Here is a 919,518-nt window from a genome sequence, read left to right as displayed (position 1 = left end):
GAAGGAGCCCCGTCATGAAAAAGACCGCAACCCTCATCGCCCTGTCGCTGGCCTTTGTGCTGGCGGGCTGCAACACCGTCAAGGGTGTGGGCCAAGACATCGAACGCGCAGGCAACGCCATCGAGCGCGCCGCCAAGTAATTAAGTAAGGTCCCCATGCAGAAATTCACCTTACTCAAGGGCCTCGTGGCCCCAATGGACCGCGAGAACGTCGACACCGACGCCATCATCCCCAAGCAGTTCCTCAAGTCGATCAAGAAGACCGGCTTTGGTGTGAACCTGTTTGACGAATGGCGCTACCTGGACCACGGCGAGCCGGGCCAAGACCCCGCCAGCCGCAAGCCCAACCCCGACTTCGTGCTGAACCAGCCGCGCTACGCGGGCGCCTCCGTCCTGCTGGCACGCAAGAACTTTGGCTGCGGCTCCAGCCGCGAGCACGCGCCGTGGGCGCTGGACCAGTACGGCTTTCGTGCCGTGATCGCGCCCAGCTTCGCCGACATCTTCTTCAACAACTGCTTCAAGAACGGCCTGCTGCCGATCGTGCTGCCCGAGGCCACGGTGGCCCAGTTGTTTGACGAAGTGCTGGCCTTCCCCGGCTACCAGCTCACCATCGACCTGGAGCGCCAAGTCATCGTGCGCCCCCAGGGCGAAGAGATCCCATTCGAGGTGCAGGCCTTTCGCAAATACTGCCTGCTCAACGGCTTTGACGATATCGGACTGACCCTGCGCCAGTCCGACAAGATCAAGGCCTTTGAAGCCCAGCGCCTGGCCACCAAGCCGTGGCTGGCGCATTCGATGGTTTCTTGATTCTTTTTTAAGCAAAATGGTTTCTAGCGCTTATCTAACAAGCGCAAGCAGCTATAAAAATCATAGTAAATTCAATGAAAATCGCAGTTCTGCCGGGTGACGGCATCGGTACAGAAATCGTGGCCGAGGCCGTCAAGGTTCTCAAGGCACTCGACCTGAAGTTTGAAATGGAATCGGCCCTGGTCGGCGGCGCGGCATTTGACGCACACGGCCACCCGCTGCCTGAATCGACCCTGAAGCTCGCCAAAGAAGCCGACGCCATCCTGTTCGGCGCCGTGGGCGACTGGAAGTACGACACGCTCGACCGCCCCCTGCGCCCCGAGCAAGCCATCCTGGGCCTGCGCAAGAACCTGGGCCTGTTCGCCAACTTCCGCCCCGCCATCTGCTACGAGCAACTGGTGGGCGCATCGAGCCTCAAGCCCGAGCTGATTGCGGGCCTCGATATCCTCATCATCCGCGAGCTGACGGGCGACATCTACTTCGGCCAGCCGCGCGGCCGCCGCGTGGCCACCGACGGCCACTTCCCCGGTGCCGAAGAAGCGTTTGACACCATGCGCTACAGCCGCCCCGAGATCGAGCGCATCGCCCACGTCGCCTTCCAGGCAGCCCGCAAGCGCAGCAAAAAGGTCACCAGCGTGGACAAGGCCAACGTGCTGGAGACCTTCCAGTTCTGGAAGGACGTGGTCACCGACGTGCACAAGGAATACCCCGACGTCGAGCTGCAGCACATGTATGTGGACAACGCCGCCATGCAATTGGTGAAGGCGCCCAAAGCGTTTGACGTGGTGGTCACGGGCAACATGTTTGGCGACATCTTGAGCGACGAAGCGTCCATGCTGACCGGATCCATCGGCATGCTGCCCTCAGCCAGCCTGAACAGCACGAACCAGGGCCTGTACGAGCCCAGCCACGGCAGCGCGCCTGACATCGCTGGCAAGGGCGTGGCCAACCCGCTGGCTACTATCTTGAGCGCCGCGATGATGCTGCGCTTCAGCCTGAACCAAGAAGCCGCCGCCCAACGCATCGAAGCCGCCGTGCAGAAGGTGCTGGCGCAAGGTCTGCGCACGCCCGACATCTACAGCGACGGCACCACCAAGGTGGGCACGGCGCAGATGGGTGATGCGGTGGTGAAGGCGCTGGGGTGAAACGACCGGTCCAATGAAATGGGCGGCCTTTCTAGGCCGCTTTTTTGTCCCTAAGTGCAACACCTTCTCCACACCTACGGTCGACCGTAGCCTTCCCGTATAGTGGTGCCCTATGCAGGTCATCACTCTTACGCTAGAGCGGGTATTCGACATCCAGCGGCGCGAAGCCACGCGATTCATTCCAAAGCACACGCATTTTTCATTCGAGTCAGAGGGACGGCTTCGTTATACGGTTCAGGTACCCGGATGGCCTTCCATTGAGGCCGGCCATACACTGACCGCCTTGCTCGAAAAGCCTGACAACTGGCAAACACTTGTTGGATGGAAGAACAGCAACACGAATGAGCTGGCATTTCCCGATGAGCAACATCTTGCGTTTTTCTCAGGGGCGGCTGGCATCTGCGCGGCAACGGGCTGGCTACTGACCTGGGATGAGCCCCTCCCATCTGTACTTTGGATCTTCACCGCCATATTCACCCTTTGCAGCGTGGCAGGAATAGCACGCTGGCTCCAGCTGAAGAAAAAAAAGGCATGCTTGCTGAGCGCCTGTGAAGCATCTGACAAGACGACTTAACACACCGCCTAGTCTTGCGAGGACGCGCCTCCCGAGCAACACTATTTCTGCTGTTTCACGGGTATCCGCTACAATGTGCACCATGTTTGCCGCCCGCCCGTTCGCCCTGAACACCGCTACTGCCGCCCTGGCAGGCGTGGCTGTGCGCGCAATCACCACCAAAACCACGACCATTATTAAGGGCTGATCCAGCTCCGGTACCGTCGTGCGCCCTCCCTGGCCAGACGAGCCGGGGCAAACAGTCTGGTCTGGCACTGTTTCTTAATCTGAAAGGGCGTTGAAATGAGCAAGTTGGTAGGTTTGGTCGGCTGGCGCGGCATGGTCGGCTCGGTGTTGATGGACCGCATGATCGAAGAAAAAGACTTCGATCTGATCGAGCCATTGTTCTTTTCCACGTCCAACGCTGGCGGAAAAGCCCCAGCGCAGGCCAAGAACGAGACCACCCTGCAAGACGCGTACAACATCGACGCCTTGAAGCGCTGCGACATCATCATCACCGCGCAAGGCGGCGACTACACCACCGAAGTCTTCCCCAAGCTGCGCGCTGCGGGCTGGAACGGCCACTGGATTGACGCCGCCTCCACCCTGCGCATGGAAAAAGACGCGGTCATCATCCTGGACCCCGTCAACATGCCCGTCATCAAGGACGCGCTGGCCAACGGCGGCAAGAACTGGGTGGGCGGCAACTGCACCGTGAGCTGCATGCTGATGGGCGTGGGCGCGCTGTACAAGGCCGGTCTGGTCGAGTGGATGAGCACCCAGACCTACCAGGCTGCATCGGGCGGCGGCGCGCAGCACATGCGCGAATTGCTCACCCAATACGGCACGCTGAATGCCGAAGTGAAGGCTCTGCTGGACGACCCCAAGAGCGCCATCCTGGAAATCGACCGCAAGGTCATCGCCAAGCAGCGCGCATTGACCGGCGCTGAAACCGCCAACTTTGGTGTGCCCCTGGGCGGCTCGCTGATCCCCTGGATCGACAAGGACCTGGGCAATGGCCAATCCAAGGAAGAGTGGAAGGGCATGGCCGAGACCAACAAGATCCTGGGGCTGGGCGAGGGCTTCAGCTCTGCGGCCATTCCCGTGGATGGCTTCTGCGTGCGCGTGGGCGCCATGCGCTGCCACAGCCAGGCCCTGACATTCAAGCTGAAGAAGGACGTGCCTGTGGCCGACCTCGAAGCCATGATCGCCGCCGACAACGAGTGGGTGAAAGTGGTGCCTAACACCCGCGAAGCCACCATCAAGGACCTGACCCCCGTGGCCGTGACTGGCACCATGACCATCCCGGTGGGCCGCATCCGCAAGCTGGCGATGGGCCCTGAATATGTGGGCGCCTTCACCATCGGCGACCAACTGCTGTGGGGCGCCGCCGAGCCACTGCGCCGCATGCTGCGCATTTTGCTGGCTGCCTGATCCGGCTGCCGCACCGCAGGCGCGCAAAACTTCGGTTTTGCGCGCTTTTTTCATAAATGGGCGGGAAACAACCAGTTACGCCACGTTGCCGTTTGGCAACATGTTTTTGCACCAATTTGGGGTGCAATGCGGCGGACCAAAGCTTCGGCACCACCTCAGCTTGTCAGTGCAAAACATTGCTGCTATGGTGCTTTTTACATATTTTCACGCGCCGGGGCGGGAACCAGATCATGAGAAAAACAGCACCGCTCGACCGAGCCGCAAAACCTAATCAGTTGATGGCAAACATGCATCGTTGGAAATTTTCAGCTTTAGCGGCCGCGGCCGTGGTCTCTGCCGGTTTTTACACCAGCGAAGCATCTGCTCTGGCTTTGGGCCGCATCACAGTCCAATCTGCGCTGGGCGAGCCCCTGCGTGCAGAAATTGACGTGCCGCAAATCACCCCGGCCGAAGCCGAAACCCTGCGCACTTCCACGGCATCGCCCGAAGTGTTTCGCTCACAGGGCATGGAGTTCACCCCCCTGATGAACGCCCTTCAGGTGCAGCTGCAACGCCGCGCCGATGGCAGCGCCGTGCTGCGCGTCACTAGCGATCGTCCCGTCAACGAGCCCTTTGTCGATTTGGTGCTGGACACCACCTGGGGCACAGGCAAGATCGTTCGCAGCTACACCATGCTGTTTGACCCGCCAGCGCTGCGCCGCGCTGCGCCCACCGTGACGGCATCGCCCCAAGTGGCTGCACAGGCCGCAAGCCCTGCACCAGCCTCTCGCGCTACATCTTCTGCTGCGGCTGCGCCTGCCACGCCCCGTGCAGCACCAGCACCCGCCCCCCGCCCTGCAGCAGCGCCCGCCTCTGGCGATGGCGTCACCGTCAAGGCCGGTGACACCGCTGGCCGCATCGCCAACGCCCACCGCCCCGCAGATGTGTCGCTCGACCAGATGCTGGTGGCCATGATGCGCACCAACCCCGATGCCTTCATCCAAGGCAACGTGAACCGCGTGCGTGCCGGTGCCGTGCTGCAAATGCCTGATGAGGCCACCGTGAAATCGGTGCCCACGAGCGAAGCACGCCAGATTCTGTCGGCCCAAAGCCGCGACTTCAACACCTTCCGTCGCAAGCTGGCAGACTCCGCACCGAGCACCACCGTGGCCTCGGCAGAACGCTCTGCCAGCGGCAAGGTGCAAGCACAGGTCGAAGACCGCAAGCCCGCCACCGCAGCCCCAGACAAGCTGACCATCTCCAAGGGCTCGCTCAAAGGCCAGAAGGTTGCAGAAGACCAATTGGCCAAGGACAAGCAAGCCAGCGAGGCCAACGCCCGCATGGCCGAGTTGTCGAAGAACATCAGCGACCTGAACAAGGTCAGCGCAGCGTCGGCGGCTGGTGCAGCCCCCGCAGTGGCTGCGCCCGCCAGTGCCCCCGCCGCCATCAAGGTTGAGGCTCCCAGCATTCCAGCCACCCCCACCGCGCCTGCAGCCCCTGCATCGGCGCCAGCAGTGCCCGCGGAAGCCGCCAGCGTGCCTGCTGAAGCAGCCTCTGCAGTGTCGGATGCTGCATCTGCACCAGTCGCGGAAGCGTCTGCCCCCGTGGCACCCAAGCCCGTACCGGTTCCACCACCACCCGTTGAAGAACCCAGCTTCTTCTCGGGCCTGTTCGATGACCCCATGATCCCATTGGCCGGTGGCGGCCTGCTGGCCTTGCTGGCTGGCTTTGGGGTGTACCGGGTCGTGCAGCGCCGCCGCAATGCCGATGGGGTGGACAGCTCTTTCCTCGAAAGCCGCATCCAGCCCGATTCGTTCTTCGGCGCCAGTGGTGGCCAGCGCATTGACACGGCCAACAGCGAGATGACCACGGGCGGCTCGTCCATGGCCTACTCGCCCAGCCAGCTGGATGCGGGTGGCGATGTCGACCCCGTGGCCGAAGCCGACGTGTACCTGGCCTATGGCCGCGACCTGCAGGCTGAAGAAATCCTGAAAGAAGCTGTTCGCCACAACCCCGCCCGCGTCTCGGTGCATGTGAAGCTGGGCGAAATTTACGCCAAGCGCCAAGACCGCAAGGCCCTGGAAGCTGTGGCGGGTGATGTGTTCAAACTCACCCAAGGCGAAGGCCCTGACTGGGCACGCATTGCCGACCTGGGTCGCACGCTGGACCCCGAAAACCCGTTGTACCAACCCGGCGGTCGCCCAGGCGGCAGCGCAGACCAAGCTCCTGCGGGCGTCTTTGCTTCGACCATGCCTGGCGCCGTGGGCGCAGCAGGTGCGGCATTGCCTTCCGACCTGGACTTGGATCTGGACCTGGACCTGCCCGATGACGCCCTGACCGATGCGCCCGCAGCCGGAGGCTTTGCGGCTGCCGCAGCAGCATCGGGCTTGGCGCCTGATTTGGCCCTGCCCAACTTGGACGACGAACCCGAGACCGCCCGTGCCCCCATGGCCGAAGCGGCCCACACATTGAACTCGGTGGACGACTTGACCATGCTGCCGTCGGCGCTGACCCCGCTGTCGGCCAGTGCAGCTGACGCCAACGCTCTGGAGTTCGATCTGGGTGACCTGTCTCTGGACCTCACGGCCCCAGCACAGCCCGCCGCTCCTGCGGTCAGCGAAGAAATCATCACTGCGTCGGCTCCTATCGACGACGACGATGATGGCGAAGCCGCTGCCCATGACGACCCGCTGGCGACCAAACTGGCCTTGGCAGAAGAGTTCAACGCCATCGGCGACACCGACGGTGCCCGCACACTGATTGAGGAAGTCGTGGCAGAAGCCACGGGCGCGCTCAAAACCCGTGCCCAGCGTTTGCTCGCTGAATTGGGCTGATGCAGGCAGACGCCCCGCCAGAGCACCTGAGCCATCCAGCACAGTCCCCCAACCCCACTGTGAGGGTGGCGTTGGGGGTCAGTTACAACGGCCAAGCCTACAACGGCTGGCAAAGCCAGCTGTCTGGCAACACCATCCAAGACAAGCTAGAAGCGGCCCTGGGCCGCTTTGCTACGCATGCGATAGGCACTTTGTGTGCTGGCCGCACAGACAGCGGCGTGCACGGGCTGATGCAGGTGGTGCACTTTGACACCCCACTGCGTCGCCCAGATGCCTCGTGGGTGCGCGGCACCAACACCTTTTTGCCACCCGACATCGCAGTGCAGTGGGCCCGGCATGTGCCGCCGGGTTTTCATGCGCGCGGCAGCGCTACGGCGCGGCGCTACGCTTACGTGCTCCTCCAATCCCCGGTGCGCCCCAGCGTGGATGCGGGCCGCGTGGGTTGGGTGTACCACCCGCTCGATGGCGATGCCATGCGCCAGGCCGCCAGTGCACTGCTGGGCGAGCACGATTTCACATCGTTCAGGGCTTCGGCCTGCCAGGCCAAGTCGCCGGTCAAAACACTGCGGCGCATCGACATCTCTTGCAACCGGCAGGCCGCACCACACCCGGAGCTGGGCTGGGGCAGTTGCTACTGGCGGTTTGAATTCGAAGCCAATGCGTTCCTGCACCACATGATCCGTAACATCATGGGGTGCCTGGTGGCCATTGGCATGGGCAAGCAGCCCGCAGACTGGATGCAGCAGGTGCTGCAGGCCCGCTCACGCGATGCTGCGGCCCCAACCTTTTCGCCAGACGGGCTGTACTTTCTCGGGCCGGTCTACGATGCCAGCTGGAACCTGCCCGACCGCACCCCTCCTTTTGATTGGCTGCCATGACGAACCACGCCCTGGTGCAAGACACGCCCACCCCTTCAACGCCCGCAGCCCGCACGCGCATCAAGATTTGCGGCTTGACCCGCGAGCAGGACGTGGACGCCGCCGTGGCGGCCGGGGCCGACGCAGTGGGGTTTGTGCTGTACGCTCCCAGCCCACGGGCCGTGTCGGCCGAGCGGGCGGCGCAACTGGCCCGACGCTTGCCCCCCTTTGTCACGCCTGTACTGCTTTTCGTCAATGAGACCGCTACAAAAATAGAAGCTGCTAGCGCAATGGTGACAGGCGCTATCGTGCAATTTCATGGCGATGAAACCCGGACCGATTGCCTGCAGGCCACAGGCCACGGCCTGCGTCCGTTTCTGCGCGCTGCACGCATACCCCTAGGCGATGGAGCTGAACGCTTTGACCTCGTAAAATACGCTCAGGATTTTTCACACGCCCAAGCCATCCTGCTCGACGCCCATGTCGACGGCTATGGTGGCGGCGGCAAGGCATTCAATTGGTCACTCCTTCCACCAAGCGTCAGCTCTCACCTCGTTTTGTCTGGTGGACTCACGCCTGCAAACGTGACCGATGGCATTTTGCAAGTCCGCCCGCGAGGCCTCTCGCTGGCGGTTGATGTCAGCTCCGGCGTTGAAGCCGATGGCCCCGATGGCAAGCCCATCAAAGGCATCAAGGACGCCGAAAAAATCCAACGCTTCGTTGCCGCCGTGCGTGCGGCCGATGCCCAACTTGCAAAGACCCCCCATGAGCTCCTATCAGCAACCTGATGCTTCCGGCCACTTTGGCCCCTATGGTGGCAGCTTCGTCAGCGAAACCCTGACCCACGCCATCCTGGAATTGCGCGAGGCCTACGCCCGCTACCAGAACGACCCTGAATTTCTGGCGGAATTCCACTACGAACTCAAGCATTTTGTGGGCCGCCCCTCGCCCATTTACCATGCCGCGCGCACCAGCCGCGAGATGGGTGGCGCGCAGATTTACCTCAAGCGCGAAGACCTGAACCACACAGGCGCGCACAAGATCAACAACGTGATCGGCCAAGCCATGCTGGCCAAGCGCATGGGCAAGCCCCGCGTGATTGCGGAGACAGGGGCTGGCCAACACGGCGTGGCCACCGCCACCATTTGCGCCCGCTACGGCCTGGAGTGCGTGGTGTACATGGGCGCCGAGGACGTGAAGCGCCAGAGCCCCAACGTGTACCGCATGAAGCTGCTGGGCGCCACGGTGGTGCCCGTCGAGTCCGGCAGCAAGACCCTGAAGGACGCACTGAACGACGCCATGCGCGACTGGGTGGCGAATGTGGACAACACCTTCTACATCATTGGCACCGTGGCAGGCCCGCACCCCTATCCCATGATGGTGCGCGACTTCCAAAGCGTCATCGGCAAGGAATGCATCGAGCAGATGCCCGCCATGCTGGCCGAGCAAAAAGTGCTGGGCGAACAACCCGACGCAGTCATTGCCTGCGTGGGCGGCGGCAGCAACGCCATGGGCATCTTCCACCCCTACATTCCGTTTGCAAAGACGCGCCTCATTGGCGTGGAGGCAGCGGGTGAAGGCTTGGACTCAGGCAAGCACTCGGCATCGCTGCAAAAGGGCAGCGCAGGTGTGTTGCACGGCAACCGCACGTTCATCCTGCAAGATGACAACGGCCAGATCACTGAAACCCACAGTATCAGCGCGGGCCTAGACTACCCTGGCGTGGGCCCGGAGCACGCCTGGTTGCAAGAAATCGGTCGTGCCGAATATGTCGGCATCACTGACAAAGAAGCGCTGGACGCCTTCCACTACCTGTGCCGCACCGAAGGCATCATCCCTGCACTCGAATCGAGCCACGCAGTGGCCTACGCCATGAAGCTGGCCAAGACGATGCGCGCAGACCAGTCGATTTTGGTCAACCTGTCCGGTCGTGGCGACAAGGACATTGGCACGGTGGCCGATCTCAGCGGTGCCGACTTCTACTGCCGCCCCAGCTGCCAGGGGCAGTCCGTCAAGGGTGGCGAGCAACCCGTCAAGGTGGTCAAATGAGCCGCATCGAAGCAACTTTCTCAGCCCTCAAGGCCCAGGGCCGCAAGGCGCTGATTCCTTATGTGACGGCGGGCTTTCCGTTCGCAGACATTACCCCTGCTCTGATGCACGGCATGGTCGAGGCCGGGGCCGATGTGATTGAGCTGGGCGTGCCTTTCTCTGACCCCATGGCCGATGGCCCGGTCATTCAGAAGGCGGGCGAAAAGGCCCTGAGCATGGGCATCGGCATGGTGCAAGTGCTGGACCACGTGCGTGAATTCCGCAAACGCAACAGCACGACTCCCGTGGTGCTGATGGGCTACGCCAACCCGGTAGAGCGCTACGACCAGAAGCACGGCAAGGCAGGCACAGGCAGTGCGTTCGTGCGCGATGCTGCCGAGGCCGGGGTGGACGGCGTGCTCATCGTGGACTACCCGCCTGAGGAATGCGAAGCCTTTGCGGCCGACCTGCGTGCCCACGGCATGGACCTGATTTTCCTTTTGGCCCCCACCTCTACCACTGAGCGCATGGCCCAGGTGGCCCGCGTGGCCAGTGGTTACGTGTACTACGTGTCGCTCAAGGGCGTCACCGGCTCTGGCGCGCTGGACACCGCGGCGGTCGAGCAAATGCTGCCCCGCATCCGCCAGCACGTGCAGATCCCGGTCGGCGTGGGCTTTGGCATCCGCGATGCGGCCACGGCCCAGGCGATTGGCAAGGTGGCCGACGCCGTGGTCATTGGCAGCCGCATCATCCAGCTCATCGAAGACCAGGAGCACGCCAAGGTGGTTCCCCTCACGGTGGACTTCCTGCGTGGTGTCCGTAAGGCACTCGACGCATAAAATAGAGGGCATCCCCCTGAGCGGCTTTGCCGCTTCCCCCTTTCTCTTGTGCCACGCACAGGAAGGAGGACACTCCCAGCGCGGCGGGGCGGCCCTTGCGCGGGAACACTGATCTTTGGACCCGTGCTAGCGTCAAGGCCGTGCCGCTGCCCCATTCTTACAGAGGAAAACACCATGTCTTGGCTCGAAAAACTTCTGCCTTCCAAGATCCAGCAAACCGACCCCACCGAGCGCCGCCAGGTGCCCGAAGGGCTGTGGATCAAGTGCCCGAGCTGCGAAACGGTGCTCTACAAGGCCGATCTGGAACAGAACCAGAACGTCTGCCCCCATTGCAGCCACCACCACCGCATCGGCGCCCGCGCGCGGCTGGATGCGTTTCTGGACGCCGAAGGCCGCTATGAAATCGGCCAGGAAGTGCTGCCCGTGGACGCCCTCAAGTTCAAGGACAGCCGCAAGTACCCCGAGCGCCTGAAGGAAGCCCTGGAAAACACGGGCGAGACCGATGCGCTCATCGTGATTGGTGGTGCCGTCAAGAGCATCAACGTGGTGGCCGCTTGCTTCGAGTTCGACTTCATGGGCGGCTCCATGGGCTCAGTGGTGGGCGAGCGCTTTGTGCGTGGCGTGGAAACCGCCATTGAGCAAAAAGTACCCTTCATCTGCTTCACCGCCACGGGCGGTGCTCGCATGCAAGAAGGCCTGCTGTCGCTCATGCAAATGGCCAAGACCAACGCGGCGCTGACCCGCCTGGCCAAGAAGGGCCTGCCCTACATCAGCGTGCTGACCGACCCCACCATGGGCGGCGTGAGTGCTGGGTTTGCCTTTGTGGGCGACATCGTGATTGCCGAGCCCAAGGCGCTGATCGGCTTTGCAGGCCCCCGCGTGATCGAATCCACCGTGCGCGTGACGCTGCCCGAGGGCTTCCAGCGTGCCGAGTTCCTGCAGACCAAGGGCGCCGTGGACTTCATCTGTGACCGCCGCGAACTGCGCAACACCGTGGCCAGCAGCCTGGCCATGCTGCAGCGCCTGCCAGCCGACGCCGTGATGTGAATCTGCGGCCCCTTGCCAAAGGGGCATGCAATGAAATTGCTATTAATTCAATAGCTTCTAGCGCTTAATCCATAAGCGCTAGAAGCTATTTTTGTTTAAACCCCAGGCTTGCAGAGGTTGGTTACGCCGGCCGAAGCCGCGCTGCATCCTCAAAACCGCAAGACCCCCGTCAACGCCGCTGCCTGCAAATGCCCCAGCACGATCATGGCGATCTGCAGCAGCACCAGCAGCACCAGGGGTGACAGATCGAGCCCCCCGATCAGCGGAATCACCCGCTGCACAGGCCGCAGCAAGGGGGCGCAAAGGCGCCCGATCACATCAGCAATGGGTGAACGGGTCTGCACCCACGACAAGATGGCATGCACGATCAAGAGGCCGATCAGGCCAGAAATGGCCACACGCATCAGGCCAAACGCGGCCATGAGTGGCACCACCGTACCGGAGATCGCACCGCCCGCAATCAGCCACAACAGGCCGTATTGCACCTGCTGCACCAGCACCGCGCCCACCAGGCTCGATACATCCCAGCGCCCCGTGGGCGGAATCAGCCGCCGCAGCGGCAGGATGAACCAGTCCGTCAGCGCAAACACCAGGGCTCCCACGGGGTTGGAGAACGGCACGCGCTGCCACTGCATGTAAAGGCGCAGCAGGCAGGCCCCGGTCAGCAGGCCACCAATGACATCAAGCAACAACGTAGCGATCTGGTAGAGCATGGGCGTGAGGGAATGAAAAGGCGCACCCAGCGAAAGTGGGCAGCGCCGTGGGATGATAGCGACCTGAGAAACTGTTCCTCGCTGTCTGGGGGATTGCGGCAGCCGCCCGGGCATCAGGCCACTCCACAGGGGGTGAGATGCACGCCCTGCCCCGGCCTGCGGGCGCACCCGCTGGCCAGGATGCAACCCCTCCCCGCCTGGTGCGCGCACCCGCTGCCGCCACCCAACGCAGACCACTTTGAGCAGCTTCCAAGGCCCTGCCCATGACCCAAACGCTGACCCTCTCCTCCCTGCCCCTTTTCCCGCTGGCTTCGGTGCTGTTCCCCGACGGCCTGCTGGCCTTGCGCGTGTTTGAAGTGCGCTACCTCGACATGGTGCGCAAATGCCACCAGACGGGCGCCCCCTTCGGCGTGGTGTCACTCACCCAAGGCAACGAGGTACGGCAGGCCGGTGCCCCCGATGAGCAGTTTCATGACGTGGGCACCCTCGCCATCATTGACCAGCTGGACATGCCGCAGCCCGGGCTGATCACCCTGCTGTGCCGGGGCACGGAGCGCTTTCGCATCACCCAGCGCAACCACCTGGTACACGGCCTGTGGATTGCCAACGTGGGCCAGCTGGACCGGGACCTGAGCATCCCCATCCCCGACGACTTGAAGAAAACCGCCACCGCCCTGATGCAGGTGCTGCACAGTTTGCACGCGCGCGATGCCCTCAACCCCACCGCCATATTGCCCACCCCGCAGCAGCTGGACGACTGCGGCTGGGTGGCCAACCGGTGGTGCGAGCTGCTGCCCGTGCCCATGGAGCTGAAGCAACGTCTGATGGAGCTGGACAATCCGCTGGTGCGGCTGGAGCTGGTGGGCGACGTGCTGGAACGCACGGGTATTGCGCAGTGAGCATGCAGGGCCTGGACGACCGCGCGGTGCTGCAGCACATCCTCTCTTGGCCCCGCAGCGCCAAGCGCCTGTTTGTGGCCGCGCTGGACGCGGGCATGGGCCTGTTTGCCATGTGGGTGGCCTTTACCCTGCGGCTGGACACCCTGCACTGGCCCGAGGGCAGGCAGTGGATTGCCTACGCCCTGGCCCCGGCGCTGGCATTTCCTATCCTGATGAACCTGGGGCTGTACCGCGCCATCTTCCGCTACACCGGCATCCAGGCCTTGCTCACCACCGGCAAGGCCGTGGCCATTTACGGCGCGGTGCTGCTGCTCACGCTGCTCATTGGCAAGTGGGAAGGGATTCCGCGCAGCGTGGGCATTCTGCAGCCAGTGATTTTTCTGCTGCTGGTGGGCGCCAGCCGCTCGCTGGGCTGGCTGTGGCTGGCGGGGCGCACCGCTGCAGCCCCCCACCGGCTGCTGATTTACGGCGCAGGCACAGCCGGGGCGCAAACCGCGGCGGGGCTGGTCAGCGCGCGCAGCTACCACCTGCTGGCCTTTGCCGACGACGACACCAGCAAAGTGGGCCGCAGCATCAACGGTGTGCGCGTGTATGCGCCCGAGGCCCTGCCCGCCACGGTGCAGCGCCTGGGCATTACCGACGTGCTGCTGGCGCTGCCCAGCGTGCCCCGCCAGCGGCGCCAGCAAATCATCGAAAGCCTGCGCCCCCTGCCCGTGCGCATCCGCACCCTGCCTGGCCTGACCGACCTGGCCAGCGGCAAGGTGACGGTGACCGACTTCCAGGACCTGGACATTGAAGACCTGCTGGGGCGCGCGCCCGTGGCCCCCGATCTGCCCCTGATGCAGCAGCACATCGCAGGCCAGGTGGTGCTGGTCACCGGCGCAGGCGGCAGCATTGGCAGCGAGCTGTGCCGTCAACTGGCGCAGCTGGGTGCCGCGCAGTTGCTGCTGGTCGATCACAGTGAATTCGCGCTCTACAGCATCCACCAGGAACTGCAGGCCCTCGCTCAGCAGGGTGTGATCCAAACCCAGCTCACGCCCCTGCTGGCCAGTGTGAACAACCTGCAGCGCATGACCGAACTATGCCAGCAACATCGCCCCGTCTGCATTTACCACGCAGCCGCGTACAAGCATGTGCCCATGGTCGAAGCCAACGCGGCCGAAGGCATCCAGAACAACGTGTTTGGTACCCTGAACATGGTGCGTGTGGCGCTGGAGCAAGGTGTGGGCCACTTTGTGCTCGTCTCCACCGACAAGGCCGTGCGCCCTACCAATGTGATGGGGGCCAGCAAGCGCGTGGCCGAGCTGGTGCTGCAAGCCATGGCCCACGCTACGCAGCCCCCCTTTGCAATCCCGCAAGAAAACACCGCGCACGACCCCTGGCACAGCCCCACCCGTTTTTCGATGGTGCGCTTTGGCAACGTGCTGGGCTCCAGCGGCAGCGTGATCCCGCTGTTTCGCCAGCAAATCGCGCACGGCGGCCCCATCACCGTGACGCACCCCGAGGTCACCCGCTATTTCATGACCATCCCCGAAGCCGCCCAGTTGGTGCTGCAGGCAGGCGCCATGGCCGAAGGGGGCGATGTGTTTGTGCTCGACATGGGCGAGCCCATCCGCATCCGCGAACTGGCCGAGCGCATGGTGACCCTGGCGGGCCTGACAGTGCGTGACGCGCAGCACCCCAGCGGCGACATCGCTATCACCTTCACTGGCCTGCGCCCGGGCGAGAAGCTCTACGAAGAGCTGCTGATTGGCGACAACCCCCTGCCCACGGCGCACCCGCGCATCTTGCGGGCGCAAGAGGAGCGCTTTGACTGGGCTACGCTGAGCGCCCTGCTGACCCGCCTGAAGGCAGCAGCCCTGGCCAACGACCCCGACGGCATGCGGGCGCTGCTGCACACCCTGGTGCCGGGCTACCAGCCCGACCCACCCGAAGTGGCTGCGCAGGCGGCATGACCGAACAAGTGGCATGACCCAGGGGCTTTTCAGAGCCACCGCCACGCTGCTCACCGGCAGCGTGGCCGCCCACGCCCTGCCCTTGCTGCTGGGGCCCGCGCTCACCCGCACCTATTCGCCCGAGGCCTTCGGCCAGTTTGCCCTGCTGTGGGCCCTGGCCACCAATGTGGCCGTGGTGGCCTGTGCTCGCTATGAATACGCGCTGCCGCTGGAGCGCGCCGAGCCCGAGGCCGCGCAGCTGATGGCGCTGTGCGGCCATGTGCTAGCCGCCGTGGGCCTGGCCACGCTGTGTGCTGCTGGCGTGCTGGCGTGGCGCAGCGGCATGACCGCCTACTGGCTGCTGCCACTGGCGGTGCTGGCCTTGGGGGCCACCCAGTGGCTCACGATGTGGGCCACGCGCGCCGAGCGCTTTGGCCTGCTGTCCAGCGCCCGGCTGGTGCAGTACGGTGGGGGCGCAGTGCTGCAACTGGCGCTGGGCTGGTGGCTTTTGGAGGCAACGGAGCATACCGAATCCAACGCGCTGGCAGGGCTGTGGGGGCTGTGCGCAGGCGCTATCGCAACAGCGCTGCTGGCCGCCTGGCTGCTCGCGCGGCCTGCACCGCTGGGCGGCTGGGCTGCCTGCCTGCGCGCACCCTGGCCCGCACTGCACGCCATGGCGCTGCGCCACCGCGACTTCCCACTGCTCAACACACCCCACGCGTTTATGGGCGCGCTGCAAGACACGTTCACCCTGCTGGCCGTCACCGCCTGGTCGGGCGACGCGGCTGCAGGCCTGTGGGCCATGTCGCTGCGCTACCTGAAGGCGCCCGCCAGCCTGCTGGGCGGGGCTTTGTCGCAAGCGCTGTACCCCCAGCTGGTGCAGGCCCCCAACGCCCAAGCGGCGCGCCAGGCGGTGCACCACAGCATGCGGCTGCTGGCCGCCATCGCACTGCCCATGGCCGCCGTGCTGCTGCTGTGGGGGCCTGCCTTGTTCACCGCCTTTTTTGGCGCGCACTGGGCGGGGGCGGGCGAGCTGGCCCGGGCCCTGGGCCCCTACATTGCCCTGCACTTCATTGCATCGCCCCTGGCAGTGACCACGCTGGCCTGGAAGGCCCAGGCCTGGGCACTGCGCCTGGCGCTGGTGGGCCAAGTGGCGTTTTTTGCAGGACTGCTGGCAGGCCTGGCGCTGGGTGGACTCACCGGCGCAGCCTGGGGCATTTCAGCATCGATGCTGCTGTACTTTGGCTACTATTTTTGGGCCTTGGCCACCTGGCAGGACATCCCTCAGGGAGGACGCGATGAAAGTCTTGCTTAACCGCTGGCGCCGCCGCCTGTGGCAGGCGCTGTTCTACCGCATGGTGTTTGGCGAGCGCACTGCGCAGGGCACGCCCCTGCCCCACACGCGCATCGCGCCAAGCACCTGCATCGAAGGCGAAGAGGGCCTACAACTGGCGGACCATGTATTCATCGGCCACTTCAACTTTCTGGACGCCGCAGGCGGCCTGCGCATCGACGAGGGCGCGCAGATTACCAACTTTGTGAGCATCGTCACCCACAGCTCCCACCGGGCCGTGCGCCTCATGGGGCGCAGCTACGCCGCGTACACCGGGCCGACATCTGCCCGACCTGGCTACATCCAGGGGCCCGTGCACATCGGTCCCTATGCGTTTGTCGGCCCGCACAGCCTGATTGAGGCGGGCAGCCGCATCGGCAAAGGGGCCGTGGTGTGCGCCTATGCCCAGGTGCGCGGCGAAGTGCCAGACTTTGCCATCGTCGCCGGGCAGCCCGCCCGCGTGGTGGGCGATGTGCGCACACGCGATGCCGCCCTGCTGGCGCAATACCCCGACATGCAGGCGCACTACGCAGCCTGGGCTGGCACGCTGCCTACCTCGCCCGCTCCCGCATCCACACCCACGCCACCTTCTGATCACGCCTGACATGTCCCCCATCCACCTGTGCCTGCTGGGCGATGCCACCAGCCCCCACATCCAGCGCTGGGCGCGCGAGATGCAGGGGCGCGGCTACCGCGTCTCGCTGGTCACCGCGCGGCCTGCACCCATCGATGGCGTGGAGCAGCATGTGCTGCGCCCAGTGCACCGCTCTGCCCAATGGCTGCTGCGCGCCGCCGAGGCCAAGCGCACGGTGAAGACCCTGGCCCCCGACATCGTGCACGCGCACTACACCACGTCCTACGGCTACCTGGGCGCGCGCTGCGGCCACCACCCGCTGGTGATGACGGCCTGGGGCAGCGACTTGCTGGTGACGCCGCTCGCCAGCCCCTGGATGCGCTGGCTCACCGGCTGGACGCTGCGCCGCGCAGACCTCATCACCGGTGATTCGCAAAGCCTGGTCGACGCCGCGCACAGCTACGGCCCCAGCGCCGCCGTGCACTGCATCCACTGGGGCGTGGACCTGGCGCGCTTTGCGCCTGCGCCTTGGCTAGACAAACCCGGCTTTGAGATCGTGAGCCTGCGCTCGTGGGAGCCCAACTACAACATCGCCACCATCATCGACGCCGTGGCGCAACTGCGAGCCCAACAACCCGCCGTGCCAGCGCACCTGCACCTGCTGGGCGGCGGCAGCCTGGAAGCCGCGCTGCGCGAGCAAGTCACCCGCCTGGGCTTGGGCGAAACAGTGACCTTTCACGGACGGCTGGACGACGCTGGCATGGCCCAGGTTCTGGCCCGGTGCAAGGTCTCGGTCTCAGTGCCCACGCAAGACGCCACCTCGGTCTCGGTGCTCGAAAGCATGGCCTGCGGCCTGCCCGTGGTGGCAACCCAACTGCAGGCCAACACCCAGTGGCTGCAAGCCGAATGGCTGGTGCCCGCACAGGACAGCAGCGCTCTGGCGCGCAAGCTGGCCGCCCTGGCGCAAGACGATGCGTCAGCCCATGCTGCGGGCCAGCACAACGCCCAACGCATTCAGCAAGAGGGCGACCGCGCCGTGCAAATGGACCGCATGGATGCGCTGTACCGAGGACTGCTACAGCGTCCAGCAACCAGCAACGTCAGCACCAACGCCAAATAACAAGAAAATAGGCCGCTAGGGCAATCAAATAAAGCGCTAGCAGCTACATAAAATATAGCAACCATGTTCACCCAACCCGCCCAGCCCCAGCGGCTCAGCGTCATCGTGCCCTGCCGCAACGAGGCCGCGCACATCGACGCCTTTTGCGACAGCGCCTTGCAGCAGCAGTTGCCCCCCGGCTGGCAGATGGAAGTGCTGGTGGCCGATGGCTGCAGCAATGACGGCACCCGCGAACGGCTGCAGCAGCGCTGCGCCGCCGACCCGCGCCTGCGCTGGGTGGACAACCCGGGCCGCATCGTCTCCACCGGGCTCAATGCCTGCCTGCGCCTGGCGCGTGGCAGTGTGGTGGCACGGCTGGATGTGCACACCCAGTTTGCGCCCGACTACCTGGCCCAGTGCCTGGCTGCGCTGGAGCGCACCGGGGCCGACAACGTGGGCGGCCCTTGGGTGGCCGAAGGGCGCGGGGCCATGGGCAGCGCCATTGCCGCAGCCTTCCAAAGCAGATGGGTGGTGGGCGGTGCCCTGTCGCGCGACAAAGCCTACGAAGGCCCCGTCGACACCGTGTACCTGGGCTGCTGGCCCCGCGCCACGCTGGAGCGCTTTGGCGGCTTTGACGAAACCCTGGTGCGCAACCAGGACGATGAGCACAACCTGCGGCTGCGCCTGGGTGGCGCGCGCATCTGGCAAAGCGGGCGCATCCAGTCGAGCTACCGCCCCCGCGATTCGCTGCGCCACCTGTTTGCCCAGCAACGGCAGTACGGCTACTGGCGGCCCTTTGTCATGCGCAAGCATGGCCAGCCGGGCTCTGTGCGGCAACTGGTGCCAGCGGCCTTTGTGGCGGCGGTGCTGGGCTTTGTCGCCATCAGCCCCTGGAGTGCCTGGCCGCTGGCAGCCCTACTGGCAGCGTACGGCGGCTATGTGGGCGCTGCCTCGGTGCTGGCCGCTTGCGCTGCAGGCCAATGGCACACCCTGCCACGCCTGCCCGTGGCGATTGCGGCCTACCATGTGGCCTATGGCCTGGGCACCTGGCGCGGTCTGTGGGATGTGCTGCGCGGTCGCCAACCCTCGGCCCAGTTTGCGCGCATCACGCGCTAAATCCAAGCCGTTTCGCCATGAGCTTCGACCCCTCCCACGAACCCACAGCTGTGCAGGCCCGCTACGCCCGGCGCAATGCGGTGGCCGACGCGCAGCACTACAGCCTGTACGCCAGCGCCTCGGCCCTACAAGCCCAGCAAGAACGGCTGCGCGTCATGGTGCAACTGTGGCGCACGCACGGCTGGCACAGTCTGGCGGGCCTGCACATCACCGAAGTGGGCTGCGGCAGCGGTGGCAACCTGCATGACCTGGTGCGCCTGGGCGCAGAGCCCCAGCGCCTGCAAGGGCTGGAATTGCTGCCCGAGCGCGCCGCACAGGCCCGCGCTACCTTGCCTGCTGCGCTGGCGATCCATACGGGTGACGCATCCAGCGCCAACATCGCCCCCGGCAGCCAGCAGGCCGTGCTCGCATTCACGCTGTTCAGCTCGCTGCTCGACGCCGACTTTCGCACTGCGCTCGCGCAGCAGATGTGGCAGTGGGTAGCCCCTGGCGGCGGCGTGCTGGTGTATGACTTTGTGGTCAACAACCCGCGCAACCCCGATGTGCAGGGCGTGCCGCTGGCCGAAGTGCGGCGGCTGTTTCCGCAGGCTCGGCTGCATTCACGGCGCATCACGCTGGCCCCGCCCGTGGCGCGCCGCATTCCGGGCAGCCTGATTGCACCTTGCGCCACACTGCTCCCCTTCTTGCGCACCCACCGCCTGACCTGGGCAGTGAAATCGGCCCACATCGCGGGGCCAGAAACGATCCCGTCATGAAAATCACCGTCATCGGCACCGGCTATGTAGGCCTGGTCACCGGCGCTTGCCTTGCAGAAATGGGCAACCAAGTGCTGTGCCTCGATCTGGACGTGCAGCGCATCGAGGCCCTGAACCGGGGCGAGATGCCCATCCACGAGCCCGGCCTGGGCGATGTGGTGGCGCGCAATGCGCAAGGTGGACGCCTGCGGTTTACCACCGACATCGACACCGCCGTGGCGCACGGCCTGCTGCAGTTCATTGCCGTGGGCACACCACCCAGCGAGGATGGATCGGCCGACCTGCAGCATGTGCTGGCGGCGGCCCGCGCCGTGGCCGAGCGCATGCAGGGCTACCGACTCATCATCAACAAGAGCACCGTGCCCGTGGGCACGGCCGACGCCGTGGCGAAGGAAGTAGCGCAGGTGCTGGCCGCACGCGGGCTACCGCCCGACTTTGCCGTCGTATCGAACCCCGAGTTCCTCAAGGAAGGCTCTGCGGTGCAGGACTTCATGCGTCCCGACCGGGTGATCGTGGGCAGCGACAACGAGCACGCCACCGCCCTGATGCGCACCCTGTACGCCCCCTTCATGCGCAACCGCGAGCGGCTGATTGAGATGGATGTGCGCAGCGCCGAGTTCACCAAATACGCCGCCAACGCCATGCTGGCCACGCGCATCAGCTTCATGAACGAGCTGGCCCTGCTGGCCGAAAAGCTGGGGGCGGACATTGAGCAGGTCCGCACCGGCATCGGCACCGACCCGCGCATTGGGACGCACTTTCTGTACGCGGGCACCGGGTACGGCGGCTCGTGCTTTCCCAAAGATGTGCGCGCCCTGATCCAGACCGCCGAAGGCGCAGGCCAGCCGCTGCAGATTTTGCAGGCCGTGCAGGCAGTGAACCTGCGGCAAAAGCAGGTCTTGATCGACAAGATCGTCGCCCGCTTTGGCCCTGATCTGCAAGGCCGCCGTTTTGCGCTGTGGGGCTTGGCCTTCAAGCCCGGCACCGACGACATGCGCGAAGCGCCCAGCCTGACGGTGATTGAACAACTGCTGGCGCGGGGCGCTGAAGTGGTGGCCTATGACCCGCAGGCCATGCTGCAAGCGCAAGCCGTGCTGGGCCCACGCCCCCACCTGTACTACGCCCCCCAAGCCGATGCGGCCCTGGTGGGCGCAGATGCGCTGGTCATCGTCACCGAGTGGAAAGAGTTCCGCAGCCCTGACTTTGCCCACCTGGCAGCCACGCTCAAGCACCCGGTGGTGTTTGACGGGCGCAATCTGTTTGAGCCCGACACGATGCGCAGCACGGGGCTGGAGTACTACCCTATTGGACGGGCTGCGGTGTCGTCCGTTACCCCTCAACACTCCTGATCGCCATGTCTGCCGTTTCCACCACACCTGTACTCCCATTCCTTCCTTTCGCCCGCCCCGACATTGGCGACGCCGAAATCGCCGCTGTGACCGAGGCCATGCGCTCTGGCTGGGTCACCACCGGCCCGGTCACGCGCCAGTTTGAACAGAACTTTGTGGACTACCTGGGCGGTGGGCTGCAGGGCGTGGCCGTGAATTCGGCCACGGCTGGGCTGCACCTAGCGCTGGAGGCCCTGGGCATTGGGCCGGGGGATGAGGTGATTGCCCCCACGCTCACCTTCACTGCCACGGTGGAGGTGGTGCGCTATCTGGGGGCCGATGCGGTGCTGGTGGACGTGGACCCGGTCACGCTGAACATCGACCCCGCCAAAATCCGCGCCGCCATCACGCCCCGCACCAAAGCCATCATGCCAGTGCACTACGGTGGCCTGGCATGCGACATGGACGCGATCCTCGCCATCGCCACAGAACACGGTTTGAAGGTAGTGGAAGACGCCGCACACGCACTGCCCACCACCTGGCGCGGCGCGCTGGTGGGGCAGTTGCAGTCTGATGTGACGGTGTTCAGCTTCTACGCCAACAAGACCATCACCACCGGCGAAGGCGGCATGGCCGTGACGCGCAATGCCGCACTGGCCCAGCGCATGCGGGTAATGCGCCTGCATGGCATGAACCGCGATGCGTTTGACCGCTTCACCTCCAAGACCCCGGCCTGGTACTACGAGGTAGTGGCCCCCGGCTTCAAATACAACATGACCGATGTAGCCGCAGCCATGGGCGTGCAGCAACTGGCACGCCTGCCGCAGTTTGTGCAGCGGCGCGAGCAGCTGGCCCAGCGCTACCACGCAGCCCTTGCCAGCCTGCCCCTGGTGCTACCCGCCACGGCGACTGCGGGCGATGTGCACGCGTGGCACCTTTACGTGGTGCGCCTGGCCCCGCAGGCCCGCATGGACCGCGACGCCCTGATCCAGGGCCTGTCAGACCGGGGCATTGGCACCAGCGTGCACTATGTGCCGCTGCACCGCCACCCCTACTGGCGCGACCGCTACCAGCTCACGCCCGAGCAATATCCGCACGCCGATGCCGCCTACCAGGACATGGTGAGCCTGCCCCTGTTCACAGCCATGAGCGACGCCGACCAGGAGCGCGTGATTACCGCGCTGCATGAGCTGCTGGGCTGAAGAACTCTGCCCACCAGCCTCTACCCATCATGTGGATCAAGCGCGCTTTTGACATGGCCTTCTCGGCCACCGTGCTTCTGCTGCTGGCACCGCTGCTGGCCGTGATTGCGCTGTGGGTGCGCCGCGACTCGCCCGGCCCGGTCATCTACCAGCAAGAGCGCGTGGGGCGGCATGGGCAGCTGTTTCGCATCTACAAGTTCCGCACCATGCGCGCTGGCGCAGAGGTTGCGGGGCCGCAGATCACCGTCGGGGCCGATGCACGCATCACCCGTGCGGGCCGATTTTTGCGCCGCACCAAGCTCGACGAGCTGCCCCAGTTTGCCAATGTGCTGCGCGGCGACATGAGCGTGGTGGGCCCCCGGCCTGAGGTGCCCAGGTACGTGGCGCTGTACCCCGCCGAGGTGGCGGCGCAGGTGCTGAGCGTGCGCCCTGGCATCACCGACCTGGCCTCGCTGGCGTACCGGGACGAGAGCGAAGTACTGGCGCGCAGCAGCGACCCCGAGCGGGCCTATGTGCAAGAAATTTTGCCCGCCAAGCTGCAATACGCCTGCCAATATGTGCAGCAGCGCAGCCTGTGGCTGGACCTGCGCATCATTGCCCGCACCGCTGCCGCCGTGTTCCGTGCGCCAGCGGGCCCACAGAAACCTTAAAATCACCGGTTCGGCTGTGCAAGGACATCCTTCTCAGCCCGCTGATTTCGCCCCCTACAGCGCCGATAGCCACCCCACTGCCGCCCCTTGCGCGCCGTGGCCCCTTCCAAAAGCCCTGCAGCCACTGCACCCAGCCCCTATGTCTGAACAGAACCACGCCCCCGCCCCCCAAGACGAAAACCAGCTCATCGCCGAGCGCCGCGAAAAGCTCCGCGCCCTGCGTGAAGCCCAGGCCCAGGGCGGCGCCGTGGCGTTCCCCAACAACTTCAAGCCCGCCCACAAGGCCGCGGCCCTGCAAGCCGCGCACAGTGGTGCAGACGCCGAAGCGCTGGAGGCCAACCCCGTCACCGTGAGCGTGGGCGGCCGCATGATGCTCAAGCGCGTGATGGGCAAGGCCAGCTTTGCCACGGTGCAAGACGGCTCGCTGGGCGACACCGGTGGCCGCATCCAGCTCTACATCACCCGCGATGCCGTGGGCGAAGAGCTGTACGCCGCCTTCAAGCACTGGGACCTGGGTGACATCGTGGGCGCCGAAGGCACGCTGATGAAGACCAAGACCGGCGAGCTGTCGATCAAGGTGACCAGCCTGCGCCTGCTCACCAAGAGCCTGCGCCCGCTGCCCGACAAGTTCCACGGCATGAGCGACCAGGAACAAAAGTACCGCCAGCGCTACGTGGACCTGATCACCGACGAGCAGGCCCGCAAGCGCTTTGTGGCCCGCAGCAAGGCCGTGGCGGGGCTGCGCGACTTCATGGTGCAAAACGACTTCCTGGAAGTCGAGACACCCATGCTGCACCCCATTCCGGGCGGCGCCAATGCCAAGCCGTTTGTGACGCACCACAACGCGCTGGAGCAGGAAATGTTCCTGCGCATTGCGCCCGAGCTGTACCTCAAGCGCCTGATCGTGGGCGGCTTTGAGCGCGTGTTTGAAATCAACCGCAGCTACCGCAACGAAGGCATATCGGTGCGCCACAACCCCGAGTTCACGATGATGGAGTTCTACGCCGCGTACTGGAACTACCAGGACCTGATGGAATTCACCGAAAAGCTGATCCGCGAAGTGGCGCTCAAAGCCACCGGCTCGCTGCAACTGAGCTATGGCGGCCGCGATGTGGACCTGAGCCAGCCGTTTGCCCGCCTGACCATCCGCGAAGCCATCTTCCAGTACACCGAGGCGGGCGCCCATGTGGACGACGCCGCGTGGCTCATCAGCGCCTTGAAAAAGCTGGGCATGTCGGAAGAGAAGGACAAGCTCTCCACCCGCTCGTTGGCCAGCCTGCAGGTGTTCTACTTTGAAGAAACCGTGGAAGACAAGCTGTGGCAGCCCACCTTCATCATGGAGCACCCCACCGAAATCAGCCCGCTGGCCCGCGCCAACGACACGCGCCCCGAGGTGACCGAGCGCTTTGAGCTGTACATCACCGGCCGCGAATTCGGCAACGGCTTCAGCGAACTGAACGACGCCGAAGACCAGGCCGCGCGCTTTCATGCCCAGGTGGCCGCCAAGGACAGTGGCGACGACGAAGCCATGTTCTACGACCACGACTTTGTGCGTGCGCTCGAATACGGCATGCCCCCCACCGGCGGCTGCGGCATTGGCATTGACCGCCTGATGATGCTGCTGACCGACAGCCCCAGCATCCGCGACGTGATCCTGTTCCCGGCCCTGCGCCGCGAGAGCTGATCCACAGACCCCATTACCTCGGACATCCATGGCGATTCCCAAACACCGCCTGCCGGAGTGGGTGCAAGACTGGCTGGAGGTGATCGTGCCCGGCGGCCAGATCCTGGGCATCATGCTGGTCGCCTTTTTGCTGCAAGGGTTGCTGCGGCGGCTGGTGCGCAAAACAGCCATGCACTACCAACTGCCCGGCGAGCTGGTGGTGCCCATCAACGGGCTCATCCGCTGGACCATCATGGCCAGCGCGGTGCTGCTGGTGCTGGAGCGCCTGGGCGTCTCGGCCACCGTGCTGTGGACGGCCTTCACCGGCTTTGCCACCGTGGGCGCTGTGGCGTTTTTTGCGGCTTGGAGCGTGCTGTCCAACCTGTTCTGCGCGCTGCTGATCTTCACGGTGCGGCCGTTTCGCATTGGCGACCATGTCGAGGTGCTGGACACCGCCGAAAAGCCCGGCGCCAAGGGCCGCGTGGTGGACGTGAATCTGCTCTACACCACGCTGGAAGAGTTCAACACCCCGCCAGGCAGCGCCTGGGTGCAGATACCGAATGCGCTGATCTTTCAGCGCGTGGTGCGGCGCTGGCATGGGGAGCCGCCCTCACCGGCGGCCTTGGCGGCCACCCTGCCTGCCACGGCCTCAGAGCCCCAAGCCGCCAGTCCAGTCACCAGTTCTGCGGCACAGGCCACCTCCCCCGCGCCTTGACCTGACCCCGGCAACACCCCCCCGCCCCTCAGGTGGCGCTGCCGCTGTCGTGCCCTCACATCAACAGATCCAGCGCCTGCATGTAAGCAGGCTGCAGCATCAACTCATCCCAGGGCTGTGGCAGTGTCTCGGGCAGCAGTGCCAGGCGGCGCGATTCGCTGTCCACGTTAGGCTGCCAGCAGCCTTGCGCCTGTGCGGCGGCCAGCCCGTCAATCAACTCGTCCACCGCCTCGCCCTTGCCCAGGCTCTGGTTGCACAGCAGCACTAGGTCGCAGCCTGCCTCCAGCGCAGCCAGTGCAGCGTCGGTGTAGCTCACCACCTGGCCGTCAATGCGACGCGCGCCTTCCATGCTGAGGTCGTCGCTGAAGATGGCGCCGTCAAAGCGCATCTGGCGGCGCAAAATCTCTTGCAGCCAGCGCTGCGAAAAGCCTGCGGGGCGGCTGTCCACCTTGGGATAAATGACGTGGGCAGGCATCACGCTGGTGAGCGTAGTGCTGAGCCAGGGGTAGGGCGCAGCGTCGTCGGCCAGGATGGCTTTCAAGCTGCGCTTGTCCACCGGCACTTCGGTGTGCGAATCGGCTTTGACGAAGCCGTGGCCGGGAAAGTGTTTGCCGCAGTTGGCCATGCCCGCCTGCAGCAGGCCGTGCATCAGGCTCTTGGCCAGCAGGGCCACCACGCGCGGGTCGCGGTGGAAGGCGCGGTCGCCAATCACGCCGCTCTCGCCCCAATCCAAATCCAACACGGGTGTGAAGCTGAAATCCACACCACAGGCGCGCAGTTCTGTGCCCAACACATAGCCCGCCGCCGTGGCTGCATTGGTGGCGCGCAGCGCGCCGCTGCCGGGCACGGCCTTGGCGCCCTTGCCGTCGTCCATCCACATCTCGCCCAGGGCGCGCATGGGCGGCAGGTGGGTGAAGCCATCGGTGCGAAAGCGCTGCACGCGCCCGCCTTCGTGGTCCACGCAGATCAACAGGTCGTCGCGCACCGCCTTGATGCTGCTGGTGAGCTGCAGCAGCTGGGCACGGTCCACCCAATTGCGGGCGAACAGAATGACGCCGCCCACCAGCGGGTGCGCTAGGCGGCGGCGGTCGGTGGCAGTGAGTTCGGTGCCGGCTACGTCAATGATGAGGGGGGCGTGTTCGGTCATGGAAGATCGGATGGGTGATTAATTGCTATCAAATCAAGAGCTGCTTGCGCTTATAGGGAAAGCGCTGGAGGGCTATTTCCCTCCAAACGCTCCACCACGCAGAAGCTGGCGGCGTAATCGGTCTCGTCCGTTACGCTCAGGTGGGCGTGCAGGCCGCGTTCTTCAAACCAGGTTTTCAGGGCCCCGTGCAGCACGATGACGGGCTGGCCGCTGGGCAGCTTGGCCACCTCGCAGTGGCGCCAGGTCATGGGCATGCGCATGCCCAGCCCCACGGCCTTGCTGAAGGCCTCTTTGGCAGAGAAGCGCGTGGCCAGGTAGCGAAGGCCCCGGTCGGGCCAGCGCTCGGTGCGATCGCGCCACACGGCCAGCTCACCTGCGGCCAGCACCTTTTCGGCAAAGCGGTCGCCGTGGCGTTCCAGGCTCTCGCGGATGCGGCGCACATCGCAGATGTCGGTGCCAATGCCGTAGATCATGGTTTTGAGCTAAATATGTCCCTAGCGCTTGATAGATAAGCGCAAGAAGCTATCAAATCAGGAGTGATTGCAACCTTCAAAGCCCGCATCGATGCACGCCTGGTAAGCCTGCACCGTGGCGGCGTAGCCCAGCTCCAGCGCGTCGGCAATCAGGGCGTGGCCGATGGAGACTTCGAGCACACCGGGCACTTCGTGCACAAAGGCGGCCAGGTTGTCGCGGCTCAGGTCATGCCCGGCGTTCACGCCCAGACCAGCATCCAGCGCAGCCTGGGCGGCTGCAGCGTAGCGGGCCAGTTGCTCGGTCTGCTGGGGGGTGCCCCAGGCGGCGGCATACGGCTCGGTGTACAGCTCCACGCGGTCTGCGCCCACAGCCTTGGCAGCGGCCATCTGCTCGGGCACGGGGTCCATGAATAGGCTCACGCGCACGCCCAGCGCCTTGCACTCGGCGATCAGCGGGGCCAGGCGCTCGGCGTCTTGCGGAAAACTCCAGCCATGGTCGCTGGTGAACTGGTCTTCGCTGTCGGGGACAAAGGTGGCTTGGTGCGGACGCACGGTGCGGATGAAGTCCATCAGGTTCTGCGATGGGTTGCCTTCGATGTTGAATTCCCGGTCGGGCCAGGCCTTCATCAATTCGGCCAGCGCGTACACATCGTCGCCGCGAATGTGGCGCTCGTCGGGCCGGGGATGCACCGTGATGCCCTGCGCACCCGCCTGCAGGCACAGTGTGGCCGCACGGGTCACGCTGGGAATGCCCAGGTGGCGCGTGTTGCGCACCAGGGCCACTTTGTTGACGTTAACGGACAGGGCGGTGCGGTGAGGATGGGAGGAAGTGGTCATAAGCTTTGCAGGTCCATCATGAGCTGGCGGGTGCGCAGCACCGGGCTGCCGCAATGGTATTGCAGCACCGCCCGCAGCTGGGGTTTGAGTTCTGCCGCCACAGGAGCACAGGCGCGCAGCGTGGCGGTGTAGCTGGCGGCTTGGTCCAGCGCCGTTTGCAGCGCACGCCATTGATTGCCAGACAGACTGGCGCGGTCGGTGCTGGAGGCCGCCCGCAAGCCACCTTCGGCCACCAGGGTGTAACGTCCCTCAGGCCGCAGGGTGGCGAAGGTAGCGGTCTCGGTATCGAGCGTGGGTAGCAGGCCCAACTCACGCAGCAGCAGCAGTTCAAAGCTGCGCAGCACGGGCTCCAGAGCATCGCCATGCTCACTGGCCAGCACGCGCACCACGCCCGCATACACGTCGAACAGGCTGGCATGCGCATCGGCACGGGCCAGCAGGCGCAGCAGCAGTTCGTTGAGGTACAGGCCCGACAACAGGGCGTCGCCCGTAGGCATCACATGCCCACCCACCCATTCGGCCCCCTTAAGCGTATGGATGTCGCCCACGCCGTCACCGGCCAGCGTGTAAGTCAGCAGCAGCGGCTGCAGCGGCAGCAGCACAGGCCGGAAGTTGGAGGTGGGCTTTTTCGCCCCTTTGGCCACCAGGGCCACGCGCCCCTGGCGGCGACAAAACACCTCCAGGATCAGGCTGGACTCGCTCCAGTCGTAGCTGTGCAGCACGTAGGCAGGCTCGTCGGTGATGCGCTTGGCGGCTGCCACAGGAGGGCTGTCGGTTGAGGCTTACAGAAAGAAGGACGGCTGAGCGCCCAGAGCGGACCCAAAGGCAGTAGCCGGGTTGTCACGGGCCACCGCCCACAGCGGGCTACGGCGTGCTGCAGAGGGCGTGGCCAAAGACGCTCACTCGTACCCAAACGAGCGCACGCGGGCTTCGTCGTCGGCCCAGCCCGAGCGCACCTTGACCCACAACTCCAAGAACACCTTGGCGTCCATGAGCTTTTCCAGCTCCTGGCGCGCTTCGGTGCCAATGCGCTTGAGGCGCTCACCCTTGTCGCCAATGACCATCATCTTGTGGTTGTCCCGCTCGACCACGATGGTGGCGGCGATCTTCACCAAGCGCTTGTGCTGCTTGCTCTTTTCTTCATCGAACTTGTCGATGACCACGGTCGAGGTATAGGGCAGCTCGTCGCCCGTGAAGCGGAAGAGCTTTTCGCGCACCGTCTCGCTGGCCAAGAATTTTTCGCTGCGGTCGGTCAACTCGTCCTCGGCATACCACCAGCCCTGCTCGGGCAGGTATTTGGCGCAGATGCCGAACAGGCGCTCCACATCGCCCTTGTTCTTGGCCGACATGGGCACGAATTCGGTGAACGGGTGGCGCTCTTGCATGCTCTTGAGCCAGGGCGCCAACTCGGCGCGGCGGTTGACCATGTCGAGCTTGTTGGCCAGCAGCAGCGTGGGAATGCCGGGCTTGAAGAGCGACAGCACCTTGGCGTCAGCCAGAGTGAAATTGCCGGCTTCGACCACGAACAAAATCAGGTCCACGTCGCCTATGGCGCCCATGACGGTCTTGTTGAGCGACTTGTTCAGCGCGGTGGCGTGCCGCGTCTGAAAACCGGGCGTGTCCACAAAGATGAACTGCGTGGCTTCGCGCGTGCGAATGCCGGTAATGCGGTGGCGCGTGGTCTGCGCCTTGCGCGAGGTGATGCTGATTTTTTGGCCCACCAGGGCATTGAGCAGCGTGGACTTGCCCACGTTGGGCTTGCCGACGATGGCGATCACACCGCAGCGCTGCCCTGCCACCGCTGGTGGCGGGCTGGCAGCGGCCAGCATCGCCTCAAGATCGTTTTGCACTTCAGGGATTGATGGCTCCGCGCCGTCAGCTACACTTTTAGTAGCATCATTCATAATTTTTTCGCTTTCAGTGTGGCCAACATGGCGCCTGCGGCGGCCTGCTCGCCTGCCCTGCGGGAGCCGCCGATGCCACGTTCGGTCAACCCCAGTTCTGCAATATCGCACTCCACATCGAAGGTCTGGCGGTGGGCCTCGCCCACGGTGCCCACCACGCGGTACTGCGGCAGCTTCATTTTGCGGCCCTGCAGCCACTCCTGCAATGCCGTCTTGGGGTCTTTGGCCACCGCCTGCATCTGGGGATTGATCTCCACCCCCTCGAACAGGCGGTGCACCAGCGCCTCGGCACCGGCATAGCCAGCATCCAGATAGACCGCACCAATCAAGGCCTCCAGGGCATCGGCCAAGATAGAAGGACGTTGTTGCCCGCCGGACTTGGACTCCCCCTCGCCCAAACGAAGCACCTCAGAGACCTTCAAGCGCAAAGCCAACTGGTGCAGAGTGTCTTGCTTGACCAGATTGGCCCGCACCCGGGAAAGATCGCCCTCGGGCAACTGCGCCAACCGCTGGTACAGCAAGCTGGCCACAGCCAGGTTCAAGACAGAGTCTCCCAAGAACTCCAGCCGTTCGTTGTGGTCGGCCGAGAAACTGCGGTGGGTGACGGCCCGCTGCAAAAGCGAGGGATCGGAAAAAATATGCTGCAGGCGGACCTGCAGCGAAGAGAGACTGGGATGCACTAATTAATCGGTCTGGTATTGCAAACGGTAGACAAGGAAGGCTGGGCCAGCCAACGCAATCTCGCGGGAGTACTTGAAGCCCACAACGGTCTTGTCACCGCGCTTGGTGATCTCCAAATCCTTGCCAGAAATGGAGCTGATGTTGTCAATGGCCCCGGCGCGATCAAACGAGGCGCGGATGTCCGCCACTGTTGAACCCTCTTTAGAGGCCTTGAGAGTGGCCTTACGGATCGCCTGGTACTCCAGAAAAATCGGCACCGACTGCCCACCAATCGCAAAGGCAGCCACGGCCAGCACACCAATGAAAATCACGCCAACGAAAGACAGGCCACGTTGACGCGCACGCGCTGTTGTGTAATGCAAATTCATACCCAATACCCTCCTGTTGTATACGGCCAGTGGCCTGCTCAGTGAAACGGCCCAATGCGCTTGAAGTCGCCAAAGTTCATCCAGACGAAAAACGCCTTGCCCACGATATTGCCTTCAGGCACGAACCCCCAATAGCGGGAATCCAGGGAGTTGTCGCGGTTGTCGCCCATCATGAAATAGTGGCCTTCAGGCACCTTGCAAACCACACCCTCCACACTGTAGCGGCAGTTTTCGCGGTAGGCAAAGTTGCTGGCACCTTGCACAAACGCAGGAGCTTCAGGGTTGTTGATGAGGCGATGCGGTTGCGCGCCCAGTTGCTCTTCAAACTGCTTGAAGTAGCGCATGCTTTCTTCTTCCAGAAAGTCAGGCTGGGCAACCGTCTGCACGGGCTTGCCATTGATGGTCAAGCGCTTGTTCAGGTAGGCCACCTCGTCCCCCGGCACGCCCACCACACGCTTAATGTAGTCAAGCGTAGGCTGCGGAGGGTAACGGAACACCAGTACGTCACCCCGTGCGGGCTTGTTGCCCTCGGTGATCTTGGTGTGGATGACCGGCAAACGCACGCCATAGGTGAACTTGTTCACGAGGATCAGATCGCCCACCCGCAGGGTCGGAATCATGGAGCCCGAAGGAATCTTGAACGGCTCAAACAGAAAGGAGCGCAACACAAACACCGCCACGATGACGGGGAACAGGCCTGCGGTCCAATCCAGCCACCAGGGCTGCATGAGGATGCGGCCTTTGGCTTCTTCGGCGTCCACATCCACCTTCTGGATGCCCATGCGGTCCAACTCGGCCCGGCGCTGCACAGCGGCATCTTCGATGGCTTGCGCAGCCTTGCGGCGCTGGGGCAAAAAGTAAAAGCGTTCGCCCAGCCAATAGACACCCGTCACGACGGTGGCCAAAAACAACAGCAAGGCAAAGTTGCCTTCCAGCGCACCAAAATACCAAGCACCGATGTACCCGGCAAAAGCCGCCAGAATCAGCGACGTGAGAGTTTGCATGAACCGCATCAATCTTCCACCTGCAAAATGGCCAGAAACGCCTCTTGGGGCACCTCCACCGAGCCAATCTGTTTCATCCGCTTCTTACCGGCCTTCTGCTTTTCGAGCAGCTTGCGCTTGCGGCTGATGTCGCCACCGTAGCATTTGGCCAGCACGTTCTTGCGCAGGGCCTTGATGGTCTCGCGCGCAATGATGTTGGCACCGATGGCCGCCTGAATGGCCACGTCGTACATCTGGCGGCTGATGATTTCGCGCATCTTGGCCACCACCGCCCGGCCGCGGTATTGCGACTGTGAGCGGTGCACGATGATGGACAAAGCGTCCACCTTCTCGCCATTGAGCAGGATGTCCACCTTGACCACATCCGAGGCACGGTACTCCTTGAACTCGTAGTCCATGGACGCATAACCGCGTGACACCGATTTGAGCTTGTCAAAGAAGTCGAGCACGATTTCGCCCAAAGGCATTTCGTAGGTCAACATCACCTGGCGCCCGTGATAGGCCATGTTCATTTGCACACCGCGCTTTTGGTTGGCCAGCGTCATCACGGGCCCCACGTAGTCCTGCGGCATGTACAGGTGCACGGTGACGATGGGCTCGCGGATTTCCTCCAAACGTCCCTGGTCAGGCATCTTGGAGGGGTTCTCGACCATGATGACTTCACCATCGGCCTTGACCACTTGGTAGACCACGCTGGGGGCTGTGGTGATCAGGTCTTGGTCAAACTCGCGCTCCAGACGCTCCTGCACGATTTCCATATGCAACAGGCCCAGGAAGCCGCATCGGAAGCCAAAACCCAAAGCCTGGCTGACTTCGGGCTCATAGTGCAGCGAGGCATCGTTGAGCTTGAGCTTTTCCAGCGCATCGCGCAAGGAGTCGTACTCACTCGCTTCGGTGGGGTACAGGCCAGCAAACACCTGGGGCTGGATTTCCTTGAAACCCGGCAGGGCTTCTGTCGCTGGCCCGGCGTTGTTGGGCAGCTTTTTTTCCAGGGTGATGGTGTCCCCCACCTTGGCGGCCTGCAGTTCTTTGATGCCCGCAATGATGTAACCCACCTGCCCGGCCTCCAGCGCTTCCAAGGCCAGGTTGGCCGGTGTGAATACACCCAGGTTGTCCGCGTTGTACACAGCCCCCGTGGCCATCATCTTGAAGCGCTCACCCTTGGCCAAGCGGCCGTCCACGACACGCACCAGCATCACTACCCCGACGTAGGGGTCGAACCAGCTGTCGATGATCATGGCGCGCAAAGGGCCCGTGGGGTTGCCCTTGGGGGCTGGCACCTTAGCGACGATCAGCTCCAGGATTTCCTCAATGCCCAAACCCGTTTTCGCGGAACAAGGGATAGCGTCCGCAGCATCGATGCCAATGACATCCTCGATTTCTGCCTTGGCGTTGTCAGGATCGGCGTTGGGCAGATCCATCTTGTTCAGAACAGGAAGCACCTCTACGCCCAATTCCAGTGCGGTGTAACAGTTGGCCACCGTCTGGGCCTCAACACCCTGCGATGCATCGACCACCAGCAACGCGCCTTCGCACGCAGACAAGGAGCGACTCACTTCGTACGAGAAGTCCACATGCCCGGGCGTATCGATCAAGTTGAGGTTGTAGACCTGTCCATCCTTGGCCTTGTATTGCAGCGCCGCAGTCTGTGCCTTGATCGTGATCCCGCGTTCCTTTTCAATGTCCATGGAGTCCAGGACCTGGGCCTCCATATCGCGCTCAGCAAGCCCGCCGCAACGCTGGATCAAGCGGTCTGCCAACGTCGACTTGCCATGGTCGATGTGCGCGATGATGGAGAAATTTCTGATGTGATTCATCAACGGAAAGCGTCAAATAATGGGGTGAGAAAGGCGCGCACAAGAAAAAAGGGCGCGTCGAATGGCGACGCGCCCTGAACCAACAATCATTGGCAACTGCGATGGTTGGAGCTTCATTGTAGGCAAAAAGGCCATGCCAAACAGCCCGCTCCACCGCATGCGGGGGTCGTTGCCACGTTGCAACAAAAAACTTACACACAATTTATCCACAGCATCGCCACTTAATTGGTGCACAACATGTGGGCGAGCTGTGGAACAGCTGTGAATGGCTTTTATACATACCGTATCGTGGAGGAAGACCTCGCCGATATGCATTCAAGCGCTGAGAGCCGGCTCTATTCTATCGAAATCGGTAATTGCAAAAATTTTAAGTTGGCGACAACTAACTTTCAAACCATTTTGAGAACGTGCAAGGGCTTGACTTGCCGCTGCACATCCCCGCAGGCGCACGGCCAGTCATCCAAGTCAACGGGCTGGCACAGGACGAATCAGCGCGTATTGCGCCCACTCCCCACGGCGATACAACACACTCAAGGTCTTGCTCTTGTCTACCTTGCCAAGGATGGCATCAAAGTCCTTCACGCCAGACACCTCGGTATTGGCGATCGCCAGGATGATGTCCCCCTCACGCAAGCCAGCCCTGGCAGCGCCATCGACTGCGGCCGAGACCAAAACACCGCCTTTGAGTTTGAGCTCCTTCTTTTGAGCATCCGGCAACTCCGTCACCGTCAACCCCACTTGCTGCCCTGCCGCAGAAGCCTTGGCACGCTCCTCACGGTCCGTCGTTTTCACAGCCACTTTGTCCGGCTCAATCTCGGCAATGGTGACAGCAAGGTCACGGCTTTGCCCACGCCGAAACACAGTCAAGCTGCTCTTACTGCCAGGTTTGGTGTTCCCCACCAAGCGGGGCAGATCAGCCACTTTTTCAATCGCCTTACCCTCAAAGCGAATGATGATGTCCCCCGCCTCGACACCGGCTTTTTCCGCTGGCGAGCCCGACTCCACCCCCGTCACCAACGCACCTTGCGCCTTGCCCAGGCCCAGAGACTCCGCCACGTCCTTGGTCACGGGGCCAATCTGCACGCCAATACGCCCACGTGTCACGCGACCGGAGGCACGCAGCTGCTCGCTCACACGCATCGCCTCGTCCATGGGAATCGCAAATGAAATCCCCATAAATCCCCCAGAGCGGGAGTAAATCTGGCTGTTGATGCCCACCACCTCTCCGCGCATGTTGATCAGTGGCCCACCGGAATTGCCAGGATTGATCGCCACATCGGTCTGAATGAATGGCAGGTAGTCACCCGTGTCACGCTGCTTGGCACTCACGATGCCTGCCGTGACCGTGTTCTCCAGGCCAAACGGAGAACCAATCGCCATCACCCACTCGCCAACCTTCAGGCGGCTGACATCACCCACCTTCACCGCAGGCAAACCACTGGCCTCAATTTTGACCACAGCCACATCCGTGCGCTTGTCTGCGCCCACGATCCGCGCCTTGAATTCCCGTTTGTCTGCGAGGGTCACGATCACTTCATCGGCCCCTTCGACCACATGCGCATTGGTCATCACAACGCCGTCGGCAGTGAGAATGAACCCCGACCCCACACCGCGTGGCTGCTCATCCTGCTGGGGGCGCTGCTGGCGCGGCGCGTTGGGAATAGGCACACCGAAGCGCTTGAAAAATTCCGCCATCTCTTCATCCATCGCACCAGCTCCAGAGCGGGCTGATGCTTTCTCGGTGGTGCGGATATTGACCACAGAGGGACCTGCCAGCTCTACAAGCTCCGTAAAGTCTGGCAGACCACGCACCACCGCTGATTGCGCAGCAGCGGAGACAGGCACCAACGCGGTGAGCCCAGACAGGCCAGTGAACACACCAGCCAAGGCAACAGAACGCAGCAACTTCCAATCCAGAGTAGACATCATGGGCCTTTCAAATCGAGGTAACAATTACCAATCACGAATGCATCTCTGAAGAGCACCCAAGCAAATAGGTTCCCAAACACGGGCTGATGTGGGAACCGATTTTTAAAACAGAAGGCCAATACAGGCAGCACACTCGGCAGACGAGTGAACGCACCGGCAGACACGTTCACCGAAACGGATCAGCGCAACCGCTCCCAATGCTTGGAAAAAAGGTGCAGCGTCTTGCGCGGGACTTCTCCCACGATGGTCAGCCAGGCGTCTTCACCTGCTCTGCGCGCCAGCATCTGGGTTGCCCCCATGCTGACCTCCTGCACCGCCACACCACCATGGCGCGTAGCGTCCATGGGCTCCATGAACAGCGATACAGACGCCAAGCCGTCAGAGTACAGGCACTGCAAGACACTGCGTGCACCTGCCTCTACAGACAGTGTGCGCCGATAGCATTGGACAGGAACAAAGCCCTCAACCGGCTGGCGCAATACCCACCCCTCTTCCTGGGCAGAGGTCTTCCGCACCTCAGGTGACACACGCTGAAATCCATCCACAGCGTCCATCGCGCGTGACAGGTCTTCCGCTTTCACACTGGCATTCCAGTCAATTTCCGAGAACGCAGCCTGCTCCATCACCTTGGCGTCAGGCGACAAGGTTTGCAGCTTCACGACCAACCCCGTTTCCTGGTCCGCCCAAATTCGATAGCCCAGCCGCAGATCGTCTTGAGGCTTGAGCCACAGCACATCGGCACTCCGTCCAGCCACACGCTCCAGCCCTAAACGCTGCACAGCATAGAACTGCGAGAGCTTGGTGCCCGCCACCACGGAGGGCTGTGGAAACAAGGCTGGGGTGTCACTGCGATCCGTGCGCACGGTGCGCGACGATGCAAAGAAGGTCCTGACCTCACCGTTGCGCCGAAATACGGTGCGCGGCACACCCGACAAGGTTTCCACACGCTCCACTTGCAAGCTCCCATCACAAGCGTGGGCAATGCGGGAGCTGGACATAGCCCCTGTGGCCGAGATCACAACAAAAGTACCCACATACGAGCGCCGACACGCAGCCCCACGCATGTGAGCCATCCATTGCGTGACATCAAAGTCCGCCGATACGGCTTGCACCGAAGACAAGGGCGAAACAGATGCAGGAGGCTCCGCAGCCACTGCCATGGGCGCACCCCACCCTAAGGTAAGTGCAAGAACTGCGGCACACCCCCAAAGGCCAGCCATTCGATTCATGGATGCTTGCTGAACACAGAAGAGAGGCCTGCCCCGCACCAGCCAAGGCGAGTTACCGAGAAGGCTCTTCAAAAGTGGCATTGCGCAAAAAACCCGCAGGCATCTGAAGAGCCGAAGTGCTACCGAATTGTTTATGGGCCTGCAACAGTTCGTCCAAGCGTGGGTCGCGCAACATGACGGGCTGCCCAGCCCCGTCCGAAACGGCCACCACCGAAGCAGGTGGTGCAACCGGAGCAGAAGCCAACTGCGCGCCGCCGCCCCTCAAGGCTTCGACAGAATTCCAACCGATGGCGGCGACTGCAGCCATCGACGCAATACCGGCCACCATCTTCCAGCGAAACACCGACGCATTGGCCGCTGGCTGCGGCACATGGACAGACACCACCGGTGATTCAGATTGCAATACCAAAGGCACACGTGCTGCTGCAGGCTCTTGGGCCAGCTGCTCCCGCAAGCGCCCCAGCAAGGGGCTTGATGCGTGCGCAGCCAATTCAGGCGAGCGCAACACATCGCCCACCAGATGGTAGAGCTCCCACGTGGCTTGGCTCTCTTCACCGTGGGCCAAGCGCAAGGCCTCAGCCAAGGCCTCGCCTTCGAGCTCACCATCCATTAACGCCGACAACTGCTCGCACTGATTCAAATCTTTGTCCATGATGTCACCTGTCTAACCAGCCCCCACACATACAGATCTGCACACTTCGGTATCGCCTTCTTCCGCACCCGACCAAAGCCAACTCACTGCGTCATCTCACGGAAAGAAGGAAAGAGGCGCAGCCATGTCCCAGTCACCACCGCTTGCCAGACTGTTTGTCCAACAGCGGGCGCACTTTCGCAGAAATCGCCTCACGGGCCCGAAAAATCCGGGACCGAACCGTACCAATAGGGCAATTCATTGCCAGCGAAATTTCTTCGTAGCTCAGCCCCTCAATCTCGCGCAGCGTCACAGCCTGCCGTAAATCCTCAGGCAAAGCCTCCATAGCGGCATTCACCACCCGAGCAATTTCCTGTGCAGCCAAAACGGTTTCTGGCGTTTCTTCGGTGGTTAGTTCATTGTCAACGCGGGAAGTTTCATCCTCATCGTCTCCACCTCTGAGGGCGTTCTCGGAAATGACCGGATTGCGTTTCATGTCCATCAACGCCTTTTTGGCGGTGTTCACAGCAATGCGGTAGAGCCAGGTATAAAACTGGGCATCCCCCCGAAACTGGTGCAGCGCCCGATAAGCCCGGATGAAGGTCTCCTGTGCAATGTCCTGCACCAGATCTGTGTCGCGCACCATCCGGCCGATCAGGCGCTCGATGCGCCTTTGGTATTTGATGACCAGCAGCTCGTAGGCTCGCTGGTCACCTGCAACCGTGCGCTCCACCAGTTGGAGATCGCTGTCTGCAGGAAGGGAAGGCGGGGTTACATTCATGGGCACTCAGAAATCACGCCTTAGGGCTCTCGGCTTGGCGCCTCGGTAGATTGGACAGCAGTGGGGGCTGCCTGCATGGCGGGCGAATATACCGCACGGCGCAAATCACCCCAGCGGTCAGGGCGCTGCGAGCGCTCAAGCCACAACCAAAGCGGAGCATGGCCATCCCTGCGCACCAAGATCCACAGCGTGTGCTGCAAATCCAGAATAACGGCAGGCGCCTGCCGCAAGGCCGCGCCCTCCTCAGACATCCCTGCCTGCGCCGAATCGGCAGCTTGTAAGGCCCAAACTTGCCCGTTCCAGGCCAACAAGCCATGCGGAGACCGCCGCCAGTACCCCAAAGCACCCAAAGCCGCGATCACCCAGCCCAAAATCGCCACCAGGGCAAAGGCACCTCGACCTGCGGCAGTCCACACACTCGCTGCATACCAAGCAACTCCAGCACCGGAAACCACAGCGAGCCACACACAAAGCCAGCCCAATACGGCACTCCTTGCAAAAGGGTAGCGCACAGCTGGCGCCGTATATTTGACAGAGGCCATCATGGCATCCCCGGATGCTGGGTGTTGGGGCGTAAAAAAGGCAGTCGCAGCAGGCCAATGCAGCAGCGACCCCGGGGCAAGCCTAACGAACCCAGACTCGACCACCCCTGCACAGGCCGCTGAAGCCTTCGCAACGGCACCCCCAAAAGACAAAAGGGCAGACACCCCACATCAAAAACATGGAATATCCACCCTAAAGCCACCAAGCGCTCAGCGCAACGTAGCTTGTATCCGCGCATCAAACCCGCTTGAAAACCAGCGAGCCGTTGGTGCCCCCAAACCCAAAATTGTTCTTGAGAGCAATGTCGATCTTCATGTCACGCGCCGTATTGGCACAGTAGTCCAAATCACACTCAGGATCCTGGTTAAAGATGTTGATCGTCGGTGGCGCCTTTTGATGGTACAGCGCAAGCACCGTGAAAACACTTTCGATACCACCAGCGCCGCCGAGCAGGTGCCCGGTCATCGACTTGGTCGAGCTGACCACCGTGTGACGCGCATGGCCACCCAAAGCAGCCTTGATGGCATTCGTTTCGTTCAGATCACCCAGCGGGGTTGAGGTCCCGTGGGCGTTGAGGTAATCCACCTGGTCGGCATTGATGCCCGCGTTACGCAGTGCATTGAGCATGGCGCGGCGTGGCCCATCCATGCTGGGTGCAGTCATGTGCCCCGCATCAGCACTCATGCCAAAGCCTGTCAATTCCGCGTAGATTTTTGCTCCACGTGCCTTGGCGTGTTCGTACTCTTCCAGCACCATCACACCAGCGCCTTCGCCCAACACAAAACCATCGCGGTCTTTGTCCCAGGGGCGCGAGGCCGTCTTGGGATCATCGTTGCGTGTGGACAAGGCGCGCATGGCAGCAAAGCCGCCAATACCCAGCGGAGACACCGTGGACTCTGTGCCACCGGCCACCACCACATCCGCATCGCCGTATTCGATCATGCGACCGGCTTCTCCAATGCAGTGCAAGCCCGTCGTGCATGCGGTCACCACAGCCAGGTTGGGGCCCTTGAAACCAAAACGCATCGACACATGCCCAGCCACCATATTGATGATGGAGGCAGGCACAAAGAATGGTGTGATACGGCGAGGCCCCCGGCTGGCGTACTCGGCGTGGGTGTTTTCTATCAGCGGCAAACCGCCGATGCCAGAACCAATCACGCAGGCAATGCGGGTGGCAAACTCTTCGTCGAGTGCCTCGCCCGTAGGCAAACCCGCATCCTGCACAGCCTGCGCTGCTGCTGCGATACCAAAATGAATGAAGGAGTCCATCGCACGCGCATCTTTGGCGCTGATGTAGGACTCCAGGTCCAATCCCTTGACCTCACCTGCAATCTGGCAGGAAAAATTCGACGCATCGAACTTGGTAATGAGGTCAATGCCGGACTTGCCGGCAAGGATGTTGGCCCAGGCATCGGCCACCGTGTTACCCACGGGGCTGACGCAACCCAGGCCGGTCACGACAACGCGACGACGGCTCATGCGTGAAAACCTTCTACTGATCGCTTGAGTCAGGCGCAGGGCGCCGCTCAGGCCTTCTGGTGATTGTTGGCGTAGTCGATGGCGTTTTGCACCGTGGTGATCTTTTCCGCGTCTTCGTCGGGGATCTCGATGCCGAACTCGTCTTCCAGTGCCATCACGAGTTCCACGGTGTCGAGGGAGTCTGCGCCGAGGTCAGCCACGAAAGACTTTTCGTTGGTGACTTGGGACTCTTCCACTCCGAGTTGTTCGGCAATGATTTTTTTGACGCGTGCTTCGATATCGCTCATGGTTTCCCTCTGGGGGTTGTGAATGAATCCGCGATTCTAGCTGGTAAGGAGATTCCCTCCTCATCAGCCCGCCGTCGGGATAAAGCGGCGTTAACTTGTCTCAATTACATGTACATGCCGCCATTGACGTGCAACTCCTGCCCCGTCACATAGCCAGCTTCACTCGATGCCAAGTAGGCCACTGCGTGCGCGATGTCTTGCGGCTTGCCCATGTGACCCAACGGGATCTGGGCATTGAGGGCTTTTTGCTGCTCTTCGGACAACACGGAGGTCATGTCGGTCTCGATGAAACCGGGTGCCACGCAGTTGACGGTGATGTTGCGGCTGCCCAGTTCACGGGCCAATGCACGCGTCATGCCAGCCACACCGGCCTTGGCGGCAGCATAGTTGGCCTGCCCTGGATTGCCCGAAGCGCCAACCACACTGGTGATGCTGATGATGCGGCCAAAACGCTGCTTCATCATCGGACGAATGGCCGCCCGGCTCACGCGAAAGACCGCCTTCAAATTGGTGTCGAGCACGGCATCCCAGTCCTCGTCCTTCATGCGCATGGCCAGCGTGTCGCGAGTAATACCCGCGTTGTTCACCAGTACATGCAAGCCACCTTGTTGCTTGACGATGCCATCCATGAGCGCCTCAACAGCAGCTACGTCATTGACGTTCAAATTGGCACCGCGGCAACCAGGGTAAGCCGCCAGCGCCTGGCCAATGCGGGCAGCGCCTTCATCGGTCGTTGCGGTACCCACCACTTGATAGCCACGCACGGCCAACTCCAGAGCAATGGCAGCGCCAATGCCGCGAGAGGCACCCGTTACCAAAGCCACCTGCACTGCTTTCACCAAATCAGTCATTTCACAATCTCCATCGCTTCAGCCAGGGTGGCTGGGTCATACAGGGGCACGCCCGTCAACTCGGCATCGATCCGCTTGGTTAAACCAGCCAGCACCTTGCCGGGACCGGCTTCCACCACATGCGTGACGCCACGCGCTTTCAACGCCTGCACACATTCCACCCAGCGAACAGGACCAAAGGCCTGGCGATAGAGGGCATCACGGATCTGTCCCGCATCAGTGCAAACGGCCACATCAATGTTGTTGACCACTGGGATCTGCGGCTCAGCCAATGCCAAACCATCCAAAGCCAGGCGCAGCTTCTGCGCAGCAGGCTTCATCAGGCTGGAGTGGAAAGGGGCAGACACCGGCAATGGCAAGGCACGCTTGGCACCAGCTGCCTTGAGAAGCTCACAGGCCTTGTCCACGCCCGCCTTGGTGCCAGCAATCACGGTCTGTGCAGGGTCATTGAAATTGACCGCCTCCACCACCTCGCCACTACCCAGCGCCACGACAGCTTCAGCGCAGCCTGCAATGACCTTGGAGGCTTCCAACCCCAAAATGGCCGCCATGGCCCCCACCCCAACAGGCACAGCCTCTTGCATGGCAGCCGCACGCAACCGCACCAGCGGCGCTGCTTGCGCCAAAGTCAACACACCAGCCGCCACCAAAGCCGAATACTCACCCAAGGAATGACCCGCCAGCGCCAATGGTTTGGCCCCACCCTCAGCGCACCACACTCGCCAAGCGGCCACACCTGCCACGAGCATCACGGGCTGCGTGTTGGTGGTCAATGCCAAGGCTTCCTTAGGGCCTTCATGAATAAGACGCCCCACATCTTCACCCAGGGCATCGGAGGCCTCGCGCAGCGTTTGCTGCACCGCCGGGTGGTCACCCCAGGCATCCAGCATGCCCACAGACTGCGAGCCCTGCCCAGGAAAAACAAATGCGAATGATTTCATAGCTCTGCAATATTCAGATAAAAATAGCCTCTAGCGCACATCAATAAAGCGCCAATAGCTACATTTTTAATAGCACCGCACCCCAGGTAAATCCACCACCCACCCCTTCAAGCAACACCGTCTGCCCTGCGGTCACTTGGCCATTGCGCACCGCATGGTCGAGCGCCAAGGGAATAGAAGCGGCCGAGGTATTGCCATGCTGATCCACCGTCACCACCACTTTGTCCATGGATAGCTTCAGCTTGCGGGCCGTGCCCTGCATGATGCGGATGTTGGCCTGATGGGGAATCAACCAGTCGATGTCGGCTTCCGCCAGACCGGCTTTATTCAGCACCGCATGAGCGGCTTTCTCCAGCACGCCCACCGCCAACTTGAACACGGCTTGACCATCCATCTTCAAGACAGGGTCACCCAATATGTGTCCGCCAGACACATTGCCAGGAACGCAAAGAATGCCCACATGCTTGCCATCGGCGTGCAAGTCGCTGGCCAGAATGCCAGCCGTGTCAGAAGCCTCTAGCACCACCGCCCCAGCACCATCACCAAACAAGACACAAGTGGTGCGGTCATTGAAGTCGAGAATGCGGCTGAAAACCTCGGCACCTACCACCAGCGCACGGCTGGCTGCGCCCGACTGGATCATTGCATCAGCCACCGACAGCGCGTACACGAAGCCACTGCAAACCGCTTGTACATCAAACGCTGGGCAGCCATTGGCGCCCAGCTTGTTCTGCAAGATGCAAGCCGTGGACGGGAACACCATGTCTGGCGTGGAGGTCGCCACGATGATCAGATCAATGTCTTGGGGCTGCACACCCGCAGCCTCCAAAGCTTGGCGTGCAGCCTCATACCCCAGGTCGCTGCTGGTGACGTCCGGCGCAGCAAAGTGCCGCGCCCGGATGCCCGTGCGCTCCACAATCCATTCATCAGAGGTTTCAATACCACGCTGGCCCAATTCGGCCACCAGATCAGCGTTGGTCAATCGGCGTGGAGGCAGGTAGCTACCTGTGCCGGTGATGCGGGAATAACGTCTCATCAATGTGTCGTCGCCGAAACACCGGCCTTGGCTTGTACATCAGCGGGGGCCAGGAGGGGCGCCGCATGCGCAATCCGGGTCCGGACACGGTCGAGCAGGTTGTTGCGGGCTGCATCATACGCCCGGTTCAAAGCCTGCTCGAAAGCCAGCACGTCCGCAGATCCATGGCTCTTGAACACCAGTCCGCGCAACCCCAAAAGGGCCGCACCGTTGTAGCGACGGTAGTCGATGCGCTTCATCAAAGCTTTTAAAACAGGATAAGCAACGATGGCTGCAGCTTTGGTAAAAATATTGCGAGAAAACTCATTTTTGAGCCCACCCACCACCATGGAAGCTACACCTTCACTGGCCTTCAACGCAACGTTGCCCACAAAGCCGTCACACACAACGATGTCAACGGTGCCCTTGAAGATGTCATTGCCTTCCACGTTACCGTAGAAATTCAGATCACCCAAACTGGCCGCAGATCGCAGCAATTCACCTGCTTTTTTGATGACTTCGCTGCCTTTGATGATTTCCTCACCAATATTGAGCAAGCCAACAGTGGGCTCCCCGCCGTCTTGGAGGGCTGACACCAGCGCAGACCCCATGACAGCGAATTGCAAAAGATGTTCGGCCGAGCAATCCACATTGGCCCCCAAATCCAGCACCGTGGTGGCACCACCTTGTGCATTGGGCAGCTGGGTCGCAATGGCAGGGCGGTCAATGCCATCCAGAGTTTTCAAGATGTAGCGAGCGATCGCCATCAAGGCACCCGTGTTGCCTGCGGACACAGCCGCAGCCGCAGCTCCATCTTTGACCTGTTGAATGGCCACGCGCATGGAAGAATCTTTCTTCTTGCGCAAAGCCACCTCCACAGGATCATCCATGGCAACCACTTCAGAGGCCAGCACAACACTGGCCCGCTCGTGCGAGAACGATTGGAGACTATCCTGCAAGCCGACCAGCAGCAAACGGGCTTGGGGGTGGGAATCTAGAAACTGGCGACACGCCGCGAGCGTGACGCGGGGGCCATGGTCGCCCCCCATGCAGTCAACAGCCAGTGTGATCATGGGCGACTTGTCCAGCCAACGGCTTTGGCTGAAAGAAAAATACGACGATCAAAACAAAGGCCCGCACTACACAAAGTAGTTGCGGGCCTTGATGGGTGCTGAAATTAGGCTTCAGACTTGTTCTTCAGCACTTGGCGGCCACGGTAGAAACCGTTAGGGCTGATGTGGTGACGCAGGTGAGTTTCACCAGTGGTAGGTTCCACAGCAATGCCTGGCACATTCAGTGCATTGTGCGAGCGGTGCATACCGCGCTTGGAAGGGGACTTTTTGTTTTGCTGAACTGCCATGATGGCTCCTGGTCTTGAATAGGGTTGGTAAAAACGCGATCAGCCCAATAAGACACGAGGGGGATTCGCGAGAAGCCCTCGATTATAACCCAAACAATAAATCATGTCCCTTTTTCGTCTTTTCGCAGCGAGGCGAGCGCTGCAAAGGGGTTGGGCTTTTCAGAGTTCGCGGCCTCAAAGTCCTCGTCCGACGATGCCAGAGGGACCGAGCTTGGACACTCATCATGCTTTGGCACCACAGGCAAGGCCATCAGCAACTCATCTTCAATCAGCTCACGCAAGTCAAACTCCCGGCTCAGTGCCAGCAAATCCTCATCGCAATCGTCATCCAGGGCTTCGGCGGTGGCCTCATCAGCCACAAATCGGAACGAACGCTCCACATCCAGAGGCACATCCACAGGTGTCATGCACCGCTGGCATTCCATCGGAAAGCTGGCGTGAACCGACAGATGCAACCAGACTTGGCCCGTGCCCCCCAGTTCGGTACGCACTTCACCAGCCACTTTCCAATCGACGAGCAAATCCGGGTGCAAGCCTTTGGCCTCTTGCGCCAAGCGCTCATATTTCAGGAGAGAGTCGTGACCTGACAGCTGACCTCCCGCCTGCGCGAAAGCCTTGATGTCAAGCCGGTCGGGAGAGAATTCCTTGGTCATGGCGGCAGTGTAAGAGAATCAGCGCATGCATCAATCCCCCACCCTGCCACGCCCTCTGGTATTGGGCTCCACCTCGCCCTACCGGCGCGAGCTGCTCTCGCGCCTGAACATAGCCTTTGACGTGGCCGCCCCTCATGTCGACGAAACCCCGCAAGCCAACGAAGCCCCCCGCACACTGGCTATGCGGCTGGCACTGGCCAAAGCGCAGGCCGTGGCACTGCTGCACCCGCAAGCCATCGTCATTGGATCGGACCAAGTGGCCGATCTGGCGGGAGAACCCCTCGGCAAACCCGGCACCCATGAAAGAGCCACCGTGCAACTGCAAGCCATGAGCGGCCAGACGGTGGTATTCCAAACCGCAGTGGCCGTGGTGTGCGCCAGCAGCGGGTTTCAACAGGTAGACCTGGCTGCAGTAGAGGTCAAATTCAGAACCCTCGATGCAGACGAAATCGAGCGTTATCTACAGGCAGAAAAGCCTTACGACTGCGCTGGCAGCGCCAAAAGCGAAGGCCTGGGCATCAGCCTGCTGGATGCCATCGTGAGCGACGATCCCACCGCCTTGATCGGGCTGCCGCTGATTCGAACCTGCCGCATGCTGCGTGCTGCAGGGTTGGTGCTGCCATGAGCCAGTCGCCAGCACCCGTCGCCAGCGCACCATCAACCAACGCCGCGCCAGGTCGGCTTTATCTGGTCCCGGCGCCACTCGACTTTGGCTGCGACGCACAAGCCCCCCTGCAAGAGGTGCTACCGCAATCCACCATCCTGCAAGCCGCCCGGCTAAACCACTGGATTTGCGAGAACGCCAAAAGTACCCGGGCATACCTCAAGCGCATTGATGCGCTGGAAACCCTCTCAGCCCCAGTGCAAGCCCAGCAAATTACTGAATTACCGCGCGAAGTGCACAAAAAGGGAGACCATGGCGACAAAGGTGCCCCCGTGTTTGACGCCCGCCCCCTCCTATCTGCCGCACTGCAAGGACACGACATCGGCCTGGTCAGCGAAGCGGGGATGCCTGCCGTGGCGGACCCAGGCTCGTCCATTGTGCGTGCCGCACACGATCTGGGCATTGCCGTGATGCCACTGGTGGGCCCTGTCTCCTTGCTGTTGGCACTGGCGGCCAGCGGCATGAACGGACAGAACTTTGCTTTTGTGGGCTACTTACCCCAAAGCGGGCCAGAGCGAGCGCAGCGCATGAAGGAACTCGAATCCATCGCGTTGAAAACAGGGCAAACGCAGGTGTTTATTGAAACCCCCTACCGCAATGCCGCCCTGTGGCAAGCCCTGACCCAGACCCTGCAAACCAACACCCGATTGGCCATGGCCGCAGGACTGACGCTGGAAACATCCCAAATACACAGCCAGCCGGTCAAGCAATGGCGCCAAAAAGCAGCGCCAGTGGACAACCGCACGCCCACCGTGTTCTTGATCGGCAGATGAGCGCAGGCCAGTTGCCACGCCGACCAAACCGATACTCAAAAGCAAAACCCCCGGCTACCGCACAGGCAACCGGGGGTTCAGATACGAAAGAATCGGAAGAGTCACTGCTGGCAGCGTCACCAGCGAGGTGGCACCTAAAGCACCTAACTATCGCAGTTGCGGCGCCGCAATGGCCGTAGCCGCCTTGGCAGCGCCGTACCCCATCGCCGCGCCAAAGCGCTTCACCAAACGCTCAGCCACATTGTCACGGCGGGTGTAGTCAATGATGTCTTCCGCCTTGACGACTTCACGGGCCACATAGTCGAGGTTGCCCAGCTTGTCCGCCAAGCCCATCTCCACAGCCTGCTGCCCTGTCCAGAACAAGCCACTGAAGGTCTCGGGCGTGGGCTTGAGCCGGTCACCGCGCCCCGACTTCACCACCGCAATGAACTGCTGGTGGATCTGGTTGAGCATGGCCTGTGCATAAGCACGCTGTTGCTCGGTCTGGGGGCTGAAAGGGTCCAAAAAGCCCTTGTTTTCACCCGCCGTGAGCAATCGGCGCTCCACCCCCAATTTTTCCATCGTGCCGGTGAAACCAAAACCGTCCATCAGCACGCCAATGCTGCCCACGATGCTGGCCTTGTCCACAAAAATTTCGTCCGCTGCCGCAGCGATGTAGTACGCCGCCGAAGCACAGGTCTCCTCAACCACCGCATACACAGGCTTGTTGTATTTGGCCTTGAGGCGAAGGATTTCGTCATTGATGATGCCCGCCTGCACCGGGCTGCCACCCGGGGAGTTGATCAGCAACACCACAGCCTTGGAACCCTCGTCCTCGAAGGCGCTGCGCATGGCGGCCACCACGAACTCGGCGCTGGCCTCGGCACCTGAAGCGATTTCGCCCTTGATGTCCACCACCGCCGTATGGGGGGCGCTCTTGTTGGCACTCGGGGCGGCCTGCATCATCGCGCCACCAAAAATGGCAAGCACCAGAAGCAACCAGGCAAAGCGAAAGAAAATCTTCCAGCGCCGGGCGGCACGTTGCTCTGTCAATGCGGCCAACGCGAGCTTTTCCAGCACCGCACGTTCCCAGCCAGGCTCGGCAGCCGGCGTGGCACGGGGGGCGCCACCGGGGCTTGAGGATGACGCAGCTGCGGCAGCCTGGGTCGCCCACAGATCAGAAGCGGGCAAAGAATCCTGCGCACTGCCAGGATGATTGGAGGAGGGATTTTGTGGATCAGTCATTCAAAGCCTCCCGCAGACACCCCGGACCCAGAAACAGGCCCGACACAGCGCTGCGGACAGAGAAAACAAGCGACAAAACAGGGGGATACAACAGAACAAGGCACGTAGGAGCAACCCCTAAAACGCCACCGGTTGCAGGTTGTGAGCAGTATGCCAGTGCACCTGGCCACCAGCCTCGGACAAGGCAATTTTCACCAGTCCGCCACGACAAGGCCCGCCAGCACACTGGCCAGTGCTGGGCAAATATGCAGCACCGTGCGTAGCACACAACAACCATTGACCTGTGTCATCAAACAAACGGTTGGGCTGGTAGTCCATTTCCATGGGCACATGGGTGCAGCGGTTCAGATAGGCATGGACAACGCCCTGGTAACGAATGGCAAATGCGCGGCAAACCTGGCCCGCATACTGCACATCAAACGGCACGGCCATGCCCCCATCGCACAGCTCTGCGCTGCCACACAACAAAACAGCCTGCTCAGACAAAGGCGGCACTCCTGGGCAGTGGCGGAAGATGAAAGCAAAACCGCAGCACGCCTCAAGCCTCCTGCTGCAGCCACTCGTGCAACTGCGCCACCGAATGCGCCACATACAACGGTTGCAGCACATGGAACGCATCGGGCTCGTGGGCACCATAGCTGACACCGACGCTGGCGCAGCCTGCGTTCTGGGCCATCTGCAGGTCATGGGTGGTATCACCAATCATGAGCAAGCGCTCAGGGGCCACGTCAAACTCTGCCATCAGCTCCTGCAACATCAAAGGATGGGGCTTGCCCGCTGTCTGGTCTGCAGTGCGCGAGCCATCAAACACCCCGCGCAAATCTACCGCCTGCAAAACATCATCAAGGCCACGGCGGCTTTTTCCGGTGGCGACAGCCAGCAGGTGCCCGCGCTCGCGCAGGGCCGACAACATCGGCAACACGCCATCGAACAAGCTCAAATCGTCCTGGTGCTGCAGGTAGTGAAACCGGTAGCGATTGCCCAGCTCGGTGTATTTTTCAGGAGGCACATCCGGAGCGGCATGCGCCAAGGCGGGCATCAGGGCCATGCCGATCACATAGGCCGCTTCCTTGTCCGATGGCACTGTGCCGCCCACATCGCGCACAGCCTCCTGGATGGAGCGCACGATGATGGCGGTGGAGTCGTACAGGGTGCCATCCCAATCAAAAGCGATCAGGTCAAAGCGGCGCGAACGGACTTGGGACGGCATGGCGAGGCAATCAAACAGAGGGAATGAAGTCTGCCAGTTCAGGGGGCAGCGGGGCGTTCAATGTCACACGCTCCGCGCTGGCAGGGTGGCTGAACTGTAACCGCCACGCATGCAAAAACATGCGCTTGAGCCCCAGTCTGTGCAACCGCTTATTCAGGTCAAAGTCGCCGTATTTGTCGTCGCCCACAATGGGATGGCCCTGGCTGGCCAAGTGGACCCGGATCTGGTGCGTGCGACCGGTCTTGATGGTGACCTCCAGCAACGTCATCGCAGGCAAGCCTTGCAAGGGCCGCGCAGGCACCGCTTGGCGCACCTTGACCAGAGTGATAGAGCGCATCCCTTCCGGGTCATCTACCGTGGTGACACGCACCCGGCGCTCACCATCGGCCTGCAGGTATTTGTGCAACGGCAAGTCGATCACCTTGTTGCTGGCCGTCCATGAACCCGTGACCAACGCCAGGTAGGTTTTGCCAGTCTCCCGTTCCCTGAACTGGTCTTGCAAGTGAGTGAGCGCAGACCTTTTCTTCGCCACCAGCAAGATGCCGGAGGTTTCGCGGTCCAGCCGGTGCACCAGCTCCAGCAACTTGGCCTGGGGGCGTGCCTGGCGCAGTTGCTCAATGACGCCAAAGCTCACGCCGCTGCCGCCATGCACCGCCACACCGGCGGGCTTGTCGATAGCGAGCACATGCTCATCTTCCAAAAGAATGGGGAATTCACGCGCGGGCGCAGGCCTCTCGGCCTTCTCGGCCACTTTGTCCGACACCCGCACCGGCGGCAGGCGCACCACATCGCCGGACTCCACCCGAGTGTCTGCACTGACGCGGCCTTTGTTAATGCGCACCTCGCCGCTGCGGATGATGCGATAGACGTGGGTTTTCGGTACCCCTTTGAGGTGGCGTATCAAAAAGTTATCAAGCCGCTGCCCCGCCGAATCCTCATCGACTTCGACCAGACGGACTGCAGGAGGGTTGGAAGCCGGGGCCCGGTCCAGCGGTGGTTTGCCCCCTATAATGTGTTTCACCTGCGCGTTGTTTTGTAAGTGGTTGATTTGTCTGGAGTTTAGTCCACTCAGCCATGCTACTTGCGCAGGCAGGTCGATGCCAGCGGGTGTCGCACACGCAGATTGCGGGCCAGATGCCCGCAATGGCCTGTGCAGCAGTCGGCGGGCTGACAAATTGAAACACTGATACGGAATCCCCCAAGCCGGCAGATGCACCCTACCAGGGACAGGTCTGCCGGTGGATCGAAGCGAGCATGTGGTTGTTGATGGCATGGATGATGACTTTGTGGCGGCGGCACTTGCCCCTGGCCCTGCACGTCCAATTGCCCGCAGCGCCCCGCCAGCAAGCGCAAGAAGCTATTAAATTTGTAGCAAATCTGCGCCATTCTCACTCGCCCCCATCCAAGCGCCCTTGCCTCCCGTGCTGAGTTCACCCTCGGCAGCCTGAGTCATCCCCGGCAATTCCCTTCGTTTCGATCCGTCAGTCCAGGCATTTACGGCTCCTATAGAGCTTGTCATTGGTTTGGAACTGTGGGTGGCAGCCCGCTACAGCAACTGAGCTGTGCCGCTGCTGTCCGCGAAACAACGAGAAGGAATCGCATCATGAAGCGGATGCTCATCAACGCCACGCAGCCCGAAGAACGCCGCCTGGCCATCGTCGACGGACAAAAGCTCCTCGACTACGAAATCGAAATCGAAGGGCGCGAACAGCGCAAGGGCAACATCTATAAAGCCGTCGTCACGCGCGTAGAGCCCTCGCTCGAAGCCTGTTTTGTGGACTACGGCGAAGACCGCCACGGCTTCCTGCCATTCAAGGAAATCTCGCGCAGCTACTTCACCCCCGGTGTCTCGCCCAGCCAGGCCCGCATCAATGAAGTGATCAAGGAAGGCCAGGAACTGCTGGTCCAGGTCGAAAAGGAAGAGCGCGGCAACAAGGGCGCCGCCCTGACCACGTTCGTGTCACTGGCCGGCCGCTATGTGGTGCTGATGCCCAACAACCCCCGTGGCGGTGGCGTATCGCGCCGCATCGAGGGCGAGGACCGCGCCGAGCTCAAGGAGGCGATGGACCAGCTGGAATACCCCAACGGCATGTCCATCATCGCGCGCACCGCTGGCATTGGCCGCACCGCGCCCGAGCTGCAGTGGGACCTGAACTACCTGCTCAAGCTGTGGAACGCCATCGACGGCGCCGCCAAGGGTGGAAAGGGCGCCTTCCTGATCTATCAGGAATCGAGCCTGGTGATCCGCGCGATCCGCGACTACTTCAACAACGACATCGGTGACATCCTCATCGATACCGACGACATCTACGAACAGGCACAGCAGTTCATGGCGCACGTCATGCCCGAGCATGCCGCCCGCGTGAAGCGCTACCGCGACGACGCCGCCCTGTTCAGCCGCTTCCAGATCGAGCACCAGATCGAGTCGGCCTACGCCCGCACCGTGCAACTGCCCTCGGGCGGCGCCATCGTGATCGACCACACCGAAGCACTGGTGTCGGTGGACGTGAACTCGGCCCGCGCCATCAAGGGCGGCGACATCGAGGAAACCGCCACCCGCACCAACCTGGAAGCCGCCGACGAAGTGGCCCGCCAGATGCGCCTGCGCGACCTGGGCGGCCTGATCGTGATCGACTTCATCGACATGGAAGAGTCGAAGAACCGCCGCGAAGTCGAAAACCGCCTGCGCGACGCCCTGCGCCAAGACCGCGCCCGCGTGCAGTTCGGCACGATCAGCAAGTTCGGCCTGATGGAAATGAGCCGCCAGCGCCTGAAGCCCGCTTTGAGCGAAGGCTCCTCCATCCCCTGCCCCCGCTGCGGCGGTGCAGGCCACATCCGTGACACGGAATCGTCGGCCCTGCAGATCCTGCGGATCATTCAGGAAGAGTCGATGAAGGACAACACCGCTGCCGTGCACTGCCAAGTGCCCGTGGAAGTGGCTTCGTTCCTGCTCAACGAAAAACGCACCGAGATCGCCAAGATCGAACTCAAGCAACGCGTGAGCGTGCTGATGGTGCCCAACAAGACGCTGGAAACCCCCAACTACCGCTTGGAACGCCTCAAGCACGACGACCCACGCCTGGACCACATCGACGCAAGCTACAAGCTGGCCGAAGACGTGGAAGACCCCACCGCCGTGACGCGCCGCTCGCAAGAGCCGACCAACAAGCAGACGCCAGTGATCAAGGGCGTGCTGCCTGATGCGCCCGCTCCGGTGGCCGAGCCCCGCCCCGAAGGCGTTGCGCGCCCTGCCCGCAATGGCAATGGCCACGCCCCCCGCAACGGCACTGCTGCACAAGCCGCGCCAGCACCTGCCCCCGCCGCAGCTGTGCCACAAAAAAAGGGCTTCTTTGCCTGGCTCAAGAGCCTGTTTGGCTTTGGTGCAGCCCCTGCACCAGCCCCAGTGGCAACACCTGCGCCTACTGCACCCGCGGAAGGCAATGGACGTGGTGAATCGCGCCGCGATGGCCGCAGCGAAGGCCGGGGCCGCCGTGGTGGCCGAGACGGCGCCCGTGACGGCAGCCGCGAAGGTGGCCGCGACACCAATCGCGATGCTGCTGGCAATGTGACCGAAGGCCGTGGACGTCGCAACGACCGCGGCACCGAAGGCCGTGCCCCGCGCGACGGCGACCGCCGCCCAGAAGGCGAAAGCCGCAATGCCGAAGGCCGCAACACCGAGGCACGTGAGGGCCGCAATGGTCGCGATGGCCGTGGCCGCCGCGACGCCGAAGGCCGCAGCACCAACGCCGCCCTGAGCGGTGAGCAAAATGCGGCCCCCGCAGAAGCCCTGGCCAACGTCAACGCCAACGGCGCTGATGCCGGCACAGCACCAGCACGCGGCGAACGCGGCCCACGCCGTGAACGCGGTGACCGTGGTGAGGGCGGCCGCCGCGAGCGCGGGGAACGCAGCCCGCGCAATGCCGAAGGCCAGGAGCGCAGCGCGCCAGCCATGGACTTTGTGGACACGTCGCCCATGGCGTCGCTGCCCGACCTGGACCTGACGGGCAACGAGGTTGCCACCCCAGCGGCAGCACCCGCGACGGAGGAACGGCGCGAGCGCCGCTCCCGCGACCGCTACGGCCGTGACCGCCGCGAGCGTGGCGAACGTGCGCCCCGTGAAGGCAGTGACAACGCCGCAGAGGCCCAGCCACTGAACGCAGTCCCAGCAGCAGACGCTGCCCCGACCGTGGCAGAAGATGCGCCACGCCGCAGCTACTTCAGCAGCCCCACAGCAGATGCCCCAGCCTCGACAGGTGTGGCAGTTGCAGAAGTTGCCCCTCGCGAGCAGGCTGTACCTGCACCGGTGGCAGCACCATCGGCTCCCGTCGCAACAGCCCCTGCGGCCCAACCTGTGGCAGCAGCCCAGGCTAAGCCCTCGGGCATGCCCCGCGTGCAGTCCTACACGCTGCCGATGGATTCGCTGCACCAAGTGGCCACCGCCTCAGGGCTGCAGTGGGTGAACTCGGACAGCGACAAGGTCGCTGCCGTGCAGGCCGCCATTGCGGCAGAACCCAAGCCCGTGCACGTTCCCCGTGCACGCCCACCGGTTGTGGTGCTGGACGAAGGCCCGCTGGTGCTGGTGGAAACCCGCCGCGACCTGGCCGCCATGACGCTGCCATTTGAGCAGCCTCCAGCGGCGTAACACATGGCGCACACAGCCTGCGCCGTATAGCGCAGCTGCACCCCCTCAAAGGCGGCCTTGGCCGCCTTTGTTTTTTGGGGCTGTGCGCCAACACGGGACATGAAGCGCTGCAATCCAAAGGGGGACTCACGCCGTGCCCGCATCCCTCAAAATAAGACATTGAGCGCATGGCGCAGGATCACCAAGCCCTGCACAGCTTCGCCCCGACTCACCCATCAGCCACCCTGCCCCTCCATCGCACCATGCTGTTTTTGCTGTCCCCCGCCAAGTCACTGGATTACGACACCCCCGTCCCAGAGAGTCTGCCGCACACACGCCCACAGTTCGTGCCCCAGTCCACCGCGTTGATTGAAGTGCTGCGCGAAAAGTCTGTGCAAGACATTGCCTCGCTCATGGACCTGAGCGACCCCTTGGCGGCGCTGAACGTGGCCCGCTACCAGGCCTGGAAGCCGCAGTTCACCGCCCACAACTCACGCCAAGCCGTGCTGGCCTTCAACGGCGATGTGTACGAGGGTTTGCAAGCCCGCAGCCTGGGGGCGGACGACCTGGACTGGGCGCAGCGCCACGTGGCGATCCTAAGCGGCCTGTACGGCGTATTGCGCCCGCTGGACCGCATGCAACCCTACCGCCTGGAGATGGGCACGCGCCTGGCCACAGAGGCGGGCAACACCCTGTACCAATACTGGGGCCGCCAGATTGCCGAGCACCTGAACACCCAGTTGCGCTCAGACACCACGCCCGTGGTCGTCAACCTTGCCTCGCAGGAGTACTTCAAGGCGGTAGACCGCAAGGCCCTCAAGGCCCGCGTGATCGAATGCGTGTTTGAGGACTGGCAAGGCGGCGCCTACAAAATCATCAGCTTTTACGCCAAGCGCGCACGCGGGTTGATGGCGCGCTATGCCATCACCCAGCGGCTGAGCACACCGCACCAGCTCGAAGGCTTTGACCTGGAGGGCTACGCCTTTGACGCGCTAGCATCCGAGCCTGAGCGACTGGTGTTCCGGCGCAAGCCCGCTTGACTCGCTCACCCGCCCTCCCGCTTTTTCCAATGTTGTCCACGTTTGAGGTCCCGACCATGGCCCCATCCCCTGCCCAGCACAGCACCACCACCCGCAAGCCCTCGGCCCAGTCCATCACCCCCGAGCTGCGCCGCTGGATCATCGAGCAGGCCCAGGCGGGCTTCTCAGCCCCCGTGGTGCTGCAATCCATGCGCGATGCAGGCTGGGACGAGGACGTGGCCGCCGACGCCATGGAAACCACGCTGCAAGAGCACCTGAACACGCTCGCCGTGCAACAAGGCCAACCCAGCGCCGTGCCGGTGCCCGAGCCCTTGCTGGGCGACTCCCCTGCCCTGCTGGACGCCGGCGACCGCCAGGTGCAAGTGCTGCTGCAACTGGCCAAGCCCCGCGTGGTGGTGTTTGGCAACCTCCTCTCTCCAGAGGAATGCGATGCCCTGATTGCCGCCGCCAGCCCGCGCATGGCCCGCTCGCTCACGGTGGCTACCAAGACAGGCGGCGAAGAGGTGAACGACGACCGCACCAGTGACGGCATGTTCTTCCAACGCGGCGAAAGCACTTTGGTGCAGACCATTGAGGAGCGGATTGCCAAGCTGCTGCAATGGCCCATCGAAAACGGTGAAGGCGTGCAAGTGCTGCACTACCGCCCCGGGGCCGAATACAAGCCCCACTACGATTACTTTGACCCTGCCGAGCCCGGCACGCCCACCATCGTCAAGCGCGGTGGGCAGCGCGTGGGCACGCTGGTGATGTACCTCAACACCCCAGAAAAAGGCGGCGGCACCACCTTCCCCGATGTGTTCCTGGAAGTCGCCCCCCAGCGCGGCAATGCCGTGTTCTTCAGTTACGAGCGGCCCCACCCCTCCACCCAAACGCTGCACGGCGGTGCACCGGTGATTGCGGGTGAGAAGTGGATCGCCACCAAGTGGCTGCGCGAGCGCGAGTTCAAATAAGCATCAAATCATGCTCTAGCGCTTGATTAACAAGCGCTAGAAGCTACTATTTTTATAGCAAATGACCAACACCCCTGAACAATCTCAGCTGGGCAAAGCCTCGGCCTACACCGACCAGTACGACCCGACGCTGCTCTTCCCCATCCCACGCGCGGGCAAGCGGGCCGAGATCGGCATTGCCGACGCGCCACCGTTTTTCGGGGCCGATCTGTGGACGGCGTTTGAGGTGTCCTGGCTGAACCTGCGCGGCAAGCCCCAGCTGGCGCTGGTGCACTTCACCATCCCGTGCGAGTCGCCCAACATCGTCGAGAGCAAGTCCTTCAAGCTCTACCTCAACAGCTTCAACAACACCCGCTTTGCCGATGCCAGCGAGGTGCAAGCCCGCCTGCGCGCCGACATCAGCGAGGCCGTGTGGCGCGGCGCGCCCCACCCCGCCACCGTGGGTGTGAAGCTGATTGCGCCCGAACTGTTTGACCAGGAACCCGTGCACGAGCTGGACGGCCTGAGCCTGGACCGCCTGGACGTGGAATGCACCCACTACCAGCCCGCGCCCGAACTGCTCAAAGCCCAGTTTGACGAAGCCCCGGTGACCGAGGTGTTGACCAGCAACCTGCTCAAAAGCAATTGCCTGGTCACCGGCCAGCCCGACTGGGGCAGCGTGCAGATCCGCTACACCGGAGCGCAGATCGACCAGGAGGGGCTGCTGCAGTACCTCGTGAGCTTTCGCAACCACAACGAGTTCCACGAGCAGTGTGTGGAGCGCATCTTCATGGACGTGTGGACGCGCTGCCAACCCATCAAGCTGATGGTGTACGCCCGCTACACGCGCCGGGGCGGGCTGGACATCAACCCCCTGCGCACCAGCCACCCCCAGGCGCTACCCGCCAACGTGCGCACAGCGCGGCAGTAATGGCGACTGTCTGCGGTACCCAGCCCCATTCGGGGCCGTTGCGGGGTTGGCGCACCCACCCAAAACCGTTCACACGGAGCCCGTCAAAGCGCTGCGCAAAGCAGGGAACCTGTTGACGGTCTTTTCGGGGTCGCGCAAATGCCTTGCCAGGATGGGCTGCTAGGCACTGCGCGCAGCCCAGCCCCCATGCAGGGCGGCCCATGCCATTGGCAAGCGGTGCAGCGACGCCGACCACCCGGCAAGAATGGCCCCATGGGGTGCAAGCGGGCCTCAAAACGAGCCCAGCTCAATTCATCTTAAAAACATCCACCGACAACCCCAGCGCCTGCGCGCTGGACTTGAGGTTTTGGGCAGAAGCGGTGGACTCTTCGACCAAAGCGGCGTTTTGCTGCGTGACGGTGTCGAGCTGCGTGACGGCCTCATTCACCTGCGCGATGCCAATGGCCTGCTCCTTGGTGGCCGCAGTGATTTGCTGCACCAAGGCACTGACGCGCTGCACTGCATCCACCACCCCGCCAATGGTGGTGCCCGCATGGTCCATCTGCTGTGCACCGCTGGCAATCTGGCTGACAGTGACATTGATCAGGCCGCTGATCTCTTTGGCCGCGCCGGCGCTGCGCTGCGCCAGCGCCCGCACCTCACCCGCCACCACCGCGAAGCCACGGCCCTGCTCACCTGCACGGGCCGCCTCCACCGCGGCATTGAGCGCCAGCAAATTGGTCTGGAACGCGATGCCCTCGATCAAACCCACGATCTCATTGATCTTGGCCGAAGACTGCTGCATCTGCCGCATGGACGCCCCCAGCTCATGCACGGCCTGCCCGCCGCTGGTAGCGATCTGGCTGCTTTGCTCACTCTCATGCGACACCTTGGCCGCAGTGTCGGCCGTCTGGCGCACGGTGCTGGCCAGCTCCTCCATCGATGCCGCAGTCTCTTGCAGGCTGCTCGCTTGTGATTCGGTGCGTGCCGACAGATCGTGGCTGCCTTGTGCAATCTCTGCAGCAGCCTCGGTGAAGTGGCGCACCTCCGTGCGCACATCACCCACCACGGCGCGCAAGTTCACCTGGGTTTGCTGCAGGCGGTGCACCAGGCTGCGCAGCGGCTCGGGGCAGTCGGCCCGCATTGTCGAGGTCAGGTTGCACCCCGACAAATCGGCAGCAAAACGACTGGCTTCGCCAATGCCTTGCACCACCGCCACCTGAAAGCGCCACAGCACCGCGCCCGCAGCCAGCAACAAAAGCCCCACCCTTGCAGCCGTGGCTGCAGTGCCCTGCATGCCCAGCAGGTCAGGCACCATGGCCAGCAGAACCAACCACAGCAGCATCCAGGCCATGCGCTGGGTGAGTGGAAGTTGCCCCAGCCGCTGGACCACGCCGCGCCACCCCACACTGCGCAGCGCGCCCGCCTCCAGCCGAAGGCTGGCACGGCCCGATGCGGCCTCTGCCCGCATTTGCGCATACAAGGCCTCGGCCGCTGCCGCCTCTTGCGCGCTGGGCTTGGTGCGCACTGACATGTAGCCGCGTGGGTGGCCAGCCTCCATGATCGGGGTGACATTGGCGCGCACCCAATAGTGGTCGCCGTTTTTACGGCGGTTCTTGACCAGCCCGGTCCAAGGCTCTCCACGGCCAATGGTGCGCCACATGTCCTTGTAGGCCGGCGCAGGCATATCGGGGTGGCGGATGATGTTGTGGGGCTGCCCGATCAGCTCCTCATAGCTATAGCCGCTGACCCGCACAAAGGCCGCATTGCAGTGCGTGATCTCGCCCTTGGTGTTGGTGCTGGAGACGAGCAACTCATCGCCCGGGAAATCGTAATTCTGTTGCGTGACTGGCAAATTGATACGCATGCAACTGTCCCCTTCATAGTTATGGCCGCATACGCCCTCCACCACGCCAAACGCTGGTTCAGCGCACCGCAGCTACTCCACTGCCGACGTTACGGTTTGATACCAATCAAGTTTAACCACCACACAGCCTTCTTTTCACATTGTTTTCACAGTTCAAAAAAGTGATCCAGTGTGCATGTCGGCTTGCCGTGCCTTGCGGCTCTGTGCCACTGCATCTGGCTGGGCACCTGTGCCGTCCATATCCGCAGCAGCACCCGCAGCATGCAAGGTGGCGACCCTCACCCCCAGCAGGCGCAGCTTCTTGTCCAGCGGCACCCTTTTCAGGCACAGCCCCGCCGTGCGCCGGATCACCGCAGCATCGGCCGTTGCAAGGGCCAACGTATGGTCCCGTGTCGCCGTCTTGAAGTCCTCATAGCGCAGCTTGATGCCAATCGTCTTGCCCACATAGCCTTTGCGCTGCAGGTCCTGCGCTACGCGCTGGCACAGGTCGGTGAAGATGCGCGACAACTCAGCCCGGTCGCGCACGGCATGCAGGTCACGGTCGAAGGTGGTTTCGCGGCTCATGCTCACGGGCTCGCTTTCTGTCACCACCGGGCTGTCATCGCGGCCCCAGGCCACGCGGTGCATCCAGGCGCCGGTGGACTTGCCAAAGTGGCCTATCAACCGCTGCTCATCCTGCTCAGCCAGTTGCCCAATGGTCTCGATGCCCAGGCGCGCCAGCTTCTCGCCCGCCTTGGGGCCGATGCCATTGATCTTGCGCACGTTCAGCGGCCAGATTTTGGGCTGCAGGTCTTCCTCGTACACGATGGAGATGCCGTTGGGCTTGTTGAACTCGCTGGCCATCTTGGCCAGCAGCCGGTTGGGCGCCACGCCAATAGAGCAGGTCAGCCCCGTCTTTTCAAAAATGCTCTTCTGGATGAGCCGTGCCAGCACCCGCCCGCCTTCGCGCTGGCCACCTGGTACATCGGTGAAGTCGATGTACACCTCGTCCACGCCCCGGTCTTGCATCACGGGTGCAATCTCGGTGATGGCGCTTTTGAAGGTGCGCGAATACTTGCGCACCTCGTCAAAGTCCACCGGCAGCACGATGGCCTGCGGGCACAGCTTGGCGGCCTTCATCATGCCCATGGCCGAGCCCACGCCAAACTGCCGCGCCGCGTAAGTGGCCGTGGTGATGACGCCCCGGCCCACGTAGTCCTTGAGCAGAGGAAAGTCTTCCACCGGAATAAAGCAAGGCTCGCGGGGCCCCGAGCCATCGGGGCTTTGCAGCAGCAAGTCGTCCACCTTGCGCCGCCCGCCCCCAATCACCACGGGCAGGCCCTTGAGCTGCGGGTAACGCAACAGCTCTACCGAGGCGTAGAACGCATCCATGTCCAGGTGGGCAATGCGGCGCAGGCGCTCGCCCTGGCGCCCAGGTGGCGCGACAGGGGGCAACTCGGCATCAGAGGGTTCGGGCGCAGCGTCTATCACGCCCGTATTTTGCGCGGCGCATTGGCAATGCTGCTGACATTCCCTGGGACAAGAAAAAAGGAACGGGCGCCACCTGGTGCGTCTGGCTCACACAAATTCTTGCCGTTGCCCTCGCAGTGCCTCTCGGTCAATGCCGGCGTGCAGCAGTTCCATATCGGCCCGGCACACACCCTGCTGCGCAAAGTGGGCTTGCCACCCATCCACCACACGCGCCACCTGCTGGATGAGCACTACCGCCCGCGCCCGCTTGATGCCGAACTCGCTCAACTCGGTCAGCGCGTTCTCCAGGCTGGACTCCGCGCCCGCCTGCCCCACCGACATCGCCTGGTAACCCAGGTTCTGCAGCGTGGGCACCACGTCATAAGCTGGGGTCAGTTCGTAGTAGCCATCCAGCCCCAGGCGCAGGCTGTGGTTGCGCTCGTGGTCGTCGGTGTTGTCCATGAGGATGTTGAACACCATGCGCTTGAACAGCTCTTCGCGCTGCGCAACCTGCGTGTCGGGGTGGGCCAGGCGCAGCAGCACCGTGGCCAGCGCGCTGTAGCTCTCGGGCAACCGCGCCGCGCGCAGCGCCGTGCGGGCCGACAGGCAATGCAGGCGGTACCCGCCCACACGGTCGAAACGCTCGATAGTCAACGCATGGCGCGCCTTGCCATGCCGCGCGGGGATGGGCAGCACGCCCGTGGCAGCCATGCGGATGCCTGCCTGCGCGGCCAGGGTCATGGTGGCGTGTTCGACCAGCGGCGTGTCCACCGCATCGTCCAGCTCGCTGAACTTGATGACGCAAGACCCCGCATCGGTCTGCAGCAGGGCCTTGGGCCGAGCGCCGCCCAGCGTCACGCCGGGTTGGATCAGGCGCTGCATCTCAGCCGTGACCGGGGCCTGGGTCTGCAGGTCTTCCACGGCGGCACTGAGCTGCGCCAAGTCCCTCAGTTGGGGGTACGGGCCTAGTGGACGGGGCACGTACCTATCGGCAGAGATAGAAACACCGAGCGCACCAAACCGGTCATCGCCCGCAAACAGCAGCATCTCCAAAATGGACAGGCGCGCAGGCCGGTCCACATGGCGAATGATGCGCTCGCCCCAGCGGTCGGGCCGCGCGTCGTCGATGGCGCCCGGCGCGCTGCCCCGCTCGCCTGCGGTGAACTCTTGGCCAGTGATGAGCGGCAAATCTTCGCTGAGCGGGAAGTGCCACCAGCCTTGACCGTACCGAAAGGTGGCGCAGTCGGCCACCAACTGCGACAGGCGCAACTCGCCCACCAGCACCGGCTGCGCAGGGTTCACCAGTGCCCAGATATAGAGCAGGTCTTGCGGCACATAGCTGCGCGCGGTCACGCCCATGGCCGACTTCATTGCGGTGCCTTGGCTGCGCCGGGTTGCATCAGCGCCGCCAGACCCACTGCCGCGCTGTTGGCGGTGCGGGCTACGTCAGAGGTAGACGCAGATGCAGCGCCAGGCACCAGCTTGCCCGGGGCGCGCTGTGGCAAGGCTCCCTGTGCAAGCTTGCGGGGGCGTCGCACCCGCGCCACCTCCCGCTCCAGCGCGGCCTGGTCGTTCTGCGGTGCAATCAGGTCGGCCACGGCCACGGCCGGGTTCACGAGCCACAGGCACATGGCGTAGCTGGCCATGGCCACAGAGGGGTCGCCCCGCTCGATGCGCGCCATGGTGGGCTGGGACACGCCCAGCCGCAGCGCCCACTGGGCCTGTGTCTCGCCCCGCCGCTTGCGGGCGATGGCGATGTGCTGGCCCAGCCGTTCAATCTGCTGAAGAACGGCGTGCGGGTATTCGGCAGGGCTGGTGTTTTGCTTTGGCATTCATAGATAGTAGCCAAATGACGTTTTTTGGCAAATCTATGAATAATTTATCAACCGCAGCGTACCCAATAGAAGACACCTGCGAACAGATCCTTATGTATAAATAATATTCATAGAAGAATTTAAAAGCGCTTTTAACAACGTTCTATGAATTAAAAATACTACTGAAATTCAATGCTTGGCCAGCGCCGCCGTGCGAATGCCCTGCAGCGTGCCCGTGGGCGTAATCGCCTCGGGGTCGATCAGGCAGTGGAGCACACTGGGCAGGCCGCTGGCACGGGCGCGGGCAAGCGCGGGGGCAAACTCTTCTGTCCGCTCCACACGCTCGCCATGGCCGCCGAAGGCCTGGGCATAGGCCTTGAAGTCGGGGTTCTTGAGCTGCGTGGCGCTCACGCGGCCGGGGTACTCGCGCTCCTGGTGCATGCGGATGGTGCCGTACATGGCGTTGTCCAGCAGCACCACGATGATGGGCAGGCCGTACTGCACCGCGGTCGCAAACTCTTGCCCGTGCATCAAAAAGTCGCCATCCCCCGCAAAGATCACCACCTCGCGCTGCGGCCACAGGCGCTTGCCGCCCACGCCCGAAGGCAGGCCGTAGCCCATCGACCCGCTGGTGGGCGCAAGCTGGCTGGCGTAAGTGGTGAAGGGCCAGAAACGGTGGATCCAGGTGGCGAAGTTGCCCGCGCCGTTGCAGAAGATGGTGTCGGCAGGCAATACCTCTTTGAGGTGCTGCATCACCTGGCCCATCTGCAGATTGCCAGGGATGCGGATGGGGGCCGGATCGCTCCATGCCAGGTACTCTGCATGTGCGGCTTCAGTGTGGGCCTTCCACGACACGGCGGCTGTGGGGCGCACCGCGTTCAGTGCGGCGGTGAAGGCATGCGGCGTGGCGTGGATGGCCTGCGTGGGGCGGTACAGCTTGCCCAGTTCATCCGCATCGGCATGCACATGCACCAAGGGCTGCGCAGGCGTGGGAATGTCGAACAGCTCATAGCCCTGCGAGGGCACTTCGGACAGGCGCCCGCCCACCACCAGCACCAAGTCAGACGCCTTGATGCGCGCCAGCAGCTTGGGGTTCACGCCCAAGCCCAGGTCGCCGCCATAGCAGGCATGCGTGGCCGGGAACAGCATCTGACGGCGGAAAGAGCAGTAAACCGGGATGGACCAGGCTTCGGCAAACGCAGTGAATTCGCGCACCGCTTGCTCAGACCAGCGGCTGCCGCCCAAGATCGCCACAGGGTTCTTGGCTGCTTGCAGGCGCTGGGCCAGCTCGGCCATTTGCGCGGCACCGGGGTGGGTCTCGGTCACCTGATAGGGCAACGCGTCGGCCACGGTAGCGGCTTCGGTCAGCATGTCTTCGGGCAGTGCCACCACCACGGGGCCGGGGCGGCCTGAAGTGGCGACGTGGAAGGCACGCGAGATCAACTCGGGTACACGCGCCGGGTCGTCAATCTGCACCACCCACTTGGCCATGGTGCCAAACACCGCGCTGTAGTCCAGCTCTTGAAACGCCTCGCGTCCCATGGCCCCGCGTGCCACCTGGCCCACGAAGAGGATCATGGGCGTGGAGTCTTGGTGCGCAATGTGCACGCCAGCAGAGGCATTGGTGGCACCTGGCCCGCGCGTCACAAAGCAGATGCCCGGCTGGCCGGTCAGCTTGCCCTGGGCCTCGGCCATCATGGCTGCGCCGCCTTCCTGGCGGCACACGGTCACGGCAATGCTGGCATCGTGCAGGGCATCCAGCACGGCCAGATAGCTTTCGCCGGGCACGCAAAACAATTGCTTCACGCCATGCGTGATGAGCTGCTGGACCAGGATCTGGCCGCCGGTGCGGGGGGTGGAGGGCGTGGTGTTCATGTCAGCGGTGACGGGTCAAAAATAGTGATCAGAAAACGTCAAAACAGTGCCTGGCATGCACGCTGAATGCGCGCGCAGGCCTCTTGCAAGTCAGCCGTGGATGCAGCGTACGAGATACGGAAGTACGGCGCCAGCCCCAGCACGCCGCCGGGCACCACAGCCACATGGTGTTCGCGCAAAAGGTAGGCGCAAAAGTCCGCATCGGTGCGCAGCAGCATGCCACCCGGCGTGGTGCGGCCCAGCACGCCTTCGCAGCTGGCAAAGGTGTAGAACGCGCCCTCAGGCACGCGGCAGCGCAGGCCGGGCGATGCGTTGAGCGCGGCCACCACCAGATCGCGCCGGTCCTGGAACTGTTGGCAGCGCTCGCGCACAACGTCTTGCGGCCCCGTCAGCGCCGCCACCGCAGCCGCTTGGCTGATGGACGAGGGGCAGGACGTCGCCTGGCTTTGCACCACGGCCATGGCCGCAATGAGTGCCTTGGGGCCTGCGCCGTAGCCCAAACGCCAGCCTGTCATGGCGTAGGACTTAGAGACACCATTCACCGTCAGCGTGCGATCGCGCAAAGAGGGCAGCACGGCGGCGGGCGTGGCAAAGGCGCGCCCGTCATACAGGATGTGTTCGTAAATATCGTCCGCCAGCAGCCACACCTGCGGGTGGCGCTCCACCACCTCCAGCACGGGGCGCAGCTGCTCGGCGCTGTAGGCCGCGCCGCTGGGGTTAGACGGCGAGTTGATGAACACCCAGCGCGTGCGCGGCGTGATGGCCGCTTCCAGCTGCTCGGGCGTGATGCGAAAGCCATTCGCCTCGGTGCAGGGCACCACCACGGGCACACCGCCGGCGATCAGCACCATGTCGGCGTACGACGTCCAGTACGGCGCAGGCAAGATCACCTCGTCGCCGGGGTTCACAGACGCCATCAGCGCGTTGTAGAGGATCTGCTTGGCACCCGCGCCTGCGGTGATCTCGTTGAGCTGAAAGTCCAGCCCGTTGTCGTGCTTGAACTTGTGCTGAATGGCAGCCTTGAGTTCGGGCGTGCCATCCAGCACCGTGTAGTGCGTCTCGCCCCGCGCCATGGCCTGCTGCGCGGCCTCCAGGATGTGCGCAGGCGTGTCAAAGTCGGGCTCGCCCAGGCCCAGCACGATCACGGGCAGGCCCTGGCGCTTGAGCTGGTTGGCCTCTTGCGTCAGGCGCACGATTTCCGAGACACCAATGGCCGCTAGGCGGTCGGCCGCGCGGAAGGCCGTGGCGGGGATGGCAGCGTTCATTGCTGATAGGTCTCCAGGGGCTTGTCGTTGGGGGTGGCAAACAGCTGGCGCAGCGTGGTGCCCAGCGGCAGGTTCAGGCTCATGTTCTTGGGCGGGATGGGGTTCACAAACCACTTGGTGTAGATCTTTTCCATCTCGCCGCTTTGCATCAGCTTGGTCAGCACACCGTCCACCGCTGCCTTGAAGGTGGGGTCGTCCTTGCGGAACAGCAGCGCAATGGGCTCAGCGCCCAGCGGCTCGCCCACGATGCGATAGGCCGAGGGGTCCTTTGAGTTGGCAATCATCCCGGCCAGCAGGTTGTCGTCCAGCACAAAGGCGTCGGCACGGCCGGTTTCCAGCAGCAAGAAGCTCTCGTGGTGGTCCTTGCCCAGCACGGTTTTGATGGGGGCACCGCCCAGCGCGCGCTCTTGTTTGCGCAGCAACTGCACAGCGGTGGTACCGGTCGATGCGGCAATGGTGCGGCCTGCCAGCTGGCTGACGGACTTCAGATCCGAGTCCTTGCGCACGGCCATGCGCACTTCGCTCACATAGGTGGTCACCGCAAACGCCACTTGCTGCTGGCGCGCCGTGTTGTTGGTGGTGGGGCCGCAGCCAATGTCGAGCGTGCCGTTTTGCACCAGCGGCAGGGTGTTCTGCGCCGTCACGGCCATGTATTCGAGCTTGGCGTCGGGCGCGATTTCTTTCAGCACGCGCTCGCACAACTCCACGTGGTAGCCCACGTATTTCTCATTGGCGCCCAGCGCGTAGGCCATGGGCGGCGAAGTCTCGCGCACGCCCAGCACGGCCTTGCCGCTGGCCTTGATCTTCTCCAGCGTGGGCTGGGTGACCGTCTGCGCCAGCGCGGGGGCCGTGGCCATGCAGGCCAGGGTCAGGCCTGCAGCGAGCGCTGTGAAGGTCTTGCGGGAAATTGCCATGTCGTTGTCTCCGTGTGTTTTGTGGTTGGCAGGTGGATGAATCGGTGAGAGAAATCGGGCGGCTGGGGTAACGCTCAGATCACGTTCTTTTCGAGCAGCGGCGCGTTGCGCGCGATGCGCTCGATGGACAGCGGCGACAGATCCAGGCTCTGGTAGCCGCCCGTCAACATCCACTCCGCCAGGCCACGCCCCACCGCAGGGCACTGCTGCAGGCCGTGGCCCGAAAATCCGTTGGCAAACACCAGGTTGTCGCACGCCGAGTGCAGGCCCACGATGGCGTTGTGGTCGAAGGTGTTCATCTCGTAATAGCCCGCCCAGGCGCCCTGCATGCGCAGCGCTTCAAAGCCAGGGATGCGTTCGGCCAAGGTGGGCCAGATGTGGTCCTCGAACGCGGCGTACTCGGGCTCCAGCGGAGCAAAGTCGGCGTCGTTGTCGACATCCGGCGCAAAGCCGCAGATAAAGCCTGGGCCTTCGGGCCGCAGCCAGATGCCGCTGGTGTCGATGAGCAGCGGGCAGCCCGGCAGCGCTGCGGGGCTGGCCAGGTTGAAGACCGTGCGGCGCTTGCCCACCACGGGCAGATCAATGCCCGCCCAGCCCGCGATGGCTGCCGCCCAGGGGCCACCGGCGTTCACGGCATAGCGGCAGGGCAGCACGGTGCCACTTTGCAGGCGCACCGCATTCACATGCAACACGCCGTCGCTGCTCACCGTATCCAGCCCCACCGCCTCGTCGGCCACGTAGCGCACGCCCTGGCTCTGTGCCTTTTTGCGCAGCGCCGTCAGCAGCAGGTAGCCATCAAACCAGCCCTCGCCCGACAGGCCCAATGAGCCCAGCACCACGTCCTGCAGCGCCAGCCAGGGAAAACGCTCGGCCAGTTGCTGCGGGCTCAGCAGCGCCACATCGGCACCGTGCTGCTTTTGCAGTGCATGGTTCTCGCGCAGCGTGGCCTCGCCCGCCTGGGTGGCCAGGTACAGGTAGCCGCCTTGGTGCAGACCGATGTCCGGCACATCGCCGTCGCAGGCCAGGAGCGTGCCCACGTTGCGCAAAAAGCCGATGCCGTAGGCCGATATCTGGATGTTGATGTTGGTCGAAAACTGCTGGCGGATGGAACTGGCAGACAGCGCCGACGAAGCACGTGCATAGGTCGGGTCGCGCTCGACCACCACCACCTCGCAGCCCGGTTGCTGCCGCATGAGGAAGTACGCAATGGCACTGCCGATAACGCCGCCGCCAATGATGACGATGGGTGAAGAGTCAGTGGTCATTCTCAAATATCTCGCGGTGTAACGGCCCTTCGACAGGCTCAGGGCGAACGGGGAATTCGGCACAACCCGCCCCAGCCACACCCCACCCGTTCGGGCTGAGCCTGTCGAAGCCGGGGCGTGTACCTGAGCCGCCCTTCGCCAAGCTCAGGGTGAAGGGCGTGGGCATTCAAACCAAGCCCTCACACATCAAACGTCACGCCCTGCGCCAGCGGCAGCGCGGTCGAATAGTTAATGGTGTTGGTGGCGCGGCGCATGTACGCCTTCCAGCTGTCCGACCCCGCCTCACGCCCGCCGCCCGTTTCCTTCTCGCCACCAAACGCGCCGCCAATCTCGGCACCGCTGGGACCAATATTCACGTTGGCAATGCCGCAGTCCGAGCCTGCTGCCGACATGAACTGTTCAGCCTCGCGCACGTTGAGCGTGAAGATGGACGACGACAGGCCAGCGCCCACGGCGTTGTTCATGGCGATGGCTTCGTCAATGCTGCTGTAGCGCACCACGTACAGGATGGGCGCAAAGGTTTCGTGCAGCGCGGGGCCTTCGTGCTTTTGCAACTCGACCAGCGCAGGGCGCACGTAGTACGCATCTGCACCGCCCAGTCCTTCCACGCGGCCACCGCCGTGCACCGTGGCACCCAGCGCGCGGCTTTGCTCCAGTGCTTTTTGCATGCCGTCAAACGCGGGGCGGTCGATCAGTGGGCCTACCAGCGTGCCAGCGGTGCGCGGGTCGCCCACTTGCACGTTGGCGTACACCTTGGTCAGCTGGGGCACCAGCTGGTCGTAAATGCTCTCGTGCACAAACAGGCGGCGCAGCGTGGTGCAGCGCTGGCCCGCCGTGCCCATGGCGGCGAACGCAATGCCGCGCAGGGCCAAATCCAGGTCGGCCGTGGGTGCCACGATGGCCGCGTTGTTGCCACCCAGCTCCAAGATGCCGCGCGCAAACCGCGCTGCCAAGCGCGGGCCCACGGCGCGGCCCATGGCGGTGGAGCCTGTGGCCGACAGCACGGGCACGCGGGCGTCATCCACCAGCACCTCGCCAAGGTCACGCTGGCCCACGATCAGCTCCAGCAAGCCCTCGGGCGCGTCGCTTCCAAAGCGTGCGATGGCGCGCTGCGCAATCGCGTGCGTGGCCAGGGCCGTGAGCGGGGTCTTTTCGGACGGCTTCCACACCACCGAATCACCGCACACCAGCGCCAGCGCAGCGTTCCACGACCACACGGCCACGGGGAAGTTGAAGGCCGAGATCACGCCGCACACGCCCAGCGGGTGCCAAGTTTCCATCATGCGGTGGCCAGGGCGCTCGGTGGCAATCGTCAGGCCATACAGCTGGCGCGACAGGCCCACGGCAAAGTCGCAGATGTCGATCATTTCCTGCACCTCGCCCAGGCCTTCGGACGGTACCTTGCCAGCCTCGATAGTCACGAGCAGACCCAGGTCGGCCTTGGCGGCGCGCAGCTCTTCGCCCAGCAGGCGCACCAGCTCGCCCCGGCGCGGTGCGGGCACATTGCGCCACGCCAAAAAGGCGGCATGCGCGCGGCCAATGGCGGCGGTGGCATCCAACGGGCTTTGCTGCGGCACCTGGGCCAGCACCTCGCCCGTGATGGGCGAGCGCGCCGCCAGCGTGCCGCTGGTGTACGCAGCGCGAGGCACGCCCAGGCGTTGCAGCAGTTGATCGACTTCAGACACAAGAGGGGTGGCGGCAGAGGTGGCAGACATGGCGGCTCGCAAAGGTGAAAGGGGGGCAGAGAAACACAAAGCGCAAGAGAACCTACGCAAACATTGCGCCAATATCCGCCAACTGCGGGGTGGTGGATAGCGAAAATTTGGAACTACTTCATCACAATTCCGCATGAAGTACATGAAAATTGCAGAGCAGCCTGTGCACAATCCGTAAGCGCGGCGACCCAAAACAGTGCACAGACCAACAACGCCGCTCATTCCCCCACCGCATAACCCCTGCGGCCTACCACCATGACCCTGCTGCGCCGCGCCTTCCTGCCGTCCACCGCCGACCTGCTGGCCTTTGAGGCCGCCGCCCGCCACCAAAGTGTGTCACGCGCGGCAGAGGAATTGCACCTCACGCAAAGCGCGGTGTCGCGCCAGATCCGCCAGCTGGAAGAACAAATCGGCACCGCCCTCTTCCACCGCGTGCGCCAGCGCGTGGTGCTGACCGACGCGGGCCGCGTCTACGCTGCTGACGTGCAAAACGTGCTGCAGCAACTGTCGGCCAGCACGCAAAAAGCCATGGCGTTTTCCAGTACCGACGGGCTGCTCAACCTGGCCGTGCTACCCACGCTGGGCACACGCTGGCTCATCCCGCGCCTGGGCGGCTTTATGGCGCTGCACCCCGAGGCCATGGTCAACTTCTCGTCCCGCACCGAGCCCTTTGACTTTGCGGGCACGCCGTTTGACGCGGCGATCCACTTCGGCACGCCGCACTGGGCGGGCGCCGTGTGCGAATACCTGATGCACGAAGAAACCGTGCCCGTATGCAGCCCCACCTACCGCGACCGCCACAGCATCCGCACCCCGCAAGACCTGACCCGCGTGGTGCTGCTGCAGCAAAGCACCCGTCCCACGCAATGGGCCGAGTGGTTTGAGCTGGTGGGCGCGCCCACGGCCCTGGCCCTGCGCGGCCCGCAGTCCGAGCACTTCGCCATGATTGCGCAGGCTGCGGTGTCGCACCTGGGCGCGGCGCTGCTACCGCGCTTTTTGATCGAGCAGGAATTGGCGGCCGGGAGTTTGGTGGAGCTGTCAGACCAGGTGCTGACCAGCACCGATGCGTATTACCTCGTTTACCCAGAGGCACGGGCGCAGACGCCGTTGGTGAAGGCGTTCAGGGATTGGGTGGTGGGGGAGTGCGCGGGGCAGCGGCAGGGGTGACGAGACAAGCCCGCATGCGAGCCATCGCCCTGCACACGGCCATCCAGAGCATCATCAAAAAGTGCCTCTAGCGCTTATTTTTCTAGCGCAAGGCGCTATAAAAAAAGAAGCAAATTGTGTTTGAACGCCGCAAGCCGCGCGCACTGAATGTCTGGGCGAAACCGCAGTGAAAGCGGTCATTCAGCCCGTCCCCTCCAGTCTCTGTCCCAAGCACCACGCCATGCAGCCCACCCAGCTCAGGCTGCTTGCCAATAAATGAAGACGTTCTCACTCTTGCCACGCCCAACGCCCACCACGCCCCATGCGACGGTGGCGTAAGCACTGCCCGGCAAGCCCATCGCCCTCAGCCACGCCAGGTGATAGCTATAGCGCGCATCAACGCTTTCGTAAAACGCATCGCCCGGCAAATCACGGAACTGCTGAGGCTCAATGCATAGCGTGGCATGCACCAGCTGGGCATTTTCATAGCGCAGAGTGCACTCGAACAGGGTCTCATGCTCGCAATGGACGGCCGTGGCAAAGACGCACGGCCACTGTGCGCCGTCCCGGTAGATGACGCCCTCGCGCTGTGCGAACACCTTCGGCAAGTCGTCCCGATGCGAGCGCAGCGATAAAGAGTAATCACCGAAAGTCAATCGGCCAGTCGTTGCGTCAATGGCTACCGAACGGGACGCCTTGCAAAGACCGTCAGGCCACATCGTGAACCGAATGAATGACCTGATAGCCCAGCGTGCGGGCCTCGGGCGTGTCGAAGTAGGCAGAGATTTGCACATGCCCACACGGCGCAATCACATACCCGGAAATGGAGTGGTACGACGGCTGAGACCTAGACGGGTCTTCGTCTGGCAACTCATAGGTCAGGCGCACCCGCTGGTCTGCGCGCTCAACCTGTTGCTCTTTGCGAAGGTCGCTCGCGGTTTCCAAAATGGAGGCCAGGCGCTTTTCTTCAGAGGCGCCCTTGTCATTGCCCCAGACAGTGATCCAGAACGTGAGCGCTGGCCGCCAGAGGACCAGACTTCCGTCTTCGATGCGCCGGTTGAATGCCTCAGGCAGCACGACGGACCATTCATCGGTCATTCGATAGTGGCCGGTCACGACGGGGTAATCGGGATGCAGAGACGCTGTGGATTTCGATGTGGCGGGCATGGATTCCTCCTGAAAGTGGCTTGCAGCCTCGGTTCAAGGCACCGGAGATTTCAGAAACCCGTGCAGAAAAATCGATCCCCGAGCCAGCTGCAACGCGACGAACTATAGCCACGAACAGACCTTGCCCAGCAACCCGACACCATCGCCCGAGACGGAGAACTGCGTGAATAGGTGCTGACGCACTACCTGCGGCTGTATGCGCGCATGCAGTGCGCGATTTACCTGGTGTCGATCTGGCGCCAGAGTCAGCTGTCGTTTGATTGTGAGAGCCGTTGGATGGCGTGGCGTTGACCCGACTTGAGCACAACACCACGAGCGATGGCCGGCGTGTAGAGATTGCCGCAATACTGTCGCGACAATTTACGGCGGCCTGTTGCCTGCACATGCGGCTTTGAGTGATACGGCCGACCGAGCTCACGGAGGCATCGCCAAAAACTACGACTACCGTTTTCGGCCAAGAGCGGCCGGTCGCCAATGTCGATTCCCGACACGTCGCTGGGAGTGCGACAGGCTATGCTTGGAATGTAGAGCTTTGCGCTCGTTTGAACTCAAAACCTTGCTTGCACTTTCAATCGTCACGCCCAATGGCAGAAACATCGCTGACGGTCGTAAGACGCTCGAAGTGAGGTCCTGGCGTCCCGAGGACCTGCCGCTGACGGACTTGCTGATCGTTGAAAACGGGCGCTTTCTTTCTGAACAGGGCGATTCGGATGATGACGGACGACTGGTAGCCGTCGTCGATATCGCCGAAATTCATCCCTGGCTGCCGACCGAGGTTGAAGCTGCATGCGCCAGCGCTTGGGCCCCTGGCTACTGGGCTTGGCGCATCAGCAATGTTCGACCCATTTCACGCCCGGTGAAGGTCATTGCGGCGCGCAAGCTGTACGACGTGCCCCTTGACCGCAGCGACCTGGCCCAGCTGATCGCGCAGTAGCTGCAATCGGTCAGGAGCAGTCGGTGGTGGCAGGTGAAAGCGGACGCTCAACGTTGGAGTTGACCGCTGCGTGTCCGCGTCGAACGACCTGTTAGACCGCATTCCCACGAGCGATTCTCCTTTCAGCCGCCGCCTTCAGCATTGGCCAAGTTGACTCGAGCCAATCCTTCGCCTCTTCGTTCCCCTCACGCACAGCATGAGTGAGAAGTTCCTCCGCGCGGCGCAGATCAGCCGACGAGCAGTTACTCAGAGCGGAGCGGTGCATCTCATGAGAGAGACAAAACGTGGCATCAATGTCGCCGGCCTTCACCTTCTCTTCCAGATCGGCCACGTACTCCGAATGAGCGGCGTCAGCTTCGGACTTGTAGTCCCGAATTCCAATCTTGGTGTTTGAGTTCAGATCTACCAGAGAGAAGACGAGACGACCAAGGGCTTGTTCCGCTTCGTCGGGCGAAAGCTCTTTGAAGTATGAAACCTCCGGCCGCACTCCATCGAAGCTCTTGGACCGAAGCTCTTTCGTGTCACTTGATGGGACCGAGTGGAAGATGATCTCCCCACGCTCCTCGTCGTAGTGGATTACCAGGTCTCGCTTATCCATGGCGTTCCCGATGCGGTCTAACGTTGGCGCTCAGCGGGCGGCGTAGCCGTCCGATGGAGCAACAGGTTAAAGCTACTTCCAGTCATGTGAAAGTAACTCACTTGGTATGGGGTCGCCCCAAATCTTCCAGCCTTCTTTCTCCAGTCTTTCGAACCACTCGTCACGCCGCGATTCTGGAAGGCGAGAACCACAAAATGGGCAGTGGCGGATTTGAAGGATTTCAGCAGAAGGTTGGCAAATGAGTCCATATTCGTTAAAGACTGGTGACCAATAAATGCGCTTGTCAGTTGACCCTAGCAAAGGACTCTCTGCACCAGAAAACGCCATGTTTACCTGCTCAGACATTTCCGCGCAGCAATGCTCTTTCACATAGCTTGGTTCGTCGGTCAGAACGAGTGAGAAGGCCATGAGCTTCAACGTAATTTAGACCGCAAAACCTGCGGGATAAACTGGGCCGTGCGGGATATTTTGGACGCTTATTTCTCCTGGAGGTGGCTTGCAGCATAGGTTTGCAAGGGATGACTTGTTCAAATGTCCAGGTATAAAAATTCCGTGAAACCCGGTACGCGTTAAGTCGGCAAACTATAGCTCGCCGTAGGCAGACACCGGGATTTCCAACAGCAGCGTGCAGCGAGTCGATGGCAGCTTCCGGGCGGCGCTTCTGAACGGCGGCTTCGGGCTCTCCGCAACACCTCAGTCACCCCCCGCGACACCAATCACCGCCCCCTGCGCCCCACTCCCCAAACTCTGCGCCGGCCGCCTCAACGTCGCATCAAACGGATTGATCTTCGGCCCAATCGCCGCCGCCTCACGCTTGAGCAGCTCCACCACCGTCGGCAGGCGGTCGTCATTCAGGCGCGCGGAGATGGTGCCCACGCTCAGCGCCGCCACCGCGCGGCCTTCGCGATCACAAATAGGCACGGCCACACCGGCCATGCCTTCAAGCAAACCTGTGTTGCGGCCTGCGTAACCCAGCTGGCGCACGCGCTCGATTTCGGTGCGCAGGTACACCTCGTCAAACACGCCGTACTCGCGCACGCGCGAGAGGTTGAAGCGGATCACCTCTTCGCGCTCGGCCTCGGGCAAGAAGGCCAGGATGGCCAGGGCGCCCTGCCCCACGCCCAGGGCCACGCGGCCACCGATGTCGCCGGTGAACGAGCGGATGGGGAACGGGCCTTCGCTGCGGTCCAGGCACACGGCGTCGAACCCGCTGCGCACCAATAAAAAGATGCTGTCGCCCAGGCTGGCGCAAAGGCGCAAAAGCACAGGGCGGCACAGGCTGCGCAGGTCGCCGGGGTTGCCGGCCTTCGCTGCCAGTGCAAAGAAGTCCATGCTCAGGCGGTAGAGCTTGCTGCGCTCGTCCTGCTCGACCATGCCCTCTGCCACCAGCGATTGCAGCAAACGGTGCGTGGTGCCCTGCGTGAGGCCCACGGCACGCGCCAATTGGGTGACCCGGCCGCCCTCGGCCTGCACGGCCGACAGGGCGCGGAGGACGGCAAACACCCGGGGTACGCCACCCGATGCGGTGGATGCGGTTGATGCGTCTGCCATACCTCGCTCCTGTGGAATTGCGCGTTCAAACGGAAGGCATCATATTCCATTGAACGGAATAAATTGAAGAAAACTTCCGTTTAATGGAATACCAGAAGCGTTCTGGTTTGTTTATTGCAATAGATTCAATTGAAACAAGCGGCTGCTTCAATCTTTGCGCAGTGCCTGCACCACCCCGGTGCAAACACCCCAAAGGCCCGCAGCCCCTCCATGCAACTCCACAGCAGGTGGCACGCACCGCCCCCAAGCAACCCGTGCGATGCCACCACCGGAAAGGCTTTCGCCATGTCGTTTCTCAAGCTCACGGATGTGACCAAGTTCTATGGCGGCACCTGCGCGGTGCAGGCCATGAACCTCACGGTGCAAAAGGGTGAATTTGTGTCGCTGCTGGGGCCTTCGGGCTGCGGCAAGACCACCACGCTGCAGATGGTGGCGGGGTTTGAGGCGGTGACCAGCGGGCGCATCGAGCTCGATGGCAAGGACATCACCCACGCCAAGGCCAACACGCGCGGGCTGGGCATCGTGTTCCAAAGCTATGCCCTCTTCCCCCACATGACGGTGGCGGCCAACGTGGCCTTTGGGCTGGAGATGCGCAAGGTGCCCAAGGCCGAGCGCGCCGAGCGCGTGGCCCAGGCGCTGGCGCTGGTGCACCTGGAGGCGCACGCCACACGCTACCCGCGCGAGCTGTCGGGCGGGCAACGCCAGCGGGTGGCCCTGGCTCGCGCGCTGGTGATTGAGCCGCCGGTGCTGCTGCTGGACGAGCCCCTGTCCAACCTCGACGCCAAGCTGCGCGAAGAGATGCAGTTCGAGCTGCGGCAGATTCAGCGCAAGGTGGGCACCACCACCATCATGGTCACGCACGACCAGAGCGAGGCCATGTCCATCAGCGACCGCGTGGTGGTGATGGAAGCTGGGCGCGCCACGCAGATCGATCACCCACATCGCGTGTACGAACACCCGCGCACGCGCTTTATCTCCACCTTTGTGGGCAAGGCCAACCTGCTGCCGGGCAAGGTGACGCATGCCAGTGGCACCCACACGCATGTGGCCGTGGGTGGGCTGACGGTGGAAATCAACGGCGCCCGCTACCGCCCCGGTGCCGCCGTGCTGCTGAGCGTGCGGCCAGAAAAAGTGCAGTTGGTTCCCGCAGTACAGGGCCGGCTCGATGGAGAGGTGTGCGAGCGCTTCTTCTTAGGCAGCCAATGGCTGTACCGCGTGGGCACGCCCGTGGGTGACCTGATGGTGCTGGCGCCCAACGATGGCCGCGCCGCCTTGGCCGAAGGCGAACGCACGGGCGTGGACTGGCCCGATCACTGCATGCGCCTGCTGCCCGCCGATGAAACCGCACTGGCCGAACTGGAGGCCGAAGACGCCGCCGAGGTGGCGCCATGAGCCTGGCCACCACCTTGCTGCACAAAAAGGCCGCGCCGTGGTGGCTGTCAGGCCCGGCGCTGGTGCTGTTCACGGTGCTGCTGCTGGTGCCGCTGGCGCTCACTGCGGTGCTGTCGTTCAACGCGTTTGACCCGGCCACGGGGGTGAAGGCGGGCGAATTCACGCTGGAGCACTACGCGCATGTGTTCACCGACTCGTACTACCACGCGATCTTCTGGCGCACGTTCTGGATTGCAGGCCTGGTCACACTGATCTGCGTGCTGATTGGCGCGCCTGAGGCCTACATCCTGAGCCGCATGGGCAACCCGTGGCGCTCCATCTTGCTGCTGGTGGTGCTGGCGCCGCTGCTGGTGTCGGTGGTGGTGCGCGCCTTTGGCTGGAGCATGCTGCTGGGACCCGAGGGGCTGGTGAATGGGCTGTTTGGGTTGTTGGGGTTTGGCCCGGTGAAGATGCTCTACACCGAGATCGCAGTGGTCATCGCACTGGTGCATGTGATGCTGCCGTTCATGGTGATCCCCGTGTGGACCTCGCTGCAAAAGCTCGACCCGGGCGTGGAAAACGCCGCCCTGTCGCTGCAGGCAACACCTTTCACCACCCTGCGGCGCATTGTGTTGCCGCAGGTGCTGCCGGGCATTTTGTCGGGCAGCCTGATCGTGTTCGGTCTCGCGGCCAGCTCGTTCGCCATCCCCGGCCTGCTGGGTGGGCGGCGCCTGAAGATGGTGGCCACGGTGGTGTACGACGAGTACCTGCACGAGTTGAACTGGCCCCTGGGCGCAGCGATTGCGCTGACGCTGCTGGTGGCCAACCTGGTGGTCATGCTGAGCTACAACCGCTTGGTTGAAGGCCGCTACAAGAAAGCGCTGGGGTAAACATGAACACCCCCACGCTCCATCACTTCGTGTATTCGCTGCCCCCCAAGGGGGCGCAGGCCTCCCTTGGGGCGGCCCGGCGGGAGTCCTGATCCATGCAAAAAAACGGCCCTCTCGCCCTCGCGTTCAACGCGCTGGTCATCACCTTCATGCTCGCCCCCTTGCTGGTGGTGTGCATCGTGGCATTCACGCCGCACAACACGCTGACGCTGCCCACCACCGAGTTCTCGCTGCGCTGGTTCAAGGCGGTGTTCGAGCACCCGGACTTTGTGCAGTCGTTCTGGAACAGCCTGTGGCTGGCGCTGGCCTCAGCCACGCTGGCCACGGTGCTGGCCGTGCCTGCGGGCATTGCCATCACACGTTACGAGTTTGCAGGGCGCGGCTTTCTCAATGGCCTGTTCCTGTCACCACTGATCATTCCGCACCTGGTACTGGGCGTGGCCCTGCTGCGCCTGTTTGCGCTGCTGGGCGGCACGGGCAGCTTTGGCTGGCTGGTGTTTGCGCATGCGCTCATCGTCACGCCGTACACGCTGCGGCTGGTGGTGGCGGCGCTGGTAGGGTTTGACCGCAGTGCCGAGCATGCCGCCCTGTCGCTGGGCGCCAGCCAGGCCACGGTATTCACGCGCATCACGCTGCCGATGATCTTGCCCGGCGTGACGGGCGGGTGGATGCTGGCCTTCATCAACAGCTTTGACGAAGTGACCATGTCGATCTTTGTCACCTCGCCCAGCACGGTGACGCTGCCGGTGCGCATGTACATGTACGCCACCGAGTCGATTGACCCGCTGATGGCTGCGGTGTCGGCACTGATGGTGGCCCTGACGGCCTGCGCGATGGTGATTCTCGACCGGGTGTATGGCCTGGACCGCGTGCTCGTAGGGCGCAAATAAATGGGCACGACTTCCATGACTGTGAATACAGCCCTGCTCCACCGCGTGGCCGAAAAAGACCGCGCGCCCGTGCCCTTCGTGCTCGATGGCGAACCCGCCACCGCGCTTGAAGGCGACACGGTGCTCACGGCCATCCTCACCCACCGCGCCCAATTGCGCCGCAACGAATTCAGTCATGAGCCCCGTGCCGGCTTTTGCCTGATGGGCGCGTGCCAGGACTGCTGGGTGATGACGGCTACCGGCGAACGCCTACGGTCTTGCGCCACCTTCATCCAGACAGGCATGCAACTGACTACCGGAGGGGCCGCATGACCGCCCCCACCTTGCAACCCGTGATCGTGGGCGCAGGCCCCGCGGGCATCCGCGCGGCGCAAACCCTGGTGGCGCATGGTGCGCGGCCCACCGTGATCGACGAGGCCGCACGCGGTGGTGGACAAATCTACCGCCGCCCGCCTGCCCACTTTGCCCGCAGCCCGCAAACACTGTACGGCACCGAAGCATCACGCGCCACGGCATTGCACAGCACGCTGGATGGCCTGGCCGCACACATCGACTACCAGCCCAACAGCCTGGTGTGGAACGCCCAGGCCGGCCTGCTTGATGTGCTGCATGGCCCCACGCAAACCACGCGCACGGTGCGATACGGCCAGCTCATCGTGGCCAGCGGCGCCACCGACCGCGTGCTGCCCGTGCCGGGCTGGACACTTCCAGGGGTCTACACACTGGGTGGAGCACAAGTGGCGCTGAAGTTTCAGGGCTGCACCATTGGACGCAACGTGGTGCTGATGGGCACTGGGCCGCTGCTGTACCTGGTGGCCTACCAATATGCCAAGGCAGGCGCCAAGGCGGGGGTAAAAGTGGCAGCCGTGCTGGACACCGCCCGCTTTGCCGACCAGCTGGCCGCCCTGCCCGGCATGCTGACGCAGCCCGCCGTGCTGGCCAAGGGCCTGTATTACGTGGGCTGGCTGCGCGCGCATGGCGTGGCCGTGCACACCGGCGTGCGGCCTGTGCGCGTTGAAGGCGACACACGGGTCAACGCCGTGGTGTGGAGCGACGGCCAGGCCGAGCACACCGTGCCCTGCGATGCCGTGGGCTTTGGCTATGCCCTGCGGTCTGAAACCCAACTGGCCGACCTGCTGGGCTGCCGCTTTGCCTGGGCACCCATGCACCGCGCCCACTTGCCTGAGCGCGACAGCGCAGGCCGCACCAGCCTGGCGGGCGTGTACCTGGCGGGCGATGGCGCGGGCATCATGGGCGCCGATGCGGCCGAATGGGCAGGCGAACGCGCGGCGCTGGCGCTGCTGGCAGACCACGGCGTGAAGGTGGATGCGGCACGCGCTGCAGAGCTGGAACGCAAGCTGACGAAGCTGACGCCATTCCGGCAAGGGCTGGAGCGCGCCTTTCCCTTCCCCACCGATTGGGCGGCCCACGCACCCGATGCGCTGGTGGTGTGCCGCTGCGAAAACATCACGGCGGGCGAGCTGCGCGCCTGCACCCGCGATGCCGGCGCCGACGAGATGAACCGCATCAAGGCCCTGACCCGCGTAGGCATGGGCCGCTGCCAGGGCCGCATGTGCGGCGTGGCGGCAGCAGAAATTTTGGCCCAAGCCACCGGCAAGCCTATCGATCAGGTGGGTCGCCTGCGCGGGCAAGCGCCTATCAAGCCGATTCCGATCCATCTGCAAGCACAGGCAACGGCAGCGCACGACACCCCTGCGGAGGCCACAGCATGACCACCACCACGCGAGTGATAGACACCGACGTGGCCATTGTGGGCGGCGGAATCATGGGCGCATCGGCCGCGCTGGCGCTGCGCCGCAAAGGCGTGGACGTGGTGCTGCTGGAGCGCGACCTGTGCGGCTCGCGCTCCAGCGGCGTGAACTACGGCGGCGTGCGCCGTCAGGGCCGGCCCGTGAGCCAGCTGCCCCTGGCGCAGCGTGCGCACCAGGTGTGGGCCAACCTGCCCGCGCTGATTGGCACCGATGGCGAGTACCAGCGCAGCGGGCACTTCAAGATTGGCCGCAGCGAGGCGGACATGGCCACGCTGGAGGCCTATGCCAACCTGAGCAGAGACTTCGACCTGGGCATTCAACTCATCTCGGGCACCACGCTGCGCGAGCGCTGCCCCTGGCTGGGCGGGCGCGCGGTGGGTGGGTCGCTGTGCCCCGATGACGGCCAGGCCAACCCGCGCTTGGTGTCACCCGCGTTTGCGTTGGCCGCACGGCGCGCGGGTGCTCAGATTCTGGAGCGCACCCCGATGACGTCGGTGGAGCACGACGGCAAGTTATTCACCGTGCGCTCAGGCAATGCGGTGGCCGTGCGCGCTCCGGTGCTCATCAACTGCGCAGGCGCCTGGGCGGGTGCGCTGGCCGCGCAGTTTGGCGAGGCGGTGCCCCTTCACTCGGGCCACCCGGCCATGGCCGTCACGGAGCCCCTGCCCTTCTTCATGCACTGGAGCCTGGGCGTGGAAGGCGGCGGCATCTATTGCCGCCAGGTGGCACGCGGCAACCTGATTCTGGGTGGCGGTGCCGGTGTCGCGCTGGATGCAGACAGCGCCCGCTCGGAGCGCAGCGCCATCGCCACGCTGGCCGTGCAGGCGGTGGAGCTGCTGCCCGCGCTGAAAAACGCACACTTCATTCGCACCTGGAGCGGCACCGAGGGCTACCTGCCCGACCGCCAGCCGGTGCTGGGCAAGAGCCGCACCACGCACGGCCTGGTCCACGGCTTTGGCTTTGCGGGTGCGGGCTTTCAGATTGGCCCCGGCGTAGGCGAGGTGCTTGCCGAACTGGCGCGCGATGGCCGCAGCACCACGCCGATTGAGGCATTTGCGATAGAGCGATTTCTCCCTGATCCCCAAGCTGCAGTGGCTGAAGTGACCAGCACTGCCGCGGCCCACTGACCACCAGATTGATCCAGCATGAATCAACTCCAACCGTTCACGCTGAGCTTGTCGAAGCGCCGCGCAAGGCTTCGACAAGCTCAGCCCGAACGGGTATTTCATGTGCACCGATCCAATGCGCCGATGCCGAATCCATTGCCGTCGGCCAGTGAGACCCAAGTCACCCTCCCCTCCCCCACCAGAAAGGAAACCACCATGACCTTCTCCCCTCGCTTTGCCAGCCGCACCCGCCGCGCTCTCGTGGCCGCCGCCGCGCTGGCCACCGTGGCCGCCGCAGGCACTGCCACCGCGCAGACCAAGACGCTGTACATCGGCATGAACGGCGGCACCATGGAGAAGGCGTACACGCAGTACGTGTTCCCGGCGTTTGAAAAGCTGCACGGCGTGAAGGTGGTGGTGGTGCCCGGCACCTCGTCCGACATCCTGGCCAAGGCCCAGGCCAACAAGGACAAGCCGCAGATGCATGTGATGTTTCTGGATGACGGCATCATGGTGCGCGCCATGGGCATGGGCCTGTGCGAGAAGCAGCACCCCAACCCCCAGCTCAATGACATCTTCCCCGCCGCCCGCTTCAAGGACGACCTGGCCAGCGGCGTGAGCCTGGGTATGACCGGCATTGCCTACAACACCAAGATGTTTGCCGAAAAGGGCTGGGCCGCACCCACGTCGTGGATGGACTTTGCCGACCCCAAGTACAAGGGCAAGGTGGTGTTCCAGTCCATGCCGTCGTCGTCGTTCGGGCTGCACGGCTTCTTGATGTTCAACCGCATCCAGGGCGGCAACGACAAAAACGTGGAGCCGGGCTTTACCAATTGGGCCAAGACCATTGGACCGAATGTGCTGGAGTACATCCCCAGCTCGGCCAAGATTTCAGAGATGGTGCAGACGGGTGAGGCGGCCCTCTTCCCGCTCACACCCACAGCCGTGGCGGCGCTCAAGTCCAAGGGCATACCGGTGGAATACGCGCAGCCTAAGGAAGGCTCGGTGGTGCTGCTCACTGCGCAATGCGTGATCGCAAAGAACAGCGAACCTGAGCTGGCGCAGAAGCTGGCAGAGTTTTTGTTGAGCCCGGTGGCCCAAGCCAACGTGCTGCAGTTTGGCGCGCAAATCCCCACCAACCCCAAGGCCCCTGTGGCGGGCGATGGTGCCGAGCAGGTCGCTAAGATCAACCAGTGGATGAAGAACGCCGTGACGCTGGACTGGGACAGCATCAACGCCAACCGGCCTGCGTGGAATGCGCGCTGGAACAAGACCATCGAGCGCTGATCGCCCAGCCGCCATCGCCCTGCCCAGCCGCCCTGCGCAACCTGCGGGGGCGGCGGAATGTTGGGGGCTCAGTAGTGCACGTGCGGCGCAGTGCCGCCACCCGCCGGTGCTGCGGCAGGGGCCGATGGGGCGGGTGCAGGGCGGCGGGGGCGCGGCACCACGCTCAGCTGCACCTTGTCCAGCAACGGGGCGGCCTGCACCTGCAGGCCCTTGCGGGGCAAGTCCACCAGCTGCTCGGGGTGCCACACGCGCAACTGCGCTGCGCCGTCGGGCACGCTGGCAAAGCGGGCAATGCCATCGGTGTCGGTCTTCAACGTCCAGGCCGAGTCGGCCACAAACACGTGCCCACGCATGGAGCCGTGCAGGTGGCAGCCCAGCAAGACCACGCCGGGGTTGCGCAGCGTGACATCGGCCGTCTGGGCGGGTTGGCCGTCTTGCCTGCCTGCCAGGCGCAGTTCAAACCCTTCATTGGCGGCGGCCCCCGTGGGCACGGGCCCAGCGGCGTTGCCGCGCACATGGTGGTCCCAGCGGTCCTGGTTGGTGAAGCGGATGGTCGTGCCCGGCGCCACCACCGTGAGGGCAGGCACAAAGCGCATGCGCTCTTGCTCGATGGTGGGGCTGGCCTGCAGCAGGCTGGGCGCCGCAGTGCTGCCCGACGCGCTGGGGTAGAGCGCCACCACGGCATCGGGCACGGGCTTTCCATCCCGGTCCAGCACCTGGATTTGGACATTTCCGGCGCCAGCGCTAGATATACAAGCGCTGGAAGCTATAAAAAACATAGCAATAGACAATAATTTCATGGCGTCAACGCTGGGTGATGATGTCGCGGTGCATGGGCGCCAGCAGCGCCAAGAGGCGGTTTTGCTGAGCGAACGGTATGCCCTGGGCGTGCATGGCGGCTTGCAGCACCTCCACCAAGGCGTTGAAGTGGCCCTTGGTGATGTCCATGTCGGCATGGGCCGATTTCATGTCAGCGCCCTCATATTGGCAAGGCCCACCGCTCAACTGGCAAATCTGATCCGTGAGGCTCTCTTTGAGCGCCTGGGGATTGGTGTCTTTGAAGTGGTTACCGATGCGCGGGTCTTTGAAGGCACGGCCCACAAAGTCGTCCATCAGCCGGGCAATGCCGGGCTTTTCGCCCAGCGCTTGGTACAGGCCAGACGGGGCGGGCACAGCAGCGCGGGGCACCGGTGTAGCGGCGGGGGCTTGCTGAGCGGCAGTGGGCAAGGCCAGCAGCAGCGCTGCGGCCAAAACCCAGGGGGAATGGGGGATGTTCATGGTGTGCTCCGAAGGTGGGGTCGCGTGGAGGGCAAGGCGAGCGCAAGCGGAAAAAAGGGATCGAGAGGGGAGCTAGAGAGGGGGCTAGAACGCCACCTGGGCCGAGAGGTAATACCCCGTCTGGCGGCGATCGCGGGTCACGCCGGGCACGATGCGGCCCAGATCGACGTAGGCCAGCGTGAGTGACACGTTCTTGCTGGGCGCCCAGGCGATGAAGACGTCCTTCCAGTCATCTTCACGCAGCGCAGCACCCAGGCCCGCAGCAGCGCCCAGCGCCTGCAGGTTGTTGGGCTTGAAGCGGTATTCGGCCCCCACGGCCAGGTTGGGCCGCAGCAGGTAGGCGATGGAGAACTCGGGCTGCAGGCTGCGGCTGTTTTTGCCGGGCGCTGCCGAGCCAAAGCCCAGCAGGCCGTTCTGGTTGGCGTTGGTGTAGCGCAGCGTGCCGTTGAGCAGCAGGCCCTGGCCCAGCAGCAGCTTGGTGGCGCTCACATACACATCGGTGCCGCTGGTTTGGGTGCCCAAAAAGTCGAGCACCGATTGCAACGATCCGGGGCGCACCTGTTTGTGCTCCAGGCCCACGGCAATCTGGGGCATCCAGGTGTCGGCGTCCAAGATGGCGTCGCCCGCCAGCTTCACCTTCAGGCCCAACACGTCCATCTGGATGTGCTGGCCTGGTACCACGCCAAAGGGCGCAATGCCATTCAGCGCAAAGGCAGGCGCGGCGTCAAAGTCTTGCCGCGCCAGCGACAGCTCTACCCGGTCTTTGTAGCCCAGCGCCACACCGTAGCTGGTAAGAGCGTAGTCCTGCGTGCCCGCACGCGTGGCGTAGCTGCTCACGCCCAGCTCGCCCTCCGTGGCGTTGGTGCCAATCACGGCCCAAGGCGTGATGCCGCCGCCCGCGCTACCGGTGATGGAGCTGACGCCCCCGGTGAGCAGCAGTTTGCCCGTGTCGGCCTGGACTGCGCCTGCAGCCAAGGTACCAGCCAAGGCTAGGGCACAGGCCACAGCCGCCGCGCGGGGCCCTGGAATCTGTCGGGGGTGAAAGTTCGTCATCGGGGGTCCTCCCAAGGGTTAGGGTGCTGGGTCAGGGTGCTTTGCTTCAAGGGCGGCAGCGCCGCCCATCTTGCCTATGCATACTTATACGCAGGCCGTAGTCCGCTGGATTCAAACCTGGGCAGCGGTTTGCCAAGGCCCCGCATGCAGGGCGAGCCTCAGCATCCGCATCGCCATCCGCTTAGCCACCCACCGCACCAGCGCCGCGCTACAGCATGCGCTGAATGAGCGCCCCCTTGAACAGCACTGGGCCCGTGGGGCCTGTTGCGCTGGGCACGCCCCCCTTGGGCTCCAGGCTGATGGCCAGTGCAGGAACCTGTTGAACGTCCCGTTCGCCCGCCGTCAGGGTCAGCAGCTTTTCATGCCCGAGCACGCCCAAAGAGCGTGGGCCGCCCGCCGGAGGCAGCGCCCACAGCTGCAGAGATTGATCGTCGCCCTCCTGGAAGCCCCCCACGCGCTGCAACACTAACTGGTGGTTCTTCGGGTCAAAGGTCACCAACATCGAGGCATCGGCCTTGTCGTCCGCCAACACGGCCACGTACTGAATCTGCGGAGTCGCTTGCAGTTGCTGCTGCAGGGCGGCAATCTGCGCGCTGGTGGCCGCTTGCAGGCTGCCATGGGCTTGCAAGCCCACCACCACCGCCGCCAAGGTGGCCACGGCCCCCGCCGCAGCGGCGCCGCGCCACACCCACAGGGTGCGCCACCAGCCCACCGGCCTTGGCGCTGCGGCGCGTGCAGCCGCCATGGCATGCTGGGCTTTGTCGGCCTGCACCAGATTGTGGATGCGCACCCACACGGCCGGGTCAGGCGCGTTGCCAGGCTGCAACTCGGCCAGACCGGACCAGTGGGTTTGCCACACCAGCGCCGCAGCGCGCACGGTAGCGTGCTCGCGGGCCAGCGATTCAAAGCGGCGGCGTGCGCCACCGCGCAGCGTGCCCAGGGCGTAGCTGGCAGCCAGGCGCTGCAGCAGTTCGGGGTGTTGGGTGATATTCACAGCAGCGGGCCTCTCACACGTAACGCGCCATGCAGTTGCGCAACTGGTCCAGCCCACGCCGTATCCAGGTCTTGACGGTGCCCAGCGGCAGCTTGAGCTGCTCGGCCAGTTCGCTGTGGCTTTGGTCGCGCAGATACGCCAGGCTGACGACTTCGCGCTGCTTGCCATCGAGCTTGGCAAGGCACTGGTGCAGGGCAAAGGCTTGCTCGCTGGCCTCCGTCACGTCCATGGGGTTGGCGCCGTCGCCCTCCAGCGTGTCCGACAGCAGGTCGTCCAGTTCATCGGTCACATCGCTGCGGTCGGTTGTGCGCTTGCGCAGGGCATCCAGAGCGCGGCTGCGCACGATGAGCCCCATCCAGGCCATGGGGGGACTGAGCGAGGCGCGGTAGCTTCCCGCCCCGCGCCAGATGGCCACGAAGGCGTCCTGCAGCACATCCTCGGCGGCATCGCGCTGGCGCACGATGCGCAGCGCCAGGCCAAACAGTTTGGATGAGGTGCGCTCATACAGGGCCTTGAGGGCCGAGTCGTCTTGCGCGGCCACGCGGTCGATGAGTTCCATGAGTTCGCGATCGGGGTGGAGGGTGCTCATGCGCCCATTGTCTTGGATATGGACCGTTGCAGGCACAACTGCCGCGCGCACTGTGGGGTTGGGGCGCACAGGTGCATCACCCACCCCGCCAATGCCTGCAACAAGGATACGGTTGCAGCACCCCTTTGGATTCAAGGCTGCGAGCTCACGCGCCATCGCTTTTGAAAGAGCGTTTCAGAAAGAAAAACTTTTTGAATCCACCCTGCATCAGCCTGCGTATAGCCCTTGGTCACCGGAAACAAAGCTGCACAGCCCGCCTCGGGCGTATGGACCGCCATGCCTGCAGCACGACTTCGGTGCGCACTATCCCAACCCGTCCCAAGGAAGCACCATGCAAGCACGCACCCCTTTGATCGCCATGACCCTGCTGGCCACAGCCGCCGCCCTGACGGCCTGCGGCTCGATGGCCCCCATGACCTCCATACCCGCATTCAACCAAAGCACACTGCCTGCAGCGGTGCAAGTGCCCGCGGGCCAACGCGTTGCCATGGAAACCGTGGGTGCGGGCGACATCACCTACGAGTGCCGCGCCAAGAAAGACATGCCCAGCGACTTTGAGTGGGTGTTTGTGGGGCCAGATGCCAAGCTGATGGACCGCGCAGGCAAAACCATTGGCCGCTACTTTGGCCCGCCTGCCACTTGGGAGAGCAACGACGGCTCCAAGGTCACAGCCACACAGGTCGCCGTGGCGCCAGCAGGTGCAGGCAACATCCCTTTGCAACTGGTCAAGGCCAACCCCGCCATGGGCATGGGCGCCATGCAGGGCGTGACCTACATCCAGCGCGTGGCAACGCAGGGCGGTGTAGCCCCAGCCATGGCATGCGCTGCGGGCAACGCCGGGCAAAAGCAAGTGGTGAAGTACCAGGCCGACTACATCCTGTGGAAGGCTGCGTCTTAACAAGCCCTGTGGACTGCGGCAGCCCGGCTGCGGCTTGAAAGCACTGACCCCACGCCAAACGGGGCGCGCAGGCTGAAATATGGGAGGGCGACTTGTCAACAGCGCCCCCGCCCTGCCCTCCGCGTCAAAGGCGAGGAATAGTGCCGGGCAACAGCACACTGCGGTCCACGTTGTTGATGTGGGTGTGACCGCAAAACGCCATGGTGATGTCCAGTTCTTTCTGAATGATCTGCAGCGCACGGGTCACGCCGGCCTCGCCATACGCCCCCAGGCCGTACAGAAAGCTGCGGCCAATCAGTGTGCCCTGCGCCCCCAGTGCACGGGCTTTGAGCACGTCTTGCCCGCTGCGGATACCGCCGTCCATCCACACCTCAATGTCCTTGCCTGCGGCGTCTGCAATGTGGGGCAACGCGGCAATCGAAGAGGGGGCGCCATCGAGCTGGCGGCCACCATGGTTGCTGACGATGAGCGCATCAGCGCCGCTGTTGACGGCCAGGCGCGCGTCTTCTGCGTCCATGATGCCCTTCAAGATCAGCTTGCCGCCCCAGCGCTTTTTGATCCACTCCACATCGCCCCAGTTGAGCTGCGGATCGAACTGCTCGGCCGTCCACGACGACAGCGACGACATATCGCCCACGCCCTTGGCGTGGCCCACGATGTTGCCAAAGCTGCGCCGTGGTGTGCCCAGCATGCCCAGGCACCAACGCGGCTTGGTGGCCAGGTTGATAAGGTTGGCCAGCGAAGGGCGCGGCGGCGCCGACAACCCGTTCTTGATGTCCTTGTGGCGCTGACCCAGGATCTGCAAATCCAGTGTGAGCTGCAGGGCCGAGCAGTTGGCCGCCTTGGCGCGGTCGATGAGGCGCTCGATGAAATCACGGTCGCGCATCACATACACCTGGAACCAAAACGGATGACGGCCCGTGTGCTCAGCAATGTCCTCGATGGAGCAGATGCTCATGGTGGACAGCGTGAACGGAATACCAAACGCCTTGGCAGCCTTGGCCCCCAGGATTTCCCCGTCGGCATGCTGCATGCCCGTGAGGCCCGTGGGTGCGATGGCCACGGGCATGGCCACGTCCTGCCCCACCATGGTGGTGCAGGTGCTGCGGCCTTCCATGTTGACTGCCACGCGCTGGCGCAGCTTGATGCCCTGAAAGTCGGCTTCGTTGGAGCGGTAAGTGCCTTCGGTGTACGAGCCCGAGTCCGCATAGTCGTAGAACATGCGCGGCACACGGCGCTGGGCAACGACCCGCAGGTCTTCGATACAGGTGATTTTGGACAGGTCAGGCACGCTCTCACTCCGTGTAAGGGGACAGCGCAGCATGGTAGACGCAGCCACCGCACCAAGCCATCAAAATTATTTGCGGGGCCTTGCAACAAATTTCCAAAGCCGAGGATGCAACCCAGACCCGCGCGGCACAGGTACCGAGGCAGTCGCATCAACAGGATCTCAGGCCATCGCCGCCTGCTACACCACCAGCCTGGGCGGCTGGCCTGCACCTTCATACAAGCGCACCTGGTTGCGACCAGCCTGTTTTGCCGCGTACATGGCAGCATCGGCGTGGCGGGTCAGCTCGTCCAGGTCGCGCCCATGCTCGGGGTACAGGCTGATCCCGCCGCTCAGGCCCATGGGCACCGCCACCCCTTGCAGCATGAACGGTGCCTCGCATTGCGCCATGATTTTGCGGGCCACCACCGTGGCCTGTTGGGCGTTGCCAATGCCGGGCAGCAGCAGCACAAACTCATCGCCCCCCTGGCGACAGACGGTGTCTGTCTGGCGCACGGCAGCCTGCAGGCGCTGCGCCCACTGCACCAGCAGTTGGTCACCCACATCGTGGCCCAGGGCGTCGTTGACTTGCTTGAAGCCGTCCAGGTCCAGATACAGCACCCCCACATGCTTGCCATCGCGCTGTGCCTGGGCAATGGCTTGCTGGGCACGGTCTTGCAGCAGCACCCGGTTGGGCAAGTCCGTCAGCGCGTCATAGTGCGCCAGCCGCGCCATGCGTGCGGCCATGGCCACGGCCTGCGTCACGTCGCGCAGCACGGCCACCGCCCCCGTCACGTGACCATGGCGGTCGGCAATCGGGCTGGCCGAAAGCTCCACGTCAAAGCGCTGGCAGGTGGCGCGGTGCTCGACCACGCCACGGGTGGCTGCCATGGGCCGGTCGTTCTGCATGGCGGTGCGCAAGGGGCTGCCCAACTCCACCCCCGCATCGGTGGGCACCAGGTGAATGACTTCGTCCACATCACGGCCTGCCGCGTCGAAGCCTTGCCAGCCTGTCAGCCTCTGTGCCACGGGATTCAGGTACGTCACGTGGCCTGCGGCATTGCAGCACACCACGGCATCGCCAATCGACTGCAAGGTCAGGCGCATCAGCTCCTTTTCCTCGAAAAGCAGGTCTTCCATGTGCTTGCGGTCGGTGATGTCGGTGAGCTGGATGAACAGGCCAAGCACCTGCTCACCATCGCGCTCGGGGGTGTAGGAAACGATGACGTGGCGCGCCATGCCCTGCTTGTCGGTTAACGTGGTTTCAAACACCTGGGGTTCACCCTCCAGCGCCTTGCGCAGCAGGGGTTCGGTGTAACCAAAGCGCTTGAAGCCCAGCATCTCGCTCATGTGCATGCCGCGCAGCTTCTCAGGGGGCACGCCAAACCAGATCTCATGCGCCTGATTGCCAAAGCGATTGTACAGGTTGGCATCCCACGATCCCACCACCGACGGAATGCTGTGCAAGATGGTGCTCATGTCCCGCTCGGCACGGTGCAGGCGGGCGGCGATGGCCTGGCGGCGCTGCAACTCGCGGCTGAACAGAGCGGCCAGCGCCATGCACGACAGCATCAGCAGCAGCGTGAACATGCCCAAGCCCCAAGCCGAGCGGGTCCACTTGCTCTCGATGGTGGAGCGGGCCTGTGCCACATTCAAAATCAGAGGAAACCGCCCCACCTGGGTAAAGGAATAGGAGCGCTCAACCCCATCCAACTCGGCCAGGCCGACGAATGACCCCTGACTTTCGCGCTGAAAACGCAGCATATTGGGAGAGCCTGCCAGGCTCTTGCCCACGTCCAGATCACCATAGGGAAAGCGCGAAACGATGATGCCGTCGGCCCGGAACAGGTTGACGCCGCTGTTGTCGCCCAGGTTCACCGAAGCGAAAAGCTCGTTGAAGTAACTCAAGCGCACCGCGCTCAGCACAATGCCAGCGAAGGCACCGTCCGGCGTGCGATAGGCCCGCGCCATGGGCAGTGAGTTCAGTTGCGACACCCTTGAAGGCACCGGCTTGCCAATGAACAGGCCTTCATGCCGCCCGTCCTTGAAGGCGCGGAAGTAGTCGCGGTCTGCAAAATTGGCCTTGCGCGGCTCGCTGAAGCCCGAGTCCAGAATGATGTCACCCTGGGCGTTGAGCACCAGCACATCACCCAGCCCCTGCAGGCGCATCAGGCCTTCAAAACGCATTTGTCGGCGCAACTGCGCGGTCGCAGACAGGTCCTTCACGCGCTCCAGCTCCGAAGCCACACTCAGCAAGGATTGGTCCACAGCGTCCAGCGTCCACTCCAGCGAGCGCGACAGCGTGCCCACCAGGTTGGCATTGGCCTGCAGGGCGTAGTTCCACTCGTCGTTGCGCAGCGTCCAGAGGGTACGCACCGTCAGGGCGCCAATCCCAAGCGACAGCAACAAGGCCAGCCAGAGCAGGCGGTGAGAGAGGGACTTGCGAGACTGCGGCATGCCTGACTAGCTTGCGGTCGTGCCCCGCAGCACCTGCAGGGTGCTGCACAAAACGCCGGTACAGCCTTGGCAAGAATGACACTGATTGAAAGGCATGGAGAGGCGGTGCCGCGCACAGAAGAGATGCCCCATTGTAGTGAGCAGGCCACGCCACATCAGTGCAAATTGGCAGGCAAACACCGCCTTAGCGCAACGATTCAGGCGCTTGCGCACAAGAGGGGACGCTAGAGCCTGCGGACGATCCACCAGGGGTCGCGCACCGGTCTTTGCGGGATGGCGTGCGAGGCGTGAAGTGCTGCCTTCAGCTCAGCCACTGGCAAGCACCGCAGCGCAGCAGACCGCCCGCAAACACCCGTGCCCGAAGGGTTGGAGCGAATCCCCGCGAGACCATCAACAGGCTCTCTCGGGCTTTTTCGGTGTTTTGCCCGCCGCGCAAACTGTTAGCGAGCACGCTGTGCCGCTGCCTGGGTTGCGCCCGGCGCCACGCCAGCGCCCCGCACTTCAAAGCGCACGGTGTCTAGCACCCGCCCTTGCGCATCGGTCAGCTCCAGCGTGTGGCGGCCCGGCCAGGGCAGCCATTCCAGCAACGGCCCCCGGCCCAGCGCTTTGCCGTCCATGCGCCAGGCCACGCGGGCGCCCGCATCGTCGCTCGCCTTCAAGCGCAGGCGCTGGGCTTGCGGAGGGATGTCGGGGTCCAAGGCGATGATGGTGCCCTTGACTGGCGTCAAGATGCGGGCCGCCTCGGCCTGCGCCTCCTGCGTGGCCTGCGGAGACGCCCGCACGATGGTGGATTTGGAGTCAATTTTGCCTCCAGCGCTTACAGATAAAGCGCTATCAGCTACATAATTTATAGCAAAAAGCGCTTGCTGCGTGCCTTGCACAAACCACTCCTGGCGCGCAGCCTCCAGCGGCATGGGGGGCGTGCGGCGGCCCGGCTCTGCAGGGCCCGAGGCGCCAAAGCGCACCGCCTGCTGTACCAGCCCTGGCGGTGGCCGGGGCGCGCGGCTGGGTTGGCGGGCGTGCAAAAAGCCCATTACCGCCGCCCACACTGGCGCTGCGCCGCTGGTGCCGCTCACGTCGTGCATGGCCGCGCCGCTGGCATTGCCCACCCACACGCCCACGGTGTAGCGCTCGGACCAGCCCACGGCCCAGTTGTCGCGCATGTCTTTGCTGGTGCCGGTTTTCACGGCCGTCCAAAAGCGGGTGGCCAGCACGCTGTCGGTGCCAAAGGTGCGGGCGCGGGCGTTGCCGTCCGAGAGGATGTCGCCCACGATGAAGGCGGCACGCGGGTCCAGCGCGGGCGTGAACACCGGGCTAGCGCTGGGCGGCAAGGCCGTGGTGGGGCTGAAGCGCTCCCCGTTGGCCAGCGAATCTGCAACAGGACTGACGCGTCCCCCGTTGGCAAGCGTGCCTGCAATAGAACTGGCCCGCCCGCCATTGGAGAGCGTGCCTGCAATAGGACTGGCCCGCCCGCCATTGGCGAGCGTGCGATAGGCATTGGTCAACTGCAGCAGCGGCACCTCGGGGCTGCCCAGCGCCAGGCTGTAGCCAAAGTAGTCGCCGCTTTCGCGCAGCGGCAACCCCAGCGCCCCCAACTGGCGGTGGAACGCATCGGGCGTGACCATGACCAGCGTGCGCACTGCGGGCACATTGAGCGAGGCCGCCAACGCCGTGCGCGCCGACACCCAGCCCTTGAACTGGCGGTCGTAGTTCTGCGGGATATACAACCCGCCGGAGGTCGCGATCTGCGCCGATGAATCGTCCACCAGCGACGCTGCCGTGAGCCGCCGCTCGGCGATCGCCTGCGCATACAAAAAGGGCTTGAGCGTGGAGCCCGGCTGGCGCAGGGCCAGTACGCCATCGACCTCGCTGGCCTGGCTCAAGGCGCCCGATGAGCCCACCCACGCCAGCACCGCGCCAGTGGCGTTGTCCAGCACCAGCACAGCACCGTCTTCCACATTGCGTCCGTGCAATTCGCGCAGTTGCTGCTGCAGGCTTTGCACCGCAAACCGTTGCAAGGGCGCGCGCACCGTGGTGCGCAGCGCCTGCTGCGCGGGGACAGCCGTGCTGGTAGCAAGGGCACCCGGTGCCTGGGTTGCATTCGCAGCCTGCTGGCGCAACGCGTAGCGCGCCCAGTGAGGGGCGATGCCCTCGGTCGCATCAAAGGCACGCCGCTGCACGGCAGCGGTGGTGAACAACTCCAGCGCATCGCAGTCGGTCTGCGCGGCACGCGGCTGGGCTATGGCAGTCTTTGTGGCAGGCTGCATGGCACGCAACACACCGCAGGCCCGCTGCGCCACCAGGGCGGGCTTGGCATTGGGGGCACGCACCAGGGCCGCAGCCACCGCAGCCTCGCGGTCGTCCAGGCCATGGGCTGCTTTGCCAAACAGCGTGCGGCTCAGCGCATCAATGCCAACCACCTCGCCGCGAAACGGCACCAGGTTCAGGTAGGCCTCCAGAATCTGGTCTTTGCGCCAGCGCCGGTCCAGCACCTGCGCCGCCACCGTCTGCCCGATCTTTTGCACCACCGAGCGCCCGCCCGGCCCCTGGCGCCAGTCCCCATCGAGCAGCCCGGCCAGCTGCATGGTGAGGGTGCTGGCACCCCGCGTGCGCTGGTTCCACAGATTGCCCCAGGCGGCTGCCGATGCTGCGCGCCAGTCCACCCCGCTGTGCTCAAAAAACCGCTTATCCTCGCTCAGCACCAGCGCCGTGCGCAGCGCGGGCGACACATCGGCCAGCGGCACCCACTGGCCCCGGCGCACCGTGGCATCGGTGCGCAGGCGCTGCAGCACCTCGCCTTCAGCCGAGAGGATCACCGTGTCGGAGGGACGGAAGTCGGCGCGGACTTCGTCATAAGACGGTAACGCACTGGCCGCGCCAGCGACCAGCAGAAGAGCCCCCGCAACAGTCAAACGCCACAGCGCGCACTGGCCGCACACAACGCGCTGGCCCCACAACTCAGCCATCCGGGTGCTCTCGTTCAAACCGCTTTTCTGCCTCTGTCAAATGGCGAAGCAGCACGTGCGAAATCAGGTTGACCCCGATGCCACCAAACACCACGGGCAACACATACAAGGCGATGGTCAGCTCTGACCCAAACAGGGCATCGTCGGCCAGCGAGGGGGATGCCTTGGCCAACGTGCCCAGAGACTGCAGTAAGTACACATCCACCCCCGCCATCAACACCAGTGCCACACCAAAGCCAAGCACAGCCCGGCTGGAGATGGCACGGGACACCAGCAGCAATCCATAGATGCCTGCTGGCAGTACCAAAGAGAACACCACCAGCAGCCAAAACCGCAACTCCACAAACACGCTGGGGCTCATGGTGTGGACAGTCTCAAAAGGCTTTGGCTTGGCCTCACTTCGCAGCCCCCACCTTCACCCGTGCATTCGGATACTCGCCAAACATCTCGGGCGCGTACATGGCCTCCACCCGGCTGGGCGGCAGGGCAAACTCGCCCACATTGTTCAGGCGCACGGTGTATTCCATCGTCACGGTGCCCTTGGGCAGGTACTGGTAGTAGCTGCGGAAGGACTCAAAGCTGCGCTCTTCAAACGCGGCCCAGCCGCTGCCGCCCTGCTTCTCGCCCTGTGTGGCGATTTCTGAGTCGCGGCCCAGGCCGCTGCCCAGGATGGTGGCGCCGCCCGGGATCGGGTCGGTGATGGCCACCCAGGTCATGTCGGCGCTGGCGTTCACTTCCAGCTTCACGCGCAGCACGTCGCCACGGGTGTACTGGCCTGCGGGCAGCGACTTGTTGGCCTGCTCGACCGGTGTGACAGTTTTCTTGATGGAGTAGCCCGCCGCGAACGGCGCCTTCAGCTCCACCGCCGCTACCGACTGCAGAGTAAGCCAGGGCTTGCCCGTGCCTTGGTGGGTCACCTCCAGCGCCTCCTTGCCACCCGCCTTGCCCCAGGGCAGGAACACGCTGTTGTTCTTCAGGTTGCCCGGTGCTGAGGGCGCGCCAAACCAGGTGGTCTGGTGGGCAGCGCCGCTGGCGTCGGTGGCCTTGATGCGCTCGACCTTGCTCCAGTCCACACTGGCGCTGTTGCCGCCCATGGTCGCCTTGGTGGCGCCCGCCACTGGCGTGGCTTCAAACTTGGCGCTGAACTTCTCCAGCGCCAAGCCGCCCCACAGGTTGGCGGTGGTGGTGTGCCAGGCACCGGCTTGCTGGCGGCTGATGAAGCCGTTGGCCAGGCGGCCCATGTCGTCCTTCCAGGTGGGGTCGTCCATCACGGCCAGCATCAGGCGGGCGGTGTTCACGTCGCCGTTTTGCATCAGCCACCACCAGTAGTCGTCCTGCTCGGTGCTGAAGATGAGCTTGGTGCCCTGGAACGACAGGCGCGCACGCAGGATCTGCATCGCCTCGGCCAGGCGTTTGTCGCGCTCGGGCACATCGGCCACGCGCTTGAGCACGTTCACCCAGTCGATCACCGAGTGCGTGGGCCACTGGTTGGGCGCAATGGTGATGCTGCTCACCATGCGACCCTGGGCCTTGCCGTAGCGCGACAGGGCCTCGATGGCTGCGAGCTTGCGCATGTCCAGGTCTTTGCGTGGGCTCCAGAAGTTGCGCTGGATGCGGCCCTCGATGAAGGCGATCAGGCCACGCTCCATCGGCGCGCGGGCTTCGTCGGGCAGCGCAAAGGCGGGGTCTATGGCTGCTGCCTCGTGCGTGGCGGCCAGCACGTAGGCGGTGAGCGTGTCACTGCCCGTGTTGGCGTCGCCGCTGCGCGGCGGGAAGTAGTTGGCCAGGCCGTCACTGTCCAAGTACGTAGGCAACTGCGCCACCACGGTTTGCCAGAGCTTGCCATCGCGCAGGCCCACGGCCTTGCTGGTCTTTTGCTCCAGGCACGCAAACGGATAGACGGCCCACCAGTCGCGCACGCCGGGCAGCCCTTCGGCCAGCTTGGGTTGCAGCGACAGCTTCAGCCCGCCCCGGCCGGGGATGGAGTCTGCGGGCGGGGCTGCGTCCAGCGCAAACTTGCCATCCACCTGCACCAGCGTGGCCTGCTGCACCGTCAGCGGCACAGCGGGCACGATGCGCTGGCGGGCCTTCAAGGCATCGGTGGCACCGCCCGTGGTGTCGCGCGCTTGGATTTCCCACAGGATGGCTTCGGCGCGGGTCTGCGCCAGCTGCGCGGGCGCGGTCACATCCCAAGCCACCTCACGGGCTTCACCGGCAGGGATGTCGATGGTCTGGGGCTTGAGCTCCAGCATCGTGGCGCGCGGCGCCACTTCGACCTTCATGGCCGCCTTGGTGGTGTTGCGCAGCGTGATCTGCGCACGGTAGTTGTCGCCCTCGCGCACCAGCGGCGGCAGGCCGCTGATGATCTGCAAATCTTGCGTGGCCCGAATGCTGGTGCTACCAGTACCAAACAGCCCTGCAGACGCATCGGCCACCGCCACGATCTTGAAGGTGGTCAGGGCATCGTTGAGCGGCACCGTCACCTTGGCCTGGCCGTTGGCATCAAGCTGCACGTTGGGGTTCCACAGCAGCAGCGTGTCGAGCAACTCGCGCGTGGGCGAGCGGCCACCGCCACCGCCTGCGGGCACGGCCTTTTTGCCGTAGTGGCGTCGGCCAATGATTTCGGACTGCGCGGTCGCTGTCTGCACGCCCCAGCTGCGGCGCTGCAGCATGGCTTCCAGCAGGTTCCAGCTGGTGTTGGGCATGAGCTCCAGCAGGGCCTGGTCTACGGCGGCCAGCGCTACCTCGGCGTTGGCCGCAGGCTTGCCGCCGGGCAGCGTGGCGGTGATGGTGATCTGCGCCTTGCCGCGCACGGGGTAGCTTTCCTTGTCAGCCGTCACCTTCACATCGATCTGGTGGGCCTGGGTGCCCACACGGATTTCGGCCAGACCCAGGCGGAAAGCGGGCTTGGACAAATCGACCAGCGCCGTGGGGGCCTGGTATTCCTTGCCTTCGTACCAGAAGGCGCTCCACCACTCGGTGGGCGCCTTGAAGCCCCAGGTAAAGAAGCTGTACCAAGGCACCTCACGCAGCCGCCCGCGCAGTGCCAGCACGCTCACGTACACGTTGGGGCCCCAGTCCGACTGCACCTTGAGGCTCACGGTGGGGTCTTGCCCATTGAGCTGCACCACATGGGTTTCGATGATGCCCTCGCGCTCCACCGCCACCAAGGCGGTGGCAAAACGAAACGGCATGCGCACCTGGAACTTGGCGGTCTCGCCCACCTGGTAGCTCTTCTTTTCGGGCAGCAGGTCGATGCGGTCATGGTCTTCGCCACCAAACCACAGCTCGCCCTGGCGGGTGACCCACACGGACGAAGCGGCCTCGCTGGTATTGCCATCACGGTCGGTGGCCGTCACCACCAGCTCCACTTCGCCCGCCTCGTCCAGCTTGGCTTCGCACAGCAGCAAGCCCCGGCTGTCGCTCTTGCCCGTGCACACCGTGCCCAGGTCTTTGGTCGATGTCTGGTTGTCGTAGCTGTAGAAGCCGCCCACCATGCGCTTGCGCGTGGTGGTGGTGATGCGCGCTACGGCCTGCACCTGCAGCGCCGTGTTGGGTGCCGCCTGGCCGTTGTGCTGCAGCGCCAGGGCCTGGAAGCGGATCTTCTGGCTGGCCGATGCCCATCCCTCCGTCTTGACCCCAGCCACCACGCCCGCTGGCCACAGGGTGTGGGTGCTGCGCAGGGTTTGCACTTCGCCATTGGGGTCGGCGTAGGTGGCTTCGAGCAGCAGGTCTTGCGGACGGCGGGCCTGGGGCAGGTTGTCGATGCTCACCTTGCCCGTACCGTTCTTGTCCAGCGTCAGCGGCAGCTTGTCGGCCACCACGCGGGCGTCCTGGCTGGCAGCGGCCTCTTCGTCATCACCGGCACCGGCCGATGCCCCTGCAGCGCCCTTTTGGCGAGGGGGGTTGAAGCTGAACATATCGTAGTCGGGGTACTGCAGCGCCTTGTCACGCACCAGGGCCGACACGCGCACCGGCAGGTTGGCTGCGCCACCACCGGCCACGTAGTTGATCTGCACATCGGTGGGCACCGCACGGGCCCGCACCAGCGGCTTGCTGTCAGACGGGGCAATGCGCCCTTCCAGCACGGGCAGGCGGAACTCCTCCACCCGGAACTGGCCAGTGGCGATGGTGCCTCGATCGCTGTCTCTGTCGTTGTCTCTGTCGTTGTCACGCAACTCAATGGTGTACTGGCCCAGCTTGGCAGCGGGCGGAATGGCGAAACTGTTCAGGGCGCTCAAGCCACCCGTGGGCGTGCGACGCCACTGCACGGGTTGCTCAAACTGCTGGCCGCTGCCCACATGGGTGATCAGCAAAGTGCGAGGGCCGGACTTGGGCGTCTCCAGGCCCTTGCGCGACTCGTGGCGGTAGAAGTGTTTCATCGACACCGTCTCGCCTGCGCGGAACAGGGCGCGGTCGAGCATGGTGTGGGCGCGCTGGTCGGGCTGGGGCTGGCTGCTGGTGGGCACATTGAAGCGCCAGGGCTCAATGCCCTTTTGCCAGTCGCTCCAGGTGAAGGCCATGTCTTCCAGGCCGCCCTCGGTGTGGCGGGCACTCACAAAGTAGGCCGATGAGCCCTGGGCGTAGTCGTCATGGGAATTGCAAGACGGCGGCACCGGCGACAAGCCCTCGATATTCGCCACGCCCTGCTCGTTGGTGATGGCCTGGGCCAGCTCGCGCCCGGCGCAGTCCGACACCCGCACCTTGGCGCCCTGCATGGGCTTGCCTTTGTCCAGCGACGTGACCCAGACCACGGCGTTTTCACGCCCCAGCTTGAAGTGAACGCCCAGATTGGTGACCAAGGCAGAGGTGCGCACGTACATGGTGCGGCCATCGCCATGGCGCTCGTCCAGCAGCGAGGCGCCCAGCTTTTGCGATGCGATCTCCACCACGTGAAAGCCCGGTGGCAGCGGAATGCCCACCACCTCGAACGGGCGCAGCTCTTTGCCGGTGACCTGTGGCAAATCCAGCGTCTTGACGCCGCCCTGCCCTGCCAGCAGCGAGAGCATGCGGGTTTGCACATAGTCGCGGTCGTCGTCCACCACCTTGGGCAGCGGGCCCTTCACATCCCGGGCGGCCACGCGGCGCTGGATGTTGTAGTTGTCGTAGCGGGCCACCTTGCGAAACCAGGCAATGATGTCCGCATCGGTGGACGGCTTGAGCGTGCTCACCTTACCAGTGGGCGCCACCATGCCGCCCGGCTGCAGGCCTTGCACTTTCAGGCCCGCCTCTACGTTGCGCAGGGTCACGGGCAGCAAGGCCGGGCCGTCAGCCCCTTCGGCAAAGCGCTCGACCACACCAAAGGACGCGGCCGCAAACTTGGCCAGCGGCGGCATGCCCGCCGTAGCCACCTTCAGCGGAAAGCTGGCGGCATTGCGCAGCGGCCGGCCTGCGGCGTCCTTGAAGTCCTTGGGCAACTCCACGGTGAACGAGGTCTGCTCGGGCAAAGGTGCATCGAACTGGATGCTGTTGACCAGGGCATCGGCGTCCTTGTCACCACCATCTTCGTTCGCACCTGCAACGGGCTTGAGGGTTTCCTTGGCGGACTTGAGGCGAATCGCCATCGCCAGCTTGCGCGGCACCGGGGCGTTGAACGACAACACCATGGGCCGCAGCGGCAGGCAGGCAGCCTGGGCGTTTTCACGTTCGCAATTGAACTCGGCCGAGAACGGCTCGCGCACTTTGTAGGTGAAGCGCTTTTCCACCGCATTGGCCACGCCGCTGGGCGTGGCCACGCCCTTGCCAAACACCAGTTGCAGTTGCGAGCCCGAGGTGAGCCGCCGGTTGCACGCCAGTGCGGGAAACTGCAGCGGGTCTTTGGCCGCCCGCTTGTCCAGCCCCAGCGACTTGAGAATATCGCTGCGCTGCGTGCCTTCGATCATGCGCACGGGCACGCGCTCGCCCACCCCGTCCAGCGCGCACCACACATTGGCCTGCACGCTCTCGGTGGTGGCGGGGCCATTGAGCTGCAGCACAAAGAACTGCTCTTCGTCGATCTGCTCGTAGGTGTTGGGACGCACGCTTTGCACGAACGGCCCACCGCTATTGAATTGATAGCTTTTAGCGCCCGCCAATGCTGCGCCAGAGGCTGGTTTGAAGTCAGGCTTGACGGTGGCCGTGCAGCGCATGCCCGGGGGCAGGTCGGCTTCAAAGTCAAACACCCACTCGCGCTCGCTGGTCCAGCGGCCGGTGCCCTTGGAGGCTGCGGCGTCGTTGCAACTGATGGCGATGGGCGCAGGCGCCTTGGGGTCGCCAAAGTTCACCGCCGCCGCATCGAACTTGGCCACGGCCTGGCGCACCCGCGCCACCTCGCCCTGGGGGCTGAAGCTGACGATCTGCAACGCCTGCGCCTGGGCTGCCCACAGCAACCCGCCCAGCAGCAGTGCGCTGACTGGGGCTTTCCTCCAGAGTGTTTTCATTGGTGCTTTTTGCTCTTGCCTGCAAGGGCCCTGAGGGTAGCCGATACACCCGCTCAGGCGCCACCCTGCGCCGCCTGTCCAGAGTGTGAATGTGTGAGAAAGTGCTGCAGATGCCAGCACATGTGTGCGCCCTATACTCCCGCGCAACAATTGGCGCTGCCAAGGCACCACACAGGGCCACACAGGCAGCGCACCCCGCGCAGGGAGGCGGGAGCACCACCATGGCCACACGTCCAACGGGCATCGACCCATCTGCCCAGCCCGCCAAACGGCCCGCACCGTTCTGGCAGCGGCTCAACACCTTCTTCACCTTTCCGCTGCAATCCAAGCCGCTGATGTACAGCCTGCTGCTGGCGCTCTCCAGCATGCTGTTCAAGGTGATTTTCTTTTTGCCCGACGCCCTGGGCATCCTGATCGTGGAGATCGGCATCCTGCTGGCCGCCTCGCGCTACGGCTTCAAAGTCACGGCGCTGGGCTCGCGCGGCATCTACAAGGCCGAGGACTACCCCTCTGAGCTGGACCCGGACTGGAAGAACCTGCCCTGGAAGCTGTTCGCCATTCTGATCGTGCAAGCCATCGCCGTCGGCTGGCTGCAGAACCTGAGCCCCACCCTGGGCACCCTGGCCTGGCTGGCCATGTGCTTCTTGCTGCCTGCCACGCAAATCGTGCTGGTGCAAACCTGCAGCTTTACTGAAACCCTGAACCCCGCCAACGCCTGGAACGCCGTGCGCACCATTGGCTGGCCGTACCTGCTGCTGTGCCTGTTCCTCTTCTTGCTGAGCCAGGGCACCTTCATTGCGCTGGGCATGCTGCTGCCGCTCTTCAAGGGCTGGATCCTGCTGCCCATCGTCAACTGGGTGCTCATCTACTTCAGCTGGGTCATGGCCAGCCTGCTGGGCTACGCCATGTACCAAAACCACGAGGCATTTGGCATTGACCTGTTGCCCGGCGCAGGCCTGGACGACGACGAGACCCCCGTGGACCGCCGCACGCCCCGCCAGATCGAGCAAGACGCCATTGACGCCCAGGTGGCCGAGTTGGTCACCGCAGGCAATGTGACCGCCGCCGTGGCCATGGCCTACGAAGAGCAGCGCACCCGGGGCGAAGAAGTGCCCGCGCAGCGCCGCTACCACCGCGTGCTGGCGCTGGCCGAGGGCAAGACCGCCACGCTGCTGGACCATGCGCAGCGCTACATCCCACTGATGCTGCGATCGGGCCAGAGCAGCGACGCGATCAAGGCCTTCCAAACCTGCCGCAGCAAGGACGCCGAATTCGTTCTGCAAGACGCCACCGCCACCCTGAACCTGGCCAAAGCGGCCTGGAATGCGGGCGACGCATCACTGGCCTTGGCGGTGCTGCAGGGTTTTGACCGGCGCTTCAAAGACCACGACAGCGTGCCCGCGGCCTACGAGCTGGTCGCCCGCGTGCTGCTGCAGGGCCTGCACCGCACCGACATGGCCCTGCGCGTGCTGGCCACGCTGGAATCCCGCCACCCGGATGCGGAAGCGACGCGGGAGACGCGCTGGCTGCTGCGCAACCATTTGCCGCAGGGGGTGCGGGGGGTTGAGGGTTAAATGGGGCGCTAGCACCCATGGAATAAGCGCTAGCAGCTATTGAATTGATAGTGATTACCTGGACGCCTCCCGCCCGTTCGGGCTGAGCCCGTCGAAGCTGGGGCTTGTTCGCTGATCTGGCGGTGTGCCTGTTCTGGGGGCGGGAGCCGGGGAGTGCGCCCGGCGGCGCAGTAACTTTCTTTCGCTTCGCCGCCGGGTGGTCGGCCCAAAGAAAGTCACCAAAGAAAGGGCGACCCCACTGTCTGCGTCCCTGCGCTGCGCTTCGGGCAACCTGCGGTGCTCGCGTCCAGCGGGGTCTCGCTCAAACTCGCTGCGCTCAAACAGTCGCGATCCCTGATCCGCTGGCCGCTGTGCTCCTCGGCGCATACAGAGGGGCTAGGAAGCCAACATCCACACGGGCCATCGCGTTGCTCGGCCCTACTTCGGGGGCGCTAGCGCCATGCGCTACGCAGACTGGGTCGAGCGTAGCGATGACCCGTGTGGCTGTTTTGGTGCTCGGCTGTCCACCCCCTGTGGCTGCGCCTGCGGCGGGGCGGTTGCGGGGTGGCATGGGCGCAAGTGCGCCCATGCTTCGTGAACTGACTCGCTGCGGCTGTCTGAACGGAGCTGCTACGCAGCGCAGTGAGTTCCGCAGCGCACCCCGCAACCGCCCCGACGCAGGTTTGCCCCGTAGCGCAGCGAAGGGGTCGCAGACTTGGGGTCGCCTTTTCTTTGGTGACTTTCTTTTTGGCGAAGCAAAAGAAAGTTACTGCGCCGCCGGGCGCACTCCCAGGCTCCCGCCCTCAGCACAGGCATGCCACCAGATCAACGAACAAGCCCAGGCTTCGACAGGCTCAGCCCGAACGGGCGGGGGGAGTCCAGAAAATCACTATCAATTCCATAGCTGCTAGCGCTTACTCTGCAAGCGCCAGAGCCAAATTCAATTCAAACCCACCCACTACACCCCGCCCAACACCTGCAACGCCGGACTCCCCGGTGCCAGTTGCTGCAACTGCGGCCCCCACAAAGCAGCCTGCTCCCGCCGCCCTGCATGGCACAGGGCCGACACCAACATGCCCAGCGTCTCGCCCAACTCAGGGTGCGTGGGCGCCGTCTTGTGCAAAGCGTTGAACAGCTTTTCCGCATCGCCCCACTGGTGCGCACGGGCAAAGCGGCGGGACAAGCGGGCCATGTCTTCCGGCTGCAAACGGGCGCCGGGCTTGGCTTTCTCAAAATACGTGCGGTAGCTCGCGTGCTGAAACTGCAGCGTCTGCTCATCATGCGCATGCAGGCGGAAGATGCGGCGCGCAGCGCGGTGAAAGTCTTCACCCTCAGGCCACAGCAAGGCGGTTTTGAACCAGGCGCTCAGCACCTTCTGGTCTTGCGGGCGCAGCTGGGCGGCGGCACGCCACTGGCCCAGGGCCTGCTCAAACTTCATACCCTGGGCCAGGCGCTGAGCGCTGGCCACATGGGCGTCAAAGCCGTCGTCGGCGGCAGCCTCTGCCTCATCCTGCGTCACCGGCACCTCCAATGGCTTACGGCGCACCAGCATGACCAGGGCCATGAGCGAAGCGCCGGCCAGCAGGCCGCCTAAGTGGGCCATGTAGGCCACCCCCTTGCCGCTGAGCCAGTGCTGCAGCAACTCGTTCGCAATCCACGCGGGCAGCAGCAGCAACGCAGGCGCGGTGACGTAGTTGAAGTAGAAAAACAGCTGGTAGAAAAACCGCACCCGACGCAAGCGGTACAACACGGCATACATGCCCATCAGGGCCGACACCGCCCCCGAGGCGCCCAAGCCATAACTGCCCATGCCCGCATAGGCCCAGCCGGCCAGCAGCGAGCCCCCCAGACCGCCCAGCAGGTAAAACGCCAGGTACAGGCCGCGCCCCAGCGCCAGCTCGACCGAGAAGCCGAACAGAAACAAAAACACCATGTTGCCGATGAGGTGCCCGTTGCTGCCATGCAAGAACGTGGCCGTGAGCCAGGTGACGGGGCGCAGCTCAGCGTCTTTGGCATAGCTTTGCGCCCACTTGCGGGTGAAGGGTGCGGGCAGCCGGCCTTCGTACTGCGTGCGGGCGGACTTCCAGTCCATGTAGCGCGCGTCCTGCAAGGGCACAAAGCTCGGGCTTTTCAGGCGCTGCTGAAAGTCGTCTTCCTGTTCCATCCAGCGCAGCAGCATGCGGTGGTTGCCCGCCTTTTGCAGGGCACGGGCCTCCTTGAGGTGCTTGTCGCCGGTTTCCTCCAGCCAGGCCAAAAAGCGGGGCACCTCGATGGCGGGCAAGGGGCTGGACACGTAGTAGGTGGCAGCGCGGTCGCGGGCATTTTCTTCGCTGCGCTGGGGGCCCCAGAACACGATCATGTTGACCACGATCAGCAGCACGGTCATCCACGGCGGGTTGCGCCAGGTGGGGCGGTGTTCCAGGGGTATGGCGTAAAACATCGGGCGATTTTGCGGGCATTTTGGCGATGTGCGCCCGCACCGCTACCGCCAGAGGCCCTTGGCGGGTTGCAAAAAAGCCCACAGGGACCAGGATCCCGGTGGGCTGTTGGGCCAAGTCCGCGCTGTCAGCGCGTTGGCGGTGAGCTGGCGGTGCAATGGCGAGGAGCTAAGCAGCGGTGATGCAAAGGTGGTTATTGCGCCACAAACCCGCTGTTCTTGATGATGCGCGACCAGGCCTGGGTGTAGGCGTTCTGGCGCGTGGTCAGCTGCTGGGGCGTCATGTAGCCCACCGTCAGGCCCATGGTGGTGAGCTGGCTGTGCACCTCGGGCATGGCCACCACCTTGGCCAGCGCGTTGGAGAAATCGACCACAAACTTCTGCGGCGTGCCTGCGGGGGCGTAGATGCCGTAGTAAGGCAGGTCTTCAAAGCCCTTGAGGCCCAGCTCGTCAAACGTGGGCACATGGGGCATGGCGGCCTGGCGCTTGGTGCCCAGCACGGCCACCACATGCACTTTGCCCGCCTTGTGGTTCTCAATGAAGTCTTGCACCGAGGCCACGCCTGCGCTGATCTGGTTGCCCAGCATGTCGGCCATCATGGGGGCGCTGCCCCGGTAGGGGGCGGAGACCAGGTCGATTTGGTACTTTTCGCCCACCAGCTTGACCAGGAACTCGGGCGTGGAGGCCGGGGCCGGGATGCCCACCGCGCCTTTGCCCTTGCCCTGCGCCTTGACCCACGCCACATAGTCGTTGAACGACTTGGCCGGGGTGCCGCCCGAGACGGCGAATGCGTTCACGAACGTGGCAAAGCCGCCCACCGAGACGAAGTCATGCACCGGGTCGTAGCCGGGGTTTTTGATGACCTGGGGCAGGATGGAGATGGTGTGGTCGTGCGACAGAAACAGCGTATGGCCATCGGCTGGCGATGCCTTGAGCGCCTGGGCCGCGATCTGGCCGCCCGCGCCAGGGCGGTTGTCCACCACCACGGGCATGCCCAGTTCGTCCTTGAGCTTTTCGGCCAGCAGGCGGGCAATGGCGTCGGTGCCGCCGCCGGGCGGAAAGCCCACCAGAATGCGCACCGGCTTGGCCGACTGGGCCATCGCCAGCCCCATGGTGAGGGCAGCACCCAGCACCAGTGTGGCGCGGGCAGCACGCAGCAAGCCGCTGCGGCGCGAGAAGAAGGTTGTCATGCGAAGGCTCCCGAAGTGGTGGTGTGGCTCTGCAAAAATCAAGCCAAACGGGCGCGGTGGCGGGCCAACTGGGCACGCACCTGGGCCGGGGCCGTGCCGCCCAGCGTGTTGCGGGCGTTGAGCGAGCCGCGCAGGCTCAGGCACTCGTACACGTCCTTTTCGATCTGCGGGTGAAAGCCCTGCAGCACGTTCAGGGGCAGCTCAGACAAATCGCAGTTGTGCGCCGTGGCGGCCTTGACGGCGTGGGCCACGGTTTCGTGCGCGTCGCGGAAGGGCAAGCCCTTCTTCACCAGGTAGTCGGCCAGGTCGGTGGCGGTGGCGTAGCCCTTGAGCGCAGCCTGCTCCATGGCGGGCGCGTTGACGGTGATGCCGCCTTCCTTCTTGCCGGTGACGGGGTTCAGCTGGCCGCCCACCATTTCGGCAAAGATGCGCAGCGTGTCTTTGAGCGTGTCCACGGTGTCGAACAATGGCTCTTTGTCTTCCTGGTTGTCCTTGTTATAGGCCAGGGGCTGGCCCTTCATCAGCGTGATCAGGCCCATCAGGTGGCCCACCACACGGCCGGTCTTGCCACGCGCCAGTTCGGGCACGTCGGGGTTCTTCTTCTGGGGCATGATGGACGAGCCGGTGGTGAAGCGGTCGGCAATTTTGATGAAGCCGAAGTTCTGGCTCATCCAGATGATGAGTTCTTCAGAGAGGCGGCTCACGTGCACCATGCACAGGCTGGCGGCGGCGGTGAATTCGATGGCGAAGTCGCGATCGCTCACTGCGTCCAGGCTGTTCTGGCATACGCCCTCCATTCCGAGCGTCTTGGCCACGCGCTCGCGGTCCAGCGGGTAGGTGGTGCCAGCCAGCGCCGCGCTGCCCAGGGGCAGCACGTTGGTGCGGCGGCGCACGTCGGCCATGCGCTCGGCGTCGCGCTTGAACATCTCTACATAGGCCAGCATGTGGTGGCCAAAGCTCACGGGCTGGGCCACTTGCAGGTGGGTGAAGCCGGGCAGGATCACCTCAACGTTCTGCTCGGCCACATCGACCAACGACACCTGCAGTTCCTTGAGCAGGTCACCAATCAAATCAATCTCGCCGCGCAGCCACAGGCGCACGTCCGTGGCCACCTGGTCGTTGCGGCTGCGGCCGGTGTGCAGGCGCTTGCCCGCATCGCCCACCAGCTGGGTCAGGCGGGCTTCGATGTTCAGATGTACGTCTTCCAGGTCGAGCTTCCACTCGAACGCGCCGGATTCGATCTCTGACGTGATCTGCGCCATGCCGCGCTGGATGGAGGCGTGGTCTTCGGCGCCGATGATGCCCTGGGCCGCCAGCATTTCCGCGTGCGCCAGGCTGCCTGCAATGTCGGCCTGCCACAGGCGCTTGTCGAAGAACACGCTGGAGGTGTAGCGCTTGACCAGGTCGCTCATGGGCTCAGAAAACAACGCAGACCAGGCCTGGGCCTTGGTGTCAAGCTGGTTGTGGGATGGCGCAGACGCGGCGTTGTTGGCTTGGCTGGAGGGCATGGGAGGGCAATAATTGGATGGTTCAGACACCCGGACTGCCCGGATGCCGCAATGCAAAACACGCAAATTTTATCGACCCCGCCCCCCGCTCCGGCGCAAGCGCCCTCTTTTGGGCCTGCGCAGCCGTCTGCACAAGGGGGCAAAGCACCTGCGGGCCGGGCTTTGGTGTTTGACGCCTGCCAGCTGGGCGTGGTGCTGCGCGCCGTGCTGTTTGTGGAAGCCGTGGTGGGTGTGGGCACCATGTTCGGGGCCGAGAGCTTTTACCAGTGGCTGGCCAATGTGGCCCTGATCACTGGCGGGGCCCTGCCCGCCACGCTGGCCTGGCTGGGTACCGCCTGCAGCATGAAAACGATGCTGCAGCGCCTGGGCACCGCCCAGCAATATGCGGCCGGCGTGCTGCTGGGGGCCGTAGCGGGCGCCTATGCCTGCGCCATGCTCAAGCTGGCCGGGGTGGCGCCTGGGGCATCGCCCTGGCTGGCCAGCGCGGCCTCGGGCGCGCTGCTGTCGGCCATGCTGGTGGCAGCGCTGGTACTGCGCGCACGGGGGCGCACGCCCGCAGCCACCACAGCGCGCCTTACCGAGCTGCAGTCGCGCATTCGCCCGCATTTTTTGTTCAACACCCTCAACAGCGCCATCGCCCTGGTGCGCGAGGAGCCCGCCAAGGCCGAATCGCTGCTAGAAGACCTGAGCGACCTGTTCCGCCACGCCCTTGTCGAACAAGGCGAATCGGTCACGCTGGCTGAAGAAATCACCCTGGCCAAGCGCTACCTGGCCATTGAAGAAGTGCGCTTTGGCCACCGCCTGCAGGTGCAATGGAACCTGGACCCACGCACCGATGCCGCCCGACTGCCGCCACTGCTGCTGCAGCCGCTGGTGGAAAATGCCGTCAAGCACGGGGTGGAGCTGAGCCCGCGCGGCGGCAAACTGCGCGTGCTGACCGAGCTGCGCGGCAGCCGCGTGGTGGTGCGCATCACCAACACCCTGCCGCCCTCGCACATCAAAACCGATGGCGCATCGCGCGGCCACGGCATTGCGCTGGCCAATGTGCGCGCCCGCCTGGCGCTGCTGCACGATGTGCAGGGCGAATTCACCGCCGGTGTGCAAGATGGCCTCTACCAAGTGCGCATCACCCTGCCCGTTGAGGGCGCCATGCGCCGTGCCCTGAAAACCGAGCAAGCCCTGGCAGCACGCAAGGCACAGCGCAAACCGCGCCACCCTGCCCCCAGGTCCACCCCCAAAAGCCCTGCGCCATGAACATACTGATCGTTGACGACGAAGCCCTGGCCCGAAGCCGCTTGCGCACGCTGCTGAGCGACTGTGCAGACACCCTGCGCACCACCGTGGCCGAGGCCAGCAACACGGGCGAAGCCCTTGGCCTGCTCAGCCCGACAGGGGGGCGCGGGTTTGACGTGGTGCTGCTGGACATCCACATGCCGGGGCAAGACGGCCTGTGCCTGGCCCACGCCATACAGGCCCTGCCGCAGCCGCCTGCCGTGGTGTTTGTGACCGCCCATGCCGACCATGCCGTGAGCGCCTTTGAGCTGGACGCGGTGGACTACCTCACCAAGCCCGTGCGCCGCGAACGCCTGCAGCAAGCACTGGCCAAGGTGCAACGCCTGCAACGGCCTGCCACCCCAGCCACCATCTCCACCGTGCCCGAGGGCGAGACCCTGGTCATCCAGGACCGGGGCCGCACCGAGCGCCTGGCACTGGCCGAAGTGCTGTACTTCAAGGCCGAACAAAAGTACGTCACCGTGCGCACGGCCACGCGCAGTTTCATCATGGATGGCTCTCTGAGCGAGCTGGAGACGCGCTACGGTGCGCGCTTCATGCGCATCCACCGCAACGCGCTGGTGGCCCGCCGGGCACTGCGCGCGCTGGAGAAGCACTACGACCCCGAAGAAGGCGAAGGCTGGGCTGTGCGCCTGCAAGGCTCGACCGAAGTGCTTTCGGTATCGCGCAGGCAAGTGGCGGCCGTGCGCGAAGAACTCGCGCGATAAGCGCTTTGAAGCACTGAGCCCCTGCGCCAGCGCAAAGCAGCGCGCCAAGCGCCCGGCATAATCGCCCGCCATGTCCATGCCACGCACCTTATCTCTCTTGCGCCTTGTGCGCCTGTGGGTGCTAGCGTGGTTTGTCGCCTCCATCGGCGTGGCCGCAGCATCGCCGCTGGTGCATCCGCAGTCGCTCGAGGTCATTTGCTCGGGCTCGGGCGCCATCAAATGGCTGGTGCAAACCGACGACGGTGCGGTCGAGATGGGCGCCACGGGCATGGACTGCCCCTTGTGCGCACAGGCCAACGGGGCACCGCCCCCGGCCCCTGCCCTGCCCCCACTGCCCACCAGCCCGCTGGCCCATGCGGTGCAGCCGGTGCCCGCAGCGCGCATCGCAGCAGCCACCGCGGCGCCGCTGCCTGCGCGCGGCCCGCCCTCCCTCCTCTGATCCGTTCGCTTTCTGCGCGCGCCTGACGGCATTGCTGCCAGGGCCAGCAGGTCTTCGTTCGTTTGCACGGCAGGCCCCCACGGCAACCCCAGTCACCTTTCTGGGCACCGCTGGTGGCGGCACTGCCGTTTTCAGAGTGCCTTGTTCATGTCTTCGATTGCTTCGCGCCGCGCTGCGGCCATGGGTGCCGCTGCGCGCCTGCCCCTTTTGAATGCCCCTCTTTGCTCCCACAGTGCGCCTCCTTGCGCGCTGCGCCCCATCAGCGCCTGCATGGCAGCAGCGTTGACCCTGCTGCCCCTACTGCCCCTGCTGGCCCCCTCTGCTGCGCAGGCCCAAGGTACCACGGCAGCAGACGCCACCCCCGCCCTGCCCGTGGTCGAGGTCATGGACGGTGCCACCGCCAACGGCAAGCTCAACCTGGACAGTCCAGTGGAGACGGGCAGCCGCCTGGGCCTGACAGCGCGCGAGAACCCCGCCTCCGTCACGGTGGTCGACCGCTCCACCATCGACGCACGCGGTGCACAGAACACGCAGGAAATCCTGCGTGCTGTTCCAGGCGTGGTCGCGCACAACGCGCCTGGCTCCATGGCCGCGCAATATCGGGGCTTCACCAGCAACTCGGTGGCGCAGCTTTACAACGGCATCAACCCGCAGTACGGCAGCGCCACACGCGCAGTCGATAGCTGGATTTACGACCGCGTCGAAGCCATCGGTGGCGCGTCGAGCTTTCTGTATGGCTCAGGCGGCGTGGGCGGGTCCATCAACTACCTCACCAAGACGGCCGAGCGCAGCAACTTTGCTGAGGGCCAGGTGCGCCTGGGCTCCTACGACCTCAAGGAAGTGTCCGTGGGGCTGAACCGCCGCATGGCAGGGGGCGACGGCAGCGCGGCCCCGGCGCACTATGCACGCATCGACCTCAACCACCGCGACGCAGGCAGCTGGACCGAGGGCACCAAAACACAGTCCACCCAGTTGGCGACCTCGCTGCTGTCGGACCTGGGCGGCGGCTTCAGCCACACGCTGGCCTTCGAGTACCAGAAAGAGCATGTCGACCGCCCCTACTGGGGCACCCCCGTGCTCAACCCCGCCGTGGGCGCATTGACCATCGATCCGGCCACACGCTTCAAGAACTACAACAGCGCCGACGGCATGTACGAGCACCGCGTGCAGTGGCTGCGATCAGTGGCGCAATGGCGAGTGTCTGATGTGCTTCAACTCAAGAACACGTTCTACGCTTACGACGCCCTGCGCGACTACCAAAACGTAGAAATCTATACCTTCAATGCCAACAACACGGCAGTGACGCGCTCCTCACCCTACCTCCAGCGGCATGACCAAACACTGGTGGGAGATCGCATCGAAGGCACCTACCAAGGCCAGCTCGCTGGCAAGAAGAGCGACTGGGCCTTTGGCCTGGACGTGAGCGTGAACAAGCAGACGCGCTTTCCACTGGGTCCGACGGTCAACGTGAGCACGGTCAACCCGTATGACTTCACGACGGAGAACTTCTTCAGCATCCCCGGCATTTCGCCCGTGTGGAGTGCCGACAAAGACAACAAGATCACCAACACCGCGCTGTACCTGGAAAACCGCACGACCTTCATTCCGGGTGTGAACCTGGTCACCGCGCTGCGGCATGAGCGCATCGAGTTGGACTTGGTGAACCGCCGCGCTGTCACGGCCACCAGCCCCGCCACCTTCAGCCGCAGCTACCACCCGACCACCGGCCGCCTGGGTGTGGTGTGGGACATTGCGCCCGGCGCCAACCTGTATGCGCAGGCCTCCAACGCAGCCGATCCACCCTCGGGCTCACTGGCCTCGGCGTCGTTTGCCGATGTGCGCGTCAACAGCGAATTGACGACGGGCCGCCAGGTCGAGGTGGGCAGCAAGTTCGACTTCTGGGATGGCAAGGGCATCGCCACGGTGGCGATGTTTGACATCCGCCGCAAGAACATTGCCTCGCAAGACCCGTCCAACCCGAACCTCACGGTGCTGGTGGGCGAGCAGTCATCCAAAGGGGTGGAGCTGTCGGCGGGCATCCGACCCACGCCGCAGTGGCAACTGCAAGGCAACCTGTCACTGATCCGCGCGCGGTATGAGAACTTTGTGCAGGGCGGCGTCTCACGCACGGGCCACGTGCCGCAATTGGTACCGCAACAGGTGGCCAACCTGTGGGCGTCGTATGCCATCACACCCACCGTCACGGCGAGCGCAGGGGTGCGCCATGTGGGCAAGGTGTACGGCAACGCGGCCAATACCAAGTTCTGGCCGTCGTACACGCTACTGGACCTGGGCCTGGCCTGGAGGATCAACAAGTCCACCACGCTCACAGGCCGCGTGCGCAATGCCACCGACCGCATCTACGCAGAAGAGACGCGCGACCAGGTCTACCTGGGCGCACCGCGCACGCTGGACGTGACGCTGCACACCGCGTTTTAAAAGCCAAGGCGCACCATGCGACATGCCAAACGCTGGCTCTATCTGGTCCACCGCTGGCTGGGGGTGCTGCTGTGCAGCTTCTTTGCCATGTGGTTCATCTCGGGCGTGGTGATGATGTACGTGGGCTACCCCAAGCTCACGCAGGCCGAGCGCCTGGCCCATCTGCCCCCCTTGCGCAACGCCATGTTGGGCCAGGGGCGCCTGCTGGAGCCCGCCGAGGCCCTGCAACGCGCGGGCCTGGCGGGCCCACTGCAAGACTTGCGCCTGGCCATGGCCAGCGGTGGCCGCGCCGTGTATCTGGCCATGCCAGAAGCCCCTGCGGGCAGCACTGCACCACGCCCGCGCAGGGCGGCTGCGCCCGCAGTCATCGACGCCAGCACCGGCGAGCGCGTGCAGCGTGTGGACGCAGCACACGCCATCGCATCGGCGCAAGCCTTTGCACCACAAGATGCCCTGGCGATCGACCACCAGGGCCTCATTGACGAGGACGCATTCACGCACTCGCGCGCGCTCGACGTGCACCGCCCGCTGCACCGCCTGCACCTGGGCGACAACGCGGGCACCGTGGTCTATGTGTCGAGCACCACGGGCGAAGTGGTGCGCGACGCGCCATGGCACGAGCGCGCCTGGAACTACGCCGGTGCCTGGATCCACTGGCTGTATCCCTTTCGGGGCAACGTCTTCAACGATTACTGGACGGACATCGTCAACTGGCTGTCCATAGCAGGCACCGTGCTGGCGGTAACAGGCACGGTGGTGGGCGTGCTGCGCTGGCGCTTCACGGGTGGCCCCTACAAGACCGGGGCGCGCACGCCCTACCGTGGCTTCATGATGCGCTGGCACCATGTGTTCGGACTGGTGTTTGCCACCATTACGTTCACCTGGATCTTCAGCGGCCTCATGTCCATGAACCCGTGGAAGATTTTTGACAGTGGTGCCGCGCCGCTGCGGGTTCAAGCCATGAACGGCGGCCCGCTGTTGCTGCCCACGCAGGCCGCATCCGTGCAGGCCTTGCTGTCAGTGGCCTCACCCCACACGCGAGAACTGCGTTGGGTGCGCAGCGCAGGCCATACCCTGGTGCTGGCCCACGGCCCCCTTGGCGCCCCGGCGCTGCTGGACGCCGCCACGGGTGCGCCCTACACCTGGGCGCCGGGCGCAGTGGCAAATGCCGCCGCACGCCTGCTGCCGCATGCGGTGGTTCACACCGAAACCCTGAGCACCTACGACCTGCACTACTACGACCGCGCCGCTCACACCATGACCGGCGGCGACAAGCCCCTGCCTGTACTGCGCCTGGTGTTTGACGACCCACACGCTACCTGGGTCCACGTTGACCCGCACACCGGCGCGGTGCTGGGCCGCACCGACAGCTACCGCCGCACCAGCCGCTGGCTGTTTGCCATGCTGCACAGCTGGGACTGGCTGCCACTGCTAGAGCGCCGCCCACTGTGGGACCTCGTGCTCATTGTGTTGAGCCTGGGCGGGCTGGTGATGAGCCTGACAGGCGTTGTGATGGGGTGGCGGCGACTAGGACACAAGCTGCATGCATTCGGCACTGGAGCCGCCAGGTAAGCGAGCGCAGCCAGCGCTTTTCGCTAACGCGAGGTCATTCAACGCTTATCAAAGATGTTTCTGATGGTTACACTCCGCTCCGCGTCCCAGTTGCCCCCGGGCGAAGACGTCTACGCAAAACCAAACGCCGTAGAGCTTGCTGACGACCTCCCAGGCGTGCGCGAGATCGTCAACAGGTTCCATGGCGCAACCCCATCGAGAAAAGCACCATGAAAAAAACCTCCACGTTGATCACCACACTGCTACTGACGCTGGCCGCCAGCGCGGCCCTCGCCCAAGGCGGCTACAACCGCCCCCCCGCAGGAGACAAGCAATATGCCCAGTGCCTGACATACGCAGACCGCTTGTATGAAGGCGGCAACGAAGCCAGCCCCGTGAAGGGCCAGACCAAGGCACAGGCCTGGTGCACCTGCATGTGGAACGAAACCCCTGATGACTTCAAAGGCAACCTGGTCAAGTTTGCGGAAACCCGCAAAGGCAAGGAAACCAACAAGCTGTGCGAAAAGCACTCTGACTGGAGCGAGTAAGCGCCACGGTGCCCTGGCACCTGTGCCCAATAAAAAAGCTGCCCCATGGCAGCTTTTTTATTGGGCGTGGCAGCCAAGCCCTTGTAGGGGTGTGCGCCCCAAACAGCAGCTTAAAAATCAGCCGCTCACCCCTTGCTGCGCAGCGTGCGGCTCAGCAAGATCACCGGCACCAAGCCAACGGCCACCAGCGCCAATGAAGGCAGCGCGGCCTCACCCAGGCGCTCGTCGCGTGCCAGCTGGTAGGCCACCACGGCCAGGGTGTCGCTGTTGAAGGGGCGCAGCACCATGGTCGCAGGCAGCTCTTTCATCACGTCTACAAAGACCAGCAGCGCGGCGGCGGCGGTGGAGCGGCGCAGCAAAGGCCAGTGCACCCGCGCCATGAGCCCCACGCTGCCCATGCCCAGCATGCGGGCGGAGTCGTCCAGGCTGGCCGGTATGCGTGTGTAACCGCTTTGGACCGACTGCAGCGCCACCGCACAAAAACGCACCAGGTACGCCCACACAATGCCCACCGCCGTGGCAGTAACCAGGGCACCAATGCCCCACTGCGGCACCGCAGCCTGCAGCCAGCCCACGGGCAGCAGCAAGCCCACCACAATCACCGCCCCCGGCACGGCATAGCCCAGGCTGGCCAGTTGCACCACGGCGCGCGTCACACCATCATCGGGCCGGCGGCGCACGGCAAAGGCCAGCACCAAGGCCAGCGCCACGGCAATGGCGGCCGTGATGCTGCCAAGACGCACGCTGTGCCAGGCCCACTCCACAAACCGATCCCACGGCAGCACCGACCAATCGGCCGCCAGCGGGCGCAGCATGAACACGATGGGCGCCACAAAACCCATGAGCACAGGCACCACGCACACCACCCAGGCCAGCACGCGCGGCCCACCGTGCAGCACCAGCGGCTGCGCTTCTGACGAGCCCGCGCGTCCCACGCCGCCGGCGGCAAAGCGCATGCGTTTTTGGGCCCGGTGCTCCAGGTGCAGCAGGGCCAGCACCACCACCAGCAGCATGGTGGCCAGCTGCGCTGCCGCCAGGCGGTTGTCCATCGACAGCCAGGCTTTGTAGATGCCGGTCGTGAAGGTCTGGATGCCGAAGTAGCTGGCCACGCCAAAGTCGGCCAGGGTTTCCATCAGCACCAGCGCCACCCCCGCCGCCACCGCCGGGCGGGCCAGGGGCAGGGCCACAGCGCGGATGCGGCGCGGCAGCGGCGCGCCCAGCAGGCGGGCGGCCTCCATGAGCTGTGCAGCCCGCTCGCCCAACGCCGTGCGCGCCAGCAGGTACACATAGGGGTACAGGCTAAAGATAAAGACCCACACGGCCCCGCCCAGGCTGCGGATCTCGGGCAGCAGGCGGCCCTCCAACCCGAAGGTGTTGCGCAGGCCCACCTGCAGCGGGCCGCTGAACTGCAGAAAGTCGGTGTACGCGTAGGCCGTGACATAGGCCGGCATGGCCAAGGGCAGCAGCAGCAGCCACTCAAACGTGCGGCGCCCCGGAAAATCAAACAGCGTCACCGCCGCCGCTGCGCCCGTACCCACCACCGCAGCGCCCAGGGCCACCATCACACTCAGCCACAGTGTGGTGACCACGTAGCCCGGCAACACTGTGGCGGCCATTTCGCGCAGGATGCTGCCCGCCTGTGCATCGCCCTGCCCAAAAGGCAACCAGGACGCCAAAACGGCCAGCACCGGCAAGGCAAGCACGCCAGCGAGCAGGATCAAAGCCAGGGAACGTAAAGCAAAGGGGCTGCGGCGCAAAGCAAACAATCTGTGGAAGCGAGGTAAGAAGGCAGCGGCAATAGCCGCCCGCGTGCGCGGCAAGGCCTGTGTGCGCACCGCAACGGCAAGGATGCAAATGCGAATTTTAAGCATTCGCCCCCAGCCACCTAGAATGGCGACATGTTTTTAGAGGTCTCCCAACTCGATGTGCGCTACGCGGGCCGCGCACAGGCGGCTGTCCAAGGCGTCTCGCTGGGCCTGCATGCGGGCGATATTGGCGTGCTGATTGGCCCATCGGGCTGCGGCAAAACCACACTGCTGCGCGCTGTGGCGGGGCTGGAGCCCGTCTCGGACGGCGAGATTCGCCTGACCAAGGAAGTGGTGGGCAGCGCCACGCGCAGCGTGCCGCCCGAGCAGCGCCGCATTGGCATGGTGTTCCAGGACTACGCACTGTTCCCTCACCTCTCAGTGGGCCGCAATGTGGCCTTTGGCATTCACCAATTGCCGCGCGCCCAGCAAGCTGCGCGCGTGGCCGAGGTGCTGGAGCTGGTAGGCCTGGCGGGCAGCGAAAACCGCTACCCCCACGAGCTATCGGGCGGCCAGCAGCAGCGCGTGGCCCTGGCCCGGGCGCTGGCACCGCGCCCCCAGCTCATGCTGCTGGACGAGCCCTTCTCCAACCTGGACGTGGACCTGCGCGAGCGTCTGGCGCACGAGGTGCGCGGCATCCTCAAGGCGGCCGGGGCCACGGCCCTGTTCGTCACCCACGACCAATTTGAGGCGTTTGCCATTGGCGACGTGATTGGCGTGATGCACGAAGGCCACCTGCACCAATGGGACGATGCCTACACCCTGTACCACCGCCCGGCTACCCGTTTTGTGGCTGACTTCATCGGGCACGGTGTGTTTGCCCCGGCCACGCTGGTGCAGCGCGGCAGCAACGTGGTGGCCCAAACCCCACTGGGTGATTTGACCGACCTGGCCGAATGCCCCCTGCCCAGCAGCTACCCCGGCGGAGAGTGCGACGTGCTGCTGCGCGCCGACGACATCGTGCACGACGACCAGGCGCCGGTGCAGGCGCAAATCGTGCGCAAGGCGTTCAGAGGCTCGGAGTTTTTGTACACCCTGCAACTGGGCAGCGGCCTGCAGGTGATGGCCCATGTGCCCAGCCACCACGACCATGCCGTGGGCGAGTGGATCGGCATCAAGGCGCAGGTGGACCATGTGGTGACGTTTGCGCGCGGGTAAATCAGCGCGCTGCGGATGCCAGGCCCCGCATTTACCCCATTCTGACCAGCGTGCGACTACCCAGTAGCGGCGTATAGACTTCGGCCAAGCCCCTTGCAACGACCCCGGTCTTGACCACCAGAATGGCAGAACTTCTTTTGTGGATTGCCGTGCATATGCTGCGCGCTGCGGGTGGCCCACTGTATGCGTGGCTGTTTTGCGGACCGGCAAAAAGAAAGCTACGCAAAGAAGGCTCAAGGCACCTCAGAGCCTTGTCAGTGCCTTCCAATGTGCCTAGCTACGCACTCATGGGGAGAGAAGTGCAAGTGCTGCGCACGCAGGAGTCGTTCACGTTTGACGCACACTTTGTCCTGCAATACCAGTGCATACGCGTTCTGAAAAACTCCCAAGGCATCTATTTCTACTACCGCTTCCAAAGCGATGGATCGGCGCTGATCAAACCTATTCCTGAGAGCACTGCCAAAGTCCTTCTGAAGGGCAAGAAACCCCGGCGCCCAGCGACACTCGCCGCTCCAGGCTTCACCCTATCTTGATCCGACGGTTGCGCATTGGGGCGCTAACGGGTCTGATTCGATCAAAAGCAAACAAATTGTCACAAATGGCAGGCCCAATCCCTCTGGGCGATGTTGCCCGTTGAGCCCCCAGCCCGCACACCACAGTGCTGGCGTCCAGCCTGCCGCCACCAGCGGCTGAGCGATGCGCCACAGCGGGGGCGAAAGCACCTGCCATGACCTCTTCTGTAGATTCCAGCCCACGCACCACCAACATCCTGGGCCGCCGCCTGCTGGCCACTTTCATTGCTGTTCTGCTGCTCATGCTGGCGGGCTCGGCCATAGGCATCTGGTCGTTGCGCGCGGTGGACACTGCCACCCGCAACGCCATCGAAGACAACGTGGTGACCGAGCGCCTGGTGGCCGATGCGTACCGCCTGCAGTCCATCAATGCCGAGCGCTACAAAGCCATGGCCTTGAGTTCCGAGCCCGAGGTGGGCGAGATTCTGGCGGCGGACATTGGCCGCACCCAGGCCCAGTACAGCGACCTGATCGCCCAACTGGCCAGCCGCCTGCATACGCCAGCCGAACAGGCCTTGCTGGCCGACACTGACACCAAGGCGAAGGACTTTCAGACCGCCGTGAAAGAGCTGGTGACCGCCCGCGACTTTGGTCTGACCGAGCGCATCCGCAAGGTGTTTGCCGAGCGCTTTGAGCCCAGCGCCGCTGCCCTGCTGGGCGCCCTCCAGCAGTTGGGCCAGTCGCAGCGCAATGCCATTGACGCGGCAGGCGCCCACATCGCCCAGAGCAGCCACAACGCCCAGTGGGCGCTGGCCCTGTTTTGCACGGCGGCGCTGTTGCTGGGCAGCGTGCTGACCTGGTGGCTGGTGCGCAGCATCTCGCGCCCCATCGGCGTGGCCAGCGCCACGGCGCAGCGTGTCTCCAGCCTGGACCTGCGCCAGGACATTGCCGGGCATGAACGCGACGAAGCAGGCCAACTTCTGCTGGCCTTGAACACCATGCAAGAAGCCCTGCGCACGCTGGTGACGCAGGTGCGCCACTCGGCCCACAACGTGCGCCTGGCAGCCCACGAAATGGCACAGGGCAATGCCGACCTGTCGGAGCGCACCGAGGGCACGGCATCGAGCCTGCAAGAGACAGCGGCCGCGCTGGAGCAGGTAACACAGCGCCTGCAGCAATCCACCGAAACCGCCCAGCGCGCTGAGCAGATGGCCAGCCAGGCATCGGCCGTGGCCCAGGAAGGCGGCGCTGCGATGGCCCAAATCATCGAGACCATGCAGGGCATCCAGCGGTCATCGCGCAAGGTGGAAGAGGTCACGGGGGTGATCGACAGTATTGCCTTTCAGACCAACATCCTGGCGCTGAACGCCGCCGTGGAAGCCGCCCGCGCAGGCGAGGCAGGCCGTGGCTTTGCCGTGGTGGCGGCCGAGGTACGCCAGCTGGCCATGCGCGCGGGCGCTGCCGCCCGCGAGATCAAAGGGCTGATCGCCTCGTCAGCCCACAGCGTGGAAGCTGGCACCACCCTGGTCAACGGCGCTGGCCACACCATGGGACATATGGTGGAGTCGATCCGCAACGTGGCGGGCATGATCAGCGACATCAGCGCCGCCACCCATTCACAAACCCGCGACATCCACGACATCAACGCCGCCGTGGCGCGGCTGGACGAGATGACGCAGCAAAACTCGGCCCTGGTGGAGGAGTCTGCTGCCGCATCGGAAGGGCTGCGCCACCAGGCCAATGACCTGACGCACCTGATCAGCCAGTTTGTATTGCCTGCGGAGCGAGCCGAGCCGCTTCAGGTGCGCGATCAGTTGCGCAATCAGGTAGGCAATGGGCTGCCCGCACTGCCAAGGCCTTGAACGCGGACGGCCCAGCGGGCATATCCAGCACACGCCCATGTACAGGGCCCAAAGCAAGCCTACAGTCCACCCACGGATGCGTGGGCCAATCCGCATGTGAGTCCGTAGGACCCAGCACGCTGTTCAGGACTTTGCCTTGCGCTCCAGGGCTTCAATGCCAGACCAGCTCACCTGCGCCAGCAAGGCCTGCAGCGCCTGCACATCCATGTAGTCGGCACTCGCACTGAGCACGACACCGTTCTTCAGAACCACATCGAACTCTGCGTGGCTGTTGTCCTTGTGGTAGCGCTGACGCAAGGTGCGACCGCCCTCTTGCCATGTCTTTTCCACACGCACTTCGTCTTCTTTTTCTGACTGGCCCATGCCTGCGGCCATTGCAGCCATCTGGCCCAGCGCCCCTGCATCGGTGATCTCTACCTTCACTTGCCGGTCACCCTGGGTGTAGGTGGCGCTGGCGTGGCTTGTGGGCAGGCCCAATGCTGCGCCGTCTTGCACTTCCAGTGCGGTGCGCGGCATGCCACCCAATTGCTGTGGCAAGGCCGCTTTCAGGCTCTGCGCGGGCAGCGCTTCACTGTTTTGCGCTTTCTCCATCTGGCGTGCAGCCTCTTGCATCCTCTGGCTGGCGGCCTCCAGGCCTGCGACATCCACAGAGACTTTGCCGGAAGGGGTGCTCACCGTCATGCCCCCAGCCCCGCCAAGCGCCACCGAGGGCCCGTGCGAGCGCGTGAAAAGGGAGCTGACCCCCATCATCAACAGCCCCATCACGATGGCGGCCACCACCACCACGGCCGTGTAGGCCAGTGATTTGTCCGGGGCACTTTTCATCAGCACCGGCAAGCCGGTGTAGAGCAGGTAAAACGAATACAAGGCCGCCAGCAGGCCGAGCATGGACAGCGCAGGCAGCAGGGTGAAAACACCGCCCACAAAGGCGGCGGTCATGGAGTAGGCCGCCAGCTTGAGGGCCTGGATCTGGCTCTTTTGCCCGCCGAAAGTGGGTGCCAGCGCATCAATGATCAGCCCAAGGACAAAGACACCCACCAGGCTCAGCGCATAAGACAGCACCATGTTGACCAGGCCTGAGAACAAGGGCACGCGCACGGACACCCCGAACACGCTGAAGCCAATCAACGACATGCCCACAAAGCCACACAGTGCGGGGATGAGCGCCAGCGGCATGACATAGCCCTTGAACAGGCTGAGCGTGTCGGTGGGCTCCACGTCAATGGTGCTCCAGGCTTGCTGGGGCTGGAGCAAAAGGTGCTTGGCGCGGTCAATGATGGATGGCATGTGGCAGGCCCTGGGTGAGGTTAGATCGCCGCGAAACGCTGCTGCGCCTCACGCGGAAAAAGGGAGGTCGCTGCAGGCGGCGCCACAGAGACCGCAGCCACCGACGCCATGACCTCTGCGCGGGGGCGCAAGGACAGGATGAAACGGGTGCAATGGAACTGTGCCGCGAACTGGCGACGGGGAGCGCGGACGATAGCGGACTCTGGCCGCAAAAGCGCACAGGTTGCCGCACTGCGTTGGCAAAACCGTGTAAAAGTGCGCAGGAAGGTGTGCGTCAACCCTGCTGGCGCAGCCCGTCCACCACAGCCTGCAGGTGGAGCGCCCATGCCCGGCGGTCACGGCCCTGCGGGGTTTCGGGCTCGCCGTAAGTCACCACGGCCTCGATGGCGGGGGCGCTGAGCGTGCGCCAGATAGACCCCAGCAAGGTTTCGTCGCCAATATAGCTGGGCGCAAAACTCGTGGCGCCGCTGGCAAGGTCCACAAACCTGAGCCCCACAGGCTGCACAGGCGCATTGGCCACCACGGCAGCCTGCAGCAAATTGGCATGGAACGGCAGCATGGTGCGGCCGTCGCCCGTGGTGCCTTCCGGGAACACCGCCAGCACCTCGTGGCGCTCCAGGGCCTCTTGCATGGTGCGCACCATGCGCATGGCATCGCGGCGCGAGCTGCGCTCGATGTACAGCGTGCCCGCCGCTGTGGCCAGCGTGCCAATCAGCGGCCAGCCTTGCACATCCGACTTGGAGATAAAGCAGCAATGGCGCGCAGCATGCATCACCGGAATATCAAGCCACGAAATGTGGTTGGCCACCAGCATGACGGGGCCACCCACAGGCGGCTGGCCCTGCACCCGCAGCGAGATGCCCACGCAGGCCAGCATTTGCTGCGACCAAGCCTGCACACGGATGTATTGCTCCTCGGGCGCCAGCCGGGGGAACTGCAGGGTGACCACCCACAGCCCCTTGAGCAAATGGCCCAGCAGACGCAGCATGCGCCAGATGGCACGCAAGGCCTTCATGGCGCGGGCCTGCCTGCGGGTTGCCTACACCGCCGCATGCCCAGCTCAGCCTGGCTCACGCTCAAAGGCCACTTGCCCGCCGACCACCGTGGCGCGCACGCTGCCGGGCAGCTCGTAGCCCGAGAAGGGCGTGTGCTTGCCCTGGCTGCGCAGGGCGTCGGCCTGCACCGTCCATGCGGCCTGGGGGTCGAACACGCACAGGTCGGCCACACCGCCTTCCACGAGCTGGCCCACGCTGGCTTGCAGGGTGCCCAGGGCCGCGCCCAGCACACGGGCAGGCTCGGCGGTGATGGCGGACAGCGCGCGCTGCAGCGGCACGCCCTGGTCTTGCGACCACTTGAACGCCAGCGACAGCAGCAGCTCCAGCCCCGTGGCGCCGGGCTCGGCCTCGGCAAAGGGCAAAGTCTTGGCGTCTTCGTCCACGGGGTTGTGGTCAGACACCAGGGCGTCGATGGTGCCATCGGCCAGCGCAGCGCTGAGCGCATCGCGGTCGCGCTGCTGGCGCAGCGGGGGCGACAGGCGGGCGCGGCTGTCAAAGAAGCCGATGTCCACGTCGGTGAGGTGCAGCGAGTTGATGCTCACGTCGGCCGTGACCTTGAGGCCATCGGCCTTGGCGCGGCGCACCAGCTCCACACCGGCAGCGCTGCTGATACGGCACAGGTGCACGCGCGCGCCTGTGGTTTTGAGCAGTTCAAAAATGGTGTGCAACGCAATGGTCTCGGCCGCCACGGGCACGCCCGACAGGCCCAGGCGTGTGGCCAGCGGGCCACTGGCGGCCACGCCTTTGCCCAGGTGCATCTCTTGCGGGCGCAGCCACACGGTGTAGCCAAAGGTGGCGGCGTACTGCAAGGCGCGTTGCAGCACCTGGGTGCTGGCCAGCGGCACTTCGGCCTGGCCAAAGCCCACGCAGCCGGACTCGGTCAGCTCGGCCATCTCGGTCAGCACCTCGCCCGCCAAGCTGCGCGTGAGGGCCCCCAGCGGGAACAGGCGCGACTGGTGCAGCTTCTCGGCGCGGAACTTGAGCATCTCTACCAGGCCCGGCTCGTCGAGCACGGGGTCGGTGTCGGGCGGGCAGACCAGGCTGGTCACGCCCCCGGCCACGGCGGCGGCCATTTCGGATTCGAGCATGCCCTCGTGCTCATGGCCGGGCTCGCGCAGGCGCGCGGCCAGGTCCACCAAACCTGGTAGGACGATGCAGCCCGACGCATCGATGGTGCGGGTGGGGGCGAAATCGGCCGGGGTGCGGCCCAGGCCCACGATGCGGCCCGCCGCCACGGCGACGTCGCCAATCTGGTCAAGGCCCGAAGCGGGGTCGATCACACGGCCGTTCTGGATCAGGATTTTCATGATTTCAAGCCAAATTGGCCGCCAGCGCTTGATATATAAGCGCTAGCAGCTATCAAATAAATAGCAATCTGCATTACAACAACGCAAGCCTGCGCCACAGCTGACCCACGCCAGTGCCACCGTGGAACCGGCTTTGCCGGGCCAGGGGTGGCGTCCCCCCTTTGGGGGATGACGCGAAGCGGCTCAGGGGGTTAGGCTTCATTTCCGGCAACGATGGACATGACCGCCATGCGCACAGCGATGCCAAACGTCACCTGCGGCAGGATCACGCTCTGCTTGCCATCGACCACGGCGGAGTCGATCTCCACCCCCCGATTGATGGGGCCAGGGTGCATGACGATGGCGTCGGGCTTGGCCAGCTGCAGTTTCTCCTGCGTCAGGCCAAAGCTCTTGAAGTACTCCTGGCTGGAGGGCAGCAGCGCGCCACTCATTCGCTCGTTTTGCAGGCGCAGGGTGATGATCACATCCGCGTCCTTGATGCCTTCTTCGAGCGTGTGGCACACGCGCACGCCCATCTGCGCCATGTCGCTGGGCACCAGCGTGCGCGGGCCCACCACGCGCACTTCAGCGCAGCCCAGCGTCGTCAGGCCGTGGATGTCCGAGCGTGCCACGCGCGAGTGCAGCACGTCGCCCACGATGGCTACGGTGAGATTGCTGAAATCCCTCTTGTAGTGGCGGATGGTGTACATGTCCAGCAGCCCCTGCGTGGGGTGGGCATGGCGGCCATCGCCCGCGTTGATCACGTGCACATGGGGTGCCACATGCTGCGCGATCAGGTACGGTGCCCCCGACTCGCTGTGCCGCACCACGAACAGGTCAGCCGCCATGGCCGACAGGTTGGCGATGGTGTCGAGCAGCGACTCGCCCTTGCTGGCCGAGCTGCGCGCGATATCGAGATTGAGCACGTCGGCCGACAGGCGCTTGGCCGCGATCTCAAACGTGGTGCGCGTACGGGTGCTGTTCTCGAAGAACAGGTTGAACACGCTTTTGCCGCGCAGCAGCGGCACCTTCTTCACCTCGCGGTCGTTCACGCTCACGAAGTTGGCGGCAGTGTCGAGAATGTGCGTGACGATGGACTTGGGCAGGCCTTCGATGGAGAGCAGGTGGATCAGCTCGCCGTTCTTGTTGAGTTGGGGGTTGCGCTTGTGCAGCACGGTCACGCCTCCTGGACTTGGAACTGGAAACTGCCTTGGTCATTGCGGGCCAGGGCCAGCGACTGGCTGCCCGGCAACGCCACGCGGGCAGCGGCAAAGTCGGCCTGGACGGGCAGCTCGCGCCCGCCCCGGTCCACCAGCACGGCCAAGCGCACGCTGGCGGGGCGGCCGTAGTCGAACAGCTCGTTGAGCACGGCGCGGATGGTGCGGCCGGTGTAGAGCACGTCGTCCAGCACCAACACATCGGCGCCGTTCACGTCGAAGGGCAGCGACGTTTGCGCACCGGCGGCCAGCCCGCGCTGGGCAAAGTCGTCGCGGTGCATAACCGAAGACAACACCCCGGCGGGCCCTTCCAGGCCCAGGTCTTTTTGCAGGCGTTCGGCCAGCCAGGCGCCGCCCGAGGCGATGCCCGCTAGGCGCGTGGTGGGGGTCAGCATGCTGCGCACACCGCGCAGCAGCTCGCGGTACAAGGCCTCGGCGTCGAGCACGAGGCTGCCGGCCTGGCCGGCAGGAGAAGTCGTCATGGGAGGTTCCTCAAAAACTGTTCCAGGATGATGCAGGCCGAGGCGGCGTCGGCGTCCTTGGCGCCACTGGCAATGGCTTCGGTGGTGCTGTAGCGCTCATCCACCTCAAACACCTGCAAGCCAAAGCGCCCGCGCAGTTGGCGGCCGAACTTGAGGGCGCGCTGCGTGTTCTCGTGGCTGGCGCCGTCGGGGTGGTAGGGCACGCCAATCACCAGCGCGTCAGGCTGCCACTCTTTGATGCGCAGGGCCACCTGGGCAAAGCGGGCATCGCCCTCGACCTTGATGGTCTCTTGCGGGCTGGCGGTGCGCAGCAGGCGGTTGCCCGAGGCCACCCCGGTGCGCTTGAGCCCAAAATCAAAAGCAAGAAAAGTCTGAAACTGCGCGGGAACGGCGGGCTGAACGGGAAGCCCGGTCATGCGTGCCCCGCCTCAGGAGAGAGCATCCAAGCCTGCAAGCCCAGCAAACCCAGTGCACGGTCATAGCGCTCGGGCACGGGGGTGTCAAAAATCACGGACAAATCCGCGCCGACGGTGAGCCAGGCGTTTTCGGCCAATTCAGACTCCAGCTGCCCCTCGCCCCAGGACGAATAGCCCAGCGTGACCAGCACGCGGCGCGGCCCCGCACCGGTGGACAGGGCCTCCAGCACATCTTTGGACGTGGTCATCGCCAAGCCGCCTGGGATGGCCATGCTGGACGCGTAGGCCGACTCATCGTTTGCCTCGCTGCCTGCGAGCATGGGCTCGTGCAGCACAAAGCCGCGCTCGGTCTGCACCGGGCCGCCCTGGAACACGGGCGTCTGGGTCAGGTCATCGCGGCGCAAGGACAGATCGACCTTGTCAAACAGGCCTTTGAGGGTGATATCGGAGGGTTTGTTGATGATGAGCCCGAGCGCACCGCGTTCGCTGTGCTCGCACAGGTACACCACACTGCGCGCGAAAGACTCATCTTCAAGACCGGGCATGGCGATCAAAAAATGATGCGTCAGGTTGATGGGCGCAGAATCGGAAGACATTGCCCAATTTTAACGGTGAACATGGAGCCCTCTTACGCCACCGGCCTTGTCTGGTTCCGACGCGACCTGCGCGCACTGGACCATGCCGCCCTGTACCACGCACTGACCCAATGCCAGCAAGTGCATTGCGTGTTTGTCTTCGATACCGACATTCTTGCCCCCCTGCCCCGTGCCGACCGGCGCGTGGAGTTCATCCGTGAATCGCTGGTGGAGCTGGACGCACACCTGCGCGAGCTGAGCGGCCATGGCCAGGGAAGCCTCATCGTGCTGCACGCGGCAGCAGTCGATGCGGTGCCGCAGCTGGCCCAAGCCCTGGGCGCCCATGCCGTCTTCATCAACCACGACGACGAGCCCCAGGCCCTACAGCGTGACAGCGCAGTACGCACCCAGCTGGCGCGCAACGGCATAGCACTGCACACCTACAAAGACCACACGGTGATGGAGCGCGGCGAGGTGCTCACCCAGTCGGGCACGCCCTACAGCGTGTTCACCCCCTACAAAAATGCCTGGTTGCGCAAGGTGAATGCCTTTTACCTGAAAAGCTACCCGGTGGAGCGCCACGCACACCGCCTGGCGCCCCGGTCTGCGGCCCATGCGCAGCCCGTGCCCACGCTGGGCGATATCGGCTTTGAGCCCACGGCGCTGGCGCAGCTGAAGCTGCCCACCGGCAGCCGGGGGGCGCAGCAATTGTTTGACGATTTTCTGCAGCGCATCGAGCGCTACGAGGACACGCGCAACTTTCCGGCCGTGAAGGGACCAAGCTACCTGAGTGTGCACCTGCGCTTTGGCACCATCTCGCCCCGCTTGCTGGCCCGCACCGCACACGCTTTGGCACTGCAGGGGAACCCTGGCGCTACCACGTGGCTGAGCGAGCTGATCTGGCGTGATTTTTACTTCCAAATCCTGTTTCACCACCCGCATGTGGTGAAGCACAGCTTCAAGCCCGCCTACGACGCCATTGCATGGGAACAAGGCAAGGCAGCCCAGGCGCTGTTCCAAGCCTGGTGCGATGGGCAAACGGGCTACCCACTGGTTGATGCGGCCATGGCGCAGCTCAACCAGACCGGCTACATGCACAACCGCCTGCGCATGGTGGTGGCCAGCTTTTTGGTGAAGGACCTGGGCATTGACTGGCGCTGGGGCGAACGGTACTTCGCACAGCAGCTCAATGACTTTGACCTGGCCGCCAACAACGGCGGCTGGCAGTGGGCCAGCTCGAGCGGGTGTGATGCGCAGCCTTACTTCCGCATCTTTAACCCCGTCAGCCAGAGTGAGAAATTTGACCCGGACGGCAAGTTCATACGCCGCTACCTACCGCAGCTGGCCAACCTGCGCAACGCGGCGCTGCACGCCCCCTGGGATGCCAAGCCGCTGGAGTTGCAAGAAGCCGGGGTGAGCCTGGGCCACACCTACCCCCACCCCATCGTGCAGCACGACGAGGCGCGCCAGCGAACGCTGGAGCGCTATGCAGTAGTGAAAGCAGCGACCTCCTAGAGTCCGCGAAGGCGGCAAGGTGGGGCAAAGCCCCACACCAGCCGCATCCCGCCCATGAAAAGGCGCCCCGCAGGGCGCCCTTTGTGCGTTGTGCATCAAGACCGCCGCTAGCGGCCGTGATTTCACACCTCGGCAGTCGCAGCCGCAAGGCGCGCGTAGTGCTGAATCAAGCTCAGCAGTTCCTCGTCCGAGTAAGGCTTGCCCAGGTAGTGGTTCACACCCAGTTCCATCGCATGCTCGCGGTGCTTTTCAGCGATCCGCGAGGTGATCATGATGATCGGCAGGTCACGCAGCGCGCTGTCGGCGCGGATGTTGCGGGCCAGGTCGAAGCCATCCATGCGGGGCATTTCGATGTCGGAGAGAACCACAGTGGGACGTTCTTCTTGCAAGCGTTCCAGCGCCTGCAGGCCATCGGCTGCCAACGACACACGGTAGCCTTCGCGCTGCAGCAAACGCTGCGTCACACGGCGCACCGTGATGGAATCGTCCACCACCAGAATCAACGGCACCTGGCTCGGCCCGGCCATCATCGACGAGGTGGGTGCCTTCGGTGCACCGGGGCTGTCGGTCTCCACCAGCATGGACACCCCTGCACTGGCCGCACGCACCTGATCGCCATACACCGTGGACAACGCCACTGGGTTGTAGATCAAGACCACCGCACCCGACGCCAGCACCGACATACCCGCCAAGCCTGGCAGACGCGACAGCTGTGGCCCCAGGTTCTTCACCACCACTTCCTGGTTGCCCAGCACTTCGTCCACGTGCATGGCGATGCGTTGCGAAGCGCTTCGGAACACCACCACCGGGCGGGTCTTGCCTGCGGGCTCATTGCTGCGAGCAGAAGACTGAAGCAGTGCACCCGACCAGAAGAAAGGCACACGCTCCAGGCCATCGTCAAAGTAGCCGCTGCGGTAGGCTTCTTCGAGATCCTGGGCTGACGTGCGGCGCACAATCTCGACCAAGTTGGCAGGCACGCCTACGGCCAGATCTCCCGCGCGCAGCATCACCACCTGCGTCACCGCAGTGGTCAGGGGCAGCACCATACGGAACGCAGCCCCTTGGCCTGCCTGGGTGGACGTTTCGATACGGCCGCCCAAGGCGTTGATTTCCGCACGCACCACGTCCATGCCAATCCCGCGACCGGACAAGCCCGTCACTTCGGTGGCCGTACTGAAGCCCGGCATGAAAATCAGGTTGGCGGCGACTTCGTCACTCAGTTCGTCCCCGGACTCCATCAGCCCTTGGGCCAAAGCCTTCTCGCGGATACGAGGCAAGTTCAGACCGGCACCGTCATCGCGAAACTCCACCGACACGTCATTGCCTTCGTGGCGCAGATCCACCGTGATCGTCCCGGTGGCCGGCTTGCCCGCAGCCAAGCGGGCTTCGGGCTCTTCAATCCCGTGGGCTACGCAGTTGCGCAACAAGTGCTCGAAGGCGGGTGTCATGCGGTCCAACACGCCACGGTCCATTTCAATGGAGCCGCCGGTGATGTCCAACTTGATCTGCTTGCTGGTTTCCTTGGAGGCTTGGCGAACCACAGCGTACAGACGCTCGGCGATGCCTTCAAACTCCACCATGCGGGTGCGCAGCAGGTCACGCTGCAACTCACGCGCTTGGCGGCCCTGAGCGATCAGGTCGTCTTCGGCACCTTCCATGGCGCGTTGCAAATTGCGCTGCACCGTAGCCACGTCGTTCACCGACTCGGCCATCATGCGCGTCAATTCCTGCACCCGCGTGAAGCGGTCGAACTCCAGCGGATCAAACCCTGCTGCAGAGTCTTTGGCCAGCGCCATGCGCGACTGCATCTGCGACTCGGCCTGCACCTCGATGTCGCGCAGCTGTTGGCGCAAGCGGTCCAGGTTGCCTGACAGATCGGTGAGCGAACTGCGGAACTGGCCCAAGCGCACATCCAGGCGCGAGCGGCTGATCATCACCTCACCCGCCTGGTTAACCAAGCGGTCCAGCAACTGCGCACGCACGCGCACCGACTGGTTGGCCGCCACACGCAAGGGCGCCAACTGCGACGGACCAGGCAGGCGCACCGCAGGCGTGGAAGGCATCGCTTCGCTCGCGGCAGTAGGCACCGCAGCCAACTGTGCAGCGTGGGTCGCGGCTGTGTCCGATACCGGTTGCTCTGCCTCAGTTTCTGGCACTTGACCGCCATTGGCACTCAAGGCGTTGAAGTTGGCTTCCAGCCCGTCAAAACTGGCTTGCAACGGCTCGACTTGGTCGGCAGTGACCGTTTCCACGTCGATCTGCTCAATCGCCGACTCCAGGCGGTGGGCCATTTCACCCAGACGCATTGCCCCGGCCAAGCGGGAGCTGCCCTTGAGCGTGTGCAAGGCACGCAACACTTCACTGCGCGCGCTGAGATTGTCAGGCCGAGCAGCCCACTGACGCAGGGCACCACCCAATTGGGGCAGCAGTTCGGCGGCTTCTTCCTCGAAGATCGGGAACAGGTCAGGATCAATGACGTCGACCACATCAATGTCGTCGTCCACGTCGGTACTGATCAACACAGGCGTGGCATCGCGCTTGACCACCGACAGTGCGGGTGCCACCGGGCGAGGCGCCAACACGGGCGCCACTGGCTCTTGGACGATCGGCACTTCGGAGACCGGCTCTTCTACCATTTCTGGCGCTGGCACGACATCGTCCAACGCAGCCTCAGCCTCAGCCTCTGCAGACTCTGGCTCTGCATGCAGCTGTGTGTGCATGTCTTCCAGATCATCATCAGGGGGTGACAAGGTGTTGTTGATCTCCGTCTGCAGGATCTGGCGCAAGGCCTCGACCACCTCGGCACTGGGCTCTTTGAGGAAGCCTGCAGCAAACTGGTGCAGCAAGCGGCGAATGTCTTCAGCAGCCGCCATGAACACAGCGGCTTGCTCCTCGGTACCACGGGACTGCAACTGCACATGCTGCAGCGCATGTTCCAGCACCCGCGCCATATCGGACAACGCCGTAAAGCCCACCGTGGCCGAACTGCCAGCCAGCGAATGCGCCAAGGCTACAGCGGTGTCAGGCACTGGCTCGTGGAGTTCGAGCGCCCATTCCTGCAGGCTGGTAACCAAACGGCGCGACCACTCATCGGCCTCGTTGAGGTACACGTTGTACAGCGGCAAGCCGATGCGCAAGGTCTCAATGACTTTGACCGCTTCTTCACGGGCCACATCTTCCATGGCCAGATCTGCGTCGCTGGCCTCGTCTGGCACCACCGCGGCAGGCTCTGCTACTTCGGCAACAGGCAGGTCCTGCACCACCAAAGGTTCTTCCGCGATGTCCGGAACCGAAAGATCCAACGGTGTCTCTTCGACAGACAACACGTCCACTGCGGGTTCAGAAGCAGCTTCGACCAACTCAATGTCCAGCGCTGGGAGCGCGTCCTCGGCCACCGGCAAGGTTTCAGCAACCACTGCCTCCAACTCTGGAAGCGCAGGATCCTCTGCCACCGCAGGGGCAGCCGAGGCGTCCATCAAGCCAAGGTCTGGCAACGACAAATCCAGAAGGCCATCGTTGGCAGCTTCTGCAGCCACCGCAGGGGCAGAGACAACCTCGGCTGGAGGTGTTGGGGCTGGCTGTTCAGATTCAGAGAGTGCGGAAGTGAACGCAGAAAAGTCGATTTCTTCTGCCTCAGTGGCCGTCACAGGCTCTGGCAACAAGACTTCGTTGCTTTCGCTCAGCAGCAAGCCATCCGCAGCAATCTCGGTCGACTGGAAGTCTTGGATTGGCAGCGCCGCCTCCACCACTTCAGGCACTGAAGGCACGATATCCTGAATGGACTCCGCCGCGACAGCCTCGGGCAAGGCTTGCTCAACAGCGCCAGCCTCGCCAGGCAGTGCGAGAGGCACCACCGCGCCTTCAAGACGCATGGCATCGGCAGAGCGGCGGAACGCATCCGACTGCCACGGCGTTGTCGCACCTGTCGCAATGTCGCTGGCCCAGCGGTCAAAGGCCTGCAGCGCGTCGGATGACAACTGCAGCAAGACAGGTTGCATCGGCTTTTGCTCGGCCAACCAGGCGTTGAGCAATTGCTCCATCGACCAGGCCGCTTCACCGAAATCATTCAACCCCACCATGCGCGAGCTGCCCTTGAGGGTGTGAAACGCGCGACGCAACGTGGTTTGTTCGCTCAGGTTGCCGGGTTCGTCGTTCAGTGCAGCAATCGCCGTCGTTCCGTTGACAACGACTTCACGGGCTTCCTCCAGGAAGACTTCCAGCAGTTCATCCTCAACAGCCAAAGGCTCTTTGACTGCCAGAACCACAGGCGCAGGCTGTGCAACCGGAGCGGCCACAGGCACGGGGGCTGTGTCGAAAGAAATCTCGGGGGCCAGCGGTGCCTCCACCGGGGCTTCCAGCACCGGGGCCTCGTCCATCGCGCCAGGGAAAGGCGAGAAATCGGTCGGTACGCCATCGGGCTCTTCCACTTGGAAGCGCGGAATGACGTCTGGCAACGGCAGCGGTGCGCGTTCTTCCAGCTTGGCTGGTGTTTCTTCGCGCGCATCCGAGGCGCGACCACGCACCTTGCCCGTGAGAATGCGTAGCTCGCCCAACTCCTCGTCGTAAACGAACAGCTTGCGTGCCATGGCGCGCTGGTAGCTGAGCATGTCGATCAGGAAGCCCAGGGCCCCCAGGCTACTGCCCAGCTTTTCAAAGGCGCCGGGCTTTTCGTCTTCGGGTATCTCGTTGATCAGCAAACGCTCAACGGTGTCGCGCATGCGCACCACCGCCAACGAAGCTTGGTCCAAGCCCAGCACCGAGAGCACGCCGCGCATCTGAGCCATAAAGCCCGGCACGGCGGCCAGCAAAGAAGTATCTTGTGGGCTGCGGAAAAAGAGGTCCATGGCCTTCTCGGCCTCGGCCAAGGTGGCACGCAACTCGTCCACCACACTGCCCATGGTCTGGTTGTCGCTGACACGGCGGTACAGCTCTTCCATCCAGAGTTCCAGAGGTTCTGGCTCGGCACCGGCGCCCACTGCGGCCAAGCGTTCAGCCAGGCGCTCGGCGCGCTGCACCATCTGTTCGTCGGCAGCGTCCAGTTCTTCAAAAGCGGCCTGCAGGTACAACACCGAGGTGGCCACCTCCATTGCCAGGGCCGCAGAAGGAGGCTCACCCGTGCGGGTGATGGACTCCATCGTTTGCGTCAAGGCAACTGCCAAGCTTTCGCTGCCGGGGTTGAGTTTGCGCAACGAGTCACAGACCAAACTGAACTGGTCTGCGGCGGGCTTGACCTTGTTGCGGTCCCCCCCAGCCAAGGCAGACCAAGTCTCCGTAGCGGCAGCAATGCGCTTGCGCGCCTGGGCCAACAAGGCGGGGTCAAAGCGACCAAACCGCACGGTTTCATAGTCAACGGGCTTGAAGCGGTCGAGCGCGAACGCGTGCCGAACAGCTTGCAGTGCAGGCGTTTGTGCGCTTTCAGATTGCTTGGCTTGCGAGCAAAAGAACAGCAAGTCCTGGACCAACCGGTCTGCAATGGTGGTATCACCCTTGGCCAGCGTGGCGTACTGCATGAGCACGCGCGATGCAACGCGCTTGACGTACACGTCCGGCGGCAACAGCCCTTCCGTGAAGGCTTCGAAGAAGCCTGCGCAGATCTTCCAGAACGCGCGGGCTTGGCGATCCTGTTGTGCTGCCACGAACCCCAGGCAGGTATCACGCATGCTGCGGGCGGCCTTGAGATCGCCCGTTTTCACAATTTTCAGAACCGCCGCATCCAGACGCGCACGCGCGTCTGCGCCGTACAGCAACGGAGTGGCTGTCACCGTCAGATCAGGCTCCCTGAAGCGCCGCTCCACCGGCCACAGATCGGCCGGATGCACACGGTCCGCGCCAGCCAGAGCCTGGACATCGCGGTATTGAGGGAACAGAGCAACGGGTGAAGCAGGCTTGCCAGCGAGGACGCTTTCCAGATACTCAATCAACGCGAAGCTGGCCCGCTCAATGGCAGCAGCAGCCTCGTCGGTGCACAGTTCAGGGCGCTGTACAAACTTCTGAACAGCGGATTCCATGGCTCGCAAAACCAAGGCCGTAGGGCCCATGCCCACCATTTCCAAGGCTCCACTGGCTTGGTGCAGTTGTTGCCTTGCAATGCGCAAAGAACCAGCGTCCAGAGAAGCCAGATCTGATTCCTGGGCTTGTTCAGCATCGCGCACAAAGCGGCGCATCGATTTGACGGCCCCGCCGAGGGATTTGCGCAGTTCGTCAAGCACCCAAGCCAGTGGCCCGAGATCTTGATCTCCGTGGGTCCACTCTGCGGCCGGTGCATTATTGACATCAATAGATGACATGGATTCGTCCCCGGCTGCAAAGAGCCAGCTGGTTGATGACTAGCGTCAGGCGATCTTGAAACGTGCCACCGATTGGCGCAGTTCTTCGGCCATGTGCGAGAGCTCACGAACCTGTTGTGCCGTGGTACGGGTACCTTCACCAGTTTGCTCGGTCACCGCAAAAATGTGCTGGATGTTGTCAGCCACTTCGTTAGCCAAAACGGCTTCACGTGATGTCGAAGACGAGATCAGCTCAATCAGTTCAGCCAGACGGCGCGACACGCGGTCAATTTCGGACAGCGCGGTACCGGCAGAGTCAGACAGACGCGCACCTTCCACCACCCCCTGCGTGGAACGCTCCATAGCGGCCACAGCGTCTTGGGTGTCGGTCTGAATGGCCTTCACCAGCGCAGAAATCTGGCGCGTCGCATCTGCGGAACGTTCCGCCAGACGCTGCACTTCTTCCGCCACCACAGAGAAGCCGCGACCGGCTTCACCAGCAGATGCGGCCTGAATAGCTGCGTTCAGCGCCAGCACGTTGGTCTGTTCGGTAATATCAGAAATCAGTTCAGTGATTTCACCAATCTCTTGCGAGGACTCACCCAGGCGCTTGATACGCTTGGAGGTGTCCTGAATCTGGTCACGGATGGAGTTCATACCACCGATGGCGTTTTGCACGGCCTGCAGACCGGAGTCAGCGGCTTGCAGCGATTGACGGGCCACCGTAGCAGACTCTTGGGCTTGGGTGGACACTTCGTTAATGCGGGTCGCCATGTCCAGAACAGAGCGGCCGGTTTCACGAATTTCGCGCAGCTGCTCGGTAGAGGCAGCCAGCAGCTCGGTCGACGTGCTGTCCACCTGGGCAGTCGTCTGGGCCACTCGGGTCGCCGTGTTCTGCACGCTGCCCACCAGTTGGCGCAATTCTTCCACCGTGTAATTCACCGAGTCAGCAATAGCGCCGGTGATGTCTTCCGTCACCGTGGCTTCCTGGGTCAAGTCGCCTTCAGCAACCGATTGCAGTTCGTTCATCAAACGCAAAATGGCGGCCTGGTTGGCGTCATTGACGCGCTTGGCTTCCTGTTCTTGGCGCTTGGCGTCCTTTTGTTGAACTTCCGCAGTGCGTTGGCGGTTACGGCTGTCCAGCAGCTGAACACGCGAGAGCAAGAAACCGCAAACCAGCAAGAACGCGCTGGCCAACACCAGAGCAGCCAATTGGCCGGCGCCCACACCGGTTTGGGCAGACAGCTTGCTTTGCAGCGTTTCCAGTTGGCGACGCAATGGTTCGCTGTCTGCAATGATGGCGGACTGGGCTTCACGCGCAGACACCAGACCTTGCAGGTTGCCCAGAATCGCGCTGGCTTGTGTGCGCGTCTGTTCGTACAGCTTCACCAGCCCGTCCAATTGCTCGCGGGTCTGAGCGTCCTTGGTGGCAGCCAAACGCAGTTCAGGGCTACCGTCCAACATGCCTTGTGCGATTTCTTTGAACGAGTTCAAGTCCTTGCCCAGCAAGAACACGGCCTCAGGACTCACACCTTCCATGGTCTGGAATTCGTTGGCGGACTTACCAATACGCTGGGTCAACATCACCAGCTGGCCGGCTGCAGAGATTTCAGAGGCGGGAGCGTTTTGCTGCAGTTTCAAGGAAGACACTGTTTCAGCGATTTCCAGCAGGTCAGACGACTGGCGGTTGATGGTGCGCAGAGCGTCACCCACCTGGGTCAGGATCTTTTGCTGGCCCATCACCACGCCAGCATTGCGCTCAGCGCGCTCCATCATGGGGTTCACAGCGTCCAGTTCCGGCTTGTAGGGCTCGCCCAGAGCAGGCACGCCCAACTCGCCATCACCACCGGTCAAAGCGCGGATGTTACGGGCCAACACGCCCGAGCTTTCCACCACGTCCGGAAACGCCTGGGGACTACCCACCAGCGCCTGCGAAACCGATTTAGCCAAACGCTGCGACTGCATCAAGGACTGGCCGGTCGCAGCCAGTTGCTGCGCAGACTGGTCGGCTTGGCGCAGCACCCATGCGGCAATCAAGCCAAGGGCCACCACGCCCACGGCCAGCAATGCCAGCAGGCGGCGCTGGTGCGCAGCCGCCGTCGCACTGCCCAGCACGGGCAAGGTAATCTGCTCCGCGTCAACGCCCAAGGCGTCTCCCGCATCAGGATCGGGAGAGTAGGAATCGTTTTCGCCCTGGACACTGTTCATGGCATCCACCTGGTAGGGATCACGCGACGTGCTCCCATCGGGGCCACCAGCAGACAGCAAATCGTTGTTGCCGTCAGCGCCAGGCTCTGCATCTTGCGGTGCAGGCTTCCGATTGAACAGTTTTCCAAATTGATTGACGACGGACATGGTGCAGCCTTACAGAAAAACTCAAGCACTGATGCTTAGGAATGCGGGATGTTGGGACAGGATTTGGAGATTCAGCTCTTGCCAGCGAACGCCACCCGCGTCGACATAGACAGTGCCGAAAAAGGCAGGAGCGTCTTCAGGAGGTGCCTCGGATGAAACAAAGGCATCCGTGCCGCGCAAGCCAGCCAAGCGGTCCACCAGCAGCGCCGCATTGACATCCAATGCGGCGTTGAACGCCAGCAAACTGGACTCCGACAGCATTTGATCGGTCCGCTGCACGGACGAGCCCAGCAGGCCGGCCAGATCGACCACCCCCACCAAGCCACCGCGCAAATTGGCAACCCCCAGGAACCACGCCTGGGTGTAGGGCACAGGCTGCACAGCAACCCAGGGGAAAATTTCGCCCGACTGCGCCAAAGGCAACAAATAAGACTGGCCAGCAGATTCGACTGCCAGCCAGGATGACACGGACAAGCCCTCAACCCTCGCGGCCTGCAAACGGCCGGCAAGACGTACCTGGAGCTCCCGGAGGGCTTCGCGATTGGCCATGAACGCGCCGCTGCCTCAGTTCAGCGCGTCAATTTTGGACTGCAGCTCAGCCGGGTCCACCGGCTTGGTGATGTAGCCACGGGCACCTTGGCGCATCCCCCAGACGCGGTCTGTTTCCTGGTTTTTGCTGGTGCACATGATGATGGGCACATCGGCATACAGCGGGTCGCGGCTGATGGCACGGGTCAGCTGAAAGCCGTTTTGACCGGGCATGACAACGTCCATCAAGATCAGGTCTGGCTTCTCTTCAGCCAGACGACGAAAAGCTTCTTCGGCGTTTTCTGCCGTGCGCACTTGCATGCCTTTTTTCTGCAGCAGGTCTGTCAAAAACATCAACTCGGTCTTCGAGTCGTCGACGACCAGCACTTTCTGGATGGGCATTACATCGCTCCTAGTTGGGAATTACCAAATTGCTGCACAGCCTGCAGCAACTGGTCTTTGGTAAAGGGTTTGGTGAGGTATTCCTGGCAGCCGACCATGCGGCCACGGGCCTTGTCGAACACGCCATCTTTGGAGGAAAGCATCACCACCGGGGTGTCTGCAAAACGGGCATTGCGCTTGATGATCGCGCAAGTTTGATACCCGTCTAACTTCGGCATGAGGATGTCACAGAAAATCAGCTGAGGCTGATAGTCATTCACCTTGGCCAAAGCATCGAAGCCGTCGTCAGCCAACAAGACTTCGTGCCCCCCCTGCTTGAGAAAAATCTCGGCGCTTCGACGGATGGTGTTGCTGTCATCCACCACGAGCACCTTGAAAGATGCGCCTGTTGTAGTCAATTGTTACTGCTCCCGATGGAAAAAATAAACACCGCAGCAGGAGCCGCGCTTCAAATCTGCACCATCTCAAAATCTTCTTTGCGGGCTCCGCATTCTGGACAAGTCCAGTTCATGGGGACCTGGTCCCAAGGCGTGTTGGGTGCGATGCCATGTTCGGGCGAACCAGCCGCCTCGTCATAGATCCAACCACAGATCAAACACATCCACGTCTTAGAGTCGATCACAGCTTAATGGGCCTTCACATAGAATGCAACGATTGTATCTAGTCATCTCTGCGGGCTGCTGCTTCTATGCCACCATTGATGCAGGAACTGGATCATGACAACTCACACCCCCCTCCCCCCCGCGCCCGATGACCTGGACAGTGACGACGCATCGGACGAATCCAGCCCGGCTTGCATTTTGGTCTTCAATGCCAGCGACCCCAGCGGCGCAGGCGGCCTGACGGGCGACATTGCCACCATTTCTTCCGTGGGCGGTCACGCCATCGCCGTGGTCACGGGCGCTTACGCACGTGACACCGCGCAGATCTTCGAGCACTTCTGCTTGGAAGACGAGGCCGTGGCCGAGCAGGCCCGAGCCGTGCTGGAAGACCTGCCCGTGCAGGCCATCAAGGTCGGTTTTGTGGGCAGCCCCGAGAACATCAGCGCCATTGCCGAGATCACCACCGACTACGACGAGGTGCCCGTCATCGCCTACATGCCCAACCTATCGTGGTGGCGTGAAGAGCTGATCGACGAGTACCTGGACGCCTTTCGCGAACTGCTGTTACCGCAAACTTCAGTGTTGGTTGGAAACCACAGCACGCTGTGGCGCTGGCTGTTGCCTGACTGGAGCAGCGACCGCAGCCCCACCGCCCGCGACATTGCCCGGGCCGCTTCCGAGATGGGCGTGCCCTACACCCTGGTCACCGGCATTCCGCTGCCCGAGCAGTTTGTCGAGAACGTTCTCGCGTCCCCCCAGACGGTGTTGGGCAGCGGCAAGTTCGAGCTGTTCGACGCCACCTTCTCGGGCGCGGGCGACACATTGTCGGCAGCGCTCACGGCGCTAGTGGGCAGCGGCAACGACCTGGGCGAGGCCACCAGCGAAGCCCTGAACTACCTGGACCGCTGCCTGGACGCCGGCTTTCGACCCGGCATGGGCCACATCATTCCCGACCGCATGTTCTGGGCCCAGCCCGATGACGACGAGTCAGAAGACAGCGAAGCAGATTCCCTTGACGAAACACAAGCCATCGAAGGCTTTGTAATGCCCCCCCATGACACCAAGCACTGATCTCAATATTCCTCTGTTTGAACGCGCCAAGGCGCTGATCCCCGGCGGCGTGAACTCTCCCGTGCGGGCCTTCAAGGCCGTGGGCGGCACGCCACGTTTCGTCAAACGTGCGCAAGGCGCTTACTTCTGGGACGCCAACGACCAGCGCTTTATCGACTACATCGGCTCCTGGGGCCCCATGATCCTGGGCCACGGCCACCCCGCCGTGCTCGAAGCCGTGCAAAAGGCGGCGCTCGAAGGCTTCAGCTTCGGCGCCCCCACCGAGCGCGAAGTGGAGCTGGCCGAAGAAATCCTGGGCCTGGTGCCATCGATGGAGATGATCCGCCTCGTCAGCTCGGGCACCGAAGCGGGCATGAGTGCCATTCGCCTCGCACGCGGCGCCACGGGTCGCAGCAAGTTCATCAAGTTCGAGGGCTGCTACCACGGCCATGCCGACTCGCTGCTGGTCAAGGCCGGCTCGGGCCTGGCCACCTTTGGCAACGCCACCAGCGCGGGCGTGCCGCCTGAAGTGGTGCAGCACACCCTGGTGCTCGAATACAACAACGTCGCCCAGCTCGAAGAAGCCTTTGCCCTGCACGGCAAAGAATTGGCCTGCGTGATGATCGAGCCTATCGCGGGCAACATGAACTTTGTGCGCGCCAGCGTGCCCTTCATGCAGCGCTGCCGCGAGCTGTGCACCGAACACGGCGCGCTGCTGGTGCTCGATGAAGTGATGACCGGCTTGCGCGTGGCCCTGGGCAGCGCGCAAAGCGTGTATGCCAAGAGCATCCCCGGCTTCAAGCCGGACATCACCGTGCTGGGCAAGGTCATTGGCGGCGGCATGCCGCTGGCGGCCTTCGGCGGCCCACGCGCCATCATGGAACACCTGGCCCCGCTGGGCGGCGTGTACCAGGCAGGCACCTTGTCGGGCAACCCGGTGGCCACGGCCTGCGGGCTGACCACGCTGCGCGAGATCAAGAAGCCCGGCTTCTTCGATGCACTGTCGGCCTCCACCCGCTCGCTGGTCGATGGGCTGGCCCAGGCCGCCAAGGAAGAAGGCGTGCCCTTCAGCGCCGACTGCGAAGGCGGCATGTTCGGCTTCTTCCTGCTGCCCGAGCTGCCCCAGAACTACCCTGCCGTGCTCAAGACCGACAGCGCCCGCTTCAACCAGCTGTTCCACGGGCTGCTGGATCGCGGCGTGTACATCGCCCCCGCACTGTACGAGGCGGGCTTTGTCAGCGGCGCCCACACGGCCGACGACATCGCCGCCACCGTGGCAGCCGCGCGCGAAGTGTTCAAAACACTATAAAAAGAATAGCTGCTAGCGCTTATTTGGTAAGCGCTAGAGCCCCATTTTCTTTCAACCTGTAGCAGAGACGACAGCACCTCTGCCCGGTTCACACCATCGTCATGCGGCGCAGGCAGTCTCGGGGGCTTTACCCCACCGGCCTGCGCCATGACCGACAAACTCCTCTCATCCCCCCACCCCATCCGCGACGCCGCTGAAGCCCACCCCAGCCGCCGCCACTTTGTGCGCCAGATGGGCCTGGCCGCCGCCGCCCTGGGCACCCTGCCCCTGGCCGCCTGCGGTGGCAGCGACGATGTACCCGCTGTGCAGTTTGCCCACGGCATTGCCAGTGGCGACCCGCTGGCAGACCGCGTGATGCTGTGGACGCGCGTGACGCCGCCCACAGGCCACACCAGCGACATCCCCGTCGATTGGGAAGTCGCCACCGACAGCACCTTCACCACCCTCGTAGCGCAGGGCCAGACCACGGCACTCGCCAGCAAGGACTTCACCGTCAAGGTCGATGCCACCGGCTTGAAGGCCGCCACTGCGTACCACTTCCGCTTCAAGGCCTATGCAGCCACATCCACCACCGGCCGCACCCGCACCCTGCCCACGGGCAGCGTGGCGCAGGTCAAGCTGGCGGTGTTCTCGTGCGCCAACTACCCCGCGGGCTACTTCAACGTGTACGCCGACGCGGCCAAGCGCAACGACCTGGACGCCACGGTGCACCTGGGCGACTACATCTACGAATACGGCCAGGGGGGCTACGCCTCGGCCAACGCCAGCGCCATGGGCCGCCTGTCCGCACCCGCCAATGAAATCGTGAGCCTGGCCGACTATCGCCAGCGCCACGCCCAGTACAAGACCGATGCCGACCTGCAGGCCCTGCACGCCGCTGCCCCCATGATTGCCGTGTGGGACGACCACGAAGTCACCAACGACACCTGGCGCGACGGGGCCGAGAACCACCAAAGCGCCACCGAAGGCAGCTTCAGCGTTCGCAAAGCCGCCGCCATGCAGGCCTACCACGAGTGGATGCCCACCCGCAACGCGCAGCCTGAGCTGATCTACCGCAGCTTTGCCTTTGGCAACCTGGTGGCCCTGCACATGCTCGACACGCGCGTGATCGCCCGCGACGAGCAACTGAGCTACAGCAAGTTCTTCACCGCCAGCGGCTTCGATGCGGCAGGCTTTACGGCAGCGGTGGGCAACCCCAGCCGCCAGCTGATGGGCACCACCCAAACGCAATGGCTGCAGCAGCAAATGGCCGCATCCACCGCCACCTGGCAGGTGCTGGGCCAGCAGGTGCTGATGGGGCGCATGAACATCCCTGCGCCCATCCTCATGGAAACCCTGCAGCCCGGCGCAGGCGTGAGCGTCAGCCAGTACGCCGCCCTGGTGGCGCGTGCGCAGAGCAACCCCAGCAGCCTCACGCCCGCAGAGCAGGCCATCCTGGCGCAGCCCTCCATTCCCTACAACCTGGACGCCTGGGACGGCTACCAGGCCGCACGCGAAACCGTGCTGGCCACCTCGCGCAGCCTGGGCAAAAACCTGGTGGTGCTGGCGGGCGACACGCACAACGCCTGGGCCAACGAGCTGCTGGACATGAACGGCAAGGCCGTGGGCGTGGAGTTCGCCACCTCGTCCGTCACCTCGCCCGGGTTTGAGGAATACCTGCCCAATGAAAAGCCCGCCACGCTGGCAGGCGCGCTCGAGCAGCTGATTGGCCCACTGCAATACTGCGACACCTCGCGCCGTGGCTACATGGTGGTCACCGCCACAGCCACCGAATGCCGGGCCGACTGGGTGTATGTGAGCACCATCACCAGCCGCAGCTACACAGCCAGCACGGACAAATCGCTCAAGGTGGTGGCGGGTGCAGCGGGTGTGGGCCGCATCGTCGCAGCCTGACGCCGCGCAGCCGCAGGCCGCACCACCACACCACCCAGCGTGGCCTGCGCGCAGCCTCTACAGCAACCCCCGCAGCTCGCGCGCGGCCTCCTGCAGCAGCGGCAGCATGTCGCGCTGCAGGGTTTGCCCCTGCATTTGCTGGGGTGACGCCACCACATTGAGCGCCGCCACTGTCAGCCCTTGCAGATTGCGCAGTGGCACTGCCAGGGCGTGCACACCCAGCTCATGCTCTTCCACGGCCAGGCAAAAATCGTCGCGCCGCGCCTGGGCCACCACCTTGCGCAGGGCGCCCACTTGCGTGAGGGTGTGGGGCGTGAGCCGCTGCAGCGTGCAGCCCTTGAGCCACTGCGTGAACTCCGCCGCAGGCAGCGCGGCCAGCAGCACCCGCCCAGTCGATGTGGGGTGCGCAGGCAACCGCGCCCCCAAATGCAGGCCATAGGCCATAGTGCGCGATGGCGCGCCATACACCCCGCTGCGCGCCACGATCACCACCTCATCGCTATCGAGCACCACGGCAGAGAACGACTGCTGCGTTTGCGCCGCCAGCCGGTTGAGCGTGGGCTGCAGCACGCGGGGCAACCGGGCTGACGCGAGGTAGCTGCCTGAGAAGCGCAACACCTTGGGTGCCAGCCAGAAGTAGCTACCGTCCGTCTCCAGGTAGCCCAGGTGCGCCAGCGTCAGCAGGTGCCTGCGCGCCGCCGCCCGCGTCAGCCCCGTGCGCTGCGCGGCCAGCGTGGCATTGAGCCGCTGGCGCTCGGTGTCAAAGCTCTCCAGCACCGCCATGCCTTTGGCCATGCCCTCGATGAGATCGGACTTGGCGATGGGAAAAGTGGCCATAAAACAAACTCCTGCGACGGCTCATACCACCGCGCCAGCACCCGGCAGCGCACCGCAAGGCACCGGAGTGGCGCGCAACGGGCGTCATGACGCGCGTCAATTACTGCGCGATGATCGCACACGGCGCGCAATCATCGCACGCTATCCAGCCCAGCCACTGGTCGCAGCGCCCCTTGGCGCCTACGCTCAACCCCGTTGTTTTCAACGATCTTTCACCACCTACAACGAGGTACAGAGACATGCGAACCCAAGTTGCCATCATCGGTGCAGGCCCTGCGGGCTTGCTGCTCGGCCAATTGCTGCACAAGTCCGGCATCGACGCCGTCATCATCGAGCAGCGCAGCCCCGCCTACGTGCTCAGCCGCATCCGCGCCGGGGTGCTGGAGCAAGTGGCCATGGACCTGCTGGACCAAGCAGGCGTGAGCGCCCGCGCCCATGCCGAAGGCCTGCCGCACGATGGCTTTGAGCTGCTGTTCAAGGGCAAGCGCCACCGCATCAACATGCACCAGTTGACGGGCGGCAGCCGCGTCACGGTCTACGGCCAGACCGAAGTGACGCAAGACCTGATGGACGCCCGCGCCGCCGCAGGGCTGACCACCGTGTACGAAGCCGCCAACGTAAAAGTGCACGACTTTGACGGAGCCACGCCGCGTGTCACTTACGAAAAAGACGGCCAGACCCACACCCTCACTTGCGACTTCATCGCAGGCTGCGACGGCTACCACGGCGTGTGCCGCGCCAGCGTGCCCGAGGACGCCATCCGCACCTACGAGCGCGTGTACCCCTTTGGTTGGCTGGGCCTGCTGGCCGATGTGAAGCCCGTGGCGCACGAGCTGATCTACGCCCACACCGACCGGGGCTTTGCGCTGTGCAGCATGCGCAGCAACACCCGCAGCCGCTACTACCTGCAAGTGCCGCTGACCGACAAGGTCGAGAACTGGAGCGACGACGCCTTCTGGGCCGAGATGCGCAACCGCCTGGACCCCGAAGCCCGCGAGAACCTGACCACCGGCCCCTCGCTCGAAAAGAGCATCGCCCCCCTGCGCAGCTTTGTGGCCGAGCCCATGCGCTTTGGCAGCCTGTTCCTTGCGGGCGACGCCGCCCACATCGTGCCCCCCACCGGCGCCAAGGGTCTGAACCTGGCCGCCAGCGACGTGGGCTATTTGTGGAATGCGCTGGCCGACTTCTACAACGACAAATCCCGCGCAGGCATCGACACCTACTCTGACCGCTGCTTGCGCCGGGTGTGGCGCGCCGAGCGCTTCTCGTGGTGGTTCACTTCGCTGATGCACCACTTCCCAGAGACCGGCGCGTTTGGCCAGAAGATGCAGGAGGCGGAGCTGGATTACCTGGTGAATTCGGAGGCTGCTTCGCGGTCGCTGGCAGAGAACTATGTGGGGTTGCCGATGAATTTTGGTGCTTGATTCAGCGCCATTCCGCTACTAAAACCATAGCTTCTAGCGCTTTATTGATAAGCGCTGGAGGCTATTTTTATTGAAATTTCACATCAAAAACACATATAGCAAACCCAACGGCGATCAGCTATCAAAGTGCCGTACCCATTTGATGCCGGCTACTGCTTGCGAAATGGAAGATGAGTGCCCATCTATCGCACTCCCCCAAGGGGCCAAGGATTCAAAAAGAGTGTTACATCAGCCACCGACGCAAGGTTGGAGGACTTTGCCCGTGGGGTACCATTTTTCACAAGATCAATAGACCTTACTTGCGAGGAGAACCAAGTGAACGAGACTGGCTTGTCGATAAAAATCAAGATTCGCACCTTGGCCGTAGCGGCTTGTTTAGGACTTGGCTTGACGGCATTGCCCGCACACTCATGCAGTCGAACGCCAACCGCAGTCGACAGTTTTGTAGTCAAGTTAAAGCGTTACCCAACATTCGTGCAACCTGTTGGATTTGGTCAGCCAGTCATCTTTCGTGGTGTGGTTGAGTCAGTGGCCAAACTGCCGCCAAAGAGTCACGCAAAAACGGCAAAGGACGCGCGGCAATACTGGGGGATACAGTTCAAAGCCGTGCATTGGTACGGCTCCAACCAACAGGCAGAGCAAGCGACGGTGCTGACGCCAGTAGAACCGACAGAGATGGAAATATTCTGCGGAATCAGGCCTTTTGTAGCAAAGGCTGGTGAAGAGTGGTTGGTTTTTGCTTACCGCGAAAAAGACGGCAAATTTTCACCTGATACAGACGTGAGTTTGCGAATCCAAAATGGGCAAATCCCACCCGAAATCTTGCGTCAACTGCCGTGAGTGGTGGGTGGAACAGAGTCTCTCGCTCAGCCGATCCACAGCGTTGATCCTGCGAAAGGTGCGTGATTGATGACAAAAGTTTGGGTGCTTCTGTCATGCGCACCTAATAGCGGCGTCTCCAGCCTTCGCGTCCATCCCCCACCCCGTTAGATGTGCAACGGCCCGGGAAGTCCAGCGCGGATCACTGCTGCTGAGAGACCGACTTCCCACCCACCGCAATCGGCAACCCCAGCACCCAAAGCGCCATCGCCTGCGCCTGCACCTCACTGACCTGGGGGTGCCGAGGCATCACAGTACGCCCCCACTCACCCACACTGCCCTCGCGGATCTTCCGGGCCAGATAGGCGGCGGCGTCGGAGCGGTCTTGGTAGCGGGCCGCAATCTGGCGGAAGGATGGGCCGACGTAGCGGCGGTCCATGCCGTGGCAGCGCAAACAATCGCTGGCTTCCACCAAGGCTTGCCCGGCCAGTGAGGTGGTTTTGGGGGCTACTGCGGCCCCTGAAGCCCCGGCTGCAGGAGCGGTAGGGGCTGCAGGGTTTGCAGAGGCCGGTGGCTGCGGTGCTACGTGCCCCGGTGCTTCGGTCTGCGGGGGCTTGGCCGTGAGCACCATGCGCACGCCCAGGTTGAGCATGCCCAAGGTGATCAGCAGCCCGAAGGCGATCAGCGCCCACCCCAGCCAGCGGGGCCGGGGCGGTGGGGTGTCATCGTCTGGCTGCATGGTCTGCGCCTTGAGCGATGTGGGGCAGATGGCCGATCAATGACGGAATCAATGGCGGAAGTGGCGCACGCCGCTGAACACCATGGCCACGCCGCGTTCGTTGGCGGCGTCGATCACTTCCTGGTCGCGCATGGAGCCACCGGGCTGGATGACGCAGGTGGCGCCTGCATCCACCACCACGTCGAGGCCGTCGCGGAAGGGGAAGAAGGCATCGCTGGCCACCACAGTGCCTTGCAGCGACAGCTTGGCGTGTTCAGCCTTGATGCTGGCGATGCGGGCCGAGTCGAGGCGGCTCATCTGGCCGGCGCCCACGCCCATGGTCATGCCGTTCTTGCAGAAGACGATGGCGTTGCTCTTGACGTACTTGGCCACCTTCCAGGCGAACAGCAGGTCCGACATTTCTTCCAGCGACGGCTGCTTGTGCGTCACCACCTTCAGGTCGATGAGCGACAGCTCGTGGTTGTCGGCCGATTGCAGCAGCAGGCCCGAGCCGATGCGCTTGGTGTCCATGGCGTTGCGGCCACGGCTCCAGTGGGTGGTGCCGCCGTGCGCGGGCAGCGCGATCTTGAGCAGGCGCACATTGGCCTTGGCCTTGAAGATTTCCAGCGCTTCGGGGGTGAAGTCTGGGGCCATCAGCACTTCTACAAACTGCTTGCTGACTTGGGCGGCTGCGGCACCGTCCACGGCACGGTTGAAGGCAATGATGCCGCCGAAGGCGCTGGTGGGGTCGGTCTGGAAGGCTTTGCTGTAGCTGTCCAGCGCGTCCAGGCCCACGGCCACGCCGCAGGGGTTGGCGTGCTTGACGATGACGCAGGCAGCGGCGTCAAAGCTCTTGACGCATTCCCACGCGGCATCGGCGTCGGCGATGTTGTTGTAGCTGAGTTCTTTGCCCTGCAGCTGCACGCCGGTGACCAGCGAGCCGGGTGCGGGGTGCAGGTCACGGTACAGCGCGGCTTGCTGGTGGCTGTTTTCGCCATAGCGCAGGTCTTGCACCTTGATGAAAGCACCGTTGCTTTGGCCAGGGAACTGGCTGCGCTCGGGCACATAGGTTTCCGACAGCTTGGCTTCGTCGAAGGTGACGGAGGAGAGGTAGTCGCTGATGGCGCCGTCGTACTGGGCGATGCGGTTGAACGCGGCCACCGACAGGGCAAAGCGCAGTTTGTCGCTCAGCTTGCCGTTGGCTTTGAGTTCGGCCAGCACGGCGTCGTACTGGTCGGCGGCGGTGATCACGCCCACGTCGGCCCAGTTTTTGGCGGCGCTGCGCACCATGGCGGGGCCGCCAATGTCGATGTTCTCGATGGCGTCTGCCAGTGTGCAACCTGCCTTGGCCACGGTGGCTTCAAAGGGGTAGAGGTTGACCACCAGCAGGTCGATGGTGTCGATGCCGTGTTCCTTCAGAGCCGCCATGTGGGCAGGCAGCTCGCGGCGGGCCAGCAGGCCGCCGTGGACCTTGGGGTGCAGCGTCTTCACGCGGCCATCCAGCATTTCGGGGAACTGGGTGACTTCGGCCACCTCGGTCACGGGCAGGCCTTCTTTGGCCAGCAGTTGCGCAGTGCCGCCGGTGGACAGCAGCTTGATGCCCAGCGCGTGCAGGGCTTTGGCAAAGTCAACGATGCCGGTCTTGTCGGATACGGAAAGGAGTGCGTTCATGGCCATGGTGGAGGTAAAGTTTGAAATGAAATCGGGCTCTAGCGCTTATCTAATAAGCGCTGGCAGCTATATTTTCTATAGCAACCAGCCCTGAGGGCACCTGCGGTGCGGCTCAGAGCAGTTTGTGCTCCACCAGCTTCTTGCGCAAGGTGTTGCGGTTCAGGCCCAGCCATTCGGCCGCGCGGGACTGGTTGTTTTCGGCGTGGCTCATCACCACCTCCAGCAGCGGCTTTTCGACCACGCGCACCAGCATGTCGTACATGCCGTCGGGCGTTTCACCGCCCAGGTCGCGGAAGTAGCCCTGGAGGCTTTCACGGACGCACTCTTCTATGTGTTGTTTGCTCATGCAGGCAATCCCTCTTGTTCTTCTGCGTCGATCAGCGCCGCCGTGGCGGCGGGCATGCGGTCCATCTGGGTGCCCAGGGCTTCCAGAAAATCGGCCACCGCCTGCCACTGCGTGGCGCTGTCTTCTAGTGTGTTGATGTGCTGCCTGAAGGCTTCGCCGCCCGGCAGGGCGCGCAGGTACCACGCAATGTGCTTGCGGGCGCTGCGCACGCCGGTCAGCTCGCCATACAGGCTGTAATGGTCGTGCAAATGGTCTAGCAGCAGGCGGCGCACCTCGGCCACCAGGGGTGGCGCCAGGTGCTCACCTGTGTCCAGAAAGTGGGCGATCTCGCGGAAGATCCAGGGCCGCCCCTGGGCGGCGCGGCCGATCATGATGGCGTCGGCACCGGTGTAGGCCAGCACATCGCGCGCCTTTTCGGGCGAGGTGATGTCGCCGTTGGCCACCACGGGCACCTTCACCGCCGCTTTGACGGCGGCGATGGTGTCGTACTCGGCCTGGCCTTTGTAGCCCTGCTCGCGCGTGCGGCCGTGCACCGTCAGCATCTGGATGCCAATGGATTCGAACTGACGCGCCAGAGAGACAGCGTTTTTGTGCTGCTGGCACCAGCCGGTGCGCATCTTCAGCGTGACAGGCACGTTGAACGGCGCACACGCTTCGACCACCGCCTGCGCGATGGACACGGCCAGCGCCTCGTCCTGCATCAGGGCGGAGCCCGCCCACTTGTTGCATACCTTCTTGGCCGGGCAGCCCATGTTGATGTCGATGATTTGCGCGCCGCGCTCTACGTTGTAGACCGCCGCCTCGGCCATCATCTGCGCCTCGGTACCGGCAATTTGCACGGCAATGGGGCCCGGCTCTCCTTCGTGGTTGGCCCGGCGCGAGGTCTTGAGGCTGTTCCACAAGTCCTTGCGCGAGGTCACCATTTCACTCACTGCATACCCAGCCCCCAGCGCCTTGCACAGTTGGCGAAAAGGCCGGTCCGTCACGCCCGCCATGGGGGCGACGAACAGGCGATTCGCCAAAGGAAACTGGCCGATGTGCATAGGGTGTGCGGGAGGGGTTGGCAGCGAATGCTGAAAAAGGAGGCAGGATTGTACCTGCTCAAAATTTCAGCAAATGAAAAACGCAACAGAATATTTCACGGGGCCTCGGATGGCCACCCACCTCCCATCGGACGCCACCGCAGCAGCCCCCTACACTCCCAGCCTATGGAAATATGGATGCACCAGTTGCTGCAATGGCTGGCCCTGCCGCAGTTTGGGCTGAGCACGGTGTTTGTGGTCTCGTTCATCTCGGCCACGTTGCTGCCGCTGGGGTCAGAGCCTGCGGTCTTCGGGCTCATCAAGCTCAACCCCGATCTGTTTTGGCCCGCCATTGCCGTGGCCACCGTAGGCAACACGCTGGGCGGCGCCGTGAGCTGGTGGATGGGCCTGGGCGCCCACAAGGCGGTGGACCGGGCCCGTGGCAGCGCCACCGAGGTGCACGCCCTGAACTGGCTGCGCCGCTTTGGCCCCCGCGCCTGCCTGCTGAGCTGGCTGCCCGGCGTGGGCGACCCGTTGTGCGCCGTGGCAGGCTGGCTTCAACTGCCCTTTTGGCCCTGCCTGGCGTACATGGCGGTGGGCAAGTTCCTGCGCTACCTGGTGATGACCAGCGTGCTGCTGTACTTCATGCCGGGGCAGGTGGGGTTGTAGGGGCTATCGAGGCGTGAGGGCTGGCCTGGGCGCACCGCACCGCATCGCACCGCATCGCATCGCATCGCATCGCATCGCATCGCCAATTCGCTATCGATTCAATAGCTGCCAGCGCTTATTCTGCAGGCGCTAGAGGCCATTTTTACCTCAAACCTACGCTCTGCCATCGCCAGAAAAGACGACATACCCCTGCGGGCACCATCAGGCCATGATGGTGTGAAACGCGCCTGCACACACCCAAGCCAGCCACCACAAGCACAAAGCCCCGCATCAGCGGGGCTTTGTGCTTGGCGGGGTTCAAACGCCGGTCAGCAGAGGCGCTTAACGCACCTTGCAGCGCTTACACGTTGAACAAGAAATTCAACACGTCGCCATCCTTGACCACGTATTCCTTGCCTTCGGCGCGCATCTTGCCCGCATCCTTGGCGCCTTGCTCGCCCTTGAACTGGATGAAGTCTTCAAACGCGATGGTCTGGGCGCGGATGAAGCCGCGCTCGAAGTCGCCGTGGATCACACCCGCCGCTTGCGGAGCGGTGTCACCCACGCGGATGGTCCAGGCGCGCACTTCCTTCACGCCAGCGGTGAAGTAGGTTTGCAGGCCCAGCAGCTTGAAGCCAGCGCGGATCAGGCGGTTCAGGCCGGGTTCGTCCTGGCCCATTTCGGCCAGGAACATGTCGCGGTCTTCATCGCTCATTTCCGACATTTCGGATTCCATCTTGGCGCAGATGGCGACCACGGGGGCGTTCTGGGCGGCGGCGTATTCCTTGAGTCGGTCGAGCAGCGGGTTGTTCTCAAAGCCGTCTTCGCTCACGTTGCCCACAAACATGGCGGGCTTGGCGGTGATCAGGCAAAACGGCTTGAGCAGCGGTGCGTCTTCCTTGCTTACGGGCACGGTGCGGGCGGGCTTGCCTTGGTCCAGCGCTGCCTGAATGGGCGTGAGCAGCGCAACGATCTTGGCGGCTTCCTTGTCGTTGCCCGACTTGGCGGCCTTGCTGTAGCGGTTCAGCGCCTTTTCCACGGTGGACAGGTCGGCCAGGCACAACTCGGTCTGGATGACTTCGATGTCGGCAATCGGGTCCACGCGGCCTGCGACGTGGATCACGTTGTCGTCTTCAAAGCAGCGCACCACGTTGACGATGGCGTCGGTTTCGCGGATGTGGGCCAGGAACTGGTTGCCCAGGCCTTCGCCCTTGCTGGCGCCCGCCACCAGGCCGGCAATGTCCACAAACTCCACGATGGCGGGGACGATGCGCTCGGGGGTGATGATCTGGGCCAGTTGCTGCAGGCGCGGGTCGGGCACTTCCACCACGCCGGTGTTGGGCTCGATGGTGCAGAACGGGTAGTTCTCGGCGGCGATGCCGGCCTTGGTCAGCGCGTTGAAGAGGGTGGACTTGCCCACATTGGGCAGGCCCACGATGCCGCATTTGAGGCTCATGGAAATTCCTTGTGTATCACCCCTCTTTGCGCGCCACAGGCCTTATGGAGGCTGGGCCGCAAATCCAGGCCAACGCCAGACGGGCGGCGGCCTTGAAGGGGCTGGGGAGAAGACACCGCCACGCAAAGCTGGACGATTCCAGTCATTTGCAGCGACAGCGCCTTGGGGTGGCGCGGATTTTAACCTTGGGCCACCGTGGCCCCCGCCCGGGGCAGGCTTAGAACAGCACCCGGCTGCGCAAGGTGCCCGCCACGCCCGCCAGCTTGTCCAGCGCCAGCGGGGACGAGGCCGCGTCGATGTCGATCACCACATAGCCAATCTTTTCGTTGGTCTGCAGGTACTGGGCGGCGATGTTGATGTGGTTGTCCGAGAAGATGCGATTGATCTCGGAGAGCACGCCCGGCACGTTGCGGTGGATGTGCAGCAGGCGGTGCTTGCCAGGGTGGGCGGGCAGCGCCACCTCGGGGAAGTTGACCGATGAGGTGCTGGTGCCGTTGTCGCTGTACTTCACCAGCTTTTCTGCCACCTCGGTGCCGATGTTGGCCTGCGCCTCCATGGTGGAGCCGCCGATGTGGGGGGTGAGGATCACGTTGTCCAGCCCGCGCAGGGGCGACTGGAACTCGTCCTTGTTGGTGCGCGGCTCGACCGGAAACACGTCGATGGCCGCGCCCAGCAGCTGCTTGGCTTTCAGCGCTTCGGCCAGGGCGTCAATATCGACCACCGTGCCGCGCGCGGCGTTGATGAGGATGCCGCCGGGCTTCATGGCGGCGATTTCAGCCGCGCCGATCATGCCTTCGGTCGAGGGCAGCTCGGGCACATGCAGGCTGACGATGTCGCTTTGCGCCAGCAGGTCGTGCAGCTTGTGCACCTGGCGCGCATTGCCCAGGGGCAGCTTGCTCACCACGTCAAAGAAGGCCACCTGCATGCCCAAGGCCTCGGCCAGCACCGACAGCTGCGTGCCGATGGAGCCATAGCCCACGATGCCCAGCGTCTTGCCGCGAATCTCGTAAGCGTTGTCGGCCGACTTGAGCCAGCCGCCCCGGTGGGCCACGGCGCTTTTCTCAGGCACGCCGCGCAGCAGCAAGATGGCTTCGGCCAGCACCAGCTCGGCCACGGAGCGGGTGTTGGAGTACGGCGCGTTGAACACCGCGATGCCACGCTCGCGCGCGGCATTCAGGTCGACCTGGTTGGTGCCAATGCAAAAGCAGCCCACGGCCACCAGCTTGTGCGCCTGCGCAAACACGGCTTCGGTGAGCTGCGTGCGCGAACGGATGCCGAGGAAGTGCACGTCAGCGATCTTGCGCTGGAGTTCATCGTCCGGCAGTGCGCCAGACACGGTTTCGATCTGGGTGTAGCCAGCGGCGCGAAGGATTTCTACGGCAGAGCTGTGGATGCCCTCGAGCAACAAAAATTTGATCTTGCTTTTGTCCAGCGAATTGGTGGTCATGAAAATCCCTGTGGAGTGAAATGGGTGGCTGGGGCAGCGCGCACTGGCTGGTCGACAAGCATGGTGCAATGCACAAAACCTTGCAAGTCCGGGCAAATCCATCTCAAGACAGTCACACAAGCGTCACAATTGGACACACCGCCAGGGCCGCAACGGGTTTTCACCGTTGTGAGTGCCCAGGCAACCATGGGACAACGACACATTTTTGACACACTGCGCGCCTAGCATCGGCCGCTCTGCGCCCAAAGCCATCCTTGGAGATCAAATTTATGCAACTGAAGAAACTGGCCCTGACGGCCGCCATCGCCGTGGGTGCGTGCATTCCTGCACATGCCCAGACGGAAATCCAGTGGTGGCATTCGATGAATGCGGCCTTGGGTGACTGGGTGAACGACTTGGCCAAGCAATACAACGCCAGCCAGACCCAATACAAGATCGTGCCCACTTACAAAGGCACGTATGACGAATCGATGACAGCCGGTATTGCTGCCTTCCGCGCAGGCAATGCACCGCACATCATCCAGGTGTTTGAAGTGGGCACCGCCACCATGATGGCCAGCAAGGGCGCCATCGTGCCTGCAGGCAAGGTGCTGACCGACGGTGGCTTCAAGTTCGAACCTACCGAGTACGTGTCTGCCGTGGCCGGCTACTACACCGCCCCCAACGGCCAGATGCTGAGCTACCCGCTCAACAGCTCCACCACCATCTTCTATTACAACAAGGACGCCTTCAAAAAGGCAGGCCTGGACGCCAACAAGCCGCCCAAGACCTGGCCCGAAGTGTTTGAAGCCGCCTCCAAGCTCAAGGCCAGCGGCCACAGCTGCCCGTTCACCACCAGCTGGATCAGCTGGACGCAGCTCGAGAGCTTCTCGCTGTGGCACAACACGCTGTTCGCCAGCAAGAACAACGGCTTTGACGGCACAGACGCCCAACTGCAGATCAACACCCCGCTGCACGTGCGCCACTTTGAGAACCTGGCCAAGGCCTCCAAGGAAGGCAGCTTTGTGTACAAGGGCCGTGGCAACACCGCCGATGCGTCGTTCCCGTCGGGCGAGTGCGCCATGATCACCGGCTCGTCGGGCCTGTACGCCCGCGTGGCCAAGGAAGCCAAGTTTGCCTACGGCATCTCGGCCCTGCCCTACTACCCCGATGTGAAGGGTGCCCCGCAGAACACCGCCATTGGCGGCGCCAGCCTGTGGATCATGGCTGGCAAGAAGTCTGAAGAGTACAAAGGCGTGGCCAGCTTCTTGAACTTCTTGAACGACACCAAGGTGCAAGCCGCCAGCCACCAGCGCACCGGCTACCTGCCTGTGACCACGGCGGCCTACAAGCTGACCGAGGCCTCGGGCTTCTATGAAAAGAACCCCGGCACCGACGTGGCCGTGACGCAGATGATCAAGAAGGCCACCGACAAGTCGCGCGGCATTCGCTTGGGCAACTTTGTCCAGATCCGCGCCATCATCGACGAGGAAACCGAGCAAATCTGGTCGGGCAAGAAGTCGCCCAAGGAAGCTTTGGACAACGCCGTGACCCGTGGCAACGAGCAACTGGCGCGCTTTGCCCGCGCCAACCGCTAAGCGTTAGCGCTACCCCCTTGATGGGGCGAAGGAGCTAGGCCCGCGCCTGAATCCCTTGCCTTCATCGTTGGCCCGCACCCCCGCAAACCCCGGTTTGCAAGGGCTGCGGGCTGTTTTGTTCAGACGGATACCCTATGGAAAAACGCGTTTTATTTCGCTCCGCATGGCTGCCGTGGGTGCTTTTGCTCCCCCAGTTGGCCGTGATCAGCATCTTTTTCTTCTGGCCGGCGGGCCAGGCCCTGGTGCAGTCGTTCCAGATGCAGGATGCCTTTGGCATGTCCAACGAATGGGTGGGCCTGGACAACTTCCGCACCCTGTTTGAAGACCCTGGCTACCTCGCCTCGTTCAAGACAACGGCCTTCTTCTCCATCGCGGTGGCGGTGTCGGGCATCAGCATCTCGCTGTTGCTGGCCATCTTTGCCGACCGCATCGTGCGCGGCGCGCTGGTGTACAAAACCGCGCTGCTGCTGCCTTACGCTGTGGCCCCTGCGGTGGCTGGCGTGCTGTGGATGTTCATGTTCTCGCCCTCGCTGGGGGTGGTGGCGTATTTGCTGCGCAAGTCCGGACTGGACTGGAACCACTTGCTCAACTCCGACCATGCGATGACGCTGATCGTGATTGCGGCCGTGTGGAAACAGATCTCCTACAACTTCCTGTTCTTCCTGGCAGGGCTGCAGTCCATCCCCAAATCGCTGATCGAAGCGGCGGCCATTGACGGTGCAGGCCCTTGGCGCCGGTTCTGGAGCATCCAGTTTCCGCTGCTGTCGCCCACCACGTTCTTCCTGTTGGTGATCAACGTGGTGTACGCCTTCTTCGACACCTTCGCCATCGTGGACTCCACCACGCAGGGCGGCCCTGGACAGGACACCTCGATCCTGGTCTACAAGGTCTATCACGATGGCTTCAAGGCCATGGACATGGGCGGATCGGCGGCGCAATCGGTGGTGCTGATGGCCATCGTGGTCGTACTGACAGTCATCCAGTTCCGCTACGTTGAAAAGAAAGTGCAGTATTGAAATGGTTGAACGCAGTCCTTTCTTAAAGGCGTTCTCGCACCTGATCATGGTGCTGGGCGTCATCATCGTGGGCTTCCCGCTGTACCTGGCGTTTGTGGCGTCTACCCACACCGCGCAGGACATCGTGCAGGTGCCCATGCCCCTGCTGCCCGGCGGCAATTTCTGGGAGACCTACAAAACCGCCCTGTTCGGCGGCGGCACGGGCCCTGGCTCCAGCGCCCCGGTGGCGCACATGATGTGGGTGAGCTTCGTCACCGCCATGGTCATCACCGTGGGCAAGATCGCCATCTCGCTGCTGTCGGCCTTCGCCATCGTGTACTTCCGCTTCCCCTTCAAGGGCATCTGCTTTTGGCTCATCTTCATCACGCTGATGCTGCCCGTGGAAGTGCGCATTGGCCCCACCTACCAGGTGGTGTCCAACCTGGGCATGCTCAACACCTATGCGGGCCTGACGGTGCCGCTCATTGCATCGGCCACAGCCACCTTCCTGTTCCGCCAGTTTTTCCTGACGGTGCCGGACGAGCTGGTGGAGGCCGCGCGCATCGACGGTGCAGGCCCGCTGCGTTTCTTCAAAGACATCCTGGTGCCGCTGTCGCGCACGTCCATCGCGGCGCTGTTCGTGATCCAGTTTATCTATGGCTGGAACCAGTACCTGTGGCCGCTGCTCGTGACCACCTCAGAAGACATGTACCCCGTGGTGATCGGCATCAAACGCATGATTGCGGGCGGCGACACCGGCAACGAATGGAACGTGGTGATGGCCACGGCCCTGTTGGCCATGCTGCCCCCCGCCCTGGTGGTGGTGTTCATGCAGCGCTGGTTCGTCAAGGGCCTGGTCGATACAGAAAAATAAACAAAATCTGCCTCCAGCGCTTACCAATCAAGCGCTAGCAGCTATCAATTTAAGAGCAAAATGGCATCCATCTCTCTTCGCAATATCGTCAAACGCTACGGCCACGGCCCCAAGGCCAACCAGGTCATCCATGGCGTGAACGCTGAAATCAAGCACGGCGAATTCGTCGTCATCGTCGGCCCCTCAGGCTGCGGCAAGTCCACCCTGCTGCGCATGGTGGCCGGGCTGGAAGAAATCTCGGGCGGCGAGCTGCACATTGGCGATCGCATCGTGAACGACCTGGAACCCGCCCAGCGCGACATCGCCATGGTGTTCCAGAACTATGCGCTGTACCCGCACATGACGAACTACGAGAACATGGCCTACGGCCTGAAGATCGCCAAAGTGCCCAAGGATGAAATCAAGGCGCGTGTGGACAAGGCCGCCAAGATTTTGGAGCTATCGCACCTGCTCGAGCGCAAGCCGCGCGAGCTCTCGGGCGGCCAGCGCCAGCGCGTGGCCATGGGCCGTGCCATCGTGCGCCAGCCACAGGTGTTCTTGTTTGACGAGCCCCTGTCCAACCTGGACGCCAAGCTGCGCGCGCAAACCCGCCTGGAGATCCAGAAGCTGCACCGCGAGCTGGGCATCACCAGCCTGTTCGTCACCCACGACCAGGTCGAGGCCATGACCTTGGCGCAGCGCATGATCGTGATGAACGCAGGCAACATGGAACAGTTCGGCACGCCCGAAGAGGTCTATCACACGCCTGCGTCCACCTTTGTGGCCAGCTTCATCGGCTCGCCGCCGATGAACCTGCTCAAGCACGCGCCGAACAGCAAGCCCGGCACCATCCTGGGCATCCGCCCCGAGCACATGGACATTGGCAAGGACGGCTGGGAAGTGCGCGTGGACACCATCGAGCTGCTGGGCGCCGAGCGCCTGGTGTACGCCTCCATGGGCGAAGACAACATGATCGTGCGCATTGACGAGGGCCGCCCCTCGCCCAAGCCCGGCGACACCATCCGCGTGGCCCCGCGCGAAGACCGCCTGCACTGGTTCAACGCCGAAACCGGCAAACGCATCTAAGCCCGCGCACGGCCCACCATGGCAGGCATCCTCGCCACCGTGCCGGTGCTGGCATCGCTGAACTTGGCAGAGTCCCGGCAGTTCTACATCGAGCTGCTGGGCTTTGACTGCCTGCATGCGTCAGCCGACTACCTGATGCTGGCGCGGGGCGGCTGTGAGTTGCACCTGTGGCGCTGCACCGAACGCCACATCGCCGAAAACACCTCGTGCTACGTGCGGTGCGACACCGCCGCACTGCACGCCGACTTTGCGCAGCGCGGCCTGCAGGTAGCGCCCCCGCAGCTGCGCGACTGGGGCATGCGCGAGTTCTACGTCATCGACCCCCACGGTAACCTGCTCAAGTTTGGCGAATCTGCCTGAACGGATCGCACTGGCCTGAGCCCCTGCCCACAGCCCCTTCCTTTGCCAGATGCAGGCGATCACCGCCCCTCCTGGCCCTCCCCCCGCTGGACTGCCCACCGTGGCATTGGCAAACTGGCTCGGCGAAGAGACCTTGATCTTGCGGACCTAAGAAAGCGTCCCCACCCCACACCCCGGCGACATGCAGCAGGTTCATCCCCGCCTAGATCGTGTGCACGCTTTTGATACGGCCGCCGGCCTGCGGCGATAACCGCCATCAAGACACGGGGGGCTGCACCTGCGCCGCATCACGCAACTGCATACGCAGCAGCACGGCAGCCAAGGCGGCGCTGGCCACAGCGGCTACGCCCAGGCTGGCATAGACCCCTGCCAAGCCCCACACGGCAGGCAGCACCAGCAAGCAGGGCACCAGCATGTACCCCTGCGGTGCCAGGGCCAGCCATGCTGCCTGGCGAGCCCGCCCGGCAGCCTGCAGCGACACGACCGCCACCATGTACAAACCAAAGGTGGCAAAGCAGGCATGGACGATTCGACACGCCACTACGGCCTGCGCCTGCACGGCCGGGTCGTCCGTGAACCAAGTCACCACCGACGGGGCCAGCACGATCATGCCCAGCGCATACAGCACGGCAAAGCCTCCGGCGATCCACAACATGAGCCACACGGCGCGCGCATAGCGCTGCGATTGCCCAGCCCCCCAGGCAAAGCCCAGCAAGGCCTGCGCGCCCAAGCAAAAACCCACCAAAGGCAGCACCCCGCCAGCCTGCAAGCGCAAGGCAATGGCCACTGCGGCCACCGCAGTCTCGCCAAAGGCGCTGGCACTGCGATACACCAGCGCATACGCCAGGGCTGCCAAACCCGTGGCAGCCGCCGCACCCGCCCCCACAGAGGCCACGCTGCGCAGGGCCTCTGCGTCCCAGCGCATCTGGCTGGGTGCCACCCGCAGACGCCCCCACCGCCGATAAAAATACACCCCATACGCCGCCAGGGCCGCCAGGCAAGACACCGACGTAGCGTACGCTGCCCCGACCACACCGCCGTCCAGATAGAAGATAAAGATCGGGTCCAGGATCACATTCAAAGCAAACGAGCCAATCAGCGTCCACATGCTAAAGCGCGCATTCCCCTCTGCAATCGCCACAAAGTCACACAACATTTGCAACAGCATGAATGGCACCGTCCAGACAAACACCGTGGCATAAGCCACTGCCGCATCCATGTCCTGCGGTTGCGCCCCCATCCATTGCAGCAACGGCGCGAGGAATGGGGCCACCAGCAACGCCAGCACCCCACCCAGGGCAGCCACCAGCAATACCATGGTCGAGGCGATGCCACTGGCACGATCGGCCTGTTCGGCCCCCAGGTAACGGGCGATGGCGCTGGCAGCCCCCACACCAAACCCCTCGCCCACGGCGGAAAACACCATCACCAGCGGAAAGCACAAGGCCACAGCCGCCAGCGCATGGGTGCCCAGCTGTCCCACAAAAAATGCGTTGACAAGCTGATGCCCGGCATTGGCCGACAGCCCGATCACCGAAGGAATGGCCAACGACCAGATCAGACGCTGAAGTTGGGGTGACTGCATGTCCGGCAGCCGCCCCCTCAACCACTGCGCCAAAGCGCCAGACGGCGGGGCATCGGATGACGGCGCCAAGCTCTGCGCACTCACAGTGCCACCTCTTCATCGGCCTGCGCGCGGCGCGTTGCCGTCGTGGACAGGAGCGAAGCCAGCGACCGGGCAATTTCCCCAGCACGCACCGCCATCACCGACAGCAGGGTGTCCGACAGCCCGTGGGTGGATTCCGAGAAGCCCTGCGCAAAAATGGGCGCTCGCACATGGGCAGGCAGTTGCAGGCGATAGTCACGCCCCACTTGCCAGCTACCGCGCACAGCCTCAGGCAGTGAGGCGAGCAGGGACTGACTGGCATCGCGCTGGTACCCTGTAGCGAGAACCACGGCCTGATAAGGGCGAGAGGATGCGCCGTTCACCGAAGGCTGCCCATGCCCACCCGCCACGGTTTGCAAGTCCAAATACACCCCGTCACTGGCCCCATGCACTGCCTGCACTGCGTAGCCTGGCAAAACACGGTACTGGTCAATGCCACTGACGCGCTGCGCGTATTGCATGGCACTGATGCGCTCAATCAAGTCGCGGTCCACCACTGCATAGTTCGTGTTGCGAAACTCGGCCAGCAAATTCGCCCGCACCGCAGCCGGCTGGGCGTGGAAGAAGTTCACGTAGTCCGGCGCAAAGATGTGATTGATGGACGGCGCATCTTCTGCGGGCTTGAGCGCATTGCCCCGGAAGATCAGGTCGATCTGAGCATGTGGATAGCGCTGCGAAAGGTCCAGGAACACCTCCGCTGCGCTTTGCCCGCCCCCCACCACGGCCACCCGATCTGGTGGGCATTGCGACCATCCCTGCATCTGAAGCTGCTCCAGATAACGCCCGGTGTGAAACACCCGCGGATCGCTCAGCGCATGGAAGGGTGCTGGAATGTAAGGAGCGCCCCCGGGCGCAATCACCAGCGACCGGCAGCGTCGCATGTGTTCACGCCCGTGCGCGTCGTGCGAATGCACCTGCAAGGCCACCACTTCACCGCGCTCGTATTCCGGGGTCACCTGCGAGACGGTTTCCCCATACCGACAGTCCGCACTGAAATGCCCAGCCACCCAGCGCAGATAGTCATTGAACTCAATGCGGCTGGGAAACAGCGTCTTTTGATCAATGAAGGCTTCCAGGCGATCGCTCTGGCGCAAGTAGTTCACAAAAGAATAGACGCTGGTGGGATTGCGCAGCGACACCAGATCCTTGAGAAAGGCGATCTGCATATCAGTGCCGGGCAACAGCATGTGCCCATGCCAGGCAAACTGCTTTTGCTTTTCCACAAAACAGCGCGACCACTGCGGCCCGCCCGAGGCCGCCAGCTCGTCCATTGCAATCGCCAAAGAAATATTGGAAGGGCCAAAGCCCACGCCCATCACGTCATACGTTGGTACAGGTGCCAGCATGTTGCAGTCTTTCTTCAGAGTTCAAGGGATTCAGGACGTTTGCGCTGTGGATGCTGGCGACTGAGCGCCGGATGCCGGGCGCCATAGTCGGTTAGCGAAATACTTCTCTCGCAGCAGCATCACCAACGTGGCCCGCTTGTGTGCAAAGTCAAAGTCTTTGATCGACGCAAACCCAGAGCGCTCAAGGTTGCGCACCTGGCGCACATGGCTGGCCGCAGGCTCGCCCACGATGCGCTGCGTGCGGGGCTCGTCCAGAAACAGGTAGTGCATCAACGACGGCAGCCAGGCACTGATCCATGCTCCGCCGGAATACGCCAGCTCCCCCACCAGCACATGCCAGCCCCGGTCATAGTCGTTCGCGTCGTAGTAGGGCCCCAGCCGGTTCTCTTTGGCCCAATAGATTTCCATATACCCAAAGGGCTGGCGGTCAAATTCGGCAATCAGCGGCACCATGTGGGGATCGTCCAGGCGTGCTTGCAGGTAGTTGCGGTGGTACGCCAGGTCTCCCTCTTCCTGAAAGAACGGGGCCACATGCGGCGCATTCATCCAGCGGTGCAAGCGCTCCAGGTCTTGCTCCACATTGGCCACCCGAAAGGCCACCGACTGCCCCAGCCAGGGAATGAATCGCTCGTACACATAGCCACCCACTTTGGCGAGCCGCAAGGGATGCCAGTTCGCGCCTGTGCGGACGTGATGCTGCGGGTAAGGGAATGCGGCTCGCTGCGTGGGCAGCCACAAATCGGGCAACTGCCAGAGCATGCTGACTTGCGCAAACCACTGCGCACCTTGCGCCCTCACAATGCCCCGCTGTTGCAACCAGGGCAGCTGCGCATGCCAATCGTCGGCCAGAAGCTCCAGCTGCACCAGATCAGGATGGGCCAAGCAAAGGGCCTCCAATGCAGCCAGTAGCGGCGCCACCGCAGCGCTCTGCTCTGTGTCCACCCCGCCGCCGTCCCACTTCGCCAACACCTGCAGCCGGGCCTGTTGCGCTTCGTGCGCAGACATGTGCACTTGCATGCGCAGCACCTCGACGCCATCGCGCAAAACACGCAAAACGCTTAACTCGCGCTCGTGGTCCGGTTCGCAGGGATACTGCACTTGCAGGGGCTGCATGCCCAGGGTAGCGGTGGAATAGCGCAAGAATGGAGTCGAATGGGTTGTCGGGTTTTTCATGTGCATCACCATTGATAACGGGTTGTCAGCAACACTTGACGGCGGGCGCCGTAGTTGCACGAACCATCGCTGGAGCAGTTGCCCAGATAGGCCTTGTCCGTGAGGTTGTTGAGGTTCAGGGCCACATCCCACCCCCCTTGCCGATACCCCACCAGCGCGTCCAGCAAAGTCACGCCCGGCGTCACCACCGTGTTGGCGTCATCGCCAAAGCTGCTTCCCACGCGACGCACCCCCATGCCTGCGCGCCAACCGGCACCCAAAGTGCGCTCAAGCCATGCCGATGCGGTGTCACGCGCCACCAGGGCCGGGCGATTGCCGACGTTGCCATCGTTATTGCGGGTAATGCGCGCATTCAGATGCGTGTAAGCCCCGCGCACATGCCAGACGCGCGCCAGCACGGTGTCGGCCTCCAGCTCCAGCCCCCGCACCTGCACTTCGCCGCGCTGAATCTGCCCCCCGGTCGCCAGGTGGTCTGGGTCGGCCGTCAGCACATTGCGTTTGGTCAGATCAAACAATGCCGCTGTCACCCAGGTCTGCTGGCCAGCGGGGGCCCATTTCACGCCCACCTCTGACTGGCGGCCGCGCTCTGGCACAAAGTTTTGCCCCAACGCGGTCTGCCCGACCACGGGCTTGAACGAAGTAGCCACGCTGGCGTAGGGCGTCCACCCCTGCAGGCCCAGCCAGCTCAATCCCACACGCCCCGAGGTGGCGCCATCCTCCTGGCGGGTACTGATCGAGGCCAGTCGGTCGTTTACCAGGTTGGTGCCGCGGTCGTGGCGCGCGCCCAGCGTCAGCAGGTAGCGAGAGTCCCACTTGATCTGGTCCTGCACATACAAGCCCGTCTGCGTGAGGGTGCTGCGCGCATCTTCATACACCGGCGCCGCGCTCAACGACTGGCCATACACGGGCGCGATCACATCCAGCGAAGGGGCCGTGCCGTACGACTTCTGCCCATCAAGCCGCACCCGGGTGTAATCCAGGCCCACCAGCAAGGTGTTTTCCGCCTGGCCCCAGCGCGCGGCCCATTCCAGGTTCTGGTCTGCCGTGAGTACCGTGGCCTTTTGCTGCACGGCAAAGTCTGCGCGGTCAATGGTGCGCAGGTCATCGCGCAAGCCTGTCATGTACAGGCTGCGGTAGTCCACCTTGGAGGTCGCGTACCGAACCGCCTGCCGGGCACGCAGCGCATCACTAAAGCGCTTGTCCAAGAGGTAGCCCACGCTGCGCTGCTCGGAGTCAAAATGGTCTACGCCCGGCTCGCCCGTGTAACGGTTGCTCGGTATGCGCCCATAGGGCCCGGGCTGCGAGGTCCCCACAGCGGGCAGGTACATGTTCGGGGGTACGCTGTCGTTTTGCAGGTAGGCCAGCAAAGTCAAAGACATGCTCGCATCGGGCTTCCAGGTCAGCGCAGGTGCCACATACAGACGGTTGTCCTTGGTGTAGTCCACCTGGCCCCGGGCCTCGCGCCCCACCACGGTCAAGCGGTAGCTCCAGTCCCCTTGCTCGTCGATGGCCCCTCCTACATCGGCAGTGATTTGCTTGCGCCCCTTGGTGCCCACGGTCACCCCCACCTCGCGGATGGGCTGCGTGCTGGGCCGCTTGCTTTGGGCATTGACCAGCCCACCCACTTCGGTCTGCCCGTAAAGCACCGAGCTGGGCCCGCGCAATATTTCGAGTCGCTCCAGTCCATAGGGCTCCTGGTTGAACCCCGTGAATCCCTGGGTGGGCAAGGACAGCCCATCACGAAATATCCCCGAAGAGCCCACATCAAAGCCACGAATGGTGAACTGGTCAAAGCGGGGGTCTACCCCCCACTGCTCGGCCCGCACACCGGCGGAATAGCGCAATGCCTGAGGCACACTCTGGGCCTGCTGGGCCTCCAGCGATTCCCGCGTGAGCACCGTGATGGACTGAGGCACCTCCTGCAACGGGGTGTCAGATTTGGTTCCCACACTGCTGCGGGGAGCCGCCGTGGTCGGCGGGCTGTCACCTTGAACAGTCATCTCCGGCAAGGTGGTCTGGCCGTGCGCCTGCAGAGCCCCCAGACCCAGCCCCAATGCGGCCAAGGCCCCCGCCAAACGCGATAGGGGAAAGCGGAATGGGCCATCGACCCAGTACATGGGATGCATGAAAAATACTCCTCGGTTTTAAAAATGGAAGACGCACCTGCCTCGGTGCACGCGCCGCTGCAACGCGCGCTCAGAATCGGCCTCAGGCAGGGGTGACAACGCTGCTCACCTGCAGCAGACTGGCGGCAAAGCTCTGGTGAAAGCGGGGGTCATTGACGATGCTCAGGTGGGTGGCGCCTTCAATCACCTGCACACGCTCCACGCGGCTGGAGTAGTCATTCCAGTCAATCACGTTCATCGCGCGCAGCAAAGAGTCCTGGGCGATCCAGGCGTGAATCGGGCAATCCAAAGGCCGCATGGTGTAGTTGCGAAACACCAGTGCGTTGTCCATGAGCGTCCAGAAAATATGCTCACGCGAACCCACTGCGGGCCCATCCAGCGGCAAGGTGTCGGGGCTGTTGTTCACGTAATGCAGGAACTGGGTGTACACCGTGGCATCCATGCGCTGCAGCAGTTGCTGCCACTGCGCCTGCATGCGGCTTTGGGGCAACCAGGCATCGATGTCTGCCTGCACCCGGGCCCGCACAGCCGGCTCCATGGGGCGCTCACCGCCCACGGCAAACTCCGCATCCAGCGCGCAGACGTCCAACATCCCCACGAACTGCACTGGCACCTGCCCCTCCAGCAACCGGGCGGTTTCCAGGGCCAACACCCCTCCCCAAGACCAGCCCAGCAACACCGCCGCACGGCCCTGGCTGTGCATGCGGATGTAGTCAGCGTATCGGCGTGCCAAAAACTCCACCGCAGTCCCATCAGCGACCTGCGCGTGCGGCACCGCAGACTGGGCAGCGGCGTCGGCCGCAGACAGGGAATGGCAAACAAATCCGACCGCGATCTGATCCGGCCCCAACGCACGCACCAGCCCCAGGTACTCGCGGGTGCTGACCAACAAACCTGGAAAGCAATACAACACGGGTGCCATCAAAGACGGCGTAGCGGGCTGCTGCAAATGGACAACGTCCTGCCAAACCTGCGCCGCCGTGTCGCGATCGTCTCGCGCCTCGATAGCTCGCGCCAGGCTGCGGATGTCCGTGTGGTGAAACAGATCCGCCATGCCCAAGCTGTGCCCGGGCACTGCCCCATCCAGCAAACTCAGCAGGCCCAGCGCACTCAACGAGTCGCCCCCCAGGTCGAAAAAGTTGTCGGTCACCCCCACCAAAGGCGTCTTCAGCACCTCTTGCCACAACCCCAACAGCGTCTGCTCCAGAGCAGTGCTGGCAGGCTCTACCTTGCGCGGCACCTGGGTCGGCTCGGGCAAGGCGTTACGGTCCATTTTTCCAGCCGGCGTCAAAGGCAGCGAGGGCACTGCCACCACGACGCTGGGGACCATGAACTCGGGCAGCGACTGCAAGAGCTGGGCACGCAGCGTGTTCGGGTTGACCTCGGCCCCTGGGGCTGGCACCACATACCCCACCAACCGCTGGCCTTTGAGCGCTGCAGCCCCATCCGCCACGCCTTGCAGTGAACGCAGCGCGGATTCCACCTCACCCAACTCCACCCGATAGCCACGGACCTTGACCTGCTGGTCGACCCGGCCCAGGTACTCCACCACCCCGTCGGTGCGCCAACGCGCCCGGTCTCCGGTGCGGTACATGCGTGCACCGTCTACGCCCGCAAACGGATCGGGCACAAAGCGCTCGGCCGTGGCCGCAGGCTGCCCGTGATAGCCCCGTGCCAAACAGGCACCGCCGATGTACAGCTCGCCCGCCACGCCCGGAGGCACGGGCTGCATGAGTGCATCCAGCACATACGCACGGCGGGGGCCCACAGCACGCCCCACGGGCGCATAAGCACTGTCGAAAGTGGTGCCAGCCGGCACCTTCCAGGCCAGTGGCGAGATAACGGCCTCCGTGGGGCCATAACCATTGATCAGCCAGTCGGGCGCCAGGGCGCGCTGGACCTGCTCAAAGGTGGCCCTCGGCATGCCCTCGCCACCAAACGACAACAGGCGCAAGCGACGATCCGCCGGATGGTCTTGCGCCCACTGGGCCAAGGTCTGCAGGTAGCTGGTTGGGAACCCAGCATTGTTCACCTGCATGTCTTGCATGGCCTGCAAGGTTTGCGCCGCCGTCCACAGGGCAGGTGGCCGCAGCACCACACAGCCTCCCACCAGCAGCGGAACCACCCAGCGCTCCAGCGCCCCATCAAAGCTGATCGAGAGAAAGTGCAGCTCTCGGGACTCGCAGCTCATGCCATAGAGATGTGCCGTGGCCTGGCAGTGCAGCGACAGGGGCCCATGCTCTACGGCCACCCCTTTGGGAAGCCCGGTGGAGCCCGAGGTATAGATCACATACGCTAGGTGGTGCGGCATGCAAGGGCCCATCCGGCGCGCTGCGCTCGGGCCTGCAAGCGCCAGGCTGCCCCCTGGCGCGGGCCACGCGGGCGCATCCCATGCCCACAGCCGATCCGCCACGGGCAGCCCGGTACACACCTGCGACAAAGGCTCGACCAAAGCGGCATCCGTCAGCAGGCAATGGGCCCTCGAATCCGTCAGCATGTGCTGAATGCGTGGCGCGGGGTAGTGGGGATCGAGTGGCAAGAAGGCGGCACCCGCCTTCCACACCGCCAGCAACACCACCAGCAAAGACGCACTGCGCTCCATGGCTACGGCCACTACCACTTCACTGCCCGCGCCCAGCTGTATCAAGCGATCGGCCAGACACTGCGCGCGTGCATGCAGCTGGGCATGGGTCAACACCTCGTTGCCGCACTGCACTGCGGGCCGCTCGCCATGCTCCGCCAGCAGGGCCAGCATCTGCTGGTGTACGGGCTGCGGTCGATAGTCCGGCGCAGGCCACGGCGCACTCAGGCGCTCCAGCTCTTGCGCCGAGACCCACGGCAAGGTGTTGACAGCGCGTTGCGGCTGGGCCAAACCTTGCTCCAGCAGGGCCAGCCAGCGATGCAAAGCATCCAGCGCCCGCTCACGGCTCAAGAGCGACGGCGGGTATCGCAAACCGATGCACAGCCCACCGCCATGGGCGGGCTGAGCGGTCAGCACCAGATCGGCTCGCAGCGTCTGCTCGCGCCGCATTTGCACCTGCACACCCGTCGTCTCTGTGGCATAGCGCTCTGGCTGGTCGCGCCATTCAAATGCCACCTGGTATGGCAACACTTGGGCATGCATGCCATCGCTGTTGAGCTGTTGCAGCACCCATTCAAACGGAATGGCAGCATGCTCCGCATCCCGTGTGTCTTGCGCCCGAATGGCGTCTACCAGATGCGCCAAGGTGTGCTGTGCCTGCACGTCCACGCAGGTCACACGCACATCCTCCCAAGGCCCTACCGTGCCTTGCCTGTGCGGGCCACGCGCGTCCACCACGGTGGCCAATCGCACACTCGACTGCGCCGCCCATCGCGACAGCCACTGCACGACCCCAGCCCGCAGCAATTGGGGCAGGTGCCATCCTGCCGCCGCACAGCACGCCTGCCACGCCTGCAGCGCCCGGCCACTGATCCATATCTGCGCGGTCTCTGTGGGCACTAAAGGCCCTACCGCAGGTCCATGCTCCCAGGGCAGCTCCAACGGGGCCGTGGGCATCTGCAGCTTGTCTAACCAATAGTGAAGGTGCTCTTCCAGCCCCCCTGCCTCCCAGGCCTTTCGCTGCGCGACCAAGCACTCCATAACGTCATGTGCATCGACCTCTGGGTCGCTCTTATGGGCAGGCTGCGCCAGGTGCGTTAGGTGCGCCATCAGTTCTCGCACGATCTGGTCAACCGAGACGCCATCAGCCACGATGCGATGCAGGGCCAGCACCATGCGAGAGCCCCCGCACCACGCCCGTATGCCGGACTCAGTCTCCAGCGAGAAATCGGGCTGCTCGCGCCAGCGCTGCCATTGCGGCAAAGGGTCCAACCGAATGGCGTGGGCCGTGTCGGGCCGCAACGCAATCGCCCCCCAAGGCAAGCGCTGCAGCGTGGCCCGTAGCATCGCATGCGCCTGCTGGCACAGGTTCAGGGCATGGCGCAAGGCAACGGCATCCACCGCTTTCGGCCACTCCACCACCACCTCGGTGTACACGCGCGCATCGGTATGCACCATGGTGTTGGCAAACCACAAAGCATGCTGGCCGGGCGACGCCAGCACCTCCTGCCCCTGTACCCCAAAATGCCGATCTCCCATGAAGCCTCCCTCTTGTCAGGCGTTATTAGCAACAGCAGAACGCAAATGATAATGACTTTTATTCTCAATAAATTAACAAATTGTAGAAATCAAGGTTTGCTTCGAACGGCTTTTCGCATTCCACCGACGGCAGGGATAGCCATTCATGCGCCTCTATAGAGGCGCCAAAAAAAACGGGCAGAGACACTGCAAAATCAAGACCTGCACAAGGAGCACCCATGCACACACCCTGGCCCTACCCCCACTGGATTGCCCACCGCGGCGCTGGCAAGCTGGCCCCTGAAAACACCCTGGCCGCCTTCCGCCTGGGCGCACAGCACGGCTATCGCATGTTCGAGTGCGACGCCAAGCTCAGCGCCGACGGCGTGCCCTTCTTGCTGCACGACGCCACGCTGGAGCGCACCACCAATGGCAAGGGCACAGGCAGCGACCTGCCTCTGGGCGCTCTGGCGCAGTTGGACGCCGGCAGCTGGCATTCGCGCACCTATGCAGGCGAGGCGGTGCCCACACTCGAAGCCCTGGCGCGCTTTTGCCTGGCCAACGGTTACTTTTTGAACATCGAGATCAAGCCCACGCCCGGCCAGGAAGAGCAGACGGGCCGCGTGGTGGGCGAGACCGCCACACGCCTGTGGCAAGGCCAGACCGTGCCGCCCCTGTTCTCGTCCTTCAAGCCCGAAGCGCTGGCCGGTGCACAAGCCACAGCCGCGCACATTCCACGCGCCCTGCTGATCGATGCGCTGTGGGACGGCTGCCTGGACGAAGCCCGCCACCTGGGCTGCGTGGCCATCGTGTGCAACCACGCGCTGTGGGACGCAGCGCTGGTCGCACAGGTCAAGGCCCTGGGCATGCGCACCCTGAGCTACACCGTCAACGACGAATGGGCCGCGCAGCGCCTGATCAATCTGGGCACCGACGGCATCATCACCGACCGCGTGGACCTGTTTTCGCCCGCCGCGCCCTAGGGCGTGTCGTCACCCCAACCCCAGCCCCAATACCAGCGCCACCGTGGAACCGGCTTTGCAGGGCCACCGATGGCGTCCCCCTTCCAGGGGGAAGGCGCGCAGCGCCTCAGGGGGTCAATCGAGCTTCGCGCCTGACTTCTTCACCACCTCGGCCCAGCGCGGCATCTCAGCGGCCAGGAAGGCCGCAAAATCATCAGCGCCCATGAAAGCTGGGGCGGCGCCCTGGCTGACCATGCGGTTCCTCACGTCCGGCATTTGCAGCACCTGCTTGAACGCATCGCTGAGCTTGTTCACCGCCTCCTTGGGCGTGCCTGCCGGGGCCAAAAAGCCGTAGAACCCCACCACCTCAAAGCCCTTGATGCCGCTCTCGATCACGGTGGGCACATCGGGCAACGCGGGGTTGCGTTCGCGGCTCGTCACGGCCAGGGCGCGCACCTTGCCCTGCTTGTGGTACGAGGCGGCCTGCGGAATGCTCTCGGCCATGAACTGCACCTGCCCGGCCATCAGGTCGGTAAAAGCGGGGGCGCTGCCACGGTAAGGGATGTGCACCATGAACAGGCCCGTGGCGGACTTGAACATCTCGGGCACCAAATGGCTGATGCCGCCGTTGCCTGCGGAGCCAAAGTTGACCTGGCCTGGACGCGCCTTGGCATAGACCATGAACTCCTGCAGGTTCTTGGCGGGCACGTTGGGGTTGACCAGCAAGGCCAGCGGCTGCATGGCCGTGCGGGCCACGGGCACAAAGTCTTTGAGCGTGGCGTAGGGCAGCTTGCTGTACAGCGCAGGGTTGATGACCATCACCCCCGTGTTGGCCAGCATGATGGTGTGCCCGTCGGCCGGTGACTTCATCACCTCTTGTGCGCCCACCGTGCCCCCGGCGCCCGATTTGTAGTCCATCACCACAGGCTGGCCCAGCACGGTTTGCAGCTTGTCAGACAGCAAGCGCGCATGCTGGTCCAGCGGCCCTCCGGCAGGAAAGCCCACGACGATGCGCACAGGTTTGGTGGGGAAGGCGTGCACCGTGGCCGCACAAGCAAATGCAGCGGCAGTGAGCAAAGCGCGAAGGGGCTTCATGGGGGTGTCTCCGGTTGTTATGGGTGAAGAGCCAAAAGACTAACACCCCTGCCCGGCCGAGCAACAGAGCCGAAGGCTTATGCGCTCAAGCGCTCAAGCACGCCAGATGCGTTGGCCCAGCCCATGCGATGTCGCGCAGGCCAGCACCAGAACAGCGTAGGTGGCCATCTTGCCGTCGCGCCCCGTCAACCACAGGCCCGCCAGCAACACCAGCGCGCACACACCAAAATCCAACAGCCATTGCATGCCGCGCCCCAGGCCCGCAGCGCGCCCGCGCAGCACCAGCCGCCCCAGCACGGCCATGGCCACTGCCATCCAAAATGCGGGGGCCAGAAAATTGAGAAGATGGTTGAGGCTGTCGAGCGGACCCATGTGTGCAGTTGACCCAGATCAAGGCTTACCCAGGCTGGGAGCCGCAGTTTGTGTAACGATTTTATAATCCGCCACCATGGCAGTCTGGGCCCTCGGCATCAACCACACCACCGCGCCGCTCGATCTGCGCGGCAGGTTTGCGTTCGCGCTCGATCAGATCGCTCCCACGCTGCACGGTTTGCGCCAGTCCTTGGGCACCTCCGGCAGCCACCCGGGGGTGGAAACCGCCATTATCTCCACCTGCAATCGCACCGAAATTTACTGCGCTGGCCAGCAGGCTGCGCTGGACCACACGCTGGGCTGGCTGGCCCACAGCGGCGGTGTAAGCCCCGCGTTGCTGCGCTCGCACTCCTACACCCTGGAAGACAGCCTCGTCGCGCGCCACGCCTTCCGCGTGGCCAGTGGACTGGATTCGATGGTGCTGGGCGAGGCCCAGATTCTGGGCCAGATGAAGGACGCCGTGCGCGCCGCCGAAACGGCTGGCGCCCTGGGCACCACGCTCAACCAGCTCTTTCAGCGCAGCTTTGCTGTGGCCAAAGAGGTGCGCAGCAGCACCGAAATCGGCGCACACAGCATCAGTATGGCGGCGGCGGCTGTGCGCCTGGCAGGCCAGCTGTTTGAAGACATCTCCGAGACCAAGATTTTGTTCGTCGGCGCGGGCGAGATGATTGAGCTGTGCGCCACGCACTTCGCCGCCAAGAACCCCAAAGCCATTGCCATTGCCAACCGCACGCTGGAGCGCGGCGAAAAGCTCGCCAGCCGCTTTGGCGGCGAGGTGATGCGCCTGGCCGACTTGCCTGAGCGCCTGCACGAGTTCGACGCCGTCATCAGCTGCACCGCCAGCAGCCTGCCCATCATCGGCCTGGGCGCGGTGGAACGCGCTTTGAAGAAGCGCCGCCACCGCCCCATGTTCATGGTGGACTTGGCTGTGCCGCGCGACATCGAGCCTGAGGTCAAGGCCCTGGGCGATGTGTACCTCTACACCGTGGACGATCTGGCCACCGTGGTGCAAACCGCACAGGCCAACCGCCAAGCCGCCGTAGCACAGGCCGAGGCGATCATCGACGCGGGCGTGCAGAGCTTCATGCACTGGATGGAGCTGCGCAGCCCCGCAGGCGCAGCAGGTGGCGTGGTGCCGTTGATCCAGCAGCTCAATGCGCAAACGGACGAGTGGCGCGCCGCTGAGATCGCACGCGCCAAGAAGCTGCTGGCCAAGGGCGAGGACGTGGATGCCGTGCTCGAAGCGCTCTCGCGCGGGCTGACACAAAAGATGCTGCACGGCACCTTGGCCGAACTGCGCGCTGGCGACGCCGAAATGCGCGCCCAGACGGCCCAGACCGTCTCGCGCCTGTTCCTGCGCTCGCAAAGCAAAAACGGCCAGTAGCGGCGCCCGCCTGCTCACTCGCCGCCCCGATTTCAAGCCAAATCGGCCTCCAGCGCTTTATCAATAAGCGCTAGCAGCTACCAAATTCGTAGCAGATTCTTTTTTAGACACCCATGAAACCCTTTCTCCGAAGCCAACTGGAGCGCTATGCACAGCGCCTGGGCGAGCTGGACTTTTTGCTCTCGCGCGAAGACATCATGAGCGACATGGCGCAGTACCGCCGCATTTCTGTCGAACACGCCGAAGTCACGCAGATCGCAGGCCGCTATGCCCGCTACCAGCAGCGCGAGGCCGACCTGGCCGGTGCCCGCGAGATGCTTGCCGACCCGGACATGGCCGAAATGGCGCAAGAAGAAATCACCAGCGCAGAAGCCGAGCTGCTGCAACTGGAAGACGAACTGCAGCGCCTGCTGCTGCCCAAGGACCCGGACGACGCGCGCAACGCGTTTGTGGAAATCCGCGCCGGTACGGGTGGCGACGAATCGGCCCTGTTCGCTGGCGACTTGACCCGCATGTACTCCCGCTACGCCGCCACCGTGGGCTGGAAGGTGGAGGTGGTGAGCGAGAACGCGGCCGAGCTGGGCGGCTACAAGGAAATCGTGCTGCGCATTGAAGGCGCCCCCGGAAGCGGCCCTTCGGGCAGCGGCGTGTACGGCGCGCTCAAGTTCGAGTCTGGCGGCCACCGCGTGCAGCGCGTGCCCGCCACCGAGACGCAAGGCCGCATCCACACCAGCGCCTGCACCGTGGCCGTGATGCCCGAGCCCGACGAGCACGAGGCCGTCAAGCTCAACCCGGCCGACCTGCGCATCGACACCTTCCGCGCATCCGGCGCGGGAGGCCAGCACATCAACAAGACGGATTCGGCCGTGCGCGTGGTGCACTTGCCCACCGGCATCGTGGCCGAATGCCAGGACGGCCGCAGCCAGCACGCCAACAAGGCCAAGGCGCTGCAAGTGCTGCAGGCCCGCATCCAAGAAAAAGAACGCAGCGAACGTGCCGCCAAAGAGGCCGCGCTGCGCAAGGGCCTGATCGGCAGCGGCGACCGCAGCGACCGCATCCGCACCTACAACTTCCCGCAGGGGCGCCTCACGGACCACCGCATCAACCTCACGCTGTACAAACTGCTGTACGTGATGGAAGGCGACCTGGGCGATGTACTGCAGGCCCTGGCCCATGCGCGCGAGGCCGAGCAACTGGAAGAGCTGGAGATGGGCGCCACGGGCTGATCCCTGAGGGATTTGAATCAAATTCGCCCCTAGCGCTTGATAAATAAGCGCAAGCAGCTATCAAAATCATAGTGAACAACACCACCCCCACCCTGGCCCACGCCCTGAACCAGGCCCACACCCTGGGCTTGGCGCGCATCGACGCGCAATTGCTGCTGCTGCACGCCGTGGGCCGCCCCGACGCGGGCCGCGCCTGGCTGCTGGCGCACGACACCGACGCGATGGACGAGACCGTGCACGCCCAATTCATCGCCCTGTGCCAGCGCCGCTTGGCGGGCGAACCGGTGGCCTACCTGACTGGACGCAAGGAGTTCTACGGCCTGCCACTGCAGGTGGACGCGCGCGTGCTGGACCCGCGCCCCGACACCGAAACACTGGTGGACTGGGCACTGGAGGTGATCGCCCCGCAGACATCACCGCGCGTGGTGGACCTGGGCACCGGCAGCGGCGCCATCGCCCTGGCGCTGCAAAGCCAACGCGCCGACGCCCAGGTGCTGGCGGTGGACGCCAGTGCCGATGCCTTGGCCGTAGCGCAGGCCAATGGAGAGCGGCTGGGTTTGCCCGTGCGGTTTCAGCGCGGTGATTGGCTGCAAGGCGTGGATGGGCTTTTTGACGCCATCGTCTCCAACCCGCCCTACATCGCCAGCGCCGACCCGCACCTGGCCGCGCTGCAGCATGAGCCCCTGCAGGCGCTGGCCAGCGGCAGCGACGGGCTGGACGACATCCGCACCATCGTCGCCCAGGCTCCCGCACACCTGCAGCCTGGGGGCTGGCTGCTGCTGGAGCATGGCTACGACCAGTCCCAGCCCGTGCAGGCGCTGCTCACCGCGCAAGGTTTTGACAACGTACAAAGCCGCACAGACCTGGCAGGCATCGCCCGCTGTTCTGGTGGCCAGTGGCCGACAGTGAAATAATCTCCCCCATTGCGGGCCCTCAGCCTTCCACCGCCCGCCCCTTTCAAGGAGTTTTCCCATGAGCGACACCCAACAACGCATCGACACCCTCGTCAAATCCAGCGACATCCTGCTGTTCATGAAGGGCAGCGCCAGCTTCCCCATGTGCGGCTTCTCGGGCCGTGCGATCCAGATCCTGAAGGCTTGCGGCGTGGACCCCAAGGCCGTGGTTACTGTGAATGTGCTTGAGGACGACGCCATCCGCCAAGGCATCAAGGAATACAGCAACTGGCCCACCATCCCCCAGCTGTACGTCAAGGGCGAGTTCATTGGCGGCTCGGACATCATGATGGAGATGTACGAATCGGGCGAACTCAAGCAAGTGCTGGGCACCGAGGGCTGATGACTCCGAGGCCGCAGCGCCTCTCTGCAGCCAGACAGGCCGCCCTTTGGGGCGGCCTTTGTTTTTGGCGCGCCCCCTGACAGCGGCTGCTTGCGCAGGGCCCGTGCAGCATGCCTGCAACAGCGGCACCAACACAGGGCTTATCCCACGTTGAGGGGCGGCATGTTGTGTGCTTGAATGGGTGCGTGACCCACATCACAGGAGCATGCAATGACCAGCCATAGCCTTGTTCCCCAAAGCCCCGCACTGCACCTGCCGGTGGCCCAGATGCGCAATGTGTTCCACCCTGGAGATGTCGAGCGCAAGCTCGCACGGCTGCAGGATGCGGGCAGCCAGCGCGAATACGAAAACCTGCGCACCGTCTACGAACGCATGCTGGAGCGCGGCCCCGAGCGCTTTCACGTCAAGCCGTCGGGCGTGCCCGACATGAGCGGCCTGTACGAGCTGCTGCCCAACTTCACCGAGGTGCTGGACGACATCAAACGCCACGTGGCGCTGGCACAGGACAGCAGCGATGGCCTGGAGGTGACGCCCATGCTGCTGCTCGGCCCCCCCGGCATTGGAAAAACCCACTTTGCAAAGCACCTGGCCGACCTGCTGGGCACCGGCATGAACCTGCTGCCCATGAGTTCGATGACGGCAGGCTGGCTGCTGTCGGGCTCGTCCGCACAATGGAAGGGCGCACGCCCCGGCAAGGTGTTTGAAGCCCTCATCGAGGGCGAATACGCCAACCCCGTGATCGTGGTGGACGAGATCGACAAGGCCAGCAGCGATGCGCAGTACGACCCGCTGGGCGCGCTCTACAGCCTGCTGGAGCACGACACGGCCCAGAGCTTCACCGACGAATTTGCCGAAGTGGCGATTGATGCCAGCCAGGTCATCTGGATCACCACGGCCAATGACACGCGCGGCATCCCTGACCCCATCCTCAACCGCATGAACGTGTTTGAGGTGGAGGCCCCCTCGCTGGAGCAGGCGCGCACCATTGCCCTGAACCTGTACCAGAACATTCGCCACAGCCACGACTGGGGCCGCCTGCTCGACCCCGAACCACTGGACGATGTGCTGGACTGCCTGGCCCGCATGCCTCCGCGCGAAATGCGCCGGGCATGGATGACAGGCTTTGGCAACGCCCGACTGGACCGGCGATCGGCCGTGGAAGTGGGCGACCTGCCCAAGGCCGCCACCGCACGGGGGCGCATGGGCTTTGTGCAGTAAGCACCCCACCGAAACGCCTTCAGCGGCAGTCTGTGCATCTGACGGCTTTGCACTGACTGCCGCCACCCACTGGCCCGCAGCCCAAGCCGTAAAGGCATGGGCAGCGGGCCATGCATGGGCAGATACACTCCAAGGGCCGGTGTGCCATAGCGCCACGCTCTGTCACCTTTCATGACCCAAAGCCTTCTTGTCATCGTGCTGCTGATCGCAGCCAGTGCTTTTTTCTCCATGGCCGAGATCTCGTTGGCCGCAGCGCGACGCCTGCGCTTGCGCCAAATGGCCGACGAGGGCGACCCCCGTGCCGAACGGGTGCTGCGCATGCAAGAGCAGCCCGGTGACTACTTCACCGTGGTGCAGGTGGGGCAAAACGCCGTGGCGATCCTGGGCGGTATCGTGGGAGAAGGCGCGCTGAGCCCCCACTTCAGCTCATTGTTTGAGGTCTGGATGGCCGAGTCCACCGCGCAGACGGCGGGCTTCATGGTCTCGTTCCTGGTCATCACCTCGCTGTTCATTCTGTTTGCCGACCTGTTCCCCAAGCGCTTGGGCATGGCTGAGCCTGAACGCATCGCTGTGCGGCTGGCCCCACCCATGGCATGGTGCATGGCGCTGCTGCGCCCGCTGGTGTGGTTTTACAGCCGGGGGGCCGATGCGTTGTTCAGGCTGCTGGGCCTGTCGTCGCTGCGCGATGAACGCATCACCTCCGACGACATCTTGGCCATGATGGAAGCAGGTGCCCGCGCAGGTGTGCTGGCCGCACGCGAGCAGCAGGTCATCACCAATGTGTTCGAGCTGGACACGCGCACGGTGTCCAGCGCCATGTCGCCGCGCGATCGGGTTGCGTTCTTCCTGCGCGACGAGCCCGACTCCGTTATCCGCCTGCGCATTGCTGCGGAGCCGTTTTCGACGTACCCCGTGTGCGAAGGCGATATCGACCATGTGGTCGGCTATGTGGATGCCAAGGATTTGTTCCAGCGGGTGCTGAACAACCAGCCGATTTCGCTGGCCGATGACAGCCTGGTGCGCAAGGTGCTCATCGTGCCGGACCGGCTCACGCTGTCTGAAGTGCTGGAGCAGTTCCGGCAAGTGCACGAAGACTTTGCGGTGATCGTGAACGAATATAGCCTGGTCGTTGGCGTGGTGACGCTGAACGATGTGATGAGCACCGTGATGGGCGACCTGGTGGTGGGCCCTGCCGACGAAGAGCAGATTGTTCAACGTGACGACAACTCGTGGCTGATCGATGGCGTGACCCCCATCAGCGATGTGTTGCGCGTATTGGCGCTGGACGAGCCCCCCCATGCGGGCGAGTACGAAACCCTGGCGGGCTTCTTGATGGTGATGCTGCGGCGCGTGCCCCGGCGCACGGACAGCGTGACCTGGGGTGGCTTCAAATTTGAGGTGCTGGACGTGGACAGTTACCGCATCGACCAGGTCATGGTGTCGCGCCAGCCTGCCACGGAAGCGGCCAGCGCCACGCACAGCAATGGCTGAATACAGACCCGCACGCGGGTCTGACAGTGCCTATCAGCCCATGGCTGTTTTGGAGTCCATCACCCAATTGCGCTGGGCCGAGAAAACGGCGTTGGGGTATGGCGGCTTGCCACGGCTGCCGTTGTAGCGCCCCAGGGCCATGAACAGATCACCCTGCTCCCGGTCAATGTAGTGGCGCAAGATGACGCAGCCAAAGCGCAGGTTGGTCTGCATGTGAAACAACTTGCCAGCGTCGCCATCGCCAATCACGCGCGTCCAGAACGGCATGACCTGCATGTAGCCCCGGGCCCCGACGCTGGAGACTGCGAACTTGCGGAACGCGCTCTCGACCTGGATCAGGCCCATCACCAAAGACACATCCAGTCCGGCCCGCTTGGACTCGTACCACACGGTTTGCAGGAAGTCGCGACGCACCTCCCACTCGGGCTTGCGCTTGCGCAGGCGGTCACTCATCGTGCCCAGCCAGCGCAGGTAGCCCAGGCGTGACTCGGTGGAGAAAAACTCTGGCTCCGGGGGAGCCTGGTTGGCAATGGCAGAACTCAAGGCGGTGCGCACAGAGTCCATCAAAGGCTCTTCGAGCTGCCCTCCCGCATGGGCCAGTCCTGGCGCAGCCAGCCACCCCGCAGGGGCGGCAGCCGCCATCAAACAAGCCCGCCGAGACACGCCCAGCGGCCATTCCTTCTGCAAACTCACATCCCCACGCACACCGTCACCCTCCATCGTCATACCGCCATGCGGCCCTTCACATGGGCCCACACGTCTGCCACAGCCACTTTGGTGGCGGCCGCATCGCGGCGGTGCTGGTATTCGACCACACCGTCCTTGAGGCTCTTGTCGCCAATGGTCACGCGGTGCGGCACGCCAATCAGTTCCCAATCGGCAAACATGGCGCCAGGGCGCTCACCCCGGTCGTCCAGCAAGACATCCACGCCTTGCGCCAGCATCTCGGCATACAGCTTTTCAGCGGCGGCCTTCACCTCTTCGCTGCGGTCCATGCCAATGGGGCAGATGACCACGGTGAAAGGCGCAATCGCGTCGGGCCAAATGATGCCCCGCTCATCGTGATTTTGCTCAATGGCCGCCGCTGGCAAACGGGTAATACCGATGCCATAGCAGCCCATTTCCAGTGGCTGCGGCTTGCCGTTTTCATCCAGGAAGGTCGCGTTCATAGCACGGCTGTACTTGGTGCCGAGGTAGAACACGTGGCCGACTTCGATACCGCGCTCAATGGCCAGCTCGCCCTTGCCATCTGGCGACAGGTCACCAGCCACCACGTTGCGCAAGTCAGCCACGACATCGGGCTCAGGCAAATCACGCCCCCAGTTCACGCCGGTGATGTGGAAATCCACCTCGTTGGCGCCGCACACCCAGTCGGCCATGGCGGCGACTTCGCGGTCAACCACCAGCTTCAGGGGCTTTTTGAGGCCAATGGGGCCCAGGTAGCCGGGCTTGCAGCCAAAGTGGTCTTCGATCTCGGCCACGGTAGCAAAGCGGAAGTTTTCCAGCCCCGGCACTTTGTTGACCTTGATTTCGTTCATGTCGTGATCGCCGCGCAGCAGGAGCAGCCACACCTGGGTTTTGACGATCTCACCTTGCTCGTTGGTGGTGTCGGTGGCCAGGACCAGCGACTTCACGGTGCGCTGCAGAGGCAGCCCCAGCAGGTCGGCCACGTCGGCGCAAGTGCTCTTGCCGGGCGTTGGTGTCTTGGCGAGCCCCTGGGCGGCCGCTGCGCGCGGGCCTTGTGGGGCCAGGGCTTCGGCCTTTTCCATGTTGGCGGCGTAGTCGCTGCCAGGGCAGTACACGATCGCGTCCTCGCCTGTGGCGGCAATCACCTGGAACTCTTCGCTCAGGTCCCCACCAATGGCGCCGCTGTCAGCCGCCACGGCGCGGTAGGTCAAACCAAACCGGTCAAAAATACGGCGGTATGCGGCAGCCATCACCTGGTAGCTGGCCTTGGCTGAAGTCTGGTCGCGGTCGAACGAGTACGCGTCCTTCATGATGAACTCGCGGCCACGCATCAAGCCAAAGCGGGGGCGGCGTTCATCGCGGAATTTAGTTTGAATCTGGTAAAAATTCTTGGGCAGTTGCTTGTAGCTGCGCAATTCCTGCCGCGCAATGTCCGTCACCACCTCTTCACTGGTGGGCTGCACCACAAAGTCACGACCATGGCGGTCGCGGATGCGCAACAGCTCGGGACCCATCTTTTCAAAACGCCCCGTTTCCTGCCAAAGCTCAGCCGGCTGGATCACCGGCATGGCGCATTCCACCGCCCCGGCCCGGTTCATCTCCTCACGCACAATCGCTTCAACCTTGCGAATCACCCGCAGGCCCATGGGCATGTAGTTGTAGATGCCTGCGCCCAGCTTCTTGATCAGCCCCGCCCGCATCATGAGTTTGTGACTGACCACTTCGGCGTCGGCCGGAGCTTCCTTGAGGGTGGAGATAAAGAATTGAGAGGCTTTCATCGGAGCGATTTCAGTCTATTCAGACCGGTCCTCTTGTCGGCCGCATAGCGCCGTGCATAATGGACACAGTTTAAAAAATTGGGGTTCGATTATGCTTGACCGGGACGGCTTTCGGCCGAACGTCGGCATCATCCTGCTCAACCAAAAGAACCAAGTGTTCTGGGGCAAGCGGATCCGCACCCACAGCTGGCAGTTTCCACAAGGCGGTATTGACCGGGGAGAAACCCCTGAGCAAGCCATGTTTCGGGAACTGCACGAAGAGGTGGGATTATTGCCCAACCATGTGCGCTTGGTTGCCCGCACAAGGGATTGGTTGCGCTATGAGGTGCCTGACCGGTACATCCGCCGCGACGCGCGCGGACACTACAAGGGCCAGAAACAAATCTGGTATCTGCTACAACTCGTGGGACACGACTGGGACTTGAACCTGCGCGCCACCAACCACCCTGAGTTTGACGCATGGCGTTGGAACGACTACTGGGTGCCACTGGATGTCGTGGTGGAGTTCAAGCGGGGCGTCTATGAAATGGCGCTGACCGAGTTAGCCCGATTCCTGCCCCGACACGACCAACGCAATCGCTACTTGCGCAGCGGAATGCGGGCACGAGACCCTGAACAGGCTGCGCCAACAATGTTCAGAACGGGCTCACTGCTGCTGCACCCTGGCATGGAGTTACCGCCCGGCGCGAGCTTCGATCCCGATCCGCAAAACAGCATGCCAGCAGAGTTGGAGGCCATTCCGCCATTGGCAATGGCCATGGCACCATCAAAGTCTCAGCCCAGTTGAGAGCGGGAAGTACACCTTCACCGACCAAGAGCCAGACAGACAAAAGGCCGCCCCCGGAGATTCTTCGGGGGCGGCCTTTTGCATGTGAGCCACACTTCGCTTGAATCCTTGCGAAATTCAGACTGCGGACAAAACCAAGTTATCGCGATGCACCATCTCCGCCTCTGCGGTGTAGCCTAACAATCGCTCAAATTCGGCGGACGGCTTGCGACACAGCAATCGGGCCTCCGCCGCCGCATAGTTGGCCAGACCCCTGGCAATCTCCACGCCCGCAGGGTCTCGCACAGCGATTACATCACCCCGAGAAAAATCACCCTCCACACTGGTCATGCCAATGGGCAGCAGACTTTTCCCCTCCTCCCGCACCTTGGAGGCAGCACCAGCATCCACCGTCACCGCTCCACGCAATTGCAGGTGGTCGGCCATCCATTGCTTGCGCGCCTGCTGTTTTTGGGTTTGGGCCACCAACAATGTGCCCAGAGCATCGCCACCTGCCAGCTTCAGCAAGACGTCCGGCTCCCTTCCCCAGGCAATCACGGTCGAGGCCCCCGACCCCGCAGCGCGCTTGGCTGCCAGAATCTTGGTAATCATGCCCCCCTTGCCAATGCTCGACCCAGCCCCGCCCGCCATCGCTTCGAGCGCAAGATCACCGGCTTTGGCTTCATGCACAAACTGTGCGGAGGGGTCTCGGCGCGGGTCTGCGGTGTACAAGCCCTTTTGATCGGTCAAGATGACGAGGGCATCGGCCTCCACCAAATTGGCCACCAGCGCGCCCAGCGTGTCGTTGTCACCAAACTTGATTTCGTCGGTGACCACTGTGTCGTTTTCATTGATCACAGGAACCACCCCCAGTCGCAGTAGCGTCAGCAGGGTGGAACGGGCATTCAAATACCGCTCACGGTCAGCCAGATCAGCATGCGTGAGCAGCACCTGGGCGCTGCCCATGCCTTGCTCACGCAATTTGGTCTCGTACATCTGAGCCAATCCCATTTGCCCAACGGCCGCTGCAGCCTGCAACTCGTGGATCTCCTGCGGACGCGACGCCCAGCCCAGGCGCTTCATCCCCTCGGCAATAGCCCCGCTCGACACCATCACCACTTCGCGCGGTGCACCCCCTTCGCCACGCACCAAAGCCGCAAGCTGGCGACTCCATTCGCCAATGGCCGCTTCATCCAGGCCCCGCCCCTCGTTCGTCACCAAGCTGGAACCTACCTTGACCACGATGCGGCGGGCATCACGCAATACGCTAGAAACCATGTTGAAGGTCTTTTTATCCGAAAGCGCTTGATCTAAAAGCGCAGAAAGCTACAAAATTTATAGCAAATCAGGACGAAGCATCATCCGCAAAACGGGGATCGACTTCCACCGGGGTGTTTTCGACCATCTGCTCCGCCTTGACGTGGCGGTAGATGGCATGGATCAAAGGCTCGCAGCCCTCTCGCGTCAGCGCAGAAATCTCGAACACCGGGCCCTTCCATTTGAAGCGCTTCACAAAGTCCTTGACTCGCGCCTCGCGCTCCTCCGTCGGCACCATGTCGAGCTTGTTCAACACCAGCCAACGGGGCTTGTCGTAGAGCTGCGCATCGTATTTCTTGAGTTCACCCACAATGGCCTTGGCCTGGGCCACGGGGTCCACCGCATCATCGAACGGCGCCAGATCCACAACGTGCAGCAACAACCGGGTGCGCTGCAAGTGGCGCAAAAACTGGTGCCCCAGCCCCGCCCCCTCCGAGGCCCCCTCGATCAAGCCAGGGATATCAGCAACCACAAAACTCTGCTCAGGCCCCACGCGGACGACACCCAGGTTCGGGTGCAATGTGGTGAAAGGGTAGTCCGCAATCTTGGGGCGTGCGTTGGAGACTGCGGTGATGAAGGTCGACTTGCCGGCGTTAGGCATCCCCAACAGCCCCACGTCTGCCAGAACCTTCAACTCCAGCTTGAGATTTTTCTTCTCGCCGGGCCAGCCTGGCGTTTTCTGGCGCGGCGCACGGTTGATGGCACTTTTGAAACGCATATTGCCAAAACCGCCATCCCCACCCTTGGCGATGGTGATCACTTCACCCGGGTTGAGCAATTCATAAAGCACTTCGCCCGTTTCCGCATCCGTGATGATCGTCCCGACAGGCATCTTCAGGGTGATGTCATCCCCCGCGGCGCCAAACATGTCCGAGCCCATACCATGCTCACCCCGCTTGGCATCATGCCGGCGGGAGTAACGGAAATCCACCAACGTGTTCAAGTTGGGATCCGCCACAGCAAACACATGCCCACCGCGCCCACCATCGCCTCCATTGGGCCCGCCGAATTCCTTGTATTTTTCGTGGCGAAATGACACACAGCCATTGCCACCATCGCCTGCGGCAATGTCAATATAGGCTTCATCGACGAACTTCATGGGATATCCAGTTTACAAAAGAGGCTAGGTGCGATTGACCTTCCCACACAAAGAAGATCCAGACCCCACTCCATCACCACAGGAGAGACAAGGCCAGAGGCATACCAACAGCCAAAAGATGCGCAACGTCTAACCCCCAAGGGGCTGACCACATCAGAGAATCGCGCATCTTGCCAGAACAGCCAAATGCGAAAACAAAAAACGACAAAGCCCCGGCAGTGCGGGGCTTTGGTTTCAACCAGAGGCTAAGCTCAGGCTGGGGTCACATTGACTGTGTGCTTGGACAATGCACCCTTGGTGCCGAACGAGACATGCCCGTCAACCAATGCAAACAGAGTGTGGTCCTTGCCCACACCGACGTTGCTGCCGGGATGGAAACGGGTACCGCGCTGACGCACTATGATGGAACCAGCGCTGATCAATTCACCGCCGAAGGCCTTGACACCAAGCATCTTTGGCTTGGAATCACGACCATTTCGCGTAGAGCCGCCGCCTTTTTTCTGTGCCATGACATTGACTCCTGATTAAGCAGCAATCGCACCGATTTGCAGTTCAGTGAACTGCTGGCGATGGCCTTGGCGTTTTTGATAGTGCTTGCGACGGCGCATCTTGAAGATGTGCACCTTGTCGTGCTTGCCGTGCGCCACGACAGTGGCTTTCACGGTTGCGCCGGACACCAGGGGTGTGCCAATCTTCAATTCTGCGCCGTTGCCGACTGCCAGAACTTGATCGATCACAATTTCCTGGCCTACGTCCGCAGCAATCTGTTCTACTTTAATTTTTTCGCCGGAAGCAACGCGATACTGCTTGCCGCCGGTTTTTATGACCGCGTACATGTGAGCCTCTTTGAATTGAGTTCTGCAGACCTATTTCTGCAGAGCCCTAGATTATGCCATAGACCACAAAAAGTACCACCTCCGCCACAAAGCCGCCGCGCGCGAGCCCAGCCATTCCTATAATTGAAGGCACTTTCGGTAGCCGCCATCTTGACTGACAACACCCCCCCCACCACCACAAGCGCCCCCCTCTCACTGGTTGCAGAGGACATGCGAGAAGTTGATCGAGTCATTGGACAACGGTTGACGTCAACGGTGCCTTTGGTGGGGCAAATCTCACAGTACATCATTGCTGCAGGCGGCAAGCGCCTGCGGCCAGCTTTGTTGCTGATGGTGTGTGGTGCACTGAACTACCAGGGTCGGCACAGCCACACTTTAGCCGCCGTGGTGGAGCTCATCCATACCGCCACTCTCCTGCATGACGACGTAGTGGATGCATCCACCCTGCGCAGAGGACGCGCCACCGCCAACGAGACCTTCGGCAACCCTGCCAGTGTGCTGGTCGGCGACTTCCTGCACACCCGGTCCTTCCAGATGATGGTTGAAACAGGCAGCATGCGGGTGATGGAGATTCTCTCCGAGGCGACCAACATCATTGCGGAGGGCGAGGTCCTGCAATTGATGAACATGCACGACGCATCACTGACTGAAACCGACTACCTCAAAGTCATCCGCTCCAAAACAGCCAAGCTGTTCGAGGCCAGCGCACGCCTGGGTGCGGTTCTGGCCGAAAGTACGACACAGATTGAGGAGGCCTGCGCCACTTATGGACAGGCGCTCGGCACCGCATTCCAAATTATTGATGACGTCCTCGATTACGACGGCAATGCCTCAGAGATGGGTAAAAATTTAGGCGATGATCTGCGCGAAGGCAAAGCCACACTTCCGTTGATTGCAGCCATGGCACGCGGCACGCCAGAACAAGCCAAAACCATCCGCCACGCCATTGAGGAAGGCTCAACGGAGCAACTGGCCGCCATCATCGATATCGTCAAACAAACAGGTGCTCTACAGGTCGCACGCCAAGCAGCCTCCGATGAGGCCCACAGAGCCATTGCGGCCATTGCCATATTGCCGCCAACACCCCACTCTGATGGCATGCGCGCACTCGCAAACCAACTGACTGAGCGCCGGGCTTAACAAAGGGCAATCTACGGCCTCCGCATCCCCCCAAAGCCACACAACCGCCAACAAATTCAAAGTAGCCCCCCCTGGTAGCGGCCAGCGCACGGATCCGCATGCCCCATCACGAAAAAAGGGGTGCACAAATTGCCGACACGGCCCACGCCCATTCAGGCAACACCAAGTTCTCGCATTTCAGCGGCACAACTTGCACCAGTTAGGCGACACACCACCGTTGCGGTAGAGCCACCAACACAGCCCCGCATACAGCCCAAAACCGATGGGCGATGATAGGATGAGCCGCTGTTCACATTAATGCTCTATTGGTTACATGGCTGCTGTTGACACTGCTCCTAAAGACGCTTCTGCAATTGCCCTTCCCGGGTTGGGGCGGGCGCTCATGTCTGCGGGCAAGCTGGCACAAAAAGCCGCAGAGGAAATTTACCAAAAGTCACAAAATAATCGCACCAGCTTTATTGCTGAGCTGACAGGGTCCGGTGTCGTTTCTGCCTCAGATCTGGCACACACGGTTTCTGCAGTTTTTGGTGCTCCTTTGCTGGACTTGGAGGCCATTGACCCCCAACGGCTTCCCAAAGATCTGCTTGACGCAAAAATCTGCCAGTCTTACAAAGTTGTGGTTCTCAGCAAGAGAAACAACCGACTGATTGTTGCGACCGCAGACCCCACTGATCAGGAAGCTGCAGAAAAAATCAAGTTCACCACCCAAATGGGAGTGGACTGGATCATTGCCGAATACGACAAGCTCAATCGCTTGGTCGAAGCGAGCACAAAGTCCACGACGGAGTCGATGGAGAGCCTGACTAGCGGTGAATTCGATTTTGACGAATCGGTTACGGAAGAGGTTCCGGAATCCATTGATACAGGCGCCAATGAGGTCGAAGACGCCCCCGTCGTTAAGTTCTTGCACAAAATGCTGCTCGATGCATTCAATATGCGGGCATCCGATTTGCATTTTGAACCCTACGAGCACCAATATCGCGTACGCTTTCGTGTTGACGGGGAGTTGAAGGAAATCTCGTCTCCACCCATTGCCATCAAAGATAAACTCGCTTCCCGTATCAAGGTGATATCTCGCATGGATATCTCCGAGAAACGAGTACCTCAAGATGGAAAAATGAAGCTCAAGGTGGGGCCGGACCGTGTGATTGACTTCCGGGTCAGCACCTTGCCAACTTTATTTGGCGAAAAAATCGTGATCCGTATCCTGGACCCCAGCAGTGCCAAACTGGGCATTGATGCACTGGGCTATGAGCCAGAGGAAAAAGAGCGTCTCCTTTCTGCAATTGGTCGCCCCTACGGAATGATTTTGGTAACAGGCCCAACAGGCTCCGGAAAAACGGTGTCTCTGTATACCTGCCTGAACCTGCTCAACAAACCGGGCGTCAACATTGCGACGGCGGAAGACCCCTCTGAAATTAATCTTCCAGGGGTCAATCAGGTCAACGTGAACGACAAGGCAGGCCTCACTTTTGCGGTGGCCTTGAAGTCTTTCCTGCGTCAAGATCCGGACATCATCATGGTGGGTGAAATCCGAGACTTGGAAACCGCTGATATTTCCATCAAAGCGGCCCAAACAGGCCACTTGGTTTTATCCACACTGCACACGAACGATGCCCCCACGACATTGACGCGGATGCGCAACATGGGTATCGCACCATTCAATATTGCATCGAGCGTGATTTTGATCACTGCCCAGCGTTTGGCCAGACGCCTGTGCGCAGCCTGTAAAGCCCCTGCGGATGTACCCCACGAGGCCTTGGTGGAGGCCGGATACACCGAGGAAGAAATCGATGGATCCTGGATCACCTACAAACCCGTAGGCTGCTCTGCGTGCAATAACGGGTACAAAGGGCGCGTGGGTATTTACCAAGTCATGCCCATCTCTGAGGAGATACAACGCATTATCTTGCGCGATGGAAGCGCCCTCGAAATTGCAGAACAGGCACGTAACGAGGGCGTGCGATCCTTGCGCGCATCAGGCCTCTACAAAGCCAAACTCGGCCTCACTTCGCTGGAAGAAGTGCTCGCCGTGACCAACGAATAACAGACAGATAGACAGGGAACAGCATGGCAACCGCAGCATCGAGGGACATCAAAGAGTTTGTCTTTGAATGGGAGGGCAAGGACCGCGCAGGCAAGGTGGTGCGCGGGGAAATTCGGGCTGTCGGCGAGAACCAGGTTCAGGCCACGCTGCGCCGACAAGGCGTTTTTCCGACCAAGATCAAAAAGAGACGCACCCGCTCCGGCAAGAAGATCAAACCCAAAGACATTGCACTCTTCACCCGGCAATTGGCGACCATGATGAAGGCAGGTGTTCCACTGCTGCAGTCTTTTGACATTGTCGGGCGTGGCAACACCAACGCCAGCGTGACCAAACTGTTGAATGACATTCGTACAGATGTTGAGACCGGCACCTCATTGAACGCCGCGTTTCGCAAGCACCCCATGTACTTCGACAGCCTGTATTGCAACTTGGTGGAAGCCGGGGAAGCAGCAGGTATTCTCGAAGCGCTGCTGGACCGGCTTGCAACTTACATGGAGAAGACAGAGGCGATCAAATCCAAGATCAAATCGGCTTTGATGTACCCGATCTCGGTGGTCATTGTTGCCTTTGTGGTAGTGACTGTGATCATGATTTTCGTGATCCCTGCATTCAAAGAGGTTTTCACCTCTTTTGGCGCTGATTTACCCGCACCCACACTGTTTGTGATGGCTATCAGCGAGGTTTTTGTCAAATGGTGGTGGTTGATTTTCACCATCATCGGCGGAGGATTCTATTTTTTCATGCAGGCCTGGAAGCGCAGTGAAAAAATGCAGAAATTCATGGACCGCTTTCTGCTCAAAATGCCAATTTTTGGTGCATTGATTGATAAGTCCTGCGTTGCCCGCTGGACGCGAACCTTGGCCACCATGTTTGCAGCTGGCGTACCCCTGGTGGAGGCGCTTGACTCAGTCGGCGGAGCTTCGGGTAACTCCGTGTACTCCATTGCAACTGAGAAAATTCAGCAAGAAGTCTCCACCGGCACCAGCCTCACCGTCGCTATGGACAACGCCAAGGTATTTCCCTCCATGGTGATCCAGATGTGCGCCATTGGCGAGGAATCCGGCTCCATTGACCACATGCTCGGCAAAGCGGCGGACTTCTACGAGGCCGAAGTGGACGAAATGGTGGCCGGTCTCTCCAGCCTGATGGAGCCGATCATCATCGTGTTCCTGGGTACCTTGATTGGCGGCATCGTGGTGTCGATGTACCTCCCCATTTTCAAATTGGGTCAGGTCGTTTAATGGCGCTGGAATCTTTGCCAGCCTCAGGGCTGGCTGCGCTGTTTGGGCTTCTCATTGGCAGTTTCTTGAACGTTGTCATTTATCGCCTGCCCAAAATGATGGAGCGGCAATGGGCGGTAGAAGCTACAGCCTTTCAGGCCGAGCAGGCTGGCAATGGTGCAGAACCAGCACCACAGGAGCCGTTCAACTTGATGGTCCCCCGGTCACGGTGTCCCTCTTGTGGTCATCTCGTGGCGTGGTACGAGAACATTCCCGTTGTCAGCTACCTCTTTTTGCGCGGCAAGTGCTCTGAATGCGGCACCCGCATCAGCCCCCGGTATCCGCTGGTGGAACTGCTCACAGGCGGGCTGTTTTTTTGGTGCGTGCAGCACTGGGGACTGACGCCTACAGGTTTGGCTTGGTGTGGTTTCTCCGCCGTTTTGGTCGCACTGGCTTTTATCGATTGGGATACGACACTATTGCCGGATGACTTGACCTTGCCATTGCTTTGGGCGGGGCTGCTGGCTTCGATGTTGCAGTGGACCCAAGTGCCACTGGCGTCCTCGGTGGCGGGCGCGGCGGCTGGCTATCTCTCGCTGTGGCTGGTGTACTGGGCATTCAAGCTGGCAACGGGCAAAGAAGGCATGGGGTACGGGGATTTCAAACTGTTCGCCGCCCTCGGCGCATGGTTTGGGTGGGAGGCCCTGGTGCCCATCATCTTGATGTCGTCGGTCATCGGCGCCATGGTGGGCATTGGCATGAAGGTCTTCAGCAGCCTGCGCGAAGGTGGGTATGTGCCCTTCGGTCCCTTTCTGGTGGGGGCCGGCCTCACCGCGATGATCGCAGGGCCCAAGGCCATACTGGACACCGTACTGCGTGGATTTGGGCTCTGAAGATGGGGCGATCCACTCGCCATATCGGACTGACGGGTGGCATTGGCAGCGGCAAGACCACGTTCGGTCTGCTGCTCCAAATCCGTGGCGCGGCCATCATTGACTCTGATCAGATCGCCAAACAAGTCACAGGCCCCCGTGGCGATGCGATGGATGCCATAGCCCAGACCTTTGGGCGGGAGTATGTGGACGATACGGGCGCTCTGGACCGAGCACGCATGCGCCAACTGGCCTACAGCACCCCCCAGGCCAAGTCTGCACTGGAAGCCATCGTTCACCCTCTTGTCAGCCTGCACAGCAGCCAGCAAGCGCAAGCCGCAGAGGCCTCAGGAGCCCGAATCATCGTGTTCGATGTCCCGCTTCTGGTGGAGTCTGGCCGATGGGCGCAAAGACTGGATTCAATTATCGTAGTGGATTGCCCAGAACACCTGCAGATACAGCGTGTAATGGCGCGAAATGGGCTGGAGCGCGCCACGGTAGAGTCGATCTTGGCAGCCCAGGCCCCTCGGCGCATTCGGCGGGCTTCGGCCGATATCGTGATCGACAATGGCGATAATTGCTCGCTTGCCGACTTGCAACAGTTGGCCACAGAAACAGCTGCACTGTTCGGGCTATGATGCGCCTCAATCCCTAGAAGCACTGGCCAGCCCGTTCTTCCCCGACATCAGCGCCAGGCCCATTTCACTGCGCCCAGGAACCTGCCAGCGTGATCCTCTACGAATACCCTTTCAACGAACGACTCAGAACCTACCTCCGACTGGAGCAGTTGTTCCGTCGGCTGGGGGAGCTGATCCCCAGAGCACACCCGCTGGATCACCATTTTGCGCTGGTCACCGTCTTTGAAATCATGGACGTGGCGGCCAGAGCCGACCTCAAATCGGATGTTCTCAAGGACATTGAAAAGCACAAGCACCAGCTCGACGGTTACCGGGGCAACCCCTCCATCTCGGAAGCAGCCCTGGATGCAGTGATCGCACAGCTGGACCGCTGCTTCACCGCACTCAACACGCAGTCGGGCAAGGCAGGGCATGCGCTGACAGAAAACGACTGGCTGATGAGCATTCGCAGCCGCGTAGGCATCCCTGGTGGCACCTGCGGATTTGACCTACCGGCGTACTACGCCTGGCAGCACAAAGATGCAGCTGTGCGCCAAGAGGCGCTGCAAAACTGGTCCTCCACCCTGGCGCCGCTGGCCGAATCCATCTACGTGTTGCTCAAGCTGCTGCGCGACTCTGGCGTACCGCAAAAAGTGGCCGCAGAACGTGGGCAATTTCAGCAAAACCTGCCAGCGGGCCGCACCTTCCAGCTGCTTCGGCTTCGCATCGATCCGGCTTTGGAGCTGATCCCTGAAATCAGCGGGAACCGCTTGATCGTGTCAGTGAGGCTGATGAAGCAAGGTGCCGACGAGCGCCTGCATGCGTGCACTGACGATGCGGCGTTCGAATTGACGCTGTGCGCGTGAGCGCCAAGCCACCCCTATTGGATACGCACGACATGGCTGCCGACACCCCGCCAAAAACCGCTCCTCAGCCCTCTGCCACACGCACCGTGGTGTGCCCGACCTGCGGCGGCGACAGCCTCTACAGCCCCGCCAATCGGTACCGCCCTTTCTGTGGCGAGCGCTGCAAACAGATTGACCTGGGCGCTTGGGCCAGTGAAGACTTCCGCATGCCCACCGAAGCCCCACCGCTGGATGCGCAATACGGCGATCCTCGGGTAGAGCACTGAATTTCATACAAAATAGCCTCTAGCGCCTATCAATAAAGCGCAAGAAGCTATCAATTCAGGAGCGAATTAACCGAGTTGCTCCTGCTCCAGCCAGTCCAGCACCGGGTACGCACCCGGCAGTACGGGGTCCACGGTCAGTGGAAATTGCTGCCAAGCCATGGCCTGGCCCTCGCGCATCTCAAAGGCTCCCGTCCATTCGTGCACCTTGCACCAGTGCAGGCGCACCAAAGCGTGAGGATAGTCGTGCTCGGTCACCTTCCAGACCTGGGCCGGGCCGATGGTGATGCCCAACTCCTCTTCCAGCTCACGGCGCAGGGCCTGTTCCACGGTCTCGCCGGCCTCCAGCTTGCCTCCCGGAAACTCCCAGTACCCCGCATAAGGCTTGCCCGGTGGGCGGGTCGATAGCAGCATGGCGCCATCGCTGCGCAGCAAAATGCCGACCGCTACTTCAGTGTGTTTGCGCGTTTCACTCATCGTGGATCACTTTGACATTCCTTGGAAACAGGGCACCGCACTAGCCAGCAGGCGCAGCAAAGCGGCCCAGAAGAATGCGCCTCATGCCCGCCCCGCGTAGTCGCGCGCAAACTGGTACGCCACACGCCCGCTGCGCGAGCCACGCTCCAGCGCCCACACCAGCGCCTCGGGGCGCGCTGCAGCAATGGCCGCGGCAGACACGCCCAGCGATGCCAACCACTGGGCCACGATGGTCAGGTACTCTTCCTGGCTGAACGGGTAGAAGCTGACCCACAGGCCAAAGCGCTCCGACAGCGAAATCTTCTCTTCCACCACCTCACCGGGGTGCACCTCACCGTCTTCAGTGTGGGTGTAGGTCAAGTTTTCTGCCATGTACTCGGGCAACAGGTGGCGGCGGTTGCTGGTGGCATAGATCAGCACATTGGGCGTGGCCGCAGCCACCGAGCCATCCAGAATCGATTTGAGCGCCTTGTAGCCCGGCTCGCCCTCTTCAAAGCTCAGGTCGTCGCAGAACACGATGAATTTCTCGGGCCGCTCCGAGACCACATCCACGATGTCCGGCAAATCCACGAGATCGGCTTTATCCACCTCGATCAGACGCAGCCCCTGGCTGGCAAAGGCATTCAGGCAGGCCTTGATGAGCGAGGACTTGCCTGTGCCACGGGCCCCGGTCAGCAAGACGTTGTTCGCCGTTTTGCCCTGTACAAACTGCAGCGTATTGCGCTCGATCTTTTCTTTTTGCCCATCGATTTCCTTCAGGTCCGCCAGCTGCATGGCACCCACATGCCGCACAGGCTCCAGCGTGCCATGCCCACTGCTGCGCTTGCGGTAACGCCAGGCAATGGCCTGCGACCAGTCTGGCGCAGACAGCGGCTGCGGCAGCACCGATTCGATGCGGCCGATGAGCTGCTCGGCCCGCTCCATCAACCGTTCAAACTTTTCATTCATATGGGCACCTAGCGCTTGATAAATAAGCGCAGACAGCTATCAAATTAATAGCAAATCAGTATCAAATCAAGAACGGTAGTCGGCGTTGATTGTCACGTAGTCATGGCTGAAGTCGCAGGTCCACACGGTGTCTGATGCCTCGCCCCGGCCCAGAACCACCCGCACCGTGATCTCGCTTTGCTTCATCACGCGCTGGCCATCTTCTTCGCGGTAAGCGGGGTTGCGCCCACCGCTCACGGCCACGTGCACATCGTCCAGGTACAGGTCGATGCGGGTCTGGTCCAGATCCGCAATGCCCGCGTAGCCCACAGCCGCCAAAATGCGGCCCAGGTTGGGGTCGCTCGCGTAAAAAGCGGTTTTGACCAGCGGCGAATGGGCAATGGCATAGGCCACCTGGCGGCATTCCTCGCCGGTATTGCCGCCTTCTACGCGCACGGTGATGAACTTGGTAGCCCCCTCGCCGTCGCGCACGATGGCCTGGGCCAGCTTTTGGGCCACGCCCAGCATGGCGGCCAACAGGGTTTGCCCGTCCGCACTGTCCAGTGAGGTGATCGGTGCGTGGGCGGCCTTGTTGGTGGCCACCACCACAAAGGAATCGTTGGTCGAGGTATCTCCGTCGATAGTCACCCGGTTGAACGAGCGGTCTGCCAGATGGCGGGCCAGTTGCTGCACCACCGACGCATCCACGCACGCATCGGTGGCCAAAAAGCCCAGCATGGTCGCCATGTTGGGGCGGATCATTCCCGCACCTTTGCTGATGCCGGTGATCGACACAGTGGCACCACCCACCGAAGCCTGCGCACTGAAGGCCTTGGGCAAGGTGTCGGTCGTCATGATGCCTTCTGCGGCGCGGGCCCAGTGGCCTGTCTGCGCATCGGCCAGCGCGGCAGGCAGCCCTGCCTCAATGCGATCGGTGGGCAGCGACTCCATGATCACGCCGGTGGAGAAAGGCAGCACTTGCTCGGGGGCCACGTTCAACAAGCCAGCCAACGCCTTGCAGGTAGAGCGAGCGCGGGCCAAGCCATCTGCCCCCGTACCGGCATTGGCGTTGCCCGTGTTGATGACCATGGCGCGGACGCCTTTGCCAGTAGCCAAATGCTCACGACTGACCTGCACGGGCGCCGCACAAAAACGGTTTTGCGTGAAGACCCCTGCCACGCTGGCCCCCTCGTCCAGCAAAAACACCGTCAGGTCCTTGCGGTTGGCCTTGCGGACGCCCGCTTCAGTCACGCCAATACGAACGCCTGCAATCGGATGCAGGTCAGCGGCCACTGGGGCCAGAAGGTTCACGGGCATAGAGTGCTCTTTCAGAAAAACTGCGCAAGATTATGCGCAAAGACATGGCATCCAAATGAAAACACGGGCCGCAGCCCGTGTTTCCGTACTCTCAGCGATCAGGCCAGCTTACCGTGGCACTGCTTGTATTTCTTGCCGCTACCGCAGGGGCATGGGTCGTTACGGCCCACACGCAGGCCTTCAAAAGCCCCTTCATCACCACCCAGCGCTTGCCCTTCAGGGACGGTCTGGGCTTCCCCAGTTTCTGTGGGGGCGGTATAGGTCACATTGGAGATGTGCTCGGCACGGGCTTCCAGCTGCTGAGCGGCTTCGTCGAGCTGCGCGGGCGACTGCACCTGCACCGTCATCAAAATCTTGGTGACTTCGTTCTTGACGCTGTCGATCAACTGGCGGAACAGCTCGAAGGCTTCGCGCTTGTACTCTTGCTTGGGTTGCTTTTGGGCATAGCCACGCAAATGGATGCCCTGGCGCAGGTAGTCCAAAGAGCTCAAGTGGTCACGCCAGTTGGAGTCAAAGCTCTGCAGCAATACCGCACGCTCAAACTGGGTGAAGTTCTCACGCCCCACCAGCTCCACCTTGGCATCGAAGGCGGCATGGGCCAGCTTGACCACGCGCTCCAGGATTTCTTCGTCGGTGATGGACTCTGATTGGGCAACCATGTCTTGCAACGAGACGGCGATTTGCCACTCTTCATTGAGCGCTTTCTCCAGTGCTGGCAGGTCCCACTGCTCTTCGACCGACTCAACAGGCACATACAAGCGCACCAAGTCGGTCATGGAGTCTTCGCGCATGGCGGCGAGCACATCCGCCAGGTCCGATGCGTCCAGAATGTCGTTGCGCTGCTGGTAGATCACCTTGCGCTGGTCGTTGGCCACATCGTCGTATTCCAGCAGTTGCTTGCGGATATCGAAGTTGCGGGCTTCCACTTTGCGCTGGGCCGACTCAATGCTGCGGGTCACGATGCCTGCCTCGATGGCCTCACCGTCGGGCATCTTCAGGCGATCCATGATGGACTTGACGCGGTCACCCGCGAAGATGCGCATCAGCGAATCGTCCAGGCTCAGGTAAAAGCGCGACGAGCCAGGGTCACCTTGGCGGCCAGAGCGGCCACGCAGTTGGTTGTCGATGCGGCGCGATTCATGGCGCTCGGTGGCGATGATGCGCAAGCCGCCCAATGCCTTGATTTTTTCGTGGTCTACCTTCCAGTCGGCGCGCACTTTCTCAATCTGCGCATGGCGGGCGGCTTCGTCCAAAGACTCGTCCGCCTCAATCGCAGAGATGAGCTTTTCAATGTTGCCGCCCAGCACGATGTCGGTACCACGGCCCGCCATGTTGGTAGCGATGGTGATCATGCCCTCACGCCCGGCCTGGGCCACGATGTCGGCCTCACGGGCATGCTGCTTGGCGTTGAGCACCTGGTGGGGCAAGCCCTCTTTGTTCAAGAGCTGGTCAATGATTTCCGAATTCTCGATCGATGTGGTGCCCACCAGCACAGGCTGGCCTCGCTCGTGGCACTCGCGAATGTCCTTGATGGCCGCTTCGTACTTTTCGCGGGTGGTCTTGTACACACGGTCGAGCTGGTCATCGCGCAGGCTCTGGCGGTTGGGTGGGATCACCACGGTTTCCAGGCCGTAGATTTCCTGAAACTCATAGGCTTCGGTATCGGCAGTGCCGGTCATGCCCGAGAGCTTGTTGTACAAGCGGAAGTAGTTCTGGAAGGTGATCGACGCCAGGGTCTGGTTTTCAGCCTGGATGTTGACGCCTTCCTTGGCCTCCACGGCCTGGTGCAGGCCATCGCTCCAGCGGCGGCCCGACATCAAACGGCCAGTGAACTCGTCCACGATGACGATTTCACCGTTTTGCACCACATAGTGCTGGTCACGGTGATAGAGATGATTGGCACGCAGCGCTGCATACAGGTGGTGCATCAGCGTGATGTTGGCAGGGTCGTACACCGAGGCGCCTTCGGCAATCAGCCCCTGGCTGGCCAAAATGCGTTCGGCCGACTCGTGGCCCTGCTCCGTCAAGAACACCTGGTGGGTTTTCTCATCCAGCGTGAAGTCACCGGGCTTGGTCACACCCTCGCCCGTGCGAGGATCGGCTTCACCCTCTTGGCGCACCAGCAGCGGTACCACCTTGTTCATCGCGATATACATCGCCGTGTGGTCTTCGGCTTGCCCACTGATGATGAGCGGCGTGCGCGCTTCGTCGATCAAGATGGAGTCCACCTCGTCCACGATGGCGTAGTTCAAGCCCTGCTGCACACGGTCATGGGCTTCATACACCATGTTGTCGCGCAGGTAGTCAAAACCGTACTCGTTGTTGGTGCCGTAGGTGATGTCTGCACGGTACGCGGCCTGCTTTTCCTCGCGCGGCATGTTGGGCAGGTTGATGCCCACGGTCAGGCCCAGGAAGTTGTAGAGGCGACCCATCCACTGGGCATCGCGATTGGCCAGGTAGTCGTTCACGGTGACCACATGAACCCCCTTGCCTGACAAGGCATTGAGGTACACCGGCAGCGTAGCGGTCAGGGTCTTGCCCTCGCCCGTGCGCATTTCGGAGATCTTGCCGTGGTGCAGGGCCATCCCACCCAGCATCTGCACGTCAAAGTGGCGCATCTTCATCACGCGCTTGGAGCCTTCGCGCACGACGGCAAAGGCCTCAGGCAAGAGGGCATCCAGCGATTCGCCTTGGGCTACCCGGTCCTTGAACTCCTGGGTCTTGGCGCGCAATGCGTCGTCAGACAGCTTCTCATACTCAGGCTCCATCTCGTTGATGCGAGCGACCACTTTGCGGTATTGCTTGAGAAGCCGGTCATTGCGGCTGCCGAATATTTTGGTGAGGAAGTTGGTGGCCATGCGAACAGGACCGTTCAACACACCAACGCGGTGCCGTTGAACGACCGAAATCCCTAATAAGAATTGAGTTCAGTTGGGTCCGTCGCTCAAGAATGCAAGCACTCCGAGGCCGAACACAGGACTGGCGATTTTACCTGCCCGCAGGTGTAGGGTTTTGCTGCGCTACTACAGCCCCCTTGGATGCAGCAGCCAGCGCGAGATCCGCCTTGCCCGTTCCTGCATTCAGGAATTTTTGCGGATCCTGAAAGACGCCCTGCACCAGCACTTCAAAATGCAGATGCGGCCCCGTTGATCGGCCAGTGGTTCCGACCTCCGCAATTTTCTGCCCCCGCTTGACCAGATCACCCTGCTTGACCAGCGTGCGAGAGGCGTGCGCATAGCGCGTCACCAACTGGTTCCCATGGTCCACCTCGATCATGTTGCCGTAGGCAGGATGAAATTCTTGGGCAATGACCACCCCTCCCGCTGCAGCCAAAATGGGGGTACCGGTATCGGCCTGAAAGTCCAGCCCTGTATGCAACGCCGATTGGCCCGTAAAGGGGTCCAGCCGCCAGCCAAACGCAGAGCCCGCCGCACGCCCACTGACCGGGGCGTGGGTGGGTACCATTTTTTTGCGGATGTGCTGGTCAAAGAGCCTTGACTCCATCACCGTCATCCAATCGACCCGCTGGTTGGTCAGTTTTTCCAGATCATCCAGCGTGGCCTGCAACTCTTCCATCGACAGGTTGCGGGCACCCACCAGGGCACCGCCACGGCCATCATTTTTGGGGATGTCAGAGGGAGACATACCCGAAAGCCCCATGACACGGTCCCCAAGAGATTCCAGCTGCACCATGCGCGCCTGCATATCCCCCACGCGACGGGCCATCGCATCCAGATTGGCCCGCATGAACTTGTCACGCTCTTCAAACTCGTCTTTGACCACCAGCTTGACCAATGAGCCAAACACAGGCCACCCCTCGCGCGCGCCTTTCAAAAAGACCCAGTGGTACAACAGCGCAGCCACCAGCATCAGCCCCAGCGAAAGCAGCAACCCAGCCAACACAAGGCGCACACCCGACAGATGAATAGACCGGGTACGGGCCGAACGAGCGTCCGTGATAATCAAATGCACAAAGTTATCTCCATGCCATAGAGGCCCACCCATGAACCGCCGCCATCACGCCGTTACGTTGCAGCAAGCCAGCGCCGAGTCCCCCACGCTAGCCATGCTGACCGCGCTCACCAGAGACTCCAGCGACCGGCTGAAGGCCATAGAACCATTGATTCCCCCAGGACTGCGAGGCACGCTACAGGCTGGCCCGATTGACGGAACAAGCTGGTGCCTTCTTGTCAGCAGCAACTCGGCTGCGGCCAAGCTGCGCCAAATCCTGCCTGCATTGCAGGCTCATTTGCGGGTCCGGGGGTGGGAGGTTAACTCCATTCGCCTGAAAGTTCAAACTGGCGTGCGTTGAACTGGCGAATGAAAGGATGCTGAGGCATCCACAAGAAAAATGGTGCCGGTTGTCGGAATCGAACTGACGACCTACCGCTTACAAGGCGGGTGCTCTACCAACTGAGCTAAACCGGCGAAGCCCGCATTCTATATCGAAAAACAGGCCTAAAAACAAAAACCGCTATTTCACGCGTTTTAGCGAAGGGCGACCGCCTGCAGGACCGGGCGTTGGGCGAGGGGCATCCCCCGCACCGGATTCGGCATCGGCCGCGGGCACCAGTTGAACAACACGCTCATCTGCCGCCGCCGCGGGCGCCTCCTCCAACACCAGTGTGCTCGACGCTGGCGCGAGTGACACAGGCGAAGAAGGCGCAACCAAACCATCTACCGGCGCTGGAAATGCCATGCCTTGCCCATTTTCACGCGCGTAAATGGCAATGACGCGCCCAACCGGCACAAGGATGTCACGCGGCTTGCCACCAAAGCGGGCCTTGAACTCAATGAAATCATTGCCCAGCTGCAAGGCGCTGGTCGCGTCGTAGCTGATGTTCAGCACGATCTCACCCTCGTGCACAAACTCCCGCGGCACCTGCACCGACTCGTCCACGCGCACCGCCACGTAAGGGGTCAACCCATTGTCGGTACACCACTCGTACAAGGCACGAATCAGGTAAGGGCGCGTAGAAGTCGATTCCTGAGCATTCATGGGCAATGAAACGGTTCGGTCGGTGAAAAGAAGGGACTGCCGCGCTTACTTGCGCATGACCTTTTCAGAAGGTGTCAGCGCTTCAATGTAGGCAGGGCGAGAGAAGATACGCTCCGCATACTTGAGCAACGGGGCAGCATTTTTGCTCAGCTCAATGCCGTAGTAATCCAGGCGCCAGAGCAAAGGCGCAATAGCGACATCCAGCATCGAGAAGTTATCGCCCAGCATGTACTTGTTCTTGAGGAACACAGGCGCCAGTTGGGTCAGTCGGTCACGGATATGAGCACGCGCCTTTTCCAACGCCTTTTCGTTGCCCTTGGTGGCACGCGATTCCAGCGTGTTCACATGCACGAACAGCTCTTTTTCAAAGTTCAGCAAGAACAGGCGGACACGGGCGCGATCGACCGGGTCACCAGGCATCAGTTGCGGATGCGGAAAGCGCTCATCGATGTACTCATTGATGATGTTCGACTCATACAGAATCAGGTCGCGCTCCACCAAAATAGGCACTTGCCCATAGGGGTTCATCACGCTGATGTCTTCTGGCTTGTTGTACAGGTCTACATCGCGGATTTCGAAATCCATGCCTTTTTCAAACAAGACAAAGCGGCAACGGTGGGAAAAAGGGCAAGTGGTTCCCGAGTAAAGCACCATCATGGTGGGAGGCTCCTAAAAATCAAAAGAGTGGGACGCACCAAAGCGCCCACTCTGTAAAAAATTCCGGCGAACCCGCACGCGGGTGTCGCCGGAAGATCAGCGAATTATTTGACGTCTTTCCAGAAAGACGCGTTCAGCCGCCATGCAATGATGGTGAAGAGGCCCAGGAAAATCAGAACCCAGACCCCGACACGGATGCGCGTATTTTGCGCAGGCTCGGCCATCCACTGCATGTAGTTCACCAGATCACCCACCGCCTCGTCGTACTGAACCGGAGTCAGCTTGCCCGGAGTCACTTGCTCCCAACCCTTGAAAACATGGGTCTTTTTGCCGTGACTCTCTTGCTCTTCAAACACGGGACGACGCTCGCCCTGCAACTCCCACAAGGCATGGGGCATGCCAACATTGGGAAACACCAGGTTGTTCCAGCCGGTCAGCTTGGCGTCGTCTCGGTAATAGGTACGCAAGTAGGTGTAGAGGTAATCTGCACCAGACCCCGCCGAGCTGGCACGCGAACGCGCAATCACGGTGAGGTCAGGAGGATTGGCGCCAAACCAAGCCTTGGCTTGTTTTGGATCAATCGCGGACTTCATTGTCTCACCCACCTTGTCGGTGGTGAACAACAGATTGTCCTTCACCTGCTGATCTGAAAGGCCAATGTCCTTCAGACGATTGAAGCGCATGTACGCCGCAGAGTGGCAATTCAGGCAGTAATTGACGAACAGCTTGGCACCATTTTGCAGAGATGCCAGGTCGTTGGTCTTGGCTGGCGCCTTGTCCAGCGCAACCCCGCCACCGGAAGCCATGGCAGAGCCTGCCACCAGACCCAGCGCTGCCACCATCGTGAGAATGAGTTTCTTCATTGTTATTTGCTCCTGCTCTCAGTGCGCAACGTAGGTAACGCGATCGGGCACGGGCTTGGTCTTGCCAATGCGACTCCACCAGGGCATCAACATGAAGAAGCCGAAGTAGAACAGCGTGCCCACTTGAGAAACCCGCTCACCCACAGGAGACGGAGGCTGTACGCCCAAGTAACCCAGGATCAGGAAGTTGATCACAAAGACACCGTAGAAATACTTGTGCCAATCGGGACGGTAGCGAATGGACTTCACTGGGCTGTAATCCAGCCATGGCAAGAAGAACAGAATGATCACAGCACCGCCCATGACCACCACACCCCAGAACTTGGCATCAATGGCCAACATGAGCAGGATGACCACCGCACCAGCACCTGCAATCGCGGCCTTGAAGATGCCAGGCAATTGAGCCTTCACTGCACCAAAAAGCGCACCCAGGGCCACGCAGGCGATCAGGGCGTACATCATCTCGCTGGTGATGGCACGCAGCATCGAGTAGAACGGCGTGAAGTACCAGACTGGTGCAATGTGCAGCGGCGTTACCAAAGGGTCGGCCGGGATGAAGTTGTTGTACTCCAGGAAGTAGCCACCGAACTCAGGGGCGAAGAAGATCACCGCCGAGAACACCAGCAAGAAGACCGCAACACCAAAGATATCGTGAACGGTGTAGTAAGGGTGGAACGGCACGCCGTCCAGGGGCTTGCCCTTGGCATCGCGGGGCGCATTGGGGCCCTTGATTTCGACGCCGTCGGGGTTGTTGGAGCCCACATCGTGCAGCGCCAACAAGTGCGCCACCACCAAGCCCAGCAGCACCAAAGGCACCGCAATCACGTGGAAGCTGAAGAAGCGGTTCAGGGTCGCATCGCCCACCACAAAATCACCACGGATGAGCAAGGCCAGATCGGGGCCAATGAACGGAATGGCAGCAAACAGGTTCACGATCACCTGAGCGCCCCAGTACGACATCTGGCCCCAAGGCAGCAGGTAGCCCATGAAGGCCTCGGCCATCAGGCACAGGAAGATGGCGCAGCCAAAGATCCAGACCAATTCACGTGGCTTGCGGTACGAGCCGTAGAGCAGGCCACGGAACATGTGCAGATACACCACGACAAAGAAGGCCGAAGCGCCAGTGGAGTGCATGTAGCGAATCAGCCAGCCCCAAGGCACGTCGCGCATGATGTATTCCACCGATGCGAAAGCCAGATTGGCATCAGGCTTGTAGTGCATCACCAGGAAGATACCAGTGACGATCTGGATGACCAGCACCAGCAATGCCAGCGAACCAAAGATGTACCAGAAGTTGAAGTTCTTCGGAGCGTAGTACTCCGACATGTGCACGCGGTACGCATCAAACGCCGTGGGAAACCGGTTCTCAAACCAGTTCGTCACCTTGGCCGTGGCCGATGCGTTAGGGGAAATTTCCTTGAATTCAGCCATGTTGTGCTACCTCAAGCCTTCTTGTCTTCACCGATCAGCAGGCGCGAATCGGACAGGAACATGTGTGGCGGAATTTCCAGGTTGTCAGGCGCTGGCTTGTTCTTGAACACGCGGCCGGCCACGTCAAACGTCGAGCCGTGGCAAGCACACAGAAAGCCGCCATTCCAGTCGTCTGGCAGCGAAGGCTGTGGGCCGGTTTGAAACTTGTCACCCGGCGAGCAACCCAGGTGGGTGCAGATGCCGACCCCGACGAAGATCTCGGGCTTGATGGAGCGGTGTTGGTTTTTGGCGTACTCGGGGGTGGGGTACGTCTTGCGGTCTGACTTGGGATCGGCCACCTGAGGCTCGGTCTTGGCCAACGAGGCGACCTGTTCAGGGGTGCGCTTGAGAATCCACACGGGCTTGCCGCGCCACTCTACGGTCAACTTTTCACCCGGCTGCAGGGCTGAAATGTCCACCTCTACAGCTGCGCCAGCTGCTTTGGCTCTTTCCGAAGGCTGAAAACTGCTGACGAAGGGCACGGCTACAGCCACTCCGCCCGCAGCACCAGCGCATCCGGACGCAATCAGCCACGTCCGCTTACTGGTGTCGACTGGTGTGTCACTCATGGGGATCCTCGGTATACATCGCTATGTTGGGGTCAGCGGCGGATTGTAGCGGAGTGAAAACTCGTAACAACAGGCTAACCTCTTGAAATCAGCCTTGACAACCCCATGCGCTGGGTAATACTGCGCCCCTGCCACCTAGATAATGCGGGGTTCAATCCGCCTCTGGGTACGTTCGTCAACCAATTTATAAAAATGGAAGAAACATGACCATCATCAAAGAGTTCAAAGAATTCGCAATCAAGGGTAATGTGGTCGATCTCGCCGTGGGCGTGATCATTGGGGGAGCCTTCGGGAAAATCGTGGATTCGGTGGTGGCCGATCTCATCATGCCGTTGGTGGGGCTGGTATTTGGCAAACTGGATTTTTCCAATTTGTTCCTCGTACTGGGTAATGTGCCCGCCGGCACGGCACTGACACTGGACGCGCTTCGCAAAGCGGGCGTTCCTGTGTTTGCTTATGGAAATTTTCTGACCGTGGCGGTGAATTTCATTATTCTGGCCTTCATCATTTTCATGATGATCAAACAAATCAACCGACTCAAGCGCGAAGCCCCCGCAGCAGCACCTGCAGCCCCAGCCCCCGAGCCAGAGGACATCGTGCTGCTGCGCGAAATTCGCGACAGCCTCAAGCAGCGCTGAGCCAGCCAAGGCTCGCGTTTTTTGCGCCTCAGACTCTGCCGCCAACGCCCTGCCCAGCAGGGCGTTTTACGTTGCGCCAAGCACCCGGGCCGGGGCTGTCCTTGCAGTCAAGCCAACTGCCGCGCCATGCGAACCGCCTCGATGAGGCTGGACGCATCGGCCACGCCCTGGCCCGCAATGTCGAAGGCTGTGCCGTGGTCCGGGCTAGTGCGCACCAGCGGCAAGCCCAAGGTCACGTTCACGCCCTTGTCCACGCCCAGGTACTTGACGGGAATCAAGCCCTGGTCGTGGTACATCGCCACCACCACATCAAACGCACCCGGATGCCCTGGCGCGTTACGGGCGCGCATGAACACCGTGTCTGGCGGCAGGGGGCCCTGCACATCCAAACCCTGAGCCTGCAGCCAGGCCACCGCCGGGGCAATGGTGTCGCACTCCTCTCGGCCAAACAAACCGCCCTCCCCCGCATGCGGATTGAGACCCGCCACCGCGATCCGAGGGCTGCGCCCCAAGGTGCGCTGCAGCGCGTGGTGCGCGATCTGCACGGTCTGCACCACGTTGTCATAAGTCACCGCAGCAATCGCGTCACGCAATGAGACATGGATGCTGACCAGCACCGTGCGCAGTTCGTCACTGGCCAACATCATGCGCACCGGCATGTCCGCCAGGGCCACGCCCCGGTGGGCTGCGGCTTCGGCCTGCAGCAGTTCGGTGTGGCCGGGGTACGCCAGGCCTGCAGCCGACAAGGCCTCTTTGTGCAGCGGCGCGGTGACCAACCCAGCCACATCCCCACGCAGTGCCGCGCGGGCCGCCCATTCCACACAATCGGCCGCAGCGCGCCCCGCCTCGGCACTGATGCGCCCCCAAGGTACCGCGCTGGCCAACCCTGACAGTGGCAAGACAGGCACGCAACGCGTCGGTGCATCCCAGGCATCGTGAATGCCGTCCAACACCGCTACAGGCACGCTGGGGATGCCGGGGCGTGCAATGCACGCAGCAGCCCGGCGCAAGGTGGCGACGTCGCCCACCACAAAACAGCCCCGCAGCAGGTCAGGCGCGTCACGAAAGGCCTTGGCCACGATCTCAGGGCCGATGCCTGCCGGGTCTCCTTGGGTGATGGCGATGGGCTTCATGCAGATCCTTATCAAAATCAAGCTCCAGCGCCTATCCAATAAGCGCTAGCAGCTATTATTTATATAGCAAACATTTGGAGCGGCTCACACAACCCAGCGAAGCGGCCCTGGCTAGGCGTTCCGTCGCAGGCAGTATGACAAGACGGGACAACGACGCGACGCCAGGGGGGTAGTGTTAGCCGCTCTCAAGCGGGGTTGTCAATCTCGATGAACTGGTGCGCGAGGCCCAGGCTTCGCGCCACTTCAGCGGCCAGGGCTGGGGCGCCATAGCGCTCGGTGGCATGGTGGCCTGCGGCCACAAACGCCACCCCGGTCTCGCGGGCCAAGTGCGCCTGCGGCTCTGAAATTTCACCCGTCACAAAAACGTCTGCCCCCGCAGCAATGGCCGCCTCGAAGTAGCTCTGCGCACCGCCCGTGCACCACGCCACCTTGGCGACGGGACGCTGCGCCCCCATGGCACCACCGGGCGCCACCAGCGTGACGGAGCGCCCCAACGCCTGCGCCACATGGTCGGCCACAGCCTGGGCACTGGGGTAACTGGCGCTGGCCAGACAGCCCAGCGCTTGCTCACCAAATTGCGATTCGCTCGTCCACCCCAGCAACCGCCCCAGCTGGGCGTTGTTGCCCCACAGGGGGTGTGCGTCGAGCGGCAGGTGGTAGGCAAACAGATTGATATCGTGCGCCAGCAGCCGCTGCAGGCGCTGCTTCATCCAACCGGTCACCCGCCCATCCTGCCCCCGCCAGAACAGGCCATGGTGCACAAAAATGGCGTCAGCACGGGCTTCAATGGCGGCGTCGATCAGCGCCAGGCTGGCCGTCACGCCGCTGACCACATGCGAGATCTCGGCCCGCCCTTCGACCTGCAGGCCGTTGGGGCCGTAGTCCTTGAAGCGCTCGGGTTGCAGCAGGCCGTCAAACGCCTGCAAGAGTTGTTGCCTGGATATGCTCATGCCCCGTATTGTCGCGCGGCGCTGGCCCCAGCTGCAGGGGCACCCAGGCTTGGCGGACTGGGTTGACAGACAATGGCGACTGCGCAGGGACGGCATCGTCCCCCTGGCACTTTTTCTGCCCGCGCATTTTTGCCACTCACCTCCAAGACCATGAAACGCATCTGGCTGCTGTTTTCTCAGGCCGTGACAGTTTTTGCTGCGGCCTACTTTGTTGTTGCCACCCTCCAACCCGACTGGATACGCCAAGGCGCCAAGCGATCTGGCGCGGGCATTGCGCTGCTGGAGGCCCCCTCAGCCTCCGCTGGCCAGCCCGCCCCAGGCAGCTTCAGCGGTGCTGCACGCAAGGCCTCACCGGCCGTGGTGAGCATCAACACCAGCAAGGCCGTGCGCCACCCCCGCAGCAACGACCCCTGGTTCCAGTTTTTCTTTGGCGATCAGGGCCAGCAACAGGCGCAAACAGGCCTGGGCAGCGGCGTCATCATCAGCCCCGAGGGCTACATCCTGACCAACAACCATGTGGTCGAGGGCGCCGATGAAATTGAAGTGACCCTCACAGACAGCCGCCGCTCGCGCGCCAGCGTGATCGGCACCGACCCCGACACCGACCTCGCGATCCTGAAGATCGAACTCGACAAGCTGCCCGTGATCACCCTGGGCAACTCAGATGGGCTGGCCGTGGGCGACCAGGTGCTGGCCATTGGCAACCCCTTTGGCGTGGGGCAAACCGTGACCAGCGGCATCGTCAGCGCCTTGGGCCGCAGCCAGTTGGGCATCAACACCTTTGAGAATTTCATCCAGACCGATGCCGCCATCAATCCCGGCAACTCGGGCGGCGCGCTGGTGGACGTGAACGGCAACCTGCTGGGCATCAACACCGCCATCTATTCCCGCTCCGGTGGCAGCATGGGCATCGGGTTTGCCATTCCCGTGTCCACTGCGCGGCTGGTGCTGGACGGCATCGTGAAAGACGGACAAGTGACCCGAGGCTGGATTGGCGTGGAGCCCAACGAACTCTCGCCCGAGCTGGCCGAGACCTTTGGCGTGAAAGCCACCGAGGGCGTGATCATCACCGGCGTGCTGCAAGACGGCCCGGCCGCGCAAGCTGGCATGCGCCCTGGCGATGTGATCGTGAAAGTGGACGACAAGCCCGTGGGCAATGTCTCTGAACTGCTGACGGCGGTGGCTGCACTCAAGCCAGGCACCGCCTCCACCTTCCAGGTGCAGCGCACCGACCGAAAGCTGGAGCTGAGCATCAACCCCGGGGTGCGCCCCCGTCCACAGCGCAACGTGCGGCGCTAAGCCCGGCACAGTAGCGATGGCTATCGCTATCGCTATCGCTATCGCTATCGCTATCAAATAAATAGCTGCTAGCGCTTACAGATAAAGCGCCAGCAGCTATTTTTATATCTGAATCACTTCAAGAAAAATGCCAAGGGGGCAAGTGCCGCCCCCCTGGTCACCCCACGCTGCAAAGTGGGGCGTGGGTTTCGTACGCTGCTCAGGAGGACGAAGAAGAGGATGCCGCCTGATCGTCCGCGCTCTCAGGCGCCTTGGTGTGCTTGAGAAACACCTGGGCGGCCCAGATGCCGACCTCGTAAAGAATGCACATGGGCACCGCCAGTGCCAGCTGCGACACCACATCGGGTGGTGTAACCACCGCCGCAACGACGAACGCCCCCACGACGAAGTAACCGCGAAAGCTCTTGAGCTTTTCCACACTCACCACACCCATGCGGGCCAGTACCACCACGGCAATGGGCACCTCAAACGCCAGGCCAAAAGCCAGAAACATCGACAGCACAAAGCTCAGATAAGCCTCAATGTCTGGTGCGGCCGTGATGCTTTTGGGCGCAAAGCTCTGGATGAATGCAAACACCTGCCCAAACACGAAGAAGTAGCAAAACGCGACGCCGATGAAGAACAGGAGCGTGCTGGAGACCACCAGTGGCAGCACCAGCTTCTTCTCGTGCGAATACAGGCCCGGCGCCACAAACGCCCACACCTGCCACAGCACAAAAGGCAAGGCGAGCAGGAAAGCCGCCATCAGCAAAATCTTGAGCGGCACCATGAAGGGGGAGATCACCGAAGTGGCAATCAGCGTAGCCCCCTTGGGCAAATGCGCCACCAAAGGCGCCGCCAGGAAGTCATACAGCGGCCCGGGGCCCGGGAAGAAGAACAGGAAAGCCGCGGCCACGGCAATCGCAATCATGGCTTTGACCAAGCGATCGCGCAGCTCCATGAGGTGCTGCACAAAGGGCTGTTCTGTGCCAGCAAGCTCGTCATCTTGGGATGGGGTGTTTGACATATTGGGTTTTCTGGGGCGTCAAAGCAGCCCGAAACGCGCGCAGCTGCGCAGCGTCAATGGATCTTTTTGGGACGGTAGCGCGCCACGCGTGCGGCACCCGACAAGGCTTTGGTGCGCACACCACTGCGGGCTTTGTACCACTGCGGTGTGGCTCCTTTTTTGACGCGCCAGTTCTTTCCCGGGTGCTTGTAGGCCGGCACCACAGCAGAAGCCGTGTCATACCCCTCGCCCGCCAGGCTGGTGGCTTGCGCCCAGTCCTTCTCGAACTCGCTGGCGCTGGTCTGGATGGATTGCTGCACGTCGCGCGCAGCGCCCTCCACCGTGTCCTTCATCTTGCGCAGCTCATCAAGCTCCATAGAGCGATTGACCTCCGACTTCACATCGGCCACATAGCGCTGCGCCTTGCCCAGCAAAGTGCCCACAGTGCGGGCGACACGGGGCAGCTTTTCGGGGCCGATGACGATCAACGCCACCGCGCCGATCAGCGCCATTTTGGACAGGCCAATATCGATCATGGAGTCAGCGTTCGCTCAGGCGATCAGCTCTTTTGCTTGGCTTCTACGTCGATGGTGGTCTTGTCGGCGGCCTGGCTGTTGGCCACCTGGCCTGGAGCAGGCGCTGCAGACGCAGCGGAACTATCGCTCGAACCGTCCTTCATGCCGTCCTTGAAGCCCTTGACGGCACCGCCCAGATCGGAGCCCATGTTCTTGAGTTTCTTGGTGCCGAAGACCATGACGACGATCAGCAGCACGATCAACCAGTGCCAGATGGAAAAGGAACCCATGGAATTTCTCCTAACGAATTGCAATCATTTTAGACGCGCGATGTTGCCCTAGCGTGAAGGGGTCGCGCCAAAACACTTCAGCCTTTGAGCCAAGGGCGCGGACCACCCATCACATGGATGTGCAGATGGTGGATTTCCTGCCCCCCTTCAAGCCCCGTGTTGGTGACGATGCGAAAACCGCCTTCTGGATAAGGGTTGCAGCCCTGCTCCAAGGCCAACTGGGGGGCCAGCGCCATCATGCGCCCCAGCAGGCCTGCGTGCTCGGCGGTAACCTGCGCCATCGAAGGGATATGCGCCTTGGGCACCATCAGAAAGTGCACCGGCGCCCAGGGGTGGATGTCATGAAAGGCGAAGATTTCTTCGTCTTCATAGACCTTGCGAGAGGGAATCTGGCCTGCAATGATTTTGCAAAAAAGGCAATTGGGATCGTGCATGGTGGGCGGTGAAAAAAGGGGGGCAGTGCCTGCGCAAGGCGCTGCTTCGCGGCGGGATGTGCAGCGCCGTCAGGCATTGTCTGCGATCTGAATGGTCGGGCGCAGGCCCACGGACTGGCGATGTTCAGCCAGCCACTGCTGCCCCTGCTCGCGCCCCAGAGCAAACAGCTTGCGCACAAAGGGCAGGTCCGCGCGGGTTTTGCTATCAGCCCCGAAGGGTGCCAGCACAGCGCCACCGTCAATCCGGTGCATGCGCACGCTCTTGTAGCGGCGGGCGTCCAACTTGCCCTCGGCCAGCAGGCGGCGCACAAACTCGATGGCGCGCAGCTCGGCCAGCAGGCTGGCATTGAAAGTGACTTCGTTCATGCGCTCCATGATTTCAGGCGCCGTATCGGGAAGCCCACGGTGCTCAATGGGGTTGATCTGCACCAGCAGGATGTCCGAAGTCTCGGTCTGGTAGATCAACGGATGCAATGCCGGGTTGCCCGAGTAGCCACCGTCCCAATAGTGCTCGCCATCGATCTCCACCGCCTTGAAAAGCAAGGGCAGACAGGCCGAAGCCATGACCGCATCGGCACTGAGCCGGGGGCCAGAGAAGATCTCGCCGCGCCCGGTACGCACATTGGTGGCGCACACAAACACCTTGGGGCTGTGCTGGGCTGCAGCACCCCGTGCTTTGCACAACAGGTCAAAGTCCACCTCGCGCTCCAGCAGCCGCCGCAGGGGATTGATGTCCAATGGATTGGTTTGGTATGGCGACAGCCATTGCGTCATCATGCCCAGCAAGGGGTTGGCCGCTGCCAGGGGCGCGCCCCACATCAGGCTGCCCAGGGTGCCTACGCCCTCCCAAAGGCGCATCAAAGTCTCGCGCGCCAGGGTGCAACCGGCGGCATGCGCCTCTACAGGGTCCTTGTGCTGGTGGGCTGCCTGCGCAAACCCATGGGCCACGGCCACGGCATTCATGGCACCGGCGCTGGTGCCGCTGATCCCATCGAGTACCCAATGGCCATCTTCGAGCAGTGCGTCCAGCACACCCCAAGTCAATGCGCCGTGCGAGCCGCCACCTTGCAAGGCAAGGTTCAGCCGCACCAAGGGTTTGGCGCCCTCAGGCATCCAGGGCCTGGCTCTTGTTCATGGCCACCATGCCGCGCACAATGCGGTACAGAAACCACAGCGAAATCAACCCCCAGGCAATCCAGCCAGGGAAAATGAACAATGCCCACAAGGGGGCCGTCAGCAGATACAACACCCCCGCCCAGATCACCGTGCGAATGCGCCACGAAAAATGACTGGCTTGCCATGTGCCCTCGGCATCGCTCTTCTTGACCAGATCGATCACCAACGCCACCAACAGCAGCACAGCGCCAGGCTGCGCCCCTGGCATCACCGCCCCCACCGCCACAATCAGGTGCAACAGGTAGCTGACCCAGCCAATGGCTTTGAGATCTTCGGCCTTCTGGTCATGGGGCTGTACGTCGGTGTAGTCATCGGCCATGGGGTCAACCTTTCTCGTCAGCAGCCCTTGCCGCCACTTTGCGCAGGGCTTTTTCCTCGATGCCGCTGGTGCCTTCACGGCGGACCAGCTCGGTGATTACATCGGCCGGGGCCAGGCCGTAGTGGGCCAGTGCGATCATGGAGTGAAACCAGAGGTCGGCCACTTCGTAAACGATCTTGGACTTGTCAGCGCCATGGTCCACGTCCTTAGCGGCCATCACCACTTCGGTGGCTTCTTCGCCAATTTTCTTGAGGAACGCATCCGGCCCCTTGTGCAGCAGACGCGAGACGTAGCTCTTTTCCGGGTCGCCACCGTGGGCGGGCTTGCGGCTTTCGATCACGGCGGCCAGGCGCGCCAGGGCGTCTTGCGAAGACAAGGCTGGGGATTCGTTGGAACTCATGGGCTTATTTGTAGATGGATTCGGGATCTTTCAAGACCGGATCGACCGGTTTCCAGGCCCCATCCTTGAGCACGCTGAAGAAGCAGCTGTGGCGGCCTGTGTGGCAGGCAATGCCAGGTTCGTGCCCCTGCTGGGTGACTTTGAGCAGCACCACGTCGTTGTCGCAGTCGAGACGAATCTCATGCACCGTTTGCACGTGGCCAGACTCTTCACCCTTGAACCACAGCTTTTTGCGCGAGCGGCTGAAGTACACGGCCCGGCCCAGCTCAGCGGTTTTGTCCAAAGCCTCGCGGTTCATCCAGGCAAACATCAGCACGTCGCCCGTGCCCTGCTCTTGCGCAATCACGGGCACCAGGCCCTGCGCGTCCCATTTCACTTCATTGAGCCAGTTCATGGGCGGATTGTCGGTGATTTGAATCGTGCCACTTGGCTGCAGACCAAAAATTTAAGCCATTTGAGCCGCTAGAGCTCATAAAACAAGCGCAAGAAGCTATAAATTTTATAGCAAAAATGTGTATTACAACCGAACAGGAATACCCCGCTCGGCCATGCGCTGCTTGGCCTGTCCTACGGTGTACTCGCCGTAATGAAAGATGCTAGCGGCCAGCACGGCATCGGCACCACCTTGCTGCACCCCTTCGGCCAGGTGGTCCAGATTGCCCACGCCGCCCGAAGCGATCACCGGCACGCTCACGGCGTCGCTGACGGCGCGGGTCAGGGCCAGGTCAAAACCCGACTTGGTGCCGTCGCGGTCCATGCTGGTCAGCAAGATTTCGCCGGCGCCCCGCTGGGCCATCTCTTTGGCCCAAGCCAAGGCATCGAGCCCAGTGTTCTTGCGGCCACCGTGGCTGTACACATCCCAACCTGGGCCCACGGGCTCCCCGTTGGCGCCCAAGCGCAAAGCATCTTCCTCAGACCGGCGCTTGGCATCGATGGCCACCACAATGCATTGCGCACCGTATTTGGCCGACACGGCGTTGATGACCTCAGGGTTGGCAATGGCCGCAGAGTTGAAGCTGGTCTTGTCCGCGCCCGCGTTGAGCAGGCGGCGAACGTCTTCCACCGTGCGCACCCCGCCACCCACCGTGAGCGGGATGAACACCTGGCTGGCCACTGCTTCGATGATGTGCAGGATCAAATCACGGCCATCGCTGGTGGCGGTGATGTCCAAAAAGGTCAGCTCATCCGCGCCCTGAGCGTTGTAGCGCGCCGCAATCTCCACCGGGTCGCCCGCATCGCGCAGTTCAACAAAATTGACGCCTTTGACCACACGGCCTCCGGTCACGTCAAGGCAGGGAATGATGCGTTTTGCAAGCATGGCGCGGGAAGATTAGAAAGGGAATCAAAAAAGAAATGGGCTGCCAGGGGGGCCATTGGGCGAAGGCACCGCCCCCCTGCGCAGCCGCGCAAGATACCACGGCGCACAGCCTGTGCAGACGCTTCAGCGCTGCAAACTCGCGGCCACGCCACTTTGCCAGCGCCACGCGTCTTCGCACATCTGATCCAACCCCAGTTGTGCAGACCAGCCCAACAGCTGCTGGGCCAAGGCCGGATCGGCCCAGCACTGGGCCACATCGCCAGGGCGGCGGTCCACGATGCGATAGGGTACGGGGCGGCCACTGGCACGCTCAAATGCACGCACCATGTCCAACACCGACACGGGCCGCCCCGTGCCCAGGTTCACCGTCAGCAAGCCTGGATGTTCGCGCAAGTAGCGCAGCGCTGCCACATGCCCATCAGCCAAGTCACACACGTGGATGTAGTCACGCACCCCGGTGCCATCGGGCGTGGGGTAGTCGCCGCCATACACACTCAGCGCCTCGCGCAGGCCCACGGCCACCTGGGCCACATAGGGCAGCAGGTTGTTGGGAATGTCTTGCGGATCTTCTCCGATCAACCCGCTGGCATGGGCGCCCACCGGGTTGAAATACCGCAGGCGCGCAATGCGCCATTGCCCGGGCTCGGCGGCGTCCACATCGGCCAGCACCTGCTCCATCATCAGCTTGCTCCAGCCATAGGGGTTGGTGGCAGACAGAGGAAAGCCCTCGCGGATGGGCACAGAAGCCGGGTCGCCATACACCGTGGCCGACGAGGAGAACACCAGCGTGCGCACATTCGCAGCCCGCATGGCGCCGAGCAAGGCCACGGTGCCCGCCACATTGTTGTCGTAGTAGCGCAGCGGCTCGCGCACGGACTCGCCCACAGACTTGAGCGCCGCAAAATGGATGACCGCCTCCACGGCATGCTCGGCAAACACGCGCCGCAGCAGAGCCGCATCGCGGATGTCACCCTCGATGAAAGGCACAGGCGCCCCCGTGATGCGCTCCACGCGCTCCAGCACCGAGGGTCGGCTGTTGCAAAGGTTGTCCAACACCAAAAATGGAATGCCTGCATTCGCCAAAGCGACACAGGTGTGTGAGCCAATAAAGCCTGCTCCGCCGGTTACAAGAATCACGCTGTTGCGCTCCTAAGGATGTGGATAGAACGGACGACCCCGCTCCGGGCCCGCCACTATACTGGCCGCGCCATAGACGCAGCAGAGGCCAAAGCGCCACTACATCGGGTGCGATCGATCAGCATTGTTAACAATTGCCCATGTCCAGCACTACACAATGGTGCCCAACCCATGAACATGAACCCATCCACGGGCATCTCTTCCTTGCAACACCCACCCCCTTCTGCACTTGAAAGCACCGTGGTGCTGCGCCCTTCCGGCACCCTGCTTCCTCGCGAGCGCGATGCGACGGCCTTTGCGTCGTGGCCCGCGTTTGTAGCTTCGGGCTTTGTCCCGTTGGGCTTTTACCTTGACGGCTGGACCGGGCCGGACGTGGCCACCCTGTGCGAATCCATACGGCACAGCCCATGGTGGGATCGCCCAATCTGGGTTTCGGAAAGCACTGAGCCCCAGCCGACGTGGGCAGATGCTACAGGCTCACTGAGCGAGGCCATTGCGGCAGGAGAGCGGGCCCTTGCGGCGCGCAGAAGCCTCAAGCTGGACCCCTCTGGACTGCATTTTGACGAGCGGGTGCTGTACTTCATGTACCTGCGCGACGGCGCAGAGCTGACGCCCTTGTGCGACCGCAACAGCGCACAGTTGTACCGCTACCCCCTGGTAGAGGCCTTGGCACACGAAGGGGACGACGTAGCGGCCTGCTTGGCCACACTGTCGCGGCGGCGCCTGCTGGAGCCTGCCGAACTAATCGACCGCACACGCCACTGCAGAGCCTGTGGCAGCGCCCACATCCACTACCTGGATGTGTGCCCCCATTGCTCCAGCATCCAGATCAACAAGGCCCCATCGCTGCACTGCTTCACCTGCGGCCACGTGGCGCCCGAGGATGATTTTCACGACGACGGCGGCTTGACCTGCCCAAAATGCAGCACAGCACTGCGTCACATTGGCGTGGACTACGACCGCCCCCTCACCCAATACGCTTGCGGCAGCTGCCACCATGTGTTTGTCGAGACCAGCGTGGTGGCACGGTGCCTGGACTGCCGCAACACCACCGAACCCAATGCGCTGGACGTGCGCGAGATCGCCTCGCTCAGGCTCAGCGCCCATGGGCGCGCCGCCCTCAGGGCGGGGCAAATCCGTGAGTCGTTCGCAGCCCTGGACACCGCCAACTATGTGGAGCCAGCGTACTTCCGCCGTCTGCTGGACTGGGCTTTGGCCACCCACGCCCGCCACAAGGAAATGCACTTCGCGCTCATGCTCGTGGAATTCCAGAACGCGGCCGAAGTGATAGAAAAGCAAGGGGCTGCGCGCGTCTTCCTCATGCTGGACGAGTTTGCACGCCGTCTGCACGAGTTGCTGCGCACCTCGGACCTGACCACGCGCACCCAGGAAGAACGTTTGTGGTTGATGTTGCCGTTCTCTCACCCCGAAGGCCTGACAGCGCGGCTGCAGAAAGTGCTGCAAGAGCAATCCAGCCAGCATGGGGAAGCGGCTCTGCGCGTGCGCATTCGCCACTTGCAGATCCCTCACGATCTGCAAAATCACGATACCGCTGTGCAACTCATGGGCCGCCTTCAGAACGCGGATTGACCCATGTGGGATCAGGTAGTTTTTGCCTTCGTCACGCTGTTTGCCAGTTCCACCCAGCAAAACTGGCTGGAATTGGCCTGGAAGTTCTTTCCCTTCGTCGTCCTCCTGGAGGCCCCCTTCTTTCTGCTGGTGACTGCCGGCATGGTGCGCTACGGCCTGCGCAGGCACAGGCCCGAACGGCAACGTGAACGCTACCCGCGTGTGTCTTGTGTAGTGACCTGCTATTCGGAAGGCGAAGACGTGCGCAAGACCATTCAGTCGCTGGCGCAGCAGTTGTACCCGGGACACATCGAGATCATTGCGGTCATTGACGGTGCCATTCAAAACCGCCCCACCTTGCTGGCCGCGCGCAATGCCCGCGGGCTTTTGGCAGGGCAGGCCAAGCGGGCACTGGTGGTGCTGCCCAAGTGGCAACGCGGGGGACGGGTGTCGTCCCTCAATGCAGGGCTTTCCATCGCCACGGGCGAGATCGTCATGGCGCTGGATGGCGACACGTCATTCGACAACGACATGGTGCGCAACGCAACGCGCCACTTTGACGACCCTGGCGTCGTGGGCGTGGCAGGCAACCTGCGTGTACGCAACGCCAAGAAAACGCTGGTGACCCGGCTGCAGGCGCTGGAATACATCCTGTCGATCGGTGCTGGCAAAACAGGCCTTTCCGAGTTCAACATCGTCAACAACATCTCGGGCGCTTTTGGCGTATTCCGCACCGGGTTCATCCGCAACCTGGGCGGGTGGGATGCGGGGTCGGCCGAAGACCTGGACATGACCACGCGGATCAAACAGTACTTTGGCAGACACCCCGGGCTGCGCATCGTGTTTGACCCACATGCCGTGGGGCACACCGATGCACCCGACACCTGGCGCATCTTTTTTCGCCAGCGCCTGCGGTGGGACGGGGACATGTTCTACCTGTTCATCCGCAAGTTCCGCTTCAACCTCAGGCCCAGGCTGCTGGGTTGGCGCAATTTTTTATTTGTGGCCATCAACGGGCTGGTCATGCAAGTGCTGATGCCTTTTCTGATCGTTGCCTACACCGGGGTGATGCTCTTCACACTGCCCATCGGGGCGGTGCTGGGCGTTCTGGCATTTATCTACTTGGTCTATCTGTGCGCCATTCTTTTTTATTTCATGCTCTACGTGATTGCCGTCTCTGAACGACCTGTAGAGGATCTGGACTACCTGCGCTTTCTGCCTTTGGTGCCGTTGTTCGCTTTTGTCAACCGCATCCACTGCGCCTTCTCCATCCTGCAGGAGCTTTTTCTGAACTCGCACCTCGACTCCTCAATGGCACCGTGGTGGGTGCTGCGCAAAACCAAGTTCTGACATGTTGAAACGCAAGGATTTTTGGGCCCGCACACCCTTTGTCGTGGCCTTTTGGCTGGGACTGCATGCCTCCACGGCATGGGCCAACGCAGTACCGTTGTCAGATCTTGAAACTTGGGCCCAATCCGCAGCCCCCGCCGTGCGCGTTGCGTTGGCAGAAAAAGACCTGGCAGCACATCGCACAGAAGCTGCCAAAGCCAGCCAAGGTGGTCGCCTGTTTGGTGGGGCCAACCTGGGCAATGCACGCGAGGCCGTGACCGACACCACCAGCCGCAGCTACCAGCGGGCACAGATGCAGGTCGGCGTGCGGTGGCCCCTGCTGGGCAGCCGTGAAGCCCAGCGGCGCAGCGTAAGCGAAGCGGAACAAGCGACCACGGCAAGGCACGTGCGCCTGCAGCAAACCCAAAACGAGGCCGTGCAAGCGGTACGCCGCGCCTACGTGCGCCACCTGCGCAGCGGGCAGCGCGTTGCGCTTGTCGAGGCCTTTATGGCGGGACAGTCAACCACACAGGGCCTGCTGCAGCGCCGCACTCAAGCCGGCTGGATGCTGGAGGCGGAACGCTTGGGGCTGATGGCCACCTTTGACGCAGCGGAGGCCACGCTCCGGGCTCAACGCGCAGCGCAAGAGGCAACGCTGCGTGAACTGTCGCGGCTGACCGGGCGCATGGTTCAAGCCGTTCAAGCGGCCCCCCTGACCTGGCCCGCTGCGTGCCACCACCCCGAGACTCTGCGGGCACAAGCCGATGAACACCCCACCGTGCTGCTGGCACGCCTCGAGCTTGAAGCCGCAGACCAGATTGCAAGCCACTTGCGCAAAGAAGGCATTGCGGCGGGTGTGTCTGTGGCCCAGGGCATTAGCAAGGACCTGGGTGGCTCCCCAGGGCACAACACCTCCGTGGGTATCGACATCTCCATGCCACTGGACTGGCGCGGGCAGCGTGACGCCACACTAGGACAAATACAAAGCGAGCGCCACCGCGCAGAAAGCCTATTGGAACTGCGTCGGGGAGAATTCCTGGAGGGCGTGGAACAAGCCCTGGACCGGTGGCACCTGAGTCAAGCCGAAGCGGCCGCACCGATGAAACAGCTGGGCGCCGCCACCGAAACCTTGCGTGTGGCCATGCTGCGGCATGAGCGCTTGGACGATGGTGACGGCTACGCGCGCCTGCTCACAGCCCGCTACGCTCTCATGCAGGTCGCCCTGCAAGTTGTCGACACACAGGAGCGCAGCGAGGTGGCAGAGCTAGCGCTGGCCGCGTGGTCTAGCAACGGGTGCAGCCATCCTGGCGTCAACCCCCAAGACAAGTTGGCGGCAGCGCTAGCGCCTACCTTGCTTGTGCTATCACCCCAGGTCGCCAATGCCCCAACAGACACGGCAACAACAGCACCACAACGCACGCTGCGAAGCACCGAAGGCACCGCCGATGCAAGGCTAGGCTGGTACGTGTGGGATGGGCATGCCATGCTCCAGCGTCCAGAGCAACTGCGGACACTCCCGCCCGAAAGCCGCCGCGTTCTACTGTCCTTCACCGCGAAACAGCTCGCAGGGCTGGAGCAGCCTGCGGGCCGTAGGCAACTCAGCCAATTCATCATCCAAGCCCAGCACAGGGGGCTGACCGTTGAGCTGCTGCTAGGCGAGCCCCTCTGGGTGCTTCCTTCACACAGGCAAAACCTTCTGGACCAGCTGGCGCGCATTCGCGACCTGCCTTTCCATGCCCTGCAACTGGACCTGGAGCGCAGCCAACTGCCCGATGCCGATCAGCCGCAATGGGGTGACCTGGTGGTAGAAACCCTGCGCGCTGCACACGCCGTGGTGCCCTGGCCCCTGGGTCTGACAACCCACTACCGTGAGCTGGAGTCTCCAGACTTTGCACAAAAGGTGCACGCGGCAGGTGCGACCGAACTGACCGCCATGGTCTACGTCAGCAACCCAGCCCGAGTGGTTGAAATTGTGAAGGGCCTGCCGCCGCTTCAAAGCCTGCAAAACCCTGGCGGGCTGCGCTGGTCCATCGCCCAAAGCATGGAGCGCACGTTGTCACCACAAGAGAGCAGCCATCCAGTCGGCAAAGCCACCGCCTTGCAACGCTGGAAGGAACTGGCACAGGCCTTGTCCTCAGAGCCAGGCTTTGGCGGCATCGTCGTGCAGTCGTGGGAAGAATTTAAAGAGGCACGCCCTTGAAAATACAGTTTGATGTTCCTCCCAGCTCTCCACAGGAGAGCAATGGTCTGTCCGTGCGCTACGCTGCCTCCAAACGCCAGGTGCCGCGTTGGCGCTGGTACCTTCTGCTGGCCATGGTGCTCACACCTCCCGCCTACCTTGTGGGGCGGTTTGCTGTGTCGTACTGGTGGGAAACCACGCCCGGATTGGTCATGACCGAACAAGTGGTCGTTCGGGCGCCTGTGGCCGGTCAAGTTGCACGCATTGCTGACGTTGGCGAACGGCTGCGGGCTGGCCAAGCTTTGATGGAGTTGGCACAGGAGTCATCGGCGTTACCAGACGTGACAACCCCCGCCAACCCCCAATCCCCTGTGCGGCCCATCGCTGATCCATTCGCGCCCAACCAACCGCTGGCCATCCGTTTGGCGATGCAGGAGGAAACCCAACGTCTCACGCTGCAGCAACTGGTGCTCCAACAGGAAAAACTGAAAGCCTTACAAGCCCTTCGTGCACAGGGTGCTGCGACGCGCAACGAAGTCGACAATGCCCAGGCCGTAGTGCTGCAAACACAAGCAGAAGCCAGCAGGGCCCGCGCTGCGGCCAGTGAGTCTCGAAGCCTGCTCGCGCAGGCACGTGTGGCAACACTCCCCACTACGCCAACCACCGCCACGTCCTCCAAATCCGACAAGACCCAACCCACCAAAACACCGACATTGAAAGCCCCCTTTGACGCAATCGTTGTGCGACAGCTGGTTCGTTCCGGGGAACATGTAGAAGCAGGTGCCGATGTGGCCGTGGTGCAGGGCACAGCCAAATCTCCCCTGGTACACGCCTACCTGCCCCCCGGACAAGCACGCTATGCCCAACCGGGCAGGCTGGCCACCCTGCACTTCATGGATGGCCGCAGCTTGCGCGCCGAGGTACTGGACGTGGTTGCAGAGGCAGAACGTACGCCTGCTGAGCGCGTCTCGCCCCTCACACCCCGCATGCCATCGATCGTGGTGCGCCTCAAACCGCAGGCCGATCTGCCACCCGGCTACCGCATCCACTACCTGCCATTGGATGTGCGGTTCGACTGGGTTTGGGGCGGGTGGTGGTAACGGCCCAAAGAAGTCTCCGCGTTTAGTTTCGGTTCAGCAAATATCGCTATCGCCCACACCGTTCATTCGCGCAGGTGGGTGACGAAGAAGCAAAAACCGAAAGCCCCAGGGACCGGTGTGTGGCTGTACACCCACATGGGCAACGTACTGATTGCAAACAATGGTCAGCGCCTCATGAACAAGGGCCGCGTTAACAAGGCAACTCGCCCGATAGCTCTAGCGCTTCTCTGCAACTATCTTGGGCACACCGAGAAAATTTCATCAGTGTGCACATACATTCATCATAGCCCTTGATCTACTGAGGGCTCTCTCAGTGCACACCTCACGCACTAAGATCAATACCTTTCGTTACACCCATTGAGCAGCCTGGGCGTGCGAATGCTCTCAGGCATTGCCAAGTGATGGTCGGTCCTGCACCATGCACAGCACTCAGCTACCACCACACACCATGATCTGGTCACTGCGCGGCTTCCTTCTTTTGACGTTGAGTCTGTCCTTTGTGTGGGCGACTGATGAGGCTTCGGCCAAGACCGGGCCCGCCATTGCACTGCACTATGGCCACAATGCGCCCCTGGAAGACTTGAAGGTGTTTGACATCGTCGTGGTGGAGCCAGACCACGGCTACGACCCCGTCGCCCAGCGCGCCAAGGGGAGCGAGCTTTACGCCTACACCTCGGTGGCCGAGGTTCAACCCAGCCGCAGCTATTTCAAAGACATCCCGGCAGATTGGCACTTGGCACGCAATGGCCACTGGAACTCTGTCGTCCTGGACCAGACGCCCACGCCATGGCCCTCATTCTTTGCCGACCGCGTGATCGCACCGCTGTGGCAGCGCGGATACCGCGGTTTCTTTCTGGACACGATGGACTCTTACCGTCTTGCCAGCCATTTTGACGAAGCCGCACAGCAAGCGGGCCTGGTCCGCGTCATCCAGACGCTGCACGAACGCTTTCCTGGCATCCGACTCATCATGAACCGGGGCTTTGACATCGTTCCCCGGGTCAAAAACAAGATCGAAATGGTGGCTGCCGAGTCCCTCTACCGCAGCTGGAACGCTGGAGCCAACCGATATGAAGAGGTGCCTGACGCGGACAGGCAGTGGCTGCTGACGCAACTGCGCACGATTCAGACCCGTGACGGCATTCCCGTGCTGGCGATCGACTACGTTCCACCGAACGATAGAGCGTTGGCACGCGAAACCGCCAAACGCATTCAAGCGGATGGGTTCACACCTTGGGTCAGTGACAGTCGCTTGGACACGGTGGGTATCGGTGCCCTCGAGTTGGTACCTCGGCGCATCCTGATCCTCTACAACGGGGCCGAAGCCCCTGCCGTCAACTACACCAGCGCCCACCGGTTCCTGCAGATGCCACTGAATCATATGGGGTATGTGGTGGACTATGCGGATGTGCGAAAGCCACTTCCGAAAGACATTTACCGAGACCGCTACGCGGGTGTCGTCACCGCATTCAACGGATACATGCCCAGCGCACTGCGGCGCGAATTCAGCACATGGCTTCAAACGCTCAAAAACCAGGGTATGCCATTGGCCATCGTCGGTGACTTTGGTCTCGCCCCTGACAAGTCTTGGACAGACACGTTTGGCATACAGGGCACCAGCCTCAGCATCTCCCCCCCTTTGCAAGCACAAAAGCAGCACCCCATGATGGGGTTGGAGGTGCCCCCGCCCCCTGTAGAAAAGGACTCCGCTCCAGCCCGTCTGTTGGGCCCCCAAGCCGCCCGGGCCATCCCACTGGTTGAAATGAAGGACCAAAAGGGCCAGCTTTTCGTTGCCGCCGCGCTCATGCCTTGGGGTGGTTTTGTGCTGGACCCTTACGTGTACAACGAATTGCCTGGCACCGAGCAAACCCGCTGGGTCGTAGACCCTTTTGAATTTCTGCAGAAAGCACTGAGGCTGCCATTTATGCCTGTACCCGACATCACCACCGAAAACGGACGCAGGCTGCTCTTGGCCCATATTGACGGCGATGGATTTCCTTCACGCGCTGAGATGCCCGGAGCGCCAGTGGCCGCGCAAGTGCTGCTCAAGGAAATACTGGAGAAATATCGCATTCCGCAAACCGTGTCTGTGATCGAAGGCGAGGTCGCACATCATGGATTGCACCCTGAGTTAAGCGGGCAACTAGAGGACATTGCTCGCAAGATGTTCAAGCTGCCGCATGTGGAGATTGCCAGCCACAGTTTTTCGCACCCGTACCTTTGGGACACTGATGTCAAGCACGGCATCTTTTCAGACAGCAATGAAGTCGAATACCACCTGAACATTCCCAACTACCAAGTGGACTTGACTCGTGAGACAGCAGGCTCGGCAGATTACATCCGTCAAAATCTTGCCCCCGCAGGTAAGCCAGTTAGCGTCTTTCAATGGACGGGGGACACCGCCCCCAACGAAGCTGCGTTAAAGGCCACCTACGACGCAGGGCTGCTCAACATCAACGGGGGGGACACCTTCATCTCCCGCGGCAACCCCTCGCTGACCGCCGTGCGGCCCCACGGAATCACCAAGGGCAACTACCTTCAGGTGTATGCCCCAATCGCCAACGAGAACATTTTCACCAATCTGTGGAGAGGGCCCTTTTATGGATATGAGAGGGTTTTGGAGACGTTTGAAATGACGGACACCCCCAGGCGTATAAAGCCTGTGGGCATTTACTACCACACGTATTCAGCCTCCAAAGTGGCTGGACTGCAGGCCTTGCGCAAGGTCTACAACTGGGCACTGAACCAGCCCCTGCACCCGGTATTCACGTCCGAGTTCATCCGCAAGGTTCAAGACTTTCACACCTACGCCATCGCAATAGAGGGCGAAGGCTGGCGCGTGCGCGGTGCAGGCCATCTGCGCACCTTGCGGTTTCCCATCGCAGCGGCAGCCATGGTGGCGCCCCTGTCAACCAGCGAAGGCGTTGCAGGTGTGAGTGAAGGCGTGGAAGGCAGCTATGTACATTTGACCGGAGCACAGGCTTGGGTCGCCAACCCCGCCTCAGCCTTGGTGCCGAGCGGACCCACCGCAGAAGCCCGCATTTGGCTGCACGATGCCAACGCACGCATTACCCAATGGGAACGCAAACAGCAGGGCCTGCGCACCGACTTCAGCCTACAAGGCCACGTGCCGCTTCAATTCACACTTTCGGGCATGGCGCCTACTTGCAAGGTAAGTGCCAACGGCCAAACCTTGGCTGCGGCCAAATCCTCTGAAAAAGAGCGCCCCGACCTGCGCACTTACCGCCTTCCTGATGCTGCCGCGCAAATCCAAATCCTCTGCGCCGGTCGCTGAGCGCCCCGTCCTGGCCAGCTACTGGCTCACCGCCTTGCTGGCGGTACTGGTCAGTGGCGCGCTGTGGCTGATGTACCCCCGCCAAGACTTGGAAAGGCGCCTGGTGTCGTCCAGCCGCGACTCCAGCCTGTCGCTGGCGTATCTGAAGAACCTGCTGCGCAGCGACCCCACCAACGTGCAGTTGCAGCAACTGATGGCCCAGCGCGTTGCCGTGGAAGAAGAGCGCAAGAAACGAGAGGAAGCTCTCGCCAATCGCAAGCCCACAGCCTGGACCCGTTGGAGCGATGCCATGGACGGCTTCCACGCCATACCCGAGGCAGACGCAGAAGCGCGCAACGAACGGCGCACCGAACTGGTAGCGCAATTGCACGAGCTGACGGCCGACGAGGTCCCCCCAGATGTACTCCCCGCGTTGGCGGAAAACGCCTTCCAACTGGGCGATCGGCTGCTGGGCATCCAGCTCTATCGCAGGCTGGGAGACGCGGCAGACTCGGCAGAAAAGGCCGTGCCACTTTACGTGCGAGCAGCCCGCGAAGCCCTGGCGGTATCCGCATACCCACAGGCCGCCAGCCTTTACATGAAGGCCAGGCACGCAACGACCAACCCAGAGCAGGCCAAGGCGCTGTACCTGAGTGCGGTGGCGGCCATGCAGGCCTCTGGCAAGCCTGCGGAGGCTCTGGCCTTGGCACAGCAAGAAGTGGCAGGTCTGGACTCCGACCCTGTAGTCCTGCGGACCTTGGTCGAATTGGCACGCGCAGCAGGCAAGCCCGCAGTGGCAGAGCAATACGTCAAGCGACTGCTCCACCTGGCTTTGCTGTTGCAGTGGCAAGCAGGTAGCACGGTGCTGGCCGATACCCCCTCGACGATGCATCCCGCGAGCCCAACGCTTGTGCCCGCGTCCCATGCCGAGGGTTTCGCCATGGACCGACAAAGCGACCTGCAGCCCCGCTACGAAGATCGTGCCTATTTGCTGGACGCACGCCTGCTCCGCCGCCCCACCGACACGGGCATGCAACGATGGGCCACCGCCGAAGGCCAAGGACAGACAGCAGCCAAGGCAGGACCTGGCCTGCCCTTTGACAACCAGATCTACAGCCTGGGCTACCAGGTTTTTCTGGAAAACCGCAACCTCGAAGATGCGTGGTTGGTCGCACGGTCTGCGGTGCAGCAGTCGCCTTCAGACTTGCAGTGGCGTGAAAGGCTTGCGCAGGTAGCAGAGTGGACACAGCGCAGTGACGTGGCACTGGAGAACTGGCTGGTCATTGCCCGAGCGACACAAAAAGACGCAGCGTGGCAAGCAGTCTTGCGACTCGCACCGGGCCTGTTTGACGATGCCGCTTTGATCGAAGGGCTGCGCTATGAATTGCGCCGTGCGCCACACAACACCAAACTGACGCAAGAACTGGTCATGGCCTATGAGCGGGTGGGCACCCCCCAGCCAGCCATTGACTTTTTGGCGCACCAGCCGCCCACACCTGCCAACCTGGAATTGCTGGCAGACCTCGCCACGCGATCGGGGCAAATGGATTTAGCGCTGAACACCTGGGCGCAGCTGCTGCGCGACCCCGCCCAACTGACCCCTGAGCGCGCCTTGCGCGCCGCAACCCTGGCTGTGGTGCGCGGAAAGCCCAGCCTGGCCATGGAATGGCTGGAAAACGCGCGCGCCACCCTGAAGCCAGACACCCCTGAAGCCACAGACTTTTGGCGCATGACAGGGCTGCTCGCAGAACGGCAACAGCGCGACGCCGTGGCCTTGGATGCCTACCGCCAACTGCTGACCAGGCCAGATGCGGCCATTGCGGACTACGACGCAGCCATCCGGCTGCTGCAAACTGACCACCCCCTGCAAGCCGCCGAAGTGGCCGTACAGGCCTGGGACCGCTTTGACAAAGCACGCCACCTGATCCTGGCCATGACCACTTATGTGGGGCGCAGTCAGTGGCGCGATGTGAAACGCCTTCTGGACAAACTGGCCCCCGCCAAAGAGGCCAGTCACCACGCCAGCGCACCCCTGTGGCGCGAGCCCCAATTCCTTCGCCTGGCGGGGATGTACTACCAAAATACGGGCAACATCCCTCGCGCAGGACAGATGCTGGAGGCCGGCCTTCGACTCGCCCCAGATTCGGCCGAAATGCGCCAGGCCCTTGTGTGGCTGCTCATCGACAGCAACGACAACGTGTCCTTGCGTAAGCTGCTGGCCACCCATGAACCCGATTGGAGCCAGGACAAAGAGATGCATGATGCCCTGGGTTCGGCCTACCAAGCACTGTCATTGCCCGCCGTGGCCCTGGCACGCTATTTCAAGCCCCAGATGCCAGAGCGCAAAGGCGACTTCCTGTGGCTGATGAATTACGCCGATGCGCTGGACCAGAACCAGGAGACAGACAAGGCATGGCGCATGCGCAAGCACTTGCTGTCTGCCGAGTGGACGCAGGCCCACCAAGGCCAGGCCATGACCCGGGCGCAAGCGCGTGAGCGCTGGCTGACCGAAGAGGGATTGGAGGCCACTCGCCGCCTCGCCCGTGCAAGGCTGCTGCTACAGCAAAAGCCCGGCGACCCGGCATTTGATACGCTGCGCGAATTGCTGCGGCTGGACCGTGATGCCCAGGGCAACCTGTCCAACGCGGCGGCAGAGACTGCCATAGGCTGGCTGCAAGATGCAGGCCAGTATGCAGCAGAGCGCGGACTTTTGTGGCAGCAGTACGCACGCAGCCAGAGCCTGCGCGCCAACCGACCGCTGTGGGCCGACATCACGGTCGCCCTGGCAGAACAAGACAAGGCCGCGACAGGGGCTTTGCTGGAGACCTTTGGCGAACGCCTGCCTCGCTACGACCGCATCAACGCAGCAGTGGCCATCCAGGACTTGCGCCAAGCCCAAACCGTGGCCTTTGAAACACAGCAAGACCAACCCGATGACAACCCCCTGCACCTGCAGCTGACAGAGAACCTGCTGGCTTTCAGCGACCATGCAGGACCACAGCTGGAGTTGCGAAAGCTGGGTGATCTGGACGAAACAGAAGCCACCGCGCAGTGGCACATGGCCCTGAGCCCCCGCCTGTCCATGGACCTGAGCCTCACCCGCATCGAGCGCACCGTGGGACTTTCGACCCAGCTCAGCCATCCATCGCAAGAGCACGGAGTGAAGGTGGACCTGCGCTGGCAGGACCACGACTCGACCACCACCTTGCAGCTGGCGCGGCGCGAAAGCCTGGCCAGCTACACGCCCGTGCAGATTGAGCAGGAATGGCGCATAGACAACCGCCTGACCCTGCGCATGGACCTGGGCTTGCAATTGCCTACGCAAGAAAGCACCGTCATGCGCATGGCCGGGATGAAAGACCGTGCCGGCATCAGCCTGCGCTACCAGGCATCACGCATCGACCAGTTCACCATGGAGCACTGGCGCGAGCGCTACAAGCTACAGACCGGGGGAGCGCTGGGCTCTGGCAGCCACTCGGCCTTAACGTACATGCACTCATACCGGGTCGAAGCCCCCAGCCTGGAGGTGGGCGCGTTCTGGTCCCAGCATTCGTATGACCGGCGTGACCCCGGCGAGCTGGCTGGCCAGGACCTGGCCTTTTTGCAGTACCTTCCGCCCGAAGTGCGCCGCGTGAGCGACACCTACTTCCTGCCGGAGAACTTCAGCTACTACGGCCTGCAAATCTCGACCAACACCCGCTTTGAGCGCGACTACACCCGTGCACTGCAGCCCTATGGCAGCGTGGCCAGGACTTGGCACAGCCGCCAAGGCCCTGGCTATAGCTTGCGCCTGGGGCTGTCTGGCAGCGTCTGGGGGGCCGATCACCTCAACCTGGGCTGGAGCCTGGGCAAAGGGGGCAATCTTACCCAAGGCCTGACCCGAGAGATCCAGCTGCGCTACCGCAAACATTTCTGAGCATTGAAGACTTCACCGAAAGGCAAACCCCATGACACACCCATCCCGCCCTGGCCACCTTCTTCGCCCACTGAAAGCGATGGCCGTTGCGCTGCTGTTGACCGCCCTGGTCGCCTGCTCCACGGTAGACCGCGGCAAGGCACCTGCCCTGCAGGCCAATGCCGACTGGACCGTGCTGCCTTTTGCCAACCACACAGAAACCCCCATGGCCGGCAGCCGCGCTGAAAGCGTTGCCGAAGCCTTGCTGCACGCCCGTGGCGTGGGGCGCATCAAGCGCTACACCAGCAGCGCCCAGGCCGAGGCATTGTTTGACGCGGCAGACACCAAACGCCAGGAACAAGCGCTGGCCTGGGCCAAAGAGCAAGGGGTGCGCTACGCATTGGGCGGCTCGGTGGACGAGTGGCGCTACAAGGTGGGCGTAGACGGTGAGCCTGCGGCAGGTCTTACCTTGCAGATCATCGACGTACAAAGCGGAGAGATCCTGTGGAGTGGAGCAGGCGGCAAGTCTGGCTGGAGCCGAGAAGCGCTGTCGGCCGTCGCCCAAAAACTGATCCGTGAACTATTGAACGCCGGTTTGTCCGGCGCACGTTAAACCGCCATAGCAACACCTCAGAGCCCGCATGCCACCCAACGCCCGCGCACCCGAAGCGCCCGCCACCGAAGACACCGCACCATCGCCCGCGCGCAAGCCCGGCTTTGCAGGCGCCCCCTTGGGCAAATTGACGGCCGTGGGAGACCGCCCGCTGCTGGTGGCCCTGGAGTCCCTGGCCGTGCCCTGCATTGCCGTGGCACTGGGCTGGGTGGTGAGCCCACAAGACCCCTTGGGGGTGCAAGCAGATTTCCACTGGTCGTGGCTAGCGCCGATCATTGTGGCGTTGCGCTACGGGCCGCTGGCGGGCCTGGGGGCGGCAGCCGTATTGCTGCTGGCGTGGATGGCTCTCAACCTGGGGCAGATGGAGCAGTTTCCCCAAATCTTTTTCCTGGGTGGGCTCATCACCGTGATGCTGGTGGGCGAGTTCTCCAGCCTGTGGAGGGCCCGCACCCGCCGTGCGGAGGTCGTTCAGCACTACCTGGACCAGCGACTGGAGCATTTGATTCGCCAGTACTACCTTCTGCGCCTGTCACACGACCGGCTGGAGCAGGAGCTGATTGGCCGCCCCATGTCCATGCGCGATGCCCTCAAGACGCTGCGCGGGCTGAGCGACGCCCACGAGGACGCGCAGGCGCTGTTGCGCCTGCTGGCACAGTACTGCCAGATCAGCTCTGCCGCGCTGCACCAAGTGCACGCCGATACGCTGGAGACCACCGCCGTTGCCAGCATCGGTTCGCCCGTCGCGCTGGATGCCAAAGACCCACTCTTGCTCCAAGCACTGGAAACCCGAACCCTGTGCCATGTGGTGCAAGCCACCGTTCGCCAAGAGTCCACACGCTATCTGGTGGCAGCCCCCCTGCTGGACATTGGTGGCGATGTGCACGCCATGCTGCTGATTGATGACTTGCCCTTTTTCTCGTTGCAAGACGAAAGCCTGCAAACCATCAACCTGCTGCTGGGTTACTACACCGATGGCCTTTCCACCCAGGCCCTGGCAGCCCCGCTGATCCAGGAAGTGCCCCAGTGCCCGCCAGAGTTTGCGTTTGAGCTGCAACGCCTTTGGCGCATGCACCAAAGCACGCAAGTCCCCAGCATGGTCGTCGCCCTGGAGTTCAACCAGGCGGCCATGGCAAAAGACTTACCCCAGCAGTTCTCGCGTCTCAAGCGCCTCATGGACGAAAGCTGGGCGATTGCCGGGGAGACACGGCACATCCTCGCGGTTCTGATGCCGCTGGGCGAGGCATCCACCGCCGAAGGGTTCATTGCACGGCTGGAGGAGTGGATCGACCGCAAGGACGGCACCACACTGGCACAAGCGGGCATCTACCCCCACCAATTGCCTCTGGCCGACTCCGGCGGGCCCTCAGCCCTGCTGAACAAACTCCAGCAGTTGGCCCATGCTTAATACCAAATGGGGGCTGTGGGCCGTCTTGATGGAGCTAACTGCCTGGGCAGGCCCTACGCTGCTCGACGGCCACTCCGACGCGGCGTTGCTCAGCTACCTGCTGGCCCATGCCGGTGCCTGCGCACTGCTGGCGCTGTTCACTCTGCCACTACTGACGGCCGAGCAGTCGCGCCCCCGCTTGCCCATGCTGGCGCTGATGGCCGTCTGCAGCTACGCCGTACCCATTGCAGGCTTTGTGGGTGTTTTGATTGGCACGCTGGTCTTGCGGTTTTACCGGGCCGCCCGCCCACAGGAGGATTTTGAATCCATCCATCTGCCAGAGTTTGACCTGCACCAGCGTATGAAGAGCGGGTTTCGCCAAACAGGTCTGCGGGCCGTTCTGGGCAACAGCGAGGTGCCTGTGCGCTCGCGCATGCGTGCCATGGTCGCGCTGCAGCACATGTCCGGGCGCATTTCATCGCCGCTGCTACGCAATGTGCTCAACGACTCCAGCGAAGACCTGCGACTGCTGGCCTACGGCATGCTCGACGCGCTGGAGCGCAACATCAGCCGCTCCATTGACCAGGAACTGAGCACCTTGCGCACAGCCCAAGCCGAAGAAGGCGCCAACCCGCTGGGGCCTACAGGGTTGCAAGCGGCGGAAAAGCTCTCTGCGCTGTACTGGGAGCTGGTCTACCAAAACCTGGCGCAAGGCGACATGCGCGAATACGCAATCCGCGAATCATTGCGCTATGGCGAACAGGTGCTGGCGCAGCAACCCCACCAGGCACAACACCACTTGCGGCGCGGATTGCTGCTGCATGCGCTGGGCCAATTGGAGGATGCCGAAGAGGCCTATGTCCAAGCCCAGCAATTGGGCCTGCCTGCCACCCGTGTGCTGCCGTACCTGGCAGAGCTGAGCTTTGCGCAGCGCGATTTTGAAAAGACACGGCAACTGATGCAGCAACTGGACGAATGGAGCGCCCTGCCCCGCCTGCGCCCGGTCATCGACTACTGGAGTGCGCGATGACCCACCCCAAGGCCACGGAAGCGGACATTGCACTACTGCTGGAGGGCACCTTTCCCTATGTGAGCGGAGGCGTCTCCAGCTGGATCAACCAGATCATCCGAGCGTTTCCGGAGTACCGGTTTGCCATCGTGTTTTTAGGTAGCCAGCGCTCGGACTACAGCAAGTTCAAGTACGAGCTTCCAGCCAACGTAGTGCACTTTGAAGAGCACTTTCTGTATGACAACCTCTCGGCCCAGCACCTGCCGCGCGCGCGCGAGGGAGACCCCGCCACCTTTGACGTGCTGCGGGGCATTGTGACCACCCTGCGCGAGGGCCAGGCAGGCACCGAGCAGACGCTGCACATGCTGCGTGCCGTGACCCGCGAGATGGCGCCAGGGGGCAAATTTCCGCTGGACGATTTTCTGTACAGCGAACGCTCTTGGGAGTTGATCCGGGACACCTACCGCGAGTACTGCACCGACCCATCGTTCGTGGACTACTTCTGGACCGTGCGCATCATGTTCCAGCCGCTGTGGACGTTGGCCCGCGTGGCAGAGCAGCTCATCCCAGTGCGGATGCTGCACAGCGCATCCACCGGCTACGCAGGCTTTTTGGGCGCGCTGCTGCACGACTCCCGCAGCATTCCACTGGCGCTGTCCGAGCATGGCATCTACACCAAAGAACGGCAGATTGACTTGCTCAAGAGCGAGTGGATTCGTGACAACCGCAACGTCTTTCAGCGCGATCCCACCGAACTCTCGTACTTTCGCCAGATGTGGATCCGGCTGTTTGAGTGGATGGGCCGCTATTGCTACGCTGCGGCCGACCCCATCATCGCCCTGTACGAAACCAACCGACTGCGCCAAGTGCAAGACGGGGCCGATGCTGCACGCACCTTCAACATCCCCAATGGCATCCAACTTGCGCGCTTTGCCCCCATGCGCGACAAGCGCCCGCCAGACGTACCACCTGTGCTGTGTCTCATTGGCCGGGTGGTGCCCATCAAGGACGTCAAAACCTTCATCCGTGCCATGCGCCGTGTGGTGAACCAGCTCCCCAACGCCGAGGGCTGGATTGCAGGCCCCACCGACGAGGACCAAGCCTATGCCCAGGAGTGCCAAAACCTGGTGCGCAGTCTGGGACTGGAAGAGCACGTGAAGTTCCTGGGCTTTCAAAAGGTCGAAGACCTCATGCCCAAAATCGGGCTGGTGGTGCTCTCCTCCATCAGCGAAGCGCTTCCATTGGTCATTCTGGAAGGCTATGCCGCCGGCGTGCCTACCGTGTCCACCGATGTGGGATCGTGCCGCCAACTCATCGAGGGGCTGGACGAACCCGATCGCGCCTTGGGCGCCAGCGGCAGCGTTGTCGGCATTGCCGACCCCCAAGCTTTGGCAGACGCCGCTATCGCGCTGCTGCGGGACCCGGCGGAATGGAACAGAGCCAGCCAAGCCGCCATTGCCCGCGTAGAGCGCTATTACACCGACAGCATGATGTTTGGCAGCTACCGCAACGTCTACCAAAAGGCACTGGGCGAGACAGCACTGAAGACGCCCCACAACCAGGAGGCTTGCTGACATGGCTGGCATTGGATTTGAACTGCGCAGGATGCTGCGCAAAAACACCCTGACGGGGCTGCTGCAAGCCTATGCCTATGCGGGGGTGATTGGCTCGGGGCCGTGGGTGTTTTCCATCATTGGCATCTTGCTGGTGGGGATCTTCAGCGCCAGCGTGGTGGTACCCAATTTTCTGGTGACCCAGTTCCAGACCTCGGTCACCTACTTGGTGGCGTGCAGTTTGATTTTGACGGGCTTCGTACAACTGGCCTTCACCCGCTTTGTGTCTGACCGGCTGTTTGAGAAGCACCGCGAATCGATACTTCCCAACCTGCACGGGCTGCTGCTGGGGGTGATTAGTGTGGCGGCCGCGCTGGGCAGCCTGTCATTGTTCGTCGTATTTCCAGGCGAGCGGCTGCTGTATCGCATGCTGATGCTGGCGGGCTTTTGCATCATGTGCGGCGTGTGGGTGCTGGCGATTTTGCTGTCTGGCATGAAGCGCTACCGGGCTATCACCATCTTGTTTGGCGGGGCCTATGCCCTCATCGTCATCTCGGCGCTGTTGATGCGGCCCTGGGGGCTGGAGGGCTTGCTTGGCGGCTTCGTGCTGGGCAACTTTGTGCTGCTGGCGGGCATGTGGGTGCTGGTGGTGCGCGAGTTCAGTCCCAAAGGAAGGCTCATTGCGTTTGACTTTGCAGAACGCAAGCTGCTGTATCCGTCTCTTGTGCTGGTGGGCTTGCTCTACAACGTGGCGATCTGGGCAGACAAGTTCATGTTCTGGTACTTCACGCCCACATCGGAGCCCATCATCGGCGGGCTGCGCGCCTCGCTCATCTATGACCTGCCGGTGTTCCTGTCGTACCTCTCCATCATCCCTGGCATGGCGGTGTTTTTGGTGCGCATAGAGACCGACTTCGTCGAGTTCTACGACAAGTTCTATGACGCGGTGCGCAGCGGCGGATCGCTGGAATACATCGAGTCCATGCGCGATGAAATGGTCTACGCCATACAGCAGGGGCTGGGGGAGATTGCCAAAATCCAGACCCTGGCCGTGCTGGTGACCTTTGTGGCCGGCCCCGCCGTGCTGGATGCGCTGGGCATCTCCAGCCTGTACCTGCCCCTGCTGCATGTGCAGGTCATAGGCGCAGGGCTGCAGGTGGGCTTGATGGCCATTTTGAATGTCTTCTTCTACCTGGACCAGCGCCGCATTGTGCTGCTGCTGTGTGCCGAGATGGTGGTGCTGAACATCGGTCTCACCGCTGTCACGCTGAACCTGGGCGCAGCGTTCTATGGCTACGGTTTTGCGGGGTCCATGCTCATCACGCTGTGCACGGGCATTGTGCTGCTCACGCGCCAGCTCAACCGCCTGGAATACGAGACCTTCATGCTGCAGTGACAGCCCGCGCAGAAGCTGTGTAGCCCGCGGCCCAGCTTCTCGCCCACAAGTGCTTTACAAAAATACGCACTGGGCTGTGACCCAATTGCAGTACCATTTTTTTACACCCCAAACCGCCCACAGCCGCCATGCACACCCCACTGAACGCCCTCTTTCGTACTGCATCCCTGTTATCTGCGGCAGCCCTGGCAACCGCCTGCGGCGGTGGTGGCGGAGGCAGTGACACCCCGGTGGCCAGCAATGTGCAGGTCACTGTGTCCACCCCTACCAGCAGCGGTGGCGTGTTTTCGGTACAGGCGCCCATCGCGGTGCAGGCACAAGTCACGGTCAACGGCACAGCGGCCATCGATGGCACGGCGGTTGCCTTGTCCCTGCCGGGTGGCAGCTTTGCACAGGTAGCACCACAAACGCGCGCTGGCTCAGCATCCAGCACCCTGACAGGCACCACCCCAGGGCCCCAGGCCCTGACAGCCAGCGCCACAGTGAACGGCACCACCGGCACAGGCACGCAGACCATTTACCTGCGCCCCGTACCTGCCGCGCTGGAGATTCTGGTGCCCGCCTACTTCCATCCGTCCACCAATACCGGCTGGTCGCAAATGGCGACCTCGGCCAGCGCGGTGCCATCGGTGTCCATCACCGCCATCCTGAACCCATCCAACGGCGTGTTCACCGCTGCAGACAGCCAAACCCTGCAAGCCGCCCGCAACCTGGTCAACGCCGGGGGCAAGGTGGTGGGCTACGTGTACACCCGCTATGGCACAGGCACACGCAGCCTGGCCGACATCAAGACCAACATCGACCGGTACTTCGACCTGTACGGCAGCACCGTGGTCAGTGGCATTTTTCTGGATGAAATGGCCTCGACGGCGGGCCAGGTTGAGTTCTACCGAGAGATCTACCAGTACATCAAAGCCCGCAACGCCAACCTGCGGGTGATTGGCAACCCAGGTGCCATTCCGGCTGCCTCTGCCTACACCGGGGTGGCAGATGCGCTGGTGAGCTTTGAAGGCACGGCCACCACGTTCCAGGGCTTTGACCCACGCACCAGCGCACCGTGGATGTACACCTTGGCCAACACGCGCAACGCAGCGTTGGTGCACAACGCCGACACCTGCGCTGCTATGAAGACCGCGGTGCAAACCGCAGCCACGGCCCGCTACAACCATGGGCTGGTATACGCCACCGACCTACAGTACAACCCCACCACCCAGGTGGGCAACCCCTGGGCCAGCCTACCCAGCTATTGGGGGGCACTGGTGGGCACCGTGCAAGCGGTCAATGCCGGGACTGCACTGCCCAGCTGCTGAGCCCCACGGCAACGGAAAGCCGCAGTAGCCCCCAAACGCACCAAGGGCCTGAACCGATATCGCATCCGGTTCAGGCCCTTGAGCATTCAGAAGTGGCCAAGCCCTGATGGCCTGGCGTCACGGGCCCTGCAGACCCGCAGCTTGCCGCAGATCAGCCTTCGCCCAGCTCGTCCGCACGCGCCTGCGCGGCGGCAAAGTCCAGGTCACCGCTGTAGATGGCGCGGCCACAAATGACGCCTTCCACCCCTTCGGACTCGACAGCGCACAGCTGCTCGATATCGGCCATGTTCGACAGGCCGCCCGAGGCGATCACGGGGATGCTCAGCGACTGGGCCAGCTTGACGGTGGCGTCGATGTTGATGCCCGAGAGCATGCCGTCGCGGCCGATGTCGGTGTAGATGATGGACTCAACGCCCCAGTCTTCGAACTTCTTGGCCAGGTCCACCACCTCATGGCCGGTGAGCTTGCTCCACCCATCGGTGGCCACCTTGCCGTCCTTGGCATCCAGGCCCACGATGATGTGGCCGCCAAAGGCGCTGCAAGCGTCCTTCAAAAAGCCGGGGTTCTTGACGGCTGCGGTGCCAATGATGACGTAGCGCAGGCCGCCATCGATGTATTTTTCGATGGTGTCCAGGTCACGAATACCGCCGCCCAGCTGCACGGGAATGTCGCTGCCCACCTCTTTGAGGATGGACTTGATGGCGCTGTAATTTTTCGGAACACCTGCAAAGGCGCCGTTCAAATCCACCAGGTGCAGGCGGCGCGCGCCCGCATCCACCCACTTGCGGGCCATGGCCGCAGGGTCTTCACCAAAGGTGGTGGATTGGTCCATATCGCCTTGCTTGAGGCGAACGCAGTGGCCGTCTTTGAGATCGATGGCGGGGATGAGCAGCATGATGGGTTCGGGAGGAAAAGGGCGAGGTGAAACTCGGCCCGAACGGGTTAAGGGATTCAGGGATTCCAGTGCAGAAAGTTGCGGTACAGGGCCAAGCCGTGTTCCGCGCTTTTCTCAGGGTGAAATTGCGCGGCAAAAATATTATCGCGCGCAATGGCTGCGGCGAATACTCCGCCGTAGTCTGCTTCTCCGGCACAGTGCGCCGCGCTGTGCGGGCGCGCATAAAAGCTGTGCACGAAGTAAAAGTAGCTGTTGTCCGGAATACCGGCCCACACCGGGTGCACAGCACCGCCGTGGGGCACTTGGCGTACTTGGTTCCAACCCATTTGCGGCACCTTGAAGCGGCTGCCATCGGGCTGGGTGCGGCCAGCCAGGTCGAACTTGATGACCTCGCCAGGGATCAAGCCCAGGCCCGGTGTATCGCCCTCGGCGCTGTGGTTGAGCAGCATTTGCATGCCCACGCACACGCCAAACAAGGGCTTGGACGCTGCGGCTTCCAGCACGGATTCCTGCAGGCCCGACTCACGCAGCTCGCGCATGCAGTCGGGCATGGCGCCCTGGCCTGGCAGCACCACGCGCTGTGCCGCGCGCACGGCGTCGGGGCTGGAGGTGACGACCACCGTCCAGCCACTGCCTTGCGCCGCCGCCTGCACGGCCTGCGAGACCGACCGCAGATTGCCCATGCCGTAGTCCACCACGGCGACTGTTTTTGCTTCTGTATTCATAGCTGTTAGCGCTTATTGGATGGGCGCTAGAGGCCTTTTTTTGGCTTAAAAATCAGAGACTGCCCTTGGTGGACGGAATGGTGCCTGCTGCACGCGGGTCGCGCGTGAGCGCGGAGCGCAGCGCACGGGCAAAGGCCTTGAACACCGTCTCGCACTGGTGGTGGGCGTTGATGCCCTTGAGGTTGTCGATGTGCAGCGTCACGCCCGCGTGGTTCACAAACCCTTGGAAGAATTCGTAGGTGAGCTGGGTGTCAAAGCCGCCAATGCTGCCCGCCGTGAAGGGGATGTGCAGGTGAAGGCCAGGGCGGCCTGAAAAGTCGACCACGACGCGGCTGAGCGCCTCGTCCAGCGGCACGTAGGCATGGCCATAGCGCGAAATGCCCTTCTTGTCGCCCACGGCCCGCGCAAAGGCTTGGCCCAGCGTGATACCTACGTCTTCCACCGTATGGTGGCCGTCGATGTGCAGGTCGCCTGCGCAGTCGATGTCCAGGTCGATCAGGCCGTGGCGGGCGATCTGTTCGAGCATGTGGTCAAAGAAACCAATGCCCGTGTGCAGCTTGCCCTGGCCCGTGCCGTCGAGGTTGATGCGCACAGTGATGCGCGTCTCGGCAGTGTTGCGGCTGACTTCGGCAATGCGGTCGGCTGCGGGATCGGTGGCGGTGGAAGTGACGAGTGCGGAGGAGGTCATAAGGAGGCTTGGAGTGCTGCCAGCATGGTGGCGTTGTCCTGGGCGTTGCCCACGGTCAAACGCAAACAGTTGTGCAGCAATGGGTGCATTGTAGAAACGTTCTTGATGAGGACCTTACGGGTTTTCATGCCCTCATACGTCTTGCCCGCTTCGGCCACGCGCACCAGCACCATATTGGCCTCGCTGTCCCACACCTTTTCGATGCCGGGCATGGCCCGCAGGGCATCGATAAGTACGGTGCGCTGCGCGCGCAGCTCGGCCGCCTGGGCGGCAAACACATCGGCATGCTCCAGCGCAAACAGGGCGGCTTCGCAGTTGAGCACGCTCACGTTGTAGGGCGGACGCACTTTGTCGATCTCGGCCACCAGTGCGGGCTGTCCCAGCATGTAGCCCAGGCGTACACCGGCCAGGCCGAACTTGCTGAGCGTGCGCATGAGCAGCACATGCGCGTTGCGCGCAGGCTCGGCCTGCATGCGGGTGAGCCAGGTGCGGCTGGCAAACGGCTGGTAGGCCTCGTCCATGGCCACGATGCCGCCTTGTGCGCCCACGGCGTCGATGATGCGCTGCACCGCGCCCTCGTCCCACAGCGTGGCGGTGGGGTTGTTGGGGTAGGCGATGTAGGTGATGGCGGGCTTGTGCTGCGCAATGGCGGCTAGCATGGCGGGCTCGTCCAGTTCAAAGTCTGGTGTGAGAGGCACGCCCACGAAGTCGAGCCCCTGCAACTGTGCGCTCATGGGGTACATCACAAACCCCGGCATGGGGGCCAGCATGGTGGCGCGGTGGCCGGTGCCGGGCTGTGCGCAGGCCAGCGCCAACAGGGTGATGAGTTCGTCCGAGCCATTGCCCAGCACCACGTCGTATCCCGCTGGCGCCCCTGCGTAGGCAGCCAGCGCGGCTTTCAGGTCGTTCTGCCGTGCACCGGGGTAGCGGTTGAGCGGCAGCGAGCCCAGGCGTTGACCTAACGCCGTCTGCAGCGCCTCGGGCAGGGCAAAGGGGTTCTCCATCGCGTCCATCTTGAGCATGCCGGTGGACGGCTGCACCACGTACGAGTGCATGGCGCGCACATCGGGACGGATGCGGCTCAGGGCATTAGCTAGTACGTTAGCGAGCGTGTCGAAGGGCGTGGCAGCGGAGGTCATTCGGCAGTATCCAGTTCGTTGGGCGACAAAACAAAGGGGTTGATGGCGCGCACGGCGTCCAGCATCTGGTCGTGCGGCAAGGCTTCGGTCAGCAGGTAGCGGCAGCCTTGCTGGTGGGCAGATGAGACGATGAGCGCATCCCAGTAGCCCAGGCCGTAGCGGTCTTGCAGGTCCCAAGCGCCATCCACGGTGTAGGCGTCCAGATGCGGCGGCAGCCACACGCGCAGGCGGCGCACCTGGGCACGCACCTGCTGCAGCACATGGGGGCCGGAAAAACGCTGGATGGCTTGGTTGTACAGCTCATTGAGCACCTGCGAGCTGATGCGCCCGCTGCGGGTTTGCCAGCAAAAAGTGAGCCATCCACGGGCACGCGCTTGGCGCTCGGGGTCGCGCTCGTCCACGCTGGCGAGCAGCACTTCGGTATCTACAAAGATGGGGGTGGTGCTCATCGCTGAAACAAGGTTTCGCGTGGCACATAGGGGCCTGCGGAAGCGCCCCACGACTCAAATGCCAGGGCCTCGCGCATGGCCTGCGCGTAAGCGTCTTCCTGGCGCATCTTCTCGGCCAGCCATTCACCCATCAGGCGCGAGACGCTGCTGCCGCGCTTGGCCGCCTCGACACGAACCCACTCGGCCACGGTGTCGTCCATCGTGATGGTGACGTTTTTCATGGATGCTAGTTTACACGAACTTCGTGGACCACGAAGTTCGTGTGGCCGCCTATCTCAGCGCGCCCGCCGCAAGGGAGGGGTGACGTCAGCCCCTGAAATTTGAGGAGAAATTGGCCTCTAGCGCACTATCAATAAGCGCAAGTAGCTACCAAAAATATAGCAAAACCAACGGAGTGGGTAACGGGACACCACCAGAGTCACCCCTTCAGCCTGCGCCACAGCCGCCAGCCCAACAGCGCCGCAATGATGGCGGCGTACACCGCCACTTCGGCAAAGTTATTTTTGCCAGCGCGCATCCAGAAGAAATGCAGCACCGCCAGCAATGCGGCGGCGTACACCGAGCGGTGCAGCGCCTGCCAGCGCTTGCCCCCCAGCGACCGAATGGCCCGCTGGAACGAGGTGGCCGCCAGCACCAGTAGCACCGCAAAGGCCAGCGTGCCCACCAAGATGAAAGGCCGCTTGGCGATGTCGGCCAGGATGTCGGGCACGTCCAGCCCCATGTCCAGCCAGCTGTAGCTGAGCACATGCAAAAAAGCGTAGAAGAACGCAAACAGGCCCAGCATGCGCCGCCACCGCGCCAGCGCGGGCACGGCAAACGACACGCGCAGGGGGGTCAGCGCCAGCACCAGGCACAGCGCCCGCAGGGCCCAGTCGCCGGTAGAGCGGATCAGCGCTTCGGCCGGGTTGGCGCCCAGCTGGTTGGTGGCTGCGGCCACGATAAGCCACACCGCAGGCAGCAGCGCTGCGCAAAACAACAGAGGCTTGGCCGCAGGGTGCAGCAGCGCCTTGCGCCAGTCGCCCGGCGTGCCGGAGGGGCGCTGCGGACTCGTCTCAGCCCGCACGTCAGTAGAACTTCTTGAGGTCCATGCCGGCATACAGCTGGCCCACCTGGGCCTCGTAGCCGTTGAACATCAGCGTCTTGCGTTTCTTGGCAAACAGGCCGTCTTCGCCAATGCGGCGCTCGGTGGCCTGGCTCCAGCGGGGGTGGTCCACATTCGGGTTCACGTTGGAATAAAAGCCGTACTCCTGCTGCGCGGCCTTGTTCCAGGCGGTGCCGGGTTCTTTCTCGACAAAGCGGATCTTGACGATGCTCTTGGCGCTCTTGAAGCCGTACTTCCACGGCACCACCAGGCGCACAGGGGCACCGTTCTGGTTGGGCAGCACCTCGCCATACATGCCAAACGCCAGCAGGGTCAGCGGGTGCATGGCTTCGTCCATGCGCAGGCCTTCCACATAGGGCCAGTCGAGCACGCGCGAACCCACGAACGGCATGGTGGCCTTGTCGGCCAGGGTCACAAACTCGACGTATTTGGCATTGCCCATGGGCTCCACACGCTTGATCAGCTCGGCCAGCGAGTAACCCACCCAGGGGATCACCATGGACCAGCCCTCCACGCAGCGCAGGCGGTAGATGCGCTCTTCCTGCGCGCTGAGCTTGATCAGGTCTTCAATGCCGTACTTGCCGGGCTTCTTGACCAAGCCCTCCACCTCGACCGTCCACGGCGTGGTTTTGAGTGTGTGTGCATTGCGCGCCGGGTCGGCCTTGTCGGTGCCAAACTCGTAGAAGTTGTTGTAGGTGCTCGCGTCCTTGTAGTCGGTGAGCTTCTCCATCGACACAGCCCCAGCGACGGCCGACTTGGCGCCAGGCAACGCCGCCAGCTTGCCGGGGCGCGGCACCTGCTGGGCCATGGCCTCGCGACTGGCCCAGGCAGCCATGGCGGCACCGGCAGCACCCCCTGCCATCAGCTTGAGCATCTGGCGCCGGTCTTCATAGATGGCTTTGGGGGTGATTTCGCTGGAAAACGGGTGCTGAAAACCCGTGTTGCGAGGCGGTGTCCGCATGGAAAGTCTCCGGTAAATGACCACTGAGGGCTGGTGTGCATGTGAGCACACCAGCGACTGTTAGTTCGCACAACAGACCAATCAGGTTACACCGGGGACGCAATAGTTGCAGATGAAGGGGAAAGCCCTGCAGTTCGCGCTCTGCATCGCGCCAAAGGGTCGTCAAATGCATTCGGGCTGAGTCCATCGAAGCGCCATGCGAGGCTTCGACGGGCTCAGCCCGAAAAGTTGGGGGAGGGACAGATCGAAAGCGACCGATCCCGAAGCATCACAACGTGCCGTAGCTGTGCAACCCACTCAGGAACATGTTCACGCCCAGAAAGGCGAAGGTGGTGACCACCAGCCCCACCAGCGCCCACCAGGCAGAGATGGCGCCGCGCAGGCCCTTCATCAGGCGCATGTGCAGCCAGGCCGCATAGTTCAGCCACACGATCAGCGCCCAGGTTTCCTTGGGGTCCCAGCTCCAGTAGCCCCCCCAGGCCTCGGCCGCCCACAGGGCGCCCAGCACGGTGGCAATGGTGAAGAAGGCAAAGCCCACCGCGATGGACTTGTACATGACATCGTCCAGCACCTCAAAGGTGGGCAGGCGCTCAGCAATGCGTTTGCGGCCGAACAAGATGCTCGCCACGATCAGCGCAGACACGCCGAAATACACCATCCAGTAGCTGCTACCGCCTTCGGTGGCGTTCTGGCGGAACACGATGGGTTCAAAGCACAGCACCACGCCCAGCAGCCACAGCGGCGCCAGCTTGTACCAGCGGGTCTCAGTAGCTTGCAGCTTGATCAGGTAAGCAAAGGCCACCATGGCGGCCAATGCAAACGTGCCGTAGCCAATGAAGTTGGCGGGCACGTGCAGCTTCATCCACCAGCTTTTGAGGGCGGGCACGAGGGGTTGGATTTCATGCGCCTCACGCACCACGGTGTACCAGAGCAAAAAACCCACCGCCGCGCTCACCACCAGCATGACGAAGGCGCCCAGTGAACGGGTTTCGTACTGCTCTTCGTAGTACAGGTAAAACGCCGCCGTCATCCAGCAGAACATCACGAACACTTCGTAGAGGTTGCTGACCGGGATGTGGCCGATGTCGGGGCCGATGAGGTAGCTCTCGTACCAGCGCACCAGCGTGCCGATGAGGGCCATGGCCACCGCCACCCAAGCGATGCGCGAGCCGATCATGCCCATCGTGCGGCCCTCGCCGCGCGAGAACATGCCCACCCAGTAAAACGCGGTGCTCATGAAGAACAGCATGCTCATCCACAAGATGGCGGACTGGCTGGAGAGGAAGTATTTGAGCCCAAACACCGTGTCCGCCCGCGCCAGGTTGCCCACGCCATCCTGCTGGTACAACCCAATCGCCATGAGCGCCACGGCCGCCACAGCCAGCATCAGCACCCGCAGGGGCCGCCAGAACCAGCCCAGCCACACGGCACAAGGCACGGCGCCGATGAGGATGCCCTTCTCATACCCATCCATGAAAGCGCCATAGCGCTGAAACGCATAGAGCCCGCCGATGGCCACCACCGCGGCAAACAACCAGTCAAACCAGTTGCGGCGGGAGAAGAAGCCTTCGTTCAGGGTGATGGTGGTGGTCGTAGCGGTGTTCATGCGTGGCCTGCTGGGGTCTGCGGTTGGGGCTGAGCCCCGATCAGTTTTTGAGCGAGCTGGACAAATTCCTTGTCCCCGTCCATCGTTTTGCGGTTGGTGGAGAGCGCCATCAAAGCATGGGAGCCGTCGCCTTGGGGGGATAACCACACCCAGACACGGCGTTCACGGATGTAGAGCATGGCAAAAACGCCCAAGATCAGCAAGGCGCAGCCCAGATAGACGATGTTCTTGCCGGGGGCACGCGCCACCTGGAACACGCTGGCCTGCACCTGGGTGAAGTCTTTGAGTTCAAACGCAATCGGCGCGGGGTACATCACCGCGTCGCTGAGCGACAGCACCGCCTGCGTCATGAAGCCCCGTGTGCGGTCGTCTTGTTGCAACGGTTTCAGCCCGGCGTTCTCGCGGGTCAGTTGCGCTAGCTCAAACAAGGTGCCGTTAAGGATGCGGATCAACACCTCGCCCGCACGCGATCGCTCCGCCTCAGGGACGTTGGCTTCCATGAAGTCGGAAATGGCCTGCAACCCACCCGCAGGCTTACCCTCAGCCGCTGGCAGTGCACCGGCAAACACGGCCAGGGCGCGCGATGCGGATTGCGAGAGCTGCTCAGCCAGCTCGGGCCGCGAGGGCTCGATGGCCTGGGCCACGTAGCGGCGCACGGCTTTTTCACGCGCAGCCGGGTCGGCCAGCGCCGCCCGCATGCGCACAAAGCCGTCCATGCTGCCTTGGTCGTCTGCGGGCACGCGCAGGTAGCGGAAGGGCTCGGAGGGGGTCTCACGCACGCCCAGCAAGAAGACCGGCGTGCCATCGCCCGTGTCCACGGGCAGCATGTAGTTGTGGAACTCCCGGGCCTGTCCGGCCGCATCGCGCAGCTTGTAGCTCACGCTGGGGCCTACATTGCGCAGCTCTTTCTTGGTCACGGTCTTGTTGGCCGCGCCCAGGCGCGATTCGACCGATTCGCGCAAATCCACCTTGCGCACATCGGCGCCCGAGAGGTTCTCGGCCCCACCGGCAAAGTTCTCGACGTTGATGGTGCGCAGCGCCGTGAACTCCAGCGTCAGGGTGTCGCTGCCCGCGGCACCGCCGTTGTTGGTGAGCTGGGTGGAGCTGCCCACAACGCCCTCCACATCAAACGCCTTGGCGCCCGCCACCATGGGCACGGCGCGCAGCTTCAGGCGCGAGCCGCCGTCGTCAAAGCTCGACTGGTAGATCTCGATGCCTTTGTAGCTGGCGGGGTGGTTCACCTCCACCCGGGCCGGAATCTTCTCGCCCGTGGCCTTGTCGTGGATGATGATTTCGCTGGCAAACAGCTTGGGCATGCCGGTGGAGTAATGCTCGACGATGAACTTCTTGAGCTCCACCGCAAAAGGCAGCTCTTGCAGCAGCACGCCGTCCGACTGGTTCAGGATGGCGGTGCTCGATTGCGTGCCCTCGGCCACCAGCAAGTTGCCCCGGAAGGTGGGGTTGCGCTCAGACAAGCGGTGTTCTGGCTTCACCTCGGCAATCAAGCCACCGCCTGCGTATGGCGTCTTGCCGCCCAGCAGCATCTGGGCGCGCACGATCAGGTCGCCGTCGAGCAAGCCGCCCACACACACCAGCACGATGGCGCTGTGCGCCGCGATGTAGCCAATCTTGTTGGCTGCCCCCGCCTTGGCCGCCACCATCCAGCCCGTGCCTGGGCCGGCAGCGGTGTCGCGCTGCTGCAGGCGCACCTTCCAGCCGCCGCTGGCCAACATGCCGCCAATGCGCCGCGCTTCGGCTTCGGCGGTCTGCGCGAGGGGGCTTTCGGCCTTGTGGTGGAAGGCGCGCAGGCTCTGCTCGCGGATATTTTCTTTATAGGCTTTGATGTCGCTCAAAAACTTGGGGGTGTTTCGGGCGATGCACAGCGAGGTGCTGACCACCAAAAAGGCCAGGATCAGCAAAAACCACCACGCGCTGTACACCGCATTGAGCTGCACGGCGCCAAACAACTCGGCCCAGAACGGCCCGAACTGGTTGACGTAGTTCACCGCAGGCTCGTGCTGCTTGAGCACGGTGCCAATGACCGAGGCAATGCAGATCACCGTCAACAGCGCAATGGCAAACCGCATGGAAGACAGCAGCTCAACCCCTGCGCGCAGGGCCCGTGAGCCAGACTGGACGCGAACGCCTTGGGTGGTTTCAGACATGGAGATAAAGGAGCGAGAAGCGGGGGGTGAGGCGAAAGAAAAAGGGCGGGGCCATCAGTGTGATGGACCCGCCCTTTTTGGGGTTGTTATTGGCGGTAGGTTCCGTGCTGCTTGGTCAAACAGGCCACGGTTTGTTGACCAAGATCAATCAGCGCAGGCCAGCGATGTAATCTGCCACAGCCTTGATTTCCTTGTCGTTGAGCTTGGCTGCCACCTGGGTCATCTGGGTGCTGTTGGCGCGGGTGCCGTCACGGAAGGTGTTCAGCTGGGCCACGGTGTAGTCAGCGTGCTGGCCCGACAGGCGGGGGTACTGGGCAGGAATGCCAGCACCGTTGGGGCTGTGGCAGCCTGCGCAGGCTGCGATGTTGCGGTCTGCAATGCCACCGCGGTAGATGCGCTCACCCAGTGCCACCAAGTCTTTGTCCTTGGCGAAACCGGCCTTGGCGGGCTTGGAGGCCACCCAGTAGGCAACGTTCTTCATGTCCTCGTCCGACAGCATGGCGGCAAAGCCCTTCATGACCGCGTTGTTGCGCTTGCCGGACTTGAATTCCTGCAGTTGCTTGACCAGGTACTCAGGGTGCTGCTGCGACAACTTGGGGTTGGCAGCAATGGCCGAGTTACCGTCAGCACCGTGGCATGCCGCGCACACCGCAGTGAAGCTGGCCTCGCCCTTGACGAGATCCGGCTTGGCCGCTTTGGGTGCATCACCCGCTGCAAAGGCCGTGAAAACAGGTGCTGCGAGTACGGCAGCCGTCAGCAAAGAGGCGAGCAACTTCATATCGAGGGTGTGTTGTTTGTGTGCGCAAAAGCGTCACGATTCTACAATGAGGCTCCTGAGCATCCCAACTTTCCATGACTACCCCACCTTCCACGCCAGTTGACGGCGCCCCTGTGCTTGTGCCAGACGCTAAAACGGCCATGGGCTGGATGCACACCGCACGTTTTCTGACCACCGCGGCCCAGTTGCACCACCTGCCGCCCATCGACGTGCCCGAAATCGCCTTCGTGGGCCGCTCCAACGCAGGCAAGTCCACGTGCATCAACACCCTCACCCAGCAAAAGCAGCTGGCCTTTGCCTCCAAAAAGCCTGGGCGCACCCAGCACATCAACCTGTTCTCGCTGGGCAAGCAGGGCGTGATGGACGCCGTGCTGGCCGACCTGCCCGGCTACGGCTATGCCGCTGTGTCGCGCTCGGACAAGGTGCGCTGGCAGCAGGTGATGGTCAATTACCTCGTCAGCCGCCCTGGCCTGACCGGCATCGTGCTGCTGTGCGACCCCCGCCTGGGCCTGACCGAGCTGGACGAAGCCCTGCTCGAAGCGGTGCGCCCTCGCGTGGAAGAGGGCCTGAAGTTCCTCATCGTGCTGACCAAGGCCGACAAGCTCACCCGCTCTGAGCAGGCCAAGGTGCTGTCCATTACGCGACTGCAAGCGGGCGGCGGCGAGGTGAAGATGTTCTCGGCCCTCAAGAAGCAAGGCGTGGACGATGTGGCGCGGCTGCTGTGGCAATGGGCGCACCCGGTGCGCGCAGAAGGCACGCCAGCCGCCGCCGCCGATGGCGCCCCGGATGCTGCATCCACCGCCCCCGACAGCGACGACGAGGAATCACAGCAAAAATAGCCTCCAGCGCTTTATAAGAAAGCGCGAGAAGCTATTAAAACCATAGCAACTCGCCATGATCCAAACCCGCACCGCCCTCCTGCCCCACGGCGTTTCATTGCAGTGCCGCGAAAGCGGCATGCCCGGCAGGCCGGTGCTGGTGTTTTTGCATGGTTTCCCCGAGGGGGCGTTCATCTGGGACGAGTTGCTGCTGCACTTTGCCCGGCCCGAGAACGGCGGCTACCACTGCATCGCCCCCTATTTGCGGGGCTTTGGCGAATCCAGCAGCCCGCAGGCCACGGAGGCCTATCGTGCCAAGCACCTGGTGCAAGACCTGATCGCGCTGATCTCCACCACCTGTCCCACCGGCACGGTGGAGTGCTTGGTGGCCCACGACTGGGGCGGCGCCGTGGCCTGGAACCTGGCGAACCAGCAGCCCCAATGGCTCAAGCGCCTGGCCATCATCAACTCACCCCACCCCGGGGCCTTTTTGCGCGAACTGCAAAGCAACCCAGCCCAACAGGCCGCCAGCCAGTACATGCACTTTTTGTGCAGGCCCGACGCACAAGCACTGCTGGCAGAAAACGACTTTGAGCGCCTCTTCGCCTTTTTCGACACGCCCGAGGGCAAGGCGCCCGCCTGGCTGACCGCCCCCGTGCGCGAGCAGTACCGCGCCCTGTGGCGCCAGGGCCTGACAGGCGCCTGCAACTACTACCGCGCCAGCCCCCTGCGCCCGCCGCGCGAGGGCGACCGCGCCGCGCTGGACGTGGAACTGCCCGAGTCGATGCTGCGCGTGGACGTGCCCACGCTGGTGCTGTGGGCCATGGACGACCCCGCCTTGCTGCCTGGCCTGCTGCACGGCCTGCCCGACTGGGTGCACCGGCTGCACCTGCGCCAGATCGAGCAGGCATCGCACTGGGTGGTGCATGAGCACCCCGAGCGCATCGCCCAAGAGCTGGGGCACTTCTTGCAGCTGAACTGGTAGCTATTTTTGCATCTACCGCCACGCTCAGTAACCAACGACTGCGACGGCAGCTACAGCGTGGCGCCTCCTCACTCGTACACCGACGCCTGCGCTTCAGGCCGCGTCTTGAAGCGCTTGTGCACCCAGTAGTACTGGCCGGGCATGGTGTTGATGTAGCGCTCCAGCTCGCGGTTCATGCGGGCAGTGTCGGCTTCTACATCGTCGGTGGGGTAGTGCTCCCAGGCGGGGGTCAGCTCGGCCACATAGCCCTCGGGGGTCAGGCGCGTGTACATGCCGATCACCTTGGCACGGCCCAGGCGCGCAAAGCGCGAGAGCGACGGCACGGTGGCCGTCTGCACACCGTAAAAGGGCACAAAGATCGACTCGCCCGCGCCAAAGTCCATGTCGGGCAACAGGTACAGCAGGCCGCCCTTGCGCAGGTTGGCAATGATGGGTTTGACCCCATCGGCCCGGTTGAGCATGCGCACATCGCCAAAGCGCTGGCGCCCCTGCATGAACCAGGCGTCAATGGCAGGGTCTGGGTGGGTCGAGAAGATCGAGGTGAATGCGCGCCGCGTGCGCAGCGGCAGCACCAAACCGCCCGCGTCCATGCCGTAAAAATGGGGGGCGAAGATGATGGTGGGCACGTCCCCTTCCAGCTCGTGCACAGCACCTTTGAGCTTGACGCGCCGCTCCACCACCGACTGCGGGGCCGACCACAGCCAGCTGCGGTCCAGCCAGGTCTGGCAAAACACGATGAAGCTCTCACGCGCCCACTGCTTGCGCTGGGCTTCAGACGCGTCAGGAAAGCACAGCTCTAGGTTGCGCAGGGTGATCTTGCGCCGGGGCGCCGCCAGCACAAACAGCACCCGCCCCAGCAGCGCGCCCATGCCGCGCAGCAGCGGCAGCGGCAGGTGCGCCAGCACCCCCATGAACCACACCCCCAGCCGACTCATCATGCGGACACCTCGGGCTGCGGCGCATCGGCACGGGGTTGCTTGTAGCGGCCATAGCCCCACAGGTACTGGCCGGGGCACTGCCGAATCACATGTTCCATGGCGCTGTTGATCTGCCCTACGGCGGTGTTGAGGTCACTGTCGAGCGCCTGCGGCAAAGGCTCGGCATACATCACAAAGCCACGCCCGGCGCTCTCGCGCTCGCAGCGCACCAGCAGCACGGTGGCCCCGGTCTGCAGTGCCAGGCGGGCGGCCAAGGTCATGGTGTAGGCCTCTTTGCCAAACACGGGCGACCACACGCCCAGCCCCTCGGGCGGCACCTGGTCGGGCAGCAGGCCCACAGCCTCGCCACGGCGCAAGGCCTTGATCATCTGCCGCACCCCCGACAGCGTGGTGGGCACGGCCTGCATGCCAGGGCGGTTGCGGGCGGTCTCCTGCACCTTGGCCAGCCAGGCCTGGCGCGCAGGGCGGTACAGCACGGTGATGGGGCCCTGCTGCGCGCTCCAGCGGTTGGCAATGGCTTGGGCCGACATTTCAAAACACCCCAGGTGGGGGGTGAGAAAAATCACGCCACGCCCGGCGGCCCACGCCTGCTCCACACAGGGCTCGCCCTCAATGCGCACGGGCACGGGCGCGCCCAGCCACAGCCGGGGCAGCTCGGCCACCATGCGCCCGGCGTGGCCCACGGCGGCGCGCACCTGCGCAAACGAATACCCCGCCCGCGCGGCATTGGCCAAAAAGCGCTTGCGATACACCCCAGAGGCAGCAAAAGCCACCCAGCCCAAAACGCACCCAATGCCGTGGAGCAACCACAGCGGGAACGCGGAAAAGAAACGGAAGACGACTGGCATTAAAATATGTGGGTCGCTGAGTTAAATGAGCAACTTGCAGGGCGACGTTAAAAAAATCTGCTAAAGCGTTCGCCAAAGCTCCCTAGGCTGCGGGCGACGCCCAAAATGCCGGAACACAGGAGTTTATTCAAATGGCGAACGACTTTCTTTTTACCTCGGAATCCGTCTCTGAAGGCCACCCCGACAAGGTGGCAGACCAGATCTCTGACGCGATCCTGGACGCAATCTTCGAACAAGACCCCAAGAGCCGTGTGGCCGCAGAAACGCTGACCAACACCGGCCTCGTCGTGCTGGCTGGCGAGATCACCACCAACGCCCACGTCGACTACATCCAGGTCGCACGCGACACCATCAAGCGCATTGGCTACGACAACACCGAGTACGGCATCGACTACAAGGGCTGCGCCGTACTGGTGGCCTACGACAAGCAATCCAACGACATCGCCCAGGGCGTGGACCATGCGTCTGACGACCACCTGAACATTGGCGCGGGCGACCAGGGCCTGATGTTTGGCTACGCCTGCGACGAAACGCCGGAGCTGATGCCCGCCCCCATCTACTACGCCCACCGCGTGGTCGAACGCCAGGCCCAGCTGCGCAAGGACGGCCGCCTGCCCTTCCTGCGCCCCGACGCCAAGAGCCAGATCACGATGCGCTACGTGGACGGCAAGCCCCACAGCATCGACACCGTGGTGCTCTCCACCCAGCACAGCCCCGACCAGTCGGAGACCGCCACCAAGATGAAGGCCAGCTTCTACGAGGCCTGCATCGAAGAAATCATCAAGCCCGTGCTGCCCAAGGAATGGCTGCAGGACACCAAGTACCTGATCAACCCCACCGGCCGCTTCGTCATCGGCGGCCCGCAAGGCGACTGTGGCCTCACGGGCCGCAAGATCATCGTGGACACCTACGGCGGTGCCTGCCCCCACGGCGGCGGCGCGTTCAGCGGCAAGGACCCTAGCAAGGTGGACCGCTCTGCCGCCTACGCGGCCCGCTACGTGGCCAAGAACATCGTGGCAGCAGGCCTGGCGCGCCAGTGCCAGATCCAGGTGGCCTACGCGATTGGCGTGGCCCGCCCGATGAACATCACCGTGTACACCGAAGGCACCGGCGTGATCCCTGACTCGGAAATCGCCAAGCTGGTGGAAGCGCACTTTGACCTGCGCCCCAAGGGCATCATCCAGATGCTGGACCTGCTGCGCCCCATCTACAGCAAGACCGCCGCCTACGGCCACTTCGGCCGCGAAGAACCCGAGTTCACTTGGGAAAAGACAGACAAGGCAGCGGCGCTGCGCGCTGCTGCGGGCCTGTAAAGGGCCCGAGCGAAGCGAGCTTGGCTGGCTTTCGGCGCAGGCTCATATCGGCAACGCCGATGTGAAGGGCCGCAAGGCCCGTGCCGTAGCCAACGTACGGACAAGGCAGCGGCACTGCGTGCTGCTGCGGGGCTGTAAGCCCTCTGCGCATCGCGCGGCTTTCCGTACATGGACGAAGCTCATATCGCGCAGCGATGTGAGCGCAGGCCAAAAGACCGATAAAGCTGCTGCCCTGCGGGCGGCAGCCGGGCTGTAAAAATTGCACCTCCCTCCAGGGCCCTTCGGGGCCCTTTTTCATGCCTGGCCCCGAAGGCGGGGCATTCGCCCCACTGGCACCTTGCACATGCGCCCTTGAGCACACCTCCTACACACCACAGCTCAGCATGCTGACAGCGCCACCGCCGACCTGCATCTATCGTTGAGGCACCGGGCAGCCCACGGCCAGCCCTATTCCCACACCCCCCACGGAGGACGTTCCCATGCTCAAGTACGCGATCATCTTTGCCCTGATTTCCCTGGTGGCGGCAGCACTGGGCTTCACGGGCGTAGCGGCCGGAGCCGCAGGCATTGCCAAAATCCTGTTTGTGCTGTTCCTGGTGCTCGCGGTGGTGTTTGTGGTGCTCGCCATCAAGGGCGCCAGCGCTGTGCGCAGTGCGCTGAAGTGAGGGCGCGCAATGACCATTTTTGAAGCCTTGCGCCAAAGCCATGAACTGCAGCGCACGTTGGCAGCCAAGATGCTGCAAACCAGCGGAGACACCCCCGACCGCCACAGCCTCTTTGCCACGCTGAAAGACGAATTGGCCGTGCATGCGCTGGCCGAAGAACGGCACTTCTACATTCCGCTCATGCAACTCGACCCAGGCGTGGACCTCTCGCGCCACGCGATTGCCGAGCACCACGCGATCGATGAACTGGTCGAGGCGCTGCAAGCCACCGATGCCTCCAGCCCCGGCTGGCTGCCCCTGGCGCGCAAGCTGGCAGACAAGGTGACGCACCACCTGCACGAAGAAGAGCAGCGCTTCTTTCAGATGGCTGGCAAGCTGCTGACCGATGCGCAAAAAACCACGCTGGCTGGGGACTATGTCAGCGAGTACGCGGCGGCCAAGGCGAACCTGGCCTCTTCGGCTGCGGCGTGACCGCCCCAGCCGCTGCGCCCATCACGCGGCCGCGCCAGGCTCCTTCGCCTGCACCACGCAGTTACGGCCCTGCGACTTGGCCACATACAGCGCCTCGTCCGCACGCTTGATGAGGGCGTGGCTGTCTTCCTTGTGGTCCCAGGTGGCCACGCCAAAGCTGGCGCTGACATGGCCCACGGCGTCAAACGGCGTGCCTGCGATGCGTGCGCGCACCGCTTCGGCGATGGCCATGGCGGCGTCCAGCGGGGTTTCCTTGAGCAAGATGATGAATTCTTCGCCGCCAAAGCGGGCCGCGCAATCGGACGAGCGCAGCAGCTCGCGCACGCGCAGCGCCGTGCTCTTGAGCACCACGTCGCCCGAGTCGTGCCCGAAGGTGTCGTTGATGCGCTTAAAGAAGTCGATGTCGAACATCACCACCGACAGGCTGCTGTTCTTGACGCGAATGGCCGCCATCTCGGTCTCCAGCCGCTCAAAGAAACGGCGGCGGTTGACCAAGTCGGTCAGGAAGTCCTTGGTGGCCAAGTCTTCGAGCTTGAGGTTAAGCCGCGCCATGGGCTCGATCACCAGCGACGACAGCGACAGGTTGAGCCCCACGAACAACAGCACAAAGCTGCCGAACAAGGCCCCCATCACGGTGTAGAACGTTTGCCGCGCCTTCTCCAGCGGATAGAACATGGGCACCTTCACCACCTGCACGCCCACCGTCTCGTTCATGGCCCAACCAAAGCCGTTCTTCTCGCCATAGATCTTGAGCATGGTGGGCGGAGCCACAGCCGGGGTGCTGTGGCAGGCCATGCACTGCGGCTGCTTGATGGTGATGGGGCGGGCCACATACAGCGCGCGGTGCATGCCCTCGCCCACCTCGCCGCTGACTTCCTGCTTCAGATCCACCTTGCCATCGCGAAAGTCCTGGATCACGCGCTCTTCCCACTCGTTGGCGCGGTCACGCGCGTTGGTGGGGTTGAGCACGGCCTCTTTGTACTCGTAGCCAGGGAAGCGGTTTTGCAGGCGCTTGAGGGTCTCGGTGGCCGCATAGGCAGGCACCGTCTGGGGCAGGAATTTCTCTTCCAGCTTCTCGTCCAGGTGCGGCTTGACCAGCTCGGTCGTGTAGTCGCGGATCGCCATGGCCGAGTGCATCATCAGCTGCGAGTTGTGGCGCACCTCATCAATCGCGGCCTTTTGCAAAAAACCATGCACATAAAAGCCTGCGCCCGCCGCCGCCAGCAGCAGCACCACCGCCAGCACCAGATTGAATTTGAGTCGTATCGACATCCACACTCCCGCGTCTCGGCAGGGGTGCCGACACATGCATCATGAGAAAAATAGTGCGCGCCGCTCAGCAGCAGCCCCGCGCGTTGGGTGCAGTGACCTTACCCGCCCTGTGTGTCAGGCCACCGAGGTTGCGGTTGTGCCAGATTCAACCTCACCCGTCCAACAAAATTCCGCCAAGCTGCAACAACTGCTTACAAACCACGGCTACTGGTCGACAAACTGCCCCGAAACCCTGGCTTGATACGGTACAACTGCGCGGGCCGGTGCGCAGCCCCGGTTTGCAGCGCACCCGGCACGGGCTCCAGCATGGCCAATTCTTCCATCTTGCGGCGAAAACTCACCTTGTTGGCGGGCTCGCCCAGCACCGCCTCATACACCGCCTGCAACTGCGGCAGCGTGAACGGCTCGGCACACAGGTGCACGGGCATGGACGAATACTGGCTTTTGCTGCGCACGCGGGCCACAGCGGCATCGACCATGGCGCGGTGGTCAAACGGCAGCGCAGGCAGCTCGGCCACCGGGACCAAGGTGAACGGCGTGCTTGCCAACACCTCAGGCGGCACCAAGGAGCAATACGCCACGGCCAACGACCAGCCCCGAGGGTCGCGCACCGGGCCAGAGAAGGTGGCCAGTTGCTCCAAGTACGGGCTCTGCAGCCCCGCCTTGTCGCGCAGCACCCGGGCCGCGCTAGCCTGGGCATCGGCATCCTCTTGCGCATGGATGTAGCCCCCCGGCAGAGCCAACGCCCCCGCAAACGGCGCGCGCTCGCGGCGCAGCAGGGCCACTTGCAACGCCCCTTGCTGCAGGGTCAGCAGCACCACATCGACGGTACAGATCACAGCGGGCATGGTGGATTCGGTCATGCGCTGAGTTTGTCACAAGCATGAACAAACCAACACGGGATGACGCAAAGCGTTTCTGAGATAGAAGTCCCCCTCAAACCCAGAGAAACAAGTGCTTTCAACTTACTTAGTTTATTTTTTGTACTAACAAGACTACACTGTACCTACCAACCCAGGAGAAGACCATGCCCCGCAACATCCAGCTGCTGGTGATTGACCCACAAAACGACTTTTGCGACCTGCCTGCCGCATGGCAGCCCGTGGATGCGCTCACCGGCCAGCGCACCGCCCCCGCCCTGCCCGTGCCGGGCGCCCATGCCGACATGCAGCGGCTGGCCCGGTTCATTCGCCAGCAAGGCAGCCAGCTCGACGCCATTACCGTCACGCTCGATTCGCACCAGCACTTTGACATCGCCCACCCCGGCTTCTGGCAGACCGGCGCAGGGGCTGATGTGGAGCCCTTCACCCCCATCACCGCCGCCCAGGTGCGGGCGGGCGACTTCACACCGCGCAGCCCCGCCGCGCTGCCCCGCACCCTGCAGTACCTGGACGCGCTGGAGGCGCAAGGCCGCTACACCCTGATGGTGTGGCCCGTGCACTGCGAGGTAGGCAGCTGGGGCCACGGCGTGCATACCGATGTGCTGGCCGCCTGCGGCGACTGGCAACTAGAGCGCCAGCGCGCCGTGCACAACGTGTTCAAAGGCACCAACCCCTGGACCGAGCACTACAGCGCCATTGAGGCCGAGGTGCCCGATGCTGCGGACGAGAGCACCGCGCTGAACACCGCCCTGCTGCGGCAGCTGGGCCAGGCCGATGTGCTGCTGATTGCGGGCGAGGCCAGCAGCCACTGCGTGCGCTCGACCACTGAGCACATCGCGCAGCACCTGCCCGGTCTGATGCCGGGCTGGCAGGCGAGCCGCATCGTGCTGTTGACCGACGGCATGAGCCCCGTGGCCGGCTTTGAGGCGCAGCACCAGGCGTTTCTGGAGGGCATGCGCGCTGCGGGCGCACAGCTTGCCACCATGAATCAAATCAGCTGCTTGCGCTCATAAACAAAGCGCAAGCAGCTATCAATCAATGAGCATCACCATGCAACCCATCATCAACAGCCTGCTCGACACCGACCTCTACAAGTTCACCATGTGGCAGGCGCTGCTACACCGCCACCCGCAAACGCAGAGCGAATACCGCTTTGTGTGCCGCAACACCCCGGCCTACCCGTTGGCCGAACTGCTGCCCGAGGTGAACGCCGCGCTGGACCACCTGTGCACACTGCGCTTTACGCAGGGCGAACTGGCCTACGTGGGCGGCCTGCGCTACATCAAGAGCGACTTCGTGGACTTCCTGCGGCTGTTTCAGTTTCAGCGCAACTTCATCAGCGCCTGGGCTGAGGGCGATCAGCTGCACATCGTGGCGCGCGGCCCGCAGGTGCATGTGATGGGGTTTGAGATCTTTGTGCTGGCCATCGTCAACGAGCTGTACTTCCGCCGCTTTGACGCAGCCCAAGCACTGGCCCAAGGCCGCACGCGCCTGGCCGCCAAAGTGCAGCAACTGCAGGCCCTGGCGCAGCAGGCCACGCTGCGCCACCCGTTCGAGCTGTTCGACTTTGGCCTGCGCCGCCGCTACAGCGGCGCGTGGCAGCAGGAGGTAGTGCAGACCTTTGCGCAGCAAACGCCGCAGTGGTTCAAGGGCACCAGCAACGTGCTGCTGGCACGCGACCTGGGCCTGGTGCCCATCGGCACCATGGCGCATGAATACCTGCAGACCTACCAGGCGCTGGGCGTGCGGCTGCGCGACTTTCAAAAGGCCGCGCTCGAAGACTGGGTGCAGGAATACCGTGGCGACCTGGGCATTGCACTGACCGACACCGTGGGCATGGACGCCTTTCTGGCTGACTTTGACCTGTACTTCGCCAAGCTGTTCGACGGCCTGCGGCACGACTCGGGCGACCCGGTGGCCTGGGGCGAAAAAGCCCTGGCGCACTACGCCAAGCTGCGCATCGACGCGCACACCAAGCGGCTGGTGTTCTCTGACGGACTGGACCTGGAGCGCGCCCTGATGCTGTACCGCCACTTTGGCGACCGCACGCAGCTGGGCTTTGGCATTGGCACCAACCTCACCAACGACATGGGTGCAGACCACAAGCCGCTGAACATCGTGATGAAGCTCACGCACGCCAACGGGCAGCCCGTGGCCAAGCTGTCAGACACGCCCGGCAAAACGCTGTGTGACGATGAAACCTACTTGGCTTATTTGCGCCAAGTGTTCCAAGTGAAGGACTGACCATGCTGCGCATCACCCTCGCCCAACTCAACCTCACCGTCGGCGACATCGAAGGTAACGTGGCCCGCATGGTGCAGGCGGCACAGCAAGCGGCCCGCGAGCAAGCCGACCTCATTGTGTTCAGCGAACTCTCGCTGTGCGGCTACTACCCCGGCGACCAACTGGAGGAAACCAGTTTTCAGCAGCGGATTGAAGCAGGCCTGGCCACGCTGCAGCAGGCCTCTGCCGCCCTACCGCAATTGCACTGGGTGGTGGGCGCGCCCACACCCGCGCAAGGCCCGGGCAAAAAGCTGCACAACAGCCTGCTTGTGCTGCAGGGCGGCGCCGTGCGCCTGCAGTACGCCAAGCAACTGCTGCCCACCTACAACATCTTTGACGAGCGCCGCCACTTCGAGCCCGGCCCCGACGTGGCCAAGGTGCTGCGCATCGGCAGCGCGCAAGTCGGCTTGCTGATCTGTGAAGACGGCTGGAACGACCACGGTGCCGACTACGCCACCAACCCGTTCGAGCGCATGGCCGACGCCGCGCCCGACCTGGTGGTGAGCATCAACGCCAGCCCCAGCCACATTGGCAAGCGTGAGCAGCGCCACCAGATCTTTGCCGACGCCGCGCGCCGACACGGCCTGCCCATCCTGTACGTGAACCAGATCGGTGGGCACGACCAGCTGGTGTACGACGGCGCTTCGTTTGCTGCCGAGCCCGATGCGGGCGTGGTGTTTGAAGCCGCGCGCTTTGTGGAGGATGTACGCACCCTGCAGTTTGACAACGGTCACTTCCGCACCGCCGATGGCGCAGCCCCCGCAAACGTGCCCGCCGAGGGCCTGCCCACCATGGACTTCTACCGCCAGCAAATCGTGCTGGGCTTGCGCGACTACGCGCGGCGCTGCGGCTTCAAGCAAGCGGTGGTGGGCAGCTCGGGCGGCATCGACAGCGCGCTGACGCTGGCGCTCGCCGTGGAGGCGCTGGGTGCCGACAACGTCGTGGGCGTGACCATGCCCTCGCGCTACTCCAGCAGCGGCTCGGTCGATGATTCGGTAGCGCTGTGCCAGAACCTGGGCGTGCGGCTCTTCACGCACCCGATTGCCGAGTTGGTGGCAGGCTACGCGCAGCAGTTTGAGGACAGCTTTGGCCAGCCGCTGGCGGGCTTGCCACTCGAAAATTTGCAGGCGCGCATTCGCGGCACGGTGTTGATGGAGTACTCCAACGCCTTCGGCCACCTGCTGCTCACCACGGGCAATAAGAGCGAAATCTCGGTCGGCTACTGCACGCTGTACGGCGACACCAACGGCGGCCTGGGCCTGATTGGCGATCTCTATAAGACCGAAGTGTTTGCCCTGTCGCGCCACGTCAACGCACACGCCGGGCGCGAGCTGATTCCTCAGGCCATCATCGACAAGGAGCCGTCTGCAGAACTGGCCCCCGGCCAGCGCGATGTAGACAGCCTGCCGCCCTACCCGGTGCTGGACGAAGTGCTCAAGCTGCTCATCGAAGGCGACCGGCTTTCTACGGCGGAGCACGCAGCGGCAGAAGCCTTCGTGGCCCAGTTGCAGCTGGGCGATGCAGGCCGCGCACTGGTGCAGCGCGTGCGCCAGATGGTGGCGCGCAACGAGTACAAGCGCCGCCAGGCCCCGCCCATCGTGCGCGTGCGGGCCCGGGCCTTTGGCAGCGGGCGGCAGATGCCAATAGCGGCGCGGTATGTGTGATGGTGTGATGGAGCCCCTCACCATGCATGCCCTCCCCCACCCGTTCGGGCTGAGCTTGTCGAAGCCAGGGCACATGGCCATGACGGCCTTCGAAAAGCTCAGGCTGAACGGTTCGTTGGAGGGGTTCCCCCACCGCTCTGACCGCGCCTGCCATGGCGCTGCGCCGCGCTTCGACAGGCTCAGCGTGAACGGGTGGGGGTGTACACACACCGAGGCGTTGCAAAGTTGCCAGCCCCCGCCGCTTAAAATCACTACAAAAACAATAGCTGCTTGCGCTTATCTATCAAGCGCAAGAGCCCTATTTTGATCAAAAGCACTGGAGACCCATGCACGACACCGCCCTCCTCATCGGCCGCTTTGAACCCGTGCACAGCGGCCACCTGGCTCTGTTGCAAGAGGCCCTGCGGCAGGCGCCCCAGGTCATCGTGGTGGTGGGATCGGCCTGGCAGGCCCGCTCGCCCAAGAACCCCTTCACCTGGCAAGAACGCCAGGCCATGCTGCTGGGCACATTGCCTGAGGCGGACCGCGCACGCGTGCAAGTGCTGCCGGTGCGCGACTACTACAACGAAGCCGTGTGGGTCCAGGCCGTGCGCGCCGGTGTAGCCGAGCGCACGCAGCCCGGTGCGCACATCGCGCTGGTGGGCCATTTCAAAGACGCCACCAGCAGCTACCTGCGCGCCTTCCCGGGCTGGTCCCTCATCGACCTGCCCCGCCAGGGCAGCATGGACGCCACCACCATCCGCGACGCCTACTTTGGCGCCACCGCAGACACCGTGGGCGAAGCACTGTCGCCACTGGATGCAGACATCCCGGCCAGCACGCTGGCGCAGTTGCAGGCCCTGGCCCAGACCCCACACTACACGGCGCTGCAGCAAGAGTGGCGCATGTTGCGCGGCTACCGCGAAGCCTGGTCCAAAGCGCCTTACCCGCCCGTGTTCGTCACCGTGGACGCCGTGCTGCGTTGCCAAAACCACGTGCTGCTGATCCGCCGCGCCCACGCCCCCGGCAAAGGGCAGCTGGCAGTACCCGGCGGCTTCATCGAACAGCGCGAAACCGTGTGGCAGTCGTGCCTGCGCGAGCTGGTGGAAGAGACCCACTGCCACCTGCCCGAGGCCACCATGCAGGCCGCCTTGCAATCGGTGGCCGTATTCGACCACCCCGACCGCAGCCAGCGCGGGCGCACGCTGACGCATGCGCACTACTTTGACCTGGGGGATGCGCCGTTTCCGGTGGTGCAGGCCGATGACGATGCCGCGCTGGTGCAGTGGACACGTATCGACCAGCTGGCGGGCATGGAGGAGGAGTTCTTTGAAGACCACTTCCACATGCTGGACCACTTTTTGGGACTGACAGGCGCATTGATGTCCAGCGAAAAGCTCAGCAGTACGAAACGGGCTTAGCGGCTAAAACGGACGCGGCCCCAGACCGGTGCCCCCGTGCAAGGGCCGCCCCGCCGCACCAGGGGCGTCCCCCTCCGCATTGCGCAGCAATGTCAGAGAGGGGGAAGGCGCGAAGCGACTTAGAGCCTGTTTACGATCTCGCAGGGGATCGCGTTGGCGCGCAATCGGGATGAGTGGATGCGTCGGATGCGCCGCATGGGCTCATGCCCATGCGAGCAGCTGGGGCGTCCAATCACCCGATTTCGCTCCAACCCTTCGGGCAGTGGCCTTTGCGGGCGGTCTGCGGCGTGGCGGCGCTTGTGGATAGCCGGGCTATCCACTGCGCACCGCGCCTTGCATCCCATCCCGCAAAGACCGCTGCGCGACCCCTGGGAGATCGTAAACAGGCTCTCAGGGGTGCTCACTCACCCCACGCGGAACTTGCCCACCGTTTGCGACAAGGCCACGGCCTGGTGGCTGAGAGACTGGGCGGCAGCCAGCGCTTCCTCTACCAAAGCCGCGTTCTGCTGGGTGTTCTGGTCCATCTGGGCGACGGCCTGATTCACCTGAGCGATGCCAGCGCTTTGCTCGCTGCTGGCGGCACTGATCTGGCCCACCATCGCCGTCACACTCTGAACGCCAGTCACCACCTCGCCCATGGTGGTGCCGGCGCGCTCCACCAGCTCCGTGCCCAATCCCACCTTGGCCACCGAGTCGTCGATGAGGGCCTTGATCTCTTTGGCCGCGGCTGCGCTGCGCTGGGCCAGGCCCCGCACCTCGCTGGCCACCACAGCAAAGCCACGGCCTTGCTCGCCTGCACGGGCGGCTTCCACGGCAGCGTTCAGCGCCAGGATGTTGGTCTGGAAGGCGATGCCATCGATCACGCTGATGATGTCCACGATCTTGCGCGAGGACTGGTTGATGGAACTCATGGTGCCCACCACTTCATGCACCACCTCGCCCCCGCGCACCGCCATGTCTGAGGCGGCACGCGCCAGCTCGTCGGCACGGCGCGCATTGGCGGCGTTTTGCTGCACGGTCGAAGTCAGCTGCTCCATGGACGCGGCGGTCTCCTGCAGCGCGCTGGCCTGCGATTCGGTGCGGGCTGACAGGTCGCCATTGCCTGAGGCGATTTCGGACGATGCCGTGGTGATGGAGTCGGTGCTGTCGCGCACCTGGCGCACCAGGTGGGCCAGGTTGTCGCGCATAGCGCGAATGGCATGCAGGATGCTGGTGGTGTCGCCCGGCAGCGTCTGCACATCCACTGCCAGGTTGCCCTCGGCGATCTGCGTGACCACGTCGGCGGCGTACTGCGGCTCGCCACCCAATTGGTGCACCAGGGTGCGCAGCATTTGCCAGGCCATCAGGGCGATCACCAGCATCAGCACCGCGCCAATCGACAGCAAGATGGCCGTGTTGCGCCAGAAGGCATTTTCGATGTCGTCCACATAGTCGCCAAAGCCGATGATCCAGTCCCAGGGCTCGAACTTGATGATGGCGTAGAGCTTGTCGACCGGCTCCTTGGCGCCAGGGCGGGTGCCAGGCGCCGTGACGGTTCCGATGGTGACACCCTGCAGTGCCGCGCGGTAACGCACACCGGCTTCCTTCCCCCCCTTTTCATCGACGATGCCGATGCGCTTGGGGTTGGGGTGGACGTAGTTCACATCGTTGCTGTAGCCACGCACAAAAAAGTACTTGTCCTTGTCCACAAAGCTACCAATGATGCGGGCCGCTTCCTTGATAGCGTCTTCGCGCGACAAGGCCCCACTTTTTTCCTTGTCATGGGCCTTTTGCGCGGCCGCATGGGCCAGCACCACCAGGTTGGACAGCTGCGCGGTGCGCTCTTTCATCATCGACTGGTACAGCGTGGTGAGCGCCACGGCCGACAACACCACCAGGCCCAGCAGGGTGGCGGCGCACAGCCACAGGATTCGGGTTTTCAGCTTCATGCTTGCGTGATCTCAAAGGAGGTGAAAAGGTAACCAGACGATACACCGAGATGTCACGCTGTTGTGATATGCAAGCACTTACCTCCACACCCTGTGGCATAAACGCAGCGCCCACACGCAAAAGTGGGTGAATGGCTACTCGGCCGTCGGTGCGCAGCCGTGAAGGCGGGCCGTGAACTGCTCCACCGGCAAAGGCCGGGCATACAGGTAGCCCTGGTACTGCGCAATGCCCTGCGCCACCACCCAGTCCAGTTGCTCCTGTGTCTCCACCCCTTCGGCCACGGCCGTGAGCTTCATCAGCTGGCACAGCGACACGATCAACTCGGCCAGCGAGCGGTTGGCGTCCGAGCCCTGGATGAAGGTCTTGTCGATCTTGAGGGTGTGGATGGGAAAGCGCTGCAGGTAGGCCAGGTTGGAGTAACCCGTGCCAAAGTCATCGAGCGCAATCGACAGCCCCAACGCGGCCATGGACTGCAGCACCGCCAGCTGCCGTGGGTCGTGCCCCAGGAGCATGGATTCGGTGATCTCCACCTCCAGCCGCGTGGGGTCTGCGCCCGCTTGCTGCAGCGCCCGGGTCAGGTCGGCCAGCAGCTCGGGGTGCATGAACTGGCGGGCCGACAGGTTGACCGACACCACCATGTCAAACCCCTGCGCCGCCCACGCCACCTGCTGCTGCGCAGCGCGGGCAAACACCCACAGCCCCAGTTGCCGGATGAGCCCGGTGGTTTCGCACAGGGGGATGAACTGATCGGGCGACACCAGCCCCAGGCGCGGGTGGTTCCAACGCACCAGTGCTTCGACCCCCATGATGGCGTTGCTGCCCGCTGCCACGCGCGGCTGGTAGTACACCTCGAACTCCTGGCGCGCCAGGGCCTGGCGCAGCTCCGCCTCCAGCTCGGTGCGGCTGCGCACGGTTTGCGCCATGTGCTCGTCATAAAACGCCATGGTGTCGCGTCCCCGCTCCTTGGCGGCGTACATGGCCAGGTCGGCATTGCGCAGCAGGATCTCGATGGTGTCGCCATCGCGCGGGTAAAGTGCCACGCCCACGCTGGGGGTCACGCGGGCGTCCACGTCACCAATGCGCACCGGCGTGGCCACAGCAGCTGCAATGCGGTCGTGCAGCGCCGCCAGGTCTTTGCGGATGTCGGGCGACATCACCAGCACCAAAAACTCATCGCCACCCCAGCGCGCCACCATGTCGGTGCTGCGCTTGGCGTGGCGCAGGCGCTGAGCCATGGTCACCAGCAACTGGTCACCCGCCGCGTGCCCCAGGGTGTCGTTCACGTCCTTGAAATGGTCCAGGTCAATGAACAGCAGCGCTACCTCTTGCCCCTGTGCCTGGGCCTCGGACACCGCCCAGGCAAAGCGCTGCATGAAGTGCGTGCGGTTGGGCAGCCCGGTGAGGGCGTCGTGCAGCGCCTGGAAGTTGGCCCGTTCTTCGGTGCGCTTGATGGCGCTGATGTCCGCTTCGCTCACCAGCACGGCGTGTTGCCCTGTCACTGCGTCGCGGCACTGGCGGGCCGATAGCTCGTGCCAGCGCTGCCCAGTGGGCGTGGGCACCGACAAGGTCAAGGTGCCTACCCCTCGGCTGGCCAGGCTGGCCGCCAGCGCGGCATAGGCCGCCGGGTCGCCCACGCGGTCCTCCAGGCGTTCGTCGGGCTGGAACACGGCGGCGCGCGCCGCCGGGTTGCGGTACAACGCGTGGCCGTCTTGCCCGTACAACGTGATCATCACCGCAGTGTGCAGCAGCGCCTCGACCGAGCGCAGGGATTCGGGCGCCACGCTGCCCACGGGCTCGGCCTCGCACAGCATGCACATGCGCCCATCGGGCAGCCAGTGGCCGCTGAAGCGCACATTGAGCGACACCGGCACCCCGTCTGGGTACACCGTCCACTGCTCGTTGAAGCTTGCATCCGAGGCGGCAAAGTCGCTCTGGTACTGGGCCAGCCGCTGGGCCACAGAGCCCGACATGTCGCGCCCCATGTCCCGCACACACAGCGCTTGCAACGATGCAGCCTGCCACACCGACAGCGCGGCGGTGTTGGCCCAATGCACCCGCTTGTGGTCGATGTCGAACACCCACACGGGGCGCGACAGCCACTCCAGCGCGGCGTAGCGCAGGGCCCGCTCAGCCAGCGCCAGAGCGTCCGGCACATTCAGCGCGTCGGCGGACGACGATGGGGGATTGCCGGAAGGCCTAGAGGAAGCCACGGGGCATAGCCTCACACCCGCCAGCGCAGCGGCTGGACAAAGACAAGGGCGCCCGACGAATTGGGCATTTGAGCGGGAACAAGCATGAGAAGCAGCGCGTTCGGTACGCAAAAAGGGCTGAGAGAAAGCCTGAGGCCAAGGGCCTGCTCAAAAAGCCGTCAAAGGCTTTTACATATTCTCACAACCCGCGCTTTTTTCCATGCACTTTTTGACCGAAGGCAAAGGAAGACTCCCTGCAGCCTTTGGACAGCGTGACCAGCGCAGCGGTGCACACGCGCCCTTCACGGCCAACACCGGTCCGGCCGACCTCCGCAGAATTTCTATTAAAAACAGGCGCTAGCGCTTTAAGGCAAAGCGCTAGCAGCTATATTTTCAATAGCAAAATCAAACCAAAGCCCGCTCCAGCATGGCATGCAGCAGCACATTGCACCCCGCCTCAATGTGCTCCGGCTTGGCGTCCTCTATCTCGTTGTGGCTGATCCCGTCCTTGCAGGGGATGAAGATCATCCCGGACGGTGCCAGCTTGGCCATGTACACCGCGTCGTGCCCCGCACCCGAGACCGCTGGCATGTGGCTGTACCCCAGCTTGGCCGCCGCACGGCCCACGGCATCCACGCATTCGGCATGAAACTGCTGCGCCGGGTAGCTAGAGACGAGGTCAATATGCACCTGTACGCCATGCTCTTGGGCCACCTGGTCGGCCAAGGCTTTGACCTCGGCCACCATGGCATCCACCAGCGCGTCGGTGCTGTTGCGCAGGTCGATGCTGAACTTGACCCGGCCCGGTATCACGTTGCGGCTGTTGGGGAAGACCTGCACCATGCCCACGGTGCCGCGCCCATGGGGCGGGTGGCGGTGGGCAGCGGCCACCACGTCTTGCATGATGCGGGTGGCGGCCAGCATCGCGTCCTTGCGCAGCGCCATGGGCGTGGGGCCTGCGTGGGCTTCCATGCCGGTCACCGTGCAGTCAAACCAGCGGATGCCGAGCACGCCCTCCACGACGCCAATGGTCTTGTCGTTGTCTTCCAGCACCGGGCCTTGCTCGATGTGGGTTTCAAAGTAGGCCCCAATGGGGTGGTCGCCGGGTTCTTGCTCGCCGATGTAGCCGATGCGCTCGAGTTCGCCTTTGACTGTTTTGCCTTCGGTGTCGGTGGCAGCGTAGGCATGTTCCAGCGTGAAGGCTTTGGCAAATACGCCCGAGCCCATCATCACGGGCACAAAGCGGCTGCCTTCTTCGTTGGTCCAGAACGCGACCTCGATGGGGGCTTCGGTCTCAATGCCGTGGTCGTTGAGCGTGCGCACCACCTCAATGCCCGCCAGCACGCCGTAGTTGCCGTCGAACTTGCCGCCGGTGGGCTGGGTGTCGATGTGGCTGCCGGTCATGATGGGCGGCAAATTGTTGTTGCGGCCAGGGCGGCGCATGAAGCCGTTGCCGATCTTGTCGATGGTGACGGTCATGCCCGCCTCGCGCGCCCAGCGGGTGACGAGGTCGCGGCCTTGTTTATCGAGGTCGGTGAGGGTCAGGCGGCACACGCCGCCTTTGGGCGTGGCGCCGATCTGCGCCAGCTCCATGAGCGAATCCCACAGGCGCTGGCCGTTGATGCGTAGGTTTTCGATGTTGGGTTTGACTTTCGTGTCCATGGTGTTCTCCAGGGGATGTCTGAAATGCTGATTCACTCACCACCCGTTCGGGCTGAGCCTGTCGAAGCCTGGGCAGTGACGGCCTTCGACAGGCTCAGGCTGAACGGATTGGGGAAGCTCCAAATCGGATGGATGCCTGCGGCAGCGCCCGGATCAACCGCGCGCCACTGCCGCGGGCGCCAGGTCCTGCGCGCGCCTTTGCACGGCCTGGAAGTTGGCGCCAAACGCCGGGCGCTTGATGTAGCGGCCTTTGCCCTGCTCCGCCCGCAGGTCGCCATTGGCAAACACCACCCGGCCCTGGCTGATGGTGTGGCTGGGGATGCCGCGCACGGTGCGGCCTTCAAAGATGTTGAAGTCACCCTTGCTGAACTGGGTTTGGGCCGAGAAGGTCTTGGTGCCTTGGGGGTCCCACAGCACCAGGTCGGCATCGGCGCCTTCGCCAATGAAGCCCTTGCGCGGGTAGATGTTGAACAGCTTGGCCGCATTGGCCGAGGTGATGGCCACGAACTCGCTGGGCGTGAGGCGCCCCGTGTTCACGCCACCGTCCCACAGCGCAGCCATGCGCTCTTCCACGCCGCCCGTGCCGTTGGGTATCTTGGCGAAGTTCTCCTTGCCCATGGCCTTTTGCGCGGCACAAAAGGTGCAGTGGTCCGTGGCTGTGGTGTGCAGCTGGCCCGACTGCAGGCCGCGCCACAGCGCCTCCTGGTGGCCCTTGGGGCGGAAGGGTGGGCTCATCACATAGGCAGCGGCCTTGGCAAAGTCGGGGTCGCGGTACACGCTGTCGTCCACCAGCAGATGGCCCGCCAGCACCTCGCCATACACCCGCTGGCCGCGCGCACGGGCGCGGGCAATGGCGTCGGCCGATTCCATGCAGCTCACATGCACCACGTAGATGGGCACGCCCAGCACGTCGGCAATCGCGATAGCGCGGTTGGCGGCCTCGGCCTCGACCATGGGCGGGCGCGAGAGCGGGTGGCCCTCGGGGCCGGTGATGCCCATCTTGGCGACCTCTTGCTGCAGCAGGTACACCAGCTCGCCGTTTTCGGCATGCACCGTGGGCATGGCCCCGAGTTCGAGTGCGCGCTTGAAGCTGTTCACCAGGGTTTCGTCGTCGCACATGATGGCGTTCTTGTAGGCCATGAAGTGCTTGAAGCTGTTCACGCCTTCTTCCTGCACCAGCGTGCCCATGTCGGTGCGCACCTGCTCACTCCACCAGGTGATGGCGACGTGGAAGGAATAGTCGGCCGCCGACTTTTCGGCCCAGCCGCGCCACTTGCGGTAGGCGTCCATCAACGGCTCTTGCGGGTCGGGGATCACGAAGTCGATGATGCTGGTGGTGCCGCCCGCCAGCGCGGCGGCCGTGCCAGTGAAGAAGTCGTCCATGGTGACGGTACCCATGAACGGCAGCTGCATGTGCGTGTGCGGGTCGATGCCACCGGGCAGCACGTACTGCCCACCGGCGTCCAGCGTCTGCGTGCCAGCAGGGGCCTGCGCCGCAGCTCCCTCCCCAACCGCCACCACACGGCCCTCTATGCACAGCACATCGGCCTTTTGTTCGCGGTCTGCATTGACCACGGTGCCACCGCGGATCAGTAGGGCTTCGGTCATGGAGGTCTCCTTCTAAGTGGGCAGTAAAGCAGTCAATGCAAGCAGTTCAATGAAACGGCTCATTGCTTCTTGGCTGTGACGTAGTAATAGGTGCCTGCCACGGCCAGGCTGAAGAACCAGCCAAAGTCAAACAGCGACAGGAGCAACGGGGCCACCGAAGCCTTGTCGATCACGCCCGACACGGCGAGGTAGCCTGGCAAGCAGGGCAACACCGCCAAGGCAAATGCCACCAGCGCGTGGAGGTTCCAGCCGTTGGAGTATTCGTAGTCACCGCCACGGCGGTACAGGTCGTCCACCTTCAACTCGGTCTTTCGCACCAAGTAGTAGTCCACCAACAAGATGCCCGCAATGGCGCCCAGCAGCGTGCCGTAGCCGCCCAGCCAAGTGAACAGGTAGCCGCCCGATGTGGCCAGCAGCTTCCAGGGCATGAACAGCAAGCCGATGAGAGCGGCGATCATGCCGCCCATGCGAAAGCTGATCTTCGACGGCGCGCACTGGCTGAAGTCATACGAAGGCGACACCAGGTTGGCCGCCACATTGGTCGTAAGGTTGGCCAACAAAATCACCAGCAAGCCAATACCGGCGGCCACGCTGCCCATCTGCGTGAGCAGGCCATCGGGGAACAGCTGCGCCTTGCCGTACAGGATGGCCGAGGCGGAGAAGCCAATCACGCCCACCATGGAGAACAGCGCCATGGGAATGGGCAGGCCAATCGCCTGGCCCAGAGTCTGCTCACGCTGCGACTTGGCAAAGCGTGTGAAGTCCGGAATGTTGAGCGCCAGCGTGGCCCAAAAGCCCACCAGCCCGGTGAGCGCGGCCCAGGTCTTGGGCCCACCCTCGACCACCTTGGCAGGCAGGTTAAAGAGCTGACCTGATGGCACCTTCATCATCAGCACCACCACCAACAGCACCGAGGCGCCAATCATCAACGGCGCGGCAATCACTTCGAGCATGCGGATGGATTCAGGCCCCTTCCAGATGAACCAGATGTGCACCGCCCAAAAAGCCAAGAAGCACATGAACTGCGAGGTGCTGATGGTCTGCCCATCGGCAGGGCCTGCGAGGTTCATGCCCAGAATGTTGAGAAACCCGTGCAGCGCCAGCGCCCCAAAGTAGCAGTTGATGGAAAACCAACCACACGCCACCAGGCCGCGCAACACAGCAGGCAAGTTGGCGCCCTTCACACCAAACGAAGCCCGCGCCAGCACCGGAAACGGCACGCCATATTTGGGGCCCACGCGGCCAATCAACACCATGGGCACCAACACGATGCAGTTGGCCACGAACACCAGCCATACGGCCATTTGCCAGGTAAAGCCCTGGTCCAGCATGGAGCTGGCCATGGTGTAAGTGGGCACACAAACCACCATACCCACCCACAGGGCGGCAAAGTCCTTCCAGCCCCAGTGGCGCTGCGCGGGGGTGGTGGGTAGCAAATCTTCGTTGGCCAGCGGATTGCCCGCTGCACTGGGCACATGCCCTGCCATGGGGGCCGCGATGCCTGAACTGTTTGTCATGCCGGAACTCCTGTCAAAGACCTCAGAGGGTTTGCACAAAACCCGCGCTGCACACCGGCAGCCCACGGGGGAAAACGAAACCGATACCGCAGTGCCCCACGCAAGAACTACACCAGAGACAAAGGCACTGGCAAGGCACTGGCAAGGCGGCTGGCGTGGCGCGCAGCCAGCGCAGCCGGGCTGCGCCCCCTGCGCTGGCGAAGCATGCGCCGCTGGATAGACGCAAGCTCAGGTTACGCTGCCACGCGCATCGGGTTGTTCGCGTGCGTGGTCCAGTTGGCGTATTCGCCGGTCACCTTTTTGCCGGTGCGCACGTCCACCTCACCGGGCTCCAACGCCCGCATGGTGATGCATTCGGGCACCGGGCAAATCGACACGCACAGGTTGCAGCCCACGCACTCTGCCTCGTTGATCTCGAACTTGCGCACGCCGCCTTCTTTGGTAAAGGTGATGGCTTGGTGCGAGGTGTCTTCACACACCACATGGCAGCGGCCACACTGGATGCATGCGTCCTGGTTGATGACGGCTTTTTCAATGTGGTTGAGGTTGAGGTTCTTCCAGTCCTTCACGGTAGGCACGGCCTGGCCCTTGAAGTCGTCCAGCGTGGCGTATCCATGGTCGTCCATGAAGTTCGACAGCCCGTCGCACATGTCCTGCACGATCTTGAAGCCATACACCATGGCGGCGGTGCACACCTGCACCGTGCCGCAGCCCAGGGCAATGTATTCAGCCGCATCGCGCCAGGTGGTAATGCCGCCAATGCCGCTGATGGGCAGGCCGGCCGTCTGCGCATCGCGCGCAATCTCCGCCACCATGTTGAGCGCAATGGGCTTGACGGCGGGGCCGCAATAGCCGCCGTGCGAGCCCCAGCCGTCAGTGCTCGGGCTCATCACCATGCGGTCCAGGTCCACACCCATGATGGAGTTGATGGTGTTGATGAGCGACACCGCATCCGCCCCGCCCGCCTTAGCCGCACGCGCTGGCTGGCGCACGTCGGTGATGTTGGGGGTGAGCTTCACGATGACCGGCAGCTTGCTGTAGTGCTTGCACCAGGCGGTGACCATCTGAATGTATTCAGGCACCTGGCCCACCGCCGCACCCATGCCGCGCTCGCTCATTCCGTGAGGGCAGCCGAAGTTGAGTTCGATGCCGTCGGCGCCGGTGTCTTCGACGAGGGGAAGAATGCTCTTCCAGCTCTCTTCCACGCAGGGCACCATCAGCGAGACGATCATCGCGCGGTCGGGCCAGTTGCGCTTGACGCGCTTGATCTCTTCGAGGTTGGTGTGCAGCGGCCGGTCGGTGATCAGCTCGATGTTGTTCAGGCCAATCACACGCCGGTCTTGCGACATGAGTGTGGAGTAGCGCGGGCCGTTGACGTTGACCACCGAGGGGTCTTCGCCCAGCGTCTTCCACACCACGCCGCCCCAGCCAGCCTCGAAGGCGCGGGTGACGTTGATCTCTTTGTCGGTGGGTGGTGCGGAGGCCAGCCAGAAGGGATTGGGGCTTTGGATGCCCAGAAAATTGCTGCGAATGTCTGCCATGGGGTGCTCCCGTGTGTTGTGCGGTGTTGCGGGGTGGTGCTGCCGCTGCGGGTCAGGCCGCCATGGCGACGGGAGCCGTCAGCGCGGCGTGGATGGAGACAGCGGCGACCTTGCCGTGCTCGACCGCTTCGACCGTGAGGTCGCGGCCGCCCACGCGGCAGTCTCCACCGGCCCAAACACGCTGCAGGCTGGTCTGGCCTTCGGCATCGGTGACGATGCGCCCGCCTTCCAGCGCAATGCTCTTGCCCACAGGCTCAGCCACAAAGGTCTGGCCGATGGCCTTGAGCACCATGTCGGCATCCAGCGTGAACGTCTCGCCGGTTTCCACCAGCTTGCCGCCGCTCAGCGCCGTGGCGGCAAAACGCACGCCCTTCACTGCTCCGCCCTCGCTCAGCACCTCCTTGGGTGCAGCCCAGTGGCGGATGGTCACGCCGTTCGTCTGCGCCCATTGCTGCTCCACCGCCGATGCCGACATGGCGTCAGCGCCGCGGCGGTAGACAATGGTCACTTCTTGCGCACCCAGCTTGCGCGACTGCACGGCGGCGTCCACCGCTGTCATGCCGCCGCCAATCACCACCACGCGGCGGCCCACGGGCAGGGTGGAAAGATCGGTGCTCTGGCGCAGCTCGGCGATGAAGTCCACCGCGTTTCTCAAGCCAGTGGCCGCGGGCTCGGCCACGCCCAACGCATTCACACCTTGCAGGCCCAGGCCCAAAAACACGGCGTCGTACGCGCCCAGCAGGCTGTCGAGCGTGATGTCACGGCCCAGTTGCTGGCCGGTGCGCACCTCGATGCCGCCGATGGACAGCAGCCACTCCACTTCCTTCTGTGCAAAGTTGTGGGTGGTCTTGTAGCTGGCGAGGCCATATTCATTGAGACCGCCGAGCTTGGGGCGCGCCTCGAACAGCACCACGTCATGGCCGCGCACGGCCAGGCCATGCGCACAGGCCAGGCCTGCAGGGCCTGCACCCACCACGGCCACGCGCTTGCCGGTGGCGGCTGCGCGCTGGAACAGGGGTGCACCCGGCTGGGCAAAGAAAGCATCCGTAGCGTAGCGCTGCAGCGAGCCGATCTCCACCGGCTTGTCTTCGTTGGCGTTGCGCACGCAAGCCTGCTCGCACAGCACCTCGGTGGGACATACGCGGGCACACATCCCCCCCAGAGGGTTGGCCTCAAGGATGGCGCGGGCGGCGCCCCGGTTGTTGTCCTGCGCAATGCGGTGGATGAAAGAGGGGATGTCGATACCCGTGGGGCAGGCCGTGGCGCAAGGTGCGTCGTGGCAGTAGTAGCAGCGCTCGGCCTCGATCAGCGCCTGGGGGCGGGTGAGCGGCGGGTGCGCGTCGCTGAAGTTTGCGGCGTAGTCGGCCAGGTTCAGGCGAGCGGCATGAATGCCGCAGGCACGGCTTGCGGGTGTGTCCATCAGAGAGCCTCCGGAAGGTGGAGTGTGGGAGAGGGGTGGGGTGAGGGCAAAGCTGGCGCAGGGCGCCGCCGCTGCGTAACAGCCTGGCGCCAAAGCATGCCAGTGCTTGCAATTTCCGGAGGTTTCATCGTGGTCCTCGGTAGAGTGGCCGATGCCCGGCGTTTGAATCGCTCGGTGCTCGGCCAGTGGTTCAATTTACTCATCGGTAAAAATTTACCAATTGGTAAAATCCTTAGAGCAAAGCCTGTGCCAGCTTCTAGCGACCGCGCTTGTTCCACAATGGTGCAATGACAGCCGCACGCCCTCTTAAACCATCCCCAGCACACCAACGCACCGCCGCAGCCCAGCCCCCTGCCAACCCGTCAACCACAGAGCCCACCGCGCGAGCCCCTAAGCCATCACGCTTACTGAAAGAGCGCGGCATCCTCCAGCAAGCCCAGAGCCATTTCGCCCAGTTTGGGTTTGAGGGCGCATCCCTTGAGAACATTGCTGCTGCAGCGGGCTTGAGCCGACACAACCTGCTGTATTACTTTCCCAGCAAGGAGGCTCTGTACCAGCGCGTGCTGGACGACGTGCTGAACCAATGGCTGGCGGGTATGGACGACCTGTCGCACAGCAACGAGCCAGAGGCCGCCCTGCGCCAATACATCCAGGCCAAACTGCGCTACTCACGCGAACACCCCGATGGCGCCAAGGTATTCACCAAAGAGGTGATTGCCGGTGCACCACGTTACGGCAAAGCCATTGCCGAGCGCGTTGGCCCCCGCCTCAAAGCCGAAGTGCGCACCTTCGAGCGCTGGGCCAAAGAAGGTCGCATCGCCAAGGTCAACTTCACCCACCTGATGTTCATCATCTGGTCAGTCACCCAGGCCTACGCCGACCAGGAGGCACAGTTTGCACTGCTGCTGGGAAAACCTGCACTGACGGAGAAGGACTATGAGAAGGCGGAGGCGTTGATCTGCCAATTGGTCTTGTCAGGACTACGCATCCAGACCCGACCCTGCACGTAGGAGCGGCCTCCTGCTCAGGCGCACACGCCTGCTCAGCGGTGACTTGGGAACTGTTAACCAAAGCCCCGCATGGCTTAGACTCGCTCCGACCCGTTTGCCTGCCTGTGACTGCCTGTGTAGCGCTGTCGGCAAACCCTGGCATTCTTCCTCAAAAATTCTTATGGCTACATCGCGCAAAGCAACCTACCTATTTGCCATTGCCCTTGTTTTGGCAGTGCTGGGCATTTACCTGCCCGGCATTCGCAATGATTTGCTGTTTGATGACTTGCGATTGAGCGATGGCACCATCTTTGGCGAATACGGCAGCCTGCTCCAATTCAAACAGCGGATGCTGTCGTACGGAAGCTTCGTTTGGCTGCAAAGTTTGTTCGGCGAAGGGTGGTGGAAACAGCGGTTTCTGAATATCGCTTTGCACCTGGGTACGGTCGCTTGCATATATGCGCTACTGAAAGCACTGCTGACCCAAGCCAAATTTCCGCAAGAGTTTGAGGATCAACCGCACTTTGAGGCATCCCGCACAGCCGCATTGCAGGTGGGTGTGGCACTGTTCGCACTGAACCCGGTCGCAGTCTACGCAGTAGGGTACTTGGTTCAGCGCTCTATCGTTATGGCGACATTGTTTGCGGTGCTGGCCTGCTGGCTCTTCGTTCGCGGCCTGCAAACGGGGCGCGCTGGCTGGTACGCAGGGGCTTTGGGTAGCTATGTGCTGGCCGTGCTGTCCAAAGAGTATGCCGTCATGACAGCTGCCATGGCCATGCCGCTGTACATCTACATCCGCCGCCCCGGCTGGAGGGCTATTGCTATTGTCGCCGGAGGCACTTTGCTGGTGTTGGCACTCGCTGCCGCTGCGTTTTTTGGCATTTATGGGGCAGTGCTGGGCAAGGTGTTTGACCCACGCTCTGCAGCATTGGTGCAGCAGCTGGAGGCCATGCGCCCCGGGATCACAGCCCAGATCTACCCCTTGAGTCTGTTGAACGAAGCGGCATTGTTTTTTGCATATGGCCTGCTGTGGTTTGTCCCCAACGTGCAGTGGATGTCAGTCGATCTGCGTCCGGCGTTTCCGCTGGGGTTTGCTTCGTGGGGACATTTGGCTGGTACCTTGGGCTACGTCTGCTTGCTTGGGGTAGCGATTTGGATGGTGGTACGCCGCAAAGATGCCCTGGGTTTGGCGGGTCTGATCCTGCTGTTCCCGCTGCTTTGGTTTGCAACCGAATTTGCCACGGTTTGGGTGCAAGACCCGTTTGTGCTGTACCGCAGTTATTTGTGGGCTGTGGCCGTCCCTGGCCTTGTTGCCATTGTGCTGACCGGCTTTAAGCCCAAGACGATTTACGCCGTGGGAGTCTTGATTGCGTTGATCTTTGGCGGATTGGCATTGGAGCGCAACCTCTCCCTCAGGGATGAAGGCACTGCCTGGGCTGATGCAGCCGAGAAGATCGACACCAAAGCCCCAGCCAATGCCGTTGGACGCAGCCGCCCATTCTTGAACCTGGGCGCCTATCACCTTGAAAAAGGATCCCTCGCATTGGCTGAGCGTGCCTTTCTGACGGCCGATGCCCTGGGGGACTTGGGCGGGAATGCTCGCTTCAATATTGGGGTCACGCTGCAACAGCAAAAGAAGCATGCAGAAGCGCTACAGGCGTTTGCCGCTGCACAGGCCAAGGGCTTCAGTGGGCAATCGCTGCACTACCACCGGGGCGAGTCGGCCTTCGCTCTAGGCCAATTCCCATTGGCGTTCGAGAGCTTTGGAGCAGCCCTGAAAGACGCGACCCAAGGAAACAACACCGATAAGAAAATGCAAGTATTGCTGTTGCAACGGCATGCTGATGCAGGCATTGCCGCCCAGCAATATGACGCAGCCATCAGCGACTTTGAAACCCTGCTGCAAATGAGCCCCAAACATCCCCGGCTCTTGCTGGGTATGGGCATGGCAATGGTTGGCAAGGGCGACACGCAAAAAGCAGTGCCACTGTTTGACGACCTAATCGCCTCTGCACCCAGTGCCCCTGCTTACTACGGAAGAGGCGTTGCGTTTTACCGTGCGGGCAAACTGAATGATGGCCTGAAAGATCTCGATGAGGCGATCAAGCTGGAGCCACGCAACGCGCAGTATCGGCAAGTGCGTGAGCAACTGACTTCTGCAATCAAGCCTGCCGGCAAGTCGAAGCCCTAAGCGACGCAAGCCGTTCCAGTATGGCCCTGCGTGTTCTTCATATCGGCAAATTCTTCCCTCCCTACATGGGGGGTATGGAAGTCTTTTTGTCCGACCTGATTGAAGCCCAGCGAGCACAGGGCATTGAGGCGTTTGCCCTGGTGCATGGCACGCCACGGCAAGACGACCCGCACTGGCTGGTGCGTGTGCCCGTACAGTTCAATTTGGTGTATGCCCCCATCGCCCTCGGTTTCAGATCTGCGCTTGGCAACGCCATCAGAGCGTTTCAGCCCGATGTGCTGCACCTGCACCTGCCTAACAACTCCGCACTGTGGGCATTGACACTGCCCGCTGCGCGCAAAACACCTTGCGTGGTGCATTGGCATTCGGACGTGGTGATGTCAGACATCAAATGGTCCGTTGCACTCGCCTATTTTTTATACCGCCCTTTCGAATACGCCGTACTCGACAGAGCACACATGGTGTTTGCGACGTCCCCCCCCTATCTTGAAGCGAGCCCACCTCTTCGGGATTGGAAGGAGAAGTGTCGGGTGGTTCCGCTCGGCGTCAAACTCCAAGAGCCCCTGCCATCCCCTAGATTGCGTGCAGAGCTGCAGTGGCGTAGCACCGCGCGATTGAAACTTCTATCTATAGGCCGACTGACCTACTACAAGGGCTTTGAGACACTGGTGCGCGCAGTGCAAGGCATGGTCGGCGTCGAACTGCTTATTGCCGGGGGTGGGGAGTTGCACGAGTCGCTTGAAGCACTCATCACAAGCACGACCCCAATGGGGTCAGTCCCTGCCGTCAGGTTATTGGGCAGCGTACGCGACGACGAAAAGCACGCTTTATTGGCGGGGTGCGATGTTTTCTGCCTTGCATCACGCGAGCGCACTGAGGCATTTGGGATCGTCTTGCTGGAGGCCATGATGCACATGCGCCCTTGCATCGTCACGGATCTTCCCGGCTCAGGCATGCCATGGGTCATTGCGAAAGCCCATGCGGGACTTCATGTTCCCATTGAAGATGTGGACAGCTGGCGCAGCACCATTGCACGACTACAACACGACTCCAAGATGCGCATGCAGTTCGGCGAAAACGGACACCAAGCGCTTTTGAAGTACTTCGACATCACTCAGTGCGAACGCGTGATTTCGCAACATTACAAGCATGTCACCCAAAGCAGCCGACTGACTCCTCGCGCCAATTCACGCTTGCTTGTTGTCATTTCTACGCGCAACCATGCCGCCAGTATTGAACACCTGATGCGCAGAGTGCGAGCGCTGGTGGAGGCGGATTTGCTGATCGTTGACAACCGAAGCACTGATGCCACTTGCCACATTGCAGAAACGGAAGGGGCCAAAGTTCTAAGCCCGCTGCTGACTATGACGAGCTGGGGCAGCCTGCAAACCGGCCTACGCTATGGCTTGGCCCAAGGATACTCAACGGTCATCACTATTGATGCGGAAAGCCGTTATGAGGTGGAAGAAATTAAAACACTTCTGAATCACCGGTATGAGGGAGACCTCGTCGTAGGCTCTTTCCCGGCGCGCATCAGTTGGATTCGACGACTCGCTTGGCAGTGGTTTCGCTGGATTACAGGATTTGCGCTACGGGATTTTGTATCCGGCTTCAGGCTCTATAACCTTCGCTCACTGGAGGCCGCCACCTCGACAGAGGCCACTTTGCTCGACTATCAGGACATCGGAACGCTATTGCTCCTCCGGCGCCGTGGTCTTCGCATTGCAGAAGTAGCGCTGTCCATGCAGACCTTGAAGGTGGACAAATCGAAGATTTTTCAATCTTGGGCGAACGCCGTTCGATACATAGCCGTATCGTCTCTGCTATCCATTGCGCACTGGCGCTCCAAGTCTTAATTGTTGACTCGGCGGTAGGACATTGCGAGAACTGCATGCGCAGTTCGATGGCATCCCGTCAATTAGACGGGCACCGTCCGCGCGGCGCCTTGCCACCGTTGTGCGAGAACGCGGCCTCGTTCGCGCAACGGCTTTTCAATGAGTTGATAAGACATTTCGGCAGCGACAAAGATCAACACTATCGTTCCGAATATCTGGTAGTCCATTATTTTCTGAGGTGCCCAATGGGTTCCCAGAAGCGAATCCGCACTGAGAAGCAAAAAAGCGACCGGAATATGGCACAAGTAAATCGCATACGAGCGCTTACCCAGATAGCCAAAGACATTTCCTGCCCAGGTGCGGAATTCAAAAGCCTTGAGTTGCAGCACTGAAATTGCAACGATCAAGCAACAAAAAATATCCAATACCCCCACCATGCACCATACGCCGCGCATGTGAACAGGTATGACCATGATCGCAAGAAGCAGCAAAATTTGAACGGTAAATAGCACTTGCGACCTATTTCCCAATCTTCCCCTTACATTCAAATAGTGGCTTGTGAACGTCCAAAGATAGATAAAGTAACCCAGTATCAAAGCGTCATATCTCACCATGAATATTATTTTTGACTGATCGACGGGACGAGGAAGCAGAAGTTGGACAACTGCTGCCACCAGAAAAACGGCAAACACCTTTTTTCTTGGCAAGAAGACCAGCAGGAGTGGAAAGATAATATAAAACTGCTCCTCTATCGAAAGCGACCAATAAATTGACAGCTGCGGAATCACATCAAAAATCAGATATATATTCTCCACAGAGAGAATGGATGCCCAAAAATGCCATATGACTTTTGAAACATCTCCAAATTTACCAACCCCCTGAAAATACCAACTAAAGAAGAGAACGACAGCCGCCCAGAAAAAAGCCTGCGGAAATATTCTGAAAAATCGTTTTACAAAGAAAACCTTAAGCCCATCGGCGTTGGCGCTCCATCCATCGCCAACGAGCAACAAGGCATGCAGTTGCTTGGAGATGACAAAACCGGATATGACGAAAAACAGATCCACGCCACCCCAAAACTGGGCCACATTTTGAATGACATACGCATACCAATCATTATTTTCATGGGTAAAAAAACCCAGATGCGCCACCAATGTCATGACAATGGCCACGGCCCTAAGGTTGTCAACCTCTTTAATATGGTGATTCGAACTCATTAATTACCTGCTATCTCAAATGCTTTTTCATTGATTGAATGAACTGCTTTTCGCTGAACAATACCGCTCGCCGTCGGCACAGTTCCGAGAGCGTAGGCCCCACAGAAATTTCCATTTCTTCCACCGCGTCGATCAGCGCTTCGATGCTGGGCGGCGGATTCAATAGCAGTCCAGTCTCTGCCGGAACGACTGTTTCCAACAACCCCCCTTCGGCCACACCGATCACGGGTTTGCCTGCAGCCATGGCCTCCACGGGAGACATGCCAAAGTCCTCGTCCACCGGCAGGTAAATCACGCAGCGAGCGTTGCCCACCCAGCGCCGCAGCGCGTCATCGGCCTGCCAGCCGGTGAACCGGATGTTGGGCGCCACTCCGGCGATCGCTTTCAATCGCTCCAGCTCCGGCCCGCCAGAGAGCACAACCAGGGAGCGCTCGGGCATCTGAAGGAAAGCCCGCACAATCACATCCACCCGCTTGTTGGGCACCAGTCGTGCGGTAGAGAGGTAATAGCCCTCATCGGCCAAAAACCGAAAGTGCTGTGTGGCCACGGGGGGGTAGACCACCTCGGCATCCAACCCTATATACCGCTGGAGCCGTGCGCGAACGTTCTCCGAGTTCACAAAAATGCGATCCATTCGGCCGATGGCCGCTTCGTACTGCTTGCGAAACCACCGCACGAAGATTGCGTAGAACGGCCGAAGCCACCACGGAAAACCCGCCAGCGTGCTGTCGTACAGGTCGTAGGCGAATCGGGGGATGGTGTGGCAATAGTAAAAGCGCCGGCCAGACCGCTGCTGGTAGACCGCCAGCGGGGCATAGAAACCGCTGTAGAGCACGGTGTGGGCATCGTGCAACCGTCCGGCCCGAAACCGGAAGCACCACATGCTTTCCCAAATACGGGGAAGGCACACAGACCAGCCACCCCGCAACTCCTGCACTTGGGCAGAGGAGGCATCCAGCAAGGGTTGGGCGTCCGGGTAGGACCGGCTGACCAGGGTCTGAAAGTCCGGAAAGGCCTCAGCCAGCGTGAGCGTGACCCGCTCCGCGCCTCCGGCCACCTGGATGAAGTCGTAGAGAAGGTAGTTTTTCATGCCAGCAACATCTCCAGACGGGCCAGCATGGTCTGTGCGCGCGCACTCCAGTCGTGGGCTTGCACGAAGTCTTTCACGAAGCTCGCAGGGCGAACCTGCGCCTGCTCCCGGGCCTGAACGATGGCATCAGCGAATGTCCGTGCATCGTTGCCATAGCAGGCCAGGTCACCCATCCCATGGCGCATCGCGCCCAAATCCGTGCTGGCCACACCCAATCCCGCTGCGATGTACTCATAAAACTTCAAGGGACGCTCGACATAGCGCATGCGTCCATCGGCCTCGCAAAAAGGAATCAGGCCCACTTCATGGCTTTGGAGAACCGCTGGCAGTTCCGCACGGCCAACGCTACCGCGCCATTGGAGGTTGGGCGGCCATCCGTGCTGCGGGGGCGTACCAGGGGCGTACACCGCAAAGGTCCAATCGGGAAGCAAGCGCGCGGTCTGGGCGAGCAAGCCGGTGTCCAGCCAAGCCGTGAGCCCGCCGACATAGACCGCGCTGCGCGGCTGTCGCGCCACCGGGCTTTGCGTGGCTGGCATCAAAAGACGGGCCTCTACCCCATTGGGAATGTGCACCACCTCACCCTGGGGGTTCAGCGCACGGGCATATTCCATTAGGGGTTCAGAGACGGCCCACACTTCATTGAAATCGGGGCCACCCACCATGGACCCGAGCGCGTTGATGAGCACCGGGTGCAGATCGCGAGCGAACCCCTGCGGCCAATCGTTGAGGCGGCAGATCTTGGCGCGGGCCGTGATCTGGTGCAGCAGCAACATGTTGGGTGCGACATCGGCGATGCATGCATCGAACGGCCCGTCGCGCAATGGCGACGGGCAGCGTCGGCCATACGCCGCCAATTGCCAAGGCCAACGCAGAAAAAGCCGATGCGCGGGAAACATCGATTGAAGGCTCCACTCGGTGAGACCTTGCGAAATGCCCACTGCTCGCTGCAGCATCCCATGTCCCCATGCTCTCGACAGCCGGGCATGGCGCTGGCGGCCCACCACGTCCAGCGGAGAGGAGAGCGTGGGCACATAGTCGACCGACCAGCCCGCCGCCGCCAACGCGTGCGCCAGATGCTGAGAACCCACCTTGGTGCCGCCGTCGATGAATGACTGGGTTCCGAGAACAATCGCACGCATGGCGTCAATGCACCGGGCAGGCACGGTCGGCCAGCAAGCCGCGCACCTCGTCACGAAGCCATTGGCGAGTGGCCGCCGCATTGAACCGCTGGCTGGCCAAGTCCGAAGCGCGCTTCATGGCATCGATGTCCTGGGGTGTGAGGCGCGAGAGATGCGCGGCCAGGTCTGCTGCCTCGAAACTGCCGCTGACCACGCCGCAACCAAGCTCGGTCACCAGCGCTTGCATCTCAGGCGACGGACCGATGGCGATGGCCAGGCGCGCCTGCATGAATTCGAAGAACTTGTTGGGCAGTGCATGCAGGTAATTGAAATTGGTAGGGGGCAACAGGAAGAGGCCGATGTCATAGCCATTGGTGTGCGCGGCGATGTCGCGCATGGCCACAGGTGGAATGAACCGGATGCGCGAATGCGGGGCCGCCCGATGCTTCAACGCGGCGAGGTAATCTGGATCTTGCGCCATCAGCATCAGGTCGAGGCTGAAGCGATCGTCCAGATGGTCCATAAGGTCGATCATCACCTCGATCTTGCGCGAGGCGATGGCTGCACCGTGGTGAATCAGCCGAATGCGGTCGGCATGCGTTGGCTGTACCGACAAGCTCTGTCGCTCAGGGCAATTTGGCATGACGGATACCGGGACGCCGTAGCACCGCTGGTACTCGCGTGCGATGCCTGTGCACACGGTGCTCATGCGAGCTACACGCGGCAGCGCATCACGGCAGGTGGCGTCGAAGAAAGGCCCCAGCAACGTGCGCCACGTCCAAATGTCTTCGAACTCTCGCGGGGCATACTCATGCGCGTCTAGCCACACGGGGGCACTGCCCGCCAGCCTCAGTGCCATCGGCAAGGCCATCACATCGTTGGCCAATACCAAGTCGAAACCCGCTGGCACCTGCGCTGCGGCCTTCTCCAGCGCACGAATCTGAGGGTGCTGCCAGTAATAGGTGCTGTAGCGGCGAAAAGCCAACCGCAATGCATTGCGTAAAACGACAATGCGACTCGCTTGCGGCTGCTCTACGGAGGTGAAATGAAACACACCAGACGGGTGCTCCCCGAAGCCCATCACATGAACCTCATGCTCCGCGCTCAACGCCTCGTACTGGCGCATCACACGGGGGTCAGATGCGATAGGCGAAAGCGATAACAACAGCAGACGGGCCACAACAGTTCACCTCGCGAAGTGCTGAGCATGCCAGCGCGTGAAATTGATCCAGCGCCACACCTGCCAACTGAACGGACGCTGGCCCGCAACGACTTGATCGAAAGCCTTCAGCACTTCATTCTGACGGAAGAACGGCAAATTCAGCGGATACCGCAGCCACTCTCGCACCTGCGGCGCCACCTGCAAAAGCCATGCTTGCTCGGGCGTGGCAAAGCCGATCTTGTCCCGACGATCCAGCACATCCTGCGGCACTAAGCCACGCATCGCTCGGCGCAGCAGATGCTTGGTTTCGCCTTGGGGTGACACCAAATATTCCTCCGGCAGCGTCAGTAAAAAGTCGGCCAGTTCCGTCGTCAAAAACGGTACACGACTCTCTACTGAAAACCGCATGGAATTGCGGTCACCGTGGCGAAGCAGGCCTGGCAATCCAACGCCGTGCAACGAGCGGGCCAACTCTGCCACCAGCCGGCGACCAGGGGCCGTCTGAGGTGGCAATTCGCGTGGAAAACGCAGCGCCACGCCTGCATCGGCCAATACATGTCCATCCAACCAAGGCGGACAGGCCTTCGCACCGTTCAAGCTGCGCAGCGTTTGGTAGGCGGAATCGCTGGTGTATTCCGCTACTGCAGCCTTGAATCCGTCCAGCGACGCCCTACCAGGCCAACGCCCCCAATCCCGCAAGAATGCAGCCGCACCCAGCCACTGCCCTTCGTCCAGGAGACTGCGTACGCGCGGCCCAGGATAGCCGACATAACCGCCGCACAGTTCATCCGCGCCTTGTCCATCGAGCGTCACGGTCACACCGTGCTCCCGTGCCAGCTGAAACACCCGGTATTGGGCATAAATGCTGGTGCTACCGAAGGGCTCACCCTGCGTCGCGATCATGTCGTCCAGGTCGGCTGCAAGCTCCTGCGGCGTGATGCTCAGCTTGTGCGACACCGCACCAACGTGCGCAGTCATACGGTCGACCCATTGCTCTTCCGAAACCGAGTCCCCGGCCGCAATGAAACTAAACGTGTGTATGGGCGCTTCGGGCTCGAGATGCCGCATGCAACCCACTATGGCGGAGGAATCGAGCCCCCCCGATAACGCGGCCCCTAGGGGTACATCGCTGCGAAGATGAAGCCGCACGCTGTCCAACAGATGGCCGCGAAGCGCCTGTGCCGCGTCGTCGATCGTCAGCCGCTGAGTTGGTGCAATCTTTGGTGCCCACCAGCGTTCAAGCACTAAGCTCTTGGAGCCCGGGTCGTAGGTGAAACGGTGTCCAGGTGGCAGCGCACGCACTTCGGCAAAGAAGGTGCGCTCGCCTGTGTCATAGGAACCATGCGCCAGATAGTCATAGGCGACCTGCCAGTCAAGTGCTGGCGTGAACGACCGCAATGCCTGGACCGCAGGAATCTCAGAGGCGAAACAAAAATTCCGATCATCCTTGTGGTAGTAGAGCGGCTTGATGCCAAAGGCATCGCGGGCCCCATGCAGCAAGTTCGTTTCGCGGTCGAAAATGACGAAGGCGAACATGCCGACAAACCGGGCAAGTGCAGCGCCCCCCCATTGGGCCCAAGCCTGCAGCAGCACTTCCGTGTCGGAGGCTGAGTGGAAATGACGGCCAAGAGATTGAAGTTCTGAACGAAGCTCGCGATAGTTGTAAATCTCTCCGTTGAAGACCAGCAAGAATCGCCCGTCCCGGCTCGCCATGGGCTGGTGTGCTGCATCTGTCAGGTCGATGACACTGAGACGGGTGTGCCCAAGGTGCATTTGGCCATCGGGTAACCACACGCTCGACAACCCATGATCGTCGGGGCCCCGGCGCCCCAACTTCGAAAGGCCCAGCTCGAGCCTCTCCTCAGCATTGTCGAGACGGCCAGCGCCATACAAACCAAGAATGCCGCACATGCTTATTTCGCCTTCAACGCTTCTTCGTACTTGGCCACGGTCAATGAAGCGACATGAACGGGGTCATGCCACCTGCGGGCATATTCAAAGCAGGCTTCTGCGTATCCGGCTAACTTTGCGGGCGAATCCAATAACCCTTCAAGAACCTCTTCAATGGTGTTCGGATCTGCCTGAATGACGGCTTGCAAAAGCTCTTCGCGCATCGGTCCAGGCACCGCATGTGCATCCCGTGCATCTATCCGCACAACGACAGGCTTTCCCAGCATCATCGTTTCGACTGCGAATGCTCCATACCAGCCTATCAATAACTGGTCCACGACGACATCCGCGGCCCCATAGATTTCAAGCGCCTCGGCATGTGATTTACCCTCGACCAAAACAAGTTCGATGGCGTCGTGATGTCGCCTGTTAATTTGTTCCACCGCGTTCAGAAGAAACGCAGTGCCCTTGATTTCGCGATTGGTCGGGGCATGCGCGACACGCAGGCGGCGTCTGGCCTTATTCCTCAGTGGCCTCGCCTTCTCCACAATGGGCACGGCATATGGAAGGAATCCAGAACGCTGGTTTGGCAAAAAGGGGAGCAAGTCGGGATTCAACGCCCAGAGGTGCTGAGCATGGCGTTCCATCTTGATGATTCCAGCCTCGCGGCTCCTGTCGAGGGCTGGTCCGCAATCCCGGACGACGCAATGCTCACAGGCGCTAAAGCCACCTTTGGCCAGCGTGGGCAATTTCTGACGGGCATCGCACCCGTTATAGGTCGCAAACAAGGCCGCTGTGTCAGGGTAGAAAGGCAGTTCAAGGTGCTGCAGATTGATCCCGCGCATCGTGAACAATGACGAGCCCCAGTTGAAGTGAAATACGTCATAGCGCGCCCTCAGAGACAGGAACGCCTTGAGCAGGAGATACCACCTTCCCAATGCCGTACGGGAACCGCTGAGGTCGACGATCGAGTCGGCAGGGTAGTCCAGATAGGACGTCTGAGTCACCAAAGTATCGCTGTGCACGCCCAATGCCCGCTCGCCCCTGGAAAGGGCCCAGGCATTGTTGCCAATAGAGGTGGGAAGATGAAGAACCCTCATTGCGAGGCTTCTAGCACCTTTTGAATGCCCTCTTTAAATGGGGTCAGCGGAAGGGTGTAGTGAGAGCGGAAAAGGGACGTGTCCCCGATCAGATCCCCTGGCCGCTCACGATCGTTCACGGCCACCTGCGGCGAGGTACCAGCCACTTCGCCAATGATTTCCACCATCTGCCGGATCGAAAGCACTTCATCGCCTGCAAAGTTCATGACCGGCACACCGCGAATCCCAGCAACCATTTCGATGGCCCGCACAGTGTCATCGATATAGATGGGATTGGTTCTCAACCCTTCAGGCTGGGCCTCCGCTGCGGAGGGCTGGCGATCAACGGTCACGGTTTCACCCCGTTTCACGCGCGCTATGAGATTGGGGATGAGCTTGTCTGCTTGGCCGGGCCCGTACACGCCGAAAATCCTAAGGCACGTTAGGTCCATTCCACCGGCGGCCAGGCGCAAACCTTCCTCGCCCATTATTTTCGATAGCGAATACCAGTTCCCACGTTCCAGCGTGGAATGCTCTTTGAATGCATCAAAAGATGCTTGGTAGACGTTTCCCGTCGATGCGTAAATAAACTTGGAAACGTTCGATACCTGAGCAGCGATAGCAACATGGACCGCACTGACGCAATTGACCGCCAGAAGATGGGGGGCCCGCTGAGGCAACTGCCGATAGAACGGCGACTGAGCCAGATACACCACAACGTCAACCTGTGCCAAATCCAACTCGGGCAACAGTCCTGTGGTTGGGTCGATGCCTCCTGCCAGCGAGGAGCTAACCTTGTCGACAGAGTGCCCCTGTTTGACCAAATGCTCGCAAAGAAACCGACCTATATAACCACCAGACCCGACGACACAATATCTCATTTAGACACTCCAAGCTCTGTATATGCCTTGCCCAAGCGTTTGGCAAAAGCATCCATAGAATAATGCTTTTCAATAAAATTGCGACCCTGCAGGCCCCGATTGAGACGTTCCGACCGACTTGCATTCACCCATGATCGGAGCACCTCTTTGATGTTCTCCGGATTGGCATTAATAATGGGAGAGTTTTTTGCATCAATAAGATAGCGCTCCGGTTCGCGAATGAAACACACGACCGGCTTGCTCATGGCCATTGCCTCAAGAGCAAAAAACCCATGAAAACCCACCATAACTTGATCCACAATAATATCAGCCGTTTGGTAGATCTTGAGGGCCTGCTGATTTGGAACCCTCTCAACCAGCACGAGCTCCACAGCCAATCCTTCGGCAGATAATTCAGAAACAGCCGCCTCTATGAATCTCGTGCCCTTGAACATCCGATGGTTGGGAGCGTGGACAATCCGCACCAATGGTGGATTCAATTCAGAAACAGTCTGGATATTTTTATATTTTTCATCGACAATATCCAGCGGCCAGAAATATAGTGTGTTTACGCTTCCGGGAGTGTACTCAATCATGTCCCCCATCGAGAAAATTGCCACGCATTTATCTCGCGCATAGTCATATCGAGGTCGAAACAAGCCCTCATCACAGATACATGCTGAATTTTGAGCGGTGCAATCCGTGCAGCAGTTCGGGTCTCCCAGCGAACGGGTGATGCGCTGGGTGCGGCAATCTCCACCATAGGTCCACGCAAACACATCTACTGCCAACAATTTATAGGTGAAGAGCTCCAATTTGTTGAAGGATCGCATCTTTGCGTTCGGCAAGATACCCCCATCCAAATAAATATGAACACGATCAGCGATCAAACAAATGATCCAAAAAGCAATGTATCTATATTGCGTGTTAAAAACTCGCCCAAGAGGAAGCCTTTGAAGATCGAAATCGAATTTATTGGTGATGAAATAGGTATGAGCAACTACCGAATAAGACTTGGCACCTGTCAACCTCTCCGCGCTGGAGTTGATTGCCATATTTAGGATGGGTGCACCAGTCCAAATACTGACAGGCGCTTGCCCTCGCACCCACTTCAATGACATCCTCAGTGCCGCAATCAAGGGCAGCAAAAGAATAGAAACCGAATTGAGGAGAGAAATCATTCCTCCACGAAAAATATACATCGGCCAACCTAAAGATCCTGAATCGACACGAGCATCATGGCGATATAGCCACCTCTGCGGTCAATGAATAACTATTGCCCGGATTTATGCGGCGATTTCTTTAATCAATCCAACGAGGCGCTCGGCGATCAATCTATTGGAATGATGCTGCAAATACCATTCTCGAGATTCATTCTCAACGCTATTGCGATAGGGAATATCACTCGCGAGTTGTTGTAGACGAGCGGCAACATCAACATGCGACTCCACGCTGATGAGCGGAGGAATGACATCGAAGCAAGCCCTGTGCGGCTCCGGGTCAATATGACACAGGGTCGCCTTTCCACACATCAACGATTTAGCGGCCAAGCTCCCGAAAGCACCTACACCGATTTGATCCACCACGACGTGAGACAGACTGATCATTTCAATCATGTGCTGATTGGGTAGGACTGGTATCCACACCACGGCATCTTCAATACCCAATTTTTTGATAAGCCGTCGGCTATGCTCTATCGTCAAACCCCATTCAGTAAGGACCAAAACAGTTTTGACACTGGTTGTTTTTCTAAATCTTGCAAAGCCTGCGATGATTTTGTCATTTCCCTTTTCCCAACTGGGATCGCGATGCCTATCCCAATGGTGTCGGGCGGGATGAAAGACGATAAATTCCTGTTCATTAAGGCGCTCGGTACAACTAGGCGGAAGCTGCACCTTCTGAACCTCCTCATTGATCGGATGAGGTATAAATCGATAGTCTTTTAGCTGCAACTTCTTTGCAGCCTTGACGTTGTCGCAGTTGGTGATAATTACTTTATCTGCGGCTTTATAAACGGCTTTGCAGATTCGCCCCAGAGCATCATCGACAAACGGAATTTTCCTGATCGTTCCATGCTCAAAGGCAATGTATTTTTTATCGCATATCAGTGGATAAATTCCATCTATGGAATATCCGATAACCGCATCATATTTCTTAAAAACCCGTTCCCACAAAGCCTGATAAAAAAAATAAGGGACTGCCTCTGAACGCCTCAGGTCACATTTGGTACGTCTTTTGATCTGATCCAAAGTAACGCGTATTTTTGCGAACCGATCCCCTCCATTTTTTTTCAAGGCAGATTCAGCATAAAAATGCAAGCGACACATGACATGCAGAATCGGAACCGAAACCCTAGTCAGCAGGTTGACCAAGGATTTTTGTTTGTATCCGAAAAGCTTCGTCCAAGCATCATTCAAAAGAAGCTCAAGCGTTCCCCCAAATGCGTGGCTGTGCGCTGTCCCGATGATTCGCGATAGACGCCCCATCTTCTGCTCTGGAGCCGCAGCATCTCCAGCCAGTTCAGCCAGGATTTGACCTAAGGCACCCGAATGAAACCAATTTGGCCTTTGAAATCCTTGCAAATCCAGATTGGCCCAATCCGGATTGAAGTGATCGATTCCCTCAAAATCAAATACCGCATCCTCCCATTCTGGGGCGCCCATGATATGGTAATAATCCGCGCAAATTACATCTGATTCAACGCCGTGCCTAAGAAGCAATTTCGCGTTCAGATAAGCATTATTAGCAATATTACCAATATGCAATACTTTATAAGGCCTCTCTGAGGAAGAAATTCTTTTATTCATTTTTTATAAATTGTCTGATCATGGACTCCAGACTGATCAGCGACCAGATCTGCAAGCGGTGATTCATTTCTCCACTGCCGTGCTGCCGAACGATCTCACTCACATAGTCACGATCCAAGTATTGATGAGTCAACGCATTTGGGCTGAGCAAAGTACGCTTGACATAATCAATACTTTCACCTTTAAACCAGCTTGCATCTGGAGCAGAGAACCCCTGCTTTTCACGATCCGTGATAACAGGTGGCAGCAATCGCTGCATAACCTGGCGCAAAAGCAATTTCCCATCTTTGGTTTTCTGAAAATATTTGGCGGTCTTCGCCCCGGGTTCATTCTCATTCAGCTTGACCACTTCACCCAAATTTCCAAGCTTCATGCGTGCTGGCAATTGCATGGAAAAATCCACGAGATCATTGTCTAGGAATGGAACTCGCGTTTCGATGCCGTGGGCCATGCTCAATTTGTCTTCGACTACCAGCAAGCCATGGAGAAACGTCCTAGCTTCAAAGTAAAGGGAGTGATTGATATAGTCTTCCGGACGGCCAATGTTCTGAGGTTGCTGATGAAAGACAGACTTGAACAAGTCTCGCGAATCAATGTGCTGAACCTCCGCCCACACTGGAGCCAGTGCGGAGGACATTCGCCCTTGAGGAACTAAACGCTGCCAGAAAGCGTGGTACTTATCTATGTAGTGATCAAAATCATTGTTGACCACCGCTCTATAATATCGCCACGGATATCCACCGAAGAGCTCATCACCACCGGCACCGGACAGCACAACTTTGACAAATTTGCTGGCCAGTTGAGCTGCATAATAATTCGGATAACTTTGCCCTACGCGCGGCTCTTCGATATGCCACGCCAACTTGGGCATGACTCGCTCCATATCTCCCGCCTTGAGCACCATTTCATAATGCTCAGTTTTGAAGAGATAAGACATGTATTCAGCCGTCGGGCGTTCATCAAACCCCAGTTCAATCCCTGAAGCCGAGTTCAAATCGAAGCCGCAGGTGAATGTTTTCATGTATGGAATTTGCTGAGCGGCGACTGCTGTGATGGACCCGCTATCCATCCCACCACTCAAATAAGATCCAATGTCTACGTCACTGACCAGTTGCCGAGAGACAGCCTGCACGAACAGGCGATCCAGTTCTTCCGCATACTCCTCCAATTTTCGCGGGGATTCAGGCTCAACGAATTGATAGTCCCAATAACGGGTGAAACTGGCATCAACAGATCCAGTACCGCTGCTTTTGACCATTGCATACGTGCCAGCAGGGAAAAGACTGATTCCGCTAAATATAGTTCGATCTGCAAGGAAATTTTGAAAACTCAGATATTCAAACAGCCCGATTGAATCGACTTTAGGATCAACAACTCCGTGTGCAAAAATTGCCTTGATTTCAGAGCCAAAAACAAATGATTTTCCAGAGCTGTGATAATAAAGCGGCTTGACCCCATAGCGATCGCGTGCGAGTGTCAAAGTCTTTTCAAAATTGTCCCAAATTGCCAATGCGAACATGCCGTTGAGGCGATTGAAACATTTCACGCCCCATTCAACAAATGCGTAAAGCAGGACTTCCGTATCACTATGGGTATGGAAATGGCGGCCCAAGCTCTCCAGTTCCATACGGATTTCTTTGAAATTGTAAATTTCCCCGTTATAAGCAATAACGTATCGGCCATCTTCAGTGGCTTTGGGTTGGTGCCCCCCGGGCGAGAGGTCGATAATGGCAAGACGTCGATGGCCTAAGGCCAATGCCTCATGAACGTAGCTTCCTTCGCCATCCGGTCCCCGGTGCGCAATCGCATCGGTCATGCGTTTGATCACCACCGCCGAGGCTGGGTTTTGGTCCGTGTTGTAATAACCCGCGATGCCGCACACGTGGGATACCTCAGAGGCCGACGCAAGCGCGACGAGCAGCCACCTCTGCTTTATGTGACGCACGCCAATCAATCAGCTTACGCAAGCCTTCATCGAGATCGATCTCTGCATTGAATTGAATTTCTTCGCGCGCCTTGTCAGGACTTCCAATGCGGTTGCGCACCAGAGTGGCCTGACTGCGAGGTGCATAGGTGATTTCTTTGGTAGAGCCGGTTATACGCAGAAGCTTTTCTGCCAGTTCCTTCAACGACGTCCGCTTGCCGGTACCGACGTTGTAGAACGCGTCAGTCGCGCTGGCCTTCATCGCACAGACGTTAGCCAACGCACAGTCTTCTACGGCAACAAAGTCGAACGCCTCAGAACCATCGCCCATGATGGTAGGGCTATTGCCGCTGTCGATTGCATCGAGCATTTTCATGATCACGGCAATATAGGCACCATGATAATCTTGACGGGGGCCGTACACATTCATATATCGCAGCCCGACATAATCAAGACCGTAGCGATGATGGTAGGCTCGCAAAAAAGCTTCGCCTGCAATTTTGGTGGCTCCATAGAAATTTTTATTATTGAATGGATGCTCTTCTGTCATGGGCTCCTCCACCGCATCGCCATAAACAGAAGCTGAAGAGGAATACACCAAGCGCTTCACCCCATTCCTCACGCACGCATCCATTACATTGAAAGTTCCCCGAACATTGGTGTCGAATGCGGTCCTGGGATATTCATGGCATTGAAGGAGCCAAAGCGCCGCCAGATGAAAAACTCCGTCGACGCCTTTAAGAGCGGCATCCAATATGTCTGTCTGCAGAATATCGCCGCCAGCTTCAAAAATTTTTACCCGTGGATCTTTGAGCGACTCCGTTAAATTCTCCATTCGACCGCGTACGAAGTTATCGTAGATCACCACTTCGGCTACTTCTTCTTTCAGTAGCCGGTCAACGGTATGGGATCCGATCAAGCCGCCACCACCGATGATGACGAAGCGTTTATTTTTAATGTCCATGATCATTCTTTCTAGCAATTGATTGGGCCTGCTAACAGGCTTTGATAAGAGGTGACTCCTGACGACGAAATCAGGGAGAAGGATTTTCGATATAAAACTGCTGGATGGCTTGGGCTACAAAGGACTGATCCGAGTCGCTGAGATAAGGGCCCATGGGAAGACTCAGAACCTTATTGGCTAGCTGATCGCCAATAGGAAGCTGCTTTCTGCCATCTTCCACTGCGGGCTGCTTATTCAGGGGCAACGGATAGTGCACCGTGGTGGGTATCTCCAATTTTTTCAGCGCTTGCTGAAGATCATCGCGATGATTTGACCGGATCGTGTATTGGGCCCAGGCGCTCAGGTTGCCTTTTTCGATGGATGGGCAAGCTATCTGAGGTATCGGTAGCAATTTGCGTGCATATTGATCCGCGATCATTTGGCGTTTAGCAATCTCTTCATCGAAAATCACCAGTTTTCCCAGAAGAACTGCAGCTTGCAATGTATCGAGGCGGCTATTCACACCGACCCGAACGTGGTGATAGCGGCGATCCTGTCCGTGACGCGAAATCTGACGGATGACCCGAGCCAATTCCTCGTCACTTGTGAAAATGGCTCCGCCGTCCCCGTAGCAGCCTAACGGTTTGCTAGGGAAAAAGCTGGCGCAAGCCAAAGTAGTGAGGTTGCAACTCTTGCGCCCTTTATAGGTAGCACCAAAACTCTGGGCAGCATCCTCAATGACAGGAATTCGATATTTGGCGGCTATTTCATTGATGCGATCAAAGTCAGCGCATTGCCCATACAGGCTGACCGGAATGATGGCCTTCGTGCGGGGTGTGATTGCGGCCTCGAGCAATGAGGGGTCCAGATTGTATGTACCCGGCGACACATCTACATACACAGGCTTCGCACCAAGCAGCGCGACTGTCTCGGCAGTGGCGATATACGTGAATCCGGGGGTAATTACCTCGCCTCCAGGCCCAATGCCCAGAGCCATCTGGGCAATTTGAAGCGCATCGGTGCCATTGGCCACCGTAATGCAATACTTGGCTCCGGTGTAGGTTGCCAAGTGCTCTTCCAGTTCATGTACTTCCGGGCCCAGGATGTACTGGCCATGATCCAGTACTTTCTGGATGCGCGCGTCGATGTCAGACTTGAGCCGCCTGTATTGCGCTCTTAGATCGGTGAATTCCATTACAACTCCATGCGATGGTGGGGATCAAGCTCGCTGCAGCTCACCATCAGTCAAACGATATAGATGACCGGTGTGCGGACAATGTGCTTGCGCATCTCCGGTCAAAGGAAGATCGAGACGCTCCCCGTGTTCGCTCATCCAGCCGATTTGCCGCGCAGGCACGCCTGCAACCAGTGCATAGGCTTTGACGTTACGGGTGATTACCGCACCAGCAGCGACGAATGCATGCGCACCAATGGTGGTTCCGCACACCACAGTTGCATTGGCACCGAGCGTGGCCCCCTTACAAACCTGGGTTCGCCTGTACTCGTTTTTACGCACGACGCTGCTGCGAGGGTTGTACACATTGGTGAAAACAACGCTGGGCCCGCAGAAAACATCGTCTTCCAGCGTGACCGTATCGTAGACGCTGACATTGTTCTGAACCTTGACGTTGTTGCCGATCACCACGTCATTGCCGACATAGACGTTCTGCCCGAAAGAGCAAGAAAGGCCGATCCGCGCGCCCGCAGAGATATGCACCCAGTGCCAGATGCGGGTTCCCGCGCCAATTTGCGCCCCTGCATCGACGATTGACGTTGGGTGCGCGGTATAGGATGTTTCGCTCATGCTGCCAAAAAATGAAGCTAGTTGCCGTGATAGGCAGCCAGACAGTCTTCGATGCTTCCCTGCATGCGGATCTGGCCCTCGTTGAGCCATATCCCTGTATTGCAGAACGTTTTCAAGATCGAGTCGTTGTGTGAAGCAAGTACCAGTATCTTGACCTTGCTCATCATGTTTTCCAGCCGAATACGTGCCTTATCAATGAATTGCGCGTCGCCCACACCAATCATCTCGTCCATCAGCAAAATATCCGGCGCCACGGCCGTCGACACGGCGAAGGCGAGACGGAGCATCATTCCGGACGAGTACGTGCGCACAGGCAGATGCAGGTAGTCACCCAGCTCCGTGAACTCCTCTATATCGGGGACCAAGTCCTTGGCTTCTTTGCTTCCTATTCCCATCACGACGCAACGTGTGGCAATGAACTCGTAGCCACTGGCATCGGGATCCATGCCCAACATCAGGTCAATCAGGGAGGAGATGTGGCCATCCGCCCTCATCACTCCCGAGGTGGGTTCATACACGCTGGACAGCACCCGGAGCATGGTGGACTTGCCAGCTCCATTGCGGCCGATCAGGCCCATCCGATCCCCATCCTTGAGAGACAGCGTGATGTCTCGCAGTGCACGCACTGCGATAGCGCCATGCCCGATGTCTTCGATCCGTCCCCGGTGCCCTTGGGCCTTCCCGAGCAGGGTGTTCAGCAATCCGCGTGAGCGTGATGAAAACAGCGGGAAGTCGACATTGACTCGCTCCAGTTCGATGCTTGCCATGATCAGAGCCAGTACACAAGCCTGCGACGGCTCTGCATAAACACGGTGAAAAATGCCAAGAGCAATGCGAGAAAAGTGGCACCGGCCATCAGGTAACTGTAGGGGTTGACGGATTCGCCCAAAACGGGGGCCCTCACCAAGTCAAGAAATGCAGCCAAAGGATTGACGTGCACGATCAATTGGGCCCGCTCGCTGAGTTGCGATGCCTGCCACATGACCGGTGTGAGAAACATCGCAATCTGCATCAGGCTGGTGACAATCATAGGTATGTCGCGAAAACGCGCGCACAGGGCACCCAGGATGCAGGAAACGAGTACCGCGCATAACACCGTGAATGCGAGCCCGAACAAAAATGGGATTGGCTTCACATCATCAAGGCGGCCAAACGCCAGAAGAACGATCAAGGCAATCGGGATGTTGTGCCCCATCATCAACAGGTTGCGCCAGATGACTCGCAAGCCGAATGCAGTCTTGGGATAAGGTGTTTGCTTCAAGAATGCGCTGGAGCCGATAAACGTTTGGCAACTGTCGGAAATGCACTGGGAGATAAACAGAAACAGAACATGGCTCACACAGAAGAACGGCAGATAAGTCTGCACATCAATCTTAAAAACCTGCGCCCCGATCAAGCCGAACGCGCCGATAAAAATCGCCGTGTTGATCGATATCCACACGGGTCCCAGAAACGAGCGGCGGTACTGCTTAAGGATATCCTCCAACCCCAAGTGCAGCCAGAAGCGCCAAAGCTTGAGCGCGCCCTGAACATCCCCCAATAGCAATTGGTACTGAGAAAGCGGCTTCAGACCAGAAGCTTGCATGCTATCAATGCCCCTTCTTGAGCACGAAAGGATGCACTCGCTCATCGGTATCGGATGCAATCGAAGCCCCGCGAATCACGTCCACCGTTTCGATGCAGTGCCTTGCATCTGCCAAGCCATAACCCCGGCCCGCTAATATCTCGCGGTAGCTGGTGGTGTGCAGATCGGTGAAGCCTTCCGAAAACTCGAGTTGCTCACCGCTCACATCGATGTTGCGGTATGTGGGCTTCTTCCCCTTAACCCCCTCCGGAAGATCGTTGGCATCGATGGACAGAAACCAACGTACCCGGGCACGCTCATATTCAAGGTACCCGGCCGCCTTGGTTTCCTCGCTCAGGTGAATGCGATTGTCCTGAAGCTTGCCGAAGATGAAGTGCAACATGTCGAAGAAATGCACACCGATATTCGTGGCCACGCCGAACGATTTGCGCGGATCGCCCTTCCAGCTCTCGAGGTACCACTTGCCGCGCGATGTGATGTAGGTCAGTTCGACATCGAACTTAGTGTCCTTCGGTGCTGCAGCCACTTTGTCGCGCAGCTTCAGAATCGCGTCATGGTGGCGCAACTGAAGAATGTTGAACACACGCCGACCGGTCTCCTGCTCGATGCGCGCCAGTTCGTCCATTAATTGCGGCGTGGGTACGAGCGGCTTTTCGCAGATGACATCACACCCCAGACGCAGGCCTGCGGCAATGTGCGCGTGGTGTAAGTAGTTGGGTGAGCAGATAGACACGTAATCGAGTGCCGAGGCCGGGCTGCGTTTGAGCTGGTATGCGTGCTCCGCAAACCGTTCGAATTCCGTAAAGAAGTCGCTTTGGGGGGAAATACTGTCGATGATGCCGACCGAGTCGTTGATGTCGTACGCCACAGCGAGGTGGTTGCCCGTGTCTTTGATGGCGCGCATGTGGCGCGGTGCAATGTAGCCAGCAGCACCGATGAGAGCGAAATTTTTCATAGCAATTCAAAAACTGAATATCAGAGACGAAATACGGTAAACCCTGCCTCAGCGGCTTGGTGTCGATCAAACAGGCTTTTCACATCGGCAAGCACGGGACGGTCTCCCCTGCACAATTTCCGCAACTCAGTGGGGCTAGCCTGGCGGTATTGGTGGTGCCCTACAGCAACCACCAGCGCATCGACAGGGTGACTCTCGTCCACTGGACCCAATGCAAGTCCGTACTCATGGCACACCTCATCCTTGCTAGCCCAAGGGTCACTGATCACCACATTGGCACCCCAGGCTTCAAATTCGCGGACCATGTCTACGACTTTGCTGTTGCGAATATCGGGACAGTTCTCTTTGAATGTAATACCCAATACTCCCACAGTACAGCGAGACACATCCATGCCATTTTTTAGCATGAACTTGATGGTATTGCGCGCCACATACCGGGCCATATTGTCATTAATCCGTCGACCCGCCAATATAACTTGAGGATGATAACCAACCTCCTCAGCCTTATGAGTCAGATAATAGGGATCCACACCAATACAGTGCCCACCCACCAGACCAGGACGAAATGGCAGAAAATTCCATTTACTGCCCGCAGCCTCCAGGACATCGATAGTATCAATCCCCAATCGTTCGAAGATGACCGACAGCTCATTTACCAACGCGATATTGAGGTCGCGCTGGGTATTTTCAATAACCTTTGCCGCCTCTGCAACCTTCAAACTAGCTGCCTTGTGCGTACCTGCAACGATGATACGGGAATATAGTTCATCTACGGCATCGGCTACTGCAGGCGTACTGCCACTGGTGATTTTTTTAATTTTCGTCAGCGTATTAATCTTGTCCCCCGGATTAATCCGTTCAGGACTATAGCCACAGAAAAAATCAACATTAAAGGCTTTACCGCTAAAACGTTCAAGGACAGGGACGCACACCTCTTCCGTTGCACCGGGATACACGGTGGACTCGTAAATCACGACAGCATTGCTGGGCATGACCTTGCCAACCGTTTCACTGGCTTTGACTAACGGCGTCATGTCAGGGCGGTTGGCGCGATCCACGGGGGTTGGAACAGTGACGATAAAAACATGGCAATCACGCAAATCGTCGATCTGATCACTAAAGCGCAGGTGACGGGCCGCCTTGAGGCTATGGGCATCCACCTCCAGAGTACTGTCGTGACCCGCTTGAAGCTCTGCAATGCGCCCGGCATTGATATCAAAGCCAACCACCGAACGCAGTTTTCCAAACTCCACAGCCAATGGCAAACCCACATAGCCAAGTCCAATGACGGCAATTTTTGCGTTCTCTAAATTCATGTCGGTCGTAATGAAGTTTTTGGTACTCGCAGGCGAAGATCACAAAGTTTGATCACTTGGCTGTGAAAGCGACAAGGTAGGTGGTAGGGGCCGTTGTATGGCAACTGCGGGCTACACCTCACCTGAAGGTCGCCCATAGATGTCGTCAAACCGGACGATGTCATCCTCTCCCAAATAGTCGCCAGACTGAACCTCTATGATTTCAAGTGGCGCTATACCGGGATTGGCCAAACAGTGGCGACGCCCTACGGGGATGAAGGTGGATTCGTTTTGCGCGAGCAAATAGGTCTCGTCTCCATTCGTGATCTCGGCAACGCCTTTGACCACAACCCAATGCTCCGCGCGATGGTAGTGCATCTGGACACTGAGTCGGGCGCCTGGATTGACCACAATGCGCTTCACCTGAAAACGATCGCCCCGATCCAATGCGTCATACCACCCCCAGGGGCGATGCACTTTACGGTGCTGACTGGCCTGTGGGTGCGACTGCTTCTTTAATGAGGCAACGATGTGCTTGACGTTCTGCGCACATCGCTTGTCTGCAACCAGAATGGCGTCAGGAGTTTCCACCACAACCACACCATTCAAACCAACGCCAGCCACCAGGCGGCTAGTAGACATGAGCAGGGTGTTTTGACAACCCTCTAACAGGGCATCACCAACAGTCGCGTTGCCGTCTGAGTCACGTGGAAGCAAACTCCATAGAGCCTCCCATGCCCCCACATCAGTCCAACCAGCATCTAGCGGCACCGCTCGCACAGGGATTCGCACCGCATCCAATGTCGAGGAGCGCTCCATTACCGCGTAATCAATAGAGTCAGCAGGGCAAGACTCAAATGCAGCAGCGTCCGGCCTAATAAAGTCCAGGTCGCGCCTAGCGTATTGCATAGCCAAGACACAGGCATCCAATATATCTGGCCGACAGGCACTCATTGCGGCCAGCCACTGACTTGCCTTCACAGCAAACAGTCCGCTATTCCACAGGAAGTTTCCGGCGGAGAGATATGCCTGTGCCGCAGCCAGATCTGGCTTTTCCACAAATTGCTCAATGTGCAGGACTTCAGCGCGCTCGCCATGCCCCACATGACATTTCATGTAGCCGTAACCGGTCTCCGCGCGGTCGGGCACGATACCAAAGGTGACTATCGCTCCAGCACAGGCCTCGGTATATGCATGCTGTGCGGCCTGGTGAAACGCTGGCAAGTCTGAGATGACGTGATCTGCAGGCATTGCCAGTAACACGGGGTCTCCAGAGCCGGCCAACGCTTGCAGCGCTGCAATTGTCAATGCAGGGGCTGTATTCTTGCCAACGGGTTCGAGCAATATTTGAGCATTGCGGACGCCAGCCAAATCGAGCTGGCTGGCAACAATAAACCGATGCTCTGTGTTGCAGACGACGATCGGAGGCAATGGAGGCGGCGCCGCGCCACCCAAGCCCTGCATGCGCAACACCGTATCTTGCAACATGGTGCGGGAGCCCCGCAAGGACAGGAACTGCTTAGGGTAGGACTCACGAGACAGTGGCCACAGCCTTGTTCCCGCCCCCCCACAAAGGATCACGGGCTGCAATGCAGGCGTCATGGTGCTGACTCTGAACTCTGCAGCAGACGATCTCGCAGCCCGTCTTGATCTGCCTGCAGCAATGCCAGTCGCTGGTTCAATCTGCGCACATCTCGCTCAATTCGGGTGTTCACCATGTCACTGTGAAGTGACTTGATGAAAAGAACAATGCTGGCCAATAAAAGCAACAAAGCTGGTGGATAACTGATACCCACAACCCCAGCCAGCTTGTCAATGAGACCGGGCAACGCGCCCATCACAGCCGCGACACCTGCCACTAGCACCCAGAACAGGCCGTGCATCACGTACAGGTGGTCTCTGCGGATGAGGTACAAAATCAGCGCTGCCAGGCCAATACCCAATAGCGTTGTGGTGATTTGCAGGGATGCCATCAAACTCCTCGATGTTGAAGAGGCACAGGGCCTTTATTGCGGCTAAGGTGGCTGGAATACCGAGAGCGCGGGTGGCGCAACCACCCCAATAGAAGAACAGCGCAAAGCACACATGCGCGCACTGCCCTGAAATGTCCGCGAATTGTAATTGCAGGGTAGTCGCACCTCATTCGCTCGCCCAACCAGCCATCGCATCAACGGCGCATTGCATTGAGCACAAGCCCATCCTCTTGAAATGTCATCAAATGCCCCTATCATTAGCACTCACCACAGACGAGTGCTAACACCGTCTGCTGGCAGTTATGGGCATCCGCGCAGCGGGTCCCGGGTAGATCAGCTTTTTTACTGAAACAGGAGCAATGCAATGAACCTTCGTCCTCTGCACGACCGCGTGATTGTCAAGCGCATCGAAAGCGAAACAACGACCGCCTCCGGCATCGTGATCCCTGACAACGCTGCAGAAAAGCCTGACCAAGGTGAAGTGCTGGCCGTGGGCCCTGGCAAGAAGAACGACAAGGGTGATGTGATCGCCCTGAACGTGAAGGTCGGCGACCGCGTTCTGTTCGGCAAGTACTCGGGCCAGACCGTCAAGGTCGACGGCAACGAATTGCTGGTGATGAAGGAAGACGACCTGTTCGCGGTTGTCGAGAAGTAATCCCTTCGCCTTCGAATTACTCACTTTTTCATAGCTGCTACCGCTTTCTTTATAAGCGCTAGAAGCATTTTTGATTCACATCTTGTAGGAGCCTAACATGGCAGCAAAAGACGTAGTTTTCGGCGGCGAAGCCCGCGCTCGCATGGTTGAAGGCGTGAACATCCTGGCCAACGCGGTCAAGGTCACGCTGGGCCCCAAGGGTCGCAATGTGGTGCTGGAGCGCTCGTTCGGCGCCCCCACCGTGACCAAGGACGGTGTGTCCGTGGCCAAGGAAATCGAACTCAAGGACAAGCTGCAAAACATGGGCGCCCAGCTCGTGAAGGAAGTGGCTTCCAAGACTTCGGACAACGCTGGTGACGGCACCACCACCGCCACCGTGCTGGCACAAGCCATCGTTCGCGAAGGCTTCAAGTACGTGGCCGCTGGCATCAACCCAATGGACCTGAAGCGCGGTATCGACAAGGCTGTGACGGCCCTGGTTGCCGAGCTGAAGAAGGCTTCCAAGGCCACCACCACTTCCAAGGAAATCGCCCAGGTCGGTTCGATCTCCGCTAACTCCGACGAAACCATCGGCAAGCTGATCGCTGACGCCATGGACAAGGTTGGCAAGGAAGGCGTGATCACCGTGGAAGACGGCAAGTCCCTCGACTCCGAACTGGACGTCGTGGAAGGCATGCAGTTCGACCGCGGCTACCTGTCGCCCTACTTCATCAACAACCCAGAAAAGCAATCCGCGATTCTGGACAACCCCTTCGTGCTGCTGTTCGACAAGAAGATCAGCAACATCCGCGACCTGCTGCCTACGCTGGAACAAGTCGCCAAGGCTGGCCGCCCTCTGCTGATCATTGCCGAAGAAGTTGACGGCGAAGCCCTGGCTACGCTGGTGGTCAACACGATCCGCGGCATCCTGAAGGTCGTGGCTGTCAAGGCTCCTGGCTTCGGCGACCGTCGCAAGGCCATGCTGGAAGACATCGCCATCCTGACAGGCGGCAAGGTCATCGCTGAAGAAGTGGGCCTGACCCTGGAAAAGGTGACTTTGGCTGATCTGGGCCAAGCCAAGCGCATCGAAGTAGGCAAGGAAAACACCATCATCATCGACGGCGCTGGCGCTGCTGCTGACATCGAAGCCCGCGTCAAGCAAGTGCGCGTGCAGATCGAAGAAGCCACGTCCGACTACGACCGCGAAAAGCTGCAAGAGCGCGTGGCCAAGCTGGCTGGCGGCGTGGCCGTGATCAAGGTGGGCGCTGCCACCGAAGTCGAAATGAAGGAAAAGAAGGCCCGCGTGGAAGACGCACTGCACGCGACCCGCGCTGCTGTGGAAGAAGGCGTTGTGGCTGGTGGCGGCGTGGCTCTGCTGCGTGCCAAGCAAGCTGTGGGCACCATCAAGGGTGACAACGCTGACCAAGACCACGGCATTGCCTTGGTGTTGAAGGCGATTGAAGCGCCTCTGCGCGAAATCGTGAACAACGCTGGTGGCGAAGCTTCGGTGGTGGTGAACGCTGTGTTGGCCGGCAAGGGCAACTTCGGCTTCAACGCTGCCAACGACAGCTACGGCGACATGCTCGAGCTGGGCATTCTGGACCCCACAAAGGTCACCCGCACTGCTCTGCAAAACGCAGCGTCTGTGGCTTCGCTGCTGCTGACGACTGAGTGCATGGTTGCTGACGCACCCAAGGACGAGGCCGGCGCTGGCGGCGGCATGCCTGACATGGGCGGCATGGGCGGCATGGGCGGCATGGGCATGTAATGGCCAGCCGCTGCGGGTAGAACCCAGGTTCTGCCCGGCAGCCCACAAAAAGCCCCGCAGGTTGCAAAGCCTGCGGGGCTTTTTTTATGCACAGAGCATGTTCCGCATGCCTGACATGCCCGGGTGAATGGTCACACAACCCCGGGCCTCGGTTGCAGTCGCCCCTGTGCCTGTCGCCTTGTCAGAAGCGGTAGGTGGCGTTGAACGTCACATTTCTGCGCGCAGCCCACCAGCAGTCACCCCGCGAGAGGCAAATACTGGTGTATTGCTTGTCCGCAAGGTTGCTGATGTTGAGTGCGTAGCGCCATTGCTGGGTTTCGTAGGACAGCATCGCATCCACCACGCCCGCCGCAGGGGTTCGCGGTGCAACCCCGTCAACAAACGAAGACAACCAGCGGTAACCCGCACCCGCAGAAAACCCGCTCACGCCCCCAATGGAGAAGCGGTGAACGCCCCAGACAGCAGCTTGGTGCTGTGGCAAACCTTCCAGCGCCGGGTCTACATCGGTGTAGTTGTAGTGGGCGATCAAGTCGGTAGCTTTGCCCAGGCGGGTCTTGACCTCCAGCTCCAGACCCTTGTTGCGCGTCTGGCCTGCCTGCAGCGTGTTAGAGGGGTTGGTGGGGTCCATGATCTTCTGGTTTTTCTCCTTCAGGTCATACACGGCGGCAGTCGCTTGGGTGGTGCTGCCCTCGGGGGCATATTTCACCCCCACTTCCCACTGCTCGCCTTGCAGGGGCTTAAAGCGCTGGCCGTACCAGTTGGTGCCGCTGACGGGACTGAACGATTCGGCATAGCTGATGTACGGAGTCCAGCCGCCTGCCAAGGCATACATCACACCCAGCCGCTTGGTGGTGTCGCTGGACTTCTCATCGCTGGAGCCGACCAAAGCATTGACAACGCGGTCGTGCCGCAAGCCCGCCACGAAGATCCAATTGCCCCATTTCATCTGGTCTTGCAGGTACACGCCGCTTTGGCGCTGCGTGCTGTCAGGGCTGGCCACGCGCGGCGCAGTGACCAGGTTGCCGTACATCGGTGCATAGGCATCAATGGTGCTGAACGTGTCAGACGACTCTTTTTGCTCAGTCTGGCGATTCCAGTCCACACCCAGCAACACTTGGTGGCGCAACGCACCTGTGGCTAGGTTGCCCTGAACATGGGTGTCGATGGTGGCCATGCGCGTGCGCGTGAAGGAGTCGCCGTAATAGCGGCCCATCACACGCTGGTTGGCCGGATCCGCCCCAAAGCCGCCCGGCACATAAAAGGCGTCGGCATAGTGGTAGGCACTGGTGTTCTCGTTGCGGGCCAGCCGCATGTTTTGGCGCACCGTCCATTGGTCGTTGAACTGGTGCTCAAACGCCCAGCCGATCGACTCGCGGTCGCTGTCATAGCGGTCGCCGGGCTCGCCGATGAAGCGACTCAGCGGCAGCTGGCCGTTCGGGTTGGCGGTCACTGCGCCAGACCAGGGCAAGAACTGCGCTGTGCTGCCACTGCGGTCTTGTTGCCAGTGGCCCTGAAGCACCAGCGATGTCACACCATTGGGCCGCCACGCCAACGATGGAGCGATGAAGCGACGGTCATCCTTCACATAGTCCACCTGGGTATCGGCCTCACGCGCCAAAGCCACCAGCCGATACGACCACTCGCCATCGGCAGTGAGTGGGCCGGTCAGGTCCGCCTGCAACTGCCGGCGGTTCCAGCTGCCCAGTTGCACCCCCACTTCACGCTGGGCCTCTTGCAAAGGGCGTTTGCTCACCATGTTCACCACACCGGCCACGGTGCCTGCACCAAACAAAACGCCTGCAGGGCCGCGAAGCACTTCAATGCGCTCTAGCGCATAGGTATCAGAGCGTGTGGTGCTGGTGTAGTAGTTGTAGTTCTGGCGCAGGCCGTCCAGGTACGTATCTGGGTAGCTTCCGCGCACGCGCACGCCGTCAGAGCGGCTGTCCAAGCCATAAGCGTCGCTGCGCACACCGGCAGCGTACAAGAGGGCGTCTTGCAAATTCGAAGTTCCCTGCTCCACCAGCTGATCGCGCGTGACCACCGTGACGGATTGCGGGGTCTCTGCCAAAGGCGTGTCAGTCTTGGTAGCAGTCACAGCTTTTTTAGCTCGGTACCCCACCACAGGCCCAGTCGCCGACTCTTTTTCTGCACTGGCATCCACCCTCACCTCAGACAGCGTGGCACCAGCGCTTTGCGCCATGGCCCCTAGCGACGTGAAGCCAAGTACCGCGGTCACGGCAAGGCTGACTGCGGTGGGTCGAAAGAGATAGGTCATAAATTCAGTTAATGAGATTAATAATGATTCCTATTTTAAAAAATTAAATACCCGTAAAAAAAGGATGTCGCATGACTGCCACATCCTTTACCCTTCTTGAAAAACTTCCAGGCGCTTCTCTTTTGATAGCTGCCTGCGCTTTAAGAATAAGCGCTGGAGGCCATTTTCATACCAAATTTAGCTGCACAGCGCCAGCGTGGCCCGCGCCAGTTCGGTGATGCGGGCCCAGTCGCCAGAGCGCACCGCATCGGCAGGCGTCAGCCATGAGCCACCCACGCAACGCACATTGGGCAGCGCCAGGTAGTTAGGGGCCGTGGCCGGGCTGATGCCGCCCGTGGGGCAGAAGCTGACCTGCCCGAACGGGCTGGCCCAAGCCTTGAGCAGCGGAATGCCACCCGCCGCCTCGGCCGGAAAGAGTTTGAGGAACGAGAACCCATCCGCCAGCGCGGCCATGATTTCGCCCGATGTGGCCACACCCGGCAGCAGCGGCAGGTTCAAGCCCTTGCAGGCGCTGCCCACTTCGGACGTGTAGCCGGGGCTCACGGCGAACCGGGCACCGGCTTCGCTGGCGCGGCGGGCGTCGTCGGCGTTCAGCACTGTGCCTACGCCCACCACCGCTTCAGGCAGGTTGCGCGCAATGGCTTCGATGGCGGGCAAGCCCGCTGCAGTGCGCAGCGTGACTTCCAGCACCTTCACGCCACCGGCCAGCAGGGCCTCCGCCAGGGGCAGCGCGTCTTCCACGCGGTCGATCACGATGACGGGGATGACGGGGCCGTGGCTGGCAATGTCGAGAGGATTCATGGGTTGGTGCTCCTTGGTGTTTTAGGTGTCGGATGCCGCAAGCGGCCTACAAAACTGGCGCGACGCGATGCCAGTGCACCCGTGGAGCTGGCTTTGCCAGGCCACCGGGTGCGTCCTGCTACAACCACGTGCAGGCGCCTTGCTCAGCGCCACCTGCGTGGCGGCGGAAGTTGGTAAACAGTTCGCGGCCAAAGCCCGTAGCAGGCGGCGCGGTGTAGGGCGCCAAAGGCCGGGCAGCCCAGGTAGCTTCATCGACCAGCACATCCAGCGTGCCCGCCACCGCATCCACCCGCACGATGTCGCCGTCCAGCACCTTGGCCAGCGGGCCACCCGCCAGCGCCTCGGGCGTGACGTGGATGGCGGCGGGCACCTTGCCCGATGCGCCACTCATGCGGCCGTCAGTGACGAGCGCCACCTTGAAACCCTGGTTTTGCAGCACGGCCAGCGGGGGCGTGAGCTTGTGCAGCTCGGGCATGCCGTTGGCCTGCGGGCCCTGAAAGCGCACCACGGCGACCATGTCTTGCTGCACCTCGCCCGCGCTGAAAGCGGCGAGCAAGGCCTCTTGCGAATCGAACACACGGGCCGGGGCCTCGATGATGTGGTGGTCTTGCGGCACGGCAGACACCTTGATCACCGCACGGCCCAGGCGGCCTTGCAGCAGGCGCAGGCCGCCCGTGGGCGAGAACGGCTTGGACACGGGGCGCAACACGGTCTCGTCGCCCGACACCGCTGGTGCGCCCTGCCCGCCTGCGGCAATCCCACCGGCGTTCACGCTCATCACATCAGGGTGCATGAAGCCACCGGCGAGCAGCTCGCGCAAGATCCACGCGGGGCCGCCTGCGGCCTGGAACTGGTTCACATCGGCATCGCCGTTGGGGTACACGCGGGCCAGCAGCGGCACGGCGGACGAGAGTTCGTCAAAGTCCGACCAGTCGATCAAGATGCCCGCGCTGCGCGCAATGGCCACCCAGTGGATCAAATGGTTGGTGGAGCCCCCCGTGGCCAGCAAGGCCACCATGGCGTTGACGATGCAGCGCTCGTCCACCAGCTTGCCAATGGGCGTAAAGCGCGGACTGCGCTTGCCAATGTCGAGCACCGTGCGCACCGCTTGGCGGGTGAAGGCCTCGCGCGCTTCGGTGCCGGGCGCCTCAAACGCCGCGCCAGGCACATGCAGGCCCATGGCTTCAAGCAGCATCTGGTTGCTGTTGGCCGTGCCGTAAAACGTGCAGGTGCCGGGGCTGTGGTACGCGGCGGACTCGGCCTTGAGCAGCTCATCGCGCCCCACCAGGCCTTGTGCGTACTGCTCGCGCACCTTGGATTTGTCCTTGTTCGACAAGCCCGTGCCCATGGGGCCTGCGGGCACAAACACGCAGGGCAGGTGGCCGTAGTGCAGCGCGCCAATCAGCAGGCCGGGCACGATCTTGTCGCACACGCCCAGCAGCAGCGCGCCGTCAAACACATCGTGGGACAGCGCTACCGCAGTGGCCATGGCAATGGCATCGCGGGAGAACAACGACAGCTCCATGCCGGGCGTGCCCTGCGTGACGCCATCGCACATCGCGGGCACGCCGCCAGCCACCTGCACCGTGGCGCCGTGCTGGGCGGCCTCATCCCGCAGAACGGCGGGGTAGCTTTGGTACGGCTGGTGGGCCGACAACATGTCGTTGTAGGCCGTGACCACGCCAATGTTGGGTGCCTTTTCGACCGTGACCTTGAACTTGTCCGAGCCCGGCAGCGCCGCGTAGGCGTGGGCCAGGTTGGCGCAGCCCATGCGGTCTTGCGCAGGTTTGCGGGCAATCATGGCGTCAACGCCAGCGAGGTAGGCGCCGCGCGTGTCTGCGCTGCGCTGGACAATGCGCTCGGTCACGCGCGCTACAACTGGGTGCATGGAAGTCTCCATCGGTGGGTGGCAAGGCCCCGTGCAGGGTGCCGGGGCTCAGTATCTAAGAACCTGTTCAAGCTCTTTTCGGGGTCGCACAAGTACCTTGCCGGGATGGGATGCAAGGCGCGGTGCGCAGTGGATAGCTCAGCTATCCACAAGCGCCGCAACGCCGCAGACCGCCCGGCAAGGCACTTGCCCTACGGGTTGGAGTGAAATCGGGCGATTGGACGCCTCGGCTGCTTGCATGGGCACGAGCCCATGCGGCGCACCCGAGGCATCCACTCATCCCGATTGCACTCCAATGCGATCCCCGAAAAGAGTTTGAGCAGGTTCTGAGCCCTAAAATGTAACTTGATAACCACCCCGCTTCAAGCCATGTCCTTGCAAACTCTGCCCCTGCCGCCGTCCGAACTGGGCGAATCCCCCTTTTGGCACCCCCAGGAGCAACAGCTCTACTGGTGCGATATCCAGGGCTTTGCGGTGCATGCGTGGAGCCCCAGCACTGGGCAACACCGGCAATGGCGCATGCCCAGCGAGCCCGGCTGCTGCGCCCCTGCGGTGGGCGGCGGACTGGTAATCGGGTTACGAAACGGTTTCTATCTTCTGGACACAGCGAAGGACAGTGCAGACCCCACCGCCCTCACCTGCCTGGCCCTGCTGCCACCCGAGCGGCACGATACCGCTGTGCTGCGCCTGAATGATGGCCGGTGCGACACCGCAGGCCGCTTCTGGGCGGGCTCGGTCATCACGCCGCGCACGGCACCCAATGCCGCGCTGTGGTGCCTGCAGGCCGACCCAGCCAGCGCCACCGGCTACAGCGTGCGCCACATGGCGGGCGACAACTTCACCGCCAACGGCCTGGCTTTCAGCCCCGACAACCGCACGATGTATTGGTCCAACACGCCAGAGCACCGCATCGACCGGTTCGACTTTGATCTGTTTACCGGCGAGATCACCAACCGCCGCCCCTGGGTGCAGTTTGACCGCAAGGTGGAAGGCCAACCCTACGGCGGCAGGCCCGATGGTGCGGCGGTGGATGTGGAGGGGAATTACTGGGTCGCTATGTATGAGGGGGCTTGTGTGCTGCAGCTCTCGCCAGCGGGTGAAGTGCTGCAACGCATTGCAGTGCCGGTGCAGTGCCCAACCATGGTGTGTTTTGGGGACCCGGATTTGCGGACGCTGTTCATTGCGTCGGCACGGGCGGGGAGGCCGGTGGAGGAGCAGGAGGCGGCGATTCCGGCGGGGTCGCTGTTCAGTGTTCGGGCGGAATTGACGGGGCTACCTGTAAATTTTTTCTGCGCTTGAATCTACAGCACGCTACGCACTACGATTTCGCCAACCGAGCATCCAAGATTGTTAAAGTCTCATTTTTATATTTACATGCAATTCCAATCCATCACCTTAATGGTCCTTGGGATGCTGTGTAGCGCCAGCATCGCAGCATCTCCTGACATTACCGGCAAGCGAATAGACGCAAAAACAAACTACCTTTATTGGTTCCAGTGCGTACTTGAGAATCATCAACTTTCGCCTGACGCATTGAGAAACGCGGAGATAAGCAAGGTGCAGGGAGCACTAGAACAACTCGTGGAAGACAGAACGCAGGCTTGCCACGGCATTCCGATGGCAATTCCACCGACATATCACAACAGGACGAGCAGAATCAACAGCAGTCCCCATGGCGCAAGGCTGGAACTTCATTTTCCTCGCGAAACATTAATAGATACAAAACCGCCGGATGACATGAAAAAAATAAATTTCTTTCGTGTCATCCTGCACCCCATGCATCAATGGGAGCCCTTTTTTATCAGCGAACCAAAAGTCAATTCAACCCCGCCGCCCTCTCGCACAGAGACATTTCTATTTCTCCTTCGTGGATCCGACAAGATTCAACCAACTGGCATTGAAGAAAATGGGTTTCGAATTTACGAGACTCCGATCAACTTTCGGCAAGCCACCCACGGCGGGACACGGGTATTCGCTCCCACAAATGGCAGCCCTAATATCCTCATGGTCTGTGCAATTGAGAGACGAGACAGCATGGGAGTCAAAAGAAAATTTCCGGGATGCACGGTCAGAACTACACTCGATGGCCTCTTTGAACTCGAATACGGAATTCTTGGCCAAGACGTGGAATCTATCCGCACCTTAGACAAGCGGCTCAAAGGGATGATTCGAGACTTTTTCGCACTGCCCGCCCCGCATTCACCGCGCGCTACTCCCGTCCGATAGCTTTCGCCGCGTCACCCCCCTCAACACGTCATAGCACGCCCCCATGTTGTGATAGTCCACCTTCCCCGCATTGCTCTTCTCGCGGGTGGTGTTGCGGTTGTCGCGGTGCAGGATGCGAAACCACGCTCCGTGTTCGTGGTCCACAAAGTGGGCCCAGCAGTAGGCCCAGATGCGGTCGTACCACTGCCAGTAGCGTGCATCGCCCGTGCGCACAGCCAGCAACGCAGCGGCGGCAAGGCTTTCGGCCTGCACCCAGTGGTATTTGCCGTCGTCACAAATGCTGCCGTCGGGCGCCATGCCGTAGTACAGGCCGCCGTATTCGGCATCCCAGCCGCGCTGCACGGCGGCATCGAACAGGCGCTGTGCGCAGGGCAAGTGCCACTCAGCAGGTAACAGCAAATCCAGTTGCAGCAGCAGCTTGGCCCATTCGGTCTGGTGGCCGATCTGGTAGCCCCAGGGGCGGAAGATGTTGCTGCGGTCATGGCGGTTGTAGTCCCAGTCCACCGACCAGTCGGCTTGAAAATGCTCCCACACCCAGCCTTCAGCGGCGGGGGCGTGTGCAGCGGTGGACAACGCGGCCTGCCGCTGGCAGATGCCTTGCGCTAATTGTTCAGCACGCTCGATGTAGCGGCGCTCGCCCGTGGCACGGAAGGCAGAGATCATGGCCTCGCAGGCGTGCATGTTGGCGTTCTGGCCCCGGTAGCCTGTGAGCTGCCAGGCCGTATCCGCCTCGTCGGCATACAGGCCTGCGGCGGGTTGCCAGAAGTGCTGTTCAGTGGTGTCAAACGCTTCAGCCAGCCACGCACGGGCCTCGGGCACTCCGGCTTCAAAAGCGCGGGCGTAGGCCAGCATCACAAAGGCCATGCCGTAGCAGTGGCGTGTGGCGTCTTGCACGGTGGCGCGGCCTTCATGCCAATCGATCAGCCAGGCGTAGCCGCCCATCGCACGATCAACGGGGTCGAGGAACGCAGTGCGCAAAAACGTGAGCGCGTGCCGCATGCCTTCCTGGTAACGCGCCTCGCCCGTGGTGCGGTAGAGCATGGCGTGTGTGACCACAAAGCGGGTGGCGCTGACGAGGTGGCGGGTGCGGGGGTTGTACACCGTGCCGTCGTCCGTGAAGAAGTGGAACTGCCCGCCGCTCGGGTCCGTGGCCACGGGGTCATAGAACGCCATGGTGTCGCGAAGGTGGGTGCGCAGAAATGCGCTGGACCGGAAGTCCGGCCGGGGTGGCGTGGTCATGGTGTGTGTCTCCTGCTTCATCTGCCGTCGGCCAGTGGCCCGATGGCCTCTGGCGGTGGGGCGCGCGGTCTATGGCCTGCGCTGCCCCGGTGCTGTCATGCTGGCGGTGCCTGGCTCAGTCGCCGCTGCGCAGCAGGTTCAACCAGCCTGCGGTGGAGCTGTCGAGCCCCGTCGCATCGCCGCTGTCCAGCCGCGCCTCCAGGTCTTTGGCCAGCACTTTGCCCAGCTCTACGCCCCACTGGTCAAAGCTGTTGATGCCCCACAGGCTGCCGCTCACAAACACGCGGTGCTCTTGCAAGGCGATCAGTGCGCCCAGCGCGGTGGGGTTGAGCGCTTCGAGCAGCATCAGCGTGCTGGGCCGGTTACCCGGAAAGTGGCGCTGGCCATCGTCGCTGGCCTTGCCGACCATCAGTGCCTGCGTCTGGGCCAGGGCATTGGCCAGCACCTTTTTTTGGTGGCCAGGCAACGGGTGCGATGCCTTGCGCACAGCCACGATCTCCAGGGGCAGCACATCGGTGCCTTGGTGCAACATCTGGAAGAACGCGTGTTGCCCGTTGGTGCCAGGCTCGCCCCAAATCGCGGGCGATGTCGCGCAAGCCAGTGTGCTGCCGTCTTGCGCCACGCGCTTGCCGTTGCTCTCCATCTCCAGCTGCTGCAGGTAGGCCGCATAACGGCCCATGGATGCGTGGTATGGCGCCACGCAGCGGCTGGTGAAGCCGTGGAAGTTGCGGTACCAAACGTCCAGCAGCCCCAGGCGCACAGGCAGATTGCGCGCCAGCGGTGCGGTGCGAAAGTGCTCGTCCATGGCGTGCCCGCCCGCCAGAAACGCACGAAAGCCTTGTGCGCCCACCGCCATGGCCAGCGGCAAGCCAATGGCCGACCACAGCGAGTAGCGCCCGCCCACCCAGTCCCAAAAGCCAAAGGTGGTGGTGATGCCCAACGCGCGGGTGGCTTCCAGGTTGGTCGACAGCGCCACAAAGTGCCGCGCCACATCGCGCCCGCCCTGGGCGGCAAACCACGCCAGCGCCGAGTGCGCATTCATCATGGTCTCTGCCGTGGTGAAGGTTTTGGAAGCCACTAGGAACAGCGTGCTCTCAGGCCGCAGGCCCTGCAGCACATGGTGCAGCTCGTGTCCATCGACGTTCGAGACAAAGTGAAAGCGCTTGCCGGGCGTGCGGAATTCCTCCAGCGCACGCACCGCCATGTGCGGGCCCAGGTCAGATCCACCAATGCCGATGTTCACCACATCGGTGATCGATGCGTCGCTGCGTACCTGCTCGGCAAAGGCGAGCATGGCGTCGAGCGTGCGGTGCACGTCTGCCAAGCGCTCGGGGGTTTCTGGCACATCGCCGGGCAGCACTACACCCGCAGGGCGGCGCAGCAGCGTGTGCAGCACGGCGCGGTTTTCAGTGGTGTTGATGGGCTGGCCTGCAAACATGGCGTCGCGGTGCGCTTCCAGCCCCGTGGCGCGGGCGAGCTGAAGCAGCAGAGCCTCGGTGTCCTGGTCCCACAGGTTTTTGGACAGATCGGCAAACACATGCGGCGCGGACTGGCTGAAGTGGGCAAAGCGGCCCGCATCGGCCGCAAACGCCTGGCGCATGTCCAGGGCGCGGCCCTGGGCCGTGAAGTGGGCCTCCAGCAGGGGCCAAAGTGCTGTCTGATCGCAACGGGTGGGCATGAACGTCATGTCGACTGAAGATTGAAAGGCGCCGCGATAGTAACTTGATTACACAAAAAAGCGCTGATTTCTGAGATTCTTTCTGGTTACAAAAGACTGCAATCTAGAGATAGAGGATGCAAAGCGATGTAACGTGATTACAATTCCGAGCAACAAAACGATCCACCCATCACGGAGACACCATGAGTTTTGACCTCGTCCTGTTTGGCGGCACCGGCGACCTCGCCTGGCGCAAGCTCATGCCCGCATTGTTTCAGGCATTTCGGCATGGCACGCTGCCCGAGGGCGGACGCATTATTGCTGTGGCACGGGACGATCTGAGCGACGAACAATACCGCAGCCTGATCCAGTCGCGTTTTGACGGTGTGGATCTGGCCAAGCGCCCCACGCCGGACGAGTTTGCCCGCTTTGCGGCGCTGCTGCACTACCTGCGCATGGACCTGTCCCAAACCCAGGACTACGAGCGCCTGGCGGAGATGCTGAAGGCACGCGGCGCGGAATCTGTGGTGATGTATGTGGCCACCGCCCCCAGCCTGTTCACCAACGTGTGCGAGCAAATCGCAGCCGTGGGCCTGAACGGCCCCGCCACCCGCGTGGTGCTGGAAAAACCGCTGGGCCACGACCTGCAGTCGAACCAGGCCATCAACGACACGCTGCGCCGTGTGCTGAAAGAAGAGCAGGTCTTTCGCATCGACCACTACCTGGGCAAGCCCTCGGTGCAAAACCTGTTTGCGCTGCGCTTTGGCAATGCGCTGTTCGAGCCCCTGTGGAAGCGCGAGACGATTGCCAACATCCAGATCACCATTGCCGAAGAGCTGGGCGTGGAATCGCGTGGGGCCTTTTACGACCAGACTGGCGCGCTGCGCGACATGGTGCAAAACCACGCGCTGCAACTGTTGTGCGCCATCGGCATGGAGCCGCCCATCAACTCGGGTGCGACTGCCATCCGCGATGAAAAACTCAAGGTGCTGCAAGCCCTCAAGCCCTGGACGCTGGAGACCATTGGGCAACACGTGATCCGGGGGCAGTACGCCGCAGGCACGCACCAGGGCCAAAGCGTGCCTGGCTACGCGCAAGAAAAAGGCGTGCCCGCCAGCAGCACCACCGAAACCTTTGTGGCGCTGCGCACCGAAATTTTGAACTGGCGCTGGGCTGGCGTGCCGTTTTACATCCGCACCGGCAAGCGGCTGGCGGGGCGCGACGCGCACATCGTCATCAACTTCCGCCCGGTGCCGCACCCCATCTTCAAAACGCCCGTGGGCGCAGCCAACCGTTTGGTCATCAACCTGCAGCCCAAAGACGGGCTGGAGCTGCACCTGATGGCCCAAGGCGCGGCCCAGCACCAGACCGAGCCCGCCTTGTCGCAAGTGCACCTGAACCTGGACTTTGACCAGCGCTTTGGCGCAGAGCGCGTGGGCGCCTACGAGCGACTGCTGCTGGACGTGATCGCCGGGCGCTTGAACCTGTTTGTGCGCAGCGATGAGCAAGAAGCGGCGTGGCGCTGGGTGGAGCCCATCTTGCAGTACTGGAAGAACGACCCCGCAGGCCCCCGCCCCTACGCCGCAGGCAGCTGGGGCCCCCGCGCCGCCAGCGCCATGATTGCGCGCGATGGCAATTGCTGGAGCGAGGAGATGTGATCGACAGGTGGTAGCGCTAAAAGGCGTTGACTGCTCCCCAATCACACAAAATCACGGCATGCTCAAAAAGCGCAAACTTTTACCCTTCCTGCTGAGCATTCCAGTGATCGGAGCGATCGCTTTTTTCGGGCCGTCAGGCCCTGAAGGTTGGAAGTCTGCCTGTGGATGCATCCCGACAGACTGGGGTTTTGTGGGGTTCCTGTCGCTTGAAACCGAACGGTCGTTGCCCTTACCGGCATCTGTAGATCTCGACAAGGTGGACACAGAGATGGTTATCTCTGGTTTCCTGCGGCAGATTCCTGTTGGATCCAGCCTGCAAAAAATCAAGGAAACCAGCAGATTCATGGAGTCCACCTGTGAAGAGGTCAATATCCGCCTCTATCGATGCGACTACTGGCTTCAATTCAAACGCACCTCAGCACGAGGTTACTCGGTGTTGTTTCACCTCTCTGAAAGCCAGCAGTTGGCGTCGGTCGAAGCCAAGGCCGCGATGAGAGAAACAAAATAGGCGTTGTGCACTGTGAGGGCAAGGTTAGCCGGTTACAACGGTCTACTTCTATCCCTCGACCAGCTCAATCGGCAACCCATCCGGGTCTGCCAAAAACGTGAACAGCGCGCCAGTGAATGGGTCCACCCGCACGGGCTCCACCGCCACGCCGTGTTGGGCCAGCAGCGCCACACTGGCCTGCATGTCGACCACGCGCAAGGCCAGGTGGCGCAGGCCGCAGGCTTCGGGGTACGAGGGGCGCGGTGGCGGCGCGGGGAAGGAGAAAAGCTCCAGCTGCGTGCCGTCGGGCAGCTGCAAATCGAGCTTGTGCGACTGGCGCTCAGTGCGGTAGGTTTCGTGCACCACAGGCAGGCCCAGCACCTGCGTGTAGAAGTGTTTGGAGCGGGTGTAGTCCGACGCAATGATCGCCACGTGGTGGATGCCCGCGATCTGCAACGACCGGGGTGATAAACCCGCCACGGGGCTCACTCTGTGCCCGCGATGTCCAGCGCGCGCGCGGCGCCGTGCAATGCGGGGGTGGCCGTGGGGTCGATGATCCAGCACGGAATACCGGCCAGGTACGACTGAAAGCGCCCCTTGGATTCGAACCGCGCGCGGAACGAGGATTGGTCGAACCAGGTGCCCAGGCGCGGCACCATGCCACCACCCAAGTACACGCCGCCCCGCGCCCCCAGTGTGAGGGCGAGGTTACCCGCCACGCTGCCCAAAAAGCCGCAGAATAAGTCCAGCGCCTCCAGCGCCAGGGCGTCTTTGGATTGCAGGGCGAGATCTGTCACCTGGGCAGCAGAGCTGATCTCTTTGCCGCCGCGCTGCGCCAGCCTGCGCAGCGCGTGGTACAGGTCCACCAGCCCGGCGCCACACACGGCGCGCTCGGCAGACACATGGCCGTAGCGCTCTTGCAGGATGGCCAGTACATCGAACTCGCGCTGCGTTTGCGCAGCCAGCGTGACGTGCCCGCCCTCGCCCGACAGCGGAACGCCGTGGCTGGCACCCGGCGGGAACACCAAGCCTGACACCCCGAGCCCCGTGCCCGGGCCCACCAGCGCAATGGCGCTGCCCGCCACGGCCGCGCCGCCGCCCACCTGGCGCAGTTGCGCGGGGGCCAGCGTGGGCAGGGCCAGTGCCAGCGCGGTGAAGTCGTTGATGACCACCAGGCGCTGCAGGCCCAGCGACGCTTTGAGTGCGCTTTGCGAGAAACACCAGCTGTGGTTGGTCATGCGCACCTCGTCGCCCGTGACCGGGTTGGCGATGCCAAAGGCGGCCTCACGCGGCGTGGCGATGTTCACCTCGGCCAGATAGGCCGCGATGGCGGCATCCACCGTGGGGAACTGGGCGCAAGGCAGCACGCGGGTGTCGTGCAGGGGGCCATCGGGCTGGTCTTGCCAGGCCAAGCGGATGTTGGTGCCGCCGATGTCGGCCAGCAGGCGCAGGGGGGTCATGCTGTACTTTAAGTAAAAACGGCCTCTAGCGCTTGATTAATAAGCGCTAGCAGCTATTATTTTCATAGCATATGAATGCCACGATCGCCACGACAGAGGGCATGCCTGCGGGCAGGCCCTGCCTGTCACGCCAGGCGATTTTCGCTGCTGGCGTCAAACCAGTGGGCGTTGGCGGGCTCGACCGCCAGGCCCACGGCGTCACCGGGCTGCACGCGGGTTTGGGCATCGGTGCGCAGGGTGACGCTGCCTGCGGCGGTGTCCACCATCACGTAGGTGTCAGGGCCCGTGGGCTCGACCACGCTGACCTTGCCGCGCCACGGGGCGCTGTCTTGCATCACCAAGTGCTCAGGGCGCACGCCCAGCAGCACTTCGTTGGCGCTCGATGCGGGCGGCGCCAGGTTCAACGCTGCACCCTGGATGCCAAACTGCCCGCCCGTGGCCGCACCGCGCAGCAGGTTCATGGTGGGCGAGCCGATGAACGTGGCCACGTAGGTGTTGGCCGGGCGGTTGTAGATGTCGTCGGGCGTGCCCAGCTGCTGCACCACGCCGCCCTTCATCACCGCAATGCGCGAGCCCAAGGTCATGGCCTCGACTTGGTCGTGCGTGACATACACGCTGGTGATGCCGCTGGCCTGGTGCAGGCGCTTGATTTCGGCGCGCATTTCCACGCGCAGCTTGGCGTCGAGGTTGGACAGCGGCTCGTCAAACAAAAAGAGCTGCGGCTGACGCGCCAGCGCCCGCCCCATGGCCACACGCTGGCGCTGGCCGCCCGAGAGCTGGCTGGGCCTGCGGTCCAGCAGGTGACTGATCTGCAGCATGGCCGCGACTTCGTCGATGCGCTTTTGGCGCTCGGCCTTGGGCATCTTGCGCATCTCCAGCGCAAAACCGATGTTGTCGGCCACGCTCAAGGTGGGGTAGAGCGCGTAGCTTTGGAACACCATGGCGATGTCGCGGTCGCGCGGGGGCATGCCCACCACGTTTTGGCCAGCGATGCGGATCTCGCCCTCGGTGGGCTCATCGAGCCCGGCAATGATGTTGAGCAGCGTGGACTTGCCGCAGCCCGAGGGGCCGACCAGGATGAGGAACTCGCCGGGTGCGACGTGGATGTCCACCTTGCGCAGCACTTCCACGCTCTTGTCGCCCTTGCCAAAGCGCTTGTTGATGCCTGCGATGTCGAGTGATGACGCCATGATTTCTTACTCTCTTAACCTTTGACGGCGCCAGCCGTCAGGCCGCGCACAAAAAACTTACCGGCCAGCACATAGATCACCATCGTGGGCAGGCCCGCGATGATGGCGGCGGCCATGTCCACGTTGTAGGCCTTCACGCTGCTGCTGGTGTTGGCCAGGTTGTTCAGGCCCACGGTGATGGGCTTGGAGTCGGTGCCTGAGAACACCACACCGAACAGGAAGTCGTTCCAGATGTTGGTGAACTGCCAGATCAGCGTGACCATGACGATGGGCGTGGACAACGGCAGCACGATGCGCCAGAAAATCTGGAAGAAGCTGGCCCCATCCATGCGCGCCGCGTTCACCAGTTCCTTGGGGATGGCCGCGTAGTAGTTGCGAAAGAACAGCGTGGTGCCCGCCAGGCCCGCCAGGCAGTGCACCAGCACCAGCCCGGTGATGGAGCTGGACAGCCCCAGCCAGCCCAGCACCTGGCTCATGGGCAACAGCACCACCTGGAAGGGCATGAACACGCCAAACAGCAGCAGGCCAAACAGCGTGTCGCTGCCGCGAAACTTCCACAGGCTCAGCACATAGCCATTGAGCGCACCCCACACGGTGGAGATAAGCACCGCAGGCACCGCCATGGACACCGAGTTCCAGAAGAACGGACGCAGGCCGTTGCAGTCCACGCCCGTGCAGGCGCTAGACCAGGCGGTGAACCACGCAGACCAGTTCAAGCCACCGGGCAAGGCCAGCAACGAGGTCGAACGGATTTCCTCCGCATCCTTGAACGATGTCACCAGCATGGCATACAGCGGCAACAGGAAGAACGCCACGGCCAGGGCCAGCACGGCGTACACCAGCATGCGCCCCGCGGACGGAAAAAGGCTTGAAGACGCCAAGGGCTTAGCGGTCATGGGGCTTGCTCCGCAATTCGCTGTAAAGGTAAGGAATGACAAGGGCGGCCACGGTGGCCAGCATCATGGTGGCGCTGGCTGCGCCCAGACCAATTTGCCCGCGAGAGAACGACATGGTGTACATGAAGGTGGCAGGCACATCGGTGGCAAAGCCGGGGCCGCCCGCTGTCAGCGCCATCACCAGGTCAAAGCTCTTGATCGCCAGGTGCGACAGCACCATGAGGGTAGAGAAAAACACGGGCCGCAACGCGGGCAGCACGATGCGCCAGTAAATGCGCGGCAGCGAGGCTCCATCGACCTGGGCGGCTTTGATGATGCTGTCGTCAATGCCGCGCAGTCCCGCCAGGAACAGCGCCATGGCAAACCCGGCGCTTTGCCAGATGCCCGCAATCACCACGCAATAGATGGCCATGTCGGTATCGACCAGCCAGCCAAATTCAAAGTTCGTGAAGCCCCAGTCACGCACCAGCTTTTCCAAGCCCATGCCGGGGTTGAGCAACCACTTCCAGGCCGTGCCCGTCACCACGAAAGACAGCGCCATGGGGTACAGGTAGATGGTGCGCAGTGCGCCTTCGGCGCGGATCTTCTGGTCAAGCAGCACGGCCAGCAGCACGCCAATCAGCAGCGAGCCCCCCACATAGCCCACGCCAAAAATGCCCAGGTTCTTGAGCGCGACCCACCAACGGTCCATGGCCCACAGCTTGTCGTACTGCGCCAAGCCCACCCATTCGTAATTGGGCAGCATGCGCGAGGCCGAGAAGCTGAGCACCCCGTTCCACACCATGAGCCCATAAATAAACGCGAAGCCCAGCACAAAGGCTGGCGCTACCACCAGCTTGGGCAGCCAGGTTTCAAAGGAATTCTTCATTGCCTACCGAATCTCTAAAGACTTACGCAAATCGGGATGCCACATCAGCCCCACCTTGCAGCGAACGGCTTGCTTAAGCCCTGTTTTGCGAGAGCCATGTCTCTGTTGCATACACCAACGTCCAACGCGATCAGGCCAAAGACCCGATCCATTCATCCCACACGAGGCTCTTTGCTCCGCATAAAAAAGGGGGGTGCGCACAGAGCACCCCCCAATGAACAAAGTGTTTACCTCAGACTAACTCGCTCTCACTCTCGCTCTCTCTCTTACCACCAGACCTCGTACTGCACCCCCACCAGAGTGCGCGAAGTCTTGCCACCGGCTCCAAACGTTGAGGCGTTTGCTACCGCAGCAGCTTGGTTCCAATTGGCCTTGGTGACGTACAGGCGCAGCTCAGGGCGCGACCAGAAGTCTTCATTCAGTGCCAGGGCACCGGCCAGCGTGACCTTGCTCAGGCGCTGGTCAGGGCCTGTGCCCTTGCGTGTGGTGGTGGACAGCTCAGCCAAGCCCTTGAAGTTCTTGGTGAACGCGTACGAACCACGGCCGCCCAGCGAGAAGTCCTTGGTCTCCACGCCAGTGACGTCGGCCTTGTTGGTCTGGTAGCCAATCAGTGCCTGGCCCCCAAAGCGGCCAAACTGCCAGCCAATGGAGTCGGCGATGCGGGTCACGCGCTTCCCAGCCGATTTGCCGTCGATCGATTCAAACTCGCCGTCGATGCGGGCATGGCCGCGCGAGGCTTGCAGGAACAGGGCGTTGCTCATGCCCTTCACCAGGAAGTCCTTCTGGTTGTGCGACACCGAAATACCGGAGCCCGAACCACCGTTGACCTGGCCCGTGCCGCTCACCGAAGTCAGCAACACGCGCAGCTGGCCGCCGGGGTTGGTGTTGATCTCAGAGATGTCGGCATTGAGGCGGCGGGCCTTCACGCCGGTGGGCAGGTTGTTGTCAAACTTATCGCCGGTGAACACGCCCAGGCCCAGCTTGGCGCCGCCCAGCGAAATGTCGGTCACGCCAGCGCCCTGGTTGTCGCCGTAGTTCATCAAGAAGTTGTCCACGATGTGCACATCCTGGATACGCAGGCGGCGCTGACCGGCCCAGAACTTGGCCTCTGGCGCAAAGTCAAAACCGCTCATTTCCACATAGGCCTGGTCGGTGCCGACATCGCCGCTGCCCCACTTGACAGGCATGTAGTGGACCTTCCACTTGATGCCTGCAGCCTCGAACCGTTTGATCAGGTCGATTTCAATACCGTTGTCTCCCTCGTTACCCAGACGGTACTTTTGCAGCTCACCACCGAGCGCCAGGTTGCCCTTGACACCATCGGTGTGGTTGAACACGGGGCCACCCCGTGAATAACCGGTGAACTCAAAGCCTGCTACGTCCATAGCAAAGGCACCATTCGCGCATGCGGCGGCCAAAGCCACCGCCGTGAGGCGGTTTCTTGTCTTCATTTGGGGTTCTCCTGTTTACTTGTTTTTCGCGGCGGTCGCGATCTTCTTCATGGCATCGGCGACGCTGATCTTGTCGTCGTTCCAGAACTGGCTGACAGCGTCCTTGATGGCGCCTTCGGTGGCGGGCGCAATGGCCATGCCGTGGGCTACGCTGGGGACGAGACCACCGGACTTGGCGGTGTCGGTGAAGTCCTTGGCCGAGGCCTTGGCGCAGTCGTCAAACTTGTCCATCTTCTGGCCTGCACGCACCGGGATGGAGCCCTTGTTCAGGTTGAACACTTCCTGGAACTCTGGGCTCATGATGGCGCTGGCCAGATCGCTCTGCGCCTTCTGCGCAGCAGGGTCCTTGAGCTTGAACAGGATGAACGAGTCCACATTGAAGGTGTAGGCATTGGCCGAGCCAGGGGCTGCAGCGCACATGAAGTCCTTGCCGGGCTGCTTGTTGGCGGCCAGGAACTCACCCTTGGCCCAGTCGCCCATCAGCTGAAAGCCCGCCTTGCCCTGGATGAGCATGGCCGTGGCCAGGTTCCAATCGCGGCCAGGGGCGGCAGGGTCGGTGTAGCTCTTGATGCGGCGGAAGGTCTCCAGCGACTTCTTCATGGTGTCGCTGTTCAGGGCCTTGTCGTCGAGCTTGATGAGCGCGTCTTGGTAGAACTTGGCCCCACCCACACCCAGCACCACGGATTCAAACGTGGTGAAGTCCTGCCAGTTTTGGCCGCCGTGTGCCACAGGGATCAGGCCAGCGGCCTTGAGCTTGTCTGCCGCAGCAAAGAACTCGTCCCAGGTCTTGGGCATGGCGGCCACACCTGCCTTTTTCAGGGCTTCGGAGCTGCCCCACATCCAGTTGACGCGGTGCACATTGACCGGGGCTGCCACATAGGCGCCCTTGTACTTCATGATGTCGGCGACCACCTTGGGCAGCAGGTCATCCCACTTCTCAGCCTTGGCCAGGGAGTCCATGTTGGCCAGCACGCCTTCAGAGGCCCATTCTTGGATGGCTGGGCCCTTGGTCTGCGCCGCAGAAGGAGGGTTGCCCGAGATGACACGGCTTTTGAGCACCGTCATGGCGCTGTCACCACCGCCGCCAGCCACGGCAAAGTCACGCCAGGTGTGGCCCTTGGCTTGCATGATCTTCTTGAGCTCCGCCGCCGACTTGGCTTCGCCGCCCGAAGTCCAGTAATGCAACACCTCCACCTCTCCCGCATGGGCAGCCACGGCTGCAGCCAGGGTGACCGCGACTGCGGCGACTTTTGTCAACTTCCACATAACCCTTGTCTCCTCGTTGTTTGCATCTGGGCTGATCGACCGGGCTGGTGCGTTCAGCGCAGCTCGTACTTTAATTACAATAATTAAAGAAATTCTCAGGGCTTTCCCTGAGGTGTGACACACAGCTGACACACGAGCACTCGCGAGGGCTTTGCTATGCTCAAACCCATGGCCACGATACTGATCGTCGAAGACGACGCCCTGCTGCTGGACGCGCTGAGCGGACAACTCAAGCAACTTAATTACAGCGTCTGTACAGCGACCAGCGTGGCGCAAGGCACAGCGGTTTTGCAGGAGCAGGCGGTGGATGGAATCATCCTAGACCTGGGCCTGCCCGACGCCGACGGGCTGGACTTGCTCACCTGGGCACGCACCCACATCGAGGGGCTGCCCGTGCTCATCCTCACCGCGCGCGACGGGGTGGACGACCGCGTGCGCGGCCTCAACGCCGGGGCCGACGACTACCTCACCAAGCCCTTCAACATGCAGGAGCTGCAAGCCCGCCTGCAAGCCATGTTGCGCCGCGCACGCCAGCCCGCCTTCACCCAGGCGAGCAATGCCCAGGGCGGCCCCAGCACCACCATCGGCAGCCTGCACCTGGACCACAACAGCCGCATGGCCGCGCTCGACGGTGTGGCGCTGGAGCTGACCCAGCGCGAATGGGAGCTGCTGGAGCTGCTGGTGCACCGCTGCGGCGAAGTGGTGACCCGCGAAGACGTGCTCGCCGTGTGGCGCGCCAGCCCGCCCGAACCCGGGCAAACAACCGCTCCGCTCAACTCCAATGCGCTGGAGGTGTACGTGCACCGCCTGCGCAAAAAGCTCGACCCATCCAGCCTCAACATCCGCAATATTCGGGGGTTGGGGTACATGCTGAATAAACCGTGAAGCTGAGTGGCCCCCCTGAGGCGCTGCGCGCCTTCCCCCCGCTCTCGCGTCGCTTAGCGACGCGGGCAGGGGGACGATGCCCTCGCTGCGGGGCGGCCCTTGCTCGGCATCCCCCACAGGAGCCGCGCCAGTTTCACAGGCTGCACCGCAAACTCACTTGACTGGCTGCATCCCCCCAGATTGCCCCCACCCGTTCGGGCTGAGCCTGTCGAAGCCGGGGCGCGTTTTTGCAAACAGCCCTGCGACACGCGCAGGGCGAATGCTCCATCTGCGGCAAGTCTTCCATCAGACAAACTTGTATTGGTAATTCATGCGCCAAGTCCCCGGTGTTTCACTTCAACGCAAGCTGCTGCTGTGGCTGCTGCTGCCGCAGTTGGTGCTGTGGTTGTCGGGCGGTTTTTTGGCGTGGCGCATTGCGCTGCAGAACGGGGAGAAGGGCATTGACCAGACGCTGACGCAGTCGGTGCGTGCCCTGGCGCGGCAGATCAAACCCATTGGAGATGGGCTGCTGGTGGATTTTCCGAAAGCCGCGCAGGACATCCTGGAGCAAGACCCGGCCGACCGCATCACCTACATGGTGTCGTCCCCGCCCGGGCGATTTTTGCTGGGCAACGCGCAGCTGCCTCCGCCACCGCCGGTGAACGTGGTGGTGGACGAACCGTTTCTCTACCACGCCCGGGTGGACGATCGCCCGGTGCGCGTGGCCCTGCTGGACGTGAACTACGGCACAGGCCCCACGCGCCAAAGCCTGCGCGTGCAGGTGGCGCAGAGCCTGACGGTGCGCGAGCGCATCGCGCAAGAGCTGCTGGAGCAATTGCTGCTGCCCATGGGCATGATGGGCCTGGTGCTGAGCGCGCTGGTGTATGCCGGGGTGCTGCGCGGGCTGCAGCCCCTCAAGCGGCTGGAGGCGCAGATCGAACGCGCGGGCAAGCGCAACCACAACCCGGCTAATCCCTTGCCGCCGATCGAGCTGACATCGGCCCCGCAAGAGGTCTATTCGCTGGCCAGCACCATCAACGGCCTGCTCGAAGCCGTGGCGCGCGGCCAGCAAAAGGAAAAGCGTTTTTTGAACGATGCCGCGCACCAGCTGCGCACGCCGCTCGCAGGCCTCATCGGCCAGACCGAGCTGGCCCTGCATGAAAGCCACGAGAGCGAAGTGCGCGAGCGCCTGCAGAAGGTGCTGTCGGCGGCGGAGCGCAGCGCCCACCTGGTACACCAGCTGCTGCAGCTGGCCCGCTCTGAAAGCAGCGTGGCCATGGAGCCCCTGAACCTGCCCCAACTGGCCTGCGAAGTGGCCCGCGACTGGACCGCCAAGGCCCTGGCGGCGGGCATTGACCTGGGCTACGAAGGCGAGGAGCACCTGAGCGTGCAGGGCCACCCCTTGCTGCTGCGCGAAGCGCTGAACAACCTGATCGACAACGCCCTGCACTACGCCGGGCGCGGCGCCACCGTCACGGTGCGGGTGTACATCACCGCGCCGGGCATGGCCGCGCTGGTGGTGGAGGACGATGGGCCGGGTGTTCCCGAGGCGCACATGGGCGACCTATTCGCCCGCTTCTGGCGCGGCTCAGACAAGCCTGGGGGCTGCGGCCTGGGCTTGTCCATCGTGGAAGAGATTGCGTTACGGCACGGCGGCGAAACCCTGGCAGAAACCGCACGTGAGCGCGGGCTGCGCGTGGGGATGCTACTGCCGCTGGCAGAGAGCCTGCCACCCGCCCAAAGACCGTAGATGAACTTTGGCGCTACAAGCCTGTGGGCCGCGCCGCGTGCAAAGCAGCGCGGTACTGTGCAGGCAGCTGCCCAGACCATCGCTTGAATGCACGCCGAAATGCGCGTGCATCTGAATAGCCCACAGCGTCCGCCACCTGGGCCATGGTCAAGGTCGTATGGACCAACAGGTCCCGTGCACGCTCAAAACGCGTCTCGTCGCGCAGCGCGCGGTAGCTGACGGACTGTGACTCCAAGCGCCGCCGCAGCGTCCGCTCGCTGACATTGACCATCTGCGCCAGATCGGTCTGGCGTGCACGCTCGTCCACCCCCAAGCGCAACCTGTTGGCCAGTGACTCAACCAAGTCGTGGCGGCCTACCGGCTTTTGCAGCAGGGTGTTGAGCTGGGCGCGAACCAGCCCGCAAGTGATGCGGTCATAGCCCGGCAAACGCGCGCCCAGCCAGTGGGAGTCGATCGTCAACCGATTGACCCCCGCGTCAAAACGGATCGGACAGCGAAAATAGCGCCGATACATCTCCTCATAAGCAGGCCGGGCGAAGGCGAGATCCACGCGCAGCGGCGCAAACTCGCTGCCCACCAGACAGCGGCCAATCGCCACGGCGCTGGCGAAGTTCTCCTCGACCAAAAAGCCCTCGATCTCCAGATCGAACAAACGTGGCAACACCTCCAGATGGGCTTCACGGCCACGCACTTCGAAGGCGTTGTGCAACATGGCACCTCCAGCGCCCTGCTGGCTCAGGCCATATTCGATGGCCTCACCAAAGGTTTCGCAGGTCAGCATGGCCAGCCCCATCAGCCCCCACGACACGGGGGTTTGCCGTGCGCCACTGGCAATGCCCAGCGCAGGGTCACGCGTCAGCAACTGCGCTCGCAAAACAAGGCTGCGCACCTGCTGGTGCGACAGCAGCAGGTGGCGGTCAAGCAGGTCTGTGTGCGTGAAGCCCAGCCCCCGACAAAGACGCTCTAGCGACAGCCCACGGTCCTCCATCAGACCGAGCAGAGATCGGGCCATGTAGGGAACGATATCGGCCACCGCATGTGCATCGACCAAAGAAATCGGTGGTACGGGGATGGAAGAGGTCGGTGACATGGCGCGCAGCTGGGTCGAGAGAGGGATCTGCCAATCATGACCTGAAAGGTCCCCACAGTCACCTCACTCGAACCCATTCTCCCAGACACCAAAGACACCCAACTCATTGATCTCATTAGGAAAAAGTAAAAACCAAGGTATCCAGCACCAAACATCCGCCCTCAAGACTGGCCGATTCAGCCCCTCAACTGACCCAAATAGTCTCGCACCCCCAAGCATGTGCCGCAGCAAAAGGCAACGCGCTGCCCTAAACCTGGCCATGTCCTGACACCCGGCATTTTTGACCGAATTTGTCCCTATCTTGTCCTGACCTGCCTCCGTGGTCTGCGGGCGGCGAACCTACATTGCCTCCATCGTCTTTCAGCCACTGCACCCGCAGTAGCTGCCTCAATCCCACCAAAGGCTTTCATGAGGTACACCGTGTTCTCCCTCGCCCACCCTTACGCTCCCAGGCAGGCCCTATGGCTTGCCCTTGCCGCCTCCTGCGCACTCGTCGGCTGCACCCAGCCCCCCACCCCCGTCGTGGCCGAAGTGGTCCGCCCCGCACTGGTCGCCCCTGTGCGCGAAGGTGCAACGCCTGCCATGGCTTTTGTAGGCGAAGTGCGTGCTGCGCAGCGCGCCGAACTTGCCTTCGCCGTGAATGGCCGCGTCCTAAGCGTGCTGGTGGAACCCGGAGATGCCGTCAAGCGTGGGCAACTGCTGGCGCGCCTGGACACCCAGCCGCTACAAGCCCAAATGACAGCCGCACAGGGCGATGTGGCCCGCGCCCAGGCGCAGGCCACGGAAGTTCGCCAGCGCATCGAGCGCATCCGGCAGGCCCAACAGGCAGGCGCCATCGGCGCTGGCGAGTGGAGCACTGCGCAAGCCGAGCTGACCACGGCCGAGGCCACACTGCGTTCCGCACAAGCCCAGCAAGCCACCGCACAGTGGTCCCTGGAGCACGCCGAACTGCGTGCCCCCATGGACGGCGTGATCGGCACACGCCTTATTGAGCCCGGCCAAACAGCAGGCCCGGGCGCGCCAGTGTTGACGGTGGACGGTGCAGGCCGGGAGCTGATGGTTTCCGTGCCCGCTTCGCTGCCCTTGCAGCCTGGCCAAGCCATCACCCTGCACAAGGACGGCGCGAGCCCCCAGACTACGCCCAGCCGCGTACTGCGCGTTGGCAGCCGACAGGAAGCCGGGGGATTGGTACGGGCCACGCTGGCCGTGCCGTCCAGCGCTCCCGTGGGGTCCACCTGGACGGTCTCCATCGAGCGCATGCCTGGCACCCACGGACTGCGCACGACAGAACTGCAGGTGCCTTTGCGCGCCGTGGTTCCCGGTGCGCAGGCGAACCAAGGCCACGTGCTGCGGTTGCGGCCCGACGGCAAGACCACTGAAAAAGTAGAGGTGCAGATCGGCGCCCCCCAGGGCGACTGGATTCACATCACCCGTGGCCTGGTGCGGGGTGACCAGGTGGTGATTGCAGGCGCCTCCAGCATCACCCCTGGGGCGACGATCCAGCCAGTGGCCTATCCTGGGGGACAGCCATGAGCGGCCTTTCTGCACGCGCGCTCGCGCGCCCCCGCTTCACGTTGTTGACCATGCTGGCACTGGTGCTGGTAGGTTTGTGGCTGGCGTTGGACTTCCCCTCCACCGAAGAGCCTCCGGTCACTATCCGCACCGCCACGGTGCTCAGCATGGTGCCCGGCGCCAGCGTAGACCGCGTAGAGCAGTTGGTTGCCCGTCCCACGGAAGAGGCGGTCCTTGGTTTGCCAGAGGTCAAGCGCGTCAAGACCACCGTGCGTCCGGGTTTCGCTTTCACCTATGTGGAGCTGGATGCGGCTGTCTCCCCCGACCGACTGCCCGATATATGGCAGCGCCTGCGCACGCGCATGAACCAACTGCAGCCCCAACTGCCCGCAGGCACACTGGGCCCGCTGGTGGACGATGAGTTTGGCCGCGTGGCAGTGCTCACCCTGGGCCTAACGGGCCCCGACTACCAGGCAGGCGAGTTGCGCGCGTATGCCCGCAAGATGCGCGACGACCTGCTCAAGGTGCCTGGCGTGGAGCGCGTGTCTCTGCACGGGGTGCGCGATGAGCAGATCCAGATCGTTCTCGATATTCCGGCCCTCGCCGCCAAGGGCCTGAGTCCCAATGCAGTGGAGCGCGCCGTTGCGGCACGCAATGTGATTGCAGCCGCTGGCTTTGTGGACATCGGCGGCGCCGAGATCGCGCTGAACGTGAGTGGGGATGCGGAAACCCCCGCGCAACTGGGCACTACGCCCATCGCCCTGCCAGGCGGCGGAACCGTGTTGCTCGGGCAGATCGCCCGCATCGAACGCACCCCGCAAGACCCGCCGCTGACGGGTGCCTTTGTGGACGGCACGCCAGCTGCTGTGATCGCCGTGTCCATGGACCCCGGCCTGAACGTGGTGAGCTTCGCGCAACGCCTGCGCACGCAGGTCGAGCAACTGGAGGCCCGCTTGCCAGCTGGCATGGCCCTGGTTCCCATTACCGACCAGGCCCAGATCGTGACCAAGCAGCTCAAGCAGGTAGGGCAGGTGTTCCTGGAAACCACACTCATCGTGATGGGTGTGGTGGTGCTGTTTCTTGGCGTGCGCACGGGCCTCATCGTGGGCGCCATCGTGCCCACCACCGTGCTGGGCACCATGGCCATCATGAAGCTGCTGGGCATTGACCTGCACATCATCTCGGTGGGCGCCATCATCATCGCCCTGGGCCTGTTTGTGGACAACGCCATCGTGGTGGCCGAAGACATGGAGCGCCGACTGGCGCTGGGCGAGCCGCGCGAACAAGCCGCCGCAGAAGCCGGCCGAACCATGCTGGTGCCCCTGCTGGTGTCTTCGCTGGCGATCATCCTGACTTTCATGCCGCTGGTGCTGTCGCGCACAGAAACAGGCGAATACCTGCGCAGCATGGGCATCGTGATGGCGATTGCGCTGCTGCTGTCGCTGGTGCTGGCCGTCACCGTCACACCCCTGCTGTGCCAGCGCTTTGCACACCACCACGCTGAACTCAGCCGCACGGCCCGCGCGGTAGAGTCGCTGACTACCTGGTACCGTGGCAAGGTGCGCTGGGTGCTGGCCCACAAGGCACTGTACGTCGGCACCATGGTGGCCTTGCTGGTCGGCGCGGGCTGGTTGTTAGCCCACGTGCCGTCCGAGCTGATGCCGGCGTCCGAACGCCGCCAGTTGCAAATGGCGATCGAGCTGTCGCCCGACGCCAGCACCCGCCAGACACTGGACACCACCAGTGCCATCAGTCGCGCACTGGCGGACAAAGAGGCCTTTCCAGAGCTGGCCAGCGCTGCTGTGTACATGGGCGATGGCGGCCCACGCTTCATCTTGGCGCTGAACCCGCCCACACCCGCCGCCCATCGCGCCTACGCAGTGCTCACGCTGGCCCCAGGCGCCACCCACGCCGCAGCCATGGACCGACTGCGCACCGGACTGGGCCAGCGCTTCCCCAACGTGCGCTTTGAGCCCAAGCGTTTCTCGATGGGATCTTCCGATGCGGGCACCGCCGTCTTTCGCATCACGGCCAGCGATACCGCAATCCACCAGCAGGCAGCGCAAGCCCTGGAGGCCGCACTGCGTGCCGTGCCGGGCATGGGCGAAGTGCACAACGACGCCGAACGCCTGATCCAGCAGCTGGACGTGCACGTGGATCAGGTCAAGGCCCACGCCGCAGGCGTGAGCAGCAGCGACATTGCCCGCAGCCTGGAGCAGCTGCTCACGGGCGTCACCATCTCCCAGTTCCGCGAAGGCGACACCGTGCTGCCCGTGGTGCTGCGAGGCGATGCCATGCTGCGCACCCGCATTGAGCAGCTGCCCGCACTGCCCATCCAAAAGGCCAATGGCAGCGGCAGCGTACCGCTGGGGCAGGTGGCCACCGTGCAGCTGTCGCCCCAGCCCTCGGTCATCCAGCGCTACAACCAAGAGCGCGCCATTACCGTGACGGCCAAGCACCCTCAGTACACGGCACAAGGCGTGGCTGACAGCGTGCAAGCCACCCTGCAGTCGCTGCAGGCGCAAGGCACGGTACGCGTGGAACTGGGCGGCGAGATCGAGGAAAGCGCCAGCGCCAACGGCGCCATCGCACAGCTGCTTCCCGTGTGCGTGGTGGCCATGTTCCTGCTGTTCGTATGGCAGTTCGAGAGCGTGCGCAAAAGCCTCATCGTGCTGGCCAGCATTCCGTTCGTGTCGATTGGCGCTGCGCTGGCACTCACCGTCAGCGGCACCACACTGACCTTTGTGGGCACGCTGGGCCTGCTGGCCCTGGCCGGGATCATCGTCAACAACGCGGTGCTGCTGCTGGACGCCATTGAAGAAGCCCGCCGCAGTGGCATGCCCGCTGCCGAGGCCATCGAAGACGCCGCCGCCAAGCGCCTGCGCCCCATCGTCATGACCAAGATGGTCTGCATCCTGGGCCTGGTGCCGCTGTGGCTGTTTGGCGGCGCAGTGTGGACCAGCCTGGCCGTTGTGATGATGGGCGGCCTGGCGCTGGGCACGCTGATCACCCTGGGGCTGATACCCGCCCTGTACGCCGCAGCCTACCGCGTGGCGCCGCCCCAAGCCTGAAGGAGAACCCTATGCCATCCATCCTCCAACCCATGCGCCACGCCGCCCTGATCGCATTGCTGGCGGCCACCTTGACGGGCTGCGCCAGCGTAGCGCCGACCAGTGCCATTGCACCCGCCAGCCAAAGGCACGGCAGCACCCTGCCCGCAGCCACCGAACTGGGCCTGAGCACCGGCACCCCCAGCCGCCACTGGTGGCATGCGCTGCAAGATGAGCGGCTGAACACCCTGGTGAGCACCGCAATGCAGCACAACCAAGACCGGCTGGCCGCCGTGGCGGCGGTGCGCCAAGCCCGCGCCCTGGCAGGCCTGGCCGAGCGCGATGCCCTGCCCCAAGGCAGCCTCAGCGCGCAGGCCCAGGCCCAGCGCCCCTCGCTGGCCGAGGTAGACCCCTACCGCCAGGGGCTGGACCGCCCCCCATCGCAGCGCCTCGCCACCATTGCACAGATGGTGTCGTGGGAGATTGACCTGTTTGGCCGCGTGGGCACGGCCAGCGCGGTAGCCCAGCGGCAGGCCGACGCTGCAGAGGCCACAGCCCACAGCGCCGAGGCCCTGCTGCAGGCCGAGGTAGTGCGCCACTACGTGCTGCTGCGCCTGTACCAGCACGACCTGGCCCGCTGGCAGGAAGAGCGCGACACGCTGCGGCAGCGGTACACCGTGGTGCAAGCGCGCGAACGTGCTGGCCTGGCCGATGCCCGCGAGACCTGGGCAGCGCAAGGGCAGTGGGCGCAATCGCAGGCGGCCCTGGCGCAGACGCAAGCAGCCCTGCACGGCACCCGCGCCGCTTTGGCTGTGCTGGTGGGCCGCGCGCCCACCACGCAGGGCAGCGTGCAAGATGCCGCATGGGAGGCCTTGCTGGCCCCAGACACCACAGCAACTGGGCCAGCCCTGCCTGCCGTTCCGGCAGCGACGGGCATCGTGCAGCCCAGCGACCTGCTGGCACGCAGACCCGATGTGGCCCGCGCCGACGCCCAACTGCGCGCGGCCCTGGGCGAGACGGTGCTGGCCGACCGCGCCCACCTGCCCCGCCTGAGCCTGAACCTCACCGCCGGACTGAACGCGCCCTTTGGCGCCCTGGGAAAGTCCAGCGCGGCGCGCTATGCCGCAGGCCCTTCACTGCAATGGGATTGGCTGGACGCCGGGCGCATTCGCGCCCGCGCCGCAGCGGCCAAAGCCGGTGACGAGGTCGCCTGGCACCAGTTCGAGCACACCGTGCTGCAAGCGCTGGCCGACAGCGAATCGGCATTGCGTAACTGGGGTGCCGCGCACAGCGCTTGGCAACAGGCCCAGCAGGCCGAGGCTGCTGCGGCAAGCGCAGCGCAATACGCCCAAAGCCGCGCCCACGCCGGGCTGGAGCCACCGACCGAAGCCCTGCAACAGCAGGCGCAGTGGCTGCAGGCCCGTCGCAGCGCCATCGCGCAGCAAGCCGATGCACTGCAGGCCTATGCCCAGGTGCAGCTGGCACTGGCCGCCTGGCAACCTGACACACAGAACACCGCCAGTGAACCAGGCGCCCCCGTTGCCAGGGCCACCCCATGAGACCCCGCACGCACAGCCCCCGCATCGTCATCGTGGGCGGCGGCACCGCCGGGCTGCTGCTGGCCACGCGGCTGGGGCGGCAGCTGGGCAAGGCAGGGCACGCCCGCATCACGTTGGTGGACCGCAGCCTCACCCACCTGTGGAAGCCCATGCTCCACACCATTGCCGCCGGCACCCGCGATGTGCACCAGCACAAGGTCAGCCTGCTGGCACAAGCGCGCACCCATGGCTTTGGGTACGAACCGGGAGAGTTGTGCGGCATTGACCGCGCAACCCGCCAGGTGCGTCTGGCCGCACTGCCCGATGCCACTAGCGCGCTGGTCGGTCCCCGCAGCCTGCCCTATGACGTGCTGGTGCTGGCTCTGGGCAGCGGTGCCAATGACTTTGGCGTGCCTGGCGTGCAGGCGCACTGCCACTTCATTGACAGTCCGGCCCAGGCCGAATCGTTCAATGAGCGCTTGCGCTGGCAACTGTTTCGAGGCGCTTTGCAGGACGAATCCGTCTCCATTGGCATTGTGGGTGCCGGGGCCACGGGCGTGGAGCTGGCCGCCGAGTTGAGCCACCTGCTGGAGTTGGCCGCGCACTTTGGCGACCCCTCGCTGCGCGAGCGCTTGCAGCTGACACTGTACGAAAGCGCGCCGCGCATTCTGGCGGCATTTCCCGAGCGCGTTTCAGAATCGAGCCACCGGGTGCTGGACCGTTTGGGATTTCAGATACGCACCGGCACGCGGGTGCTGCAAGCCAGCGCGGATGGCCTGACCACAGCGCAGACACCGCTGCACAGTGCCGACATGCTGGTGTGGGCGGCGGGCATCAAGGCGCCTGAGGTGCTCTCTCGCCTGGACGGGTTGCCGACCAATGCCAGCCACCAAGTCGTGGTGAATGCGGCCTTGCAAAGCACGGACGACGACCATGTCTTTGCGCTGGGTGACTGCAGCACGCTGACGTTGCCCGACCAGAGCCGCCCGCTGCCCGCCAGCGCGCAGGTGGCCGTGCAGCAGGCTACGCACCTGGCCAAGCACCTGCCCGGCTGGCTGCAGGGCCGGCCCATTCCCGCCTTTCGCTACCGCGATCTGGGCAGCCTGGTGTCGCTGGGCCGATATGGTGCCTATGGTTCTGTGGGCAAGGCCAGTCCATTTGCGGGGCAGTTTTTGGGCGGGCATGTGGCACGCCTGGGGCACGAACTGGTGTACCGCAATTACCAGCGTGCACTGCATGGCCTGGGCAAGACCAGCCTACTGTGGGCCACAGAAGGGCTCAACAGCTGGCCCCATCCAGGCATCCGGTTGAGCTAAAGGGAGAGTCCGCCGGGCCCAGCCGATGGAGCCCACGGGCCCCGAGCGACGCAAGAAGCGCTATGCATTTAATAGCTGCCAGCGCTTATATTGATTGCGCTAGGGGCATAAAACATACTCAGCCCCCCTGCACGCCCTGCCACCGCGCAGGCGGCAGGGGCGGTCGCCATCACAGCGCGAGGATGAGCTTTTCCAGCTTGACCGCATCCACCGCAAACGCGCGAATGCCCTCGGCCAGCTTCTCGGTGGCCATGGCGTCTTCGTTCAGGGCGTAACGGAAACCGGCTTCGTCGTAGTTCACGGCAGGCAGTTCCATCGACTTGGCTTCGTCAGCGTTGAGGGCGCGCTGCAGCGGGGCTTCGCTGGCGGCCAGTTGGGCCAGCAGCTCGGGCGCAATGGTCAACAGGTCGCAGCCAGCCAGCGCAGTGATCTGGCCCACGTTGCGAAAGCTCGCGCCCATGACCTCGGTGGCAATATCAAAGCGCTTGTAGTGGTTGTAGATCTGCGTGACCGACTGCACGCCGGGGTCGTTGGCACCGGCGCGCGCGGCCTCGTCCCAGCTGGCGCCCGCCTGCTTCTTGTACCAGTCGTAAATGCGGCCCACAAAAGGCGAAATCAGCTGCACCTTGGCTTGCCCGCAGGCCACGGCCTGGGCGAACGAGAACAGCAGCGTGAGGTTGGTATGGATGCCCTTGCGCTCGAGCTGCTCGGCAGCCTGAATGCCTTCCCAGGTCGCGGCGATCTTGATGAGCACACGGTCGATGTGGATGCCTTCGGCCTGGTACAGCTCGATGATGCGCTCGGCGCGGGTGACGGTGGCGCTGGTGTCAAAGCTCAGGCGCGCATCCACTTCGGTCGATACACGGCCGGGCACCGTGGCGAGAATTTCGCAGCCAAAGCGCACCAGCAGGCGGTCGATGATTTCGTCCATCGCGCGGCCCTTGAACTTCGCCACGGTGTCTTGCAGCAGCGGTGCGTACTCGGGCTTTTGAACCGCTTTGAGGATCAGCGAGGGGTTGGTCGTGGCGTCTTGCGGGCGAAACTGCGCCAGCTGCTTGAAGTCGCCGGTATCGGCAACCACGGTGGTGAACTGTTTGAGGGCGTCGAGCTGATTCATGGCGTAAGTCTCAGGGGGAGAACAGTGGACAAGCAGGCCACGCCACCCGATTGAGAGGCAAGCGCGGCCACCGCAGCCCGCAAGTGTAGACGGCTTGTTCCTGCGATGGCCTCAATGATGAAACCGAGTTACATTGCAGTTACCTCGTTTTCGTTTTTCTGTGGAACTGACATGCTCGAACGCATCACCGCATCCCTGAGTTCCCTGGCCCCCGCCGAGCAGCGGGTGGCCAAGCTGGTGCTGACCGACCCCCGTGCCTTTGCCCGCCTGCCCGTGCGCGAGCTGGCCGAACGCGCCCATGTGAGCAAGCCCACCGTGGTGCGCTTTTGCCGCAGCATGGGGTATGACGGGCTGGCCGACTTCAAGCTCAAGCTGGCAGGCAGCGTGAGCGAGGGCGTGCCCTTCATCCACCGCAGCGTGGACGTGGACGACAAGACGGGCGACGTGCTGGTCAAAGTGGTGGACAACGCCGTTGCGGCCTTCTTGCAATACCGCAACGCCGCCAGCACCGTGGCGCTGGAGCGCGCCGCCGAGGCGATTTCCAACACCTGGAAGAAGGGCAAGCGCATCGAGTTCTACGGCGTGGGCAACTCGGGCATCGTGGCGCAAGACGCGCAGCACAAGTTCTTTCGCCTGGGCGTCACATCCATTGCCACCAGCGACGGCCACATGCAGGTGATGAGCGCCACGCTGCTGGGGCCGGGCGACTGCGCCGTGATCATCTCTAACTCAGGCCGCACCCGCGACCTGATGGACGCCGCCGACATCGCGCGCAAGAACGGCGCCACAACCATAGCCATCACCGCCAGCGGCTCGCCCCTGGCCAGCACCTGCCACATCCACCTGGCTGCCGACCACCCCGAGGGCTACGACCGCTACAGCCCCATGGTGTCGCGCTTGATGCACCTGCTCATCATCGACGTGCTGGCCACCTGCGTGGCGCTGCGCATTGGCGGGTCGCTGCAGCCCATCTTGCAGCAGATGAAAGAGAACCTGCGGGCCAAGCGCTACGCGTGAAGACGGGATCCTACGCGGCTGAAGCACTCCAACGCTTGAGCACCAGCGTCGCATTCACGCCGCCAAACCCAAAGCCATTGAGCATGGCGTGCTGCAGCGCCATTTTGCGGGGGTGCAGGGCCACCATGTCCAGCCCTTCGGCCAGCTCGTCGGGTTGCTCCAGGTTCAGCGTGCCGGGCACCACCTGGTCGCGCAGGGCCAGCGTGGTGAAGATGGCGGCCACAGCGCCTGCGGCGCCCAGCAAGTGGCCCGTGGCCGATTTGGTGGAGGCGATGGCCACCGACTTATCCGTGCCAAACACGCGGCGAATAGCGGCCAGCTCGCCCCGGTCGCCTACATAGGTGGAGGTGGCGTGCGCGTTCAAATGCTGCACGTCGCGGGCCTCCAGGCCCGCCTGAGCCAGGGCCATTTCCATGCTGCGGCGGGCACCGTCGCCGTCTTCAGGCCCTGAGGTGATGTGGTGCGCGTCGGCCGAGGTGCCGTAACCCACCACCTCTGCCAGGGGCGTGGCACCGCGCGCCAGGGCGTGGTCCAGTGATTCGAGCACCAGCATGCCGGCGCCCTCGCCCATCACAAAGCCGTCGCGCGCGGCATCAAAGGGGCGCGAGGCCTGCGCGGGGTGGTCTGCAAAGCCGGTAGACAGCGCCTTGGCTGCGGCAAAGCCGCCCAGGCTCACGCGGTCGATGGCGGCCTCGGTGCCGCCGCACACCGCCACATCGGCCTCGCCGCAGCGGATCATCCGCGCGGCGTCGCCGATTGCCTGCACGCTGGCGGCACAGGCCGTCACCGGCGCACCGACGGGGCCTTTCAAACCATGGCGAATGGACACATGGCCTGCCGCCAGATTGACCAGAAACGATGGCACGGTGAACGGCGACAGGCGCTGCGGCCCGCGCGCATCGGTGGTGCGTACGGCCTCGGCAATGGCGCCAAAGCCGCCGATGCCCGAGGCAATCACGGTGGCGGTGCGCGCTTGCGACCGCGCATCCGCAGGTGCCCAGCCCGCCTGGGCCAGGGCCTGCTGCGCCGCGCCTAGGGCAAAGGGAATGAAGCGGTCCATCTTGCGCTGGTCCTTGGGCGTGGCCGCAGTATCCGGGTCCCACCCACCCTCGGAATCTTCGGCCAGCGTGGGCACGGTGCCCGCCACTTTGGCGGCCATGCCTTCCACCACCGCATCCGGCAAGCGGCGCAGGCCCGACACCCCCTGCAGCAGCCGCCGCCAGGCCAATTCCACGCCGCAGCCCAGGGGCGATACCAACCCCGTGCCGGTTATCACCACGCGTTGCACTTTGCCATCCACATTCGCCATTGCCAGTCCTTGGTTTTCAACACAGCGCGAAGCCATGCTTTTATGATTGCGTCCGTCATCATAAGTGGATCAGCGTCTTTTGCGCAAAACCATAATCAAAAGAAGACCCCATGAAAGTCACGAAATCGCAGTCTGCAGAAAACCGCCAAGGCATCGTGGACGCCGCTGCCCGCCTGTACCGCGAGCGTGGCCTGCAGGGCGTGGGGGTGGCCGACATCACCCGCGATGCCGGGCTGACCCACGGCGGCCTGTACCGCCACTTTGAGAACAAGGATGCCCTGGTGCGAGAGGCCTGCGCCCGCGCGCTGGAATGGTCCATCGCGTCACTGGACGGAATGTGTGACCCCGGCGATCCAGCGCCCACCGGGCTGGCCGCCAAGGTGGCCAACTACCTGTCACCCCAACACCGCGACCACCCCGGCGAAGGCTGCGCCGTGGCCGCCCTGGCGGTGGACGCCGCGCGCGCTGGCGGTGGGCTGTCAGAGGTGCTGACCCAAGGCATCGAGCGCAACATCGAACGCTTTGCCCGGCTGGTGGAAGGACTGGAACAGGGCGATCCCAGCCCCGAAAGCCGCACCCAGGCGATGCACATGCTGGCCACCATGGTCGGCGGCCTCGTGCTGGCCCGCGCCACCGTGGCCGCCAACCCCGCGCTTTCCGACGAAATCCTGGCCACCTTGCGCGAGCACCTGGCCCCACCCGCAGAAGCCCCCGCACCCAAAACCCGAAAAAGCCGCAGTGGTGTGGCCACCCACGGCAGCGCCCGAAGCAATGCCCAAGGGAAATGATGCCTTTTAGGTCGAAGGCCCCTATTTATAAAGCGCTGGTTGCTATGTAATTGATAGCTCCCGCATGCAGTTTCCCAACCCGTTCGGGCTGAGTCTGTCGAAGCTGGGGCCTATGGGTTGATTTGGCTGCATGCCTGTGCGCAGGGCGGGAGCCGGGGAGTGCGCCCGGCGGCGCAGTAACTTTCTTTCGCTTCGCCGAAAGAAAGTCACCAAAGAAAGGGCGACCCCAAGTCTGCGACCCCTTCGCTTTGCGAAGGGGCACACCTGCGTCGGGGCGGTTGCGGGGTGCGCCGCGAAACTCACTGCGCGCTGAAGCGCTCCGTTCGGACAGCCGCGGCGAGTCAGTTCACGAAGCACGCGCGCTCCGACGCACGTGCCACCCCGCAACCGCCCCGCCGCAGCGCAGCCACAGGGGGTAGACAACCGAGCAGCCAAACAGCCACACAGGTCGTCGCTACGCTCGACCCCACCTCGCGGGCGCAAGCGCCACGCGCTGCGCAGGCAGGGCCGAGCGCAGCGATGGCCCGAATGGATGTCGGCTGTTCGGCTGTTCGGCTGTTCGGCTGTTTGGCTGTTTGGCTCCCCCCTCCCCTCTGTATGCGCCGAGGAGCGCAGCGGCCAGCGGATCAGGGCTCGCGACTGTTTGAGCGCAGTGAAACGAAGCGAGTTTGAGCGAGACCCCGCTGGACGCGAGCACCGCAGGTTGCCCCAGTGCGCAGCGCTGGGGACGCAGACAGTGGGGTCGCCTTCTCTTTGGTGACTTTCTCTTGGCGATACAAGAGAAAGTTACTGCGCTGCCGGGCGCACTCCCCGGCTCCCGCCCCAGGCACAGGCATGCCGCAAGATCAACACACAAGCCCAGGCTTCGACAAGCTCAGGCCGAACGGACGGAAGGGCCCCAGAAAACCACTACAAACTCCATAGCGGCCAGCGCTTATCCAGCAGGCGCCAGCCAACATTTGCATCAAAGCACCGCCCCTCACCTTCCAAAACCTGTGCGCAAACGCACATCCCCCCAAGACCACATCCAGCGAAACTACAAGTCTTCCAACACATTCAGCGCAAGGGACGCACCATGAACACCAAACACATCGCCATGCCACCCGCCACCCCGAACACCGACGACGCCGGCAAGCTCGTGCTGCGTGTTGCCATCGGCCTGCTCGTGCTGCTGCACGGCATCTTCAAAATCACGCACGGCGTGGGCTTCATCGGCGGCATGCTCGACAAAGCGGGCCTGCCCGGCTTCCTGGCCTATGGCGTGTACATCGGTGAGGTGGTGGCGCCCCTGATGATGCTGCTGGGCGTGGGCGCCCGCGCCGGGGCGGCCATTGTGGTGGCCAACATGCTGGTAGCCCTGGGCCTGGTGCACATGGGCGACCTGTTCGTCATCACCAAACAAGGCGGCTGGGCGCTGGAGCTGCAGGGGCTGTACCTGTTTGGCGCACTGGCCGTGGCACTGCTGGGCGCAGGCCGCTACAGCGTGATGCCCCCCAGCCGCGTGAACTGAAAACGCTACGTTTTTCATAGCTGCCAGCGCTTATTAATCAAGCGCTGGCAGGCTATTTCACTTCAAAATGCAAACCCCACACCAAGCCGCTCAATTCGCAAAGCTCTTGGTGCTGTACAGCTCCACGGGCAGGCGCTTTAGGGTGGGCAGGCCGGTGGCGGCATCCTTGGTCTGCTTGTCGATGTAGCTGAAGAACACATCGGCATCGAGCACGCCAATGTCCAGGCGGCGCGCGGCGGGCACGGCGGCCAGGGTCTTGTAGCCGTCACCGCCGGTGGCGTTGAAGCTCAGCACAAACAGCTTGTAGGTCTTGGCCAGGTCGATCGCCGCCCACACGCCGGTGGTTGGGTTGCGCACTTCGATGTTGCTGGCGCGCGCGCCCTTGGCGGCCTTGGCGTTCACGTCAAAGCGCAGGCCGCCGGTGTAGGGGTATGGGCCGGTGGAGCCGCCGGTGCCAAAGGTGGCTTCCAGGCCATCTTCGAGCATGCCCTTCACTTCCTGCCCGGTCACGTCCAGGCGGAACAGCATGTTGCCAAACGGCAGCACCTGAATGATCTGCGCCGCCGTCACCGTGCCTTGCAGCGGCACGCGCACGCCACCACCGCTTTGCAGGGTAATGTCAGCCCCGCCGTACTGGGCGTTGGCGACTTCCAGATAGGCCTGCGCCACCAGTTGCTGGATGTCGCCACCGCGCAGGCTCACGCTGCCTTCCGCATTGCACGCTGCGCTGGAGCGGCTGTAGTCCACCGAGCCCACCCCGCCCGGTACACGGCGCGAGCACAGCTCTTGTGGCACCACGGCCACCTGGGTCTGGTTGAACACGGCCACCTTGTCCTTGAACGGTTGCAGCACCGCCGTGGCGCTGGCCGATGGCTGGGTGATGCGCAGGAAGCCTGTGGCGGCCGCGCTGGCCTTGAGGGCAGTTTTCTCTGCATCGGTCGCGGCCTTGCCGCCGATGGTGAAGTTGTCGCCAATCAGCACATGCGGCGTGCCCTTGCACTGGGTGACGTTGCCCTGCGCGTCAAAGCTCACCTTCAGCTCGCCCACCACCTGGGCGTATTCCCACGCCTGCACCACGCACACGGGCTTGCCGTCCTTGTCGGTGAGCTGGGTGGGGTAGGCGCCGCCAGGCGTGCCCACGCCCGTGGTGGTCAGGCCCACGGGGCCGAGCAGGGTGTGCGAATCTGCGCCCACCACTACATCCACGCCGCTGAGCTTGGGGGCGATCTGCAGGTCGTACTCGTAGCCCACGTGGCTCATCACGATGATCTTGTTGATGCCCTGGCCGCGCAGGCGGTCGATCTCGCGCTGGGCGGCGGTGGCTTCGTCTTCAAAGGTGGTGCCTGCGTCCGGGCTGGACGAGGCCTGGGTCTTTTGCGCAATGGTCAGGCCGACGATGCCGATCTTCTGCCCGCCGCGCTCCACCACGGTGGAGGGGCTGACATAGCCCGGCGCGCGGCTGGCGTTGAGGGCCGAGTTGGCACCAAACTGCACGTTGGCACTGAGCACCGGCGTCTTGCAGGTGCCCTTGCGCAGCAGGTCGATGAAGCCCTTGAGGCCACTGTCGCCTTTGTCAAACTCGTGGTTGCCCAGCGTGAAGGCGTCAAAGCACACGGTGTTCATCAGCGCGGCGTCGGCCTCCCCGTTAGCCCCTGCGCGGTTGAAATACAGCGTGCCCGTCAGCGCATCGCCCGCATGCAGCTTGAGAACGTTGGTGCTCTGCGCCGCCAGTTCGCTGATGGCGGCGGTGACGCGCGGAAAGCCTGCAGCGTCTACCGCCACGTCCACCGCGCTGGCGCCACCGGCCGAGAGCTTGAGGGTTTTGGACTTGCTCTCCAGCGTGGAGTGGTGGTCGTTGATGTGCAGGATGGTCAGCTCCAGCGGCTGGCTGGCATCGTCACTGCCCGAGCCGCCGCACGCGGCCAACGCCGCTGCCACGGCCAGTGCCAATGCGCCCATACGCACGCCGCGTCCTGTATGCCACTGCTTTGTCCACATCGTTGCCATCGTCAATCCCTCGGTGTCGGTTCAACAAAAACCGCGATGGTGTGAGGTGTGCATGACAGGGCGATGAAACCCGGGGCCGGTGCAGGCCCTAAGAACCTGTTCTAAAGCAAACAGGCTCCCGAGGGAGCCTGTTGTGAGAAAACCGGCTGCTAGCGCTTTATATACAAGCGCTAGAAGCTACACATTTGATAGCAAACATTTCAAATACGACCCTCTTCCACCGCATGGCACGCAATGCGGATGCCGCCAATGCTCAACAGTTTTGGACGCTCGGTGCGGCAGCGGTCATTCACATGAGGGCAACGGGGGTTGAAGGCGCAGCCGGGGGGCGGGTTGAGCGGGTTGGGCACCTCGCCCTGCACAGGCGTGCGCGCCTTGCCGGTGTCGTGCATCTTGGGGATGGCATCGAGCAGCATGCGCGTGTACGGGTGGCGGGGGGTATCGAACAGCGTGTGCTTGTCAGCCAGTTCCACCAAACGGCCCAGGTACATCACGCCGACCTGATCGCTCACGTGGCGCACCACGGCCAGGTTGTGGCTGATAAACAGGTAGGTGAGCTGCCGCTGGCGCTGCAGGTCCTTCATGATGTTGAGCACCTGCGCCTGCACCGACACATCCAGCGCGCTGGTGGGCTCGTCGCACACCAAAAACTCGGGCTCGGTGGCCAGGGCGCGGGCGATGGAGATGCGCTGGCGCTGGCCGCCCGAGAACTGGTGCGGGTACTTGACCATGTCCAGCGGCGACAGGCCCACGGACTGCAGCAACTCGCCCACGCGCTGCTTGAGAGCGGCCTTGTCGGTGATGAGGCCGTGCTCCTTCAGCGGCTCGCCAATGATGTCTTCGACCAGCCAGCGGGGGTTCAGGCTAGCGTAGGGGTCTTGAAAGATCATCTGGATGCGGCGGCGCATGGCCTTGGCATCGCTGCCCTTGAAGGCGGCGTGGGCGTCTTGCCCGTCAAACGTGAGGCCGCCGCGCGTGGGGTCGTACAGGCCCACCAGAAGGCGCGCCACGGTGCTCTTGCCACAGCCAGATTCGCCCACGAGGGCCAACGTCTTGCCCTTTTCAATCTCGAAGCTCACGCCGTCCACAGCGTGCAGCAGCGTGCGGGGCTTGCCCTCCAGCACGCGGTTGAGCCAGGGGGCCGAGACGTCGAAGGTCTTGGCCAGGTCGTGCGCCTGCACCAGGGCCTTGGAGGTGTTCGGGGTGGGGTTTGCGGCGCTGCTCATGCGGCCACCTTGGTGTTGTCAGCAGCGTGCAGCCAGCAGGCAGCGCGGGTGTTTCCGGCACTCATCAGGTCGGGGCGTTCGGTCATGCAGCGGTCAAATTTTTGCGGGCAGCGTGGGTTGTAGGCGCAGCCCTTGGGAATGGCGTTCAGGCGCGGCATGGCGCCGTCGATCTGGTTCAGGCGCTCACGGTCTTGCTCCATGTCGGGGATGGAGGCCATAAGGCCGCTGGTGTAGGGGTGCGATGGCTTGTTGATCACGTCGTGCACCGGACCAATCTCGGCCACGCGCCCGGCGTACAGCACGGCCACGCGGTCGCAGGTCTCGGCGATCACGCCCATGTCGTGCGTGATGAGCATGACGGCCGCGCCACGCGATTTGCAGATGTTTTTGAGCAGCGTGATGATCTGCGCCTGAATGGACACATCCAGCGCCGTGGTCGGCTCGTCGGCCACGATCAGCTTGGGCTCTGCCGCCAGGGCCAGGGCAATCACCACACGCTGGCGCATGCCGCCCGAGAACTGGTGCGGGTAGTGGTCGATGCGCTCTTCAGCGGCGGGAATGCCGGTGTCTTTGAGCAGCTGGATGGCGCGCTGGCGGGCTTCTGCCGCATTCACGGGCAAGTGGGCCAGGATGGTTTCCGTCAACTGGCGACCCACGGTGTACAGCGGATTCAGCGAGGTGAGCGGGTCTTGAAAAATAGCCCCGATGCGCCGACCACGGATGTGGCGCATTTCATCGTTGCTGAGGTTGTCGATGCGCTGGCCTTCGAGCAGGATCTGGCCCGAGGCCACACGGCCTGGCGGCTCCAGCAGGCCGATGATGGCCGCACCGGTGAGCGACTTGCCCGCGCCCGATTCACCCACCACGCCCAGGATCTCGCCGGGTGCGATGGAGAAGGAAATGTCGTCCAGAGCGCGCAGGGTGCCGCGACGGCTCGGGAATTCGACAACGAGGTTTTTGACTTCTAGGAGACTCATGGGGGGCACTTCTTCTTGTTCAACGCAGGCGGGGATTCAGGGCATCACGCAGCCAGTCGCCCAGCAGGTTCACCGACAGGGCGATCAGCACCAGCATGGCACCGGGGAACACGGTGATCCACCATTCGCCAGAGAACAGATAGTCGTTACCGATGCGAATCAAGGTGCCCAGCGAGGGCGAGGTGGGCGGTGCGCCCACGCCCAGGAAGGAGAGCGTGGCCTCGGTGATGATGGCCGTGGCCACCTGGATGGTGGCCAGCACCATCACAGGGCCCAGCACGTTGGGCAGCACATGCTTGCGCATGATGCGCAGCGAGGGCACCCCCGTGACGCGGGCGGCCTGCACGTATTCCTTGTTGCGCTCGACCAGCGTGGAGCCACGCACGGTGCGCGCGTATTGCACCCAGCCGGTGAGTGAGATGGACAAGATCAACACGCCAAAGGCCAAGGACTCGTGCGCATTCGGGAACAGCGCCCGACCTACACCGGCAATCAGCAAGGCCACCAAGATGGCAGGGAAGGACAGCATCACATCGCACAGGCGCATGAGCACGGCATCGATCCAGCCGCCCCGGAAGCCCGCCAGCAGGCCCAAAGCCACGCCCACAGCCACCGACAGCAGAACCGAGGCCAGGCCCACCACCAGCGAGATGCGGGCGCCGTAGATCAGCGCGGAGAGGATGTCACGGCCCTGGTCGTCCGTGCCCAGCAGGTACTTGGTGGTGCCGTGTTCGCTCCAGGCCGGAGGCAGGCGCGCATCGCCCAGCTCCAGCGTGGCCAGGTCAAACGGGTTGTGCGGCGCCACCCAGCCCGCAAAGACGGAGCAGACCAAGCACACCAGGGCAATGAAGGCGGCCACCATCGCCATGGGCGATGTGCGAAAGCTGTAGCCAACGTCGCTGTCGAGCCAGCGGGCAAGTGTTTTTTTCATCGTAGAAACCAGAGACATCCGCGCATGCACCGGGCTTGTGGCCTGGGTGCATGGCGGTCAATAAAACAAGCTAAATCCAGCGCCAATGAGCGCAAGCCAGCAAAAGAGACCTCAAAGAAAATGCGAAACCATCAAGGGATGCTGATCCACTTGAAGTGCATGAAGTTGTCGGCCAGCTGCACGATCTTGACCTTCTTGCTCACGCCCCAGGCCAGGGCCTGCTGGTGCAACGGGATGTGACCGATGTCGGCGGCGTGCAGATCAAACGCTTCCTTGATGTAGGCGTTGCGCTTGGTCTTGTCGGTCTCGGCCTGGACTTTCTTGGTCAGATCGTCCACCGCTGGGTTGCAGTAGGCGCCCAGGTTGAACTGGCCAGCACCCTTGTCGTCCACGCAGGCCATGATGGCGTTCAGGGCGTTGTGCGCGTCGTAGGTGGCGGGGGTCCAGCCCAGCATGTAGAAGCTGGTGTCACGGCGCAGCACCTTGGGGAAATACGTGCCCTTGGTTTCGGCCTGCAGGTTGACCTTGACGTTGATGCGCGAGAGGTTGGCGGCCACGGTCTGGCAGATGCGACCATCGTTCACATAGCGGTCGTTGGGGCAGTTCATGCCCACTTCAAAGCCGTTGGGGTATCCCGCCTCGGCCATCAGTTTCTTGGCGGCCTCGACGTCGTAAGGCAGGCGCTTCATGTCGGGCTGAAAGCCGTTGACGCCCGGGCCAATCATCTGCGCCGAGGGGTTGGAGGCACCGCGCATCACAGTCTTCTTGATGCCCTCGATGTCGATGGCCTGGTAGAAGGCCTGACGCACGCGCTTGTCCTTGAAGGGGTTCTTGCCCTTGACGTTCGAGTACAGCAGCTCATCGCGCTTTTGGTCCATGCCCAGGAAGATGGTGCGCAGCTCAGGGCCCGTGATGGCACGGGTGTTGGCGCTGCTGTTGACGCGGTCGATGTCCTGCACGGGCACGGGTTCCATCACGTCCACTTCGCCCGAGAGCAAGGCGGCCACGCGCGTGGCATCGTTGCCGATGGGGGTGAACACCACCTCGGTCACGTTGCCTTCGATCTTTCCCCAGTAGGAGCCATTGCGCGTGAACACGGTGCGCACGTTGGGTTGGCGCTCGCGCACGCGGAAGGGACCGGTGCCGTTGGCGCGGAAGGACGCGGCGTTTTCAATGCCCTTGCGGCGGTCTACCGGCACGGTGGCCTGGTTGGTCTCGCACCACTTCTTGCTCATGATGTACACGAGCGAGAGCACGTCGGGCAGGATGGGGAACGGCGTCTTGGTCTCGATCTCGACTGTGTGGCTGTCGATCTTGCGCACTTCCTTGAAGTCGTTGGTGTAGCTCTTCATGTCAGAGCCTTCAACCTGGGTGCGGGCCAGGCTGAACAACACGTCGTCGGCCGTGAAGGGACTGCCGTCGTGAAACTGCACGCCCTTGCGCAGTTCAAACCGCCACACGGTGGGGGCGGTCTGCTTCCAGCTGGTGGCCAATGCGGGGGCCAGGCTCAGGTCTTTGTTGCGGCCCACCAGGGGCTCGTACACGTTGCCCGTCACGCTCAATTGCAGGGTTTCGTTGAGCGAGTGCGGGTCCATCGACAGGGAGTCCCCTTGGTTGGCGATGCGCACGGTCTGCGCGCTGGCCACAAGGCCTGCAGCAGACAAAGCGACAAACAATGCGGTCGCGGTGATTTTCCGTTGGATGCTCATGCGGTTCTCCTGGGAGGGTGGGGAAATGGCGGAAGCCGGTGGTCTGTGCCCAGCCGGCATCAGGGCGTGGGCAAGGGCATGGCCTGCTCGATCAGGCTCGCATGCAGCGCAGAGCCCAGCGGCAAGATGTCGTCGTTGAAGTCGTAGCGGCTGTTGTGCAGCGCGCTGCCACTGGCACCTGTGCCCTGGCCGATGCGCAAGTAAGCACCGGGCTTGGTTTGCAGCATGAAGGAGAAGTCTTCAGCGCCCATGCTGGGCTCCAGGTCGCGCACCATATGGTCAGCCCCCACCAGCGACTCGGCCACGTCGCCCGCAAAAATGGCTTCGCTCTCGGAGTTGATCGTGGCGGGGTAAATGCGCTCGTAATGGACGGTGGCGGTGGCGCCAAAGCCCAGGGCAATGGCGCTGCACAACTCCTGCAGGCGCTTTTCCACCTGCTCTTGCACCACGGGATTGAAGGTGCGTACGGTGCCCACCAGCGTGGCAGAGCCCGGCAACACGCTGAAGGCCCCCAGCTCGCCTGCCTTCATGGCGCACAGGCTGACCACGGCGCTTTCCAGAGGACGCACGTTGCGCGAGACGATGCTTTGCGCCGCCGTGATGATGTGGGCGGCCACCAGCATCACATCCACGGTTTGGTAGGCGTGTGCCCCATGGCCGCCACGGCCCGTGATTTCGATGGTGATACGGTCGGCCGCAGCCATCATTGGGCCGGGGTTGATGCCCACGGTGCCCGGCTTCATGGCGGGCCAGTTGTGCATGGCGTAAATGGACTGCACGGGGAAGCGGTCGAACAACCCGTCTTCCATCATCACGCGGGCGCCCGCAAAGCCTTCTTCACCGGGCTGAAAGACCAGCACGGCCGTGCCGTCAAACTCGCGCGTAGCGGCCAGGTAGCGGGCTGCGCCCACCAGCATGGCGGTGTGCCCGTCGTGCCCGCAGCCATGCATCAGCCCAGGCTTGCAGGACTTCCAGGCGAAGTCGTTGTGCTCTACCAGGGGCAGCGCGTCCATGTCGGCGCGCAGCCCCACCATGGCACCGCTGGCCACGCTGCGCCCACGCACCACGGCGACGATGCCAGTGCGGCCAATGCCTTCGTGGATCTCGTCCACACCGCACACCTTGAGGGCTTCAACCACGCGCTTGCCGGTGTAGACCTCTTCAAAGCCCAGCTCTGGGTGCGCATGCAGATCGCGCCGCAGGGCCGTCAACTCAGGGTGAAACTGGGAGATGTGGGCAAAGGCCCTGCCTCCAGCCTTGTATCGAAGCGATTGCATCTCAGGCGTCCAGAAAATGCGTACAGCATCGACAGCCAGCGAAGGCTGCGTATCTAGCCCTTGCGCTGGGGGCGCCCCCACTCTGGGGGGAAGGCGCGAAGCGACTCAAGGGGTGCTTCATCTCTAGTGCCCTCCAGCCTTGCCCACGCGAAGGCGTGGATCGACCACGAAGTACAGCAGATCCACCACCAGATTGATCACCACAAAAATCAACGCAATCAGGCACAGGTAAGCCGCCATCACAGGGATGTCGGCAAACGTGACGGCCTGAATGAACAGCAGGCCCATTCCAGGCCACTGGAACACGGTCTCGGTGATGATGGCGAACGCGATCAAGCCGCCCAGCTGCAAACCGGTGATGGTGAGCACTGGCACCAGCGTGTTCTTGAGGGCATGGCCAAAGTGGATCGCTCGGTTGGACAGGCCGCGCGCGCGCGCAAACTTGATGTAGTCGGTGCGCAGCACCTCCAGCATCTCGGCGCGCACTAGGCGCATGATCAAGGTGAGCTGGAAGATCGCCAGCGTGATGGCTGGCAGCGTGATGTGGTGCCAGCCCTTGGCCTTGAGCAGCCCGGTACTCCACCAGCCCATCTGCACCACTTCACCGCGCCCAAAGCTGGGGAACCAGCCCAGCGTGACCGAGAACACCAAGATCAGCAGGATACCGATCAGGAAAGTGGGCAATGACACGCCCAGCAAAGAGATGGTCATGATCAGCTGGCTGCTGAAGCTGCCCCGTTTAAGGGCGGCATAAACCCCCATGGGCACGCCCACCAGCAGCGCCAGAAAAGCTGCGACCAGCGCCAGCTCCAGCGTGGCCGGGAAACGCTCTGCAATCAGGCGCGACACCTTGGCGCCCTGGCGCAAGCTCAGGCCAAACTCGCCCTGGGCTGCATTCACCAAAAAGTGCCAGAACTGCACGATAAAGGGCTGGTCCAGCCCCAACGCAGCGCGCAGCTCACGAATCTGCTCAGGGGTGGCATCTTGCCCCAGCAGGAACACCACAGGGTCGCCCACATACTGGAACAGCATGAAGGCAATGAAGGCCACCGTGACCATCACAATCACTGCCTGAATCAGGCGGCGCAAAATAAATGCAAGCATCGGAGAGTCGAGTTTGTTTTCGAAAGCGTGCCAGCGCTGCTTTTGGCAACGAGGACACTGGTTGGCACCACCCAGTGCAGCAAACCGCCTGGGATCAAGCGCGCCCGCTTGGCGGGATTGTCGCGCGGACAATGACGTGCCACCGCTAAAACCCTATGGCCGCTGACTCAGCGGCGCCACTTGGCACCTTAGCAAGAAAACCGAGGGCCGTGGCCCTCGGTTTTCGCATACACACTGTCAGTCTGCGAGCACTCGCAGCATCAATTGACCTTGACCATGCGCATGTCCACACGGTTGTCTGCGCGGTGCACCATTTCCACATTCTTCTTCATCGCCCAAGGAATCACTTGGTCATGCAGCGGAATGTGCGACACGGTGTCGTTGGACAACTGAAGCGCTTCCGTCAACATGCGAGCACGCACGGGGGCATCGGTTTCCACCTTGATGCGGTCTACCAGGTAGTCCATGCGCTGGTTACTGTAGCGGCCCACGTTGTAGTTGCCGTCGCCGCCCGCGCCCACGGTGCGCACCAGCGACTGCAGGCTATACAGCGCGTCGAAGGTGGGAACGCCCCAGCCCAGCATGTAGATGCTGGCTTCGTTGCGCTGGATCATCGGGAAGTAGTTGACCAGTGGCAGCGTGCGCAGCTTGGCCTTGACCCCCACACGCGACCACATGGCCGTCACGGCTTGGCAAATGGCCTCGTCGTTGATGTAGCGGTTGTTGGGGCAGGCGAAGTCCACCTCGAAACCATCGGGATAGCCTGCTTCAGCCAGCAGTTTCTTGGCGGCGTCCACGCTGTAAGGCATGCGCTTGCCCACGGCTTCCGTCCAGCCCGCCACCTGCGGTGCCACCAATGTGCCCGTGGGTTTGCCCAGGCCCCGCATGATGCTGCGCGAGATCGTGTCGGCATCAATGGCCTGGTACAGAGCCTTGCGCACACGCATGTCCTTCAAGGGGTTCTTGCCCTTGATGTTGGAGCCAGGCAGCTCGTCACGGTACTGGTCCATGCCCAGAAAAATGGTGCGGTTCTCAAGACCATCGACCACCTTGAGATCGGGGTTGGCACGCAGGCGGGCCAAATCTTGAGGCGTTGGATCAATCACGAAGTCCACTTCACCGGACAACAGCGCAGCGATGCGCGTGGCGGCAGACTTGATCGGGGTGTAGACGATCTCGGTGGCATTGCCTTCCATCTTGCCCCACCAGTTCGGGTTGCGCTTGAAGACCATACGCACATCGGGCTGCCAGGACTCCAGGGTGTAGGGGCCCGTGCCCATCGCATTGCGGTGGGCGTATGTTTCTTCGGTGCCCTTGATGTCCTTGGGCTCCACCGACTTGTTCTTTTCTGCCCAGGCCTTGCTCATGATGCGCAGCTCTGTCAGTTGGCGCAGCAGCACGGGATTGGGCGACGTCAGCAAGATGTCGATGTTCTTGGCATCCACCTTCACCACCTTGGAGATGCCCTGGGTGAATGGAGTGAAGTTGGAAGTTTTGGCCATGGCGCGGTTGAGGGAGTACACCACGTCATCCGCCGTCATGACCGAGCCGTCATGGAACTTGACGCCCTCGCGCAGGGTAAAGCGCATTTGCGTGGGGCTGACCTCGCGCCATGCGGTTGCGAGCACGGGCTCTACTTGGAAAGTACGGCTGTTGTAGTACACCAGGCTTTCATACACATTGGCGTGCAAGCCGCTTTGCAGCGCGTTGTTTTGCGAGTGGATATCCCACGTGGAAATTTCACCCTGGCTCGTCCACTTGAAAGGCTTGGCCTGCACTGCGGGCACAAACGACAAGGCCACAGCGGCGGACAAAAGAACGTACTTAAACTTCATGGAACATTCTCTTCAAAATTTTTACTATGCAGTAAAGATAAGGTAAATCCAATGGGGTATCCCTGAATTCCCGCATGCCTTGTGGCCATTTCTTGACCTATTCGGACACACTGGCATCTACGCAAAATTGGTGCCAAATTGCATAAATCGCCCCAAAAAAAGACACCGGGCACTTTGCAGATCACTCTTTCGGAGCAACCCACAAAATCACCCAGTGTTTTCAACCGACAACCCAGTCCGCAAACCCCACCACGCGGACTGGTCTCGGCCATCTCCTCCGTGCCCGCCCACTGACAAGCAGCAATCAGGCACCAACCATCACCAACATCAGAAACGGTGGCGCAGCCCTACCGTGAAACCTGTGCGGCTCTTGGCACCATTCACACCCACGCCTGCAGCGCTGCTGCTCAAAGACACATTGCCCTTCAGGCGCGTGTTGTCGACTTCAACGTAGGCATCTGTGCGCTTGGAGAACGCGTAGTCCAAAGCCATGGTGAAGAAGTTGGCCGTGGCATCCGCAGTCGCCACCGTACCAGACTGCTTGGCATGGAAGTAATGTGCGCCCAGGTTGATTTGTGGCGTCAGCTGGTAGCCCACACCCACCTTGTAAATTGTGCGCTTGTTGGCCTGCAGGAAGGCAGAGCCACCAAAGCCGCCATTGATGGTGCCTTGCCACATAGCGCCCAGCACAGCGAGGTCGGTCGCGCTGGTCAGCGGATCAACCTTGTTCTCACCATAGCCAGCGTTGAAGTACCAGTCGCCAGTGCGGTAAGAGCCGCCCAGAGTCCAGGCTTCAACTTCTTTACCAGAGGCGAACTTGTAGCTCTCGTAGCCCAGACCAGCAGCCACACCGCCTGTGGCATAGCGCAGGTAGCCACCCACAGTCTTACCACCTGTGGGGCTCTTTTCGTCGAACGAGTACTGCAAGGCACCACGCACAGGGCCAATCTCAGCCATGTACTTGACCATGTTGTCAGCACGCGCACCCAGCGAGAAGCCAATTTCTGGCTTGTAGACATCCATATAAGGCGAATAGGGGTACGAAGCGTAGGTGCTGGTGACCAGATCAAACAGCACGTTGTACTGACGACCCAGCGTTACACGGCCATAGCCGCCTTGCAGGCCCACCCAGGATTGCTGGAAGTAAGGACCCGTGGCGCCGGAGTTTGGCGATCCTGTATCGGCACCAAAACGGTTCTCCATATTGACGAGTGCTTTGGCGCCGCCACCCAAGTCTTCAGAGACGTTGATACCCCAACGGCTTTGCGACATGCCACCACCAACAAGTTGGTTCAGTGACTGACCCACATTGGTGGCGGGGCCTTCGTTGTTCGTGTGACGGTAAGCCACATCCACAATCCCGTAAAGCTGCACGGAACTGGTGCCCGCACCAGCCGCAGCTTGGGCAAAGGCAGAACCGGAAACGAGAGCAACAGCTCCCAAGGCGAACAGTCTCTTGGCGTCTACTTTTTTCATGGATCCCGTCTCTTTCTGTGGTTGGTGTGGTACCCAGCCAGTTTAGTAATTGCACTCCAGCGTGGAACTTTTTGTTGCACGTTCCACACACAGGCTTTCCCTAATAGAACGGCCGTTCTATTTTTCAAAGAAGAGGCATCTTGCACACCCGCCGCACCCAATAAGCGCGTCCAGCCATAAGCGAAATCACCAAGACGCAACCCCAACAAGCGAGGAAACAGAGAAACCGCCGCCCCAACTCATATCGCATAAGCATAAAAAAAGCCACCCCGCTTTCGCGGGGTGGCTTCCTCTCATTTCAATGCCAGCGGGCTCACGCCCGCATGCCATTAGAAGGAGTGACGAATGCCGAACTCGTAACCGTTGGCGTTCTTGCCTTGGGCTTGAGTGAAGGACAGGCCACCAGGAGTAGCGCCGAACGTTGCAGCGCCCTTGTTCTTCACGTGAGCCAGAGTACCGTACAGAGCTGTGCGCTTGGACAGGTCATACACGTAACCGATGGCGAACTTTTGGCCGTCGTCAGCACTGTTTTTCTTGTCCACGTCGTTGTACGAAACGCGGACAGTGCCTGGACCCACAGGAGCCGTCAGACCCAGCAGATAGCTTTGGAACTTGGTTTGCACCGCTGCCTTGTTCTTTTCTTGGTTGAAGCCGATGAATGGCTTCACAACACCCAGGTCATAGCTGGCGAAAATATTGAACTGGTCAGCGTCAGCAGCTGCGGAAGCACCGCGGCCCTTTGCGAAGGCGATAGCTGTGTCCAGAGGACCGTTGCGGTAGCCGATACGGGCGCCGAGGTAGTCACCAGCCTTGTCGTAAGCAGCGTTCGACAGGGATTCGCCGAACACGTACTGCACTTGACCGTAGATGCCGCCCAAGTTGGAAGGCAGAATGTAGCTGATGCCGTTGCCCTTACGGGTTTCGATCACGCCAGCGAAGTGGTTCTTGCCGATAGAAGCGCCAACGCCGTTATCGCCGAACACGTCAGCTGCTGTGGAGTTGACATAGCCAACAGTCAGTTCGCGACCCAGACGCACTTCACCGAAGCCGCCAGCCAGGCTCAGAGTCGAGCGACGCTTGAATTCAAAACCAGGACCTGCAGCGCCGCCGCCTTGGCCAGTGCCTGTGTCGTTCTGAACGGCACCTTCCAGCCAGAAACCAGCCTTCAGACCGCCACCCAGGTCTTCTTCACCGCGGAAGCCCAGACGGCTGGTGGCCAGACCGCTGTTGGTCACGCCGGTCACCGAAGTGCCACCGGAGGAAACGCGGCCAACGCCAGCGTCAACGATACCGAACAGTGTCACGGAAGACTGAGCCATTGCAGCGCCGGAAGCAGCCAGCACAGCCAGGGCAATCAGGGATTTTTTCATTGCGAGTTACTCCAAGGTTAAACATAGGGCGCCGGTACGAGGGGTCTTGGGTGCCAGGCACCAGCATAGTCCCGCCGGTTCCCCGGGCCAACCTCCTGGTGGGGAAGTTGCGCCTATTGCACCAGAGCGCGCCAGGTTTCGCAAAGGAATTCACCCACAATTGCCCGGAACGCGGAAAATCGTTGCAGTGGTGCAACAACCCTTAAAGCAAAAAGTTAACAAACTTCTCCCTTGCAACGACCGTTATTGCAAGCGATTTATTTGTATCTGATTGAAATTTCCAAGTCAAAACACATTCTTTCCATGGACCGCCTACTTTCCAGTCTCGATAACGCGCTGCGGACGCTGTTTGCCCAGCCGCGTGCCAGTGAATCAACCCCGGCAGCGCATATGCAAGAAGCAGACCTGAGCGCAAACGAAAAGAAGCTCGCAGGCGCCTTGATGCGAGTGAACCATGTCGGGGAAGTGTGCGCCCAGGCGCTTTACAGCGCGCAAGCACTGGCCACGAAAGACGAAGCCCTGCGCGCCCACCTACTGGAGGCGGCCAGAGAAGAAACCAACCACCTGGCCTGGACGCACCAGCGGTTGCAAGCGCTGGGCGACCGCCCTAGCTTGCTCAACCCTCTGTGGTTCACCGGGGCGTTTGCGTTGGGATGGGTGGCTGCCAAAGTGAGTGACCGGGTCAGCCTGGGTTTTGTGGTCGAGACCGAAAACCAGGTCGCCGCGCACTTACAAAGCCACCTGTCGCGGCTGCCAGAGGCCGATCTGGCCTCGCGGGCGGTAGTAGCCCGCATGAAAGATGATGAGGAACGGCATGCAGAGCAGGCCCATCTGCTTGGCGCCTTCCCACTGCCGCCCATTGCGAAAGGCATGATGAGAGCGGCGGCCAAGGTCATGACGACCACCGCGCACCGCATCTAAACCCCACCGCCGGCCTGCCCAAGCCCAGCCCGTCAACAGGCCGCGCCTTCTCAGGCTTCAACGATGTCGAAACCCGTCGTGATGTCGGCCGTCTTGCCCAGCATGATGCTGGCCGAGCAGTATTTATCGTGGCTCATGGCGATGGCGCGCTCTACGGCGGCAGCCGGAATGCCGCGCCCGGTCACCGTGAACTGCATGTGGATTTTGGTAAAGACCTTGGGATCCACCTCAGCGCGCTCGGAGGTGAGCTTGACGCTGCAGCCCCTCACGTCGTGCCGACCGCGCTTGAGAATCAGCACCACGTCATAGGCAGTGCAGCCCCCGGTGCCAGCCAACACGGTTTCCATGGGCCGTGGGGCCAGGTTCTGGCCGCCATTGGCGGGGTTGGCGGCATCTGGGGCGCCATCCATGGTCAAAACATGGCCGCTGCCGGTTTCTGCAACGAACCCCATGCCTGAGCGCGTGCCCGAGGCCCCTGTCCAACTGACGGTGCATTCCATAGATTTCTCTCCTGTGGTGCGCATTAGAACCCGTCCAATGCGTGGTTTTTTTCGCACGAATTCGTTGTGCGGCTGAAAATTCGCTGTGAATTTTGCTGCATCGCAACAAGCATCCGGCTAGAATTCGATCAAGCGCGGTCACTTTGAACACAAATGGCCGATGGCAACCAGTACAAACACTGACTTGCTACGCACCGATTGTCTCCTCCATCTCCTCAAAGGATGGATTCAGCCCCAAGCCTCACGGCCTGGGGCTTTTTTTTGGCCTGATGGCGCCCTACCCCACGGCGCCCCAAGAAGGGGACAGATCCAGGAACCTGCCCGCAGCAGCGCCCCGACGATCCCAATGCTCCTGCACCACTATGATGTGTGCCCCTGCCTGCCCCGCAGCGCGGGTGACCCAATCGCCCCATGACACAGCCACTCACCCCCGCCGATTACCTGAAAAAGATCCTCACCGCCCGCGTCTACGACGTGGCTGTGGAATCCCCCCTGGAGCCCGCCAAGAACCTGAGCCATCGCCTGAAGAACCGGGTGCTGCTCAAGCGTGAGGACCAGCAGCCCGTCTTCAGCTTCAAGCTGCGGGGGGCGTACAACAAGATGGCCCACCTCACACCGGCGCAGCTCGAGCGTGGCGTGATCTGCGCCTCGGCTGGCAACCACGCCCAGGGCGTGGCCATGAGCGCCCAGCGCCTGGGCGTGCGCGCGGTCGTCGTCATGCCCACCACCACACCGCAGCTCAAGGTGGATGCCGTCAAGACACTCGGCGGCGAAGTCGTGCTGTTTGGCGACAGCTACTCCGACGCCTACGGCCACTCTCTGAAGCTTGAAAAAGCACAGGGCCTGACCTTTGTGCACCCGTTCGACGACCCCGATGTGATTGCCGGGCAAGGGACGATCGCCATGGAAATCCTGCGGCAACTGCAAAGCCTGGGCAGCAACCAGCTCAACGCGGTGTTCGTGGCGATTGGTGGCGGCGGGCTGGTCAGCGGCGTGGCCAACTACATCAAGGCCGTGCGGCCCGAGATCAAGATCATTGGCGTGCAGATGAACGACTCGGACGCGATGATCCAGTCCGTCAAGGCACACGAGCGCGTCACTCTGGCCGATGTGGGCCTGTTCTCAGACGGCACCGCCGTCAAGCTGGTGGGCGAAGAAACCTTCCGCGTGGCTGCTGGGCTGGTGGACGAATTCATCACGGTGGACACGGACGCCGTGTGCGCCGCCATCAAGGACGTGTTCGTGGACACGCGCAGCATCGTCGAGCCCGCAGGGGCCCTGGCTGTGGCCGCCATCAAGCAGTATGTGGACACGCACCACACCGAGGGCGAGACCTATGCCGCCATCTTGTGCGGCGCCAACATGAACTTCGACCGCCTGCGCTTTGTGGCCGAGCGCGCCGAGGTGGGCGAAGAGCGCGAAGCCCTGTTCGCCATCACCATTCCCGAAGAGCGCGGCAGCTTTCGCCGCTTTTGCGAAGCCGTGGGCGCCCTGCCCGGCGGCCCGCGCAACGTCACCGAGTTCAACTACCGCATCAGCGATGCCGCCCGCGCCCATGTGTTTGTGGGCCTGACCACGCGCGGCAAGGGCGAGTCGGCAACGATTGCGCAGCATTTCAGCCAGCAAGGCTTTGAGGCACTGGACCTGACCCACGACGAGCTGGCCAAGGAGCATTTGCGCCACCTGGTGGGCGGCCACTCGGCCCTGGCTCAAGACGAGCGACTGTTGCGCTTTGTCTTCCCCGAGCGGCCCGGCGCGCTGCTCAAGTTCCTGAGCCTGATGCAGCCGACCTGGAACATCAGCCTCTTTCACTACCGCAACCAGGGCGCCGACTATGGCCGCATCCTGGTCGGCATGCAGGTGCCAGCCGAAGACACCGCTACGTTCGATGCCTTCCTGGCCACCCTGGGCTACCCGTATGTGGACGAGACGAACAACCCGGCGTACCGGCTGTTCTTGCGCTCCGGCTCTTGATAAAAATGGCTGCCAGCGCTTACGAATCAAGCGCTGGAAGCTATCAAATCAATAGTAAAACTCTCACACCCCGCCATGCAAGCCCTGCGCCACTACCTGCTGGCCGTGCAGTTCTTCACCCGCATTCCTGTCACGGGGCGGCTGGCCGACTGGGTGGGGTACAGCCCGGCCATGCTGCGCGCCAGCGCGGCGCACTTTCCGGGCATTGGCTGGCTGGCGGCGGGCTTGTCGTGCGCCGTGGTGGCGCTGCTGCACTGGGGGCTGGGCGCGCAGCCCATGACCCCACTGGTGGCCGCAGTGCTCAGCACCGTGGCCACGGTGGTGATGACCGGCGGCTTTCATGAAGATGGCTTGGCCGATGTGGCCGACGGTCTGGGCGGCAGCTACGACCGAGAGCGCGCGCTGGACATCATGAAAGACTCGCGCGTCGGGGCGTTTGGGGCCATGGCGCTGGTGCTGGCCCTGCTGGCCAAGGTGAGCCTGCTGGCGCTGCTGGGCGCACACAGCCTGGGGGCCGTACTGGCCGCTTTGGCGGGCGGGCATGTGCTCTCGCGCCTGTGGCCGCTGTTCATCGTGCGTTGGCTGCCGCATGTGGGCGACACAGCCCGCTCCAAAAGCAAGCCACTGGCCGACCAGATATCGCGCAGCGCGCTGGCAGCCGCCGCCTTGTGGTGTTTTGTGCCGCTAGCGCTGGTCTATCAAGCGCAAGCAGCTACGTTTTTAATAGCATCCATCACTCTCAGCATGGCAGCTGCAGCCTGGATGGGACGCTGGTTTGCCCGGCGCCTGCAGGGCTTTACCGGGGACTGCCTGGGCGCCACCCAGCAAGTGGGCGAAATCGGCTTTTACCTAGGGGCGGCACTGGCCCTGGGCGCGGCACGGTGAACACGGCCGCCCTGTGGGTGGTGCGGCATGCGGCGCCCTGCATCGCGCCCGGCACCTGCTACGGCCTGCTGGATGTGCCCGCAGACCCCGAGGCCACCCAGATTGCCGCACAGCGGCTGGCAACCTCGCTGCCCAATCACCTGCTGTTGCGCCACTCACCGCTACAAAGATGTGAGCAGCTAGCGCTTTCTCTGTGCGCCCTACAAGTTAATTTGATTAGCAATGCGGACGTGCGCCTGCGAGAGATGGACTTCGGCCAGTGGGAGGGCCGCTTGTGGGTCGACATCGCTCGCCATGAACTGGACGCCTGGACGCAGGACTTCACCCGCTACCGCCCCGGCCAAGGCGAAGACCTGGCCAGCATGCTGACCCGGGTGAGCACGGCCTTGGACGAGTCGCGACAACACCTGCAGCGCGGCACCCATGTGGTCTGGATCACGCATGCCGGGGTCGCCCGGTGCGTGGATTGGCTGGTCAGGCAAGGCAGCCTGGCTGCGGCGTTGCAAGTCACGGCAGAGCAATGGCCGCTGCACGCACCCGGGTTTGGAGCATGGCAAACCTATGCGATGGCCCCGCACGGTGTGCTGGCTGCGCTGCAACAGGCGCAGCAGGTGTAACAACCGTAACTGCAGCGGTCTTTCCGCAACACTGAAACCGGTCGCGCAGGGCCCTCAAAAAGATCAGCCCTTGGGCGGCATCTCCAGGCGCACCGTGGTGGGTCCATCCACCGTGGCCCCCAGCGCCGCCTGGCGCGGGCCCAGCGACTGCAATACCAGCCCAGCATCCACCTGCGCCCCAATGCGGTAAGGCCGCGCAGGTTTGCCGTCCATAGCGATCAATGCGGCGCCGCCGCCGCTGCTACGGCCCGACAGCACGCCCTGCAGCGCAAACCGGCTAGAAGGCGCGGCCACCGGGGCCTTGACCACCGCCGTAGCGGGCGATGCGCCCAGCAAGCGCGCCAGCGCACCCGCATCGGGCGCGGCAGGGGCTGCAGCCGCCACAGGCACTGCCACCCCAGAGGGCCTGGAAGACAAGCGCAGACCCCAATAGACCACGCTGGCGCCCGCCGCAGCCCACAAGACCAGAGTCCCCAACCGCATGCCCCATTGAGAGTGTGTGTTTGTCACCATGCGCAGATTATGATTCACGCGATCCGAGATCACCCGAGAACGCCTGCAGTGAACACCTCTCCCTCATTTTTCGTGCGCTCCGCCCGCCAACGTCTGGCCCGGGGCTTCACCCTCATTGAATTGATGGTGGTGATGGTCATCATTGGCGTGCTGGCCGCGCTGATCGTGCCCAACGTGCTCGAACGTGCCGACGACGCCCGCGTGACGGCCGCCAAGACCGACATCGCCAACATCGTGCAGCAGCTCAAGATGTACCGCCTGGACAACCAGCGCTACCCCTCGGCCGAACAAGGCCTGCAGGCCCTGATTGCCAAGCCGACTTCCGGCCCCATCCCCAACAACTGGAAGCCCTACCTGGACAAGCTGCCCAACGACCCCTGGGGCCGCCCTTACCAGTACCTGAGCCCCGGCATCAAGGGCGAGATCGACGTGATGTCGTTTGGCGCCGACGGACAGTCGGGCGGCGAAGGCAAGGATGCGGACATTGGCAGTTGGCAGTGATGCCCCATTCTTTGCCACGCCCTACCACCTCATGAAACTGGCACGCCCCAGGCGAGGGATGCCTTGGAGCTGGCTTCGCCAGGCCACTGGCGTCAGCCCCTCGGGGGCTGAGATGCCGCGGCTCCAAGCCTGCCTGCGCAGGCTCGGACGGCATCGAAGAGCTGCAGCCTCTGGCGGCGGCACCGAGCGGGTGGCGGCTCAGCGGGGGTTCACTCTTCTAGAGATGCTGGTCGTCATCAGCATCATGGCGCTGGCCACGGCCGGGGTGTCCATGGCCATCCGCGACAACGGCCAGACCGTGCTGGAGCGCGAGGCCGCGCGGCTGGCCGCACTGCTGGAATCAGGCCGGGCTCAGTCGCGCTCCACCGGGGCCCCCGTGCGCTGGCGAGCGACGGAGCAAGGCTTCAAGTTTGAGGGCCTGCCCGCCAGCGCCCTGCCCAGCCAATGGCTGGACCCAGGTGTCACGGTGCGCGGCACCGCTGTATTGCTGCTGGGGCCCGAGCCACTCATTGGCCCCCAGCAAGTGGTCATCACCCACCAGAACTACCCCGACCGCGCCCTGCGCGTGGTCACCGACGGGCTGCGCCCCTTCACGGTGGAGTCTCTGCCATGACGCCGCAGTACAGGGCCTGCCGCCCCATCTGCCGCCCAGCTCGCGGCTTCACTCTGGTGGAAGTGCTGGTCGCCCTGGCCATTGTGGCCATTGCGCTGCTGGCAGGCACCCAGGCCGCCAGCACGCTCACACGCAATGCCCAGCGCCAGTCCGACATCGTGCTGGCCCAGCTGTGCGCTGAAAACGAACTCATCAAAGCCCGCCTGTCGCGCCAGATGCCCAGCGTGGGCGACAGTACCGAGCCCTGCGAACAAGCGGGTCGGCAGTTCACGGTGAACGTGATCGTGCGGCCCACGCCCAATCCACAGTTCCGGCGCATGGATGCGCAGGTGTTTGATGCAGATATTTCCATCCTGCGCATCTCCACCATCATCGGGAGGAACTAGATGCGCCCCTTGATCCGACCGAGCGGCATGGCAAAACCAGCCCTGCGCGGCTTCACGCTCATCGAGCTGCTGGTCGCCATCACCGTGATGGCGCTCATCGCCATCTTGAGCTGGCGCGGCATCGACGGCATGGTGCGCACGCAAGAAGCCACCCGCCAGCGCGCCGACGACATGCTGGTGCTGCAAGCCTCCCTGGCCCAATGGGGAGCCGACCTGGACGCGCTGGTGTCCCCGCTGGCCCACACCACGCCGCTGGACTGGGATGGCCAAGTGCTGCGCCTGACGCGCCGCAGCACCGCCGTACCCGACGAAGGCCCCGTGGTGGTGGCCTGGACGCGCCGCGAGACCAATGCCGGGGCACAGTGGCTGCGCTGGCAGTCCCCCACCGTGCGCACCCGCACCCAATGGCAAGAGGCCTGGGCACGGGCCGCGCAATGGGCCCGCACCCCGGGCGATGCCGAGCGCCGCAGCGAGGTAGCGCTCATCCCCATCGACGGCTGGCAATTGTTCTACTACCGGGGCGGTGCCTGGTCCAACGCGTTGTCCAGCGTAGGCACAGTGCCCGGCACCGACGGCAGCAGCACCCTGCCTGAAGGCATACGCCTGCAAATCACCCTCAGCCCCGGTGGCGCGCTCAGCGGCCTGCTGGTGCGCGACTGGATCAACCCCGCGCTGGGGGGCAGCCGCACATGACGCAGCACACGCACTCCAAGCCCCAGCCACGGAGCGCTCTGCGCCAGACGGGGGCCGCCCTGCTGGCCGCCATGCTCACCGTGACGCTGGTGGCCACCTTGGCCGCCGCCGCGATGTGGCAACAGTGGCGCGCCGTCGAAGTGGAAACCGCCGAGCGCGGCCGGGTACAAGCCGCGTGGATCTTGGTGGGCGCACTGGACTGGTCGCGGCTGATCCTCAAATCAGATGCCAACTCCGGCGGCGCTGACCACTTGGCAGAGCCCTGGGCCATCCCGCTGCAAGAAGCGCGTTTGTCCACCTTTTTGGCGGCCGAGGGCAACGTCTCCCAGGTGGACGATGCCAGCACAGACACCACCGACGCCTTTCTGTCGGGTCAGATCACCGACATGCAAAGCCGCTTGAACCTCACCAGCCTGGTCGATGCCGGGCAAGTGCAAGCCGGGGGGCTCAAACAGTTCACCCGTCTGTTTGAGCGGCTGGGCTTGCCCCAGCAGCAGCTCACGTCGCTGGTCGAAGCCTTGCGCAAAGCCCAGTCGGCAGCAGGCACTGACGATGCCAACGCCCCCCTCATGCCCCAGACCGTTTCGCAACTGGGCTGGCTGGGGGTGCCCGCCAGCACCATCGCCATCCTGAGCCCCCATATCACCATCTTGCCCGTGCGCACCCCGGTGAACCTGAACACCGCGCAGCTGGATGTGCTGTGGGCCGCCATCGATGGAATCGACCTGGCCAGCGCGCAAAAGCTCATTGCCAGCCGAGAATCGCGCCACTTCAAGGTGCTCAACGATGCCATAACGTTGCTTGGAACAAACACTGTGCCAGACACAGATCTGATCACGGTCGCCTCACGCTTCTTTGAAGTGCGTGGGCGCCTGCGGCTGGGCGAATCCGTTGTGGACGAGCGCTCCCTGGTGCGCAAAGACAGCGCCATCAGCGTCGTGACACTCTGGCGCGAGCGCGGCGTTTTCGACCGCGACCCAGGCGCTGTGGCCGCACAGGCATCCCGCTGACAGGGCAGAACATGCCCCCAACCGACATGCCAGCCCCCTAAAATGGCCTGCAAAACCTGCCCATGAGCTCCCTGATCCTTACCCTGCCCCTGACGCCACCGGGCATCGCCACCAAATACAGCTACACGCTGACATCGGACGGCCACACCGCCACCGACCACGCGCGTGCAGCTGCCGCCTTGCTGCCCGAGCCCTCACGCCCCGGCGGCGAAGTGGTGGCCATGGTGCCGATCTCGGCCCTGTCATGGCAGAGGGTGCAACTGCCCCCCGGCATTCCGCTGGGCCCCAACCACCAGACCCCGCGCCTGCGCTCAATTCTGGAAGGCCTGCTGGAAGACCGCCTGCTGGACGACCCCGCCCAACTGCACTTTGCGCTGCAGCCCGGCGCCGAGGCCGGCAGCCCCGTGTGGGTCGCGGTGTGCGACCGCAGCTGGCTGCGCGACAACCTGCAGGCGCTGGAAGCCGCAGGCCGCGCCGTGTCGCGTGTGGTGCCTGAGTTTGCACCCGGCCCCACAGCCAGCGGCGCCACCGAAATCTGCGCCCTGGGCAGCCCGAGCGAGCCGCAAATGATCCTATGCGGCCAGGGCCCCGACCAGAGTGTGACCATGCTGCCCCTGTCAGCCGCCGTGCTGGCACTGGCAGGGCTCACATCCACCACCGACGACAACGCCCCCGCCCCCGTGGTGCGCGCCGACCCGGCCGTGGCCGAGGTGGCCGAGCGCACCCTGGGCCGCCAGGTCACACTGCACACTGCCACCCAGCGCGCTCTGGATGCCGCCCGGGGCGACTGGGACCTGGCCCAATTTGAACTGGCCAGCACCAGCCGCATCCGTGCCATGCGCAAGGCAGGCACGGCCGCCAGCGCGCTGTTGTATGCCCCCCAGTGGCGCGCCGCACGCTGGGCCGCCGCCTTGCTGGTGGGCGTGCATCTGGTGGGCTTGAACCTGTGGGCCTGGCAAGAAAAGCAGGCCTTGGCCGCCAAGCAGGTGGCCGTGCGCAATGCACTGACCACCACCTTCCCTCAGGTCAAAGTGGTGGTGGACGCGCCCGTGCAGATGGAGCGCGAACTGGGCCTGCTGCGCCAAAAGGCTGGCAGCGTATCGCCGCGTGACCTGGAACCCCTGATGGCAGCCGTGGGCGCCAGCCTGCCGGACGACCGCGTGCCCACCACCCTGGAATTTGCCCCCGGCGAGCTGCGCCTGCGCGGCGTCACCCTGGCCCCCGACGAGGAATCTGTGTTCAACACCCGACTGCAGGCCGCTGGCTACAGCGCGCGCACTGAAGATGGCACCCTGCTGGTGCGTGCCGAGGGGACGCCATGAGCCGCGCCGCCGCCCTGCAAGCGCGCTGGAAGGCCCTGGCCCCGCGCGAACAAAGCCTGGTGATGGCAGCCGCTGGCGTGGTGCTGCTGGCCCTGTTGTGGTGGGTGGCCCTGGCCCCAGCCCTGGGCACCTTAAGCCAAGCGCCCGAGCTGCATGGCAAGCTCGACTTGCAACTGCAGCACATGCAGCGCCTGCAGGCCGAAGCCCAGCAACTGCAAGCCCAGCCCCAGACCTCGCCCACCGACGCCGTGGGCGCGCTGCGCGCAGCACTTACCCAGCGCCTGGGCACTGCCGCCCAGATGAATGTGCTGGGCGACCGCGTCACCGTTACCCTCAAAGGCGCACCGGCCGATGCCGTGGCCCAGTGGCTGGCCCTGGCCCGCACCAATGCGCGCGCCGTGCCGGTCGAATCGCGCCTGACACGCAGCACTGCCGCCACCCCGGCCAATGCCGGTCCGGCCACGCTGGGCAATACCGGAGCCGCACCGGTGCCCCGCTGGGACGGCACCGTGGTGCTGGCCCTGCCCGCCCGTTGACACAGACTGTGCCCCGCACCGCACCCCACACCGTGTCTACCCGAACCCGATCCAGCGCCAGTCGCTCCAACAGTGCAGGCCACTCCAGCAGCAAGGGCCGCTCACGTTCGCGCAGCGCCTCCAAGCCGCCCCGCGCCCCTTGGGGCTGGGCCATTGCCGGAGCCCTGGCAGGGCTGCTGCCCGCCATAGTGGTCTTTGCCCCCGCACAGTGGCTGACCCAGCGGCTGAGTGCCGCCACCGGGGGCCAGGTGCAATTGACGCAAGCGCGTGGCACTGTGTGGACCGGCTCCGCCCAGCTGGTGTTGACCGGTGGCGGCGCCAGCCAAGACCGTGCAGCCCTGCCCGGCCGACTGGAGTGGCAGCTGCGCCCCTCCTGGAGCGGGCTGCGTCTGCAGGTGCATGCCAGTTGCTGCACCCAGCAACCCATTCAGGCCCGCATCCAGCTGCAGCTGGGGCGCGTGCGCCTGGCGCTGCAAGACAGCAGCAGCCAATGGCCGGCCGCCGTGCTGGCCGGGCTGGGAACGCCCTGGAACACGCTGCAGCCGCAAGGGCAATTGATGTTGCAAACCCGGGGGCTGGAGGCCGTCTGGTCTGCCGGGCGCATGGTGCTGGCAGGCACGGCGCAACTCGATGCCATGTCCATGTCCTCGCGCCTGTCCACCCTGCGCCCCATGGGCAGCTACCGGCTGAACCTGGCGGGCGGCGAAGTGCCTACCCTCACCCTCAGCACCCTGCAAGGGCACCTGCAGCTCAGCGGCAGTGGCCAGTGGGTGGGGCAACGCCTGCGCTTTACCGGAGAGGCCACTGCGGCCCCTGACCGCGAAGCGGCACTGGCCAATCTTCTGAATATCATCGGGCGGCGCAGCGGCGCACGCTCCCTCATTACCGTGGGTTGACCCTATGACGACTTCCATCTTTTCGCCACGTCTGCGCTTTGCTATGAATAGCATAGCTTTCAGCGCTTTTCTGGCGTGCCTTAGCGGCCAAATTCATGCACAAACTGCGGTGGGCACGGGCACCAGCAGCGTGCGCTCGGGCGAGCCGGTCACCCTCAACTTTGCCAACGCCGAGATCGAAGCCGTGGCTCGCACCATGGCCACCATCACCGGGCGCAACGTGGTGGTGGACCCCCGCGTGAAGGGACAGCTCACCCTGATCACCGAGCGGGCGGTGCCCCCGGCCGCTGCGTTCCAGCAGTTTCTGGCAGCGCTGCGCCTGCAGGGCTTCACGGTGGTGGAGTCTGCGGGCCTGTACAAGGTGGTGCCCGAGGCCGATGCCAAGCTGCAAAGCGGTGGCGTGAGTGTGTCGCAAGGCGGCTCAAGCGGCCCCAGCGGCGGGCAGATCGTCACGCAGATCTTCAAGCTCAACTTTGAGAACGCGGCCAACCTGGTGCCGGTGCTGCGCCCGCTGATCAGCCCCAACAACACCATCAACGTGAACCCCGGCAACAACTCGCTGGTGATCACCGACTACGCCGACAACCTGCAGCGCCTGGCCCGCATCATCGCGGCCATGGATGTTTCCAACGCCACCGATGTGGAGGTGATTCCGCTGCGCAACGCGGTGGCGGCCGATATGGCGCCGCTGGTGTCGCGGCTGATCGACGGCAGCAGCAGCGGTGCGGCGGCCGGTGCAGCGCAGGGGCAGTCAGACAACTCCTTCAAAACCACGCTGCTGGCCGAGCCCCGCAGCAATTCGCTGATTCTGCGTGCCGCCAACCCGGCACGCGTCGCGCTGGTGCGCATGCTGGTCGAAAAGCTGGACCAACCACCGGTGCCCGGTAGCGCCGCGTCCACCGGCAACATCCATGTGGTGTACCTGAAGAACGCCGACGCCACCAAGCTGGCGACCACACTGCGTGCGGCCATGGCCAGCGCCAACGGCAACGGCAGCTCCAGTGGCGGCGGCGTGTCTGCCAGTAGCTCCAGCACGGGCAACACCAGCGCAATGTCGCTGGGCAACAGCACGAGCAGCAGCAATGGCGGTGGCCTGGGCTCCAGCGGCGGCCTGGGGGCCAGCACAGGCAGCAGCGGCGGTGGCGCCACCAGCAACCAACCTTCGACCGGCGGACAAATCCAGGCCGACCCCACCACCAACTCGCTCATCATCAGCGCCCCCGAACCCCAGTACCGCCAGCTGCGCGCCGTGATCGACAAGCTCGACGGCCGCCGCGCGCAGGTGCTGGTCGAAAGCCTGATCGTGGAAGTCTCGGCGAGCAAGCTTGCACAGTTCGGCATCCAGTGGCAGGGCACCGTAGGCAGCAGCGGCAGCGGCACCGTGGGGGTGATCGGCACCAACTCTGGCACGGCGGGCACCAACATTCTGAGCGCCACAGCGGCGCTGGCCACGGGCTCCACATCCAGCATTGCCACTGCCGTCGGCTCGCTGGGTGGCGGCTTGAACATGGCACTGGCACCGCGCATCAATGGCCAGTATTACCTGGGCGCGTTGGCCAACTTCCTGCAAAACAGCGGCGATGCCAACGTGCTGTCCACACCCAACCTGATGACGCTGGACAACGAGGAAGCCAAGATCGTCATCGGCAACAACGTGCCGTTTGTGACAGGCTCCTACGCCAACACCACTGGCAGCAGCACCGTGAACCCGTTCAACACGGTAGAGCGCAAAGACGTGGGCCTGATGCTGCGCGTGCGCCCACAGATCAGCGAGAACGGCACGGTGAAGATGGCGATTTACCAGGAGGTCTCGAAGATCGACGCCTCCACGCTCAAGGACACCAACGGGCCCACCACCAGCAAGCGCTCCATCGAGTCGAACGTGGTGGTGGACGACGGCAACATCATCGTGATTGGCGGCCTGCTGGAAGACAGCTACTCGCAGGCCGAAGACAAGGTGCCAGTGATGGGCGATATCCCCGTGGTGGGCGCCCTGTTCCGCAGCGAAAACCGATCGCGCAAGAAGACCAACCTGATGGTGTTCCTGCGCCCCGTCGTGGTGCGCGACGCTGTCACCAGCGACGCCCTCATGGCCGATCGGTACGAGTCCATCCGCGCGCTGCAGCAAGTGGTGCAGCCCGCCTCCAACCCGGTGATGCGCTCCGTGTCTGGCGCGCCCATCCTGCCGCCACTGGAGCCCCGCCCCCGCGCAGAGGCCCCGGCGCCCAGCCCCGCAGCCCCTGCGGATGTGCCCGTACCGCTGATGCCACAGCAGGTGGTGCCGCCCGTAGTTACGCCCGCACCCGCTGCAGCCCCTGTGTCGGCCGCGCCCGTGCCGCCAGCCACCGAGGCCGCAGCCCACACCGACCCAGCATTGCCGCCCGCGTATTTTGTGAACGTGGGCATTTTTGCCAACGACAAAACCGCCACCGATGCAATGAACAAGCTGCGCAAAGCGGCACTGCCGATGAATGTGCAGACCGTCAACACCAACCGGGGCAACCGCACCCGCGTGCAGGTGGGCCCGTTCAACACGCAGCAGGCGGCAGACAAGGCGGCTGTGTCGGTGCGCGCCCTGGCGCTCGAAGCCGACGTGATTCGGCAGTGAGCGGTGCGCTAGCGTGCTGCGCCCTGGACGCAAGATGGCTCCGCCCGGCTGCACACGCGCCACGGCGGGGTCGGTGTTTGGCAGACAGCCTCTTTGTCTGCACACACCGCGTGCACTGCGCCTGAATTTCTGAGCAGCCCCTGGCCTTCTGGCCCCCATGAGCCACCCTTGGCCCCCTAAGCCCCAAGCCCTGTTACCCACCGAACCGCCATGCGCCACCCCCTGCCCTACGCCTTTGCCCGCACATCGCAGCTGCTGCTGGAGGACGATGGCCAGCAGCTCGTGCTGTGGCACGGCCCTGCGCCCGACGTCACGGCGCTGTCTGAAGTGCTGCGCAAGCACAAGGTGCGGCACCTGCTGTCGCTGGATGCGCCCAGCCTGGCCCAACGCATCAGCGCGGCCTATGCGCAAGGCGAATCCAGCGCCGCCACGGTGGTAAGCGAGGTCGAGTCCGACGCCGACCTGTCGCGCATGATGCAAGACCTGCCCGCCGTGGAGGACTTGCTGGAAACCGCAGACGACGCACCCATCATCCGCATGCTCAACGCCCTGCTCACGCAGGCCGCACGCGACGGTGCCAGCGACATCCACATCGAGCCGTACGAGCGCCACTCCAGCGTGCGCTTTCGGGTAGACGGCACGCTGCGCGAGGTGGTGCAACCCAACCGCGCGCTGCACGCGGCCCTGATCTCGCGCCTGAAGATCATGGCCGACCTGGACATCTCGGAAAAACGCCTGCCGCAGGACGGCCGTATCAGCCTGCGCCTGGGCACCCGCGCCATTGATGTGCGCGTGTCCACCCTGCCCAGCGCCCATGGCGAGCGCGCCGTGCTGCGCCTGTTGGACAAGAGCGAGAACAAGATCAGCCTGGAAGCCGTGGGCATGCAGGGCGAGACCCTGCGCCGCTTTGAGGGGCTGATCAGCCAGCCGCACGGCATCATCCTGGTGACCGGGCCCACGGGCTCGGGCAAAACCACCACGCTGTACGCGGGCCTGGGCCGCCTGGACGCCACGCGCAACAACATCATGACGGTGGAAGACCCGATTGAATACGAGTTGCCCGGCGTGGGCCAAACGCAGGTGAACAGCAAGATCGACCTGACGTTTGCCAAGGCCCTGCGCGCCATCCTGCGCCAGGACCCGGACATCATCATGATCGGTGAAATCCGCGACTTCGAGACCGCACAGATCGCCATCCAGGCCTCACTGACCGGCCACTTGGTGCTGGCTACGCTGCACACCAACGATGCGGCCAGCGCTGTGACGCGGTTGATCGATATGGGCGTGGAGCCCTTCCTGCTGTCTTCCTCGCTGCTGGGCGTGTTGGCCCAGCGGCTGGTGCGCAAATACTGCGGCACCTGCCATGGCAAGGGCTGTGAGGCCTGCGGGCACACGGGCTATGCCGGGCGGACCGGGGTGTTCGAGCTGCTGGGGACGGACGACGCCATCCGCGCGCAAATCCACGCCCAGGCCTCAGAGGCCGAGATCCGCACCGCCGCCCTGGCCGCGGGCATGACGCTGATGCGCGAAGATGGAGAACGCCTGATTGCAGCGGGCGTGACCAGCCGCGAAGAAGTGCTGCGGGTGACGCGCGACTGAACTGGCGACCAAGCTGGTAAATCAACGGGTGGCGACAGCCAGAGCGCCTTTCATGGTGCCGACTGCCCGTACACCAGCGACCACAGTCTGCCACCTCGAAACTGCAGCCTGGCAGGCAAGTAGCCTACCCCGCGGTCATAGATCCATTCGTCCACCGGCTGGCAAGGGGCCAGCCAACGGCCATAGGGCGCATGGTACGGTCGGTCCATCCATTGGATTTCTACAGGTGCACAGTAGGCGCCCGTGGCGGTGGGCTGGCCACATTTCAAGGCTACGGTGGCCATGGTGTCGCCCATCCCAACGCTGCCCGACTGGCATCGCAAGGACTCCGCCTTTGCGGCCCAGGGCAATCCGCCCATCAACCCCATCCACAAGGCCCATCGGGGCAAGACTCTCCAACCCAGTGCCGTATTTTTCATAGAGCAAAAGCATAGCCAAGGCACCATTTTGGCCCAATGGCGCTGTCGTGCTGTCGTGTTGCCAACCGGGCAAACGGGGCGATGGGGCCACGCACAGACTCACTTACCCCCGCCGCTAGGCCTTCAGGCCAACTGAGGTACTGCCGTCGGCCCTGGCAAGGCGGCCCCTGCATAGAGCGAAGCACCCTGTGCAAAGCGGGCCGTGCGCGCATCCCCGGCAGGCAGTTTGAACTGCGCCACCGCGCGGGTCAGCTGCACGGCCTGCTCGCGCAACGATTCAGAGGCGGCCGTGGACTCCTCGACCAGCGCTGCATTCTGCTGGGTCATGTTGTCGAGTTGGCTCACCGACTGGCTGATCTGGGCGACGTTGTCGCTCTGCTCAGACGACGATGCCGTGATCTCTTCGATGATGCTGGACACGCGATGCACGCTGCCCACGATCTCGGTCATGGTCTGCCCCGCCTGTGTCACCAGGCGCGAACCGTCTTCGACCCGCTCCACCGACGAGCCAATCAGGCCCTTGATCTCCTTGGCGGCCTCGGCGCTGCGTTGGGCCAGGCTGCGCACCTCGCTGGCCACCACGGCAAAGCCCCGGCCCTGCTCGCCTGCGCGGGCGGCTTCCACGGCAGCATTCAGCGCCAGGATGTTGGTCTGGAAGGCAATGGAGTCGATCACGCCGGTGATATCGGCGATCTTGCGCGAACTGGTGGTGATCTGGTCCATGGTGGTCACCACCTGCGACACCACTGAGCCCCCACGGGCTGCCACCTCGGCTGCCGAAGCCGCAAAGTCGCTGGCCTGGCGCGAAGACTGCGCACTTTGCTGGATGGTGCCGGTGAGCAGTTCCATCGAGGAAGCCGCTTCTTCCAGATTGGCCGCCGTCTGCTCGGTGCGATGGCTCAGGTCATGGTTGCCGGTGGCAATCTCGGAGCTGGCAGTCGAGATGTTGCCCGCGGCCTCTTGCACCTGGTGCACCAGACCACGCAGCGCGTCCTGCATGCGCGCCATCGCGCCCACCAGCTGCCCCACTTCGTCGGTGGAGGTGACTTGCACATCGCGTGACAAATCACCCCCTGCAATGCGCTCGGCCAGCTCGCTGGCCTGCGATATGGACTGCGTGATGGAACGGACACTGAAAAACGTCAGAGGAATCAACACCGCCAGGGCGAGCAGCAAGGCGCCGCCAATCAAGCCTGACATGGTGGAGGTCAGCGAGTCCACACCTTGGCGGGCCTCGTCCATTTTGGTACGCGCGTCCATGGCCAAGTCAAAGAGGGCCTTGTCGACGGCTTCCATGTGCTTCTTGTACTTGTCGGCATAAGCCCCGCCGACAGCACCGTCAATTTGCGCCCGCTCGATCTGCTCAAACACGGGAGAGATCCCGGTGTCGTACTCTTTGACCTCGGCCAGCGCCTTGTCGATCGCCTCGGCAAAACTCGCATCTGACGCCTGCACCTTGCGCACATCGGCCAAGCCCTTGTTCAAGGCCTGCAAAGACTTCTTCCACAAATCGCGCTGGGCAGACACCTCAATCGTGTTGTTGAAGTTGATGATGATGTCCTTCTCGGCACGCCGCAAATCGCCCAGCGTGGTGCGCAGCTCGCTCATGTCGGTCAGCGTCTGCACGCGCTGTGTAAACAGAACCTCCAAGGTCGTGCGCGTGCGCTCCAGCGCGAGGTAGCCCATGGCCCCAATCACCACCAGCAAAATCAGGGAAAAAACGGTGCCAAAGTAAAGACGGGTGCGAATGGAGAGTCGATTCAGGGCGTTCATGGCGCTTCCTTACATTTTTTAACAACCTACCCAAACGATAGCAACTTTGATGCCATTGCGCTTGACGCGCCCCAAGGAGATGACCCCAGGGTGGGTGAATACGTGGGCGCGACTGTAGGCGCCATTGCATCCACCCACCCACAGGGTATTCACCCGTTTCCCCACCATGAACAGGGAAACACTGGAGCCAGTAGAGGGGCTTATTCAGCCTTCAAAGGCACGTACAACTGCCCGCCATTGCGCTGAAACTCCACCGCCTTCACTTGCATGCCCTGGGCCAGCGCGTTTTGCTCGTCCACACCCTTTTGCTTCGCAAAATCACGCACTTCCTGCGTGATCTTCATCGAGCAGAACTTGGGGCCGCACATCGAGCAAAAATGCGCCACCTTGGCCGAGTCCTTGGGCAGGGTTTCATCGTGGTATTCCTTGGCCGTCTCAGGGTCCAGGCCCAGGTTGAACTGGTCTTGCCAGCGGAAGTCGAAGCGCGCCTGGCTGAGCGCATCGTCACGCGAGCGGGCGCCGGGGTGGCCCTTGGCCACATCGGCCGCGTGCGCTGCGATCTTGTAGGCAATGATCCCCTGCTTCACGTCGTCGCGGTCGGGCAGGCCCAGGTGTTCCTTGGGCGTCACGTAGCACAGCATGGCCGTGCCCATCCAGCCGATCATGGCCGCGCCGATGGCTGAAGCGATGTGGTCGTAGCCGGGGGCGATGTCGATGGTCAGCGGGCCCAGGGTGTAGAACGGCGCTTCGTGGCAGGTCTTGAGCTGCTCGGTCATATTGGCCTGGATCATGTGCATGGGCACATGGCCGGGGCCTTCGATCATGGTCTGCACATCGTGCTTCCAGGCGACCTGCGTCAGCTCGCCCAGCGTGTGCAGCTCGGCAAATTGCGCTTCATCGTTGGCATCCGATGCGCAGCCAGGGCGCAGGCCATCGCCCAAGCTGAACGACACGTCGTATGCCTTCATGATGTCGCAGATGTCCTCGAAGTGCTCGTACAGGAAGCTCTCGCGGTGGTGCGCCATGCACCACTTGGCCATGATGGAGCCCCCGCGCGAGACAATGCCCGTGCGGCGCTGCGCCGTGAGGTGGATATAGGCCAGGCGCACACCGGCGTGGATGGTGAAGTAGTCCACGCCCTGCTCGGCCTGCTCGATCAGCGTGTCGCGGAAGATTTCCCAGGTCAGGTCTTCGGCCACGCCGCCCACCTTCTCCAGCGCCTGGTAGATCGGCACGGTGCCGATCGGCACGGGCGAGTTGCGCACGATCCAGTCGCGTGTGGTGTGGATGTTCTTGCCGGTGCTCAGGTCCATCACGTTGTCCGCGCCCCAGCGGATCGCCCACACCAGCTTTTCCACTTCTTCTTCGATGCTGGACGTGACGGCCGAGTTGCCGATGTTGGCGTTGATCTTGACTAAAAAGTTACGGCCAATCGCCATCGGCTCCACCTCGGGGTGGTTGATGTTGGCGGGGATGATGGCGCGGCCCCGGGCCACTTCGTCGCGCACGAATTCGGGCGTGATGATGCGTGGGATGCTCGCGCCCATCGGGTTGCCCATCAGGCGCTTTTCACGGCCGGCGTCGGCCATGTACTGCTCCATCCATTCGCGCTTGCCGTTTTCGCGGATGGCCACGTATTCCATCTCGGGGGTGATGATGCCCTTCTTGGCGTAGTGCATCTGCGTGACGTTGGCACCGGCCTTGGCGCGCAGCGGCTTGCGCTGCAGGGCGGCGGCTTCGGCACGCAGCTGGGCGAGGCGCGTGGCGTCTTCGCTCTTTTGGCCATCGTCCAGCGCCACCGGCGCACGGCCTTCGTAGTGCTCCACATCGCCACGGCCGGTGATCCAGCCACCGCGCACACTGGCCAGGCCCTGGCGCACGTCGATCACGGCATTGGGGTCGGTGTAGGGGCCCGAGGTGTCATACACGCTGACCTGCTCGCCATTGGTCAGCGCAATGTCGCGCACAGGCACGCGCAGGTCGGCGTGCAGGTGGCCGGGGATATAGGCCTTGCGCGATGCAGGAAAGGGTTCGCGTGTGCGTGCGAGCAGCTCGGCAAACTTCTCGGGGGTGGCCAGCTTGGCGAGGGGGTCGGGGGCGTTCATGGGGCAGGTCTCCTGGTTCCGGGGCGGTGGGTTCTGCTCCGGAATGGACCTGTGCGCCCCTCAGGTGCGGCAGCGCCTGAGGCAAGGCGTGCCCACAGGGACTGCGGGCACGGGGACAAGAAGGTCGGCTCTTCTTCCGCCGGTATGAACCGGATCAAGTTCGTCGGGTTCGCAAGCTGGCCTGAATTCCTTCAGACCTCTCGCATCTCAGCGCATCAGCACACCCCGGAGCAGGCGCGAGTATAGGCCACAGAGGCCAAAGGAGGGCGCACAGCCGAGATTGGGTAGCGCAGGCTCACCAAACCCGTGCAGGCTGAGCGAAACCGGCTGGGGCTGCGCGCTCGTCGTCAAAAGTGACAACATCCCAGGCATCGCGCTGGGCCAGCAGCTCGCGCAGCAGCTGGTTGTTCATGGCGTGGCCTGAGCGAAAGGCGCTGTAGGCCGCCAGCAAGGGTTTGCCAATCAGGTACAGGTCGCCCATGGCGTCCAGGATCTTGTGCTTCACAAACTCGTCGTCGTAGCGCAGGCCATCGCTGTTGAGCACTTTGTAGTCGTCCATGACGATGGCGTTGTCCAGCCCGCCGCCCAGCGCCAGGCCGCTGGAGCGCATCATCTCCACATCGCGGGTGAAGCCGAAGGTGCGTGCGCGGGCGATGTCGCGGCTGTAGTTGCCTTGCCCCAGGTCAAACTCCACGCGCTGGCCGGTGGAGTCCACCGCAGGGTGGTCAAAGTCAATTTCAAAGCTCAGCTTGTAGCCATGGTAGGGCGTGAGCCGCGCCCACTTGGCGCTGGGGCCGGTGCCTTCGCGCACTTCGATCGGGCGGTTCACGCGGATGAAGCGCTTGGGCGCACGCTGCAGCTCCACCCCCGCGCTTTGCAGCAAGAACACAAACGAGGCAGAAGACCCGTCCAAGATCGGCACCTCTTCGGCCGTAATGTCCACATACAGGTTGTCGATGCCCAGGCCTGCACAGGCCGACATCAGGTGCTCCACGGTGTGCACCTTGGCCCCACCGGCTGAGATGGTGGAGGCCAGGCGCGTGTCGGTCACCGATTCCGCATGGATGGGAATGTCCACCGGCTGGGGCAGGTCTACCCGCCGAAAGACGATGCCCGTATCGGGCTGCGCCGGGCGCAAGGTCAACTCCACGCGCTGGCCACTGTGCAATCCCACGCCAACGGCGCGGGTCAAGGTCTTGAGGGTGCGTTGCTGGAGCATCGGCATATTTTAGTTGCGCGCTTCGCAACACGCTGGCATGCGCCAACGCAGGATCGTTTTCCCTGACGAAGGGCACCCCATGCCAGCCCCACAATTCATGAGGTTACTTGTTGTTGCAAGACAAGGCTTGTTCAGATAGGCGTGCACACACTCACTGCGCGAGTCCTGGCACTGCTAGAGTTTGAGAGAAAACTGGAGACACACGATGAACAAGCTCGGATTCAAAATGAAAGTGCTGCTGATACTGGGCACGGCGTTGGCAGCGTTGCTGTTCATGGCCGTCACAGCGTTGCTGCAAGAGCGCTCGCTGATCATTGAATCGCGGCGCGAGCAATTGACCACGGCAGTGCAGTCAGCACACAGCATCGTGGCCGCCTACCAAGCCAAGGCTGCCAGCGGCACCATGGGCCAGGAAGAAGCCCAAAAAGCCGCCAAAGAGGCCCTGCGGGTGTCCCGCTACGGCGGCCCCGAGGGGAAGACCGAATACTTCTACATCTGGTCGCTCGACTCCAAGGGCGTGATGCACCCCATCAAGCCCGAGTGGGAAGGCCAGGACATGGCGGGCAAGGTCAAAGACGGTGCGGGCACCGACATCCTCAAGACCATCTCGGACGCCTTGCGTGCCAGCAAGGACGGCAGGGTGTTTGTGCCGACCATGTTTGCGCGGCCTGGCCAGCAAGTGCTGGTGCCCAAGCTGCAGTATGTGATTCGGGTTGACGGCTGGAACTGGATGGTGGGCTCGGGCCTGTACACCGACGACATTGACCAGCAAGTGCGCAAAACCCTGCTGTCTGAGCTGGTGATCGTGCTGGTAGTGATGACTCTGGTGGGCGGTGTGGGCTTCACGGTAGCGCGCTCCGTGTTGCGGCAAATTGGGGGCGAGCCCAGCGAGGCCATCGGCATCATGTCGCAAGTGGCGCAAGGCAACCTGGACACGGACATCCCCAGGGCCCACCCAGGCTCCATCCTCGACGAGCTGGCACACATGGTGAATGCGCTGCGCCGCTTGGTGACCGAGGTGCGTTCGGCCACCGACAGCATCGCGACGGCGTCCACCGAAATCGCCCAGGGCAACAACGACCTGGCCCGGCGCACCGAAGACACCGCCAGCAACCTGCAGACCACGGCCAGCAGCATGGAAGAGCTGACCAGCACGGTGAAGCAGACCTCGGACTCGGCCCAGACCGCCAACCAGATGGCCACATCGGCCGCCGAAGTGGCCGCGCGGGGCGGCCAGGTGGTGGCGCAGGTCGTGGCCACCATGCAAGACATCAACGCCAGCAGCAGCAAGATTGCCGACATCATTGGCGTGATTGACGGCATCGCCTTCCAGACCAACATCCTGGCGCTGAACGCCGCCGTGGAAGCCGCCCGCGCCGGTGAACAAGGCCGTGGCTTTGCCGTGGTGGCGGGTGAGGTGCGCAGCCTGGCCCAGCGCAGCGCCGAGGCCGCCAAGGAGATCAAGTCACTGATCAGCGCGTCGGTCGAGAAGGTCGAATCGGGCACCAGCCTGGTGGGCAACGCCGGAGCGACCATGACGGAGATTGTGGCCAGCGTGCAGCGCGTGACCGACATCATTGGCGAGATCCGCGCGGCCACCTCAGAGCAAAGCCAGGGCATTGAGCAGGTGAACTCGGCCGTGAACCAGCTCGACCAGATGACGCAGCAAAACTCGGCACTGGTGGAGGAATCGTCTGCCGCCGCCGACAGCCTGCGCGAGCAGGCCGTGAAGCTGACCGAGGTGGTGGCCCTCTTCCGCGTGAACGGCAGCACAGCCAGCACGCCGCACGCACCCGTATCTGCACCGGCCAGGGCCCCAGCACCACGCCCGACACCACGCCCCGCCACGGCCTTGCCCAAGGCCAAGGCCCCGACAGCCAGCCCACGGGCACCCGCCCCCAAGCCTGCAGCCGCCCTGCCCGCCAAGTCCAGCCCCAAGCCACCCGCAGGGGACTCGGGCGATTGGGAGAGCTTCTGACGCGCCACGCGCTTTGTTCAACCTCGGCACCGCTGCTTACGGCGGCGGATGCCCAGGCCCCAGCAAAAAAGCCCCGGTCTTGCGAACGGGGCTTTTTTATTGCGGGCGTGAAGCCCTTGGGGCGCTATGTTTTTAATGGCTGCCAGCGCTTATTCAATGGGCGGCTTCAATACAAACACCTTGGAAATCCTTTAAAAATAAGCGCTAGAAGCTCATATTTTCATAGCACCTACATCTTACCGAGGAGCCCGAGCGTGCGTCACCGCGCGCTCGGGCTACCTATCAGTCAGCCTGCTTGCGCAGGAAGGCTGGGATCTCCAGGTCGTCCATGCCGCCGGACGACAGCGCATCCACGCGGGCTGCGGCTTGCGTGCGGTTGGTGCGCCATACGCTGGGCACCGACATGCTGCCGTAGTCAGCTTGCGAACCACCGGCATGGCCACCCGCCAGGCCCACGGCGCTGCCCATGCCACCGGCCACACCGGCCACAGGCATTTGGTAGGCGATGTTGTCGGTGCCGGTGCGCAGGCCGCCTTGCACCACCGAGATGGGCTGGCGGCGTGCGTTGGGGCGCGACAAACCGGTGGCCACCACCGTGACGCGGATCTCATCGCCCAGGCTGTCGTCGTAGGCAGCGCCGTAGATGACGTGCGCGTCGGGCGAAGCGTAGGCGTTGATCGTGCTCATGGCCAGGCGCGACTCGGACAGCTTGAGGCTGCCCTTGGCGGCCGTGACCAACACCAGCACGCCACGCGCGCCCGACAGGTCAATGCCTTCGAGCAGTGGGCAGGCCACGGCTTGTTCGGCAGCAATGCGGGCACGGTCTGGGCCGCTGGCCGTGGCCGTACCCATCATGGCCTTGCCGGGCTCGCCCATCACGGTGCGCACGTCTTCAAAGTCGACGTTCACATGGCCGTACTCATTGATGATTTCGGCAATGCCGCCCACGGCGTTCTTGAGCACGTCGTTGGCGTGGGCAAAGGCTTCGTCTTGGGTGATGTCATCACCCAGCACTTCCAGCAGCTTTTCGTTGAGCACCACGATCAGCGAGTCGACATTGGCTTCCAGCTCGGCCAGGCCGTTGTCGGCGTTTTGCATGCGACGGCCGCCTTCCCAGTCGAAAGGCTTGGTCACCACGCCCACGGTCAGGATGCCCATTTCCTTGGCCACCCGGGCAATCACCGGCGCAGCGCCTGTGCCCGTGCCGCCGCCCATGCCTGCGGTGATGAACAGCATGTGTGCGCCGTCAATGGCCGAGCGGATGTCTTCCACGGCGGCTTCAGCCGCATCGCGGCCCTTGTCGGGCTTGCTGCCTGCGCCCAGGCCGCTGCCACCGAGCTGGATCACGCGGTGGGCCGAGCTGCGGGTCAGGGCCTGCGCGTCGGTGTTAGCGCAAACAAACTCCACGCCCTGCACGCTGCGGGCAATCATGTGCTCAACGGCGTTGCTGCCGCCACCACCCACGCCGATCACCTTGATCTGGGTGCCCTGGTTGAATTCTTCGGCTTCGATCATTTCGATGGTCATCTGGGAGCTCCTGTTTCTATACGGGTATTGGTTTGCCAATGGATGAATACGGTGGGGTCAAGGTCGTCGCGCAAGCGCGGTGGGCCGGTGCTTCGCCATCGCTCGCGATCGCGCAGGTGGGGGCTTTCGCGGGCTTGGCAGGTGGGGTGGTTCATCATCAGAAGTTCCCCACAATGAAGTCCTTGAAGCGGCCAAACGCGGTCTTCACAGAGCCGCTCTTTTGCGCCACCTTGAAGCCGCGCAGCCGGGCCAGTCGGGCCTCTTCCAGCAAGCCCATTACGGTGGCAGCACGGGGCTGGGCCACCATGTCGGCCAGCGCGCTCGAATACTTGGGCACGCCACGGCGCACGGGCTTCAAAAAGATATCTTCGCCCAGCTCGATCATGCCGGGCATCACAGAACTGCCGCCGGTGAGAACAATGCCCGAAGAAAGCACTTCTTCGTAGCCCGACTCGCGCACCACTTGCTGCACCAGCGAAAAAATCTCTTCCACGCGGGGCTCAATCACGCCCGCCAGCGCCTGCTTGCTGAGCATGCGCGGTGCGCGGTCACCCAGGCCCGGCACTTCCACCTGGGCTTCGGGGTCGGCCAGCAGTTGCTTGGCGTAGCCGCTTTCGACCTTGATGTCTTCAGCGTCCTTGGTGGGCGTGCGCAGCGCCATGGCGATATCGCTGGTGATGAGGTCGCCCGCAATCGGTATCACGGCCGTGTGGCGAATGGCGCCGCCGGTGAAGATGGCCACGTCGGTCGTGCCTGCGCCAATGTCCACCACCACCACGCCCAGCTCGCGCTCGTCATCGGTCAGCACGGCCTGGCTGCTGGCCAGCGGGTTCAGCATGAGCTGCTCCACTTCAAGCCCGCAACGGCGCACGCACTTGATGATGTTTTCGGCCGCGCTCTGCGCGCCGGTCACGATGTGGATCTTGGCTTCCAGCCGGATGCCGCTCATGCCGATGGGCTCTTTCACATCCTGCCCGTCGATCACGAATTCTTGCGGTTCCACCAGCAGCAAGCGCTGGTCGCTGCTGATGTTGATGGCCTTGGCCGTCTCGACCACGCGCGCCACATCGGCCGAGGTGACTTCCTTGTCCTTGACGGCCACCATGCCGCTGGAGTTGAGACCGCGAATGTGGCTGCCAGTGATGCCGGTGTACACGCGCTGGATCTTGCAGTCGGCCATCAGCTCGGCCTCTTTCAGCGCCTGCTGGATGCTTTGCACCGTGGCATCGATGTTGACCACCACACCGCGCTTGAGGCCATTGCTGGGCGCCACGCCCAGGCCGGCCAACTTGAGCTCTCCGTTGGGCAGAACTTCGGCGACCACGGCCATGACCTTGGCTGTGCCAATGTCGAGGCCCACCACCACATCTTTGTATTCTCTTGCCATATCAGTTTCTGCCCTTCATGGTTCTTATGTGCTGCGCATGCCCCACGCGGTCACCGGCGCACCGCCGGTGCACCCTCGACTCCCGCCGTGGTGGTCACCCCCCGCAACTTCAACGCATAGCCGCCCGCATGGCGCAAATCGGCTGATTCCAGCGACTCCACACGCCGCTGGTACTGCGCCGCCACCTGTGCCAGCGTGCGGGCAAAGCGGCGCGTGCGCTGCTCCAACTCTTGCTCACTGCCGCCACCGAGTTGCACCACGGCGTTGTTGGCCAGCTTGGCGCGCCAGCCGCCGCGCCCATTCAACTCCAGCTCTTCCAGCTCCAGCCCCAGGGTCTTGAACACGGGGGCCACGGCGCCATACATGGCCAAAACCTCTTGCGAGCTGCCCTCTGGCCCCTGCAGGCGCGGCAGGTCTTCCTGCTCGACATCGCCCACATTCGCCTCAAACACTTCGCCCTGCTGGTTCACCAGGCCCGAGCCCGTCTCGGGGCCCCAATACGCCACGGCGTCATGCTCTTCCAGCTCCACATGCAGCAAGCCGGGGTATTCACGGCGCACCGACGCCTTGCGCACCCAGGGCACTTCCTCAAACGCCTGGCGCGCTGCGCGCAAATCCACGGTGAAGAAATTGCCAACCAGCTGCGGCCCCACATTGGCCCGCAAGGTCACGGCATTGTTGTGCGACAGATCACCATGCACCACGATGCGCGCAATCGCAAAGCCGGGGTAACGCATCACCCACCAGGCCCCTGCGGCCAGCACGAGCAGGGCGCAGCCCACAAACAGAACCGAAGCGGTCATGTTCATGAGCTTGACGTCCAGCGGGGCTGGCATGGAGGGGTTCATGGCTGGGCGGCTCCTTCATGCCCGGCGGCAGAGTCCAGCGATGCGGTGGCCAAAATGCCCACGCACAGGTCTTCGTAGCTCAGCCCCGCAGCGCGGGCCGACATGGGCACCAGCGAGTGGCCGGTCATGCCGGGCGAGGTATTGATTTCGAGCAGAAAGGGCTGACGGTCGCTGGCTCGAATCATGATGTCGGCACGCGCCCAGCCCCGGCAGCCCAGGGCACGGAAGGCTTTCTCCACCAAACGCTGGATGGCGACTTCTTCGTGCACGGGCAGTCCGCTCGGGCAGTGGTATTGGGTGGTGTCGGTGAAGTACTTGTTCTGATAGTCGTAGTTGCCTTCGGGCGCCACGATGCGAATCACCGGCAGCGCATGGGCGGCAGCCCCCTCGCCCAGCACGGGGCAGGTGGTTTCATCGCCTTCGATGAACTGCTCGCACAGTACTTCGGGGTCGTATTGCGAAGCCAGCGCATACGCCTTGGCGCATTGTTCGGCCGAGATGACCTTGGTCAGCCCGATGGTCGAGCCCTCGCGCGAGGGCTTGACGATCATGGGAGCGCCCAGGGCCTGCAGCGCCTGCTCGGTTTCCGCTGCGCTGGACACCAGACGCCAGTCGGGGGTGGAAAGGCCTTCAAAGCGCCAGATGCGCTTGGTCATGATCTTGTCGATGGCAATGCTGGAAGCCATCACACCCGGCCCGGTGTACGGAATGCCCAGCAATTCGAGCGCGCCCTGCACCGTGCCATCTTCGCCATGGCGGCCATGCAGCGCGATGAAGCAACGGGCATAGCCGCCGCGCTTGAGTTCACTCAGGTCGGTTTCCGAGGGGTCGAACGCGTGGGCATCCACCCCGCGCGAGCGCAGGGCCTGCAGCACGCCGGTGCCCGACATGAGCGAGACCTCGCGCTCTGCTGAGGAGCCGCCCATCAACACGGCCACCTTGCCCAGGGCCTTCACATCAACATTGGTATTCAACTGCGTCATTGCGCTTTCCCTGCAAGCGGTGCTAGCTCACTATTTTGTAGCAAATCGACCACCTTTGAGGGCACAGACCCTATGGAACCAGCGCCCATGCACATGACTACGTCGCCAGCGCGTGCGTTGTCGGCAATGGCCTGTGGCAGATCTGCCACGTTGTCCACAAAAATGGGCTCCACCCTGCCGGCCACGCGCAGCGCGCGGGCCAGCGAGCGGCCATCTGCAGCCACCACGGGGGCCTCACCAGCGGCATACACCTCCGTGAGCAGCACGGAGTCGGCCTGGCCGATCACTTTCACAAAATCCTCGAAGCAATCGCGGGTGCGGCTGTAGCGGTGCGGCTGGAAGGCCAGCACCAAACGCCGCCCGGGGAAAGCACCGCGCGCGGCCGCCAGCGTGGCAGCCATCTCCACCGGGTGGTGGCCGTAGTCGTCGATGACGGTGAACTCGCCGCCGTCCTTGGCGGGCAGGTTGCCGTAGCTTTGAAAGCGCCGCCCCACGCCCTTGAAGCCCGCCAGCGCACGCTGCACGGCTTCGTCCGCAATGTTCAGCTCCACCGCAATGGCGATGGCCGACAGGGCATTGAGCACGTTGTGCTCGCCCGCCAGGTTGAGCACGATGTCCAGGTCGGGCAGCGTGACGCCATTGCGCCTCTGCACCGTGAAGTGCATTTGCCCGGCCGCGGCCCGCACGTTGACGGCGCGCACCTGGGCGTCTTCCGAGAAGCCGTAGCTGGTGATCGGGCAGGTCACGCTTTGCAGGATCTCGCGCACGGCCGGGCTGTCCACACAGAGGATGGCCGTGCCATAGAACGGCATGCGGTGCAAAAAGTCGACAAACGCACCCTTGAGTCGGCCAAAGTCGTGGCCGTAGGTTTCCATGTGGTCGGCGTCGATGTTGGTCACCACGGCCATCACGGGCAGCAGGTTCAAAAACGATGCATCGGACTCATCGGCCTCGACCACGATGTAGTCGCCGCTGCCCAGCTTGGCATTGGCGCCCGCGCTGTTGAGCTTGCCGCCAATGACGAAGGTGGGGTCCAGGCCCGCCTCGGCCAGCACACTGGTCACCAAGCTGGTGGTGGTGGTCTTGCCGTGGGTGCCTGCAATCGCTATGCCTTGCTTGAGGCGCATCAGCTCCGCCAGCATCAGGGCGCGGGGCACCACGGGAATCTTCTTCTCGCGCGCAGCCAGCACTTCGGGGTTGTCGGCCGTGACGGCGGTGGAGGTGACCACCGCATCCGCACCCTCGATGTGCGCCGCAGCGTGGCCCAGGCAGGTCTGGATGCCCAGGCCCTGCAGGCGGCGCAGCGTGGCGCTGTCGGCCAGGTCAGAGCCGGAGATGCGGTAGCCCAGGTTGAACAGCACCTCGGCGATGCCGCTCATGCCGGCGCCGCCCAGGCCCACAAAATGGATATGGCGAATGGCGTGCTTCATTGCGTTAATTCCTCGCACGCGGCCACCACTTCACGGGTGGCATTGATTTTTTGCATGTTTTTGGCCTTCTCGGCAATCTCTACCAGCGCTAGGCGCTCTGAATTTAATAGCATCTTGGCCAAACCCTCGGGGGTCAAATCGCTTTGTGGCACCAGCCAGCCACCGCCCGCGCTCACCAGAAACTGGGCGTTGGTGGTCTGGTGGTCGTCCACCGCCGAAGGAAACGGCACGAACACTGCAGCAGCCCCCACGGCGGCGATCTCGGTCACGGTGCTGGCACCGGCTCGGCAGACGATGATGTCTGCCTCAGCGAAGGCACTGGCCGTGTCTTCGATGAAGGGCGTGCATTCGGCCTGCACGCCTGCGGCCTCGTAGTGGGCGCGCAAGGCGTCGATCTGCGTGGCGCCGCTTTGGTGGGTGACCACGGGGCGCTGCTCTGAGGGGATCAAAGCCAGGGCCTGGGGCACGATCTCGTTGAGCGCCCGCGCGCCCAGGCTGCCGCCCACCACCAGCAGGCGCAGGGGGCCGGTGCGGCCCGCAAAACGCTCGGCAGGCGCAGCCTGGCGGGTGAAAGCCGCCCGCAGCGGGTTGCCCACCCACTGGGCCTTTTTGAAGACATTCGGGAACGCGGTGAACACCCGGTCGGCCACGCCGGCTAACACCTTGTTGGCCATGCCTGCCACCGAGTTCTGCTCGTGCAGCACCAGCGGCTTGCCACACAGCACGCCCATCATTCCGCCCGGGAAGGTGATGTAGCCGCCCAGGCCCACGACCACATCGGGCTGAACGCGGCGCACCACCTGCAGCGCCTGCCAAAAGGCGCGCAGCAGGCGCAGCGGCAGCAAAGCCAGCGTGACCAAACCCTTGCCACGCACGCCTGAAAAGTCAATCAGCTCCAGCGCAAACCCGTGCGGCGGCACGATGCGCGACTCCATGCTGCCCGGGGCGCCCAGCCAGTGCACGCGCCAGCCGCGCGCGCGCAGCTCTTCGGCCACGGCCAAGCCAGGGAAGATATGGCCGCCAGTGCCGCCCGCCATGATGAGTGCGGTTTTCGGTTTCATATCCGGCCCCCGCGCATGAGGTGCTTGTTTTCATAGTCCACGCGCAGCACGATCGCCAAAGCCACAAGGTTCATCAAGATGGCCGATCCGCCAAAGCTCATCAGCGGCAGCGTCAGGCCTTTGGTGGGCAAGGCGCCCAGATTCACGCCCATGTTGATGAAGGCCTGAAAACCGATCCAGATTGCGACACCTTGAGCGACCAGCCCGGCAAATACACGGTCCAGCGCGATGGCCTGGCGGCCGATGTGCATGATGCGGCGCGTCATCCATAGAAACAGAATGATGAGCGTGACCACGCCCAAGAGGCCAAACTCCTCGCCAATCACGGCCAGCAAAAAGTCGGTATGCGCCTCGGGCAGCCAGTGCAGCTTTTCGACGCTGCCGCCCAGCCCCACGCCAAAAATCTCGCCGCGCCCGATGGCGATCAGCGAGTGCGACAACTGGTAGCCCTTGCCCAGGGCATGCTGCTCGCTGAACGGGTCCAGGTAGGCAAACACGCGCTCACGGCGCCAGGGCGAGCTGGCGATCATCAGGGCGAACGCCCCCACCAGCACGCCCGCAATCAGGAAGAACATGCGGGCATTGACGCCGCCCAAAAACAAAATGCCCATGGCGATCACGGCCACCACCATGAAGGCGCCCATGTCGGGCTCGGCCAGCAGCAGCACCCCCACGATGGCCACGGCTGCACCCATGGGCAGCACGGCGCGGAAGAAGCGCTCTTTGACCTCCATCTTGCGCACCATGTAGTCGGCGGCATAGATCAGCACGGCAAGCTTCGCGACCTCAGACGGTTGAAAGCCAATGGGACCAATGGACAGCCAGCGGCGCGCCCCGTTGACGACCTTGCCCACCCCGGGGATGAGCACCGCAATCAACAACAAGAGCGAGCCCACAAACAGCCAGGGCGCCACACGCTCCCACAGCTTCATGGGCACCTGGAAGGCCAGCAGCGCCGCCACAAAGCCAAACACCAGGTACATCATGTGCCGGGTGAGAAAGTGGGTGGGCGCATAGTTGGCAAAGCGCGGGTTGTCGGGCAACGCAATCGATGCCGAATACACCATCACCAGCCCCCAGGCCAGCAACGCCACCACAACGCCCAACAAGGCCTGGTCAAAGCCCAGCACGCTGGCTGGGGTGGTGGTGGACTGCCGGTACTCGGTGCCGCCCACGCGCACGGGCAACACGTCTGCCGCCTTGTCAGACAGGCTGCCAAACCAGCCCTTCATGCGCGGCAACCAGCCGGTGCTGCGCTCTGGGGTGCTGCCTGCTGGGGACATCACACGCCCTCCACAGATTGGCCGGCGTCTTGCGCCAGGGCGCGCACGGCGTCGCAAAACACATGGGCACGGTGTTCGTAGTCTTTGAACATGTCAAAGCTGGCGCAAGCGGGCGACATCAGCACCGCATCGCCCGCATGGGCGCGCTGTGTGGCCATATCCACCGCCTGCGGCAGGTCTGCCGCGTCGATCAGTGCCACACCGGCATCGGCCAGCGCTGCGCGAATCAGCGGCGCATCGCGCCCGATCAGCACCACGGCGCGCGCATACCGGGCCACGGGGGTGGTCAGCGGAGAAAAGTCCTGCCCCTTGCCCACCCCGCCCAGGATGAGCACGATGCGGCGGTCGGCACCCAGGCCCGTCAGGGCGGCCACGGTGGCACCCACGTTCGTGCCCTTGCTGTCGTCAAAATACTCCACGCCATTCACCAGCGCCACGGGTTCGACGCGGTGGGGTTCGCCCCGGTACTCGCGCAGACCGTACAGCATAGGCGCCAGGGGGCAACCCGCCGCAGATGCCAGTGCCAGAGCGGCCAGCGCGTTGGTGGCGTTGTGGCGGCCGCGAATGCGCAAGGCATCGGCAGGCATCAAGCGCTGGATGTGCAGCTCTTCCTCAGCTTCGCTGCGGCTGCGTTTGCGGGTTTCATCGGCCTCTAGCGCGCGCACCAGCCAGGGCATGCCGCTGACGATTTCCATGCCGAAATCGCCGGGGCGGCGCGGCATGTCGGCACCGAAGGTGAGGTGCTCGCGATGCTGCGGCTTTTGCAGCTTGACGCGCACAGGCGGCGGCAGCATCTGCATCACCTCGGCGTCTTCGCGGTTGAGCACCATCAGGCCGGTCTGGCCAAAAATTCGCGCCTTGGCAGAGGCGTAGGCATGGATGTCGCCATGCCAGTCCAAGTGGTCTTGGGTGATGTTCAGCACCGTAGCGGCCGTGGGTTCAAACCCGGCCACGTCGTCCAGCTGGAAGCTGGACAGCTCCAGCACCCACACCTCGGGCAGGGTGCCCGCATCGATGTGCCCGGCCAGCGTGTCCAGCAGCGTGGGGCCGATGTTGCCCGCCACAGCCACGGTCTTGCCCGCCCGCACCACCAGTTGCCCGGTGAGCGACGTCACCGTGGTCTTGCCGTTGGTGCCGGTGATGGCCAACACACACGGTGCGTAGGCATGCTGGCTACGCAGGTAGGCCAGTGCTGCGGCGTACAAAGACAGCTCGCTGCCTGTGACCAGGCCAATGGCCTTGGCGGCCTGGAACACCGACGCAAAGGTGGCAGGACTCAGGCCCGGAGAGCGGTACACCGCGTGCAGACCCTGGCCATCGACCAGCGAGGCATCGAAAGCCCCGGCCACAAAGCGCACGCCGGGCAGCTCTTGCTGCAGCTGGGCCAACTGGGGCGGTGCCTCGCGCGTGTCGGCCACCGTGACCTGGGCGCCGCAACGCACGCACCAGCGTGCCATGGCCAGGCCAGAGGCACCCAGTCCCAGCACCAACACGTTCTTGTCTTGCAGGGGCACCATACCCTCGCCCGGACGGCCTTGGGGTTCCTGCGCGGCATCGGAGGCCTCGAAGGCGTCGGTCGCAGGCGCCACCTCTGCGATGGACAGGGGGGCAGCTTCGGGCTCGTCACTGGCACGCACTTCAGCAAAAATCTGGGCCACAAAGTCGGCTGCCGCCTTGGCCGCCGAGATGGTGGGCGCCACGTAGTTGTCGAGCACAGCGGGGCTGGCAGGCTCGGCCGGTACGGCCCCTTCGAGCAGCAGTGCGGGCTCCGCAGGGAATTCGGATGCGCCATCCTCCAGCGCGACCTCAGCGATAGCACCATCGACCGGGGTCTGCGAGTCCCCAGCCTGGGTATCCCCAAGACCGTCGGTAACCACATCTTGCGCAGGCTGTGCGGGATCAACGGATTGGATGAACTCTGCAGGCTCAACCACGGAATGCTCCGGCACCTGTGCTTGCAACTCCTGCCATGCCCCGGCATAGACGCCGTCCTGCGCCATGGACTGCAAACTCTCGGCAGCCAAGCCAGCCGACTCTGCAGCATCGGGCGCCACGGCGCCCGACGCATCAAAGCCCGGCGCGTCAGCGCCGTGGGGCAGAGGGGTTTCGTCGTGCGGGTTCATCGCAGTTTCAGCGTAGACAGGCCGATCAGGCACAGCAGCATGGTGACGATCCAGAAACGGATAACCACCTGCGTTTCCTTCCAACCGCTCTTTTCAAAGTGGTGGTGCAGCGGTGCCATCTTGAGCAGGCGACGGCCTTCGCCGTAGCGCTTTTTGGTGTACTTGAACCAGGCCACTTGCAGCATCACCGACAGGGCTTCCACCACGAAGATGCCGCCCATGATGGCCAGCACGATCTCCTGGCGCACGATCACAGCAATGGTGCCCAGCGCACCGCCCAGGGCCAGCGCGCCCACATCGCCCATGAACACCTGCGCAGGGTGCGCGTTGAACCACAGAAAGGCCAGGCCAGCACCTGCCATGGCAGCGCAAAAAATCATCAACTCGCCTGAGCCAGGAATGTGCGGAAAGAACAGGTACTTGGAGTACACCGAGCTGCCCGTCACATAGGCGAACACGCCCAGGGCCGAGCCCACCATCACCACCGGCATGATGGCCAGGCCATCGAGCCCGTCCGTCAGGTTGACGGCGTTGCTGGAGCCCACGATGACGAGGTAGGTGAGGATGACAAAGCCGAGCACGCCCAGCGGGTAGCTCACCTCTTTGAAGAACGGCAACTGCAGGCCAGCCTTGGGCGGCAAATCCAGCGAGAAGCCGGACTGCACCCAACTCACGAACAACTCGAATACCTTGGCGTTGGAGCTCTCCGAAATGCTGAACGCCAGGTACAGCGCCGCCACCAGCCCGATGACGGATTGCCACAAGTACTTCTCGCGCGAACGCATGCCTTCAGGGTCTTTGTTGACCACCTTGCGCCAGTCATCGGCCCAGCCAATGGCACCAAAGCCCAAGGTCACGATGAGCACGATCCACACAAAGCGGTTGGACAGGTCAAACCACAGCAAGGTGGAGATGGCGATCGACAGCAGAATCAGCACCCCGCCCATGGTGGGCGTGCCGCTTTTGGACAGATGCGACTGCATGCCGTAGCCCCGGATGGGCTGGCCGATCTTGAGGGCCGTGAGCACACGGATCACCTTAGGCCCAGCCACCAGCCCGATCAACAGCGCCGTCATGGCCGCCATCACCGCGCGGAAGGTGAGGTACTGGAAGACGCGGAAAAAGCCGAACTCGGGCGACAGGCCTTGCAGCCATTGCGACAGCATCAGCAGCATGCGGCACCTCCCAGAGCGGCAGACAGGTTCATGGCCAGCGGGTTCACTGCGCACCTCCTGCAGGGGCGGCTTGCGCGGGCTTGTGGGGTTGTGTTTGCGCGGCGGCGGCCAAAGCCTCCACCACCTGCTCCATCTTCATGAACCGAGATCCCTTTACCAGCACGCTGCCCACCTGGGGCAGCACGCCGTGCACCGCTGCCAGCAGCGATGCCATGTTGTCAAAATGCCGGGCCGCAGGGCCGCAAGCGGCCGCAGCGTGGGCCGACAAGGCCCCCAGCGTGTAAATGTGGTCAATGCCCGCACGGCGCGCGTGCTCACCCGCTTCCTCGTGGAAGGCCGGGCCCTGGTTGCCCACCTCGCCCATGTCGCCCATCACCAGCAACCGGGGCGCTGGCAAATCAGCCAGGACATCGATGGCGGCGCGCATGGAGTCAGGGTTGGCGTTGTAGCTGTCGTCCACCACCGTGATGTCCCGCCCCGCCAGCGTGATAGCGAAGGCCCGCGAACGGCCCTTGACAGGCACGAAGGCTTGCAACCCTTGCACCACGGCCTGCAACGGCACACCCGCAGCCAACGCACAGGCGGTGGCGGCCAGGGCATTGGTCACGTTGTGGCGACCGGCAATGTGCAGGCGGCACTGGGCAGAGCCTGCGGGGGTGCCGAGCGCCACCGTCCAGCCGCCTTGCTCCCAATGGGCCGAGGTGCAGCACACATCGCCGCCCTCGCCAAAGGTGACGCAGCGGCGCCCCTCTGCCAGACGCTGCCACAGCGGCGTGTAGGTGTCCGCAGCGGGGAACACGGCCACGCCGTTAGGTGGCAAGGCACTGATGACCGAGCCGTTTTCCTCTGCCACAGCCTGCACGGTGTGCATGAATTCCAGGTGCTCGCGCTGGGCGTTATTGACCAGGGCCACCGTGGGGTGGGCCATGGCGGCCAGCGTAGCGATTTCGCCGGGGTGATTCATGCCCAGCTCGATCACGGCGGCCTCGTGCGCGGCCGTGAGGCGCAGCAGCATCAGCGGCACACCGATGTCGTTGTTGAAGTTGCCCTGCGTGGCAAACGCGGCGTCACCCTTCCAGGCCCGCAAGATGGAGGCAATCATCTGCGTGACGGTGGTCTTGCCATTGCTACCGGTCACGCCGATCAGGGGCATCTCAAACTGGGCACGCCAGCCTGCCGCCAGGGCACCCAGCGCGGCCAGGCTGTCAGGCACTTCCAGGCCAGGCAAGCCTGCAGCCGCCAGACCGCCCTGCGCCACGGCCGCTGCAGCGCCCCTGGCCTGGGCCTGCGGCAAAAAAGCATGGGCGTCAAAACGCTCGCCCTTGAGGGCTACAAACAGATCGCCGGGTTGCAGGGTGCGGGTGTCGGTGTGCACACGCGCCAGGGGCGTGGCACCGTCGCCCACCAGTTGAGCGCTGGGGATGCGCTGGCGCACCAGGCCCAGCGCGTGTTGCAGGGTCATCATGCCCATGTGCGGCCTCCTCGGGCTTGCAGCGCTGCGCGCGCCTGGGCCATGTCTGAAAACGGGCGGCGCACACCTGCCACCTCTTGGTAATCCTCGTGCCCCTTGCCCGCAATCAGCACCACATCGGCAGGGTCGGCCTCGGCCAGCGCCAGGGCAATGGCGGCAGCGCGGTCGGGCTGCACACGCACGGTGTCACCGGCAATGGTGCCCTGCAAGATTTGGTGCAGGATGTGGGCGGGGTCTTCGCTGCGGGGGTTGTCGCTGGTGGCCACCACCCAGTCGGCCTGCTGCTGGGCCACGGCACCCATCAGGGGGCGCTTGGTGGCGTCACGGTCACCTCCACAGCCAAACACGCACCACAGTTGCCCGCCGCGCTGCTGCGCCAGGGGGCGCAAGGCTTGCAGGGCTTTTTCGAGGGCGTCGGGCGTGTGGGCGTAGTCCACAGCCACCAAGGGTTGCGCGGGCCACGCCAGTTGCTCCATGCGGCCGGGCACGGGCTGCAGTTGCGAGCAGGCCTGCACAGCGCTTTGCAACGGCACACCCAGGCTGCGCAGGGTGGCCACCACGCCCAGCAAGTTGAGCACGTTGTAGTGCCCCACCACTCGGGATTGCAGCAGGTGCTGCTCAGCGCCCTCGACCACCAGCCATTGCAAGCCCGCTTCGGCCGCTGCAATGTTGCGAGCAGCAATGCGAGCAGGGCCGGTGGCAGACACCGTCCACAGGTCCAATGCGGCGCCATCGGCTGCCCCGTCACCGCGCTGCACCAGCTCGGCATGCAGGGCGGCGCCCGCAGGGTCGTCGATATTGATCACCGCCGTGCGCAGGCCGGGCCACGCAAACAGCGCACGCTTGGCCAGCCAGTAGTCGGCCATGCTGCCGTGGTAGTCGAGGTGGTCTTGCGTGAAGTTGGTGAACACGCCTACGCGGATCTGTGTGCCCGCCAAGCGGTGCTCGGCCAGGCCGATGGAAGAGGCCTCGATGGCGCACGCCCCCAGGCCCTGGTCGGCAAACTGGCGGAAGGCTCGGTGCAGGCGCACCGGGTCAGGCGTGGTCATGCCCGTGGACTGCAGCGCGGGGGGCACACCCACACCCAAAGTGCCAACTACAGCACAACCAGCGTGCGCAAGAAGCTCATTTTTTGATAGCAAATTCAAGGCTTCAGCCAACCACCAGGTGGTGCTGGTCTTGCCGTTGGTGCCCGTCACTGCCAACACATCCAAGGCTTGCGATGGGTGCTGGAACCACTGGGATGCGATCTCTCCCGTTGCGGCCTTGAGCCCCTGCAAGGCCACCAGCGGCGCGCCTGCGGCAAATGCAAATTTCTGCACACCCTCGGCCTCCACCAGGCAGGCCGTAGCGCCACGCGCCAGCGCATCGGCCACATGGGCACGGCCATCGGTGGCGGCGCCAGGCCAGGCGATGAAGCCATCGCCCGGGGCCACGCAGCGGCTGTCGGTCTGCAGCGTACCGGTGACGCGCGCGCGCAGCCAATCCACGGCATCGGCCAATTGGTTCACAACCTGTGCCGGGGCCATCACAGCGACTCCTCCACAGGGTTGGCCACGATTTGCGGCTTGACGGCCATGTCCGGGGGCACGCCCATCATGCGCAGGGTTTGCTGCACCACTTCGCTGAACACAGGGGCGGCCACCAGGCCGCCATACACCTGGCCGGCACTGGGCTCGTCCAGCATCACGGCCACGATGATGCGCGGCTTGTCGATGGGCGCCATGCCGGTGAACCATGCGCGGTATTTGCCCGCAGCGTAGCTCTTGCCCACTTGCTTGCGGGCCGTGCCCGATTTGCCACCCACCGAATAGCCGACGGTCTGGGCCTTTTGCCCCGTACCGCCAGGCCCTGCGGCCATTTGCAGCATCTTGCGCACCTGATCGGCCGTGCGCTCGGAGAACACCGGCACGCCCACAGCGGGCTCGTCGGTCTTGAACAGGGTGGCCGGAATCACACGGCCGCCGTTGGCGAACACGGTGTACGAGCGCGCCATCTGGAACAGGCTGGCCGACAGCCCGTAGCCGTAGGACATGGTGGCCTGCTCCACCGGACGCCAGGTCTTGTAGGGGCGAAGGCGCCCGCTGATCGCGCCGGGAAAGCCGATTTGCGGCTTTTGCCCAAATCCTGCCGCCGAGAAGGTTTCCCACATCTCTTTGGCAGGCATCTGCATGGCGATCTTGGTGGTGCCCACGTTGCTCGATTTTTGGATCACGCCTTCCACCGTCAGCAGGCCGTAGTTGTGCGTATCGGAAATGGTGGAGCCCGTGATGGTGATGCGCCCCGGGTTGGTGTCTATCGGCGTTTCGGGCTTAACGCGGCCCGACTCCAGTGCCAAGCCAATCGTGAAAGGCTTCATGGTCGAGCCGGGCTCGAACACATCGGTGAGGGCACGGTTGCGCAGCTGCTCGCCGGTCAGGTTCTGGCGCTTGTCTGGCACATAGCTGGGGTAGTTGGCCAAGGCCAGCAATTCGCCCGTGTGGGCGTCCATCACAACCACGCTGCCCGCCTTGGCTTTGTGCAGGGCCACTTGGTCGCGCAACTTTTGGTAGGCGAAGAACTGCACCTTGCTGTCGATGGACAGCTGCATGTCCTTGCCATCCATGGGCGGAATGGTCTCGCCCACGCCCTCAACCACGCGGCCCAGGCGGTCTTTGATCACGCGGCGCGAGCCGGGCTTGCCAGACAGTTGGCTATTGAAGGCCAGCTCCATGCCCTCTTGCCCCTTGTCTTCCACGTTGGTGAAGCCAACGATGTGGGCAGCAGCCTCCCCTTCGGGATACTGGCGCTTGTATTCCTTGCGCTGGTAGATGCCCTTGATGTCGAGCGCAGCAATCTGCTGGCCCACGTCCCAGTCGAGCTGGCGCTTGATCCAGACGAAGGTCTTGTCCTCATCGGCCAGCTTGGCCTGCAGGTCAGCGAGCGGCATGTCCATCAGCTTGGCCAGCTGCTTGAGCTTGGCCTTCACCTCGGGCTTGTCGTGCTCCACGTCTTCGGGAATGGCCCAGATGCTGGCTGCAGGCACGCTGGAGGCCAGGATCAAGCCATTGCGGTCCAGGATCTTGCCGCGGTTGGCAGGCAGCTCCAGCGTGCGCGCAAACCGCACCTCGCCCTGGCGCTGAAAGAAGTCGTTACCAAACACCTGCACATAGGCAGCACGGGCACCCAGCCCCACAAACCCCAGGCCGATCATGGCCACGATGAATTTGCTGCGCCACACGGGCGTCTTGCTGGCCAGCAAGGGGCTGGAGGTGTACAGCACGCTGCGGCTCATCGCGCGCCCTCCGCGCCTGCCTGGCGATTGGGGTTGGCTGCCGCTGCAGCCCCTGCGGGATCGCTCACGTACTGGGTGATGGCCGGGGTGGCGGTGCGCATGTTCAACTGCGCGCGGGCCAGTTTTTCCACGCGCAAGGGGGTGGCCTGAGCGCGTTTTTCGACTTGCAGGCGCTGGTGTTCGGTGTCCAGGCGGCGTGCCTCTGCCACAGCGCGGTCCAGCTCGGTGAACAGGCGACGCGACTGGTACTGCGTGTGCACCAGATACATCGCGCTCACCAGCACGGCCAGCAGCAGCATGAGGTTCAAGCGGGCCATGCAGCCCCCCGGTGCACGCACGCGCCCTCACCCCAGGCCAGCGAAGGGCCTGCGGGAATCAGCAGCGTGCAACGCAATGTCATGCGTCCGTCCTTTGCGCAACGCGCATGATGGCGCTGCGGGAACGGGGGTTGGCGGCCACCTCTTGCTCGCTGGGCTTGATGCGGTCCAGCGCCTGCAGCTTCATGGCCTGCGGCACGGCAAAAGGCGCACGGCGGTCAAACACCTCTTTGGAGTGCTTGGCAATGAACTGCTTGACGATGCGGTCCTCCAGCGAATGGAAGCTGATGACCACCAGCCGCCCACCGGGGCGCAGCACCGACAGGCTGGCCTCTAGGGCCTGTTGCAGCTCTTCAAGCTCAGCGTTGATGAAAATCCGTAGAGCCTGAAATGTGCGCGTTGCAGGGTTCTGGCCCGCCTCGCGGGTCTTGACCGCGCCAGCCACGAGATCGGCAAGCTCGGAGGTGGTGGCAAGGGGGCCCCGTTCCTCGCGCCGAGCAACAATCGCCTTTGCAATGGGGCCAGCAAACCGTTCTTCACCGTATTCACGTATCACCTCCGCAATCTGCCCAACTTCGGCCGTGGCCAGCCACTCGGCCACGCTTTCGCCGCGCGTGGTGTCCATGCGCATGTCCAGCGGGCCCTCGAAACGGAAACTAAAACCCCGAGAGGGGCTGTCGATCTGGGGTGAACTCACCCCAATGTCCATCAGCAGCCCCGAGGCGCTGCCCGCAGGCAGATCGGCCAGGTGGCGGAAACCCTCGTGCCGAATGGAAAAACGCGCATCGGTGATGCGCGCTGCCTCTTGGATGGCTTCGGGGTCCTTGTCGAAAGCGACAAGATGCCCCTGTGGCCCCAGCCTCTGCAGAATCAGCCGCGAATGCCCTCCGCGTCCGAAGGTGGCATCCACCCAGGTGCCCGAAGGCTCTGGGCCGGCGTTGCCGAGCAGTGCATCCACTGCCTCGTTCAGCAAAACCGTGGTGTGTTGAAAAGTTGTTGTCACCGCGGCCTCAGAAAGAAAAATCCTTGAAGGCATCGGGCATCTCACCTTGCATGGCTTGCGCCTCTTGCTCGTCGTAAGTTGCCTTGTCCCACAGCTCAAAGTGGTTGCCCATGCCCAGCAGCACGGCCTCTTTGGAGAGCCCCGCTGCAGAGCGCAGCTCGGGCGACACCAACACACGGCCGGTGCCATCCATCTCCACGTCCATGGCGTTGCCCAGAAAAATCCGCTTCCACCACTGGGCGGACATGGGCAACTGGGCAATGCGCTCGCGAAACTTCTCCCACTCGGGGCGGGGGAAGACCATCAGACACCCATGGGGGTGCTTGGTGATGGTGAGCTGCCCCGATGCCGTCGCCGCCAAGACGTCACGATGCCGGGTCGGCACGGAAAGCCGACCCTTCGCGTCGAGACTGAGCGATGAGGCACCTTGGAACACGGATGGATTTCCCAGCTTGATGGATGACCAGACGCCCTGGACTGTGGGCTGAATGGCACTTTTCACCACTTATTTGCACTTTTTTCCACTGTAGCAGGAAAAGCACACCAAGCAATAGGGGCGCTACAAAGTTTTGCAATGAAATCAATGACTTAGCAGCGAGTCCAAAGGTATCAGAGTGGCAAAATCTGTTGAAAAATAAGCACTTAGAACAGGCTATGCAAGTGATACCTGAAGCGCCATGGCGCCGATAAGACTTGTTAACTATGTTGTCCCGAGAAATAGGGTGAGTGCATCCAGCAGACCCCAAGAAAATGCCCCGCTAGCGGGGCTGAGCGGGGCAATGCTGAATTCAGGGGACAGGCTGGGCTACAGGATGTAGCGCGACAGGTCTTCGTCCTGGCTGAGCGACTGCAGCCGCGCGTCCACGTAGGCCGCATCAATCTGCACGGTTTGGCCTGACAAACGTGCCGCGTCAAAGCTCACGTCATCGAGCAGGCGTTCCATCACCGTAGACAGGCGGCGTGCGCCGATGTTTTCGGTGCGCTCATTCACCTCGAAGGCGATGTGTGCCAGGCGGGTGATGCCCTCGGGTGTGAATTCCAGCGCCACGCCTTCGGTGGCCAGCAGCGCCTGGTATTGCTTGACCAGAGACGCATGCGTTTGCGTGAGGATGGACTCAAAGTCCTTGACCGACAGGGACTCCAGCTCCACCCGGATGGGGAAGCGCCCTTGCAGCTCAGGGATCAGGTCGCTGGGCTTGGAGAGGTGAAATGCCCCCGAGGCGATGAACAGGATGTGGTCCGTCTTCACCATCCCGTACTTGGTCGATACCGTTGTGCCCTCCACCAGGGGCAGCAAATCACGCTGCACGCCCTGGCGCGACACATCAGAGCCGCTGGTCTCCTGGCGCGTGGCCACCTTGTCGATTTCGTCGATGAACACGATGCCGTTTTGCTCGGCATTGGCAATGGCGCGGACCTTGATTTCTTCTTCATTAACCAGCTTGCCCGCTTCTTCCTCGGTGATGAGTTTGAGCGCCTCGGCGATCTTGAGCTTGCGGGTGCGGCGGCGGTCTTGCCCCAGCTGGCTGAACATGCCGCGCAGTTGGTCGGTCATTTCCTCCATGCCCTGCGGGCCCATGATTTCGAGCTGGGGGCGGCTTTCGGCCACGTCGATCTCGATCTCTTTGTCATCAAGCTGCCCTTCGCGCAGCTTTTTGCGGAACACCTGGCGGGCAGTGCTGTCGGCAGCGGGCTCGGCACCCGCGGCACCCGGCGCAGCGCCCCGGGCAGGCGGGATCAGCACGTCCAGAATGCGCTCCTCGGCCGCGTCTTGCGCGCGTGCGCGCACTTTGCGAGTCTCTGCTTCACGGGTTTGCTTCACGGCTATTTCGGCCAGGTCGCGGATGATGGCGTCCACGTCTTTGCCCACATAGCCCACCTCGGTGAACTTGGTGGCCTCGACCTTGATGAAGGGCGCATCGGCCAGTCTTGCCAGGCGGCGCGCGATCTCAGTCTTGCCCACGCCCGTGGGGCCGATCATGAGGATGTTCTTGGGCGTGATCTCGTGGCGCAGGCTGCCTTCGACCTGCTGGCGGCGCCAGCGGTTGCGCAGCGCAATGGCCACGGCACGTTTGGCGTTGGCCTGGCCCACGATGTGGTTGTCCAGCTCGGAGACGATTTCCTGGGGGGTCATGGAAGACATGGTGTCAGCCTGAATTCAATCAAAAATGGCTCCAGCGCCCTTTAATCAAGCGCCGCAAGCTATCAAAACAATAGTAAACCTACACAGACACCGCTCAAAGCGTCTCGATGGTGTGGTTCATGTTGGTGTAGATACAGAGTTCACCCGCAATTTCGAGCGACTTCTTCACGATCTCCTGCGCAGACAGCTCAGTGTTGACCAGCAGCGCCTTGGCCGCCGAGTGCGCGTAGGCACCGCCCGACCCGATCGCCACGATGCCCTGCTCAGGCTCCAGCACGTCGCCGTTGCCAGTGATGATGAGCGACGCGCTGGCGTCGGCCACGGCCAGCATGGCTTCGAGGCGGCGCAGCACACGGTCGGTGCGCCAGTCTTTGGTCAGCTCAATGGCCGCGCGGGTCAGGTGACCCTGGTGCTTTTCCAGCTTGGCTTCAAAACGCTCAAACAGCGTGAAGGCATCGGCCGTGGCGCCCGCAAAGCCTGCCAGCACTTTGCCGTGGTAAAGCTTACGCACCTTGCGCGCGGTGCCCTTGACCACGATGTTGCCCAAGGTCACTTGGCCATCGCCGCCGATGGCTACCTGTACGCCCGCCGGGGTTTGCCTGCGGACACTGATGATGGTGGTCCCGTGGAACACGGGGGATTCGCTGGATGACGTCATAGCCCCGAACGTGGGGCCTGCCGCTGCAATTGCAAGCGGCCTACCAAGTTCAGTTCTTGCTCAGTTCTTGCGCGGGATGACCCAGGCGTGTTCGTTGATGCCGATCACGTTGAAAAACACGGCGATGAGCCGGTGCAGGTTCTGAAAATGCACCACATAGCCCTTGGCTTGCTGGTCGGCCGCCCAGTTGAGCACAGAGCCCGCCGCCGCGAAGTCGATGCGCATGAGCTTGTCGCAGGCAATGGGCAGCGGCACCCCCGGGCGCAGCATGGACTCCAGAGGCTCCAGCAACGGCGTAGCGTCGCCATCGATGATGCCGCTGAGCGTGGCTACCGGCCCCGTCTCCAACGGCGCCGGAATCGACAGATCGCCAAAATCGGAGGCCAGCATGTCCCGTTCGTTCGCGCGCGATGCCTCGGGAGCTGCTGTGGTGTCGTCGTCCGAGTAGCCGCACTTGGGCGACACCCAGGACGGCGGCGAAACCTCATAGGTCACGCAGTAGTCCAGTGCCACCAGTTCAAACTCATCGGGGCGCCCCATGAGCCGCAGTGCCGACATGCGCAGTCGCCACCACTCAGGCCCCGAAACCCGGTCGCCCGACTGGGTCATGATTTCCATGAGGGTGTTGAATTTGTCCACCCCCGAGAACACAAACTGTCCTTGCTTGTCAGCCCAGCGCGTGAACAAGTCGGCCAACAGTGGCACCGCCGCATCGTCCATGCCCGAAATGCGCGACCAAGACAGCGTCCACGGTGAAGTCGAGCGCTCAACCGAAGCCTGCAACGCAGCCACCGAAGACACGGCCAGGCGCTGTGGCGCGTTCCAGCTGAAGTCACGCCGACTCGGCGCATCGGCCTGCAGCGCAGGGGTGGCACCCGTCATGCCCAACTGTTCAGGCAGCGAGAACCACAGCGGCGCAGACCGGCTGTACTGCGCTGCAAAATCAATGGCCAAGTTTTCAAACTGGTCGTGCTGCCCTGTTGCCCGATACAGGTCAAACAGGGTCATCCACAGATCCAGTTGCTGGTCTGGGTTGTCATTGCGATGTTGTTGCAGAACCTCCAGCAAGCCGGACTCTGCCCCTTCGTTATCGCCATTGGCGTAGCGGATGGCCGCTTCTTCAAGGTCGGGTTCGTGCACGAATTTCTCCAGTGCGGCAACGGTCTGCGCGATCACGCCGGGCACCGTGGGGCTGACAGAAGGCTCAGCCGCCACAGGCGTGGCTTGCAACTTGGCATCGGTGCCGCCGAATTTGCCCATCGCCATGCTGTCGTCAGCAAACAGAGGTGCCACAGGGCTGGGACCGGGCTGTGCCAGCGGCGCTGCCAGGCTCACCGGAGCGGTGGGAGCAAAGGCACGGGCATCGGCCGCCTCGGTGTCAGATTCCTGTGCGGCTGTCGCAGGTGCAGCAGCCAAGGCGCCTGGTACGGTAGCGCCGCCGTCAGTGGATTGTTTACTTTTCCACCACTGCTGAGACATTTGCGCCTCGATCTCATCGATCTTTTTGAGCGTGACGGCCCGCTCATCGGGCGACGCCATGCTACTCTGGAAGAACGAAGGGCGGTTGGTGGGGTCTTCGGTGCGATGGCCTTGCAGCACCTCGCGCTGGCGCAACTTGCGCAGCTGATCGAATTCGCGGCGGCGCACAAAGTCGTTGCGCCGCTTGCGCTCAATCATTTCCTTGAGCATCTGCTTGCTGTACTGGCTCTCGCGGTCGTCCTGCAAAGAGTCCAGCTCCGTCCACTGGACGGTGGGGTTGCGCACAAACCGCACCATCTTGGACAACAGTCCGCCGGCTGGTGGGGTTTCTTCCTTGCTCATGGTGATTTGGCTGCGGTTGTCCTGAAGGCGCTCAGCATAACGCCTGACTTGGAGGGTGTGAATGAACCCCGCGTGTCCGAGCGGGCATGGCGGGGGTTTTCACGCAAGCTCAGTCCCCAAACATCTTCTGCTTGAGTTCACGGCGCTGCTGGGCTTCCAGCGACAGCGTGGCCGTAGGACGGGCGATCAGGCGGCCCACACCAATGGGCTCACCCGTTTCGTCGCAGTAGCCGTAGTCACCAGCGTCGATGCGGGCGATGGACTGCTCGATCTTCTTGAGCAGCTTGCGTTCGCGGTCACGGGTGCGCAGCTCCAGCGCGTGTTCTTCTTCAATGGTGGCACGGTCGGCAGGATCAGGCACCACCACGGTGTCTTCACGCAGATGCTCGGTGGTTTCACCGGCGCTGTTGTGGATGTCTTGCTTGAGTTGCACCAGCTTCAGGCGAAAAAACGCCATCTGCTTGTCGTTCATGTACTCGCTGTCAGGCATGGCCAGCACTTCAGCATCTGTCAGCTCTTGGGCCGTCTTGGCCTTCCAGTTATTGGCAAGCTTGGGGTCTTTTTTGGCAGCGGTGAAGGTAGGGTGCACTGGCGCGGTCGTGGGCATGGTGTGTTGATAACTGGCTTTGGCAGCGGTCGATGCCACTGCCTGGGCCATGGATGGTACGGTCAATTGGGCCAAACGCGATGAAGGCCGGGTGGTGCGCAGAGGCACCTGCGGGTCTGCCGGCGGGGGCGTCGCGGCAGACACCACGGGAGTGGCTGCTGCGACCTTGGAGGAAGCAGCAGCCTTGATGGCCTTGGCTGGTGCCGGGGCAGCAGCGGCTTTGGCCGCGGGTGCGGACGCTTTGGTTGCCGCCTTGGGTTTGCTGGTTTCGGCTTTCACTTCCTGGTCTCCTCGCAATACGGGCAGGCCCCGGCTGCAGATGCAGCCTGGGACGGATGGCAAGCCTTCCGGGGTTTTACCGGGGCGCGATTGTATCGACCTGCGCCGCTGCAAACGAAAACGTTGCAGATACGACACACCTCGGCATTTCCCCAAGGGGGCGGGCTCTCACCATAGGCCACTGGGCAGCCCCAGCGTTCCTCACGCCAGGCTCTGGTCCAGTCCCTGGCGGAAGATGTCCTGCGGCAGGTCAATGCCGATGAACACCATCTTGCTCAACCGGGCTTCGCCCTCGGCCCACTGCGGGCCCAGGTCACTGCCCATGAGCTGGTGCACGCCCTGGAAGATCACCTTACGCTCAGTGCCCTTCATATTCAAGACCCCTTTGTAGCGCAGCATGCGCGGGCCATAAATATTGACGATGGCACCCAGGAAGTCTTCGAGCTTGGCGGGGTCAAACGGGCGATCCGAGCGGTAGACGAAACTCTTGACGTCGTCATCGTGGTGATGGTGGTGACCATGGCCGTGCTGGTGCGAGGGGTGGTTGCACGCCTCGCCAGGGGCATGGTCGTGGTGCTCATGCCCCTCATGCACATGGTCATGGTCGCTGTGGCTGTGGTCGTCTTCTTCTTTGAGAAAGTCGGGGTCGATGTCCAGCTTGGCGTTGAGGTTGAAGCCCCGCAGGTCCAGCACCTCCTTGATTGGCACTTCGCCAAAATGCACCGCCTTGATGGGCGCACGCGGGTTCATGTGCTTGAGGCGGTGCGTCAGCGCATCCACGTCCTGGGCGCTCACCAGATCAGTCTTGGACAGGAAAATCTGGTCGGCAAAGCCCACTTGGCGGCGTGCTTCCTGGCGGTCATTGAGCTGCTGCGCCGCGTGCTTGGCGTCCACCAGGGTGATGATGGAGTCGATCAGGTAGGTTTCGGCAATCTCTTCGTCCATGAAGAACGTTTGCGCCACGGGGCCGGGGTCGGCCAGGCCGGTGGTCTCGATCACGATGCGCTCAAAGTCCAGCAGGCCCTTGCGCTTCTTGGCGGCCAGCAGTTGCAGGGTTTCGCGCAGGTCTTCGCGAATGGTGCAGCAGATGCAGCCGTTGCTCATCTGCACGATCTGCTCCTTGGAGTCGGTCACGAGGATGTCGTTATCGATGTTTTCTTCGCCGAATTCGTTTTCGATGACGGCGATCTTCTGGCCATGGGCCTCGCTCAAGACACGCTTGAGCAAGGTGGTTTTGCCAGAGCCCAAAAAGCCCGTGAGGATGGTGACTGGAATGAGTGCCATGGGAATCTCTTTCAAATGAAATAGGGCGGGTGTGAAAGCCCCGCCCGTTGCGCGACCGAGCCCGCAGATCGGGTTGAAACCGGTTTTTTCCAGTGTATCGATCGTGTCAAGCCCCCCTGCGGCCACGCCCGATGGGGAAAGGGCGTCAAAACACCCAATAACGCATATACGTTGCGTTATTGGGTCTAAAATCCACTGTCGCAACTCAGTTGCAATAACAAGCAAACTCACCTTCGGGTGTTTTATCCCCTTTTTCATCCCTTTTTCATCCCTTTTTCATCCCTTTTTCATCCCTTTTTCATCCCTTTTTCATCCCTTTTTCATCCCTTTTTACCCCCTCGCGCCGGCCCCCTCCGTAGCAGCTTTGCTGCGGCCTGCCATTTACACACCTTCCAATCCGGCTCGCTTTTGGCGGCCACTCCTTGCTCCTTTCCATCCCACCATGCGACCGCTCCGCCCCACAGCTTCTCTCTGGCTATCCCCTTTGCTGGCGCTTTCTGCGCCCTGCGCCATGGCCCAGGAGGGCAACAGCACCGCCGCCTTGCCCACGGTGGTCGTGAAAGAGCAAGCCCTGCCGGGCGCGCTGGACCAACCCGCCGAGGGCGCGTCCCGCCTGGGTCTGTCAGTGCGCGAAACGCCGGCGTCCATCGACGTAGTCTCCCGCCAGGTGCTGGCCGAACGCGGACTGCGCACCGTCACCGAAGCGGCGCAGTCCGCCGTGGGCGTGACGGCCGGGGACTTTCCGGCCGAACCCAGTGCGTTTTCGATGCGCGGCTTTGCCAACAGCCAAATCAACACGCTCTACAACGGTATCAAGATCGGCCCGCCCAACATGACGTCGCGTGTCATGGACACGGCCAACCTGGAACGGATCGAATTTCTCAAAGGCGCGGCCTCGCTCATGTCGGGCGAGGGCGCATCGGGCGGGGCGGTGAATTTCGTCACCCGCGCGCCGCAACGCGGCCCGGTGGAAACAGAGGTCGAGACGGCCGCAGGTTCGTTCGGCGAACGGCGCCTTCGCCTGGGCTCGGGCGGCACCACCGCCTGGAAGGATCTGGATTACCGCATCGACCTGACCGGCTCGCAAAGCGATGGCCCCGTCCAGGACACGAACCAGCACAACCGCCACCTGTCGGGCGGGCTGGACTGGCATGTGCAGCAGGGCCTGAAGTTCTTCGTGGCCGGGGAGATCAAGCGCGACCGGGGCAGCAGTTACTGGGGCACGCCGCTGGTGTCCGCCGCCGCGCCGAGCGTTGAGCACCAGGGCGGCGTGGTGTCCGGCAGCTACACGTCGGGCTTCAACGGCAGTGCGCTCGGCCCGGTCACGATCGACCGGCGCACGCTGCGCACCAATTACAACGTGCTGGACAACCGCAACGACGCGCGCGAGACCTGGCTGCGCACGGGCATGGACTGGAGCATCGACAGCGCCTTCACGCTGCGCACGCAGATCTACCGCTACACGGCCACGCGCAACTGGTTCAACAACGAGATCGCGGCGTTCAACGCGGGCACAGGCCTGGTGGACCGCGAGCGCTTTTATGTGGCGCAGGACCAGACCTCGGTGGGCCAGAAAACCGAGTTGCAGTGGGACGGACAGATCGCCGGGCGCGACAACCGCTGGGTGGCGGCGCTGGAAACCAGCAACCTCGACCTGACCCGCCCAGGCGCCGCCAACTTTCCGGGCGACAGCGTGAGCCTGGTAGACCCGCAGCGCGGCACCTACGGCCCACTCACCCGGCAGTGGCAGACGAGCGGGGTGCGCAACACCGTTGTAGCGCTGGAAGACCGGTTTTCGGTGGCGCCGGGTTGGGCGCTGATCGGCGGGCTGCGTCATGAATCGATCGAGCTGTCGCGCACGTCGACCGATGCTGCGGGCGTTTCCCGCACGGGCTTTCCTTTCGACAAGACCTGGCACCCGACCACGGGGCGCCTGGGCGTGACCTGGGCGGCGGCGGGCACCACCCTTTACGGCCAATACGCCACGGGCGCCGATGTGGCGGCCAACAACCTGTTCCTGCTGCGCGGCACGCAGCCGCTGGACCTGACCCGCACGCGCAACCTGGAGGCGGGCGTGAAGCAATCGTTCTGGCAAGACCGCGGCGCCTGGACGTTCGCCGTGTACGACACCGAGCGCCGCAACGTTTATGCCGCGCAGGGTGGGCAGTCGCTGGCCGTGGCGGGGGCGTTGCAGTCGCGCGGGGCCGAGGCATCGCTGGCGCTGCGGCCCGATGCACACTGGAACCTGTGGTCCAACCTCGCGCTGAACCGGGCGCGCTACCAAGACTACACACTGGCCGGTGGCGGCTCGCTCTCGGGCAACACACCGCCCAACGCTCCGCGCGTGGTCGCCAATGCCGGCGTCGTCTACCGCTTCGTGGCCAACGTGCCGGTGCAGGTGTCTGCCTCGCTGCGGCATGTGGGCGAGCGGTTCCACAGCGATGCGAACACCGTGCGGCTGTCTGCCTACACCACACTCGACGCCGCCCTGGCAGTGGACGTCGCACGCGGCGTGCAGCTCACCCTGCGCGGTCGCAACCTGACCAACCGCGTGTATGCGGCATGGGCCGATCCGTTCTACCCAGACCAGATCCTGCTCGGCGCGCCGCGCAGCTTAGAGCTGGCACTGCGCTGGACGCTGTGACATGCAGACGTTGCTACAAGCCGAAGGCGTGAGCTTTTGCACGCCGCAGGGGCGCCCGCTGCTGCACGGTGTGAACGCCAGTGCGGCCCACGGCGAATGCGTGGCCCTGGTCGGCCCCAACGGCGCCGGCAAGAGCACGCTGCTGAAGCTGCTGGGAGCGAGGGCCATGCCCACCAAGGGCCGGGTGAGCGTGCTGGGGCACGACCTAGCAGCCTGGCCGGCGCCCGAGCGTGCGCGGCACATCGCCGTGCTGGGGCAGACCGAAACCGCCGACCTCGCCTTTCGCGTGCACGACTACGTCGCCCTGGGGCGGCTGCCCCACCAGCACCGCGCTGGCCGCACGGAACACGCGCAGGCGGTAGACCAAGCCCTGCACACCTGCGGGCTCAGCGCCCTGGCGCACCGGGCGCTGTCCAGCCTGTCGGGTGGCGAGCGCCAGCGTGCGCACCTGGCACGCGCACTGGCGCAGCAGCCCGTACTGCTGCTGCTGGACGAGCCCACCAACCACCTTGACCTCGCGGCCCGCGCCGACCTTCTGGCCCTGGTGCGCGGGCTCGGCATTACCGTGGTGGCCGCGCTGCACGAGCTGGGCCTGGTGCCTTCGTTCGCTGACAGGGTCTGGGTTCTGAACCGTGGCGCCCTGGTGGCCACCGGCAGTCCCGATGAGGCGCTGGGCGCCGACCGCGTGGCCGACGTGTTCGGCATGGAGCTGGTTCACACGCGGCACCCGCGCCACAGCGGCATGCTGTGGTCGTTCGAGCGAAAGGCGGCGGCATGAGGCGCGTACTGCGGCGTTGCGCGATCGCCTGCTATGGGGCGCTTGCCGTGGCCTGTCTGCTGGGCGGCGCGGGCACCGCGCTGGCGCAGGGCACAGGTGTGGTGCCAGGGTTTCCCGTCACCGTGCCCAACTGCGGCGGCACGCTGCGCATCGCCGCGCCGCCCAAACGCATGGTCGTGCACGACTTGAACATGGTCGAGATGGCCATGGCGCTCGGGCTGCAGTCCTCCATGGTGGGCGTCACGGGCATCACCGGCTGGTACAAGGCCGATGCGGCGTTCCTGCGCAGCCTGGGAAACATTGCGGAACTGGCCCCCAAATACCCGACGCTGGAAACGCTGCTGGCCGCCAAGCCCGATCTGTTCTTCGCCGGGTGGTATTACGGCATGCAACCCGGGGGCGAGGTGACCCCGACCACCCTGGCGCCACACGGGATCCAGACGCTGATCCTGACCGAAAGCTGCGCGCACGTGCTCGGCGAGAAACCGCACGCCACGATGGACCTGCTGTACGGCGACATGCTGCGCCTGGGCACCGTATTTGGCCGCCGTGCGCAGGCCGAGCGGCTGATCGCGCAATGGCATGAGCGGGTCCGGGCCGCGACCCGCTCAGCACTGCCGCAGCCGCCGCGGGTGTTCGTCTACGACTCGGGCGAGGACAAGCCCTTCACTGCGGGCCGCGCCGCCATGCCCACGGCCCTGATCGAGGCCGCAGGTGGGCGCAACGTGCTGGGCGAGGTGGCCATGGGCTGGGGCACCAGCGCCTGGGAGACGGTTGCAGCGAGCAACCCGCAGGTCATCGTGCTGCTGGATTACCAAAACGGCCAGGGCCCGGAGCACCTTCAGACCCTTCTGCAGGCCCACCCGGCCATGCGGCTCACTGAGGCCGTGCGCCAGCGCCGCTTCGTCACGCTGCGCTATGCCGAGTTAACGCCCGGGCCCGCCAACATCGACGCCATCGAAAAGCTGGCCCGCGCCCTGCGGCAGGCACCATGAGGCAGACGCCATGACGCCGCCGGGGGAGCAGGCCCACACCGCGCCACGCCGCGCGGTGACTAAGGGAGTCGCGCCACGCCGCACGGTGACTCTAGGGGTCGCGCTACGCCGCATGGTCCTGCCGGCGGACGCGCTAAGCCGCGCGGTGCCGCTGGGAATCGTACTGGCCCTGGTGCTGCTGGCCATGCTGTCGCTTACGGTAGGCAGTGCGCCCGTGTCGTGGCGCGAGGCGGCTGCGGCGCTGGCGGGGCCCTGGGCCGGTGTGTTCGGCGCGCCAGCGGGTGATATGGCGCAGGCCATCGTGCGCGACCTGCGCCTGCCGCGAGTGGTGCTGGCGCTGCTGGTGGGCGCCACGCTGGCCGTGGTGGGCGGCCTGTTGCAAAGTACCACGCGCAACGACCTGGCCGATCCGTTCCTGTTCGGCCTGTCCTCGGGCGCCTCCACAGGTGCCGTGGCCGTCCTCACGTTGACCGGCGAATGGCTGGGCGCCTGGACGCTGCCGGCCGCCACGTTCGCCGGGGCTGCGGTGGCGTCGGGCGCCGTGCTGCTGCTGGTGCGCCGAGCGGGCGGACAGGGGCCCGCGCAGACGGTGCTGGCCGGGCTGGCGGTGTCGTTTTTGTTCGGCGCACTGACGCACGGGCTGGTCTTTGCTGGCGACCAGCGGGCGGCTCATGCCGTGGTGTTCTGGTCGCTGGGCGGCCTGGGGCTGGCGCGGTGGGACAACCTGTGGCTGGCGTGCCTGGGCTTGGGCCTTTGCATGGGATTCGTCTGGCGCCGCCACCGCTCGCTGGATGCGCTGCTGGCCGGCGACGACACGGCCCACAGCCTGGGTATCGCGCCCGAGCGGCTGCGCACCCAGGCCTTCTTGGTGGCCGCAGTGGCAACCGCCTGCTGCGTGGCGCTGGCCGGGGTGATCGGTTTCGTAGGCCTGATGGTGCCGCATCTAGCGCGGCGGCTGTCGGGGCCCCTGCATGCCGCTTTCCTGCCGCTGGCAGCAGGGCTCGGGGCCGGACTGCTGCTGGCCAGCGATCTGGTGGCACGCACGCTGCTGGGCTCGCAGGAGTTGCCGGTGGGCATCGTCACGGCGGGCATCGGGGCCTTGTTCGTGATGGCGCTGCTGCGGCGACGCGCGACAGACTGAGATTGACCCTAGGCAATGCCCTGTGCAGGGCCTGAAGATGCTCTACGGGCACGCCTCCAACCGCTCCAAACGTCCCCGCCAGGCCCATTGCGGCGGGGCACGGCGGCCCACCCACCTGCACAGGGGCTCTCTGGCGGTTACAACGCCGGCAGGCACAGTTGCATGGCGCGATGCCATTTGTAGCTAGTGTCCCGAGTTGGAGATTCGTTTCACAAAGATGCCGAGAATCGCCGCCATGCTGCGTGCACATCCTCGCAATAGCGACGGCTATCGCTGCGGTTTGCGCCTTGCCTGACGACGATTTCGACCTCTTCATTTCATCAACGAACTTCCTACTCGGGACACTGGCAGCGCGACTGCGGCAATACCTGGGCGCGAAAGAGACCAGGTTTCAGCCTGGCTTGCGCATCACCACCAGGCCCTTGAGGTATTCCCCTTCAGGAAACTCCAATGTCATCGGGTGGTCAGGTGCGCCCCCCAGGCGTTCGGTGATGTAGCCGTCGACCCCCGCATCGGCCCCGGCAGAGGCCACGATCTTGTGGAACAGATCGGCGCTGATCCCGCCCGAGCACGAGAAGGTGAACAACACGCCGCCCGGCTCCAGCAGCTGCAGCGCCAGGCGGTTGATGTCTTTGTAGGCCCGCGCCGCGCGGTCAGCGTGCGCCGCAGTGGGCGCAAACTTGGGCGGATCAAGCACGATGGCGTCAAAGCGCACGCCGTCTTTCAGAAACTGGCGCAGCGATGCGTTCACGTCCGCATCCATGAACTTGGCTTGTTCCGCATCAAAGCCATTGAGCAGCACATGGGCGCGGGCCCGCTCCAGCGCGGGGCCGGACGAATCGATGGATGTCACCTCGCCACCGCCCTGCCCGCCCGCACGTTGCGCGGCCTGCATGCCCGCCAATGCCGCCACGCTGAAGCCACCGGTGTAGCAAAAGCAGTTGAGCACCTTGCGCAGGTTCAGCCGCTGCACACAGTCGGCAAAACGCTTGCGACTGTCGCGCTGGTCCAGGTAAAAGCCGGTTTTGTGGCCCTCGGCGATGTTCAGCGTCAGGCGCCAGTCGTGCTCATGGATGGTCAGCTCCAGCGGCGGCTCGGCCTGCCCAGCAACGGGCCCACCCCGCAGCCAGCCCGTGGCGGGCTCCAGCCCTTCGAGTTGGCGCACGTTGGCGTCTGATCGCTCATACAGCTTGCTTAAGCCCGTGGCCTGCAGCAAGGCATCGGCCAGCACCGCCTTCCAGCGCTCGGTGCCCGCACTGGTGAACTGGGCCACCAGCGTGTCGCCATAGCGGTCCACGATCAGGCCAGGCAGCCCGTCGGACTCACCGTGCACCAGCCGCACACCATCGCTTTTCACATCAAATCGGGCTCTAGCGCTTATGGAACGAGCGCAAGCAGCTATGAAAAAAGAAGCATCAATGCGCTGCGTTTCGTCAAAGCTCCACACCCGCGCCCGGATGCGCGAGTTGGGGCTGAACGCGGCCCAGCCCAAAAATTGCCCTTCGTGCGACTCCACGCGCACCGTCTCGCCACTGTCGCCACCGCCTTTGGCGATGGCGGAGTCAAATATCCACGGGTGGCGGCGCTGCAGCGAGCGCTCCTTGCCTTGCTTGAGTCGGATCGTTTTCATCCCCGGATTGTGCAGGCAGCCGTCACCCGAACACAAAAACCACCAAGGACCAACGCCGCAGAAGAAATTTAATTTGAAAAATTTGACACACAATCTACAAGATCGATAGAATTTGAATCACATTTTTATCATTTAAGACGGGGTGTCCGATGATCAACGCCGCAACAGCCACACCTTCATCCTCTGCCACATCTTCTGCAAGGATTGGAGTTCTGACCGACATTCGAGAATTTCTGGCGTTCAAGATTGCCAACGAGGAATACGGGGTGGACATCCTGCGCGTGCAGGAAATACGCTCTTACGAAAAGCCCACCACCATCGCCAACGCCCCCGAGCACCTCAAGGGCGTGGTGAACCTGCGCGGCGTGATCGTTCCCATCATCGACCTGCGCATCAAGCTGGGTGTGAGCGAAGTGCAATACAACCACCTCACCGTGGTGATCGTGCTGAACATTGGCCAGCGCGTGATCGGCGTAGTGGTGGACGGCGTCTCGGACGTGCTCACGCTGGAGCCCTCGCAACTGCGCCCCGTGCCTGCACTGGACTCGAACTTCGACCCCGAGCACCTGCTGGCCATCGGCTCGGTGGACGACCGCATGCTCATCCTGCTGGACATCGAAAAGTTCTTGCAGGACACGGTGATGGCTGCGCAAGAAGAATCCGTGCAATAGGACCCCGGCAGGCCAAGGGCGCAAGAAATTTCCAAGCCGCACACCTGCACCGCGGGTCTGACTGTTTTGACCGTTGGAAAAAGGTACTGCCATGCATCTCGACAACATCCGCATCTCAACCCGCCTGGCATTGCTGCTCGCGGCGCTGTGCCTTTTGACTGCGGTGATCGGCACCGCAGGGCTGCTGGGCATGCAACGGGCCAATCAGGGGCTGAACACCGTCTACCAAGACCGCGTGGTGCCCCTCAAGCAGATCAAGCTGGTCTCTGACGCGTACGCCATCAACATCGTCGACACCGCCCACAAAGTGAGAGATGCAGCCATGACCCCTGCGCAAGGCTTGCAGTCTGTGGCGCAAGCACGCAAGGACATTCAGGAGCAATGGAACGCCTACCTGGCGACCGAACTGGTGGCGCAAGAAGTGCAGCTGGTGGGGCAGTTCAGGAGACTGCAATCCACAGCGGACACCTCGGTGAACCGCCTGGAGCAAATTTTGAAAGCTGGGGACACGGCAGCGCTGACCGCCTATGCCGCCAAAGAGATGTACCCAGCCCTGGACCCCTTGCAGGACGTGCTGGGCAAGCTGGTGCAGGTGCAACTGGACATCGCCAAAGCAGAATATGAGCAATCAGAGTCTCTTTATCAGGGCATGGCCTTTGGCCTGATCGCCTCGCTGTTCATCAGCATTGCACTCGCCCTGGTGTTCGGGTACCTGGTCATTCGCTCCATCTCCCAGCCCCTGCGCCGCGCCATTGCGTTTTCGGACGCAATCGCCCAGGGTGACCTGACACAGCACATCGAGGCACGGGGTACCAATGAAACCGCGCAGTTGTTGCACGGCTTCAAGAGCATGCAAATCGCGCTGGTGACGCTGGTCAGCGCAGTGCACAATGGCGCAGCCAGCGTCTCTGCAGCGTCTGGCGAAATTGCGCAGGGCAACGATGACCTGTCGGCGCGCACCGAGCGACAGGCCAGCGCTCTGGAGGAGACCGCGGCATCGATGGAGGAGCTCAACTCCACCGTGCGCATGAACGCAGACAACTCGCGCCAAGCCAACCAGATGGCGCAAAGTGCGTCGGCAGTGGCTGCCCAAGGGGGCGAGGTGGTGGCAGAGGTGGTGGCCACCATGCGTGGCATCAACGAAAGCAGCAAGAAGATCAGCGACATCATTGGGGTCATTGACTCCATTGCCTTCCAAACCAACATCCTCGCCTTGAACGCTGCGGTAGAAGCTGCACGCGCAGGGGAACAAGGGCGCGGCTTTGCCGTGGTGGCGAGCGAGGTCCGCAATTTGGCGGGTCGGTCTGCCGAAGCGGCCCGCGAAATCAAAAGCCTGATCAGCACCAGCGTGGAGCGCGTGGAAGCAGGCACCGCGCTGGTGGACCGCGCCGGTCAAACCATGGAAGAGGTGGTGGGCGCCATCAAAAGGGTCACCGACATCGTGGGCGAGATCAGCGCAGCCAGCTCCGAGCAGAGCCAGGGCGTGGACCAGGTCAATGAGGCCGTCACCCAGATGGACCAGGCCACCCAGCAAAACGCGGCCCTGGTCGAACAAATGGCCGCTGCAGCAGCGGGGCTCAATGCCCAGGCACGGGGCCTGGTGGAGACGGTTTCGAGCTTCAAGCTCCCCAGCGCAAACCACACCCTGATTGGGGCGCGCTGAACAGAAGGCGGGGCACACAGCCCCGTGCGCCAAATTTCACTGGCGGGCAGGTAAAGTGGTCGGTAGGATTTTGCCCATGAAAAAAATCCTCCCCCTCCTCGCTGCCAGTGCAGTCGCCGCCGTGCTGGCCGGCTGCACCAGCATGACCCCCGAGCAATGCAAAGTGGCCGACTGGTACCAGGTGGGGCTGGAGGACGGCAGCCACGGCGAGCCCCCGCGCAGCCAACTGGCCGACTACGCCAAGGACTGCGCCGAAGTGGGCGTGCGCCCCGATGCCGAGCGCTACCGCGTCGGCTGGGAAGCGGGCATTCCGCGCTTTTGCACACCTTACAGCGGCTGGCGCGAGGGCACCCAGGGCAACACCAGCAAGCAAGACGCCTGCCGTGGACGCCCAGGCGAAGGTGCGTTTGCCATGGCACTGGATGCGGGGCTGCAGGTGCACCGCACGCGGCAATCACTCAACAGCAACGACAGCGAGATTCGGCGGATGGAAAAGCGCTTGCAGGACAAGGGCCTGAACGACAAGCAGCGCAGCGAGACCCGCGACCGCCTGCGCTACCTGGACTTTGAACAATCGCGCCTGCGCCGCCTATTGGCCGACCAAGAGCGCATGGCGCCGCGCTGACCGCTGACCGCTGACCGCTGACCGCTGACCACAGCCAGCAGCCAGCTACAACGGCAAGCCAATGCGCTGCAGCCGGGGCGCCCAGTGCCCCAGGATGTCTGCCGACACCAGCACACGGCGTGCTTGCCCGATCAACAGGTGGCGCGGCACCAGGCCGATGTAGCGCGAATCCACGCTGTCGTCTCGGTTGTCGCCCAGCATGAGGTATTGGCCTGCAGGCACCTCAATGGCGTCGAACGTGCTGCGCGCGGGCACGCCGTGCAACCACTGCACGCGCCGCTCGTGCCCGCCCAAGCGCTCCGTCCAGCGCGTGGCCTGCACCGTAGCGCCCACACCCACGGCCTCTTGCACCACCTCGGGCGCGTCGTACTCGGCGGCCTGGCCGTTGATGTAAAGCACCTCGTTGCGCATCTCTACCCGGTCGCCCGGCACCGCGGCAATGCGCTTGATGAGGCGCGTGCCGTCTTGCGGCGAAGTAAAGGTCACCACGTCGCCACGCTGCGGATCACCCAGCGGCAGCAGCACCACGTCCGTCAGCGGCAGCTTGACGTCATACGCGAGCCGGTTGACGAACACCACATCGCCCTCGAGCAATGTGGGCCGCATGGAGCCCGAGGGGATAGGGTTCCAGTCGGCCACGGCTGTGCGAAAGAGGCCAAAGCACAACAACAGCACGAGGAACCCACGGTTTGACTTGATCCAGTTCCGCAGCATGTCAACAGCTCCAAGGCCCCCACAGCGGGAGCCCCTCTGCTCGGATGCCTCGGCTTGCCTCTTGGTTCCCATGGCGAACCACCTGGAAACGACACACGACACGCCGCCGCGCGGCCGTCTAGGTACGACAAGCCGACCAGGTGGGCATGCCATCAGCAGCGCGCGCGGTCACGCCAGCGCACCCGTGGAACTGGCTCGCCAGGCCACCGGGTGCGTCCCCCTTGGGGGAAGCGGCGCAGCCGCTCAGGGGGATTTCTTTTTAGCCCGGGGGTGGGCCGCGTCATACACCTTGGCCAGGTGCTGAAAATCCAGCCGCGTGTACACCTGCGTGGTGGTGATGTTGGCGTGCCCCAGCAGCTCCTGCACCGCACGCAAGTCGCTGCTGGACTGCAGCACATGGCTGGCAAACGAGTGGCGCAGCATGTGCGGGTGCGCCGGGGTGGTGAGCCCCGCCAGCTGGCTGCGCTGGCGCAGCCGCAGCCACACAGATTGGGCCGTCAACCGCTTGCCTCGCTGCCCCACGAACAAGGCCCCATCGAGCCGAACTGAGGAGACCCCAAACGGCTGCGCCCGCAGGGCCAGCCAGGCTTGCAGGGCCCGCACCGCCGCCCGGCCCACGGGCACGCTGCGGCGCTTGCTGCCTTTGCCAAACACATGGGCTTCGCCCGCCTGCAGATCGACCCAGCCACGGCCTTCGCGCTGGGCTTGCGGGCTCGCCACGGCGTCCAGCCCCACCAGCTCACCCACCCGCAAGCCGCAGCCGTACAGCAGCTCGACCATGGCGGCATCGCGCGCTTCCAGCCACGGGTCGGCCCCGGTGTTTTCGTAATCGGCCAGGCGCACCGCGTCGTCCACACCCAAAGCCTTGGGCAAGGGCTTGGGGGCCTTGGGCGCGCGCACGTCCTGCACCGGGTTGTGCGCCACCAGCCCCTGCCGCCCCGCCCAGGTGTAAAACCCGCGCCAGCCCGAGAGGATGAGCGCAATGCCCCGCCCACTGCGCCCACCGCTGTGCATCAGCGCCACAAAGCGGCGGATGTGGGCACTGGTGAGCTGCAACAGCGGCGTCTTCACCCCCGCCGCAAACTGCGCCAGCTTCTCCAGGTCCAGCGTGTACAGCGTCAGCGTGCGCCCCGCCAGCCGCTTTTCGACCCGCACATGTTCCAAGTAGCGCAGAACGTGGGGATCGGGAGGCAATGCGGCTGACGGCATCTCGGCCATGGGCTTAACCGACGTTTGACAAGACAAAAGCTGCGGTTGACGCCAAGACCCCAGGCCGCCGCAACCGGCGCTGCCCAGGCCAGAGACGCCGAGCAAGGGCCGCCCCGCAGCGAGGGCGTCGTCCCCCTGGGGGGAAGGCGCGCAGCGCCTCAGGGGGGAACCTCACTTCAACCGCACCAGCGCCGCGCTGGCCAGCTCCGCAATGCGCGAGAGGAATTCCGTGCCCATCGTGGCATCAAAGCGCTGCGGGTCTTGCGAGCCCAGCACCAGCAGGCCAAACGCGGGCGTGGCGCTGTCGATGGCGCCTTCGCGCAGTGGCAGCAGGGCCAGCGACTGGGCGGGCTCGCCGCCGGCATCCTGCGCCAGCCAGCCCGCAGGCTCAAAGCCCAGGTTGGGGCCGCAAAACGGCATGGTCAGCGACGAGGCAAACGCCCGCGCGTCTTCGCTGGCGCCCTGGGTGAAGTCGGCGTCGATGTAGGGCCCCGCCACCGTCCAGACGCGCACCGTGGCCTGGGGCACATCAAACAGGGTACGGATGCCGCTGACCACCGCCTCGGGCAAATCGAACGGGTCTTTCACGCGCAGCAGGGCGCTGGTCCACTGGTGCACCTTGGTGGCAATGGCGGTGTTGTCGTTGCTGTTGCGCACCATGTCCATGATGCGGTGCTCCAGCCCCTTGATCTTCTCGCGCAGCATCTCGGCCTGGCGCTCTTGCAGGCTCACGGCGCGCTGGCCATGGGGGCTGGTGATCTGCACACTGGCCAACACTTCGGCATGGCGCTCAAAGAAGCCCGGGGTGTTGGTCAGAAAATTGGCAATGTCTTCTTCAAGAATCGGAGGAATGTGGGTGCTGCTCATAGGGTGTCCGGAATGTCGATCTGGCCTTCGAACACCGTGGTGGCCGGGCCCGTCATGTAAAGGGTGTCTGTCTCCTGGCCGCTCCAGGCGATGGTGAGGCGCCCGCCGCGCATGTCCACCTGTACTTCGTTGTCGAGCAGCCCCAGGCGAATGCCCGCCGCCACAGCGGCACAGGCGCCGGTGCCGCAGGCCAGGGTTTCACCCGTGCCGCGCTCAAACACGCGCAGGCGCACATGGCTGCGGCTGACCACCTGCATGAAGCCTGCGTTCACACGCTGCGGAAAGCGCGCATGCCGCTCGACCAGAGGACCCCAGATGGCCACTGGGGCAGTATCCACATCGTCAACCAACTGCACGGCGTGCGGGTTGCCCATGGACACCACCGCTACAAAAACAGTAGCTGGCTGCGCTGGTATATCAAGCGCTAGCGGCCATTTTTGCCCCAAACCTTGCGCCACAGGCTGCAGGCCGGTGGTGTCAAACGGCACACGGGCGGGTTCGAGCACCGGGCGGCCCATGTCCACGGTGACGCGGCCATCGGGCGTGAGGCGGGGGGCGATGACGCCGCTGAGCGTTTGCACGCGGATGGTGTCCTTGTCCGTCAGGCCTTTGTCGCGCACATAGCGGGCAAAGCAGCGCGAGCCGTTGCCGCACTGCTCCACCTCGCCGCCGTCGGCGTTGTGGATCACGTATTCGAAGTCGATGCCCTGCGCGGCGGCCTCGGAGGTGGGGCGGCGCACCGTGAGGATCTGGTCCGCGCCCACGCCAAAGTGGCGGTCGGCCAGGTAGCGGTATTGCGTGGCCGTGAGCCCCAGGCGGCCCTGGGTTTCGTCCAGCACGACAAAGTCGTTGCCAGCACCCTGCATTTTGGTAAAGCGAATCTGCATGGGCGGATTATCGTCGCTGCCCGCCTGCGCCGTAGTCTGGTTCGGCGGCCGCCCAAGGGCCGCAGTTTCTGGCGCGCATTTGATCTCGATCATGCCCACGCCGTGACCAGCATCAATACCAGCGCCTACCATCAAACCCACATAACAAAGGGAGTGCCCCATGGGTTTAACGGTCGAAGTTTTGAATGATCTGGAGGCACGCAACCTCCAGGCCGCAGCCCAGGCGGCCTTGGCGGAAAACAACGCCATTGCGTTGATTGAGCTGCTGGAAATGCTGTGGAGCTGCGACCTGGAAGGCGCCAACACGGTGATCGACGCCGTGCTGCAGCGCCTGCAACAATTGCGCGCGCTGCGCTGAAGCTCTCATCCAGGCCGCGCCCAAGGCGGCGCAAGCCAACACGAGAAGCCGCGGTGTGCTGAGGTGCCGATAATGGCCCCATGCCCCGCACCAGCCAATACCTGCATCCCCACCGCGAGCCCGTGCCCCCCCTGCATGCCGCCACCGTGCTGCTGCTGCGCGACGCCTCACCCGGCGGCGACCTGGAAGTCCTGATGACCCGCCGCTCAGGCAAAGCCAGCTTTGCGCCTGGGGCCTACGTGTTTCCGGGTGGCGGCATCGACCCGCTGGATGCGCAATCGCACACCGCCGCCGACCGCCGCCCCACCCAAAACGACGAGAACCTGACCCAGGCCATCGCCGCCATCCGCGAGAGCTTTGAAGAGCTGGGCGTGCTGCTGGCCCGCCATGCCGACGGCCCCCGCAAAGGCCAGATGGCCGATGCACAAGACATTGCTGCGCTGGACCGCCACGCACCGTTTGCCGCGCAGTGCAAAGCGCGCGGCCTGCGGCTGGCGGCCGACAGCGTTTTCCAGCTGGCCCACTGGACGGGTGACCGCGACCTGCCACGGCGCTTTGCCGTGCCCTTCCTGGTGGCCCGCATGCCCGAAGGGCAAGAGCCCGTGGCCGACGAGGCCGAGCAGTTCGAGCCCGTGTGGGTGCGCCCGGCCGATGCGCTGGCGCGGCACGAGGCGGGGCAGTTCTTCATGATCTTCCCCACCATCCGCACGCTGCAGCGGCTGGCGCGCTTTGCCAACACCCACGCCGTGCTGGCCGCGCTGGCGCACGAGCAACCGCTGTGGACCAGCTGCCCCCGCGCGGGCCTGCTGGGCGGCAAAGAGGCGCGCTACATGGAGGGAGATGCCCCCTTTGGCGAGCTGGCCTTGGTCTGCCCCGACGGCCAGGTGGTGCACCCGCTGGACTGGCAAACCGAGCGCCCAGTGCCGCTGCTCAACAACGTGCAGCGCCTCACCGCCCCCAACTCGGGCGTGATGACGGGGCCCGGCACCAACAGCTATCTGGTGGGCGAGCCCGGCACCGGCTTCATCGCCATCGACCCCGGCCCGGCCGACCCGGAGCACCTGGAAAAACTCTGGCGCGCAGCCAGTGGCGACATCCGCATGATCGTGTGCACCCATTCGCACCCCGACCACTCGCCCGGCGCGGCCCCGCTGCAGGCCCTGTGCGAACGCGCAGGCCGCAGCAAGCCACCCATCCTGGGCCTGCCATCGGCCCCCACCGCACGGGTGGCCAGCCAGTTCACTCCCGACAGGGCGCTACAAAATAATGAGCTGCTCACGCTGACTGGACAAGCGCTAGAAGGCGAAATAACCCATACCCTGCAAGTGGTGCACACCCCCGGCCATGCCGCCAACCATGTGTGCCTGCTGCTGGTGGAAGACGGCCTGCTGTTCAGTGGCGACCACATCCTCAACGGCAGCACCACGGTGATTGACCCGCCTGACGGGAACATGGCCGACTACCTCGACTCGTTGGACCGGCTCGATGCCTTGTGCGCAGAGCACAGCGTTGAATTCATCCTGCCCGCCCACGGCTATGTGCTGGACAATGCGCGGGGTGCCATCGCCCACCTGCGCGCCCACCGCCTGGCCCGAGAAGCCAAGGTGCTGGCTGCCATGCAGGCACTGCCGGATGGCACGCCCGAAGATTGGGTGCGCCATGCCTACAGCGATGTGCCCCCGCGCATGTGGCCCGTGGCCCAGCGCTCGCTGCTCGCCCATGTCGAACGCATCCGCACCCTGCCGCCGGGCAACCACTGACCGACTTTTGCCCCTTCACAAGAACAACGAGCCTTGCTTTCATGACCGCACACAACCCTGATCCCACCCACATCCGCCTGGCCAAACGCGTGGCCGAGCAAATCAATTGCTCGCGCAGCACGGCAGAACAGTTCATCGAAGGCGGCTTTGTGAGTGTGGACGGCCAACTGGAAGAAGCCCCTGGCGCCCGCGTGCGCCCCGACCAGACCGTGGTGGTGGCCCAAGACGCCAGCCTGCTGGAGTTGACCCCGGTGACGCTGCTGCTGCACAAGCCTGCGGGCTTTGAAGCGGGCCTGGGCCAGGCTGCGCAAAGCGGGCCCGTACCAGGCGCGCCCGCGCGCAGCAGCACCGGCAGCCGCAGCCAGGGCGCCACGCCCGCCACCACGCTGCTCGGCCCCGCGTCGCACCTGAGCGAGGACGCCAGCGGCATCCGCGTGCTGCAGCGCCACTTCAAGCAACTGGAGTGCTTTACCCCCCTGCCCACCGAAGCCAGCGGGCTGGTGGTGTACACGCAAGACAAGCGCATTGCGCGCAAGCTGGCCGAGGACATCGAATCGCTGGAGCAGGAATGCATCGTCGAAGTGGCGGGCGAAATCGCCGCCAACGGCTTGCAGCGCCTGAGCCATGGCCTGTCGTTCAACGGCCGCCCGCTGCCGCCCATCAAGGTGAGCTGGCAAAACGAGACCAAGCTGCGCTTTGCGTTGAAAGGCATCCGCCCCGGGCAAATTCCAGCCATGTGCGAAGCCGTGGGCCTGCGCGTGGTGTCCCTCAAGCGCATCCGTATCGGCCGCGTGCCACTGGCCAAGGTGCCCGAGGGGCAATGGCGCTACCTGCAGCCTTGGGAGAAGTTCTGAGCGCACACCCAGGCAGCCGAACTGGGGCGGCCCAGAGCCCGTGAAACCCATGCATGCGGCCATTGCTCAGGCCCATTGCTATCAAATACATAGCTATCAGCGCTTATTAAATGGGCGCTAGAGACCTTTTTTCCTGAATATTCGCCCTCCCCTGGTCGCTGCTAAACTGCGCCGATCATAGGAGGGAGCGAATGAACCAGAACCCCAAAGACGCTGCGCAAGAGCAGCCGTCTGTCTTTATGTCTCAGAACATTGAGGCCTACCCGATGGAGTTCACGGGCAGCGGCGGTGAGTACTTCCGCGTCTGGATCGTGAACGTGCTGCTGGGCATCGTCACGCTGGGCTTTTACACACCGTGGGCGCGCCGGCGCACCGCCATGTATTTCTATGGCCACAGCATGGTGGCCAACAGCCCGCTCGAATTCACTGCGCAGCAGCGCAAGATGGTGGTGGGTTTCGTGCTGCTGGTGCTGCTCTCCATCGCCTACAAGCTGGCAGCCAACACGGGACAGGACCTGGCGGTGGCCCTCATGCTGCTGGGCGGCGCAGCACTGTCGCCCTACATCTGGGCCAGCGCCATGCGCTTTCGCCTGGGCGCCACGCGCTGGCGTGGCCTGCGGCTGCAGTTTGCTGCCAGCTGGAAAGAGGTGTACCTGGCCAGTTGGCCCGTGTTTGCCCTGGCACTGGTGTGGTTTGGCGTGTTCTTTGGCATGCAGATGCTGTCGCCCGAGCTGGCCCAGATGCTGGACGAGCCAGCCATCAAAGGTGGTCCGAAGATTCGCCCGGAATTCACCCCCGCCATGGGCGGCCTGCTGGTGCTGGGCCTGATCTTGTCCGTGCTGTGTTTCATCCGGCTCGAATACAACTACAAAAGCCTGCTGGTGCTGCGCGCCCGCCTGGGCGCCGAGCATGGCCGCTGGAAGCCGGTGTACATGGACTTTGTGAAGGTGTGGCTGGCCACGGTGGCGGTGTTCATCCTCTGTGCGCTGGCCGTGTGGCTGATCGTCACAGCCCTGCTCAGCGGCTCCATCGCCATGCTGGTCATGAACAAAGGCAGCGGCGGCTTTATGTGGATCATCGTCATGGTGATCGTTGGCATTGTGGGGTTCTTCTTCCTGCTGCTGCTCGCATCGGCCCCCGCCCGCGCCTACCGCGAGGCCCGCATGTTCCAGCTGCTGTGGAACAACATCGGCGTGAGCCAGATTGCCCGCTTCAAGTGCAACCTGCGCGCGGGCGGCTTTGTGCGCCTGCGCCTCAAAAATATGGTGCTGACCTTGCTGACGCTGGGCTTTTACCGCCCCTTTGCGCGGGTGAGCGAGTACCGCATGAAGCTGGAATCCGTCACCCTGCACATCAAGGGCGGTGTGGACCAGGTGGCGGGCGCGCTCACACGCCAGCAAGAAGGCGGGCTGGGCGATGCCCTGGCAGATGCCGCTGGCCTGGACCTGATCGGCTGACATGAGCGAGCCCCAGCACGCGCCCTCCCAGCAGCCACCCACCTTGCTGGCGGGGCGCTGGTTTGACGGCCTGAGCAGCAAGCCCCGCCCCGTGACGGTGGCCGTGCAACCGGGCTCCAAGGGCCCCACGCTAGCGCTGCATTTGCTGGCTGAGCCGGGGACGCCCGCCACCATGTTCACCCACGACCAGGTCGACTGGCCCGAAGCCTGGAGCGAACGCCGCCCCCAACCCCGCGTGGTGGTAGACCTGCGCGAGCGCGGCAGCCTGGAGGTGGACGCCGTCGCCCAGTGGCACGCCGCCCTGGCGGCCGCAGGCAAGCGGCCCGGCGTGGCCCAGCGCATGCAAACGCGCTGGCCGCTGCTGCTGGGTGCCATGGCCCTGTCGGTCGTGGGCCTGGGGCTGTTTTATCGCTATGGAACCCCGTGGGCTGCGGCACAGCTGACCCGTTTTGTGCCGCTGAGCTGGGAAACGCGCCTGTCTGACAACGTGCTGCAGCGCATGGACGACGGCTTTCTCAAACCCAGCAAGCTGCCCGCCGAGCGGCAAGCCCAGCTGAAAGCACGCTTTGATGCCCTGGTGCAAAAGCCACCGCCTGGGCTGCAGCGCTACCCAGGCTACCAGCCTGCGCTGACGCTGGAGTTCCGCTCTGGCATGGGCGCCAACGCCTTTGCCCTGCCAGGCGGCAAGGTGGTGATGACCGACGCCATCGTCAAAGCCGCTGCCGACAAAGGCATCAGCGACGACGCCCTGGTGGGCGTGTTAGCGCACGAAATCGGCCATGTGGTCTATCGCCACTCGATGCGCATGGTGGTGGAGCAAGGCGTGCTGAACATGGGCCTGGGGCTGGCGTTGGGCGACGTATCGGGGGTGGTGTCCACGGGCGCCACGGTGCTGACGGGCCGCGCCTACAGCCGCAACCACGAGCGCGAGGCCGACTGCTACGCCATCGCCCTGATGGGGCACGCGTCCTTGCCCACCGCGCCCATGGGCAAGCTGCTGCTGGCAATTGCGCACGACGACGAAGCCGAAGGCAAACAGCGAAAGCGCGATGAGCCCACGGCATCGGCCAACCAGAGCGCGCACCCCGCACCCCCACCCGCCGAAGCGGGCAGCGCGCCCGCCAGTGCACCGCAGCCTGCACCCAAGGCCCCCACAAAAGCCAAGGCCGAGGCCCACCCCGTGTGGTCTTTGCTCAGCAGCCACCCCGATACCGTGCAACGCGCCACCGAGCTGGAGCAAGGGCACGCGCCGCATTGCCCGCGGTAGCGCGGAGGGGCCTGGCCGCTGACATGCACGCTGGCTGGGCGACAACCCAGAGACGCCGCAAAACAAAAGGGCTGGTGCACCTGTATGCACCAGCCCTTTTCAATAAAGTGTGAAGCGCGCCGATAAGCCGGATTCTGTGCACCACGGTTGCCCGCAGTGTGACCGCCATTAATCTGGGCCGGGTGTCGCCACCACGGCTCGGTGCTACCTACCCGCCAACTCTGCGGAACCACATCAACGTTGGCCTACTTGGTATTGCTGCGCGTAGAGATTGCCCGTTTCACCCCCAGTGGTCTACCTTGCGGCACTCCCCTGGGACTCGTCTCTGTTGCTCTGATCCTCACCTCACGGTGGGCAGCCGTTAGCTGCTACGCTGTCCTGTGCAGTCCGGACGTTCCTCCAGTGCCTGGTTTCCCAGATTGCACCAGCGGCGGTCTGGCGCGCTTCACGCTGCGGATTATCGCCCATCAGGGCGCCACAAACCGCACACTGCCAAACCCCAGTCGCTGCAGACTGGACGACCCCACCGCCACGGCGGCCACATACTCACGCCCTGATGCCAGCGGCACGGCCTGCGGCAAGGCGGCGTCCACCACGCTGTCCACCAACCCTTGCCACAGCACCGGGTTAGCGCCTGCAGCGGTGATGGAGGGGTCCAACACGTACACCAACGTCTGGCGTGCACCGCTCAGGCTGCCCCACTGGATGTTGCGGCCATTGACCGTGATCTTGAAGCTGCTGGGCTGCGAGACGCCCACGGGGTACATCTCAAACGTGCCGTTGGGGGCGATGTAGTACTCGATGCAAGGGCGCAGGTCGCGGTACTGCTTGCCACCGGCCAACACATAGGTGCCGGTGTAGCGCTGCGCCATCGCATCGTAGGCGCCGCTGTAGCTGCCCGTTTGGGCCAGGCCATCCACCGTGCCCGCGATGCTTCCGCGAATGTCCGCCCCGGCCTTGCTGCCGGTGATAGAGCCCACGTTGCTGCTCTGGCAGCCCACGTAGGTAAAGAACATGCTGCCCTCGAAGTTGGCATTGCCTTCAGGCAAACGCATCTGGAAAGCGCCCAGCGTGGGGTCTTCAGGGTTGGCCGTGGCATCCTCCGCGTAGAAGCCCACGTACAAGCCACCGGGCGGTGTGTCAGGCTGCGGTGCGGGTGCGGGTGCGGGTGCGGGTGCGGGTGCGGGTGCGGGTGCGGGTGCGGGGCTAGGAGCAGGACTTGGCGAGGGAGAAGGCGCAGGGCTTGGCGCAGGCGCCGGAGCAGGGGCTGGGGTCGTGGGATCGGCATCGGCGCCAGAGCTGCCCCCGCCGCAAGCGGTCAGCCAGGCCAGAGAAGCCAGGACACAGGCGCGCGCCCATGGATTGGAATGGTTCATCGTAGTAACTCCCTTGAAACGGCGATCTGCGCCGCATGTGAAAAATGCCCGGGCCGCGCTGCCCGCGAGCAGCGAGCAACCTAGGTCACCCATGCCCGCGACGCTGCCACCCAGCCCCGTTCAAGGGATCGGATTATGGGAAGGGGCACCCCTTCTGGCTGCGACATATTTCACGTTTTTCCCGGCCTCGCCCAAAGCGTTGCACAGGCATCACACGCCACTGTGTGCAGAACAACTGGAAACACCCGACCAGCCAAAGCTGTGGCTTGTCGAACCTGCTCACAGACCAAGGACGCAACCACCCCGCTCAATGCCCAACAAGCTACTGCACACGCTCCCAATCCAGCCCAAACCGCGCCAGGTACTTGCGCAAACGGTCTGCATCATTGACCACCGTGCGCTGTGTGCGCGAGGCCTGGAACAGCTGGCGCCCGGCATCCGACAAGGTGCGCGCCTGGCGGCACACCTGCAGCACGGCGGCCAGTTGAAGTTGGTCAAACAGGTCCATCGACTCCACGGCACTTTCACCCAGCAGGCCCGCAAGATCGTCGCGACCCACCGCCCCTGCGGCAGACACCAACCCGCTGCGCGCATCGCTGACAGGCTGCCACAGCCAGCGCAGACGGGCGATCTCGGCCTCCACCAGCGGCAGGCCAATGCGGCCGCTGTCGGCCAGGGTGGCCAGGCGCGTCACGCTGGCCGACAGATCACGGAAGTTGCCGGTCCACAGCGCCTCGGGCGACTGGGCGTAGCGCAGGTAGGCGGCGCGGGCCTCGTTCGACAAGCGCACGCTGCAGCCCAGCTCCGCACCCGCGCGGGTCAGCAGGTGCTCCACATTGGGCTCAATGTCCTCGGGCCGCTGGGCCAGGCCCGGCAGCACGTAGCTCCACAGGTTGATGCGGGCGAACAGGTCTTCGCGAAAGCGCCCCGCAGCCACCTCGGTGCGCAGGTCGCGGTTGGTTCCGGCCACCAGTTGAAAGTCGCTCTCCACCTCGCGGTCGCTGCCCATCGGGTAAAAGCGCTTTTCCTCCACCGCCTTGAGCAGCATGGCCTGCTCATCCAGGCCCAGCTCACCGATTTCGTCGAGAAACAAGACCCCCTTGTGCGCCGCGCGCAGCAGGCCGGGCCGGTCGGCAGCGGCACCAGTGAAAGCGCCCTTTTTGTGCCCGAACAGCGTTGACGCAGCGCCATCGCCTCGCAACGTGGCGCAGTTCACCTCTACAAACTCGCCCTCTACCTGGTGGCGCGATTTTTTGAGCTCAAACATGCGCCGCGCCAAATGCGACTTGCCCGCACCCGTGGGCCCGGTGAACAGGATGGGCGCGCGCGAGCGCACCGCCACGCGCTCCACCTCGTCGATCAGTGCGTTAAAGCGCGCATTGCGCGTGGCAATGCCGCTTTTGAGGAACTGCACCGCGTCCTGCTGCTCGGCACCAAAGCGCTGCGCAATCACGTCATAGCGCGACAAGTCCAGGTCAATCAGCGTGTAGCTGCCCGGGTCACCGACGCGCTGGCGCTTTGGGGGCGAGGTCTGCACCAGCACGCCCGGAATGCGGCGCGACTCCACCAGCAAGAACAGGCAAATCTGCGCTACATGGGTGCCCGTGGTGATGTGCGTCCAGTACTCCTCGCGCTCGGTGTCAAAGCGGTAGGTCTGCACCCAGTCAAACAGCTGCGCATACACCTCGCCAAAGTCCCACGGGTCGGCCATGGGCAGGGGCACCAGATTCACCGTGGTCTCGGGCGAGGCCTGCGCCATGTCGGCCTTAACCCACTGCGCCAGGTCTTTGTGCGCGGGGGTGTAGAGCAGCTCCAGCCGCCCGATCACCACGTCTTCGTGCTGCACCAGCGACACAGAAGGGCGCCACTTCTCCCACCGCCCCGCGCCCCGGCCGGAGTCGAGTTGCGTGCCCAAGAAGCCAATCACCACCTTGTTTTTTCGCATGGCTATTTATCTAATTAACTAGCTTTCATTCTAGTAATTATTCATAAGATATTTGGGCAGCCCCAACAGAGAAAAAACTTTATTCAATCAAATCAATAGGTTAAAAGGTTTTTACACCTACACCAGCGACCTGGCATGCATCTGGCAATAGATAGAGCATCCAGCGCAAACGGTGACCGCTCACAGGCCGGGGTTAGGACTAACGTTCACCCCGCCGGTGCCGGGAATCCGGAGTCTCAGGACTCTGTCGATCCCCTGCATGCCGCACACCGCAAGCGCTGGATGACGGCACGGTTGTGGAAACCACTGCGCAAGCGGTGTCTGGTTCGACTCCAGGCGTGCCACCACTGGTAGCTCATTGGTAGAGCAACCTCGCAAGAGCTCTGTAGCAGGTTCGATTCCTGCCCATGGTCGCAAGACCATTACTGGAAGTACCGGTCGAAAGACCACCCGCCGAACGCGGGGAGAAGCCCCCAGGTTGCGCCGCAACCGCAAGGCCCCGCCCCGTCAGCCGGTGGCGGTTTGTGCCAGCACCCGGCACAGCCCGCGCCCGCAGCCAGCCGCGCTGCAGCCCTACCCACCTGGGACCGGGGCAGCAACCACGGCGCACTGCATGGCCCGTGGCTGCGCCCCCTGGGGCCCCGCTGCTGCTGTAACGGCAACCCGATATGTGACAAGTGACGACAACGAAGAACGATAGAGAGGAAATAAAAATGCTGAAGATCCAACGCGCCACAGTGAAGAAAAACGAACGCGCCCTGCTGCTGCGCAACGGCAGCTTTGACCGTGTGCTGCGCAGCGGCACCCACTGGCTGTTTGCGGGCATGGACCAGATGCGCGTGGAGACCTTCGCCCTCGAACAACCCGCCTTCACCCACGGCCTGGCCGACTACCTGATGGCGCAGGAGCCCGCCGTGGTGGCGGCCGAGTTTGTGCAGGTGAACCTGTCGGAAACCGAAGTGGGCCTGCGCAGCGAAAACGGCGTGCTGGTCGAGATCTTGCCGCCTGGCACCCGTCGCCTTTATTGGAAAGGCTTGGTGGATGTGAGCGTGCAAGTGGTGGACCTGCAAGCGGGCGCAGAGCTGCCCGCCGCACTGGTAGCGCGATTGACGCAAACCCAGCTGCGCCAGCGCAGTGTGACCGGATTGGCCGGTGTGCTGCAAGTGCAGGTGCCCGAGGGCCAGTGCGGCCTGCTGACGGTGGACGGCAAGGTCGAGCGCCTGCTGGCCGCAGGCACCTACGCGTTCTGGAAGTACGGCCGCACCGTGGCGGTGGAGCTGGTGGATTTGCGCCTGCAAGCCGTAGAGGTATCGGGCCAGGACATCATGACCCGCGACAAGGTGAGCCTGCGACTGAACTTGTGCGCCACCTACCGCTTTGTGCATGTGCTGCAGGCCTATGGCCAGTTGCAAAAGCCTGCCGACTACCTGTACCGCGAGCTGCAGTTTGCGCTGCGCGCCGCCGTGGGCACCCGCACGCTCGATGAGCTGCTGGAAAACAAGACGGTGATCGACGAAGTGGTGACCGCACACATGGCCGCCAAGCTGCAGCCCTATGGCATGCAGCTGGAGAGCGTGGGCGTGAAAGACATCGTGCTGCCCGGCGAGATGAAAACCATCCTGACCCAGGTGGTGCAGGCGCAGAAGCAGGCCGAGGCCAACGTGATCCGCCGCCGCGAGGAAACTGCAGCGACGCGATCCCTGCTCAACACCGCCAAGGTGATGGAGGACAACCCCGTCGCACTGCGCATGAAGGAGCTGGAGACGCTGGAGCGTGTGGCCGAGCGGATCGACAAGATCTCGGTGTTTGGCGGCCTGGACCAGGTGCTGAATGGCTTGGTGAAAATGAGATGAAAGAGAACCATGAAGAAGCAACCGACACCTGCCGCAACCCCGCTGGAAGCCGCCACACAGGCGGTTTACCAGGCCTTTGCCAAATACAGTGCACCAGCGGTTGGCACCTTGGATGTCTGCACTGCCTGCTGCATGGACGCTGACCTGGCCCTGCAAATGAGCCACCTGCCGCTGCGCCAGCTGACCCAGAGGCACTTCTACGAATACAACGACTCTGCCAAGAGCCAGGTGCAGCCTGCGGATGAAATCAAATACCTGGCCCCACGGCTGCTGGAACTGCTGGCCGAAGGCGCCCGGCTGCACCACTCCACCGAGCTGTATCTGGACCGGTTGGGCCGCTGCGAGCCCGGCTCGTTTTCAGCGACAGAACAGTCTGCGCTGCAGGGCTTTGCGCTGGCGTACTTTGCACAAGGCTTGGAGCAATGGCCCGCAGCCAGCGATTCCCTGTTCCAGGGGGATAACGCCTTCACCATCTTGCTGATGTGGGCCCGTGCCCGCGTGCCGCTGGAGCCCTTGCTACAGCACTGGCTGGACTGTGAAAGCGACGCATCGACCCTGAACTTTGTAGACGCATGCTATTGGGACTATGTGTGGTACTCCAACCAGATGGGCAACGCGTTTGCCACGGATGAGGTCGAATACCAACGCACCATGGAGGAATGGCTGAGCAAGCCAGTCACCAGGGCGCGCTGGACGGAGAAGCTCATGCGACTGGTCGACACGGGCCCCACCAGCTCGTGGTTACCAGCGGGGGCTGTGGACCATCAGCGCTACCCGCTCCCAGAGCGGATCAGCGCAGTCTTTGACGCGATGGCGGCATGACTGCGACGCAAACCATGCAGAAGAACACAACAATAAATAGCGAGAAAAACATGACCCAGAATTACGAACAACTCGACATTCCGAACGGCGTGCCCGTGAAGATGTGGACCCAAGGCGTGCCCGTAGAAGAAGACGCCAAAAACCAGCTGCGCAACATTGCACGCCTGCCCATCGTGTTCAAGCACGTGGCGGTGATGCCCGACGTGCACCTGGGGATCGGCGCGACCATCGGCTCGGTGGTACCCACCCTCAAGGCCATCATCCCCGCTGCGGTGGGGGTGGACCTGGGGTGCGGAATGATGGCGTGCAAGACCACGCTCACGGCCAGCGATCTGCCGGACAACCTGTCTGGCGTGCGCACGGCCATTGAACGCGCCGTGCCGGTGGGGATGACGCCCAAGCGCTTTGGCCGCGACAAGGGAAGCTGGGATACGCCGCCCACTGAGACCGACCGCGCCTGGGCGGGGCTGGTGGATGAGTTCGACGAGATTTGCGAAGCGCACCCGCGCATCAAGAACACGAACAACTACAAGCACCTGGGAACGCTAGGAACGGGGAACCACTTCATCGAAATCTGCCTGGACGAACACCAGAGCGTGTGGGTGATGCTGCACTCCGGCTCGCGCGGAGTAGGGAACGCCATCGGCACCCATTTCATCGAGCTGGCCAAGAAGGACGCCGAGATGAACCAGCGCAACCTACCCGATAAAGACCTGGCGTACTTTGAAGAAGGCGCGCAGTACTTTGGCGACTATGTGAAGGCCGTGGGGTGGGCGCAAAAGTTTGCCGCAGCCAACCGCGAGGTGATGATGGGCCGCGTGATTGCCGCGCTGCGAAAAATCATCACCAAGCCGTTCGAGACGCACATTGAAGCGGTGAACTGCCACCACAACTACGTGCAGCGCGAGACGCACTTCGGGCAGGACGTGTTCGTGACCCGCAAGGGCGCGGTGAGTGCCGAGCAAGGCAAGCTGGGGATCATCCCGGGGAGCATGGGGGCCAAGAGCTTCATCGTGCGCGGAAAAGGCAACCCCGAGAGCTTCAACAGCTGCAGCCACGGCGCGGGCCGCACCATGAGCCGCACCAAGGCCAAGAAGCTGTTCACGGTCGAAGACCAGATCAAAGCCACCGAAGGCGTGGAATGCCGAAAGGATGCGGATGTGATCGACGAGATTCCGATGGCGTACAAAGACATCGACGCGGTGATGGCAGCGCAGCAAGACCTGGTGGAGGTGGTGTACACGCTCAAGCAGGTGGTGTGTGTGAAAGGGTAGCCCCCCTGAGCCGCTGCGCGGCTTCCCCCCAAGGGGGACGACGCCATCGCTGCGGGGCGGCGCGGCCAGCCTAGGCCCTTGCTTGGCGTCTCTCGCCTGGGCCGCGCCAGTTGCGAAGGACTGCGTAAATTACTACATTTTTGATAGCTTATCGCGCTTACCCATCAAGCGCTACAGCCCATTTTTATGCATACATCAGAAAAAAAAGAAATGCTGCACTCCGCCCACCCGGTGGAGCCCCACATGCGCACGCAGGTGCTGCAGGCCCTGCGCGACATCGAAGCCCGGCACGATGTGACGGTGCTCTTCGCCTGCGAATCCGGCAGCCGGGGCTGGGGCTTTGCCTCGCCTGACAGCGACTATGACGTGCGCTTCATCTACGTGAACCGCCTGCCCTGGTACCTGACCGTGGCACCGGGCCGCGACGTGATCGAACTGCCGATCAGCGGTGACTTGGACGTGAACGGCTGGGACCTGCGCAAAGCCCTGGGCCTGATGCGCGAGTCCAACCCCACGCTGCTCGAATGGCTGGGCTCGCCCATCGTCTACCGCGAAGAGGGTGACACCATGGCGCAGTTCCGCGCACTGGCGGCACAGGTGTTCTCCAACGCCAAGGGCTGGCACCACTACGCGTCGATGGCCAAGAAGAACTTTCGCGAGCATCTGCAGGCTGACGAGGTGCGCTACAAAAAGTACCTGTACGTGCTGCGCCCGCTGCTGGCCGCGCGCTGGATACGCACGCAGCCCGGCGTGCCGCCCATGCGCTTTGCCGAACTGGCCCAGCACACGCTGCACCCGGTGCACGATGCGGCGCTCGTCGACGAGATCAACGCCCTGCTGGAGGTGAAGATGCGCGCGGGCGAAGCTGCCACCAGCCCGCGCTGGCCGGGCATCCATGCCTTCATCGAGGCCGAGCTGGCACGCAATGCGGCAGAGCCAGTGCAGCCGCTGCCCGTGCCTGGCAATGCCGCGCTGGACACGCTGCTGCACGACACCGTGCTGCGCTATGACGGAGCAAAAGCGGCACGCGACTCCGCGTGAAGAGCAATGATCGATGCCCGCGTCATTCACGAAACCGAGGCGGAGATGAATCGCTTGCACGCGGCGTGCCGCGCTGCTGCTGCGCGCCAGCGTTCAAGCATGGTGTCACGTCAAGAACACCGGCGCGCTGCCGAGGAGTTCCGCAACTATCAGAGCCCGTTGTGGGGACTGTGGAGTGCGCAGGCTCAACGCGACATCGTGGACAGCAGCGGTCCATGGCGCAACGCGGCCATTCTGTACTTGCAGATCAGCCCTCGGTTCTTTCGCTCTGGCTACCTGCGCGACGTGGTCTGCACCAGGATCAAACAAGCAGAACTGCGACATCAGGAGCGCAAGGACATACAAGAAGCGCTGCTGCGATCCATCGTCCGCCGTCCTTCCACGGGCAGTTTCCGATACGACTGTCGCTTGGCCATCACGGTGGCAGACAGCGATTTTTTGCAAGAGCTGCGATCCCTATGCGGCAGCCGTAACCCATGGATCAGCGGACGCGCGTCGCATATGGAGCAAGCCATCCTGCGCCACGCCAAGCTGCCTTCCGAATCAGATATTTGAGGTCGTTTTGAGCGAGAACTACATTCATCAATCGTCGCACCCCGTGCAGGCACCCCTCACCCTCGACGGCTCCACCGGCGAAGGCGGCGGGCAAATCCTGCGCACGGGCTTGGGGCTGTCCATGGTCACGGGCCGCCCGCTACACATTACGCGCATCCGCGCCGGGCGGCCCAAGCCGGGGCTGATGCGCCAGCACCTGGCTTGCGTGCAAGCGGCGGTGGCCGTGTGCGGCGGGCAGGCCGAGGGGGCTGAGCTGAACTCGCAAACGCTGATGTTCACACCCGGTGCAGTGCGTGCGGGCGACTACCGCTTTCAGATTGCCACCGCAGGCAGTTGCCTGCTGGTGCTGCAGACGGTGCTGCCCGCGCTGATGCTGGCCGATGGCCCGAGCCGGGTGGAGCTGCTGGGCGGCACGCACAACCCGATGGCACCGCCGTTTGACTTTTTGGAGCGCGCCTTTGCGCCGCTGGTGCGGCGGCTGGGTGTGGGGCTGGAGCTGGAGCTCAAACGCCGCGGTTTCTTCCCGGCCGGTGGGGGTGAGCTGGTGGCGCACATCACCCCTGCCGCACAGCCGCTGGTGCCCGTGGATGTGATGGAGCGCGGCCCGCTGCAAAACGCCTGGGCCGATGCACTGGCCCCCGGCATCTCGCGCGGCGTGGCAGTGCGTGAGCTGCAGACCCTGGGCCAGCGCATGGGCTGGACGGAGGAGGCTGGCCAATTGCGCCACCCACCCACGCGCCAGAACGAGGGCCCGGGCAACGCGCTGATCGCCACGCTGGAGCATGCGCACATCACCGAGGTGTTCTGCCAGCTGGGCGAGCGCAGCCTGTCGGCCGAGCAAGTGGCCAAGCGGCTGGTGGACGAGGTGCGCGCCTACAAGCGCAGCGCGGGCGCTTTAGGCCCGCATCTGGCCGACCAGTGGATGCTGCCGCTGGCCCTGGCAGTGTGGCGCAGCGGCCAGGCGGCCCGCTACACCTGCACCGAAGTGACACCGCACACGGCGACCAACGCGCAGACGATTGCGCTGGGGTTGCCCGTGCGCGTGCAGATCACGCCGGTGGAGCGGGCCATGCACATCGAGATTGCGCCGGTGTAACTGAGTGCCGTGCCACGGTGCGGCACAGCGGCTTGGCATATCTATATCACCAGGGCTGCACAACAAGTGGTTCAGAATGCGCGGGTATCACCATGCCCGCCATAGCGCCCTGGCTTCGACAGGCTCAGCCCGAACGGATAGAGCCTGGGTAGCTGGGTGGCGGGCATGGCATCCATCCCCTCTTTGCACCTCACAGGAGACGCCATGAAAGTTGACAACATTCTGCAGACCATCGGCAACACGCCGCACGTGCGCATCAACCGCCTGTTTGGCCCGGGCGCCAACGTGTGGGTGAAGTCTGAGCGCAGCAACCCCGGTGGTTCCATCAAAGACCGCATTGCGCTGGCCATGGTGGAAGACGCTGAGAAGTCGGGCGCGCTGCAGCCCGGCGGCACCATCATCGAGCCCACCAGCGGCAACACCGGCATTGGCCTGGCGCTGGTGGCGGCCGTCAAGGGCTACCGCCTGATTTTGGTGATGCCCGACAGCATGAGCATTGAGCGCCGCCGCCTGATGCTGGCCTATGGCGCGCAGTTTGACCTGACCCCGCGCGAAAAAGGCATGAAGGGCGCGATTGCCCGTGCCCAGGAGCTGCTGGCGCAGACACCCGGCGCATGGGTGCCGCAGCAGTTCGAAAATCCCGCCAACATTGACATTCACGTGCGCACCACGGCGCAGGAAATCCTGGCGGACTTTCCCGAGGGGCTGGACGCCATCATCACCGGCGTGGGCACGGGCGGGCACCTCACGGGCACGGCCCGTGTGCTCAAAGCCAAGTTTCCGCAGCTCAAGGTGTTTGCGGTCGAGCCTTCGGCCTCGCCCGTCATCTCGGGCGGAGCGCCCTCGCCCCACCCCATCCAGGGCATCGGCGCGGGCTTCATCCCCAAGAACCTGGACACCAGCGTGCTCGACGGCGTGATCCAGGTCGATGCCGAGCCGGCCCGTGAATACGCCCGCCGCGCCGCACGCGAAGAGGGCCTGCTGGTGGGCATTTCGTCGGGTGCCACGCTGGCCGCCATTGCGCAAAAACTGCCCGATTTGCCCGCAGGCGCCAAGGTGCTGGGCTTCAACTACGACACGGGCGAGCGCTATCTGTCGGTGGAAGGCTTCTTGCCTGCCTGAGGCAAAGTACAAGCCTAAATGGCCTCTAGCGCTTAATCAACAAGCGCAAGAAGCTACAAAATAGATAGCAAAAACGGAAAATACCGTGCTGCCACCGGGCCCGCCACATGGCGGGCCTTTTTGCTGGGCAGGCCTTGCGTGGCGAGCGCCCGTAAAATCACGGCCCCACGACTTTGCAAGCCGCCCGATCGACACGGGCCCGCAAGACCATGATCAGAATCTCCGAAATCCGGCTGCCCTTCACCGTGGCCGAAGCCCCCGATGCGCCGCTGCGCGCCGCCGTCACCAAGCTCCTTGGCATCGCCGATGCCGACATCGCCCACCTGCACGTTTTCAAGCGCAGCTTTGACGCGCGCAAGGTCGATCTGCTGGCGGTCTACATCGTGGACGTGACGCTGGCCCAGCCCGAACGCGAGGCCGCGCTGCTGGCCCAGTTTGCCGCCAACCCGCACATCCAGCCCACGCCCGACATGGCCTGGCACCCCGTGGGCCAGGCGCCCGCCGATCTGCCGCTGCGCCCTGTGGTGGTGGGCTTTGGGCCCTGCGGCATTTTTGCAGCGCTGGTGTTGGCGCAGATGGGCTTCAAGCCCATCGTGCTGGAGCGCGGCAAGACCGTGCGTGAGCGCACCAAAGACACCTGGGGCCTGTGGCGCAAGCGCGAGCTGCATGCCGAGAGCAACGTGCAGTTTGGCGAGGGCGGCGCAGGCACCTTCAGCGACGGCAAGCTCTACAGCCAGATCAAAGACCCGCGCCACCTGGGCCGCAAGGTGATGAACGAGTTCGTCAAAGCCGGTGCGCCCGAAGAAATTTTGTATGTGGCCCACCCGCACATCGGCACCTTCAAGCTGGTGAAGGTGGTGGAGAACCTGCGCGAGCAAATCATTGCGCTGGGCGGCGAGATCCGCTTTGAGCAGCGCGTGACAGACGTGATCGTGGAAGGCACGGGTGACAGCCGCCACCTGCGCGGCCTCAAGGTGCTGAACCAGGCCACCGGCGAGACCACCGAGCTGCGCGCTGACCATGTGGTGATGGCGCTGGGCCACAGCTCGCGCGACACCTTCGCCATGCTGTACCAGCGCGGCGTGGCCATGGAGGCGAAGCCGTTTTCCATCGGCTTTCGCATCGAGCACCCGCAGGGCGTGATCGACCGCGCCCGCTGGGGCCGCCACGCGGGCCACCCGCTGCTGGGCGCGGCCGACTACAAGCTGGTGCACCACGCTGCTAACGGGCGCGCGGTGTACAGCTTTTGCATGTGCCCCGGCGGCACCGTGGTGGCCGCCACCAGCGAGCCGAACCGCGTGGTGACCAACGGCATGAGCCAGTACTCACGCAACGAGCGCAATGCCAACGCGGGCATGGTGGTGGGGATCGACCCGCGCGACTACCCCACCGACCCCGCCGCGTTTGAAGCCCACCTAGGACAGACCTATGGCGCAGAGAGCCTGCCCGCGGGGCAGTTCCACCCCCTGTCGGGCAGCGTGCTGCAGCGCCAGCTGGAATCGAACGCCTTTGTGCTGGGCGGCCGCGACTACAGCGCGCCAGGCCAGTTGGTGGGCGAGTTCATTGCGGGCAAACCCTCCACGCAGCTGGGCAGCGTGGATCCGTCATACAAGCCCGGTGTGGCCCTGGGCGACCTGCACGCCGCCCTGCCCGGCTACGCCATCGAGGCGCTGCGCGAGGCGCTGCCTGCGTTTGGTCGCAAGATCAAAGGCTTTGACATGCACGATGCGGTGCTGACGGGCGTGGAGACGCGCACCTCATCGCCCTTGAAGATCGGGCGCGGCGACAACCTGCAAAGCCTGAACACGCCCGGCCTGTACCCTGCGGGTGAAGGTGCCAGCTACGCGGGCGGCATTTTGTCGGCCGGGGTAGATGGCATCAAGGTGGGTGAGGCTGTGGCGCGCAGCCTGCTGGGCGTGCAGGGCTGAGCGCCCCCCCAGGCCCACATCCAAACGTCTCAGCGCAGCGCCTTGTATTGGCCTTGCGCCGCGGGCAGGCGGAAGGCCTCCACCAACTCGGCCAATTGCTGGGCCTGCACCCGCAGGCCGTGCGCGGCGGCGGAGGACTCTTCGACCAGCGCCGCGTTCTGCTGCGTCATCTGATCGAGCTGCGACACGGCCTCGCCCACCTGGCTCAGGCCCGTGGTCTGCTCGCGCGTAGCGGTGCTGATCTCGCCAATGATGGTGGCGACTTGCTGCACCGAGTTCACGATCTCGCCCATGGTGCCGCCTGCGGCATGCACCAGCTGCGTGCCCTCGTCCACCTGGCGCACGCTCTCGCTGATCAAGCCACCAATCTCCTTGGCCGCCGTGGCCGAGCGCTGGGCCAGACTGCGCACTTCACTGGCCACCACGGCAAAGCCCCGGCCCTGCTCGCCCGCACGGGCGGCTTCGACGGCGGCATTCAGCGCCAAGATGTTGGTCTGGAAGGCGATGCCATCGATCACGCTGGTGATGTCGGCAATGCGGCGCGAGGACTGCGAGATGCCGTCCATGGTGCCCACCACACGGTCCACCGCCTCGCGCCCACGGCGTGCTACGTCGCTGGCGCCGCCGGCCAATTGGCTGGCCTGCGCGGCTGCGTCGGCACTGTGGCGCACGGTGGCCAGCAGCTCTTCCATGCTGGCGGCAATTTCTTCAAGGTTCGACGCCGTCTGCTCGGTGCGGGCAGACAGGTCGCTGTTGCCCGCAGCAATTTCGCTGCTGGCCCCTGCCACCGAGGTGCTGGCCTGGCGCATCCCCACCACCAGCTCGCCCAGGCGCGATTGCATGCCTCCCAGGCGCAACAACAGGGCTTGCAGTTCATCACGGCTGCCAGCGGCTGACGCGGGTACGGCAGAAGTGAGGTCGCCTTCGGCAATGCGGTCTGTGACCTCGGCCGCATGGGCCAAGGGGCGCAGGATGGATCTCGACAGCAGCCAGGCACACAACAGGCTGAGCGCGAGCCCTACCGCCGAGCCAGCGGCCAACAAAAAGATACCCTGGCGGGCACTGCGGTCTGCGGCCTGCCGGTCGTCGGCCACCCGCTGTTGCTGCAGCCCCGCAAGCTTGTCCACCGCCGTGGCGTACGCCTCTGCAGCGGGGCGCAGCTGGCCTGCAATGGCATTCTCTGGCAAGGTCTCCCCAGCCTTGCGGCGTTTGACCAAGTCATCGCGCACCGTGCGAAAGCCGTTGCCCGCCTTGTCGATGGCATCAAACAGGGCCTGGGATGCGGGGTCGTCTGCCAACACATCCAGGCGCTTGCGCACTTCGGCCGAGCGGGCTGAAGTGGCTTTGCGGTCGGCATCAATGCGCGCAGCATAGGCGGGGTTGTCGATCTCCAGCAAGGTCTCGGCCCGGGCCGAGCTCAGTACCACGATCGAGTGCAACTCGCGGGCCAGCACGGCCCGCTCGGATGCCGGTCCGCCCAGCTCGTCTGCAATGTGCTGCAGCCCTGACAGCCGCCAGATACCCACCGCCGCAGACAGCGACATGACCAGACAAACCACACCAAAGGCCAAGGCCAGGCGGGCGGCGACGCGCAGATGGGAAATGGACATGGAAAGTCCCTCAATCGAAAGGTGTGGAAAACGCTCTGAAACGAACCTGGGTCAACCCAGCGCTGGGCTGGGCGGGGCTGGAATTCAAGCAGTGTATCGACACAGCTTGTCAATTTGTAAGAGGGATTTCACGCTGCACATGCCAGCGTAAGAATCTCACCACAGCCATCGGGCCGAGACACTGAGCCCGGTTCGATCTTTTCACCTTACCCGCACAGCACAACCCCCTGCGCTCAGTCGAGCTTGACCCCGGCCGCCTGAATCACGCGCGCCCATTTAGCGGTTTCAGCCTGTATGAATGCATCGCATTCTTGTGGGCTGGAACCCTCGGCAAAGGTGCCCATGTCGGACTCCATGCGCTGGGTAATGGCGGGGCTGCGAATGATGCGAGCCACTTCTTCAGACATGCGCTGAACAATCTCACGCGGAACCCCGGCAGGAGCGAGCATGGCGGCCCAGGTGCTGCCCACCAGATCGGGGTAGCCCTGCTCTGCAAAGGTGGGCACATCGGGCAAAGCAGGCAAGCGCTTGTCGCTGGCCACACCAATGCGTCGGATCTTGCCCGCTTTGGCCGGCTGGATCAGGTTGGGCGGAGGGTCCAGAAACAAGGGTATCTGCCCGCCGAGCAGATCGGTCAGCGCGGGTGCCGCGCCTTTGTATGGCACATGCACCATATCGGTCTTGGTGACCAGGCGCATCAGCTCGGACGTCAGGTGCGCGGCGGAGCCACTGCCCGAAGAGGCAAAGCTCAACTTGCCGGGGTTGGCACGGGCATAGGCCACGAGCTCGGCCGTGGTTTTGAAAGGTGCATTGGCGGCCACTGCGGCGACCAGGGGAGACACGCCCATGAGCGACACCCCCACCAAGTCTTTGCGGGGGTCGTAAGGCAACTTGGGGTACAGCGTGGTGTTGGCCGCGTAGGCGGCGATGACCACCGCAAAGGTATGGCCGTCCGGCGCTGACTTGGCCACGGCGTCCACCCCGATGATGCTATTGGCGCCGGGCTTGTTGTCCACCACCACGGGCTGCCCCAGGCGCTGCTGCAGACCCACTTGCAACAGGCGCGCCATCTGGTCGGTAAAGCCACCGGCCGTGTAGGGCACGACGATGCGAATGGGTCTGCTGGGCCAGGCGCCTTGCGCCCAAGACGGAGTGGACAGCACAGCGCCAGCGGCAAGGCCTGTGCCGCTGCGGATGAAAGCACGTCGGGTGGTCAATGGCATGAAAGTCTCCTGGGGTAGGTACGTGGAGGAACAGCCTTGCCGATGTCCGGCTACAGGCTGGTGCGATCCGATCTGCCAATACCCCGAGGCTGTCACACAACGTGCGACCGTCGGGGCATCAACCCTTTTACTGCGCCGCCAGTCCGAGGCGATCAATCAACACCTTGTCCTTGGCAAAGGTGTCTTTGGCCCACTGGGCGTAGTCCGCTCCCGATCGGTACCAAGACTCCTGATTGAGCTGCTTGAGCACCTCTGCATGGCGAGGGTCGTCCATGGCCTTCTTGAAGGCGTTGTGCAGCTTGGCCACGATGGCAGGGTCCATGCCCTTGGGGCCCACCAGGCCGTAAGGCGAGGTGGACACCACCCCGTAGCCCAGCTCCTTGGCCGTGGGCACATCAGGCCAGCGGGCCGAGCGCTTTTCGCCAAAGGTGAGCAGCAGCCGCATCTGGCCCGCCTCCACATAGGTGTCCCAGCCCGATGCATCGCTGGATGCCGTCACATGCCCGCCCAGCAGGGCCTGCTGCAAGTCGGCGTTGCCCTTGAACGGGACATGGTTGAGCGTCACCTTGGCGTTGGTGGCCAGCTCTTCCATCAACAAGTGGGGGGACGATCCGATGCCTGTCGAGCCGTACTCGACCTTGCCTGGAGTCTTGCGGGCCGCAGCGATGTACTCGTGGAACGTCTTGTGTGGCGAGTCCGAGCGCACCGTAAAGCCAAAGGTGTAGCCCGACAGACCGATGATGTAGCTGAAATCGGTGAGGGGGTTCCAGGCCGTCTTTTGCATGTGCGCCATGCGCAGCATGGACATGGGGAACTGCGTGATGGTGTAGCCGTCCGGCTTGGCCGTGCGGGCCATGACACCGGGGCCCAGGGTGCCGCCAGCGCCCGGCTTGTTCTCTACGATGATGGACTGCCCCAGCTGCTTGCCAGCGAGATCTGCCAGGGTACGCATGTGGCGGTCGGTGGGGCCACCGGCCGGGAAAGGCACGATCAAAGTGATCGGCTTGGTAGGAAAGTCCTGCGCCTGGGCTGGCCCCAGGCAAGCACCGGCCAACGCAGCAAGGCCGAGCGAGAGCAGGTTGCGGCGACGCGCGAAATGGAACATGTTGTCTCCTTTTTTTGTGAATAGGGGCAAGCGCATGCCCGGCGAACAGGCCCTGAAAACCATGCACAGGGCGTTGACACCCACCGGGCGGCTTGAAACAAAAAGGCGCGTTACAGCGCCTTGACCAATTCAGGCACTGCCGTGAACAGGTCCGCTTCCAGACCGTAGTCGGCCACGCTGAAGATCGGAGCTTCTGGGTCCTTGTTGATCGCCACGATCACCTTGGAGTCCTTCATGCCAGCCAAGTGCTGGATCGCGCCCGAGATGCCCGCTGCGATGTACAGCTGCGGCGCCACGATCTTGCCGGTCTGGCCCACTTGCAAATCGTTGGGGGCATAGCCCGCATCCACCGCTGCTCGGCTGGCACCAATGGCGGCGCCCAGCTTGTCGGCCAAGGGGGTGATGACTTCGTTGAACTTTTCTGCGCTGCCCAGCGCGCGGCCACCGGAGACGATGATCTTGGCGGCGGTGAGTTCAGGGCGGTCGTTCTTGGCGATTTCGCTGCCCACGTAGCTGCTCTTGCCGGCATCGGCGGCTGCAGCGGCGGTTTCAACGGCGGCGCTGCCACCCGTGGCGGCTGCGGCGTCAAAGCCGGTGGTACGCACAGTGATGACCTTCACGCTGTCGCTGCTTTGCACGGTGGCAATGGCGTTGCCAGCGTAGATGGGGCGCTCGAAGGTGTCTTGGCTCACCACCTTGGTGATGTCGCTGATCTGGGCGACGTCGAGCTTGGCGGCCACGCGGGGGGCCACGTTCTTGCCGCTGGCGGTGGCTGCAAAGAGGATGTGGCTGTAGTTGCCTGCAATGGCCAGCACCTGGGCTGCCACGTTTTCGGCCAAGCCGTGGGCCAGGCTGGCGGCATCGGCGTGGATGACTTTGGCGACGCCTGCGATCTGGGCGGCTGCTTGTGCAGCGGCGCCAGCGTTGTGGCCAGCCACCAGCACGTGCACATCGCCACCGCAGGCCACAGCGGCCGTGACGGTGTTCAGCGTGGCGCCCTTGATGGACGCGTTGTCGTGTTCAGCAATAACGAGTACCGACATTTAGATCACCTTCGCTTCGTTCTTGAGTTTCTCGACCAGGGCGGCGACGTCGGCCACTTTCACGCCAGCGCCGCGCTTGGCGGGTTCGGTCACCTTGAGGGTCTTCAGGCGCGGGGTCACGTCCACTCCGAGGTCTTCGGGCTTGACGGTGTCCAGCTGCTTTTTCTTGGCCTTCATGATGTTGGGCAAGGTGACGTAGCGAGGCTCGTTCAGGCGCAGGTCGGTGGTGATCACTGCGGGCAGGCTCAAGGCCAGGGTCTCGAGGCCGCCGTCGATTTCGCGGGTCACATGGACCTTGTCAGCGGCCAATTCGACCTTGCTGGCGTTGGTGGCCTGGGGCAGGTCGGCCAGGGCCGCCAGCATCTGGCCGGTCTGGTTGGCATCGTCGTCAATGGCTTGCTTGCCCAGGATGATGAGCGAGGGTTGTTCCTTGTCCACCAGGGCCTTGAGCAGTTTGGCCACGGCCAGGGGTTGCAGCTCCACGTCGGTCTCGACCAGGATGGCGCGGTCGGCACCAATGGCCATGGCCGTGCGCAGGGTTTCCTGGCATTGCGCTACGCCGCAGGAGACTGCGATGACTTCGGTCACCAGGCCTTTTTCTTTCAGGCGCACGGCCTCTTCAACGGCGATTTCGTCAAAGGGGTTCATGCTCATCTTCACGTTGGCGATGTCCACACCCGTGTTGTCCGATTTGACGCGGACCTTCACGTTGTAGTCCACCACGCGCTTGACAGGGACCAAGACTTTCATAACCACACACTTTCTTGAGAGAAAAACACAGGCGCATGACACGCCGAAAAATCAGTATCTGAGCGGGCTTGGCAACCACCCCACCCAACGACGGGGATCAGGCAGAAGGCAAGGTCAACACGCCCTGTTGCTGCAACTGCTGGAGCTGCTCATCGCTCAGGGACAACAGCCGCTGCAGCACTTCGCGCGTACCCTCCCCCAGCGTGGGCGGGGCATTGCGCAACGGCAGGCGCTGCCCATCCAGGCGATACGGCGGCGCAAACACTGCCGTGGTGCCTGCTACGGGGTGCGGCATGTCGCGCAACAGGCCGGAGCGCTGGGTGCGCTCGCTGGTCAGCGCCTCGTGCAGGCCTGCCACCCTGCCGCACGGAATGCCCACGGCCTGCATGCGCTCGATCAGCAGATCGCGGGGATGGGTGCGAATCAAATCCTTGAGCAGCGGAGCCAGCTCCAGGCGATGCTTGGTGCGGTTGACGTTGGTAGCAAAGCGCGGGTCTTCCACAATGTCGGGCCGCTGCAGCACCTGCCTACAGAACTTGTCGAACTGCGCGTTGTTGCCCACCGCGATGATGAGCGGGCCATCGGCTGCGTCGTACATGCCGTAGGGCACGATGGAGGGATGCGCATTGCCATAGCGCTCGGGGTCACGCCCCAGCAGCATGGCGTCCAGGCCGTAGTAGCCAGTGACCATGATGCCGCAGTCGTACAGCGCCATCTCGATGAGCCGCCCCTGGCCCGTGCGCTCGCGCCGGAACAGTGCCGCCAGCACCGCTTGCGCCGCGTACATGCCGGTCATCAGGTCCACCACCGCCACGCCAAACTTCAGCGGTGGCTGCGAGGCCTCGCCGTTCAGCGCCATCAAGCCCGCTTCGCCCTGGATGACCAGGTCATAGCCTGGGCGCTTGGCCTCGGGGCCGCTGCTGTCGTAGCCCGCCACGGCGCAGTAGATCAGGTCGGGCTTGATGGCCTTGAGCTGCGCGTAGCCCAGGCCCAGCTTCTCGGCGCCGCCGGTCTTGAAGTTGTGCACCACCACGTCAAACTGCGGCAGCAGGTCATGAACGATCTTCAGCCCTTCGGGGGTTTGCAGATCGATCGTGATAGACCGCTTGTTGCGGTTCATGCTGTTGTAGTAGGTGGTCTCTGTCTTGCCAATGCGCATGCCCCAATCGCGGGTGTCGTCGCCTCGGCCAGGGTGCTCGACCTTGATGACCTCGGCACCAAAGTCGGCCAGCACCTGGGCACACAGCGGCCCGGCAAACACGCGTGACAGGTCCAGAACGCGCACACCTTCCAGCGGAAGGTCCATGTCGCCAGATACTTGTTCTTCGTTCACAGTCTTTGTCTCCTTGGATGGATGCGCCCGCACCGGTGAATACGCGGTGCACGGGCGCATCGGGGCGCAGCGCTCAGGGCTTGCGGCCCAGGGCGATGTAGCGCGCTAGATGGTGGTCTTCGTCACCCCACTGATGGTCTACCAGAACCAGACGCTTGGCGTAGTGGGACAAGGGCAACTCCCATGTCATGCCAATCCCGCCATGCAGCTGGATGCTTTCCTCGGCCACCAGCACGCCAATGCGGCCCATCGTGACCTTGGCGGCGGACAGCGCCCGCTCGCGCTCCGTGCGGTCGGCGCTGTCCATCGCAGCGGCTGCGTTGATGACGGCAGAGCGCGCCTGCTCCACCTCCAGCAGCAGGTCGGCCATGCGGTGCTGCAGAGCCTGGAAGCTGCCAATGGGCACGCCAAACTGCTTGCGCGTTTGCAGGTATTCGAGTGTGTGCTTCTTGGCCACGTCCATCGCACCCAGCGCCTCGGCGCACACGGCCAGAATGCCCCAGCCCACGGCATGCTCCAGCGTGGCAAAGCCCTGCCCTTCGGTGCCCAGCAGCGCACCAGCGCCCACCTGCACGTTCTGCAGCGTGACTTCGGCCACACGCCCCCCGTCGATGCGGCCCATGCCACGGCGCTTCAGGCCTGCGGCATCGGCCGACACCAAAAACAGCGAGATGCCCTCTTCGTCATCTTCCGCGCTGGAGGTACGGGCGCTGACCAGCAGCAGCTGGGCTTGATCGCCATGCAGCACCACAGCCTTGTGGCCCGCCAGCAACCAGCCGTCGCCATCACGCACGGCGCGGGTGGTCACGCGGTTCAAGGCGTAGTGCGCGCCGGGCTCTTCATGCGCCAGCGTGGCCACCGTGCTGCCGTCGATGATGCTGGCGATGTGTTCCTTCTGCGCTGCGCTGCCGGCCAGGCCCAGGGCCCGGCCCACCACCAGCGCGCCTACAAACGGCTCCACCACCAGGCCTGCACCCAGGGCCTCAAACACCACGGCCACATCAAAGCCTGCGCCGCCAAAGCCGCCATCGGCCTCGGGGAACAGCGCGCCAATGGCGCCCAGCTCGGCAAAGCGGGCCCACAGCGCCGGGTCCATGCCGGTGTCGCCGTAGGCAATGTGGTTGCGTGTTTCGATGCCGTATTGCTCGGTCACGAAGCGGTTCAGGGTGTCCGCCAGCATGCGGCGGTCTTCGGTATGTTCAAAGTTCATTTCCACGTTCCTCTGGAATCAGTTGTTGGCAGGCTCGCCAAGTTGCCGGGCGGACGCGACTGGCACCACCCAGGCCAGCGGCCGCCGCGCAAGGGCCGCCCCGCCGCGCTGGCGGTGTCCCCCTTCCCGGCGAAGCCGAGAGAAGGGGGAAGACGCGCAGCGGCTCAGGGGGTTGCTCATTGCTACAGGCCGAGAATCATCTTGGAGATGATGTTCTTCTGGATTTCATTGGAGCCGCCAAAGATCGACAGCTTGCGGTAGTTGAAGTAGTTGGCCGCCGCTGTGGCGGCCTCCTTCGGCCCCACGGGTTCGTCGGCGTAGCCCTCGTACTGCGCTTCTTCGATGAAGGGCAGCGCGTACGGGCCCACGGCGCGGCGGATGAGCGACAGGATCTCCTGGCGGATCTCGGTGCCACGGATCTTGAGCATGGAGCTTTCGGCCCCGGGCACGCCGCCACCGGCCACGGCGGCAATGACGCGCAGGTTGGTGGTCTTCATGTTCTCCAGGTCGATCTCGACCTGGGCCATGCGGGCGGCAAACAGAGGGTCCTGGTCCAGCGGCTGGCCGTTCTTCATCACCTTGGCGGCCACCACCTTGAGCTTGGCCAGCGCGGCAATGCAAAAGCCCACACCTGCAATGCCGGTGCGCTCGTAGGTCAGCAGGTACTTGGCGTACGTCCAGCCCTTGTTTTCCTCGCCCACCAGGTTTTCCACGGGCACCTTCACGTCGGTGAAGAACACCTCGTTGACCTCCTTGTCGCCATCGAGCGTGCGGATGGGGCGCAGCTCCACGCCGGGCGAGTTCATGTCCACCAGCAAGAAGCTGATGCCCGACTGGGCCTTGGCCTCTCGGTCGGTGCGCACCAGGCAGAAGATCATGTTGGCGTGCTGTCCCTGGGTGGTCCAGGTCTTTTGGCCGTTGACGATGTAGTGGTCGCCTGTTTCGTCAGTGACTCGCACGGCCGTGGTCTTGACCGAGGCCAGGTCCGACCCCGCGCCGGGTTCGGAATAGCCCTGGCACCACCAGTCCTGCCCGCTCAGAATGCGCGGCAACCAGTATTGCTTCTGTGCCTCGTTGCCAAACTTGATGAGCACCGGGCCCAGCATATTCACGCCAAACGGCACGATGCGCGGGCCGCCGGCCAGAGCGCATTCGGTGTCGAAGATGAACTTCTCGACCGCCCCCCAACCCGGGCCGCCATAGGCCTCGGGCCAGTGGTTGGCCAGCCAGCCGCGCTCGTTGAGGATGGCGTGCCACTCGTCCTGGTCGGCCCTGGTCAGACGCTGACCGGCCTTGACCTTGGTGGCGATGCGCTCGGGCAGCTTGGCTTTCAAGAAAGCCTGCACCTCGGCACGGAAGGCTTCTTCTTGGGGGGTGAAATTCAGTTCCATATCGGGTCGCTTGCAGTTCAGAGTTCGCTGGTGTGTCGCGGGGTCAGAAGATTTCGAATAAACCTGCGGCGCCCATGCCACCGGCAATGCACATCGTCACCACGCCGTACTTGGCCTTGCGGCGGCGGCCCTCGAGCAGCAGGTGGCCCACCAGGCGGGCACCTGTCATGCCAAACGGGTGGCCGATGGCAATCGCCCCGCCGTTCACGTTCAGCCGCTCTGTCGGAATGCCCAGGCGGCGCTGGCAGTACAGGGCCTGCGAGGCAAAGGCCTCGTTCATCTCCCACAGGTCAATGTCCTGCACCGTGAGACCGTGGCGCGCCAGCAGCTTGGGCACGGCAAACACGGGGCCAATGCCCATTTCGTCGGGCTCGCAACCAGCCACCGCAAAGCCACGGAATGCGCCCAAGGGCTGCAGGCCACGGCGCTCGGCCTCCTTGGCTTCCATCAGCACGCAGGCGCTGGACCCGTCCGACAGCTGCGATGCATTGCCCGCCGTGATGAACTGGCCGGGGCCCTTCACCGGCTCCAGCTTGGCCAGGCCTTCCAGCGTGGTACTGGCGCGGTTGCAGTTGTCGTGCGTGGCCGTCACCTCTCGGTAGGTGACCTCGCCGGTCTCCTTGTTCTTTTCCATCATGCGCGTGGTGCAGGGCACGATTTCGTCGGCAAACACACCGCCCTGCTGTGCGGCGGCGGTGCGTTGCTGGCTTTGCAGCGAGAACGCGTCCTGGTCTTCACGGCTGATGCCGTAGCGGTGGGCCACGATGTCGGCCGTGTCGATCATGGCCATGAAGAGGTCGCTCTTGTGTTCTTGCAGCCAGGGGTCGATGTCTGCCGGGTTGCCTGCGCGGATGGCCGAGATGCTTTCCACCCCGCCCGCCACCATGGCGGGCACGCCCTCGGCCACGATGCGGCCCGCCGCAATCGCCACCGACTGCAGGCCCGACGCGCAAAAGCGGCTGGCCACCATGCCCGCGACCGACAGCGGCAGGCCCGCACGCAGGGCCGTCTGGCGGCCAATGTTCTTGCCTGTGATGCCTTCGGGGTAGCCGCAGCCCATCACCAGGTCTTCGATCAGCTCGGGCTCGATGCCCGAGCGCTCCACCGCCGCCTTGACGGAAAAGGCCGCGAGTTGCGGGCCAGGCGTGGCGTTGAACTCGCCCCGGTGCGACTTGGTCAGCGGGGTGCGGGCGGTGGAAACGATGACGGCTTCACGCATGATTTGCTCCTGATTTAATAGCTGCCAGCGCTTATATTTATTGCGCTAGCGGCCGAAATGACTCAAAAATTAGTGCTGAAACACAGCGCAACAGGGAGAAGGGACTTGGCGTTGGCCCACCGAGGCCACCACCCCACCAGCCGTTCGGGCTGAGCTTGTCGAAGCCTTGCGCCGCGCTTCGACAGGCTCAGCGTGAACGGGTGGTGGTTATCCACCCTTGTTCAGGCTGTCGAAATCACGCCCCTCAGCCACCAGCTTTTCCAGCAATGGCGAGGGCTTCCAGAACAGTGGGTCTTCCTTGGCAAAGGCCTCGATGTCGGCCAGCACCTTGGGGAGCCCCGTCATGTCGGCCCACTTCATGGGGCCGCCGCGGTGGCGCGGAAAGCCGTAGCCCGCCACAAAGGTCACATCCACATCCAGCGGGCGCAGGGCAATGCCCTCGTGCACCACGTTGGCCCCTTCGTTGACCATGGCGGCCATGTAACGGCGCATGATCTCGTCGGCAGTGAAGCTGCGGGGTGTGACGCCCTTCTTGGCACGCTCAGCATCCACAATGGCCAGTACTTCAGGGTCAGGCTGGCCTACACGGGCGCCGTCGGGGTACAGATAAAAGCCGCGCCCGGTCTTCTGGCCGAACCAGCCGCGCTCGCAGATGTGGTCGGCAATCTCTACGTAGCGGGCCTTGGGGTCGCGCGTGGCGGCGCGGCGCTTGCGCGTGGCCCAGCCAATGTCGCCACCGGCCAGGTCGGTCACCTGGAAGGGGCCCATGGCAAAGCCAAAGCCGCGCACCGCAGCGTCGATCTCGTAGGGGCTGGCGCCGTCTTCCAGCAGGTAGTCGGCCGCCTGCTTGTACACGGCCAGGATGCGGTTACCGATGAAGCCGTCGCACACACCGGCGCGCACGGGCACCTTTTTGAGCTTCTTGGCCAGCTCAAACGCCGTGGCCACCACATCGGGCGCCACTTTGGCGGGCACCACGATCTCCAGCAGCTTCATGATGTTGGCGGGGCTGAAGAAGTGCAGGCCGATCACGTCCTGCGGGCGGCCGGTGGCAGCGGCAATGGCGTCGATGTCGAGGTAGGAAGTGTTCGTAGCCAGCACGGCACCGGGCTTGCACACGCGGTCCAGCTCGCGGAACACGGTCTTCTTGACCTCGATGTCTTCAAACACGGCCTCGATTACCAGATCGACCTGGGCGATGTCGGCGTAGCTGGTGCTGCCGGTGTAGCGCGCCATCACGGCGGCCTTGGCGGCTTCAGTCATGCGGCCTTTGGAGACCAGGGCGTTGTAGACCTTTTCCACATTGGCGCGGCCGCGGGCGAGGGCCTGCGCATCGCGCTCGATCATGGTCACGGGCAGGCCCGCATCCAACGCCGCCACGGCAATGCCCGCGCCCATGGTGCCACCGCCGATGACGGCAATGCTGCCCACAGAGCGCGGCTGCGCGGCCTGGGCCTCGGGCACCTTGACCACTTCGCGCTCGGCAAAAAAGGCGTGGATGAGCCCGGCGCGTTGTGAGCTGTCCAGGCACTCCATGAACAGCGCACGCTCGCGGGCCATGCCTTCGTCAAACGGCAGTTGCAGCGCGGCCTGCACGCATTCGATGATCTTGAGGGGTGAGAACAGACCGCGCGATTTTTTGGCGGTCTCGGTCTTCTGCTCTTCCAGCCAGGTCAGTGCAGCCTTCGGCTCGGCGATGGCCATGTCGCGGGTGCGGCGCACGGGGGCACCAGACGCCAAAAGTTCTTGCACATAGGCCAGGCCTGCGGCCAGCGGGTCGGCACCGTCCACCAGCTTGTCGACCAGCCCGGCCTGCAGCGCGGCCTGCGCTTTGAGGGGTTGGCCGCTGAGCATCATGGCCGTGGCAGCCTGTACACCCATCAGGCGCGGCGCGCGCTGCGTGCCGCCCGAGCCCGGCAGCAGGCCCAAATTCACTTCGGGCAGGCCCAGTGTGGCCGCAGGCAGGGCCAGGCGGTAGTGGGCTGACAAGGCCACTTCCAGCCCACCGCCCAGCGCCGCGCCGTGCAGCACGGCCACCACGGGCTTGTCCAGGTTTTCGATGGCGCGGCAGACCTCGGGCAGGATGGGAGAGACGGGCGGCTTGCCAAATTCACGGATGTCAGCGCCCGCGATGAAGGCCTTGCCGGCGCCCACCAGCAGCACGGCCTTGACGCCGGGCTGCTGCGCGGCGTGGTCCATTGCCGCAACCAAGCCTTGCCGAACGGCTGCGCCCAGGGCGTTGACGGGGGGGTTGTCAATGGTGACGATCTGCACCTCGTCCTGCACCCGCCATTGAACGACGGACGCTGTGGCGTCATGGGCCATGCACTTGTCTCCTTGCCTGTTTTTTGTTGCAGAACAGCCGGGTTGGACGCGCCGCCGAACTGATCTTTGAAGCTGGAAACATTCTTATGGCGACAATGGCTTATGACAATCCCATCATTCATTGACATACTGTCAAATCAATTTATCCAATCAAACCCTTTTACCCTCAGCTGAAGCCCCCATGGACTCCCACGCCCTGAACCTGCTGGTCGAAATCATTGACAGCGGCAACCTGAGCCAGGCGGCCCGCAAGCTCAAGATGACGCGTGCCAATGTGAGCTACCACCTCACCAAGCTGGAAAAAGACGTGGGGGTGCAACTGGTGCAGCGCTCCACCCGGCGGGTGGAGCCCACCGAGATCGGCATGCGGCTGTACCAGCATGGCCGGGCCATCCACAACGAAATCCTGGCGGCGCGCGAAGCGGTGACCTCGCTGGGCCGGGGGCTGCAGGGCCGGGTGGGCATCAGCGTGCCCAGCGGCTACGGGCAGATCGTGATGAGCGACTGGCTGATCGAGTTCAAGCGCCTGTACCCGGGCATCGTGCTGGATGTGCTGTTTGAAAACCGCGCCGACATCCTGCGCGACGAGGTGGACATTGCCGTGCGCGTGGTGCCCGAACCCCCTTTGTCGATGGTGGCCCGCAGCCTGGGCGATGTGCGTTACCTGGCCTGCGCGTCGCGCGAATACGCCCAGCAGCATGGGCTGCCCCGCACGCTGCACGAGCTGCGCAACAGCCCGGTCATCACCGCAGGCGTGACGGGGCGGCACCTGCGCCTGGCCGCCTACCAGGGCACCGAGCGGCACGAGGTGCTGCTGGAGCCCACGATGATTTCAGAGCACTTTCCGTTCTTGCGCCAGGGCATCGTGGCGGGGCTGGGCGTGGGCCTGGTGCCCGACTATGTGGTGCAAGACAAGCTGGACAGCGGCGAGCTGCTCACCACGCTGGACGAGTACCGGCTGAGCATCTTTGGCACCCAGATGTACTTGCTGTACCTGCCCAACCGCCACCAGACGCGGGCCGTGCGCACCTGCATCGATTTCATCCTGGCCAAGACCCGGCCGCCCGAGGCTGGCGATGCACAAGCCAGCGGCATCGAGGTGCCCATGCAGGAAGACACCACTGAAAAACCGGCCCATAAAAAAAGCCCCTCCACCTGAAGCAGAGGGGCTTGACTGGCCCTGCAGCGGCTGCTGCAGCGTCAGAGGTGCCAGATCAAGAGTTCTGTGCAGCCGATGCGTTTTGCAGGGCGGCGATGCGCTCTTCGATCGTGGGTGGGTGCTGAACAGCTTGCCAATGCCACCGGCAAGGCCCATGGCAGCCACGCTCTTGGGCAGCTCGCCAGGGTGCATGCCACCCAGGCGGGCAGGGGCGTTGATCATGGGCTGGCTGCCGGCGCTATGGCGGCTGTTTGGGCGACCAAGCCCCGTGACCCGCCCCGCCCCAACGCACAGCGCGGTTGACAAGTTGCCAAGCCCTGCGCGGCTCCCCACTTCTAGAATCCTGGCACGACCTGCGCGTCTGCAGACGGAGCCCACCACCATGCCCCACTTGTTGTTGAACTGTGAGATCGCTGAACGCCAGAACCCCGGCCTGCACCAAGGCCAGGTGGCGTTTCAGATGGATAGCCCGTCGATCTCGACCCGTGAGCTGATTGCTATCAGCGTGCGGGCCCACCTGGCCTTGCAGCGCATTGCGCGCGCCAGTGCGGCTTCTGCGGCACGGGCAGCACACCCCACACCCACCCTGACACCGGCCTTGATTGATGAGGGCCTGGCGCAGGGGCGCGTGGCCTTGCCCCGGCCACCAGAGCCTGCCAGCGAACCTGAGCTGGCGGTGCACGAGCAGACCGAGATTCAACGGGCCCTTGCCGCGTTCGAGGCGGGTGAGTTCCAGATGGTGGTCGATGGCACGTTGTACCGGTCGCATGCGCAGTTGGATTTGACGGACAGCTCGCACGCCGTTTTTTTGAGATTGCGTCCGCTGGTTGGCGGATGAAAGGAACCCATGAGTGAGAGCAATCAATGGAAGGCGAGTGCCGCGCAGCACGCCAGAGTTCAACGTTTCGAGGCCTGGTTGCTGGGCTATGTGCAAGCGGCCAAGGACGCAGGCCGAAGCCTGGATGACGACGAGCGCGCCATTCGCAAAGGCGATGAGGATTCACCGTTTTGCACAGCACTGCACAAGGAGTTCGGCGACGAGGCCGAACAGCACCTGGCAGATTTCTTCATGTTCCCGGTGCTGCATGAAAGCATCCCCAACATGCGGGCGCGCGCAGACAGTGTGTGGGGCTTCGCGCGCGACATGAGCGATCTGCTGACCGCGGCCGTCAAGAAGTGGGGGCGCGACTACACCGGCCATCTCGCCTTGGAGCGCTTGCGCCATCAATTGAGCCATCCCGCCGACCCCACCGAATGCGCAGCACCGCGCTGGATGGACGCAGAGCGCGAGCGGATTCGCGCGCAGACTCAAGAGCCGTACAGGGACTACCGGCTTGCGGAACTGAAGAAAGCCTTGACCCGCAGCTTCCATCCTTTTCTGGAGCCCGCCCCCGACACGCTGGGCCGACTGCTGTGCGAAATGCAGTCCTCGCGCGCCCAGTTGGATGCCTTGCTGGATTTGATGGAGCGCTCGTGCGACACCTGGGTGGACAAGCAGTTCAAACCGCCACGGCAGGTGGAAGACGGCAAATGCGAGGGCCGTATGCGCACCTCCGAGTTTTTCGGGCTGACCGACTATTCGGAGGAGCTGGCGCAGGCCTACGCGCGCTTTGGCCCGCTGGACTCTGCATGGGTCCAGCGCCTGTTCAATGCGGAGTGGCCGCGCGGTGCACAGGTGATGGACGCTTGTGTGCGGCAGGAGGAAGAAATCTTGAAAGACTTCAAACCCGAGGCGCTGGACTGGGTGTACGCCCACTGCGCCAAACCACTGGCCGAAGCCATCAGCGCACTGGGCCGACTCGCAGACCATTGGGGCGTGGACTATGAGCGTGACGCCGAGCGCAGCCTGAGTGGTATCCGCTTCGTGGTGGCAGGCGCCCGCCTGTTGGCACAGATGCCGTCGCCGCCGCCCATCCTCGGTCTGGTCAAGACGGATTCCGAGCGCCCCGCTGCGATGGCCTTGAAACTGATCTGCAATGTGCGACCCCTGAATGCGGCGGAATCTGCGGACCTGGTGGCCGAGCTGCGCCAGTTCACCCCGGAGGTTCTGCTGCAGTTGCTGCGCCACTGCCGCGCCCAGGCCGACGAGGTGCTAGAAGCCCTGGGCTGGGGCAGCGCCGCGCCGCTGTACCGCTTTATGCGCGAGTGCGAGCGGGCCGATGCGAACGCGTATTTCGATGTGCCGTTGTTGAAGGATCATCTCCAGCGCGCGGGCAAGTCCGGTGAACTGCTTCTGGCATGGCACAAGAAGTACAAGCACTTGAAAGTTACCGTGTACCGCATCGACGCGGTCCAGGGCGTGGTAGACAAGAAGCTGGCGGGCATGCTGAGCAAGCTCTCTCAAGAGCACATTCGCGTCTGGGGCATGGCGCCGATTCGGGATGATGCAGACTTGCGCGAGCGGTTTCAATTTTTCAAAGGCGCGGGCAAGCAGGCATCGAAGATGTATGGCTCGGAGCGCACGGCCAATGTGCGCGATGCCGCCGCCGCAGGGCTGGTGCAGTTGGCGCACAACGCCGGTTTTGCAGACGTGACCGAAATGGAATGGTCACTCGACGCCAGCGCCTCCACCGCCCAGGACTGGACCTGGCAGCAAGATGAGTACGCCGTGGAACTGAGCCTGGTCCGGTTCCAGCCGCAACTGCAGGTTAGCAAGGCTGGCAAGGCCTTGAAGAGCCTGCCGCCTGCGCTGAAGAAAGACCCCGGACTGGCCCCGCTGCTGGCACAGCTCGCCCTGCTCAAGGACCAAGGCAAGCGCTACCGCACCGCCCTGGAAAACCTCATGGTCAGTGGCCGTGCGCTGGCACCGGAGCAACTGAAAGAACTCGCCAACCTGCCCATGGCCCGGCATCTGCTGACCGCGCTGTACCTGCAAACACCGGGCGGCGAACTGGGCCTGCTGGACGACAGCCTGACCCAACTGCGGCTGCTGGACGCGGAGGGCCGCTTGGCCGATGCACCCCTGCCGGTGGAGCAGCCCCTGACCATCGCCCACGTCCATTCGATGCTGGCGACGGGTCGCTTGATTGCTTGCCAGCGGCACGCAGTGCAGTCGTCGCTGGTGCAACCGTTCAAGCAGGCGTTTCGTGAATGCTATGTGCTCACACCCGCCGAGCGCGAGGCGCATGACCTCTCACGCCGCTTCGAGGGGCGCCGCGTCAAGACCTCGGTGCTGGGCGCGATCCTGTCGGCCCGGGGGTGGCGGGTCGATGGCAGCGAAGGCGATTGCACGGCCCGCAAGCGCCTGGCACCCGACCTGGCCGTGGAGCTGTCGCTGCCCGATGTCTACCACTTCCTGACCGAGGAAGAGGCCACGGTGCTGGGCGAGATTGCGTTCACCCGCCAGGGCAAACGCGTGGCCCTGGAAGGGGCTCCGGCCCTCGGTTTTTCTGAGGCCATGCGCGACCTGGATCTGGTGATCACCGCAGGCGCCGCCGACAGCGATGAACATTCTGCCGAGGTGCAGCAAGCCCGGGTGGCGCTGGTGAGCGCCCTGCTCCCGAGCCTGGGTTTGAAGAACGTGAGCATGGAGGGGCACCACGCCATCATCCAGGGCAAGCGCGCGAGTTACCGCTTGCACCTGGGCACGGCGGTGATTCACGTGATCCCGGCCGGATACCTGTGCATCGTGCCGGCGGGCAAGGCCTCGCAAAAATCCGTGGCTTTGCCTTTTGTGGATGACGACCAGCGCACCAGCGAGGTGTTGTCCAAGCTGCTGCTGCTCAGCGCCGACGACAAAATCAAAGACCCGAGCATCCTGGCGCAGATTGAGGGTCGGCAAGCCGAGGCACAGGCCTGAGCATCTGCACGGACCCCGCCCCCTGCCAAGACCGCTGCCGTACGCACAGCCAGGGGACGTTGTCGCCACCAAAGAAAACCGCCACAGGGCGCAAACCCTGTGGCGGTGTTGTGAGGAGAGAGGGCAGCACGCGGGGCGTGCCCCACCCCCTGCCCAGCCTTTGTTTGGCTCTTATTGCTGCTGCGCGTTCTGCAGAGCAGCAATGCGCTCTTCGATCGGTGGGTGGGTGCTGAACAGCTTGCCAATGCCACCGGCAATGCCCATGGCGGCCACGCTCTTGGGCAGCTCACCAGGGTGCATGCCGCCCAGGCGGGCCAGGGCATTGATCATGGGCTGGCGACGGCCCATGAGCTGGGCGGCACCTGCGTCGGCACGGAACTCGCGCTGGCGGCTGAACCAGGCCACGATCATGGCGGCCACAAAGCCCAGCAAGATGTCGAGCACGATGGTGGTGACGTAGTAGCCAATGCCGGGGCCCGAGCTTTCCTCGTCGTTCTTGCGCAGAAAGCTGTCGACCGCATAGCCGATGACACGCGACAAGAACACCACAAACGTGTTCATCACACCCTGGATCAGCGTCATGGTGACCATGTCGCCGTTGGCGATGTGGGCCACCTCGTGGCCGATGACGGCCTCGACTTCCTCGCGCGTCATGCCCTGCAGCAAACCGGTGGACACCGCCACCAGCGCCGAGTTCTTGAAGGCACCCGTGGCAAACGCGTTGGGGTCGCCTTCAAAGATGCCGACTTCGGGCATGCCGATCTTGGCTTCGTCGGCAAACTTGCGCACGGTGTCGACGATCCAGCGCTCATCGGGCGAACCGGTGCCGTCGATCACGCGCACGCCTGAAGACCACTTGGCCACGGGCTTGCTGATCAGCAACGAAATGATGGCGCCACCAAAGCCCATGATGAGCGCAAAGCCCAGCAAGGCGCCCAGGTTCAGGCCATTGGAGGTGAGGTAGCGGTTCACGCCCAGCAGGCTGGCCACCACCCCCAGCACCAGCACAACGGCCAGGTTGGTCAATACAAATAAAAGGATCCGCTTCATGGTTTCTCCGTGGGTGAAACAAGGACACAGGGCATTTAAGTGGGGGATTGCCGCAGTGAATCAAGACCATCGCGCCTGAAACCTGCTGCACGCCCCGCAATGTGCCCCTTTGAATGGCCCGATGTTAGGGCGAAATACGCACGAGGGACGAACCCCCAGGCGGCAACGGGAATTAGGAAGATGCGCTGTCAGCACCCACAGCACCGCCTCGCATCGCCATGACGGAGCGTGCGGGCCGAAACACCTGGGCGTCGTCGTAAAACGATGCGCTCTGGTTGGCCGCCCACCAGCCGGGCACGCCCAACACCGGCAGCGGCGCAAAGGGCTTGGTCGCCCAGGCCTCCGGCTGCAGGGCCAGGGCCAGCCAGGCGTCCAGATTTGCTATGGTTTCAATAGCTGTCGGCGCTGGATAGACGTGCGCTACCATCGGTTTTCTGGGTTGACCCAGCTTCTCCATCAGTGCATGGCCGAACAGCACCATCCGGGCCTGCGCCCACAGCGGGCGCAGGTCGATGAACAGGCGCTGCCAGTCCCGCGCCCGCAGCGCGTCCCACAAGGGCTCAGGTGCCTGCAGCAGGGCGCCGTTTTCATCGAACACCGTGAGCGCATCGCGCAGGGGGCCGCGGACCGCCCCCACGCCCTGGGCGGCAATGGCCTGGGCCTGCAGCTGGTTCATGCGGCGCTTGGCCTGCGGCCAGTGCAGCCACACCAGGCCGTTAAAGAAGTCGTGCAGGTTGTCGCGCGTGGGCACGCACCGGGTGTCCCAGATGTACTGCTCGTAGGCGGTGCCTTCGGGCAGATCCGACTGGGGCACAAAGCGCAAGGGCGACCCAGGGGCGGCAGACAGGGCCTGGTGCACCGGCGCCCCCTGCACCACCTGTGCGGCCAGCGGCTGGCCCACCGCACGCAGGGGTTGCAGCCAGGGGGCGGCCCAGTCAATACGGTCTACACTAGGCGCCACGGCAACGCCTCACCGGCGCGCAAAGGCTTGAGGTTGGCTTCGCCAAACGCAAAGCTGTCGGGCGGCGTCCACGATTCGCGGCGCAGGGTGATGGTGCCGGTATTGCGCGGCAGGTTGTAGAAGTCGGGGCCGTGGAAGCTGGCAAAGCCTTCGAGTTGGCCGAGCGCACCGGCGTTGTCGAACGCCTCGGCATACATCTCCATGGCCGCATGGGCGGTGTAGCAGCCTGCGCAGCCGCTGGCGTGCTCTTTGAGGTGCGCGGGGTGCGGTGCGCTGTCGGTGCCCAAGAAGAACTTGCTGCTGCCGCTGGTGGCGGCATGCACCAGGGCCACGCGGTGCGTTTCGCGCTTGAGCACAGGCAGGCAGTAGTAGTGCGGGCGCACGCCGCCCACAAAGATGGCGTTGCGGTTGTACAGCAAGTGGTGCGCGGTGATGGTGGCGGCGGTGAAGCGATCGGCCTGCATCACGTAGTCGGCCGCGTCTTTGGTGGTGATGTGCTCGAAGACGATTTTCAGCTCGGGGAAGTCGCGGCGCAGCGGGATGAGTTGCTGCTCGATGAACACGGCCTCGCGGTCGAACAGGTCGATGTCGCTGCTGGTCACCTCGCCATGCACCAAGAGCAGCATGCCTGCCTTTTGCATGGCTTCCAGGGTCTTGTAGGTCTTGCGCAGGTCGGTCACGCCCGCGTCGCTGTTGGTGGTGGCACCGGCGGGGTAGAGCTTGCAGGCGACCACGCCAGCGGCCTTGGCCCGGGCGATTTCTTCGGGCGGCAGGTTGTCGGTGAGGTACAGCGTCATCAGCGGCTCGAACTGCACACCGGCGGGCACGGCGGCCAGGATGCGCTGTTTGTAGGCCAGGGCCTGCTCCGCCGTGGTCACGGGCGGGCGCAGGTTGGGCATGATGATGGCGCGGCCGAACTGGGCGGCGGTGTGGGGCACGACGGTGTGCAGGGGTTCGCCGTCGCGCACGTGCAGGTGCCAGTCGTCGGGGCGGGTGATGGTGAGGGTGTCGATGGGGGTGGTGGGTGCTGCAGTCATGGGGTGATATTGTCCCACCAACCCTCACTGCCGCAGGTGCCAGGCACCCCCGCCACCGGGGTGCAGCACCTGGCCACAGCCTGCAATACGCTACAAAATCAATAGCTACCAGCGCTTATTCATCAAGCGCTAGGCAGCCAAACGACTTCAAACCCCGATCACTCGGCCGTGATGCCTGCGCGCTTGACCACGGTGCCAAACTTCACCAGGCGCTCGGCCATCATCTTTTCAAAAGCGGCAGGGGCCATTTCTTCGGGCGGGATGACGCCGCGGTCCTTGAGGTTGGCGATCATGGCGGGCGATGTGGCCACCTGGCGCACGGCCTTGTACAGGGTCTGCACCACGGCCTCGGGCGTGCCCGCAGGGGCGGCCAGGCCGGTCCAGGAGGTGAGGTTCAATTCGGGGTAGCCCACTTCGGCCAAGGTGGGCACATCGGGCAGCTGGGGCAGGCGCTGGTCGGCGGCCACGGCCAGGGCCCGCACTTTGCCGGCCTGGATGTGGGGCAGCATGATGACCAGGTTGTCGAGGATGAACTGCACCTCGTTGGCCAGCACGCCGGTGATGAGCGGTGTGCCGCCCCGGTACGGGATGTGCGTAGTGAACACGCCCGTGGAGACCTTGAGCATTTCCACATTGAGCTGGCCCATGCTGCCCACGCCGCCGCTGCCGTAGTTGAGCTTGCCGGGGTTCTTCTTGGCGTAGTCGATGAACTCCTTGAAGGTCTTGAACGGCAAGCTGCTGTGCACCACCAGGGCGTTGGGCTGACGGCCCAAGATGGCGATGTTTTCAAAGTCCTTGACAGCGTCGTAGCCCACCTTGGGCTGTGTGAGCGGGTTGGCCAAGTGGCTGCTTTGGGACGAGACCACCAGCGTGTAGCCATCGGGCTTGGCCCGCGCCACATACAGCGCACCGACCGAGCCGCCCGCGCCAGCGCGGTTTTCGACAATGACGGGCACGCCCAAAGCGCGCGACAGTGGCTCGGAATACTGGCGCGCCATGATGTCTACCGACCCGCCTGGCGGGAACGGCACCACCAGCGTGATGGGGCGCGAGGGGAATTTGTCTTGTGCCAGGGCAGGCAGCGCGGCAAGGCCTGCAAGGCCCAGCCCGGTGGAGAGAAGACTGCGGCGGGAAGGTGTGTTCATGGCCATCGGTAAGCTCAAAAATCAGGAGAAAGTTTCAACAAGGCAAGGCAGATCAAGGATGGTCCAGCACGGCCAGCGCCACGGCCTGCGCACGCGGCACAAAGGTGTTCAGCTCGCAATATTCGCGCTCGGTGTGCGCGTGGCCGCCCACGGGGCCCGTGGCGCACAGTGTGGGCACGCCCACCGAGGCGGTGAGGCCGCTGTCGGCCGCGCCGCCCGTGAATTCGCCCTGCACGTCAAAGCCCACAGCGCGGGCGCCTTGTTGGTACAGCGCCAGCAGGTCGTCGGGCGTGGGCTTCATGGGCATGGTGCGGCGGGACAGGGTGATGCGGCCCTGCGTGCGGGGCACAGATTCTTCTTCGACGATGGCGCGCACGCGCTCCAGCAAGGCATCGGGGTCGGTGTCGGAGGTGAAGCGCAGGTCCACCTCGGCCTTGGCGTGGGGCGCCACCATGTTGGGCACGATGCCGCCGTGCACCACGCCAACGTTGCACGTGACGCCAGTGGCAGGGTCGGTCAGCGCATGCAAAGCCAGCGTCTTGCGGGCCAGCGCGTCGATGGCGCTGGCACCTGCGGCATGGTTGATGCCCGCATGCGCGGCCACGCCCTGCACCTCAAACTCCACCACCATCGAGCCTTTGCGGCTGGACACCACATTGCCGCTGACGCGGCCGGGCTCGGCATTGAACACCGCACGGGCACCGCGCGCGCGGGCAGTGATGAGGTCGCGCGTGGCCGGCGAGCCAATCTCTTCATCGCACGAGAAGAACAGGTGCAGCGGTGCCTGCAGGCCGCCGCAGCGCGCAAACGCCTCGGCCACAAACACGTTGAGCACCAAGCCCGACTTCATATCGGCCACGCCAGGGCCGTAGGCCCGGCCCGCTTCTTCGCGGTAGGGGCGCTTGGCCACGGTGCCTGCGGGGTACACCGTGTCCATGTGCCCCATGAGGATGATGGGCGCGCCCTGCCCGGCTGCATTCACCTGCGCATGCAGCAGCACGCCGTAGCCAGGCACGGGCTCGAACTGCACCGGCACGCCCGCAGCCTGCAAGCGCTCGGCCAGGGCATGGGCCACGGCGGTCACGCCCGCCTCGTCGCGGCTGCCGCTGTCGATGTTGACCACCTTGTGCAACAAGTCTTGCATCGCCTGCTGCTGGCTGGCCAGCCAGTCCAGCACCTGGGTGCGCACGGTGGGGTTCATGGTCGTAGCGGTGTCTTGCATGGTTTCCTTGCGTCGATGGGAGGGCGCCCCGCCAGCGGGGTCAAAATCTGCGGATAAGTGTTGCACGCGCCGCCTCGGTTTGCAATACTTTTTTCATTAACACAACCCAATGAAATTTACATTGCAACCCTCCACCGCTTTGCTGACCGAACGCCTTGCGCGCCAAAGCGCCACACTCACCAGCAGCGAACGCGCCCTGGCCGAGGGGCTGGAGCGTGACTACCCGCATGCGTTGCTGGAATCGGCCACGGCCTTGGCCGCGCGGCACGGCACCAGTGCATCCACCGTGGTGCGGCTCTTTGCCAAACTGGGCTACGCCAGCTATGCCGAGGCACAGCGCGAGGCGCGTGGCGAAGTCACCGCCCTGCTGCAAACGGCTGGGCAGCGCGCACCCGTCACCATCGGCACCGAGCGCAGCCTGCAGCAGTGCGTGGACGACGCCTTGCTGCACGACCAGCACAACCTGAACGCGACACGCGACGGGCTGGACATGGCGGCCTTTGAGGCCATCACCACCCGCCTGGCCGAGGGCACTGGCCGGGTGTACGTGCTGGCGCAGATCAACAGCGCACCCGTGGCCGCCTGGCTGGCCCTGCACCTGAACATGTGCCGCCCCGGCGTGCAGGAGCTGGGCGCCGGGGCCATCGACACCACCGACCAGTTGCTGTGGGTGCAGCCCGAGGATGTGCTGCTGGCCTTCAGCATCCGCCGCTACGCCAGTGGCCCAGTGAAGGTGGCGCAGCGGTTTCTGGATGCCGGCGCGCAGGTGTTCAGCATCACCGACAGCAGTGCCGCGCCCTTGGCCGCCCTGGCCCACCAGCGCGTGCTGGTGCGCACATCCAACGCGTCGCCGTTTGACTCCTACACCGCCGCTTTCTTTCTGTGCAACGCGCTGGTGTCGGCCGTGGCCCAGTTGCGGCATGCAGCGGTGCCCGAAACCCTGAAGCGCCGCGATGACCTTTGGAAAGATATGGAGTCGCAGCTCATCGTGGACAGCAACACCCCTGCGGGACGGCGGGGCAAACGCTAGCCGGTCGAGCGGGTGCCGAGGAAGCGCCGTGCAACCCACACGCCCCAAAGCGTTTTTGTCTTCTGGAGAACGGCTGCGCAGTCACTGCGTTGCATGCACTGCCCCCTTTCTGGACGCCCGCTGCGTCTGCAGCACTTTGCGTCAGGGCTCTTCACTGGGCCGGCCCGCTGCACGCAAGCTACGGCAAAAAGTGTGGCACCCACCCACCCCCTCGCTCTTGTGGGCGGCGGAGTCCAAGGGGGGGGATACCAGCACCACCGCCAGTTGGGGCGTGAGCTGCAACAGATAGGCATCCGCACTGCTGGTGCCGGCCTGCATGCCCACAGCAGGCTGGGCCTTGGTGCGGTGCCACGCAGCGCGCATGAGCACTTCGCCATGCCGGGCCTGCCGACCGAAGAAAGGCACTTTCGAGGAGGGCGCCGCCTGAGCATGTGCATTGGGCAGGCGCCAGGCGCCTCGCTCAAAGTTGAAGGGGTCCAGAGGCAAGCGGTCTGCATCCACCCGCGTGCGGGCCACCTGCACGGTGGGCCAATCGTGCCCGGCACTGATGTCCCAGTCACACAATGGGTAGGGAGGACTTCCTCCTTCTGCCTCATCCTTGCACTCCAGCGACTTCGGCGCAGCCTGTGCAGGCACTATGTCAAACGCACACACGCGCACCCCTTGCCGCGAAACTGACCGGACAGGTCGGGTGATGCGGTACTGAGAGGGCAGATCAAAAGCCACGCCGCACGCCCGCACAGAAACGGACCCCTCCGCAACACCACCGAGGCGCCCCTCTGTATCTGACGGGGCACGCGGCGAAGGCGACCAGGGGGTGACGGTTTCGGCGTCCAAATCCACCAAGTAGTGCCCCAACCGCCGAGCCTCTCCCACGGACTTTGCAGGCTCCAGGTACTGCAGCGCAAACACCCAGCCATCAGCCGTTTCATGCGGCGACTGGCAGCCATAGCGCCCCGTGGTGAGCCCCTCGCCCGCCAGTTGCGCGGCCTGGGCCACGGTTTGCAGCAACGCGCAAGCTTGACGCTGAGAAGACTGTGGAGTGGCCGATGCCAGCAAGGGCTGGTACCACAGCACGGCGACACCAAGGAGCCCTGCCGCTTGCACCAGGCGGACGTTACGGAGCAAGCACTTCGCTCGCCGCAGAAATCGGAAGATGGCAGTCATGGACGGTTTGCTTGCAAAGGACGGTGACCGATTAAAGGGCACAAAGCCCACCGCCACGGCGCATTCGTCAGCACGTTGACCAACAAAAAGGCACCCGAAGGTGCCTTTTTTCGCAAACCGTGAGAACAGTTCAGTGCTGCAGGATCTTGTTGAGAAAATCCTTGGTGCGCGGCTGGCGCGCATCGGGGTTGTTGAAGAACTCTTCTTTCGAGCAGTCTTCCAAAATCTTCCCGCCCACGTCCATAAAGATCACGCGGTTGCTCACCTTGCGGGCAAAGCCCATTTCGTGGGTCACGCACATCATGGTCATGCCTTCGTTGGCCAGGCCCACCATCACGTCCAGCACTTCGCCCACCATTTCAGGGTCGAGCGCCGAAGTGGGCTCGTCGAACAGCATCACGATGGGGTCCATGCTCAGCGCACGGGCAATGGCCACGCGCTGCTGCTGGCCACCCGAGAGCTGGCCGGGGAACTTGTCCTTGTGGGCGATCAGGCCCACGCGCTCCAGCATCTTCAGGCCGCGCTTCTTGGCATCGTCCGCGCTGCGGCCGAGCACCTTGATCTGCGCAATGGTCAGGTTGTCCGTCACCGACAGGTGAGGGAACAGCTCGAAGTGCTGGAACACCATGCCCACGCGGCTGCGCAGCTTGGGCAAGTTGGTGCTGGGGTCGTGCAGCTTCACACCATCCACCGAAATTTCGCCCTTTTGAAAGGGCTCCAGCGCGTTGATGGTCTTGATCAGCGTGGACTTGCCGGAGCCTGAAGGGCCGCACACCACCACCACTTCGCCTTTTTGGATGGTGGCCGAGCACTCGTTGAGCACCTGCACCGAGCCATACCACTTGGATACGTTCTTGAGTTCGATCATTGTTTATTCCTCAATCTCTCGGATCACCGGATGATGGCGATCTTCTGGTGCAAGCGCTTGACCATCCAGGACAAGGCGTAGCACATCACAAAATACAGCGCCGCTGCGGCCAGGTAGGCCTCAATCGGGCGGCCAAAGTTCTTGCCAGCGACTTCAAAGCCCTTGAGCATGTCATACGCACCGATGGCATACACCAGCGACGTATCCTGGAACAAGATGATGGTCTGCGTGAGCAGCACCGGCAGCATGTTGCGAAACGCCTGGGGCAGCACCACAAGCTTCATGTTCTGGCCATAGGTCATGCCCAGGGCCTGGCCTGCATACACCTGGCCACGGGGAATGGACTGGATGCCCGCGCGCATGATCTCACTGAAGTACGCCGCCTCGAAAGCGATGAACGTCACCACCGCCGACACTTCCGCCCCGATGGGGCGGCCAATGATGGCGGGCATGAGCAAGAAGAACCACAGAATCACCATCACCAGCGGAATGGAGCGCATGCCGTTGACATAGATGGTGGCAGGCACATCCAGCCACTTGCGGCCCGACAGGCGCATGAGCGCCAGCAGAGTGCCAAACACCACACCGCCAATCGTGGCCACCACCGTGAGCATCAGGCTGAAGTACAGCCCCTTGAGCACGAAGTTGGAGATCAGGTCCCAGTTGTAAAACGAAAAGTCGAGATTCATATCAATGGCCTCCGCCCGAGGCACCGGCAATCACCACGCCAGGAATCCGCACACGCTTTTCGATGAACGCCATGATGCGATTGATGGCAAAGGCCGAGATGATGTACAGCCCCGTCACTCCAAGGTACACCTCAATGCCGCGCGAGGTCTCTTCCTGCGCCTGCATGGCGAACATCGTGAGTTCGGCCACCGACACGGCAAACGCCACCGACGAGTTCTTGAAGATGTTCATCGTCTCGCTGGTCAGCGGCGGGATGATGATGCGAAACGCCATGGGCAGCAGCACATAGCGGTAGGTCTGGAACGTGGTGAAACCCACAGCCAAACCAGCGTACCGCTGGCCGCGCGGCAAGGTCTGAATCCCTGAGCGCACCTGCTCGGCAATCCGCGCCGATGTGAAAAAGCCCAGCGCAAACACCACCAGCACAAAGCCCGGCACACTCTTCATGGCCGGAATCAGGGTGGGCAGCACGTGGTACCACAAGAAAATCTGCACCAGCAAAGGTATGTTGCGAAACAGCTCCACCCACGCATTGCCCAGGCGCACCACCATCGGACTGTTGGGCAACGTGCGCAAGGTGCCAATCACCGCGCCAATCACCAACGCCAGCAACAACGCGAGCAGCGAAACAGACACCGTCCAGCCCCAGGCTGACAGCATCCAGTCCAGGTACGTGATGTCGCCGCCCTTGCCAAAGCAGCCCTGCACCACCTCCCGCTCCATGGTGTCCTGGCAGAACACCTGCCAATCCCAACTCATAGGATCACCCCTTTAATGTCTTGATATTGCATTGGGCACAACCTTGTGCCGGCCCAACAAAAAAGCCCCTTCAAACCCGCTGTTCGAAGGGGCGGCAGTCGTTCAAGAATTACTTCTTGGCGTAGTCTTCTGCAGGCTTGTCGTTAGGGTTGGCCCAAGCAGCCTTGGTGGCTTCGGACATGGGCAGGCCAATCTTGGTGTTGGTCGGTGGCACGGGTTGCATAAACCACTTGTCGTACAGCTTGGCCAGCGAGCCGTCCTTGATCTGGCGCTTGATGGAGTCGTCCACGGCCTTCTTGAAGCCAGCGTCGTCCTTGGGCAGCATGCAGGCGATGGGTTCCACGCTCAGCACTTCGCCCACGATCTTGTAGTCGGCAGGGTTCTTGGACTTGGAGACGTTGGCAGCCAGGATGGAGCCGTCCATCACAAAGGCGTCGGCACGGCCGGTTTCCAGCATCAGGAAGCTGTCAGCGTGATCCTTGCCGAACACTTCCTTGAAGTCGATACCGCCAGCGCGCTCATGCTTGCGCAGAGTTTGCACCGAAGTGGTGCCTGTGGTGGTCGCCACGCTCTTGCCGTTCAGGTCCTTGATGGAGGTGATGCCGGAGTTGGCCTTCACCACCATGCGCACTTCTTCCACGTAGGTGGTCACAGCAAAAGCCACATCCTTTTGGCGCGTAGCGTTGTTGGTGGTGGAGCCGCACTCCAGGTCCACCGTACCGTTGGTGACCAAAGGCACGCGGTTTTGCGATGTCACGGGCTGGTATTTGATGTCCAGCTTGGCCAAGCCCAGTTGCTTCTGGATATCGTGCAGAACGATTTCACCCATTTCGGTGTGGAAGCCCACGTACTTGCCATTGCCCAATGTGTAGGACAGGCCAGAGGACTCACGCACCCCCAGAGTCACGCTGCCGGAGGCCTTGATCTTGGCCAGGGTGTCGTTGGCTTGGGCAAACGCACTGCCTGCGGCCAGAGCGGTCACGGCAATTGCCAGCAAATGTTTTTTCATGAGTATCTCCTTAGGGGGTTATCGAAAAGGGAGGGGTTGAGCGCGCTGTCCGGCCTGTCTTGCAAGCCAAGCAAATGCTTCCAGATGAAACTACGCGACCAGCGATCTTATTCAGAACGGAACCTGGTCGGTAGGGTACTTCCAAAAGTCCCTCAACAGGTAGCTAACGGGGATGTTCAGCGGCTTGTTGTGGGGCGGAATGGGTTGGGCAAACCACTTGTCGTAGACGGGATAGATCTCGCGGCTGGTGACCAGGCGGCGCATTTCATCGTCCACCAATTTTTTGAAATCCGGGTCGTTCTTGGGCAGCATGATGGCCAGCGGCTCGGTGGTCACAAACCGCCCAACCACCTTGAGGGCCTTAGGATCGGGCCGCGAGGCCGCCAGACCGTACAGCAGCACATCGTCCATCAAGAAGGCCTCGGCCTCGCCCTTCTCCACCATCTCCACGCCCCGGGCGTGGTCAGGCACTTCCACAATCTGGATGCCCATCAGCCGTTCACGGTTGGCCTGCACCGCAGCCTTGAGCGGCGTAGTGCCCTTGGTGGATGCCAGGGTTTTGCCCTGCAAGTCTTCCAGTCGGTCGATGGGGCTGGCGGCCTTGACCAGCAAGCGCGCACCGGTGATGAAATGTGGCACGGTGAACGCGACCTTCTGGCGCCGCTCGGCATTGTTGGTGGTTGAGCCGCATTCGAGGTCGGCCTTGCCCTGCTCGATCATGTCGATGCGATTGGACGGCGAGACCATCACGAACTCCACGTCCATGTTCTTGGCACCCGCCTTCTTGCGCACCACTTCGGCCAGACGCAGGCACAAATCCACCGCATAGCCCACGGGCTTGCCCGAAGCGGCATCGACATACGAGAACGGCACGGCCGACTCGCGGTGGGCAATGACCAGCTTACCGCCGGCGCTGATGCGTTCCAGCACGGTGGCGGCCGAGGCGGCAGATGCGCAGCACAGGGCCGCAAGGCACAACGCCAATCCCCAATGCTGATGTTTCATGCGGCCTCTCGGTGAATAAACTGAAACAGATGGATGCAATCTTCGTGCCATCACGCAGCCACTGCGGCGTATGGTGGAGCCCCGAAGCGCACGGCGCGAACTTTACGTGTCGCCCCTGTGAAACTCCAATGCCGTTTGCGCGCCCAACTATGCAAAATATTTATGTCGGTATTTACCCTTAGCATGGGTTGGCTTGCGTTTGCAGGTAGGCCCACAGGGCCTGGGCAGTGCCCTTGGGGGCCTCTTTGCCCGCAGGCTTCTCGCGATAAGCGCGCACATCCATGAGCATTTGCAACCCGTCCGTGTCGGATGGGGCGGCGCTGACCAGCCGCTTGGCACGCAGTTCTTTCTTGACCGCGCTGTGCGGAAGAAAGGCCACGCCATGCCCCTCCAGCGCCATGGCCTTCAGGCCCTCGGCCATGTCGGTCTCGTACACCCGCTCCAGGTGGATGGGCGTAGCGGACTCTTTGAGGATCAGCTCCGTCACCCGCCCCAGGTAAGCCCCTGGCGCATAGCCCAGGTAAGGCAGCGGCTGCCCCGCGCGGCCTGGTAGCCGGAACAGCGGCTCGCCATCCGCATCGGGCTTGCTGTAGGGCGAAAGCACCTCCTGGCCCAGGCTCACCATCTCGTAGCGGTCTGCGTCGAGCTGAAAGGGTTGCGAGGAGTGGTGGTAGGCAATGAGCAAGTCACAACCCCCTTCCACCAGCCGCATCACGGCGTCGTGCACATTCAGCGCAATCAGGCGGCTTTTGAAGGGGCCGAACTTGTCGTGCAGGCTCGACACCCAGGCCGGAAAGAACGTGAACGCCAGCGTGTGCGGCACGGCGAACTCGATCATGTCTTTGCCCGCACTGGTGTGCGCGCGCAGCATGGCACGGGTGTTCTGCAGGGCCTGCAGCATTTCCAGGGCTTGGTCGTACAGCGTCTTGCCCGCAGGCGTGAGGCGCGTGGGGTACGAGCTGCGGTCCACCAGATCAGTGCCCGCCCAAGCCTCCAGGGCCTGGATGCGCCGCGAGAACGCGGGCTGGGTCACATGCCGCAACTGGGCCGATCGGCTGAAGCTGCGCGTTTCCGCGAGGCTGACGAAATCTTCTAACCACTTGGTTTCCATCGGCCGCATTATCCGCTGGGGCCCTAGAGCGTGTTATGAACTTTGCTGCGTGAGCACGGAGCCAAGGGTAGAGTTTGCAGATGCCCCGCAAGCCTTACCCGACAGACGTCAGCGATGAAGAATGGAGCTTCGCTGCGCCCTACCTGACCTTGATGAATCAGCACGCGCCCCAGCGCGAGCATGATCTGCGCGAAGTCTTCAACGCGCTGCGCTGGCTGGTGAGCGCAGGAGCGCCCTGGCGGATGCTGCCCAACGATCTGCCGCCGTGGGAGGCGGTCTACCAGCAAAGCAGGCGTTGGCTTGACGCGGGCTGCTTCGAGGCGATAGTGTCGGATCTGCGCTCCATCATTCGCGTAGCACAGGGGCGCCAGGGCCAGCCCAGCGCAGTAGTGATGGATGGGCGCACGCTGCAATCGAGTTGCGAGAGCGGTCCACGTGCAGGCTACGACGGCTACAAACGCAAGCGCGGCAGCAAGGTGCACATGGCCGTGGACACGCTGGGCCACTTGCTGGCAGTGCATGTCACGCCTGCAGACGAACAGGAACGTGCGCAGGTGCAGCGCCTGTGCGAAGACGTACAGCAGGCCACGGGCCACACGGTACAACTGGCCTGGGCAGACCAAGGCTACACGGGTGAAGCGGCATCCAAAGCGGCGCAGGACAACGGCATCGACCTGCACATCGTGAAGCTGCCCGAGGCAAAGAAAGGCTTTGTACTGCTGCCGCGCCGCTGGGTGGTGGAGAGAAGCTTCGGCTGGCTGGCGAGGTTTCGCAGGCTATCGCGGGACTACGAGCGACTACCCGAAGTGCTCGGCGGGCTGCATTTCCTGGTGTTTGCGGTGCTCATGTTGCCCGCTGCCGCACGGGTGCTGGCTGCAGCGGGAAGTTCATAACACGCTCTAGGCCACACGGGGTCAGCGGAATGCGCGAGCAGTGCGGGTTTTCCAGGGGGTCAGCGCTCTCAATTCCCCTAGGCCCCACCAGATAATCAAGTGCTGGCGGCACGCACCCTGTGTCCTGTTCGTTACTGCCGTTGCACCCCACCGGCCAGCCGCACGCCCAGCCCCCCCCGCCTCGCTGATCCACCTCTATCGCGAGAACGCTTTCGCTCCCTTGCACTTGCCCATCTGCTCCATGTCCCCCAACCCCACCCCCCGCCCGTCTGAGCCAGAGGCGGAGCCCCGCTCTTTGCGCCTTGAAGACTGGCTCACCGTCATCGTCATGGCGGCCCTCGCACTCATCACCTTTGCCAACGTGCTGGTGCGCTACTTCACCAACTCCTCGTTCGCCTGGACCGAAGAAATCTCCGTGTTCCTGATGATCGCGCTGGCACTCATCGCAGGCTCCGCCGCCGTGGCACGCGACCAGCACATCCGCATCGAATACTTTGCCGAAGGCGGCTCCGCCCTGCGCAGCAAGCGCCTGTCGATGCTGGGCGCGGCCAGCGTGGCCCTGCTGTTTGGCGTGATTGCGGTGCTGAGCGTGCGCGTGGTGTGGGACGACTACCGCTTTGGCGAGACCTCACCCGGCATCGGCGTGCCGCAGTGGTGGTATTCGATCTGGCTGCCGGTGTTCTCCGCACTCATCACGGCGCGCGCCGTGGGCCTGTTCATCCGCCGCAGCCGCAGCACGGCCAACCCAGCCGATGACACGACCAAGGGCACACAAGCATGATCGCCACCCTGCTGTTTGTGGCCTTCCTGGGCCTGATGTTTGTGGGCGTGCCGATTGGCGCCGCGCTGGGGCTGGCAGGCGCCGCTGCCATCGCGCTGGCCAATGCCGACAGCCAGTGGTTCGGCCTGCTGGCCGTGCCGCAGAACTTCTACGCAGGGCTGGGCAAGTACCCGCTGCTGGCCATACCGATGTTCGTGCTGGTCGGCTCGATTTTTGACCGCTCGGGCGTAGCACTGCGCCTCGTCAACTTTGCCGTGGCCATCGTGGGCCGTGGCCCCGGCATGCTGCCGCTGGTGGCGATTGCCGTGGCCATGTTCCTGGGCGGTATTTCCGGCTCAGGCCCGGCCAATGCTGCGGCCGTGGGCGGCGTGATGATTGCGGCCATGTCGCGCGCGGGCTACCCGCCTTCGTTCTCGGCCAGCGTGGTGGGGGCAGCGGCCGCCACCGACATCCTGATCCCGCCGTCCGTCGCCTTCATCATTTACTCGGTGCTGGTGCCAGGCGCCTCGGTGCCTGCGCTGTTTGCGGCCGGCATGATCCCGGGCATCCTGGCCGGTGTGGCGCTCATCGTGCCCGCCGTGTGGATGGCGCGCAAACACAAGATGGGCGCACTCGAAGCCACCATGCCCCGCCCCCCGTTCTGGAAGAGCCTTCGCGAGGCCACCTGGGGCCTGGCCGCACCTGTGCTGATCCTGGGCGGCATGCGCGCAGGCTGGTTCACGCCGACGGAAGCCGCTGTGGTCGCGGTGTTCTACGGCCTCTTCGTGGGCATGGTGATCCACCGCACGATCAAGGTGCGCGACCTGTTTCCCATCCTTCGCGAATCGGGCGAGCTGTCGGCAGTGATCCTGATCGTGGTATCGCTCGCGGGCATCTTTGCGTATTCGCTGTCCACGCTGGGCGTGATCGACCCGGTGGCCAACGCCATCGTGAACTCGGGCCTGGGCGAATACGGCGTGCTGGCACTGCTCATCGTGCTGCTGATCACCGTGGGCATGTTCCTCGACGGCATCTCGATCTTCCTGATCTTCGTGCCGCTGCTCTTGCCCATCATGCAGTTCTACCAGTGGGATCCAGTCTGGTTCGGCGTCATCCTCACGCTCAAGGTCGCGCTGGGCCAGTTCACGCCGCCGCTGGCCGTGAACCTGATGGTGTCTTGCCGCATCGCCGGGGTGCGCATGGAGTCCACCGTGCGCTGGGTGGGCTGGATGCTGTTTGCCATGTTCCTGGTGATGGTGCTGGTGATTGCCTTCCCGCAACTGGCGCTGTGGCTGCCCGCCAAGCTGGGTTATTAATATGACAAAAATGCTTGCAGCGCTTATAAAACAAGCGCCGCAAGCTACTATTTTTATAGCAAGGAGACTTTATGAAACTGCGCACCTTCCTCACCTCCGCCGTGGCCGCTGCGGCCGCCCTGGCCTTCACCGCCCCTGCCGCCATTGCCCAGACCGCTTACAAGAGCGAGTACCGCATGTCGCTCGTGCTGGGCACCGCCTTCCCCTGGGGCAAGGGCGGCGAGCTGTGGGCCAACAAAGTGCGCGAGCGCACCCAGGGCCGCATCAACATCAAGCTGTACCCCGGTGTGTCGCTGATCCAGGGCGACCAGACGCGCGAGTTCAGCGCGCTGCGCCAGGGCGTGATCGACATGGCCGTGGGCTCCACCATCAACTGGTCGCCGCAGGTCAAGGCGCTGAACCTGTTCTCGCTGCCCTTCCTGTTCCCCGACTACAAGGCCGTTGATGCCGTCACGCAAGGCGACGTGGGCAAGCAGATCTTCGCCACGCTGGACAAGGCCGGCGTGATGCCCCTGGCCTGGGGCGAGAACGGCTACCGCGAAATCTCCAACTCCAAGCTGGCCATCAAGAGCCCTGCCGACCTCAAGGGCCTGAAGATCCGCGTCGTGGGCTCGCCCCTGTTCCTCGACACCTTCACCGCCCTGGGCGCCAACCCCACGCAAATGAGCTGGGCCGATGCGCAGCCCGCGTTTGCCAGCGGCGCCGTGGACGGGCAAGAGAACCCCATTGCGGTCTACCAGGCCGCCAAGCTGCACACCGTGGCCCAAAAGCACATCACCATGTGGGGCTATGTGAACGACCCGCTGGTGTTTGTGGTGAACAAGGACATCTGGAACAGCTGGACACCCGCCGACCGCGAGATCGTCAAGCAAGCGGCCATCGACGCGGGCAAGGAAGAAATCGCCATCGCCCGCAAAGGCATGGTCGAAGCCGACAAGCCCCTGCTCAAGGACATCGCTGCCAATGGCGTGACCGTGACGCAGCTCTCGGCTGCCGAACGCGACGCCTTTGTGAAGGCCACACGCCCTGTGTACGAAAAGTGGAAGGGCCAAATTGGCACTGAGTTGGTGACTGCGGCGGAAAAGGCCATTGCGGCACGCAAGTAAGCGCTCCCCCAAACACTCCTAAAACCATAGCTTCTAGCGCTTGTATATCAAGCGCTAGAAGCTTTTTTTATGCCCCAATCCCAACGACAGCGATCACAGGCCGCCAACCTCCGCGCCCGCACACCCGCCCCTCGAAACCGCTTCCCAGCACCGCTGAGAAAACGGCGGCGCACACGGCAGCCTCGCACCACGCAGCCCCGCTTCCCTAAACCAACCATATTGGTAATACCAATAATTCAAAAAATTCCTCAAGCACCCAAAATCAGTATTTACCCTATCAACCCAGCAAGCCTACAGAGCACAAAATGCAACCAATTCGCATGGATGGTCTATTTTGGTCATACCAATTTAACTAAGCGCCTCCACTTGAAGGCAAAGCGCAAAGCCTGCTTTCATGCCAGCCCACCCCTAGGCACCTGACCTGAGGGGACAGCGGCCGGAGACAACGCCGCCCAAAACGGCGCATCCACTGCGGTGAAGAAAGCCATGGGCCTTTGGCCCTTGTCTGCCTCTCAATGTCTCACTGACCGTTATGCAAACCCTCTGGCAACAAAACTATGACCCGGCCGGGAACATCTGGCTCTCCGCGCTCATCGCCCTCATCCCCATCGTCTTTTTCTTTCTGGCCCTGACCAAGCTGCGGCTCAAGGGCTACCAGGCGGGCACCGTGACGGTGCTGCTGGCCCTGGGTGTAGCGCTGCTGTTCTACAAGATGCCCGTCAGCGCCGCATTGGCCTCGGCCGTGTATGGCTTCTTCTACGGCCTGTGGCCCATCGCCTGGATCATTGTGGCCGCCGTGTTTCTGTACAAGCTGTCGGTCAAGACCGGGCAGTTTGATGTGATCCGCAGCTCCATCCTGTCCGTCACGCACGACCAGCGCCTGCAGCTCATCCTGGTGGGCTTTTGCTTCGGCGCGTTTCTGGAAGGCGCGGCCGGGTTTGGTGCCCCCGTGGCCATCACCGCTGCGCTGCTGGTGGGCCTGGGTTTCAAGCCGCTGCACGCCGCCGGCCTGTGCCTGATCGCCAACACCGCCCCCGTGGCCTTTGGCGCCATGGGCATTCCGGTCATCGTGGCGGGTCAGGTATCGGGCATCGACCCCTTCCTCATCGGCCAGATGGCCGGGCGCCAGCTGCCCTTCATGACCATCCTGGTGCTGTTCTGGATCATGGCGATCATGGACGGCTGGCGCGGCGTGAAGGAGACCTGGCCTGCCGTGCTGGTGGGTGGCGGCTCGTTCGCCGTGGTGCAGTTCCTCACCGCCAACTACATTGGCCCTGAACTGCCCGACATCACCTCGGCCATCGTCTCGCTGATTGCCCTGACGGCCTTCCTCAAGGTGTGGCAGCCCAAGCGCATCTTCCGCTTTGACACCAGCGACAGCACGGCAACGTCCGCTGCCAAGCCAGTGGCCACCAGCACTGCGCCCCTCACCGCAGGCGCCATCATCAAGGCCTGGTCGCCCTTCATCATCCTGACCGGCATGGTCACGATCTGGAGCATCAAGCCCTTCAAGGCGCTGTTCGCCGCAGGCGGCCCCCTGGCCTCCACCATCATCAACATCCCCGTTCCCATGCTGGACAAGCTGGTCGCCAAGATGCCGCCCGTGGTCGCACAGGCCACGCCGTATGGCGCGGTGTACACCTTCAACTGGCTGGCCGCCACCGGCACCGCCATCCTGATTGCGGCCATCCTGACCATCGCCTTCGCCCGTTTCTCCCCCGCCAAGGCCGTGGCCACGCTGGGCGAGACGGTGCGCGAGCTGGTCATCCCGATCTACTCCATCGGCATGGTGCTGGCCTTTGCCTTCGTGGCCAACTACTCCGGCCTGTCCGCCACGCTGGCCCTGGCGCTGGCCCACACGGGCAAGGCGTTCACATTCTTCTCGCCCTTCCTGGGCTGGATTGGCGTGTTCCTCACAGGCTCGGACACCTCGGCCAACGCCTTGTTTGGTGCGCTGCAAGCCACCACGGCCAACCAGCTGGGCCTGTCACCCGTGCTCACCGTGGCGGCCAACACCACCGGCGGCGTCACCGGCAAGATGATTTCGCCCCAGTCCATTGCCATTGCCTGCGCGGCCGTGGGCCTGGCGGGCAAGGAATCGGACCTGTTCCGCTTCACCGTCAAGCACAGCCTGGTGTTCGCCGCCATCATCGGCATCATCTGCACGCTGCAGGCCTATGTGTTTACGTGGATGATTCCGGGTCATTGAAACCCTGAATCTGAGAGCCCCCATGCGCCTAGCCGATCACGTTGTCGAAAAACTGCTTGCCCTGGTGCAAGAACGCGGACTGCAGCCCGGACAAAAGCTGCCCGCAGAACGGCAACTGGCCGAGGTGCTGGGGGTGTCGCGCACCTCGGTGCGCGAAGCCATCCAGAAGCTCACCAGCCAGGGCGTGCTCTCGGCCCGGCGTGGCGACGGCACCTACGTGCAGCAGACCAACAAACCTGCCGAATGGCTGCAAGAAGCCATGGTGCCGCTGGCGGGCCTGATCGAATCCGACCCGCACTATCGCTACGACGTGCTGGAGACGCGCCACGCGCTGGAAACCAGCACCGCCTGGCTGGCCGCGCAGCGCGCCACCGCGCAGGACAAGGCGCACATCCAGCGCTGCTTTGAAGTGATGCTGCAGCACCAGCAAAGCGGCCACGCCGAGCTGGCAGCACGCGCCGACGCGCAGTTCCACCTGGCCATTGCCGAAGCCTCGCACAACCTGGTGCTGGTGCAGGTGATGCACAGCCTGTTCACCGTGGTGCTCTCCACCGTGGAGCGCAACCGCCACGACATGTTCCGCCTGAGCGCCCCTGTCACGCTGCAGGCGCTGACGGCGCAGCACCAGGCGCTGATGCAGGCCATTCTGGACGGCGACCCGCAGCGCGCGCGCGCATGCATCGGCGAGCACCTGGAGCATGTGCGCACCACCATCCAGCGCATGGACGAAGACCGCGCACGGCGCGAACGTTCCATGCGCCTGCCCCTGGATCTAGCCCCCCAAGACCTGAGACAGCCACCACCATGATCATCTCCTCCAGCGCCGACTACCGCACGGTGGCGCAAAAGTTTCTCCCGCCCTTCCTGTTCCACTACATCGACGGTGGCTCGTATGCCGAGCAGACACTGCGCCGCAATGTGGACGACTTTGCCGCCGTGGCATTGCGCCAGCGCGTACTCAAGGACATGAGCCAGCTGGACACCAGCATCGAGCTGTTTGGCGAAAAGCTCAGCATCCCTGTCGCCCTCTCGCCCGTGGGCCTGACGGGCATGTACCGCCGCCGCGGCGAGGTGCAGGCCGCCCGCGCGGCCAGCAGGCACGGCATTCCGTTCACCATGTCCAGCGTATCGGTCTGCCCCATCGAAGAGGTGGCGCCCATGATCAAACGCCCCATGTGGTTCCAGCTCTACGTACTCAAAGACCGTGGCTTCATGCAAAACGCGCTGGAGCGTGCGCAGGCCGCAGGCTGCACCACCCTGGTGTTTACGGTAGACATGCCCGTGCCGGGCGCACGCTATCGCGACGCGCATTCGGGCATGAGCGGCCCCAACGCAGCGCTGCGCCGCTACTGGCAGGCCATCACACACCCGTTCTGGGCCTTCGACGTGGGCCTGCTGGGCCGCCCGCATGACCTGGGCAACATCTCCGCCTACCGCGGCAGCCCCACGGGCCTGCAGGACTACATGGGCTACCTGGGCGCCAACTTTGATCCGTCCATCTCGTGGAAAGACCTGGAGTGGATTCGCGCCTTCTGGAAGGGCCCGATGGTCATCAAGGGCATCCTGGACCCTGAGGACGCCAAGGACGCCGTGCGCTTTGGCGCGGACGGCATCATCGTCTCCAACCACGGTGGTCGCCAGCTCGACGGCGTGCTGTCGTCGGCCCGCGCGCTGCCCGCCATTGCCGATGCGGTGAAGGGCCAGATCAAGATCCTGGCCGACTCGGGCATCCGCAACGGGCTGGACGTGGTGCGCGCCCTGGCCTTGGGCGCCGACTGCGCCATGATTGGCCGCGCCTACATATACGCGCTGGCCGCAGGCGGCGAGGCCGGTGTGAAGCACCTGCTGGAGCTGCTGGAGAAAGAAATGCGCGTGGCCATGACCCTGACCAGCGTGGCCAAGGTGGCCGACATCTCTGCTGACTTGCTGGTGCGCGAAGCATGAACGCCGCCGCCCCCATCTCCCCTGTCTCCCATATCTCCCCCGTTTCCCGTGATGCCCTGCTCGCACAACTGCGTGACGCCGTGGGCGCCGCCCACGTCCTGACCGACGACCAGGCGACCCGCCGCTTTCGCAAAGGCCACCGCACCGGCGAAGGCCCGGTGCTGGCCGTGGTGCGGCCCGCCACCTTGCTGGAGCAATGGAAGGTGCTGCAGGCCGCCGTGGCGGCCGATCGCATCGTCATCATGCAGGCGGCTAACACCGGGCTGACTGGCGGCTCCACCCCCGACGGCAACCAGTACGACCGCGAGATCATCCTCATGAACACGCTGCGCATCACCGGTGTGCAGGTGGTGCGCGGTGGTGAACAGGTGGTGTGCCTGCCCGGCGCCACGCTCGACCGGCTGGAGCAGACGCTGATCCCCTTCAACCGCGAGCCGCACTCGGTCATCGGCTCGTCGTGCATCGGCGCCTCGGTGCTGGGCGGCATCTGCAACAACTCGGGCGGTGCGCTGGTGCGCCGGGGCCCCGCCTACACCGAGCTGGCGCTGTACGCCCGTGTGCAGGGTGACGGCACGCTGGAGCTGGTGAACCACCTGGGCATCGAGCTGGGCCAAACGCCCGAAGACATCCTGACCCGCCTGCAAAACGGCAGCTACACCGAAGCCGATGTGCGCCACGAGCCCGAGCGCGCCGCATCCGACGCCCGCTACGCCCAGGACGTGCGCGCCGTGGACGCCGACAGCCCCGCCCGCTTCAATGCCGACCCGTCGCGCCTGTTCGAGGCCTCGGGCTCCGCAGGCAAGGTGTGCCTGTTTGCCGTGCGGCTCGACACCTTCCCCAAAGAACCCAGCACGGTGTTCTACATCGGCAGCAACGCGCCCGAAGACCTCACCGCCGTGCGCCGCCACCTGCTCACGGCCCTGCCGCGCCCACCCATTGCCGGTGAATACATCCACCGCACGGCGTTTGACATTGGCGAGAAGTACGGCAAGGACACCTTCCTGCTCATCGACCGCTTTGGCACGGCCCGCGTGCCTGCGGCCTTTGCACTCAAGAGCAAATGGGACGGCTTCTTTGAACGCCTCGGGATGCGCGGCTTTGTGGACCACGCCATCCAGGCCGCCACGCGCCTGCTGCCCAGCCACCTGCCCCGGCGCGTGCGCCAATGGCGCGACCTGTACGAGCACCACCTGCTGGTGCGCGTATCGAACGACCAGGTGGAGGCCACGCGCACCTTCCTGGCCGAGCACTTTGCGCCCGCGCACACCGCAGGCGGCTGGTTTGAATGCGATGCCGACGAAGGGCGCAAAGCCTTCTTGCACCGCTTTGCGATTGCGGGCGCCGCCATCCGCTACCGCGAGGTGCACCGCAGCGAGGTCGAAGACATCGTGGCCCTGGACATTGCCCTGCGCCGCAACGACCGCGAATGGGTGGAGCAACTGCCGCAGGACGTGGAGCGCGATGTGGTGCACAAGCTGTACTACGGCCACTTCTTCTGCCACGTGTTCCACCAGGACTACATCGTGAAAAAGGGCGTGGACCCGCTGGCCATGGAGCACCGCATGTGGGAGCTGCTGGACGAGCGCCGCGCCGAATACCCCGCCGAGCACAACGTGGGCCACCTCTACGTGGCCAAGCCCGCGCTGGCGGGCTTCTATCAGTCGCTAGACCCGACCAACACCTTCAACCCCGGCATCGGCCACACCCCGCGCGGGCGCAACTGGCAGGAGTGCAACCATGCCAGCGGCGGCTGGCCTAAGGGGTATTCAGAGAGCGCGTGACGCGGGTCGGCATCGCCTTGCGCCGCGTTGCCCCGCCTTACCCCGTCTCGCCCCACCCCCAACCGTTCGGGCTGAGCCTGTCGAAGCCGGGGCAACACCCCAACCGTTCGAGCTGAGCTTGTCGAAGCCTTGCGCGGCGCTTCGACAAGCTCAGCGTGAACGGATGGGGAGAGTAGCCTTCCGGGTCAATCGACCGAAGCCGGGCAAGCAGGCGGCACCGGGTGCTTGATGGCGTTCTTCACCAGCTTACGCTCCACCGCGTCGCGCAGGTCCACGCCAGTGTGGTCGGCCAGTTGCAGCAGGTAGAGCAGCACATCGGCCATCTCCTCGCCCACGCGCTCTTTGCACGCCGGGTCGGCGGTGAGTTCCTGCGATTCCTCGGGCGTGAGCCACTGGAAAAGCTCCTGCAGCTCGGCCGCCTCCACCATCAGCGCCATGGCCAGGTTCTTGGGCGTGTGGTACGGCTGCCATTGGCGGGCAGCGGCAAAGGCGCGCAGGCGTTGCTGCAGGTCGGCCAGATCCAGCATCATGCGCCGCTCCTGGGTTGCCCCACACGCCACCCTACGCAAACGCTATTGATTTCATAGCTGCTTGCGCTTATGAATAAAGCGCCAGAGGCCATTTTGATGCTCATAGTGGCGTCACAGGCGCCTCGCCTGCCAAGTGGCGGCGGGCGTTTTCCATGAAGCGGTCCACCGAGTTCTGCACCGCTTCGGGCGACCAGCCCGCCACATGGGGCGTGAGCACCACATTGTCCAGGTCCAGCAGCTCGGCCGGGGGCGCGGGCTCGCTCTCGTACACGTCCAGGCCTGCAGCGGCAATGCGGCCCTCGCGCAGCGCGGCGGCCAGGGCAGCGGTGTCGATCACGCTGCCACGGGCGATGTTGACCACCACACCGCGCGGGCCCAGTGCGTTCAGCACCCCAGCGTTGACCAGGTGCTTGGTGCCCGCACCGCCGGGCGTGGCGATGACGAGGAAGTCCGCCCACTCGGCCAGCGCCGCCACATCGGCAAAGTAGCGGTAAGGCACATCGGTGCGCGCGCTGCGGTTGTGGTAACCCACCTCGATCTCGAAGCCCAGCGCGCGCTGCGCAATCTTCTTGCCGATGGTGCCCAGGCCGATGATGCCCAGCCGCTTGTGCGACACGTTGGGTGGCAGCGGCAAGGCCGTGCGCCAGATGCCTGCGCGCGTGGCCTTGTCCAGCGGCAGGATGCGGCGCTGCGCCGCAATCAGCAGGCCCCAGGTGTGGTCGGCCACGCAGTCGTCGTTGGTGCCCGCACCCGTGGCCACCACAATGCCACGCGCCTTGGCATGGTCTATGGCCACGTTCTCGTAGCCCGCGCCCAGCACGCAAATCAGCGTGAGGGCGGGCAGCGCATCGATCTGCGCGGGCGACAAGCCGATGGCGCCGATGGTGAGCGCCACCCGCACGCGGGGGCCATGCTCGGCAATGGCCGCCGCAGCCGATGCGGCATCGGCTGCGTAGAGGACTTCAAACACCTCGGCCATCTGGGCGCGGTGTTCTTCAGACAGGAAAGTAAGGGCAAGCAGGACAGGCTTCATGGGTTCAAGGTTCTACAAAAATGGAATCAGGCGATCAGGCCGCGCCATCGCTTTGTTGCAATGCCCACATGCTGGCGTAGCGGCCATTGAGGGCGAGCAGTTGCGCATGCGTGCCGCGCTCGATGATGCGGCCCGCATCCATGACCAAAATCTCGTGCGCGTCCACCACGGTGGAGAGGCGGTGCGCAATGAGCAGCGTGGTCTTGTTCTGCGCGGCGCTTTGCAGCTCGGCCTGGATGGCGCGCTCGTTGGCCGAGTCCAGCGCGCTGGTGGCTTCGTCAAAGATGAGGATAGGCGGGTTCTTGAGCAGCGTGCGGGCAATGGCCACACGCTGCTTTTCGCCGCCCGAGAGCTTGAGCCCCCGCTCGCCCACCATGGTGGCGTAGCCCTTGGGTGTGCTGGCGATGAAGTCGTGGATGCGTGCGGCGCGGGCGGCGGCCTCTACCTCTGGCTGCGTGGCGCCCGCGCGGCCGTAGGCAATGTTGTAGGCCACGGTGTCGTTGAAGAGCACCGTATCCTGCGGCACGATGCCAATCGCTTGTCGCACGCTGGACTGCGTCACGCTGCGAATCTCTTGCCCGGCGATGGTGATGCGGCCTTGCTGGATGTCGTAGAAGCGAAACAGCAGCCGCGCCAGCGTGGACTTGCCCGAGCCCGAGGGCCCCACCACCGCCACCGTCTTGCCCGCCGGAATCTCAAAGCTCACGCCCTGCAAGATGGGGCGCCCACCTGCCTGGGCAGCGCCGGGTTCGTAGGCAAAGTGCACATCCTCAAACCGCACCGTGGGCTGTGCCAGCCCTTGCAGCGGCTGCGCGCCGGGGGCATCGGCCACCTCGCGCTCCTTGTCCATCAGCACGAACATCTTGTCCAGATCGGTCAGGCTCTGCTTGATCTCGCGATAAATCACGCCCAGGAAGTTGAGCGGGATGTAGAGCTGGATCATGAACGCATTGACCATGACCAAGTCACCCAGCGTCATGCGCCCATCGACCACGCCCTGGGTAGCGCGCCACAGCATGGCCACCAGCCCAATGGCAATGATGAACTGCTGGCCTGCGTTGAGCATGGACAGCGTGGTCTGGCTCTTGAGGCGCGCCAGCCGCAGGCGCTCCAGGCTCTCGTCGTAGCGGCGGGCCTCAAAGGCCTCGTTGTTGAAGTACTTGACGGTTTCGTAGTTCAGCAGCGAATCCACCGCCTTGGTGTGCGCGGCCGAATCGAACTCATTGGCCTCGCGGCGAAAGCGCGTGCGCCACTCCGTCACCCACACCGTGAAGGCGATGTAGACCACCAGCGCGGTGAGGGTGATCCAGGCAAACCACACATCGAACTTGAGCGCCAGCACCGTGAGCACCAGCGCCACTTCGATCAGCGTGGCGACCACGTTGAACAGGGTGTAGGAGATGAGCGACTCAATGCCGCGCACGCCACGCTCGATGTCGCGCGTCATGCCGCCCGTCTGCCGCTCCAGGTGAAAGCGCAAGCTCAGCCGGTGCAGGTGCTCAAAGGTCTGCAGAGCAATGGCCCGCGCTGCGCCCTGCGTGGCCTTGGCAAACACCAGTTCGCGCAGCTCTGAGAACAGCGAGGTGGACAGCCGCAGCGCCCCATAGGCCAGCAGCAGCCCCACCGGCACCACCAGCAGCGCGGTGGGGCTGCTGGCGGAGATGTCCATGGCGTCCACCAGCGTCTTGAGCAGCACGGGCACGCCGACGTTGGCCAGCTTGGCCCCCACCATGAACGCAATGGCGGCCACCACGCGCCACTTGTACTGCCACAGGTAGGGCAGCAGGCGCTGGATGGTGCCCCAGTCCGTGGGCTGGTGCGGTGCGGCGGCCGGGGCAGCCGCTGCAGCCTCAGAGGGGCTTGGAGGGGAATGTGGGGGGGCAGAGTCGCCGCGTTGGCGCATGGGGGACAATCCTGATTGTTGTTATCTAGTGATTGTGCCTATGTCTGCTTCCTTCAACCCACCACCCGCCGCATTGCCCTGCGACCACGAACTGGTGCTCAAAGTCATCCCCATGCCGGGAGACTGCAATGCCAATGGCGATATTTTTGGGGGCTGGGTGATGGCGCAGGTGGACCTGGCCGGATCGGTGCTGCCCGCGCGCTACGTGCAGGGCCGCATGGCCACCGTGGCTGTCAATGAATTCATCTTCAAGCAGCCCGTGCGCGTGGGCGACATCCTGTCGTTCTTCTCGCACATCACGCGGGTGGGCAACACCTCGGTGACCGTGCAGGTCGAGGTGTATGCCGAACGCTTTTCAGACCAGGGCCGCTACGTGAAGGTGACCGAGGCCACACTGACCTATGTGGCGATCGACGCCAACGGCCGCCCACGGCCACTTCCCAAGCCGCAGGCGCCTGCCCAGGGTTCCTGATCCGGCATGAACCCCTACTTGAACCGTTCACGCTGAGCTTGTCGAAGCGCCGCGCAGGGCTTCGACAAGCTCAGCCCGAACGGATTTTCAAGTTCAAAGCTGCCGACTCCATACGAATCGGTGGGCGATCTCATAAGGGAGATCGCCCACAGGCTGTCAGAACAAGCGATTCCCTCAGGCCACCAGAATGGCGGGCTCTGCGCGCACCACCGCAGGCGCCGCAATGGCGGGGCGCGTGGCCGCGCTGGCGCTGTTGAACCCGGCCTCGATTTCACCGGCCAGTTGCCCGCCCTCTTCCACCACCAGCTTGCCGTAGCGGATCTTGCCGTTCACCTTGCCCGTGCTGTAGATGACAAGCTTCTGGCGCACCGTGAGTGTGCCGTTGAACTCGCCATGGATCTCGGCAATGTCAATTTCTGCCGAGCCCTTGAAGGCCCCGTTCTCGGAGATCTGGATCACGCGCGAGTCCATCGTGGCTTCCACCGTGCCTTCGACCACGAGCGTGTCGCAATCGGTGATCTCCACGCCCTTGAGCTTGATGTTGGGGCCCACGGTGAGCTTGCTGCCCGAGCTGTCGCTGCCCGAGGCCGCCACGGGCTTGTTGCCCGTGAGGCCACCACCCGCATTGCCCACCGATGACGCAGCACCTGCGTTCAGGCTGTTCAAGCCATTGACGGAGGGGTTGGTGGCGGCATTGCGCTGGAACGAATCGGGTTCACGCTTGCCAAAGAAGGGGTTTTGCACGGCCATCGGATCTCCTTGAAAAGGATGCATCCTAGGTTTTCATGCTGTCAAAAGATGCCATCGTTACGCAAGAACGGTAACCAAACGGTTCGACCGTAGCATGCACTTGCAAGGCTTGCAGCAGTACACGCCCTGCGCGACGGCCGCAGCACAACTTACGAAACGATGTAAGCGGCCGCCCCGGCCGACATGAGTTGGCCATCGGGGCCAAAAAACTCCATGCGCGTAGTGGCCACACGCGAGCCAAGGCGCAGCACCTCGGCACGCAACTCAAAGTGGCTGCCAATGCCAGGGCGCAGGTAGTCGATGCGCAGGTCGATGGTGCCCAGCTTGGCAAAGCGGTGCAGGCGCTGCTCGGGCGGCTCATCCATGTGCTTGGCACCGATGGCTGCCATCACCGCCAGACCGCCCATCGCGTCCAGCCCCGCGCTGATCACGCCGCCGTGGATGCGGTTGTAAGCATAGTGGCCCACCAGATCGGGCCGCATGTCGATGCGCGCTACCACCTGCTCAGGAGCGATGCGGACCACCTTGAGCCCCAGCAGCTGGTTAAAGACAATCTTCTCTTCAAAGATGGCAGTGAGCCCCGCGAGGAACTCGGGCTCGAACACGATGGCGGCGGAAGGGGCAGACGGAGCGGACATGAACATCCTTGGAGCTGCGGCGGGCCATCCGCCAGGAATACTATTATTTTGATAGCTGCCAGCGCTTATCAATCAAGCGCTAGCGGCCAATTTCACCTAATTAGCTACTTGCCTCAGATACCACTCCATCCGTTCGGGCTGAGCCCGTCGAAGCCAGGGCTTGCCGCGTGCGTGCAAGGCTTCGACAGGCTCAGCCCGAACGGGTGGGGACGAGAAGGCGTCTGAGGCAGGTCGCCAATCAGGCAATTTCATCAAAATCACCCGTAGCGTCTTTGACGTTACGGGGAACGTATCTTTGAACTTCACACATCCGTTCGGGCTGAGCTTGTCGAAGCCTTGCGCGGCGCTTCGACAGGCTCAGCGTGAACGGTTCGAGTGACTCACGCCAAATTCATAGACTTCAGACCTTGCTGAAGTCTGGGTGTCTTTTCTAGCGAAAGATTCACCGCCCTGCTACGCAGTGCGCGCTGGCTGCGCCAGCTCCAGACTTCAGACCTTGCTGAAGTCTGGGTGTCTCTTTTCCATAAACGCGCCAAACGCTTCGCGGGCTGCAGGCTCGCGCAGCATGCGGCCAAAGCTGGCGCCTTCTTCGGCCATCACGGCGGCGATCTGGGGCAGTTGGTGCTTTTTCATCAAGCGCTTGGTTTCGATCAGCGAGGACAAGGGCTTGGCTGCCAACTTTTTGGCCTGGGCTTGCGCCACGCCATTGCATTCGGTGGGCGGCACCACGCGGTTGACCAGGCCCACTTCCAGCGCCGCTTCGGCCAGGAAGGGCTCGCCCAGCAGCAGGGCTTCGGCCGCGCGGTGGTAGCCCAGCATTTGCGGCACCAGCAGGCTCGAAGCAGCCTCGGGGCACAGGCCCAGGTTGACGAAGGGCATGGAGAACGCCGCGTTATCGCCCGCATAGACCAGATCGCAATGGAACAGCATGGTGGTGCCAATGCCCACAGCCGGGCCGCACACCGAGGCGATCACGGGCTTGGGGAATGCCGCCAGGCGGTGCAGGAAGCGGAACACGGGCGAGTCCTGCGTGGCGGGCGGCTGCTGCAAAAAGTCGCCAATGTCGTTGCCCGCGCTGAAGATGGCCACATCGCCCTGGAACACCACCACGCGCACGGCAGCGTCCTGCTCGGCGGCGGCCAGCGCGTCGGCCATGGCCGCGTACATGGTGGTGGTGATGGAGTTCTTCTTGTCCACCCGGTTGAAGGTGATGCTGGTCACACCCGCTTCGGTGTGCACGAGGATGTCTTTGGTGGTGTCGGTCATGGTGGTAAGGGGGTATGAAGAGGTGAAGTGATGGCGCGTACTGGGCCGCGTTGGCACTGGGTAGCGTCGGGTGGCGCGCCTACTCTTTGTAATAAACGATCTGGTGGCTCGTGGCCAGCATGGTGCCTGCTTCGTTCCACAGCTGCACGGTCTGGTCAAAAAACCCGTGGCGAAACTCTTGCCCACGGGCCTGGCCCAGCAGGTAGCCCGTGCCGGTCTGCGCCAGTTGCTCGCTGCTGGCATGGAAGTACACCGTGATCGACACCGTGCCTGCTGGCACCAGGTGCGCCCGGCGCAGCCACACGCGGGGGAAGAACAAATCGGCCAGCGCTGCCAGCGCACAAAAGTCCAGCGGCCGAGCAGGCGCATCGCGCATCCACAGCTGGGACTGGCTGTGGTCGCCCAACTGGCCGTTCCACTGCGCAGGCAGCGCACCAGAGATGGGGCGCATCTCGTAGCGGTGCAGCCACGCCATCGCCCCAGGGTCTAGAGGCCTGATGGCGCAGTCTGCCGGGGCAGGCACCGTGGGCATCGGCACATCGCCCGCGCTCCAGGTGTCGCGGCGCACGGCAGTGACGGCGGTGGCGGTCGTGGTCACCACCGGGGCACCGTCGGCATCGGCCTGCAAAATGGACAGCGTCCAGTGCTGGGTGGATCGGTTGGTGCGCACCGGCGTGGCCTGCACCGTGAACGGTCCCGCCGTCAAAGCCCCCGCGTAGTTGACGGTGAGCGACAGCGGATCGCCCAGCCGGTCTGGGTGCTGCATCACGGCCTGCAGCAGCACGGCCGCCGTCACGCCACCAAACGGGCCCACCATGTTCCAGTAACCGGGATGGGTCTGGCCGGTGTACTCACCGGGCGAAGAAGAAGTCAGCGCAAGCGCCTCGTCCAAAGGATGGATGGATGAAGTCATGCTGCAAGTGTGCCGTGGAATGCAACGCCAGGGCGTCGTGCCGGAGACTGCGGCGCGTGTTGCAGAGCCGCGTCGTACAACCATCTACGGGACTGATTCATGTCGGCCTCCTTGCACCTTGACCGGCACGCACCGGCTTGAAAAAACCCGTTGGGACAATGCGCCCCGGCTTCGACAGGCTCAGCCCGAACGGATGGGGAAAAGCGAGAAATGCGTAACCCGACGTCTCAAGGCCCCTCTGCCATCACACCCCGCCCTAAAGGGCGTAGCGAGCGGTCTTCAGGCTAGGCGGACGGAGCACAGCAACCGGAACGTACTTCCTGTACGTGAGGATTGCGAGCACCGCCCAACGACGCATGAAGGCCGCGCAGTAGCCTCACACCGCTTCAAAGATGCCGGCGGCGCCTTGTCCCATGCCTACACACATCGTGACCATGCCGTACTTGAGCTTGTTGCGCCGCAATGCATGCACCACCGTGGCCGAGCGAATCGCCCCCGTAGCACCCAGCGGGTGGCCCAATGCAATCGCACCGCCCATGGGGTTGACCTTGCTCGGGTCCAGGCCCAGCGTGTTCATCACCGCCAGCGACTGCGCCGCAAACGCTTCGTTCAGCTCAAACCAGTCGATGTCTTGCTGGTTCACGCCTGCGTAGCGCAGTGCCGCAGGAATGGCTTCGATAGGCCCGATGCCCATGATGTGCGGTGGCACGCCCTTGGCGGCGTAGCTCACAAAACGCGCCAGAGGCGTGAGGCCAAAGCGCTTCACCGCCGACTCGCTGGCCAGGATCAGCGCGCCTGCGCCGTCGCTGGTCTGCGAGCTGTTGCCCGCCGTCACGCTGCCGCGCGCCGCGAACACCGTCTTGAGCTTGGCCAGACCTTCCAGGCTGGTGTCGGGGCGTGCGCCTTCGTCCATGCTCACGGTGCGGGTCTTGGCCATCGTTTCGCCCGTTTCCAGGTTGGCCGTGCGGTCGGTCACTTCGATGGGGGTGATCTCGTCAGCAAAGTAGCCTGCTTGCTGCGCGGCCAGGGCCTTTTGGTGCGATGCCAGCGCAAACGCGTCTTGCGCGTCGCGGCCCACCTTCCATTGCTGGGCGACCTTTTCAGCCGTCAAACCCATGCCGTAGGCAATGCCCACGTCCCCATCGCGCTCGAAGATGCTGGGCGACAGGCTGGGGCTGTTGCCCATCATGGGCACCATGCTCATGCTCTCGACACCTGCGGCGATCATGACTTCGGCCTCGCCCACGCGGATGCGGTCGGCGGCCATCTGCACAGCCGACAGGCCCGAGGCGCAAAAGCGGTTGACGGTGATGCCGCCCACGCTGGTGGGCAGGCCCGCCAGCACGGCGCCAATGCGCGCCACGTTCAGGCCCTGCTGCGCCTCAGGGATCGCGCAGCCGCAGATGATGTCTTCGATGGCGGCGGGGTCGAGCCCGGGCGCTGCGGCCAAGGCGGCCTTCAGCGTGGTCGCCAGCAGGTCGTCAGGGCGCATGTTGCGAAAGAAACCGCGGTGCGAGCGCCCGATGGGCGTGCGCGTGGCGGCAACGATGTAGGCTTCCTGGACTTGTTTGGCCATGGGATAACTCCTTCAATTCTTGGCGGGGCGGCTGGCTGGAACCCAGGCCCACGTAAATACACATTCGACCGGCTCGATGCCGGCTTCGTCGGTCACGGTGACGGCGACCTGAACCTCGCCCTTGTCGCTGGCCTGCATGGCCGCGCACTGCTCTGGCGTGAGCGTGGCCACGGCCTTGAGGCCGCCCGTGGCGCGCTTCTTGAACGCCATGCTCAGCGCTTTGGCCAGTGGGGTGCAGTCGTCGCGCACATTCATGCCCACCACCATGCCGGTGGCCGTTTCGGCCAGCAGGTTCATGGCCGAGGCATGCACGCCGCCAATGTGGTTCTGCACGCGGTGCTCGTTGGCCAGGTGCACTTCGACCCGCTCGGGCGTCAGCGACACAAACCGAACCCCGGCCGTGCCGGTGAAAGGCACCGCACGGCGCAGGATGATGTTCTGCACAAAGCCCCGCATGAAGGCGGGGGCTTCGTCCAGGCGCATCAGCGAGCGCTGCAGTTTGTTGGGGAGCTGTGCGTTGCTCATGTCTGTTGCTCGCTGTGCTGCGCACCGCCAGCATCGTAAGTAACTGGCACGGCCCACACCAGGGCACCCGTGGAACTGGCTTTGCCAGGCCACTGGGTGCGTCCCCCTCCCGCAGGAGAGGGGGAAGGCGCGAAGCGACTCAGGGGGTGCTTCATCAGTTCCTCACGGGCTTGCCGGTCGACAGCATGCCCAGGATGCGCTCCTGCGTCTTGGGGTGCTCGATGAGCGCACAGAACGCCTTGCGCTCCAGCGTCATCAGGTACTCCTCGCTCACCAGCGTGCCAGCGTCCACGTCGCCACCGCACACCACTTCGGCAATCAGGCTGGCGATGTGGAAGTCGTGCTGGCTGATGAAGCCGCCGTCTTTCATGTTGACCAGAGAGCCCTTGATGGTGGCAATGCCACTGCGGCCGGCCACCGGGAACAGGCGCTTGTGCGGGGCACGCCAGCCACCGTTGGCCATGGCCTTGGCTTCGTTGAGGGCCACGTACAGGAGCTCGTCCTTGTGGGGCACGATGACGTCGGACTCCAGCAGGTAGCCCAGCTTGCGCGATTCGAGCGCGCTGGTGCCCACCTTGGCCATGGCGGCGGCAGTGAAGCCTTCGGTCAGGAAGGGCAGGATGTCCTTGCCTGTGGAGGTGGCGGCGTTCTCGGCCGCACGGCGGGCGATGTAGGTCAGGCCACCGGCACCGGGCACCAGGCCCACGCCCACTTCGACAAGGCCGATGTAGCTTTCCATGTGCACCACGCGGCGGGCCGAGTGCACGGCCAGCTCACAGCCACCGCCCAGCGCCAACCCGCGGATGGCGGACACCACGGGCACGTTGGCGTAGCGGATGCGCAGCATGGTGTTTTGCAGCTCTTGCTCGGCCCCTTCGATGGCGCTCACACCGGCCACCATGAAGGCGGGCAGCATGGCCTGCAGGTCGGCACCAGCGCTGAAGGGCTCGTCGCCCGACCAGATCACGACACCGGCGTAGTCCTTTTCAGCAATGTCCACCGCCATGGCGAGGCCTTCGGCCACATCGGGGCTGATGGCGTGCATCTTGGTCTTGATGCTGGCAATCACGATCCCGCTACCGGAGGGGCGATCTTCGGCCTCATCGAGCGTCCACAGGCGAATGCCATCGTCCTCGTGCAGCGTCTTGCCAGCGGTCTTGAAGTCGGGCAGCGATTCGCCCAGCAGCTTTTCAGGGAAATGCTGTTTTGCGTAGACGGGCAAAGCGCGACGCGCTACAAATTTCTGAGCAGATGCGCTCCACGAACCTTGCGCGGTGTGCACGCCACCGGCTTCGGCCACCGGGCCCTTGAACACCCACTCGGGCAGCGGCGCTTTGCACAGGGCCTTGCCTGCGTCGATGTCCTCCTGGATCATCTTCGCCACTTCGAGCCAGCCCGCTTCCTGCCACAGCTCGAAGGGGCCTTGCTTCATGCCAAAGCCCCAGCGCATGGCCTGGTCCACATCGCGTGCGTTGTCGGCTATGGTTGAAAGGTGCACCGCAGCGTAGTGGAAGCTGTTGCGCAAAATGGCCCACAGGAACTGGCCCTGCGCACCTTCGGCGTTGCGCAGCAGCTGCAGGCGCTGTGCGGCAGGCTTCTTGAGCATGCGGCCATAGACCTCGTCGGCCTTTTGACCGCCGGGCACGTACTCTTCGGCCTGGAGGTCAAAGCGCAGCACATCGCGGCCGACCTTCTTGTAAAAACCGGCCTTGGCCTTCTGGCCCAGGTGGCCCAGCTCCAGGAGCTTTTTGAGCACGGCAGGCGTTTCAAAGCTGCCGTAGAACGGGTCGCTCTTTTCATCGAGGTTGTCCTGCAGCGTCTTGATGACGTGGGCCATGGTGTCCAGGCCCACCACGTCGGCGGTGCGGAAGGTGCCGCTGGATGCACGGCCGAGCTTCTTGCCCGTGAGGTCGTCCACCACATCAAAAGTCAGGCCAAAGTTCTCGACCTCCTTCATCGTGGACAGCATGCCTGCGATGCCCACGCGGTTGGCGACGAAGTTGGGCGTGTCGTGCGCGCGCACCACGCCCTTGCCCAGGCCGCTGGTGACAAAGGCTTCGAGCTGGTCGAGCACCTCGGGGGCGGTGGTGGGGGTGTTGATCAGCTCCACCAACGTCATGTAGCGCGGGGGGTTGAAGAAGTGGATGCCGCAAAAGCGCGGCTTGATGCTCTCGGGCAGCGCCTCGCTGAGCTTGGTGATCGACAGGCCCGAGGTGTTGGACGCCACGATGGCGTGCTTGGCCACGTAGGGGGCGATCTTCGTGTACAGGTCCAGCTTCCAGTCCATGCGCTCGGCAATGGCCTCGATGACGAGGTCGCACTCCTTGAGCAGGTGCATGTGCTCTTCGTAGTTGGCTTGCTCGATCAGCGCTGCATCATCGGCCACGCCCAGCGGAGCGGGCTTGAGCTTTTTCAGGCCTTCGATGGCCTTGGTGACGATGCCGTTCTTCGGGCCTTCCTTCGCAGGCAGGTCAAACAGCACCACCGGCACTTTCACATTGACGAGGTGGGCGGCGATCTGCGCGCCCATCACGCCTGCGCCGAGCACGGCGACTTTTTTCACTTGGAATCGAGACATGGGTTCTTCCTCCGGGAAGAAGGTCTGCCCGGGGGCAGACCTGTTGAATGGCAGGCGCAACCGGGGTGGGTTGCGCGGCGGTGAGGGGTGCGCTGCCGCAGTGGCCGGGCGCCGTGGACGTGCGGGGCTTACTGCAGGCGAATCCACGTTTGCGTGCGGCCAAAGGGACCGATGGAGCCACGCACTTCCAGCTTCTTGCCGCTGTCGACAGGGGTGAGACGCAGGGTGTAGTTGCGGCCATTCTCGGGGTCGAGAATCTTGCCGCCCTCCCACACGTCTTTGTCCTCGGCCTTCTTGGCGCCACGGATGATTTCCATCCCCAGCACGGGCTTGTCCTTGCGGTCGTCGGAGCATTCCTTGCACAGATCGTCCGGCTTGGCGTCCTTGGACAGGCGCTTTTCCAGCACCCCCAGCAGCCCGGCCGCGCCCGTGTCACGGATGCGGATCTCGGCCTTGGCTTCGCCGGTCTTGTCGTCCACGCTGCGCCACAGGCCCTCGGGGGTCATCTGCGCCCAGGCCGGGGCACCAATTGCTACCAAAACAATAGCTGCTACCGCTTTAAACATAAGCGCTCCAGGGCAAAAAAGCTTGAAATGCACCGTGCATGGCGAGTTGCGGATCAGGCCAGGGCCAGGTCCGTGTCCATCAGCACCTTGCTGCCAGCACGGGCCGTGCGCATCAGCGTCGCGGTCTCAGGGAACAGCTTGGCGAAGTAGAAACGTGCCGTCTGCAGCTTGGCGCCATAGAACGGGTCGGTGTTGCCTGCAGCGATTTCGCGCAGGGCCACCTGGGCCATGCGGGCAAACAGGTAGCCAAACACCAGGTGGCCTGCCACGCGCAGGTAGTCCACCGCAGCGGCGCCCACTTCGTCAGGGTTTTGCAGGCCCTTGAAGCCGATCTCGGTGGTGAACTTGGTCATCTGGTCGCCCAAGTAGGCGATGGGGTTGATGAACTCGGCCATCTTCTCGTTGACGCCTTCTTCTTCCACCAGCTTGCCAATCAGCTTGCCCAGCTTCTTGAGCGTGGCGCCGTTGTTGCCCAGGATCTTGCGGCCCAGCAGATCCAGCGACTGCACGGTGTTCGTGCCTTCGTAGATCATGTTGATGCGGTTGTCGCGCACATACTGCTCCATGCCCCATTCCTTGATGAAGCCATGGCCGCCGAAGACCTGCATGCAGGCGTTGGTGGCGGTGTGCCCGTTGTCGGTGATGAAGGCCTTGACGATGGGCGTGAGCAGGGCCACGAGTTCTTCAGACTCGGCGCGCACCTTCTCGTCGGGGTGGCTGTGCACCTTGTCCAGCAGCAGCGTGCAGTAAATCTGCAGGGCGCGGGCGCCTTCGGCGTAGGCCTTGGCGGTGAGCAGCATCTTGCGCACATCGGGGTGCACGATGATGGGATCAGCGTCCTTGTCCTTGGCCTTGGTGCCGCTCAATGAGCGCATCTGGATGCGGTCCTTGGCGTAGGCCAGCGCGTTTTGGTAAGCCACTTCGGTCAGGCCCAGCGACTGGTTGCCCACGCCCAGGCGGGCTGCGTTCATCATCACAAACATGGCGGCCAGGCCCTTGTGCGGCTGGCCCACCAGGGTGCCGACCGCGCCGTCAATGGCGATTTGCGCCGTGGCGTTGCCGTGGATGCCCATCTTGTGCTCTAGGCCCGTGCAGTAGATGGGGTTGCGCTCACCCAGGCTGCCGTCGGCCTTGACGTTGAACTTGGGCACGACGAACAGGCTGATGCCTTTGCTGCCCTTGGGCGCATCGGGCAAGCGGGCCAGCACCAGGTGCACGATGTTGGCGGCCATGCCGTGCTCGCCAGCGCTGATGAAAATCTTGTTGCCGGTGATCTTGTAGGTGCCGTCGCCCTGGGGTTCGGCCTTGGTGCGCAGCAGGCCCAGGTCGGTACCGCAATGGGGTTCGGTCAGGCACATGGTGCCGGTCCACTCGCCACTGGTCAGCTTGGGCAGGTACAGGGCTTTTTGCTCGTCGGTGCCATGTGCGTGCAGGGCTTCATACGCGCCATGGCTCAGGCCGGGGTACATGGTCCAGGCCTGGTTGGCCGAGTTCATCATCTCGTACAGGCACTGGTTCAACACGAAGGGCAGGCCCTGGCCACTGTAGGCGGGGTCGCAGCTCAGCGCCGCCCAGCCACCTTCCACGTATGTGTCGTAGGCCTCTTTGAAGCCAGTGGGGGTCTTGACCTCGTGCGTGGCCTTGTCGAGCACGCAGCCTTCGGTGTCGCCGCTGATGTTCAGCGGGAAGATCACTTCCGATGCGAACTTGCCCGCCTCTTCGATGACGGCGTTGATCGTGTCCACATCCACCTCGGCATGCTGGGGCATGGCCTTGAACTCGTCGGTGACCTTGAAGACTTCGTGCATGACAAATTGCATGTCGCGCAGGGGCGGCGTGTAGGTAGGCATCGGTTTACTCCTTGGAGGTGGTGGTGGTCGTTGAAACGGAAACTTTGCGCCGCGCGGCAGCGGGGCGGTGGGCTGCGGGGGCGGCTTTGGCAGGCGCTGCCGCCATGGCGGTGGCACCCGCAGCGCTGTAGCGCGCGAGGATGTTCTGAAAACCCATCACGGCCCGCTCGATAGAGCCCAGGTTCTGCAGGAAACGGGCTTCGTAATGCAGCGCCAAGATGAGGCCATGGATCTCGAACAGCATCTGCTCCTCGTTGGTGTCCGCGCGCAGCTCGCCGCAGTCCTTGCACTGCTCGATGGCGCGGCGCATGGCGGCGTGCCACGTCATGACCGAGCTGGCCAGCGCGTCTCGCACGGGGCCGGTGCGGTCATCAAACTCCACCGCACCGCTGATGTAGATGCAGCCCGAGTCGATTTCGATGGAGGTGCGCTTCATCCAGTTGTCGAACATGGCGCGCAGGCGCGCAATACCCCGGGGGGACGACATGGCGGGGTAGAAAACTTCTTGCTCAAACCGCGCGTGGTACTCGCGGATGACGGAGATCTGCAGTTCTTCGCGTGAGCCAAAGTGGGCGAACACGCCCGACTTGCTCATGCCGGTGATGTCGGCCAGGGCGCCAATCGACAGCCCCTCCAGCCCGATATGGGTGGCCAGGCCCAGGGCGGCCTCGACAATGGCTGCCTTGGTCTGCTGGCCTTTTTGCATAGCCCGGCCGGAGGTGGCACGGGTTCTGGGGGCGCGCGGTGTGGAGGACTCGGAAGTGGCAGGCATGCTTGCAAATAAAAACGAACGTTCGTTCTATTTTGCAACATTTTTGATCTGCGGCGAAAGCCCCCGCAAAAAAAAGAGATAACACCCAAAAGCTGTTGCAGCGCTGCCACCTGCGGGACAGTGCCTGCCAGGGGGCGCCAAGCCTGGGGCGCCAGCCTGTAAAAACAGTGTACCGAGGCACACCCCAGCGTGCAGCAGGGTAAACGCGGCCCAAAGCAAAAGGCCCCGTACCCAATACGGGTGCGGGGCCTTTTGCGGCCGGTCAGCGGCGGGGGATCAGTGCAGCATCAACGCCAGGCTGGCGTCCAGATGCTCTGTGGGGTTGCGGCGAAAACCCGAGCGGGCAAACCGCTGCAGGCGCCCCAGCGCAAACGACGTCAGCACGCTGGCTTGCACCTGCGCGTGCACGGTGGGGGTGTCCGAGCCACTGGCGCCGGTGCGCAGGCACTGGCGCAGGGTGGACTCGATGCGGTCAAAAAACTGGTTCATGCGCTGCTGCAGGCGCTCATGCTCAAACACCAGCGCATCGCCCACCATCACCCGCACCATGCCGGGGTTGCGCTCGCCAAACTGCAGCAGCAGCGCAATGATGCGACCTGCCTGGCGCAGGCCCACTTCGGCGACCTGGTCGGGCGGGGGCACATCGCGCCCGGTGATTTGCGTCACCAGCGTGAAGATGGACTGCTCAATGAAGTCGATGAGCCCTTCAAACATTTGCGCCTTGCTGGCGAAGTGGCGGTACAGCGCCGCCTCGCTCACCGACAGGCGCGCGGCCAGTGCTGCGGTGGTGATGCGCTCGGCCCCAGGCTGCTCCAGCATGGCGGCCAGCGCTTGCAGGATCTGCACGCGCCGCTCGCCCGGCTTGGGCCGCTTGCGGGCCACCGGAGCATCTTCGGCGTCAACGGTATCGGCAGATTCAATCAGGGACGAGGTATCAGACATGCGCAAACCAAGCAAAGAAAAACCAACAAGGGGATTGGTGCACAAGCACCCTGTGGAGGGCCCCTACGGCCCTGCGCCCATGGGGCCGAGAGACGGTTGACAGAGGGCCGCAGCGGGGGGCGTGCGGCAGGAGGTAAATCCTGTATGCAAATGATTCTCGCACACCCGTCCACGGGCAGTTTGCAAACGGTTTGCAAAACCTACCGAGCCACTGTGTCCATCCTGGTGTGCAAGCCAACATGGTACCCGGGGCACGCCCCCTCGCGCCCAGGTGGCTGACAGCACTACAGAGGCATGTGCACTCCCAAACAAGGGCCAGGGCATCAACACCTCCGACACTTTAAAAAAGGCCGCAAACAAAGAGCGCGCACTCACACACCACATTTAATGAGGAAAAACCACGGCAACCCGTAGCCCACGGCCCTGGGCGCCAGTGTCCAGCGTGAGCGAGGCGCGGTGCACGCGGCTGATTTCATCGGCAATGGCCAGCCCCAGGCCGGTGCCCTCCCCCGCCGAGCCCGGCACACGGTAAAAGCGCTGCATGACGCGGCCGCGCTCGCCCTCGGGCACACCGGGACCGTCGTCTTCCACCTCCAGGTACACCCGGGGCGGGCCCAAAGGGCCTTGGCGCATGCCGCAGCGCATGGTCACCACGCCGCCTGCGGGCGTGTATTTGATGGCGTTGTCCACCAGGTTGGACATCAGCTCGCGCAGCAGCCAGCCGTGGCCGGTGACATGCACGGGCTGCACTTCCAGCCCCAGGTCCAGCCCTTTGGCGGTGGCGGCATCCAGAAAGCTCTCCAGCAGTGCCTCGCACAGGTCCTTCAAATCCACCCGCTGGGGGGGCTGCGCGTCCAGGCTGCGGGCATCGGCCCGCGAGAGGGCCAGCAACTGGTGCGCCAGCTGCGAGGTGCGGCGCGTGGCGTTGCGCAGCTTCTCGATCTGATCCACTCCTAAAACAATAGCGCCTTGCGCTTTTCCGTTGTGCCCTAGAGGCCTATTTTTATGTAAATCGTTCCCATCCGACTGGGATGAACGCAGGTCTGCGCTCGCGGCCTTGGCCATCAGCGCCCAGGCCTCTACCTGCGCTTGCAGGCCCGCCAGCGGCGTGCGCAGCTGGTGGGCCGCGTCGGCCACAAAGCGGCGCTGCCCCTCGGCCTGCGCATTCACCAGGGCAAACAGGTGGTTCAAGGAATGCACGAGCGGGCGCACCTCGCTGGGCGAAGCGGCTTCGTCAATGGGGCTCAGATCGCGCGGAGAGCGGTATTCCACCGCCTCGGCCAAATCCACCAGAGGCTTGAAGGCCCGGCCCACAGCCCAGTGGATGGCCAGGGCCGCCGCCGCCACCAACACCAGGTTGGGCAGCAGCACGCGCAGCAGCAGTTGCTGGGCCCACTGCTGGCGGGGGTCTGATCCATCGGCAATGGACACCACCAACTCGCCAGCACCGGTGCGCCCCCGCAGCACGGCCACGCGGTAGGTCACGCCGCCGTATTCGAGGCTGTGGAACTCCGGCTGGGCCGTGGCGGGCACCGCGCCATCCACCCAGGCATCGCCCAGCAGCAACTGGCCCTCGATGTCGCGCACGCTGTAGCCCGAAAAACCGGCGTTCTGGCGCAAAAAGTCTTCGACAGGGGGAGCCAGCAAGAGCAGCGGTGGCTGGTGGTCGTGGATGGAGGGGGCCACCACCGAGTCGGCCAGTGCGGGCAGCAGGCGCAGCAGGCGCTGGTCGTGGCGGCTGGCGGCGTCGTCGGCAGATCGGTAGTCCATCCACACGCCCACCACGGCCAACAGGCACAGCGGCAGCACCAGCAACAGCAACAGCCGGTTGCGCAGATCAGAGGTCATGCCGCGCAGCCCAGGGCGCTGGGCAGTGTGTGCAGAGGCGGGTGGGCTCATGCTGCCCGCATCCATGGAGCAGGCCCATGCCAACGCATCTCAGCCCAGCGCCAGTTCCAGCCGGTAGCCAAAGCCCCGGATGGATCGCAGGGCCACGCCGTGGGGCTCCAGCTTGCCCCGCAGGCGCGAGACGTATACCTCAACGGCATTGGGGGTGATTTCCTTGTCCCACCCGGTGAGCGCTTGCAACAGCTTGTCTTTGCTGGCGGGCTTGGGGGCGTGGATGAGCAGGTATTCCAGCACCGTCCACTCGCGCGGCCCCAGCTCGATGGGGTGCTCTACATCACCCACCCGTGCACAGGCACGGCGCCCGGCGGTGTCCAGCTCCAGCGGGCCAAAGCTCAGCACGGCCGTGCTGGCGGCTTGCGAGCGGCGCAGCAGCGCACGCAGACGCGCCAGCAGCTCGGGCAATTCGTAGGGCTTGACCATGTAGTCGTCCGCCCCCAGGTCCAGCCCCTGCACCCGGTCATGCAGCGCATCGCGCGCCGTCAGAATCAACACGGGCATGCCCCGGCTGGGCATTTCAGGGCGGCGCAGGCGCCGGGTCAGCTCCAGCCCGTCCATGCCGGGCAGGCCAATGTCGATGATGGCCGCATCAAACGACTCGGTGCGCAGCACATCCTCCGCCCTCTCGCCACTGCCCACCCAGTCCACCGCATAGCCCGCATCGGCCAGCCCCAGCTTGACGCCGCTGGCCACCATCACATCGTCTTCGACCAAGAGCAGGCGCATGTCACTCGCCCTCTGCGCCGCATACTGCCCACAGCCGATGCAACTGGCGCGGCGAAGGCCAGGGCCACCGTGGAACTGGCTTTGCCAGGCCACCGGTGGAGTCCCCCTCCCGCGCAGCGAGAGAGGGGGAAGACGCGAAGCGGCTCAGGGGGTGCATCTCAATGGCTACGGATCATCGTGCCGTAAGCCTGATCGGTCAGGATTTCCAGCAGCATGGCGTGCGGCACGCGCCCGTCGATGATGTGCACAGCGTTGACACCGGCCTTGGCCGCATCCAACGCGCCTGCAATCTTGGGCAGCATGCCGCCCGAGATGGTGCCATCGGCAAACAGCTCGTCAATGCGGCGGGCTGTCAGGTCGGTCAGCAGGTTGCCCGCCTTGTCCAGCACGCCGGGGGTGTTGGTCAGCAGCATGAGCTTTTCGGCTTTGAGCACTTCGGCCAGCTTGCTGGCCACCACGTCGGCGTTGATGTTGTAGCTCTCGTTGTTCTCGCCAAAGCCAATGGGGCTGATGACGGGGATGAAGGCATCGTCCTGCAGCGCCTTGACCACGCTGGGGTCGATGGAAACGATATCGCCCACCTGGCCCACGTCGTGCTCCACGCTGGGGTCCTTGCTGTCCACCATCTTGAGCTTGCGTGCGCGGATCATGCCGCCGTCGCGCCCGGTCAGGCCCACAGCCTTGCCGCCGGCCTGGTTGATGAGGCCCACGATGTCTTGCTGCACTTCACCGGCCAGCACCCATTCCACCACTTCCATGGTTTCGGCATCGGTCACGCGCATGCCCTGGATGAACTGGCCCTTCTTGCCGAGGCGATTCAGGGCGGTCTCAATCTGCGGGCCGCCGCCGTGCACCACCACAGGGTTCATGCCCACCAGCTTGAGCAGCACCACGTCTTCGGCAAAGTCGGCCTGCAAGGCGGGGTCGGTCATGGCGTTGCCGCCGTACTTGATGACCATGGTCTTGCCATGGAACTTGCGGATGTAAGGCAGCGCCTGGGCCAGAATTTCTGCCTTGTCGCGGGGTGCAATCGAAAGAAGGTCGGTCATGGAGGCGTGCCATCCGGTGAAAACAATGAGGCGCAAATTGTGCCGCATTCGCGCCACCGTCCGGCCAAGCCGCGGTTCACGTTCTTTTCACAGTTTCACCCTGGGGCCGTGCGCCCTCGCTCATATCACCCACCCAACCGACCTCCCACCGCATAGGCCACGGCAATCAAGGCCAGCACCAAGCCTAGCCAGCCCAGCAGCAGCCAGCGCCACAACAGGGGCGCATTGCGCATCTCCAGAAACACCTGGGTCACCACCACGCCCTTGATCGATGTCAGCGCCCACAGGCCCGCCAATGCCCAGCCGCCGCCCGCAGCCACCAGACCCATCTCACCCAGCACATAGGTAACCGCTGTGGCACCCAACAGCAACCACCAGGCGGCATTCAGCACCCGTGTTTCTTTCATGAAAGCTCCTTGCGCCCTCAGCGCAATACGTAGACCAGCGGAAACAGCACGATCCACAGCAGATCGACCATGTGCCAAAACGCGGCGCCCGTCTCCATCGCGTGAAAATCCTGGCGGCCATAAGCCCCACCACGCAAGCGCACCGCTAGGTAGCCCAGGGCCAGCATGGCCACCACCACGTGCAGGAAGTGGAATGCCGTCAGCATGAGGTACAGCGTGTAGAAGGTGTTGGAGGTGAGGTCAATCCCCTCGCGCAGCTTGGCTGCATATTCGGCCAGCTTGACGCCCACAAACCCTGCGCCGCACAACATGGCCGCCAACAGCCAGCGCAAACCAGGCTGCCGCGCGTCGCTGCGCACCGCCTGCACGGCGCGGGCCACACACCAGCTGCCGGTGATCAGCAACACCGTATTGAGCGCACCCGAGTGCAAGTCCAGCGTGGCCTGCGCGGCGTTGAAAGCCGCCACATCCCGCGCACGGGCAAAGGCATACAACACGAACAGGATGCCAAAGGTCAGTAGCTCCGCCAGGATGATCAACCACACCCCCAGGTCGCCCCGCAAGCGCAGCGCCGGTAGCGGCAAGCCAGATGCTGATGTTGACGACACAGTGAGAGCTCCAAAAAAACAGACGAAATCCGGCACACGCGGGCGCAACCCGGGCGCACTGAGGCCACAGCGGAAAACGCCCAAGCCCCAGAAGCGCAAGCCAAAAGCCGCTTTACCGATGCGCCTGATGGCTGGATTGCCGTGGCAAGCGTGGCTATGATAATCAAAGATTCAAACAATATGAATCTTATTGAGAGAGATCAACGACCCACCGGCGGGGGATCGGTACCGTACCCCTCATCCCACTACAGAGAGGTATCCCACCATGAGCCAAGGCTTTACCAGCCAGATGGCGCGCAACATCTTCTACGGAGGCACCACGTTCTTCGTCTTGCTGTTTGCAGCGCTGATCTTTCACACTGAAACCAAGATTCCCGAGCGGTCCAAATCCGCAGAGCTGACCCCCGCCGTAGTGCGCGGCAAGCACCTTTGGGAAACGCGCAATTGCATCGGCTGCCACACGCTGCTGGGTGAAGGCGCCTACTTTGCCCCCGAGCTGGGCAATGTGTACGAGCGCCGTGGCCCCGATTTCATCAAGGGGTGGATCAAGGCGATGCCCACCAATACACCGGGCCGCCGCCAGATGCCTCAGTTCAACTTCACTGACGATCAGCTCAACGATCTGGTGGAGTTCCTGCGCTGGTCAAACGGCATCAACACCGAGAAGTGGCCACCCAACATCGAAGGTTGAGCACCCGCGCTCCCCGTGATGTCCTATCCATCCCTTCAGGACCCTCATATGCAACCCGCAACCCTTAAATACCAGTCGCAGGCGGTAGCCAAGCTCTACTTCATTGCGGCACTGGGCCTGTTCACCGGACAGATCGTCTTCGGCCTTTCGCTGGGCCTGCAGTACGTCATCGGTGACTTGTTCTTTCCGGCGATCCCGTTCAACATCGCCCGCATGGTCCACACCAATCTACTGATTGTGTGGCTGCTCTTCGGCTTCATGGGCGCCGCCTACTACATGGTGCCCGAAGAGGCCGAGACCGAGCTGTACAGCCCCTTGTTCGCCAAGGTCCTGTTCTGGATCTTCCTGGCAGCAGGTGCGGCCACCATCCTCGGCTATTTGCTGGTGCCCTATGCCAAGCTGGCAGAGATGACTGGCAATGACTTCCTGGCCACGATGGGGCGGGAGTTCCTGGAGCAACCCCTGCCCACCAAGGTCGGCATCGTGATCGTGGCCCTGGGCTTTCTCTTCAACATCAGCATGACCGTGCTCAAAGGCCGCAAGACTGCCATCTCGATGGTGCTACTGATGGGCCTGTGGGGCTTGGCGCTGATGTTCCTGTTCAGCTTTGTGAACCCCAGCAACCTGGTGCGCGACAAGATGTACTGGTGGTTTGTGGTGCACCTGTGGGTGGAGGGCACATGGGAGCTGATCATGGCGTCGCTGCTGGCGTTCGTGCTGGTCAAGACCACCGGCGTGGACCGCGAAGTGATCGACAAGTGGATGTACATGATCGTGGCCTTCGCATTGATCACCGGCATTCTGGGCACAGGTCACCACTTCTACTTCATCGGCCTGCCAGGCTACTGGCACTGGGTGGGTAGCGTGTTCTCTGCCATGGAGCCCATCCCCTTCTTCATGATGACGCTGTTCGCCTTCAACATGGTGCAACGCCGCCGCCGCGAACACCCCAACCAAGCCGCTGTGTTGTGGGCTGTGGGCACCGCCGTGATCGGGTTCCTGGGCGCTGGCGTGTGGGGCTTCATCCACACCCTCAGCACCGTCAACTACTACACCCACGGCTCGCAAGTCACCGCTGCACACGGGCACTTGGCGTTCTATGGCGCCTATGTGCTGGTGGTGCTGGCCATCATCAGCTACGCCATGCCCATCCTGCGCGGGCGTGAGGCCAATCCTCTGCGGGCGCAGCGCGTCGAGATGTGGAGCTTCTGGATCATGAGCATCGGCATGGCCGTCATGGTGCTGGCCCTGAGCGGCGCTGGCATCCTGCAGGTGTGGCTGCAACGCATGCCCACCACGGGCGCCATGCCCTTCATGGCCACGCAAGACCAGCTGGTGTTCTTCTACTGGGTGCGTGTGGCTGGCGGAGTGATGTTCTTGCTGGGCCTGCTGACCTACCTGAGCAGCTTCTTTGTCGGCCCTGCGGCCGATGAAGAAGGCATGGCCGTAGGCATCGGCACCCGTCTGCAACGGGCCTGACCATGGCTGCCACCTACGCCCAAGAGCGACAGGTAGCTGCTGCCGGCACCGGCAGCAGCCCAGCCCAGCCCGGGCTGCCGTTCTACGCAGAACAAGGCGGCGAATGCGCCTTGTTTGCGCAGTGCCACGCGCAGCAACTGCCGCTGCTAATCAAGGGCCCCACAGGCTGCGGAAAGACCCGGTTTGTGGAGCACATGGCGGCCCGTCTGGGGCGGCCTTTGATCACCGTGTCCTGCCACGACGACCTGAGTGCCGCTGACCTGGTGGGGCGGCACCTGATCGGACAGGGCAGCACCGTGTGGGCAGACGGCCCACTCACCCGCGCAGTGCGCGAGGGCGCCATCGTCTACCTGGACGAGGTGGTGGAGGCACGCAAAGACACCACGGTGGTGCTGCACCCGCTGGCGGACGACCGGCGCATTCTGCCCATCGAACGCACAGGTGAGCAGCTCAAGGCACCGGCAGATTTCATGCTGGTGATTTCGTACAACCCCGGCTACCAGAACCTGCTCAAAGGGCTCAAGCCCAGCACACGCCAGCGCTTTACCGCACTGACGCTGGACTACCCGGCCCCTGCTGTAGAGCGTCGCATTCTGGAAACCGAGGGGCGCGCCTCGCCCGCCATCGCGGCCAGGCTGGTGCAATTGGCGCAGGCATTGCGCCGGCTCACGGACCATGACCTGGAAGAAACCGCCAGCACCCGCCTGCTGGTCATGGCAGCCCGCCTGGCTTCTGCAGGCATGGGCCTGCGGCAAGCCTGCCGTGCCGCTGTGGTCGACGCGCTGAGCGACGACCATGACACCGTCCTGGCGCTCGACGAAGTCGTGCGCGCCGTGGTGGGTGATGAAGACTGAGACCGAGCCCCCAGCTGGCCACGGCCTCGTGCGCCTTGGTGCGCAGGGCCGTGGCCGCACCTTTTGGCGCGCCATGCCGTTGCAGCAGCGCCGCCGCTGGCTGCAAGGCGCTTTCATGGCGTTGTTCCTGCTCGCGCCGTCCCTGAATCTCTTTCGCTTTGATTTGAACGAAACCCAGTTGTGGGTGCTGGGCATGCGCTGGTCTTTGGGCATAGGCGCCTTTCAGCGTGGCGAAGCCAGTGCCATGCAAACCGGCTGGGCGATTTTGTGGCGCGGCTTTTTACCCGCACTGGGCCTGGTGGCCGTGTTTCTGGGCATCGCCTACAAGTATGGGCGGGTGTACTGCGGCTGGCTGTGCCCACACTTCTCCATCGTTGAGACCCTTAACGGCCTGCTGCACCGCGCCACCGGCAAGCTCAGCTTGTGGGACACCTCACACACACCGCATCCCACGCGCACCCCCAACGCAAGGTGGTGGCCCGTGTTTCTGGCCACCTGCCTGGGCTGCGGCTTGGTGTGGGCCATCACGCTATTGACCTACCTTTTGCCGCCCACGGAGATCTGGGGCAACCTGTACGCGGGCACGCTCACCGCCAACCAGGCCCGTTTCATTGGCATTGGCACCCTGCTGTTTACGCTGGAGTTCACACTGGCCCGGCATCTGTTTTGCCGCTTTGGCTGCGCGGTGGGGCTGTTCCAAAGCCTGGCCTGGATGGCCAACCCCAAAGGCATGGTCGTGGCCTTTGCACGCGAACGCGCCCGCGAATGCAAAACCTGCGACAGCCCACGCGGCAGCGCCTGTGACCATGCGTGCCCCATGCGCCTGCACCCGCGCAACATCAAACGCATGATGTTTTCGTGCGTGCAATGCGGCCAATGCCTGAGCGCTTGCGACACAACCCAAACAGAACAAGGGCGCACCCCCACGCTGCAATGGCAGATTGGGCTGGACGCCGTTCGAGAGACCCTGCGCCAACGGCGCGATGGAGCACCCTGATGGAAGAGTGGATTGGCCAATGGTGGCATCGTGCCATCACCCACCTGGCAGAGCCGCAACGCAAAGAAACCCAGGTGGCACTGCAAGACATGCAACGCAGCATCACGCTGCTCTTTCGTGCGGGCGGCGGGAATGCCGCGGTACGCGTAGCGCCTGTGGCAGCCAGCAGCCATGGCGGCCCCCGCCGCTGGCTGCAAAAGGTGGCCGGTAGCGGCCTGCGCAGCGCCCTGCCCGAGCTGGACGCCCAGACGCTGGCACTGCCCCCGCAAATCGGAGTGTTTGATCGCACCGACCTCAATCGCGACCTGTACCTGTGGCTGGCAGCCCTGGCAGCGGTGCTCGAGCCCACGGGCGACTGGATCGCTGACAACCGGGCCGCCACGGCCCGCGCACTGCAGCGCTTTGCCGGCCTGCGCGAGCGCCACCAGCGCTTGGTCACCGCCCACCTGGCACAGCGCCCGACCCTACACAGCCTGCGCGGCAAAGACCTGCCATGGGAAGCGGCAGTGCAAGCAGCCTTGCGGGGCGAAGAGCACACCCCCCTGTTTGTGACACCCCGGCAGGTAGCGCCCGTGTGGCTGTGGCTCAACGCCACGGACACGGTCAGCGCAGAGAATTCGGCAGCTGGCGCGGCAGCGCAAACGCCCGCCAACCCCCAGGACACGCCGCTGGACACAGACGCCCACCGCCGCCGCGCCCGCAAAACAGAGCACAAGCCATCGCGCAACAGCATGCTGCTGGCGGCCAAAACAGATTCACTGACCAGCTGGAGCGAGCTGGTGCGCCTGGACCGCGGCACTGAGGATGAACCAGACCCCAACGCCGCCATGGCCGCCAACGACATGGACACGCTGTCACTCGTGCGGTCCGAGCAAACCACCGCATCGCGCGTGCGCTTTGACCTTGACCTGCCCAGCGCCAGCGCCGACGACCTGCCCTTGGGACCTGGAACCAAGACCCCGGAATGGGACTGGCGGCGCAACCGGCTTCAGCCCGACCATTGCGCCGTTCAATGCGTTGTGGCCCGGGTTGGTACCCCGTACTGCCCCCCTGCCCATCTGAAAGCCACCGCACGCAAGGTGCGCAGGCGCCTGGAAATCATGCAAGCAGCCCCCCGCTGGCACAAGGCCCAGGCCTCGGGCGACGAAATCGACATCGACGCCTGGGTGCGCTTCCAAAGCGAATCCTGCGGCAGCGCCCAACACAGCGAAGCCCCCCCGGTGTATGCCCAGCGCCAACGCACCGAACGCAGCCTGGCCACCCTGCTGCTGGCCGACCTCTCACTCTCGACCGACGCCCATGCCACATCGCAGGCCCGCGTGATCGATGTCATCCGAGAGGCGCTTTACGTCTTCGGCTCGGCGCTGTCAGGATCGGGAGACGCCTTCGAGATTCTGGGCTTCAGCTCAGTGCGCAGGCAGCATGTTCGCATCCAGCACATCAAAGGCTTTACAGAGCCCTGGAACGACGCAGTGCATACCCGCATCGGCGCACTGAAGCCGGGCTTCTACACCCGCATGGGGGCAGCCATACGCGACGCAACGCGGCGGCTGGCAGAGCGCCCCGAACGCCAACGCCTGCTGCTGGTGTTGACGGACGGCAAGCCCAACGACATTGATATTTACGAAGGACGCTACGGACTGGAGGACACACGCCACGCCATCCAGGAGGCACGCGCCCAAGGCCTCAGCCCTTTTTGCGTAACCATTGACCACGAAGCCCACCAGTACCTGCCTCTGCTGTTCGGCGCACAAGGGTATGCGCTGGTGCGTCGCCCCCAAGACCTCGTCAAGCACCTGACGCAAGCCTGGACCACCCTGGCCCGCTGATGGGACCCCGTCCTGGTTTATGGTGGCAATGCCGCCACCCACGCACTCAATGGCGCAACCAGGACGGCACCTTGAACCGAACAATGGCCAAATAGGCCGACACATAGCTGATCACAAACAGGCAGCAAAAACCCATCAGCAGCCATGTGTTGTTCCAAAACAGTACCGCCGGCACGACGGTGAGCAAGGTAAAGCCCCAGAGGTACGGCGAAGTGCGGTTATTGCGCATCAGCACCCGGCGGGATTCGTCGTCATGAAACACCCCTCGGACGATGCGGCGATAAATCAGCTGGTGAAAATGCAGCGCGTCCGCCACGCCCGGCGAGATGCCCCGAACCGCCTTGCGGTAGATCGAAAAAATGGTTTCCCACACCGGGTAAATCAACAGCAGCATCGGAAACCAGGGCGACACATCGGCATTGCGCTGCACCAACGAGATGCTGGCCAAAGCGATCACCACCCCCCAGATGTACGCCCCACCATCCCCGGCAAACAACATGCCGCGCGGATAGTTCCAGATCAAAAACCCACCGGTAGCCGCTGCCGTGGTCACCAACAGCGCCGCCAGCGCCCGGTCCCCCACCTGCAAAGCCACATGGGCCAGCGCCAGGCAGACGATCAAGGCCACCATGCCTGCCAGACCGTTGTAGCCGTCAATGATGTTGAAAGCATGCGGCAACCCCGCCACGGCAAGCAAAACGATGCCCACGCCAATCCACGGGGCAAATGCCAACAAGGCATCCAGCCAGGGCAGTCCCAGACGAGGCAGCGTCAACCCTAGCCCCCAAACCGCAACCGAGCCAGAGAGCCCCGTCAAAAACAACCGATAGCTGACGCGAAGACGCTGGGTCATGTCTTCCGCAATGCCCCCCAGTGCCGCAGGCAGCAACACCGCCAGCCACCAAAGCACCAGACCAGGCCCCAGGCGCAACGACCCCGGATCACCCCATACAGATTGAGCACCCCCCAAGAGCCAACTGCACCCCACCCCCAGCAAAACCGCCAGCCCGCCCAAGCGGGGCACATGCCCCAGGTGAAACCGCTGAGGCATGCCTTCGCCGTAGTGCTCAGCGTGGTCGTGCGCCCAGCGCACCACCCCGGCAGCAACGATAGCGGAGATCAAAAACCCGAAAAAGGACAGCCAAATCATGGGGGGCTGATCCTACCCCCGCTTGTTACATCTGACTGTAACAATTGGCGCGCCTGCCAAAAAGTGGGGGAGCACCACAGCCTGAGTAGGCTTCGGACATGCCAAGTCAAATGGCGCCAATTGCGATGGCTCGCCCGCTGGCCCGCATGAGCCACAGCTACAGGCGCCTTGGCCAATACCAAGCCAAGCAAACGCACCCTGAGGCAAATATCAACGTCTTCACAATACATGAAGTACACATCGTCAAACCCCTTCACAGCGCGCCAAACCTCTGCAGGAAACACCAGGCAAGCAGCATTGACCCAATCCACGCGAGCGTCTGCGCGCCCCAACAGCCGCCGTCGAATCAAGGCTGGCAGAGTTGGCAGTTGTCGCTCGCAGTCCTGAATTTCTCCTTGGGCATTCACTTGCAATGGATACGCACAACCGATTCCAGGCTTTTGAGCAACGGCAACCAGAGCTGCCAGTGGGTCTGATGGCCCCAGGATGCCAACATCGGGATTGAGGACGCAAACGAAGGGCTCTGTCGCTGCATGGAGAGCAAGGTTATGGTTGGTACCAAACCCCAAGGGCACCGCATTGCGACGCACTTGCAAATCAAAAGGCCACCCACTTGCAGGAGCAACAGGTTCCGACTCAGGCACGTTCAGGGTCAATATGACACGGGCAATGGATCCAGAGCAGTGCCGAGCCAAAGATAGCAACAGCTGTGCCACCAGCGGCCCATGACCGTGGCTGACCACTGATACGACTAGCAGTTTGGCGGATACGGGTACAACACTCATAAGGGCAATTGTTACAGGTATGCACCTGACATTTGCACAACCCTTGCCCCCCTCCCAGACGCTACACGTGAAATTGATTCGGTGTCTCAGAAGTTGTTGGAAAAATGCACCGATCGACCTCATCCTGACGGTAACCGCCACCGTTCTATCCCTTTCAGGGCCACATCCGCCATATTGGCGGCGGCGATAATCGGAGGATGACGCACTCAATCGACGACTTGCACGTTTATCTGCGCACCATCAAAGCCGATGAGCGCACCTCACTGTCCGTTTTGGCGGAGCAAATTCACCACCAAGCAGCAGTGCTTGATTTAGGGTGCGGTAGTGGTGCTCTGGGGCAGTACCTGTCCGAAACCCGGTCCTGCACCTGTGATGGTTTGACCTGGAGCGAGGCGGAAGCCGCCCATGCGCGTCCCTACTACCGCACGGTCATAGTCGATAACCTTGAAACCTGTGACCTCACGGCAAGCTTTCAGAACCAGCGGTACGACTACATTGTCTGTGCGGACGTCCTGGAGCACTTGAGCCAGCCCGAACGCATTGTCGATGCCTGCAAAGCCCTGCTCGCCCCCAACGGCAAACTCCTCATCTCCGTGCCAAACGCAGCATACAGCGGGCTGATTGCAGAATTGCTGCAAGGCGAGTTTCGCTACCGCGAAGAAGGGTTGCTTGACCGCACCCATTTGCGCTTTTTCACACGCCGCTCACTGACTCGCTTCATTCAGGAGCAAAACTGGCAACTCGACCACCTAGAGGCCATCACCAGAGAATTGCCAGAGTCTGAATTCAAAACCCGCTTTGACAGCCTGCCACCAGCCGTCGCGCGCTACCTGCTGGGCACACCGGATGCACTGACCTACCAACTCATTGGTGTGGCAACCCCTCGGACAGATAAGCAAGCGCCGCCAACCGATGAACCGGTCTTGGAATTGGCGCAGGCCCGGTTTACAGCGCAGTTGTATCTGGGCCACAACGGCCAGTATGCCGAAGACAACAAGCTGCAGACCACAGGCTGCATGGGCGGTAGCCGACAGACTCTGCGCTTCACCATTGCGCCAGACGCGCCACAGGTGACCGAACTGCGGCTGGACCCGGCAGACCGCCCTGGCTTCATGCATGTGTACCGACTGGCAATAGAAGATGGTGCGGGACGCACGCACTGGGAATGGACGGCAGAGGCATCAAGCCCCCTCTTGCTGGCCAACGCCGCTCACCAACAAATCGTCTGGAACGCGCCCCTTCCTCCAGTCTCTAGCGCAATGCTTCTGCTGCTCACTGGAGACGACCCCTGGTTCCAGGTCCCTATTCCCCAAACCACGCTGGTGAATGCCCAAAAACAGGCTGGTCTGTCCTTCGTGGCAGAAGTCGGCTGGCCCATGTCTGCAGACTATCTGGCATTGGCGGGCACGGTGAGACCGCTGCAGGCGGAGATCGAAAAGCTGTCTCACCTCGCGGCAGGCAAAGACCATGAACTTGCAGAGTCGCGACAACGATTTACCCAAACCCAGACCGAGCTGACCCAAACCCAGACAGCGCTGACCAAAACCCAAAATCAACTCAGCGAAACAGGGCTGCAACTCACACAGTTGCATTCACAGCTTCAATGGGCTGATGCGCAAATACTTCGCGCAAGCACCCAACTGGCTCACGCCCACCATACCAACACCGAGTTGGCAAACCACCGACAAGAATTGATGGCACATCGCCTAGAACTGATGCAAGCCTGCCAACGCCAGCAAACAGAATTTGACGCCTTGGCTGCTTACTTGCGATCCATTGAGAACTCCACTGTTTTTCGGGCGACTCGCCCCTTGGTACACGCAAAAATGCGCCTTGATCGAATGCTAGGCCGTGGGCCCGCAGCGCCTGCGCCTAGCCATGGGCCCCAGCCTCTCGCGCCCACTCCCCACCCTGTGGACGTGATCGTTCCCGTGTACCGGGGGCTGACAGACACACAGCTGTGCATCGGGTCGGCATTGGCCAGCCGTTGCAAAACCCCATTCAGGCTGGTGGTCATCAACGATGCCAGCCCTGAGCCTGAAGTCACCCAGTGGCTGCGCGAGCAAGCAGCCCAAGAGCCCAGAATGCTGCTGCTGGAAAACGAGGTCAATCTCGGCTTTGTAGGCACCGTCAATCGGGGCATGGCCCTGAGCGAGAGCAATGACGTTCTGTTGCTCAACAGCGATACCGAAGTGGCCAACGATTGGCTCGACCGCATACGCAACGCGGCCTACAGCGACGCCCGCGTGGCCTCGGTCACCCCGTTCTCCAACAATGCCACCATTTGCAGCTACCCCCAGTTTTGCAAAGACAACGAGTTACCCGCAGGCTATGACACCGCCCGCTTAGACAACCTGTGCGCGCAGACCAACCCCGGTATGGTGGTGGACGTGCCCACCGGGGTGGGCTTTTGCATGTACATCCGGCGTGACTGCCTCGTGGATGTTGGGCTGTTCGACACAGCGAACTTTGGCAAAGGCTATGGAGAAGAAAACGACTTCTGCCAGCGGGCTCAAGCAGCAGGGTGGCGCAACTTGCACCTGCTGGACACCTTTGTTCTGCACACCGGTGGGGTGAGCTTCGGTGCTAGCAAGAGCCCCCGAGAGCAAGCGGCCATGGAGACCCTGCGGCGCCTTCACCCCCGCTACGAGCCGCAGGTCATGGCCTTTGTACAGGCCGACCCGGCACGCCTGGGCCGCCTGGCGCTGGACATCGCCAGAATCCAAACCAGTGGCAAGCCCGTCGTACTCGCCGTGATGCACGACCGAAGCGGCGGCACCGTGCGCCACATCCACGAGCTGGCCCAGCACTTGGACGATCAGGTCACAACCCTGGTGTTGGCCCCTGTCCCTGGGCACCGCGTCAAACTCAGCCTGCCCTCAGATCAGGAGACATTTGCGCTGGAGTTTGAGATCCCAGCACAAATGGATGATCTGCAGAACATCCTGCGCAGCCTGGGCGTGCAGCACATCCACTACCACCACTTGCTGGGCCATCACCCAGCCATCCAGCAATTGCCCGCCCAACTGGGTATTCGTTACGACTTCACTGCGCACGACTACTACAGCTACTGCGCACGCATCTCGCTGACGGACAACTCCGACAAATACGCGGCAGAGCCCGGCCCTGGGCAATGCGGCTGCTGCCCTGCACAAAGCACAGCGCCGGACGGGCGCACGATGGGGCAGTGGCGAGACAGCAACCGGATTTTTCTGGAAAGTGCGCGCTGCGTCATCGCCCCCAGCCAAGACACCGCCCAGCGCATAGCCGCCTTTGCCCCCGCAGCCCACGTGATCGCCGTGCCGCACACGGACATGCAAAGCCCTGCACCCGCTCCCCTGGTGCAACCCCTGGCGGGCACGGCAAGGCTCAAGGTGGCAGTCATTGGCGCCCTCAGCACCATCAAAGGGGCCGACGTGCTGGAGTCCGTTGCCCTGCAGGCCGCGCGCACGGATGCACCGCTGGATTTCCACTTGCTCGGCTACGGCTACCGCAGCCTCCAGACCCAGCCCAAGGCCCGCCTCACCGTACACGGCGCCTACGGCGAATCTGATCTCCAGGAACTGCTGGCATGGCTAAAGCCAGACATTGTGTGGTTCCCCGCACAGTGGCCAGAGACCTACAGCTACACCCTCAGTGCAGCGCTGCAAGCCGGGCTGGCCATCGTGGCGCCTAACATTGGGGCTTTTGCAGAGCGGCTGGAAGGCCGGGAATGGAGTTGGGTCGAACCCTGGGACCAGGCGCCCGCCGATTGGCTGGCGTTTTTCACGCACATCCGGCAAGCGCATTTCGTGCCCCACCATTCGCCCCAACCGGTAGAGAACGCGGCCGCAGCACGGCCCCACACCGCTGGGCCGGCGGCCACTGCATGGGCATACACCACGGACTATGTGCAGGGCATGGCCCCTGCCCCCCTGGCCCCCACCCACGTGTCACTGGACTTTCTCCAGGCGCACATGCCTGCGCCCACGCCCGCGCAAGAGACCCGCACCAAGGCACTGCAAGCCCTGGTGTGGCTGCGCTCGCTGCCCCTGCTGCGCGGAGTGGCACGGTGCATTCCACGGCACTGGCAAACCCAGGTGAAAAACTGGCTCCGCGCTTAGCGCCTGGTCACCCTATTTTCGGAACTGCAGGGGCGCGCACTGGCAGCGCCGCCCCGGTGACACAGCAGCCAGCAGACTCACCGCGTTTTAGGCTGCTAGCACTTACAAAAAAAGCGCTAGCAGCTATCAATATGTGAGCACGCCATTGGCAAATGGTGGCACAGCACAGTACAGGCCCGCACGAACACTGGCCCAAAGTACCGGCGACGTACACGTACACGTACAGCGTTTTAGCCCTCTAGCACTTATAGAAACAGCGCAGGCAGCTATTAATTTAAGAGCAAATTTAGCCTTTGAGCGGCATGGCGGTGTAGCAGCCAACATCCGGCAACCGCAGCCATCGCCGCCTCAGTCCTTGCGCAGCAACAGGAAAATCTCGTTGTTCACCAACCAGTCGCGGGGGTACTGGGACAGCAAGCCTTCGGGTACCTCCAGGTCCACGGTGCGCCGCTCTTCTCGGGCAACGCTAAAACCTGCGCCCTTGGCGAATTGCACCAATTCGTCCGCCGTCAGCCGGTTCAGCGCCTTGTACTCATTGAAGACAAACCGCTTGTAGCCATCCACACCAAAATCAGCAAAGCCAAAATCCACCTCGGCCGGATCGATCGGCCCCTGGTGGTTTTCGATCACCTTCCACAACGCATCCTCCGTCGCCAACAAATGGTGCCAAGGCGTGTCGTCATAGCGGCGCAGGTGTGAACCATACGGGGAAAAATACAGCGGCTCGATCTGGATGAAGAAATAACCCCCGGGGCGCAAGCAAGCGTGCAAATCGGCCAGGATGGTTGCCAACTGATCACGCCGCACATGCTCGAAGGTGGACCAGCTCATGATGCCGTCGTACTGCACACCCGCCTGGGCCAAGGCATCGCCCGACTGGATGGTTTCAAACGTGAGCGCCACGGGCACACGCTGCATGCCCAATTGCTCACGGGCAATGCGTGGCAGCTTTTGGTACTCGCGCCGCACGTCCACCCCATGGATGGAGGTGGCGCCATAGCGCAGCACCAGCGACAAATCGGTGATGCCATCGCCACAGCCAAAATTCAGAAACCGCGCGCTGGGCATGTCCAGCACACCGCCCACCCAGTGGTTCACCACATCGGCGGCGTACTCAAAGTGGGCCCGAAACCACTCATCGGTTATGTGCCCAGCATCCCAAGGGGCGATCCCCAGAAGCCGCTCTTGCAGGCGCGCAATCAAACCCATGAACTACCTCCTGTAGATGCTGTGCTACCGCAATCAGAGCGCTGCATCGTTGTCTTTTGATGGCTTGCGCAGCACGTAGGCGTCTTGGTGATTCCAAAAATGCACCAGAGACTTATGTACCAAACCCTCAGCCCCCACTGTTTCTGCAATGCGCGCCAGCACAAAAGGCTCAGCAGTAAAGGCCGTCCCGTATTCCTGGCCATCGATGGCGTTGGATTCGCTAGAGGGCGCGAAGAAATAGCCTTCTTCATCGAGCGTGACGTGGTCAAAGTTTGCCGCCTTGGCCCCGTGGGTGGTGAACACCAGCAAACCACCGGGCTCCACCGCATCCCACAGCACCTTGAGCCATCGCGACCACGTGCTGCGAGGCAGGTGGCTGAACAGCGACAGCACAAACACCAGCCCATAGCGCCGGGGCCACTGCACCTGCTCAGGCACACTGGCAGACAAGAAGCCCTGCACGCCAAAAGTTTGCATTGCAAAGTGCACAGCGTCGGGCACCACGTCAGACACCGTGACACGGTCAGGCCCCAGTGCCTTCACCAGATGGCGGGTAAAACGACCGTGGCCGCTGGCAAACTCCAGCACGCTCGGGGTCTGCAACAAAGGCAGGCCCACAGCCTCCAGCAGCAGCATCAACTCCGACAACGTGCGCCACCCGTCCGCGAGGTAGTCGCGCAAGGGGTTGGTGCTGGACGCATGCCCGGCAAAGAAGCCGAAGATATCGTCTTGTGGGGAAATGGTGCAGTCCAGCCCCATGATGTTGCGAAACGATCCGACCAAGTCGTGGGACTCGATCAGCGCATGGGCCTGCAGCAGCGTGTCGCGCTCACTGCGGGCCCGCGCCAGCACTTGGGCGGCACCGGTGCGGTCGCCCTGCTCCAGCAGCAGCAACCCCTCTTGCAAAAGCTGCTGGCCTGCACTGGGTGACTGGTCTGGCTTGAGACCCAAAGCGGGCGCATGTGCATTGCCGTCCATACGGCCTTGTTCATCGTTCATCTTTTTCTCTGAAATGTCTGTCACTGTCTATAGGGCTCAAAGCGCCTCAGCCTATCAACTCCAGTGGTGGGGCAAACGCACCAAGCCAGGCAGGGGCTTGGGGAAAATAAACCGGAAGTGCATGAACTGGAACCACTCGTCATACACCGCCAACCCAGTTTCGTCGAACAAAAACGCGCTGATCACGTAGTCGCCGCTGTGCAGCGGAAGCTCAGGGAACGTGAGTACCGAGCACCAAGTCCCATCGGGCTGCTGCACCGGGTGCGCGCCATCCTCGTGGGTGGCCAGCGAGGTGATGCCCACCCCTTTGGACTGCTCAATCATGAACCCAATGTGCGGGCGCTCTGCCCCCCGTCCGCGCGCCTTGATCGTGACAACTAAATCCTGGCCTTGCAGTACAGAAGGCTGCCCATTCTGCGGATCCGCCAGATTAGAAACATCCACGGACAAAATACAGGCACCACCACCGTCGGCTGCAGCCACGGAGGCTACAGGGGCCGCCGGGCCAGCAGGCGATGGAGCGGGCGCTAAAACAGCAGACACTGCGGTCCCATATGACCCCGCAGATTCGGAGTCCATAGGCAAAGCGGGGGCTATGGGCTGCGCTGCCTCCGCCAAATCGCCCGCTTCTCGCTGGCGGGTGTACACATCGTAGGCCGCCAACACCTCTTCGGTGCCGCCGAACTGGGCCACTTGCCCTGCCTTGAGCCACAGGGCCCGGTCACACAAATGCCGGATGTGGTACGGGCTGTGCGAGCAAAACAAAATGGTGCACCCGCTGTTGCGAAAGGCGGTAATGCGCTCCACGCACTTCTTCTGGAAGTGCTGATCGCCCACGGCCAATGCCTCGTCAATGATCAGCACATCGGGCTGCACCGCAGTGACCAACGCGAACGCCAAGCGCACCGTCATGCCCGATGAATATGTCTTCACCGGCCTGTCCAATGCCTCGCCCAGTTCGCAAAATTCGATGATCTCTGGCTCCAGCCGCTCCATCTCTTCACGGCTGATGCCAATCAGGCTGCCGCCGAAGTACAGGTTGTCACGCCCACTGAAGTCGGGGTGAAAACCTGCACCCAACTCCAAAATGGCAGTGACACGGCCCACACGCTCGATGCGGCCTTGGCTGGGCTGCAAGGTGCCTGCCAACAGTTTGAGCAAAGAACTTTTGCCCGCGCCGTTGTCACCAATGACGCCAATGCACTCACCGCGCTGCAACTCAAAGGACACATCACGCAAGGCCCAGTGGCTGCGGTGCGTGGCCTTGCCGGTGATGAGCGCCTTGAGGCGTGAGCGGGGCGTGGGGTAAAGCTTGTATTCTTTGCTGACCGACTGCACACGAAGCACTGGGGGCGGTTGTGTGGCGGCAGGAGCAATCGCAGGCATTGCCCCCCCCGTGGTCAGGCTGGTTGTTGTTTTTGCAGTCATAGCCAATCCACCAACTGGTCCTGGCTGCGGCGCACCAGCACGGCCAAGATGGCGGCCGTCGCGCCGATCCACCCCATCGTGACCCACCACACACTCAAAGGCGGCCAGGCACCGCGCAGCAATATTTCTTGATAGCCCTGCACCAGTGCCGTCATGGGGTTCAGCCAAAGCACCCAGCGCCACTGCTCCGGGAACAAGGTCAAGGGGAACAGGATGGGCGACAGATAAATACCCACCGACAACAAGAAACCGACCAACTGCACCGTGTCACGCAGGGCAGCCGCCAAAATGGCCAGCGCAAACCCAAGCAGCAGGCACATCAACAATTGCAGGCCTAACAGCACCGGAAATGCCACTACAGGCCACTGAAAATGGTGCGTTGGCGCATAGGCCAGCCCTACTAGCAAAAGCAGAGGCCCGTAAATCAATGAGCTGGCCAAGACTGCCCGTGTAGTGAACAGCACCGGGGGCAGCGGGTTTTTTTGCAGCAGACCGCCTGCGTCGATCAGGCTGCTCATGCCGCGCGACACGGCATCGCAAAAAGCCATCCACGGCAACGCACCCACAATAAGAAATGCGCCTACCGCATGTGTCGGAGCACCATCACCCAGGCGCATGGAAAACACCACATCGAACACCAGATAGTACGCGGCCACCGTAAGCAGCGGCTGCAGATAGGGCCACAGCACACCCAGCGCCGTGCCAGAGTGGCGGGCAGCCACCTCACGGCGGGTCAGCACCCAGACCAAATTGCGGGCGCGCCAAACGGCTAACCACTCATTGAGCAATGTCCCCATGGGGCTCCATACAAAGAGAAACCCGCCCTGAGCGGGCGGGTGATCTTACAAACTAGCCAAAGTGTAAAGCCGCAGGCTGGCTTTTAAATCCACCACTTCAGCGCATATTTGTTACTTGGCGTTGGCTGGCTGAGTCTGCTTCGGATTTTCCTTGGCGTACTGGGAAGCGAAATTTGCAATCGCCTCAGCGCGAATGTCCACACCCTCCTGCATTTTCTGGGCATAGGCCACACGCGCGTCCTGAACAATCGTCGCCACCGCATCCTTCACCAACTCATCCTTGACTTCATCGAAAGAGCGCACACGGGCTTCTTTTTTATCTTGCAACTGGATGATGTGGTACCCAAACTTGGTTTGCACCACTCCACTGAGGTCACCTGGTTTGGCCAAGCCAAATGCAACAGCATCGAACTCGGGCACCATACGACCTTGCGCAAAGAAGCCCAAGTCCCCACCCTTTTCCGCATTGCTCTTGTCGGCAGAGAACTCCTTGGCCAACTTGGCAAAGTCGGCGCCCCTCTTAAGGTCTGCCAGTATTTTTTCGGCCTGGGCTTTGGCATCGGCATCGGTACCGGCAATCAGAATGTGGCGCGCATGCACCTCAGGGCCTACCTTGAAGCGCTCTGGCTTTGCCTTGTAAGCTGTCTGGGCCCAGGCCTCCGCCACGTCGGGCTTGGGGGTGTTGCGCTTATCTTGCTTTTCGATCCATGCATCCGACAGCACCTTGTCACGCGCGATCTTGAGTGCTGCAGCCACGGTAGGGTCTTTGTCCAGCGCTTCGGCATCGGCCTGTTGCGCCATGGCCCTGCGGGCGTACAAGTTGGAAACGAGCTGGGTCACTGTTTGCGGACGCGCTAACACAATAGAGCGCATTTCCTGGGGCATACGCAGTGCGTCTGCACGCACGTCATCTGTTGTCACCGCAAATTGGGGGCCTTGCACTAGAGGCACAGGCTCTGCCGCAGTCACCGCAATGGACACAAAGCACAACAGCCCCCCAGCAGCAACCTTCAAGGAACGCGTAGCAGACAGAGCAGACAAACTGGAGCGAATCATAGTTGGAATGGTTTGGGTAAGGTTGAATAAGTAAGCCAAAAAAAAAGCGGGGGTTTCCCCCCGCCTTTTTAGACCGCATTGCTGCGGATTAGTTGCTTACGAATTACTTCGTGAAGCGGTGTGGCCAAGTGATACCGTAGGTACCGGACAGACCAGCAGCAGCTTGTGGGTTCGTCAGCTTGATGAACGAAGAACCCAGCAGTGGCAGACCACGGTTGGTAGCGCCTGTGGCGTTTTTCGTAGTCAGAACACCCCAACCATTGGTGTAGGTGCCAGATGTCACTGTAGAACGAGCAACGCTGGAAGCCAACACCGAGTTGTCGGTGTACTTGAATGCCAAAACGCTGGCTTCGCCGCACAGGGACACTACAGCAGCAACGCCTGGTGTACGTGGGGAGAACACTGGACCAGGTGTGGCCGCTGTTGGAGTGGTTTCTTCACGGTCATAGAAAGTCTGGCCGTCCACGCCCACGCAGATGTTGCCAGAACCATCGGTCGACACTGCCGTGTTGGAAGTGAAGAACCATTCGTCTTGCGTAGCTGCGGAAACGCTTGGCAGAACTGTCGTAGACAGGTTGGAGAACAGACGGTATGCCACGTTAGCGTCGTTGGCAGGCGCAGTGCTGGTGATCGCCTTGTAGTTGGCAGCCACGCTGTAACGACGTGTGGGCATGGAGAACACCCAGTCAGTCTTTGCTGTGATGGACGTGTCGTTGGCGTACTGGTTGGTCACCGAGCTCACTGCCAGGGCTGCGGTCAATGCAGTGGCTTGGTTCTTAGGCAGGCCAACACCGGCGTTCCAGTCGGCAGCCAGGTAAGGCGTAGACATGTCAGGCAGGTCATAGAAACCAGCGGCCAGAGCAGGCAGAGTGATCGTGCCGGTCACATACGCTGTACCGTCTGTCTTCACAGAGTCTGTACGCAGCAGTGGGTCAGCAGTGAAGTTATCAATGCCAGTCACAGCACCGTCGGTCTGTGGGAAGTGCACGAAGTTACCACGGCCATTGGCAACCACAGCGGTGGCAGCGCCAGAGAATGTGGTGGTTTCAGGCACATTGATGATGTACCAGTCACCCATCAGACCGCCAGTAGGCGTATCCAGACCGCTCACCGAAACAGCAGGTTCAGTCGTGAAGTTGGTCGTTGCAACCGTGTTCAGGGTCGTGCGTGCTGTAGAGCCAGCCACAGAGCAAGGAGCCACAGCGTTCACGTGCTTCACAGCAGTGTACAGAGCAGACTTTGTGTTCGTAGTGGTGCCAACCGTGTAGAGATCAGCGCCAGAGATATCAGCCATGTTGAAGATTTCAACATAGCCTTCACGTGTACCGTTTGCCTTGACCAAGTCAGAAGCAGCAGGATTCAAACGGCCGACGGAGAAAGCTTGTGGCTCGTTGAAGCCCAGGGTAGGCACCGTGCAAGTGTTGTCAGACGTTTGCACTTGAGCAATGCCAGTGGTGGCGTTTGCAGTCACGGCAGCAGTCCACACGTCGCCAGGCGACATGAACACTTGGAAGTCCATCACGTCGTCAGAGTTTGCAGCGCCGCGGAAACGCACCTTCACGGCCTTGCCGTTGACGGTGTCGGTGTTCACCACGTGCAGGACGGTCATGTTGCCGTTTTGCACAGTGTAGTAAGGCACCAGCAGCATGTGGCCCACGCCACCTTCAGCCAATTCCAAGGTAGTGGCGTTGCTAGCCGTCAGCGTACCAGTGGTTGCATTTGGGGCGAGGACCGCAGTACCTTCCACAACGCTTGCCGAGGCAGCGCCTGCAAAGCCCAGGCCACCAATCATGGCAGCAATGCTCAGGGCCAGAACATTTTTCTTCATATAGAAACTCCAGTTAAAAAGTTGGTAAGCGCAACTACCACGATTGATTACGCTAGGGAATGGTAGCACAGCGCGTTGGGGCCTTCCATGGTCAAGCAGACCGTTCAACCCCAATGTTGATTTATTGCAACACTGATTTCACATCGCCGTTTCACGCCCTCCCTGTCAATGCATGCAGCCCGCATCAAAGGCTTTGAAAACGCCACCACTGGCCGTCTTCCAACAACCAAGTTTCGTCCAAACCGGTGGCTATGGTACCCACACTCACCCCCATCAAGGCTGGTGTTGCCTCAATTTTGATGCGCGTTGTGCATTTTTCGACTTCGCAGGTAACACTCACCACCGATGCAGCCTTCACCGCCGTTGCGGCACCATACTGTGCCTTGTATTGCTCCAGCGTGCGCACTTTGCGGTACGCAGGCGATAGCAAAGCATAAGCCTGTTCAGGCTGCCCCTGCAGGCGGGCCTTCCAGAAAGCCTCTGCACGCTGCTGCACCTTTGCTTCTGGCGTAGCACTACCGATGCTCGCACACCCTGCGACAGCCAAAGCCACAACAGACACAATCCAAGCTAACGAACCTCTTTGATGTAACTTAATTTGCATTTGCGAACATTTCCTAACAGTTAACAAAAACCAAATACGCTGAACCTTACCCCATCACCCACTGCATAGGGTCAATTGGGCACCGACGGTGCAGGCTGCGCAGCCTGCACCTTGGTGTCCACAGCACCGCGAACGACGGGTGGCTCGACCTCGATCGCGCGCAAGCCCTTGAGGCGCTCACGCAAGTCTTCACTCACTTCGCGAATATCCACGTCGGTACGGACTACGCGTGGAGTGATAATGACCAGGAGCTCGGTGCGCACACCTGTTGACGCATTTTCTGTAAACAGATTCCCAATCAAGGGAATGTCCTGCAGCAAAGGCACGCCCGTCTTCCTATTGGTCTGGTTGTTTTTTATCAGCCCGCCCAACACAATCGACTCACCAGAGCGCACAGCGACCTTGCTGGAAATCTGACGCTGCAAGAAAGGGCGCTCCCCTCCACCGGCTTCAGTTGTGGTGTCGGGCGAGCCTGCATCTGTGACGGTTTGGTCAATTTGCATGGCAACCACGTTGCCAGCAGTCACAGAGGGCGTCACCGCCAAGTTCACGCCAGTATCCTTGTACTGGATGGTATTAGTGACGATGGCGGCGGCGCTGCCGTTGGGGGTCGTTTGGGTGGCCGTGCGAACCGGAATTTGATCGCCTACTGAAATGGTGGCAGTGTGGTTGTCAAGCACCATCAGTGAAGGGTTAGACAGCATTTTGACCAACGACTTGTCTGCCAATGCAGACAGCGTAGCCTTGGTCAAGCCAGCGGCATTTTTAAGCGTATAGGAGAACCCTTGGGTGATTGCTGGCACAGACCCGACACTGCCGCTGCCGCTATAGCCAGACTGAGCATCTCCACTGAAGGCCCATTTGAGGCCGTATTTAAGGTCGTCATTGAGCGTGACTTCAATAATGCTGGCGTCAATGAGCACCTGAGTCAACGGTAGGTCGAGCCGCTTGAGCGCCGCTTCAACTCTGTTGAATTCAGAGCGGGTGCCCCACACCAAAATGGAGTTGTTCAAATCATCGGCCACCACGCGGATGGAGCCCAACATGGCCGTGGCCGCTGCTTGGTTGGCTGCGCCCTGGGTGCTGTTGCGGTTATTCAGACTGTTAAGCCCGCCACCGGAACCGCTCGAGGTCAAAGCTGATGCCATGCCCGTTCGGGAATTGCCCAGCGTGCCAGCGCTTGTGCTGCCAAACGTGTTATTAGCTCCCGTTTGCCCAAACGAGTTGCCAGTGCTAGAGCCCAGACCCGGTGCAATGCCGTTGTTGGCCGTGGCGGCCGCCCCGCCGCCCGAGCCACCAAACAAGCCGCCCAGCACGCTGGCAAGATGCCGCGCATTGCCGTTTTGCACAGGGTAGATGAAGAGTTGCGGCTCTGAGCCACCGTCGCTGGGCTTGTCCAGCCGGTCAATCCAGCGGCGGGCTTCGTCCAGATAGGCGGCGCGGGGGGTAACCACCAAAATGCTGTTGATGCGCTCAATCGGCATGATGCGCAATGCGCCAAAGAAAGGATTGGACTCACCCAAGGTAACCGAGCCTGCGGCGGCCGCGGCGGCTGGCGTGGTACTGGCCGAGGCAGTGCCTGGAACTGCAGCACTGGGTGAACCAGCGCCACCGCCGCCACCGACCAAACGCAGTGCCGCCTCTACCTCTTTGACAGACGCATGCTTGAGTGGAAACACCCCCACAGACATGCCCTTGAGCAAGTCCACGTCGAAGGTGTTGACCAAGTCCATCCAGCCCTCGGCCTGGGTACGGGTGCCCATCATGACCAGCAGGTTACGCACGGTGTCTACACGCACGATGGCCTCTGGCGAGACCATGGGGCGCAAGATGGAGGCCATTTCACCCGCCCCAATGTACTGCAAGGGAATGATGACCGCCCCGTAGCCCGGTGGAATACTGGGATTGCTTCCGCTGAACTGGCGGATGGAGCCCGCTACGTTTTTGAGTGCATCGGCCCGCCCGGCGTGGAAGGTGCCGCGGGCGTCGCGCACCAGCGCAAGCCCGTTGGCCTGCAAAGCACTCTCGAGCAGAAAGACGGCCTGGTCTGGCGGGATGGGGTTGCGCGTGGCCAGCGTGACCGTGCCTTGCAATGGGGGGTGCATGACGTAGTCCACCTTGAGGATGTCACCCATCACGGTGCGCACGACCTCGGCCACCGGGGCCTCTTCAAAGCGAAACGAGACGGGCGCCCCGCTCAAAGGAGACATAACTTTAGGTGGCGCAATCACTTGGCCGTTGCCACGGATGATGCGAGGCTCTGCCACTGGAGATTCCAGGGCCGACTTCACATCGGCGGGCACTGCCGTGGCTGCCTGGGGTTTATCGACACGAGCAGGAGCTGGTGCCGCAGCCGGGATGGGCTGCATTGGCTGCGCGGCAGTAGGGGCTAATGAGCCCTCAGTGCCAACTGCGGCAGCAGGCGCAGCAGTCTGCTCGGTTTGGGCATGGACCAACTGACAAGCTGCCAACATGGTTGCAGCCAGAGCATGACGTGAAGACTTCATATAGCAATAATTGGTTGATGCATCGACGGGCGAGGCGCTCAGCGCCCACCAAACGACGCCTTGGGCGGCGCTGCCGCCGGGGCGGGAACGGCAGGGACAGCCGCCGCAGGAGGAGTTACTGAGGAGGGGACAGCGACGGCAGGAGGCGGCGCCACTGGCACTGCAGGCATCGGCGCCGCCACTGGGGCACTGCGTCTGGCACTGCGATTGACAAAGGCAGGCACCGTGGCAGCTGGCGCTAGGTTTTGCGTGGCCACAGCCGAGGCACCCAAAGTAGCTCGCTGCAGTTGCACCACACGGGTCTGTCCCCCTTGGCCGAAAGTGGCTTGAGCCCCCGTGACGGACTGAAGTTTCCAACCATCCAACATGCCGTTGAGGGGCACCCTGCGATCTTTGCCTTCGTAGTTGATGATGATGCCGCCCATTCCCTCGCCTTCAAATACACCACTGAGTTTGGCTTGTGCAAAACGGTTGACAGGCTCTGGCACTTCGGCCTTGGGGGGCGGTGGAGGTGGCGGTGGCCTGCGCGTGGGGGAGAACAATGGACGCTCCAGCATGCCCAAGAACTGATGGGTATCTGCTTGCCCCGGGCCTGGCAAAGCTGGCCACAAGGACTGCAAGTCCACCTTGACAGGCTCAGGCAGTTGCCAACGCATGTTGCGCAACTGCCCATCGGGTGTGAACCACACCCAGGCCAAAACACACAGCACAGCTGCGTTGAAGACAGTTAACAGAGGAAGGGCGAAGCGTCTCACTTTTGCCCTTTCAGAATGCCGAAGGTGAATTGCACAGCAAGGCGCGGCGCCACAGTGGGTTGCACGTTTTGCAGCCCCCCCACCAGTTGCACGTCCATCTCGTTGATCAAGATCAACGGCAGCTGACTGGACAATACCGCCAGAGCACTTTGCAGCGCCAGAAGGTCGCCATCGGCGCGAACAGACAGCGGAATGCGCTCAAACCCCTTCTCGACCTTGGAGGGCAGCACCTGGCTGCTGCTGATTTGCAAGCCCGCTGCGCTGAATATTTCGCGGATGCGCTGCTGCGCAGCGTTGCCCGCTTGCGCGGCATCCTGGCTAACGGGATACATATATTGCTCGCCCGCTTTTTGCACTTGCTCTAGCAGCGCGGCAATGTCTGCCTCTTGGGATGACAGGCCCAGCAGCCGAGCATGCCGAGGCTCCATCTTGTCTAACTGCGCCTGTGCGTTTTGGTGTTCGCCGTAGATGTAAACACCCAGTGCTACCAAGGGTGTAATCACCAGGGTGAGTGTGACCAATAGCGCGAGCAACTGGCGATTTTTTTGCATGTTCATGATGAAGCGCCCTTGCGCACAGGAGCAGAGGCTGGCGGCTGCACCGGCGCCGGAGGTGCAACACTCTTCCCACCAAATGAGGCGGACGCCCCAGCCGAAGCACCCACAGGAGCCACTGATGGGATTGCCTGTCCTGTCGGGGCTAGCAGCGCAGGCGTATCCGCTTTTGCACCCGTTGCCACCGGCGGCCCCGAGGCAGTAGAGGAGGGAGCCGGCGCAGCACTTGCAGCAAGCGCTACCGATGACGAGGCAGCAGAGGGTGCGGATCCGGAGGAGAGGGAAGGCGCGGATGCAGCGCCCGCGGGCACCGCCACAGGGCTTGCGAGCTGGGTGCTTTTTACGCCAAATACTTCGGCATCAAGGCTGAGCTCCACCGCAAAAACGTCCTTGCTTATATTGGCGAGACGGGTCGTGGCCGCAGGCGCACGCACCTCTTTGAAGCCTTGCACATCACCCAGACGCTGCATCAAAGCCGAAGCATTGCCCGTTTGCCCGCTGAAGATAAGCTTGCCGCCTTGGATCTTGAGACTCTGAAGCGCTGTGTCGTCGGGTAGCACTTGCGTCAATGTGTCCAACACCCGAAGGGGCTCAATGCGACCATTCGTCAGCTCAGACAATGCACCCAGCGATTCGACAGATGCCAACAAACGCTCACGCTGATGCACTACTGGAGCGGCAGATTTGACCAACGCTTCGTGGGCCTGCGCGGCCTCCAGTGCGCGGGTACGCAGTTGAATGGTAGGAGTGATGGCCAGCGCAGCTACCCCCAACGCCAACGTAGCGAGCAACACGAAGCCCCAGCGGCGGCGGCTTGCACCATGGGCCTCACGCGCAGCCTCTCCATAGCCTGGCAGCACTGCGGGCTGCCCATGGGCAGTCAACACCCAGACCTCTGCCCCGCTCCAATCCACCGACTGCCCGAGGGGGCCGGATTGAACCGCAGCCAAGTGCTGCGCAACTTGCTTGCGCGAGGCCAGCACCAGCTCGCACCGCTGGGCGGCATGTGCACCCTTGGATTGCAGAAGGCTGTAACCCCACACCATGTCTGCTGCATCAAATGGGCTGTTACTGCGCGCTTCTAGCGCCATGGCTGCCCGCGCGTCGTCTGCCGCCATGACGGGCAGTTGAATCGGCCTGCGCAGCACCAGCTCGTCAGGCAGCTCTATGGCCTTGAAGCGCGGAGTAGCGCGTGGACTGACTTGGCGCCCATCCTCCCACACCGATTGCTTTCCATCTGCCTGCAACAGCAATACCGGTGGCTGCGGCGTAAGCCATGCCAGCACAGGCCACTGGTGCACGTTGCGCCATGGTTCTCGCATGTCACGCCACAACAAGGCGATATCTACGCCCAAAAAGCGGGCATCCGATGAAATGGAAGGCATGTCTGTCAGGGAATAGGGCGATGTGGAGCGGGCTCGACATCACGTTGCGTATGGAATGTGGCCCACGGGAGGCCGTACCGCGGGCGGGGATTCAAATCGACATACCGAGCCACCAACATGGCGCCGCCGTCAGGCAGAGGCACACGGGCTTGAAGTCGGTAACGTCGCACCACGCCAGAGCCAATCAATCCGGCATCCAAGCCGGTCATGTCAAAACTCACCTGCCCCGAATCTCGTTGCGCGGCGATTTGTCCCGCCAGTTCGGCGTTACCACCCGCCAAAACAGCCAACACTCCAGGCGGAGCTGCCAGGGGATTGACCAAGCCAGCACCACGGATGTCTGCCGTAATAAGGCCGGAAAGTCTAGCATAGAGGTCATAACTCACCCCAGGCAGCCGCATGAGGTCCTCAATGGCTTCAAACCGCTTAAGCCCCCCTTGAGGCGTACGTTGCTGGCGGTAATCCACGATCGATTGGGCCACCGACTCAGCTGCAGCATCAGGCATGCCGCCAGCCACTGTAAACAATCGCGTCAACAGCGGCACCTGCGCTGCATTGATGTCAATCAACCCATTGAGTGGCATGACCTGCACCGCAATGGCCTGGCCCAGGTACTGCGTCTGTACCACGGTCAGACGATCAACCGCCTTGGACTCAAAGGCCATACCCTGCAGCACCAATTGGATGGCAGCATCACCTAAAGCGCCGGCCTGGGCGCTTTGCCTGGCCACAGAAAGCATGCGCGCTTCATCCCGCACATTGCGGGTCAGGCCTGTAACGATGATAGACAAGGCCATGACCATCCACAGCACAGCAATCAAAACGACACCGCGCTGATGCTGCGAGCGGGCACACAGACCTTTGGATGGATATGCAAACATACGCAACGTCAACGCCCCCCGAATGTGGCTGTACCAGAGGCAAAGGGATCGCTGGCGATGAGTGGCCGCATGGCCACCACCAAAGGAGGCCACGCGCTGTTGGCAGCCTCCATGGAGACGAGCACATGGGAAGGCAACCGGTCTTTGGAGGACCAGGAGGAGACCCATTCTGGTTTGTCCTGGGCCGCGTCTTGGTACTGCAAAGCGAAAGCGGCAACGTCGCGCACCAGGACTTCTGTGGTGGCCTGGTCCCAGGCGGTGGGCAGCAAAGGCTCGTCCAGCGGAATGAACTGGAGCACCAGTGCGCGCGCACCGCCCACATCGGCCAGTGCCAGCCTAAAGAACTGCCGCCCCGCTACCCCAAACCTAGCGGGCATGACCCCAGCCCAAACGAGTTCTTGCGGGCTGGCACTGAGCAAATACGGATTCTCATCGGCAGAGGCGATGCCCTGACGCTTTTGCCCCGAGATGCGCCCCAGCACGGATTGCAGAAAGCCGGTCACCACCCTAATTTCATCGTTGCGCGCCAGACGCTGGTCCACGCGTTCCTCCGTCTGGGCCGTGGTGCGCAGAGCCGACCCCAAGGCCAACACTACCAGCGACAGCAGTGTCATGACCACCAGCACCTCAATGAGGGTGAAGCCACGCAGCCGTGGCCCACTCAGCATAGGACCGCTCACAGCCGTGAACCCTCCAGCACTGCTGGCTTTTTCTGGGGGCGCAACGTAGCCACCTCCAATTGCTGCGGGCGTCCGCCACTAGACCAAGCGACGACCACCCGCACTTCATGAAGTGGAGTCGCCGCAGGCGCATTGATCTCTGTGCCATAGGGGCTCGTGGCCACACGCCAGTCAAACCCGGCCACGCTGCCCGTATCGGACCACCCGCCTTCGGGCACGGCATCGCGCATGGCCAAAATGGACTCAGCCAGCACCGTGGCGCGCTGGTAGCGCTCCATTTCACCCACGGCGCGCACGCTTCCACCTGCAGCGCGATACAGCATGCCCAACGCGATCGACATGATGGCAAATGCCACCAACAGCTCCAAAATAGTGAAGCCGCGTTGCGCGCGCGAACCGCAGGGCATCATGGCAACAATGCCTCTTGGGTCACGCGACCTGAAAGCCAATCCACCCGCAAACGCGTACCACTGCCCGAAGCACGGACAATTTCGATGCTCCCCCCAGTGGCGCCCCCTTGAGGAAGGAAACGGATAGAGGCAAGGCTCGGCCCAGCCATCTCTCCCGGAGCCACGGTAGCGCGCACATCTACAGAGGTGGGCAGTGGCCTGGGAGGGGCGCCATCGGCAGCGTACCAACGCTGGCGCAAGTCCACCGAAAACCGGACTTCGCGCCCTTCCGTCAAAGCCTTGTAGCGTGCAGCGCGCATCTGTCCCATCATGGTTCGCACGGTGTCGCGGTATTCAGACGAAGCCTTGAGGCGGTCAAAGGCCACTGGCGCAAGTCCGGCGAGCGCAGCCAGAATGGCGAACACTACCAACAACTCGACCAGCGTGAAACCGCGCGCTCTGCGCATGGGTGAGAGGCTCAAAACCTGGGTCAACAAGAATAAATGCCGCTAGCAAATTAGCCAGTGGCCAAATCAGGGCTTGTTGCGAACGTCCGCAGCTTCACCTTCACCGCCCTGCGCACCGTCAGAACCCAAAGAAATGATGTCAATGCCGCCACCAGCGCCGGGACTGGCGTAACGGTAGGGGTTGCCCCAAGGGTCTTTGGGCAGCTCGCCCTTGATGTAGGGGCCATTCCAACCATTCACAGAACCGGGGCGCTTCACCAGTGCGTCCAGTCCCTCTTCGGTGGTGGGATAACGACCTACATCCAGTTTGAAAAGCTCCAGAGATTTGTCCAAATCTGCGATCTGGACACCAGCCGTCTTGGACTTAGCTCCGCCCAGTTGGCTCAAAACCCGTGGCCCCACCAAACCCGCCAGCATGGTCAAGATAGCCAACACCACCAGCAATTCGATCAGAGTGAAGCCGCGAGCCTGCGGGCGCTGCGCCGAAGCGCGACGAAGGGTGCGAGTGAAAAGATTTGCCATGAAATGAGGCTCCTTGCGCAAACAAAATAAACAGTGGACCTATACGGCGAGGTCGTTGACGGAAAGTATTCCCATCAGGATGGAAACGATGATGGCGGCAATCAAGACGCCGAGCACCAAAATCAGCACGGGCTCCACCAGGGTCAAGAGGCGTTTGATGCCCGTTTCTACTTCGCGGTTCAGGATGGACGCCAACTCCAGCATCATGGGGCCCACGCGCCCAGTCTCTTCACCCACGCGAACCAAGTTGATGGCCAAGGGTTCAAAAATGCCTGTGGCCTGAATAGCCTGCACCACGCGCCCGCCCTCTTTAACAATGGGCGCCACCCGCACCAACGCTTGCTGCAACACCACATTCCCAACCGTGTCAGACGCAATGTGCAGCGCGGTGAGCATAGGAACGCCATTGCCCAGAAGGGTTCCCAGTGAGCGAGAGAAAAGTGTCAGCTGGTATTTCAGGGCAATGCGCCCCACCAGGGGCATGCGCAGCAGACGCGCTTGCCACCAGCGCTTGCCCGAAGGCGAGCGCAGCCACCGCGCCATCAGCCATCCACCTGCTGCGGCCACCACGCCGATCACCAGGCCATATTGGGTGAACGCCTTGCCCAAGCCCATCACGATGCGGGTTGGCATGGGCAGTGCATCGCCCATTTCTGAAAACAGCTTCTCAAACTGCGGCACCACAAAGCCCAACATCACGATCAGCGATAGCACCGCCACAGTGATCAAGATGGCTGGATAGATGGTGGCAGAGATCACACTTTCGCGCAGTGCACGCTGGCGCTCCATGTGCTCCACCAAACGGTCCAGCACTGCAGACATCTGCCCACTGGCCTCCCCGGAGCGGACCATGTTGATGTAGAAATCACCAAACAATTCCGCATGGACCTGCAATGCCCGGCTCAGTGGCGTTCCCCCTTTGACGGCCTCAAGAACGCCCTGCAGCAACGTACTGACGGCGGGCTTATAGCTCATCTCGATGAGCACACGCAGCGCGTTATCGAGCGCAAGCCCTGCCCGCAACATGATGGCCAACTCAGAAGTGAACGCCAGCACGTCTTTAGACTTGACCGGGCTCTTGTCCACCCGCGCCTTGGGTTGCTTGAACCCAGCAGATGCCGCAGCAGCCGCACTCGCATTGGCAGCCGTGGCCATGCCACTGCTGGCAGCCAATGCAGCGTCTTGCACGGCCAACGGCGTGAGCCCCCTGCCGCGCAGTTGCTTGAGCACAGCTGCCTCATTCGGCGCATCCAATTGCCCTGTGAGCACATTGCCGTCAGCGGCAGCGGCCCGCCAAAAATAATCAGGCATCGGATTGGTCCTGCGTCACGCGTGCCAGTTCGTCGAGGGTCGTCACCCCTGCAGCCACCTTGCGCAAGCCGTCTTCATGCAAGCTGAGCATGCCCGACTGCACTGCAATGCCGTTGAGTACGCTGGCGTCACGCCCCTCCAGCACGGCGCGGCGCATGGGCTCGTCCAGCACCAGCAGCTCATGGATGCCTGTGCGGCCACGGTAGCCAGAGCCTCGGCACTGGTCGCACCCCACGGGGCGGTACAGCAGTGTGTCGGGAGCGCAATAGCGTGAAAGGCCAGAGCTTTCGTACAGCGCAGACTCTATGGCATGGGGCTCTTTGCAGGCATCGCACAGCGTGCGCACCAAGCGCTGGGCCAGCACCCCATTGACCGCAGAAGTAATCAAGTAACGCTCCACGCCCATGTCCTGCATGCGGATGATGGCGCCCGCCGCCGTGTTGGTGTGCAGGGTGGAGAGAACCAAATGCCCCGTCAGGGCGGACTGCACCGCGATCTGGGCGGTCTCGCCATCGCGCATTTCACCGATCATGATGATGTCCGGGTCCTGCCGCAGGATCGAGCGCAGCGCGTTGGCAAACGTCAGGTTGATTTGCGAATGCACCTGGATTTGGTTGATGCCTTCGAGCTGGTATTCCACCGGGTCTTCCACGGTGATGATTTTCTGGGTGGCGGAGTCAAGCTTGGACAGCGCGGCATACAGCGTGGTGGTTTTGCCTGAGCCCGTGGGCCCGGTGACCAGCAAAATGCCATGGGGTTTTGCCAAAAGGGTGTTGAATCGCTCCAACGTGTCGCGCTCAAACCCCATTTTCTCGAGGTTCAGCCGAACGCTGGCGCGGTCCAGCACCCGCATCACCACGCTTTCGCCGTGCACAGTGGGCACGGTGGACACCCGCAGATCAAGCTCTCGCCCCTTCACGCGCATTTTGATGCGCCCGTCTTGGGGCAAGCGCCGCTCGGCAATGTCCAGGTGCGCCAGCAGCTTGACGCGCGAGTTCACTGCGGCGCTCAGCCGTGGTGGCACCAATTCTGCGTTGTGGATGACACCATCGACGCGGTAGCGCACGTGAAGACCATCATCGAAGGGCTCCAGGTGGATATCGGACGCCCGCATATCGATGACACGGCTGACAATGGCGTTGACCAACCGAATCACTGGAGCTTCGCTGGCCAGATCCTTGAGATGCTCTACGAAGTCGCCAGAGTCGCTGCCGATGTCCAAATCATCTTGTTCATCCTCGACGGCCTCATTGACAGGCTCGGCAAGCGCCTTCTCAATGTCGGTCTCTAACGCCAGGTGGGGTCGTATTACCAAGCCCGTGGTCAGGCGCAGCGCCTTGACGACAAAAGCGTCCTGGGGACGGGCCATGGCCACAGCCAACTCACCCTCAATCACGCTGAGGGGGTAAACGGCATTGGACTGCAAGAACTCTGGCAAAAGGCCTGGCACCTCTGGCGGCGACGAAGGAAATGCATCGGCCGTGATGAAAGGCAAGCCCAATTGCTGCGCCAAAGCGTGCGCTACGTCTAGCTCAGAGACCACACCGAGTTGCACCAGCACCTGGCCGAGCAAGCTGCCCATTTCTTGCTGGGCAGAAAGCGCACGCTCCAGATCACGCGCGCTCAGCTTGCCAGCCTTGACCAGCAGCTCACCCAAGCGCACACGCTCAGCAGCAAAAGAGGGCTCAGGTGTCGCAGCGGAAGTTAGGGTGGGGGTCATTCAAATTGCCGTCGATGTCTCTGCCACGCGCCAAAGCCTGTAACTATCTATGGATCGGTCACCTAGATAGCCATACGCACGAGCACTTGGCTTCTCGAAAGGGCCAGAGTGTAGCCGCGCACGCCCAACCCGTCGAAGAATAGAACGCCACCCCGCACAAGGGGGCAACCATACAAACAGGAGGAAAATAGGATGACTGCGCTGGCACTGTTTATATTTTTAGCTATAAATTACATAGCATTCAGCCTTGCTTGAGACTCACCAAGCCCGTCACCAGGGCAACCCGGGTAACAGCAGCCGCTCACCGCCGTCGAAGTCACCCCCCATCACCCGGCCAGACAAGCGCCCTTCAAGGCCCTTTGACCACTTTGCATAACGTTACGCCGCTTTACACCGCCGCCATGCCCATCACCCACCCTGCTGCGCCTGACGCCGCCCGCACCCCTCATCCGATGTCCCTCATCGCAACCACACTGGGAGGCTTGCTGGCGGTGACCGCAGGCGCTGGCGGTATGGTCCTGCTGCACATGCACTCAGGACAAGGGGCGCCAACACGCGACCCCATGCTGCTGGCACCCATGATCGGGGTCATTGAGCCATGCATCCTGCAGACAAAGACCACAGCCCTCACTGGCCCCGTCAGTGCAACGGGGCACGCCCCGGCCAACGCACTCGACACACTTGGAGTCAGCTGCAGCGGGGTGGCTGGATCTGCAGCCCCACTGGTGGAGTCGACCCTCTCTGACCTCTACCCAAGCGGAGCCCCGAAACCGCCCCGATACCCGGTGGGCTACACACTGCCCGTGCCGCTGCTGCAACTGTTTGAAGAAAAAGCGGGGAGCTGGCAACTGAACCAAGAACGCATTGCACGCCTGGCCCGCACAGTGCGCGACACCGACCGGCCCGTGGTGGTGTACCTGTTTGCCACGCACTTTGCGTCACACGCCCCTCTGGAGCAAGCGCTGGCCCAGGACCCGCGCAACCTCGCTCAAACCCGCGATGGCGCCATGCCACCGGGCAGCTACTATGGTGAGCCGGTGTACTACTGGAACATTGCCGACCCAGACGCCCCAGTGAACCTTCGCCGCAAAGAGGCGGCCAGTGCCATGGTGCAGGCGCTCTGCAGGCTAGAGCCCAAGCAACGTGCAAAGATCCACGCCATCACTTTGTTGGGGGAGGTACACCACTACTTCCCAGACTTTGAGACAGGCATGGGCTTTGGCATGCCCTATAGGGTCACAGACTACAGCCCCATCTCACAGCAGGGATTCAGGCGCTTTTTGCAAAACCGCTTTGGCCGCATTGAACACCTGAATCGGGCAGTAGGCGGGCAGTTTGCGTCGTTTGACAATGTTCTTCCCCCATCCAAAGACATTCGGACCGAGCCACTGGCCTACTTCAACGAGCACATCGACTCCTTTGCACAGGGTAGCCTGCCCGTCTCTGGCTGGGCATTTGCCCCTGGCAGGGACCGCAGCGGGTCATCGCTGAAGGCGCTGGTGTACCGCAACGGCGTCTTGGCAGGCAAAGCGCCCGTCTCGCTGAGCAGGCAGGATGTGTCGCAAGCCAAGCCAGAGTTTGGCAGCGTGAACACCGGCTGGCGCGTGGACTTGGACTTTCGCACCTGGCCCACCGGCGTGCACCAGCTGGACATCTATCTGCAACGCGGAGATGAACCGGCTTTCCACCTAGGGTCGCGCCGTGTTGCCATCATGGACCGCAGCCAAACCACCCCCCAGCCCCAACCCATGGCAGGCACGCTTCCCACGTCCACACCGCTCCCCTCGGAATGGCAGGCTTACATGGACGGCCCCGCAGAGCAAAGTTCTTATTACTACAACCCACTGGTCCCGCTTTGGCAAGCCTTCAGGGCGCAACAAGTGGCCGACTACATTGAGAATTTTGGACGGCAAGTGGTGCTGCCATCCTGCCTGGCTGGAACGCCAACCTACACGCACCAGATCATCCCCTTCACCAACCCCAGTTGGGACGCCCAAAAGTTTGCCGTGGAGACCTCTCTGGCAGGATTGCCCACCACGGGGCTGGGCGTGAGTCTTTACGGCGAGGCTGCATACGGAAATTCGTTTGCGCAGTGGTATGCACAAAGGCAAGCGACGGCAAGACCCACGGCACCTGGCAAGCCTGCATCCCAACAAGCCAATGGCTACGGCGTCACGGAGTTCCATCCACTCAAGCCCATGACTGCCAAAGCACTCATGCGCACACTGGACCAACACAGCCAACGGGGAGCGAAATTTCTGTCCTTCTTCATGGAGCCCCGCTGGGAAGGGCAACGTGTTGAGCGGGGGCACAACATTTTCTCGATCGACCCGCAAAACCCCCAATTTGGCTCAGACGTGCTGTATCCCGCTGTACAGAAGGCACTTGCTGGCGAAAGCCGCTAACCTGCCCCTCACACGGCAGCACCAGGCTCAGGCAAACACTTCGGCCGCAGACAAGCTGAGCCCCTGTGCATCCTTGGCCGACAACAATGGCTGAGCACCCTGAAGGCGCCAGTCAATGGACAGGGATGGATCGTTCCAGGCAATGCTGCGCTCAAACTGCGGCGCGTAGTAATCGGTGGTTTTGTACAAAAACTCGGCCATCTCGCTGAGCACCACAAACCCGTGCGCAAAGCCTGGCGGCACCCACAACTGGCGGTGGTTGTCTTCGCTCAGCTCCTCGGCCACCCATTGTCCAAAAGTAGGCGAACTTTTGCGGATGTCCACCGCGACATCCAGCACCGCGCCGTGCACCACGCGCACCAGCTTGCCCTGGGGTTGTTGGATCTGGTAGTGCAAACCGCGCAGCACGCCTTTGGCACTGCGGCTGTGGTTGTCTTGCACGAACTCGTGTGCGGTACCTGTGGCGTCATTGAAGGCCTTCTGGTTGAAGCTTTCGAAGAAGAAACCACGGGCATCACCGAACACCTTGGGTTCGATGAGCTTGACGTCGGGGATGGAGGTAGCAGTAACGTTCATGACTGAGAGATTTGGAATGAGGTAGGGGTTGAGTGCAGAGCCTTGACGGGCGCACCAATGACATCGGGGACAGCAAAGCCAGCGGGCGACAGGCCCTGCAGCCTGCGTTGGTGCATACAAAGGTATGCAGTCTCCAGATACCGGGTAAATCGCACGGTGTCAAAAAGAGGCGCCGTGGCGCGTGCCGCCTGCAAGTGAGACCGTAAACGTTGAAGCTCCGCAGGCTGGGTAGCCAAGCGAAGAGCCAATGCCTCGTAGTCAGCCAGCGAATGCGTTACCAATTCTGGCAAACCCACAGCATGCAAAAGGCTGGCAGCTACGCGACCAGCAAATGCCTGCCCCATGCAGGTAACGACAGGAACCCCTGCCCAGAGCGCGTCGCTGGTGGTGGTGTGGGCGTTGACAGGCAGGTTGTCCAGCAGCATGTCCGCATGGACATGGCGAGCCAGGTGCTGCGCCAGGGGCACGCCCTTGGCGAACACCAGCCGCATGGGCTCTACACCGCTGCGGACAGCTTCGCGGCGCAAGTTGGCTTGCACCTCGGGGTCGTCGCTGATGAGCCAGAGCACGCTGCCCGGCACCGCTTGCAGCAGCCGCATCCAGGCCTGAAAAAACGGACGCGTGACCTTATAGACGTTATTGAATGCCGCAAACACCACGCCCTGTGCAGGCAGCCCTTCATCGGCACGACTGGACGCAGTCACCGCCAAAGGCCGCTGGGTGTCGTTGACCTGGTAGCTATGCGGCAACTGCACCAGTTGTTCATCGTAGAGGGGCGCATGCTCAGCGGGGGTAACGATGGAATCACCGACCAGGTAGTCGAACACTGGTGACCCCATGGTGCCCGGGTAGCCCAGGTAGTTGACGATGATGGGGGCAGGCTTGCGCAGCAAGATGGCCGGGCGGCTGTCGCGGGTGTGGCCTTTGAGGTCCACGGCGATGTCTATCCCGGCCTGCACCATGCGCTCAGCCACTTGCGCGGGAGTGCAGTCGCGCACATCCCAGAACTGGTCAAACGCCCGGTGCAAACGCTTGCGCATGGGAGATTCGCTGTCCGGGCCAAAAGAGATTGCCACGGTTTCAAAACGGCCCTTGTCGTGCCGCTCAAACAGCTCTGCCATCAAGTAAGCGGTGGCGTGGTCGTGAAAATCTGCCGACAGGTAGGCCAACTTAATGCGCCCGCTGCCTGGCGGCTGGGAGGGCGACGGCACAGGCAACAGGCGGGGTGGAACCGCTCGCGTTGCAGCCAACTTGTCTGCCAAAAATTGCGCTGTACGGCGGTGCAGTGCCGGGTCATCTGCGAAGGCCAGGGCATCGAACGCTGGCAACAGCATATCCCCCTGGTCAAGGCACTGCTGGAGATGAGCAGCGGCTTCCTGCTGGGCAGACCAGTCACACAGCGCCCCGGCACATCGCCAAACGCACAGCCACGCGAGCCTGGACAGCCCAGGGTGAACGACCAGCGTGCGCGCCACCCGCAACCCATCGGCAAACTGCTTGAGCCCGTAACACGCACTGGCCCAAGACAGCTGTGCAGCCGGGTACTCGGGCGCCAAGGCCAGGGCGCGCTCGGCAGCCTCTTTGGCGCGCTGGCATTGGCCGGAATCCAAAAAGGCGGTCGCCAGGTTGTTCCAGGCCTTGGGGTCCGCAGGGTGCAGGCGAAGGCTTTTCTGCAGCCACCCTATCGCCTCCATCCAGCGCCCCTGCTGCCCCACCGCCGTGCCCAACAAGTGCAATGCCAGTGGATTGTGGGGGGCTTGCGCGATTGACGCTGCATAAGCTTGTTCAGCAGCTTGCAGCTGGCCACTTTTTTGCAGGGCGAGGCCTTGCTGCAGCAGGATGGTGGCAGGCTCTTGTGCTGGATTCATGGGCGGTCGGCTGACAAATCGGTTGGACCCGTTCAGTAAATTCTCTCTTTAAGCACCCGCATCAAATACTGCCCATACCCGCTCTTGGTGAGCGGCTGGGCAAGGCGTTCTAGCTGGGCGTCGTCGATCCAGCGCTGGCGCCAGGCGATTTCTTCCAGGCAGGCGATTTTGAGGCCCTGGCGGTGTTCCAGGGTGGCAATGAATTGGCCGGCTTCGAGCAGGCTTTCGTGGGTGCCAGTGTCCAGCCAGGCGTAGCCTCGGCCCATGATCTCGACGTTGAGCTGGCCTTGCTCCAGGTACAGGCGGTTCAGGTCGGTGATTTCGTACTCGCCCCGAGCGGAGGGCTTGAGGCCCTTGGCCAGGTCTACGACTTGGTTGTCGTAGAAGTACAGGCCGGTGACGGCGTAGCTGGACTTGGGGATTTTGGGCTTTTCTTCCAGGGACAGGACCCGGCCTTGTGCGTCGAATTCGGCAACGCCGTAGCGCTCGGGGTCGTGCACGTGGTAGGCGAAGACGCTGGCGCCCTCGGTGCGGACGCTGGCGTTGCCCAGCAGTTCATGGAAGTCGTGGCCGTGGAAGATGTTGTCGCCCAGCACCAGGGCCGAGGGGGCGTTGCCAACGAATGGCTCGCCAATCACAAAGGCCTGCGCCAGGCCGTCGGGGCTGGCTTGCACGGCGTATTGCAGGTTCAGGCCCCATTGGCTGCCGTCGCCCAGCAGTTGCTCAAAGCGTGGCGTGTCTTGCGGGGTGCTGATGACCAGGATGTCGCGGATGCCCGCCAGCATGAGGGTGCTGAGCGGGTAGTAAATCATGGGCTTGTCGTACACCGGCAGCAGTTGCTTGCTGATGGCCAGGGTGGCCGGGTGCAGGCGCGTGCCGGAGCCGCCGGCCAGGATGATGCCTTTGCGCTGGGAGGTGGATGGGGTCATGGGGGGCGGGTCCGTAAAGGGGCTTGGAAGTACGTGCAGAGGCGCACGGTGCGCCGCAGCCAATGTGCTTACAGGATTTCGGTCAGCATGCGCTCAACCCCGGCTTGCCAGTGCGGCAAGGTGAGGCCGAAGGTGGCTTGCAGCTTGGAGGTGTCCAAACGCGAGTTGCGGGGGCGCACGGCGGGGGTGGGGAAGGCGCTGGTAGGCACAGGCGCAATCTCTTTAGCTACGATTTTTATAGCTGATTGCGCTTTATTGGCGTGCTCTATCACGAATTTTGCGTAACCATTCCAGGTCACTTCGCCGCCTGCCACCAGGTGGTACAGGCCCGCGTCTTGCGGGCGCTGCTGCAGGTGGCGGATGGCGTGGGCGGTGACGTCGGCCAGCAGTTCGGCACCGGTGGGGGCGCCCCACTGGTCGTCGATGACGGTAAGGCGCTCGCGCTCTTGCGCCAGGCGCAGCATGGTCTTGGCGAAGTTGCCGCCGCGCGCGGCATACACCCAGCTGGTGCGCAGGATGAGGTGCTTGGCGCCCGATTGCTGGATGAGCTGCTCGCCTTCGAGCTTGGTGCGGCCGTACACGCTCAGGGGCGCGGGGGTGTCGGTTTCAACCCAGGGGCGGGTGCCGCTGCCGTCGAACACGTAGTCGGTGCTGTAGTGCACCAGCCAGGCGCCCAGGGCGGCGGCCTCGCGGGCCAGCACGCCGGGCGTGGTGGCGTTGAGCAGGCGGGCCAGCTCGGGCTCGCTCTCGGCCTTGTCTACAGCGGTGTGGGCGGCGGCGTTGACGATGACATCGGGCTTGAGGGCCCGCACGGTGGCGGCGATGCCTTCGGGGTTGGCAAAGTCACCGCAGTGGTCGGTGCTGTCATGGTCCAAGGCCGTGACTTGGCCCAGCACGGCCAGGCTGCGTTGCAGCTCCCAGCCGACCTGGCCGCCTTTGCCGAAGAGCAGGATGTTCATGCTGCGACCTCTGCCTTTGCGTCGGCTTGGTACTGCTTTTGCACCCACTCGCGGTAGGCACCCGACTGCACCTGCGCCACCCACACTGGGTTGTCCAGGTACCACTGCACCGTCTTGCGGATGCCGGTGTCAAAGGTCTCGGCGGGCTTCCAGCCCAGCTCGCGCTCGATCTTGCGGGCGTCGATGGCGTAGCGGCGGTCGTGGCCGGGGCGGTCCGTCACGTAGGTGATTTGGGTTTTGTAGCTCTGGCCGTCGGCGCGGGGGCGCAGTTCGTCGAGCAGGGCGCACACGGTGTTGACGATGTCGATGTTGGGCTTTTCGTTCCAGCCACCGACGTTGTAAGTTTCGCCCAGGCGGCCAGCTTCGAGCACGCGGCGGATGGCGCTGCAGTGGTCGCGCACGTACAGCCAGTCGCGCACCTGCATGCCGTCGCCGTACACGGGCAGGTTTTTGCCTGCCAGGGCGTTGACGATCATGAGGGGGATGAGTTTTTCCGGGAAGTGCAGCGGGCCGTAGTTGTTGCTGCAGTTGGTGGTGAGCACCGGCAGGCCGTAGGTGTGGTGCCATGCACGCACCAGGTGGTCAGACGCGGCCTTGCTGGCCGAGTACGGGCTGTTGGGCTCGTAGGTGTTGTCTTCGGTGAAGGCCGGGTCGGTGGCAGACAGGCTGCCGTAGACCTCGTCGGTGGAGACGTGCAGGAAGCGGAACGCTTCTTTTTTGATAGCTGGCAGCGCTTGCCAGTATTGCCTTGCAGCCTCTAAAAGCCTGAAGGTTCCGACCACGTTGGTTTGGATGAAGTCTTCGGGGCCGTGGATGGAGCGGTCCACATGCGATTCGGCCGCGAAGTTGACGATGGCACGGGGCTGGTGCTCGGCCAGCAGGCGCGCGAGCAAGGCGGTGTCGCCAATGTCGCCCTGCACAAAGACGTGGCGGGGGTTGCCCTGCACGCTGGCGAGGTTGTGCAGGTTGCCTGCGTAGGTGAGTTTGTCGAGGTTGACCACGGGCTCGTCGCCGTTGGCAATCCAGTCGAGCACGAAGTTGGCGCCAATGAAGCCGGCGCCGCCAGTTACCAAAATCATAGGAAGGGCAGTGTTGATACGCCTGCAGGCGAAGCTGGGGATTATCCCATCCACAGACACAGGCATGTAACGGGATTTACCGCCAGCCCGGATGGGTCTAGACAGCCTCACCTAGCCCATAGGCCAGCGCGCACCGTACAGTGCTTGTTGTGTGTATTCACTATCCCCGACAGGAGGCTCTCGATGGCAAGCAAGAAATCTTTTCCCTTTGGCACAGACGGCAACCCCTTGGGCGGCGTGCCGTTGAGCGATGCGGTCAAGGAATCGGCGCAGCAGATTTGGCTGGCGGGGCTGGGCGCGTTCTCCAAGGCCCAGGCAGAGGGCGGCAAGGTGTTTGAGGCGCTGGTGAAGGAAGGCACCACCCTGCAGCGCAAGACCCAGACCGTGGCAGAAGAAAAGATCACCGAGGCCACGCAGCGCATGGCCAGCGCAGCGGGCGAGATGGGCTCGCGCGCCGCAGGCCAGTGGGACAAGCTGGAGACGATTTTTGAAGACCGCGTGGCCAAGGCCCTGGGGCGGCTGGGCATCCCCACCGCGCGGGACCTGCAAGCCCTGCACGACCGCATTGACGCCCTGACCGCCGAGTTGGCCCAGGCCCGCAAGACCAGCGCCCCGCGCTCAGCCAAGGCAACCGCCAAAACCGCAGGCAGAACGACAGGCAAAGCCGCCGGAAAGACCGCAGGCAAGGCCACCCACCCCACACCCACCAAAAGGGCAGCGCCCCGCGCACGCAAGCCAGCGGCCAAGTAATCTCCAGCGCCGCACAACCCAGTCCACCGAATCATTGAAATCAGCGGTGCGTGAGAGTCCGCAGCGAGCGCCCGGCTGCGTTGCAAGCTGGCAGTGCAGCGGCACCGCGCCATGGGAAATCCCTAGGAAATTCCTTGGGGTATGCCGCACTGCAGCATTTTTGGCTGGGTTAGAGTAAGTGCCAGGGAGCTTCTAAGCGAGTCGCGGCGCCGTGTACCTCGGTAGCCTTTGGCAACGCGACGTGACAGCAGCGCCCCGGAGACACCTACAACACCGCAGGAAGGGGGCGACACCCATGGCCAAGAAAGCGCCGCGCCGTACGGCACAACGCATTCTGGAAGTGACGCTGGACCTGTTCAACCGGTTCGGCGAACCCAATGTCTCCACCACCCTGATCTCTGCCGAGCTGCGCATCAGCCCCGGCAACCTGTACTACCACTACCCCGCCAAAGATGCGCTGATCAACACGCTGTTCGATCAGTACGAAGCCGCGCTGAACGAGTTGCTGCAGGCCAGCGACAGCGTGCACAACGTGGAAGACGCGTGGTTCTTTCTGCACACCCTGTTTGAGCTGATCTGGCAGTACCGGTTTTTGTACCGCGACCTGAACGACCTGTTGTCCAAGAACCGCAGGCTCGAAACCCACCTGCAAGCCGTGCTGCAGCGCAAAGAGCACGCCGTGCAAACCCTGCTGCAAGGCATGTGCGCGGCCCAGGCACTGCACATGGACACCCCCACCCAGCACACCACCGCCACCAGCATGGTGGTGGTGCTGACCTACTGGCTCAGCTACGAATACGTGCGCGACCCACGCCACGCGCTGGAGCCCGCCAACGCCCAGCAAGCACTGCTGCGGGGCGCCCAGCATGTGCTGAGCCTGTTGCTGCCCTACCTGGATGCAGCGCAGCGCAACCACCTGCAGGCGCTGACGGGGGCCTACGCCCCACCCCAGGCCGAAGGCACAGCCCCCTGACCGCCCAAGGCCACCCGCACCCCACTCCACCCAAGCCCACAACAACACCGAGGAGACACACCATGGCCCACTGGACCCCCTTCCCCCACACCAGCGACTACGCCTGGGACGCCATCCGTGTGCAACAACAATGGGCCCGGCTGCACCTGGGCGATGCCGAGCCTTGCCCACAAGACCCCGGCGCGCTGCAGGCCTGGGTGCTGTTTCACAACGGCGAGTTCGAGCAGGCCGTGGCCGCCGGGCTGGCGGCGGGCGGCGCGGGCATCACTGCGGCCAACAAAGCCACGGCGGTGTACGCCACCTACCTGGAGCCGCGCGAAAAGACCCGGCTCGACCTGTTCATGCAGGTGGCAGAACGTGCCCAGGCCCAGGCTGCCGCAGACCCACAGCACGCCAACGCCTGGTACTGGAACGCCTATGCGCTGGGCCGGTATTGCCAGGGCATCAGCGTGGCCAAGGCCCTGGCACAAGGGCTGGGGCAGCAAATCAAAGAGTCGCTCGAAAAAGCCATCGCCTTGTCGCCCCGACATGTCGAGGCGCGCATTGCCTTGGGCACCTTCCACGCCGAGGTGATCGACAAGGTGGGCGCCTTGATTGGCGGCATGACCTACGGCGCCAAGAAAGAGGCAGGGCTGCAGCTGTTTGAAGAGGCGCTGGCGCTGCACCCTGGCTCGGCCATTGGACTGGTGGACTACGCCAACGCCCTGGTCATGCTCGAAGGCGAAGCCCGCATGGACGAAGCGACGGCACTGTACGAGCGGGCCGCCGCCTGCGAGCCGCTGGATGCGATGGAAGAGCTGCACGTGGCCATGGCCCGCACTGAGCTGCACGAAGAGGGTTGATGCCCACTACCCGGCGCGCCCTGGGGACTGCGCAGGGACAGCACGGTCTCACGGTCTGCGCCCTGGCTTCGACAAGCTCAGCCCGAACGGTTTGGAACGGGAACGGTTTGGGACGAGAACAGTAGATGTGAAAGCGGATGGCGGTGAGGGTTGAGGCGCGTGGATATGAGCTTGGCACGCCCCTGGCACCTCGCTCCCAATCAACCGCCAAAGCGGCGCGCTGCAATCTCCAAGAGGCCGTCAAAAATCAGGTTGTCCACCAGCTCAAACGGCCGGGTCATGCTGGGCGCCATCTTCCAGCCCGCGCCGCCGGTCATGATGCAGGCGGGCTCTTGCCCGCAGTGCTGCAGCAGGTGCTGGTACATGCGCTCCACGGCCCCGGCAATGGCATAGGTGCCGCCGCTGGTCAGGGCATCGCTGGTGTTGGTCGGAAAGGTCTGCACCTCGCCCGTGGGCACATGCAGCCCGGCGGTGCCGGTCTCCAGCGCGCGCAGCATGATGCCGTGGCCCGGCAAGATGAGCCCGCCCAGAAACTTGCCCTCAGCATCGATGCACTCCACCGTCACCGCCGTGCCCACCATCACCACCACCAGCGGCCGCGCGGGCCCTTGGGCCAGCACATGGTGGCGCGCGCCCACCATGGCCACCCAACGGTCCGAGCCCAGGCGCGAGGGGTAGTCGTAGCCGTTGGTGAGCCCCGCTTCTTCGGCCGACGACACCACCCACTGCGGTGCCACGTCCCAACGCACCATTTGCTCCATCTGCTCTTGCACCCGGCGCTTGGCAGCATCTCCGGCGACCACGCAGCCCAGCATGCGCGTGGGCACGGGCAATTGGGCCCAGCTGATTTCGGCCAGGCGGTCGATGTTGTCAAGGAACTCGGCGCCGTGCGCGATGAGCGCTGCGCCGGGGCGGTGAGCGTCGTACAACGCCCATTTGAGACGGGTGTTGCCGACGTCGATGGCCAGAAATGTCATGGGGCGGATTATCCCGAGTTTTGCCAAGCCCCTCGAAACGGGGGATACACAAAGATACAGGCACAGTCATCTACCGGACGAACCGGCTGCCACGGCGGGCCAAGGCGCGCGGCAAGTCAGCCCGGGCAATTGTCAAAAATCTTCATACGCGCTTGACCTACACCCTTTTGTCGCACATTCGCTCTACAGTGGGCCTTCCAACATTGGCACCACTAGGAGGTATCTCATGGGTCTTTTCAGTTTCATCAAAGAAGCGGGCGAAAAGCTGTTTGGCGGCAAAGAGGTGGAAGCCGCAGCGGCCCAAGCGGGCAGCAACCCTGCCCCCTTGCAAGACCTGAACGACAAGGCGGCACGCGCCATTGAGGCCTATATCGCCTCGCAAAACCTAGGCGTGCAAGGCGTGCAGGTGGCGTTTGACGGCACCAGCGGCAAGGTGGAGGTGCAAGGCCAGGCCCCCACGCAAGAGGCCAAGGAGAAAGTCACCCTGTGCTGCGGCAACGTGGCCAGCGTGAAAGACGTGGACAACCTGATGGCCGTTTCGGCCCCCGCGCCCGAAGCCCAATACCACGACGTGGTGCGCGGCGACACACTGTCGGCCATTGCCAAGAAGTTCTACGGCGATGCCAACAAGTACCCCGTGATTTTCGAGGCGAACAAGCCCATGCTCAGCCACCCCGACAAGATCTACCCCGGCCAGAAACTGCGCATTCCGCCACTGGCCCAGTGAGCTACAGTCTTTAAGCAAAAAGAGCTGCCAGCGCTTGTATATCAAGCGCTGGCAGCTCTTTTTTTAGGAGCATTTATTTATTTCCTGGCATACGCCGGGATGAAAAGCCCCCTGCAGAGGCGGTCTCAGGGTGCGCGCTCAGCCCTGCCGCCAGGGCAAGCCATGAAAGCGCCAGCCCCCCTTGCGCCCGCGCTGGCCGTTGTCGTCCGGGTCGCCTTCAAAGCCTTCAAGGATGTTGTAGGCCGTGAGCCCCAGCTCGGTCGCGCGCTTGGCGGCGGCGATGGAGCGCACGCCGCTGCGGCACAGCAGCACCACGCTCTGGCCCTGGGGCACGGCAGCGCGCAGTTGGGCATCAAAGTCAGGGTTCATGGCCATGCCGGGCCATTGCTTCCACGGCACGGCAGCAGCACCAGGCACGCGGCCCACCCACTCCAGCTCAGCGCTGCTGCGCACGTCCACCAGCACGGCGGTGCCGCCCTGCACCCACTGCCAGGCTTGCTGGGGGGTGATGTCACCGGCGTAGCCTGCGGCCGGGGCGATGGCTTGGGGGGAGGTCATGGGCGGTTTCCTTGTGTCTCTCGGACGTTGGGCAGATGGGGCAGTGGGCGCCGGCGTGGCTAATCCAGCAGCGGCGCAGGCTCTTCGCGCAGGTGGTTGCGCAGCGCGGCGTAGTCGGGCACCACGGTGGCCACGGTGTTCCAAAAGCGGGGGCTGTGGTCCATCACCCGCAGGTGGGCCAGCTCGTGGGCTACCACGTAGTCGATGACGGCCGGGCGGTAGTGCACCAGCCGCCAGTTCAGGCGGATGGAGCCATCGGCCTTGGCGCTGCCCCAGCGGGTTTCGGCGCTGGACAGGCGCAGGCTGGTCCACTGCACGCCCAGCAGCGGGGCAAAGTGGTCCAGCCGCTCGATGAAGTGGCGGCGCGCATCGCGCATCAGCCAGGCCAGTACGGCGTCGCGGATTTGCGCCACGCTGGCGTCTGCGGGCAGCCCGATGAACAGCTGCGCAGGGGTGTCTGTGGCCAGGGCCTCGGGGGGCTGGGCTGCGTCCGCCGGGGTTGGACTCAGGGCGGGCTCTGCAGCCACCAGCGCCCCGCCCCGCCCGCTGCGGGTTTGGGTCGGGTCCAGCACCACCTGCAGGGGGTGGCCCATGTAGGGCAACACCACACCATTGGCCCAGCAGATGCGCCCGCCCTCCAGCCGCTGCTGGCGCTCGCGCGCCTGCACCAGCTTGGTCATCACCCAGGCGCTGCGCTCGCGCAGCACGCCGTCCACGGCCGACAAGGCCACCCAGGTCGGGGCGCGCACGGCCAGGCCATCGGCCCCCACCGTGAAGCCAATGGTGCTGCGCCGCGAGCGGTGCAGCGAGTAAGCCACCAGCGCATCGCCCAGCAACACCTCGCGGTTGGCCTGGGGGTGGCGGAATTCGGTGGGGGGCAGCAAGGATGCGATGGGCGCAGGCGGAGCGCTGCGCAAAGGCTGAATTGCTATGATTTCAGGAGCTGCCAGCGCTTTATCAATGGGCGCTGGCGGCCTTTTTTGCTTCAAACCCTGCGGCACCGGGGCCGCCCGCTGGCGCCCAGGCCGCGCGGGTGGCGTACGGCCCCCCGGGGCCTTGGCCAGGGTCGACGCGGGCACAGGCGCCCCCCCTGGGGCGGGCGCCACGCTGCGCTGCACGCCCTGCGGGTCAAACAGGTCCAGCGCCAATTGCACCAGTCGCTCCATCACAGGCCGTCGCTGGCTTCGGTGGGCGCTGGCGGCTGCGCCGCTGCGTCTCTTGGGGATGCCAGCGCGGGGGCATCGCGGTAGGCTTCGGGGTCCAGGCGACGCATTTCGGCTTCGATCCAGGCCTCCACCTCGCGCATCAGCTCGTCCGACTGCCGACCCGCCGTGGGGATGGGCTGGCCAATGGACACGTCCACCACGCCGGGGCGCTTGATGAAGGCCTTGCGCGGCCACACCTTGGCCGAGGTCACGGCGATCGGGATCACCGGCGCGCCCGCTTCGATGGCCAGCCGCGTGCCGCCGTTTTTGTACTGGCCCTTTTCGCCCCGCTCCACCCGAGTGCCTTCAGGGAACATGATGACCCAGGTGCCTTTGGCCAGCAGCGCCTTGCCCTGCTGCACCACTTTATGGAAGGCCCGTGCACGGGCACTGCGGTCGATGTGGATCATGTCCAGCCGCCCGATGGACCAGCCGAAAAACGGCACGTACAGCAGCTCTTTCTTGAACACATAGGCCAGCGGGCGCGGCATGATGGCGGGCATCAAAAACGTCTCGTAGGTGGACTGGTGCTTGACCAGCAGCACCGCACCGCCCTGCGCGTCCTTGGGCAAATGCTCCGCGCCGGTGATGCGGTAGTGAATGCCCAGCAGCGGGCGCGCGCTGTTCACGCTCAGCGCCAGCCAAGCGCGCGCAATGCGGTACACCGGTGCACCGCGCAGGCCCAGCAGCGACGCCAGCAAAATGGCGAGCGTGTAGGGCACCACGGTGATGGCCATCCACAGCATATGGATGATGGATCGGATCAACGCCATAGTTATGAGTCTTTCAGGCCGCTAGCGCTTGATAAATAAGCGCAGGCAGCTATTGTTTTTATAGTATCAAGCCGCCACACCAGGCACTGCAGGGGGCGCCGAGGGTGGCGCAGGTGGGGGCGATGCCTGGGCCGTGGCGGGCAGCAATTGCTCCACCCACTGCGCCAGGCTGGCATGCACCTGCGTGCCTTGCGGCCACACGGCGGGCAAGGGCTGCCCTGGCACCAGGGCGGCGGCGTGCCCGGTGCACACCACATGCAACTGCGCGCCCAGGGCGGCACCGGCTTGCAGGTGCGCCAGGCAATTGCCCACCACCAGCACATCGTGCGGCTCCACGCCATAGCGGTCACAAATTTGCTCCAACAGGCCCGGTGCGGGCTTGCGGCAGGAGCACTCTTCATCGGCCGCATGCGGGCAGTAGAAAACCGCGTCAATGCGCCCGCCCACAGCGGCCACCTGCCTGTACAGCTTGGCGTGGATGGCATTGAGCGCCACCACGTCCAGCAACCCCCGCCCCAGCCCAGGCTGGTTGGTGGCCACCACCACATGCCAGCCCGCATGGTTCAGCCGGGCAATGGCCTCGAGCGCACCAGGCACGGCCACCCAGTCGTCTGCCGAGGTGATGTAGTCATCGCCCAAGGCGTTGAGCAGGCCGTCACGGTCCAAGATGGCGAGTTTCATGGCATCCCCTTTGTCGCAACCATCAGCCTAGCAGAAGGCGTTTCAGCCTGGAGAGCTGCCACACTGCGCCCACGGAACTCGGATCCAGCATGGCAAAAGCCAGCGGCCACCGCGCAAGGGCTGCCAAGCTGCGCATGCGGCGCTTCGCTGGCGTGCGCCGGTGGCGTCCCCCTTCCCGCACCGCGCAGCGATTCGAGAGAAGGGGGAAGGCGCAAAGCGCCTCAGGGGGTTGCCCCATGTTCATGCAGCCAAGCGCGACAAGTCAGCCACGCGGTTCATCGCCTCGTGCAGGCTTTTGAGCAGGCCCAGGCGATTCATCCGCACATCCAGTTGCTCAGCGTTGACCATCACATCGTCAAAGAACGCATCCACTGGCGCACGCAGCACCGCCAGGGTTTGCAGGCTGGCGGTGTAGTCGCCCGCGCCAAACTGCGCATTGGCCTCCGGCACAAAGCGCTGCAGGGCGACAAACAGGTCTTTCTCAGCCTGCTCTTGCAACAAGGCGGGGTTCACATGCGCGTCCACTGCGCCTTCGACCTCGGCCTTTTTCAGGATGTTGCGGACGCGCTTGTTGGCGGCTGCCAGGGCCGGGGCTTCGGGCAATGACGCGAAGGCGCGGACTGCGGCCAGTTGCTTCTCGATCAAGGCCAGACGCTGTGGGCGCAGGGCCAGCACGGCGTCCACCTCCTGGGTGCTGTAGCCCTGCTCTCGCAGGCCGCCTGCCAGGCGGTCATAGATGAAGTCACGCAGCTTCAGGGAATTGGCACCAAACTGGAAACCCGCTTCTGCAGGATCTGATTGCCGCTCCTGCCAACCATTAAAGGCGTTTGAAGCAAGCACCAGAAGCTCATCAACCAACTTCAACGGCACATCTTTTTCGACCAGCATGCGGATCACGCCCAGCGCGTGGCGGCGCAGCGCGAAGGGGTCGCGGTCGCCGGTGGGCAGGTTGCCGATGCCGAACATGCCGACCAGGGTTTCGAGCTTGTCAGCCAGGGCCACCACCACGCCTGCCGTGTTGCGGGGCAGTGCATCGCCGGCAAAGCGGGGCTTGTAGTGGTCTTCAATGGCGTGCGCAACGGTCTCGCCCAGGCCGTCGTTCAGGGCGTAGTAGCCGCCCATGATGCCTTGCAGCTCAGGGAACTCGCCCACCATGTCGGTCACGAGGTCGGTCTTGGCCAGCAATGCGGCTTGGTCGGCATCCTGCACCAGTTGCGCATCGCCCAGTTGTTGTGCAATGGCTTTGGCGATGGCGCGCACGCGCTCCACACGCTCGCCTTGGGTGCCCAGCTTGTTGTGATAGACCACCTTGGAGAGGCCTTCAACGCGCGAGGCCAGGGTCTTCTTGCGATCTTGGTCAAAGAAGAATTTCGCATCGGCCAGACGGGGGCGCACCACGCGCTCGTTGCCGCCGGTCACAAAGCTGGTGTCTTCGGGGCTGATGTTGCTGACCACCAGGAACTTGTTGGTCAGCTTGCCCGCAGCGTCCAGCAGCGGGAAGTACTTCTGGTTGGCCTTCATCGTGAGGATGAGGCACTCTTGCGGCACGCCCAGGAACTGCTCTTCAAACTGGCAGATGACCACATTGGGCCGCTCGACCAGAGCGGTCACTTCGTCCAGCAAGGCTTCGTCTTCGATGGGGCAGGCACCGTTGCCAACCTTCGCAGCCGCTGCGGCCAGCTGGCGGGCGATCTCGGCCTTGCGCTCGGTAAACGATGCGATCACGGCACCGTCTTTTTTCAGCGTGGCGGCGTAGCTGTCGGCGTCTGCCAGCACCACGGGCGACACGGCCGCTTCAAAGCGGTGGCCGGTGGTGCTGTTGCCAGCCGTCAGACCCAGCGCCTTGACGGGCACCACGGCGGCGCCGTGCAGCGCCACCAGGCCGTGCGCGGGGCGCACAAAGTTCACACTGCTCCAGCCGGGCAACTCGCAGTCGGTCTCCAACTGGTAACTCATCACCTTGGGGATGGGCAGCTTGGCAATGGCTTCATCCAGCGCCTTTTGCAAGCCCGCTTGCAACGTCGCGCCGGGCACCACGCTGTCGTAGAACAGGGCTTCGGCCTTGCCGTCCTGGGCGCGCTTCAAGGCGGCCACAGCGGCTGCGGGGTCGGACACATCGGCACCCAGCGCCTGCAGCTTTTTGAGCAGCGCGGGCGTGGCGTTGCCGCTGGCATCCAGGCCCACGGTCACGGGCATCAGCTTTTGCTGCACGGCCTTGTCGGCGGCCTTGTCGGCCACAGTGGTCACGTGCGCAGCCAGGCGGCGGGGCGATGCGAACGGCGTGACAAGGGATGCCGCAGTGGCCAGGCCCTGTGCCTTGAGCTGGTCGGCCAGCACCGTGGCGAAGGCGTCGCCCAGCTTCTGCAGCGCCTTCGGGGGCAGCTCTTCCACAAACAGTTCGACGAGGAGATTTTGGGTGGTCATGGGATCAATCAGCTCAAAGACGGTGTGACCGCGTTGTAGTGCAGCACGGTAGGAAAGGGGTCGTAGAAATGGTGCAGCAACGTGCGCCATTCCTGGTATTGGGGAGAGCCGCGAAAGCCCTCGGTGTGGTCTTGCAGCGTGGCCCAACGCACCAGCAGCACGTACTGGTGGTCATCTTCCACGCAATGCTGCAGCTCGTGCCCTTGGTACCCGGGCATGGACGCAATGATGCGCTGCGCCTGGGCAAAGGCCTGCTCAAACGCGGCCGTCTGGCCGGGCTTGATCTGCAGGGCGGCAATCTCCAGAACCATCAGGCGGCCTTCTTGGCCGTGGGTGCCATTTGCTCCACCCACTCGCGCGGCGCCATGGGGAAGCCCAGGCGTTCGCGGCTTTCGTAGTAGCTTTGCGCCACGGCGCGGGCCAGGTTGCGGATGCGGCCGATGTAAGCGGCGCGCTCGGTCACGCTGATGGCGCCACGGGCGTCCAGCAGATTGAAGCTGTGCGCAGCCTTGAGCACTTGCTCATAAGCGGGCAAGGCCAGTTGCTGTTCCATGAGGTACTTGGCCTGCTTTTCGTGCGCATTGAAGGCGGTGAACAAAAAGTCCGCGTCGCTGTGCTCGAAGTTGTAGGTGGACTGCTCCACCTCGTTTTGCTTGTACACGTCGCCGTAGCTCAGGGTGTCGGTCCACTTCAGGTTGTAGACGTTGTCCACGCCCTGCAGGTACATGGCCAGGCGTTCCAGGCCGTAGGTGATTTCGCCCGTAGCAGGCTTGCAGTCGATGCCGCCCACCTGCTGGAAGTAGGTGAACTGCGTGACCTCCATGCCGTTGAGCCAGACTTCCCAGCCCAGGCCCCAGGCGCCCAGCGTCGGGTTTTCCCAATCGTCTTCGACGAAGCGGATGTCGTTTTTCTTGAGGTCAAAGCCCAGCGCTTCGAGGCTGCCCAGATAGAGCTCCAGGATGTTGGCCGGTGCGGGCTTGAGCACCACCTGGTACTGGTAGTAGTGCTGCAAACGGTTGGGGTTCTCGCCGTAGCGGCCGTCCTTGGGGCGGCGGCTGGGCTGCACGTAGGCGGCCTTCCAAGGCTCGGGGCCAATGGCGCGCAGGAAGGTGGCGGTGTGCGAGGTGCCTGCGCCCACTTCCATGTCATAGGGTTGCAAAAGGGCGCAACCCTGCGCGTCCCAATAGGACTGCAGCTTCAAAATGATTTGTTGGAATGTCAACATGGCTTTGAAAGGCACTCTGGCAGGGCCAGGGCCGGGCAATAAGAAAGAATGAAAAGGCGGGTCGGCCAGCGCACTGCGCTCAAAGCACAGCACCCCGGCCGCCGGTGCAACCCCTGATTTTACGGCGCAGCCAGCCCGGCCACCGATTGACGCGCCGACAGTACGCGCCCATGAAAAAAGGCCGGTGCTCTTTTGGAGCCCCAGCCTTCCCAACCAGTCACGCCAGCCGTAAGCCGTTGCGCACCAGTGACCACCGTTGCGGGCAGCCTGTCGGCGCACATTGGGTGCGCCAAGTCTCGTTCCAAATGTCGCCTGCAGCTTTCATCGCCCGAAGACGCATCCACAGGGCGCGTCTTCAAGCCAGCGCACCCGTGGAGCTGGCTTTGCCAGGCCACCGGGTGCGTCCCCCTCAGGGGGAAGGCGCGAAGCGACTCAGGGGGGATCAATACTCCCAGAAAATGCGCTGCAGTTCCTTGCTGTCGCGGGTCTTGGTCAAAGCGACCATGGCCAGGATGCGGGCCTTTTGCGGGCGCAGGTCGTGAGCCACCACCCAGTCGTACTTGTCGTCGGGCTGCTCGGCATTGCGCAGCACAAAGCCATCGGGCACGCGGGCCGCACGGATCACTTGCACGCCTTGCGAGCGCAGGGTCTTGAGCGATTCCACGGCCTGGGCCGCCACCGAGCCGTTGCCCGTGCCCGCGTGGATCAGCGCCTTCACGCCAGCCTTGCCGTAGGCTTCGATGCCGGTGGTGTTCATGTTGCCGTAGCCGTACACGATGTCCACGGCAGGCAGGGCCTTGATGTCATCGATGTTGAATTCAGACTGCGCGGTGTGGCGCTTGACGGGGGCACGGAACCAGTAGTTCTTGCCTTCCACCACCATGCCCAGCGGGCCCCATTGGCTCTTGAAGGCTTCTGTCTTGATGTTGATGGTTTTGCTCACATCGCGACCGCTCTGGATTTCGTCGTTCATGGTGACGAGCACGCCCTTGCCAGCGGCGTCCTTGCTGGCTGCCACGCTCACGGCGTCGTACAGGTTCAGCGTGCCGTCGGCCGACAGGGCCGTGCCGGGGCGCATGGAGCCCACGACCACGATGGGCTTGGTGGTGCGCACGACCAGGTTCAGGAAGTACGCGGTTTCTTCCAGTGTGTCGGTACCGTGGGTGATGACGATACCGTCCACATCGGCCTGCTTGGTCAGGGCCGAGACGCGCTGACCGAGCTTGAGCAGGTGCTCGTTGGTGAAGCTTTCAGAGGCGATCTGGAACACTTGCTCGCCCGACACCTTGGCCACGTTGGCCAGCTCTGGCAGGCCTGCCAGCAGCTTGTCCACCGGCACCTTGGCGGCGGCGTAGGTCGCGCTGTTGGCGGCCGAGGCGCCTGCACCCGCAATGGTGCCGCCCGTGGCCAGCACCACCACATGGGGCTGGGCTGCCTGGGCCATGGCGGCTGCAGACAGGGCCGAGAGCACTACACCCGCAAACCAGCGGCGGGTGATGGACGAGGACGAAGAAGAAATATGCATGAAAAAGTCTCCAGATGATTTTGCGGGGCCCGCCGGTTGCGGCTTCGGCCCCTTGCCCGTCTTGTAGAACGGTGCCGCATCCTATGAGAAACACATACACAAGGAAGTGGAATAATTAACCCACCCTTGTGAGCAGGGCTCATACCACTCGTTTTCCCGTACAGCCTGACCCAGAAGCTGGCCCCCTATGAATCTGCGACAACTGGAAGTCTTTCAGGCCGTGCTTCAGACCGGCAACATGAGTGCTGCGGCCCGCCTGCTGTGCATCACCCCATCTGCGGTCAGCAAGGCCATTGCCCACACCGAGCTGCAATTGAGCTATCGCCTGTTTCTGCGCACACCTTCGGGGCTGACTCCCACCCCGGAGGCGCAGGTGCTGGCCACCGAGTCCACCGGTATCTATCGCCAACTCGATGCCCTCAGGCGCACGGCACGCAATCTGGCGGCCAGCGATTCGGGTGATGTGCGTTTGGCCGCCATTCCATCGATCACCCACGAGTTCCTGCCGCGCCTGCTGCACTACCACGCGTTGCAGCACCCGCAGGTGGGCGTGGAGGTGCGCACCATCCACCAAGATCAGATGACGCAGGCCTTGCTCACCCGCAGCGTGGACTTTGGGCTGGGCTTCTACCAACACCCCCACCCACAAGTCGCCAGCGACCTGCTGGTGAGCGGCCAGCTCTATCTGGCCGTGGCGGCATCGGTGTGGGGGCAGGCACCCCGCACGGCAAGCCCTGGCGCACGCTTGGCGCAGGTGCCTGTGATACGGCTGGTGGGGGACGATCCCATGCGCCAGTCCATTGACGAAATTGCCCATCGACTCGGATCACCCGCCGGGCCCGGCATTCAGGTGCAGACCTCGCGCCTTGCACTGGACTTGGTGCGCCTGGGCATGGGTTGGACGGTGGTCGATTTTCTGACGGCGCGGGGGCTGGACCCCGCACAGATGGTGACGCTGGAGCTGCATGAGCTCGCGCCCATCTCACTCTACAGCTACCAGGCACGGGCATTCGCACCCAGCCTGCAAGCCACCCGCATGCTGGCAATGCTGCCACGCCTGTTGCATGAGGCACTACAGGGCAATGGCAAACTGGCCAGACGCTAACGCCCCCAGTGTCGTGCCGAGCATCAAAAAAGCCTGCGTGTCCGGGGACAGGCAGGCTGTGTGTGCGGCGGCAGCTCGGAACGCCGCATCAGAGGATGTTCAAGCCTCCCAGCGGCGCAGAACCAGACTGGCGTTGGTGCCGCCAAAGCCAAAGCTGTTGGACAACACGGTGGTCAGCTGAGCATCGCGGGTTTGCGTGACCAAAGGCATGTCGCCCAGGGCGGGGTCGGGCGTTTCCACATTGGCCGAACCGGCGATGAAACCCTGGTTCAGCATGATCACGCAATAAATCGCCTCTTGCACCCCAGTAGCGCCCAGCGAATGGCCGGTGAGCGACTTGGTGGAGGAGAACGGCGGCACCTTGTCGCCAAACAGGGCACGCATGGCGCGCACTTCCTGCATGTCACCCACCGGGGTGGAGGTGCCGTGGGTGTTAATGTAGTCGATGGGGGCGTTCAGCCCTTCCATGGCCTGCTGCATGCAGGCAATGGCGCCGTCGCCCGAGGGGGCAACCATGTCTTCGCCGTCGCTGGTGGCACCAAAGCCCACCACTTCGGCCAAGATGTGGGCGCCGCGCGCCAGGGCGTGCTCCAGGCTTTCCAGCACCACGGCGCCGCCGCCGCCTGCGATCACAAAACCATCGCGGTTCGCGTCGTAGGCGCGCGAGGCTTGCTCGGGCGTCTCGTTGTACTTGCTGGACATGGCGCCCATGCCGTCAAACAGCAGCGACATGCCCCAGGACAGTTCTTCACCACCACCGGCAAACATCACGTCCTGCACGCCCCAGGCGATCTGCTGGGCTGCCGCGCCGATGCAGTGCGCCGAGGTGGAGCAAGCCGAGGTGATGGAGTAGTTGATGCCCTTGACCTTGAAGTTGGTGGCCAGGCAGGCGGACACGGTGGAACTCATGCAGCGCGTGACCTGGTACGGCCCCACGCGGCGGATGCCCTTTTCGCGCAGCGTGTCGGCCGCTTCGATCTGGTTCGCAGGCGAGCCGCCGCCCGAGCCCATGATGAGGCCAGTGCGGGGGTGGCTGACCTGCTCGGGCGTGAGGCCCGCTTGCTTGATCGCGTCTTCCAGGGCGATCTGAGCGTAGGCAGCCGCGTCACCCATGAAGCGCATCTGCTTGCGATCAATGCGCGCTTCGATGTCGATTTCCGGCGCGCCGCCCACTTGGCTGCGCAGGCCCAGTTCCTTGAACTTTTCCACGGCCTTGATGCCGCTCTTGCCCGCACGCAGCGAGGCTTCTACCGTGGCCAGGTCGTTACCAATGCACGAGACAATGCCCGCGCCGGTGATGACTACGCGCTTTTTGGTCATGCTGCGTCCTTGCCTTCTTCCTCGCGCTTGAACAGGCCCACACGCAGGTCGTTGGCTACATAAATTTCCTTGCCATCGGCGAGCAAACGGGCATCGCCAATGGCCATGACCAGCTTGCGCTTGATGACGCGCTTGATGTCGATTTCGTAGGTAACCCGCTTCACATCGGGGCCCACTTCGCCGGTGAATTTGACCTCGCCCGCCCCCAGAGCGCGGCCACGGCCCGGCAACTTCAGCCAGGTCAGGTAAAAACCAATGAGCTGCCACATGGCATCCAGGCCCAGGCAGCCGGGCATGACGGGGTCACCCTGGAAGTGGCAGGCGAAAAACCACAAGTCGGGCTTGACGTCCAGTTCTGCGCGGATCATTCCCAAACCGTGCGCGCCCCCATCGCTGTCGATGTGCGTGATGCGGTCAAACATCAGCATGGGTGGCAGCGGCAGGCGCCCGCTGTCAGCGCCGAACAGCCGGCCCTCGCCCGAGGCGATCAGTTGTTCGTAGGAAAAGGAATCTGCCATGTTCAGTCGTGCTCCAGAACGGCGGCTTGGCCGCCTCAAATCATCGTTCGTGCAACCTTCACCCCTGGTTGCGGACCTCTATTATCAAGGCTTGGCATGCTTGCCGGGCGGGATACACCCTGATTGCGCTCAGACCCGCTACGCGCGGCCTGACCTGGATCAAGCCCACACAGGTCCAACGCACGGCCCGTGGGCGGGTTTCAGTACCGCAATCCACAAGCCCAAGCGTGCGCTCACCTCACTCCATACCAAATGGCAGGGGCTTGAAATGAGCCCCTGGCGCCGGGCCGCGCCCACGTGCCACCCACGCCACAGCCACCACCAGCAGGCCCGCACACCACAGGGGCCACAGCCCCCAGCGCGACGCCCACCATGCGAAGGGGGTGACGCCGCCGCCATCGACAGACACGCCCTGCCCGCGCCCCTGTACCTCAGCGCGCAGCACCCCACGGGTGTGGCGTTCCAGCTGGTGGGTAACCACGCCGCGGTGGTCAATGATGGCCGTGGCGCCGGTGTTGGTGGCACGCACCATGGGGCGCTCCAGCTCCAGGGTGCGCATGCGGCTGATCTGCAGGTGCTGGTCAATGGCCAGCGTGTTGCCAAACCAGCCAATATTGCTGAAGTTGACCATCACCGTGGGCGCCTGGGCCGGGTCGGTAAAGCGCGCGGCCAGTTCTTCGCCAAACAGGTCTTCGTAGCAAATATTGGGGGCAATGCGCTGCCCCGCCCATTCAAACGAAGCCTGGCCTACCGTGCCCCGGTTGAAATCCCCCAGGGGTATGTTGAGCATGGCCGTGAACCACTTGAACAGCGGCGGAATGAATTCACCAAAGGGCACCAGGTGGTGCTTGCTGTAGGTGTAGACGGGCTCGGCCGCGCCACCATTGGGCGTGCCGGGCGTACTGGACGGACTGGAGGGGCGCCAGCCCAGCACCGAATTGGTGTAGCCAGCGCGGGTATTGCCCAGGGGTATGCCCACCAAAGCGGCTTGAGCCCCCTCGGTGTACCGGGCCTGCAGCCCTTCCAGATAGCCCGGAATCAGTTGCTGCGGCAGCAGCGGTATCGCGGTCTCAGGGGCCACGACCAGCATGGCCGCCTCGCTGCGCAACTGCTGCGCGTACCACTGCAGCGCCAGCGGCACACCGCTGCCTTCTTCAAATTTTTCGTCTTGCGGGATATTGCCCTGCAGCAGGGCCAGTGACAGCGGGGGCGCAGGAGCCCGCGCCGGGGTGTGGCACAGCTCTACCGCGCAGTGGCGCTGCAAGGCCGCCCAGCCCCCGACAGCCACGACCGCAAAAACGACCATCCAGGTGGACCAACGGCGCAGATCCGGTCCACGGAACTGCACGCACGCCATGGCCAACCCTGCGGACACCGCCCCCACCCCGTACACACCGATCCAGCGGGGCAGCGACGCCAGCGGCCCCTCAACATGGGCATAGCCCCCTGCGCCCCACGGAAAGCCCGTGAACCAAGTGCCACGCACCAGCTCCGCCAGCAGCCAAAGCGCTGCAAAAAGCATAGCTGCCAGCGCTTTATTAGCGGGCGCTAGCTTGCAAAAAGACCATAAAGCCGCCGCATAGTACAGGGCCAGGAACGCCGCCAAGGCCAGCACCGCGGCCACGGCCAGCGGCGCAGCCAGCCCACCATAGGTGTGCAAGGAAATGAACAGCCACCAGAAGGTGCCGCACAGCCAGGCCAGGGCAAACACAAAACCCAGCCATCCCCCCTGCCGCCCGCTGGGGCGCAGGTGGTGCAACAGCCCAGCCAACACCAACATCGACAGCCACTGCAGCCACCACACAGGCTGACCCGTGCCGGGCCATGCGAGCGAGGCCGCCTGGGCCAAACCGGCCAAGGCAGACAGCCCCGTGGCAGCCACCATCGCGGGGCGGCTGCTCGATATCGATGCCCGGGCCATCAATGCTCGGCAGCGCTGGGCGCGTCCACCCGCGACACCTTGAACCAGCGCACAGCGCCGGCCTTGGTATGCAGCACCACAAAATGCAGCCCGCACAGTTGCAGGTGTTCGCCGCGCTTGGGCACACGGCCCATTTCGTGGGCAATCAGGCCACCAATGGTGTCAAACGCTTCACCGGGCTCGCTGCCGTGGATGTGGACACTGAAGGCCTCAGACACCCGCTCGATGGGGGTATCACCGCTCACGCGGTAGGTCTTATCGGCCAGGCCAAAGATGTCGCCTGAATCCTCAGCAATATCGAATTCGTCTTCGATCTCGCCCACGATCTGCTCAAGCACATCTTCGATGGTGACTAACCCGGCCACACGGCCAAACTCATCGATCACGATGGCCAGATGGTTGCGGTTGCCGCGAAACTCGCGCAGCAGGTCGTTCAGGCCCTTGCTCTCGGGCACAAACACGGCGGGCCGCAGCAAGGCGCGGATATTGAGTTCTGGCGCCCGCTGCAGCTTGAGCAGGTCTTTGGCCATGAGGATGCCAATGATGTTCTCCCGCCCACCCTGGAACACCGGAAAGCGCGAGTGGGCCGTGTCGATCACCGAGCGCAGCAGCACATCGGGCGGCTCATCGATATCGACCATGTCCATGCGGGGTGAGGCCACCATGACATCGCTGGCGGTCATGTCGGCCATGCGAATCACACGCTCAATCATCACACGCGAGTCGGCGCCGATGACCTGGTTGTCCTCGGCCTCCGCCAGGGTCTCGATGAGTTCTTCTGCAGAGTCAGGGCCGGGGTGTATGAACTCGGCCACTTTTTGCAGAAAAGTGCGCTTGTCTTCCTTTTCGGGCAAACGCCCAGGGTGCGGGTCAGACACTGTCGTGGATTGCAGGACTTGCAGTAGTGGTGAACAGAGCCCAAGGATAGCGGATTGCGTTGACAAGGCAACGACGCAGCGCAGGGCGGCTGCTCACAGAGAACTCAGCGAGGCGCCGAATGGGCGTTGGGTTGCGCAGCGGGTGCGCTGCGCCAAGAGAGATCGCGGGGCAGTACAGTCTGGCGACTGAGAGCCCCACCAACGTCAGCGCTTACTCAGCCGATTGGTGGCGAGCGTGCTGCACACCCCGGCGCACTTCCTGCACGCCGGACAGAAAATCCCAGAACTGCTTGGCTTGCTTTTTGAACTGGTAGTCCACCTCGGCAAACCGCTGCTCCACCATCTCGGCCACGCGGGTGTCAAAGCTGGCAGGCTGGATGTGCAGGTAGGCCTCAGATTCAGAACCATCGCGCTGCACGGTGGCACCGGCTTTGCGGGCGATTTTGAGCATGGCCGTGTTTTCGGACAGCGCATGGATGAACACCATGTTCACGCCTTCGTTGCGGGCGTGCATCACGGCACGCTCGAACAGGCGGGCACCAAAGCCCCGGCCTCGGGCCTGCTTGAGCACGGAAACACCGAACTCTGCGCAGTGCTTGTGCTGGGGATGCTCGGAGAAAGCCAGGTGGGCCATGGCCACCAGCTCCAGGCGGCGGTTGTAGATGCCAAAAATTTCGTCGCGGCTGAAGTCGAGTTGCTCGGCGTAGCGGCGGATTTGCTCGTCATTGGCGGCGTAGCCAAAACGCAGGTAGCGGTCTGCGGGCTCCAGCTTGAGCAAGTGGGCGGTAATGCGCTCGCGGTACGAGGGGCCCAGCGAGCGGATAGGAACCATCAAAGGCGTGGAAGGCATGCCTGCCTCCTTGGAAGAATGACTGTTTCGGGTGCGCAGCATGCCGGTGCTGGCGTGCCAGGATGCCTTGAGCAGGGCTTTGGTTGCGATCATGGGCTGAACTTTAAGGGTTTTCCCTGATTTTTTCCAGCAGTTTTGCTGCAACGCAGCAAAATAGAGCCACCACCCCAGACCTCCGGCACCTGCCAAGTGCACCCAAACTGCCTCATGGGCGCTGCCAACGCAGCCAAATCACCTTACCCGGGGGGCCCCAGGCTTTCAAGACAGGGGTTTCCAGTACAGCGCCTGCCGAACCGACGGCTTCGACACGACGGGCTGAGCCTGCGCGCATGCCGAATCGCCCGGCAAAGGCTGAGCCCCCGCCTCCAGCACCGGCTGAGCACCGGGCAGCAAGACGTGGGCACGGTCCACGGACACCCCCACCTCATGCCCAATGAGCAGGTGCAGGCGTTGCAGCCCTTGCGACTTCGTCAGCGCCACACTGCCCGTGGCAGCGCTCACCACCACCTCCTGCATGGCAGAGGCATCTACGCGCAGCGCTACCTTGCTCTCTGATGGCCGTACTGGATCGCAGGCTGACATTTCGGCCCCACTGCGACCGCCTTTTGACGTGCTGCAGTCGCTGCAGTCCGCCTGGGCCGCACGCAAATCGAGCGAGGCCACGTTGCCACTGACTCGCACAGCGACGCCATCCACTCGCAGCTCAGCGAGCGGCTCCACGGCATGGATGTCAGCCTCCGCCACCACCAGATGACGAAACTGCGCTGGCACCGTGACGGAATGCAGCCGTGGCCAGCGCTTGCGGCGCCCAGGGGCCTGCGTCGCGGGCTCCTGGGCAGCAATGATCACCAGGGTGTTGCCCTCCCGGAACGCTCCCAGCCGATGCGCACCATCATCTGCGTAAGTGGCCGTTTGTCCCCAGTCATAGGTGCGCGCCTGAATGCCTTGGCCCACCCCAACCTCGACATCCACCGAACGCCGATAGCCTCCTGCATCGGCGCCCTGCACAATCTGCAAGCGGGTCAGGCCGGCAATGTCCTGGGCATCCAGCACAAAGGCGGGGTCTGACCGATCGCGTGGCTTGAGCACCTTGAGGCCCGTCAACCCCAAACCACCCCAAAAGAGCAGCAAGGCGGCCAAAAAAATCCAGGGGCCTCGGCGGCGACGGCCCTGTGCCGTGGTGAAGGCCATCACAGCAGCTCTTTCTCTTGCAGGTTGACATACACCAGGCCCCACAGCAGGCCCGGCACCACGATCCACACCAAAGCATTGAGCCCATGCAGCCAGGGAGTGAACACCTCGGCATCCAGGCTCCACCATACGGACAAGGATTCCGTGCGGGCACCCGTCACCACAATCCAGAGCACCGTCAGCACAAACAGCGCAAACCCCACCACCAGGGCCTTGAGCATGCCCGCCTTGCGAAAGTACAGCGTGCCCGCCAAGACAAACGCCTGACTCGCCCACAATGCCATCCACAACCCCATCTGGGCGCGCAGCGAAATCACCGCGTGCTCTCCACCGTGCGGCCACCACGGCACAAACAGAAAGTACTTGTCCAGCGACACCACCCCTTCGCTGAGCAAGGGCCGCACAAACACCACCAGTTGCAGCACCGGCCAAGACATCAGCAAAAACAGGGTGCTGTAGGCCAGCGGGTAAAACACCCCCACCACCAGCACGCACAAGGCCCACTTCTCCAACACCGATGCAGGCCGCATCAGGATGAGCAGGGCCGACTCGCGCTGCGCAATGCCATCAAAGTACCGGCCCGCAAACACATAGCCCGTCAGGAAGAGCCCTGAAAAATAAAACACAGCCTGGACTTCTGCATCGAAGGCCTTGAAGCTGGACACACCCAGCGTCAACAGCAGCAGCACCGCATACAAAATGGCCAGCACCAGCAGATAGCCCAGGTAGTGGCGCCGCTGCTCTGCCCAATGGGCCAGCGCCAGGCATTCAAAACGCTGCCAGTTCCATGCCTGCGTGGGTGGCGAGGTCGACGGTGTGTCTTGGCTCATGCGAGGGCTCCTTCTGCGGTGCGTGCACCATCCGCTGTGGCCAGGGCTTGCAGCATGGCGTCTCGGTTCAAACTCAAGGCTTTGTACAAAAGCTCCAGCTGCAGAGCACCCTCTTCAGGCACACTCACCACGCGCCGGGTCACATAGGCCACCTGTGCGCCCAAGGCCTCCTGGTACAAAAGGCCATCCGCCGGCAACGCCTGCGCAGTGGCAGCCACCCCCATGGTCAAGCGCTCTGCCAATTCGTCCATGCGGGCAGCCAGGGCCAGCCGCCCCTGGTCGATGAACCAGATATGGCTCAGGATGCTCTCCAGGTCGTGCGCCTGGTGGGTGCTGATCATGACCACGCGCTGTGCCTGCTCAGGCCGCCGCATCAACTCACGAAACTGCCCCCGGCCCACGATGTCCAGACCGTTGGTCGGCTCGTCCATCAACAGCAACGGGGTTTGGGTGGCCAGGGCAAAGGCAATGGCGGCCTTCTTCTTCTGGCCCAGACTCATGGCTTCAAACCGGCTGTCCACCGGCACCTCCAGCACCTGCAAGTAGTCGCTGAACAGAGCGTGCGAAAACCGGGGGTAAAAGCTGCCGTGGGTGCGCGCCAGTTGGGCTGCGGTCAGGTTGGGCAGATGAAACTCCTCGGGCACGATGTAGACCGAGGCCAGAAACTCCGCCGCGCGTTGCCGGGGCTGAAAACCCAGCACCCGTACACGCCCCTGCCAGGGCGTGAGCAAGCCGCACAGCAGCCGCAACAAGGTGGACTTGCCGCTGCCGTTGCGGCCAAACACGCCATAAATACCCGGTTGCCCAATCTGGGCTGAAAAATCGGCATACAGCGCTGCCCGGCCATAGCCGTAGTACAGGCCTTCTATCTGGATCATGTCCGCCTCCCGCCCGTCCTGAGGGCTGGCGGATTATGTCTGCCCTCCAAGACGGCACCGCAGCCATATGGGCCCGACGGCCAAGCCTTGCGCGTTTGTCGTGACTTTGGTCACGCTCTGCGCCAGGCACGCAACACAAGAACCTGCTGCTAGACCGGTACAGCGGTCGTGGCCTTCACGCTGTCCAGCACAAAACTGGTCTTGCAGTCTTGCACACTGGGGTGCTTGAGCAGGGTATCCATGATGAAGCGGCTGTAGTGCGCCATGTCCTGCACCACCACCCGAAGCAAATAGTCCATCTCCCCCGTCAGCGAAGAGCACTCCACCACCTCGGGCCAGGTCTGCACGCTGGCGCGAAACAGGTCCATGGGGTTGCGCTTGTGGCTTTCGGTGTGCTTTTCCAGGCGCACATTCAGGTAGGCGATCAGCCCCAGCCCCACCGCTTCGGGCTTGACCAGGGCTACGTAGCGGTCAATCACCCCGGCCTCTTCCAGCCGCTTGACGCGGCGCAGCACGGCGCTGGGCGAGAGGCCAATCTGGGCGCCAATGTCGTCGTAAGTGGCGCGCCCATTGATTTGGAGGATGCGAAGGACAGCACTGTCCAGGCGATCCAGCGTGTGTGCAGCAGTCATGCCCGGGATTATGAAAGCGGCGGATTGACGCCACAGCGCAAACCAGCACACAAACATCATGGTTAACCCTTAATGCGCATAAAACCTGCGCTACACGCAAAAACACAGAGTTTTTTTGCAAGCCAGTCAGAGCACTTTCTTCAAACGCTGTTTTATTGATCTGGGGGGCTTCTAAAGTGGACGCTACCGTGGCAGCTGGCCACACGTCCCTCACAACGGAGCCCTAACCATGAACGCAGCATTGCCCCAACAGGCCACCCAGGCCACCGCCGCCTGGGAGAACCCCATGGGCACCGACGGCTTTGAATTCATCGAATTCGCCGCCCCCGATCCTCAAGCCATGGGCAAGGTGTTTGAGGGCATGGGCTTCAAGCCCGTGGCCCGGCACCGCCACAAGGCGGTCACCCTGTACCGCCAGGGCGAGATCAACTTCATCATCAATGCCGAGCCCGACAGCTTTGCCCAGCGCTTTGCCCGCCTGCATGGCCCCAGCGTCTGCGCCATTGCGTTCCGCGTGCACGATGCCAAAGCAGCCTACGAACGCGCACTGGGCCTGGGTGCCTGGGGTTACGCGGGCACCGCAGGCCCGGGCGAGCTGAACATCCCCGCCATCAAGGGCGTGGGTGACAGCTTGATCTATCTGGTGGACCGCTGGCGCGGCAAGAACGGCGCCAAGCCGGGCGACATTGGCAACATCGGCTTTTTTGACGTGGACTTCGAGCCCCTGGCTGGCGTCTCAGCCGACGAGGCTCTGAACCCCAAGGGCCACGGCCTGACCTACATTGACCACCTCACGCACAACGTGCACCGGGGCCGCATGACCGAGTGGGCCGACTTTTACGAGCGCGTGTTCAACTTTCGCGAGATCAAATACTTCGACATCGAAGGCCAGGTCACCGGCGTCAAGAGCAAGGCCATGACCAGCCCCTGCGGAAAGATCCGCATCCCGATCAACGAAGAGGGCAAGGAAAAGGCCGGCCAGATCCAGGAATACCTGGACATGTACAAGGGCGAGGGCATTCAGCACATCGCCATGGGATCGGACGATCTGTACAGCACCGTCGATGCCCTGCGCACCAGCGGCGTTCGCCTGCTCGACACCATCGATACCTACTATGAGCTGGTAGATAAGCGCATCCCCGGCCACGGAGAGCCGCTGCAGGCCCTCAAGGACCGCAAGATCCTGGTGGATGGCGTAGCGGGAAAATTGCTGTTGCAGATCTTCAGCGAGAACCAGTTGGGCCCGATCTTCTTCGAGTTCATCCAACGCAAGGGGGACGACGGTTTTGGCAACGGCAATTTCAAGGCGCTGTTCGAGTCCATCGAGCTGGACCAAATGCGCAGGGGTGTTCTGACCAAATAGCAAGCCCCTGGAAACAGGCGGTTACCTATACTGAGCAGCATTCGCATCCGGAGAAACCCACATGCTGCTTCGTTCCCTGTTCATTGGCGCACTGCTGTGCGGCGGTGCCACGCTTGCGTTGGCACAAAACCCCGGCGCACCGCTGACCCTTGTGGTGCCTTACCCCGCAGGAGGCCCGCTGGACACTGCTGCCCGCCTGCTGGCAGACGGTGCCAAAGCCCAACTGGGCGCCATTGCAGTGGAGAACAAGCCCGGCGCAGGTGGCAACACCGGTGCCGAGCTGGTGGCCAAGTCACCCAAGGGCAGCAACCAACTGCTCATGGGCGCTGTTGCCACCCATGCCGTCAACCCCTGGCTCTACAAAAACTTCCCCTACAACCCGATCAAGGACTTCAAGCCGCTGGTGCTCGTGGCGCGCACACCCAATGTGCTGGTGATGAATGCAGAGCAAGCCAAAAAGCTCAGCATCAACACCACCGCCGATCTGGTTCAGTACCTCAAGAAGAACCCGGACCAGCTCAAGTACGGCTCTGGCGGCAACGGCAGCATCGGCCACATTGCGGCTGAAATGTTCAAGTCGCTGACCAACACCAAGATGGGCCACACCCCCTTCCAAGGGTCTGCCCCCGCCTTGGCGGCGCTGACTTCGGGGCAAGTGGGCCTGGTGTTTGACAACCTGGCATCGGCCCTGCCCCACATCCAGTCGGGCAAGTTCAAGGCCCTGGGGGTCACCACCCTCAGCCGCGACAAGGCGCTGCCGGACGTGCCCAGCATCAACGACTCGGTGCAAGGCTTCAATGTGTCGACCTGGTTTGGGTTGTTTGCCCCCGCCAGCCTGCCAGACGCCGACGCCCGCCGCTATGCCAACGCATTCACTGCCGTGATGCAGTCGGCGCCGGGCAAGGCAGGCCTGCAAAAGATGGGCATTTCGCCAGAGGAATTGAACCTGGACGGTTTTTCGCAGTTCGTGAAGTCTGAGTACAACAAGTACGAGTTCTTGATCAAGGCCGCAAAAATCAAAATCAATTAGCCGCCAAAGGTCGGGCGCGTGCGGCCCGCAGAGTGAACAGGGCCTGGGCGGCACAGGAGCAAACCATGGGACAACCCCCTGTCGTCTACGGCCAATCCACCCGCCCACCCCGTGGCGACTACTCTCGCGCAGACGAGGGCTACACCTGCGCGCAAAACCACGCGGCTTACACCGCTGCCGACCACGACACCTACCGGCGCCTGTACGAGCGCCAATGCGCCCTGTTGCCCAGCCTGGCCAGCGATGCCTTCATAGATGCCCTGCCCTCGCTGGGCGTGAAGGACCACATTCCGCGCTTCGAAGAAATCAACGACCGTCTGTACCGAGCCACGCGCTGGGAAATCGTGGCCGTGCCGGGGCTGATTCCAGAGGTGCCTTTCTTCACGCTGCTGGCCAACCGCAAGTTCCCGGTCACCGACTGGATTCGAAAGCCGCAAGAGTTTGACTACATCGTCGAGCCCGACATCTTCCACGACCTGTTCGGCCATGTGCCCTTGCTCTTCAACCCCGTGTTTGCCGACTACGTACAACGCTACGGCCAGGGCGGGCTCAAGGCCCAGGGGCTGGGGGCGTGCGAGATGCTCAGCCGCCTGTACTGGTACACGATCGAGTTCGGGCTGATCCGCCAGGCCAACGGCCTGCGGGCCTACGGTGCGGGCATTCTCAGCTCGTCAGGCGAGCTGCCCTATGCGGTGCAAAGCCCCGAGCCACAGCGCCTGCCGCTACAGCTGCAACGCACCATGCGCACGCGCTACAAGATTGACACCTACCAGCAGACCTACTTCGTGATCGACAGCTTTGAGCAGCTGTTTGACATGACCGCAGCGGACTTCACGCCTCTGTACGAACAGTTGCGCGGCTTGCCTGAGTTTGCGGCCGACGAACGCGAAGCCGCCGTACCTGCCTGAGCCCAGACGTAGAAGCCAGTCTGAAACCTGCCTCAGGGCTTGGCGATTTCATCCAGGCAGGCCTGCACCACCAACGGATGCAACGCCATTTGCAGGTGGGCCACATCGCTGATGAGGCGGTGCTGTGCCCCCGGCAAGGCAGCGGTGGAGGCTGGGAAGACGATGTTGTCGCAAGGCGAGTACCAACACACGAACAAGCTGCGCCGCTCGGGTGACTCCTGCCCCGCCAAGGCTTGCAGCCAGGGGCTGTCCAACCGCATCTGGCGGCCATTTTCAGCATGGCTGAAGCGGCCCAGCCAAGTGCCTGCGTGGGGCGTGCCCAAAGTCAACACGCGGTGCACGCGCGCATCGCCCTCCACGGCCCGCAGCCACGCCCGGGCGGCCAGCCCACCCATGCTGTGGCACAGCAGCACCGGGGGCTGGCCGGTGGCAGCCGCCACGCGCTGCACCGCCTGCTCTATGGCATCCACATAGGCGTCGATGGAGCCAATGACAGGCTCCAGATTGACCGCCACATGGGCATGGCCCGCAGCCCGCAAACGGGGCAGCCAATGCAGCCACACTCCCCGGTTGCACATGAAGCCATGCACCAGCACCACACCCCGCGCCCCATTGGGCTGGGCAGGCAGCCAATCGGGTTCGGTGTGTGCCAAGAAGGGCTGGCGCCAGCAAAACACCAGCAAGGCCGCCCCCAGTTCACACCACCATGCCCTCAGCAGCTGGGACACCGAAACCACTGGCACCGCATCGCGCCGATTAAGGCGCAGCATGGCCACGAACTCCAACCCCATCACTGCCACAAAAACCAGCAGCGGCAGCAACGCCACCACGCAGGCCAGCCACGGCCGGTGGGGCCACAACCACACCAGACACCCCACGGCGTACAAGAGTAACGAGAACAAAAACACCTTCTGAGAGCGAGCAAGCATGGGCAGTGGCGCGATAGGGAAATGTGAGGAGACTGGCAAGGCCAGAGCAATTTGGCGGGCAGTGTGCACCAGCCCGGGCCGTCAACACTTCAAGCCTGCCCTCAAAATTTCGGTTGATTTCTGTCGCCTGCGAGACGTAGAACGTCCCCACCCTAGGACAAGCCCGATAACCGCGCTGCCTCACGTGCTCCCAGAATGGGAATGAAAGCCGCTTGTCCCAGCGGCCGATCGGTTTATCAACCCGCCAAACCCGCCATTGCGCCTCAGGCCCTCATTGGCGAGCACAAGGAATTCGCATGGAAAAGATCTGGCTCAAGAGCTACCCCCCGGGCGTACCGCACGACGTGCAACCCGAGCAATACCGCTCTGTGGCCCACCTGTTGGAAGAGTCGTTTCGCAAGCACGCCAGCAGCCCGTTCTCCGTCTGCATGGACCGCTGGATGAACTACGGCGACCTCGAGCGCCTGTCGGGTGCCCTGGGCGCCTACCTGCAGGGGCTAGGGCTGCAGCCCGGCTCGCGCGTGGCCATCATGCTGCCCAACATTCCCCAGTTTGGCGTGACCATGGCGGCGGTGCTGCGCGCGGGCTACACCTGCGTCAACGTCAACCCGCTCTACACCGCCCGCGAGCTCGAGCACCAGCTCAAAGACTCTGGCGCCACCACCATCGTCATCCTCGAAAACTTTGCCCACACCCTGGCCGAGGTGGTGGACCACACCGGCATCCAGCATGTGGTGATGGCCTCGATGGGCGACCTGCTGGGCTTTTGGTTTGGCAAATGGATCACCTTTGCCGTCCGCCACCTGGCCAAGATGGTGCCCGCGTACGACCTGCCGCTGACCAACGGGCGCAAGGTGGTCACCTTTAAAAAGGCGCTGGCGCTGGGCGAGCACCGCACCCTGAGCCCCAGTCCCGCCACGCTCGACTCGATTGCCTTTTTGCAATACACGGGCGGCACCACGGGCTTGTCCAAGGGCGCCGTGCTCACGCACCGCAACATCGTGGCCGCCACCCTGCAGGCCGAGGCGTGGTTCACCCCCGCGCTGGCCAAGATTGGCGACGTGACCAAAGCCAACAGCATTGCCGCACTGCCGCTGTACCACATCTTCGCGCTCACGCTTTGCCTGCTGGCCATCCGCCAGGGCTCCAGCCTCACCCTCATCCCCAACCCGCGCGACATCCCCAAGTTTGTGGCCGAGTTGAAAAAACGCCCGTTCCACATGCTGCCCGCCGTCAACACGCTATTCAACGCGCTGCTGCAAAACCCGCAGTTCCGTGCGCTCGATTTTTCACACCTGTGCGTGTCGCAGGCCGGGGGCATGGCGGCATCGGAAGGCACGGCCAAGCAATGGCAAAAGGTCACCGGCAGCACCATGATCGAAGGCTGGGGCATGAGCGAGACCTGCGCCATTGGCACCAACAACCCGGTGACCAATGCCGAGTTTTCGGGCTCCATCGGCCTGCCGCTGCCAGGCATCGACATTGCTATCAAGGACGACGCAGGCAACAGCCTGCCCCAGGGCGCTTCGGGCGAGATCTGCATCCGAGGCCCCAACGTGATGACCGGCTACTACAACCAGCCCGAAGAAAACGCCAAGGCCTTCACCCCCGACGGCTTCATGCGCACGGGCGACATCGGCATCATGGACGCACAGGGCTACACCCGCATCATTGACCGCAAGAAGGACATGATCCTGGTGAGCGGCTTCAACGTCTTCCCCAACGAGCTCGAGCAGGTCATCAGCCTGTGCCCCGGCGTGGTCGAGTGCGCCGCCATTGGCGTGCCCGACGAAAAGCAGGGCGAAGCCATTAAGGTGTTCATCATCAAGAACGACCCGGCCCTGACCGAGGACGATGTGGTGGCGTTCTGCCACGAGAACCTCACCGGCTACAAGCGCCCCAAGTACATCGAGTTCCGCGACGAGCTGCCCAAGAGCAACGTGGGCAAGATCCTGCGACGCGAGCTGCGCAACCCCACGGTGTGATGGGTTGACCCGCTCACGCCCGGTGCGACCCAAGGCACCCGGGCGTTTCACCCAACAAGGACGGTAGCCAGCCTGTGAAGGCCCGCTGCCGTCTTTTTTTGCCTGCCCCTCTTGGCCCCACGCTGGACGTGGCTCCCACCGAATCAGCGCCTTAGCCCACTCAGGCACTGTCCCAAATCCGACCCAAACATAGGGAAATCCCGCAGTAGCAAACGTTTGCGCAAACGTTTGCTTTCGCTATGATTCGCGCCGCGGCATCGCTTTTGGCGGGTCGCCCGAAGCGTTTTTGTGGGCGCCTTTTGGCGCTTGAAGCCACCCAATCCCAACAGGAGACACCATGCAGTTCACCCGCCGTTCCGTTCAGACCGCTGCCGCCATCGCCGTTTTGGGCGGTTTGCTGGCCAGCCCCGCCTGGGCGCAAGACAAGCCCAAGATCGCCCTGGTGATGAAGTCGCTGGCCAATGAGTTCTTCCGCACCATGGAAGACGGCGCCAAGGCCCACCAAAAAGCCCACGCCAGCGAGTACACGCTGATCGCCAACGGCATCAAGAACGAGACCGACACTGCCGCCCAGATCAAGATGATTGAGCAGGCCGTGGCGCAAAAGGTCAGCGCCATCGTGCTGGCCCCGGCCGACTCCAAGGCCCTGGTGCCCGTGGTGAAGAACGCCATCGACAAGGGCATCATCGTCGTGAACATCGACAACCAGCTCGACGCCGCCGCCCTCAAAGAGAAGAACATCACGGTGCCCTTTGTCGGCCCTGACAACCGCGTGGGCGCCAAGCTGGTGGGCGACCACCTGGCCAAGACGCTGAAGGCGGGCGACAAGGTCGGCATCATCGAAGGCGTGTCCACCACCTTCAATGCCCAGCAGCGCACCCTGGGCTACCAGGACGCCATGAAGGCCGCAGGCATCACCGTAGTGGGCGTGCAGTCGGGCAACTGGGAAATCGAAAAGGGCAACACCGTGGCCGCCGGCATGATGCGCGAGCACCCTGACCTGGTGGCCCTGCTGGCCGGCAACGACAGCATGGCGCTGGGCATCGTGGCCGCCGTGAAGGCCGCTGGCAAGACCGGCAAGGTGCAAGTGGTGGGCTACGACAACATCGCCGCCATCAAGCCCATGCTGGCCGACGGCCGCGTGCTGGCCACTGCCGACCAGTTTGCCGCCAAGCAAGCCGTGTTCGGCATTGAGCTGGCCCAGAAGGCCCTGGCCGCCAAGACGCCCCAGGCCCAACTGCCCGCCGCCGTGAAAACCGACGTGGTGCTGGTCACCAAAGACAGCAAGTAAGCCATGCGGCCCAAGGCGCGTGGCCTGACCGCCGCGCGCCTTTTTTGTTTTTTGAAGGCACTGCCCCGCCATGACGCCCCACACCTCCGCCACGCCCCCTTCGCCCCTGCTGTCCATCGACGCCGTGGGCAAGGACTACACCGCCACCGTGCTCGACAACGTGACGCTGGCCCTGAACGCGGGCGAGGTGCTGGCCCTGACGGGCGAGAACGGCGCGGGCAAGAGCACGCTGTCCAAAATCATCTGCGGGCTGGAATCGGCCACGCGGGGCGGCATGCGCCTGGGTGGGCAAACCTACACCCCCACCTCGCGCCGCGATGCCGAGCAGCACGGTGTGCGCATGGTGATGCAAGAGCTGGGGCTGATTCCGACCCTCTCCGTGGCCGAAAACCTGCTGATGGGCCGCCTGCCCCACCGCGCCGGCTGGCTGCGCCGCGATGCGCTGCACGCCGCTGCCAGCAAGCAGTTGGCCAAGATTGGCCTGACCCACATCGACCCGGCCACGCCTGTGTCGGCCCTGGGCATTGGCCAGCAGCAGATGGTGGAGATTGCCCGCAACCTGCACGACGACACGCGCATCCTGGTGCTGGACGAACCCACCGCCATGCTCACCCCGCGCGAGACGAATTACCTGTTTGACCAGATTGCCCACCTCACCGCACGCGGTGTGGCCATCATTTACGTGTCGCACCGCCTCGAAGAGCTGCGCCGCATTGCCGACCGCGCCGCTGTGCTGCGCGACGGGCGCCTGGTGGACGTGCTGCCCATGGCCGGCCTGAGCGAAGACGCGCTGGTGCAGCGCATGGTGGGCCGCTCGGTCAACGACCTGGAAGACCGCCCCCGCCGCACCGCAGGCCCCGTGGTCATGGGTGTGCAAGGCATTGGCCGGGGCACCGCCGTGCAGGACGTGAGCCTGGAGCTGCGTGCCGGTGAGGTGTTTGGCATTGCCGGGCTGGTGGGGTCGGGCCGCACCGAGCTGCTGCGCTTGCTGTTTGGCGCGGACCGCGCCGACCGGGGCAGCATCACGCTGCACGAAAATATTGAACAAAAAGAGGCTCTATCGCCCGACCATCAAGCGCAAGAAGCTACTAATTCAATAGCAAATCCTGCATCCATTCAACCGACCCCACGCCCCGCCGTGCTGCGCACCCTGGTGCGGGGCTTTGCCACGCCGCTGCAGGCCATTGCCGCCGGGGTGGGCCTGGTGACGGAAGACCGCAAATCGCAAGGCCTGCTGCTGGCGCAGCCCATCCGCATCAATGCCACGCTGTCTGACCTGGGCGCCATATCGAGTGCGGGCTGGCTGCAGCGCGGGCTGGAGAACCGGCTGGTGCAGGGCTTTATCCAAACCCTGCGCATCCGCTGCCGGGGCGGCGAGCAGCCCGTGGGCCAGCTGTCGGGCGGCAACCAGCAAAAGGTGGTGTTTGCCCGCTGGCTGCACCGCCCCTGCAAGGTGCTGCTGCTGGACGAGCCCACCCGTGGCGTGGACGTGGGCGCACGCGCCGAGATTTACAGCGAGTTGGACCGCATGGCCGACCAAGGTCGCGCACTGCTGATGGTGTCGTCCGATCTGCGCGAGCTGATGGCCATGGCCGACCGCATCGGCGTGATGAGCGGCGGCCGCATGGTGGCTGTGTTCGAGCGCGGCGAGTGGACGCAGCAGTCGCTGCTGGCCGCCGCCTTCTCGGAGCAAGGCCATGCGCCCGCCGAGCAACCAGCGGCTGCATAGCCCCCACGCACCTCCCAACCACCGCCCTGTTCCACCGCCCTGTTTTGACCCTTTTCCTGACCGAGCCCTTCGCATGAACGCCCCCACCTCCCCTAACACGGCAGCGGCCCCTGCACCGCGCACCCCCTCCGCCTGGCGCAGCCAGCTGGGCACCTACCTCGGGCTGATCGCCGTGCTCGTGGGCATGGTGGCGCTGTTCTCGTCGCTGTCCGAATACTTCTGGAGCGCCGAGACCTTCATCACCATTGCCAACGAAATCCCGGCCCTGGCCGTGATGGCCGTGGGCATGACCTTTGTGCTCATCATCGCGGGCATCGATTTGTCGGTGGGCTCGGTGATGGCGCTGGCCGCCGCCACCTCGGCCGCTGCCATCTTGCAGTGGGGCTGGACGGTGCCCGCCGCTGCCGCGCTGGCACTGGCCACGGGCCTGGTGTGCGGCACCATCACCGGCACCATCTCGGTGGCGTGGCGTCTGCCCTCGTTCATCGTCTCGCTGGGCATGCTTGAAGCCGTGCGCGGCAGCGCCTATGTGGTGACCGACTCGCGCACGCAGTACGTGGGCGATGCGATCTCGTGGCTGTCGGCACCGTTTTTTGGCGGCATCTCGTTCGCCTTCTTGCTGGCCGTGGTGCTGGTGGTGGTGGCGCAACTGGTGCTGTCGCGCACCGTGTTTGGCCGCAGCGTGGTGGGCATTGGCACCAACGAAGAAGCCATGCGCCTGGCGGGCGTGGACCCCCGTCCCATCCGCATCATCGTGTTCGCCGTCACTGGTCTGCTGGCCGGGCTGGCGGGCCTGATGCAATCGGCCCGCCTGGAAGCAGCCGACCCCAACGCCGGCACCGGCATGGAGCTGCAGGTGATTGCCGCCGTGGTGATTGGCGGCACCAGCCTGATGGGCGGGCGCGGCTCGGTGGTGAACACCGCGTTTGGCGTGCTCATCATTGCCGTGCTGGAGGCGGGCCTGGCCCAGGTGGGCGCCAGCGAGCCCAGCAAGCGCATCATCACCGGCATCGTGATCGTGGCCGCAGTGATCGTGGACACGCTGCGCCAACGCCGCGCTGCCAAGGCCTGATCCGGCCAGAGAGCCCCCCATGGCCACCATCAAGGACGTTGCCCGCCACGCCGACGTATCGGTCACCACCGTCTCGCACGTGGTCAACGGCACGCGCTACGTCAGCACCGAAAGCCGCGAGCGCGTGGAGACTGCCATCCGCGCCCTGGGCTATGTGCCCAGCGCCATTGCGCGCAGCCTCAAGAGCAACAACACGCGCACGCTGGGCATGTTGATTCCCAACAGCTCCAACCCCTACTTCGCGGAAATCGTGCACGCGGTGGAAGACCGCTGCTTTGGCGCGGGCTACAACCTCATCCTGTGCAACACCAACGATGAAGCCCACCGCCAGGGCACCTACCTGCAGGTGCTGGCCGAGCGGCGTATTGACGGGCTGATCGTTGTCTCCACCGGGCACGACGCTACCTTGCCCAACCAGTTGGCGGGCCTGGGCATTCCCACCGTGCTGGTGGACCGCGAAATCGAAATTGCCGAGCAACCGTGCGACCTGGTGGAAACCGCCCACATGCAAGGCGGCCTGCTGGCCACGCAGCACCTGCTGCAGCTGGGCCACCAGCGCATCGCCTGCATTGGCGGGCCCGAGGGCATTGCCCCCAGCGAGCAGCGCATTGCTGGCTGGCGCAGCGCCCTGACGGCTGCTGGCCTGGGCAGCGGCGATGGTCTGCTGTGGCACGGCCACTTCACCAGCCAGAGCGGCTATGAGGCCATGCACGCGCTGCTGCGCGCCGCCCAACCGCCCACCGCCGTGTTTGTCTGCAACGACCTGATGGCCATGGGCGCGCTGTGCGCCGCGCACGAGCGCGGCCTGCGCCTGCCCGAAGCCCTGTCTATGGTGGGCTTTGACGACATTGAACTCACCGCCTTCACCAGCCCGCCGCTGACCACCGTGGCACAGCCCAAGCAGCGCATCGGCGCGCTGGCCGTGGACATGCTGCTCGAGCGCATTCAAGGCAAACGGCAAGACGCCCGCAAGGTGATGCTGCAGCCCGAGCTGCGCGTGCGCGCATCGACCGCACCCCGCCCCCAATAAAACGCTAAAAAATTTCTCAAGCATGACGACGCCTCCTTCAACCCCTGCCCCCTCATCGCCCTCATCGCCGCCTTGCATCGCCGTGCTGGGCAGCCTGAACATGGACCTGGTGCTGCAGGTGCAGCGCGCACCCGGCGCGGGCGAAACCGTACTGGCCCAGGGCCTGCACTATGTGCCCGGCGGCAAAGGTGGCAACCAGGCCGTGGCCTGCGCCCGCCAAGGCGCGCAAGTGCACCTGCTGGGCCGCGTGGGCAACGACGCCAACGGCGCCACGCTGCGCGCCGAACTGGAGCGCGATGGCATCGACCACAGCGCCGTGCTCACCGACCCTGAAGCCCCCACCGGACTGGCGGCCATCACGGTAGAAGCATCTGGCCAGAACCGCATCGTGGTGGTGCCCGGCGCCAACGCCCGCTTTACGCTCGATGCACCGGCCCTGCAGTCGCTGCAAGCACTGATGGCCCAAGCCAGCGCGCTGGTCATGCAGCTGGAAAGCCCCATGCCCCAAGTGCTAGCAGCCGCACAGTGCGCGCACAGCGCCGGGCGGCGCGTGGTGTTCAACCCCTCGCCCATCCAGCCCCTGCCCGAGGCACTGCTGCCCCTGGTCGACGTGCTGGTGGTCAACGAAGTGGAAGCCGCTGCGCTGGCGGGCACTGCGGTAGCAACCCCAGCCCAGGCAGCGCAGGCGGCCCAGGCGCTGCGTGCCCAGGGCCCGCAGCAAGTGGTGGTCACGCTGGGCGCCGCCGGTGCCGTGGCGGCCGATGCCGACGGCAGCCGCTACCACCCCGGCCGCAAGGTGCAGGCGGTGGACACCACTGCGGCGGGCGACACCTTTTTGGGTGCTCTCACCGTGGCGCTGGCCGAGGGCCAGTCGCTCGACGCGGCAGTGCGCGAAGGCATCCGCGCCTCGGCCCTGTGCGTGACGCAGGCAGGCGCCCAACCCTCCATCCCCACCCGCGCCGCCGTGGCGCAAAGCCCCCTGCCCCCTGACTGGAGCCCCCTGTGAAACGCACCGCCTTGCTGCACGCCGAACTCTCCCACGCCATTGCCAGCATGGGCCATGGCGACATGCTGGTCATTGGCGATGTCGGCCTGCCCATCCCCAACGGCCCGCGCCGCATCGACCTGGCGCTGACCCCCGGCATCCCGGCCGTGGCCGATGTGCTGCGTGTGGTGCTGACCGAGCTGCAGGTGGAAAAAGCCGTGATCGCCACCGAAGCTGTGGAGCGCGCCAAGGGCCTGCTGCCAAGCTGGTGCCAGCTGCCCGTGGCCCCCGCTACCGTGAGCCACGAAGAATTCAAACACCTGACCGAGCGCGCCCGCGTGGTGGTGCGCACCGGCGAGTGCACACCGTATGCCAACGTGATCCTGGTGGCTGGCGTCACGTTCTGATCGGGCGAGCCACCCCTTCGGGCTGAGCTTGTCGAAGCCAGCCCCCAGACCCCGTAGGTCGGGTTAGCCCGCAAGGGCATCACCCGACGCCCTCGGGGCACGCAGCGCTAACGTCGGGTTACGCTGCGCTAACCCGACCTACACGACTGCCGACGCCAGAGCGACTCCCCCACTGTTTGGGCTGAGCCCCAACGGGCAGCGGCAGTGCCCAGCCCCCCTGCACAGGCCCTCTCGGGGTTTTGGAGAGGCCGCGCGCCCGTGCGGTGCGCTACGCTGCAGGCTCTGCCGCAGCCACTGCCCCCCACGCCATGCCCGCACCCTCGACCGCCCCGTTGACCGCATCCCTGCCCCCAGGCATCACCGTGCTGGAGCGCGGCTGGCTCTCGGCCAACAACGTGGTGTGCCTGGGCCTCGAAGGGGCGACCGTGGTGGACACCGGCTACTGCACCCACAGCGACCAGACCGTGGCATTGGTGCAAAGCGCGCTGGGCGCGCAGCCGCTGCAGCGCATCCTCAACACCCACCTGCACAGCGACCACTGCGGCGGCAATGCCGCGCTGCAGGTGGCCTGGCCTGGTGCCACCACCCACATCCCTCCCGGCCAAATGGCACAGGTCACGCAATGGGACGCCTACGCCCTGAGCTACACCCCCACCGGCCAGGACTGCCCGCGCTTCAAAGCCGACGCGGCCTTGCAGCCCGGCACCACCGTGCGCCTGGCCGAGCGCGACTGGCAGGTGCACGCCGCGCCGGGACACGACCCGCATTCGGTGGTGCTGTTTGAGCCGCAAAGTGCCACGCTCATCTCGGCCGACGCGCTGTGGGAGAACGGCTTTGGCGTCGTCTTTCCAGAGCTGGAAGGCACCGCAGCCTTCGACGCAGTGGCCGCCACGCTGGATGTGATCGAGCGCCTGGGCCCGCGCACCGTCATCCCCGGCCACGGACCCGTGTTTACCGATGCGCCGCGCGCGATTGCCGCCGCGCGCCAGCGGCTGCAGAGCTTTGTGGCCGCACCGCGCAAGCACGCGCTGTATGCCGCCAAGGTGCTGCTCAAGTACAAACTGCTGGAGCTGCAGCACACCACCGTGCCCGCCCTGCAGCAGTGGGCCGAGGGCACGCCCTACTTCGGCATGCTGCACCGCGCCCACTTTGCCGACCAACCGCAAACCGCCTGGCTGCACAGCCTGGTGGCCGATCTGGAGCGCTCGGGCGCAGCATTGCGCCGGGGCGAGGCGCTGCACAACGGCTGATACGGATTCGCTTTCTCTTTATCAAAACCCAAGCCGTTCGGGCTGGGTCTGCCCGAGCCTCGCGCGGCGCTTCGACAGGCTCAGCGTGAACGGCTTTCTATGTTTGAACACATCATTCCATTTCCAAAATCATTCCTGACTAGGCGCGAAGCCGCAGACAGTGCTCAAGCACGGCAAGGCGAAGCAACAACGTCAGGGGTGATTTAGAAATGGAATTACGGTATGGGTCCAGTCCCAGACTCCACCACTGAATCACCCGTAAAAAAGCCCGCAGAGTGGCGGGCTTCTTTTTCCTGCGAGGGGCCCATGCAGCACGGCCAAGCCCCATGCAACCGCTCAGTGTTTGAACTGGCTATCGCACCCCGCCACGTGGTTTTTGCTGCTGGACATGCACTGGTAGAACGACTTCTTGTTGCCGCTGGCAATCTGGCAATCGCCCACGCTGTACTTGCCCTTGGCCTCACGGATCTTGGGGGCCGTGGCGTCGAAAGTCGCCTGGGACATGTAACCGTCGCGCACGTTCTTCTGGCCCACCTCCAGCATCAGATCGGCCTGGTACTGGATGTTGCTCACCGCCACCGAGCAGTTCATGGGCACTTCCGTCTTGTCGACCGTGCCCAGGGCTTTTTTCAGGCCCTCGCCAAACTCCTGAACGTCTTTGGGGATCTTCTTGGTGCCGTCGGCGTTGTACTCGGTCGCACCCTTGCCAGATGCGCTCTTGCTGCCACCCGCCCCGTTCGAGCCGCTGGAGCCGCCCGAACCCGTGCCACTGCCTGTGGTGGTGCCATTGGTGCTCTGCAGCTTCATGGGCTCCACATCGTCCTTGCTGGCCGGGGGCTGCGAGCCGTAATGCGTCTTGCCGTTCGCATCCACCCACTTGTACACCGGCTGCGCCTGCACGCCCACTGCCCACACCACCATGGCGGCCATCGCCGCAGCCTTCCATTGCACCATAGCACCCCCTCTTTTGAATGAAATGTGCCGCTATCGCTTACCCATCAAGCGCTAGCAGCTTCTCTTTTAATAGCAAACACTGTGCCACTCACGGCAGATCGGCATTCACTGCCGGAGCAGCCGCATCACGCGGCCCCACTGTGCCCAAGCGGCTGCGCAGCGACTGCGGCTGGCCGGTGAGCATGGCCGCGTAGTTGGTGGTGTTGGCCAGCACCTTCTTCACGTAGTCGCGCGTTTCTGCAAAAGGCACATTTTCAGCCCAGATGGCGGCGTCAAGCACCGGGCCGTTGCGCCAGTTGCGCGGACGGCCGGGGCCTGCGTTGTAGGCGGCGGCGGCCATGGGCATGGAGCCCGCAAAGTCGTCCAGCGCCAGCTTGAGGTAGGCGGTGCCGATGGTGATGTTGGTGTCGCGGTCAGAGATTTGGTCTGGGGTGAAGTTGGTCAGCCCGATCTTCTTGGCCGTCCAGCGGGCCGTCGCGGGCATCACCTGCATCAGGCCCGAGGCGCCCACGTGCGAGCGGGCGTCCATCACAAAGCGGCTCTCCTGACGGATCAGGCCGTACACGTAGGCGGGGTCCAGGCCAATGCCCTGGGCGCGCTCCACCACGGTGGCGCGAAACGGGGTGGGAAAGCGCTGCGTGGTGTCGATCACGGTCTTGGTGCGCTCGCTGGTGTTGATGCAGCGGTCCCACACCTCGCGCTGGCAGGCAAAGTCGGCGGCGGCCAGCAAATCACGCTCGGCCATGCCGCCGGGGTTGTGCAGGTTGGTGGCGTAGTTCCACTCGCGCACACCCTCGCTGCGCAGGCCCAGCATGATGGCGTAGAGCGCGCGGTTGAGCGCCGGGTTGGCGCGGGCAGCGGCCTTTTCTTCAGCCGTGAGGGGCGCGGGCGCGGGCGGCACGGCCACGCGCTGGCCCAGTTCTTCCAGCGCCAGCTGCTCGTAAAAGCCCCGGGTGCTGGCAATGCCCTGCAGCCACTGGCGGGCTTCGGTGCGTTCGGCCTCGCTGGGCTTTTCGGCCAGCACGGCCTTGGCGCGCCAGTACACCCAGGTGCTGTCGCTGCGGGCTTCGTCGCTCATGGCCTCCACGGCCTTGCGCACCACCTTCCACTGGCCTGCGCGCAGGGCGGCGCGCACCTTCCAGCCCAGCAGGTCGTCGTTCAGATCTGCGTCCTTGGTCACGTTGCCAAAGTAGGTCATGGCGTCATTCGACAGGCGCTGCGCGGCCTGCTTGCCAATCACGCCCCACACCCAGTTGCGCTCTTCGGGCGACAGGTGCACGCCCCATTTGCTGTCCAGTTGGGCGGCAGCGTTGTCTACATCGCCCTGTGCCAGCTTGATCAGGGCCAGGGTCACCAGCTCCTGGCGCGCCTTGCCACGGGCGGTGGCGCGGCTGTGCAGGTACTTGGTGGCCGAGTCCATCAGCTCCTTGACCTGGGCGGAGGATTCGGGCGAGACGATCTCTACGGCGCTGCGCGCGGCGCGGATGCGATTGGCCTCCACCGCCAAGCGTGCCTTGCGCCAAATGTCGGGGGCAGCCAGTTTTTTGTAGCCAAACAGCTCGCCCGCAGCGTGGGTGCAGCCGTCGTCGTTGTCGCGCTGGGCGTACCAGTTGCGGCGCACCTCATCGGCCGCCGTGGCGGGGGCCGTGCCCTTGATGGTGTCGATCAGCAGGGCGTAGCAGCGCACTTCCTTGTCGTCTGACATGCGGTAGCTGGGGTGCTGCTCGGCAAACTGAGCCCAGTCGCGGCGCTGGCCCAGCAGCAGCAGCCAGTCGTTGCGCAGCCGGTCTTCTTGGTACGTACCCGCGTAGCGCTGTAAAAAGCCCTGGATTTCGGAGGGGCTGGCCTCGCCCAGGCGCAGCTTCAGCTCCCAGTAAGCGGCCCAGGGCTCCAGCGCGTGGCCACGCACGGTGGGCAGCAGCTGTTCCAGCTTTTTGCGGTCGCCTTTGCGAAAGGCTTGGCCCATCTCCAGCAGGGCATCGTCGCCACGGTTTTGCGCCTGGACAAGGGGCACGGTGGTGGCCAGCACGGCGGCGGCCACAAGGGGTGTCAAAATCGCTCTGAGCAATTGCATGGGGGAATTATCTGATGGACAAAGCAGCCCTTCGGCGCGCATTGATTGAAGAACGTCTCAACCTGCCCGATCGCCTACAGCGATCTGACCTGTTACAGCAGGTCATGCGCATCTGGCTGGTCAACCGACCCGACACGGTGATTGGTGCGTATTGGCCCATCAAGGGCGAGTTTGACCCCCTGCCCGCCCTGCATCGCTGGAAGGAAGACGGCGAGCTGCTGGACGAGCCCCTGCGCAGGCGCATCGGCCTGCCAGTGGTCAACAAACAGCACAAAACGCTCACCTTCCACGCCTGGTACCCCGGCTGCCCCATGGAAGAAGACGCCTACGGCATCCCCAAGCCCAAGGACACCGAAGTCATCGTGCCCACGCTGCTGTTCGTGCCCTGCGTGGGCTATGCGCCGGGCGGCTACCGCCTGGGCTACGGCGGCGGCTTTTATGACCGCACCCTGGCCACACTGCAGCCCAAGCCCTTCACGGTGGGCCTGGGCTTTACCAACGGCTACCTGGACGACTTCGAGCCCGAAGAGTTTGACCTGCCGCTCGATGCCATCCTGAACGACAACGGCGTGGTCTGGCCGGTTTAGCAAGCGAGTGGCTGTCGGTCTATGGCCGATAGCCATGGGCCGATGCGTCTCGCGCATCAATCAGGGGCGTTTTTTTCAACAGTGCCCAAGGGGTATCGCCGCTAGCATGGCGATCCACCTCAACGCAAGGAACCCCATGCTCCAGCTCTACATCGGCAACAAAAACTACTCCTCCTGGTCCATGCGCCCCTGGGTGCTGCTCAAGCAGGCTGGCATTGCGTTTGACGAAGTGCACGTGCGCTTTGACAGTTTCGAGGCCGACTCAGAGTTCAAGCGCACCATGGGCCCCGTGAGCCCCACCGGCAAGGTGCCCGTGCTGGTCCACGGCGACCTGGTGGTGTGGGACACCCTGGCCATTGCCGAGTACGTGGCCGAGACCTGGGCCGACAAACCACTCTGGCCCGCCCACCCCAAAGCCCGCGCACGCGCCCGCAGCGTCTGCGCCGAAATGCACAGCGGCTTTACGGCCCTGCGCAGCCACTGCCCCATGAACATTGAGGCGAACCTGGCCGACACCGGCGCGTTGATCTGGCGCGACCAGCCCGCCGTGCGCGCCGATGTGGCCCGCCTGGTGGACATGTGGAGCGCCCTGCTGGAAGAACACGGCGGCCCCATGCTGTTTGGTGCGTTCAGCGTGGCCGACGCCTACTTTGCCCCCGTGTGCATGCGCCTGCACACCTACGCCCTGCCCCTGCCCGCCGCCATCGCTGGCTACGTGCAGCGTGTGCGCGAACTGCCTGGCGTGCAAGCCTGGATCGCCGACGCCCTGGCCGAGAAGGATTTCCTCGACTTTGAAGAACCCTATCGCCTGCAACCTGCAAAAGGCTGAGCAGCACCATGGCCGTCACTATCTACCTGCGCTATGTGCTCAACACGAGCAAGCTCAAGGAGTTTGAGCACTATGGAAAACTGTGGATTCCGCTGGTTGAAAAGTTCGGCGGCCAGCACCACGGCTACTTCATGCCCAGCGAGGGCGCCAACAACATTGCGCTGGCGCTGTTCACGTTTGACAGCCTTGCGGCCTACGAGGTGTACCGCGAGCGGTCGATGCAAGACGCGGACTGCCAGGCGGCGTTTCGGTACGCTGAGGAAACCGGCTGTATCGTGAGCTATGAGCGGAGTTTTTTCAGGCCGGTGTTTGAGTGAATCACGCAGATCGTTGTACTTCGACTGGATGGGCTTTGGATCTTGGTTGTACTGGCGGGTGCAATGCACAAGCTGCTTGCCTCAGTCTTTGACCGAGGTGAAGACGCCCCGCTGATGGCGCAATACCCGCAGGTCGCGGCTCAGCCCGCACGCAGCCTACCTAGCTGACTTCTGCGTCGATAGAAACCCACGGCGGCAAGGCAAGCCCTGGCTCAAGCCAAGCATCTTCCGACTCACAGTCGCGAAACCAGTCACGGACTGAGCGATAAACGGTTGGATGAGATCGGCCAGACGCTGCTGAATAGGAATCCACGCCCTTAGCCCACCCAAGAGGCAGCCGAGCAACTGCCCCTGCCAAAGCAGCGCTTTAACTCTCAGCATACCGTTCGATGCTAAACTTAATAAGAACAATTCTTATTAAAACATCCCCAGGGACACCCATACGCAGAGCCATCGCCGCCATTTTGTTGCCTCCCGAGGGAGGCTGCGATCTCCGTGGCATGACCAGCAAGCGGTTTCAGGGGCCTTTCATCGATGCTTGCGAGAAAGCAGCCGGATGCGTGACCTCGTTCAGGAACTTGTAGCTCACTATGCGGACTTGCGCCGGCAGCTCACTCGCGACCTGAGGGACCCGCACTACGCAGCCGACATCGCACAGACGAGCTTCGAGCGGGTGTTCGCACAGGCCACAAAGTCTCTTGGCGTAGGCCGTACCGGGTCCACCACCGATGCAGCACCGGAGGAGGCCAAGCGCAACGGTGCCATCGAATCGCCCCGAGCCCTGCTCTTTCGCGTGGCCCGCAACCTGTGCATCGACGAAGCACGCCACCGCAAGGTGGCGCAGGAATGGGTGGGCACGCACGCCACCATCGGCACACCCCTGACAGCGCCGTCCAGTGAGTACATCCTGGCCCAGCAGCGCGTGCTGGCGCGGGTGGTCGAGACCATGGAAAAGCTCCCGCCGCGACGGCGCGAAGTGTTCCTGCTGTTCCGAGCCTACGGCCACACGCGCGCGGAAATCGCACAGCAGTTAGGCATTACCGAGATGGCGGTGGCCAAGCACCTGTTGCGCGCTACCATCGATTGCTCAAGGGTGTTCGCCGAGCTGCGTGCAGAGCTGATCGAACCCCAGCACGTGCAGACCCGCGCAGGCTTCAACGCTGCGCTAGCCGAAGACTTCTCTTGAGCCGCAGCATGGCCATCAGCGCTCCGCGCGAACGCTTGATTGAGCGGGCGCTGGCGCTGATCGTCGAAAGCGAACTCGCCACCAACGAAGCCGCGCAACACGCCCGTGTGGCCTTGAGCCAGTGGCGCAACACATCGCCCGAGCACGCAGCGGCGCTCTTGGAGGCTCGCCATCGCTGGGATGCACTCGGCGGCATGGCAGGGGATCTGCGCGCGCACTTCGACACGTCTGCAGCCGACAGGGCCACAGCAGCGGCAGCGCCTAACCCCAGGCCGCAGCGCCGCAAACTGCTGCTTTCCATCGCAGGGCTGTTAGGCGGTGGCCTCGTCGCGGGCCGCGGCGTGCAATGGTACTGGCAGCAGCCCGTTTTCCATGCGGCTTACAGCACACGCATCGCGCAGATGTTGAATGTGACGCTGGTGGACGGCATCGGCGATGCACCGGGCAGTCGGCTCGACATTGCGCCGCAAAGCGCCATCGACGCCACGCTGTACCGACAGCACCGTGTCGTCGAAATGGCTCGCGGCGAGGTCCGCTTCGAAATCGCACATGACGCACAGCGGCCCTTCCAGGTCCACACGCGCTCCGCCCTGATCGAAGTCATCGGCACGGTCTTCACCGTGCGCGACCGCTGCGGGCCCATCACCGTCGGTGTCGAACAAGGGCATGTTCGCATACGGGTCTACCCCCGCGAGGGAGCCGCCCCATCCCCCCGGGAAGTCATCGATCTGCACCGGGGTGAACTTGTCGAAGTGAAGGACGGGCACCCCGGGGCCGTACAGAAGACCGATACCCGGACTCTCTCGGCATGGCGCGAAGGCTGGCTGGTGTTCGACAACATGCCCCTGGGCGAGGCACTGGCGACGGTCAACAGCTACCGCCCCCGCCCGATCGTCAGTGCCAGCGAGCGCGTCGACGCCCTGCGTCTGTCGGGCCGCTTCCGCGCCAACGACTCAGCTGGCCTGGTGGCGGTGCTACCGACGATTCTTCCCGTGACAACTGTCGCCCGCCCGGATGGCAGCGTGGAGCTGCAGGCTCGCTGAAAAAGGCCGCGCCAGCTGCAGTGCACTGCACTGCACTCCGGGGCGGGGCGGGGCGGGGCGGGGCGGTCAAAACAGGGTGTCTCTGTTTGGCGAACTCAAACGTCTTGTATGGAGAAGCACCAGGGCTCCGATTTTTCGCGAGCCCTCCGCCTACAAGCACGAATACGTCGCATTGACCCAACCTGGAGCCCTCACCCATGCGTTCTTCGCCTCGCCACCGACTTCTGAATGCCGCGCTTGCTGCCGCATTTGGCACCACCTTCCTCAGCTGGAGCAGCCTTGCTTCAGCACAGCCCTCCGCACAGGCGAGCGAGCCGACCTTCAACATCAGCGTGCCGGCCCAGCCGCTCGCAGCGGCTTTGAACGAGCTTTCGCGCCAGACCGGCGCCCAGGTGCTGACATCGGGGGATCTGGTCTCCAAAATCGCTGCGTCGGCCGTTTCTGGGCGCCTGACCTTGCAACAGGCGCTGGACAGGATGCTGTCCGGCAGCGGACTATCGGCAGCACGAGAAGGCAGTGCAGTGGTCATTCGCGCACCTGCTGCGAGTGCCGCAGACAAGACACTGCCGCAGGTGCAAGTCACAGCCACGCGCGAGGTGGACTTGACGACGGAGTTGCAGCAGGAAGGCAAAGCCGCCGACGGTTACAGAGCCAAGACCATTTCGTCTGTCGGCGCCCTTGGCAGCATGGGCCTGCAGGACACGCCGTTCTCCATGAGCGTCGTGCCGCTCGAGCTGGTGCAGAACATCCAGGCGCAGTCGCCTGATGACATCTACAAGCTCAACGCCTCCACCCGCACCACCACACCACAGATCACGAGCTGGTCGCCTTCGGTCAACATCCGGGGTTTCGATGGCTACAACACTGCGGAAGACGGCCTGCGCCGTCCGTACAACCACGCGGCCGTGATCGAAGACAAGGAACGCGTCGAGATCCTGAATGGCCTCTCGGGCTTTCTCTTTGGCGCAGCACAGCCGGGGGGCATGGTCAACTTCGTCTACAAGCGCCCGACCATCGAACGGCTGAACAGCGTCACCGTCGGCAACTACGGCGGCAGCCAAGCCTATGTGCACGCTGACCTCGGCGGCCGAATCGACGAAGCCGGCCGGGCCGGCTACCGGCTCAACCTGGTCAAGCAAGACGGCAGCACCGCCATCGATGACCAGAAGATCAACCGGCAATTGGTCAGCGCCGCAGCCGACTGGCAACTGACCGATCAATTGCTGCTCGAACTCAATGGCGTCTACAACCAGTACAAGACCACCGGCACCTCCGCCTACTGGTTCTTCGATGGGGTGAAACACGGCAGCGCACCCGACGCCAAACGGCTTTGGGGCCAGCCGTGGGTCAGCGACAAATTCGAAAACACCAAACTCATGGGCAAGCTGACCTACCAGGTCAACGACGCTCTCACGCTGCGCGGTGCCTACGCGCGCGACTTTCTGGATCGCACAGGCGACCACACGGTGAACCTGGTGAGCACGCCCGCCAGCTTCGAGCAGATCCGCACCCGCGCCGGCCTCACCAAAGACGTCTACGACGCTGGCTCAGCGATGGCCGACATCAGCGTCAAGACGGGTTCGGTTGCCCACAAAATCACCGTCGGCTACACCATGTACTCCGACAAGTACTACGACTCTCCGAGCCAGTTCAGCACGGGGCCCCAAGGCCCGTACTCGTTCACCGCACCGACTTACGTGCAGGAGCCGAACTTTCCCCCCGCCGTGGGTGATCCAAAGTACGGGGGACGGGATCTCAACAAGAACCACCTGATCGGCGACCAGATCACTTTCAACGACCAGTGGTCGGTGCTGCTGGGCGTGAGCCGCAGCAACATCCAGAGCGGCACCTACAACAAGAGCCGCAATTCGCCTTCAGTTTCTCTGCTGTTCAAGCCCATGCCTTGGCTCAGCACCTATGCAAGCTACATCGAAGGCCTGGAAATGGGCGGCACCGCACCGGACACCGCGAGCAACGCCCGCCAAGTCCAGTCGCCAATGGTCAGCCGACAAAAGGAAATCGGCGTCAAGGCAACCGTTGGCAAGCTGCTGCTGACAGGTGCCATCTTCGACATCGAGAAGGCTTATGAATTCACGAACAGCAACAACGTCTACACGCAGGACGGCCGCCAGAAGCACACCGGCATCGAGTTCAACGCCTCGGGCAAGCTGTTCGACAAGTTGACGGTGGTCAGCGGCATCACGGCTCTCAACCCCAAGGTGAAGGGCTCCGATCTCGACGGAAAGAGCCCGATCAACGTGGCCAAGGTTGTCACCAAGGTGTATGCCGAATACGCGTTGCCCGTACCGGGCTTGAGTCTGGCTGGTGGCCTTTATTACACCGGCAAGCAATGGGCGGATTCTGCCAATACCGACCGCCTGCCCGCCGTGACCACCGCAGACCTGAGCGTGCGTTATGCCACCCAAGTGTCAGGCAAGCCGCTGACCCTGCGCCTGAGCGTCAACAACGTGGCCGACAAAAACTACTGGCTCAACAGCTACTACGTGGGCGCGCCGCGCAGCGTGGCGTTTTCTGCGCAAATGCAGTTCTGAGTTGACCGACATGCGCGCGGCTTGCGAGGTGTGTACCGCGAATGGTTGATACAAGACGCGGAATGCCAAGTAGCGTTTCGGTACGCCCAAGAGACTGGCTGCATCGTGAGCCATGAGCGAAGCTTTTTCAGGCCGGTGTTCAGGAAGGCTTCCAGTACGGTCGGCAGGAAACCCTGCGCAATGGCGCTGTCTATCCGTCCGTTTAGTCCTCGAACCACGCGCTACCGAAACTGCTTGCGCAAAAACGCCTTGTGCCGCGCAATGTGCGCCTGCTGCGCCGGGGCCACGGAGCCGCCCAGGTCTTCGTCTTCGACATTGAGCACCTGGTTGGCGTAGGCCATGGCGCGGGCTACCACCTCTTCTTCGCTCACGCCCTGCGCAGCCGCCAAGTCCATTGCCACGCGGCGCATGGCTCGTTGCGACAGCATCCACATCGCGCCGAAGGAATCCCACGCGGCCGCTACTTCCTTGAACTTGTCATGCTCGGCCAAAATGTCGGCCAGTGGCTTGGCCAGGATTTCTTGCAAGCCCTCGACCTTGGCCTTCAGGGCCTCGAACTGTGCCTCTCGCTGCAGGGCTTCGGCGGCGGCGTTCGCTGCGGCGTCTGGCGCCGTGGGCACGGGCACGCTGCCGTCGGGGTTGAGTTGGGCAATGGTGAGGTCGGAGGCGAGGGACATGGTGGGTTGGAATATACGACCGAGGGCCCACCCTAAACTATGCCCATGCAAATCTACATGGTAGGCGGCGCCGTCCGCGACAAGCTGCTGGGCCGACCAGTGAATGACCACGACTGGGTGGTGGTGGGGGCTACGCCCGAACAGATGCTGGAGCTGGGTTACCTGCCGGTGGGGCGGGATTTTCCGGTGTTTCTGCACCCCCAAACGCGCGAGGAATACGCCCTGGCGCGCACCGAGCGCAAGAGCGGGCGCGGCTACCGGGGCTTTGTGGTGCAAAGCTCGCCCGACGTGACGCTGGCCGAAGATCTCTCGCGGCGCGACCTTACTATCAATTCAATAGCTGCCAGCGCTTATTCATCAAGCGCTAGCGAGCTATTTGACCCATACAACGGCGTGCAAGACCTGCAGACCAAGGTGCTGCGCCATGTGACCGATGCCTTCCGCGAAGACCCGGTGCGCATTCTGCGGGTGGCGCGCTTTGCGGCGCGCTACCACGACTTCACCGTGGCGCCTGAGACCCTGCAACTGATGAGCGAGATGGTGCAGCATGGCGAGGCCGATCACCTGGTGCCCGAGCGCGTGTGGCAAGAGCTGGCGCGCGGGCTGATGGAGGACAAACCCTCGCGCATGTTCGAGGTGCTGCGCGCATGCGGCGCACTGCAGGTGCTGCTGCCCGAAGTGGCCTGCCTGTGGGGCGTGCCCCAGCCCCCGCTGCACCACCCCGAGGTGGATACGGGCGTGCACCTGATGATGGTGCTGGACATGGCCGCACAGCTGAACGCCCCGCTCACGGTGCGGTTTGCCTGCCTGGCGCACGACCTGGGCAAAGGCACCACGCCCGCCGACATCCTGCCGCGCCACATCGGCCACGAAGAGCGCAGCGCCACCCTGCTGCAAGGCATGGCCGAGCGCCTGCGCGTTCCTGTGGACTGCCGCGAGACCGCCGAGGTGGTGGCGCGCGAACACGGCCACATCCACCGCAGCGGCGACCTGGGTGCCGGGCCGCTGGTGCGCCTGCTGGAGCGCTGCGACGCCATCCGCAAGCCCGAGCGTTTTGCCGAAGTGCTGCTGGCCTGCGAATGCGATGCCCGGGGCCGCCTGGGCTTTGACGATGCTGCATACCCGCAACGCCCGCGCCTGCTGGCCGTGCTGGCCGCCGTGCAAAGCGTCGTTACCCGCGAGATTGCGGCAAAGGCGGCAGCCAAAGGCGTGACGGGCCCCCAGGTGGGCGATTGGATTCACCAAGCCCGGGTAGAAGCCGTTGCGCAGTGGCTGCGCGCAAGCACCGCCCCGACCACACCAACTCCGGCCCCAGAAATATCCGCAGCACTCCAAAAGTCATGAGCCTGCACATCCGCCCCGCCACGCTGGCCGACGCCGCTGCCATAGCGCCGCTGTTCGACGCCTACCGCCAGTTTTACGAGCAGCCCGCCGACCTGGCAGCCGCCCAGCGCTTTATCCATGAACGCTTGGAACGCAACGAATCGGTCATCCTGGTCGCGCAGGACGACGCGGGTGCCGCTGTGGGCTTTTGTCAGCTGTACCCCAGCTTTTGCTCGGTGGAAGCCGCGCCCATTTATGTGCTTTACGACCTGTTTGTGGCGCCTTCGGCCCGGAGCCAGGGCGCCGGGCGCTTCTTGCTGCTGGCCGCCGAAGACCACGCCCGCCGCCAGGGCCGCGTGCGCATGGACCTGACCACAGCGCACACCAACCACGCTGCGCAGGCGCTGTATGAGGCGATGGGCTGGGAACTGGACACGGTGTTCCGGGCCTACACCCGCCGGGTGGGCTGAGAGCGACTCACCAAACTCCCCTGGCGTCGTTGTCTCGCCTTGTCGTGCGCCTGTACAGCCTGCGGCGAAACGCCTAGCCAGGGCCGCTTTGCTGAGTTTTGTGAGCCGCTCCAAACGCCCAGCCCCGCGGCTACCAGCGCAGCAAACGCGGTCCCAACACTGCGCCCAGCGCGGTCGGCATGGCCATGCCCGCCACGTACCACACCGCTAAAAAAGGCGTGGCCATTTCGGGGCAGTGCAGCGCATACACCAGCGCCCCCAAGGCCCCCGCCAGCAGGCCTGCCCCCGCGCCAGCCCAGGCCAGCTGCGTGGGCGCGGCACCACGCAGGGCCCAAAAGCTGGCAATGAACGCAGGCACCGACAGCAACGCAATGTTGAACGGGCAGGTGCGCCAAGTGCTGCCCAGCACCAGGGCCCAGCGGTCTGCCGGGGCCTGTTGCAGCAAGGCCCCAGCAGCCATGGCCCACAGCAGGGCCACCGGCAAGGCCATCGACCATGCCACACCCGCCCACCGCGCGCCAGGGCGTGCCAGCCGCTGCAGCGCCCACACGCCGGGCACGGCCAAGGCCGCCGCAAATGCCAGCTTGCCCCAGAACATGGGCAACGCCGCAGTCTGCGCCAGGTCGGGCCGCAGGCCAAACACCAGCAGCATCAACACCACGGCGCCACCCAGGCCCGCAGCCACGGCGCTGCCAAAGCGCTGCTCCAGCACCCTGGTGGGCACAGGGGCGGCACCTGCGGCCAGCATCTCAATCCATTCATCGGTCTTCATGTCATTCCCCTTGGGACTTCTGCAAATCAGGGCTCACGTATCAGGACTCACGTGCTTGGTGGGCGCTGCCACGGTCAGTCTGCGGCACCCGGCGATGGACTGCCACCCTGGTGGGCGCCAGCCATGTTTCTGATCTTGGCGGCCAGGGCCTTCAGCCCCCGGTGCACGCCGACTTTCACTGCGGATTCCGACATGCCGGTGAGCTGCGCGGTCTCAACCACGGACAGCCCCTCCAGCTTCACATGCACGATGGGCAGGCGCTGGCGGTCGGGCAGCGTCTGCAGCAATTGGCCCAGGTCGCGCTTGGCCAGTGCGGCCTCGCTGTCGCTGCTGGCAAACAACTCGCTGGCATCGTCCAGCGGGTCGTTCAGCGCCTCTTTCACGCGGTGCGCACGCAACCAGTCGATGAGCTTGTAGCGCGCAATGGCGTGCGCCCAGGCCGTCACCGGCATCTCGGGGCGGTAGGTGTGGCGCTGGTTGTGTATGGCCAGCAAGGTTTCTTGCACCAGGTCCTCCACCTCGTCGGGACGCTGGGCAAGGCGACGGCGCAAAAAAGCCCGCAGGTGCGCACTCAGCTGTTTCAGAAATCGCTGGTATGCGGCGCCATCGGCCGCCAAGCCCAGCAACAGGAGGTCTCGAAGCTGTTCTTCTATCTCCATGCGTTCTCCATGACGGGGTATTCGCAGCCGCAGCCCCGCCGGTTACAGCAGGTCGAAAAAATATCTTCAGGTTTTTTGTGGCCGCTGGTGTAACCCGGCGCAGCCACAGCGCGAATTACAACGCAGATCGACGCACACATGCTGTCACGGCATGGGCCAAAACGGTCTGGATTCTTTTAAACCCCTTTCAGGAGCCATCACCATGACATCTCGCAACATCACCCTGGGCGCACTGGCCCTCACCGCCCTGGTCTCTGGCGCCGCCTTGGCACAAAACACCGCTGCCCCCATGGATGGCGCCAAGCCCGCCATGGAGAAGTGCTACGGCGTCTCGATGGCTGGCAAGAACGACTGCGCCGCAGGCCCTGGCACCACCTGTGCGGGCACCTCCAAGGTGGACTACCAGGCCAACGCCTGGAAGTTTGTGCCCGCAGGCACCTGCGCCAGCATCAAGACGCCCAAGGGCATGGGCTCGCTCATGCCCATGAAGTCCTGATCAGTCCCTGGCCCACCGCACCTTTACCACCGCCCCACCCAAGCCATGGCACACGCACTGACAGCGGGCTTGTCCCTCAAGCCCCAGCACTTTGATGACGCACTGCAGTGCAACGCCCCCGGCTTGTGGTGGGAGGTGCACCCCGAGAACTACCTGGCCGACGGCGGCCCGCGCCTGGCCTGGCTGCAGGCCATCCGGGGCCGCCACCCTATCTCCCTGCACGGCGTGTCGCTATCGCTGGCGGCCGATGCACCGCCCGACGCAGCGCACCTGGCGCGGCTGGCCGCCCTGGTGCAGCGCATCGAGCCGGTGCTGGTGTCAGAGCACTTGGCCTGGTCGGCCTGGCGCGACACCTACCACCCAGATTTACTTCCGTTTCCGCGCACCCACGAGGCCCTGGCCCGCGTGGCCGACAACATTGGCCGCACGCAGGATGCCCTGCGGCGCACCATTGCCATCGAAAACCCCACGCACTACCTACCCCTGCCTGGCCACGACTGGAGCGAGCCCGACTTTCTGGCCGAGCTGGTGCGCCGCACGGGCTGCAGCCTGCTGCTGGATGTGAACAACCTGTACCTGAGCGCGCACAACCTGGGCGAACCCAGCGATCTGGACACCTACCCACTGCACGCCGTGGCCGAGATCCACCTGGCAGGCCACCACGCAGACCCCGCACTAGGCGCCCACCTGCTGATTGACGGGCACGACACCCCCGTGGCCGAGCCGGTGTGGGCGCTGTACCAGCAGGTGCTGGCGCGCACCGGCCCACGCCCCACCCTCATTGAGCGCGACGAGCATGTGCCTGCCTTGTCCGAACTGATAGCCGAGCGCGACCGCGCACATGCCATGCTGACCGCTGCGGCGCATGCCCCCAAAGGACGGCAGCAGGCCTCCACGGCCGATGGGCTGTCATGCGTTTGAGTGATTTTCAAGACGCATTCGCTGCCGCGCTGTGGCACACCCCATCGACCAGTGCACGGGTCGATGCGACGATGTCGAACGTGGTGCAGCACCCTGCGTTTGCGGTGTACCGCAACACCGTCACCAAAGGCTGCATCGACGCATTGCAAGCCAACTACCCCACGGTGTGTGCGCTGGTGGGAGAGGCGTGGTTTCGCGCTGCCGCGCACCTCTACACCCAGGCCCACCCGCCGCAAGATGCGCGGTTGACCCACTACGGCGACGGCTTTGCCACCTTTCTGGAGCACTTTGGGCCAGCGGCCGAGTTGCCTTACCTGGCCGATGTGGCACGGCTGGACCGCTGCTGGACCGACAGCCACCTGGCTGCCGATGCCGAGGCTTTGGATGCCAACTGGCTGGCGGCGCAAGACGCATCCACCTTGGCAACCATGGCCCTGCGGCCGCACCCCGCCGCCCGCTGGCACCACAGCCCAGCCCACCCCGCGTTTGCGCTGTGGCAGGCACACCGCGAGGGACTGACGCTGCCTGCTGACATCGCTTGGCAGGGCGATGGCGGCTTGCTCACGCGCCCGCAGGGCGCCGTGCAATGGACGGCCTTGACCGCAGCGGGTGTCGCATTTTTGAACGCCTGCGAAAAGGGAGACCTGCTGGAGGTCGCTGCCCTCGCGGCCCTGGCTGCCGAACCCGGCGCCGACCTGGGCGCCCTGATGGCCCTGCTGCTGCACTCAGGCGCGCTGGCCGCCCCTTCACCTTGAATGGAAAAACCCATGAGCCCCAACACTTCTACAAAGCCCGGCGAGCCACACGGGCTCCACCGCTTGGCGGCACTGGCACAGCGACTGACCCCCCACAGCCTGCTGGCGCTGGTGGCCCGTGTGGCGCTGGCGGGCATTTTCTGGGCGTCGGCCCGCACCAAGGTCGATGGCTGGTTCACCATCAGCGACGGGGCCTATGCCCTGTTCCGCGAGGAATACCGGCTGCCGATTCTGCCGCCCGAGCTGGCAGCGCAGCTGGCCACGGTGTCAGAGCATCTGTTTGCGGCGTTGCTGTTGCTGGGCCTGTGCACGCGCCTGTCGGCCCTGGCGCTGCTGAGCATGACGCTGGTGATTCAGCTCTTTGTGTACCCCGACGCCTGGCCTACGCACCTGTCATGGGCAGGGCTGATGCTCTACCTGGTCGGGCGCGGTGGCGGGTGGCTGGCGCTGGACCATGCGCTGGCCCGGGTGCTGCATCGGCAGTGAAGGACGGAGGGCGGCCACCGATGAAGAGCAACGTGTTTAGAGCGGCTAAAACGACTCAGCGAAGCGGCCCTGGCTAGGCGTTCCGTCGCAGGCAGACAGGGGTGCGACAAGACGGAACAACGACGCCAGGGGGGGTTGGCCGCGCTTACTTGCCGCCGTTTTGCCGGTAGTCCGTCAACAGGTGCAACGGCATCACACGCTCGGCCATCTCTTCGCGTGGGGTGACCTGGTAGGTGCGGCCCGCCAAGTACACCTCGATCTGCTGCCAGCGGCCATAGGATGAACGCACGCTCATCAGGTTGCGCCCATCGCGCTTGAGGTTGTAGCCCGTGCCCGCAGGCTCGGCGGAGTAGCGCAAGGTCTTGCCATCAATGCCCGCCTCGTAAGCGGCCGCGCCGGTGATCTTGACCAGCATGTCGTTCATGCCACTCTGGTTTTTCTCCAGGTAGGTGGCAATTTCGATCTTCAAGCCATCCCCTGCCAGGTACTGGCCGTAGGGGTTGACGATGGGTTTGTCCGTTTGCGCATAGGCCGGAGACATGGCCGTGATGACGGCCAGTGCCGCAGCAGCCAGCCAGGTGAACAAGGTGCGAAAGAGAGTCATGGTCGATAGGTCCGATACGGTGACGCAGAGCAGTCCACAGCGCGGTGGCCACTCAAAGCGCGCCATCTTACGGGCGGCAGAGGCGCAGCCGGGCTGCAAAGCCACCGCCGCACCACCCACCGCCATCAAACCTTCGCCAAACGCGATTTATGTCACACCGCCGTGCGCACCCAACGGGCAATGTCCGCCGCGCCCAAGGCGCCCGAGATGCGTGCCACCTCGGCCCCGCCCTTGAAAATCACCATGGTGGGAATGCTGCGGATGGCATAGCGCGCAGCAATCGCCTGGTGCGCTTCGGTGTCGAGCTTAGCCAAGCGCACCTGTGGCTCCAGCTCGCGCGCAGCCTGGGCAAAGGCCGGGGCCATTTGGCGGCAGGGGCCGCACCAGGGTGCCCAGAAGTCCACCACCACCGGGATGTGGCTGCGCGCCACCTGCTTATCAAAGCTGGTGGCATCCAGCTCCAGCGGTGCGCCGGCAAACAGGGGTCGGTGGCAGCTGCCGCAATCGGGCGCGCTGCCCAGTTGGGCGGCCTGCACGCGGTTGGTGGTGTGGCAGTGGGGGCAGACGATGTGCAGGGCTTCGGTCATGGGGTTCTCGTGGTGCTCAGAGCATTGGCTTCACAGTTGGGGATGCCCCCTGGCGATTCAACCAACCCCGCCAACAGTTCACACCCACTTGGCAATCAGGCTGGCCGCAAAACTGAGCAGCAAGGTGCTGGCCAACGGGATGTACCAGTCGCGCCCAAAGAGCCGAAACCGCCAGTCGCCCGGCAAGCGGCCCAGCCCCATGCGCTGCAGCCAAGGTGAGAAGCCATTGATCAACACCAGGGCGAGAAAGACAACGATGAGCCAGCGGAGCATGCCGCGAGTGTAGGGCCGCCCCGCCTTGCGTCACCACGTTGAACAGAAGCTCAGCGCTGCACGCCCCAGCGGCGCACTGTCACCCGCTCCAGCGCATGAAAGCCCAGGTTCTCCACCAGCAGCCCGATGGCAATCACCATGGCCAGACCTGCAAACACCTTGTCGGTGTACAGCTCGTTGCGGTTCTGGAAGATGTACCAACCGAGCCCGCCTTTGCCCGAGGACGCCCCAAACACCAGCTCGGCAGCAATCAGGGTGCGCCAGGCAAACGCCCAGCCGATCTTGAGCCCCGACAGGATGGACGGCAGCGCGGCAGGCACGAGGATTTGCAGCACATACGGCACGCCGCGCAGGCCATAGTTGCGCCCGGCCATGCGCAAAGTCTCAGGCACGGCCTGAAACCCTGCATAGGTGTTCAGCGCCAGCGGCCACAGCACCGAGTGGACCAGCACAAACACCAGGCTCCCCTGGCCCAGACCAAACCACAGCAGTGCCAGCGGCAGCAATGCGATGGCAGGCAGGGGGTTGAACATGGCCGTGAGCGTGGCCAGCAGGTCCCGCCCGATCTGGGTGGACACGGCCAGCGTGGTCAGCACAAAGGCCGCCAAGATGCCCGCCAGGTAGCCCTGCAGCAACACGCCCAGCGACAGCGCGGCCTTGCCCAGCAATTCGCCGGTGGCGATGCCATCGACAAAAGCCCGGGCCGTGGCCGTGAAGGTGGGCAATAGCAAGTCGTTGTCCTGCCAGCGCGCGAGCAGCTCCCACACCAGGGCCAGCACCAGCAAGATGGCCGTCTTGCGCAGCCAGCCTTGCTGCCAAAGGCGCGCCGCCCAGGGCAGCGGGCGCTGGGGTGCCACACCGGTCAGGGGCTCCAGCGGGCGTTCGTATTCAGGCCGCACCGGCGGCTGCAGGCCGCCGATGAGGGCAGCATTTCCTGGGGCGGCGCTCATGCAGATTTCCTCCAGGGCTCGGCCGGGGCTACGGCGGGGGCGTCGCCCTCAAACAGCAGATGGTGGATGCGCTGCGCCGCCGCCTGAAATTCAGGGCTGCCCGCGCTGTGCAGGCCAAAGGCGTGGCTGTTGATCTCGGCCCGCACACGCCCTGGATGGGGCGAGAGCAGACCGATGCGGTTGCCCACCACCAGGGCCTCTTCGATGGAGTGGGTGACGAACAGCAGCGTGAAGCGCACCTCCTCCCACAGCGCCAGCAATTCCTCTTGCATCTTGCGGCGGGTCAGGGCATCGAGCGCGGCAAAGGGCTCGTCCATCAGCAGCACCCGGGGCTGCATGGCCAGGGCGCGGGCAATGGCCACGCGCTGCTTCATGCCGCCCGAGAGCTGGTGCGGATAGGCATCGGCAAACTTCGCCAGGCCCACCTTGTCCAGGTAGTGCAAGGCGCGCTCGCGGGCCTCAGCCCGCCCCAGGGTGCGCGAGGCGAGCAGCGGAAACACCACGTTCTGCACCACGGTCTTCCACGGGGGCAACTGATCGAACTCCTGGAACACCACGATGCGGTCAGGCCCCGGGCCCCGCACCACCTGGCCGCCCAGGCGGATCTCGCCCTCAGCCGGGGCAATGAAGCCTGCCACCGACTTGAGCAGCGTGGACTTGCCACAGCCCGAGGCGCCCAGCAGCACGAAGCGGTCGGCCTGGTACACATCAAAGCTCACGCGGTGCGTGGCGCGCACCACCGATTGCGGCGTGCGGTACTCCAGGCTCACATTGTCCACCTGCAGCAGTGGGGTGGCAGGCCCTGGCGGCGCGGCATGGGCGGATGCAGCCCCTGGTAAATGGGTGATGGTGGCCATATCAACTCCCTGGCAAGGCATGCGCCTCTTCAAAGAAATAGTCTTTCCATGAAGTGGCTCGGTTCTTGATAACGCCCAGCTTCTGCAGCTCGTCGGCGTAAACGAAAGTGCGCTGTGGGGTCACCGTGAAGTCGTTTTCGGGATCTTCCACAATGCGGCGCACCAGCTCGGGCGACAGCTTGGACTGTTGCACACGGATGAACACCTCGGCCGCCTTGGCTTTGTTGGCCTTGACGAACTGCTCGGCCTCAACCAGCGCGTTGTAGAACGCCTTGTAGGTCTTGGGGTTCTCGTCGTGGAACTTCTGGGTGGTGTAGAGCACGTTGAACGTGGCTGGGCCGCCCAGAATGTCGTACGAGCTCAGCACCTTGCGTACCTGCTTGTTCTCCAGCGCCTGGTAGTAAAACGGTGCGCTCGAGAAATGGGTGTTGACCTCGGAGCCGCCCTTGATGAGCGCCGCTGTGGCATCGGGGTGCGGCAAGCTGACCGAGATGGTGTCAAAGCGCTTGAATTCCGCAGCACCAAACTGGCGGGCCGTTTCAATCTGCAGGGTGCGCGACTGAAAACCCACACCCGCTGCAGGCACAGCAATGCGGTCCTTGTCGCTCAAGTCCTTGAGGCTGCGCACGTTGGGGTTGTTGGTGAGCAGGTAATTGGGCAACGAACCCAGCGACGCCACCACCTTCACGTTTTGCTTGCCCCGTGTGCGGTCCCACAGCACCAGGGCTGGCGGGATGCCCGCAGAGACGATGTCGAGCGATCCGGCCAGCAAGGCTTCGTTCATGACCGTGGCGCCCGAGAGCTGCGCCCACTCCACCTGCACGTCCACGCCCAGTGGCTTGCCGTGCTTTTCGATGAGCTGCTGCTCGCGCACCACATCGAGCAGCAGGTAGCCAATGCCAAACTGCTGCGCCACGCGGATACGGCCTTCCGCCTGGGCGGCGGTGGCCGTGGTGGCCAGGGCCGCCACGCAGGCCCAAAGGCCACGGCGCACCCAACGGTTCAAAGACTGCGCCATGAATCAGCTCCCGGAGGCGACATGCGCATCGTCAAAGAAATAGTCCTTGAACGACACAGGCTTGTTCTTGATGGCGCCCACGCGGTGCATGAAGTCGGCCAATACAAAGGTGTTTTGCGGCGCGATCTTGAACTGCACCTCGGGGTTCTTGATGATCTTGACGAGGAAGTCCCGGTCGATCTTGGCGTTGGCCACCTTGATGTAGATGTCGGCTGCCTTCTCGGGGTTGGCGGCGGTGAACTGCGCGGCCTCGGTCAGCGCACTGATGAAGGCTTTGTAGGTCTTGGGGTTCTCTTTGCGGAATTTCTCGGTGGCGTAGAGCACGGTGGCCGATGCCGGGCCGCCCAGCACGTCGTAGGACTTGAGCACGATGCGCGCATTGGGGTTGCCTGCCAGCTCCTGCTCCTGGAACGGCGGGTTGCCAAAGTGGCCGGTGATTTCGGTGCCGCCCTTGATGATGGCCGCCGCCGCTTCGGGGTGCGGCACGGCCACGCTGATCTTGTCCAGGCGCGCAAATTCTTTATCGCCCCACAGCTTGGCCGATGCGAGCTGCAGCACACGCGACTGCACCGACACACCCACGGCAGGCAGTGCAATGCGGTCCTTGTCGGTGAAGTCCGCGATGGACTTCACGCTGGGGTTGTTGCTCACCAGGTAGTACGGAAAGTTGCCCAGCGAGGCCACGCCGCGCACGTTCTGCTTGCCGTGGGTGCGGTCCCACAGCGTGAGCAGCGGCCCCACGCCCGCCCCGGCGATGTCGATGGAGCCGGACAGCAACGCATCGTTGACGGCCGAGCCACCCGAGAGCTTGACCCAATCCACCTTCACGTCCACCCCCGCTTCCCGGCCATGCTTTTCGATGAGCTTTTGCTCTTGGGCCACGTTGAGCAGCAGGTACACAATGCCGAACTGCTCGGCAATGCGCAGCTGCCCCTCGGCCCGTGCGGCGGCAGAGAAAGACAGGCCCGCAGCCAGCAGACTGGCCCCGGCCAGCAAAGCGGTGGTGCGGCGCGCCCAGCGGCGGCGGGAGGGGAGGAAGGCAAAGGTCATGGCAGGTTTCTCCAGAAAATGCAGCGGCGCGCCTGGGCTCTGCCAGGCACAGTGGCGAGTGGTCAAAAAAGTCGAGCGGTGCGCCCCAGTGCGGCCTATCGGCGGGTCAATAAGGCACAGAGCCTTCGATGGTGGTGCGGTAGAGCTTGCGGCGCAGGTGCTCGGGCGTGCCTGCGGCCAGGTGGGTGACGGAGCGGTTGTCCCAAAACACCATATCCCCCGGCTGCCAGGCATGGCGGTACTGCAGTGACGGCTGCGTGCTGTGGGCAAACAACTGGCCCAGCAGGTCACGGCTTTCGTCCTCGGGGAGGCCCACGATGCGGGTGGTGAAATGCTCGCTCACAAACAGCGCCTTGCGGCCGTTTTCGGGGTGGGTACGCACCACGGGATGCACCACGGGTTTGACTTTGTCGATTTGCTCTTGCGTAAGCGCAGGTCGCCACGGGTTGCGCGCGCGCAGCTCTTCGTAGCGGGCCAGGTAGGTGTGCTCGGCCCGCAGGCCCTGCACAGCAGTCTTGAGGTGCTCAGGCAGCCTGTCCCAGGCCAGATGCTGGTTGGCAAACAGCGTGTCGCCGCCCTCAGCGGGCAGCTCCTGCGCATGCAGCATGGAGCCCAGGCTGGGCTTTTCCACGTACGAAAGGTCCGAGTGCCAGAAGTGCCCGGCGTCGCCCAGGCCGATGGGCTGGCCGTGCTCTTTGATGTTGGAGATGATGAGGATCTCAGGGTGTCCGGCCAGCGCAAACTGGCTCAGCACATGAATTTGCAGCGGGCCGAAGCGGCGGCTGAACTCGACCTGCTGGCCTGGCGTGATGTGCTGGTCGCGAAACACCAGCACATGGTGATCCAGGTGCGCGCGGTGGATGCGGGCAAAGTCATCGGCGGCGAGCGGGTGGGACAGGTCCAGGCCGATGACTTCAGCGCCCAGCACGTCGCCCAGGGGGGCGATGGTGATGGGCGAGGTGGAGCGAGAGGGTGCAGCGGTGGGGGTCAGGACAGCGGACATACATCAAAACCTGGAAATCGGCGAACCGGTGAGGCGCCGTGAATGAACCGTTAGAACGGGACTGGTGTTCACTGTACGAAGCCATCTTCATATTCAGAACGAATAATTTTTTGGTTGTTTAAAACCAAATCATCCAAGCACCCCGCCCGTGCCGCGCTGAAAGCGGCTCAAAAAACTCAGCGAAGCGGCCCTGGCTAGAGCGTGTTATGAACTTTGCTGCGTGAGCACGGAGCCAAGGGTAGAGTTTGCAGATGCCCCGCAAGCCTTACCCGACAGACGTCAGCGATGAAGAATGGAGCTTCGCTGCGCCCTACCTGACCTTGATGAATCAGCACGCGCCCCAGCGCGAGCATGATCTGCGCGAAGTCTTCAACGCGCTGCGCTGGCTGGTGCGCGCAGGAGCGCCCTGGCGGATGCTGCCCAACGATCTGCCGCCGTGGGAGGCGGTCTACCAGCAAAGCAGGCGTTGGCTTGACGCGGGCTGCTTCGAGGCGATAGTGTCGGATCTGCGCTCCATCATTCGCGTAGCACAGGGGCGCCAGGGCCAGCCCAGCGCAGTAGTGATGGATGGGCGCACGCTGCAATCGAGTTGCGAGAGCGGTCCACGTGCAGGCTACGACGGCTACAAACGCAAGCGCGGCAGCAAGGTGCACATGGCCGTGGACACGCTGGGCCACTTGCTGGCAGTGCATGTCACGCCTGCAGACGAACAGGAACGTGCGCAGGTGCAGCGCCTGTGCGAAGACGTACAGCAGGCCACGGGCCACACGGTACAACTGGCCTGGGCAGACCAAGGCTACACGGGTGAAGCGGCATCCAAAGCGGCGCAGGACAACGGCATCGACCTGCACATCGTGAAGCTGCCCGAGGCAAAGAAAGGCTTTGTACTGCTGCCGCGCCGCTGGGTGGTGGAGAGAAGCTTCGGCTGGCTGGCGAGGTTTCGCAGGCTATCGCGGGACTACGAGCGACTACCCGAAGTGCTCGGCGGGCTGCATTTCCTGGTGTTTGCGGTGCTCATGTTGCCCGCTGCCGCACGGGTGCTGGCTGCAGCGGGAAGTTCATAACACGCTCTAGGCGTTCCGTCGCAGGCAGTACAAGCGGTACGACAAGACGGGACAACAACGCCAGGGGAGTTTTTTGAGATGCGCTCACTCTTTGAAACGGATGAAATGCGCGGAAGACCAGGCCTTGCTGTCGTTGCGCTGGCGCCCGTGGAAGTACACGGGCCTGAAACCAAAGGGCGCGTTCTGCGGCGCCACCGCAACCACGCCTTCCACGGACTGGGGCAAGGGCGCATCGGTCAGGCGCTCCAGGGCCACAAACAGCTCGGTGCCGCCCAGGTCCAGTTGCAAGCGCCCGGCCTGCAGCAACTCAGCGCCTGAGACTTCCCAGTGAAAGTCCGGGCGGTGCACGAACGGGTTGGACTGCAGCGGATCGCCCACCTTGACGAAGCTGTCGATGGTGCCGCTGACAACGATGCGCAGATCCGCCAGACGGCTGACTTCGATCTCGATGCCATCGGCATCGCCATAGGTGTCGCTGCGAAATCCCAGTTCGGTGGGGCCGGCGCGCCAAGCGGACTCTTCGGCGTGCTCAAAGCCATGGCTGTGAAAGCCCAGCACCGTGCCGCCCAAGATCTGGATACGCCCTTGCCAGGCGGCCCAGCGGTAGCGGTCAGGGATGCGCGCCCCGCCCCAGCGCAGACGAATGCGCCGCTCGGAGTAGCCCAGCTCGCGGTGCAGGTCGCGCTCCCAGATGCGGCCTGTGTGGTCGTAGGCCGCCAGATACTCCCACCCGCTCTGACCCAGGAACTGGTAGTGAACGGGCGCCTCGCCCTGCCAGTCAAAGGCGTCGCCCTGGCGGTGTTCGCCCACGCGGGTGATGACGGCCGCATGCTCGCCCGTCGTGGCCCAGGTGTGGCGCGCGCGCAGGGCGCGGCCCACGCTGGCACGGTCCAGCTGGTCGGCCAGCACGCCCGTCAGGCCGCCATGCACGCCAAACACCTGCACACCAGGCGCGCCGCCGCCGGGGCGGCCCCGGTGCTCGTCGCTGCTGGCGGCCACGCCCAGTTGGTAGCCGCGCCGGATCACGTCCTGGTACAGCCAGCCAAAGTGCCCCCAGGTCGATGCAATCTCTACCAGCCGCTCCAGCTGCGGGTGGTGCCAGTCAGGGATGTAGCGGCGCCCACCCACGTGGGGCATGACAAGGTGGTTCTCCGCATCGTCTGCGTAGGCGGCCCACAGCTCTTGCACGGGCCAGCGGCCCAGCTGCACGCCCGTGCCCTTCATGTCTTCGTTCCACACAAAAGTGCGGTTGTGCTCGCCCTTGGCGTTGTGCGGAAAGCCGGGGCGTTCATCCCCCAAAAACACCACGTTGTGGTCACCGCCAGCGGTAGAACTGCCGCACCACTCTTGCACCGCATAGGCCACAAATTCGCCGGGCTGGTTGGCAGCTTGCACGGCCTGCAGGCCGGTTTGCCAGTTCGCGTCGGTGATCTGGAAGTCGTTGGCGGTGTAGCCAAAGATGTCCACCCCGCCAATCTCGCGGGCATAGGCTGCGTTGTAGGCCGGGCTGTTGGTGCCCACGGTGTCGTGGGCGTGCACATGCAAGTCGGCATACAAGGGGCGTGCCGTTGGGAAGGCGGCAGACACATCCACGGTGAACTGCGCCACAGGCACCTGCGGTGCGCCGGGCAGATGGGCTTGCAGCTCGTAGCGGCCTTCGGGCAAGCGCAATGCCTGCTCGCCCGCCAGGCCCGTGCTGGCCCAGCGGTCGGCGTCAAAGGCCAATGGCAGCTCTTGCACCACAGCCCCCTCCTTCAGCACCCGCAGTACCAGGGGCTGGGCCCAGTGGCGCACGATGTTGCCCCAGCGGTCCAGCGCCGAGATGCGCAGGGGCAGGGGCTGGTCGGGTTGTGCATAGCGCGGCGCATTCACAAAGAGCTGTGACGCAGGGCCGTGCGAGACCCGGATCACCACGTCATCAGGCACCGCCACAAAGCGCGACGTGCCCAGCGGGTCCACATAGAACCGCACGTGGAAGGCGTCTTCCACAAAAGTCTGCACCCGCGTGCCCGGCCCGCCCCGGCGGCGGTCGCCCAGGCGGATGATGATGTGGTCGCCCGCGTTCAGGTAGCCATCCACCATGTCCACGATGACGGCCTTCTGGTAGGGCCGCTCGTGCCCTTTCTGGTCAAACCGCACTGCCAGCGATTGCACCGACGCCGGGCTTTGCCCTGGCAGCAGCGGCCCCGCCTGGTATTCGGCGCTGATGAAGTTTGCGCCCTTGGGGTCAGAGGTCTGAAACAAGGCCCAGTCCGAGTAGAACTTGAAGGTGGCCTTGATCCAGGCGCCGTCCGCGACCCCCGAGGCGCCCACCTCGTAGTCCAGGACGATTTCCTGCCAGCTACCGGCTTCAATCTCGGTCACGTTGCAGGTGACGCGGCCAATGAACGGCAGGGATTTGCTGTATGCGTAGAGCCCAGCGGGGGCGTAGTGCGGGCCTGCGGCGGCAATGGCAGGGTCGTGTTGCAGCGGGGGAAAGACGGGGGTTGTCATTGCGCAGCCCTGCTCACTCGGCCCGGATGCCAGCGGATTTGACCAGGGTGGCGTACTTGCCCGATTCCCGGCTCACAAACGCTGTGAAGCGGCCTTGCGGGTAGCCGGTGGCACGGATGCCTTGCGCGGCCAGGTCGCTGCGCACGCGGGGATCGGCCAGCACCTTGGCAACCTCGGCGCCCAAGGCCTCCAGCACGGCGGGCGGGGTGGCGGCCGGGGCAAACAGGCCAAACCAGGTGCCCGCGCGCAGGCCGGGATAGGTCTCAGACAAAGTGGGGACGGTGGGCAGCAGCGGGTGGCGCGCCTCGCCACCGCTGGCCAGGGCCACCAGACGCCCGGCCTGCACGTGGGCTAAAGCGGGGCCCACGGCAATGAACATCACATCCACCTGCCCCGCCACCACATCGGCCAGGCCCACCGGGCCGCCCCGGTACGGAATGTGGGTGACATAGATGCCCGCCTGCTGCTTGAGCAGCTCGGCCGCAAAGTGCTGGGGGCTGCCGTTGCCAGCCGAGGCGTAGTTGTATTGCCCCGGGCGGGTCTTGGCCGCACGCACAAAGTCGGCGACTGTCTTGAAGCCGGTTTTGGGGTGGGCCACGAGCAGGAAGTCGGTCTCGCCCAAGGACACCACCGGCACCAGATCACGCCGGGGGTCATAGGGCAAGCTTGACGCCAGCGTGGGCAGGATGGTGATGGGGCCGTCCGCTCCGGCCAGCAGCGTGTAGCCATCGGGTGAGGCTTTGGCTACAGCGTCCGTCGCGATCACGCCGCCTGCACCCGCGCGGTTGTCCACCACCACAGGCTGTCCCCATTGGTCAGCCAGCCGGGCCCCCACGCGCCGCGCCACGATGTCCAGCGCGCTGCCAGGGGTGTTGTGCACCACCACGCGGATGGGCTTGGTCGGATAACTGTCGGCGTGGGCCAAGGACGCCAGGGCGGCACTGGCCAGCAGGCACAGCGAAAGAATGGGGTGGAGCAAAACGCGCATGGCAACACCGAGGGGAGCACCCCGGCCGTGAAAGCAGGAAGCCCCCGAGCCTAGGCACCCCCTGATGGCCCGGCAACGAAGCTTCTTGCAGACCCTTATGCGCTGGGCAACTATGGGCAGCGACCCTCCGTATCCGTACCCGACAGGTTGGTGTGCCTACAACCGGTGTGACCGATCCCCGTGCACAAACCCCACAGGCTCCCACGCATCGCCAGCGCCCAGGGCCAGAACCTTGAACAGCTCGCCCATCTCGTGTTCCATGATCAATTTGGCCGCTGTCGCCCGTCCTGACTGCGGTAGAAGCTCCACTTTTGATAGCAAACCGCAGTTGATGAGGAAATGCGCCTGCGTGGTGTAGCCCAGCACGTTCATGCCCGCCTCCTGCGCAGCCAGCGCCATGGCGGTGAAGTTGACGTGGGCGGTGATGTCCTTGCGGCCCACTTCCACCAGCGGGTCGCCGTCGGCCAAGTGGCCTTGGTGGCACATCACGGTGCCCATGTGACGCTGGGGGTGGTAGTACTCGTCTTCGCCAAAACCATAATCCAGCAAGAAGGCGGCGCCGCGCTCCAGGCGGTCGGCCAGCATGCGGATGAAGCCTTCGCCCTGGGCGTGGATTTCGGTCAGGTAGTCCTGTGGGCCTTCGATGGCGATGGGCGGGCGCAGGTCGGTGGGGCGGTCGGCCCAGGCGAAGTGGCCGTCCTCGGCCACTGCCACGCCGCGCTCGTGCCACACACCACTCTGCTGGCCGCCGTGGCGCGCGAGCAGTTGCACGGGCATGGCGTCCAGCACTTCATTGCCCACCACCACGCCGCTGAACTTTTCAGGCAAGGCATCCACCCAGCGCAGCTTGTGCGCGTGCGCCACCAGCTTGGCCTGCTGGCGCGCGCGCAGGCTGCCCGACAGATCGACGATGGTGTAGCGCTGCACCCGGTCGCCCAGGGTGTCGAGCAACTGCAGCGCCAGGGCGCCAGAGCCTGCGCCAAACTCCCAGACTTCGTCGGTGCTGGTTTTTGCCAGGGCCTCACCCACCTGCACAGCCAGCGTCTGGCCGAACAGAGGCGTGAGCTCGGGCGCGGTCACAAAGTCGCTACCCGACTCAGGCATGGCGCCGAATTTGGTGGAGTCGTTGGCGTAGTAGCCCAGGCCGGGCGTGTACAAGGCCAAAGCCATGAAGCGGTCAAAACCCAGCCATCCGCCCTCGGCGGCAATGGCCTGGGTGATGTGCTGGTGCAGGGCGGTCGTTAAACTGTCGGGTCTTTGGGTCACGGCCCGCATTGTCCACCACATGTCCCACCTTCCCAGTCCTCGAACCGTTCTGGTCACCGGCGCTGCCAAGCGCCTGGGCCGCAGCATTGCCCTGGCTTTGGCGGCGGGCGGCTGGCAAGTGGCGGTGCACTACCGCGCCTCGGCGCAAGATGCTATCGATACCGTAGCTGCCTGCGCTGATTTGGCGGGCTCTAGCGCCCATTTTGATGCAGATTTTGAGAATGAAGCCGCCGTGCGCGGCCTGGTGCCCCGGGTGATTTCCCACTTTGGCCAACTGGACGCGGTGGTCAATAGCGCCTCGCTGTTTGAGCACGACACCGCTCACACCCTGGGTTTTGCCGCGCTGGAAAAGCACCTGCGCAGCAACACCGCCACGCCCGTGCTGCTGGCCCAGGCGCTGCACCAGCATGTGGCCGACCGCGCAGCCGCAGGAGACGCCGAAGCGCAAGGCGCCGTGGTCAACCTGCTGGACCAGAAGCTGTGGAACCAGAACCCCGACTTCATGAGCTACACGCTCTCGAAGGCGGCGCTGGAGGCGGCAGGCACCATGCTGGCGATGGCGCTGGCCCCGCGCGTGCGCGTGGTGGGCGTGGCCCCGGGCCTGACGCTGACCAGCCATATGCTGAGCGACGAAAAGTTTGCCCAGTTGCATGCCCTCAGCCCCCTGGGCCGCTCGTCCACCCCCGAAGACGTTGCCGCCACGGTGAAGTTTGCGCTGGAAAACCGCTCTATCACCGGCACCACGCTGCTGGTGGACGGCGGCCAGCACCTGATGAAATTTGAACGTGACTTCTCGCTGATGTGAGCCCCCGAGCCCCCATACAGAACGCGCCCCACACCATGACACAAGCCCCCTCCCAGATGACAGGCACGCAAATCCTGACGCTCACCGGTTTGCGCTTTGACGCCAACCTGGGCATCCTCGACTACGAGAAGACCGACCCGCAACCGATCCAGGTCGATGCCGAGCTGAGCCTGGGTGTGCAGCCCCTGGCCCCGCGCGACGATGACATCGGCCATGTGCTGGACTACCGCCGCGTGCGGCAGATCATCATTGACGAGTGCACTGCCGAGCATGTGAACCTGCTCGAGAGCCTGATCGGCAAGCTGGCCAACCGCCTGATGCAATTGCCCGGCGTGCTGGGCGTGCGCGTGAAGATCGCCAAGCTGGAAATATTTGACGACTGCGAAGTGGCGATTCGCATGGAAACGGGGCAGTGGTAAATCTATGAACGCAGTGATCAACAACCCCAACCCCACCCTCGCCCCGGTACTCAGCGGCTGGACCGAAGAGGCCGAAGCCCCCCAGGAGCCTACAGCCAACGCCGCCCGGCTGAAAATCGAACGCGAAACCCACAAGCTGGAAAAGCGCCTGTGCCGCGAGGTGGGCAAGGCCATCGTCGACTTCAACATGATTGAAGAAGGCGACAAGGTGATGGTGTGCATGTCGGGCGGCAAGGACAGCTACGCCCTGCTGGACATCCTGCTCAAGCTCAAGGCCCGCGCGCCCATCCACTTTGATCTGGTGGCCGTCAACCTGGACCAGAAGCAACCCGGCTTTCCCGAGCATGTGCTGCCCGAGTATTTGGCCAGCACCGGCGTGCCGTTCCACATCGAGAACGAAGACACCTACAGCATCGTCAAGAAGCTGATCCCCGAGGGCAAGACCACCTGCAGCCTGTGCAGCCGCTTGCGCCGGGGCATTTTGTACCGCGTGGCCGACGAGCTGGGCTGCACCAAGATCGCGCTGGGCCACCACCGCGATGACATCTTGCAAACGCTGCTGCTCAACATGTTCTTTGGCGGCAAGATGAAGAGCATGCCCCCCAAGCTGGTGAGCGACGACGGCAAGCATGTGGTGATCCGCCCGCTGGCCTACGTGGCCGAGAAGGACACCACCCGCTGGGCTGCGCACCGCAACTTCCCCATCATCCCGTGCAACCTGTGCGGCAGCCAGGAGAACCTGCAGCGCAAACAGGTGGGCGAGATGCTGCGCGAGTGGGAAAAGCGCTTCCCTGGCCGGGTCGAGAACATGTTCAACGCCCTGCAGAACGTGGTGCCCTCGCACCTGCTGGACGGCAGCCTCTACGACTTCAAGAACGCCAAGGCCACGGGCATTGCCAACGAAGACGGCGACAAGGCGTTTGACAAGGAAGAGTTTGCCGCGCCGCCCGCCCTGCCGGGCGTGCAGGTAGTGCACATCAGCTGAGCACTGGACTCTGACACGCGGCTTGCGACCGTCCAATGCGGCATCCCGTGTGTGCCAGTCCTATCTGTTTGAACCCCAGCCAGGCGGCCCACTCCAACCTGAAGGCCCACCCAGCCAATACGCTGCACCGCAGCCGTCCATTGCCAACGCCTCAGGAGACTTGTCATGACCACTTCGTCTTGGAAAAAATACGCCGTGCTGCTGGGCATGGCCGCTTTGCTGGGAGGGTGCGCCACCCACCGTGTGGTGGAGGGCGATGTGCGCAGCTTCTCGCAACTGCCCGCCACCGCCAGCGCACAGCAACCCATGACCTACCGGCTTGAGCGCCTGCCCTCACAGCAAGATGCGTCGTTTGACCCCATTCTTGCGCTGGCCGAGCAGGCCCTGGCGCGCGCGGGCTTGCAGCGCGACGACACTGCAGGGCAATGGGTGGTGCAACTGGGCGCACAGGCCGGCTTCACCCCCCGCCGTGATCCTTTTTATGACGGCCCCGGCTGGGCGTTTGGTGGCTGGGGCTGGTACGGTGGCCGTGGCGGCTGGGGCATGCGCGGCATGTGGAACCTGGGCGAGCCCTCTCCCCTGCACCGCCGCGCCGTGAGCATTGTGATGCGCGACGCCCGCACCCAGACCGTGGTGTATGAAACATCGGCCGTGCACGAAGATGTGTGGGTGTCTGACCCGGCCGTGTACGGTGTGCTGTTTGACGCAGCGCTCAATGGATTTCCGCAGCCCCCCCAAGGCTCTCGCCAAGTGCGCATCCCCCTCCCGACCCAACCCTGACCTTTGCATGGAAGCCACCCGCATCATCGCCATCCGCCACGGGGAAACCGCCTGGAATGTGGACACCCGCCTGCAAGGGCACCTGGACATTCCACTGAACGACACCGGCCTGTGGCAGGCGCGCCAGGCCGCACTGGCTCTGGCCGACGAGCCCATCGACGCCATCTACAGCAGCGACCTGCAGCGCGCCTGGGTCACGGCCAGCGCCATTGCAGAGACCACCCGAGCCCCCCTCACCGCCCACCAGGGGCTGCGCGAACGCAGCTTTGGCGTGCTGCAAGGCCATACCTTTGCTGAGCTGGAAGTCACAGACCCGGAGCAGGCCCACCGCTGGCGCAAGCGCGACCCGGACTTTGCACCGCAGGGCGGCGAATCGCTGATTGCCCTGCGCGAACGCATCACGGCAACCACGCACGAGATCGCCGCCCAGCACCTGGGCGGGCAGATCGTGCTGGTAGCGCACGGTGGCGTGCTGGACGTTCTGTACCGCGCCGCCACCCGCCAAGACATCCAAGCCCCACGCACCTGGCTGCTGGGCAATGCCGCCATCAACCGCCTGCTGTGGACGCCCGACGGCCTCAGCCTGGTGGGCTGGGCCGACACACAGCACCTGGACCAAGCCGCACGCGATGAAAGCCACACCTGAAGCCCTGACCGCCCTCATCGGCCAGCGTGTCGACCAGATCGACACCCCGGCACTCGTCATTGACCTGGACGCGATGGACCGCAACATCCAGCGCATGGCCGATTTCGCCCGCAAGCACCAGGTGCGGTGGCGCCCCCACGCCAAGATGCACAAAAGCGCCGAACTGGCGCTGCTGATGCAGCAGGCAGGAGCCACCGGCGTGTGTGTGCAAAAGGTGTCTGAGGCCGAAGCCATGGCAGCGGGCGGCGTGCTGGACATCACCATCACCAACGAAGTGATTGCCATGCCCAAGCTACACCGCGCAGCGCGGCTGGCTGCAGCGCTGGCCAGCCGTGGTGGGCGCTTGGCCGTGTGCGTAGATAGCACCGAAGGCATTGAACGCTTGGCCGAGGCCATGGCTCTTTCGGGTAGCGATGCGGGCATGGACGTGCTGGTCGAAATTGACGTGGGCCAGGGCCGCTGCGGCGTGCCCCCCGGTGAAAGCGCCGTGGCACTGGCTTTGGCCGTGGCCCGGCACCCCCGGCTGCGCTTCGCTGGCCTGCAGGCCTACCACGGCCGCGCCCAACACCTGGCCACCGCCGCAGAACGGCGCGAAGCCATCGCCCAGGTGGTACAACAGGCCGCCTACACGCGCGATCTGATCATCGCTGCCGGGCTGCCTGTGCCGCTGGTCACGGGCTCTGGCACCGGCTCCCTGGTACACGAAGCGGCCAGCGGCGTGTATGGCGAACTGCAGGCGGGGTCGTTCCTCTTCATGGACGGCGACTACGCACGCAACGAACGCGAGCCCGCCCAACCCGCGTTTGAGCACGCCCTATTCGTCAAGACCCAGGTGATTTCGGTGCGCGACAGCCACGCCGTGTGCGACGCGGGCCACAAGAGCCATGCCATCGACTCAGGCCTGCCTACGGTGGGCCAACTGTCCACCGGCCGCGCGCTGCGCTATGCCAACGGCGGTGACGAGCATGGCCTGCTGTATGCAGAAGGCGACAAAGCCCGCCTGCCTGCCCTGGGCCGCATGCTGTGGTTGATCCCTGGGCACTGCGATCCCACGGTGAATCTGTACGACTTCATGATCGGAGTGCGGGGTGGGTTGGGACTGGGAGCGGTGGAGCGCATCATCCGTGTGGATGCGCGGGGTGCGCTGACCTGAAAGGCACTTGGCCTTGCCCGTTCAGGACGGAAGGGTCAGCGCGGCCGCCTGGGCGACTATCGCAGGGCCAGTTTTGTCAGGCAGCGGCCGGCGCCCCATCAAACAACCCGTAACCCCCTGAGGCTGGGGGCGAAACCCCTAGATGCCGAAAAGCTGCCAGTGTGGCAATGCGCCCGCGGGGCGTGCGCTGCAAATAGCCTTGTTGGATGAGGTAAGGCTCAATCACGTCTTCGATGGTGCCAGCCTCTTCGCCAATGCTCGCCGCGATGTTGTCGAGCCCCACAGGCCCGCCGTCAAAGCGGTGAATCACCGCCTCCAGCAGCTTGCGGTCCATCACATCGAAACCTTGCGGGTCCACGTCCAGCATGGCCAGGGCACGGTTGGCAATGTCGACGGTGATGCGGCCATCGCCCTTGACCTCGGCGTAGTCCCGAACGCGGCGCAACAGCCGGTTGGCAATCCGTGGCGTGCCACGTGAGCGGCGGGCAATCTCAAAGCCGCCTTCATCGTCCATGGGCGCGCCGAGCAGCCCGGCGCTGCGCTTGACGATGCGAGCCAATTCCTCAGGGGTATAAAACTCCAGCCGGGCCACGATGCCAAAGCGGTCGCGCAACGGGTTGGTGAGCATGCCGGCCCGCGTGGTGGCCCCCACCAAGGTGAAGGGCTGTAAATCGAGCTTGATGCTGCGCGCCGCAGGGCCCTCGCCGATCATGATGTCGATCTGGTAGTCCTCCAGCGCGGGGTAGAGGATTTCTTCCACCACCGGAGAGAGGCGGTGGATCTCGTCGATGAAGAGAACGTCGTTCTTCTCCAGGTTGGTCAGCAAGGCTGCCAAGTCCTTGGGCTTCTCCAGCACCGGACCACTGGTCTGACGCAGATTCACCCCCAACTCTGCCGCAATGATGTGGCTGAGTGTGGTCTTGCCCAGCCCGGGCGGGCCGAACAAGAGCACATGGTCCAGCGCCTCACCGCGCTTGCGGGCGGCGCCGATGAAAATCTCCAGTTGCTCACGCGCCTTGGCCTGGCCGACGTACTCCTGCAGCAGCTTGGGGCGCAGCGCCCGCTCCAGCGCTTCCTCTTGAGGGGAGGTAGGCGCAGCGGAAACCACGCGTTTGGCAGGAACTGGGGCGAAGTCGTCGGTCTGGATGGTCATGAAGCAGTCTATGCACTGTCAATATCGAGAAGCTATTCCAGGGGTCACTTGCTAGTCCAAGCGTAATACGTCGGGCCTTCGTAGCGAAAGTCGGTGTGAACCTGGATTACCAAGTCTCGTTCCAATGCGCTGATGGTGTAGAAATGTGCTCCGGTCTTGCTGTTGTAAAAGCGATAGACAGGAGATGCAGCGTTGCCGCTATTCACTTGCGAATACCAACTCACGATTTCATAACGGAAATCAGGAAACCGGGAAATGACCAGGTCTCGCTCAGCCGCGCTGCCTGCATAAAAGTGAGCACCACTGGTCGCGTTGTAAAAGCGAAAAACCGGCTCCTTCCCTGTGCTGGCATCGGGGTACACATAGAAAGCCTCTGTTTCATACGCAAACTCCGGGTAGGTCCTGATAACAAAGTCTCGCTCCGATGCACTGGCCGTGTAGAAATGTGCTCCCGTTTTTGCATTGTAAAAACGATATACAGCGACCCTCTCGGCAGACGCTGCCGCAGCAAGCCATGTCTTGAGCGCAGCACTGTAAGCAATGTCAAAGCGGCCATAGTAGTCGTACCCGCCAGACACAGTACAGGCTGTGCTCCCGCCATACAGGGTTCCCACCACCTTGCTATTCTGGAATATGGCAGAGCCGCTGCTGCCCCCTTCCGTAACGCCTTGCGACCAAGTCACGCGGTAGAAGTTACCCGCAGTCCCACTGCAACGAAAGCCGGTCGCGCCCTCTGCTACGCAGTTGGTCTGGCCAACCAGAACACCGTTGCTGATCTTCAACAAATCGCCGGAGGGGTGATGCAAGCCTACCACTGCTGCGCCAGGATCAACCGGTGCCGTCCCCCAGCCTGCAAAGGTTGCCCCTGCGGGTGGAGTGTCGTTCAGAAGCATGAAAGATGTGTCAGTCTCTGAGCTCACGTAAAGCAACTGTGCACCACGGCTCCGCTTGGTCGTCGAAGACTGAACTGAACCACTGTTGCACCTAGGTGATCTGAAAAACCAATCCGTTTGCAATGTGGAAGCCACCGTTTGATCGGAAACGCAGTGATTGGCACTTAGAAAGTACGGTCTGCCTGAAGAAGATACGTCATTGAGCAAAGTGCCAGTGCAAAGATAAGCCCTACCATCAGCCCGCACAAAAATCATGCGAGCAACCGAATTACGCTCAACAGTTAACGAAGTCGAGCACGTTGCATCGGTATTGCAAAAATCGGAATCACCGATATCTTTCGTCACCTGAACCTGCTCTTCATATTCCTGCGCGGTAGGCAAGGCAAGGTTTTCATAGATGTGAGATAGATGTGGCACCGCCACGTTCAAAGCAGCAGCAGCAGGAATGCCAGGCGGCAGCTCAATCTCTAAAGTGGCTTCTGCAGCACCTGTATCAGGTGTCCACCAAGTTCGCCCGGCATCAGATAGATCGCCAGCGGCCTGATTACGCTCTACCGTTTGCAAGACATCGTGCCCTGAAATTTCAAAAACCTTGTCAGGTGAGGATTGGGCATAAACTCTTAAAGTTGCGCCGCCGGGCAGTTGATTTACCAATACCCCCAGGCGTAACCCATAGGCGCCCTCTGCTCTGAAACTAATTGCTGCCACCCTACCGCCATTCGCGGTGACCTGCCAATCTAAATAGGCCTGTGTGGCCTGGGATGACCAAGTGGCATTCAAAGAGCGGACCTCTCCTACCTGTCTGGCACCGGCACCTGCGCTAGCAGCTATGCTTTTCGCTTGCGATAGAGCGGGCAACGAAACCTCGGTAGCCTTCGGAGCCAAAGCTCCGCTGCGAAACTTGACACTCTCTACTTTCTGCACAGCGTTGACCGGCTGAACGCGGCTGTCCACGCTGGAAACCGCATCCGTTTTAGCGACGGGGGCAGTCTCGCCGCTGCCGCCACAGCCCACGACTAGCGCTGTGACGGCAGTGAGTACACATGTCCAGCGTTTGATTGAACCGATTGTCATCTGCGTTTCCTTTGTTGTGCAAAGACCATTACTTTGGAGATCACCCTGCGGATGCGGTGGCTCCATGGTGGCGTCCGTTTTTGGATTATTAGCGGGCCAATGCTTTGAGCGCCAGCTTGATACCGTCACTTACACCCACGTCCGGCGGCAGCGCTTTGAGGGCTGCTACCGCTTCCTTGTCGTTGTAGCCCAGGGCCAACAGCGCCTGAAGGATGTCGGCCTGCGCGTCGCTGGCGGCATGGGTCGGGGTACCGATATCCGCCCCCATCTTGCCCTTCAACTCCAGCAACAAGCGCTCGGCCGTCTTCTTGCCAATGCCTGGCACTTTGACCAAACGGCCCGCCTCCTGCAGCGTGATGGCCTGGGCCAGGTCGGCCACGCCCATGCCAGAGAGGATGGACAAGGCCGTGCGTGGACCCACACCTGAGATTTTGATCAACTCCCGAAAAGCCTGGCGCTCTTGCGCCGTGCCAAAGCCATATAGCAACTGCGCATCCTCACGCACAATGAATTGCGTGAGCAGGCTGACCTGCTCGCCCACTGCGGGCAGGTTGTAGAAGGTGCTCATGGGCACATTCACCTCATAGCCCACACCGTGGCAGTCCAGCAGCACCTCGGGGGGATTCTTCTCCAGCAGGGTGCCGGTCAATTTGCCTATCATTGGTGTCCTTTGGCGCCGCAGCATGCGTAGGCAGGCGGCGCGCTCTTTTTTGTCGTCATTGGCTTTTGCCGACTGGAATTATCAGCGTGATCCTGCGCCACACCTTCACCCCACACAACAACACGCGGCTCACCCACCTGTGCGGCCCGGCGGACGCGCACCTGCGCACCATCGAAGTGGCCCTGGAGGTAAGCATCGCCCATCGGCACGAACAGTTCAAGGTGGACGGCCCCAAGGCCAAAGCCACCCAGGCCATGGAATTGTTGCAGGCGCTGTACGAGATGGCCGAGCGGCCCATCCCTGAAGACACGCTGCAAATCATGCTGGCGGGCGATTCTGGGCTGATCGAAGCGCCCGAGGGCGCCATCGTGCTCAACACCCGCCGCGCGGACCTGCGTGGCCGCACCCCCACCCAAAGCCTGTACCTGCAGAACATTGCTTCGCACGACATCACCTTTGGCATTGGCCCTGCGGGCACAGGCAAAACCTACTTGGCCGTGGCCTGCGCGGTAGATGCTCTAGAACGCAGTGCCGTACAGCGCATTGTGCTGACCCGCCCGGCGGTCGAGGCGGGTGAGCGCCTGGGCTTTTTGCCCGGCGACCTGGCCCAAAAGGTCGACCCCTACCTGCGCCCGCTGTACGACGCCCTGTACGAGTTGATGGGCCACGACAAGGTGCAAAAGGCGTTTGAGCGCAACGCCATTGAAATCGCCCCGCTGGCCTTCATGCGCGGGCGCACGCTAAACAACGCTTTTGTGATCCTGGACGAGGCGCAAAACACCACCCCTGAGCAAATGAAGATGTTCCTCACCCGCATCGGCTTTGGCGCGCGTGCCGTGGTCACGGGCGATGTGAGCCAGATCGATCTGCCCAAGGGGGCCATGAGCGGGCTGATCGATGCCGAGCGGGTGCTCAAGCGGGTCAAGGGCATTGCCATCACACGCTTTACCAGTGCCGACGTGGTGCGCCACCCCCTGGTGGCGCGCATTGTGGACGCCTACGATGCGCCACGCCGCGCACAGACTGCGCGCAGCTGAGCATTTTTACTATTATTTTTATAGCTGCTTGCGCTTATATATCAAGCGCCAGAGGCCAAAATGACACTCAACCAACTCTCTCTGTCCTTGCAGTTTGGCAAGTTTGACAACCTGGCAGAACACCGCGCCACCCTGCCCCGCCACAAGGTCACGCGCTGGATTCGCCACGCCTTGTCCACCGATGCGGAAATCACAGTGCGCATCGTGGGCGCAGAAGAAGGCCAACAGCTCAACCGCGAGTACCGCAAAAAAGACTACGCCACCAACGTGCTCACGTTTGACTACACGCAGGAGCCCATCGTCACCGCAGACCTGGTGCTGTGCGCACCCGTGGTGGAACGCGAGGCCCAAGAGCAAAACAAAAGCCTGGAAGAGCACTACGCGCACCTGCTGGTGCACGGCGCACTGCACGCCCAGGGCTGGGACCACGAGACCAGCGCCGAGGACGCCGACGAAATGGAGGCCTACGAAACGGCCATCCTGCAAGAGCTGGGGTTTGCCGACCCTTACGCTAAATAAAGACCAACACCCAACCCCAGCGCAGAGCCCGTCGTGGGGCCAAGGGGTTTAGAGGTCAGGGGCTCAGCACAGGTGCTGCAGCCCCCACCCAGCACCACCATCAAGCCTCTTTGCGCTCAATCAACCGGTTGATGCGCAAAGCCACCAGGGTACACACCACGCCCGACAGCAGGTACAGCGACACGGCCCCCAGCCCAAACTTGGCCGACAGCCCCAAGGCCACCAGCGGGGCAAACCCGGCGCCCAGCAGCCAGGCCAAGTCCGCCGACAGCGCTGCGCCCGTGTAGCGGTACTGGGCCGAGAAATTGGCCGTGACGGTGCCCGAAGCCTGCCCATACGACAAGCCCAGCAGCACAAAACCCACCAACAAGAACACGTTATTGCCTGTAGAGCCGGCCCCCAGCAACCACGGCGCCGTGAAGCTGAACAGCCCGATCAGCACCGCCATCGAGCCCAGCAGGTTGCGCCGCCCCACCCGGTCGGCCAGCCAGCCCGACAGCATGATGGCTGCGGCTGCCAGGAAGGCGCCCACGATCTGTACCGAGAGGACCTCGGTGATGGACTGCTCGGAGTACATCGAAATCCACGACAGAGGGAACACGGTGGCGATATGGAACAGCGCAAAGCTGGACAAGGCAGCAAAGGCACCCAGCAGCACATTGCCCCCCTCATCGCGCATGACCTGGGCCACGCTCACCGGCTGCAACTCGCGCTGCTGCAGCAATTCGGCATACGACTGCCCCACCACCAGACGCAAACGGGCAAACAAGGCCACCACGTTGATGGCAAAGGCCACGAAGAAGGGATAGCGCCAGCCCCAGTCCAGGAACTCGGCCACGCTCAGGCTGCTATACAAATATGCAAACAGGCTGGCCGCCAGCACAAAACCCACAGGCGCCCCCAGCTGCCCGATCATGGCAAACCAGCCGCGCCGCTCCTTGGGGGCGCTCATCGCCAACAGGGAGGGCAACCCATCCCAGGTGCCCCCCAGCGCCAGCCCCTGGCCAATGCGCAGAATGATCAGGGCCGCAATCGCCTTGGAGCCCACCGACGCGTAGCTGGGCAAAAACGCCATGCCCGCCGTGCAGGCCCCCAGCAAAAACAGCGACAGCGTCAGCTTGGTGCCCCGCCCCCAGCGCCGCTGCACAGCCATGGAGATGGCGGTGCCCACAGGGCGGGCCACGAAAGCCAGGGCAAATATGGCAAACGCCATCAAAGTCCCATCCAGCCGCGACAAGAACGGGAACAGCAAAGAGGGGAAGACCAGCACGCTGGCAATGCCGAACACAAAAAAATCAAAGTATTCGGAAGACCGCCCAATGATCACCCCCACCGCGATCTCACCGGGGGTCACATCCTCATCGGTGTGGGCGTTGGCCAAAGACACCGAACCATCAAAACCTGGAGCAGGCAGGGCTGCTGAACCTGGGCTGTACATATTGACGCTCCTCAAGAAACTGACACCACTCCGTTCTACACCCCTCAGAGGGCCCTCACAAGTGAGCTTTCGCTAGCCCTGCGCGTAGGAAAACCCTGATTGCCAGCCCTCCAAACCCGCCTGCGACAGATCAAACCCAGACCAAAGAGCCGAAAACACTGGCTCGCATTTGATGTTGGACAAAATGTCCAATCGACAAAATCGGTAGCGAGACTACATTTCGACACTTCAGCCATTCGTGTTTACACCTAAGCGCCCCTTTGTAGCGCCCCTAGCATGCTCAAAAACAAAGAATCTCGCAGGCCCGCCTGGCTTGCCGCGATCGCCCTGACCACCGGCCTGGCCGGTTGCAGCAAGGCCGTCGTACTCAACCCGGCCGGTGACATTGCCGCCCAACAGGGCCAGATGGTCATCACCGCCACACTGTTGATGCTCATCATCATCGTGCCGGTGATCGCCCTGACCCTGTTCTTCGCCTGGAAGTACCGCCAGTCGAACACCGCCAACACCGAGGCCGACTACGACCCCGAGTGGCACCACTCCACCACGCTTGAGCTGGTGATCTGGACCGTGCCGCTGCTCATCATCATTGCCCTGGGCGCCCTGACCTGGATCGGCACCCACAAGCTTGACCCCTACCGCCCCCTGGACCGCATCGACGCCCAGCGCCCCCTGGACGCCAACGTCAAGCCCCTGGAAGTGCAAGTGGTGGCGATGGACTGGAAATGGCTGTTTTTCTACCCAGAGCAAGGCATTGCCACAGTAAACGAGCTGGCCGCCCCGGTGGACCGCCCCATTCTGTTCAAACTGACCGCGACATCGACCATGAACGCGTTCTACGTGCCTGACCTGGCCGGCATGATCTACGCCATGCCCGGCATGCAGACCGAGCTGAACGCCGTCATCAACAAGCCTGGCGTGTTCAACGGCATGTCTTCGCACTACAGCGGCGCAGGCTTCTCTGGCATGACCTTCAAGTTCCACGGCCTGAGCAACGATGACTTTGCCCAGTGGGTGCAAAAAGCCAAGACCGAGGGCAAGCCCCTGGACAAAGGCTCCTACCTGAACCTCGCCAAGCCCAGCGAGCGCGACCCCGTGCAACGCTTTGCGTCGGTGGAAGATGGCCTGTACGACAAGGTGCTCAACCGCTGTGTGGAAGACGGAAAGATGTGCATGCACCACATGATGGCCATCGACGCCCAGGGCGGCGACGCCTATGTGCGCGCAGCAGGCCTGAACCTGCCCCAGGACGTGTGCAACGCACAAAACGCAGCCCAAGTGGTGGCAGCGCTTGAAACCCGCAACGCACCGGCACAAACCTCCGGCGCCAGCATCCGCCAATGAGCCTCGCTATGACCTCCGAAAACGTAACTCCCGCCCACTGGGCGCTGGGCCGCCTGAGCTGGGACGTTGTGCCCATGGCGCACGAACCCATCGTGCTGGCCACCTTCATTGCCGTGGTGCTTGGTGGTCTTGCCGTCGTGGCAGGCATCACCAAGTTCCGCCTGTGGGGCCCGCTGTGGCGCGACTGGATCTGCAGCATTGACCACAAAAAGATCGGGATCATGTACATGATCCTGGGCCTGGTGATGCTGCTGCGCGGCTTTGCCGACGCCGTGATGATGCGCCTGCAACAGGCCATGGCCTTTGGCGACAACATGGGCTACCTGCCACCGCACCACTACGACCAGATCTTCACAGCCCACGGCGTGATCATGATCTTCTTCGTGGCGATGCCGCTGGTCACGGGCCTGATGAACTACCTCGTGCCGCTGCAAATCGGCGCGCGCGACGTGTCCTTCCCGTTCCTCAACAACTTCAGCTTCTGGATGACCACCGCTGGCGCCGTGCTGGTGATGGTGTCGCTGTTCCTGGGGGAGTTCTCCACCTCCGGCTGGCTGGCGCTGTCCAACCTGGGCTCACAAAGCGCCAGCACGGGGCTGGACTACTACATCTGGGCACTGCAGATTGCCGGGGTGGGCACCACGCTCTCGGGGATCAACCTGATCGTCACCATCGTCAAGATGCGCGCCCCCGGCATGAGCCTGATGAAGATGCCCGTCTTCACCTGGACCGCCCTGTGCACCAACGCGCTGATCGTGGCCTCCTTCCCCGTGCTGACGGCCGCGCTGGTGCTGATGTCGCTGGACCGCTATGTTGGCACCAACTTCTTCACCAACGAGCTGGGTGGCAACCCCATGCTCTACGTGAACCTGATCTGGATCTGGGGCCACCCTGAGGTGTACATCCTGGTGCTGCCCGCCTTCGGCGTGTTCTCCGAAGTGGTGGCCACCTTCAGCAAGAAGCGCCTGTTTGGCTACACCTCCATGGTGTACGCCACGGTGTGTATCACCATCCTGTCGTACCTGGTGTGGCTGCACCACTTCTTCACCATGGGCTCGGGCGCGAGCGTGAACACCTTCTTCGGTATCACGACCATGATCATCTCGATCCCCACGGGCGCGAAGATCTTCAACTGGCTGTTCACCATGTACAAGGGCCGCATCCGCTTTGAGCTGCCCATGATGTGGACCGTGGCCTTCATGGTGACGTTTGCCATCGGCGGCATGACCGGCGTGCTGCTGGCCGTGCCACCCGCCGACTTCGTGCTGCACAACAGCCTGTTCCTTATCGCTCACTTCCACAACGTGATCATCGGCGGCGTGGTGTTTGCCATGTTTGCAGGCATCAACTACTGGTTCCCCAAGGCGTTTGGCTACAAGCTGGACCGCACCTGGGGCGTGTACTCCTTCTGGCTGTGGCTGGTGGGCTTCTGGGTGGCTTTCACGCCGCTGTACGTGCTGGGCCTGATGGGCGTCACGCGCCGCGTGAGCCACTTTGAAGACCAATCGCTGCAAATCTGGTTCGTGATCGCTGCCATTGGCGCAGCCATGATTGCCGCGGGCATTGGCTGCTTCCTGATCCAGTTGGTGGTCAGCTTCCTCAAGCGCGAGCAACTGCGCGACTGGACGGGCGACCCTTGGGGTGGCCGCACGCTGGAGTGGGCCACCTCCTCGCCCCCACCCAACTACAACTTCGCCTTCACGCCCGTGGTGCATGAGATCGACGCCTGGTGGGACATGAAGAAGCACGGCTACCAACGCCCGCTCAGCGGCTTCCAGTCCATCCACATGCCTGCCAATACCGGGGCTGGTGTGGTCATCTCGGGCCTCTCGCTGGTGTTCGGCTTTGCGCTGATCTGGCACATGTGGCTGCTGGCTGCGGTGTCGTTCGCAGCCGTGGTGCTGGCTTCGATCATCCACACGTTCAACTACAAGCGTGACTTCTACATCCCTGCCTCCGAAGTGGTTGCCACCGAAGAAGCCCGCACACTCCAACTCGCACGCCATGTCTGATATCCGCATCCAAGCGGGCGCCGCAGGCGCCCTGGCCCCGCGCGAGTACCACCTCGCGCACGAGCCCCATCCCGAAAACGGCACCGCCCTGGGTTTCTGGCTGTACCTGATGAGCGACTGCCTCATCTTTGCCGCCCTGTTTGCCACGTACGGCGTGCTGGGCCGCAGCTATGCGGCAGGCCCCACCGGCGCCCAGCTGTTTGACTTGCCCCTGGTGGCCATCAACACGGCCTTCCTGCTGCTGTCGTCCATCACCTTCGGCTTTGCCATGCTGCGCAAGCAGCTGGGCGACGTCAAAGGCACGCTGCTGTGGCTGGGCATCACGGGCCTGTTTGGTCTGTGCTTCCTGGGGCTGGAGCTGTACGAGTTCCAGCATCTGATCCACCAGGGCGCAGGCCCTCAGCGCAGCGCCTTCCTGTCGGCCTTCTTCACGCTGGTGGGCACCCACGGTCTGCACGTCACCTTCGGCCTGGTCTGGCTGGTGGTGCTGATGTTGCAGATCAACAAACACGGCCTGATCCCCGAGAACAACCGCCGCCTGATGTGCCTGTCCATGTTCTGGCACTTCTTGGACGTGGTCTGGATCGGCGTATTCACCTTTGTGTACCTGATGGGGGTGCTGTAAATGAGCGCACAACATGCAACGCACGCGCACGATGCGCACGGGCACGACGATCACCACCATGACGCGGGCCCCCACAGCACCTTCTCCGGTTACATGGTCGGGTTTGTGCTGTCCATCATCCTCACCGCCATTCCCTTTTGGCTGGTCATGTCCAAGGTGATTGCCGACCGCAACACCGCCGTGCTGGTGCTGGGCGGTTTTGCCGTGGTGCAGATCCTGGTGCACATGGTGTGCTTCCTGCACATGAACGGCAAGGTCGAAGGCGGCTGGACGCTGCTGTCCACCATCTTCACCGTGGTGTTCGTGGCCATTGCCATCACCGGCACCCTGTGGGTCATGTTCCACATGAACGCGAACATGATGCCCGAGCACCCACAGGTGCCTGCCGCAGGCCAGCAACAGCCCGCCGCCGGGCACGGTGGCGCGCACAGCACGGCGCCCTGACCGGCACCGGCCGTGCACACACCCGCAGCGGGCCGCAAGCGCCCGCATTCCCATGCGACCCTGGCGATGCTCACCTTGGTGGGCATCGCCCTTTTTGTGGGCTTCATTTCCCTGGGGGTGTGGCAGGTGCAGCGCCGCGCCTGGAAGCTCGACCTCATTGAGCGCGTGAGCGCACGCATTCAAGCCCCGCCCAGCGCCCTTCCTCCCCCTGAGCAGTGGTCTCAGCTGAGCGCCGCCAGCCACGAATACCAAGCCGTACGCCTGCAAGGCCACTGGCTTGCCAGCAAAACCGTGCTGACTCAGGCCACCACGGCCCTGGGGGCCGGTTATTGGGTGCTGACCCCCTTGCAGATGGTCGACGGGGTGCAGGTGCTGATCAACCGCGGGTTTGTTCCACAAGAGCAGCGCGCGCAATGGCAGGCTCTGCCAGCGTCTGCCATCAATGAGGCCCCTGAGACCGTTGTGGGGCTGCTGCGCCTGAGCGAGCCCGGCGGCGGCTTTTTGCGCCGCAACGACCCCGCCCAGCAGCGCTGGCATTCACGCGATGTGACCGCCATCGCCCAGGCACAGCAGCTCAGCCAGGCGGCGCCCTTCTTTATTGATGCCGGGCTGCCACCCCGCCAGGGCCCCACAGCGGCCGACCTGCCTGCCGACATGGCAGGCCCCTGGCCACGCCCCGGCCTGACGGTGGTGCGCTTCCCCAACAGCCACTTGGTGTACGCGTTGACCTGGTTTGGATTGGCACTCATGGTGGTGGGGGCGGCCGTGGTTGTGGCACGCTACGAGCGTAGGCTGCGCGCGGCCCACGCATCCACCCCCAGCCATGACCAGCAGCACTAACGCCCCCCACACACCGCCTCACGCACAGCCCCCCACACAGCCCCAGGCCAAGGCCAACTCGGCCAACGCCTCCGCAGGGCTGAGAAACCTGCACCAGCTCATCCAACTGCGCTGGATCGCTGTGGTGGGCCAGTTGCTCACCATCGAGGCCACTTTCTACAGCCTGGGCCTGCCCCTGCCCATGCAGGCCATGCTGTCCATCGTGGCGGGCATGGTGGTGTTCAACGTGCTCAGCCTGCTGCGCTGGCGCACCCGCCGCAGCGTGCACGATGTGGAACTGTTCATTGCCCTGCTGGTGGACGTGGGTGCACTCACCGCGCAGCTGTACCTGAGCGGTGGCATCGGCAACCCGTTTGTCTTCCTGTACCTGCTGCAGATTGCCGTGGGGGCCATGTTGCTGCGCGGGGGCTACATCTGGTCCATCGTGGTGGTGGCATCGGCCTGCGTCATGCTGCTCTCACAGCACAGCCAGCCCCTGCCACTGGCCACCAATGTGCACGACGGCTGGGCCAGCCCCTACGTGCTGGGCCTGCTGGTGTGCTTCATGCTCAACGCCATCTTGGTCGTGATCTTCATCACCCGCATCAGCCACAACCTGCGCCGGCGCGATGCGCGACTGGCCGCCGTGCGCCAGCGGGCAGCGGAGGAAGAACACATCGTGCGCATGGGGCTGCTCGCCTCTGGCGCCGCGCACGAATTGGGCACACCCCTGGCCACCTTGGCCGTGATCCTGGGCGACTGGAAACGCGTCCCCGCTCTGGCCTCCGACGCTACGCTGCAAGAAGACATTGCGGAGATGGAAGCCCAGGTCAAACGCTGCAAGACCATCGTGAGCGGCATCCTGCTGTCGGCGGGTGAGACACGGGGCGAGCTCTCCAGCCAGACCACCGTGCGCCAGTTTCTGGACACGCTGGTGCAAGACTGGCGCACCACCCGGTCGGTTCAGGAATTCGTATACGACAACCTCATCGAAGACGACAGCCCCATGGTGGCCGATGTCACGCTCGAGCAAATGGTCTTCAATGTGCTGGACAATGCACGGGACGCATCGCCGCACTGGGTGAGCTTGCAGGCACAGCGCGATGCCGATGCGTTGCGAATCGTGGTCACCGACCGGGGTCCGGGCTTCACCACCGAAGTGCTCACGCACCTCGGGACGCCCTACCAGTCCACCAAAGGGCGCCCTGGGGGCGGCTTGGGCCTGTTCCTGTCGATGAACGTGGCGCGCACGCTGGGCGGCAGTGTGGTGGCACACAACCGCCCAGACGGCGGCGCCGAGGTCACCATCACACTATCGCTGCCCGCCATCACCCTGCAAGCCACCGCCCCCGAGGACCATGGACACTGAACGCCTGCTGCTGATCGTGGAAGACGACGATGCCTTCGCACGCACCCTGGCGCGCTCGTTTGAGCGGCGCGGCTACCGGGTGCTGCACGCCGATGGCATGGCGCGGGTGGAGGAGTTGCTGACAGAGCATGTGCCCCAGTACGCCGTGGTGGACCTCAAACTCAAGGGCGAAGCCACCGGCCTGGCCTGCGTACGCACGCTGCATGAGCACAGCGCCAAGATGCGCATCGTCGTGCTTACCGGCTTTGCCAGCATTGCCACGGCGGTCGAGGCCATCAAACTCGGCGCGGGCCACTACCTGGCCAAGCCCTCCAACACCGACGACATCGAGGCCGCCTTTGCCCTGCAAGAGGGCAACCCCGAGGTCGAACTCACCAACCGCTCCAGCTCCATCAAAACGCTGGAGTGGGAGCGCATCCACGAGGTGTTGGCAGAGAGTGACTTCAACATCTCCGAAGCCGCACGCCGCCTGGGCATGCACCGGCGCACCCTCAGCCGCAAGCTGGGCAAGCAGCGCGTGTAACGCCACTCCCGCAGGCGCCCCAGCACACCGCAGCAGGGCGATTTGCGACTTTTAAGCAAAGCACCTTAACGCGGCCCAGCGCGGGCCCAGCGACGCAATTCTCTTTAGTCCTCCTAAGATCGAACCATTGAGCCGGCCTCTTTGAACTTGAAATATCCGTTCGGGTTGAGCTTGTCGAAACCTTGCGCGGCGCTTCGACTCGGCTTAGTGAACGGTTCAAGGAGGTTCGTGCCGGATCAATAAGGCGCCAACGCAGCGCCTGCCCATACCGAATCTGGAGGAGACATGTTTGACAGCGCTTTGCTGCTGGCCGCAGCCTTTGTGGCCGGGGCCCTCAATGCCGTGGCCGGGGGTGGCAGCTTTTTGACCCTGCCCGCCTTGGTGTTCACCGGCGTACCGCCCGTCATGGCCAACGCCACGGGCACGGTGGCCTTGCTGCCCGGCTACATCGCCGGGGCTTGGGGATTCAGGGAGGACACAGCGCCGCCACCGGGGCTGTCCATGCGCCTCCTGGTGGTGCTGTCGCTCATCGGCGGTGCCGCCGGTGCAGCCGCGTTGCTCGTCACCCCTGACACCACCTTTCGCCGCGTCGTGCCCTGGCTGCTGCTGGCCGCCACGGCGCTGTTTGCGTTTGGCCCCTGGCTGCGCGCCCGGCTGGCCGGGGGTCACCCTTCCACCACCAAGGCCACCGTCGGCGTGCTGGCTGTGGCGCTGTACGGCGGCTACTTCAATGGGGGCCTGGGCATTTTGCTGCTGGCGCTGTTTGGGCTGCTGGGGCAAACCCAGCTCCACGCCATGAACGGGCTGAAGAACTGGGTCTCAGCCCTGCTCACCGCCATTGCCGTGGCCATTTACACCGCAGGCGGCGTGGTGCAGTGGCCGCAGGCCTTGATGATGATGGCCGCCGCCACCGCAGGCGGCTGGGGCGGCGCCCGCGTGGCGCGGCGCATTCCGGCGCCCTGGCTGCGCGCGGGCATCGTGATCACCGGGCTGGTGATGGCAGGGCTGTTTTTCTGGCGGCAATAGCCTGATTTTTCATATCAAATCAGGCCCTAGCGCTTGTCCAATAAGCGCTAGCAGCTATCAATTTGATATCAAAAACCCATCAAGCGGCCACTGCAGGCGCCATCCGCATCGGTATCGTCACAGGCCCATCGTTGACCAGATGCACCTGCATGTCGGCGGCGAACTGGCCGGTGGCCACCTCGGGGTGTGCCTTGCGGGCCTGGGCCACTAAGTAGTCATACAGCCTACGGCCCTCGTCGGGTGCGGCTGCCTGGGTGAAGCTGGGGCGGTTGCCGCCGGTGGTGTCGGCCGCCAGCGTGAACTGGCTGACCAGCAGCAGGCCCCCGCAGGTTCCACGTCCATCTACATCTTGCACGCTCTGGTTCATCTTGCCCGCAGCGTCGCTGAAGATGCGCAGCTTGAGCATCTTGGCCAGCAGCTTGTCGGCCTCGGCCTCGGTGTCGCCGCGTTCGGCGCACACCAACACCAGCAGGCCAGGGCCAATGGCGCCCACCACTTGGCTGGCGACTTCCACGCGGGCCTCGCGCACGCGTTGCAATACGGCGATCAAAAGCGGCCTCTTTCCTTGAAGATCAAAACCGCGCCATTGTGCCGTTCACAAGGCCCCGTCGAGAGGCCGAGCGCGAAAGGTTTGCCAGAACCCACGCACCTGCGCTTTGTTCTGTCAGGCGTAAAGCTGCGCGCCCGCCCGTAACACCTGCTGCGCGCGCTCTGCACCCAGCGCTGACGCCACCGGCGTCCACACCGAGGCATAGGCGGGCATGGCGTCCGCAGCAAAAGAGGTGTGTGGCCAGTCCGAGCCCCACACCATGCGCGGGCCAAACAGCCCAGCCACGCGTTCTGTCGCGGCGTGCAGCGTGTCGTAAGGCGCCGTGGCCTGCAGCCGGTACCAGCCAGACAGTTTGATCCACGCCCCCGCATCGGCCAGCCGCGCCAGGTCTTGCCAGGCGGCGTCGTGCGCGGGCAATTGGGCATGCATGCCCGCCAGGTGGTCCAGCACGCAGGGCAGCGCGCATTCGGCCTGCAGGGCGGCAATCTGGGCCAAATGCTGCGGCCCCGCGTACCACTGCACATGCCAGCCCAGTGCCCGCAACCGGGGGCTGAGCGTGCGCAGGGCCTCGGGCCCATTGCCCACGGGCGAGACGAGGTTGAAGCGCACCCCCCGCACACCCAGGGCGTGCATGGTTTGCAGCTCGGCATCGGTCACGTCCATATCGACGACCACCACACCCCGGTGGCGGCCGCTCTCGCGCGCCAGCGCTTGCAGCAACACGCCGTTGTCGGTGCCGTACACGCTGGGCTGCACCAGCACCAAATGGCCAACACCCAGGGCATGGGCCTGTGCCTCGATGCGCTCCAGCGGCTGGTGGGCGGGCTGGTAGTGGCCGCCCTGCACGGGCGCGCTGGCGTCAAACACGTGCACATGGCAGTCCCAGCCTGCATCGGCCGACAAGGCGGGCGATGAAGTCTGAGACGCTTGTAACTGAGCCATCGGTCAGCCCACCACGATCTTGCGTTCGCGGATGACCTTGCCCCACTGCGCCTGCTGGGCCTGGATGAACTTGCCCGCGCTGGCCTGGGTGGGATCGGCAAAAACGTCGCCGCCCAGGGCACGGATGCGGCCCAGCACTTCGGGATCGGCCAGCGCCTTGCGGATGGCGGCCACCAGTTGGGTGCGGGTGTCTGCCGCAATGCTAGCAGGCGCCAGCACGGGGTTCCACTCCAGCACTTCGTAGTTGGGCACACCGGCTTCGGCCATGGTGGGCACATCGGGCAACGAACGTGCACGCACCGGCGCCGTGACCGCCAAGGCGCGCAGCTTGCCCGACTGGATGTGGCCCAGCGACGAGGCCACGTTGGCAAAGAACAATGGCACCTGCCCGCCCATCACATCGTTCATGGCTGGGCCGCCGCCACGGTAGGGGATGTGCGACAGCCGCACGCCGGTGCGCTCTTCAAACAACGCCCCCGCCAGATGCTGCGCTGAGCCATTGCCCGACGAAGCGTAGGCCACATCGTCCGGCTTGGCCTTGGCGCGGGCAATGACTTCTTTGACCGAGGTGACACCAAACCCTGGGTGGCACACCAGCACGTTGGGGAAGGTGGCCAGCACGGCCAACGGTACAAAGGCCTTGTTGCTGTCATAAGGCAGCTTGGGGTACAGCGATGGGTTGACCGCAAATGAGGACGCATCCAGCAGCAGCGTGGCGCCATCCGGGGTGGCGCGCGCCACGGCCGATGCGGCCAGTTGGCCGCTGGCGCCGGGTTTGTTGTCCACCACCACGTTCTGGCCCAGGGCCTCACCCAGGCGGGGGGCGATGATGCGGGCCATCAGGTCGGCACCGCCGCCAGCGGGGTACGACACCACCAGGGTGATCGTCTTGCCACCGGCAATGGGGGCTGCAGTGGCCAGGCGCCAGGGGGCGGCCACGGCGGCTGCGGCCGACGCCACCAACAGGGTGCGGCGCGACAGCGGCGTGCGCGCGGACAGGCGGGTTGCTTGTGTCATGAGAGGTCCTCTCTTTCGCTCAGTAAAAATCAGGAGATGCTTGGCACGGAACCAGGGCGTCACACCGAGCGCAAGCCACGCGGACGGTGCCGACGCGGCGCGCTCAGGCCGGGTCAAGTCAGGTGCACGGTGTAGTGAAAGGCGTTGGCATCGCCCCAGGTGGTGCGCCACTCCACGCAGCGCCCGGCCAGGTTGAAGGCTTTGCGGCGCACCACGGCGCAGGGGTAGCCCGGCGGCAGCGCCAGGTAGGCAGCCACATCGGTGGGCAGGGCGCCAAAGCCGATGTCGTCAGAGGCGCGGTGCACATGCACATCGCAGCGCTGGGCAAACAGGGGATACAGCAAGGGCTCCCACTGGCCCGCATCGTCATGCTCCAGCGCCGCAAACAACTCGTACGGCAGCCAGATGTGCTCCAGCAAGCGCGGCTGCTGTGCAATCAACCGCAGGCGCTCGAGCCGCAGCACAGGCGCCCCAGCGGGCAACCCCAGCGCGCGGGACACCTCGGCGGGGGCCGCCACACGCTGCTTGGACAGGATGCGCGACTGCGGGGCTTGCCCTGCAGAGGCGGCCGATGATGCAGGGGCTGCAGCATCCCACTCGTCGCCAAACCGAAAGAAGCGGAGCATGGACGCGCCCGGGATGCCCGAGCGCACAAACGTGCCCCGCCCGTGCACCCGCTCAATGAGGCCCTGCTCGGTCAACAACTGCAACGCGCGGCGAATGGTGCCCAGCGCCACCGAATGGTCATGCGCCAGCACTTGCTCGGCCGGCAAGGCCGTGCCGGGCTGCCATTCGCCCCGCACGATGCGCTGGCGCAGCACATCGGCCAGGGCGGCGTAGCGGGCCAGGCCTTGGGTGGGCACGGTGGGGGGTGTCGGCATGGTTGAAAGATATAGTCCTATAGAGGACTTTCAGTGTAGCCGAGAGATTTGCTTGACCACAAGCCTTGCGTGCGCAACGAATCTGCTGTGCGGCCATAAAAACGGCTGTCATCGACAGCCGTTTTTTGCAGAGCAACCTTCCGCCTTCAGGGTGGAGCGCCCCTCATCCCGCCTGAATCTTGCGCGCAGCAATCACCCTGCGCCACTGCACTTGCTGCGTCTTGATGAAACCAGCCGCCAGACCATCGGTGGTGTTCGGAAACACCTCACCCCCCAGTGCCTGCACCTTCGATACCACCTCGGGCACCTTCAAGGCCTTGTTCAGCGCATCGAACAAGCGCTGGCGCTCTTCCTTGGGCAAGCCCGCCGGTGCCAGCACGGGGTTCCATTCCTGCACTTCGTAGTTGGCCACACCCGCTTCAGCCATGGAAGGCACCTGCGGCAGCACCTTGGTGCGGCGGCGCGATGTGACGGCCAGCGCCCGCAGCTTGCCCGACTGCAGTTGCTCACGCGAGGAGGCCACATTGGCAAAAAACAGCGGCACCTTTCCCGCAGCCACATCGGCCATGGCCGGGCCACCGCCCTTGTAGGGCAAATGCTTCAGGTAAATCTGCGTCAGGTCTTCAAACAGCGCACCAGCCAGGTGCTGGGCCGAGCCATTGCCCGACGAGGCAAATGCGATCTGGTCTGGCTTGGCCTTGGCCATGCGGATCAGATCGGCCACAGTTTTGGCTTCAAAGGCCGGGTGGCATACCAGCACATTGGGGAAAACCGCCAACACGCCCAACACTGAGAACGCCGCGTCTGAGTCGTAAGGCAACTGGGCAAACAGCGATGGATTGACCGAGAAGGACGACGCATCGAGCAGCAAGGTACGGCCGTTGGGAGCCGCCTTGGCCACGTGAAGTGCCGCCTTTTGCCCGCTGTCGCCGGGCATGTTCTCCACCTCGACCGTGCTGCCCAGGGCCGCTGAAAAGTGGGGGGCAATGAGCCGTGCCATCAGGTCGGCACCACCGCCCGCCGGGTAAGACACCACCAGCCGCACCGGGCCAGTTTGGGTGTGCCCAAACACAGGGGCGGCCACCGCTGCGGCCCCCACCAGCCCTCGCGATAAAAAAACACGGCGCGGATGGGAAACGGGCGCAGCAAATGGCACAGCAGCAGGCAAGGTGTTCATGGCGATGGAAATGGGCGAAAAGGTCATCAATTCACATTCTTGCGAATGTCAATCACTGTTAACCCGAAATTCCACGCACTCTAGACATCACCGACAAAGACCACAAGCCGCAAAAACCGTAACGTGTCGTATGCATACGACGCACTTCCAAGTGCACCCCATGCATACCCCGACACCAACGCAGGCCGATCAGCAGTCTTCGATCAACCGCGCCTTGACGCTCTTGCCCTTGACCCGTCCGCTGTTCAGGCGGGCGGCCACCTGGGCGGCAATGGCACGGTCCACCGCCACGTAGGTGGAAAAATCGTTCACGTTGATCTTGCCCACCTGCTCGCGGGTGTAACCCAGATCGCCCGTCAGCGCGCCCAGCACATCGCCCGCGCGGATTTTTTCCTTGCGCCCGCCCACGATCTGGATCGTGGCCATAGGGGGCTGCAGGGGGCTGTTGCCCGTAGGTGTCAGGTCGGCCAGTGCAAACCAGGTGGATTCGCGGCCTTGCAGCACTTCGATCTTGCCCACGTAGCCCATCTCGTCCATGCTCGACAGGTTCAGCGCCAGGCCCTGGGCGTCGCCCCGGCCGGTGCGGCCAATGCGGTGGATGTGGACCTCGGGGTCAGGCGTCACGTCCACGTTGATGACGGCGGCCAGGTTGGCAATATCGAGGCCCCGCGCAGCCACATCGGTGGCCACCAGCACCGAGCAGCTGCGGTTGGCAAACTGCACCAGTACCTGATCGCGCTCGCGCTGCTCCAGCTCGCCATACAGCGCCAGCGCACTGAAGCCCTGGGCTTGCAACACGCCCACCAGGTCGCGGCACTGCTGCTTGGTGTTGCAAAACGCAATCGATGATTCGGGGCGGAAGTGGTTGAGCAACTGCGACACCACATGCAGGCGCTCGCTGTTCTTCACCTCGTACCAGCGCTGCTCGATCTTGCCCTCGGCATGCTGGGCCTGCACCGTGATCTGCACGGGCTGCTTCATGAACTGGGCACTGAGCTTGGCGATACCCTCGGGGTAGGTGGCCGAGAACAGCAGGGTCTGGCGCTCCTTGGGGCACTGCTTGGCCACCACCACGATGTCGTCGAAGAAGCCCATGTCCAGCATGCGGTCGGCTTCGTCCAGCACCAAGGTGTTCAGCGCATCCAGCGTGAGGTGTTGGCGCTCCAGGTGGTCCATCACGCGGCCGGGCGTGCCCACCACGATGTGGGCGCCGTGCTCCAAGCTCAGCATCTGGCCGCGCAGTGGCACGCCGCCGCACAGGGTCACGACCTTGATGTTCTCTTCAGCGCGAGCCAGGCGGCGGATCTCGGTGGTCACCTGGTCGGCCAGCTCGCGCGTGGGACACAGCACCAGGGCCTGGACCGCAAAACGGCGGGGGTTGAGGTTGGCCAGCAGCGCCAGCGCAAACGCGGCGGTCTTACCGCTGCCGGTGCTGGCTTGGGCGATCAGGTCCTTGCCCAGCAAGGCGGGCGGCAGGCTGGCCGCCTGGATGGGAGTCATCGTGGTGTAGCCCAGCTGCTGCAGGTTGGCCAGCGTGGTGGGGCTCAGCGCCAGCGTGCTGAAGTCCGTGCTGGCTTGGTTTTCTTTGGAGGTCATGGGGTGGATTATCCGGCCCCATGCCCACAACGGGGTTCAGAACGTTCAGAGCAGCGCCAGCACGCCTACAAAGGCCGCCGTGTGGGCCAGCACACCAGGGGCTACCGCGCGCGCATAGGCACCACCGCCACTGACCCACGCCACCGTGCACTTGCTGGCGGCGTGCACACACAGCGCAGCCATCAAGGCGTGCTCTGCACCAGCGGCAGCAGGTGCGCCCGGGGCGGCGTGGACCAGCACAGCAGCCGTAGCGGCGTGCACATCGGCCAAAGCGGCCAGCAGCGCACCGATCAGCATGCCTGCATCTCCCAACCACCCAACCAGTAGCTGAACCCCCACCTGAATGCCCGTGAGCAGCGCGGCGATCAGCGCGGCGTCACGGAGTTTGAACATGGGAGTGTCAGGCGCCACAGCGGTGGTGGCAGCAACAGGCACTGTCGCCCCCCCTTCGGCGTCCCGCAGCAACCACCCACCCCACGCCCCTGCCACGCAGGCACCCGCCAGCGCAGGCAGCAGCAACCTGCCCAACCACGAGGGTTGCACCGTGGCGGCAACCACCACCACTTGCAACAAGGTGGCCACGCACGACAGCACCGCGCCCCCCGCCTGGGTTCTGGCAGTGCCCTGCCCCGAGCGCAGCTGCATCCCCAAGCTGGCAATGGTGGCCGTGCTCGACACAAAACCCGACGCCATGGCAGACAAAGCCACCGCATGGCGGGCCTGCAGCAAGCGCCTCCCCACATGCGCCAGCGACTGAATGAGCAGCAGCACGATCACCAGCCGCAACACCACCTGCGGGTTCAACACCCCTTGCCACAACGGCCGGTCGGGCAAGAGCGGAAACACCAGCAACGCCAATGCGGCCAGCACCAGCGCACTGCGCACCTCACCCGGCTGCAGCCACTGGCTGGCAAACTGGTGCAACGGCCCGCGCAGCGCCAGCAAGCCCGTGACAACCACGGCCAACGCTGCCGCCAGCAGCCGGTCGGTGGCGCACATCAGGCCAATCAGGTATGCCAGCAGCAGGGCAATCTCGGTGGTCACACCGGGGTCGTCCGAGCGGTCGCGCCAATAGCCCGCCGCACACAACGCCGCCACAAAGCCCGCGCCCACCACCTGCAGAGCCACCACGCCCGACAGTGCCGCCACAGCCCCCATCAGAGATGCCAGGGCGAACGAGCGCACCCCCGCCAATGCACGGCGCGGCCCCTCACCCTTGCGCCGCTCGCGCTCAATGCCCATCAGCAAGCCGCAGCCCAGTGCACTGGCCAGCACCGCCAGCGCTGCATAAAACCCTTGTAAATCGTGCATACCCAAGCCCTGTCCCCTTTTGTCAGCGCCCCCTTGTCAGCACGCCATCACGGCCACCATACCCCAGGACCAGTGGTATGCCAATGCGTCTCAGGACTTGTGGACAATAGGGCCATGGCACCCACATCCTCCGACTTCATCGCCCCCACCCGCCACAACACAGCCGCATCGGCCCTGGCGCAGGTGCACCACATCTACAACCACCAGATCGGCCTGCTGCGCGACAGCATGCAGCGCTTTGTAGCGGGCGAGACCCTGCCCGGCCATGTGCGCGCTTGCTACCCCTATGTGCGCATCCAGACCGACACCGTCTCGCGCGCCAAGCCCAATCCCGACATTGCCCACCTGGCCTACGGCTTTGTGGCAGGCCCAGGCCGCTTTGAAACCACGCTGACCCGCCCCGACCTGTACCACGCGTACTACCTGGAGCAATTCCAGTTGCTGCTGCAAAACCATGGCGTGGAGCTGGAAGTGGGCACCAGCCACCAGCCCATCCCGGTGCATTTTTCATTTGCAGAGCACGACCATGTCGAGGGCCAGATGAGCGCCGAGCGCCGCACCCTGATGCGCGACGTGTTCGACCTGCCCGACCTGGCCGCCATGGACGACGGCATTGCCAACGGTACCTGGGAGCCCAAGCCCGGCGAGGCGCAGCCCCTGTCGCTGTTCACGGCGCCGCGTGTGGACTACTCGCTGCACCGACTGCGCCACTACACCGGCACCTCGCCGCGCGCCTTCCAGAACTTCGTGCTGTTCACCAACTACCAGTTCTACATCGACGAATTCGTGCGCCTGGGCCACGAAGAGATGGCCAAACCCGACAGCGAGTACGTCGCCTTCATCGAACCCGGCAACGTGGTCACCCGCCGCGTGGGCCTGAGCGCCGAGCCTGGCGACGAGCTGGGCGCGCCGCCCCCGCGCCTGCCGCAAATGCCCGCCTACCACCTGGTGCGCGCCGACCACAGCGGCATCACCATGGTCAACATTGGCGTGGGCCCCGCCAACGCCAAGAACATCACCGACCACATCGCCGTGCTGCGCCCGCACGCCTGGATCATGCTGGGCCACTGCGCGGGCCTGCGCAACAGCCAGCAACTGGGCGACTACGTACTGGCCCACGGCTACGTGCGCGAAGACCATGTGCTGGACGAAGAGCTGCCGCTGTGGGTGCCCATCCCCGCGCTGGCCGAGATCCAACTGGCCCTCGAATCGGCGGTGGAAGACGTGACCGGTGTGACCGGCGCCGACCTCAAGCGCATCATGCGCACCGGCACAGTGGCCAGCACCGACAACCGCAACTGGGAGCTGCTGCCCGACAACCAACCCCAGCGCCGCTTCAGCCAAAGCCGTGCCGTGGCGCTGGACATGGAAAGCGCCACCATTGCGGCCAATGGCTTTCGCTTTCGCGTTCCCTACGGCACCCTGCTGTGCGTGAGCGACAAGCCCCTGCACGGCGAAATCAAGCTGCCCGGCATGGCCAACCACTTCTACCGCGAGCGCGTGGACCAGCATCTGCGCATCGGCATCCGTGCGCTGGAGACGCTGCGCGCCGAAGGCATGGCCCGCCTGCACAGCCGCAAGCTGCGCAGCTTTGCGGAAGTGGCCTTCCAGTAAGCACCGCCCGTCAACGCATCGCACCGTTTCACACGGCGATGTCCCCATGCCAGCCGCACCGTGCTGGCGTGGTTGACCACCGCCCCAGGCCCACCACGGCCCGGGGTGCGGGCCCACTGACCCCGATATGACCCTGGACTTTCTCACGCTGATGGCCGTGATGGCGGCCAATCTGTTCGCCATCTCGGCGGCGCTGCCGCTCGTCATGGGGCGCGACGTGAGCCAGGCTGCGCGCAATGTGCAAGCCAGCATGCTGCTGCAGGCCCTGGCGTGGGCCGCCATCATTGCCTCGTCCACCCTGTGGGACCAGGCCCTGTCCACCCTGTCGATGGCCTGCAACGCCTGGGCACAGTGGCTGCTGTACCGGGCGCTGCGCGAATGGCTGGGCGCGCGCCCCTTCAAGCGCACGCTGCTGGCACTGGTGTGCCTGATGCCGCTGGGCTACGCCATCGGCTTTGGGCACTACGCCTTTCGCGTGGGCTGGGCCAACTTCTTGATGGCCGCCATTTTGGTCATCGTGGCGCGTGCCACGCTCTACCCGGCAGCGCCCACCACGCCAGCGGACGCACGCTGGCGCCGCCTGCTCATGCTGTGCCTGCTCACTTCAGCAGGCTTTACCCTGGCGCGCGGCGTGCTGGGCGCGTTCACCGACCAGTACCCCAGCTTTCGCACGCCCCACCCCGTCAACCTGGGCGCTGCCGTGGCCACCAACATCAGCCTGGTGCTGGGCACCGTCGCCATCCTGGTGGCCTGGCATGCCGAGGCCGAGCGCAAGCTGCGCGACCTGGCCATGACCGACGGGCTGACCGGGCTGGCCAACCGCCGATCGTTTGCCGCGCAAGGGGCCGCCATGATCTCGCACGCCCAACGCCACCGCCTCCCCCTGACGGCGCTGATGCTGGACATCGACCACTTCAAGCACATCAACGACACCTTGGGCCACGAAACCGGCGACCGCGCCCTGCAACTGTTTGGCCGCCTGCTGCAAGAGTGCCACCGCAGCGGCGACATGGTGGGCCGCCTGGGCGGTGAAGAGTTTGGCGTGCTGCTGCTGCACAACAGCGCCCCGGCAGGCACCTCGTTTGACCGGCGCCTGCGCAAGCGGCTGGCCGAGTGCAGCGTGCCGGAGCTGGGATTTGCGCTCAACTACAGCGCTGGCATGGCCGTGCTGACGCCCCAGGACGACGCGCTGGCCCCGCTCATGGCCCGCGCCGATGCGGCCCTGTATGCCGCCAAAGCCGCAGGCCGGGGGCAGCTGGCGGCGGCCCGCTGAGCAGACACACCAGTGCAAACGCTATATTTTCAATAGCTGCCAGCGCTTATCAAATAAGCGCCAGTGGCCAATTTCGCTTCAACCTCTGAGCCCCCGCCACCCAGATGCCGCCACAATGGCGACATGAGCGAACTCTTTGCCGTCCAGAACCTGTACAAACACTATGGCGATGCCACGGTGGTGAACGATGTGTCTTTTGCCATCGCCCCCGGCGAATGCCTTGGCGTCATCGGCCCCAATGGGGCGGGCAAAACCACCACCATCCGCATGTGCCTGGGCCTCACGGCGCCCGACAGCGGCGACGTGCTGTTCTACCCCGAGGGCGCGACCGAGCCGCTGTACATGCCGCGCGATGCGCTGGCCATCAAGGCGCAGCTCGGCGTGGTCACCCAGTTCGACACGCTGGACCCGGACTTCACCTGCGCCGAGAACCTGCGCGTGTTTGGCCGCTACTTTGGCATCCAGGGCCACACCATGGACGAGCGCGTGCCGCAGCTGCTGGAGTTTGCGGCGCTGACGCACAAGGCCCACGCCAAGCCGGGCGAACTATCGGGCGGCATGAAGCGGCGCCTGTCGCTGGCCCGTGCACTCGTCAACCGCCCGCGCCTGCTGCTGCTGGACGAACCCACCACCGGCCTGGACCCACAGGCCCGCCACCTGATGTGGGAGCGGCTGCAACTGCTGCTGCAGCAAGGCACCTCCATCTTGCTGACCACGCACTTCATGGACGAGGCCGAGCGCCTGTGCTCGCGCCTGCTGGTGCTGGACCACGGCAAGAAGATTGCCGAAGGCAAGCCACGCGAGCTGATTGCAGAGCATCTGGAAAGCGATGTGGTGGAAGTCTTTGGCGTGGGCGCCGTGGCGCTGGCCGAGGACGCCAGCCTGCAGGCCCTGGCCGCGCGCGTGGAAATCAGTGGAGAAACGGTGTTCTTCTACACCCACCAGGCGCAGCCCTTGCTGCTAGCGCTGGGCCAGCACGGCCACCTGCGCACGCTGCACCGGCCCGCCAACCTGGAGGACTTGTTCCTCAAGCTGACGGGGCGGCAGATTCGGGAGTGACAGAGGCAACCGGCAACCCCAAAACTGTTCTTGGAACCTTTATCAGAACCTGTTTGCGATCTCCCAGGCAGATTGTCAACAGGCTCTCAATCAGCAGCGTGCGCCAAGATCTGGGGTCAAGAGCCCTCCGCAGAACCATTGCGCAAGTGCAGCAACGCTTCTTGGGCCGCGGCCTCACGGGGGGGAGAAAACAGGTAACCCTGCAGTTCATCACAACCCAACTTGGTCAAGAGCGCAGCCTGCGCCTCTGTCTCCACGCCCTCCGCTACCGTGCGCAGACCCAGCTTCTGCGCCAGGGCCACGATGGCATTGACCAGCACCTCCCCATTGCCGTCTTGCCCCAAGTCAGCCACAAAGGATTGGTCAATCTTGAGCTTACTCACCGGGAAGCGTTTGAGCTGGCTCAGTGATGAGTAGCCCGTGCCAAAGTCATCAATGGCCAGTTGTACGCCCAGCGCAGTAAGTCGGTCCATGGTGCACAGTGCTTGATCCACAGGGTCCATGATGGAGCTCTCGGTGATCTCCAACTGCAGCAGTCGCGCCGGGCAACCGGTTTCCTGCAGCGCGCGTGCCACCATCTGGTCCAGATCTGGCACCTGGAACTGGCGTGCAGACAAGTTAACCGCCACGGGAATATCCCCCCAACCAGCCTCTCTCCACCGCTGTGCCTGGACGCAGGCGTCGCGTAACACCCACTCGCCCATGGGCACAATTAGACCGGTTTCCTCAGCAACGCCGATGAACTGCGAAGGGAAAACCAAACCGCGCTCCGGATCGTGCCAGCGCACAAGGGCCTCCCAGGAAGAGATACGCCCTGTCGACGCATCCACGATAGGCTGGTAGTGCAGTTGCAACCCGTTGTTGTCAATGGCATACCGCAGGCCGGCTTCGGTATGCAGGCGCTGCTCGAGCGCCTGCGTCATCTGCGGGCTGAAAAAGAGCATTCGATTGCCGCCCTGATCTTTGGCTCCATACATGGCCACGTCGGCATGGCGCAAGAGCACCTCGCCCGATTCACCATCCCTGGGAAACAGCGCGATGCCCAGACTGGTGCTCAACAGCCAGCTGGCCTGCCCCATCTCCACAGGCAGCGTCAATGCATGGAGGATGCGCTGCGCAACAGGCGTCACCGCATCACTGCTCGGCAGGTCCGGCAGGACGATGACAAACTCATCGCCTCCCAGCCGGGCCACCGTGTCCTTGGGCTCCACACAGCACCGCAGACGGGAAGCGACCTCCTGCAGCAACAGGTCCCCTCGGTTATGCCCCAGGCTATCGTTCACGCCTTTGAAGCGGTCCAGGTCTAGCACCAGCACGCCCACCTCCAGGCCTTTGCGGTGAGCCAAAACCAAAGCCTCCTCCAAGCGCTCCGTCAGGCAGTAGCGGTTGGCCAGCTGGGTGAGCGGGTCCAGGCGGGCCTGTCGCTCCAGGGCCTGCGTGTGCTGGGCAATAGACTGTTGCTGGCGGGTGAGCGAGGTCGCCATACGGTCCAATGCACGCATCACATCCCCCAACTCACCGCGCGCGTAAGAGGGGCCAATCAACTCACTGTAGTTCCCCGCATCCATACGGGCGATGGCTCGAATAGAGCGCATGGCCTGCCGACGTACCGAAAACTCCACCAGCAGGCCTGCTGCAGCAAAGACCACGGCGGCCAGTCCCAGTAGCCCCAGCAGTGCCTTGCGAAACTGGCTGTCTACGGGGCTTCTCAGGTCCATCTCAGGAACCACCAGTGCCAAGCGCAAAGCCTCCCCATGGGAGCGAGGAAGCCCAGTATGAAGCCATATGCGATCCACGCCGTCATCCCCAGAGAGCAGCGCCTGGGTGGCCGAAGATGGGCCTGGCCGCATGAACGCCCGCTGCGCATCCGGCAGCGTCAGGCGCTTTTGCCCCTCCTGCGCGTAATCCATCACCACCGAGCCATCCTCGTTCCATATCTGGAAATGGCTGTGCTCATAGGGCAAGCTCTGCACCACGGTACGCCCATAGGCATCCATGTCCAGCGAAGCCAGGAGAACAAACTGCAACGCCCCATCCGCAGCACGCACAGGGTAGGCCACCTGCAAAACGCCGTTCCCGGTCAGCCGCCCGATCACAGCCTCCACGACGGGCTCCCTTGATCGCAGAGCTTGCTGAAAGTAGCGTCGGTCCCTCAGATCCAGCGTTCGGCCGCTGCGCAGAGAATCACAAAACAGCCCCCCATCGGGCAAGATGGTGAGCAAACCTGTGTATTGGGGGTGCTCCCGCAACACCTCGGCGAGGAAGTCCGAACATGCGATCTTGTCTCCGGCACCCAATACAGGGACTCTTGCCAAGCCAAAGAGCAGCTGACCAGTCCCGGCGATTTTGTCATTCAGGTCGCTTGCAATAAGAGTGGCACGCGCAGCCAAGCGCTCACGCGCCTGGTCGACTGTGGCAGATCGAATTTCCAGCAACAGCCAAAGGATGGCGGGTACAGGCAACAGGGACGATGCCAGCACTAGCCAGAGAATGCGTGCGCGCAAGCTCACACCGAAGCCTCATTTCAAACCAGGATGCCGCAGCCAAGCACTATGCCGGGCAGTGCAAAACGGCCAGCACAGCAGGCCGCTCCCGCGCAGTATGCACCGACCACCACCGCGCGAGGTGGCATGCAGAAACCAGCCGTTTTGATCAGGCAACCCTTGGGCGGACCTTGCTCGCCGCCTGCTTGGCGTTGGTGCGGGCCGTCTCCACATCGGCCGCACGTGCCAGGGCCACGCCCATGCGGCGCTTCACAAAACTCTCGGGTTTGCCGAACAGGCGCAGGTCAGTGCCTGGCACGCGCAGGGCTTCATCCACGCCGTCAAACACGATGCCTTGGGCTTCCACGCCGCCATAAATGACAGCGCTGGCACCGGGGTTGCGCAGGCTGGTGTCCACGGGCAGGCCCAAGATGGCGCGGGCGTGCAGCTCGAACTCGCTCTGGTTTTGGGTGCACAGGGTGACCAGGCCGGTGTCGTGCGGGCGGGGGCTGACTTCGCTAAACCAGACCTGCTCGCCCTTGACGAACAGCTCCACGCCGAACAGTCCCTGGCCTCCCAGGTTGTCGGTCACGGCCTTGGCGATCTGGCGAGATTTTTCGAGCGCTGCGGGGTGCATGGGGTGCGGCTGCCAGCTCTCCACGTAGTCGCCACTCACCTGCACGTGGCCGATGGGGTCGCAGAAGCTGGTGACGATCTGGCCGTCAGCGCCCACCGACCGCACAGTGAGCTGGGTGATCTCGTAGTCAAAGTCGATGAAGCCTTCGACGATGACGCGGCCATGGCTCACGCGGCCACCGGCCATAGCGTAATCCCAGGCTTTTTGCACGTCGGCCGGGCCGTCGATCTTGCTTTGGCCCTTGCCCGAGCTGCTCATCACGGGCTTGACGATGCAGGGGTAGCCGATGCCTCCATCGATGGCGGCCTGCAGTTCTTCGAGTGAGTTGCAGAACTTGTAGGGGCTGGTGGGCAGGCCCAGCGTTTCGGCGGCCAGCACGCGGATGCCTTCACGGTCCATGGTCAGGCGGGCGGCGCGGGCCGTGGGGATGACGCGCACCACACCTGCGGCTTCCAGCTCTTCGAGCATGGGGGTGGCAATGGCTTCAATCTCAGGCACCACCAGATGGGGCTTTTCGGCCTCGATCAGGGCCTTGAGCTGGGCGGGGTCGCTCATGGTGATGGTGCGCGCGTGGTGGGCCACTTGCTGGCCGGGGGCGTTCTCGTAGCGGTCCACGGCAATGGTTTCCACGCCCAGGCGCTGCAGCGCGATCAGCACCTCCTTGCCCAACTCTCCCGAGCCCAGGAGCATGACTTTGGTGGCGTGGGGGGACAGGGGGGTTCCGAGGGTGGTCATCGCAAAGGCCTTCAAACGGTGGATTGGAAAAAAAGAGCAGCGGGCAGGATTTTGCCTGCAGCGCAAAGCCTGAGAGCCCCTGGCCCATCTCGCAGTGGGCATCCACAGGTTCTGAGCACACCGCACAATAGCCCCATGAGTACCACGCCCAGCTTGCAGCCCCAGGCCACCGACGCAACCCCACCCAGCACTTCGCGGCCCCGCCCTCCCGCACCGGCTTCGGTCTGGCGCCCGCCTGCGCTGTCGACCCGCTGGTGGCCCGTGTTTTTGCGCAACCTGCTGGTGTGGCGCAAGCTGGCCATTCCCAGCCTGGTGGGCAACATTGCCGAGCCGCTGATGTGGCTGGTGGCCTTTGGCTACGGCATGGGCGCGCTGGTGGGGCAGGTGAGCGTGGGCGCCGCAGGCGGGGATGCCAAGGTGCCCTACATCCTGTTTTTGGCCAGCGGCTCGATCTGCATGAGCGCCATGAATGCGGCCAGCTTTGAGGCGCTGTACTCGGCCTTCTCGCGCATGCATGTGCAAAAGACGTGGGACGGCATCATGAATGCGCCCGTCACGCTCGACGACGTGGTGCTGGCCGAGATGCTGTGGGCGGCGTTCAAGGCGCTGTTCACCGTCACGGCCATCCTGGGGGTGATGCTGGCCCTGGGCATCAGCCACAGCCCCAAGTTGCTGGTGGCCTGGCCGGTGCTGCTGGGGGTGGGCATCATGTTCTCCAGCATTGCGCTCATCTTCAATGCGCTGGCCAAGGGGTATGACTTTTTCACGTACTACTTCACGCTGGTGCTCACGCCCATGATGTTTTTGTCGGGGGTGTTCTTCCCGCGCGAGCAGTTGCCACCGCTGGTGCGTGCCATTTCAGACTGGCTACCGCTGACCAATGCGGTCGAGCTGGTGCGCCCGCTGTTCATGGACCAGTGGCCCCAGCAGCCACTGCGCCATGGTTTGGTGCTGGTGGCTACCACCGTGGCGGCCTTCTGGCTGGCGCTGGCGCTGACGCGGCGGCGCTTTCGCGGCTGAAGGGCACGCAGCTGCAGCGACTCAGGTCACCCCATCCAGGCGCTGGAGGGCCTGCACATCCAGCCCATCCACCCCAGGTGCCCAGCCCCTGGCCTCCAGGCGCTCTTCGGCGTAGCACACCAGTTGCAGCGCCAGCGGGGCGCCCAGTTCGTTGCAATAGCGGGTGATGACCTGGTAGCGCAGCACCAGCAGGCCGCGCAGCTCGCTGCGCAGGCGGCTTTCGCGGGTGCTTTGGTGGGGGCCGCTTTGGGGAGTGGCGGGCTGCTGGTGGAGCCACTGCTGCAATTGCCCGTGCTGCTCCAGTCGGGCGTCCAGCAAGTGGGACAGGGCGGCGATGCGTTCGTCCAGTTTTTCCAGCCTGCCTTCTAGGCGCAGGGCATATTGGGTCAGGGCCTGTTGTGCGGCTTCGGTCTGCATGGTTCTCCAGGGCCGACGATGCGGCAGCGTCTCTTGCCAGCGGCAAGAACTACGGGTAAACCCGAATACGCCATTCTGAGGGCGCCCACCCCACGCCGCGCCCGCCGTGGGCGCCGCACCTGATGCAGATCAAGAAACTCAGGCGGCGCTGGCCCGCAGCAGGTCCACCGCCTTCTCGGCAATCATCACCGTGGGGGCGTTGGTGTTGCCACTGACGATGCGCGGCATGACCGAGGCATCCACCACCCGCAGCCCCTGCACGCCGTGCACACGCAGCTGCGCATCCACCACGTCCATGGGCCCCGGCCCCATGCGGCACGAGCCCACCGGGTGGTAAATGGTGTCGGCATGGTTGCGGATGAAAGCGGCGATCTCTGCATCGGTGTGCGCATTGGCAGACGCAGGCAGCTCGCGGGCGCCCAGATCGGCCAACGCGGGCTGCGTCAAGATGGAGCGCATGCGCCGCACGCCCAGCACCATGCTCCGCAGGTCGTCCTCGTCGGCCAGAAAGTTCGGATCGACCAACGGCAGCGCCATGGCATCGCTGCTGGCCAGGCGCACGCGCCCTCGGCTGCGCGGTTGCAGCAGGCAGACATGCGATGAGTAGCCGTGGCCCAATGCGGTTTGGCGGCCGTGGTCCACCAGCTTGCCAATCACAAAGTGCAGTTGCAGGTCGGGCGCGGGCTCGGCCGCGCTGCTGCAGATAAAGCCCCCGGCCTCGGCAAAGTTGGTGGTGAGCATGCCCCGGCGCGCCTTGCGCCACTGAGCCATGCCACGCACCACCCGCAGCAGGCCCGCCGCCGACACGCCAAACAGGTCTTTGAGGTGCGGCGCGTCGTACAGCAGCACCACATCGGGGTGGTCGTGCAGGTGCTCGCCCACGCCGGGCAGCGCATGCACCACGGCAATGCCGTGCTGCTGCAACTGCGCCGCCGGGCCAATGCCCGAGAGCATCAACAACTGCGGCGACAGAAACGCTCCCGCGCTCAGCAGCACCTCGCGCGCCGCGCGTACTTGCTTGAGCTGCCCACCCTGGCGGTATTCCACGCCCACGGCGCGCCGCCCGTCCATGAGGATGCGCGTGGCATGCGCCTCGGTGATGACCTGCAGATTGGCGCGCCCCAGGTGCGGGGTGAGGTAAGCCTTGGCGGCGCTGTGGCGCTCGCCGTTCTTGTGGGTGACCTGGTACAGGCCCACGCCCTCTTGCGTGGGGCCGTTGAAATCGGTGTTGTGAGCGTAGCCCGCCTGCTCGCCCGCCTGCACAAAGCGCTGGCTCACGCGGTGGGGCGAGCGCAGGTCGGCCACGTTGAAGGGGCCGCCTTGGCCATGCAGCGCATCGGTGATGCGCTCGTTGTGCTCGGCACGCACAAAGTAGGGCAGCACATCGGCCCAAGCCCAGCCCGGGTTGCCCTGTGCGGCCCAGTGGTCGTAGTCGGCGGGCTGCCCGCGCACGTAGACCATGGCGTTGACCGAGCTGGAGCCCCCCAGCACTTTGCCGCGCGGCTGGTAGCCCCGGCGCCCGTTCAGCCCCGGCTGTGGCACGGTGCTTTGGTGCCAGCTGTGCCATTGCAGCCGCGCCATGGCCGCCAGGCCCGCAGGGCAGTGGATGAACACGCTGGTATCGGCCGCACCAGCCTCCAGCAGGCACACGCGCACAGCGGGGTCCTCTGACAAGCGCCCCGCCAGCACAGACCCCGCAGAGCCCCCGCCCACCACGATGTAATCGAACATGGCTGCCTCCTCCCGGGCTGTGCACAGCAGCCCCGCGACCACCTTAACCGAACGCCCGTGCTTTTTACTCAGGAACTTTCCCGGGGGCGACAGGGCCAAGTAACTCTTGTCACGTACCATGCGAGCGTCTGTTTCACTTGGAAGAAGGCTCTGTTTTATGACGATTCAAACCGTTGGCATCATCGGCGCGGGCACCATGGGCAACGGCATTGCGCAGGCTTGCGCGGTGTCGGGCATCAACGTGGTGATGGTGGATATTTCTGACGCGGCCGTGCAAAAAGGCCTGGCCACCGTGGCAGGCAGCCTGGACCGCCTGATCAAGAAAGAAAAAATCACCGAGGCCGACAAGGCTGCCGCCCTGGCGCGCATCCAGACCTCCACCAGCTACGACGACCTGAAGACCGCGCAGCTCGTGATCGAGGCCGCCACCGAGAACTACGAGCTCAAGCTCAAGATCTTGAAGCAGGTCGATGCCTTGGTGGCGCCCGAGGTGATCGTGGCCTCCAACACATCCTCGATCTCCATCACCAAGCTGGCCGCCGCCACCAGCCGTGCCGACCGTTTCATCGGCATGCACTTCTTCAACCCTGTGCCCATGATGGCGCTGGTGGAGATCATCCGCGGCCTGCAAACCAGCGATGCTACGCACGACGCCGTCAAGGCGCTGGCCGAGGCGCTGGGCAAGAGCCCCATCACCGTGAAGAATGCGCCTGGCTTTGTGGTCAACCGCATCCTGGTGCCCATGATCAACGAAGCCTTTTTTGTGCTGGCCGAGGGCCTGGCCACGCCCGAAGACATCGACGCGGGCATGAAGCTGGGCTGCAACCAACCCATCGGCCCGCTGGCACTGGCCGACATGATTGGCCTGGACGTGTGCCTGGCCGTGATGGACGTGTACCTCACCGAGTTTGGCGACGGCAAGTACCGCCCCTGCCCGCTGCTCAAGGAAATGGTGGCTGCGGGCCGCCTGGGCCGCAAGACGGGCCAGGGCGTCTACACCTACTGAAGCGGCGGGGGCAGCCGCCCCCGCATCAAGGAGCGGCTGGGTCCGCCAGCGGCAGCCACACACTGGCCACCAGCCCCGGCCCGTGGGCTGCGCCCTCCAGGGCCAAGCGACCGCCCATCAACTGGGCGTAGCGCGCGACGATGGAAAGCCCCAGGCCCGCCCCCTGCCCTAGCACCAGCCCCGGCGCACCTTGCGCCCAGCGCTGCTGGACATGGCGGGCCAGCTCGGCGTCCACCCCGGGGCCGTTGTCCAGCACTTGCAGCACGGCATAGGGCGGCTCGCAATGCAGGGCCACGGTGATCTGGGGTGGATGGCCCCGGCCGTAGCGCAGGGCGTTGTCCAGCAGGTTGTGCAAGATGCCTTCGATCAAACCGGTGTTGCCCCGCACCTGGATGCCAGGCTCCAGGCCCTGCGCGCCCAGGTCTACCCCCAAAGCATCGGCGCGGGGCAGGCACCGCAGCACCACATCGCGCACCACGGCGTCCAGCGCCACAGTCTGTACCGACAGCGCAATGCCACCCTCGGCCGCCCGCGCCAGGGCCAGCAACTGGTCCACCGTGCGGCTGGCGCGCTGCTCTGCCTGGGCAATGCCCTCCAGCTCGCTGCGCCAGACGGCAGGATCGTCCTGCGCCAGCGCATGCGCGGCCTGGGCGCGAATGCCTGCCAGCGGCGTGCGCAGCTCATGCGCCACGTTGCCTGCAAACTCGCGCTGGGCGTGCAAGCCCTCGCGCACACGGGCCAGCAGCCCGTCCAGCGCCTCGCCCAGGCGCTGCACATCCAGGGTGGTGGCCTGCTCGGTGAGCATTGCTGGCAGAGGTTGCAGGTCGGCCGCATCCCGCTGCTGCACGGCATCTTGCAACGCGGCCAAGGGACGCAAGTGCTTTTCGATACCGCCCAACAAGCGCGAGCCCAGCACCACCAGCAGCCACAGCTGGGCCAGGCCAGAGTAGATGAGCAGGCGGTGCAGCAGCTGGGTGCGGCTCTCGGTGGCCTCGGCCATGACCACGGTGAATGAGGGCGGGCCCGCCACTAGCAGGGTGACGCGACGCCACTCACGCCCATCGCGCTCCATCGTTGAAAAAACCTGTGACCGCCCCTTGGGCAGGGCGTCAGCAGCCAGCTCAGAGTCACCCGCAACCAGCGCTCCATCGGGGCCATACACAGCAAAGGGGGCTGCGACACTTTGGTCCAGCAACAAGATGCCTACTTCCCGCTGCGTGAGGCCCAACTCCAGCGGCACACCGCCCACACCGCCCACACCCCCTCGCACATGCGCTGCCAGCCCATGCGCATCGTCCAACAGGGCCCGGTCAAAGGCCTCGACCACAAAGTGGTTGCCCACCGCCAAAATGACGGCGCTGCCCAGCCCCCAAATCAACACCAGCGACACCAGCACATGGCGCCCGATGCGCTGGCGCAGTGCAGGCAACGGTAGGCGCTGCGCCCACCCGCCAGGGCTACGAGGGACTGGCATCTTCCTCCAGCACATAGCCCAGCCCGCGCAGCGTGCGAATGGCTGCGCCACTGCCCTGCAGCTTGCGCCGCAGGCGTGAGACGAAGGACTCCAGCGCGTTGTCGCCCAGGGCTTCGCTGGTGTCGGACAGCCGCTGCGACAGCTCGCTCTTGCTCAGCACCCGGCCTGGCGGGGTCATCAGTTCCCACAGCAGCTCAAACTCCCGGGCGGGCAGCTCCAGCGGCTGGCCGCCCAGGCTGCAACGGCGTGCCAGCCGGTCCAGCAGCAGCAGGCCCACGGCGACCACGTCGGCGGTGCCGCTGGCGCGGCGCACCAGCGCCCGCAAGCGCGCCTCCACCTCTTTGAGTTCGTAGGGTTTGCCCAGGTAGTCGTCGGCACCGGCATCCAAGCCTGCAATGCGCTCCTCCGTACTGTCGCGGGCGCTGAGGATCAGCACGGGGGTGCGATCGCCCCGAGCCCGGGCAACCCGCAGCGCGGTCAGCCCACTGCCCAGGCCGCTGCGGGTGCTAGCAGCGTGGGGCAGGTTCAAGTCCAGCAGCACGGCATCAAAGCCTTGCACGGCCCACCAGTGCTGGGCCTCTTCCACCGTGCGCGCCAGCTCCACCCGGTGGCCCGCCTTTTCCAGCCCCTGGGCCATGGTGCGGCCGAGCACGGGGTCGTCTTCTACCAAGAGGATGCGCATCGGTTTACGTGGAATTACGCATGGGCCAGGTCAGCCCGCGATCAGGTTCGATGGGAATAGTGCAACGGCCAGCATACCCCAGCCATCGGCGCGATTTTGGCAGGCCAAAGGCCCCTCGCCGGACACTACAGGAGACATATTTTGACAATGGACCGCAACCTCATACGGGGCATAGCCCTGATGGCATTGGCGGTGGGCTTTGGCCTGCCGTCAGTGAACTATTCACTGGGCTCTCTGGGCAGGGCAGGGCCGGGGATGTTTCCCTTCATCGTGAGCTGCATGCTGTTTGTGATCGGCGTGATCACCGTGGTGCGCGCGCGCCTGGTCAAGCCGGTGCCACTGAATTTTCAGGTGCGCAACATCAGCATCATCCTGGGCAGCCTGTGCGGCTTTGCCTTGCTGTCGCACTACCTCAACATGATCGTTGGCATCGTGTTCATGGTGTTCTGCTCCGGGTTTGCCAGCACCACCTATTCGGTCGCACGCAACCTGAAGATCGCCGCCGTGCTGGTGCTCATCGCACTGGCCTTCCAGAAACTTCTTGGCGTGAACCTGCCGCTGTACTGACATGGAAGTCCTCAACAACCTGGCGTTCGGCTTCAGCCACGCCCTCACGCTGCACAACCTGATGTACTGTGCCATCGGCTGCACAGTGGGCACCTTGGTGGGCTTGTTGCCCGGCCTGGGGCCCCTGGCCACCATCAGCCTGCTGCTGCCGCTGACCTACTCCATCGACACCACGGGCGCGCTGATCATGCTTGCCGGCATTTACTACGGCGCGCAATACGGAGATAGCGTGAGCGCCATTACCATGAAAATTCCGCACGCGAGCAGCATCGTGGCCTGTATTGACGGGTATGCGATGACGCTCAAGGGGCAGACTGGGCTGGCGCTGTTCACTGCGGGCTTCTCCAGCTTCATCGGCGGCACGGTGGCCATCGTGGTGCTGACCTTCCTGGCCCCCAGCCTGGGCGAGGTGGCTTTCCTGTTTGGCCCTGCAGATTACTGCGCACTCATGCTGGTAGGGTTTGTGTGCGTGAGCTTTGTGACCACCGGCAGCCTCATCAATGGCCTGGCCATGTGCCTGGTGGGCGTGTTGCTGGGCTCGGTGGGCACCGACGTGAACAGCGGTACCGCGCGCTTCACCTTCGACCTGCCCTTCCTGGCCGACGGCGTGGGTATTGTCAGCATTGCGCTGGGCTGCTTCGGCATTGCCGAGATCACCAAGAACCTGGACTCGCGCGAGGAGCGCTCGCCCTTCAACGGCAAGATCAAGCTCATCCCGACCTGGCCTGAGTTCAAGCGCATCATCCCCAGCGCGTTGCGCGGCAGCGTAGTTGGCTCCCTCCTGGGCATCCTGCCAGGCGGTGGCCCGGTGATTGCGCAGTTTGCGGCTTACGCCCTGGACAAGAAGGTCAGTAAATACCGCCATGAGATCGGCTCTGGCTGCATCGAAGGCGTGGCCGGCCAAGCCGCCGCCGACGAAGCCGCAGCACGCACGAGCTTCATTCCGCTCATGAGCATCGGTATCCCCGAGAACGCCGTCATGGCGCTGATGATGGCGGCCTTCATCATCAAGGGCATCCAGCCTGGCCCCAACATGATTGCCGGGCACCCCGAGCTGTTCTGGGGGCTGGTCGCCAGCATGTGGATTGGCAACTGCTTCTTGCTGACACTGAACGTACCCCTGGTGCGCTACTGGCTGTCGGTCTTCAAGGTGCCCTACAACGTACTGTTCCCGGCCATCTTGTTCTTCTGCTGCATCGGCACCTACAGCATCAACAACAACCTCGACGATGTGTTCATCACCGTGGTGTTCGGCCTGCTGGGCTACCTGTTCATGCGGCTGGAGATGGACCCCTCGCCGCTGATGCTGGGCTTCATCCTTGGCCCCATGCTGGAAGAAAACTTCCGCCGCAGCATGCTGCTCAGCCGTGGCAGCTTTGAGGTGTTCGTGAACCGCCCCATCAGTGGCACATTGCTCGGCCTGATTGCAGTATTTGTGTTGTGGCAGATGGTGAGCTTCTTCCGCCAAAGGGGCAAAACCCCGGCGTTAGCGGATGCGGTGCATGCCGACCACCAAGCCGTGGCGCCTGGCACCCCGGCAGTCCAGCAGCACGGCGCCTGAGGGTCTGGAGTCCTGTGCACGGTCCTGCAGAGGATCACCCACAGACTCCAAAGCCAGATCAACACCTGCGCCCGCACCGGGTCCATGCGACCCCGGCGCCTGAAGCCACCCGCACGGAAGACTCCGTTCGGGTGGCTTCTTTTTAGGAGCCCGCCCGCAGAGCCTGCCCGAAGGTCTGGGCTGATTAACCACTCCCGTGGTGCAGGCATCTCTTCAATCAAATTGCACACAATTTAATTGCCAGCAATAATTCACCCCATGCCCACCCGCCCAAGCACTCGCAACACCCCCACACCACAGTCGTTGCGGCTGGACAACCAGGTCTGCTTCGCGCTCTATTCCGCATCGCTGGCCATGACCAAGCTGTACAAACCCCTGCTGGAAGCCATTGAACTGACTTACCCGCAGTACCTGGTGATGTTGGTGCTGTGGGAGCAAGATGGGCTCACCGTGTCTGAACTGGGCGAGCGCCTGTACCTGGACTCGGGCACGCTCACCCCGCTGCTCAAGCGGCTGGAGTCGGGTGGCAACATCCGCCGCCTGCGCGATGCGGAGGATGAGCGCCGCGTGCGCATCAGCCTCACGGACCAAGGGCTTGCACTGCGGGACAAGGCCGAGGCCATTCCACCCTGCGTACTGGAAAGCAGTCAATGCACCGTGCCCGAGCTGATGGCTCTGACCGGCGAACTCAAACAACTGCGTGACCGATTGGGTCAGCGCTGAACGATTCCCTCCACCGCCCGCCTTTGGGCAAACACTGCAAGGAAGACACCATGACGACACTCGAAAAAGTCCTGTACACAGCCAAGTCCCACGTGACCGGCGGCCGCGATGGCGCAGCCAAGACCGATGACGGCCGCCTGGACGTCAAGCTCTCCTCGCCCGGCACCTCTGGCACCGGCACCAACCCAGAACAGCTGTTTGCCTCCGGCTACGCAGCCTGCTTCATCGGCGCGATGAAGGCCGTGGGCGGCAAGATCGGCATCCCCGTGCCGCAGGACGTGTCCATCGACGCCGAAGTGGACCTGGGCCCCATCCCTAACGCCTACGGCATCGCTGCCCGCCTGGCCATCAGCCTGCCCGGCCTGGACAAAGCCACGGCCCAGAAGCTGGTGGACGCAGCCCACCAGGTGTGCCCCTACTCCAACGCCACACGCGGCAACATCGACGTGACCATCACGCTGGTGTAAGCCCCTTCAAACAGACAACGCCGCCGCCCCTTTTGACAGGGAGCGGCGGCGTTTTTCTTTGGGCTGAGCGCTGCGGTGCGCTCAGCCCGGGGGCTGGCGCGCCTGCACTGCGCTTGCTGCTGCGGGCGCAGCCGCCGCGGGGTGCAAGGCCAGCACCTCGGCTCGCAACTGGCGCACCTCGTTGCGCAGCAGTGCCAATTCATTGAGCAGGTCCGCTTCGATCTGGCTCTCTTCCGCAGCCACGTCTTTTTCCACAAAAATGGCGGCCAGCGAAGCCGTGGCCAATGACAGCACCGCCAACCCCAGCAACACCACCACGACAGAAAACGCCCGCGATGCGTGGGTGCTGGGCACCAGATCACCGTAGCCCACCGTGGCGGCTGTGGTGAAGGCCAGCCACAGGCCATCGGTGAGCGTATCGACCCGAGGGTCCAGCATCCAAAAGCCCACGCCCCCCAAGCCCAGAATCAATCCGCACAACACCAGCGAATAGATCACACCACGGCGGGCGATGTGAATTTTTTGAGAAGCGCGGTTTTGCGGCATGAAAAACAGCCCAAGGACATGCAGTGGGGAGGAAAGAACGCCCCTGATTATTGCCAGCCAAACCCGCTGCTGACTGACAAACCGCCACCGGCAAAACCCCGGACAAACCGCAGTCCAAAGGCCTCCACCCTGGGGCATGATGCAGGCATGGGGAGATCACCATGAAACTGGCCCTCTTGTCAGACATCCACTCCAACCGCCAGGCGCTGGACGCCTGCCTGCAGCACGCCCGCAACCATGGCGCTGAGCACTTTGCCCTGCTGGGCGACCTGGTCGGCTATGGAGCCGACCCCGCCTATGTGGTGCAGCAGGCCATGGAACTGGCCGCAGCCGGGCACAGCGTGATCGGCGGCAACCACGATGCATTCGCCGTGCACCCTCCGGTGGGGGCCGACAAAGGCGCCACCAGCATCGCCGCCCAGGGCGCGGGGTGGACACACGATCAGCTCACCCCGCAGCAGCGTGATTTTCTGGCCCACCTGCCCCTGACCGCTGAAGTGGGTGGCGTGCTGCTGGTGCACGCCAGCGCCGATGCCCCCGAAAGCTGGCGCTATGTAGACAACGAGATCGTGGCCGCCCAGTGCCTGGAGGCTGCAGCCCAGCACCCCGGCGTGCAACATGTCTTTTGCGGACATGTGCACTTGCAGACCCTGTACTACCGGGGCGCCGGACGGGGGTTGATGCGCTTTACCCCCATGGCGGGGGTCGCCGTGCCTGTGCCACCGCACCGGCAATGGGTGGCCACGGTGGGCTCGGTCGGCCAGCCCCGCGATGGCGACCCGCGCGCCATGTATGCCCTGCTGGACACCGACCACTGGCAGCTGCGATTTGAGCGCGTGCCCTATGCGGTGAGCGAGGCTGCCGCAGCCATTTTGGCCACTCGGGGGGCCTTGCCCGCCAACTTTGCCCACCGCCTGGAGATAGGACGATGAAGCTGCTGGAGCCCGGCGCCGTGGTGGACGGCTTTGTGGTGCGCGAATGCATCCACGCGGGGGGCATGGCCCACATCTACCGGGTGGAATACGCCAGCGGCGCGCCAGACCCAGGTTTTCCGATGGCCATGAAGATCCCGCGCATGACGGTGGGCGATGGGGCCGAAAACATTGTGGGCTTTGAGGTGGAGCTGCAAATTCTGCCCGCCCTCACCGGCCCGCATGTGCCGCGCTTTGTGGCCGCTGGCGACTTGCACCGGCTGCCTTACATCACCATGGAATACCTGCAGGGCCACACCCTGCAGCACTGGCTGGACGCCAGCGAACGCCCAGACGATGCACAGATCGCCCGCCTGGGTGCGGCCCTGGCCCACGCAGTGCACAGCCTGCACCAGCAAAACGCCTGCCACCTCGACCTCAAACCCGGCAACGTGCTCTTCACGCACGAGGACCACGCCGTGCTGCTGGACTTTGGCCTGTCGTGCCATGCGCACTTCCCGGATCTGCTGGCCGAAGAGCAGCGCAAGGCCGTGGGCTCGCCCGCCTGGATGGCGCCCGAGCAAGTGGTGGGCGTGCGGGGTGACCCGCGCAGCGACCTTTTCGCCATCGGTGTGATGCTGTACGAACTGGCCACGGGCGAGCTGCCGTTTGGTGCCCCCACCACCGATGGCGGCCTGCGCCAGCGGCTGTGGATGGTGCCCGCACCGCCGCGCAAGCACCGCCCCGACCTGGCCCCTTGGCTGCAAGAAATCATCCTGCGCTGCCTGGAGCCCGAGGCCGCGCAGCGCTACCCCTCGGCCGCCCACCTGGCGCTGGACCTGGCCAACCCCACCCAGGTGCGCGTTACCGAGCGGGGGCGCCGCACCCAGGGCACGCCGTTCCTCGCCCACGTCAAACGCTGGCTGCGGGCTGCGGGCATGCACTACCAGCCCAGCCCACTGCCCTCGCAGCAGATCGAAGAAACCCCCATCGTGATGGTGGCCGTGCCGCACAGCGATGTGACGGACGCCACGCTGTACTCGCTGCGCGAAGCGGTGGCCCGCTCGCTGGGCATCCGCCCCGGGGCGCGGCTGGCGTGCGTCACGGTACTGTCGCCGTCGGCCAGCAGCACCAGCGACAGCGCCCGCAGCGAAACCGCGCTGCACCGCCAGCACCACGCGCGTCTGCGCCAGTGGGCCCAGCCACTGGACCTGACCGAGCACCCCGTGAGCTACCACGTACTCGAATCCAGCGATGTGGCCCACGCCCTGGTGCGATACGCCGAGGGCAACCACGTCAACATGATGATCCTGGGCGCGGCCACCCACGGCCTGCAAACCCAGCGCTTCATAGCCACCGTGCCCATGCGCGTCGCCCGCGACGCGCCGTGCACCGTCATCCTGGTCAAGCAAGCACTGCCGTTTGCACGCCTGGCCGGGACGGCTTAGCCAGCACAGCGCGCACCAGGTGATGGAGGACTGTCACCCAGGCGGCCCTCGGCTATTGAGCCCGCACGCCCTTTGCATTAGCGTAGCGGCATGAGCACCACCACCCTCCTCGTGCGCCAGAACCAGCTGGCCGACACCGCTGTGCGCACCACGGCCGATTCAGCGCTGCAGGAGGGAGAGATCCGCGTCCAGGTGGACCGATTTGCCCTCACCAGCAACAACATCACCTACGCGGCCATGGGCGACATGCTGCAGTACTGGCAATTCTTCCCCTCGGGCGAAGAGGGCTGGGGGGTCATTCCGGTGTGGGGCTTTGGCACGGTAGAGGCATCCCGACACCCTGACATTCCGGTGGGCGAACACCTCTACGGCTACTGGCCCATGGCCACCCATGCGGTGCTGGCCCCGCACCGCGTGAGCAGCACGGGATTCAGCGACGCAGCAGCGCACCGCGCGGGGCTGCATGCGGTCTACAACCACTACCTGCGCACCCACACCGACCCGTTCTACCAGCCCTTCAACGAGGACATCCAGGCCCTGCTGCGGCCGTTGTTTGTCACCTCGTGGCTCATCGACGACTTTCTGGCAGACCAGCAGTTCTTTGGCGCGGGCACGGTGCTGCTGTCCAGCGCGTCCAGCAAGACGGCCTACGGCACGGCGTTCGAGCTGGCCAAACGCCCAGGCATCCAGGTGGTGGGGCTGACCTCAGCCACCAACCGGGCGTTTTGCGAAAGCCTGGGCTGCTACCACCGGGTGTTGGCTTATGAAGACCTGGAACAGCTGCCCGCCAAGCCTGCCAGCGTGTACGTGGACTTTGCGGGCAGCGTGGCGCTGCGCGGGCGCATCCACCGGCATTTGGCAGGACTGACCTACAGCTGCGCCGTAGGGGCCAGCCATGTGCAAGACCTGGGCGGCGCGGGCGACCTGCCCGGCCCTCGCCCCACCATGTTCTTTGCCCCGGCACAGGTCAAAAAACGCAATGCTGACTGGGGGGCCCAGGGCCTGAATGAGCGCTTGGTGCAAGCGTGGCAGGAGTTCAGCGCAGCGGTGCAGGCACCGCCCCAGCCCTGGCTGGTGGTACAGCACCACCAAGGCCGCGCCGCCACGCAGGCGGTGTACCTGCAGGTGCTGGGCGGCCAGGGCAGCCCGCGCCTGGGGCACATGGCCAGCCTGCTGGCTTGAGAGCCGACTCGCGCCAACCCACCAAGGCGGCCTTCTGCCGTGCAGGCCAGCGACGACAATCGCTGCATGCACCCACACCATGACACGCCATCGGACGCTGCCACCAGCGCCCAACACCCCTTTGCCGCACTGACCCCCGATGTGGTACTGGACGCACTCGCCAGCGTGGGGCTGTACGGTGACGGACGGCTCATGGCGCTGTCGTCGTACGAAAACCGGGTGTACCAGGTGTCGCTGGAAGACGGCGAGCGTGTGGTGGCCAAGTTTTATCGCCCTGAGCGCTGGAGCCAAGCGCAGATTCTGGAAGAGCACGCCTTTGCCGCCGAGCTGACCGCCGCCGAGGTGCCCGCCGTGGGCCCGCTGGAATTGAACGGCAACACGCTACACACCCATGGCGGTTTTGCGTTCTCGGTCAGCCCCTGGCGCGGAGGCCGAGGGCCAGAGCTGGACGACTTTGAAGTGCTCGAGTGGATCGGCCGTTTTCTGGCGCGCATCCATACCGTGGGGGCGGCTCAGCCCTTTGCGCACCGCCCCGCACTCAACGTGCAGACCTTTGGCACCGAACCACGCGACTGGCTGCTGGCCCACGAGATCATTCCGCTGGACATGCAATCGGCCTGGCAAGGCGCCTGCGAAGATGCTCTTAAATTGATAGCTATTAGCGCTTTATCAACGGGCGATGAAGGCCAATTTGGCTTAAACCAGGCACGCCAGATACGCCTGCACGGCGACTGCCACCCTGGCAACATCCTCTGGACGCCCACCGACCAGCCCAACGGCGGCCCCCACTTTGTGGACCTGGACGATGCCCGCACAGGCCCCGCCGTGCAGGACCTGTGGATGCTGCTGTCGGGCGACCGTAGCCAGCGCACGCAGCAGCTCAGCGCCTTGCTGGAGGGCTACGAGCAATTTCGCAGCTTCGATCGCCGCGAGCTGGTGCTGATCGAGCCCCTGCGCACGCTGCGTCTCATCCACTACAGCGCCTGGCTGGCGCGGCGCTGGCAAGACCCGGTATTCCCCGTCAACTTCCCGTGGTTTGGCAGCAGCGACTACTGGCGCGGCCAAGTGGACATGCTGCACGAGCAAATCGAAGCGATGGGCGAAGATCCGCTGTACGCCTGAGCCTGCAGGGGGGCATTGCGGCAAGGCGGCGGACTCCATGCACAGAAGGGAGCATGCCCCGCCGACCGATAGCCAGGGCAGCCAGATGCGCATAGATATCATTTATGACAAAAATGATTTTCAAATCACAACAAAGTGTTTACAATGACACCAACTGATACTTTGGTGGCTCCCCATCCACTGCGTTAGCCTCAGCCTGCCGATTGCAAACGATTGTCAGAACCAGGGCTGGGCTAGCGGTTCTAGGGCACCATCCAAAGACCCCCTTTGTTGTTCTATGAAAAGTGCGCTCAAGCGCTGACCACAAGCCATGCGAATAGCCGCCCTCGACGACGACCCGATCTTGCTGGAGCTGATCAAAGCGACCACCGAGCACCACGGGCATATCTGCCACACCTATCCCACGGGCGCGCAATTGCTGCGCGACATCCGCCACGAAACGTTTGACCTGCTGATAGTGGACTGGCACTTGCCCGACATGGATGGCCCGGAGGTCGTGACAGCGGTGCGCCAGATGACGGGGCGGCAACTGCCCATCCTGTTTGTCACCCGCCGCCGCGAAGAGCAGGACGTGATCGAAGCGCTGTCTTGCGGCGCGGACGACTTCATGACCAAGCCCCTGCGCATGGGCGAGCTGGTGGCTCGAGCCACCGCCCTGTTGCGCCGCGCGTACCCCCAAGCCATGGGCAACAACCTGGCATTTGGCCCCTACCGGTTTGACCCCGACAAGCGCTCGCTGCTGCTCAATGAAGTGGAAGTGGACCTGAAAAACCGCGAATACGAACTGGCCCTGTTCATGTTTCGCAATGCCGGGCGGCTGCTGTCACGCGCCCATCTGCGTGAAGTGGTCTGGGGCGAGACCAACGAAGCCCCTTCGCGTTCACTGGACACCCATGTCTCACGCCTGCGCAGCAAGCTGGACCTGACCCCCGCTAACGGCTACGTGGTCAGTGCCATTTACGGCATGGGCTACCGGCTGGACGCGGTAGACCCCCATGCTGCGCACCATAGCCCTCAGGACGCACCGGGCTCCGAGGGCGCAGGAGACGGAGGAGACGCGGGAGCAGCAGGCGTGGCAGCCTCAGCCGCCTGAGAGGGCCGCCAGACGGGCACCACCACCTTGGCCACAAACTGACGGTCCAGCCACAACCACACCAAGATAGGAGCCAAGGTGGGCACCACCAAAGAGCCCACCTGGTAGCCATACACGATGGCTTCCAGCTGCCACTGCGCAATGCGCAACAGCCGGGCATCCACCTGGGTGGTCAGCACCACCTGCATCAGCGCATACATGGTCAAGCTGAAAGCCTGCGCGGGCAGCAGTACCAGGTAGCCCACCAGCGCACGCAGCCAGCGCTTAGACCCTCGGGCGGCGAGCAGCAGCGCCAGAAAAATGGGCAGGCCATAGGCGTAGCGGGCAGGGTTCACGTCAATAGTGACCTCGGCCTTGCGACCACCGGCCGACGGCACTGGAATGGCCACCCGGGTGTCCACATCCATCACGCCCGGGCGCAGGTGCACCTCGCGCACCCACATGGGGGCGGTCTGCTCCAGCGCCACGCTAGAGAGCACCCCGACGGGGTACGAAGTCCACGCAGAAATCTGCGTCCACAGCACGGTGAGCGCCAGCATCCAGCCAAAGGCCGACAGCACAAAAATCACAAACGGAGAAGGACGGCGCATGGTCTTCAAACCCTCACCCATCAAGCTGCAGCCGCTTCTGCGGGGGCCGCTGCGGCCTTGTTGCCAGCGCGCACCCACAGCAGCCAAACGATCAGCACGTCCAGCATGATGAGCGCCTGCCACAGGTACTCGTGCGCAAAGTTGAACACCTGCGTATTCCACTGCCCCAGGTAAAACAAGCTGATGACCCGAACCATGTTGAGCCCCTGCACCGCCACGAACCCCGCCGCCAGACCAATGAGCTTGTGCCGCCAGGACGAGGGGAACGCAACCACCGCGGCAAACAACACAATGCATGCTTCGATGCCGTTGCAGCCGGGCTCGATCGACACGCCAAAGCCCGTCACCGTGTTCCACAGCACCTTGCCTGCCGCCGCCGCACTGCTGTCAAACCAGGTCACCAGCCCAGCGCACATGCGGGCCAGCAGCATCGTCCAGGGCAGCACCACATGCTGCTGCACCACGCCCAGCATGTTGATGCCGAACAGAGACAGCTGCAGTGCCAAAAAAGTGAGAAAGAAACGGGCCATGAACCACCTGGAGCGAGAAGAAAAGAAGAGAAGAGAAGCCAGACGCAAACGGGTGCCAGCAGGCGAACACAGCCCGGCAGCCGGTTGGGCGTGCGGATTATCAAGCGATCTGCCGCGAATGGCACCAAAAACTTGGTATCCCGTGCGGGTGTGCCGCAGCCCGCAGCAAGACCACCGCGCCCAGCCAAGGCGATGCGTTCAACATCGTTAACCTTTTGGGCCCAGGGAATGCGCACCACAGCCTTCTACACTGCGCCGACCCAGGAGGCCTCCACTGCGGGCTTCCAGCCCACTTGACCAGGGTCATATTCCCCTTGCGATCCCCAGAAACCGGGCGCACAGTGCCCCAACAATCCATCAACCCACCCAGTCCATTCACCCACCTGCCCGTCTTGCCCGCCTGCTGACAGGGTGTGAACGCCACCACCGAGCCCCATGCGCCGCGAACGTTTTTTTTCCCACCTGCCCCTGGCAGCCAAAATCAGTCTGCTGGTCGGGCTGATGGGCCTGGTGTCGATGGCCATCATTGGCTACGCCATGGTCAGCATGCGGCAGATGGACACACAGTACCGCACACTGATCGCACTGGAGTCCGAACTCACCCACAGCTTTGGCGACGCGAGCGTGCTGCTCAGCGAAACCCACGGCCTGGTGTCAGGTATGGCCAACGCGCACCAGAGCACACCGCCCGGCGCTACGCTGACACCCTCACAGCGGTTACGCACCTTGCAGCGTGATTTTGAGGTGACGTTGAACGACATAGCGCAGCGCATGCCCCACAAGGGGCGCGAGCTGATGGCACTGCGCCTACGCTCGCAAGAGGTGTTTGATGCCGGACTGCGCGTTGTCAACGCGGCATCAACGGGTCCTGCCGAAGCAAGCGCCCACGCCCTGACCACCCGCACCCCGTACCAAGACTTCGAACCCACCCTGTTGCAGCTCAAGCAAGGTCTGGAGAGCCTGCGCAGCCGCTCGCACGCCGAGTTTGAGGCGCTGGTTGAGCAACAAAACGACGCCACCAGCGACACCCTGTGGTCCATGGCTGCCGCCGTGGTGGGCGCACTGGCGCTGGTGCTGGTGCTGTCGGTGTACGTGGCGGTGACGCAAATCTCGCGTCCCATCACCGATCTGGCGCGCATCATGAAGCGCTTGGCCTCGCAGCAATACGGAGACACCATCCCCGCCACACGCCGCCGCGACGAGGTGGGCACCATGGCGCGGGCGCTGCAAGTGTTCAAGAACACCATGCAACGCGCCGACAAACTCACGGCCCAGGTGCAGCGCAGCGAAGAGGCCCGCAAACTGTCCGAGCAGCTGGTGGACCTGACCAGTGCCATCCCTGGCGTGGTGTTTCAGCTGCACCTGCAGCCCAACGGCACCTGCCGCTTTTTGTTCGTGAGCGACAAGGCCGCTGAAATGCCGGGCCTGCAGGTGCTGGCCCTGCTGCGCAGCGGCGGCTCGGTGGGCGAGGCGTATTCAGTGCCGCAAAGCGTGCAACAGCGCGTGCAAGCGCGCTTCATGGAACGGCTGCACACCCAGGCCCCACTCGACTTTGATACCGAAGTGCTGCACGAGGGCATCTCCCGGTGGCTGCAAACCTCGGCCACCGCGCGGCGGCTCGATGACGGCAGCGTGCTCTTTCATGGCGTATGGATGGACGTGACCGAGCGAAAGAGCCAGACCCGCGCCATGGCCACCGCCAAAGAAGCAGCCGAGCGCGCTGCGCAAGAACGGGCGCGCTTTCTGGCCGTGATGAGCCACGAGATCCGCACCCCACTCAACGCCATCCTGGGCATGGCCCAGCTGGCGCTGAAAGAAGAGCTGCCCCCGCCCCAACGCGAGCGCATCGAACAAATGCACCGCGCAGGCCGGCACCTGCTGGGCATCCTGAGCGACATCCTGGACTTCTCCAAGATCGACGGTGGCCACCTGGTGCTGGAAAGCAAGGCCTTTGCCCTGTCGCCCGTGCTGGCCACGCTGGTCGATCTGCTCAGCCCCAAAGCCCACGCCAAAGCGCTGCAACTGCGCCTTGAAGTGGCCGACGAGGTGCCCGAACAGCTGATGGGCGACAGCCAGCGCCTGTCCCAAATCCTCATCAACTACGTGCACAACGCCATCAAGTTCACCCACCAGGGCGAAGTCCTGGTGCGTCTGAGCGTGGCCCAGCAAGACGGCAACAGCCTGCTGCTGCATGGCGCCGTGCAAGACACCGGCATAGGCCTCACGCCCGAGCAGATGCAGGGCCTGTTTGAGCCCTTTCGGCAGGGCGACAGCTCCATCACGCGCCGCTTTGGCGGCACGGGGCTTGGGCTGGTCATCTCGCGCCAACTGGCGCGGGCCATGGGGGGCGACACCGGGGTGCAAAGCCAGCCCGGGCAAGGCAGCACCTTCTGGTTCACCGCGCGCCTACAGCGCGCTCCAGCCACCGACTGGGCGCGCGACGTGCTCACCCAGCCCCTGCAAACCACCGCCCTGGCCCCTGCCCACACCGCGGGGCTGCGCGTTCTGGTGGTGGACGACAACGAGGTAAACCGGCAAGTGGCCAAAGGCCTGCTCGAAGCCGGTGGCCTGATCGTGGACATGGCCGACCACGGCGCTGAGGCCGTGGAAACACTCACCCAGGCCAGCGACAACACCTACGCCGCCGTGCTGATGGACATGCAGATGCCCGTGATGGACGGGCTCAGCGCCACGCGCGCCCTGCGCGCCCTGCCCCGCTTCGAGGCCCTGCCCATCATCGCCATGACGGCCAACGCCAGCACCGCCGATGTGGAGCGCACCCGCGCCTGCGGCATGAACGACCACATCGCCAAACCCCTGCTGGAAGCACCGCTGTGGCACACCCTCTCGCGCTGGCTGGCCAACGCCCGCAGCACGCGCCCGTCCAGCCCTCCAGCACCCCAGCCCACCGCGGAAGCCACACTGCCAGCGCAGCCCCTCGCGCCAGGCTTTACAACCCCAGCCCCTTCACACCCTGTGGCAGAGGTTTCGGCACTGGCCACTGAGCCCCCCTCTGCCCCATCCAACGCACCAGGCGCATCCGACGCATCCACCCCCGTGTTCGACGCAGCACTGCTGCAAGACCTGCAAGACACCATTCCCACCGCGCGGCTGCTGCCCCTCATCGACCAGTTCATACAGGACTGCGAGCGCCGGGTAGAACGCATCACACAGGCCGCACACAGCCGCCAATGGGACGACCTGCGCCGCGAGGCCCACGACCTGGGCGGCACCGCAGGCAGCTTTGGCCTGAGCCCCCTGGGCGAACTGACCCGCCCCCTGGAAGCCGCCGCCAAGGCCCAGGACGCCGCCACCATCGACCGCTGCCTGCCCGAACTGCAACGGCTGGCCCGCCAAGGTCTGACGCAACTGGGAGCCCATGTGCGCGCACTGCAGGCGCCGCATCAGGGGCAGCGTGGGCAGGGGACGTCAGCGTAAGGGGATTGCCGAGGGCTTATTGGGATGGAAAACGCGGCTATCGGCAACAAACTGACACCCATTGACGGCCGAGAAAATCCAAGGGAACAACATGAATTTGGTCAACACCGGAGCCTTTGATCGCCTCCAACAAGCTCTAACAACCGAACTTCTACGAGCTATCAAGTTGGAGCTGGAAAAGGTTGATGCACCTGAAGATATGGTCCATCACCTCACAAGCAGCATAGGCTTTGCAATTGCCAGCCTCATCGACGACACGGCAGGATTCGTTGCTGACGGGGAAAGTGTTTCACCAATGCTGACATTCCGCACCAGTGAAAAGACTCTAGAGTTTTGCGGCGGTAATTCCTACCTGCATGAGTACGTGGATCGAACACTGTCAAAGCTGTTCGGGTCCGAGGGTTGATGCCTGGTCGCTGGACTTCTTTCGGCCGGGGCTGTGTGAAAACGCGCATTCGACCCTCGGTCTAACGACCCAATCAGAAATCGACCGCTCAGAACGGCCTACAACGCACGATCTCGATGCGAGCAACGGTTGAAATGTCCCCACAAAAGTCAGCCATCGGCGTTTTCACACAGCCTCTGCCAAAACCTGACGATCAAATGGAGAAACAAGGTGGCGGAATATGAAGTTCAAGGGGAATGGCTAGAGTCGCTGCCACCCAATCACCAAGTTCTGTTTCTGACTGCACTCAGTCACTGTTTGACTATTGCTGGCCGTGATAGCTACATCCCTAAGAACGAAGAGTTGGAACATCCCACTCATCTTCGCCGGATTAATGAGATTCAGCATCGTGTCGCAGCTTGTACCTATGAGTTGCTAGTCAATGATTCAACGGAGAGCTTTCGGCGCTCCATCGCCCGTTGGGTGCTTGATCAATCTGACCAGCGCATGTTTGAGAACATGCAATGGGCATGGCGGACGGCTAAAGAGAGAGTATTGAGAGCCGCAGAGCAAGGCGCTGTGCAGCAATAAACAGCTGAGAGCCGCTGTCTGCTTTAGGGCGCGGCGTACAGCCGATTTGAGCCCAAAGCACTCCTTCACACACCAATCCATCGCCGCAACGTCGACAGCCCCAGCAGGCCCAAACCCCATCAAGCAACACCACCCCGCTATGCTGAGCACAGATCTTCGCCCAGCACACACCTGCGGTGGCGGCAACACGACCGCCCCGGCAAGCATCTCCAACACCCGGTTCACAGGCCCTTGCACCCATCGCCCACCGCCATGAAAGACCTGATCCGCAATCTGTTGTCCATCCGCCAAAAGCGCAAAACCGCGCCCGTGGGGCCCTTGCCACCGGTGGGGGCGGCCATCCTCCGTGGCACGGTCAAGATGAAGGTCACGCACCCCGTGCCGCGTGAGCTGTGGGATTGGCTGGTGCTCTCGGGCTGGCGCAATGTGCCGGTAAAGAATGACCGGCGCAGCTACCAGTGGCTGCCCGATGCGGCGCTCAAAGAGCTGCTGGATGCGGACCCTGCGCAGCGCAACCAGGCCCACGCCCGTGTGCTGGCGCAGAGCAAGGCAGACGCATAGGTCTATCACGCCCCGACCCCCGGTCGCTCCCGCTGCCCCATCGCTCCTATTGCCCCCGTTGCCCCCGTTGCCCCCGTTGCCCCCGTTGCCCCCGTTGCCCCCACAAAAAAACCCCGGCTGCGCGCAAGCACACCGGGGTTTGCTATCATTTAAATAGCTGCCAGCGCTTATTCCATAAGCGCTGGCAGCCTATTTGGCTTCAAATCACGTCAGCAAAGCATTCACGCGCTTGACGTAAGCAGCGGGGTCTTCGGGCAACCCGCCTTCGGCCAGCAGGGCTTGGTCGAACAAGATGTGCGCCAGTTCGTGGAAGTGCACGCTGCCGTCCAGCTTCTTGACCAATGGGTGGTCGGCGTTGACTTCCAGCACGGGTTTGCTCTCGGGCGCCTGTTGGCCAGCCTGCTTGAGCATGCGGGCCAGTTGGGTGCTCATGCCGTCGTCTTGCACCACCAGGCAGGCGGGTGAATCGACCAAGCGCGTGGTCACGCGCACGTCTTCGGCCTTGTCCTTCAGTGCGTCCTTGAGCTTGGCCAGCACAGGCTTGAAGGCTTCGGCAGCTTCTTCGGCGGCTTTCTTCTCGGCCTCGTCCTGCAGCGTGCCCAGGTCCACAGCGCCCTTGGCCACGCTTTGCAGCGGGGTGCCGTCAAACTCGTGCAGGTAGTTCAGCGCCCACTCGTCCACGCGGTCGGTCATGAGCAGCACTTCGATGCCTTTCTTCTTGAAGACTTCGAGCTGCGGGCTGTTCTTGGCGGCGGCCAGGGTATCGGCGGTGATGTAGTAAATCGCCTCTTGGCCGTCCTTCATGCGCGCTTTGTAGTCGGCAAAGCCCACCGTCACGGCATCGCTGGCGGTGCTGGCAAAGCGCAGCAGCTTGGCCAAGCGCTCGCGGTTGCCAAAGTCTTCGCCCAGGCCTTCTTTCAGTACCGCGCCAAACTCGCTGTAGAACGCGGTGTACTTGCCTTCCTTGGCCTTGTCGTCGGCGTCCACCACATCGGTCACGCCATCGGCGCCCGCCGTGGTGTCATGCTTGTCGTGCTTGGCCAAGTCTTCCAGCATGCTCAGCACGCGCTTGGTGCTGCCTTCGCGGATGGAGCGCACGTCGCGGCTTTCTTGCAGCAGCTCGCGGCTCACGTTCAGCGGCAGGTCAGCCGAGTCGATCACGCCCTTCACAAAGCGCAGGTAGGTGGGCATCAATGCTTCGGCGTCGTCCATGATGAACACGCGCTTGACGTACAGCTTCACGCCCGCCTTCTTGTCGCGGTTCCACAGGTCAAACGGGGCCTTGGCCGGGATGTACAGCAGCTGCGTGTACTCGGTGTTGCCTTCGACGCGGTTGTGCGCCCAGGTCAGCGGGGCTTCGTGGTCGTGGCTGATGGCCTTGTAGAACTCGGCGTACTGCTCGTCGGTGATGTCCTTCTTGGGGCGCGACCACAGGGCGCTGGCCTTGTTGATGGTTTCCCACTCGCCGGTCTTGACCATGCCCCCGGGCTGGCGGCCGCCGTTTTCGTCCGATGGATTGATCAGCTCGCCGTCTTTCCACTCTTCCTTTTCCATCAGGATGGGCAGGCTGATGTGGTCGGAGTACTTGGCGATGACCTGCTTGAGCTTCCAGGCGTTGAGGTATTCCTCGGCATCGTCACGCAGGTGCAGGATGATGCTGGTGCCGCGTGCGGCGCGGGTGATGGCTTCGACTTCAAAGTCGCCCGTGCCGCCGCTGATCCAGCGCACGCCTTCTTCGGCCGCAAGGCCCGCGCGGCGCGACTCGACAGTGATCTTGTCGGCCACGATGAAGCCCGAATAAAAGCCCACGCCGAACTGGCCGATGAGCTGGGCGTCCTGCTTCTGGTCACCCGAGAGCTTGCCCATGAAGTCCTTGGTGCCGCTCTTGGCGATGGTGCCCAGGTGGTCAATGGCCTCTTGCTGGCTCATGCCGATGCCGTTGTCGGTGATGGTCAGCGTCTTGGCATCTTTGTCGAAGCTCACGCGCACTTCGAGGTTGGGGGCGTCTTCAAACAGCGCGGAATTGTTCAGGCCTTCAAAGCGCAGCTTGTCGCAGGCGTCCGATGCGTTGGAGATCAACTCGCGCAGGAAGATTTCCTGGTTGGAATACAGCGAATGGGTGACCAGGTGCAGCAGCTGGGCCACTTCGGCCTGGAACGACAGGGTTTGTTTTGTGCTCATGGTGTCTTGGAGATTGCTGTGTAAGGTGCAGAGAGAACGCGTTTCACGCCCAGGAGGCCAGGAAAGGCATTCGCGCGATTTCACCTCGGGGCGGACTGGTTGATTTCAAGGGCTGCACAGCGCAGTGCGCCCCCGACTTCCCACGTCCCAGTACCAAACCCTGCCCCAAGGCAGTTCAGCGCTGAATATTGTTGACAATTTACAGGCAGTTGACAGCATTTTTTGTCATTTAGCAGCCATAAGATGCACGGGACCAAAGCCGCCCTGTGAGGCGGACTTCCCATCGACTACGCCTTTCCTTCGGAGCCTTCTGCCATGCCCACCTCACTTCAAAAATGGTCTGCCGAGTTCCTCGGCACGTTCTGGCTGACGTTCGGGGGCTGCGGCAGTGCCGTGCTGGCCGCCGCCTTCCCGCAGCTGGGCATTGGTTTTGTGGGGGTGTCCCTGGCCTTTGGCCTCACGGTGCTGACAGGGGCCTATGCCCTGGGGCCAATCTCGGGCGGGCATTTCAACCCCGCCGTGTCGGTGGGGCTGGCGCTGGGGGGCCGGTTCAAGGCGTCCGAGCTGCCCGGCTACGTGGTGGCCCAGGTGCTGGGCGCCATTGCCGCAGCGGGCGTGCTGTACCTCATTGCCACAGGCAAGCCGGGCGCAGACATCGGGGGTTTTGCCACCAACGGCTATGGCGAACACTCCCCAGGCGGCTTTGGGCTGATGGCCGCCGTGGTGACAGAGGTCGTGCTGACGGCCATCTTCCTCATCGTGATCCTGGGCGCCACCGCCAAGCGCGCGGCCAGCGGCTTTGGCGGGCTGGCGATTGGCCTGTGCCTCACGCTCATTCACCTGATCTCTATCCCGGTGACCAACACCTCGGTCAACCCGGCCCGCAGTACCGGCCCGGCGCTGTTTGGCCCAGCCTATGCGCTGTCGGAACTGTGGATCTTCTGGGCGGCCCCCATTGCAGGTGCTCTGCTGGGCGCCGCCATCTACCGCGCGCTGCTCAGCGACGATTGACGGCAACGGGGCGGCATGCGCAGCCCTGCCCCCCCGCGACTTGGTCGATCAACCTTCGATGGTGATGCGCTGCACCAGCGACTGCAGGATCTGGTCGGCCTTGTCGTTGGCCACCTGGCAGGTGCCCGCCGCTGCATGCCCACCGCCCCCAAACTCCAACATGAGGTTGCCGATGTGCACCTGGCTGCTGCGGTCCAGGATGGACTTGCCGGTGGCCAGCACCGTATTCTGCTTTTGCAACCCCCACATCATGTGGATGGAGATGTTGCAGTCAGGGAACAGCGCGTAGATCATGAAACGGTTGATGGCCCAGATGGTGTCCTCTTCGCGCAGATCGAGCACCACCAGCTTGCCGATACGGATGGCGCAGCGCTGCAACTGCTCCTGGGCCTTGAGGGCGTGTTCGCGGTACAGCTGCACACGCTCCTGCACATCGGGCAGGGCCAGAATCTCTTCAATGGTGTGGTCGCGGCAGTACTGGATGAGGTCCATCATCAGCGCGTAGTTGCTGATGCGGAACTCGCGAAAGCGCCCCAGGCCTGTGCGCGAGTCCATCAGGTAGTTCAGCAGCACCCAGCCCTCGGGGTTCAGAATGTCTTCACGCGAATACTGGGCCGAATCGGCCTGGTCCACCGCCGCCATCATCTCGTCAGTGATGCGAGGGAAGGCGGCCTTGCCACCGTAGTGGTTGTAGACCACGCGCGCGGCCGAGGGGGCGTGGGCCTCAATGATGTGATTGGTGTCACGGCGGCCCGCATTGCGCACGGTTTCCGATTCATGGTGGTCAAACACCAGATGGGCGCCAGGCACGTAAGGCAGGTTGGTCGTGATGTCGCGGCGGGTGATGGCCACCTTGCCGTCTTGCATATCCTTGGGGTGGACGAAGGTGATTTCGTCGATCAAATCCAGCTCATTGAGCAGCACCGCACACACCAAACCATCAAAGTCACTGCGGGTGACCAACCGGAATTTCTTTTCACTCACAGACATCTCCTCGTTTGAACATGCGGGTGCAGCCATGGTAGCAACGCCCCGTGGGCAGCACAGCGTGCTGCCGCGAAAATTCCGCCGTCAAAACCGCTCGTGCGGCCCCAGGTAGCGCCACTGGCCCACTGGCAGGTTACCCAGCGTCACACGGCCGATGCGGATGCGCTTGAGGCCCACCACCTTGAGCCCCACCAGCTCGCACATGCGGCGGATCTGGCGCTTTTTGCCTTCGGTCAAGACAAAACGCAACTGCTCGGGGTTTTGCCAATCGACCTTGGCGGGCTTGAGCGGCTCGCCGTCCAGGCTCAAGCCATGGCGCAGGCGCTCCAGCAACTCTTTGGGAAACACCGCCTGCACATTGGTGCTGACAGGGTCACGCTCGTCAATTTCCTGCAGCGGCGCAGAACGCTCGCTGGGGTGGCGTGGTACCGCCTGGCCCGGTGCCGGGTAGACCACACGCACCAGGTACTCCTTGTCCATCTCGGAGTCTTCGCCAATGATCTGCCGGGCCACGCGGCCGTCCTGGGTCAGCACCAAGAGGCCCACCGAGTCGATATCGAGCCGCCCGCAAGGCGCCAGGCCCCGCAGCTGCGGCGGGGAAAAACGGTTGCGGCTGGGGTCATCGCGCCAGTGGGTGCGGGGGTTGATCAGTGCCACGGCGGGCGTATGGCCGTCCTCGGCCTGGCCGCTGACGTAGCCAATGGGCTTGTTCAGCAGAATGGTGACGCGCTGCTCCTGGAAACCCTGGGCAATCTTGTCCACCTCAATACGGTCTGCGGCAGTGACCTGCAGCCCCATGGGCGCAACTTCGCCATTGACCTTGACCCAACCTTGGGCAATCCAGTCATCGGCTTCGCGGCGCGAGCACAGACCCAGCTCGGCCATGCGCTTGTTCAAGCGCGAAGTATCGCCACCACCCGGCGCGGGCCGGGCCACAGGCCCTGCGGCGGGCCGGGGGGCAGCAGAGCGCGCGGCCGGAGGCCGCTGCGGCTGCGCTGGCGCGGGCCGCCCGCCTGCATCAGCAGCCCAGGTGCGGGTAGACGTGGGGCCAATGGCACGCTCGGACCGCGCGGCAGGAGGCCGCGCGCCCGCTGCGGCTGCAGACCTTGCGGGGGCCCTGGACGGAGTGGGTGCGGCAGGGGCCGGTTTGTCCGACAAGGTGGGGCGGCGCAGCACAGGCCGCGCAGGAGCGCCCTCGGCAGGCGAAGCGGCACCGGCGGGGCGTTGGGGTGGACGGGAACTGGATGAAGACATTGGGCGTATTGTCGCTGGCGAACCGGCGGGCGGGCATACGAACAGACAAATGGGCCGACGGGCTGATCACAGAGGGCGACCGGGGACCAATGGCCAGCGAGCAGAAGATTACCCCTGCCGTTGCTGCCACGCCAGAAAATCTTGCGCAGGCACCGGGCGGCTGATGTGGTAGCCCTGCGCCTCATCGCAGGCCAGAGCGCGCAGGCGCTCCAGAATGGCGGCGGTCTCTACCCCTTCGGCCACCACCGTGAGACCCAGGTTGTGCGCCAGGTCGATGGTGGAGCGCACGATCATGGCGTCGTCCTCGCCCGCCTCCATGCCCATCACAAAGGATTTGTCGATTTTGAGCTCATCCACCGGCAGGCGCTTGAGGTAAGCCAGCGATGAGTAGCCGGTGCCAAAGTCGTCGATGGACAGCTTGAAACCCTGCTCCGACAGCCGGTTGAGCATGGCCTCAGCGCGCTGGGGGTCGTCCATGATGGCGCTTTCGGTGATTTCCAGGCAAAACGCTCTGGCTGCAACGCCATGGCGCGCCAGGATAGCCCCCAGCCGCTGGCTCAGCTCAGGGTCGAGCAAATCGCGCGTAGACAAATTGACCGACACGCGCAAGACGTTGCCGCGGGCATGGACCTGGGCCAAGAACCGGGCTGCTTCCTCAAATACCCACAGCGTCAGCTGCCGCACAAAGCCGGTTTGCTCGGCAAACGGAATGAACTCCATGGGCGGCACCAGCCCCCGCTGCGGGTGCTGCCAGCGCACCAGGGCCTCGGCAGCCCACCCACTTTGGCCGTGCAGAGACACCTTGGGCTGCAGGTACAGCCGCAGCTCGTTGTGCTCTACCGCATGGCGCAGCTCGGTCAGCAGCGACAGGGTTTGCGCGCTGCTTGAATCAATCGATGCGTCGTAGCGCACCGCCCCGCTGAGCTTGCGCTTGGCGGCGTACATGGCAATTTCCGAGCGGCTCAGCAGCGTGTCGGCGTCCTCTGCATCGGCGGGCCAGCAGGCTATGCCAATGCCAGCACTCAGGTCCACGGTTTGCTCTTCCAGCGCCAGGGGCGCTTCAAACGACGCCAATATCTGCTGTGCCACCGTGTGGGCAGCCGCTGCGCCCGCCCCTTGCAGCAGCACAGCAAACTCGTTGCCGCCCAAGCGCGCCACCATATCGCCAGGCAAGGTCACCAGGGCCTGCAGCCGCCCCGCCACCGCCTGCAGCAACCGGTCGCCAAAGGCGTAGCCCATCACGTCGTTCACATGCTTGAAGCGGTCCAAGTCCAGGGTCAGCACGCTCAGTGGCCGGGCCTCGCCAGGGCTTTGCACAATGGCCTGCACCACAGCGTCCCGAAAGCGCTCGCGGTTGGGTAGGCCCGTGAGGCGGTCCCAGTACGCCAGGTGCTTGATCTCGCGTTGCTGCGCACCGATGTCCAGCCGCATGCGGTCAAACGAGCGCGACAACTGGCCGATTTCGTCCCGACGCCCGGTGTGCTCCATGGGGGTGTCGTACTCGCCGCGTGACAGGCGCTGGGTGGCCCGCATCAGCGAGCGCAGCGGGCTGATCACACGCTGCGCCATCACACCGCTGCCCAGGGCAAACAACAACAGCCCCCCGGCACTGATGATGGACAGCAACACTTGCAGTTGGCGGTAAGGGGCGACCACCGCATCGACCGAGCGCAGCAGCACCGCATGCACCTGCCCGTTAAGGCTGGGCAGTGGACTGAAGCGCGCCAGCAACAAGCCGTCGGCCGATGCCAGCTCCCCCCCATCAGCGCCCATGGCCAGCACCGGGCCATGCAGCGGCGCGGGCAGTGTGCTGACATGCACGGCGGCAGGCCCCTGCGCGCCCTGCACCACCAGCGCCACATGCACCGACAGCAACTGGCGCATTTCATCGGCCAGGGGCTGCCCCAGGGGGAACCCCATCAGCACCCAGCCGATGACCACCGGCGCCCGCATGGGCACCATCACAAACTGGTAGGGCACGCCATCCACCACCGCCACCTGGCTGCCCTGCGGGCTGCTGGCCAGTTGGGGCGCCAGCAGCGCCAGGGTGGGCACCAGGGCCTGCGCAGGCACCGGGGCGCTGATGGCGCGCAGCGCCATATCGGTGCCCAGCAGCGCCGTCACGGCAGCACCAATGCGCTCGCCGTGGTTCTCCAGCACCGACTGGATGGTTTCTTCTTCACCCGAATACACGGCCGAGCGAAACCCGTAGTCCGCCGCCAGCAGGGCCGAGCCTTGGCGCAAGCGCTCGGCGTTCTGCTCCAGCAGGCGCCGCCACACGTTTTCGTCCACATCCAGCTGCCGCGCAATCTGGCCCCGGGCGTTGCGCTCAATGCTGGCCCGCACCACGGCAAAGCCCGCCAGCTGCACCACCAACAGCAGCAGCAAGGAAACCCCGACCAAGCGCAGGATCAGGCTACGCCAGAGGGTTTGCCACATCAGGGGGCCAACCCCGCCATCTTCACGGCCGCCTGCGCATTGCCCGTGGAAGGCACCACCAGCGCCTGTTCATGGGCCGCCGCACCCGGCGCCAGCCTGGGGTGCCACACGCGCAGCTTGTAGTTGCCGGGCGGCACGCTCTGCAGCATTGCCCGGCCGGGGCTGCTAGCGCTGGCGGCGCCCCCTTCGCCAGGGCCACCCTCTGGCGCCTGTGCGTAGTAGGGTGTGTCGACCACCAAAATCCACCCCACCATGCGGTCGTGGATGTTGCAGCCCAACGAGACCACGCCAGGCTGGTCAAACAACACCGGGTTGGCGGGCGTTCCGGCGTAGAGTTTGAGTTCAAACTTCTTGGCGGGCGAGAACGAATAGACGTGGTGGCGCACGCTGTCGCGGTTAGGGAAGTGCACCTGCGTGCCCACGGGCACCACCAGCACCCCGGGCAGAAACTGCTTTTTTTCCTGCGCCACCTCGGCCTGGGGCAAGGGCTTGACCAGCGCCCGCGCGGCGGGCGACTCCAGAAACACCACGGCACCGGCCACAGGCCGCCCCGCATCGTCCACCACATCCACCTGCACCGTAGCCGCCTGCGCGCACCCAGCGCTGCATGCCAACCCAGCGGCCAGCCACCTAGCCCATCGCGAGCAGCGTTGCGTCATGGCTCAATCGCCATACCCACCAGCGGGCTGCCATCGCCCACCACGCCCAGCGGGGTGGCCTTGCCGGTGTTCAAGTCCACCAGATGCAGGCGGGTCTTGGGGTCGCTGGCCGTGCGCACAGCAGCCAGCGCGGTGTTGCTCACATCCGAGATGTCCAGCGAAGCGTCCGCCAGCGCGCCCAGGCCCAGCGGCCCGACGGTGCGCAGCTGGCCCAGGTTGGGCGACACCACCGGGGTCTCCCCCTCGCGTGAGCCTTGCATCACCAGCACACCCAAGGCACGGTCGATGGCGTAGTTGGTGGTGATCTTGCTGTTGGTGGGGTTGTAGGTGTAGGCCGCCGCAACGATGTCGGGCGAGCGGGCGTGGTTCACATCGCTCCAGGCATAGCGCAGGTAGGGGTCGGCCTGCACACCCGGCTGCAAGGGATCGCCATCCACAGCCGCACCGGTGTCAGGGTGCAGGCGCAGGTTTTGCCCGAGGTTGGAGACCACGCGCAGCCGGTCCGCTGCGGGATTGAAATCCACGCCAAAGGCTGTGCCTTTGAGAGCGATTGCCGAGGGCGCCGGGCCCACAGCCGTCAATGCACCGCTGCCCAGGTCCAGCGTGTACAAACGCCCCGCCTGCGACAAGGCATACAGCACACCCCGCGCCACACGAAAGTCAATGCCCACCAGTCTGTCGCCTGCGGGCAAGCCCAGCACCGGTTTGCGCTCCAGGATGTTGTCAGGCCGCCCTGCATTGAAGGTGATCAGCTCGTGACTGGCCGTCACGGCCACCACCTGCTCGCGCAAGGCGCCCCCACCGGCCACCGTTTGGGCGCACCCCCAAGAGAGCGCCGCAGCCGCCACCAACGAAACACGCCAAGCCACACGCTGGAACTGGAGTGAGGAACGGGAAGGCATAGGAAAAGCTCCTGCAGTTGTAACAAATAGGGGCACAGCAAGCCATTGTTGCACCGTCTTCACATACACAGAAGAGGGGGAATTGAGAATATAAATTTGATAGCAACAAGTCCACTATATAAAGCGTTGCAAGACCTCTCCATCACATCTCCGCACCACTTTAGTGCCAACAGATGGACTTTGCAGCGGATGCCCCACAGCACTTCATTTGTAACAAAGCCGTCATGCCACAGCGGCATGACGTCATCCAAAAGCTACATCACGCAAATGCGTTGTTCTCTCTAAACTTTCGCCCTTACCCCGACTGCCGCAGCCTGCCCCCGCTCAAACCCGCACCAGCTAAGGCAGGCCCTCTTCTTGCTTCGTTTGCGCAGACCACTTCAACCAAGTGCCCCCAAGGAAACCATGACCCCCTCGCGCTTCAAATCCCTGTCCATCTCCACCCGCCTGGGGCTGGGGTTCGGCTGCCTGCTGGTGCTGTTGATTGCCGTGGCGACGGTGGGCCAACTGTCGCTGAACAAGGTGCACGAGCAGATGCGTGACATCACCGGCACGGGAGCTGCGAAATCCAAGCTGGTCAACGGCATGCTCGAAAGCGTAGGGTCGCTGGGCATCCAAAGCCGCTCCAGCGCCATGCTCAACGAGATCGACCCCAAGCAAGCGCAGGTGCAAATCCAGGCGGTGCGCAAGACGCTGCAGGACTACGCCAAGCAAGAAGCCCAGTTGGCCGAACTCATCACCCCCACGACAGCCACGGCGGCTGAAACGACCCTGCTGCAGCAAGTGCAAGAAGCCAGCAAAAAAGCGCGCCCTGAAATCGAAGGCGCCATGCAGTCGGCAGACGACGGCGACACTGTGGCCGCCAGCCTGAGCCTGATGACGCGCGCGGCCCCTGCCGAAGCCCTGTGGCGCCAGCGCCTGGCCGAGCTGATTGCGCTGCAAAACAGCCTGAATGAGGAAACCACTGCCTCTGCCGAAGTCACCCAAACCCGCGCCCGCTGGAGCGGCGGGCTGCTGGTGGCCATGGCCATGGGCTTGGGCGTGCTGATTGCCTGGCGCATCACCTCCAGCATCACCCAGCCCATTGGCCGCGCCGTGGTGGTGGCCGAGCGCATTGCGCGCGGCGACCTGACCTCGCAGGTGGAGGTGCGCATCAACGACGAAACCGGGCGGCTGCTCGAAGCCATTGCAGCCATGCAAGAGCGGCTGCGCAGTCTGGTCGGCGAGATCGGGCAGACGGCCGACTCCATCCTCGTGGCCAGCTCGGAAGTGGCATCAGGCAACCAGGACCTGAGCCAGCGCACCGAGCAAACCTCGCACAACCTGCAAGGCGCATCGGCCGCCCTGGCCGACCTGACGGGCACCGTGGCACAAAGTGCGGAATCGGCCCACCAGGCCAACGGACTGGCCTCCAAGGCGTCCAGCGCGGCCACGCAGGGCGGCGAGGTGGTCTCGAAAGTGGTGCGCACCATGGACGCCATCAGCGCCAGCTCGCGCAAAATTTCCGATATCACCGGGGTGATCGATTCGATTGCCTTCCAGACCAACATCCTGGCGCTGAACGCGGCCGTGGAAGCCGCCCGCGCGGGCGAGCAGGGCCGGGGCTTTGCCGTGGTGGCCAGCGAGGTGCGTGGCCTGGCAGGCCGGGCGGCCAATGCCGCGCGCGAGATCAAGACCCTCATCAACGACAGCGCCCAACAGGTGCAAGAAGGCAGCACCCTGGTCAACCATGCGGGCGCCAGCATCGCGCAGCTGGTGCAGTCCGTCCGTCAGGTGTCGGACATCATGGCCGAGATCACGGCCGCCACCCAGGAGCAAAGCCAGCGCATCACCGACGTCAGCCATTCGGTGGGGTCGTTGGAAGAAATGACCCAGCAAAACGCGGCCCTGGTGGAAGAAGGCGCGGCAGCGGCCGAAAGCCTCAAGGACCAGGCGGGCCGCCTGACGCAGATGGTGCACACCTTCCGTCTGACGCGGGACAACGCCAACCACCGCGACTGGGAAGTGCCTGCCGCGGCATCGCCCTCCCCCACCCCTGCTGTTGCGCGGACCGCGCAACGCATCGCACTGCCTCGGGGTTGATGGCAGGGCGGCCGGTGCGGTCGTGACCGCACCAGCGCACGGGTTCTTTCAAACGGTAGCGGAATGCGCCGCGAAGGCCTTGTGGGCAAACACGCTGGACTGCAACGCCCCCAGGTCGAGCACGCGCACGCCGCCATACTCCACCCGAATGGCGCCCTGCGCCTGCAATGCCGTCAACGCCTCATTGACCCGCTGGCGCGACAAACCCACCAGGTAGGCCAGCTCTTGCTGGGTGATGCGCAGCACTTCGCCCACCCCGGGGTACAGCACCGGGTTGAACAACGATGCCAGGCTGCGCGCCACGCGCACGTCGGGGTTGGTCAGCCGGTCAATCTCGCGCGCTGCGATGAACTGGCCCAGCCGCTCATTGAGCTGGTGCATGACAAAGCGATTGAAGCCAATGGAATGGTCCAGCAGCCAGTGAAAGGTATCGATCGGCAGCCCCGCCACCACGCTTTTGCGCAGCGCCTGGATGTTGTAGCGGTAGGGCTCGCGCTTCATGGCGGTGCCCTCCCCAAACCAGCCGCCCGGCGGCACGCCGGTGAAAGTCATCGTCTGCCCCTGGGCGTTGTCACTGCTCATCTTGAGCAAGCCTTCCACCACACCAAACCAGTAGGTCACCGGCCGCCCCACACGGCACACAAAGTCGCCTGGTGCGGCATCGCCCACCAACAGCGCCGCCTCGGCGCGCTCGCGCTCGGGGGACGGCAGCCTCTGCAGCCACGGGATATTGGCCATCTCAGCCGCTGTGGGCGGGCGGCGGCGCTGGTGCAATGACAGGTCCTGGTTCATGAAGCTCACCGGGCTGGGGGAATGGGGCCGCATTGGCGCGGAACATCGCGGACCAAATTGTCGCCCAAACCCCCATCTATTGCCAATTGGCAGCGCAGGGCATGCGGCCCCTACTGCAATCGCACTGCGTAGCGATAGCCATGAAACGACCAGACGGTGCGGCTTTGCTCAATGCGTTCGAGCTTGAGGCCTGGCGCAGCCTGGTCTCCCTCCTGCAGCACCTGCCCATTGACGATGGCCATGCGGTGCGCCGGATTGCTGGAGTAGGTCGCCCCCGTCACAGCCAACGCAGGCAACTGCTCCCGCACCGAAGGCGGCAAGTCGCTCTGCGCAAACACCGGGCCATTCGGCGGCGCGGCCCCAGGCGGGGCTGCTGCAGGCGCGGCAGCAGGTGGAGTCACCGGTGCGGGGGGCTGCGAGCGGGTGGAGGGAGCAGGGGCAGGCACTGGAGTTTCGCGAACACGCGCCTGCGCAGTCGCGGGCGCAGCAGCAGGCTTTTCACGCACGGGCTCAGCAACGCGTTTGGGTGCCACGGGGCGTGGCTCTAGCGTGACCGGCGCGGGTGGGAGAAGTGGGCTGGGGCTGGGATCGGACATAGGCACAGGCACAGGCACAGGTGCGGGAGCCACGGGGACTGCGGGCGCAGTGGCCGCGGCCACCGGGGCCACAGGGGTTGCAGGAGGAGCCGCCACGGCAGGGACAGCCGCAGGCGCGCTGCGCTGCATGGCCCACCACGTACCCCCCGCCGCAAGTCCTGCCACGGCAACCACGGCGCCCCCCCACAGCAGCCAGTGGCCGGGGCCGGGGGAATCAGCACGCGGGGCCGACATGGCCTGCGTATGGAGACCGGGCACAGCGCCCCGGCCTCGCTCGGCTTCTGCGCGCCGCAGTGCATCAAGGATGTAGGACATAAAAATCAGGCGCCGTTGCGCAAACGAGGTTCTTTCACGCCAGTGGCGCGGTTGAGCAGCATGAGGGTCAGAGGCCCAGCCCGGCCGTCGGGCGTCACCCCCTGGGCCAGTTGAAAGCGATGGATGCGGGCCTGGCGCAGCGCTGGCGTCACCGGGCGGGCGCTGGGGCCAGCCCCGCCGGCGGCCTTGGATGCCAAGCGCGCGTCCAGCCAGGCCGCGCCAGCGGCGCCGTCCGTGATTTCCCCCTTGTCAGGCATGCCGGGCGGCGCGCGCCACAAGGTGACCATGTCCCCGCGCCACACCTGGGCCAGGTCGGCCACGGGCACATGCAGCGTGCGGCCACCACTTTGCAGTGTGGCCACATCGTCATCCAGGCTGCGCAGCACGGCAGGCACCGTCGCCTCCCCCTCACTCGATGGGGACAACATGAGCAACGTCGGCCGGTCGATCTGCCGGATCAGGTTCAGGCCCGCACGCCGATTGCGGTAGCAGCGCAACCCGTCGCGCGCTAGCGTGGCGCACGCATCTGCCCCCTCGGGCAATGCCACGCCCCAGGCCAAGGCCAGCGCCTGCCAAGCCGAAGCATCCCCGGGTGACTGCGCTTGCAGAAACTGCTGCAACCCGGAAGCAGGCCCAAGGACTGCTGTGGCCGCTGTGGCGGGCGCATCGGACGCGGTAAGCGCCGTGGAGCGGGCGGTGGACGCAGGCTGGCCAGGTGCAGATGCGGTAGCGCTTGCAGCCACCGGCGTGGCCAGCGTACTGGATGCCGCCTGTGCAGGCGCAGGGGCCTTGGGCTGCGGCAGCTTCACCTGTGCGCTGGACGCAGTGCCCAGCGGCCCGGCAACGCCAGCCCCAACGGCCTGCGCAGCGCCTGGCGCCTTCAGCGCTGGGCGAACACCCAACGCCCAGCCAGCCGCAGCCACCATGGCAGCCCCCGCCACCAGGCCCATGCCTGCAACCGCCCACCGTGGCAGGGGCGAGCGTGTACCGCTCGAAGCCCTGGTCGGCGGCTGGGTGCCAAACACCTCGCGCGCGGCCCGCTCGATGATGGCTTTGCTGACCGCGTGCTGCCCGGCTGCATAGGCGCCGAGCAGGGCGCGGTCGCACAGCAGGTTGATGCGCCGCGGGATGCCGCGCGACAGCACATGCACGCGCCGCAGCGCCCGGCGGCTGAACGGCACAGGGCCGCGCAGCCCGGCCACGGCCAAGCGGTGCGCAATGTACTGCTGGGTTTCCTGCGGGCTCAGTGCGTCGAGGTGAAAGCGCGCGATCACGCGCTGCGCCAATTGCTCCAGCGAGGGGCGCGCCACCATCGTGCGCAGCTCTGGCTGGCCAATCAGGATGATCTGCAGCAGCTTGCGCTCGTTGGTTTCCAGGTTGGTGAGCAGGCGCAGCTGCTCCAGCACGTCGGCTTCCAGGTTCTGCGCCTCGTCAATGATGAGCACCGTGTTGCGCCCGGCCGCATGCGCCGCCAGCAGCGAGGCATTCAGGGGGTCGATGTAGTCCTTGACGGTTTCCACCCCCGGCACATTGGGCTTGTGGGGCACGCCAAACTCGTCGCAGATGGAACGCAGCAACTCCCCCACGGTGAGCTTGGGGTTGAAGATGTAGGCCACATTGCAGTGCTCAGGGATTTGCTCCAGAAAGCAGCGGCACACCGTGGTCTTGCCTGCGCCCACCTCGCCTGTCAGCAACACGAAGCCGCCGCCTGCATCCAGCCCATAGAGCAGGTGGGCCAGGGCCTCCCGGTGCCGCTCGCTCATGAAAAGATAGCGCGGGTCAGGGGCAATCGAAAACGGCGGGTGCTGGAGACCGAAGAACGGGGCGTACATGCTGGCAAGGATAACGCCCCCATCCAACGCGCACGGCCCAGCCCGAAGTCATCAGACTTTCACGAGGCTTTCTCAGAACCTGTTCAAAGTCTTGTTGGAGATTGCATTGGAGTGCAATCGGGATGAGTGGATGCCGCGGATGCGCCGCATGGGCTCGTGCCCATGCAAGCAGCCGGGGCTTCCAATCGCCCGATTTCACTCCAACCCTTCGGGCAAGTGGCTTGCCGGGCGGTCTGCGTTGTTGCACCGCTTGCCAATAGCACGGGCTATTGGCCGCGCGCTACGCCTAGCAGCCCATCCCGGCAAGGCACTTGTGCAACTCCAAAAAGACTTTGAACAGGTTCTCTGGAGAGGAGGGTTTCACCCGAGGAGTAGTTTCCCGTAAATTGTCGTCGGCAAGACAAGATAACGTCAAAGTCAGTCCTAGCATTCAGTCCATAGGCAAAAGCGCAGCCCTTGGGCGGCGCCTCAGAATGTCCCCAGGCTGACAGCCCTCACCTTCTAGGAACCTGCAATGTTGACCACGTTCCCGCAACTGCTGCTCAAGCACGCCGCCGAGCGCCCCACAGCACCGGCGCTGCGTGAAAAGGAATACGGCATCTGGCAGACCCACAGCTGGGCAGACCTGGCCCGGCTGGTGGAGACCGTGGCTGCGGGGCTGCGCCAAGCTGGGTTGCAGCGCCACGAGCACATGGTGGTGATTGGCGCCAACCGCCCCCGCCTGTACGCCACCATGCTGGCCGCCCAGTCGCTGGGCGCCATTCCCGTACCGCTGTACCAGGACGCTGTCGCGGCCGAATGCATCTTCCCACTCAACAACGCCGAGGTGCGCTTTTGCCTGGTGGAAGACCAGGAGCAGGTGGACAAGATGCTCGAAATCCGCGAGCAATGCCCGCAGATCACCCGCATCTTCTATGACGACCCACGGGGCCTGCGCAACTACAACGAGCAAGGCCTGGACTCGCTGGATGCACTGATCGAATCCGGCACCGCCTTTGTGGCGCAAAACCCCGGCTGGTTCCAGGCCGAGGTGGCCAAGGCCCGACCCGAGGACGTGGCCGCGATGTTCTTCACCTCAGGCACCACCGGCAACCCCAAGGGCGTGGTGCACACCCACAGCACCCTGCTGGACCGCGCCAGCGCAGGTGCTGAGTTCGACAAACTCACCAGCGCCGAAGAAGTGCTGGCCTACCTGCCGCCTGCCTGGATCGGCCAGAACATCTTCAGCTACGCCCAGTGGCTGGCTTGCGGCTACGTGGTGAACTGCCCCGAGTCGGCCAGCACCGTGACCATCGACCTCAAGGAAGTCGGCCCCACCTACTACTTTGCGCCCCCCCGCATTTTTGAAGGCCTGCTCACCAGCGTGATGATCCGCATGGAAGACGCAGGCACCCTCAAGCGCAAGATGTTCGAGGCCTGCATGGCCGTTGCCAAACGCGTGGGCCCGGCCCTGATGGACGGCGAGGCTGTGAGCACGCTCGACCGCATCAAATACGCCCTGGGCAACCTGCTGGTGTACGGCCCGCTGCGCAACAACCTGGGCTTCAGCCGCGTGCGTGTGGCCTACACGGCGGGCGAGGCCATTGGCCCCGACCTGTTCACCTTCTATCGCTCCATCGGCATCAACCTCAAGCAGCTGTACGGCTCCACCGAGACCGCCGTGTTCGTGTGCCTGCAGCCCGACAACCAGGCGCGCGCCGACACCGTGGGTGTGCCCATTCGCGGCGTGCAGATCAAGGTGGCCGACAACGGCGAGATCCTGGTCAAGTCGGCCGGGCTACTCAAGGAGTACTACAAGAACCCAGCCGCCACCGCCGAGGTGCTGACGGCCGACGGCTGGTACCACACCAGTGATGCAGGCTTTCTGGATGCGCACGGCCACCTCAAGATCATCGATCGCGTCAAAGATGTGGGCCGCATCCAGGGTGGAGCCAATGACGGCGCCATGTTCGCGCCCAAGTACGTGGAGAACAAGCTCAAGTTCTTCCCGCACATCAAGGAAGTGGTGGCCCTGGGCGACAAACGCGAGCAGGTCTGCGTGATGGTCAACATCGACTTCGACGCCGTGGGCAACTGGGCCGAGCGCCGCAACCTGCCCTACGCGGGCTACACCGACCTGGCCCAAAAACCCGAGGTGTACGAGCTGATCCGCGAGTGCATCGAAAAAGTCAATGCCGACCTCTCCACCGACGCCATGCTGGCGGGCAGCCAGGTGAGCCGCTTCCTTGTGCTGCACAAAGAGCTGGATGCCGACGACGGTGAACTCACCCGCACCAACAAGGTCCGCCGCGGCTTCATTGCCGACAAGTACGGCGTGCTGGTCGATGCCTTGTACGCGGGCCGTACCGAGCAATACATCGAGACCCAGGTGAAGTTTGAAGACGGCCGCACGGGCAGCGTGAGCGCCACGCTCAAGCTGTCGGATACGAAGACGTTTGCGCCTGTGAAGAGCGCCGCATGAAACCCGCGCTCTACCCGCTGGAGAAGCCCCCCACCATGACCACCAAGAAGATCGGCGACGTCATCCTCGACGTCAAGAACATCAGCCTCCGATTCGGCGGCGTGAAGGCACTGACCGACATCTCCTTCAACGTGCGCGAGCACGAGATCCGCGCCATCATCGGCCCCAACGGCGCGGGCAAAAGCTCCATGCTCAACTGCATCAATGGCGTGTACACGCCGCAGGACGGCTCGATCACCTTCCGGGGCAAGACGTTCTCGCACATGAACTCGCGCCAGGTGGCCGAGATGGGCGTGGCCCGCACGTTCCAGAACCTGGCGCTGTTCAAGGGCATGAGCGTGATCGACAACATCATGACCGGCCGCAACCTCAAGATCAAAAGCAACCTGCTCTTGCAGGCCCTGCGCTGGGGCCCCGCCGAGCGCGAAGAGATTCGCCACCGCGAATATGTCGAACACATCATCGACTTCCTCGAAATCCAGGCCTACCGCAAGACCCCCGTGGGCCAACTGCCCTACGGGCTGCAAAAGCGCGTGGACCTGGGCCGCGCCCTGGCCATGGAACCGCAAGTGCTGCTGCTCGATGAACCCATGGCCGGCATGAACGTGGAAGAAAAGCAGGACATGTGCCGCTTCATCCTGGACGTGAACGACGAGTTCGGCACCACCATCGTGCTGATCGAGCACGACATGGGCGTAGTGATGGACATCAGCGACCGCGTGGTGGTGCTCGACTACGGCAAGAAGATTGGCGACGGCAGCCCTGACGAAGTGCGCAACAACGAAGACGTGATCAGTGCCTACCTCGGCACGTCGCACTGATCAGGAGAACCACACATGGCATTCTTTTTAGAAACCCTCATCGGCGGCCTCATGGCCGGCATGCTGTATTCGCTGGTGGCGCTCGGCTTTGTGCTGATCTACAAGGCCTCGGGCGTCTTCAACTTTGCCCAAGGCGCCATGGTGCTGTTCGCAGCGCTGGCCATGGCCCGCTTTGCCGAATGGATCCCGAAGTGGACCGGCATCGACAACCCCATCGTGGCCAACCTGGCGGCCTTTGTGATCGCAGGCGCCATCATGTTTGTGGTGGCCTGGCTGATTGAAAAGCTGGTGCTGCGCCACCTGGTCAACCAGGAAGGCGCCACGCTGCTGATGGCCACGCTGGGCATCACCTACTTCCTCGAAGGGCTGGGCCAGACGCTGTTTGGCAGCGACATCTACAAGATCGACGTGGGCATGCCCAAGGAGCCGATCTTCGCCTTCGACAGCGTGTTCCAGGGCGGCATCCTGATCAACAAGGAAGATGTGATTGCTGCTGCCATCGCCGCCGCGCTGGTGGCCCTGCTGTCGGTGTTCTTTCAGAAAACCTCTACCGGCCGCGCACTGCGCGCCGTGGCCGACGACCACCAGGCGGCCCAATCCATCGGCATCCCTTTGAACCGCATCTGGGTGATCGTGTGGTGCGTGGCAGGTGTGGTGGCCCTGGTGGCCGGGATGATCTGGGGCAGCAAGCTCGGGGTGCAGTTCTCGCTCACCACGGTGGCCCTGCGTGCGCTGCCGGTGGTGATCCTGGGCGGCCTGACTTCAGTGCCCGGCGCCATCATCGGCGGCCTGATCATCGGCGTGGGCGAAAAGCTCTCCGAGGTTTACCTGGGCCCCTTCGTGGGCGGCGGCATCGAGATCTGGTTTGCGTATGTGCTGGCGCTGGTGTTCCTTCTGTTCAGACCGCAAGGTTTGTTCGGAGAAAAAATCATTGATCGCGTATGAAATACGAGAGCAATGATTTTTCGAAGGAGGCACAACGTGCGCAGCACGTTGACTGTGGGAACGCAGTTCACACAGGGCACCGCAGGTGCGCCCCCGTGCAAAAGATCACGCACCGCGTGTAACCCATCACAAGAACAACAGGAGACACCCCATGCTCTACCGCGAAAACGGCCAGTTCAAGACGAGCTACCGCGCTGACCAGCAGATCTTCCCGATCGCGCAGGACCGCATTGCCATCGGCATCATCCTGGCCATTGCCTTCATCGCCGTGCCCATGCTGGCCAGCGACTACATCTTCCGCGCCATCCTGATCCCCTTCGTCATCATGGCGCTGGCGGCTCTGGGGGTGAACATTCTGGTGGGCTACTGCGGGCAGATCTCGCTGGGCTCGGGCGCCTTCATGGCCGTGGGGGCCTATGGCGCGTACAACTTCTTTGTGCGCTTTCCAGGCATGCCGCTGATTCCGGCACTCATCCTGGGCGGGCTGTGCGCCACGTTCTTCGGCATCTTGTTCGGGCTGCCCAGCCTGCGCGTCAAGGGGCTGTACCTGGCCGTGGCCACGCTGGCCGCGCAGTTCTTTTCGGACTGGATGTTCCTGCGCATCAAGTGGTTCACTAACAACTCGGACTCTGGCTCGGTGTCGGTCAATGGCCTGCAGGTGCTGGGCATGCCGATTGAAAGCGCCACCAGCAAATACATTTTCTGCCTGGCCATTTTGGTAGTGGTCGCCTTGCTGGCCAAGAACCTGGTGCGCGGTGCCATTGGCCGCGAGTGGATGGCCATCCGCGACATGGACGTGGCGGCAGCGGTGATCGGCATTCGCCCGATGTACGCCAAGCTCAGCGCCTTTGCCGTGAGCTCCTTCATCGTGGGCATGGCCGGTGCGCTGTGGGCCTTTGTGCACCTGGGTGCCTGGGAGCCTGCAGCCTTCTCGGTGGAGGTGTCGTTCCGCCTGCTGTTCATGGTCATCATCGGCGGCCTGGGCTCCATCATGGGTGCGTTCTTTGGCGCGGCCTTCATCGTGGTGCTGCCCATCGTGCTCAACCAGTTCCTGCCCGCGTTCATGGGGCTGTTCGGTATCGAGATCTCCACCGCAGGCGTCTCGCACGCCGAGCTGATGATCTTTGGTGCGCTGATCGTGTGGTTCCTGATCGTCGAGCCCCACGGCCTGGCCAAGCTGTGGTCCACCGCCAAGCAAAAACTGCGTCTGTGGCCCTTCCCCCACTGACCCCCGGTTCCCCCGTGCTTCAACACATTCATCCAAAGGAGACATCCATGAAGCTTTCCAAAATCGTGATTGCCGCAGCGGTCGTTGCCGCTGGAGCGTCGTCGCTTGCGACCAGTGCGATGGCACAAGCGAAGGAGCAGTTCTTCCCGCTGCTGTCTTACCGCACGGGGCCGTATGCACCCAACGGTGTGCCATGGGCCAACGGCAAGCAGGACTACATCAAGATGATCAACGCCCGCGATGGCGGCATCAACGGCGTGAAACTCACCTTTGAAGAATGTGAAACCGGCTACGCCACCGACCGGGGCGTGGAATGCTACGAGCGCCTCAAGAGCCGCCCTGGCGTGACGCTGTTTGACCCGCAGTCCACCGGCATCACTTTTGCGCTGACCGAAAAAGCACCTGTGGACAAGATTCCCCTGATCACGCTGGGCTATGGCCTGTCGGTGGCGCAGGACGGGCAGGCGTTCAAGTGGAACTTCCCCTACATGGGCAGCTACTGGACGGGCGCGGACATCCTGATCCAGCACCTGGGCAAGGCCAACGGCGGGCTGGACAAACTCAAGGGCAAGAAGATTGCCCTGGTCTACCACGACAGCCCGTTTGGCAAGGAGCCCATCCCGGTGCTGCAAGAGCGCGCCAAGATGCACGGCTTTGAGCTACAGATGCTGCCCGTGACGGCCCCTGGCGTGGAGCAAAAAGCCACCTGGCTGCAGGTGCGCCAAAGCCGCCCCGACTACGTGCTGCTGTGGGGCTGGGGCGTGATGAACTCCACTGCTTTGAAGGAAGCCCAGGCCACCGGCTACCCCCGCGACAAGATGTATGGCGTGTGGTGGGCCGGTGCCGAGCCCGATGTACGCGATGTGGGCGAAGGTGCCAAGGGCTACAACGCGCTGGCGCTCAACGGCTACGGCCAGCAAAGCAAGGTGATGCAGGACATCCTGAAACACGTGCACGACAAGGGCCAGGGCACGGGCCCCAAGGACGAAGTCGGCTCGGTGCTGTACACCCGCGGCGTGATCATCCAGATGCTGGCGGTGGAAGCTGTGCGCCGCGCACAAGAACGCTTTGGCAAGGGCAAGGTCATGACCGGCGAGCAAGTGCGCTGGGGCATGGAAAACCTGGCGCTGGACCAGAAGAAGCTGGACGCGCTGGGCTTTAACGACGTGATGCGCCCCGTGTCCACCAGCTGCGCCGACCACATGGGCTCCACCTGGTCGCGCGTGCACACCTGGGACGGCAAGAAGTGGAACTTCTCGTCGGACTGGTACCAGGCTGACGAGCAAATCCTCAAGCCCATGGTGAAGGCCGGTGCAGACAAGTACCTGGCCGACAAGAAGATGGCGCGGCGCGACCCTGCTGATTGCAATAGCTGAGTACATCCCCCTGAGCGGCTTTGCCGCTTCCCCCTTCTCTCGAATCGCTGGCGCGATTCGGGAAGGGGGACGACACCGGTGGCCTGGCAAAGCCAGTTCCACGGTGTCCCTGGCGATGGCGCTGCGACCGTATCGACGGCTGGTGACGAAGCGGCTGCCTTCCCCGGCAGCCGCCAATCGAAAGGTTTGTGCTGTACCGCAGCCCTTTCGATTGGCACAGCGAAGGAAGACCATGGACTCCAACAGCAATATTGTTCTCAACGTCAACGGCATCGAGGTCATCTACAACCACGTGATCCTGGTGCTCAAGGGCGTCTCGCTGCAGGTGCGCGAGGGGTCCATCGTGGCCATCCTGGGAGGGAACGGGGCGGGCAAGACGACGACCCTGCGCGCCATCTCTAACCTTCTGCAGGGCGAGCGTGGTGCGGTCACCAAAGGCAGCATCGAGTTGCGCGGCGAGCGCATCGAAAACCTCTCGCCCGCCGACCTGGTGCAGCGCGGCGTGGTGCAGGTGATGGAGGGGCGGCACTGCTTTGCCCACCTGACCATTGAAGAGAACCTGATGACGGGCAGCTACACCCGCACCAGCAAGGCCGAGATCGCGGCCAATCTGGAGAAGGTCTACAACTACTTCCCGCGCCTCAAAACACGCCGCACGTCGCAGGCGGCCTACACGTCGGGCGGTGAGCAGCAGATGTGCGCCATCGGACGCGCGCTCATGGCCAACCCCAGCATGGTGCTGCTGGATGAACCATCGATGGGCCTGGCGCCGCAGATCGTGGAGGAGGTGTTCAACATCGTGAAGGACCTGAACACCAAGGAGAAGGTCACCTTCTTGCTGGCCGAGCAGAACACCAACATGGCCCTCAAGTATTCGGACTACGGCTACATCATGGAAAGCGGCCGCGTGGTGATGGACGGCGCCGCCAGCGACCTGGCCAGCAACGAGGACGTGAAAGAGTTCTACCTCGGCGTCGGTGGCGGTGAGCGCAAGAGTTTCAAGGATGTCAAAAGCTACAAGCGGCGCAAGCGCTGGTTGGCCTGACGAGCCCCTGTGGCGCTGCGCGCCTTCCCCCTCAGGGGGACGCACCCGGTGGCCTGGCAAAGCCAGTTCCACGGGTGCGCTGGCTGCGGCCACGCCAGTGTGGGCGGCAGCGCCCTGTTTCAGCAATAACCCACGACGCATTTACTCTCAATTTCATAGCTGCTTGCGCCAGTTGGATAAGCGCTAGAAGCCTATTTCACTTCAAACCACCTCACAAGGAACCCCAGGCATGAGCACGTTTTATGACGACCTGGAAACCCGCAGCCCTGGGGCGCGGGAAGCGGCGCTGATGGCGGCGCTGCCGCAGCAGATCGCCCATGCCCAGAAGGCATCGCCCGCGTTTGCCAGCATACTCGCGGGGGTGGATGCGGCGGGCGTGACCAGCCGCGCAGCCCTGGCGCATTTGCCCGTCACGCGCAAGTACGAGCTGCTGGAGCGCCAGCAGGCGGGCCGCGCCAGCAATGTGTTTGGGGGCTTCAGTGCGCTGGGTTTTGGGCCGGGCATGACGCGCGTGTTTGCCAGCCCTGGCACCATCTACGAGCCCGAGGGCACGCGGCCCGACTATTGGCGCATGGCGCGGGCCATTTACGCGGCGGGCTTTCGGCGCGGCGAGCTGATCCACAACAGCTTCAGCTACCACTTTGTGCCTGCGGGCTCGATGATGGAAACCGGCGCGCATGCGCTGGGTTGCACCGTGTTCCCCGGCGGCACGGGCCAGACCGAGCAGCAGGTGCAGGCCATGGCCGAGCTGCAGCCTGCGGGCTACATCGGCACGCCCAGCTTTCTGAAAATCATTGTCGAAAAAGCTGCCGAGATGGGCGTGGCGCTGCCCACGGTGACCAAGGCGCTGGTCTCTGGCGAAGCCTTTCCACCATCGCTGCGCGACTGGTTTGCCGAGCGCGGCATTGCGGGATACCAGTGCTACGCCACCGCCGACCTGGGGTTGATTGCGTATGAAACCTCGGCCCGCGAAGGCCTGGTGCTGGACGAGGGCGTGATCGTCGAGATCGTGCGTCCCGGCACGGGCGACCCGGTGCCCGAGGGCGAAGTGGGCGAACTGGTCATCACCACGCTCAACCCCGACTACCCTCTCGTTCGCTTTGGTACCGGTGACCTGTCTGCCGTGCTGCCCGGCACCTGTCCCACGGGGCGCACGGGCACGCGCATTAAGGGCTGGATGGGCCGGGCCGACCAGACCACCAAGGTGCGCGGCATGTTTGTGCACCCGGGGCAGGTGGCGCAGATCGCCAAGCGTTTTCCGCAGGTATTGCGAGCGCGCCTCGTGGTCAGCGGCGAAATGGCCAACGACCAGATGGTGCTGCAGGTCGAGACCACTGAGACCGCCGAGGGTTTGGCCCACCAGCTCTCGGACGCGATCCGCGAGGTGACCAAGCTGCGCGGCGAGGTGCAGATGGTGCCGCCTGGCACGCTGCCCAACGACGGCCGGGTGATCGAAGATGCGCGCAGCTACCGCTGACGCCTTCAACAGCGGGAATGCGCCACCACAAAAAAGCCGCATTTTTCACCCAGGGTTTTCCCTTGATTAGCTATTAAAAATATAGCTACTAACGCTTTATTTATAAGCGCAATAGGCTTTTTTTTCTTAAAACGAGAAACCACGCACGCTGCGGGCAACACGTATGGTCTGGCCAAAGTCCGTGGCTATCATCGCCCCGTCAATCAAAGGAGCATCCATGAAAAATCTGCTGAAACTCTCGCTGGCCGCCGCCGCAGTGGTCACCGCCTTCGGCGTACAAGCGCAAGAGTTCCCGTCCAAAGACAAGACGATCACGCTGGTGGTTCCTTACGCAGCGGGCGGCCCCACAGACCGCGTGGCGCGCGACCTGGCCGAAGCCCTGCGCAAACCCCTGGGTGTGAGCGTGGTGGTGGACAACACGGCCGGTGCTGGCAGCACCATCGGTACCGCCAAGGCGGCCCGCGCCACCCCCGACGGCTACACGCTGCTGCTCAACCACATCAGCATGTCCACCATGCCCACGATGTACCGCAAGCTGTCGTTCAACGTAGCCAATGATTTTGAGTACCTGGGCATCATCAACGATGTGCCCATGACGCTGATCGCCAAGCCCAGCATGCCCGCCAACAACTACAAGGAGCTGTCGGCCTGGATCAACCAGAACAAGGGCAAGATCAACCTGGGCAATGCGGGCCAAGGCTCGGCATCGCACCTGTGCGGTCTGATGTTCCAAAGCGCGCTGCAGGTGGACATGACCCCTGTGCCTTACAAGGGTACCGCCCCCGCCATCACCGATCTGATCGGCGGCCAGATCGATCTGCTGTGCGACCAGACCACCAACACCACGTCGCAGATCGAAGGCAAGAAGGTCAAGGCCTACGCCGTGACCACCACCAAGCGCCTCACCACGCCAGCCCTCAAAGACCTGCCCACACTGGCCGAGTCGGGTGTGAAGGACTTCAACGTGACCATCTGGCACGGCGTGTACGCGCCCAAGGGCACCCCTGCCGACGTGCTCAAGAAGATCAACGAAGCCATCAAGGTGGCCCTGAAGGACCCCGAGTTCATCAAGAAGCAAGAAGGCCTGGGCGCCGTGGTGGCCACCGACAAGCGCATCGAACCTGCTGAACACAAACAATTTGTGCAGTCTGAGATCAACAAGTGGGGCGCCGTCATCAAGGCCGCTGGCACTTACGCTGACTGATGCCTGCGCCTGGCGGCAACGCCAGTGCAGCACAAGCCACCGCGTCCACTGGGCCCGGTGGCTTTTTTGATTGGCGGCGGTACCACTGTTCGGGTAATCCCATCTGCCCGTGCCTCGCACACCCGCGTAGAACTGAGGCATGCGGCGGCTGCTGCAAATGCCCATAGATTCAAAAAGGACTAGCCCCATGACATCGCTGCACCGAGTCCACCCACCTGCAAGCTCCAGCGCACAAATCCAAGCCCGCAGCCAGGCGCGCAGCCGCCGCAAGGCCATGGCCCTTGCATTCACCCTGACAGCAGCGGGCGCCTTGGCGGTGGCTGCAGCCGCCTCGCTGCTCGTACCCGGCAATGCCCATGCGCAGGCTGCGCCCGGCTCAGCGGCTGGCTGGCCCAACAAGCCCGTGCGCATCATCGTGCCCTTTGCCCCCGGCGGCACCACCGACATCCTGGCGCGCGCCATGGCGCCTGAGCTGGGCCGCGCTTTCGGGCAACCTTTCATTGTGGAAAACCGCGCTGGCGCGGGCGGCAATGTGGGGGCCGAGGCTGTGGCCAAGTCTGCCAACGACGGCTACACCTTGCTCATGGGCACCGTGGGCACGCACGGCATCAACCGCGCGCTGTACGCCAAGCTACCTTACGACCCCATCAAGGACTTTGTACCCATCACCCTGGTGGCCGCCGTGCCCAACGTGATGGTGATGAACCCCGACAAGGCCAAAGTCCTGGGCGTGACCAACGTGCAGGACTTCATCAAAGCAGCCAAGGCCAACCCCGGCAAACTGAACATGGCGTCCAGCGGCAACGGCACCTCCATCCACCTGGCGGGCGAGCTGTTCAAAAGCATGACGGGCACCTACATGCTGCACCTGCCGTACCGAGGCTCGGGCCCCGCGCTGATGGACATGGTGGCGGGCAACGCCGATGTGATGTTCGACAACCTGCCCTCGTCCATGGCGCAGATCAAGGCTGGCAAGCTGGTGGCCCTGGCCGTGACCAGCAGCCAGCGCTCTGCCGCACTGCCCGATGTGCCCACGGTGGAGCAGGCTGGCGGCCCGGCCCTCAAGGGCTTTGAGGCCAGTTCCTGGTTCGGCCTGCTGGCCCCTGCGGGCACCGCCCCTGACATCGTCCATCGCATCCAGCAAGAGACGGCCAAAGCGCTGGCCAGCCCGGCCGTGAAAGAACGGCTCACCGCCCAAGGCGCCATCCCAGGCGGCAACACCCCGGCCGAGTTTGCGCGCCACATTGAGCAGGAACACCAGAAATGGGCGGGGGTGGTGAAGGTGTCAGGGGCGAAGGTGGATTGACCTGCTGCGGTGACAAGGCACCTGCGGCCCCTGTCACCGCAGGGGCTCTGCGGGCCCATGGCCCTGTAGTCCTGCAAATACCGCCAGTGCCGCCAGTCAACGAATTCGCGCACCTGCGGCAGACAGTTGGGACATCACAAACGCCTGCATGTCAGGGCCCAGCGTTCGGGTCGGTACGGTGATGAATTGCGCGGGCGACAGCAGCACGAGCCAGAACCCTTCGCAGCGCCACACCTCTTGCACCGCAGACCAGGGCAGCGCCGCCTTGCCTGCCAGGGATTCAACGGCGAGGCCTGTCTCGTCCACCCGGAGCTGCGCCACCGGCTCGCGCATGTCCCGCAGTTTGGCCAGCCCATTGCGGTAGTGAACGACAAAGACCGCCACCATCATCGCGCAGCCAAAGACCAACGTGGCCCCCAGCACCCCTTCCACCCAGCTGCGATGCCCCTGCGCCACCAGGTAGACCAGGAAACCGCCCATCGCCACACACACCCAAGGCAGGCGTAAACCCACCGTGCGCCGCCAGTACACAGCGGCGGCCGACCGGATCAGGGCTTTGTCGTAGCGAAGTTCGGCGTGGTAGGGCATGGTGGCAAAGGCGATGGACGGCTCCGTGCCATTCCATCATGGCATGACGCGCTTGAGGGCAGTTCTTTCAATGGACTAAGAACCTGTTCAAAGCCCTCAGACACCCCAGACCACATCACAGTCCTCTTGCAGGCTGCGGCGCAACAGGTCGATGAACGGAGCTGCACGCTGGCGCAGGCGGACTATGTCGCGGGGCTCGTCTTCCGGTGCGTTCGGGTCCGCCTCTGCGGCCTGTTGCGCGGCCTCGCGCAGGCGCGCTTCGTCAGCGGCCACGGCGGCCTCCAGAGCGGCCAGCGCGGCCGGGATTTGCGCAGCCGTCACGATGCCGTTGGGCGCTGGCGCTTTGCCAATGATTTGCAAGATCTGCCGCCCCTGGGGTTCCAGCAGGATGAGGTCGGCAGCGGCGCGGGATTTGAATTTGTAGAGCATGGCAAAGCACTCCAGGAGCAGGTTGGGTGTGGGGACGATCAGCCCCAAGCCTAACCGCGTTAGCGCTGCCGTCTGTCAGCACAGGCCGACAGGTTCTCAGGCCACACTTGCGGACGGCTCGCCATCATTTCGAACAAAAATAGCCTCCAGCGCACAAAATACGAGCGCTAGCAGCTATCAATTCAATAGCATTACATTTGCCGCTGGCGGTCTCCAGATGCCCAGGCCGCGCGCAGCCGGGGCACCACATTGCGCTGCCACAGGCCCAGCACCAGGGGCCCATACAGGATGCACACCAGCGCCCCGGCAATCAGCGGCAGCGCGGCAAACACCCAGCCGGTGAGCAGCTCGCCCCCCAGCGCCACACCCACCAACAGGGCCACGGCAGGGTTCACAAATGAGTAGCTGCCCGCCAATGCGGCCGAGGCGTTTTGCAACAGCCACAAGTAGGCATTGAGGGCGATGAGCGTGCCAAACACAACCAAGTACACCCAGGCTGCCCACGACTTGGCCGAGACATGCGCCAGCGCCCCCACGGACTCCACCCAGGCCGCGACAACGAAGCACAGTGCGCCGCCCACCAGCCACTGCGCGGCCGCAGCCATGGCGGGAGCAGGCAGCGTGAGCTTGCGCGACGCGTACGAGCCCACGCTCCAGCACAGCGGCGCACCAAAAGCAAACAAGGCGCCTTGCCAGGTGGCCGAGAAGTCGCCCTCCAGCGCCAGCAGCAGCGCGCCCACCACGCCGAGCGCCAGGCCCACCCAACTGGTCAACGGCACGCGCTCGCCGCCCCAGCGCGTCCACAGGGCCAGCCACATGGGCATGGTGGTGACCACCGTGGCCATCAGGCCCGATCCAATGCCCAGCTTCTGCGCCAAGCCGACACAGTTCATGGCGCCGAACACCATGAGCGCGCCCACCAAAGCTGCGTTGCGCCACTGCACGACCGAGGGCAGGGTGTGCCCCTGCCACAGCGCTACGAGCAGCATCACCCCGCCTGCGCACAAAAAACGGATGGCATTCATCCACAGCGGCGGCATGCTTTGCAGCGCAATGCCAATGGCGAAATACGTGGTGCCCCACACCACATACACCAGCAACAAGGCCAGCACCAGCGCCCCAGAGCGCCCCAGACCCCACTTGGACCCTTGCACATTGAAAAATGTCGGCATATTCTTCACCTGACCGAATAATTTATGGAAAACCAGCGGTTTCAGGAATTTTTACCGAATCACAGGCCTTATGCAAGCAAATATTCAGACAGACGACATGGACGCCAGAATTATTTCGGCGCTTGGTGAAGATGGCCGTCGCTCTTACGCCGATGTCGGGGCTGAAGTGGGACTGTCTACGGCGGCCGTGCACGAACGGGTCAAGAAGCTGCTGGACAAGGGCGTGATCCGGCGCTTTTCCATCAGCGTGGACCCCGACCGGGTGGGGTTGAGCTTCACCGCCTTTGTGGCGATCCGCAACGATGGCGGCATCCACTGCCGCGAAGTGGCCCCGCGCCTGCGCGCCATGCCCGAGGTGCAAGAGCTGCACAGCGTGGCGGGCGAATACGACTTCCTGGCCAAGATCCGCACCACCCACGCCCGCGCACTCGAAGACGTCATCTACCAAATCAAGGCCATTGAGGGCGTGGCCCGCACTACCAGCACCGTGGTGCTGAGCACCGCCTTTGAAGACCGGCCGCTGGACCTGGGCAAGCTGCAGCCCGGCAAAACCCCAACCCCGACGGGCACATGACCGCCCCTCGCTACACCCTGGCCTGGGCGCCCCAGCCCGGCACGCTGGGCTGGCTGGCGGGCAGCCACTGGCTGGGCCGCTGCGCCGCGCAACTGCGCACCCTGCCCCAGCTCGACATTGCCGAAGTGCCGCCCGAGGTGCTGCACCTGCTCACGGCCCGCCCCCGCCAATGGGGCTGGCGCGCCGCCTGGGCCCCCAGCTTTGCCCTGGCCGAGGGCGCAGACTGGCTCACCCTGCAAGCCACCGTGCACCGCCTGGCCACCCAATGGCAAACCATGGCCTTGCCCCCACTGCAGGTGGTACGCCACGCAGGCGTGCTGGCCTTAGGCCCCACCCCAGGCCACCGCGCCCATGCCGCGCTGAACGCCTGGGCCACCCAATGCCAGCAAGCCTTGCAGACGGTGGCGGCACCGCAACCCAACGATGCGGCGACAGACGACCTGCCCTGGACATTCCACCTGCCCCTGACCGGACCGCTACACCTGATACAGCCGCCGCTGCAGGATGTGGTGGAAGACGTGGCACAGCAGTTTTTCGCTGACCTGCCACCCCAGCACATCGACAGCTTGGCGCTGTTTTCACAAAAGCACCCGCAAGACGACTTCGTGCTGCTGGACCACTTTGAGCTGGCGCCCGCTACTGCAACTTCAACAGCAACTGAGCCCAACCCGCTATGAGCGTCACTTTTTTTCACAACCCCAAGTGCAGCACCTCGCGCAACGCCCTGGTCCTGGTCCGCGAGCGCGGTGTGGAGCCTGTGGTGGTCGATTACCTCAAACACCCACCCAGCCGCACCACGCTGCAAGCCCTGGTGGCCAGCAGCGGCCAGGGCGCGCTGTACCTGGTGCGCACCAAAGAGCCGCTGTTCAAAGAGCTGCACCTGGACGCCCCAGGCGTCACCGACGACCAGTTGCTGGACGCCCTGGCCGCCCACCCGGTCCTGCTGAACCGCCCCGTGGCCAGCAGCCCCCGTGGCACGCGGGTAGGCCGGCCTATTGAGGCGGTGCTGGAGATTTTGTAAAAGCGCGCTGAGCCGCATCAAGCCTGCGTCAGGCCGCCTCAGACCCGCATCACGCGCCAGGCAAGGCAGGCGGCCCCAGCGGCTCCAGCACCCGCGCCACCAACGCCTCCACACCACCGTCGTGTACAAAGCCCGCCGCTTGGGCTTGTGGTGTGTGCAACGGCGGCTGGCGGCCAAACACGGCCTCGATGCGCGGGTCGGGCGCGTAGGCAATATAGTCCTGCGCGCTACAACCCAGGTGGTGCGCTGCCGCCTGCACCACAGAGGCCACCGAAGCCTGCAACACCGGCGGCTGCCAGCAGCGGGCCGGGGTCATCGCGGCTGCGGGCAACCGCGCGGCATGCAGTAGGTTGTCCAGGCAGCGCTCCAGCGACATCCACCAGGCTGTGGCCTGGGGCGAGACGGGGCAGGTGTAGGCCTGCCGCCCCTGCAGGGCATGGAATATCTGGCTCATGAAGGCCGAGCCGTGGCCCGTTTCGGCCGGGGGGCGGGCCACCACGCCGGGAAGGCGCAGGCTGCAGGCATCGAGCTCGCCACGGCGGCTGTAGTCGGCCAGCAGCAGCTCGGTGGTCCATTTGTGGGTGCCGTAGCTCAGCGCGGGCTGCGGCACATGCGCCTCGGTCATGGGTCCTGTCCCCAAGGCCCCATACACCGCGACCGAGCTGGCAAACACCACACGCGGCGGCGCGCTGGCCCGCCCTGCGCGCACCGACTGGGCCAGTCCTTCGAGCAGGGCCACGGTGTCGAGCAAATTGGCCTGCACGCCCAACGCGGGCTCACGCTCGGCCAGCGCGCCCGGCACGCTGGCAAGGTGAAACACGCAGTCCGGCGGATCGTCGCGCAAGGCCTGCAGCAAGGCGGGGTCGGCAAAGCTGCCCAAGTGCCAACGCACGTTCTCCTGCAACTGCGCTTGCGGAGCACAGAGCGAGTCGGGCGCTGACGCAGCAACGCGATCGACCAGCGTGAGCCGTATCGGGCCTGCTTGCCCGAGGCTCTGCGGTTGTGCGCGCAAACGCTGCACCAGGGCCGCCCCCACAAAGCCCCCCGCACCGGTGATGACCACATGTTGCATCAGCGCCCCTTCGCACCATCAGCACCAGGCGCCACCACACGCTGGTGCACCAGGCCAAACGGGCCTTCACGCCCATCAGGCCAACGGGCCTGCATGCGCACGGTATCGCCGTAGCGCATGAAGGGCGTTTTGGCTGCGCCCTCGTCCAGGATCTCGATCACGCGCCGCTCGGCCAGGCAGGCAGAACCCGCATCACGGGACTGGTTGGACACGGTGCCCGAGCCGACGATGGTGCCCGCCGTCAGCTGCCGCGTGCGGGCCGCGTGCGCAATCAGTTGCCCAAAGCCAAAATTCATTTCGCCTCCATGGGGGTGACCAAACCATTGGCCGTTGGACTCCACATGCAGGCGCATATGCACCCGGCCACCTTGCCAGGCATCGCCCAGCTCATCGGGCGTCACGGCCAGCGGGGCAAAGCTGGTGGAGGGCTTGGCCTGCAAGAAGCCAAAGCCCGTCTTCATCTCGTGCGGACCCAGTGCACGCAGGCTCCAGTCGTTGATCTGCACGATCAAGCGCACGCTGGCCAAGGCCGTCTCTGGCGTCACCGCCATGGGCACCGCGCCGCAGATGACGCCGAACTCGCCCTCGAAGTCGATGCCATCGGCCTCGCTGGGCATAGGCACGTCGTCACAAGGCCCCAGAAAGTCATCGCTAGCGCCCTGGTACATGACCGGGATGGTGTCGAAATGCGGGATGGGCGGGGTGTTGAACGCCCTCTCCATCAAGCGGCCATGGTTGAGGAAGGCCGAGGCATCCAGCCACTGCGGGCTGCGCGGCAAGGGTGCGCTGCAGGCCGCTGGGTCGAACGCGAAGCTGCCAACGACAGTGCCCGCCTCCATCGCTGCGGCGCGCTCGCGCAGGGCAGGCTCCACGGCATCCCAGTTCTGCAAGGCCTCCAGCAGGCTGCCCGCTGTCGGCGCGGCATCGACGGCCAGCAGGCCGCTGGAAGAAACCAATACCAGGCGGCCATCCAGGCTACCGTTTTTCAAAGTCGCAAATCGCATCGTCAATCCAGTCAGGAAGAAGGTGTTTCAAGTCGCAGCCCAGCCGCCCGTAGGACGCTGGCATAGCGGTCGGTCTCTGCGGCCAGAAATGCGCCAAACTCTCGCGCACTCTGGGTGGGTGTGTCGGCAGTGCCCAGCAGTGCCAGCTTTTCGCGCAGCTCGGGCAGGGCCAGAATGCGCACGCATTCGGCGTTGAGCCGAGCGATCGCATCGGCAGGCATGGCAGAAGGCGCCAGCAGGCCAAACCAGCCCGTGACCTGAAAGCCCGCCAAGCCCGGCGTCTCGGCCACCGTGGGCAGATCGGCGGGCAAGGCCGCCGACCGCTGCGCGCCGGTCTGTGCCAGCAGGCGAACCCGCCCGTCCTTGACCATCGGCGCCACGGCCAGGGCGCTGTTGAACATCAAGTTGACTTGCCCAGCCGCTAGGTCGTTGAGGGCGGGCGCCGCACCTTTGTAGGGCACATGCAGCAGCTTCACACCGGCCTGCTGCGCCAGCATCTCACCCGCCAGGTGCAGCACGTTGCCGATGCCTGCGGAGGCATAGCTGACCTGCCCAGGCTGCCGCCGAGCCAACGCGAGCAGATCCGACAAGCTGCGAACCGGCCAGGCCGCAGGCACCGCAATGACCATCGGCCCAGGGCTGGCCACCAGGGCCACGGGCGCAAAGTCACGCTGGCTGTCATAGGGCAACCGGGGGTAGAGGCTGGCATTGATGGCATGGGCCGCACTGACCCACAGCAGCGAATGCCCGTCAGTGCTGCGCGCCACGGCCTCCGAGGCGATGATGCCGTTGGCACCGGCGCGCGACTCCACCACTACCGGGCTGCGCAGGGCCTGGCCCAGCTTGTCGGCCAGCAGGCGCGCCACCAGATCGGAACTTCCTCCCGCCACAAACGGCAGCACGATGCGCAGCGGCCGTGTGGGCCAGGTGGCCGCCCACGTGGCCCCAGGCAACGCCAAGGCACTGGCCACCAGGGCTCTTCGGCTCAGCATGCTGTGCATGTCTTCAACTCCCATCGCTGATGGTGGTGCCGCCGTCGACCACCAGGTTATGTCCGGTCACAAAGGCCCCGGCGGGGCTGGCCAGCATGGCGACCACACCAGCCACTTCGTGCGGCTCTCCCGCGCGCCGCAATGGCGTGGCCTGCATGCGCCGCGCCATGAAGGCGTCATCGGCCATCAACTGCTCTGCCAGCGGTGTGCGGATGAGGCCGGGCGACACGGCATTGACCCGCACGCCTGAAGGCCCCCATTCCACGGCCAAGTTGCGAGCCAATTGGGCGAGCGCAGCCTTGGTCAACCCATACAGGCCGATCGAACGGTTGCCGCGCAAGCCAGCGATGCTGGAGATCAGCACCACGCTGCCGCCGCCCCGCGCCGCCATGCCCGGCAGTACCAGCGCACACAAGCGCGCTGCAGCACGCAGGTTGATGTCAAACACCTGCTGCCAATCGGCGTCGCTGGTATCGGCCAGTGGGCCGGCTGGCCCCTGGATGCCAGCGTTGCAAACCAAGATGTCCAGGGGCCCCGATCGTTCGACCAGCGACACCAGATGTGACGGCACCCCCATATCGGCAGCGATGCCCGTAGCCATCGGCAACGATGCAGCGACCTGCTCACAGGCAGGCGCATCACGGTCGGACACCACCACGCGGGCGCCCTGGTCCGACAAGGTGCGCGCAATGGCCAGGCCGAGCCCCTGCGTGGCGCCAGTGACCAGTGCGGTGCGGCCGTGCAAGTCAAAGAGGCTCATTCGACCTTGATCTCCGCCTGGCGAATGGCGCTGGCCCATCGCTGCGACTCGCTCTGGATGAAATCGCCAAACGCTGCTGGCGCCAGTGGCGCAGGCTGCAGCCCCAACGGCCGGTAGCGGCCCAGCACCTCAGGCGACTGCAGCGCGGCCATAACGGCCTCGTGGAGCACCTCGACCACGGGTGCGGGTGTTCCGGCACGCACCATCACACCGTTCCAGCCGGGCACATCCAGATCCGCATGCCCCGCCTCGGTCAGCGTAGGAACCTGGGGCAGCACCTGCAGGCGCTGCTCACTCCCGACGCTGGCCAGCGCCCGCAACTTGCCTTCGCGCACCAGCGGCAGACTCGAAGCCACCACATCGCACATGAAGTCCAGGCGCCCGGCCATCAGGTCTTGCAGCGCGGGCGCTGCGCCCTGGTAGGGCACATGGGTCGTGCGCGAGCGCGTCTTCATGCGCAGCTGCTCGGTCCACACATGCGGCTGGCTGCCCTGCCCGTAAGAGCCGTAGTTCAGCCCATCGCCCGCAGCCGCTGCGCGCAGCAGGTCAGCCAGTGACTGGAACGGACTGCCCGACGGCACGACCACGACCAGGGGAGACTTGAACAATCGCGTCAGGGGCGCGAAGTCCTTGAGGGGGCTGAAGCTCAATTTGGAGTACAGCGCCGGGTACATGGCCAGCGGGCCAATGTCTGCGTACAGCAAGGTGTGGCCATCGGCGGGCTGCTGCTTGACATACTGGGCCGCCAGCTGCGCGGCGCCGCCCGGCTTGTTTTCCACCACCACGGCCTGCTGAAGATGCTCGGCAAGCTTTTGGGCCAATAGGCGGGACATTGCGTCGCCAAAGCCTCCGGCCGGGTAAGGCACCACCCAGCTCAACGGCCGCGAAGGATAAGGAGCCTTTGCCCAAGCCCAAGGAGCCAGGGCCGCAGTCGCAGCAGCGCCCAACCAGTCACGGCGCGTGTTCATGGCTGCTGGCTCGCTGGCACTGCAATGGAGGCATCAAACCGCCCATCCACCAGCACAAACAGCATGCGACAAGGCGCACCGGAACGGTTGGCCCAGGCATGGTTGGTGCCACGCTGCACCACCACACTGCCGGGGCGCAACTGCACTTCGCCTTCGTCCAGGACCAAGGTCAGTTCACCCTCCATCACCACGCCATAGTCCACCGACTCGGTGCGGTGCATCAGCGGATGCGGTGAATCGGCCTTCACCGTGGAAGCAGCAGCATCGCCCACCTGGCTGAAGGCGTCGTGCATGCGCGTTGCGCCGTGGGCCAGGAATTCGGGCGTGTCTGGTGGAATGTCCACAAAGCGGATGCGCGTGCCGCCGTGAGGTGGTGGCAGCACCAGCGGGCCAAGCGTCGGGTCCGAGCCGTTGTCCACGATGGCAGGCGATTGGGCGGTGCTCCAGACCTCATGGAACACCGTGCCTGGGATGGCCGCAATATCGACCACCGTAGGCAACGGCCCATCACTAGCGACCACGGCACGGCCTTGGGTGTTGTGGCCGGTGACCACGCGATGGATGACAGGAAATCCCATGGACAAACTCCTCAATCTTCAAAAATAGCGACCGCACGCGTCCAGCCCGCCGAGGCGCCGCGGATCTTGTGGGGAAAGCAGCTGATGGTGAAACCCGTGGGCGGCAGTGCCTCCAGGTTGTGCAGCTTCTCCAGGTGGCAGTAACCAATATCGCGGCCCGCCTTGTGGCCCTCCCAGATCAAGGCCTTGTTGCCTGTCTCTGCCACGCGCTGGGCGGTGTACGAGAACGGCGCATCCCAGCTCCAGGCATCGGTACCCGTCAGGCGCACACCGCGTTCGAGCAGGTACATCGTGGCTTCGTAGCCCATGCCGCAACCGGCGCCCAGGTAGTCCTTGTGCCCATAGCGCGAACCAGCCCGGGTGTTGACCACCACGATGTCGAGCGGCTGCAGGGTGTGGCCAATGCGGGCCAATTCGGCCTCCACATCGGCCGCAGTGGCCACGTAGCCATCGGGCAGGTGACGGAAGTCCAGCTTCACACCCGGCTGAAAACACCACTCCAGCGGCACCTCGTCGATGGTGATGGAGGGGCGGGTGCCGCCGTTCTTCGCATCCTGCGTAGAGTGAAAGTGCCAGGGCGCATCCAGGTGGGTGCCGTTGTGCGTGGTGAGCGTGACCCACTCGGCCGCCGCCGCTTCGCCGTCGGGGTAGTCCTCGGGCTGGGTGCCGGGGATCATGGCCATGAACTCGGGCAACGTATCGGCGTGCTTCTGGTAGGTGATCTTGGGCGCCAGGGGGGGCGGGTCAGAGAGGACATCGTTTTCCAGGTAGATGGAAAGGTCCACAAAGCGGCGTTGGGGTTTGGTCATGTCGGTGGGTACAAAGCTCACTCGGGCACCACGCCCACGGTGCGGGCGAGTGCTTGGTGAATCTGGATTTCGGATTGATAGAACTTTTCGAGCGCTTCGATCGACAGCGGCTCCTCAGGCTCAGTGCCATTGGCACGCAGGAAGCTTTGGACCTCTGGGTCACGCAGGGCTGCGCCGAAAGCTTGGTGAAGACGACGCACCGCTGGCTCAGGGGTATTGCGGGCCACCAGCAGCGCGCCCCAGGCGGTGTACTCAAAGCCCTTGAGCACCGTGGACTGCTGGTTCAGCGGTGCCACGTGCGGCAGCAGCGCAGGAGCCTTGGTTGCCGTGCTGCCGAAGGCGCGCAGTTTGCCCGTTTCCAGCATGTTCAGCGCCGAGCCCCCCAATGGCACAAAGGACAAATCAATCTGATGGCCCATGAGGTCCTGCACCAGCGGTGGCACACCCCGGTACGGCACGTGCACCAATGGCACGCCACACAGGCGCGCCCACTGGGCGCCCATCAGGTGGATCATTGAGCCTTGCCCGATGTGCCCGAAGGTCATGGGCTTGCCAGAGGCCGCCGCTTGCCGCGCCATGTCCAACAACTGCGCATGGGTGGTAGCGTGCATGTCGGTCCGGCCTGCCAGCACGTAGCTGGTTCGCCCGAGCGTGCCGATGGCGCGCATCTGCTCAGGCTTGTACCGGGCGCTGGCCAGCGACAGCGGGGTGAGGATGGGTTCGGTCTGAGAAGCCACGACCACCGTTGCACCATCGGCAGGCGCATTCAGCATGCGCTGCACACCGATGGAGCCTCCGGCCCCTGGCAGGTTCTCGACAACGATGGTTTGCCCCAACTCCCGCTGCATCACGGTCTGGAGCTTGCGTGCGAACACATCGCTGGGGCTGCCTGCAGGCTGGGGCACGATGAAAGCAATGTGACGGCCTGCCTGTGCTCTGGCCCATGGCGCAGCACCGGCCACTGCCGCCGCCACCAGGCAGGCGCGGCGGCTGAGCGCCTGCTGGTTTGGCTCGGACAATGCGCTGCGGCTCATGCCATTCCTTGCGCTGCCGCCGCCGTGCGAGGCGTGCGGTGGATGCGTGCAAACGCATACATGGCCAAACCGTCGATCACCAAAGCCGCCAGACCCAGGCTGCCATAGCCCCAGGCCTTGACCAGCGTACCGCCCAAAATGGGCCCAATGGCTGCGCCAAACATGAGCATGGCGGGGGTGGCGGCCAAAGCGCGGCCACTCGGGTCCAGTCGGGCCAACACACCAAAGGCAAAGGTGTGCGTGAAGATCATCACCGCCGCAAACACGGCCGCCGCAGCGGCATAGGGCCCGAACACGGTCGAATTCATGATCACCACCACCAGCAAGGCCTGCAGCGCAGGCCCCGCCAACAAGACACTGCGGGCGGCCCAGCGCTTTTCCAGCACGGCGGCCAGCACGGCCGGAAACAGGTTGACCACCCCCAATGCGATCAGCACGCCGGTGACGGCCTGCAGCCCATAACCCCGGTCGCTGCCCACACGCTCCAGAAAGCTGAACGTCATGGATTGCACCAACCCCATGGCCGCAATGCCAGCGACGCCCCACCAGACGGAGGCGGGCAATGGCGCAACAGGCGTCGACGAAAGCCCCGCACCGCCGAGCGTGTCAGGCACAGGAAACGCCAGCGCGGCAGCCACCGCACCCACCGCCATGACCCCAGCAAACACCTGAAACAGCACCGGCCCGCCCTGCTGAGCCACCAGCACGGGGGTGCCCCCCAGGAATGCGATGGCAAACACCCCCAGTGCCATGCCCACCAACGCGAACATGCGGTGGGGGTTCTGGCTGCGGGCAATGGTGCCGTGCGTCACGCTCAGCGCGGCACCCGCTGCAACCCCTGACGCCGCATGCAGCAGGGCCAGTAGTGAGAACTGGGTGGTGGTGGAGGCCACCGCAAAACCCACGGCAGCAGCAGTAAACCCTGCTGTAGCCACCATGCGTCCGGGCAGCACCTGAAAGAACGGCGCCAACACCAGGCTGGCCACCACCGCACCCGCCAAGAAGAGCGTGGCCAACAGGCCAGCCTGCTGCGGGTCAAAGCGGTACACCGATATCAGCGTGCCTACCCACACGGGCAGTGCAACCAGGTCGACCATGCCTGCGCAATGGCCCACCATCAAGGCCACACGGCCCCGCAAAGATTGGGTTGTGATCATGGCCACCTCGCTTCAGATGGGTTGAGACAAAGCCATGAGGGATTCGCGCATGATGCGCGAGTGCTCCTCCTTGTCGCCGCCCTCGATCTCGATTTCGCCCAGGCGCGCAGAGTTCTCCACCACCATGCGGCAACGCTCCCAGCGGCGGCTTTCAAAGGCGGCCAATGCGCTCGGCACATCACCCGCACTCGCCAGCTCATCGGCCAGCACCAGGGCATCCTCGATGCCAATACAGGCCCCCGATGCCAGGTGCGGCGTGGTGGCATGCACCGTGTCGCCAATCAACACCACCCGCCCAAGCGACCAGGGGCGTGGCATGAGCATCCCTTCCAAGGGGCGGTACACGATCTGCGAGTCGGGACCGATCTGGTTGCGGATGGCCTGGAGCGTGGGGGCCGTAAACCCGTCGAGCAACGCACGCAATCTGTCTGCAAAGGTGGCCGGGTCGACATGGTCGTTGGTGGGGCGCGGCTCGGTGACGAAGAGGTACATCTCGGTCTTGGAGACCGGGTTCACGCCCGGCTTGATCTTCGGCCCCATCCACATCGTGGCTGTGTCGACTTCTGGTGGGCGAGGCAGCACGGCACGCCACACCGCCTGGCCGCTGTATCGCGGCTTGGGCGCGCCTTTGAACACCGTTTCGCGCACTTTGGAATACAGCCCATCGGCCCCGATCACGAGGTCATAGCGCTGGCGCTGTCCGTCGGTGAAGGTGACCTGCACGCCATCGGCCTCCTGCTCTATCGCAGTGAACGTGCAGCCCAGGCGGACGTTGGCACCCGCCGCGCGCGTGGCCTCGGCCAGGATACGGGCCAGCACAGGGCGCATGATGGCGCCGCCGCCGGGGACATCAGCGCCAGCAATGCGTGGCGTGGGCAGCGTGGCCACCAAAGGGCCGTTGGGCAGGTGCAGATTCACCCCGTCCGAGGCGTTGCCCTGCGCCAGAAAGGTATCCAAAATGCCAAGGCGACGGAACGCCCGCAACGTAGCCCCCCCCAGGCTGATGCCTGCCCCATAGCTGCGCCAGCCGGGGTCGATCTCGACCAGGTCCACCTGCGCGCCCTGCTTGCGCAGTTCGATGGCCGCAGCCATGCCAGAAAAGCCACCGCCGATGACCAGAATGCGTTGGGAAGAAAGGCTCATGGTTTTGTCTCCTTGTGGGTTGCGAGGTCGATGTGGATGTCGCCGTTCGCTTGTAATGTCAGTGGCACCGGCGTGAGCGCATCGCCCAGGCATGGGCCCAGGGTGCACAGCCCGGTGGGGATGTCAAACAACGCACCGTGGGCCGCGCAAACGATGCGGTCCCCCGAGGCGTTCAGGTACTTGTCTTTGCGCCATGCCATGGGCGTGTCGTGGTGGGGGCAGGCATCGGCATAGGCATAGAGCCTCTGCCCCTGGCGCACCACGAGCACGGTGTCTTGCCCCTGGCGTGCAGGGTCAAAGCCACGCGATTCACCATCCGGCAGATCATTCCAGTGGCACAGCTTCATGGCACAGCGCTCAGTGCGGCGCGCCTGCGGGTGGTGGGCCAGAAGGCGCCCACTTTTCGCGGTGCTGGAACAAGAACAACTGCGAGGCGTCCGCACTCATCGGCACCTCGCGCGCAGCCCAGGTGGTGTCGTGCAGGTCCATGTCGGCGTCGTACTCCACATGGCAGCCCAGGGGCGAGTTGAAGTACCAGAACCAGTTGCTGCCGAACTTGTGGCGACCTGGCCCCCAGAAGCTCTGGTAGCCCTTCTCCACCAAGCGGGTGCCCGCCAGCAGCACCTCGGTGGGGCCGCCCATGTGGAAAGTGAAATGCTCGCATCCCTTCATGAACGCAGGGGTCTGGATCATGAACAGCGTATGGTGGTCTTGCGTGCCTGCCGGACGCAAGAACGGGCCCACCCCGGTAAAGCGGTCGGTGCACACAAACCCCAGACGTGCGTAAAACGCCTCAGCCTTGGCCACATCGGGAACGAAATACACCACATGCGACAGCGAGCGGGGCCGCGCCGCCATGTCGGGGGACAGGCCCAGGGCATTGGGCCCACGCTGTGGCGCGGCGCCAGGGGCGTTCACAGCTTCTGCAGGCAAGGCAAGGGCCTTGCGCACCGTGACCTGGAAGGCAAGGGCAAAGCCGAGGTCGTCGGTGGTGCGCAGCACGCCGCCCTGGCGCACCACCTGGCGATCGCGTGCCAGCTCGGTTTCGATAGCGTCGAGCGTGGCGGCATCTGCCACCCCGTAGACCGTCTCGCGCAGCATGCTGGCGGTGCCCAGCGCAGGTGGCAGGGCGGGGTCGTCTTTGGCGCGGACCTCCACGGCGGTGCCGTCCAGCGCCTCAAACCGCCCACCGGCAGCCGTGACGCCGACGGGGGTCAGCCCATAGTCCGTCAGGTACTGGGCGCATGCGGCGACGTCGTCCACGCCAAAAACCAGGGCGTCGGGTCCAATGATGTTCATCTGTCAATCCTTTTTGTATCGTTTGTGCGGGCAGGCTCGGGGCCTTTCAGGCCGTGCGGCCACCCAGGGTCTCTGCCACCCAGTCGGCGATGTAGTGGCCGGCGTTGATGCTGTTGTCAAAGCTCGCGTGCTGCGCTCCGCCTTCGCGGTCGGTGAACACCTTGAGCTCGCGCCGAGGGCTGTTGACCAGCTGCTCGTACGTGCGGTGCGCCCACTTCAGCGGGATCTGCGAGTCGCGCTCACCATGCGTGACCAGGAAGGGCACACGGATCTTTTCGACGACACCGTCCAGATGCACGTCCTCGGCAATGCGCATGAAGTCATCGACATCCTTAGCGCCCCAGACCCAGCAAACATGGGCCCAGTAGTGCGGCACCGGGAAGTCGCCTTCTTTTTCCAGACGGCGCTTTTGCACGTCGCGCCAATCGTGGTTGGCGCCCCAGGCCACACCGCAGGCGAAGCGCGGCTCCATGGCCACGGCGCGCGGGCAGTAGTAGCCACCCAGCGAGACGCCTTCGCAGCCGATCCGCTTCGGGTCGACCGCCGGGTGCTGCTCCAGCCAGTCCACCACCCGGCTGGCCCAGTGTTCAGCGTCAAAGCGCGCAGTCAGGCCCTGCAGCCGCAAAGCCTCACCCGTGCCGGGCTGGTCCACGACCAAAGACGACACGCCACGCTGCGCAAGCCATATCGGCAGTCCGACCAGATGCTTCATCTCCTTGGTCGAATCCAGGCCGTTGAGCTGCACCAGCAAAGGTGCACGCTCACCCGGCTGGAGGCCGTCAGCCGGGTAATACAGCGCAGACAGGTGGGTGCCCTCATAAGGAATCTCCACGCGCTGCACCCGATCACCCATCAGGTGTGAGCCCTTGAGGAACAACTCCAGTTCACGGCGATAAATGGCAATCCGCCCCGGGGCGTCGTGTGCCTGCAGACGCTCTGCGGTGATGAGATAGCTCGATGCGCGGCGGTATTTTTCGCCTGCCGAATACAGCCGACCCCGTGCTTCGTCTTCCTCGGCCAGGCCACAGAGCTTGTCGGCCATGCGGACCCAGGTTTCGCGGAACGCCTGGGTGCCCGCCGCATCCGGCGCCTTGGCGGCCTCTTGCAAGGGTGCACACATCTCCTCGATTTCACCGATGCGGGCGCCCATCTCGATGGCGAGATCGACGGACAGGTTCCAGACGTAGTTGGTGGGGAAGTACTTGAACATCTTCAAAGGTCAGGGTTGGGAATGGCGGGGGCGCGGCGTGATGCCGATGCCTGCGAAGAAAGTGACCGTGGCGGGGTCCTGGAAGTCGGGCACAAAGCGGAAGGCACGGATCTTTCCGTCCGAGATGCGCAGCACATCGCTGCCAACAATGCGCTCCACCCCAGCCTTTTGGTACAGCGCGCTGCGCACCTCCAGCTTGGCAGTGATCTCATCACCCCGGACCGCGACGGCAACCACAGTGATCTGCGCCTGGGGCTTGACCACGGTCTGGTCGATGTAGAACGCCAGACACGCCGCGTTGTCCATCTGCGCAGTGCAGGCGGGGTAGTCCGATCGCTCGACGTCGGCCGCAATGAGCGATCGCACGGCAGGCATATCAGCCGCGTGCACCGCCTGCACATAGCGGTTGAAAACGGCCACCGGATCGGTGGGCTGCTGCGCCTGGGCCAAAGCACAGACCGCCAGCAGCGCTGGGGCAATGAGGTGTGGATTTTTCATGGTGACAGTGCCTGGCTGCGTGGCCCTCTCAGTGCTTGACCCACAGGGGAATGGTCACCCCGACGCCCAAGATGTTGTTCTTGGTGGTGTTGGTCGCGTACACCCCGCGCTGGTAGTTCAGGCTCACGCTGTAGCGGCCTGCGTTGTAGTTGAGCGATGGGCCCAACGCAAAGCTGCGCGCCCGGTTGCCCTGGATGGTGTTACCGCCCTGCTGGTCGTCGCTGAACTGGTTGAGGTACGAGCCGACCACGCCCATCTTCCAAGGCCCGGTGTTCCAGCCCGCCGTGAATTCGCCAACGTAACCACGGCCCGAGCGGTAGTGGGTGGTGCTGTTTTCGCGGTTGATCAGCAGGCGGTTGATGACACCAACGTCCAGACCGTTCGGGTCGTTGTGGCGAAAGCCCAGCACCGGCTGGAACGAGGTGTAGCCCGTGGAGACGCTGGGCCGAGTCGGGTTGTAAGAGCCGTTGGACAAAGCGATGTCCAGACCGGCAACAGCGTACGAGCGATCCGACACCGCCCAACGCAACACGGCAGGCGACACCGTGAGGTTCGCTACCCCGTTGTGCCGCTCACTGTGGCCCGCCACATCGGTGTGCAGCGACACCGCCGGAATCACCAGTTGCGAATACAGGCGAGCCCCCAGCACAGTGGTGTCGTACCCCGCCAGCAAGCGCGTGGTGGCCGAGAACGTGCCCATCTTGAAAGGAATCGGCCGCTTATCCCCCTGGTTGTCGTACAGGCCCTTGGACGAGGTGTAGTGCAGCTGCTCCAGCACAAACAGCCCGGCAATCGGCGGAATGCCAGCCACATATTCACCGGTAGAGCCCACGGGAAACGGCGAGACGCCACCTTCGAAAGCGTGGGCGCTGTGGGCACCCACCAGACTCAGCAACATGCAGCCCGCAGCCTTGCCGGCGCGGGAAAAAGCGGTTTTCATCTTTGTCTCCTGATTGAACGCTGCCAGCTCAGCCTGGGCGTTCTTTTTTTGGGGTTGGGCGGCGGCGCGGGCTGCGCCGTGCGCAATCCATGCCACCTTCTGCATCCAGCACCTTGCGCGGTGTGCGCCTGTGCTGGAACAGGGGCTAGATTAAGATTTGCCTTTACCTAGATCAAATGGATTGATTCCATTTGCTGTATTGATCCCGCGAATAGATCAAGTACAAACCCTGATACGCACCCTCATCGCAAGGGCACCATTCAAAGGGGCGTATCAGGCAAAAAGAGCCCCACCGGAGACAACAAAGCCCATGCGTTTCAACAAGCTTGATCTGAACCTGCTGGTCGCACTGGATGCGCTGCTGACCGAGCAAAGCATCAGCCGCGCGGCCGAGAAGACGCACCTGAGCCAGTCCGCCATGAGCAATGCGCTCGCCCGGCTGCGCGAGTATTTCGAGGACGAGTTGCTCGTGCAGGTGGGCCGCAAGATGGAGCCCACGACGCGCGCCCAATCATTGAAGGACCCAGTGCGCGACATCCTGGTGCGGGTGGAAGCCAGCGTCACCGCACAGCCCCAGTTCATTCCAGCGCAGTCCACCCGGCTGTTTCGGTTGCTGATCTCAGACTACACCTTGATGACGCTGGTGCCCCATCTGCAGCGGCTGGCCTACAAGCAGGCGCCTGGCGTGCGGTTTGAACTGCGCCCACAGGCCACCCAGCCACAACGCGCGCTGGAGCGCGGTGAGGCGGACCTGTTGATCATTCCGAAAGATTTCTGCTCCACCAGCCACCCCTCGGAATTGCTGTTTGAAGAGACGTTCTGCAGCGTCCTGTGGAGCGAAAGCCATCTGGCGTCTGGCACGTTGACCGAAGACCGCTACATGAGCGCAGGCCATGTGGTGGTGCAGCCTGGCGACGGCGTGGCCCTGACGGATTGGTTCATGCAGCAGTCGTCCATCAAGCGCCAGGCAGAGACCAGCACCTTCAGTTTCTTGTCGCAGGCCAGCCTGGTGGTGGGCACACACCGCATCGCCACCATGCACCGCCGACTGGCCCTGTTGGCCGCACGCTTCTTGCCCATCGCCATCCGCGACCTGCCGGTGCCCATTCCGCACATGCAGCAGGTGGTGCAATGGCACCAGCACCGCACCACAGACCCCGGCCTGGTGTGGCTGCGGGCGCTGCTGCGCGAGGCTGCGACGGCCATGGACAGCCCGCTGCCGCCTGGCACGCCCGGGTAGGAAAAATCAGCCCGGCAGCACCAATGCCGCCCGCGCCTTGATGGCAGCAGGCCGTGCGTGACAGCCTTCCAGGTGGTCGTTGACCAGGCCCATGGCCTGCATGAAGGCGTAGACCGTGGTGGGGCCGACAAAGCTCCAGCCGCGTTTTTTGAGGTCTTTGGACAAAGCCACCGACGCTGCGGTGGACGTGAGGGTGCGCGCGGCCTCCAGCGTCAGCACCGCTGGCCGGTCGGCCGCACAGGGCTCGTACTGCCACACGTAGCGGGCCAGCGAGCCAAACTCGCGGCGCAGCTCCAGCACGCGGCGGGCGTTGTTGATGGTGGACTCGATCTTGCCCCGGTGGCGCACGATGGCGGCGTCCTGCACCAGGCGCTCCACGTCGGCCTGATCGAAGGCGGCCACCTGCTCGGCGTCGAACTGGGCAAAGGCGGCGCGAAAGCCCTCGCGCTTGTTCAGGATGGTCAGCCAGCTCAGGCCCGACTGAAAGCCCTCCAGGCAGATTTTTTCAAACAAGCGCCGGTCGTCCGTGACCGGGAAGCCCCACTCGTGGTCGTGATAGTGGCGGTACAAGGGGCTGGCCTTGCACCACGCGCAGCGCGCTCGGGCGGTGCCGTCGGCATCGTGGGCCGCATCGGCCACCAGGCCTGCGGGCAGCGCCGGTGCACCGGCGGGGATCTCGGTCGTGGTGGGGTCGGTCATGTTCCACATTCTAGGAACGCACCGCGCCACGCTGCTGACACACGGCCGCGCCATGTCGTACCCTTGCCCCATGCGCCTGCGTTTTCGCTTTTCCCGTCCCCGATGTGTCGCCCTGGCCTGCGCCCTGGTGCTGCCCGCCCTGCTGCTGGGCTGCGCACAAACACGCGATGCGCTGGGCTACTACTGGCAGTCGGCGCACGGCCACGCCCAGTTGATGGGCGCCGCCCGGCCGCTGGACGACTGGATTGCCGAGCCCGACACCCCGCCCGCCCTGCGCGCACGCCTGCAACTGGCCCAGCGCGCCCGCGCCTTTGCGGTGGCCGAGCTGCACCTGCCCGACAACGCCAGCTACCGCCGCTATGCCGACCTCAAGCGCCCCGCCGCGGTGTGGAACGTGGTGGCCGCGCCGCCCGATGCCCTCAGACTGCACACCTGGTGCTTTCCGGTGACGGGCTGCATTGGCTACCGGGGCTACTTTGCCCAGGCCGATGCGCAGGCCGAGGCCGACCGCCTGGCCGCCCAGGGTCTGGAGGTGGATGTGTACGGCGTGCCCGCCTACTCCACGCTGGGCTACATGAACTGGGCCGGGGGCGACCCGTTGCTGAGCACCTTTGTGGGCTGGCCCGAGGGCGACTTTGTGCGCCTGCTGTTCCACGAGTTGGCGCACCAGGTGGTGTACGCCCAGGGCGATACGGTCTTCAACGAATCGTTTGCCACGGCGGTGGAGCGCCTGGGCAGCGCCCTCTGGATGGCCGAGCACAGCACCCCCGAGGCCCGCGCCGCCCTGGCCGCCAGCGAGCAGCGCCGCGCCCAGTGGCGCGCGCTGACCCGCGCCACGCGCACCGAGCTGCAAGCCATTTATGACCAAAACAAGGCCCCAGGGCAAGGTACAAAAGCGCTAGCAGCTATCAAAAACGAAGCAATGCAGCGCTTTCGTGCGGGCTACGCACAACTGCGATCGCAGTGGCTGGCGGCCGCGCCCCCCACAGCCAATGCCGCCAGCACCCAACTGGCGGGCTACGACCGCTGGGTGGCCAAGGCCAACAACGCCAGCTTTGCCGCCCAGGCCGCCTACGATGAGTTGGTGCCCGCCTTTGAAGCCCTGTTCGAGCGCGAGGGCCGCGACTGGCCCCGGTTTTATGATGCCGTGCGACAACTCACCCAACTGCCCCAGCCCGAGCGCCACGCCGCGCTGCGGGCCCTGACCCCACCCAAGGAGAAACCCGGTGTCTGACCTTCACATCCAACGCGACCACCAACTGGGCCTGCCCCAAGCCCGCGAAGTGGCGCGCACCTGGGCCCGCAAGGCCGAGGAAAAATTTGACATGGAATGCACCTACGAAGAAGGCGACACGCAGGACACCCTGACCTTCACCCGCGCAGGCGTGAGCGGCACCCTGGTGGTAGACGCCCAGCAGTTCGAGATGACGGCCAAGCTCGGCTTCCTGTTCACGGCCTTCAAAGACCGCATCGAAGCCGAGATTGGCGGCCAGCTGGACGCGCTGCTGGGCACGCCCAGCCCCACCTCGCTGGCCTGAGGCGCACGGCATGCCCACGCCCCACAGCGTCCTCATCAGCGAAGTCGGCCCGCGCGATGGGCTGCAGTCCATCGCCACCACCATGCCCACCGCGCACAAGCTGCGCTGGGTGGATGCGCTGGTGGCCGCGGGCCTGCGCGAGATCGAGGTGGGCTCTTTCGTGCCTGCCAAGCTGCTGCCGCAAATGGCCGATGTGGCCGAGGTGGTGCGCCACGCCGTGGCCCGGCACCCGCACACTACCGTGATGGCGCTGGCCCCCAACCTGCGCGGCGCCGAGGCCGCGCTGCAGGCCGGGGCGCACAAGGTGACGCTGCCCGTGTCGGCCAGCGCGGCGCATTCGCTGGCCAATGTGCGCAAGACACCCGCCGCCATGGTGCAAGAGCTGCTGGCCGTGGTGCAAGTGCGGGCCGCTGAGGCACCGCAGGCGCTGATTGAAGTGGGCCTGTCGACCGCCTTTGGCTGCACGCTGCAAGGCGAGGTGCCCGAGGACGACGTGATCCGCCTGGCCGTGCAATGCGCCGAGGCGGGCGTGGACGAGGTGGGCCTGTCGGATACCACCGGCATGGCCAACCCGGCCCAGGTGCGCCGCCTGTTCACGCGCCTGCGTGCCGAGCTGGGCCCCAAGGCGGGCGCGGCCCACATGCACAACACGCGCGGCCTGGGTCTGGCCAACTGCTTGGCCGCCTACGACGTGGGCGTGCGCACGTTCGACGCCTCACAAGGCGGGCTGGGCGGCTGCCCCTACGCGCCCGGGGCCTCGGGCAACGTGGTCACCGAAGACCTGGTCTTCATGTTCGAGGCCATGGGCATTGCCACAGGGGTGCACTACGAGCGCCTGCTGGCCGCACGGCAAGCCCTGCAGACGGGCCTGCCCGAAGAGCCCCTGTACGGCATGACCCCGCTGGCGGGCCTGCCCAAAGGCTGGCAGCCTGCGGCCTGACCCTGCCAAGCACCACCCCACGGAGACCGACCTTGGGCCCCACCGCCCTGCCCCCGCACCGCCTGTACTACCTGCACAATTTTGTGCAGGCGCTGGAGTGGGTCCGCGCACGCTATGCCGACCTGCTGGACATGCCAGAGCAGGACTTCATCGCCCGCTTCGCACAGCTGCCCGAGCCCGCGCAAGCGCTGCTGGTGCGGCTGGTGATGCGGCGCGGCCCGTGGTTTCGCGCGGGCAAGCTGGTGTATGAAGAGATTGGCGACATCGACGCCGCCGCCGCGCCCCTGCTGGCCCTGGGCTGGCTCGATGCCACCGCCCCCATGGCACTGACCGAGCTGTTTGCCCTGCACACCCACCGCGAGGTGGCGGCGCTGTTTGCCGCCCCCGGCCCGCACCCGGCGCAGCCCAAGTCGCTGACCAAGGCAGCGCTGCTGCAGGCCCTGCAGCCGCACCACACCGCCACCCAGCCCTACCGCCAATGGCACCCTGCCAGCACCGAAGCGGTGTGGCGCGTGGCAGAGCACGTCATCGCGCTGTGCACGCGGCTGCGGCTCCTGTTCTTTGGCAACCTGTTCCAGGACTGGTCGGAATTCGTGCTGGCCGACCTGGGCCTGTTCCAGTACGAAGTGGTGCCGTTCGATGCGCAGTCGCGGGCGTTTCAATGCCGCGCCGATGTGGATCACTACCTGGCCCTGCACGCCCTGCGCCAGGCGCTGGACGATGGTGCCGAGCGCGCGCCCCTAGTGGCCGCCGCATTGCAAGCCACCAGCCCCAACCCCTGGCTGCAGCGGCGCCGCGCCAAGCTGCTGATGCGCATCGGCCAGGCCTGCGAGAAGGCCGCCGACTGGGCGCTGGCCGAGCAGGCCTACGCCCACAGCACGCACCCGGGCGCGCGGCACCGGCGCATTCGCGTGCACGAACACCTGGGCCGCCACGCCGACGCGCTGGCCCTGGCCCTGCAGGCCCAGGCAGCACCGGAGAGCGATGAAGAAAGCCAACGCCTCGCGCGCATGCTGCCGCGCCTGCTGCGCGCCGCCGGGCCACTGGCCAGCCCCGCGTCGCCCCAAGCAGAGGCCCACCGCACGGCAGCCACCACGCCCTTGCCCCCGCCGCTGGAGCTGGCACTGCCGCACCCCGGCCCGACCACCTCGGTGGAATGGGCGCTGCGCCACCACTGGCACACCGACGAGGCCCCCGTGTTCTACACCGAGAACGCACTCATCAACAGTCTGTTCGGGCTGCTGTGCTGGCCTGCTGTGTTCGCGCCGCTGCCGGGGGCGTTCTTTCACCCCTTCCAAAGCGCCCCTGCCGATCTGAATGCGCCCGACTTTGTGGAGCGCCGCGCCGACCTCTTTGCCGAATGCCTGCGCGGGCTGGAGGATGGCCGTTACCGCGCCCTCATCCTGGAGCGCTTTGCCAGCAAGCAAGGGCGCCAGTCGCCCTATGTGTTTTGGGGGGCCCTGAGCGAGCCGCTGCTGCAGTTGGCCTTGGAATGCATGCCCGCTGCACACTTGCGCCTGCTGTTTGAGCGCCTGCTGCAGGCCCCGGTGGACCACCGCAGCGGCCTGCCGGACCTGGTGCGGTTTTGGCCCACACGCCCGGTCGATCAACGCTACGAACTGGTCGAAGTCAAAGGCCCGGGCGACAAGCTGCAAGACAACCAGATCCGCTGGCTGCAGTACTGCCACGCCCACGGCCTGCCCGCCAGCGTGTGCCATGTGCGCTGGCAAGGTGCGCCCGGCGTGGAACATCCCACAGGCGCGGTGGCCACATGACCGCCCCACTTCCCACCCCGGCCCCACTGGTGGTTTCGGTGCGCGCCCTGTGCGCCTTCACAGCCCGCACGGGAGACCTGGACCTGCGCTTTACCCCCGCCCCCACGGCACTCGAAGGCATGGAAAACCACCGCTTGGTGCAGAGCCGCCGGGGCGAAGGCTATGAGGCCGAGGTGGCGCTGAGCGGGCTGTTCCAGCAGCTCACGGTGCGCGGGCGGGCCGACGGGTTTGACGCACCGCGCCAGCAGCTTGAAGAGATCAAGACCTACCGGGGCCAGCTGGATGGCGTGCGCCCCCACCAACGTGCCCTGCACTGGGCCCAGGCCCGCGTGTACGGCCACCTCATGTGCCAGGCGCGGGGGCTCACGCGGCTGCATGTGGCACTGGTCTATGTGCAAACCGGCACGGGGCAAGAGACCGAGCTGGTCGAAACCCACACCGCCGCCGATCTGCAAGCGCACTTTGAAGCGCTGTGCACGCGCTACCTAGCCTGGGCGCACAGCGAGCAGCAGCACCGCCAGGCCCGCGATGCAGCCCTAGCCGCGCTGGCCTTTCCGCATGGCAGCTTTCGCGCGGGTCAACGTGAGCTGGCCGTGGCCGTGTACCGCAACGTGGGCCATGGCCACCGTGACGACAAGGATGGCAGTGCAGGCGGCGGCCGTTGCCTGCTGGCCCAGGCCCCCACGGGCATTGGCAAGACGCTGGGCACGCTGTTTCCTCTGCTGCAGGCCAGCGCCCGCAAGGGGCTGGACAAGCTGTTCTTTCTGACCGCCAAGGGCACTGGCCACGCGTTGGCGCTCGACGCGCTGGCCCGTGTGCACGAGCAACTGGGTACACCCGCACCGCACAGCCCACAGATCCCACCCCTGCGCGTGCTGGACGTGCTGGCCCGCGACAAGGTCTGCGAGCACCCCGACAAGGCCTGCCACGGTGAGTCCTGCCCGCTGGCCCAGGGCTTTTACGACCGGCTGCCAGCCGCACGCCAAGCATTGGCGCAGCAGACCAGCCTGTGGGACGGCCCCGCCCTGCGCACCACGGCGCTGGCGCACGGCATCTGCCCGTACTACTTGGCGCAGGAGATGGCGCACTGGTGCGATGTGGCCGTGGCCGACTACCACTACTTCTACGACAGCGCCGCCATGCTGTATGCACTGACGGTGGCGCACGGCTGGAAGGTGGGCGTGCTGGTGGACGAAGCCCACAACCTGCCCGACCGCGCCCGCCGCATGTACACCGCCGAGCTGCACCAGGGCGCGCTGGCCGTTGCCCGCGCCGCTGCCACCGGCCCCGTGCGCAAGGCGCTGGACGCACTGCAACGGCAGTGGAACGCTATCCACCGCGACCAGTCACAAGCGTACTGCGCGCACCACACGCTGCCCGAGGCCTTTGTGCAGGCGCTGCAGCGGGCCATAGGCGCGGTGGCCGAAGCGCAGACCGATGCCCCGCTGCTGCCCGGTGACCCGGTGCTGGCGCTGTACCTGGACACCCTGCACTTTGCCGCCATGGCCGAGCAATTTGGCAGCCACGCGCTGCTGGACGTGACGCTGGACGCCCCGCGCTACGGGCATCGCGGTCGCTCCAGCACGCTGTGCATTCGCAACGTGGTGCCCGCGCCGCACCTCGCGGCGCGCCACGCAGCAGCGCACAGCAGCGTGCTGTTCTCCGGCACGCTCACGCCGCCAGCGTTCTACCGCGACCTGCTGGGCCTGCCGCCCGAGACGGGCTGGGTGGATGTGGAGTCGCCCTTTCACAGCGGGCAGCTGGCGGTGCACACGGTGGGGCACCTGTCCACCCGCTTTGCCGACCGAGCGCAGTCGCTGGCCCCCATCGCCCAACTGATGGCCGCGCAGTATGTGCGCCTGCCAGGCAACTACCTGTGCTTTGCCAGCAGCTTTGACTACCTGCAGCGCATTGCGGCGCAGCTGCAGCACGCCCACCCCGAGGTGCCCCAGTGGCAGCAAACGGCAGGCATGGACGACGCGGCCCGCCAGGCATTTTTGGACCGTTTTCAGCAAGGCGGCCAGGGCATTGGCTTTGCCGTGCTGGGCGGTGCGTTTTCCGAAGGGGTGGACCTGCCCGGCCACCGGCTGATTGGCGCCTTCATCGCCACGCTGGGGCTGCCGCAGGTCAACCCGGTGAACGAAGAAATGCGCCGCGCGATGGACCGGCACTTTGGAGCGGGCAAGGGGTATGACTACACCTACCTGTTCCCAGGCCTGCGCAAGGTGGTGCAGGCGGCAGGAAGGGTGATTCGCACCGAGCAGGACCAGGGCGTGGTGTTCCTGATCGACGACCGCTACCGCCGCGCCCCGGTGCGGGCCCTGCTGCCCGCATGGTGGGCACTGGATGGGGCGCCGCCCGCCAGCACGGGGCGATGACCGGCAAGCCCCAAAAGCAAAGCGGCCCGCAGGCCGCTGTGAGTGAAGTGCTGAAGTGGTGCTCAGCTCAACTCGGTGATCAGGTCGATGTACAGCTGCTTGGCCGCATCGGCTTCGGTGCCCTTGAGCTTTTCCCACGCCTCCCACTTGGCGCGGCCCACCACGTCGGAGAAGCTGGGCTTCTTCTCGGTGTTGTCGCCAGCGGTGGCCTGCTTGTACAGAGCGTAAATCTTGAGCAGCGTGGGGTTGTCAGGGCGCTCGGCCAGGTTCTTGGAGTTGGCTACGGCAGCTTCAAAAGTGGCGTTCAGGTCAGACATGCGGGTGTCTCCGTATCGGTATGAAAAGGGGCGCGAAAAAGACGCAAAAAACAGGCCGCAACGATCTTACGGCCTGCCAGCGCCCAGCGCGTACATCGCCAATGGGCGAGCGACGCCAAGACGACACTGCGCAGCCCGCATGCGGCCACCGCCCCGCGCTTTCATCGAATTGCCGCAGAGATCTGCAGCTATCAATTCAATAGCTGCCAGCGCTTATATATCAAGCGCTAGCAGCCTATTTCCCTCAAACCCTGGCCAACCCGTCCACCGCCTGGAACAGCGACTGCCGCGCCTGGCTGATGATCTGGCCCTTCCATGCGTCAGTGTCGGTGTAGAAGGCCGCCAGCATCTGGGCCTTGATCTGCGCGGCCAGCTCGGACGGGGCTTCGGGGTGGACGTTCAGCCAGTGCTCGGCCCGCAGGGCCTGGATGACTTCGGTGATTGGCACGGTGCCGTATTCCATCGCAATGCCGGTGTATTCGGCCTGCGGGCATTCGTCGTAGATGGCGGTCCACATCAGCCCCGTGAGGAAGGCCGAGGTGGACGAGCCGTCGTAGATGGAGGTGACGGGTGTGGCACCGCCGCCATCCCACCACTGGCGCGCACGCTGCACGGCGGCGGCGTCGTCTTTGCCTGCGTAGATGCGCTCGCCCAGGCCGCTGGGGCCCAGGCCCGTGTGCAGATCGATCCAAGCCAGGCGCTGCGCACGGGTGCCGTGCTCGCGCAGCACCTGGCGCAGGGTCTGGTTGCTCCAGGTGGGCGCGGTGCCGCCATAGAACAGCCCCTGTGCAAACTCGTGCTGGCCGCGCGTGATGGCGGACTGCCAGGCAGCCTCACCACGCTCTGCCAAAAAGGCCTGCACTGCCTGCACATTGGCGGCATTGGGCGGCCACACATCGGGCAGCAGCAAAGGCGCGACTTCGCGGTAGGCGGTGTTCTCGGGCAGGCTCGCCTGGAAGGTGTGGAAGTTACGGTTCAGGTCCACGTTCTCGTGCGTGGCACGGCGGATGTGCGAGAAGCCGTAGGGGTTGAGCGCGTGGATGTAGAGCACAGCCACCCCGGCATCGCGGGCCTTGGCGCGCCATTCGGCATCGTGCAGGGCAAACACCTGCACGCCGCTGCCGCAGTAGCCCTCCACGCCGTGGCAAGCGCTGCTCACGATGAGCAGTTGCTTGGCATCTGCGGGGCCGTCCAGCGCCACGTCCATGGCCAGCACCTCGCCCTCGCGCCCCGCCAGGGGGTGGGTGTGCGACTCCACAGACAGCCCAGCCGCCGCAGCGGCTTCCAGAAACTGCTTGCGGGCCACCGCGTACGTGGGCGAGAACGCTTGGGAGATACCGATCATGGAGGGGTTTCTTTCAGGAGTGAGAAAGGAAGGCTACGCGCCCTGTGGGCCAGGACGATGACAGGGGTGAAAGGGGTGTATCGGGCTTGCAGGCACAGAGGCGAAAAAGGGGAGTGGGTGCGCGGCGCAGGCCGGTCTGCCACCGGGTGCGCCCCGCCAGCCCCCGCAGATCAACCCGGCTTGGCTGCGGCCAGCCACTCCTGCGCCAGGCGCGCCCAAAAGGTGGCCCCCAGGGGGATCAGGTCGTCATTGAAGTCGTAGCTGGGGTTGTGCAGCGTGCAGGGGCCACCGCCGTGGCCCATCTCGCGGTGGCTGCCATCGCCGTTGGCAATGAAGAGGTAGGCCCCCGGCTTGGCCTGCAGCATGTAGGCAAAGTCTTCCGCGCCCATGCTGGGCTCCTGGTCCAGCGCGTTGGCTTCGCCCACGATACGGGCCATGACCTGGCGGGCAAACTGCGCCTCGGCTGGGGTGTTGATGGTGGGCGGGTAGTTGCGCACAAATTCAAAGTCGCACACCGCGTCGTGCGCAGCGCAGGTGTGCTCTGCCACCTGGCGCATGCGCTTTTCGATGAGGTCGAGCACCTCGAACGAGAAGGTGCGCACCGTGCCTTGCATCTCGCAGCTGTCGGGCACCACGTTGGTGGCCTCCCCGGTGTGGATCATGGTGACCGAAATCACGCCCGCATCCACCGGCTTCTTGTTGCGGCTGATGATGGTCTGGAAGGCCTGCACCATCTGGCAGGCGATGGGCACCGGGTCCACCCCCATGTGGGGCATGGCGGCGTGGCCGCCCTTGCCGCGCACGGTGATCTTGAACTCGCTGGTGGACGCCATCACCGGCCCGGCGCTGGCGGCCATGGTGCCTGCGGGCATGCCTGGCCAGTTGTGCATGCCGTACACGGCCTGCATGGGAAACTTCTCGAACAGGCCGTCTTCAATCATCACGCGGGCACCGCCACCGCCCTCTTCTGCGGGCTGGAAGATGAGGTACACGGTGCCGTCAAAATCGCGGTGCTGGGCCAGGTGCTGGGCGGCCGCCAGCAGCATGGCGGTGTGGCCGTCGTGGCCACAGGCGTGCATCTTGCCCGCGTGCCGGCTGGCATGGGCGAAGGTGTTGAACTCCTGCATGGGCAGCGCGTCCATGTCGGCCCGCAGGCCAATGGCATGGCCGCAGGCCCCGCCATCACGGCCTTGCACGATACCCACCACGCCGGTCTTGCCCAGCCCCCGGTGCACGGGAATGCCCCATTCGGTGAGCTTGCCTGCCACCACATCGGCGGTGCGGACCTCTTCAAAGCACAGCTCGGGGTGGGCATGAATATCCCGGCGCACGGCAGCAATACCAGCGGCCTGGGTGACGATGGAGTCGATAACGTTCATGATGGTATGTATCCTTACGATGGCACAGTCTAGCCCGCCAGCAACACCCATGCCATCACCCCTGTGGCAGACCACCTGTTGCGAGACGGGTATTTCGGTCATCCCCGTCCGCCATCACAACCTGCTCAAAGCGAGAACCCATGCTCTCCCCCCAAGCCCTCGAACTTGCGCAAACCCTGGTGCGCATGAACACCGTCAGCCACAACTCCAACCTGGAGCTGATCCACTTTGTGCGAGACACCTTGGCCCGGCTGGGGGTGGCAAGCCGCCTTACCTACAACGCCGACAGGACCAAGGCGAATTTATTTGCCACGCTGGGTGAGGGGAGGCCCAGCGGCATCATCCTGTCGGGCCACACCGACACCGTGCCCTGGACGGGGCAGCACTGGAGCATGGATCCCTTGAGTGCACTGGTGCAGGACGGCAAGCTCTACGGCCGCGGCAGTGCCGACATGAAAGCCTTCATTGCCCTGGCGCTGGCACATGCAGAGGACTTCTTGAACAGCAAGGCCCCCTTCGCGGTGCACTTTGCGTTCAGCTACGACGAGGAGGTGGGTTGCTTTGGCGTCAAAGAGCTGATTGCCGACTTGCGCGACGCGAACATCAAGCCCCTGGCCTGCATTGTGGGTGAGCCCACGCTCATGGTGCCTGCCATTGCGCACAAGGGGGTGTACCGCTACAAGTGCTGCGTGCGCGGCAAGGAAGCGCACTCGTCGCTGACCCCAAGCTCCGTCAACGCCATTGAAATGGCCGCCCGCGTGGTGGGCCGCGTGCGCGACATGGCCGAGGGGTTTGAGCAGCACGAGCCCCGCTTCGAGGGCTTTGATGTGCCCTTTTCTACCGCCAGCGTGGGCCAGTTCCACGGCGGCATTGCCGACAACGTGGTGCCACGCGACGCCGAGTTCCGCTACGAATTTCGCGACCTGCCCACCGCCAACGCGGCGCAAATGCAGGCCGAGGTGCTGGCCTATGCCAAGTCGCTGGAGCCCGCGATGAAAAAAGTCGCCCCCGACGCAGGCTTCGGCTTTGAAACCATTTGCGAAATCCCCAGCTTTCTGGGCAGCAAGGACGATCCCGTCACCCGCCTGGCCCAGCAGCTCAGTGGTGAGCGCAGCACCACGCTGGTGGCATTTGGCACCGAAGCCGGGCTGTTCAAAAACGCGGGCATCCCCACCGTGGTGTGCGGCCCCGGCAGCATCCAGCAGGCCCACCAGCCCGACGAGTTTGTGAGCCTGGAGCAGTTGGCACGCTGCGAGGCGTTTTTGCAGGGGCTGGCCCAGACCACGTCTTTGGACTGAACCGACCACCCCCACCTACAGCCCACAAAATAGCCCGGGGCTTGCGCGCCGGGCTATTTTCTTCGCGGGTTGAATCCGCAGGTTCAGGTTCGCACCCGACCATCCCCGGTGAGCATGGACATCTCCACAAAATGCGACGCGGAGTGGTCGTTGGGGCCAAACGACACCGGGTAGCCCGAGATGACCTGGGTGCCGAGGCCCTCCAGGCCGGAAATCAGGCTGTCGCGGGTGATCTTGCCGCTGCCCTGGGCCTGGCGCAGCCCCTCGGTGAAGATGCGCGCCGCCACAAAGCCCTCCATGCTGGAATAGTTGGCCTGCACCTTGTCGCTGCCTTTTTTGATGGCCTCCAGAAACTCGCGCGTGATCTGGCGCGAGGGCTGGTAAGGCGAGGGCACGACCTGCGACACCACGACCCCGGCACCGTCTTTGCCCAGCTCATCGGCCAGGGCCTGCGTGCCCACAAACGACACGTTATAGAACGTGCCGCCAAAACCGGCCTTGCGCGCTGCACGCACAAAGGCGGCGCTGGCACCATAGGCTGCGATTTGGACCACGGCATCGGGCTTGGCAGCCACCAGTTTTTCCACGGCTGCGGCAACATCGACCGAATTACGTTCCACCGTGGCAGCGGCCACCAGGGCCAGCTTTTGCTCGGTCAGCGCCTTGTTCACGCCATCCAGCCCGGCTTTGCCATAGGCATCGTTTTGGTGGAAGACTGCAATCTTCTTGAGCCCCAGGTTGACCAGCTGGCGCACGATGAGCGCAGTTTCGTCGTAATACGAAGCCCGCACGTGGAACACGAGGCGGTTGAACGGCTGGCGCAGCGATTCAGCCCCCGTGAACGGCGCAAAGAACGGCAGCTTGGCCTGGGTGAACAAGGGCAGCGCCGCCATGCTGGTGGGCGTGCCCACATAGCCAAACAGGGCAAATACGTCGTCGGCGATCAGCTTGCGGGTGTTTTCAGCGCAGCGATCGGGCTCATAGCCATCGTCCAGGGTGCGGATTTCCACCGTGCGCTTGCCGACGCCTCCAGCGGCGTTAAGCTGGTCAAAAAACAGCTTGGCGCCCTGGTTGAACTGGATGCCCAATTGCGCTGCGGGGCCGGAGAACGGGGCCGATTGCCCCAACACGATGCGCCCCTCGCTCTGCGCACGGGCCAGTCCAAAACCACCCACGGCAGCAGCGCCCACACCCACGGAAAATTGCCTGCGATTTAAAACAAATGGCTTCATAGTAGGTTCGAGGTTGGTTTTGGTTGGTGGGGAACGTATAACCGCTGCACGGGCCTGCGCCCACGACGCGGATCAGCCCCTCATGCATCGGAACACAATTCATTACATTCGAATTCTCAGGTGACCACGAAAAAATGTCCGCATCTATTAGCGTAAACCCCACACCATCGTCGGTATTGAGCATTCGTGGCGCCTGCCCGCACGACTGCCCCGACACCTGTGGCCTGATCACCACGGTGGACAACGGCGTGGCCACCCGCGTGCAAGGCAACCCCGATCACCCGCACACCGATGGCGTGCTGTGCGCCAAGGTGAGCAAGTACACCGAACGCACTTACCACCCGGAGCGCATCCTCACGCCGCTCAAGCGCAGCGGCCCCAAGGGGAGCGGCCAATTCACGCCCGTGACCTGGGACGAGGCACTGGCTGACATTGCCCAGCGCCTGTCCACCATTGCCGCGCGCGCGCCCGAGGCCATCCTGCCCTACAGCTACGCAGGCACGATGGGTTTGGTGCAGGGCGAGAGCATGGACCGCCGCTTCTTCCACCACCTGGGCGCCTCGCTGCTGGACCGCACCATCTGCGCATCGGCGGGCGGCGAAGGGCTGGTGCAAACGCTGGGCGGCAAGGTGGGCATGAAGGTGGAGTTCTTTGCCGAATCCAAGCTCATCCTCATCTGGGGCAGCAACTCGATTGGCAGCAACCTGCACTTCTGGCGCTACGCCCAGCAGGCCAAGCGCAACGGCGCCAAGCTGGTGTGCATTGACCCGCGCAAGAGCGAAACCGCCGACAAGTGCCACGAGCACATCGCCCTGCGCCCCGGCACCGACGCGGCGCTGGCGCTGGCGCTGATGCACGAGCTGATTGCCAACGACTGGCTGGACCACGACTACATCGCCCAACACACGCTGGGCTGGGACCAGCTGCGCGAGCGCGCACTGCAATGGCCGCCAGAGCGTGCGGCCGAAGTCTGCGGTATCCCAGCCGAGCAAATCCGCCAGCTCGCCAAGGACTACGGCACCACAGCGCCCGCCGCCATCCGCCTGAACTACGGCATGCAGCGCGTGCGCGGCGGCGGCAATGCGGTGCGCGCTGTGGCGTGCCTGCCAGCGCTTGTCGGCGCGTGGCGGCACCGTGCGGGCGGCATGTTGCTGTCCAGCTCAGGGCAGTTTCCGGTGCAGCGGGCGGCGTTACACCGGCCGGACCTGCTGACCGGGCGCACGCCGCGCACCATCAACATGTCCACCATTGGCGACGACCTGCTGCGCGAGGCCTCGCCCCCCTTCGGCCCCCAAGTCGAAGCCGTGGTCGTCTACAACAGCAACCCCGTGGCCGTGGCACCCGAGTCGGGCAAAGTGGTGCAGGGATTTGCGCGCGAAGACCTGTTCACCGTGGTGCTAGAGCACTTTCACACCGACACGGCCGACTACGCCGACTACATCCTGCCCGCCACCACGCAGCTTGAGCACTGGGATGTGCACCTGGCCTACGGCCACACCGATGTGATGCTCAACCGCCCCGCCATCGCCCCGGTGGGCGAGGCGCGCAGCAACGCGCAGATCTTCCGTGACCTGGCTGCCCGCATGGGCCTGACCGACCCCTGCTTTGCCGACAGCGACGAGGCCCTGTGCCGCCAAGCCTTTGGCAATGCGCTGGACTACGCGCTGCTGGAATCGCAGGGCTTTGCCACCCTGGCGGGGCCAGACGCCCCGTTTGCCGAGGGCGGCTTTCCCACACCCTCTGGCCAATGCGAATTCTTCAGCGCCCGGCTGGCTGCGCAGGGGCTGGACGGTCTGCCCGACCACCTGCCCAACCACGAGTTGGCGGGCACCAGCGCCCGCTACCCGCTGGCCATGATCTCGCCGCCTGCGCGCAACTTCCTCAACTCCACTTTCGTCAACGTCAAAAGCCTGCGCACCATCGAAGGCCGCCCGCTGCTGGAAATGCACCCCGACGACGCCGCCGCGCGGGGCATTGCCGACGGCAGCACCGTGCGCGTATTCAACGACCGGGGCAGTTACCAATGCCACGCCGAAGTGTCCACCCGCGCCCGCCCGGGCGTGGTCAACGGCCTGGGCATCTGGTGGCGCAAGCTGGGGCTGAACGGCACCAACGTGAACGAGCTGACCAGCCAGGCCCTGACCGACCTGGGCCGCGCGCCCACGTTTTATGACTGCTTGGTGGAGGTAGAGGCCGCAGGCACGGCAACCTCCTGACACAAGCGTTTATTCGCTACAAAAACAATAGCCTCCAGCGCTTATATATTGAGCGCTGGAGGCTATTTTTACTTACAAACCGCAGTGAATGCGCTTACAGCGCAGCCTCCAGAATCCGGCGGCTCACCGCAGGCGTGATCTCGCGCTGCTCGCCCAGCTTGACCATGCCGTGGGCTTCGAGCTGGGCAATCACTTTCTCGATCACTTCCGCCCCCAGGCCGTAGCCCGACAGGCGGGTGCGGATGCCCATGCTTTCGAAGAAATCACGGGTGCGCTCGATGGCAGCGGTGATGCGCTCGTCTTCGCTGCCGGTGGTGAGGCCCCACACGCGCTCTGCGTACTGCAACAGCTTGGCGCGCTTCGGGCCACGGCGTTCGTTCAAGAGTGCAGGCAGCACGATGGCGAGGGTGCGGGCGTGGTCAATGCCGTGCAGCGCCGTCAGCTCGTGGCCGATCATGTGCGTGGCCCAGTCTTGCGGCACGCCCGCGCCGATCAGGCCGTTGAGGGCCATGGTGGCGGCCCACATCAGGTTGGCGCGGTCGTCGTACACGGGCTCGGGGGCGGTGAGCAGGCGCGGCCCCACCTCGATCAGCGTGTGCAGGATGCCTTCGGCAAAGCGGTCTTGCACGGGGGCGTTCACGGGGTAGGTCAGGTACTGCTCCACCGTGTGCACAAAGGCGTCGACCACGCCATTGGCCAGTTGCTGGGGTGGCAGGGTGTAGGTCTTGGTGGGGTCCAGCACCGAGAAGACGGGGTAAGTGTGCTCGCTGCTGAAGGGCAGCTTGGCGCCCTTGGCGCGGTGGGTGATGACGCTGCCGTTGTTCATCTCCGAGCCCGTAGCGGGCAGGGTGAGCACAGCACCAAACGGCAGCGCGCGCTGCACGTTGCGGCCAAACTTTTCCAGAATCGCCCAGGGGTCGCCGCCCTCGAACAGCACCGCCGCAGCGATGAACTTGGTGGCATCGATGACCGAGCCGCCACCCACGGCCAGCAAGAAGTCAAACCCGCCTTCGCGGATCTGCGCCACGGCGTTCATCGATGTTTCGTAGCTGGGGTTGGGCTCGATGCCGGTGAAAGTGGCGTGCTGACGGCCGCCCAGCGCAGTGCGCACCTCGGCCAGGGTGCCGGTCTTCTCGGCACTGGCACCACCCACCAGGATCAGCACCTTGGCGGCAGCGGGCACCAGTTTGTCCAGGTCGGCAATGCGGCCCTGGCCAAAGGCGATGCGGGTGGGGTTGTGGAAGTCGAAGTTGAGCATGCGTGGGTTCCTTGGTGTGGGGAGGCGAGCCTGCAGAGACAAACCTGCGGCGCCTGCTTGTTTGCAGCCACGAAGGTTAACGCTGCGGCGCAGCGGCGGCACGCCACCTTGGCGACAACCCTGCCTGGCGTGCTGCCTATGCGCAGGGCGTCCGCCGAGGCGGGCGCTTTCGGCCCCAAAAAAGGGGGCGTAAAAGCCCCCTGGGTGGAATGCCGTCGCGGTCTGGCTGCGTCAGCGCTTTTGCTCGATGCGCATGGCGTTCAGACCATCCGAGAAGCTCAGCTCATAGCGCCCCCCGGCGGGCACTCCCTGGATGGGCAATTGCAATTTGCCGCCCTTGGCGTCCACGATGAGGGTAGAGCGCTTGTCGCCCACATGGGTGACCATGAGGTACGGGTAGGTCTGCGCATCCCACTGCACCGTCAGCACACCGCCCTGCTCCACGGCAGACATCTGCGGCGCGCTGGCTTTGGTGTAGATGCCGTTCTTGGCCACGGCCTGGCTGCTGTACAGCACCTGGTCGCCGCGCAGGATGGACACAGACAGCACCTGCCCCGGGTTGGGCACCGAGAAGCTGAACAAGGCCAGATCGGAGCGGTGATCCAGCGTGTCGGTGGCAAACGGGTATTGCACTGTGCCCGTGGTGGTGGTGATGCGCAGGGTGTAAGGGCCGGGCGCGGGCGCTTGCAGCAGGCCCTGGAAGGCCTTGAGCGGGTTGACCTTGACGCCAGAGGCATCGAGCTGGCCGCTGATGAGCAGCAGCTCCTGCGGCAACTCGGCCGCCTTGGTCTCGGTGACATACAGGGCGTCCGCAGGGGTCAGGTGCTTTTGCATCTTGCGGTAGCTGTAGTCCGAGAAGCTGCTGCCGCCACAGTAGCTCATGGCGTCGTGCTTGCTGGTGTCGGTGGCGTCAATGAACGTTGCCGTACTGAGGTTGTAGCCCCAGATGTAGCGGCCGCTGCCGCCCAGGGTGCCGCCTGCGTAGGGGTACTGCGGGTCGCCATTGGTCACGCCGCAGGGGGCGTGACTCAGGCTCAGGTTGTGGCCCAGTTCATGGACCATGGTGTCCAGCGCCACGCCCATGTTGTTGTTGGCAAACTTGCCCACCCCCACTGCGGCATTGCCAGGCACATAGCCCAGCCCCACTTGGCCGTAAGTGACTTTGGGCAGAAAGCCGTAGTAGTACGTGCGGCTGCTGCCGCTCTCGCTGGTGCGCAAGGCCGCCATCTCACCCAGGATCTTGCCCATGGCGGTGGACCACTCGGACTCATTCGCCGGGAAGGTAGGCACTGCGGTGGAAGTAAAGGTCGCGTGGATTTGCTCCGTCACCTTGCCTACGGGCACCTTGGGCTGGAAATAGGCGGCCATACCAGTGGGCATATCGACCGTGGTGGACCCGATCTTGACCGGCACCGCCATGAGCGTGATGGCATTTTCTGCCCCCACGCGCGGCGTGACGGTGGTGGGTGTCTGGCCATTGGCCAGGCTGACCTTCAGCACGATGCCACTGTTGATCAGCGAGGCAGGAATGGTGGCGGAGTACGCCGTGGTCAAGCTGGGCGAGGCGGGCGCCGTGGAGGGGATCGCGCCGGTGGGGGCCGTCATCGCAATGGTCTGCAGCAACTGGCCACTGCTGTTTTCCACACGCAGGGTACCAGCGGGCTTGGCCTCTGTAGTGTTGGTGGTGGTGACCTTGGCCAGCAGCAGAACGTTCTTGTTCTTGACCAGCACCAGTTCGGCATCCGTGACCGGGTAGACCATGGATTGCGCCAGTTCGACGCTGGCAATGCGTGCGGAGGATGTGGGTGCAGGCGCTGGGGCCGGTGCGGGCGTTGGCGAAGGTGCGGGCGTTGGCGAAGGTGCTGGGGCTGGCGTGGGTGCAGGTGCAGGTGCAGGTGCAGGTGCAGGTGCAGGCGCTGGGGTCGGCGCGGGAGCTGGAGCCGGAGCGGGGGTTGGCACAGGAGTCGGTGCGGGGGCCGGAGTAGGCGTTGGCGTTGGCGTTGGCGTTGGCGTTGGCGTTGGCGTTGGCGTTGGCGCGGGAGCCGGAGTTGGCGTGGGAGCCGGAGCCGGGACCGGTGTTGGCACCGGCGCAGGAACCGGGGTCGGCACAGGATTTGGCTCGGCCACAGGGGTCGGCGCCGGAGTGGTGGGGACTACCGTTGGGGGCTCGGGTGTCGCGACCGTGCTGCCATCGTCGTTGCCGCCGCCGCAGGCGGTCAGCGCCACCAGGGTGGTGAAGGCGGCGATGGCCCGCAAGCTGGCACGGCTCGCCGTGGTGGCCCGGGGTACCCACACCTGCCCCTCAGGCACCTGGGCGCCTTGGGCAATAGCGGCGGGCGCAACAACACCTTCCCGAATGGCAACGGGCTTTGAAACCATGGTTTTCCCTCTCTCGTCGTGAACTGGGGCCTGTTGCGCTCGAACACCGGTCAAACACTCTGCAACAGCCCGCTTTATGCGGTGAAAAATGCAAAGAGCCTGTTCAACCCTTCTCTGAGGCTGAACAGGCTCTTTGCCGAGTCCCAAATTTTAGCTAACGGCATGCAAATGCCGGTAAGCATCTGTTACATGCAGCCATTCGCGAATGTTTGCGAATGGTTTGCTGCACGGCAGTGCCCACAGTACAGGGGAGCGGACAGCGCAGGCTGCGCGAGAAGTCAGTCCAGGCGCACGCCTGCCGCCTTGATGATTTCGCCCCAACGCTTGGACTCGGCCCGCGCCATGGCGCGGAACTGCTCGGGCGTGCCAGGCAGGGCTTCCATGCCAAAGTCCTGCATGCGTTTGACCACGGCGGGGTTGGACAGGGCTTTGTTCAAATCGGCATTGAGGCGGGCCGTGATAGCAGCAGGCAGGCCAGCGGGGCCCAGCAGGCCCTGGAAGGCAAACACTTCCGTATTGGGGACACCGGCTTCGGCCAGCGTGGGCACGTCCGGCAGGGCTGCCACCCGTTGGGCCGAGCCGATGGCCAGCGCCCGCACTTTGCCCGAGGCGATAACGGGCAGGCCGGCCGCCAGGTCCAGAAACATGCAGGGCACCTGGCCGCCTATCACGTCCTGCAGCGCAGGCGCGGCGCCACGGTAGGGGATGTGCGTGAGGAAGGTCTTGGTGCGGTGCTTGAACATCTCCATCGCCAGGTGGTGTGGCGAGCCGTTGCCAGGCGATGCGTAGTTGAGCTTGCCAGGGTTGGCGCGTGCGTAGGCCAGAAATTCCTTCACCGTCTTGGCTTCGAACGCGGGGTTCACCACCAGCGCCAGCGGGAAGCGGCTGATGCCGCCCACGTAGGTGAAATCTTTTTCAGGGTTGAACGGCAGTTTGGTAAAGAGGTGCTCATTGAAAGCCAGCACGGCGTTGTCGGCCGACATGAAGGTGTTGCCGTCGGGCTTGGCCGTGGACACCATCTGCGCGCCGATGTTGGTGGACGCGCCGGGGCGGTTGTCCACCACGATCTGCTGGCCCAGCGTCTGGCGCATGGCCTCGGCCACGGTGCGCGCCAGCACGTCGGTGCCGCCACCTGCGGGGTACGGCACCACCCAGCGCAAAGGCTGGTCGGGCCAGGCGGCCTGGGCGTGCGCCCAGGGGGCAGAGAGGGCTGCGCCTGTGGCGGCCAGTGCGGGAAGGGCTGAAAGAAGGGTTCTGCGTTGCATGGCTTGTCTCCGTTTGCTTTATTTTTGATAGCTTCCAGCGCTTATCCAGAAAGCGCTAGCGCCATTTTTTATCTATATCCAGGGCGTTGTGCTGCTCATCCCCGGGGGTGGGGTCAAACCGCTTCGGGCGACGCAATCTCTTGGTCGATGGCGCCAAAAATGCTGGAGCCGTCCTTGCCCTTGACTTCGATGCGGATGGTGTCGCCAAACTTCATGAAGTCGGTGCTGGGCTTGCCGTCCTGGATGGTCTCGATGCAGCGCTTTTCGGCAATGCAGCTATAGCCCTTAGGCCATTCCATGCGGCCTTTTTGCTCCACACCCTTGTTGCTGACGGTGCCGCTGCCCACGATGGAGCCCGCGCGCACGTTGCGCGTCTTGGCAATGTGGGCGATGAGCTGGCCGAAGTGGAAGGTCATCTCGGGGCCTGCATCGCACATGCCGACCTTGCGGCCGTTCCAGGTGGACTGCACGGTGAGGTTCAAGCGGCCCTTGTCCCAGGCGTCACCCAGTTCGTCCAGCGTCACGGCCACGGGGCCAAACGCGGTGGCGGGCTTGCTCTGGAAGAAGCCAAAGCCCTTGGCCAGCTCGGCAGGAATCAGGTTGCGCAGGCTCACGTCGTTGGCAATCATCACCAGGCGGATCCCATCGAGCGCCTGCTCGGGCGTGGCGCCCATCTTCACATCACCGGTGACGACGGCGATTTCCGCCTCAAAGTCGATGCCCATGGCTTCGCTGGGCACCACCACCGGGTCGCAGGGACCAATGAAGTCGTCGCTGCCGCCCTGGTACATGAGCGGGTCGGTGTAAAAACTCTCCGGCACTTCGGAGTTGCGCGCTTTTCGCACCAGTTCGACGTGGTTGATGTAGGCCGAGCCATCGGCCCACTGGTAGGCGCGGGGCAGCGGAGCCATGCACTGGGCCGGGTCAAACGGGAAGGCATGGCGCGCGCGGCCGCTGTTGAGCTGGTCGTACAGGTCTTGCAGCTGGGGCGAGAGGAAGCCCCAGTCGTCCAGCACCTGCTGCAGCTTGCTGGCAATGCCGGTCGCATAATGGGCCGTGCCCAGATCACGGGAGACCACAACCAGTTGGCCGTCGCGCGAGCCGTCTTTGTACGTAGCGAGTTTCATGGTGGCAGGACCTTTGTCTCTCAAAGTAGATGGGCACCAAACCGGATTTCGACATTCGTATTTCCTAGCGAAATTACGATTTGGTAAATTGATTTAACTAAACAAAACTCGCAAATTCTAGTGCACATGGACAAAGAACGTGCAGGCATCCAGTCGGTAGAAGTCGGATTTGCCCTGCTGGAGGGGCTGACCCGCGCACGCGGCCCTTTGATGCTCAAGGACGTGGCTGCCGCAGCAGGCATGAGTGCGGCCAAAGCGCACCGCTACTTGGTGAGCTTTCAGCGCTTGGGGCTGGTCACCCAAGACAGCCGCACCGCCCGCTACGACCTGGGCCCCGCCGCGCTCCAACTGGGCCTGGCGTCGCTTGCGCGGCTCGATGCGATGCGGCTGGCGCGCGAGCGGGTGCCCAGCTGGATGGAGACGATGGAGCACACCCTGGCCCTGGCCGTGTGGGGCAACCACGGCCCCACCATCGTCCACTGGGAGGAATCGCCCCAGGCCGTCACCGCCAACCTGCGCCTGGGCGACGTGATGCCACTGCTGTCGTCCGCCACTGGGCGCTGCTTCGCGGCCTACATGCCGCCTGATGCCGTGGCCCCGCTGCTGCAGCACGAGCTAGCCCAAGCCGCCAAGCTGCGCCGCACCGATCTGCCCGCCACCCTGCCCGAGGCCCAGGCCATGCTGGCCGAGGTGCGCGAGCGCGGCATGGCCCGGGTGGTCGACACGCTGCTGCCCGGCATCGTCGCTTTCTGCGCCCCGGTGTTCGATGCCGATGGCCACCTGGCGCTGGGCATCACCACGCTGGGCTCCCTCGCCACGTTTGACCCCGAATGGGGCGGCGCGGTGGAAGCGCCGCTGCGCGCCGCAGCAGCCCAGTTGTCTGCCGACCTGGGCGCGGGCTGCGCATGAGGGCCACGACACCACAACCCCGCCACCTGAGGCGCTGATGCCACGGCGCACGCTGCTGGCCCTGACGGCGCTGGTGCTGGCACTGCACTGGCTGGTGCTGCACGGCATTCCCCTGGCGTGGGAAGGCCCCACCACCCCTGCGGGCAAGGTGTTCAGCACCCGCAGCGTGGCCGCGCCCCCACCAGCAGCGGCCCTGCCACCACCCAGCCAAGCCAGCCCGGCCGCAACCCCTGCGGCGGCGCTCCAGGCGGCCAAGCCGCGCCCTGCTCCGCCCAAACGCTCTCCAGCCCAAAAGGCTCCAACGCCCTCGGGGCAGCCCCCCGAGCCTGTTGACGCCACGCTGGTCACAGACACCGCTGCCGACGGGCCTGCGGCGGCCGAACCCGCAGCCAACGCCGAGGCCGAGCTATGGGCTGGTGGCGCAAACGCCCCAGGCACGCCAGCTTCCGCAGCCGCCCCGGACATGGCCGCCCCTGCGGCCTCTACCCCCCAGCCCGCAGCCAGCGCGCCCCCGGCCCAGGCCAGTGCGGAAGGCTCCGGCGTAGACATCACCCCACCAGGCGGGCAGCCAGGCGATGGCGCGAGCACCGCAGCGCCCCCCGTGCGCTTGCCTGCGCCCGTCAAACTGGCCTTTGACGTGGCAGGGCAAGCCAAGAAATTTGACTACCAGGCCCGCGCAGAACTGGTGTGGCAACACGACGGCGCCCGCTACGAGGCGCGCCAGGAGATCAGCGCGTTTTTGGTGGGCTCGCGCACCCAGCGCAGCACCGGCATGGTCACGCCCCAGGGCCTGCAACCCGAGCGCTTTGGCGACCGCAACCGCAGCGAACGCGCCGCCCACTTCGACTACACCCGGGGCCGTGTCACCTTCAGCGCCAACACCCCAGAGGCCGCCGTGGGCCCTGGCGCCCAGGACCGCCTGAGCGTCTTCATCCAGCTCGCGGGCCTGCTGGCCGCCACGCCCGAGCGCTTTGTGCCCGGCACCCAGCTGACGCTGACCACCGTGAGCGCCACCAGCGCTGACCGCTGGACCTTCACCGTGGAAGCCCCTGAAACCCTGACCCTGCCCGCAGGCACCCTGCCCACCCTCAAGCTGCAGCGCCTGCCCCGGCGCGACTACGACCAGAAAGCCGAGCTGTGGCTGGCCCCCAGCATGGGCTACCTGCCCGTGCGCATCAAGATCACCCAGGCCAACGGCGACTTTGCCGACCTGCGCCTGCGCGCCAGCGGCCCGCCCTGAACGGGCGAGTACAACCAACCCTGTTGCGCAAAAGCGCAGCGGGGCAGCAAAAAATCATCTCCAGCCTGAATGCCATGCCGATTCATGGAATACTGGTTGCGAGCCTGCGAATGCCGTTTCAGGGGTGCTGCCCTTGAACTCTGCTCACCCGCTGTCATCTGTCTTTTGTATCGACTGGGGGAACACCATGCAAATGCTCTACGACTCTGAATCCTTTGTGGTGGTCCACATGCTGCCTGACGCCGTGGAGAAATCGACCCAGGCGCTCAACGACACCGCGCCCCCCAAACCCCAACTGTCCCGCCACGGCTTTGAGATCGTGGACAAACGCTCGGGCAAAGAGGTGTACCTGGACGGCTCCTGGGCCGAAATGTTCCAGGAGCAAATCCTGGCCTGGCAGCGCGACACCCCTACACAGGAAGAAGTGGAAGACGCGCTGGACCGCTACGCCGGGCTGGCGCAGAACCCGGTGATCGTGCACTGAGCGGCGTAGCGCCCAGTCCGGGCGGCTCGCCTGCCTTCACTCCGCTGCGCCTGCTGACGCTTCTGGCGGGTAGATCCGCCGGTACAGCGGCGCCACCAGCATCAACACCGCCATCAATCGGCACACCTGGAAGGCCGTGACCACTGGCACGCCGAGTTGCAGCACCTTGGCGGTGATCGACATTTCGGCAATGCCGCCGGGTGAGGCGCCCAGCACCATCGTGGCCCAGGGCAGGCCCGTGCCCCAGGCCAGCAGAGCGGCAAAGGCGGCGCACACGGCCATCAACCCCAGCGTACCGACCGCCACCGTGGCCAGCCAGCGCGGGGCGGCGCGCAAGAAATCGGCCCGAAACCGCACGCCCAGGCTCACCCCAATCACCAGCTGCGCCGCATTGACCAGGCCTTGCGGCACGGCCGACAAGGTGATGCTGGCCATGGTGAGCCCCATGGAGACCAGCATGGCGCCCATGAACCAGGGGTTGGCGCGGCCCAGCCGGTCCATCAGCAGCGCGCCAGCGCCAGTGAGGGCGCCCAGCAGCACCAGCCCCTGCCAATCCACCACGCGCACCGGGGGCGCCAGCACATCCAGGCCATGCAATCCACTCCACTGCAGGGCCAACGGAATGGTGAGGGTGACGATGAGCAGCCGCAGGCTATGGCTTGCCGCGACCAGGTCGGTGCGGGCGTTTTCGCGCTCGGCTAGCAGCGTCATCTCTGATGCAGCGCCGATGGCCCCGGCAAAGTAGCTGGTGGCGCGCAGCATGGGCGCGGGCACACCGTGCATGCGTGGTGCATGCAGCCGGTACAACCAGGCACCAAAGCCCCAGCCCAGCAGCAGCGCCCACCCAATGCCCAGGACAATGGCCCACCACAGGCTGCCTACCAGGGCAGTGACCTCAGGCGTGAAGTACAGGCCCAGCGTGGCGCCAATGGTCCACTGCCCGGCATTGCGCAGCGGGCCCCAGCTTTCGGTGGGGGCGCCGCCAATGGACAGCAGCGAGGTGACCACCAGCGGCCCCAGCATCCACGGCAGCGGGGTGTGCAGGGCCACGCAGGTGGCGGCTGCGGCCCAGGCCAGCAGCAGGGTCAACAGGGTGTGGAGAAAAAATCGAACAGACATGGACACGACGGGGGCCAAAGAGCCCGTCGAGTATCGCGCCCACCCAGTCCGCCATGGGCCTGGAGGGAATGCCCACCCGTCAGGGCTGCCATCGCCATGCGGTACGGCCTGCGCTGCAATGCGCACACCAATTCACAATCAAATCCACCCCTAGCGCTTACCCAATAAGCGCTAGCAGCTATACATTCAATAGCATCAACCCACGCGGCGGCGGGCGGCCATCTCCAAGCCCATGGCATGCAGGTCGCCCTGGGCCAGCAAGGCCTGGGCACAGGGGTAGGCGGTGCCCTCTTCGGCCTGGATGTGCTGCTGGTAGCGCTGGGCGAACTGGTCGATCCGGGCCTCGTCCTCGGACCCCAAGCCTGCGGCAGCCCCATCGGCCAGGGCCTGCAGCGCACCCCGGGCAGCAGCCCAGTCGGCGGCCATGCGGACGTGGTCGTGCTGCAGTTGCTGCACCAACGCCACGACCGAAGGCGCGCCCTGCGCCAGCAGCAGCGGGAACACATGCAGCTCCTCGTCCTGGTGGTGCAGGGGCGCAGCGATGTCAAAGTAACGCAGCACATCGCGCGCGGCCTGGCGGGCAGCTTCGTCAGCGGCTTGCTCGCGCACATACGCGCGCAGCCGCTGCAACAGGGTCAGCGTGCGCTCCACGCGCTCGTGGCAAGCCTCCAGCATCGCAAAGGGTTGTTCAAACCCCACGGCGGGGGTGTTGAAACCGGGCAGGCCTGCAGACGTTGCCATACCAGCCCCTAGCCCAAGCGCACAGGCTGGCCCTGGCGGTCGAAGGGGATGAACCCATCCATGGCGCCGCGCTTGATGGCATCGACCATGCGCTGCAGGGGGGCCTCGGCATCGGCGCTGGTGGGCGCCTGGTTCAGCGTGCCGGACATGGCGGCCGCAAACACCATGACCCAATCGTGCCCCGGCGCCGTGAACTGCTGTGCCTCGGCGACCAAGGCGGCGAACGAGGGCAGCTCTTGCGGGGTCTTGTCCACGCACATCAGCGGCACCAGGGCCCCGCCCTGCCCTTGTTCAAAGCGGGCGCGCTGGGCTTCGGTGGCGTCGTCTGGCAGCTCCACACCGGCAAACACAAACAGCAGGCGCTGGGGCTCGGGCTGCTGGCGCGCAGCCACCAGCAAGTCGTCAAAGGAGGCAATATTCATGGGGGTCTCTTCAAAATCCGTCGGTCACATCAAAACCCGGGCAGGATACCCCGGTGCTCATCGAGCGTGCTCACATAGCTGCTGGCTGCGGGCCGCACGCGGGCGGCCTTGCGCGAGACCACGGTGCCGATGCTCACAAAGCACAGGGCCTGCTCATCGCACCCTAAGCGGAACAGCGCGCGCAGGCTGGCCGCCTTGAGCGCCTTGCCGCTGGTGAGCGCCGAGCCAAACCCCTGCGCAGTGGCCATGAGCAGCATGTTCTGGATGGCACAGCCAGCCGACACCAGGCGCTCGGCCAGGTCGATGTCGGCGTCGCCACGCGCAGCGTCCACCACCGCCAGCAGCAGCACAGGCGAGCGGTAGGCCTTTTCGCGGGCCTGTTCGATTTGTTCGGGCGTGGCCTCTGCGTCGCGCTCCTGCAATGCCAAAGCAAACACGTCGGCCAGTAGGGTGCGGGCGGTGTCGGGCACCAGCACAAAGCGCCAGGGCTGCAGTTGCCCATGGTCAGGCGCGTGGGCTGCGGCCTCCAAAATCGCGGCCAACTCCACCACGTTGGGGCCAGGCGCGCCCAGGCGCTTGGGCAAGATGGTTTGCCGCGACTGGATCAGCGCAGCGGCCATCGCGGCCGTGTCGTCCGGGCCTGCAGCAGCCTCGGGCGCGGCGGGGCCTCGCCCACTGCGGTCTGCAGGGGCTATAGATGCGGATGCAACGGCACCGCCACGTGCACCACCCAGTGCGCGCCCAGACGGCGTTTGGGGCGGCATCGGTTTGAGGGGCCAAGGGATGACAGACATGCAAGATCCTCCGCTACATCATTTCAGCCAGGGCGGCCATCGGGACGCAGGCGCCCATACCAGCGCGCCAGCCGCACACCCCAGGCCCCCATGGTGGCCGCCCAGGTGCAGGCACTGGCCAGCAGCACCCAGGGCAACCACACGCCAGGCAGGCCGGGCACCGTGCCCCCTATGCGCAGCAGCGTGGCCGCCTGCAACAACCAAAACAGCGACCACGCGATGCGATCAGCCACCAGCGCGCGGCCACTGTGGCCGCAAGACACCCGTGTGACCATGGCCAGCATGAGCGATGCCAGGCACCCCATGGACAGCGCATGCAACGCCCCAAGCCCAAGGCCGCCCAGGCCCCCAGCCACCGCCAGCCACTGCGCCGCGCCGCCCAGGACAAACGCCACGCCCAGCCACAAAAAGCCAATGTGCAGCATGGCCAGCAACTTGTTCTTGAGGCTTTGCACCAGCCCCCACACCCAGGCCAGCCAAACCAGCACGCAGCCCACGGCCACCTGCAAGCCGCCGTGCACCAGGGCCCACGCCGGGCCTGCGGCGCTGGCCGACACCCCGGCAAACTCCAGCCAGGCCGCCAGCACCTGCATGGCCGCCGCCGCCAGCATGAGCCACAGCACCCAGAAGGGGCGCCACGCCTGCACCATGGGCATGGCGCTGGAGGTGAAAAACGGAATCATGCGGTGCGCCACCGTGACGTAGACCACCACCACAAAGCCCCACAGCGCGGTGAACACGCAAGCACGGGCCAACGCATGCGCCTGCCACACCATCGCGAGTGCCACCCCAGCCGCACTCAGGGTACCCACCACGCAGGCCGTGGCGATGGCGCGGGCGTGCAGTTGGTCTTCAGCCTGGCTCAGGCGCACACGGCCCCAGAACTGCGCCGTCATCCAGCCCAGCCCCACACAGGCCAGCAGCAGCCCTGCCAAGGCCAAAGGGGCCCCCAGGTGCGCCCCCGCCAGCCACAGCAGCCACCCACCCGCCTGCAAAAACAACACGGTGCGCAAGGCAGACACGGGCAAGGGGTCTACCCCCAGCCACTTGGGGCCTGCCGTGAAGAGAAAGCCCGCAAAGTACAACGGAATGAAGCCCAGCACCATCACCGTGGCATGCACCAGCGTGGGCGACAAGGCCAGGGCCTGCGCGTACCCCAGCCCCCACCAGCCGGTGGCGCGGTCGACCTGCACTGCCAGCCACCAAACCGCCGAAGCCACCAGCACCACCATCGCCAAAAAGAAGCTGAGCCGGTGCGGCGCCAGCATGAGGTACTGCCAGCGCCAGCGCTTGTCGAGCTGGGCCAGCACCTCAGGCGATGGCTTGCCCGAAGCCACTTTCAGCGCAATGGTGGGGCGGGGGTTGTTCATCCACAGCTCCCCAGGTGACCGCATTGCGTGCAGTAGTCGCAGCCGTCCTTGCGGATCACGGCATGGGCGCCGCACTCGCTGCATTTTTTGCCTGCCATGGCGGGGGGCATGCCCAGGGGGGCCTCGGGCTCGTCCAGCGGCAGCGACTGCTGCTGCGGCTCGGCCACGCGGCGCGCCAGGATGTTTTGCACCGCAAAGGCAATGGCAGCCACTTCCGAGTCATGCCACATAGGCACCATGGCGCCGTCCGCACGCTGGTGGGTGCCCAGGCGCACAGGGCCTCGGTCCCACGCGACCTTGCGCATGTCGGACAAAGCCCGCTCCAGAAAACCGCCACGCGCAGCCAGCGACAACAGCCGCATGCTGGAGGTGATCCACTGCTGCGATTCGCCGCTTTGGCCCACGGGCATGAAGAACTCGATGGCGCGGTCTACTGTTCCGCTGCCCACGCCCGTGGGCACGGGCAGGAAGGACACGATGATGTACAGCGTCTTGTGGCCCTCTTGCGTCCAGTACTCCACCTTTTCGGCCACGGCCGAGAGCCCGCCCTTGGGGCGGCTCTCAATCACCGTGCGCATAGGGTCGACCGGCGGGGCGGACACCGCTGCTGGCGCGGGTGCCGCAACGGGGGCTGGCGCAGGGGTCGTCACCTCCAGCACCGAGCCCAAGATGGCGTTGGGCCGGTAGGTGGCCAAGCCCTTGAGCCGCGCGCGCCAGGCCTGCAGGTACAGGTCCTTGAAGTCCTCGTAAGGGTAGTCCGCCGGGATGTTCACGGTCTTGGAAATGGCCGTGTCCACAAACGGCTGCACCGCTTCCATCATGGCGATGTGGTCCTGCGCGGACATGGCCAGGGCCGACACGAAGTAGTCGGGGAGCGCGTTCACATCTCCACCGCCATCGCGGTACAGGCGCCAGGCGTGGTCTTCCACCGCGTATTCGCTGGTGCTGCCATCGGCCTCGCGCTTCTTGCGCTTGTACATCCACGAGAACGGCGGCTCGATGCCGTTCGATGCGTTGTCGGCAAACGCCAAGCTCACCGTGCCCGTGGGCGCGATGGACAGCAAATGGCTGTTACGGATGCCGTGCTTGCGAATGCTCTTTTGCAAGGCCGCAGGCAAGCGGCTGGCAAAGGTGCCCGAGGCCAGATAGCCCTCGGCATTGAATTGGGGGAAAGCGCCCTTCTCTTGCGCCAGTGCCACCGAGGCCTCGTACGCCGCGTCCCGCATGCGCTCGGCAATGCGGGCCGCCAGGGCACGGCCCTCGGGCGCGTCGTAGCGCTGGCACAGCATGGCCAGGGTATTGCCCATGCCGGTAAAGCCCACGCCAATGCGGCGCTTGGCCATGGCCTCATCGCGCTGCTGCGGCAAGGGCCAAAACGTCACGTCCAGCACGTTGTCGAGCGCCCGCACCTGCAGCGCCACGGCCTGCTCAAACGACTCAAAATCAAACGCCGCCACACCGCCACGTCCAAACGGGTGGCGCACAAAGCGCGTGAGGATGATGGGCCCGAGGTCGCAGCAACCGTAGGAGGGCAATGGTTGCTCGCCACAAGGATTCGTCGCTGCGATCTCTTCGCAGTAGTGCAGGTTGTTGTCTTCGTTGATGCGGCCCAAAAACAGGATGCCCGGCTCGGCAAAGTCGTAGGCCGATTTCATGATCGTGTCCCACAACTCGCGCGCAGGCACGGTGGTGTAGACCCACAGGCCATCGGCGCGCTGGTGTGCGCCCTGCGCTTGCAGGGCTACGCCGGGGCGGGCCTTGTGCACCAGCGCCCAGGGGGCGTTGGCCTGCACGGCCTCGATGAACGCGTCCGACACGCCCACCGATACATTGAAATTGTTCCAGCGGCCCGGCGTGCGCTTGGCCGTGATGAACTCCTTCACGTCGGGGTGGTCGATGCGCAGCACGCCCATCTGTGCACCGCGCCGCGAGCCTGCACTCTCGACCGTCGAGCACGACTGGTCGAACACATTGATGTAGCTGCAGGGGCCAGACGCCATGGAGTGCGTGCCCTTGACTTCCGCACCCCGTGGGCGGATGCGAGAGAAGTCATAACCCACGCCACCACCACGGCGCATGGTTTCTGCGGCTTCGCGCAGGGCTTCGTAAATGCCGGGATAGCCTTCATCGTCCACGCCCTGGATGCAGTCGCCCACGGGCTGCACAAAGCAGTTGATGAGCGTGGCCTGGATATCGGTGCCCGCCGCACTCATGATGCGGCCTGCGCCGATGGCGCCGGCATGCAGATTGGCGAGGAACAGAGCCTCGTACTTTTCGCGCAACTCGGGGGCCTCGACCGAGGCCAGCGCACGCGCCACGCGGCGGTACAGGTCTTCCACACCGGTCTCGCCGGGCTTGAGGTATTTCTCGCGCAACACATCCAGGCTGATGGGTTGCAACGCAGACAGAGGGGAGGGAATGGAGGGGGGTGTTTCGCGCTTCATGGCTCGGAATGATTCAGGGTTACCTTGTTGGCGGTCTTGCGCTCCGTCAAGAAGGCTTCAAGGCAGAGACCTGCCTTTGCGCGCAACCTGCGAAGACGGCAATCCCTAATCCAGCAGCACCTGACCATCGTGCTCCACGTAGGGGTGGTAGGGACCAGTGCCACTGTTGTCAGCCCGTGATGCCGGCACGAAACCACCCGTCTGCACATCAAAGACGTGGACTTCACCGTCTTCGATCACGTAGTGCCAGCCGTGCAGGCTGATCTGGCCACTCTGCACACGGCTGCGCACCATGGGGTACTCCATCAGGCGTTCGAGCTGAAGCACCACGGCACGCTGCTCCGTGCGGCGCAGCGCCTCGGGGCCCGGCTGCACGGGCAGCAAGGCCTCGCGCCCCAGGTCCAGCCAACGGTTGAGATTGGGGGCCTCGGGCGAGACCTCACCATACATGGCCTTGATAGCCCCACAGTGACTGTGGCCGCACACGATGATGCGGCGCACCTGCAGATTGAGCACGGCGAATTCGATCGCCGCGGTGGTCCCGTGGTGCCCGTGCGATCCGTCATACGGCGGGATGAACGCACCCACATTGCGCACCAGAAACAGCTCGCCCGGCCCGGCGCCCGTCAGCAGGTAAGGCACCAGGCGCGAGTCCGAGCACCCGATGAACAGCGTGGTCGGGTGCTGCCCCTCATCGACCAGGGTCTGGAAGGTTTGCCGGTATTGCGGAAACGCGTCGTCGTGGAAGCGCCGCAGCCGGGCTAGCAGTTCATCGGGCATACAGTTTTTGCAGTTCGTGACGCCAGTTACAGCTACTGAACCAGCGGTGACTCTGCAGCGTCGAGCGACACACCTTCCACCACGGCCGCGCCTGCCAGCAGTTGCAGATATTGGCGCAGCGCGTTCACCCAGGCCTGTTGGCGCAGGGTGAGCGCGATGGCCTGGCGCACTTCCTCAAACGAGGGCTGCTGCCCGGGGTCGCGGGCCACCACCTCCACCACATGCAGGCCAAAGCGGCTGTGCACCAGGCGCGCCAGCACACCGATCTCGGCGCCGCCAAACACCTCGCGGGCGAACTCGGGGGCGCAATCGGCGCGGGTGAGCCAGCCCAGGTCGCCGCCCTGCTGGCCACTGGGGCAGTTGGACCACTGGGCGGCTGCCTTGGCAAACTGGGCGCCGCCATCGTCCGCGCAGCGCAGTTCGATGAGCAAGGCCTCGGCCCGCAGGCGCAGCTGCTTCACATCCACGCCCGGCGTCACGGCAAACAGCACATGGCGCAGTTGCGCACGCTCCCCCTGGGCGTGTGCCGCAGGGTGGGCGTCGTGGTAACGGCGGCAGGCTTCTTCTGAAGGATCAGGGAGGTCCAACTCACGCTCCAGCAACTGCTCAATGGCATTGGAGGCCTGGACGCTGATGGCCCCCTCGACGCCCGGCACATCGCTCGCGGGCAGCAGACCCGCCTGTTGCGCCGCCTGGCGCAGCAGCTCGGTACATGCGCGCTGGCGCAGGGCCTCTTCGTCCAGCAACTCGTGCGGGGCGTTGAGGGCCACGCCATTGATGCGTGCCATCTCGGCCACCACCGAGCCCATGCCCCCCATGGCGCCAGCTTGTGCTGCCTGGGTGGCTTGCTGGGGCGCATCGGCCATCGTTGCCACCAGGGCCTCGTAGGCCGCTGTCTGCGTAGGGGTCAGCGTGCTGGCCGTGGCCGCAGCGCTGCTATCGGTGGAGCTGCAGCCGCAGCTCCCGGTTCCACATCCGCTCATGGTGTACTCCTTGGATAGGTGGGTTTCAGGCACGGCGGTCTTGCGACTGCATGTGGCCTGCGGGCAGGTTCAAGCGGCGCGCACGCACCACCTGGTAGGGACGCAGCACATAGGCCAGCGTGCCAAAGCCGCTCCACACGTGCACCAGGCGGGTGAACGGGAAGATCAGGAAGATGCTCATGCCCAGGAACATGTGGGCCTTGAAGATCCAACCGGCTTCGGCCAGCAGCTCCACCCCCCCACTGCGGAAGGTCACCACGCGCTGGCCCCACTCGGCCAGCTTCATCATCATGGAGCCGTCCAGATGCTGTGCGGACAGAGGGATGGTGGCCAGGCCCAGCGCCAGTTGCAGCCACAGCAGCACCAGAATCAGGATGTCGCTGACCTTGGACGTGGCGCGGATGCGCTCATCCGACAGGCGGCGGTGCAGCAGGATGGACAGGCCGATGAAGCCCAGCGTGCCCGCAATGCCACCAGAGACCATAGCCATGAGCTGCTTTGCACCCGCGCTCATGAAATGCTCATACAGAAAGTGCGGCGTGAGCATGCCCACGGTGTGGCCGAAGAACAGGAACAGCACGCCGATGTGGAACAGGTTGCTGCCCCAGCGCAGGCTGCCGGTGCGCAGCAGCTGCGACGAGTCGCTCTTCCAGGTGTACTGGTCGCGGTCAAACCGCGCCCAGCTGCCAATGAAGAAAACGGCCAGGCAAATGTAGGGATAGATGCCAAACAACAGGGTATCGAGCCAGGTGGTCATGCTGAGACTCCTTCTGGTGCCCGCTCGGCGCGGGGGGTACGAACAAAATGCATGGGCTGCGGCTGGTCAGGCTTGGCCTGGCCCTGGGTGCTGCAACCCCCAAACGCTTCGGGCTCGGCCCACACCTCGTCCATCTCGGGCTCGGGGGTGAGCGCCACCGACTGCACACGCTGGCCCGACACTTCGAGCACGGCTGCGATCACGCTGGCGTAGGGGCTGTTGCGCGCGACCAGTGCGCTGAACAGTGCATTGAGGATGTGGGCCATTTCGCCCAGGAACTCCTTGGCCACTTCGGGCGGCTGGGTGGAGGCGAACTCCAGCACCACCGGCAGGTGGTCGGGCAGCTCGTCGGCCTGGAATTGCAGGCCGGCCTTTTCATAGGTCTGCATCAGGTCGATGAGCGCCGGGCCGCGGTCGCGCGAGTCGCCGTGCACATGCTCGAACAGGTGCAGAGAGGTCTGGCGGCCCCGGTCGAAGTTGTCCACGTAGCGGGCTTCGGCTTCCAGCGGGTCGAGTGCTGCAAGGTGCTGGCACACGGCTTCGAGCTCGGCCATGCGTTCGGTGGTCAGGGCCTGCTCCACCTGCAGCGCGTCGATGAGCTGCAGCATCACGCTGCGCAGTTGCGCATCGGGGTAGCTCAGCAGGTAGCCCAGGGCGCGCAGGGTCAGGCGCACAGAGGTCGGGTTCTTCTTGAACATGGTGGTTTCCTTGTTTTCAGTGGCCCATTGCGCCAGTTGTGAACTGAGGCGAATGAGACTGGCGCAGTGGTATCGCGAGGACGGCCAGCAAGGGCCGCCCCGCAGCAAAGGCCGTCGTCCCCCTGGAGGGGGAAGGCGCGAAGCGACTCAGGGGGTGTTTCATACCGTGGCTTTGATGGGAATGGTCCGCGGCTTCTTGCCACCGAACATGCTGGTCTCGGTGGCGCCGTCCGAGCAGCCGTTTCCAAACGAGAAGCCGCAGCCGCCACGGATGTCGAACGCGTTTTCGGCGTATTCACGGTGGGCCGATGGGATGACGAAGCGGTCCTCGTAATTGGCAATCGCCATCACGTGGTACATCTCCTCCACCTCGGCCATCGACAGGCCCGCTTGCTTGAGCACGGCCAGGTTCTGGCGCTGCTCCACATGCTTGTCGCGCTGGTAGGTGCGCATGGCCAGCATGCGCTCCAGCGCCCGCACCACGGGGCCGGTATCACCGGCGGTGAGCAGGTTGGCCAGGTACTGCACGGGGATGCGCAGCTGCGACACATCGGGGATGTCGCCATTCACGCCCACATGGCCTGCGTTGGCGGCGGCCGTGATGGGCGAGAGCGGAGGCACATACCAGACCATGGGCAGCGTGCGGTACTCGGGGTGCAGCGGCAGGGCCACCTTCCATTGCACGGCCATCTTGTAGACCGGGCTGTTGCGGGCGGCGTCCATCCAGCTGTCCGGGATGCCGTCGATGCGGGCTTGCTTGATGACATGGGGGTCATTCGGGTCCAGGAAGATGTCGAGCTGGGCCTGGTACAGGTCGCGGTCGCGCTCCACGCTGGCGGCTTCCTGGATGCGGTCTGCGTCATACAGCAGCACGCCCAGGTAACGAATGCGGCCCACGCAGGTTTCCGAGCACACGGTGGGCTGGCCCGCCTCGATGCGGGGGTAGCAGAAGATGCACTTCTCGGCCTTGCCCGATTGCCAGTTGTAGTAAATCTTCTTGTAGGGGCAGCCGCTGACGCACATGCGCCAGCCACGGCACTTGTCCTGGTCGATCAACACGATGCCGTCTTCCTCGCGCTTGTAGATCGAGCCGCTGGGGCACGATGCCACGCACGCCGGGTTCAGGCAGTGCTCGCACAGGCGCGGCAGGTACATCATGAAGGTGTTCTCGAACTGGCCGTAGATGTCCTTTTGCACATCGTCGAAGTTCTTGTCCTTGCTGCGCTTGCTGAACTCGCCGCCTAGGATTTCTTCCCAGTTCGGGCCCCACTCGATCTTCTCCATGCGCTTGCCGGTGATCAGGCTGCGCGGGCGGGCCGTGGGTGCGGCCTTGCTTTCAGGGGCCGACTGCAGGTGGTCGTAGTCGAACGTGAACGGCTCGTAGTAGTCGTCGATCTGCGGCAGGTTGGGGTTGGCGAAGATGCGCATGAGCAGCTTCCACTTGCCGCCCTGGCGGGGCGCGATGGAGCCGTCCGGGTTGCGTACCCAGCCACCGTTCCACCTATCCTGGTTTTCCCATTCCTTGGGGTAGCCGATGCCGGGCTTGGTCTCGACGTTGTTGAACCAGGCGTATTCCACCCCGGGGCGGCTGGTCCAGACGTTCTTGCAGGTGACGGAACAGGTGTGGCAACCAATGCACTTGTCCAGGTTCAGCACCATGCCGATTTGTGCGCGAATTTTCATCGTGTTTCTCCTTGTCTTCGGCTTCAGGCGTGGGCTGCCGTGCTGGAAACGGGCTCGTCGTCAAGCCAGTCCACGCGGTCCATCTTGCGCACCAGCACGAACTCGTCGCGGTTGGTGCCGATGGTTCCGTAGTAGTTGAAGCCGTAGCTGTACTGTGCGTAGCCACCAATCATGTGGGTGGGCTTGAGCACGATGCGCGTGACCGAGTTGTGGATACCGCCACGGGTGCCGGTGATCTCGGAGCCGGGGGTGTTGATGATCTTCTCTTGCGAGTGGTACATCATCACCATGCCGGGGTTCACACGCTGGCTCACCACCGCGCGGGCCGCAATGGCGCCGTTGGCGTTGAAGAGTTCAACCCAGTCGTTGTCCACGATGCCAGCGACCTTGGCGTCGTCTTCGCTCAGCCACACCACCGAGCCCCCCCGGTTCAGCGTGAGCATCATCAGGTTGTCGCTGTACGTGCTGTGGATGCCCCACTTCTGGTGCGGCGTGATGAAGTTCAGCTGGATCTCTTTGTTGCCATTGGGCTTCTTGCCTTCGACTTCGTGCAGCGTCTTCAGGTGCACCGGTGGGCGGTAGCTCACAAAGCCTTCGCCGAAGTCACGCATCCACGGGTGGTCCTGATAGAACTGCTGGCGGCCCGTGAGGGTGCGCCATGGGATGTACTCGTGCACATTGGTGTAGCCCGCGTTGTAGCTGACCTTCTCGCTTTCCAGTCCGGACCAGGTGGGTGAGCTGATGATCTTGCGCGGCTGCGCCTGGATGTCGCGGAAGCGGATCTTCTCGTCCTCGCGGTGCAGCGCCAGGTGCACATGGTCGCGCCCGGTCTGCTTGCCCAGGGCTTCCCAGGCCTTGCAGGCTACGTGGCCATTGGTTTCGGGGGCCAGCATCATCACCACTTCGGTGGCGTCAATGTCGGTCACGATGCGGGGCATGCCCTGCGTCACGCCCTCTTCCTTCACGCGGCCGTTCAGGTCGCCCAGCTGGCCGACTTCGGTCTGCGTGTTCCAGCCGATGCCCTTGCCGCCGTTGCCGGCCTTGTCCATCAAGGGGCCCAGGGCGGTGAAGCGCTTGTACAGGTTGGGGTAGTCGCGCTCGACCACGGTGACCTGCGGCGCGGTCTTGCCGGGGATGAGTTCGCACTCGCCCTTCTTCCAGTCGCGCACGCCATAAGGCTGGGCCATTTCACCGGGGGTGTCGTGCATGATGGGCGTGAGCACCACGTCCTTCTCGACGCCCAGATGGCCCACGCTGACCTCGCTCACGGCCTTGGCGAAACCCTTGTAGATCTCCCAGTCGCTCTTGGCCTGCCAGGCAGGGTCCACCGCTGTGGACAGCGGATGGATGAAGGGGTGCATGTCGCTGGTGTTGAGGTCGTTCTTCTCATACCAGGTGGCCGTGGGCAACACGATGTCGGAGTACAGGCAGGTGGTGCTCATGCGGAAGTCGAGCGTGACCAGCAGGTCCAGCTTTCCTTCAGGTGCGTTGGTGTGCCACTGCACTTCTTCGGGCTTGGCTTCGTCTTTGCCCAAATCCTTGCCCTGCACGCCGTGGGTGGTGCCCAGCAGGTGCTTGAGGAAGTATTCATGCCCCTTGCCCGAACTGCCTAGGATGTTGGAGCGCCACACAAACATGTTGCGCGGCCAGTTGTCGGGATGGTCCGGGTCCTCGCAGCTCATCGCGAGGCTGCCGTCCTTGAGCGACTTGACGACGTAGTCCTTGGCATCCATGCCCTTCGCCGCAGCATCTTTGGCCACCTGCATCGGGTTGGTCTTGAGCTGGGGGGCCGATGGCAGCCAGCCCATGCGCTCGGCGCGCACGTTGTAGTCGATCTGCGCGCCGTGGTAAGCCTTCTTGTCGGCCAGCGGCGAGAGGACCTCTTCCATGCCCAGCTTCTCGTAGCGCCACTGGTCGGTGTGGGCGTAGAAGAAGCTCGTGCTGTTCATCTGGCGGGGCGGGCGGATCCAGTCCAGCGCAAAGGCCAGTGCCGTCCAGCCGGTCTGGGGCCGCAGCTTTTCCTGGCCCACATAGTGCGCCCAGCCGCCACCGCTCTGGCCAATACAGCCGCACAGCATCAGCATGTTGATGATGCCGCGGTAGTTCATGTCGCAGTGGTACCAGTGGTTCATCGCCGCGCCGATGATGACCATGGACTTGCCATGCGTCTTGTCGGCGTTGTCGGCGAACTGGCGCGCCACGGTGATGATCTGGTCGCGCGGCACGCCCGTGATCTTTTCCTGCCAGGCAGGGGTGTAAGGGCGGTCGGCGTCGTAGCTGCCGCCGGGCTCTTCACCGGGCAGGCCCCGGTCAATGCCATAGTTGCCCGCCAACAGGTCGAACACGGTGGCGACCATCACCTTGCCTTGGGCTTCGTGCCCGGCCAGCTCCAGGTGGGACACCGGCACGCGGCGCACCATCACGTCGCCACCTTGTTCGTTGGCCGTGAAGTTGGGCGTTGCCACTCCGCCAAAGTACGGGAAAGCGACATCGGCAATGTCGTGGGCCTGCTCGCCATCTTCGATCACCGACAGCTTAAGCTTGACGGTGTTGCCCGTGCGGGCTTCCTTGTTCTCCAGGTTCCAAAGGCCCTGGTCGGCGCGGCCATCGGCACCCCAGCGGAAACCAATGGAGCCGTTGGGCAGCGTGACCTGGCCCAGCTCGTCGTAGCCCACGGTCTTCCAGTCGGGGTTGTTGGACTGGTCAAGCTGGCCGGGGAAGTCGCTGGCGCGCACATAGCGGTCGGGCACCATCACCGTGCGGCCATCGGGCAGTGTCTTTTCCTTGAGCACCACCAAGAGCGGCAGATCGGTGTAGCGGCGCGCGTAGTCATCGAAGTAGGTGCTGCGGCCCTTGCCGCCGTCCTTGAAGTAGAACTCCTTGAGGATGACGTGGCCCATGGCCATGGCAACGGCAGCGTCGGTGCCCTGCTTGGGGTGCATCCACAGGTCGCCCAGCTTGGCCACTTCGGAATAGTCGGGCGTGATGGAAACGACCTTGGTGCCCTTGTAGCGCACCTCTGTCAAAAAGTGGGCGTCAGGCGTGCGCGTCTGGGGCACGTTGGAGCCCCAGGCAATGATGTACGAGCTGTTGTACCAGTCGGCCGATTCGGGCACGTCGGTCTGCTCGCCCCAGGTCTGCGGGCTGCTGGGAGGCAGGTCGCAGTACCAGTCGTAAAAACTCATGCACACGCCGCCGATCAGGCTCAGGTAGCGGCTGCCAGCGGCGTACGAAATCATCGACATCGCCGGGATGGGCGAGAAGCCGATGATGCGGTCAGGACCGTGCTTCTTGATCGTGTAGACATTGGCCGCAGCGATCATCTGGTTGACTTCTTCCCAGGTGCTGCGCACAAAGCCGCCCAGGCCGCGCTGCTTTTGCCATTCGCGCTTGGAGGCATCGTTCTCGACGATGCTGGCCCAGGCGTCCACCGGGCTCTTGGCCAGGGCGATGGCGGCGCGCCAGTGCTTGAGCAGGCGGCCGCGCACCATGGGGTACTTCACGCGGTTGGCGCTGTACAGGTACCAGCTGTAGCTGGCGCCGCGTGCGCAGCCACGGGGTTCGTGGTTGGGCAGGTCGGGCCGGGTGCGGGGGTAGTCGGTCTGCTGGGTTTCCCAGGTCACGATGCCGCCCTTGACGTAAATCTTCCACGAGCAGGAGCCCGTGCAGTTCACGCCGTGGGTGGAGCGCACGATCTTGTCGTGCGCCCAGCGGTCGCGGTAGGCGTCTTCCCAGGTACGGTCTTCGCCGTTGGTTTCGCCGTGGCCTTGGGCGAAGGTCTCGCGGGGCTGCGAGAAGTACGTGAGGCGATCCAGAAAATGGCTCATCGGGGGCTCCTTGTTCTATAGGGGGTGTGCGGACGGCTCAGGCGGCCATCAGCAAGGCATCTCGGCGTTCTTGCGCGCGTAGTACCACCAGGTGACGACGATGCAGACGGCATAGAAGACTGCAAAGCACCACAGCGCGGCATTGGGGGTGCCCGTCAGGGCGATGGAGCTGCCATAGCTCTTGGGAATGAAGAACCCGCCGTAGGCGGCCATGGCGGCCGTGAAGCCGAGCGTGGCGGCACCCAGGGTGTTGCCTTCCTTGTTGGCCTGGGCCAGGGCAGCAGGGTCGTGCTTGTCCACGCCGCGCAGGGCCTCGGTCAGGAAGATCACAGGGATCATGCGGAAGGTGGAACCATTGCCAATGCCGGTGGTGAGGAACAGCACCAGGAAGCACACGAAGAAGCCAGAGAACTGCCCTTCGTTGCCTGCGGATGGCAGGAACACCGTGACGCCCATCACGGCGATGGCCATGACGATGAAGTTCCACAGCGTGACGCGTGCGCCGCCGAGCTTGTCTGCCAGCCAGCCACCAAAGGGGCGAATCACAGCGCCCACCAGCGGGCCCAACCAGGCATAGGCCAGGGGGTTGATGTTGGGAAACTGGCTCTTGATGAGCAGCGGGAAGCCTGCGGCATAGCCAATGAACGAGCCGAAGGTGCCCAGGTACAGCACGCACATCAGCCAGTTGTGCTTGCGCTTGAAGATGGCGGCCTGCGCAGCGAACGAGGCGCGCGCGTCGGCAATATCGTTCATGCCAAACCAGGCGGCCAGCGCGGTGACTGCGATCCATGGCACCCAGATGAAGGCGGCGTTCTGCGTCCAGACCTGCACGGTCTGGCCGTTCTTCACAATGGTCTGGCCTTCGCCACCAAAGATACCGAAGATGCCGGCTGTGACGACCAGCGGGCTCAGGAACTGCACCACCGACACGCCCAGGTTACCCAGGCCGGCATTCACGCCCAGCGCCGAGCCCTTGCGCTCCTTCGGGAAGAAGAAGCTGATGTTGGCCATGCTAGAGCTGAAGTTGCCGCCGCCCAGGCCGCACAGCAGCGCCAGGATGAGCATGGTGGGGTAGGCCGTGGTGTTGTCCTGCACCGCAAAGCCGATGCCGATGGCGGGGATCAGCAGAGAAGCGGTGGAGATCGCCGTCCAGCGGCGGCCACCGACCAGCGGCACCATGAACGAGTAGAAGATGCGCAGCGTGGCGCCCGAGAGCGCGGGCGCTGCGGCCAGCCAGAACAGCTGGTTGGTCGAATACTTGAACCCGAGGCCCGGCAGGCTCACGGCGACCACGCTCCAGACCTGCCAGATGGCAAAGGCCAAGAACAGCGCGGGCACCGAGATCCACAGGTTGAGCTTGGCGACGGCTTCGCCTTCGCGCTCCCAGAAATTCTTGTCCTCGGGTGTCCAGAGGGTGAGCAGACGCCCCTGGCGCCCGCTGGTGGTGGTGGCAGACATGGTGAGGTTCCTAGAAAAATCAGCGGTTACCGGCTTGGGCGGCACCTTGTGCGCCCATGACGCGGGTGTTGCGCACTTCGGTGAAGTACATCCAGATGAGGGAGACCCACACCACGCCGTACATCAACATGAAAGCGCTGGAGCGGATGCCCGTGAGGTCCATCAGCGCGCCAAACAGAATGGGCAGGATGAAGCCGCCCATGCCACCGGCCAGACCCACGATGCCGCTGATGGCGCCGATGTTTTGCGGGTAGTCGTCGCTGATGTACTTGAAGACGCTGGCCTTGCCAAAGGCCCAGCAGATGCCCAGCAGGAACATGAGACCGGTGAACACATACACATTCAGACCCAGGTGGAAGGTCTTGGCGCCGTTGACGGTGAGGATGGTGAAGTCGGTCTGCGGATAGCTCAGCAGGAACAGGCAGATCCAGCTCACCCACATCACCCACCAGGTCACGCTGTGGGCGCCGTACTTGTCGCTCAGCATGCCGCCGATGGCGCGCAGAACGCCGCCGGGCAGCGAAAAGCAGGCGGCCAGCAGTGCCGCCACACGAATGTCCAGGCCGAACTCGCCCACGTAGTACTGCACCATCCACAGCGACAGCGCCACGTAGCCGCCGAACACGATGCTGTAGTACTGGCAGTACTTGAGCACCTTGGGGTCCTTCAGCGCCTTGAGCTGGTCGGTGAACTTGACGTTGCTGGGCACCAGGTGGGCCGGGTCGCTGTAGCTGAAGCACAAGAACAGCACCAGGGTGCCCAGCATGATGGCCGCGTACACCTGCGGCACCATGGTCCAGCCAAAGGCCACCAGCAGCACCGGGGCCACAAACTTGTTGACGGCCGCACCCGAGTTGCCCGCGCCGTACACGCCCATGGCCGTGCCCTGACGCTCCCTGGGGAACCAGCGCGCTACATACGGCGTGCCCACAGAGAACGAGCCCCCCGCCAAGCCCACGAACAGGCCGATGGTGAGGAAGTGCCAGTATTCGGTGGCGTAGCTCATCATCCAGATGGCGGGCACGGTGGTGGCCATCACAGCGGCCATCACGATGCGGCCGCCGAACTTGTCGGTCCAGATGCCCAGCGGCACCCGCACCAACGAGCCCGTGAGCACGGGCATGGACATGAGCAACCCGAACTGCGTGGAGTTCAGGTTGAGCATCTTTTTGATGGGGATCCCGATGACGCCGAACATCATCCAGACCATGAAGCAGACCGTGAAGGCAAAGGTACTAACGATCAGTACCGACCAGGCTTGACGGGTGCGCTGGGGGCTGTTGCCCGTGGGCAAATTGGCTTGTGCCATGGCGCGATTCCTCTCTTTGGGTATGAGAGGAATGGTCGCGCGACAAGCCTGCTTTGCACATCCTTCGCTAGACCAGCCGGAGGACGGCAGAAGAACTATCGCCGCGCCGGGCGGCATCGTCCGAAAGGACTATGCCCAAAGACAAGACACACCCACAACATCAAAAACGATAGCAGCTAGCGCTTTATCCACGGGATTTGCAAAACAAAAAAGCCTGCAACTCCCGTCAAGGAAGCGCAGGCCGCTATCAATTCAATTGCAAACAAAACAAGGCCTGGAGCGCAGGCCTCAGAACCTATTTTCAGTAGTCGGCACGCTGCCGGTCTGAGGCATACACCGCTGCCTGCACGCGTGAGGTCAACCCCAGCTTGCGCAGGATGTGTTGCACATGGATCTTGACCGTGGTCTCGGCGATGTCGAGGGCGCGGGCAATTTCCTTGTTGCTCAGGCCGCGGGCGATTTCACGCAGAACATCCTCCTCGCGGGGGGACAAGGGCGAACCAGTCTCCTCGCCGACAGCCGGCGGCGCTTCAGTCACGGCGGTGCGCGGCGCCGCATCCATCACAGGAGCGCCCTGGGCCTGAAAGGCAGCAACCAGCTTGCCCATGAGTTCGGGGCTGACCACGGGCTCACCGCGCGCTGCGCGGCGGATGGCCTGCGCCAGCAGGTCGCCATCGATGGTCTTGAGCAGATAGCCTTGCGCGCCATTGCGCAGGGCGGTGGCGAGGTCCTGCGAATCCTCGCTGACAGTGAGCATGAGCACCCGCGAGTGCGGGGACACCTCGCGCAGGCCGCGAATGGCGTCCACGCCCATCACGCCAGGCAGGTGGTTGTCCAGCAGGATCACGTCGGGCTGCAGGCGCGGCACCAGGCGCAGGGCTTCGGCCGCATCGCCCGCTTCCCCCACCACCTCCAGCCCCGCATCCTGCCCCAACAAGGCAATCAGGCCCCGGCGAAACAGGGTGTGATCGTCCACCACAAACAGGGTCAAGGGGCGGTCAGCAGCGGCAAGGGTCACGTCAAAAGCTCCTGGTGTACAGCGGGCGCAGCGGGCACCAATGCCGGGGCAGGCGTCGCCACTGGGGCGGGTGGGCGCGGGCTGCTGGGCAGCTCAATGCACACGCGCGTGCCCTGGCCAGCCTGTGAATGTACTTGCACCACGGCACCGATGCGCTGTGCGCGCTCGCGCATGATGCCCAACCCCACATGCACCGAATCGGGCGGCACCTGCGCGGCTTCAAAGCCGATGCCGTCGTCCTGCACTTCAAAGCGCCAGCGGGGGTGGCGCTCCACGCGCAATGCCACCCGGCTGGCGTTGGCATGCTTGCGCACGTTGGACAAGGCTTCCTGCACCATGTGCAGCACCTGGATCTGCACATCGGGCGGCAGCGGCAGGCCGTGGCCCGACATGGCGAGCGTGGCAGCCATGCCCGTCTGGTGCTCAAACTTGGACAGCGTGGCACGCAGCGCGGTTTCAATGTCCTCCTCGCTGGTGCGGGTGCGAAAGTGCACCAGCAGCTCACGCACGTCGCTGTAGCACTCGCGCACGCCCACATCCAGCTCGTCAATGCTGCGATCGCGCTTGGTGGTGTCGCCCTTGGTCACCGCATCGCGCAGCAGCTGGGTCTGTATTTTCAGGAAAGCCAGCGACTGGGCGATGGAGTCGTGCAGTTCGCGCGCAATCATGCTGCGCTCTTGCGCCACAGCGGCCTCGCGCTCCAGGGCCGTGGCACGCAGGCCTTCCATGGCGCTGGCCAGGTGGCGCGTCATGGCCTCCAGCAACTCGCGCAGCTCGTCGTTCAGCACCACCGGGGAGCGAAAGAACAGGTCCACCTCGCCCAGCACGCGCTGCTGCATTTGCACGGGGATGGTGACCATGGTCTCAAACCCGGCCTCGCGGCAGTGGGGCAAAGCGACGGCCGATGTGGGTGTGATGGGGATGACGCGGGTGCGCGCTTTTTCCTGTGGCTGGCCGCAGTGGCAAGCGCCGGTGTGCAGGCAATGCTCTTGCTCGGCCATGGCTTTGGGCAGCCCATCGTTGGCCAGCAGCACATAGCGCTCGTTGGCTTCGTCCGACCAGCGCACGGCCACCGCATCGGCCCCGGCCACGCGCCGGATCTGGCGCACAAAGCCGTTGGCCAACGCCTGCAGGCTGCCAGCATCCGAGGCCAGTGCGCTGACCTCGTACAACGCGGCCAGCCGCTGGTTTTGCACGGCAATGCTGGCCGTCTTTTCTTGCACTTTTTGCTCCAGCCCCTCGTGCGAGGCCTGCAGCGCGTGGGCCATGAGGTTGAACCCCGCAGACAGCTGGCCGAATTCGTCATCGGACTCGATGGGTAGTCGCGCGCCCAGATCCCCCTGGCGCAAGCGGGCCTGGGCATTTTGCAGCCGTGCTACCGGGTTGATCACCAGCAGGTAACTCACCGCCATGAAGGTCACGGCCGCCGCTATCGCCAGTGCCATCATGCACAGCTGAAACAAATGCAGAGCAGCCGTCCACCCTGAAATTTGTACCTCGATGGTCTCCACAAACTGGTCCACCTGTGCCACAAAGTGGTCGGCCTGCGCCAGCGCCTGCACCCGGTCCGGGCGGGGCTCCTGCGTCCACTGGCGGTGCAGGCTGGTCCATTCCGTGCGGATGGCCTCAAACCTGGGGCGCGTCTCGTCGCCCCAGGGCACAAACAAAGGGCGGGCCGGGTCACCGGTGCGCAGCAGCTCCAGGCTGGCGTCAAACTCTTTGGCGCGCTGTTGCACGGCTTGCACGGGTTCCGTCTGCAGCACCAGCACCATGCGCAGCATGTTCATGCGCAGGCGCCCCGCCTCGTTCACTGCGGCGGCACCGCCCTCCAGTTTCCAGGTCACCCACAGGGTGAGGCCTATGGAGCCCAGGGCCACCAACAAGAAGCCGGCCCCCAGCGCCAGCAGCTTTGCGGTCAAGGATGGAGAGGTTCGCATCGCCGCAGTGTAAGCATGCCCCCTTGGGGACTCTTGACCCAAGTCAAGAAACAACCGCGTAGCATTTGCGCATGCGTTCACTGTTTTCCCGCTCACGCCCCCATTCTTCGTCCGCCCTCCCTCTGCTGCGCCGCGCCCTGGGTGCCGTGGTGATAGGTGCCAGTTTGGCCGGCTGCGCCCACCGCCCCCCCAGCGCCACCGGCACGCAATGGCCCCTGGTGCTGCGCACCGTGCTGCCCGCCGATGTGCTGCTCCTGGGTGAGCAGCACGACGACCCGGAGCACCAGCGCATGCAGCACGAAGCCGTGAAATGGCTGGCCATCCGCAACCAGCTGGGCGCGGTGGTGCTGGAAATGGCCGAGCGCGGCACCAGCACGGCCGCACTGCCCACGTCAGCCACCCCCGCCCAGGTGCAAAGCGCCCTGCAGTGGCAAGAGGCGGCTTGGCCCTGGGCGCAGTACAGCCCCGCCATCATGGAAGCCGTGCGCGCCGGAGTGCCCGTGCTGGGGGGCAACCTGCCCCGCAGCCAGGCCCGCAGCGCCATGCGCGACCAGGGCCTGGACCAGGCCCTGCGCCCCGAGGCCCTGGAGCGGCAGCGCGAAGCCATCCGCGAGGGGCACTGCCACTTGCTGGCGCAAGCCCAGGTGCCGGGCATGGCACGCATCCAGATCGCGCGCGACAAGGCCATGGCCCAGACCCTGGCAGAAGCCCAACGCAGCCCAGGTACCACCGCCTTGCTGATCACTGGCGCAGGCCACACGCTGCGCACCGCTGGGGTGCCGGTTCATTTGCCCAAAGACCTGACCGTTCGCATCGTGGTGGCGCTGCAGCAAAAAGCCCCCGCGCCCAAAGGAGCGTCCCGCGAAACCCAAGAGGCCCAGCCCTCCCACAGCCAACAAGCCACGGCCGACGCCGTGGGCCGCCTCGTCCCGGCAGACGCAGACCTGGTCTGGACCTCACCCTGGCGGGATGCGCCCGACCACTGCGAGGCGCTGCGCAAGCAGCTGGAATAACGCCACCTTGGCATCCAAACACAGGCCAAAGAGCCCGCCAAAGTAGCCCCGCAGCGCCAAGCCACCGCCGGTGCTGCGACAATGTGGCGCCTATGACCCAAGCCTATATCCTCACCCTGTCTTGCCCCGACCGACTGGGGCTGGTGCATGCTGTCTCCGGTTTTCTGATGGAGCACGGCGGCAACATTGAAGAAGCCGCCCAGTACAACGACAACGCCACGGGCCTGTTTTTCATGCGCGTGCAGTTCGCCTGCGACCAGCATGACCACGCCACACTGAAGGCGCGCCTGGCCACCTTTGCCGAGCCCTTCGAGATGCGCTGGAGCCTGCACACCACGGCCGAGCCCATGAAGACCGTGCTGCTGGTCAGCAAAGAAGGCCATTGCCTGAACGACCTGCTGTTCCGCTGGAAGTCCGGCCTGCTGCCCGTGGACATCCGCGCCATCATCAGCAACCACCGCGAGTTCTATCAATTGGCGGCCAGCTACAACGTGCCGTTCCACCACATCCCCGTCACTGCGGCCACCAAGGCCCAGGCTGAAGCCAAGCAGTTCGAGATCATCGAAGCCGAAGGCGCTGAGCTGGTGGTGCTGGCGCGCTACATGCAGGTGCTCAGCGACGACCTGTGCCGCAAACTGGCAGGCCGTGCCATCAACATCCACCACAGCTTCCTGCCCAGCTTCAAGGGTGCCAAGCCTTACTACCAGGCCCATGACCGGGGGGTGAAGCTGATTGGCGCCACGGCCCACTATGTGACGGCCGACCTGGACGAAGGCCCCATCATCGAGCAGGACGTGGCCCGCGCCGACCACACCGACACCGTGGAAGACCTCACATCGCGCGGCCGTGACACCGAAAGCCAGGTGCTGGCCCGCGCCGTCAAGTGGCACAGCGAGCACCGCGTGCTGCTCAACGGCCACAAGACGGTGGTGTTCCGATAAAGCCTTTGCGGGCTTGATGGGTGCATTGAAGTGGCGACCACCGCTGCGGCCTCCTTGCTCAGCAGCGCCGCAAGGCGCATTCCCCCCATCCAGTGCCTGCTGACGTTTGAGGCCCTGGCTAGGCTGCGCAGCGTGACGCAGACCGCCGACGAGCTGTGTGTTACGCCCAGCGCCGTGAGCCACCGCGTCAAGCAACTGGAGCAGATCCTGGGTGTGCGGCTGTTTGGGCGGGCGGATTTTTCGCTCACTACCGAGGGCAGTGCCTACCTGGCCCATGTGCGCGAAGGGCTGGGGGCGCTGGCGCGCTTTCCGGGGGAAGCCACTGCGCCAGGGCGCAGGCGCCTGAAGCTGGCCGTCACGCCCACGTTTGCGCGCACCATCCTCATCCCACGCCTGCGCCAATTCACCGAGGCCTACCCGGAAATCGACCTGGCCCTGCAGGTGTCCATACCGCTGCTGGATGTGGTGGCCGAGGATGCCGACCTGATGGTGCGCTTTGGCCCCGGCCACTACGCCGATGTGGAGCATGTCGAGCTGGCGAGGGATGTGGTGACACCTTTGGCATCCCCCGCATTCGTGCGCGAACACGGCCCGTTTGAACGCCCAGAAGACCTGGAAGGCCTGCCCCTGCTGCGCAGTCCCTTGGAGCCCTGGCGCACCTGGTTTGCCGTGAGCCAGCTTGACTGGGCCGAGCCCAACGAGGGCTCGCAATTCAACGACATTGGACTGATGTGCGATGCCGCCGCAGCCGGCATGGGCGTGGCCCTGGTGCGCCTGAAACTGGGCGCGCCCTGGCTGGAGCATGGCACGCTGGTGCGACTGTTTCCCATCGAAGCCCACAGCCCCCACGCCCACTACCTGTGCTGGCGCGCCGGCGCCATGGAGCGCTGGGAATGTTCAGCCTTTGCGCAGTGGCTCAAGGGCACCCTCTAATTCCATTTCTAAATCACCCCTGACGTTGTTGCTTTGCCTTGCCGTGCTTGAGCACTGTCTGCGGCTTCGCGCCTAGTCAGGAATGATTTGGAAATGGAATAGCCCTGCATCGCCTCGCGTCGCCCGCATCAACCCGCTTCGCCATGGGACATGGCTCTTTGTTCCAGCACAGAAAAAGGGCTTGCGTGCACCTGCGCAATTTTTTGTTGCCTTTGCTTTTTGCCTGCAGATACTCCGCGCTGGAGAGGGAAATCAAAGTGCCAAAAAGCACAGCCGCAGACACCAAGCGCTGGCACACACGCTGCTCTGCAGCGCCCTCCTTCCGTGTATTGACCGCAAGGAGTTCGAAGATGAAGAGCAAGACCCCGGGCCTGCAGCGCCCCACACTGAAGCGCGTCGTGGCCGCAGCGCTGGCTGCCACCCTGGCCATTCAGCCTTACATGGCCGCCCAGGCAGCCAACCACCCGCTCACCGCCGTGCGTGATGTGAACATCATCGATTACGTGGTGAACGTGGACTGGGACTACGACAGCCCGCCCACACAGCAGGACAACCCCGGACAGTTGCTGGACCGCGCCTACATCACCCAGGTGATCCGTACCGTCGCCCGCAGCAAGTTCACCGCCACGGAAGGCCGACACCGCCTGGGCAACGTGTTCATCTACAAGAATGGACAGTTCGGCAACAACGTCGACATCCGGATGATCAACAAGTCCGACCGCTCAGCGGCCAACATCTCCGGCTGGGGCACTCGGGGACAGACTTCCTACAACTACCTGGCCTACAGCGGCGCTTTTGAAAGCGTGGATGCCCTGGGCAAGGTGATCAACCACGAACTGGGCCACTACACCTACGGCCTGTACGACGAGTATGTGGAGGCCGGTGCCGCCCTCAAGCCCAGCGACCCAGGCAGCCCCTCTGGCGAAGACACGCCCAAGAACACGGCCATGAACAACCACCTGGAGTTCGTGTCGCTATCGACCCCCGCCGACTACACCAACCCCGCTGAGCGCAAAACCGCCCAGGCCCGCATGATGGCCACACAAAGTGATGGCACTGGCGGCAGTGCCTGGGAGATGCTGACCAGACCACCCGAGCAGGACCCTGAAGTCGCCCGTGGCCAGGGACGCACGTTCTTCGAGGCCTTCCGTGGCGTTGATCCAAAGACCCTGAACCTGACACGCCCCACCACCGGGTTTGATGCAGACCTGAAGCTGATCTTTGCACCAGCGCCGGTGTTCCGCGACGTGATCGTGGTGGACCGCACGCTGCCCGCAGCCCGCCTGGCTGACCTGATGCAAGCAGCCAAAACGCTGATCGGGCAGGCTGCAGCCAACACCCAGTTCGCCATCGTGGCGTCTCCCGCCACGGGCAGTGAACCCGTAGCGGCGTTCACCACGGCGGATGCAGCAGGCAAGCAGACTCTGACAGCCGCACTGGATGCCATCCAGGCCGACACAACGGGCGCGTTCAACGCGCTGACAGCCTTTACCAAGGCCTATGAGTTGATTGGTGCAGCGCGCCAGGCGGGCGACCCCGCCACCCTGCACCTGCTCACCGGCTCCGAGGCCCAGGTGCCTGCAGAAGCGGCGTCCACCGCCAAAACTGCCCGCATCGCCGTCAGCCCCCTGGGCTTGACGGGGGGTAGCGCAGAAGCCCGCGCCATACGCGCCAAGACGGCCGTGCTCCAGTCCAAGGCAGGTGCTTCGGTGAACCTGACGCAACTGGCCCAGCTCACAGGCGGTGCCTACAACTCTGCCCGCAACGGCGCGGAAGCCGCCAAGGACGTGACCCGCGCACTGAACGAAGTGCATGCCAAGGCCGTCGCATCCGTGCGTCTGGATGGCTCGGATGCGCTCGCAGCCAATGGCAGCTTCAGCACCCAGTTCCGCATCGCCAGCGCTGCGCTGGACGGCGCGGTGGACGTCGAAAGCTACTTTGACCCAGCCGATGCCAAGAAGCTGAGCTTCAGCCTGACCGCGCCCAATGGCCGCGTCTTTACCCCCGCCAATGCCCCGGCAGGCATTGACATGGAACTGGACGCCGCAGAAGGCGTGTTCCTGGTCACCATCGGCACTGAGGCGTCGGGCCGCAATGGTGTGTGGACGCTGAAGGCGACCAGCAACGCCGCCATGGTGGATGGGCTGAGCGTGGACGTGAGCAGTGCATCGCGTCTGGCCCTGAATGGCGAGGTCACCGGTGGCGTGCTGGCCACCGTCAACACAGCCCCGACCCTGCGGGCCACGCTGGCCTCTGACAAACGCATCAAGGGCGCTACGGTGCGAGCCACTGTGTACAACGAAGATGGTCAGGCCGTTCTGGAAAACCTAGTGATGCGCGATGACGGCGCGGCCCCGGACCTGCGTGCGGGCGACGGGGAATACGCTGTATCGCTCAAGGACAAGCTCAAGGCAGGCGAGTACTACGCGATTGTGGAAGCCAACAACGACGGGGCCGCCGTGATCGCCAGCCTGGGTGCCTTGGTCAAGGGTGCCCGCGCTGAAGAGACGCCCGTGGAGGCGTTCCAGCGTGAGGCGGAACTCTCCTTCACGCTGGAGGCCACGGCCACGGGCGTGCTGGGCACAGGCGGCGCACCGACACCCCCCCCCACGCCAACGCCCACCCCAGGCAGTGATGACAGCGGCGGCGGCTGCACGGTCAACCCTGACGGGCGCGACGCTTCATTGCTGGCACTGCTGGGTCTGGCCCTGGCAGGTGCCGCACTGCGCCGTCGTCTGCGTAAGGTAGATCGCGGCTGACATTCACTGAGAGCCCCGCCCCGACCAGAAGCGCGACCTGGAATGCCATGAGCCTGACTCACCTGCGCCCCTGAACGCCTTGACGCAGCCACTGCGCGCCGGGCGACAAGCACGCCCTCACCCCACCCGGCTGCTGGTCTTTCTGGCGGGGTTGTGGGTTGCTGCGGTGGCCATGGCATGGATCGCACAGCACTGGCTGGGCATGGGGCTGCGCCCTGCGGGTACGTGGGCATGGTTATGGGTTCTGCTGGCTGCCCCCGTGCTGGAAGAGTCTGTTTTTCGCCCGCTGGTACAGAGCAGCCTGCACGAGGGGCTGCAGCGGTGGCGCCCTCCACTGCGCAGCAGATTCTGGCCCCGCTCAGCCGCATTGCGGGCAGCGGTGCGGCGCTGGGCGGCGGCGCACGGCGCTACCGTACTGACAACAATAGTGTTTGCCGCAGCCCACGCCCCGGCCCATGGCTGGCACTGCCTGTGGTGGCTGCTGCCAGGCTGGGCGCTGGCCGAGGTGTGGCGCCGCAGCGGCAGCCTTTGTGCCTGCATTGCCACCCATGCGTGGTTTAACTTGAGCCTGGCGCTTTTGTCACGTTGGATGTGACGAAACTTCAACCGGTCCCGCCCCCACAAACGGCCCCGCGGGCGTTACAGTGCGGCGGTGATGACCGAAACCGCCCCACACCCCACCCTATCCCCTGAAGAACGGAAGACGCTGCAGCACCGCGTGGTGCAGGCCCTTTCTGCCGTGGTTCCGCAGCACGCCCTGCTCTGGCACAGCGAAGACACCACCCCCTACGAGTGCGATGGCCTGACCGCCTACCGACAGCGCCCCCTGGTGGTGTGCCTGCCCGAAACGTACGAGCAAGTGGCCGCCGTGTTGAAAACCTGCCATGCGCTGCAGGTGCCCGTGGTGGCGCGCGGTGCGGGCACGGGCTTGTCGGGCGGGGCCATGCCCCACGCCACGGGTGTCACGCTGTCGCTGGCCAAGTTCAACCGCATTCTGGATGTGGACCCGGTCAGCCGCACGGCGCGGGTGCAGTGCGGTGTGCGCAACCTGGCCATCAGTGAGGCGGCTGCGCCCTACGGCCTGTATTACGCGCCCGACCCCAGCAGCCAGATCGCCTGCACCATCGGCGGCAACGTGGCCGAGAACTCGGGCGGCGTGCACTGCCTGAAGTACGGACTGACGGTACACAACGTGCTCAAGGTCAAAGGTTTCACCGCCGAGGGCGAAGCCGTGGAATTTGGCAGCGAGGCGCTGGACACCCCCGGCTACGACCTGCTGGCCGCAGTGATCGGCAGCGAGGGCATGCTCGCCGTAACCACCGAGGCGACCGTGCGGTTGATCCCCAAACCCCAGCTGGCGCGCTGCATCATGGCCAGCTTTGACGATGTGCGCAAAGCGGGCGACGCTGTGGCGGCGGTGATTGCGGCAGGCATCATCCCCGCCGGGCTGGAGATGATGGACAAGCCCATGACCGCCGCCGTGGAGGACTTTGTGCAGGCGGGCTACGACCTGACGGCAGAAGCCATTTTGCTGTGCGAAAGCGACGGTACCCCCGAAGAGGTGGAAGAAGAAGTTGGCCGCATGAGCGAGGTGCTGCGCGCCGCAGGTGCCACGGCCATCTCCGTCAGCCAGGACGAGGCAGAGCGCTTGCGCTTTTGGAGCGGTCGCAAGAACGCCTTCCCCGCCAGCGGCCGCATCAGCCCCGATTACATGTGCATGGACTCGACCATCCCGCGCAAGCGCCTGGCCGACATCCTGCTGGCCATTGCCGAGATGGAGAAGAAGTACCAGCTGCGCTGCGCCAACGTGTTCCACGCGGGCGATGGCAACCTGCACCCGCTGATCCTGTTCGATGCGAACGACCCAGACCAGCTGCGCCGCTGCGAGCTGTTTGGCGCCGACATCCTGGAAACCAGCGTGGCCATGGGCGGCACGGTGACGGGCGAGCATGGCGTGGGCATCGAGAAGCTGAGCAGCATGTGCGTGCAGTTCTCTGGCGAGGAAAACGCGCAGATGTTTGGGCTCAAGCATGCGTTCGACCCGGCAGGGTTGTTGAACCCGGGCAAGGTGATTCCGACGCTGCACCGGTGTGCGGAGTACGGAAAGATGCTGGTGCGCGGGGGGCAAATCAAACACCCCGATCTGCCGCGTTTTTGAAGCCGATGAAACCATTGCAAGGTTTGGCCTTCCTGCTGCTCATGCAGTCAGCGGGTGAAGCGCTTTCGCATTTTTTGAAGCTGCCAGTGCCCGGCCCCGTGGTGGGCATGGTGCTGTTGGTGTTGGCCTTGCGCTGGGGCCCTGTGCAGGCGGCAGTGGCCCCGGCTGCGGGCTTCCTGCTCAGCCACCTGTCGCTGTTGTTCATCCCGGTGGGCGTGGGGGTGATGACACACCTGGCCTTGCTGAGCGAATACGGCCTGCGGCTTGTGGCGGTGATCGTGCTGTCCACCTGGATCGGCATGGCCGTGACCGCACTGGTGCTGCGCCTGCTGCAACCCAAGGCGATCCATGCCGAACTTCGTTGAACTGTGGGTGTACCTGGCCTCGGCCCCGCTGTTTGGGCTGACGGCAACCCTGTCCGTGTATGTACTGGCCCAGGCACTGTCGGTGCGCGCGGGGTACGCGCCATGGGCCAACCCTGTGATGTTGTCGGTGGCCGCACTGGCAACCCTCCTGCTGGCCACAGGCACAGCCTACCCCACCTACTTTGCGGGCGCGCAGTTCATCCACTTCTTGCTGGGGCCTGCGGTGGTGGCACTGGGCTGGCCCCTGTGGCAGCGCCGTGCAGCGCTGCGCGCGCGCTGGGCTCGCCTGGTGCTGGCGTCACTGGCCGGTGGCAGCGCCGCAGCGGCCAGTGCCGTGGGGCTGGGCTGGGCGCTGGGTCTGCCGGGGGATGTGCTGCTGTCGCTGGCGCCCAAGTCCGTCACGGCACCGGTCGCAATGGGTGTGGCCGCGCAAATCGGCGGCGTACCCGCGCTGGCGGCGGTGTTTGCCGCACTGACGGGCATGGTGGGTGCGCTGTCGGCCCGCTGGCTGTTTGGGTGGATGCGTTTGCCGAGCGATGCGGAGGGCATGGCTCAGCGGGGGTTTGCGCTGGGCACCGCGTCGCACGGCATTGGTGCGGCGCACGCGCTGCAGGTGCATGCCGAAGCAGGCGCGTATGCGGGGCTGGCGTTAGGGCTGCAGGTGGTGCTGGCGGCGGTGTTGATGCCGTTGGTGTTTCGGTGGTTGTGAGGTTTTTTGCCGCCTATCTTTAAGCCATTTTGGCCGGTAGCGCTCGTATTAATTGCGCCAGTAGCTATATTTTTAATAGCATTTTCACACCCCTGACACCGCCGCCCAAACCTCCCTGGCGTGCGACACCCCGAACAACACCAACCCGATCAACCCGCCGACCACGGTGCCGTTGATGCGGATGTACTGCAGGTCCTTGCCAATGTTCAGCTCGATCAGCCGCGTCATCTCTTCGGTGTCCCAGCGGCGCACCGTGTCTTCAATGTGCTGGGCGATGAAGGCCGACACATCTGGCGCCAGCCCTTCTACCCACCGCTCCAGGCGGTCATTGAACGACTGCCGCAACGCTGCGTCGCCCGCCAACGACTCACCGAACCACAAGCCCAGCTTGCAGACCTGCCGCGCCAGCACCGAGTCGGTATCGGCCAGATCGCGCTGCAGCGCCCCGCGCAGGTCCAGCCACAAGGTCTGCACATAGCCCGCCACCGTGGCATCGGTCTGCAGCCAGGTGCGGATCTCCTCGCCCTTGCGTGCCCAGTCGGGGTCCGTCCGCAGGCGCTCGATGAAACGCTGCACCGCCGCATCGAACTGCGCGCGCAGGGCGTGCTGCGGGTTGGCAGCGACATCGGCCATCACGCTCTCCAGCGCGCGGGCGAGCAGGGCCGAGCCCTTGTCGCCCAGCCAATCGCTGGGCAATAACTTTTCGGTGCGCGGGTGGTCCTTCTTGAGCCAGGCCACGATGGCATGCGCCACCCAGGCACGGGTTGGCTCGTTCTGCAGCAATTCGATGAGTTTCTCCAGCACCTCGTCCAGCAGCGCCTGGTGGCGGCCGTTGTGCGTGAGCGTGTCGAGCACTGCCGCCAGAGCGCGCGACATATCCACCTGCCCGATCAACGTGCGCGCCGCCTTCTGGATGAAACGCTCCACCTGCGCGTCCTGCACCGTCTCCAGCGCGGCCGACGCCAGACGCGTGGCCTGGTGGCCCAGCAGCGCGGCGTTGCCCGGCGCCGTCAGCCACTGCGCCAGCCGCTCGGCGGGGTCGTGCTGGCGGATCAGTGCCACCAGCGAGGGCACGTCCAAAAACTTGTCGCGCACAAAGGTGGCGAGGTTGCGGCCGATGCGCGCTTGGTTGCGCGCGATGACCGCGGTGTGCGGAATGGGCAGCCCCAGCGGGCGGCGGAACAGTGCCACCACAGCAAACCAATCGGCCAGCGCGCCCACCATGGCGGCCTCCGCAACGGCTTTGATGCAGTTAAGCAGCAAATCCCGCTCGACCACGCTGGTGGCAATAAAAACGGCGGTCACCAGCCCCAGCAGGCCCAGCGCTTGCCGCTTGGCGCGGCGCAGGGCCTGCGCTGCGGTGTCTGGGGCCGGCGCGGTGGTCATCCGGGCAAGAAGGGGTGGCTACCAGCCCTTCAGGCCGCCACGGCGATCTGGTCCAGCGCCTTGGCAAGGTGGCCCACCGTGCGGTCCACGTTGTGCCACTTTTCCAGGCCGAACAGGCCGACGCGGAAGGTCTTGAAGTCCGGGCCTTCATCGCACTGCAGCGGCACGCCAGCAGCGGTCTGCAGGCCCACTTCCATGAACTTCTTGCCGTTCTGGATGCCGGGGTCGGTGGTGTAGCTCACCACCACGCCGGGCGCCTTGAAGCCGTCGGCCGCCACGCTGGGGAAGCCGCGCGATTCAAGCAGCGCGCGCACCTTGGCGCCCAGCTCGATCTGCTCGTCGCGCACCTTGGCAAAGCCGTAGGCGCGCGTCTCAGTCATCACTTCGGACAGGCGCACCAGCGCATCAGTGGGCATGGTGGTGTGGTACGCGTGCTGGCCTTTTTCGTAGCCCTCGGCGATCTGCATCCACTTCTTGAGGTCGCACGAAAAGCTGCTGCTCGTGGTGCCGTCGATGGCTTGTCGCGCGAGTTCACTCAACATCACCATGGCGCAGCAGGGCGAGCCGCTCCAGCCCTTTTGCGGCGCGCTGATGAGCACATCCACGCCCGTGGCCTGCATGTCCACCCACATGGCGCCCGAAGCCACGCAGTCCAGCACGAACAGCGCGCCCACATCGTGGGCCGCAGCCGTCACGGTACGGATGTAGTCGTCGGACAGGATGATGCCGCTGGCCGTCTCCACATGGGGCGCGAACACCACCTTGGGCTTTTCAGCGCGGATGGTGGCGGCGACTTCTTCAGCGGGGCATGGTGCCCAGGGCGCCTGCGGGCCACTGCCCTGCTGGCGCGCCTTGCACACCACAGAGCCACCGCCCAGGCCTTTGTCGGCGTCAAAAATCTGCGTCCAGCGGTAGCTGAACCAGCCATTGCGCACGATGAGCACTTTCTCCTTGTTGGCAAACTGGCGCGCCACGGCCTCCATGCCAAAGGTGCCGCTGCCGGGCACCAGCACAGCGGTGTGGGCGTGGTAGACCTCTTTGAGCGTGCCCAGAATGTCCTGCACCACGCCGGTAAAGCGCTTGGACATGTGGTTGAGCGCGCGGTCGGTGTAGACCACCGAAAATTCAAGCAAGCCATCGGGATCGATATCTGGCAGCAGTCCGGGCATGAAAGTTCTCCGTCAACAGGAACGCCACCCCGGTGCGGGGTAGGCCGAGCAGGTCAGCTTAGCATGCAGCCCAGGCCCAAAAGACCCGCCCGCACAGCGTGGGCCATGGGCCGCTACGATGCCCTTTTTACCCGCAGGATTGCCATGCCCGACTTTCGCAGCGACACCGTCACCCAACCCACGCCCGCCATGCGCGAGGCGATGTTCAAAGCCCCGCTGGGCGACGATGTGTTTGCCGATGACCCCTCGGTCAACGCCCTGCAAGAGCATGCAGCGCAGTTGCTGGGATTTGAGGCCGCGCTGTTCGCCCCCTCGGGCACGCAAACCAACCTGATCGCCCTGTGGGGCCACTGCCAGCGGGGTGACGAGGCCATCGTGGGCCAGAGCTGGCACACCTACCGCTGGGAGGCAGGCGGCATGGCGGTGCTGGGCTCCATCCAGCCCCAGCCCGTCGAGACGCAGCCCGATGGCACGCTGCGCACAGCCGACATCGCCGCAGCCATCAAGCCCGACGACCCGCATTTCGCGCGCACCCGCCTGGTGGTGCTGGAGAACACGACTGGCGGCCAGGTGCTGCCGCCCGCCTACATCGCCGAGGTGGCCCAACTGGCCCACAGCCGGGGGCTGGCGATGCACCTGGACGGCGCGCGCTTGTTCAACGCCGCCACGGCCAACGCAGCACGCCATGGCACCGATGTGTACCAAGAAGCGCGCGCGCTGTGCAGCCACTTCGATTCGGTATCGCTGTGCCTGAGCAAGGGCCTGGGCGCCCCCGTGGGCTCACTGGTGCTGGGCAGCGCTGCGTTCATCCGCCAGGCACGCCGTACCCGCAAAATTCTGGGTGGCGGCATGCGCCAGGCCGGTGTGCTGGCAGCGGCGGGGCACTATGCCCTGCAGCACCACGTCCGCCGCCTGGCGGACGACCACGCTCACCTGGACCAGTTGGCCCAAGGGCTGCAGGAGATGGGCCGCAGCCACCCGGCGCTACAGGGCCGCATCACGGTGCAGCCCTGGCAAACCAATATTTTGTTCACAGACATCCACCCAGACATTGCCCCCGCCTTCACGGCTTGGCTCGCCCAGCACCAAGTACGGGTGACCAGTGGCCTGTATGCAGGCCAGACCCGCCTGCGCTGGGTGACGCATCTGGATGTGAGCCAGGCCGACGTGCAATCGGCCCTGGACTGCGTTGCGCGCTTTGCCCTGCCCGACTGAAGCGGGGGTAGCCACTGCCCGTCAAGCAGGGGGGTAGGTACGCCCACCAAACACCCCGGTGCCAACACGCACCAGGGTGCTGCCTGCCTGGATCGCGGCATCCAGGTCGGCCGTCATGCCCAATGACAAGGTGTCAAACTCCTCCGCTCCAGGGATGTCGGCCTCCACAAGGGCCTTGCGGATTTCGTCAAACAACGCGCGGGCCGCACTGTGCACCGCTTTCTGGGCGGCGAAGTCAGGACTGGCATCGGGGATGCTCATCAGCCCGCGCAGCCGCAGACGTGGCAGTTTTGCCACAGCCAAGGCCAACTCCAGCGCGTCCTGGGGCGCAACCCCGGCCTTGGTCTCCCCGCTGTCCACGTTCACCTGAATGCACACATTCAAATCAGGCAGGTCCTGGGGCCGCTGGTCAGATAGGCGCTGGGCGATCTTGAGCCGGTCCACCGTGTGGACCCAGTCAAAGTGCTCAGCCACCAGCCGGGTCTTATTGCTCTGCACAGGCCCGATGCAGTGCCATTGCAGCGCAAATGGCAATTGCTGGCGAAGCGCCAGGATCTTGTCCACGCCCTCCTGGATGTAGTTTTCGCCGAAAGCCCGCTGCCCGGCAGCGGCGGCCTCGGCCACGGCCTCGGCGCCGAAGGTCTTGGAGACAGCCAACAAAGCCACCTCCTCCCGGGCCCGGCCAGCCGCCCGGCACGCCTCGGAAATGCGGTCGTTCACCTGTTGGAGGTTGTTAGCAATCGTGGTCATAATGGCCGCCAAGCGTACCAAACGATAGAGGGAACCCCGTGGACATTACCCAATTGCTGGCATTCAGCGTCAAGAACAAGGCCTCCGACTTGCACTTGTCGGCGGGGCTTCCGCCCATGATCCGGGTGCACGGCGATGTGCGGCGCATCAACGTCGAGGCTCTGGACCACAAAACCGTGCACGCCATGGTGTACGACATCATGAGCGATTCCCAGCGCAAGCAATATGAGGAATTCCTGGAGGTCGACTTCTCGTTTGAGATCGAAGGCTTGGCCCGTTTCCGCGTCAACGCCTTCAACCAAAACCGGGGCGCAGCGGCCGTGTTCCGGACGATTCCGAGCAAGATCCTGACGCTGGAGCAGCTGAACGCCCCCAAGATCTTCGGCGACCTGGCCCTCAAACCCCGTGGTCTGGTGCTGGTGACCGGTCCCACGGGTTCGGGCAAGTCCACCACGCTGGCCGCCATGGTCAACTATCTGAACGAAACCGAGTACGGCCACATCCTCACGGTGGAAGACCCGATCGAGTTCGTGCACGAATCCAAGAAGTGCCTGATCAACCAGCGTGAAGTCGGCCCGATGACGCTGTCGTTCGCCGCTGCGCTGAAGTCCGCACTGCGCGAAGACCCGGACGCGATTCTGGTGGGCGAAATGCGCGACCTGGAAACCATCCGCCTGGCCATGACGGCTGCGGAAACGGGCCACTTGGTGTTCGGCACGCTGCACACGTCCAGCGCGGCAAAGACCATCGACCGGATCATCGACGTGTTCCCCGCCGAAGAAAAGGAAATGGTCCGTGCAATGCTCTCCGAATCGCTGCAAGCCGTGATCTCGCAAACGCTGTGCAAAACCAAGGACGGCTCGGGCCGCGTGGCCGCCCACGAAATCATGCTGGGCACCAGCGCCATCCGCAACCTGATCCGCGAGGCCAAGGTGGCGCAGATGTACTCCACCATCCAGACCAGCAACAGCGTGGGCATGCAGACGCTGGACCAGAACCTTACGGATCTGGTGCGCCGCAACATCATCAGCCCTGCAGAAGCGCGCGCCAAGGCCAAGATCCCCGAGAACTTCCCTGGTTGATCGGCGTCACACACGCCCCCACAGACACATATCGCAGCACCGTTGTGCTGTAGACCGGAGCATCTTATGAAAGGCATTCTTGGCCTTCTGCGTTCAAAAACCATCGGCAACAAGCCCAAGGACGACAACACCGATTCCGTGCTGTTCTCCACCGCTTTTGCGGGCCAAGGCGTGGATGACTCCATGCTCGTCCCTTGGGAAGCCCGCGCGGTAGAGGTAGGCGCCAAACGCCTGCCCACCAGCCGTGGTGGCAAGCTGCTGCAAGGCCTGTGGTCCAAGGACAAGTACATGGCGCACCTGGACAAGGACGCCGTGGAGCGCATGGAACGCTTTTTTGAATTCGCCGCCATTCCGTCCAACCGCGACGTGATCCGCCAGGACGAATACGGCAACTTCATGGTGGTGCTGTTGACTGGCACCATTGCCGTGGACCGCGTGCAACCCTGGGGAGAGCAATTGCGCCTGGCGGAAACCCGCCCAGGGGACATCCTGGGCGAGATGTCGCTGCTCGATAGCGGCATCCGTTTTTCGGCCTGCACCACGCTCACCGATTGTGAAATCGCGGTGCTGAGCGCCGAAGCCATGGACGACATGATGTCCCAAGACCCTCAGTTGGCCGCCAGCTTGGTGGCGCTGTTGGCGCGTAAACTGTCATTGCGCTTGCGCGTGGTCAGTGCCCGCTTGAGCGACAACCAAAAGTAACCGCACGTAAACAGCGCAGAACAAAGACAGCCATCCGGCTGACAATGACGCCAGAGAGGATTTCTGATGGAACGCGATCAGGCCAGTAAATTTATCAATGACCTGCTCAAGTTGATGGTCAGCCGCAACGGCAGCGATTTGTTCATCACTGCGGAGTTTCCCCCAGCCATCAAGGTCGATGGCAAGGTGACCAAGGTATCGCCCCAACCTTTGACGCCCACGCACACCCTGACCTTGGCGCGCGCCATCATGAGCGACAAGCAGGTGGCCGACTTTGAACGCACCAAGGAATGCAACTTCGCCATTTCGCCTGCGGGCATTGGCCGCTTCCGGGTGAATGCCTTTGTGCAGCAAGGCCGGGTCGGCATGGTGCTGCGGACCATTCCGCTGACACTGCCCACCATTGACGGCCTGGGGGTGCCCCAGGTGCTCAAGGAAGTGACGATGGCCAAGCGCGGCTTGTGCATCATGGTGGGCGCTACCGGCTCCGGCAAGTCCACCACGCTGGCCGCGATGGTGGACTGGCGCAATGAGCACTCGTTTGGCCACATCATCACGGTGGAAGACCCGGTCGAATTCGTGCATCCCCACAAGAACTGCGTGGTGACGCAGCGCGAGGTAGGCCTGGACACCGACAGCTGGGAAGCCGCCCTCAAGAACACCCTGCGCCAGGCGCCCGATGTGATCCTGATGGGCGAAATCCGCGACCGCGAGACCATGGAGCATGCTGTGGCCTTCGCTGAAACCGGGCACTTGTGCTTGGCCACGCTGCACGCCAACAGCGCCAACCAGGCACTGGACCGGATCATCAACTTCTTCCCTGAAGAGCGCCGCGCCCAATTGCTGATGGACTTGTCGCTGAACTTGCGCGGCATGGTGTCGCAGCGGCTGATTCCCAAGCAAGACGGCAAGGGCCGCGCTGCTGCGGTGGAAATCATGCTCAACACCCCGCTCATTTCTGACCTGATCTTCAAGGGCGATGTCTCTGAGATCAAGGAAATCATGAAGAAGAGCCGCAACCTGGGCATGCAGACCTTCGACCAGTCGCTGTTTGACCTGTACGAAGCCAACGTCATCAGCTATGAAGACGCGTTGCGCAACGCTGACTCGTTGAACGACCTGCGCTTGCAAATCAAGCTCAACAGCCAACGCGCCAAGTCGCCAGACTTGGCTTCGGGCACCGAGCATTTCGCAATTGTGTGAGCCTCCCCCTGAGGCGCTGCGCGCCTTCCCCCTCTCCTTCGGGAGGGGGACGCCACCGGTGGCCGGGCAAAGCCCGCTCCACGGTGGCACTGGCGGGATCACGCCCCCTACATGCGCGACGGTCTCTTTGAGGGCTTTGGTCATAACACAGGCTTGAGTCCGCACATTCGCACCAGCCCGCTTCCGTCGGTTTTTGTTTCCACTCCTTTCCTGGGCCAGCCCATGCCAAGCACCAACCCTCGCAACTACGACGCCACCCCTTCCCGCAAGGTCGCCTTCCTGGGCCTGGGGGTGATGGGCTACCCCATGGCGGGCCACCTCGCATTGGCTGGGCATGAGGTCACGGTTTACAACCGTACCGCTACAAAATCCATAGCTTGGTGCGCTGAGTACGCAAGCGCCAGGGCACCAAAGCATGCAGCAACCCCGCGCGAGGCTGCGGCGGGTGCAGACATCGTGTTCTGCTGCGTGGGTAACGACAATGACCTGCGCTCCGTCACGCTGGGCGCGGATGGCGCCTTTGCAGGCATGCAGCCTGGGGCCATTTTTGTGGACCACACCACGGCATCTGCTGAAGTGGCGCGTGAGCTGTATGCAGCAGCCAAAGCACTGGGCTTGGCTTTTGTAGATGCCCCCGTGTCCGGCGGCCAAGCCGGTGCGCAAAACGGCCTGCTCACGGTAATGTGCGGCGGCGATGCAGCGGCATTTGAGGCCGTGCAACCCACGGGCATGGCGTTCTCGCGCGCCTTCACGCTGCTGGGCGCCAGCGGCGCCGGGCAACTGGCCAAGATGGTCAACCAGATTTGCATCGCGGGCCTGGTGCAAGGCCTGTCTGAGGCCGTGGCCTTTGGTCAGAACGCGGGACTGGACATGAAGCAGGTGCTGGACGTCATTGGCAAAGGCGCCGCGCAAAGCTGGCAAATGGACAACCGCGGCAAGACCATGGTGGACGACAAGTTCGACTTCGGCTTTGCCGTGGACTGGATGCGCAAGGACCTGGGGCTGGTGCTGGACGAGGCCAAGCGCAATGGTTCACGTCTGCCCGTCACTGCGCTGGTGGACCAGTTTTATGCCGATGTACAAAAAATGGGCGGCAACCGCTGGGATACGTCCAGCCTGATCAAACGCCTGAAATAACCCCCGGGGCGGTGCCGGCGTACCCTGCTGGGCCGGCGCCACTCCTAGCAAGCCTGCGCTGGCTCGGCAGCCCAGCGCCCAGGCCGCCCACAAGGCGTGGGGCCTGTGGGCTTCATAAAGCCGCTGCGTCAGTTGCGCGGGTACGAGGGCGCTGGCGCGTCCTGAATCACCGGTGCCGGGGCGATGTTGCGCAGCTCGTCCTCGGTGAGTGTTTCAAACACACGCACCACCTTGTTCACACCGCTCACGCCGCGCGCAATTTCGGTGGCGCGCTGCGCTTCGCGCGGGGTGACACGGCCCATCATGTAGACGATGTTGCGCTCCGTCACCACCTTGAAGGCGTTGGCAGACAGGTCTTTGGCGTCCACCAGGCTGGCGCGCACCTTGCCGGTGATGAAGGTGTCGTTGGAACGCTGGCCCAGGCTGGTGGTGGGCATGACGGCCAGGTCATTGACGACAGAACGGACGTTCTCCACCCCCAGCACGATCTGCTCCACCCGCTGGCGGTCTTGCGCACTGGGCACTTCACCCGTCAGCAGCACCTGGCGATTGAAGCTGGTCACGTTGACATGGCCACGGTCACCCAGGGCCTCATTGAGGCGATTGGCCGAGCGCAGCTCAATGCCCTCGTCCTCGACTTGGGTGCCCGTTGTGCGACGGTCCACCGCCATCATGGTGCCCATCACGGCACCGCCCACCACCAAGGGTGCGCATGCCGACAGGCCTGCGGCCAGCGCGGTAGCGGCCAGCACGGTGCAAAGCGTGCGGTTCAAGGTTTGCTTCATAGAGGAATCTCCTGGTCACCAAGTAGTTGGGCGTCCACACCGTCGCTCAGGCAGTGCAGCACCAAGGCATGCACCTCACGCACGCGCGCAGCACGGTCATGGGGCACACAGATCGATACGTCCGTTTCGCGCAGCACGGTGGCCAAGCGCCCCCCGGTGCGGCCTGTCAGCACGATGACGGTCATGTCACGTTCGTGCGCGGCCTCGGTGGCCGACAACAGGTTGGCATCGTTGCCCGACACCGACAGCGCCAACAACACATCGCCTGCCTGGCCCAGGGCTCGCACTTGGCGCGCAAACTGCTGCGACGACATGTCAGGGGCACTGGCCGACGCGGTGAGCAAGGTGCTGTCGGTCGTGAGGGCGAGGGCAGCCAGCTCGGGCCGGTCGCGCTCAAAGCCCGCAACGCACAAGGCGGCAAACTGTTGCGCTTCGGCGGCCGATGGGCCGTTGCCACAGGCCAGCACTTTGCCCCCGCTGGTGACGCACGCCAGAATGGCCTGAACGGCGGAGGCAATGGGTTGGCTCAAGACTTGCGCGGCCTGGTATTTCAGGTCGGCGCTGTCGATGAAGTGTTGTTGGATGCGTTGCTCAAGCATGAGGGCCCGATGATACTCGGCGGGTGTTACATCTTTTGTAGCAAAGGGTTGCCACGGGTAGGGCATTCAGCCCCAGTGCGAAGCAGTGCGCGCCCACCCGCAAACCCCAACAGGCGGACAGGCACCTCACTGCGCATCAAAGGCCGCCTTGAGCCACTGCACCGAGTCTTCCAGCAGCACCGCATCAAACCGGCATGGCGGGGGCGATGCATAGCGCAGCAGGTAGTGGCGCGCGGCGTACACCACGCGCTGCTGCTTGGCGGCACCAATGCTGGACGCCGCCCCACCAAACGCCCCGCTGCTGCGGCTGCGGCTGCGCACCTCCACAAAGACCACGGTGCCATCGCGTTCGCGCATGACCAGGTCGATCTCGCCACCACCGCGCCCGGGCGTCCGATAATTGCGCTCTAGCAGCTGCAAGCCCTGCGCCTGCAAATAGGCCAGCGCCCGGTCTTCGGCCGCATTGCCGCGCTGGCGCGTAGTGCCCACGGCGGCGCCTGACACCACCGCTGCAACGCCCCTCATAGCAGGCTTCACATGCTTTTTTCCAAGGAATTTCATTGAGCGCATCTTTCGCAACAGCCCTGGCCGCCGCACACGATGCGGCCGCTGCGCAGCATTATCCGCAGGGCGCGCTGTACGTCGTGGCTACACCCATCGGCAACCTGGCCGACATCACCCTGCGTGCGCTGCACGTGCTGCAACTGGCAGACACGGTGGCCTGTGAGGACACGCGCCACACACAAGCCCTGCTGCGCGCCTACGGCATCGACAAAAGCACGCACCAGTTGCTGGCCGTGCACCAGCACAACGAGGCTGAAGCGGCGCTGAACGTGGTGCAGCGCCTGCAGCAAGGCCAGCGCGTAGCGTATGTGAGCGATGCGGGCACCCCCGGCGTAAGCGACCCTGGCGCCCGCCTGGCACTGGCCGTGCGAGAGGCAGGCCTGCGGTCCGTCCCCCTGCCCGGCGCCAGCAGCATCACCACGGCGCTCAGCGCCGCAGGCGCGGTGGCCCACAGTGCAGAGCAAGGCGGCTTTGTGTTCGCGGGGTTCTTGCCCGTCAAGCAGGCCGAACGCGCCGCCGCCGTGCAGGTACTGGCCGCAGAGCCCCGCTGCGTGGTGCTGCTGGAAGCCCCCCACCGCATCCAAGAACTGGCCGCCGCGCTGGCGCCGCTGGGTGAGCGCCCGGTGACGCTGGCACGCGAGCTGACCAAGCAGTTCGAGGAAATCACCACCCAGCCCGCCCACACCTTGACGGCATGGCTGGAAGGCGGCGCCCAGCGCTCACGCGGCGAATTTGTGGTGCTGCTGCACCCCGTGCCCGTGGCCAGCGACAACAACGGCGAAAGCCTGCGCGTGCTGCGCCTGCTGCTGCAGGAACTGCCCCTGAAAACCGCTGTGCGCCTGGCGGCCGAAGTGACAGGGGCATCGCGCAACGTGCTGTACGACACAGCCCTGGGCTGGAAGCGCGAGGCGGACGAAGAAACGCCCTGAGCATGGAGCCCCCAACGCGCAGGGGCTCAAAAAAAACAAGCCGGAATAGCCTCCAGCGCTTGATTAATAAGCGCTAGCAGCTATATTTTTAATAGCAAATTTCCATTACGGCGCAACGGCTAATCCCAAGGCTACGCCGCCAAACAGATCCCCCTCCACCTGTGCGGTGTCGGGGAAGGCCACGCGCAGCGCATGGCGCAATGGGCGCAACGCGGACGAGCCCCCAGTGAGGTAGATGGCCTGCAAGTCGCTGGCCTGCAGCCCCGCCAGTTGCAAGCACTGCTGGGCACATTGCACCACCTGGGCCAGGGGGGACGTCAAATGCTGCGCAAGCCCCTCAGGGCTGACGCCGGAGGCCAGCGCTGGCTCGATCCAGTCCAGCGCCACCGGGGCCATGGCATCGCTCACCGATGCGGCAATCTTGGCCTGCTCCATGGCATTGGCCAGCTTGTGGCCCAAGCGCTCGTTTAACACCGTCATCAAGCGTGCGTGCAGTTGCTGGTTGGCGTAGTCGGTGCGCAGGTTCTGCGCATCGCGCAGCGCTTTGGGCGAATACAGCCACTGGATCAAGTGCCAGGTTGAGAGGTCAAAAAACACCCGACTGGGCACCTCCCGCCCACTGGACCCCAGGTGCCTGAAGCCCAGCAATGGCATCAACAGCTCCAGGCTCAAGCGGCGGTCAAAGTCCGTGCCGCCCACATGCACCCCGGTGGTGGCTAGGACATCGTTGAGGCGATCAGCCCGCTGCATGCGCCCAGGCCCCAGTCGCACCACCGTGAAGTCGGAGGTACCGCCGCCAATGTCCACCACCAACACCACGGCCTCATGGTCGATGCGCTGCTCATAGTCCAGAGCCGCCGCGATGGGCTCCAGCTGGAACGACACGTTCTCAAACCCCGCATCCAGGGCCGCTTGCCGCAGCGCGTCCTCGGCCTGCTGGTCGCGGGTGGGGTCATCGTCCACAAAGTGCACCGGGCGCCCCATCAGCACGCGCCCGGGCATGCCACCCAGCTCGGCCTGCGCCTTTTGCGCCAGCATGCGCAAAAAGAGGCTGATCACGTCCTGGTAGCTGATCAGCTGGTTATGCACCGCTGTTTTGTCCTGCAGCAGCGCGCTGCCCAGCAGGCTCTTGAGCGAACGCATCAAGCGCCCCTCCGTGCCCTCCAGGTACTGCGCAATCGCATCGCGCCCGAAGTGCGTGCGCTGCTCTTCGGTATTGAAGAACAAGGCCGTGGGCAAGGTGCGCGCATCGCCTTCGAGCGAAATCATGCGCGCGGGGCCGCTGCCTTGGCGTACCGACATGGCCGAGTTGGAGGTACCAAAGTCGATACCGAGCGTGACATCCTGCAGGAGAGCCATCTTGAACCGTTGCTGTAGCAGGGCAAGGCGCGCAAGGCGCCGCCCAAGATAGAGAGAAAGCCAACGCACCCAACGCCCGGGCCACGCGGAGGCCTCAATGGGCAAGACCAGCATAGACACCGAGGGGGACGGGACCACAAGCCTGCACCGCAGAGCACGGCCAGCCGGGCGCAAAGGCCTGTGTAATGTAAAAAGCCCCTGATCTTTTGGATCAAGGGCTTTTTGATTTGGTGGCCTGGGACGGAATCGAACCGCCGACACAAGGATTTTCAATCCTCTGCTCTACCGACTGAGCTACCGGGCCTGAGCCTCAAATTATAGCCAGAGAATTTGCCCCAAAACGGCAAATTTCAAAATTAATTGCGTTTTCCGCGTCCCAGGTCTACGCCCAACTGGCGCAGCTTGCGGTAAAGGTGGGTACGCTCCAGCCCGGTTTTCTCTGCCACGCGCGTCATGGAGCCGCCTTCGCGTGCCAGATGAAATTCAAAATACGCCTTCTCAAAACCATCGCGCGCTTCGCGCAGAGGGCGGTCCAGATCAAAGCCCTGGTGGGCATGGGGCCCACTGTCGCCCGCAGAGGCCACCACGATGGCCGCCATGGGCACCTGCGCGACGTCCACCACAGACTGCAGCGACACCGAAGCCACCGCTGCAGGTGCTGCATGGCGCGCGCTGTTGCGGGCCAGGCCCTGCTCCACGGCCTTGAGCAGCTTTTGCATGGTGATGGGCTTTTCCAGGAAGGAGAACGCCCCGATGCGCGTGGCCTCCACGGCCGTGTCGATGGTGGCATGCCCGCTCATCATGATGACGGGCATGGTCAGCACGCCTGCAGCAGCCCACTCCTTGAGCAGCGAGACGCCATCGGTGTCGGGCATCCAGATGTCCAGCAGCACCAGATCGTACTGGTTGGCCAAACGGGCAGCGCGGGCCTGGGTGGCATTTTCCGCCAGGTCCACGCTGTGGCCTTCATCGTTCAGGATTTCGGACAGCAGGTCGCGAATACCAAGTTCGTCGTCGACCACCAGAATATTTGCCATGTGTATTTTGAAGCGCCAAGGAATGCTGCGGTACGGTGTCGCGGAGGACGCTCTGCACAACTGGAAGCCAGCAGCTGGCCCGGCAGACGAGGTGGCTTGGGCTGTGACTGCCCCCTGCTCTGACGCAGGGGCCAATGATGGCAAAGCGACACACCTGACTGCCCGAGGTGTGCACTAACACAGCCCGCAGGAGTTGTGCGGAGGCTTCCTAAGACGCCACCGCGGGTTCAGGGGCGAATGATAACGACACTTGCGCGCCACGCAACACATCGCCGTCCATGCGATTGGACAGGTCGATGCGGGCACCGTGCTCGTCGGCGATCTTTTTAACGACAGCCAAACCGAGCCCCGTGCCCCGGGCTTTGGTGGTGACGTAAGGCTCGAAAGCGCGCTGCAAAATGTGCGCCGGAAAGCCCGTTCCACTGTCAGAAATGGTCAGCCGCACCCGCCCCGATGTCTCACTCACACGGGTAGAAATGCGCACCAAAAACTCGTCCGATCGACCTTCCGCGCGCGCCTGCTCGGTGGCATCCTGGGCGTTTTGCAGCAGGTTGTGTACCACCTGGCGAAGTTGCTGCGCATCGCCTGCAATCCTCGGGCAACGCGGGTCCAGCTCGGCTTTCACGGGGACGGACGCGTTTTCTTCGCCATACAAATGCAAGACATCGGCAACCAGCGCATTGAGGTCCAAGGACTGCAACTCGGCGGCTGGCAGCCGGGCGTAATCACGGAACTCGTTGACCAACCTCTTCATCGCGTCCACCTGGTCCACGATGGTCTTGACCGACTTGGTGAGGATGGCCTGCTCGGGGGGCGGAACCTTGCCTGAGAGCTTCATTTCCAACCGTTCGGCAGACAGCTGGATGGGCGTCAGGGGGTTCTTGATTTCATGGGCCAGACGCCGAGCGACCTCGCCCCAAGCCTGCGCGCGCTGGGCTGAAACAATCTCCGAAATGTCGTCAAAAACCAACAGTTTGGTGCCATCGGGCAGCTCAGCCCCCCGCGCAACCAGGCTGGTTGCGTGCTGCCCAGCACCGGAAGACGATGCGTGCAGCTCAAACGGCTGCTGCCAATGGTCCAGCCCATGATGGTCACGGTCGCCCAAAAATGCGGCAAAGTGCCGCTCCACCGCTGCGGCAAACTCGGCCAGCCCCGGCACCTCAGACAATGGCCGCCCTTCGTAGGCGGCCATAGGGGCTCGCAAAATACGGGTAGCACCGGGGTTGGACGAGCGAATCAGGCCGTGCTCACCCAGCACGATGACGCCCGCAGTGAGGTTGTCCAGAATGGTCTGCAGCTTGGAGCGCGATGCGTCCACCTTGACCATGCTCTGCTCCACCGCCGTTCGGGCGTCGGCCAGTTGCTGCGTCATCAGGGCAAACGAGCGGGTGAGCCCCCCCAACTCATCTTTGCCTTGCAGCGCGGCCTTGGGGCTGAGGTTGCCGGCGGCCACCTCGCGCACGCCTTCGGCCAACACCAGCAGCGGCCGTGCCAGTTGATTGCCCAGCAACACGGCCAGCAGCACGGCCCCAAACACGGCCAGAAACAAACTGAGTGTGAGCGTGCCCACGTACATGCGCCGCAACCCCCCGCGCGCCAGGGCGCGCTCCTGGTATTCGCGATTGGCTTCCTGGACGTCAATGGCGTTGGACACCAAAGCAGGCGGCAACGGCAGGGTGGCCTGCAAAAAGCGCGGCTCGGTCAGCAAACCCAAGCCGGGGCTGGTGACCAACACCAACACCTTGACGCGGGCCATCTGCAGCGCGGCCGGGTCCGTCAGGTCATCCAGCCCTTCGATTTGGGTGACAGAGCGTTGGTCACGCACCGTGCGCAGCAAGCTACTGCTGGGGCGTTCCGGGTTCAGGTTGAAGCGGGATTGCCCAGCGCTGCCAATGGGCTGACCTGTGGCATTCCAAAGCACCACATCGGTGGCTCCCAGCTGATCACGGACCCGCTCTAGCATGAGCCCGGCCGACGTGCTGGACACCTGCGCCACCTGCGCGCTAGCGGTTCGCGTCTTGGCGGCCATGTCGGCGGCCTGCGACTCCAGCGACACCCGCGCCAGGTTGACCCCTGCCACCAGGGCACCCTCCACTTTCACATCGAACCAGCTCTCGATGGAGCGCGTGACGAACTGGTACGACACCACATAAATCAACACGCCGGGCAGCAGCCCCACCAGACCGAAGATGGCGGCCAGCTTGACCAGCAAACGGCTGCCAAAACGGCCCTTGCGCAGCCGCAGGGTGAGCCGCACCGCGATCCACAGCAGCACCCCCAGCAGCAGCAGGGCCACCAGCACGTTCACGCCAAACAGCCAGGCGTAGTTGCGTTCGTACAAAGCGCGGTTGTTGGTGGCCAGCGTCAGCAAGAACAGCAGCACCATACTGATGGCCACCATGGTGGCGGCCCCCACCCCAACAGCCCAACGCACGGCCTTGGAGGCGCGGGCAGCGGTCGCGGCAGAGGCCGACGGAGCGGGAATGCTGCCCGATGCTGGCGAAGGCTGGCTCATAGCAGAGCGCGCGGCGCGATGCGCTGGATACGGGACACCAACAGATTCCAGTCTGAGCGGCCCACGGCCCCAATCTGCAGGGGGCGTGGCAGCTGCGACATGTCGAGCCGAAAGCGCAGCTGCACGGTGTGCGCGGCATCAGGGTCGATCGCGTCGGCACTGCCAATGCGCCAGCGCGAAACCCGGCGCATGGCGGACAGGGCCTCGTCCAGGTCATCAAAATTCTGCCCCAGCACCACCCCCAGGCCGCTGTTGGTGAAGGGCACGGTCGAGGTGTTCAGGCGCCAGCGGCGGGTGAGCGGCTGGTAAGTGAGGCGCATGTAGCGTGTGGCTTCAGCCACCACCCGGTCGGACCAGTACCAACGGTCGCGCAGCACCTGGGCCTCCATCACGAAGAACATGGGAATCCCTTTGTTCAGGGCGTCCTCGGCCAGGTCCGGCAAACTGAAGTTCAACGACGCGGCCAAATAAAGCGCGTCATCGGCGCGCTCTACGCGCAGACCGGGGGCCTCCGGCGCATCGGACTGCGCCATGACCGCTGCAGGCAAGGCAAACCACAGCGCCCAGCAGCACAGGAAAAGGCGCAGCCAATGAGCCGGGGGCGACTCATTGCGCTGATTTTTGCAACAGAGCGTAAAAAAATCCGTCGTGATCACCCAGTGGATTGTCCGGGACAGCCCCAGCCTTGTCCCCGATTCGGGGAATTAAATGACCCGGCGAGGGTAGCAATCGTGCGTCGGTGTTGTGTGTAAGAAACGTTTGCATCTGTGCATCGCCCTCGGCCTTGAAGACCGAACAGGTGCAGTACAACAGGCGCCCGCCGGGCTTGAGCAGGGGCCACAGCGCGGCCAGGATGCGGGCCTGCAACTGTGCCAATTGGGCCACGTCCGACTCACGGCGCAGCCAGCGCACGTCCGGGTGGCGGCGCACAATGCCCGAGGCGGTGCACGGCGCATCCAGCAAGATGGCATCAAAGGGCTGCCCGCCGCACTGCGACGCCCACCAGTCCTGCGGCCGGGCAGCGTCGGCCACCAGCACCTGGGCCGACAACCCCAAACGGGCCAGCGTGCCATGGATGCGTTCGCTGCGGACGGCATCCACCTCCAGCGCCGTGACCTGCAGCGCAGCACCCACAGGGGCGTGTTCGAGCAAATGCGCGGTTTTGCCCCCCGGCGCGGCGCAAGCGTCCAGCACCCGCAGGGGCTGCGTCAAGTCCAACCCCTGCAGCAGCAAAGGCGCCGCCTGCTGTGCGGCCGTGTCTTGCACGGACACCCAGCCGTCGGCAAAGCCCGGCAAAGCCTGCACAGGCACCGGCTGGGCCAGCTCCAGCCCATAGCCGCCCACCTCGGTTGCTACCAAATTAATAGCTGCCAGCGCTTGTTGATATTGCGCTAGCGTGCATTTTTGTTGATTAACGCGCAAAGCCATGGGTGCGTGGGCGTTGTTGGCTTGCAGGATGCGCTCCCAGTCGCTGGGGTAATCCTGCTGCACCCGCCGAATCCACCAGGCCGGGTGATTCCAACGGGCCACAGGATCGGCATCGGTGGCAGCCACCAGGGCATCGCGCTCGCGCAGAAAACGCCGCAGGCAAGCGTTGATGAACGAAGCCTGGCCCCGCGTGGCCTGCCCGCGCTTGGCCGACTCCACCGCTTGGTTGACCAGGGTGAAAGGCTCGTAGGGTGCCGCCTGCGGGTCCCAGGCCAGGGCCAAGGCGGTGCACAGCAGCGCATCGGCGGCAGGTGGGGGCTTGCGGGCCACCAGTTGGCTGCGCAGGGCATCGGCCCGCCCCAACTGGCGCAGCACCTGAAACAGCAGCGCCTGCACCCCGGGGCGCAGACGGGGCTCCACCGCATCCACCGCCGCCGTCCCCGATTGCCCGCCGCGTATGGCCTGCAGCGCCTGGGCCACGGCCGTCAATTGCTGCCACAAAGGCACAGGCATGCTTGCGCTAGGCGCCCCTCCTTGCGTGGGCAAAGCGGGGGCTTTAGGCCGATCGGCCTTGGTTGCCGCGGCGGGGCGGGCAGAACGCGCATGGCGTGGGGTGGGTGAGTTCATGGATTGGAGGAAAACGAAGCGGCACAACAGGGCGCGCCACAGCAGGAAAAAAGAAGCCTTGCACACGCCCGCACACAGCATGCAAGCGCGCACAACATAGATTCAAACGGAAAGCTGCCTAGGCCCCCAGCGGTGCCCGAGCGATATCCACCTACAGCGGCCCGAACCCCACCACACGGGCCAAGACGCTGGCGGGAAACTGGCGGATGGCACCCAGGTACGCCTGCGAAGCCTCTTCATAGCCCCGCTGTGCTGGCACCAGCAGCGCCTGCAACTCTGCCCAGCGCGCCTGCCATGCGGCCACATCCCACTCAGAACCTGCCGCAGCCTGCATGGCATCGGCCCATGCATTTTGCAGCACTAGGCTCGCCTCTTGGGCACTGGCATGCGGCTCTTGCGGTGGCAACGGGGCTTTGGCTGGTGACAAGGCCTTGTCCAATAGGTCACTCGCGGCCAACAAGGTCTCCGTGTGCACCTGCGGGGCATGGCCAGGCCCCTGGGACACAGGCAAAGCTGGCGTGGGTCCAGCGGCCACCCAATCGCGCGGCAACTGCGCGCACCGCTTTTGCAACCCGCGCAAGTGCACACCAGCGGCTTGCGCGGCGGCCTTGAGGCGAACCAGACGGTTATAGGCCCCCAGTGACCAAAACACCAAGACGGCAACCAATATCCAGAACAGGGGGGACGACCACATACACCAGAGCTTGGCACCACCCCTTCAGGCGCGACGCGGGACAAGCAAATAAAAAGGTAAAGAGGGCAAACAGACAAAGCGGCGCGCCCATGAAAAACGCTCCCGGCCCGCCGGGAGGCAGGTCGGGAGCGTTTTAGACGGCGCCCAAGGGCTTAGTCTGCAGCGGCGTCAGAGGCAGACACGCTGCTTTCTGATTCTGGCTCGTCCGCAGAGGCAGCCATTTCAGCCGCTTCGGCTTCGGCGATGGCGCGGCGCTCGGCGTCGTCCATGGCGTCCTTGGCCTTGCGTGCCTGGTGGTAAGCCATGCCGGTGCCGGCAGGGATCAGGCGGCCCACGATCACGTTTTCCTTCAGGCCACGCAGTTCGTCCTTCTTGCCCATGATCGCGGCTTCGGTCAGCACGCGGGTCGTTTCCTGGAAGGAAGCGGCCGAGATGAACGAGTCGGTGGACAGAGAAGCCTTCGTGATACCCAGCAGCAAGTTGCTGTAGGTCGCGGTGATCTTGCCTTCGGACTGCAGTGCATCGTTGGTGTTCAGGATCTCGGAGCGCTCGACCTGTTCACCGCTGATGTAGTTGGACTCACCGATGTTCTCGACCACCACACGGCGCAGCATCTGGCGAACAATCACTTCAATGTGCTTGTCGTTGATCTTCACGCCTTGCAAGCGGTACACGTCCTGCACTTCGTCCACGATGTAGCGCGACAGCTCTTCGATGCCCAACAGGCGCAGGATGTCTTGCGGGTCGGCTGGGCCGTCCACAATCGATTCGCCCTTATTGACCACCTGGCCTTCGTGCACCAGGATGTTCTTTTCCTTGGGCACGAGCTCTTCCCACACCTTGCCTTCGGGGTCGGTGATTTGCAAGCGGACCTTGCCCTTGGTTTCCTTACCGAACGAAATGGTGCCGGTCATTTCTGCCAGCGTGCCCTTGTCCTTCGGAGTGCGGGCTTCGAACAGTTCGGCCACACGGGGCAGACCGCCGGTAATGTCGCGGGTCTTCTGACCTTCGACCGGGATACGGGCCAGCACTTCGCCGGGGCCCACGTCCTGGCCATCGCGCACCTGGATCAGAGCGCCCACCTGGAAGCCGATGGTCACCGAGTGGTCGGTGCCAGGGATCTTCACTTCTTGGCCTTGGGCGTCGATCAGCTTCACTTGGGGGCGGACGACCTTGGCAGCGCCACGGCGCTTGGGGTCAATCACCACCAGCGTAGACAAACCGGTCACTTCATCGACCTGCTTGGCAACGGTGAGACCTTCTTCGACGTTTTCGAACTTGGTCTGACCGGCGAACTCGGTGATGATGGGGCGTGTCAGCGGATCCCAGTTGGCGAGGATGGTGCCAGCCTTGATGGTCTGGTCGGCCTTCACCGTCAGGGTCGCACCGTAAGGCACCTTGTGGCGCTCACGCTCGCGGCCATGCTCGTCGTGGATGATGATTTCACCCGAACGCGCAATGACGACCAGCTCGCCCTTGGTGTTGCTCACGTAGCGCATCGTGGCGTTGAAGCCGATCACACCGTTGGACTTGGCTTCCACGCTGGAAGCAATGGCAGCACGCGAAGCGGCACCACCGATGTGGAACGTACGCATGGTCAGCTGCGTGCCAGGCTCACCGATGGACTGGGCAGCGATCACACCCACGGCTTCGCCGAGGTTGATCAAACCGCCACGGCCCAAGTCGCGGCCATAGCACTTGGCGCACAGGCCAAAGCGCGTTTCGCAGGTCAGGGCTGTGCGCACCTTCACTTCGTCCACGCCCACTGCCTCGATCTCTTCGATCAGGTCCTCTTCCAGCATCGTGCCCGCAGGGATCAGGACCGAGCGGTTTTCGGGGTGCAGCACATCTTCCGCCGCCGTGCGGCCGAGGATACGGTCGCGCAGCGATTCGATCACTTCACCGCCTTCAACGATGGCGCGCATCAGCGAGCCATTGGAAGTGCCGCAATCCTCTTCGGTCACAACCAAGTCCTGCGTCACGTCCACCAGGCGGCGGGTCAGGTAACCGGAGTTGGCCGTCTTCAGCGCCGTGTCGGCCAGACCCTTACGGGCACCGTGGGTGGAGATGAAGTACTCCAACACGTTCAGACCTTCGCGGAAGTTCGCGGTGATAGGCGTTTCAATGATCGAGCCGTCGGGCTTGGCCATCAGACCCCGCATACCGGCCACCTGACGGATCTGGGCAGCAGAGCCACGGGCGCCGGAGTCGGCCATCATGTAGATGGAGTTGAAGGATTCCTGGTCCACCTCGTTGCCATGGCGGTCCATCACCTTTTGCTTCGAGAGTTGGGCCATCATCACCTTGGACACGTCGTCACCGGCCTTGCCCCAGATGTCCACCACCTTGTTGTAGCGCTCGCCAGAGGTGACCAGACCGGAGACGTACTGCTGCTCGATCTCTTTCACTTCCTTTTCGGAGCGCTCGATGATGCCGGCCTTTTGTGGAGGCACCAACATGTCATCGATACAGATGGAGATACCAGCGCGGGTGGCCAAGCGGAAACCGTTTTGCAGCAGCTTGTCGGCAAACACCACCGTTTCCTTCAAACCGCACTTGCGGAAGGACACGTTGATCAGGCGCGAGATTTCCTTCTTCTTGAGCGCCTTGTTCATGTTGGAGAACGGCAGGCCCTTGGGCAGGATCTCGGACAGCAGTGCGCGGCCCACGGTGGTTTCCACCAACGAGGTCGAGGGCACAAATTCGCCCGTGGCCTTGTCCTTGGTCCACTCGGTCATGCGCACCGTGATCTTGGCGGCCAGCTCGACCTGACCAGCGTCCAGGGCACGCTGCACTTCACCGGTGTCAGCGAACACCAAGCCTTCGCCCTTGCCGTTGATACGGTCACGGGTGGCGTAGTACAAGCCCAGCACCACGTCCTGCGAAGGAACGATAGAGGGCTCGCCCGAAGCGGGGAACAGCACGTTGTTGGAGGCCAGCATCAGCGTGCGGGCTTCCATTTGTGCTTCCACCGACAACGGTACGTGCACAGCCATCTGGTCACCGTCAAAGTCGGCGTTGAAGGCCGCGCAAACGAGGGGGTGCAACTGGATGGCCTTGCCTTCGATCAGGATGGGCTCAAAGGCCTGGATACCCAAACGGTGCAGCGTAGGCGCACGGTTGAGCATCACGGGGTGTTCCTTGATGACCTCTTCCAGGATGTCCCACACCACGGGCGTGCCGGATTCGACTTCCTTCTTGGCAGCCTTGATCGTCGTCGCGATGCCCATGGCTTCCAGGCGCGAAAAGATGAAAGGCTTGAACAGCTCCAGCGCCATCAGCTTGGGCAGACCGCACTGGTGCAGCTTGAGCGTTGGGCCCACGGTAATCACGGAACGACCGGAGTAGTCCACGCGCTTGCCCAGCAAGTTCTGGCGGAAACGGCCCGACTTGCCCTTGATCATGTCGGCCAGCGACTTCAAGGCACGCTTGTTGGCGCCCGTCATGGCCTTGCCACGGCGGCCGTTGTCCAGCAGCGAGTCCACGGCTTCCTGCAGCATCCGCTTTTCGTTGCGGGCGATGATTTCAGGGGCCTTCAGCTCGAGCAGACGGCGCAGACGGCTGTTGCGGTTGATGACGCGGCGATACAGGTCGTTCAGGTCGGAGGTCGCGAAGCGGCCGCCGTCCAGCGGCACCAGCGGACGCAGGTCCGGCGGCAGCACGGGCAGCACTTCCAGCACCATCCACTCGGGCTTGATACCGGACTTCTTGAACGCTTCGAGCACCTTCAGGCGCTTGGCGTTCTTCTTGACCTTGACTTCGGAGCCGGTCAAGTCGCCACGCAGGCGCTCGATCGACAGGTCGATGTCGATGGACTCCAGCAGGTCCTTGATACCTTCCGCGCCCATCTTGGCGATGAATTCGTCGCCGTATTCCTTGCGCTTGGCGTCGTAGTCGTCCTCGGACATGATGCTGAACTTCTTCAGCGGGGTCATGCCAGGGTCGGTCACCACGTAGGCTTCAAAGTACAGCACGCGTTCGATGTCGCGCAGCGTCATGTCCAGCACCAGGCCCAGACGCGATGGCAGCGACTTCAGGAACCAGATGTGGGCGCAAGGCGCGGCCAGATCGATGTGGCCCATGCGCTCGCGGCGCACCTTGGTCTGCGTGACTTCAACGCCGCACTTCTCGCAGATCACGCCGCGGTGCTTGAGGCGCTTGTACTTGCCGCACAGGCATTCGTAGTCCTTGATAGGACCAAAAATCTTGGCGCAGAACAGGCCGTCGCGCTCGGGCTTGAACGTACGGTAGTTGATGGTTTCAGGCTTCTTCACTTCGCCGAAAGACCACGAACGGATCTTTTCGGGCGAAGCCATGCCGATGCGGATGGCATCGAAATGCTCATCCGGCGTGAATTGCTTGAACAGGTCGAGTAGCGATTTCATGTGACTCTTTCCTTTTCGTCAAAAATCATAGCTACCAGCGCTTGATACACGCGGCTTTGCAAGCGAAAACACATGCAAAACCTTTACCAATCAGCGCTAGCAGCTCACTTTTTTAATAATCCCGATCCTGTTCAGGAGCGTTCGAGTTCGATGTCCAGGCCCAAGGAGCGGATTTCCTTGACCAGCACATTGAACGATTCCGGCATGCCGGCTTCGATGGCGTGTTCGCCCTTGACGATGGATTCGTACACCTTGGTACGGCCCACCACGTCGTCGGACTTCACGGTCAGCATTTCCTGCAGCACGTAGGCGGCGCCGTAAGCTTCCAGCGCCCACACTTCCATTTCACCGAAACGCTGACCACCGAACTGCGCCTTACCACCCAGCGGCTGCTGCGTGACGAGCGAGTAAGGACCTGTGGAGCGGGCATGCATCTTGTCGTCCACCAAGTGGTGCAGCTTCAGGTAGTGCATGTAGCCGATGGTGGTGGGGCGCTCAAAGCGGTCGCCTGTGCGGCCATCGTGCAGGTAAGCCTGCGTGCGGGTCGGCGTCAGGCCCTTGCGTGCGGCGATGTCATCAGGGTATGCAATCTTCAGCATGTCCTTGATTTCTTCTTCCGAAGCACCGTCGAACACGGGGGTTGCGTAAGGCACGCCCGAAGTCAGGTTGTGCGCCATGGCCACCAGCTCGTCGTCAGACAGCTGCGACAGGTCTTCCTTGCGGCCACGGGAGTTGTAGACCTCTTCCAGGAAGGTACGCAGCTCAGAAGCCTTGGCCTCTTCCTGGAGCATGTCACCCAGGCGCTGACCAATGCCCTTGCCGGCCCAGCCCAAGTGGACTTCCAACACCTGACCAATGTTCATCCGCGAAGGCACGCCCAGCGGGTTCAGAACGATGTCGGCAGGCGTGCCGTCGGCCATGTAAGGCATGTCTTCGACCGGAACGATCTTGGACACCACACCCTTGTTACCGTGGCGGCCGGCCATCTTGTCACCAGGCTGCAGGCGGCGCTTGACGGCCAGGTACACCTTGACCATCTTCAGCACGCCTGCGGGCAGCTCGTCACCTTGCGTGAGCTTCTTGCGCTTTTCTTCAAAAGCCAAGTCGAAGCTGTGGCGCGTCTGCTCCAGAGCGTTCTTGATGGATTCGAGCTGGGTGGCGACTTCGTCCTCTGCAGGGCGGATGTCGAACCAGTGGAATTTCTCCACCGACGACAGGTACGCCTTGTCGAGCTTGGTGCCCTTGGACAGCTTTTGTGGGCCACCGTTGGCCACGCGGCCAGTCAGCAACTTTTCGATACGGTCGAACGCGTCGGCCTCCACGATACGCAGCTGGTCGTTCAGGTCCAGGCGGAAACGCTTGAGTTCATCGTCGATGATCTGCTGGGCGCGCTTGTCGCGCTGGATGCCTTCGCGGGTGAACACCTGCACGTCGATCACGGTGCCAGACGAGCCCTGGTCCACACGCAGCGAGGTGTCCTTCACGTCGGAAGCCTTCTCACCGAAGATGGCGCGCAGCAGCTTCTCTTCTGGCGTGAGCGTGGTCTCGCCCTTGGGCGTGACCTTGCCGACCAGCGTGTCGCCGGGCTGCACTTCAGCACCCACGTAGATGATGCCGGACTCGTCCAGGCGGTTCAGTTGCTGCTCCGACAGGTTCGGAATGTCGCGCGTGATTTCTTCTGCACCCAGCTTCGTGTCACGGGCCATCACGACCAGTTCTTCGATGTGGATCGAGGTGTAGCGGTCTTCCGACACCACGCGCTCAGAGATCAGGATCGAGTCTTCGAAGTTGTAGCCGTTCCAGGGCATGAAGGCGATCAGCATGTTCTGGCCGATGGCGATTTCGCCAAAGTCCGTCGATGCGCCATCAGCCACCACATCACCCTTGACCAGCTTGTCGCCCTTCTTCACGATGGGACGCTGGTGGATATTGGTGTTCTGGTTGGAACGCTGGTACTTGATGAGGTTGTAGATGTCCACACCCACTTCACCGGCAACAGCTTCGTCGTCGTTCACGCGGACCACAATGCGGGTCGCATCGACGTAGTCCACCACACCGCCGCGGGTAGCCGTCACCACGGTGCCGGAGTCCACTGCAGCCACACGTTCGATACCGGTACCCACCAGTGGCTTCTCGGGACGCAGCACAGGCACAGCCTGACGCGACATGTTGGCGCCCATCAACGCGCGGTTCGCGTCATCGTGCTCCAGGAACGGAACCAGCGACGCAGCCACCGACACGATCTGTGCGGGCGACACGTCCATGTACTGCACGCGGTCTGCACCGCACAGGATGGATTCACCCTTTTCACGGGCAGACACCAGGTCGCCCGTCAGGCGGCCGTCCTTGTCGAGCAGGGCGTTGGCCTGCGCGATCACGTACTTGCCTTCTTCGATGGCCGACAGGTAGTCGATCTCGTTCGTGACCTTGGCGTCCACCACTCGGCGGTAGGGGGTCTCAATGAAACCGTACTCGTTCAAGCGGGCGTACAGAGCCAGCGAGTTGATCAGACCAATGTTGGGACCTTCAGGCGTTTCGATTGGGCAAACGCGACCGTAGTGGGTCACGTGCACGTCACGCACTTCAAAGCCTGCGCGCTCACGGGTCAAACCGCCTGGGCCCAGAGCGGACACACGGCGCTTGTGCGTGATTTCGGCCAGAGGATTGGTCTGGTCCATGAACTGGGACAACTGCGATGCGCCGAAGAATTCCTTCAAGGCGGCCGAAATCGGCTTGCTGTTGATCAGATCGTGGGGCATCAGAGGCTCTTGCTCGGCCTGGCCCAGACGTTCCTTCACGGCCTTTTCGATACGTGCCAAGCCAGTGCGGTATTGGTTTTCGGCCAGTTCGCCCACGCAACGCACGCGGCGGTTGCCCAGGTGATCGATGTCATCGACTTCGCCGTTGCCGTTGCGCAGGTCCACCAGGATCTTGACCACAGCCAGGATGTCTTCGTTGGACAGCACCATGGGGCCGGTGGATTCGTCGCGGCCAATCTTGGCGTTGAACTTCATGCGGCCCACGCGCGACAGGTCGTACGTGTCGGGGTTGTAGAACAGGCGCTGGAACAGAGCCTGCACAGCGTCTTCGGTTGGAGGCTCGCCAGGGCGCATCATGCGGTAGATGGCCACGCGGGCGGCAAACTCGTCCACCGTTTCATCGATGCGCAGGGTCTGCGAGATGTAGGCGCCTTGGTCCAGCTCATTGGTGTAGATGACCTGGAGGTCTTGCACACCAGCAGAGCGCAGCTTCTTGAGCAACGCTTCGGTCAACTCTTCATTGGCCTTGGCGATGATTTCGCCCGTATCGGCATCAACGATATTGCGGGCAACGACGCGACCGATCAGGAAGTCTTCGGGCACACTGATGTGCGTGGTACCCGATTGTTCCAGCTCACGCGTGTGGCGGGCCGTGACGCGCTTGTCCTTGGCCACAACGACCTTGCCGGACTTGTCGGTGATGTCAAAGCGAGCCACTTCACCACGCAGACGCTCGGACACAAACTCCATTTGTGCGCCGCTGTCCATCAGGCGGAAATTGTCATTGACGAAGAAGTTCGCCAGGATGGATTCAGGATTCAGGCCAATGGCCTTGAGCAGCGTCGTAACCGGCATCTTGCGACGGCGGTCCACACGGAAGTACAAGATGTCCTTGGGGTCAAACTCGAAATCCAGCCATGATCCGCGGTACGGAATGATGCGTGCCGAGAACAGCAGCTTGCCGGAACTGTGGGTCTTGCCCTTGTCGTGCTCAAAAAACACGCCAGGCGAGCGATGCAGCTGAGACACGATCACGCGCTCAGTGCCGTTGATGATGAACGAGCCCTTGTCAGTCATCAGGGGCACTTCGCCCATGTAGACCTCTTGCTCTTTCACTTCCTTCACCACCTTGGACTGCGAAGTCGAGGACTCGCGGTCATAGATGATCAGCTGCACTTTGGCGCGCACAGCTGAAGCAAAAGTCAAGCCCCGAGTCTGGCATTCCCGCACGTCAAATGCGGGTTTGGCCAAGTTGTACTCAATGAACTTCATCTCGACAAAACCGTTGTGCGAGACGATGGGGAAGGCTGCATCAAAAGCAGCCTGCAAACCTTCTATGGTCCTCTTTTGAGGTGCTTTATCTGCCTGCAGGAAGGCGGTGTATGCGTCCTTCTGCATCTGCAGCAGATAAGGAACTTCCAGCACGCTGTCGCGGCTGCCGAAACTTTTGCGAATTCGCTTGCGTTCGGTATAGGAATAGGCCATGAGATCTCCGGGCAAAGACATGAGTCCTGGGTCTTCGACGACTGACCCGCAAGGTGCTTTCCTTTGCGGGCTTGGCGGTTGGCCACTACCAACCATGGCGGACGGCGATGCATTGCACATCACCCGAACCAAGGTATCTTCTGCTGTCGGGGTTGTCAGAAGACACTCGAAACTCAACTCACTGCAGACTCGTAATGTCGTGCATCAAGTCACTTTTCGGGTGCGCTCTGAAAGCGCCAAAGGCTGGAGGCCCTTGAGGAGCACTCCAGCCCTTGAAAGAGACTGAATTACTTCAGTTCAGCCTTGGCACCGGCTTCCACCAGCTTCTTGACTGCTGCTTCAGCGTCAGCCTTGGCAATAGCTTCCTTGACGTTCTTTGGAGCGCCGTCCACCAGGTCCTTGGCTTCCTTGAGGCCCAGGCCAGTGATTTCACGCACTGCCTTGATGACGGAAACCTTGTTGGCGCCAGCGTCAGTCAGCACCACATTGAATTCTGTCTTTTCTTCAGCAGCAGCAGCACCAGCGCCACCACCAGCGGCAGCAGGAGCAGCCATGGCTGCAGCGCTCACGCCAAACTTCTCTTCAATGGCCTTCACCAGGTCATTGAGTTCCAGAACCGTCATGCTGTCCAGAGCGGTCAAAAATGCGTCTTTATCGAATGCCATTTTTATTTCCTAACAATTAGTTGGTTGTCTGCCGGGCTATCAAGCCGCAACAGGTTCGGCGGCCGTTTCGGCTGCGCCTTCGCCTTTTTTCGCCGCCAACGCGCCCAGCACAACGGCTGTACGCGACATGGGGGACATAAGCAAGCCACAAATCTGAGCCAGCAAAACTTCCTTGGAAGGAATGTTGGCCAGTTGCTTAACGCCGTTGACATCCAGGGCTTTGCCACCGAAAGCGCCACCGCGAATCACCAACTTGTCGTTGGTTTTCGCGAAATCGGCCACCACCTTAGCGGCGGCCACAGCGTCTTCGGAGAAGCCATAGATCAGCGGACCGGTCATCTGGTCGGCCACAACGTCAAATGCGCTACCAGCCACAGCACGGCGAGCCAAAGTGTTCTTCAGAACACTCAGGGTGACGCCCTTGCTGCGTGCATCAACGCGCAGTTTGGTCATGTCGGCGACCGTGATGCCACGGTATTCCGCGATCACGAGCGTTTGAGCTTTAGCGGCGAGGCTGGTCACTTCACTGATGACCGCTTCTTTCTCACTGCGATTAAGACTCAAGGTCTACTCCTTAAAATGCGCACTCGGCGATGGCCTTATGCGCGCTCTTGTTGCAGCGACCAACTGTTTTGGAAAATTTCCATCTGCAGCGGGATCGCCATCTGCGTTGGCACCATCTCTGGCTTTAAGCACGAGTAACTCGCACACCAACGGTCTTGGATGGCCTGAAACTACCGAGGTAGCCTCAGCCCACCACATCAATCTCGCCCGAAGACAAGATTGAAGATTTTTTGCAATTACGCTGCGATGGTTTGTGTATCCACGCGGACACCCAAGCCCATCGTGGAGGACACAGCCACCTTGCGCAGGTACAGGCCCTTGCTGGTAGCTGGCTTGGCCTTGTTCAGGGCTTCAATCAGCGCAGCCAAGTTGCCTTGCAGCTTGTCGTTGTCGAACGAGCGGCGACCGATCGTGCTATGCACAATGCCGGCCTTGTCGACGCGGAATTGCACTTGACCTGCCTTGGCGTTCTTCACAGCCGTAGCGACGTCAGGCGTCACGGTGCCAACCTTGGGGTTAGGCATCAGGCCGCGCGGGCCCAGGATCTGGCCCAGAGTACCCACAACGCGCATGGCGTCAGGGGCAGCAATCACCACGTCGAAAGGCATGTCGCCGGCCTTGACCATGGCAGCCAGGTCGTCCATACCGACGATGTCGGCGCCAGCAGCCTTGGCTTCTTCAGCCTTGGCGCCTTGAGCAAACACGGCCACACGGGTTGTCTTGCCGGTACCGTTAGGCAGCACCACAGCACCACGCACCACTTGGTCCGACTTCTTGGCATCAATGCCAAGTTGAACGGCCACGTCGATGGATTCATCGAACTTGGCGGTAGCAGCTTCTTTCACGATTGCAACTGCTTCAGCGAAAGCGTACAGCTTGGTGCTGTCAACCTTGCCTTGCAGGGCTTTTTGCTTCTTTGTCAGCTTGGCCATTTTACAAACCCTCCACCGTCACGCCCATGGAGCGTGCAGAGCCAGCCAGCGTGCGCACAGCGGCGTCGACGTTGGCAGCGTTCATGTCCTTCAGCTTGGTCTTCGCGATCTCTTCAAGCTGTGCGCGAGTGATCTTGCCGACCTTGGTCTTCAAAGGGTTGGAAGAACCCTTCTCGAGCTTGATGGCCTTCTTGATCAGAGTCGTCGCAGGCGGCGTCTTGATGATGAAGGTAAAGCTCTTGTCAGCGAAAGCTGTGATGACCACAGGCAATGGCAGACCGGGCTCAACACCTTGGGTCTGCGCATTGAATGCCTTGCAGAACTCCATGATGTTCAAGCCACGCTGGCCCAGAGCAGGGCCGATTGGTGGGGATGGATTGGCCTTACCTGCTGGGACTTGCAGCTTGATAAAACCGACGATTTTCTTCGCCATGCTTTGCTCCTTGCGGGTTGTAACGCTTACCTATGCAACATGCACAAGCGGGCTCCCCGGGGGTTAACGACTCACCAAAACCTCTCGCACCGAGTCGAAAAATGCGAGGTATTTATTCCATGTTGGCTTAGGTTTTTTCAACCTGTCCAAATTCCAATTCAACGGGTGTAGATCGGCCAAAAATCATCACAGAAACGCGCAGGCGATTCTTTTCGTAATTGACCTCTTCGACCGAGCCATTGAAGTCAGTGAAGGGGCCTTCCTTGACTCGCACCAACTCACCCACCATAAATTCGACCTTGTGGCGTGGCTTGTCAGTGCCCTCTTGCATCTGACTGACGATCTTTTGCACTTCGTCTTCCGAAATGGGGGCGGGCCGATTCTTGACCCCTCCAACAAAGCCTGTCACTTTGTTGGTGTGCTTCACCAAGTGCCAAGTGTCGTCGTCCATCACCATTTCAACAAAGACATACCCAGGAAAAAGACGCCGCTCAGTCGTCTTCTTCTGGCCGTTTTTCATCTCAACCACTTCTTCAGTGGGGACGAGAATTCGGCCAAATTTATCTTGCATGCCAGCGCGACCGATGCGCTCGACAATATTGCGCTCAACCGCTTTTTCCATGCCCGAATAGGCATGAACGATGTACCAACGCAAATCAGGATTAGAGGGCGTGGATGAAACGGGCGCGCCGCCGTCGGCCACCACTGCATCGGTTGTCATGACTTTCTCCATCCCAAAATGAGGTCGTAAAAAACCCATTCCAGCGTTTTATCCGTGAACCACAGAAACAAGGCCATGATGACCACAAAGGCAAAAACGTAAGCCGTCATTTGCAGTGTTTCTTTACGGGTTGGCCAAACCACTTTTTTGACTTCGCGCCAAGCATCACGCGCAAATGCAACAAACTGGCGACCCGACTCAGAAACCAGGAAAACACCTACAGCAGCCAAGAGCCCGACAATCAGGACCGCCCACTGAGCGTATACACCTTGCTTTCCAAGCAAATAAAAACCAGCGATAGCAGCTAGCACCAAAGCAGCAGCGGCAGCAAGCTTTGCTTTGTCCGCACCGGAACTTACGGTTTCAACCTGTGAGGCAGCCATGTTTGATACTTTCACTTCATTTCACACGGCATCACACAAGACACCGAAGCCCGCCAGATCCTGGCGGGCTTTGATTGAGCCACTTTAGGTGGCAGGGGCAGTAGGAATCGAACCTACAACCTTCGGTTTTGGAGACCGACGCTCTGCCAATTGAGCTATACCCCTATACACAGACTAATTAAGCAATGATCTTGGCAACCACGCCGGCGCCCACAGTGCGGCCACCCTCACGGATAGCAAAGCGCAGGCCTTCTTCCATAGCGATGGGGTTGATCAGCTTCACAGTGATCGACACGTTGTCGCCAGGCATGACCATTTCCTTGTCGGCTGGCAGCTCGATGGCGCCAGTCACGTCAGTCGTACGGAAGTAGAACTGAGGACGGTAGTTGTTGAAGAAGGGCGTGTGACGGCCGCCTTCGTCCTTGCTCAGCACATACACTTCGGCAGTGAAGTGGGTGTGTGGCTTGATCGAGCCGGGCTTGCACAGCACTTGGCCACGCTCGACGTCTTCACGCTTGGTGCCGCGCAGCAGCAGGCCAACGTTGTCGCCAGCTTGACCTTGGTCCAGCAACTTGCGGAACATTTCCACGCCGGTGCAGGTGGTCTTGACGGTGTCTTTGATACCGACGATTTCGATTTCTTCGCCGACCTTGACAACACCGCGCTCGATACGACCGGTCACGACAGTGCCGCGGCCAGAGATGGAGAACACGTCTTCCACAGGCATCAGGAAGGCACCGTCCACAGCGCGCTCAGGCGTGGGGATGTAGGTGTCCAGTGCTTCGGCCAGCTTCATGATGGCTTCTTCACCCAGGGCACCCTTGTCGCCTTCCAGGGCGAGCTTGGCGGAACCACGAACGATCGGGGTGTCGTCGCCAGGGAAGCTGTACTTGTCCAGCAGTTCGCGGACTTCCATTTCGACGAGTTCCAGCAGCTCTTCGTCATCCACCATGTCGCACTTGTTCAGGAACACGATGATGTAAGGCACGCCCACTTGGCGGGCCAGCAGGATGTGTTCGCGGGTCTGGGGCATTGGGCCGTCAGCAGCGGAGCACACCAAAATCGCACCGTCCATCTGGGCAGCGCCGGTGATCATGTTCTTCACATAGTCAGCGTGGCCAGGGCAGTCCACGTGAGCGTAGTGGCGGTTGGCTGTTTCGTATTCAACGTGGGCGGTGTTGATCGTGATACCGCGGGCCTTTTCTTCAGGCGCTGCATCGATCTGGTCGTATGCCTTGGCTTCGCCGCCAAACTTGGCAGACAGCACGGTGGCGATAGCAGCCGTCAGGGTTGTCTTGCCATGGTCCACGTGACCGATGGTGCCCACGTTGACGTGGGGCTTGGTGCGTTCGAATTTTCCTTTTGCCATTTTTCCGACTCCGAAAAATATCTATTTCAAAAAACAGGATCTTGGCGCAACCAGAACCGGACGCACCCGAAAGTGGTGCCCATGGCGGGAATCGGACCCGCGACCTCTCCCTTACCAAGGGAGTGCTCTACCACTGAGCCACATGGGCAATCCAAGCATCACATCAGTGATGTCAGACAAAACTACAAAACCAAAACAATATGGAGCGGGAGACGGGAATCGAACCCGCGTCATTAGCTTGGAAGGCTAGGGTTCTACCATTGAACTACTCCCGCACAAGCCAACGACCCTTGCGAAGCCTGCACAACCCAACAGACAAACTCACACTAAATTTTGGTGGAGGGGACTGGATTCGAACCAGTGTAGGCGTAAGCCAACAGATTTACAGTCTGCCCCCTTTAGCCACTCGGGCACCCCTCCGATAAGCCTTGAATTCTAGCACGGTTTTTGCAAACCCAAACAACACCCGAAATTCAAGCAACATATTTATCTGGTGCGGCTGGCGGGGATCGAACCCACGACCCTTGGCTTCGGAGGCCAATACTCTATCCACTGAGCTACAGCCGCACGAATTCACATGTTAGCCGCAGATTATCGCACGGAGCAACGCTCCAGGCGATCACCTTGCACTACGAGTCAGCAACGGGCCAGCAAAGCCCTACCCCCCGCAAGAAAGCATCCGTCGCACGCCCCCCCACACTCACCAGATCAAACCCGCCCTGCCCAAGAATCCAGTTTTGGATCAACCCATCGAACAGCGCATGCAGCGACACAGCCGCCTCATGCGGAGACAAGGGCATGCTAAATAGCCCCCCCTCCACAGCCAGCGCAAAGTCGCGAGCCAGCTGGGCGGTGAAATTACCCGACGCGGCAATGTGCCGATCCCGCACCGCAGCCATTTCATCCACGTACTCCACTTTGTACATGGCAATCTCAAAAACCCGCCGAGCCTGCGCATTGGAAGCCACCACATGGAGCACAAACGCCATGACAGCGCGCAAGCGCCCCACGGGATCTCCACCCGCCACGCACGAAAACTGAGCACACCCTTGCTCCAGGGGCAAAGTTACCCGATCCATCATGGCATTGAACAGATCCACCTTGTCCTTGAAATGCCAGTAGATCGCACCACGGGTAGCCCCTGCAGCGCTGGCAATGTCACTCAAAGACGCACGCGACAAACCTTTTTCACAAAACACACGCTCCGCCGCATCGATCAAGCCATTGCGCGTAGCCGCCGCATCTTCTTTTGTTCTGCGAACCATTTCGCCATCCATTTCTACAAGCACCGCCATCGCCAGCACGTGCTGCAACCTCATTATACATTCATGACTGTATGTATAATCTCTCAGCAGCCATGTCGGGTTTTCGCGACCCTGCCATCTTTTGCAGCCATCTTGTTTCAGGCTACGGGCACATCAGCCCTCCTCTCGCCTCATCACCAAAGGATTTCCATGCTTCGCTTGCATGATGAACAACCCGTTCAACAAACATCCAACAGAACACAGCGCCTGCTTCTCGGTAGCCTTGTCGCAACAAGCCTATTGCTGATCGCTTGCGGCAAAGAGGCGTCGGCGCCAGCCGGAGCCGGCGGCCAAAAGCCCGCAGTAGAGGTCGGAACAGTGACAGCGACTCCTGGCGACATTGGGCTGGTGACCGAACTGCCAGGGCGTGTGGAGGCCTCCCGAGTTGCACAAGTGAGAGCTCGGGCTGCAGGGATCTTGCAGCAGCGCACCTTCAAGGAGGGCAGCGATGTCAAGGCTGGACAGTCTTTGTTCAAAATCGATGAGGCACCCTATGCAGCCGCCCTGGACAGCGCCAAAGCCAGCCAGGCCAAAGCCGAAGCCAACCTGGCGCAGACCCAAGCCCAACTGGAGCGCTACCGCCCGCTCGTCGAAGCCAACGCCATCAGCAAGCAAGACTATGTGAACGCCGAAGCGGCGCTCAAGCAATCTCAAGCCGATGTGGCCTCAGCCAAGGCAGCTGTGCGCACTGCAGGCATCAACCTGGGCTACGCCAGTGTCTCGGCGCCTATTTCTGGGCGCATTGGGCGTGCATTGGTAACCGAGGGCGCCTTGGTCGGCCAAGGGGAAGCAACCCCTTTGGCGGTGATTCAACAGATTGACCCGGTGTACGTGAACTTCACCCAGTCTGCGAACGATATCCTGCAATTGCGCAAAGCCATGGCCAACGGGCAGTTCAAGCGCGCAGACGGCAAGGAGGCAGCCAGCGTTCGCCTGATCCTGAGCGATGGCACCGAATACGCCCAAGCGGGCAAGCTTCTTTTTTCTGATTTGTCCGTGGACGCAAGCACGGGTCAGGTGACCTTGCGCGCAGAAGTCCCCAACCCCAAGGGCGAGTTGTTGCCGGGCCTGTATCTGCGTGTGCGACTGGAACAGGCACAGGCCAGCAATGCCATCACACTGCCTCAACAAGCGGTCACGCGCACGCAGCAAGGTGACACAGTCAGTGTGGTGGGTGACGACGGAAAGATCAGCCAGCGCACCGTCAAGATCAGTGCGGCACAAAACAACCGCTGGGTCGTGCGTGAAGGCTTGCAAGCGGGCGAAAAGGTCATGGTGGATGGCTTTCAAAAACTGCAGATGCTGCCCCCAGGGACTCCAGTTAAGGCCGTTCCATGGCAAGCGCCCGGGCAGGCTGCAACGCCCGCCCCGGCACCGGCAGCCGATGCATCTGCTGCCAAGCCCTGAGAGACACGCAAATGGCAAAGTTCTTTATTGACCGCCCCATCTTTGCGTGGGTCATCGCACTGTTCATCATGGTCATGGGAGGCGTGGCAATCACCCAGCTGCCCATCTCACAGTACCCCCCCGTCGCCCCGCCGTCCATCGTCATCAACACCTCATACCCAGGCGCTTCTGCCCAGACTCTGGAAGACAGTGTGCTGTCGGTGATTGAGCGCGAGATGAATGGCTCCCCGGGGTTGATCTACATGGAGTCCGTCGCGCAAGCAGACGGCTCCGGCAGCATCACGCTGAGTTTCCAGCCCGGCACTAACGCAGACCTGGCGCAGGTAGACGTGCAGAACCGGTTGTCCAGAGCCACTCCGCGGCTGCCTTCAACCGTCACGCAGCAAGGCGTGCGCGTGGACAAATCGAGGTCCAACTTCTTGCTGTTCACGATGTTGTCCTCCAGCGACCCGAAAACAGACACCGTGGCGCTGGGTGACTATGCATCACGCAACGTGGTGCCTGAACTGCAGCGGCTGAGTGGTATCGGCCAGGCCCAGCTCTTCGGCACAGAGCGGGCGATGCGCATCTGGATCGACCCCGCCAAGATGGAGAGCTTCAACGTCTCTGCGGCCGAGGTGAGTGCAGCCATCCGCGCCCAAAATGCACAAGTGGCCAGCGGCACCATTGGCGATTTGCCCAACCTGGCAGGGCAGGGCATTTCAGCGACCGTGGTCGTGACAGGTCAATTGTCCAGCGTAGAGCAGTTCTCCAACATCATCCTGCGGGCCAATGCGGACGGCTCTACCGTGCGGATCAAGGATGTGGCGCGCGTGGAACTGGGCGGCCAGGCCTACGCCACCGCCGCCCGCCTCAACGGCAAACCGGCCATTGGCATTGGTGTCCAGTTGTCTCCTAGCGGTAACGCGCTGGAGACAGCCAAAGCCGTGCGCACCAAGATGGACGAGCTGTCCCGTTACTTTCCCCAAGGCATGAGTTGGAGCATTCCCTACGACAGCTCGCGCTTTGTGGACATCTCCATCTCGCAGGTGGCCGAAACACTGGTGGAAGCCGTTGTCCTGGTGTTTCTGGTGATGTTCCTGTTCCTGCAGAACTGGCGCTACACCATCATCCCCACCATCGTGGTACCCATTGCTTTGCTGGGCACCTTTGCGATGTTGCTGGCACTGGGCTTCTCGATCAACGTGCTCACCATGTTCGGTATGGTGCTGGTGATCGGTATCGTCGTGGATGATGCCATCGTGGTGGTCGAGAACGTTGAGCGCATCATGAGCGAGGAAGGCCTGTCTCCCCTGGAGGCCACTCGCAAAGCCATGCGCCAAATTTCGGGCGCCATCATTGGCGTGACGGTGGTGTTGATCTCCGTGTTCGTACCACTGGCGTTCTTTGCGGGCTCCACAGGCAATATTTACCGCCAGTTTTCGGCGGTCATGGTGACATCCATCGGGTTCTCCGCCTTCATGGCCTTGTCGTTGACACCGGCGCTATGCGCCACTTTGCTCCAGCCCGTTGAAGCAGGCCACCACCACGAGAAAACCGGATTCTTTGGCTGGTTCAACCGTCGCTTCTCCGTAGCCGCCAAGGGCTATGAAAGTTGGGTCGCACGCGTACTCAAGCGTGCAGCGCGTTATTTGGTGATTTACGCGGCCATCGTTGGCGCTGTGGCCGTCGTTTATATGCGCCTGCCGACGTCTTTCCTGCCCAACGAAGACCAAGGCAACATCATCGTGAACGTACAACTGCCGCCTGGCGCTACGCAAGAGCGGACGCTGGCCGTCATGGAGCAGGTGGAAAACTTCATCCTCAAGCAACCGGAAGTGCAAAGCATGGTGGGGGTTTTGGGCTTCAGTTTCTCGGGCCAAGGACAGAACGCAGCACTGGCCTTTGTGACACTGAAGGACTGGAGCGAGCGCCATGGTCCAGGCCAGTCGGCGCAAGACGTGGCCAATCGCGCCTTTGGTGGGCTGATGGGCATTCGCGATGCATTCATCTTCCCGCTCAGCCCACCGCCCATTCCGGAGTTGGGCAACGCCAGCGGGTTCACGTTCCGCCTGCAAGACCGCGCCAGTGCGGGGCATGAGGCATTGGTCAACGCTCGCAATCAACTGCTGGGCATGGCGTCCCAGAGCAAGGTGCTCACGCAAGTGCGCCCCGACGGCTTGGAGGACGCCCCACAGCTGCAAATTGACATTGACCGCGACAAGGCCAATGCGCTGGGAGTGACGTTCGATGCCATCAACTCCACGCTGTCCACAGCCCTGGGTTCCAGCTATGTCAACGACTTCCCGAACCAAGGTCGATTGCAGCGCGTCGTGGTGCAGGCAGATGCCCCTGCCCGCATGCAGCCGGATGACCTGATGAAATTGAACGCAAGCAACAGCCAAGGCAAGTCGGTGCCACTCTCGGCCTTTGCAACCACCAAGTGGGTCAAGGGAGCGCAACAGACGGTGCGCTACAACGGCTACCCCGCTATGCGCATCTCTGGTAGCCCAGCGCCAGGCCTCAGCACAGGCGCGGCTATGGCGGAGATGGAGAAGCTGGCCAGCCAGTTGCCTGCAGGCTTTGGCTTTGAATGGACAGGCCAGTCGCGTGAAGAAAAGCTCGCAGGCTCTCAGTCCTTGATCCTGTACAGCTTTGCCATCCTGGCAGTGTTCCTTTGCCTGGCTGCACTGTATGAAAGCTGGTCCATTCCATTGGCCGTGGTGCTGGTGGTGCCGCTGGGCGTGCTGGGGGTGTTACTCGCCACGCTGATGCGGGGATACGCCAACGACGTCTACTTCCAGGTGGGGCTGATCACCATCATTGGGCTGTCTGCCAAGAATGCGATTTTGATCATTGAGTTCGCCAAAGACCTGCAAGCCCAAGGCAAGGGTGTCATTGAGTCGGCCTTGGAAGCAGCACATTTGCGCTTCAGGCCCATCATCATGACCTCCATGGCGTTTGGCCTGGGCGTGGTGCCACTGGCCATTGCCAGCGGCGCCGGGTCTGCCAGCCAACGCGCCATCGGCACCGGTGTGCTGGGGGGGATGTTCACCGGCACCGTCTTGGCGGTGTTCTTTGTTCCCGTCTTTTTCGTGGTCGTGCGCGGGCTCTTCAAGGGCAGCGCACGCCAACAAGAAATGAACCGCCGCCATGCAGAAGAAGCAGGAATTGGAAACCATGACTAAGAAACTCGCCCCCCTGAGCCTGGCGATGGTGGCCGTGCTGGCTGGCTGCTCCATGATTCCGGCATACGAGCGCCCTGCGGCCCCGGTGCCCACGGACTACACCGCAGCGTCGGCACAGCCTGGCGCTCCGCTCCCATCCTGGCGCAGCTACTTCTCCGAGCCACGCCTGCAGCAGCTCATCGAGATCGCGCTGGACCACAACCGTGACCTGCGCATCGCCAGCCTCAATGTCGAGCAAGCGCGCGCACAGTTTCAGGTGCGCAGAGCGGCGCAGTACCCTGCCGTGGGGCTGGCCGCCAATGCCTCCCGCGCGCCCGCCTCGGGCTCCGGCGACCTGACCAACAGCTTCAGTGTGGGTCTCGCTGTCACCGCTTGGGAACTGGACTTTTTTGGCCGCGTCGCCAGCCTCAAGGAACAGGCACTGGCACAGTACCTTGCAAGCGAAGAAGGACGCAATGCAGCCCAGGTCAGCCTGATCAGCGCCGTGGCGAACGGCTGGCTGACGCTGCTGGCCGACGAGCAGCTGCTGGAGCTCTCGCGCCGTACCTTGACCACCCGCGAAGAGTCCGTGCGGCTGACAAAGCTGCGGCTGGACTCCGGGGCCGCGTCAGAGCTTGACTATCGGCAAGCGGAATCACTGACCCAGGCCGCACGGGCTACGCTGGCCCAGCAACAGCGCCAAAGAGCCCTCGATGAGAACGCCCTGGCTTTGCTGCTGGGCCAACCGTTGCCTGAAGACATTCGAGCCAGCTTGACCCGCAGCGATTTGCGGGCCGCCCCCAGCATGCAGACAGTTCCTGCAGGCTTGCCCTCTGATCTGCTGGCACAGCGGCCAGACATTCGACAAGCAGAGCAGCAACTGGTGGCGGCCAATGCCAACATTGGAGCCGCGCGTGCCGCATTCTTTCCGCGCATTTCCTTGACGGCGCAGGCAGGAACCGCCAGTGGCGAGCTTTCAGGCCTGTTCAAGAACGGCTCCTGGGGCTTCACCTTGGCCCCATCGCTGCTGCTGCCTCTGTTCGATGCGGGCGCCAACCAAGCCAACCTCGACAGTGCACAGGTGGGCCGCAAACTCGCCGTTGCGCAGTATGAGAAGGCCATCCAAACGGCATTCCGGGAGGTGTCTGACGCGCTGGCCAGCCAAAGCACCCTGACAGAGCAACTGGACGCACAAACCAAGCAAGCCGAGGCCGAGGCCATACGCCTGAACCTGGCGGACCTGCGCTACAAAAACGGGGTGGCTAGCTACCTCGATTTGCTGGACGCACAGCGCTCACTGTTCAGCACGCAGCAAGGCGTGGTGCAGGTGCGCCTGGGGCAGTTGCAAAATCAAGTCACGCTGTTCAAGGCGCTGGGTGGTGGCTGGGATGCGGAAACAGGCCAAGCCAGCAAAGCGCCCTGAGAAAGCCACTCGTGGGTTACCGACGAATATCTTGCGGGGTCTTGGCAGTGAGCGCATAGCACAGGCCTACCCCACAGATATAATTTAGGGTTATTCCATCAAAGACCCCGCCACTCCAGAGGACGTCATGAGCGACAACCACCACGAAGAAGCGCATACAGGCCCGATCAAAACCCCCAAGCAACTACTGATCGCGGGATTTTTCTCGTTCGTGGTGCCTATCTTTGCCATCATCGGCCTGGTTCTCTACGTGACCTCCAGCAACAAGCCTGCCGCTGGTGCCGCCAACCCTGAAAAGGCACTGGCCGAGCGCATCCAAAAAGTGGGCATGGTGGAAGTACGCGACGCCAATCGCCCTCTGCGCGCAGGCGAAGAAGTGTACAAGGGCCAATGCGCCGCCTGCCATGCCACCGGCGCAGCAGGTGCACCCAAGCTGGCCGACGCCGCCGCCTGGGGCCCTCGCATCAAGACCGGCTTTGAAGCGCTGGTTCAGTCCGCCCTCAAGGGCAAGGGCGCCATGGCGCCCCAGGGTGGTGGTGACTTCAACGATACCGAAATTGCCCGGGCCGTGGTGTTCATGGCCAATGCCGGCGGTGCCAAGTTTGCTGAGCCTGCAGCGCCAGGCGCTGCCGCCCCAGAGGCCGGAGCCTCTGCAGCGCAGTAACCTAAGGCGGCGGCACACAGCGGCCAGTCCATCAAAAAAGCCGATGCATGCATCGGCTTTTTTATTGTGCGTCCTGCGGTCGCTACTTCGCCTCTACTTCGCCTGTGCAGCCGGACTCAAAACGAACTGAAACTCCTGCGGCAACTGGGTCGATAAAACGTCACGCGGCACCCACAGCCCTTGCTCCACCGCTTCGGCGGCGTACACCATGTCTTGGGTATGCACTATGCCCAAGCCCATGGCCGAAGCGATATACAAGCGGCCTTGTTCATCCACACAGCAGTCTTGCGCGTCCGCCAGGTGGCCGGTGTGCGACTGCAAACGAAAGTCTGGCAATACCCGCCAGACCCACGGGGCAGCCTCCAACTCCACATAGACCCGCTGCGGGCCATTCTGGAAAAACCACAGCCCCTGGGCATCGCACTCGTAGTTGCGCCCGATGAACTCGATCAGCTTGGAGTGCTGCAGCCACGACCCACGGCTGCTGGCAAAATCGCCGGCCGCCTGCACCGCAGCATCGCGCATGAACCAGCGCCCGCGCGCATCCAAGCCCAGCCAGCCATAGCAGTCGGGCACATGGGGCCACTTCACCAACGCTTGTTTGACGATGTCATCCATGGGCTGATTGTGCCTGCGGCAATGCAGCGGCACCGGCCAGCCAATCACTGACCGCATCGGGCATGGCGCGCACATGCCCCGGCCAATGCCCTTGTGCAAAACCGACATGCCCACCGTGTTCCGGCTGCCACAACGTCACACAAGGCCCCACTTCACAGGCTCCCGGCAAACTGTCCGCAGGAACAAAGGGATCGTTGAGCGCATTCACGACCAATGCAGGCACCTGAATCAGGGGCAAAAGGGGTTTGGAAGACGCACGGCGCCAATAGTCCGCCGTATCCCGAAAACCATGCAAGGGGGCGGTAAACACATTGTCGAAGGCATACAAATCCCGTGCGGCCAGGAGTGCATCCCTATCAAACAAGCCCGGGTGCTGCTGCCACTTTTGCAATGCCTTGGGCACCATGGTCCGCAAGAACATGCGCGTGTAAATCTGTCGATTGAGGCCTTTTCCAATGGCAAGGCCTCCAGCCGCCAAATCGAGCGGCGCACACACAGCGGCTAAGGCTCTCACACTCCGGGCCGCCAAGCCTTGCGCTTCAGCAGCCCAGCGCATCAAGGCGTTGCCGCCCAATGAAACCCCCACCGCCACCAGCGGCCCTGGGTGCCCGGCTTGCAGTTGGCCCAGCATCCAACCGATTTCTTCATGATCGCCAGAGTGGTAGGCGCGGGGTGCATGGTTGATCTCGCCACTGCAGCCACGAAAGTGGGGCAATGCGCAGGCCCACCCCCTCTCGCGCGCCACCTCGGCAAAAGCCTCGCAATAGTGGCTGCGCGACGAGCCCTCCAGACCGTGAAAGACCACCAGCATGGGGGTCTCCATGGCTGCAGCCGCTGGGGCGTCAGCCAAGAAATCCACATCCACAAAATCGGCATCCGGGGTGGTCCACCGCTCGCGCCGATAGACCGGGGCCGACCCATGGGTTCGGCGCGAAAACAAGGCAGGCCAAAGGGTCTGCAGTTGTCCGCCTGGGAGCCAGTTTGGCGCTACATATTTCATAGCTGCTTGCGCTTATTGAATAAGCGCTAGAGGCCTATTTATTTAAAAATGTACAACCTTTGCAGTCCATCAGAGACACCGCTCGCACTCGTCAGTGCAATACCTGTGGCACCTCAGGCCCGGGCAAGCTATCGGGAGATCCGCCCGTACTGGCGTGGTGCGCCACCAGACGCCAACCCTCCGGTGTTCGGTGATACACATTGGTGGCCAGCAAAAAAGCAGCGTGCAGCCCATCTGGCAACATGATCTCCACGCGCTCGGCCACACTGTGCACGGCACTGGAAACCGACTGAACACGGTGTACCTGGGAAACCGTGAGCCGAATGCTCCCCTGCGAGAACATGCCATCAAAGGCCGCCCGTATGGCCGCCGCGCCCACCAAGCGCGAGCCGCCCGGGTGGACACACAGGATGTCTTCCTCGTCCGCCCAGCAAGACATCAACAAATCGATGTCGCCTTTCTGTAAAGCCTCGTAGAACAGAGCTTCCGTGTCATCAGGCGATCCGCCCAACGACTGGGCAGGGTGTTTGGTGCGTGGCATAGGAATGGATTGCAACCGCAAATGGGCTTCTGGATCCTGGATTGTGAGGGAGCCAAGGCCCTAGCGCGGGGATAGAAGACAGCACAGCTCTAGATATCCTGACAAAACGGATCGGACGCGCAGCAACCTCCTCTTTGCAATGTGTAAGGGAAGATAGGGCGCACGCTCAATGCCCCTCCAAACTCTGGATGGTGCCAGCTAGCAGTGAACAGCCGTAAAAAAACCCGGACATGCCGGGTTTTCTTGGAAGATGTGGACGCTGAGTTCAGCTCACTTCTTTTGACGGTACTTGCGCAAAGCCGCAATCTGTGCAGCCATCACAGCCAATTCAGACTGTGCCTTGGCCAGATCGAGATCGCTCTTGGCATTCTTGAGCGCTTCTTGGGCCGCCGCCTTGGCAGCATTGGCCTTCTCGTCGTCCAGGTCCTTGCCACGGATGGCGGTATCAGACAGAACCGTGACGCAGTTGGGCTGGACTTCCAGAATACCGCCCGCAACGAAGACAAACTCTTCGCCACCGTCTGCCGTTTCGATGCGCACCGAACCGGGCTTGATACGGGTGATCAGCGGGGTGTGGCGAGGGTAGATGCCCAACTCGCCGGATTCGCCAGGCAGAGCGACAAAACGCGCCTCGCCAGAGAAGATGGACTCTTCGGCGCTGACCACATCAACGTGGATAGTGTTCATCATGGCTCCTAAGAAAAGAGGGGGACTTGACTACAGAGGGCTGAACCACCGGACGGTGTTCAGCCCATCTGAGATCAGGCCACCTTCTTGGCCTTTTCGAAGGCTTCGTCGATGGTACCGACCATGTAGAACGCTTGTTCTGGCAGGTGGTCACACTCGCCGTTCACGATCATCTTGAAACCACGGATGGTTTCCGACAGCGGAACGTACTTGCCTGGAGAGCCCGTGAACACTTCGGCCACGTGGAACGGCTGCGACAGGAAACGCTGGATCTTGCGAGCGCGGGCCACGGCCAGCTTGTCGTCGGGAGCCAGTTCGTCCATGCCCAGAATGGCGATGATGTCGCGCAGTTCCTTGTAGCGCTGCAGCGTACCTTGCACCGCGCGGGCCGTGGCGTAGTGGTCTTCGCCCACGACGTTTGGATCCAGCTGGCGGCTGGTGGAGTCCAGAGGATCCACAGCAGGGTAGATACCCAGCGAAGCGATGTCACGGGACAGCACCACGGTGGAATCCAAGTGAGCGAACGTTGTGGCAGGTGATGGGTCGGTCAAGTCATCGGCAGGCACGTAAACGGCCTGGATGGAGGTGATCGAACCCACCTTGGTGGAGGTAATACGCTCTTGCAGGCGGCCCATTTCCTCGGCCAGCGTAGGCTGGTAGCCCACGGCAGAAGGCATACGACCCAGCAAAGCGGACACTTCGGTACCGGCCAGTGTGTAGCGGTAGATGTTGTCCACGAAGAACAGCACATCACGGCCTTCGTCGCGGAACGACTCGGCGATGGTCAGGCCGGTCAGCGCCACGCGCAGACGGTTGCCTGGGGGCTCATTCATCTGGCCGTAGACCATGGCGACCTTGGACTCTTCGAGCTTCTCCAGGTTCACCACGCCAGAATCGGCCATTTCATGATAGAAGTCGTTCCCTTCGCGGGTACGCTCGCCCACACCAGCGAACACCGACAGACCCGAGTGGGCCTTGGCGATGTTGTTGATGAGTTCCATCATGTTCACGGTCTTGCCCACGCCGGCGCCACCGAACAGACCCACCTTGCCGCCCTTGGCGAACGGGCAGACCAAGTCGATCACCTTGATACCAGTTTCCAGCAGCTCTTGCGAAGGCGACAGTTCGTCGTACGCAGGGGCCTTGCGGTGGATAGAGGCGGTCAGGTCTTGGCTGACGGGACCACGTTCGTCGATGGGCGCGCCCAGCACGTCCATGATGCGGCCCAGCGTCGCCTTGCCCACGGGCACGGTGATGGCGTTGCCGGTGTTGGTCACCATGAGGCCGCGGCGCAGGCCGTCGGACGAACCCAGCGCAATGGTACGCACCACGCCGTCGCCCAGCTGCTGCTGCACTTCCAGCGTCAGGTTGGAACCTTCGAGCTTCAGAGCGTCGTAAATCTTGGGCATCCGGTCGCGTGGGAACTCAACGTCCACCACAGCGCCGATACATTGAACAATCTTGCCTTGCACTTGAGCCATTTTTCGCTCCAATAATGTTGTATGTTGAGCTGCTTACACAGCGGCGGCGCCGGCCACGATTTCCGAAAGTTCTTTCGTAATCGCTGCCTGACGCGTCTTGTTGTAGACCAGCTTCAACTCACCAATGACGCTGCCGGCGTTGTCTGTTGCGGCCTTCATAGCCACCATCCGCGCCGATTGCTCTGACGCCATGTTTTCTGCAACGGCTTGGTAGATCAGGGACTCGACATAGCGGACCAGCAACTCGTCGATGACGCTTTGCGCATCGGGCTCGTAGATGTAGTCCCAGCCGTGTTCCGTCTTCTCAGCCTGCATTTGTTCGGAGGACAGAGGAAGCAATTGCTCCACCACTGACTCCTGCTTCATGGTGTTGATGAACTTGGTGTAGCTCAGATACACCGCGTTGATCTTGCCTTCGGCATATGCGTCAAGCAGCACCTTCACCGGGCCAATCAGCTTGTCCAGATGGGGCGTATCGCCCAGGCCTGTCACGTGTGAAACCACCTTGGCACCCACACGGTTCAAGAAACCCAGACCCTTGTTACCAATCGCCACCGCTTCAGTCGAGACACCGGCACCTTGCAGCTCACGCAGCTTGGTCGTCACGGCACGCAACACGTTGGTGTTCATGCCACCACACAGACCCTTGTCTGTGGTGATGACAATGACACCAGCGGTCTTTGCATCGTTCACTTTCATGAACGGATGCACGTACTCTGGATTGGCGTGGCCGAGGTTGGCTGCAATATTGCGGATCTTCTCGCTATAGGGACGGGCTGCCCGCATCCGCTCCTGCGCCTTGCGCATTTTGGATGCAGCCACCATCTCCATGGCTTTGGTGATCTTCTTGGTGTTTTCCACCGATTTGATCTTGCCCCGTATTTCCTTGCCTGCTGCCATGATGGCTCCTCGTCCGGTTTAAGCGAACGACTTCTTGAACGCGGCGACAGCAGCGCTCAATTCGGCTTCAGCTTCCTTGTCCATGGCCTTGGCCTGTTCCAGCTTGGCCAGCAGTGCGGCGTGGCTGGTCTTCAGGAACTGGTGCAGGCCGTGTTCGAAATCAAGAACCTTCTTGACATCGATGTCGTCCATGAAGCCCTTGTTCACAGCGAACAGCGTAGCGCCCATCAGCGAGATGGACAGGGGGCTGTACTGTGCCTGCTTGAGCAGTTCGGTCACGCGGGCACCGCGGTCCAGCTGCTTGCGGGTGGCTTCGTCCAAGTCGGAAGCGAACTGCGCGAACGCAGCCAGTTCACGGTACTGGGCCAAGTCGGTACGGATACCGCCGGACAGGTTCTTCACCAGCTTGGTCTGGGCAGCACCACCGACGCGCGACACCGAGATACCGGCGTTGATGGCGGGGCGAATACCGGCGTTGAACAGGCTGGTTTCCAGGAAGATCTGGCCGTCCGTGATCGAGATCACGTTGGTTGGCACGAAAGCGGACACGTCGCCAGCTTGCGTTTCGATGATCGGCAGTGCGGTCAGCGAACCGGTCTTGCCCTTGACTTCACCCTTGGTGAAGGCTTCGACGTAGTCGGCGTTCACACGGGCTGCACGTTCGAGCAGACGGCTGTGGAGATAGAACACGTCGCCAGGGTAGGCTTCGCGGCCTGGTGGGCGGCGCAGCAACAGCGACACTTGGCGGTAAGCAACCGCTTGCTTGGACAGGTCGTCATACACGATCAAGGCGTCTTGGCCACGGTCGCGGAAGTATTCGCCCATCGTGCAGCCCGAGTAGGCCGACACGTACTGCATGGCGGCCGATTCGGAAGCCGATGCGGCCACCACAATCGTGTACTCCATGGCACCGGCTTGTTCCAGCGCGCGCACCACGTTCTTGATCGACGAAGCCTTCTGCCCGATGGCGACGTAGATGCACGACACGCCTTGGCCCTTCTGGGCAATGATGGCGTCGATAGCGACGGCCGTCTTGCCGGTCTGACGGTCACCGATGATCAGCTCGCGCTGGCCACGGCCCACGGGCACCATCGAGTCGATGGACTTCAGGCCGGTTTGCAGGGGTTGGTCCACCGATTTACGGGCGATCACGCCCGGAGCGACCTTTTCGATCACGTCGGTGAGCTTGGCATTGATAGGACCTTTGCCGTCGATGGGCTGGCCCAGGGCGTTCACCACGCGGCCGATCAGCTCGGGGCCAACCGGCACTTCCAGAATGCGGCCCGTGCACTTGACGGTGTCGCCTTCGGAGATGTGCTCGTACTCACCCAAAATCACGGCGCCGACGGAGTCGCGCTCAAGGTTCAGGGCCAAGCCGAAGGAGGGCTGGCCGTCCTTAGTGGCGGGGAACTCAAGCATTTCACCGGCCATCACGTCCGACAGGCCGTGCACGCGCACGATACCGTCGGACACGGACACCACGGTACCCTGATTGCGGATATCGCTGCTGGCGGCCAGACCTTCGATGCGGCTCTTGATGAGTTCAGAAATTTCTGCGGGATTGAGTTGCATGACTCTTTCCTTCTTTCTTTGGTTCGCTGTCCTCGCCGCGCGTTACGCGGTGAGGGCCGCTTTCATTTGTTCAAGACGGGCCTTGACCGAAGTGTCCAGCACCTCGTCACCCACCACTACGCGAATGCCACCGATCAGGGACGCATCCAGCTGAGCGGTGAGATTGAGCTTGCGGCCAAAGCGCTTTTCCAGGGCTGCGCTGACGTCGGCCAGGGCTGCAGCATCCATGGGGAAAGCGCTGTGCACCACAGCATCAGAAGAGCCTGTGCGGCCATTCACGAGGGCACGGAATTGCACGGCGACTTCAGGCAGCGCTTCAAGGCGCCCGTTGTCGATGACCGTGCGCAGGAAGTTCTTGGCCGCATCGGACAGCGCCGAACGCGCAACACCCGTGACGACAGCAAACACCTGGTCTGCCGTCACCTTGGGGTTGTCGGCCAGCTGGCGCAACTGGGGGTTGGCGGCAATAGCCGCCAGTTCATCGACCCAGTCAGCAGTGCTGACCAGGTCCACGCCCGCACCCGCAGTAGCGGCCTTGAACAGGGCTTCGGCGTAAGGGCGGGCAATGGTGGCGAGTTCAGCCATGTGTGTCCCCTTACAGCTCGGTCTTCAGGCGGTTGAGCAGGTCGGCGTGAACGCCGGCATTGACTTCCTTGCGGAGAATCTGCTCTGCACCCTTGACGGCCAGCGCGGCCACCTGCTCACGCAGGGCTTCGCGGGCTTGCACCGTTTGCTGTTCGGCTTCTGCACGTGCGGATGCAACGATCTTGTTGCCTTCCTCCGTAGCGCGTGCCTTGGCTTCTTCGACGATGGCCTGGGCACGGCGGTCGGCGTCCGCAAGACGCGAGGCCGTTTCGTTGCGTGCCTGTGACAGTTCCTTCTCGACGCGCTGGTTGGCAGCGGTCAGTTCGGACTTGGCACGATCGGCAGCAGCGAGGCCTTCGGCGATTTTCTGGGCTCGTTCATCCAACGCCTTCGCGATCGGAGGCCACACGAATTTCATCGTGAACCATACCAAGATCAAGAAGACGATGGCCTGAATGAACAGGGTCGCGTTGATACTCACGGCAACACCTTTCTAGAGTGGCGTTGAACGGGAATTACTTGGGCAGGTTGACCAAGAACGTGGAGACGAAGGGGTTGGCGAAAGCGAACAGCAGAGCGATAGCCACGCCGATCAGGAAGGCAGCGTCGATCAGACCGGCCAAGATGAACATCTTGGTTTGCAGTTCGTTGATCAGTTCAGGCTGACGTGCCGACGATTCGAGGAACTTGCCACCCATCAGTGCGATACCGATGGAAGCGCCGATAGCGCCCAGACCAACGATCAGACCACAAGCCAGAGCGACGAGACCGAGAATGTTTTCCATGATGACTCCTGAGTTAAAAAAGAAAGGTTAAAAAGGAAAGAGAAACGAAAAGGAACCGTTAGTGCGCGTTGTGCGCCTGACCGAGGTAAATCAGCGCAAGCATCATGAAGATGAAGGCTTGCAGCGAGATCACCAAAATGTGGAACAGCGTCCAGATGGTGCCAGCGATGACGTGGCCCACAGGCAGCAGCACACCCGACAGCGACAGTGCAGCCGCACCACCCATCAGGGCAATCAGCATGAACACCAGTTCGCCAGCGTACATGTTGCCAAACAACCGCATGCCATGGGACACGGTGTTGGCGACATATTCGATCACCTGCATCAACAGGTTCACTACGCCCAAAATCAGGGCGAAGATGGGATTCTTGCTGGTGCCGAACGGGGCCGACACGAGTTCATGGGCCCAGCCGCCAGCGCCCTTGATCTTGACGCTGTACCAGAAACGCAGGATCAGGATGGCAAACGCCAAGCCCAGAGTGGTCGACAGGTCGGCCGTAGGCACAACACGCAGATAAGCGTGGTGTGGATCGTGGCCTGCGGCACCATAAATCTTGGCCCAGATGGCAGGCAGCAGATCCACGGGCAACATGTCCATGAAGTTCATCAAGAAGATCCAGACGAACACCGTGAGACCCAGGGGGGCGATGAACTTGCGGCTTTCGGCGTTGTGGATATTGGCCTTGGCCTGGTTGTCCACCATCTCGACCAGCATTTCCACGGCCGCTTGGAAGCGACCGGGTACGCCAGAGGTCGCCTTGCGGGCAGCCGACCAGAGAATCAAAAGTGTGAGGACACCCAGAACCAAACCCACAATGATGGAGTCATAGTTGATGACAGTGAAGTCAACAATCTTGGTCTGGTTGATGTTTTGAAGATGCTGCAGGTGGTGAACGATGTATTCACTTGCAGTCGGAGCGTGCGCTTCTGCGGCCATCGGACAACTCTTCTCTCTATCAATCGGTTTTTCGGACACCAGGCCGCACCCACAGCGCAACCCAGTACGTTTTCATTGTGACCACCATGCCAACCAGCAGGGCGATCCAGCTCAAGCCCACCACCAGCCGGGGTGCCGCTGCCAACAGCGCCACCGTCAACACGATTTTGGCGATTTCCCAACCAAAGAACCCCAGCATGGCGGCACGCGGATTGGATGACGCCTTGTGACGCAACACCCCCCGGGCAAACAAAGCTGCCGGGGCCACCACCGCCAGAGCACCATAGGCTGCAGACCAGCCCACCGATGCCCTGCCCGTCAGAACCCAGGCCACCAGGGCCACCAGCATTCCAACCAGTGCCTGACCCGCCACCACCTTCCACACCGAAATGGGAGGATTGCGACTGCGCCACTGCTGCGCCTCTTGGGCCGTCAGGGGCTTGAAGTCAGAATCTTCAGCCTCAGTTTCAGTCTCTGGCGCGATTGTTTTCATTAATGAATGACGTCCGCGTTACAGACCGCAACTTTTACAAAGCCTCTAATTATAAGTAAAAACCCGTGACGCCAGGAAAATTCCACATGGCGGGCACAAATGCGGTGCGTGCGTGTGCTCCTTTGTGGTGACACGCCAACGCCATACGCACCGTTGGCCAACACAAAGTTGCGGACTGATAGCGTGTATTTGCAGCACAATGCCAGCGATTGCACAGGCCCAGAAGGCTTACCAGCAAAGCGCTGAAAGCTACCAAAAGAGAAGCACCCTTGACCATGACATCCTCTGCGCCCCCCTCCCTCCACGGCACCGACGGGGCCACGCCAGACCCGAGCAAAGACTCGCTGATCGAATACCCCTGCCTGTTCCCGGTCAAAGTGATGGGAGCCAAGACAGACGACTTTGTGCTGCAAATGACCGCCCTGGCCAAGCAGCATGATCCATTTCTGGACGCCGCCACCATCGCCCAGCGTGACAGCGCAGGGGGCAAATACATCAGCCTCACCATCACCATCACGGCCACCAGCCGCGATCAGCTGGACAACTTTTACCGGGCGCTCACCGCACATCCGCTGGTGAAATACGCGCTCTGAACGATGTCCATGGAACTGCGCCAGCTGGGCCGCGCGGACTACGCACACACGGTGCAGTCGATGCAAGACTACACCGCTGCGCGCACGCCAGACAGTCCCGACATGCTCCTTATTTGTGAGCACCTACCGCTTTACACGCAAGGCCTAGCAGGCAAAAGCGATCACATCCTGAACCCCGGCGACATCCCCGTGGTGGCGACCAACCGGGGCGGGCAGGTCACGTTCCACGGCCCAGGGCAGGTGGTGGCCTACCCGCTCATTGATTTGCAGCGTGCTGGCTACTACGTCAAGGAGTACGTGTACCGCGTCGAAGAGGCCGTGATCCGCACACTGGACCACTTTGGCGTGACCGGGCACCGCGTGGCAGGCGCACCGGGCATCTATGTGCGGCAGGACGACCCGCACAGCCACGCCCTGCTGCCGCAGCGCCCGCAAAAGCGCGAGGGCAACGCCGCGTCGGTGCCGAATTTTGAAGGCCTGGGCAAGATCGCCGCGCTGGGCATCAAGGTCAGCCGCCACTGCACCTACCACGGGGTGGCGCTGAACGTGGCCATGGACCTGGAGCCCTTTGCGCGCATCAACCCTTGCGGTTACGCAGGTTTGCAAACCGTGGACCTTTCTACAATCGGGGTCCAAACCACCTGGGAAGAAGCCGCGCAGGTGCTGGGCCAGCAGCTCAGCATTCGCCTGGCGCCTTGATCCCTAACACGCTGCCACCCAGCCGCTAAAACGCCATGAGCACCCCTGAAGTCGTCCGCGAAGCGCAATCCACCGAAGCCTACAACCCGCTGGCAAAGCAAAAAGCGGCAGCCAAGCTGTCGCGCATCCCGATCAAGGTGGAGCATGGCGAAACGCTCAAGAAGCCCGACTGGATTCGGGTGAAGGCGGGCAGTCCCACCACGCGCTTTTACGAGATCAAAGAGATCCTGCGCGAGCACAAGCTGCACACCGTGTGCGAAGAAGCCTCCTGCCCCAACATCGGCGAGTGCTTTGGCAAGGGCACGGCCACCTTCATGATCATGGGCGACAAGTGCACGCGCCGTTGCCCGTTTTGCGATGTGGGCCATGGCCGCCCCGACCCGCTGGACAAGGACGAGCCCCTGAACCTGGCCAAGACCATTGCTGCACTCAAGCTCAAGTACGTCGTGATCACCAGCGTGGACCGCGACGACCTGCGCGACGGCGGCAGCGGCCACTTCGTGGAATGCATCCAGAACATCCGCGAGCTGTCGCCCCAAACGCAAATCGAAATCCTGGTGCCCGACTTCCGTGGCCGCGATGACCGCGCGCTCGAAATCCTCAAAGCCGCACCACCCGACGTGATGAACCACAACCTGGAAACCGCGCCGCGCCTGTACAAGGAAGCGCGCCCAGGGTCTGACTACCAGTTCAGTCTGAACCTGCTGAAAAAGTTCAAAGCCCTGCACCCCAACGTGCCCACCAAGAGCGGCATCATGGTCGGCCTGGGCGAGACGGACGAAGAGATCCTGCAGGTGATGCGCGACATGCGCGCACATGACATCGACATGCTGACCATCGGCCAGTACCTGTCGCCCAGCAACAGCCACCTGCCCGTGCGCCGCTACGTGCACCCCGACACCTTCAAAATGTTCGAAGAAGAGGCCTACAAGATGGGCTTCAGCCACGCCGCCGTGGGTGCCATGGTTCGGTCCAGCTACCACGCCGATCAGCAAGCCCACGCCGCTGGCGTGTAAGCCGGGCGCTTCCACCGCCCCGTCATGGCCAGCGCCGCCGATGCACTCACGCTGCGGCGCTATGGCCCCTCGCCCGGCAGCCACAGCCATGACCACTTTCAGGTACTGCTGGGCCTGGAGGGGGCGCTGGAGTTGGAGATTGAAGGCCGTGGCCTGCGCGTGGCCCAGGGCACTGGCTGCGTGATTGAGCCCGGCGCTCGGCACGATTTTGAGTCCCGCCGGGGCAGCCTGTGCCTGGTGCTTGACAGCGCCCACGCGGGCTGGACGGCCCATGCACAACGCAACGCGCCATTGCCCGCGCGGGCCCGCCCGTTGGCGCAATACCTGGCCAGCGCCCTGCTGCAAGGCCACCCGCTGGCGCAGGCCCACGGCCCGGCCCTGCTGCTGGAGGCCTGGGGCACGATCCCCACACAGCCCCCAAAGACCCTACAGGCCACCGGCGCGACATCGCGGCGCCGAACGATCGATTGGCTGCTACTCTCGCAGTGGGCAGCCCGCGAGTGGCACAGGGCCCTCACCGTGGCCGACCTCGCCCAGCGCGTGCACCTGAGCCCCAGCCAGTTCGGCGCCCGCTGCCGCGAGGAGCTCGGCCTGGGCGCCATCGAGTGGCTGCGCAGCCAACGCCTGGCCCAGGCCCGCTTGCTGCGGGACAGCGGCCTGTCGGTGGCCGAGGTAGCGCACCAAACGGGCTACCGCTCGCCCTCTGCGCTGACGGCCGCACTGCGGCGCGATGCGCCAGGCAAAACGCCGCCAACCAAGCGCTGATCGACATTGCCACAGCCGACGGCTGCTGGTCCTGCAATCAGACCCCATCAGCGCAAACAGTGCGCATACCCCGTGCGCGCGACGACATTCCATCGTTGCGCGACGATAGCCTGGGTGGCAAACCACCTACAGTCGGCCCATGCCTTCTTCGCATCCATCCAACCCCCGAGCCCCCCACTTACAAGCCAATTTGTACGCCTTGGGGGCCATTGCCCTGTGGGCGTCTCTTGCCTCGCTGGGCGTGTCGCTCACGCATGTCCCCCCCTTCCTGCTCACCGGCATCGCCCTCATCCTGGGCAGCGTGCCGGCGTGGCCGTTTGTGCTGCGCGATCCAGCGCAGTGGCGCATCCCCCTGCGTACTTTGGCACTGGGCATTTATGGTTTGTTTGCCTACCACTTCCTGCTGTTCATCGCGCTGCGGCATGCGCCAGCGGTCGAGGCCAACCTCGTCAACTACCTGTGGCCGCTGTTCATCGTCGTGCTGTCACCCGTGATCTTGCCGGGGGTGCGCTTGCGCACTGCGCATGTGCTGGCCGCCTTGCTGGGCTTTGGTGGTGCTGCCATCGCCATCGTCGGTGGGCGTGAGCTGAGCGGGGACCTGGCCTGGGGCTACCTGCCCGCGCTGGCGGCGGCGTTCATCTGGGCCAGCTACTCGCTGTTGACCAAGCGTGTAGCGGCATTCCCCACCACGGCGATTGGCCTGTTCGGCCTGGTGTCTGGCGCACTGTCACTGCTGTGCCATGTGCTGCTGGAGCCCAGCACCACGCTGCAGTGGCGCGACTGGGGCCTGCTGGCTTTGCTGGGGCTGGGGCCCCTGGGTGCGTCGTTTTTCATGTGGGACAAGGCGCTGAAGCTGGGCGATGCACGGCAGATTGGCATCCTGAGCTACATCACCCCGCTGGCCTCCACCACCCTGCTGGTGCTGGTGAGCGGGCGCCCCTTCAGCAGCAGCATCGTGGTGGCCACCGGGATGATTTTGGCCGCAGCCGTGCTGGGCATGCGCGCCCGCTGAAGTCCACACACGCGCCCTTAGCCCATGGCCCATCCGCCCCCTTCCACCGGCCCACACGCCACGACCACGCCCCTTGCACTGATGGCGCCCGGCGCATTCGTGCTGATCTGGTCCACCGGTTTTCTGGTGGGGCGCGGCGTCGCACCCCATGCCGATCCCTTCTGGTTTCTGTCTGCGCGATTTGCCTGCGTGGCGCTCGCCTTCAGCGCTGCCGCAATGTGAGTGCGCGCTGCCTGGCCCAATGGAGGGCGGCGCATTGCATTGCACTTGCTGGCCGGTGCATTGATGAGCGGCATTTACCTGGGACCGCGCTGGTGGGCGTGCTGCTGGCCCTGGCGCTCACCCTGGGCTCCCCGCACTGGGACGGCTCGGCCGCGCTGTGGGGTTCGTTGGCGTTTGCGGTGGTGGTGCTGTCGATTGGCGGTGCCACGCTGCTGATCTGGCTGATGCGCCGGGGCGAGGCCACCCGCACGGCCGCGCTGCTGCTGGCGGTGCCGCCGCTGGCCGCGCTGGAGGCCTGGGCCCTCTTTGGCGAAACGTTGGCCCTTGTGCAACTGCTGGGCTTTGTGCTGGCCATGGCAGGCGTGGCGCTGGCCAGGCGCTGAGGCACCACAGATCAGAAATGCCTCTAGTGCTTTATATATAAGCGCCAGCAGCTATCAAAAATATAGCAATCAATTTAGAGTGGCTCACCAAACTCAGCGAAGCGGCCCTGGCTAGGCGTTCCGCCGCAGGCAGTACAAGCCGTACCGCAAGGCGAGACAACGACGTCGGGGGAGTTTTGTGAGCCGCTCTGAATCAAGTGCCAGGCGTGAGTGACGTCTCGCCCAGCATCACCTGCTGCGCCCAAGGCGTGAGCTTGCGGGTATCGGCGCGCAGCACTTCCTGCTTCACTGCCAGGATCTGCGCTGGGTGCATGGAGAAGCTGCGCAAACCCAGGCCCAGCAGCAGGCGCGTCATGGACACATCGCCCGCCGTCTCTCCGCACACCGACACCACCTTGCCCTGCGCATGCCCTTCGGCAATCACATCGGCCACCAGTCGCAACACCGCAGGGTGCAGCGGATCGTACAGGTGGGCAACAGCCTCGTCAGCCCGGTCAATGGCCAGCGTGTACTGGATCAAATCGTTGGTGCCGATGGACAGGAAATCGAAGTACTTGAAGAAGGTGCGCACCATCAGCGCAGCCGCTGGAATCTCGATCATCGCGCCCAGCTGCACATCGCCATAGGCCACGCCACGCGCGTCCAGTTCGGCCCGGGCCAAGTCCACCTGGGCCAGGGTCTGGGTGATTTCAGAGACATGCGCCAGCATGGGGAACAGCAGCTTGACCTTGCCATGCGCCGCAGCGCGTAGCACGGCGCGCAGCTGGGTGCGGAACATGGCCGGGTCGGCCAGGCTCCAGCGGATGGCGCGCAGGCCCAGGGCGGGGTTCAGGTGCGTGTCTTTGTGGCCCTTGTCCAGCGGCTTGTCGGCCCCTACGTCGATGGTGCGGATGGTGACTGGCAAGCCCTGCATGCCGTCCAGCGCCTGCCGGTAGGCCAGGTACTGCGCTTCCTCGCCCGGCAATTTGCCAGCTTTGCCCATGAAGAGGAATTCGCTGCGAAACAGCCCGACCCCCACGGCCCCGGCCAGCACGGCAGTGGGGGCATCTTCGGGCTGTTCAATGTTGGCCAGCAGCTCGATCTTTTGCCCGTCGATGGTGACCGCTGGCGTGTGCCGCAGGCGGGACAAGCGCTCGCGTTCCAACTCGCCCTGGCGCTGGCGAAAGCCGTACTCGGCCAAGATGATGGGCGAGGGGTCCACGATCATCACGCCCGCATCGCCGTCGATGATGACCCAGTCGTCCTGGCGCACCAGCTGGCTGGCAGCGCGCGCACCCACCACGGCGGGGATGTCCATGCTGCGCGCCACGATGGCGGTGTGCGATGTCTTGCCACCCACGTCCGTCACAAAACCGGCAAACACGCTCTGCTTGAACTGCAGCATGTCGGCGGGAGACAGGTCGTGCGCCACCAGCACCAGGGGCACGTCCACGGTGTCGTCCAGCAGCAGGTCTTGCTGCGTTTTGCGGCGTTGGCTGATAGGCGGCGCCACAGGGCTGTCTACGCCTTTCATGTAGCGCAGGATGCGCTCGACCACCTGCTCCAGATCGGCCTTGCGCTCACGCAGGTACTCGTCTTCCATCTCGTCAAACTGGCGCGCGATGACTTCAAGCTGCGTGGTCAGCGCCCATTCGGCGTTGTACAGGCGCTCGGTGATCCAGTGCTTGACGCCGCCTGTCAGGGCCTCGTCTTGCAGCAGCATCAGGTGTACATCCAGCAGCGCCGTCAACTCGGGCGGTGCGTCGGTGGGCATGTCGGCCTGCAAGCGCTGCAGCTCTTCCACCACGGCATTGCGCCCCTGGCGCACCCGTTCAATTTCAGCAGCCACCTGCTCGGGCTGGACAAAGTAATGCGCCACATCCACCCGGCTGGACGCTACCAGCACGGCGCGGCCAATGGCGATACCTCGCGCAACGGCCAGGCCATGGACGGAAAAGGTCATTCAGCAGTCTCCTGTGTGCTGTGTACGGGCGGCGGCAAGCGTTTTCAGACCTTGCGGTCACTCCCCTTCGCCAAACTTGTCGGCAATCAGCGCCAGCAGCGCGTCCATGGCTTCTTGTTCGCGGTCGCCATGGGTTTCCAGCTCCACCTCCGAGCCAATGCCTGCGGCCAGCATCATCACGCCCATGATGCTTTTGGCATTCACGCGGCGGTCGCCACGGCTCATGAAAACGTCACACGGAAAACTGCCTGCCAGCTTGGTGAGCTTGGCAGAGGCGCGGGCGTGCAGGCCCAGCTTATTGCTGATGGTCGTAGGGGTCTTGATCATGGATATTGCGTCGGGACTGGTTTTGCGGTGCGGCAATGGCCACCTGCATCACCCCCTGCGTGCCACCCACCACTGCGCGGGAGACGACGGAATCCAGGGGTTCAGCACGGTAGCTCACAGCGCGCAGCAACATGGGAAGGTTGACCCCCGTGACGAGGCGGGAGCGCACGCCGTCCACCAGACGCTGGGCCACGTTGCAAGGCGTGGCGCCAAACACGTCGGTCAGCACCAGCGTCGTATCGGTGGCCATGTTGGCAAGCAGGATGCGCGCCTGGGCCAGGGTTTCCTCCGGTGGCTCGTGGGGCTGCACATCCAGTGCGGTGACGGCGGCGCCGCAGTCGGCAAACACATGCAGTGCACATTCGCGCAATGCGTGGGCCAAAGGGGCGTGGGCAATGATGAGGATGCTGGTGCTCATGGGTGGGCGGTTTGCTTTGCATTATGGCGCCGTGGCTGCAGCACAAACCACGCATACGCAGCCACGTTGCAAGCCAGGTACACCGCCATGGCCGCCTGGAACGATGCCGCAGTGCCCCAGCCCAGCGCAGCAAACGCATCCACGGCCAGGCCAATGCCCCACTGCACCACAAACACCCCGGCAAAAATCACCAGGTTGAAAGCCGACAACGCGCGCCCCGCCAGCGCGGGCACAAACGCCAGGGCCAGGGCGGGCTGCGACAGCGAGACAAAACTGCTGGCCATGCAAAACAGCGCCCACGCTGCGCCGCCCGCGCGCGGGCCAGCCAGCACCGTGCACAGCAGCACCAGCAAGCTCAACGGCAGCCCCCAGAGCATGAGCCGGTTGGCGTCCCAGCCGCGCCGCAGCAGCCAGGGGCTGAGCATGCCCCACGACCAAAAGGTGCAAAGCATGGAGACATTGATCCAGAACAGCCCCGTGGCCGCCTGCAACGGGGTGTAGCCTGCCACTTGCTGCATCCAGGGCCCGGCCCACAGCGTCTGCATGGCCACCATGCCGCCATACACACAAAAGGCCAGCGGTGCCAGGCGCTGAAAGTACGGATGCCGCCACACCATGCGGTAGCCCGCTGGAGAAGCCACATCGCCCACCGTATCGCCAACGGCATCGCCCCCCGCCGTGCCCTGCACAGGCAATGCGGCGCGCCAGGCGGGCACACGCAGTGCAATCAGCAGCATGGCCAGCGCAATCAGGCCCGCCAGGGCCCAGAACAAAGGCCGCCAGCCCACCAGGGGCAGCGCCCACTGCACGGGCAAAGTCGAGGCCACCATGCCGAGCGAGCCCGTCATCAGCATCCACGAATTGGCCCGCATCTGCGCTGTGGGCTCCAGCCAGCGCCGGTAGCCCGTCAGGGGCGCCATCAGGCAGGCACTGACGCCCGCCCCGCACAGCACGCGCCCGGCCAACAGACCGGCAAACCCCGTGGCCTGCGAAAACACCAGGCAGCCCAGCACAGCCACCCCCAAAAAACCCAACGACACCTTGCGCGGGCCATGCCGATCCAACCACCGGCCCAGCGGCAGCTGCATGGCGGCAAAGCCCAAAAAGTAGCCGCCCGCCAACAGCCCCAGGTCGCGGGCCTGCAGCGCAAACTCCTGCGCCAGCGTGGGGGCCAGCGTGGCAGTGACGGCCCGCACCAGGGCCGATAGAAAGTACGCAAACGCAAAGGTCAGAAAAACGGCGACGGCAGAGCGCCACGCCAGCGTGCTGCTGGATGCGCTGGCGACATTGGCAACATGGATAGAAGGCAGCGCCGTGCCCGCATTAGGCTCGCTTGCAGGCAAGGCGTTGGGGGACTCAGCAGGGTGTCTCACTTCAGCTCTAGGCCTGCAAAAAAGATGTCGGCCACCGCAGGCTGCGGCTTGGGCGACAGCACCACGGCGTGGTAGACCAGCACCTCGCCGCCCACCGCACGCGCAAACCATACCGCCTGGGCCGCGACGGCGGTGCCGTCGGGCCTGCGCCCCTGCACTGTGGTGCGCACCGCTTGCGGCACGGCCAGAGCACCGGGGGGCACAAAGGGCTGGGGGGCAGGGGCAGAACCCGGCACCGAAGCAGGTACACCCATGCGAGCCAGGGTGGCCGCCTGCCAATGCTCCAGTGCCCGCCCCACCTGCGAAGGGTCGGCCAAACGGACGTACGACACCGCAAACGTAGCGCCGTCGGCATCACACCCCAGCATGGACATCGCCAAAGGCGTCCCAGCCAGCTCAACCGTGCGCGTCGCCTGCTCAGGCTTACAAGGGAGCATTGCCTGCAACGCCGCTTCGGGCACCGGCACACTGCGCCAGTTCAAAGCTGGGCTGCAGGCCTGCAGCCCCAGGGCCGCCCCCAGCACTAACCAGCAGCGCGCGTGGCTCCTCATTGCGGTCCATGGTCGTTTCATAGGGCCATTATCAGCAGCGCCAGCGTTGCGCACGGCAGAACTTTTATGCAACCGCTGACTCCCACTTCGGCTGCATGACTGCAGCAGTGGGTGGAACGACCTTGCCTTGTGTCAAGTTTCAAGGCACCACCTATGACGCCCCATGGGGTGAATCAAGGACAATCAACGGCACGCTGCGGCGCAGCGCGTCGCACATCGTAGCCCGGAGCCGCCGTTGAGCGGCTGCGGGTTTGCGCATACGAGGACATCATGGGTATCAAACATTGGTTGGGCGGCTTGGCCGTGGTGGCGTTTGCAGGCATCGGCGCCTACGTATACCTGGACACGGGCCGCTCGGCCGCTCCGGAGAGCACGTTTGTGCTGCTCGATGGCTCACGCCAGTCCACCGCCGATCTGCGCGGCAAAGTCACGCTGGTCAACTTCTGGGCCACCAGCTGCACGACCTGCGTGGCCGAAATGCCCGAGATCATTGCCACCCACAAGAAATACGCCACCCAGGGTTTTGAAACCATGGCCGTGGCCATGAGCTACGACCCGCCCAGCTACGTGGTCAACTTTGCCGAAACGCGCAAGCTTCCCTTCAAGGTCGCCATCGACAACACCGGCGCTGTGGCCAAGGCCTGGGGTGACGTGCGCCTGACCCCCACCACCTACCTGGTGAACAAGCGCGGCGAGATCGTGAAAAGCTATGTGGGGGCGCCCGACTTCCCCGCGCTGCATCAGCTGATTGAAAAATTGCTGGCAGAGACCTGAGCAGCCCAGCCCCTCAAATGCAAAAGGCCGATTTCAATGAAATCGGCCTTTTGCGTTTCTGTCCTCGGCACTGACTGGCTGGAATACTGCTTCACCAATCCATGCCCAGGCACGCCGCAAGCCATGGGACGCCGCGCAAGGGCCACCCCGCCGCGCTGGCGTCGTCCTCCTTCCCGAATCGCTCAGCGATTCGAGAGAAGGGGAATGCGGCGAAGCCGCTCAGGGCGGTTGTCCTTATTTCGAGCGGAAGTTGTCATGGCAGGCCTTGCAGGTGCCTGCCGTCGCGCCAAAGGCGGTCTTCACGTTGTCGAGGTTGCCGGTTTTGGCCGCTGCGGCCAGCTTGGTGGCCTCTGCCTGCAGCTTGTCCGAGTGATCCTTGAACTTGGCCTGCTCCGCCCACACGGCAGGCAGCGCCTTGGTGGGAGCGCCCTTGTCCGTGCCTGCGCCAAAGGCTTCCCATGGCAGCTTGGACATCACGGCCACGATGTCTGCACTCTCTTGCGCAGCCTTGGCGTCAAACGGCGCCTTGCCGTTGGCCATGGCACCAATGCGGGAGAAATGCTGGGCCATCACGACAAAAGCACTTTGGCGGTATTTGATGGCGTCTTCGGCCTTGGCAAACTCGGCCGAGGCTGGGGCCGACAAAGTGACCGCAGCGGCGGCCAGAGCAAATGCAGCAAGTTTCTTCATGGGGACTTCCTTTGTAATGGGGTGGCTGGGCGCCGCAAAGCGACCCGTGGGGTTTGCAGAGGTGCGTACCCACAGGCCCTGGAGCCCAGGCGCAGTATGCCCTGAGCCATCTTTTTTTGCCGATCGCTGGCAGAACCGGAGCGCCCATCGACCCGGCCTACCTGTCGCACAATGCCAGTCTCACAAAAACGCTCACGGAGTTTTCATGCCGCAGCACACCGTCCGCATCTGGGATTTGCCCACCCGCCTGTTCCACTGGCTGCTGGCCGGCAGCATCGTGGGCCTGGTCGTCACCGCCAAAGTGGGTGGCAACGCCATGGTCTGGCATTTCCGGCTGGGCTATGTGGTGCTGGCGCTGGTCGCCTTCCGGCTGGTGTGGGGCCTGGTGGGCGGGCGCTGGTCGCGCTTTGCGTCATTTGTGCCCACGCCCGCACGGCTGCTGAACTACCTGCGGGGCAACGCCCGCCCCCAAGACAAGGCCGGGCACAACCCGCTGGGCGCGTTGTCGGTGCTGGCGCTGCTGGGCGTGACAGCAGCCCAGGTCAGCAGCGGCTTGTTCACCGACGACGAAATCGCCTTCGCAGGCCCACTGACGCGCTTTGTTTCGGGCGAAATCGTCTCGCAGTTCACCACTTACCACAAAGAGGTGGGGCAATACCTGCTGCTGGGTCTGGTAGCGCTGCACTTGCTGGCGATTGTGTTTTACGCGCTGGTCCGCAAGGAGCGCATCATCAGCCCCATGGTGCAAGGTGACAAGCAACTGCCCGAAGCCGTCCCGCCAAGCCGGGACAGCCTGGGCACCCGCGCACTGGCCGTCGCCCTTGCGGGTGCCTGTGCGGCCCTGGCATGGTGGGTGTCCAGCCTGGGCAGCTAACTACAACACAGAAAGCACGTTGGGCGCAGCGCAGTGCAGCCTTGACGCGTCTTCAGGGCCCCCGATGGGGAGCCGCTACACTGCACCTTCCGATACAACCGTTGCCGAGCATTGTGGAAAAGCCCACCGTGACCCTGGTCACACCCTCTTGCGCGCAGGAGATGGAGGCCGTTCGGGAGATATTTCGAGAGTACGCCCAGAGCCTGGGCATCGATCTGTGCTTCCAGAACTTCGAAGACGAGCTGGCCCAGTTGCCAGGAGACTATGCACCACCCCGGGGCCAACTCTTGCTGGCCCTGGTCGACGGTGCTGTGGCGGGCTGCTGCGCACTGCGCCCCATGGACGGCACCGATTACCCCAACGCCAGCGAGATGAAGCGTCTGTACGTGCGCAAAGCCTTTCGGGGCTTTGGCCTGGGCCGCGAACTGGCCGAAGCCAGCCTGGATGCCGCCCGCCGTGCCGGTTATGCCTGCGTGCTGCTCGACACGCTGGACGAGATGGAATCCGCACGAGCGCTGTACACCGACCTGGGCTTTCAAGAGATCCCACCCTACTATCACAACCCCATTGCAGGGGCGCACTACCTCAAGGTCGATATTGACTAATGGTGGTGAATGGAATGGCAGAATTGCAAGGAAATTGGGCGCTAGCGCTTGATGAACAAGCGCTAGCAGCTATATTTTTAATAGCAAACAGCCGAGAGGCCGATGCCTGGGCCTTTGCCGAAGAATCTGTTCAAAAGGGCAGGCATTGCACCCACCCCGATCTTGCAGCAGGGCGACCCCGACCTCTCCGCGCGCAGCATGAGAGGTGAGTGCATGCTTAGGCCTTGGCCTGTGCCAGCAAAGTGCCAGCGTCGCTGACCTCAAATTTGCCGGGGCCTTCCACGTTCAAGGTCACCACCTTGCCGTCGCGCACCAGCATCGAATAGCGGTTGCTGCGCAGGCCCAGGCCCTTGCCCGTCAGATCCAGCGTGAGGCCCGTGGCCTTGGCAAAGGCAGCATCGCCATCGGCCAGCATGCGCACCTTGCCTTCGGTCTTCTGGTCACGCGCCCAGGCACCCATCACAAAGGCGTCGTTCACGCTCAGGCACCAGATTTCATCCACGCCAGCCGCCTTGAACTCTTGCGCCTTTTCCAGGTAACCAGGCACATGCTTGGCAGAGCAGGTGGGGGTGAATGCACCGGGCAAGGCAAACAGGGCAATGGTCTTGCCCGCAGTGGCCTTGTCCACCGACACGGGGTTCGGGCCGATGCTGCAGCCTTCGCCTTCCACTTCCGAGTATTCCATCAGCGTTGTTGCAGGCAGGGTGTCACCAATTTTGATCATTGCATCTTCTCCTTGAGCGAATCGCCGGGGCCTCGAAAGCGGCCCCAAAAAGCAAAACGGCCCACATTGTGGGCCGTTTTGAAAGGGCTTTGGAGCCTTGAGCCTTTAGGGCTTACAGCAGACCAGCCTTTTGAACCAAGCGGGTAGCAACCCAGTTCTTGGTCTTGGACAGCGGACGGCTTTCCGTGATTTCGATCATATCGCCCAGCTTGTACTCACCCTTTTCATCATGGGCGTGGTACTTGCTCGACTTTGCAACGATCTTGCCGTAGAGCTCGTGCTTCACACGACGCTCCACCAGCACAGTCACAGTCTTTTGACGCTTGTCGCTGACCACCTTGCCAATCAAGGTGCGCTTGAGGGATTTTTTAGGTTCCGTCATGTGGGCTCCTTACTTGGCGGCTTGCTTTTCAGCAAGAATGGTCTTGGCACGGGCGATATCGCGGCGGGTGGTACGCAGCGTGTTGGTGTTTGCCAACTGCTGTGTAGCCTTCTGCATACGCAGACCGAAATGGGCCTTTTGCAAGGACTTGATTTCGGCTTCGATACCGGCGACGTCTTTTTGGCGCAGTTCAGTAGTCTTCATTGCTTGTTCTCCTGAATTACGAACCAATGTGACGGCTGACGAACGTGGTGCGCAGCGGCAGCTTGGCGGCAGCCAGGCGGAACGCTTCGCGGGCCAGTTCTTCAGGCACACCGACGATTTCGAACACGATCTTACCGGGCTGGATTTCGGCCACGTAGTACTCGGGGTTGCCCTTACCGTTACCCATACGCACTTCTGCGGGCTTGGTAGAGATTGGCTTGTCCGGGAACACGCGGATCCAGATACGGCCGCCACGCTTGACGTGACGAGAAATCGCACGGCGTGCAGCTTCGATCTGGCGGGCCGTCAGACGGCCACGATCGGTGCACTTCAGACCGAAATCACCGAACGCAACGGAGGCACCCCGAGTTGCGACACCAGTGTTACGGCCTTTTTGCTCCTTGCGGTATTTGCGGCGAGCAGGTTGCAGCATCTTTATTCTCCTTTGCCGTCCGCTGCTGTAGCGGGCGCGTCAGCTTTACGAACGCGCTTAACGGCGGTTGCATCAGCGCCACCGGCACCGGCGGGCTTGTCGCTGCCATCAGCAGGGGCCACATTGGCGCCCACGGGACGGCGAGGACCGCGACCTGCACCGGCACGGTCGCCACCTGGGCGGCCATCACGGCGTGGGCCACGTGGGCGACGCTCTTCTTCCGGACGTGGAGTTTCCACGGCTGGCAGATCGTTGCGACCCAGTGTGTCACCCTTGTAGACCCAGACCTTGACGCCGATCACACCGTAGGTGGTCTTGGCTTCAGAAGTGCCGTAGTCGATATCAGCGCGCAGGGTGTGCAGTGGCACACGGCCTTCGCGGTACCACTCGGTACGGGCGATTTCGATACCGTTCAGACGGCCAGACGACATGATCTTGATGCCTTGGGCACCCAGACGCATGGCGTTTTGCATGGCGCGCTTCATGGCACGACGGAACATGATCCGCTTTTCGAGCTGTTGCGTGATGCTGTCTGCGATCAGCTTGGCATCGATTTCAGGCTTGCGCACTTCTTCGATGTTCACTGCGACAGGCACGCCCAGACGGATCGCGAGTTCCTTCTTCAGGTTCTCAATGTCTTCGCCCTTCTTGCCGATCACCACACCAGGACGAGCCGAGTAAATGGTGATGCGTGCGTTCTTGGCAGGACGCTCGATCAGGATGCGCGAAACGGCGGCGTTCTTCAGCTTGGCCTTCAGGTATTCGCGAACCTTGATGTCTTCGGCCAGCATGCCGGCGAAGTCACGGTTGCTCGCGTACCAGCGGCTGGACCAGTTGCGGCTGACCGCAAGGCGGAAGCCAGTAGGATGGATTTTTTGTCCCATAGTCTTCCTTGGCCTCAGTTACCAACCGTCACGTACACATGGCACGTGGGCTTGCTGATGCGGTTGCCGCGGCCTTTGGCGCGCGCGGTGAAGCGCTTGAGCGTGGTGCCTTGTTCGACGTAGATGGTCTTGACCTTCAGTTCGTCGATGTCAGCGCCATCGTTGTGTTCTGCATTGGCAATTGCCGATTCCAGAACCTTCTTGACGATGCCAGCAGCTTTTTTCTGCGTGAATGTCAGGATGTTCAGAGCCTGGTCCACCTTCTTGCCGCGGATCAGGTCCGCAACCAGACGGCCTTTATCGACCGACAGACGGACGCCCCGGAGGACTGCACGTGTTTCAGACATGGTCGTTCCTTACTTCTTCTGGACTTTTTTGTCCGCGGGGTGACCCTTGAAGGTGCGCGTCAGGGCGAATTCGCCCAGCTTGTGGCCCACCATCTGGTCGGTGACGTAGACAGGCACGTGCTGCTTACCGTTGTGCACGGCAATGGTCAGACCGATGAACTCGGGCAGAACCATGGAGCGACGCGACCAAGTCTTCACTGGCTTCTTATCCTTGGTGGCAACGGCTTTTTCAACCTTGGCCAGCAAGTGATGGTCAACAAATGGACCCTTTTTGAGAGAGCGAGTCATCTGTTACCCCTTACTTCTTGCGACGCGACACAATCATGACTTGTGTGCGCTTGTTGTTACGGGTGCGATAACCCTTGGTCAGATTGCCCCAAGGATCGACTGCATGACGGCCTTCGCCGGTGCGGCCTTCGCCACCACCGTGAGGGTGATCCACAGGGTTCATGGCCACGCCACGAACCGTAGGACGAATACCCATCCAACGCTTCACACCGGCCTTGCCCAATTGGCGCAGGCTGTGCTCTTCGTTAGCCACTTCACCAATGGTGGCGCGGCATTCGATGTGGATCTTGCGCACTTCGCCGGAACGCATACGCACTTGGGCGTAGATGCCTTCACGGGCCAGCAGCGTTGCCGAAGCACCTGCCGAGCGAGCGATTTGAGCACCGGCACCGGGCTTGAGCTCGATGCAGTGGATGGTCGAACCCACGGGGATGTTGCGGATAGGCAGCGTGTTGCCTGCGCGGATCGGGGCTTCCGAACCGGAGTGCAGGGTTGCGCCAACTTCAAGACCACGGGGAGCAATGATGTAACGACGCTCGCCGTCGGCATAGCACACCAGAGCGATGTGGGCCGTACGGTTTGGATCGTATTCAATGCGCTCAACCTTTGCGGCAATGCCGTCCTTGTTGCGCTTGAAGTCCACGACGCGGTAGTGGTGCTTGTGACCACCGCCCTTGTGGCGAGTCGTGATGTGACCGTTGTTGTTACGGCCAGCCTTCTGGAATTGTGGCTCCAGCAGGGGGGCGTAAGCTTCACCCTTGTACAGGTGGTCACGGGTAACCTTCACCACAGCGCGTTGGCCGGGTGAAGTAGGTTTCATTTTAATGACGGCCATGATTACGCAGCCTCCCCAGAGAGGTTCAGCTCTTGACCTGGTTGCAGCGTGACGTATGCCTTGCGAACGTTGTCGCGGCGGCCCACAGTCTTGCCAAAACGCTTGGTCTTGCCTTTGGTGTTCACCACGGAAACGCCCTTGACCTCAACCTTGAACATCAATTCCACAGCGGCCTTGATTTCTGGCTTGGAAGCGTTTTGCAGCACCTTGAACGTCACAGCATTGGACTTTTCAGCAACCATGGTGGCCTTTTCGGACACGATGGGAGCGACCAGCACTTGCATCAGACGACCTTCGTCAAACTTGAGTGTGCTCATGCGAACATCTCCTTGAGTTTGTCGATAGCGCCCTTGGTGACGAGCACTTTCTTGAAACGCACCAGCGACACGGGATCGGCATAACGTGGCTCAACAACGAGCACGTTCACCAGATTGCGCGAGGCCAGGTACAGGTTTTCGTCCACTTCATCGGCAATCACCATCACCGATTGCAGGTTCATCGCCTTGAACTTGTCGGCCAGAACCTTGGTCTTGGGCGAGTCCAGCTTCAGCGAGTCGACCACAGCCAGACGGCCTTCGCGAGCGAGCTGCGACAAAATCGCAGACATGCCAGCGCGGTACATCTTCTTGTTGATCTTCTGTGTGAAGTTTTCGTCAGGCATGTTCGGGAAAATCCGACCACCCCCACGCCACAGAGGCGAGGAAGTCATACCAGCACGTGCGTTACCCGTACCCTTTTGCTTGAAAGGCTTCTTGGTCGAGTGACGAACTTGTTCGCGGTCTTTTTGAGCGCGAGTGCCTTGACGGGCGTTGGCTTGGTAGGCAACCACGATCTGGTGAACCAGATCTTCGTTGTATTCACGACCGAACACGGTTTCGGGAACATCCAGCTTGGATGCGCCTTGGCCTTGGTCATTCAGGAGTTCGAGCTGCATTAGTTCGCTCCTTTGGAGGCTTTGGCCTTGACGGCGGGACGCACTGTCACGAACCCACCCTTGGAGCCCGGAATAGCGCCCTTGATCAAGAGCAGTTGACGCGCTTCATCGATGCGAATGACATCGAGGTTTTGCGTGGTCTTGGTGACGTCGCCCAGGTGGCCAGTCATGCGCTTGCCGGGAAACACACGACCTGGGTCTTGTGCCATACCGATCGAGCCGGGCACGTTGTGCGAACGGCTGTTACCGTGCGAAGCACGTTGCGAAGCCATGTTGTGGCGCTTGATGGTACCGGCGTAGCCTTTACCAATCGAAGTACCTTGCACGTCGACCTTTTGACCCACGGAAAACACGGACGTTACAGCCACAGATGCGCCAGCTTGGTACTGGGCAGCGGTGTCAGCCGTCACGCGGAATTCTTGGATGATTTCACCGGCTTCCACACCTGCCTTGGCAAGGTGACCGGCTTCTGGCTTGGTCACACGCGATGCTTTGCGCGAACCGAACGTGACCTGCAGGGCCACGTAGCCATCGTTCTCTTGGGTTTTGATCTGGGTAACACGGTTGTTAGAAACATCAACCACTGTGACAGGCACTGCGTCCCCATCATCAGTGAACAGACGCATCATGCCCACCTTGCGACCCAGCAACCCCAGGGAGTTGCTCAGACTCATTTGTTTCTCCAAAACTCTCACCGCTGTGACTTCAATTGGCCTCAGCGTTTGCGCGCCAGCGCGTGAAAGAAGGTTAATAAAACCTCACCCCTCTGCATGTGCAAAGAAAGCGAAGCCCTAAAGTATAACGCGGACTGCTTTTTCAAGCAAGTCCGCGTTATAGACCATCGGGCAGGCCCTGGCGAGCCCGCCCTCAGGGGATTACTGCAGCTTGATTTCGACGTCCACGCCAGCAGGCAGGTCGAGCTTCATCAGCGCGTCCACCGTCTTGTCTGTTGGATCAACGATGTCCATCAGGCGTTGGTGCGTACGGATTTCAAGCTGGTCACGGCTGGTCTTGTTGACGTGCGGCGACCGCAGGATGTCAAAACGCTTCATGCGGGTTGGCAGTGGCACGGGGCCCTTGACAATCGCACCAGTGCGCTTGGCTGTGTCAACGATCTCAGCGGCAGACTGGTCGATCAACTTGTAATCGAACGCCTTCAGGCGGATGCGGATTTTTTGCTTGGACATGGCAAGTTCCTTTTGCTTAAAAATTAAGCAATGATCTTGGCAACCACGCCGGCGCCCACAGTGCGGCCACCCTCACGGATAGCAAAGCGCAGGCCTTCTTCCATAGCGATGGGGTTGATCAGCTTCACAGTGATCGACACGTTGTCGCCAGGCATGACCATTTCCTTGTCGGCTGGCAGCTCGATGGCGCCAGTCACGTCAGTCGTACGGAAGTAGAACTGAGGACGGTAGTTGTTGAAGAAGGGCGTGTGACGGCCGCCTTCGTCCTTGCTCAGCACATACACTTCGGCAGTGAAGTGGGTGTGTGGCTTGATCGAGCCGGGCTTGCACAGCACTTGGCCACGCTCGACGTCTTCACGCTTGGTGCCGCGCAGCAGCAGGCCAACGTTGTCGCCAGCTTGACCTTGGTCCAGCAACTTGCGGAACATTTCCACGCCGGTGCAGGTGGTCTTGACGGTGTCTTTGATACCGACGATTTCGATTTCTTCGCCGACCTTGACAACACCGCGCTCGATACGACCGGTCACGACAGTGCCGCGGCCAGAGATGGAGAACACGTCTTCCACAGGCATCAGGAAGGCACCGTCCACAGCGCGCTCAGGCGTGGGGATGTAGGTGTCCAGTGCTTCGGCCAGCTTCATGATGGCTTCTTCACCCAGGGCACCCTTGTCGCCTTCCAGGGCGAGCTTGGCGGAACCACGAACGATCGGGGTGTCGTCGCCAGGGAAGCTGTACTTGTCCAGCAGTTCGCGGACTTCCATTTCGACGAGTTCCAGCAGCTCTTCGTCATCCACCATGTCGCACTTGTTCAGGAACACGATGATGTAAGGCACGCCCACTTGGCGGGCCAGCAGGATGTGTTCGCGGGTCTGGGGCATTGGGCCGTCAGCAGCGGAGCACACCAAAATCGCACCGTCCATCTGGGCAGCGCCGGTGATCATGTTCTTCACATAGTCAGCGTGGCCAGGGCAGTCCACGTGAGCGTAGTGGCGGTTGGCTGTTTCGTATTCAACGTGGGCGGTGTTGATCGTGATACCGCGGGCCTTTTCTTCAGGCGCTGCATCGATCTGGTCGTATGCCTTGGCTTCGCCGCCAAACTTGGCAGACAGCACGGTGGCGATAGCAGCCGTCAGGGTTGTCTTGCCATGGTCCACGTGACCGATGGTGCCCACGTTGACGTGGGGCTTGGTGCGTTCAAACTTACCTTTTGCCATTTTGCAATCTCCAAAGAGCAATACCTGTGTAGTGGTTTAACGTCTGCATTCGATTGCTGATTCGCCCCGCACAGGGAACAGGACGGCACCGGATCGCAGACAAAACAAAGCCCGGGCCGAAACCCGGGCCAAGAAACTTACTTGGCGCGCGAAGCCATGATGGCTTCAGACACATTGCGAGGCGCTTCGCTGTAGTGCTTGAACTCCATCGAGTACGTAGCGCGACCTTGCGTAGCGGAACGCAGCGAGGTCGAGTAGCCGAACATTTCCGACAGCGGCACTTCAGCGCGAATGGCCTTGCCACCGCCTGGGATGTCGTCCATGCCCTGGACCATGCCACGGCGGGAAGACAAGTCACCCATCACGGTACCGGCGTAGTCTTCAGGCGTTTCCACTTCCACTGCCATCATGGGCTCCAGAATCACGGGGTTGGCCTTGCGGCAACCTTCCTTGAAACCGAAGATAGCAGCCATCTTGAACGCGAGTTCGTTCGAGTCCACATCGTGGTACGAACCGAAGTGCAGCGTGACCTTGACGTCCACCACGGGATAACCAGCCAACACGCCTTGCGTAACAGCTTCGTTGAAGCCTTTTTCCACCGCAGGAATGAATTCGCGAGGAACCACACCGCCCTTGATGGCGTCCACGAATTCGTTGCCCTTGCCGGCTTCGTTAGGCTCAATCTTGAGCACGACGTGGCCGTACTGGCCCTTACCGCCGGACTGACGCACGAACTTGCCTTCGGCTTCTTCCACCGTCTTGCGAATGGTTTCGCGGTAAGCCACTTGGGGCTTGCCCACGTTAGCTTCCACGCCGAATTCACGCTTCATGCGGTCCACGATGATTTCCAGATGGAGCTCGCCCATCCCGGCAATCAGGGTCTGACCGGATTCTTCGTCGGTCTTCACGCGGAAGGATGGATCCTCAGCAGCCAGACGCTGCAGAGCGATACCCATCTTTTCCTGGTCAGCCTTGGTCTTGGGTTCCACAGCCTGCGTGATCACGGGCTCAGGGAACACCATGCGCTCCAGAATCAGCGGCGAGTCGATGTCACTCAGCGTCTCACCTGTGGTCACGTCCTTCAAGCCCACGCATGCAGCGATGTCACCAGCGCGAATTTCTTCGACTTCCTGGCGTTCGTTCGCGTGCATTTGCACGATACGGCCAATACGCTCTTTCTTGCCCTTGATCGAGTTGTAGACGGTGTCACCCTTGGAGAGCACACCCGAATACACGCGCACGAAGGTCAACTGGCCCACAAATGGGTCAGTCATCAGCTTGAAGGCCAAAGCGGAGAACTTCTCGTTGTCGTCCGCCTTGCGAGTCACCGGCTTTTCATCTTCGTCGGTGCCTGTCACGTCTGGAATGTCCGTCGGCGCTGGCAGATAGTCGATCACGGCATCCAGCATGCGCTGCACACCCTTGTTCTTGAAGGCAGTGCCGCAGAGCATGGGGTGAATTTCAGTAGCAATCGTGCGAGTGCGCAGACCCAACTTGATTTCAGCTTCGCTCAAGTCACCTTCTTCCAGGTACTTGTTCATCAGCTCTTCAGAGGCTTCCGCAGCAGCTTCCACCATCTTTTCGCGCCATTCCTTGGCGGATTCCACCAAGTCAGCAGGAATTTCTTCGTAGGTGAACTTCATACCCTGCGACGCTTCGTCCCACAGGATAGCCTTCATCTTCAGCAGATCGACCACGCCAGTGAACTTATCTTCAGCGCCAATTGGGATCACGACGGGCACGGGGTTGGCCTTCAGGCGCAACTTCATCTGCTCGTAGACCTTGAAGAAGTTGGCACCGGTACGGTCCATCTTGTTCACAAAGGCCAGACGAGGCACCTTGTACTTGTTGGCCTGGCGCCAGACGGTTTCCGACTGGGGCTGCACGCCACCCACGGCGCAGTACACCATGCAAGCGCCGTCCAGCACGCGCATGGAACGTTCCACTTCAATCGTGAAGTCCACGTGGCCGGGGGTGTCGATGATGTTGAAGCGGTGCTCTTCGTAAGAGTTGTCCATGCCCTTCCAGAAGCAGGTCGTGGCAGCGGACGTGATCGTGATGCCGCGCTCTTGTTCCTGCTCCATCCAGTCCATGGTGGCAGCGCCATCGTGCACTTCACCAATCTTGTGGCTCACGCCTGTGTAGAACAGGATACGTTCGGTGGTCGTGGTCTTGCCAGCGTCAATGTGGGCCGAGATACCGATATTGCGGTAGCGCTCGATGGGAGTCTTGCGAGCCATGGTGGATCCTTGGATGGGTCGTGTTATTCGGGGGACAGGGCAGCCATTGTGGCGCTGCATCCCGTCAATTTTGTGACCGCCTCAATCGCCACAAGGCTGCAGGCAAAAATGCCGGCAGCCTTGCGCTTGACGACGAAGCGACTCGTCGATTTAGAAGCGGAAGTGGCTGAATGCCTTGTTGGCTTCGGCCATACGGTGCACTTCGTCACGCTTCTTCATGGCGCCGCCACGGCCTTCGGTGGCCTCGAGCAGCTCGTTGGCCAGGCGTTGGGCCATCGACTTTTCACCGCGCTTGCGGGCGGCTTCCTTGATCCAGCGCATGGACAGGGCCAGGCGACGGACAGGGCGCACTTCCACAGGCACTTGGTAGTTGGCACCACCCACGCGGCGGGACTTCACTTCCACCATGGGCTTCACGTTGTTGATGGCAACAGTGAACGCTTCCAGAGGGTCCTTATCGGGGTGCTTCTTCTCGATCAGCTCCAGGGCACCGTAAATGATGCGCTCTGCAACCGCTTTTTTGCCGCCTTCCATGATCACGTTCATGAATTTGGACAGCTCTACATTGCCGAACTTAGGATCCGGCAGGATTTCACGTTTGGGGACTTCGCGACGACGTGGCATTTTTCACCTCTATCTTTGCTTCAGTTGGCGTCTTTTCAGACACCGCGAGAGTCATTGAAACTCCCACTTACTCGACCCGCGCAGAACACCTGCGTTTGGGGTCACTACGCTGCACCTTCCGCGCCACGCGGAAAAACAGCACCGAAAATTCTTCAGACCAGAAGGACCAGGGCTTACTTGGCCTTTGGCTTCTTGGCGCCGTACTTGGAGCGCGACTGCTTGCGGTCTTTCACGCCTTGCAAGTCGAGCGAACCGCGCACGATGTGGTAACGCACACCAGGCAAGTCCTTGACACGACCGCCGCGAACCAGCACAACGCTGTGTTCTTGCAGGTTGTGGCCTTCACCGCCGATGTAGGAGATGACCTCAAAACCGTTGGTCAGGCGCACCTTGGCGACCTTACGCAGAGCGGAGTTAGGCTTCTTAGGCGTCGTGGTGTACACACGGGTGCACACGCCACGGCGCTGTGGAGAGTTTTCCATCGCAGGGCTCTTGGACTTGGTCTTTTCGACCTCGCGCCCCTGACGGACCAGTTGATTAATGGTTGGCATGAAATACGTCCCTAAACGTGAATTTGCTTCGTGAAAGCGAAAACGTGAATCCCTTCGGAAATTCCGAAAAGCCTTCTAATGTATCAGGCTGCAGCGCGAGAGGCAAGCATTGCTTAAATTTACAGCAACCTCACACACTGCATCGCCAAGGCAAATACCCAAGATCACTTGATCCAGAGCCGGATGGCGTCCCAGGCGCGACCCAAAATACCCGCTTGCTCAACACCTTCCAGCGCCACCAGAGGCACTTCGGCCAAGGCTTGCTCACCCAGCACCACCTTGAGGGAGCCCACGGCTTGCCCTTTGGCGAAGGGCGCGACCAGAGGGTCTGGGCGAGAGACGGCGGTCTTGATCTTGCCCGCACTGCCTGCGGGCACGGTGACCACGATGGCGTCTGGGCGGCCGATCTTGAGCAGGTTTTCCTTGCCCTTCCAGACCTCGGGAGTGGCCACGGCGGCGTTTGCCTCAAAGAGCTTGACGGCGTCAAACGCGGTGTAGCCCCAGTTCAGCAGCTTTTGGCTTTCGTTGGCACGGGCGTTTTCGCTGGCGGTGCCCAGCACGATGGACAGCAAGCGGCGCTGGCCCACGTTCGGGAAGTCGCGCTTGGCGGTGGCCACCAGGCAGTAGCCTGCGGCGGCAGTGTGACCGGTTTTCAGACCGTCCACGGTCGGGTCGCGGAACAGCAGGGTGTTGCGGTTGCTGCCGTTGGATGCAGGCGTTCCAGGGTAGCTGTACTGCTTGGTGGAGTAGTAATGCATGTACTCCGGGAAGTCCTTCATCAGGCGCATGGCCAGCACGCTCAGGTCGCGCGCCGTGGTGGTGTGGCCGGGCTCCGTCAGGCCTTCGGGGTTCTTGTAGCTCGTGCCCTTCATGCCGAGCGCCTGGGCCTGGTCGTTCATGAGCTTGACGAAGTTCTCGGCCGTGCCACCCACACCTTCGGCCAAGGCCATGGTGGCATCGTTGCCTGACTGCACGATCATGCCCTTGATGAGGTCTTCCACTGGCACCTGCATCTTGGGGTCGATGAACATGCGCGAGCCGGGCATCTTCCAGGCGCGCACGCTCACTGGCAGCTTCTGGTCGAGCGTGATCTTCTTGGCGCGCAGGGCGTCAAACACCAGGTAGCCCGTCATCAGCTTGGTCAGCGATGCCTGCTCAACGGGCGCGTCGATGTCCTTGGCGGCCAGCACCTGGTTGGCCGTCACGTCCACCAACAAGTAGGTGCGCGCGGCAATTTCAGGGGGCTGGGGAGCCTGCTGCGCCAGGGCGCCAAATGCGGCGGGCGCAACGGCGGCAAACAAGGCCAGAGATCGCAGGGCGGGCAAGATTCGTTTCATGGGAAGGTCAGGGATGCGGCCAGCGGCCGATGGAAAAAAAGACAGAACCACCAACCCAGCGGCGGCGCTGCGGGCCGCACGCGGCAGAAGGTGACGAGTGATGGGAGGCTGAGTCGCGTGGGGGTGAGAGGTTCCACCTGCGGCGTGCAGGCGAACCCTCTGTTACACCGCCGACTGCAGGTGCCGAACCACCAGGTTTTTGAGCAGCGGCAATTGTCCGTGAAAGAAATGCCCACCTCCAGGCACCACGGTGATGGGCAGTATTTGCGGGCGGGCCCAGTCCATCACGGCCGACAGGGCTACGGTGTCGTCGTGCTCGCCGTGCACCACCAGCGTTCGCAGGTGGGCGTCGGGCGGCACGGGCGCCACCGTGAAGCGGCTGGCCGCTGTGCCCACCAGCACGGCACGGTCGATGGTGCGCTGCGGCCACAGCGTAGCCAGGGCATGGCTGGTGACAAACGCACCAAACGAGAAGCCCGCCAGCGCCAGGGGCTGCGCGCCCTCGCCTGCGGGCGCCACTTGCTCGATCACCGACAGCAGGTCTTGCAACTCGCCGCGCCCTTCGTCGTGCGCCCCCTCGGTGGCGCCCACGCCGCGAAAGTTGAAGCGCACCGCCGTCCAGCCGCACTGGACGAAGGCTCGGGCCAAGGTCTGCACCACCTTGTTGTCCATGGTGCCGCCAAACAGCGGATGGGGGTGGGCGATGACGGCCACGCCGCGCGGGGCTGCGCCGTCGGGCAGGCTGGCAGCGTCGCGGGCCACCTCGATGGCACCCGCAGCGCCTTGCAGCAGCAGGCGTTCGGTTTGAGAGTTCACTTTATGCTATTTATTTGATAGCTTCTAGCGCTTATTCAATAAGCGCTAGGCAGCAATTTCATGCAAAGACCAGGGATCAACGCCCCAGCTCGGGCGGCACCAGCAAGCGCTCGACCACCTGCCCGTTTTTGAGGTGCGATTCCACGATCTCATCGATGTCGCTGGTATCCACAAAGGTGTACCAAGTGCCCTCGGGGTAGACCACGGCCACGGGGCCTGCGGCGCAGCGGTCCAGGCAACCCGCCTTGTTCACCCGCACCTTGCCCGCGCCCGCCAGGCCTGCAGCCTTGACCTGGGCCTTGCAGCGGTCAAACCCCGCCTGGGCGTTGTGGTGCGCGCAGCTGTCTTCGCCATTGGTGCGCTCGTTCAGGCAAAAGAAGATGTGGCGCTGGTAGTAACCAGGCGCGGTCGAGGTGGGGATGGGTGTGGAAGTGGGGGTGGGTTCGCTCATGGCGGTATTTTAGGTTTGGGTGTCACGGCGCGAGACGCGCACCAGCACATACAGCAGCGTGACGTAAGGCCAGAGCCAGCCCAGCCATTGCCCCAGGCCATAAAAGCGGATGAAGCGTCCCTGCTCCCACTGCTGCAGAGTTTGCGCAAAATACACGCTGGTCGGCGCCTGGTTGAGCACCCCCAGGTGCCATACCAGCGCCACCAGTAGCACGGCAGCACCGGCGCGGCGCGGCAGCATCAGCAACAACACGGCCACCCCGGCAGCCGCCCACACACCCACGCGCACTGGCTCGTCCAGCCAGCCCCAGGCATGCACCGGCCCCCAGCTCAGCGCGGCCGACAGCGCCGTCGCCACCACCCCAACGGCCAGGGCGGCAAAGGCAAACACAGCCCGGCGCCCCACATGGCGGATGACGCAGTACCCCAGCAGGCAAGGCACCAGCAGGCCCAGCATCACGCACAGCACCTCGCCGCCGGGCGACAGGGGTTCCAGCACGGCTTCGCGGGCGGGCAGCCATTCGAGGAAAGGGGTGTCCTCCAGCGCCAATTCCACGGCAGCCTCCAGCCGCTCCAGCACCTGACCCAGGCCAAAAGGCACGCCCGCCGGGAAAAGCAGCGCCGCAGGCCACAGGGCCAGCAACACCAGCGCGCCGCGCGCATCGGGCACAAACCAGCGGTCCCGGAAGTGGCTCCAGCGGTCAATGGCGCCCAGGCGCTCCAGCACCGCCGCCACCAAGGCACCGACCAACGACCCCACCGCGTTGAGCACCAAATCCAGGTTGGAGGGAACGCGCCGAGGTAGGTAAATCTGCAAAAACTCCATCGACAACGACAGCAGGGTGCCCGCAGCAAAGGCCAGCCACACCGCGCCCCACGCCCAGCCGGTGCGCAACAGCGCCAGTGCCAGCAAAAAGCCCAGCGGGGCGTAACCGATCAGGTTGGAGGTGACGTCAAACCCCGTCCAGTACGGCGGCGGCAAGGGCGCCATGAGGAACACCCAAGGCTCCAGCCCCTGGGCACGCCAGCCGGTGAAGGGAAACAGGCTGGCAAAAACGATCAAGGCGACATAACTGGTCGCCAAAGGCCAGGCAGAGGTCTTGTGCACGTGGGCGGCCCCGTCCCGTCAGAAAGGCTTGACCACCACCAGCACCACGGCGATCAGCAGCAGCAGCACCGGCGCCTCGTTGAACCAGCGAAACCACACATGGCTGCGGCGGCTGCTGCCATCGGCCAGCTTGCGCAGCAACACAGCGCAGCTGTGGTGGTAGCCGATCACCAAGGCCACCACCGTCAACTTGGCGTGCATCCAGCCATTGCCGGGGCCCCGCCCGATGCCGTAGCCCAGCCACAGCCACAGCCCCAGGGCCAACGCGGGCACCGCCAGCAGGGTGGTAAAGCGCAAAAGCTTGCGCGCCATCAACAAGAGGCGATCACGCTCGGCGGCCGAGCCGGGCGCCACCATTGCCAAATTGACAAAAATGCGCGGCAGATAGAACAAGCCCGCAAACCAGCTGGCCACGAACACGATGTGAAAGGCTTTTACCCAGAGCATGGGCGCAGTTTAAGCGCGACACCGAGCGTCCTGCGCCAAAGCAGAGGTAAAGCCCCTGAAAGGCCACCCACAGCGGACACGATGCCTGTGCGCTGAAGAGTGGCCCGCCCCGAAACCACACTAACCCGCCAACCGCAGCGGGCAAAAAAAAGCCCGGCACATGGCCGGGCTGAGAAGCCTTGACTGCGCGTAGCAATCGAAGGCCCCGCTCAGGGAGGAAAAAGCGGGAGGCAGAGGGCTGCCCGGGATCAAATTTATCATTAATGACAAACCGTTACAAGCATATGCAATTAGTTGCATAAATCAGTAGGGTTATTTATGGCGCCCACCCCCCGCCCTCGGGGCCGCGTGGTGACAGGCCAAGGCCCCCAGGGCGTTGCCGAGATAGGGCACAATTTTCCCCATGCACCTCCAGACCTCCGCCCCCTTCCCGCAAAACCGCCCCCGCCGCCTGCGCCGCGACGCTTTCACGCGCCGCCTGGTGCGCGAAAACGCGGTGTCGGTCAACGACCTGATCTACCCCGTGTTCGTGCACGAAGGCACGCAGCAGCGCGAGACCGTGGCGTCCATGCCCGGCGTAGACCGCCTGAGCCTGGACCTGTTGCTGCCCGTGGCCGAAGACTGCGTGAAGCTGGGCATCCCGGTGATGGCGCTGTTCCCAGCGATTGACCCGTCGCTCAAAACCCCTGACGGGCAAGAAGCACGCAACCCCGAAGGCCTGATCCCGCGCGTGGTGCGGGCGCTGAAGAAAGAATTCCCAGACCTGGGCGTGATGACCGACGTGGCGCTGGACCCCTACACCAGCCACGGCCAGGACGGCGTGCTGGACGACACCGGCTACATCATCAATGACCAGACGGTCGAAATCCTCACCGCCCAGGCCCTCACGCATGCCGAGGCGGGCGTGGACATCGTCGCCCCCAGCGACATGATGGACGGCCGCATTGGCGCCATCCGCGAGGCGCTGGAGGTGCAAGGCCACATCCACACCCGCATCATGGCCTACAGCGCCAAGTACGCCAGCGCCTTCTACGGCCCCTTCCGCGACGCCGTCGGCACCCGCGGCGCCCTGGGCAAAGCCGACAAGAATGTCTACCAGATGGACCCCGGCAACAGCGACGAAGCCCTGCGCGAAGTGGCGCTGGACATTGCCGAAGGCGCAGACATGGTGATGGTGAAACCCGGCATGCCGTACCTGGACATCGTGCGCCGGGTGAAGGACGAGTTCCGCGTGCCCACCTTCGCCTACCAGGTGAGCGGCGAGTACGCCATGATCAAAGCCGCCGCGCAAAACGGCTGGCTCGACCACGACGCCGTGATGATGGAAAGCCTGCTGGCCTTCAAGCGCGCGGGCGCCGATGGCGTGCTGACCTACTTTGCGCGCGACGCAGCACGATTGCTATCGAAATAATAGCTTCTAGCGCTTATTGAATAAGCGCTGCATGCCATTTTACCCTCAACCACTCCCGCATGCGCATCTTCCACATCCACAGCAGCGGCGTGACTGAGCTGCCCGAGCTGCCAGCCCAGGCCCCTGCCCAGGGCTTTCTGTGGATTGCCGTGGCCCGCCCGGCCTTTCAGGCGCGCCTGCTGGAGATCCAGAGCGCCCTGCAAACCCTGGTGGGACTGCAACTGGTGGACTTGCATGTGTCGGACCTGCTGAACGCGCAGCTGCCCTCGCACTACGACTACACCTCGCAGTACGACCTGCTGGTGTTCCGCCGCCTGGCCACGGCCAGCGCCAGCATCGATGCCGAAGGCGCCAGCCAAGCCACACCGCCCCGCAAGCCGACCGGCCCGCTGGTACTGCGGCGCCTGGACACCAGCCCCGTGGGCTTTGCGGTGTTTGACCACGTGCTGCTCACGGTGCACCCCAGCGACTGCACAGTGCGCGAGGCCTATGCGAGCAAGCTGCTGGCCACCGCGCCCGGTGCCCCTGCAGAGCAGCGCGAAGGCCGCGCCAACCCCATCCCCGGCTCGCGCCTGCCCGCCAGCCCCGCCGACCTGATGCTGCGCGTGGTCAACCTGATGGTGGACGGCTACCTGGACCTGCGCCGCGAGCTGACGCGCCAGCTCGACCACTGGCAAACCGAGCTGCTCAGGCCCCGGGCCCGGCATGTCAACTGGAGCTCGCTGCTGGATGCGCGCCTGTCGCTGCACCAGCTCGATGAAATCTGCGAAGACCAGCGCAGCGCCGTGCAAGACTGGATCGATGCACTGGAGACCTGGGCCCAGCCCGACTCGCCCACAGGGCAGCGCGAGCTGGACCTGCTCAAGGTGCGCAGCCGTGACGTGCTCGAACACATCGAGCGCGTGGTGCACCACGTACGCCGACTCGAGCAAAGCACCGAAACCGCCGTGCAGATGCACTTTTCGGTACAAGGCAACCGCACCAACGACATCATGCGCACCCTCACGGCACTCACCGCCGTGTTCCTACCGCTGAACCTGATCGCAGGCATCTTTGGCATGAACTTCGAGTTCATCCCCCTCATCCACAAAGCCGACGGCTTCTGGTGGGCCATGGGCGCCATGGCGTCCATTGCGCTGGCACTGGTCTTGCTTTTCTGGCGCAAGCGCTACCTGGCGCGCACTGGCCACGCCTGAGCCCCATGCAACGAAGGGGTGTGGGCCACCCCTGCCAGCGCCCCCACGTGAGCAGCACGGCCACCTGGCTGCGCGGCCGCCCCTCTGTTCAACGCTCAGCGCATTCATGCCCACATCTGCCCCTCGCCCGATCCTGATCATCAAGACCGGCGACACCCTCGACACCCTGCGCCCACACATGGGCGACTTTGAGCACTGGATCGAAACCGGGCTGGCCGCAGACACTGGCATGGGTTGCGGCAACAAAGCCGACCCAGCGAACGCACACCAGCCCCCGCCCATACAGGTGCTGGACGCCCGCCAAGCCAGCCCCCTGCCCGGGCCCGAAACGCTGGCCGGGGTCGTCATCACCGGCAGCCACGCCATGGTGTCCGACCGCGAAGCCTGGAGCGAGGCCCTGGTGCCCTGGCTCACCCGCCTCGTGGCCCACGGCACGCCGGTGTTGGGCATTTGCTACGGCCACCAGCTGTTGGCCCACGCGATGGGGGGCGAAGTCGGCTACCACCCTGGCGGGCTGGAGCTGGGCACCGTGCCCATCTCCCTCACGCCCGAGGCCCAGGCCGACCCCCTCTTTGCCCACCTGCCCAGCCAGTGGAACGCCCAGGTGGTGCACACCCAGTCCGTGCGCGCCCTGCCCCCTGGGGCCGTGCGGCTGGCCGGCAACGCACACGAGCCCCACCAGGCCTACCGCATCGGGGCCAACGCCTGGGGCGTGCAGTTCCACCCCGAATTCAGCCTGGCGGCCATGCAAGGCTATGTGCAGCACCTGGCCGCCACCCTGCCCGCCGGGCACCCCCCGCCAATGGTGCAAGAGACGCCCCAGGCCTGCAGCCTGCTGGGCCGGTTTGCACAGTTGTGCGGGCTCGCACGCCACTGAAGCACCTGCACGCGCACAGCAAGTAGCGCCCCGCCCTGCGCACTTGCCCACGGCCGACAGCGCACGGCGATATTCGTAACAAAGGTAACGGCGCTTGACCTTGCTCAAGCCCTCTTTGGGTGCGATCGATACCCTCGATGGCGCACTTCAAAGAACCTGTTGTATGAATCAAATCGCCATTGGAAAACGCCTCTCCCTGGGCTTTGGGTTATTGCTTGCTTTGTCCCTGCTGGGCACCCTGCTGGGGGTGTGGCAGCTGCAAACGGCCTCCACCTCCACCCAAGCCGTGATCGAGCAACCCCTGGCCAAGGAGCGGCTCATCAGCGACTGGTACCGACTGATCCACACCGCCGTGCGCCGCACCACGGCCGTGGCCAAGAGCAGCGATGCATCGCTGGCCACCTACTTTGCCGACGAACAAAAGCTGTCGGCCAGTACCACCACCGACATCCAGACCAAGGTGGAAGGCCTGATGCAGACCGATGCCGAACGCGCCCTGTTCAAGGACATCAGCGCACTGCGCCGCAACTACACCGAAGCGCGCGATGCCGTGATTGACTTGCGCCGCAGCGGCCAACACGAGCAGGCCGACGCACAACTGGAAACCCGCTTCGTGCCCGCCGCCAAGCAATACATGGCCCGCGTGGAAGCGCTGATGGAGCTGCAACGCAAGGCACTGGACGAATCTGCCGCCCCCATCAAGGCCGCCAACGACCAGGCCCGCTACTGGCTGATTGCGCTGGGCGCCATTACCTGCGGCCTGGGCATGGCGCTGGCCGTCACCATCACCCGCAGCATCACCCTACCGCTCAGCGACTCCGTGGCCGTGGCAGACACCATTGCGCGTGGCGACCTGACCAGCAGCATCATGAGCACCCGCAAGGATGAAACCGGGCACCTGCTGCGCGCCCTGGGCGACATGCAGCACTCACTGGCTTCGATGATTGGCCAGATCCGCGATGCGGGCAACCAGATCGCCAGCGCCAGCGACCAGATTGCTGGCGGCACGCAAGACCTCTCGTCCCGCACCGAGCACACCGCAGCCAACCTGCAGCAAACGGCCTCGTCCATGGAGCAGTTCACCGCCACCGTGCAGCAGTCGGCCGAGGCCGCGCGCACTGCCAGCGGCCTGGCATCGTCGGCAGCCGAGGTGGCCTCGCAAGGCGGCAGCATCGTGGCGCAGGTGGTGGACACCATGGAAGACATCCACACCAGCTCGCGCCGCATTGCCGACATCATTGGCACCATTGACGGCATTGCCTTCCAGACCAACATCCTGGCGCTGAACGCCGCCGTGGAAGCCGCCCGTGCAGGCGAGCAAGGCCGTGGCTTTGCCGTGGTGGCGGGCGAAGTGCGCAGCCTGGCCCAGCGCAGTGCGGAAGCGGCCAAGGAAATCAAGGGCCTGATCTCCACCAGCGTGGAAAAGGTGGGCGAAGGCACCCAGCTCGTGCACAACGCCGGCGCTGCCATGCAGAACATCGTCAGCTCGGTGCAAAAGGTGACGGAGGTGATAGCCCACATTGCCTCCAGCGCCCGCGAGCAGTCTGACGGCATTGCCCTGGTGAACGACGCCATCGCCCAGCTCGACCAGGCCACCCAGCAAAACGCCGCGCTGGTGGAAGAATCTGCTGCCGCCGCCCAAAGCCTGCGCGAGCAAGCCTACCGACTGGCCCAGGCCGCTTCCACCTTCAAGGTGGCCGACAGTGCCGCGCCACTGCGGCGCCCCGGACGCATGCAATCCCAGCTCACATCGGCCTGACAAGGCGATGAGCCTGGGCTGGCTGCAACTGCATCAAGGCAGCAGCGCTTCCTTGAGCTGGTGGTCTACCGGCACCTGACCCAGCCAGATGCGCAGCACCATGCCAAAGTACTCGGCATCGCCCACAGGTGCGCCCTGGGGTTGGCCCTGGATGTAGAAGGTGGTGCCCTTGCCCGGCAGGTATTCCATGGCAAAGGTCTCGCCGGGGGCCAGCTTGGGGCGGCCCGAGAAGATCTCGATCAGCCGGTTACTGGCAGGCGTGTAGCGGCGAATCTGCTCGGCCGGTGAGTTGTTGGACAAACCCTTGATGAAAGACACCCCCAGGTCTGTGCCCGGGATGTCGCGCTGGGCCACAAAGTTCAGCCGCACCGGCCCGGGCAGCGCCAGCAACTCCTCCAGCGTCTTGACCTTGCGGGCCGTGTACAGGGCCATGTCGTACACCTTGAACACCGTGCGGTAGCGTGTGCCCGAGCCGTTGAGCACCAGTGGCGTGCCCTGCACCGTCTGCGCGGGCTCAAACGCTGTGGCCGCATGCGCGGGGGTTGGCTGCGCCAGGCCCAGCGCAGCCACCAACGCCAGCCCGGCAACGACTTGCAGCAGCGGAGCATGGCGGCGGGAAAGGCTCGGCATCTGCGATGCACAGCCAAGGCGGGAACGCGTTGAAAAAAGAGAAGGGTTCAAACAAAAATCTCCGCGCCCAGAAACGGAGTGGGCCAGCCTGAAAATAGTAGGGCACCGGGCTTGCGCCACCCCTACAGATTCACCCTAATACGGCGCAGCTGACAGCGGCTAGCTACCAGCAGGCGCCAGCCGCAGCCAACAGCTCAGTGCCCATCCACCCCAAACAACGCCGCCGCATTGCCCCAGGCCACACGCTGGGCCACATTGGCGGGCAGGCCGCCCAGCCAGGTGCGGTAGTCCTTCATTTGCGCCTCGTAGTGCTGCCAGCGCTGGTTAACCCAGGTGTCCGAGCCGATCACAAAGCGGGTGGGGTACTTGAGCAGCAGGGCGCGCCACTCGGGGCACAGCTGCCCGCCATCGCACACCAGCCCGGGGCGGTACGACAGCTCGCCCACCAGGCCGGGGTAGTGGGCCAGCAGCGCGTCCACCCGCGCTACCGGGGCGCCGCCAATGCCCGTGTGGGCCCAGATGAGGCGCACCGCCTGGCCCTGGCTGGGGGTGTGCGCCATCAGCAGGTCAATCGCCACATCGTCCACATGCGCCAGCACCACCAGGCGGCGCTGCTCGGCCAGCTGCATCAGATTGCGCGCCACGGGGCCGTTGGCATCGGCGCTGTCGTATAGGTGAAACTCGCCAATGCCCCGGTACGGGCCCGCTGCGGTGCCGCGCGCCAGCTCGGCCAGCACCATGTCGTAGATGGATTCGTCGCGGGGCCAGCCGGTGTAGTCAGCCCGGGTGCGGTACAGGCGCACAAAGGGCACTACGGCAATGCCTGCCTCGCGCATCTGCGGCAGGGCCGCCAGCGCCAGCGAGCCTGCATTGGGACGCGAATTGGCCACGATGGCGCGCACCCCGCTGGCCTGCATGCGGGCCAGCACGTCGGCGGGCGGGTGCGGGCCGGTGCTGCCGTTCCAGGCTTCTTCGTTGTAATGCAGGTGGGCGTCGAACAGGGGGCCGGTGTAGTCGGCCGCGTGGGCCAGGCTGGCAATTGCTATCAAATATATAGCTGTCAGCGCTTGATTCAAAAGCGCTAGGGGCCTAAAAGGCTTGAAGTCTCGAATGCAGTTGGCCATGGCGCCTCCAGGTTGAATGCAATGCCCACACTGCGCCACTCGGCAGAGCCACGCAGCGTGGGGGCTGCGGGCCGTGCCAGGGCGGTCAGCCCAAATGCTTGTCGAAAAACGCCAGCGTGCGGTCGCGGGCGGCCAGGGCGGCGGCCTCGTCGTAGCTGCCGCGCTGGTCGCAGTTAAAGCCGTGGTCGGCCTGGTACACATGCACTTCCACGCCGGGCTGGGCGCGGTCAAAAGCCTGGACCGTGTCCAGAGGAATCCAGTGATCGCGCTCGCCAAAGTGGGCCAGCACGGGCACCTGCGGCTGGCGGGCGGCTTCCTCAGGGGTGGTCATGCCGCCGCCGTAGTAAGGCACGGCGGCCGACAGGCCCGTGAGCGTGCAGGCAGCGCGCCAGGTCAGCAGCCCGCCCCAGCAAAAGCCCACGATGCCCACCTTGCAACCGCTGCGCTGGGCGGCGTAATCGATGGCGGCCTGAATATCGGGCATGACGCCAGGAGCGGGCAGTGCCTCCACGGCGCCTTTGAGGCCCATGCCCGCCTGCATGTCGTCGCCGGTGTAGCCCAGCTCCACGCCGGGCTGCACGCGGTGGAAAGTGGCAGGCGCCACGGCCAGGTAGCCACGCGCGGCAAAGCGGTCGGCGACGGCGCGGATGTGGCTATTGACCCCAAAAATCTCTTGCAACACCACCACGGCGCCCCGGGGCGGCGCATCGGGCTCGGCCACCCAGGCGGGCAGCACAAAACCATCGGCAGACTTCAAATCGACGAATTGACCCATGTTTCGCTCCTGAAAACTGTTCCAATGCGCCATTCTTGCAGGAGACAGCGTTTCATGGACAAGATCGTTTTAATCACAGGCGCCAGCCGCGGTATTGGCGCCGCCACCGCCTTGCTCGCCGCGCAGCAGGGCTGGGCCGTGGCGGTGAACTACCACGCCAATGCCGCCGCCGCCCAGGCGGTGGTGGACAGCATCCAGGCCCAGGGCGGGCACGCCCTGGCGGTGCAGGCCGACGTGGCCCACGAAGACCAGGTGCTGGCCATGTATGCCACCGTGGATGCGCAACTGGGCCGCATCACCGCGCTGGTGAACAACGCAGGCGTGGTGGATGTGACGGCCCGGGTGGACGAGATGGGCGTTGCGCGACTGCGCCGCATGTTCGACACCAACGTGATCGGCAGCATCGTCTGCGCACGCGAGGCGGTGCGCCGCATGAGCACCCGCCACGGCGGCGCAGGCGGCTCCATCGTCAATGTCTCCAGCGCCGCATCGCGCCTGGGATCGGCCCACCAGTATGTGGACTACGCGGCCAGCAAGGGCGCCATCGACAGCTTCACCATCGGCCTGGCCCGCGAGGTGGCGGCCGAGGGCATCCGCGTGAACGCCGTGCGCCCGGGGCTGATCGAGACCGACATCCACGCCAGCGGCGGCCTACCCGACCGGGTGCGCGACCTGTCGCACCAGGTGCCCATGCAGCGCGGCGGCACCGCCGAGGAGGTGGCGCAGGCCATTGTGTGGCTGATGTCCGACGCGTCACACTACACGACCATGTCGCTGATCGACGTGTCGGGGGGGCGGTAGTGGGACACCCCCTGAGGCGCTTCGCGCCTTCCCCCTCTCTCGACTCGCTATGCAAGTCGGGAGGGGGAAGCCCCCAGCGCAAGCGCTCGGTACGCCGCCTTCGCGGCGGGGCGGTGGGGCCGGCGCAGGCCCTTGCGCGGGGACGCTGGCTCTCGCCATGCCCAGCCCAAAGGCCTTGAGAACCCCACACAGCACACTGGAGCTACGAAATGGACCTGAAACCCCTCATTACCTTGCTGGCCATCGTGAACCCGCTGGCCATCGTCCCCTTCTTCATCCACTACACGCAGGGCTTTTCTGCGGCGCAGCGGCGCAGCACCATCCGCACGGCAGCGTTTGCGTCGTTCTGCGTGATTGCCGCCTGCGCGCTGCTGGGGCTGCAGATTCTGGAGTTCTTCAACATCTCGCTGCAGAGCTTTCAGGTGGGCGGGGGCATGCTGCTGCTGATCAGCGCGATGAACATGCTCAACGCCCAGCCCGCCGAGGCCAAGCCCCTGACCCACGAGCTGGAGGAAGGCGCCGAAAAAGCCGCCGCAGGCAGCAGCATTGCCGTGGTGCCGCTCACCATTCCACTGCTCACCGGCCCAGCCAGCATGTCCACCGTGGTGATTTACGCCGACCGTGCCCAGACCTTCTGGCAACACGCCTCGCTGGTGGGCTACGGCGTGGTGATTGCGCTGGCCACGGCCCTGTGCTTCTCGCTGGCCGACCCGATTGCCCGCGTGCTGGGCAAAACCGGTATCAACGTGATGACCCGGCTGATGGGGTTGATCCTGGCGGCCCTGGCTGTGGAAGTGATGGCCGATGGGCTGGGCAAGCTGTTCCCCGTGCTGGTCGCACGCTGATCGCCCATGTCCACCCGCCTGCTGCTGCTCGAAGACGACCCTGCCATCGCCCGCACCGTGGCCTATGCGCTGGAGCGCGATGGCCTGCAGGTGACGCACTGCCTGCTGGTGCAGGACGCGCGCCAGCAAATGCAGCGCCACCCATTTGATGTGCTGGTGCTGGACGTGGGCCTGCCCGATGGCAGCGGGCTGGACCTGCTGCGCGACGTGCGCCATGGTCAAGCGGCTGCGGCGCTGCGCCTGCGCCAGGCCACGCCAGTGCTGATGCTCAGCGCCCGGGGCGAGGAACTGGACCGCGTACTGGGCCTGGAGCTGGGTGCCGACGACTACCTGGCCAAGCCCTTCAGCCCCCGCGAACTGGCCGCCCGCGTCAAGGCCCTGCTGCGCCGCGCGTCCATGCCGGCGCCCGCACCGGCCGCCGTGCCAGCCACCCCGTTGGTGGACGACGAGGCGGGCCAGCGCATCACCCTGCACGGCCAGGCCCTGCCGCTGACGCGGCGCGAATACCGGCTGCTGTCGCACCTGCTGCGCGGCGCGGGCCGCATCCACTCACGCGACGCCCTGCTGGCCGCCGCCTGGGGCGACGACAGCGAAAGCACCGACCGCACGGTGGACACCCACATCAAAACACTGCGCGCCAAGCTGCGCGAAGTGGACGCCAGCCGCGAGTACATCAGCACGCACCGGGGCATGGGGTACTGTTTTGACTTGTGAGTGCAACACCCCTTGCCCAAGCACATCGCACACCACGCCCTGGCTTCGACGGGCTCAGCCCGAACGGATGGGGGAGGTATCAGGGCATGTCGGCCACTCAAATCAAATTGGCCTCTAGCGCTTATTAAATAAGCGCTAACAGCTATCATTTTTATAGAAAGGCCGCGTCACCCATGCGCCTAGGCATCCGCCTGCTGTTCGCCTTCTTCCTCATCAACGGCATTGCCGCGTTCTTTGTTCTGCGCGTGTTCATGGCCGAGATCAAACCCAGCGTGCGCGAGGTGATGGAGGACATGATGGTGGACACGGCCAACCTGTTGGCCGAGGTGGCCAGTGACGACCTGGCCAGCGGACAGCTGGCGCGCGATGCCAGCCAAAGCCGCTTTGCCCAGCGTGTGCGGCACTACGCCACCCGGCCTATTGATGCGGGCATCTGGGGGTTTTCGAAGCAGTCGCTGGACTACCGCATCTACGTGACGGACCACCAGGGGCGCGTGCTGTTCGATTCAGAAAACCACGCGGTGGGGGCCGACTACTCGCAGTGGCGCGATGTGGCGCGCACGCTGCGCGGCGAGTACGGTGCCCGCTCCACCCGCGAGGTGGAGAGCGACGACACCAGCGGCGTGATGCATGTGGCCGCGCCTATTTATGTGGACGAGCGCATTGCCGGGGTGCTGACGGTGGCCAAGCCCACGCGCACGGTGCAGCGCTTTATCGACCGGGCCGAGCGCAAGGTCTTCATGGGCGGGCTGCTGCTGCTGGCCCTTTCGGCCGCTGTGGGTGTGGGCGTGACGCTGTGGATGGTGTGGAACGTGCGCCGACTGCGCGACTACGCATTGAGCGTGCAAGGCCCGGCAGATACCGACGCCCCCACCGGCAAGAGCCCCACCCAGCCCCTGGCGGTGCCCGAGGTGCCCGGCGAGTTGGGCGACCTGGCCCGCGCCATGGACCGCATGCGCGCACGGCTGCAGGGGCGTGACTACATCGAAGGCTATGTGCGCGCCCTCACGCACGAACTTAAGAGCCCCGTGGCCGCCATACGTGGCGCGGGCGAGTTGCTGCAAGACGAGCTGCCCGCCGCAGACCGCGCCGCGTTTGCCACGCAAGTGGTGCAGCAAAGCGAACGCCTGCAGCGGCTGATTGACCGATTGCTGGAGCTGAGCAAGCTGGAGCAGCGCCAGCACGCCGAGGGCCGAGCCCCCGTGGCGTTGCACGACTGCGCCGCCGCCGCCATCGCCCACACACAGGGCCGGGCGGCGCAGCGCGGCATGGCTATCACCCTCACGGGCCGGGGCCACAGTGGGCCGTGGGAGGCCGAACTCATCACCCTGGCCATTGGCAACCTGCTGGACAACGCCATCGACTTTGCCCCCGCAGGCAGCACGGTGCGGGTGGAGCTGGAGGGGGCCGTGGTGGCGGTACAAGATGAAGGCCCAGGCGCGCCCGACTACGCCCTGCCGCGCCTGGGCGAGCGGTTTTTCACCACCGCCCGGCCGGGGGGGGAGCGCAGTGGGTCAGGCCTGGGGCTGGCGATTGTGCAGCGGGTGATGGTGCTGCACGGCGGGCACATGCAGGTGCGCAACACGGCCCCGGGTTTGCGCGTGACGCTGGACCTGGGACGCTGAGATCGGTTCAAAGAGCGGCTCAGACGCCGTCTTGCGCGGCCAGGGCAAGCCATTCGTCGGTGCCCAGGCATTCCTGCCCGGGCAGGTCGAGCCCCAGGCGGCGCTCGTCAAACAAGTCATCCAGCAGCGCGTCAAGCAGATGGGTCCAGCCGAACAGTTTGGAAAACATGGGGCACCTTTGGCGGTGGTTGGTTGCAGCCAGAGGCTAACGTGGGTGTGTGACGGTTTGGCGTCAGCCAGCGGCACACTTGCTTGTAGGCCAACGCCCATCCGATGCCCTGCGCGTGGGCGCGTAGCAGCCCGTTCGCGCTGAGCTTGTCAAAGGCCGGGCACGGCCATACTCCAACTCAGCCCGCCGCGCCACGGCCACACAAGCCACTTCACGCTCGCTTCACAAACTTCATCGCCGCCTCACCCCTGCGGCCAACACTGGCTCCACCGACACACAAGGAGGAGTCTTTTGAAACACCCGTTGATCACCAAACTCGTGGCGCTGGGCGCCGTGGCCATCTTGCTGCTCATTGGCCTGGGCCAGATTGAGGACGTGGTGCGCGACCGCCAGCGTTACCGCAGCCTCACGGCCCAGAGCGTGGCCGACAGCCTGGCCGGGCCGCAAACCCTGATGGGCCCCATGATCCACAGCGCCTGCGTGGAAAGCTGGGACGTAGAAACGGGCAAGGGCGAGGAGCGCCGCACCACCGAGCAGCGGCGCGAATTTCTGCTCACCGCCATGCCCGAGCAGCTGCAGGTGCGCTCCAGCGTGGGCATGGAAGAACGCGCCCGGGGCCTGCACAAGGTCAACACCTTCAACCTCAAGGCGCACATCACTGCGCAGTGGAGCACGCTGGCCAGCTTGCAGGCGCACAGCACCGTCAAGGGCTCGCGCCTGCAGTGCGGCGCACCCATCGTGATGGTGGCGGTGGGCGATGCGCGGGGCATCCGCACGGCGCAGGTGCTGCACGGCGAGCAGGCGCTGGCTCTGAAGCCCGGCACCTTCCACCCCACCTACAGCCGGGGGCTGCACGCGGTGCTGCCCGAGTCGGTGCGCGGCCAGGCCGAGCCCATGACGCTGGCGCTGGACCTGGAGCTGGTGGGCACCGAGCGCCTGGCCATCGTGCCGCTGGGTGGCAATACCGAAGTGAAGATGACGGGCGGCTGGCCTCACCCATCGTTTACCGGGCGCTTTCTGCCGTCTGAGCGCGACTGGGGCCCCGAGGGTTTCACGGCGCAGTGGCGCCTGTCGTCGCTTGCCACCACAGCGCAGCAAGACATCTTGAATGGCCGGCGCATTTGCGTGGGTGGCTATGACGACAGCCCGGTGCAGTACCCCACCGACGGCAGCTCGCCCAGCACCACGCCACGCGACTGCGCCGACAGCTTCAGCGTGGCCTTTGTGGACCCGGTGAACCCCTACACCCTGGCAGACCGCGCCACCAAGTACGGCCTGCTGTTCATCGCCCTCACCTTTGTGGCCGTGGGTTTGTTTGAGCTGATGAAGCGCTTGCGCGTGCACCCGGTGCAGTACCTGCTAGTGGGCTCGGCCATTTGCAGCTTCTTCTTGCTGCTGGTGAGCTTGTCGGAGCACCTCGCGTTTGGCTGGTCGTACCTGGCGGCCGCCACGGCCTGTGTGCTGCTGCTGGGCTACTACGCCAGCCACATGCTGGGCAGCCTGGCGCGCGGCATTCCGCTGGGGGCGGGCATGGCGCTGCTGTATGGCCTGCTGTACGTGCTGCTGCAGCTGGAGCAAACGGCGCTGGCGGTGGGCTCGATTGCGCTGTTCTTGGTGCTGACGGCGGTGATGGTGCTGACCCGCAAGGTGAATTGGTATGGCCTGACGCCTGCGCCGCGCAACCCGAACGCCGCTACGGGTGCGGCCACCACAACGGACAAGGACGCCCCATGAAGCACATCCCAACCCAAGGCAGAGAAGAAGAAGCGATGTTGGGTGGAGCAGCCCCTGCCACACCCAACCACGGCCCCTGGGGCCACCACCTGGTGCGAGCAGAGGCCGGGGGCACACAGCCCCCACGGCGATCGCCCGCAGGCTTGTCTGCCGCTGAGGCCCAGCGGGTAGAGCGTTACCACCAACGGCTGCTGGCGGCCCTGCGTGCCAAAGACCGCCGGGCGCTGCAAACCGCCAAGCAGGCTGTGCTGCGCAGCGCCTACCGCGAGCCCGCCACCGCCGCACTGCGGCGCGCGCTGCGCGAGTTGTCGTGGTGCATGGCAGGCATGCTGCTGCCGCGATAGGTCTGGGCTGCGGCGCTTGCGCACCGGGCGGGGGTGGTGCTGCAGGCCGACAGGGCCTTGGCTTCGACAGGCTCAGTCGAACGGGTGAGATGGCTGCCGTGTAGGCCGGGTTAGCGCAGCGTAACCCGACGTGAACGCTGCAGGCCCTGTGGGCGTCGGGTTACGCCCTTACGGGCTAACCCGACCTACGGGGTCTGATGGGCCCTGGCTTTGACAAGCTCAGCCCGAACGGGTGGGGGAGGTGGTGGGAGGTGGGATGGGTGAGTCCGAGACGGGTCACATAGCCATTCAGCCATTTTGGCCTCCAGGGCTTCCTAACCAAGCGCTAGCAGCTATGTATTTAATAGCAATTGCCTTGCAGACTGCAGCCCCACCCCTCAGGCCGCTTCCGCCGTGACCGCAGCGGGCTGGTCAACACAACCATGGGTGCTGCCACAGCCGTGGATCAACTCGCCAGGCAGTGCGCCAGGGGCGTGCACCACGCCTGTCACGGGGTCAAAGCCCACGCGGCGCAGGTGCAGGGCCAGCGAGGCGTCCATCATCTGAGCATGCTGCGGAAACCACTGGGCCAGCTCGCCCGTCATGATGCGGATGGGCTGGAGATCGCCCTGCTCGGCGCGCACGATGCCCTCGCGCATCACCTGCAGCACCACCTTGTGCTGCGTGGTGTGACAGTTGCCGGAGGCAAAGCGCGTGGCTGCCATCCAGGCGTCTTCCTGGCCAAAGTGGTGTTCGGTGTGGTCTACCAGGGCCTGCCATTGCTGCGCCACCGTGGCGTCGTCGGCTTGCTCGACTTGCGCCAGCAGGTCTACGAACTCGCGGTGGGTATCGTCCATGAGCGGCAAATCCAGCGCCAGTGCGTCAGACCATTCCAGTGCAGCCATTTTTGTTCCTCGGTGTGTGACAAAAAGGGCAGCTTAGGGACAACCACGCAGCGGCCTTTGACCCAAATCAGTGGACGGCCACACCGGCTTTCATTCGGTAACAAATTCCATCGCCGCAGGCTTTTGGGGTGCTTTCACATCACCCCAGAAGCCTGCGGCGCCAAGAGCCCCACTCAGCCCCACACCAGACGCTGGTGCACAGGCGCGCTCCGAAGAGCGGCCCCGAGGCCATGCGGGCCGATCAACTCTGACCGTACTGGCGCTTGGCGTCGTCCACGCACTTGGACTTGAGGTCGCCCGCCAGCGCATCGCAGCGCTCCTTGGCGGCCTTGTAATTGGCTTCGTTTTTCTCGGCAGCGGCGTCCTTGCGCGCTTCTGCCACACCGGCAGCCTTTTCGATGACTGTCTCACCGGGCTTGGCTACGGCCTTGGCGACCTTGGCGTTTTCCTTGGCCGTCACGTGGGCCGCCTTGGCGTCCTTCACACACACGTCCTTGGCGTTGCCGCTCAGGTCATCGCACTTTTCCTTGGCAAGGGCGTAGTCGGCATCGGCGCGGGCCTCGCGGGCCTTGTAGGCGGTTTTGTCGCTGGGCTTGTACTGGGCCTCCAGGTCTGCCTTGGCTACGTTCTCAGTGCCCTTGGCTTCCTTTTGGCAAATGTCCTTGGCGTTGCCGCTGAGGGCATCGCATTTTTGCTTGTTCATTTTGTAGTCCGCCGAAATTTGGTCTTTGGCGTTCTTGTACTCGGGCTGGCCCATGGCCAGCGCAGAGGTGGCCAGCAAGGTGGCGGCAGACAGGGCGATCAGGTTGCGCGTCAGCAGGGTGTGTTTGAAGTGCATGGTGCTTCTCCTCGGTATTCGGTGGGGGAGCGGCCGGGCCGATAGGCCTGGCCGCGTGGGCAGTGCGCGCGCCCAAAGCGTTGCGCAAGGGTGCGGCACACTGAGACTGACGCAGGCAGGTCAGTCGTTGAAGTGGAATGTGGGGTGGCGCGATTGCCAGTCCGTGAGCTGCTTTTCGGCAGCGTCGCGGGCCAGGCCCTGGCGCTCTTGCAGCTTGCCCAGCAGCTGCTCGCGGCGACCGGCAATCACGTCGAAATCGTCGTCAGTGAGCTTGCCCCACTGCTCGACCATCTTGCCCTTGAATTGCTTCCAGTTGCCCTTGATGGTGTCTTCGTTCATGGCTTGCATCCTTCGTCCAACTCGCCTCAGCCATCCGCCCGAAATGCGCGAAACATCTGCGTGATGCGATGGGATTGACTGTAGAAACGAACGCGGCGGACTGGCGTAGTCCGCGCCACGCAGGCTGCGTGGGCGCAGGACTACGGACCTGCCGGACAACTCCGCGCGGCTGTAGGCCGTAGCGCCGCGAGCGCCCGCACGCCACAACAACGCTGCGCAGATGGAATGCTTTTTGCAGCCCACCTCGCAGCGCCCTGAGGGCGCCAAAGATGGCAAAGGCAAGGACGTATCACAGGTGTATCAGTGCAAGGCACAGAGCGTGTCTTCATGTAACGACTGTATCCATTGCTCACATATCCACGGGATACAGAAAAGCGCCTTGCTTCTTACACTTTCTAGTGCATTTCCACGATGGCTCACACGATGACAACAACAACTTACGAGGAGCCTTTGCACGCTGCGGCGGCAGAGGACGCAGAGGGCAACACCCGACCAGCCATGGCAACTGCGCCAGCCGAGGTGGAGACCAGCGTGCCACGCGCTCCACTGGCCGCGTTGATGGCCAGCGTAGCACTGGCAGCCTGCGGTGGCGGTAGCGAGGGCACGGCCGCACCGCCTGTCAGCACCACGCCCGCAACCCCCACCCCGTCACCGGTTCCCACTCCATCGCCCGCACCGACGCCGAGCCCCACAACACCCGCTCCGACACCCGCGCCCACACCTGCTCCTGCTCCGGCGCCCTCACCGTCGCCCACGCCAGCCCCAGCCCCCAGCCCATCGCCTGCGCCGTCTCCATCGCCCAGCCCGGCCCCAGCCCCCAGCCCCTACACCTACAAGACCGCCGCCACCGACCAGGAGGCCGCGCGCTTTTTGCTGCAAGCGCAGTTCAGCGCGTCCCCTGCCGAAATCGCCGCCGTGCGCAGCGTGGGGTACGAGGCCTGGATCCACTCGCAGTTTGCCACCCCCATGGGCACCAAGGGGTGGGATTGGCTCACCCAGCGTGGCTACGCCACGGTGTCTGACACCACCAACTACTACGACCAGACCTACCCTGCCGACAACATGATCTGGAGCCAGCTCATGACAGCGTCAGACGGTCTGCGCAAACGCGTGGCCCTGGCGCTGTCGGAGATCTGCGTGGTCTCGCTCAGCGGGCTGGACTTCAACTGGCGCAGCCACGCCATGGCCCACTACTGGGACCAACTGGTGGCCAACGCCTTTGGCAACTACCGCCAGGTGCTGCAAGACGTGACGCTGAACCCCGCCATGGGGTACTACCTGAACACGCGCGGCAACCAGAAGGAAAACGCCGCCAGCGGCCGCCAGCCTGACGAGAACTACGCCCGAGAAATCCTGCAGCTCATGTCCGTCGGCCTGGCCGAACTCAACCAGGACGGCACACCCAAAACCGATGGTGCAGGCAAACCCATCGACAGCTACAGCCAGTCCGACATCACCAATCTGGCCCGCGTCTTCACCGGCTACGACTACGACCAGACACAGAACGTGCCAGCCACCGTGCCCGGAGGAACCCGCGTGGTGCCCAGCACCCACTTCACGCGGCTGCCCATGGCACTCAAGGAGTCACTGCACTCCAGCCTGGCCGCCACCTTTTTGGGCACAACCATTGCAGCCAGCACCCCGGGCGCTGCAGCGCTCAAGACAGCGCTGGACACCATCTTCAACCACCCCAACGTCGGGCCCTTCATTAGCAAGCAGCTCATCCAGCGGCTGGTCACCAGCAACCCCTCGCCCGCCTATGTGGGCCGCGTGGCCGCCAAGTTCAACAACAACGGCGCAGGCGTGCGCGGCGACCTGCAGGCCGTGGTCATGGCCATCCTCATGGACGACGAAGCCCGCGAGCCCGCAGGCCTGACCAAGCCCAGCTTTGGCAAACTGCGCGAGCCCATGCTGCGCCTGGTGCAATGGGCGCGCACCTTTGGCGTCAACTCGCAATACGGGTACTGGAAGATTGGCGACACCAGCAGCGCGGGCTCGCGCCTCTCGCAAAGCCCCCTGCGCTCACCCTCGGTGTTCAACTTCTTCCGCCCTGGGTATGTGCCGCCCTCCACAGCGCTGGCCACGGCCGGACAGGTCGCGCCCGAGTTCCAGCTGGTCAACGAAAGCAGCGTGGGCAGCTACCTCAACTACATGCAAGGCGTGATCCGCAACGGCATCTATGTGAATGCACCCGATGTGGCCCAGAGCACCAGCAACGGCAACAATGGCTACGACATCAAGACCGCCTACCCCAATGAGATGGCCCTCGTGGCCGATGCCGACGCACTGGTGGCGCGCATCAACCTGCTGATGTGCGCAGGCCAGCTATCGGCCGCCAACATCAAGCTCATTGCCGACGCGCTCAAGGCCACGCCCGTCACGGCGGCCAGCACCGAGGCCGTGAAGCTCAACCGCATTGCAGCGGCCATCCTCCTGGTCATGGCCTCGGCCGAGTACCTCGTCCAAAAATAACGGCAAAAAAGAGAACCGAGAGAAGGCCCCCATGCACCTGATCCAACCCGAACTCCATACACGCCGGGCGTTTTTGCGCCGCTCCACCCAGTTGGGGCTGGCAGGCACTGCCCTGCCCTTTGCTCTGAACCTAGCCGCCATGGGCGAGGCGGCCGCCTTTACCGCCAACGACTACAAGGCCCTGGTGTGCGTGTTCCTGTACGGCGGTAACGACTACGCCAACACCCTGGTCACCTACGACGACGACAGCTACAACAGATACGCCACCATCCGTGGCGGCAGCGGCCAGGCCGGGGGCGGCATTGCCATTCCCAAGGCAGACCTTACCGCCACTTTGCTCAACCCCACCGTGCCCCTGGCCGCTGGCCGCCAATACGCCATGCACCCCGCCATGACGGGCATGGCCAACCTGTTCAACACAGGCAAAGCTGCCGTGCAGCTCAACGTGGGCCCGCTCATCGTGCCGCTCACCCGCACGCAATACAACAGCAGCAACCGCGCGCTCTATCCCATCCCGCCCAAGCTGTTCTCGCACAACGACCAGCAGTCGGTGTGGCAATCCTCATCGCCCGAAGGCTCCACCGTGGGCTGGGGAGGCAACCTGGGAGATCTGGCCCTGTCGTCCAACGCCAACTCGCTGTTCACCTGCATTTCGGTTACCGGCAATGCGGTGTTTCTGTCCGGCGACTCGGCCCTGTCTTACCAAGTCAGCACCGGTGGGGCCATTGCCATCAATGGGGTCAAAAGCAATGTCTACGGCTCTACCGCCGTGCGCTCGGCGCTCACGTCGCTCATCCAGCAGACAAGCCCCCAAGTGCTGGAGAACGAATACAACCGCGTCACCACCCGCGCCGTCACGGCCGAATCGCAGATCACCAGCGGCCTGGCGGGCGTGACGCTGGCCACCGCCTTCCCCACCAACAACTCGCTGGCCGACCAGCTCAAGATGGTGGCGCGCCTCATCGGTGCGCGCAGCACCCTGGGCAGCAAGCGCCAAGTCTTCATGGTGTCGCTGGGTGGGTTTGACCTGCACGACAACCTCATCTCGCAGCAGCCCACTCTGATGAAGCGCGTGAGCGAAGCCATGACCGCCTTCTACGACGCCACCGTGGAGCTGGGCGTAGCCGACAAGGTCACCGCCTTCACCGCATCTGACTTTGGCCGCACCTTGAACTCCAACGGTGACGGCTCTGACCACGGCTGGGGCAGCCACCACTTCATGGTGGGCGGCGCCGTCAAGGGCAAGGCGCTTTATGGCAAGGCACCGCCGGTGAGCAACACCAACAGCACCACCGACGCCGCCGACCAATGGCACGTAGGCCAAGGCCGCCTGCTGCCCAGCACCTCGGTAGACCAATACGCAGGCACGCTGGCCAAATGGTTTGGCGTGGCCAACACCGAACTGGCGGGTGTGCTGCCCAACCTCAGCCACTTTGGCGGGGCCGACTACCCCACCGACCTGGGATTCATGGCGGCCTGAAGGTTCAGCGCCCAGCGCAAGCGCCGGGCTTCACTGCCACCACAAGGCCGCGACGCTACGCCCGGACCACGCCAGTGCTCCGGGCTTTTTTTTGTGCCTGGGGCGTGGCGACTGTGCAGCCTCAGCGCGAGCTATTGGGTCGGCATCTTTGAACTTGAAAAATCCGTTCGGGCTGAGCCTGTCGAAGCCCTGCGCGGCGCTTCGACAGGCTCAGCGTGAACGGTTCAAGGTGATTCAAGCCGACTCAATAAGAACCTATTCAAAGGCATCAACCCGCAGAGCCCCGCGCCTTCATCTTCAGCTGCGCATACAGCTCAGGCAGCTTCAGCTTGCTGCCCATCTTGTGCTTGAGGGTTTTCAGCTCCGCCATCACCGCCTGCAACTCGCCCGGCGTGGGCTGCAAGGGCTGCAGGCACTGGGCCAACACAGGCACCACTTGGCGACGCATAAAGCGACTCCCTGACATCGCGATCTGCCACACCACCAGCGACGCGCCCAGGCCCATCGCCACCAGCACGCCCACCTCCGCCTGGTCGGGCACCACCGCGCGCGCCAACGCAGGCACCGCGATCAGCAACACCACCGCCCCCAGCAACGCAAAGCCCACCTCCTTGTCCATGTGGGTCGAGGCAAACCGCTTCTCCACCTTGGGCGACAGCAACAAAAACGGGTTGCGGATGAGCGCATGCCGGTCTTGGGCCGACAAGGTGTGCGGGTTGTCACGCACCTGCTGCTCCAGCGCCAGGCGATCGGCCCAGGCCTCGTGCAGGGTCGGAAACGTCTGGCGCACCATGTCGTTCCAAGGCAGCGGCTTGGGCACCACCTTGGCGTACTGGGTGGGCTCGGCATTGAAGGTAGTTTGGCACTTCAAGCATGTGCGCTCGTACCCCACCAGCTCGCCCTGGCTTACGGTGATGTAGTACACATGCCCGGCAGAGCCAATGCGCTGCAACGCAAACGGCCGTGGCTTGCGGCAGATGGGACAAAAATCGGCCACATGGCCCAGCTTGCGATAGACGAGCTTGCGCCCCCAGACGATGAACATCGGCTCCCTCTCTCTTGTCATAGTGGTTTTTGAGAGCGGCCATGTTAACGGCCTGCCCGCACTCCACGGCGCAGGCAAGCCAACAACAGAACAAAACAGTAACGGGGCAATGAGGGCGCCAGGCTCAGAACCCCGCCAGCACCACCTTGCCGTGCGCCTTGCCCGACTCGATCAGCGCATGCGCCTTGCGCAGGTTGTGGGCGTTGATGGTGCCAAAGCTGGTGCTGACGGTGGAGCGCACGCGCCCCGCATCCACCAGCGCAGCCACCTCGGCCAGCAACGCACCCTGCTCGCCCATGTCGGGCGTTTCATACATGGGGCGGGTGAACATCATCTCCCAGTGCAGCGACAGCGCCTTGCCCTTGAGCGGCATCGCGTCCAGCCCCTGCATATCGTCAATCACGCCCAGGCGCCCCTGGGGCTTGAGGGCCTCGATCAGTTGCGTGTAGTGCTGCTGCGTCTGCGTCAGGCTGGCCACCAGGTCCACACCCTCCACGCCAGCAGACTTCAACTCGGCCGCCAGCGGACGCGAGTGGTCGACCACGAAATGCGCGCCCAGGTCCAGGCACCACTGCTACGTCTCGGGGCGCGAGGCCGTGGCCACCACGCGCAGCTGCGTCAGCTGCCGCGCCAGCTGGATCAGGATGGAGCCCACCCCACCCGCACCGCCCACCACCAGCAGCGTCTGCCCCGCACCGCCCCCCTTGGCCACGCCCAGGCGGTCAAACAGCAGCTCATACGCCGTGATGGTGGTCAGCGGCAAGGCCGCCGCCTGCTCGTCGTTCAGCGACTGCGGGGCCAGCGCCACAATGCGCTCATCCACTGCATGCAGCTCGCTATTGGCCCCAGGGCGGGTGATAGAGCCCGCGTAATACACCCGGTCGCCCGCCTTGAAGCGCGACACCTGCGCGCCCACCGCCTCCACTGTGCCCACGGCGTCCCAGCCCAGCACCTTGGCCTGCCCCTCGGGCGGCAGCGAGCCCTTGCGCACCTTGGTGTCCACCGGGTTCACCGACACCGCCTTCACCTGCACCAAAACATCGCGTGCGCCCGGCACTGGCGCAGGCAGCTCCAAATCCAACAGCGCCTCGGCATGCTCCACAGGCCAATTTGCACGGTATCCAACGGCTTTCATCACAGTCCTTTCATTGCATTGCTGCGGGCACGCATTGCGCCAACACGGCGCCCAGGGCTCACGGCATTGCATCGCTCAATCACTGGCCGGGCCCATCCCAAGCCATGCAGGCACTGTAGATAAGCAACCCACAATTGATAAGACGGCTTTGAATGCATTCAATTTCAAATGAAAATTGAAAATAGCGATCCGGGACCTCGGAACTAAAAATATCCGTTCGGGCTGAGCCCGTCGAAGCCCTGCGCGGCGCGTCGACTGCGCTCAGCGTGAACGACTCGATGGGGCGAGTGCCCCATCCACCCAGCCAAAACCCTGCTCCGAACCACAGCCCGCCCATGAAAATCGAAAACCTGGCCGACCTGCACGTACTCACCCACACCGCACGCACTGGCACCCTCAGCGCCGCCGCCCGCGCCCTGGGCATGACACCCGCCGCCGCCAGCGCCGCCCTCAAGCGGCTGGAAGGGCAACTGGGCTCGCGCCTGTTCGAACGCTCCACCCGCGCCATGCGCCTCACCGCCCAGGGGCAAATCCTGCTCGACTACGCCCAGCGCGCCTTCGACCTGCTGGCCGAAGGCGAAAGCATGGCCACCGCCCACCACGGCACCCTGGTGGGCACCCTGCGCGTGGCCGCCCCGTCCGACCTGGCGCGCAACCTGCTGCTGCCGTGGTTTGACGAGTTTTTGGCCGCACACCCCGGCGTAGAACTGGCCCTGAGCGTGAGCGACCAGCCCCTGGACGTGACCCGCGACGAAGTCGACATGGCCCTGCGCTACGGCCCCCTGGCCGACTCGCACCTCATCGCCCGCCCCCTCACCACCACCCGCCCCATGCTGTGGGCCGCCCCCGCCTACCTGGAGCGCCACGGCACACCCACCACCCCGCAAGATCTGCTGCAGCACAACTGCATCGCCTTCCACATCGCAGGCCGCCCCGCCCGCACCTGGCGCTTTGGCCGCGACGGGCAATGGACCGAAGTGCGCGTCAAAGGCAACCGCACCGCCGACGACGCAGCCCTGGCCCGCGACTGGGCCATCGCAGGCCACGGCATCATCTACAAATCCGTGCCCTACCTGCACCAGGAGCTAAAGCACAGCCCCCTGGTGCGCCTGCTGCCCGACTGGGACACCCCGCCCTACCCCCTGCAAGCCCTGCTGCCCAGCGGCCGCTTCGTCCCTGCGCGGGTGCGGGCGTTGGTGGATTTTTTGGTGGAGAAGTTTGATGGCTTGCCGAAGGAGTGAGGCAGGCAAACCCGTGTGGAATCTGAATAAAAATCAGCTCTAGCGCAAACTCAGTAAGCGCTAACAGCTATCAAAATTGGAGCAGCGGCACTTCCGTCGCTGGCTGCTGCAATCACCCTGCACGTCCATGCTCAGGAAAGCTGTAGCGATATCGGCTTGCGTGCCTTTCCTTTCCTTTCTGTTGCACTGACATCTCAGAGAAAACCATTTCGAAGCGCTTGTAAGATTCACTTTTCTTTACAGAGTGGAAACAATGAGAGCCTTGGGAATTATTCTTGCGTTGGCGTTGGCTGGTTGTGGCGGTGGAGGCGGCGGCGATGCATCAAGCCCCTCACCGACGCCTGATAACGGCGCGGAAAACGGATGGCTGAGCTTCGCCTGGAGTCAAAACAACTACACAGTGGTGAATGGCGGCTCAGCCACACTCTCACTGACAGCGACATCCTCGCGCACCATTGCCGAACAACTCAATGCCCGCGTGGAAGTCACCCCTGACTTTGACGGCAGGGTGGCCGTCACGGCCATGAGTGACCTGCAGTATCGAGCCACCTTGCAGACGTCGCCAAAGGCGGCCCTGGGCAAACACTCCGGCCAACTGACGGTGTATCTGTGCAAGGACGCACCAGAGGTCTGCGCCCAGCCCTACCCAGGATCGCCCTGGAAGGTTCCGTACCAGTTTGAAGTGGTTGCTGCCCCTGCCCCAAAGCCACTGAGCGCGTTGCCCGGAGCCACCGCATGGCCCAATGCCACTGGTGACCTGGGCGCTAACAAGTACCTATCCACCACAGCCGACCTCAAGCCCAGCAACTTCACGTTGCGCTGGAACAAAAGCTTCGCCCCCACCGTTCCTCCCTTTGTCACAGCGCAAGGCAAATTATTCACAGGTGGCGGCACGCTGGCGGCCTACAACGAGCACGACGGCAGCGCCGCCTGGACCTCCACGGTCAGCGGCTACACCCCCGCTATTGCCAACGGCAAAGTTCTGATCAGTGACAACCGGGGACTCTTCACCGTAGACCCGGCCAGCGGCTCACTTCAGCAAACCCTCAGTGGCGTAGCGTCCAGCAGTTTGGTGACTGACGGTACGTCGCTCTACGCAGGCACAGGGCAACGATGGAACTTGACGACCAACAGCCCGGTTTGGACGAGCGATCACAGTGAAGTCGTGAACTTCTTCACACCCGGTTTCAGCCAGAACTACATCTACACGCTGTCCATCACCTCTGAAACCGTGAAGGCATACAGCACCACTACCGGCAACCTCGTCGCATCCATCCCCGTCACATGGCGCGCCAGCGGTGCCGCACGCCTCTTCAACCTGACCGCTTTGGGCGATGACCAAGTCATCCTGTCTCACTACAACTCCGGCTGGTCCGCACTCAGCGCGTTTTCAGTGCAGGGCAACAAAAAGCTGTGGAGCGTGAGTGCAGGCTTCCGCAGTGCGCCCGTCATTGCAGACAACACCGCGTATGTGGTGAACGCCCCCGGCAATGACTTTGGCCCTCCTAGCCTGGAGGCTCGCTCCACCGCCACTGGCGAGTTACTGTGGTCTACCCAACTGCCCGACGGCACACTGAGCCCGAGTGACGGCATCGTCTACAACATTGCCATCGTCGGCAATTGGGTTTTCGTCTCGTCCAACCGCACCAGCGGCGGCTCCACGTATGCAGTCAGTCGCCAAAATCACGCACAGGCTTGGTCTCACCCCCTTGCAGGCAACTTGTCCGCGTCCGCCAACGGTCTGCTCTACATTGCCACTCCTGCCGGGCAGCTTTCGGCTATCAACCTTCAGTGATGCATGAAGGGGGCAGCTCACCACTGCGCCCCCTCTCACATCGAGGCAACGTGGGAGCTGGCCGCCCCCCATCCAGCCCAATCGGGACGGCCTGCACGTACCGCCCCGCCTGCAGGTCATAGTATCGATTCAGGTTGTAGCTCAACCCCGTCTCTTCAACCCACACCTGCCCCGAGTAGCGCAGCTTGGAGTTCACTTCTTCGCTGTACACGCTGCCTGAGGTGTTGGTTCCCCCGAGCTGCGGCGCTTCAAACGCGTAGCCTGTGGCCCCAGTGGTGGGGGCTACTTCTCCATCGCCCGTAATCAGCCATTGCCACACCACTTGCCCGTGCGTGTTGGTCGGGCGCCGGGGGGACAGGCGCTCGCTGTCTATGACCTGGTAGCGATCAGATTCCTCACGATTTGCGGTTGCAATAAACATGAGGTCGCAAGACTGTGTAGATCGCTGCTCAAAGCGCAATTGGCTTTGTTGTTCAGCGCAAGCAGAACATGCTGCGTTATATCCATCGCAGGTGCCGACTAAAAGCTAAAATTTTCGGAAAAATATTAACAAAGAGCTCGGCCAAAATTTTCAGATCAGTTCATTGAAATATCTATTGATCTAAATAATTCAACCCTAGATCAACTCCATTTTTATCACGAACCTGCACAGCAAACCCTTTCGTTGTTATTCCCGAAAAAGGAGGTGGCATTATTTCCCGAGACACCGCTGGCACAGCTCTAACTTCAGGTGTAGCATCAAATGTTATAAACAAAAAAGATTCACTAGAAACATTCAAAATGCAGAACACGGATTCATTGTAATACATGTATAAATTATAATTTTCCTCAGAATATTGACAACTTGCACGATCGCCTCTTGCGACCTTACCATCAACCCTATCCAGATTAACAACATAATCCCAATCATCCACTACACCAAAAGACCACTTTCCCAACAAAGCTTCAGGATTTTTCTGGCCGTAGCCGAATTGAAACTTCTCAATTTCCACCCAATCCTCACCTGGAAATTTCACCCACCCCTTCAGCGGAGACTCAAAATTTAAGTGAACCTTCCCAGCATCCCCCACTTCACGACCACTCAAAGCCTCCGCACCAAAGTAACGACCGCCAGCATATTTTTTTAATTGAGCAGTAAATGCTGAGTTTTTATTTCTATTCAAGCCATCAAAAGCATAAAAATTCATTTGACCTACCGCCAAGTGGAAGATTGGATCACCATTGCTCTCATAATTATACACTTGCATAACTAAAATATCATTCTGAACGTCGATCGCCATACCACGCCCAGGCTTTCCGTTCAATTCCTGGCTAACTACCCAAGTCCCCGGCTCCGGTACGTACATAGACATACCGCTCTCATAAAGCCGGCCTCCATAGTTATTAATTTGATCGTACTGAATATCCGCCATCCTGAAGGCGACCAAACTAGAGGTGTTGTAGCTTGAATACTTACTTCCAAGTAGCTTGGTTCGTATCGAAGGAGACCCCACGCGGGTCACATATCCTTCCAGACCGCTGAGCTTTTTATGTATTTCAAAAACCGCCTTGTTCTTCAAACCACTTACATCTGAGAAGATTACCTCACACTGAAACCACTCCTCGCTTTGCATAGGCAAACACGGATTAGATGAAAATAGAGAGGCCTCTCCAAAGCCACTACCCACAACAGCTAGAGATTCAACTCCACCATTATCCTTATCTTTATAAATTTCAATCTTCCATGGATATCTAGCTGATCCGTCCTCAGCATACTCCAAGACAACCCAACTCTCTCTAAAATTAGGCTTAAGCAACGACCCCACTGGTACACCATCGAACCTAAAGCGCGACATAGCCACCTCAGGCTCCCCAGGAAATTGAACAAATCCTGTTGTTGAGCTATTGAAACGGATAAAAACATCCCCTGCAGATTGATCTTCTTGACCTATCCGCTCACCACTTCCAAAATATCGACCACCCCTATATTGCTTTAAAGGAGCTTGAAATTTACCATCTACGAGAGACCCAGCTGCTAGGTGAAATGTAGGTTGTCCAGCAGGGGTGTAGTTGTAGACCTGCATTACAAGTTGTTGGTTTTGAACATCGATAGCCATGCCTCTGCCAGGCAATCCATTCAATTCGGAATTGACTATCCAAGTACCACTCTGCACGAAAATTTGCCCTGCTGATACCTTAGCAAAAACAAAACAAAAAATAAATATTCCAAAAAATGTTTTTCTAAATAAATTCATTTATAGCATCAGTCATTTAAATACACAAACAAAACTCATCCCCATCGCCAAGCGATAATTTTCATGCGACACAAAAACAAGAAGACCATTTTCTTTTTAATCAAAATTGAGTAGAAGACAGCTTTAAATTCAGTCGCATAGTCTTACGCAACTGTGGGACTAAAAGCAGAAAACGTTCCGCCACACCCGTTATCGCATGTATCAGCCTTGCGACTTGAATCGCATCGGTTAAATCACCTCACCGCAGCCCCCACCCACTCATCCACCTCTTGCGCCACCTGCCGCGCAGCCTCGGCCAGGGCGCGGGTGCCCCCCGCCGCATCCGCTGTCAGGGCGGGCTTTTGCACGATGAACACGCGTTGGCCCAGCAGGGTTTCGCCTGCGGGGGTGGGGTCTACCAGGGTGGCGCGCAGGCGCAGCAGGCCGGTGCTTTCGGTGGGCGATGTGAAGAGGTGGCTGAATTCTTCCAACTCGATGCGCAGTACGGCGGGCAGTTTGCCGCCTCGGGCGGTGTCGCGGGCTTGGGCTGCGGCGTCAGCGTCTTGCAGCACGGGGCGGCGCTGGCCCAGTTGGGCGCGCAGGGCTTGTTGCACGAGTTGCACGGGGGGCTGCGTCCAGCGGGCCAGGGTGTAGGGGCGCAGTTGCTGGGCGTCGGCGTAGGCCAGGCGGTATTGCACGGCGGTGCTGCCTTCGGCCAGGCCGGTGGCTTCTACGTCGGCCAGGGCAATGGGGGCCAGGGGGGTGGGCTGGGCTGCGCGGTCGGCCGGGGCGTAGCGGGTGAGGCCGGGGCCAAAATCGTAGGACACTGGGCGGTTGGGCGCGGAGGGCAAGGCGCTGCAACCGGCCAGCAATATCAAGCAAAAAGTGCCTGTAGCGCTTGCTAAACGAGCGCTAGAAGCTATGTTTTTAATAGCATTCATTGCAGAGCTGGCAGGACAGGCAAAGGGGTGGGCAGACGGGCGAATAGACGGGCGGGCGGGGGTGGTATGCATGGCTCGGGCCTTTGTGGGTCAGGGTTGGGCCAGGGGTGGGGCAAAGCCGGGCTCGCCGGGGCCGGGGGGCAGGCGGCCGCTGCCGTAGATGAAGAGTTGGGGGTTGTCGGCAACGCTGGCGGCGGCCAGGCCCATTTGGCGCACGGCGCGGCCGGTTTCGTCGGCGGCGCGGTTGATGCTGGGCAGGGTGGAGCGGCTGAAGTTGTCGGCCGCTGCGGCCATGACCTGGGTGCCGTGGGTGAGCTGATCGATGGCGCCGCCTTTTTCGCTGAGGCGGCGGGCGGTGCCGCCCAGGTCTTGCGCCAGGGTGGTCACGCTGTTGCCTGCGGTTTGCAGGGATTGCATGGTTTTGCGCGCGTCCGCAGCCAGCGGCGGCAGGGATGCCAGGGCGGGGTCGAGGCGGTTTTGCACCACGGCGTCCACGCGCTGGGTGAGGGTGTTGACGCTGCTGGCGGCCTGGCCGATGTGGCCCAGGGCCTGGGTGATGCGTTGTTGGTTTTCGTCGCCCAGCAGTTGGTTGATGCGGCGGGTGGCTTCTTCGACCTGGGCGAGGATGTTGGGGGCCTGCTCTGCGATGCGGCCAAAGGGCGATGGCTTGAGCGTGAGGCGCGGCAGGCCGCTGGGGCCTTCGGGCAAGGGGGGCAGGGGCTGGGCGGCGTCGTCCAGCAGCACGTGGGCCAGGCCGGTGACGCCTTGGTAGCCCAGGGTGGCGAAGGTGGTGGGGTTGATGGGGGCGTTGTGGTTGACGGCGATGCGGATGAGCACGTTGCCGGGCACTTGCGGGTCAAACCCGATGCGCTGCACTTTGCCCACGGCCACGCCTTTGTAGCGCACAGCGGCCTGGGGCTGTAGGCCGCTGACGCCTTCGCGGGTGGAGAGTTCGTACTGGTCGTAGTTGGCGTTGTCGCGGGTGAGCCAGATGGCCAGGCCCGCGAGCAGGGCGGCCACGACGATGACGAAGGTGCCTGCGGCGAGGGCGTGTGATTTGTTTTCCATCAGAGGTCCTTGGGGGGCACAGATGCGGGCGTGGATGTGGCGGTGTTGGCTGGCGCTGCATGGGCCACCGCGGTGGGCTGCAGCGGGGCCATGGCGCGTTGGCCGCGTTCGCCCATGAAGAAGTGTTCGATGAACGGGTGCTTGAAGTGGGCCACCTCTTGAGGGGGGCCGGTGACGATGACTTTTTTATCGGCCAGCACGGCCACGCGGGTGCTCAGGGCAAAGAGGGTGTCCAGGTCGTGCGTGACCATGATGACGGTAAGGCCCAGGGCCGCGCGCAGCTCGCGCACCAGGGCGCAGAAGTCGTCGGAGCTGCTCGGGTCCAGCCCGGCGGTGGGCTCGTCGAGCAGCAAAAGGGGCGGGTCCATGATGAGGGCGCGTGCCAGGGCCACGCGCTTGACCATGCCGCCCGACAAATCGGCGGGCATGCGGGTGGCGTGCTCGGGCTTCAGGCCCACCATCTGCAGCTTGACGAGGGCGGCGGCGCGCACCAGCTCGTCGGGCAGGGTGCCTTGCTCGCGCAGGGCAAAAGCGACGTTATCGAGCACGTTGAAGGCCGAGAACAGCGCGCCGTGCTGGAACAGCATGCCCACGCGGCTGGCGGCGCCTTCGCGGCCCATTTCTGATGCGGGGCGGCCCAGCACGGTGACGCTGCCGCGTGTGGGGCGGGCCAGGCCCAGTATTTGGCGCAGCAGCACGGTTTTGCCGGTGCCCGAGCCGCCGACCAGCGAGAGCATCTCGCCGCGCTGCACGCTGAACTCTAGGTCTTGGTGCACGGCAAAGGCTTCGGTGCCTTTGCCAAACACGCTCCACAGGCCTTTGGCTTCGACGATGGGTGGCTCGTGGGCGGGCACGGCGAGGGGTTTCGGAATGGGGGCGGAAGACGGGGGGTGCAGCGCGGCGGTCATGGCTCAGATCCCCACGTTGCGGAAGGCGACGGCAAAGAGCGCATCGACGATGATGACCATGGTGATGGAGGTGACGACCGAGGCGGTGGTGCCCTCGCCCAGGCTTTGAGTGTTGGGCTTAACGCGCAGGCCCCAGTGGCAGCCGATGAGCGCAATGAGCCCCCCGAACACCACCGATTTGGCCATGGCCAGCGTGAGGTTGCCCACCTTGACGGCGGCAGGCAGGGCCTGCACAAAGTATGACGGCGAGATGCCCAGCGTGATGTCTGCGGCCATCATGCCCCCGGCCAGCGCGGCCAGCGTGGTCCACACGCTGATGAGCGGCATGGCCAGCGCCAGGGCGATGGTGCGCGGCATGACGAGCCGAAAGCCGTGCGGGATGCCCATGACGCGCATGGCGTCGAGCTCTTCGGTCACGCGCATCACGCCAATCTGCGCGGTGATGGACGAGCCCGAGCGCCCCGCCACCAAGATGGCGGCCAGCATGGGCCCCAGCTCGCGGATGAGCGAGATGCCCAGGATGTTGACGATGAACGATTCGGCCCCGAACTGGCGCAGCTGCAGGCTCATGAGGTAGGCCAGCACCACCCCGATCAAGAAGCCCACCAGCGCGGTGATGGGCAGCGCGGTGGCGCCCATGCGGTACAGGTGGCCCGATATGTCGCGCCAGGGGCCACGCCGGGGATTGCGGACCAGGCGCAGCAGGTCCAGCACCAGCTGGCCCACCATCTGCACGACGTGGCGGGCGTGGTCCAGCCCGTGCAGCACCAGCACGCCCAGGTGGTCCACCTGGTCAAACAGGCGCCAGGGCGCGGGGGCGGGTGGGTTGGCAATGGTGAGCTGGGCCACGCGTTCGAGCAGGGTGCGCTGCACATCCGTCAGCGCCAGGCGCGCGGGCCAGACACGGCCCCAGTGGTTCCACAGCAGTTGGGCGCCCACATGGTCCAGCCACTGCAGGGCGCGCAGGTCCCAGCCCAGGGCGGCGGCAGGCGCGTTGTCTTGCAGCTGGCGGCGCAGCAGCTTCCACTGCGCGCGGGTGCCCAGCTCGGCCGCACCCCAGCGGCCCTGCGGCTGCGCGCACGGCCCCTCGGGCGTGTCGGTGCGGACGATGCAGGGGGCGGCGCTGTCAGTGGTCATGTGGGAGGGCGGCACAAGCCACCGGGCAGGGCAATGGGGGTAAACGACAGAGTCAGGCATGGTAGCGGAGCCGGGCGCAACCCCTTGGCACATTCTTGCGGCCCGTGCATGCAATTTTTATCAAAATACCCTCTAGCGCCCAACTAGAAAGCGCGAGCAGCTATTTATTTAATAGCAACAGGCATTTACCCCATCGACAGGCAGTGGGCGCTCAGCACAATGGGGCGGGTAACCCATCCGTCCCATCTCCGCCCTTTCCCTATCCATGAGCGACACCCAGTTTGACTACATCATCATTGGCGGCGGCACTGCGGGTGCCCTGCTGTGCAACCGCCTGAGCGCGGACGGCCGCCACCGCGTGCTGCTGATCGAAGCGGGTCGAAAAGACGACTACCACTGGATCCACATTCCCGTGGGCTACCTGTATTGCATTGGCAACCCGCGCACCGACTGGCTGTACCACACCGAACCCGACGCAGGCCTGAACGGCCGCACCCTGCGCTACCCGCGCGGCAAGACGCTGGGCGGCTGCAGCAGCATCAACGGCATGATCTACATGCGCGGCCAGGCCCGCGACTACGACCAGTGGGCCCAGCTGACGGGCGACGACAGCTGGCGCTGGGACAACGCCCTGCCCTACTTTCGTCGGCATGAAGACCACTGGCGGCTGGACCAGCCCGAAGGCGTCAACGAAAACTTCAAGCGCCTGCACGGCAACAAGGCCACGGGCAGCACGGGCGAGTGGCGCGTAGAAAAACAGCGCCTGCGCTGGGATGTGCTGGACGCCTTTGCCCAGGCCGCGCAGGAGGCAGGCATTGCCGCCACCGACGACTTCAACCGGGGCACCAACGAGGGCGTGGGCTACTTTGAGGTGAACCAGAAAAGCGGCTGGCGCTGGAACACGGCCAAGGCCTTTTTGCGGCCCACCTGCTACGGGCGGCCCAACTTTGAGATGTGGACCAGCGCGCAGGCGGCGCAGCTCCTCATCGAGACGCAGCCCGACGGGCAGCGCCGCTGCAGCGGCGTGAAGGTGTGGGACGGCCAGCAGATGGTGACCGCCCACGCCAGCCGCGAGGTGGTGCTCAGCGCAGGCGCCGTCAACTCGCCGCAGTTGCTGCAGCTGTCGGGCATCGGGCCTGCTGCGCTGCTGCGCCAACACGGACTGGAAGTAGCGGTGGACCTGCCCGGCGTGGGCGCCAATTTGCAAGACCACCTGCAGATCCGCTCGGTCTTCAAGGTGCAGGGCGTGCCCACGCTCAACACCATGGCCAACTCGCTGGTGGGCAAGGCCAAGATCGGGCTGGAATATGTGCTCAAGCGCAGTGGGCCCATGAGCATGGCGCCGTCGCAACTGGGCGCCTTCACCCGCAGCAGCGCAGAGCATGTGCACCCCAACATCCAGTACCACGTGCAGCCTTTGTCGCTGGATGCGTTTGGCGAGCCGCTGCACAGCTTCCCGGCCTTTACGGCCAGCGTGTGCAACCTGAACCCCACCAGCCGGGGCACCGTGCAAATCAAGAACGCAGACTTCCGCACCGCCCCGGCCATTGCCCCCAACTACCTGAGCACCCCCGAGGACCGCAAAGTGGCCGCCGACAGCCTGCGCGTGACGCGCCGCATCGTGGCCCAGCCCGCGCTGGACAAGTACCGGCCCGAGGAGTGGAAGCCAGGCGTGCAGTACCAGACCGACGCAGACCTGGCGCGGCTGGCGGGCGACATTGCCACCACCATCTTCCACCCCGTGGGCACCACCAAAATGGGGCACGACCTGGACCCCATGGCGGTGCTAGACAGCCAGATGCGCGTGCGCGATGGGCGCGGCGGCGTGGTGCACGGCCTGCGCGTGGTGGACGCTGGGGCGATGCCCACCATCACCAGCGGCAACACCAATTCGCCCACACTGATGATGGCCGAGCGCGCCGCGCAGTGGATGGTGGAGGCGCAGCGCGCGGGCTGAATGGACCCAGTGGGTGGCCTGCGCTGCTTGCCGGTCACCCCATTCAGCGGATGCCACCGACATAGCGCCGCGTTTGGGGGTGTGACGGGGCCAGGGCGTGCACCGCAGGGACCACCGCCTGCTCGGCGGTCTTGGCAGCCACGGCTTCGCGGGCGCTGCGGCGCAGTTCGGCGGCCAGGGTGTCTTGCATGCAATGCTCAAGGCGATCCGCCCATTCGACCAGCTCAGGGGCTTGGTCTTGCACAGCGCGTTCGCGGGCAAAGCGAACGATCTCGCGGGCGTAGCTGCCGTTGCTCGCCATCCACTCGGTGTCTGTCACGCGGCCCGTCTTGCGCCGCAGCAGCACGTGCAGGTGCGCGGCGATAGCGAGTTTCTCGCTGTGGTTCATGTGTCTCTCCCTCCGTTGCCTTCGGACATGCCCCACAAGGGGGCAGACAGGCTGCAGTGATTGCACAAGCCGTGCCAGATGCAACATATGGATACGTTTGCACCACAAGTCCTGCAGCCACGGCACAAGCCAGGGCGCCAACCGGGTCGAGGCCCTGCACGCGCTCAAGAATCTGCGGGAAACTCCCAATGCACCAAGGCAGGGCAGGAGTTACATTGCAGTTACTCAACGGGGCGCCAAGGTGTTCCCAGATGAGGGGACCGAGGAGACAACCCGTAAACCAACTACCAAGATAAGCACCCAACGAGGTGCGAAAAATTTTCAAAGCGCTGGCGATCCCAGCGCTTTTTTTTGTCCTTGCGGGTCCACGGCCAGGGATGTTGTCCTCCTCAAGCGCCCATGCCGACGAGGTCCAGGCGCTATAAAAACCATAACAGCCATAACAGGCTGCATGCCAAAATTAGGCGATGGAATGGATTTTTATTACCCTGGCCTCGCTCTTCGCAGGCTTTATCGACGCGATTGTGGGTGGGGGCGGACTGATTCTGACCCCCGCGCTGTTTGCCGCTTTTCCGGGCACCGCCCCGGCCACTTTGTTTGGCACCAACAAGGCCGGCTCGGTCTGGGGCACGGCCATGGCCACTTGGCAGTACAGCCGCCGGGTAGAGATGCGCTGGCGCGCCCTGCTGCCCGCTGCGGGCGCGGGCTTTGCGGGCGCCTTTACCGGGGCCTGGACGGTCACGGCCCTGTCGCCCGACTTCTTGCGCAAGGTGCTGCCCCTGGTGCTACTGGCCGTACTGGCCTACACGCTGGCCAAAAAAGACCTGGGCCGCCACCACGCCCCGCGCTTTGCGGGCCGCGCCGAGGTGTGGGTGGCCTGCCTGGTGGGCCTGGGCATTGGCTTTTACGACGGCTTCTTTGGCCCCGGCACCGGCAGCTTCTTTGTCTTCCTGTTCGTGCGCCTGCTGGGCTATGACTTTCTGAACGCATCGGCTTCGGCCAAACTGCTCAACTGCGCCACCAACATTGCCGCCATCACGCTGTTCGCCTTCAAGGGCCATGTGTGGTGGCACTACGCCGTCACGCTGGCCATTGCCAACGTGGTGGGCAGCATGGCGGGCACGCACATGGCGCTCAAGCACGGCACCGGTTTTGTGCGCGGCATCTTCATCGTGGTGGTGAGCAGCCTGATCCTAAAGACGGGCTACGACGCGTTCTTGCGCTGAGCACAGCGCCGCGCCATGGGGCCGCAACCAGGGCGGCCCTGCATTCGCCCTGGCATCGCGCTTGCTAGAAGGGGTTTGAGGAGGGTCAAAAAAACCTTGACCATCCGCGCAACACTAGGGTTGTCCTGCGTGGCCTGAAAAAGCACGGGCATCCTATAATTTGTTTCTATTTGATGACGCACTCCATCGCTTTTGGCGATGCCTCGTCTCCCACGCTCCGGCTTGCCTACCTGCATGCCGGATTTTTTTGTACCTGAAACACCCCTAGCAGGACCTTGCCATGAAACTGTTGAAGACCGTTGTTACCGCCGTGGCGCTGTGCGCTGCCTTTGCCGCCCAGGCCCGCACGCTGGACGAAGTCAAAAAAGACGGCAAGATCATCATCGCCACCGAGGGCCAGTTTGCCCCCTTCAACTACTTCAAGGGCACCCAGCTGACGGGCTTTGAAGTGGAAGTGGCCGAGCTGGTGGTCAAGAAGATGGGCCTGAAGCTGGAGTGGAAGACCCTGGGCTTTGACGCCCTGCTGACCGGCCTGGCCCAAAACCGCTGGGACGCCGTGATCGCCTCGCACGGCGTGACCGAAGAGCGTGCCAAGGCCGTGACGTTTGCCAACCCCCACTATTGCTCGGGCGGCATGATCGTGGCGATGGATGAAAAAATCCGCAACGCCAAGGACCTCACCGGCAAGGTGGTGGCCGTGCAGACCGGCACCAGCTACCTCACGCAAGTGCAAAAGCTCGCAGGCGTGAAGGAAGTGAAGAACTTCCCCCAAGACACCGACGCCCAGCGCGCCCTGATCTCCAAGCGCGTGGACGCCTGGGTAAGCGACAAGTTCGTGGCCAAGGAAGCCGCGGCCAAGAACGCCAAGGCCGGCTTCAAGCTGGGCGACATGCTGTTCATCGAGCGCATTGCCCCCGCCATGGCCTTGGGTAACACAGGTCTGGCCGACGCCTGGAACAAGGCGTTTGCCGAAGTGCTGGCCGATGGCAGCTACGCCGCCGTGTCCAAGAAGTACTTCAACGAAGACGTGCGCTGCAACTGAGTTGCCATCGCCAGGGGCGAGAGGGGTTGAGGTGAGCCAAGCTGGCCCCCGCCCCTGCAGCCCCCAGGGTGCACAGAGGGTACATGCCCTCTGCGCACCCTTTGTTTTTGCTGGCACACTCGCCACCTTTGGCGCCGTGGATGCCCCAGCCTCTGCGGCTGGATCGATTCAGAACTGAGACCGACCGGTCATTTCATTCATGCTTATTGCCCTTTGGCCGCAAACCTGGACGCGCCAGCAGCGCAGCAATGCCACCCTGGTCGCCGCGGTGGTGCTCATGGTGCTGGCCCTGTCGCTGCTGGGCGAACTGCTCTCCTTCCTGCCCGAACCCATTGGCTCCAACGCCCAGGCGTTCTCTGAGGGCGCCCGCACCACGCTGTGGCTCACGCTCATCAGCGGCGCCGTGGGCCTGGTGCTGGGCACCGTGGCCGCGCTGGCCCGCACCGCCCGCTGGGTGGCCGTGCGCTGGGCGGCCAGCCTGTACATCTGGGCGATTCGCGGCACACCGCTGCTGGTGCAGATTCTGTTTGTGTACTTTGCCCTGCCGGTGCTGGTGCCGGGCCTGAACCTGCCCGACTTTGCTGCCGCCGTGGTGGCCCTGGGGCTGAACGTGGGCGCCTACAACGCTGAGGCGCTGCGCGCGGGCCTGCTGGCCGTGCCGCGCGGCCAGACCGAAGCCGCTCGGGCGCTGGGCCTGGGGCGTGTGCACGTCTTCCTGGATGTGGTGTTCCCGCAGGCGTTCAAGATTTCGCTGCCGCCGCTGGTGAGCAACTTTGTGGCGCTGCTCAAGGATTCGTCGCTGGCCTATGCCATTGGCGTGGTGGAGCTGACCAACGTGGGCAACCGCATCCAGTCGGCCACCTTCCAGCCTATTGCCACGCTGACCACGGTGGCGGTGACGTATTTGCTGCTCACCACGCTGGTCACGCAAATCTCCAACGCGGTCGAGTACCGCTTTGACGTGGAAGGGCGCAACCAATGAGCCACCACCCTGTATCTGCACCTGTGGCCCAGCCCAAGCCCTACATCGTTGCCGAGGGCGTGTGCAAATCGTTTGGCACGCACCAGGTACTCAAAGAAGTGTCCACCGTGTTCCACACGGGCGAGGTGACGGTGATCATTGGCGCCTCTGGCTCGGGCAAGAGCACGCTGCTGCGCGCCATCAACCGGCTGGAGCCGCACGACGCCGGGCGCATCACCATCGACGGCGTGGACGTGTGCGACGACCACACCACTTTGCAGCGCCAGCGCTGCGAGGTGGGCATGGTGTTCCAGCAGTTCAACCTGTTTGGCCACATGAGCGTGCTGGACAACGTGACGCTGGCGCCCCGCCGCATTCGCCACACGCCCCGCGCCCAGGCCAACCAGGACGCCATGCAGCTGCTGCGCCGCGTGGGCATGCAAGACCATGCGCACAAGTACCCCTGGCAACTGTCGGGCGGGCAGCAGCAGCGGGTGGCCATTGCCCGCGCGCTGGCCATGCAACCGAAGGTGATGCTGTTTGACGAGCCTACCTCGGCGCTGGACCCGGAGATGGTCAAGGAAGTGCTGGACGTGATGCGCGAGCTGGCGCGCGGCGGCATGACGATGATTGTGGTCACCCACGAAATGGGCTTTGCCCGCGAGGTGGCCGACCGCGTGATGTTCTTCGACCAGGGCCGCATCGCCCACGATGCGCCGCCGCAGGAGTTTTTCAACAACCCGGCCAACGACCGCATCCGCGCGTTTCTGGGTCGAGTCAGCCACTGACACGGCGACCGGGAGAGCCTGACCCAAGGGCCACCGGGCAACCGGGGGCCCTTTTTGTTTGCGGGCTGGGTTTTGTTTTGGATTTTGGTTCTGGAGAGGTCTTCCCATGCGCACCGAACGTTCCGGCCTGATGGCCTTGCTCATCGTCACCGTGGTGTGGGGCACCACCTTCCCGGCCATGAAGCTGCTGTCTGCGCAACTCGATGCGCTGCAGATCATCTGGCTGCGCTTCGCCATTGCATTGGTGGTGCTACTGCCGCTGTGGCGCGGCATGCGCAGCAATGAGCGGCGCTGGGGCTGCGCGCTGGGGCTGCTGCTGTTTCTGGCGTTCTGGCTGCAGATTGAAGGACTGGCGCGCACCAGCAGCAATCGCAACGCGTTTGTGACCGGCCTAAACGTGCTGGTGGTGCCGCTGATTGCGATGCTGGCGCTGGGCCGCCGCTACGGCTGGCAGCTGTGGGCGGCCTGCGCCATGGCGTTTGCGGGCATGGCGCTGATGTTCCATGAAAACGAGCCCTGGAACCTGGGCGACACGCTCACCCTGGCCAGCACGGTGTTCTATGCGCTGTACATCCTGGCGCTGGAAGAATGTGCGCGCCGCACCAGCGCCGCCCCGCTGCGCGCCACCCGCATGGCCGCCGCGCAGGCCCTGGTGATGTGTGGCGCCGCCACCGTGCTGCTGTGGGGGCGCGATGGGCACATGGACTGGCTGCCCCAACTGACCCGCCTAGACAACGCCGCCTGGATTGCCTTGGTGTACCTGGGCCTGCTGGCCAGCGTGGTGGTGGTGACGCTGCAGGCCTGGGGCCAGCAGCGGGTGGACGCCATGCGCAGCGCCATCGTCTTTGGGCTGGAGCCCGTGTTTGCGGCACTGACGGCCTGGGTGCTGCTGGGCGAAAGCCTGGGCTGGACAGGCAGCGGCGGCGCGGCCCTGATCGTGGCCGCCCTGGTGGTGAGCCAGCTGCAGCCGGCCAGCAAGGCACAGGCGGCCTGAACAGGTGCGCCACCGCGATATTTTTAGATAAAAACAGGCCCTAGCGCTTATTGAATAAGCGCTAGAAGCTACCAAAACAATAGCAAATAGAACCCAACACTGCACTGGACACAGCAGCGCAGCCCGTGCCTACACCTGCGTGACCAAGCCGGTCATCTTCACCACCTCCAGATCACGCCCCTTGACTGAGGCCAGCTCGGTGAGCAGGCGATCGTTGTTCCAGCGCTCATCCGGGGCCCCGCTGAGGTACCAGTTCGAGCCGTTGTCGGCCAGCAGCGTGCCGTAGGTCTTGAGCGCTGTGAGGATGGCCTGGGCCTCGGGGCTGAAGCTGCTGGGGATGGCGTAGCTGGCCTTCAACCGCACCCGCATGCCCATGGGCGGCAAGTTGGCGTCGGTGCTGGAGGATGCGTAGTGCGTGGCGGGCGGCACAAAAGCTTTGCGCGTGCGTGCTGCCGTGAAGCGCAAGGCGTGGCGAATGCCCCCCGCGCCCTGCGAGGCCTTGTCGTACCGCACCAGACCGGGAAAGATCGGCAGCCCGGCGGCATCGGCGCTGGTCCAGCCCGCCTTCGCGCTGGGGCGCACGTTGTTGCTGTCGAGGTGGAACGCGGCCCCCACATCGGACTGCCAACGGTCGCCTTTCGCAAAGGCACGTCCCAATTCATAGAGGCGCTGATTGTCCCGGTCGATCACCAGCACATGCCGGTCCCCGCCCCGCCCCGGCGCGCCTTCCACAGGCGCGTCCAGCGGGATGGGGAACGGGCCAGGGTCACTTTCGTCCCCATAGGCTTGGTACTCGATCACCACCGTGGCCTGCTGGCCGGACACCACGCGGTACGGAATGCCGATGGGCGCCCCGTCCCACAGGCCCGAGCCAAAGTCGCGGTACAGGCCCGTGTCGGCACCCATGCTGGCGATCAGGCGCTCGGAGTTCGGGTCAACCTCGGCGGCACTGATGTCGGTGTTCCAGGGGTTGTCCGCAGGGAACGGAATGGCCCCATTGAGCGAGGCCCCAGCGCCCAGGCTGGCGCGCGAGAGGTTGCCGTACGTAACGCCCGAGGGAGGCACCGAAGGCGTGCCGGGGCTGGTCGGGCTGGTCGGGCTGGTCGGGCTGGTCGGGCTGGTCGGGCTGGTCGGAGCATCGCCCCCACCACCTCCGCCGCACGCCGTGAGCAGAAAAACAGGAAGGGCCCCCAGGGCCCGGCGGCGTTGGCGTTGCATGGTGTCCGCCGGCAGGTAGCAATCGGGTGCTCTCCTCCGAAGGGCGAAAGCGGCCGGATTGTGATGCCAATGGCGCACGCATGCTGTGAGCAGGTGTTAGCAATCGCTTTGCCGAGACGGCACATAGGCGGCTGCGGCCTGCTTCAGGCTCAGCGCAAGGTGACTTCGTCTGCCCGGCGCGGTTTGCCAATTGGCGCAGCAGCCTGGCCTTTGCGCACGGCCTGGATGTCTTCCTCGTTGGGGTATTCGCCCTGCAACCAGTAGTCAAACACGCGCCGCGCGATGGGCCCGGCGGCGGCGGCACCAAAGCCCGCGTTTTCCACAATCAAGGCCACCACGATCTGCGGTGACTCAGCGGGTGCGAACGCGGCAAAGAGCGAGTGGTCGCGCTGGTGCTCTTCCATCGCCTTGGCGTTGTATTTGACGTTCTGGCCCAGGCTCACCGCCTGTGCGGTGCCGGTTTTACCGGCGGAGGTGTACGGCGCCCCGGCAAAGATACGGGTGCCGGTGCCGCCCTTGTTCACCGCCACCAGCGCGTTGCGCACGATCTCCACGTTCTTGGGCTTGTAGCCCAGGTCTTTGCCAGGCGGCTGGGGCACCGGTGTCAGCTCGCCCGTCACCGTGTCTCTGACAGCCTTGATGAGGTGCGGCGCGTAGCGCGTGCCGCCATTGGCCAGCGTGGCCTCGGCCACAGCCAGCTGCAGCATGGTGAAGTTGTTGTAGCCCTGGCCAATGCCCAGCGACACCGTCTCGCCAGGGAACCAGCGCTTCATTTCCGGGCGCTTGTAGGTGTTGCGCTTCCATTCGGTGCTGGGCAGGGTGCCGCGCACTTCGCCGTTCAGGTCAATGCCAGTGGACTGCCCGAACGTCAGGGGCTTCATGAAGTCGTGGATGGTGTCCACCCCCATCTCCACCGCCAGTGAGTAAAAGTAGGTGTTACTGGAGAACTGGATGGCCCGGTGCATGTCGAGCGCGCCCAAGCCGCCTTCGTGGCTGCGGAAGGTGCGGCCACCGAAGTTGTAAAAACCCGGGTCGTTGACGATCATGCTGGGCGAGCGCTTGTTCAGCTCCAGCGCCGCCAGCGCCATGAAGGGCTTGTAGGTGGACCCCGGCGGGTACAGCCCGCGCAGTGCGCGGTTGAGAAGGGGTTTGTCGATGGATTCGTTGAGCGCGGTCCAGTTCTCCACGTCAATGCCTTCGACAAAGAGGTTGGGATCAAACGTGGGCTTGCTCACCAGGGCCAGCACTTCGCCGTTGCGCGGATCGATGGCCACCAGGGCGCCACGGCGGTCACCAAACAGGTCTTCCACCATCTTCTGCAACTTGATGTCCAGCGAGATCATCACGCTCTTGCCCGGTGTGGCAGGACGGCTGGCCAGCTTGCGCACGGCACGCCCGCCGGCCGATGTCTCCATTTGCTCCACGCCGGTGATGCCGTGCAGGTCGGATTCAAAGCTTTGCTCCACCCCCAGCTTGCCGATGTATTCGGTACCCCGGTAGTTGGCCTCGTCGTCCGCGTCCTGAATGCGCTGCTTCTCGTTCTGGTTGATACGGCCAATGTAGCCAATGGCGTGGCTGCCGATCTCGCCCAGGGGGTAGTTGCGGAACAGGCGCGCCTTGATCTCCACCCCCGGAAAGCGGTACTGCTGCGCGGCAAAGCGCGCCACTTCCTCATCACTCAGGCGGGTGCGAATGGGCAGCGACTCGAAATTGCGCGACTCTTCCAGCAAGCGCTTGAAGCGCCGCCGGTCGCGCTGGTGGATGTCCACCACCTTGGCCAGCGCGTCGATGGTGTCGTCCAGCGGGGCTGCGCGCGATGGGGTGATCTCCAGCGTGTAGGCCGCGTAGTTGGTGGCCAGCACCACGCCATTGCGGTCCAGGATCAGGCCCCGGTTGGGCACGATGGGCACCACGGCCGTGCGGTTGCTCTCGGCCTGGGCGGCCAGATCTTCGTGGCGCACCACCTGCAAATACAGCAGCCGCGCCACGATGAGGCCGAACGCCAAAAACACCACGGCGGCCACCACCAGCACGCGCAGGCGCAGGCGCGATGCGTCGGCGGCAACGTTGCGGATTTCAGTCATGTGTGCTGCCCCTCCAGGCTTGCACTGCGAGCCGTCGTAACGTTCGTGCGCTCACCATGGTCACAGGGGGCGGTTCTCGTCGCGATCGGGCGGGCGGCGCTGCGGGGCCAGCAGCACCCAGCTGGCCAGGGGCCACAAAGCGACTTCCAGCGCAGGCGCCAACAACACCCAGAAGCCCGGGAAGATGCCGCCGGTGACCATCCGCAGCAAGGTCTCGATGCCATGCGCCATGGCAAACATGGGCAATAACTGCAGGGCCTGCGAGGGCACGCTGAACCACAGCAAGCGCCGGTGCATGGCCGTGGCGCTGAAGGAGAGCACGGTGTAGGCCAGCGCGTGCTGGCCCAGCAACGCAGACTGCGCCACATCCATGCACAGCCCCAGCGCAAACGCCACGCCCATGCCCACCCGCAGGGGCTGGTGCACGCTCCAGAACACGATCAGCACCATCAGCAAGTCCGGCAGCCACACCCAGCGCCCCAAGGGCACCAGATTGACGGCCAGGCCCACCAGCAGGCTGACGACAATGAAAACCGGGTTGACAGGCAGCAGCAACTGCTGGCCACGGGGCATGATCATTTGCGCGCCCTCTTGCTGGTCACGGTGGGGGCGGGCTCAGGCCGGGGCGGCAGGTGGTCGGTCAGGGGTTTGAGCACCATCACATGGCGCACACCCTGCACCTGGGCCAGGGGCTTGCAGTAGATGCGGGCAAAGGCCGAGTCGGCACGGCGTTCCACATGGGTCACGCGGGCCACAGGCAGGCCTGGGGGATAGACGCCGTCCACCCCGCTGGTGGTGAGCAGGTCGTCCTCGCGCACATCGGCATTGGCCTGGATAAAGCGCAGCTCAATGCCACCACCGTGCTCGGCCATCGGGTCACCATACGCCACGGCGCGTGCGCCGGTGCGCAGGTTCAGCACCGGGATGGCCTGATCTCTGTCCACCAGCAGCGTGACTTCGCTCACCAGGGGAAACACCCGCGTCACCTGCCCCAGCACGCCGCCTTCGTCCATCACGGGCACGCCCTGCTCCACGCCATGCAACTGCCCCTGGTCAATCACCACGCGGCGGGTGTAGGGGTCGGCGGTGTCGTAAATCACCTGGGCGGCCTGGGCGGGCGTCTGCAGGCGCTCGCGCAGCGCCAGAAGCTTGCGCAGGCGCACGTTCTCTTGCGCCAGTTGCTCGGCCTGGTGCGCCTGCTGCGACACCAGTACCAGCTTTTGCGCGGCAGCATCGGCATCGGCCTGGGCCGATTGCAAGGATTGGAAGTAGCCCGAGCCGTGGCGTGCCAACTCCACCGGCTGGAACACCAACCACTGCACCGGATAGAGCACCGAGCCAATGGCCTGGCGCACGGGCCCGGTGATTTGAAAGCGGGCATCGGCCACCATCAAGAACAGCGCCAGCGCGCTGAACGCGGCCAAGCGCGACAGGGCCGACGGGCCCTGCTTGAAGAAAGGTGGCGCACTGCGGTCTAGGGTTCCCAGGGGCATAGAGGGCAGTACTCAGGAAGGGGCGCGCAGGGGCTGGGTCACTGCAGTGGACTCACAAAGCACGAAGACATCAGCGATCACGCGGTTCTGACCCAGAGCCCCCTGCGAAAGAAGGCCCCAGGCTTGCACATTACTCGCTGGTGAAGATGCTGCCCAGGCGGTCCATGCGCTCCAGCGCAATGCCGCAACCTCGTACCACGCAGGTCAGTGGGTCTTCGGCCACCAGCACGGGCAGGCCGGTTTCTTCGGCCAGCAAACGGTCCAGGTCGCGCAACAGCGCGCCGCCGCCGGTCAGCATCATGCCGCGGTCAGAAATGTCGGCACCCAATTCAGGGGGGGTTTGCTCCAGCGCGTTTTTCACGGCCGAGACGATCTGGTTGAGCGGGTCTGTCAGGGCTTCCAGCACTTCGTTGCTGGAGATGGTGAAGCTGCGCGGCACGCCTTCAGACAGGTTGCGCCCCTTGACTTCCATCTCGCGCACTTCAGAGCCTGGGAAGGCCGAGCCAATGTTCTTCTTAATGGCTTCAGCCGTGGGCTCGCCAATGAGCATGCCGTAGTTGCGGCGGATGTAGTTGATGATGGCTTCGTCAAATTTGTCGCCACCCACGCGCACACTGCCCTTGTAGACCATGCCGCCCAGCGAGATCACGCCCACTTCAGTCGTTCCGCCGCCGATGTCGACGACCATGGAGCCAGAGGCTTCAGAGACCGGCAGGCCCGCACCGATGCCAGCGGCCATGGGCTCTTCAATCAGGTACACCGCCGTGGCGCCTGCCGCTTCAGCGGCGTCCTTGATGGCGCGGCGCTCGACCTGGGTGGAACCACAAGGCACGCAGATGATGATGCGCGGGCTGGGGGTGAACAGCGTGCGCGGGTGCACCATCTTGATGAACTGCTTGATCATCTGTTCGGTGATCACGAAGTCGGCGATCACGCCATCCTTCATGGGCCGGATGGCTTCGATGTTGCCGGGCACTTTGCCTAGCATGGCTTTGGCTTCGTGGCCCACCGCCTGGATGACCTTCTTGCCGTGGGGGCCGCCTTCGTGGCGGATAGCGACCACCGAGGGCTCGTCCAGAACGATACCTTTGTCACGGGCAAAAATGAGGGTATTGGCGGTGCCAAGGTCAATGGCAAGGTCGGTGGAGAAGTACCGACGAAAAGCTCCGAACATTCAAAAATCCTCTCAGGCACGGCATGCGCGTCGGCCTGCCATCGCCGGGTGTGTCAGGGAGTGGGTGGGAGTCAAATATCACTTTTTTCGCACAATGACCGGCTGAAAAGAGGGTATTGCGGCAAAGCCGGGATAATACCCCATCCCCTGTGAATAACTCCCTCCGGCATGACCCGGATCACAGCTTTACATCTGGTATCCCGAGAAATATTTTCCCTATGGCACTGACCCCTCAGGACATTGGTCGCATCGCCAATCTGGCGCGACTGGAGCTCACACCATCAGAAAGTGAGCGCATGCTCACACAATTGAACGGCTTTTTCGACGTTGTGGAGCAAATGCGGGCTGTGGATACCCAAGGGATTGAGCCCCTGGCCCACCCCGTGGCAGCCATCCAGGCCGTGGCCTTGCGCCTGCGCGAAGACATCGCCAGCGAGCCCAACAACCGCGAAGCCAACCAAAAGAGTGCGCCAGCCGTGGAGCGCGGCCTGTTCCTCGTGCCCAAAGTGATTGAGTAAGTCCCATGATCCAGAACCCCACCGCACTGCACGACCTGAGTGTGACCGAGCTGGCACGCCAGCTGCGCAACCGCCAGGTTTCCGCCGTGGAAGCCGCCCAGCATTTCCTGGCCCGCACCAAGGCCCACCCCACCCTGGGCGCCTACGTGGCCCTGAATGAAGACGCCACCTTGGCCCAGGCCCAAGCGGCCGACGCGCGCATTGCCGCTGGCACCGCCGGGCCCCTGGCGGGTGTACCCATCGCGCACAAGGACATCTTTGTTACCAAAGATTTTCCCAGCACAGCAGGCTCCAAAATGCTCGCGGGCTACCAGTCACCCTTTGACGCCACCGTGGTCACCAAGCTGGCCGAGGCTGGCGCCGTGACACTGGGCAAGCTCAATTGCGACGAGTTCGCCATGGGTTCGGCCAACGAGAATTCTGCGGTGGCCCCCGTGGGTTTTGACGCCCCCGCCCCCATACGCAACCCCTGGGACACCAGCCGAATTCCCGGCGGCTCATCGGGCGGCAGCGCTGTCGCCGTCGCTGCGCGCCTGGCACCGGCCGTCACGGGCACAGACACGGGCGGCTCGATCCGCCAGCCGGCATCGTTTTGCGGCATCACCGGCATCAAGCCCACGTATGGCCGCGCCAGCCGCTACGGCATGATCGCCTTCGCCTCCAGCCTGGACCAGGCCGGCCCCATGGCCCGCAGCGCCGAAGACTGCGCGCTGCTGCTGTCGGCCATGTGCGGGCCTGACGCCGACCGCGACTCCACGTCGCTGGATGTGCCTGCGGAAGACTTCAGTGCCAAGCTCAATGACTCCATCGAAGGCCTGCGCATCGGCATCCCCGCCGAATTCTTTGGCGATGGCTTGGCGCCCGATGTGCGCGCTGCCGTGGATGCCGCGCTCAAGGAATACGAAAAGCTCGGCGCCAAGCTCGTGCCCATCACGCTGCCGCGCACCGAGTTGTCGATCCCGGTGTACTACATCATTGCGCCAGCCGAAGCGTCGTCCAACCTCAGCCGCTTTGACGGCGTGAAGTTTGGCCACCGCGCCAAGGATTACACCGACCTGGTGGACATGTACAAAAAGACCCGCGCCGAAGGCTTTGGCGACGAGGTCAAGCGCCGCATCATGATCGGTGCCTACGTGCTGAGCCACGGCTACTACGACGCCTACTACCTGCAGGCCCAAAAGATTCGCCGCATGATTGCCGACGACTTCCAGAACGCCTTCAAGGAATGCGATGTGATCGCTGGACCCGTGGCACCCACGGTGGCATGGAAGCTGGGCGAACACGGCAGCGACCCACTGGCCGACTACCTGGCCGACATCTTCACCCTGCCTGCGTCGCTGGCCGGCCTGCCCGGCATGAGCGTGCCAGCAGGTTTTGGCGAAGGCGGTATGCCCGTGGGACTGCAACTGATCGGCAACTACTTCAAGGAAGCCCAGTTGCTGAACACCGCGCACCGCCTGCAGCAAGCCACCGACTTTCACCTCCGCCAGCCCGGAGGGCTTTGATTTATGACGACGAGCAAATTGATTCACGGGTACGAAGTCGTCATCGGCTTTGAAACCCACGCCCAGCTGGCCACGCAGAGCAAGATTTTCAGCCGCTCGCCCACGGCCTTTGGTGCCGAGCCCAACACCCAGGCCAGCCCGGTGGACTTGGCACTGCCTGGCACCCTGCCGGTGATGAACCGCAAGGCGGTTGAGTGCGCTATCAAATTAGGACTGGCTCTCGGCTCCCACATTGCGCCAGAGAGCATTTTTGCCCGCAAGAATTACTTCTACCCTGACTTGCCCAAGGGCTACCAGATCAGCCAGTTTGAAATCCCGGTGGTGCAAGGCGGCGAAGTCGAGTTCTTTTTGGGCGATGAGAAAAAGACCGTGCGCCTGGTGCGCGCCCATTTGGAAGAAGATGCGGGCAAATCGCTGCACGAAGACTTCATTGGCCAGTCAGGCATCGACCTGAACCGTGCAGGCACGCCCCTGCTGGAAATCGTGACCGAGCCCGACATGGGCTCCAGCGAAGAAGCCGTGGCCTACGCCAAAGAGCTGCACAAGATCGTGACCTGGATCGGCATTTGCGACGGCAACATGCAAGAGGGCAGCTTCCGCTGCGACGCCAACGTGTCGGTGCGCAAACCCGGCCAACCGCTGGGCACGCGCCGCGAGATCAAGAACCTGAACTCGTTCAAGTTCATGCAGCAGGCGATCGACTACGAAATCCGCTGGCAGATCGAGCAGATCGAAGACGGCCATGCCATCCAGCAAGCCACTGTGCTGTTCGACCCCGACACGGGCGAAACACGCGCCATGCGCACCAAGGAAGACGCGGCCGATTACCGCTACTTCCCTGACCCAGACCTGCCACCACTGCAGATCTCGCAAGCCTGGATTGACGAGCAACGCGCCCAGATGGCGGAGCTGCCCCGCACGATGGCTGCGCGCTTTGTGGCCGACTACGGCCTGCCCGAGTACGACGCCACCACGCTGACGCAGAGCAAGGCGATGGCGGCCTACTTTGAAGCCGCCGCCAAAGCCTGCGGTCAGGCCAAGCTGGCCAGCAACTGGATCATGGGCGAGTTGTCACGTCGCCTGAATGCCAGCGAGTCTGGTATTGAAGCGGCCCCGGTGCCTGCAGTGCAGTTGGGCGCACTGATCGCGCGTATCGCCGACGGCACCATCTCCAACAACGCTGCCAAGCAGGTGTTTGATGCACTGTGGACAGGCGAGTCTGTCGATGTGGACGCCATCATTGAAGCCAAGGGCCTCAAGCAGATGAACGACTCCGGCGCGCTGGAGGCCATCATCGATGAAGTGATCGCCGCCAACGCCGACAACGTAGCCCAGTTCCGCGCAGGCAAGGACAAGGCATTCAATGCGCTGGTGGGCCAGATCATGAAGGCCAGCAAGGGCAAAGCCAATCCGCAGCAGGTCAACGATTTGCTGCGGGCCAAGCTGTCGGCCTGAAGCGCAAAGGGCAGGCAGGGGCACTGAAAGTCCCTGGCTTGCTCCCCCCATTGAAAAAGCCCCTCGGGTTCATTCCAGAGGGGCTTTTTTATCGCTGCTACCCATCAGCGGGCTGCCGACGCCGCCGCAGGTTGCGTGGCCGATGCAGCAGGCAGGCTCACAGGTTTATAGGCATCCCACAGAACCTTGAGCTTGGCCAGCTCCACATCAAACCGCTGGTTCACCTTGCGCTTTTCCTGGTCCTGGCCGAGGATAAAACGCTGCTGCTCTGCAATGCTGTCTTCGTTTTCGCCGATCTTGCGGCGCAAGGTCATGGGCGCTTTGTTGGGATCTTTTTTGTAGAACTCCATCTCCAGGTCAAACGCCTTGCGTTGTTCCTTGAGTTCAACAACGCGCTTTTCAGCCGTCGAGGTGACCTCGTCCACCATCAGCAAGGCGGCGTTGCGCTCGATGTCGTGGGTGGCTTTGTCGGGGTAGCGTGCTACCAATGCGCGCTCGCGGCGGCGCTCTTCCATCACACGCACGCGCTCTTCGGCTTCTTTGCGTTGCTGGGCTTCTTGGGCCGCACGCTCGCTGTCTGACAGCGAGGGGCCAATCTGGCGCCGGGTAACCCCTGAGGGACTCAGCTCACGCTGTTCACGGTCCAGGCACTCAAGGATGGGGCGATCAGCCGTCAAACGGCGGCCGTGCTTGTCAACGCAGGTGTAGATGCCTTGGGCAGAGGCAAGCGCAGTGATGCCCGCCCACAGCGCGATCCCCACTGCACTCGCCGCCCATTTTTTCAAGTTCCTTATCCTTCTGTGACGCCATATTTTTGGCGATATGCAAAGACCCGCTCGTGATGGACGCGCATCTCCGCCCCCCCGTTTTGAGAGAGATAAAGCAATAAATCTGCCAGCTTGGCAATCACGCACACCTGCATGCCCAACTGGTTGCGCACGTACTGCACCGCACTGTGCTCCACGTCCACACCATTCTCTGTGGCTTTTTCCTGGCGGTCCAGCGCAATGGCCAAGGCGTGGGGGGTCGCCCCTGCGGCCTGAATGAGCGCTATGGACTCGCGTGCGGCCGTGCCCGCAGACATCACATCGTCCACGATCAACACCCGGCCTTTGAGCGGGGCGCCCACCAACGTGCCACCTTCGCCATGGGCCTTAGCCTCTTTGCGGTTGTAGGCAAACGGCACGTTGCGGCCCAGGCGGGCCAGCTCTACTGCCACGGTGGCAGCCAGCGGAATGCCCTTGTAGGCGGGACCAAAAACCATGTCGAATTCGATGCCGCTGGCCAGTAGGGCTTTTGCATAGAATTCCGCCAGACGGCCCATCTTGGCCCCGTCGTCAAACAGACCGGCGTTGAAGAAATACGGGCTCATCCGGCCCGCTTTGGTCTTGAATTCCCCGAATCGCAAGACGCCCGATTCCACGGCAAAACGTACAAAATCCTGCGCCAAAGCGCCGTCGTCCAAGGCTTGCGCGCCAACATCCACCATGGGAAATTCCTTGTTCAAATTAACCAGCCTCAATCTCAATGGCATCCGTTCGGCCACCAGCAAAGGCGTGGAGAGCTGGATCGCCACCACGCGGCCGGATTGTATTTGCGTGCAAGAAGTGAAGGCCCAGGCCGCCGACATTACCACCCGCTTCGAGGTGCTGGCGGGCCTGACGGGGCACTTCCATTTTGCGCAGAAAAAGGGCTATTCAGGGGTAGGCATTTACACCCGGCACGAGCCTTCAGACGTCATCGTGGGCTACAACTCGCCCGAGTTTGACCTGGAGGGCCGCTACGTAGAGCTGCGCTTTGACACGCCAGCGCGCAAGCTCTCCATTGTGAGCGCCTACTTTCCCAGTGGCTCTTCCAGCGAAGAGCGCCAGCAGGCCAAATTTCGCTTCCTGGCCGAGTTCTACCCGCACCTCATGCAACTCAAGACGGGGCGTGAATTCATCCTGTGCGGCGACGTCAACATCGCCCACCAAAACATTGACTTGAAGAACTGGCGCAGCAACCAGAAAAACAGCGGCTTCCTGCCCGAAGAACGTGCCTGGATGACAAAGTTGTTAGACACAAGTGGCGATGGCGGCGCCCTGGTCGACGTTTACCGTCAGTTACAACCTGCCACCACGGACACCGCCTACACCTGGTGGAGCAACCGGGGCCAGGCTTATGCCAACAATGTGGGTTGGCGGCTGGACTACCACTTGGCCACACCCGCCATGGCGGCACTGGCGCGCACAGAGTCCATTTACAAGGGCGAAAAATTTTCAGACCACGCGCCCATCACCGTGGAATACGAGTTCGCGCTCTGACCCACTGCCATGTCCTTCCCCAAAGACACCGAGGCCTCCCTGCTCCAATGCATCCAGCCGCAAAGCACCGATGCGTTGTGGATGCTGCTTTCCACGCCGCACCCGGCCATTGGCAAGGCCCGCCACTTGGGGGAGGCGCTGCTGCATGCCGGGCTGATCACCCCGGCCGCGTTGGCCAGCAGCTTGCAGACCCAGCAGCAGGAACGGGACAAAGGGAACGCACGCCCGATTGGCCAGATCTTGGTGGAGCAGCACGACCTGAGCCAGGACCAATTGCGGCAAGTGATTTCCACCTGGCTGGGCGAGTACATGGTCGACCCCGCCCACCTCCAGCCGGAGCCCGATGCACTGGCCTTGGTGCCCCGCACCGTGGCCGAGCGCGAATCGGTGCTGCCCGTGCTGGCGCGCGACGAATCCTTGGCGCTACTCATGGCCGATCCATACGACCGGATGCTGCTCAGCGAACTGCGCTTTCTGACCCAACGGCGGCTGATTCCCATCAAAGCCGCGCCAGGCACATTGGCTCCCGCCATCGCCCAGGCATACAGCGTTCACCCAGGGGATGCATCTGATGCGCCACAGGGCAAAATCGCCGCTGGTGGAGCAAAAGACGGCGTGCGCACACCGCCCGCCGCACGCGCCACCTCGCAAGAGCTGGCCCAGGACCTGAACGACTCGGCCCCGGACAGCCACACGACCGATACCGATGTAGTGAGTGAATCGGACAACACGCTGGTGCGGCTGATCAACTCGGTCATCAACGAAGCCATCGCCCACCGCGCCTCTGACATCCACATCGAAACCGAACCCGCGCCCCTGAACGTGCGCATTCGCTTGCGCATTGATGGCGACTTGGTGCCCCACTTGGAGTTGCCCGCGCGCTTTCGCTATGCCTTGGTAGCCCGCATCAAGATCATGGCCAACATGGACATCTCGGAGCACCGCAAGCCCCAGGATGGCAAGATCGATTTCTCTCGCTTCGGCGGCCCACCAGTAGAGCTGCGGGTCGTCACGGTGCCCACTTCGCGCGGTCTGGAGGATGTGGTGTTGCGGCTGCTGGCAGGCGCCAAGCCCTTGCCGCTGGATGCCATTGGGCTCACGCCGGCCAACCTGAAGGCCATGCGTGACATGGTGCGCAAACCTTACGGGCTGGTGCTGGTGGTGGGCCCCACGGGCTGCGGCAAGACCACGACACTGCACTCGGTCATCAGCGACATCAACACCGCTGGCCGCAAGATCTGGACGGCCGAGGACCCGATCGAAATAACCCAGAGTGGGCTGCGCCAGGTGCAGGTCAACCCGCGCATCGGCTGGACCTTTGCTGCCGCCATGCGCACCTTTTTGCGCGCCGACCCAGACGTCATCATGATCGGCGAAATGCGTGACGAGGAAACCTCGCGCATCGCCATTGAAGCATCGCTCACGGGCCATCTGGTGCTCTCAACCCTGCACACCAATTCGGCACCCGAGAGCATTGCGCGGTTGTTGGAGATCGGCCTGGACTCGTTCAACTTCTCGGATTCGCTGTTGGCCATCCTTGCGCAGCGCCTGGTACGGCGCCTGTGCAAAGCTTGCCGCGAACCCGTGGTGGCGGACGATGAAACCCTGCTGGGCATGGCATCCCAATACCTGCCCAGCGGCTCGGGCAACAGCCCCGAAGGCCGTGCGGCGCTGGTCCAGCGCTGGCGCGACAACTACGGCACGGGTTCTGGCGAATTGCAGCTCTGGCGCCGCGCGGGCTGTCAGGAGTGCGAGGGCCACGGCTACCGCGGGCGCATGGGCATCCATGAATTGATGCTCAGTGACGAAGCCATCCGCCAGCACATACGCCGCCGTGCCTCGGCCGCAGAAATCCGTCAAGCCGCCTTGGCGGCCGGCATGCTTACCCTGCGCCAGGACGGCATTGAAAAAGTGCTGCGGGGCTTGACCGACATGCCCGAGGTGCTGGCGGCCAGCAACCTCTGAAGCGACCTATTCGCGCGTGGAGATGCGTGTGGTCTGCTTGCTCAGGGTGAGCATGAAGCGATGAAACAGCACGACCGGCCACCAGCCACACTCGGTTAGAAGACTTGACCACCCATTGTTTGCAAAAGCCATTCTCTGTTAGCAACCACCAATCACCCCCATGCTGAATTACCTCACAGTCCCCGTCACCCCATTCCAGCAAAACGCGTCCATCGTGTGGTGCGATGCCACCCACCAGGCCGCTGTGATTGACCCAGGGGGCGACTTGGATGTGCTTCTGGGTGAGGTGGATCGCTTGGGGCTCACGCTCTCGCAGATCTGGCTCACCCACGCCCACATCGACCACGCAGGCGGCACGGGCGAGCTGGCGCAGCGCCTGCAGTTGCCCATCGTGGGGCCGCACCCGGGTGACCAGTTCTGGATTGACGGGCTGGCGGAGCAAAGCGCAATGTTTGGCTTTCCACCCGCGCAGCCCTTCACGCCCACGCGCTGGCTGCACGATGGCGACACAGTGCAACTAGGCAACGAGACGCTGAACGTGCGCCACTGCCCCGGCCACACACCGGGGCACGTGGTGTTCCATGCGCCGCAGATTGACCGGGCGTTTGTGGGCGACGTGCTGTTTGCTGGCAGCATCGGCCGCACCGACTTCCCCCAGGGCAACCACCAGCAGCTCATCGACAGCATCACCCAGCGCCTGTGGCCCATGGGCGACCAGACGGTGTTCATCCCCGGCCATGGCCCTGAAAGCACGTTCGGGCGCGAGCGTCGCAGCAACCCCTACGTGGGCAATACCTGATTCCATTTCCAAATCATTCCTAACTAGGCGCGAAGCCGCAGACAGTGCTGAAGCACGGCAAGGCGAAGCAACAACGTCAGGGGGATTTAGAAATGGCATGAGCCCCTTGCGTGCGCTGGCTTCACAGCGCAGGGCCCTGCCGCGTGGTGCGTTGGCGACATACCACCCAACTCGCATTTGATAATGATTCTCAATTATTTACAATAGTTGGCCAGCCAGCCATCTGCTCGATACACAGCGCCCCAGCGCTTTGCGGAACGTCAGCCAAGTCCGCACACAACATCGAGGAGAAACCATGGCGCGCATCCGCAGCCCCCACCACACCGTTCCACTGCATCTGCTGGCGCTTGCCATTGCAGCCCTGCCCGGTGTCATCCAGGCCCAGACGGCCGAGAAAAGCCTGCCTGAGACGACGATACGCTCCGAGGCCACCGTCCCCTACAAAACCGACCGGCTGGCCAACCCCAAACTTACACAGCCGCTGGTGGACATCCCCCAGACCATCTCCGTCATCAACCAGGAGGTGATCCGCGAACAAGGCGCAGCATCGCTGATGGACGCACTGCGCAACACCCCCGGCATCACCATGCAGCTGGGCGAAGGCGGCAACACCTCGGCGGGTGACACCTTCCAGCTGCGGGCGTTCTCGACCCAGACCGCCACCTTCATCGACGGCATCCGCGACCTGGGCGCCATCACCCGCGACATCTTCAACATCGACCAGGTCGAAGTGATGAAGGGCCCCGCAGGCACTGACATTGGCCGGGGCGCGGCATCGGGTTACATCAACCTGATCTCCAAGCTGCCCACCCGCACCGACCAATACGGCGTGACCACCACCGTGAACACCGCCAACAACAAGCGCGTGACGGCCGACCTGAACAAGCAACTGGGCGAGACATCCGCCGCGCGCCTGAACCTCATGGGCCAGGCGGGCGGCGTGGAAGGCCGCAACGTGGTGGAGAACAACGGCTACGCCATCGCCCCTTCGTTCGCCTGGGGCCTGGGCACGCCCACACGCATCTACCTGTACTCGCAGCACGTGCGCCAGGACAACGTGCCCGATGGCGGCATCTCCACCATCGGCATGCCGGGCTTTTACAACGCAGCGGCCCAGGTGCGCACTGCGCCACGCGTGAACCCTGAGAACTTCTACGGCAGCAGGGACGACTACGAAAAGGTCGATGCCGACATGGTGACCGCCAAGTTCGAGCACGACCTGGGCGGTGGCACCGTGGTGCGCAACATTGCGCGCGCGGGCACCACCCAGATGGACCGCCGCCTGACCAGCGTGGGCGCCATCACCGCCACCAACCTGGCCAACCCCAGCAGCTGGACGGCCGCGCGGTCATTGCAGCGCACCGACCAGACCAACGACGTGCTGGCCAACCTGACCAACGTGACCAGCCAGTTCAGCACCGGCAGCCTCAAGCACACCCTGTCGGCCGGGCTGGAGTTCATGCACGAGCGCCAGAAGAACCTCGGCTTTGGCACCGCCGCGCAAACCATCAACGGCGTGACCTACGCCGCCGTGAACGCCCCGGCCGCCAACCTGTACGCCCCCAGCGCCAGCGACGCGCTGGGCGTGCCCTACCGCACCGGAGCCGACACCGACGGCAGCACCAACACGGCGGCGCTGTATGCCTTCGATACGCTGCAACTGAACGAGCAGTGGCAGCTCAATGGCGGCCTCCGGTTCGAGCACTACCGCACCAAGACCGATGCCAGCACCATCGTCACCACCAGCAACCTGACCAGCTACCCCGGCTACGCTGCAGGCTCGCTGGCGCCATCGGCGCTGAGTACCTCGGGCAACCTCACCAGCTGGAAGCTGGGCACGCTGTACAAGCCTGCGGCCAACGGCAGCATCTACGCCTCCCTGGCCAACTCGCTCACGCCCCCTGGCGGCTCCAACTTCGCGCTGTCGTCCACCTCCACCAACCAGAACAACGCCGCGCTGGACCCGCAAGAGACGCGCAACATTGAGCTGGGCACCAAGTGGGAGCTGCTGGACAACCGCCTGAACCTGAGCGCTGCCGTGTTCCGCACCGAGAACAACAAGCAGATCTCGTACGACGCGGTCACCGGCATCTACACCCAGTACGGCAAGACCCGCGTGCAGGGCATCGAGCTGGCCGCCGTGGGCCAGATCACCCCCTTCTGGCAGGTGTCGGCAGGCATTGCCAAGACACAGACCAAGGCCCTGGGCCAAAACAGCCTGGGCAGCACCGGCGCCGTGACCAACACCGACAGCGTGCGCTGGTCACCCGACCTCACGGCCACGGCCTGGACCTCGTACACCTGGGGCGCCTTCACCCTGGGTGGCGGCGCACGCTATGTGTCTGACCAAAAGCGAGTGGTCACCGCTGGCACGGCGCTCAACGTGTCCAACATGCCCAAGATCCCTTCGTACTGGGTGACCGACCTGATGGCGGCCTACAAGGTCAACCGCAACGTCAACCTGCGACTGAACATCTACAACCTGTTCGACAAGGAATACATCAGCACGCTGAACAACAACGGCGCACGCATGGTGCTGGGCGCGCCCCGCTCGGCGTCTTTGACGGCAGAGTTCTTGTTCTGACCCCACTCGGGCGAGGTGGGCGCCCGGCGCGCAGCAACTTCGCCCCTCCCCTGCCCTGGTCCCCAACGGCGGGCAGGGGCACCGGGGCCTGCTTCACCCCCTCAGGCGCGTGCCCCCAACCGCAGCGCCACACCGCACCCGAGGGTGTGCGACAGGCTCTGCCCCCACAGCAGCGGGCGACCCACTGGCCAGCGCCTGGGCCGCCGCCCCCTGTCTTGTCCGATCGACTTTTTGCGGAGCCCTTCGCATGAACTTCCCCTCCATGAACCGCCGCACCCTGCTCTCTGGCACCTCCATGGCCGCCCTGGGCGCTGCGGGTGCTCTGGGCCTTGCCCCCGGGCGCGCCCTGGCACTGGGTGCCGATGCCAACAGCACCACCACGCTGATCGGTGCCGCCTGGCGCGGCCCCAAGGCCACCGACACCCACTACGCTGGCGTGCTGGCCGCCGACTGGGAGCGCAAGCAGCTCACCATCCGCTACGCCGTGGCCCTGCCCTCGCGCCCGCATGGGCTGGTGCCGCAGGCAGACGGCGGCCTGCTGGTCAACTGCGTGCGGCCCGGCACCTGGCTGCTACGCTGCGATGGCGCGGGACGGGTGACAGAGCGCATTCAGCTCGACCGCGACCGGGACGCCGTGCTGCTCAGCGGCCACACCGTGCCCTCGCCCGACGGCGCCACCCTCTACACCACCGAGATCAACTACCGCACCGGGCGCGGCCACATTGGCGTGCGCGACGCCGCCACGCTGCGCAAGCGGGACGAGTGGGACAGCGGCGGCATCGACCCCCACCAACCCGTGCTGGACGCGCAAGGCCACCTGCTGGTGGCCAACGGCGGGGTGCTGCGCAACCTGGCCGACGCCAAATACGACCTGCAGCGCATGGAATCGGCCCTGGTGCGCATCGACACCACCACCGGCCGCATCGCCCAGCGCTGGGTGCTGGACGACCCGCGCCTGAGCATGCGCCACATCGCCTGGAGCACGTCCGCCACGTCCGCCACATCGGATGAACCCCGCCGCCTGGGCGTGGCCATGCAGGCCGAACACGAAGACCCCGCCCGCCGCGCCGCAGCGCCCATCCTGGCCGTGCTGGAAGGCGACAAACTGAGCGTGCCCAGCCGCGTGAACGACGGCCACGGCTACGCGGGCGACATCACCCCCGCCTACAACGGCGGCTTTGCGGTGTCGAGCAACAAGGCCGGGCTGGCGCAGCTGTGGCACCCCAGCATGCCGGACAAGCTCTCGGCCATCGTGCAACTGCAAGAGGCCTACGCCCTCACGGCCTGGGCCGGGCCCCAACCCGGCGGCGGCGTACTGGTGGCCACCGCCCCCGGCCTGGTGCGCTGGCACCCCAGCGCCAAACCCGCCTTTGTGCCCTGGCCCGAGCCCATGGCGCTGGACAACCACTGGGTGCTGATGGGCTAAGCCTACAAGTCAAAAACCCCTCCAGCACTTATGAATAAAGCGCAGGCAGCTATTGATTTAATAGCTGCCTGCGCTTTATTTTTGCTGGACCGCGCCCGTGGGCAAGCCGCACGCCAAGGCCTTGATCCCCATCAACACGCCACCGGCACAGCAGGCGCATGCTGTGGCACAGGGCGGCGTTGATTGGGTCGCCCTTTCGGCAGCGCGGTGCGGCTGGCGGGCGATCCCCCCACCACACAGGCGCCGCCGGACCACAACAAGAAAGTGTTCTCTCATGTCGACCGCTCCTGCTTCACACACACCTCCCCCTGCGGCCAACGCGGCCACCTCCCCTATCCCCTCTCCAGCCCCCATCACCTCGCACCCCGAGCCCAGTTCCAACCGCAAGTTCGGCTTTTTGCTGCTGGCCATTGCCCTGTACGGCATCGTGCTCATGCTGCCCACGCCCGCAGGCCTCACGGCCTCGGGGCAAGTCGCGCTGGCGCTGCTGGCGCTGGTCATCACGCTGTGGATCAGCGAATGCGTCTCGCCCGCCAACAGCGCCGTCATCCTCACCGGCATGGCCGTGGTGGGGCTGATGGGCAAATCGCTCACGCCCGGCGCCAAGCCCATGGGCTCGGCCGATGCGCTCACCACCATGCTGGGCGGCTTCTCGTCCACCGCTGTGCTGCTGGTGGCCGCTGCGCTGTTTCTGGCCGTGGCGCTCAAGCACACGGGGCTGGACAAGCGCGTGGCCCTCATCGTGATGAGCCGGGTGGGCATCTCGCCCGCACGACTCACGGTGGGCGCGATGCTGGTGGGCTTTGTGCTGGCGCTGTTCATCCCCTCGGCCACGGCGCGAGTGGGCGCGGTGATCCCGATCATGGTGGGCATCACCGCCGCCCTGGGCCTGCCCGTGGGCAGCAGCCTGGGCGCTGCGCTGATGATCGTCACCGCGCAGGCCTGCTCCATCTTCAACATGGCCGTGAAGACCGGCGCGGCGCAAAACCTGATCAGCCTGAACTTCATGCAAACCGCGTTCGGCCACACGGTGACGTGGAGCCAGTGGTTCCTGACGGCCCTGCCCTTCACCCTGGGCATGAGCGTGGTGCTGTTCTTCGTGTCGCTGTGGATCTTGAAGCCCCAGGTCGAATCGTCTGAGAACGCCACCGAAAGGCTGCGCGAGCAACTGCAGGCCCTGGGCCCCGTCACCGCCCCTGAAAAGCGCTTGATCGCCGTGGCCCTGATGCTGCTGGTGATGTGGTCCACCGAAGGCATGCTGCACCCCTTTGACACCACCACCACCACGCAACTGGGCATTGCCCTGCTGCTCATGCCCAAGATCGGCGTCATGCACTGGTCGCAGGCTGAAAAGCTCGTGCCCTGGGGCACGGTGGTGCTGTTTGCCGCGTCCATCTCGCTGGGCAACCTGCTGTCCAAGACCGGCGCGGCCGCCTGGCTGGCACAGCAGACGCTCGGGCAAATGGGCCTGTCGGCCCTGCCCGTGGTGGCGGTGATCGGTGCGCTCTCGCTTTTCAGCATCGTGCTGCACCTGGGCTTTGCCTCAGCCACAGGGCTGGCCAGCACGCTCATCCCCATCTTCATCGCGTTTGCGCAGTCGCTGCCCGTGTCCAAAGAGACGGCCTTTGGCATCGTCATGATCCAAAGCTTCATCGTCTCGTTCGGCTTCATCCTGCCCACCAACGCACCGCAGAACATGCTGTGCTACGGCACCGGGGCCTTTGGCACCAGCCAGTTTGCCAAGGTGGGCTTGCTGCTCACGCTGGCGGGCTTGGGCCTCATCCTGCTGCTGTCGGCCACGCTGTGGCCCATGATGGGAGTGCTGTGACATGGGCGCACGCATCGGAGTGATCGGCGCGGGCCAGGTCGGTGCCGCCGCCAGCTACCTGCTCTCGTCCACGCCCGGCGTCAGCGACATCGTGCTGGTGGACGTGGACCCCGCCCGCGCTGCGGGCGAGGCCGCCGACATTGGCCACGCCGCCGCCTTCGGCACCGCCGCGCGCGTGCAAGAAGGCAGCTATGCCGACCTGGCGGGCGCTGCGGTGGTGGTGATCACTGCAGGCGCCAGCCTCAAGCCCGGCCAGACGCGGCTGGAGCTGCTGCAGCAGAACCTGCGCATCGTGGACCATATCGTTGAGCAGGTGCTGCGCGCCGCGCCCGACACCATCTTGCTGTTTGCCACCAACCCGGTGGACGTGATGCCCGCCATCGCCGTGCAACGCTGGGGCGTTGCCCCCGGCCGCGCCATCGGCACGGGCTGCACGCTCGACTCCATCCGCTTTCGCGACCGGCTCTCACACCACCTGAGCGTGTCGCCCAGCTCGGTGCACGCCTACGTGCTGGGCGAGCACGGCGACTCGGAAGTGCTGCTGTGGTCCGGCGCCCAGGTGGGCGGCCTGCCGCTCTTGGACTTTGCCCAGCAAAGCGGCCGCCCCATCGACGCCGCCCTGCAGCGCACCATGGCCGAAGACGTGCGCACCGCCGCCTACCGCATCAAGGCGGGCAAGGGCGTGTCCAACTTCGGCATCGGCGGCTGCATCGCCCGCCTGGTGCGCGCCATGGTGGGTGACGAGCGCAGCGTGTTCACCGTCTCCACCTACCTGCCCGAGCTGCTGGGCGTGCAGCGCACCTGCGTATCGCTGCCCCATGTGATCGGACGCACGGGGGCTTCTGCGCCTTACCTGCCGCCTCTGGCAGACGATGAGGCGGCTGCCCTGCGCGCCAGCGCAGAGGTACTGGCGCAGACGATTGCGGGCGGGCTGGACGCGTTGCAGATCACGGCGTAGCGCCATCCCGGCTCAGTCCTTCAGCGCCTTCTGAACCTCTGCCTGAAACTGCTCACTATTGCGCAGGCGCAGGTACTCTTGGTATGCGGTTTGGTAAGCCTGCGTTTCCAGGCTGTATGACTGCATGACTGCGTAGCGGTCTACGCCTGCGCGACGCCAAAGCACCAGATCAGCCACAACCTCGGCCCTGGAAAGCGCCGCGCCCTGCTTTTTCGACGACTCCTCTGGAGTCTGTGCGTGCGCAGCGAACACGGCGGACAACGCCAACGCAGTGACAAGGGAGGGGATGAAGCTGGCACCGGAAAGGCGAGCGTTGATACGGTTTTGAAATGACATGGTTGACCTCCAAAAAGTGTGGGGGAGTGCCTTTGCAGAGGTCGCAAAGGCACGGATATCTGTTGCGCGATGGGTGTGGTGGTGATGAATTGCTCTCTCCTTTCTGCGCAAGGGCCTTGCCGAGGCGATGCACAGGACAACTGACTCGGCGAGGTACGGGGGCTGGTAAAGATCACAAGGCAACGCCTGCCCAACGCCGCTTCACTGAGGCGTGTGAGCCGGGGTGATCGCTCTCGCTACCTGCTCACGAGCACCGGCGGTTGCTCTGGAGCCCAACCGCCACCGACAGCTCTGAAAATTGCCACGGACGAGCGCGTAGATTCGGTATGCGCCTGAACCTGTGCATCCAGCACATTCAGCAGGCTTTCGTCGGCCTGGAGTACTTCGATGAGGCTGACCACGCCCTTGTCGTAAGCCGCGCCAGAAGCATCCCGAGCCCGCTGCAGAGATTGCGCACCTTCCGCCAATAGCGAAGCCTGCTCGCGCCTGCGACTCAAAGACACCAGTGCGTTTTCCACGTCTTCGGTAGCCCGCAAGACGGCCTGCCGGTAGGCTGCGAGGGCTTCTGCCTCCTGGGCTTGCGCGTTGTGGATCTGGGCGTTGATGCGGCCGAAGTCGAACAGTCTCCAGCGCAGGCCCGCCACTGCGGCGGCCTGCGAGGCCCCGCCGGTAAAGAGGTTTCCGCTGGAGATGGATGTAGCGCCTCCGATCAGGCCGCTGATCGAAATCTTGGGGTAGTACTCCGCCATCGCTACACCGATGCGGGCACTGGAGGCCGCAAGGCGTCGCTCAGCCGCAATCACGTCGGGACGGCGCCTGAGCAGATCACCTGGGGTTTCACCCAAAGCCATTTCGGGAGCTTTAGGTATGGGCCGCACTTCTGCAAGTTCGCCCCGGTAGGTGCCTGGCACTGCGCCGAGCATCACGTCCATGGCGTTCATCGTCGTCTCCAGCGCCGCCTCTAACACGGGGATGGTGGCCCGCGCGCGGGCTAGCGCCCCTTCTACCTGCCGAAGCTGGAGTTCTGCAGCCAAGCCTTTTTGTAATCGCAGGTCGACGACGGACTTCAGTTGCTCTTGTGTCTGCACCTGCTGACGCGCTACCGCAAGCCGGGCTTGCAGCCCACGGATGTTGACGTAGGTGTCCGCTGTTTGGGCAACGACTGCCAACCTCACAGCCACAGCACCTGCCTCAGTGGCTTGGTAGTCGGCGAACGAAGCCTGCTTCGCTCGCCGCAGCCCCCCAAACAGATCGACCTCCCAACTGGCGCCCACGTTGGCTTCGTGGGCACTTCCGTAGCGATTGAAGCCAGGCACCGCGTTGAGGACTTGCCCCAAAGGGGTCTCCACGGACTGGTAGCTTCTGGCAGTTTGCGCATTGACGTTGCCCGACGGGAGCAACGCAGCGCTTGCCGCATCCACTCCAGCACGGGCTTGGAGCACCCGGGCAGACGCCTGTGCCAAGTCCAGGTTCTGCTGCAGGGCAATCGCCACCATGTGCGTAAGCTGCGGATCACCAAACGACGCCCACCAAGCCGTCAGATCCGCCTCGGTCGTGGCGACCCGTGGCATCCCCATGTCCTGAGCGCCAATGTAGGCCTTGGGCATAGGGGCCTCAGGCGGCACGTAGTCCGGCCCGACGGCGCAGCCCGTGGAAAGACCGGCCAGGACCAAGGCTGTAAGGGCAGAGAAGCGGTACATAGTGAAACCAACAGCGTTTTGTTGTTGTGACTATATTACATATTGGTCACTTGTTGTTGGATTTTTTCATTAGAGTAAGCTTCGGCCTATGAGCACCTCCACCGTCTACCCTGTTTCGGCGCGCGGCCCCGTCGAACACGATGTGCGCGAGCAGATCGTGAGTGCGGCCAAAGAGCACTTCAGCCGATATGGCTACGAAAAAACCACGGTGTCCGATCTGGCCAAGGCCATTGGTTTTTCCAAGGCGTACATCTACAAGTTCTTCGAATCCAAGCAAGTCATCGGAGAGATGATTTGCTCGAACTGCCTGATGGAGATGGAGACCGAGATACGCCAGACCGTCGCGGATGCAGAGCACCCCCCAGAAAAGCTGCGCCGCTTGTTCAAGGCCATAGTGACCACAACGCTGCGCCTCTTCTCAGAAGACCGGAAGCTGTATGAGATTGCGACGTCTGCGTCTTCGGAGCGTTGGCAGGCGGCAATAGCCTATGAAAAGCGCATCTACCAGTTGCTGCTGGACATCCTGGAAGCTGGCCGACAAAGCGGCGACTTCGAGAGAAAGACACCCCTGGATGAAGCGGGCGCTGCCATCTTTCTGATCATGCGCCCTTACTTCAATCCTTTGTTGCTGCAGCACAGTCTTGAGCAAGCAGAGCAAGCTCCAGCACAGCTGAGCAGCCTGGTGCTGCGCAGCCTGTCACCCTGAGTTTTTGTTGTGACCATTGACATAATTGGTCACAAATCACAAAATAGAGTCCTGCTCACTCACCGGGACTCCCCATGCTTCGGCACCGCCATCTGTCTATCGCCGCCCTCTGCACGCTGCCATTTGCGCTGATTGCGTGTGGGCAAACCACACCACCAGACCCGCGCACTCAGGCGCCGCTCGTCAGAACGATCGCTGTGGCCTCGAGCGCGTCTGCCCAAAGGGCATTCACTGGCACCATCGCCGCGCGGGTTCAAAGCGATCTCGGCTTCCGCGTCCCTGGCAAAGTCCTTGAACGCTTGGTAGACACCGGGCAACAGGTCAAGCGCGGCCAACCCCTGCTGCGCATAGACCCGGCGGACCTGAAGCTTGCGGCGCAGGCCCAGGACGATGCCGTCGAGGCTGCCAAAGCGCGTGCCCAGCAGGCCATCGATGAAGAAGCACGCTACCGCGATCTGCGCGGCACGGGTGCCATCTCGGCATCGGCCTATGACCAAGTGAAGGCCGCCGCCGATGCCGCCAAGGCGCAACTGCGCGCAGCACGAGCCCAGGCCGACGTGGCCCACAACGCCAGCCAGTACGCCCAACTCGTCGCGGATGCAGATGGCGTGGTCATGGAGACCCTTGTGGAGCCTGGCCAGGTGGTCGCGGCGGGCCAAGTGGCGGTGCGCATTGCACACGCCGGCAAGCGGGAGGCGGTGATTCAGCTGCCCGAAACGGTGCGCCCCGCACTGGGCTCGGTTGCCGAGGCCACGATGTTCGGCAAGGAAGGGACTCCCGCCCAAGCCAAACTACGGCAGCTTTCCGATGTGGCCGACAAGGTCACCCGCACCTTCGAGGCGCGGTACGTGCTCGAAGGCAGCCTGGCCCATGCCCCCCTGGGAACCACCGTCACGCTCAAGATGGACGGCAAGCCGCAACCCGCCAGCGCAACGTTCCAGGTGCCCCTGGGCGCCATCCTCGACGATGGCAAAGGTCCTGCCGTCTGGGTAGTGAAAGGCCAACAAGTCAACCGCCAAACCGTCGCCATCACTCGCGTGGAAGATGACAAAGCCCATGTCACGGGGGCACTGCAACCCGGCGACACCATCGTGGCGCTGGGTGCGCATCTACTGAGCGAAGGCGCACAGGTCCGCGTCGCCACGCAGGCGGCCTCGGCTTCTGCCTCCAAGGGAGCCATCCGTGAGTGAAGGCCGCTTCAACCTCTCTGCACTCGCAGTTCGCGAGCGCTCGATCACCCTGTTTTTGATCATTCTCATCTCCCTCGCGGGAGTGATCTCGTTCCTGAAACTCGGCCGCGCTGAAGACCCCGCGTTCACCGTCAAGGTGATGACCATCGTCACGGCATGGCCGGGTGCCACCGCCCAGGAAATGCAGGACCAGGTCGCAGAAAAGCTCGAAAAGCGCCTGCAAGAGCTGCGCTGGTACGACAGGACCGAGACATTCGTGCGGCCCGGCCTGGCGTTCACCACGCTCACGCTGCTCGACTCCACCCCACCCGCGGAGGTGCAGGGTGAGTTCTACCAGGCTCGCAAGAAGCTCGGCGACGAGGCGAGAAACCTCCCCGCTGGCGTGATGGGCCCCATGGTGAACGACGAGTACGCGGACGTTACCTTCGCGCTCTATGCACTCAAGGCACACGGCGAGCAACAGCGCGTGCTCGTGCGCGATGCGGAGGAGCTTCGCCAACGCCTCTTGCACGTACCAGGCGTGAAGAAGGTCAACATCGTTGGCGAACAGTCCGAGCGGATTTATGTGGAGTTCTCGCACGAGCGCCTGGCCACGCTGGGGATCAGCCCACAGGATGTGTTCACGGCCTTGAACAACCAAAACTCCTTGACACCCGCTGGCTCCGTCGAGACCGACGGCCCTCAGGTCTTCATCCGCATCGATGGGGCGTTTGACGAACTCCAGAAGATTCGCAACACCCCCATCGTGGCACAGGGGCGGACGTTGAAGCTGTCCGACATCGCCACGGTCAAACGCGGCTACGAAGACCCGTCCACCTTCATCATCCGCAACGGCGGAGAGCCCGCCTTGCTGCTTGGGGTGATCATGCGCGATGGCTGGAACGGACTCGATCTGGGCAAAGCACTCGATAGCGAAGTGGGCGCCATCAATGCCGACATGCCGCTGGGCATGGGGCTGACCAAGGTGACGGACCAGTCCGTGAACATCAGTGCGTCCGTCGATGAGTTCATGGTGAAGTTTTTTGCCGCGCTGATGGTTGTGCTGGTGGTGTGCTTTGTCAGCATGGGCTGGCGCGTGGGCGTGGTGGTGGCGGCTGCAGTGCCACTCACGCTGGCCGCAGTGTTCGTGATCATGGCGGCCACAGGCAAGAACTTTGATCGCATAACGCTCGGGTCTCTGATCCTGGCGCTGGGCTTGCTGGTGGACGACGCCATCATCGCCATCGAGATGATGGTGGTGAAGATGGAGGAAGGCTACGACCGTGTCACCGCCTCTGCCTACGCCTGGAGCCACACCGCCGCCCCGATGCTCTCGGGAACGCTGGTGACCGCAGTCGGCTTCATGCCCAACGGCTTTGCACGCTCTACGGCAGGCGAATACACCAGCAATATGTTCTGGATCGTGGGCATCGCACTCATCGTCTCCTGGGTGGTTGCCGTCGTTTTCACGCCCTACCTGGGGGTCAAGATGCTGCCCGACCTGAAGAAGGTCGAAGGGGGCCATGCAGCGATGTACGGTACGCCGCGTTACGAGCGCTTTCGGACCATGCTGGGGACCATCATCGCCCGCAAATGGATGGTTGCCGCTGCGGTGGTGGGCCTGATGGTTGCGGCCGTCCTGGGGATGGCGATTGTGAAGAAGCAGTTCTTCCCGATCTCCGATCGCCCAGAGGTCCTGGTCGAAGTGCAGATGCCCTACGGAACGTCCATTGATCGAACCAGTGCCACAGCGCAGAAGGTAGAAGCCTGGCTGGCGAAGCAGGCCGAATCGAAGATCGTCACCGCATACATAGGCCAGGGTGCGCCTCGGTTCTATCTGGCCATATCGCCCGAATTGCCAGACCCTTCGTTCGCCAAGATTGTGGTGCGCACCGACAACCAAGAAGAGCGGGAAGCGCTCAAGATGCGGCTGCGTGAAGCCATCGCACAGGGCCTGGCCCCAGAAGCAAAACTGCGCGTTACCCAGCTCGTCTTTGGGCCGTACTCGCCGTACCCTGTGGCATACCGCGTCTCAGGCCCCGACCCAGACAAGCTGCGAGAGATTGCAGGCCAAGTGCAGCAGGTGATGCAGGCAAGCCCCCTGATGCGCACGGTGAACTCCGATTGGGGCGTGCGCAGTCCGGTGATGCATTTCACCTTGCAGCAGGATCGTTTGCAGGCGGTCGGACTGACATCCGCCGGCGTGGCGCAGCAACTTCAGTTCCTGTTGAGCGGTGTGCCGGTAACAACCGTTCGCGAAGATATCCGCACGGTGCAGGTGACGGCACGGTCGGCCGGAAACACCAGGCTCGATCTGGCCAAGGTGGGAGACTTCACGCTTACCACCGCCAACGGTCAGCGCATTCCGCTGTCGCAAGTGGGCGAGGTCAACGTGCGAATGGAGGAACCCCTCATGCGCCGCCGTGATCGCATGCCCACCATCACCGTGCGGGGTGACATCGCTGAGGAGCTTCAGCCGCCTGACGTGTCTGCCGCCATCTCCAAACAACTTCAGCCGATCAAAGACTCGCTGCCGCATGGCTATCGCATTGACCAAGCCGGTGCCATTGAAGAATCAGGCAAGGCGATGACGGCCATGGCACCGCTGTTTCCGATCATGGTGGCGATCACGCTGATCATCATAATCTTGCAGGTGCGCTCCATGTCGGCCATGGTGATGGTGTTCCTGACCAGTCCTCTGGGGCTGATCGGGGTGGTGCCCACACTGATCCTGTTTCAGCAACCGTTCGGCATCAACGCATTGGTCGGCCTGATCGCTCTGTCGGGCATTCTGATGCGCAACACCTTGATATTGATCGGGCAAATCCAGCACAACGAGCAGGAAGGCTTGGATCCATTCCATGCCGTCGTGGAAGCCACCGTGCAACGTGCGCGACCTGTCATCCTGACCGCCTTGGCGGCAATCCTGGCCTTCATTCCACTGACCCATTCCGTGTTCTGGGGGACCCTGGCTTACACACTCATCGGCGGCACCTTGGCAGGCACCGTCCTGACGCTGGTGTTCCTGCCCGCGATGTATTCGATCTGGTTCCGCATCAAACCACAGAACCGCGCGGCCTAGGCAGTCGCAAGCCCGGGGTGACGCTGGGCAAGTTCTGCGCGCAAGGGACTTGGCCAGCGTCGCCCTGCAGCGCGCCATTGCGGACGACGAGCGCAGCGTGTTCACCGTCTCCACCTACCTGCCCGAGCTGCTGGGCGTGTAACGCACCTGCGTGTCCCTGCCACATGTGATCGGCCACACGGGCGCTTCCAAGCCCTACCTACCGCCGCTGGCGGAGGATGAGGCCACAGCCCTGCGGGCCAGCGCAGAGGTGCTGGCGCAGACGATTGCGGGTGGGCTGGAAGCCTCGGAGGCCCAGGCCTGGCTTCTGGGCCTGGCTTCTGGGCCTGGCCAGCGGGAGCCGCTAGCGGCCTGCGCATGTCTGCAACGGTGCACAACCATCGCAGGCGCACAGCTCGTTTGCTATTATTTTTATAGCTACTTGCGCTTATTCCACGGCGCCAGATCCTGTTTTCACTCACAACCCAAAGAAAAAGCGGCGAGCCCACCAGGACACACGCCGCTTCGTTGGTATGCAACCCGCAGTCAGCGGGTGCTATGGCAGTCTGGGGGTTTACCCATCAGAAATCAAACGCCGCCGACACCCGAACCGCACGCGGTGCGCCCACATTCACCCGGCCTGCGCCCCAGATGCTTTCGAAGTAGGCGCGGTTGGTGAGGTTGGTGACACTGGCACGCAGCACCACGGGCTGGCTGCCCCAGCGGGTGGCGTAGCGGGCACCGGCATCCAGCGTGGTCCAGGCGGGCAGCTTGACGCTGTTGTCGCCGGTGAGCCATTGCGCGCCCGTGTGGTTGACACGGCCATTCAATGACAGGCCTTGTACGCCGGGCACCTGCCAGTCCGCCCCCAGGTTCAGTGTGAGCTTGGGCACGCCCAGCTGGTCGCGGCCCTGGTTCAGGCCTTTGTTGGTTTGGGTCTGCTCGGCCTCGGTGTAGGCCACCCCGCCCAGCAGCGAGAGGCTGCGGGTGAGCTGGCCAAACACGTTCCACTCCACGCCCCGGTTGCGTTGCTCGCCATCGAGCACCTGGCGGTTGTTGGTCTCGATGAGGGCAGGCTTGGTGATCTGGAACAGGCTCACCGTTTGCGTGATGTCACCGGTCTGCCACTTCACGCCCACTTCCATTTGCTTGGATTGGTAGGGCTTGAAGGTTTCGCCTGCGTTGGCGTAAGGCGTCTGCACCGTGGTGCCCGCGCTCAGGCCTTCCACGTAGTTGCCGTAGAACGACACCTGTTCTCCCCAGGGCTTGGCCACCACGCCCACCAGAGGGGTCACTGCGGTCTCCTGGTAGTTGGCCAGCTTCTGGTGCACCTGCTGGGCGCGCAGGCCCAGGGTGAGCTGCAGCTTGTCGTCCAGCATGGCCAGCGTATCCACCGCGCTCAGGGCGGTCATCACATCGTCATTGAGCTTTTTGAAGGTGGACGCTGCCGCGCCCGCAGGCATGGTGATGGGCGTGGGGTTGAAGAGGTTGCTGTTGATGGCAGCGGTGCCGTTATTGCGGCTACCCCCTTCGTACTGCAGCACGTTGGCCGCCAGCGTCAGACGGTGCGCCACGCTGCCCGTCGCAAACTGGCCGCGCACGCCCGCCTCGGCGGCCGTGGTCTGGTAAGCGCCCCAGGAGTTGTAGGCAGTGCCGGTGGCATTGCCCGTGGCGGCATTGGCCGCCGTCCACACGGGGCGGGTGCCGAAGATGAAGCCGTCGTACGAGTGCAGTGCCCGGCCCACGGCGCCAAAGGCGGTCCAGCCGCTGTTCAGGTTCATCTCGCCCCGGGCGATGAGGCCCTGGGTTTGCGTGTTGCTGTACACGCCTTCGCCGTAAAAGAAGTTGGTGGAGCCATCGGGAGCGCGGGGCACGGTGGTCCAGCCCGTGATGACGGGCTGCATGGGCGAGCCCTTGCGCACTTTGTTCGTGAGCGAATACGCGTCCAGCTCGGCCTTCCAGCCACTGCCCTGGTAGTCGAGCGCCAGGTGGCCGATCTCGCGGCGCTTGGTCTGGTGGTCCAGCCAGGTCTCGCCACCGGAGAGCACGCCGTTCACGCGCACACCCAGGCGCTGCTCGGGGCCGAAGCGGCGCGACACATCGGCATGCACGCCCACATTGGACTTGTTGGACCAAGTAGTGGTGATGCGCGTGAGCGCTTCTTTGCCCGCACGCTTGGGCACGAGGTTGATGGCACCGCCCACATCGCCCGTGGTGTTGATGCCCATCATCATCGCGCCGGGGCCTTTGAGGACTTCCACGCGCTCGAACATCTCGGTGGGCGTGTTCTGCTCGGGCGCCAGGCCATACATGCCATTGATGGCCAACGATGAGGCGCCCACGGCAAAGCCCCGGATGTTGAAGTTCTCGACCACATGGCCGTCGTTGGTGGTCATGCGCACAGAGGGGTCGCCCTTGAGCACGGCGGCCACGGTCTGGGCCTGCTGGTCGGCAATGCCCTCAGCGGTGTAGGCGGTCTGGTTGAAAGGCGTGTCCATCACGCCCACGTTGCCCAGCACACCCAGGCGCGCACCGCGCGCCACCTTGCCACCGGGGGCTGCAGCGGGCAAGGCGTCGGGGGTTTCGGGGGCGGATTTCACGGTCACTTCCTGCAAGACCGGGGCCGTGGCAGACGGGCTGCTTTGGGCCAGGGCGGCCTGCGGCATGGCCAGCACGGCGATCAGGCTTGCCAAGGCAACGGGGTGCAATGGAAAGGCGTGCGCCAAGGGGCGCGGGTGGTGTTTAGCGGTCATGGAAGGGTAGGTTGAGGTCATGCGAGCAGCGGCGGGCCCCACCGTGAAGAGGGCACTAGGCCAATGGTTCGATAATTTCAGCCACGGCTGCCATGCGTGTTTGCGGCAGCCACAAAGATGTTTGCGGCGCTGCCGCGACCTCAGTGCCTGTTCAAAGCCGGGCCCGCGCCAGCTTGGGCGGCATGCCAAAGCGGCGGCGGTAGGCGGTGGCAAAGTTGGCAGCGCTGTTGTACCCCGCCAGCAGGGCCGCCTGGCCCACGGTCAGGCCATCATGCTCCAGCGACCGACGGGCACGCTGCAAGCGGGTTTCGCGCACAAAGTCGAACACGGTGGTGCCATACACCGCACGAAAGTGCCGCTGCAAGGTGGTGGCGTTGGTGCCCGCCTGGCGGGCCAGGTCGTCGAGCGATGCGTCCATGGCCTCGTCGCGCTGCAGGTAGGCATGCAGCGCCTGAATGCGGCGATGTTCCTGCGGCAACAGGCGCAGCGCCGCATGGGCCGGTGCTGGGGCTGGCGCGGGCGCTGGGGCCGGGCCGGGGGCATGCTGGGCCAGGCTGGCCAGGGCCTCACTCACTAGCTCCAGCGCGCGGCTTTCCAGGTACAGGTGCAAAAGGGGCGCGCTCAGGTCGGGCGCGTGGGTGATCTGCTCGGCCAGCGCAGTGATACGGGTGGACGGCTGCCAATGGTGCATGGCCAGGTGCTGGCGGCGAAACGCCTCCACCGCCGCCATGCCAGGGGCTGACGCACTGGCCAGTTGCTCCAGCCACTCGGCCCCCACGCCCACACTCACCCGCCGGGCATAGGCACCGCGCCGGGCGCGGCGCTCAAAGCGCTCGGGCTCGGCCACCGACACCATGAGGGCACGGGGCACGACAGCGCCGCGCCCACCCGCCGGGCGCGTGCGCCCGGCCACAGCTTCGCCCGATGTCAACGCCACACGGCGCGGGCCGTAGCTCACATCCACCATGCCCTCCAGCAACACCACGATGCGCAGCCCGGCATCCAGTTCACCACTGGCGGTGAAGTCTTGCGCATCCACCACGTCGTCGGCGTGCATGTGCAGGCCCGGGCGCAGTACCCGCAGGCGCGCCAGGTGGCTGCGCAGCGCGTCCTGCATCGCATCCGACGCGGGGTCGGCTGACGCCACGCGCAAGGGGCTGACGGCTATGGGTGAAGGGCAGGCAGACATGGGCAAGGGAAGGGTTTGGAGTGGCGCGGCTGGCGACGGTGCTGGAGATACAACAAAGGTATTCGTTGCCAGCGCAAACACGGCCAGCCAGCGGCCGTGGAATGCTATCAACATTACATAATAAATACAAATGATTCTCAATAATGAGATGATCAAAGGTGTATCGATCCCCCTTTCCTGCCTTCCAACCCATGCATTTCCTGACCCGACTGGCTGCCTACGCAGGCGCTGCCTGTGCCGCCGCGCTGCTGTGGAGCACCCCGGCCCTCTCGGCCCCACCAGCGTCCATCACCGTCACTGACCTGGCGGGGCGTACCGTCACGGTGCCCGCGCAGGTAGACCGCATCCTGCTGGGCGAAGGCCGCCTGCTGCCCGCCCTGGCCATCTTGGAGCAGGGCGAGCTGCCCCGCCGCCTGGTGGGCATGATGGGCGACTTCGAAAGCCTGGACGCACCCGGCTACCAGCAGTGGAGCCAGCGCTTTGCGCAGCTGGACAAGGTGACCCGCGTGGGCCGCAACAGCAGCGGCAGCTTCAGCGACGAGCAGGCCATTGCCCTGCGCCCGCAGGTGGCCATCCTGGGCCTGGGTAGCGGCCACGGCCCCAGCCAGAGCCACCGCGAGACGCTGGCCCGGCTCGAAGCCGCTGGCGTGGCCGTGGTGTTCATCGACTTCCGCCACGACCCGCTGCGCAACACGCCGCGCAGCCTAGAGCTGCTGGGCCAGGTGCTGGGCAAGCGCAAGGAGGCAGATGCTTTTGTGACCACCTGGAAGGCAGAGCTGGAGCGCGTGCAGTCGCGCCTGCGCACACTGCCTGCGGGCACGCCAGCACCCACCGTGTTCCTGGAAAACCGCGTGGGCCTGGCCGACGAATGCTGCGCCACCATGGTGGGGCTGGTGGGCATGCTGCTGGACGCTGCGGGCGGCAAAAACGTGGCCAAGGGGCTGATCCCCGGCGAGCACGGCACGCTCAACCCCGAGCTGCTGCTGGCCCAGCAACCACGCATCTACATAGGCACCGGCATTGGCAACATGGGCGATGCACAAAAGGGGGCGCAGCGCATTGTGCTGGGCGCCGACGCCACGCCCGAGGCCGCCCGCCAGTCGCTGGCGCGGGCCAACCAGCGGCGCGGCATCAACGCGCTGCAGGCGGTACAGCAGGGCCGGGCTTACGCCATCTGGCACCACTACTACAACTCGCCGTTCAACGTGGTAGCGGTGCAGGTGATGGCCAAGTGGCTCTACCCCGAGTTGTTTGCCGACCTGGACCCGCAGGCCACGCTGAAGGCGCTGTACGCGCGCCACCAGCCCATCCCGCTGCAGGGCGTGTACTGGACGGGCCTGTGATGCCATCCGCCATGCCTCGCCGCACGGCCTTGGCCGCGACGGCCGCCTCCGGCCTATGGCTAGCAGGCTGCGCTGGCCCCACACAGCGGTCGGCACCCCAGGGCGCTGAACAGGCGGCCCACCTACCCGGCGCCACCCAGCGCGACTGGACCGACCCCGCGAGCGGCCTGACCTGGCGCGTGTGGGTGCAAGCCCCGCAAGGCCCTGCGCCCGCCACCGGCCACCCGGTGCTGTATGTGCTGGACGGCAACGCCTGCTTTGCCCTGGCCGGGCAACTGGCACGCAACAGCGCAGGCCGCCCCGCCGACATGCGCGGGGACCAGGGCAGCGCCGTGGTGGTGGGCCTTGGCCACCCCAGCGATGCCCCCTACGACCAGCCCGCACGCCAGCGCGACTACACCCCGCCCGCCCCAGGCCAGCGCCCCGCGCCACAGGCCGGTGGGGCCGACCGGTTGCTGGACTTCATTGCGCACCAGGTGCAGCCGCATCTGCAAAAGCGCTTTGCCATCGACCCGCAGCGGCACACCCTGTTCGGCCATTCGTTTGGCGGGCTGCTGGTGCTGCATGCACTGTTCACGCGGCCACAGCAGTTCACCCGCTATGCTGCCGCCAGCCCTTCGGTGTGGTGGAACCAGGGGCAGGTGATGCAAACCGCGCAGGCCTTTGCACAGCGCCACGCGCCGCCGCAGCGTGCCTTCCAGGCGCAGTTGCAACTGCGCCTGGGCGCGCTGGAGCGGGCCGAGGCCGCACCCAACGCAGCCCGCACTGCCGTGCTGCAGGAGCGGCGCATGTGGGAGCACATCCACCAGCTGACCGATGCACTCACCGCCCTGCACTGGCCCGAGCTGCAAGTGCAACTGGGCGTGCTGCCCGGGCTGGACCACGGCGCTGTGATGGCCCCCGCACTCATCGACGCCCTGGCGCTGGCCCAATCGCCCCGTGGGTTCCTTTTATGACGTTGACCCCCTCTGTTTGAATGACCTTTGCCGCCCGCCAGCCCGCGCAGCCTGCCCCGCAGCCGCTGCCCGCCAGCCCCGCCATACCGCCCGAATCCCGCGCTTCGCTGCACCAGCGCTACCGCAGCCTGGTGCGCCTGCGCTGGTGGCTTTTGGCTGCGTTGGCCGCCATGCTGGCCACCAGCGTGGCGGTCGATGTGGCGCTGGGCCCGTCCACGTTTGCCTTGGCCGATGTGCTGCGCGGCCTGTGGGCGCCGCAAAGCCTGCCCGCTGCGCAGCAGGTGATCCTGTGGGAGGTGCGCCTGCCCTATGCGGTGATGGCCGTGCTGGTGGGTGCCAGCCTGGGCCTGGCCGGGGGCGAGATGCAGACCGCGCTGAACAACCCGCTGGCCAGCCCCTTCACGCTGGGGGTGTCGGCCGCTGCGGCCGTGGGGGCATCGGGCGCCGTGGTGGGCGGGCTGAGCCTGATTGTGTGGGGCGAGAACATGGCCGTGCCGCTGTGTGCCTTTGCCGGGGCGGCCTGCGCCACAGGCCTCATCCAGTGGCTGGCCTGGCGCCAGGGCGCGAGTGTGGAAACGGTGGTGCTGTTCGGCATTGCGCTGCTGTTCAGCTTTGAGGCCCTGCTGTGGCTGCTGCAGTACCTGGCCGACAGCAATGCGCTGCAGCAGATCGTGTTCTGGAGCATGGGCAGCCTGGGCCGCGCCACCTGGGTCAAGATCGCCATCGTGGGCAGCGTGCTGGCGCTGTGCCTGCTGTGGTCGGCCCGCCAGGCCTGGGCGCTGACGGCACTGCGCGCGGGTGAAGACCAGGCCCGCAGCTTCGGTGTGCCGGTGGAGCGCCTGCGCATGCTGACGCTGCTGCGCGTGAGCCTGCTGGCCGCCACAGCCCTGTCGTTCGTGGGCACCATCGGTTTTGTGGGCCTGGTAGGGCCCCACATGGCTCGCATGCTGCTGGGTGAGGACCACCGCTACTACCTGCCCGGCAGCGCGCTGGCCGGGGCGCTCATGCTGTCGCTGGCGTCCATCCTCAGCAAAGCGCTGATTCCCGGCGTGGTGCTGCCCATTGGCATCATCACCGCGCTGGTGGGCGTGCCCCTGTTCATGGCGCTGGTGCTGCGCGGGCGGAGGGTGGTATGACCCCGGGCCTGACCATCGAACAACTGGCCGCCGGCTACCCCGGCCGCGCCGTGCTGCAAGGCGTGAACCTGCCCGCCGTGCCGCCAGGCACGCTGGTGGCCGTGGTGGGGCCGAACGCGGTGGGCAAGTCCACCCTGCTCAAGGCAGTGGCCGGGCTGCGACCTGCGCAGGGCCGCGTGTGGCTGGAAGGCACCGACCTGACCACACTGGCGCCGCGTGAGCGGCTGCGCACCGTGGGCTATCTGCCGCAAGCGCTGCCGCAAAGCTCGTCGCTGATGGCCTACGAGGCCTGGCACAGCGTCCTGCGCGCCAGCCGAGGCACCTGGAGCGCCGCCCAGCGCGAGGCCGCCATCGAAGCCGTGGTGGTCGAGCTGGGCCTGCAGGCGCTGGCACTGCGGCGGCTCGATGAACTCTCGGGCGGGCAGCGGCAAATGGTGGGGCTGGCCCAGGTGCTGGTGCGCGCGCCGCGCCTGTTGCTGCTGGACGAGCCCACCAGCGCCCTCGATTTGCGCTGGCAGCTGCAGGTGCTGCAGGCCGTGCGCCAGCGCGTGCAGCAGCAGGGCAGCGTGGGCCTGGTGGCCGTGCACGACCTGAACCTGGCCCTGCGCTTTTGCCAGCGCGTGCTGGTGCTGGGCGGCGGCACCGTGCGGGCCCAGGGCGACCCGGCCCAGGTGCTCACACCCGATCTGCTGCGCCAGGCCTACGGCGTGCAGGCCCGCGTAGAGCGCTGCAGCCAAGGCCACCTGCTGGTGCTGGCCGACACGGCCTTGCCCCTGGATGCCGACTGAAACTTGTGGCAGCCAACAGGCAGCGCCCCATGTCACCACCCACATCACCCCACGAACCATGCTGCGACGACAAGGCCATGTGCCCACCCCCGAAGCCAGCCGCTACCTGCAGCGCCTGTGCTACCACTTCACCCGCAAGATCACGGTGCACTACGACACCCACCGGGGCGAAGCGCACTTTCCCTGGGGCCTGTGCGTGCTGCGGGCCGACGACGCCGCGCTGCACTTTGACTGCACCGCCACCGACGCTGAGCGGCTGGCCCGTGTGCAGTTCGCCATCGACGCGCATGTGGAACTGTTCTCCCGCAAGAGCCCTGTGCCGGTGCTGTGGCAGCCCGTGCAGGGGGCGGGCTAGGCAAACGCCGCACGCTTCAAACCCAATACGCCTCTAGCGCCTTCAGGAACAGCGCAAGCAGCTATAAATTCAATAGCAAACACCACGCAACGGGTTCCTGGCGCCCATCCCCCAGGGGGTTTGAACAGGTTCCTATGGCCGAGCCCGGGCAGGCCACCGGCGAGAACTGGCGGGCTTACCCCTGCCTCTTTGGGACGACTGGCAGGCGCCGCTTTGGTTACGATGTATCACTTTGTAAACCATCCCCATGGCTTTGGCCTGCACCGCAGGCGCTGACAGCCCCCTGCCCGCCCTGATCCATGCCAACGCAGCCCCACAAGCCTCCCCGTCCCGTTGCCCCGCGCGGCTCCAGCCTGGCGGGCAAGGCCTTCTGGGCCATGGTGCAGCGGGTGGCGCTGACGGCTGCTTGCATTGATCTGGGCTACATCGGACTGTTCCTGTGGCTGGGCTCGGTGCCGCTGGCGCTGGTCAACCTGGGCAGCATTGCGCTGTACCTGGGGGCGTATGCGCTCATTCAGCGACGGCGCAATGGGCCGGGGCTGGTACTGATCTGGGCCGAGGTCATCGGCCACTCGGCCCTGGGTTCGCTGCTGATTGGCTGGGACAGCGGCTTTCACTACTACCTGCTGCTGTTCATCCCGGCCATCGTGATTGCCAATGCGGGGCGCTATGCGGTGCCGATTGTGGTGGCGCTGTTGGCGTACTACGTGGGCCTGCGGGCGCTGTGCGACCACCTAGGGCCGCTCGACCCGCTACCGGGCCAAGGCATGCAGATCGTCAACTGGATCCACATCTGCATTGCGTTTGCCTTGTCAGCCTCTGTGGCGGCGTTCTACCGCCGCACCATCCTGATCGCCGAGGGCCGCCTGCTCAAGCAGGCCACGCAGGACGGGCTCACGGGCCTGTACAACCGCAGTCACTTCCAGACCCAGGCACAGCACGCGCTGGCCCTGTGCCAGCGCACGCGCGAGCCGGTGGCGCTGCTGCTGTGCGATGTGGACCACTTCAAGCAGGTGAACGACACCCACGGCCATGCGGTGGGTGACCAAGTGCTGCAGGCCGTGGCCCAAATCATGAGCCGCAACCTGCGCGAAGGCGACTTGCTGGCCCGCTGGGGTGGTGAGGAGTTTCTGGCACTGATGCCGCATAGCACGGCGGGCGCAGCGCAGGAGGTGGCCGAGCGCATTCGCCAGGCGGTGGAGGCCACCACGCTGGAGCTGGGCGAAGGCAATGCGCCGCTGCAGGTGACGCTGTCGTTTGGTGTGACCCATGTGCAGGGCACCCAGGACCTGAAGGCCGCCACCGCCCGCGCAGACCGGGCTTTGTATGCCAGCAAGCGCGCCGGGCGCAACTGCGTGAGTGTGGACGTGGGCTGAGAGCCTGCTCAAAGCAAAAGCGGCGCCCCCGCCTCAACCCGGCTTGTTCGCAGCCTGGTACAGCCCCTGCACCTTGGGCACGTTTTGCTGTAGCTCGCGGATGCGGTCAGGCCCCGAGGGGTGGGTGGACAAAAACGCCAGCCCTGCCTGCTGGCTGCCTGAGGCCTTGCCCATTTTTTGCCACAGGCTCACCGCCGCGTCGGGGCGGTAGCCCGCACGCGCGGCCAGCTCCAGCCCGACCAGGTCGGCGTCGGTTTCGTCAGATCGGCTGAATTGGAGCGTGAGCAGCTGCGCGCCCAAGCCCGCTGCAGCGTTGCCCAGGTCGCCCAGGCCCAGCAGCTGTGCGCCCAGGCGCACGCCCAGGTTGGTGGCTTGCGTTTTGGCCAGCCGCTCGCGGGCGTGCTCACGCAGGGCGTGGGCCATTTCGTGGCCCATGATCATGGCGGCTTCGTCGTCGCTGAGTTGCAGCTTGTCGAGGATGCCTGTGTAGAAGGCAATTTTGCCGCCGGGCATGCAAAAGGCGTTGATCTGCTGGCTGCCGATCAGGTTCACCTCCCAGCGCCACTGGCGCGCGCGGTCGTTCCAGGGCATGGCAAAGGGGATGAGGCGCTTGGCGATGGCGTGCAGGCGCTGCAGCTGGGGGTGTTCTGGCGGCGCCAGGGCGCGCTTGACGCGGGCCTGCTCCAGCATCTGCTGGTATTGCTGCGCGGCCGAGCGCTCCAGCGTTTCGGCGGGCACCAGCTTGCGCAGGGTGGAGGCATTGCCCACGTCCACCTGGGCCAGGGCGGGAGCTGCCACCGCACTGCCCGCCGCCAGCAAGAAGGCGCGGCGCGCCGACCAGGGGGATGACGGCGCCACAGGGCTAGAGGCAAAGGGGGTGGGGCACAAAAAGCACATGCAGGAATAATAGACAAAAACCCGCACCCACCCATGTCAGACGCCACCCCTCCAGCCTCCAGCACCGCCCCATCCACCCTCACCCTGCCCGCTTCCCCGCGCCCCAGTTGGCTGCAAACCCTGCGCGTGTACCTGGAGCCCGCCAGCCTGCGGATGCTGACGCTGGGCTTTTCTGCGGGGCTGCCGCTGCTCTTGGTGCTGGGCACGCTGAGCTTTCGGCTGCGCGAGGCGGGGATTGATCGCAGCACCATTGGCTACCTGAGCTGGGTGGGCCTAGCCTATGGCTTCAAGTGGGTGTGGGCGCCGCTGGTGGACCGGCTGCCGATTCCGCTGCTCACGCATTGGCTGGGGCGGCGGCGCAGCTGGCTGCTGCTGTCGCAGTGCCTGGTGGTGGCCGGGCTGGTGGGCATGGCGCTGGCCGACCCACGCGACGCGCTGGGTCCCATCGTATGGTGCGCGCTGGCGGTGGCGTTTGGATCGGCCACGCAAGACATTGCGCTGGATGCCTTTCGCATCGAATCGGCCGACGCCAACCACCAGGCGGCGCTGGCCGCGTCGTACCAGACGGGCTACCGCCTGGCCATGATCTGGGCGGGCGCCGGGGTGCTGTGGATTGCCGACCGCTCGGAAGTGCTGCCTGCACTGGGCCAGGCTGCCAGCTACCAAAACCAGGCGTGGATGGCGGCCTACCTGGTGATGGCGGTATCGATGGTGGTGGGCATGGTGACGGTGCTGTTCTCGAACGAGCCCGCCCGCGTGCAACTGCCCCCGGCCAAAAACCTGGCCGTGTGGCTGCAAGGCGCAGTGGTGGAGCCATTTGCCGACTTCTTGCGCCGCTACGGCTGGCACGCGGCGCTCATCCTGGCGCTCATCGCCGTCTACCGCATCAGCGATGTGGTCATGGGCATCATGGCCAACCCGTTTTATGTGGACATGGGCTACACCAAGGCCGAGGTGGCCACCGTCACCAAAATCTACGGCGTGGTGATGACCCTGCTGGGCGCCTTTGTGGGCGGGGTGCTGTCGATGCGCTTTGGGGTGATGCGCATTCTGATGCTGGGCGCGCTGCTCAGCGCGGGCAGCAACTTGCTGTTTGCCTGGCTGGCCGGGCATGGGCATGACGTGACGGCGCTGATTGCCGTGGTCTCGGCCGACAACCTGGCGGGCGGCGTGGCCTCGGCGGCGTTCATTGCTTACCTGTCGAGCCTGACCAACGTGAGCTACTCGGCCACACAGTACGCGCTGTTCAGCTCGATGATGCTGTTGCTGCCGAAGTTTCTGGCGGGCTTTTCGGGCGACTTTGTCAATGCGTTTGGTTATGGCCAGTTCTTCACCAGCACCGCGCTGCTGGGGCTGCCGGTGCTGCTGCTGGTGTGGCTGGCATCCAAAGTCAAAATAGCACCTAGCGCTTAATACACAAGCGCTGGCAGCTATGTTTTATATAGCAAAAACAAACCAAACCGCCACTGCGCGTTTACGGCAGCTTTACACAAACGACAAGCACCCTGCACGCCCCCAAGGCACGATAGAGCGAACTGGCGCGCCGGGGCGCACGCCACACACCACACCTACACTGAATCCATGAGTTCGCAACTGCTGATGATCGAAGACGACACCCGCCTCGCAGAGATGGTGGGTGAGTACCTGGGCCAGTCGGGCCTGCACGTGACGCACCGGGCCGATGGCAAAAGCGGCCTGGCCCAGTTGCAGGGCCCCGAGGCCGGCGCGCTGCCCGACCTGGTGATCCTGGACCTGATGCTGCCCGACATGGACGGGCTGGAGGTGTGCCGCCGCATCCGTTCGCTGCAGGGCTCTGCCGCGCAGGTGCCGGTGCTGATGCTCACCGCCAAGGGCGACCCGATGGACCGCATCATCGGCCTGGAGCTGGGCGCCGACGACTACCTGCCCAAGCCGTTTGAGCCCCGCGAGCTGCTGGCGCGCATTCGCGCCATCTTGCGCCGCCGCAACGACGTGGGCGCTGCCGCCGCCACGCAGGCGTTGCGCTTTGGCTCGCTGGAGATCGACCGCGACTCGCGCACCGTCACCGTGGGCGGGCAGGTGGCCGACCTGACCTCGTACCAGTTTGACCTGCTGGTGGCCCTGGCCGAGCGCGCAGGCCGCGTGCTCACGCGCGACCAGATCATGGAAGCCGTGCGCGGCCGCGAGCTGGACGCGTTTGACCGCTCCATCGACGTGCACATGGGCCGCATCCGCGCCGCCATTGAGCAAGACGCCAAGAACCCCCGCCGCATCCTCACCGTGCGCGGCGTGGGCTACGTGTTTGCCAAGCAACAGGATTGAACATGCCCCCTGAGTCGCTTCGCGCCTTCCCCCTCAGGGGGACGCCGCCAGCGCGGCGGGGCGCCCCTTGCGCGGCGGCCGCTGGCCTGGTGCGGCCTCATTCCAACAATGTGCGTGCGAACTACCCATTGAGCGGCCATGTCATTGACTAACCCCTTCGCCCAGCGCCTGTCTTTGCGCATCTGGCTGGCCGTGGTGGCTGGCATGGCCGTGCTGACGCTGGCCGTGGGCTGGGCCTGGCGGGTGGCGGTGGAAGAAGGCAACATGGTGCAGCCCGCTCCGCATGGGCGGGAGTTGCTGCTGCGCAGCGCCGATGGGCAGACCGTGATGCGCGGCTATGCGGTGCGCGAGCCCGGCCCGCCGGGTGAAGGCATCGATTTCCGCATTGAAACGGACAACGGCGAGAAGTTCACCCTGGAGCTGGGGCCCAAGCCCCCGCGTGAAGACCGGCGAGGCGAGCGCGCCGACGAACGCGGCGGGGAGCGGCGGCGTGCCCTAGGGCCGCCAGGCCCACCCGGTGGCCCCCCTGGCGGGGCAGACCGCGCCTTCTGGCTGCGCCCCCCGTTTGGCTTTGTATGGATGCTGGCCATCATGGGCTTGGCGGCCGCGCTGGGCGTGTACCCCGTCATCCGCCGCCTGACCCTGCGACTGGAAGCCCTGCAGCGCAGCGTGAAAAAGTTTGGCGAAGGCGACCTGTCGGTGCGCGTGCCCGAGACCGGGCAAGACGAGGTGGCCGACCTGGCCCGTCAGTTCAATGCGGCGGCCGCGCGGGTCGAGACCCTGGTCAAGTCGCACAAGTCGCTGCTGGCCAATGCCTCACATGAGTTGCGCTCACCCCTCACCCGCATCCGCATGGGGCTGGAGCTGATGGGTGGCGATCAGCCCTCGCCCGCCTTTCGCGCCGAAATCTTGCGCAACATTGCCGAGCTGGACCAGCTGGTGGATGAAATCCTGCTGGCCAGCCGCCTGGACGCCCGCGAGGCCGATGTGGGCACCGTGGAAGACGTGGACCTGATCGGCCTGGCCGCCGAGGAATGCGCCCGCATTGACGCCGACCTGGACGTGAGCGCCGTACCCGAGGGGCTGGAGGTGCAGGGCATCTCCAAGCTGCTGCGCCGCGCCATCCGCAACCTGCTGGAGAACGCCCGCCGCTACAGCACAGGCGAGATCACCGTGGTGGTGCAACGCGCGGGCAGCATGGCCGAAGTGCGCGTGTGCGACCGAGGCCCCGGCGTGCCGCCTGCGCAGCGCGAACGCATTTTTGAGCCGTTTTACCGCCTGCCCGGTGCCAGCGAACGCTCGGGCGGCGTGGGCCTGGGGCTGGCGCTGGTACGGTCGATTGCCGGGCGCCACAACGGCACCGTGCACTGCGAAGACCACGTCGGCGGAGGCGCCTGCTTTGTGCTGCGGCTGCCGCTGGCACAACCCGCCGCCGGGCCGCACACGCCGTAGTCCACTCAAAGGCCGGGAGCCTTCAAGGGCCAGCGCCACGCCATGAAGGCATATACCACGGCCCCCACCACCAGCGCTCCGGCGGCAGCACCCAGTCCCTGTGCAAACCCCTGGCCCTGCGTAGCGGCACCGTGCAGCAGCCACGCCACCATAGGTGGGCCTGCGATCTGCCCCACGCCATAGGCAGCCGTCAGCAGGCCCGTAAAGCTGTCTCCCGCCGCAGGCCACACCCGGCGTGCCTCTTGCAGGGCATAGAAGGTGATGGCCGTGAAGGGCAAGCCCAGCAACCAACTGCCCAACGCAAACCCTGCGGCGCCGGGCCACACCAGGGTCAAGGCAATGGCGGCTGCCTGCATCAAATAGGCCCCCAACAGCAGCCAGCGCCTGTCCCACCGCGCGGGGGTGCGCGTCGATAGCGCCGCGCCCATGGCAACACCCGCGCCAAACAGCGGCCAGAACAAATCGGGCCAAGGGGAATCGCTGGGCAAGGCCGCCCGGGCAATCACCGGCAAAAACGTGGCCGTGACGATGTACCCCAGCCCCGCCAACCCGTAGGCCAGCGTGAGCAGGCTGCGTGCCGCCACGCCCAACCCGGTGGGCGCCGCCAACGGGGCCTGCGCGCTGGCGGCGCTGGGCTGGGGCAAGCCTTGCAGCACCGGCCACACCAAGGCGCACAGCCCCACGCACAGCAAGCCAAACACAGCCCAGCCCGCCGCTGCGGGCCAGTGCCAGGCCACCATGGCGCTGGCCGACAAGCCCGTGAGCGCAATGCCCAGCCCCGGCCCGCAAAAAATGAAGCCCCCGAGCGCAGGCTGCCCCAGCGCCACCAGGCGCAACATGCACCAGGCCGAGACGTTCAAAAACACCAGGGCGCTGGCCACCCCTGCGGCAAAGCGCAGTGCGGGCCAGGCCCAGGGCCACGGCAAGGCCATGCCCAGAGTCAACACCACCGTGGCCAGCAGCCCCCAGCGCGCCAGCCGCGCTGCATGCCAGCGCTGGCGCGCGCGCGGCGCCACCCACGGGAAGGCCATGCAGGCCAGCGCCCCCAGCAGGTAGCCCACATAGTTGGCGGTGGCCAGCCAGCTGCCACCGGCCAGCGATATCACCCCGTCGTGCAGCATCATGGGCAGCAGCGGGGTAAAGGCAAAGCGGCCAATGCCCATCGCAGCCGCCAGCGCTGCCATGCCCGCCAGGGCCACGGTGTAGGGGCGGTCAAACAAGGCGACGGGGGCAGCCGAAGAGGCCGAGGCAGAAGAGGACATGAGGGCAGGTTCCAGGCCACCAGAGAGCGCCTGCTGAGTAGTGGCAGCCACCTGGCGTATTATTCTGAATTGAGATTTATTTTTTATAAATCATCTCATAAAGAGAATATTTATGGACCTTGCTGCACTGGAAATCTTTCGTGCCGTCGCCGCAGAAGGCAGCGTGACCCGGGCGGCCGAGCGGCTGGGCCGCGTGCAGTCCAACGTGACCACGCGCGTTCAGCAACTGGAGGAGCAACTGGGCGCTCCGCTGTTTTTGCGTGAAGGGCGGCGCATGCTGCTGACGCCCGCCGGTGAATCGCTGCGCGGCTATGCCGACCGCCTGCTGGCGCTGGCCGAAGAGGCCCGCCAAGCCGTGCGCCCCACCTACCCCAGCGGGCGCCTGCGCCTGGGCGCCATGGAAAGCACCGCCGCCGCACGCCTGCCGCAGCCCCTGGCACGGCTGCACGCGCAGTGGCCCGAAGTGGAGCTGGAGCTGACCACCGGCGCCTCCGCCCCGATGGCAGAGCAGGTGCTGGCCCACACCCTGGACGCGGCCCTGGTGGCCTGGCCTTTGCAGGGGCTGGCGCCCGATGCGCCAATGGAGCGCACCACGGTGTACCAGGAGTCTTTGCTGCTGGCCCTGCCCGCCGACCACCCGCCGGTGCACAGCCCGGCCGATCTGCAGTTGCACACGCTGGCCGCCTTCGGCACCGGCTGCACCTACCGCCACCTGGGTGAGACCTGGATGCAGCAGGCCCTGGGCTCCGCCCAAACCACAGGAACAGGCACAGGCAAGCCCCCCAAGGTGCTGGAGCTAGCGTCGTACCACGCCATCCTGGCCTGCGTGGCCGCAGGCCGCTGCGCGGGCGTAGTGCCCCAGGCCGTGTGGGACCTGATGCGCGATCCCCCCGCTCTGCGCCTGGTGCCGCTGCAGCACTGCGACACCGTGCTGGTGCGCCGGCGCGGCTACCAGTCGCCCGCGCTCGATGCCCTGCTGGACACCTTGTTCAGCCTGCGGCAGGGACATGGCCCTGCCGTGCCCACCTGGATTTCCTCGACCTGAAACGGAGCCCGCACCCATGAGCTATTCACTTTTGCAGCGCCTGCCCATCACCCTGCCCATCGTCCAGGGCCCCATGACGGGTGCTGACAGCCCCGCGCTGGCCGCTGCCATATCGGCTGCGGGCGGGCTGGGCATGCTGGGCTGCGGCATGCGCTCGCCCGCCGCCATGGCCGAGGCTGCGGCCGCCGTGCGCCAGCTGACGGACCGGCCCTTTGGCATGAACCTCTTTGTGCAAGCCACCCCCACCCCTGATGCGGCCACGGTGGAGGCAGCGCTGCAGCGCCTGGCGCCTCTGTATGCCGAGCTGGGCCTCGCACCCGAGGTGCCCGCGCAGTGGTGCGAAGACTTTGGCACCCAGCTGGAAGCCCTGGCGGCGCTGCGCCCGGCAGTGGCCAGCTTCACCTTTGGCATCCTGACCTCCGCGCAAGTGGCGCGCTTGCAAGCCGTGGGCTGCCTGGTGGTGGGCACGGCCACCACGGTGGCCGAGGCCCAGGCCTGGGCGGCAGTGGGGGCAGACGCAGTGTGTGCCAGCGGCATGGAGGCCGGTGGCCACCGGGGTACGTTTTTGGGCGATTTCCAGTCGAGCCTGGTGGGCACCCTGGCGCTGGTGCCCCAATGCGTGGATGCGCTGGACATCCCGGTGATTGCAGCGGGCGGCATCATGGACGGGCGCGGCATTGCAGCCGCCCAGGCCCTGGGCGCGCAGGCGGTGCAGATGGGCACAGCCTTTTTGACCTGCCCCGAGTCCAGCATCAGCCCCGCCTACCGCCAGGCCCTGGTGCAGGCCAAGGACACCGATACGCGACTGACCCGCATCTTCTCGGGCCGCCCCGCGCGCGGCATCGTCAACCCCATGATGGAAACCATGGCGGCCGATGAAGCGAACGTGCCCGCCTACCCCGTGCAAAACGCGCTGACCGGCGCCCTGCGCCGCGCCGCAGCCGCCCAGGGCCGCTCCAGCCATTTGTCGCTGTGGGCTGGCCAAGGGGTGGCAGCCGTGCGGCCCCAGCCTGCAGCCCAGCTGGTAGCGACACTGGCCGAGGAATGGCGGGCGGCTTGCAGGCAGCTCAGCGCGGCCACCGCGCACTGAGCACGCTGCCGCGCGAAAGCCCGAGGGCACGCGGGGTGCAAGACCGCAGCCTGCGTGCCCCTGCCTACAATCGGCCCGAACCCCGATTGCCCATGCCCCACATCATCGCCAACCCCTTCACGCTGACGGAGTTCTTGCTCGACAGCCTGCCCCCCGCACAGCGGGCTGGCGTGCTCACGCACCCCAAGCGCATCAAGGGCGTGGGCTATTCACTGCTGAAGGCCCTGGACGCGTGGTGCCCATTTCGGCTGCCGGGGTTTCGCCCGTTTCCTGAGGCTTACCTGCAGGCGCTGCAGGCCATTCCAGAGCAAGCGCCGGTGCTGATTTTCGGGATCGAGAACATCAAGGACCTGCGTATTCTGCGCAAGTACCTGCGCACCCAGCGCATCGCAGTGTTCACCTGGAACCCGGTCATCGACTACCAGCAAAACCACCGGGTGCGGCAGTTGCACATCCAGCAGCTCAAGGGGCTGGGGCTTAACATCTTCACGTTCGACCCGGGCGATGCGCAACGCTACGGACTCACGCTCACGCAGCAGGTGTACCGGTCTGTGGAGGGTTTGCGCGAGCCCCTGCCCGAGGCCTTTGACATCTACTTTCTGGGCCAGGACAAACACCGTTTCGAGACCCTGCGCACTCTGGCCGAACAATGGCACGGCATGGGCCTGCGCACCTGTCTGCGCATGGTGCCCGAACCGGGCCAAACCTACCCGCAGGTGCCTGGCCTGGAAGTGCTGGCGCAGAGCATCGACTACCCCAGCAACATCGACAGCATCAACCGCGCCCGCTGCCTGCTGGAGATCACCCAAGCCAACCAGAGCGGGCTGACGGTGCGCTGCCTGGAGGCGCTGTTCTTCGACAAGAAGCTCATCACCAACAACCCATGCGTGCGAACGCTGCCGTTTTATAACCCTGCGCGCTTTTTCATCCTGGGGCAGGATGACCCGCAGGCACTCACCGCGTTCTTGCAAGCGCCCATGCCGCCGCTGCCAAAAGGGGCTTTGCAGCCGTACGACTTCGCACACTGGGTGCGGCAGTTCGACCACATCACGGCCCCAGCGCGGGCCTGACGGGACAATCAGGCAGGCACACCAGCCTGCGCCTTGGCGCACGGCCGCAGCGGCGCCGTCAGTACCAGCACTAGGCCAAAGCTGTAGGCCAGCCCCTCGTTGGCCAGCCAGATACCGCTGTGCGTGAGGCTGCCCACGCAGGCCACCCCCACGAAGGCAACGGCCACGGCGCGGTCCAGCCGCTCCATCCGGGCGGCTTGCCACAGGGCGGCAGCAAACACAGCCACAAAGGCCAGCAGCCCCGGAATCCCGTGCTCAATCATGAAAAACAAGAACTGGTTGTGGGGATGGAACGAGCCCGCCGCGCACCACTCGGGCGTGGTCGCAATGCGGCAAAACTCGCCGTGGTATGCCCCCGTGCCCCAGCCCAGCCAGGGCTTTTGCCAGAACAGATCCAGCCCATAGTGCAGGAAATACAGGCGCGGCCCGATGGAGGTCGTGGTCTCGGGCACCTCGCCCAGCTCCTTCAGGCCCAGTGCCACACGCGGACCAATGGTGGGCGACAGCAGTACGGCGCCCGCCAGCAGCACGGCGACCAGTGCCAGGGCCATCCACCACCGACGCACCGGCACCAGTGCCAGCACAAAGGCCAGCACGGCCACCGCCGTGGCCACATAGCCCGTGCGCCCATACAGCAACTGCGTGTTGCACACAAAGGCCAGCGCTGCCACGGCCAGCCAGGCGCCACGCTGCCAAGCGACGTTGGCACGCAGCGCCAAATACAGGCCGCGCAGCATCAGCAGCGCCATCAGCACGCTTTGGGTGATGTAGTCCTTGAACACGGAATGGTCGCCCCCCCAGCCCAACGTCTGGGCGCGCGACCAGGGCAGCCGCCACCAGATGCTGAGGTAGCTGCTGGCCAAAGTGAACAAGGCGGCGATGGTGAAAGCCGTCCAGCAGCGCTCGCGGGTTTTTTCATCCTGGGCCAGCAGCGTGATGGCGATGACTATGAGCAGCAGCTTGTCGTACTTGAGCCAGTGGTCCATTACCACGCGCCAGGGGGCGGTGGTGTAGGCCGCGCCCAGCAAAATGATGGCGTACAGGGCCAGCAGCGGGAGGGTGACGGCGTTGCCGCGGGCGACATCCCAACGCTGGCGCAAACCGCCCGCCAGCAACCAGGTAAGTACCAGGCAAAGCAGCGCGATGTTGGCCCCCGCAAGCGTCCACGGGATGGAAAAGAAGGCTGCGATGGCACTGAAAACAGCCGCCGTGCGCAGAAAAACGTGGGGATACTGCATAGACCTTGTCGCCGCAACGGCAACAACATTGACACTAGGCCAGCACATCATGGGTGCCCAGGCCGCGATAATTAGAGCCTCACATTATCCATTGCACGGCAGCAGCCCCTGCGCCTGCGTGCTTCGCGCCCATGCCCCAACCTATTGTTCACACCATGCACTGGGACAACATCCCCAGTGTCATCCTGCAAAAGCAGCGTGAAGTTTTTGCCGCCCTGGACGTTCCGCTGCAGCAGGAATCTGCGCACCGCATCCCCCATGGCACCTGGATGAACAGCGTGGTGGAGCGCATGGCATCCGACGATATCGTCATCTTTTGTGACATTGACGCCTTCCCGCTCAAGCGCTCGGCCTACGACCTGGCCGTAGCCCACGCCGAGCAAGGCGCCATCTTCGGCCTGTCGCAGTTTTCCAACCACAAGAAAACCACCGAGACCTATGCAGGTCCCATGTTCATGGCGTTTCGCAAGAGCGTGTGGGAGCGGCTGGGAAGCCCCGACCTCAAATCGTCTTCGGCCTTTGACGCAGCCGAAGGCATGTCCGCCCTGGCGCGTGAACAGGGCGTCCCGCTGGTGCTGCACAAGCCCACCTCCACATTGATCTCCAAGTTTGCGCTGGGCAACGAGGGGGTGTTTGGCATTGGCACCTTCTACGGTGACAACGACTTCTTTCACCTGTTCGAGTCGCGCGAGCCCGCGTACGAGCAACTGCTGGTGGCCGTGGCCGATGACGCCACCGCGCAGCGCCCATTGCAGTTTGTCCGCTACCTGGAAGCGGCCATTGCCCTGCAACAAGGCACCCCGATCAAAAAGAAGCGCCGCTGGTGGCGCCGCCTGCTGGGCTGAGCGCACCCATGAGCCTGCCCATCGTCTTCATCAACCTGGACCGCGACGCCGAGCGCCGCACGCGGCTGCTGGCCGAGTTGCAGTCCATCGACATGCCCAGCGAGCGCTTTCCTGCCGTGTGGTGGGCGGACGTGCCCCCCGAGCAAGCCAGCCGCTGGTACAGCGACCGCCTGAATGCGCGCCAGTACTACAAGCCCCTGCGCAACGGAGAAAAAGGCTGCTATGCCAGCCACATCGGTGCCTGGCAACAGCTGCTGGCCAACGATGCCCCCGCCCTGGTGGTGCTGGAGGACGATGTGCGCCTGACCCCGCAGTTTGCCGAGGTGGTGAATGCCATTGCCGCTCTGCAAGCGCCGTGGGACATGGTGAAGCTATTGGGCCGCGACCGCGAGAAGGTGCGGTCCGCACGCCCCCTGGTGCCAGGCACCGCGCTGGTGGACTACAGCCGCGTGCCGAGCATGACGGCGGGCTACGTGATCAGCCGCGCCGGTGCCGCCAAGCTGCTGGCGCACCGCCAGCCTTTTGGCCGACCGATTGATGTGGATTTGCGCTTCTGGTGGGAAGGCGACCCACTGCGCATCTTGGGCGTCTCGCCCTCGGCCATTGCACTGGACGACACCAGCGAGGTCAGCAGCATCTGGGACACCCGCGACACCCTCACCCCCGGCCAGCGCTGGCGCAAGTTCACGATGAAGCTGGCTCTGACGGTAGGCAATGCCTGGCACCGCCGTCGTTTGCCCCGCCTTTAGAGCCTGTTTTGAGAAACGATTTCAGGGTGCGCCATCGGCATGCACGCGCTCCAGCAACTGCTGGTAGCGGGCGTGCATCTTTGCCAGGCGGTACTCTTGCACGGCCTGCGTCCGTGCCGCTTGGCCCAGGCTGGCTGCACGGGCCGGGTCGGCCAACAAGCCCGCCAGCGCCTGAGCCAAGGCGGGTGCGTCACCCTCTGGCACCAGCAGGCCCGTCTGGCCTGGCTGCATGACACCGCGCACGCCCACCACATCGGACGCCACGCAGGCGCAACCCGCCGCCATGCCCTCCACCAATGCCAAAGGCATGCCTTCGTAATGGGTGGAGAGGACAAAAATCTGGTTGTGCATCAAGCGCTGGGGCAGGTCGGCCACCGGGCCCAGAAAGTGCACTTGATCGGCCACCCCGCGCTGCTCGGCCAAGGCGCGCATGCGCTTTTGAATGCCTGCCTTGCCGCCGCCGGCCAGGTACACCGGGGCAGTCACGCCCTGGGCCTTGAGCAAGGCCGCAGCTTCAATCAGGGTGGCATGGTCCTTCTGGCGGGCAAAGCGGGCCGCCATCACGATGCCGGGCGCGCGCTCGGCAAAGGGCACCAGGGCCGACTCGGGGAAGCGTTCGAGGTCAATGCCATTGGGAATGGCCACGCAGCGCGCTGCCGGGAAGCCGCGCGCCACCAGCTGCTCGCGCACGCCTTCGGACACGCCCACCGTGGCCGCAGTGCGATCGGCCAACCACAGCGCCTGCTTCAGGCGCCAGCGCGTGTAGCGTTCGCGGGAGTTGTGCTCCACATGCACCAGGCGGGGCACCTTGGCCCACAGGCCTGCGTAGCGCCCCCAAAGGTGTTCGCTGTAGCCATGGGCAACCAGGATGTCGGGGCGCCACTGCAGCGCCAGCGCGCGCAGGGCCCACACCGTGGCGAAATGGGTCCAGCCGGGCACCACGCGCACGTCCAGGCCCTGGGCGCGCAAAGCATCTACTTTTTCGGGTAGTGTGGTGCGGCGCTTGCGGCGCAGCACCAGCACCACGTCCTGCCCCGCACTGCGGGCGGCCAAGCACAGGTCTACCGCCACCTGGGTGGCACCAGAGAACCCCCCGGTGACGAAGTGCATCACCCGCATGGCGCCCCCGGCAGCCGGCTGCGCCGCTGCAAGCTCAGTGCCCTGCGCGGACGACTTCGCCCGCCTTCAGGCGGTACACGGTGCCGCAATAAGGGCACTTGCCCTCGCCGTGGTGGGCCACGTCCAGGTACACCTTGGGGTGGCTGTTCCAGAGCTTCATGTCGGCCTTGGGGTTAGGGCAGAACACGCCGCCTTGGGCGTTCAGATCCTTGGCCAGAACTTCAATAACTGCTTGCGACATGATCAAACCTTGGTGAGCCAGTGGGCGTATTGGGGGTTGCGGCCGTTGACGATGTCAAAGAACGCAGTTTGGATTTTTTCGGTGATGGGGCCACGGCTGCCCACGTAGTCGCCCTTGCCCAGCTCGATGCGGTCCAGCTCGCGGATGGGCGTGACTTCGGCCGCCGTGCCGGTGAAGAAGGCTTCATCGGCGATGTACACCTCGTCGCGCGTGATGCGCTTTTGCACGATCTCCAGGCCCAGGTCCTTGGCGATATGAAAGACGGTGTTGCGGGTGATGCCGTTGAGGGCACCGGCCGACAGGTCGGGCGTATAAATCACGCCGTTCTTGACCACAAAGATGTTCTCGCCCGCACCTTCGGACACAAAGCCGGAGCTGTCGAGCAGCAGCGCTTCGTCGTAGCCCTCATCGGTGGCTTCCATGTTGGCCAGGATGGAGTTGGTGTAGTTGCTCACCGCCTTGGCCTGCGTCATGGTGATGTTGACGTGGTGGCGCGTGTAGCTGCTGGTCTTGACGCGGATGCCGCGCTTCATGCCCTCTTCGCCCAGGTAGGCGCCCCAGGCCCACGCGGCCACCATCAGGTGGATGGTGTTGCCCTTGGGGCTGACGCCCAGCTTTTTGTCGCCAATCCAGGTCAAGGGCCGGATGTAGCCGGATTCGAGCTTGTTCTCACGGATCACGGCGCACTGGGCCTCGTTGACCTGCTCTTGCGTGAAGGGGATCTTCATGCGCAGGATCTTGGCGCTGTTGAACAGGCGCTCGGTGTGCTCCTGCAGGCGGAAAATCGCCGGGCCATTGACGGTGTTGTAGGCGCGCACGCCTTCAAAGGCGCCGCAGCCGTAGTGCAGGGTGTGGGTCAGCACATGGATCTTGGCGTCGCGCCAATCGACCATTTGGCCGTCCATCCAGATTTTGCCGTCACGGTCGGCCATCGAGGGAACTACGGGGCTCATGGGTGTCCTTTGTGGGTTGCTGTGGTTGAGCAAGCTCCTGATTTTACGGGCGGCAGCAGGGGCCGCGCACGCAAAACCAGCCCACCCCGGCCAGAGCCTTATTCAGCGGCGGTGGGTTCCTGCGCCTGCGGCCGCTCCAGCGTCCACTTTTGCAGGCGGCCGTTGACGAACTCGCAGGTCACATGCGACTGCGTGCCGTCGGTCCAGCGGTACACCTCGGGCTGCACATCAACCGCAGACAGGCGCTCGCCCAGCGATTGGGTCATGGCCATCACGTGCATCAGATTCACGCCAGACTTGAGCCGGGCATTGAGCATGACCGCACTACCCACATAACCAATAGGGCGCTTGGCGGCCTTGCGCATAACGTTCATCAATCGCGTGAAATGCAACAGCGCCCACATGACCAAGCCGCCCGCCACAGCCGCCACCCCAGGCCAGCCTGCAGAGGCGTAACCCACCACAACCAACCCGATCACCCCGACGGGGACGAAAATATTGCGCAAATTCATGGGCGCCATTGTCCTATGCCAAGGCTATGCCCCTGCTGCGGAGAGTGCGTACAGGGCGCTGAGGTCCACCCGACCCGTTGGCCCAACCATCGCAGCGTTCGCCCCGATCAAACCAGGCCGCGCACCACGTTCATGGCCTCTTCCACCCGCTCCACGGCATGGATGGTGAGGCCCTCAATGGGCTTTTTGGGCGCATTGGCCTTGGGCACCACCGCCACGCTAAAGCCCAGCTTGGCGGCCTCCTTCAAGCGCTCTTGCCCACGCGGGGCGGGGCGTACTTCGCCAGCCAGCCCCACTTCACCAAAAGCCAAAAAGCCCCGGGGCAACGCCTTGCCGCGCAGGCTGGAGGTGATGGACAGCATGACCGCCAAATCGGCAGCCGGCTCGCTGATGCGCACGCCGCCCACCGCGTTCACAAACACGTCCTGGTCCATGCAGGCCACGCCCGCGTGGCGGTGCAACACGGCCAGCAGCATGGCCAGGCGGTCCTTGTCCAGGCCCACGCTCAGGCGTCGGGGGCTGGGGCCGCCGCTGTCTACCAGGGCCTGGATCTCCACC

General features: G+C 63.5%; 813 protein-coding genes, 8 tRNA genes, 1 other RNA gene, 4 pseudogenes and 1 riboswitch (1 of these 827 running past the window's edge). Of the genes and pseudogenes, 339 read left to right on the top strand and 487 right to left on the bottom strand.

All coding sequences use genetic code 11. From position 1 onward, the window contains the following. Window positions 1-14: 14 nt before the first annotated feature. The 11 genes from C8C98_RS13125 (at window position 15) to accD (ending at window position 11,522) form a co-directional block, all read left to right on the top strand. A complete protein-coding gene (locus C8C98_RS13125) occupies window positions 15-140 on the top strand; it encodes an entericidin A/B family lipoprotein (protein ID WP_069105166.1) in 126 nt (41 codons plus the stop codon). A 15-nt stretch (window positions 141-155) separates the two neighbouring features. Beyond that, window positions 156-806, top strand: a complete 651-nt coding sequence (leuD, locus tag C8C98_RS13120; protein ID WP_121454648.1) for a 3-isopropylmalate dehydratase small subunit — start codon at window positions 156-158, stop codon at window positions 804-806. Between the two features lie 74 nt (window positions 807-880). Continuing rightward, window positions 881-1,951: a 3-isopropylmalate dehydrogenase gene (leuB, locus tag C8C98_RS13115; RefSeq protein WP_121454647.1), complete on the top strand. Its 1,071-nt coding sequence runs from the start codon at window positions 881-883 to the stop codon at window positions 1,949-1,951. 112 nt (window positions 1,952-2,063) lie between these two features. Beyond that, window positions 2,064-2,525, top strand: coding sequence for a hypothetical protein (locus tag C8C98_RS13110; RefSeq protein ID WP_121454646.1), 462 nt, complete (start codon window positions 2,064-2,066; stop codon window positions 2,523-2,525). Window positions 2,526-2,807: 282 nt separating this feature from the next. Then, a complete protein-coding gene (asd, locus tag C8C98_RS13105; RefSeq protein WP_121454645.1) occupies window positions 2,808-3,938 on the top strand; it encodes an aspartate-semialdehyde dehydrogenase in 1,131 nt (376 codons plus the stop codon). A gap of 287 nt (window positions 3,939-4,225) precedes the next feature. Next, window positions 4,226-6,751 carry a FimV/HubP family polar landmark protein gene (locus tag C8C98_RS13100; protein ID WP_121456242.1) on the top strand — a complete coding sequence of 842 codons (2,526 nt, stop codon included), beginning with the start codon at window positions 4,226-4,228 and terminating at the stop codon, window positions 6,749-6,751. A 59-nt stretch (window positions 6,752-6,810) separates the two neighbouring features. Continuing rightward, window positions 6,811-7,629, top strand: a complete 819-nt coding sequence (gene truA / locus C8C98_RS13095; RefSeq protein WP_199726659.1) for a tRNA pseudouridine(38-40) synthase TruA — start codon at window positions 6,811-6,813, stop codon at window positions 7,627-7,629. After that, window positions 7,626-8,396 (top strand): phosphoribosylanthranilate isomerase, encoded by a 771-nt coding sequence (locus tag C8C98_RS13090; protein WP_121454643.1) that lies wholly within the window; start codon window positions 7,626-7,628, stop codon window positions 8,394-8,396. Before truA ends, C8C98_RS13090 begins: the two co-directional genes overlap by 4 nt. Beyond that, window positions 8,374-9,657, top strand: coding sequence for a tryptophan synthase subunit beta (trpB, locus tag C8C98_RS13085; protein WP_121454642.1), 1,284 nt, complete (start codon window positions 8,374-8,376; stop codon window positions 9,655-9,657). The genes C8C98_RS13090 and trpB overlap by 23 nt, the downstream gene beginning before the upstream one ends. Beyond that, window positions 9,654-10,475 (top strand): tryptophan synthase subunit alpha, encoded by an 822-nt coding sequence (trpA, locus tag C8C98_RS13080; protein ID WP_121454641.1) that lies wholly within the window; start codon window positions 9,654-9,656, stop codon window positions 10,473-10,475. Before trpB ends, trpA begins: the two co-directional genes overlap by 4 nt. A 174-nt stretch (window positions 10,476-10,649) precedes the next feature. Continuing rightward, a complete protein-coding gene (gene accD, locus C8C98_RS13075; protein ID WP_055399419.1) occupies window positions 10,650-11,522 on the top strand; it encodes an acetyl-CoA carboxylase, carboxyltransferase subunit beta in 873 nt (290 codons plus the stop codon). Window positions 11,523-11,671: 149 nt separating this feature from the next. Here accD and C8C98_RS13070 read toward each other — a convergent pair whose 3' ends face one another. After that, complete coding sequence (locus tag C8C98_RS13070; RefSeq protein ID WP_121454640.1) at window positions 11,672-12,235, bottom strand: YggT family protein; 564 nt, start codon at window positions 12,233-12,235, stop codon at window positions 11,672-11,674. A 263-nt stretch (window positions 12,236-12,498) separates the two neighbouring features. On the opposite strand from C8C98_RS13070, the gene C8C98_RS13065 reads away from it, so the two are divergent. From C8C98_RS13065 to C8C98_RS13010, 12 genes are all read left to right on the top strand, one after another. Next, window positions 12,499-13,134 carry an LON peptidase substrate-binding domain-containing protein gene (locus C8C98_RS13065; RefSeq protein ID WP_121454639.1) on the top strand — a complete coding sequence of 212 codons (636 nt, stop codon included), beginning with the start codon at window positions 12,499-12,501 and terminating at the stop codon, window positions 13,132-13,134. Window positions 13,135-13,136: 2 nt separating this feature from the next. After that, on the top strand, window positions 13,137-15,089 hold the full coding sequence (locus tag C8C98_RS13060; RefSeq protein WP_233574537.1) for a nucleoside-diphosphate sugar epimerase/dehydratase: 1,953 nt from the start codon (window positions 13,137-13,139) through the stop codon (window positions 15,087-15,089). Between the two features lie 13 nt (window positions 15,090-15,102). Next, window positions 15,103-16,383 (top strand): lipopolysaccharide biosynthesis protein, encoded by a 1,281-nt coding sequence (locus tag C8C98_RS13055; protein ID WP_121454638.1) that lies wholly within the window; start codon window positions 15,103-15,105, stop codon window positions 16,381-16,383. Beyond that, the gene (locus C8C98_RS13050) at window positions 16,367-17,005 is read left to right on the top strand and encodes an acyltransferase (RefSeq protein WP_121454637.1); all 639 of its coding nucleotides are present in this window, start codon (window positions 16,367-16,369) and stop codon (window positions 17,003-17,005) included. Before C8C98_RS13055 ends, C8C98_RS13050 begins: the two co-directional genes overlap by 17 nt. Before the next feature lies 1 nt (window position 17,006). Then, window positions 17,007-18,095: a glycosyltransferase gene (locus C8C98_RS13045; protein WP_121454636.1), complete on the top strand. Its 1,089-nt coding sequence runs from the start codon at window positions 17,007-17,009 to the stop codon at window positions 18,093-18,095. A 63-nt stretch (window positions 18,096-18,158) separates the two neighbouring features. Then, window positions 18,159-19,190 carry a glycosyltransferase family 2 protein gene (locus tag C8C98_RS13040; RefSeq protein ID WP_121454635.1) on the top strand — a complete coding sequence of 344 codons (1,032 nt, stop codon included), beginning with the start codon at window positions 18,159-18,161 and terminating at the stop codon, window positions 19,188-19,190. Window positions 19,191-19,207: 17 nt separating this feature from the next. Next, window positions 19,208-19,945, top strand: coding sequence for a methyltransferase domain-containing protein (locus C8C98_RS13035; RefSeq protein ID WP_121454634.1), 738 nt, complete (start codon window positions 19,208-19,210; stop codon window positions 19,943-19,945). Continuing rightward, the gene (locus C8C98_RS13030; RefSeq protein ID WP_121454633.1) at window positions 19,942-21,294 is read left to right on the top strand and encodes a UDP-glucose/GDP-mannose dehydrogenase family protein; all 1,353 of its coding nucleotides are present in this window, start codon (window positions 19,942-19,944) and stop codon (window positions 21,292-21,294) included. The genes C8C98_RS13035 and C8C98_RS13030 overlap by 4 nt, the downstream gene beginning before the upstream one ends. Before the next feature lie 5 nt (window positions 21,295-21,299). After that, entirely contained in the window at window positions 21,300-22,475 is a 1,176-nt protein-coding gene (locus C8C98_RS13025; protein WP_121454632.1) for a DegT/DnrJ/EryC1/StrS aminotransferase family protein, read from the top strand. A gap of 29 nt (window positions 22,476-22,504) precedes the next feature. Beyond that, entirely contained in the window at window positions 22,505-23,125 is a 621-nt protein-coding gene (locus tag C8C98_RS13020; protein ID WP_121454631.1) for a sugar transferase, read from the top strand. Window positions 23,126-23,264: 139 nt separating this feature from the next. Further along, window positions 23,265-24,809 carry a lysine--tRNA ligase gene (gene lysS, locus C8C98_RS13015; RefSeq protein WP_121454630.1) on the top strand — a complete coding sequence of 515 codons (1,545 nt, stop codon included), beginning with the start codon at window positions 23,265-23,267 and terminating at the stop codon, window positions 24,807-24,809. Window positions 24,810-24,837: 28 nt separating this feature from the next. Then, window positions 24,838-25,503 carry a mechanosensitive ion channel family protein gene (locus C8C98_RS13010; protein ID WP_121454629.1) on the top strand — a complete coding sequence of 222 codons (666 nt, stop codon included), beginning with the start codon at window positions 24,838-24,840 and terminating at the stop codon, window positions 25,501-25,503. A 55-nt stretch (window positions 25,504-25,558) separates the two neighbouring features. On the opposite strand, the gene nagZ is transcribed toward C8C98_RS13010, so the two are convergent. From nagZ to C8C98_RS12900, 21 genes are all read right to left on the bottom strand, one after another. Beyond that, window positions 25,559-26,650, bottom strand: a complete 1,092-nt coding sequence (gene nagZ / locus C8C98_RS13005; protein WP_121454628.1) for a beta-N-acetylhexosaminidase — start codon at window positions 26,648-26,650, stop codon at window positions 25,559-25,561. A 50-nt stretch (window positions 26,651-26,700) separates the two neighbouring features. Beyond that, the gene (acpS, locus tag C8C98_RS13000; protein WP_121454627.1) at window positions 26,701-27,123 is read right to left on the bottom strand and encodes a holo-ACP synthase; all 423 of its coding nucleotides are present in this window, start codon (window positions 27,121-27,123) and stop codon (window positions 26,701-26,703) included. A gap of 57 nt (window positions 27,124-27,180) precedes the next feature. Next, window positions 27,181-27,960 carry a pyridoxine 5'-phosphate synthase gene (locus tag C8C98_RS12995; RefSeq protein WP_121454626.1) on the bottom strand — a complete coding sequence of 260 codons (780 nt, stop codon included), beginning with the start codon at window positions 27,958-27,960 and terminating at the stop codon, window positions 27,181-27,183. Further along, window positions 27,957-28,721: a DNA repair protein RecO gene (gene recO, locus C8C98_RS12990; protein WP_121454625.1), complete on the bottom strand. Its 765-nt coding sequence runs from the start codon at window positions 28,719-28,721 to the stop codon at window positions 27,957-27,959. The genes C8C98_RS12995 and recO overlap by 4 nt, the downstream gene beginning before the upstream one ends. 138 nt (window positions 28,722-28,859) lie before the next feature. Beyond that, window positions 28,860-29,864 (bottom strand): GTPase Era, encoded by a 1,005-nt coding sequence (gene era / locus C8C98_RS12985; RefSeq protein ID WP_121454624.1) that lies wholly within the window; start codon window positions 29,862-29,864, stop codon window positions 28,860-28,862. Next, window positions 29,861-30,544, bottom strand: a complete 684-nt coding sequence (gene rnc, locus C8C98_RS12980) for a ribonuclease III (protein ID WP_121454623.1) — start codon at window positions 30,542-30,544, stop codon at window positions 29,861-29,863. Before rnc ends, era begins: the two co-directional genes overlap by 4 nt. A 3-nt stretch (window positions 30,545-30,547) precedes the next feature. Next, the gene (locus C8C98_RS12975; RefSeq protein ID WP_121454622.1) at window positions 30,548-30,913 is read right to left on the bottom strand and encodes a DUF4845 domain-containing protein; all 366 of its coding nucleotides are present in this window, start codon (window positions 30,911-30,913) and stop codon (window positions 30,548-30,550) included. A 38-nt stretch (window positions 30,914-30,951) separates the two neighbouring features. Then, window positions 30,952-31,926, bottom strand: a complete 975-nt coding sequence (lepB, locus tag C8C98_RS12970; protein ID WP_121454621.1) for a signal peptidase I — start codon at window positions 31,924-31,926, stop codon at window positions 30,952-30,954. Further along, on the bottom strand, window positions 31,926-33,734 hold the full coding sequence (gene lepA, locus C8C98_RS12965) for a translation elongation factor 4 (protein WP_099740228.1): 1,809 nt from the start codon (window positions 33,732-33,734) through the stop codon (window positions 31,926-31,928). The genes lepB (C8C98_RS12970) and lepA overlap by 1 nt, the downstream gene beginning before the upstream one ends. A 465-nt stretch (window positions 33,735-34,199) precedes the next feature. Continuing rightward, on the bottom strand, window positions 34,200-35,663 hold the full coding sequence (locus C8C98_RS12960) for a DegQ family serine endoprotease (RefSeq protein WP_370450394.1): 1,464 nt from the start codon (window positions 35,661-35,663) through the stop codon (window positions 34,200-34,202). Between the two features lie 179 nt (window positions 35,664-35,842). Next, a complete protein-coding gene (locus C8C98_RS12955) occupies window positions 35,843-36,736 on the bottom strand; it encodes a MucB/RseB C-terminal domain-containing protein (RefSeq protein WP_255423196.1) in 894 nt (297 codons plus the stop codon). A gap of 208 nt (window positions 36,737-36,944) precedes the next feature. Then, the gene (locus tag C8C98_RS12950) at window positions 36,945-37,544 is read right to left on the bottom strand and encodes a sigma-E factor negative regulatory protein (RefSeq protein WP_121454619.1); all 600 of its coding nucleotides are present in this window, start codon (window positions 37,542-37,544) and stop codon (window positions 36,945-36,947) included. A gap of 133 nt (window positions 37,545-37,677) precedes the next feature. Further along, the gene (rpoE, locus tag C8C98_RS12945; protein ID WP_099658155.1) at window positions 37,678-38,304 is read right to left on the bottom strand and encodes an RNA polymerase sigma factor RpoE; all 627 of its coding nucleotides are present in this window, start codon (window positions 38,302-38,304) and stop codon (window positions 37,678-37,680) included. 780 nt (window positions 38,305-39,084) lie between these two features. After that, the gene (gene fabF / locus C8C98_RS12935; RefSeq protein WP_121454618.1) at window positions 39,085-40,329 is read right to left on the bottom strand and encodes a beta-ketoacyl-ACP synthase II; all 1,245 of its coding nucleotides are present in this window, start codon (window positions 40,327-40,329) and stop codon (window positions 39,085-39,087) included. A 47-nt stretch (window positions 40,330-40,376) separates the two neighbouring features. Continuing rightward, window positions 40,377-40,616 (bottom strand): acyl carrier protein, encoded by a 240-nt coding sequence (gene acpP, locus C8C98_RS12930; protein ID WP_044397886.1) that lies wholly within the window; start codon window positions 40,614-40,616, stop codon window positions 40,377-40,379. A 104-nt stretch (window positions 40,617-40,720) separates the two neighbouring features. Continuing rightward, window positions 40,721-41,467 (bottom strand): 3-oxoacyl-ACP reductase FabG, encoded by a 747-nt coding sequence (gene fabG / locus C8C98_RS12925; RefSeq protein ID WP_121454617.1) that lies wholly within the window; start codon window positions 41,465-41,467, stop codon window positions 40,721-40,723. After that, complete coding sequence (gene fabD / locus C8C98_RS12920) at window positions 41,464-42,408, bottom strand: ACP S-malonyltransferase (protein WP_121454616.1); 945 nt, start codon at window positions 42,406-42,408, stop codon at window positions 41,464-41,466. The genes fabG and fabD overlap by 4 nt, the downstream gene beginning before the upstream one ends. Before the next feature lie 58 nt (window positions 42,409-42,466). After that, window positions 42,467-43,444 (bottom strand): beta-ketoacyl-ACP synthase III, encoded by a 978-nt coding sequence (locus tag C8C98_RS12915; protein ID WP_121454615.1) that lies wholly within the window; start codon window positions 43,442-43,444, stop codon window positions 42,467-42,469. Then, the gene (gene plsX, locus C8C98_RS12910; protein WP_121454614.1) at window positions 43,444-44,496 is read right to left on the bottom strand and encodes a phosphate acyltransferase PlsX; all 1,053 of its coding nucleotides are present in this window, start codon (window positions 44,494-44,496) and stop codon (window positions 43,444-43,446) included. The genes C8C98_RS12915 and plsX overlap by 1 nt, the downstream gene beginning before the upstream one ends. A gap of 104 nt (window positions 44,497-44,600) precedes the next feature. Then, entirely contained in the window at window positions 44,601-44,783 is a 183-nt protein-coding gene (rpmF, locus tag C8C98_RS12905; RefSeq protein ID WP_005794249.1) for a 50S ribosomal protein L32, read from the bottom strand. Window positions 44,784-44,884: 101 nt separating this feature from the next. Continuing rightward, entirely contained in the window at window positions 44,885-45,436 is a 552-nt protein-coding gene (locus C8C98_RS12900) for a DUF177 domain-containing protein (RefSeq protein ID WP_121454613.1), read from the bottom strand. 25 nt (window positions 45,437-45,461) lie between these two features. Between C8C98_RS12900 and C8C98_RS12895 the strand changes: the two genes are divergently transcribed. Both C8C98_RS12895 and C8C98_RS12890 read left to right on the top strand, forming a co-directional pair. Beyond that, window positions 45,462-46,061, top strand: coding sequence for a nucleoside triphosphate pyrophosphatase (locus tag C8C98_RS12895; RefSeq protein ID WP_121454612.1), 600 nt, complete (start codon window positions 45,462-45,464; stop codon window positions 46,059-46,061). Next, window positions 46,058-46,873, top strand: coding sequence for an SAM-dependent methyltransferase (locus C8C98_RS12890; protein WP_121454611.1), 816 nt, complete (start codon window positions 46,058-46,060; stop codon window positions 46,871-46,873). The genes C8C98_RS12895 and C8C98_RS12890 overlap by 4 nt, the downstream gene beginning before the upstream one ends. Window positions 46,874-47,020: 147 nt before the next feature. Here the strand turns inward: C8C98_RS12890 and C8C98_RS12885 are convergent, their stop codons facing one another. From C8C98_RS12885 to C8C98_RS12870, 4 genes are all read right to left on the bottom strand, one after another. Further along, window positions 47,021-48,097, bottom strand: a complete 1,077-nt coding sequence (locus C8C98_RS12885; RefSeq protein WP_121454610.1) for a S49 family peptidase — start codon at window positions 48,095-48,097, stop codon at window positions 47,021-47,023. Between the two features lie 117 nt (window positions 48,098-48,214). Further along, window positions 48,215-48,583, bottom strand: coding sequence for a Rieske (2Fe-2S) protein (locus C8C98_RS12880; RefSeq protein WP_369827673.1), 369 nt, complete (start codon window positions 48,581-48,583; stop codon window positions 48,215-48,217). Window positions 48,584-48,635: 52 nt separating this feature from the next. Then, on the bottom strand, window positions 48,636-49,307 hold the full coding sequence (locus C8C98_RS12875) for an HAD family hydrolase (RefSeq protein ID WP_121454608.1): 672 nt from the start codon (window positions 49,305-49,307) through the stop codon (window positions 48,636-48,638). Window positions 49,308-49,317: 10 nt separating this feature from the next. Further along, window positions 49,318-50,328 (bottom strand): RluA family pseudouridine synthase, encoded by a 1,011-nt coding sequence (locus C8C98_RS12870; protein ID WP_121454607.1) that lies wholly within the window; start codon window positions 50,326-50,328, stop codon window positions 49,318-49,320. 582 nt (window positions 50,329-50,910) lie between these two features. Between C8C98_RS12870 and C8C98_RS12865 the strand changes: the two genes are divergently transcribed. From C8C98_RS12865 to queF, 4 genes are all read left to right on the top strand, one after another. Next, window positions 50,911-53,949, top strand: a complete 3,039-nt coding sequence (locus C8C98_RS12865) for an Rne/Rng family ribonuclease (protein WP_121454606.1) — start codon at window positions 50,911-50,913, stop codon at window positions 53,947-53,949. Between the two features lie 242 nt (window positions 53,950-54,191). Continuing rightward, window positions 54,192-54,968: a peroxide stress protein YaaA gene (gene yaaA / locus C8C98_RS12860; RefSeq protein WP_121456238.1), complete on the top strand. Its 777-nt coding sequence runs from the start codon at window positions 54,192-54,194 to the stop codon at window positions 54,966-54,968. Between the two features lie 56 nt (window positions 54,969-55,024). Beyond that, the gene (locus tag C8C98_RS12855; RefSeq protein WP_121456237.1) at window positions 55,025-55,918 is read left to right on the top strand and encodes a 2OG-Fe(II) oxygenase; all 894 of its coding nucleotides are present in this window, start codon (window positions 55,025-55,027) and stop codon (window positions 55,916-55,918) included. A gap of 61 nt (window positions 55,919-55,979) precedes the next feature. Further along, window positions 55,980-56,828, top strand: a complete 849-nt coding sequence (queF, locus tag C8C98_RS12850) for an NADPH-dependent 7-cyano-7-deazaguanine reductase QueF (RefSeq protein WP_121454605.1) — start codon at window positions 55,980-55,982, stop codon at window positions 56,826-56,828. A 286-nt stretch (window positions 56,829-57,114) separates the two neighbouring features. Here queF and C8C98_RS12845 read toward each other — a convergent pair whose 3' ends face one another. The 9 genes from C8C98_RS12845 to C8C98_RS12805 all read right to left on the bottom strand — a co-directional run bounded on the left by C8C98_RS12845 (window position 57,115) and on the right by C8C98_RS12805 (window position 68,971). Continuing rightward, on the bottom strand, window positions 57,115-58,674 hold the full coding sequence (locus C8C98_RS12845; protein WP_121454604.1) for a PAS domain-containing methyl-accepting chemotaxis protein: 1,560 nt from the start codon (window positions 58,672-58,674) through the stop codon (window positions 57,115-57,117). 153 nt (window positions 58,675-58,827) lie between these two features. Further along, on the bottom strand, window positions 58,828-60,045 hold the full coding sequence (locus C8C98_RS12840) for a DNA polymerase IV (RefSeq protein WP_233574683.1): 1,218 nt from the start codon (window positions 60,043-60,045) through the stop codon (window positions 58,828-58,830). A 186-nt stretch (window positions 60,046-60,231) separates the two neighbouring features. Further along, window positions 60,232-61,494 carry a type II toxin-antitoxin system HipA family toxin gene (locus tag C8C98_RS12835; RefSeq protein WP_233574536.1) on the bottom strand — a complete coding sequence of 421 codons (1,263 nt, stop codon included), beginning with the start codon at window positions 61,492-61,494 and terminating at the stop codon, window positions 60,232-60,234. Then, window positions 61,491-61,955, bottom strand: a complete 465-nt coding sequence (locus C8C98_RS12830; protein ID WP_121454603.1) for a helix-turn-helix domain-containing protein — start codon at window positions 61,953-61,955, stop codon at window positions 61,491-61,493. Before C8C98_RS12830 ends, C8C98_RS12835 begins: the two co-directional genes overlap by 4 nt. A gap of 171 nt (window positions 61,956-62,126) precedes the next feature. Continuing rightward, on the bottom strand, window positions 62,127-63,812 hold the full coding sequence (locus tag C8C98_RS12825; protein ID WP_121454602.1) for a thiamine pyrophosphate-binding protein: 1,686 nt from the start codon (window positions 63,810-63,812) through the stop codon (window positions 62,127-62,129). Window positions 63,813-63,850: 38 nt separating this feature from the next. Further along, the gene (locus C8C98_RS12820) at window positions 63,851-65,077 is read right to left on the bottom strand and encodes a pyridoxal phosphate-dependent aminotransferase (protein ID WP_121454601.1); all 1,227 of its coding nucleotides are present in this window, start codon (window positions 65,075-65,077) and stop codon (window positions 63,851-63,853) included. After that, window positions 65,074-65,991 carry an amino acid ABC transporter substrate-binding protein gene (locus C8C98_RS12815; protein ID WP_121454600.1) on the bottom strand — a complete coding sequence of 306 codons (918 nt, stop codon included), beginning with the start codon at window positions 65,989-65,991 and terminating at the stop codon, window positions 65,074-65,076. Before C8C98_RS12815 ends, C8C98_RS12820 begins: the two co-directional genes overlap by 4 nt. 74 nt (window positions 65,992-66,065) lie before the next feature. Continuing rightward, window positions 66,066-67,256: an FAD-binding oxidoreductase gene (locus tag C8C98_RS12810; RefSeq protein WP_121454599.1), complete on the bottom strand. Its 1,191-nt coding sequence runs from the start codon at window positions 67,254-67,256 to the stop codon at window positions 66,066-66,068. A gap of 179 nt (window positions 67,257-67,435) precedes the next feature. Continuing rightward, on the bottom strand, window positions 67,436-68,971 hold the full coding sequence (locus C8C98_RS12805; RefSeq protein ID WP_121454598.1) for an aldehyde dehydrogenase family protein: 1,536 nt from the start codon (window positions 68,969-68,971) through the stop codon (window positions 67,436-67,438). A gap of 255 nt (window positions 68,972-69,226) precedes the next feature. On the opposite strand from C8C98_RS12805, the gene C8C98_RS12800 reads away from it, so the two are divergent. Beyond that, window positions 69,227-70,138, top strand: coding sequence for a LysR family transcriptional regulator (locus tag C8C98_RS12800; RefSeq protein WP_199726592.1), 912 nt, complete (start codon window positions 69,227-69,229; stop codon window positions 70,136-70,138). A 236-nt stretch (window positions 70,139-70,374) separates the two neighbouring features. Here the strand turns inward: C8C98_RS12800 and C8C98_RS12795 are convergent, their stop codons facing one another. Together C8C98_RS12795 and C8C98_RS12790 are read right to left on the bottom strand one after the other, a co-directional pair. After that, window positions 70,375-70,773, bottom strand: a complete 399-nt coding sequence (locus tag C8C98_RS12795; protein ID WP_147436370.1) for a hypothetical protein — start codon at window positions 70,771-70,773, stop codon at window positions 70,375-70,377. A 52-nt stretch (window positions 70,774-70,825) separates the two neighbouring features. After that, window positions 70,826-71,284 carry a hypothetical protein gene (locus tag C8C98_RS12790; protein WP_147436369.1) on the bottom strand — a complete coding sequence of 153 codons (459 nt, stop codon included), beginning with the start codon at window positions 71,282-71,284 and terminating at the stop codon, window positions 70,826-70,828. A gap of 532 nt (window positions 71,285-71,816) precedes the next feature. Here C8C98_RS12790 and C8C98_RS12785 point away from each other — a divergent pair. Further along, entirely contained in the window at window positions 71,817-72,218 is a 402-nt protein-coding gene (locus C8C98_RS12785) for an ASCH domain-containing protein (RefSeq protein ID WP_199726591.1), read from the top strand. Window positions 72,219-72,309: 91 nt separating this feature from the next. Here the strand turns inward: C8C98_RS12785 and C8C98_RS12780 are convergent, their stop codons facing one another. From C8C98_RS12780 to C8C98_RS12775, 3 genes are all read right to left on the bottom strand, one after another. Further along, window positions 72,310-72,816 carry a hypothetical protein gene (locus C8C98_RS12780; protein ID WP_121454595.1) on the bottom strand — a complete coding sequence of 169 codons (507 nt, stop codon included), beginning with the start codon at window positions 72,814-72,816 and terminating at the stop codon, window positions 72,310-72,312. A gap of 72 nt (window positions 72,817-72,888) precedes the next feature. After that, window positions 72,889-73,224 (bottom strand): hypothetical protein, encoded by a 336-nt coding sequence (locus tag C8C98_RS21580; protein WP_147436368.1) that lies wholly within the window; start codon window positions 73,222-73,224, stop codon window positions 72,889-72,891. Window positions 73,225-73,509: 285 nt separating this feature from the next. After that, on the bottom strand, window positions 73,510-74,367 hold the full coding sequence (locus C8C98_RS12775) for an IclR family transcriptional regulator (protein WP_121454594.1): 858 nt from the start codon (window positions 74,365-74,367) through the stop codon (window positions 73,510-73,512). A 285-nt stretch (window positions 74,368-74,652) separates the two neighbouring features. On the opposite strand from C8C98_RS12775, the gene C8C98_RS12770 reads away from it, so the two are divergent. The 7 genes from C8C98_RS12770 (at window position 74,653) to C8C98_RS12740 (ending at window position 81,683) form a co-directional block, all read left to right on the top strand. Beyond that, the gene (locus tag C8C98_RS12770) at window positions 74,653-75,759 is read left to right on the top strand and encodes an ABC transporter ATP-binding protein (RefSeq protein WP_121454593.1); all 1,107 of its coding nucleotides are present in this window, start codon (window positions 74,653-74,655) and stop codon (window positions 75,757-75,759) included. After that, window positions 75,756-76,628 carry an ABC transporter permease gene (locus C8C98_RS12765; protein WP_121454592.1) on the top strand — a complete coding sequence of 291 codons (873 nt, stop codon included), beginning with the start codon at window positions 75,756-75,758 and terminating at the stop codon, window positions 76,626-76,628. The genes C8C98_RS12770 and C8C98_RS12765 overlap by 4 nt, the downstream gene beginning before the upstream one ends. Before the next feature lie 95 nt (window positions 76,629-76,723). Continuing rightward, window positions 76,724-77,518: an ABC transporter permease gene (locus C8C98_RS12760; RefSeq protein ID WP_121454591.1), complete on the top strand. Its 795-nt coding sequence runs from the start codon at window positions 76,724-76,726 to the stop codon at window positions 77,516-77,518. A 15-nt stretch (window positions 77,519-77,533) separates the two neighbouring features. Next, a complete protein-coding gene (locus tag C8C98_RS12755; RefSeq protein ID WP_233574535.1) occupies window positions 77,534-77,830 on the top strand; it encodes a (2Fe-2S)-binding protein in 297 nt (98 codons plus the stop codon). After that, on the top strand, window positions 77,827-79,251 hold the full coding sequence (locus C8C98_RS12750) for an NAD(P)/FAD-dependent oxidoreductase (protein WP_121454589.1): 1,425 nt from the start codon (window positions 77,827-77,829) through the stop codon (window positions 79,249-79,251). Before C8C98_RS12755 ends, C8C98_RS12750 begins: the two co-directional genes overlap by 4 nt. After that, on the top strand, window positions 79,248-80,417 hold the full coding sequence (locus tag C8C98_RS12745; protein WP_121454588.1) for an FAD-binding oxidoreductase: 1,170 nt from the start codon (window positions 79,248-79,250) through the stop codon (window positions 80,415-80,417). The genes C8C98_RS12750 and C8C98_RS12745 overlap by 4 nt, the downstream gene beginning before the upstream one ends. A 195-nt stretch (window positions 80,418-80,612) precedes the next feature. Then, a complete protein-coding gene (locus C8C98_RS12740; RefSeq protein ID WP_121456232.1) occupies window positions 80,613-81,683 on the top strand; it encodes an ABC transporter substrate-binding protein in 1,071 nt (356 codons plus the stop codon). Window positions 81,684-81,751: 68 nt separating this feature from the next. Here the strand turns inward: C8C98_RS12740 and C8C98_RS12735 are convergent, their stop codons facing one another. The 5 genes from C8C98_RS12735 to C8C98_RS12715 form a co-directional block, all read right to left on the bottom strand. Continuing rightward, a complete protein-coding gene (locus C8C98_RS12735) occupies window positions 81,752-82,483 on the bottom strand; it encodes a plastocyanin (protein WP_233574534.1) in 732 nt (243 codons plus the stop codon). A gap of 4 nt (window positions 82,484-82,487) precedes the next feature. After that, window positions 82,488-82,961 carry a group 1 truncated hemoglobin gene (locus C8C98_RS12730; RefSeq protein ID WP_121454586.1) on the bottom strand — a complete coding sequence of 158 codons (474 nt, stop codon included), beginning with the start codon at window positions 82,959-82,961 and terminating at the stop codon, window positions 82,488-82,490. A gap of 84 nt (window positions 82,962-83,045) precedes the next feature. Then, the gene (locus tag C8C98_RS12725; protein WP_121454585.1) at window positions 83,046-84,014 is read right to left on the bottom strand and encodes a DUF3034 family protein; all 969 of its coding nucleotides are present in this window, start codon (window positions 84,012-84,014) and stop codon (window positions 83,046-83,048) included. Between the two features lie 208 nt (window positions 84,015-84,222). Continuing rightward, window positions 84,223-85,008, bottom strand: a complete 786-nt coding sequence (locus tag C8C98_RS12720) for an anti-sigma factor domain-containing protein (RefSeq protein ID WP_121454584.1) — start codon at window positions 85,006-85,008, stop codon at window positions 84,223-84,225. Window positions 85,009-85,021: 13 nt separating this feature from the next. Beyond that, the gene (locus tag C8C98_RS12715; protein ID WP_121456231.1) at window positions 85,022-85,597 is read right to left on the bottom strand and encodes a sigma-70 family RNA polymerase sigma factor; all 576 of its coding nucleotides are present in this window, start codon (window positions 85,595-85,597) and stop codon (window positions 85,022-85,024) included. A 331-nt stretch (window positions 85,598-85,928) separates the two neighbouring features. Here C8C98_RS12715 and C8C98_RS12710 point away from each other — a divergent pair, with 331 nt between their 5' ends. After that, a complete protein-coding gene (locus tag C8C98_RS12710; RefSeq protein ID WP_370450390.1) occupies window positions 85,929-86,495 on the top strand; it encodes a DUF3455 domain-containing protein in 567 nt (188 codons plus the stop codon). Between the two features lie 124 nt (window positions 86,496-86,619). Here the strand turns inward: C8C98_RS12710 and C8C98_RS12705 are convergent, their stop codons facing one another. The 5 genes from C8C98_RS12705 to C8C98_RS12685 form a co-directional block, all read right to left on the bottom strand. Further along, window positions 86,620-87,786 carry an alpha-hydroxy acid oxidase gene (locus C8C98_RS12705; RefSeq protein ID WP_121454583.1) on the bottom strand — a complete coding sequence of 389 codons (1,167 nt, stop codon included), beginning with the start codon at window positions 87,784-87,786 and terminating at the stop codon, window positions 86,620-86,622. Window positions 87,787-87,963: 177 nt separating this feature from the next. Then, window positions 87,964-90,219 (bottom strand): diguanylate cyclase domain-containing protein, encoded by a 2,256-nt coding sequence (locus C8C98_RS12700; protein WP_121454582.1) that lies wholly within the window; start codon window positions 90,217-90,219, stop codon window positions 87,964-87,966. A gap of 440 nt (window positions 90,220-90,659) precedes the next feature. Beyond that, window positions 90,660-93,185, bottom strand: a complete 2,526-nt coding sequence (gene pbpC / locus C8C98_RS12695; RefSeq protein ID WP_121454581.1) for a penicillin-binding protein 1C — start codon at window positions 93,183-93,185, stop codon at window positions 90,660-90,662. Continuing rightward, on the bottom strand, window positions 93,178-93,546 hold the full coding sequence (locus tag C8C98_RS12690) for a hypothetical protein (protein ID WP_121454580.1): 369 nt from the start codon (window positions 93,544-93,546) through the stop codon (window positions 93,178-93,180). The genes pbpC and C8C98_RS12690 overlap by 8 nt, the downstream gene beginning before the upstream one ends. 34 nt (window positions 93,547-93,580) lie before the next feature. Then, on the bottom strand, window positions 93,581-99,604 hold the full coding sequence (locus C8C98_RS12685; RefSeq protein ID WP_121454579.1) for an alpha-2-macroglobulin: 6,024 nt from the start codon (window positions 99,602-99,604) through the stop codon (window positions 93,581-93,583). Between the two features lie 221 nt (window positions 99,605-99,825). On the opposite strand from C8C98_RS12685, the gene C8C98_RS12680 reads away from it, so the two are divergent. Beyond that, on the top strand, window positions 99,826-101,178 hold the full coding sequence (locus C8C98_RS12680; protein WP_121454578.1) for a tol-pal system YbgF family protein: 1,353 nt from the start codon (window positions 99,826-99,828) through the stop codon (window positions 101,176-101,178). A gap of 937 nt (window positions 101,179-102,115) precedes the next feature. On the opposite strand, the gene C8C98_RS12670 is transcribed toward C8C98_RS12680, so the two are convergent. The 3 genes from C8C98_RS12670 to argH form a co-directional block, all read right to left on the bottom strand. Then, on the bottom strand, window positions 102,116-103,597 hold the full coding sequence (locus C8C98_RS12670) for a rhomboid family intramembrane serine protease (protein ID WP_121454577.1): 1,482 nt from the start codon (window positions 103,595-103,597) through the stop codon (window positions 102,116-102,118). A gap of 191 nt (window positions 103,598-103,788) precedes the next feature. Beyond that, a complete protein-coding gene (locus C8C98_RS12665; RefSeq protein ID WP_121454576.1) occupies window positions 103,789-104,784 on the bottom strand; it encodes a Bug family tripartite tricarboxylate transporter substrate binding protein in 996 nt (331 codons plus the stop codon). 38 nt (window positions 104,785-104,822) lie between these two features. Further along, complete coding sequence (gene argH, locus C8C98_RS12660; RefSeq protein WP_121454575.1) at window positions 104,823-106,292, bottom strand: argininosuccinate lyase; 1,470 nt, start codon at window positions 106,290-106,292, stop codon at window positions 104,823-104,825. 51 nt (window positions 106,293-106,343) lie between these two features. Between argH and C8C98_RS12655 the strand changes: the two genes are divergently transcribed. From C8C98_RS12655 to C8C98_RS12630, 6 genes are all read left to right on the top strand, one after another. Then, entirely contained in the window at window positions 106,344-107,546 is a 1,203-nt protein-coding gene (locus tag C8C98_RS12655) for a sensor histidine kinase (RefSeq protein ID WP_121454574.1), read from the top strand. After that, window positions 107,543-108,292: a LytTR family DNA-binding domain-containing protein gene (locus C8C98_RS12650; protein WP_121454573.1), complete on the top strand. Its 750-nt coding sequence runs from the start codon at window positions 107,543-107,545 to the stop codon at window positions 108,290-108,292. Before C8C98_RS12655 ends, C8C98_RS12650 begins: the two co-directional genes overlap by 4 nt. Window positions 108,293-108,362: 70 nt before the next feature. Beyond that, entirely contained in the window at window positions 108,363-108,731 is a 369-nt protein-coding gene (locus C8C98_RS12645) for a DUF2946 family protein (RefSeq protein WP_121454572.1), read from the top strand. A 270-nt stretch (window positions 108,732-109,001) separates the two neighbouring features. Further along, window positions 109,002-111,170, top strand: coding sequence for a TonB-dependent receptor (locus C8C98_RS12640; protein WP_121456229.1), 2,169 nt, complete (start codon window positions 109,002-109,004; stop codon window positions 111,168-111,170). A 15-nt stretch (window positions 111,171-111,185) separates the two neighbouring features. Further along, on the top strand, window positions 111,186-112,742 hold the full coding sequence (locus C8C98_RS12635) for a PepSY-associated TM helix domain-containing protein (RefSeq protein WP_121454571.1): 1,557 nt from the start codon (window positions 111,186-111,188) through the stop codon (window positions 112,740-112,742). A 209-nt stretch (window positions 112,743-112,951) separates the two neighbouring features. Further along, entirely contained in the window at window positions 112,952-113,269 is a 318-nt protein-coding gene (locus tag C8C98_RS12630; protein ID WP_121454570.1) for a hypothetical protein, read from the top strand. A 125-nt stretch (window positions 113,270-113,394) separates the two neighbouring features. Here C8C98_RS12630 and C8C98_RS12625 read toward each other — a convergent pair whose 3' ends face one another. Beyond that, entirely contained in the window at window positions 113,395-115,026 is a 1,632-nt protein-coding gene (locus tag C8C98_RS12625; RefSeq protein WP_121456228.1) for an iron ABC transporter permease, read from the bottom strand. 141 nt (window positions 115,027-115,167) lie between these two features. Here C8C98_RS12625 and C8C98_RS12620 point away from each other — a divergent pair, with 141 nt between their 5' ends. The 3 genes from C8C98_RS12620 to C8C98_RS12610 all read left to right on the top strand — a co-directional run bounded on the left by C8C98_RS12620 (window position 115,168) and on the right by C8C98_RS12610 (window position 118,606). Continuing rightward, a complete protein-coding gene (locus tag C8C98_RS12620) occupies window positions 115,168-116,232 on the top strand; it encodes an ABC transporter ATP-binding protein (protein WP_121454569.1) in 1,065 nt (354 codons plus the stop codon). Between the two features lie 110 nt (window positions 116,233-116,342). Continuing rightward, on the top strand, window positions 116,343-116,765 hold the full coding sequence (locus C8C98_RS21575; protein WP_147436367.1) for a hypothetical protein: 423 nt from the start codon (window positions 116,343-116,345) through the stop codon (window positions 116,763-116,765). 194 nt (window positions 116,766-116,959) lie between these two features. After that, window positions 116,960-118,606 carry a methyl-accepting chemotaxis protein gene (locus C8C98_RS12610; protein ID WP_121454567.1) on the top strand — a complete coding sequence of 549 codons (1,647 nt, stop codon included), beginning with the start codon at window positions 116,960-116,962 and terminating at the stop codon, window positions 118,604-118,606. 123 nt (window positions 118,607-118,729) lie between these two features. Here C8C98_RS12610 and C8C98_RS12605 read toward each other — a convergent pair whose 3' ends face one another. The 7 genes from C8C98_RS12605 to C8C98_RS12570 form a co-directional block, all read right to left on the bottom strand. Beyond that, window positions 118,730-119,893, bottom strand: coding sequence for a Yip1 family protein (locus C8C98_RS12605; protein WP_121454566.1), 1,164 nt, complete (start codon window positions 119,891-119,893; stop codon window positions 118,730-118,732). Window positions 119,894-120,167: 274 nt separating this feature from the next. Beyond that, on the bottom strand, window positions 120,168-120,908 hold the full coding sequence (locus C8C98_RS12595; protein ID WP_121454564.1) for a 1-acyl-sn-glycerol-3-phosphate acyltransferase: 741 nt from the start codon (window positions 120,906-120,908) through the stop codon (window positions 120,168-120,170). Between the two features lie 45 nt (window positions 120,909-120,953). Next, window positions 120,954-122,255 (bottom strand): dihydroorotase, encoded by a 1,302-nt coding sequence (locus C8C98_RS12590; RefSeq protein ID WP_121454563.1) that lies wholly within the window; start codon window positions 122,253-122,255, stop codon window positions 120,954-120,956. A gap of 191 nt (window positions 122,256-122,446) precedes the next feature. Next, on the bottom strand, window positions 122,447-123,409 hold the full coding sequence (locus C8C98_RS12585; protein WP_121456227.1) for an aspartate carbamoyltransferase catalytic subunit: 963 nt from the start codon (window positions 123,407-123,409) through the stop codon (window positions 122,447-122,449). Between the two features lie 2 nt (window positions 123,410-123,411). Continuing rightward, a complete protein-coding gene (gene pyrR / locus C8C98_RS12580; protein ID WP_121454562.1) occupies window positions 123,412-123,933 on the bottom strand; it encodes a bifunctional pyr operon transcriptional regulator/uracil phosphoribosyltransferase PyrR in 522 nt (173 codons plus the stop codon). After that, on the bottom strand, window positions 123,930-124,349 hold the full coding sequence (ruvX, locus tag C8C98_RS12575; RefSeq protein ID WP_121454561.1) for a Holliday junction resolvase RuvX: 420 nt from the start codon (window positions 124,347-124,349) through the stop codon (window positions 123,930-123,932). Before ruvX ends, pyrR begins: the two co-directional genes overlap by 4 nt. Further along, the gene (locus C8C98_RS12570; RefSeq protein ID WP_099658090.1) at window positions 124,346-124,945 is read right to left on the bottom strand and encodes a YqgE/AlgH family protein; all 600 of its coding nucleotides are present in this window, start codon (window positions 124,943-124,945) and stop codon (window positions 124,346-124,348) included. Before C8C98_RS12570 ends, ruvX begins: the two co-directional genes overlap by 4 nt. Window positions 124,946-124,966: 21 nt before the next feature. Between C8C98_RS12570 and C8C98_RS12565 the strand changes: the two genes are divergently transcribed. After that, on the top strand, window positions 124,967-126,439 hold the full coding sequence (locus tag C8C98_RS12565) for a deoxyribodipyrimidine photo-lyase (protein ID WP_121454560.1): 1,473 nt from the start codon (window positions 124,967-124,969) through the stop codon (window positions 126,437-126,439). 122 nt (window positions 126,440-126,561) lie between these two features. Here C8C98_RS12565 and C8C98_RS12560 read toward each other — a convergent pair whose 3' ends face one another. Genes C8C98_RS12560 through C8C98_RS12535 form a run of 6 tightly spaced genes read right to left on the bottom strand, consistent with a single transcriptional unit; the run spans window position 126,562 to window position 136,612 of the window. Further along, on the bottom strand, window positions 126,562-132,726 hold the full coding sequence (locus C8C98_RS12560; protein ID WP_121454559.1) for an Hpt domain-containing protein: 6,165 nt from the start codon (window positions 132,724-132,726) through the stop codon (window positions 126,562-126,564). Between the two features lie 45 nt (window positions 132,727-132,771). Continuing rightward, window positions 132,772-135,060 (bottom strand): methyl-accepting chemotaxis protein, encoded by a 2,289-nt coding sequence (locus tag C8C98_RS12555; RefSeq protein WP_121454558.1) that lies wholly within the window; start codon window positions 135,058-135,060, stop codon window positions 132,772-132,774. 21 nt (window positions 135,061-135,081) lie between these two features. Continuing rightward, entirely contained in the window at window positions 135,082-135,609 is a 528-nt protein-coding gene (locus C8C98_RS12550; protein ID WP_121454557.1) for a chemotaxis protein CheW, read from the bottom strand. Window positions 135,610-135,624: 15 nt separating this feature from the next. After that, complete coding sequence (locus C8C98_RS12545) at window positions 135,625-135,990, bottom strand: PleD family two-component system response regulator (protein ID WP_044398821.1); 366 nt, start codon at window positions 135,988-135,990, stop codon at window positions 135,625-135,627. After that, a complete protein-coding gene (locus C8C98_RS12540) occupies window positions 135,990-136,388 on the bottom strand; it encodes a PleD family two-component system response regulator (protein WP_044398823.1) in 399 nt (132 codons plus the stop codon). The genes C8C98_RS12545 and C8C98_RS12540 overlap by 1 nt, the downstream gene beginning before the upstream one ends. A 50-nt stretch (window positions 136,389-136,438) precedes the next feature. After that, the gene (locus C8C98_RS12535; protein ID WP_099658085.1) at window positions 136,439-136,612 is read right to left on the bottom strand and encodes a rubredoxin; all 174 of its coding nucleotides are present in this window, start codon (window positions 136,610-136,612) and stop codon (window positions 136,439-136,441) included. Window positions 136,613-136,706: 94 nt separating this feature from the next. Here C8C98_RS12535 and C8C98_RS12530 point away from each other — a divergent pair, with 94 nt between their 5' ends. The 3 genes from C8C98_RS12530 to C8C98_RS12520 all read left to right on the top strand — a co-directional run bounded on the left by C8C98_RS12530 (window position 136,707) and on the right by C8C98_RS12520 (window position 140,844). Beyond that, window positions 136,707-137,663 carry a bifunctional hydroxymethylpyrimidine kinase/phosphomethylpyrimidine kinase gene (locus C8C98_RS12530; RefSeq protein ID WP_121454556.1) on the top strand — a complete coding sequence of 319 codons (957 nt, stop codon included), beginning with the start codon at window positions 136,707-136,709 and terminating at the stop codon, window positions 137,661-137,663. Beyond that, on the top strand, window positions 137,647-138,951 hold the full coding sequence (gene hemL / locus C8C98_RS12525; protein WP_121454555.1) for a glutamate-1-semialdehyde 2,1-aminomutase: 1,305 nt from the start codon (window positions 137,647-137,649) through the stop codon (window positions 138,949-138,951). Before C8C98_RS12530 ends, hemL begins: the two co-directional genes overlap by 17 nt. A gap of 147 nt (window positions 138,952-139,098) precedes the next feature. Next, window positions 139,099-140,844, top strand: a complete 1,746-nt coding sequence (locus C8C98_RS12520) for an alkaline phosphatase (RefSeq protein WP_121454554.1) — start codon at window positions 139,099-139,101, stop codon at window positions 140,842-140,844. Between the two features lie 57 nt (window positions 140,845-140,901). On the opposite strand, the gene C8C98_RS12515 is transcribed toward C8C98_RS12520, so the two are convergent. Then, the gene (locus tag C8C98_RS12515) at window positions 140,902-141,681 is read right to left on the bottom strand and encodes an IclR family transcriptional regulator C-terminal domain-containing protein (protein WP_121454553.1); all 780 of its coding nucleotides are present in this window, start codon (window positions 141,679-141,681) and stop codon (window positions 140,902-140,904) included. A gap of 239 nt (window positions 141,682-141,920) precedes the next feature. Here C8C98_RS12515 and pobA point away from each other — a divergent pair, with 239 nt between their 5' ends. Both pobA and C8C98_RS21570 read left to right on the top strand, forming a co-directional pair. Beyond that, the gene (gene pobA / locus C8C98_RS12510; RefSeq protein ID WP_121454552.1) at window positions 141,921-143,105 is read left to right on the top strand and encodes a 4-hydroxybenzoate 3-monooxygenase; all 1,185 of its coding nucleotides are present in this window, start codon (window positions 141,921-141,923) and stop codon (window positions 143,103-143,105) included. A gap of 315 nt (window positions 143,106-143,420) precedes the next feature. Further along, window positions 143,421-143,945, top strand: a complete 525-nt coding sequence (locus tag C8C98_RS21570) for a hypothetical protein (protein ID WP_147436366.1) — start codon at window positions 143,421-143,423, stop codon at window positions 143,943-143,945. A gap of 181 nt (window positions 143,946-144,126) precedes the next feature. Here C8C98_RS21570 and C8C98_RS12505 read toward each other — a convergent pair whose 3' ends face one another. The 4 genes from C8C98_RS12505 to dusB all read right to left on the bottom strand — a co-directional run bounded on the left by C8C98_RS12505 (window position 144,127) and on the right by dusB (window position 147,702). Next, window positions 144,127-144,663 carry a c-type cytochrome gene (locus tag C8C98_RS12505; protein ID WP_121454551.1) on the bottom strand — a complete coding sequence of 179 codons (537 nt, stop codon included), beginning with the start codon at window positions 144,661-144,663 and terminating at the stop codon, window positions 144,127-144,129. A 48-nt stretch (window positions 144,664-144,711) separates the two neighbouring features. Next, window positions 144,712-146,319, bottom strand: a complete 1,608-nt coding sequence (gene purH, locus C8C98_RS12500) for a bifunctional phosphoribosylaminoimidazolecarboxamide formyltransferase/IMP cyclohydrolase (protein WP_199726590.1) — start codon at window positions 146,317-146,319, stop codon at window positions 144,712-144,714. A 106-nt stretch (window positions 146,320-146,425) separates the two neighbouring features. Continuing rightward, on the bottom strand, window positions 146,426-146,659 hold the full coding sequence (locus tag C8C98_RS12495) for a Fis family transcriptional regulator (RefSeq protein WP_099658077.1): 234 nt from the start codon (window positions 146,657-146,659) through the stop codon (window positions 146,426-146,428). Further along, window positions 146,656-147,702 (bottom strand): tRNA dihydrouridine synthase DusB, encoded by a 1,047-nt coding sequence (dusB, locus tag C8C98_RS12490; RefSeq protein WP_121454550.1) that lies wholly within the window; start codon window positions 147,700-147,702, stop codon window positions 146,656-146,658. The genes C8C98_RS12495 and dusB overlap by 4 nt, the downstream gene beginning before the upstream one ends. 165 nt (window positions 147,703-147,867) lie before the next feature. Here dusB and C8C98_RS12485 point away from each other — a divergent pair, with 165 nt between their 5' ends. After that, the gene (locus C8C98_RS12485) at window positions 147,868-148,350 is read left to right on the top strand and encodes a YqaA family protein (protein WP_121454549.1); all 483 of its coding nucleotides are present in this window, start codon (window positions 147,868-147,870) and stop codon (window positions 148,348-148,350) included. A 340-nt stretch (window positions 148,351-148,690) separates the two neighbouring features. On the opposite strand, the gene ychF is transcribed toward C8C98_RS12485, so the two are convergent. Then, window positions 148,691-149,785, bottom strand: a complete 1,095-nt coding sequence (gene ychF, locus C8C98_RS12475; protein ID WP_121454548.1) for a redox-regulated ATPase YchF — start codon at window positions 149,783-149,785, stop codon at window positions 148,691-148,693. Window positions 149,786-150,002: 217 nt separating this feature from the next. Beyond that, window positions 150,003-151,232 carry a phosphoglycerate dehydrogenase gene (gene serA, locus C8C98_RS12470; RefSeq protein WP_121454547.1) on the bottom strand — a complete coding sequence of 410 codons (1,230 nt, stop codon included), beginning with the start codon at window positions 151,230-151,232 and terminating at the stop codon, window positions 150,003-150,005. A gap of 269 nt (window positions 151,233-151,501) precedes the next feature. On the opposite strand from serA, the gene ugpB reads away from it, so the two are divergent. The 5 genes from ugpB (at window position 151,502) to C8C98_RS12445 (ending at window position 156,103) form a co-directional block, all read left to right on the top strand. Continuing rightward, window positions 151,502-152,809, top strand: coding sequence for a sn-glycerol-3-phosphate ABC transporter substrate-binding protein UgpB (gene ugpB / locus C8C98_RS12465; RefSeq protein ID WP_121454546.1), 1,308 nt, complete (start codon window positions 151,502-151,504; stop codon window positions 152,807-152,809). 134 nt (window positions 152,810-152,943) lie between these two features. Continuing rightward, window positions 152,944-153,825 carry a sn-glycerol-3-phosphate ABC transporter permease UgpA gene (gene ugpA, locus C8C98_RS12460; protein ID WP_121454545.1) on the top strand — a complete coding sequence of 294 codons (882 nt, stop codon included), beginning with the start codon at window positions 152,944-152,946 and terminating at the stop codon, window positions 153,823-153,825. Window position 153,826: 1 nt separating this feature from the next. Continuing rightward, a complete protein-coding gene (gene ugpE / locus C8C98_RS12455) occupies window positions 153,827-154,678 on the top strand; it encodes a sn-glycerol-3-phosphate ABC transporter permease UgpE (protein WP_121454544.1) in 852 nt (283 codons plus the stop codon). Window positions 154,679-154,738: 60 nt separating this feature from the next. Then, complete coding sequence (locus C8C98_RS12450) at window positions 154,739-155,743, top strand: sn-glycerol-3-phosphate import ATP-binding protein UgpC (protein WP_121454543.1); 1,005 nt, start codon at window positions 154,739-154,741, stop codon at window positions 155,741-155,743. Between the two features lie 18 nt (window positions 155,744-155,761). After that, window positions 155,762-156,103 carry a VOC family protein gene (locus tag C8C98_RS12445; RefSeq protein ID WP_121454542.1) on the top strand — a complete coding sequence of 114 codons (342 nt, stop codon included), beginning with the start codon at window positions 155,762-155,764 and terminating at the stop codon, window positions 156,101-156,103. A gap of 256 nt (window positions 156,104-156,359) precedes the next feature. On the opposite strand, the gene C8C98_RS12440 is transcribed toward C8C98_RS12445, so the two are convergent. The 5 genes from C8C98_RS12440 to C8C98_RS12420 form a co-directional block, all read right to left on the bottom strand. Beyond that, window positions 156,360-157,772, bottom strand: coding sequence for an MATE family efflux transporter (locus C8C98_RS12440; RefSeq protein WP_199726589.1), 1,413 nt, complete (start codon window positions 157,770-157,772; stop codon window positions 156,360-156,362). After that, window positions 157,769-159,115, bottom strand: a complete 1,347-nt coding sequence (locus C8C98_RS12435) for a lysine N(6)-hydroxylase/L-ornithine N(5)-oxygenase family protein (protein ID WP_121454540.1) — start codon at window positions 159,113-159,115, stop codon at window positions 157,769-157,771. The genes C8C98_RS12440 and C8C98_RS12435 overlap by 4 nt, the downstream gene beginning before the upstream one ends. Before the next feature lie 30 nt (window positions 159,116-159,145). Then, window positions 159,146-160,288: a GNAT family N-acetyltransferase gene (locus C8C98_RS12430; RefSeq protein WP_233574533.1), complete on the bottom strand. Its 1,143-nt coding sequence runs from the start codon at window positions 160,286-160,288 to the stop codon at window positions 159,146-159,148. Between the two features lie 5 nt (window positions 160,289-160,293). Continuing rightward, on the bottom strand, window positions 160,294-162,414 hold the full coding sequence (locus C8C98_RS12425; protein WP_121454539.1) for a TonB-dependent siderophore receptor: 2,121 nt from the start codon (window positions 162,412-162,414) through the stop codon (window positions 160,294-160,296). An 82-nt stretch (window positions 162,415-162,496) separates the two neighbouring features. Next, on the bottom strand, window positions 162,497-166,534 hold the full coding sequence (locus tag C8C98_RS12420; protein WP_121454538.1) for a non-ribosomal peptide synthetase: 4,038 nt from the start codon (window positions 166,532-166,534) through the stop codon (window positions 162,497-162,499). A 218-nt stretch (window positions 166,535-166,752) separates the two neighbouring features. Between C8C98_RS12420 and ugpQ the strand changes: the two genes are divergently transcribed. Further along, a complete protein-coding gene (gene ugpQ / locus C8C98_RS12415) occupies window positions 166,753-167,496 on the top strand; it encodes a glycerophosphodiester phosphodiesterase (protein WP_121454537.1) in 744 nt (247 codons plus the stop codon). 114 nt (window positions 167,497-167,610) lie between these two features. Here ugpQ and C8C98_RS12410 read toward each other — a convergent pair whose 3' ends face one another. Both C8C98_RS12410 and C8C98_RS12405 read right to left on the bottom strand, forming a co-directional pair. Beyond that, a complete protein-coding gene (locus C8C98_RS12410; protein ID WP_121454536.1) occupies window positions 167,611-168,570 on the bottom strand; it encodes a tripartite tricarboxylate transporter substrate binding protein in 960 nt (319 codons plus the stop codon). A gap of 93 nt (window positions 168,571-168,663) precedes the next feature. After that, the gene (locus C8C98_RS12405) at window positions 168,664-168,942 is read right to left on the bottom strand and encodes a hypothetical protein (protein WP_121454535.1); all 279 of its coding nucleotides are present in this window, start codon (window positions 168,940-168,942) and stop codon (window positions 168,664-168,666) included. A 76-nt stretch (window positions 168,943-169,018) separates the two neighbouring features. On the opposite strand from C8C98_RS12405, the gene hemA reads away from it, so the two are divergent. The 6 genes from hemA (at window position 169,019) to C8C98_RS12375 (ending at window position 175,557) form a co-directional block, all read left to right on the top strand. Further along, the gene (gene hemA, locus C8C98_RS12400) at window positions 169,019-170,326 is read left to right on the top strand and encodes a glutamyl-tRNA reductase (RefSeq protein WP_121454534.1); all 1,308 of its coding nucleotides are present in this window, start codon (window positions 169,019-169,021) and stop codon (window positions 170,324-170,326) included. 113 nt (window positions 170,327-170,439) lie between these two features. Beyond that, window positions 170,440-171,552 carry a peptide chain release factor 1 gene (gene prfA, locus C8C98_RS12395; protein ID WP_121454533.1) on the top strand — a complete coding sequence of 371 codons (1,113 nt, stop codon included), beginning with the start codon at window positions 170,440-170,442 and terminating at the stop codon, window positions 171,550-171,552. Window positions 171,553-171,623: 71 nt separating this feature from the next. Beyond that, window positions 171,624-172,466: a peptide chain release factor N(5)-glutamine methyltransferase gene (prmC, locus tag C8C98_RS12390; RefSeq protein ID WP_121454532.1), complete on the top strand. Its 843-nt coding sequence runs from the start codon at window positions 171,624-171,626 to the stop codon at window positions 172,464-172,466. Between the two features lie 58 nt (window positions 172,467-172,524). Beyond that, the gene (gene grxD / locus C8C98_RS12385; RefSeq protein WP_121454531.1) at window positions 172,525-172,848 is read left to right on the top strand and encodes a Grx4 family monothiol glutaredoxin; all 324 of its coding nucleotides are present in this window, start codon (window positions 172,525-172,527) and stop codon (window positions 172,846-172,848) included. Between the two features lie 210 nt (window positions 172,849-173,058). After that, on the top strand, window positions 173,059-174,066 hold the full coding sequence (locus C8C98_RS12380; RefSeq protein ID WP_121454530.1) for an AAA family ATPase: 1,008 nt from the start codon (window positions 173,059-173,061) through the stop codon (window positions 174,064-174,066). A 171-nt stretch (window positions 174,067-174,237) separates the two neighbouring features. Continuing rightward, a complete protein-coding gene (locus tag C8C98_RS12375; protein WP_121454529.1) occupies window positions 174,238-175,557 on the top strand; it encodes a hemolysin family protein in 1,320 nt (439 codons plus the stop codon). A 33-nt stretch (window positions 175,558-175,590) separates the two neighbouring features. Here the strand turns inward: C8C98_RS12375 and C8C98_RS12370 are convergent, their stop codons facing one another. After that, complete coding sequence (locus C8C98_RS12370) at window positions 175,591-176,277, bottom strand: lytic transglycosylase domain-containing protein (RefSeq protein ID WP_121454528.1); 687 nt, start codon at window positions 176,275-176,277, stop codon at window positions 175,591-175,593. Between the two features lie 2 nt (window positions 176,278-176,279). Further along, window positions 176,280-178,022, bottom strand: a complete 1,743-nt coding sequence (locus tag C8C98_RS12365; RefSeq protein ID WP_121454527.1) for a proline--tRNA ligase — start codon at window positions 178,020-178,022, stop codon at window positions 176,280-176,282. A gap of 91 nt (window positions 178,023-178,113) precedes the next feature. Here C8C98_RS12365 and C8C98_RS12360 point away from each other — a divergent pair, with 91 nt between their 5' ends. Further along, window positions 178,114-178,809, top strand: coding sequence for an RNA pyrophosphohydrolase (locus C8C98_RS12360; RefSeq protein WP_121454526.1), 696 nt, complete (start codon window positions 178,114-178,116; stop codon window positions 178,807-178,809). 117 nt (window positions 178,810-178,926) lie between these two features. Here the strand turns inward: C8C98_RS12360 and proB are convergent, their stop codons facing one another. The 4 genes from proB to rplU form a co-directional block, all read right to left on the bottom strand. Next, window positions 178,927-180,066, bottom strand: a complete 1,140-nt coding sequence (gene proB, locus C8C98_RS12355) for a glutamate 5-kinase (protein WP_121454525.1) — start codon at window positions 180,064-180,066, stop codon at window positions 178,927-178,929. Window positions 180,067-180,133: 67 nt separating this feature from the next. Further along, window positions 180,134-181,204: an Obg family GTPase CgtA gene (cgtA, locus tag C8C98_RS12350; RefSeq protein WP_121454524.1), complete on the bottom strand. Its 1,071-nt coding sequence runs from the start codon at window positions 181,202-181,204 to the stop codon at window positions 180,134-180,136. A gap of 251 nt (window positions 181,205-181,455) precedes the next feature. Next, window positions 181,456-181,713 carry a 50S ribosomal protein L27 gene (gene rpmA / locus C8C98_RS12345; protein WP_026437555.1) on the bottom strand — a complete coding sequence of 86 codons (258 nt, stop codon included), beginning with the start codon at window positions 181,711-181,713 and terminating at the stop codon, window positions 181,456-181,458. Window positions 181,714-181,728: 15 nt separating this feature from the next. Further along, complete coding sequence (gene rplU / locus C8C98_RS12340; RefSeq protein ID WP_010462012.1) at window positions 181,729-182,040, bottom strand: 50S ribosomal protein L21; 312 nt, start codon at window positions 182,038-182,040, stop codon at window positions 181,729-181,731. Between the two features lie 210 nt (window positions 182,041-182,250). Between rplU and C8C98_RS12335 the strand changes: the two genes are divergently transcribed. From C8C98_RS12335 to C8C98_RS12305, 7 genes are all read left to right on the top strand, one after another. Beyond that, the gene (locus C8C98_RS12335) at window positions 182,251-183,180 is read left to right on the top strand and encodes a polyprenyl synthetase family protein (protein ID WP_199726656.1); all 930 of its coding nucleotides are present in this window, start codon (window positions 182,251-182,253) and stop codon (window positions 183,178-183,180) included. 313 nt (window positions 183,181-183,493) lie between these two features. After that, complete coding sequence (pilB, locus tag C8C98_RS12330) at window positions 183,494-185,227, top strand: type IV-A pilus assembly ATPase PilB (protein WP_121454523.1); 1,734 nt, start codon at window positions 183,494-183,496, stop codon at window positions 185,225-185,227. Window positions 185,228-185,250: 23 nt separating this feature from the next. Then, window positions 185,251-186,468 carry a type II secretion system F family protein gene (locus C8C98_RS12325; protein WP_121454522.1) on the top strand — a complete coding sequence of 406 codons (1,218 nt, stop codon included), beginning with the start codon at window positions 185,251-185,253 and terminating at the stop codon, window positions 186,466-186,468. Continuing rightward, window positions 186,468-187,340: an A24 family peptidase gene (locus C8C98_RS12320; protein WP_121454521.1), complete on the top strand. Its 873-nt coding sequence runs from the start codon at window positions 186,468-186,470 to the stop codon at window positions 187,338-187,340. Before C8C98_RS12325 ends, C8C98_RS12320 begins: the two co-directional genes overlap by 1 nt. A gap of 2 nt (window positions 187,341-187,342) precedes the next feature. Further along, window positions 187,343-187,957 carry a dephospho-CoA kinase gene (coaE, locus tag C8C98_RS12315; RefSeq protein WP_121454520.1) on the top strand — a complete coding sequence of 205 codons (615 nt, stop codon included), beginning with the start codon at window positions 187,343-187,345 and terminating at the stop codon, window positions 187,955-187,957. Window positions 187,958-188,046: 89 nt separating this feature from the next. After that, on the top strand, window positions 188,047-188,802 hold the full coding sequence (zapD, locus tag C8C98_RS12310) for a cell division protein ZapD (RefSeq protein ID WP_121454519.1): 756 nt from the start codon (window positions 188,047-188,049) through the stop codon (window positions 188,800-188,802). Window positions 188,803-188,834: 32 nt separating this feature from the next. Then, entirely contained in the window at window positions 188,835-189,068 is a 234-nt protein-coding gene (locus C8C98_RS12305) for a DNA gyrase inhibitor YacG (RefSeq protein ID WP_121456223.1), read from the top strand. A 66-nt stretch (window positions 189,069-189,134) separates the two neighbouring features. On the opposite strand, the gene C8C98_RS12300 is transcribed toward C8C98_RS12305, so the two are convergent. The 5 genes from C8C98_RS12300 to C8C98_RS12280 form a co-directional block, all read right to left on the bottom strand. Next, complete coding sequence (locus C8C98_RS12300; protein WP_121454518.1) at window positions 189,135-189,542, bottom strand: NUDIX domain-containing protein; 408 nt, start codon at window positions 189,540-189,542, stop codon at window positions 189,135-189,137. An 81-nt stretch (window positions 189,543-189,623) separates the two neighbouring features. Further along, a complete protein-coding gene (locus C8C98_RS12295; RefSeq protein ID WP_121454517.1) occupies window positions 189,624-190,490 on the bottom strand; it encodes an ATP-binding protein in 867 nt (288 codons plus the stop codon). A gap of 66 nt (window positions 190,491-190,556) precedes the next feature. Beyond that, window positions 190,557-191,786, bottom strand: coding sequence for a bifunctional glutamate N-acetyltransferase/amino-acid acetyltransferase ArgJ (gene argJ / locus C8C98_RS12290; protein WP_121454516.1), 1,230 nt, complete (start codon window positions 191,784-191,786; stop codon window positions 190,557-190,559). Window positions 191,787-191,884: 98 nt separating this feature from the next. Next, window positions 191,885-194,644 carry a preprotein translocase subunit SecA gene (gene secA / locus C8C98_RS12285; RefSeq protein WP_121454515.1) on the bottom strand — a complete coding sequence of 920 codons (2,760 nt, stop codon included), beginning with the start codon at window positions 194,642-194,644 and terminating at the stop codon, window positions 191,885-191,887. A 130-nt stretch (window positions 194,645-194,774) separates the two neighbouring features. Then, window positions 194,775-195,758: a M23 family metallopeptidase gene (locus C8C98_RS12280; protein ID WP_233574532.1), complete on the bottom strand. Its 984-nt coding sequence runs from the start codon at window positions 195,756-195,758 to the stop codon at window positions 194,775-194,777. A gap of 31 nt (window positions 195,759-195,789) precedes the next feature. Here C8C98_RS12280 and C8C98_RS12275 point away from each other — a divergent pair, with 31 nt between their 5' ends. Next, window positions 195,790-196,098, top strand: a complete 309-nt coding sequence (locus tag C8C98_RS12275; protein WP_099658045.1) for a hypothetical protein — start codon at window positions 195,790-195,792, stop codon at window positions 196,096-196,098. A gap of 40 nt (window positions 196,099-196,138) precedes the next feature. Here the strand turns inward: C8C98_RS12275 and C8C98_RS12270 are convergent. The 6 genes from C8C98_RS12270 to petA form a co-directional block, all read right to left on the bottom strand. Continuing rightward, a tRNA-Thr gene (locus tag C8C98_RS12270) sits at window positions 196,139-196,214 on the bottom strand. Between the two features lie 46 nt (window positions 196,215-196,260). Continuing rightward, window positions 196,261-196,785 carry a ClpXP protease specificity-enhancing factor gene (locus tag C8C98_RS12265; RefSeq protein ID WP_121454513.1) on the bottom strand — a complete coding sequence of 175 codons (525 nt, stop codon included), beginning with the start codon at window positions 196,783-196,785 and terminating at the stop codon, window positions 196,261-196,263. A 45-nt stretch (window positions 196,786-196,830) separates the two neighbouring features. Further along, window positions 196,831-197,442 carry a glutathione S-transferase N-terminal domain-containing protein gene (locus C8C98_RS12260; RefSeq protein WP_044400199.1) on the bottom strand — a complete coding sequence of 204 codons (612 nt, stop codon included), beginning with the start codon at window positions 197,440-197,442 and terminating at the stop codon, window positions 196,831-196,833. A gap of 104 nt (window positions 197,443-197,546) precedes the next feature. Next, the gene (locus C8C98_RS12255; protein ID WP_121454512.1) at window positions 197,547-198,305 is read right to left on the bottom strand and encodes a cytochrome c1; all 759 of its coding nucleotides are present in this window, start codon (window positions 198,303-198,305) and stop codon (window positions 197,547-197,549) included. A gap of 18 nt (window positions 198,306-198,323) precedes the next feature. Further along, window positions 198,324-199,736 (bottom strand): cytochrome bc complex cytochrome b subunit, encoded by a 1,413-nt coding sequence (locus C8C98_RS12250; RefSeq protein WP_121454511.1) that lies wholly within the window; start codon window positions 199,734-199,736, stop codon window positions 198,324-198,326. Window positions 199,737-199,747: 11 nt separating this feature from the next. Continuing rightward, window positions 199,748-200,344: a ubiquinol-cytochrome c reductase iron-sulfur subunit gene (petA, locus tag C8C98_RS12245; protein WP_099658041.1), complete on the bottom strand. Its 597-nt coding sequence runs from the start codon at window positions 200,342-200,344 to the stop codon at window positions 199,748-199,750. Window positions 200,345-200,547: 203 nt separating this feature from the next. On the opposite strand from petA, the gene mscL reads away from it, so the two are divergent. Further along, complete coding sequence (gene mscL / locus C8C98_RS12240) at window positions 200,548-200,982, top strand: large conductance mechanosensitive channel protein MscL (RefSeq protein ID WP_121454510.1); 435 nt, start codon at window positions 200,548-200,550, stop codon at window positions 200,980-200,982. A 107-nt stretch (window positions 200,983-201,089) separates the two neighbouring features. On the opposite strand, the gene pdxA is transcribed toward mscL, so the two are convergent. Next, window positions 201,090-202,115, bottom strand: a complete 1,026-nt coding sequence (gene pdxA / locus C8C98_RS12235; RefSeq protein ID WP_121454509.1) for a 4-hydroxythreonine-4-phosphate dehydrogenase PdxA — start codon at window positions 202,113-202,115, stop codon at window positions 201,090-201,092. A gap of 185 nt (window positions 202,116-202,300) precedes the next feature. Then, window positions 202,301-203,065 (bottom strand): Nif3-like dinuclear metal center hexameric protein, encoded by a 765-nt coding sequence (locus tag C8C98_RS12230; RefSeq protein WP_121454508.1) that lies wholly within the window; start codon window positions 203,063-203,065, stop codon window positions 202,301-202,303. 150 nt (window positions 203,066-203,215) lie between these two features. Here C8C98_RS12230 and C8C98_RS12225 point away from each other — a divergent pair, with 150 nt between their 5' ends. Further along, window positions 203,216-204,364: a Do family serine endopeptidase gene (locus C8C98_RS12225; protein WP_121454507.1), complete on the top strand. Its 1,149-nt coding sequence runs from the start codon at window positions 203,216-203,218 to the stop codon at window positions 204,362-204,364. A gap of 199 nt (window positions 204,365-204,563) precedes the next feature. On the opposite strand, the gene tatC is transcribed toward C8C98_RS12225, so the two are convergent. From tatC to galE, 10 genes are all read right to left on the bottom strand, one after another. Continuing rightward, a complete protein-coding gene (gene tatC / locus C8C98_RS12220) occupies window positions 204,564-205,370 on the bottom strand; it encodes a twin-arginine translocase subunit TatC (protein WP_121454506.1) in 807 nt (268 codons plus the stop codon). Window positions 205,371-205,423: 53 nt separating this feature from the next. Further along, window positions 205,424-205,885: a Sec-independent protein translocase protein TatB gene (gene tatB / locus C8C98_RS12215; protein WP_099658035.1), complete on the bottom strand. Its 462-nt coding sequence runs from the start codon at window positions 205,883-205,885 to the stop codon at window positions 205,424-205,426. A gap of 23 nt (window positions 205,886-205,908) precedes the next feature. Next, entirely contained in the window at window positions 205,909-206,154 is a 246-nt protein-coding gene (gene tatA / locus C8C98_RS12210; RefSeq protein WP_121454505.1) for a Sec-independent protein translocase subunit TatA, read from the bottom strand. A gap of 77 nt (window positions 206,155-206,231) precedes the next feature. Further along, a complete protein-coding gene (locus tag C8C98_RS12205) occupies window positions 206,232-206,588 on the bottom strand; it encodes a histidine triad nucleotide-binding protein (RefSeq protein WP_121454504.1) in 357 nt (118 codons plus the stop codon). A 69-nt stretch (window positions 206,589-206,657) separates the two neighbouring features. Next, window positions 206,658-207,701 carry a patatin-like phospholipase family protein gene (locus C8C98_RS12200; RefSeq protein ID WP_121454503.1) on the bottom strand — a complete coding sequence of 348 codons (1,044 nt, stop codon included), beginning with the start codon at window positions 207,699-207,701 and terminating at the stop codon, window positions 206,658-206,660. Then, window positions 207,694-208,083 (bottom strand): hypothetical protein, encoded by a 390-nt coding sequence (locus C8C98_RS12195; RefSeq protein ID WP_121454502.1) that lies wholly within the window; start codon window positions 208,081-208,083, stop codon window positions 207,694-207,696. Before C8C98_RS12195 ends, C8C98_RS12200 begins: the two co-directional genes overlap by 8 nt. Before the next feature lie 4 nt (window positions 208,084-208,087). Beyond that, window positions 208,088-208,483, bottom strand: a complete 396-nt coding sequence (locus C8C98_RS12190) for a phosphoribosyl-ATP diphosphatase (protein WP_121454501.1) — start codon at window positions 208,481-208,483, stop codon at window positions 208,088-208,090. A gap of 4 nt (window positions 208,484-208,487) precedes the next feature. Continuing rightward, window positions 208,488-208,877: a phosphoribosyl-AMP cyclohydrolase gene (gene hisI / locus C8C98_RS12185; RefSeq protein WP_121454500.1), complete on the bottom strand. Its 390-nt coding sequence runs from the start codon at window positions 208,875-208,877 to the stop codon at window positions 208,488-208,490. A 123-nt stretch (window positions 208,878-209,000) separates the two neighbouring features. Continuing rightward, the gene (gene hisF, locus C8C98_RS12180) at window positions 209,001-209,801 is read right to left on the bottom strand and encodes an imidazole glycerol phosphate synthase subunit HisF (protein WP_121454499.1); all 801 of its coding nucleotides are present in this window, start codon (window positions 209,799-209,801) and stop codon (window positions 209,001-209,003) included. Window positions 209,802-209,924: 123 nt separating this feature from the next. Next, window positions 209,925-210,938, bottom strand: a complete 1,014-nt coding sequence (gene galE / locus C8C98_RS12175) for a UDP-glucose 4-epimerase GalE (protein WP_121454498.1) — start codon at window positions 210,936-210,938, stop codon at window positions 209,925-209,927. A gap of 171 nt (window positions 210,939-211,109) precedes the next feature. Here galE and C8C98_RS12170 point away from each other — a divergent pair, with 171 nt between their 5' ends. The 12 genes from C8C98_RS12170 (at window position 211,110) to C8C98_RS12115 (ending at window position 231,549) form a co-directional block, all read left to right on the top strand. Beyond that, window positions 211,110-212,528: a diguanylate cyclase domain-containing protein gene (locus C8C98_RS12170; RefSeq protein WP_121454497.1), complete on the top strand. Its 1,419-nt coding sequence runs from the start codon at window positions 211,110-211,112 to the stop codon at window positions 212,526-212,528. A 3-nt stretch (window positions 212,529-212,531) separates the two neighbouring features. Beyond that, window positions 212,532-213,857: a glycosyltransferase gene (locus tag C8C98_RS12165; protein WP_121454496.1), complete on the top strand. Its 1,326-nt coding sequence runs from the start codon at window positions 212,532-212,534 to the stop codon at window positions 213,855-213,857. 1 nt (window position 213,858) lies between these two features. Beyond that, the gene (locus tag C8C98_RS12160; protein WP_233574531.1) at window positions 213,859-216,036 is read left to right on the top strand and encodes a TolC family protein; all 2,178 of its coding nucleotides are present in this window, start codon (window positions 213,859-213,861) and stop codon (window positions 216,034-216,036) included. Further along, a complete protein-coding gene (locus C8C98_RS12155; protein WP_121454495.1) occupies window positions 216,033-217,115 on the top strand; it encodes an HlyD family efflux transporter periplasmic adaptor subunit in 1,083 nt (360 codons plus the stop codon). The genes C8C98_RS12160 and C8C98_RS12155 overlap by 4 nt, the downstream gene beginning before the upstream one ends. Window positions 217,116-217,563: 448 nt before the next feature. After that, complete coding sequence (locus C8C98_RS12150) at window positions 217,564-220,410, top strand: bifunctional glycoside hydrolase 114/ polysaccharide deacetylase family protein (protein ID WP_121454494.1); 2,847 nt, start codon at window positions 217,564-217,566, stop codon at window positions 220,408-220,410. Then, window positions 220,370-224,305 carry a tetratricopeptide repeat protein gene (locus C8C98_RS12145; RefSeq protein ID WP_199726588.1) on the top strand — a complete coding sequence of 1,312 codons (3,936 nt, stop codon included), beginning with the start codon at window positions 220,370-220,372 and terminating at the stop codon, window positions 224,303-224,305. The genes C8C98_RS12150 and C8C98_RS12145 overlap by 41 nt, the downstream gene beginning before the upstream one ends. Window positions 224,306-224,336: 31 nt before the next feature. Next, a complete protein-coding gene (locus C8C98_RS12140) occupies window positions 224,337-224,897 on the top strand; it encodes a penicillin-binding protein activator LpoB (protein ID WP_121454493.1) in 561 nt (186 codons plus the stop codon). A 28-nt stretch (window positions 224,898-224,925) separates the two neighbouring features. Next, window positions 224,926-226,302, top strand: coding sequence for a PelD GGDEF domain-containing protein (locus C8C98_RS12135; RefSeq protein ID WP_121454492.1), 1,377 nt, complete (start codon window positions 224,926-224,928; stop codon window positions 226,300-226,302). Continuing rightward, complete coding sequence (locus tag C8C98_RS12130; protein ID WP_121454491.1) at window positions 226,295-227,311, top strand: hypothetical protein; 1,017 nt, start codon at window positions 226,295-226,297, stop codon at window positions 227,309-227,311. Before C8C98_RS12135 ends, C8C98_RS12130 begins: the two co-directional genes overlap by 8 nt. Next, window positions 227,308-228,864, top strand: coding sequence for a GT4 family glycosyltransferase PelF (pelF, locus tag C8C98_RS12125; RefSeq protein WP_121454490.1), 1,557 nt, complete (start codon window positions 227,308-227,310; stop codon window positions 228,862-228,864). Before C8C98_RS12130 ends, pelF begins: the two co-directional genes overlap by 4 nt. Before the next feature lies 1 nt (window position 228,865). Then, window positions 228,866-230,239, top strand: a complete 1,374-nt coding sequence (gene pelG / locus C8C98_RS12120; protein ID WP_121454489.1) for an exopolysaccharide Pel transporter PelG — start codon at window positions 228,866-228,868, stop codon at window positions 230,237-230,239. 128 nt (window positions 230,240-230,367) lie between these two features. Beyond that, complete coding sequence (locus tag C8C98_RS12115; RefSeq protein ID WP_121454488.1) at window positions 230,368-231,549, top strand: spherulation-specific family 4 protein; 1,182 nt, start codon at window positions 230,368-230,370, stop codon at window positions 231,547-231,549. A 151-nt stretch (window positions 231,550-231,700) separates the two neighbouring features. Here C8C98_RS12115 and hisA read toward each other — a convergent pair whose 3' ends face one another. The 11 genes from hisA to C8C98_RS12060 form a co-directional block, all read right to left on the bottom strand. Beyond that, window positions 231,701-232,444 (bottom strand): 1-(5-phosphoribosyl)-5-[(5-phosphoribosylamino)methylideneamino]imidazole-4-carboxamide isomerase, encoded by a 744-nt coding sequence (gene hisA, locus C8C98_RS12110; protein WP_099743168.1) that lies wholly within the window; start codon window positions 232,442-232,444, stop codon window positions 231,701-231,703. Between the two features lie 56 nt (window positions 232,445-232,500). Beyond that, entirely contained in the window at window positions 232,501-233,169 is a 669-nt protein-coding gene (gene hisH / locus C8C98_RS12105; protein ID WP_121454487.1) for an imidazole glycerol phosphate synthase subunit HisH, read from the bottom strand. A gap of 52 nt (window positions 233,170-233,221) precedes the next feature. Beyond that, window positions 233,222-233,857: an imidazoleglycerol-phosphate dehydratase HisB gene (gene hisB, locus C8C98_RS12100; protein WP_121454486.1), complete on the bottom strand. Its 636-nt coding sequence runs from the start codon at window positions 233,855-233,857 to the stop codon at window positions 233,222-233,224. Continuing rightward, on the bottom strand, window positions 233,854-234,996 hold the full coding sequence (hisC, locus tag C8C98_RS12095) for a histidinol-phosphate transaminase (RefSeq protein WP_121454485.1): 1,143 nt from the start codon (window positions 234,994-234,996) through the stop codon (window positions 233,854-233,856). The genes hisB and hisC overlap by 4 nt, the downstream gene beginning before the upstream one ends. Next, window positions 234,993-235,445: a PIN domain-containing protein gene (locus tag C8C98_RS12090; protein ID WP_121454484.1), complete on the bottom strand. Its 453-nt coding sequence runs from the start codon at window positions 235,443-235,445 to the stop codon at window positions 234,993-234,995. The genes hisC and C8C98_RS12090 overlap by 4 nt, the downstream gene beginning before the upstream one ends. After that, window positions 235,442-235,666 (bottom strand): CopG family transcriptional regulator, encoded by a 225-nt coding sequence (locus tag C8C98_RS12085; protein WP_121454483.1) that lies wholly within the window; start codon window positions 235,664-235,666, stop codon window positions 235,442-235,444. The genes C8C98_RS12090 and C8C98_RS12085 overlap by 4 nt, the downstream gene beginning before the upstream one ends. Before the next feature lie 197 nt (window positions 235,667-235,863). After that, on the bottom strand, window positions 235,864-236,508 hold the full coding sequence (locus tag C8C98_RS12080) for a sulfite oxidase heme-binding subunit YedZ (protein ID WP_233574530.1): 645 nt from the start codon (window positions 236,506-236,508) through the stop codon (window positions 235,864-235,866). Between the two features lies 1 nt (window position 236,509). After that, window positions 236,510-237,508 carry a protein-methionine-sulfoxide reductase catalytic subunit MsrP gene (msrP, locus tag C8C98_RS12075; RefSeq protein ID WP_121454481.1) on the bottom strand — a complete coding sequence of 333 codons (999 nt, stop codon included), beginning with the start codon at window positions 237,506-237,508 and terminating at the stop codon, window positions 236,510-236,512. A 268-nt stretch (window positions 237,509-237,776) separates the two neighbouring features. Next, on the bottom strand, window positions 237,777-239,114 hold the full coding sequence (gene ccsB / locus C8C98_RS12070) for a c-type cytochrome biogenesis protein CcsB (protein ID WP_121454480.1): 1,338 nt from the start codon (window positions 239,112-239,114) through the stop codon (window positions 237,777-237,779). Beyond that, the gene (locus C8C98_RS12065; protein WP_121454479.1) at window positions 239,111-241,279 is read right to left on the bottom strand and encodes a cytochrome c biogenesis protein ResB; all 2,169 of its coding nucleotides are present in this window, start codon (window positions 241,277-241,279) and stop codon (window positions 239,111-239,113) included. Before C8C98_RS12065 ends, ccsB begins: the two co-directional genes overlap by 4 nt. A gap of 148 nt (window positions 241,280-241,427) precedes the next feature. Continuing rightward, window positions 241,428-242,057: a cytochrome c gene (locus C8C98_RS12060; protein ID WP_121454478.1), complete on the bottom strand. Its 630-nt coding sequence runs from the start codon at window positions 242,055-242,057 to the stop codon at window positions 241,428-241,430. A gap of 74 nt (window positions 242,058-242,131) precedes the next feature. Here C8C98_RS12060 and yihA point away from each other — a divergent pair, with 74 nt between their 5' ends. Beyond that, window positions 242,132-242,896 (top strand): ribosome biogenesis GTP-binding protein YihA/YsxC, encoded by a 765-nt coding sequence (gene yihA / locus C8C98_RS12055; protein WP_233574529.1) that lies wholly within the window; start codon window positions 242,132-242,134, stop codon window positions 242,894-242,896. Window positions 242,897-242,951: 55 nt separating this feature from the next. After that, window positions 242,952-243,860 carry an alpha/beta fold hydrolase gene (locus C8C98_RS12050; RefSeq protein ID WP_121454476.1) on the top strand — a complete coding sequence of 303 codons (909 nt, stop codon included), beginning with the start codon at window positions 242,952-242,954 and terminating at the stop codon, window positions 243,858-243,860. Window positions 243,861-243,928: 68 nt separating this feature from the next. Here C8C98_RS12050 and C8C98_RS12045 read toward each other — a convergent pair whose 3' ends face one another. Both C8C98_RS12045 and C8C98_RS12040 read right to left on the bottom strand, forming a co-directional pair. Beyond that, window positions 243,929-244,798, bottom strand: a complete 870-nt coding sequence (locus tag C8C98_RS12045) for a lysophospholipid acyltransferase family protein (protein WP_121454475.1) — start codon at window positions 244,796-244,798, stop codon at window positions 243,929-243,931. Next, window positions 244,795-245,646, bottom strand: a complete 852-nt coding sequence (locus C8C98_RS12040) for a lysophospholipid acyltransferase family protein (RefSeq protein ID WP_121454474.1) — start codon at window positions 245,644-245,646, stop codon at window positions 244,795-244,797. The genes C8C98_RS12045 and C8C98_RS12040 overlap by 4 nt, the downstream gene beginning before the upstream one ends. Before the next feature lie 131 nt (window positions 245,647-245,777). On the opposite strand from C8C98_RS12040, the gene metK reads away from it, so the two are divergent. From metK to C8C98_RS12025, 3 genes are all read left to right on the top strand, one after another. Then, entirely contained in the window at window positions 245,778-246,959 is a 1,182-nt protein-coding gene (metK, locus tag C8C98_RS12035) for a methionine adenosyltransferase (RefSeq protein ID WP_121454473.1), read from the top strand. A 479-nt stretch (window positions 246,960-247,438) separates the two neighbouring features. After that, entirely contained in the window at window positions 247,439-247,624 is a 186-nt protein-coding gene (locus tag C8C98_RS12030) for a DUF1328 family protein (protein ID WP_121454472.1), read from the top strand. A 9-nt stretch (window positions 247,625-247,633) separates the two neighbouring features. After that, on the top strand, window positions 247,634-248,095 hold the full coding sequence (locus C8C98_RS12025; protein WP_121454471.1) for a hemerythrin domain-containing protein: 462 nt from the start codon (window positions 247,634-247,636) through the stop codon (window positions 248,093-248,095). A gap of 21 nt (window positions 248,096-248,116) precedes the next feature. Here the strand turns inward: C8C98_RS12025 and C8C98_RS12020 are convergent, their stop codons facing one another. Beyond that, window positions 248,117-249,367 (bottom strand): diguanylate cyclase, encoded by a 1,251-nt coding sequence (locus C8C98_RS12020; RefSeq protein WP_121454470.1) that lies wholly within the window; start codon window positions 249,365-249,367, stop codon window positions 248,117-248,119. Between the two features lie 191 nt (window positions 249,368-249,558). After that, complete coding sequence (locus C8C98_RS12015) at window positions 249,559-250,230, bottom strand: NUDIX hydrolase (RefSeq protein WP_121454469.1); 672 nt, start codon at window positions 250,228-250,230, stop codon at window positions 249,559-249,561. A gap of 164 nt (window positions 250,231-250,394) precedes the next feature. Between C8C98_RS12015 and C8C98_RS12010 the strand changes: the two genes are divergently transcribed. From C8C98_RS12010 to C8C98_RS11995, 4 genes are all read left to right on the top strand, one after another. Next, window positions 250,395-251,261, top strand: coding sequence for an isochorismatase family protein (locus C8C98_RS12010; RefSeq protein ID WP_121454468.1), 867 nt, complete (start codon window positions 250,395-250,397; stop codon window positions 251,259-251,261). A 37-nt stretch (window positions 251,262-251,298) separates the two neighbouring features. After that, a complete protein-coding gene (gene pncB, locus C8C98_RS12005) occupies window positions 251,299-252,492 on the top strand; it encodes a nicotinate phosphoribosyltransferase (RefSeq protein ID WP_121456220.1) in 1,194 nt (397 codons plus the stop codon). Between the two features lie 2 nt (window positions 252,493-252,494). After that, a complete protein-coding gene (locus tag C8C98_RS12000; RefSeq protein WP_121454467.1) occupies window positions 252,495-254,195 on the top strand; it encodes an NAD+ synthase in 1,701 nt (566 codons plus the stop codon). A 326-nt stretch (window positions 254,196-254,521) separates the two neighbouring features. Then, window positions 254,522-255,595, top strand: coding sequence for a bifunctional nicotinamide-nucleotide adenylyltransferase/Nudix hydroxylase (locus C8C98_RS11995; protein WP_121454466.1), 1,074 nt, complete (start codon window positions 254,522-254,524; stop codon window positions 255,593-255,595). A gap of 404 nt (window positions 255,596-255,999) precedes the next feature. Here C8C98_RS11995 and C8C98_RS11985 read toward each other — a convergent pair whose 3' ends face one another. From C8C98_RS11985 to C8C98_RS11955, 7 genes are all read right to left on the bottom strand, one after another. Continuing rightward, complete coding sequence (locus tag C8C98_RS11985) at window positions 256,000-257,523, bottom strand: methyl-accepting chemotaxis protein (protein ID WP_121454465.1); 1,524 nt, start codon at window positions 257,521-257,523, stop codon at window positions 256,000-256,002. Between the two features lie 135 nt (window positions 257,524-257,658). Beyond that, window positions 257,659-259,734, bottom strand: coding sequence for a bifunctional diguanylate cyclase/phosphodiesterase (locus tag C8C98_RS11980; RefSeq protein ID WP_233574528.1), 2,076 nt, complete (start codon window positions 259,732-259,734; stop codon window positions 257,659-257,661). Window positions 259,735-260,118: 384 nt separating this feature from the next. Then, the gene (locus C8C98_RS11975) at window positions 260,119-261,375 is read right to left on the bottom strand and encodes a Zn-dependent hydrolase (protein ID WP_121454464.1); all 1,257 of its coding nucleotides are present in this window, start codon (window positions 261,373-261,375) and stop codon (window positions 260,119-260,121) included. A gap of 153 nt (window positions 261,376-261,528) precedes the next feature. Then, the gene (gene hydA, locus C8C98_RS11970; protein WP_121454463.1) at window positions 261,529-262,983 is read right to left on the bottom strand and encodes a dihydropyrimidinase; all 1,455 of its coding nucleotides are present in this window, start codon (window positions 262,981-262,983) and stop codon (window positions 261,529-261,531) included. A 59-nt stretch (window positions 262,984-263,042) separates the two neighbouring features. After that, window positions 263,043-264,500, bottom strand: a complete 1,458-nt coding sequence (locus tag C8C98_RS11965) for an NCS1 family nucleobase:cation symporter-1 (RefSeq protein ID WP_121454462.1) — start codon at window positions 264,498-264,500, stop codon at window positions 263,043-263,045. 233 nt (window positions 264,501-264,733) lie between these two features. Further along, the gene (gene preA / locus C8C98_RS11960) at window positions 264,734-266,041 is read right to left on the bottom strand and encodes an NAD-dependent dihydropyrimidine dehydrogenase subunit PreA (RefSeq protein WP_121454461.1); all 1,308 of its coding nucleotides are present in this window, start codon (window positions 266,039-266,041) and stop codon (window positions 264,734-264,736) included. Window positions 266,042-266,093: 52 nt separating this feature from the next. Next, window positions 266,094-267,461 (bottom strand): NAD(P)-dependent oxidoreductase, encoded by a 1,368-nt coding sequence (locus C8C98_RS11955; protein WP_121454460.1) that lies wholly within the window; start codon window positions 267,459-267,461, stop codon window positions 266,094-266,096. A 287-nt stretch (window positions 267,462-267,748) separates the two neighbouring features. On the opposite strand from C8C98_RS11955, the gene C8C98_RS11950 reads away from it, so the two are divergent. From C8C98_RS11950 to C8C98_RS11940, 3 genes are all read left to right on the top strand, one after another. Further along, window positions 267,749-268,471 carry a TetR family transcriptional regulator C-terminal domain-containing protein gene (locus C8C98_RS11950; protein ID WP_121454459.1) on the top strand — a complete coding sequence of 241 codons (723 nt, stop codon included), beginning with the start codon at window positions 267,749-267,751 and terminating at the stop codon, window positions 268,469-268,471. 160 nt (window positions 268,472-268,631) lie between these two features. Beyond that, window positions 268,632-270,641, top strand: coding sequence for a tetratricopeptide repeat protein (locus C8C98_RS11945; RefSeq protein ID WP_121454458.1), 2,010 nt, complete (start codon window positions 268,632-268,634; stop codon window positions 270,639-270,641). Between the two features lie 20 nt (window positions 270,642-270,661). Next, window positions 270,662-272,497 carry a glycosyltransferase gene (locus C8C98_RS11940; protein WP_121454457.1) on the top strand — a complete coding sequence of 612 codons (1,836 nt, stop codon included), beginning with the start codon at window positions 270,662-270,664 and terminating at the stop codon, window positions 272,495-272,497. Between the two features lie 62 nt (window positions 272,498-272,559). Here C8C98_RS11940 and C8C98_RS11935 read toward each other — a convergent pair whose 3' ends face one another. From C8C98_RS11935 to C8C98_RS11845, 19 genes are all read right to left on the bottom strand, one after another. After that, window positions 272,560-273,693: an acyltransferase gene (locus C8C98_RS11935; RefSeq protein ID WP_121454456.1), complete on the bottom strand. Its 1,134-nt coding sequence runs from the start codon at window positions 273,691-273,693 to the stop codon at window positions 272,560-272,562. A gap of 10 nt (window positions 273,694-273,703) precedes the next feature. Further along, window positions 273,704-274,783 (bottom strand): glycosyltransferase, encoded by a 1,080-nt coding sequence (locus C8C98_RS11930; protein ID WP_121454455.1) that lies wholly within the window; start codon window positions 274,781-274,783, stop codon window positions 273,704-273,706. Beyond that, a complete protein-coding gene (locus C8C98_RS11925; RefSeq protein ID WP_121454454.1) occupies window positions 274,780-275,922 on the bottom strand; it encodes a glycosyltransferase in 1,143 nt (380 codons plus the stop codon). Before C8C98_RS11925 ends, C8C98_RS11930 begins: the two co-directional genes overlap by 4 nt. A 4-nt stretch (window positions 275,923-275,926) precedes the next feature. After that, the gene (locus C8C98_RS11920) at window positions 275,927-277,081 is read right to left on the bottom strand and encodes a glycosyltransferase (RefSeq protein WP_147436365.1); all 1,155 of its coding nucleotides are present in this window, start codon (window positions 277,079-277,081) and stop codon (window positions 275,927-275,929) included. 6 nt (window positions 277,082-277,087) lie between these two features. Further along, window positions 277,088-278,974 carry an asparagine synthase (glutamine-hydrolyzing) gene (gene asnB / locus C8C98_RS11915; protein ID WP_121454452.1) on the bottom strand — a complete coding sequence of 629 codons (1,887 nt, stop codon included), beginning with the start codon at window positions 278,972-278,974 and terminating at the stop codon, window positions 277,088-277,090. 2 nt (window positions 278,975-278,976) lie between these two features. Beyond that, a complete protein-coding gene (locus C8C98_RS11910; RefSeq protein WP_121454451.1) occupies window positions 278,977-280,053 on the bottom strand; it encodes a glycosyltransferase in 1,077 nt (358 codons plus the stop codon). After that, window positions 280,050-280,913, bottom strand: coding sequence for an NAD(P)-dependent oxidoreductase (locus C8C98_RS11905; protein ID WP_121454450.1), 864 nt, complete (start codon window positions 280,911-280,913; stop codon window positions 280,050-280,052). Before C8C98_RS11905 ends, C8C98_RS11910 begins: the two co-directional genes overlap by 4 nt. Beyond that, window positions 280,910-281,947, bottom strand: coding sequence for a glycosyltransferase (locus C8C98_RS21565; RefSeq protein WP_158600166.1), 1,038 nt, complete (start codon window positions 281,945-281,947; stop codon window positions 280,910-280,912). Before C8C98_RS21565 ends, C8C98_RS11905 begins: the two co-directional genes overlap by 4 nt. 231 nt (window positions 281,948-282,178) lie before the next feature. Then, on the bottom strand, window positions 282,179-283,699 hold the full coding sequence (locus C8C98_RS21560) for a glycosyltransferase (protein WP_147436363.1): 1,521 nt from the start codon (window positions 283,697-283,699) through the stop codon (window positions 282,179-282,181). After that, window positions 283,692-285,581: an asparagine synthase (glutamine-hydrolyzing) gene (gene asnB / locus C8C98_RS11890; RefSeq protein WP_121456218.1), complete on the bottom strand. Its 1,890-nt coding sequence runs from the start codon at window positions 285,579-285,581 to the stop codon at window positions 283,692-283,694. Before asnB (C8C98_RS11890) ends, C8C98_RS21560 begins: the two co-directional genes overlap by 8 nt. A gap of 10 nt (window positions 285,582-285,591) precedes the next feature. Beyond that, window positions 285,592-286,587, bottom strand: a complete 996-nt coding sequence (locus C8C98_RS11885; RefSeq protein ID WP_121456217.1) for an NAD-dependent epimerase/dehydratase family protein — start codon at window positions 286,585-286,587, stop codon at window positions 285,592-285,594. Window positions 286,588-286,657: 70 nt separating this feature from the next. Continuing rightward, a complete protein-coding gene (locus tag C8C98_RS11880; protein ID WP_121454447.1) occupies window positions 286,658-287,761 on the bottom strand; it encodes a DegT/DnrJ/EryC1/StrS aminotransferase family protein in 1,104 nt (367 codons plus the stop codon). A gap of 24 nt (window positions 287,762-287,785) precedes the next feature. After that, window positions 287,786-288,370 (bottom strand): acyltransferase, encoded by a 585-nt coding sequence (locus C8C98_RS11875; protein ID WP_121454446.1) that lies wholly within the window; start codon window positions 288,368-288,370, stop codon window positions 287,786-287,788. A gap of 17 nt (window positions 288,371-288,387) precedes the next feature. Further along, on the bottom strand, window positions 288,388-289,137 hold the full coding sequence (locus C8C98_RS11870) for an ABC transporter ATP-binding protein (RefSeq protein ID WP_121454445.1): 750 nt from the start codon (window positions 289,135-289,137) through the stop codon (window positions 288,388-288,390). A gap of 2 nt (window positions 289,138-289,139) precedes the next feature. After that, window positions 289,140-289,955, bottom strand: a complete 816-nt coding sequence (locus C8C98_RS11865) for an ABC transporter permease (protein WP_158600165.1) — start codon at window positions 289,953-289,955, stop codon at window positions 289,140-289,142. Between the two features lie 4 nt (window positions 289,956-289,959). Next, window positions 289,960-290,910 (bottom strand): Gfo/Idh/MocA family protein, encoded by a 951-nt coding sequence (locus tag C8C98_RS11860; protein ID WP_121454443.1) that lies wholly within the window; start codon window positions 290,908-290,910, stop codon window positions 289,960-289,962. A gap of 20 nt (window positions 290,911-290,930) precedes the next feature. Beyond that, the gene (locus tag C8C98_RS11855; RefSeq protein ID WP_121454442.1) at window positions 290,931-292,226 is read right to left on the bottom strand and encodes a nucleotide sugar dehydrogenase; all 1,296 of its coding nucleotides are present in this window, start codon (window positions 292,224-292,226) and stop codon (window positions 290,931-290,933) included. Between the two features lie 111 nt (window positions 292,227-292,337). After that, window positions 292,338-293,807 (bottom strand): mannose-1-phosphate guanylyltransferase/mannose-6-phosphate isomerase, encoded by a 1,470-nt coding sequence (locus tag C8C98_RS11850; RefSeq protein ID WP_121454441.1) that lies wholly within the window; start codon window positions 293,805-293,807, stop codon window positions 292,338-292,340. Further along, the gene (locus C8C98_RS11845) at window positions 293,804-294,178 is read right to left on the bottom strand and encodes a DUF2304 domain-containing protein (RefSeq protein WP_121454440.1); all 375 of its coding nucleotides are present in this window, start codon (window positions 294,176-294,178) and stop codon (window positions 293,804-293,806) included. The genes C8C98_RS11850 and C8C98_RS11845 overlap by 4 nt, the downstream gene beginning before the upstream one ends. 364 nt (window positions 294,179-294,542) lie before the next feature. Here C8C98_RS11845 and groES point away from each other — a divergent pair, with 364 nt between their 5' ends. Together groES and groL are read left to right on the top strand one after the other, a co-directional pair. Then, a complete protein-coding gene (gene groES / locus C8C98_RS11840; RefSeq protein ID WP_099657971.1) occupies window positions 294,543-294,833 on the top strand; it encodes a co-chaperone GroES in 291 nt (96 codons plus the stop codon). A 97-nt stretch (window positions 294,834-294,930) separates the two neighbouring features. Continuing rightward, window positions 294,931-296,580, top strand: coding sequence for a chaperonin GroEL (gene groL, locus C8C98_RS11835; protein ID WP_121454439.1), 1,650 nt, complete (start codon window positions 294,931-294,933; stop codon window positions 296,578-296,580). Between the two features lie 181 nt (window positions 296,581-296,761). On the opposite strand, the gene C8C98_RS11830 is transcribed toward groL, so the two are convergent. The 3 genes from C8C98_RS11830 to edd all read right to left on the bottom strand — a co-directional run bounded on the left by C8C98_RS11830 (window position 296,762) and on the right by edd (window position 301,544). Next, the gene (locus tag C8C98_RS11830; protein ID WP_233574677.1) at window positions 296,762-298,780 is read right to left on the bottom strand and encodes a TonB-dependent siderophore receptor; all 2,019 of its coding nucleotides are present in this window, start codon (window positions 298,778-298,780) and stop codon (window positions 296,762-296,764) included. A 252-nt stretch (window positions 298,781-299,032) separates the two neighbouring features. Next, entirely contained in the window at window positions 299,033-299,656 is a 624-nt protein-coding gene (eda, locus tag C8C98_RS11825; protein WP_121454437.1) for a bifunctional 4-hydroxy-2-oxoglutarate aldolase/2-dehydro-3-deoxy-phosphogluconate aldolase, read from the bottom strand. A 118-nt stretch (window positions 299,657-299,774) separates the two neighbouring features. After that, a complete protein-coding gene (gene edd / locus C8C98_RS11820) occupies window positions 299,775-301,544 on the bottom strand; it encodes a phosphogluconate dehydratase (RefSeq protein ID WP_121456216.1) in 1,770 nt (589 codons plus the stop codon). Between the two features lie 369 nt (window positions 301,545-301,913). Here edd and C8C98_RS11810 point away from each other — a divergent pair, with 369 nt between their 5' ends. Next, window positions 301,914-302,843 carry an SMP-30/gluconolactonase/LRE family protein gene (locus C8C98_RS11810; protein ID WP_121454436.1) on the top strand — a complete coding sequence of 310 codons (930 nt, stop codon included), beginning with the start codon at window positions 301,914-301,916 and terminating at the stop codon, window positions 302,841-302,843. Between the two features lie 75 nt (window positions 302,844-302,918). After that, window positions 302,919-303,770 carry a hypothetical protein gene (locus tag C8C98_RS21555; RefSeq protein ID WP_147436362.1) on the top strand — a complete coding sequence of 284 codons (852 nt, stop codon included), beginning with the start codon at window positions 302,919-302,921 and terminating at the stop codon, window positions 303,768-303,770. On the opposite strand, the gene C8C98_RS11805 is transcribed toward C8C98_RS21555, so the two are convergent. Both C8C98_RS11805 and pgi read right to left on the bottom strand, forming a co-directional pair. Further along, a complete protein-coding gene (locus tag C8C98_RS11805) occupies window positions 303,744-305,009 on the bottom strand; it encodes an AGE family epimerase/isomerase (protein ID WP_121456215.1) in 1,266 nt (421 codons plus the stop codon). The genes C8C98_RS21555 and C8C98_RS11805 overlap by 27 nt on opposite strands. Before the next feature lie 115 nt (window positions 305,010-305,124). Then, the gene (pgi, locus tag C8C98_RS11800) at window positions 305,125-306,687 is read right to left on the bottom strand and encodes a glucose-6-phosphate isomerase (RefSeq protein ID WP_121456214.1); all 1,563 of its coding nucleotides are present in this window, start codon (window positions 306,685-306,687) and stop codon (window positions 305,125-305,127) included. Window positions 306,688-306,869: 182 nt separating this feature from the next. Here pgi and zwf point away from each other — a divergent pair, with 182 nt between their 5' ends. Then, window positions 306,870-308,324, top strand: a complete 1,455-nt coding sequence (zwf, locus tag C8C98_RS11795; protein ID WP_121454435.1) for a glucose-6-phosphate dehydrogenase — start codon at window positions 306,870-306,872, stop codon at window positions 308,322-308,324. A gap of 58 nt (window positions 308,325-308,382) precedes the next feature. Next, the gene (locus C8C98_RS11790) at window positions 308,383-308,832 is read left to right on the top strand and encodes a hypothetical protein (protein WP_121454434.1); all 450 of its coding nucleotides are present in this window, start codon (window positions 308,383-308,385) and stop codon (window positions 308,830-308,832) included. Window positions 308,833-308,880: 48 nt separating this feature from the next. Here C8C98_RS11790 and C8C98_RS11785 read toward each other — a convergent pair whose 3' ends face one another. The 7 genes from C8C98_RS11785 to C8C98_RS11755 form a co-directional block, all read right to left on the bottom strand. Next, complete coding sequence (locus C8C98_RS11785) at window positions 308,881-309,291, bottom strand: VOC family protein (protein WP_121456213.1); 411 nt, start codon at window positions 309,289-309,291, stop codon at window positions 308,881-308,883. A gap of 5 nt (window positions 309,292-309,296) precedes the next feature. Then, window positions 309,297-310,271: a glucokinase gene (locus C8C98_RS11780; RefSeq protein ID WP_121454433.1), complete on the bottom strand. Its 975-nt coding sequence runs from the start codon at window positions 310,269-310,271 to the stop codon at window positions 309,297-309,299. A 125-nt stretch (window positions 310,272-310,396) separates the two neighbouring features. Then, window positions 310,397-311,461 carry an ABC transporter ATP-binding protein gene (locus C8C98_RS11775; RefSeq protein ID WP_121454432.1) on the bottom strand — a complete coding sequence of 355 codons (1,065 nt, stop codon included), beginning with the start codon at window positions 311,459-311,461 and terminating at the stop codon, window positions 310,397-310,399. 14 nt (window positions 311,462-311,475) lie between these two features. Next, window positions 311,476-312,357 (bottom strand): carbohydrate ABC transporter permease, encoded by an 882-nt coding sequence (locus tag C8C98_RS11770; protein WP_121454431.1) that lies wholly within the window; start codon window positions 312,355-312,357, stop codon window positions 311,476-311,478. Further along, window positions 312,347-313,225: a carbohydrate ABC transporter permease gene (locus C8C98_RS11765; RefSeq protein WP_121454430.1), complete on the bottom strand. Its 879-nt coding sequence runs from the start codon at window positions 313,223-313,225 to the stop codon at window positions 312,347-312,349. The genes C8C98_RS11770 and C8C98_RS11765 overlap by 11 nt, the downstream gene beginning before the upstream one ends. Window positions 313,226-313,491: 266 nt before the next feature. Continuing rightward, window positions 313,492-314,610, bottom strand: coding sequence for a carbohydrate porin (locus C8C98_RS11760; RefSeq protein ID WP_121454429.1), 1,119 nt, complete (start codon window positions 314,608-314,610; stop codon window positions 313,492-313,494). Window positions 314,611-314,691: 81 nt separating this feature from the next. Continuing rightward, window positions 314,692-315,942: an ABC transporter substrate-binding protein gene (locus C8C98_RS11755; RefSeq protein ID WP_121454428.1), complete on the bottom strand. Its 1,251-nt coding sequence runs from the start codon at window positions 315,940-315,942 to the stop codon at window positions 314,692-314,694. Window positions 315,943-316,110: 168 nt separating this feature from the next. Here C8C98_RS11755 and C8C98_RS11750 point away from each other — a divergent pair, with 168 nt between their 5' ends. Together C8C98_RS11750 and C8C98_RS11745 are read left to right on the top strand one after the other, a co-directional pair. Further along, window positions 316,111-316,827 carry a response regulator transcription factor gene (locus C8C98_RS11750; protein ID WP_121456212.1) on the top strand — a complete coding sequence of 239 codons (717 nt, stop codon included), beginning with the start codon at window positions 316,111-316,113 and terminating at the stop codon, window positions 316,825-316,827. 310 nt (window positions 316,828-317,137) lie between these two features. Further along, entirely contained in the window at window positions 317,138-318,556 is a 1,419-nt protein-coding gene (locus C8C98_RS11745) for a sensor histidine kinase (RefSeq protein WP_121454427.1), read from the top strand. A gap of 13 nt (window positions 318,557-318,569) precedes the next feature. Here the strand turns inward: C8C98_RS11745 and C8C98_RS11740 are convergent, their stop codons facing one another. After that, window positions 318,570-319,646, bottom strand: coding sequence for an AraC family transcriptional regulator (locus tag C8C98_RS11740; protein WP_121454426.1), 1,077 nt, complete (start codon window positions 319,644-319,646; stop codon window positions 318,570-318,572). A gap of 420 nt (window positions 319,647-320,066) precedes the next feature. On the opposite strand from C8C98_RS11740, the gene C8C98_RS11735 reads away from it, so the two are divergent. The 4 genes from C8C98_RS11735 to C8C98_RS11720 are packed head-to-tail and all read left to right on the top strand — an operon-like array spanning window position 320,067 to window position 327,062. Beyond that, entirely contained in the window at window positions 320,067-321,179 is a 1,113-nt protein-coding gene (locus C8C98_RS11735; RefSeq protein WP_199726586.1) for an efflux RND transporter periplasmic adaptor subunit, read from the top strand. Continuing rightward, a complete protein-coding gene (locus C8C98_RS11730; protein ID WP_121454424.1) occupies window positions 321,176-324,229 on the top strand; it encodes an efflux RND transporter permease subunit in 3,054 nt (1,017 codons plus the stop codon). The genes C8C98_RS11735 and C8C98_RS11730 overlap by 4 nt, the downstream gene beginning before the upstream one ends. An 11-nt stretch (window positions 324,230-324,240) precedes the next feature. Then, entirely contained in the window at window positions 324,241-325,767 is a 1,527-nt protein-coding gene (locus tag C8C98_RS11725; protein WP_121454423.1) for a TolC family protein, read from the top strand. Next, window positions 325,764-327,062, top strand: a complete 1,299-nt coding sequence (locus C8C98_RS11720; RefSeq protein WP_121454422.1) for an NAD(P)/FAD-dependent oxidoreductase — start codon at window positions 325,764-325,766, stop codon at window positions 327,060-327,062. Before C8C98_RS11725 ends, C8C98_RS11720 begins: the two co-directional genes overlap by 4 nt. Window positions 327,063-327,231: 169 nt before the next feature. Here C8C98_RS11720 and tal read toward each other — a convergent pair whose 3' ends face one another. Further along, entirely contained in the window at window positions 327,232-328,179 is a 948-nt protein-coding gene (gene tal, locus C8C98_RS11715; RefSeq protein WP_121454421.1) for a transaldolase, read from the bottom strand. Window positions 328,180-328,350: 171 nt separating this feature from the next. Between tal and C8C98_RS11710 the strand changes: the two genes are divergently transcribed. Continuing rightward, window positions 328,351-329,196 carry a MurR/RpiR family transcriptional regulator gene (locus C8C98_RS11710; protein ID WP_121454420.1) on the top strand — a complete coding sequence of 282 codons (846 nt, stop codon included), beginning with the start codon at window positions 328,351-328,353 and terminating at the stop codon, window positions 329,194-329,196. 10 nt (window positions 329,197-329,206) lie between these two features. Here the strand turns inward: C8C98_RS11710 and fabF (C8C98_RS11705) are convergent, their stop codons facing one another. Beyond that, the gene (fabF, locus tag C8C98_RS11705; protein ID WP_121454419.1) at window positions 329,207-330,505 is read right to left on the bottom strand and encodes a beta-ketoacyl-ACP synthase II; all 1,299 of its coding nucleotides are present in this window, start codon (window positions 330,503-330,505) and stop codon (window positions 329,207-329,209) included. A 110-nt stretch (window positions 330,506-330,615) separates the two neighbouring features. Between fabF (C8C98_RS11705) and C8C98_RS11700 the strand changes: the two genes are divergently transcribed. Both C8C98_RS11700 and C8C98_RS11695 read left to right on the top strand, forming a co-directional pair. Next, complete coding sequence (locus C8C98_RS11700) at window positions 330,616-331,293, top strand: TetR/AcrR family transcriptional regulator (RefSeq protein WP_121454418.1); 678 nt, start codon at window positions 330,616-330,618, stop codon at window positions 331,291-331,293. Between the two features lie 1,075 nt (window positions 331,294-332,368). Then, window positions 332,369-332,803, top strand: a complete 435-nt coding sequence (locus tag C8C98_RS11695) for a DoxX family protein (RefSeq protein WP_121454417.1) — start codon at window positions 332,369-332,371, stop codon at window positions 332,801-332,803. A 90-nt stretch (window positions 332,804-332,893) separates the two neighbouring features. On the opposite strand, the gene C8C98_RS11690 is transcribed toward C8C98_RS11695, so the two are convergent. The 10 genes from C8C98_RS11690 to C8C98_RS11645 form a co-directional block, all read right to left on the bottom strand. Then, complete coding sequence (locus C8C98_RS11690; RefSeq protein ID WP_121454416.1) at window positions 332,894-334,810, bottom strand: bifunctional UDP-sugar hydrolase/5'-nucleotidase; 1,917 nt, start codon at window positions 334,808-334,810, stop codon at window positions 332,894-332,896. 200 nt (window positions 334,811-335,010) lie between these two features. Continuing rightward, window positions 335,011-336,036 (bottom strand): ABC transporter ATP-binding protein, encoded by a 1,026-nt coding sequence (locus C8C98_RS11685; protein ID WP_121454415.1) that lies wholly within the window; start codon window positions 336,034-336,036, stop codon window positions 335,011-335,013. Continuing rightward, window positions 336,033-337,013: an ABC transporter ATP-binding protein gene (locus C8C98_RS11680; protein WP_121454414.1), complete on the bottom strand. Its 981-nt coding sequence runs from the start codon at window positions 337,011-337,013 to the stop codon at window positions 336,033-336,035. Before C8C98_RS11680 ends, C8C98_RS11685 begins: the two co-directional genes overlap by 4 nt. A 19-nt stretch (window positions 337,014-337,032) precedes the next feature. Beyond that, window positions 337,033-337,944, bottom strand: a complete 912-nt coding sequence (locus C8C98_RS11675; protein WP_121454413.1) for an ABC transporter permease — start codon at window positions 337,942-337,944, stop codon at window positions 337,033-337,035. Window positions 337,945-338,075: 131 nt separating this feature from the next. Beyond that, the gene (locus C8C98_RS11670; RefSeq protein ID WP_121454412.1) at window positions 338,076-339,653 is read right to left on the bottom strand and encodes an ABC transporter substrate-binding protein; all 1,578 of its coding nucleotides are present in this window, start codon (window positions 339,651-339,653) and stop codon (window positions 338,076-338,078) included. 59 nt (window positions 339,654-339,712) lie between these two features. Next, window positions 339,713-340,930 carry a M20 aminoacylase family protein gene (locus tag C8C98_RS11665; protein WP_121454411.1) on the bottom strand — a complete coding sequence of 406 codons (1,218 nt, stop codon included), beginning with the start codon at window positions 340,928-340,930 and terminating at the stop codon, window positions 339,713-339,715. A gap of 123 nt (window positions 340,931-341,053) precedes the next feature. Further along, the gene (locus tag C8C98_RS11660; protein ID WP_121454410.1) at window positions 341,054-342,034 is read right to left on the bottom strand and encodes an ABC transporter permease; all 981 of its coding nucleotides are present in this window, start codon (window positions 342,032-342,034) and stop codon (window positions 341,054-341,056) included. 260 nt (window positions 342,035-342,294) lie between these two features. After that, window positions 342,295-343,869 (bottom strand): ABC transporter substrate-binding protein, encoded by a 1,575-nt coding sequence (locus tag C8C98_RS11655; RefSeq protein WP_121454409.1) that lies wholly within the window; start codon window positions 343,867-343,869, stop codon window positions 342,295-342,297. 327 nt (window positions 343,870-344,196) lie between these two features. Next, window positions 344,197-345,345 (bottom strand): porin, encoded by a 1,149-nt coding sequence (locus C8C98_RS11650; protein ID WP_121454408.1) that lies wholly within the window; start codon window positions 345,343-345,345, stop codon window positions 344,197-344,199. Between the two features lie 329 nt (window positions 345,346-345,674). After that, entirely contained in the window at window positions 345,675-346,715 is a 1,041-nt protein-coding gene (locus C8C98_RS11645) for a porin (protein WP_121454407.1), read from the bottom strand. A 303-nt stretch (window positions 346,716-347,018) separates the two neighbouring features. Between C8C98_RS11645 and coq7 the strand changes: the two genes are divergently transcribed. After that, window positions 347,019-347,636, top strand: coding sequence for a 2-polyprenyl-3-methyl-6-methoxy-1,4-benzoquinone monooxygenase (gene coq7, locus C8C98_RS11640; protein ID WP_121454406.1), 618 nt, complete (start codon window positions 347,019-347,021; stop codon window positions 347,634-347,636). 50 nt (window positions 347,637-347,686) lie between these two features. On the opposite strand, the gene C8C98_RS11635 is transcribed toward coq7, so the two are convergent. Continuing rightward, window positions 347,687-348,136 carry an OsmC family protein gene (locus tag C8C98_RS11635; RefSeq protein ID WP_121454405.1) on the bottom strand — a complete coding sequence of 150 codons (450 nt, stop codon included), beginning with the start codon at window positions 348,134-348,136 and terminating at the stop codon, window positions 347,687-347,689. A gap of 411 nt (window positions 348,137-348,547) precedes the next feature. Here C8C98_RS11635 and ilvA point away from each other — a divergent pair, with 411 nt between their 5' ends. The 3 genes from ilvA (at window position 348,548) to C8C98_RS11620 (ending at window position 351,612) form a co-directional block, all read left to right on the top strand. After that, window positions 348,548-350,110, top strand: a complete 1,563-nt coding sequence (gene ilvA / locus C8C98_RS11630; RefSeq protein WP_121454404.1) for a threonine ammonia-lyase, biosynthetic — start codon at window positions 348,548-348,550, stop codon at window positions 350,108-350,110. Between the two features lie 75 nt (window positions 350,111-350,185). Further along, the gene (locus tag C8C98_RS11625) at window positions 350,186-350,995 is read left to right on the top strand and encodes an adenosylcobinamide-GDP ribazoletransferase (protein ID WP_121454403.1); all 810 of its coding nucleotides are present in this window, start codon (window positions 350,186-350,188) and stop codon (window positions 350,993-350,995) included. Next, window positions 350,992-351,612 carry a histidine phosphatase family protein gene (locus C8C98_RS11620; protein ID WP_121454402.1) on the top strand — a complete coding sequence of 207 codons (621 nt, stop codon included), beginning with the start codon at window positions 350,992-350,994 and terminating at the stop codon, window positions 351,610-351,612. Before C8C98_RS11625 ends, C8C98_RS11620 begins: the two co-directional genes overlap by 4 nt. A gap of 63 nt (window positions 351,613-351,675) precedes the next feature. On the opposite strand, the gene C8C98_RS11615 is transcribed toward C8C98_RS11620, so the two are convergent. Beyond that, the gene (locus tag C8C98_RS11615; protein WP_121454401.1) at window positions 351,676-352,125 is read right to left on the bottom strand and encodes a type II secretion system protein N; all 450 of its coding nucleotides are present in this window, start codon (window positions 352,123-352,125) and stop codon (window positions 351,676-351,678) included. A gap of 48 nt (window positions 352,126-352,173) precedes the next feature. On the opposite strand from C8C98_RS11615, the gene gspG (C8C98_RS11610) reads away from it, so the two are divergent. The 10 genes from gspG (C8C98_RS11610) (at window position 352,174) to C8C98_RS11565 (ending at window position 362,289) form a co-directional block, all read left to right on the top strand. Further along, window positions 352,174-352,626: a type II secretion system major pseudopilin GspG gene (gspG, locus tag C8C98_RS11610; RefSeq protein ID WP_370450381.1), complete on the top strand. Its 453-nt coding sequence runs from the start codon at window positions 352,174-352,176 to the stop codon at window positions 352,624-352,626. Between the two features lie 190 nt (window positions 352,627-352,816). After that, complete coding sequence (locus C8C98_RS11605) at window positions 352,817-353,239, top strand: prepilin-type N-terminal cleavage/methylation domain-containing protein (RefSeq protein ID WP_255423195.1); 423 nt, start codon at window positions 352,817-352,819, stop codon at window positions 353,237-353,239. Next, on the top strand, window positions 353,236-353,625 hold the full coding sequence (gene gspI / locus C8C98_RS11600) for a type II secretion system minor pseudopilin GspI (protein WP_121454398.1): 390 nt from the start codon (window positions 353,236-353,238) through the stop codon (window positions 353,623-353,625). The genes C8C98_RS11605 and gspI overlap by 4 nt, the downstream gene beginning before the upstream one ends. 27 nt (window positions 353,626-353,652) lie before the next feature. Then, a complete protein-coding gene (locus tag C8C98_RS11595) occupies window positions 353,653-354,318 on the top strand; it encodes a type II secretion system protein J (protein ID WP_121454397.1) in 666 nt (221 codons plus the stop codon). After that, window positions 354,315-355,328, top strand: a complete 1,014-nt coding sequence (gspK, locus tag C8C98_RS11590) for a type II secretion system minor pseudopilin GspK (protein ID WP_158600164.1) — start codon at window positions 354,315-354,317, stop codon at window positions 355,326-355,328. Before C8C98_RS11595 ends, gspK begins: the two co-directional genes overlap by 4 nt. Before the next feature lie 62 nt (window positions 355,329-355,390). Then, a complete protein-coding gene (gspL, locus tag C8C98_RS11585) occupies window positions 355,391-356,650 on the top strand; it encodes a type II secretion system protein GspL (RefSeq protein WP_121454396.1) in 1,260 nt (419 codons plus the stop codon). Continuing rightward, on the top strand, window positions 356,647-357,186 hold the full coding sequence (gspM, locus tag C8C98_RS11580; protein ID WP_121454395.1) for a type II secretion system protein GspM: 540 nt from the start codon (window positions 356,647-356,649) through the stop codon (window positions 357,184-357,186). The genes gspL and gspM (C8C98_RS11580) overlap by 4 nt, the downstream gene beginning before the upstream one ends. A 152-nt stretch (window positions 357,187-357,338) precedes the next feature. Next, window positions 357,339-358,082 carry a type II secretion system protein N gene (gene gspN / locus C8C98_RS11575; RefSeq protein WP_158600194.1) on the top strand — a complete coding sequence of 248 codons (744 nt, stop codon included), beginning with the start codon at window positions 357,339-357,341 and terminating at the stop codon, window positions 358,080-358,082. Window positions 358,083-358,086: 4 nt separating this feature from the next. Next, entirely contained in the window at window positions 358,087-360,690 is a 2,604-nt protein-coding gene (gspD, locus tag C8C98_RS11570; protein ID WP_158600163.1) for a type II secretion system secretin GspD, read from the top strand. A 210-nt stretch (window positions 360,691-360,900) separates the two neighbouring features. Next, window positions 360,901-362,289 carry a GspE/PulE family protein gene (locus tag C8C98_RS11565; RefSeq protein WP_121454394.1) on the top strand — a complete coding sequence of 463 codons (1,389 nt, stop codon included), beginning with the start codon at window positions 360,901-360,903 and terminating at the stop codon, window positions 362,287-362,289. Between the two features lie 50 nt (window positions 362,290-362,339). Here C8C98_RS11565 and C8C98_RS21795 read toward each other — a convergent pair whose 3' ends face one another. The 4 genes from C8C98_RS21795 to lpxC form a co-directional block, all read right to left on the bottom strand. Next, the gene (locus tag C8C98_RS21795) at window positions 362,340-362,648 is read right to left on the bottom strand and encodes a DUF2845 domain-containing protein (protein WP_255423194.1); all 309 of its coding nucleotides are present in this window, start codon (window positions 362,646-362,648) and stop codon (window positions 362,340-362,342) included. Between the two features lie 183 nt (window positions 362,649-362,831). Beyond that, window positions 362,832-364,481 carry a methyl-accepting chemotaxis protein gene (locus C8C98_RS11555; protein WP_121454392.1) on the bottom strand — a complete coding sequence of 550 codons (1,650 nt, stop codon included), beginning with the start codon at window positions 364,479-364,481 and terminating at the stop codon, window positions 362,832-362,834. Window positions 364,482-364,681: 200 nt separating this feature from the next. Further along, window positions 364,682-366,586, bottom strand: a complete 1,905-nt coding sequence (gene thiC / locus C8C98_RS11550) for a phosphomethylpyrimidine synthase ThiC (RefSeq protein WP_233574524.1) — start codon at window positions 366,584-366,586, stop codon at window positions 364,682-364,684. Between the two features lie 114 nt (window positions 366,587-366,700). After that, a riboswitch (TPP riboswitch) is annotated at window positions 366,701-366,824 on the bottom strand. Window positions 366,825-366,881: 57 nt separating this feature from the next. Beyond that, on the bottom strand, window positions 366,882-367,805 hold the full coding sequence (gene lpxC / locus C8C98_RS11545; protein ID WP_121454391.1) for a UDP-3-O-acyl-N-acetylglucosamine deacetylase: 924 nt from the start codon (window positions 367,803-367,805) through the stop codon (window positions 366,882-366,884). Window positions 367,806-368,010: 205 nt separating this feature from the next. On the opposite strand from lpxC, the gene C8C98_RS11540 reads away from it, so the two are divergent. Then, the gene (locus C8C98_RS11540) at window positions 368,011-369,783 is read left to right on the top strand and encodes a methyl-accepting chemotaxis protein (RefSeq protein ID WP_121454390.1); all 1,773 of its coding nucleotides are present in this window, start codon (window positions 368,011-368,013) and stop codon (window positions 369,781-369,783) included. A 282-nt stretch (window positions 369,784-370,065) separates the two neighbouring features. Here the strand turns inward: C8C98_RS11540 and ftsZ are convergent, their stop codons facing one another. The 20 genes from ftsZ to C8C98_RS11440 all read right to left on the bottom strand — a co-directional run bounded on the left by ftsZ (window position 370,066) and on the right by C8C98_RS11440 (window position 394,457). Continuing rightward, window positions 370,066-371,310 carry a cell division protein FtsZ gene (ftsZ, locus tag C8C98_RS11535; protein WP_121454389.1) on the bottom strand — a complete coding sequence of 415 codons (1,245 nt, stop codon included), beginning with the start codon at window positions 371,308-371,310 and terminating at the stop codon, window positions 370,066-370,068. Window positions 371,311-371,467: 157 nt separating this feature from the next. Then, window positions 371,468-372,697, bottom strand: a complete 1,230-nt coding sequence (gene ftsA / locus C8C98_RS11530) for a cell division protein FtsA (protein WP_121454388.1) — start codon at window positions 372,695-372,697, stop codon at window positions 371,468-371,470. Between the two features lie 50 nt (window positions 372,698-372,747). Continuing rightward, window positions 372,748-373,545: a cell division protein FtsQ/DivIB gene (locus C8C98_RS11525; protein ID WP_121454387.1), complete on the bottom strand. Its 798-nt coding sequence runs from the start codon at window positions 373,543-373,545 to the stop codon at window positions 372,748-372,750. Continuing rightward, entirely contained in the window at window positions 373,542-374,528 is a 987-nt protein-coding gene (locus C8C98_RS11520; RefSeq protein WP_121454386.1) for a D-alanine--D-alanine ligase, read from the bottom strand. Before C8C98_RS11520 ends, C8C98_RS11525 begins: the two co-directional genes overlap by 4 nt. Continuing rightward, window positions 374,525-375,958: a UDP-N-acetylmuramate--L-alanine ligase gene (murC, locus tag C8C98_RS11515; protein ID WP_121454385.1), complete on the bottom strand. Its 1,434-nt coding sequence runs from the start codon at window positions 375,956-375,958 to the stop codon at window positions 374,525-374,527. The genes C8C98_RS11520 and murC overlap by 4 nt, the downstream gene beginning before the upstream one ends. Then, entirely contained in the window at window positions 375,955-377,019 is a 1,065-nt protein-coding gene (gene murG, locus C8C98_RS11510) for an undecaprenyldiphospho-muramoylpentapeptide beta-N-acetylglucosaminyltransferase (protein WP_121454384.1), read from the bottom strand. The genes murC and murG overlap by 4 nt, the downstream gene beginning before the upstream one ends. Then, entirely contained in the window at window positions 377,016-378,302 is a 1,287-nt protein-coding gene (ftsW, locus tag C8C98_RS11505; protein ID WP_121454383.1) for a putative lipid II flippase FtsW, read from the bottom strand. The genes murG and ftsW overlap by 4 nt, the downstream gene beginning before the upstream one ends. Next, window positions 378,302-379,819, bottom strand: a complete 1,518-nt coding sequence (gene murD, locus C8C98_RS11500; RefSeq protein WP_233574675.1) for a UDP-N-acetylmuramoyl-L-alanine--D-glutamate ligase — start codon at window positions 379,817-379,819, stop codon at window positions 378,302-378,304. Before murD ends, ftsW begins: the two co-directional genes overlap by 1 nt. A gap of 602 nt (window positions 379,820-380,421) precedes the next feature. After that, window positions 380,422-381,600: a phospho-N-acetylmuramoyl-pentapeptide-transferase gene (mraY, locus tag C8C98_RS11495; RefSeq protein ID WP_121454382.1), complete on the bottom strand. Its 1,179-nt coding sequence runs from the start codon at window positions 381,598-381,600 to the stop codon at window positions 380,422-380,424. A gap of 43 nt (window positions 381,601-381,643) precedes the next feature. Then, window positions 381,644-383,071: a UDP-N-acetylmuramoyl-tripeptide--D-alanyl-D-alanine ligase gene (gene murF / locus C8C98_RS11490; protein ID WP_121454381.1), complete on the bottom strand. Its 1,428-nt coding sequence runs from the start codon at window positions 383,069-383,071 to the stop codon at window positions 381,644-381,646. Continuing rightward, window positions 383,062-384,600: a UDP-N-acetylmuramoyl-L-alanyl-D-glutamate--2,6-diaminopimelate ligase gene (locus C8C98_RS11485; protein WP_121454380.1), complete on the bottom strand. Its 1,539-nt coding sequence runs from the start codon at window positions 384,598-384,600 to the stop codon at window positions 383,062-383,064. Before C8C98_RS11485 ends, murF begins: the two co-directional genes overlap by 10 nt. Continuing rightward, a complete protein-coding gene (locus C8C98_RS11480) occupies window positions 384,600-386,345 on the bottom strand; it encodes a penicillin-binding protein 2 (protein WP_121454379.1) in 1,746 nt (581 codons plus the stop codon). Before C8C98_RS11480 ends, C8C98_RS11485 begins: the two co-directional genes overlap by 1 nt. Further along, window positions 386,342-386,662 (bottom strand): cell division protein FtsL, encoded by a 321-nt coding sequence (gene ftsL, locus C8C98_RS11475; protein WP_121454378.1) that lies wholly within the window; start codon window positions 386,660-386,662, stop codon window positions 386,342-386,344. The genes C8C98_RS11480 and ftsL overlap by 4 nt, the downstream gene beginning before the upstream one ends. 79 nt (window positions 386,663-386,741) lie before the next feature. Then, window positions 386,742-387,698, bottom strand: a complete 957-nt coding sequence (rsmH, locus tag C8C98_RS11470) for a 16S rRNA (cytosine(1402)-N(4))-methyltransferase RsmH (RefSeq protein WP_121454377.1) — start codon at window positions 387,696-387,698, stop codon at window positions 386,742-386,744. Continuing rightward, window positions 387,673-388,101 carry a division/cell wall cluster transcriptional repressor MraZ gene (gene mraZ, locus C8C98_RS11465; RefSeq protein ID WP_099657911.1) on the bottom strand — a complete coding sequence of 143 codons (429 nt, stop codon included), beginning with the start codon at window positions 388,099-388,101 and terminating at the stop codon, window positions 387,673-387,675. Before mraZ ends, rsmH begins: the two co-directional genes overlap by 26 nt. A 369-nt stretch (window positions 388,102-388,470) precedes the next feature. Then, complete coding sequence (gene hslU / locus C8C98_RS11460; RefSeq protein WP_121454376.1) at window positions 388,471-389,808, bottom strand: ATP-dependent protease ATPase subunit HslU; 1,338 nt, start codon at window positions 389,806-389,808, stop codon at window positions 388,471-388,473. Window positions 389,809-389,902: 94 nt separating this feature from the next. Beyond that, entirely contained in the window at window positions 389,903-390,466 is a 564-nt protein-coding gene (hslV, locus tag C8C98_RS11455; protein ID WP_121454375.1) for an ATP-dependent protease subunit HslV, read from the bottom strand. Between the two features lie 60 nt (window positions 390,467-390,526). After that, window positions 390,527-392,287 carry an STAS domain-containing protein gene (locus C8C98_RS11450; RefSeq protein ID WP_121454374.1) on the bottom strand — a complete coding sequence of 587 codons (1,761 nt, stop codon included), beginning with the start codon at window positions 392,285-392,287 and terminating at the stop codon, window positions 390,527-390,529. Window positions 392,288-392,396: 109 nt separating this feature from the next. Further along, window positions 392,397-393,173: an RNA polymerase-binding protein DksA gene (dksA, locus tag C8C98_RS11445; protein WP_121454373.1), complete on the bottom strand. Its 777-nt coding sequence runs from the start codon at window positions 393,171-393,173 to the stop codon at window positions 392,397-392,399. 201 nt (window positions 393,174-393,374) lie between these two features. Further along, on the bottom strand, window positions 393,375-394,457 hold the full coding sequence (locus C8C98_RS11440; protein ID WP_121456206.1) for a GTP-binding protein: 1,083 nt from the start codon (window positions 394,455-394,457) through the stop codon (window positions 393,375-393,377). Window positions 394,458-394,899: 442 nt separating this feature from the next. On the opposite strand from C8C98_RS11440, the gene C8C98_RS11435 reads away from it, so the two are divergent. The 4 genes from C8C98_RS11435 to C8C98_RS11420 all read left to right on the top strand — a co-directional run bounded on the left by C8C98_RS11435 (window position 394,900) and on the right by C8C98_RS11420 (window position 400,015). Further along, the gene (locus C8C98_RS11435) at window positions 394,900-397,101 is read left to right on the top strand and encodes a TonB-dependent siderophore receptor (protein ID WP_233574523.1); all 2,202 of its coding nucleotides are present in this window, start codon (window positions 394,900-394,902) and stop codon (window positions 397,099-397,101) included. A 1-nt stretch (window position 397,102) separates the two neighbouring features. Continuing rightward, a complete protein-coding gene (locus C8C98_RS11430; RefSeq protein ID WP_121454371.1) occupies window positions 397,103-397,879 on the top strand; it encodes an ABC transporter ATP-binding protein in 777 nt (258 codons plus the stop codon). After that, window positions 397,876-398,874, top strand: coding sequence for an ABC transporter substrate-binding protein (locus C8C98_RS11425; RefSeq protein WP_121454370.1), 999 nt, complete (start codon window positions 397,876-397,878; stop codon window positions 398,872-398,874). The genes C8C98_RS11430 and C8C98_RS11425 overlap by 4 nt, the downstream gene beginning before the upstream one ends. Before the next feature lie 145 nt (window positions 398,875-399,019). After that, complete coding sequence (locus C8C98_RS11420) at window positions 399,020-400,015, top strand: iron ABC transporter permease (RefSeq protein WP_233574522.1); 996 nt, start codon at window positions 399,020-399,022, stop codon at window positions 400,013-400,015. 391 nt (window positions 400,016-400,406) lie between these two features. On the opposite strand, the gene C8C98_RS11415 is transcribed toward C8C98_RS11420, so the two are convergent. Continuing rightward, on the bottom strand, window positions 400,407-401,645 hold the full coding sequence (locus C8C98_RS11415; protein WP_121454368.1) for a class I SAM-dependent rRNA methyltransferase: 1,239 nt from the start codon (window positions 401,643-401,645) through the stop codon (window positions 400,407-400,409). A gap of 149 nt (window positions 401,646-401,794) precedes the next feature. Between C8C98_RS11415 and C8C98_RS11410 the strand changes: the two genes are divergently transcribed. The 3 genes from C8C98_RS11410 to C8C98_RS11400 all read left to right on the top strand — a co-directional run bounded on the left by C8C98_RS11410 (window position 401,795) and on the right by C8C98_RS11400 (window position 404,604). Further along, window positions 401,795-402,316 (top strand): chemotaxis protein CheW, encoded by a 522-nt coding sequence (locus tag C8C98_RS11410; protein ID WP_121454367.1) that lies wholly within the window; start codon window positions 401,795-401,797, stop codon window positions 402,314-402,316. A 91-nt stretch (window positions 402,317-402,407) separates the two neighbouring features. Continuing rightward, window positions 402,408-403,979, top strand: a complete 1,572-nt coding sequence (locus C8C98_RS11405; RefSeq protein WP_121454366.1) for a methyl-accepting chemotaxis protein — start codon at window positions 402,408-402,410, stop codon at window positions 403,977-403,979. Window positions 403,980-404,055: 76 nt separating this feature from the next. Beyond that, window positions 404,056-404,604, top strand: coding sequence for a DUF2799 domain-containing protein (locus tag C8C98_RS11400; protein WP_121454365.1), 549 nt, complete (start codon window positions 404,056-404,058; stop codon window positions 404,602-404,604). 45 nt (window positions 404,605-404,649) lie between these two features. Here the strand turns inward: C8C98_RS11400 and lepB (C8C98_RS11395) are convergent, their stop codons facing one another. From lepB (C8C98_RS11395) to dapF, 4 genes are all read right to left on the bottom strand, one after another. Continuing rightward, window positions 404,650-405,318, bottom strand: a complete 669-nt coding sequence (gene lepB / locus C8C98_RS11395) for a signal peptidase I (RefSeq protein ID WP_199726584.1) — start codon at window positions 405,316-405,318, stop codon at window positions 404,650-404,652. A gap of 243 nt (window positions 405,319-405,561) precedes the next feature. After that, window positions 405,562-406,536: a tyrosine recombinase XerC gene (locus tag C8C98_RS11390; protein WP_370450379.1), complete on the bottom strand. Its 975-nt coding sequence runs from the start codon at window positions 406,534-406,536 to the stop codon at window positions 405,562-405,564. 162 nt (window positions 406,537-406,698) lie between these two features. After that, complete coding sequence (locus tag C8C98_RS11385) at window positions 406,699-407,394, bottom strand: DUF484 family protein (protein WP_121454364.1); 696 nt, start codon at window positions 407,392-407,394, stop codon at window positions 406,699-406,701. Continuing rightward, the gene (gene dapF / locus C8C98_RS11380; RefSeq protein WP_121456203.1) at window positions 407,391-408,281 is read right to left on the bottom strand and encodes a diaminopimelate epimerase; all 891 of its coding nucleotides are present in this window, start codon (window positions 408,279-408,281) and stop codon (window positions 407,391-407,393) included. Before dapF ends, C8C98_RS11385 begins: the two co-directional genes overlap by 4 nt. A 160-nt stretch (window positions 408,282-408,441) precedes the next feature. Here dapF and C8C98_RS21550 point away from each other — a divergent pair, with 160 nt between their 5' ends. The 5 genes from C8C98_RS21550 (at window position 408,442) to C8C98_RS11360 (ending at window position 413,977) form a co-directional block, all read left to right on the top strand. Then, window positions 408,442-408,639, top strand: a complete 198-nt coding sequence (locus C8C98_RS21550) for a hypothetical protein (protein ID WP_147436361.1) — start codon at window positions 408,442-408,444, stop codon at window positions 408,637-408,639. Between the two features lie 80 nt (window positions 408,640-408,719). Then, a complete protein-coding gene (locus C8C98_RS11375; RefSeq protein ID WP_121454363.1) occupies window positions 408,720-410,399 on the top strand; it encodes an MBL fold metallo-hydrolase in 1,680 nt (559 codons plus the stop codon). Between the two features lie 41 nt (window positions 410,400-410,440). Further along, window positions 410,441-411,253, top strand: a complete 813-nt coding sequence (locus tag C8C98_RS11370) for an rRNA pseudouridine synthase (protein WP_121454362.1) — start codon at window positions 410,441-410,443, stop codon at window positions 411,251-411,253. Between the two features lie 191 nt (window positions 411,254-411,444). Continuing rightward, the gene (locus C8C98_RS11365) at window positions 411,445-412,710 is read left to right on the top strand and encodes a YjgN family protein (protein ID WP_121454361.1); all 1,266 of its coding nucleotides are present in this window, start codon (window positions 411,445-411,447) and stop codon (window positions 412,708-412,710) included. A 1-nt stretch (window position 412,711) separates the two neighbouring features. Next, window positions 412,712-413,977, top strand: coding sequence for a M48 family metallopeptidase (locus tag C8C98_RS11360; protein ID WP_121454360.1), 1,266 nt, complete (start codon window positions 412,712-412,714; stop codon window positions 413,975-413,977). Window positions 413,978-414,084: 107 nt separating this feature from the next. Here C8C98_RS11360 and rnpB read toward each other — a convergent pair. The 3 genes from rnpB to rtcR form a co-directional block, all read right to left on the bottom strand. Next, window positions 414,085-414,424: RNase P RNA component class A (gene rnpB / locus C8C98_RS11355), an RNA gene on the bottom strand. A 20-nt stretch (window positions 414,425-414,444) separates the two neighbouring features. After that, window positions 414,445-415,353, bottom strand: a complete 909-nt coding sequence (locus C8C98_RS11350) for a hypothetical protein (RefSeq protein ID WP_121454359.1) — start codon at window positions 415,351-415,353, stop codon at window positions 414,445-414,447. Between the two features lie 322 nt (window positions 415,354-415,675). Then, window positions 415,676-417,298, bottom strand: a complete 1,623-nt coding sequence (rtcR, locus tag C8C98_RS11345; RefSeq protein WP_121454358.1) for an RNA repair transcriptional activator RtcR — start codon at window positions 417,296-417,298, stop codon at window positions 415,676-415,678. 343 nt (window positions 417,299-417,641) lie between these two features. Here rtcR and C8C98_RS21790 point away from each other — a divergent pair. The 9 genes from C8C98_RS21790 to C8C98_RS11305 all read left to right on the top strand — a co-directional run bounded on the left by C8C98_RS21790 (window position 417,642) and on the right by C8C98_RS11305 (window position 426,989). Next, window positions 417,642-417,711, top strand: a tRNA-OTHER gene (locus C8C98_RS21790). A 300-nt stretch (window positions 417,712-418,011) separates the two neighbouring features. Then, window positions 418,012-419,151: a slipin family protein gene (locus C8C98_RS11340; RefSeq protein ID WP_121454357.1), complete on the top strand. Its 1,140-nt coding sequence runs from the start codon at window positions 418,012-418,014 to the stop codon at window positions 419,149-419,151. Between the two features lie 9 nt (window positions 419,152-419,160). Further along, on the top strand, window positions 419,161-419,973 hold the full coding sequence (locus tag C8C98_RS11335) for a hypothetical protein (protein ID WP_121454356.1): 813 nt from the start codon (window positions 419,161-419,163) through the stop codon (window positions 419,971-419,973). A gap of 50 nt (window positions 419,974-420,023) precedes the next feature. Further along, window positions 420,024-421,247, top strand: a complete 1,224-nt coding sequence (locus tag C8C98_RS11330; RefSeq protein WP_199726583.1) for an RtcB family protein — start codon at window positions 420,024-420,026, stop codon at window positions 421,245-421,247. Between the two features lie 210 nt (window positions 421,248-421,457). Continuing rightward, window positions 421,458-422,288, top strand: a complete 831-nt coding sequence (locus tag C8C98_RS11325) for a nucleotidyltransferase domain-containing protein (RefSeq protein ID WP_233574521.1) — start codon at window positions 421,458-421,460, stop codon at window positions 422,286-422,288. 6 nt (window positions 422,289-422,294) lie between these two features. Beyond that, entirely contained in the window at window positions 422,295-422,843 is a 549-nt protein-coding gene (locus C8C98_RS11320) for a hypothetical protein (RefSeq protein ID WP_121454354.1), read from the top strand. A 7-nt stretch (window positions 422,844-422,850) separates the two neighbouring features. Next, window positions 422,851-423,939: an RNA 3'-terminal phosphate cyclase gene (gene rtcA, locus C8C98_RS11315; RefSeq protein WP_233574520.1), complete on the top strand. Its 1,089-nt coding sequence runs from the start codon at window positions 422,851-422,853 to the stop codon at window positions 423,937-423,939. 204 nt (window positions 423,940-424,143) lie between these two features. Continuing rightward, window positions 424,144-425,061, top strand: coding sequence for a cysteine synthase A (gene cysK, locus C8C98_RS11310; protein WP_121454353.1), 918 nt, complete (start codon window positions 424,144-424,146; stop codon window positions 425,059-425,061). 209 nt (window positions 425,062-425,270) lie between these two features. Continuing rightward, window positions 425,271-426,989, top strand: a complete 1,719-nt coding sequence (locus C8C98_RS11305; protein ID WP_121454352.1) for an NAD(P)/FAD-dependent oxidoreductase — start codon at window positions 425,271-425,273, stop codon at window positions 426,987-426,989. Between the two features lie 29 nt (window positions 426,990-427,018). Here the strand turns inward: C8C98_RS11305 and C8C98_RS11300 are convergent, their stop codons facing one another. The 10 genes from C8C98_RS11300 to C8C98_RS11255 all read right to left on the bottom strand — a co-directional run bounded on the left by C8C98_RS11300 (window position 427,019) and on the right by C8C98_RS11255 (window position 440,198). Beyond that, a complete protein-coding gene (locus C8C98_RS11300; protein ID WP_121454351.1) occupies window positions 427,019-428,599 on the bottom strand; it encodes a methyl-accepting chemotaxis protein in 1,581 nt (526 codons plus the stop codon). A gap of 233 nt (window positions 428,600-428,832) precedes the next feature. Next, entirely contained in the window at window positions 428,833-429,822 is a 990-nt protein-coding gene (locus C8C98_RS11295; protein WP_121454350.1) for a tripartite tricarboxylate transporter substrate binding protein, read from the bottom strand. 127 nt (window positions 429,823-429,949) lie between these two features. Continuing rightward, window positions 429,950-430,927 (bottom strand): tripartite tricarboxylate transporter substrate binding protein, encoded by a 978-nt coding sequence (locus C8C98_RS11290; protein ID WP_121456200.1) that lies wholly within the window; start codon window positions 430,925-430,927, stop codon window positions 429,950-429,952. A gap of 110 nt (window positions 430,928-431,037) precedes the next feature. Further along, window positions 431,038-431,970 (bottom strand): electron transfer flavoprotein subunit alpha/FixB family protein, encoded by a 933-nt coding sequence (locus C8C98_RS11285; protein ID WP_121454349.1) that lies wholly within the window; start codon window positions 431,968-431,970, stop codon window positions 431,038-431,040. Next, a complete protein-coding gene (locus C8C98_RS11280) occupies window positions 431,971-432,720 on the bottom strand; it encodes an electron transfer flavoprotein subunit beta/FixA family protein (RefSeq protein ID WP_121454348.1) in 750 nt (249 codons plus the stop codon). A gap of 97 nt (window positions 432,721-432,817) precedes the next feature. After that, window positions 432,818-434,026, bottom strand: coding sequence for a CaiB/BaiF CoA-transferase family protein (locus tag C8C98_RS11275; protein WP_233574674.1), 1,209 nt, complete (start codon window positions 434,024-434,026; stop codon window positions 432,818-432,820). A 100-nt stretch (window positions 434,027-434,126) separates the two neighbouring features. Continuing rightward, window positions 434,127-435,263: an acyl-CoA dehydrogenase family protein gene (locus C8C98_RS11270; RefSeq protein ID WP_121454346.1), complete on the bottom strand. Its 1,137-nt coding sequence runs from the start codon at window positions 435,261-435,263 to the stop codon at window positions 434,127-434,129. A gap of 182 nt (window positions 435,264-435,445) precedes the next feature. Continuing rightward, window positions 435,446-436,654 (bottom strand): acyl-CoA dehydrogenase family protein, encoded by a 1,209-nt coding sequence (locus C8C98_RS11265; RefSeq protein WP_121454345.1) that lies wholly within the window; start codon window positions 436,652-436,654, stop codon window positions 435,446-435,448. A 43-nt stretch (window positions 436,655-436,697) separates the two neighbouring features. Further along, window positions 436,698-437,873 (bottom strand): acetyl-CoA C-acyltransferase, encoded by a 1,176-nt coding sequence (locus C8C98_RS11260; protein WP_121454344.1) that lies wholly within the window; start codon window positions 437,871-437,873, stop codon window positions 436,698-436,700. Window positions 437,874-438,080: 207 nt separating this feature from the next. After that, on the bottom strand, window positions 438,081-440,198 hold the full coding sequence (locus C8C98_RS11255; protein WP_121454343.1) for a 3-hydroxyacyl-CoA dehydrogenase NAD-binding domain-containing protein: 2,118 nt from the start codon (window positions 440,196-440,198) through the stop codon (window positions 438,081-438,083). A gap of 181 nt (window positions 440,199-440,379) precedes the next feature. Between C8C98_RS11255 and C8C98_RS11250 the strand changes: the two genes are divergently transcribed. Further along, the gene (locus tag C8C98_RS11250) at window positions 440,380-441,357 is read left to right on the top strand and encodes a LysR family transcriptional regulator (protein WP_121454342.1); all 978 of its coding nucleotides are present in this window, start codon (window positions 440,380-440,382) and stop codon (window positions 441,355-441,357) included. A gap of 55 nt (window positions 441,358-441,412) precedes the next feature. Here the strand turns inward: C8C98_RS11250 and C8C98_RS22180 are convergent. Then, window positions 441,413-441,585 (bottom strand): annotated as a pseudogene (locus C8C98_RS22180) (zinc metalloprotease HtpX); the annotation flags it as partial. A gap of 154 nt (window positions 441,586-441,739) precedes the next feature. Here C8C98_RS22180 and C8C98_RS11245 point away from each other — a divergent pair. Next, window positions 441,740-442,195, top strand: coding sequence for a hypothetical protein (locus tag C8C98_RS11245; protein WP_121454341.1), 456 nt, complete (start codon window positions 441,740-441,742; stop codon window positions 442,193-442,195). Window positions 442,196-442,204: 9 nt separating this feature from the next. Further along, a complete protein-coding gene (locus tag C8C98_RS11240; protein WP_121454340.1) occupies window positions 442,205-445,156 on the top strand; it encodes a DUF4132 domain-containing protein in 2,952 nt (983 codons plus the stop codon). 171 nt (window positions 445,157-445,327) lie between these two features. Here C8C98_RS11240 and htpX read toward each other — a convergent pair whose 3' ends face one another. The 5 genes from htpX to C8C98_RS11215 form a co-directional block, all read right to left on the bottom strand. After that, on the bottom strand, window positions 445,328-446,206 hold the full coding sequence (gene htpX, locus C8C98_RS11235; protein ID WP_121454339.1) for a protease HtpX: 879 nt from the start codon (window positions 446,204-446,206) through the stop codon (window positions 445,328-445,330). Window positions 446,207-446,378: 172 nt separating this feature from the next. After that, window positions 446,379-447,167 carry a DUF3025 domain-containing protein gene (locus C8C98_RS11230; RefSeq protein ID WP_233574519.1) on the bottom strand — a complete coding sequence of 263 codons (789 nt, stop codon included), beginning with the start codon at window positions 447,165-447,167 and terminating at the stop codon, window positions 446,379-446,381. Next, window positions 447,152-448,204, bottom strand: coding sequence for a dihydroorotase (gene pyrC / locus C8C98_RS11225; RefSeq protein WP_121454338.1), 1,053 nt, complete (start codon window positions 448,202-448,204; stop codon window positions 447,152-447,154). The genes C8C98_RS11230 and pyrC overlap by 16 nt, the downstream gene beginning before the upstream one ends. Before the next feature lie 158 nt (window positions 448,205-448,362). Next, window positions 448,363-449,355, bottom strand: coding sequence for a tripartite tricarboxylate transporter substrate binding protein (locus tag C8C98_RS11220; RefSeq protein ID WP_121454337.1), 993 nt, complete (start codon window positions 449,353-449,355; stop codon window positions 448,363-448,365). Window positions 449,356-449,401: 46 nt separating this feature from the next. Then, window positions 449,402-450,571, bottom strand: a complete 1,170-nt coding sequence (locus C8C98_RS11215) for a M20 family metallopeptidase (protein WP_121454336.1) — start codon at window positions 450,569-450,571, stop codon at window positions 449,402-449,404. 109 nt (window positions 450,572-450,680) lie between these two features. Between C8C98_RS11215 and C8C98_RS11210 the strand changes: the two genes are divergently transcribed. Continuing rightward, window positions 450,681-451,601, top strand: coding sequence for a MurR/RpiR family transcriptional regulator (locus C8C98_RS11210; protein ID WP_121454335.1), 921 nt, complete (start codon window positions 450,681-450,683; stop codon window positions 451,599-451,601). Between the two features lie 141 nt (window positions 451,602-451,742). Here the strand turns inward: C8C98_RS11210 and C8C98_RS11205 are convergent, their stop codons facing one another. From C8C98_RS11205 to C8C98_RS11175, 7 genes are all read right to left on the bottom strand, one after another. Continuing rightward, window positions 451,743-452,729 carry a hypothetical protein gene (locus tag C8C98_RS11205; RefSeq protein ID WP_147436360.1) on the bottom strand — a complete coding sequence of 329 codons (987 nt, stop codon included), beginning with the start codon at window positions 452,727-452,729 and terminating at the stop codon, window positions 451,743-451,745. Between the two features lie 169 nt (window positions 452,730-452,898). Further along, on the bottom strand, window positions 452,899-453,636 hold the full coding sequence (locus C8C98_RS11200) for an amino acid ABC transporter ATP-binding protein (protein ID WP_121454333.1): 738 nt from the start codon (window positions 453,634-453,636) through the stop codon (window positions 452,899-452,901). A gap of 23 nt (window positions 453,637-453,659) precedes the next feature. Next, on the bottom strand, window positions 453,660-454,325 hold the full coding sequence (locus C8C98_RS11195; protein ID WP_099657866.1) for an amino acid ABC transporter permease: 666 nt from the start codon (window positions 454,323-454,325) through the stop codon (window positions 453,660-453,662). A 1-nt stretch (window position 454,326) separates the two neighbouring features. Further along, window positions 454,327-455,085, bottom strand: coding sequence for an amino acid ABC transporter permease (locus C8C98_RS11190; RefSeq protein WP_099657865.1), 759 nt, complete (start codon window positions 455,083-455,085; stop codon window positions 454,327-454,329). A 109-nt stretch (window positions 455,086-455,194) separates the two neighbouring features. Further along, complete coding sequence (locus C8C98_RS11185; RefSeq protein WP_121454332.1) at window positions 455,195-456,094, bottom strand: amino acid ABC transporter substrate-binding protein; 900 nt, start codon at window positions 456,092-456,094, stop codon at window positions 455,195-455,197. Window positions 456,095-456,205: 111 nt separating this feature from the next. Next, on the bottom strand, window positions 456,206-457,099 hold the full coding sequence (locus C8C98_RS11180) for an amino acid ABC transporter substrate-binding protein (RefSeq protein ID WP_121454331.1): 894 nt from the start codon (window positions 457,097-457,099) through the stop codon (window positions 456,206-456,208). Window positions 457,100-457,277: 178 nt separating this feature from the next. Further along, complete coding sequence (locus C8C98_RS11175; RefSeq protein WP_121454330.1) at window positions 457,278-458,210, bottom strand: LysR family transcriptional regulator; 933 nt, start codon at window positions 458,208-458,210, stop codon at window positions 457,278-457,280. 80 nt (window positions 458,211-458,290) lie between these two features. On the opposite strand from C8C98_RS11175, the gene C8C98_RS11170 reads away from it, so the two are divergent. The 8 genes from C8C98_RS11170 to dld all read left to right on the top strand — a co-directional run bounded on the left by C8C98_RS11170 (window position 458,291) and on the right by dld (window position 468,219). Then, window positions 458,291-459,103: an IS5 family transposase gene (locus C8C98_RS11170; RefSeq protein ID WP_121454329.1), complete on the top strand. Its 813-nt coding sequence runs from the start codon at window positions 458,291-458,293 to the stop codon at window positions 459,101-459,103. Window positions 459,104-459,344: 241 nt separating this feature from the next. Beyond that, window positions 459,345-459,884 carry a TRAP transporter small permease gene (locus tag C8C98_RS11165; protein WP_121454328.1) on the top strand — a complete coding sequence of 180 codons (540 nt, stop codon included), beginning with the start codon at window positions 459,345-459,347 and terminating at the stop codon, window positions 459,882-459,884. Further along, a complete protein-coding gene (locus C8C98_RS11160; RefSeq protein WP_121454327.1) occupies window positions 459,881-461,179 on the top strand; it encodes a TRAP transporter large permease in 1,299 nt (432 codons plus the stop codon). The genes C8C98_RS11165 and C8C98_RS11160 overlap by 4 nt, the downstream gene beginning before the upstream one ends. A gap of 71 nt (window positions 461,180-461,250) precedes the next feature. Then, window positions 461,251-462,285 (top strand): DctP family TRAP transporter solute-binding subunit, encoded by a 1,035-nt coding sequence (locus C8C98_RS11155; RefSeq protein ID WP_121454326.1) that lies wholly within the window; start codon window positions 461,251-461,253, stop codon window positions 462,283-462,285. Window positions 462,286-462,817: 532 nt separating this feature from the next. Further along, window positions 462,818-464,494, top strand: a complete 1,677-nt coding sequence (gene lldP / locus C8C98_RS11150) for an L-lactate permease (protein ID WP_121454325.1) — start codon at window positions 462,818-462,820, stop codon at window positions 464,492-464,494. Window positions 464,495-464,516: 22 nt separating this feature from the next. Beyond that, window positions 464,517-465,302, top strand: a complete 786-nt coding sequence (gene lldR, locus C8C98_RS11145) for a transcriptional regulator LldR (protein WP_121454324.1) — start codon at window positions 464,517-464,519, stop codon at window positions 465,300-465,302. Continuing rightward, window positions 465,299-466,438, top strand: coding sequence for an FMN-dependent L-lactate dehydrogenase LldD (lldD, locus tag C8C98_RS11140; protein WP_121454323.1), 1,140 nt, complete (start codon window positions 465,299-465,301; stop codon window positions 466,436-466,438). The genes lldR and lldD overlap by 4 nt, the downstream gene beginning before the upstream one ends. Next, on the top strand, window positions 466,435-468,219 hold the full coding sequence (dld, locus tag C8C98_RS11135; protein ID WP_121454322.1) for a D-lactate dehydrogenase: 1,785 nt from the start codon (window positions 466,435-466,437) through the stop codon (window positions 468,217-468,219). Before lldD ends, dld begins: the two co-directional genes overlap by 4 nt. Window positions 468,220-468,404: 185 nt before the next feature. On the opposite strand, the gene C8C98_RS11130 is transcribed toward dld, so the two are convergent. From C8C98_RS11130 to C8C98_RS11120, 3 genes are all read right to left on the bottom strand, one after another. Beyond that, window positions 468,405-468,749 carry a nucleotide pyrophosphohydrolase gene (locus tag C8C98_RS11130; RefSeq protein WP_370450378.1) on the bottom strand — a complete coding sequence of 115 codons (345 nt, stop codon included), beginning with the start codon at window positions 468,747-468,749 and terminating at the stop codon, window positions 468,405-468,407. Between the two features lie 100 nt (window positions 468,750-468,849). Then, entirely contained in the window at window positions 468,850-469,782 is a 933-nt protein-coding gene (locus tag C8C98_RS11125) for a 2-hydroxyacid dehydrogenase (protein WP_121454321.1), read from the bottom strand. Window positions 469,783-469,816: 34 nt separating this feature from the next. Next, window positions 469,817-471,685: an ABC transporter ATP-binding protein/permease gene (locus C8C98_RS11120; RefSeq protein ID WP_121454320.1), complete on the bottom strand. Its 1,869-nt coding sequence runs from the start codon at window positions 471,683-471,685 to the stop codon at window positions 469,817-469,819. 40 nt (window positions 471,686-471,725) lie between these two features. Here C8C98_RS11120 and C8C98_RS11115 point away from each other — a divergent pair, with 40 nt between their 5' ends. Then, a complete protein-coding gene (locus C8C98_RS11115) occupies window positions 471,726-472,157 on the top strand; it encodes an acyl-CoA thioesterase (protein WP_121454319.1) in 432 nt (143 codons plus the stop codon). A 174-nt stretch (window positions 472,158-472,331) separates the two neighbouring features. On the opposite strand, the gene C8C98_RS11110 is transcribed toward C8C98_RS11115, so the two are convergent. The 16 genes from C8C98_RS11110 to C8C98_RS11035 form a co-directional block, all read right to left on the bottom strand. Beyond that, window positions 472,332-472,907, bottom strand: a complete 576-nt coding sequence (locus C8C98_RS11110) for a polymer-forming cytoskeletal protein (protein WP_121454318.1) — start codon at window positions 472,905-472,907, stop codon at window positions 472,332-472,334. Window positions 472,908-473,056: 149 nt separating this feature from the next. Continuing rightward, window positions 473,057-473,545, bottom strand: a complete 489-nt coding sequence (locus C8C98_RS11105; protein WP_121456197.1) for a thioesterase family protein — start codon at window positions 473,543-473,545, stop codon at window positions 473,057-473,059. Between the two features lie 489 nt (window positions 473,546-474,034). Then, window positions 474,035-474,811 (bottom strand): enoyl-CoA hydratase, encoded by a 777-nt coding sequence (locus C8C98_RS11100; RefSeq protein WP_121454317.1) that lies wholly within the window; start codon window positions 474,809-474,811, stop codon window positions 474,035-474,037. Window positions 474,812-474,890: 79 nt separating this feature from the next. Continuing rightward, on the bottom strand, window positions 474,891-475,724 hold the full coding sequence (locus C8C98_RS11095; protein ID WP_121454316.1) for an acyl-CoA thioesterase II: 834 nt from the start codon (window positions 475,722-475,724) through the stop codon (window positions 474,891-474,893). Window positions 475,725-476,100: 376 nt separating this feature from the next. Beyond that, window positions 476,101-477,300 (bottom strand): acetyl-CoA C-acyltransferase, encoded by a 1,200-nt coding sequence (locus tag C8C98_RS11090; protein WP_121454315.1) that lies wholly within the window; start codon window positions 477,298-477,300, stop codon window positions 476,101-476,103. Window positions 477,301-477,312: 12 nt separating this feature from the next. Next, a complete protein-coding gene (locus C8C98_RS11085) occupies window positions 477,313-477,825 on the bottom strand; it encodes a DUF4442 domain-containing protein (protein WP_121454314.1) in 513 nt (170 codons plus the stop codon). Between the two features lie 154 nt (window positions 477,826-477,979). Then, a complete protein-coding gene (locus C8C98_RS11080) occupies window positions 477,980-480,403 on the bottom strand; it encodes a 3-hydroxyacyl-CoA dehydrogenase/enoyl-CoA hydratase family protein (RefSeq protein ID WP_121454313.1) in 2,424 nt (807 codons plus the stop codon). A gap of 128 nt (window positions 480,404-480,531) precedes the next feature. Beyond that, on the bottom strand, window positions 480,532-480,969 hold the full coding sequence (locus tag C8C98_RS11075) for a DUF2147 domain-containing protein (protein WP_121454312.1): 438 nt from the start codon (window positions 480,967-480,969) through the stop codon (window positions 480,532-480,534). 53 nt (window positions 480,970-481,022) lie between these two features. Next, a complete protein-coding gene (locus C8C98_RS11070) occupies window positions 481,023-482,819 on the bottom strand; it encodes an acyl-CoA dehydrogenase C-terminal domain-containing protein (protein WP_121454311.1) in 1,797 nt (598 codons plus the stop codon). Between the two features lie 4 nt (window positions 482,820-482,823). Beyond that, window positions 482,824-483,591, bottom strand: a complete 768-nt coding sequence (locus tag C8C98_RS11065) for a TetR/AcrR family transcriptional regulator (protein WP_121454310.1) — start codon at window positions 483,589-483,591, stop codon at window positions 482,824-482,826. A 276-nt stretch (window positions 483,592-483,867) separates the two neighbouring features. Further along, window positions 483,868-484,533 carry a nucleoid occlusion factor SlmA gene (gene slmA, locus C8C98_RS11060; protein WP_121454309.1) on the bottom strand — a complete coding sequence of 222 codons (666 nt, stop codon included), beginning with the start codon at window positions 484,531-484,533 and terminating at the stop codon, window positions 483,868-483,870. A gap of 384 nt (window positions 484,534-484,917) precedes the next feature. Next, window positions 484,918-486,381, bottom strand: a complete 1,464-nt coding sequence (locus C8C98_RS11055) for a sensor histidine kinase (protein WP_121456196.1) — start codon at window positions 486,379-486,381, stop codon at window positions 484,918-484,920. 90 nt (window positions 486,382-486,471) lie between these two features. After that, entirely contained in the window at window positions 486,472-487,164 is a 693-nt protein-coding gene (locus C8C98_RS11050; protein WP_121454308.1) for a response regulator transcription factor, read from the bottom strand. Between the two features lie 158 nt (window positions 487,165-487,322). Beyond that, on the bottom strand, window positions 487,323-488,213 hold the full coding sequence (gene argB, locus C8C98_RS11045; protein ID WP_099657839.1) for an acetylglutamate kinase: 891 nt from the start codon (window positions 488,211-488,213) through the stop codon (window positions 487,323-487,325). A gap of 125 nt (window positions 488,214-488,338) precedes the next feature. Then, window positions 488,339-488,620 carry a cytochrome C oxidase subunit IV family protein gene (locus C8C98_RS11040; protein ID WP_121454307.1) on the bottom strand — a complete coding sequence of 94 codons (282 nt, stop codon included), beginning with the start codon at window positions 488,618-488,620 and terminating at the stop codon, window positions 488,339-488,341. 17 nt (window positions 488,621-488,637) lie between these two features. Then, a complete protein-coding gene (locus tag C8C98_RS11035; RefSeq protein WP_121454306.1) occupies window positions 488,638-489,228 on the bottom strand; it encodes a cytochrome c oxidase subunit 3 family protein in 591 nt (196 codons plus the stop codon). 265 nt (window positions 489,229-489,493) lie between these two features. On the opposite strand from C8C98_RS11035, the gene C8C98_RS11030 reads away from it, so the two are divergent. The 5 genes from C8C98_RS11030 to C8C98_RS11010 are packed head-to-tail and all read left to right on the top strand — an operon-like array spanning window position 489,494 to window position 495,078. After that, on the top strand, window positions 489,494-489,919 hold the full coding sequence (locus C8C98_RS11030) for a cytochrome c (protein WP_044395751.1): 426 nt from the start codon (window positions 489,494-489,496) through the stop codon (window positions 489,917-489,919). Window positions 489,920-489,967: 48 nt separating this feature from the next. Further along, the gene (locus C8C98_RS11025; RefSeq protein ID WP_099657836.1) at window positions 489,968-491,398 is read left to right on the top strand and encodes a cbb3-type cytochrome c oxidase subunit I; all 1,431 of its coding nucleotides are present in this window, start codon (window positions 489,968-489,970) and stop codon (window positions 491,396-491,398) included. Between the two features lie 2 nt (window positions 491,399-491,400). Then, on the top strand, window positions 491,401-492,252 hold the full coding sequence (locus tag C8C98_RS11020; protein ID WP_121454305.1) for a CbbQ/NirQ/NorQ/GpvN family protein: 852 nt from the start codon (window positions 491,401-491,403) through the stop codon (window positions 492,250-492,252). Beyond that, complete coding sequence (locus C8C98_RS11015) at window positions 492,194-493,249, top strand: 4Fe-4S binding protein (protein WP_233574518.1); 1,056 nt, start codon at window positions 492,194-492,196, stop codon at window positions 493,247-493,249. The genes C8C98_RS11020 and C8C98_RS11015 overlap by 59 nt, the downstream gene beginning before the upstream one ends. Further along, entirely contained in the window at window positions 493,249-495,078 is a 1,830-nt protein-coding gene (locus C8C98_RS11010) for a nitric oxide reductase activation protein NorD (RefSeq protein ID WP_121454303.1), read from the top strand. The genes C8C98_RS11015 and C8C98_RS11010 overlap by 1 nt, the downstream gene beginning before the upstream one ends. Window positions 495,079-495,124: 46 nt before the next feature. Here the strand turns inward: C8C98_RS11010 and C8C98_RS11005 are convergent, their stop codons facing one another. Beyond that, complete coding sequence (locus tag C8C98_RS11005) at window positions 495,125-496,228, bottom strand: glycosyltransferase (protein WP_121454302.1); 1,104 nt, start codon at window positions 496,226-496,228, stop codon at window positions 495,125-495,127. Then, window positions 496,225-497,013 (bottom strand): glycosyltransferase, encoded by a 789-nt coding sequence (locus C8C98_RS22230; protein WP_370450377.1) that lies wholly within the window; start codon window positions 497,011-497,013, stop codon window positions 496,225-496,227. Before C8C98_RS22230 ends, C8C98_RS11005 begins: the two co-directional genes overlap by 4 nt. Before the next feature lie 197 nt (window positions 497,014-497,210). Between C8C98_RS22230 and C8C98_RS10995 the strand changes: the two genes are divergently transcribed. Further along, the gene (locus tag C8C98_RS10995; protein WP_121454301.1) at window positions 497,211-501,116 is read left to right on the top strand and encodes a methyltransferase domain-containing protein; all 3,906 of its coding nucleotides are present in this window, start codon (window positions 497,211-497,213) and stop codon (window positions 501,114-501,116) included. A gap of 348 nt (window positions 501,117-501,464) precedes the next feature. Here C8C98_RS10995 and C8C98_RS10990 read toward each other — a convergent pair whose 3' ends face one another. From C8C98_RS10990 to gspE, 18 genes are all read right to left on the bottom strand, one after another. Then, window positions 501,465-502,325 carry a cyclopropane-fatty-acyl-phospholipid synthase family protein gene (locus C8C98_RS10990; RefSeq protein ID WP_121454300.1) on the bottom strand — a complete coding sequence of 287 codons (861 nt, stop codon included), beginning with the start codon at window positions 502,323-502,325 and terminating at the stop codon, window positions 501,465-501,467. 33 nt (window positions 502,326-502,358) lie between these two features. Continuing rightward, complete coding sequence (locus C8C98_RS10985; protein WP_233574517.1) at window positions 502,359-503,324, bottom strand: class I SAM-dependent methyltransferase; 966 nt, start codon at window positions 503,322-503,324, stop codon at window positions 502,359-502,361. Between the two features lie 54 nt (window positions 503,325-503,378). Next, window positions 503,379-504,710, bottom strand: a complete 1,332-nt coding sequence (locus C8C98_RS10980; protein WP_121454299.1) for an ABC transporter ATP-binding protein — start codon at window positions 504,708-504,710, stop codon at window positions 503,379-503,381. Window positions 504,711-504,748: 38 nt separating this feature from the next. After that, a complete protein-coding gene (locus C8C98_RS10975; RefSeq protein ID WP_121454298.1) occupies window positions 504,749-505,549 on the bottom strand; it encodes an ABC transporter permease in 801 nt (266 codons plus the stop codon). Between the two features lie 111 nt (window positions 505,550-505,660). Next, window positions 505,661-506,389 (bottom strand): peptidylprolyl isomerase, encoded by a 729-nt coding sequence (locus C8C98_RS10970; protein ID WP_233574516.1) that lies wholly within the window; start codon window positions 506,387-506,389, stop codon window positions 505,661-505,663. 319 nt (window positions 506,390-506,708) lie between these two features. Beyond that, entirely contained in the window at window positions 506,709-508,433 is a 1,725-nt protein-coding gene (locus C8C98_RS10965; protein WP_121454296.1) for a cell surface protein, read from the bottom strand. A 184-nt stretch (window positions 508,434-508,617) separates the two neighbouring features. Further along, on the bottom strand, window positions 508,618-509,037 hold the full coding sequence (locus C8C98_RS10960; protein ID WP_121454295.1) for a hypothetical protein: 420 nt from the start codon (window positions 509,035-509,037) through the stop codon (window positions 508,618-508,620). A 71-nt stretch (window positions 509,038-509,108) separates the two neighbouring features. Next, window positions 509,109-511,406, bottom strand: coding sequence for a type II secretion system secretin GspD (gene gspD, locus C8C98_RS10955; protein WP_233574515.1), 2,298 nt, complete (start codon window positions 511,404-511,406; stop codon window positions 509,109-509,111). A gap of 176 nt (window positions 511,407-511,582) precedes the next feature. Beyond that, window positions 511,583-512,200: a hypothetical protein gene (locus tag C8C98_RS21785; RefSeq protein ID WP_233574514.1), complete on the bottom strand. Its 618-nt coding sequence runs from the start codon at window positions 512,198-512,200 to the stop codon at window positions 511,583-511,585. Window positions 512,201-512,295: 95 nt separating this feature from the next. After that, the gene (gene gspM, locus C8C98_RS10945) at window positions 512,296-512,856 is read right to left on the bottom strand and encodes a type II secretion system protein GspM (protein WP_121454292.1); all 561 of its coding nucleotides are present in this window, start codon (window positions 512,854-512,856) and stop codon (window positions 512,296-512,298) included. Next, complete coding sequence (locus C8C98_RS10940) at window positions 512,853-514,238, bottom strand: PilN domain-containing protein (protein ID WP_121454291.1); 1,386 nt, start codon at window positions 514,236-514,238, stop codon at window positions 512,853-512,855. The genes gspM (C8C98_RS10945) and C8C98_RS10940 overlap by 4 nt, the downstream gene beginning before the upstream one ends. A gap of 5 nt (window positions 514,239-514,243) precedes the next feature. Further along, window positions 514,244-515,119, bottom strand: coding sequence for a general secretion pathway protein GspK (locus tag C8C98_RS10935; RefSeq protein WP_121456193.1), 876 nt, complete (start codon window positions 515,117-515,119; stop codon window positions 514,244-514,246). Window positions 515,120-515,127: 8 nt separating this feature from the next. Next, window positions 515,128-515,799, bottom strand: coding sequence for a prepilin-type N-terminal cleavage/methylation domain-containing protein (locus C8C98_RS10930; protein WP_233574513.1), 672 nt, complete (start codon window positions 515,797-515,799; stop codon window positions 515,128-515,130). After that, the gene (locus C8C98_RS10925; protein ID WP_233574512.1) at window positions 515,796-516,209 is read right to left on the bottom strand and encodes a type II secretion system protein; all 414 of its coding nucleotides are present in this window, start codon (window positions 516,207-516,209) and stop codon (window positions 515,796-515,798) included. Before C8C98_RS10925 ends, C8C98_RS10930 begins: the two co-directional genes overlap by 4 nt. Continuing rightward, a complete protein-coding gene (locus C8C98_RS10920) occupies window positions 516,206-516,655 on the bottom strand; it encodes a GspH/FimT family pseudopilin (RefSeq protein WP_121454289.1) in 450 nt (149 codons plus the stop codon). The genes C8C98_RS10925 and C8C98_RS10920 overlap by 4 nt, the downstream gene beginning before the upstream one ends. 66 nt (window positions 516,656-516,721) lie before the next feature. Continuing rightward, entirely contained in the window at window positions 516,722-517,177 is a 456-nt protein-coding gene (gspG, locus tag C8C98_RS10915) for a type II secretion system major pseudopilin GspG (protein WP_121454288.1), read from the bottom strand. Between the two features lie 39 nt (window positions 517,178-517,216). Beyond that, window positions 517,217-518,488 carry a type II secretion system F family protein gene (locus C8C98_RS10910; RefSeq protein ID WP_121454287.1) on the bottom strand — a complete coding sequence of 424 codons (1,272 nt, stop codon included), beginning with the start codon at window positions 518,486-518,488 and terminating at the stop codon, window positions 517,217-517,219. Further along, the gene (gene gspE / locus C8C98_RS10905) at window positions 518,481-520,208 is read right to left on the bottom strand and encodes a type II secretion system ATPase GspE (protein WP_121454286.1); all 1,728 of its coding nucleotides are present in this window, start codon (window positions 520,206-520,208) and stop codon (window positions 518,481-518,483) included. Before gspE ends, C8C98_RS10910 begins: the two co-directional genes overlap by 8 nt. Window positions 520,209-520,609: 401 nt before the next feature. On the opposite strand from gspE, the gene C8C98_RS10900 reads away from it, so the two are divergent. Beyond that, a complete protein-coding gene (locus tag C8C98_RS10900; RefSeq protein ID WP_121454285.1) occupies window positions 520,610-522,613 on the top strand; it encodes a beta-galactosidase in 2,004 nt (667 codons plus the stop codon). Window positions 522,614-522,640: 27 nt separating this feature from the next. On the opposite strand, the gene rfbC is transcribed toward C8C98_RS10900, so the two are convergent. The 5 genes from rfbC to rfbB form a co-directional block, all read right to left on the bottom strand. After that, entirely contained in the window at window positions 522,641-523,189 is a 549-nt protein-coding gene (gene rfbC / locus C8C98_RS10895) for a dTDP-4-dehydrorhamnose 3,5-epimerase (protein WP_121454284.1), read from the bottom strand. Then, the gene (locus C8C98_RS10890) at window positions 523,186-525,057 is read right to left on the bottom strand and encodes a tetratricopeptide repeat protein (protein ID WP_121454283.1); all 1,872 of its coding nucleotides are present in this window, start codon (window positions 525,055-525,057) and stop codon (window positions 523,186-523,188) included. Before C8C98_RS10890 ends, rfbC begins: the two co-directional genes overlap by 4 nt. A 32-nt stretch (window positions 525,058-525,089) precedes the next feature. Then, complete coding sequence (rfbA, locus tag C8C98_RS10885) at window positions 525,090-525,986, bottom strand: glucose-1-phosphate thymidylyltransferase RfbA (RefSeq protein ID WP_121454282.1); 897 nt, start codon at window positions 525,984-525,986, stop codon at window positions 525,090-525,092. Window positions 525,987-526,054: 68 nt separating this feature from the next. After that, window positions 526,055-526,945, bottom strand: a complete 891-nt coding sequence (gene rfbD / locus C8C98_RS10880) for a dTDP-4-dehydrorhamnose reductase (protein WP_121454281.1) — start codon at window positions 526,943-526,945, stop codon at window positions 526,055-526,057. Beyond that, entirely contained in the window at window positions 526,942-528,024 is a 1,083-nt protein-coding gene (gene rfbB, locus C8C98_RS10875; protein ID WP_121454280.1) for a dTDP-glucose 4,6-dehydratase, read from the bottom strand. Before rfbB ends, rfbD begins: the two co-directional genes overlap by 4 nt. A gap of 183 nt (window positions 528,025-528,207) precedes the next feature. Here rfbB and C8C98_RS10870 point away from each other — a divergent pair, with 183 nt between their 5' ends. The 3 genes from C8C98_RS10870 to C8C98_RS10860 all read left to right on the top strand — a co-directional run bounded on the left by C8C98_RS10870 (window position 528,208) and on the right by C8C98_RS10860 (window position 530,589). Further along, window positions 528,208-528,774 carry a phasin family protein gene (locus tag C8C98_RS10870; protein ID WP_121454279.1) on the top strand — a complete coding sequence of 189 codons (567 nt, stop codon included), beginning with the start codon at window positions 528,208-528,210 and terminating at the stop codon, window positions 528,772-528,774. Between the two features lie 295 nt (window positions 528,775-529,069). Further along, on the top strand, window positions 529,070-529,747 hold the full coding sequence (locus tag C8C98_RS10865) for a TetR/AcrR family transcriptional regulator (protein ID WP_121454278.1): 678 nt from the start codon (window positions 529,070-529,072) through the stop codon (window positions 529,745-529,747). A gap of 62 nt (window positions 529,748-529,809) precedes the next feature. Beyond that, on the top strand, window positions 529,810-530,589 hold the full coding sequence (locus C8C98_RS10860; RefSeq protein WP_121454277.1) for a hypothetical protein: 780 nt from the start codon (window positions 529,810-529,812) through the stop codon (window positions 530,587-530,589). A gap of 200 nt (window positions 530,590-530,789) precedes the next feature. Here the strand turns inward: C8C98_RS10860 and C8C98_RS10855 are convergent, their stop codons facing one another. Further along, window positions 530,790-531,566 (bottom strand): type III pantothenate kinase, encoded by a 777-nt coding sequence (locus C8C98_RS10855; RefSeq protein WP_121454276.1) that lies wholly within the window; start codon window positions 531,564-531,566, stop codon window positions 530,790-530,792. Between the two features lie 226 nt (window positions 531,567-531,792). On the opposite strand from C8C98_RS10855, the gene lysM reads away from it, so the two are divergent. After that, on the top strand, window positions 531,793-532,293 hold the full coding sequence (lysM, locus tag C8C98_RS10850; RefSeq protein ID WP_121454275.1) for a peptidoglycan-binding protein LysM: 501 nt from the start codon (window positions 531,793-531,795) through the stop codon (window positions 532,291-532,293). Between the two features lie 138 nt (window positions 532,294-532,431). Here lysM and C8C98_RS10845 read toward each other — a convergent pair whose 3' ends face one another. The 8 genes from C8C98_RS10845 to C8C98_RS10810 form a co-directional block, all read right to left on the bottom strand. Then, window positions 532,432-532,851 carry a rhodanese-like domain-containing protein gene (locus tag C8C98_RS10845; RefSeq protein ID WP_121454274.1) on the bottom strand — a complete coding sequence of 140 codons (420 nt, stop codon included), beginning with the start codon at window positions 532,849-532,851 and terminating at the stop codon, window positions 532,432-532,434. A gap of 59 nt (window positions 532,852-532,910) precedes the next feature. Further along, window positions 532,911-534,017 carry a M48 family metallopeptidase gene (locus tag C8C98_RS10840; RefSeq protein WP_121454273.1) on the bottom strand — a complete coding sequence of 369 codons (1,107 nt, stop codon included), beginning with the start codon at window positions 534,015-534,017 and terminating at the stop codon, window positions 532,911-532,913. Then, window positions 534,017-534,829 carry a 1-acyl-sn-glycerol-3-phosphate acyltransferase gene (locus C8C98_RS10835; RefSeq protein ID WP_121454272.1) on the bottom strand — a complete coding sequence of 271 codons (813 nt, stop codon included), beginning with the start codon at window positions 534,827-534,829 and terminating at the stop codon, window positions 534,017-534,019. The genes C8C98_RS10840 and C8C98_RS10835 overlap by 1 nt, the downstream gene beginning before the upstream one ends. Window positions 534,830-534,895: 66 nt before the next feature. Continuing rightward, complete coding sequence (gene gmhB / locus C8C98_RS10830) at window positions 534,896-535,510, bottom strand: D-glycero-beta-D-manno-heptose 1,7-bisphosphate 7-phosphatase (RefSeq protein WP_121454271.1); 615 nt, start codon at window positions 535,508-535,510, stop codon at window positions 534,896-534,898. 240 nt (window positions 535,511-535,750) lie between these two features. Continuing rightward, on the bottom strand, window positions 535,751-537,934 hold the full coding sequence (glyS, locus tag C8C98_RS10825) for a glycine--tRNA ligase subunit beta (protein ID WP_121454270.1): 2,184 nt from the start codon (window positions 537,932-537,934) through the stop codon (window positions 535,751-535,753). Window positions 537,935-537,942: 8 nt separating this feature from the next. Beyond that, window positions 537,943-538,245 (bottom strand): antibiotic biosynthesis monooxygenase, encoded by a 303-nt coding sequence (locus C8C98_RS10820; protein WP_121454269.1) that lies wholly within the window; start codon window positions 538,243-538,245, stop codon window positions 537,943-537,945. Further along, a complete protein-coding gene (gene glyQ / locus C8C98_RS10815; RefSeq protein ID WP_099657799.1) occupies window positions 538,245-539,159 on the bottom strand; it encodes a glycine--tRNA ligase subunit alpha in 915 nt (304 codons plus the stop codon). The genes C8C98_RS10820 and glyQ overlap by 1 nt, the downstream gene beginning before the upstream one ends. 442 nt (window positions 539,160-539,601) lie before the next feature. Further along, the gene (locus C8C98_RS10810; RefSeq protein ID WP_121454268.1) at window positions 539,602-540,684 is read right to left on the bottom strand and encodes a type II asparaginase; all 1,083 of its coding nucleotides are present in this window, start codon (window positions 540,682-540,684) and stop codon (window positions 539,602-539,604) included. A gap of 187 nt (window positions 540,685-540,871) precedes the next feature. Between C8C98_RS10810 and C8C98_RS10805 the strand changes: the two genes are divergently transcribed. Further along, entirely contained in the window at window positions 540,872-541,789 is a 918-nt protein-coding gene (locus tag C8C98_RS10805) for a LysR family transcriptional regulator (protein WP_121454267.1), read from the top strand. A gap of 99 nt (window positions 541,790-541,888) precedes the next feature. On the opposite strand, the gene fabB is transcribed toward C8C98_RS10805, so the two are convergent. The 9 genes from fabB to C8C98_RS10760 all read right to left on the bottom strand — a co-directional run bounded on the left by fabB (window position 541,889) and on the right by C8C98_RS10760 (window position 550,807). Further along, window positions 541,889-543,109: a beta-ketoacyl-ACP synthase I gene (fabB, locus tag C8C98_RS10800; protein ID WP_121454266.1), complete on the bottom strand. Its 1,221-nt coding sequence runs from the start codon at window positions 543,107-543,109 to the stop codon at window positions 541,889-541,891. Continuing rightward, window positions 543,106-543,627, bottom strand: a complete 522-nt coding sequence (gene fabA, locus C8C98_RS10795; protein WP_121454265.1) for a 3-hydroxyacyl-[acyl-carrier-protein] dehydratase FabA — start codon at window positions 543,625-543,627, stop codon at window positions 543,106-543,108. The genes fabB and fabA overlap by 4 nt, the downstream gene beginning before the upstream one ends. A 238-nt stretch (window positions 543,628-543,865) precedes the next feature. Continuing rightward, window positions 543,866-545,548, bottom strand: coding sequence for an apolipoprotein N-acyltransferase (lnt, locus tag C8C98_RS10790; protein ID WP_121454264.1), 1,683 nt, complete (start codon window positions 545,546-545,548; stop codon window positions 543,866-543,868). Further along, a complete protein-coding gene (locus C8C98_RS10785) occupies window positions 545,548-546,426 on the bottom strand; it encodes an HlyC/CorC family transporter (RefSeq protein ID WP_121454263.1) in 879 nt (292 codons plus the stop codon). Before C8C98_RS10785 ends, lnt begins: the two co-directional genes overlap by 1 nt. 211 nt (window positions 546,427-546,637) lie before the next feature. Continuing rightward, window positions 546,638-547,369: a GNAT family N-acetyltransferase gene (locus C8C98_RS10780; RefSeq protein WP_121454262.1), complete on the bottom strand. Its 732-nt coding sequence runs from the start codon at window positions 547,367-547,369 to the stop codon at window positions 546,638-546,640. A gap of 165 nt (window positions 547,370-547,534) precedes the next feature. Beyond that, the gene (locus tag C8C98_RS10775; protein WP_121454261.1) at window positions 547,535-548,467 is read right to left on the bottom strand and encodes a hypothetical protein; all 933 of its coding nucleotides are present in this window, start codon (window positions 548,465-548,467) and stop codon (window positions 547,535-547,537) included. Then, the gene (locus C8C98_RS10770; protein WP_121454260.1) at window positions 548,467-549,297 is read right to left on the bottom strand and encodes a hypothetical protein; all 831 of its coding nucleotides are present in this window, start codon (window positions 549,295-549,297) and stop codon (window positions 548,467-548,469) included. Before C8C98_RS10770 ends, C8C98_RS10775 begins: the two co-directional genes overlap by 1 nt. Beyond that, on the bottom strand, window positions 549,294-550,175 hold the full coding sequence (locus C8C98_RS10765; RefSeq protein ID WP_121454259.1) for an ABC transporter ATP-binding protein: 882 nt from the start codon (window positions 550,173-550,175) through the stop codon (window positions 549,294-549,296). Before C8C98_RS10765 ends, C8C98_RS10770 begins: the two co-directional genes overlap by 4 nt. 149 nt (window positions 550,176-550,324) lie before the next feature. Continuing rightward, window positions 550,325-550,807 (bottom strand): Lrp/AsnC family transcriptional regulator, encoded by a 483-nt coding sequence (locus C8C98_RS10760; protein ID WP_099657788.1) that lies wholly within the window; start codon window positions 550,805-550,807, stop codon window positions 550,325-550,327. Between the two features lie 229 nt (window positions 550,808-551,036). Here C8C98_RS10760 and hppD point away from each other — a divergent pair, with 229 nt between their 5' ends. From hppD to phhA, 3 genes are all read left to right on the top strand, one after another. Next, window positions 551,037-552,170 carry a 4-hydroxyphenylpyruvate dioxygenase gene (hppD, locus tag C8C98_RS10755; protein WP_121454258.1) on the top strand — a complete coding sequence of 378 codons (1,134 nt, stop codon included), beginning with the start codon at window positions 551,037-551,039 and terminating at the stop codon, window positions 552,168-552,170. Window positions 552,171-552,231: 61 nt separating this feature from the next. Continuing rightward, window positions 552,232-553,200 (top strand): tripartite tricarboxylate transporter substrate binding protein, encoded by a 969-nt coding sequence (locus C8C98_RS10750; RefSeq protein ID WP_121454257.1) that lies wholly within the window; start codon window positions 552,232-552,234, stop codon window positions 553,198-553,200. Between the two features lie 65 nt (window positions 553,201-553,265). After that, a complete protein-coding gene (gene phhA, locus C8C98_RS10745) occupies window positions 553,266-554,108 on the top strand; it encodes a phenylalanine 4-monooxygenase (RefSeq protein WP_121456191.1) in 843 nt (280 codons plus the stop codon). Window positions 554,109-554,140: 32 nt separating this feature from the next. Here phhA and C8C98_RS10740 read toward each other — a convergent pair whose 3' ends face one another. Next, complete coding sequence (locus tag C8C98_RS10740; RefSeq protein ID WP_121454256.1) at window positions 554,141-555,037, bottom strand: triacylglycerol lipase; 897 nt, start codon at window positions 555,035-555,037, stop codon at window positions 554,141-554,143. Window positions 555,038-555,333: 296 nt separating this feature from the next. On the opposite strand from C8C98_RS10740, the gene C8C98_RS10735 reads away from it, so the two are divergent. The 8 genes from C8C98_RS10735 (at window position 555,334) to C8C98_RS10700 (ending at window position 564,786) form a co-directional block, all read left to right on the top strand. Further along, window positions 555,334-557,022, top strand: coding sequence for an AMP-binding protein (locus tag C8C98_RS10735; protein WP_121454255.1), 1,689 nt, complete (start codon window positions 555,334-555,336; stop codon window positions 557,020-557,022). A gap of 337 nt (window positions 557,023-557,359) precedes the next feature. Continuing rightward, complete coding sequence (locus tag C8C98_RS10730; protein ID WP_099742967.1) at window positions 557,360-558,313, top strand: sugar ABC transporter substrate-binding protein; 954 nt, start codon at window positions 557,360-557,362, stop codon at window positions 558,311-558,313. Window positions 558,314-558,383: 70 nt separating this feature from the next. Then, window positions 558,384-560,042 carry a sugar ABC transporter ATP-binding protein gene (locus C8C98_RS10725; RefSeq protein WP_121454254.1) on the top strand — a complete coding sequence of 553 codons (1,659 nt, stop codon included), beginning with the start codon at window positions 558,384-558,386 and terminating at the stop codon, window positions 560,040-560,042. 73 nt (window positions 560,043-560,115) lie between these two features. After that, window positions 560,116-561,114, top strand: coding sequence for an ABC transporter permease (locus C8C98_RS10720; RefSeq protein ID WP_121454253.1), 999 nt, complete (start codon window positions 560,116-560,118; stop codon window positions 561,112-561,114). A 19-nt stretch (window positions 561,115-561,133) separates the two neighbouring features. Next, window positions 561,134-562,144, top strand: coding sequence for a LacI family DNA-binding transcriptional regulator (locus tag C8C98_RS10715; protein ID WP_121454252.1), 1,011 nt, complete (start codon window positions 561,134-561,136; stop codon window positions 562,142-562,144). Between the two features lie 22 nt (window positions 562,145-562,166). Beyond that, on the top strand, window positions 562,167-563,150 hold the full coding sequence (rbsK, locus tag C8C98_RS10710; protein WP_121454251.1) for a ribokinase: 984 nt from the start codon (window positions 562,167-562,169) through the stop codon (window positions 563,148-563,150). Further along, the gene (rbsD, locus tag C8C98_RS10705; protein ID WP_121454250.1) at window positions 563,147-563,536 is read left to right on the top strand and encodes a D-ribose pyranase; all 390 of its coding nucleotides are present in this window, start codon (window positions 563,147-563,149) and stop codon (window positions 563,534-563,536) included. Before rbsK ends, rbsD begins: the two co-directional genes overlap by 4 nt. Window positions 563,537-563,844: 308 nt before the next feature. Beyond that, on the top strand, window positions 563,845-564,786 hold the full coding sequence (locus tag C8C98_RS10700; protein WP_121456190.1) for an MBL fold metallo-hydrolase: 942 nt from the start codon (window positions 563,845-563,847) through the stop codon (window positions 564,784-564,786). Between the two features lie 336 nt (window positions 564,787-565,122). On the opposite strand, the gene C8C98_RS10695 is transcribed toward C8C98_RS10700, so the two are convergent. Beyond that, a complete protein-coding gene (locus C8C98_RS10695) occupies window positions 565,123-565,740 on the bottom strand; it encodes a DUF4124 domain-containing protein (RefSeq protein WP_121454249.1) in 618 nt (205 codons plus the stop codon). Between the two features lie 88 nt (window positions 565,741-565,828). Beyond that, the gene (locus tag C8C98_RS10690) at window positions 565,829-567,814 is read right to left on the bottom strand and encodes a lytic transglycosylase domain-containing protein (protein ID WP_121454248.1); all 1,986 of its coding nucleotides are present in this window, start codon (window positions 567,812-567,814) and stop codon (window positions 565,829-565,831) included. A gap of 14 nt (window positions 567,815-567,828) precedes the next feature. Here C8C98_RS10690 and C8C98_RS10685 point away from each other — a divergent pair, with 14 nt between their 5' ends. From C8C98_RS10685 to C8C98_RS22070, 7 genes and pseudogenes are all read left to right on the top strand, one after another. Continuing rightward, window positions 567,829-568,401: a 5-formyltetrahydrofolate cyclo-ligase gene (locus tag C8C98_RS10685; protein ID WP_121454247.1), complete on the top strand. Its 573-nt coding sequence runs from the start codon at window positions 567,829-567,831 to the stop codon at window positions 568,399-568,401. A 136-nt stretch (window positions 568,402-568,537) separates the two neighbouring features. Then, window positions 568,538-569,230 (top strand): glutathione S-transferase family protein, encoded by a 693-nt coding sequence (locus tag C8C98_RS10680; protein WP_121456189.1) that lies wholly within the window; start codon window positions 568,538-568,540, stop codon window positions 569,228-569,230. A gap of 8 nt (window positions 569,231-569,238) precedes the next feature. After that, window positions 569,239-569,547: an NIPSNAP family protein gene (locus C8C98_RS10675; RefSeq protein ID WP_121454246.1), complete on the top strand. Its 309-nt coding sequence runs from the start codon at window positions 569,239-569,241 to the stop codon at window positions 569,545-569,547. A 556-nt stretch (window positions 569,548-570,103) separates the two neighbouring features. Continuing rightward, complete coding sequence (locus C8C98_RS10665) at window positions 570,104-570,733, top strand: RNA polymerase sigma factor (protein WP_121454244.1); 630 nt, start codon at window positions 570,104-570,106, stop codon at window positions 570,731-570,733. An 8-nt stretch (window positions 570,734-570,741) separates the two neighbouring features. Next, the gene (locus C8C98_RS10660; protein WP_121454243.1) at window positions 570,742-571,776 is read left to right on the top strand and encodes a FecR family protein; all 1,035 of its coding nucleotides are present in this window, start codon (window positions 570,742-570,744) and stop codon (window positions 571,774-571,776) included. A gap of 197 nt (window positions 571,777-571,973) precedes the next feature. Continuing rightward, on the top strand, window positions 571,974-574,328 hold the full coding sequence (locus C8C98_RS10655) for a TonB-dependent receptor (protein WP_121454242.1): 2,355 nt from the start codon (window positions 571,974-571,976) through the stop codon (window positions 574,326-574,328). Window positions 574,329-574,361: 33 nt separating this feature from the next. Further along, window positions 574,362-574,469: pseudogene (locus C8C98_RS22070) on the top strand (NIPSNAP family protein); the annotation flags it as partial. 80 nt (window positions 574,470-574,549) lie between these two features. Here C8C98_RS22070 and C8C98_RS10645 read toward each other — a convergent pair. Continuing rightward, the gene (locus tag C8C98_RS10645; RefSeq protein WP_121454241.1) at window positions 574,550-575,005 is read right to left on the bottom strand and encodes a hypothetical protein; all 456 of its coding nucleotides are present in this window, start codon (window positions 575,003-575,005) and stop codon (window positions 574,550-574,552) included. A 45-nt stretch (window positions 575,006-575,050) separates the two neighbouring features. Between C8C98_RS10645 and C8C98_RS10640 the strand changes: the two genes are divergently transcribed. Then, window positions 575,051-576,349, top strand: a complete 1,299-nt coding sequence (locus C8C98_RS10640; RefSeq protein WP_121456188.1) for a multifunctional CCA addition/repair protein — start codon at window positions 575,051-575,053, stop codon at window positions 576,347-576,349. Then, window positions 576,346-576,798 carry a GNAT family N-acetyltransferase gene (locus C8C98_RS10635; protein WP_121454240.1) on the top strand — a complete coding sequence of 151 codons (453 nt, stop codon included), beginning with the start codon at window positions 576,346-576,348 and terminating at the stop codon, window positions 576,796-576,798. Before C8C98_RS10640 ends, C8C98_RS10635 begins: the two co-directional genes overlap by 4 nt. Window positions 576,799-576,928: 130 nt before the next feature. Here C8C98_RS10635 and C8C98_RS10630 read toward each other — a convergent pair whose 3' ends face one another. Next, on the bottom strand, window positions 576,929-577,570 hold the full coding sequence (locus C8C98_RS10630; protein WP_121454239.1) for an NrsF family protein: 642 nt from the start codon (window positions 577,568-577,570) through the stop codon (window positions 576,929-576,931). A 74-nt stretch (window positions 577,571-577,644) separates the two neighbouring features. Continuing rightward, on the bottom strand, window positions 577,645-578,187 hold the full coding sequence (locus tag C8C98_RS10625; RefSeq protein ID WP_233574673.1) for a sigma-70 family RNA polymerase sigma factor: 543 nt from the start codon (window positions 578,185-578,187) through the stop codon (window positions 577,645-577,647). On the opposite strand from C8C98_RS10625, the gene C8C98_RS22065 reads away from it, so the two are divergent. The 5 genes from C8C98_RS22065 to C8C98_RS10605 all read left to right on the top strand — a co-directional run bounded on the left by C8C98_RS22065 (window position 578,071) and on the right by C8C98_RS10605 (window position 580,887). Then, window positions 578,071-578,322: a hypothetical protein gene (locus C8C98_RS22065; RefSeq protein ID WP_233574723.1), complete on the top strand. Its 252-nt coding sequence runs from the start codon at window positions 578,071-578,073 to the stop codon at window positions 578,320-578,322. The two genes, C8C98_RS10625 and C8C98_RS22065, sit on opposite strands and share 117 nt — an antisense overlap. A gap of 109 nt (window positions 578,323-578,431) precedes the next feature. Next, the gene (locus C8C98_RS10620; RefSeq protein ID WP_099742953.1) at window positions 578,432-578,725 is read left to right on the top strand and encodes a DUF2282 domain-containing protein; all 294 of its coding nucleotides are present in this window, start codon (window positions 578,432-578,434) and stop codon (window positions 578,723-578,725) included. Window positions 578,726-578,770: 45 nt separating this feature from the next. Further along, complete coding sequence (locus tag C8C98_RS10615) at window positions 578,771-579,646, top strand: DUF692 domain-containing protein (protein ID WP_121454237.1); 876 nt, start codon at window positions 578,771-578,773, stop codon at window positions 579,644-579,646. Continuing rightward, window positions 579,637-580,401, top strand: a complete 765-nt coding sequence (locus C8C98_RS10610; RefSeq protein ID WP_121454236.1) for a DNA-binding domain-containing protein — start codon at window positions 579,637-579,639, stop codon at window positions 580,399-580,401. The genes C8C98_RS10615 and C8C98_RS10610 overlap by 10 nt, the downstream gene beginning before the upstream one ends. 12 nt (window positions 580,402-580,413) lie before the next feature. Then, the gene (locus C8C98_RS10605) at window positions 580,414-580,887 is read left to right on the top strand and encodes a DoxX family protein (protein WP_233574511.1); all 474 of its coding nucleotides are present in this window, start codon (window positions 580,414-580,416) and stop codon (window positions 580,885-580,887) included. A gap of 145 nt (window positions 580,888-581,032) precedes the next feature. Here C8C98_RS10605 and C8C98_RS10600 read toward each other — a convergent pair whose 3' ends face one another. From C8C98_RS10600 to C8C98_RS10565, 8 genes are all read right to left on the bottom strand, one after another. Further along, complete coding sequence (locus C8C98_RS10600) at window positions 581,033-581,491, bottom strand: hypothetical protein (protein ID WP_147436359.1); 459 nt, start codon at window positions 581,489-581,491, stop codon at window positions 581,033-581,035. Between the two features lie 152 nt (window positions 581,492-581,643). Further along, on the bottom strand, window positions 581,644-582,078 hold the full coding sequence (trxC, locus tag C8C98_RS10595) for a thioredoxin TrxC (RefSeq protein ID WP_121454233.1): 435 nt from the start codon (window positions 582,076-582,078) through the stop codon (window positions 581,644-581,646). 78 nt (window positions 582,079-582,156) lie between these two features. Continuing rightward, on the bottom strand, window positions 582,157-582,351 hold the full coding sequence (locus tag C8C98_RS10590; protein WP_121454232.1) for a DUF2905 domain-containing protein: 195 nt from the start codon (window positions 582,349-582,351) through the stop codon (window positions 582,157-582,159). A gap of 50 nt (window positions 582,352-582,401) precedes the next feature. Then, window positions 582,402-583,301, bottom strand: coding sequence for an ABC transporter permease (locus C8C98_RS10585; protein ID WP_121454231.1), 900 nt, complete (start codon window positions 583,299-583,301; stop codon window positions 582,402-582,404). Then, window positions 583,298-584,158, bottom strand: a complete 861-nt coding sequence (locus C8C98_RS10580) for an ABC transporter ATP-binding protein (protein WP_233574510.1) — start codon at window positions 584,156-584,158, stop codon at window positions 583,298-583,300. The genes C8C98_RS10585 and C8C98_RS10580 overlap by 4 nt, the downstream gene beginning before the upstream one ends. 1 nt (window position 584,159) lies before the next feature. Continuing rightward, window positions 584,160-585,176 carry an ABC transporter substrate-binding protein gene (locus C8C98_RS10575; protein WP_121454229.1) on the bottom strand — a complete coding sequence of 339 codons (1,017 nt, stop codon included), beginning with the start codon at window positions 585,174-585,176 and terminating at the stop codon, window positions 584,160-584,162. Window positions 585,177-585,179: 3 nt separating this feature from the next. Then, on the bottom strand, window positions 585,180-586,226 hold the full coding sequence (locus C8C98_RS10570) for an ABC transporter substrate-binding protein (RefSeq protein ID WP_121454228.1): 1,047 nt from the start codon (window positions 586,224-586,226) through the stop codon (window positions 585,180-585,182). A 106-nt stretch (window positions 586,227-586,332) separates the two neighbouring features. Beyond that, window positions 586,333-587,229 (bottom strand): TauD/TfdA family dioxygenase, encoded by an 897-nt coding sequence (locus C8C98_RS10565; protein WP_121454227.1) that lies wholly within the window; start codon window positions 587,227-587,229, stop codon window positions 586,333-586,335. Window positions 587,230-587,480: 251 nt separating this feature from the next. Here C8C98_RS10565 and C8C98_RS10560 point away from each other — a divergent pair, with 251 nt between their 5' ends. Next, the gene (locus C8C98_RS10560; RefSeq protein WP_121454226.1) at window positions 587,481-588,293 is read left to right on the top strand and encodes an IS5 family transposase; all 813 of its coding nucleotides are present in this window, start codon (window positions 587,481-587,483) and stop codon (window positions 588,291-588,293) included. Window positions 588,294-588,377: 84 nt separating this feature from the next. On the opposite strand, the gene C8C98_RS10555 is transcribed toward C8C98_RS10560, so the two are convergent. From C8C98_RS10555 to C8C98_RS10545, 3 genes are all read right to left on the bottom strand, one after another. Beyond that, window positions 588,378-590,786, bottom strand: a complete 2,409-nt coding sequence (locus tag C8C98_RS10555) for a hypothetical protein (RefSeq protein WP_121454225.1) — start codon at window positions 590,784-590,786, stop codon at window positions 588,378-588,380. A 13-nt stretch (window positions 590,787-590,799) separates the two neighbouring features. Continuing rightward, a complete protein-coding gene (locus tag C8C98_RS10550; protein ID WP_121454224.1) occupies window positions 590,800-591,774 on the bottom strand; it encodes a tripartite tricarboxylate transporter substrate binding protein in 975 nt (324 codons plus the stop codon). 156 nt (window positions 591,775-591,930) lie between these two features. Further along, window positions 591,931-593,049 (bottom strand): class I SAM-dependent methyltransferase, encoded by a 1,119-nt coding sequence (locus tag C8C98_RS10545; RefSeq protein WP_121454223.1) that lies wholly within the window; start codon window positions 593,047-593,049, stop codon window positions 591,931-591,933. A gap of 10 nt (window positions 593,050-593,059) precedes the next feature. Here C8C98_RS10545 and C8C98_RS10540 point away from each other — a divergent pair, with 10 nt between their 5' ends. From C8C98_RS10540 to C8C98_RS10515, 6 genes are all read left to right on the top strand, one after another. Further along, window positions 593,060-593,845, top strand: coding sequence for an SDR family oxidoreductase (locus tag C8C98_RS10540; RefSeq protein ID WP_121454222.1), 786 nt, complete (start codon window positions 593,060-593,062; stop codon window positions 593,843-593,845). A 35-nt stretch (window positions 593,846-593,880) separates the two neighbouring features. Beyond that, window positions 593,881-594,264 (top strand): dihydroneopterin aldolase, encoded by a 384-nt coding sequence (locus C8C98_RS10535; protein ID WP_199726581.1) that lies wholly within the window; start codon window positions 593,881-593,883, stop codon window positions 594,262-594,264. 4 nt (window positions 594,265-594,268) lie between these two features. Beyond that, complete coding sequence (gene ttcA / locus C8C98_RS10530) at window positions 594,269-595,249, top strand: tRNA 2-thiocytidine(32) synthetase TtcA (protein WP_199726580.1); 981 nt, start codon at window positions 594,269-594,271, stop codon at window positions 595,247-595,249. A gap of 165 nt (window positions 595,250-595,414) precedes the next feature. Continuing rightward, on the top strand, window positions 595,415-596,029 hold the full coding sequence (locus C8C98_RS10525) for a DUF4136 domain-containing protein (protein ID WP_121454220.1): 615 nt from the start codon (window positions 595,415-595,417) through the stop codon (window positions 596,027-596,029). A gap of 7 nt (window positions 596,030-596,036) precedes the next feature. Next, window positions 596,037-596,675 carry a histidine phosphatase family protein gene (locus C8C98_RS10520; protein ID WP_121454219.1) on the top strand — a complete coding sequence of 213 codons (639 nt, stop codon included), beginning with the start codon at window positions 596,037-596,039 and terminating at the stop codon, window positions 596,673-596,675. Next, complete coding sequence (locus tag C8C98_RS10515; RefSeq protein ID WP_121454218.1) at window positions 596,659-597,828, top strand: DSD1 family PLP-dependent enzyme; 1,170 nt, start codon at window positions 596,659-596,661, stop codon at window positions 597,826-597,828. The genes C8C98_RS10520 and C8C98_RS10515 overlap by 17 nt, the downstream gene beginning before the upstream one ends. Before the next feature lie 76 nt (window positions 597,829-597,904). On the opposite strand, the gene ruvB is transcribed toward C8C98_RS10515, so the two are convergent. The 3 genes from ruvB to ruvA are packed head-to-tail and all read right to left on the bottom strand — an operon-like array spanning window position 597,905 to window position 601,609. Beyond that, window positions 597,905-598,981, bottom strand: a complete 1,077-nt coding sequence (ruvB, locus tag C8C98_RS10510) for a Holliday junction branch migration DNA helicase RuvB (RefSeq protein WP_121454217.1) — start codon at window positions 598,979-598,981, stop codon at window positions 597,905-597,907. A gap of 44 nt (window positions 598,982-599,025) precedes the next feature. Further along, window positions 599,026-601,014, bottom strand: coding sequence for a trypsin-like peptidase domain-containing protein (locus C8C98_RS10505; RefSeq protein WP_233574509.1), 1,989 nt, complete (start codon window positions 601,012-601,014; stop codon window positions 599,026-599,028). Window positions 601,015-601,036: 22 nt separating this feature from the next. Next, window positions 601,037-601,609: a Holliday junction branch migration protein RuvA gene (ruvA, locus tag C8C98_RS10500; protein ID WP_121454215.1), complete on the bottom strand. Its 573-nt coding sequence runs from the start codon at window positions 601,607-601,609 to the stop codon at window positions 601,037-601,039. A gap of 86 nt (window positions 601,610-601,695) precedes the next feature. Here ruvA and C8C98_RS10495 point away from each other — a divergent pair, with 86 nt between their 5' ends. Continuing rightward, on the top strand, window positions 601,696-602,646 hold the full coding sequence (locus C8C98_RS10495; RefSeq protein ID WP_121454214.1) for a PhoH family protein: 951 nt from the start codon (window positions 601,696-601,698) through the stop codon (window positions 602,644-602,646). 60 nt (window positions 602,647-602,706) lie between these two features. Beyond that, entirely contained in the window at window positions 602,707-603,165 is a 459-nt protein-coding gene (ybeY, locus tag C8C98_RS10490) for an rRNA maturation RNase YbeY (protein ID WP_121454213.1), read from the top strand. Window positions 603,166-603,265: 100 nt separating this feature from the next. Here ybeY and C8C98_RS10485 read toward each other — a convergent pair whose 3' ends face one another. After that, window positions 603,266-604,603 carry an MFS transporter gene (locus C8C98_RS10485; RefSeq protein ID WP_121454212.1) on the bottom strand — a complete coding sequence of 446 codons (1,338 nt, stop codon included), beginning with the start codon at window positions 604,601-604,603 and terminating at the stop codon, window positions 603,266-603,268. Window positions 604,604-604,879: 276 nt separating this feature from the next. Between C8C98_RS10485 and cyoA the strand changes: the two genes are divergently transcribed. From cyoA to C8C98_RS10445, 8 genes are all read left to right on the top strand, one after another. Beyond that, window positions 604,880-605,947 (top strand): ubiquinol oxidase subunit II, encoded by a 1,068-nt coding sequence (gene cyoA, locus C8C98_RS10480; protein WP_121454211.1) that lies wholly within the window; start codon window positions 604,880-604,882, stop codon window positions 605,945-605,947. Window positions 605,948-605,955: 8 nt separating this feature from the next. Beyond that, window positions 605,956-607,959 carry a cytochrome o ubiquinol oxidase subunit I gene (gene cyoB / locus C8C98_RS10475; protein ID WP_121454210.1) on the top strand — a complete coding sequence of 668 codons (2,004 nt, stop codon included), beginning with the start codon at window positions 605,956-605,958 and terminating at the stop codon, window positions 607,957-607,959. After that, window positions 607,952-608,584, top strand: a complete 633-nt coding sequence (gene cyoC, locus C8C98_RS10470; RefSeq protein ID WP_099657740.1) for a cytochrome o ubiquinol oxidase subunit III — start codon at window positions 607,952-607,954, stop codon at window positions 608,582-608,584. Before cyoB ends, cyoC begins: the two co-directional genes overlap by 8 nt. Then, window positions 608,585-609,028 (top strand): cytochrome o ubiquinol oxidase subunit IV, encoded by a 444-nt coding sequence (gene cyoD / locus C8C98_RS10465; protein ID WP_121454209.1) that lies wholly within the window; start codon window positions 608,585-608,587, stop codon window positions 609,026-609,028. A gap of 66 nt (window positions 609,029-609,094) precedes the next feature. Next, window positions 609,095-609,868, top strand: a complete 774-nt coding sequence (locus C8C98_RS10460; RefSeq protein ID WP_121454208.1) for an SURF1 family protein — start codon at window positions 609,095-609,097, stop codon at window positions 609,866-609,868. Beyond that, complete coding sequence (locus C8C98_RS10455) at window positions 609,852-611,216, top strand: ATP-binding protein (protein WP_121454207.1); 1,365 nt, start codon at window positions 609,852-609,854, stop codon at window positions 611,214-611,216. The genes C8C98_RS10460 and C8C98_RS10455 overlap by 17 nt, the downstream gene beginning before the upstream one ends. Further along, window positions 611,206-611,739: a response regulator transcription factor gene (locus C8C98_RS10450; RefSeq protein WP_121454206.1), complete on the top strand. Its 534-nt coding sequence runs from the start codon at window positions 611,206-611,208 to the stop codon at window positions 611,737-611,739. The genes C8C98_RS10455 and C8C98_RS10450 overlap by 11 nt, the downstream gene beginning before the upstream one ends. 285 nt (window positions 611,740-612,024) lie before the next feature. After that, window positions 612,025-612,765, top strand: a complete 741-nt coding sequence (locus tag C8C98_RS10445) for a sulfite exporter TauE/SafE family protein (protein WP_121454205.1) — start codon at window positions 612,025-612,027, stop codon at window positions 612,763-612,765. Between the two features lie 79 nt (window positions 612,766-612,844). Here C8C98_RS10445 and dtd read toward each other — a convergent pair whose 3' ends face one another. The 7 genes from dtd to C8C98_RS10410 all read right to left on the bottom strand — a co-directional run bounded on the left by dtd (window position 612,845) and on the right by C8C98_RS10410 (window position 620,239). After that, the gene (gene dtd / locus C8C98_RS10440; protein ID WP_121454204.1) at window positions 612,845-613,315 is read right to left on the bottom strand and encodes a D-aminoacyl-tRNA deacylase; all 471 of its coding nucleotides are present in this window, start codon (window positions 613,313-613,315) and stop codon (window positions 612,845-612,847) included. 114 nt (window positions 613,316-613,429) lie between these two features. Beyond that, on the bottom strand, window positions 613,430-614,257 hold the full coding sequence (locus C8C98_RS10435) for an amidohydrolase (protein WP_121454203.1): 828 nt from the start codon (window positions 614,255-614,257) through the stop codon (window positions 613,430-613,432). 3 nt (window positions 614,258-614,260) lie between these two features. Beyond that, window positions 614,261-615,274 carry a tripartite tricarboxylate transporter substrate binding protein gene (locus C8C98_RS10430; RefSeq protein ID WP_121454202.1) on the bottom strand — a complete coding sequence of 338 codons (1,014 nt, stop codon included), beginning with the start codon at window positions 615,272-615,274 and terminating at the stop codon, window positions 614,261-614,263. A gap of 113 nt (window positions 615,275-615,387) precedes the next feature. Then, window positions 615,388-616,155, bottom strand: a complete 768-nt coding sequence (locus C8C98_RS10425) for a GntR family transcriptional regulator (protein ID WP_121454201.1) — start codon at window positions 616,153-616,155, stop codon at window positions 615,388-615,390. Window positions 616,156-616,318: 163 nt separating this feature from the next. Continuing rightward, window positions 616,319-617,359, bottom strand: a complete 1,041-nt coding sequence (locus C8C98_RS10420; protein WP_233574508.1) for a tripartite tricarboxylate transporter substrate binding protein — start codon at window positions 617,357-617,359, stop codon at window positions 616,319-616,321. A 162-nt stretch (window positions 617,360-617,521) separates the two neighbouring features. Continuing rightward, window positions 617,522-618,928, bottom strand: coding sequence for an ATP-dependent RNA helicase DbpA (dbpA, locus tag C8C98_RS10415; RefSeq protein ID WP_121454200.1), 1,407 nt, complete (start codon window positions 618,926-618,928; stop codon window positions 617,522-617,524). A gap of 45 nt (window positions 618,929-618,973) precedes the next feature. Next, a complete protein-coding gene (locus C8C98_RS10410) occupies window positions 618,974-620,239 on the bottom strand; it encodes an MgtC/SapB family protein (RefSeq protein WP_121454199.1) in 1,266 nt (421 codons plus the stop codon). A 114-nt stretch (window positions 620,240-620,353) separates the two neighbouring features. Between C8C98_RS10410 and C8C98_RS10405 the strand changes: the two genes are divergently transcribed. From C8C98_RS10405 to C8C98_RS10395, 3 genes are all read left to right on the top strand, one after another. Beyond that, window positions 620,354-621,853, top strand: a complete 1,500-nt coding sequence (locus tag C8C98_RS10405) for an AMP nucleosidase (protein ID WP_121454198.1) — start codon at window positions 620,354-620,356, stop codon at window positions 621,851-621,853. Window positions 621,854-621,980: 127 nt separating this feature from the next. Continuing rightward, the gene (locus C8C98_RS10400; protein WP_121454197.1) at window positions 621,981-623,126 is read left to right on the top strand and encodes a GGDEF domain-containing protein; all 1,146 of its coding nucleotides are present in this window, start codon (window positions 621,981-621,983) and stop codon (window positions 623,124-623,126) included. Between the two features lie 123 nt (window positions 623,127-623,249). Then, window positions 623,250-624,185, top strand: a complete 936-nt coding sequence (locus C8C98_RS10395) for an ATP-binding cassette domain-containing protein (RefSeq protein WP_121454196.1) — start codon at window positions 623,250-623,252, stop codon at window positions 624,183-624,185. A gap of 116 nt (window positions 624,186-624,301) precedes the next feature. Here C8C98_RS10395 and C8C98_RS10390 read toward each other — a convergent pair whose 3' ends face one another. Both C8C98_RS10390 and purT read right to left on the bottom strand, forming a co-directional pair. Further along, entirely contained in the window at window positions 624,302-626,290 is a 1,989-nt protein-coding gene (locus C8C98_RS10390) for a bifunctional diguanylate cyclase/phosphodiesterase (protein ID WP_233574507.1), read from the bottom strand. 547 nt (window positions 626,291-626,837) lie between these two features. Beyond that, on the bottom strand, window positions 626,838-628,040 hold the full coding sequence (purT, locus tag C8C98_RS10385; protein WP_121456185.1) for a formate-dependent phosphoribosylglycinamide formyltransferase: 1,203 nt from the start codon (window positions 628,038-628,040) through the stop codon (window positions 626,838-626,840). A 135-nt stretch (window positions 628,041-628,175) separates the two neighbouring features. Between purT and C8C98_RS10380 the strand changes: the two genes are divergently transcribed. After that, the gene (locus C8C98_RS10380; protein WP_233574506.1) at window positions 628,176-629,060 is read left to right on the top strand and encodes an ABC transporter permease; all 885 of its coding nucleotides are present in this window, start codon (window positions 628,176-628,178) and stop codon (window positions 629,058-629,060) included. A 21-nt stretch (window positions 629,061-629,081) separates the two neighbouring features. Here the strand turns inward: C8C98_RS10380 and C8C98_RS10375 are convergent, their stop codons facing one another. Both C8C98_RS10375 and C8C98_RS10370 read right to left on the bottom strand, forming a co-directional pair. Beyond that, window positions 629,082-629,477 carry a hypothetical protein gene (locus C8C98_RS10375; protein ID WP_121454194.1) on the bottom strand — a complete coding sequence of 132 codons (396 nt, stop codon included), beginning with the start codon at window positions 629,475-629,477 and terminating at the stop codon, window positions 629,082-629,084. A gap of 138 nt (window positions 629,478-629,615) precedes the next feature. Next, window positions 629,616-631,208, bottom strand: a complete 1,593-nt coding sequence (locus C8C98_RS10370) for a GMC family oxidoreductase (RefSeq protein WP_121456183.1) — start codon at window positions 631,206-631,208, stop codon at window positions 629,616-629,618. 157 nt (window positions 631,209-631,365) lie between these two features. Between C8C98_RS10370 and C8C98_RS10365 the strand changes: the two genes are divergently transcribed. Continuing rightward, window positions 631,366-632,214 (top strand): 3-hydroxybutyryl-CoA dehydrogenase, encoded by an 849-nt coding sequence (locus C8C98_RS10365; RefSeq protein ID WP_121454193.1) that lies wholly within the window; start codon window positions 631,366-631,368, stop codon window positions 632,212-632,214. 25 nt (window positions 632,215-632,239) lie between these two features. Here C8C98_RS10365 and C8C98_RS10360 read toward each other — a convergent pair whose 3' ends face one another. Together C8C98_RS10360 and C8C98_RS10355 are read right to left on the bottom strand one after the other, a co-directional pair. Beyond that, the gene (locus C8C98_RS10360; RefSeq protein ID WP_121454192.1) at window positions 632,240-633,688 is read right to left on the bottom strand and encodes a sensor histidine kinase; all 1,449 of its coding nucleotides are present in this window, start codon (window positions 633,686-633,688) and stop codon (window positions 632,240-632,242) included. Then, complete coding sequence (locus C8C98_RS10355) at window positions 633,672-634,370, bottom strand: response regulator transcription factor (protein ID WP_121454191.1); 699 nt, start codon at window positions 634,368-634,370, stop codon at window positions 633,672-633,674. The genes C8C98_RS10360 and C8C98_RS10355 overlap by 17 nt, the downstream gene beginning before the upstream one ends. A gap of 147 nt (window positions 634,371-634,517) precedes the next feature. Here C8C98_RS10355 and C8C98_RS10350 point away from each other — a divergent pair, with 147 nt between their 5' ends. The 4 genes from C8C98_RS10350 (at window position 634,518) to C8C98_RS10335 (ending at window position 637,688) form a co-directional block, all read left to right on the top strand. Continuing rightward, window positions 634,518-634,937 carry a tripartite tricarboxylate transporter TctB family protein gene (locus tag C8C98_RS10350; protein WP_233205617.1) on the top strand — a complete coding sequence of 140 codons (420 nt, stop codon included), beginning with the start codon at window positions 634,518-634,520 and terminating at the stop codon, window positions 634,935-634,937. Window position 634,938: 1 nt separating this feature from the next. Further along, window positions 634,939-636,498, top strand: a complete 1,560-nt coding sequence (locus C8C98_RS10345) for a tripartite tricarboxylate transporter permease (RefSeq protein ID WP_121454190.1) — start codon at window positions 634,939-634,941, stop codon at window positions 636,496-636,498. Between the two features lie 258 nt (window positions 636,499-636,756). Further along, complete coding sequence (locus C8C98_RS10340) at window positions 636,757-637,221, top strand: MarR family winged helix-turn-helix transcriptional regulator (RefSeq protein WP_121454189.1); 465 nt, start codon at window positions 636,757-636,759, stop codon at window positions 637,219-637,221. 50 nt (window positions 637,222-637,271) lie between these two features. Beyond that, complete coding sequence (locus tag C8C98_RS10335) at window positions 637,272-637,688, top strand: organic hydroperoxide resistance protein (RefSeq protein ID WP_099658980.1); 417 nt, start codon at window positions 637,272-637,274, stop codon at window positions 637,686-637,688. An 81-nt stretch (window positions 637,689-637,769) separates the two neighbouring features. Here the strand turns inward: C8C98_RS10335 and C8C98_RS10330 are convergent, their stop codons facing one another. Then, window positions 637,770-638,234 carry a potassium channel family protein gene (locus C8C98_RS10330; protein ID WP_121454188.1) on the bottom strand — a complete coding sequence of 155 codons (465 nt, stop codon included), beginning with the start codon at window positions 638,232-638,234 and terminating at the stop codon, window positions 637,770-637,772. Between the two features lie 161 nt (window positions 638,235-638,395). Here C8C98_RS10330 and C8C98_RS10325 point away from each other — a divergent pair, with 161 nt between their 5' ends. The 5 genes from C8C98_RS10325 (at window position 638,396) to C8C98_RS10305 (ending at window position 643,990) form a co-directional block, all read left to right on the top strand. Further along, the gene (locus C8C98_RS10325; protein WP_121454187.1) at window positions 638,396-639,166 is read left to right on the top strand and encodes a metallophosphoesterase; all 771 of its coding nucleotides are present in this window, start codon (window positions 638,396-638,398) and stop codon (window positions 639,164-639,166) included. Next, window positions 639,163-640,593 (top strand): bifunctional serine/threonine-protein kinase/universal stress protein, encoded by a 1,431-nt coding sequence (locus C8C98_RS10320; protein ID WP_121454186.1) that lies wholly within the window; start codon window positions 639,163-639,165, stop codon window positions 640,591-640,593. The genes C8C98_RS10325 and C8C98_RS10320 overlap by 4 nt, the downstream gene beginning before the upstream one ends. A 90-nt stretch (window positions 640,594-640,683) precedes the next feature. After that, entirely contained in the window at window positions 640,684-641,775 is a 1,092-nt protein-coding gene (locus C8C98_RS10315; RefSeq protein WP_121454185.1) for a DUF2855 family protein, read from the top strand. A 66-nt stretch (window positions 641,776-641,841) separates the two neighbouring features. Further along, complete coding sequence (locus C8C98_RS10310; protein WP_121456182.1) at window positions 641,842-642,897, top strand: serine/threonine protein kinase; 1,056 nt, start codon at window positions 641,842-641,844, stop codon at window positions 642,895-642,897. Between the two features lie 310 nt (window positions 642,898-643,207). Beyond that, window positions 643,208-643,990 carry a response regulator transcription factor gene (locus C8C98_RS10305; protein ID WP_121454184.1) on the top strand — a complete coding sequence of 261 codons (783 nt, stop codon included), beginning with the start codon at window positions 643,208-643,210 and terminating at the stop codon, window positions 643,988-643,990. Here the strand turns inward: C8C98_RS10305 and C8C98_RS10300 are convergent. Then, on the bottom strand, window positions 643,912-644,580 hold the full coding sequence (locus C8C98_RS10300) for an exosortase H-associated membrane protein (protein ID WP_199726579.1): 669 nt from the start codon (window positions 644,578-644,580) through the stop codon (window positions 643,912-643,914). The two genes, C8C98_RS10305 and C8C98_RS10300, sit on opposite strands and share 79 nt — an antisense overlap. Window positions 644,581-644,600: 20 nt before the next feature. Beyond that, complete coding sequence (gene xrtH / locus C8C98_RS10295; protein ID WP_121454183.1) at window positions 644,601-645,110, bottom strand: exosortase H; 510 nt, start codon at window positions 645,108-645,110, stop codon at window positions 644,601-644,603. Window positions 645,111-645,545: 435 nt separating this feature from the next. Here xrtH and C8C98_RS10290 point away from each other — a divergent pair, with 435 nt between their 5' ends. The 4 genes from C8C98_RS10290 to C8C98_RS10280 all read left to right on the top strand — a co-directional run bounded on the left by C8C98_RS10290 (window position 645,546) and on the right by C8C98_RS10280 (window position 650,085). Next, entirely contained in the window at window positions 645,546-648,548 is a 3,003-nt protein-coding gene (locus C8C98_RS10290) for an ATP-binding protein (protein WP_121454182.1), read from the top strand. Between the two features lie 91 nt (window positions 648,549-648,639). Then, window positions 648,640-648,954: a hypothetical protein gene (locus C8C98_RS10285; RefSeq protein ID WP_121454181.1), complete on the top strand. Its 315-nt coding sequence runs from the start codon at window positions 648,640-648,642 to the stop codon at window positions 648,952-648,954. Window positions 648,955-649,083: 129 nt separating this feature from the next. Then, window positions 649,084-649,524 carry a hypothetical protein gene (locus C8C98_RS21545; protein WP_158600160.1) on the top strand — a complete coding sequence of 147 codons (441 nt, stop codon included), beginning with the start codon at window positions 649,084-649,086 and terminating at the stop codon, window positions 649,522-649,524. Window positions 649,525-649,776: 252 nt separating this feature from the next. Then, the gene (locus tag C8C98_RS10280; protein ID WP_121454180.1) at window positions 649,777-650,085 is read left to right on the top strand and encodes a hypothetical protein; all 309 of its coding nucleotides are present in this window, start codon (window positions 649,777-649,779) and stop codon (window positions 650,083-650,085) included. 204 nt (window positions 650,086-650,289) lie between these two features. Here C8C98_RS10280 and htpG read toward each other — a convergent pair whose 3' ends face one another. After that, window positions 650,290-652,266 (bottom strand): molecular chaperone HtpG, encoded by a 1,977-nt coding sequence (gene htpG, locus C8C98_RS10270; protein ID WP_121454179.1) that lies wholly within the window; start codon window positions 652,264-652,266, stop codon window positions 650,290-650,292. A gap of 315 nt (window positions 652,267-652,581) precedes the next feature. Between htpG and aqpZ the strand changes: the two genes are divergently transcribed. Continuing rightward, window positions 652,582-653,277 (top strand): aquaporin Z, encoded by a 696-nt coding sequence (gene aqpZ, locus C8C98_RS10265; protein ID WP_121454178.1) that lies wholly within the window; start codon window positions 652,582-652,584, stop codon window positions 653,275-653,277. A 48-nt stretch (window positions 653,278-653,325) separates the two neighbouring features. Here the strand turns inward: aqpZ and C8C98_RS10260 are convergent, their stop codons facing one another. The 5 genes from C8C98_RS10260 to C8C98_RS10240 form a co-directional block, all read right to left on the bottom strand. Beyond that, the gene (locus C8C98_RS10260) at window positions 653,326-654,261 is read right to left on the bottom strand and encodes an exopolyphosphatase (RefSeq protein WP_121456181.1); all 936 of its coding nucleotides are present in this window, start codon (window positions 654,259-654,261) and stop codon (window positions 653,326-653,328) included. Window positions 654,262-654,348: 87 nt separating this feature from the next. Then, a complete protein-coding gene (locus C8C98_RS10255) occupies window positions 654,349-655,161 on the bottom strand; it encodes a pseudouridine synthase (protein ID WP_370450439.1) in 813 nt (270 codons plus the stop codon). 465 nt (window positions 655,162-655,626) lie between these two features. Then, window positions 655,627-657,957 (bottom strand): bifunctional diguanylate cyclase/phosphodiesterase, encoded by a 2,331-nt coding sequence (locus C8C98_RS10250; protein ID WP_121454176.1) that lies wholly within the window; start codon window positions 657,955-657,957, stop codon window positions 655,627-655,629. After that, complete coding sequence (locus tag C8C98_RS10245) at window positions 657,957-658,616, bottom strand: methylamine utilization protein (protein ID WP_121454175.1); 660 nt, start codon at window positions 658,614-658,616, stop codon at window positions 657,957-657,959. The genes C8C98_RS10250 and C8C98_RS10245 overlap by 1 nt, the downstream gene beginning before the upstream one ends. Continuing rightward, the gene (locus C8C98_RS10240) at window positions 658,613-659,518 is read right to left on the bottom strand and encodes a DUF4394 domain-containing protein (protein ID WP_121454174.1); all 906 of its coding nucleotides are present in this window, start codon (window positions 659,516-659,518) and stop codon (window positions 658,613-658,615) included. The genes C8C98_RS10245 and C8C98_RS10240 overlap by 4 nt, the downstream gene beginning before the upstream one ends. Before the next feature lie 405 nt (window positions 659,519-659,923). On the opposite strand from C8C98_RS10240, the gene C8C98_RS10235 reads away from it, so the two are divergent. Then, window positions 659,924-661,600, top strand: coding sequence for a methyl-accepting chemotaxis protein (locus tag C8C98_RS10235; protein WP_121454173.1), 1,677 nt, complete (start codon window positions 659,924-659,926; stop codon window positions 661,598-661,600). 48 nt (window positions 661,601-661,648) lie between these two features. Here C8C98_RS10235 and C8C98_RS10230 read toward each other — a convergent pair whose 3' ends face one another. The 3 genes from C8C98_RS10230 to C8C98_RS10220 all read right to left on the bottom strand — a co-directional run bounded on the left by C8C98_RS10230 (window position 661,649) and on the right by C8C98_RS10220 (window position 665,135). Next, window positions 661,649-662,392, bottom strand: a complete 744-nt coding sequence (locus C8C98_RS10230) for a Crp/Fnr family transcriptional regulator (RefSeq protein WP_199726578.1) — start codon at window positions 662,390-662,392, stop codon at window positions 661,649-661,651. A 110-nt stretch (window positions 662,393-662,502) separates the two neighbouring features. After that, entirely contained in the window at window positions 662,503-663,303 is an 801-nt protein-coding gene (locus C8C98_RS10225; protein WP_121454171.1) for a general secretion pathway protein GspB, read from the bottom strand. Window positions 663,304-663,308: 5 nt separating this feature from the next. Continuing rightward, the gene (locus C8C98_RS10220; RefSeq protein ID WP_121454170.1) at window positions 663,309-665,135 is read right to left on the bottom strand and encodes an AAA family ATPase; all 1,827 of its coding nucleotides are present in this window, start codon (window positions 665,133-665,135) and stop codon (window positions 663,309-663,311) included. A 514-nt stretch (window positions 665,136-665,649) separates the two neighbouring features. Here C8C98_RS10220 and C8C98_RS10210 point away from each other — a divergent pair. The 7 genes from C8C98_RS10210 to C8C98_RS10180 all read left to right on the top strand — a co-directional run bounded on the left by C8C98_RS10210 (window position 665,650) and on the right by C8C98_RS10180 (window position 674,488). Next, the gene (locus tag C8C98_RS10210) at window positions 665,650-667,596 is read left to right on the top strand and encodes a long-chain fatty acid--CoA ligase (protein WP_121454169.1); all 1,947 of its coding nucleotides are present in this window, start codon (window positions 665,650-665,652) and stop codon (window positions 667,594-667,596) included. Between the two features lie 35 nt (window positions 667,597-667,631). Further along, the gene (locus C8C98_RS10205) at window positions 667,632-668,417 is read left to right on the top strand and encodes an ABC transporter ATP-binding protein (RefSeq protein ID WP_121456180.1); all 786 of its coding nucleotides are present in this window, start codon (window positions 667,632-667,634) and stop codon (window positions 668,415-668,417) included. A gap of 15 nt (window positions 668,418-668,432) precedes the next feature. Beyond that, a complete protein-coding gene (locus tag C8C98_RS10200; RefSeq protein WP_121454168.1) occupies window positions 668,433-669,362 on the top strand; it encodes a branched-chain amino acid ABC transporter permease in 930 nt (309 codons plus the stop codon). 151 nt (window positions 669,363-669,513) lie between these two features. After that, window positions 669,514-670,590, top strand: coding sequence for a branched-chain amino acid ABC transporter permease (locus C8C98_RS10195; protein WP_121454167.1), 1,077 nt, complete (start codon window positions 669,514-669,516; stop codon window positions 670,588-670,590). Window positions 670,591-670,637: 47 nt separating this feature from the next. Then, window positions 670,638-671,966, top strand: coding sequence for an ABC transporter substrate-binding protein (locus C8C98_RS10190; protein ID WP_121454166.1), 1,329 nt, complete (start codon window positions 670,638-670,640; stop codon window positions 671,964-671,966). Window positions 671,967-672,198: 232 nt separating this feature from the next. After that, on the top strand, window positions 672,199-673,011 hold the full coding sequence (locus C8C98_RS10185; RefSeq protein ID WP_121454165.1) for an ABC transporter ATP-binding protein: 813 nt from the start codon (window positions 672,199-672,201) through the stop codon (window positions 673,009-673,011). Window positions 673,012-673,240: 229 nt separating this feature from the next. Beyond that, window positions 673,241-674,488 carry a phenylacetate--CoA ligase family protein gene (locus C8C98_RS10180; RefSeq protein WP_121454164.1) on the top strand — a complete coding sequence of 416 codons (1,248 nt, stop codon included), beginning with the start codon at window positions 673,241-673,243 and terminating at the stop codon, window positions 674,486-674,488. 5 nt (window positions 674,489-674,493) lie between these two features. Here C8C98_RS10180 and C8C98_RS22060 read toward each other — a convergent pair whose 3' ends face one another. Next, window positions 674,494-674,631 carry a hypothetical protein gene (locus tag C8C98_RS22060; protein WP_233574505.1) on the bottom strand — a complete coding sequence of 46 codons (138 nt, stop codon included), beginning with the start codon at window positions 674,629-674,631 and terminating at the stop codon, window positions 674,494-674,496. Window positions 674,632-674,705: 74 nt separating this feature from the next. Here C8C98_RS22060 and C8C98_RS10175 point away from each other — a divergent pair, with 74 nt between their 5' ends. Then, on the top strand, window positions 674,706-675,692 hold the full coding sequence (locus C8C98_RS10175; protein ID WP_121454163.1) for a tripartite tricarboxylate transporter substrate-binding protein: 987 nt from the start codon (window positions 674,706-674,708) through the stop codon (window positions 675,690-675,692). A gap of 274 nt (window positions 675,693-675,966) precedes the next feature. After that, the gene (locus C8C98_RS10170; protein WP_121456179.1) at window positions 675,967-676,998 is read left to right on the top strand and encodes a tripartite tricarboxylate transporter substrate binding protein; all 1,032 of its coding nucleotides are present in this window, start codon (window positions 675,967-675,969) and stop codon (window positions 676,996-676,998) included. 96 nt (window positions 676,999-677,094) lie between these two features. Here the strand turns inward: C8C98_RS10170 and C8C98_RS10165 are convergent, their stop codons facing one another. From C8C98_RS10165 to C8C98_RS10155, 3 genes are all read right to left on the bottom strand, one after another. Then, window positions 677,095-677,586 (bottom strand): YcxB family protein, encoded by a 492-nt coding sequence (locus C8C98_RS10165; RefSeq protein ID WP_121454162.1) that lies wholly within the window; start codon window positions 677,584-677,586, stop codon window positions 677,095-677,097. Between the two features lie 96 nt (window positions 677,587-677,682). Continuing rightward, window positions 677,683-678,015, bottom strand: coding sequence for a DUF1840 domain-containing protein (locus C8C98_RS10160; protein WP_121456178.1), 333 nt, complete (start codon window positions 678,013-678,015; stop codon window positions 677,683-677,685). A gap of 191 nt (window positions 678,016-678,206) precedes the next feature. Continuing rightward, a complete protein-coding gene (locus C8C98_RS10155) occupies window positions 678,207-679,187 on the bottom strand; it encodes an EamA family transporter (protein WP_121454161.1) in 981 nt (326 codons plus the stop codon). 97 nt (window positions 679,188-679,284) lie between these two features. Here C8C98_RS10155 and C8C98_RS10150 point away from each other — a divergent pair, with 97 nt between their 5' ends. The 3 genes from C8C98_RS10150 to arsC are packed head-to-tail and all read left to right on the top strand — an operon-like array spanning window position 679,285 to window position 680,782. After that, the gene (locus C8C98_RS10150) at window positions 679,285-679,761 is read left to right on the top strand and encodes an Lrp/AsnC family transcriptional regulator (protein ID WP_121456177.1); all 477 of its coding nucleotides are present in this window, start codon (window positions 679,285-679,287) and stop codon (window positions 679,759-679,761) included. Next, window positions 679,758-680,438 (top strand): DUF1045 domain-containing protein, encoded by a 681-nt coding sequence (locus C8C98_RS10145; RefSeq protein ID WP_121454160.1) that lies wholly within the window; start codon window positions 679,758-679,760, stop codon window positions 680,436-680,438. Before C8C98_RS10150 ends, C8C98_RS10145 begins: the two co-directional genes overlap by 4 nt. After that, window positions 680,435-680,782, top strand: coding sequence for an arsenate reductase (glutaredoxin) (arsC, locus tag C8C98_RS10140; RefSeq protein WP_121454159.1), 348 nt, complete (start codon window positions 680,435-680,437; stop codon window positions 680,780-680,782). Before C8C98_RS10145 ends, arsC begins: the two co-directional genes overlap by 4 nt. A gap of 49 nt (window positions 680,783-680,831) precedes the next feature. Here the strand turns inward: arsC and C8C98_RS10135 are convergent, their stop codons facing one another. The 15 genes from C8C98_RS10135 to C8C98_RS10065 all read right to left on the bottom strand — a co-directional run bounded on the left by C8C98_RS10135 (window position 680,832) and on the right by C8C98_RS10065 (window position 694,246). Next, window positions 680,832-681,854: an NAD-dependent epimerase/dehydratase family protein gene (locus C8C98_RS10135; protein ID WP_121454158.1), complete on the bottom strand. Its 1,023-nt coding sequence runs from the start codon at window positions 681,852-681,854 to the stop codon at window positions 680,832-680,834. After that, window positions 681,854-682,858 (bottom strand): fumarylacetoacetate hydrolase family protein, encoded by a 1,005-nt coding sequence (locus tag C8C98_RS10130; RefSeq protein WP_121454157.1) that lies wholly within the window; start codon window positions 682,856-682,858, stop codon window positions 681,854-681,856. Before C8C98_RS10130 ends, C8C98_RS10135 begins: the two co-directional genes overlap by 1 nt. Before the next feature lie 11 nt (window positions 682,859-682,869). After that, complete coding sequence (locus C8C98_RS10125) at window positions 682,870-683,850, bottom strand: tripartite tricarboxylate transporter substrate binding protein (protein WP_158600159.1); 981 nt, start codon at window positions 683,848-683,850, stop codon at window positions 682,870-682,872. A 13-nt stretch (window positions 683,851-683,863) separates the two neighbouring features. Then, window positions 683,864-684,610: an SDR family NAD(P)-dependent oxidoreductase gene (locus C8C98_RS10120; protein ID WP_121454155.1), complete on the bottom strand. Its 747-nt coding sequence runs from the start codon at window positions 684,608-684,610 to the stop codon at window positions 683,864-683,866. Further along, window positions 684,607-685,443: a tripartite tricarboxylate transporter substrate binding protein gene (locus C8C98_RS10115; RefSeq protein WP_233574504.1), complete on the bottom strand. Its 837-nt coding sequence runs from the start codon at window positions 685,441-685,443 to the stop codon at window positions 684,607-684,609. The genes C8C98_RS10120 and C8C98_RS10115 overlap by 4 nt, the downstream gene beginning before the upstream one ends. Window positions 685,444-685,574: 131 nt before the next feature. Beyond that, the gene (locus C8C98_RS10110) at window positions 685,575-686,156 is read right to left on the bottom strand and encodes a cupin domain-containing protein (RefSeq protein ID WP_121454153.1); all 582 of its coding nucleotides are present in this window, start codon (window positions 686,154-686,156) and stop codon (window positions 685,575-685,577) included. A gap of 11 nt (window positions 686,157-686,167) precedes the next feature. Continuing rightward, a complete protein-coding gene (locus tag C8C98_RS10105; RefSeq protein WP_121454152.1) occupies window positions 686,168-686,965 on the bottom strand; it encodes a cyclase family protein in 798 nt (265 codons plus the stop codon). A gap of 17 nt (window positions 686,966-686,982) precedes the next feature. Further along, the gene (locus tag C8C98_RS10100) at window positions 686,983-687,999 is read right to left on the bottom strand and encodes a tripartite tricarboxylate transporter substrate binding protein (protein WP_121454151.1); all 1,017 of its coding nucleotides are present in this window, start codon (window positions 687,997-687,999) and stop codon (window positions 686,983-686,985) included. After that, window positions 687,996-689,156, bottom strand: a complete 1,161-nt coding sequence (locus C8C98_RS10095) for an MFS transporter (protein ID WP_121454150.1) — start codon at window positions 689,154-689,156, stop codon at window positions 687,996-687,998. Before C8C98_RS10095 ends, C8C98_RS10100 begins: the two co-directional genes overlap by 4 nt. 12 nt (window positions 689,157-689,168) lie before the next feature. Further along, window positions 689,169-690,299, bottom strand: a complete 1,131-nt coding sequence (locus C8C98_RS10090; protein ID WP_121454149.1) for an FAD-dependent oxidoreductase — start codon at window positions 690,297-690,299, stop codon at window positions 689,169-689,171. Beyond that, window positions 690,296-690,646, bottom strand: a complete 351-nt coding sequence (locus C8C98_RS10085) for a Rieske (2Fe-2S) protein (protein WP_121454148.1) — start codon at window positions 690,644-690,646, stop codon at window positions 690,296-690,298. The genes C8C98_RS10090 and C8C98_RS10085 overlap by 4 nt, the downstream gene beginning before the upstream one ends. A 10-nt stretch (window positions 690,647-690,656) precedes the next feature. Further along, window positions 690,657-691,598: a VOC family protein gene (locus tag C8C98_RS10080; RefSeq protein ID WP_121454147.1), complete on the bottom strand. Its 942-nt coding sequence runs from the start codon at window positions 691,596-691,598 to the stop codon at window positions 690,657-690,659. Between the two features lie 46 nt (window positions 691,599-691,644). Then, window positions 691,645-692,808: a S9 family peptidase gene (locus C8C98_RS10075; RefSeq protein ID WP_121454146.1), complete on the bottom strand. Its 1,164-nt coding sequence runs from the start codon at window positions 692,806-692,808 to the stop codon at window positions 691,645-691,647. Between the two features lie 9 nt (window positions 692,809-692,817). Continuing rightward, a complete protein-coding gene (locus C8C98_RS10070) occupies window positions 692,818-693,306 on the bottom strand; it encodes a nuclear transport factor 2 family protein (protein ID WP_121454145.1) in 489 nt (162 codons plus the stop codon). A gap of 28 nt (window positions 693,307-693,334) precedes the next feature. Beyond that, window positions 693,335-694,246, bottom strand: coding sequence for a transporter (locus C8C98_RS10065; protein ID WP_121456176.1), 912 nt, complete (start codon window positions 694,244-694,246; stop codon window positions 693,335-693,337). Window positions 694,247-694,556: 310 nt separating this feature from the next. Between C8C98_RS10065 and C8C98_RS10060 the strand changes: the two genes are divergently transcribed. Then, the gene (locus tag C8C98_RS10060) at window positions 694,557-695,486 is read left to right on the top strand and encodes a LysR family transcriptional regulator (RefSeq protein WP_121454144.1); all 930 of its coding nucleotides are present in this window, start codon (window positions 694,557-694,559) and stop codon (window positions 695,484-695,486) included. 6 nt (window positions 695,487-695,492) lie between these two features. On the opposite strand, the gene C8C98_RS10055 is transcribed toward C8C98_RS10060, so the two are convergent. Further along, window positions 695,493-696,185, bottom strand: a complete 693-nt coding sequence (locus tag C8C98_RS10055) for a DNA-3-methyladenine glycosylase I (protein ID WP_121456175.1) — start codon at window positions 696,183-696,185, stop codon at window positions 695,493-695,495. 70 nt (window positions 696,186-696,255) lie between these two features. On the opposite strand from C8C98_RS10055, the gene C8C98_RS10050 reads away from it, so the two are divergent. Genes C8C98_RS10050 through C8C98_RS10030 form a run of 5 tightly spaced genes read left to right on the top strand, consistent with a single transcriptional unit; the run spans window position 696,256 to window position 702,816 of the window. Further along, entirely contained in the window at window positions 696,256-697,419 is a 1,164-nt protein-coding gene (locus tag C8C98_RS10050; protein WP_121454143.1) for an aminopeptidase, read from the top strand. Next, window positions 697,412-697,723 carry a polyhydroxyalkanoic acid system family protein gene (locus tag C8C98_RS10045; RefSeq protein ID WP_121454142.1) on the top strand — a complete coding sequence of 104 codons (312 nt, stop codon included), beginning with the start codon at window positions 697,412-697,414 and terminating at the stop codon, window positions 697,721-697,723. Before C8C98_RS10050 ends, C8C98_RS10045 begins: the two co-directional genes overlap by 8 nt. Before the next feature lie 10 nt (window positions 697,724-697,733). Continuing rightward, a complete protein-coding gene (locus tag C8C98_RS10040; protein ID WP_121454141.1) occupies window positions 697,734-698,663 on the top strand; it encodes a hydroxymethylglutaryl-CoA lyase in 930 nt (309 codons plus the stop codon). 32 nt (window positions 698,664-698,695) lie between these two features. After that, window positions 698,696-700,438, top strand: coding sequence for a VRR-NUC domain-containing protein (locus C8C98_RS10035; protein ID WP_233574503.1), 1,743 nt, complete (start codon window positions 698,696-698,698; stop codon window positions 700,436-700,438). Continuing rightward, a complete protein-coding gene (locus tag C8C98_RS10030) occupies window positions 700,435-702,816 on the top strand; it encodes an ATP-dependent DNA helicase (RefSeq protein WP_121454140.1) in 2,382 nt (793 codons plus the stop codon). The genes C8C98_RS10035 and C8C98_RS10030 overlap by 4 nt, the downstream gene beginning before the upstream one ends. 62 nt (window positions 702,817-702,878) lie before the next feature. On the opposite strand, the gene C8C98_RS10025 is transcribed toward C8C98_RS10030, so the two are convergent. The 3 genes from C8C98_RS10025 to C8C98_RS10015 form a co-directional block, all read right to left on the bottom strand. Further along, window positions 702,879-703,133, bottom strand: a complete 255-nt coding sequence (locus C8C98_RS10025) for an acyl-CoA-binding protein (protein ID WP_099742878.1) — start codon at window positions 703,131-703,133, stop codon at window positions 702,879-702,881. 244 nt (window positions 703,134-703,377) lie between these two features. Then, window positions 703,378-704,478, bottom strand: coding sequence for a M14 family metallopeptidase (locus C8C98_RS10020; RefSeq protein WP_121454139.1), 1,101 nt, complete (start codon window positions 704,476-704,478; stop codon window positions 703,378-703,380). A gap of 170 nt (window positions 704,479-704,648) precedes the next feature. Then, on the bottom strand, window positions 704,649-705,857 hold the full coding sequence (locus C8C98_RS10015) for a M20 aminoacylase family protein (RefSeq protein WP_121454138.1): 1,209 nt from the start codon (window positions 705,855-705,857) through the stop codon (window positions 704,649-704,651). A 140-nt stretch (window positions 705,858-705,997) separates the two neighbouring features. Here C8C98_RS10015 and argE point away from each other — a divergent pair, with 140 nt between their 5' ends. Continuing rightward, complete coding sequence (gene argE, locus C8C98_RS10010) at window positions 705,998-707,155, top strand: acetylornithine deacetylase (protein ID WP_121454137.1); 1,158 nt, start codon at window positions 705,998-706,000, stop codon at window positions 707,153-707,155. 83 nt (window positions 707,156-707,238) lie between these two features. On the opposite strand, the gene C8C98_RS10005 is transcribed toward argE, so the two are convergent. Further along, a complete protein-coding gene (locus tag C8C98_RS10005) occupies window positions 707,239-708,387 on the bottom strand; it encodes an ABC transporter substrate-binding protein (protein WP_121454136.1) in 1,149 nt (382 codons plus the stop codon). Between the two features lie 134 nt (window positions 708,388-708,521). Here C8C98_RS10005 and C8C98_RS10000 point away from each other — a divergent pair, with 134 nt between their 5' ends. Then, on the top strand, window positions 708,522-710,603 hold the full coding sequence (locus C8C98_RS10000) for a molybdopterin-dependent oxidoreductase (protein WP_121454135.1): 2,082 nt from the start codon (window positions 708,522-708,524) through the stop codon (window positions 710,601-710,603). Window positions 710,604-710,697: 94 nt separating this feature from the next. Here C8C98_RS10000 and C8C98_RS09995 read toward each other — a convergent pair whose 3' ends face one another. Further along, entirely contained in the window at window positions 710,698-711,861 is a 1,164-nt protein-coding gene (locus tag C8C98_RS09995; protein WP_121454134.1) for an iron-containing alcohol dehydrogenase, read from the bottom strand. Between the two features lie 231 nt (window positions 711,862-712,092). Beyond that, a complete protein-coding gene (locus C8C98_RS09990; protein ID WP_158600158.1) occupies window positions 712,093-713,622 on the bottom strand; it encodes a M66 family metalloprotease in 1,530 nt (509 codons plus the stop codon). A gap of 29 nt (window positions 713,623-713,651) precedes the next feature. Here C8C98_RS09990 and C8C98_RS21780 point away from each other — a divergent pair, with 29 nt between their 5' ends. Next, window positions 713,652-713,846 carry a hypothetical protein gene (locus C8C98_RS21780; protein WP_158600157.1) on the top strand — a complete coding sequence of 65 codons (195 nt, stop codon included), beginning with the start codon at window positions 713,652-713,654 and terminating at the stop codon, window positions 713,844-713,846. A 672-nt stretch (window positions 713,847-714,518) separates the two neighbouring features. On the opposite strand, the gene C8C98_RS09985 is transcribed toward C8C98_RS21780, so the two are convergent. Next, on the bottom strand, window positions 714,519-715,505 hold the full coding sequence (locus C8C98_RS09985) for a tripartite tricarboxylate transporter substrate binding protein (RefSeq protein ID WP_121454132.1): 987 nt from the start codon (window positions 715,503-715,505) through the stop codon (window positions 714,519-714,521). 113 nt (window positions 715,506-715,618) lie between these two features. Continuing rightward, a complete protein-coding gene (locus C8C98_RS09980; RefSeq protein WP_121454131.1) occupies window positions 715,619-716,632 on the bottom strand; it encodes a fumarylacetoacetate hydrolase family protein in 1,014 nt (337 codons plus the stop codon). Between the two features lie 126 nt (window positions 716,633-716,758). Between C8C98_RS09980 and C8C98_RS09975 the strand changes: the two genes are divergently transcribed. The 3 genes from C8C98_RS09975 to C8C98_RS09965 all read left to right on the top strand — a co-directional run bounded on the left by C8C98_RS09975 (window position 716,759) and on the right by C8C98_RS09965 (window position 719,265). Continuing rightward, window positions 716,759-717,541, top strand: coding sequence for an IclR family transcriptional regulator (locus C8C98_RS09975; protein WP_121454130.1), 783 nt, complete (start codon window positions 716,759-716,761; stop codon window positions 717,539-717,541). 37 nt (window positions 717,542-717,578) lie between these two features. Beyond that, a complete protein-coding gene (locus C8C98_RS09970) occupies window positions 717,579-718,781 on the top strand; it encodes a DUF3108 domain-containing protein (protein WP_121454129.1) in 1,203 nt (400 codons plus the stop codon). A 187-nt stretch (window positions 718,782-718,968) separates the two neighbouring features. Then, window positions 718,969-719,265: a DUF3567 domain-containing protein gene (locus C8C98_RS09965; RefSeq protein WP_121454128.1), complete on the top strand. Its 297-nt coding sequence runs from the start codon at window positions 718,969-718,971 to the stop codon at window positions 719,263-719,265. 36 nt (window positions 719,266-719,301) lie between these two features. Here C8C98_RS09965 and C8C98_RS09960 read toward each other — a convergent pair whose 3' ends face one another. From C8C98_RS09960 to C8C98_RS09885, 16 genes are all read right to left on the bottom strand, one after another. Next, window positions 719,302-720,384, bottom strand: coding sequence for an AbrB family transcriptional regulator (locus C8C98_RS09960; RefSeq protein WP_121454127.1), 1,083 nt, complete (start codon window positions 720,382-720,384; stop codon window positions 719,302-719,304). A 195-nt stretch (window positions 720,385-720,579) separates the two neighbouring features. Then, complete coding sequence (locus tag C8C98_RS09955) at window positions 720,580-721,125, bottom strand: hemerythrin domain-containing protein (protein WP_121454126.1); 546 nt, start codon at window positions 721,123-721,125, stop codon at window positions 720,580-720,582. A gap of 8 nt (window positions 721,126-721,133) precedes the next feature. Continuing rightward, the gene (locus C8C98_RS09950; protein WP_121454125.1) at window positions 721,134-721,547 is read right to left on the bottom strand and encodes a ribonucleotide reductase subunit alpha; all 414 of its coding nucleotides are present in this window, start codon (window positions 721,545-721,547) and stop codon (window positions 721,134-721,136) included. A 29-nt stretch (window positions 721,548-721,576) separates the two neighbouring features. Continuing rightward, entirely contained in the window at window positions 721,577-722,341 is a 765-nt protein-coding gene (locus tag C8C98_RS09945; protein ID WP_121454124.1) for a nitroreductase family protein, read from the bottom strand. Window positions 722,342-722,364: 23 nt separating this feature from the next. Then, window positions 722,365-723,711, bottom strand: coding sequence for an NnrS family protein (locus C8C98_RS09940; protein WP_121454123.1), 1,347 nt, complete (start codon window positions 723,709-723,711; stop codon window positions 722,365-722,367). Then, window positions 723,708-726,155, bottom strand: a complete 2,448-nt coding sequence (locus tag C8C98_RS09935; RefSeq protein ID WP_121454122.1) for an adenosylcobalamin-dependent ribonucleoside-diphosphate reductase — start codon at window positions 726,153-726,155, stop codon at window positions 723,708-723,710. The genes C8C98_RS09940 and C8C98_RS09935 overlap by 4 nt, the downstream gene beginning before the upstream one ends. 105 nt (window positions 726,156-726,260) lie before the next feature. Then, window positions 726,261-726,935: a carbonic anhydrase gene (locus C8C98_RS09930; RefSeq protein ID WP_121454121.1), complete on the bottom strand. Its 675-nt coding sequence runs from the start codon at window positions 726,933-726,935 to the stop codon at window positions 726,261-726,263. 32 nt (window positions 726,936-726,967) lie between these two features. Continuing rightward, entirely contained in the window at window positions 726,968-727,753 is a 786-nt protein-coding gene (locus tag C8C98_RS09925) for a peptidylprolyl isomerase (RefSeq protein ID WP_121456173.1), read from the bottom strand. Between the two features lie 190 nt (window positions 727,754-727,943). Further along, window positions 727,944-728,675, bottom strand: coding sequence for a respiratory nitrate reductase subunit gamma (narI, locus tag C8C98_RS09920; RefSeq protein ID WP_121454120.1), 732 nt, complete (start codon window positions 728,673-728,675; stop codon window positions 727,944-727,946). After that, window positions 728,672-729,373 (bottom strand): nitrate reductase molybdenum cofactor assembly chaperone, encoded by a 702-nt coding sequence (gene narJ / locus C8C98_RS09915; protein ID WP_121456172.1) that lies wholly within the window; start codon window positions 729,371-729,373, stop codon window positions 728,672-728,674. Before narJ ends, narI begins: the two co-directional genes overlap by 4 nt. Before the next feature lie 159 nt (window positions 729,374-729,532). After that, window positions 729,533-731,056: a nitrate reductase subunit beta gene (gene narH / locus C8C98_RS09910; RefSeq protein ID WP_121454119.1), complete on the bottom strand. Its 1,524-nt coding sequence runs from the start codon at window positions 731,054-731,056 to the stop codon at window positions 729,533-729,535. 23 nt (window positions 731,057-731,079) lie between these two features. After that, a complete protein-coding gene (locus C8C98_RS09905; RefSeq protein WP_121454118.1) occupies window positions 731,080-734,883 on the bottom strand; it encodes a nitrate reductase subunit alpha in 3,804 nt (1,267 codons plus the stop codon). Window positions 734,884-734,931: 48 nt separating this feature from the next. Next, window positions 734,932-736,341, bottom strand: a complete 1,410-nt coding sequence (locus C8C98_RS09900) for a NarK family nitrate/nitrite MFS transporter (RefSeq protein WP_121454117.1) — start codon at window positions 736,339-736,341, stop codon at window positions 734,932-734,934. A 19-nt stretch (window positions 736,342-736,360) separates the two neighbouring features. Further along, window positions 736,361-737,650, bottom strand: coding sequence for a nitrate/nitrite transporter (locus C8C98_RS09895; RefSeq protein ID WP_121454116.1), 1,290 nt, complete (start codon window positions 737,648-737,650; stop codon window positions 736,361-736,363). Between the two features lie 301 nt (window positions 737,651-737,951). After that, window positions 737,952-738,668: a response regulator gene (locus C8C98_RS09890; RefSeq protein ID WP_121454115.1), complete on the bottom strand. Its 717-nt coding sequence runs from the start codon at window positions 738,666-738,668 to the stop codon at window positions 737,952-737,954. Further along, complete coding sequence (locus tag C8C98_RS09885; protein WP_121454114.1) at window positions 738,665-740,605, bottom strand: type IV pili methyl-accepting chemotaxis transducer N-terminal domain-containing protein; 1,941 nt, start codon at window positions 740,603-740,605, stop codon at window positions 738,665-738,667. Before C8C98_RS09885 ends, C8C98_RS09890 begins: the two co-directional genes overlap by 4 nt. A gap of 71 nt (window positions 740,606-740,676) precedes the next feature. Here C8C98_RS09885 and C8C98_RS09880 point away from each other — a divergent pair, with 71 nt between their 5' ends. The 8 genes from C8C98_RS09880 to C8C98_RS09845 all read left to right on the top strand — a co-directional run bounded on the left by C8C98_RS09880 (window position 740,677) and on the right by C8C98_RS09845 (window position 749,483). Then, the gene (locus C8C98_RS09880) at window positions 740,677-741,618 is read left to right on the top strand and encodes a ChaN family lipoprotein (RefSeq protein ID WP_121454113.1); all 942 of its coding nucleotides are present in this window, start codon (window positions 740,677-740,679) and stop codon (window positions 741,616-741,618) included. A 92-nt stretch (window positions 741,619-741,710) separates the two neighbouring features. Beyond that, window positions 741,711-742,559 carry a formyltetrahydrofolate deformylase gene (purU, locus tag C8C98_RS09875; RefSeq protein ID WP_099657646.1) on the top strand — a complete coding sequence of 283 codons (849 nt, stop codon included), beginning with the start codon at window positions 741,711-741,713 and terminating at the stop codon, window positions 742,557-742,559. Between the two features lie 30 nt (window positions 742,560-742,589). Then, on the top strand, window positions 742,590-743,492 hold the full coding sequence (locus tag C8C98_RS09870; protein WP_121454112.1) for a LysR substrate-binding domain-containing protein: 903 nt from the start codon (window positions 742,590-742,592) through the stop codon (window positions 743,490-743,492). Between the two features lie 350 nt (window positions 743,493-743,842). Next, a complete protein-coding gene (locus C8C98_RS09865) occupies window positions 743,843-746,251 on the top strand; it encodes a choice-of-anchor X domain-containing protein (protein WP_121454111.1) in 2,409 nt (802 codons plus the stop codon). Window positions 746,252-746,330: 79 nt separating this feature from the next. Next, window positions 746,331-746,846, top strand: coding sequence for a CPBP family intramembrane glutamic endopeptidase (locus C8C98_RS09860; RefSeq protein WP_121454110.1), 516 nt, complete (start codon window positions 746,331-746,333; stop codon window positions 746,844-746,846). Between the two features lie 60 nt (window positions 746,847-746,906). Then, entirely contained in the window at window positions 746,907-748,409 is a 1,503-nt protein-coding gene (locus C8C98_RS09855) for an FAD-linked oxidase C-terminal domain-containing protein (RefSeq protein ID WP_121454109.1), read from the top strand. Between the two features lie 5 nt (window positions 748,410-748,414). Beyond that, window positions 748,415-748,774 (top strand): CidA/LrgA family protein, encoded by a 360-nt coding sequence (locus C8C98_RS09850; protein ID WP_099742850.1) that lies wholly within the window; start codon window positions 748,415-748,417, stop codon window positions 748,772-748,774. After that, window positions 748,758-749,483, top strand: a complete 726-nt coding sequence (locus C8C98_RS09845; protein WP_121454108.1) for an LrgB family protein — start codon at window positions 748,758-748,760, stop codon at window positions 749,481-749,483. Before C8C98_RS09850 ends, C8C98_RS09845 begins: the two co-directional genes overlap by 17 nt. Window positions 749,484-749,567: 84 nt before the next feature. Here C8C98_RS09845 and C8C98_RS09840 read toward each other — a convergent pair whose 3' ends face one another. Beyond that, window positions 749,568-750,869: a DUF445 domain-containing protein gene (locus tag C8C98_RS09840; RefSeq protein WP_121454107.1), complete on the bottom strand. Its 1,302-nt coding sequence runs from the start codon at window positions 750,867-750,869 to the stop codon at window positions 749,568-749,570. Window positions 750,870-750,898: 29 nt separating this feature from the next. Then, complete coding sequence (locus C8C98_RS09835) at window positions 750,899-752,038, bottom strand: aminotransferase class V-fold PLP-dependent enzyme (protein WP_121454106.1); 1,140 nt, start codon at window positions 752,036-752,038, stop codon at window positions 750,899-750,901. Between the two features lie 144 nt (window positions 752,039-752,182). Between C8C98_RS09835 and ltaE the strand changes: the two genes are divergently transcribed. Then, entirely contained in the window at window positions 752,183-753,253 is a 1,071-nt protein-coding gene (gene ltaE / locus C8C98_RS09830; protein WP_121454105.1) for a low-specificity L-threonine aldolase, read from the top strand. 21 nt (window positions 753,254-753,274) lie between these two features. On the opposite strand, the gene C8C98_RS09825 is transcribed toward ltaE, so the two are convergent. Beyond that, window positions 753,275-754,003: a YggS family pyridoxal phosphate-dependent enzyme gene (locus C8C98_RS09825; RefSeq protein WP_121454104.1), complete on the bottom strand. Its 729-nt coding sequence runs from the start codon at window positions 754,001-754,003 to the stop codon at window positions 753,275-753,277. 38 nt (window positions 754,004-754,041) lie between these two features. On the opposite strand from C8C98_RS09825, the gene C8C98_RS09820 reads away from it, so the two are divergent. From C8C98_RS09820 to C8C98_RS09805, 4 genes are all read left to right on the top strand, one after another. Then, window positions 754,042-755,085 carry a type IV pilus twitching motility protein PilT gene (locus tag C8C98_RS09820; protein ID WP_099657637.1) on the top strand — a complete coding sequence of 348 codons (1,044 nt, stop codon included), beginning with the start codon at window positions 754,042-754,044 and terminating at the stop codon, window positions 755,083-755,085. Between the two features lie 66 nt (window positions 755,086-755,151). After that, window positions 755,152-755,787 (top strand): cyclic nucleotide-binding domain-containing protein, encoded by a 636-nt coding sequence (locus C8C98_RS09815; RefSeq protein ID WP_099657636.1) that lies wholly within the window; start codon window positions 755,152-755,154, stop codon window positions 755,785-755,787. 66 nt (window positions 755,788-755,853) lie between these two features. Further along, the gene (locus tag C8C98_RS09810) at window positions 755,854-756,990 is read left to right on the top strand and encodes a PilT/PilU family type 4a pilus ATPase (RefSeq protein ID WP_099657635.1); all 1,137 of its coding nucleotides are present in this window, start codon (window positions 755,854-755,856) and stop codon (window positions 756,988-756,990) included. A 222-nt stretch (window positions 756,991-757,212) separates the two neighbouring features. Next, on the top strand, window positions 757,213-758,127 hold the full coding sequence (locus tag C8C98_RS09805) for an NAD(P)-dependent oxidoreductase (protein WP_121454103.1): 915 nt from the start codon (window positions 757,213-757,215) through the stop codon (window positions 758,125-758,127). Window positions 758,128-758,255: 128 nt separating this feature from the next. On the opposite strand, the gene C8C98_RS09800 is transcribed toward C8C98_RS09805, so the two are convergent. The 3 genes from C8C98_RS09800 to C8C98_RS09790 all read right to left on the bottom strand — a co-directional run bounded on the left by C8C98_RS09800 (window position 758,256) and on the right by C8C98_RS09790 (window position 760,036). Then, window positions 758,256-758,912 carry a BON domain-containing protein gene (locus tag C8C98_RS09800; RefSeq protein WP_121454102.1) on the bottom strand — a complete coding sequence of 219 codons (657 nt, stop codon included), beginning with the start codon at window positions 758,910-758,912 and terminating at the stop codon, window positions 758,256-758,258. Next, window positions 758,909-759,511 carry an SIS domain-containing protein gene (locus C8C98_RS09795; RefSeq protein WP_099657632.1) on the bottom strand — a complete coding sequence of 201 codons (603 nt, stop codon included), beginning with the start codon at window positions 759,509-759,511 and terminating at the stop codon, window positions 758,909-758,911. The genes C8C98_RS09800 and C8C98_RS09795 overlap by 4 nt, the downstream gene beginning before the upstream one ends. Before the next feature lie 126 nt (window positions 759,512-759,637). Then, window positions 759,638-760,036, bottom strand: a complete 399-nt coding sequence (locus C8C98_RS09790) for a YraN family protein (protein WP_233574672.1) — start codon at window positions 760,034-760,036, stop codon at window positions 759,638-759,640. Between the two features lie 35 nt (window positions 760,037-760,071). Between C8C98_RS09790 and rsmI the strand changes: the two genes are divergently transcribed. Further along, window positions 760,072-761,004, top strand: coding sequence for a 16S rRNA (cytidine(1402)-2'-O)-methyltransferase (rsmI, locus tag C8C98_RS09785; protein WP_121454100.1), 933 nt, complete (start codon window positions 760,072-760,074; stop codon window positions 761,002-761,004). Between the two features lie 105 nt (window positions 761,005-761,109). Here rsmI and C8C98_RS09780 read toward each other — a convergent pair whose 3' ends face one another. The 22 genes from C8C98_RS09780 to C8C98_RS09675 all read right to left on the bottom strand — a co-directional run bounded on the left by C8C98_RS09780 (window position 761,110) and on the right by C8C98_RS09675 (window position 783,625). Beyond that, the gene (locus C8C98_RS09780) at window positions 761,110-762,363 is read right to left on the bottom strand and encodes an Hsp70 family protein (protein WP_121454099.1); all 1,254 of its coding nucleotides are present in this window, start codon (window positions 762,361-762,363) and stop codon (window positions 761,110-761,112) included. A 228-nt stretch (window positions 762,364-762,591) separates the two neighbouring features. Continuing rightward, window positions 762,592-762,667 (bottom strand) — tRNA-Phe (locus C8C98_RS09775). A 52-nt stretch (window positions 762,668-762,719) separates the two neighbouring features. Further along, entirely contained in the window at window positions 762,720-763,400 is a 681-nt protein-coding gene (locus C8C98_RS09770) for a response regulator (RefSeq protein WP_099657628.1), read from the bottom strand. A 208-nt stretch (window positions 763,401-763,608) separates the two neighbouring features. Continuing rightward, entirely contained in the window at window positions 763,609-765,915 is a 2,307-nt protein-coding gene (locus C8C98_RS09765; protein WP_099742839.1) for an ATP-binding protein, read from the bottom strand. Next, entirely contained in the window at window positions 765,912-766,448 is a 537-nt protein-coding gene (locus C8C98_RS09760) for a DUF4390 domain-containing protein (RefSeq protein WP_121454098.1), read from the bottom strand. The genes C8C98_RS09765 and C8C98_RS09760 overlap by 4 nt, the downstream gene beginning before the upstream one ends. Before the next feature lie 73 nt (window positions 766,449-766,521). Next, on the bottom strand, window positions 766,522-767,856 hold the full coding sequence (gene rsmB / locus C8C98_RS09755; protein WP_121456171.1) for a 16S rRNA (cytosine(967)-C(5))-methyltransferase RsmB: 1,335 nt from the start codon (window positions 767,854-767,856) through the stop codon (window positions 766,522-766,524). A gap of 265 nt (window positions 767,857-768,121) precedes the next feature. After that, window positions 768,122-768,664: a LemA family protein gene (locus C8C98_RS09750; RefSeq protein ID WP_147436357.1), complete on the bottom strand. Its 543-nt coding sequence runs from the start codon at window positions 768,662-768,664 to the stop codon at window positions 768,122-768,124. A gap of 152 nt (window positions 768,665-768,816) precedes the next feature. Next, window positions 768,817-773,049: a DNA-directed RNA polymerase subunit beta' gene (gene rpoC / locus C8C98_RS09745; RefSeq protein WP_121454096.1), complete on the bottom strand. Its 4,233-nt coding sequence runs from the start codon at window positions 773,047-773,049 to the stop codon at window positions 768,817-768,819. A gap of 131 nt (window positions 773,050-773,180) precedes the next feature. Further along, entirely contained in the window at window positions 773,181-777,293 is a 4,113-nt protein-coding gene (gene rpoB, locus C8C98_RS09740; protein WP_121454095.1) for a DNA-directed RNA polymerase subunit beta, read from the bottom strand. Between the two features lie 287 nt (window positions 777,294-777,580). Beyond that, on the bottom strand, window positions 777,581-777,958 hold the full coding sequence (gene rplL, locus C8C98_RS09735) for a 50S ribosomal protein L7/L12 (RefSeq protein ID WP_099657622.1): 378 nt from the start codon (window positions 777,956-777,958) through the stop codon (window positions 777,581-777,583). Window positions 777,959-777,997: 39 nt separating this feature from the next. After that, window positions 777,998-778,522: a 50S ribosomal protein L10 gene (rplJ, locus tag C8C98_RS09730; RefSeq protein WP_056165010.1), complete on the bottom strand. Its 525-nt coding sequence runs from the start codon at window positions 778,520-778,522 to the stop codon at window positions 777,998-778,000. Between the two features lie 236 nt (window positions 778,523-778,758). Continuing rightward, window positions 778,759-779,454, bottom strand: coding sequence for a 50S ribosomal protein L1 (rplA, locus tag C8C98_RS09725; protein ID WP_121454094.1), 696 nt, complete (start codon window positions 779,452-779,454; stop codon window positions 778,759-778,761). A 1-nt stretch (window position 779,455) separates the two neighbouring features. After that, complete coding sequence (gene rplK / locus C8C98_RS09720; RefSeq protein WP_099657619.1) at window positions 779,456-779,887, bottom strand: 50S ribosomal protein L11; 432 nt, start codon at window positions 779,885-779,887, stop codon at window positions 779,456-779,458. Between the two features lie 127 nt (window positions 779,888-780,014). Beyond that, window positions 780,015-780,608: a transcription termination/antitermination protein NusG gene (gene nusG, locus C8C98_RS09715; RefSeq protein WP_099657618.1), complete on the bottom strand. Its 594-nt coding sequence runs from the start codon at window positions 780,606-780,608 to the stop codon at window positions 780,015-780,017. Further along, window positions 780,605-780,991 carry a preprotein translocase subunit SecE gene (gene secE / locus C8C98_RS09710; RefSeq protein ID WP_121454093.1) on the bottom strand — a complete coding sequence of 129 codons (387 nt, stop codon included), beginning with the start codon at window positions 780,989-780,991 and terminating at the stop codon, window positions 780,605-780,607. The genes nusG and secE overlap by 4 nt, the downstream gene beginning before the upstream one ends. A gap of 89 nt (window positions 780,992-781,080) precedes the next feature. Further along, window positions 781,081-781,156: transfer RNA gene (locus C8C98_RS09705), tRNA-Trp, on the bottom strand. 13 nt (window positions 781,157-781,169) lie between these two features. Next, entirely contained in the window at window positions 781,170-782,360 is a 1,191-nt protein-coding gene (gene tuf, locus C8C98_RS09700) for an elongation factor Tu (RefSeq protein ID WP_121454070.1), read from the bottom strand. Between the two features lie 73 nt (window positions 782,361-782,433). Next, window positions 782,434-782,508, bottom strand: a tRNA-Thr gene (locus tag C8C98_RS09695). Between the two features lie 53 nt (window positions 782,509-782,561). Further along, a tRNA-Gly gene (locus C8C98_RS09690) sits at window positions 782,562-782,635 on the bottom strand. A gap of 59 nt (window positions 782,636-782,694) precedes the next feature. Further along, window positions 782,695-782,780 (bottom strand) — tRNA-Tyr (locus C8C98_RS09685). A 71-nt stretch (window positions 782,781-782,851) separates the two neighbouring features. After that, window positions 782,852-782,927, bottom strand: a tRNA-Arg gene (locus C8C98_RS09680). Between the two features lie 62 nt (window positions 782,928-782,989). Next, window positions 782,990-783,625, bottom strand: a complete 636-nt coding sequence (locus C8C98_RS09675; protein ID WP_121456170.1) for a TetR family transcriptional regulator — start codon at window positions 783,623-783,625, stop codon at window positions 782,990-782,992. A 189-nt stretch (window positions 783,626-783,814) separates the two neighbouring features. Here C8C98_RS09675 and C8C98_RS09670 point away from each other — a divergent pair, with 189 nt between their 5' ends. The 4 genes from C8C98_RS09670 (at window position 783,815) to C8C98_RS09655 (ending at window position 790,304) form a co-directional block, all read left to right on the top strand. Continuing rightward, window positions 783,815-785,071, top strand: a complete 1,257-nt coding sequence (locus C8C98_RS09670; RefSeq protein ID WP_121454092.1) for an efflux RND transporter periplasmic adaptor subunit — start codon at window positions 783,815-783,817, stop codon at window positions 785,069-785,071. Window positions 785,072-785,082: 11 nt separating this feature from the next. Continuing rightward, entirely contained in the window at window positions 785,083-788,238 is a 3,156-nt protein-coding gene (locus tag C8C98_RS09665) for an efflux RND transporter permease subunit (protein ID WP_121456168.1), read from the top strand. Then, window positions 788,231-789,640 (top strand): efflux transporter outer membrane subunit, encoded by a 1,410-nt coding sequence (locus C8C98_RS09660; RefSeq protein ID WP_121456169.1) that lies wholly within the window; start codon window positions 788,231-788,233, stop codon window positions 789,638-789,640. Before C8C98_RS09665 ends, C8C98_RS09660 begins: the two co-directional genes overlap by 8 nt. Window positions 789,641-789,767: 127 nt before the next feature. Continuing rightward, window positions 789,768-790,304 (top strand): cytochrome c5 family protein, encoded by a 537-nt coding sequence (locus tag C8C98_RS09655; RefSeq protein ID WP_121454091.1) that lies wholly within the window; start codon window positions 789,768-789,770, stop codon window positions 790,302-790,304. A gap of 93 nt (window positions 790,305-790,397) precedes the next feature. Here the strand turns inward: C8C98_RS09655 and C8C98_RS09650 are convergent, their stop codons facing one another. The 12 genes from C8C98_RS09650 to C8C98_RS09595 form a co-directional block, all read right to left on the bottom strand. Then, a complete protein-coding gene (locus tag C8C98_RS09650; protein ID WP_121454090.1) occupies window positions 790,398-790,922 on the bottom strand; it encodes a DUF2946 family protein in 525 nt (174 codons plus the stop codon). Beyond that, window positions 790,915-791,922, bottom strand: coding sequence for a YheT family hydrolase (locus C8C98_RS09645; protein ID WP_121454089.1), 1,008 nt, complete (start codon window positions 791,920-791,922; stop codon window positions 790,915-790,917). The genes C8C98_RS09650 and C8C98_RS09645 overlap by 8 nt, the downstream gene beginning before the upstream one ends. A 91-nt stretch (window positions 791,923-792,013) precedes the next feature. Beyond that, window positions 792,014-792,463 carry a nuclear transport factor 2 family protein gene (locus C8C98_RS09640; protein ID WP_099657610.1) on the bottom strand — a complete coding sequence of 150 codons (450 nt, stop codon included), beginning with the start codon at window positions 792,461-792,463 and terminating at the stop codon, window positions 792,014-792,016. A 270-nt stretch (window positions 792,464-792,733) separates the two neighbouring features. Next, window positions 792,734-793,150, bottom strand: coding sequence for a F0F1 ATP synthase subunit epsilon (locus tag C8C98_RS09635; protein ID WP_099658963.1), 417 nt, complete (start codon window positions 793,148-793,150; stop codon window positions 792,734-792,736). 74 nt (window positions 793,151-793,224) lie between these two features. Further along, window positions 793,225-794,631, bottom strand: a complete 1,407-nt coding sequence (atpD, locus tag C8C98_RS09630; RefSeq protein ID WP_121454088.1) for a F0F1 ATP synthase subunit beta — start codon at window positions 794,629-794,631, stop codon at window positions 793,225-793,227. Window positions 794,632-794,664: 33 nt separating this feature from the next. Beyond that, window positions 794,665-795,531, bottom strand: a complete 867-nt coding sequence (atpG, locus tag C8C98_RS09625; protein WP_099657608.1) for a F0F1 ATP synthase subunit gamma — start codon at window positions 795,529-795,531, stop codon at window positions 794,665-794,667. 18 nt (window positions 795,532-795,549) lie between these two features. Then, on the bottom strand, window positions 795,550-797,103 hold the full coding sequence (gene atpA / locus C8C98_RS09620) for a F0F1 ATP synthase subunit alpha (protein ID WP_121454087.1): 1,554 nt from the start codon (window positions 797,101-797,103) through the stop codon (window positions 795,550-795,552). A 42-nt stretch (window positions 797,104-797,145) separates the two neighbouring features. Next, window positions 797,146-797,688: a F0F1 ATP synthase subunit delta gene (locus C8C98_RS09615; protein ID WP_121454086.1), complete on the bottom strand. Its 543-nt coding sequence runs from the start codon at window positions 797,686-797,688 to the stop codon at window positions 797,146-797,148. A 10-nt stretch (window positions 797,689-797,698) separates the two neighbouring features. Further along, a complete protein-coding gene (locus C8C98_RS09610; protein WP_099657605.1) occupies window positions 797,699-798,169 on the bottom strand; it encodes a F0F1 ATP synthase subunit B in 471 nt (156 codons plus the stop codon). Window positions 798,170-798,203: 34 nt separating this feature from the next. After that, complete coding sequence (atpE, locus tag C8C98_RS09605; RefSeq protein WP_099657604.1) at window positions 798,204-798,473, bottom strand: F0F1 ATP synthase subunit C; 270 nt, start codon at window positions 798,471-798,473, stop codon at window positions 798,204-798,206. 58 nt (window positions 798,474-798,531) lie between these two features. Beyond that, window positions 798,532-799,410, bottom strand: a complete 879-nt coding sequence (atpB, locus tag C8C98_RS09600; RefSeq protein WP_121454085.1) for a F0F1 ATP synthase subunit A — start codon at window positions 799,408-799,410, stop codon at window positions 798,532-798,534. A 19-nt stretch (window positions 799,411-799,429) separates the two neighbouring features. Beyond that, a complete protein-coding gene (locus tag C8C98_RS09595) occupies window positions 799,430-799,903 on the bottom strand; it encodes an ATP synthase subunit I (RefSeq protein ID WP_121454084.1) in 474 nt (157 codons plus the stop codon). Window positions 799,904-800,178: 275 nt separating this feature from the next. Between C8C98_RS09595 and C8C98_RS09590 the strand changes: the two genes are divergently transcribed. The 6 genes and pseudogenes from C8C98_RS09590 (at window position 800,179) to C8C98_RS09565 (ending at window position 804,593) form a co-directional block, all read left to right on the top strand. Beyond that, a complete protein-coding gene (locus C8C98_RS09590; RefSeq protein ID WP_121454083.1) occupies window positions 800,179-800,496 on the top strand; it encodes a YbeD family protein in 318 nt (105 codons plus the stop codon). A gap of 9 nt (window positions 800,497-800,505) precedes the next feature. Beyond that, complete coding sequence (lipB, locus tag C8C98_RS09585; RefSeq protein WP_370450438.1) at window positions 800,506-801,195, top strand: lipoyl(octanoyl) transferase LipB; 690 nt, start codon at window positions 800,506-800,508, stop codon at window positions 801,193-801,195. Window positions 801,196-801,230: 35 nt separating this feature from the next. Then, the gene (gene lipA / locus C8C98_RS09580) at window positions 801,231-802,211 is read left to right on the top strand and encodes a lipoyl synthase (RefSeq protein WP_121454081.1); all 981 of its coding nucleotides are present in this window, start codon (window positions 801,231-801,233) and stop codon (window positions 802,209-802,211) included. A gap of 24 nt (window positions 802,212-802,235) precedes the next feature. Beyond that, window positions 802,236-802,976, top strand: a complete 741-nt coding sequence (locus tag C8C98_RS09575) for an AraC family transcriptional regulator (RefSeq protein ID WP_121454080.1) — start codon at window positions 802,236-802,238, stop codon at window positions 802,974-802,976. A 139-nt stretch (window positions 802,977-803,115) separates the two neighbouring features. After that, the gene (locus tag C8C98_RS09570; protein WP_121454079.1) at window positions 803,116-803,988 is read left to right on the top strand and encodes a DMT family transporter; all 873 of its coding nucleotides are present in this window, start codon (window positions 803,116-803,118) and stop codon (window positions 803,986-803,988) included. An 81-nt stretch (window positions 803,989-804,069) separates the two neighbouring features. Next, window positions 804,070-804,593, top strand: a pseudogene (locus tag C8C98_RS09565) (EamA family transporter). Between the two features lie 193 nt (window positions 804,594-804,786). On the opposite strand, the gene ptsP reads toward C8C98_RS09565, so the two are convergent. From ptsP to C8C98_RS09540, 5 genes are all read right to left on the bottom strand, one after another. Next, a complete protein-coding gene (gene ptsP, locus C8C98_RS09560; protein ID WP_121454078.1) occupies window positions 804,787-806,535 on the bottom strand; it encodes a phosphoenolpyruvate--protein phosphotransferase in 1,749 nt (582 codons plus the stop codon). Between the two features lie 57 nt (window positions 806,536-806,592). Further along, window positions 806,593-806,862 carry an HPr family phosphocarrier protein gene (locus C8C98_RS09555; RefSeq protein WP_121454077.1) on the bottom strand — a complete coding sequence of 90 codons (270 nt, stop codon included), beginning with the start codon at window positions 806,860-806,862 and terminating at the stop codon, window positions 806,593-806,595. Next, window positions 806,831-807,280, bottom strand: a complete 450-nt coding sequence (locus C8C98_RS09550; protein WP_099657594.1) for a PTS sugar transporter subunit IIA — start codon at window positions 807,278-807,280, stop codon at window positions 806,831-806,833. Before C8C98_RS09550 ends, C8C98_RS09555 begins: the two co-directional genes overlap by 32 nt. After that, window positions 807,277-808,542 carry a nitrate/nitrite transporter gene (locus C8C98_RS09545; RefSeq protein ID WP_233574671.1) on the bottom strand — a complete coding sequence of 422 codons (1,266 nt, stop codon included), beginning with the start codon at window positions 808,540-808,542 and terminating at the stop codon, window positions 807,277-807,279. Before C8C98_RS09545 ends, C8C98_RS09550 begins: the two co-directional genes overlap by 4 nt. 107 nt (window positions 808,543-808,649) lie before the next feature. Next, window positions 808,650-809,021, bottom strand: coding sequence for a hypothetical protein (locus tag C8C98_RS09540; protein WP_370450369.1), 372 nt, complete (start codon window positions 809,019-809,021; stop codon window positions 808,650-808,652). Window positions 809,022-809,474: 453 nt separating this feature from the next. On the opposite strand from C8C98_RS09540, the gene C8C98_RS09535 reads away from it, so the two are divergent. After that, on the top strand, window positions 809,475-809,978 hold the full coding sequence (locus tag C8C98_RS09535) for a TlpA disulfide reductase family protein (protein WP_099742822.1): 504 nt from the start codon (window positions 809,475-809,477) through the stop codon (window positions 809,976-809,978). Between the two features lie 234 nt (window positions 809,979-810,212). Here the strand turns inward: C8C98_RS09535 and C8C98_RS09530 are convergent, their stop codons facing one another. Next, entirely contained in the window at window positions 810,213-810,668 is a 456-nt protein-coding gene (locus C8C98_RS09530) for a cytochrome c (RefSeq protein WP_099657590.1), read from the bottom strand. Between the two features lie 205 nt (window positions 810,669-810,873). Here C8C98_RS09530 and C8C98_RS09525 point away from each other — a divergent pair, with 205 nt between their 5' ends. Continuing rightward, a complete protein-coding gene (locus tag C8C98_RS09525; protein WP_121454074.1) occupies window positions 810,874-811,542 on the top strand; it encodes a cytochrome b/b6 domain-containing protein in 669 nt (222 codons plus the stop codon). 113 nt (window positions 811,543-811,655) lie between these two features. Continuing rightward, window positions 811,656-812,147 (top strand): GNAT family N-acetyltransferase, encoded by a 492-nt coding sequence (locus C8C98_RS09520; protein WP_121456167.1) that lies wholly within the window; start codon window positions 811,656-811,658, stop codon window positions 812,145-812,147. A 217-nt stretch (window positions 812,148-812,364) separates the two neighbouring features. On the opposite strand, the gene C8C98_RS09515 is transcribed toward C8C98_RS09520, so the two are convergent. From C8C98_RS09515 to C8C98_RS09415, 21 genes are all read right to left on the bottom strand, one after another. Continuing rightward, a complete protein-coding gene (locus C8C98_RS09515) occupies window positions 812,365-812,871 on the bottom strand; it encodes a peroxiredoxin (RefSeq protein ID WP_121454073.1) in 507 nt (168 codons plus the stop codon). Window positions 812,872-812,983: 112 nt separating this feature from the next. Continuing rightward, the gene (gene rpsQ, locus C8C98_RS09510; protein WP_121454072.1) at window positions 812,984-813,253 is read right to left on the bottom strand and encodes a 30S ribosomal protein S17; all 270 of its coding nucleotides are present in this window, start codon (window positions 813,251-813,253) and stop codon (window positions 812,984-812,986) included. 9 nt (window positions 813,254-813,262) lie between these two features. Continuing rightward, on the bottom strand, window positions 813,263-813,457 hold the full coding sequence (rpmC, locus tag C8C98_RS09505; protein WP_099657587.1) for a 50S ribosomal protein L29: 195 nt from the start codon (window positions 813,455-813,457) through the stop codon (window positions 813,263-813,265). 16 nt (window positions 813,458-813,473) lie between these two features. Beyond that, the gene (rplP, locus tag C8C98_RS09500) at window positions 813,474-813,890 is read right to left on the bottom strand and encodes a 50S ribosomal protein L16 (RefSeq protein ID WP_007847799.1); all 417 of its coding nucleotides are present in this window, start codon (window positions 813,888-813,890) and stop codon (window positions 813,474-813,476) included. Between the two features lie 2 nt (window positions 813,891-813,892). Next, entirely contained in the window at window positions 813,893-814,774 is an 882-nt protein-coding gene (rpsC, locus tag C8C98_RS09495) for a 30S ribosomal protein S3 (RefSeq protein WP_121454071.1), read from the bottom strand. A 14-nt stretch (window positions 814,775-814,788) separates the two neighbouring features. Then, entirely contained in the window at window positions 814,789-815,121 is a 333-nt protein-coding gene (gene rplV, locus C8C98_RS09490) for a 50S ribosomal protein L22 (RefSeq protein ID WP_005796970.1), read from the bottom strand. A gap of 9 nt (window positions 815,122-815,130) precedes the next feature. Next, entirely contained in the window at window positions 815,131-815,409 is a 279-nt protein-coding gene (rpsS, locus tag C8C98_RS09485; RefSeq protein ID WP_005796963.1) for a 30S ribosomal protein S19, read from the bottom strand. Between the two features lie 10 nt (window positions 815,410-815,419). After that, window positions 815,420-816,244 carry a 50S ribosomal protein L2 gene (gene rplB / locus C8C98_RS09480; RefSeq protein ID WP_044397443.1) on the bottom strand — a complete coding sequence of 275 codons (825 nt, stop codon included), beginning with the start codon at window positions 816,242-816,244 and terminating at the stop codon, window positions 815,420-815,422. Window positions 816,245-816,246: 2 nt separating this feature from the next. Next, entirely contained in the window at window positions 816,247-816,561 is a 315-nt protein-coding gene (rplW, locus tag C8C98_RS09475) for a 50S ribosomal protein L23 (protein WP_099657585.1), read from the bottom strand. Then, the gene (rplD, locus tag C8C98_RS09470; RefSeq protein WP_008906425.1) at window positions 816,558-817,178 is read right to left on the bottom strand and encodes a 50S ribosomal protein L4; all 621 of its coding nucleotides are present in this window, start codon (window positions 817,176-817,178) and stop codon (window positions 816,558-816,560) included. Before rplD ends, rplW begins: the two co-directional genes overlap by 4 nt. Further along, window positions 817,178-817,852, bottom strand: coding sequence for a 50S ribosomal protein L3 (gene rplC, locus C8C98_RS09465; protein ID WP_099657584.1), 675 nt, complete (start codon window positions 817,850-817,852; stop codon window positions 817,178-817,180). The genes rplD and rplC overlap by 1 nt, the downstream gene beginning before the upstream one ends. A 201-nt stretch (window positions 817,853-818,053) precedes the next feature. Further along, window positions 818,054-818,365 (bottom strand): 30S ribosomal protein S10, encoded by a 312-nt coding sequence (gene rpsJ, locus C8C98_RS09460; protein ID WP_005796953.1) that lies wholly within the window; start codon window positions 818,363-818,365, stop codon window positions 818,054-818,056. A 23-nt stretch (window positions 818,366-818,388) separates the two neighbouring features. Then, entirely contained in the window at window positions 818,389-819,579 is a 1,191-nt protein-coding gene (tuf, locus tag C8C98_RS09455; protein WP_121454070.1) for an elongation factor Tu, read from the bottom strand. A gap of 137 nt (window positions 819,580-819,716) precedes the next feature. Next, complete coding sequence (fusA, locus tag C8C98_RS09450) at window positions 819,717-821,819, bottom strand: elongation factor G (protein WP_121454069.1); 2,103 nt, start codon at window positions 821,817-821,819, stop codon at window positions 819,717-819,719. A gap of 150 nt (window positions 821,820-821,969) precedes the next feature. Then, the gene (gene rpsG / locus C8C98_RS09445; protein WP_005798541.1) at window positions 821,970-822,443 is read right to left on the bottom strand and encodes a 30S ribosomal protein S7; all 474 of its coding nucleotides are present in this window, start codon (window positions 822,441-822,443) and stop codon (window positions 821,970-821,972) included. Window positions 822,444-822,616: 173 nt separating this feature from the next. Then, complete coding sequence (gene rpsL / locus C8C98_RS09440; RefSeq protein WP_008905797.1) at window positions 822,617-822,994, bottom strand: 30S ribosomal protein S12; 378 nt, start codon at window positions 822,992-822,994, stop codon at window positions 822,617-822,619. Between the two features lie 164 nt (window positions 822,995-823,158). Beyond that, window positions 823,159-824,331: a D-alanyl-D-alanine carboxypeptidase family protein gene (locus C8C98_RS09435; RefSeq protein WP_121454068.1), complete on the bottom strand. Its 1,173-nt coding sequence runs from the start codon at window positions 824,329-824,331 to the stop codon at window positions 823,159-823,161. A gap of 162 nt (window positions 824,332-824,493) precedes the next feature. Then, window positions 824,494-825,147, bottom strand: coding sequence for an alpha/beta hydrolase (locus tag C8C98_RS09430; protein WP_121454067.1), 654 nt, complete (start codon window positions 825,145-825,147; stop codon window positions 824,494-824,496). Window positions 825,148-825,223: 76 nt separating this feature from the next. Beyond that, window positions 825,224-825,598 carry a ferredoxin gene (locus C8C98_RS09425; protein WP_121454066.1) on the bottom strand — a complete coding sequence of 125 codons (375 nt, stop codon included), beginning with the start codon at window positions 825,596-825,598 and terminating at the stop codon, window positions 825,224-825,226. A gap of 9 nt (window positions 825,599-825,607) precedes the next feature. Further along, window positions 825,608-826,705, bottom strand: coding sequence for a VanZ family protein (locus C8C98_RS09420; protein ID WP_121454065.1), 1,098 nt, complete (start codon window positions 826,703-826,705; stop codon window positions 825,608-825,610). Between the two features lie 18 nt (window positions 826,706-826,723). Further along, a complete protein-coding gene (locus tag C8C98_RS09415; protein WP_121454064.1) occupies window positions 826,724-827,152 on the bottom strand; it encodes a CopD family protein in 429 nt (142 codons plus the stop codon). Between the two features lie 403 nt (window positions 827,153-827,555). Here C8C98_RS09415 and hemB point away from each other — a divergent pair, with 403 nt between their 5' ends. The 4 genes from hemB to C8C98_RS09395 all read left to right on the top strand — a co-directional run bounded on the left by hemB (window position 827,556) and on the right by C8C98_RS09395 (window position 832,395). Further along, complete coding sequence (hemB, locus tag C8C98_RS09410; protein WP_121454063.1) at window positions 827,556-828,563, top strand: porphobilinogen synthase; 1,008 nt, start codon at window positions 827,556-827,558, stop codon at window positions 828,561-828,563. A 59-nt stretch (window positions 828,564-828,622) separates the two neighbouring features. Beyond that, entirely contained in the window at window positions 828,623-829,759 is a 1,137-nt protein-coding gene (locus tag C8C98_RS09405; protein ID WP_121454062.1) for a magnesium transporter CorA family protein, read from the top strand. A 106-nt stretch (window positions 829,760-829,865) separates the two neighbouring features. Beyond that, window positions 829,866-830,636 carry a glutamine amidotransferase gene (locus tag C8C98_RS09400; protein ID WP_121454061.1) on the top strand — a complete coding sequence of 257 codons (771 nt, stop codon included), beginning with the start codon at window positions 829,866-829,868 and terminating at the stop codon, window positions 830,634-830,636. A 163-nt stretch (window positions 830,637-830,799) separates the two neighbouring features. After that, complete coding sequence (locus tag C8C98_RS09395) at window positions 830,800-832,395, top strand: methyl-accepting chemotaxis protein (RefSeq protein WP_121454060.1); 1,596 nt, start codon at window positions 830,800-830,802, stop codon at window positions 832,393-832,395. A 33-nt stretch (window positions 832,396-832,428) separates the two neighbouring features. Here C8C98_RS09395 and C8C98_RS09390 read toward each other — a convergent pair whose 3' ends face one another. From C8C98_RS09390 to C8C98_RS09380, 3 genes are all read right to left on the bottom strand, one after another. Beyond that, window positions 832,429-833,025 (bottom strand): chalcone isomerase family protein, encoded by a 597-nt coding sequence (locus tag C8C98_RS09390; protein WP_121454059.1) that lies wholly within the window; start codon window positions 833,023-833,025, stop codon window positions 832,429-832,431. A 194-nt stretch (window positions 833,026-833,219) separates the two neighbouring features. Further along, complete coding sequence (locus tag C8C98_RS09385; RefSeq protein ID WP_370450437.1) at window positions 833,220-834,101, bottom strand: amidohydrolase; 882 nt, start codon at window positions 834,099-834,101, stop codon at window positions 833,220-833,222. A gap of 133 nt (window positions 834,102-834,234) precedes the next feature. Then, window positions 834,235-834,924, bottom strand: a complete 690-nt coding sequence (locus C8C98_RS09380) for a dienelactone hydrolase family protein (protein WP_121454057.1) — start codon at window positions 834,922-834,924, stop codon at window positions 834,235-834,237. A gap of 54 nt (window positions 834,925-834,978) precedes the next feature. Between C8C98_RS09380 and C8C98_RS09375 the strand changes: the two genes are divergently transcribed. The 4 genes from C8C98_RS09375 (at window position 834,979) to creC (ending at window position 838,909) form a co-directional block, all read left to right on the top strand. Beyond that, entirely contained in the window at window positions 834,979-835,725 is a 747-nt protein-coding gene (locus C8C98_RS09375) for an SDR family oxidoreductase (protein ID WP_121454056.1), read from the top strand. Window positions 835,726-835,934: 209 nt separating this feature from the next. Continuing rightward, a complete protein-coding gene (locus tag C8C98_RS09370; RefSeq protein WP_121454055.1) occupies window positions 835,935-836,570 on the top strand; it encodes a MarC family protein in 636 nt (211 codons plus the stop codon). A 6-nt stretch (window positions 836,571-836,576) separates the two neighbouring features. Beyond that, window positions 836,577-837,284, top strand: a complete 708-nt coding sequence (locus C8C98_RS09365; RefSeq protein WP_121454054.1) for a winged helix-turn-helix domain-containing protein — start codon at window positions 836,577-836,579, stop codon at window positions 837,282-837,284. A gap of 173 nt (window positions 837,285-837,457) precedes the next feature. Continuing rightward, window positions 837,458-838,909 (top strand): two-component system sensor histidine kinase CreC, encoded by a 1,452-nt coding sequence (gene creC / locus C8C98_RS09360; RefSeq protein ID WP_121454053.1) that lies wholly within the window; start codon window positions 837,458-837,460, stop codon window positions 838,907-838,909. Window positions 838,910-838,928: 19 nt separating this feature from the next. On the opposite strand, the gene C8C98_RS21905 is transcribed toward creC, so the two are convergent. Further along, window positions 838,929-839,078 carry a hypothetical protein gene (locus C8C98_RS21905; protein WP_199726577.1) on the bottom strand — a complete coding sequence of 50 codons (150 nt, stop codon included), beginning with the start codon at window positions 839,076-839,078 and terminating at the stop codon, window positions 838,929-838,931. Between the two features lie 291 nt (window positions 839,079-839,369). Here C8C98_RS21905 and creD point away from each other — a divergent pair, with 291 nt between their 5' ends. After that, entirely contained in the window at window positions 839,370-840,812 is a 1,443-nt protein-coding gene (gene creD, locus C8C98_RS09355) for a cell envelope integrity protein CreD (protein ID WP_121454052.1), read from the top strand. Continuing rightward, entirely contained in the window at window positions 840,809-841,156 is a 348-nt protein-coding gene (locus C8C98_RS22055; RefSeq protein WP_233574502.1) for a hypothetical protein, read from the top strand. Before creD ends, C8C98_RS22055 begins: the two co-directional genes overlap by 4 nt. Before the next feature lie 377 nt (window positions 841,157-841,533). Here C8C98_RS22055 and C8C98_RS09345 read toward each other — a convergent pair whose 3' ends face one another. The 3 genes from C8C98_RS09345 to C8C98_RS09335 form a co-directional block, all read right to left on the bottom strand. Next, window positions 841,534-842,040: a hemerythrin domain-containing protein gene (locus C8C98_RS09345; RefSeq protein WP_121454051.1), complete on the bottom strand. Its 507-nt coding sequence runs from the start codon at window positions 842,038-842,040 to the stop codon at window positions 841,534-841,536. A gap of 241 nt (window positions 842,041-842,281) precedes the next feature. Then, complete coding sequence (locus C8C98_RS09340; protein WP_121454050.1) at window positions 842,282-842,878, bottom strand: hypothetical protein; 597 nt, start codon at window positions 842,876-842,878, stop codon at window positions 842,282-842,284. Between the two features lie 120 nt (window positions 842,879-842,998). Then, complete coding sequence (locus C8C98_RS09335) at window positions 842,999-843,217, bottom strand: CsbD family protein (protein WP_121456165.1); 219 nt, start codon at window positions 843,215-843,217, stop codon at window positions 842,999-843,001. A 423-nt stretch (window positions 843,218-843,640) separates the two neighbouring features. Between C8C98_RS09335 and C8C98_RS09330 the strand changes: the two genes are divergently transcribed. Both C8C98_RS09330 and C8C98_RS09325 read left to right on the top strand, forming a co-directional pair. Further along, the gene (locus tag C8C98_RS09330; RefSeq protein ID WP_305002297.1) at window positions 843,641-845,689 is read left to right on the top strand and encodes a DUF1800 family protein; all 2,049 of its coding nucleotides are present in this window, start codon (window positions 843,641-843,643) and stop codon (window positions 845,687-845,689) included. A 31-nt stretch (window positions 845,690-845,720) separates the two neighbouring features. Further along, the gene (locus C8C98_RS09325) at window positions 845,721-847,169 is read left to right on the top strand and encodes a DUF1501 domain-containing protein (RefSeq protein WP_121454049.1); all 1,449 of its coding nucleotides are present in this window, start codon (window positions 845,721-845,723) and stop codon (window positions 847,167-847,169) included. 268 nt (window positions 847,170-847,437) lie between these two features. On the opposite strand, the gene C8C98_RS09320 is transcribed toward C8C98_RS09325, so the two are convergent. Both C8C98_RS09320 and C8C98_RS09315 read right to left on the bottom strand, forming a co-directional pair. Then, the gene (locus C8C98_RS09320) at window positions 847,438-848,214 is read right to left on the bottom strand and encodes a hypothetical protein (protein WP_121454048.1); all 777 of its coding nucleotides are present in this window, start codon (window positions 848,212-848,214) and stop codon (window positions 847,438-847,440) included. 124 nt (window positions 848,215-848,338) lie between these two features. Then, a pseudogene (locus C8C98_RS09315) lies at window positions 848,339-849,349 on the bottom strand (zinc-binding alcohol dehydrogenase family protein). Between the two features lie 335 nt (window positions 849,350-849,684). On the opposite strand from C8C98_RS09315, the gene C8C98_RS09310 reads away from it, so the two are divergent. Both C8C98_RS09310 and C8C98_RS09305 read left to right on the top strand, forming a co-directional pair. After that, the gene (locus C8C98_RS09310) at window positions 849,685-850,590 is read left to right on the top strand and encodes a LysR family transcriptional regulator (protein ID WP_121454047.1); all 906 of its coding nucleotides are present in this window, start codon (window positions 849,685-849,687) and stop codon (window positions 850,588-850,590) included. Between the two features lie 262 nt (window positions 850,591-850,852). Beyond that, on the top strand, window positions 850,853-852,385 hold the full coding sequence (locus tag C8C98_RS09305; RefSeq protein ID WP_158600156.1) for a PQQ-binding-like beta-propeller repeat protein: 1,533 nt from the start codon (window positions 850,853-850,855) through the stop codon (window positions 852,383-852,385). Here the strand turns inward: C8C98_RS09305 and C8C98_RS09300 are convergent. The 6 genes from C8C98_RS09300 to C8C98_RS09280 form a co-directional block, all read right to left on the bottom strand. Continuing rightward, window positions 852,372-852,806, bottom strand: coding sequence for an RHS repeat-associated core domain-containing protein (locus C8C98_RS09300; RefSeq protein ID WP_121454045.1), 435 nt, complete (start codon window positions 852,804-852,806; stop codon window positions 852,372-852,374). The genes C8C98_RS09305 and C8C98_RS09300 overlap by 14 nt on opposite strands. 172 nt (window positions 852,807-852,978) lie before the next feature. Then, entirely contained in the window at window positions 852,979-854,619 is a 1,641-nt protein-coding gene (locus C8C98_RS21540; protein WP_147436356.1) for a hypothetical protein, read from the bottom strand. A 233-nt stretch (window positions 854,620-854,852) separates the two neighbouring features. Continuing rightward, window positions 854,853-855,539, bottom strand: a complete 687-nt coding sequence (locus C8C98_RS09295) for an ABC-type transport auxiliary lipoprotein family protein (RefSeq protein ID WP_121454044.1) — start codon at window positions 855,537-855,539, stop codon at window positions 854,853-854,855. Window positions 855,540-855,629: 90 nt separating this feature from the next. Next, window positions 855,630-856,607: an MlaD family protein gene (locus tag C8C98_RS09290; RefSeq protein ID WP_121454043.1), complete on the bottom strand. Its 978-nt coding sequence runs from the start codon at window positions 856,605-856,607 to the stop codon at window positions 855,630-855,632. Then, window positions 856,607-857,515 (bottom strand): ABC transporter ATP-binding protein, encoded by a 909-nt coding sequence (locus C8C98_RS09285; protein ID WP_121454042.1) that lies wholly within the window; start codon window positions 857,513-857,515, stop codon window positions 856,607-856,609. Before C8C98_RS09285 ends, C8C98_RS09290 begins: the two co-directional genes overlap by 1 nt. Before the next feature lie 3 nt (window positions 857,516-857,518). Continuing rightward, entirely contained in the window at window positions 857,519-858,652 is a 1,134-nt protein-coding gene (locus C8C98_RS09280) for an ABC transporter permease (RefSeq protein WP_121454041.1), read from the bottom strand. Window positions 858,653-858,917: 265 nt separating this feature from the next. Between C8C98_RS09280 and C8C98_RS09275 the strand changes: the two genes are divergently transcribed. Next, entirely contained in the window at window positions 858,918-860,609 is a 1,692-nt protein-coding gene (locus C8C98_RS09275) for a GMC family oxidoreductase (RefSeq protein WP_121454040.1), read from the top strand. Between the two features lie 43 nt (window positions 860,610-860,652). Here C8C98_RS09275 and C8C98_RS09270 read toward each other — a convergent pair whose 3' ends face one another. Beyond that, window positions 860,653-860,997 (bottom strand): hypothetical protein, encoded by a 345-nt coding sequence (locus C8C98_RS09270; protein WP_121454039.1) that lies wholly within the window; start codon window positions 860,995-860,997, stop codon window positions 860,653-860,655. Between the two features lie 467 nt (window positions 860,998-861,464). On the opposite strand from C8C98_RS09270, the gene C8C98_RS09265 reads away from it, so the two are divergent. From C8C98_RS09265 to C8C98_RS09245, 5 genes are all read left to right on the top strand, one after another. Continuing rightward, on the top strand, window positions 861,465-862,223 hold the full coding sequence (locus C8C98_RS09265) for a TSUP family transporter (RefSeq protein ID WP_121454038.1): 759 nt from the start codon (window positions 861,465-861,467) through the stop codon (window positions 862,221-862,223). A 280-nt stretch (window positions 862,224-862,503) separates the two neighbouring features. Further along, the gene (locus C8C98_RS09260; protein WP_121454037.1) at window positions 862,504-863,265 is read left to right on the top strand and encodes an ABC transporter substrate-binding protein; all 762 of its coding nucleotides are present in this window, start codon (window positions 862,504-862,506) and stop codon (window positions 863,263-863,265) included. Between the two features lie 199 nt (window positions 863,266-863,464). Further along, window positions 863,465-864,247, top strand: coding sequence for an amino acid ABC transporter permease (locus C8C98_RS09255; RefSeq protein WP_099657542.1), 783 nt, complete (start codon window positions 863,465-863,467; stop codon window positions 864,245-864,247). Further along, the gene (locus C8C98_RS09250; RefSeq protein ID WP_121454036.1) at window positions 864,244-865,014 is read left to right on the top strand and encodes an amino acid ABC transporter ATP-binding protein; all 771 of its coding nucleotides are present in this window, start codon (window positions 864,244-864,246) and stop codon (window positions 865,012-865,014) included. The genes C8C98_RS09255 and C8C98_RS09250 overlap by 4 nt, the downstream gene beginning before the upstream one ends. A gap of 106 nt (window positions 865,015-865,120) precedes the next feature. Continuing rightward, complete coding sequence (locus C8C98_RS09245) at window positions 865,121-866,008, top strand: DMT family transporter (RefSeq protein ID WP_121454035.1); 888 nt, start codon at window positions 865,121-865,123, stop codon at window positions 866,006-866,008. A 129-nt stretch (window positions 866,009-866,137) separates the two neighbouring features. Here C8C98_RS09245 and C8C98_RS22050 read toward each other — a convergent pair whose 3' ends face one another. The 5 genes from C8C98_RS22050 to C8C98_RS09220 all read right to left on the bottom strand — a co-directional run bounded on the left by C8C98_RS22050 (window position 866,138) and on the right by C8C98_RS09220 (window position 871,977). Next, window positions 866,138-867,226: a hypothetical protein gene (locus C8C98_RS22050; RefSeq protein WP_147436355.1), complete on the bottom strand. Its 1,089-nt coding sequence runs from the start codon at window positions 867,224-867,226 to the stop codon at window positions 866,138-866,140. 149 nt (window positions 867,227-867,375) lie between these two features. Beyond that, window positions 867,376-869,310, bottom strand: a complete 1,935-nt coding sequence (gene mrdA, locus C8C98_RS09235) for a penicillin-binding protein 2 (RefSeq protein WP_121454033.1) — start codon at window positions 869,308-869,310, stop codon at window positions 867,376-867,378. A 60-nt stretch (window positions 869,311-869,370) separates the two neighbouring features. Beyond that, complete coding sequence (gene mreD, locus C8C98_RS09230; protein WP_121454032.1) at window positions 869,371-869,889, bottom strand: rod shape-determining protein MreD; 519 nt, start codon at window positions 869,887-869,889, stop codon at window positions 869,371-869,373. After that, window positions 869,886-870,803: a rod shape-determining protein MreC gene (mreC, locus tag C8C98_RS09225; RefSeq protein WP_121454031.1), complete on the bottom strand. Its 918-nt coding sequence runs from the start codon at window positions 870,801-870,803 to the stop codon at window positions 869,886-869,888. The genes mreD and mreC overlap by 4 nt, the downstream gene beginning before the upstream one ends. A gap of 130 nt (window positions 870,804-870,933) precedes the next feature. Next, window positions 870,934-871,977, bottom strand: a complete 1,044-nt coding sequence (locus tag C8C98_RS09220; RefSeq protein WP_099657536.1) for a rod shape-determining protein — start codon at window positions 871,975-871,977, stop codon at window positions 870,934-870,936. A gap of 218 nt (window positions 871,978-872,195) precedes the next feature. On the opposite strand from C8C98_RS09220, the gene gatC reads away from it, so the two are divergent. Genes gatC through gatB form a run of 3 tightly spaced genes read left to right on the top strand, consistent with a single transcriptional unit; the run spans window position 872,196 to window position 875,455 of the window. Further along, entirely contained in the window at window positions 872,196-872,495 is a 300-nt protein-coding gene (gene gatC / locus C8C98_RS09215; RefSeq protein WP_121454030.1) for an Asp-tRNA(Asn)/Glu-tRNA(Gln) amidotransferase subunit GatC, read from the top strand. 5 nt (window positions 872,496-872,500) lie between these two features. Next, the gene (gene gatA, locus C8C98_RS09210) at window positions 872,501-874,000 is read left to right on the top strand and encodes an Asp-tRNA(Asn)/Glu-tRNA(Gln) amidotransferase subunit GatA (RefSeq protein ID WP_121454029.1); all 1,500 of its coding nucleotides are present in this window, start codon (window positions 872,501-872,503) and stop codon (window positions 873,998-874,000) included. Between the two features lie 3 nt (window positions 874,001-874,003). Further along, entirely contained in the window at window positions 874,004-875,455 is a 1,452-nt protein-coding gene (gatB, locus tag C8C98_RS09205; RefSeq protein WP_121454028.1) for an Asp-tRNA(Asn)/Glu-tRNA(Gln) amidotransferase subunit GatB, read from the top strand. A gap of 104 nt (window positions 875,456-875,559) precedes the next feature. Here the strand turns inward: gatB and C8C98_RS09200 are convergent, their stop codons facing one another. Together C8C98_RS09200 and pyrE are read right to left on the bottom strand one after the other, a co-directional pair. Then, window positions 875,560-876,240 carry a DUF4124 domain-containing protein gene (locus tag C8C98_RS09200; RefSeq protein ID WP_121454027.1) on the bottom strand — a complete coding sequence of 227 codons (681 nt, stop codon included), beginning with the start codon at window positions 876,238-876,240 and terminating at the stop codon, window positions 875,560-875,562. 5 nt (window positions 876,241-876,245) lie between these two features. Beyond that, window positions 876,246-876,944 (bottom strand): orotate phosphoribosyltransferase, encoded by a 699-nt coding sequence (gene pyrE / locus C8C98_RS09195; RefSeq protein WP_121456163.1) that lies wholly within the window; start codon window positions 876,942-876,944, stop codon window positions 876,246-876,248. Between the two features lie 10 nt (window positions 876,945-876,954). Here pyrE and C8C98_RS09190 point away from each other — a divergent pair, with 10 nt between their 5' ends. The 7 genes from C8C98_RS09190 (at window position 876,955) to C8C98_RS09160 (ending at window position 887,318) form a co-directional block, all read left to right on the top strand. Continuing rightward, window positions 876,955-877,758, top strand: coding sequence for an exodeoxyribonuclease III (locus C8C98_RS09190; RefSeq protein WP_121454026.1), 804 nt, complete (start codon window positions 876,955-876,957; stop codon window positions 877,756-877,758). Window positions 877,759-877,767: 9 nt separating this feature from the next. Further along, window positions 877,768-879,723 carry a GspE/PulE family protein gene (locus C8C98_RS09185; RefSeq protein WP_121454025.1) on the top strand — a complete coding sequence of 652 codons (1,956 nt, stop codon included), beginning with the start codon at window positions 877,768-877,770 and terminating at the stop codon, window positions 879,721-879,723. 160 nt (window positions 879,724-879,883) lie between these two features. Continuing rightward, entirely contained in the window at window positions 879,884-880,522 is a 639-nt protein-coding gene (locus tag C8C98_RS09180) for an MBL fold metallo-hydrolase (protein ID WP_121454024.1), read from the top strand. A gap of 295 nt (window positions 880,523-880,817) precedes the next feature. Beyond that, window positions 880,818-883,106, top strand: coding sequence for a catecholate siderophore receptor Fiu (locus C8C98_RS09175; protein WP_121454023.1), 2,289 nt, complete (start codon window positions 880,818-880,820; stop codon window positions 883,104-883,106). A 247-nt stretch (window positions 883,107-883,353) separates the two neighbouring features. Beyond that, entirely contained in the window at window positions 883,354-884,532 is a 1,179-nt protein-coding gene (locus tag C8C98_RS09170; RefSeq protein WP_199726576.1) for a DUF1513 domain-containing protein, read from the top strand. 274 nt (window positions 884,533-884,806) lie between these two features. Next, window positions 884,807-886,360 (top strand): DASS family sodium-coupled anion symporter, encoded by a 1,554-nt coding sequence (locus C8C98_RS09165; protein WP_121454022.1) that lies wholly within the window; start codon window positions 884,807-884,809, stop codon window positions 886,358-886,360. 1 nt (window position 886,361) lies between these two features. After that, window positions 886,362-887,318 carry an L-lactate dehydrogenase gene (locus C8C98_RS09160; protein WP_121454021.1) on the top strand — a complete coding sequence of 319 codons (957 nt, stop codon included), beginning with the start codon at window positions 886,362-886,364 and terminating at the stop codon, window positions 887,316-887,318. 12 nt (window positions 887,319-887,330) lie between these two features. On the opposite strand, the gene C8C98_RS09155 is transcribed toward C8C98_RS09160, so the two are convergent. Further along, a complete protein-coding gene (locus C8C98_RS09155; RefSeq protein ID WP_121454020.1) occupies window positions 887,331-887,654 on the bottom strand; it encodes a DUF4148 domain-containing protein in 324 nt (107 codons plus the stop codon). 236 nt (window positions 887,655-887,890) lie between these two features. Then, window positions 887,891-889,354, bottom strand: coding sequence for an efflux transporter outer membrane subunit (locus C8C98_RS09150; RefSeq protein WP_121454019.1), 1,464 nt, complete (start codon window positions 889,352-889,354; stop codon window positions 887,891-887,893). Window positions 889,355-889,442: 88 nt separating this feature from the next. On the opposite strand from C8C98_RS09150, the gene C8C98_RS09145 reads away from it, so the two are divergent. From C8C98_RS09145 to C8C98_RS09135, 3 genes are all read left to right on the top strand, one after another. Continuing rightward, window positions 889,443-890,060, top strand: coding sequence for a TetR/AcrR family transcriptional regulator (locus C8C98_RS09145; RefSeq protein WP_121454018.1), 618 nt, complete (start codon window positions 889,443-889,445; stop codon window positions 890,058-890,060). Between the two features lie 74 nt (window positions 890,061-890,134). Beyond that, on the top strand, window positions 890,135-891,250 hold the full coding sequence (locus C8C98_RS09140; protein ID WP_121454017.1) for an efflux RND transporter periplasmic adaptor subunit: 1,116 nt from the start codon (window positions 890,135-890,137) through the stop codon (window positions 891,248-891,250). After that, on the top strand, window positions 891,243-894,311 hold the full coding sequence (locus C8C98_RS09135; protein WP_121454016.1) for an efflux RND transporter permease subunit: 3,069 nt from the start codon (window positions 891,243-891,245) through the stop codon (window positions 894,309-894,311). Before C8C98_RS09140 ends, C8C98_RS09135 begins: the two co-directional genes overlap by 8 nt. 560 nt (window positions 894,312-894,871) lie before the next feature. Here C8C98_RS09135 and C8C98_RS09130 read toward each other — a convergent pair. Next, a complete protein-coding gene (locus C8C98_RS09130) occupies window positions 894,872-897,043 on the bottom strand; it encodes a TonB-dependent siderophore receptor (RefSeq protein WP_121456161.1) in 2,172 nt (723 codons plus the stop codon). Between the two features lie 151 nt (window positions 897,044-897,194). After that, window positions 897,195-898,232, bottom strand: a complete 1,038-nt coding sequence (locus C8C98_RS09125; RefSeq protein ID WP_233574501.1) for a helix-turn-helix transcriptional regulator — start codon at window positions 898,230-898,232, stop codon at window positions 897,195-897,197. 191 nt (window positions 898,233-898,423) lie between these two features. On the opposite strand from C8C98_RS09125, the gene C8C98_RS09120 reads away from it, so the two are divergent. From C8C98_RS09120 to C8C98_RS09095, 6 genes are all read left to right on the top strand, one after another. Continuing rightward, window positions 898,424-899,575, top strand: coding sequence for an ABC transporter substrate-binding protein (locus tag C8C98_RS09120; protein ID WP_121454014.1), 1,152 nt, complete (start codon window positions 898,424-898,426; stop codon window positions 899,573-899,575). Further along, window positions 899,575-900,531, top strand: a complete 957-nt coding sequence (locus tag C8C98_RS09115) for an alpha/beta hydrolase (protein ID WP_121454013.1) — start codon at window positions 899,575-899,577, stop codon at window positions 900,529-900,531. The genes C8C98_RS09120 and C8C98_RS09115 overlap by 1 nt, the downstream gene beginning before the upstream one ends. A 20-nt stretch (window positions 900,532-900,551) precedes the next feature. After that, on the top strand, window positions 900,552-901,667 hold the full coding sequence (locus C8C98_RS09110) for an iron ABC transporter permease (RefSeq protein WP_121454012.1): 1,116 nt from the start codon (window positions 900,552-900,554) through the stop codon (window positions 901,665-901,667). After that, entirely contained in the window at window positions 901,664-902,455 is a 792-nt protein-coding gene (locus tag C8C98_RS09105; RefSeq protein WP_121454011.1) for an ABC transporter ATP-binding protein, read from the top strand. The genes C8C98_RS09110 and C8C98_RS09105 overlap by 4 nt, the downstream gene beginning before the upstream one ends. 58 nt (window positions 902,456-902,513) lie before the next feature. After that, a complete protein-coding gene (locus C8C98_RS09100; protein WP_121456160.1) occupies window positions 902,514-902,810 on the top strand; it encodes a DUF2218 domain-containing protein in 297 nt (98 codons plus the stop codon). A gap of 299 nt (window positions 902,811-903,109) precedes the next feature. Beyond that, entirely contained in the window at window positions 903,110-904,186 is a 1,077-nt protein-coding gene (locus tag C8C98_RS09095) for a diguanylate cyclase (protein WP_121454010.1), read from the top strand. 33 nt (window positions 904,187-904,219) lie between these two features. On the opposite strand, the gene C8C98_RS09090 is transcribed toward C8C98_RS09095, so the two are convergent. Beyond that, window positions 904,220-905,083 carry a M48 family metallopeptidase gene (locus C8C98_RS09090; protein WP_121454009.1) on the bottom strand — a complete coding sequence of 288 codons (864 nt, stop codon included), beginning with the start codon at window positions 905,081-905,083 and terminating at the stop codon, window positions 904,220-904,222. Between the two features lie 33 nt (window positions 905,084-905,116). On the opposite strand from C8C98_RS09090, the gene C8C98_RS09085 reads away from it, so the two are divergent. From C8C98_RS09085 to C8C98_RS09075, 3 genes are all read left to right on the top strand, one after another. Continuing rightward, window positions 905,117-906,496: an AmpG family muropeptide MFS transporter gene (locus tag C8C98_RS09085; protein WP_121454008.1), complete on the top strand. Its 1,380-nt coding sequence runs from the start codon at window positions 905,117-905,119 to the stop codon at window positions 906,494-906,496. Window positions 906,497-906,664: 168 nt separating this feature from the next. Then, window positions 906,665-907,384 carry a response regulator transcription factor gene (locus C8C98_RS09080; RefSeq protein WP_121454007.1) on the top strand — a complete coding sequence of 240 codons (720 nt, stop codon included), beginning with the start codon at window positions 906,665-906,667 and terminating at the stop codon, window positions 907,382-907,384. Between the two features lie 138 nt (window positions 907,385-907,522). Then, the gene (locus C8C98_RS09075) at window positions 907,523-908,836 is read left to right on the top strand and encodes an ATP-binding protein (RefSeq protein ID WP_121454006.1); all 1,314 of its coding nucleotides are present in this window, start codon (window positions 907,523-907,525) and stop codon (window positions 908,834-908,836) included. 5 nt (window positions 908,837-908,841) lie between these two features. On the opposite strand, the gene C8C98_RS09070 is transcribed toward C8C98_RS09075, so the two are convergent. Further along, the gene (locus tag C8C98_RS09070; RefSeq protein ID WP_121454005.1) at window positions 908,842-910,098 is read right to left on the bottom strand and encodes a YbfB/YjiJ family MFS transporter; all 1,257 of its coding nucleotides are present in this window, start codon (window positions 910,096-910,098) and stop codon (window positions 908,842-908,844) included. A gap of 112 nt (window positions 910,099-910,210) precedes the next feature. On the opposite strand from C8C98_RS09070, the gene C8C98_RS09065 reads away from it, so the two are divergent. The 3 genes from C8C98_RS09065 to C8C98_RS09055 all read left to right on the top strand — a co-directional run bounded on the left by C8C98_RS09065 (window position 910,211) and on the right by C8C98_RS09055 (window position 913,303). Further along, a complete protein-coding gene (locus C8C98_RS09065; RefSeq protein ID WP_121454004.1) occupies window positions 910,211-911,143 on the top strand; it encodes a LysR family transcriptional regulator in 933 nt (310 codons plus the stop codon). 16 nt (window positions 911,144-911,159) lie between these two features. Next, window positions 911,160-912,233, top strand: coding sequence for a nitronate monooxygenase family protein (locus C8C98_RS09060; RefSeq protein WP_121454003.1), 1,074 nt, complete (start codon window positions 911,160-911,162; stop codon window positions 912,231-912,233). 92 nt (window positions 912,234-912,325) lie between these two features. After that, entirely contained in the window at window positions 912,326-913,303 is a 978-nt protein-coding gene (locus C8C98_RS09055; RefSeq protein ID WP_147436354.1) for a hypothetical protein, read from the top strand. Window positions 913,304-913,311: 8 nt separating this feature from the next. Here C8C98_RS09055 and C8C98_RS09050 read toward each other — a convergent pair whose 3' ends face one another. Next, window positions 913,312-914,541 (bottom strand): O-antigen ligase, encoded by a 1,230-nt coding sequence (locus C8C98_RS09050; RefSeq protein WP_158600155.1) that lies wholly within the window; start codon window positions 914,539-914,541, stop codon window positions 913,312-913,314. A gap of 155 nt (window positions 914,542-914,696) precedes the next feature. On the opposite strand from C8C98_RS09050, the gene C8C98_RS09045 reads away from it, so the two are divergent. Both C8C98_RS09045 and C8C98_RS09040 read left to right on the top strand, forming a co-directional pair. Next, a complete protein-coding gene (locus C8C98_RS09045) occupies window positions 914,697-915,386 on the top strand; it encodes a hypothetical protein (protein WP_121454000.1) in 690 nt (229 codons plus the stop codon). Window positions 915,387-915,394: 8 nt separating this feature from the next. After that, complete coding sequence (locus tag C8C98_RS09040) at window positions 915,395-916,135, top strand: glycosyltransferase family 25 protein (protein ID WP_121456159.1); 741 nt, start codon at window positions 915,395-915,397, stop codon at window positions 916,133-916,135. Window positions 916,136-916,156: 21 nt separating this feature from the next. On the opposite strand, the gene C8C98_RS09035 is transcribed toward C8C98_RS09040, so the two are convergent. The 5 genes from C8C98_RS09035 to radA form a co-directional block, all read right to left on the bottom strand. Next, complete coding sequence (locus tag C8C98_RS09035; protein ID WP_121453999.1) at window positions 916,157-917,254, bottom strand: glycosyltransferase; 1,098 nt, start codon at window positions 917,252-917,254, stop codon at window positions 916,157-916,159. Window positions 917,255-917,288: 34 nt separating this feature from the next. After that, complete coding sequence (locus C8C98_RS09030; RefSeq protein WP_099657511.1) at window positions 917,289-917,495, bottom strand: zinc-finger domain-containing protein; 207 nt, start codon at window positions 917,493-917,495, stop codon at window positions 917,289-917,291. A gap of 2 nt (window positions 917,496-917,497) precedes the next feature. Continuing rightward, entirely contained in the window at window positions 917,498-918,448 is a 951-nt protein-coding gene (locus C8C98_RS09025; protein WP_121453998.1) for a branched-chain amino acid transaminase, read from the bottom strand. A 98-nt stretch (window positions 918,449-918,546) separates the two neighbouring features. Further along, complete coding sequence (locus tag C8C98_RS09020) at window positions 918,547-918,960, bottom strand: glycerate kinase (RefSeq protein WP_121456158.1); 414 nt, start codon at window positions 918,958-918,960, stop codon at window positions 918,547-918,549. A 107-nt stretch (window positions 918,961-919,067) separates the two neighbouring features. Continuing rightward, window positions 919,068-919,518: the 3' portion of a DNA repair protein RadA gene (gene radA, locus C8C98_RS09015; protein ID WP_121453997.1), read on the bottom strand. It continues 932 nt past the right edge of the window; 451 of the gene's 1,383 nt are visible here — the last part of the coding sequence; its start codon lies beyond the right edge, outside the window; it ends in the stop codon at window positions 919,068-919,070.

The organism is Acidovorax sp. 106, from assembly GCF_003663825.1.
Classification (GTDB): Bacteria; Pseudomonadota; Gammaproteobacteria; order Burkholderiales; family Burkholderiaceae_C; genus Acidovorax.
Note: the sequence above shows the minus strand (reverse complement) of the source record. Positions and strands in the feature narration are given on the sequence as shown.

Excerpts from the sequence above, each read along its gene's own strand:
- C8C98_RS12545 (WP_044398821.1), bottom strand. The coding sequence starts at position 135,990 with ATGCCCATCCAGAAAGTGCTGGTCGTCGACGACTCGAAGACCGAGTTG.
- C8C98_RS13110 (WP_121454646.1), top strand. The coding sequence starts at position 2,064 with ATGCAGGTCATCACTCTTACGCTAGAGCGGGTATTCGACATCCAGCGG.
- C8C98_RS11130 (WP_370450378.1), bottom strand. The coding sequence starts at position 468,749 with ATGATGCTGGATCTGGCCGACCTGCAGCAACGCCTGCGCGCCTTTGCC.
- C8C98_RS10080 (WP_121454147.1), bottom strand. The coding sequence starts at position 691,598 with ATGAACATCATTGGACCCGACGCCCTGGTTTTTGGCGTGGACGACGTC.
- C8C98_RS11170 (WP_121454329.1), top strand. The coding sequence starts at position 458,291 with ATGCCCCGCAAGCCTTACCCGACAGACGTCAGCGATGAAGAATGGAGC.
- C8C98_RS12750 (WP_121454589.1), top strand. The coding sequence starts at position 77,827 with ATGACCGCCCCCACCTTGCAACCCGTGATCGTGGGCGCAGGCCCCGCG.
- C8C98_RS09260 (WP_121454037.1), top strand. The coding sequence starts at position 862,504 with ATGAAACTGTTGAAGACCGTTGTTACCGCCGTGGCGCTGTGCGCTGCC.
- C8C98_RS11525 (WP_121454387.1), bottom strand. The coding sequence starts at position 373,545 with ATGAACCCCTCCATGCCAGCCCCGCTGGACGTCAAGCTCATGAACATG.
- C8C98_RS11675 (WP_121454413.1), bottom strand. The coding sequence starts at position 337,944 with ATGAAAAAAACACTTGCCCGCTGGCTCGACAGCGACGTTGGCTACAGC.
- C8C98_RS09250 (WP_121454036.1), top strand. The coding sequence starts at position 864,244 with ATGAGCCACCACCCTGTATCTGCACCTGTGGCCCAGCCCAAGCCCTAC.
- rplD (WP_008906425.1), bottom strand. The coding sequence starts at position 817,178 with ATGCAGCTCGAACTCCTGAATGACCAAGGCCAAGGCGCATCCAAGCTG.
- C8C98_RS11305 (WP_121454352.1), top strand. The coding sequence starts at position 425,271 with ATGATCAGAATCTCCGAAATCCGGCTGCCCTTCACCGTGGCCGAAGCC.
- nagZ (WP_121454628.1), bottom strand. The coding sequence starts at position 26,650 with ATGACCGAACACGCCCCCCTCATCATTGACGTAGCCGGCACCGAACTC.
- C8C98_RS11350 (WP_121454359.1), bottom strand. The coding sequence starts at position 415,353 with ATGAACCATTCCAATCCATGGGCGCGCGCCTGTGTCCTGGCTTCTCTG.
- ftsA (WP_121454388.1), bottom strand. The coding sequence starts at position 372,697 with ATGGCAAGAGAATACAAAGATGTGGTGGTGGGCCTCGACATTGGCACA.
- C8C98_RS10030 (WP_121454140.1), top strand. The coding sequence starts at position 700,435 with ATGACCGCCCCACTTCCCACCCCGGCCCCACTGGTGGTTTCGGTGCGC.
- C8C98_RS11695 (WP_121454417.1), top strand. The coding sequence starts at position 332,369 with ATGAACACCAAACACATCGCCATGCCACCCGCCACCCCGAACACCGAC.
- C8C98_RS10890 (WP_121454283.1), bottom strand. The coding sequence starts at position 525,057 with ATGAATCCAGCACAAGAGCCTGCCACCATCCTGCTGCAGCAAGGCCTC.
- plsX (WP_121454614.1), bottom strand. The coding sequence starts at position 44,496 with ATGATCACACTGGCTGTTGACTGCATGGGGGGCGACCATGGCCCCCGC.
- C8C98_RS11415 (WP_121454368.1), bottom strand. The coding sequence starts at position 401,645 with ATGAAAACGATCCGACTCAAGCAAGGCAAGGAGCGCTCGCTGCAGCGC.
- C8C98_RS10750 (WP_121454257.1), top strand. The coding sequence starts at position 552,232 with ATGCTGCTTCGTTCCCTGTTCATTGGCGCACTGCTGTGCGGCGGTGCC.
- C8C98_RS21555 (WP_147436362.1), top strand. The coding sequence starts at position 302,919 with ATGCAATTCCAATCCATCACCTTAATGGTCCTTGGGATGCTGTGTAGC.
- C8C98_RS09175 (WP_121454023.1), top strand. The coding sequence starts at position 880,818 with ATGGCGCGCATCCGCAGCCCCCACCACACCGTTCCACTGCATCTGCTG.
- C8C98_RS09145 (WP_121454018.1), top strand. The coding sequence starts at position 889,443 with ATGAGCACCTCCACCGTCTACCCTGTTTCGGCGCGCGGCCCCGTCGAA.
- rplK (WP_099657619.1), bottom strand. The coding sequence starts at position 779,887 with ATGGCGAAGAAAATCGTCGGTTTTATCAAGCTGCAAGTCCCAGCAGGT.
- C8C98_RS10200 (WP_121454168.1), top strand. The coding sequence starts at position 668,433 with ATGGCATTCTTTTTAGAAACCCTCATCGGCGGCCTCATGGCCGGCATG.
- C8C98_RS12635 (WP_121454571.1), top strand. The coding sequence starts at position 111,186 with ATGCGACATGCCAAACGCTGGCTCTATCTGGTCCACCGCTGGCTGGGG.
- C8C98_RS11910 (WP_121454451.1), bottom strand. The coding sequence starts at position 280,053 with ATGAGGGTTCTTCATCTTCCCACCTCTATTGGCAACAATGCCTGGGCC.
- C8C98_RS21580 (WP_147436368.1), bottom strand. The coding sequence starts at position 73,224 with ATGGCCTTCTCACTCGTTCTGACCGACGAACCAAGCTATGTGAAAGAG.
- C8C98_RS09935 (WP_121454122.1), bottom strand. The coding sequence starts at position 726,155 with ATGAAGCGCGAAACACCCCCCTCCATTCCCTCCCCTCTGTCTGCGTTG.
- rplW (WP_099657585.1), bottom strand. The coding sequence starts at position 816,561 with ATGAGCACACTCAAGTTTGACGAAGGTCGTCTGATGCAAGTGCTGGTC.
- C8C98_RS10690 (WP_121454248.1), bottom strand. The coding sequence starts at position 567,814 with ATGCAATTGCTCAGAGCGATTTTGACACCCCTTGTGGCCGCCGCCGTG.
- C8C98_RS12760 (WP_121454591.1), top strand. The coding sequence starts at position 76,724 with ATGCAAAAAAACGGCCCTCTCGCCCTCGCGTTCAACGCGCTGGTCATC.
- C8C98_RS12900 (WP_121454613.1), bottom strand. The coding sequence starts at position 45,436 with ATGACCAAGGAATTCTCTCCCGACCGGCTTGACATCAAGGCTTTCGCG.
- C8C98_RS09345 (WP_121454051.1), bottom strand. The coding sequence starts at position 842,040 with ATGGCTGCACTGGAATGGTCTGACGCACTGGCGCTGGATTTGCCGCTC.
- C8C98_RS10445 (WP_121454205.1), top strand. The coding sequence starts at position 612,025 with ATGTTTGACAGCGCTTTGCTGCTGGCCGCAGCCTTTGTGGCCGGGGCC.
- C8C98_RS10640 (WP_121456188.1), top strand. The coding sequence starts at position 575,051 with ATGCAAATCTACATGGTAGGCGGCGCCGTCCGCGACAAGCTGCTGGGC.
- rpmA (WP_026437555.1), bottom strand. The coding sequence starts at position 181,713 with ATGGCACAGAAAAAAGGCGGCGGCTCTACGCGAAATGGTCGTGATTCC.
- C8C98_RS12375 (WP_121454529.1), top strand. The coding sequence starts at position 174,238 with ATGACCCAAAGCCTTCTTGTCATCGTGCTGCTGATCGCAGCCAGTGCT.
- C8C98_RS12810 (WP_121454599.1), bottom strand. The coding sequence starts at position 67,256 with ATGACCACTGACTCTTCACCCATCGTCATCATTGGCGGCGGCGTTATC.
- C8C98_RS12790 (WP_147436369.1), bottom strand. The coding sequence starts at position 71,284 with ATGCCCGCCACATCGAAATCCACAGCGTCTCTGCATCCCGATTACCCC.
- C8C98_RS11175 (WP_121454330.1), bottom strand. The coding sequence starts at position 458,210 with ATGGAAACCAAGTGGTTAGAAGATTTCGTCAGCCTCGCGGAAACGCGC.
- C8C98_RS12550 (WP_121454557.1), bottom strand. The coding sequence starts at position 135,609 with ATGGCCAATCGCGAAGCCCTCCGGGAGCTCCAGGTACGTCTTGCCGGC.
- C8C98_RS21560 (WP_147436363.1), bottom strand. The coding sequence starts at position 283,699 with ATGAATAAAAGAATTTCTTCCTCAGAGAGGCCTTATAAAGTATTGCAT.
- rplV (WP_005796970.1), bottom strand. The coding sequence starts at position 815,121 with ATGTCTGAAACACGTGCAGTCCTCCGGGGCGTCCGTCTGTCGGTCGAT.
- C8C98_RS09300 (WP_121454045.1), bottom strand. The coding sequence starts at position 852,806 with ATGTTTATTGCAACCGCAAATCGTGAGGAATCTGATCGCTACCAGGTC.
- C8C98_RS11255 (WP_121454343.1), bottom strand. The coding sequence starts at position 440,198 with ATGGCCCATGACGCCACAGCGTCCGTCGTTCAATGGCGGGTGCAGGAC.
- C8C98_RS13090 (WP_121454643.1), top strand. The coding sequence starts at position 7,626 with ATGACGAACCACGCCCTGGTGCAAGACACGCCCACCCCTTCAACGCCC.
- C8C98_RS11520 (WP_121454386.1), bottom strand. The coding sequence starts at position 374,528 with ATGACGCAGTTGAATACCAATGTTGATGTGAAGGCCCTGGGCAAGGTG.
- ftsL (WP_121454378.1), bottom strand. The coding sequence starts at position 386,662 with ATGGCCCGCTTGAACCTCATGCTGCTGCTGGCCGTGCTGGTGAGCGCG.
- arsC (WP_121454159.1), top strand. The coding sequence starts at position 680,435 with ATGAGCGTCACTTTTTTTCACAACCCCAAGTGCAGCACCTCGCGCAAC.
- C8C98_RS12380 (WP_121454530.1), top strand. The coding sequence starts at position 173,059 with ATGACCAGCCATAGCCTTGTTCCCCAAAGCCCCGCACTGCACCTGCCG.
- C8C98_RS09515 (WP_121454073.1), bottom strand. The coding sequence starts at position 812,871 with ATGATCAAAATTGGTGACACCCTGCCTGCAACAACGCTGATGGAATAC.
- leuB (WP_121454647.1), top strand. The coding sequence starts at position 881 with ATGAAAATCGCAGTTCTGCCGGGTGACGGCATCGGTACAGAAATCGTG.
- lldP (WP_121454325.1), top strand. The coding sequence starts at position 462,818 with ATGCAAACCCTCTGGCAACAAAACTATGACCCGGCCGGGAACATCTGG.
- C8C98_RS11720 (WP_121454422.1), top strand. The coding sequence starts at position 325,764 with ATGAGACCCCGCACGCACAGCCCCCGCATCGTCATCGTGGGCGGCGGC.
- rpsJ (WP_005796953.1), bottom strand. The coding sequence starts at position 818,365 with ATGTCCAAGCAAAAAATCCGCATCCGCCTGAAGGCGTTCGATTACAAG.
- C8C98_RS10965 (WP_121454296.1), bottom strand. The coding sequence starts at position 508,433 with ATGAAGAAAAATGTTCTGGCCCTGAGCATTGCTGCCATGATTGGTGGC.
- C8C98_RS12665 (WP_121454576.1), bottom strand. The coding sequence starts at position 104,784 with ATGACAACCTTCTTCTCGCGCCGCAGCGGCTTGCTGCGTGCTGCCCGC.
- C8C98_RS10695 (WP_121454249.1), bottom strand. The coding sequence starts at position 565,740 with ATGGTGCAATGGAAGGCTGCGGCGATGGCCGCCATGGTGGTGTGGGCA.
- C8C98_RS09030 (WP_099657511.1), bottom strand. The coding sequence starts at position 917,495 with ATGTCGCAAGCAGTTATTGAAGTTCTGGCCAAGGATCTGAACGCCCAA.
- C8C98_RS12825 (WP_121454602.1), bottom strand. The coding sequence starts at position 63,812 with ATGAACACCACGCCCTCCACCCCCCGCACCGGCGGCCAGATCCTGGTC.
- C8C98_RS12295 (WP_121454517.1), bottom strand. The coding sequence starts at position 190,490 with ATGAATGAAAAGTTTGAACGGTTGATGGAGCGGGCCGAGCAGCTCATC.
- C8C98_RS11330 (WP_199726583.1), top strand. The coding sequence starts at position 420,024 with ATGACCCAGAATTACGAACAACTCGACATTCCGAACGGCGTGCCCGTG.
- mscL (WP_121454510.1), top strand. The coding sequence starts at position 200,548 with ATGACCATCATCAAAGAGTTCAAAGAATTCGCAATCAAGGGTAATGTG.
- C8C98_RS10240 (WP_121454174.1), bottom strand. The coding sequence starts at position 659,518 with ATGCCTTCCCGTTCCTCACTCCAGTTCCAGCGTGTGGCTTGGCGTGTT.
- C8C98_RS09255 (WP_099657542.1), top strand. The coding sequence starts at position 863,465 with ATGCTTATTGCCCTTTGGCCGCAAACCTGGACGCGCCAGCAGCGCAGC.
- C8C98_RS12030 (WP_121454472.1), top strand. The coding sequence starts at position 247,439 with ATGCTCAAGTACGCGATCATCTTTGCCCTGATTTCCCTGGTGGCGGCA.
- C8C98_RS09760 (WP_121454098.1), bottom strand. The coding sequence starts at position 766,448 with ATGGCGCAGTCCGATGCGCCGGAGGCCCCCGGTCTGCGCGTAGAGCGC.
- C8C98_RS21795 (WP_255423194.1), bottom strand. The coding sequence starts at position 362,648 with ATGGGCGGATTGCCCTGGGCCGCAAAGGCGGAGTCCTTGCGATGCCAG.
- C8C98_RS09220 (WP_099657536.1), bottom strand. The coding sequence starts at position 871,977 with ATGTTCGGAGCTTTTCGTCGGTACTTCTCCACCGACCTTGCCATTGAC.
- C8C98_RS12890 (WP_121454611.1), top strand. The coding sequence starts at position 46,058 with ATGAGCCAGTCGCCAGCACCCGTCGCCAGCGCACCATCAACCAACGCC.
- cyoC (WP_099657740.1), top strand. The coding sequence starts at position 607,952 with ATGTCTGATATCCGCATCCAAGCGGGCGCCGCAGGCGCCCTGGCCCCG.
- C8C98_RS12020 (WP_121454470.1), bottom strand. The coding sequence starts at position 249,367 with ATGTCGATACGACTCAAATTCAATCTGGTGCTGGCGGTGGTGCTGCTG.
- C8C98_RS09040 (WP_121456159.1), top strand. The coding sequence starts at position 915,395 with ATGAGCCTGCCCATCGTCTTCATCAACCTGGACCGCGACGCCGAGCGC.
- C8C98_RS21565 (WP_158600166.1), bottom strand. The coding sequence starts at position 281,947 with ATGGCAATCAACTCCAGCGCGGAGAGGTTGACAGGTGCCAAGTCTTAT.
- C8C98_RS12190 (WP_121454501.1), bottom strand. The coding sequence starts at position 208,483 with ATGAGTTCCAACGAATCCCCAGCCTTGTCTTCGCAAGACGCCCTGGCG.
- preA (WP_121454461.1), bottom strand. The coding sequence starts at position 266,041 with ATGGCAGACATTCGCAGCAATTTTCTGGGCATCCAAAGCCCCAATCCC.
- C8C98_RS10665 (WP_121454244.1), top strand. The coding sequence starts at position 570,104 with ATGCGTGACCTCGTTCAGGAACTTGTAGCTCACTATGCGGACTTGCGC.
- C8C98_RS22230 (WP_370450377.1), bottom strand. The coding sequence starts at position 497,013 with ATGAGTGTTGTACCCGTATCCGCCAAACTGCTAGTCGTATCAGTGGTC.
- C8C98_RS13060 (WP_233574537.1), top strand. The coding sequence starts at position 13,137 with ATGCAGGGCCTGGACGACCGCGCGGTGCTGCAGCACATCCTCTCTTGG.
- C8C98_RS10770 (WP_121454260.1), bottom strand. The coding sequence starts at position 549,297 with ATGAGCCAAGACACACCGTCGACCTCGCCACCCACGCAGGCATGGAAC.
- C8C98_RS10605 (WP_233574511.1), top strand. The coding sequence starts at position 580,414 with ATGAGCCCCAACACTTCTACAAAGCCCGGCGAGCCACACGGGCTCCAC.
- purT (WP_121456185.1), bottom strand. The coding sequence starts at position 628,040 with ATGACCACCCTCGGAACCCCCCTGTCCCCCCACGCCACCAAAGTCATG.
- hisB (WP_121454486.1), bottom strand. The coding sequence starts at position 233,857 with ATGACCTCCTCCGCACTCGTCACTTCCACCGCCACCGATCCCGCAGCC.
- murC (WP_121454385.1), bottom strand. The coding sequence starts at position 375,958 with ATGAAGCACGCCATTCGCCATATCCATTTTGTGGGCCTGGGCGGCGCC.
- C8C98_RS09405 (WP_121454062.1), top strand. The coding sequence starts at position 828,623 with ATGCGCATCTTCCACATCCACAGCAGCGGCGTGACTGAGCTGCCCGAG.
- C8C98_RS11770 (WP_121454431.1), bottom strand. The coding sequence starts at position 312,357 with ATGACCGCTAAGCCCTTGGCGTCTTCAAGCCTTTTTCCGTCCGCGGGG.
- C8C98_RS12735 (WP_233574534.1), bottom strand. The coding sequence starts at position 82,483 with ATGAAATTATTGTCTATTGCTATGTTTTTTATAGCTTCCAGCGCTTGT.
- C8C98_RS10175 (WP_121454163.1), top strand. The coding sequence starts at position 674,706 with ATGAAAAATCTGCTGAAACTCTCGCTGGCCGCCGCCGCAGTGGTCACC.
- mraY (WP_121454382.1), bottom strand. The coding sequence starts at position 381,600 with ATGCTGCTGATGCTGTCGCAATGGCTGCAAGGCCTGTCGCCCGAGTTC.
- C8C98_RS09330 (WP_305002297.1), top strand. The coding sequence starts at position 843,641 with ATGACAACAACAACTTACGAGGAGCCTTTGCACGCTGCGGCGGCAGAG.
- pilB (WP_121454523.1), top strand. The coding sequence starts at position 183,494 with ATGGCTGCTGTTGACACTGCTCCTAAAGACGCTTCTGCAATTGCCCTT.
- C8C98_RS13020 (WP_121454631.1), top strand. The coding sequence starts at position 22,505 with ATGTGGATCAAGCGCGCTTTTGACATGGCCTTCTCGGCCACCGTGCTT.
- C8C98_RS10020 (WP_121454139.1), bottom strand. The coding sequence starts at position 704,478 with ATGATCGGTATCTCCCAAGCGTTCTCGCCCACGTACGCGGTGGCCCGC.
- C8C98_RS09965 (WP_121454128.1), top strand. The coding sequence starts at position 718,969 with ATGCAAATGCTCTACGACTCTGAATCCTTTGTGGTGGTCCACATGCTG.
- C8C98_RS12690 (WP_121454580.1), bottom strand. The coding sequence starts at position 93,546 with ATGAGCCCCAGCGTGTTTGTGGAGTTGCGGTTTTGGCTGCTGGTGGTG.
- C8C98_RS12430 (WP_233574533.1), bottom strand. The coding sequence starts at position 160,288 with ATGAAAAACCCGACAACCCATTCGACTCCATTCTTGCGCTATTCCACC.
- C8C98_RS10025 (WP_099742878.1), bottom strand. The coding sequence starts at position 703,133 with ATGTCTGACCTGAACGCCACTTTTGAAGCTGCCGTAGCCAACTCCAAG.
- C8C98_RS09370 (WP_121454055.1), top strand. The coding sequence starts at position 835,935 with ATGGACCTGAAACCCCTCATTACCTTGCTGGCCATCGTGAACCCGCTG.
- C8C98_RS11645 (WP_121454407.1), bottom strand. The coding sequence starts at position 346,715 with ATGAAAAAATCCCTGATTGCCCTGGCTGTGCTGGCTGCTTCCGGCGCT.
- C8C98_RS10520 (WP_121454219.1), top strand. The coding sequence starts at position 596,037 with ATGGAAGCCACCCGCATCATCGCCATCCGCCACGGGGAAACCGCCTGG.
- gatC (WP_121454030.1), top strand. The coding sequence starts at position 872,196 with ATGGCACTGACCCCTCAGGACATTGGTCGCATCGCCAATCTGGCGCGA.
- C8C98_RS12605 (WP_121454566.1), bottom strand. The coding sequence starts at position 119,893 with ATGCCATCCATCATTGACCGCGCCAAGCACCTTTTGCTCCAGCCCCAG.
- C8C98_RS11065 (WP_121454310.1), bottom strand. The coding sequence starts at position 483,591 with ATGCCTGCCACTTCCGAGTCCTCCACACCGCGCGCCCCCAGAACCCGT.
- C8C98_RS12565 (WP_121454560.1), top strand. The coding sequence starts at position 124,967 with ATGGAGCCCTCTTACGCCACCGGCCTTGTCTGGTTCCGACGCGACCTG.
- tal (WP_121454421.1), bottom strand. The coding sequence starts at position 328,179 with ATGAATCAGCTCGACGCCCTCAAACAGTTCACCACCGTGGTTGCCGAT.
- C8C98_RS09645 (WP_121454089.1), bottom strand. The coding sequence starts at position 791,922 with ATGAAATATGTAGCGCCAAACTGGCTCCCAGGCGGACAACTGCAGACC.
- C8C98_RS09845 (WP_121454108.1), top strand. The coding sequence starts at position 748,758 with ATGCCGAACTTCGTTGAACTGTGGGTGTACCTGGCCTCGGCCCCGCTG.
- C8C98_RS10545 (WP_121454223.1), bottom strand. The coding sequence starts at position 593,049 with ATGCGGGCCGTGACCCAAAGACCCGACAGTTTAACGACCGCCCTGCAC.
- C8C98_RS09880 (WP_121454113.1), top strand. The coding sequence starts at position 740,677 with ATGCGTTCACTGTTTTCCCGCTCACGCCCCCATTCTTCGTCCGCCCTC.
- C8C98_RS12755 (WP_233574535.1), top strand. The coding sequence starts at position 77,534 with ATGACTGTGAATACAGCCCTGCTCCACCGCGTGGCCGAAAAAGACCGC.
- C8C98_RS10420 (WP_233574508.1), bottom strand. The coding sequence starts at position 617,359 with ATGACCTTTTCGCCCATTTCCATCGCCATGAACACCTTGCCTGCTGCT.
- C8C98_RS09815 (WP_099657636.1), top strand. The coding sequence starts at position 755,152 with ATGAAAGGCATTCTTGGCCTTCTGCGTTCAAAAACCATCGGCAACAAG.
- C8C98_RS11335 (WP_121454356.1), top strand. The coding sequence starts at position 419,161 with ATGAAGAAGCAACCGACACCTGCCGCAACCCCGCTGGAAGCCGCCACA.
- C8C98_RS12570 (WP_099658090.1), bottom strand. The coding sequence starts at position 124,945 with ATGTCTTCCGATTCTGCGCCCATCAACCTGACGCATCATTTTTTGATC.
- C8C98_RS12685 (WP_121454579.1), bottom strand. The coding sequence starts at position 99,604 with ATGAAAACACTCTGGAGGAAAGCCCCAGTCAGCGCACTGCTGCTGGGC.
- rplC (WP_099657584.1), bottom strand. The coding sequence starts at position 817,852 with ATGAGTCTGAGCAACTCCCTGGGGTTGCTGGGTCGCAAGGTGGGCATG.
- C8C98_RS10980 (WP_121454299.1), bottom strand. The coding sequence starts at position 504,710 with ATGCCTGCGATTGCTCCTGCCGCCACACAACCGCCCCCAGTGCTTCGT.
- C8C98_RS09365 (WP_121454054.1), top strand. The coding sequence starts at position 836,577 with ATGTCCACCCGCCTGCTGCTGCTCGAAGACGACCCTGCCATCGCCCGC.
- C8C98_RS10680 (WP_121456189.1), top strand. The coding sequence starts at position 568,538 with ATGCTCCAGCTCTACATCGGCAACAAAAACTACTCCTCCTGGTCCATG.
- C8C98_RS12090 (WP_121454484.1), bottom strand. The coding sequence starts at position 235,445 with ATGAGCACCACCCCCATCTTTGTAGATACCGAAGTGCTGCTCGCCAGC.
- C8C98_RS12955 (WP_255423196.1), bottom strand. The coding sequence starts at position 36,736 with ATGGCTCACATGCGTGGGGCTGCGTGTCGGCGCTCGTATGTGGGTACT.
- C8C98_RS10435 (WP_121454203.1), bottom strand. The coding sequence starts at position 614,257 with ATGGCTCAGTTACAAGCGTCTCAGACTTCATCGCCCGCCTTGTCGGCC.
- C8C98_RS12140 (WP_121454493.1), top strand. The coding sequence starts at position 224,337 with ATGACACACCCATCCCGCCCTGGCCACCTTCTTCGCCCACTGAAAGCG.
- C8C98_RS11730 (WP_121454424.1), top strand. The coding sequence starts at position 321,176 with ATGAGCGGCCTTTCTGCACGCGCGCTCGCGCGCCCCCGCTTCACGTTG.
- C8C98_RS10290 (WP_121454182.1), top strand. The coding sequence starts at position 645,546 with ATGCGCCGCGAACGTTTTTTTTCCCACCTGCCCCTGGCAGCCAAAATC.
- trpA (WP_121454641.1), top strand. The coding sequence starts at position 9,654 with ATGAGCCGCATCGAAGCAACTTTCTCAGCCCTCAAGGCCCAGGGCCGC.
- C8C98_RS09985 (WP_121454132.1), bottom strand. The coding sequence starts at position 715,505 with ATGCAACGCAGAACCCTTCTTTCAGCCCTTCCCGCACTGGCCGCCACA.
- C8C98_RS09540 (WP_370450369.1), bottom strand. The coding sequence starts at position 809,021 with ATGCTGGGGTGTGATGCCGACGGCGCTACGTTTGCGGTGTCGTACGTC.
- C8C98_RS11100 (WP_121454317.1), bottom strand. The coding sequence starts at position 474,811 with ATGACCGACACCACCAAAGACATCCTCGTGCACACCGAAGCGGGTGTG.
- C8C98_RS11080 (WP_121454313.1), bottom strand. The coding sequence starts at position 480,403 with ATGTCTCGATTCCAAGTGAAAAAAGTCGCCGTGCTCGGCGCAGGCGTG.
- tatB (WP_099658035.1), bottom strand. The coding sequence starts at position 205,885 with ATGATCGATATTGGCCTGTCCAAAATGGCGCTGATCGGCGCGGTGGCG.
- C8C98_RS11945 (WP_121454458.1), top strand. The coding sequence starts at position 268,632 with ATGGCTACATCGCGCAAAGCAACCTACCTATTTGCCATTGCCCTTGTT.
- glyQ (WP_099657799.1), bottom strand. The coding sequence starts at position 539,159 with ATGTTGACATTCCAACAAATCATTTTGAAGCTGCAGTCCTATTGGGAC.
- C8C98_RS12260 (WP_044400199.1), bottom strand. The coding sequence starts at position 197,442 with ATGATGGTGCTTTACTCGGGAACCACTTGCCCTTTTTCCCACCGTTGC.
- mrdA (WP_121454033.1), bottom strand. The coding sequence starts at position 869,310 with ATGACTGAAATCCGCAACGTTGCCGCCGACGCATCGCGCCTGCGCCTG.
- C8C98_RS10925 (WP_233574512.1), bottom strand. The coding sequence starts at position 516,209 with ATGATGCCCTGCGGTTCGCGCGCGCAACGCGGCTTCACTATTTTGGAG.
- C8C98_RS10765 (WP_121454259.1), bottom strand. The coding sequence starts at position 550,175 with ATGATCCAGATAGAAGGCCTGTACTACGGCTATGGCCGGGCAGCGCTG.
- C8C98_RS11760 (WP_121454429.1), bottom strand. The coding sequence starts at position 314,610 with ATGGACGTAGCAGGCTTTGAGTTCACCGGTTATTCACGGGGTGGCCCC.
- C8C98_RS12410 (WP_121454536.1), bottom strand. The coding sequence starts at position 168,570 with ATGAAGCCCCTTCGCGCTTTGCTCACTGCCGCTGCATTTGCTTGTGCG.
- ruvX (WP_121454561.1), bottom strand. The coding sequence starts at position 124,349 with ATGACCGGGCTTCCCGTTCAGCCCGCCGTTCCCGCGCAGTTTCAGACT.
- C8C98_RS10060 (WP_121454144.1), top strand. The coding sequence starts at position 694,557 with ATGCGTTTCAACAAGCTTGATCTGAACCTGCTGGTCGCACTGGATGCG.
- pgi (WP_121456214.1), bottom strand. The coding sequence starts at position 306,687 with ATGCCCACCCGTTGCGATCAGACAGCACTTTGGCCCCTGCTGGAGGCC.
- C8C98_RS11485 (WP_121454380.1), bottom strand. The coding sequence starts at position 384,600 with ATGGCCCCGGCACAGGTTGTGAACCAATTGGCCGATGCCGTGGATTGG.
- C8C98_RS10560 (WP_121454226.1), top strand. The coding sequence starts at position 587,481 with ATGCCCCGCAAGCCTTACCCGACAGACGTCAGCGATGAAGAATGGAGC.
- C8C98_RS09905 (WP_121454118.1), bottom strand. The coding sequence starts at position 734,883 with ATGAGCCATTTTCTGGATCGCCTCACGTACTTCTCGCAGCCCCGCGAG.
- C8C98_RS10505 (WP_233574509.1), bottom strand. The coding sequence starts at position 601,014 with ATGGAGCCACCGCATCCGCAGGGTGATCTCCAAAGTAATGGTCTTTGC.
- pyrC (WP_121454338.1), bottom strand. The coding sequence starts at position 448,204 with ATGACTGCAGCACCCACCACCCCCATCGACACCCTCACCATCACCCGC.
- eda (WP_121454437.1), bottom strand. The coding sequence starts at position 299,656 with ATGAATCCTCTCGACATTGCCAGCCACGGCCCCGTCATCCCCGTCATC.
- C8C98_RS10055 (WP_121456175.1), bottom strand. The coding sequence starts at position 696,185 with ATGACCGACCCCACCACGACCGAGATCCCCGCCGGTGCACCGGCGCTG.
- gmhB (WP_121454271.1), bottom strand. The coding sequence starts at position 535,510 with ATGAAACTCGCCATCTTGGACCGTGACGGCCTGCTCAACGCCTTGGGC.
- hisH (WP_121454487.1), bottom strand. The coding sequence starts at position 233,169 with ATGAATACAGAAGCAAAAACAGTCGCCGTGGTGGACTACGGCATGGGC.
- C8C98_RS10095 (WP_121454150.1), bottom strand. The coding sequence starts at position 689,156 with ATGATCACAACCCAATCTTTGCGGGGCCGTGTGGCCTTGATGGTGGGC.
- C8C98_RS10810 (WP_121454268.1), bottom strand. The coding sequence starts at position 540,684 with ATGCATATTTCTTCTTCGTCCTCGTCCATCACCCGCCGCTGGTTTGCG.
- C8C98_RS12335 (WP_199726656.1), top strand. The coding sequence starts at position 182,251 with ATGCGAGAAGTTGATCGAGTCATTGGACAACGGTTGACGTCAACGGTG.
- C8C98_RS10065 (WP_121456176.1), bottom strand. The coding sequence starts at position 694,246 with ATGAAAACCGCTTTTTCCCGCGCCGGCAAGGCTGCGGGCTGCATGTTG.
- C8C98_RS09975 (WP_121454130.1), top strand. The coding sequence starts at position 716,759 with ATGGACAAAGAACGTGCAGGCATCCAGTCGGTAGAAGTCGGATTTGCC.
- C8C98_RS11215 (WP_121454336.1), bottom strand. The coding sequence starts at position 450,571 with ATGCAAGACACCGCTACGACCATGAACCCCACCGTGCGCACCCAGGTG.
- C8C98_RS12145 (WP_199726588.1), top strand. The coding sequence starts at position 220,370 with ATGCTGCCGCGCAAATCCAAATCCTCTGCGCCGGTCGCTGAGCGCCCC.
- C8C98_RS11430 (WP_121454371.1), top strand. The coding sequence starts at position 397,103 with ATGCAGACGTTGCTACAAGCCGAAGGCGTGAGCTTTTGCACGCCGCAG.
- C8C98_RS10400 (WP_121454197.1), top strand. The coding sequence starts at position 621,981 with ATGACCCTGGACTTTCTCACGCTGATGGCCGTGATGGCGGCCAATCTG.
- C8C98_RS09950 (WP_121454125.1), bottom strand. The coding sequence starts at position 721,547 with ATGAATATTGCCTCCTTTGACGACTTGCTGGTGGCTGCGCGCCAGCAG.
- fabF (WP_121454419.1), bottom strand. The coding sequence starts at position 330,505 with ATGGCGAATGTGGATGGCAAAGTGCAACGCGTGGTGATAACCGGCACG.
- ugpE (WP_121454544.1), top strand. The coding sequence starts at position 153,827 with ATGGTTGAACGCAGTCCTTTCTTAAAGGCGTTCTCGCACCTGATCATG.
- hisI (WP_121454500.1), bottom strand. The coding sequence starts at position 208,877 with ATGAACTGGCTCAATGAAGTGAAATGGGACGCGCAGGGCCTGGTGCCC.
- C8C98_RS10515 (WP_121454218.1), top strand. The coding sequence starts at position 596,659 with ATGAAAGCCACACCTGAAGCCCTGACCGCCCTCATCGGCCAGCGTGTC.
- C8C98_RS12530 (WP_121454556.1), top strand. The coding sequence starts at position 136,707 with ATGACAACTCACACCCCCCTCCCCCCCGCGCCCGATGACCTGGACAGT.
- ychF (WP_121454548.1), bottom strand. The coding sequence starts at position 149,785 with ATGAGCCTCAAATGCGGCATCGTGGGCCTGCCCAATGTGGGCAAGTCC.
- C8C98_RS09045 (WP_121454000.1), top strand. The coding sequence starts at position 914,697 with ATGCACTGGGACAACATCCCCAGTGTCATCCTGCAAAAGCAGCGTGAA.
- C8C98_RS11425 (WP_121454370.1), top strand. The coding sequence starts at position 397,876 with ATGAGGCGCGTACTGCGGCGTTGCGCGATCGCCTGCTATGGGGCGCTT.
- rplL (WP_099657622.1), bottom strand. The coding sequence starts at position 777,958 with ATGGCATTCGATAAAGACGCATTTTTGACCGCTCTGGACAGCATGACG.
- C8C98_RS12435 (WP_121454540.1), bottom strand. The coding sequence starts at position 159,115 with ATGCTGGCACCTGTACCAACGTATGACGTGATGGGCGTGGGCTTTGGC.
- gspD (WP_158600163.1), top strand. The coding sequence starts at position 358,087 with ATGACGACTTCCATCTTTTCGCCACGTCTGCGCTTTGCTATGAATAGC.
- aqpZ (WP_121454178.1), top strand. The coding sequence starts at position 652,582 with ATGCCCACCTCACTTCAAAAATGGTCTGCCGAGTTCCTCGGCACGTTC.
- C8C98_RS12045 (WP_121454475.1), bottom strand. The coding sequence starts at position 244,798 with ATGATGAGTCGGCTGGGGGTGTGGTTCATGGGGGTGCTGGCGCACCTG.
- C8C98_RS11615 (WP_121454401.1), bottom strand. The coding sequence starts at position 352,125 with ATGGTGACAAACACACACTCTCAATGGGGCATGCGGTTGGGGACTCTG.
- acpS (WP_121454627.1), bottom strand. The coding sequence starts at position 27,123 with ATGATCTACGGCATTGGCACCGACATCTGCGATGTGCGCCGCATCCGC.
- C8C98_RS11125 (WP_121454321.1), bottom strand. The coding sequence starts at position 469,782 with ATGAAGCCTGTCCTGCTTGCCCTTACTTTCCTGTCTGAAGAACACCGC.
- pelG (WP_121454489.1), top strand. The coding sequence starts at position 228,866 with ATGGCTGGCATTGGATTTGAACTGCGCAGGATGCTGCGCAAAAACACC.
- C8C98_RS10805 (WP_121454267.1), top strand. The coding sequence starts at position 540,872 with ATGAATCTGCGACAACTGGAAGTCTTTCAGGCCGTGCTTCAGACCGGC.
- C8C98_RS11860 (WP_121454443.1), bottom strand. The coding sequence starts at position 290,910 with ATGAAAAATTTCGCTCTCATCGGTGCTGCTGGCTACATTGCACCGCGC.
- C8C98_RS11540 (WP_121454390.1), top strand. The coding sequence starts at position 368,011 with ATGAACAAGCTCGGATTCAAAATGAAAGTGCTGCTGATACTGGGCACG.
- C8C98_RS11635 (WP_121454405.1), bottom strand. The coding sequence starts at position 348,136 with ATGGAATGCACCGTCAGTTGGACAGGGGCCTCGGGCACGCGCTCAGGC.
- ftsZ (WP_121454389.1), bottom strand. The coding sequence starts at position 371,310 with ATGACCATCGAAATGATCGAAGCCGAAGAATTCAACCAGGGCACCCAG.
- C8C98_RS10210 (WP_121454169.1), top strand. The coding sequence starts at position 665,650 with ATGTTGACCACGTTCCCGCAACTGCTGCTCAAGCACGCCGCCGAGCGC.
- murF (WP_121454381.1), bottom strand. The coding sequence starts at position 383,071 with ATGGGCATGATGACCCTGCAACACGCGCTGGGCCTGGTGCGCCAGCGC.
- gspD (WP_233574515.1), bottom strand. The coding sequence starts at position 511,406 with ATGCAGCCCATCCCGGCTGCGGCACCAGCTCCTGCTCGTGTCGATAAA.
- C8C98_RS11885 (WP_121456217.1), bottom strand. The coding sequence starts at position 286,587 with ATGGACATTAAAAATAAACGCTTCGTCATCATCGGTGGTGGCGGCTTG.
- C8C98_RS11275 (WP_233574674.1), bottom strand. The coding sequence starts at position 434,026 with ATGGACCTTCCGCTGGAAGGTGTGCGCGTTCTGGACCTGTCACGCGTG.
- C8C98_RS12830 (WP_121454603.1), bottom strand. The coding sequence starts at position 61,955 with ATGCCAAAGCAAAACACCAGCCCTGCCGAATACCCGCACGCCGTTCTT.
- C8C98_RS09415 (WP_121454064.1), bottom strand. The coding sequence starts at position 827,152 with ATGCTCTGGGTAAAAGCCTTTCACATCGTGTTCGTGGCCAGCTGGTTT.
- C8C98_RS10355 (WP_121454191.1), bottom strand. The coding sequence starts at position 634,370 with ATGCGCATCCTCTTGGTAGAAGACGACCCCGTGCTCGGCCGCACCATG.
- C8C98_RS09180 (WP_121454024.1), top strand. The coding sequence starts at position 879,884 with ATGCTGAATTACCTCACAGTCCCCGTCACCCCATTCCAGCAAAACGCG.
- C8C98_RS12995 (WP_121454626.1), bottom strand. The coding sequence starts at position 27,960 with ATGACCACTTCCTCCCATCCTCACCGCACCGCCCTGTCCGTTAACGTC.
- lysS (WP_121454630.1), top strand. The coding sequence starts at position 23,265 with ATGTCTGAACAGAACCACGCCCCCGCCCCCCAAGACGAAAACCAGCTC.
- C8C98_RS11020 (WP_121454305.1), top strand. The coding sequence starts at position 491,401 with ATGGCTGCCACCTACGCCCAAGAGCGACAGGTAGCTGCTGCCGGCACC.
- C8C98_RS12250 (WP_121454511.1), bottom strand. The coding sequence starts at position 199,736 with ATGGCTGAATTCAAGGAAATTTCCCCTAACGCATCGGCCACGGCCAAG.
- C8C98_RS12160 (WP_233574531.1), top strand. The coding sequence starts at position 213,859 with ATGTTGAAACGCAAGGATTTTTGGGCCCGCACACCCTTTGTCGTGGCC.
- C8C98_RS11210 (WP_121454335.1), top strand. The coding sequence starts at position 450,681 with ATGAAATTTACATTGCAACCCTCCACCGCTTTGCTGACCGAACGCCTT.
- ptsP (WP_121454078.1), bottom strand. The coding sequence starts at position 806,535 with ATGACCTTTTCCGTCCATGGCCTGGCCGTTGCGCGAGGTATCGCCATT.
- coq7 (WP_121454406.1), top strand. The coding sequence starts at position 347,019 with ATGGACCGCCTACTTTCCAGTCTCGATAACGCGCTGCGGACGCTGTTT.
- C8C98_RS11905 (WP_121454450.1), bottom strand. The coding sequence starts at position 280,913 with ATGAGATATTGTGTCGTCGGGTCTGGTGGTTATATAGGTCGGTTTCTT.
- C8C98_RS13125 (WP_069105166.1), top strand. The coding sequence starts at position 15 with ATGAAAAAGACCGCAACCCTCATCGCCCTGTCGCTGGCCTTTGTGCTG.
- C8C98_RS11810 (WP_121454436.1), top strand. The coding sequence starts at position 301,914 with ATGTCCTTGCAAACTCTGCCCCTGCCGCCGTCCGAACTGGGCGAATCC.
- C8C98_RS13035 (WP_121454634.1), top strand. The coding sequence starts at position 19,208 with ATGAGCTTCGACCCCTCCCACGAACCCACAGCTGTGCAGGCCCGCTAC.
- C8C98_RS11245 (WP_121454341.1), top strand. The coding sequence starts at position 441,740 with ATGCCCCACTTGTTGTTGAACTGTGAGATCGCTGAACGCCAGAACCCC.
- mreD (WP_121454032.1), bottom strand. The coding sequence starts at position 869,889 with ATGATCATGCCCCGTGGCCAGCAGTTGCTGCTGCCTGTCAACCCGGTT.
- C8C98_RS11015 (WP_233574518.1), top strand. The coding sequence starts at position 492,194 with ATGACACCGTCCTGGCGCTCGACGAAGTCGTGCGCGCCGTGGTGGGTG.
- C8C98_RS11755 (WP_121454428.1), bottom strand. The coding sequence starts at position 315,942 with ATGTGGAAGTTGACAAAAGTCGCCGCAGTCGCGGTCACCCTGGCTGCA.
- C8C98_RS11105 (WP_121456197.1), bottom strand. The coding sequence starts at position 473,545 with ATGTCCGCTCCGTCTGCCCCTTCCGCCGCCATCGTGTTCGAGCCCGAG.
- tatA (WP_121454505.1), bottom strand. The coding sequence starts at position 206,154 with ATGGGTTCCTTTTCCATCTGGCACTGGTTGATCGTGCTGCTGATCGTC.
- C8C98_RS12360 (WP_121454526.1), top strand. The coding sequence starts at position 178,114 with ATGCTTGACCGGGACGGCTTTCGGCCGAACGTCGGCATCATCCTGCTC.
- C8C98_RS10340 (WP_121454189.1), top strand. The coding sequence starts at position 636,757 with ATGCCCACCCGCCCAAGCACTCGCAACACCCCCACACCACAGTCGTTG.
- C8C98_RS11660 (WP_121454410.1), bottom strand. The coding sequence starts at position 342,034 with ATGCTTGCATTTATTTTGCGCCGCCTGATTCAGGCAGTGATTGTGATG.
- tatC (WP_121454506.1), bottom strand. The coding sequence starts at position 205,370 with ATGTCAAACACCCCATCCCAAGATGACGAGCTTGCTGGCACAGAACAG.
- rplP (WP_007847799.1), bottom strand. The coding sequence starts at position 813,890 with ATGCTGCAACCTGCTCGCCGCAAATACCGCAAGGAGCAAAAAGGCCGT.
- C8C98_RS12620 (WP_121454569.1), top strand. The coding sequence starts at position 115,168 with ATGTTTTTAGAGGTCTCCCAACTCGATGTGCGCTACGCGGGCCGCGCA.
- rpsS (WP_005796963.1), bottom strand. The coding sequence starts at position 815,409 with ATGACTCGCTCTCTCAAAAAGGGTCCATTTGTTGACCATCACTTGCTG.
- C8C98_RS10185 (WP_121454165.1), top strand. The coding sequence starts at position 672,199 with ATGGACTCCAACAGCAATATTGTTCTCAACGTCAACGGCATCGAGGTC.
- C8C98_RS12515 (WP_121454553.1), bottom strand. The coding sequence starts at position 141,681 with ATGGCCACTTTTCCCATCGCCAAGTCCGATCTCATCGAGGGCATGGCC.
- C8C98_RS11285 (WP_121454349.1), bottom strand. The coding sequence starts at position 431,970 with ATGTCGGTACTCGTTATTGCTGAACACGACAACGCGTCCATCAAGGGC.
- gspI (WP_121454398.1), top strand. The coding sequence starts at position 353,236 with ATGACGCCGCAGTACAGGGCCTGCCGCCCCATCTGCCGCCCAGCTCGC.
- C8C98_RS10570 (WP_121454228.1), bottom strand. The coding sequence starts at position 586,226 with ATGACCTTTGCCTTCCTCCCCTCCCGCCGCCGCTGGGCGCGCCGCACC.
- C8C98_RS11565 (WP_121454394.1), top strand. The coding sequence starts at position 360,901 with ATGCGCCACCCCCTGCCCTACGCCTTTGCCCGCACATCGCAGCTGCTG.
- C8C98_RS10395 (WP_121454196.1), top strand. The coding sequence starts at position 623,250 with ATGAGCGAACTCTTTGCCGTCCAGAACCTGTACAAACACTATGGCGAT.
- rsmH (WP_121454377.1), bottom strand. The coding sequence starts at position 387,698 with ATGCCTTCAAGGATTTTTCTTTCTGAGGCCGCGGTGACAACAACTTTT.
- gspE (WP_121454286.1), bottom strand. The coding sequence starts at position 520,208 with ATGACCCCCACCCTAACTTCCGCTGCGACACCTGAGCCCTCTTTTGCT.
- hisC (WP_121454485.1), bottom strand. The coding sequence starts at position 234,996 with ATGACCTCCGCTGCCACGCCCTTCGACACGCTCGCTAACGTACTAGCT.
- atpD (WP_121454088.1), bottom strand. The coding sequence starts at position 794,631 with ATGGCTCAAGTGCAAGGCAAGATTGTTCAATGTATCGGCGCTGTGGTG.
- C8C98_RS10550 (WP_121454224.1), bottom strand. The coding sequence starts at position 591,774 with ATGCGCGTTTTGCTCCACCCCATTCTTTCGCTGTGCCTGCTGGCCAGT.
- C8C98_RS11340 (WP_121454357.1), top strand. The coding sequence starts at position 418,012 with ATGCTGAAGATCCAACGCGCCACAGTGAAGAAAAACGAACGCGCCCTG.
- C8C98_RS12520 (WP_121454554.1), top strand. The coding sequence starts at position 139,099 with ATGACCGACAAACTCCTCTCATCCCCCCACCCCATCCGCGACGCCGCT.
- C8C98_RS09970 (WP_121454129.1), top strand. The coding sequence starts at position 717,579 with ATGCCACGGCGCACGCTGCTGGCCCTGACGGCGCTGGTGCTGGCACTG.
- msrP (WP_121454481.1), bottom strand. The coding sequence starts at position 237,508 with ATGCGGACACCGCCTCGCAACACGGGTTTTCAGCACCCGTTTTCCAGC.
- C8C98_RS10250 (WP_121454176.1), bottom strand. The coding sequence starts at position 657,957 with ATGTGGCAAACCCTCTGGCGTAGCCTGATCCTGCGCTTGGTCGGGGTT.
- C8C98_RS11765 (WP_121454430.1), bottom strand. The coding sequence starts at position 313,225 with ATGAAGAATTCCTTTGAAACCTGGCTGCCCAAGCTGGTGGTAGCGCCA.
- ttcA (WP_199726580.1), top strand. The coding sequence starts at position 594,269 with ATGAACGCAGTGATCAACAACCCCAACCCCACCCTCGCCCCGGTACTC.
- purU (WP_099657646.1), top strand. The coding sequence starts at position 741,711 with ATGACCCAAGCCTATATCCTCACCCTGTCTTGCCCCGACCGACTGGGG.
- C8C98_RS10335 (WP_099658980.1), top strand. The coding sequence starts at position 637,272 with ATGACGACACTCGAAAAAGTCCTGTACACAGCCAAGTCCCACGTGACC.
- C8C98_RS09570 (WP_121454079.1), top strand. The coding sequence starts at position 803,116 with ATGCCTTCTTCGCATCCATCCAACCCCCGAGCCCCCCACTTACAAGCC.
- mreC (WP_121454031.1), bottom strand. The coding sequence starts at position 870,803 with ATGCCCCTGGGAACCCTAGACCGCAGTGCGCCACCTTTCTTCAAGCAG.
- C8C98_RS11195 (WP_099657866.1), bottom strand. The coding sequence starts at position 454,325 with ATGAATCTCGACTTTTCGTTTTACAACTGGGACCTGATCTCCAACTTC.
- C8C98_RS09635 (WP_099658963.1), bottom strand. The coding sequence starts at position 793,150 with ATGAACACTATCCACGTTGATGTGGTCAGCGCCGAAGAGTCCATCTTC.
- C8C98_RS10645 (WP_121454241.1), bottom strand. The coding sequence starts at position 575,005 with ATGTCCCTCGCCTCCGACCTCACCATTGCCCAACTCAACCCCGACGGC.
- C8C98_RS11950 (WP_121454459.1), top strand. The coding sequence starts at position 267,749 with ATGACAGCCGCACGCCCTCTTAAACCATCCCCAGCACACCAACGCACC.
- serA (WP_121454547.1), bottom strand. The coding sequence starts at position 151,232 with ATGACCACCAATTCGCTGGACAAAAGCAAGATCAAATTTTTGTTGCTC.
- C8C98_RS11055 (WP_121456196.1), bottom strand. The coding sequence starts at position 486,381 with ATGACCTCTGATCTGCGCAACCGGCTGTTGCTGTTGCTGGTGCTGCCG.
- C8C98_RS10075 (WP_121454146.1), bottom strand. The coding sequence starts at position 692,808 with ATGTTCAAGTACTTCCCCACCAACTACGTCTGGAACCTGTCCGTCGAT.
- hemB (WP_121454063.1), top strand. The coding sequence starts at position 827,556 with ATGCACCTCCAGACCTCCGCCCCCTTCCCGCAAAACCGCCCCCGCCGC.
- C8C98_RS09335 (WP_121456165.1), bottom strand. The coding sequence starts at position 843,217 with ATGAACGAAGACACCATCAAGGGCAACTGGAAGCAATTCAAGGGCAAG.
- fusA (WP_121454069.1), bottom strand. The coding sequence starts at position 821,819 with ATGGCTCGCAAGACTCCCATCGAGCGCTACCGCAATATCGGTATCTCG.
- C8C98_RS09400 (WP_121454061.1), top strand. The coding sequence starts at position 829,866 with ATGCCCACATCTGCCCCTCGCCCGATCCTGATCATCAAGACCGGCGAC.
- C8C98_RS09865 (WP_121454111.1), top strand. The coding sequence starts at position 743,843 with ATGAAGAGCAAGACCCCGGGCCTGCAGCGCCCCACACTGAAGCGCGTC.
- C8C98_RS10725 (WP_121454254.1), top strand. The coding sequence starts at position 558,384 with ATGACGCCCCACACCTCCGCCACGCCCCCTTCGCCCCTGCTGTCCATC.
- C8C98_RS10155 (WP_121454161.1), bottom strand. The coding sequence starts at position 679,187 with ATGCCGACATTTTTCAATGTGCAAGGGTCCAAGTGGGGTCTGGGGCGC.
- C8C98_RS10110 (WP_121454153.1), bottom strand. The coding sequence starts at position 686,156 with ATGGGATTTCCTGTCATCCATCGCGTGGTCACCGGCCACAACACCCAA.
- C8C98_RS09060 (WP_121454003.1), top strand. The coding sequence starts at position 911,160 with ATGAGCTATTCACTTTTGCAGCGCCTGCCCATCACCCTGCCCATCGTC.
- C8C98_RS12255 (WP_121454512.1), bottom strand. The coding sequence starts at position 198,305 with ATGAAGAAACTCATTCTCACGATGGTGGCAGCGCTGGGTCTGGTGGCA.
- C8C98_RS12225 (WP_121454507.1), top strand. The coding sequence starts at position 203,216 with ATGAAACGCATCTGGCTGCTGTTTTCTCAGGCCGTGACAGTTTTTGCT.
- C8C98_RS12015 (WP_121454469.1), bottom strand. The coding sequence starts at position 250,230 with ATGACCGAATCCACCATGCCCGCTGTGATCTGTACCGTCGATGTGGTG.
- C8C98_RS09285 (WP_121454042.1), bottom strand. The coding sequence starts at position 857,515 with ATGACCGCCGCGCTGCACCCCCCGTCTTCCGCCCCCATTCCGAAACCC.
- C8C98_RS11700 (WP_121454418.1), top strand. The coding sequence starts at position 330,616 with ATGAAAGTCACGAAATCGCAGTCTGCAGAAAACCGCCAAGGCATCGTG.
- ugpQ (WP_121454537.1), top strand. The coding sequence starts at position 166,753 with ATGCACACACCCTGGCCCTACCCCCACTGGATTGCCCACCGCGGCGCT.
- C8C98_RS12610 (WP_121454567.1), top strand. The coding sequence starts at position 116,960 with ATGACCTCTTCTGTAGATTCCAGCCCACGCACCACCAACATCCTGGGC.
- proB (WP_121454525.1), bottom strand. The coding sequence starts at position 180,066 with ATGGTTTCTAGCGTATTGCGTGATGCCCGCCGCATCGTGGTCAAGGTA.
- phhA (WP_121456191.1), top strand. The coding sequence starts at position 553,266 with ATGGGACAACCCCCTGTCGTCTACGGCCAATCCACCCGCCCACCCCGT.
- C8C98_RS12010 (WP_121454468.1), top strand. The coding sequence starts at position 250,395 with ATGCCCCGCAACATCCAGCTGCTGGTGATTGACCCACAAAACGACTTT.
- rpsQ (WP_121454072.1), bottom strand. The coding sequence starts at position 813,253 with ATGACGGAACCTAAAAAATCCCTCAAGCGCACCTTGATTGGCAAGGTG.
- C8C98_RS09095 (WP_121454010.1), top strand. The coding sequence starts at position 903,110 with ATGCCAACGCAGCCCCACAAGCCTCCCCGTCCCGTTGCCCCGCGCGGC.
- C8C98_RS12765 (WP_121454592.1), top strand. The coding sequence starts at position 75,756 with ATGAGCCTGGCCACCACCTTGCTGCACAAAAAGGCCGCGCCGTGGTGG.
- C8C98_RS12845 (WP_121454604.1), bottom strand. The coding sequence starts at position 58,674 with ATGCGTATCAATTTGCCAGTCACGCAACAGAATTACGATTTCCCGGGC.
- C8C98_RS11110 (WP_121454318.1), bottom strand. The coding sequence starts at position 472,907 with ATGGCCGTGCAAAACCCCTTCTTTGGCAAGCGTGAACCCGATTCGTTC.
- C8C98_RS12265 (WP_121454513.1), bottom strand. The coding sequence starts at position 196,785 with ATGAATGCTCAGGAATCGACTTCTACGCGCCCTTACCTGATTCGTGCC.
- argH (WP_121454575.1), bottom strand. The coding sequence starts at position 106,292 with ATGCCCTCCAGCCAAGCCAACAACGCCGCGTCTGCGCCATCCCACAAC.
- xrtH (WP_121454183.1), bottom strand. The coding sequence starts at position 645,110 with ATGGCCCGTTTCTTTCTCACTTTTTTGGCACTGCAGCTGTCTCTGTTC.
- C8C98_RS11155 (WP_121454326.1), top strand. The coding sequence starts at position 461,251 with ATGAAACTGCGCACCTTCCTCACCTCCGCCGTGGCCGCTGCGGCCGCC.
- C8C98_RS12770 (WP_121454593.1), top strand. The coding sequence starts at position 74,653 with ATGTCGTTTCTCAAGCTCACGGATGTGACCAAGTTCTATGGCGGCACC.
- C8C98_RS12025 (WP_121454471.1), top strand. The coding sequence starts at position 247,634 with ATGACCATTTTTGAAGCCTTGCGCCAAAGCCATGAACTGCAGCGCACG.
- C8C98_RS11410 (WP_121454367.1), top strand. The coding sequence starts at position 401,795 with ATGATCAACGCCGCAACAGCCACACCTTCATCCTCTGCCACATCTTCT.
- C8C98_RS11690 (WP_121454416.1), bottom strand. The coding sequence starts at position 334,810 with ATGGCAACGATGTGGACAAAGCAGTGGCATACAGGACGCGGCGTGCGT.
- C8C98_RS09855 (WP_121454109.1), top strand. The coding sequence starts at position 746,907 with ATGACCGAAACCGCCCCACACCCCACCCTATCCCCTGAAGAACGGAAG.
- C8C98_RS09810 (WP_099657635.1), top strand. The coding sequence starts at position 755,854 with ATGGAACGCGATCAGGCCAGTAAATTTATCAATGACCTGCTCAAGTTG.
- C8C98_RS09390 (WP_121454059.1), bottom strand. The coding sequence starts at position 833,025 with ATGCCGAGCCTTTCCCGCCGCCATGCTCCGCTGCTGCAAGTCGTTGCC.
- C8C98_RS10350 (WP_233205617.1), top strand. The coding sequence starts at position 634,518 with ATGGACCGCAACCTCATACGGGGCATAGCCCTGATGGCATTGGCGGTG.
- C8C98_RS09050 (WP_158600155.1), bottom strand. The coding sequence starts at position 914,541 with ATGCAGTATCCCCACGTTTTTCTGCGCACGGCGGCTGTTTTCAGTGCC.
- C8C98_RS10285 (WP_121454181.1), top strand. The coding sequence starts at position 648,640 with ATGAATTTGGTCAACACCGGAGCCTTTGATCGCCTCCAACAAGCTCTA.
- C8C98_RS10975 (WP_121454298.1), bottom strand. The coding sequence starts at position 505,549 with ATGGGGACATTGCTCAATGAGTGGTTAGCCGTTTGGCGCGCCCGCAAT.
- C8C98_RS09575 (WP_121454080.1), top strand. The coding sequence starts at position 802,236 with ATGGCCAGCGCCGCCGATGCACTCACGCTGCGGCGCTATGGCCCCTCG.
- C8C98_RS09265 (WP_121454038.1), top strand. The coding sequence starts at position 861,465 with ATGGAATGGATTTTTATTACCCTGGCCTCGCTCTTCGCAGGCTTTATC.
- C8C98_RS10430 (WP_121454202.1), bottom strand. The coding sequence starts at position 615,274 with ATGACACAAGCAACCCGCCTGTCCGCGCGCACGCCGCTGTCGCGCCGC.
- C8C98_RS21550 (WP_147436361.1), top strand. The coding sequence starts at position 408,442 with ATGGGTTTAACGGTCGAAGTTTTGAATGATCTGGAGGCACGCAACCTC.
- narJ (WP_121456172.1), bottom strand. The coding sequence starts at position 729,373 with ATGTTCAAGAAGAACCCGACCTCTGTGCGCCTGACCCTGCGCGCCCTG.
- C8C98_RS12485 (WP_121454549.1), top strand. The coding sequence starts at position 147,868 with ATGGAAATATGGATGCACCAGTTGCTGCAATGGCTGGCCCTGCCGCAG.
- C8C98_RS11090 (WP_121454315.1), bottom strand. The coding sequence starts at position 477,300 with ATGGCCAAACAAGTCCAGGAAGCCTACATCGTTGCCGCCACGCGCACG.
- yaaA (WP_121456238.1), top strand. The coding sequence starts at position 54,192 with ATGCTGTTTTTGCTGTCCCCCGCCAAGTCACTGGATTACGACACCCCC.
- C8C98_RS10860 (WP_121454277.1), top strand. The coding sequence starts at position 529,810 with ATGGCCCACTGGACCCCCTTCCCCCACACCAGCGACTACGCCTGGGAC.
- petA (WP_099658041.1), bottom strand. The coding sequence starts at position 200,344 with ATGAGTGACACACCAGTCGACACCAGTAAGCGGACGTGGCTGATTGCG.
- C8C98_RS12740 (WP_121456232.1), top strand. The coding sequence starts at position 80,613 with ATGACCTTCTCCCCTCGCTTTGCCAGCCGCACCCGCCGCGCTCTCGTG.
- C8C98_RS11975 (WP_121454464.1), bottom strand. The coding sequence starts at position 261,375 with ATGGACACGAAAGTCAAACCCAACATCGAAAACCTACGCATCAACGGC.
- C8C98_RS09790 (WP_233574672.1), bottom strand. The coding sequence starts at position 760,036 with ATGAGGGGCGTTGCAGCGGTGGTGTCAGGCGCCGCCGTGGGCACTACG.
- C8C98_RS11985 (WP_121454465.1), bottom strand. The coding sequence starts at position 257,523 with ATGAAGCTGAAAACCCGAATCCTGTGGCTGTGCGCCGCCACCCTGCTG.
- C8C98_RS12650 (WP_121454573.1), top strand. The coding sequence starts at position 107,543 with ATGAACATACTGATCGTTGACGACGAAGCCCTGGCCCGAAGCCGCTTG.
- C8C98_RS10365 (WP_121454193.1), top strand. The coding sequence starts at position 631,366 with ATGACGATTCAAACCGTTGGCATCATCGGCGCGGGCACCATGGGCAAC.
- C8C98_RS09885 (WP_121454114.1), bottom strand. The coding sequence starts at position 740,605 with ATGCGAACCTCTCCATCCTTGACCGCAAAGCTGCTGGCGCTGGGGGCC.
- C8C98_RS09140 (WP_121454017.1), top strand. The coding sequence starts at position 890,135 with ATGCTTCGGCACCGCCATCTGTCTATCGCCGCCCTCTGCACGCTGCCA.
- C8C98_RS11050 (WP_121454308.1), bottom strand. The coding sequence starts at position 487,164 with ATGCGCCTGCTCTTGGTCGAAGACGATGTGATGGTGGCCAGCGGCGTC.
- C8C98_RS12170 (WP_121454497.1), top strand. The coding sequence starts at position 211,110 with ATGAACATGAACCCATCCACGGGCATCTCTTCCTTGCAACACCCACCC.
- C8C98_RS11265 (WP_121454345.1), bottom strand. The coding sequence starts at position 436,654 with ATGGAACTGAATTTCACCCCCCAAGAAGAAGCCTTCCGTGCCGAGGTG.
- zwf (WP_121454435.1), top strand. The coding sequence starts at position 306,870 with ATGAGTTTTGACCTCGTCCTGTTTGGCGGCACCGGCGACCTCGCCTGG.
- C8C98_RS11845 (WP_121454440.1), bottom strand. The coding sequence starts at position 294,178 with ATGGCATCCCTGCAAATCACCACAACGCTATTGGGTATTGGCCTGGCA.
- gspM (WP_121454292.1), bottom strand. The coding sequence starts at position 512,856 with ATGAACATGCAAAAAAATCGCCAGTTGCTCGCGCTATTGGTCACACTC.
- C8C98_RS10580 (WP_233574510.1), bottom strand. The coding sequence starts at position 584,158 with ATGGCCACCATCACCCATTTACCAGGGGCTGCATCCGCCCATGCCGCG.
- C8C98_RS12450 (WP_121454543.1), top strand. The coding sequence starts at position 154,739 with ATGGCATCCATCTCTCTTCGCAATATCGTCAAACGCTACGGCCACGGC.
- C8C98_RS09930 (WP_121454121.1), bottom strand. The coding sequence starts at position 726,935 with ATGCCCGATGAACTGCTAGCCCGGCTGCGGCGCTTCCACGACGACGCG.
- dbpA (WP_121454200.1), bottom strand. The coding sequence starts at position 618,928 with ATGACCTCCAAAGAAAACCAAGCCAGCACGGACTTCAGCACGCTGGCG.
- ugpB (WP_121454546.1), top strand. The coding sequence starts at position 151,502 with ATGCAACTGAAGAAACTGGCCCTGACGGCCGCCATCGCCGTGGGTGCG.
- C8C98_RS11930 (WP_121454455.1), bottom strand. The coding sequence starts at position 274,783 with ATGAAAAACTACCTTCTCTACGACTTCATCCAGGTGGCCGGAGGCGCG.
- C8C98_RS12895 (WP_121454612.1), top strand. The coding sequence starts at position 45,462 with ATGCATCAATCCCCCACCCTGCCACGCCCTCTGGTATTGGGCTCCACC.
- C8C98_RS11120 (WP_121454320.1), bottom strand. The coding sequence starts at position 471,685 with ATGCGCCAACGCGGCGACTCTGCCCCCCCACATTCCCCTCCAAGCCCC.
- C8C98_RS11160 (WP_121454327.1), top strand. The coding sequence starts at position 459,881 with ATGATCGCCACCCTGCTGTTTGTGGCCTTCCTGGGCCTGATGTTTGTG.
- C8C98_RS09395 (WP_121454060.1), top strand. The coding sequence starts at position 830,800 with ATGAATCAAATCGCCATTGGAAAACGCCTCTCCCTGGGCTTTGGGTTA.
- gatA (WP_121454029.1), top strand. The coding sequence starts at position 872,501 with ATGATCCAGAACCCCACCGCACTGCACGACCTGAGTGTGACCGAGCTG.
- C8C98_RS11070 (WP_121454311.1), bottom strand. The coding sequence starts at position 482,819 with ATGCCTACCTACACGCCGCCCCTGCGCGACATGCAATTTGTCATGCAC.
- fabG (WP_121454617.1), bottom strand. The coding sequence starts at position 41,467 with ATGACTGATTTGGTGAAAGCAGTGCAGGTGGCTTTGGTAACGGGTGCC.
- C8C98_RS09980 (WP_121454131.1), bottom strand. The coding sequence starts at position 716,632 with ATGAAACTCGCTACGTACAAAGACGGCTCGCGCGACGGCCAACTGGTT.
- C8C98_RS09825 (WP_121454104.1), bottom strand. The coding sequence starts at position 754,003 with ATGACCACGATTGCTAACAACCTCCAACAGGTGAACGACCGCATTTCC.
- C8C98_RS09655 (WP_121454091.1), top strand. The coding sequence starts at position 789,768 with ATGAGCGACAACCACCACGAAGAAGCGCATACAGGCCCGATCAAAACC.
- C8C98_RS12425 (WP_121454539.1), bottom strand. The coding sequence starts at position 162,414 with ATGCATCCCATGTACTGGGTCGATGGCCCATTCCGCTTTCCCCTATCG.
- C8C98_RS09795 (WP_099657632.1), bottom strand. The coding sequence starts at position 759,511 with ATGCTTGAGCAACGCATCCAACAACACTTCATCGACAGCGCCGACCTG.
- C8C98_RS12725 (WP_121454585.1), bottom strand. The coding sequence starts at position 84,014 with ATGACGAACTTTCACCCCCGACAGATTCCAGGGCCCCGCGCGGCGGCT.
- C8C98_RS09080 (WP_121454007.1), top strand. The coding sequence starts at position 906,665 with ATGAGTTCGCAACTGCTGATGATCGAAGACGACACCCGCCTCGCAGAG.
- C8C98_RS10730 (WP_099742967.1), top strand. The coding sequence starts at position 557,360 with ATGCAGTTCACCCGCCGTTCCGTTCAGACCGCTGCCGCCATCGCCGTT.
- groES (WP_099657971.1), top strand. The coding sequence starts at position 294,543 with ATGAACCTTCGTCCTCTGCACGACCGCGTGATTGTCAAGCGCATCGAA.
- secE (WP_121454093.1), bottom strand. The coding sequence starts at position 780,991 with ATGGCTGCCTCACAGGTTGAAACCGTAAGTTCCGGTGCGGACAAAGCA.
- C8C98_RS11710 (WP_121454420.1), top strand. The coding sequence starts at position 328,351 with ATGCTCGAACGCATCACCGCATCCCTGAGTTCCCTGGCCCCCGCCGAG.
- fabB (WP_121454266.1), bottom strand. The coding sequence starts at position 543,109 with ATGACCAAAAAGCGCGTAGTCATCACCGGCGCGGGCATTGTCTCGTGC.
- C8C98_RS09995 (WP_121454134.1), bottom strand. The coding sequence starts at position 711,861 with ATGCTCAACTTCGACTTCCACAACCCCACCCGCATCGCCTTTGGCCAG.
- C8C98_RS10635 (WP_121454240.1), top strand. The coding sequence starts at position 576,346 with ATGAGCCTGCACATCCGCCCCGCCACGCTGGCCGACGCCGCTGCCATA.
- rbsK (WP_121454251.1), top strand. The coding sequence starts at position 562,167 with ATGACGACGCCTCCTTCAACCCCTGCCCCCTCATCGCCCTCATCGCCG.
- C8C98_RS10320 (WP_121454186.1), top strand. The coding sequence starts at position 639,163 with ATGAAGCTGCTGGAGCCCGGCGCCGTGGTGGACGGCTTTGTGGTGCGC.
- C8C98_RS12495 (WP_099658077.1), bottom strand. The coding sequence starts at position 146,659 with ATGAGCAAACAACACATAGAAGAGTGCGTCCGTGAAAGCCTCCAGGGC.
- C8C98_RS09530 (WP_099657590.1), bottom strand. The coding sequence starts at position 810,668 with ATGAAGAAACTTGCTGCATTTGCTCTGGCCGCCGCTGCGGTCACTTTG.
- C8C98_RS11865 (WP_158600165.1), bottom strand. The coding sequence starts at position 289,955 with ATGCAAGCTTCTGGTCTGAAGCCGCTTTCTCAGTACCAATTGCTATTG.
- C8C98_RS12655 (WP_121454574.1), top strand. The coding sequence starts at position 106,344 with ATGCAAAACACGCAAATTTTATCGACCCCGCCCCCCGCTCCGGCGCAA.
- C8C98_RS11320 (WP_121454354.1), top strand. The coding sequence starts at position 422,295 with ATGATCGATGCCCGCGTCATTCACGAAACCGAGGCGGAGATGAATCGC.
- hisF (WP_121454499.1), bottom strand. The coding sequence starts at position 209,801 with ATGCTTGCAAAACGCATCATTCCCTGCCTTGACGTGACCGGAGGCCGT.
- C8C98_RS11855 (WP_121454442.1), bottom strand. The coding sequence starts at position 292,226 with ATGAATTTAGAGAACGCAAAAATTGCCGTCATTGGACTTGGCTATGTG.
- asd (WP_121454645.1), top strand. The coding sequence starts at position 2,808 with ATGAGCAAGTTGGTAGGTTTGGTCGGCTGGCGCGGCATGGTCGGCTCG.
- C8C98_RS09185 (WP_121454025.1), top strand. The coding sequence starts at position 877,768 with ATGTCCTTCCCCAAAGACACCGAGGCCTCCCTGCTCCAATGCATCCAG.
- C8C98_RS11875 (WP_121454446.1), bottom strand. The coding sequence starts at position 288,370 with ATGAGCGAAACATCCTATACCGCGCACCCAACGTCAATCGTCGATGCA.
- C8C98_RS10940 (WP_121454291.1), bottom strand. The coding sequence starts at position 514,238 with ATGCCTTCCATTTCATCGGATGCCCGCTTTTTGGGCGTAGATATCGCC.
- C8C98_RS11665 (WP_121454411.1), bottom strand. The coding sequence starts at position 340,930 with ATGCAATCGCTTCGATACAAGGCTGGAGGCAGGGCCTTTGCCCACATC.
- C8C98_RS11595 (WP_121454397.1), top strand. The coding sequence starts at position 353,653 with ATGGCAAAACCAGCCCTGCGCGGCTTCACGCTCATCGAGCTGCTGGTC.
- C8C98_RS11830 (WP_233574677.1), bottom strand. The coding sequence starts at position 298,780 with ATGGCGCAAAGCGCTGGTGCCACGCTGTCTGAGGTGAGGGTGGATGCC.
- rplA (WP_121454094.1), bottom strand. The coding sequence starts at position 779,454 with ATGGCCAAGCTGACAAAGAAGCAAAAAGCCCTGCAAGGCAAGGTTGAC.
- fabA (WP_121454265.1), bottom strand. The coding sequence starts at position 543,627 with ATGGCAGATTCCTTTTCCTACGAACAACTGATCGCCTCGGGCGAGGGC.
- C8C98_RS11085 (WP_121454314.1), bottom strand. The coding sequence starts at position 477,825 with ATGAGCAACGCACAGCTCCCCAACAAACTGCAGCGCTCGCTGATGCGC.
- C8C98_RS09805 (WP_121454103.1), top strand. The coding sequence starts at position 757,213 with ATGCCAAGCACCAACCCTCGCAACTACGACGCCACCCCTTCCCGCAAG.
- C8C98_RS09535 (WP_099742822.1), top strand. The coding sequence starts at position 809,475 with ATGGGTATCAAACATTGGTTGGGCGGCTTGGCCGTGGTGGCGTTTGCA.
- C8C98_RS12645 (WP_121454572.1), top strand. The coding sequence starts at position 108,363 with ATGTCCATGCCACGCACCTTATCTCTCTTGCGCCTTGTGCGCCTGTGG.
- narH (WP_121454119.1), bottom strand. The coding sequence starts at position 731,056 with ATGAAAATTCGCGCACAAATCGGCATGGTGCTGAACCTGGACAAGTGC.
- C8C98_RS09895 (WP_121454116.1), bottom strand. The coding sequence starts at position 737,650 with ATGGCACAAGCCAATTTGCCCACGGGCAACAGCCCCCAGCGCACCCGT.
- C8C98_RS10555 (WP_121454225.1), bottom strand. The coding sequence starts at position 590,786 with ATGACAACCCCCGTCTTTCCCCCGCTGCAACACGACCCTGCCATTGCC.
- C8C98_RS13070 (WP_121454640.1), bottom strand. The coding sequence starts at position 12,235 with ATGCTCTACCAGATCGCTACGTTGTTGCTTGATGTCATTGGTGGCCTG.
- hemL (WP_121454555.1), top strand. The coding sequence starts at position 137,647 with ATGACACCAAGCACTGATCTCAATATTCCTCTGTTTGAACGCGCCAAG.
- C8C98_RS12135 (WP_121454492.1), top strand. The coding sequence starts at position 224,926 with ATGCCACCCAACGCCCGCGCACCCGAAGCGCCCGCCACCGAAGACACC.
- C8C98_RS09615 (WP_121454086.1), bottom strand. The coding sequence starts at position 797,688 with ATGGCTGAACTCGCCACCATTGCCCGCCCTTACGCCGAAGCCCTGTTC.
- C8C98_RS12445 (WP_121454542.1), top strand. The coding sequence starts at position 155,762 with ATGGCAGGCATCCTCGCCACCGTGCCGGTGCTGGCATCGCTGAACTTG.
- C8C98_RS12130 (WP_121454491.1), top strand. The coding sequence starts at position 226,295 with ATGCTTAATACCAAATGGGGGCTGTGGGCCGTCTTGATGGAGCTAACT.
- C8C98_RS09070 (WP_121454005.1), bottom strand. The coding sequence starts at position 910,098 with ATGTCCTCTTCTGCCTCGGCCTCTTCGGCTGCCCCCGTCGCCTTGTTT.
- C8C98_RS12595 (WP_121454564.1), bottom strand. The coding sequence starts at position 120,908 with ATGAAGGCCTTGCGTGCCATCTGGCGCATGCTGCGTCTGCTGGGCCAT.
- C8C98_RS10610 (WP_121454236.1), top strand. The coding sequence starts at position 579,637 with ATGCGTTTGAGTGATTTTCAAGACGCATTCGCTGCCGCGCTGTGGCAC.
- C8C98_RS09150 (WP_121454019.1), bottom strand. The coding sequence starts at position 889,354 with ATGTACCGCTTCTCTGCCCTTACAGCCTTGGTCCTGGCCGGTCTTTCC.
- atpB (WP_121454085.1), bottom strand. The coding sequence starts at position 799,410 with ATGGCCGCAGAAGCGCACGCTCCGACTGCAAGTGAATACATCGTTCAC.
- nusG (WP_099657618.1), bottom strand. The coding sequence starts at position 780,608 with ATGACAACCGATGCAGTGGTGGCCGACGGCGGCGCGCCCGTTTCATCC.
- C8C98_RS11625 (WP_121454403.1), top strand. The coding sequence starts at position 350,186 with ATGCAAGCCCTGCGCCACTACCTGCTGGCCGTGCAGTTCTTCACCCGC.
- murD (WP_233574675.1), bottom strand. The coding sequence starts at position 379,819 with ATGGTGCCCCTGCAAGACAAGAACGTGTTGGTGCTGGGACTGGGTGCC.
- lldD (WP_121454323.1), top strand. The coding sequence starts at position 465,299 with ATGATCATCTCCTCCAGCGCCGACTACCGCACGGTGGCGCAAAAGTTT.
- C8C98_RS12630 (WP_121454570.1), top strand. The coding sequence starts at position 112,952 with ATGAAAAAAACCTCCACGTTGATCACCACACTGCTACTGACGCTGGCC.
- C8C98_RS10370 (WP_121456183.1), bottom strand. The coding sequence starts at position 631,208 with ATGTTCGATTACATCGTGGTGGGCGGGGGCTCTGCGGGGTCTGTGCTG.
- accD (WP_055399419.1), top strand. The coding sequence starts at position 10,650 with ATGTCTTGGCTCGAAAAACTTCTGCCTTCCAAGATCCAGCAAACCGAC.
- C8C98_RS10675 (WP_121454246.1), top strand. The coding sequence starts at position 569,239 with ATGGCCGTCACTATCTACCTGCGCTATGTGCTCAACACGAGCAAGCTC.
- C8C98_RS11440 (WP_121456206.1), bottom strand. The coding sequence starts at position 394,457 with ATGGCACTCATTCCAGTCACCATCCTCACGGGCTTTTTGGGCTCTGGC.
- C8C98_RS12555 (WP_121454558.1), bottom strand. The coding sequence starts at position 135,060 with ATGTCCGTCGTCAATCAATTTGGAAAACTGTTCAATCGGAAGCCTGCA.
- C8C98_RS11200 (WP_121454333.1), bottom strand. The coding sequence starts at position 453,636 with ATGATCGAACTCAAGAACGTATCCAAGTGGTATGGCTCGGTGCAGGTG.
- C8C98_RS12680 (WP_121454578.1), top strand. The coding sequence starts at position 99,826 with ATGGCCACACGTCCAACGGGCATCGACCCATCTGCCCAGCCCGCCAAA.
- C8C98_RS12195 (WP_121454502.1), bottom strand. The coding sequence starts at position 208,083 with ATGGCCGATGACTACACCGACGTACAGCCCCATGACCAGAAGGCCGAA.
- C8C98_RS09035 (WP_121453999.1), bottom strand. The coding sequence starts at position 917,254 with ATGCGGGTGATGCACTTCGTCACCGGGGGGTTCTCTGGTGCCACCCAG.
- trpB (WP_121454642.1), top strand. The coding sequence starts at position 8,374 with ATGAGCTCCTATCAGCAACCTGATGCTTCCGGCCACTTTGGCCCCTAT.
- C8C98_RS09955 (WP_121454126.1), bottom strand. The coding sequence starts at position 721,125 with ATGGCAACGTCTGCAGGCCTGCCCGGTTTCAACACCCCCGCCGTGGGG.
- ilvA (WP_121454404.1), top strand. The coding sequence starts at position 348,548 with ATGACACAGCCACTCACCCCCGCCGATTACCTGAAAAAGATCCTCACC.
- C8C98_RS10375 (WP_121454194.1), bottom strand. The coding sequence starts at position 629,477 with ATGCAGACCGAAGCCGCACAACAGGCCCTGACCCAATATGCCCTGCGC.
- argB (WP_099657839.1), bottom strand. The coding sequence starts at position 488,213 with ATGACCGACCTTCTTTCGATTGCACCCCGCGACAAGGCAGAAATTCTG.
- C8C98_RS11405 (WP_121454366.1), top strand. The coding sequence starts at position 402,408 with ATGCATCTCGACAACATCCGCATCTCAACCCGCCTGGCATTGCTGCTC.
- C8C98_RS11250 (WP_121454342.1), top strand. The coding sequence starts at position 440,380 with ATGGACTCCCACGCCCTGAACCTGCTGGTCGAAATCATTGACAGCGGC.
- glyS (WP_121454270.1), bottom strand. The coding sequence starts at position 537,934 with ATGACCACCCAAAATCTCCTCGTCGAACTGTTTGTGGAAGAGCTGCCC.
- C8C98_RS10345 (WP_121454190.1), top strand. The coding sequence starts at position 634,939 with ATGGAAGTCCTCAACAACCTGGCGTTCGGCTTCAGCCACGCCCTCACG.
- C8C98_RS12275 (WP_099658045.1), top strand. The coding sequence starts at position 195,790 with ATGAACCGCCGCCATCACGCCGTTACGTTGCAGCAAGCCAGCGCCGAG.
- C8C98_RS12325 (WP_121454522.1), top strand. The coding sequence starts at position 185,251 with ATGGCAACCGCAGCATCGAGGGACATCAAAGAGTTTGTCTTTGAATGG.
- C8C98_RS10460 (WP_121454208.1), top strand. The coding sequence starts at position 609,095 with ATGCTCACCTTGGTGGGCATCGCCCTTTTTGTGGGCTTCATTTCCCTG.
- cyoA (WP_121454211.1), top strand. The coding sequence starts at position 604,880 with ATGCTCAAAAACAAAGAATCTCGCAGGCCCGCCTGGCTTGCCGCGATC.
- C8C98_RS11940 (WP_121454457.1), top strand. The coding sequence starts at position 270,662 with ATGGCCCTGCGTGTTCTTCATATCGGCAAATTCTTCCCTCCCTACATG.
- lipB (WP_370450438.1), top strand. The coding sequence starts at position 800,506 with ATGGAACTGCGCCAGCTGGGCCGCGCGGACTACGCACACACGGTGCAG.
- C8C98_RS09165 (WP_121454022.1), top strand. The coding sequence starts at position 884,807 with ATGTCGACCGCTCCTGCTTCACACACACCTCCCCCTGCGGCCAACGCG.
- C8C98_RS10300 (WP_199726579.1), bottom strand. The coding sequence starts at position 644,580 with ATGCGCCGTCCTTCTCCGTTTGTGATTTTTGTGCTGTCGGCCTTTGGC.
- C8C98_RS09085 (WP_121454008.1), top strand. The coding sequence starts at position 905,117 with ATGTCAGACGCCACCCCTCCAGCCTCCAGCACCGCCCCATCCACCCTC.
- C8C98_RS09025 (WP_121453998.1), bottom strand. The coding sequence starts at position 918,448 with ATGAGCCCCGTAGTTCCCTCGATGGCCGACCGTGACGGCAAAATCTGG.
- era (WP_121454624.1), bottom strand. The coding sequence starts at position 29,864 with ATGAATGATGCTACTAAAAGTGTAGCTGACGGCGCGGAGCCATCAATC.
- C8C98_RS13040 (WP_121454635.1), top strand. The coding sequence starts at position 18,159 with ATGTTCACCCAACCCGCCCAGCCCCAGCGGCTCAGCGTCATCGTGCCC.
- C8C98_RS12000 (WP_121454467.1), top strand. The coding sequence starts at position 252,495 with ATGCTGCGCATCACCCTCGCCCAACTCAACCTCACCGTCGGCGACATC.
- C8C98_RS12835 (WP_233574536.1), bottom strand. The coding sequence starts at position 61,494 with ATGAAGTCGGCCATGGGCGTGACCGCGCGCAGCTATGTGCCGCAAGAC.
- C8C98_RS12820 (WP_121454601.1), bottom strand. The coding sequence starts at position 65,077 with ATGAACGCTGCCATCCCCGCCACGGCCTTCCGCGCGGCCGACCGCCTA.
- C8C98_RS11260 (WP_121454344.1), bottom strand. The coding sequence starts at position 437,873 with ATGCGTGAAGCCGTCATCGTTTCCACCGCCCGCACCCCGCTGACCAAG.
- C8C98_RS12560 (WP_121454559.1), bottom strand. The coding sequence starts at position 132,726 with ATGTCATCTATTGATGTCAATAATGCACCGGCCGCAGAGTGGACCCAC.
- C8C98_RS12855 (WP_121456237.1), top strand. The coding sequence starts at position 55,025 with ATGGCCCCATCCCCTGCCCAGCACAGCACCACCACCCGCAAGCCCTCG.
- C8C98_RS12960 (WP_370450394.1), bottom strand. The coding sequence starts at position 35,663 with ATGATGTCTACTCTGGATTGGAAGTTGCTGCGTTCTGTTGCCTTGGCT.
- C8C98_RS21785 (WP_233574514.1), bottom strand. The coding sequence starts at position 512,200 with ATGCGTTGGCAACTGCCTGAGCCTGTCAAGGTGGACTTGCAGTCCTTG.
- C8C98_RS10485 (WP_121454212.1), bottom strand. The coding sequence starts at position 604,603 with ATGTACAGCCCAGGTTCAGCAGCCCTGCCTGCTCCAGGTTTTGATGGT.
- C8C98_RS12165 (WP_121454496.1), top strand. The coding sequence starts at position 212,532 with ATGTGGGATCAGGTAGTTTTTGCCTTCGTCACGCTGTTTGCCAGTTCC.
- C8C98_RS11365 (WP_121454361.1), top strand. The coding sequence starts at position 411,445 with ATGAACCAGAACCCCAAAGACGCTGCGCAAGAGCAGCCGTCTGTCTTT.
- C8C98_RS10820 (WP_121454269.1), bottom strand. The coding sequence starts at position 538,245 with ATGGTTCTGGAGATTGCCGCCCTGCAGATCAAGCCCGGCCAGACGGCC.
- C8C98_RS11295 (WP_121454350.1), bottom strand. The coding sequence starts at position 429,822 with ATGCCATTGACCACCCGACGTGCTTTCATCCGCAGCGGCACAGGCCTT.
- C8C98_RS12815 (WP_121454600.1), bottom strand. The coding sequence starts at position 65,991 with ATGGCAATTTCCCGCAAGACCTTCACAGCGCTCGCTGCAGGCCTGACC.
- C8C98_RS12800 (WP_199726592.1), top strand. The coding sequence starts at position 69,227 with ATGACCCTGCTGCGCCGCGCCTTCCTGCCGTCCACCGCCGACCTGCTG.
- C8C98_RS10760 (WP_099657788.1), bottom strand. The coding sequence starts at position 550,807 with ATGACTGCTGCACACACGCTGGATCGCCTGGACAGTGCTGTCCTTCGC.
- C8C98_RS09595 (WP_121454084.1), bottom strand. The coding sequence starts at position 799,903 with ATGAAAACAATCGCGCCAGAGACTGAAACTGAGGCTGAAGATTCTGAC.
- gspM (WP_121454395.1), top strand. The coding sequence starts at position 356,647 with ATGAGCCGCGCCGCCGCCCTGCAAGCGCGCTGGAAGGCCCTGGCCCCG.
- C8C98_RS10985 (WP_233574517.1), bottom strand. The coding sequence starts at position 503,324 with ATGAACGATGAACAAGGCCGTATGGACGGCAATGCACATGCGCCCGCT.
- rfbD (WP_121454281.1), bottom strand. The coding sequence starts at position 526,945 with ATGAACATCCTGCTCTTCGGCAAAGGCGGCCAGGTCGGCTGGGAGCTG.
- edd (WP_121456216.1), bottom strand. The coding sequence starts at position 301,544 with ATGCACCCAGTTGTAGCGCGCGTGACCGAGCGCATTGTCCAGCGCAGC.
- C8C98_RS10150 (WP_121456177.1), top strand. The coding sequence starts at position 679,285 with ATGGACGCCAGAATTATTTCGGCGCTTGGTGAAGATGGCCGTCGCTCT.
- C8C98_RS12205 (WP_121454504.1), bottom strand. The coding sequence starts at position 206,588 with ATGCACGATCCCAATTGCCTTTTTTGCAAAATCATTGCAGGCCAGATT.
- acpP (WP_044397886.1), bottom strand. The coding sequence starts at position 40,616 with ATGAGCGATATCGAAGCACGCGTCAAAAAAATCATTGCCGAACAACTC.
- ruvB (WP_121454217.1), bottom strand. The coding sequence starts at position 598,981 with ATGACCATCCAGACCGACGACTTCGCCCCAGTTCCTGCCAAACGCGTG.
- lldR (WP_121454324.1), top strand. The coding sequence starts at position 464,517 with ATGCGCCTAGCCGATCACGTTGTCGAAAAACTGCTTGCCCTGGTGCAA.
- C8C98_RS13030 (WP_121454633.1), top strand. The coding sequence starts at position 19,942 with ATGAAAATCACCGTCATCGGCACCGGCTATGTAGGCCTGGTCACCGGC.
- ruvA (WP_121454215.1), bottom strand. The coding sequence starts at position 601,609 with ATGATAGGCAAATTGACCGGCACCCTGCTGGAGAAGAATCCCCCCGAG.
- C8C98_RS12715 (WP_121456231.1), bottom strand. The coding sequence starts at position 85,597 with ATGAGCACCCTCCACCCCGATCGCGAACTCATGGAACTCATCGACCGC.
- C8C98_RS10590 (WP_121454232.1), bottom strand. The coding sequence starts at position 582,351 with ATGCTCCGCTGGCTCATCGTTGTCTTTCTCGCCCTGGTGTTGATCAAT.
- C8C98_RS10450 (WP_121454206.1), top strand. The coding sequence starts at position 611,206 with ATGGACACTGAACGCCTGCTGCTGATCGTGGAAGACGACGATGCCTTC.
- gspG (WP_121454288.1), bottom strand. The coding sequence starts at position 517,177 with ATGGCAAATCTTTTCACTCGCACCCTTCGTCGCGCTTCGGCGCAGCGC.
- C8C98_RS21540 (WP_147436356.1), bottom strand. The coding sequence starts at position 854,619 with ATGAATTTATTTAGAAAAACATTTTTTGGAATATTTATTTTTTGTTTT.
- C8C98_RS09295 (WP_121454044.1), bottom strand. The coding sequence starts at position 855,539 with ATGAATGCTATTAAAAACATAGCTTCTAGCGCTCGTTTAGCAAGCGCT.
- C8C98_RS12300 (WP_121454518.1), bottom strand. The coding sequence starts at position 189,542 with ATGAGTGAAACGCGCAAACACACTGAAGTAGCGGTCGGCATTTTGCTG.
- rsmB (WP_121456171.1), bottom strand. The coding sequence starts at position 767,856 with ATGCCTGTGCCTTTGTGGCAGCAATTGACGGCCGTGGCCCAGGCGCTG.
- C8C98_RS12950 (WP_121454619.1), bottom strand. The coding sequence starts at position 37,544 with ATGGACAAAGATTTGAATCAGTGCGAGCAGTTGTCGGCGTTAATGGAT.
- tuf (WP_121454070.1), bottom strand. The coding sequence starts at position 782,360 with ATGGCAAAAGGAAAATTCGAACGCACCAAGCCCCACGTCAACGTGGGC.
- C8C98_RS10325 (WP_121454187.1), top strand. The coding sequence starts at position 638,396 with ATGAAACTGGCCCTCTTGTCAGACATCCACTCCAACCGCCAGGCGCTG.
- C8C98_RS10715 (WP_121454252.1), top strand. The coding sequence starts at position 561,134 with ATGGCCACCATCAAGGACGTTGCCCGCCACGCCGACGTATCGGTCACC.
- C8C98_RS10630 (WP_121454239.1), bottom strand. The coding sequence starts at position 577,570 with ATGAAGACCGATGAATGGATTGAGATGCTGGCCGCAGGTGCCGCCCCT.
- lepB (WP_121454621.1), bottom strand. The coding sequence starts at position 31,926 with ATGCGGTTCATGCAAACTCTCACGTCGCTGATTCTGGCGGCTTTTGCC.
- lpxC (WP_121454391.1), bottom strand. The coding sequence starts at position 367,805 with ATGCTCCAGCAACGCACCCTCAAGACCTTGACCCGCGCCGTTGGCGTG.
- C8C98_RS10160 (WP_121456178.1), bottom strand. The coding sequence starts at position 678,015 with ATGCTCTACAAATTCAAATCCCGCGCCGCTGCCGACCTCATCCTGCTG.
- C8C98_RS10600 (WP_147436359.1), bottom strand. The coding sequence starts at position 581,491 with ATGACTCTCTTTCGCACCTTGTTCACCTGGCTGGCTGCTGCGGCACTG.
- dusB (WP_121454550.1), bottom strand. The coding sequence starts at position 147,702 with ATGCACATCGGCCAGTTTCCTTTGGCGAATCGCCTGTTCGTCGCCCCC.
- C8C98_RS13065 (WP_121454639.1), top strand. The coding sequence starts at position 12,499 with ATGACCCAAACGCTGACCCTCTCCTCCCTGCCCCTTTTCCCGCTGGCT.
- C8C98_RS10845 (WP_121454274.1), bottom strand. The coding sequence starts at position 532,851 with ATGACCTCCCCCCAAGCCATCGCCCCGGCCGCAGGCTACGCCGGTGAC.
- trxC (WP_121454233.1), bottom strand. The coding sequence starts at position 582,078 with ATGACCGAAGCCCTGCACATCGTCTGCCCCCACTGCCACACCACCAAC.
- C8C98_RS12150 (WP_121454494.1), top strand. The coding sequence starts at position 217,564 with ATGATCTGGTCACTGCGCGGCTTCCTTCTTTTGACGTTGAGTCTGTCC.
- C8C98_RS13050 (WP_121454637.1), top strand. The coding sequence starts at position 16,367 with ATGAAAGTCTTGCTTAACCGCTGGCGCCGCCGCCTGTGGCAGGCGCTG.
- C8C98_RS11290 (WP_121456200.1), bottom strand. The coding sequence starts at position 430,927 with ATGTTCCATTTCGCGCGTCGCCGCAACCTGCTCTCGCTCGGCCTTGCT.
- C8C98_RS12885 (WP_121454610.1), bottom strand. The coding sequence starts at position 48,097 with ATGACTGATCCACAAAATCCCTCCTCCAATCATCCTGGCAGTGCGCAG.
- pyrR (WP_121454562.1), bottom strand. The coding sequence starts at position 123,933 with ATGACGACTTCTCCTGCCGGCCAGGCCGGCAGCCTCGTGCTCGACGCC.
- prfA (WP_121454533.1), top strand. The coding sequence starts at position 170,440 with ATGAAACCCTTTCTCCGAAGCCAACTGGAGCGCTATGCACAGCGCCTG.
- C8C98_RS09105 (WP_121454011.1), top strand. The coding sequence starts at position 901,664 with ATGACCCCGGGCCTGACCATCGAACAACTGGCCGCCGGCTACCCCGGC.
- rpoE (WP_099658155.1), bottom strand. The coding sequence starts at position 38,304 with ATGAATGTAACCCCGCCTTCCCTTCCTGCAGACAGCGATCTCCAACTG.
- C8C98_RS10130 (WP_121454157.1), bottom strand. The coding sequence starts at position 682,858 with ATGCGATTTGCGACTTTGAAAAACGGTAGCCTGGATGGCCGCCTGGTA.
- C8C98_RS09245 (WP_121454035.1), top strand. The coding sequence starts at position 865,121 with ATGCGCACCGAACGTTCCGGCCTGATGGCCTTGCTCATCGTCACCGTG.
- C8C98_RS12915 (WP_121454615.1), bottom strand. The coding sequence starts at position 43,444 with ATGAGACGTTATTCCCGCATCACCGGCACAGGTAGCTACCTGCCTCCA.
- C8C98_RS10455 (WP_121454207.1), top strand. The coding sequence starts at position 609,852 with ATGACCAGCAGCACTAACGCCCCCCACACACCGCCTCACGCACAGCCC.
- C8C98_RS11190 (WP_099657865.1), bottom strand. The coding sequence starts at position 455,085 with ATGAGTTGGGATTGGCAGGTGTTCTGCCAGGACACCATGGAGCGGGAG.
- C8C98_RS11450 (WP_121454374.1), bottom strand. The coding sequence starts at position 392,287 with ATGAGCAAGGAAGAAACCCCACCAGCCGGCGGACTGTTGTCCAAGATG.
- C8C98_RS10145 (WP_121454160.1), top strand. The coding sequence starts at position 679,758 with ATGACCGCCCCTCGCTACACCCTGGCCTGGGCGCCCCAGCCCGGCACG.
- C8C98_RS12590 (WP_121454563.1), bottom strand. The coding sequence starts at position 122,255 with ATGAAAATCCTGATCCAGAACGGCCGTGTGATCGACCCCGCTTCGGGC.
- C8C98_RS13055 (WP_121454638.1), top strand. The coding sequence starts at position 15,103 with ATGACCCAGGGGCTTTTCAGAGCCACCGCCACGCTGCTCACCGGCAGC.
- lepA (WP_099740228.1), bottom strand. The coding sequence starts at position 33,734 with ATGAATCACATCAGAAATTTCTCCATCATCGCGCACATCGACCATGGC.
- cyoD (WP_121454209.1), top strand. The coding sequence starts at position 608,585 with ATGAGCGCACAACATGCAACGCACGCGCACGATGCGCACGGGCACGAC.
- C8C98_RS10190 (WP_121454166.1), top strand. The coding sequence starts at position 670,638 with ATGAAGCTTTCCAAAATCGTGATTGCCGCAGCGGTCGTTGCCGCTGGA.
- C8C98_RS21905 (WP_199726577.1), bottom strand. The coding sequence starts at position 839,078 with ATGTTTTCCAAACTGTTCGGCTGGACCCATCTGCTTGACGCGCTGCTG.
- C8C98_RS11480 (WP_121454379.1), bottom strand. The coding sequence starts at position 386,345 with ATGAGCCGCAGCGTGCTGTACACCTCCAGCCCCTTGCTGGCCAGCAAG.
- C8C98_RS10220 (WP_121454170.1), bottom strand. The coding sequence starts at position 665,135 with ATGTACGCCCCGTTCTTCGGTCTCCAGCACCCGCCGTTTTCGATTGCC.
- C8C98_RS12780 (WP_121454595.1), bottom strand. The coding sequence starts at position 72,816 with ATGGATAAGCGAGACCTGGTAATCCACTACGACGAGGAGCGTGGGGAG.
- C8C98_RS10995 (WP_121454301.1), top strand. The coding sequence starts at position 497,211 with ATGACGCACTCAATCGACGACTTGCACGTTTATCTGCGCACCATCAAA.
- C8C98_RS10225 (WP_121454171.1), bottom strand. The coding sequence starts at position 663,303 with ATGTCCTACATCCTTGATGCACTGCGGCGCGCAGAAGCCGAGCGAGGC.
- htpX (WP_121454339.1), bottom strand. The coding sequence starts at position 446,206 with ATGAAGCGGATCCTTTTATTTGTATTGACCAACCTGGCCGTTGTGCTG.
- rtcR (WP_121454358.1), bottom strand. The coding sequence starts at position 417,298 with ATGCGAAAAAACAAGGTGGTGATTGGCTTCTTGGGCACGCAACTCGAC.
- C8C98_RS10540 (WP_121454222.1), top strand. The coding sequence starts at position 593,060 with ATGTCCCACCTTCCCAGTCCTCGAACCGTTCTGGTCACCGGCGCTGCC.
- C8C98_RS10835 (WP_121454272.1), bottom strand. The coding sequence starts at position 534,829 with ATGGCGTTGATCCGATCCATCATCCATATGCTGTGGATGGCCATCACC.
- ltaE (WP_121454105.1), top strand. The coding sequence starts at position 752,183 with ATGCCCGACTTTCGCAGCGACACCGTCACCCAACCCACGCCCGCCATG.
- C8C98_RS10935 (WP_121456193.1), bottom strand. The coding sequence starts at position 515,119 with ATGTTTGCATATCCATCCAAAGGTCTGTGTGCCCGCTCGCAGCATCAG.
- C8C98_RS12050 (WP_121454476.1), top strand. The coding sequence starts at position 242,952 with ATGATCCAAACCCGCACCGCCCTCCTGCCCCACGGCGTTTCATTGCAG.
- C8C98_RS09160 (WP_121454021.1), top strand. The coding sequence starts at position 886,362 with ATGGGCGCACGCATCGGAGTGATCGGCGCGGGCCAGGTCGGTGCCGCC.
- C8C98_RS10780 (WP_121454262.1), bottom strand. The coding sequence starts at position 547,369 with ATGATCGCAACCAAAGCCCTGCTCAAGGCATCCTGGCACGCCAGCACC.
- C8C98_RS11180 (WP_121454331.1), bottom strand. The coding sequence starts at position 457,099 with ATGAAACATCAGCATTGGGGATTGGCGTTGTGCCTTGCGGCCCTGTGC.
- lepB (WP_199726584.1), bottom strand. The coding sequence starts at position 405,318 with ATGCTGCGGAACTGGATCAAGTCAAACCGTGGGTTCCTCGTGCTGTTG.
- C8C98_RS12745 (WP_121454588.1), top strand. The coding sequence starts at position 79,248 with ATGACCACCACCACGCGAGTGATAGACACCGACGTGGCCATTGTGGGC.
- C8C98_RS10740 (WP_121454256.1), bottom strand. The coding sequence starts at position 555,037 with ATGCTTGCTCGCTCTCAGAAGGTGTTTTTGTTCTCGTTACTCTTGTAC.
- C8C98_RS12060 (WP_121454478.1), bottom strand. The coding sequence starts at position 242,057 with ATGAAGTTGCTCGCCTCTTTGCTGACGGCTGCCGTACTCGCAGCACCT.
- C8C98_RS12365 (WP_121454527.1), bottom strand. The coding sequence starts at position 178,022 with ATGAAAGCCTCTCAATTCTTTATCTCCACCCTCAAGGAAGCTCCGGCC.
- C8C98_RS11775 (WP_121454432.1), bottom strand. The coding sequence starts at position 311,461 with ATGGCGTCATCACTCGACATCGCAGGCATCAACAAGCGCTTTGGCAAG.
- pbpC (WP_121454581.1), bottom strand. The coding sequence starts at position 93,185 with ATGGCTGAGTTGTGGGGCCAGCGCGTTGTGTGCGGCCAGTGCGCGCTG.
- queF (WP_121454605.1), top strand. The coding sequence starts at position 55,980 with ATGACCAACACCCCTGAACAATCTCAGCTGGGCAAAGCCTCGGCCTAC.
- C8C98_RS09850 (WP_099742850.1), top strand. The coding sequence starts at position 748,415 with ATGAAACCATTGCAAGGTTTGGCCTTCCTGCTGCTCATGCAGTCAGCG.
- hppD (WP_121454258.1), top strand. The coding sequence starts at position 551,037 with ATGAACGCAGCATTGCCCCAACAGGCCACCCAGGCCACCGCCGCCTGG.
- C8C98_RS11435 (WP_233574523.1), top strand. The coding sequence starts at position 394,900 with ATGCGACCGCTCCGCCCCACAGCTTCTCTCTGGCTATCCCCTTTGCTG.
- C8C98_RS10090 (WP_121454149.1), bottom strand. The coding sequence starts at position 690,299 with ATGAGCCTTTCTTCCCAACGCATTCTGGTCATCGGCGGTGGCTTTTCT.
- C8C98_RS10070 (WP_121454145.1), bottom strand. The coding sequence starts at position 693,306 with ATGAAAAATCCACACCTCATTGCCCCAGCGCTGCTGGCGGTCTGTGCT.
- atpG (WP_099657608.1), bottom strand. The coding sequence starts at position 795,531 with ATGGCAGCAGGCAAGGAAATACGGGGCAAGATCAAATCGGTGGAAAAC.
- C8C98_RS09660 (WP_121456169.1), top strand. The coding sequence starts at position 788,231 with ATGACTAAGAAACTCGCCCCCCTGAGCCTGGCGATGGTGGCCGTGCTG.
- C8C98_RS10235 (WP_121454173.1), top strand. The coding sequence starts at position 659,924 with ATGACCCCCTCGCGCTTCAAATCCCTGTCCATCTCCACCCGCCTGGGG.
- C8C98_RS11095 (WP_121454316.1), bottom strand. The coding sequence starts at position 475,724 with ATGACTTCATCCATCCATCCTTTGGACGAGGCGCTTGCGCTGACTTCT.
- gspL (WP_121454396.1), top strand. The coding sequence starts at position 355,391 with ATGAGCTCCCTGATCCTTACCCTGCCCCTGACGCCACCGGGCATCGCC.
- secA (WP_121454515.1), bottom strand. The coding sequence starts at position 194,644 with ATGGCCACCAACTTCCTCACCAAAATATTCGGCAGCCGCAATGACCGG.
- cyoB (WP_121454210.1), top strand. The coding sequence starts at position 605,956 with ATGACCTCCGAAAACGTAACTCCCGCCCACTGGGCGCTGGGCCGCCTG.
- C8C98_RS09020 (WP_121456158.1), bottom strand. The coding sequence starts at position 918,960 with ATGAATTTGCGCAATATTTTCGTCCCCGTCGGGGTGATCGGGTTGGTT.
- C8C98_RS12805 (WP_121454598.1), bottom strand. The coding sequence starts at position 68,971 with ATGTCTGCCACCTCTGCCGCCACCCCTCTTGTGTCTGAAGTCGATCAA.
- C8C98_RS10005 (WP_121454136.1), bottom strand. The coding sequence starts at position 708,387 with ATGAAGCCATTTGTTTTAAATCGCAGGCAATTTTCCGTGGGTGTGGGC.
- ftsW (WP_121454383.1), bottom strand. The coding sequence starts at position 378,302 with ATGTCCCCAGCAGGCAGCACCCCAGAGCGCAGCACCGGCTGGTTGCCG.
- C8C98_RS09770 (WP_099657628.1), bottom strand. The coding sequence starts at position 763,400 with ATGGCAAATATTCTGGTGGTCGACGACGAACTTGGTATTCGCGACCTG.
- hisA (WP_099743168.1), bottom strand. The coding sequence starts at position 232,444 with ATGCTGCTCATCCCCGCCATCGATCTCAAAGACGGCCACTGCGTTCGC.
- C8C98_RS10170 (WP_121456179.1), top strand. The coding sequence starts at position 675,967 with ATGGCCCTTGCATTCACCCTGACAGCAGCGGGCGCCTTGGCGGTGGCT.
- purH (WP_199726590.1), bottom strand. The coding sequence starts at position 146,319 with ATGGCCATGAACGCACTCCTTTCCGTATCCGACAAGACCGGCATCGTT.
- C8C98_RS11995 (WP_121454466.1), top strand. The coding sequence starts at position 254,522 with ATGCACGACACCGCCCTCCTCATCGGCCGCTTTGAACCCGTGCACAGC.
- C8C98_RS09340 (WP_121454050.1), bottom strand. The coding sequence starts at position 842,878 with ATGCACTTCAAACACACCCTGCTGACGCGCAACCTGATCGCCCTGTCT.
- C8C98_RS11375 (WP_121454363.1), top strand. The coding sequence starts at position 408,720 with ATGCCCCGCACCAGCCAATACCTGCATCCCCACCGCGAGCCCGTGCCC.
- C8C98_RS09925 (WP_121456173.1), bottom strand. The coding sequence starts at position 727,753 with ATGGGGGGCATGGGCTCGGTGGTGGCCGAGATGGCACGCATCAATGGC.
- C8C98_RS10015 (WP_121454138.1), bottom strand. The coding sequence starts at position 705,857 with ATGAACGTTATCGACTCCATCGTCACCCAGGCCGCTGGTATTGCTGCC.
- C8C98_RS09320 (WP_121454048.1), bottom strand. The coding sequence starts at position 848,214 with ATGTTCATCGTCTGGGGGCGCAAGCTCGTCTATCGCAAGCTGGGCCAT.
- C8C98_RS10050 (WP_121454143.1), top strand. The coding sequence starts at position 696,256 with ATGCGCCTGCGTTTTCGCTTTTCCCGTCCCCGATGTGTCGCCCTGGCC.
- thiC (WP_233574524.1), bottom strand. The coding sequence starts at position 366,586 with ATGAACGCCCCCGACCCCCTCGCCAAGCTGGCCACCCCCGAGAAGTTT.
- murG (WP_121454384.1), bottom strand. The coding sequence starts at position 377,019 with ATGAAACCGAAAACCGCACTCATCATGGCGGGCGGCACTGGCGGCCAT.
- C8C98_RS10700 (WP_121456190.1), top strand. The coding sequence starts at position 563,845 with ATGCCCGCACCCTCGACCGCCCCGTTGACCGCATCCCTGCCCCCAGGC.
- lnt (WP_121454264.1), bottom strand. The coding sequence starts at position 545,548 with ATGGCCCGGGCATCGATATCGAGCAGCCGCCCCGCGATGGTGGCTGCC.
- C8C98_RS09640 (WP_099657610.1), bottom strand. The coding sequence starts at position 792,463 with ATGCCACGCACCAAACACCCTGCCCAGTCGTTGGGCGGATCGCCTGAT.
- C8C98_RS11005 (WP_121454302.1), bottom strand. The coding sequence starts at position 496,228 with ATGATTTGGCTGTCCTTTTTCGGGTTTTTGATCTCCGCTATCGTTGCT.
- C8C98_RS09065 (WP_121454004.1), top strand. The coding sequence starts at position 910,211 with ATGGACCTTGCTGCACTGGAAATCTTTCGTGCCGTCGCCGCAGAAGGC.
- hslU (WP_121454376.1), bottom strand. The coding sequence starts at position 389,808 with ATGTCTTCCATGACCCCCCAGGAAATCGTCTCCGAGCTGGACAACCAC.
- leuD (WP_121454648.1), top strand. The coding sequence starts at position 156 with ATGCAGAAATTCACCTTACTCAAGGGCCTCGTGGCCCCAATGGACCGC.
- C8C98_RS09550 (WP_099657594.1), bottom strand. The coding sequence starts at position 807,280 with ATGAGCACCAGCATCCTCATCATTGCCCACGCCCCTTTGGCCCACGCA.
- ugpA (WP_121454545.1), top strand. The coding sequence starts at position 152,944 with ATGGAAAAACGCGTTTTATTTCGCTCCGCATGGCTGCCGTGGGTGCTT.
- grxD (WP_121454531.1), top strand. The coding sequence starts at position 172,525 with ATGAGCGACACCCAACAACGCATCGACACCCTCGTCAAATCCAGCGAC.
- creC (WP_121454053.1), top strand. The coding sequence starts at position 837,458 with ATGCGCCTAGGCATCCGCCTGCTGTTCGCCTTCTTCCTCATCAACGGC.
- C8C98_RS09780 (WP_121454099.1), bottom strand. The coding sequence starts at position 762,363 with ATGGCTCTCCTGCAGGATGTCACGCTCGGTATCGACTTTGGTACCTCC.
- C8C98_RS11400 (WP_121454365.1), top strand. The coding sequence starts at position 404,056 with ATGAAAAAAATCCTCCCCCTCCTCGCTGCCAGTGCAGTCGCCGCCGTG.
- C8C98_RS10310 (WP_121456182.1), top strand. The coding sequence starts at position 641,842 with ATGCACCCACACCATGACACGCCATCGGACGCTGCCACCAGCGCCCAA.
- C8C98_RS09900 (WP_121454117.1), bottom strand. The coding sequence starts at position 736,341 with ATGTCTGCCACCACCACCAGCGGGCGCCAGGGGCGTCTGCTCACCCTC.
- C8C98_RS10245 (WP_121454175.1), bottom strand. The coding sequence starts at position 658,616 with ATGACGCAACGCTGCTCGCGATGGGCTAGGTGGCTGGCCGCTGGGTTG.
- argE (WP_121454137.1), top strand. The coding sequence starts at position 705,998 with ATGCTCTCCCCCCAAGCCCTCGAACTTGCGCAAACCCTGGTGCGCATG.
- C8C98_RS11780 (WP_121454433.1), bottom strand. The coding sequence starts at position 310,271 with ATGACCCCCCTGCGCCTGCTGGCCGACATCGGCGGCACCAACATCCGC.
- C8C98_RS09650 (WP_121454090.1), bottom strand. The coding sequence starts at position 790,922 with ATGGATGACATCGTCAAACAAGCGTTGGTGAAGTGGCCCCATGTGCCC.
- C8C98_RS12405 (WP_121454535.1), bottom strand. The coding sequence starts at position 168,942 with ATGGGTCCGCTCGACAGCCTCAACCATCTTCTCAATTTTCTGGCCCCC.
- C8C98_RS11385 (WP_121454364.1), bottom strand. The coding sequence starts at position 407,394 with ATGAGCAGCACCCACATTCCTCCGATTCTTGAAGAAGACATTGCCAAT.
- C8C98_RS09290 (WP_121454043.1), bottom strand. The coding sequence starts at position 856,607 with ATGGAAAACAAATCACACGCCCTCGCCGCAGGCACCTTCGTCATCGTC.
- C8C98_RS09675 (WP_121456170.1), bottom strand. The coding sequence starts at position 783,625 with ATGGTTCGCAGAACAAAAGAAGATGCGGCGGCTACGCGCAATGGCTTG.
- C8C98_RS10425 (WP_121454201.1), bottom strand. The coding sequence starts at position 616,155 with ATGCCGACACCCCCCACCGTGCCCACCCAAGGCCTGGCCCGCTACGCC.
- C8C98_RS12505 (WP_121454551.1), bottom strand. The coding sequence starts at position 144,663 with ATGCAGCCAGACGATGACACCCCACCGCCCCGGCCCCGCTGGCTGGGG.
- C8C98_RS11740 (WP_121454426.1), bottom strand. The coding sequence starts at position 319,646 with ATGTCACCGACCTCTTCCATCCCCGTACCACCGATTTCTTTGGTCGAT.
- C8C98_RS11725 (WP_121454423.1), top strand. The coding sequence starts at position 324,241 with ATGCCATCCATCCTCCAACCCATGCGCCACGCCGCCCTGATCGCATTG.
- C8C98_RS10910 (WP_121454287.1), bottom strand. The coding sequence starts at position 518,488 with ATGCCTGATTATTTTTGGCGGGCCGCTGCCGCTGACGGCAATGTGCTC.
- C8C98_RS10865 (WP_121454278.1), top strand. The coding sequence starts at position 529,070 with ATGGCCAAGAAAGCGCCGCGCCGTACGGCACAACGCATTCTGGAAGTG.
- C8C98_RS09670 (WP_121454092.1), top strand. The coding sequence starts at position 783,815 with ATGCTTCGCTTGCATGATGAACAACCCGTTCAACAAACATCCAACAGA.
- C8C98_RS11325 (WP_233574521.1), top strand. The coding sequence starts at position 421,458 with ATGCTGCACTCCGCCCACCCGGTGGAGCCCCACATGCGCACGCAGGTG.
- C8C98_RS12670 (WP_121454577.1), bottom strand. The coding sequence starts at position 103,597 with ATGTTTTACGCCATACCCCTGGAACACCGCCCCACCTGGCGCAACCCG.
- rpmF (WP_005794249.1), bottom strand. The coding sequence starts at position 44,783 with ATGGCAGTTCAGCAAAACAAAAAGTCCCCTTCCAAGCGCGGTATGCAC.
- C8C98_RS10315 (WP_121454185.1), top strand. The coding sequence starts at position 640,684 with ATGAGCACCACCACCCTCCTCGTGCGCCAGAACCAGCTGGCCGACACC.
- C8C98_RS09310 (WP_121454047.1), top strand. The coding sequence starts at position 849,685 with ATGAAAATCGAAAACCTGGCCGACCTGCACGTACTCACCCACACCGCA.
- C8C98_RS10615 (WP_121454237.1), top strand. The coding sequence starts at position 578,771 with ATGGCACACGCACTGACAGCGGGCTTGTCCCTCAAGCCCCAGCACTTT.
- C8C98_RS10100 (WP_121454151.1), bottom strand. The coding sequence starts at position 687,999 with ATGAGCCGCAGCGCATTGTCCGAGCCAAACCAGCAGGCGCTCAGCCGC.
- C8C98_RS09275 (WP_121454040.1), top strand. The coding sequence starts at position 858,918 with ATGAGCGACACCCAGTTTGACTACATCATCATTGGCGGCGGCACTGCG.
- C8C98_RS09425 (WP_121454066.1), bottom strand. The coding sequence starts at position 825,598 with ATGAGCGAACCCACCCCCACTTCCACACCCATCCCCACCTCGACCGCG.
- C8C98_RS11670 (WP_121454412.1), bottom strand. The coding sequence starts at position 339,653 with ATGAGCATCCAACGGAAAATCACCGCGACCGCATTGTTTGTCGCTTTG.
- C8C98_RS10870 (WP_121454279.1), top strand. The coding sequence starts at position 528,208 with ATGGCAAGCAAGAAATCTTTTCCCTTTGGCACAGACGGCAACCCCTTG.
- C8C98_RS09090 (WP_121454009.1), bottom strand. The coding sequence starts at position 905,083 with ATGTGCTTTTTGTGCCCCACCCCCTTTGCCTCTAGCCCTGTGGCGCCG.
- C8C98_RS09960 (WP_121454127.1), bottom strand. The coding sequence starts at position 720,384 with ATGTCTGTTCGATTTTTTCTCCACACCCTGTTGACCCTGCTGCTGGCC.
- fabF (WP_121454618.1), bottom strand. The coding sequence starts at position 40,329 with ATGAGCCGTCGTCGCGTTGTCGTGACCGGCCTGGGTTGCGTCAGCCCC.
- C8C98_RS10990 (WP_121454300.1), bottom strand. The coding sequence starts at position 502,325 with ATGGGTTTGATTGCGCGCCTGCAAGAGCGGCTTCTGGGGATCGCCCCT.
- fabD (WP_121454616.1), bottom strand. The coding sequence starts at position 42,408 with ATGAAATCATTCGCATTTGTTTTTCCTGGGCAGGGCTCGCAGTCTGTG.
- C8C98_RS11370 (WP_121454362.1), top strand. The coding sequence starts at position 410,441 with ATGACCGCACACAACCCTGATCCCACCCACATCCGCCTGGCCAAACGC.
- hslV (WP_121454375.1), bottom strand. The coding sequence starts at position 390,466 with ATGACGTCATCCAGCGAATCCCCCGTGTTCCACGGGACCACCATCATC.
- C8C98_RS13045 (WP_121454636.1), top strand. The coding sequence starts at position 17,007 with ATGTCCCCCATCCACCTGTGCCTGCTGGGCGATGCCACCAGCCCCCAC.
- C8C98_RS11270 (WP_121454346.1), bottom strand. The coding sequence starts at position 435,263 with ATGAACTTTGAACATACCGAAGACCGCCGCATGCTGGCGGACACCCTG.
- asnB (WP_121454452.1), bottom strand. The coding sequence starts at position 278,974 with ATGTGCGGCATTCTTGGTTTGTATGGCGCTGGCCGTCTCGACAATGCT.
- C8C98_RS11805 (WP_121456215.1), bottom strand. The coding sequence starts at position 305,009 with ATGACCACGCCACCCCGGCCGGACTTCCGGTCCAGCGCATTTCTGCGC.
- C8C98_RS12840 (WP_233574683.1), bottom strand. The coding sequence starts at position 60,045 with ATGGATGCGTTCTACGCCTCGGTAGAGCTGTTGCGTTACCCGCAGCTC.
- C8C98_RS10180 (WP_121454164.1), top strand. The coding sequence starts at position 673,241 with ATGAGCACGTTTTATGACGACCTGGAAACCCGCAGCCCTGGGGCGCGG.
- C8C98_RS10535 (WP_199726581.1), top strand. The coding sequence starts at position 593,881 with ATGACACAAGCCCCCTCCCAGATGACAGGCACGCAAATCCTGACGCTC.
- C8C98_RS09555 (WP_121454077.1), bottom strand. The coding sequence starts at position 806,862 with ATGATCAAGACCCCTACGACCATCAGCAATAAGCTGGGCCTGCACGCC.
- rpmC (WP_099657587.1), bottom strand. The coding sequence starts at position 813,457 with ATGAAGACTACTGAACTGCGCCAAAAAGACGTCGCCGGTATCGAAGCC.
- C8C98_RS10840 (WP_121454273.1), bottom strand. The coding sequence starts at position 534,017 with ATGGAGCGACTGGTGCAATTGGCGCTGGACCTGTTTGACCCGCAGGGC.
- C8C98_RS10660 (WP_121454243.1), top strand. The coding sequence starts at position 570,742 with ATGGCCATCAGCGCTCCGCGCGAACGCTTGATTGAGCGGGCGCTGGCG.
- yihA (WP_233574529.1), top strand. The coding sequence starts at position 242,132 with ATGACTACCCCACCTTCCACGCCAGTTGACGGCGCCCCTGTGCTTGTG.
- C8C98_RS12065 (WP_121454479.1), bottom strand. The coding sequence starts at position 241,279 with ATGTCTGAAACCACCCAAGGCGTTCGCGTCCAGTCTGGCTCACGGGCC.
- C8C98_RS13100 (WP_121456242.1), top strand. The coding sequence starts at position 4,226 with ATGCATCGTTGGAAATTTTCAGCTTTAGCGGCCGCGGCCGTGGTCTCT.
- pobA (WP_121454552.1), top strand. The coding sequence starts at position 141,921 with ATGCGAACCCAAGTTGCCATCATCGGTGCAGGCCCTGCGGGCTTGCTG.
- ccsB (WP_121454480.1), bottom strand. The coding sequence starts at position 239,114 with ATGAACACCGCTACGACCACCACCATCACCCTGAACGAAGGCTTCTTC.
- C8C98_RS12975 (WP_121454622.1), bottom strand. The coding sequence starts at position 30,913 with ATGAATTTGCATTACACAACAGCGCGTGCGCGTCAACGTGGCCTGTCT.
- tuf (WP_121454070.1), bottom strand. The coding sequence starts at position 819,579 with ATGGCAAAAGGTAAGTTTGAACGCACCAAGCCCCACGTCAACGTGGGC.
- C8C98_RS11390 (WP_370450379.1), bottom strand. The coding sequence starts at position 406,536 with ATGGCCGAGATGCCGTCAGCCGCATTGCCTCCCGATCCCCACGTTCTG.
- C8C98_RS09800 (WP_121454102.1), bottom strand. The coding sequence starts at position 758,912 with ATGAAGCAAACCTTGAACCGCACGCTTTGCACCGTGCTGGCCGCTACC.
- C8C98_RS11745 (WP_121454427.1), top strand. The coding sequence starts at position 317,138 with ATGCGCCAAGTCCCCGGTGTTTCACTTCAACGCAAGCTGCTGCTGTGG.
- C8C98_RS10115 (WP_233574504.1), bottom strand. The coding sequence starts at position 685,443 with ATGTCCCGCCTATTGGCCCAAAAGCTTGCCGAGCATCTTCAGCAGGCC.
- rfbA (WP_121454282.1), bottom strand. The coding sequence starts at position 525,986 with ATGACCCCATCCACCTCCCAGCGCAAAGGCATCATCCTGGCCGGCGGC.
- gspK (WP_158600164.1), top strand. The coding sequence starts at position 354,315 with ATGACGCAGCACACGCACTCCAAGCCCCAGCCACGGAGCGCTCTGCGC.
- C8C98_RS10230 (WP_199726578.1), bottom strand. The coding sequence starts at position 662,392 with ATGAACCAGGACCTGTCATTGCACCAGCGCCGCCGCCCGCCCACAGCG.
- C8C98_RS09170 (WP_199726576.1), top strand. The coding sequence starts at position 883,354 with ATGAACTTCCCCTCCATGAACCGCCGCACCCTGCTCTCTGGCACCTCC.
- C8C98_RS10565 (WP_121454227.1), bottom strand. The coding sequence starts at position 587,229 with ATGTCCGCTGTCCTGACCCCCACCGCTGCACCCTCTCGCTCCACCTCG.
- C8C98_RS10655 (WP_121454242.1), top strand. The coding sequence starts at position 571,974 with ATGCGTTCTTCGCCTCGCCACCGACTTCTGAATGCCGCGCTTGCTGCC.
- lipA (WP_121454081.1), top strand. The coding sequence starts at position 801,231 with ATGAGCACCCCTGAAGTCGTCCGCGAAGCGCAATCCACCGAAGCCTAC.
- C8C98_RS09375 (WP_121454056.1), top strand. The coding sequence starts at position 834,979 with ATGGACAAGATCGTTTTAATCACAGGCGCCAGCCGCGGTATTGGCGCC.
- C8C98_RS09055 (WP_147436354.1), top strand. The coding sequence starts at position 912,326 with ATGCCCCACATCATCGCCAACCCCTTCACGCTGACGGAGTTCTTGCTC.
- C8C98_RS10960 (WP_121454295.1), bottom strand. The coding sequence starts at position 509,037 with ATGCAAATTAAGTTACATCAAAGAGGTTCGTTAGCTTGGATTGTGTCT.
- pdxA (WP_121454509.1), bottom strand. The coding sequence starts at position 202,115 with ATGAAGCCCATCGCCATCACCCAAGGAGACCCGGCAGGCATCGGCCCT.
- groL (WP_121454439.1), top strand. The coding sequence starts at position 294,931 with ATGGCAGCAAAAGACGTAGTTTTCGGCGGCGAAGCCCGCGCTCGCATG.
- C8C98_RS22050 (WP_147436355.1), bottom strand. The coding sequence starts at position 867,226 with ATGCAACGCCAACGCCGCCGGGCCCTGGGGGCCCTTCCTGTTTTTCTG.
- cysK (WP_121454353.1), top strand. The coding sequence starts at position 424,144 with ATGAAAGTTGACAACATTCTGCAGACCATCGGCAACACGCCGCACGTG.
- rplU (WP_010462012.1), bottom strand. The coding sequence starts at position 182,040 with ATGTACGCGGTCATAAAAACCGGCGGCAAGCAGTATCGCGTTGCTTCC.
- C8C98_RS12420 (WP_121454538.1), bottom strand. The coding sequence starts at position 166,534 with ATGGGAGATCGGCATTTTGGGGTACAGGGGCAGGAGGTGCTGGCGTCG.
- atpA (WP_121454087.1), bottom strand. The coding sequence starts at position 797,103 with ATGCAACTCAATCCCGCAGAAATTTCTGAACTCATCAAGAGCCGCATC.
- C8C98_RS11220 (WP_121454337.1), bottom strand. The coding sequence starts at position 449,355 with ATGGCCATGAACACACCTTCCCGCCGCAGTCTTCTCTCCACCGGGCTG.
- C8C98_RS11750 (WP_121456212.1), top strand. The coding sequence starts at position 316,111 with ATGGCCACGATACTGATCGTCGAAGACGACGCCCTGCTGCTGGACGCG.
- C8C98_RS10085 (WP_121454148.1), bottom strand. The coding sequence starts at position 690,646 with ATGAAGCTGTGCCACTGGAATGATCTGCCGGATGGTGAATCGCGTGGC.
- C8C98_RS12730 (WP_121454586.1), bottom strand. The coding sequence starts at position 82,961 with ATGAACATCCCCCATTCCCCCTGGGTTTTGGCCGCAGCGCTGCTGCTG.
- C8C98_RS11850 (WP_121454441.1), bottom strand. The coding sequence starts at position 293,807 with ATGACGCCTGCATTGCAGCCCGTGATCCTTTGTGGGGGGGCGGGAACA.
- C8C98_RS13010 (WP_121454629.1), top strand. The coding sequence starts at position 24,838 with ATGGCGATTCCCAAACACCGCCTGCCGGAGTGGGTGCAAGACTGGCTG.
- ybeY (WP_121454213.1), top strand. The coding sequence starts at position 602,707 with ATGACACTCAACCAACTCTCTCTGTCCTTGCAGTTTGGCAAGTTTGAC.
- C8C98_RS10920 (WP_121454289.1), bottom strand. The coding sequence starts at position 516,655 with ATGCGCAGAGCGCGCGGTTTCACGCTGGTCGAGTTGTTGGTAGTGTTC.
- C8C98_RS11300 (WP_121454351.1), bottom strand. The coding sequence starts at position 428,599 with ATGTCCATTTCCCATCTGCGCGTCGCCGCCCGCCTGGCCTTGGCCTTT.
- atpE (WP_099657604.1), bottom strand. The coding sequence starts at position 798,473 with ATGGAAAACATTCTCGGTCTCGTCGCTCTGGCTTGTGGTCTGATCGTT.
- C8C98_RS12370 (WP_121454528.1), bottom strand. The coding sequence starts at position 176,277 with ATGGAGGGTGACGGTGTGCGTGGGGATGTGAGTTTGCAGAAGGAATGG.
- C8C98_RS10685 (WP_121454247.1), top strand. The coding sequence starts at position 567,829 with ATGGACAAAGCAGCCCTTCGGCGCGCATTGATTGAAGAACGTCTCAAC.
- C8C98_RS13025 (WP_121454632.1), top strand. The coding sequence starts at position 21,300 with ATGTCTGCCGTTTCCACCACACCTGTACTCCCATTCCTTCCTTTCGCC.
- C8C98_RS11040 (WP_121454307.1), bottom strand. The coding sequence starts at position 488,620 with ATGAAAGAAACACGGGTGCTGAATGCCGCCTGGTGGTTGCTGTTGGGT.
- C8C98_RS09835 (WP_121454106.1), bottom strand. The coding sequence starts at position 752,038 with ATGCCCGGACTGCTGCCAGATATCGATCCCGATGGCTTGCTTGAATTT.
- C8C98_RS11555 (WP_121454392.1), bottom strand. The coding sequence starts at position 364,481 with ATGAACGCCCTGAATCGACTCTCCATTCGCACCCGTCTTTACTTTGGC.
- C8C98_RS11650 (WP_121454408.1), bottom strand. The coding sequence starts at position 345,345 with ATGAAAAAAGTAGACGCCAAGAGACTGTTCGCCTTGGGAGCTGTTGCT.
- rpsG (WP_005798541.1), bottom strand. The coding sequence starts at position 822,443 with ATGCCACGTCGTCGCGAAGTCCCCAAACGTGAAATCCTGCCGGATCCT.
- C8C98_RS11965 (WP_121454462.1), bottom strand. The coding sequence starts at position 264,500 with ATGACAAACAGTTCAGGCATCGCGGCCCCCATGGCAGGGCATGTGCCC.
- C8C98_RS09380 (WP_121454057.1), bottom strand. The coding sequence starts at position 834,924 with ATGGGTCAATTCGTCGATTTGAAGTCTGCCGATGGTTTTGTGCTGCCC.
- C8C98_RS12305 (WP_121456223.1), top strand. The coding sequence starts at position 188,835 with ATGGCTGCCGACACCCCGCCAAAAACCGCTCCTCAGCCCTCTGCCACA.
- C8C98_RS12775 (WP_121454594.1), bottom strand. The coding sequence starts at position 74,367 with ATGGCAGACGCATCAACCGCATCCACCGCATCGGGTGGCGTACCCCGG.
- C8C98_RS11075 (WP_121454312.1), bottom strand. The coding sequence starts at position 480,969 with ATGTTTAAAGCGGTAGCAGCTATTGTTTTGGTAGCAATTGGTGCCCCG.
- C8C98_RS11790 (WP_121454434.1), top strand. The coding sequence starts at position 308,383 with ATGCTCAAAAAGCGCAAACTTTTACCCTTCCTGCTGAGCATTCCAGTG.
- C8C98_RS10380 (WP_233574506.1), top strand. The coding sequence starts at position 628,176 with ATGAGTACCACGCCCAGCTTGCAGCCCCAGGCCACCGACGCAACCCCA.
- cgtA (WP_121454524.1), bottom strand. The coding sequence starts at position 181,204 with ATGAAGTTCGTCGATGAAGCCTATATTGACATTGCCGCAGGCGATGGT.
- C8C98_RS10305 (WP_121454184.1), top strand. The coding sequence starts at position 643,208 with ATGCGAATAGCCGCCCTCGACGACGACCCGATCTTGCTGGAGCTGATC.
- C8C98_RS10410 (WP_121454199.1), bottom strand. The coding sequence starts at position 620,239 with ATGCACGATTTACAAGGGTTTTATGCAGCGCTGGCGGTGCTGGCCAGT.
- dapF (WP_121456203.1), bottom strand. The coding sequence starts at position 408,281 with ATGCAGATTCGCTTTACCAAAATGCAGGGTGCTGGCAACGACTTTGTC.
- rpoC (WP_121454096.1), bottom strand. The coding sequence starts at position 773,049 with ATGAAATCGCTACTCGACCTGTTCAAGCAATTCACGCCGGATGAGCAT.
- C8C98_RS09130 (WP_121456161.1), bottom strand. The coding sequence starts at position 897,043 with ATGACCGCTAAACACCACCCGCGCCCCTTGGCGCACGCCTTTCCATTG.
- C8C98_RS09840 (WP_121454107.1), bottom strand. The coding sequence starts at position 750,869 with ATGACCACCGCGCCGGCCCCAGACACCGCAGCGCAGGCCCTGCGCCGC.
- slmA (WP_121454309.1), bottom strand. The coding sequence starts at position 484,533 with ATGTCTGATACCTCGTCCCTGATTGAATCTGCCGATACCGTTGACGCC.
- C8C98_RS12320 (WP_121454521.1), top strand. The coding sequence starts at position 186,468 with ATGGCGCTGGAATCTTTGCCAGCCTCAGGGCTGGCTGCGCTGTTTGGG.
- C8C98_RS10620 (WP_099742953.1), top strand. The coding sequence starts at position 578,432 with ATGACATCTCGCAACATCACCCTGGGCGCACTGGCCCTCACCGCCCTG.
- coaE (WP_121454520.1), top strand. The coding sequence starts at position 187,343 with ATGGGGCGATCCACTCGCCATATCGGACTGACGGGTGGCATTGGCAGC.
- C8C98_RS11115 (WP_121454319.1), top strand. The coding sequence starts at position 471,726 with ATGTCTGCTTCCTTCAACCCACCACCCGCCGCATTGCCCTGCGACCAC.
- C8C98_RS11360 (WP_121454360.1), top strand. The coding sequence starts at position 412,712 with ATGAGCGAGCCCCAGCACGCGCCCTCCCAGCAGCCACCCACCTTGCTG.
- argJ (WP_121454516.1), bottom strand. The coding sequence starts at position 191,786 with ATGCCCGTGAACCTTCTGGCCCCAGTGGCCGCTGACCTGCATCCGATT.
- rplB (WP_044397443.1), bottom strand. The coding sequence starts at position 816,244 with ATGGCCGTCATTAAAATGAAACCTACTTCACCCGGCCAACGCGCTGTG.
- gatB (WP_121454028.1), top strand. The coding sequence starts at position 874,004 with ATGACGACGAGCAAATTGATTCACGGGTACGAAGTCGTCATCGGCTTT.
- C8C98_RS11185 (WP_121454332.1), bottom strand. The coding sequence starts at position 456,094 with ATGAAAAAACATTTGCTGGCAATTGCCGTGACCGCTCTGGCCGCAGGC.
- C8C98_RS09120 (WP_121454014.1), top strand. The coding sequence starts at position 898,424 with ATGCATTTCCTGACCCGACTGGCTGCCTACGCAGGCGCTGCCTGTGCC.
- C8C98_RS09665 (WP_121456168.1), top strand. The coding sequence starts at position 785,083 with ATGGCAAAGTTCTTTATTGACCGCCCCATCTTTGCGTGGGTCATCGCA.
- C8C98_RS11655 (WP_121454409.1), bottom strand. The coding sequence starts at position 343,869 with ATGAAGTTTAAGTACGTTCTTTTGTCCGCCGCTGTGGCCTTGTCGTTT.
- C8C98_RS11955 (WP_121454460.1), bottom strand. The coding sequence starts at position 267,461 with ATGGACACACCCGCAAGCCGTGCCTGCGGCATTCATGCCGCTCGCCTG.
- C8C98_RS11870 (WP_121454445.1), bottom strand. The coding sequence starts at position 289,137 with ATGGCAAGCATCGAACTGGAGCGAGTCAATGTCGACTTCCCGCTGTTT.
- C8C98_RS09075 (WP_121454006.1), top strand. The coding sequence starts at position 907,523 with ATGTCATTGACTAACCCCTTCGCCCAGCGCCTGTCTTTGCGCATCTGG.
- C8C98_RS10585 (WP_121454231.1), bottom strand. The coding sequence starts at position 583,301 with ATGAGCGCCGCCCCAGGAAATGCTGCCCTCATCGGCGGCCTGCAGCCG.
- C8C98_RS10525 (WP_121454220.1), top strand. The coding sequence starts at position 595,415 with ATGACCACTTCGTCTTGGAAAAAATACGCCGTGCTGCTGGGCATGGCC.
- C8C98_RS10735 (WP_121454255.1), top strand. The coding sequence starts at position 555,334 with ATGGAAAAGATCTGGCTCAAGAGCTACCCCCCGGGCGTACCGCACGAC.
- C8C98_RS11680 (WP_121454414.1), bottom strand. The coding sequence starts at position 337,013 with ATGAGTCTCCTAGAAGTCAAAAACCTCGTTGTCGAATTCCCGAGCCGT.
- C8C98_RS10120 (WP_121454155.1), bottom strand. The coding sequence starts at position 684,610 with ATGAGCCTCTTTGACTTGCACGGCCGCACCGCACTGGTCACTGGCGCC.
- C8C98_RS12115 (WP_121454488.1), top strand. The coding sequence starts at position 230,368 with ATGCACACCCCACTGAACGCCCTCTTTCGTACTGCATCCCTGTTATCT.
- C8C98_RS10720 (WP_121454253.1), top strand. The coding sequence starts at position 560,116 with ATGAACGCCCCCACCTCCCCTAACACGGCAGCGGCCCCTGCACCGCGC.
- C8C98_RS11280 (WP_121454348.1), bottom strand. The coding sequence starts at position 432,720 with ATGAAAGTCTTGGTCCCTGTCAAGCGCGTGGTGGACTACAACGTGAAG.
- C8C98_RS09155 (WP_121454020.1), bottom strand. The coding sequence starts at position 887,654 with ATGTCATTTCAAAACCGTATCAACGCTCGCCTTTCCGGTGCCAGCTTC.
- C8C98_RS12700 (WP_121454582.1), bottom strand. The coding sequence starts at position 90,219 with ATGCCGCAGTCTCGCAAGTCCCTCTCTCACCGCCTGCTCTGGCTGGCC.
- C8C98_RS09990 (WP_158600158.1), bottom strand. The coding sequence starts at position 713,622 with ATGGTCTACCCGGTCACGGATGCCGAACTGGTGCTGGTCAAGAACAAG.
- C8C98_RS10775 (WP_121454261.1), bottom strand. The coding sequence starts at position 548,467 with ATGGCCTTCACCACGGCACAGGGCCGTCGCCGCCGAGGCCCCTGGATT.
- C8C98_RS11010 (WP_121454303.1), top strand. The coding sequence starts at position 493,249 with ATGGAAGAGTGGATTGGCCAATGGTGGCATCGTGCCATCACCCACCTG.
- C8C98_RS12230 (WP_121454508.1), bottom strand. The coding sequence starts at position 203,065 with ATGAGCATATCCAGGCAACAACTCTTGCAGGCGTTTGACGGCCTGCTG.
- C8C98_RS11925 (WP_121454454.1), bottom strand. The coding sequence starts at position 275,922 with ATGCGTGCGATTGTTCTCGGAACCCAGTCATTCATCGACGGCGGCACC.
- C8C98_RS09100 (WP_121456160.1), top strand. The coding sequence starts at position 902,514 with ATGCTGCGACGACAAGGCCATGTGCCCACCCCCGAAGCCAGCCGCTAC.
- rpsC (WP_121454071.1), bottom strand. The coding sequence starts at position 814,774 with ATGGGACAAAAAATCCATCCTACTGGCTTCCGCCTTGCGGTCAGCCGC.
- C8C98_RS10360 (WP_121454192.1), bottom strand. The coding sequence starts at position 633,688 with ATGCCAGTCCCTCGTAGCCCTGGCGGGTGGGCGCAGCGCCTACCGTTG.
- metK (WP_121454473.1), top strand. The coding sequence starts at position 245,778 with ATGGCGAACGACTTTCTTTTTACCTCGGAATCCGTCTCTGAAGGCCAC.
- C8C98_RS09110 (WP_121454012.1), top strand. The coding sequence starts at position 900,552 with ATGACCTTTGCCGCCCGCCAGCCCGCGCAGCCTGCCCCGCAGCCGCTG.
- dld (WP_121454322.1), top strand. The coding sequence starts at position 466,435 with ATGAACGCCGCCGCCCCCATCTCCCCTGTCTCCCATATCTCCCCCGTT.
- C8C98_RS11685 (WP_121454415.1), bottom strand. The coding sequence starts at position 336,036 with ATGAGCAGCGCCGCAAACCCCACCCCGAACACCTCCAAGGCCCTGGTG.
- C8C98_RS12875 (WP_121454608.1), bottom strand. The coding sequence starts at position 49,307 with ATGCCGTCCCAAGTCCGTTCGCGCCGCTTTGACCTGATCGCTTTTGAT.
- C8C98_RS11240 (WP_121454340.1), top strand. The coding sequence starts at position 442,205 with ATGAGTGAGAGCAATCAATGGAAGGCGAGTGCCGCGCAGCACGCCAGA.
- C8C98_RS12710 (WP_370450390.1), top strand. The coding sequence starts at position 85,929 with ATGCAAGCACGCACCCCTTTGATCGCCATGACCCTGCTGGCCACAGCC.
- pyrE (WP_121456163.1), bottom strand. The coding sequence starts at position 876,944 with ATGGTGGATGTTGGCGCGCAAGCCTTGGACGACGGCGCTTTGGCGCAG.
- C8C98_RS09525 (WP_121454074.1), top strand. The coding sequence starts at position 810,874 with ATGCCGCAGCACACCGTCCGCATCTGGGATTTGCCCACCCGCCTGTTC.
- C8C98_RS10040 (WP_121454141.1), top strand. The coding sequence starts at position 697,734 with ATGCCCACGCCCCACAGCGTCCTCATCAGCGAAGTCGGCCCGCGCGAT.
- C8C98_RS12085 (WP_121454483.1), bottom strand. The coding sequence starts at position 235,666 with ATGAAAAACGTCACCATCACGATGGACGACACCGTGGCCGAGTGGGTT.
- C8C98_RS10855 (WP_121454276.1), bottom strand. The coding sequence starts at position 531,566 with ATGACATTTCTGGCCATCGACGTCGGCAACACCCGTCTCAAATGGGCG.
- rfbB (WP_121454280.1), bottom strand. The coding sequence starts at position 528,024 with ATGATTTTGGTAACTGGCGGCGCCGGCTTCATTGGCGCCAACTTCGTG.
- rpsL (WP_008905797.1), bottom strand. The coding sequence starts at position 822,994 with ATGCCAACCATTAATCAACTGGTCCGTCAGGGGCGCGAGGTCGAAAAG.
- pncB (WP_121456220.1), top strand. The coding sequence starts at position 251,299 with ATGCAACCCATCATCAACAGCCTGCTCGACACCGACCTCTACAAGTTC.
- C8C98_RS10330 (WP_121454188.1), bottom strand. The coding sequence starts at position 638,234 with ATGCCGCAAAACCGCGCTTCTCAAAAAATTCACATCGCCCGCCGTGGT.
- htpG (WP_121454179.1), bottom strand. The coding sequence starts at position 652,266 with ATGAGCACAAAACAAACCCTGTCGTTCCAGGCCGAAGTGGCCCAGCTG.
- C8C98_RS10575 (WP_121454229.1), bottom strand. The coding sequence starts at position 585,176 with ATGGCGCAGTCTTTGAACCGTTGGGTGCGCCGTGGCCTTTGGGCCTGC.
- C8C98_RS11165 (WP_121454328.1), top strand. The coding sequence starts at position 459,345 with ATGTCCCCCAACCCCACCCCCCGCCCGTCTGAGCCAGAGGCGGAGCCC.
- C8C98_RS10195 (WP_121454167.1), top strand. The coding sequence starts at position 669,514 with ATGCTCTACCGCGAAAACGGCCAGTTCAAGACGAGCTACCGCGCTGAC.
- C8C98_RS09325 (WP_121454049.1), top strand. The coding sequence starts at position 845,721 with ATGCACCTGATCCAACCCGAACTCCATACACGCCGGGCGTTTTTGCGC.
- C8C98_RS10125 (WP_158600159.1), bottom strand. The coding sequence starts at position 683,850 with ATGCTGAGCCGAAGAGCCCTGGTGGCCAGTGCCTTGGCGTTGCCTGGG.
- lysM (WP_121454275.1), top strand. The coding sequence starts at position 531,793 with ATGGGTCTTTTCAGTTTCATCAAAGAAGCGGGCGAAAAGCTGTTTGGC.
- C8C98_RS12865 (WP_121454606.1), top strand. The coding sequence starts at position 50,911 with ATGAAGCGGATGCTCATCAACGCCACGCAGCCCGAAGAACGCCGCCTG.
- C8C98_RS09280 (WP_121454041.1), bottom strand. The coding sequence starts at position 858,652 with ATGACCACTGACAGCGCCGCCCCCTGCATCGTCCGCACCGACACGCCC.
- C8C98_RS11935 (WP_121454456.1), bottom strand. The coding sequence starts at position 273,693 with ATGAGTTCGAATCACCATATTAAAGAGGTTGACAACCTTAGGGCCGTG.
- C8C98_RS11030 (WP_044395751.1), top strand. The coding sequence starts at position 489,494 with ATGAGCCAAGGCTTTACCAGCCAGATGGCGCGCAACATCTTCTACGGA.
- C8C98_RS10135 (WP_121454158.1), bottom strand. The coding sequence starts at position 681,854 with ATGCAACATGTGGTCATCACCGGTGCGGGGGGCTTTGTGGGGGCGGCC.
- C8C98_RS10000 (WP_121454135.1), top strand. The coding sequence starts at position 708,522 with ATGTCCGCATCTATTAGCGTAAACCCCACACCATCGTCGGTATTGAGC.
- C8C98_RS12200 (WP_121454503.1), bottom strand. The coding sequence starts at position 207,701 with ATGCCTGAGGGCGCCAAACCCTTGGTGCGGCTGAACCTTGCCTTGCAA.
- rfbC (WP_121454284.1), bottom strand. The coding sequence starts at position 523,189 with ATGAACGTTACTGCTACCTCCATCCCCGACGTCAAGCTCATCGAACCC.
- C8C98_RS09945 (WP_121454124.1), bottom strand. The coding sequence starts at position 722,341 with ATGTCTGTCATCCCTTGGCCCCTCAAACCGATGCCGCCCCAAACGCCG.
- pelF (WP_121454490.1), top strand. The coding sequence starts at position 227,308 with ATGACCCACCCCAAGGCCACGGAAGCGGACATTGCACTACTGCTGGAG.
- C8C98_RS11880 (WP_121454447.1), bottom strand. The coding sequence starts at position 287,761 with ATGGAATTCACCGATCTAAGAGCGCAATACAGGCGGCTCAAGTCTGAC.
- rpoB (WP_121454095.1), bottom strand. The coding sequence starts at position 777,293 with ATGGCCTATTCCTATACCGAACGCAAGCGAATTCGCAAAAGTTTCGGC.
- narI (WP_121454120.1), bottom strand. The coding sequence starts at position 728,675 with ATGACCACCTGGCTCGATACCCTGTTGTTTGGCATCTATCCCTACATT.
- C8C98_RS10280 (WP_121454180.1), top strand. The coding sequence starts at position 649,777 with ATGAAAGACCTGATCCGCAATCTGTTGTCCATCCGCCAAAAGCGCAAA.
- C8C98_RS09590 (WP_121454083.1), top strand. The coding sequence starts at position 800,179 with ATGACATCCTCTGCGCCCCCCTCCCTCCACGGCACCGACGGGGCCACG.
- C8C98_RS10405 (WP_121454198.1), top strand. The coding sequence starts at position 620,354 with ATGGCACCCACATCCTCCGACTTCATCGCCCCCACCCGCCACAACACA.
- C8C98_RS10900 (WP_121454285.1), top strand. The coding sequence starts at position 520,610 with ATGCCCATCACCCACCCTGCTGCGCCTGACGCCGCCCGCACCCCTCAT.
- hydA (WP_121454463.1), bottom strand. The coding sequence starts at position 262,983 with ATGACCGAAGCCCTACTGATCCGCGGTGGCACCGTGGTCAATGCAGAC.
- C8C98_RS09940 (WP_121454123.1), bottom strand. The coding sequence starts at position 723,711 with ATGAACAACCCCCGCCCCACCATTGCGCTGAAAGTGGCTTCGGGCAAG.
- C8C98_RS12040 (WP_121454474.1), bottom strand. The coding sequence starts at position 245,646 with ATGCCAGTCGTCTTCCGTTTCTTTTCCGCGTTCCCGCTGTGGTTGCTC.
- C8C98_RS10205 (WP_121456180.1), top strand. The coding sequence starts at position 667,632 with ATGACCACCAAGAAGATCGGCGACGTCATCCTCGACGTCAAGAACATC.
- hemA (WP_121454534.1), top strand. The coding sequence starts at position 169,019 with ATGGCAGTCTGGGCCCTCGGCATCAACCACACCACCGCGCCGCTCGAT.
- C8C98_RS09435 (WP_121454068.1), bottom strand. The coding sequence starts at position 824,331 with ATGAAACGAATCTTGCCCGCCCTGCGATCTCTGGCCTTGTTTGCCGCC.
- C8C98_RS12640 (WP_121456229.1), top strand. The coding sequence starts at position 109,002 with ATGGCAGCAGCGTTGACCCTGCTGCCCCTACTGCCCCTGCTGGCCCCC.
- C8C98_RS22055 (WP_233574502.1), top strand. The coding sequence starts at position 840,809 with ATGAAGCACATCCCAACCCAAGGCAGAGAAGAAGAAGCGATGTTGGGT.
- C8C98_RS11025 (WP_099657836.1), top strand. The coding sequence starts at position 489,968 with ATGCAACCCGCAACCCTTAAATACCAGTCGCAGGCGGTAGCCAAGCTC.
- C8C98_RS09765 (WP_099742839.1), bottom strand. The coding sequence starts at position 765,915 with ATGAGCCAGCCTTCGCCAGCATCGGGCAGCATTCCCGCTCCGTCGGCC.
- C8C98_RS10105 (WP_121454152.1), bottom strand. The coding sequence starts at position 686,965 with ATGACCAAACCCCAACGCCGCTTTGTGGACCTTTCCATCTACCTGGAA.
- C8C98_RS09750 (WP_147436357.1), bottom strand. The coding sequence starts at position 768,664 with ATGTGGTCGTCCCCCCTGTTCTGGATATTGGTTGCCGTCTTGGTGTTT.
- C8C98_RS10165 (WP_121454162.1), bottom strand. The coding sequence starts at position 677,586 with ATGCCCTACCACGCCGAACTTCGCTACGACAAAGCCCTGATCCGGTCG.
- C8C98_RS09125 (WP_233574501.1), bottom strand. The coding sequence starts at position 898,232 with ATGTCTGCCTGCCCTTCACCCATAGCCGTCAGCCCCTTGCGCGTGGCG.
- C8C98_RS09270 (WP_121454039.1), bottom strand. The coding sequence starts at position 860,997 with ATGAACCACAGCGAGAAACTCGCTATCGCCGCGCACCTGCACGTGCTG.
- C8C98_RS09115 (WP_121454013.1), top strand. The coding sequence starts at position 899,575 with ATGCCATCCGCCATGCCTCGCCGCACGGCCTTGGCCGCGACGGCCGCC.